729 protein-coding genes, 6 tRNA genes, 3 other RNA genes, 5 pseudogenes and 1 riboswitch are annotated in these 817,156 nt (G+C 57.5%); of the genes and pseudogenes, 341 read left to right on the top strand and 402 right to left on the bottom strand.

The features are described from left to right. Positions 1–877 (bottom strand): elongation factor Tu (gene tuf, locus QRN85_RS14060; RefSeq protein WP_284758892.1); only part of this gene is annotated, 877 nt, incomplete at its 3' end. Positions 878–1,232: 355 nt separating this feature from the next. Here tuf and QRN85_RS14065 point away from each other — a divergent pair. Further along, on the top strand, positions 1,233–1,862 hold the full coding sequence (locus QRN85_RS14065; RefSeq protein WP_062585500.1) for a TerC family protein: 630 nt from the start codon (positions 1,233–1,235) through the stop codon (positions 1,860–1,862). 359 nt (positions 1,863–2,221) lie between these two features. Here the strand turns inward: QRN85_RS14065 and QRN85_RS14070 are convergent, their stop codons facing one another. From QRN85_RS14070 to QRN85_RS14080, 3 genes are all read right to left on the bottom strand, one after another. Continuing rightward, entirely contained in the window at positions 2,222–2,653 is a 432-nt protein-coding gene (locus QRN85_RS14070; protein WP_082469613.1) for a PAS domain-containing protein, read from the bottom strand. A gap of 269 nt (positions 2,654–2,922) precedes the next feature. Continuing rightward, positions 2,923–2,996 (bottom strand) — tRNA-Gly (locus QRN85_RS14075). 24 nt (positions 2,997–3,020) lie between these two features. Next, positions 3,021–3,105: transfer RNA gene (locus tag QRN85_RS14080), tRNA-Tyr, on the bottom strand. A 290-nt stretch (positions 3,106–3,395) separates the two neighbouring features. On the opposite strand from QRN85_RS14080, the gene QRN85_RS14085 reads away from it, so the two are divergent. From QRN85_RS14085 to QRN85_RS14095, 3 genes are all read left to right on the top strand, one after another. After that, positions 3,396–4,277 carry a TrmH family RNA methyltransferase gene (locus QRN85_RS14085; RefSeq protein WP_113093870.1) on the top strand — a complete coding sequence of 294 codons (882 nt, stop codon included), beginning with the start codon at positions 3,396–3,398 and terminating at the stop codon, positions 4,275–4,277. Between the two features lie 35 nt (positions 4,278–4,312). Continuing rightward, complete coding sequence (locus QRN85_RS14090; RefSeq protein WP_062585495.1) at positions 4,313–4,699, top strand: acyl-CoA thioesterase; 387 nt, start codon at positions 4,313–4,315, stop codon at positions 4,697–4,699. A 176-nt stretch (positions 4,700–4,875) separates the two neighbouring features. After that, the gene (locus tag QRN85_RS14095) at positions 4,876–5,091 is read left to right on the top strand and encodes a hypothetical protein (RefSeq protein ID WP_284758898.1); all 216 of its coding nucleotides are present in this window, start codon (positions 4,876–4,878) and stop codon (positions 5,089–5,091) included. 219 nt (positions 5,092–5,310) lie between these two features. Here the strand turns inward: QRN85_RS14095 and QRN85_RS14100 are convergent, their stop codons facing one another. Both QRN85_RS14100 and gloA read right to left on the bottom strand, forming a co-directional pair. After that, a complete protein-coding gene (locus QRN85_RS14100; RefSeq protein ID WP_350225074.1) occupies positions 5,311–6,546 on the bottom strand; it encodes a D-Ala-D-Ala carboxypeptidase family metallohydrolase in 1,236 nt (411 codons plus the stop codon). Positions 6,547–6,686: 140 nt separating this feature from the next. After that, positions 6,687–7,127 (bottom strand): lactoylglutathione lyase, encoded by a 441-nt coding sequence (gloA, locus tag QRN85_RS14105; RefSeq protein ID WP_062585490.1) that lies wholly within the window; start codon positions 7,125–7,127, stop codon positions 6,687–6,689. Positions 7,128–7,315: 188 nt separating this feature from the next. Here gloA and QRN85_RS14110 point away from each other — a divergent pair, with 188 nt between their 5' ends. Then, positions 7,316–7,894 (top strand): cold-shock protein, encoded by a 579-nt coding sequence (locus QRN85_RS14110; RefSeq protein WP_062585488.1) that lies wholly within the window; start codon positions 7,316–7,318, stop codon positions 7,892–7,894. Continuing rightward, entirely contained in the window at positions 7,894–8,382 is a 489-nt protein-coding gene (locus QRN85_RS14115; RefSeq protein ID WP_284758901.1) for a DUF192 domain-containing protein, read from the top strand. The genes QRN85_RS14110 and QRN85_RS14115 overlap by 1 nt, the downstream gene beginning before the upstream one ends. A gap of 42 nt (positions 8,383–8,424) precedes the next feature. Here QRN85_RS14115 and QRN85_RS14120 read toward each other — a convergent pair whose 3' ends face one another. Next, on the bottom strand, positions 8,425–8,673 hold the full coding sequence (locus tag QRN85_RS14120) for a BON domain-containing protein (RefSeq protein ID WP_062585687.1): 249 nt from the start codon (positions 8,671–8,673) through the stop codon (positions 8,425–8,427). A gap of 189 nt (positions 8,674–8,862) precedes the next feature. Here QRN85_RS14120 and QRN85_RS14125 point away from each other — a divergent pair, with 189 nt between their 5' ends. Then, a complete protein-coding gene (locus QRN85_RS14125) occupies positions 8,863–9,132 on the top strand; it encodes a DUF982 domain-containing protein (protein ID WP_062585485.1) in 270 nt (89 codons plus the stop codon). 124 nt (positions 9,133–9,256) lie between these two features. On the opposite strand, the gene QRN85_RS14130 is transcribed toward QRN85_RS14125, so the two are convergent. The 6 genes from QRN85_RS14130 to QRN85_RS14155 form a co-directional block, all read right to left on the bottom strand. Continuing rightward, positions 9,257–10,366, bottom strand: coding sequence for an endonuclease/exonuclease/phosphatase family protein (locus QRN85_RS14130; RefSeq protein WP_284758905.1), 1,110 nt, complete (start codon positions 10,364–10,366; stop codon positions 9,257–9,259). A 65-nt stretch (positions 10,367–10,431) separates the two neighbouring features. Further along, positions 10,432–11,460 carry an ABC transporter ATP-binding protein gene (locus QRN85_RS14135; RefSeq protein WP_284758907.1) on the bottom strand — a complete coding sequence of 343 codons (1,029 nt, stop codon included), beginning with the start codon at positions 11,458–11,460 and terminating at the stop codon, positions 10,432–10,434. After that, positions 11,448–13,142: an ABC transporter permease gene (locus tag QRN85_RS14140; protein WP_284758909.1), complete on the bottom strand. Its 1,695-nt coding sequence runs from the start codon at positions 13,140–13,142 to the stop codon at positions 11,448–11,450. Before QRN85_RS14140 ends, QRN85_RS14135 begins: the two co-directional genes overlap by 13 nt. 9 nt (positions 13,143–13,151) lie before the next feature. Then, positions 13,152–14,135, bottom strand: coding sequence for an ABC transporter substrate-binding protein (locus QRN85_RS14145; protein ID WP_112962584.1), 984 nt, complete (start codon positions 14,133–14,135; stop codon positions 13,152–13,154). 102 nt (positions 14,136–14,237) lie between these two features. Further along, a complete protein-coding gene (locus QRN85_RS14150) occupies positions 14,238–15,071 on the bottom strand; it encodes a PhzF family phenazine biosynthesis protein (RefSeq protein ID WP_284758913.1) in 834 nt (277 codons plus the stop codon). A gap of 138 nt (positions 15,072–15,209) precedes the next feature. After that, on the bottom strand, positions 15,210–16,454 hold the full coding sequence (locus QRN85_RS14155; RefSeq protein WP_062585475.1) for an aminotransferase-like domain-containing protein: 1,245 nt from the start codon (positions 16,452–16,454) through the stop codon (positions 15,210–15,212). 237 nt (positions 16,455–16,691) lie between these two features. Between QRN85_RS14155 and QRN85_RS14160 the strand changes: the two genes are divergently transcribed. Next, positions 16,692–17,144, top strand: coding sequence for an RbsD/FucU family protein (locus tag QRN85_RS14160; RefSeq protein ID WP_062585473.1), 453 nt, complete (start codon positions 16,692–16,694; stop codon positions 17,142–17,144). A gap of 9 nt (positions 17,145–17,153) precedes the next feature. On the opposite strand, the gene QRN85_RS14165 is transcribed toward QRN85_RS14160, so the two are convergent. The 8 genes from QRN85_RS14165 to QRN85_RS14200 form a co-directional block, all read right to left on the bottom strand. Next, positions 17,154–17,801, bottom strand: coding sequence for a hypothetical protein (locus QRN85_RS14165; RefSeq protein ID WP_284758915.1), 648 nt, complete (start codon positions 17,799–17,801; stop codon positions 17,154–17,156). Positions 17,802–17,889: 88 nt separating this feature from the next. Then, positions 17,890–18,429 carry a hypothetical protein gene (locus QRN85_RS14170; RefSeq protein WP_113169202.1) on the bottom strand — a complete coding sequence of 180 codons (540 nt, stop codon included), beginning with the start codon at positions 18,427–18,429 and terminating at the stop codon, positions 17,890–17,892. A 206-nt stretch (positions 18,430–18,635) separates the two neighbouring features. Then, positions 18,636–19,193, bottom strand: coding sequence for a hypothetical protein (locus tag QRN85_RS14175; RefSeq protein WP_284758919.1), 558 nt, complete (start codon positions 19,191–19,193; stop codon positions 18,636–18,638). Positions 19,194–19,452: 259 nt separating this feature from the next. Then, positions 19,453–20,124 carry a hypothetical protein gene (locus QRN85_RS14180; protein ID WP_284758921.1) on the bottom strand — a complete coding sequence of 224 codons (672 nt, stop codon included), beginning with the start codon at positions 20,122–20,124 and terminating at the stop codon, positions 19,453–19,455. A 175-nt stretch (positions 20,125–20,299) separates the two neighbouring features. Next, on the bottom strand, positions 20,300–20,650 hold the full coding sequence (locus tag QRN85_RS14185; protein WP_062585464.1) for a helix-turn-helix domain-containing protein: 351 nt from the start codon (positions 20,648–20,650) through the stop codon (positions 20,300–20,302). Positions 20,651–20,950: 300 nt separating this feature from the next. Then, a complete protein-coding gene (gene ilvC / locus QRN85_RS14190; protein ID WP_112962590.1) occupies positions 20,951–21,970 on the bottom strand; it encodes a ketol-acid reductoisomerase in 1,020 nt (339 codons plus the stop codon). A 45-nt stretch (positions 21,971–22,015) separates the two neighbouring features. Continuing rightward, positions 22,016–22,672 (bottom strand): TetR/AcrR family transcriptional regulator, encoded by a 657-nt coding sequence (locus QRN85_RS14195; protein ID WP_062585686.1) that lies wholly within the window; start codon positions 22,670–22,672, stop codon positions 22,016–22,018. Positions 22,673–22,850: 178 nt separating this feature from the next. Beyond that, positions 22,851–23,258, bottom strand: a complete 408-nt coding sequence (locus tag QRN85_RS14200; protein WP_062585460.1) for a winged helix-turn-helix transcriptional regulator — start codon at positions 23,256–23,258, stop codon at positions 22,851–22,853. 112 nt (positions 23,259–23,370) lie between these two features. On the opposite strand from QRN85_RS14200, the gene QRN85_RS14205 reads away from it, so the two are divergent. Then, complete coding sequence (locus QRN85_RS14205; protein ID WP_284758929.1) at positions 23,371–24,258, top strand: SDR family oxidoreductase; 888 nt, start codon at positions 23,371–23,373, stop codon at positions 24,256–24,258. A gap of 123 nt (positions 24,259–24,381) precedes the next feature. Here QRN85_RS14205 and QRN85_RS14210 read toward each other — a convergent pair whose 3' ends face one another. After that, positions 24,382–25,647 (bottom strand): NAD(P)/FAD-dependent oxidoreductase, encoded by a 1,266-nt coding sequence (locus tag QRN85_RS14210; RefSeq protein WP_284758931.1) that lies wholly within the window; start codon positions 25,645–25,647, stop codon positions 24,382–24,384. A 75-nt stretch (positions 25,648–25,722) separates the two neighbouring features. Further along, a complete protein-coding gene (locus QRN85_RS14215) occupies positions 25,723–26,478 on the bottom strand; it encodes a pyridoxine 5'-phosphate synthase (protein ID WP_113093856.1) in 756 nt (251 codons plus the stop codon). Between the two features lie 309 nt (positions 26,479–26,787). On the opposite strand from QRN85_RS14215, the gene QRN85_RS14220 reads away from it, so the two are divergent. Then, positions 26,788–27,510 (top strand): MerR family transcriptional regulator, encoded by a 723-nt coding sequence (locus tag QRN85_RS14220; RefSeq protein WP_284758935.1) that lies wholly within the window; start codon positions 26,788–26,790, stop codon positions 27,508–27,510. A 53-nt stretch (positions 27,511–27,563) separates the two neighbouring features. Here the strand turns inward: QRN85_RS14220 and QRN85_RS14225 are convergent, their stop codons facing one another. Next, complete coding sequence (locus tag QRN85_RS14225; protein WP_284758937.1) at positions 27,564–28,691, bottom strand: ATP-dependent DNA helicase; 1,128 nt, start codon at positions 28,689–28,691, stop codon at positions 27,564–27,566. 350 nt (positions 28,692–29,041) lie between these two features. Here QRN85_RS14225 and QRN85_RS14230 point away from each other — a divergent pair, with 350 nt between their 5' ends. Next, positions 29,042–30,991, top strand: a complete 1,950-nt coding sequence (locus QRN85_RS14230; RefSeq protein WP_284758939.1) for a methyl-accepting chemotaxis protein — start codon at positions 29,042–29,044, stop codon at positions 30,989–30,991. Positions 30,992–31,078: 87 nt separating this feature from the next. Here QRN85_RS14230 and QRN85_RS14235 read toward each other — a convergent pair whose 3' ends face one another. After that, positions 31,079–31,672, bottom strand: a complete 594-nt coding sequence (locus tag QRN85_RS14235) for a LysE family translocator (protein ID WP_284758942.1) — start codon at positions 31,670–31,672, stop codon at positions 31,079–31,081. A 140-nt stretch (positions 31,673–31,812) separates the two neighbouring features. Here QRN85_RS14235 and QRN85_RS14240 point away from each other — a divergent pair, with 140 nt between their 5' ends. Further along, positions 31,813–32,658 (top strand): aldo/keto reductase, encoded by an 846-nt coding sequence (locus QRN85_RS14240; protein ID WP_284758945.1) that lies wholly within the window; start codon positions 31,813–31,815, stop codon positions 32,656–32,658. A 36-nt stretch (positions 32,659–32,694) separates the two neighbouring features. Here QRN85_RS14240 and QRN85_RS14245 read toward each other — a convergent pair whose 3' ends face one another. The 4 genes from QRN85_RS14245 to QRN85_RS14260 all read right to left on the bottom strand — a co-directional run bounded on the left by QRN85_RS14245 (position 32,695) and on the right by QRN85_RS14260 (position 35,851). Next, a complete protein-coding gene (locus tag QRN85_RS14245) occupies positions 32,695–32,943 on the bottom strand; it encodes a hypothetical protein (RefSeq protein WP_284758947.1) in 249 nt (82 codons plus the stop codon). Positions 32,944–33,011: 68 nt separating this feature from the next. Next, on the bottom strand, positions 33,012–33,320 hold the full coding sequence (locus QRN85_RS14250; RefSeq protein ID WP_112962598.1) for a hypothetical protein: 309 nt from the start codon (positions 33,318–33,320) through the stop codon (positions 33,012–33,014). Between the two features lie 143 nt (positions 33,321–33,463). Next, complete coding sequence (gene ilvN / locus QRN85_RS14255) at positions 33,464–34,036, bottom strand: acetolactate synthase small subunit (protein ID WP_062585431.1); 573 nt, start codon at positions 34,034–34,036, stop codon at positions 33,464–33,466. Between the two features lie 21 nt (positions 34,037–34,057). Then, positions 34,058–35,851, bottom strand: coding sequence for an acetolactate synthase 3 large subunit (locus QRN85_RS14260; RefSeq protein WP_284758952.1), 1,794 nt, complete (start codon positions 35,849–35,851; stop codon positions 34,058–34,060). Between the two features lie 395 nt (positions 35,852–36,246). On the opposite strand from QRN85_RS14260, the gene QRN85_RS14265 reads away from it, so the two are divergent. Continuing rightward, the gene (locus QRN85_RS14265; RefSeq protein ID WP_122068411.1) at positions 36,247–38,217 is read left to right on the top strand and encodes a helicase HerA domain-containing protein; all 1,971 of its coding nucleotides are present in this window, start codon (positions 36,247–36,249) and stop codon (positions 38,215–38,217) included. Between the two features lie 99 nt (positions 38,218–38,316). On the opposite strand, the gene miaA is transcribed toward QRN85_RS14265, so the two are convergent. Next, a complete protein-coding gene (miaA, locus tag QRN85_RS14270) occupies positions 38,317–39,213 on the bottom strand; it encodes a tRNA (adenosine(37)-N6)-dimethylallyltransferase MiaA (protein ID WP_284758956.1) in 897 nt (298 codons plus the stop codon). Between miaA and serB the strand changes: the two genes are divergently transcribed. Together serB and QRN85_RS14280 are read left to right on the top strand one after the other, a co-directional pair. Further along, the gene (gene serB, locus QRN85_RS14275; RefSeq protein ID WP_284758959.1) at positions 39,212–40,102 is read left to right on the top strand and encodes a phosphoserine phosphatase SerB; all 891 of its coding nucleotides are present in this window, start codon (positions 39,212–39,214) and stop codon (positions 40,100–40,102) included. The two genes, miaA and serB, sit on opposite strands and share 2 nt — an antisense overlap. Beyond that, positions 40,099–40,656: a GNAT family N-acetyltransferase gene (locus tag QRN85_RS14280; protein WP_113093847.1), complete on the top strand. Its 558-nt coding sequence runs from the start codon at positions 40,099–40,101 to the stop codon at positions 40,654–40,656. Before serB ends, QRN85_RS14280 begins: the two co-directional genes overlap by 4 nt. A 268-nt stretch (positions 40,657–40,924) precedes the next feature. Here QRN85_RS14280 and QRN85_RS14285 read toward each other — a convergent pair whose 3' ends face one another. The 3 genes from QRN85_RS14285 to ssrA form a co-directional block, all read right to left on the bottom strand. Continuing rightward, on the bottom strand, positions 40,925–41,122 hold the full coding sequence (locus tag QRN85_RS14285; RefSeq protein ID WP_113099459.1) for a DUF4169 family protein: 198 nt from the start codon (positions 41,120–41,122) through the stop codon (positions 40,925–40,927). A 34-nt stretch (positions 41,123–41,156) separates the two neighbouring features. After that, positions 41,157–41,663, bottom strand: a complete 507-nt coding sequence (locus QRN85_RS14290; protein WP_062585420.1) for an SspB family protein — start codon at positions 41,661–41,663, stop codon at positions 41,157–41,159. Positions 41,664–41,792: 129 nt separating this feature from the next. After that, positions 41,793–42,164, bottom strand: a transfer-messenger RNA (tmRNA) gene (ssrA, locus tag QRN85_RS14295). 116 nt (positions 42,165–42,280) lie between these two features. Here ssrA and QRN85_RS14300 point away from each other — a divergent pair. The 9 genes from QRN85_RS14300 to QRN85_RS14340 all read left to right on the top strand — a co-directional run bounded on the left by QRN85_RS14300 (position 42,281) and on the right by QRN85_RS14340 (position 49,464). After that, on the top strand, positions 42,281–42,589 hold the full coding sequence (locus tag QRN85_RS14300) for a DUF2853 family protein (RefSeq protein WP_284758963.1): 309 nt from the start codon (positions 42,281–42,283) through the stop codon (positions 42,587–42,589). An 88-nt stretch (positions 42,590–42,677) separates the two neighbouring features. Continuing rightward, entirely contained in the window at positions 42,678–43,472 is a 795-nt protein-coding gene (locus QRN85_RS14305; protein WP_113093844.1) for a thymidylate synthase, read from the top strand. Next, positions 43,469–43,984 (top strand): dihydrofolate reductase, encoded by a 516-nt coding sequence (locus tag QRN85_RS14310; RefSeq protein WP_284758965.1) that lies wholly within the window; start codon positions 43,469–43,471, stop codon positions 43,982–43,984. Before QRN85_RS14305 ends, QRN85_RS14310 begins: the two co-directional genes overlap by 4 nt. 157 nt (positions 43,985–44,141) lie before the next feature. Next, on the top strand, positions 44,142–45,272 hold the full coding sequence (hflK, locus tag QRN85_RS14315; protein ID WP_062585412.1) for an FtsH protease activity modulator HflK: 1,131 nt from the start codon (positions 44,142–44,144) through the stop codon (positions 45,270–45,272). A 1-nt stretch (position 45,273) separates the two neighbouring features. Then, positions 45,274–46,230 (top strand): protease modulator HflC, encoded by a 957-nt coding sequence (gene hflC / locus QRN85_RS14320; protein WP_284758968.1) that lies wholly within the window; start codon positions 45,274–45,276, stop codon positions 46,228–46,230. A gap of 133 nt (positions 46,231–46,363) precedes the next feature. Then, positions 46,364–46,693, top strand: a complete 330-nt coding sequence (locus tag QRN85_RS14325) for a DHCW motif cupin fold protein (protein ID WP_062585680.1) — start codon at positions 46,364–46,366, stop codon at positions 46,691–46,693. Between the two features lie 164 nt (positions 46,694–46,857). Then, complete coding sequence (locus tag QRN85_RS14330) at positions 46,858–48,414, top strand: Do family serine endopeptidase (RefSeq protein WP_284758971.1); 1,557 nt, start codon at positions 46,858–46,860, stop codon at positions 48,412–48,414. 236 nt (positions 48,415–48,650) lie between these two features. Then, positions 48,651–48,863: a ribbon-helix-helix domain-containing protein gene (locus QRN85_RS14335; RefSeq protein ID WP_062585405.1), complete on the top strand. Its 213-nt coding sequence runs from the start codon at positions 48,651–48,653 to the stop codon at positions 48,861–48,863. Positions 48,864–48,978: 115 nt separating this feature from the next. After that, positions 48,979–49,464 (top strand): dienelactone hydrolase family protein, encoded by a 486-nt coding sequence (locus QRN85_RS14340; RefSeq protein WP_284758973.1) that lies wholly within the window; start codon positions 48,979–48,981, stop codon positions 49,462–49,464. 205 nt (positions 49,465–49,669) lie between these two features. Here the strand turns inward: QRN85_RS14340 and QRN85_RS14345 are convergent, their stop codons facing one another. From QRN85_RS14345 to QRN85_RS14360, 4 genes are all read right to left on the bottom strand, one after another. Continuing rightward, positions 49,670–53,332: an AsmA family protein gene (locus tag QRN85_RS14345; protein ID WP_284758974.1), complete on the bottom strand. Its 3,663-nt coding sequence runs from the start codon at positions 53,330–53,332 to the stop codon at positions 49,670–49,672. 87 nt (positions 53,333–53,419) lie between these two features. Next, complete coding sequence (locus QRN85_RS14350; RefSeq protein WP_284758977.1) at positions 53,420–54,838, bottom strand: FAD-binding oxidoreductase; 1,419 nt, start codon at positions 54,836–54,838, stop codon at positions 53,420–53,422. Between the two features lie 120 nt (positions 54,839–54,958). After that, on the bottom strand, positions 54,959–58,111 hold the full coding sequence (locus tag QRN85_RS14355) for an efflux RND transporter permease subunit (protein WP_284758978.1): 3,153 nt from the start codon (positions 58,109–58,111) through the stop codon (positions 54,959–54,961). Next, positions 58,108–59,259: an efflux RND transporter periplasmic adaptor subunit gene (locus tag QRN85_RS14360; protein WP_113093835.1), complete on the bottom strand. Its 1,152-nt coding sequence runs from the start codon at positions 59,257–59,259 to the stop codon at positions 58,108–58,110. The genes QRN85_RS14355 and QRN85_RS14360 overlap by 4 nt, the downstream gene beginning before the upstream one ends. A 247-nt stretch (positions 59,260–59,506) precedes the next feature. Here QRN85_RS14360 and QRN85_RS14365 point away from each other — a divergent pair, with 247 nt between their 5' ends. The 3 genes from QRN85_RS14365 to QRN85_RS14375 all read left to right on the top strand — a co-directional run bounded on the left by QRN85_RS14365 (position 59,507) and on the right by QRN85_RS14375 (position 63,478). After that, positions 59,507–59,920 carry a carboxymuconolactone decarboxylase family protein gene (locus QRN85_RS14365; RefSeq protein ID WP_113169187.1) on the top strand — a complete coding sequence of 138 codons (414 nt, stop codon included), beginning with the start codon at positions 59,507–59,509 and terminating at the stop codon, positions 59,918–59,920. Between the two features lie 94 nt (positions 59,921–60,014). Then, positions 60,015–62,486, top strand: coding sequence for an ATP-dependent helicase (locus QRN85_RS14370; protein ID WP_113099457.1), 2,472 nt, complete (start codon positions 60,015–60,017; stop codon positions 62,484–62,486). A 116-nt stretch (positions 62,487–62,602) separates the two neighbouring features. Then, complete coding sequence (locus QRN85_RS14375) at positions 62,603–63,478, top strand: glycosyltransferase family 25 protein (RefSeq protein WP_284758979.1); 876 nt, start codon at positions 62,603–62,605, stop codon at positions 63,476–63,478. On the opposite strand, the gene QRN85_RS14380 is transcribed toward QRN85_RS14375, so the two are convergent. Beyond that, on the bottom strand, positions 63,453–63,578 hold the full coding sequence (locus QRN85_RS14380; protein WP_280136375.1) for a hypothetical protein: 126 nt from the start codon (positions 63,576–63,578) through the stop codon (positions 63,453–63,455). The two genes, QRN85_RS14375 and QRN85_RS14380, sit on opposite strands and share 26 nt — an antisense overlap. A 142-nt stretch (positions 63,579–63,720) precedes the next feature. Between QRN85_RS14380 and QRN85_RS14385 the strand changes: the two genes are divergently transcribed. Together QRN85_RS14385 and QRN85_RS14390 are read left to right on the top strand one after the other, a co-directional pair. Continuing rightward, the gene (locus QRN85_RS14385) at positions 63,721–64,206 is read left to right on the top strand and encodes a DMT family transporter (RefSeq protein WP_112962775.1); all 486 of its coding nucleotides are present in this window, start codon (positions 63,721–63,723) and stop codon (positions 64,204–64,206) included. After that, on the top strand, positions 64,203–64,625 hold the full coding sequence (locus QRN85_RS14390; RefSeq protein ID WP_062585389.1) for a DMT family transporter: 423 nt from the start codon (positions 64,203–64,205) through the stop codon (positions 64,623–64,625). Before QRN85_RS14385 ends, QRN85_RS14390 begins: the two co-directional genes overlap by 4 nt. 6 nt (positions 64,626–64,631) lie before the next feature. Here QRN85_RS14390 and QRN85_RS14395 read toward each other — a convergent pair whose 3' ends face one another. Further along, entirely contained in the window at positions 64,632–65,915 is a 1,284-nt protein-coding gene (locus QRN85_RS14395; protein ID WP_284758982.1) for a DUF2778 domain-containing protein, read from the bottom strand. A 438-nt stretch (positions 65,916–66,353) separates the two neighbouring features. Here QRN85_RS14395 and pncA point away from each other — a divergent pair, with 438 nt between their 5' ends. Continuing rightward, on the top strand, positions 66,354–66,980 hold the full coding sequence (gene pncA, locus QRN85_RS14400) for a bifunctional nicotinamidase/pyrazinamidase (protein WP_113220077.1): 627 nt from the start codon (positions 66,354–66,356) through the stop codon (positions 66,978–66,980). A 12-nt stretch (positions 66,981–66,992) separates the two neighbouring features. On the opposite strand, the gene QRN85_RS14405 is transcribed toward pncA, so the two are convergent. Further along, positions 66,993–67,244, bottom strand: a complete 252-nt coding sequence (locus tag QRN85_RS14405; RefSeq protein WP_062585383.1) for a DUF2164 domain-containing protein — start codon at positions 67,242–67,244, stop codon at positions 66,993–66,995. 129 nt (positions 67,245–67,373) lie between these two features. Here QRN85_RS14405 and QRN85_RS14410 point away from each other — a divergent pair, with 129 nt between their 5' ends. Together QRN85_RS14410 and QRN85_RS14415 are read left to right on the top strand one after the other, a co-directional pair. Then, positions 67,374–68,093 (top strand): AzlC family ABC transporter permease, encoded by a 720-nt coding sequence (locus tag QRN85_RS14410; protein WP_284758986.1) that lies wholly within the window; start codon positions 67,374–67,376, stop codon positions 68,091–68,093. After that, a complete protein-coding gene (locus QRN85_RS14415; RefSeq protein WP_113093827.1) occupies positions 68,093–68,407 on the top strand; it encodes an AzlD family protein in 315 nt (104 codons plus the stop codon). Before QRN85_RS14410 ends, QRN85_RS14415 begins: the two co-directional genes overlap by 1 nt. On the opposite strand, the gene QRN85_RS14420 is transcribed toward QRN85_RS14415, so the two are convergent. The 4 genes from QRN85_RS14420 to QRN85_RS14435 all read right to left on the bottom strand — a co-directional run bounded on the left by QRN85_RS14420 (position 68,397) and on the right by QRN85_RS14435 (position 72,156). Further along, complete coding sequence (locus tag QRN85_RS14420) at positions 68,397–70,232, bottom strand: aminopeptidase P family protein (RefSeq protein ID WP_284758988.1); 1,836 nt, start codon at positions 70,230–70,232, stop codon at positions 68,397–68,399. The genes QRN85_RS14415 and QRN85_RS14420 overlap by 11 nt on opposite strands. Positions 70,233–70,320: 88 nt before the next feature. Next, entirely contained in the window at positions 70,321–71,199 is an 879-nt protein-coding gene (locus QRN85_RS14425) for a 50S ribosomal protein L11 methyltransferase (protein WP_284758990.1), read from the bottom strand. Between the two features lie 94 nt (positions 71,200–71,293). After that, entirely contained in the window at positions 71,294–71,893 is a 600-nt protein-coding gene (locus QRN85_RS14430; RefSeq protein WP_284758992.1) for an SCO family protein, read from the bottom strand. A 128-nt stretch (positions 71,894–72,021) separates the two neighbouring features. After that, positions 72,022–72,156: a hypothetical protein gene (locus tag QRN85_RS14435; protein ID WP_284758994.1), complete on the bottom strand. Its 135-nt coding sequence runs from the start codon at positions 72,154–72,156 to the stop codon at positions 72,022–72,024. A 251-nt stretch (positions 72,157–72,407) separates the two neighbouring features. Here QRN85_RS14435 and QRN85_RS14440 point away from each other — a divergent pair, with 251 nt between their 5' ends. Next, positions 72,408–72,875, top strand: coding sequence for a chemotaxis protein CheW (locus QRN85_RS14440; protein WP_062585371.1), 468 nt, complete (start codon positions 72,408–72,410; stop codon positions 72,873–72,875). Between the two features lie 135 nt (positions 72,876–73,010). On the opposite strand, the gene QRN85_RS14445 is transcribed toward QRN85_RS14440, so the two are convergent. Beyond that, positions 73,011–73,496 carry a CreA family protein gene (locus QRN85_RS14445; protein ID WP_062585370.1) on the bottom strand — a complete coding sequence of 162 codons (486 nt, stop codon included), beginning with the start codon at positions 73,494–73,496 and terminating at the stop codon, positions 73,011–73,013. A 66-nt stretch (positions 73,497–73,562) separates the two neighbouring features. Then, a complete protein-coding gene (locus QRN85_RS14450) occupies positions 73,563–74,153 on the bottom strand; it encodes a 3'-5' exonuclease (RefSeq protein WP_062585674.1) in 591 nt (196 codons plus the stop codon). 136 nt (positions 74,154–74,289) lie between these two features. On the opposite strand from QRN85_RS14450, the gene QRN85_RS14455 reads away from it, so the two are divergent. Then, positions 74,290–75,207, top strand: a complete 918-nt coding sequence (locus QRN85_RS14455; protein WP_284758997.1) for a DMT family transporter — start codon at positions 74,290–74,292, stop codon at positions 75,205–75,207. A gap of 6 nt (positions 75,208–75,213) precedes the next feature. Here the strand turns inward: QRN85_RS14455 and ligA are convergent, their stop codons facing one another. After that, positions 75,214–77,385: an NAD-dependent DNA ligase LigA gene (ligA, locus tag QRN85_RS14460; RefSeq protein WP_284758999.1), complete on the bottom strand. Its 2,172-nt coding sequence runs from the start codon at positions 77,383–77,385 to the stop codon at positions 75,214–75,216. A gap of 112 nt (positions 77,386–77,497) precedes the next feature. On the opposite strand from ligA, the gene QRN85_RS14465 reads away from it, so the two are divergent. Continuing rightward, positions 77,498–78,112, top strand: coding sequence for a LysE family translocator (locus QRN85_RS14465; RefSeq protein ID WP_284759000.1), 615 nt, complete (start codon positions 77,498–77,500; stop codon positions 78,110–78,112). Positions 78,113–78,143: 31 nt separating this feature from the next. Here QRN85_RS14465 and recN read toward each other — a convergent pair whose 3' ends face one another. The 7 genes from recN to QRN85_RS14500 form a co-directional block, all read right to left on the bottom strand. Further along, positions 78,144–79,817 (bottom strand): DNA repair protein RecN, encoded by a 1,674-nt coding sequence (gene recN, locus QRN85_RS14470; RefSeq protein WP_112962626.1) that lies wholly within the window; start codon positions 79,815–79,817, stop codon positions 78,144–78,146. Positions 79,818–79,833: 16 nt separating this feature from the next. Next, positions 79,834–80,700, bottom strand: coding sequence for an outer membrane protein assembly factor BamD (locus QRN85_RS14475; RefSeq protein ID WP_082469609.1), 867 nt, complete (start codon positions 80,698–80,700; stop codon positions 79,834–79,836). Positions 80,701–80,948: 248 nt separating this feature from the next. Beyond that, on the bottom strand, positions 80,949–81,908 hold the full coding sequence (gene lpxC, locus QRN85_RS14480) for a UDP-3-O-acyl-N-acetylglucosamine deacetylase (RefSeq protein WP_284759005.1): 960 nt from the start codon (positions 81,906–81,908) through the stop codon (positions 80,949–80,951). Positions 81,909–82,194: 286 nt separating this feature from the next. Next, positions 82,195–83,949: a cell division protein FtsZ gene (gene ftsZ / locus QRN85_RS14485; RefSeq protein WP_062585354.1), complete on the bottom strand. Its 1,755-nt coding sequence runs from the start codon at positions 83,947–83,949 to the stop codon at positions 82,195–82,197. Positions 83,950–84,042: 93 nt separating this feature from the next. Continuing rightward, entirely contained in the window at positions 84,043–85,374 is a 1,332-nt protein-coding gene (gene ftsA, locus QRN85_RS14490; RefSeq protein WP_062585353.1) for a cell division protein FtsA, read from the bottom strand. Next, on the bottom strand, positions 85,371–86,300 hold the full coding sequence (locus tag QRN85_RS14495) for a cell division protein FtsQ/DivIB (RefSeq protein WP_502870784.1): 930 nt from the start codon (positions 86,298–86,300) through the stop codon (positions 85,371–85,373). Before QRN85_RS14495 ends, ftsA begins: the two co-directional genes overlap by 4 nt. Next, positions 86,288–87,214, bottom strand: coding sequence for a D-alanine--D-alanine ligase (locus tag QRN85_RS14500; RefSeq protein WP_284759006.1), 927 nt, complete (start codon positions 87,212–87,214; stop codon positions 86,288–86,290). The genes QRN85_RS14495 and QRN85_RS14500 overlap by 13 nt, the downstream gene beginning before the upstream one ends. A gap of 530 nt (positions 87,215–87,744) precedes the next feature. On the opposite strand from QRN85_RS14500, the gene QRN85_RS14505 reads away from it, so the two are divergent. Further along, positions 87,745–89,049: an MFS transporter gene (locus QRN85_RS14505; protein ID WP_062585670.1), complete on the top strand. Its 1,305-nt coding sequence runs from the start codon at positions 87,745–87,747 to the stop codon at positions 89,047–89,049. 94 nt (positions 89,050–89,143) lie between these two features. Here QRN85_RS14505 and murB read toward each other — a convergent pair whose 3' ends face one another. From murB to QRN85_RS14595, 18 genes are all read right to left on the bottom strand, one after another. Continuing rightward, positions 89,144–90,109 (bottom strand): UDP-N-acetylmuramate dehydrogenase, encoded by a 966-nt coding sequence (gene murB, locus QRN85_RS14510; RefSeq protein ID WP_062585347.1) that lies wholly within the window; start codon positions 90,107–90,109, stop codon positions 89,144–89,146. Further along, positions 90,106–91,521, bottom strand: a complete 1,416-nt coding sequence (gene murC / locus QRN85_RS14515; protein WP_284759008.1) for a UDP-N-acetylmuramate--L-alanine ligase — start codon at positions 91,519–91,521, stop codon at positions 90,106–90,108. The genes murB and murC overlap by 4 nt, the downstream gene beginning before the upstream one ends. After that, positions 91,518–92,657 (bottom strand): undecaprenyldiphospho-muramoylpentapeptide beta-N-acetylglucosaminyltransferase, encoded by a 1,140-nt coding sequence (gene murG / locus QRN85_RS14520; protein ID WP_284759010.1) that lies wholly within the window; start codon positions 92,655–92,657, stop codon positions 91,518–91,520. Before murG ends, murC begins: the two co-directional genes overlap by 4 nt. A 5-nt stretch (positions 92,658–92,662) precedes the next feature. Continuing rightward, on the bottom strand, positions 92,663–93,817 hold the full coding sequence (gene ftsW, locus QRN85_RS14525; protein ID WP_112962630.1) for a putative lipid II flippase FtsW: 1,155 nt from the start codon (positions 93,815–93,817) through the stop codon (positions 92,663–92,665). A gap of 4 nt (positions 93,818–93,821) precedes the next feature. Beyond that, positions 93,822–95,231, bottom strand: a complete 1,410-nt coding sequence (gene murD / locus QRN85_RS14530) for a UDP-N-acetylmuramoyl-L-alanine--D-glutamate ligase (protein ID WP_284759012.1) — start codon at positions 95,229–95,231, stop codon at positions 93,822–93,824. A gap of 3 nt (positions 95,232–95,234) precedes the next feature. Next, positions 95,235–96,335 carry a phospho-N-acetylmuramoyl-pentapeptide-transferase gene (gene mraY, locus QRN85_RS14535; protein WP_062585337.1) on the bottom strand — a complete coding sequence of 367 codons (1,101 nt, stop codon included), beginning with the start codon at positions 96,333–96,335 and terminating at the stop codon, positions 95,235–95,237. 121 nt (positions 96,336–96,456) lie between these two features. Beyond that, positions 96,457–97,890 carry a UDP-N-acetylmuramoylalanyl-D-glutamyl-2,6-diaminopimelate--D-alanyl-D-alanine ligase gene (locus tag QRN85_RS14540; protein WP_112962632.1) on the bottom strand — a complete coding sequence of 478 codons (1,434 nt, stop codon included), beginning with the start codon at positions 97,888–97,890 and terminating at the stop codon, positions 96,457–96,459. Beyond that, positions 97,887–99,347 carry a UDP-N-acetylmuramoyl-L-alanyl-D-glutamate--2,6-diaminopimelate ligase gene (locus QRN85_RS14545; protein WP_284759014.1) on the bottom strand — a complete coding sequence of 487 codons (1,461 nt, stop codon included), beginning with the start codon at positions 99,345–99,347 and terminating at the stop codon, positions 97,887–97,889. The genes QRN85_RS14540 and QRN85_RS14545 overlap by 4 nt, the downstream gene beginning before the upstream one ends. A 58-nt stretch (positions 99,348–99,405) precedes the next feature. After that, the gene (locus tag QRN85_RS14550) at positions 99,406–101,145 is read right to left on the bottom strand and encodes a peptidoglycan D,D-transpeptidase FtsI family protein (RefSeq protein WP_062585331.1); all 1,740 of its coding nucleotides are present in this window, start codon (positions 101,143–101,145) and stop codon (positions 99,406–99,408) included. Then, on the bottom strand, positions 101,145–101,699 hold the full coding sequence (gene ftsL / locus QRN85_RS14555) for a cell division protein FtsL (RefSeq protein WP_284759016.1): 555 nt from the start codon (positions 101,697–101,699) through the stop codon (positions 101,145–101,147). Before ftsL ends, QRN85_RS14550 begins: the two co-directional genes overlap by 1 nt. 1 nt (position 101,700) lies before the next feature. Next, positions 101,701–102,726, bottom strand: coding sequence for a 16S rRNA (cytosine(1402)-N(4))-methyltransferase RsmH (gene rsmH, locus QRN85_RS14560; protein WP_062585327.1), 1,026 nt, complete (start codon positions 102,724–102,726; stop codon positions 101,701–101,703). Positions 102,727–102,740: 14 nt separating this feature from the next. Beyond that, on the bottom strand, positions 102,741–103,181 hold the full coding sequence (gene mraZ / locus QRN85_RS14565) for a division/cell wall cluster transcriptional repressor MraZ (protein ID WP_062585324.1): 441 nt from the start codon (positions 103,179–103,181) through the stop codon (positions 102,741–102,743). Positions 103,182–103,576: 395 nt separating this feature from the next. Then, positions 103,577–103,978: RNase P RNA component class A (gene rnpB, locus QRN85_RS14570), an RNA gene on the bottom strand. Between the two features lie 56 nt (positions 103,979–104,034). After that, on the bottom strand, positions 104,035–105,231 hold the full coding sequence (locus QRN85_RS14575) for an NAD(P)/FAD-dependent oxidoreductase (protein WP_284759019.1): 1,197 nt from the start codon (positions 105,229–105,231) through the stop codon (positions 104,035–104,037). 96 nt (positions 105,232–105,327) lie between these two features. After that, complete coding sequence (locus QRN85_RS14580) at positions 105,328–106,515, bottom strand: FAD-dependent oxidoreductase (protein WP_284759021.1); 1,188 nt, start codon at positions 106,513–106,515, stop codon at positions 105,328–105,330. A gap of 159 nt (positions 106,516–106,674) precedes the next feature. After that, positions 106,675–107,211 (bottom strand): lytic transglycosylase domain-containing protein, encoded by a 537-nt coding sequence (locus tag QRN85_RS14585; RefSeq protein WP_062585317.1) that lies wholly within the window; start codon positions 107,209–107,211, stop codon positions 106,675–106,677. Between the two features lie 245 nt (positions 107,212–107,456). Beyond that, entirely contained in the window at positions 107,457–108,224 is a 768-nt protein-coding gene (locus QRN85_RS14590) for an N-acetylmuramoyl-L-alanine amidase (protein WP_062585316.1), read from the bottom strand. Beyond that, positions 108,221–108,961: a J domain-containing protein gene (locus tag QRN85_RS14595; RefSeq protein WP_062585668.1), complete on the bottom strand. Its 741-nt coding sequence runs from the start codon at positions 108,959–108,961 to the stop codon at positions 108,221–108,223. Before QRN85_RS14595 ends, QRN85_RS14590 begins: the two co-directional genes overlap by 4 nt. A 320-nt stretch (positions 108,962–109,281) precedes the next feature. Here QRN85_RS14595 and QRN85_RS14600 point away from each other — a divergent pair, with 320 nt between their 5' ends. From QRN85_RS14600 to QRN85_RS14630, 7 genes are all read left to right on the top strand, one after another. Next, positions 109,282–110,493 (top strand): pyrophosphate--fructose-6-phosphate 1-phosphotransferase, encoded by a 1,212-nt coding sequence (locus QRN85_RS14600; RefSeq protein WP_113093811.1) that lies wholly within the window; start codon positions 109,282–109,284, stop codon positions 110,491–110,493. A gap of 173 nt (positions 110,494–110,666) precedes the next feature. Next, entirely contained in the window at positions 110,667–111,302 is a 636-nt protein-coding gene (locus QRN85_RS14605; RefSeq protein ID WP_113099383.1) for a LysE family translocator, read from the top strand. A 228-nt stretch (positions 111,303–111,530) separates the two neighbouring features. Next, entirely contained in the window at positions 111,531–112,646 is a 1,116-nt protein-coding gene (locus QRN85_RS14610) for a lytic transglycosylase domain-containing protein (RefSeq protein WP_284759026.1), read from the top strand. Positions 112,647–112,844: 198 nt separating this feature from the next. Continuing rightward, complete coding sequence (locus QRN85_RS14615) at positions 112,845–114,095, top strand: BtaA family protein (RefSeq protein ID WP_284759027.1); 1,251 nt, start codon at positions 112,845–112,847, stop codon at positions 114,093–114,095. Continuing rightward, a complete protein-coding gene (locus tag QRN85_RS14620) occupies positions 114,092–114,769 on the top strand; it encodes a class I SAM-dependent methyltransferase (RefSeq protein WP_284759029.1) in 678 nt (225 codons plus the stop codon). The genes QRN85_RS14615 and QRN85_RS14620 overlap by 4 nt, the downstream gene beginning before the upstream one ends. Before the next feature lie 141 nt (positions 114,770–114,910). Beyond that, the gene (locus QRN85_RS14625; protein ID WP_062585309.1) at positions 114,911–115,702 is read left to right on the top strand and encodes a glycoside hydrolase family 25 protein; all 792 of its coding nucleotides are present in this window, start codon (positions 114,911–114,913) and stop codon (positions 115,700–115,702) included. 165 nt (positions 115,703–115,867) lie between these two features. Beyond that, on the top strand, positions 115,868–117,094 hold the full coding sequence (locus QRN85_RS14630) for a lytic murein transglycosylase (protein ID WP_284759032.1): 1,227 nt from the start codon (positions 115,868–115,870) through the stop codon (positions 117,092–117,094). A 431-nt stretch (positions 117,095–117,525) separates the two neighbouring features. Here the strand turns inward: QRN85_RS14630 and metF are convergent, their stop codons facing one another. The 4 genes from metF to ettA form a co-directional block, all read right to left on the bottom strand. After that, a complete protein-coding gene (gene metF, locus QRN85_RS14635; protein WP_113093807.1) occupies positions 117,526–118,422 on the bottom strand; it encodes a methylenetetrahydrofolate reductase [NAD(P)H] in 897 nt (298 codons plus the stop codon). Position 118,423: 1 nt separating this feature from the next. Beyond that, positions 118,424–119,437 carry an ArsR/SmtB family transcription factor gene (locus QRN85_RS14640; RefSeq protein ID WP_284759593.1) on the bottom strand — a complete coding sequence of 338 codons (1,014 nt, stop codon included), beginning with the start codon at positions 119,435–119,437 and terminating at the stop codon, positions 118,424–118,426. A 252-nt stretch (positions 119,438–119,689) separates the two neighbouring features. Further along, the gene (locus QRN85_RS14645; protein WP_284759035.1) at positions 119,690–121,951 is read right to left on the bottom strand and encodes a methyl-accepting chemotaxis protein; all 2,262 of its coding nucleotides are present in this window, start codon (positions 121,949–121,951) and stop codon (positions 119,690–119,692) included. 430 nt (positions 121,952–122,381) lie between these two features. Then, entirely contained in the window at positions 122,382–124,031 is a 1,650-nt protein-coding gene (gene ettA, locus QRN85_RS14650) for an energy-dependent translational throttle protein EttA (RefSeq protein ID WP_062585297.1), read from the bottom strand. 104 nt (positions 124,032–124,135) lie between these two features. On the opposite strand from ettA, the gene QRN85_RS14655 reads away from it, so the two are divergent. The 4 genes from QRN85_RS14655 to QRN85_RS14670 all read left to right on the top strand — a co-directional run bounded on the left by QRN85_RS14655 (position 124,136) and on the right by QRN85_RS14670 (position 128,838). Beyond that, positions 124,136–125,077: an alpha/beta fold hydrolase gene (locus tag QRN85_RS14655; RefSeq protein WP_284759038.1), complete on the top strand. Its 942-nt coding sequence runs from the start codon at positions 124,136–124,138 to the stop codon at positions 125,075–125,077. A 92-nt stretch (positions 125,078–125,169) separates the two neighbouring features. Beyond that, entirely contained in the window at positions 125,170–126,375 is a 1,206-nt protein-coding gene (gene caiB / locus QRN85_RS14660; protein ID WP_113169163.1) for a succinate--glutarate CoA-transferase, read from the top strand. Then, positions 126,372–128,024 (top strand): thiamine pyrophosphate-binding protein, encoded by a 1,653-nt coding sequence (locus QRN85_RS14665; RefSeq protein ID WP_284759041.1) that lies wholly within the window; start codon positions 126,372–126,374, stop codon positions 128,022–128,024. Before caiB ends, QRN85_RS14665 begins: the two co-directional genes overlap by 4 nt. Before the next feature lie 64 nt (positions 128,025–128,088). Then, positions 128,089–128,838, top strand: coding sequence for a HugZ family pyridoxamine 5'-phosphate oxidase (locus QRN85_RS14670; RefSeq protein WP_113093803.1), 750 nt, complete (start codon positions 128,089–128,091; stop codon positions 128,836–128,838). Between the two features lie 119 nt (positions 128,839–128,957). Here QRN85_RS14670 and QRN85_RS14675 read toward each other — a convergent pair whose 3' ends face one another. The 3 genes from QRN85_RS14675 to QRN85_RS14685 form a co-directional block, all read right to left on the bottom strand. Continuing rightward, positions 128,958–129,299, bottom strand: a complete 342-nt coding sequence (locus tag QRN85_RS14675; RefSeq protein ID WP_062450148.1) for a RidA family protein — start codon at positions 129,297–129,299, stop codon at positions 128,958–128,960. A 45-nt stretch (positions 129,300–129,344) separates the two neighbouring features. Then, positions 129,345–129,683 (bottom strand): protein tyrosine phosphatase family protein, encoded by a 339-nt coding sequence (locus QRN85_RS14680; protein WP_062585667.1) that lies wholly within the window; start codon positions 129,681–129,683, stop codon positions 129,345–129,347. A gap of 121 nt (positions 129,684–129,804) precedes the next feature. Beyond that, complete coding sequence (locus QRN85_RS14685; RefSeq protein ID WP_284759046.1) at positions 129,805–130,653, bottom strand: aldose 1-epimerase family protein; 849 nt, start codon at positions 130,651–130,653, stop codon at positions 129,805–129,807. 155 nt (positions 130,654–130,808) lie between these two features. Between QRN85_RS14685 and QRN85_RS14690 the strand changes: the two genes are divergently transcribed. Beyond that, complete coding sequence (locus QRN85_RS14690; RefSeq protein WP_284759048.1) at positions 130,809–132,230, top strand: L,D-transpeptidase family protein; 1,422 nt, start codon at positions 130,809–130,811, stop codon at positions 132,228–132,230. 121 nt (positions 132,231–132,351) lie between these two features. Continuing rightward, the gene (locus tag QRN85_RS14695; protein ID WP_284759050.1) at positions 132,352–132,984 is read left to right on the top strand and encodes a histidine phosphatase family protein; all 633 of its coding nucleotides are present in this window, start codon (positions 132,352–132,354) and stop codon (positions 132,982–132,984) included. Between the two features lie 103 nt (positions 132,985–133,087). On the opposite strand, the gene QRN85_RS14700 is transcribed toward QRN85_RS14695, so the two are convergent. The 8 genes from QRN85_RS14700 to QRN85_RS14735 form a co-directional block, all read right to left on the bottom strand. After that, complete coding sequence (locus QRN85_RS14700; protein WP_112962651.1) at positions 133,088–134,317, bottom strand: MFS transporter; 1,230 nt, start codon at positions 134,315–134,317, stop codon at positions 133,088–133,090. 45 nt (positions 134,318–134,362) lie between these two features. Further along, on the bottom strand, positions 134,363–134,983 hold the full coding sequence (locus tag QRN85_RS14705) for a TetR/AcrR family transcriptional regulator (RefSeq protein WP_284759054.1): 621 nt from the start codon (positions 134,981–134,983) through the stop codon (positions 134,363–134,365). A gap of 84 nt (positions 134,984–135,067) precedes the next feature. After that, a complete protein-coding gene (locus QRN85_RS14710) occupies positions 135,068–135,781 on the bottom strand; it encodes an AAA family ATPase (protein WP_284759055.1) in 714 nt (237 codons plus the stop codon). A gap of 196 nt (positions 135,782–135,977) precedes the next feature. After that, positions 135,978–137,123 (bottom strand): iron-containing alcohol dehydrogenase, encoded by a 1,146-nt coding sequence (locus QRN85_RS14715; RefSeq protein WP_284759057.1) that lies wholly within the window; start codon positions 137,121–137,123, stop codon positions 135,978–135,980. After that, on the bottom strand, positions 137,120–138,508 hold the full coding sequence (locus tag QRN85_RS14720) for an aldehyde dehydrogenase family protein (RefSeq protein WP_284759059.1): 1,389 nt from the start codon (positions 138,506–138,508) through the stop codon (positions 137,120–137,122). Before QRN85_RS14720 ends, QRN85_RS14715 begins: the two co-directional genes overlap by 4 nt. A 32-nt stretch (positions 138,509–138,540) precedes the next feature. Further along, positions 138,541–139,908 carry a glutamine synthetase family protein gene (locus tag QRN85_RS14725; protein ID WP_284759061.1) on the bottom strand — a complete coding sequence of 456 codons (1,368 nt, stop codon included), beginning with the start codon at positions 139,906–139,908 and terminating at the stop codon, positions 138,541–138,543. Positions 139,909–139,970: 62 nt separating this feature from the next. After that, positions 139,971–141,485 (bottom strand): amino acid permease, encoded by a 1,515-nt coding sequence (locus QRN85_RS14730; protein WP_122068491.1) that lies wholly within the window; start codon positions 141,483–141,485, stop codon positions 139,971–139,973. A gap of 191 nt (positions 141,486–141,676) precedes the next feature. Continuing rightward, positions 141,677–142,438: an N-formylglutamate amidohydrolase gene (locus tag QRN85_RS14735; protein WP_284759064.1), complete on the bottom strand. Its 762-nt coding sequence runs from the start codon at positions 142,436–142,438 to the stop codon at positions 141,677–141,679. 176 nt (positions 142,439–142,614) lie between these two features. On the opposite strand from QRN85_RS14735, the gene QRN85_RS14740 reads away from it, so the two are divergent. The 6 genes from QRN85_RS14740 (at position 142,615) to QRN85_RS14765 (ending at position 148,779) form a co-directional block, all read left to right on the top strand. Further along, positions 142,615–143,499 (top strand): MurR/RpiR family transcriptional regulator, encoded by an 885-nt coding sequence (locus QRN85_RS14740; RefSeq protein ID WP_062585269.1) that lies wholly within the window; start codon positions 142,615–142,617, stop codon positions 143,497–143,499. Positions 143,500–143,713: 214 nt separating this feature from the next. Next, the gene (locus tag QRN85_RS14745) at positions 143,714–144,820 is read left to right on the top strand and encodes an ABC transporter substrate-binding protein (protein WP_062585268.1); all 1,107 of its coding nucleotides are present in this window, start codon (positions 143,714–143,716) and stop codon (positions 144,818–144,820) included. A 93-nt stretch (positions 144,821–144,913) separates the two neighbouring features. After that, positions 144,914–145,804, top strand: a complete 891-nt coding sequence (locus QRN85_RS14750) for an ABC transporter permease (RefSeq protein ID WP_284759066.1) — start codon at positions 144,914–144,916, stop codon at positions 145,802–145,804. Beyond that, positions 145,801–146,583: an ABC transporter permease gene (locus tag QRN85_RS14755; RefSeq protein ID WP_062585266.1), complete on the top strand. Its 783-nt coding sequence runs from the start codon at positions 145,801–145,803 to the stop codon at positions 146,581–146,583. Before QRN85_RS14750 ends, QRN85_RS14755 begins: the two co-directional genes overlap by 4 nt. Before the next feature lie 11 nt (positions 146,584–146,594). Beyond that, complete coding sequence (locus QRN85_RS14760; RefSeq protein ID WP_062585264.1) at positions 146,595–147,653, top strand: ABC transporter ATP-binding protein; 1,059 nt, start codon at positions 146,595–146,597, stop codon at positions 147,651–147,653. 82 nt (positions 147,654–147,735) lie between these two features. Then, positions 147,736–148,779 (top strand): zinc-dependent alcohol dehydrogenase family protein, encoded by a 1,044-nt coding sequence (locus QRN85_RS14765; protein ID WP_284759068.1) that lies wholly within the window; start codon positions 147,736–147,738, stop codon positions 148,777–148,779. Positions 148,780–148,907: 128 nt separating this feature from the next. Here QRN85_RS14765 and metH read toward each other — a convergent pair whose 3' ends face one another. Beyond that, the gene (gene metH / locus QRN85_RS14770; RefSeq protein WP_284759069.1) at positions 148,908–152,681 is read right to left on the bottom strand and encodes a methionine synthase; all 3,774 of its coding nucleotides are present in this window, start codon (positions 152,679–152,681) and stop codon (positions 148,908–148,910) included. 193 nt (positions 152,682–152,874) lie between these two features. On the opposite strand from metH, the gene QRN85_RS14775 reads away from it, so the two are divergent. Then, on the top strand, positions 152,875–154,122 hold the full coding sequence (locus tag QRN85_RS14775) for an AGE family epimerase/isomerase (protein ID WP_284759070.1): 1,248 nt from the start codon (positions 152,875–152,877) through the stop codon (positions 154,120–154,122). A gap of 28 nt (positions 154,123–154,150) precedes the next feature. Here QRN85_RS14775 and QRN85_RS14780 read toward each other — a convergent pair whose 3' ends face one another. The 4 genes from QRN85_RS14780 to QRN85_RS14795 all read right to left on the bottom strand — a co-directional run bounded on the left by QRN85_RS14780 (position 154,151) and on the right by QRN85_RS14795 (position 156,945). Next, entirely contained in the window at positions 154,151–154,636 is a 486-nt protein-coding gene (locus QRN85_RS14780; protein WP_350225075.1) for a dual specificity protein phosphatase family protein, read from the bottom strand. A gap of 309 nt (positions 154,637–154,945) precedes the next feature. After that, positions 154,946–155,398, bottom strand: a complete 453-nt coding sequence (locus tag QRN85_RS14785) for a hypothetical protein (RefSeq protein WP_113093789.1) — start codon at positions 155,396–155,398, stop codon at positions 154,946–154,948. A 176-nt stretch (positions 155,399–155,574) separates the two neighbouring features. Then, entirely contained in the window at positions 155,575–156,657 is a 1,083-nt protein-coding gene (locus QRN85_RS14790) for a hypothetical protein (RefSeq protein ID WP_284759072.1), read from the bottom strand. Positions 156,658–156,869: 212 nt separating this feature from the next. Further along, a tRNA-Ile gene (locus QRN85_RS14795) sits at positions 156,870–156,945 on the bottom strand. A gap of 350 nt (positions 156,946–157,295) precedes the next feature. Between QRN85_RS14795 and QRN85_RS14800 the strand changes: the two genes are divergently transcribed. After that, complete coding sequence (locus QRN85_RS14800) at positions 157,296–157,970, top strand: SIMPL domain-containing protein (RefSeq protein WP_112962782.1); 675 nt, start codon at positions 157,296–157,298, stop codon at positions 157,968–157,970. 110 nt (positions 157,971–158,080) lie between these two features. Here the strand turns inward: QRN85_RS14800 and QRN85_RS14805 are convergent, their stop codons facing one another. After that, the gene (locus tag QRN85_RS14805) at positions 158,081–158,419 is read right to left on the bottom strand and encodes a hypothetical protein (RefSeq protein WP_062585656.1); all 339 of its coding nucleotides are present in this window, start codon (positions 158,417–158,419) and stop codon (positions 158,081–158,083) included. Positions 158,420–158,556: 137 nt separating this feature from the next. Then, positions 158,557–158,979, bottom strand: coding sequence for a secondary thiamine-phosphate synthase enzyme YjbQ (locus QRN85_RS14810; protein ID WP_284759075.1), 423 nt, complete (start codon positions 158,977–158,979; stop codon positions 158,557–158,559). Positions 158,980–159,243: 264 nt separating this feature from the next. On the opposite strand from QRN85_RS14810, the gene QRN85_RS14815 reads away from it, so the two are divergent. Next, positions 159,244–161,796: an HWE histidine kinase domain-containing protein gene (locus tag QRN85_RS14815; protein ID WP_284759077.1), complete on the top strand. Its 2,553-nt coding sequence runs from the start codon at positions 159,244–159,246 to the stop codon at positions 161,794–161,796. Between the two features lie 51 nt (positions 161,797–161,847). Here the strand turns inward: QRN85_RS14815 and QRN85_RS14820 are convergent, their stop codons facing one another. The 4 genes from QRN85_RS14820 to QRN85_RS14835 form a co-directional block, all read right to left on the bottom strand. Next, positions 161,848–162,822 carry a DUF930 domain-containing protein gene (locus tag QRN85_RS14820; protein ID WP_284759078.1) on the bottom strand — a complete coding sequence of 325 codons (975 nt, stop codon included), beginning with the start codon at positions 162,820–162,822 and terminating at the stop codon, positions 161,848–161,850. 121 nt (positions 162,823–162,943) lie between these two features. Then, a complete protein-coding gene (rpoD, locus tag QRN85_RS14825; RefSeq protein ID WP_062585246.1) occupies positions 162,944–164,998 on the bottom strand; it encodes an RNA polymerase sigma factor RpoD in 2,055 nt (684 codons plus the stop codon). A gap of 390 nt (positions 164,999–165,388) precedes the next feature. Next, positions 165,389–167,368, bottom strand: coding sequence for a DNA primase (gene dnaG, locus QRN85_RS14830; protein WP_112962669.1), 1,980 nt, complete (start codon positions 167,366–167,368; stop codon positions 165,389–165,391). A gap of 363 nt (positions 167,369–167,731) precedes the next feature. After that, the gene (locus QRN85_RS14835; RefSeq protein WP_062585242.1) at positions 167,732–168,184 is read right to left on the bottom strand and encodes a GatB/YqeY domain-containing protein; all 453 of its coding nucleotides are present in this window, start codon (positions 168,182–168,184) and stop codon (positions 167,732–167,734) included. 323 nt (positions 168,185–168,507) lie between these two features. On the opposite strand from QRN85_RS14835, the gene carA reads away from it, so the two are divergent. After that, a complete protein-coding gene (carA, locus tag QRN85_RS14840; RefSeq protein WP_284759082.1) occupies positions 168,508–169,713 on the top strand; it encodes a glutamine-hydrolyzing carbamoyl-phosphate synthase small subunit in 1,206 nt (401 codons plus the stop codon). A 39-nt stretch (positions 169,714–169,752) separates the two neighbouring features. On the opposite strand, the gene QRN85_RS14845 is transcribed toward carA, so the two are convergent. Continuing rightward, positions 169,753–171,150: an MATE family efflux transporter gene (locus QRN85_RS14845; protein ID WP_113169145.1), complete on the bottom strand. Its 1,398-nt coding sequence runs from the start codon at positions 171,148–171,150 to the stop codon at positions 169,753–169,755. Positions 171,151–171,472: 322 nt separating this feature from the next. Here QRN85_RS14845 and QRN85_RS14850 point away from each other — a divergent pair, with 322 nt between their 5' ends. After that, on the top strand, positions 171,473–173,563 hold the full coding sequence (locus tag QRN85_RS14850) for a methyl-accepting chemotaxis protein (protein WP_284759086.1): 2,091 nt from the start codon (positions 171,473–171,475) through the stop codon (positions 173,561–173,563). A gap of 126 nt (positions 173,564–173,689) precedes the next feature. Then, positions 173,690–174,172, top strand: coding sequence for a DUF2938 domain-containing protein (locus tag QRN85_RS14855; protein ID WP_284759087.1), 483 nt, complete (start codon positions 173,690–173,692; stop codon positions 174,170–174,172). On the opposite strand, the gene ypfJ is transcribed toward QRN85_RS14855, so the two are convergent. Together ypfJ and QRN85_RS14865 are read right to left on the bottom strand one after the other, a co-directional pair. Then, entirely contained in the window at positions 174,169–175,068 is a 900-nt protein-coding gene (gene ypfJ, locus QRN85_RS14860) for a KPN_02809 family neutral zinc metallopeptidase (protein ID WP_284759089.1), read from the bottom strand. The two genes, QRN85_RS14855 and ypfJ, sit on opposite strands and share 4 nt — an antisense overlap. A gap of 60 nt (positions 175,069–175,128) precedes the next feature. After that, positions 175,129–175,797, bottom strand: a complete 669-nt coding sequence (locus QRN85_RS14865) for a glutathione S-transferase family protein (protein ID WP_284759090.1) — start codon at positions 175,795–175,797, stop codon at positions 175,129–175,131. A 258-nt stretch (positions 175,798–176,055) separates the two neighbouring features. Between QRN85_RS14865 and carB the strand changes: the two genes are divergently transcribed. Continuing rightward, positions 176,056–179,544, top strand: a complete 3,489-nt coding sequence (gene carB, locus QRN85_RS14870) for a carbamoyl-phosphate synthase large subunit (protein ID WP_062585228.1) — start codon at positions 176,056–176,058, stop codon at positions 179,542–179,544. 79 nt (positions 179,545–179,623) lie between these two features. Here carB and QRN85_RS14875 read toward each other — a convergent pair whose 3' ends face one another. Beyond that, positions 179,624–180,496, bottom strand: a complete 873-nt coding sequence (locus tag QRN85_RS14875) for an aldo/keto reductase family oxidoreductase (RefSeq protein ID WP_284759092.1) — start codon at positions 180,494–180,496, stop codon at positions 179,624–179,626. Between the two features lie 90 nt (positions 180,497–180,586). Here QRN85_RS14875 and QRN85_RS14880 point away from each other — a divergent pair, with 90 nt between their 5' ends. After that, entirely contained in the window at positions 180,587–181,525 is a 939-nt protein-coding gene (locus QRN85_RS14880) for a LysR family transcriptional regulator (protein ID WP_284759094.1), read from the top strand. On the opposite strand, the gene QRN85_RS14885 is transcribed toward QRN85_RS14880, so the two are convergent. After that, on the bottom strand, positions 181,522–183,000 hold the full coding sequence (locus QRN85_RS14885) for a UdgX family uracil-DNA binding protein (protein WP_284759095.1): 1,479 nt from the start codon (positions 182,998–183,000) through the stop codon (positions 181,522–181,524). The two genes, QRN85_RS14880 and QRN85_RS14885, sit on opposite strands and share 4 nt — an antisense overlap. Next, positions 183,000–184,232 carry a putative DNA modification/repair radical SAM protein gene (locus QRN85_RS14890; protein ID WP_284759096.1) on the bottom strand — a complete coding sequence of 411 codons (1,233 nt, stop codon included), beginning with the start codon at positions 184,230–184,232 and terminating at the stop codon, positions 183,000–183,002. Before QRN85_RS14890 ends, QRN85_RS14885 begins: the two co-directional genes overlap by 1 nt. A gap of 218 nt (positions 184,233–184,450) precedes the next feature. Here QRN85_RS14890 and greA point away from each other — a divergent pair, with 218 nt between their 5' ends. Together greA and QRN85_RS14900 are read left to right on the top strand one after the other, a co-directional pair. Then, a complete protein-coding gene (gene greA / locus QRN85_RS14895; RefSeq protein ID WP_062585221.1) occupies positions 184,451–184,927 on the top strand; it encodes a transcription elongation factor GreA in 477 nt (158 codons plus the stop codon). 60 nt (positions 184,928–184,987) lie between these two features. After that, positions 184,988–186,019: a glycosyltransferase family 4 protein gene (locus tag QRN85_RS14900; RefSeq protein WP_284759097.1), complete on the top strand. Its 1,032-nt coding sequence runs from the start codon at positions 184,988–184,990 to the stop codon at positions 186,017–186,019. Here the strand turns inward: QRN85_RS14900 and QRN85_RS14905 are convergent. Both QRN85_RS14905 and QRN85_RS14910 read right to left on the bottom strand, forming a co-directional pair. Continuing rightward, positions 186,003–187,025, bottom strand: a complete 1,023-nt coding sequence (locus tag QRN85_RS14905) for a glycosyltransferase (protein ID WP_284759098.1) — start codon at positions 187,023–187,025, stop codon at positions 186,003–186,005. The genes QRN85_RS14900 and QRN85_RS14905 overlap by 17 nt on opposite strands. Positions 187,026–187,027: 2 nt before the next feature. Then, the gene (locus QRN85_RS14910; RefSeq protein WP_284759100.1) at positions 187,028–187,834 is read right to left on the bottom strand and encodes a glycosyltransferase family 2 protein; all 807 of its coding nucleotides are present in this window, start codon (positions 187,832–187,834) and stop codon (positions 187,028–187,030) included. A 1,924-nt stretch (positions 187,835–189,758) separates the two neighbouring features. Between QRN85_RS14910 and QRN85_RS14915 the strand changes: the two genes are divergently transcribed. Both QRN85_RS14915 and QRN85_RS14920 read left to right on the top strand, forming a co-directional pair. Continuing rightward, positions 189,759–190,718 (top strand): O-fucosyltransferase family protein, encoded by a 960-nt coding sequence (locus QRN85_RS14915; protein ID WP_284759101.1) that lies wholly within the window; start codon positions 189,759–189,761, stop codon positions 190,716–190,718. Between the two features lie 26 nt (positions 190,719–190,744). Then, complete coding sequence (locus QRN85_RS14920; RefSeq protein WP_284759102.1) at positions 190,745–191,533, top strand: FkbM family methyltransferase; 789 nt, start codon at positions 190,745–190,747, stop codon at positions 191,531–191,533. Between the two features lie 45 nt (positions 191,534–191,578). Here the strand turns inward: QRN85_RS14920 and QRN85_RS14925 are convergent, their stop codons facing one another. Beyond that, the gene (locus QRN85_RS14925; RefSeq protein ID WP_112962784.1) at positions 191,579–192,046 is read right to left on the bottom strand and encodes an Lrp/AsnC family transcriptional regulator; all 468 of its coding nucleotides are present in this window, start codon (positions 192,044–192,046) and stop codon (positions 191,579–191,581) included. A gap of 244 nt (positions 192,047–192,290) precedes the next feature. Between QRN85_RS14925 and trxB the strand changes: the two genes are divergently transcribed. From trxB to QRN85_RS14945, 4 genes are all read left to right on the top strand, one after another. Further along, entirely contained in the window at positions 192,291–193,265 is a 975-nt protein-coding gene (gene trxB, locus QRN85_RS14930; protein WP_062585208.1) for a thioredoxin-disulfide reductase, read from the top strand. 23 nt (positions 193,266–193,288) lie between these two features. Beyond that, on the top strand, positions 193,289–194,185 hold the full coding sequence (locus QRN85_RS14935; protein WP_062585207.1) for a LysR family transcriptional regulator VtlR: 897 nt from the start codon (positions 193,289–193,291) through the stop codon (positions 194,183–194,185). Positions 194,186–194,765: 580 nt separating this feature from the next. Beyond that, on the top strand, positions 194,766–195,056 hold the full coding sequence (locus QRN85_RS14940) for an ArsR/SmtB family transcription factor (RefSeq protein WP_112962685.1): 291 nt from the start codon (positions 194,766–194,768) through the stop codon (positions 195,054–195,056). Between the two features lie 47 nt (positions 195,057–195,103). Next, the gene (locus QRN85_RS14945; RefSeq protein WP_062585204.1) at positions 195,104–196,216 is read left to right on the top strand and encodes an alkene reductase; all 1,113 of its coding nucleotides are present in this window, start codon (positions 195,104–195,106) and stop codon (positions 196,214–196,216) included. Between the two features lie 59 nt (positions 196,217–196,275). On the opposite strand, the gene QRN85_RS14950 is transcribed toward QRN85_RS14945, so the two are convergent. Continuing rightward, the gene (locus QRN85_RS14950) at positions 196,276–197,238 is read right to left on the bottom strand and encodes an NAD-dependent epimerase/dehydratase family protein (protein ID WP_284759104.1); all 963 of its coding nucleotides are present in this window, start codon (positions 197,236–197,238) and stop codon (positions 196,276–196,278) included. A gap of 93 nt (positions 197,239–197,331) precedes the next feature. On the opposite strand from QRN85_RS14950, the gene QRN85_RS14955 reads away from it, so the two are divergent. Then, entirely contained in the window at positions 197,332–198,276 is a 945-nt protein-coding gene (locus tag QRN85_RS14955; RefSeq protein WP_284759107.1) for a LysR family transcriptional regulator, read from the top strand. A gap of 11 nt (positions 198,277–198,287) precedes the next feature. Here QRN85_RS14955 and QRN85_RS14960 read toward each other — a convergent pair whose 3' ends face one another. Continuing rightward, positions 198,288–198,548, bottom strand: a complete 261-nt coding sequence (locus tag QRN85_RS14960; protein ID WP_112962689.1) for a DUF2188 domain-containing protein — start codon at positions 198,546–198,548, stop codon at positions 198,288–198,290. Between the two features lie 187 nt (positions 198,549–198,735). Between QRN85_RS14960 and QRN85_RS14965 the strand changes: the two genes are divergently transcribed. Then, a complete protein-coding gene (locus QRN85_RS14965; RefSeq protein ID WP_284759109.1) occupies positions 198,736–199,851 on the top strand; it encodes a calcium:cation antiporter in 1,116 nt (371 codons plus the stop codon). A 102-nt stretch (positions 199,852–199,953) separates the two neighbouring features. Here QRN85_RS14965 and QRN85_RS14970 read toward each other — a convergent pair whose 3' ends face one another. After that, positions 199,954–201,156: a pyridoxal phosphate-dependent aminotransferase gene (locus QRN85_RS14970; RefSeq protein ID WP_062585197.1), complete on the bottom strand. Its 1,203-nt coding sequence runs from the start codon at positions 201,154–201,156 to the stop codon at positions 199,954–199,956. 206 nt (positions 201,157–201,362) lie between these two features. On the opposite strand from QRN85_RS14970, the gene QRN85_RS14975 reads away from it, so the two are divergent. The 4 genes from QRN85_RS14975 (at position 201,363) to QRN85_RS14990 (ending at position 204,493) form a co-directional block, all read left to right on the top strand. Continuing rightward, positions 201,363–202,280, top strand: a complete 918-nt coding sequence (locus QRN85_RS14975; protein WP_284759112.1) for an EAL domain-containing protein — start codon at positions 201,363–201,365, stop codon at positions 202,278–202,280. A gap of 238 nt (positions 202,281–202,518) precedes the next feature. Continuing rightward, complete coding sequence (locus QRN85_RS14980) at positions 202,519–202,809, top strand: hypothetical protein (RefSeq protein ID WP_284759114.1); 291 nt, start codon at positions 202,519–202,521, stop codon at positions 202,807–202,809. 124 nt (positions 202,810–202,933) lie between these two features. Beyond that, the gene (locus QRN85_RS14985; RefSeq protein ID WP_112962692.1) at positions 202,934–203,836 is read left to right on the top strand and encodes a DMT family transporter; all 903 of its coding nucleotides are present in this window, start codon (positions 202,934–202,936) and stop codon (positions 203,834–203,836) included. Between the two features lie 441 nt (positions 203,837–204,277). Then, positions 204,278–204,493: a cold-shock protein gene (locus tag QRN85_RS14990; RefSeq protein WP_042617292.1), complete on the top strand. Its 216-nt coding sequence runs from the start codon at positions 204,278–204,280 to the stop codon at positions 204,491–204,493. Positions 204,494–204,624: 131 nt separating this feature from the next. Here the strand turns inward: QRN85_RS14990 and QRN85_RS14995 are convergent, their stop codons facing one another. After that, the gene (locus QRN85_RS14995) at positions 204,625–205,269 is read right to left on the bottom strand and encodes an MBL fold metallo-hydrolase (protein ID WP_112962693.1); all 645 of its coding nucleotides are present in this window, start codon (positions 205,267–205,269) and stop codon (positions 204,625–204,627) included. 209 nt (positions 205,270–205,478) lie between these two features. Here QRN85_RS14995 and QRN85_RS15000 point away from each other — a divergent pair, with 209 nt between their 5' ends. The 4 genes from QRN85_RS15000 to QRN85_RS15015 all read left to right on the top strand — a co-directional run bounded on the left by QRN85_RS15000 (position 205,479) and on the right by QRN85_RS15015 (position 209,000). Continuing rightward, on the top strand, positions 205,479–206,078 hold the full coding sequence (locus tag QRN85_RS15000) for a DUF1236 domain-containing protein (RefSeq protein ID WP_062585188.1): 600 nt from the start codon (positions 205,479–205,481) through the stop codon (positions 206,076–206,078). Between the two features lie 262 nt (positions 206,079–206,340). Continuing rightward, the gene (locus QRN85_RS15005; protein WP_112962694.1) at positions 206,341–206,865 is read left to right on the top strand and encodes a MarR family winged helix-turn-helix transcriptional regulator; all 525 of its coding nucleotides are present in this window, start codon (positions 206,341–206,343) and stop codon (positions 206,863–206,865) included. A 2-nt stretch (positions 206,866–206,867) separates the two neighbouring features. Beyond that, positions 206,868–207,581 (top strand): response regulator, encoded by a 714-nt coding sequence (locus QRN85_RS15010; protein ID WP_062585184.1) that lies wholly within the window; start codon positions 206,868–206,870, stop codon positions 207,579–207,581. Between the two features lie 39 nt (positions 207,582–207,620). Beyond that, complete coding sequence (locus tag QRN85_RS15015; RefSeq protein WP_062585182.1) at positions 207,621–209,000, top strand: ATP-binding protein; 1,380 nt, start codon at positions 207,621–207,623, stop codon at positions 208,998–209,000. Positions 209,001–209,063: 63 nt separating this feature from the next. Here QRN85_RS15015 and QRN85_RS15020 read toward each other — a convergent pair whose 3' ends face one another. From QRN85_RS15020 to QRN85_RS15040, 5 genes are all read right to left on the bottom strand, one after another. Beyond that, positions 209,064–209,405: a tRNA-binding protein gene (locus tag QRN85_RS15020; protein ID WP_113092553.1), complete on the bottom strand. Its 342-nt coding sequence runs from the start codon at positions 209,403–209,405 to the stop codon at positions 209,064–209,066. An 89-nt stretch (positions 209,406–209,494) separates the two neighbouring features. Continuing rightward, positions 209,495–210,313 (bottom strand): pyrroline-5-carboxylate reductase, encoded by an 819-nt coding sequence (proC, locus tag QRN85_RS15025; RefSeq protein ID WP_062585178.1) that lies wholly within the window; start codon positions 210,311–210,313, stop codon positions 209,495–209,497. A 3-nt stretch (positions 210,314–210,316) separates the two neighbouring features. Further along, positions 210,317–210,817 (bottom strand): type III secretion system chaperone family protein, encoded by a 501-nt coding sequence (locus tag QRN85_RS15030; RefSeq protein WP_062585176.1) that lies wholly within the window; start codon positions 210,815–210,817, stop codon positions 210,317–210,319. A 452-nt stretch (positions 210,818–211,269) separates the two neighbouring features. Next, positions 211,270–211,533: an accessory factor UbiK family protein gene (locus QRN85_RS15035; protein WP_062585174.1), complete on the bottom strand. Its 264-nt coding sequence runs from the start codon at positions 211,531–211,533 to the stop codon at positions 211,270–211,272. Further along, complete coding sequence (locus QRN85_RS15040; protein WP_284759116.1) at positions 211,530–211,724, bottom strand: hypothetical protein; 195 nt, start codon at positions 211,722–211,724, stop codon at positions 211,530–211,532. The genes QRN85_RS15035 and QRN85_RS15040 overlap by 4 nt, the downstream gene beginning before the upstream one ends. A 128-nt stretch (positions 211,725–211,852) precedes the next feature. Here QRN85_RS15040 and lgt point away from each other — a divergent pair, with 128 nt between their 5' ends. The 6 genes from lgt (at position 211,853) to QRN85_RS15070 (ending at position 217,871) form a co-directional block, all read left to right on the top strand. Beyond that, complete coding sequence (lgt, locus tag QRN85_RS15045) at positions 211,853–212,674, top strand: prolipoprotein diacylglyceryl transferase (protein WP_062585644.1); 822 nt, start codon at positions 211,853–211,855, stop codon at positions 212,672–212,674. Positions 212,675–212,680: 6 nt separating this feature from the next. Beyond that, positions 212,681–213,781 (top strand): class I SAM-dependent methyltransferase, encoded by a 1,101-nt coding sequence (locus QRN85_RS15050; RefSeq protein ID WP_062585169.1) that lies wholly within the window; start codon positions 212,681–212,683, stop codon positions 213,779–213,781. 146 nt (positions 213,782–213,927) lie between these two features. After that, positions 213,928–214,722, top strand: coding sequence for a peptidoglycan editing factor PgeF (gene pgeF / locus QRN85_RS15055; protein ID WP_284759118.1), 795 nt, complete (start codon positions 213,928–213,930; stop codon positions 214,720–214,722). Position 214,723: 1 nt separating this feature from the next. Further along, positions 214,724–215,875, top strand: a complete 1,152-nt coding sequence (locus QRN85_RS15060; RefSeq protein ID WP_112962696.1) for a M24 family metallopeptidase — start codon at positions 214,724–214,726, stop codon at positions 215,873–215,875. Between the two features lie 99 nt (positions 215,876–215,974). Then, positions 215,975–216,697, top strand: coding sequence for a hypothetical protein (locus QRN85_RS15065; protein ID WP_284759119.1), 723 nt, complete (start codon positions 215,975–215,977; stop codon positions 216,695–216,697). A 241-nt stretch (positions 216,698–216,938) separates the two neighbouring features. After that, positions 216,939–217,871 carry a ribose-phosphate pyrophosphokinase gene (locus QRN85_RS15070; protein ID WP_062585639.1) on the top strand — a complete coding sequence of 311 codons (933 nt, stop codon included), beginning with the start codon at positions 216,939–216,941 and terminating at the stop codon, positions 217,869–217,871. A 196-nt stretch (positions 217,872–218,067) separates the two neighbouring features. On the opposite strand, the gene adh is transcribed toward QRN85_RS15070, so the two are convergent. The 3 genes from adh to QRN85_RS15085 all read right to left on the bottom strand — a co-directional run bounded on the left by adh (position 218,068) and on the right by QRN85_RS15085 (position 222,857). Continuing rightward, positions 218,068–219,585, bottom strand: a complete 1,518-nt coding sequence (adh, locus tag QRN85_RS15075; RefSeq protein WP_113218865.1) for an aldehyde dehydrogenase — start codon at positions 219,583–219,585, stop codon at positions 218,068–218,070. Between the two features lie 156 nt (positions 219,586–219,741). Then, positions 219,742–220,701 (bottom strand): helix-turn-helix domain-containing protein, encoded by a 960-nt coding sequence (locus QRN85_RS15080; protein ID WP_062585162.1) that lies wholly within the window; start codon positions 220,699–220,701, stop codon positions 219,742–219,744. 83 nt (positions 220,702–220,784) lie between these two features. Next, positions 220,785–222,857 (bottom strand): putative bifunctional diguanylate cyclase/phosphodiesterase, encoded by a 2,073-nt coding sequence (locus QRN85_RS15085; protein WP_284759594.1) that lies wholly within the window; start codon positions 222,855–222,857, stop codon positions 220,785–220,787. A gap of 320 nt (positions 222,858–223,177) precedes the next feature. Here QRN85_RS15085 and QRN85_RS15090 point away from each other — a divergent pair, with 320 nt between their 5' ends. From QRN85_RS15090 to QRN85_RS15125, 8 genes are all read left to right on the top strand, one after another. Beyond that, the gene (locus tag QRN85_RS15090; protein ID WP_062585159.1) at positions 223,178–223,795 is read left to right on the top strand and encodes a 50S ribosomal protein L25/general stress protein Ctc; all 618 of its coding nucleotides are present in this window, start codon (positions 223,178–223,180) and stop codon (positions 223,793–223,795) included. A 313-nt stretch (positions 223,796–224,108) separates the two neighbouring features. Next, positions 224,109–226,499: an EAL domain-containing protein gene (locus QRN85_RS15095; RefSeq protein ID WP_113099328.1), complete on the top strand. Its 2,391-nt coding sequence runs from the start codon at positions 224,109–224,111 to the stop codon at positions 226,497–226,499. 23 nt (positions 226,500–226,522) lie between these two features. Then, on the top strand, positions 226,523–227,239 hold the full coding sequence (locus QRN85_RS15100) for a substrate-binding periplasmic protein (protein ID WP_284759121.1): 717 nt from the start codon (positions 226,523–226,525) through the stop codon (positions 227,237–227,239). Between the two features lie 87 nt (positions 227,240–227,326). Continuing rightward, entirely contained in the window at positions 227,327–228,043 is a 717-nt protein-coding gene (pth, locus tag QRN85_RS15105) for an aminoacyl-tRNA hydrolase (protein ID WP_284759123.1), read from the top strand. Positions 228,044–228,162: 119 nt separating this feature from the next. Then, complete coding sequence (locus QRN85_RS15110; protein WP_113169124.1) at positions 228,163–228,789, top strand: exopolysaccharide biosynthesis protein; 627 nt, start codon at positions 228,163–228,165, stop codon at positions 228,787–228,789. Between the two features lie 145 nt (positions 228,790–228,934). Then, positions 228,935–230,038, top strand: a complete 1,104-nt coding sequence (ychF, locus tag QRN85_RS15115; RefSeq protein WP_062585150.1) for a redox-regulated ATPase YchF — start codon at positions 228,935–228,937, stop codon at positions 230,036–230,038. A gap of 153 nt (positions 230,039–230,191) precedes the next feature. Then, on the top strand, positions 230,192–230,650 hold the full coding sequence (locus tag QRN85_RS15120; protein WP_284759125.1) for a MaoC family dehydratase: 459 nt from the start codon (positions 230,192–230,194) through the stop codon (positions 230,648–230,650). Further along, a complete protein-coding gene (locus QRN85_RS15125) occupies positions 230,647–231,114 on the top strand; it encodes a MaoC family dehydratase (protein ID WP_284759126.1) in 468 nt (155 codons plus the stop codon). Before QRN85_RS15120 ends, QRN85_RS15125 begins: the two co-directional genes overlap by 4 nt. Positions 231,115–231,240: 126 nt before the next feature. Here the strand turns inward: QRN85_RS15125 and QRN85_RS15130 are convergent, their stop codons facing one another. The 4 genes from QRN85_RS15130 to petA all read right to left on the bottom strand — a co-directional run bounded on the left by QRN85_RS15130 (position 231,241) and on the right by petA (position 234,717). Further along, positions 231,241–231,783, bottom strand: coding sequence for an adenine phosphoribosyltransferase (locus tag QRN85_RS15130; protein ID WP_062585146.1), 543 nt, complete (start codon positions 231,781–231,783; stop codon positions 231,241–231,243). Between the two features lie 148 nt (positions 231,784–231,931). Continuing rightward, the gene (locus QRN85_RS15135) at positions 231,932–232,819 is read right to left on the bottom strand and encodes a cytochrome c1 (RefSeq protein WP_112962705.1); all 888 of its coding nucleotides are present in this window, start codon (positions 232,817–232,819) and stop codon (positions 231,932–231,934) included. Positions 232,820–232,841: 22 nt separating this feature from the next. Then, positions 232,842–234,125 (bottom strand): cytochrome b, encoded by a 1,284-nt coding sequence (locus QRN85_RS15140; protein ID WP_062585143.1) that lies wholly within the window; start codon positions 234,123–234,125, stop codon positions 232,842–232,844. 13 nt (positions 234,126–234,138) lie between these two features. Beyond that, positions 234,139–234,717 carry a ubiquinol-cytochrome c reductase iron-sulfur subunit gene (petA, locus tag QRN85_RS15145; RefSeq protein ID WP_062585142.1) on the bottom strand — a complete coding sequence of 193 codons (579 nt, stop codon included), beginning with the start codon at positions 234,715–234,717 and terminating at the stop codon, positions 234,139–234,141. Positions 234,718–235,024: 307 nt separating this feature from the next. Here petA and QRN85_RS15150 point away from each other — a divergent pair, with 307 nt between their 5' ends. Continuing rightward, on the top strand, positions 235,025–235,960 hold the full coding sequence (locus tag QRN85_RS15150; RefSeq protein WP_284759127.1) for an endonuclease/exonuclease/phosphatase family protein: 936 nt from the start codon (positions 235,025–235,027) through the stop codon (positions 235,958–235,960). On the opposite strand, the gene QRN85_RS15155 is transcribed toward QRN85_RS15150, so the two are convergent. Both QRN85_RS15155 and QRN85_RS15160 read right to left on the bottom strand, forming a co-directional pair. Next, positions 235,957–237,831: an ABC transporter ATP-binding protein gene (locus tag QRN85_RS15155; protein ID WP_284759595.1), complete on the bottom strand. Its 1,875-nt coding sequence runs from the start codon at positions 237,829–237,831 to the stop codon at positions 235,957–235,959. The genes QRN85_RS15150 and QRN85_RS15155 overlap by 4 nt on opposite strands. 240 nt (positions 237,832–238,071) lie before the next feature. Beyond that, positions 238,072–239,928: an ABC transporter ATP-binding protein gene (locus QRN85_RS15160; RefSeq protein WP_284759128.1), complete on the bottom strand. Its 1,857-nt coding sequence runs from the start codon at positions 239,926–239,928 to the stop codon at positions 238,072–238,074. Positions 239,929–240,341: 413 nt separating this feature from the next. Between QRN85_RS15160 and QRN85_RS15165 the strand changes: the two genes are divergently transcribed. Both QRN85_RS15165 and QRN85_RS15170 read left to right on the top strand, forming a co-directional pair. Then, positions 240,342–240,803, top strand: coding sequence for a tRNA (cytidine(34)-2'-O)-methyltransferase (locus QRN85_RS15165; protein ID WP_284759129.1), 462 nt, complete (start codon positions 240,342–240,344; stop codon positions 240,801–240,803). Positions 240,804–240,997: 194 nt separating this feature from the next. Beyond that, positions 240,998–242,650, top strand: coding sequence for a Na/Pi cotransporter family protein (locus tag QRN85_RS15170; protein WP_112962709.1), 1,653 nt, complete (start codon positions 240,998–241,000; stop codon positions 242,648–242,650). Positions 242,651–242,652: 2 nt separating this feature from the next. Here QRN85_RS15170 and QRN85_RS15175 read toward each other — a convergent pair whose 3' ends face one another. Beyond that, on the bottom strand, positions 242,653–242,928 hold the full coding sequence (locus tag QRN85_RS15175) for a hypothetical protein (protein WP_062585132.1): 276 nt from the start codon (positions 242,926–242,928) through the stop codon (positions 242,653–242,655). Between the two features lie 124 nt (positions 242,929–243,052). Here QRN85_RS15175 and hemF point away from each other — a divergent pair, with 124 nt between their 5' ends. The 3 genes from hemF (at position 243,053) to QRN85_RS15190 (ending at position 244,723) form a co-directional block, all read left to right on the top strand. Then, on the top strand, positions 243,053–243,964 hold the full coding sequence (gene hemF / locus QRN85_RS15180) for an oxygen-dependent coproporphyrinogen oxidase (protein ID WP_284759130.1): 912 nt from the start codon (positions 243,053–243,055) through the stop codon (positions 243,962–243,964). A gap of 208 nt (positions 243,965–244,172) precedes the next feature. After that, the gene (locus QRN85_RS15185; RefSeq protein WP_062585128.1) at positions 244,173–244,439 is read left to right on the top strand and encodes a hypothetical protein; all 267 of its coding nucleotides are present in this window, start codon (positions 244,173–244,175) and stop codon (positions 244,437–244,439) included. A gap of 95 nt (positions 244,440–244,534) precedes the next feature. Further along, complete coding sequence (locus QRN85_RS15190) at positions 244,535–244,723, top strand: DUF1059 domain-containing protein (RefSeq protein ID WP_062585127.1); 189 nt, start codon at positions 244,535–244,537, stop codon at positions 244,721–244,723. On the opposite strand, the gene QRN85_RS15195 is transcribed toward QRN85_RS15190, so the two are convergent. From QRN85_RS15195 to QRN85_RS15205, 3 genes are read right to left on the bottom strand one after another with little or no spacing between them, the layout of a single operon-like run. Next, positions 244,714–245,976 carry a CCA tRNA nucleotidyltransferase gene (locus QRN85_RS15195; RefSeq protein ID WP_284759133.1) on the bottom strand — a complete coding sequence of 421 codons (1,263 nt, stop codon included), beginning with the start codon at positions 245,974–245,976 and terminating at the stop codon, positions 244,714–244,716. The genes QRN85_RS15190 and QRN85_RS15195 overlap by 10 nt on opposite strands. Then, positions 245,973–246,611: an NUDIX hydrolase gene (locus QRN85_RS15200; RefSeq protein ID WP_284759135.1), complete on the bottom strand. Its 639-nt coding sequence runs from the start codon at positions 246,609–246,611 to the stop codon at positions 245,973–245,975. Before QRN85_RS15200 ends, QRN85_RS15195 begins: the two co-directional genes overlap by 4 nt. Beyond that, a complete protein-coding gene (locus QRN85_RS15205) occupies positions 246,608–247,231 on the bottom strand; it encodes a DUF1285 domain-containing protein (RefSeq protein WP_284759137.1) in 624 nt (207 codons plus the stop codon). The genes QRN85_RS15200 and QRN85_RS15205 overlap by 4 nt, the downstream gene beginning before the upstream one ends. Before the next feature lie 180 nt (positions 247,232–247,411). Here QRN85_RS15205 and QRN85_RS15210 point away from each other — a divergent pair, with 180 nt between their 5' ends. The 6 genes from QRN85_RS15210 to QRN85_RS15235 are packed head-to-tail and all read left to right on the top strand — an operon-like array spanning position 247,412 to position 255,557. Further along, positions 247,412–248,422: an AAA family ATPase gene (locus QRN85_RS15210; RefSeq protein WP_062585120.1), complete on the top strand. Its 1,011-nt coding sequence runs from the start codon at positions 247,412–247,414 to the stop codon at positions 248,420–248,422. A gap of 32 nt (positions 248,423–248,454) precedes the next feature. Further along, complete coding sequence (locus QRN85_RS15215) at positions 248,455–249,375, top strand: DUF58 domain-containing protein (RefSeq protein ID WP_112962789.1); 921 nt, start codon at positions 248,455–248,457, stop codon at positions 249,373–249,375. Further along, positions 249,372–252,182, top strand: a complete 2,811-nt coding sequence (locus tag QRN85_RS15220; protein WP_284759141.1) for a DUF4159 domain-containing protein — start codon at positions 249,372–249,374, stop codon at positions 252,180–252,182. Before QRN85_RS15215 ends, QRN85_RS15220 begins: the two co-directional genes overlap by 4 nt. A 1-nt stretch (position 252,183) precedes the next feature. Then, positions 252,184–254,265, top strand: coding sequence for a hypothetical protein (locus tag QRN85_RS15225; protein ID WP_284759142.1), 2,082 nt, complete (start codon positions 252,184–252,186; stop codon positions 254,263–254,265). Continuing rightward, positions 254,265–254,684 carry a GNAT family N-acetyltransferase gene (locus QRN85_RS15230; protein ID WP_284759144.1) on the top strand — a complete coding sequence of 140 codons (420 nt, stop codon included), beginning with the start codon at positions 254,265–254,267 and terminating at the stop codon, positions 254,682–254,684. Before QRN85_RS15225 ends, QRN85_RS15230 begins: the two co-directional genes overlap by 1 nt. Positions 254,685–254,696: 12 nt before the next feature. Further along, entirely contained in the window at positions 254,697–255,557 is an 861-nt protein-coding gene (locus QRN85_RS15235) for an MBL fold metallo-hydrolase (RefSeq protein WP_284759145.1), read from the top strand. Between the two features lie 53 nt (positions 255,558–255,610). Here QRN85_RS15235 and QRN85_RS15240 read toward each other — a convergent pair whose 3' ends face one another. Next, positions 255,611–256,171: a GNAT family N-acetyltransferase gene (locus QRN85_RS15240; protein WP_113092532.1), complete on the bottom strand. Its 561-nt coding sequence runs from the start codon at positions 256,169–256,171 to the stop codon at positions 255,611–255,613. Positions 256,172–256,463: 292 nt separating this feature from the next. Here QRN85_RS15240 and QRN85_RS15245 point away from each other — a divergent pair, with 292 nt between their 5' ends. Continuing rightward, positions 256,464–257,456 (top strand): glutathione S-transferase family protein, encoded by a 993-nt coding sequence (locus QRN85_RS15245; RefSeq protein ID WP_284759147.1) that lies wholly within the window; start codon positions 256,464–256,466, stop codon positions 257,454–257,456. 2 nt (positions 257,457–257,458) lie between these two features. Here QRN85_RS15245 and QRN85_RS15250 read toward each other — a convergent pair whose 3' ends face one another. After that, the gene (locus QRN85_RS15250; protein ID WP_284759596.1) at positions 257,459–257,857 is read right to left on the bottom strand and encodes an NUDIX domain-containing protein; all 399 of its coding nucleotides are present in this window, start codon (positions 257,855–257,857) and stop codon (positions 257,459–257,461) included. 226 nt (positions 257,858–258,083) lie between these two features. Between QRN85_RS15250 and QRN85_RS15255 the strand changes: the two genes are divergently transcribed. Beyond that, entirely contained in the window at positions 258,084–259,049 is a 966-nt protein-coding gene (locus QRN85_RS15255; RefSeq protein WP_062585105.1) for a metallophosphoesterase family protein, read from the top strand. 56 nt (positions 259,050–259,105) lie between these two features. Here the strand turns inward: QRN85_RS15255 and leuA are convergent, their stop codons facing one another. The 5 genes from leuA to QRN85_RS15280 all read right to left on the bottom strand — a co-directional run bounded on the left by leuA (position 259,106) and on the right by QRN85_RS15280 (position 265,790). Then, a complete protein-coding gene (gene leuA / locus QRN85_RS15260) occupies positions 259,106–260,821 on the bottom strand; it encodes a 2-isopropylmalate synthase (RefSeq protein WP_112962723.1) in 1,716 nt (571 codons plus the stop codon). Positions 260,822–261,143: 322 nt separating this feature from the next. Beyond that, positions 261,144–261,380 carry a type II toxin-antitoxin system BrnA family antitoxin gene (brnA, locus tag QRN85_RS15265; RefSeq protein WP_082469605.1) on the bottom strand — a complete coding sequence of 79 codons (237 nt, stop codon included), beginning with the start codon at positions 261,378–261,380 and terminating at the stop codon, positions 261,144–261,146. Further along, positions 261,361–261,630, bottom strand: coding sequence for a BrnT family toxin (locus QRN85_RS15270; protein WP_062585102.1), 270 nt, complete (start codon positions 261,628–261,630; stop codon positions 261,361–261,363). Before QRN85_RS15270 ends, brnA begins: the two co-directional genes overlap by 20 nt. 21 nt (positions 261,631–261,651) lie before the next feature. Further along, entirely contained in the window at positions 261,652–262,827 is a 1,176-nt protein-coding gene (locus QRN85_RS15275; RefSeq protein WP_112962724.1) for a benzoate/H(+) symporter BenE family transporter, read from the bottom strand. Positions 262,828–263,168: 341 nt separating this feature from the next. Continuing rightward, on the bottom strand, positions 263,169–265,790 hold the full coding sequence (locus QRN85_RS15280) for an autotransporter outer membrane beta-barrel domain-containing protein (protein ID WP_284759151.1): 2,622 nt from the start codon (positions 265,788–265,790) through the stop codon (positions 263,169–263,171). A gap of 432 nt (positions 265,791–266,222) precedes the next feature. Between QRN85_RS15280 and QRN85_RS15285 the strand changes: the two genes are divergently transcribed. Beyond that, a complete protein-coding gene (locus tag QRN85_RS15285; protein WP_284759153.1) occupies positions 266,223–266,897 on the top strand; it encodes a spermidine synthase in 675 nt (224 codons plus the stop codon). Between the two features lie 12 nt (positions 266,898–266,909). Here QRN85_RS15285 and QRN85_RS15290 read toward each other — a convergent pair whose 3' ends face one another. Then, on the bottom strand, positions 266,910–267,287 hold the full coding sequence (locus QRN85_RS15290; protein ID WP_284759597.1) for a winged helix-turn-helix transcriptional regulator: 378 nt from the start codon (positions 267,285–267,287) through the stop codon (positions 266,910–266,912). A 97-nt stretch (positions 267,288–267,384) separates the two neighbouring features. Between QRN85_RS15290 and QRN85_RS15295 the strand changes: the two genes are divergently transcribed. Then, positions 267,385–268,446, top strand: coding sequence for an SDR family oxidoreductase (locus QRN85_RS15295; RefSeq protein WP_284759155.1), 1,062 nt, complete (start codon positions 267,385–267,387; stop codon positions 268,444–268,446). An 84-nt stretch (positions 268,447–268,530) separates the two neighbouring features. Here the strand turns inward: QRN85_RS15295 and QRN85_RS15300 are convergent, their stop codons facing one another. Further along, complete coding sequence (locus QRN85_RS15300; protein ID WP_112962728.1) at positions 268,531–269,112, bottom strand: ATP-dependent Clp protease proteolytic subunit; 582 nt, start codon at positions 269,110–269,112, stop codon at positions 268,531–268,533. A gap of 216 nt (positions 269,113–269,328) precedes the next feature. On the opposite strand from QRN85_RS15300, the gene QRN85_RS15305 reads away from it, so the two are divergent. Beyond that, positions 269,329–269,919: a HupE/UreJ family protein gene (locus tag QRN85_RS15305; protein WP_284759157.1), complete on the top strand. Its 591-nt coding sequence runs from the start codon at positions 269,329–269,331 to the stop codon at positions 269,917–269,919. 107 nt (positions 269,920–270,026) lie between these two features. Beyond that, a complete protein-coding gene (locus QRN85_RS15310; protein WP_284759158.1) occupies positions 270,027–270,797 on the top strand; it encodes a DUF2076 domain-containing protein in 771 nt (256 codons plus the stop codon). A gap of 18 nt (positions 270,798–270,815) precedes the next feature. Here the strand turns inward: QRN85_RS15310 and queF are convergent, their stop codons facing one another. The 6 genes from queF to QRN85_RS15340 form a co-directional block, all read right to left on the bottom strand. Then, the gene (gene queF / locus QRN85_RS15315) at positions 270,816–271,280 is read right to left on the bottom strand and encodes a preQ(1) synthase (protein ID WP_062585083.1); all 465 of its coding nucleotides are present in this window, start codon (positions 271,278–271,280) and stop codon (positions 270,816–270,818) included. Positions 271,281–271,283: 3 nt separating this feature from the next. Further along, positions 271,284–272,201 (bottom strand): cation diffusion facilitator family transporter, encoded by a 918-nt coding sequence (locus tag QRN85_RS15320; RefSeq protein ID WP_284759159.1) that lies wholly within the window; start codon positions 272,199–272,201, stop codon positions 271,284–271,286. 171 nt (positions 272,202–272,372) lie between these two features. Beyond that, positions 272,373–272,861 carry a GNAT family N-acetyltransferase gene (locus tag QRN85_RS15325; protein WP_284759160.1) on the bottom strand — a complete coding sequence of 163 codons (489 nt, stop codon included), beginning with the start codon at positions 272,859–272,861 and terminating at the stop codon, positions 272,373–272,375. 37 nt (positions 272,862–272,898) lie between these two features. Continuing rightward, a complete protein-coding gene (locus QRN85_RS15330; RefSeq protein WP_284759161.1) occupies positions 272,899–273,531 on the bottom strand; it encodes a LysE family translocator in 633 nt (210 codons plus the stop codon). 92 nt (positions 273,532–273,623) lie between these two features. After that, entirely contained in the window at positions 273,624–274,307 is a 684-nt protein-coding gene (locus QRN85_RS15335; RefSeq protein WP_284759162.1) for a TIGR02117 family protein, read from the bottom strand. A gap of 67 nt (positions 274,308–274,374) precedes the next feature. Next, the gene (locus QRN85_RS15340) at positions 274,375–276,564 is read right to left on the bottom strand and encodes an anthranilate synthase (protein ID WP_284759163.1); all 2,190 of its coding nucleotides are present in this window, start codon (positions 276,562–276,564) and stop codon (positions 274,375–274,377) included. Between the two features lie 294 nt (positions 276,565–276,858). On the opposite strand from QRN85_RS15340, the gene QRN85_RS15345 reads away from it, so the two are divergent. Continuing rightward, positions 276,859–277,731 carry an extensin-like domain-containing protein gene (locus QRN85_RS15345; protein WP_284759164.1) on the top strand — a complete coding sequence of 291 codons (873 nt, stop codon included), beginning with the start codon at positions 276,859–276,861 and terminating at the stop codon, positions 277,729–277,731. 45 nt (positions 277,732–277,776) lie between these two features. Here QRN85_RS15345 and QRN85_RS15350 read toward each other — a convergent pair whose 3' ends face one another. Then, complete coding sequence (locus QRN85_RS15350) at positions 277,777–280,023, bottom strand: TonB-dependent hemoglobin/transferrin/lactoferrin family receptor (protein WP_284759165.1); 2,247 nt, start codon at positions 280,021–280,023, stop codon at positions 277,777–277,779. A 384-nt stretch (positions 280,024–280,407) separates the two neighbouring features. On the opposite strand from QRN85_RS15350, the gene QRN85_RS15355 reads away from it, so the two are divergent. Together QRN85_RS15355 and QRN85_RS15360 are read left to right on the top strand one after the other, a co-directional pair. After that, on the top strand, positions 280,408–280,929 hold the full coding sequence (locus tag QRN85_RS15355) for a TIGR00645 family protein (RefSeq protein WP_062585073.1): 522 nt from the start codon (positions 280,408–280,410) through the stop codon (positions 280,927–280,929). 197 nt (positions 280,930–281,126) lie between these two features. After that, complete coding sequence (locus tag QRN85_RS15360) at positions 281,127–281,843, top strand: helix-turn-helix transcriptional regulator (protein WP_113092527.1); 717 nt, start codon at positions 281,127–281,129, stop codon at positions 281,841–281,843. A gap of 31 nt (positions 281,844–281,874) precedes the next feature. Here QRN85_RS15360 and QRN85_RS15365 read toward each other — a convergent pair whose 3' ends face one another. The 4 genes from QRN85_RS15365 to QRN85_RS15380 form a co-directional block, all read right to left on the bottom strand. Then, positions 281,875–283,047, bottom strand: a complete 1,173-nt coding sequence (locus QRN85_RS15365) for a DUF2333 family protein (protein WP_112962735.1) — start codon at positions 283,045–283,047, stop codon at positions 281,875–281,877. 176 nt (positions 283,048–283,223) lie between these two features. Next, positions 283,224–284,267 carry a hypothetical protein gene (locus QRN85_RS15370; protein ID WP_284759168.1) on the bottom strand — a complete coding sequence of 348 codons (1,044 nt, stop codon included), beginning with the start codon at positions 284,265–284,267 and terminating at the stop codon, positions 283,224–283,226. Between the two features lie 94 nt (positions 284,268–284,361). After that, positions 284,362–284,814, bottom strand: a complete 453-nt coding sequence (locus tag QRN85_RS15375) for a pseudoazurin (protein WP_113099298.1) — start codon at positions 284,812–284,814, stop codon at positions 284,362–284,364. A 142-nt stretch (positions 284,815–284,956) separates the two neighbouring features. Beyond that, positions 284,957–285,538 (bottom strand): thymidine kinase, encoded by a 582-nt coding sequence (locus tag QRN85_RS15380; RefSeq protein WP_284759170.1) that lies wholly within the window; start codon positions 285,536–285,538, stop codon positions 284,957–284,959. Positions 285,539–285,766: 228 nt separating this feature from the next. On the opposite strand from QRN85_RS15380, the gene QRN85_RS15385 reads away from it, so the two are divergent. From QRN85_RS15385 to QRN85_RS15400, 4 genes are all read left to right on the top strand, one after another. Beyond that, positions 285,767–286,726: a choline ABC transporter substrate-binding protein gene (locus QRN85_RS15385; protein ID WP_502870785.1), complete on the top strand. Its 960-nt coding sequence runs from the start codon at positions 285,767–285,769 to the stop codon at positions 286,724–286,726. A gap of 89 nt (positions 286,727–286,815) precedes the next feature. Next, positions 286,816–287,667 (top strand): choline ABC transporter permease subunit, encoded by an 852-nt coding sequence (gene choW / locus QRN85_RS15390; protein WP_062585063.1) that lies wholly within the window; start codon positions 286,816–286,818, stop codon positions 287,665–287,667. Then, positions 287,664–288,710, top strand: a complete 1,047-nt coding sequence (gene choV, locus QRN85_RS15395; protein WP_112962737.1) for a choline ABC transporter ATP-binding protein — start codon at positions 287,664–287,666, stop codon at positions 288,708–288,710. Before choW ends, choV begins: the two co-directional genes overlap by 4 nt. Before the next feature lie 493 nt (positions 288,711–289,203). Then, positions 289,204–289,530: an ArsR/SmtB family transcription factor gene (locus QRN85_RS15400; RefSeq protein WP_062585059.1), complete on the top strand. Its 327-nt coding sequence runs from the start codon at positions 289,204–289,206 to the stop codon at positions 289,528–289,530. Between the two features lie 96 nt (positions 289,531–289,626). Here QRN85_RS15400 and QRN85_RS15405 read toward each other — a convergent pair whose 3' ends face one another. Continuing rightward, entirely contained in the window at positions 289,627–290,796 is a 1,170-nt protein-coding gene (locus QRN85_RS15405; protein ID WP_284759599.1) for a DUF3095 domain-containing protein, read from the bottom strand. Between the two features lie 284 nt (positions 290,797–291,080). Here QRN85_RS15405 and QRN85_RS15410 point away from each other — a divergent pair, with 284 nt between their 5' ends. The 3 genes from QRN85_RS15410 to QRN85_RS15420 all read left to right on the top strand — a co-directional run bounded on the left by QRN85_RS15410 (position 291,081) and on the right by QRN85_RS15420 (position 295,106). Then, positions 291,081–292,187 (top strand): branched-chain amino acid ABC transporter substrate-binding protein, encoded by a 1,107-nt coding sequence (locus QRN85_RS15410; RefSeq protein ID WP_062585058.1) that lies wholly within the window; start codon positions 291,081–291,083, stop codon positions 292,185–292,187. A 163-nt stretch (positions 292,188–292,350) separates the two neighbouring features. Next, positions 292,351–294,060 carry an adenine deaminase gene (gene ade, locus QRN85_RS15415; protein WP_284759171.1) on the top strand — a complete coding sequence of 570 codons (1,710 nt, stop codon included), beginning with the start codon at positions 292,351–292,353 and terminating at the stop codon, positions 294,058–294,060. Positions 294,061–294,155: 95 nt separating this feature from the next. Further along, positions 294,156–295,106, top strand: a complete 951-nt coding sequence (locus QRN85_RS15420) for a cyclic di-GMP phosphodiesterase (RefSeq protein WP_162723386.1) — start codon at positions 294,156–294,158, stop codon at positions 295,104–295,106. 11 nt (positions 295,107–295,117) lie between these two features. On the opposite strand, the gene bglA is transcribed toward QRN85_RS15420, so the two are convergent. Then, entirely contained in the window at positions 295,118–296,785 is a 1,668-nt protein-coding gene (gene bglA, locus QRN85_RS15425; RefSeq protein ID WP_113092521.1) for a beta-galactosidase BglA, read from the bottom strand. Positions 296,786–296,949: 164 nt separating this feature from the next. Here bglA and QRN85_RS15430 point away from each other — a divergent pair, with 164 nt between their 5' ends. After that, positions 296,950–297,867 carry a sugar kinase gene (locus QRN85_RS15430; protein ID WP_284759172.1) on the top strand — a complete coding sequence of 306 codons (918 nt, stop codon included), beginning with the start codon at positions 296,950–296,952 and terminating at the stop codon, positions 297,865–297,867. Positions 297,868–297,958: 91 nt separating this feature from the next. Then, positions 297,959–299,029 (top strand): bifunctional monoglucosyl/glucuronosyl diacylglycerol synthase, encoded by a 1,071-nt coding sequence (locus QRN85_RS15435; RefSeq protein ID WP_284759173.1) that lies wholly within the window; start codon positions 297,959–297,961, stop codon positions 299,027–299,029. 193 nt (positions 299,030–299,222) lie between these two features. Here QRN85_RS15435 and QRN85_RS15440 read toward each other — a convergent pair whose 3' ends face one another. The 5 genes from QRN85_RS15440 to QRN85_RS15460 all read right to left on the bottom strand — a co-directional run bounded on the left by QRN85_RS15440 (position 299,223) and on the right by QRN85_RS15460 (position 303,410). Beyond that, positions 299,223–299,831, bottom strand: a complete 609-nt coding sequence (locus QRN85_RS15440; protein ID WP_113099291.1) for a DUF2026 family protein — start codon at positions 299,829–299,831, stop codon at positions 299,223–299,225. A gap of 69 nt (positions 299,832–299,900) precedes the next feature. Then, a complete protein-coding gene (locus QRN85_RS15445) occupies positions 299,901–300,365 on the bottom strand; it encodes an NUDIX hydrolase (RefSeq protein ID WP_284759174.1) in 465 nt (154 codons plus the stop codon). A 23-nt stretch (positions 300,366–300,388) separates the two neighbouring features. Continuing rightward, the gene (gene der, locus QRN85_RS15450; RefSeq protein WP_062585046.1) at positions 300,389–301,828 is read right to left on the bottom strand and encodes a ribosome biogenesis GTPase Der; all 1,440 of its coding nucleotides are present in this window, start codon (positions 301,826–301,828) and stop codon (positions 300,389–300,391) included. A gap of 174 nt (positions 301,829–302,002) precedes the next feature. Next, positions 302,003–302,674 (bottom strand): tetratricopeptide repeat protein, encoded by a 672-nt coding sequence (locus QRN85_RS15455; protein ID WP_062585044.1) that lies wholly within the window; start codon positions 302,672–302,674, stop codon positions 302,003–302,005. A 151-nt stretch (positions 302,675–302,825) separates the two neighbouring features. Beyond that, positions 302,826–303,410, bottom strand: a complete 585-nt coding sequence (locus QRN85_RS15460) for an NnrU family protein (RefSeq protein ID WP_284759175.1) — start codon at positions 303,408–303,410, stop codon at positions 302,826–302,828. 136 nt (positions 303,411–303,546) lie between these two features. Between QRN85_RS15460 and QRN85_RS15465 the strand changes: the two genes are divergently transcribed. Then, entirely contained in the window at positions 303,547–304,530 is a 984-nt protein-coding gene (locus QRN85_RS15465; RefSeq protein WP_284759176.1) for a polysaccharide deacetylase family protein, read from the top strand. 54 nt (positions 304,531–304,584) lie between these two features. On the opposite strand, the gene bacA is transcribed toward QRN85_RS15465, so the two are convergent. From bacA to glpK, 7 genes are all read right to left on the bottom strand, one after another. After that, positions 304,585–305,862 (bottom strand): bacteroid development protein BacA, encoded by a 1,278-nt coding sequence (gene bacA / locus QRN85_RS15470; protein WP_113094269.1) that lies wholly within the window; start codon positions 305,860–305,862, stop codon positions 304,585–304,587. Positions 305,863–306,045: 183 nt separating this feature from the next. Then, positions 306,046–306,798, bottom strand: coding sequence for a type I methionyl aminopeptidase (gene map, locus QRN85_RS15475; protein ID WP_062585038.1), 753 nt, complete (start codon positions 306,796–306,798; stop codon positions 306,046–306,048). Between the two features lie 52 nt (positions 306,799–306,850). Then, positions 306,851–307,912, bottom strand: a complete 1,062-nt coding sequence (locus tag QRN85_RS15480; protein ID WP_284759177.1) for an LLM class flavin-dependent oxidoreductase — start codon at positions 307,910–307,912, stop codon at positions 306,851–306,853. Positions 307,913–308,044: 132 nt separating this feature from the next. After that, complete coding sequence (locus QRN85_RS15485; protein ID WP_062585034.1) at positions 308,045–308,512, bottom strand: SRPBCC family protein; 468 nt, start codon at positions 308,510–308,512, stop codon at positions 308,045–308,047. A gap of 124 nt (positions 308,513–308,636) precedes the next feature. Beyond that, positions 308,637–309,941: an O-antigen ligase family protein gene (locus QRN85_RS15490; RefSeq protein WP_284759178.1), complete on the bottom strand. Its 1,305-nt coding sequence runs from the start codon at positions 309,939–309,941 to the stop codon at positions 308,637–308,639. After that, positions 309,938–311,311: a GumC family protein gene (locus QRN85_RS15495; RefSeq protein ID WP_284759179.1), complete on the bottom strand. Its 1,374-nt coding sequence runs from the start codon at positions 311,309–311,311 to the stop codon at positions 309,938–309,940. The genes QRN85_RS15490 and QRN85_RS15495 overlap by 4 nt, the downstream gene beginning before the upstream one ends. A gap of 383 nt (positions 311,312–311,694) precedes the next feature. Continuing rightward, positions 311,695–313,188: a glycerol kinase GlpK gene (glpK, locus tag QRN85_RS15500; protein ID WP_284759180.1), complete on the bottom strand. Its 1,494-nt coding sequence runs from the start codon at positions 313,186–313,188 to the stop codon at positions 311,695–311,697. A 160-nt stretch (positions 313,189–313,348) separates the two neighbouring features. On the opposite strand from glpK, the gene QRN85_RS15505 reads away from it, so the two are divergent. From QRN85_RS15505 to QRN85_RS15540, 8 genes are all read left to right on the top strand, one after another. Further along, positions 313,349–314,125 carry a 3-hydroxybutyrate dehydrogenase gene (locus QRN85_RS15505; protein ID WP_284759181.1) on the top strand — a complete coding sequence of 259 codons (777 nt, stop codon included), beginning with the start codon at positions 313,349–313,351 and terminating at the stop codon, positions 314,123–314,125. Positions 314,126–314,149: 24 nt separating this feature from the next. Further along, positions 314,150–315,619 carry a xanthine dehydrogenase small subunit gene (gene xdhA / locus QRN85_RS15510; RefSeq protein ID WP_284759182.1) on the top strand — a complete coding sequence of 490 codons (1,470 nt, stop codon included), beginning with the start codon at positions 314,150–314,152 and terminating at the stop codon, positions 315,617–315,619. 3 nt (positions 315,620–315,622) lie between these two features. Then, a complete protein-coding gene (gene xdhB, locus QRN85_RS15515) occupies positions 315,623–317,962 on the top strand; it encodes a xanthine dehydrogenase molybdopterin binding subunit (RefSeq protein ID WP_284759183.1) in 2,340 nt (779 codons plus the stop codon). Positions 317,963–317,966: 4 nt separating this feature from the next. Continuing rightward, positions 317,967–318,830 carry a xanthine dehydrogenase accessory protein XdhC gene (gene xdhC, locus QRN85_RS15520; RefSeq protein ID WP_284759184.1) on the top strand — a complete coding sequence of 288 codons (864 nt, stop codon included), beginning with the start codon at positions 317,967–317,969 and terminating at the stop codon, positions 318,828–318,830. Positions 318,831–319,051: 221 nt separating this feature from the next. Then, the gene (gene gcvA, locus QRN85_RS15525) at positions 319,052–319,945 is read left to right on the top strand and encodes a transcriptional regulator GcvA (RefSeq protein WP_284759185.1); all 894 of its coding nucleotides are present in this window, start codon (positions 319,052–319,054) and stop codon (positions 319,943–319,945) included. A gap of 100 nt (positions 319,946–320,045) precedes the next feature. Further along, positions 320,046–321,293, top strand: coding sequence for a urate hydroxylase PuuD (gene puuD / locus QRN85_RS15530; protein ID WP_284759186.1), 1,248 nt, complete (start codon positions 320,046–320,048; stop codon positions 321,291–321,293). Then, entirely contained in the window at positions 321,290–322,597 is a 1,308-nt protein-coding gene (gene guaD, locus QRN85_RS15535) for a guanine deaminase (RefSeq protein WP_284759187.1), read from the top strand. The genes puuD and guaD overlap by 4 nt, the downstream gene beginning before the upstream one ends. Before the next feature lie 245 nt (positions 322,598–322,842). Then, positions 322,843–324,810, top strand: coding sequence for a methyl-accepting chemotaxis protein (locus QRN85_RS15540; RefSeq protein WP_284759189.1), 1,968 nt, complete (start codon positions 322,843–322,845; stop codon positions 324,808–324,810). A 59-nt stretch (positions 324,811–324,869) separates the two neighbouring features. Here QRN85_RS15540 and QRN85_RS15545 read toward each other — a convergent pair whose 3' ends face one another. Next, positions 324,870–325,622: a sulfite exporter TauE/SafE family protein gene (locus QRN85_RS15545; protein ID WP_284759190.1), complete on the bottom strand. Its 753-nt coding sequence runs from the start codon at positions 325,620–325,622 to the stop codon at positions 324,870–324,872. 210 nt (positions 325,623–325,832) lie between these two features. Here QRN85_RS15545 and QRN85_RS15550 point away from each other — a divergent pair, with 210 nt between their 5' ends. Together QRN85_RS15550 and QRN85_RS15555 are read left to right on the top strand one after the other, a co-directional pair. Continuing rightward, the gene (locus tag QRN85_RS15550; RefSeq protein ID WP_284759191.1) at positions 325,833–326,969 is read left to right on the top strand and encodes an alpha-hydroxy acid oxidase; all 1,137 of its coding nucleotides are present in this window, start codon (positions 325,833–325,835) and stop codon (positions 326,967–326,969) included. Between the two features lie 466 nt (positions 326,970–327,435). Further along, positions 327,436–328,707, top strand: coding sequence for a D-alanyl-D-alanine carboxypeptidase (locus QRN85_RS15555; RefSeq protein ID WP_284759192.1), 1,272 nt, complete (start codon positions 327,436–327,438; stop codon positions 328,705–328,707). On the opposite strand, the gene QRN85_RS15560 is transcribed toward QRN85_RS15555, so the two are convergent. The 7 genes from QRN85_RS15560 to QRN85_RS15590 form a co-directional block, all read right to left on the bottom strand. Further along, on the bottom strand, positions 328,704–329,444 hold the full coding sequence (locus tag QRN85_RS15560) for a metallophosphoesterase family protein (protein ID WP_284759193.1): 741 nt from the start codon (positions 329,442–329,444) through the stop codon (positions 328,704–328,706). The genes QRN85_RS15555 and QRN85_RS15560 overlap by 4 nt on opposite strands. Positions 329,445–329,448: 4 nt before the next feature. Beyond that, a complete protein-coding gene (uraH, locus tag QRN85_RS15565; RefSeq protein WP_113171211.1) occupies positions 329,449–329,805 on the bottom strand; it encodes a hydroxyisourate hydrolase in 357 nt (118 codons plus the stop codon). Continuing rightward, the gene (locus QRN85_RS15570; protein WP_284759195.1) at positions 329,802–330,302 is read right to left on the bottom strand and encodes an ureidoglycolate lyase; all 501 of its coding nucleotides are present in this window, start codon (positions 330,300–330,302) and stop codon (positions 329,802–329,804) included. Before QRN85_RS15570 ends, uraH begins: the two co-directional genes overlap by 4 nt. Before the next feature lie 34 nt (positions 330,303–330,336). After that, positions 330,337–330,828, bottom strand: a complete 492-nt coding sequence (uraD, locus tag QRN85_RS15575) for a 2-oxo-4-hydroxy-4-carboxy-5-ureidoimidazoline decarboxylase (protein WP_062585006.1) — start codon at positions 330,826–330,828, stop codon at positions 330,337–330,339. Further along, a complete protein-coding gene (gene puuE / locus QRN85_RS15580) occupies positions 330,828–331,751 on the bottom strand; it encodes an allantoinase PuuE (protein ID WP_284759198.1) in 924 nt (307 codons plus the stop codon). The genes uraD and puuE overlap by 1 nt, the downstream gene beginning before the upstream one ends. A gap of 63 nt (positions 331,752–331,814) precedes the next feature. Further along, positions 331,815–332,522, bottom strand: coding sequence for a DUF1045 domain-containing protein (locus QRN85_RS15585; RefSeq protein ID WP_112962762.1), 708 nt, complete (start codon positions 332,520–332,522; stop codon positions 331,815–331,817). A gap of 105 nt (positions 332,523–332,627) precedes the next feature. Then, positions 332,628–333,821, bottom strand: a complete 1,194-nt coding sequence (locus QRN85_RS15590; protein WP_284759199.1) for an NAD(P)/FAD-dependent oxidoreductase — start codon at positions 333,819–333,821, stop codon at positions 332,628–332,630. Between QRN85_RS15590 and mnmC2 the strand changes: the two genes are divergently transcribed. Further along, positions 333,820–334,545, top strand: coding sequence for a tRNA (5-methylaminomethyl-2-thiouridine)(34)-methyltransferase MnmC2 (mnmC2, locus tag QRN85_RS15595; RefSeq protein ID WP_284759202.1), 726 nt, complete (start codon positions 333,820–333,822; stop codon positions 334,543–334,545). The two genes, QRN85_RS15590 and mnmC2, sit on opposite strands and share 2 nt — an antisense overlap. 62 nt (positions 334,546–334,607) lie before the next feature. On the opposite strand, the gene QRN85_RS15600 is transcribed toward mnmC2, so the two are convergent. Continuing rightward, complete coding sequence (locus tag QRN85_RS15600) at positions 334,608–336,131, bottom strand: DEAD/DEAH box helicase (protein WP_062584997.1); 1,524 nt, start codon at positions 336,129–336,131, stop codon at positions 334,608–334,610. Between the two features lie 471 nt (positions 336,132–336,602). Here QRN85_RS15600 and QRN85_RS15605 point away from each other — a divergent pair, with 471 nt between their 5' ends. Then, positions 336,603–340,292, top strand: coding sequence for a response regulator (locus tag QRN85_RS15605; RefSeq protein ID WP_284759203.1), 3,690 nt, complete (start codon positions 336,603–336,605; stop codon positions 340,290–340,292). A 53-nt stretch (positions 340,293–340,345) separates the two neighbouring features. Here QRN85_RS15605 and QRN85_RS15610 read toward each other — a convergent pair whose 3' ends face one another. The 3 genes from QRN85_RS15610 to QRN85_RS15620 form a co-directional block, all read right to left on the bottom strand. Then, entirely contained in the window at positions 340,346–340,735 is a 390-nt protein-coding gene (locus tag QRN85_RS15610) for a DoxX family protein (protein ID WP_062584993.1), read from the bottom strand. A gap of 222 nt (positions 340,736–340,957) precedes the next feature. Beyond that, the gene (locus tag QRN85_RS15615; protein ID WP_062584992.1) at positions 340,958–341,755 is read right to left on the bottom strand and encodes a class II glutamine amidotransferase; all 798 of its coding nucleotides are present in this window, start codon (positions 341,753–341,755) and stop codon (positions 340,958–340,960) included. A gap of 66 nt (positions 341,756–341,821) precedes the next feature. Next, positions 341,822–342,442, bottom strand: coding sequence for a L,D-transpeptidase (locus QRN85_RS15620; RefSeq protein WP_112962768.1), 621 nt, complete (start codon positions 342,440–342,442; stop codon positions 341,822–341,824). Between the two features lie 374 nt (positions 342,443–342,816). Here QRN85_RS15620 and QRN85_RS15625 point away from each other — a divergent pair, with 374 nt between their 5' ends. From QRN85_RS15625 to QRN85_RS15645, 5 genes are all read left to right on the top strand, one after another. Further along, the gene (locus QRN85_RS15625; RefSeq protein ID WP_162726744.1) at positions 342,817–344,226 is read left to right on the top strand and encodes a circularly permuted type 2 ATP-grasp protein; all 1,410 of its coding nucleotides are present in this window, start codon (positions 342,817–342,819) and stop codon (positions 344,224–344,226) included. Between the two features lie 3 nt (positions 344,227–344,229). Then, positions 344,230–345,171 carry an alpha-E domain-containing protein gene (locus tag QRN85_RS15630; RefSeq protein WP_062584986.1) on the top strand — a complete coding sequence of 314 codons (942 nt, stop codon included), beginning with the start codon at positions 344,230–344,232 and terminating at the stop codon, positions 345,169–345,171. Between the two features lie 24 nt (positions 345,172–345,195). Further along, the gene (locus tag QRN85_RS15635; RefSeq protein WP_062584985.1) at positions 345,196–346,011 is read left to right on the top strand and encodes a transglutaminase family protein; all 816 of its coding nucleotides are present in this window, start codon (positions 345,196–345,198) and stop codon (positions 346,009–346,011) included. Positions 346,012–346,864: 853 nt separating this feature from the next. Continuing rightward, positions 346,865–350,704: a beta strand repeat-containing protein gene (locus QRN85_RS15640; protein WP_284759207.1), complete on the top strand. Its 3,840-nt coding sequence runs from the start codon at positions 346,865–346,867 to the stop codon at positions 350,702–350,704. Positions 350,705–350,904: 200 nt separating this feature from the next. Further along, the gene (locus QRN85_RS15645) at positions 350,905–351,321 is read left to right on the top strand and encodes a VOC family protein (RefSeq protein WP_284759208.1); all 417 of its coding nucleotides are present in this window, start codon (positions 350,905–350,907) and stop codon (positions 351,319–351,321) included. A gap of 53 nt (positions 351,322–351,374) precedes the next feature. On the opposite strand, the gene araD1 is transcribed toward QRN85_RS15645, so the two are convergent. The 4 genes from araD1 to chvE form a co-directional block, all read right to left on the bottom strand. Next, complete coding sequence (araD1, locus tag QRN85_RS15650) at positions 351,375–352,370, bottom strand: AraD1 family protein (protein ID WP_162723523.1); 996 nt, start codon at positions 352,368–352,370, stop codon at positions 351,375–351,377. Positions 352,371–352,466: 96 nt separating this feature from the next. After that, positions 352,467–353,663, bottom strand: a complete 1,197-nt coding sequence (mmsB, locus tag QRN85_RS15655) for a multiple monosaccharide ABC transporter permease (RefSeq protein ID WP_062584979.1) — start codon at positions 353,661–353,663, stop codon at positions 352,467–352,469. Next, positions 353,663–355,198 (bottom strand): sugar ABC transporter ATP-binding protein GguA, encoded by a 1,536-nt coding sequence (gene gguA, locus QRN85_RS15660; RefSeq protein WP_062584977.1) that lies wholly within the window; start codon positions 355,196–355,198, stop codon positions 353,663–353,665. The genes mmsB and gguA overlap by 1 nt, the downstream gene beginning before the upstream one ends. An 84-nt stretch (positions 355,199–355,282) precedes the next feature. Next, positions 355,283–356,347 carry a sugar ABC transporter substrate-binding protein ChvE gene (gene chvE, locus QRN85_RS15665; protein WP_062584976.1) on the bottom strand — a complete coding sequence of 355 codons (1,065 nt, stop codon included), beginning with the start codon at positions 356,345–356,347 and terminating at the stop codon, positions 355,283–355,285. A 270-nt stretch (positions 356,348–356,617) separates the two neighbouring features. Here chvE and QRN85_RS15670 point away from each other — a divergent pair, with 270 nt between their 5' ends. Next, positions 356,618–357,610, top strand: a complete 993-nt coding sequence (locus QRN85_RS15670) for a LysR family transcriptional regulator (RefSeq protein ID WP_062584974.1) — start codon at positions 356,618–356,620, stop codon at positions 357,608–357,610. Positions 357,611–357,670: 60 nt separating this feature from the next. Next, positions 357,671–358,120, top strand: a complete 450-nt coding sequence (locus QRN85_RS15675; RefSeq protein WP_113220115.1) for a hypothetical protein — start codon at positions 357,671–357,673, stop codon at positions 358,118–358,120. On the opposite strand, the gene QRN85_RS15680 is transcribed toward QRN85_RS15675, so the two are convergent. Beyond that, positions 358,112–358,354 carry a hypothetical protein gene (locus tag QRN85_RS15680; RefSeq protein WP_284759214.1) on the bottom strand — a complete coding sequence of 81 codons (243 nt, stop codon included), beginning with the start codon at positions 358,352–358,354 and terminating at the stop codon, positions 358,112–358,114. The genes QRN85_RS15675 and QRN85_RS15680 overlap by 9 nt on opposite strands. Positions 358,355–358,382: 28 nt before the next feature. Then, positions 358,383–359,603 carry an ROK family transcriptional regulator gene (locus tag QRN85_RS15685; protein WP_284759216.1) on the bottom strand — a complete coding sequence of 407 codons (1,221 nt, stop codon included), beginning with the start codon at positions 359,601–359,603 and terminating at the stop codon, positions 358,383–358,385. A gap of 229 nt (positions 359,604–359,832) precedes the next feature. Here QRN85_RS15685 and xylF point away from each other — a divergent pair, with 229 nt between their 5' ends. The 3 genes from xylF to QRN85_RS15700 all read left to right on the top strand — a co-directional run bounded on the left by xylF (position 359,833) and on the right by QRN85_RS15700 (position 363,127). Beyond that, a complete protein-coding gene (xylF, locus tag QRN85_RS15690) occupies positions 359,833–360,873 on the top strand; it encodes a D-xylose ABC transporter substrate-binding protein (protein ID WP_062584966.1) in 1,041 nt (346 codons plus the stop codon). Positions 360,874–361,010: 137 nt separating this feature from the next. Next, positions 361,011–362,324, top strand: coding sequence for a sugar ABC transporter permease (locus QRN85_RS15695; RefSeq protein ID WP_062584965.1), 1,314 nt, complete (start codon positions 361,011–361,013; stop codon positions 362,322–362,324). A 20-nt stretch (positions 362,325–362,344) separates the two neighbouring features. Then, a complete protein-coding gene (locus tag QRN85_RS15700) occupies positions 362,345–363,127 on the top strand; it encodes an ATP-binding cassette domain-containing protein (protein ID WP_062584962.1) in 783 nt (260 codons plus the stop codon). A gap of 85 nt (positions 363,128–363,212) precedes the next feature. Here the strand turns inward: QRN85_RS15700 and QRN85_RS15705 are convergent, their stop codons facing one another. Beyond that, complete coding sequence (locus tag QRN85_RS15705) at positions 363,213–363,755, bottom strand: MarR family winged helix-turn-helix transcriptional regulator (protein ID WP_284759220.1); 543 nt, start codon at positions 363,753–363,755, stop codon at positions 363,213–363,215. Positions 363,756–364,161: 406 nt separating this feature from the next. Between QRN85_RS15705 and QRN85_RS15710 the strand changes: the two genes are divergently transcribed. From QRN85_RS15710 to QRN85_RS15735, 6 genes are all read left to right on the top strand, one after another. Then, positions 364,162–364,238, top strand: a tRNA-Arg gene (locus QRN85_RS15710). Positions 364,239–364,442: 204 nt separating this feature from the next. Continuing rightward, a complete protein-coding gene (locus tag QRN85_RS15715) occupies positions 364,443–365,906 on the top strand; it encodes a tyrosine-type recombinase/integrase (RefSeq protein ID WP_284759221.1) in 1,464 nt (487 codons plus the stop codon). A 172-nt stretch (positions 365,907–366,078) separates the two neighbouring features. Then, positions 366,079–366,687, top strand: a complete 609-nt coding sequence (locus QRN85_RS15720; RefSeq protein WP_284759223.1) for a hypothetical protein — start codon at positions 366,079–366,081, stop codon at positions 366,685–366,687. Between the two features lie 251 nt (positions 366,688–366,938). Beyond that, complete coding sequence (locus QRN85_RS15725; protein ID WP_284759224.1) at positions 366,939–368,645, top strand: flagellin N-terminal helical domain-containing protein; 1,707 nt, start codon at positions 366,939–366,941, stop codon at positions 368,643–368,645. A 92-nt stretch (positions 368,646–368,737) separates the two neighbouring features. Beyond that, positions 368,738–369,184 (top strand): hypothetical protein, encoded by a 447-nt coding sequence (locus QRN85_RS15730; protein ID WP_284759226.1) that lies wholly within the window; start codon positions 368,738–368,740, stop codon positions 369,182–369,184. Positions 369,185–369,234: 50 nt separating this feature from the next. Continuing rightward, on the top strand, positions 369,235–370,272 hold the full coding sequence (locus QRN85_RS15735) for a DUF2958 domain-containing protein (RefSeq protein ID WP_284759228.1): 1,038 nt from the start codon (positions 369,235–369,237) through the stop codon (positions 370,270–370,272). 26 nt (positions 370,273–370,298) lie between these two features. Here QRN85_RS15735 and QRN85_RS15740 read toward each other — a convergent pair whose 3' ends face one another. Next, entirely contained in the window at positions 370,299–371,675 is a 1,377-nt protein-coding gene (locus QRN85_RS15740) for a hypothetical protein (protein WP_284759230.1), read from the bottom strand. Between the two features lie 96 nt (positions 371,676–371,771). Here QRN85_RS15740 and QRN85_RS24520 point away from each other — a divergent pair, with 96 nt between their 5' ends. After that, on the top strand, positions 371,772–372,047 hold the full coding sequence (locus tag QRN85_RS24520) for a DUF6626 family protein (RefSeq protein WP_350225077.1): 276 nt from the start codon (positions 371,772–371,774) through the stop codon (positions 372,045–372,047). A 70-nt stretch (positions 372,048–372,117) separates the two neighbouring features. After that, positions 372,118–373,143, top strand: coding sequence for an ABC transporter substrate-binding protein (locus QRN85_RS15745; protein ID WP_284759232.1), 1,026 nt, complete (start codon positions 372,118–372,120; stop codon positions 373,141–373,143). Positions 373,144–373,184: 41 nt separating this feature from the next. Here the strand turns inward: QRN85_RS15745 and QRN85_RS15750 are convergent, their stop codons facing one another. Next, positions 373,185–374,546 carry a hypothetical protein gene (locus QRN85_RS15750; protein WP_284759234.1) on the bottom strand — a complete coding sequence of 454 codons (1,362 nt, stop codon included), beginning with the start codon at positions 374,544–374,546 and terminating at the stop codon, positions 373,185–373,187. Positions 374,547–374,646: 100 nt separating this feature from the next. Here QRN85_RS15750 and QRN85_RS15755 point away from each other — a divergent pair, with 100 nt between their 5' ends. Beyond that, entirely contained in the window at positions 374,647–377,214 is a 2,568-nt protein-coding gene (locus QRN85_RS15755; protein ID WP_284759236.1) for a hypothetical protein, read from the top strand. A 24-nt stretch (positions 377,215–377,238) separates the two neighbouring features. Here the strand turns inward: QRN85_RS15755 and QRN85_RS15760 are convergent, their stop codons facing one another. The 3 genes from QRN85_RS15760 to QRN85_RS15770 form a co-directional block, all read right to left on the bottom strand. Next, the gene (locus QRN85_RS15760; protein ID WP_284759237.1) at positions 377,239–378,075 is read right to left on the bottom strand and encodes a hypothetical protein; all 837 of its coding nucleotides are present in this window, start codon (positions 378,073–378,075) and stop codon (positions 377,239–377,241) included. 8 nt (positions 378,076–378,083) lie between these two features. Beyond that, positions 378,084–378,653, bottom strand: coding sequence for a tyrosine-type recombinase/integrase (locus QRN85_RS15765; RefSeq protein WP_284759238.1), 570 nt, complete (start codon positions 378,651–378,653; stop codon positions 378,084–378,086). 167 nt (positions 378,654–378,820) lie between these two features. Beyond that, positions 378,821–379,651 carry an ABC transporter permease gene (locus tag QRN85_RS15770; protein WP_284759239.1) on the bottom strand — a complete coding sequence of 277 codons (831 nt, stop codon included), beginning with the start codon at positions 379,649–379,651 and terminating at the stop codon, positions 378,821–378,823. A 340-nt stretch (positions 379,652–379,991) separates the two neighbouring features. Between QRN85_RS15770 and QRN85_RS15775 the strand changes: the two genes are divergently transcribed. The 3 genes from QRN85_RS15775 (at position 379,992) to QRN85_RS15785 (ending at position 384,871) form a co-directional block, all read left to right on the top strand. Then, the gene (locus QRN85_RS15775) at positions 379,992–381,179 is read left to right on the top strand and encodes a hypothetical protein (protein ID WP_284759240.1); all 1,188 of its coding nucleotides are present in this window, start codon (positions 379,992–379,994) and stop codon (positions 381,177–381,179) included. A 5-nt stretch (positions 381,180–381,184) separates the two neighbouring features. Beyond that, positions 381,185–382,288, top strand: coding sequence for a hypothetical protein (locus QRN85_RS15780; protein ID WP_284759241.1), 1,104 nt, complete (start codon positions 381,185–381,187; stop codon positions 382,286–382,288). Between the two features lie 192 nt (positions 382,289–382,480). After that, entirely contained in the window at positions 382,481–384,871 is a 2,391-nt protein-coding gene (locus QRN85_RS15785; protein WP_284759243.1) for a DNA cytosine methyltransferase, read from the top strand. 5 nt (positions 384,872–384,876) lie between these two features. On the opposite strand, the gene QRN85_RS15790 is transcribed toward QRN85_RS15785, so the two are convergent. Both QRN85_RS15790 and QRN85_RS15795 read right to left on the bottom strand, forming a co-directional pair. After that, the gene (locus tag QRN85_RS15790; protein WP_284759245.1) at positions 384,877–386,055 is read right to left on the bottom strand and encodes an McrC family protein; all 1,179 of its coding nucleotides are present in this window, start codon (positions 386,053–386,055) and stop codon (positions 384,877–384,879) included. An 86-nt stretch (positions 386,056–386,141) separates the two neighbouring features. Next, positions 386,142–387,128, bottom strand: coding sequence for an AAA family ATPase (locus QRN85_RS15795; RefSeq protein ID WP_284759246.1), 987 nt, complete (start codon positions 387,126–387,128; stop codon positions 386,142–386,144). Positions 387,129–387,686: 558 nt separating this feature from the next. Between QRN85_RS15795 and QRN85_RS15800 the strand changes: the two genes are divergently transcribed. Further along, a complete protein-coding gene (locus QRN85_RS15800) occupies positions 387,687–388,178 on the top strand; it encodes a very short patch repair endonuclease (RefSeq protein ID WP_284759600.1) in 492 nt (163 codons plus the stop codon). A gap of 485 nt (positions 388,179–388,663) precedes the next feature. Here QRN85_RS15800 and QRN85_RS15805 read toward each other — a convergent pair whose 3' ends face one another. Beyond that, positions 388,664–388,972 (bottom strand): hypothetical protein, encoded by a 309-nt coding sequence (locus QRN85_RS15805; protein WP_284759247.1) that lies wholly within the window; start codon positions 388,970–388,972, stop codon positions 388,664–388,666. A gap of 2 nt (positions 388,973–388,974) precedes the next feature. Between QRN85_RS15805 and QRN85_RS15810 the strand changes: the two genes are divergently transcribed. Further along, a complete protein-coding gene (locus QRN85_RS15810; RefSeq protein WP_284759248.1) occupies positions 388,975–391,074 on the top strand; it encodes a methyl-accepting chemotaxis protein in 2,100 nt (699 codons plus the stop codon). Between the two features lie 95 nt (positions 391,075–391,169). Here the strand turns inward: QRN85_RS15810 and QRN85_RS15815 are convergent, their stop codons facing one another. Then, positions 391,170–391,880 (bottom strand): anti-sigma factor, encoded by a 711-nt coding sequence (locus tag QRN85_RS15815; protein ID WP_284759249.1) that lies wholly within the window; start codon positions 391,878–391,880, stop codon positions 391,170–391,172. Then, a complete protein-coding gene (locus tag QRN85_RS15820) occupies positions 391,877–392,428 on the bottom strand; it encodes a sigma-70 family RNA polymerase sigma factor (RefSeq protein ID WP_113094392.1) in 552 nt (183 codons plus the stop codon). The genes QRN85_RS15815 and QRN85_RS15820 overlap by 4 nt, the downstream gene beginning before the upstream one ends. A gap of 192 nt (positions 392,429–392,620) precedes the next feature. Between QRN85_RS15820 and QRN85_RS15825 the strand changes: the two genes are divergently transcribed. After that, the gene (locus QRN85_RS15825) at positions 392,621–393,406 is read left to right on the top strand and encodes a DUF4394 domain-containing protein (RefSeq protein ID WP_284759251.1); all 786 of its coding nucleotides are present in this window, start codon (positions 392,621–392,623) and stop codon (positions 393,404–393,406) included. A gap of 52 nt (positions 393,407–393,458) precedes the next feature. On the opposite strand, the gene QRN85_RS15830 is transcribed toward QRN85_RS15825, so the two are convergent. The 3 genes from QRN85_RS15830 to QRN85_RS15840 form a co-directional block, all read right to left on the bottom strand. Further along, a complete protein-coding gene (locus QRN85_RS15830) occupies positions 393,459–394,400 on the bottom strand; it encodes an alpha/beta fold hydrolase (protein ID WP_284759252.1) in 942 nt (313 codons plus the stop codon). 166 nt (positions 394,401–394,566) lie between these two features. Next, positions 394,567–394,983 carry a DUF2177 family protein gene (locus QRN85_RS15835; protein WP_113220090.1) on the bottom strand — a complete coding sequence of 139 codons (417 nt, stop codon included), beginning with the start codon at positions 394,981–394,983 and terminating at the stop codon, positions 394,567–394,569. Between the two features lie 21 nt (positions 394,984–395,004). After that, complete coding sequence (locus QRN85_RS15840) at positions 395,005–395,376, bottom strand: DUF2147 domain-containing protein (protein ID WP_112964269.1); 372 nt, start codon at positions 395,374–395,376, stop codon at positions 395,005–395,007. A 179-nt stretch (positions 395,377–395,555) separates the two neighbouring features. Between QRN85_RS15840 and QRN85_RS15845 the strand changes: the two genes are divergently transcribed. The 3 genes from QRN85_RS15845 to QRN85_RS15855 are packed head-to-tail and all read left to right on the top strand — an operon-like array spanning position 395,556 to position 397,934. Beyond that, complete coding sequence (locus tag QRN85_RS15845) at positions 395,556–396,344, top strand: DUF1295 domain-containing protein (RefSeq protein ID WP_284759255.1); 789 nt, start codon at positions 395,556–395,558, stop codon at positions 396,342–396,344. A gap of 1 nt (position 396,345) precedes the next feature. Continuing rightward, positions 396,346–397,377 carry an SAM-dependent methyltransferase gene (locus QRN85_RS15850; RefSeq protein WP_284759257.1) on the top strand — a complete coding sequence of 344 codons (1,032 nt, stop codon included), beginning with the start codon at positions 396,346–396,348 and terminating at the stop codon, positions 397,375–397,377. Between the two features lie 5 nt (positions 397,378–397,382). Beyond that, positions 397,383–397,934 (top strand): hypothetical protein, encoded by a 552-nt coding sequence (locus QRN85_RS15855; protein WP_062584919.1) that lies wholly within the window; start codon positions 397,383–397,385, stop codon positions 397,932–397,934. Here QRN85_RS15855 and QRN85_RS15860 read toward each other — a convergent pair. Continuing rightward, positions 397,907–398,116 carry a hypothetical protein gene (locus QRN85_RS15860; RefSeq protein WP_062584917.1) on the bottom strand — a complete coding sequence of 70 codons (210 nt, stop codon included), beginning with the start codon at positions 398,114–398,116 and terminating at the stop codon, positions 397,907–397,909. The two genes, QRN85_RS15855 and QRN85_RS15860, sit on opposite strands and share 28 nt — an antisense overlap. 205 nt (positions 398,117–398,321) lie before the next feature. On the opposite strand from QRN85_RS15860, the gene QRN85_RS15865 reads away from it, so the two are divergent. The 3 genes from QRN85_RS15865 to QRN85_RS15875 all read left to right on the top strand — a co-directional run bounded on the left by QRN85_RS15865 (position 398,322) and on the right by QRN85_RS15875 (position 400,602). Next, positions 398,322–399,737, top strand: coding sequence for a phosphomannomutase (locus QRN85_RS15865; protein ID WP_284759262.1), 1,416 nt, complete (start codon positions 398,322–398,324; stop codon positions 399,735–399,737). A gap of 98 nt (positions 399,738–399,835) precedes the next feature. Next, complete coding sequence (locus tag QRN85_RS15870) at positions 399,836–400,237, top strand: group II truncated hemoglobin (RefSeq protein WP_284759265.1); 402 nt, start codon at positions 399,836–399,838, stop codon at positions 400,235–400,237. Beyond that, entirely contained in the window at positions 400,234–400,602 is a 369-nt protein-coding gene (locus tag QRN85_RS15875; RefSeq protein WP_284759268.1) for a DUF423 domain-containing protein, read from the top strand. Before QRN85_RS15870 ends, QRN85_RS15875 begins: the two co-directional genes overlap by 4 nt. 5 nt (positions 400,603–400,607) lie before the next feature. Here QRN85_RS15875 and QRN85_RS15880 read toward each other — a convergent pair. Then, a pseudogene (locus QRN85_RS15880) lies at positions 400,608–400,919 on the bottom strand (DUF2325 domain-containing protein); the annotation flags it as partial. A gap of 198 nt (positions 400,920–401,117) precedes the next feature. Then, positions 401,118–401,774 (bottom strand): TetR family transcriptional regulator C-terminal domain-containing protein, encoded by a 657-nt coding sequence (locus QRN85_RS15885; RefSeq protein WP_062584910.1) that lies wholly within the window; start codon positions 401,772–401,774, stop codon positions 401,118–401,120. A gap of 525 nt (positions 401,775–402,299) precedes the next feature. Here QRN85_RS15885 and QRN85_RS15890 point away from each other — a divergent pair. From QRN85_RS15890 to QRN85_RS15900, 3 genes are all read left to right on the top strand, one after another. Next, positions 402,300–403,481: an efflux RND transporter periplasmic adaptor subunit gene (locus tag QRN85_RS15890; protein WP_284759271.1), complete on the top strand. Its 1,182-nt coding sequence runs from the start codon at positions 402,300–402,302 to the stop codon at positions 403,479–403,481. Between the two features lie 13 nt (positions 403,482–403,494). Continuing rightward, entirely contained in the window at positions 403,495–406,824 is a 3,330-nt protein-coding gene (locus QRN85_RS15895; RefSeq protein WP_284759272.1) for an efflux RND transporter permease subunit, read from the top strand. A 342-nt stretch (positions 406,825–407,166) separates the two neighbouring features. Then, positions 407,167–407,838: a Crp/Fnr family transcriptional regulator gene (locus QRN85_RS15900; RefSeq protein ID WP_062584904.1), complete on the top strand. Its 672-nt coding sequence runs from the start codon at positions 407,167–407,169 to the stop codon at positions 407,836–407,838. Positions 407,839–407,878: 40 nt separating this feature from the next. On the opposite strand, the gene ureG is transcribed toward QRN85_RS15900, so the two are convergent. The 18 genes from ureG to QRN85_RS15990 form a co-directional block, all read right to left on the bottom strand. Continuing rightward, entirely contained in the window at positions 407,879–408,490 is a 612-nt protein-coding gene (ureG, locus tag QRN85_RS15905; protein WP_062584902.1) for an urease accessory protein UreG, read from the bottom strand. Positions 408,491–408,573: 83 nt separating this feature from the next. Continuing rightward, on the bottom strand, positions 408,574–409,245 hold the full coding sequence (locus tag QRN85_RS15910) for an urease accessory protein UreF (protein WP_502870786.1): 672 nt from the start codon (positions 409,243–409,245) through the stop codon (positions 408,574–408,576). 3 nt (positions 409,246–409,248) lie between these two features. Then, a complete protein-coding gene (ureE, locus tag QRN85_RS15915; protein ID WP_284759275.1) occupies positions 409,249–409,728 on the bottom strand; it encodes an urease accessory protein UreE in 480 nt (159 codons plus the stop codon). Positions 409,729–409,835: 107 nt separating this feature from the next. Continuing rightward, the gene (locus QRN85_RS15920) at positions 409,836–410,627 is read right to left on the bottom strand and encodes a GGDEF domain-containing protein (RefSeq protein WP_162238059.1); all 792 of its coding nucleotides are present in this window, start codon (positions 410,625–410,627) and stop codon (positions 409,836–409,838) included. A 388-nt stretch (positions 410,628–411,015) separates the two neighbouring features. After that, entirely contained in the window at positions 411,016–411,552 is a 537-nt protein-coding gene (locus QRN85_RS15925) for a peroxiredoxin (protein ID WP_112964279.1), read from the bottom strand. A gap of 221 nt (positions 411,553–411,773) precedes the next feature. Continuing rightward, positions 411,774–413,483 (bottom strand): urease subunit alpha, encoded by a 1,710-nt coding sequence (ureC, locus tag QRN85_RS15930; protein WP_284759602.1) that lies wholly within the window; start codon positions 413,481–413,483, stop codon positions 411,774–411,776. Between the two features lie 46 nt (positions 413,484–413,529). Continuing rightward, the gene (locus QRN85_RS15935) at positions 413,530–413,967 is read right to left on the bottom strand and encodes a lysozyme inhibitor LprI family protein (RefSeq protein WP_284759278.1); all 438 of its coding nucleotides are present in this window, start codon (positions 413,965–413,967) and stop codon (positions 413,530–413,532) included. Continuing rightward, positions 413,967–414,272 (bottom strand): urease subunit beta, encoded by a 306-nt coding sequence (locus QRN85_RS15940; RefSeq protein ID WP_112964328.1) that lies wholly within the window; start codon positions 414,270–414,272, stop codon positions 413,967–413,969. The genes QRN85_RS15935 and QRN85_RS15940 overlap by 1 nt, the downstream gene beginning before the upstream one ends. A 16-nt stretch (positions 414,273–414,288) precedes the next feature. Further along, entirely contained in the window at positions 414,289–414,546 is a 258-nt protein-coding gene (locus tag QRN85_RS15945) for a DUF1272 domain-containing protein (protein ID WP_113094373.1), read from the bottom strand. A 9-nt stretch (positions 414,547–414,555) separates the two neighbouring features. After that, positions 414,556–414,858, bottom strand: a complete 303-nt coding sequence (locus QRN85_RS15950) for an urease subunit gamma (protein ID WP_062584880.1) — start codon at positions 414,856–414,858, stop codon at positions 414,556–414,558. A gap of 19 nt (positions 414,859–414,877) precedes the next feature. After that, on the bottom strand, positions 414,878–415,705 hold the full coding sequence (locus QRN85_RS15955) for an urease accessory protein UreD (protein ID WP_350225078.1): 828 nt from the start codon (positions 415,703–415,705) through the stop codon (positions 414,878–414,880). Beyond that, positions 415,636–416,859 carry a CE1 family esterase gene (locus QRN85_RS15960; protein WP_113170849.1) on the bottom strand — a complete coding sequence of 408 codons (1,224 nt, stop codon included), beginning with the start codon at positions 416,857–416,859 and terminating at the stop codon, positions 415,636–415,638. Before QRN85_RS15960 ends, QRN85_RS15955 begins: the two co-directional genes overlap by 70 nt. Before the next feature lie 242 nt (positions 416,860–417,101). Further along, a complete protein-coding gene (gene urtE, locus QRN85_RS15965; RefSeq protein WP_062584875.1) occupies positions 417,102–417,797 on the bottom strand; it encodes an urea ABC transporter ATP-binding subunit UrtE in 696 nt (231 codons plus the stop codon). Between the two features lie 39 nt (positions 417,798–417,836). After that, complete coding sequence (gene urtD / locus QRN85_RS15970) at positions 417,837–418,598, bottom strand: urea ABC transporter ATP-binding protein UrtD (protein WP_502870787.1); 762 nt, start codon at positions 418,596–418,598, stop codon at positions 417,837–417,839. 5 nt (positions 418,599–418,603) lie between these two features. Then, positions 418,604–419,782 (bottom strand): urea ABC transporter permease subunit UrtC, encoded by a 1,179-nt coding sequence (gene urtC / locus QRN85_RS15975; protein WP_062584872.1) that lies wholly within the window; start codon positions 419,780–419,782, stop codon positions 418,604–418,606. Next, positions 419,779–421,395 (bottom strand): urea ABC transporter permease subunit UrtB, encoded by a 1,617-nt coding sequence (urtB, locus tag QRN85_RS15980; protein ID WP_284759282.1) that lies wholly within the window; start codon positions 421,393–421,395, stop codon positions 419,779–419,781. The genes urtC and urtB overlap by 4 nt, the downstream gene beginning before the upstream one ends. Positions 421,396–421,658: 263 nt before the next feature. Next, a complete protein-coding gene (gene urtA / locus QRN85_RS15985) occupies positions 421,659–422,948 on the bottom strand; it encodes an urea ABC transporter substrate-binding protein (protein ID WP_284759284.1) in 1,290 nt (429 codons plus the stop codon). A gap of 186 nt (positions 422,949–423,134) precedes the next feature. After that, positions 423,135–423,335, bottom strand: a complete 201-nt coding sequence (locus QRN85_RS15990; RefSeq protein ID WP_082469596.1) for a DUF2735 domain-containing protein — start codon at positions 423,333–423,335, stop codon at positions 423,135–423,137. 486 nt (positions 423,336–423,821) lie between these two features. Between QRN85_RS15990 and QRN85_RS15995 the strand changes: the two genes are divergently transcribed. The 3 genes from QRN85_RS15995 to QRN85_RS16005 all read left to right on the top strand — a co-directional run bounded on the left by QRN85_RS15995 (position 423,822) and on the right by QRN85_RS16005 (position 429,250). Then, complete coding sequence (locus QRN85_RS15995) at positions 423,822–424,856, top strand: glutamine synthetase beta-grasp domain-containing protein (protein WP_062584866.1); 1,035 nt, start codon at positions 423,822–423,824, stop codon at positions 424,854–424,856. A gap of 72 nt (positions 424,857–424,928) precedes the next feature. Beyond that, positions 424,929–428,327 carry a hybrid sensor histidine kinase/response regulator gene (locus QRN85_RS16000; protein WP_284759287.1) on the top strand — a complete coding sequence of 1,133 codons (3,399 nt, stop codon included), beginning with the start codon at positions 424,929–424,931 and terminating at the stop codon, positions 428,325–428,327. Continuing rightward, a complete protein-coding gene (locus tag QRN85_RS16005; RefSeq protein ID WP_284759289.1) occupies positions 428,324–429,250 on the top strand; it encodes a response regulator transcription factor in 927 nt (308 codons plus the stop codon). Before QRN85_RS16000 ends, QRN85_RS16005 begins: the two co-directional genes overlap by 4 nt. A 51-nt stretch (positions 429,251–429,301) precedes the next feature. Here QRN85_RS16005 and QRN85_RS16010 read toward each other — a convergent pair whose 3' ends face one another. Further along, positions 429,302–429,532 carry a hypothetical protein gene (locus QRN85_RS16010; protein WP_062584861.1) on the bottom strand — a complete coding sequence of 77 codons (231 nt, stop codon included), beginning with the start codon at positions 429,530–429,532 and terminating at the stop codon, positions 429,302–429,304. 131 nt (positions 429,533–429,663) lie between these two features. Here QRN85_RS16010 and QRN85_RS16015 point away from each other — a divergent pair, with 131 nt between their 5' ends. Beyond that, a complete protein-coding gene (locus QRN85_RS16015) occupies positions 429,664–430,200 on the top strand; it encodes an AAA family ATPase (RefSeq protein ID WP_284759292.1) in 537 nt (178 codons plus the stop codon). A gap of 7 nt (positions 430,201–430,207) precedes the next feature. Here QRN85_RS16015 and QRN85_RS16020 read toward each other — a convergent pair whose 3' ends face one another. The 7 genes from QRN85_RS16020 to QRN85_RS16050 all read right to left on the bottom strand — a co-directional run bounded on the left by QRN85_RS16020 (position 430,208) and on the right by QRN85_RS16050 (position 436,701). Next, entirely contained in the window at positions 430,208–430,921 is a 714-nt protein-coding gene (locus QRN85_RS16020) for a polysaccharide deacetylase family protein (protein ID WP_284759294.1), read from the bottom strand. A gap of 132 nt (positions 430,922–431,053) precedes the next feature. Further along, positions 431,054–432,172, bottom strand: coding sequence for a branched-chain amino acid ABC transporter substrate-binding protein (locus tag QRN85_RS16025; RefSeq protein ID WP_062584856.1), 1,119 nt, complete (start codon positions 432,170–432,172; stop codon positions 431,054–431,056). A 115-nt stretch (positions 432,173–432,287) separates the two neighbouring features. After that, positions 432,288–432,641 (bottom strand): DUF6867 family protein, encoded by a 354-nt coding sequence (locus QRN85_RS16030; protein ID WP_062585592.1) that lies wholly within the window; start codon positions 432,639–432,641, stop codon positions 432,288–432,290. 161 nt (positions 432,642–432,802) lie between these two features. Continuing rightward, entirely contained in the window at positions 432,803–433,531 is a 729-nt protein-coding gene (locus QRN85_RS16035; RefSeq protein WP_062584854.1) for an ABC transporter ATP-binding protein, read from the bottom strand. Then, a complete protein-coding gene (locus tag QRN85_RS16040) occupies positions 433,531–434,397 on the bottom strand; it encodes an ABC transporter ATP-binding protein (RefSeq protein WP_113094379.1) in 867 nt (288 codons plus the stop codon). Before QRN85_RS16040 ends, QRN85_RS16035 begins: the two co-directional genes overlap by 1 nt. After that, a complete protein-coding gene (livM, locus tag QRN85_RS16045; RefSeq protein WP_502870793.1) occupies positions 434,397–435,749 on the bottom strand; it encodes a high-affinity branched-chain amino acid ABC transporter permease LivM in 1,353 nt (450 codons plus the stop codon). Before livM ends, QRN85_RS16040 begins: the two co-directional genes overlap by 1 nt. A 49-nt stretch (positions 435,750–435,798) precedes the next feature. Further along, the gene (locus tag QRN85_RS16050) at positions 435,799–436,701 is read right to left on the bottom strand and encodes a branched-chain amino acid ABC transporter permease (RefSeq protein ID WP_062584847.1); all 903 of its coding nucleotides are present in this window, start codon (positions 436,699–436,701) and stop codon (positions 435,799–435,801) included. Positions 436,702–437,045: 344 nt separating this feature from the next. Here QRN85_RS16050 and cysQ point away from each other — a divergent pair, with 344 nt between their 5' ends. The 3 genes from cysQ (at position 437,046) to sciP (ending at position 439,545) form a co-directional block, all read left to right on the top strand. Then, a complete protein-coding gene (cysQ, locus tag QRN85_RS16055; protein ID WP_113100463.1) occupies positions 437,046–437,825 on the top strand; it encodes a 3'(2'),5'-bisphosphate nucleotidase CysQ in 780 nt (259 codons plus the stop codon). 70 nt (positions 437,826–437,895) lie between these two features. Continuing rightward, the gene (locus tag QRN85_RS16060) at positions 437,896–438,936 is read left to right on the top strand and encodes a DUF2793 domain-containing protein (protein ID WP_284759301.1); all 1,041 of its coding nucleotides are present in this window, start codon (positions 437,896–437,898) and stop codon (positions 438,934–438,936) included. A 333-nt stretch (positions 438,937–439,269) separates the two neighbouring features. Next, a complete protein-coding gene (gene sciP, locus QRN85_RS16065; RefSeq protein WP_027675777.1) occupies positions 439,270–439,545 on the top strand; it encodes a CtrA inhibitor SciP in 276 nt (91 codons plus the stop codon). A gap of 382 nt (positions 439,546–439,927) precedes the next feature. Here sciP and QRN85_RS16070 read toward each other — a convergent pair whose 3' ends face one another. Further along, entirely contained in the window at positions 439,928–440,278 is a 351-nt protein-coding gene (locus QRN85_RS16070; RefSeq protein WP_062584838.1) for a flagellar export protein FliJ, read from the bottom strand. 444 nt (positions 440,279–440,722) lie between these two features. Here QRN85_RS16070 and ctrA point away from each other — a divergent pair, with 444 nt between their 5' ends. Next, positions 440,723–441,427 carry a response regulator transcription factor CtrA gene (gene ctrA, locus QRN85_RS16075; protein WP_027675781.1) on the top strand — a complete coding sequence of 235 codons (705 nt, stop codon included), beginning with the start codon at positions 440,723–440,725 and terminating at the stop codon, positions 441,425–441,427. 118 nt (positions 441,428–441,545) lie between these two features. Next, positions 441,546–442,055 carry a GNAT family N-acetyltransferase gene (locus tag QRN85_RS16080; protein ID WP_284759303.1) on the top strand — a complete coding sequence of 170 codons (510 nt, stop codon included), beginning with the start codon at positions 441,546–441,548 and terminating at the stop codon, positions 442,053–442,055. A 71-nt stretch (positions 442,056–442,126) separates the two neighbouring features. Here the strand turns inward: QRN85_RS16080 and chpT are convergent, their stop codons facing one another. After that, a complete protein-coding gene (chpT, locus tag QRN85_RS16085; RefSeq protein WP_062584834.1) occupies positions 442,127–442,777 on the bottom strand; it encodes a histidine phosphotransferase ChpT in 651 nt (216 codons plus the stop codon). A 148-nt stretch (positions 442,778–442,925) separates the two neighbouring features. Here chpT and QRN85_RS16090 point away from each other — a divergent pair, with 148 nt between their 5' ends. The 3 genes from QRN85_RS16090 to QRN85_RS16100 all read left to right on the top strand — a co-directional run bounded on the left by QRN85_RS16090 (position 442,926) and on the right by QRN85_RS16100 (position 445,224). Then, on the top strand, positions 442,926–443,522 hold the full coding sequence (locus QRN85_RS16090; protein ID WP_062584832.1) for a DUF1134 domain-containing protein: 597 nt from the start codon (positions 442,926–442,928) through the stop codon (positions 443,520–443,522). A 157-nt stretch (positions 443,523–443,679) separates the two neighbouring features. Beyond that, the gene (locus QRN85_RS16095; RefSeq protein ID WP_284759305.1) at positions 443,680–444,786 is read left to right on the top strand and encodes a coiled-coil domain-containing protein; all 1,107 of its coding nucleotides are present in this window, start codon (positions 443,680–443,682) and stop codon (positions 444,784–444,786) included. Positions 444,787–444,984: 198 nt separating this feature from the next. Further along, positions 444,985–445,224 carry a hypothetical protein gene (locus QRN85_RS16100; protein ID WP_112964295.1) on the top strand — a complete coding sequence of 80 codons (240 nt, stop codon included), beginning with the start codon at positions 444,985–444,987 and terminating at the stop codon, positions 445,222–445,224. Positions 445,225–445,266: 42 nt separating this feature from the next. Here QRN85_RS16100 and QRN85_RS16105 read toward each other — a convergent pair whose 3' ends face one another. Continuing rightward, entirely contained in the window at positions 445,267–446,154 is an 888-nt protein-coding gene (locus QRN85_RS16105) for a DMT family transporter (protein WP_284759603.1), read from the bottom strand. Between the two features lie 220 nt (positions 446,155–446,374). On the opposite strand from QRN85_RS16105, the gene QRN85_RS16110 reads away from it, so the two are divergent. Both QRN85_RS16110 and QRN85_RS16115 read left to right on the top strand, forming a co-directional pair. Beyond that, on the top strand, positions 446,375–447,673 hold the full coding sequence (locus tag QRN85_RS16110) for an adenylosuccinate synthase (RefSeq protein ID WP_284759307.1): 1,299 nt from the start codon (positions 446,375–446,377) through the stop codon (positions 447,671–447,673). A gap of 70 nt (positions 447,674–447,743) precedes the next feature. Next, positions 447,744–450,014 (top strand): hypothetical protein, encoded by a 2,271-nt coding sequence (locus QRN85_RS16115; RefSeq protein WP_284759308.1) that lies wholly within the window; start codon positions 447,744–447,746, stop codon positions 450,012–450,014. A gap of 70 nt (positions 450,015–450,084) precedes the next feature. On the opposite strand, the gene rpoH is transcribed toward QRN85_RS16115, so the two are convergent. Both rpoH and QRN85_RS16125 read right to left on the bottom strand, forming a co-directional pair. Continuing rightward, positions 450,085–450,987, bottom strand: coding sequence for an RNA polymerase sigma factor RpoH (rpoH, locus tag QRN85_RS16120; protein ID WP_062584821.1), 903 nt, complete (start codon positions 450,985–450,987; stop codon positions 450,085–450,087). A 314-nt stretch (positions 450,988–451,301) separates the two neighbouring features. Then, on the bottom strand, positions 451,302–452,324 hold the full coding sequence (locus QRN85_RS16125; protein WP_284759310.1) for an RluA family pseudouridine synthase: 1,023 nt from the start codon (positions 452,322–452,324) through the stop codon (positions 451,302–451,304). Positions 452,325–452,364: 40 nt separating this feature from the next. On the opposite strand from QRN85_RS16125, the gene QRN85_RS16130 reads away from it, so the two are divergent. The 3 genes from QRN85_RS16130 (at position 452,365) to QRN85_RS16140 (ending at position 454,303) form a co-directional block, all read left to right on the top strand. Further along, complete coding sequence (locus QRN85_RS16130; RefSeq protein WP_062584817.1) at positions 452,365–452,754, top strand: hypothetical protein; 390 nt, start codon at positions 452,365–452,367, stop codon at positions 452,752–452,754. Continuing rightward, positions 452,744–453,577 (top strand): TrmH family RNA methyltransferase, encoded by an 834-nt coding sequence (locus tag QRN85_RS16135; protein WP_284759312.1) that lies wholly within the window; start codon positions 452,744–452,746, stop codon positions 453,575–453,577. Before QRN85_RS16130 ends, QRN85_RS16135 begins: the two co-directional genes overlap by 11 nt. A gap of 141 nt (positions 453,578–453,718) precedes the next feature. Next, positions 453,719–454,303 (top strand): transglycosylase SLT domain-containing protein, encoded by a 585-nt coding sequence (locus QRN85_RS16140; protein ID WP_112964336.1) that lies wholly within the window; start codon positions 453,719–453,721, stop codon positions 454,301–454,303. Between the two features lie 126 nt (positions 454,304–454,429). On the opposite strand, the gene QRN85_RS16145 is transcribed toward QRN85_RS16140, so the two are convergent. The 5 genes from QRN85_RS16145 to QRN85_RS16165 all read right to left on the bottom strand — a co-directional run bounded on the left by QRN85_RS16145 (position 454,430) and on the right by QRN85_RS16165 (position 458,456). Further along, positions 454,430–455,041 (bottom strand): alpha/beta hydrolase, encoded by a 612-nt coding sequence (locus tag QRN85_RS16145; RefSeq protein WP_122068981.1) that lies wholly within the window; start codon positions 455,039–455,041, stop codon positions 454,430–454,432. 61 nt (positions 455,042–455,102) lie between these two features. Continuing rightward, positions 455,103–456,035 carry a VOC family protein gene (locus tag QRN85_RS16150; protein ID WP_284759315.1) on the bottom strand — a complete coding sequence of 311 codons (933 nt, stop codon included), beginning with the start codon at positions 456,033–456,035 and terminating at the stop codon, positions 455,103–455,105. Between the two features lie 162 nt (positions 456,036–456,197). Then, entirely contained in the window at positions 456,198–457,265 is a 1,068-nt protein-coding gene (locus QRN85_RS16155) for a DUF2218 domain-containing protein (protein ID WP_113100478.1), read from the bottom strand. An 87-nt stretch (positions 457,266–457,352) separates the two neighbouring features. After that, a complete protein-coding gene (gene ung, locus QRN85_RS16160; protein WP_062585585.1) occupies positions 457,353–458,045 on the bottom strand; it encodes a uracil-DNA glycosylase in 693 nt (230 codons plus the stop codon). Positions 458,046–458,060: 15 nt separating this feature from the next. Further along, positions 458,061–458,456: a VOC family protein gene (locus QRN85_RS16165; protein WP_062585583.1), complete on the bottom strand. Its 396-nt coding sequence runs from the start codon at positions 458,454–458,456 to the stop codon at positions 458,061–458,063. A gap of 191 nt (positions 458,457–458,647) precedes the next feature. Here QRN85_RS16165 and QRN85_RS16170 point away from each other — a divergent pair, with 191 nt between their 5' ends. Continuing rightward, positions 458,648–459,004 (top strand): YbaN family protein, encoded by a 357-nt coding sequence (locus QRN85_RS16170; protein WP_062585581.1) that lies wholly within the window; start codon positions 458,648–458,650, stop codon positions 459,002–459,004. Between the two features lie 18 nt (positions 459,005–459,022). Here the strand turns inward: QRN85_RS16170 and QRN85_RS16175 are convergent, their stop codons facing one another. Genes QRN85_RS16175 through QRN85_RS16185 form a run of 3 tightly spaced genes read right to left on the bottom strand, consistent with a single transcriptional unit; the run spans position 459,023 to position 461,777 of the window. After that, the gene (locus QRN85_RS16175) at positions 459,023–459,805 is read right to left on the bottom strand and encodes a heme ABC transporter ATP-binding protein (RefSeq protein WP_284759318.1); all 783 of its coding nucleotides are present in this window, start codon (positions 459,803–459,805) and stop codon (positions 459,023–459,025) included. Further along, positions 459,802–460,893 (bottom strand): FecCD family ABC transporter permease, encoded by a 1,092-nt coding sequence (locus QRN85_RS16180; protein ID WP_284759319.1) that lies wholly within the window; start codon positions 460,891–460,893, stop codon positions 459,802–459,804. Before QRN85_RS16180 ends, QRN85_RS16175 begins: the two co-directional genes overlap by 4 nt. After that, on the bottom strand, positions 460,890–461,777 hold the full coding sequence (locus QRN85_RS16185) for a heme/hemin ABC transporter substrate-binding protein (protein WP_284759321.1): 888 nt from the start codon (positions 461,775–461,777) through the stop codon (positions 460,890–460,892). Before QRN85_RS16185 ends, QRN85_RS16180 begins: the two co-directional genes overlap by 4 nt. Before the next feature lie 180 nt (positions 461,778–461,957). Between QRN85_RS16185 and hmuQ the strand changes: the two genes are divergently transcribed. The 4 genes from hmuQ (at position 461,958) to QRN85_RS16205 (ending at position 464,448) form a co-directional block, all read left to right on the top strand. Next, positions 461,958–462,305 (top strand): heme-degrading protein HmuQ, encoded by a 348-nt coding sequence (hmuQ, locus tag QRN85_RS16190; RefSeq protein WP_112964311.1) that lies wholly within the window; start codon positions 461,958–461,960, stop codon positions 462,303–462,305. An 8-nt stretch (positions 462,306–462,313) separates the two neighbouring features. Continuing rightward, positions 462,314–462,835, top strand: coding sequence for a heme utilization cystosolic carrier protein HutX (gene hutX / locus QRN85_RS16195; protein WP_122068935.1), 522 nt, complete (start codon positions 462,314–462,316; stop codon positions 462,833–462,835). Positions 462,836–463,049: 214 nt separating this feature from the next. Continuing rightward, positions 463,050–463,934: a formyltetrahydrofolate deformylase gene (gene purU / locus QRN85_RS16200; protein WP_113100490.1), complete on the top strand. Its 885-nt coding sequence runs from the start codon at positions 463,050–463,052 to the stop codon at positions 463,932–463,934. A 109-nt stretch (positions 463,935–464,043) separates the two neighbouring features. After that, complete coding sequence (locus tag QRN85_RS16205; RefSeq protein WP_284759323.1) at positions 464,044–464,448, top strand: hypothetical protein; 405 nt, start codon at positions 464,044–464,046, stop codon at positions 464,446–464,448. 41 nt (positions 464,449–464,489) lie between these two features. Here the strand turns inward: QRN85_RS16205 and QRN85_RS16210 are convergent, their stop codons facing one another. Both QRN85_RS16210 and QRN85_RS16215 read right to left on the bottom strand, forming a co-directional pair. Next, the gene (locus tag QRN85_RS16210) at positions 464,490–465,866 is read right to left on the bottom strand and encodes a sensor histidine kinase (protein ID WP_122069420.1); all 1,377 of its coding nucleotides are present in this window, start codon (positions 465,864–465,866) and stop codon (positions 464,490–464,492) included. Beyond that, positions 465,863–466,543 (bottom strand): response regulator, encoded by a 681-nt coding sequence (locus QRN85_RS16215; RefSeq protein WP_112962970.1) that lies wholly within the window; start codon positions 466,541–466,543, stop codon positions 465,863–465,865. The genes QRN85_RS16210 and QRN85_RS16215 overlap by 4 nt, the downstream gene beginning before the upstream one ends. A gap of 81 nt (positions 466,544–466,624) precedes the next feature. Here QRN85_RS16215 and QRN85_RS16220 point away from each other — a divergent pair, with 81 nt between their 5' ends. The 6 genes from QRN85_RS16220 (at position 466,625) to dps (ending at position 471,982) form a co-directional block, all read left to right on the top strand. Beyond that, on the top strand, positions 466,625–467,692 hold the full coding sequence (locus tag QRN85_RS16220) for an ABC transporter substrate-binding protein (protein WP_162729304.1): 1,068 nt from the start codon (positions 466,625–466,627) through the stop codon (positions 467,690–467,692). Between the two features lie 243 nt (positions 467,693–467,935). Then, positions 467,936–468,880, top strand: a complete 945-nt coding sequence (locus QRN85_RS16225; RefSeq protein ID WP_112962800.1) for a Bug family tripartite tricarboxylate transporter substrate binding protein — start codon at positions 467,936–467,938, stop codon at positions 468,878–468,880. After that, a complete protein-coding gene (locus QRN85_RS16230; protein WP_112962801.1) occupies positions 468,877–469,371 on the top strand; it encodes a tripartite tricarboxylate transporter TctB family protein in 495 nt (164 codons plus the stop codon). The genes QRN85_RS16225 and QRN85_RS16230 overlap by 4 nt, the downstream gene beginning before the upstream one ends. Before the next feature lie 93 nt (positions 469,372–469,464). Next, positions 469,465–470,982, top strand: a complete 1,518-nt coding sequence (locus QRN85_RS16235) for a tripartite tricarboxylate transporter permease (RefSeq protein WP_062584762.1) — start codon at positions 469,465–469,467, stop codon at positions 470,980–470,982. A gap of 135 nt (positions 470,983–471,117) precedes the next feature. Further along, positions 471,118–471,381 carry a hypothetical protein gene (locus QRN85_RS16240; protein WP_062584760.1) on the top strand — a complete coding sequence of 88 codons (264 nt, stop codon included), beginning with the start codon at positions 471,118–471,120 and terminating at the stop codon, positions 471,379–471,381. Positions 471,382–471,475: 94 nt separating this feature from the next. Next, on the top strand, positions 471,476–471,982 hold the full coding sequence (gene dps / locus QRN85_RS16245; protein WP_502870788.1) for a DNA starvation/stationary phase protection protein Dps: 507 nt from the start codon (positions 471,476–471,478) through the stop codon (positions 471,980–471,982). Between the two features lie 55 nt (positions 471,983–472,037). On the opposite strand, the gene QRN85_RS16250 is transcribed toward dps, so the two are convergent. Further along, positions 472,038–472,259 carry a hypothetical protein gene (locus tag QRN85_RS16250; protein WP_062585571.1) on the bottom strand — a complete coding sequence of 74 codons (222 nt, stop codon included), beginning with the start codon at positions 472,257–472,259 and terminating at the stop codon, positions 472,038–472,040. A 175-nt stretch (positions 472,260–472,434) separates the two neighbouring features. Between QRN85_RS16250 and QRN85_RS16255 the strand changes: the two genes are divergently transcribed. Continuing rightward, a complete protein-coding gene (locus QRN85_RS16255) occupies positions 472,435–472,638 on the top strand; it encodes a CsbD family protein (RefSeq protein ID WP_062584757.1) in 204 nt (67 codons plus the stop codon). Between the two features lie 69 nt (positions 472,639–472,707). Here QRN85_RS16255 and QRN85_RS16260 read toward each other — a convergent pair whose 3' ends face one another. Both QRN85_RS16260 and QRN85_RS16265 read right to left on the bottom strand, forming a co-directional pair. Beyond that, positions 472,708–473,079, bottom strand: a complete 372-nt coding sequence (locus QRN85_RS16260; RefSeq protein ID WP_113099089.1) for a response regulator — start codon at positions 473,077–473,079, stop codon at positions 472,708–472,710. A gap of 4 nt (positions 473,080–473,083) precedes the next feature. Beyond that, positions 473,084–474,547: a sensor histidine kinase gene (locus tag QRN85_RS16265; RefSeq protein ID WP_284759329.1), complete on the bottom strand. Its 1,464-nt coding sequence runs from the start codon at positions 474,545–474,547 to the stop codon at positions 473,084–473,086. A gap of 386 nt (positions 474,548–474,933) precedes the next feature. On the opposite strand from QRN85_RS16265, the gene QRN85_RS16270 reads away from it, so the two are divergent. The 3 genes from QRN85_RS16270 to ligD are packed head-to-tail and all read left to right on the top strand — an operon-like array spanning position 474,934 to position 478,519. Beyond that, positions 474,934–475,200: a hypothetical protein gene (locus QRN85_RS16270; RefSeq protein ID WP_284759331.1), complete on the top strand. Its 267-nt coding sequence runs from the start codon at positions 474,934–474,936 to the stop codon at positions 475,198–475,200. Further along, positions 475,197–476,036 carry a non-homologous end joining protein Ku gene (gene ku, locus QRN85_RS16275; protein WP_284759333.1) on the top strand — a complete coding sequence of 280 codons (840 nt, stop codon included), beginning with the start codon at positions 475,197–475,199 and terminating at the stop codon, positions 476,034–476,036. The genes QRN85_RS16270 and ku (QRN85_RS16275) overlap by 4 nt, the downstream gene beginning before the upstream one ends. Positions 476,037–476,038: 2 nt before the next feature. Then, a complete protein-coding gene (ligD, locus tag QRN85_RS16280; protein ID WP_284759335.1) occupies positions 476,039–478,519 on the top strand; it encodes a DNA ligase D in 2,481 nt (826 codons plus the stop codon). 13 nt (positions 478,520–478,532) lie between these two features. Here ligD and ku (QRN85_RS16285) read toward each other — a convergent pair whose 3' ends face one another. Further along, positions 478,533–479,327 (bottom strand): non-homologous end joining protein Ku, encoded by a 795-nt coding sequence (ku, locus tag QRN85_RS16285; protein ID WP_284759336.1) that lies wholly within the window; start codon positions 479,325–479,327, stop codon positions 478,533–478,535. A gap of 217 nt (positions 479,328–479,544) precedes the next feature. Between ku (QRN85_RS16285) and QRN85_RS16290 the strand changes: the two genes are divergently transcribed. The 8 genes and pseudogenes from QRN85_RS16290 (at position 479,545) to QRN85_RS16325 (ending at position 492,225) form a co-directional block, all read left to right on the top strand. Continuing rightward, the gene (locus QRN85_RS16290) at positions 479,545–480,621 is read left to right on the top strand and encodes a catalase family protein (protein WP_284759338.1); all 1,077 of its coding nucleotides are present in this window, start codon (positions 479,545–479,547) and stop codon (positions 480,619–480,621) included. Positions 480,622–480,813: 192 nt separating this feature from the next. Further along, a complete protein-coding gene (locus tag QRN85_RS16295; protein ID WP_062584742.1) occupies positions 480,814–481,164 on the top strand; it encodes a PepSY domain-containing protein in 351 nt (116 codons plus the stop codon). 60 nt (positions 481,165–481,224) lie between these two features. Next, a complete protein-coding gene (locus QRN85_RS16300; protein ID WP_062584740.1) occupies positions 481,225–481,833 on the top strand; it encodes a general stress protein in 609 nt (202 codons plus the stop codon). A 221-nt stretch (positions 481,834–482,054) separates the two neighbouring features. After that, positions 482,055–484,175: a catalase gene (gene katE, locus QRN85_RS16305; RefSeq protein WP_502870794.1), complete on the top strand. Its 2,121-nt coding sequence runs from the start codon at positions 482,055–482,057 to the stop codon at positions 484,173–484,175. Positions 484,176–484,244: 69 nt separating this feature from the next. Next, positions 484,245–485,411, top strand: a complete 1,167-nt coding sequence (locus tag QRN85_RS16310; protein WP_284759341.1) for a glycosyltransferase — start codon at positions 484,245–484,247, stop codon at positions 485,409–485,411. Positions 485,412–485,483: 72 nt separating this feature from the next. Further along, positions 485,484–486,668: pseudogene (locus tag QRN85_RS16315) on the top strand (glycosyltransferase family 1 protein); the annotation flags it as partial. 65 nt (positions 486,669–486,733) lie between these two features. Further along, positions 486,734–489,976: a glycosyltransferase gene (locus QRN85_RS16320; protein ID WP_284759343.1), complete on the top strand. Its 3,243-nt coding sequence runs from the start codon at positions 486,734–486,736 to the stop codon at positions 489,974–489,976. Beyond that, positions 489,973–492,225, top strand: a complete 2,253-nt coding sequence (locus QRN85_RS16325; RefSeq protein ID WP_284759344.1) for a glycosyltransferase family 4 protein — start codon at positions 489,973–489,975, stop codon at positions 492,223–492,225. The genes QRN85_RS16320 and QRN85_RS16325 overlap by 4 nt, the downstream gene beginning before the upstream one ends. A 14-nt stretch (positions 492,226–492,239) precedes the next feature. On the opposite strand, the gene QRN85_RS16330 is transcribed toward QRN85_RS16325, so the two are convergent. The 7 genes from QRN85_RS16330 to QRN85_RS16360 form a co-directional block, all read right to left on the bottom strand. Further along, the gene (locus tag QRN85_RS16330) at positions 492,240–493,262 is read right to left on the bottom strand and encodes an acyltransferase family protein (protein WP_284759351.1); all 1,023 of its coding nucleotides are present in this window, start codon (positions 493,260–493,262) and stop codon (positions 492,240–492,242) included. A 506-nt stretch (positions 493,263–493,768) separates the two neighbouring features. Then, positions 493,769–493,845: transfer RNA gene (locus tag QRN85_RS16335), tRNA-Met, on the bottom strand. Between the two features lie 135 nt (positions 493,846–493,980). Beyond that, positions 493,981–495,177: a tRNA 2-thiouridine(34) synthase MnmA gene (mnmA, locus tag QRN85_RS16340; protein ID WP_062584589.1), complete on the bottom strand. Its 1,197-nt coding sequence runs from the start codon at positions 495,175–495,177 to the stop codon at positions 493,981–493,983. A gap of 147 nt (positions 495,178–495,324) precedes the next feature. Continuing rightward, the gene (locus QRN85_RS16345; protein ID WP_284759355.1) at positions 495,325–496,512 is read right to left on the bottom strand and encodes an OpgC family protein; all 1,188 of its coding nucleotides are present in this window, start codon (positions 496,510–496,512) and stop codon (positions 495,325–495,327) included. Positions 496,513–496,882: 370 nt separating this feature from the next. Further along, the gene (locus QRN85_RS16350; protein ID WP_284759356.1) at positions 496,883–497,950 is read right to left on the bottom strand and encodes a Tim44 domain-containing protein; all 1,068 of its coding nucleotides are present in this window, start codon (positions 497,948–497,950) and stop codon (positions 496,883–496,885) included. A 203-nt stretch (positions 497,951–498,153) separates the two neighbouring features. Then, positions 498,154–499,749 (bottom strand): phosphoglycerate dehydrogenase, encoded by a 1,596-nt coding sequence (gene serA, locus QRN85_RS16355; protein WP_113170880.1) that lies wholly within the window; start codon positions 499,747–499,749, stop codon positions 498,154–498,156. A 75-nt stretch (positions 499,750–499,824) separates the two neighbouring features. Continuing rightward, a complete protein-coding gene (locus QRN85_RS16360) occupies positions 499,825–501,003 on the bottom strand; it encodes a phosphoserine transaminase (protein WP_284759357.1) in 1,179 nt (392 codons plus the stop codon). Between the two features lie 257 nt (positions 501,004–501,260). On the opposite strand from QRN85_RS16360, the gene QRN85_RS16365 reads away from it, so the two are divergent. Then, a complete protein-coding gene (locus QRN85_RS16365) occupies positions 501,261–501,842 on the top strand; it encodes a DoxX family protein (RefSeq protein ID WP_112962814.1) in 582 nt (193 codons plus the stop codon). Between the two features lie 63 nt (positions 501,843–501,905). Here QRN85_RS16365 and QRN85_RS16370 read toward each other — a convergent pair whose 3' ends face one another. Both QRN85_RS16370 and QRN85_RS24525 read right to left on the bottom strand, forming a co-directional pair. Further along, complete coding sequence (locus tag QRN85_RS16370; RefSeq protein WP_284759359.1) at positions 501,906–502,706, bottom strand: outer membrane protein; 801 nt, start codon at positions 502,704–502,706, stop codon at positions 501,906–501,908. Between the two features lie 496 nt (positions 502,707–503,202). Then, entirely contained in the window at positions 503,203–503,499 is a 297-nt protein-coding gene (locus tag QRN85_RS24525; RefSeq protein WP_350225079.1) for a hypothetical protein, read from the bottom strand. 82 nt (positions 503,500–503,581) lie between these two features. On the opposite strand from QRN85_RS24525, the gene QRN85_RS16375 reads away from it, so the two are divergent. Continuing rightward, on the top strand, positions 503,582–505,114 hold the full coding sequence (locus QRN85_RS16375; RefSeq protein WP_350225080.1) for a putative bifunctional diguanylate cyclase/phosphodiesterase: 1,533 nt from the start codon (positions 503,582–503,584) through the stop codon (positions 505,112–505,114). A gap of 122 nt (positions 505,115–505,236) precedes the next feature. Here the strand turns inward: QRN85_RS16375 and glmM are convergent, their stop codons facing one another. The 18 genes from glmM to ruvC all read right to left on the bottom strand — a co-directional run bounded on the left by glmM (position 505,237) and on the right by ruvC (position 521,871). Further along, the gene (glmM, locus tag QRN85_RS16380) at positions 505,237–506,589 is read right to left on the bottom strand and encodes a phosphoglucosamine mutase (RefSeq protein WP_062584576.1); all 1,353 of its coding nucleotides are present in this window, start codon (positions 506,587–506,589) and stop codon (positions 505,237–505,239) included. Between the two features lie 256 nt (positions 506,590–506,845). After that, positions 506,846–508,792: an ATP-dependent zinc metalloprotease FtsH gene (ftsH, locus tag QRN85_RS16385; RefSeq protein WP_062584574.1), complete on the bottom strand. Its 1,947-nt coding sequence runs from the start codon at positions 508,790–508,792 to the stop codon at positions 506,846–506,848. A gap of 154 nt (positions 508,793–508,946) precedes the next feature. Further along, positions 508,947–510,278: a tRNA lysidine(34) synthetase TilS gene (gene tilS / locus QRN85_RS16390; protein WP_284759362.1), complete on the bottom strand. Its 1,332-nt coding sequence runs from the start codon at positions 510,276–510,278 to the stop codon at positions 508,947–508,949. A 38-nt stretch (positions 510,279–510,316) separates the two neighbouring features. Next, a complete protein-coding gene (gene ybgF, locus QRN85_RS16395) occupies positions 510,317–511,333 on the bottom strand; it encodes a tol-pal system protein YbgF (protein ID WP_284759364.1) in 1,017 nt (338 codons plus the stop codon). A gap of 156 nt (positions 511,334–511,489) precedes the next feature. Then, a complete protein-coding gene (pal, locus tag QRN85_RS16400; RefSeq protein ID WP_062452053.1) occupies positions 511,490–512,023 on the bottom strand; it encodes a peptidoglycan-associated lipoprotein Pal in 534 nt (177 codons plus the stop codon). Positions 512,024–512,228: 205 nt separating this feature from the next. Continuing rightward, entirely contained in the window at positions 512,229–513,542 is a 1,314-nt protein-coding gene (tolB, locus tag QRN85_RS16405) for a Tol-Pal system beta propeller repeat protein TolB (protein WP_062584570.1), read from the bottom strand. Between the two features lie 81 nt (positions 513,543–513,623). Then, positions 513,624–514,808, bottom strand: a complete 1,185-nt coding sequence (gene tolA / locus QRN85_RS16410; protein ID WP_062584568.1) for a cell envelope integrity protein TolA — start codon at positions 514,806–514,808, stop codon at positions 513,624–513,626. A 7-nt stretch (positions 514,809–514,815) separates the two neighbouring features. Next, on the bottom strand, positions 514,816–515,274 hold the full coding sequence (gene tolR, locus QRN85_RS16415; protein WP_062584566.1) for a protein TolR: 459 nt from the start codon (positions 515,272–515,274) through the stop codon (positions 514,816–514,818). A 31-nt stretch (positions 515,275–515,305) separates the two neighbouring features. Further along, on the bottom strand, positions 515,306–516,025 hold the full coding sequence (gene tolQ, locus QRN85_RS16420) for a protein TolQ (protein WP_062584564.1): 720 nt from the start codon (positions 516,023–516,025) through the stop codon (positions 515,306–515,308). A 261-nt stretch (positions 516,026–516,286) separates the two neighbouring features. Then, positions 516,287–516,727 (bottom strand): tol-pal system-associated acyl-CoA thioesterase, encoded by a 441-nt coding sequence (gene ybgC, locus QRN85_RS16425; RefSeq protein WP_284759371.1) that lies wholly within the window; start codon positions 516,725–516,727, stop codon positions 516,287–516,289. Further along, a complete protein-coding gene (locus QRN85_RS16430; RefSeq protein ID WP_284759373.1) occupies positions 516,720–517,238 on the bottom strand; it encodes an NUDIX hydrolase in 519 nt (172 codons plus the stop codon). The genes ybgC and QRN85_RS16430 overlap by 8 nt, the downstream gene beginning before the upstream one ends. Further along, positions 517,235–517,747, bottom strand: coding sequence for an NUDIX hydrolase (locus QRN85_RS16435; RefSeq protein ID WP_284759374.1), 513 nt, complete (start codon positions 517,745–517,747; stop codon positions 517,235–517,237). The genes QRN85_RS16430 and QRN85_RS16435 overlap by 4 nt, the downstream gene beginning before the upstream one ends. Next, on the bottom strand, positions 517,740–518,321 hold the full coding sequence (locus QRN85_RS16440; protein ID WP_284759605.1) for a DinB family protein: 582 nt from the start codon (positions 518,319–518,321) through the stop codon (positions 517,740–517,742). The genes QRN85_RS16435 and QRN85_RS16440 overlap by 8 nt, the downstream gene beginning before the upstream one ends. A gap of 45 nt (positions 518,322–518,366) precedes the next feature. Next, positions 518,367–518,585 carry a hypervirulence associated TUDOR domain-containing protein gene (locus QRN85_RS16445; RefSeq protein WP_062584556.1) on the bottom strand — a complete coding sequence of 73 codons (219 nt, stop codon included), beginning with the start codon at positions 518,583–518,585 and terminating at the stop codon, positions 518,367–518,369. Between the two features lie 50 nt (positions 518,586–518,635). After that, on the bottom strand, positions 518,636–519,529 hold the full coding sequence (locus QRN85_RS16450) for a metallophosphoesterase (RefSeq protein ID WP_502870789.1): 894 nt from the start codon (positions 519,527–519,529) through the stop codon (positions 518,636–518,638). 1 nt (position 519,530) lies between these two features. After that, a complete protein-coding gene (gene ruvB, locus QRN85_RS16455) occupies positions 519,531–520,571 on the bottom strand; it encodes a Holliday junction branch migration DNA helicase RuvB (protein WP_062585556.1) in 1,041 nt (346 codons plus the stop codon). 145 nt (positions 520,572–520,716) lie between these two features. After that, complete coding sequence (ruvA, locus tag QRN85_RS16460; RefSeq protein ID WP_062584552.1) at positions 520,717–521,334, bottom strand: Holliday junction branch migration protein RuvA; 618 nt, start codon at positions 521,332–521,334, stop codon at positions 520,717–520,719. Between the two features lie 24 nt (positions 521,335–521,358). Next, a complete protein-coding gene (ruvC, locus tag QRN85_RS16465; RefSeq protein ID WP_062584550.1) occupies positions 521,359–521,871 on the bottom strand; it encodes a crossover junction endodeoxyribonuclease RuvC in 513 nt (170 codons plus the stop codon). Positions 521,872–522,082: 211 nt separating this feature from the next. Here ruvC and QRN85_RS16470 point away from each other — a divergent pair, with 211 nt between their 5' ends. Further along, on the top strand, positions 522,083–523,084 hold the full coding sequence (locus QRN85_RS16470) for an LLM class flavin-dependent oxidoreductase (protein ID WP_113093578.1): 1,002 nt from the start codon (positions 522,083–522,085) through the stop codon (positions 523,082–523,084). 1,204 nt (positions 523,085–524,288) lie between these two features. Here QRN85_RS16470 and QRN85_RS16475 read toward each other — a convergent pair. After that, positions 524,289–525,035, bottom strand: a complete 747-nt coding sequence (locus tag QRN85_RS16475) for a YebC/PmpR family DNA-binding transcriptional regulator (RefSeq protein WP_062585554.1) — start codon at positions 525,033–525,035, stop codon at positions 524,289–524,291. Positions 525,036–525,234: 199 nt separating this feature from the next. Between QRN85_RS16475 and QRN85_RS16480 the strand changes: the two genes are divergently transcribed. Continuing rightward, complete coding sequence (locus tag QRN85_RS16480; protein ID WP_062584543.1) at positions 525,235–525,738, top strand: pyridoxamine 5'-phosphate oxidase family protein; 504 nt, start codon at positions 525,235–525,237, stop codon at positions 525,736–525,738. A gap of 24 nt (positions 525,739–525,762) precedes the next feature. Here QRN85_RS16480 and QRN85_RS16485 read toward each other — a convergent pair whose 3' ends face one another. Beyond that, on the bottom strand, positions 525,763–526,614 hold the full coding sequence (locus tag QRN85_RS16485) for an MBL fold metallo-hydrolase (protein ID WP_284759375.1): 852 nt from the start codon (positions 526,612–526,614) through the stop codon (positions 525,763–525,765). Between the two features lie 588 nt (positions 526,615–527,202). Between QRN85_RS16485 and QRN85_RS16490 the strand changes: the two genes are divergently transcribed. Beyond that, complete coding sequence (locus QRN85_RS16490) at positions 527,203–527,490, top strand: hypothetical protein (RefSeq protein WP_284759376.1); 288 nt, start codon at positions 527,203–527,205, stop codon at positions 527,488–527,490. Between the two features lie 390 nt (positions 527,491–527,880). Here the strand turns inward: QRN85_RS16490 and QRN85_RS16495 are convergent, their stop codons facing one another. From QRN85_RS16495 to QRN85_RS16520, 6 genes are all read right to left on the bottom strand, one after another. Further along, on the bottom strand, positions 527,881–528,705 hold the full coding sequence (locus QRN85_RS16495) for a TIGR00282 family metallophosphoesterase (protein ID WP_062584538.1): 825 nt from the start codon (positions 528,703–528,705) through the stop codon (positions 527,881–527,883). Then, positions 528,702–529,295, bottom strand: a complete 594-nt coding sequence (locus tag QRN85_RS16500) for a 5-formyltetrahydrofolate cyclo-ligase (RefSeq protein ID WP_284759377.1) — start codon at positions 529,293–529,295, stop codon at positions 528,702–528,704. The genes QRN85_RS16495 and QRN85_RS16500 overlap by 4 nt, the downstream gene beginning before the upstream one ends. Next, a complete protein-coding gene (locus QRN85_RS16505) occupies positions 529,295–530,557 on the bottom strand; it encodes a hemolysin family protein (RefSeq protein WP_062584534.1) in 1,263 nt (420 codons plus the stop codon). Before QRN85_RS16505 ends, QRN85_RS16500 begins: the two co-directional genes overlap by 1 nt. Positions 530,558–530,850: 293 nt before the next feature. Further along, a non-coding RNA gene (gene ssrS / locus QRN85_RS16510) (6S RNA) lies at positions 530,851–531,009 on the bottom strand. A gap of 147 nt (positions 531,010–531,156) precedes the next feature. Then, a complete protein-coding gene (locus QRN85_RS16515; RefSeq protein WP_062584533.1) occupies positions 531,157–531,534 on the bottom strand; it encodes a cell division protein ZapA in 378 nt (125 codons plus the stop codon). Positions 531,535–531,546: 12 nt separating this feature from the next. Further along, complete coding sequence (locus QRN85_RS16520; RefSeq protein ID WP_062584532.1) at positions 531,547–531,819, bottom strand: DUF4164 domain-containing protein; 273 nt, start codon at positions 531,817–531,819, stop codon at positions 531,547–531,549. A 323-nt stretch (positions 531,820–532,142) separates the two neighbouring features. Between QRN85_RS16520 and tkt the strand changes: the two genes are divergently transcribed. Beyond that, on the top strand, positions 532,143–534,125 hold the full coding sequence (tkt, locus tag QRN85_RS16525; protein WP_284759378.1) for a transketolase: 1,983 nt from the start codon (positions 532,143–532,145) through the stop codon (positions 534,123–534,125). A 94-nt stretch (positions 534,126–534,219) separates the two neighbouring features. Beyond that, entirely contained in the window at positions 534,220–535,230 is a 1,011-nt protein-coding gene (gap, locus tag QRN85_RS16530; RefSeq protein WP_062584529.1) for a type I glyceraldehyde-3-phosphate dehydrogenase, read from the top strand. Positions 535,231–535,339: 109 nt separating this feature from the next. Here gap and QRN85_RS16535 read toward each other — a convergent pair whose 3' ends face one another. Both QRN85_RS16535 and QRN85_RS16540 read right to left on the bottom strand, forming a co-directional pair. Further along, positions 535,340–535,648, bottom strand: a complete 309-nt coding sequence (locus QRN85_RS16535) for a type II toxin-antitoxin system RelE/ParE family toxin (RefSeq protein ID WP_284759379.1) — start codon at positions 535,646–535,648, stop codon at positions 535,340–535,342. Then, positions 535,648–535,926, bottom strand: a complete 279-nt coding sequence (locus tag QRN85_RS16540) for a ribbon-helix-helix domain-containing protein (RefSeq protein WP_062584526.1) — start codon at positions 535,924–535,926, stop codon at positions 535,648–535,650. The genes QRN85_RS16535 and QRN85_RS16540 overlap by 1 nt, the downstream gene beginning before the upstream one ends. Before the next feature lie 513 nt (positions 535,927–536,439). Between QRN85_RS16540 and QRN85_RS16545 the strand changes: the two genes are divergently transcribed. The 4 genes from QRN85_RS16545 to QRN85_RS16560 all read left to right on the top strand — a co-directional run bounded on the left by QRN85_RS16545 (position 536,440) and on the right by QRN85_RS16560 (position 541,669). Next, positions 536,440–538,317 carry a potassium/proton antiporter gene (locus tag QRN85_RS16545; RefSeq protein WP_284759380.1) on the top strand — a complete coding sequence of 626 codons (1,878 nt, stop codon included), beginning with the start codon at positions 536,440–536,442 and terminating at the stop codon, positions 538,315–538,317. A 75-nt stretch (positions 538,318–538,392) separates the two neighbouring features. Beyond that, positions 538,393–539,595, top strand: coding sequence for a phosphoglycerate kinase (locus tag QRN85_RS16550; protein ID WP_284759381.1), 1,203 nt, complete (start codon positions 538,393–538,395; stop codon positions 539,593–539,595). A 331-nt stretch (positions 539,596–539,926) separates the two neighbouring features. Next, positions 539,927–540,952, top strand: coding sequence for a class I fructose-bisphosphate aldolase (locus QRN85_RS16555; protein ID WP_284759382.1), 1,026 nt, complete (start codon positions 539,927–539,929; stop codon positions 540,950–540,952). A gap of 237 nt (positions 540,953–541,189) precedes the next feature. Continuing rightward, positions 541,190–541,669 (top strand): helix-turn-helix domain-containing protein, encoded by a 480-nt coding sequence (locus tag QRN85_RS16560; RefSeq protein WP_112962978.1) that lies wholly within the window; start codon positions 541,190–541,192, stop codon positions 541,667–541,669. A 32-nt stretch (positions 541,670–541,701) separates the two neighbouring features. Here the strand turns inward: QRN85_RS16560 and QRN85_RS16565 are convergent, their stop codons facing one another. After that, positions 541,702–541,857 carry a hypothetical protein gene (locus QRN85_RS16565; protein WP_284759383.1) on the bottom strand — a complete coding sequence of 52 codons (156 nt, stop codon included), beginning with the start codon at positions 541,855–541,857 and terminating at the stop codon, positions 541,702–541,704. Between the two features lie 132 nt (positions 541,858–541,989). On the opposite strand from QRN85_RS16565, the gene QRN85_RS16570 reads away from it, so the two are divergent. From QRN85_RS16570 to rcdA, 3 genes are all read left to right on the top strand, one after another. After that, positions 541,990–543,267: an MFS transporter gene (locus QRN85_RS16570; RefSeq protein WP_062584520.1), complete on the top strand. Its 1,278-nt coding sequence runs from the start codon at positions 541,990–541,992 to the stop codon at positions 543,265–543,267. Next, on the top strand, positions 543,264–543,458 hold the full coding sequence (locus tag QRN85_RS16575) for a DUF1192 domain-containing protein (RefSeq protein ID WP_284759384.1): 195 nt from the start codon (positions 543,264–543,266) through the stop codon (positions 543,456–543,458). The genes QRN85_RS16570 and QRN85_RS16575 overlap by 4 nt, the downstream gene beginning before the upstream one ends. 356 nt (positions 543,459–543,814) lie before the next feature. Next, the gene (gene rcdA / locus QRN85_RS16580) at positions 543,815–544,330 is read left to right on the top strand and encodes a protease adaptor protein RcdA (RefSeq protein ID WP_284759385.1); all 516 of its coding nucleotides are present in this window, start codon (positions 543,815–543,817) and stop codon (positions 544,328–544,330) included. Between the two features lie 135 nt (positions 544,331–544,465). Here rcdA and rpmE read toward each other — a convergent pair whose 3' ends face one another. Continuing rightward, positions 544,466–544,687 carry a 50S ribosomal protein L31 gene (gene rpmE, locus QRN85_RS16585; protein ID WP_062584516.1) on the bottom strand — a complete coding sequence of 74 codons (222 nt, stop codon included), beginning with the start codon at positions 544,685–544,687 and terminating at the stop codon, positions 544,466–544,468. 254 nt (positions 544,688–544,941) lie between these two features. Between rpmE and QRN85_RS16590 the strand changes: the two genes are divergently transcribed. Beyond that, the gene (locus tag QRN85_RS16590; RefSeq protein ID WP_113169347.1) at positions 544,942–546,750 is read left to right on the top strand and encodes an ABC transporter transmembrane domain-containing protein; all 1,809 of its coding nucleotides are present in this window, start codon (positions 544,942–544,944) and stop codon (positions 546,748–546,750) included. Between the two features lie 27 nt (positions 546,751–546,777). Here QRN85_RS16590 and QRN85_RS16595 read toward each other — a convergent pair whose 3' ends face one another. From QRN85_RS16595 to QRN85_RS16620, 6 genes are all read right to left on the bottom strand, one after another. Then, entirely contained in the window at positions 546,778–548,424 is a 1,647-nt protein-coding gene (locus QRN85_RS16595) for an FAD-binding dehydrogenase (RefSeq protein WP_284759386.1), read from the bottom strand. A gap of 268 nt (positions 548,425–548,692) precedes the next feature. After that, entirely contained in the window at positions 548,693–549,724 is a 1,032-nt protein-coding gene (locus QRN85_RS16600) for a peptidoglycan -binding protein (RefSeq protein WP_112962830.1), read from the bottom strand. 2 nt (positions 549,725–549,726) lie between these two features. Beyond that, positions 549,727–550,746, bottom strand: a complete 1,020-nt coding sequence (locus QRN85_RS16605; RefSeq protein WP_113219869.1) for a flagellar motor protein MotA — start codon at positions 550,744–550,746, stop codon at positions 549,727–549,729. Positions 550,747–551,109: 363 nt separating this feature from the next. Beyond that, on the bottom strand, positions 551,110–551,910 hold the full coding sequence (locus QRN85_RS16610; protein WP_062584508.1) for an inositol monophosphatase family protein: 801 nt from the start codon (positions 551,908–551,910) through the stop codon (positions 551,110–551,112). A gap of 140 nt (positions 551,911–552,050) precedes the next feature. Then, a complete protein-coding gene (locus QRN85_RS16615; protein WP_284759387.1) occupies positions 552,051–553,244 on the bottom strand; it encodes a tetratricopeptide repeat protein in 1,194 nt (397 codons plus the stop codon). A gap of 8 nt (positions 553,245–553,252) precedes the next feature. Then, on the bottom strand, positions 553,253–553,906 hold the full coding sequence (locus QRN85_RS16620; RefSeq protein ID WP_062584504.1) for a thiamine phosphate synthase: 654 nt from the start codon (positions 553,904–553,906) through the stop codon (positions 553,253–553,255). Between the two features lie 106 nt (positions 553,907–554,012). On the opposite strand from QRN85_RS16620, the gene QRN85_RS16625 reads away from it, so the two are divergent. Beyond that, positions 554,013–554,771 carry a sulfite exporter TauE/SafE family protein gene (locus tag QRN85_RS16625; protein WP_284759388.1) on the top strand — a complete coding sequence of 253 codons (759 nt, stop codon included), beginning with the start codon at positions 554,013–554,015 and terminating at the stop codon, positions 554,769–554,771. 107 nt (positions 554,772–554,878) lie between these two features. Here the strand turns inward: QRN85_RS16625 and QRN85_RS16630 are convergent, their stop codons facing one another. After that, positions 554,879–555,055 carry a YdcH family protein gene (locus QRN85_RS16630; protein ID WP_082469588.1) on the bottom strand — a complete coding sequence of 59 codons (177 nt, stop codon included), beginning with the start codon at positions 555,053–555,055 and terminating at the stop codon, positions 554,879–554,881. 234 nt (positions 555,056–555,289) lie between these two features. On the opposite strand from QRN85_RS16630, the gene QRN85_RS16635 reads away from it, so the two are divergent. The 5 genes from QRN85_RS16635 (at position 555,290) to QRN85_RS16655 (ending at position 558,070) form a co-directional block, all read left to right on the top strand. Then, positions 555,290–555,493, top strand: coding sequence for a YdcH family protein (locus QRN85_RS16635; protein ID WP_062585544.1), 204 nt, complete (start codon positions 555,290–555,292; stop codon positions 555,491–555,493). Positions 555,494–555,506: 13 nt separating this feature from the next. After that, positions 555,507–556,007, top strand: coding sequence for a 5-(carboxyamino)imidazole ribonucleotide mutase (purE, locus tag QRN85_RS16640; RefSeq protein WP_082469587.1), 501 nt, complete (start codon positions 555,507–555,509; stop codon positions 556,005–556,007). After that, positions 556,004–557,095 carry a 5-(carboxyamino)imidazole ribonucleotide synthase gene (locus QRN85_RS16645; protein ID WP_284759389.1) on the top strand — a complete coding sequence of 364 codons (1,092 nt, stop codon included), beginning with the start codon at positions 556,004–556,006 and terminating at the stop codon, positions 557,093–557,095. Before purE ends, QRN85_RS16645 begins: the two co-directional genes overlap by 4 nt. Before the next feature lie 127 nt (positions 557,096–557,222). Continuing rightward, the gene (ykgO, locus tag QRN85_RS16650) at positions 557,223–557,348 is read left to right on the top strand and encodes a type B 50S ribosomal protein L36 (RefSeq protein ID WP_062584498.1); all 126 of its coding nucleotides are present in this window, start codon (positions 557,223–557,225) and stop codon (positions 557,346–557,348) included. 98 nt (positions 557,349–557,446) lie between these two features. Then, on the top strand, positions 557,447–558,070 hold the full coding sequence (locus QRN85_RS16655; protein ID WP_502870790.1) for a hypothetical protein: 624 nt from the start codon (positions 557,447–557,449) through the stop codon (positions 558,068–558,070). A gap of 64 nt (positions 558,071–558,134) precedes the next feature. Here QRN85_RS16655 and QRN85_RS16660 read toward each other — a convergent pair whose 3' ends face one another. Beyond that, entirely contained in the window at positions 558,135–559,130 is a 996-nt protein-coding gene (locus QRN85_RS16660) for a KpsF/GutQ family sugar-phosphate isomerase (protein ID WP_062584494.1), read from the bottom strand. Between the two features lie 271 nt (positions 559,131–559,401). Between QRN85_RS16660 and QRN85_RS16665 the strand changes: the two genes are divergently transcribed. After that, positions 559,402–560,916, top strand: a complete 1,515-nt coding sequence (locus tag QRN85_RS16665) for a surface lipoprotein assembly modifier (RefSeq protein WP_284759391.1) — start codon at positions 559,402–559,404, stop codon at positions 560,914–560,916. Positions 560,917–560,971: 55 nt separating this feature from the next. On the opposite strand, the gene galU is transcribed toward QRN85_RS16665, so the two are convergent. Further along, on the bottom strand, positions 560,972–561,859 hold the full coding sequence (galU, locus tag QRN85_RS16670; RefSeq protein ID WP_062584490.1) for a UTP--glucose-1-phosphate uridylyltransferase GalU: 888 nt from the start codon (positions 561,857–561,859) through the stop codon (positions 560,972–560,974). 197 nt (positions 561,860–562,056) lie between these two features. Here galU and QRN85_RS16675 point away from each other — a divergent pair, with 197 nt between their 5' ends. Both QRN85_RS16675 and QRN85_RS16680 read left to right on the top strand, forming a co-directional pair. Beyond that, on the top strand, positions 562,057–563,280 hold the full coding sequence (locus QRN85_RS16675; protein WP_062584488.1) for a lytic murein transglycosylase: 1,224 nt from the start codon (positions 562,057–562,059) through the stop codon (positions 563,278–563,280). A gap of 164 nt (positions 563,281–563,444) precedes the next feature. Continuing rightward, positions 563,445–564,686 carry an SGNH/GDSL hydrolase family protein gene (locus QRN85_RS16680; protein ID WP_284759607.1) on the top strand — a complete coding sequence of 414 codons (1,242 nt, stop codon included), beginning with the start codon at positions 563,445–563,447 and terminating at the stop codon, positions 564,684–564,686. 308 nt (positions 564,687–564,994) lie between these two features. Here the strand turns inward: QRN85_RS16680 and QRN85_RS16685 are convergent, their stop codons facing one another. From QRN85_RS16685 to gltB, 6 genes are all read right to left on the bottom strand, one after another. Continuing rightward, the gene (locus QRN85_RS16685) at positions 564,995–565,447 is read right to left on the bottom strand and encodes a GNAT family N-acetyltransferase (protein WP_284759392.1); all 453 of its coding nucleotides are present in this window, start codon (positions 565,445–565,447) and stop codon (positions 564,995–564,997) included. Positions 565,448–565,778: 331 nt separating this feature from the next. Next, complete coding sequence (locus tag QRN85_RS16690; protein ID WP_284759393.1) at positions 565,779–566,360, bottom strand: DUF1349 domain-containing protein; 582 nt, start codon at positions 566,358–566,360, stop codon at positions 565,779–565,781. Between the two features lie 345 nt (positions 566,361–566,705). Beyond that, positions 566,706–568,163 carry a glutamate synthase subunit beta gene (locus tag QRN85_RS16695; protein ID WP_113093562.1) on the bottom strand — a complete coding sequence of 486 codons (1,458 nt, stop codon included), beginning with the start codon at positions 568,161–568,163 and terminating at the stop codon, positions 566,706–566,708. Positions 568,164–568,184: 21 nt separating this feature from the next. Continuing rightward, positions 568,185–568,583: a type II toxin-antitoxin system VapC family toxin gene (locus QRN85_RS16700; protein ID WP_284759395.1), complete on the bottom strand. Its 399-nt coding sequence runs from the start codon at positions 568,581–568,583 to the stop codon at positions 568,185–568,187. Continuing rightward, complete coding sequence (locus QRN85_RS16705; RefSeq protein ID WP_103586646.1) at positions 568,580–568,846, bottom strand: antitoxin; 267 nt, start codon at positions 568,844–568,846, stop codon at positions 568,580–568,582. Before QRN85_RS16705 ends, QRN85_RS16700 begins: the two co-directional genes overlap by 4 nt. 57 nt (positions 568,847–568,903) lie before the next feature. Beyond that, positions 568,904–573,643: a glutamate synthase large subunit gene (gltB, locus tag QRN85_RS16710; protein ID WP_284759398.1), complete on the bottom strand. Its 4,740-nt coding sequence runs from the start codon at positions 573,641–573,643 to the stop codon at positions 568,904–568,906. 364 nt (positions 573,644–574,007) lie between these two features. Here gltB and QRN85_RS16715 point away from each other — a divergent pair, with 364 nt between their 5' ends. After that, positions 574,008–575,063: a threonine aldolase family protein gene (locus QRN85_RS16715; RefSeq protein ID WP_113169245.1), complete on the top strand. Its 1,056-nt coding sequence runs from the start codon at positions 574,008–574,010 to the stop codon at positions 575,061–575,063. A gap of 51 nt (positions 575,064–575,114) precedes the next feature. On the opposite strand, the gene QRN85_RS16720 is transcribed toward QRN85_RS16715, so the two are convergent. Next, complete coding sequence (locus tag QRN85_RS16720) at positions 575,115–575,975, bottom strand: LysR substrate-binding domain-containing protein (RefSeq protein ID WP_284759400.1); 861 nt, start codon at positions 575,973–575,975, stop codon at positions 575,115–575,117. 103 nt (positions 575,976–576,078) lie between these two features. On the opposite strand from QRN85_RS16720, the gene QRN85_RS16725 reads away from it, so the two are divergent. Continuing rightward, positions 576,079–577,143, top strand: a complete 1,065-nt coding sequence (locus QRN85_RS16725; RefSeq protein ID WP_284759608.1) for a bile acid:sodium symporter family protein — start codon at positions 576,079–576,081, stop codon at positions 577,141–577,143. 37 nt (positions 577,144–577,180) lie between these two features. Here QRN85_RS16725 and QRN85_RS16730 read toward each other — a convergent pair whose 3' ends face one another. After that, positions 577,181–577,663, bottom strand: a complete 483-nt coding sequence (locus QRN85_RS16730) for an Hsp20 family protein (protein WP_062584470.1) — start codon at positions 577,661–577,663, stop codon at positions 577,181–577,183. 383 nt (positions 577,664–578,046) lie between these two features. On the opposite strand from QRN85_RS16730, the gene QRN85_RS16735 reads away from it, so the two are divergent. Continuing rightward, on the top strand, positions 578,047–578,988 hold the full coding sequence (locus QRN85_RS16735; protein ID WP_284759403.1) for an alpha/beta fold hydrolase: 942 nt from the start codon (positions 578,047–578,049) through the stop codon (positions 578,986–578,988). 47 nt (positions 578,989–579,035) lie between these two features. Here QRN85_RS16735 and QRN85_RS16740 read toward each other — a convergent pair whose 3' ends face one another. The 3 genes from QRN85_RS16740 to QRN85_RS16750 all read right to left on the bottom strand — a co-directional run bounded on the left by QRN85_RS16740 (position 579,036) and on the right by QRN85_RS16750 (position 580,554). Further along, positions 579,036–579,293, bottom strand: a complete 258-nt coding sequence (locus QRN85_RS16740) for a DUF2312 domain-containing protein (RefSeq protein ID WP_112962842.1) — start codon at positions 579,291–579,293, stop codon at positions 579,036–579,038. Positions 579,294–579,447: 154 nt separating this feature from the next. Then, positions 579,448–579,753 carry a DUF1244 domain-containing protein gene (locus QRN85_RS16745; protein ID WP_284759404.1) on the bottom strand — a complete coding sequence of 102 codons (306 nt, stop codon included), beginning with the start codon at positions 579,751–579,753 and terminating at the stop codon, positions 579,448–579,450. A 12-nt stretch (positions 579,754–579,765) separates the two neighbouring features. Further along, positions 579,766–580,554 carry an N-formylglutamate amidohydrolase gene (locus QRN85_RS16750; RefSeq protein WP_284759406.1) on the bottom strand — a complete coding sequence of 263 codons (789 nt, stop codon included), beginning with the start codon at positions 580,552–580,554 and terminating at the stop codon, positions 579,766–579,768. Positions 580,555–580,748: 194 nt separating this feature from the next. Here QRN85_RS16750 and QRN85_RS16755 point away from each other — a divergent pair, with 194 nt between their 5' ends. Beyond that, on the top strand, positions 580,749–581,231 hold the full coding sequence (locus QRN85_RS16755) for a DUF1036 domain-containing protein (RefSeq protein WP_062584458.1): 483 nt from the start codon (positions 580,749–580,751) through the stop codon (positions 581,229–581,231). Beyond that, complete coding sequence (gene pyk, locus QRN85_RS16760; RefSeq protein WP_113219828.1) at positions 581,231–582,670, top strand: pyruvate kinase; 1,440 nt, start codon at positions 581,231–581,233, stop codon at positions 582,668–582,670. Before QRN85_RS16755 ends, pyk begins: the two co-directional genes overlap by 1 nt. Positions 582,671–582,775: 105 nt before the next feature. Here the strand turns inward: pyk and QRN85_RS16765 are convergent, their stop codons facing one another. From QRN85_RS16765 to QRN85_RS16775, 4 genes and pseudogenes are all read right to left on the bottom strand, one after another. Then, positions 582,776–584,980: an ice nucleation-like protein gene (locus tag QRN85_RS16765; RefSeq protein WP_284759407.1), complete on the bottom strand. Its 2,205-nt coding sequence runs from the start codon at positions 584,978–584,980 to the stop codon at positions 582,776–582,778. A gap of 465 nt (positions 584,981–585,445) precedes the next feature. Further along, positions 585,446–587,227: a peptidoglycan L,D-endopeptidase MepK gene (locus QRN85_RS16770; RefSeq protein ID WP_502870795.1), complete on the bottom strand. Its 1,782-nt coding sequence runs from the start codon at positions 587,225–587,227 to the stop codon at positions 585,446–585,448. 315 nt (positions 587,228–587,542) lie between these two features. Continuing rightward, a pseudogene (locus tag QRN85_RS24565) lies at positions 587,543–587,740 on the bottom strand (helix-turn-helix domain-containing protein); the annotation flags it as partial. A gap of 173 nt (positions 587,741–587,913) precedes the next feature. Beyond that, positions 587,914–589,102 (bottom strand): annotated as a pseudogene (locus QRN85_RS16775) (sigma-54-dependent transcriptional regulator); the annotation flags it as partial. Between the two features lie 167 nt (positions 589,103–589,269). Between QRN85_RS16775 and QRN85_RS16780 the strand changes: the two are divergent. Further along, complete coding sequence (locus QRN85_RS16780; RefSeq protein ID WP_284759412.1) at positions 589,270–591,129, top strand: M3 family oligoendopeptidase; 1,860 nt, start codon at positions 589,270–589,272, stop codon at positions 591,127–591,129. Positions 591,130–591,211: 82 nt separating this feature from the next. Further along, positions 591,212–591,847, top strand: coding sequence for an aminotransferase class IV family protein (locus tag QRN85_RS16785; RefSeq protein WP_062585539.1), 636 nt, complete (start codon positions 591,212–591,214; stop codon positions 591,845–591,847). A 46-nt stretch (positions 591,848–591,893) separates the two neighbouring features. Here the strand turns inward: QRN85_RS16785 and QRN85_RS16790 are convergent, their stop codons facing one another. Further along, the gene (locus tag QRN85_RS16790; RefSeq protein WP_113093616.1) at positions 591,894–592,802 is read right to left on the bottom strand and encodes a GGDEF domain-containing protein; all 909 of its coding nucleotides are present in this window, start codon (positions 592,800–592,802) and stop codon (positions 591,894–591,896) included. A gap of 246 nt (positions 592,803–593,048) precedes the next feature. Between QRN85_RS16790 and QRN85_RS16795 the strand changes: the two genes are divergently transcribed. The 7 genes from QRN85_RS16795 to QRN85_RS16825 all read left to right on the top strand — a co-directional run bounded on the left by QRN85_RS16795 (position 593,049) and on the right by QRN85_RS16825 (position 600,574). Then, complete coding sequence (locus QRN85_RS16795) at positions 593,049–594,497, top strand: homospermidine synthase (protein WP_113219825.1); 1,449 nt, start codon at positions 593,049–593,051, stop codon at positions 594,495–594,497. A gap of 177 nt (positions 594,498–594,674) precedes the next feature. Further along, positions 594,675–595,046, top strand: coding sequence for an outer membrane lipoprotein Omp10 (gene omp10 / locus QRN85_RS16800; RefSeq protein ID WP_062584444.1), 372 nt, complete (start codon positions 594,675–594,677; stop codon positions 595,044–595,046). A gap of 208 nt (positions 595,047–595,254) precedes the next feature. Further along, positions 595,255–597,210, top strand: a complete 1,956-nt coding sequence (locus tag QRN85_RS16805) for a 5'-nucleotidase C-terminal domain-containing protein (protein WP_284759415.1) — start codon at positions 595,255–595,257, stop codon at positions 597,208–597,210. A 185-nt stretch (positions 597,211–597,395) separates the two neighbouring features. Continuing rightward, positions 597,396–598,445, top strand: a complete 1,050-nt coding sequence (gene hemH, locus QRN85_RS16810) for a ferrochelatase (RefSeq protein WP_062585536.1) — start codon at positions 597,396–597,398, stop codon at positions 598,443–598,445. A 42-nt stretch (positions 598,446–598,487) separates the two neighbouring features. Beyond that, on the top strand, positions 598,488–599,552 hold the full coding sequence (locus QRN85_RS16815; RefSeq protein ID WP_284759416.1) for an SPFH domain-containing protein: 1,065 nt from the start codon (positions 598,488–598,490) through the stop codon (positions 599,550–599,552). Between the two features lies 1 nt (position 599,553). Beyond that, positions 599,554–600,018, top strand: coding sequence for an NfeD family protein (locus tag QRN85_RS16820; RefSeq protein WP_284759417.1), 465 nt, complete (start codon positions 599,554–599,556; stop codon positions 600,016–600,018). A 163-nt stretch (positions 600,019–600,181) separates the two neighbouring features. Beyond that, a complete protein-coding gene (locus QRN85_RS16825) occupies positions 600,182–600,574 on the top strand; it encodes an acyl-CoA thioesterase (protein WP_062585534.1) in 393 nt (130 codons plus the stop codon). A gap of 94 nt (positions 600,575–600,668) precedes the next feature. On the opposite strand, the gene QRN85_RS16830 is transcribed toward QRN85_RS16825, so the two are convergent. From QRN85_RS16830 to cpdR, 3 genes are all read right to left on the bottom strand, one after another. Beyond that, complete coding sequence (locus QRN85_RS16830; RefSeq protein WP_062584436.1) at positions 600,669–600,908, bottom strand: hypothetical protein; 240 nt, start codon at positions 600,906–600,908, stop codon at positions 600,669–600,671. 170 nt (positions 600,909–601,078) lie between these two features. Beyond that, positions 601,079–601,153 (bottom strand) — tRNA-Val (locus QRN85_RS16835). 81 nt (positions 601,154–601,234) lie between these two features. After that, a complete protein-coding gene (gene cpdR / locus QRN85_RS16840; protein ID WP_027675545.1) occupies positions 601,235–601,597 on the bottom strand; it encodes a cell cycle two-component system response regulator CpdR in 363 nt (120 codons plus the stop codon). A gap of 181 nt (positions 601,598–601,778) precedes the next feature. Here cpdR and QRN85_RS16845 point away from each other — a divergent pair, with 181 nt between their 5' ends. The 3 genes from QRN85_RS16845 to QRN85_RS16855 all read left to right on the top strand — a co-directional run bounded on the left by QRN85_RS16845 (position 601,779) and on the right by QRN85_RS16855 (position 604,217). After that, the gene (locus QRN85_RS16845) at positions 601,779–602,663 is read left to right on the top strand and encodes an N-formylglutamate amidohydrolase (RefSeq protein ID WP_112962851.1); all 885 of its coding nucleotides are present in this window, start codon (positions 601,779–601,781) and stop codon (positions 602,661–602,663) included. Between the two features lie 329 nt (positions 602,664–602,992). Beyond that, positions 602,993–603,769 (top strand): histidinol-phosphatase, encoded by a 777-nt coding sequence (hisN, locus tag QRN85_RS16850; protein WP_284759422.1) that lies wholly within the window; start codon positions 602,993–602,995, stop codon positions 603,767–603,769. 265 nt (positions 603,770–604,034) lie between these two features. Continuing rightward, positions 604,035–604,217, top strand: coding sequence for a hypothetical protein (locus QRN85_RS16855; protein ID WP_062584432.1), 183 nt, complete (start codon positions 604,035–604,037; stop codon positions 604,215–604,217). A gap of 3 nt (positions 604,218–604,220) precedes the next feature. Here the strand turns inward: QRN85_RS16855 and QRN85_RS16860 are convergent, their stop codons facing one another. Further along, positions 604,221–605,981, bottom strand: coding sequence for an ABC transporter ATP-binding protein/permease (locus QRN85_RS16860; protein WP_284759424.1), 1,761 nt, complete (start codon positions 605,979–605,981; stop codon positions 604,221–604,223). A gap of 256 nt (positions 605,982–606,237) precedes the next feature. On the opposite strand from QRN85_RS16860, the gene QRN85_RS16865 reads away from it, so the two are divergent. The 11 genes from QRN85_RS16865 (at position 606,238) to QRN85_RS16915 (ending at position 626,333) form a co-directional block, all read left to right on the top strand. Beyond that, positions 606,238–609,567, top strand: coding sequence for a transglutaminase family protein (locus tag QRN85_RS16865; RefSeq protein WP_284759426.1), 3,330 nt, complete (start codon positions 606,238–606,240; stop codon positions 609,565–609,567). Between the two features lies 1 nt (position 609,568). Continuing rightward, positions 609,569–611,977 carry a circularly permuted type 2 ATP-grasp protein gene (locus QRN85_RS16870; protein WP_502870791.1) on the top strand — a complete coding sequence of 803 codons (2,409 nt, stop codon included), beginning with the start codon at positions 609,569–609,571 and terminating at the stop codon, positions 611,975–611,977. Positions 611,978–611,980: 3 nt separating this feature from the next. Next, the gene (locus QRN85_RS16875) at positions 611,981–612,862 is read left to right on the top strand and encodes a transglutaminase family protein (protein ID WP_284759428.1); all 882 of its coding nucleotides are present in this window, start codon (positions 611,981–611,983) and stop codon (positions 612,860–612,862) included. A 169-nt stretch (positions 612,863–613,031) separates the two neighbouring features. Further along, positions 613,032–614,270 carry a vWA domain-containing protein gene (locus tag QRN85_RS16880; RefSeq protein ID WP_284759429.1) on the top strand — a complete coding sequence of 413 codons (1,239 nt, stop codon included), beginning with the start codon at positions 613,032–613,034 and terminating at the stop codon, positions 614,268–614,270. A 223-nt stretch (positions 614,271–614,493) separates the two neighbouring features. Then, positions 614,494–616,956 carry a glycogen/starch/alpha-glucan phosphorylase gene (locus QRN85_RS16885; protein WP_112962854.1) on the top strand — a complete coding sequence of 821 codons (2,463 nt, stop codon included), beginning with the start codon at positions 614,494–614,496 and terminating at the stop codon, positions 616,954–616,956. After that, entirely contained in the window at positions 616,956–619,163 is a 2,208-nt protein-coding gene (gene glgB / locus QRN85_RS16890) for a 1,4-alpha-glucan branching protein GlgB (RefSeq protein WP_113093546.1), read from the top strand. Before QRN85_RS16885 ends, glgB begins: the two co-directional genes overlap by 1 nt. A 62-nt stretch (positions 619,164–619,225) precedes the next feature. After that, complete coding sequence (gene glgC, locus QRN85_RS16895) at positions 619,226–620,488, top strand: glucose-1-phosphate adenylyltransferase (RefSeq protein WP_062584417.1); 1,263 nt, start codon at positions 619,226–619,228, stop codon at positions 620,486–620,488. A gap of 5 nt (positions 620,489–620,493) precedes the next feature. Beyond that, positions 620,494–621,933 (top strand): glycogen synthase GlgA, encoded by a 1,440-nt coding sequence (glgA, locus tag QRN85_RS16900; RefSeq protein WP_062584416.1) that lies wholly within the window; start codon positions 620,494–620,496, stop codon positions 621,931–621,933. Continuing rightward, the gene (locus QRN85_RS16905; protein WP_112962857.1) at positions 621,934–623,565 is read left to right on the top strand and encodes an alpha-D-glucose phosphate-specific phosphoglucomutase; all 1,632 of its coding nucleotides are present in this window, start codon (positions 621,934–621,936) and stop codon (positions 623,563–623,565) included. Positions 623,566–623,803: 238 nt separating this feature from the next. Beyond that, the gene (gene glgX / locus QRN85_RS16910; protein WP_284759431.1) at positions 623,804–625,753 is read left to right on the top strand and encodes a glycogen debranching protein GlgX; all 1,950 of its coding nucleotides are present in this window, start codon (positions 623,804–623,806) and stop codon (positions 625,751–625,753) included. 91 nt (positions 625,754–625,844) lie between these two features. Next, entirely contained in the window at positions 625,845–626,333 is a 489-nt protein-coding gene (locus QRN85_RS16915; protein ID WP_284759432.1) for a MaoC family dehydratase, read from the top strand. Positions 626,334–626,410: 77 nt separating this feature from the next. On the opposite strand, the gene QRN85_RS16920 is transcribed toward QRN85_RS16915, so the two are convergent. Continuing rightward, positions 626,411–626,701 carry a hypothetical protein gene (locus QRN85_RS16920; protein ID WP_062584412.1) on the bottom strand — a complete coding sequence of 97 codons (291 nt, stop codon included), beginning with the start codon at positions 626,699–626,701 and terminating at the stop codon, positions 626,411–626,413. A 300-nt stretch (positions 626,702–627,001) separates the two neighbouring features. Between QRN85_RS16920 and QRN85_RS16925 the strand changes: the two genes are divergently transcribed. Both QRN85_RS16925 and QRN85_RS16930 read left to right on the top strand, forming a co-directional pair. Beyond that, positions 627,002–628,372 carry an APC family permease gene (locus tag QRN85_RS16925; protein ID WP_062584411.1) on the top strand — a complete coding sequence of 457 codons (1,371 nt, stop codon included), beginning with the start codon at positions 627,002–627,004 and terminating at the stop codon, positions 628,370–628,372. 86 nt (positions 628,373–628,458) lie between these two features. Then, entirely contained in the window at positions 628,459–629,088 is a 630-nt protein-coding gene (locus QRN85_RS16930; RefSeq protein WP_113219818.1) for a LysE family translocator, read from the top strand. 57 nt (positions 629,089–629,145) lie between these two features. Here the strand turns inward: QRN85_RS16930 and QRN85_RS16935 are convergent, their stop codons facing one another. The 5 genes from QRN85_RS16935 to QRN85_RS16955 are packed head-to-tail and all read right to left on the bottom strand — an operon-like array spanning position 629,146 to position 634,622. Then, the gene (locus tag QRN85_RS16935) at positions 629,146–629,694 is read right to left on the bottom strand and encodes a sarcosine oxidase subunit gamma (protein ID WP_284759433.1); all 549 of its coding nucleotides are present in this window, start codon (positions 629,692–629,694) and stop codon (positions 629,146–629,148) included. Next, positions 629,687–632,644 carry a sarcosine oxidase subunit alpha gene (locus tag QRN85_RS16940; protein ID WP_284759434.1) on the bottom strand — a complete coding sequence of 986 codons (2,958 nt, stop codon included), beginning with the start codon at positions 632,642–632,644 and terminating at the stop codon, positions 629,687–629,689. The genes QRN85_RS16935 and QRN85_RS16940 overlap by 8 nt, the downstream gene beginning before the upstream one ends. Next, complete coding sequence (locus QRN85_RS16945) at positions 632,641–632,955, bottom strand: sarcosine oxidase subunit delta (protein WP_284759435.1); 315 nt, start codon at positions 632,953–632,955, stop codon at positions 632,641–632,643. Before QRN85_RS16945 ends, QRN85_RS16940 begins: the two co-directional genes overlap by 4 nt. 9 nt (positions 632,956–632,964) lie before the next feature. Continuing rightward, positions 632,965–633,369 (bottom strand): peptide deformylase, encoded by a 405-nt coding sequence (locus QRN85_RS16950; RefSeq protein ID WP_113169268.1) that lies wholly within the window; start codon positions 633,367–633,369, stop codon positions 632,965–632,967. After that, positions 633,369–634,622, bottom strand: coding sequence for a sarcosine oxidase subunit beta family protein (locus tag QRN85_RS16955; protein ID WP_112962865.1), 1,254 nt, complete (start codon positions 634,620–634,622; stop codon positions 633,369–633,371). Before QRN85_RS16955 ends, QRN85_RS16950 begins: the two co-directional genes overlap by 1 nt. A gap of 319 nt (positions 634,623–634,941) precedes the next feature. Between QRN85_RS16955 and rpsU the strand changes: the two genes are divergently transcribed. The 4 genes from rpsU to QRN85_RS16975 all read left to right on the top strand — a co-directional run bounded on the left by rpsU (position 634,942) and on the right by QRN85_RS16975 (position 638,061). Beyond that, positions 634,942–635,172 carry a 30S ribosomal protein S21 gene (rpsU, locus tag QRN85_RS16960; protein WP_045228355.1) on the top strand — a complete coding sequence of 77 codons (231 nt, stop codon included), beginning with the start codon at positions 634,942–634,944 and terminating at the stop codon, positions 635,170–635,172. Positions 635,173–635,350: 178 nt separating this feature from the next. Continuing rightward, entirely contained in the window at positions 635,351–636,175 is an 825-nt protein-coding gene (locus tag QRN85_RS16965; protein ID WP_284759436.1) for a tetratricopeptide repeat protein, read from the top strand. Positions 636,176–636,341: 166 nt separating this feature from the next. Beyond that, entirely contained in the window at positions 636,342–636,767 is a 426-nt protein-coding gene (locus tag QRN85_RS16970) for a plastocyanin/azurin family copper-binding protein (protein WP_284759437.1), read from the top strand. A 214-nt stretch (positions 636,768–636,981) separates the two neighbouring features. Then, positions 636,982–638,061, top strand: a complete 1,080-nt coding sequence (locus QRN85_RS16975; protein WP_284759438.1) for a D-alanyl-D-alanine carboxypeptidase family protein — start codon at positions 636,982–636,984, stop codon at positions 638,059–638,061. A 44-nt stretch (positions 638,062–638,105) separates the two neighbouring features. Here QRN85_RS16975 and QRN85_RS16980 read toward each other — a convergent pair whose 3' ends face one another. Together QRN85_RS16980 and QRN85_RS16985 are read right to left on the bottom strand one after the other, a co-directional pair. Further along, a complete protein-coding gene (locus QRN85_RS16980; RefSeq protein WP_284759439.1) occupies positions 638,106–639,959 on the bottom strand; it encodes an ABC transporter ATP-binding protein in 1,854 nt (617 codons plus the stop codon). 226 nt (positions 639,960–640,185) lie between these two features. Beyond that, entirely contained in the window at positions 640,186–640,410 is a 225-nt protein-coding gene (locus tag QRN85_RS16985; RefSeq protein WP_062584390.1) for an aa3-type cytochrome c oxidase subunit IV, read from the bottom strand. 424 nt (positions 640,411–640,834) lie between these two features. Here QRN85_RS16985 and QRN85_RS16990 point away from each other — a divergent pair, with 424 nt between their 5' ends. Both QRN85_RS16990 and QRN85_RS16995 read left to right on the top strand, forming a co-directional pair. After that, a complete protein-coding gene (locus QRN85_RS16990) occupies positions 640,835–641,374 on the top strand; it encodes a TRAP transporter small permease subunit (RefSeq protein WP_062584388.1) in 540 nt (179 codons plus the stop codon). A 29-nt stretch (positions 641,375–641,403) separates the two neighbouring features. Beyond that, positions 641,404–642,906 (top strand): TRAP transporter large permease, encoded by a 1,503-nt coding sequence (locus tag QRN85_RS16995; RefSeq protein WP_284759440.1) that lies wholly within the window; start codon positions 641,404–641,406, stop codon positions 642,904–642,906. A gap of 358 nt (positions 642,907–643,264) precedes the next feature. Here QRN85_RS16995 and QRN85_RS17000 read toward each other — a convergent pair whose 3' ends face one another. Continuing rightward, positions 643,265–644,371 carry a TRAP transporter substrate-binding protein gene (locus QRN85_RS17000; RefSeq protein ID WP_062584384.1) on the bottom strand — a complete coding sequence of 369 codons (1,107 nt, stop codon included), beginning with the start codon at positions 644,369–644,371 and terminating at the stop codon, positions 643,265–643,267. A 288-nt stretch (positions 644,372–644,659) separates the two neighbouring features. On the opposite strand from QRN85_RS17000, the gene QRN85_RS17005 reads away from it, so the two are divergent. Continuing rightward, positions 644,660–645,415, top strand: a complete 756-nt coding sequence (locus QRN85_RS17005) for a gamma-glutamyl-gamma-aminobutyrate hydrolase family protein (protein WP_284759441.1) — start codon at positions 644,660–644,662, stop codon at positions 645,413–645,415. 133 nt (positions 645,416–645,548) lie between these two features. On the opposite strand, the gene QRN85_RS17010 is transcribed toward QRN85_RS17005, so the two are convergent. The 3 genes from QRN85_RS17010 to QRN85_RS17020 all read right to left on the bottom strand — a co-directional run bounded on the left by QRN85_RS17010 (position 645,549) and on the right by QRN85_RS17020 (position 648,259). Then, the gene (locus QRN85_RS17010) at positions 645,549–646,511 is read right to left on the bottom strand and encodes a 2-hydroxyacid dehydrogenase (protein ID WP_284759442.1); all 963 of its coding nucleotides are present in this window, start codon (positions 646,509–646,511) and stop codon (positions 645,549–645,551) included. A 93-nt stretch (positions 646,512–646,604) separates the two neighbouring features. Continuing rightward, positions 646,605–647,627, bottom strand: a complete 1,023-nt coding sequence (locus QRN85_RS17015) for a LacI family DNA-binding transcriptional regulator (RefSeq protein ID WP_062584379.1) — start codon at positions 647,625–647,627, stop codon at positions 646,605–646,607. A 122-nt stretch (positions 647,628–647,749) separates the two neighbouring features. Then, a complete protein-coding gene (locus QRN85_RS17020) occupies positions 647,750–648,259 on the bottom strand; it encodes a MarR family winged helix-turn-helix transcriptional regulator (protein ID WP_062584378.1) in 510 nt (169 codons plus the stop codon). Between the two features lie 78 nt (positions 648,260–648,337). On the opposite strand from QRN85_RS17020, the gene QRN85_RS17025 reads away from it, so the two are divergent. The 3 genes from QRN85_RS17025 to QRN85_RS17035 all read left to right on the top strand — a co-directional run bounded on the left by QRN85_RS17025 (position 648,338) and on the right by QRN85_RS17035 (position 651,562). Further along, positions 648,338–649,162 carry a creatininase family protein gene (locus tag QRN85_RS17025; protein ID WP_284759445.1) on the top strand — a complete coding sequence of 275 codons (825 nt, stop codon included), beginning with the start codon at positions 648,338–648,340 and terminating at the stop codon, positions 649,160–649,162. A gap of 78 nt (positions 649,163–649,240) precedes the next feature. Next, on the top strand, positions 649,241–650,365 hold the full coding sequence (locus tag QRN85_RS17030) for a CobW family GTP-binding protein (RefSeq protein ID WP_284759446.1): 1,125 nt from the start codon (positions 649,241–649,243) through the stop codon (positions 650,363–650,365). Positions 650,366–650,569: 204 nt separating this feature from the next. Next, a complete protein-coding gene (locus QRN85_RS17035; RefSeq protein ID WP_284759447.1) occupies positions 650,570–651,562 on the top strand; it encodes a WD40 repeat domain-containing protein in 993 nt (330 codons plus the stop codon). 211 nt (positions 651,563–651,773) lie between these two features. On the opposite strand, the gene QRN85_RS17040 is transcribed toward QRN85_RS17035, so the two are convergent. Next, a complete protein-coding gene (locus QRN85_RS17040; protein WP_062584374.1) occupies positions 651,774–652,463 on the bottom strand; it encodes an OmpW/AlkL family protein in 690 nt (229 codons plus the stop codon). A gap of 438 nt (positions 652,464–652,901) precedes the next feature. Here QRN85_RS17040 and QRN85_RS17045 point away from each other — a divergent pair, with 438 nt between their 5' ends. Beyond that, on the top strand, positions 652,902–654,713 hold the full coding sequence (locus QRN85_RS17045) for a methyl-accepting chemotaxis protein (RefSeq protein WP_284759450.1): 1,812 nt from the start codon (positions 652,902–652,904) through the stop codon (positions 654,711–654,713). A gap of 108 nt (positions 654,714–654,821) precedes the next feature. Here QRN85_RS17045 and QRN85_RS17050 read toward each other — a convergent pair whose 3' ends face one another. Continuing rightward, positions 654,822–655,388, bottom strand: coding sequence for a GNAT family N-acetyltransferase (locus tag QRN85_RS17050; RefSeq protein WP_112962877.1), 567 nt, complete (start codon positions 655,386–655,388; stop codon positions 654,822–654,824). 197 nt (positions 655,389–655,585) lie between these two features. Then, positions 655,586–656,719, bottom strand: a complete 1,134-nt coding sequence (gene odc2, locus QRN85_RS17055) for an ornithine/lysine decarboxylase (RefSeq protein ID WP_062584372.1) — start codon at positions 656,717–656,719, stop codon at positions 655,586–655,588. Between the two features lie 540 nt (positions 656,720–657,259). On the opposite strand from odc2, the gene QRN85_RS17060 reads away from it, so the two are divergent. The 4 genes from QRN85_RS17060 to QRN85_RS17075 all read left to right on the top strand — a co-directional run bounded on the left by QRN85_RS17060 (position 657,260) and on the right by QRN85_RS17075 (position 660,631). Next, a complete protein-coding gene (locus QRN85_RS17060) occupies positions 657,260–658,153 on the top strand; it encodes a LysR family transcriptional regulator (RefSeq protein ID WP_062584367.1) in 894 nt (297 codons plus the stop codon). Positions 658,154–658,241: 88 nt separating this feature from the next. Next, positions 658,242–658,889 (top strand): DUF1007 family protein, encoded by a 648-nt coding sequence (locus tag QRN85_RS17065; RefSeq protein WP_062584365.1) that lies wholly within the window; start codon positions 658,242–658,244, stop codon positions 658,887–658,889. Then, complete coding sequence (locus tag QRN85_RS17070) at positions 658,883–660,016, top strand: nickel/cobalt transporter (RefSeq protein WP_284759454.1); 1,134 nt, start codon at positions 658,883–658,885, stop codon at positions 660,014–660,016. The genes QRN85_RS17065 and QRN85_RS17070 overlap by 7 nt, the downstream gene beginning before the upstream one ends. A gap of 96 nt (positions 660,017–660,112) precedes the next feature. Continuing rightward, positions 660,113–660,631 carry a hypothetical protein gene (locus QRN85_RS17075; protein ID WP_284759456.1) on the top strand — a complete coding sequence of 173 codons (519 nt, stop codon included), beginning with the start codon at positions 660,113–660,115 and terminating at the stop codon, positions 660,629–660,631. A gap of 5 nt (positions 660,632–660,636) precedes the next feature. On the opposite strand, the gene QRN85_RS17080 is transcribed toward QRN85_RS17075, so the two are convergent. Then, positions 660,637–660,849, bottom strand: a complete 213-nt coding sequence (locus QRN85_RS17080; RefSeq protein ID WP_112962879.1) for a hypothetical protein — start codon at positions 660,847–660,849, stop codon at positions 660,637–660,639. Beyond that, positions 660,846–661,529, bottom strand: a complete 684-nt coding sequence (locus tag QRN85_RS17085) for a GNAT family N-acetyltransferase (protein ID WP_284759458.1) — start codon at positions 661,527–661,529, stop codon at positions 660,846–660,848. Before QRN85_RS17085 ends, QRN85_RS17080 begins: the two co-directional genes overlap by 4 nt. Before the next feature lie 224 nt (positions 661,530–661,753). On the opposite strand from QRN85_RS17085, the gene QRN85_RS17090 reads away from it, so the two are divergent. From QRN85_RS17090 to QRN85_RS17125, 8 genes are all read left to right on the top strand, one after another. After that, on the top strand, positions 661,754–662,779 hold the full coding sequence (locus QRN85_RS17090; RefSeq protein ID WP_284759460.1) for a LacI family DNA-binding transcriptional regulator: 1,026 nt from the start codon (positions 661,754–661,756) through the stop codon (positions 662,777–662,779). 25 nt (positions 662,780–662,804) lie between these two features. Then, positions 662,805–664,259, top strand: coding sequence for a xylulokinase (xylB, locus tag QRN85_RS17095; protein ID WP_284759461.1), 1,455 nt, complete (start codon positions 662,805–662,807; stop codon positions 664,257–664,259). Positions 664,260–664,326: 67 nt separating this feature from the next. Then, entirely contained in the window at positions 664,327–665,637 is a 1,311-nt protein-coding gene (gene xylA / locus QRN85_RS17100) for a xylose isomerase (protein ID WP_284759462.1), read from the top strand. Between the two features lie 644 nt (positions 665,638–666,281). Further along, complete coding sequence (locus QRN85_RS17105) at positions 666,282–666,914, top strand: NAD(P)H-dependent oxidoreductase (protein WP_062585527.1); 633 nt, start codon at positions 666,282–666,284, stop codon at positions 666,912–666,914. A gap of 311 nt (positions 666,915–667,225) precedes the next feature. After that, the gene (locus QRN85_RS17110) at positions 667,226–668,266 is read left to right on the top strand and encodes a methionine ABC transporter ATP-binding protein (protein ID WP_062585525.1); all 1,041 of its coding nucleotides are present in this window, start codon (positions 667,226–667,228) and stop codon (positions 668,264–668,266) included. Further along, entirely contained in the window at positions 668,256–668,924 is a 669-nt protein-coding gene (locus tag QRN85_RS17115; protein ID WP_062584351.1) for a methionine ABC transporter permease, read from the top strand. The genes QRN85_RS17110 and QRN85_RS17115 overlap by 11 nt, the downstream gene beginning before the upstream one ends. A 36-nt stretch (positions 668,925–668,960) precedes the next feature. Continuing rightward, entirely contained in the window at positions 668,961–669,737 is a 777-nt protein-coding gene (locus tag QRN85_RS17120; protein ID WP_062584349.1) for a MetQ/NlpA family ABC transporter substrate-binding protein, read from the top strand. Positions 669,738–669,933: 196 nt separating this feature from the next. Beyond that, entirely contained in the window at positions 669,934–672,126 is a 2,193-nt protein-coding gene (locus tag QRN85_RS17125; RefSeq protein WP_284759464.1) for a bifunctional diguanylate cyclase/phosphodiesterase, read from the top strand. 139 nt (positions 672,127–672,265) lie between these two features. Here the strand turns inward: QRN85_RS17125 and trhO are convergent, their stop codons facing one another. The 3 genes from trhO to QRN85_RS17140 form a co-directional block, all read right to left on the bottom strand. Then, positions 672,266–673,222, bottom strand: coding sequence for an oxygen-dependent tRNA uridine(34) hydroxylase TrhO (gene trhO, locus QRN85_RS17130; protein ID WP_284759610.1), 957 nt, complete (start codon positions 673,220–673,222; stop codon positions 672,266–672,268). A gap of 101 nt (positions 673,223–673,323) precedes the next feature. Next, positions 673,324–674,232, bottom strand: a complete 909-nt coding sequence (locus QRN85_RS17135; RefSeq protein WP_284759466.1) for a CHAD domain-containing protein — start codon at positions 674,230–674,232, stop codon at positions 673,324–673,326. After that, positions 674,216–674,704 carry a CYTH domain-containing protein gene (locus QRN85_RS17140; RefSeq protein WP_112962889.1) on the bottom strand — a complete coding sequence of 163 codons (489 nt, stop codon included), beginning with the start codon at positions 674,702–674,704 and terminating at the stop codon, positions 674,216–674,218. Before QRN85_RS17140 ends, QRN85_RS17135 begins: the two co-directional genes overlap by 17 nt. A gap of 150 nt (positions 674,705–674,854) precedes the next feature. Here QRN85_RS17140 and QRN85_RS17145 point away from each other — a divergent pair, with 150 nt between their 5' ends. Further along, complete coding sequence (locus QRN85_RS17145) at positions 674,855–675,493, top strand: 2-dehydro-3-deoxy-phosphogluconate aldolase (RefSeq protein WP_112962890.1); 639 nt, start codon at positions 674,855–674,857, stop codon at positions 675,491–675,493. Between the two features lie 97 nt (positions 675,494–675,590). Beyond that, positions 675,591–676,292 carry a tellurite resistance TerB family protein gene (locus tag QRN85_RS17150; RefSeq protein WP_284759468.1) on the top strand — a complete coding sequence of 234 codons (702 nt, stop codon included), beginning with the start codon at positions 675,591–675,593 and terminating at the stop codon, positions 676,290–676,292. A 70-nt stretch (positions 676,293–676,362) separates the two neighbouring features. Here the strand turns inward: QRN85_RS17150 and QRN85_RS17155 are convergent, their stop codons facing one another. Beyond that, entirely contained in the window at positions 676,363–677,946 is a 1,584-nt protein-coding gene (locus QRN85_RS17155; RefSeq protein ID WP_062584336.1) for a DHA2 family efflux MFS transporter permease subunit, read from the bottom strand. A 71-nt stretch (positions 677,947–678,017) separates the two neighbouring features. Beyond that, positions 678,018–679,223 carry an HlyD family secretion protein gene (locus QRN85_RS17160; protein WP_284759471.1) on the bottom strand — a complete coding sequence of 402 codons (1,206 nt, stop codon included), beginning with the start codon at positions 679,221–679,223 and terminating at the stop codon, positions 678,018–678,020. Positions 679,224–679,373: 150 nt separating this feature from the next. Between QRN85_RS17160 and QRN85_RS17165 the strand changes: the two genes are divergently transcribed. The 5 genes from QRN85_RS17165 to lysS all read left to right on the top strand — a co-directional run bounded on the left by QRN85_RS17165 (position 679,374) and on the right by lysS (position 685,772). Next, positions 679,374–680,045 carry a TetR/AcrR family transcriptional regulator gene (locus QRN85_RS17165; protein ID WP_200939014.1) on the top strand — a complete coding sequence of 224 codons (672 nt, stop codon included), beginning with the start codon at positions 679,374–679,376 and terminating at the stop codon, positions 680,043–680,045. Between the two features lie 152 nt (positions 680,046–680,197). Further along, complete coding sequence (locus tag QRN85_RS17170) at positions 680,198–680,947, top strand: TerC family protein (RefSeq protein ID WP_062584332.1); 750 nt, start codon at positions 680,198–680,200, stop codon at positions 680,945–680,947. A 72-nt stretch (positions 680,948–681,019) separates the two neighbouring features. After that, complete coding sequence (locus tag QRN85_RS17175) at positions 681,020–682,459, top strand: hypothetical protein (RefSeq protein ID WP_284759474.1); 1,440 nt, start codon at positions 681,020–681,022, stop codon at positions 682,457–682,459. A 99-nt stretch (positions 682,460–682,558) separates the two neighbouring features. Next, complete coding sequence (gene gltX / locus QRN85_RS17180) at positions 682,559–684,016, top strand: glutamate--tRNA ligase (RefSeq protein ID WP_062584328.1); 1,458 nt, start codon at positions 682,559–682,561, stop codon at positions 684,014–684,016. Between the two features lie 256 nt (positions 684,017–684,272). Further along, a complete protein-coding gene (gene lysS, locus QRN85_RS17185; RefSeq protein ID WP_284759477.1) occupies positions 684,273–685,772 on the top strand; it encodes a lysine--tRNA ligase in 1,500 nt (499 codons plus the stop codon). 131 nt (positions 685,773–685,903) lie between these two features. Here lysS and QRN85_RS17190 read toward each other — a convergent pair whose 3' ends face one another. Next, a complete protein-coding gene (locus QRN85_RS17190; protein WP_284759479.1) occupies positions 685,904–686,899 on the bottom strand; it encodes a hypothetical protein in 996 nt (331 codons plus the stop codon). 321 nt (positions 686,900–687,220) lie between these two features. Between QRN85_RS17190 and QRN85_RS17195 the strand changes: the two genes are divergently transcribed. From QRN85_RS17195 to QRN85_RS17215, 5 genes are all read left to right on the top strand, one after another. Further along, a complete protein-coding gene (locus QRN85_RS17195) occupies positions 687,221–688,111 on the top strand; it encodes a metal ABC transporter substrate-binding protein (protein WP_113099170.1) in 891 nt (296 codons plus the stop codon). Then, a complete protein-coding gene (locus QRN85_RS17200) occupies positions 688,108–688,998 on the top strand; it encodes a manganese/iron ABC transporter ATP-binding protein (RefSeq protein WP_162729297.1) in 891 nt (296 codons plus the stop codon). The genes QRN85_RS17195 and QRN85_RS17200 overlap by 4 nt, the downstream gene beginning before the upstream one ends. Further along, a complete protein-coding gene (locus QRN85_RS17205; protein ID WP_112962897.1) occupies positions 688,991–689,851 on the top strand; it encodes a metal ABC transporter permease in 861 nt (286 codons plus the stop codon). Before QRN85_RS17200 ends, QRN85_RS17205 begins: the two co-directional genes overlap by 8 nt. Further along, the gene (locus tag QRN85_RS17210; RefSeq protein WP_284759482.1) at positions 689,848–690,699 is read left to right on the top strand and encodes a metal ABC transporter permease; all 852 of its coding nucleotides are present in this window, start codon (positions 689,848–689,850) and stop codon (positions 690,697–690,699) included. Before QRN85_RS17205 ends, QRN85_RS17210 begins: the two co-directional genes overlap by 4 nt. Before the next feature lie 131 nt (positions 690,700–690,830). Further along, positions 690,831–691,004 carry a DUF1328 domain-containing protein gene (locus QRN85_RS17215; protein ID WP_045228307.1) on the top strand — a complete coding sequence of 58 codons (174 nt, stop codon included), beginning with the start codon at positions 690,831–690,833 and terminating at the stop codon, positions 691,002–691,004. A gap of 78 nt (positions 691,005–691,082) precedes the next feature. Here QRN85_RS17215 and QRN85_RS17220 read toward each other — a convergent pair whose 3' ends face one another. Further along, on the bottom strand, positions 691,083–691,814 hold the full coding sequence (locus QRN85_RS17220; RefSeq protein WP_284759484.1) for an SDR family oxidoreductase: 732 nt from the start codon (positions 691,812–691,814) through the stop codon (positions 691,083–691,085). Positions 691,815–691,955: 141 nt separating this feature from the next. Here QRN85_RS17220 and QRN85_RS17225 point away from each other — a divergent pair, with 141 nt between their 5' ends. Beyond that, on the top strand, positions 691,956–692,723 hold the full coding sequence (locus QRN85_RS17225; protein WP_284759486.1) for an IclR family transcriptional regulator: 768 nt from the start codon (positions 691,956–691,958) through the stop codon (positions 692,721–692,723). A gap of 94 nt (positions 692,724–692,817) precedes the next feature. On the opposite strand, the gene tal is transcribed toward QRN85_RS17225, so the two are convergent. Continuing rightward, positions 692,818–693,783 (bottom strand): transaldolase, encoded by a 966-nt coding sequence (gene tal / locus QRN85_RS17230; RefSeq protein WP_062584313.1) that lies wholly within the window; start codon positions 693,781–693,783, stop codon positions 692,818–692,820. Positions 693,784–693,980: 197 nt separating this feature from the next. On the opposite strand from tal, the gene QRN85_RS17235 reads away from it, so the two are divergent. Beyond that, on the top strand, positions 693,981–694,967 hold the full coding sequence (locus tag QRN85_RS17235) for a sugar-binding transcriptional regulator (protein WP_284759487.1): 987 nt from the start codon (positions 693,981–693,983) through the stop codon (positions 694,965–694,967). A 51-nt stretch (positions 694,968–695,018) separates the two neighbouring features. On the opposite strand, the gene QRN85_RS17240 is transcribed toward QRN85_RS17235, so the two are convergent. Both QRN85_RS17240 and QRN85_RS17245 read right to left on the bottom strand, forming a co-directional pair. Further along, positions 695,019–695,891, bottom strand: coding sequence for a methylated-DNA--[protein]-cysteine S-methyltransferase (locus QRN85_RS17240; protein ID WP_113169297.1), 873 nt, complete (start codon positions 695,889–695,891; stop codon positions 695,019–695,021). A gap of 76 nt (positions 695,892–695,967) precedes the next feature. Next, positions 695,968–696,465 (bottom strand): DUF2244 domain-containing protein, encoded by a 498-nt coding sequence (locus tag QRN85_RS17245; protein WP_062584309.1) that lies wholly within the window; start codon positions 696,463–696,465, stop codon positions 695,968–695,970. Positions 696,466–696,529: 64 nt separating this feature from the next. On the opposite strand from QRN85_RS17245, the gene nth reads away from it, so the two are divergent. Next, complete coding sequence (gene nth, locus QRN85_RS17250) at positions 696,530–697,300, top strand: endonuclease III (RefSeq protein ID WP_113099176.1); 771 nt, start codon at positions 696,530–696,532, stop codon at positions 697,298–697,300. On the opposite strand, the gene QRN85_RS17255 is transcribed toward nth, so the two are convergent. Next, complete coding sequence (locus QRN85_RS17255) at positions 697,274–697,999, bottom strand: sulfate transporter family protein (protein ID WP_062584305.1); 726 nt, start codon at positions 697,997–697,999, stop codon at positions 697,274–697,276. The two genes, nth and QRN85_RS17255, sit on opposite strands and share 27 nt — an antisense overlap. A 325-nt stretch (positions 698,000–698,324) precedes the next feature. Between QRN85_RS17255 and QRN85_RS17260 the strand changes: the two genes are divergently transcribed. Continuing rightward, on the top strand, positions 698,325–699,134 hold the full coding sequence (locus tag QRN85_RS17260) for a MurR/RpiR family transcriptional regulator (protein ID WP_244475354.1): 810 nt from the start codon (positions 698,325–698,327) through the stop codon (positions 699,132–699,134). Positions 699,135–699,188: 54 nt separating this feature from the next. On the opposite strand, the gene QRN85_RS17265 is transcribed toward QRN85_RS17260, so the two are convergent. From QRN85_RS17265 to QRN85_RS17360, 20 genes are all read right to left on the bottom strand, one after another. Then, a complete protein-coding gene (locus QRN85_RS17265) occupies positions 699,189–700,763 on the bottom strand; it encodes an FGGY-family carbohydrate kinase (protein WP_284759490.1) in 1,575 nt (524 codons plus the stop codon). Positions 700,764–700,825: 62 nt separating this feature from the next. Beyond that, positions 700,826–701,509: an HAD family hydrolase gene (locus QRN85_RS17270; RefSeq protein ID WP_112962903.1), complete on the bottom strand. Its 684-nt coding sequence runs from the start codon at positions 701,507–701,509 to the stop codon at positions 700,826–700,828. Positions 701,510–701,525: 16 nt separating this feature from the next. Beyond that, complete coding sequence (locus tag QRN85_RS17275) at positions 701,526–703,007, bottom strand: mannitol dehydrogenase family protein (RefSeq protein WP_284759493.1); 1,482 nt, start codon at positions 703,005–703,007, stop codon at positions 701,526–701,528. Continuing rightward, complete coding sequence (locus tag QRN85_RS17280; RefSeq protein WP_112962905.1) at positions 703,004–704,002, bottom strand: ABC transporter ATP-binding protein; 999 nt, start codon at positions 704,000–704,002, stop codon at positions 703,004–703,006. Before QRN85_RS17280 ends, QRN85_RS17275 begins: the two co-directional genes overlap by 4 nt. An 11-nt stretch (positions 704,003–704,013) precedes the next feature. Further along, entirely contained in the window at positions 704,014–704,838 is an 825-nt protein-coding gene (locus QRN85_RS17285; protein ID WP_113093505.1) for a carbohydrate ABC transporter permease, read from the bottom strand. An 11-nt stretch (positions 704,839–704,849) separates the two neighbouring features. Further along, positions 704,850–705,722: a carbohydrate ABC transporter permease gene (locus QRN85_RS17290; protein WP_112962907.1), complete on the bottom strand. Its 873-nt coding sequence runs from the start codon at positions 705,720–705,722 to the stop codon at positions 704,850–704,852. A 154-nt stretch (positions 705,723–705,876) separates the two neighbouring features. Then, positions 705,877–707,190: an ABC transporter substrate-binding protein gene (locus QRN85_RS17295; RefSeq protein ID WP_112962908.1), complete on the bottom strand. Its 1,314-nt coding sequence runs from the start codon at positions 707,188–707,190 to the stop codon at positions 705,877–705,879. A gap of 143 nt (positions 707,191–707,333) precedes the next feature. Further along, positions 707,334–708,287: a sugar-binding transcriptional regulator gene (locus QRN85_RS17300; RefSeq protein ID WP_062584291.1), complete on the bottom strand. Its 954-nt coding sequence runs from the start codon at positions 708,285–708,287 to the stop codon at positions 707,334–707,336. A gap of 105 nt (positions 708,288–708,392) precedes the next feature. After that, a complete protein-coding gene (locus QRN85_RS17305; protein WP_082469586.1) occupies positions 708,393–709,082 on the bottom strand; it encodes an exopolysaccharide biosynthesis protein in 690 nt (229 codons plus the stop codon). Between the two features lie 86 nt (positions 709,083–709,168). After that, entirely contained in the window at positions 709,169–709,990 is an 822-nt protein-coding gene (locus QRN85_RS17310; protein WP_502870792.1) for an ABC transporter permease, read from the bottom strand. Then, positions 709,987–710,937, bottom strand: a complete 951-nt coding sequence (locus QRN85_RS17315) for an ABC transporter permease (RefSeq protein ID WP_284759504.1) — start codon at positions 710,935–710,937, stop codon at positions 709,987–709,989. The genes QRN85_RS17310 and QRN85_RS17315 overlap by 4 nt, the downstream gene beginning before the upstream one ends. A 72-nt stretch (positions 710,938–711,009) precedes the next feature. Next, on the bottom strand, positions 711,010–712,542 hold the full coding sequence (locus QRN85_RS17320) for an ABC transporter substrate-binding protein (protein WP_284759506.1): 1,533 nt from the start codon (positions 712,540–712,542) through the stop codon (positions 711,010–711,012). A 90-nt stretch (positions 712,543–712,632) separates the two neighbouring features. After that, positions 712,633–713,532 carry a LysR family transcriptional regulator gene (locus tag QRN85_RS17325; RefSeq protein ID WP_284759509.1) on the bottom strand — a complete coding sequence of 300 codons (900 nt, stop codon included), beginning with the start codon at positions 713,530–713,532 and terminating at the stop codon, positions 712,633–712,635. 163 nt (positions 713,533–713,695) lie between these two features. Beyond that, positions 713,696–714,445 carry an ABC transporter ATP-binding protein gene (locus tag QRN85_RS17330; RefSeq protein ID WP_113093606.1) on the bottom strand — a complete coding sequence of 250 codons (750 nt, stop codon included), beginning with the start codon at positions 714,443–714,445 and terminating at the stop codon, positions 713,696–713,698. Then, the gene (locus QRN85_RS17335) at positions 714,442–715,278 is read right to left on the bottom strand and encodes an ABC transporter ATP-binding protein (protein ID WP_284759512.1); all 837 of its coding nucleotides are present in this window, start codon (positions 715,276–715,278) and stop codon (positions 714,442–714,444) included. The genes QRN85_RS17330 and QRN85_RS17335 overlap by 4 nt, the downstream gene beginning before the upstream one ends. Beyond that, entirely contained in the window at positions 715,275–716,207 is a 933-nt protein-coding gene (locus QRN85_RS17340; RefSeq protein ID WP_112962915.1) for an ABC transporter permease, read from the bottom strand. Before QRN85_RS17340 ends, QRN85_RS17335 begins: the two co-directional genes overlap by 4 nt. Continuing rightward, positions 716,204–717,265 carry an ABC transporter permease gene (locus QRN85_RS17345; RefSeq protein ID WP_502870796.1) on the bottom strand — a complete coding sequence of 354 codons (1,062 nt, stop codon included), beginning with the start codon at positions 717,263–717,265 and terminating at the stop codon, positions 716,204–716,206. Before QRN85_RS17345 ends, QRN85_RS17340 begins: the two co-directional genes overlap by 4 nt. Positions 717,266–717,289: 24 nt before the next feature. Next, a complete protein-coding gene (locus tag QRN85_RS17350) occupies positions 717,290–718,930 on the bottom strand; it encodes an ABC transporter substrate-binding protein (protein ID WP_112962916.1) in 1,641 nt (546 codons plus the stop codon). Between the two features lie 37 nt (positions 718,931–718,967). Then, the gene (locus tag QRN85_RS17355; protein ID WP_113099192.1) at positions 718,968–720,023 is read right to left on the bottom strand and encodes a dipeptidase; all 1,056 of its coding nucleotides are present in this window, start codon (positions 720,021–720,023) and stop codon (positions 718,968–718,970) included. 217 nt (positions 720,024–720,240) lie between these two features. Continuing rightward, positions 720,241–720,912, bottom strand: a complete 672-nt coding sequence (locus QRN85_RS17360; RefSeq protein ID WP_284759516.1) for a phosphoribosyltransferase — start codon at positions 720,910–720,912, stop codon at positions 720,241–720,243. A 111-nt stretch (positions 720,913–721,023) separates the two neighbouring features. On the opposite strand from QRN85_RS17360, the gene QRN85_RS17365 reads away from it, so the two are divergent. Beyond that, complete coding sequence (locus QRN85_RS17365) at positions 721,024–722,196, top strand: M20 aminoacylase family protein (RefSeq protein WP_284759518.1); 1,173 nt, start codon at positions 721,024–721,026, stop codon at positions 722,194–722,196. Positions 722,197–722,343: 147 nt separating this feature from the next. Here the strand turns inward: QRN85_RS17365 and QRN85_RS17370 are convergent, their stop codons facing one another. The 8 genes from QRN85_RS17370 to QRN85_RS17405 all read right to left on the bottom strand — a co-directional run bounded on the left by QRN85_RS17370 (position 722,344) and on the right by QRN85_RS17405 (position 730,944). Next, complete coding sequence (locus QRN85_RS17370) at positions 722,344–724,137, bottom strand: adenine deaminase (RefSeq protein ID WP_284759520.1); 1,794 nt, start codon at positions 724,135–724,137, stop codon at positions 722,344–722,346. Continuing rightward, positions 724,134–725,060, bottom strand: coding sequence for a nucleoside hydrolase (locus QRN85_RS17375; RefSeq protein WP_284759522.1), 927 nt, complete (start codon positions 725,058–725,060; stop codon positions 724,134–724,136). Before QRN85_RS17375 ends, QRN85_RS17370 begins: the two co-directional genes overlap by 4 nt. 2 nt (positions 725,061–725,062) lie before the next feature. Beyond that, complete coding sequence (locus tag QRN85_RS17380; protein WP_284759523.1) at positions 725,063–726,088, bottom strand: ABC transporter ATP-binding protein; 1,026 nt, start codon at positions 726,086–726,088, stop codon at positions 725,063–725,065. Then, positions 726,081–726,860 carry an ABC transporter permease gene (locus tag QRN85_RS17385; RefSeq protein WP_062584259.1) on the bottom strand — a complete coding sequence of 260 codons (780 nt, stop codon included), beginning with the start codon at positions 726,858–726,860 and terminating at the stop codon, positions 726,081–726,083. The genes QRN85_RS17380 and QRN85_RS17385 overlap by 8 nt, the downstream gene beginning before the upstream one ends. Next, positions 726,857–727,684, bottom strand: a complete 828-nt coding sequence (locus QRN85_RS17390) for an ABC transporter permease (protein WP_113093493.1) — start codon at positions 727,682–727,684, stop codon at positions 726,857–726,859. Before QRN85_RS17390 ends, QRN85_RS17385 begins: the two co-directional genes overlap by 4 nt. Positions 727,685–727,823: 139 nt before the next feature. Beyond that, complete coding sequence (locus tag QRN85_RS17395) at positions 727,824–728,846, bottom strand: ABC transporter substrate-binding protein (RefSeq protein WP_113093492.1); 1,023 nt, start codon at positions 728,844–728,846, stop codon at positions 727,824–727,826. Further along, entirely contained in the window at positions 728,843–729,910 is a 1,068-nt protein-coding gene (locus QRN85_RS17400; protein WP_284759527.1) for a LacI family DNA-binding transcriptional regulator, read from the bottom strand. Before QRN85_RS17400 ends, QRN85_RS17395 begins: the two co-directional genes overlap by 4 nt. 119 nt (positions 729,911–730,029) lie before the next feature. Further along, positions 730,030–730,944 (bottom strand): LysR family transcriptional regulator, encoded by a 915-nt coding sequence (locus QRN85_RS17405; RefSeq protein WP_062584251.1) that lies wholly within the window; start codon positions 730,942–730,944, stop codon positions 730,030–730,032. Positions 730,945–731,040: 96 nt separating this feature from the next. Between QRN85_RS17405 and QRN85_RS17410 the strand changes: the two genes are divergently transcribed. Then, positions 731,041–732,228, top strand: a complete 1,188-nt coding sequence (locus tag QRN85_RS17410; RefSeq protein ID WP_122069263.1) for an acyl-CoA dehydrogenase — start codon at positions 731,041–731,043, stop codon at positions 732,226–732,228. Positions 732,229–732,511: 283 nt separating this feature from the next. Next, positions 732,512–733,948, top strand: a complete 1,437-nt coding sequence (locus QRN85_RS17415) for an NAD-dependent succinate-semialdehyde dehydrogenase (protein ID WP_062584247.1) — start codon at positions 732,512–732,514, stop codon at positions 733,946–733,948. Between the two features lie 162 nt (positions 733,949–734,110). Here the strand turns inward: QRN85_RS17415 and QRN85_RS17420 are convergent, their stop codons facing one another. The 5 genes from QRN85_RS17420 to QRN85_RS17440 all read right to left on the bottom strand — a co-directional run bounded on the left by QRN85_RS17420 (position 734,111) and on the right by QRN85_RS17440 (position 739,142). After that, a complete protein-coding gene (locus QRN85_RS17420; protein ID WP_284759528.1) occupies positions 734,111–735,142 on the bottom strand; it encodes a sulfate/molybdate ABC transporter ATP-binding protein in 1,032 nt (343 codons plus the stop codon). Next, positions 735,139–736,032, bottom strand: coding sequence for a sulfate ABC transporter permease subunit CysW (gene cysW / locus QRN85_RS17425; RefSeq protein WP_062584241.1), 894 nt, complete (start codon positions 736,030–736,032; stop codon positions 735,139–735,141). The genes QRN85_RS17420 and cysW overlap by 4 nt, the downstream gene beginning before the upstream one ends. Positions 736,033–736,036: 4 nt before the next feature. Beyond that, entirely contained in the window at positions 736,037–736,864 is an 828-nt protein-coding gene (cysT, locus tag QRN85_RS17430; protein WP_112962928.1) for a sulfate ABC transporter permease subunit CysT, read from the bottom strand. A gap of 69 nt (positions 736,865–736,933) precedes the next feature. Then, positions 736,934–737,920 carry a thiosulfate ABC transporter substrate-binding protein CysP gene (gene cysP / locus QRN85_RS17435; RefSeq protein ID WP_062584239.1) on the bottom strand — a complete coding sequence of 329 codons (987 nt, stop codon included), beginning with the start codon at positions 737,918–737,920 and terminating at the stop codon, positions 736,934–736,936. 148 nt (positions 737,921–738,068) lie between these two features. Then, positions 738,069–739,142 (bottom strand): enoyl-CoA hydratase/isomerase family protein, encoded by a 1,074-nt coding sequence (locus tag QRN85_RS17440; RefSeq protein ID WP_284759529.1) that lies wholly within the window; start codon positions 739,140–739,142, stop codon positions 738,069–738,071. Positions 739,143–739,427: 285 nt separating this feature from the next. On the opposite strand from QRN85_RS17440, the gene QRN85_RS17445 reads away from it, so the two are divergent. Next, positions 739,428–739,664, top strand: coding sequence for a DUF2934 domain-containing protein (locus QRN85_RS17445; protein WP_062584235.1), 237 nt, complete (start codon positions 739,428–739,430; stop codon positions 739,662–739,664). Positions 739,665–739,747: 83 nt separating this feature from the next. Here QRN85_RS17445 and QRN85_RS17450 read toward each other — a convergent pair whose 3' ends face one another. Together QRN85_RS17450 and nspC are read right to left on the bottom strand one after the other, a co-directional pair. After that, the gene (locus tag QRN85_RS17450; RefSeq protein WP_062584234.1) at positions 739,748–740,986 is read right to left on the bottom strand and encodes a saccharopine dehydrogenase family protein; all 1,239 of its coding nucleotides are present in this window, start codon (positions 740,984–740,986) and stop codon (positions 739,748–739,750) included. A gap of 47 nt (positions 740,987–741,033) precedes the next feature. Next, a complete protein-coding gene (gene nspC / locus QRN85_RS17455) occupies positions 741,034–742,131 on the bottom strand; it encodes a carboxynorspermidine decarboxylase (protein WP_284759533.1) in 1,098 nt (365 codons plus the stop codon). Positions 742,132–742,354: 223 nt separating this feature from the next. Between nspC and QRN85_RS17460 the strand changes: the two genes are divergently transcribed. The 3 genes from QRN85_RS17460 to galE all read left to right on the top strand — a co-directional run bounded on the left by QRN85_RS17460 (position 742,355) and on the right by galE (position 744,261). Next, positions 742,355–742,696 carry an ElaB/YgaM/YqjD family protein gene (locus tag QRN85_RS17460; protein WP_062584230.1) on the top strand — a complete coding sequence of 114 codons (342 nt, stop codon included), beginning with the start codon at positions 742,355–742,357 and terminating at the stop codon, positions 742,694–742,696. A 9-nt stretch (positions 742,697–742,705) separates the two neighbouring features. Beyond that, positions 742,706–743,137: a hypothetical protein gene (locus QRN85_RS17465; RefSeq protein ID WP_113099206.1), complete on the top strand. Its 432-nt coding sequence runs from the start codon at positions 742,706–742,708 to the stop codon at positions 743,135–743,137. Between the two features lie 140 nt (positions 743,138–743,277). Next, the gene (gene galE / locus QRN85_RS17470; protein ID WP_112962932.1) at positions 743,278–744,261 is read left to right on the top strand and encodes a UDP-glucose 4-epimerase GalE; all 984 of its coding nucleotides are present in this window, start codon (positions 743,278–743,280) and stop codon (positions 744,259–744,261) included. 118 nt (positions 744,262–744,379) lie between these two features. On the opposite strand, the gene QRN85_RS17475 is transcribed toward galE, so the two are convergent. Continuing rightward, positions 744,380–744,943 carry a PRC-barrel domain-containing protein gene (locus tag QRN85_RS17475; RefSeq protein ID WP_284759537.1) on the bottom strand — a complete coding sequence of 188 codons (564 nt, stop codon included), beginning with the start codon at positions 744,941–744,943 and terminating at the stop codon, positions 744,380–744,382. Positions 744,944–745,193: 250 nt separating this feature from the next. Here QRN85_RS17475 and QRN85_RS17480 point away from each other — a divergent pair, with 250 nt between their 5' ends. Continuing rightward, positions 745,194–746,903 carry a sensor histidine kinase gene (locus tag QRN85_RS17480; RefSeq protein ID WP_284759539.1) on the top strand — a complete coding sequence of 570 codons (1,710 nt, stop codon included), beginning with the start codon at positions 745,194–745,196 and terminating at the stop codon, positions 746,901–746,903. Between the two features lie 239 nt (positions 746,904–747,142). Here the strand turns inward: QRN85_RS17480 and QRN85_RS17485 are convergent, their stop codons facing one another. Both QRN85_RS17485 and QRN85_RS17490 read right to left on the bottom strand, forming a co-directional pair. After that, positions 747,143–748,138: a sensor histidine kinase gene (locus tag QRN85_RS17485; RefSeq protein ID WP_113093484.1), complete on the bottom strand. Its 996-nt coding sequence runs from the start codon at positions 748,136–748,138 to the stop codon at positions 747,143–747,145. A 111-nt stretch (positions 748,139–748,249) separates the two neighbouring features. Then, positions 748,250–749,044: a response regulator gene (locus QRN85_RS17490; protein ID WP_062584217.1), complete on the bottom strand. Its 795-nt coding sequence runs from the start codon at positions 749,042–749,044 to the stop codon at positions 748,250–748,252. A gap of 139 nt (positions 749,045–749,183) precedes the next feature. Between QRN85_RS17490 and QRN85_RS17495 the strand changes: the two genes are divergently transcribed. Continuing rightward, a complete protein-coding gene (locus QRN85_RS17495) occupies positions 749,184–749,384 on the top strand; it encodes a NepR family anti-sigma factor (protein ID WP_062584215.1) in 201 nt (66 codons plus the stop codon). Continuing rightward, positions 749,384–749,950, top strand: coding sequence for a sigma-70 family RNA polymerase sigma factor (locus QRN85_RS17500; RefSeq protein WP_062585510.1), 567 nt, complete (start codon positions 749,384–749,386; stop codon positions 749,948–749,950). Before QRN85_RS17495 ends, QRN85_RS17500 begins: the two co-directional genes overlap by 1 nt. Before the next feature lie 51 nt (positions 749,951–750,001). On the opposite strand, the gene QRN85_RS17505 is transcribed toward QRN85_RS17500, so the two are convergent. Further along, entirely contained in the window at positions 750,002–750,472 is a 471-nt protein-coding gene (locus QRN85_RS17505; RefSeq protein WP_284759542.1) for an Lrp/AsnC family transcriptional regulator, read from the bottom strand. A gap of 152 nt (positions 750,473–750,624) precedes the next feature. Between QRN85_RS17505 and putA the strand changes: the two genes are divergently transcribed. After that, positions 750,625–754,308, top strand: a complete 3,684-nt coding sequence (gene putA, locus QRN85_RS17510; protein WP_284759544.1) for a trifunctional transcriptional regulator/proline dehydrogenase/L-glutamate gamma-semialdehyde dehydrogenase — start codon at positions 750,625–750,627, stop codon at positions 754,306–754,308. Positions 754,309–754,374: 66 nt separating this feature from the next. Here the strand turns inward: putA and amaB are convergent, their stop codons facing one another. Continuing rightward, positions 754,375–755,910, bottom strand: coding sequence for an L-piperidine-6-carboxylate dehydrogenase (gene amaB / locus QRN85_RS17515; protein ID WP_284759546.1), 1,536 nt, complete (start codon positions 755,908–755,910; stop codon positions 754,375–754,377). A 133-nt stretch (positions 755,911–756,043) separates the two neighbouring features. On the opposite strand from amaB, the gene QRN85_RS17520 reads away from it, so the two are divergent. Further along, positions 756,044–756,955, top strand: a complete 912-nt coding sequence (locus QRN85_RS17520) for a LysR family transcriptional regulator (RefSeq protein WP_062584208.1) — start codon at positions 756,044–756,046, stop codon at positions 756,953–756,955. Positions 756,956–756,964: 9 nt separating this feature from the next. Here the strand turns inward: QRN85_RS17520 and QRN85_RS17525 are convergent, their stop codons facing one another. Both QRN85_RS17525 and QRN85_RS17530 read right to left on the bottom strand, forming a co-directional pair. Continuing rightward, the gene (locus QRN85_RS17525) at positions 756,965–757,852 is read right to left on the bottom strand and encodes a DMT family transporter (protein ID WP_113169320.1); all 888 of its coding nucleotides are present in this window, start codon (positions 757,850–757,852) and stop codon (positions 756,965–756,967) included. Positions 757,853–758,018: 166 nt separating this feature from the next. After that, entirely contained in the window at positions 758,019–759,233 is a 1,215-nt protein-coding gene (locus QRN85_RS17530; RefSeq protein ID WP_284759550.1) for an adenylate/guanylate cyclase domain-containing protein, read from the bottom strand. A gap of 233 nt (positions 759,234–759,466) precedes the next feature. On the opposite strand from QRN85_RS17530, the gene QRN85_RS17535 reads away from it, so the two are divergent. Further along, positions 759,467–760,774, top strand: coding sequence for a UDP-glucose dehydrogenase family protein (locus tag QRN85_RS17535; protein ID WP_284759552.1), 1,308 nt, complete (start codon positions 759,467–759,469; stop codon positions 760,772–760,774). Between the two features lie 12 nt (positions 760,775–760,786). Next, complete coding sequence (locus QRN85_RS17540; protein WP_113169321.1) at positions 760,787–761,803, top strand: NAD-dependent epimerase; 1,017 nt, start codon at positions 760,787–760,789, stop codon at positions 761,801–761,803. 28 nt (positions 761,804–761,831) lie between these two features. Here QRN85_RS17540 and QRN85_RS17545 read toward each other — a convergent pair whose 3' ends face one another. The 8 genes from QRN85_RS17545 to QRN85_RS17580 form a co-directional block, all read right to left on the bottom strand. Next, a complete protein-coding gene (locus tag QRN85_RS17545; RefSeq protein ID WP_062584197.1) occupies positions 761,832–762,143 on the bottom strand; it encodes a hypothetical protein in 312 nt (103 codons plus the stop codon). Positions 762,144–762,324: 181 nt separating this feature from the next. Next, a complete protein-coding gene (locus tag QRN85_RS17550) occupies positions 762,325–762,771 on the bottom strand; it encodes a pseudoazurin (protein ID WP_284759555.1) in 447 nt (148 codons plus the stop codon). Then, a complete protein-coding gene (locus QRN85_RS17555) occupies positions 762,764–763,561 on the bottom strand; it encodes an ABC transporter ATP-binding protein (RefSeq protein WP_284759558.1) in 798 nt (265 codons plus the stop codon). Before QRN85_RS17555 ends, QRN85_RS17550 begins: the two co-directional genes overlap by 8 nt. Next, the gene (locus QRN85_RS17560; RefSeq protein ID WP_162726782.1) at positions 763,558–764,577 is read right to left on the bottom strand and encodes a FecCD family ABC transporter permease; all 1,020 of its coding nucleotides are present in this window, start codon (positions 764,575–764,577) and stop codon (positions 763,558–763,560) included. The genes QRN85_RS17555 and QRN85_RS17560 overlap by 4 nt, the downstream gene beginning before the upstream one ends. A gap of 2 nt (positions 764,578–764,579) precedes the next feature. After that, positions 764,580–765,611: an ABC transporter substrate-binding protein gene (locus QRN85_RS17565; protein ID WP_113099262.1), complete on the bottom strand. Its 1,032-nt coding sequence runs from the start codon at positions 765,609–765,611 to the stop codon at positions 764,580–764,582. 188 nt (positions 765,612–765,799) lie between these two features. After that, positions 765,800–766,030, bottom strand: a riboswitch (cobalamin riboswitch). Between the two features lie 134 nt (positions 766,031–766,164). Further along, complete coding sequence (locus QRN85_RS17570; RefSeq protein WP_113099217.1) at positions 766,165–768,504, bottom strand: glucose/quinate/shikimate family membrane-bound PQQ-dependent dehydrogenase; 2,340 nt, start codon at positions 768,502–768,504, stop codon at positions 766,165–766,167. Positions 768,505–768,568: 64 nt separating this feature from the next. Further along, the gene (locus tag QRN85_RS17575; RefSeq protein ID WP_112962943.1) at positions 768,569–769,531 is read right to left on the bottom strand and encodes an asparaginase; all 963 of its coding nucleotides are present in this window, start codon (positions 769,529–769,531) and stop codon (positions 768,569–768,571) included. Next, complete coding sequence (locus QRN85_RS17580) at positions 769,528–771,003, bottom strand: amino acid permease (protein WP_062585507.1); 1,476 nt, start codon at positions 771,001–771,003, stop codon at positions 769,528–769,530. Before QRN85_RS17580 ends, QRN85_RS17575 begins: the two co-directional genes overlap by 4 nt. Positions 771,004–771,287: 284 nt before the next feature. On the opposite strand from QRN85_RS17580, the gene QRN85_RS17585 reads away from it, so the two are divergent. Next, positions 771,288–772,718, top strand: coding sequence for an aspartate ammonia-lyase (locus tag QRN85_RS17585; protein ID WP_284759566.1), 1,431 nt, complete (start codon positions 771,288–771,290; stop codon positions 772,716–772,718). On the opposite strand, the gene QRN85_RS17590 is transcribed toward QRN85_RS17585, so the two are convergent. Then, entirely contained in the window at positions 772,715–773,428 is a 714-nt protein-coding gene (locus QRN85_RS17590) for a FadR/GntR family transcriptional regulator (protein WP_062584180.1), read from the bottom strand. The genes QRN85_RS17585 and QRN85_RS17590 overlap by 4 nt on opposite strands. 150 nt (positions 773,429–773,578) lie before the next feature. Between QRN85_RS17590 and QRN85_RS17595 the strand changes: the two genes are divergently transcribed. The 16 genes from QRN85_RS17595 to QRN85_RS17670 all read left to right on the top strand — a co-directional run bounded on the left by QRN85_RS17595 (position 773,579) and on the right by QRN85_RS17670 (position 792,530). After that, positions 773,579–774,166, top strand: a complete 588-nt coding sequence (locus QRN85_RS17595) for an ANTAR domain-containing response regulator (RefSeq protein WP_062585506.1) — start codon at positions 773,579–773,581, stop codon at positions 774,164–774,166. Between the two features lie 33 nt (positions 774,167–774,199). Next, positions 774,200–775,480, top strand: coding sequence for a CmpA/NrtA family ABC transporter substrate-binding protein (locus QRN85_RS17600; protein ID WP_502870797.1), 1,281 nt, complete (start codon positions 774,200–774,202; stop codon positions 775,478–775,480). 366 nt (positions 775,481–775,846) lie between these two features. Next, positions 775,847–777,145 (top strand): CmpA/NrtA family ABC transporter substrate-binding protein, encoded by a 1,299-nt coding sequence (locus QRN85_RS17605; protein ID WP_284759570.1) that lies wholly within the window; start codon positions 775,847–775,849, stop codon positions 777,143–777,145. Positions 777,146–777,193: 48 nt separating this feature from the next. Beyond that, complete coding sequence (ntrB, locus tag QRN85_RS17610; RefSeq protein ID WP_502870798.1) at positions 777,194–778,060, top strand: nitrate ABC transporter permease; 867 nt, start codon at positions 777,194–777,196, stop codon at positions 778,058–778,060. Positions 778,061–778,073: 13 nt separating this feature from the next. Further along, positions 778,074–778,871, top strand: a complete 798-nt coding sequence (locus tag QRN85_RS17615) for an ABC transporter ATP-binding protein (protein ID WP_284759572.1) — start codon at positions 778,074–778,076, stop codon at positions 778,869–778,871. 5 nt (positions 778,872–778,876) lie between these two features. After that, positions 778,877–781,327: a nitrite reductase large subunit NirB gene (gene nirB / locus QRN85_RS17620; RefSeq protein WP_284759573.1), complete on the top strand. Its 2,451-nt coding sequence runs from the start codon at positions 778,877–778,879 to the stop codon at positions 781,325–781,327. A gap of 105 nt (positions 781,328–781,432) precedes the next feature. Next, positions 781,433–781,762 carry a nitrite reductase small subunit NirD gene (gene nirD / locus QRN85_RS17625; RefSeq protein WP_062584170.1) on the top strand — a complete coding sequence of 110 codons (330 nt, stop codon included), beginning with the start codon at positions 781,433–781,435 and terminating at the stop codon, positions 781,760–781,762. Positions 781,763–781,764: 2 nt separating this feature from the next. Continuing rightward, on the top strand, positions 781,765–784,422 hold the full coding sequence (locus QRN85_RS17630; protein ID WP_284759574.1) for a nitrate reductase: 2,658 nt from the start codon (positions 781,765–781,767) through the stop codon (positions 784,420–784,422). Positions 784,423–784,520: 98 nt separating this feature from the next. After that, entirely contained in the window at positions 784,521–786,332 is a 1,812-nt protein-coding gene (gene recQ, locus QRN85_RS17635) for a DNA helicase RecQ (protein ID WP_284759575.1), read from the top strand. 462 nt (positions 786,333–786,794) lie between these two features. Next, positions 786,795–787,586 carry an endo-1,3-1,4-beta-glycanase ExoK gene (gene exoK, locus QRN85_RS17640; protein ID WP_284759576.1) on the top strand — a complete coding sequence of 264 codons (792 nt, stop codon included), beginning with the start codon at positions 786,795–786,797 and terminating at the stop codon, positions 787,584–787,586. A 56-nt stretch (positions 787,587–787,642) separates the two neighbouring features. Further along, complete coding sequence (locus QRN85_RS17645; RefSeq protein ID WP_284759577.1) at positions 787,643–788,833, top strand: glycosyltransferase; 1,191 nt, start codon at positions 787,643–787,645, stop codon at positions 788,831–788,833. A gap of 2 nt (positions 788,834–788,835) precedes the next feature. Then, positions 788,836–789,852, top strand: coding sequence for a glycosyltransferase family 2 protein (locus tag QRN85_RS17650; RefSeq protein WP_284759578.1), 1,017 nt, complete (start codon positions 788,836–788,838; stop codon positions 789,850–789,852). Positions 789,853–789,866: 14 nt separating this feature from the next. Further along, a complete protein-coding gene (locus tag QRN85_RS17655) occupies positions 789,867–790,793 on the top strand; it encodes a glycosyltransferase family 2 protein (protein WP_284759612.1) in 927 nt (308 codons plus the stop codon). Beyond that, positions 790,793–791,767 carry a glycosyltransferase family 2 protein gene (locus QRN85_RS17660; RefSeq protein ID WP_284759579.1) on the top strand — a complete coding sequence of 325 codons (975 nt, stop codon included), beginning with the start codon at positions 790,793–790,795 and terminating at the stop codon, positions 791,765–791,767. Before QRN85_RS17655 ends, QRN85_RS17660 begins: the two co-directional genes overlap by 1 nt. Continuing rightward, positions 791,764–792,084 carry a hypothetical protein gene (locus QRN85_RS17665; RefSeq protein ID WP_284759580.1) on the top strand — a complete coding sequence of 107 codons (321 nt, stop codon included), beginning with the start codon at positions 791,764–791,766 and terminating at the stop codon, positions 792,082–792,084. The genes QRN85_RS17660 and QRN85_RS17665 overlap by 4 nt, the downstream gene beginning before the upstream one ends. A 98-nt stretch (positions 792,085–792,182) precedes the next feature. Beyond that, the gene (locus QRN85_RS17670) at positions 792,183–792,530 is read left to right on the top strand and encodes a hypothetical protein (protein ID WP_284759581.1); all 348 of its coding nucleotides are present in this window, start codon (positions 792,183–792,185) and stop codon (positions 792,528–792,530) included. Between the two features lie 200 nt (positions 792,531–792,730). On the opposite strand, the gene QRN85_RS17675 is transcribed toward QRN85_RS17670, so the two are convergent. The 4 genes from QRN85_RS17675 to QRN85_RS17690 form a co-directional block, all read right to left on the bottom strand. Then, positions 792,731–793,330: a transglutaminase-like cysteine peptidase gene (locus QRN85_RS17675; protein ID WP_244475353.1), complete on the bottom strand. Its 600-nt coding sequence runs from the start codon at positions 793,328–793,330 to the stop codon at positions 792,731–792,733. Positions 793,331–794,198: 868 nt separating this feature from the next. Then, on the bottom strand, positions 794,199–795,497 hold the full coding sequence (locus tag QRN85_RS17680) for an HlyD family type I secretion periplasmic adaptor subunit (RefSeq protein WP_284759582.1): 1,299 nt from the start codon (positions 795,495–795,497) through the stop codon (positions 794,199–794,201). Continuing rightward, a complete protein-coding gene (locus tag QRN85_RS17685; protein WP_112962958.1) occupies positions 795,494–797,260 on the bottom strand; it encodes a type I secretion system permease/ATPase in 1,767 nt (588 codons plus the stop codon). The genes QRN85_RS17680 and QRN85_RS17685 overlap by 4 nt, the downstream gene beginning before the upstream one ends. 270 nt (positions 797,261–797,530) lie before the next feature. Next, the gene (locus QRN85_RS17690) at positions 797,531–798,013 is read right to left on the bottom strand and encodes a calcium-binding protein (protein ID WP_062584146.1); all 483 of its coding nucleotides are present in this window, start codon (positions 798,011–798,013) and stop codon (positions 797,531–797,533) included. A gap of 1,537 nt (positions 798,014–799,550) precedes the next feature. Here QRN85_RS17690 and QRN85_RS17695 point away from each other — a divergent pair. Continuing rightward, positions 799,551–800,285, top strand: coding sequence for a metallophosphoesterase (locus QRN85_RS17695; RefSeq protein WP_284759583.1), 735 nt, complete (start codon positions 799,551–799,553; stop codon positions 800,283–800,285). Between the two features lie 353 nt (positions 800,286–800,638). On the opposite strand, the gene QRN85_RS17700 is transcribed toward QRN85_RS17695, so the two are convergent. The 6 genes from QRN85_RS17700 to QRN85_RS17725 all read right to left on the bottom strand — a co-directional run bounded on the left by QRN85_RS17700 (position 800,639) and on the right by QRN85_RS17725 (position 808,132). Further along, positions 800,639–801,385, bottom strand: coding sequence for a hypothetical protein (locus QRN85_RS17700; protein WP_284759584.1), 747 nt, complete (start codon positions 801,383–801,385; stop codon positions 800,639–800,641). 1 nt (position 801,386) lies between these two features. Next, a complete protein-coding gene (locus tag QRN85_RS17705; RefSeq protein WP_062585503.1) occupies positions 801,387–803,633 on the bottom strand; it encodes a GNVR domain-containing protein in 2,247 nt (748 codons plus the stop codon). A 100-nt stretch (positions 803,634–803,733) separates the two neighbouring features. Next, complete coding sequence (locus tag QRN85_RS17710) at positions 803,734–804,213, bottom strand: hypothetical protein (protein ID WP_062584137.1); 480 nt, start codon at positions 804,211–804,213, stop codon at positions 803,734–803,736. Between the two features lie 306 nt (positions 804,214–804,519). After that, positions 804,520–805,704 (bottom strand): polysaccharide biosynthesis/export family protein, encoded by a 1,185-nt coding sequence (locus QRN85_RS17715; protein WP_284759585.1) that lies wholly within the window; start codon positions 805,702–805,704, stop codon positions 804,520–804,522. Positions 805,705–805,949: 245 nt separating this feature from the next. Next, positions 805,950–807,398 (bottom strand): O-antigen ligase family protein, encoded by a 1,449-nt coding sequence (locus tag QRN85_RS17720; RefSeq protein ID WP_284759586.1) that lies wholly within the window; start codon positions 807,396–807,398, stop codon positions 805,950–805,952. A gap of 524 nt (positions 807,399–807,922) precedes the next feature. Then, on the bottom strand, positions 807,923–808,132 hold the full coding sequence (locus tag QRN85_RS17725) for a KTSC domain-containing protein (protein ID WP_062585502.1): 210 nt from the start codon (positions 808,130–808,132) through the stop codon (positions 807,923–807,925). Positions 808,133–809,279: 1,147 nt separating this feature from the next. On the opposite strand from QRN85_RS17725, the gene QRN85_RS17730 reads away from it, so the two are divergent. Continuing rightward, entirely contained in the window at positions 809,280–809,915 is a 636-nt protein-coding gene (locus tag QRN85_RS17730; protein WP_062584131.1) for a sugar transferase, read from the top strand. A 429-nt stretch (positions 809,916–810,344) separates the two neighbouring features. Here the strand turns inward: QRN85_RS17730 and QRN85_RS17735 are convergent, their stop codons facing one another. After that, on the bottom strand, positions 810,345–811,610 hold the full coding sequence (locus QRN85_RS17735) for a polysaccharide pyruvyl transferase family protein (RefSeq protein ID WP_284759587.1): 1,266 nt from the start codon (positions 811,608–811,610) through the stop codon (positions 810,345–810,347). Between the two features lie 104 nt (positions 811,611–811,714). Beyond that, positions 811,715–813,151: an oligosaccharide flippase family protein gene (locus QRN85_RS17740; RefSeq protein WP_284759588.1), complete on the bottom strand. Its 1,437-nt coding sequence runs from the start codon at positions 813,149–813,151 to the stop codon at positions 811,715–811,717. Between the two features lie 695 nt (positions 813,152–813,846). Between QRN85_RS17740 and QRN85_RS17745 the strand changes: the two genes are divergently transcribed. From QRN85_RS17745 to QRN85_RS17755, 3 genes and pseudogenes are all read left to right on the top strand, one after another. Further along, positions 813,847–815,076, top strand: a complete 1,230-nt coding sequence (locus tag QRN85_RS17745; RefSeq protein ID WP_284759589.1) for an O-antigen ligase family protein — start codon at positions 813,847–813,849, stop codon at positions 815,074–815,076. Positions 815,077–815,514: 438 nt separating this feature from the next. After that, positions 815,515–816,315, top strand: coding sequence for an acyltransferase family protein (locus tag QRN85_RS17750; protein WP_284759590.1), 801 nt, complete (start codon positions 815,515–815,517; stop codon positions 816,313–816,315). Between the two features lie 629 nt (positions 816,316–816,944). Then, a pseudogene (locus QRN85_RS17755) lies at positions 816,945–817,156 on the top strand (hypothetical protein); the annotation flags it as partial.

Raw genomic sequence — 817,156 nt, forward strand, 5'->3', positions numbered from 1 at the left:
GCTTGCAAAGGATCTGACCACGCTCAACGCCGTCACGGGTAACGCCGCGAACCAGCGCGCCGATGTTGTCGCCAGCCTGGCCCTGATCGAGCAGCTTGCGGAACATTTCAACGCCGGTAACAGTCGTCTTCGACGTTGCACGAATGCCGACGATTTCAACTTCTTCACCAACCTTGACGATACCGCGCTCAACGCGACCCGTCACAACCGTACCACGGCCAGAGATCGAGAACACGTCTTCGATTGGCATCAGGAACGGCTGGTCGATTGGACGCTCTGGCGTTGGGATGTAGGCGTCAACCTGAGCCATCAGCTCGCGGATCGCGTCTTCGCCGATCTTCTTGTCGGAGTCTTCGAGAGCTGCAAGAGCAGAACCCTTGACGATTGGAATATCGTCGCCTGGGAAGTCGTAGGACGACAGAAGTTCGCGAACTTCAAGCTCAACCAGCTCGAGCAGTTCTGCGTCGTCAACCTGGTCAACCTTGTTGAGGAACACAACGATGGCAGGAACGCCAACCTGACGAGCAAGCAGGATGTGCTCGCGGGTCTGTGGCATTGGGCCGTCAGCTGCAGAGCAAACCAGGATTGCGCCGTCCATCTGGGCAGCACCGGTGATCATGTTCTTCACGTAGTCGGCGTGGCCGGGGCAGTCGACGTGCGCGTAGTGACGGTTTGGCGTCTCATATTCAACGTGAGCCGTCGAAATCGTGATACCGCGGGCCTTTTCTTCCGGTGCAGCGTCGATTTGGTCATACGCCTTGAACTCGCCGAAGTACTTCGTGATCGCAGCAGTCAACGACGTCTTGCCGTGGTCAACGTGACCGATCGTGCCAATGTTGACGTGCGGCTTGTTGCGCTCAAACTTGCTCTTTGCCATGTGAATTGCTTCCTGTGAACGTGAAGTAGTTTTCCCGGCGAACCGGTTTGGTGTCGCCGTTTAAGGCTTTGCAAGCGAATGCGCAAGACTTAATTGTCGCCGCGCCCGTTGCGCAGCCAAAAGCGACAGGATAGCCACCATATGGTGCCGAGAATTCGGAGTGTCAACGCAGACACGGCTTTCAATATATGGGATAATCGGCCGCACGCTCTTTACGAGTACATGATTAATGGCATATTGCGGGTCCACTGCCGGCAGGAGACCGGCGAACGGCGCACCAATGCCCGTATGATAATGCTCGCCTTTAAGCCGCTCTCTCCCACGGCACCAATTCTTGTCCCTTTCAGGATCTGCCATGGAAATTTTTACCGCCGCCGGTTTTACGGCATTTCTTCAGGTCATAGCAATAGATCTCGTGCTCGCGGGTGATAACGCTATCGTTATCGGCCTTGCCGCTGCGGGCCTGCCCGCAGAACTGCGTCGCAAAGCCATCCTTGTCGGCATCATCGCTGCAACAGTTCTGCGTATCGCCTTTGCGGCCCTCACGGTGCAGCTCCTGGCCATTGTTGGCCTTCAGCTTTTCGGCGGCCTTCTTCTGGCATGGGTCTGCTGGAAGATGTGGACAGAATTGCGTGAGCAAAATGGCTCCATGGATGAGGTCGAAGACGAGAATGCCGATCTGACCAAGGGCCAGAAGACGTTCTTCCAGGCCGCCACCCAGATCGTCATTGCCGATGTTTCCATGTCGCTGGACAATGTTCTTGCCGTCGCTGGCGCCGCGCAGGACCATGTCACGGTGCTCATCATCGGCCTCGTCTTCTCGATTGCGCTGATGGGTCTTGCGGCCAACTTCGTTGCCAAGCTGCTGCATCGCTACCGCTGGATTTCCTATATCGGCCTGCTCGTTATCGTCTATGTTGCGGCAAACATGCTCTACCACGGCTTCCTCGAGGTCTGGCCATATATCCAGCCCTATTTCGGCTGATCTAAAGTCACTGCCAATACCACCAAGCCCCGGGGAAAACCTCGGGGCTTTTTTCATGCGCATAATTCACCGCATTGATTCTCTTCGACAAAAGGGAATCATGGCGCAAGCGGCAACTCAAAGAAATTGCCGGTTCGAAATGACGATTGCCGTAAGCCTCGCGCAAGCTAAAAGAGTCACTAATTTAGATATAAGAAATAACTACAGAGGCAATCTGAACAATGGCTTACGATTGGTCTGGTGGAAGAACTCGCCGTTCAAGGCGCGTAAAGCTTGGCGCGACCATCGGGGCATTGGCGCTCGCCGCCCTCATTGGGCAATTCTATTTCGGATTTTTCTTCTACGGATTGGGATAACGCTCAATCAACCGCGTGAGGCGCGTTGAGGTTCGATGGAACAGGCTCTCCGCCGTGCGGGCAGCTTTCAAAAACAACGCCTGAGAACAGCGTCGCAACACCATCGATATATCTGTAGCATTTGCCGACTTCAGTCACCTTGACGAAACTCTCGCCTCGCCGAACGCGGTAGACCATTTCGAAGGATTGCCCAGACAGAACGGAATCCTGAATGCCCTCGACCACGTAGGGCCTGTCGTCTTCGTGTATCCGCTCCATCATGCTTTCAGCGGGAAGCCCGCCGTTCAATTCATCAATGGAAAAGCCCATGATGCGACCGAATACCTCGTCCGCCCAAAACAGATTTTGCACTACGTCCCAGGCATAAAATCCGCCCAGATTCATGGCAACGTAGCGTTGAAGGCGCGCATTTTCAGGCATAGCCAATCCTGACATGATTTTTGCCGAGTAGAAGTTTGCAAGAGACTACATAAAGCAGAGAGATTTGAAAATATCTAGTTATTCTAATTGCTTAAATTAATCTGCGACCTTCTATCACAGGTTATGACAATATCAAAACACACCAAAATATCACTGCGATTATCCTGAGACGGCACAGGCACCGTCCCAAATTTATACAGCCGCCGACTGCATGCGCCGCCATGAATGCGGAAACATGCGATGGTAATCAGTTTGGAAGCGTGAGTGTTTTGGAAGTGAAATTTTGGAGCGGGTAGCGGGAATCGAACCCGCGTATTCAGCTTGGAAGGCTGCTGCTCTACCATTGAGCTATACCCGCGGCGCTGGTCTGATCCGTGCAGAATGGTGGAGGAAGTTGGATTTGAACCAACGTAGGCTGAGCCAACGGATTTACAGTCCGTCCCCTTTAACCACTCGGGCATTCCTCCAGTATTCTGCGAGGATCAAGCAACCAAGCTTAACCAGATGTCCGTCCCGGAGCGTTGCCGTTTCGTCGTCTGTGGCCGCGTATATGACTGCCCTCGCCGCTTCTGTCAACACGATGTATGACGAAAATATGTGAAAAATTCGAACAGAGTCATAGGCCTGTGGATTACGTCCATGCGCCGCAACATCTGTTCCCGGCCTTACACAGGACGAGATCAAAAAACTGCTCCTGTTCAGCTCAGCTTTGGACCGGGGTACTGGTGCTAAACCTACGCGGAAGATATAAGGCCCCATGAGCAAAGACGATCAGAACGAAAAATCCACCCGCGATACTCACTATGCAACGCTGCGCCGCGCTGTGCGCGATGCCAAGCGGGAGCGTGGTGAAATCCCGACCCCTGCCTTTCAGAAGCGCAAGCCGAGAGCGGCCGACGACTGGAAGCCGCCGCAACTCGCGCCGGATCAGGTGCACCTCTATGGTTTGCACACCGTACGCGCAGCGCTGGCCAACAAGGAGCGGCAGATCGTCAAGCTGTCCGTTACGATGAATGCGCTTTCACGCCTGGAAATCGGCACGGCCGAAGAACAGCCTTTCCCTGTCGAGATGGTTTCGCCGCAGGATATCGACAAGGTCCTGGGTCCGGATGCCATCCATCAGGGCGTCATGCTGGAAACAAAGCCGCTTCCGGTGCGCAAATTGTCTGCACTGAAAGACAGCCCTCTCATCCTGGTGCTGGATCAGGTGACAGATCCGCACAATGTCGGCGCCGTGATGCGGTCTGCGGTGGCGTTTAATGCGGGTGCCCTGATCACGACCATGCGCCACAGCCCGACCGAATCCGGCGTGCTGGCCAAGTCCGCCTCGGGCGCGCTGGAAATGATTCCCTATATCCAGATCACCAATCTGGCAGACGCGCTTGGTGAGTTGCACAAGCTGGGCTTTACGTCCATCGGGCTCGATTCCGAGGGACCTGCGCCGATTGAGCAGACCTTTTCGGGTGAGAAGATTGCGCTCGTTCTGGGGGCTGAAGGCAAGGGATTGCGGCAGAAGACCCGCGAGACCGTCACAGCATTGGCAAGGCTGGACATGCCGGGAGAGATAAAATCACTCAACGTCTCCAACGCGGCCGCCATTGCGCTTTACGCGACGCAGCAATTTCTTAAAAAGAAATAGTTTCTCGAATTTGTCATGCCTTTATGGGAGCCACAATGCCAGACCAGATCAAACCGACCGGTGAACTGACACTTCGCACGCTGGCCATGCCTGCGGATGCCAATCCCGCCGGAGATATCTTTGGTGGTTGGGTCATGTCACAGATGGACTTGGCAAGTGGGATTCGCGCCGCAGAACGTGCACGCTGTCGCGTGGTAACGGCTGCGGTCAAGGAAATGGCATTCGATCTGCCCGTGAAAATCGGCGACACGCTGTCCATCTACACCGATATTGCGCGTGTCGGTCGCACATCCATCACGCTTACGGTTGAAGCATGGGCACAGCGCTCGCGCTACGATGCGCTGGAAAAAGTAACCGCAGGCACGTTCATCATGGTAGCCATGGATGACGAGGGCAAGCCGAAGCCTATCGCCAAAGCCTGAACTTACCTTCGACATGTCTATCCTGGTCGCCTATCGGCGCGCCACTGCCCCACGCCGAATGGATCGCCCATCGCGATGAAATCTGCGTCGCAGGACGAGATCACGCTGAAAACACATTTTCGTGTGCTGATACCAGTGCCGATGTCGGCATTGTTGTCACTCTGGGAGGAGCGCACATGAACAACCGTACTGTCATCATCGTCATTGCAGCGATCGTCATTCTTTCGGCGGTGGCGTATTTTATGGGCGGCACAAGTCCGACCGGGACGACCTCTTCACCCGCCAGCCCGCCGCCAGCAACATCGACAGAGCCTGCAACGCCCGCACCTGCAACGCCAGCGCCGGCAACGCCGGCACCCAATGCGCCCGCGCAAAACCAGACGACTCCATAAACGTCTGATGCCTGCGGGCGTGTGTTTAGGCCCGGCTTGACGAGAAAAGGTGGGGTGCGATGAGACCCCTCCTCCACCCTTTCGAAACCCGCATTTTTGCGGCGGCTTCAGCCTCTGGCAGGGGAAAAGTCTATCGGGCGAACAAAGGTTGGAGAGCGCCTGCCATGGCGAGCCCAAGAGTGCTGGATGTCCACATGACCAGGCGTCGCACGAACGCGCTTAAAGACTGCTCGATGTCCGGCGGCATCGCCAGTTCCAGTCTCTCGGTTCGCCAATATCCATGTGGACAGATTCGGTGTGGCAATAGGTGCCCACGCCACCCCGATCAGGCAGCGAGCGTAGATAGCTGGCAAGCTCCCACTTCGATACACCGCTGACCTGAATATCTGCGGCATCGCATGTGTAGTGCTTGGAACCCTGCGTCGTTGCCTTGGGCGGTCTATAGCCTGAGGTGACCATCGCTCGGCGCCCGTAATGCGCTTCGACTTCCTTTATCCGCCTGATCATTTCCGGCTTGAAACAGCCGACATTCACGTTCTCCGTCTGAAGCAGCAATCCGTTTGGCGCGACCCGGCTGAGACCGGAGAGCGACGCCAGCTTCATCAGACCGGCTGGCTTGTCGCCATCGCTGTCATCGAACTCGTCGGTCATGCTTACCCGGCCATTGGAGCCGACGTGAGCGGCATTGCGGTTTGCCGTCAGCGGCAAGGCGGCCATCTGCGTCAGACCCGTGGAAGCGCCAGCCCCACGCTTCTTGACGGCACCGGCAACGAAAGCTGCAACAGGGACAGAGCCCCCTCCCCCCGGCTGCGGCTGGCCCTGCTTTACCGGTTGCGCCGCCAGTGCCTGACCGGCATCGGCAGGAGAGTTCGGCGACGAGTACATGGAATGCTGCTGCGATGTCTGCGCCTCAGGCGGCAAAACCGGCCTTGGCTGGCCCGCCGCAGGCGCGGAATAGACGCTGTTGAGTGCCGGAGAAATTTTGGCTGCAGGCGCATAGGCGTTAGCGCCCGCAGTAGCAGCCGGGTCCGCCGGAACGCCATCGGGTTTTATGGCCACCGCATTGGGTTGGGAATTGGCGTAAATGCTGAGTGAGCTGGCAGAAATGCCGGTGGGCTGGGTAACCAGACCTGATATTTGCGCTTCCTGACCATAGGCGGACGGCGGCTGTGGCTGGCCTGGCACAGCAGAAGCGTGGGGGGCAGCCTGTCTCGAAGACGCCGAAACCAAGGCCGGGTCGACATAGCCGCCATTCGGGTTTCTTGCCATCGCGGGCGCTTGATCGGTGCTTGCAACCTGCGCCGCCGAGGCATCGGCCGCCGGTGTGGCAGCGGGTTGGGCCTGCGAAAGTGTCTTGTCGGAACCTGCGGTCACGCAGCCTGATAGCGCCAGCATAAACACAGCGGCAAGACAGCGTGCTGACGCATGTGATGATGAACGGGTGACAAGTTTCAAGGCAAAGCCTCCGCAGGCGCTTTTCGACACGTTCGGCCCGTCCCCGGCGTCTATTGGACCGATGACAGATCTCGACAACGAGACCGGTCATCGGGCAACACGGGAGAGCGGAGAGATATCACCTCAAAAAAGGAATCACCTCACCAGGAGCCGGTATTCTCCATGGATATCCACGGTTCGGCTGGTGCAAGGCTTGCGCCTTTCTGCAATATCTCAATGGAAATGCCATCCGGAGAGCGGACGAAGGCCATGTGGCCGTCGCGTGGGGGCCGATTGATCGTCACGCCCGCCGCCTGCAATTTTGCGCAGATTTCGTAGATATCGTCGACCTCATAGGCCAGATGGCCGAAATTGCGTCCGCCAGCATAATCTTCGCTGTCCCAATTGTAGGTCAGTTCCAGAAGTGGGGCCTTGTGCTCCTGCGCGGTCGCGACATCCTCGGCTGCCGCAAGAAACACGAGGGTAAAGCGACCCTTCTCGTTTTCGATACGGCGAACTTCCTGAAGTCCGAACATGTTGACATAGAATTCCAGGGATTTTTCAAGGTCTTTTACACGGACCATCGTGTGCAGATAACGCATTTACTTCTCCTCATTGTATTATTCCTGCCGTTACGTCAGGCAAGTCAGCCTTGAGCAAGCCCAAAGACATAAAAGCAGGTGGATAAATCAGAAACTAGGGCTTGCGCGAAACCGTTACCAAGATGTTAATCTAATTCCAGGGAATCAGTTGACCGGTAATGGTAAGTGCGTAGAGGGGCTGGGCGGAAATGGCTGATAGGATGTCGTCTAAGAATGTAGCCGATTTTGAAGACCTTTCTAGCGAAGCGGTCGATCTCGTGGAGATCACCGGTGTCGTGAAATGGTTCGACGTTGCCAAGGGTTTCGGCTTTATCGTACCGGATAACGGTATGCAGGATGTCCTTCTACACGTTTCTTGCCTGCGCCGCGACGGTTATCAGACAATTCTTGAAGGAACCCGCATTGTTGCGCTGGTCCAGCGCCGCGATCGTGGATATCAGACCTTCCGCATTCTTTCGATGGACCAGTCCACTGCGGTTCACCCGTCACAACTGCCCCCCGTTCGCACCCATGTCCAGGTTACGCCATCCAGCGGCCTGGAGCGCGCCATCGTCAAGTGGTTCAACCGCACCAAGGGCTTCGGCTTTTTGACCCGCGGCGAAGGCACGGAAGACATCTTCATCCACATGGAAACGCTTCGCCGCTTCGGCCTTGCCGAATTGCGCCCGGGTCAGGTCGTTCTCGTTCGTTTCGGGGATGGCGACAAGGGATTGATGGCAGCGGAAATACACCCGGACAATCCAGCTCCGATCGGTATGTCGCATTGATGAGTGTCGCGTCCTCACTGGCCACGGCTTGCAAAACAGCCGCTTTTTGCGCAGTTCTTGTGGCATCATCTGCAGGAGCTGTTTCCGCGCAGGAAAAGTTCGCGTCTGAGCCTCTTACAATTGAGACAGCTGACGGAAAGTCGCACACATTCACTGCGGAACTGGCATTGACTGATGGCCAGAGACAGCAGGGACTGATGTTCCGCAAGTCAATGGCAGCCGACCAAGGGATGCTGTTCGATTTCAAGATGGACCGGGAAGTGACGATGTGGATGAGAAACACGCTCATCCCGCTGGATATGGTCTTCATATCGAAGGCCGGACGCGTCACGCATGTGCATCGCAATGCAGTGCCGCATTCTGAAGACATCATCAGCTCAAAAGGGGCTGTTCGTTACGTGCTGGAGCTAAACGGCGGCCAAACACGCGAGCTCGGTATAGAGAGCGGCGCGACCGTGCGCAGCAAGCAGATCGGCAACGCCGACTAACTGTAAAAGGCCGGGCGAGAAACGCCCGACCGCCTCACTTCATTAATAGCAAGGCTCGATGTGGCTGAGGATCCGGCAGTTCGAGATCGATGAGGCAAGATTGATCGCGATGTCGATTGCTTCGACAGAATCAGCGGTGCCCTCGAGATAGATCACGTCATTCTCTACGGTCGCCAGAATACTGGACTTTTCCAAACCGGATTCAAATGCGAGTGCAGAGGTGATTGCCTGGCACACACCGGCCATACGTTCACCGAAAAAGCTTTCCTGAATTCCAGATAGGTTGAACATGATCGGACCTCCTTCATCATGAGCGATTAACGCCCGAGTGGTGTTTTCGTTCATCTTCGGTTCATTTATTTGTTCATCTTCCATTCATCTTGAAAAAAAGAAACCCCTAATGTGTTCACTTTTTTTGTGAACGGGAACATCTGCGTGATTGGGCTGTTAGCGCGGTGGAGACTGGGAAGGAGGATCCCAATGCTTATCAACCGCACACAACCATGCCATCATGCCCAATGGATCAAGCCTGTAGCGATACATTTGCCGCTTTGTCCTGCGCTGGAAATCTACAGTCCGCTGATCGCTCTGGACATGCTGATGTACCGCTGGCCGGAAGACCACGGACCAGAATATGAAGCTGCAAGACGCAACTGCCTGAAAGCAATTGCAGGCCAATGCGACCTGGAAACCGCACGCGAATCATTCCTGATCGCAAGCAACCACGCCCATGTGCTCAACATGCACTAGGGTCTTAGGCTAGGCCGAGACTGAAAATCTGTAGTGGCACACGCGAAATATGCGAAGCCCCCGCCTATATCGGGGGCTTTTCCAATGTCGGGCGAGCGGACAAGGTGCATGAACCTGTATTGCTCTAGTGCAGATCGAGCGACATGACGACGGGGCAATGATCGGAAGCCTTGGGCCGGTCCCATCCCGTTCTTGGATAGCGGTCCACCTCCTGACCCGCAGGGAAAGGAGTGCGGAAGGGCTGACCAGCACGGATGATTTCGGGAACGCTTTTGGCGTTCATGTCCGCCAATCTCTTTGAAAGCCAGATATAGTCCAGCTGACACAGGTGCTGTTCCTGCGGCCCGCGCGAATGGTAGAGCGTCCACCGGTCCATCACGTCACGCCGCAAAACCGGATTTACGGCAAAATCGTCCTCGCTGAGAATATCAAGCGCGCTGGTTTCCTGGGTAACGGGCGTGAAGCTGTGACCAACGCGTCGATTGCCGGATATGACGACCCGCTCCTGGTAATCATTCATATCGCCGCAAATTGCGAAGGAAGCTGAAGGTGCGCCTTCGACCCCGAAACGGTTCTCGATGATGCGCCTTATCGCCTGCACCTCCGCCCTTCGCACCGGCATCGTGCCCATCCGGCCATCACCATTTTCCCTGCCATTGGTCATGGATTTAAGATGCGTCACGAAGAGCGTCAGCGGTTTTCCTCCGATGCGCAACTCAAACTCAAGACAATCGCGTTTGAAGATCTTGTCGTCGACGCGGTTGTTGAGCGCCAGTTCTGGCGTAAATAGCCCAAGATCACGGTAGGTGACCGCAGCATGGCTTGTAATGTCCACAAGCTCGATTCTCTCGCCGTCCTGCGTTTCCTCCCGCATGACGACAGCAACATCGATGCCTCTGCTGTCATTGCCCTCGATCAGGAACTTCTGGCGATAGCCATTCCCCATCATGCGGTAGAGATAGCCATATTCGAAGGCCTGCAGCGCCGCCATATTGTCCACCTCCTGAAGGCAGAGAATATCGGCGTCGGCATCGGCAATTGCGAGTGCCGTCAGCTGGCGCGTATCGTCCGTCAAGGCCAGCATCCTTGCGCTTTCCAGCGCCTGATAGGCCGCCTCGTCCCTGACATCATAGAGCTGCATGGCCCTGTCACGTCGCGTCTGGTTGCGAAAACCCGTATAATCGAAACGCGTCATGAGGTTTTCGATGTTGAAGGTGGCGAGCCGAAGCGACATGAATCATTCCCGGTTGGTCTGGTCTTCGAGACTATCCACTTCGCCGGTCAATTGCCAAGGATGCGTCACAGCCGCCAGGCGGCGCGAATTGCCACGGGATAAAACGAACCGATAGGCGCAGGCTCGCGGCAATAGGCGCGCAGGACTTGCCCGTCAGGCAGCGTCAGACGCAGGGAATATCGTTCACCCTCATAGAGAATGGTCGAAACGCGACACATGATGCCGTCGGCGTCATGGATCACATCCTGCGGGCGCACGAGGATGTCACCATGCGGTGAATCGGCCGCACCCCCTTCCATCATCGGGCGCAACAGGCTCCAGTCCAGCGCACGAGGCATCTCCTGAAAACAGGGCAAGGAGAGAATGGCGCCCTGCCCCACCAGCCCGCCGACAAGCCTTCCCTCCGGTCTGGCATAGAGTTCGGCAGGTGCAGCCATTTGCAGAAGCCTGCCTTCGGACATGACGGCAACATCCGTTGCCAAGGCCATGGCCTCGGCCTGATCATGGGTAACGTAGACCATGGTCGCGCCCGATGTCGCATGGAATTCGCGGAACGTTTCTTCCATCTCCTGGCGCAGATGCCGATCCAGATTGGCCAGAGGCTCGTCCAGCAGCACCACGTCCGGCTCCGTCACCAGACAGCGTGCAAGCGCCACACGCTGCCTTTGGCCGCCCGAAAGCTCTGAGGGACGCCGCTCCGCATAAGCCTCCAGCCGCACGGTCGCAAGCGCGTCAGCAACCTTGCGTCTGTAGGTCTCGCCGGAAATGCCACGGACCTTGAGGGGATATCCGGCATTGTCTGCCACAGTCATGTGTGGCCATAGCGCATAGGACTGGAAGACCATCGCCATGTTGCGACGTTCAGGCGGCACCATGCTGCCAGCATCAGCCAGCACGCGCTCTCCCAGCAGGATTGCGCCATCCGTGGGCTGCTCGAAACCGGCAATCATGCGCAGGACCGTGGTCTTACCGCAACCGGATGGTCCGAGCAGCGCCAGAAAACCGCCTTCGCGTATGGTCATGGACACATCGTTGACTGCAGGCTTTGCGCCGCCAAAGCTCTTGGACAGCCGGTTCAATATCAGTTTCGCCAAGGCACAACTCCCTTTGGCAGTTTTCGTCCAAGCACTTCCAAAAGCAGCATGAGGATGACGACCATTGCCACCACCAGCACCGAAAGCGCGGAAGCAAGATCAAAGCTGCCGCTATCGTCGAGATTATAAATGACAACGCCCAGCGTCTGCGTTCCCGCCGACCACAGCAGCGCTGATACCGTCAGTTCATTGCAGGCAATGAGAAAGACGAGGATGACGGACGCGCCTGCCGCAGGCCCGACAAGCGGCAGGATGATATCGAACATACGGCGCCAGAAACCGGCACCGGCCAGACGTGCCGCCTCTTCCAGTGCGGGATCGAACTGCGTGAAGGCAGAGACCATTGGCTTGAGGCTGACGGCGAAAAAGGAGGAGAAATAGGCCAACAAAATGATCCAGAGCGTCCCGTAAAGCGTGACACCCAGCAGCGGAATGGGAGCCGCAAAAAGCAGCACATAGGACACGGAAATGACGACGCCCGGCAAGGCATAGGGAATATCCACCAGCGCCGATAGCAGGAACATGAAACGACTTTTTCCCCGGACCAGAAAATAGGCCGTCAATATTGTCACCGCAAGGAGACATAGAGATGTTGCGGTGGCGAGAAACAGCGAATTGGCAAACGCCGTCCGCGTCACCGCCTGTCGAAACAGAATTTCCTCATAGGCGTGCAGAGTGGCGGTCTTGAGGCTCAGCGGCACGCCATAGGCCGGAGCAAGTGAGCTCACAACAAGCGCGGTCAGCGGTGCCACCAGCATGAAGAATATGGCAATCCACAGAGCAAGCTCCGCCACCAATCGCCAGGTTCCGAGCCTGAACGTCGCAGCCTTGCCCGAGAGACCAATGATACGATAGTCCCGGCCCTTCATCGCCCGCTCCTGTATGGCAAGACCAACGACGGAGATGATGGCAATCATGCCGGACAACATGGCGATATCGCCAAAGGTGCTGCTGCCGAAACTGGAAAAGCGGTTATAGATCAGCGTGGGCAGAGTGAAGATAGACGCGGGAATGCCCAATATGGCGGGAATGCCGAAATTGCCGACGCCGGACACGAAGGCGATGGCAGCACCCGCAATCAGGCCCGGCATGGCCAGCGGCAGAATGATGTGGTTCAACACCTGCCACGAGGACGCTCCAGAAAGCTTTGCGGCCTCTATCCCATCCTGAGGTAGCGCCAAAAGACCGGACCGCAGTGAAAGGAAAACCAGCGGCGCGTGCTGGACGCCAAACAAAAGGGCGATACCTGCAACGGAATAAAGCGGCTGCGGTGAACCCAGCGGCGGCGCAAGGCCGATGGCCTTCAACAGCGTACTTGAAGGGCCGGTCATGCCGATCCACGACAGGGCTGTCACCTGTGGCGGGATCATCATTGGCAGCATGAACAGGAAGCTGAGCACGGATTTGCCCCTGATGTCGCAAAGGGTCAGCGTCAGCGCAAAACCGCCACCGATCAGCAGCGAGATCACCATTCCGAAAAACGAGGTGGAAAGCGTGTTGAGCACCGCCTGCCAAAGCGCAGGATCATTCAGCAGAGACCAGATGTCACCTCTCAGTGACGACAAGATGCCCGTATAGGCAAGCCGCCCCAGCGGCAGCGCGCTGAGCAGAAAGACAACCGAAACCACAAAGGGAAACAGCCAGCGAGGCTGACTGTTTCCTGAATTCGAGAGCATGTGCATGAATGCAGATCAGCCCTTGGATTCAAAGATATCGGAGAAGGTCTTGATGTCCTTTTCCGAGTTCTTCAGCGCCTCGGCAGCGTTGATCGGCAGCACCTTGATCTTGTCGCGCGCAGGGAAACCTTCAGGCAGCGCAACATCGTTGCGGGCCGGAATGTAACCGAGCTTGACGAAACCTTCCTGTCCCTTGACGGAAAGCACGTAGTCCACGAACTTCTTGGCGGCATCGGCGTGCTTGGTGCTAGCCAGAATACCAACCGGCTCGGTCACCGCAGAAACACCTTCTTCCGGGAAGACGAACTCGACCGGAGCGCCCTTGGCCTTTTCGCGGATCGGCATGTAGTCCACCACCACGCCATAGGCCTTCTCGCCCGAAGCGACAGACTTCAAGACAGCACCATTGCCACCGGCGGCAATCGCGCCATTTTCCTTCAGTGCCTTGTAGTAGTCCCAGCCTAGGCTGCTGACGCCGGCCAGCGTCTGTGCGTGGATGAGAGCTGCACCGGATGTCAGCGGGCTTGGCATCGTCACCAGGCCCTTTGCTTCAGGCTTTGTCAGATCCTTCCAGCTCGTAGGCTTCATCGAGCCCTGAGTGTTATACATGATGCCTGTCGTGATGAGCTTGGTGGAGTAGTAAAAGCCATCGGCATCATAAAGAGCAGCGTCATAATTGGCTGCTTCCGGCGACTTGTAGGCCATCAGCTGCTTGTTCTGCTTCATCCGCTCCAGCGTTACCGTGTCTGCGATCAGCAGCACATCGGCAACAGGATTGCCCGCTTCGATCTCGGCCATCAGCTTTGCCATGATCTTCGGCGTTCCGTCCCGCACCCACTGAATGTCGATACCGGGATTGGCAGACTTGAAACCATCGACGGTTGCCTGCGCATCCTCGTTTGGCTGGCTGGTATAGAGAACCAGATCGGCAGCGTTGGCGCTGCCAGCCAGAATGCCAAGAGAAACAATGGCGGTGAAGGCTGAAAGAAGGGTTTTCATGTGTGCGGTCCCTGTTGTGAGGTGGCACCGCTAAAACACATGTCCATAACATGTATGTGACAGGCAGGTTTCCGACAGAGCCGGAAACACCTCAACCCGCCACTAGAGGGTGACAGTCCCCTCGATCAAAACAGTCACCGCACCGCCGATCCAGATATCATCGCCAATCTTGTCGACGCTCACGCGCCCTGCCCGCCCCAGAACGGTGCCCTGGCTGGCAATATAATTCTGCGGAGCAATTCCGGCACCGATCAGCCATTGCGCAATGCCAGCATTCAGGCTGCCCGTTACCGGGTCCTCGTAACCATCGGCAAAGGCTCTCAGCTCGAAATCGGAACCCACGTTGTCATTTGCATCGCAGGGACCGACGAGGCCAACCTTGAGCCCGCCAAGGCGCTGATAATTCGGCTTGATATTCAAGACATCCGACCGTGAGCGCAACAGCAGCGAAACCCAGCCGGGACCATTATCCGTCCAGCTCGCATTGACGATGGCGTCTGGAGAGAGCTCAAGCGCCACCGCAACTTCTGACAGCGTTTCAGCATCCACCGCACCGGATTTGCGCAAGGGCGGGGCCGCGAAAGCAAGCTTGCCATCCGATACCCTGATGCGAACGAGGCCGAACGCGCACTCCTGCACCACTTCGGCCTTGTCCGTACCCTGCTGACGGGACAGCCAGACGTGGCATGTGCCAAGCGTTGGATGACCGGCAAAAGGCAATTCTTCGTAAGGCGTAAAAATCCGCACGCGGTAATCCGCATCGGGCGTAGTCGGCTTCAACAGGAATGTCGTTTCGCTCAGATTGGTCCAGTTGGCAAAGGCTGCCATCTGCTCGTCCGTGAGATCATCCGCATCGCAAACAACGGCGAGAGGATTGCCCTTGAGCGGCTCTGCCGAGAAGACGTCGACTTGCTGAAATGCATGCGGGCTGGTCATGGGGGAACCCTTTCGCGGGATTAGAGGACAAAAGTGTTCGTCACCCCCGGGCTTGTCCCAAGGGTCTAACCACGTTTGATGTCGAGGGTGCGTCAGATCCTCGGGGCAAGCCCGAGGATGACGTATAAACGTAGCCGCTTAAACCAGCGGCATCGTCGCATTCGATGTCGTCTCAGCACCGGCAATCAGGCGACCGAGGCGCTTGATGCCCTCTTCGATCATCTGCTCATTGGCGCAGGAGAAGCTGATGCGCAGCGTGTTGGCACCGGAACCATCGGCAAAAAATGCCTTGCCCGGCACGAAGGCAACCCGTTCCGTCGACAGCGATTTTGCCAGAAGCTCCGCGCCATCCATGCCCTCCGGCAGGGTGACCCAGACGAACATGCCGCCCTCCGGCTTTGTCCAGCTCGCAAATTTCGGCATGTACTTGTCGAGAGCAGCCAGCATCGCATCACGCCGCGCGCTATAGGCGGCCTTGATCTTCGCAACCTGTTTGTCGAAACCGCGCGAAGCGACATGCTCAATAGCCATCTGGTTGATGGTCGAGGAATGCAGGTCTGCCGCCTGCTTCATCAGCACCAGCTTGCGAATGACCGGCATGGCCGCAACCACGAAACCGACGCGCAGCCCCGGAGCCAGCGTCTTGGAGAAGCTGCCGGAATAGATGGTCCGGGTCTTTTCGATAGAGCCACTGCGGGCAATATCCAGCGAAAGGATCGGTGCGACAGGTTCGCCATCGAAACGCAGGTTCTGATAGGCGGCATCTTCGAGAACAGCGATATCGAGCTCGTCGGCAAGTTCCAGCAACTTCTTGCGGCCAGCCAGATCGACCGTTTCGCCAGTCGGGTTGGAGAAGTCAGCCGAGAGATAGGCAAACTTTACAGCCCCGCCAGCCTTCGCTGCGGCATCACGATAGGTCTGCGGCGTGCGGTTACCGCCAGGGTTCAACTGGTCATAGGTCGGCTCATAGGCGTTGAAGGCCGAGAGAGCGCCGAGATAGGTCGGCCATGTCACCAGTGCCGTATCGTTGGGAGACAGGAACAGCTTGCCGAGATAATCCAGAGCCTGCTGAGAACCGGACGTGATGAAAACGTTGTCGACCGAGCATTCGATGCCGATCTTGGCCATATCCTTCACGATCCATTCCCGCAGCGGCTTGTAACCTTCGCTGACGGAATATTGCAGGGCGGAGTTGACCTGCGGGCCGGAGAAGATATCCGCGTAAGCCTGCTTGAATTCCTCATCGGGAAACAGCGCCGGATCGGGAATGCCGCCAGCGAAGGAAATGATATCCGGCTGCTCCAGCAGCTTCAGCAATTCACGGATTTCCGAAGCTTTCATACGCGAAGAGCGCGTGGCGAAAATTTGTTCCCAGTCAAGCATGGGCCGTTTCCTCTTTTGTTCGTTTCTTGCGCATATATGTACAGAAACCGCGATAGGTCAGCAATACTGACTTATCGGTTTTCGGTACTGTTTTGCATTTTCTGCGCAACCTCCCGGATGGTGCATAGGCAATACATCTTCGGCCTGGAGTCTACAATCGCCATCACGATGGATTGACGCCGATGCAAATTACAGGTCGATTGCAGCCAACTGATTTGATGCATGGAGGAGTAAAGAATGCTCAAGAATATCGATCCGGCACTCAATGCCGATGTGCTGCACGCGCTGCGCGCCATGGGTCACGCGGACAAGCTGGTCCTGACGGATACCAATTTTCCGTCAGACAGCATCGCCCAGCACACTGTTGTGGGCCAGGTTCTGCGCATGGAAAACATCTCGGCCGCCCGCGCCATGAAGGCAATCCTTTCCGTCTTCCCGCTGGATACACCCATCCAGCCCTCCGTCGGTCGCATGGAAGTCATGGGCGCGCCTGACCAGATCGAGCCGGTACAGGCAGAGGTGCAAGCGGAAATCGATGCCGCGGAAGGCCAGTCAGCCCCCATGTATGGCATTGAGCGCTTTGCCTTTTACGAAGAGGCAAAGGATGCCTACTGCATCATCACCACGGGTGAGACGCGGTTCTACGGCTGCTTCATCCTGACCAAGGGTGTGATTGCCCCCGGAAGCTGACAGCGCCCGTCAGTGGGTTATGGCCATGACGAGCCAGTCACGGTCGCCCAGATCGGCGAGCATGGCCTGTGCGTCTTGAAACGCGTTACGCTCCGCCAGCCTATGCCACGCCTCCTGCGCCAATTTGTGAGACTTGGCTGGCGGCGCCAATGCCAGCTTGTCGAGCCGTTCCCTTAATAGAGGGACCATACCGGGCGGTGTCCAGCCTCCGGTATGGGCAAAGCCTCCCGGCATCACGACGGCTGCGTCATTGGCATATCGTTGCAACATGGTTTCGATCCGCCAGCCATGAACGAGGGATCGCACCTCGTCTTCCGGCCAGCCGAGCGCCGGCAGTTGTCGCGCGAGCAAGTCATGGTTCGTATCATGGCTTTCACTCAGCGAGGAAACTCTGGTGAAATGCGGAGCAAGCATCACGACAGCTGCAAGACCCGGGCTGATAAAGGCAGGGTCCAGCCAAGATGGCGCTGCACCATCAGGCCCCAGATAAAATGCCGTTTGGATGTCTTGCAACGATGCAAGGCCACCATATCGCGCCTTCGCCGCTGCCGCAAAGGCCGCGCGATCTCTAGAGATCCATTGCCGCATGAGCTCTTGGACATCGGCTTCGAATTCGGGTGTCGCGGCACAGCGAAACGCGTGATGTAGCACTGCCATTTCTGAACTCCTCCAATCGCCACCAACCCGAAACAAGTCGGTGGCGACATCCGCTTGACTAGAACATTAGAGACTTCCGATGAAGAGTCTATTGTGCTGCGCAGGTGGCAAGCGTTCCTGCTATGACGCCGACATAGGAGCCGACAGTTGTTGCAAGGCTCTGGAAGCCAGACGCAGCAACCCGGCTTGCGGCCGCATTGGTGGTGGCGTCCGTGATCTGGCTTCTGGCGATGCTCCAGTGACCGGCAGGATCGTTGTCGAATGTAATGACCCAGGGGAAAGGCTTCGGCAAGTCACCCGGTTGCGCGTTGACGGGGATATCGGCATTGCCGACATTGGCCTCGGCACCTGGCTCTGGGGCATCCGCGTCAGGGAGATCCACCTTGACGAAGCATTGCGCATTGGGAAGCCCGGCCCGGGCTGCATCATCAGTTTCAAAATAGAAGAATGACAATGTGGGAGGATTACCACTGACACCAAAGTTGTCCTTGTTCCAAAGAACCACACCGGTTGCGGGGTTCGCCGTCACGCTGCGATAGACGGAATAGGCATAGGCTGGACTGACCGCACCGAATGCCAATGCGGCAACGCTCATGGACAAGATGCGGTTGCGAAGTTGTATTTTCATGGCTTTTCCTTTTCCATGGAGAGACAATCACTCCTCGCACCATGCGAAGAGCGTTGACCGGCGGCATGTGCCGACGGATCCGGGTGGTGCGGGCGGTTTCCCGCCAGCTATGAGGGGTGGAAGATCGTGGGACCGGTTTGGTTAGGTGGTCGTCGTAGCCTCAGCCAACCTGCAGGCTGCGCCTAAGAAACATATGGTGGTGCTGTTCATGACCCACCTTGTGTTGAAAAGGTCCCATCGGCATTATAGGTGACGGTGACACGCGTATAACCGGTGGTGAAATCACAGGTCGCGGCGTTGCTCGTGTCATAAGAAACGACCTCTCCATCGGCCATGTAACCTGTCTTGACGTAGAAGATCTGCTTGGGTGTACAGGTCATGCGCACATTGGGTGATGGCGCGACGTAGCTCGACAAAAGAACGGTACCATCGCCATTAATCGTCGCTAGGCCGCAGAAAAGCTGCGGATCCGGTGTAGGCGTATAGGAAGGCACGTTCACACCAAACGCGCCTGTGGTTATTCCGGTCTGATTGACCGGGCTCGACATGCCAAGCGGACTGATGCTCAAGGTCGTGCAGTCCAACGCAGTGGTCGATGCAGAGGCGAGCTCGATGGCGCGCACAACGTTGGTGCTGGCAGTCTGGACCATTGCGGAAGCTTCCAATGGGGAGACCGCAGGAGCGGTGCTGATGGCCCCCGCATAGATCTGGGCACCCATTTCAAAATTGATCGAAGCGCCTGTCTCTGCGTAATTTCCAATCATCTGGCAACCGAGACTGCTTGAATAGATCGACGACGCTGCCACAGTGGGAGTAAACGTGGCCTGCTGTTGAAAGACGTAAAAGTATTGAGTCGTAGCAGACAAGTTCTGAACGGTGATCATGTAGTAACTGCTGCTCATGGCGGACCAACTATTTCGTTTTGGATCCCGGCTGTCCGCCACCCGTAAGGATGGCGGACATTGTTCGGGCTTCTGGCACCGGCTGTCCGCCGCGCCTCTCAGCTACCCTGCAACATCAGGACTACTGAAGCTGGGTGCTCCAGGAGCCATCCGCGTTCAAGCTGACGTTGCAAACGGTGTAACCGCCAGTGAAATCTGCCAGCGCAGAATTCGTGCTGGAAGCTGTGAAGTTCATGACAGTACCCTGCGTGTACGTGCCCGTCTGAACGTAGTATTTGAGGATTGGCTGGCAATCCGTGTTGTTCATCGGGTTCGCCTGGACGAAGTTGGATAGAACGATGGTGCCATTGACGCTCACCGCAGAGCCAACATTGTAGTAGGGCGGCGCGGTAAAGCTTGGCGTGATGACACGAAATGCGCCTGCCTCAACACCCTCTTCGTATTGCGCCGCGCCAAGTCCCAGCGGCGAAATTGTCGCAGTGGTGCAATCGCTAGGCTGCGATGTGCTCCCGGAAGCGGGGGCAAGATCGATGGCACGCCAAGCAGAGGAGTATCCGGAAGAGTTGCCAACCACAGGCACCGAACTGGCTTCCTGGATACCTGCATAATACTGAAGGTTGACCTGGAATGTCAGCTCTCCGCCAGTATCATTGTAGTTGCCGAGTGACTGACTGTAGAGTGAGTTCGAGTAGACGTCGCCCCCGCCCGAATAGACGGCAGGCTCCTGGAAGAAGAAGAATTTCTGTGTCTGCGACTGCAGGTTTTTGACGTTGATGGTCAAAAGAGTAGACATGGATAGCAATCCTTGCGTGTTGAGAGTGAATTCAGGGAGCTGCCTGACCGGCCTTGTGACATTCCGTTTTGTGCCGGTTCAACTCAGCGTCCCTGAGCTCGAATATCTCTACACCCAACGCCTATATCAACCTTGAGTTGTTAATCTGTGCGTAAATCTTCCTGTGAAATTACGCTCAGCGTTGTCCATGCTCGAGAGAGATGGCCTCAAGCAATGCGAGAAGACGGGCCTGGAATACCTTCGATCGGTTGCGCAGCAGCAGGACACTTTGCAGCTCGGTGGCCGAAATGGACTTGTCGCTATGCCAGTTCATCGTACCCCTGCCCAGCAAGAGCCAGTCCAGTGACACATCAAGCAGCTCCGCAAGGGAGCAGACATTTTCCAGTGACGTGTGCCCGCCATTCTGCCAGCGGGAAACGGCTGCAACGGAGACATTGAGTTCCGCAGCAAGAGCGTGAATTTTGCGAACCTTATGGCTGGCGATGGCTTCGCGAATGCGTTTGCCGCGTGCTTGATCATGCGCCATCACATGACCTCTTGGATAAATTCCCAGTGACCGGATGAAATTCCGATCGACCCCGGATCTGCGCTGCGAAATATGCAGGCTTTGGCCTCAAGCCAGATTGTTGCTTCATGACCCACGTTACAACCCTTGGTATTTACTAAAAATTTACCAATCCATTAGTTGCGACGTCCGGCGATGAAAAGTTAGAAAAAAAGTTATTCACACCTTAGGTTGCATCTGGTTGTAGAGCATGTGCCGCCTGAATGCAGAAAGGCCGGAGCTTTCGCCCCGGCCTTTATTCATTCAGTCATAAACCGATGCTTAGTTGACGGACTTGTCGACCAGCTTGTTCTTGCCGATCCATGGCATCATGCCGCGAAGCTTTGCGCCGACTTCTTCGATCTGGTGAACGTCGTTCATGCGGCGGATGCCCTTGAAGCGGGCAGCACCGGAGCGGTATTCCTGCATCCAGTCGGAGGTGAACTTGCCGGTCTGAATGTCGTGCAGGACGCGCTTCATTTCAGCCTTTGTTTCAGCGGTGATGATGCGCGGGCCGGTGACGTATTCGCCCCATTCTGCGGTGTTGGAGATGGAGTAGTTCATGTTGGCGATGCCGCCTTCGTAGATCAGGTCCACGATCAGCTTTACTTCGTGCAGGCACTCGAAATAAGCCATTTCAGGCGCATAACCGCCTTCGACCAGCGTTTCGAAACCGGCGCGGATCAGCTCAACCAGACCGCCGCACAGAACGACCTGTTCGCCGAAGAGGTCGGTTTCGCACTCTTCCTTGAAGTTAGTCTCGATGATGCCGGAACGACCGCCGCCAACGCCGCAAGCGTAGGAAAGGGCAACTTCAAGCGCATTGCCGGAAGCGTTCTGGTGAACGGCAACGAGGCAAGGTACGCCGCCGCCCTTCTGGTATTCGCCACGAACCGTGTGGCCAGGGCCCTTCGGTGCAATCATGACGACGTCGAGCGAAGCCTTTGGCTCGATAAGGCCGAAGTGAACGTTGAGGCCGTGGGCGAATGCAATGGCAGCACCATCACGAATGTTATCGGCAATTTCTGCCTTGTAGATGTCGGCCTGAAGTTCGTCAGGCGTTGCCATCATCAAGAGATCGGCCCACTTTGCAGCTTCGGCAACGGTCATGACCTTGAAGCCGTCGGCTTCGGCCTTCTTGATGGTCGGCGAACCGGCTTTCAGCGCAATGACGACGCCAGTCGCACCGCTGTCCTTCAGGTTCAGCGCATGCGCGCGACCCTGGGAACCATAACCGACGATGGCGACATTCTTCGCCTTGATGAGATTGAGATCGGCATCACGATCGTAATAGACGCGCATTTCGGTAGTCCTTCCTTGGATATTGACGTTGTTGCGAACGGAAATTCAGGCGACCTTTCCACCGGTTTCCGAATGTATCTTTTCCGTGCCGTAGAGCGCCAGAAAGGCCGATACGGCCTTGCGCGCCCGGGCAGAAAAATCCTTGGCCTGCTGCGCTTCACCCAGAAGCATACGAACATGCAGGTCTGAAACGATCAGGCCGTAAAAGCTGCGATAGGCGTCTTCGAGATCATCGAAACGCAGATAGCCGGAGCGGCGTCCCGCCTCGATCAAGCCGCGGGCACGCTTGTCGATCTGGCGACGCCCACGCTCGAGCAGCAGGTTGCCGAGCTTGGAGCCATCCCGGCTGGCCTGACCGATCGCCAGGCGGTTCAACGCCAGCGACACATCGCCCGCGAGAACATCGAGCAGATCATGCGCGAAAACTTCCAGGTGGTCAGTCAGCTGTGGCGCGGAAACGCGGTCTCCCGCCTTTTCGAAGGTGCGAACCTTGCTCTGCTGAAAGGTGATCATCGCAGCGAGAAGCCCGTCGCGATCGCCAAACCATTTATAGAGGCTTTCCTTGGAACAGTTGGCGGCACGCGCCAGACCCGACGTTGTCAGGGCTTTTTCTCCGCCCTCGACCAGAAGACGCAACGCCTGTTCCAGAACAGCGTTCTGACGCGGCGAAAATTCCTGCGCTGTGATCGGATCGGTCCCCACCTTGTCCACTCCACCTGAGATACAATGTACCGTACGGTACGGTTCGAGTGTTGTTTAAGATGAGCCGTGAAATGGGTCAAGAGTTTTTTTGAAGGACACGCAACAATTGACGCAGCGCAACATGAGCATCTACGAAACTTCGCAGCATCAAGGCGATAAAGGCGCTACGACGAATGCATCAAGCCTCGGCCTCGAAACGATCGCGGGCCGTCTTGACAGCCTCATGATTGTCCAGCGCCCAACGGACGACTTCCGACAAGGGACGATAGAGCGACCGGCCCAGCGGCGTCATGCTATACTCGACGCTCGGGGGCTTGGTTGGATAGACCTCGCGATGAACATAGCCATCACGCTGCAGGTCCCGCAACGTCTGCGTCAGCATACGCTGGGAGATATCCGGTACCATTCGGCGAAGCTCGCCAAATCGATAGGGGCGCTCCGACAGCGCCTGCAACAGGAGGGTGGACCACTTCCCGCCGATCTGGCTGAGCAGATCTCGTACCGGGCAATTGTCGAAATTGAAATGAGAAACGTCCCCCAGCGTGGGGAGCGATGCAGGCTTCAATCGCGAAACAGTCGCATTCATGGTGGTTCCCTTTTGGTAACGTAGAGTCGAAAAACTGCCTTCTTTACACCTGCTCGTCAATTCCTATTCTACCCTTACTCTCTTTTTGAGACCATCAGGAAAAGGAATATCGATGAGCAAGATACTCGTGACAGGCGCTTCCGGCCATCTGGGCCAGGCGGTACTGCGGCATCTCCTGGAGACTTACAAGGTTCCAGCGGGAAATATCGTGGCCGCGACACGCGACACGAATAAACTTTCAGCTGTTGCCGACAAGGGCGTCGAGGTCCGCAAGGCTGACTTCGATGATGCTTCGACACTGGACGCCGCCTTTGCTGGAATAGATACCGCCCTCATCATTTCCACGGACGCACTTGCTGTCCCGGGCCAGCGTCTCAAACAGCACCAGGCTGCGGTCGCGGCAGCCGTCAAGGCGGGCGTCAAGCATATCGCCTACACGTCCATGCAAAATCCGGGCAAGTCGCTCGTTACCTTCGCGCCCGATCATCTGGGCACGGAAGAAGCCATCAAGACGAGCGGCATTCCCTACACGATCCTGCGGAATGCCTGGTACAACGACAACTACCTCCTCTCCATGCCGGCAAACCTCAAGCGTGGACAATGGTATACCGCGATGGGTGACGGACGGGTGCCGAATGTGTCGCGTGACGACTGCGCACGCGCAGTGGCAGCGGCCCTTGCCAATGCCAAGGGCGACAGCAAAATCTATAACATTACCGGCAGCAAGTCGTGCACTGCCGATGAAATTGCCACGATCATTTCCACCGCTGCGGGCAAGCCACTTTCGGTGATCAAGGTCTCGCCATCCGACCTGCAAAAAGGCATCGAGAGCGCAGGCCTGCCCTCCTTCGTTGCTGAAATGGTGGCGTCGGCCGATGCAAACATTGCAGCTGGCAATTTCGATGAAGTCACGAACGACTACGAAACACTGACTGGTGAGAAGCCGCAGACGACCGAAGCCTTCATGCAGGCACATAAAGCGGCGCTTCTATCGGCATAAATACGGTCAGCAGCGCTGAGAGAAGCACCGCACCATTCCGGTTGCCCTAAGGCGCCTCGAAGATCAGGATCATTCCCGGCAAATCGCCGGGAATGACATTACGAGGATGAGCCTGCCGGCCTGTCAGCCCTCGTCCTTCAACGTCTCTTTCTGAGTAATCAGCCGCGCACTATGCTGGCCGCTGAGATAGATCCACAGCCAGCTCCAGGCGACGGCAAGGCGTGAGCGCGTTCCAATCAGGAAGTAGATATGGGCAAGTCCCCAGATCCACCATGCCAGGACGCCGGTCAGCTTGATCTTGCCGAAATCCGCGACCGCCGCGCTCTGACCGATGGTCGCCAGATTGCCCTGGTGACGATAGCGGAACGCCGGTTGCTCGGCCTTGCCCGTAATCCTTGCCTTGATGACGCCAGCCACATAGGCACCCTGTTGCTTGGCAGCGGGCGCAACACCCGGCACCGGCTTGCCATTTTCCTGCATGACGGACGCGGTGTCTCCAATGACGAAGATGTTGGGATCCTCGGGGATATTCAGTTGCGGCCCGACCTCTGCCCGCCCTGCCCTGTCTGCGGAAATGCCGAGCCATTGCGCGGCTGGTGAGGCCTGAACGCCTGCAGCCCATACAATCGTTCTTGCGGGAAAATACGTGTCACCGACGGTGACACCATCCTCCGTGCAGGCCGTAACAGGCGTTCCCAGTAAGACCTCCACACCCAGCCGCTCCAGCGCACGTTTGGTATAAGCCGAGAGGTCATCGGTGAAGGCAGGAAGCACACGCGGCCCTGCCTCGACAAGAAGAACCCGGGTCTTGCGCGTATCGACATTGCGGAATTCAGGCGGGAGAACCTTGTTGGCAAGGTCAGAAATCATCCCCGCCATCTCGACGCCGGTGGGACCGGCACCGATGACCACGAAGGTCAGAAACGCCTGCTTCTCTTCCTCGGTCTGGGCCAGTTCCGCACGTTCGAAAGCCAGCAACAGGCGGCGGCGAATGGTTGTCGCATCTTCGAGCGTCTTCAGCCCCGGTGCGTGTTTCTCCCATGCGTCATTGCCGAAATAGGCGTGACGAGCACCCGTCGCGAGAACGAGCGTATCAAACCCAATGGTCTCGCCGGACTTGAGAATGACCTGTCGGTTGTCGCGATCCACACCGCCAACCTCCGACAACAGCGTCGTGACCTCGGGGCGGTCACGATACAGGCGACGGATTGGCCAGGCGATTTCCGATGTCGCCAACGCCGTGGTCGCGACCTGATACAAAAGCGGCTGAAAAAGATGGTGATTTCGCCGATCGATCAGCGTGATCCGGACCGGTGTATCTTTCAGTCCATGAACGACCTGCAGCCCGCCGAAGCCTCCCCCAACGACGACAACGTGATGCTCCTGCATGGGAATGTCCTTCTCAAATAAATAAGCCGCGCATTTGGTGCGCGGCTTCAATATAGAGGGAAAAATTGACGTTAGTTATGAAATTGCCTGACCGCAGGCGCGACAAAAACGCCGTACCGTCTCTTCCATTCCATATTCCAGGGCATCTGCAGTCAGCCCGTGGCCGATGGAAACCTCGGCCAAGTAAGGTATGCGGCTTACGAGCGCCGGAAGGTTGGCAACCGTCAAATCATGACCGGCATTGACCTCAAGTCCGAGCGAACGCGCATGGTCCGCCGTCACGCCCAGCTTCTCGATCCACTCTTGCGCCCGCTCGGCACTGTCGTAGCAACCGCCATAGGGACCGGTGTAAAGCTCGATGCGCGAAGCCCGCGTTTCCGCGGCATGGTCGATTGCATCCCGGTCACCGTCGCCATCAGCAAACAGCGAGACCCGCATTCCGCCAGAGGTCAGACGCGAAACGGTTTCCTTGAGAAAGACCGCGTGCGTGCGAAAATCCCAGCCATGATCCGAGGTTGCCTGCGATGGATCATCGGGGACGAGTGTTACCTGCTCCGGCTGCGCTTCCTCGCACAGCAAGAGAAAATCTTCGGTCGGATATCCCTCAATATTGAATTCGGCCTGCGGGAACTCATCATCGATAAGAGCTCTTAAAACCGGCAGATCCGAAAAGCGGATATGGCGCTGATCGGGCCTTGGGTGAACCGTGAGCCCGCTGGCTCCGGCTTTCAGCGCGATACGACCGAAATGCGCGACATCGGGCCACGGCAGGTCGCGGCGATTGCGAAGCATGGCGATGGCATTGAGGTTGACGGAGAGTTTCGTTGGCATGATCGGGACCGCTTGCGTTCGATTAGGAGAGCCTTGTTTCCCGCACTATGGAGCACACCGCAAGCTCAGCAGAAAAATTATTTCAAAAACTTTTGGAACCAAATCAGCGAATTCGCATTCAAGGGCGCATTGGGGAATGGGGTGACAATGGCAAACGAATATTTTTTCTCAGAAGTGCAACTCGACGTGCAGTCGAATCCGGGCATTGCGACCGAGGCCGGAATGGATGATTTCCTGAACGAAGAACCAGCCACGCGACGGTCCAATCATGGAAGAGCGCGCAATGAAGCCCGGTGGAGGGCTAACCCTATGCGCGACGCCGAGAATTCGAAGATGTCTCCAGCCAGAGACAAGCCCCTTACGGCGCGGGCGTCATTTCTTCCGGAAGTTTCCCTCCCATCCAATCTCCCCCCTGAACCCGTTGCTATCGCCGATATGGCCAACATGTTCGGGGTCACCCACCGCACCCTTCACTTCTACGAAGAAAAAGGCATCATTTCCTCCAGACGTGCCGGCCTCATGCGCATCTACTCGCATCAGGATGTGCGCCGCATGGCCGTGATCAATTTCTTCCGCGAAATCGGCATTCCGGTTGCGACCATTCAGGACATCATGCAGAAACTTGCAGATGCCACCTGTCAGGAAGATGCAGATACGATTTTTCAGGATCTGCTCAATGCCCGCAAGCTGGAACTTGCGGAAGAAGTGTCGACCGTTCGCCGCCAGATCCAGCAGATCAGCGACATTCTCACCGACGACAACGCACAGACCCTGGCTGAACGCCCTTTTGATGACGCCTCTGTTGAACTGACGGTTCAGGAACGCCGTTGCCTCGAGTTGATGGCGGAAGGTTACGCACCGGTCCGGCTGGCACGCACTCTGGAGGTGACGCCAGAGGAACTGCAGAAGCTGGAAGCCTGCGTCATGGACAAGGTCAGTGCCAGCAATCGCTTTCAGGCTGTTGCAAAGGCCTACATGATGGGCGTCATTTCGCAGGACAAGGCGCAGACAAGATCTGACCGGAACGCCTGACAAGAATATCCTATCACAATATCCGTGCAGCATACTGCGATAGGCGCTTGTTATCAGCGAACAATCGTAAGCGTTTCGGCGGCACGGGTGATGGCCGTATAGAGCCAGCGCTCCCGCGAATCGCGAAACGCGAAGCTCTCGTCAAACAGCACGACGTTGTTCCACTGTGAGCCCTGCGCCTTGTGAACGGTCAAAGCATAGCCGTAGTCAAACTCGTCATAGCGTTTGCGTGTCGTCCAGGGAATTTCCGTCTCGGTCTCTTCAAAGGCCGCCTTGAGCAGCTTGATCTTGGCCGCTCCGCGATCCATGTCGTCATCTTCCGGGCGGATCATCAGGTTGATGCCCGGCTTCACCGTTTCCCGGGACGAACTCATGACCTGCCAAAGGGAGCCATTCAGAAGTCCTTTGGCCGGATCGTTGCGAAGGCAGACGAGCTTGTCGCCGGATTGCGGGTAATCCGCGCTGAACCCCTTCAGCTCCCGAAGGCGCTGATTATAGCGACGACGCGTGCGGTTGGTGCCAACCAGCACCTGATCTGCGTCCAGCACCAGCCCCTGCGTTACTTCGCTCTTGGAAATCACCTGCGCAGCGCCGTAATTGCCACTCATGATCTCCTTTCCTTCGCGTACATCCATCGCCAGCTGGATAATGGGATTGTCCTTCGCCTGGCGATGAATTTCCGACAACAGAAAATCAGGCTCCTGCTCGGTAAAGAAACCACCGCCGGAAACCGGCGGCAACTGACCGGGGTCGCCGAGAACGAGAATGGGTGTGCTGAAGCTCATCAGGTCGCGCCCGAGAGCCTCATCCACCATGGAGCACTCGTCAATGATGATGAGAGCCGCTTTCGCCAGAGGGCTCTGGCGGTTGATGGAAAACATCGGCGCAATCGACGTTTTGCCGGTTTCCTCATCCTCCACCGCCTCTTCGCCTCTGGGGCGATAGATCAGCGAATGGATGGTCCGCGCATTGGTCGCACCGCGCGATCTCAAGACCTGCGCGGCCTTTCCTGTAAAGGCGGCAAACAGCACTTCGCCGTCAACATGTTCGGCGAAATATTTGGCAAGCGTCGTCTTGCCCGTTCCGGCATAGCCGAACAGCCGGAAGACCTGTGAGCGCCCTTCCTTCAGCCAGCGCGAAACAGCCTTAAGGGCTTCATCCTGTTGCGGTGAAAATTGCATGAGCTCTCTTCGCAGGATTCGAACGGAAAGCGCAACAGAAAACGAAAGAATAATGATGAGCCGGAATTGTGCGCGCTGACTGTCAATGGCGTAAAGCTCAGGAATGAGACAGAAACATCAAGGAAGTACATAATTATTATTTGTGATGATGACGATCTTAACCAACAATCAATCGATGATAAATAGTGTCCTACATGTATGGATTAGATATTAGGGACATCTTTCCTGCCATGAAACGGATCAGAACGACAAGATGGAGTTCCGCAAGAAACCCCGGAAGAACAAGTTGTTCAGAGCAACGCCATGCTCATCACTAATGTAAAACTTGTTAAACTAGGGGTCGGGGAAACATGTTCTCGTTCAAGAACCTTTCCACAAAATCAAAGGTCGTTTCAGGTACGTCTGCACCGGTCTTACTCGCAATTGCCATCGGCGTCATTGCACTAAACAGTATATGGTCCATGATCGAAAGCAACGGATGGGTCGAGCATACCCATAAGGTGCTTCAGAAAGCAGATTCCATTACCGCGGCTGCCGTCGATATGGAAACGGGCATGCGCGGCTTTATCATCACCGGTAAGCAGAACTTCCTGGAACCGTACCGACAGGGTGAACAGTCGATTTACAAGCTCATCGATGAACTGAAGAACACGGTCAGCGACAACTCCACGCAGGTCGGCCGCCTAGAGAAAATCCGTACCGCAATTGGCGACTGGCAGAAGAATTTCGCCGAGCCGCAGATCAAGGCGCGCGCCACATTCGCAGACACCGTATCCGTTGGCGAATTGAACCAGAAACTCGACGCCACACAAGGAAAGGCCTATTTCGATAGTCTCCGCAGTTCCATCAAGGACCTGCAGGCCGATGAACAGGCTCTCCTAACCAAACGTTCCGCGGCCAGCGAAGCAGCCACTTCGTCTTCCATCAACATGATCTGGGGTAGCCTTGTAGCAGCGGTCATCCTGGCGCTCGTCGTCGGTCTGATGATTGGTTCCGGTATTGCCAAGCCGCTTCTGGCGATGACATCGGCGATGAAGCGCCTCGCGAATGGGGAGACGCAGCTCGAAATCCCGGGCGTTGGTCGCAAGGACGAAATCGGCCAGATGGCCGAGACCGTTCAGGTCTTCAAGGAAAACGCCATCGCCAAGGTTCAGATGGAACGTGAAGCCGATGCCAACCGCTCCATGTCCGAGAAGGAACGCCAGGAGCGCGAAGCTCAAAAGGCCAAGGAAGCAGCAGACATCCAGTTCGCAGTCGATGCACTCGCACAGGGCCTTGGCCAGCTGGCAGACGGCAACGTCGCCCACCGCATCAACACGCCGTTCGTAGCCCATCTTGACCGCTTGAGAGCCGATTACAACAACTCCGTCGGCAAGCTTCACGAAGCACTCATTTCCGTTGGCCAGAATGCCCGTGGCATCGATGCCGGCGCAAACGAGATCCGCTCTGCTGCAGACGATCTTTCCAAGCGCACCGAGCAGCAGGCCGCATCCGTTGAAGAAACGGCAGCTGCTTTGGAAGAAATCACCACCACAGTGAAGGATTCCAGCCGTCGCGCCGAAGAAGTCGGACATTTGGTTTCCAAGGCCCGTCAGGGTGCGGAAAAGTCCGGCGACGTCGTGCGTCAGGCCGTGACTGCCATGAATGAAATCGAGCGCTCCTCGGGCGAGATTACCAACATCATCAGCGTCATCGATGAAATTGCCTTCCAGACCAACCTGCTTGCCCTGAACGCCGGTGTTGAAGCTGCACGTGCTGGTGAAGCCGGGAAAGGCTTTGCCGTTGTTGCCCAGGAAGTGCGCGAACTGGCGCAGCGTTCCGCCAAGGCCGCCAAGGAAATCAAGGCGTTGATCACCACTTCCGGCGAACATGTTCGCTCCGGCGTGGAGCTTGTCGGAGAAACCGGTCGTGCGCTCGAGGTCATCGTTTCCGAGGTGCAGGAAATCAACCGCCACATTCATGCGATCGTTGAATCGTCGCGCGAACAGTCGGTTGGACTTCAGGAAATCAACACCGCCGTCAACACCATGGATCAGGGCACGCAGCAGAACGCCGCCATGGTCGAGCAGTCGACAGCGGCAAGCCACAGCCTTGCCAAGGAGGCGGCATCTTTGAACCAGCTGCTCAACCAGTTCAACCTCGGCAATGGCAGTGGCACATCCGCGCGCCCCGTTCAGGTGGCGACAGCCGCTTCGGCTCCCGTCGCTTCACCGACGCGCCAGTTGATGCGCAAGGTGGCAGGCGCCTTTGGTGGCGGTTCCGCCGCCGCAGCAGCCGACAGCTCCTGGGAAGAGTTCTGATCCCAGGCATCGAGCCCGAAGCAAACGGAGCCCGGGGAGATCCCGGGCTTTTTTGTGCCTATTCCTCGCTTGCCAGCTGACGCGCGATCACTTCAACATCGGCCACAGGCTGATAACCAGAAGCACGGCCATGGTGATGTTGAACCATTTCAACCGCGCTGGCACAGATAACCGTTCCCGAAGCGCAGAGCCGAACCCTGCCCATGTCGACACACTTGGAAGATTGACCGCCGCAAAAGCCAGCCCGACCAGCATCACCGTGAAATAATATTGGCTGGCATCCGTATAGGTTGCCATGGCGGTCACGGCCATGACCCAGGCCTTCGGATTGACCCATTGAAATGCCGCAGCCCCGATAAATGTCATGGGCTGCGCGCCGATCCTGCCGTCGGCCAGGGATCGGGACATGCCTATCTTCCAGGCCATCCACAGAAGATAGGCGCCGCCGGCAAATTTGAGGAGCGTATAAAGTACCGGGATTGCATGTAAGAGAGCGCCGAGCCCCAGCCCTACACCGATCAATAGAGACAGGAAACCCGCGCCTATTCCGAGCATGTGAGGGACCGTACGCCGAAAACCAAAATTCACGCCCGATGCAAACAGCATCATATTGTTTGGCCCCGGCGTTATGGACGTCGTGAAAGCGAAAAGCAGAAGCGCTATAAAGGTGTCGATTGTCATGGCATTCCCCTTGAGGCGGAAATCTAGTCGCGCTCCCTTTCAAAGACCAGCCATGGGCGCGAATGGAACTGCCCACAAGTTTTGATGGATCATCCAGTCGTCTCGGTGGTTATCGGTGTGACTGCAAACAGGAGAAACCTATGTTTGATGATATCCCAACCGTCACCCTGCCATCCGGCAAATCCGTTCCGGCTTTGGGAATTGGAACGTGGAACATGGGTGATTCCAAAAATGAAATGCCAAAGGAGATCGCCGCCATCCGCAAGGCCATTGAACTCGGCATGACGGTGGTCGATACGGCTGAGATGTACGCCGATGGCCGCTCGGAGGAAGTCGTTGGCGAGGCGATCAAGACGTTGCGCGATGACGTGTTCCTTGTCAGCAAGGTCTATCCACACAATGCCAGCGCCCAAGGCACCATCGAGGCCTGCGAGCGCAGCCTCAAGCGGTTAGGAACAGACTGCCTGAACCTCTACCTGCTGCATTGGCGCGGCTCCTATCCGCTCAAAGAGACCGTGAGCGCCTTCGAAAAGCTGAGGGACGATGGCAAGATCAAAGACTGGGGTGTTTCCAACTTCGATACCGATGACATGGAAGAACTGTTTTCGGTAGAAAACGGCAGCAATTGCGCGGCCAATCAGGTGCTCTACAATCTGTCACGCCGCGGACCCGAATATGATCTTCTGCCCTGGTGCCAAAGCCATGGCGTTCCCCTCATGGCATATTCGCCCATAGAACAGGGCCGCATTCTCTCCAATCATGAACTCATCCGCATCGCCAAGGCCTATCAGGCAACGCCCGCACAGGTCGCTCTTGCCTTCCTTCTGGAACGCGATGGTGTGATGCCTATCCCGAAATCGTCGAATGCTGAGCGTGTGACGGAAAATCGCGGCGCGCCCGAGCTGGAGATAACCGACGAGGACTGGGCCGCACTGGATGCCGCCTTCCCGCCGCCGGTAAAAAAGACTGCGCTGGCAATGCTATAATGCCAGCGCGCCCGCTCCATCGATCTTACACCGGCGTCACCGCCGGTGATAAAACTGCTTCAGGATGAGGTAGGTCGGGTATGAAATTGCCATCAGGAAGATGCTCGCTTCATGGGTTGAGGCTGCGTCGGCCCACTTATCGAGACGTGAATGGCTGCCAAAAAGCCCCACGCCGAAAAGCGCGGCTCCGCAACCGGCCACAGCGATAGCGAGGGCAAAGACCCACCACGGCCAGACAATCGAATCATTATGGACGAGATAGAGCGAAAAAAGCGATCCCGCCATGAGCAGAACGCCGACTGTGAGGAGATAACTTCTGCAGTACAAAGCCCATGTTTCGCGTGATTTTCGGTTCACATTGGCTCCCCGTAAATAAATCTCCAGCCGATGCCAAAGGCAAGCGCTGCAACAGCGGAGGCAGAAAATAGGATGAGATGGGCAAGTCCGGGAACGGTGGAGAAATACTGTTTTGCTTCCGCACCATAAATACGGATCTTCAGCAACACCCTGTCATGCCCATCTTTGCGACCTTGCGAAAACAGATCACGCTCCCAAAGCGCTCCAAAATCTTCTCGACGCCCAAGGCGGACAAACATAATCAGGTGAAAGGATATTGCCAGCACGATAGCGGCGCCGGCTGACAGGATGAAGTACTCCTTCAATGCAAAATGTCCCTCATTGGCATCCGTTAGCTGTTGCACATCTACCCATAATCAGGCCGTGCCTCAACCCACCGGGCATGACGAGAAACAAAAATGCCCGCAGCAGATGCAGCGGGCATTGTCGTTTTTGATGGCTTTAGAGATTACATTCCCTGTGGACCGCGGTTCATTGCAGCGATGCCGGTGCGGCAAACTTCAAGGAGACCCAGCGGCTTGATGATGGACAGGAACTGGTCGATCTTGGACGACTTGCCGGTGATTTCAAAGATGAAATGCTCCAGCGTCGCATCCACCACCTTGGCATGGAAAGCATCGGCCAGACGGAGCGTTTCAGCGCGATCTTCTCCGCGTCCTGCCACCTTGATGAGCGCGACTTCGCGTTCGATCGGCCGGTCCTGCCCGTTCTGGCGGGCGCGTACGGTCAGGTCCACGACGCGGTGAACCGGAACGATGCGTTCCAGCTGCGCCTTGATTTGCTCGAGAACGCCAGGCGTTCCGCGGGTCACGATGGTGATGCGCGACAGGTGCGCCTCATGCTCCGTTTCAGAAACTGTCAGGCTTTCAATGTTGTAGCCGCGCCCGGAAAACAGGCCGATGACGCGGGCGAGAACGCCCGGCTCATTGGCAACGAGAACCGATAGCGTGTGGTTCTCGACGGTTTCCGTTTCCTTCTGAATGAAGTAGGCCGAACCGGTAGGCTGTAGATGTGCGTTCATATCCGTATTCCTTTCCAGTTCTCAGACGAGCTGACGGCCCTTGGCATCGATGGCGTTTGCAACGGCTTCGTCGGTGGCTTCATCCGGCAGAAGCATTTCATTATGCGCCTTGCCCGACGGGATCATCGGGAAGCAGTTGGCGAGATTGGCGACGCGGCAATCGAAGATGACCGGCTTGTCGACGGCAATCATCTCGGCAATCTTGCCATCCAGTTCCTTCGGGTCATCGCAATACATGCCGACCGCGCCGTAAGCTTCCGCCAGCTTGACGAAGTCAGGCATGGCTTCCGTATAGGAGTTGGACAGGCGGTTACCGTGCAGCAACTGCTGCCACTGGCGCACCATGCCCATATACTGGTTGTTGAGGATGAAGATCTTGACCGGCAGGCTATACTGGATCGCGCAGGACATTTCCTGAATGCACATCTGGATCGAGGCGTCACCGGCGATGTCGATGACCAGTGCTTCCGGATGCGCAACCTGAACGCCGATGGCAGCAGGCAGGCCATAACCCATGGTGCCGAGACCGCCCGATGTCATCCAGCGGTTTGGCTCCTCAAAGCCAAAGAACTGGGCAGCCCACATCTGATGCTGACCGACTTCCGTCGTGATGTAGGTTTCGCGACCCTTGGATGCTTCATACAGCCGCTGAATGGCGTATTGCGGCATGATGACGTCGTTGGAGTTCTTGTAGGCAAAGGACTTGCGCGCCCGCCAGCGGTCGATCTGCTGGTGCCACTCTTCCGTCTGCGCCTTTTCAGGACGCTTCGGCAGAGCCCGCCACAGGCGAACCATGTCTTCCAGAACACGACCGACATCGCCAACGATTGGAATATCGACGCGAACATTCTTGTTGATCGAAGACGGATCGATATCGATGTGGATCTTCTTGGAATTGGGAGCGAATGCGTTCAGACGACCGGTAATACGGTCATCAAACCGGGCGCCGATACAGACCATGACATCGCAATCATGCATGGCCATGTTGGCTTCGTAGGAACCGTGCATACCCAGCATACCCAGCCACTTGTCACCGGATGCGGGATAGCAGCCAAGGCCCATGAGGGTCGAGGTAATTGGGAAGCCTGTCAGTTCAACCAGTTCGCGCAGCAGGCGGGTAGCCTCCGGACCGGAGTTGATAACGCCACCGCCCGTATAAAGAACAGGGCGACGCGCCTTCGACATCAGTTCGATGGCAGCATGAACGGCGTTAAGATCACCCTGAACCTTCGGCTTGTAGCTCTTCTGCTGAATGGCAGCCGATGGCGGCGTGTAAGTGCCGGTCGCAAACTGGATATCCTTGGGAACATCGACAACAACGGGACCGGGACGTCCTGTCTGGGCGATGCGGAAAGCTTCGTGGATGATGCCAGCCAGCTCGTTGACATCCTTTACCAGCCAGTTGTGCTTGGTGCAGGGGCGCGTAATGCCAACGGTGTCGCACTCCTGGAAAGCATCGGAGCCAATGAGCGATGTGGGAACCTGACCGGAAATGCAGACCAGCGGAATGCTGTCCATCAACGCATCCTGCAGAGGCGTAACGGCATTGGTGGCACCAGGACCGGATGTAACCAGCATGACGCCGACCTTGCCGGTGGAACGGGCGTAACCCTCAGCGGCGTGGCCTGCACCCTGCTCGTGACGAACCAGAATGTGCTGGATGTCGTCCTGCTGGAAAATCTCGTCATAGATCGGCAGAACAGCACCGCCCGGATAGCCGAAAATATGCTCGACGCCGTTGTCCCTCAACGCACGCAGAACGATTTCCGCGCCCGTCATGGTGTTGCTGTTTTCCGTATTGTCCTTATCCGTCATTGCCTGTTCCATCCCGATTTGGCTTTGGATATCGCGGAGCCGTTTGGCTCAAGTGAAGACATAAAAAAAGGCCCCTTGAGGAGCCTCGTTCAGCGCATGGGTGCTTTCGCCGGATGGTTACACCATCCTGCCCATGCGCCGTCCCACCACGATAAGTACGTTAAGATTTTTCATGGGCCGGAGTGTTAGACAGAAAACCATGGTCCGTCAACGCATATTGCGGAAAAAATCGGCGAAGGTTTCCTTTTGTTGCGAAAAGAGACATCGGGAAGAAATATAAATGCGCGGTCGTTACACGAGTTGTTAAAGGCAATCGATTAGACTGCGGCCAACTAACGGGATCAACCCGTGCGCGGCCACCAACGGGCCGACAAGATGCATGACAGGGGCGAGACGTGTTCAACGACGACCTTCGCAAATCGGCAAAAGCAGGCGAACATGAACGCCGCACCGAAACCGCAGCCGGCAATAGGCAACTCGGCCATGTCATTTCCTGCACCGGCTCCCACGCGACGATTGCAGCCACCATCGAACCCGGCAAGACAGACCTTGCGGAACTATGGTCTGTCGGCAGGCTGATCTCCATCGATCTTGGAGAAACCCGTGTCGCCGCTCTTACCTATGCGATGAAGACCGGCCAGGCGGAGTGGTCGTCCAGCCGCAGCAACACGCTTCTGGTCGACGTTGAGCTTCTGGGTGAAATTCACCGCGACCCTGATGGTGCAGAACGGTTCTCGACCGGCATCTCCCGCTATCCTTATCTTGGCGCCGTCGCGCATCGCATTCGCGCCAGCGATCTCATGCGCATCTACGAGACCGGCGGAGGCGGCGCCTGTGTTGTCGGCAAGCTGACGCAGGATGACACCGTCGATGCAACCATCAGCATCCCGCAGATGCTTTCAAAGCACTTCGCCGTGCTCGGCTCCACCGGCGTCGGAAAATCGACAGCGGTCTCCCTGCTTCTGAACAAGGCGATTCAGCAGGATCCCAAGCTGCGCGTGCTCATTCTCGATCCGCACAATGAGTTTGCGGCCGCCTTCCCCATGACCTCCGTCGTCATCGACACAGACACGCTCGACCTTCCCTTCTGGCTGATGAAGCTTGAGGAATTCACCGAAGTTCTCTATCGCGGACGCCATGCGGTATCGGAAGAGCTCGACGTACTTCGTGACCTCATCCCTGAGGCAAAACGCGCCTTCCGTGGCTCCGAAAATTCCGTCATGCGCCGGGCTTCTGAGAAATCGTCGCTGACGTCGGATACGCCAGTTCCCTATCGCATCGCCGACCTGTTGGCATTGATAGACGAACGCATCGGGCGGCTGGAAGGGCGAGAAGAAAAGCCCGCCCTGCGGACGCTGAAGATGCGCATCATGGCTGCGATCAACGATCCGCGTTACCATTTCATGTTCTCCAACAGCACCATCAGCGACACGATCATGGAAACCGTCGCGCATATTTTCCGGGTGCCGGGAGAAGGCAAACCAATCTCCGTGTTCCAGCTTGCCGGGATTCCGTCAGAGGTGGTGAACTCCGTCGCTTCCGTTCTGTGCCGAATGGCCTTTGAGCTGGCCTTGTGGAGCCAGGGCGCCATTCATACGCTTGTCGTCTGCGAAGAGGCGCACCGCTATATCCCGGCAGATCCTGCACTTGGCTTTTTCCCGACACGACAGGCCATTGCCCGCATTGCCAAGGAAGGGCGCAAATATGGTGCCTCGCTTGGCATCATCACGCAGCGTCCGGGAGAGTTGGATCAGACGATCCTCTCCCAGTGCTCAACCGTGTTTGCCATGCGGCTTTCCAACGAGAACGACCAGAACATCATTCGCTCCGCCATTCCCAATTCATCCGTCTCCACCACCAGCTTTCTGTCATCCATCGGCAACGGTGAAGCCATTGCGTTTGGTGAGGCGATCAGCGTTCCCATGCGCATCCGCTTCAACCGCGTGCCTTCGCACATCCTGCCAAAGGCCAACGGCATCGCGCCATCTGTCGTCGAAGATACGCCTGATACTGTCGACCTTCGCTCCATCGTCAAGCGTATGCGCGCGGTCACCGGTCCCGATATCTCCGGCTTCCGCCAGAGTTACGACGCCAAGATTGCCCAGGATGCTGACGACGAGGAACTGGAAAACTGGAAACAGGAATTCAACGAGAGCGGCGGCATTGAGCCCTATCGCCCTGAAATGTTGCCGCGAAGCTCTGTCTTTTCCTCAACGGCGCAGATGCCCAGCCTTTCCGGCTCTACGCCTGCCCGCGACACTTTCCCGAGGGCGCCAACACGCGCCCCTGCTGGCGACGAGCAGAGATCTTCGCTTCGAGAAAGTTTGCTAAGGAAGCCACTGGGAAGCCTGTATCGCGACGAGTGAGGTGCGAGTGGCCTTGATCCCTCCATCGTAAAAGTCTGCCCGCACCGCACGAGCGATGCTGCCGTGCTCTGGCCAATGGCGGGAATGGCGGCAAGGACGCTAAGGCACCAGCCTTTGCCAGTCTTCCCCCATCTGATTGCGGAACCACGTCATTTGCCGCTTGGCATATTGGCGGGTCGCTGCTGCAGCTTTTTCGATGACATCCGCCTGGCTCATCCGTCCTGCCAGCATCTCTGCAATCTGCGTCACGCCGATGGCCTTCATCACGGTGGCGTCCCTCGGCAGATCAAGCGCCAGCAGCGCCTCGACCTCCTCGACCGCGCCGCTTTGCATCATACCCGCAAACCGTCTGTTGATGCGGTCGTGAAGCACGGCGCGCTCCGGCAGCACCACATATTTGCGCGCGCGTGCGGGGTCCACGATGACAGGCCCACTGACCGTCTGGAAATCTCTGATCGACTGCCCGGTTGCTTCCAGCACCTCCAGTGCCCTGACGATGCGCTGTCCATCCGCGAGCCTCAGGCTTGATGCCATCTGCGGGTCGCGCTGCGACAATTCGCTGTGAAGCACCTCTGCACCTTCTTCCAGCAGACGCGTTCGGTAACGCTCGCGAATATCTCCCGGCACCGCCGGCATGTTGGACAGGCCGCCGGTCAACGCCTTGAAGTAGAGCCCGGTGCCGCCGACGATGACGGGGTGACGTCCCTCGCCGCGCAGTGTTTCAAGAAGAGCTGTGATCTGCCGCAACCATTCGCCTGTGGAATAGGGTTGTGCAGGGTGCACATGACCGTAAAGCAGATGCGGCACCCCTTCCATTTCGGCGAGGCCAGGCCGCGCGGTCAAGACCTGCAGCGTATCGTAAACCTGCATACTATCGGCGTTGATGACGACACCATTTCTCTCCCCCGCCAGACGAAGCGCAAGCGCGGACTTGCCGCTTGCCGTCGGGCCGGTTATCAGGGTCGCATCGAATTCGTCATCAAGGTTTTTCATCATGGCTCTCGTTGCCACGCTTATCGCCAATCCGTCAAATCCTGTTCTGTCTACCACCCTTGCGGAGGCCGCAGCGGAAGCACTGAAGGCATCCGGGCCTTATTGGCTGGCAGATGGCATCGCCTGCGATGTGGTGCTGCGCGACGGGACGCAGGCGGCCGAGGCCGAGGGGATTTTGCGCCAAACCATTGGCGATCTGCCCATCGACATGGCCATTCAGGAGCAGGATGCACGTCGCAAGAAAATTCTGATTGCAGACATGGATTCTACCATGATCGGCCAGGAATGCATCGATGAACTGGCGGCAGAGGTGGGGCTGAAGGAAAAGGTCTCTGCCATCACGGCAAGAGCGATGAACGGTGAGATCGATTTTGAGCCTGCACTTCGTGAGCGTGTGGCGCTGTTGAAGGGTCTGCCGATTTCGGTGGTGGATGAGGTGATCGAAAAGCGCATTACGCTCACCCCCGGCGGCATGGAACTCATCGCCACCATGAAGGCGAAGGGGCATTATACCGCGCTCGTTTCCGGCGGCTTCACCGTCTTCACCAGCCGCATCGCTGCAATGTTGAACTTCGACGAAAACCGCGCCAACATTCTTGGTGAAAAGGACGGGCTGCTTGATGGCACCGTAGCTGAACCGATTCTCGGCAAGCAGGCCAAGGTCGATGCTCTCAACGACATTGCAAAACGGCTTGGCATCTCGCCACAAGACGCGATGGCTGTGGGCGATGGCGCAAACGACCTTGGCATGTTGCATCTGGCAGGCGCAGGCGTGGCGCTTCACGCCAAGCCCGCGGTCGCTGCAGAGGCAAAAATCCGCATCGATCACAGCGATCTGACCGCCCTTCTCTACCTTCAGGGTTACCGAAAGTCCGACTTCGTCAGCGCATGATTATCAGTGGAACGCAAAGGCTGATCCTGCGGGATTGGAAGGACAGCGACCGCGATCTGTTTCGAGAGGTCAATGCCGATCCTGACGTGATGGAATTCTTTCCCCATACGCGCAGCCATGCCGAATCGGATGCCACCATGGAGCGCGTCAACGACATGATCCATGCTTCCGGCTATGGATTTTATGCCATGGAGCTACGCGAGACGGGAGAACCCCTCGGATTCTGCGGGATAGCACCCGCCAATCTCGAAGGAATTTTTCCGGCTGGGACGATGGAAATCGGCTGGCGGCTGGCCACGCGCTATTGGGGCCAAGGATATGTCACGGAAGCGGCAAAAGCGCTGCTATCGATGGCGTTCGATGAAAAGAAGCTGCCCGAAATCGTGTCTTTCGCAGTCCAAGACAATCTTCGCTCCATTGCCGTAATGAAACGCATCGGCCTCATCCGCGACGCCGCCCGCGACTTCCAGCACCCGCGCGTGCCGGATACCCAAGCGCACCTCAAGCAGCATGTGACCTACGCGCTGACCATGGAGCGGTGGAAGGGGAATTGAGCGACAACGCCGTTGCCTCGGTTCGACCCTGATATTCACAGCATCGCCTCTGCGCAATGCGTTGTTTTCCAACAAAAAAACGAAGAGGGCGGAGGTTGCTTGAGGGTATGGGACGCTCGAGATGGCAACAGCATCACAACAACATATCGGCTCAATTCAGGCCAAACTACATAACGAACCACAAAGACCGGTGTGATCCGACACTCCGGTTGCGCCGGCGTTGTGTTTTTTTTAAGAGATAACTCGCCATCGGCCACGTCAACGGGCGCTAAGCGTCGTCTCCCTCGCCCTTCTCAAGTTTGCCCTGATCCAGCGAACGCTCGGCCTTTTCATTCAAGGCAGAGGTGAGGTTTTTCTCGGCCTTTGTGCGACCGAATGTCAGGCGGTTTTGCTCCGCCTGCTTTTCTTTTTCGGAACGCGCTTTCTGTTTGCGAAACTGGCGCAGATTTACGACATCGCCCGTCAAGACCATCTCCTGTTCGCGCCAGCCTGCAGAAACATCACTTGTTCTTGCGGAAGGCATCCAGTGAAACGACCGAACCGGCCTTCTTTTCTTCGTCCGGCTTTTCTTCGGAAGAAGCTGTCTTGTTTTCCGAAGGAACGGGGTAAGCGGTGATTTCCGCCTCTACGACTTCTTCCTCTTCGGCCATCGGCACATCGAATTCCAGTTCGAAATTGACCGACGGATCGTAGAAGCCGCGAATCGCATTGAACGGGATGACCAGCTTTTCCGGCGTGTCGGAGAAGGACAGACCGATCTCGAACTGTGTTTCAGTGACCTTCATGTCCCAGAACTGGTGCTGGATAACGATGGTCATCTGCTCGGCATACTTAGCCTTGAGATGCTGGGAAATGCGCACGCCCGGCGCGCCGGTGAGGAACGTGATGAAGAAGTGATGGTCACCCGGCAGCCTGCTGGTGGCCGCGACTTCGCTCAATACCTTGCGAATAACGCCGCGAAGGGCATCCTGTGCGAGAATGTCGTAACGGATATGATCCTGCCCCATGCGGTCCTGTCTTTCCTTATTCGAACGTCTTTTAACCAAGTATACGCAATGTCTTACAACGCAGCAACGGAAAAGCCCCGCTCTGCCCGAGTCATATCATCATATAAACAATTCCGGCGAAATAGAGAAGGTGGAGGTTTCTGTTGCCAGGTACCTCCGAACCCCGCCTTACGGGGCTAACCGTAAGGACTTAGAGCGGAATTCCCGCACCGCCATTAGGCAGCGAGAGCGTATTCCTTAGCGTTGTTGTCATTTGCAACTACACTTGTGACCCGATAACGGCGGTATCATGCCGAGCAAAAGTTCGATCTTTACACCCTTGTCGATCCTATTTCGCCCCCATCAAAAGCCGACGTCTTCCTTCGAAGCGTCGGTTTTTGGTGGAGGCGCCGGGTACCGCCCCCGGGTCCAATAGGCTTATTCCATCGACCGTTTATCGCCATAGCCGGATTTGCACCCGGCAAGGCTCATATAGGCGTTTCATACGCAGGAGAAAAGAGGCTGCGTGACATTTCGATGAAAGGTTGCGCGCAATTCTTGACGGCGCCGCACACTTGAAACATTCTCCTTTATAAGTGGAGGCTTATTTACACTGCTCAACAGATGGAGGAGAGGACATGATGGACTATCTTGCGGATGTGAAAATTTATGATGCGGGCGCTGACGAGGCGACCGTCAATAAAATCGTCAAGCACCTGGGCATTGCATTGCGCGACCGGGATTCGGCCATGGTTTCTACCTCCGATCCAAACGAGCTGGCGCGGGTAAAGACGAACTGGATTGGCAAGAAGCTGGGTGTGACGGGGCCGGACGCTGACAAGGCGATGGAAGAAACGATTGCCGCGATGAAAGGCGACCGCACCAAATCGCGCGTGACCTTCTATTATCTCGTTGCCAAACATCTCGAGAAACTCGAAACGCTCTGATTTCCTGTGGGCGAGGCTATTCCCGACACTGGTTCCGCCGCCGCAAAGGCCTATAATACGGCATTGGAAGAATCGGCGGCGGACTGAGATGAAACAATATCTGGACCTTCTTGAACATGTGATGAAAACGGGGACCGATCGCGGCGACCGCACCGGCACCGGCACACGTTCCGTGTTCGGATACCAGATGCGTTTCGACCTCTCGCAAGGCTTTCCGGTTCTCACCACCAAGAAATTGCACCTGCGCTCCATTATCCATGAGCTTCTGTGGTTCCTGAAGGGCGATACCAATATTGCCTATCTCAAGGAGAATGGCGTTTCTATCTGGGATGAGTGGGCCGATGAGAATGGCAATCTTGGCCCGGTCTACGGTGCACAGTGGCGCTCCTGGCCTGCCCCCGATGGCCGCCACATAGACCAGATCGCGCTTCTGCTCGAAAGCCTGAAGACCAACCCGAATTCGCGCCGCCACATCGTTTCGGCCTGGAACCCCGCGCTGGTGGATGACATGGCGCTGCCGCCCTGCCACTGCCTGTTCCAGTTCTATGTCTCCGACGGCAAATTGTCCTGCCAGCTTTACCAGCGTTCGGCGGATATTTTCCTCGGCGTACCCTTCAATATCGCTTCCTACGCGCTTTTGACACTCATGGTGGCGCAGGTCACAGGTCTGAAACCGGGCGATTTCGTTCATACGCTGGGCGATGCGCATATCTACGCCAACCATTTCGAGCAGGCCGAGTTGCAGATGCAGCGCAAGCCGAAAGCCCTGCCCACCATGCGCCTCAACCCCGATGTCAAAAGCCTGTTCGACTTCAAGTTTGAAGATTTCACGCTGGAAAATTACGAGGCCGACGCCTCCATCAAGGCACCGATTGCGGTATGATGCAGCCGCGCATCATCCTCATCGCCGCTGTGGCTGAAAATGGCGTCATCGGGCGCGATCTCGACATGCCCTGGAAACTTTCCACCGACCTGAAGCACTTCAAGGCGGCGACTATGGGCAAGCCTTTGATCATGGGCCGCAAGACGTTCCTATCGGTCGGGGAACGGCCCCTCCCCGGTCGGCCACACATTATCATCAGCCGTAACGCGGACTATCGGCCCGATGGCGTTAATGTCGTGTCATCGCTGGAAGACGCGCTTGATCTGGGTCGTCACCTGGCACAAACGCTTGGTGTCGATGAGGTTTTTGTTGCAGGTGGCGGCGAGATCTACCGTCAGGCCATGCCCTTTGCCGATCAACTTTCCGTCACCCATGTGGACGTTTCGCTGGAAGGCGACACTTTTTTTCCGCGGATCGACCCCGAGGTCTTCGAAAAAATCGCGGAAACCGCCGCTCCGGCAGGCGAAAAGGACGATTTTCCAGTCAGATTCGCGAGATATCGCCGACGTTAGTGAATTGTGCGAACTATTTACCGTGATTGGGTATTAAGTTACCGCCTCCGCGTTGAAACGGACCCTCCTCCTACTTATAACTTAGACCATATTCCCGCCTGACATGCGCAAGCCTGTTCAAGAGGGAGCGGGAGAGTTTTTAGCATAAGAGGTATGGATGCCCTGGAGCAATCAGAATGGCGGCGGCGGCCCGTGGGGTGGCGGCGGTAACGGCGGCGGCGGCGGTGGAAACAACCAAGGCGGGCCTTGGGGACAGGGACCGAACCGCCCACGCGGTGGCGGTGGTGGAGGCAATGGCGGACCTCCCGATCTGGAAGAGATCATCCGTCGCAGTCAGGACCGCTTCAAGAACATCTTGCCCGGTGGCTTCAACGGCGGCGTCATTGCCATCCTCGTTCTCGTCATCCTTGCCTTTGTCGGCATCCAGTCCATCTATACCGTCCAGCCGGATGAACGCGGCGTGGAACTTCGCTTTGGCAAGCCCAAGGACGAGATTTCGATGCCGGGGCTTCACTTCCATTTCTGGCCCATTGAGACGGTCGAGATCGTCAAGGTCACAGAGCAGCAGCAGAACATCGGCGCTCGCGCCACATCCACATCGGCAGCGACCGGCGTGATGCTGACGGGCGACCAGAATATCGTCAATGTTCAGTTCTCCGTTCTTTACACGGTCTCCGACCCCAAATCCTACCTCTTCAACGTAGATGCTCCTGCCGAAACCCTTCAGCAGGTTTCCGAAAGCGCCATGCGTGAGGTTGTCGGTCGCCGTCCTGCCCAGGACATTTTCCGCGATAACCGCCAGGCAATAGCGGCAGACGTGCGCGGCATTATCCAGGCCACCATGGATGGCTATGGCGCCGGGATTTCCATCAATGCGGTTGCGATCGAAGATGCGGCTCCGCCGCGCGAGGTCGCCGATGCGTTCGACGAAGTGCAGCGCGCTGAACAGGACGAAGACCGTTTCGTTCAGGAAGCCAACCAGTACGCCAACCAGAAACTCGGTGCCGCACGCGGTCAGGCTGCGCAGATCGTCGAAGAGGCGAGCGCTTACAAGAGCCGTGTGGTCAACGAAGCACAGGGTGAAGCACAGCGCTTCATCTCGATCTACGACCAGTATCGCACAGCACCGGAAGTCACGCGTGAGCGCATGTTCATCGAAACGATGGAACAGGTTCTCAAGGGCTCCAACAAGATCATCATCGATGAAAAGCAGGGAGTGGTACCGTATCTGCCTCTGAACGAAATCATGCGCGGCAACACCGGCGCAGCACAGCAGGGAGGCAACTGATATGGGTAATCGTCTAACCGCTATCCTCGTCGGCCTCGCCGTCATCCTGTTCTTCGTCTATTCCTCGTTCTTCGTGGTCAATGAGCGCCAGCAGGCAATTGTTGTGCGCTTCGGTCAGATCCAGGATGTGAAGACCGAGCCTGGCCTCTACTTCAAGCTGCCATTCGCCTTCATGGACGCCGACCGTGTCCAGTATGTCGAAAACCGCGCTCTGCGTTTTGACCATGACAACATCCGCGTTCAGGTATCTGGCGGCAAGTTCTACGAAGTCGATGCCTTCGTGGTCTACCGCATTACAGACGCCCGCCGCTTCCGCCAGACAGTGTCAGGTGATCAGTTGTCTGCCGAAATGCGTCTTCGCACCCGCCTCGACGCCTCTCTGCGCCGGGTCTACGGTCTGCGTGGCTTCGAATCGGCCCTGTCTGACGCACGCGCGTCCATGATGCAGGAAGTTCGTGACGATCTGCGTCCTGATGCGGAATCGCTTGGTGTGAGCATTGTCGACGTTCGCATCCGTAGAACGGATCTCACGCAGGAAGTCTCGCAGCAGACCTTCGAACGCATGAAGTCGGAACGTCTGGCAGAAGCCGAGCTCATCCGCGCTCGCGGTAATGAAGAAGGCCAGCGTCGCCGCGCCATTGCGGATCGCCAGGTCGTCGAGTTCGAATCCGACGCGCGTCGTCAGTCCGAAGTGCTGCGCGGTGAAGGCGATGCCGAGCGCAACCGCATCTTCGGTGAAGCCTTCCAGCGCGACCCAAGCTTCTTCGAGTTCTACCGCTCGATGGGTGCTTATGCCAGCGCGTTGAACGGCAATGGCACGACGCTGGTGCTTTCGCCAGATTCGACCTTCTTCCGGTATTTCAACAATATCGAAGGTACGCTGACGCAGCCGTCTGCACAGCCACCAGCACCAGCACCGGCAACCGCGCCTGCGGCACCGGCAGCACCTGCGAACTGATTTCGCAACCATAGAAAACAGAAAGGGGCCGGTGGAAACATCGGCCCCTTTTCCGTTTCGAAGCTTTTTCCGCTGGGCAAGGACAGGCCGGTCGCGCCATAAGGGATCGACTTGAGAAACACCGGAGATGGCGTTGAATATACAAGACATTGCCTTTGGCATTACGGACTGGTCGCAAATCGAGGAAACGGAACATGCGGGGGTAACGGGGAAGGCCATGTGGCGCACCCGCCACTTCGGCAACATCCGTGTGCGCATGGTGGAGTATACGCCCGGATATCTGGCCGATCACTGGTGCAGCAAGGGTCATATTCTTCTCTGCCTTGAAGGCGAATTGCACACCGAGTTGGAAGATGGCCGGACATTTCTCTTAAAAGCGGGCATGAGCTACCAGGTGGCAGACAATGCAGAACCGCACCGCTCCTCGACTGCCACGGGGGCAAAATTGTTTATTGTGGATTGAGGCGAAACTCTTGCGCGGCAACCACTTTCATATACGCCTTTGATTGCAGTGGATGAGCAATGGATTCGCGGCTATTCACGAAAAGGTATTTTTACACTTCATCATTCCGCCTTATGCTTGGCTATTAAGCTAGCTCCAGGTTTTGCAAGATGCGAGGACGCTGTATGCCCGTTACCACTCTGTCGCCACTCCGCAGCGGCATTGCCGCCGTGGCGGGATTTGCCTTGATAGCAGGCGCAATCACCGTTCCCGGCAGCGCAATGGCGCAAACGAACGGTCCGGCATCCGTGGCAGATCTGGCTGCGCCCCTGCTGGATGCGGTGGTGAACATCTCCACCTCGCAGAGCGTGAAATCCGAGGGCAAGGGCCCCACCCCGCCACGCATTCCCGAGGGCTCTCCTTTCCAGGAGTTCTTCAAGGACTACTTCGATAACCAGACACCGGAAAGCGGCGGCAAGGTCAGTTCGCTTGGTTCCGGTTTCGTCATTGATCCCGCAGGCTATGTGGTGACCAACAATCACGTCATCGAAGGCGCTGACGATATCGAAGTCATTTTTCCAAACGGCAACAAGCTCAAGGCCAAGCTGGTCGGCACGGATACGAAAACCGACCTTTCCGTATTGAAAGTCGAGCCCAAGACACCGCTTAAGGCCGTAAAATTCGGTGACTCTCGCGCCATGCGCATCGGGGACTGGGTCATGGCCATCGGCAACCCGTTCGGGCTAGGCGGCTCCTTGAGCGTCGGTGTCGTTTCGGCGCGGGGCCGCAATATCAATGCCGGTCCCTATGACAATTTCATCCAGACCGATGCCGCCATCAACAAGGGCAATTCCGGTGGCCCCCTGTTCAACATGAAGGGCGAAGTGATCGGCATCAATACCGCCATCATCTCGCCAAGCGGCGGCTCGATCGGTATCGGTTTTTCCGTTCCGACCGAACTTGCACAGAACATCGTTCAGCAGCTGATCGAATTCGGCGAGACCAGACGCGGCTGGCTCGGCGTGCGCGTGCAGCCCGTAACCGAAGATATCGCCGCAAGCCTCGGCATGGAAACGGCGCGCGGCGCGCTGATTTCCGGCGTCGTCAAAGGCGGCCCTGTCGAGAACGGACCGATCCAGCCCGGCGACGTCGTCTTGACTTTCGATGGCAAGAACATCCAGGAAATGCGTGATCTTCCTCGCGTCGTGGCCGAAAGCCCTGTCGGCAAGGAAGTCGACGTTGTGGTGTTGCGCGACGGCAAGGAGCAGACCCTGAAAGTCAAGCTCGGCCAGTTGCAGGATACGGCAGAAGATCAGCAGCCCGGTGCCACCAGTGACGAAGCGACGCCGGATGATGGCGATGGCGAAGGCAACGAAATGACCGTTCCCGATGACAAGGACGGCGATCAGACGCAGCAACAGGCGCCGGAGCAGCGCGAGGCACCCCAGACCGTGCTTGGCATGAACCTCGTTGCGTTGACGGACGAGCTGCGCAGTGAAAAGGGCATTGCCGAAAGCGTCGAAGGCGTTTTCGTTGCCAGTGTCGAGGCAGGCTCACCCGCCGAACAGAAGGGCGTGAAAGCTGGAGACGTTATCGTCGAGGTCGGCCAGGACTTCATGGAGGTTCCCGGCGATGTGATGGTGCGTGTAAACGGCCTGAAATCCGCAGGGCGCAAGAATGCCCACATGATGGTAGCCGACGCACAGGGCAATCTGCGCTTCGTTGCAGTGCCTCTCGAATAGAAACAAAACAGGCAAGGCGTTCAAACATCGCCTTGTCCCCCGGCGGGGCATATCCAGCGCGCCCCGCCACAGCTGTTCATGAAGAACAATCACAAGATGACGAGAGCGCGGAACTTCCGTTCCACAAAGGACGTTATTGCACGCCACCGGAATGAAACGATTTCAAAATCATAAGCTTACGCGCGGAATGTGAATCGGCTTGGCAGCGCGTTGAATCAGTTTGGAAAGCCACAAATTTGATCCGCAAGCACTCCACCACACTTCACGGTCACCGCACGAGCATCTCACTTGAGGACGCGTTCTGGGACGAACTTCGTACCATCGCGGAAAAACGAAAAATGAGTTTTGCCGCCCTTCTCGCCGAGATCGACGATAACCGCAGCGAAGACAGCAACCTCTCTTCCGCATTGCGCGTCTATGTCTTAAATTGGTTGAAAAGCCAATCCTAGAAGCGGACTTATAATGAAAACCTGGCCACTGGTTGCGCTGGCTCTCCTATTTCCTGCGCAGCAAAGGCTGATGCTCGCGAAGCATTAACGTCAACATGGGCGCAGACATATCCCTGTGGACGCCTTTGCCCGCAAGCAAGAAACAGGACGACCAGCAGTCATTATTCTCAGCGGCAGTAGGGGCTTTAAACCTCTGGCCTATGATGAAATTGCCGCCTCCCTTGTGGACGCTGGTCTCGACGTCTATCTTGCCCATCTCCTATCGCAGGACGATCTCAAGTCCATCCAGGCTGCAAAAGACAGCCGCGCCCGCATCGCCTATTATGAAAAGCGGCGGCGCGATTGGCTAGCAAGGCTCGCAGGCGTCGTTCACCACATTCGACATCAGGAACATCACGCAAAGACGGGCCTACTCGGGATTTCGCTGGGCGCTGAGACCGCTGCGATAGCGATATCGGAGGGACTGTCCGTGGACGCAGCGGTGCTGGTCGCTGGTGTGCCCTCAGCAACCATTCGTTCTCGAAGCAGACACCGCCCTTGCATCTCATGTGGGGCACCGCAGACAGCGTCTATCCTCTGCCGAAAGCACAGCGATTTGTGACGCTCGCAAAAGATGCGGGCGCGCTTGCCTCGATCAATCTTTACGAAGACGCAAGGCACGACTTCTTTTTAAAACCGCACAGCGTTGATGCTCGCAACGCCTACACTGACGCGGGCCGTTTTCTGATGGAGAAGCTTGGACACTGAGGGCCGACCGGGAAGCAAGGCTCTGCTTCCTAGACCGAGCCGCGAGACATCTTGCAGGTCTAGCGGATGTTTTCCTCTGTCGGTGGCACGGTCAGTGTTGGCGTCTGCGGTCTGGCTTGATTGTCCTGCTGGCGTTGCAGTCTGTCCTGCTCGGCTTTCTCCGCCTGAAGACGCTCCTGCGCCAGATTTCGGAGGCGTTCCTCCTCCTGCCTGCGCGCTTCCTCAGCAGCCTTCTGGCGCTCCAGCGCGGCCTGACGTTCAGCCGCCGCGAAGCGATAAAGCGCGACTTCGCGGCGCAGGCGCTGCTTTTCCACAATGCTGGCCTGAAGCGCTTCTACGCGGCGGCGTTCGCGCTCGAAGGCACGCAGGGAGAGATAGCCGGTCAGCCCCGAGACATCGGTGGTCAATGCGGGCTGCGCAAGTGAGCCGGTGTAATTCAGGGTAATGGTTGGCTCGGCACCGGCAAGCTCTTCGTTTCCGGCATTGTAGCGAAGCTCGATGCCGCCCGTCAGCGTCTGGTCAGCAATGTCCAGCAGGAGGTTGCCATCGAATGCCAGCTGAGGCGTTGCTGCGGCAACGTTCTGCATACGCAGACTGCCGTCATTGATGGTGAAGGGCATCGCCACCTCGCCCAGCGGAACCTCGCCCTTCCACAGCTGCGCATCGACCAAAGGCCGTATCTTGGCCGCATCGATAGTGCCCTGAAGCGCATTCGCAGCCTCAAGCCACGGCTGGAATGCGGCCTGGTTCAATCCACGCAGAACAAGCCCGCCCATGCGGATTTGGCCGGAGCCACCGGCGTTGGACAACAATTCGGCAACGCTCTTGCCGGTCGCCTCCGCGCTCAGATCAATGGCGAAGCGTCCGCTTGCAACCGGTGTTTCGCCGCTTTTCCACATCACGCTTTCCGGATTTGCGCCGGAAACGGCGATCTTCGTGCGGAATATGCCCGCGCCATCGCCTGTTGCCATGGACAAGCGGCCGGAGACCTTGCCACCCATCCAGTCGCCCGTCATGTCATCCAGCGACAGTGTTCCGTTGGCGTGATTGAATACGAAAGACAGACCGTTAACATCGCCAAAAGTGCCGGTCTGGAACGTCGCCGCCTTGATTGCGAGCGACGCATCGAGTTTCGGGAACGCTGGAAGAGACACAGGCTTTGCGCTGAGAGCACCGGATTCCGGGTCGATGACCGGACCATAAATCGTGTCACCCAGCCATGCGAGATCGACAGTATTCAAGGCAAGGTCGCCGGTCACCTTGTAGGGCGCTACCCTCAAAACAGAGAGATTGCCGGAAAAGCCATTGCCGCCAGCCTGGCCAGCAAGCGCCGACACCGTCGCCTTGTCCTTGTCGACCGAAAGCTTGCCGTTGACCTTTGTCGACATGCCACCGCCCAGCTGCGGCAGCCCGACGGCATTCATGATGAGATAGGGCTCGATATCGGCGCTCTCGAGCGCAACATCGGCGCTGCCCTGTCCAAAGCTTTCGGACGCCAGCGAAAAGCTGCCATTGGCGGAAAAATGCGTTCTTTCCGTTGAAAACCGGAAGTCCGTCGACACGGGCGATCCGAGCGTGCCGTTCAGCTTGACCGACAGAAGGCCCTCTCCATCGGCATCGAAGGGGAGAGGATCAAGCCCGGCCTGACCGAAAAGGATGGCAGTGGATTGGTTCTTCAGAACGGCTTCGAGAGTGAGCGCCGTGTCGTCCGAGTCGGAAAGCACATCCGGCATCTTGGCAACGGCAGACACGCGGCTGCCATTGATGGTGCCGGATACGGCCGCATTGGCCCCGCCGTTGTTCTTGTCGACAGAAAGGTCAACGGCAATATCGGAATTCGCGTACCAGGGCGCGCTGCGCACCAGCCGGTCGATGAGCGGGTGGTGCGGCAATTTCTGCTTCAACAGATCAAGAAGCGGCTGCATGTCGACAGCGTGGAGATTGAAGGTGCCCTTGCCTGCAAAATCCTGAACTGTACCCTTCAACTGGCCCTTTGCCCGCAGCTCGGCACCGGCAATGTCGCCCGCCGTCAGGCTATCGAGCGTAACCACGCCATTGGCCATGGAGAAGGCGGTATCGACACGATTGGCGGTTACACCAGCCATGTTGAAGCGGTCGGCCTTGAACTTGGCGGTGATGCGATGGTCGAGCACGCTGCTGCCAACCTGATCGCCCAGCACCAGTCCGCCAAGCGCCCGCAGCGCATCGAGATCGATTTCATCGCCGGACAGGTCGATGTCGATGCTGGCACCCTTTTCTTCCGCCTGCCGTGCAAGGCGGCCGCGAAGCGAGGCCGGGCCGATGGCAAGCTCAAGATTTTCGAAGCGCTGGCTTTTGGTCGTCAGCGAAACTGTCGAGGAAAAGCCTGCGGCATTCAGCTGCCGGATGGCCGGGTCAACCGTCCCCGACAACCAGTTGGCAAGGCCCGATGGCTGATTGGAGGCAACCAGAAGATCACCGTTGAAAGCCGGGCCGCCCGTCAGCGTCAATGCGCCCTTGGCCTCCAGCTGGGTACGACCGGGAAGCACGGCAACGGCGTTCTCAACCTGCCAACCGGCACCGTTGGGGCGCACATCGAGCCTGATATCGCGGATTGTCGTGTCGTCGGAAACAAGGGCCGGAAGGCGGATACTGGCTTTGCCCGGAACCTGCGGCACTGGAATACGGGCAATCAGGCTCGCAAAGGCTTCAATGCGCTGGCGAACCGGAACGGTGGGCACGCGCGATGTCTTGCCGGTCTGCACCGGCGCGGGCGCAAAGCGATTGAAATCAATCTGCTGGCCATCGGCGGTCAGCAGAAATTCAGGAGCCGTCCCGGTATCGAGGGTTGCCTCGCCGGTGATGATATAGGGGTTCTCGACGCCGCCAAGTTCCATGCGATAGCTGGGAACACGAACTCGCCCGTTCGTCAGCTCAAAACTGCCGCGCGTGCGTGGTGCGGAGAAATTGGATTGGGCCGTCTGCTGCTTCTGCTTTTCGTCCTGACGGAAATTGAAGGTGAAGGAGCCGCTATAGACGGGGCGTCCTTCGGTAGCGGCGATGGCCCCGTCGAGATCGATTTCGACAGGGTGTTCATCCGGCAGCATACGCAGGCGAAGTCCCATGCGCCCGACTGTGGGATCAGGTTCACCGCTGGAAAGCGAAAACGAGCCTGCATGACCATCAACCGCCGCCCTGCCCTCGGCCCGCCATGGGCCCGCCAGAGACTTGGCAGACATCTCTGCGTTCAGCCCGGTCACCACGCGATTGCGGCCAGACTGCTCGTCAATGAAATCGATCTGCCCGCCTGCGATGCTGACATTTTCAAGAACGACTGTTTTTGCAGGAATGACCGCACGGCTGCCACGCGTCCAGTCCAGCGTACCGTCCTTCAACAGACGAATGCGGGCCTTCGGCTCTTCGATACGCATGTCAAAGATCCGCGCCTCGCCGGAAAGAAACGGCGCCAGTTCCGCATCCATGGAAAAGCGGGCGACCTGAATTTGCGGCGAGCCATCGGCATCCATTCCCGCGCGCACATCATGCAACGTAACGGAAGGAAACGGCAGAAGCCTTGCTTCAACCCGGCCATGCACGACGACCTTCTTGCCAAGAATACGGCTGGCCTGATCCTCGAAATCGCGGCGAAAGTCGGTCCAGTCGATGAAATAGGGGATGAGAAGCGCCGCAAACAACGCCACGACCAGCAGTCCGCCCAGAAATACCAATATGCGTCCGAGCACGACCCGACGTCTCCCTTAACTAACGATGAAAACTAACTCTTTTTGCTGCCAGAGCAAGCACCATTTCCGCCTTTTTAGCCCGACTGGTCACACCGGATCAAAGCGAAAAAGCTTGCCTGGATTAAAGATGTTATCGGGATCGAGTGACCGCTTGATGGCAATCATCACATCCAGGGCATTGCCCGCCTCCTCTGCGAGAAAGCTCATCTTGCCCTGTCCAATGCCATGCTCACCCGTACAGGTTCCATCCATAGAAATGGCCCGCCTGTTCAACCTCGCCACAAAGGCTTCGGTATCGGCCACGCTGCGGGCGTCCTTGCCATCAAACAAGACAAGCACGTGGAAGTTCCCGTCACCCGCATGGCCGACGATGGGGGCCAGCATCCTGTTGTCGATAATGTCCTGCTGCGTTTCCGTCACGCACTCCGCAAAGCGCGAAATCGGCACGCAGACATCGGTCGAAAGCGCGTCGAGATGCGGTGCAAGCGCCTTGGATGCCCAATAGGCATCGTGGCGCGCCTTCCACAACTTTGCTCGTTCCTGGGCGTCGCCCGTCCAGCGGAACTCGCCGCCACCGCATTCCTCCACGATCTCGGCAAACTGCCGGGATTGCAGCGCCGTCGTTTCCTCAGTGCCGTGAAATTCCAGAAACAGCGTCGGCTTTTCCTCATAGGCAAGACCGGAATAGGCGTTGCAAGCCCTGATCTGAACCTCATCGAGCAATTCTATCCGCGCAACCGGAACGCCCATCTGCACGGTCATGATCACCGCGTCACATGCCTGCTTTATCGTATCGAAGGTGCACACGCCGCCTGTGATTTTCTCAGGTATACCCTGAAGCCGCAGCGTGACAGACGTGATGACGCCAAGCGTGCCTTCCGAGCCGACGAAAAGCCGCGTCAGATCATAGCCGGCGGAAGATTTGCGTGCCCGCCGTCCGGTCAGGATTTCCTCGCCCCTGGCCGTCACGACTGTCAGCGCCAGCACATTATCCTTCATGGTGCCGTAGCGTACCGCATTGGTGCCCGAAGCGCGGGTTGCCGCCATGCCGCCGATGGATGCATTGGCGCCGGGATCTATCGGGAAGAATAGGCCGGTATCGCGCAGATAGGTGTTCAGCTGCTCACGCGTCACACCCGGCTCAACCGTCACATCCAGATCTTCGGCATTGACGGAGAGGATGCGGTTCATCCGCGTAAAATCAATGGAAATGCCGCCGCTGGGCGCATTGACCTGCCCCTCGAGCGAGGAGCCGACACCGAAGGGAATAATGGGCACCTTGTGTTGCGCGCAGGCTTTGACAACGGTTTTGACGTCATCGGAGCTTTCGGCAAACACGACGCCATCGGGCAGCTGCGTGGTGAGATAGGTCGTGGTGTGCGCGTGCTGCTCACGAAAGGACTGTCCGGTCTGGAGCTTTTCGCCGAGCTGCAAGCGCAACAGGTCCAACACGGCCAGAATGCCCGCCTCGTTTCTTGGGCCCGCGATCACATCCTTCAACGCCATGTATTTCTCCCACGCAATGCAAAACCGGACTCACCTTTTACGGCAAGCCCGGTTGGTATGTGACAGCAGACTGTGTTTGTCCAGCATTCCTGCGGATGACTGCTTTTTCGCGCTGCAGCCTTATTCCGCTGCCAGCAGTGGCTTGTCTTCTTCGATCGCGCGGCGGCGAATGGCGGTTTCCAGCTCGCGATGCAACCGGACTTCGGCATCCGCTTGCGGCTTGGCAAAGCGGGCAATTAGCAGGTAGGAGACCGGCGTGATGTAGAGCGTGACCAGCGTTGCAAAGCCAAGGCCACCGACGATTACCCAGCCGAGCGCAATACGTGCTTCCGCACCCGCACCCTGCGCCATGACCAGCGGCACACCGCCCAGGATCGTGGCGATCATCGTCATCATGACAGGGCGAAGACGGATGGTGCAGGCCTTTTCGATGGCTTCGCGCACCGTGGCTCCCTGATCGCGCAGATGGTTGGCAAATTCCACGATGAGAATGCCGTTCTTGGCCATCACGCCCACCAGAAGCACAAGTCCGATCTGACTATACACGTTGAGGCTAGATCCGGTTGCCAGCAGTGCAATGACAGCGCAGGCGAGCCCCAGCGGCACGGTAGACATGATGATGACGGAACTCAGCACACTCTCGAACTGGGCCGCAAGCACGAGAAAGATGATGGCAATCGCAAAGCCGAAGGTCAGCAGCATCCCGCTTGAATTTTCCTGCAATGTCGCAGCTTCGCCCAGCGGCAGAAGACGCGCACCGGCTGGCATGATAGACGACGCAAGCTCGTCTACCTTGGCAACAGCATCGCCGAGCGAAACACCTTCCCTAAGGTTTGCCGTAAAGCCGACCGATGGCAATTGTTGTTCGCGGTTGAGCTGCGGTGCGACGGCGGTCTCTTTCAAAGTAGCGATGACGGACATCGGCACCATGCGTCCATCTTTCGCTTTCAGAAAGATATTCTCAAGATCGGTCGGATCGTTGATTGGCCGCGTCGAAGACAGGAGCCTGACGGGCACGGCGTCACCATCGACAAAGACATCCAAAACGGAGCGTCCTTCCAGCAGCGACTGCATGGCCTGGGAGAGGCCCGTAATGTCGATGCCAAGGTCGGATGCGCGTTCACGGTTGATGGAGACAGACAGTTGCGCCTGATTGGGCTCGTTGTCGAAGCGGGGCGTATCGAACATCCCGCTTTCCTCCATCGCAAGCAGCAGTTTTTGCGTGGACTCGGTCAGTGCCTCATAGTTGGAGCCGATCATCGCCATGCTGAGGCCATTGCCTGCCCCGCGGATGCGCAGGCTGTTGGGCTGCGATGCCGTGGCGCGAAGACCGGGCACCGTCTGCGCGGCGGCGTTGATATCCTGCGCAATCTGGTTCTGCGTGCGTTCGCGATCAGCCCAGGGTGCCAGGGTCAGCACCACGAAACCGGTATTGGAAGAACCGTTCATTCCAGTAATGGAATAAATATTCTGGATCTCTCCGCTGTCGCGCAGCGGCTGCAGGTTTTCCTCAATGCGCTGCAGCTGATCGCGCGTATATTCCAGACTGACGCCCTGAGGTGCGGTCACGCGCATCATGACGGAGGACCGATCTTCGCGCGGTGTCAGCTCGTTCTGAACCATGCCGAAAGCGATCCATGACATGCCCGCGAAGACCAGCGCGACCATGACCACGATCAACGGGTTATTGAGACAGGCGGAAAGGGTCGATTTGTAGGTGGATGCGAAAACATTGCCGAGCCAGGCAAGAGGCCCCGTCTGTTCCTTGGTAGCGTTCTTGAGCATACGCGATGCCAGCATCGGACAGAGCGTGAGCGCCACAATGGAAGACAGTCCCACGGCAAATGCGAGCACGAAGCCGAATTCGCGGAACAGGCCGCCCAGCTGGCCGGGAAGGAAAGAAAGAGGGATAAACACAGCAGCAAGCGTGGCCGTCGTTGCGATGACCGCGAAGAAAACCTCCTGCGTGCCCAGAACGGCGGCGGCGCGCGGGCCCATGCCCTCGGAGCGGCGGCGCACGATGTTTTCCAGAACCACGATGGCATCGTCCACCACCAGACCGGTGGCAAGAACGATGGCAAGCAGCGTGAGAATATTGACCGAGAAACCGACCATATAGATGGCCACGATAGTGCCGATGAGCGCAACCGGCATGGTGATGGCCGGAATGAGTGTGGCACGCCAATCGCGGAAGAAAAGATAGAGAACCACGACGACGATGAGCGCCGAAAGACCAAGCGCAAGCTCGACCTCATGCAACGCGCCCTCGATGAACACCGCATCATCGCTGGTAATAACGATGCGGGTGTTTTCGGGCAGGTTCGGCACCATCGCAGCAACGGCTGCCTTCACGCCCGTCGAAATGTTGAGTGTGTTGGATTGCGCCTGACGGATAACACCAAGACCCACGCCCTGCACGCCGTTGGAGCGCAGTGACGTGGTCTCGTCATTGGCACCGAGCATGACACTGGCAACATCGCGCAGACGCACACGGTCCTTAACGATGAGGTTTTCAAACTCGGCAGGCGTCGTCAGATTGGCGGTGGCACGCACTACGATGTCCTGCGTCGAGCTTTTGAGCGACCCTGCGGGAACATCGAGCGCGGCAGTCGACAGCGCATTGGAAACATCCGTTACCGTCAGGCCACGGCTTGCCAGAGCACCCTGATCGAGATCGATGCGGAACACCTTTTCCTGATCGCCGTAGAGTTCCACATCGGCAACGCCATCCACAGCAGCCAGACGGTCGATCACCTCATCGTCAACCAGCTTGGTCAGGTCTTCCATGCTGAGGCTGGACGAGGTGACAGCAAGACGCATGATGGGCTGGCTATCGGAGTCGGCCTTGATGATCTGCGGTTCATCCGCATCGTCGGGCATCTGGTTGGTGATACGGCCAATCGCGTCTCTCACATCGTTCGAGGCAACCGCGATGTCGACGCTGTCATTAAATTCCATCGTCACGCGGCTGGTGCCGAATTGCGATGCCGAGGATATGGACTTGACGCCGCTGACGCGCGCGACGGCACCCTCGATAGTCTGGGTTACTTCCTGGTCAATGGTTTGCGGCGATGCACCGTCATAGGTGGTGCGAACGGTGATGACGGGCCGGTCGACGTCAGGCAATTCACGCACATCAACGCCAACAAGGGCTGCCAGACCGGCAACGACCAGAAGCGTATTGATGACCGCGGCCAGAATGGGACGACGCACGAAAAGAGCGGTAAAGGCCAGCTTTGAATCGTTACCGGCAGGAGGTGTCTGTGCTGTCATCGGCTGGCAACCTCTGGCGTCTTCTGCTGGCCCGCCGTGCGAACGGCACCGCCTTCGCGCACGCGCTGCAGGCCTTCGATCACGACAGGCTCGCCTTGCGCAAGTTCGGCCTTGACGAGCACGGAGTCCGGATTGCGCTGAACCACCTGAACGCGCACCTTGTGGGATTTATCATCCTTGACGCGCCAGACATAGGAGCCCTCGGCATCCCACTGTACCGCCAGGGGATCGACAGAAGGGTAATTTTCGCCTGTGAAAGCCATGGTCACGGCAAAGGACATGCCCGCGCGCAACTCGTCATTGGCGTTGTCGAAGACAGCCCGGACGCGGACGGTTCGGCTCGCCTCGTCCACGCGGTTATCGACTGCCTCGACCTTGCCGCTGAATGTTTCGCCCGGACGCGAGATCGACGTCGCTTCGACTGGCATTCCAAGCTTGATGGCGGTGGTGAAACGCTCCGGCGCCCAGAAATTCACAAGGATCTTCGAGCGATCGTCAATGCTGACGATGCTGGTCTGCGTTGTCGCGTTATCGCCAATGTTGATTGCGACAATGCCGGCAATGCCATCAATGGGAGCCACGATATCACGGCGCTTGAGATTGAGTTCTGCCGTGCTGAGCGCAAGCTTTGCAGATTCCTCGGCAATCTGCGCGTCCAGAACGTCGAGACGCGCGACAGACCTCAGATTTCTGTAGGAGGTCGATTTCTCGACGGCACTTTTGAGCGCAACCTGCGCCTTTTCTCGCTCGATGACCTGTTCATCGTCATCCAGCCGCGCAAGCACATCGCCCTTCTTTACGGTTTGACCGGATGAGACGAGGATTTCCGAAATAAGGCCCGAGGCCTGCGGCGTGACCACCACGGACTGGATCGCCTCACCGTTGCCAATGGCGTTCATGCGGTCGTTGACGGTGCCGGATTTGACGTTTGCGAGGGAAACCAGCGTTGCGCTGTTGCCTCGGCCACCGCCCTGCCCGCCGCGCGGCGCCGCTGCGCCTGCTCCAGATGCGGCAACTGCTGGCTTTTCGGCGCTGATGAGACCGGCTTTTGCAAGCAGAGTTCTACCATCCTGTGAGTTATAAGCCCACAGACAGGCACCTGCGCCCACAATAGCAAGACTGACACCAACCTGCTTCCAAACCTGCATACACATCTCCGAATGAACAGCGCAACGGCTGCGTTAAAGTAAGATACAGCCGCTTTATGGATTGGCCGGCAGTATGTTAGCCGAGCTAGAAGAACGCAACGCACAAATCCGTTTCTTACATATTTGTAATTTGCGACGTTTTTCTAAAAACCGGCAAACATAATGTCACATCAGCCTCACGCGAGACTGTTGCCAGCATGATCCGCTTATGATCCAGTCTCGAGAGACAGGCCGAGGAGGAGCAATCATGAGCACCGTTGCAAAGCCGGACAATCCGGAAGCAGACCCACGCGTCAAGGGAGTTTTCGACGACATTCGTGCCACCAGAAAATCCGATTTCATCAACAATATGTGGCTCTATCTCGCCTTTGATCCCGACCTTCTGGAGAAGACGTGGGCAGAGGTCAAAAGCGTCATGGCGACACCATCCGCATTGGACCCGCTGGTCAAGGAGATGATCTATATTGCCGTGTCGGTGACCAATGTCTGCTCCTATTGCGCCCATTCACATACGGCTGCGGCAAAGGCCAAGGGCATGACGGGTGAACAACATGCCGACCTGATGCGGGTCATTGCGCTGGCCGGCAAGACCAACCAGCTCGCCACAGCGCTGCAACTTCCCGTCGATGCCGCTTTCAGTGCGGATGACAAGTCAGCATAGAAATGCCTTGGAATAGGCGTTTTGACGGTTAATACCGGAATAAAAGCAGAACACGGTTCTGGCCTTTCTGCCCCGAATCACTACATTGGGCCGCATGAGTAACAGTTTCGACGATATGCCGTTCTTCGATGAGGAACCTTCCGAGCCTCGCCGCCAGCCGGTTGCCCCTCCCGCTGAGGGCGGCCTGGGCATTGCCGCGCGTGCGATGGCGGCACGCGACCAGTCTCGTTCTGCGCCTGATTATTTGGCCGGGCTGAACCCCGAGCAGCGCGAAGCCGTCGAGACACTTGAAGGTCCCGTCCTTGTTCTGGCCGGTGCCGGAACCGGCAAGACGCGCGTACTGACCACCCGTATCGCTCATATTCTTGCAACCGGTCGCGTCTATCCCAGCCAGATCCTGGCTGTGACCTTCACCAATAAAGCCGCTCGCGAAATGAAGGAACGTATCGGCGTTCTCGTGGGCGGTGCGGTTGAAGGAATGCCATGGCTCGGCACGTTCCACTCCATCGGTGTCAAGCTGTTGCGCAGGCACGCCGAGTTGATGGGACTGAAGTCGGATTTCACCATTCTCGACATGGACGACGTGGTGCGACTGATAAAGCAGCTGATCCAGGCGGAAGGTCTGGATGACAAACGCTGGCCCGCCAAGCAGTTCGCCGGAATGATTGATGGCTGGAAGAACAAGGGGCTCACCCCATCCGAAATTCCAGAAGGCGACAGCCGTGCCTTTGCCAATGGCAAGGGGCGCGAGCTCTATGCCGCCTATCAGGCACGTCTGAAGACGCTGAATGCCTGCGACTTCGGCGACCTGTTGCTGCACCCGATCACCATTTTCCGCAAGCACCCGGATATTCTCAAGGAGTATCACCAGAAGTTCCGCTATATTCTGGTGGACGAGTATCAGGACACCAATACCTGCCAATATATGTGGCTGCGGCTTCTGGCACAGCGCCCCAAGGGCGAGCCGCAAAATGTCTGCTGCGTTGGCGATGACGACCAGTCGATCTATGGCTGGCGTGGAGCCGAGGTCGATAACATCCTGCGGTTCGACAAGGATTTCCCGGGCGCGAAAGTCATCAAGCTGGAGCGCAATTATCGCTCCACCGAGCATATTCTCGGCGCTGCTGGCCACCTGATCGCCCATAATGAAGGTCGTCTCGGCAAGACGCTGTTTACCGACCGTGTCGATCCGAATGACGAGAAGGTCGTCGTTCACGCAGCCTGGGATTCGGAAGAGGAAGCCCGCGCCGTCGGTGAAGAAATCGAGCAGTTGCAGCGGATCAAGCATCCGCTCAACAACATGGCCATTCTCGTGCGCGCGTCTTTCCAGATGCGTGAGTTCGAAGATCGCTTCGTCACACTTGGCCTGAACTACCGCGTCATTGGCGGACCGCGATTCTATGAGCGGCTCGAAATACGCGATGCCATGGCCTATTTTCGTCTTGTCTGCCAACCGGCGGACGATCTGGCCTTTGAGCGGATCGTCAATACGCCCAAGCGCGGCCTTGGTGACACGACGGTTCGCAACCTGCATGATTACGCACGTGCGCGCGACATTCCCATGCTCGCAGCCGCAGCCGACATCGTTGAAACGGACGAGTTGAAGCCTAAAGCACGCAAGGCACTGTTTGATGTGGTGCAGGATTTCCGGCGCTGGCAGAACTTGCTGGAGAACACCGAACATACGGTGCTGGCCGAGCAGATTCTTGACGAAAGCGGCTATACCGCCATGTGGCAGGCCGACAAATCCGCCGAAGCACCGGGCCGTCTGGAAAACCTCAAGGAACTCGTACGCTCCATGGAGTCCTTTGAAAGCATGCGCGGCTTTCTGGAACATGTCGCGCTGGTGATGGACGCCGAACAGAACGAAGAGCTGGATGCGGTTTCGATCATGACACTGCACTCGGCAAAAGGACTGGAGTTCGAAACCGTATTTCTTCCCGGCTGGGAGGAAGGCCTGTTTCCCCATCAACGCTCGCTTGATGAGGGCGGTCGCTCCGGGCTGGAAGAAGAACGCCGCCTTGCCTATGTCGGCATTACCCGCGCAAAACGCCGGTGCCACATCTGGTTCGTCTCCAACCGCCGTATCCACGGCCTGTGGCAATCCACCCTGCCCTCCCGCTTCCTCGATGAGTTGCCGCCTTCCCACGTCGAAGTGTCGGCTTCGGAAAGCAATTATGGTGGCTATGGCGGGCGCGGCGGTTATGGCCAATCCCGTTTCGACAAGGCCGACCCTTTCACCAACACCTATTCCACCCCGGGGTGGAAGCGCGCCCAGGCCAACAAATCAGACGCCACACGCGACAATTGGGGTACGCGATCGGGACATTCGGTCGAGCGGATTGGTTATGGAGAAAGCGGACCAAAGACCCGCACCATCGATGGTGAACTGGTTGCGAAGTCTGTTGCCGATACGCCTTCCAAATACAATATCGGCGACCGCGTCTTCCATATCAAATTCGGGAACGGCAATGTGGCAAGCGTTGAAGGCAACAAGCTGACCATCGACTTTGATCGTGCCGGTCAGAAAAAAGTCCTGGATGGATTTGTCGAGCCCGTCGGCTGAACAACCGTTTCTCCAGTGCAACACATTGCGGGAAATATTTTGCCGATACAACTTGATGTTTCCTAGTCCCGGTGACCTGTGCCATACACGTCGCGACACCGTCTCTGGGGATTTCTGTGCACTTATTGAAAGCATCAAACGCTCGTCTCGACGTATATCTGATCAATCTGGACCGGGCTGAAACGCGACGCGATGCGATGCTTTCGAAGCTGGCTGAGGCAGGCCTTTCAGCGCAGCGCATCGCTGCCATCGATGGCAAACTGCTGTCATTCCCCACGCCCGATTTCTGCGCATTGTCCTATGGCGCCCTGCACGGCCGCCGCACCTGTCCGCCGGAAGTCGGCTGTTATCTCAGCCATGTCAAATGCGCGAAGACCTTTCTGAATGGGGACGCCGATTTTGCCCTTATCCTGGAAGACGACGTCATATTCGCAGATGACTTCCTGCAAACAATCGATGACGCCATCTGTCATGCGCAGGACTGGGATATTCTGCGGCTGACGACCGTCAACCGGGGCCGAAAGTTTCCCTTCAAAACTATTTCACCAGACCGCCACCTGGCCATCGCGCTGACACGGGAAAAAGGCGCGGGCGCTTATATCATCAACAGAAAGGCCGCAGACTGGATCGTAAACGGATTGCTGCCCATGCGGCTTGCCTATGATATCGCCTATGATCTTGAGTTTTTCGCCGGCCTGAGGGCCGCGTTCGTTTATCCGATCTGCGCCACTCAGGACGCCTATCTGGAGCACGAAAGCCAGATACAGATCGATATCCGCAACTACCGCCTGCCACGCTGGCGTTACCTTACGGTGTTGCCCTACCGCGCATTTCTTGAAACATCGCGGTTCATCTATCGCAGCGCACTGCTCGGCTTTTACAAAGTGAAATACGGATTGCTATCGCCGGGCAGTGATCGCGGGGCTAAAGCGCAGGCGCAGGTCAGTGAAGACGAGCTATCGGACACTACACCTGGGTCTCGCCTGGTGTGAAGCCTATGAGGTAAATCGCGGCCACGATGATGGCGAGGACGAAAATGGAGATGACGAAAAGCGTCATGCGGTTCAGAGGTTTGCGGGTCGTTTTCTTCATGGCCCAATAACCGTCCAACCGGTTTTTGGTTCCGATAAAATGGCATGACCTTTGGCTCATGATTGCCTTTTTGTCGGAAATCAATTTCGTTCCAAAGCCATATGGGCTAGTGCTGCCTCGCTTCCTCAATTTTTGGCCACACATGAAAAACAATCCATCGACGAGCCTCAATCCGCTTCACCTTGCTGCGGCATTTGCAAGCGGTTGCCTTCTGACACTCATGGTGCATTTCAACGGTATGCTCGCGCATTTCGGTAGCGCCCTGTTTTCCTCCTGGACGGCACATGGCACAGGCACCGTCGCCGCACTCATCTATCTTGCACTTCTGTATAGAAAGCCAAAAAGTGCGGATGTGGCGCCCAAACCAAAGGCACCGTTCTGGGCCTATTGCGGCGGCGTCATCGGTGCAGCCATCGTGATGCTCACCTCCACCGCCGTCAACTCGCCACTTGCGCTCTCCGGTACGCTTGCTCTTGGCCTTGGCGGACAGGTCATATTCAGCCTCGCTGCAGATGCCTGGGGCCTGTTCGGCTTGCCGAAACGCCGGCCTGATGGCCGCGATATGACCGCCATCGCCCTTATTCTCACGGGCAGCGCGCTCATCATTCTGGTCGGGAGAACCGCATGACCCTGTGGATTGCAATGGCGTTCCTGGGCGGCGTCCTCGTTTCTCTCAGCCGGCAGGTCAACGGACGGCTCAGCCTGTCCAACTCGCCCTTGATCGCATCGCTGTGGAACCACCTTGTCGGCTTTGTCGTGCTGACGATCCTCGGACTTCTGGTTGGCGGTCTGCTGCCATCAGGCGCAGCGGATGCGCCTTGGTACGCCTATATTGGCGGACCGATAGGGGTGATTTTCATCGCTTCCGGCAGCTGGCTGATCCCGCGCATCGGTGCCGTCAATACGGCACTTCTGGTCATCAGCGGCCAGATGGTGTCCGGAGTGGTGCTCGACCTTTTCAGCGACCAGCCGCCGAAGCTCTGGGCAAGTGCTCTCGGCGTTCTGCTGATCCTCGGCGGAATGCTGCTGACGCAGCGCCGAAAATAGGCGGGATCAGGAGTCCGTACCGCGCCCGGACAACATGCCGAACAGGGTCTTGCCGCCACTCTTCGTGCCGCCAGCCGTCATGGCAGGCCGACCGGAAAGCTTGGGAACAACGACGATACGCTTGACTTCTCCGCGCTTGAAGGCGGCCAGGAAGCGTGGGTAATCCTTGAAGACCACGCAGCCGTTGGATTCGCCACGCCGGGCCAGCATGTAGGTATGCGCAAGCAGACCATCGCGGCCATGCGGCTTGATTCCGCTTTCAGGCGTCAGACGGATCGCCTCAACGCCATGGAAGAGCGATTCGCGCATGGTCAGCTTGTAGCTGGATGGCGGAGTAGCGCCGCGCATCTTGACGTGCACGAAATCCGGATTGTCGCGCATCTTGCCGATGCCCGAATGTGCTTCCAGCTTTTCACCGCTTGGCATGTGAACGACGCCTGCCGAAATATCGTAGATTGCGGTGCCGTTGCCCCGGTCAGGCCATGGAACCGCGTCCATCTTGGTTTCCCGCATGGGATTGTCGGGACGCGCAAATGCCACCATCGTATTGGTCGCAGGCGCTTGTGGCGCTGCAGGGCGGGCGGGGACCTGTGCCGGGATAGCGGCAAGCTGCTTTTCTGAAGATGAGGGATTGCCAGGGCGGGGTGTCGGCTCGACGTCCACCGCCCGTGCGATCTGTGGCCGGAAGCTTGGCAGCGGAACGGTTTCGGGCAGAAGATCTATTTCGTCGTCAGTGGTGGTCTGCGGTTTGCCGAGCGCCACTTCAAATGCCGGATGCTCGCGCGCCTGCGTTTCCAGCATTGCCAGCTCGGGATTGTCACCCGAACGTCCAAGAGCGGAATCGACAATGGCCGATGGGCGCAAAGCGGCCAAGGCCTCGATCGTCGCCTTCTCATGGGCGTTGATGGCAGCAGCTGCTCCGAATCGCTCGGTGAAAGCCTTGGCGCCAATGTGATGCTCGGCAGCAAGCCGCATGGCTTTCTGGCTACCGGCATGGCCGCCTTCGGAAAGGCGGGAGAATTTGCGGATATGGACATTGCGCCCGGTAGCGTCGACGGCCCCCTGCTCCAGCCTTGCCAGGTTGGAGACCAGCATCGTTTCGAACCGTCCGGTGCCGTGAGAGGCCTGCGCCATGCCATGCAGCGAAGCAAAGGCCGTCACCGCGCAGATGCTCGCCAGAACCCCGCCGCCAAGCATGGCGGAAAGGCCTGAGATGCCGAAGCTCTTTGGTTTTCTGGTAGGGGACGCGCCGATGCGCGCATCTCTATAGGCCACGACTGATGACGCCATGATACTCGTTACTCGAACCGTTTACGCAAAACCGGGCATGACCGGCTACCGTGTTGATGCAAAGAGCACCGCGCCTCGCTTGCGCTGGTCCTCTGGCTGACTGGTTCAAAGCATGACGAATTATGGTAACCAAAGTCTTTACAAGTCCCCTGAAAACGCAGTTCTTTCAAGCTTGCATGTTTCTCTGCAACAGCACCGGGCGCCACACGTAACGATGTTACACAGGAAATCCGGAATGAGCGCTGTTTGAGATTCGATTTGGATGCTGAATGATTCTCCCCATCGACACCGCTCCCCTAAATGCCGACTTTGCCGAAATTTGGCTACAAATGCGGCGGTGTTACGGCAGATGAGAAGCTGCAGCAACGATCTCGATCCTTTCCCCTTGATCCATCGTCGCTCGCTTGGCATCCTGTCACGATGACTGGAGGAAGCATCATGAAGGCATTGTTGTTGGTCGATATCCAGAACGGGTTCTGCCCGGGCGGAAACTTGCCAGTACCGGATGGCGACAAGATCGTCCCCATTGCCAACGCGCTGATAGATAATGGCGGATACGACCTCATCGTCGCCTCGCAGGATTGGCACCCTGCCGATCATGGCAGCTTTGCTTCACGGCATGCCGGGAAAAAGCCTTTCGAAATGGGCGAACTCTCCGGAAAACCGCAAGTCCTTTGGCCGGATCACTGCGTACAGGAAACCGCGGATGCCGATTTTCACCCCGACCTGAATGTGCAGGCTTTCGACTATGTGCAGCAAAAGGGTGAGAACGCAGCTGTCGACAGCTATTCCGCCTTCCGAGACAATGACCACCTCGCAACGACAGGTCTTGGCGAGTATCTCCAGCGCCAGGGGGTGACAGATTTGGATGTCTGCGGCTTGGCCACCGACTATTGCGTCAGCTTTTCCGTGCTGGATGCGATGGAGATGCTGCCCGGCGTCAAGGTTCGCTTCATCGAGGATGCAAGCCGTGGCATCGACCCGGAGGGTATCAGAAACGCCATCTCGCTTATGCGCGCAAAGGGCGCAGGCATCGTCAACAGTACCGACATATTGAGCGATTGATTCGCAGCCACGTTACCGGCGAGGAATTGAACGTTCCAGCAGATCGATATCGGCAGCGGCATATTCCATACGTTGCAGCACCGCCTCATGGGCGTCACGCAGACCCTTGTTGTAAAAGACCGGGCCTATCACCTCCGCCAGATGGTCAACCAGAATTTCGACCTGAAGCGCGCCGATCTCGACATCAAGCTCCTGGGTAAGATAATGGCGCAATGCCAGAACCATATCGGTCTTTTGCTGTTTTTCCAGCTTCAGATCCTTCATTCAATGCCCCCTGTTTCGCTGTGATCGTAATCCATGGTTCAACGGAATCAATCCGATCTATTCCAGCAATTCGTTTGTCATTGCGCAATTGTGGCGCTAGGAGCAGGAGAAATTCGGAGCCACTAACATATGTCAGTTTCCACATTCCGGTCAGGCGTCAAACGCGGGCTACCCGTCACTCTTTCCGTCATTCCGTTCGGCGCATTGTTTGGCGCGGTTGCGATCGATAACGGCCTGACAATTGCCGAAGCCGTCTTGATGAGCGGCACGCTCTATGCAGGCGCAAGCCAGCTTGTCGGCATCGAGCTGTTCAATCAGAACCTGCCTGCCTGGCTCGTTATCCTGTCCATCTTTGCGGTCAATTTCCGCCACGTGCTCTATTCCGCAGCCATGGTGCGCATCGTGCCGGATTGGTCGGTCGCCAAAAAGGCGGTCGGCTTCTTTTTCATGGTCGATCCGCAATTTGCCGAGGCCGTGCGGGAAAAGGAAATGCACGGAAAGGTCGGCTTTGCCTGGTACATGGGTTATGCGCTGATCGTTTATACCGGCTGGATGATTTCCACCGTCGCCGGGGCTTCACTTGGCAATCTCATCGGTGATCCCAAGGCGGCCGGATTTGATGTGCTATTGCCCGTCTATTTCATGGGAATGGTCATGGGCTTTCGAAAACGCGGAAAATTCTACCCCGTCATGCTTGCCAGTGCCATCGGGGCAATCGCCGCATTCCACTTCGTCGGCTCGCCCTGGCATGTCAGCATAGGCGCGATGACGGGCATCCTGCTTGCTGTCATTCTGCCACCTGCCCGGCCCGAAACCGAAGTGACGGAAGCATCCGGGGAGCACGCATGATGGACGCGCTTTTCGATCCCCAGACCCTCTTCATTATCATCGCCGGCGCTATCGCGACCTATCTTACCCGTGTTGGTGGCTACGTGCTTATGGTGCGCATGAAGACCATCCCGCCCCGTGTCGAGGCCGGGCTGAATGCCGTCCCCGTCGCGGTTCTGACCACGCTTGTTGCGCCCGCTTTCTTCGAGGGCGGCTATGAGGTCAAGCTGGCAATGGTGTTTGCGCTTGTCATTGGCCTGCGCTTTCCCGGCCTGATCATGCTCATATCAGGCTGGGCGCTTGTTGTGGCCATGCGCTATTTCTCTATCGCGTAAGGCTTTCCGTTGCAGCGGTCAGCCACCGCTGCACGTCGGCGTCAGAAATCAATGGCATCAGCTTCTCCCGCACGGTGGCGTGATAGGCATTGAGCCACTGCAACTCTTCATCCGTCAAAAGAGAAACGACGATCAAGCGCCGATCAATGGGGCACCATGTCAGGGTCTCAAACGACAGCATGGGCTGATCGCCGCCATCGATGACTTCTGCCTCACGGACATAGATCAGGTTTTCAATGCGGATGCCGAATTCGCCGGGGCGGTAGTAGCCGGGCTCGTTGGACAGGATCATGCCGGGCAGGATTTCCTGCTGGGAAACGCGTGAAATCCGCTGCGGCCCCTCATGCACGGAAAGGTAGGAACCAACGCCGTGACCCGTCCCGTGTCCGTAGTCGGCACCTGCTTTCCACAAGGCGATACGGGCAAGCGGGTCGAGGTCGCAGCCGCGTGTGCCCTTCGGGAAACGGGCCGCGCTGATGGCGATTACGCCCTTCAGCACGAGGGTGAAGAACCGCTTCTGTTTTTCCGGGACATTGCCGATGGCAACGGTGCGGGTGATATCAGTGGTTCCATTGACATATTGCGCGCCGGAATCGACCAGAAACATCTCGCCGTCACCAAGGGTGCGATCGCTGTCGGTCGTGACCCGGTAGTGAATGATGGCGGCATTGGGCCCTGCACCGGAAATCGTATCGAAGGAAATATCCTTGAGCGGGTTCTGCATCGCCTGCCCCACCCGCGCACGTGTCGCTTCCAGAGCCTTTACCGCGGCGATCTCGGTAACGCTGCCGGGTGCCTGAGCATCCAGCCATGCCAGGTACTCCACCATCGCGGCACCGTCCTGAACATGCGCGGCGGCAGAACCATCAAGCTCTGCCTTGTTCTTGCAGGCGCGCGGCAGCTTTACGGGATCGGCAGCTTCGATCACCTCACCGCCCGCTTCGACAATGGAAAGCGTCAATGCGACCGGTGTCACATCGACATCGGCAAGCACACGGCCTGCGGCGCTGGCAATGGCATGCAGCCGCGCCTCTATGTCCTCAGCCGGCAATTGGGTGGCGAGTTGCGAAAGATAAGCCTTCACCTCGTCGCCGGTCTTGCGTTCATCGAGAAACAGATCTGCCTTCCCATCGGCATAGATAATGGCGCGCGCCAGCGGATGCGGCGTATGCGGTACATCATTGCCACGAATATTGAATATCCATGCGATAGAAGATGGATCGGTAATCAGGACCGCATTGGCCTGTCGCGCGGCAACGATCTCCCCGATCGTCGCAATCTTGAGCTGGGCAGGCGTACCGGTAACATGATCCGGCTGGATGCTGACGGGCTCCATAGGCTCTTGAGGACGATCAAGCCAGAGGGGATCCAACGGATTGCTCTCAAGAAGAACGACCGAGCCGCTTTTCTCGGCAAGGGCCTTTTCCAGCCGCTTCAGCTCTGCACCTGTGTGCAGCCATGGATCGATACCCAGGCGGAACCCCTCAGGCGCATTGTCCGATAGCCATTTTGCCGGGGGAGCACCCACCAGATCACCACCGGTAAAGACCGACTGGTCCACCTGCGACGCCAACTGCGTGGTATAACGACCATCGACGAAGACAATCGCTTGCGTGCGGGTGACGAGCACAATCCCCGCAGAACCCGTAAAGCCGGTCAGCCATGACAGCCGCTCGGCACATTCGGGAACATATTCGCCCTGATACTCGTCAGCGCGGGGCACCAGAAAGCCGTCAATGCCAAGCGCATCGAATGTTGCGCGCAGGGCCTCAACGCGGGCCTTGCCAAATTGCGGAGTGGACTTGTTATCGAATGACTGGAACATGAACTGCTTTCCGAATGCTGATTTCGGTGCAGACCATAAGCATGCGAACAAAAACTGTGAAGCGATTTTCGGTCAGATCAACCGGTCGTCAGTCTTTGCGCAGATGGATTGTTACCCAGCCATTGCGCCAGATGGTTTTGACATGGCTGAGATGCATTCCGTTATAAGCGGACAGCACCTTCCACCGCTGCGAAGCAAGAATGCCCGACAGAATGACGGTTCCGCCCGGCGCCAGGTGGGTCACCAGTTGCGGCGCCATCTTTATCAATGGGCGGGCAAGGATATTCGCGATGATAAGATCGAATGGTCCGTGCTTGCGGAAGGAATCCGAATGGAAGCCGGGCGCGGTTTCCAGTGACATTCCCGATACGATGCCGTTGAGCTTGGCATTTTCCTTCGCGACCTTGATGGCAACAGGATCGATATCCGTTGCCAATACCGGCACCGGCCGCATCTTGGCCACAGCGATTGCGAGGACGCCACTGCCGGTACCGAGATCCAGCGCGTTGCGAATGGTGCGCGACCGCAGGACCTGCTCGATCATTTCGAGACAACCCGCCGTGGTGCCATGGTGCCCGGTGCCGAAAGCCTGACCCGCTTCGATTTCGATGGCGAGATCGTTGATGCGAACCTTGTCGCGGTCGTGGGAACCATGCACCAGAAAGCGCCCTGCCCGGACGGGCGTCAGCCCCTCAAGCGATTTTGCAATCCAGTCGACATCGGGGATGATTTCACGCTCAAGGCTCAAATGGGGATAGCTGACCTTCAACGCCTCTTCGAAGCGGCTGCGCACATCTTCTTCCTCGGAAGCAAGAAGGTAGATCGAGGCTTCCCAGATATCCTTCTTCTCATCCACCTCGGTCGTGGCAATGGCGACGTCTTCTTCTCCAAACACCTCCGAAAGAAGATCCAGCACTTCTCCAGCCTGCGCTTCGGTGGTGGTTACAAAAAGACGAATCTCGCTCACGGCTTACGCTTCCTTGCATCGGTTTCAGCCGTCAGCCTTTGCCACAAATCTCCATGCAGTCCAATGGACATGCCGCGAGATTGTGGAGCCAAGATCAGCTCTTGGTAAGATTTTGCAGCTTTTGCACCGCCACATCGGGATTTTCGCCATAGGCAATGGTTCCGGCGAACCGCCCCTTGGCATCCAGCAGAATGACGGAGGCCGTGTGATCCATGGTGTAATCGCCGTTGGGGTCCTTTTCATCCACCGGCACCTTCTTGGCGTAGATGCGGTAGCCCTTGAGCGTATCTGCAATCTTGTCGGGCGTACCGGTAATGCCGGTAATACGCTTCGATACGTTGGAGACATACTGATTGAGAATCTCGGGCGTATCGCGCTCGGGATCCACGGAAACGAAATAGGCCTGCATCTTTTCACCGGCAGGATCGATCTTCTCCATCCAGCCATTCAACTCGAACAGCGTTGTGGGGCAGACTTCCGGGCAGTGTGTGAAGCCAAAGAACAGGGCGGTCGGCTTGCCTTGAAATGCCTTTTCGGTGATCGGCTGACCGTTCTGTGCAACAAGCTGGAACGGAACGCCATAGACCTCTTCGACCATCTGATCACGGCTTTTGGTCAGTTCCATCGTCAACCAGCCCATGACGCCGAGAAGGACGAGGACAGCACCCCAAAGAGCGATTCGAATATTCTTCATGGCATTTTCCGATCAGCCTAGAGCCAGCATCTGAGTGCTTCTAGCCCAAGCCACGTCATTTCAGCAATTCAAGAAAAGGTTCACCCCGCGAACCGCGCTGATTTGTCTCAAAATGCAGATGAAGTAGCTCAGAGACACCAGGCGATGCCACTTTGCATGGCCGACAGAAATATGTCCGTGCCGTGCCGCATCCAGCCCTGAAACGTCAAAACAACGAGAAACAACGCCGTCGCGGTTGCCAGTGCGGCAGCAAGAAATTTCATCGGACCGTGGCTTAAGACTTTCATGCCGCAAATATACTGCAAAAGCCTGGCAGGTGAAACAACGAAATACCCGCACCTGCGGTAGTTTACAGTCCGGCGTTAGGAAAAGTTTAAATTGTTTTTGAGCATGATGCTCACCAGCGGTTCGCTTTGAGCGCACGACATGACGTCAACGGGCATATGTCCGGCTCCGCATCACCTTCCAAATCTAATTCGGCCAGCCAAGAGAGCCGTCAGGAAAAGTTGCGACCATGTCGAACGCCATCAAACAATCCGGCGCATATCTTGAAATCGTTTCCTTCCATCTCGGCGATCAGGAATTTTGTATTGATATCATGGTGATCCGCGAAATTCGCGGCTGGGCACCCGTAACACCGATGCCCCACACACCACCTTACGTCCTGGGCCTGATCAACTTGCGCGGTGCCGTTATTCCAGTCATCGATATGGCGTGCCGTCTCGGCATGAAGATGACGGAACCGTCCGAGCGTTCCGCAATCATCGTCACCGATATCGGCGGCAAGCTCGTCGGCCTGCTGGTTGAACAGGTTTCCGACATGATGACGATTCGCTCCGAAGACCTCCAGCCAGCACCGGAAATCATTCCGGAAGAGCAGCGCAATTTCTGCCGCGGCATCGTGGCGCTGGAAAAGAGCATGGTCTGCTTCCTCAACCTCGACACAGTCATCGCCGACGAGCTTTCGCGCGAAGCCGCTTGAGGCTAGTCCAATTCAATATGCATTACGAAAAACGGCGAGCTTCAGAGCTCGCCGTTTTGGTATTTGAAGCAGGGAATGATCACGCCAGGCACGGCGTGGCACGCGGCTTAACAAAGTGTCGTAACCACCTGAAAATTATGGCTTTCCGTTCTTCCACGTCACCGTCTGCCCATAGAGCGGAACCGTTGAAATCGCCATCTTGGCGGAACCATCCGTCAGTTCCCGCGTGTGGACCAGGTAGATCAGCGTATCATTGGCTTTGTCGTAGATGCGGTTGACGACCATTTTCTTCCAGACCAGAGACATGCCTTGGCGAAAGACTTCCTCGCCCTTCTTGCCAAGTTCGATATCGCCGATCTCGACCGGACCTGTCTGACTGCAGGAAATCGCGTTATTGGACGGATCCTCGAACCAGTTTCCGTTCTTGAGACGATCGATCACGCCTCTGTCGAAATAGGTTATGTGGCAGGTCACGCCCTTGACCTGAGGATCGGCAATCGCCTCTACGACGATGTCGTTGCCTGTCCAGTCTACGCCAACCTGGCCAACCACCTGCGCCTGTGCGGCAAACGGCAACAGACCAAGACCCGCAGCCAGCATGGAACGAAACGCTTTAGCCATTACCCTTATCCCCTTGATGAACTGACATAGAGATAGGTCTGTGCGGCCGCACAACAAGACTTGAGCCTAGCGTTTTCTCATGGTGCAAGGCGCATAGCCCGTGGCGTGGAGCCTGCCGGCCACCATTCCGATCTTTTCCGGAATGTGATGGATGTGGTCCACCGCAAGGGCCTTTGCCGCAGCAATCGATGCAGCCGCACAGACGACCGCATCTTCCGCCGCATTGTGGTGCACGAAGCGCAGTTGCAGATGATGCGCGATGATGTTGAGCTTGTGCGATGGCAGGGATGGCCAGACCTTCTGCGACATCTTCACGCTGCACAGATAGGAGAGCTGCGGGTAGCTCTGTCGGTACTTGTCGAAGCTTGCCCGCATCACGCTGAAATCGAAGGCCGCATTATGGGCGATCATCGTCGAGTCGCGCAGATCGTCGGCAAACTCGTCCATCACTTCGGGAAACTCAGGCGCATCTTCCACATCGTGCGGACGAATGCCATGAACCGCGATGTTAAAGGGGGAGAAGCGCATATCCCTGGGCCGAATCAGTCTTTCCTCGACCCGCACGATCTGTCCGTTCTCGATCCATGCAAGCCCGACGGAACAGGCGCTTCCGCGTTCTTCATTGGCGGTTTCGAAATCGATGGCGATGGTTTTCAAGTAGCGATTCCCGTTGGCTGCTTGCACGGCATAGAACAAACCCGAGAAAAAATGAACAGGCGAGCCGGATTCGGGTGGAACGGGGCCAGAGCAGCCGTTAGAGGCTTCTCATTCGCCGCAAATGGGAGAACCCGACATGGCCGTGCAACAGCAGATGAATGCAAGAGAATGGGCGATGCTCGTCGTCCTGTCCCTGCTGTGGGGTGGATCCTTCTTTTTCGTCGGAATTGCTGTCAAGGAACTACCGCCGCTGACCATTGTGATGCTGCGCGTATCCATCGCGGCACTCGCCCTTTTGACCGTCTGCAAGGTCATGGGCTACCGGCTGCCGAAAACGCCTGGTGTCATCCGCGCCTTCTTTGGCATGGGGCTTCTCAACAACATCATACCCTTCAGCCTCATCGTCTGGGGCCAAACCCATATTGCCAGCGGCGTCGCTTCCATTCTCAATGCCACCACGCCGCTCTTTACCGTCATTGTAGCCCACCTGCTGACGTCAGACGAAAAGATTTCGGTCAACAAATTCGCAGGCATCGTCCTGGGCTTTGCAGGCGTCGCAACCATGATCGGTCCTGCCGCCCTGACCGGCGAAAGCTCCAGCCTTTGGGGCCAACTCGCCATTCTGGGAGCAGCAGTTTCCTATTCTTTCGCTGGCATTTTCGGTCGCCGCTTCAAGGCCATGGGCGTTGCGCCGATCGTCACGGCCACGGGGCAGATCTCAGCCTCGTCCCTCGTTCTCATTCCCGTTGCGCTCATCATCGACAAGCCCTGGCTGCTGCCGATGCCTAGCGGTGCTGCCTGGGGCGCGCTGTTTGGAATAGCACTGCTTTCGACGGCACTGGCCTACCTGATCTTCTTCCGCATCCTCTCCTCCGCGGGTGCCACCAACCTCGCTCTCGTCACCTTCCTCATCCCGGTGAGCGCAATCCTGATGGGATCTCTGGTGCTTGGCGAACAGCTGGAGGCAAAGCATTTCATCGGAATGGCGATGATTGCTGCCGGATTGCTGGCGATGGACGGCCGGCTGTTTCGCAGAAAACAGGGAGCGCAATAACCGGTCTCACCCGCCGATCAGCGCCAGCCACTCATCCTCATCCATTGTCTGCACACCGAGTTCCCGCGCCTTGTCCAGCTTGGAGCCAGCGCCCGGCCCGGCAACCACGTAATCGGTTTTCTTGGAAACGGAACCGGCCACCTTGGCACCCAGACTTTCAGCGCGCGCCTTTGCCTCATCACGGGTGAACTTCTCCAGCGAGCCGGTGAAGACCACCGTCTTGCCCGCCACAGGGCTGCCATCTATCGTTGGCTTTTCAGCCTCTTTCGGCCTCAGTTCCTTCATCAGCCGGTCGATGACGTCGAGATTGCGCGGTTCCCTGTAGAATTCCACGATAGCGCGGGCCATGACCTCGCCAATGCCCTCGACGCTGTTGAGTTCGGCCCAGGCATCGCCGGCCGGATCGGCAGCAGCTTTCATGGCCTCTTCGAAGTGCTCATAGGTACCGTAGGTGCGCGCCAGAAGCTTGGCTGTCGTTTCCCCCACATGGCGAATACCGAGCGCGAAAATCAGCCGATGGAGATCGATCTCGCGCCGCGCATCGATGGCATCGAAGAGTTTTTTCACGCTGACCTTGCCGAAGCCATCGATATTCTCCAGCTTGGCAAGCGACTTTTCCTGCCTCGCCTTCAATGTGAAGATGTCAGGCGCAGTCTTGATGGACAAAGCCGGGTCTTCACTTTCGAAAAAGAAATCGATCTGCTTGGTACCAAGCCCCTCGATATCGAAGGCATTGCGCGAGACAAAGTGCTTGAGGTGCTCTTTTGCCTGTGCAGAACAGGCAAAACCACCGGTACAGCGGGTGACGGAGTCGAGCTTGCCGGTTTTTTCGTTGCGCTCGCGCACCGCGTGACTGCCGCAGACCGGGCATTGCTTGGGAAACTCATATCGCTTCGAACCGGCATCACGCTTTTCCAGCAGCACATCCAGCACCTGCGGAATGACATCGCCCGCCCGCTGCACGATGACGGTATCGCCAACACGAATGTCATGCTCTTCCGGGCGGATCCGCTCGCCATTGTTGCCGATACCCTCGATGTAATCGGCATTGTGCAGCGTGGCGTTGGTCACGACCACACCACCAACGGTAATCGGGGTCAGGCGTGCAACGGGCGTCAGCGCGCCGGTGCGGCCTACCTGTATTTCGATCTTTTCAACCGTCGTGAAAGCCTGCTCCGCCGGGAACTTGTGTGCTGTTGCCCAGCGCGGACTGCGCGAACGGAAGCCGAGCCGTTCCTGCAGGTCCAGCCGGTCGACCTTGTAGACGACACCATCGATATCGTAATCGAGGTCAGGCCGGGCGATGCCGATTTCCTGATAATGTTCAATCAGTTGCTGGCCGGACGTGAATCTCTTCATGAACGGGTTGACCGGAAATCCCCATTCCCGAAACTTTTCGACAATACCAAACTGAGTATCGGCAATGCGCGTGGGTTGCCCGCCATTGGACACTTCACCGAGGGCATAGGCAAAGAAGCGCAACTTGCGCCGCGCGGTCACATTCGCGTCCAGCTGCCGCAGGGAGCCGGAGGCGGTGTTGCGCGGGTTCACGTAAGTCTGTTTGCCCTCGGCTTCCATCTGCGCATTGAGCGCCAGAAAGTCGCTCTTTGCCATATAGACCTCGCCACGCACCTCCACCACATCAGGTACGCCCTTCGGCAGGGTATTGGGAATTTCCTTGATGGTGAGGATATTGGCCGTAACATTCTCGCCCGTGGTACCATCGCCGCGCGTGGCAGCCGTCGTCAACCGTCCCGCCTCATACCGGATAGACATGGAGAGGCCATCGATCTTGGGCTCCGCGGTAAAGGCAATCGAGTCGTCAGGCATGTTGCCGAGGAAGCGATAGACCGAAGCCACGAAATCCCGCACGTCCTCGTCCGAAAACGTATTGTCGAGCGAAAGCATGGGCCGCGCATGGACGATGGGCGCGAAAGTTGGCAGCGGCGTAAAGCCGACCTTCTTGGAAGGACTGTCTGCACGCACCAGATCGGGAAATGCAGCCTCGATGGCATCGTTGCGGCGCTTTAGCGCGTCATACTCTGCATCCGAAACCTCCGGTGCGTCCTTGCCATGGTAGAGCGCATCATGCCGCGCTAGCTCTGCCGCAAGAAAAGCAAGCTCGGCAGACGCCTCAAGCTCGGACAGTTTTTCCACCGGGATTTGATCTTGGGACATGGAGCAGGCCTCGTGCAGGAATCGAAATTGTTTTTACCGCAGCCTGCCCACTTTTCAACGGCAAGCTTTCGCGTAATCTGATTTCCGGGAGTGAGCAGCAAGGGGTACGAGCATGGACTTGACGACGCTTATTGCATTCGCCGCCGCCTTCTTCGTTTTTGCAGCCAGCCCTGGGCCTGACAATATGACCATTGTCGCGCGGACCATTACCCATGGTGCGGCGTCCGGCCTCGCCTATGGTGCCGGTACGGTTGCCGGCATCCTCATCTTTCTCGCGCTCGCCTCCTTCGGCTTCTCGGTTCTGGCAGCCGAGATGGGCACGGTGATGGCTGTGCTGCGCTATGCGGGAGCAGCCTACCTGATCTGGATGGGCATCAAATTGTGGACGGCAGAACCGGTCGTGCCGGAATTGTATGCCGTGAAAGCGCGGGGCAACCTGTTATCGATCTTCATGACGGGCATGGCGCTCAATCTGGGCAATCCCAAAATGCCACTCTTCTATGTTGCGCTTCTGCCCAATGTTGTCGGAGCATCGCTGACGGTCGATCATCTGGCTGTGCTGGCGGGCGTCATTCTGTGTGTTGAAGTCATCGTCATCGGCGGCCATGTCACGCTTGCCGTCAGGGCCCGCAGTTTGTTGCGCTCGGAAATTATCGTGCGCCGGGTCAATCGCACGGCAGGAGGCGTGATGATCGGTTCAGGCGTGGCGGTTGACATCAGCCGCTAGGGCGTATCCTTTTTTTAAAAACGGAAACGCTTTAATCCTGCGCTGCGAGCAGCTTGGCTGCCGCCGCCCTCGCCTCATCCGTCACCGAAGCACCGGCCAGCATACGGGCAATCTCTTCGGTGCGATGCTCAGGCTGCATGGTGGCGACGCGGGTGGCGATTCGCTCCGTGCCATCGCCGGACGGCCCCTTGGAAATCAGCAGATGGGTACCGGCACGCGCAGCCACCTGCGGCGCATGGGTAACGGAAAGAACCTGCACGGTTTTCGACAGACGCTTCAGGCGCTGGCCGATAGCATCCGCCACCGCGCCACCAACACCGGTATCGATTTCATCAAAGACCAGCGTGGGGGCTGAGCCTCGGTCGGCAAGGGCCACCTTGAGCGCCAGCAGGAAGCGCGAAAGCTCGCCACCGGAGGCAACTTTCATGATGGGGCCGGGACGCGTGCCCGGGTTGGTCTGGACGTGGAATTCGACCACATCAATACCATCGGCCGTGGCAGCGGAAGGGTCGCTGGTGACCTCTACCGTGAACCGGGCGCGCTCAAGCTTCAATGCCGGCAATTCCGCCATGACCGCATCGGAAAGAGCCGAGGCCGCATTCTGGCGCTTCTCCGACAGCGATTGAGAGGCGCGATCAAAATCGGACTTTACGACGCCAAGATGCTTTTCAAGCTGCGCCAGTTTTTCCTCACCCGCATCCAGATCCGCAAGATCCGCCACCATGCGCTCTGCAAGTGCGGGAAGCTCTGTGACAGGAACGGAATATTTGCGGGCAGCCGCACGCAGCGCAAAGAGCCGCTCTTCCACCCGCTCCAGTTCACGCGGATCGAACTCGGTGCGGCGAAGCGCACTTTCGACTTCCATCTGGGCATTGGAAAGGTTGTCCAGCGCGGCGTCCAGCAGTTGAACGGTTTCTTCCAGCAAGCCCGGAGCTTCATGGCTCTTGCGCTCAAGACGCCGCATCATCGAAGCAATCATCGGAACGGGCGAGGCATTGCCGTTTAGAAATTCACTCGCCTCCGCGATATCGCCAGCGATGCGTTCAGACTTCTGCATCACAGCCCGGCGCTCGGCAAGCTCATCCTCTTCGCCATCGCGTGGCGACAGCACCTCAAGCTCCTCGACGGAAGACCTGAGATAATCCGCTTCGCGGGCCGCAGCCTCCACCTTGGCGCGGTGCGTTTTCAGGCCGCGCTCCGCATCCTTCCAGATGCGGTAGAGTGACTGCACTGAGGCAACCTCATCCGTGAGACCCGCAAAGGCATCCAGAAGCGTCCGGTGCGCATTTGTGTCGACCAGCGCCCGGTCATCATGCTGGCCATGGATTTCGACCATGTGCTGCCCAAGCTGGCGCATGAGCTGTACGGAAACGGCCTGGTCATTGATGTAGGCTTTGGTCCGGCCATCGGCAGACTGGACACGGCGAAAGATCAGGTCGCCATCGTCATCAAGCCCGTTGTCGCGAAGCATCAGGCGGGCCGGATGGTCCATGCCCACTTCGAACGTCGCGGTAACCTGGCCCTTGTCTTCACCATGGCGAACAAGGCCACCATCACCACGCCCACCGAGGGCCAGCGAGAGACTGTCGAGAAGAATCGATTTGCCAGCGCCCGTCTCACCAGTCAGCACGGAAAGACCGGCCTCGAACCCAAGGTCGAGCCGTTCGATCAGAACGATATCGCGGATCGATAGCTGGACCAGCATGGCTTAAGCTCTGTCCTCAGGCTCCCACCAGTTTTTTACCGGCGCGGGAAATCCAGGATTCCTTGTTCTCGCGAGGCTCAAGCCCCTGCCCCTTGAGGAGCTTGTACGAGTCTTGATACCATTCGCTGTCAGGGTAGTTGTTGCCGAGAACCGCCGCTGCCGTCTGTGCTTCGTCTGCCAGACCCATCGCATAATAGGCTTCGGTCAGACGTGCCAGGGCTTCTTCGATCTGGTTGGTATTCTGGTACTGCTCCACAACGATGCGGAAGCGGGAAACAGCTGCCAGATATTCCTTGCGCTCAAGGTAATAACGGCCGACCTGCATTTCGCGACCAGCGAGCTGGTCACGCGCAAAGCGGATTTTTGCCTGCGCATCGGCGACATATTCCGAATCAGGGTAATCGGTGACCACCTTGTTCATCGCTTCGATCGTGCGCTGTGCGGCGCGCTGATCCTGCGTGACGTCGGCGATCTGCTTGGAATAGGCAAGACCGATCATATACTGGACATAGGCGGCGTCTTTTGCGCGCGGATACTGCTTGAGAAAGCGCGTACCGGACGAGATCGCCACATCATTCTTGTTCTGGCGGGTTGCGATGAACGTGTTCATCACGAGAGCCTTCTGGCCCCACTCCGTGAAGGGATACTGCTTGTCGATAGCGGAAAACTTGCGACCAGCCTCGGTCATGTTGCCAGCATTCATGTTGGCAAGACCCTGCTTGTAAAGAACGTCTGGCGGATCGGTCTCAACGCCAAGCTTGGTGATGTCGATATCGGGGTCAGACTGGCAGGATGTTACCAGCGTTCCGGCGCCAATCAGCATCAGCGATACGAGAGCTCCCCGCACCGTACCATTCATCGCACCAGACACTACACGCTTCATTCGTCAGTTCCCACTTCCTGCGTAAATACAGAACATCGGCTTTTCCAGTGGCGTTTCTAGCCATAAAAGCGTCTGCAGGGCAACGCAATGATGACGCAATAACGCATTTTTATGGCATGGCGACCTGAAGCTGATGATTATCTCTGCCCCGAGAGCGCGTTTTTGCCTCTGTTACTCGCTTAAACCTACTCATCGACATGCAAAAAAGCCGCCCGGAAGGACGGCTTTCAATTTCCAGATTATCTTGATTACGCGGACCAGGGCGCAAACTCAGGCTGCTGGACAGCTACGAATTCCCGAGCCCGGACAACGGGATGACGGGCGGCAGGTGCCTCGACAATTTCATAAGCTGTCGGATCGCTCAGCAACGCCTTCAATGCATTGGCATTGACCTTGTGACCACCGCGATAGGAACGGTAGCAACCGATGAACTGCGCGCCCGCAAGCGCCAGGTCGCCAACGGCATCCAACGTCTTGTGACGGACGAACTCGTCCTTCTCGTAACGCAGGCCTTCCATGTTGATGACAGTGTGATCATCGGAAATCACAACGGAATTCTCAAGCGCCGAGCCAAGAGCGTAACCGGCAGCCCACAGGCGTTCAACATCCCGCATGAAGCCGAAGGTGCGCGCGCGCGACAGCTCGTTTTTGAAGGTCTCGGCAGTAAGATCACCCTGCCAGATCTGGCGGCCAATCAGCGGCGTGTCGAAATCGATCTCGACCTCAAACCGTGTGCCGTCATAGGGGCGGAATTCAGCCCAGGAGGCGCCGGCTTCGATGCGCACCGCCTTGGTCACCCTGATGTAGCGACGCTTCACGCCAAGGTTCTTGATGCCAACCGATTCGATGGCTTCGATGAAAGGTGCAGAGCTGCCGTCCATGATCGGAACTTCGGGACCATCGACTTCAACAATGAGATTGTCGATACCCATTGCATAGATGCCGGCCATGACGTGCTCGACGGTGGCGATCGACTCAGGGAGCGACCGACCGATAACCGTGCAGAGATCCGTATTGCCGACATTGGCGGATACGGCCTTGAGCTCGACCGAGGTTCCATTTTCATACTGGCGGCTGAAAACGATGCCTGTACCCGCTTCCGCTGGCTGGAAGGTCATGGACACCGGATTGCCCGAATGAACGCCAATGCCCTTGAGCTGAACAGGATTGGCGATAGTTGTCTGGAAACCGAGCAGTCCGATGGTCATGCGAGTATAGCCTTTTCGTGCGGACCTGCCTGCTACACCGGCATGATCCGAATTTCAACCGAGGGAAATAAACACGAGCCGCGCCGTGTTCCGTCCTCGTCTCATGCTCATACATACGCACTGTTCGTGCCCATCTCAAATCACTGTTAATGTCGCTTTGTAACAGACACAACGCATTGAAAAAGCTTGTGGAAAAGCAGAGTGGGAGATGTCATGAAACTGAAATACCCGGGCGCTTTCGAGCCCGGGTACCACATCGTGCAAAGTCACGACTCTGTTTATGCCATCAGTTCGACTGGCGGCGAAGGAAGGCTGGAATTTCCAGCTGATCGTCTTCGTGCTGGCTGGCGGAAGATGGCGTCTGACGGCCATGATCATCCAGATTGCCGCGGCGTGGTGCATAGAGGCTTGCCTCTTGCGACAGCGGACGGCGCTGCTGTGGAGCCATGCTCGGCGCGTCCATCATGTCGGAAGGAACGGATTCCTCTTCTTCACGACGGCCAAGCGAGTTGGTGATCCGCTTGAGAAGACCCATCGGGCCACGCTCTTCCGGAACCGCAGAGGCCGGGTGGGCGCGGTGATCCATCTCAGCCTTCACGACTGGAGGAAAATCCTCGACCTTGGGCATACGGACCGGCTCAGGCGCACGGGCGACTGGAGCGGGCTCGTGGTAAACCGGCGCCGGGGCCTGCTGCATACGTGGAGCAGGTGCTGCGACCTGTTCCGGGGCATGATAGGCAGGCGCCGGGGCGGCGTGCACCGGTGCTGCGGGGCGAGCAGCAACCGGTGCTTCCGCTGGAGCAGAAGCGAACAGCTTGCTCTGGGGACGGAATTCGGCTTCTGCCTGGGCCTGACGAAGCTGCTGTTCAGCAGCGGCCAGTGCCAGCTCCCGTTCCATTTCGACTTCAGCCGAACGGATGGTCTGGGCGATAGGGTCTACGGTCTTTGGTGCCTGCGAGACTGCGGCAGGCTGAACTGCGGCCGGAGCAGAAGCAACGGCCGCGGAAGGACGGATAACTGGCTTTGCAGCGGCAGCAGCACGCATTTCCGCGATGTTCTGTTCCATCTGGCCAGGTACACGGTCGATGCCTGTGGCAACGACGGAGACGCGGATGAGGCCTTCGAGAGCTTCATCGAAGGTCGCGCCGAGGATGATGTTCGCATCCGGATCGACTTCTTCGCGAATACGTGTCGCAGCTTCGTCCACTTCGAACAGGGTCATGTCGCGACCACCAGTGATGGAGATCAGGAGGCCCTGCGCACCCTTCATCGATGTTTCGTCGAGCAGCGGGTTTGCAATCGCGGCTTCGGCAGCCTGCATTGCACGACCCTGGCCGGAAGCCTCGCCGGTACCCATCATTGCACGGCCCATTTCGCGCATGACCGAGCGAACGTCGGCGAAGTCGAGGTTGATAAGACCTTCCTTCACCATCAGATCGGTGATGCAGGCAACGCCCGAGTAGAGAACCTGGTCAGCCATTGCGAAGGCATCGGCAAAGGTCGTCTTGTCGTTGGCAATACGGAAGAGGTTCTGGTTTGGAATGACGATCAGCGTATCGACGGACTTCTGCAGCTCCTCGATGCCCTGTTCAGCCAGACGCATACGGCGACCGCCTTCAAAGTGGAAAGGCTTGGTCACGACGCCAACCGTCAGAATGCCCTTGTTGCGGGCAGCCTGTGCGACGACTGGAGCAGCACCGGTGCCGGTACCACCGCCCATGCCGGCGGTGACGAAGCACATATGCGTGCCGTTCAGGTGGTCGATGATTTCATCGATGCACTCTTCGGCAGCAGCGCGACCGACTTCAGGCTGGGAACCGGCGCCGAGACCTTCGGTAACGTTGACGCCGAGCTGGATGACCCGGTCTGCCTTCGTCATCGTCAGAGCCTGTGCATCCGTGTTGGCAACGACGAAGTCGACGCCCTGGAGGCCAGCCGTGATCATGTTGTTGACAGCGTTACCGCCGCCACCGCCAACGCCGAAAACGGTGATGCGTGGCTTCAGCTCGGTGATATCCGGCTTTTGCAGCTGTATCGTCATAATAACATTCCTTCTTTCTCTGGCCGCATCGCCCCGCAGGCCAATTCTTAATCAAACTTCACTCAGTCCTCTGTCGGTTACTCGAGACAGAGGTCAGAAACTTTCCTTCAGCCATTGCCCTACGCGGGCAATCCGGCCGCTACCCGTTCCGAACGGCGAGAACATTCCGCTCTGCGCCGCATGGATTTCGATGTCCGCGATCTGCGGATAAATCATCAGCCCGCAGGCTGTAGAAAAGGCCGGGCCCTTGGCCGCGACCGGCAGACCGGACACGCCCATCGGGCGGCCGATACGTACATTGCGGGCCAGAATGCGCCGCGCCGTTTCAGGCAGACCGGTCAGCTGGCTGGCGCCACCCGTCAGAACCACGCGCTTGCCGACAATCGGGCTAAATCCCGATTTCTGGATACGGTCGCGAATGAGTTCCAATGTTTCTTCGATTCGTGCCCGAACGATGCGGCTGACAAGCGCCCGCGAAACCTGCGAAGGCTGGTCGCGGTCGTCCTCTCCGATCGGCGGCACGGCGATCAGATCGCGATCATCCGCTCCGTTGGCAAGTGCAGACCCGTGCACCACCTTCAAACGCTCGGCATCTTCGATACGCGTGGACAGACCACGCGCCAGATCCGTGGTGACATGATGACCGCCAAGACCGATGGCGTCGGTATGGACAAGACGTCCTTCGGCAAAAACCGAAATCGTCGTCGTGCCGCCGCCCATGTCGATGGCAGCACAGCCCAGCTCGACCTCATCATCCACCAGAGCCGCAAGGCCGCTGGCATAAGGGGTCGCAACAATACCCTCGACAGACAAGTGAGCGCGGTTGATGCACAGTTCCAGGTTCTTCAGCGCGGTGCGCTCGGCTGTCACCACATGCATGTCCACGCCCAGCATATCGCCATACATGGAAAGCGGATCACGAATGCCGCGCTCGCCATCCAGCGAATAGCCTGTTGGCAGCGAGTGCAGAATGGCGCGATCCTGCCGCAGCGATTGCTGGCTTGCGGCGATCAGAACCTTGCGGAGATCGCCCGATTCGACTTCCTGCCCGCCCAGATCGATGCTGGCCGTATAGATGTCGCTGGCCAGACGCCCTGCAGAGACATTCACGATCAGGCTGTCAACGGTCAGGCCCGCCATGCGCTCGGCTGCATCAACAGCCAGACGAATGACGCCTTCCAGGGCATCCAGATCGGCAATGACGCCGGACTTCACGCCGCGCGAACGCTGGTGGCCAATGCCGATGACCTCGACCTTGTGCGTGCGGCCAGGCAGAACTTCGGTTTCCTCACGCGGAGTGAGACGACCGATCATGCAAACGACCTTTGTCGAACCGATATCGAGGACCGACACCACGTGACTGCGCTTCGAAGACAAAGGCTTCAGACGCGGAAGGCCGAAATGGGAAGAACCGAAAAAGCTCATGTGTTCTTCTCCGCAGCCTTGAGTGCCTTCGAACGTGCTTCGACCGCCTTCTGGCGGCGCTCTGCCGCACCTTCGGTCAGTTGAACCGTGGTGCGGTCCGGCAGGCGCAGATCAACCGCCGCGACATCACGCGAAAGAACCTTTTCTTCCATGTCCATGCGAGAAAGCAGTTGCAGCGCCTTCGGCACGTTTTCTTCCGGCAGCTTGACCACGATGCCGTTGTCCAGATGCAAATCCCAGCGGCGTCCGGCGATGCGGACATAGGCCCGCACGCGGTTGCGGATTTCAGGCCAGTCGGCCAGCTCATCGACGAAGCCTGCGGCACCCGTTTCGGCATCGCGACCGACAAACAGAGGCAATCCGGCATATTTGTTATCGCGCAGCGGAGCGATCACGCTGCCGCTCTTTTCAATGAGCGACAGTTCCGAACCGTGCTGCCAGATGCCGAAAGCCTGCCGCTCCTTCAAGCGAACCTCGATCGTCTTCGGGTAGATCTTGCGAACATCGACGTCCTCCACCCAGGGAAGCTCGGTCAGCTTCTTGCGGGCAGCATTGACATCAAGCGCGATCAGCGAGGTTGCGCCATCCAGCCCGAGCAGCTGGAAGACATCGATTTCAGATGTCTGGATGTTGCCGGAAACCTTGACGTCTTCAATGGCAAACCCGGCAGCCGAAGTTGTCGCCTGCGCAACGACATCCGTATGGCCGCCCAAAGACATGCCATAGAGACCAATCACGGAAAAGAAGCCAACGGTGGCAAGCGTTCCCGTGTGGGCGGGAATGTGAATACGCCCCGTCGCCAGCGAAACGATGAAGCGAAAGCCCTTGCGAAACGGGCGTGGCAGAACCATCCGCTCGTCAGCGGACCCCGAGGCGAATTGCTCGCGCTTTCTTGCTGCCGACTTTTTGCCTGCTATCGCGAACACGAAGCGTCCTCCACCATCCAGCGGACCAGCTCACCGAAGGAGCGTCCTGCATGAGCTGCCATTTCCGGCACAAGGGAGGTTGGCGTCATGCCTGGCTGAGTATTGACCTCCAGCCAGATAAGTTCGCCTTCTTCTGAGAAACGATCGTCGTAGCGGAAGTCGGAACGGCTCACGCCACGGCAGCCAATCACCTGATGCGCCATGACCGCCAATGATTGGATTTTTTGGTAAATTTTCGGTGAAATTCCCGCCGGAATGATGTGTTTTGAACCACCTTTGGCGTATTTCGCATCATAATCATAAAAGGCGTGACCCATCGGCAAAACCTCGGTCACGCCCAAGGCTTCGCCATTCATGACGCCGCAGGTAAACTCGCGTCCGGCAATGTAGCGCTCGGCCATGACCTCGTCGCCATAGCGCCATTCCGCAGATTCCAAAATCTGTGGCGGATGAGACTGGTCTTCCTTGACGATGACGACACCGAAGCTGGAGCCTTCGCGCACAGGCTTGACGACGTAAGGCGGATCAAGCGGATGCTTGTTGCCGATGTCGAAACGATTGAGGATTTTCTCTGGCGCAACAGGAATGCCTGCTGCCGCCGCAATCTTCTTCGCGAGCGACTTGTTCATCGCCAGCGAAGAGGCAAGAACGCCGGAATGGGTATAGGGTATTTCGAGATATTCGAGGATACCCTGGATGGTGCCATCTTCCCCATAGGGGCCGTGGAGGGCATTGAAAACGACATCGGGACGCAAGGCAGCCAGCGTGGCGGCGATATTGCGATCCACATCGACACGCGTAACCTTGTAGCCCTCACCTTCGAGAGCCGATGCGCAAGCCTCTCCCGATGAGAGGCTGACCGGCCGCTCCGAAGAAAACCCACCCATAAGAACAGCTACGTGTTTGCCGCTCATGAAAACCTCTGACACAAAAATCACATGAACGAGATCAGCAGAACATTCGTCAGCCCTGCGATTCTCTCGCCCGCTCCGTTACCATTCACTAAGCGCCATTAAGGTTAATGAAGTGTTTACTTTCGTTAACCAGTGGCGCCCATGATGCGATTTTTCTTAAAGAATCACATGAGGCCCGGATTCCTTCCTTGGAATCAGAGAGTTGCAGCCAATGCAAGATTCAGAATTGCAGGCAGGTGAAATAAAATTCTTGCGCGGGCGCAAAGCCACCCAGAAAAAAGCAAGGCTGATTCGTTAACGGACAACATTTTTCCCCAACCAATTTTGGGTCAGAAAACCTCTTTGAAAGGCTGCCGCTGTTTCCCGGAAAAACAGACCAGACCTCTGCCTTCCAATGCATTTCGCCGCCGGAACCCGTCATTTTTTACAAATTATTGCGCTTAAGGCGTTTCAAACGTCTGAAAATTGCGTTAACGCAGCACAATCTCTTCCCAGAGTGATAAGTGTTACTTAACAATGGAACCCATATGATGACCGACGCGATATCTCCCGTATCGCCGCCCGCTGACAATGCGAACGATGTAAAGACAAATTCGCCTGCACGAGTTCTTACTGCCAGCGTGGTCGGCACGACCATCGAGTTTTTCGATTTCTACGTTTATGCGACCGCAGCAGTGCTCGTGTTCCCGACGTTGTTCTTCCCCAACAACGATCCGATGACCGCGCTTCTCGCGTCATTCGCGACTTTTTCCATCGCCTTCTTCGCACGTCCACTCGGGGCCGTCGTATTCGGCCATTATGGCGACCGCATCGGGCGCAAGACGACGCTCGTTGCAGCACTGCTGACCATGGGCGTGTCCACCGTCATCATCGGCCTGCTGCCGACCTATGAGACTGTTGGCGTGATGGCACCTCTGCTGCTGGCACTTTGCCGCTTCGGTCAGGGCTTCGGCCTTGGGGGTGAATGGGGTGGCGCGGTTCTGCTGGCAACGGAAAATGCACCCCCGGGCAAGCGCAGCTGGTACGGCATGTTCCCGCAGCTGGGCGCGCCGCTTGGTCTCTTTCTCTCTTCCGGCGTCTTTTGGATCCTGCTGCACTTCATGTCTCAGGAAGCCCTTCTCAGCTGGGGATGGCGCATTCCCTTCGTCGCATCGATCATCCTGATCGCTGTCGGCCTCTGGGTGCGTCTTTCCATCACCGAAACACCGGCCTTCCAGAAAGCAATCGACAAGCAGGAACGCGTTGCGGTCCCGGTTGCTGAGCTTTTCCGCAATCACAAGCGCAGCCTCGCGCTTGGCACCTTCGTTGCTCTGGCCACCTTCGTGCTGTTCTACATCGGCACAGCCTATCTGCTTTCCTACAACGTCAAGGTCCTGAAGATTCCCTTCCTTGATGCGCTGGAAGTGCAGATCCTGGGCTCCATCCTCTTCGGCATCTTCATTCCGATCGCTGGAAAGCTGGCAGAACGCTTCGGCCGTCGTGAAGTCCTGATTGCAACGACCGTATTGATCGCTGCCTTCTCCTTCCTGCTGCCGAGCCTTATGACAAGCGGCGAAGGCTCCATCTTCATCTTCGCGGCCCTCTCCATGGCTCTCATGGGCATGACCTATGGCTTGATTGGAACGGCTCTGGCCGCCCCCTTCCCGACATCCGTGCGCTACACGGGCTCGTCCATCACCTTCAATATGGCTGGCATTTTCGGTGCGTCGCTTGCGCCCTACATCGCCACCTCGCTGCAGGTGAATTACGGCATGAGCTATGTCGGTTACTATCTCTGCGTCGCTGCGCTCATCACGCTGGCCTGCATCTTCATGTCCGGCAAAAACGAAGTCTGAGCCGGAATCAAACACAGAGAAAAGCCCGCGAAGTCATTGGCTTCGCGGGCTTTTTTATTCTTTCCAAAATGGACGATTTCGGGAAATCTGGTCGCTATGCTCCGAGAAACGGCTCTACCTCACGACCGGGCATGAACAATCCCAAACGCTTGATTTCCCATTCCAGGCGAATGCCGGAATGTTCGAAGACGCGCTTCCGAACCGCTTCGCCGAGATATTCGAGATCATAGCCGGTCGCGTGGCCGGTATTGATCATGAAGTTGCAGTGGAGCGATGACATCTGCGCGCCGCCAATGACCATGCCACGACCGCCAGCCTCGTCAATGAGGCTCCAGGCGGAATGTCCCTCGGGGTTCTTGAAGGTCGAACCGCCGGTCTGCTCGCGAATTGGCTGGACCGTTTCGCGATGATGACGAACCGCATCCATGTCGGCGCGGATTTTCGCACGGTCTTCGGGGTAGCCTTCAAACAGAGCGCCCGTGAAGATCAGATCCTTCGACGCGTCCGAATGGCGGTAGCTATAGCCCATATCAGCGTTGGAAAGGACATGGGCATTGCCCTGCCGGTCCACCGCATACACTTCCACCACGCGCTCGCGCGTTTCGCCGCCATTTGCGCCAGCATTCATGCGCAGAGCGCCACCGATGGATCCGGGTATGCCGTAATAGAAGTGAAAGCCGCCAATGCCGTTATCCATAGCCATGGCTGCAATATGCTTGTCCGGGCAGATCGCACCGGCCTTGATGCGGTTTTCACCCGCCAGTTCCACCTGGCCAAAACCCTTGGCAGAAAGACGCACGACCACGCCTGGAATACCGCCATCGCGCACCAGAAGGTTCGAGCCAACGCCGACAACCGTCAGCGGGACGTCTTCCGGCAGAATTTTAAGGAAGGCAACGAGATCGTCGGTATCATGGGGCTGGAACATCAGCTCCGCCAGGCCACCTGCTCTGAACCACGTCACGCGGTCCATGGGACTGTCCGGCGTCAAACGTCCTCTGAGTTCCTTTACTCCGTCGCCGAACCTCTCCAGCAACTTTACCCCATCCACCTGTCTCATGCAGACTTTCCTGAAATGCTATCCAATTCCGAGGGCAGCGCTGCCGCCCACTGCGTAATATTACCAGCGCCCAACAGAACCACGAAATCACCGGGATTTGCAATGGCTGCGACGGTTCTTGCCAGATCGTCGCGAGAGGCGAGATGGCGCGCGTCCCGATGTCCGGCAGCCTTTGTGGCTGAAACGAGCGTTTCGGAATTCACCCCATCAATTGCATCTTCGCCTGCGGCATAAACCGGAGCAAGAAGAATTGTGTCCGCATCGTTGAAACAATGCGCAAAATCTTCAAACAGGCTGGCAAGCCGCGAATAGCGATGCGGCTGATGCACGGCAATGATGCGCCCGCTGCAAGCCTCGCGGGCCGCCTTGAGCACGGCCTTGATCTCGACGGGGTGGTGTCCGTAATCGTCAAAGACCTGAACACCGTTGGACTCGCCCGTCAGGGTGAAGCGACGCTTCACGCCACCGAAGGAGCCCAGCCCCTTCTTGATGTCGTCCTCGGAGATACCCAGACGGTTTGCCACCGCAATCGCAGCCGTCGCGTTCGAAACGTTGTGACGGCCGGGCATCGGCAGGACCAGATCCTTGAAACTGTAGATCTTGCCTGTGCGGCGGCGGCGAATCTCCACATCGAAGATGGAGCGGACGCCATCGATTCGGACATTGGAAAAGCGCACATCGGCCTGCGGGTTTTCGCCGTAGGTAATGACCTTTCTGTCTTCGATCTTGCCAACCAACGTCTGCACTTCAGGGTGATCGAGGCACATGACGCCAAAACCATAGAAGGGCACGTTTTCCACGAACTGACGGAATGCGGCGCGGACGGCATCGAAATTGCCATAATGATCCAGATGTTCCGGATCGATATTGGTGATGACGGCAACGTCGGCAGGAAGCTTCAGGAAGGTGCCGTCCGATTCGTCGGCCTCGACAACCATCCACTCGCCCTCGCCCATGCGGGCATTGGTGCCATAGGCGTTGATGATGCCGCCGTTGATGACGGTCGGATCAAGATTGCCTGCCTCAAGCAACGCGGCAACCATGGAGGTGGTCGTCGTCTTGCCATGCGTGCCGCCGATGGCAATCGCGTTGCGGAAGCGCATCAGTTCAGCCAGCATTTCGGCACGACGAACGATCGGCAGATGCTTCTCGCGCGCTGCAATCAGCTCCGGGTTGTTCTTCTTGATGGCGGTCGAGACAACAACAACTTCGGCATCGCCAAGGTTCTCGCCCGTCTGACCGACGAACACCTCGATGCCCTTCTCCCGCAGACGCTGCACATTGGCGCTGTCTGCCTGGTCGGAGCCCTGCACGCGATGACCGAGATTGTGAAGCACCTCGGCAATACCGCTCATGCCGATCCCGCCTATACCGATGAAATGGACAAGACCTATGGCTTTCGGCATCTTCATGGATGCACTCCTTCTTTATTCTTCAATTTGAATTGCTGAACGGACTGCCCGGCGGCAATCGTCTCCACAAGATCGGCCAGCCGCTGCGCCGCGTCCGGCTTGCCGGTCGCCTTGGCTGCTGCCGCCGTCTGCGCCAGGCGGTCCGGATCGTTCATCGCATCGCTGAGCAGCGCCGACAGCTTTTGCGGTGACAGCTCGGATTGCTTGATGACGCTGGCGCCGCCAGCCGCCGAAAGTGCCGCAGCATTGGCGGCCTGATCGTGGTCGAGTGCGTGCGGATAGGGCACCAGCACCGAGGGACGTCCGATGACGGAAAGCTCCGAAACCGTGGATGCCCCCGAGCGGCTGATGACCAGATCAGCGTCTGCTATGCGCTGCGCCATATCACCGAAGAAGGGCGATATATCCGCCTTTACGCCGAGCTTTGCGTAGGACGCTGTAACGCTGTCCTTGTCTTCGGGTCTAGCCTGCTGCGTTACGGTGATGCGGGAACGCATCTCGTTCGGCATCAGGCAGATGGCCGCTGGCACGGCGCCTGAGAAAAACTGCGCGCCCTGGCTTCCTCCGAAGACGACCAGCTGAAACGGCTCGCCTGCGCTGGAAGGGGTATAGGAGACATCGGCAGCAGAAAGCACGGCTGGCCGCACCGGGTTGCCCGTCGCCACCGTCTTGTCGGCATATTGCCCCTTGCCTTCCGGCAAGAACCCGCCTGCGATTGCCTTGACTCTCTTCGCCAGCGCCTTGTTGGCACGGCCCATCACGGCATTCTGCTCATGAATGAGTGAAGGTATGCCAAGACCAGTGGACGCCAGAAGCGGCGGCACGGTTGGATAACCACCAAAACCCACGACGGCAACCGGCTTCAGCTTCGTCACCAGACGGCGCGCGGCACGAAGGCCGGTCCAGAGTTTCAGCAGCGCCTTGGCCACGGAAATCGGGTTCTTGGATCCGATGGTTGCGGACGGCACGACATGGATCTCATCCGCCGGGAACGTGCCCGCATAGCGTTCAGCGCGGCTGTCGGTAACGAGATGGACGGAATAGCCCCGCGCCTTCAACTCGTAAGCCAATGCCTCGGCCGGAAACACATGGCCGCCGGTTCCCCCGGCGGCTAGCAGAACGATGCCTTTGCTCATACTCTTTACTCCGCAGGAAGCCCTGCATTGACCCGGAAGAAACTGCGTTCCTGGGCCCGTTTTTCGGGGCGATGTCGTGTCAGGGCCAGAAGGAAGCCAGCTGTGACGCAGATCGCCATCATCGAGGAACCACCATAGGAAATCAGCGGCAGCGTCATGCCCTTGGCGGGCATGAGTTCAAGATTGACGCCGATATTGATCATCGACTGCATACCGATCTGCAACACCAGACCAGCCACCGCAAAGCGGACGAAATCGTCCTTTTCCTTGAAGGCATGGGCCAGGCCGCGCAACACGATGAAGGCAAAGATCATCACCAGCAACATGCAGAACAGGATGCCGAATTCCTCCGCAGCGACAGAAAAGATGAAGTCGGTGTGGCTATCGGGAATGATGCGCTTGACGATGCCCTCGCCCGGCCCCTGACCGAACCAGTTGCCACGGATGATGGCTTCGCGCGCCGTATCCACCTGAAACGTGTCGCCCTCACCCGTCCAGAACCGGTCGATACGTCCTGCCACGTGCGGCAACATCAGATAGGCGGTGATGATGCCGCCGACCCCGAGGCCACCCAGCATGATGATCCAGAACCAGGGAACGCCAGCCATAAAGAACATTCCGCCCCAGACAACGGATGTCAGGATGGTCTGACCGAAGTCCGGCTGGGCGATGAGAAGTGCGGCGACGATGCCGAAGGTGATGATGGCAAAGAGATTGCCTGGAATTTCCGGATGACGCGCCCGTTCCGCAAACAGCCACGCGCAGACGATGACGAATGCCGGTTTCATGAATTCGGAAGGCTGAATGGAAAAGCTGCCGATGGAAATCCAGCGACGGGCACCCTTGACCTCTATGCCGAAGAACAACGCAAAGATCATCATCAGCAGGGAGACCACGAGCATGATGACGGCAACGCGGCGCACCTGTCGGGGCGAGAGAAACGAAAGGCCGATCATGATCGCCAAAGATGGCACCATGAACATCGCCTGCCGCTCGACGAAAAAGAAGCTGTTGAGACCGATACGCTCAGCCACCGCTGGCGATGCCGCAAAGGACAGCATCAGGCCGATGCCCATGAGAGCGATGAACGCAGTCAGGAAGAAACGGTCGATGGTCCAGAACCATTCCGCGACCGGGCCTCGGTCAATACGGCTTACCATTTCATCACTCCACCTTTTCCGAGCCAACCAACATCGTCACGCCAGCCAGGGCTGAAACATGAGAAACGAACGAATCACCACGAATTTCGAAGTTCTTGTACTGGTCGAAGCTTGCGCAAGCCGGTGATAACATGACGACATTTCCATCTCGTCCGTCTTCCTGCGCATCGCGAGCGGCGTGCTCGACAGCCTTGTCGAGTGTGCCGGAGATTTCATAGGGCACCGCCTCGCCAAGCGTTGCCGCAAACTCAGCCGCCGCCTCGCCAATGAGATATGCCTTGGCAATATGGGAAAATAGCGGCGACAGGCTTGAAATGCCGCCCGCTTTCGGCAGGCCACCGGCGATCCAGTAAATGCGGTTATAGCTGGACAGCGCGGGAGCTGCCGCATCCGCATTGGTCGCCTTGCTGTCATTGACAAAGGTAACGTTACCTCGACGCCCAACCGGCTGCATGCGATGTTTCAGACCGGGGAAAGAGTTCAACCCAGCCTTGACCTCATCCACCGAAACGCCGACGGCAAGGCAGGCTGCAATCGCTGCCGCCGCATTCTGCGCATTGTGGCTTCCACGCAGCGTCTGAATGCCGTCCAGATCGACCAGCAGCGAGGATGTACCGCCGTCTGCCCTGAATATCTGGCTGCCTTCGGCATAGAGGCCATTTGCAACCACGTTGCGCTTGGAAATCCGCGAGACCGTGACACCGGCTCGCTCCAGACGATCGGCAATCAGGGTGCAGAAACTATCGTCCACGCCGACAACCGCCGTTCCGCTGCCCGCGACCAGACGTTCCTTGACATCGGCGTAATGCTGCATCGTGCCGTGACGATCCAGATGGTCAGGGGTGAGGTTGAGAAGGATGCCTGCTGTTGGATTGAGCGTCGGCGCGAGATCGATCTGATAGGACGAGCATTCGACCACATAGAAGCGTTCCGCCTTCGGCGGTTCGAGGCTGAGGACAGCAGTGCCGATATTGCCGCCAAGCTGTGTGTCGCGACCGCAGGCAGTCAGAATATGTGCAATCAACGCCGTGGTGGTGGATTTGCCATTGGTGCCCGTAATCGCGATGAAGGGGCATTCGGGTGCATGGGCCCTGCGCTCGCGAACAAACAGCTCGATATCGCCAATCACCTCCACGCCGGCAGCACGGGCCAGATCGACGGACCAATGCGGCTTGGGGTGGGTCAGCGGCACACCAGGCGCGAGAACGAAGGCCGAGAGCTTCGACCAGTCCACTGCGCGAAGATCCCCGGTCGGAATGCCTTCGGCCTGCGCCCTGGCAACACTGTCGGGATTGTCGTCAAATGCGGTCACATCAGCACCGCCCGCTACCAGCGCCCGCGCCGTGACAAGGCCCGATCCGCCGAGGCCGAACAGTGCAACCTTCTTTCCCGCAAATGAGGTGACAGGAATCATCGACTACCTCAACTTCAATGTGGCAAGGCCAAGCATCGCCAGCCCGACAGAAATGATCCAGAAACGAATGACCACCTGGCTCTCGGTCCATCCCTTTTTCTCGAAATGGTGATGGATGGGTGCCATGAGGAAGACGCGCCGTCCGGTGCGTTTGAACCAGAAGACCTGAATGATGACCGACAGCGTTTCCATGACGAACAGTCCGCCAACGATGATCATGACGATCTCATGCTTGACCGCAACCGCGATGGAGCCAATCAGACCGCCGAGCGCCAGCGAGCCGGTGTCGCCCATGAAAATGGCCGCAGGCGGGGCATTGAACCATAGAAAGCCGAGACCAGCACCGATGACGGCACCGACGATGACAGCCAGTTCGCCCGTTCCGGGTACGAAATTGATCTGGAGGTAATTCGCGAAGATCGCGTTGCCGACGAGATATGAAATGACACCGAATGTCGCGGCGGCGATCATGACCGGCACGATGGCAAGCCCGTCCAGTCCATCGGTCAGGTTGACCGCATTGCCCGCGCCGACAATGACGAAAGCGCCAAACAGGACAAAGAAATAGCCGAGATCAATGACGAATTCCTTGAAGAACGGGAAAGCGATTGAACTGCCAAGCGTGCCACCATGCGGCGCTGTTGCCAGCGCAACTTCCATCATGAAGAACACAGCGATGGCGGCAATCAGGAATTCGATGCCAAGGCGTGCCTTGCCGGAAAAGCCTTTATCGCTCTGTTTTGTGACTTTCAGATAGTCGTCATAGAAGCCGATGGCGCCGAAGCCGAGCGTCACCATCAGAACCGCAACGACATAAACATTGGAGAGATCACCCCACAGCAGAGAGCCGCCGAGGATGCCCGCAAGAATCATCAGCCCGCCCATGGTTGGCGTGCCAGCCTTCTTGAAATGGGTCTGCGGACCATCGGCGCGGATCGGCTGACCCTTGCCCTGGCGAATGCGCAGGGAGTTGATGATTGCCGGTCCGAAAAGAAATACGATGAGGGCAGAGGTGAACAATGCAGCACCTGCCCGGAACGTGATGTAGCGGAACAGATTGAAGATTTGAACTTTGTCCGACAGTTCAACGAGCCAGATCAGCATATTTGCCCTTTCAAAAGGCCGTTAAAGCGGCAGACGGACGGTGGGACGTCCTGTGCCGCTCCAAGTTTTCGTTTCACCACCAACGCACAGAACATGCTGTCTTAGCGTTTGGTTAAATGCTTTAGATTTGGCGTTCCGTCTCGGGGAATGCCGGATACTTGTCAAGAAGCGCCGCAACGATCTTGCCAAAACCCACACCAAGTGACGATTTTATCATCACCACATCGCCCGGCTGGACCCATTTCAGGACAAATTCGTTGAGTTCGGCAGTCGTGGGAAACCATGCAACATGGACGCTTTCGGGAAGCGCATCGCGAAGTGCCGCCATCGACTCACCGGCAAGCCATACATGCTCAATGCCCGCAGACAGGATTGGCCCGGAAAGATCCTCGTGCACTTCGGCGGCAAATTCACCCATCTCGAGCATATCGCCGAGCACGGCGACGCGACGGCCGCTTCCACGGACTTCTGCCGCAGCGAGCAGCGCAATCGCCGCACGCATGGAGGCCGGGTTTGCATTGTAGCTTTCATCGATAAGCAGGAAAGACCCGTCGCCAACCGAAAGGCGATGGCGCTGACCCCTGCCCTTGACCGCTTCCAGTGTGCCAAGCGCAGCAAATGCCCTGTCGAGATCGGCACCAGTCACGGCCACCGTGCCAAGGGCCGCCATGGCGTTTTCAGCGATGTGCCGCCCAGCCGCACCAATATGCAATTCGCTCGTTTCACCGTTGATGATCGCCCAGATGGTCGAACCATTGGGTGTGCTTTCGTAATCGGCCAGGCGGAACTCTGCCTTGGCGTGCTGACCGAATGTCAGAACATGCTCGATGCCTGCATTATAGGCCGCCTGTTCAAGCTGCTCGAACTGCGCATTGTCGCGGTTGAGGATGACAGCGCCGCCGGGCAGAACACCATCGAAAATTTCGGCCTTCGCCGCAGCAATCTCTTCCAGGCTTTTGAAGTTGCCGAGATGCGCAGCCGCGATTGTCGTGATGATGGCAAGATGCGGCTTTACCTGCTTTACCAGCGGACTGATCTCGCCGGAATGGTTCATGCCGATTTCGAAAATCCCGTATTCCGTATCGGCAGGCATACGCGCCAGGGTGAGCGGAACGCCCCAATGATTGTTGAAGGACGAAACGGCTGCATGGACCTTGCCTGACGGTGCCAGAACCTGACGCAGCATTTCCTTTGTCGTCGTCTTGCCGACAGAACCGGTGATGGCAATGATGCGGGCCGATGTGCGCTCACGCGCGGCCTGTCCAAGCTTGACCATGGCCGCAAGCACGTCTTCGACCACGATCATTGGCACCGTTAGCCGACCGAGCGCTGGCAGCTTCGCCTCCGACACGACAAGCAGGCCCGCCCCGTTGGCGACCGCAAAGCTCGCATAATCGTGGCCATCCACACGGTCGCCCTTGATGGCGAAAAACGCTTCGCCCGGCTGCACCGTGCGGCTGTCGATGGAAATGCCTGTGATGCCTTGAGGCAGATTGCCAACCGGACGGCCCGCCATGACGGCGACCATATCCGGTACTGTCCATAACCAGCTCAAATCTTCAATCCTTCCAGCGCAGTACGCACCTGTTCATGGTCTGAAAACGGCAGCGTAATATTGCCGACTATCTGACCTTCCTCATGCCCCTTGCCCGCAACGATCAGTGTATCTCCATTCCCCAGCATCGATACGGCGTGACTGATCGCCTCTGCCCGGTCTGCAATCTCCAACGCACCCGGTGCTGCCGCCATGATTTCGGAACGGATGGTCTGCGGCTCTTCGGAGCGCGGATTATCGTCCGTTACGATCACGACGTCTGAAAGCCGCGTTGCCACTTCGCCCATGATGGGGCGCTTACCCTTGTCGCGGTCTCCCCCGCAGCCAAACACCGTAATGATGCGGCCCGAGGTGAACGGACGAACGGAGTTCAAAACATTTTCCAAAGCGTCAGGCTTGTGGGCGTAGTCAACATAAGCCAATGCACCGTTCTTGGTCTGGCCGACAAGCTCCAGACGACCCGCAGCACCGATCAGCTTTTCCAGTGCCTTCATTGCCACCGAAGGCGAGACACCGGTAGACATCGCAAGCCCTGCCGCCACCAACGCATTGGCAACCTGGAAATCTCCGGCAAGCGGCATATCGACTTCATAGATCTGGCCCTCATGATGGACCTCGATCATCTGCTTGTGGCGAAAATGCTCGACGCGCTTCAGTGCGAGATATTCACCCTTGCGACCGACCGTGCGGACATCGTGGCCTGCATCTGTCGCCACCTTGATCGCGCGTTCCGACCACGGATCATCCGCGAAGATGACAACCGGCGAACCCTTTGGCAGGAGCGTATCGAACAGGCGCATTTTCGCTGCCATGTAGTCTTCGACCGTTGGATGGTAATCCATGTGGTCGCGGCCGAGATTGGTAAATCCGGCGGCGGCAAGCTTAACGCCATCAAGACGACGCTGGTCCAGCCCATGGCTGGATGCCTCCATCGCCGCATGGGTCACACCTTCTGCGGCAAGTTCTGCCAGAAGCGCGTGTAAGGAAACAGGGTCCGGGGTGGTCAGAGAGCCATAATCTTCGCGACCGGGCGCAATCACACCCGTCGTGCCGATCTGGGCTGCGGCATGGCCTGCAAAGGCCCATATCTGGCGAACGAATGAGGCGACCGAGGTCTTGCCCGCCGTACCCGTAACCGCGATCATGGTTTCAGGCTGTTTTCCGTAAAAGCGGGCGGCAGCAAGAGAGAGGAAGCGCCGCGGATCGGAAACGACCAACACGGGCACCTGGGCGTCGATTTCGAGACCTGAAACGATGGCAACCGCACCCTTGGCGACCGCGTCCTGCACAAAGGCGCTGCCATCCGCCTTGCTTCCGGCCACGGCAGCGAAGATCGATCCGGGCTGGACCTTGCGGCTGTCAGCGGTGATCCCGGTTACCTCGATAGCTCCGGCGTCTGCCTGAAGCATTTCATTCAGTTCCGGGAACTCGCTCCCGGATAGATCTCGCAAATTCATGAATGTGTCCGTCTTGTCCCCCCGGCGTGATTCGCCGGTCCGTCGTAAGCTGTACCAATCAATAAGACACCAGCAAGGCCGAACCGTCCTTACCGAATTTGGGTTTTACACCAAGAATTGCCGCTGAACGGGTGATGATATCGTGCACCATCGGTGCCGCAGAGGAACCGGCAAGTGCTGCGCCATTGCCCTTGTCCGTCTTCGGCTCATCGATGAAGGACAGAACGACATATTCCGGCTTGTCCATCGGGAAAGCGGAGAGGAAGGCGTTGAAGTTCTTGTCGTGAACGTAGCGACCGTTGACAACCTTGTCGGCCGTGCCGGTCTTGCCACCGACATTGAAGCCTTCAACGCGCGCGTTGCGACCGGAGCCGTTGACGCCATTCCACTCGAACAGGAAGCGCATGTCCTTGCTGGCGCCGGGCTGCAGCACCTGCTTGGCCACCTGATCGGCCTGGTCCTGCGAACGGGGCAGGAATGTCGGCTCAATAAGTTTGCCGCCATTGACGAGGGCAGCACCTGCAATGGCTGTTTGCAGCGGCGTCGTCGAAACGCCGTGACCGAAGGAAATGGTGACCGAGTTGATCTTCTTCCATTGACGCGGCTGCGTCGGCATAGCGACTTCAGGCAGTTCTGTCTGCATCTTCGTCAACAGGCCGAGACGCGTAAGGAATTCCTTGTGTCCCTCGATGCCAACCGTATCGGCAATCTTTGCAGTACCAATGTTGGAGGAATACTGGAAGATTTCCGGCACCGAGAGCACGCGTCCTTTGCCGTGGAAATCCTTGATGGTAAAGCCACCGATGCGGATGGGAAAACGCGCATCGAAAGTATCGCCGATGCGAACCTTTCCGGAATCCAAACCCATGGCAATGGTGAAGGACTTGAAGGTGGAGCCCATCTCGAACGTGCCGTTCGACATGCGGTTCAGCCAGCCTTCCTTGGCGCCTTCGGCGGGATTGTTGGGATCGTAATCCGGTGCGGACACCATGGCGAGAATTTCGCCGGTGTGGACGTTGATCACCACAGCGCCCGCGCCGAGAGCTTCGAACTTCTGGATTGCGTTCACGACGACTTCGCGAACGATGGCCTGTACCCGCAGGTCAATGGACAGCTTGACCGGTTCCAGCGGCTGATCGGATGTCATGCCAAGCGCGGTCAGGTCTGCGAGACCCTGGCTGTCGAGATACCGTTCCATGCCAGCCACACCGCGGTTGTCGATGTTAACGTGGCCAACGACGTGGGCAGCGGTCGGACCGCCGGGATAGAAGCGGCGCTTCTCAGGCCTGAAGCCGATGCCGGGAATGCCGAGCGCCAAAATCTGGCTCTGCTGCTTGGGCGTCAACTGACGGCGCAGCCACTGGAAGCGGGATTCGGATTTGAGCTTCTGGTAGGTTCCGCGCGTGTCGAGGTCGGGCAGAACAGTGCGCAGTTTCTCGATGGCTTCATCGACATCGACAATGCGATGCGGTTCGGCAAACAGTGAAACGGTGCGAATATCCGTTGCCAGCACTTCTCCGTTACGGTCCAGGAGATCGGGACGCGACGCCATCAGCCGGTCGGCAGGCGCGATGCTGGACACGGTTTCCGGCTGCGTCATGCCATACTGCACCAGACGTCCGCCGACGACACCGTAAAATGCAACGAAACCGACGATCAGCAGACCGACACGCGTCTTTGCCTGCGTGGCGCGGCGCTTGCGGGCACCTTCAAAGGCAGCATGATCGGCAAAACCGGTGGTGCTGGCGGAAAAATGAGCCCTGCTTTTCAGAACCATGACGCGGGAGAGAAAAGACATCAGTCCACCGATCCAGTTATCGTTTCATCCATGTCACCAGACTCGTCACCCGGCCGCGCACGCACAACAGGTGCGGGAACTGGCTGACGTGTGACACGCGCACGCGGCTGCGGCACGGGCACACCGCCCGTCGCTGCAATTTGCCCCGCAGGCGCTGATTTCGGCTTTACACCGCCCAATGTTGCGCCAGGCTTGGAGCCGCTCATCGCGGCGGCAATCACATCCTCGACGCTCATGCCCTGCGGCTCCGGAGGCTGCGGCAATTGCGAGCGCAGCATCGGCAGTTCCCTGGGCTGCGACAGCTGCGTGGGCTGTGTTGGCGCAAGCGCAAGGTCGCCCTGATAAGCATTGACCAGCCGGTGCAGACGGTTTGGCTGCGTCAGCAGCGCCCAGTCAGCACGAAGAAGATCGATCGTATCCTTCTCAAGCTTGATCTCGGCTTCGAGCTTGCGCACGGAATCGAGCTTCAGGTCGGCCTGATGCTTGATGGAATAGGTAACGACCGCTGCCGCCACCATCACGCCCATGAGAATGAAATCAAAGGTCCGTAGCATATCAGCCTCCCATCTTTTCAAGGCTGGCAAGATCGGGCAGTTCGAAAATGGAAAAATCCGCCGGGCGAGCCGGGGCTTGTGTACGAATACCGGCGCGCAGCTTGGCCGAACGGGCGCGCGGATTGACCTCCGCCTCCTCTTCACTTGCTGCAATCATCGGCTTGCCGAGGGCATCGAAAATGGCCGACTTAGCCGCAACCATCGGCATGTGGCGCGAGCCTGCGGCGCGGTCTGAGCGGTCGGCGAAATATTTCTTGACGATGCGGTCTTCCAACGAGTGGAACGTTACCACCACGAGGCGACCGCCGGGCTTCAAGGCCTGCTCGGCGGCAAACAGCGCCTGTGCCAGCTCTCCCAACTCATCATTGACGAAGACACGCAGCGCCTGGAACACCCGCGTTGCCGGATGGATCTTATCCTTGGCTTTGCGCGGGGTGACGATTTCAATAAGCCCGGCTAGGTCGCGCGTGGTGCGAAACGGCTCTTCCGCGCGCTTCTTTTCAATGGCGCGGGCAATGCGGCCCGGCTGCTTTTCTTCGCCGAGAAATCCAAAAATGCGGATGAGGTCCGACACCTTGGCGCGGTTGACGACATCTGCCGCAGAAACGCCAGAGGCCGACATGCGCATGTCCAAAGGCCCATTTTTCTGGAAGGAGAAGCCACGCTCGGCCTCGTCGATCTGCATGGAGGAAACGCCGATATCCAGTACCACTCCATCCAGCCCTTGCGCTGGCGCATGGGAGGCGAGATTTGAGAACTTCGACTGGATCAGTGAAAGGCGTCCGCCATTTGCGGCGACCATGCCCTGCCCGCCTGCAATTGCAGTGGGATCACGGTCCAAAGCTATGACATCGGCACCCTGGTCGAGAATAGCTTGCGTATACCCGCCTGCGCCGAATGTGCCATCGAGAATGAGTTTGCCTGGCGCTGGCTCGAGCGCGGTCAGGACCTCACGGAGTAGAACCGGAATGTGGCGAACCGGTCCGCCACCGGCATCAGAAGATCGTCCGCCAGAATTCGCCGCCATTCCGTTTCCCCGTCCTATCCGGGGCGAACAGCAGAAAAACCGCGCCCCGTTCTTGCTGCCGTCTGCGCCTCGTGAAACGCTTCCGGCTGCCACAACTGAAAATGATCCGCCCGACCGACAAAGGTGACTTCCGTGCTGATGGCCGTAAACTCCCGGATAAAATCCGTGACCATCAAGCGCCCTTCCCCGTCGAGCTTCATGAAAACGCCGCCACCGTGAACCAGCAGCGACATTGCGTTCGCTTCCGGCGAAAAAGCATCCATGGATGCGATCTGCCGCTCGTATCGCTCCAGCAAGTCCGGCCCGCCGACGCTGATCGCTGGAAATGCGAAATCCTGGAGACAGTAAAGCTCCTGAATGCCGCGCTCCATCAGGACCGAACGAAACAGGGACGGAACCGAAACGCGCCCCTTGGCGTCGATCCTGTTCGTCACGTTCGATAAAAAGCGACCCATTGCCAAACTCGCCAAAACTGCCTGGTGCCGAACAAAAACCGGCACCAACTGGCAACACCGTTACGCACGACATATCGCTGACCGGCAGGACATAATGCCCATCGGACCTTTTCAGGCCTCTCCGTTTCAGAGATTGCGGGTCAAAAACACGACCCTTTGTGGTGTGCATTTGGGATACCATGGGACACTTTGGGCGTCAATGGGAGAAGCCCGCACGATGCCGGCCTCGGATCGAATATTCATATCCCGTTAAGTTTAACGAATGGTTTACCGTGTTCATTCAAGCACTTGCGCCAAGGCAATTAAAAATCATCAATCAAATCTAATTAAATAAATAAAAACAAACGCTTACGCGAGACGAACGACCCGCATCTACGTTTGGAAAGAAAAAGGAATTTGCCAGTTGGCCTGTAAGCCGGGTTCTGTATGGCCCCGGTTTGACCCGGAACGTGGCAGCCATTCATCTGGGACGGCATTTGCACGCCGCCTCTCGCAACCCACCCGGATAACTCGCCCAAAAACCGGCTGTAGATACGCTTGCGCGCATCCCGCGTTATCCCTATTCGGTCTTGCTCCCGGTGGGGTTTACCTTGCCACCCCTGTTACCAGCGGCGCGGTGGGCTCTTACCCCACCCTTTCACCCTTACCACTATAAAAGTGGCGGTCTACTCTCTGCGGCACTTTCCCTAGGGTCGCCCCCGCCGGACGTTATCCGGCACCGTGTTTTTGTGGAGCCCGGACTTTCCTCACCCTACCGTCTTTCGACATTGGTAAAGCGCGGCTGCCCGGCCAACTGGCACGGGCTCCTTAGACGGGTTCAGCGGCGAATGCCAACGGAAAATCCGCAAACGTCTTATTCCGTGCAGAAAAGCGGCGCGAAATCGGTCTCGTAGCTATCCTCGACAAGCTGTCCGTGGATGAGAAGCTGCGCACCCAGCCTGCCGATCTCGTCGCAGCTTTTTGCAGCAGCACCACATCCGCCCGTCAGCACCGCAATGCCGGGCGAAGTCGTGTAACCAATCGCCGGAAATCCGCTGGGCGTATAGGACGTGACGCAGGCAGCCATGGAAATCCTGGTCCTGTCGATCGATGGGATCAGCGTCTGGATAATGTCGGCGAAATTGTCCCGCACCTGGGCATTTCCACCTGAGCGGAACCACGCGCGGATCTCCGGGTCGCTACCCAGCGCAACATCAACAGGCTCGCCGCCAATCTTCAGATAGAACTTGCCATCCGGATATCGCACCGGCGGCAGAAGATAAATATGCTTGCGGGGATCAGACGGCTCGTAGATCAGCGATGGCATACCTGCATAGTGGTCGAGGTCGCTCTCGGGAATTTCGAAAAAGGCAACGGTGCGAGCGAAGACCTGCATCTGCAGCGCCTCCGGCAAAAGCCCCTGTGCAATGGAAAAGCCGCCCGCGGCAACAAGCACTTTTTCTGCCGTGTAGCTGTGGCCGGACGCAGTCATGACGGTGGCAACGCCGCCCTCTTCCCGCACGCTCAAGACAATGTCGTCGATGCGCGTAACGCCCTGCCTCTCAGCTGCGACGAGCTGCGCGCGCACCAATTCCCGTGGATTGACGTATCCGGCGTTGCGCCCTTCGAAAACGCCCTCGCAGTCTGGCTCAAACGCGAAATAGGGAAAGCGGGCACCAAGCGCCGCATCATCCAGAATCTCCGTTTCGACGCCCAGCGCTTCGGCGGCAGCGCACACATTCTCGATGTAGGCCGATCCCGTGCCGCGTTTCTTGCCGACAATGAGGCAGCCAACCTCGTGATAGAATCTGACGTCGCTTTGGCGTTCGATTTCGGCGTAGCGTGCAATCGAACGGTTGGCCAGACGCGCCCAGTCAGCGTTGCCATCAATGGTGCGCGTGATGCGGGCAGCATCGTAATGGCTGCCGAAAACGCCGGTATGGCTGGGAATATCGACCGGCTCGCGCGGACCGATGACGGCAATGCTGTCACCCGTCCCAGCCAGATGGCGGGCAGCAGATGCCCCCATCATGCCTGCTCCTACAATGATATATTTGAACTGCGTTGCCATGACCGAACGACTTTTCTTTTTCCGTTACAACAATTTGTAGCCACTTGCTCAATCACCGCCAGAGGGCTGGCGATATTTTCACAGGCCAGCTCCCACTCAGATGAAAACCGGCGCCATTTGAGCGGCGAAATCAGCTTCCGTCAGTTGCCCGTCCAGCAACAGGACCGCACCCAATCGGCCGATTTCATCAGAAGATTTTGCTGAAACGAAGTTGCCCCCGGTCAGCACTGCGATGTTGGAAGACTGCGTGTAGCCCACATAGGGGTAACCGGTGCGGGTGATGGAAGCGACGCAGGAGCCTGAGGTAACCGGGCATCCCGAAAGCTCTGGCATGATGTCGATTGCGCGACGGACGAGGAAATCCACTTCGCTGCCGGTACCATCCGAGTGAAACCAGGAAACCGCTTCACCCAGCGTGTTCAACCGGCCCTTCTCGCTCTCACCGCCGATTTTCAGATAGACCTTCCCATCCGGATATCGGACCGGCGGCAGGATGTAGACGATATCATCGGCATTTTGCGCCAGCACGATGGTGGAAGGCATGGCCGAAAACGCTTGCTGCTTGCGCTCGTCCAGCTCAAAGAAGGCAATTGTCCTTCCCGTTGCGGCCATATCCACCTTTGCGGGCAGAAGATCTGCCATATTGGTAAAACCACCGGCCGCGACGATGACCTTTTCGCCCGTATAGCACCGGCCCTCATGTGTTTTGACTTCAACGCCCGCTGCCGTGTCATGAACCCGCGTCACCGTCTCGCGGATGAGTGCCGCGCCCTGGCTTTCGGCAAGCGAGACCTGCGCCCGCACAAGTGCGCGCGGATTGACGTAACCAGCATTGCGTGGCTCAAACCAGCCGTCATGATCATCCGGCAATGCAAACATCGGAAAACGGGGCTTCAGCGCGGCGTTGTCATAGAGCTCGATATCAAGCGCAAGGCGATCCTTCTCGCGCATGGCCCCCGCCACGTAATCACCGCCCAGCCCTTTACCGTTTCCGACAAACAGGCAACCCACCTCGTGATAGAAGCGGACCCCGCTTCTGGCTTCGATCTCGCCGTAACGCGCGATGGATCGTTTCGCCAGCTCTGCCCAGACGGGGTCCCCGTCAAAGCCGCGTGTGATTCGGGCCTCATCGTAGTGGCTGGAGAAAACACCGTGGTGAGCCTTCCGATCATGCGGCTCTGCCGGGCCGATCAAGGCAACACCATCGGTTTGCGCGGAGAGATGCCGTGCTGCGGCAGCCCCCATCATGCCCGCACCAACGACGATATATTTGAAGTCCGCCATGCAGCCAGCCCCTGATGTTCGTGCCTGCGGCGTACGGGAAAGCTACCCGCTGCCCCCAGGCTGTGAAGCCCTCTTTTTAACCTCACGCCAGCGCCCGTCCACTGGTTTCATTCAACCAGGTTGGGGCGGAAGGGAAAAAGCTGATTGCCTTGACGATCATCAGCTCTGCAATAGAGCCTGGACCTTGCCGCAATAGCGCTTGGAGACAGGGTTCATGCGCGTGGCACCATGGCCCGCATTATAGCGCAGAATCGTGCTGCAGATCTGCCCGCCGCCCAATTGGTGAGCGGTTGCCAGATATTGCATTCCCCAGCGGATATTTGTTTCAGGATCATAGAGCGCCTTGGTCGTGCCCTTGTAGCCCATCATGCGCGCTGTTGCAGGCTTGATCTGCATGAGACCGACTTCACCCGCGCTTCCCCGGGCCTTGGGGTTGAACCGGCTTTCAACCGAAATCACCGCATGAGCCAGATTGGTTGGAACGCCGTAACGCTTGGCATATTTCACGATAAGGTTGGAATAATCACTCTCGAGATTTGTTGGAAGCGACTTTTCGGGGATAGGATAGCCCGGCTTGCGAATGTAGGTTTCCAGGGTGACGGTCTTGGTTTTCACTTCATCCTTGGCAAAAACAAATCCACTCTGCGCGGCGAGCATGGCAAGACAAGCCGAAACAGCAACAATTACTCTTCTCATCAGTATTATGTGTCTCCGGACACGAAGACTTCGGGCACAATCTGCAACGCAGAGCCACTCGGATAGTCCATTGGAACGATCCGTCTCAAGTCCTCATCATTGATATTGGCGACTTCTGTCTCAAACTGAAACACGTCGCGGTTTGGTGAGGCTTATAAAGGGGCCCAATAAGGATTTACTGTGGCAAGGCAGAAAAAACGATCGCGAAACCTGTTTCAAGGGGAACGTTTTTCTGAAAAACGCGTTCAAGCGCTCCGAAATTTCGGCAGGCTCGAAATCAGACGGTGCAAAGTATCGATGGTAGAAACATCCGCGATACCATCTACCAGAGCGGGCCGGAAATGCCGCTGGAAGGCAGCCACCGCACCCTCCGTTTTCTCACAATAAATACCCGTTATTTCAATGCCGTAGCCATAGAGAGACAGCATCGACTGCAAGGCCTCTACCGGCTGCCCACTGTCTCCACGCTGAAAGAACCGTCCACCGCCGACCGGCGTGGGCGAAACCCAGTGCCCGACACCGTTGTGCGACAGGGTGTCCCAAGGGAACCGCTCGCCCGGATCGATCTTGCGAATGGGTGCGATATCGGAGTGGCCAAGCACGCGTTCGGGGGCAATCGACCACCGTGCGCCGCAATCGCGACACAATTCAATGACCGCCGAAATCTGTGGCTCCGGAAAAGGAGGAAGCCCAGCGGGATGCCCTGCATTGGCGATCTCGATGCCGATGGAACGGGAATTTATGTCTTCTGCGCCAGCCCATAGGCTTTTGCCGGCGTGCCAGGCACGGCGGCTTTCTGGCACGAGCTGGATCACACGTCCGTCTTCAAAAACGAAATAATGGCTGGAAACCTGACTTTGCGGGTTGCACAACCATTCCAGAGCAGCGTCTGCGCTGCCCATGCCGGTGTAATGAAGGATGATCGTGTCAGGCGCTGCAACGTCCACGCGTTCGCCATGGTTGGGCGAAGGCACAACGGAAGCGCCCGCATAATCCGCTGGAAAATCACTCATGCGACGCGGCGTTCTTTCTCAATTGCCGCATAGGCGGCGTTGAGTGCCGCCATACGCTCATTTGCGGCGGCGTGCAATTCCATGGGAACGCCGCGGGCAATAAGCTTGTCAGGATGATGCTCCGCCACGAGCAGGCGATACCGCTTGCGAATGTCGGAAAAGTCATCGGAAGGCGAAACACCGAGAACGCGGTAAGGGTCGCGACCATCAGTGTGAACATGGCGCGCCATGATCGTTTCGAAGTGATCTTCGGTGATTCTGAAAATTTCAGCGATTCGGCCTAGAAACGCCATTTCGCGCTCGTGGATCAGGCCATCCGCCTTGGCGATATGGAACAGACCGTCGATAACGCTTTCCAGCATCTCGCAGTTCTTTTCACCAGAACCGCACAAGCCAGCAAGACGTTCCGCATAGGCCTCGTAACCAGCCACATCCTGCCGCGCGAGGTTATAAAGCCGCGCAACGTTACGTGCTTCCTCTTCCGGGAAATCGAATATCTGGCGGAAGGCCTTCACCTCTGCATCATTGACCATGCCATCGGCCTTGGCCATCTTTGCGGAAAGCGCGATGATTGCGACGGAAAACGATACCTGACGGCGTGTTTCCGGGTCACCCTCGAACACCGTCCGCACTGCTTCTATGACGCGTCCAAGCACGTTGCCTGCTGCGTCGCCGATTGCGCCGAGCAGCCGTTCCCACAGCGATGAAAGTTGCAAACAGGCGAAATCGTACATCATGATCTCAAGCATACGGGCCCGCTGGCTGATTGCAATATACATAAAGGTCGCATGTCATTAACTTTTATTCATCTTCGAATGAGATTTGCACACATCGACAGCCGCTGCCGCCTGCCCTTTCAGAACGGTTTTCCACAGGCTCGCAATGCCGGGAAGATCGCATGAGCGATTGAAACGATTATATCGCCCAACTCGTTCAATCGCTTTGAAAATTGGCGCGAAATGCCCGAATTTCTTGAGAAATTCACTTTACATGCCACATTCTCTCACGCATCCATTTGCCACCACCACATCTGGAATGAACACGAAGGAGAGCCACGATGGCTAAACAGAAAGTCGCAATGTTGACCGCAGGCGGTCTCGCGCCCTGCCTCTCTTCCGCCGTGGGCGGATTGATCGAACGTTACAGCGACATTGCGCCTGACATCGACATCGTGGCTTATCGCTCGGGCTATCAGGGCGTGCTTTTGGGCGATAGCGTTGAAATCACCGCCGCCATGCGTGAGAAAGCGCCCCTTCTGCATCGTTATGGCGGATCTCCAATCGGCAACAGCCGCGTGAAATTGACCAACGCAGCCGATTGCGCCAAGCGCGGCCTGGTCAAGGAAGGCCAGAACCCGCTTCAGGTGGCAGCAGATCGTCTGGCAAAGGACGGCGTCACCATTCTTCACACTATCGGTGGGGATGACACCAATACGACAGCAGCGGATCTTGCCGCCTATTTGGGTGCAAATGGCTATGATCTGACGGTTGTCGGTCTTCCCAAGACCGTCGACAATGACGTCGTTCCGATCAAGCAGTCTCTGGGCGCCTGGACGGCAGCCGAGGTCGGTGCGAACTTCTTCGACAATGTCAGCAACGAGCAAAGCGCTGCGCCGAAGACATTCGTCATCCATGAGGTCATGGGCCGCCATTGCGGCTGGCTGACCGCCGCTACCGCCCGCGCTTACATCCAGAAGACCAAGGGCAATGAATATGTCGAGGGTCTGCTGATGGGTGAGCAGCTCAAGAGCATCGACGGGCTTTATTTGCCTGAAATGGCCTTCGACATCCAGGCAGAAGCCGAGCGCCTCAAGAAGATCATGGACAAGACCGGTTTCGTCACACTCTTCGTTTCCGAAGGCGCAGGCCTTGATTCCATCGTTGCCGAGCGGGAAGCTGCGGGCGACACGATCAAGCGCGACGCATTCGGCCACGTCAAGATCGACACGATCAATGTCGGCGGCTGGTTCCAGAAGCAATTTGCCGGCCTTATCGGTGCCGAGCGGACCATGGTGCAGAAGTCCGGTTATTATGCCCGCTCCGCACCTGCCAATGGCGAGGATCTGCGACTCATTCAGAGCATGGTTGATCTGGCCGTGGAAAGCGCACTGAATAAGGTATCCGGCGTTACCGGCCATGACGAGGATCAAGGCGGCAAGCTGCGCACCATCGAGTTCCCGCGCATCAAGGGCGGAAAGCATTTCGACCTCTCGGCCAAGTGGTTCGGCGAAGTCATGGATCATATCGGCCAGCCCTACAAGGCAGCGTAACCTTAAAACGGTTACGCATCTTTGTGCCGCAATATCGGGCTAAGCCTGCAGACTGTGGCGCAAACACACCGCTCTCGACGTTATGAACACAAGACCCAGAAATCCGTTTCGGTTTCTGGGTCGATGCTGTAAGTTCAAAGAAAATGAAGTCGGGAGGGCAAGGAGGAACGCATATGTCCGCACAAGTCTGGCTAGTGTTTTGCATAGCCTGTGCCGTACTTTTCGCGCTGCCCTCGCCTATCTCCTTCAAAGTTGCGAGCTATTCCTCCATCCGTGGCAAGAAAGCTCTGGTCGCTGCCGTCATGGGCGCGACATCAGGCATTGTCACAACGGTTACCGCCGCATCCATCATCGTGGCGGGCGCGGAGTTTCTTCCCTCTGCCGTTCTGTATATTGCCCAATGGGCAGGCACGGGATGGCTGATGCTTTTCAGTCTGTGGACGATTGCTACTCCTGCGGCCCGCGAGGCCAATGCCGACAACGACAATCTCCGCGGCAAGAATTTCGGCAGCACATTTTCCGATTGCTTCAGTGTCGCATCCCTTCGACTGCGCTATTTCGGCTTTTTCGTTGCCTTCCTCATACAGTTTGTGAACGGCTCGCGTGACGTCGTTGAAATGGTATCGCAGATGCAGGCTGTCGTGCTGCTGATCGCTTTTGCAAGCCTCACCGCTCAAGCTGTCTTCGCTCAGGTGACGCTGTCGTCCGTACGGCGCATGTCCATCAGCAAAAAGCAGCGCAATCCAAAGAGAACGCACTTCATTGCTGGCCGTGCGGTTACCGCCGGATACAGACGGATCGCCGCCTGAAAACCCACAGCTTCTGCTATCGCGGTGAATGTCAAATTTACCATCCTATCTCGTTGTTTCTAAAAGCATGAGACGAGCTAGGTCGGCTCCTAACGTCTGCCGACGTGCGGCAGCAACAAGTCGCCGCTTGCCGGAATCCTTACGATAGGTTAATGATCGCCGGATAGGGACTGCCTGCTTCGCTTGAAACGGGGGTAACGAGCGACAGGCGCACTCAAGGGCGGCAGCATGAAATTTCCTGGCAGTTCTCGCCGAACATCGGCTCTACTTGTGTCATCAACCATGGGCCTTGCAATGAGCTTGGCGGGGTGCACAAGCGTCGAAGTCGCATCAAAAGCCGATATTCAACAGCCGAAACTCGCTGCCACGACCCAGCCATCTCCCGACGTGGCCGCCACGCCAACACAGACCCCTGCAACAGCGAACTCCGGTGAAGCCACAGCCGCCCAAATCGCAGCAACGCAAGCTGGCACAGCCGCCGCCCCTGCTGGCGCAACCGTCTCACCGGCAGGCGCGACCGTGGCATCGACCGCTACAGCAGCACAGGTTGCTGGCCCGACCATGGCTTCGGCAGTTGCCGTGAAGGGTGGACGTGTAGCCCTTCCGCCCGCTTCCGAAATTGCGGCCGCAGCAGCTGCTGCCGCCATTGACGCACAGATACAGCCACAGGCGCCCGCTCAGCAGGTTGCGCTTGCAGCGCCAGCCGCCACAGCACCGGCAGTCGCCGCTGTGGCCCACCAGACAAACACCTCTGCGGCAGCACTTCCGCAGGTCGTTGCGTTAAAGGGCGGGTTCCCGCCAGCGCCTAGCGCACCGGGCACCCCTTCGGCAGCACCCATTCCGCTGACCGAAGAAATGATGAAGCAGCAAAGCGTAATCCCGGTTCCAAAACCGCAGGGCGCCATGCTTGCCTATGCATCGGCTCCGCAAAACGCAGCCCTTGCTGCGATCAGCACCCGCGAAGGCATCACCACCGATGGTTCGGTCATGGCTGGCCGTCAGAAGCTGAGCGGACTGATTACCAAATATGCGACGATGTATGATGTGCCGGAAGATCTGGTACACCGTGTCGTGCAGCGCGAAAGCCGCTACAATCCCGGCGCATTCAATGGCGGTCACTTCGGCCTGATGCAGATCAAACATGCAACCGCCCGCTCCATGGGCTTCGACGGCCCCGCATCCGGCCTTTTCGATGCCGAAACCAATCTGAAATATGCGGTGAAGTATCTGCGCGGCGCCTGGCTGGTGGCGGACAACAACCGTGACAATGCGGTTCGCCTTTATGCGCGTGGCTACTACTACGACGCAAAGCGCCGTGGAATGCTGCACGTCCTTCGCAAGTAAGCGGTACTCCAACTCGTTTCACCACCCCGGTTCTGGTTTAATTCTGGCGCGATCAGAGCCTTGATCGTGCTCAGACGTGTGCCTTCCTGGTCCCAGCCGGAGCCGTTATGACGGCAAGATGAAGCCACCGTTAACCCGTCATCAAACTGTTGCGTCATGCCGGTAAACGCCTCTCAACCGAACGAGAGGTGGAATCATATGACGGGTGTCGCGCCGAAAACCGGTTTCAGTAAAAACCTTAAACTCAAGAACGCGTTGCTTCAGCACAAGGCCCTGTCCACAAGCGGCATGTCCGAGCGTCTGTTCGGCGTTTTGTTTTCGGGTCTGGTCTATCCGCAAATCTGGGAAGATCCGGATGTCGACATGCAGGCGATGGAACTGCGGGACGGGCACAGCATCGTCACCATCGGCTCTGGTGGCTGCAATGTTCTGACCTACCTTTCCCGCAATCCGGCGCGGATTGACGTTGTGGACCTCAACCCGCACCACATCGCCCTCAACAAGCTGAAACTCGCCGCCTTCCGTCACCTGCCAAATCATCGCGATGTTGTCCGGCAGTTCGGTGTGGCCAATGTACGCTCCAACAGCGATGGCTATGACCGCTTCATCGCACCGCACCTCGATCCGCAGACGCGTGCCTACTGGTCAAAGCGCACGTTGACCGGACGTCGCCGCATCTCCGTGTTCAATCGCAATATTTACCGCACAGGGCTTCTGGGCCGCTTCATCGGCGCTGGCCATGTTCTGGCCCGCCTGCACGGCGTCAAGCTTCAGGAGATGGCCAAGACGCGTTCGCTGGACGAGCAGCGCCAGTTTTTCGACCAGAAGGTTGCGCCGCTGTTCGACAAGCCAATGATTCGCTGGCTTACGAAGCGCAAGAGCTCGCTTTTCGGTCTTGGCATCCCTCCCCGGCAATATGATGAACTCGCCAGCCTTTCGGATGGCAACACCATCGCGCCGGTGCTGCGCCAACGCCTTGAAAAACTCGCCTGCGACTTTCCGCTCAAGGATAATTACTTCGCATGGCAGGCTTTTGCGCGTCGCTACCCGCAGGCTCAGGAAGGCAATCTGCCCGACTACCTGCGCAATGATTACTACCAGGCCATTCGCGACAATGCCTCGCGGGTCCACGTGCATCACGCCACCTTCACGGAACTTCTGGCTGCCAAGCCCGCATCGAGCGTTGATCGCTATGTCCTGCTCGATGCGCAGGACTGGATGAGCGATACGCAGATCAATGAACTCTGGTCGCAGATCAGCCGTACAGCAGCTCCCGACGCACGCGTGATTTTCCGCACAGCCGCAGAAAAGAGCGTGATCGAAGGCCGTCTTTCGCCCGACATCCGCGCCCAGTGGTGCTATCTGGCGGAACGGTCGCAAGAGCTGAATGCCCGCGATCGCTCTGCGATCTATGGCGGCTTCCATATTTACCAGAGGGCACAGGCATGAAGAGCATTGGCGAGAATATCGGCCTGGGCGATACCGGCCACGCGAACCTGATGGACCGCATGTACCGCCACCAGCGGCATATCTACGACATCACGCGCAAATATTACCTGCTGGGACGTGACACGACCATCGACAGGCTCGATGTACCGACAGGCGGCAGCCTGCTGGAAGTGGGCTGCGGCACGGGACGCAATCTTCTGCGCGCCTCAAGGCTCTTTCCAACCGCCAAGCTCTACGGCCTCGACATTTCATCCGAGATGCTGACCACAGCAGCCGAAAACTTCGCAGGCCATCGCGAGCGGCCCGTTCTGCGCGTGTCCGACGCAACAACTTTTCGCCTTAGCGAATTTGGCCGCGCCGAAGGCTTCGACAGGGTCATGATTTCCTATGCCCTATCGATGATACCGGAGTGGGAAAAGGCAGTGGAACGCGCCATCCTCTCGCTGGCGCCGGGCGGCTCGTTGCACATCGTTGATTTCGGCCAACAGGAAGAGCTGCCTCGCTGGTTCCGCACCATGCTACAGGCATGGCTGGCGAAGTTTCACGTCACGCCGCGCGCCAACATGAAGTATGTGCTACAGGCCCTGGCTGGCAGCTATAATGCCTCACTGGAATTTCAGCCGATCGCCCGAGGCTATGCCTGGCGGGCGGTTCTGACCCTGCCGAAAGTCTAGAGCAGACGTTCAGCCGCTGCAGCAATGAATTTCCGTAGGCCTATTGCCATAACGGCTTGTTTACCCTGTTATGGTAAACAGGAGATTACGCCGCTTCGTCATGTCTGGAGCGGGGACGTCATTCATTTCACTGGGATCAACATGCAGCGGCTACTTCCGGCACTCTTTTCGACCGTTCTGTTGTTGAGCGGCTGCACATCCACCAGCTACGATTTTCTTGAAACCGCATCCGTCGCCAAGCCTCGCTTCAAGGACAACGACCCGCAGGATTTCGGCACGCGCTCTCCCCACAAGCACGACGTTCATGGCATCGACGTGTCCAAGTGGAATGGCGATATCGACTGGCCGACTGTTCGCAAATCCGGTGTGTCCTTTGCCTTCATCAAGGCAACGGAAGGAACGGATCGCGTCGATTCGCGCTTCGATGAATATTGGCGGCAGGCAGCGGCGGCGGGCGTGCCGCACGCGCCCTACCATTTCTACTATTTCTGCGCACCGGCAGATGCCCAGGCCGACTGGTTCATTCGTAATGTCCCGAAGGAATCGATGAAGTTGCCGCCGGTGCTGGATGTGGAATGGAACCCTGCCTCCCCCACCTGCAAGACACGCCCCGCGCCGGATGTCGTGCGTGCGGAAATCCAGCGTTTCCTCAGCCGCATCGAAACGCATTATGGCAAGCGACCGATCATCTACACCAGCGTCGATTTCCACCGTGACAATCTGGTCGGTCAGTTCAAGAGTTACAATTTCTGGGTTCGATCCGTCGCCGCTCACCCGGCGCAGATCTATAGCGATCGTCAGTGGGCGTTCTGGCAGTACACCGGCACCGGCGTCGTTCCCGGCATCGGCACGCCGACGGATATCAACGTTTTTGCTGGCACGGAAAAGAACTGGCGCAGCTGGGTTGCATCGGCCGGCTCGCCGAAAGGCTGAGGCTCGTTCAGGGCTTGATTTTTCCTTGAAATCCGGCAGATGTGCTGCGAAATAATCGCTCGCCTTTGGAAACAAACGGACTGGTTACGCTTTTCCCACGTCTGCCCACGCTTCCGCCACAAAGCTTGCGGAACGCAGGGTCATCCGTTCATTTGAGGAATTCTGATGCTCAGCTTCTCGACACGCAGCTTCGCACTCGCTGCCACCCTTTTCACTTTGTCTTGCGGATCCGCATTGGCCGTAACGCCCATGCCTTCACCGGATGAGCCGAAGCAGGTTGCCTGCGGTGGTGACCTTGCAAGCTTCCTCGAAGGCGTAAAAACTGAAGCTGTCGGCAAGGGTATCTCTGCCGACGCCGTGGACAAAGCGCTCTCCGGCGCGCAGATCGACCAGAAGGTTCTCTCCCGCGACCGCGCGCAGGGCGTCTTCCGCCAGACTTTCCTGGAATTTTCCCAGCGCACAGTCAGCCAGGGCCGCCTCGATCTGGGCCGCAAGAAGCTGCAGGAATATTCTGCCGCCTTCAAGCGCGCGGAAGACGAGTTTGGTGTACCCGCGGGCGTGATCGCTGCCTTCTGGGCGATGGAGACGGATTTCGGCGCCGTTCAGGGTGATTTCAACACCCGCAACGCGCTTGTGACGCTTGCACATGATTGCCGCCGCCCGGAACTGTTTCGTCCGCAGCTCATCGCGCTGACGGAAATGGTGCAGCACGGCGATCTCGATCCTGCAACCAACACCGGCGCCTGGGCTGGCGAAATCGGCCAGGTGCAGATGCTGCCGAAGGATATCATCGCTTTCGGCGTTGATGGTGATGGTGATGGCCACATCAACGTCAAGTCCAGCGCACCGGACGCTATCCTCACGGCAGCCAAGTTCATCCAGCATCTCGGCTTCAAAAAGGGCGAGCCCTGGATTCAGGAAGTCACCGTTCCTGAAAATCTGCCTTGGGAAAAGTCGGGCCTTGGCGGCACGATGACAGCTGGTGACTGGTTCAACCTTGGCGTTGCCCCACGTGACGGCAACAAGAACTTTGCCACCCTGCCCGCAGCCCTCATCATGCCGCAAGGCCGCAAGGGCCCAACCTTCATCACCTACCCCAACTTCAATATCTATCTGGAATGGAACCAGTCCTTCATCTACACGACGTCCGCTGCCTATTTCGCCACACGCTTCATGGGCGCTCCGGTCTACAACAAGGGCAACCCCGATCCGGGCCTCGATGATGCGGCGATGAAGGAGCTTCAGGCCAAGCTCGATGCCAAGACGCATGATGTCGGCAAGATCGACGGCATCCTCGGCTCAGGCACACGCATTGCCGTTCAGCGAGAACAGCAGCGCCTTGGCCTGCCAGCAGATGGCTGGCCAACACGAGAGCTGCTGGACGCCCTGTAAGACTCGCAATCACAGCTTTGCATCAAAATGACAGAACGGCCGTGGCATTAACCACGGCCGTTTACTTTTTTTTACGTTTTGCACCGAGCGTTTCAAAGTGTAATATAAGTTGTTTTTCAAAGCCTTGATGCCAAACCATCGGAAATCATTGCCCTTTTCGTTTGCAGCGCAATATAAAATTCGCTTTTCATGAGACACAAAACGGTCATAATGATTACTGTCAACGAATGGAGGCAGAGCATGGGACTTACAAATTCTCTTAATGCCTTGGCAGTGGGTGTGGCGTTTGCGTTCGTCGGAGTGATGCTTTTCATCTGACGCGCATTGGGTATCGCGGACATCCAAACGAGTTGATCTTCATAAGCCATTAAAAAAGCGCAGGTCTCGCAACCTGCGCTTTTTCCATTCTCATATGCCAGCGATCGTCAGCTTCAAGCAGCCGATTTGCGCGCCGGCCTGTAACCAACATTTTCCAGCACGGCGTTGACGAGCGCAGAGCGGTTCATCGTATACAGGTGAAATTCATTGACCCCACGTTTCTGCAGATCGGCAATCTGCTCTGCTGCGACATCTGCAGCAATCCTCGCACGCGCGACGGGATCTTCATCCGCGCCAGCGAAACGCTCATCCAGGAACGCCGGAATGCTTGTGCCGCAGCGCCCTGCAAAACGCTTCAACTGCGTAAGGTTCTGGATCGGCATGATGCCGGGCACCACGGGGATTGTAATCCCTGCCCTGGTGACGCGCTCCATGTAGCGTTCGAAAATATCGTTGTCGAAAAAGAACTGCGTCAAGGCGCGAGTGGCGCCATTGTCCGCCTTGCGCTTGAGCATATCAATATCGACGGCAAGGCTTTCGCTTTGCGGGTGTTTTTCGGGATAGGCGGATACGGAAATTTCGAAGTCCGCGATTTCGCGTAGTCCACGCACGAGGGCAGCAGCATTTTCATAGCCTTCGGGGTGTGGCTTGTAATCCGTGCCAATACCAGTCGAAGGATCGCCTCTTAGTGCCACGAAGTGCTTTACACCCGCCTCGCGCAACTCGCGCACCACATCGTGCACTTCCTGCTTGCTGGCATCAACGCAGGTCAGGTGCGATGCGGTCGGCAGTTGCGCCACGGAAATCATGCGCTCAACGGCCTGCAAGGTAGGCGCCTTGGTCGTTCCGCCTGCGCCATAGGTCACGGAAACGAAATCCGGATTCCAGCGCGAGAGTTCCTCGACGGTTTCCCAGAGCTGGACGTCCATGTCAGGATTCTTGGGCGGAAAGAACTCAAAGGAAAGCTTGAAGTTTCCTGTTGTGTGATGGCCTGCCTCTGTTGTCGTCATATTATGCCCTCCCAGCGGATAGAAGCGGTGCCTCGATCGGCTCCTCGCCGGCGATCAGCAGGCGTGGATCGCGTGCGACCCAAATTGTTACGTCAAGCGACTGGGCGGATGCGTTGCCGGAGTGCAGATCGACTGCCTGTTCCGGATTGAGTCCTGCCTTTTTCAGCCACTCTTCCATGGTTTGATGCGAAAAGCCCAATCGAACATGGGCGTGCTCCTCGCGCAGATATTCAAGCGAATGTGGCGCGAGATCGATCACCACAAGACGGCCATTGGGGCGCAACATGCGCGCAGCCTCGGCAAGAGCCATCTCCGGCTGGTCAAGGAAATGCAGAACCTGATGGACGACCACCAGATCGAAATCCTGCCCTTCCAGAGGCAGGTTCAGGATATCGCCATGGCGCACGGATGCGTGGGCAACGCCAGCCTTGTCCAGATTGGCACGCGCGACGGCAAGCATGTCACGGCTGGCATCGACGCCGATGGCACGGCGATAGATGCCGCTCAGCAACTGAAGAATTCGGCCCGTTCCCGTTCCAAGATCCAGCATCGAATCCACCGGCGTGGTGCCGATAAGCTTCAACAACGCACCTTCGACGGCATCATCGCTGACATGCAGACGGCGAAGTTCATCCCAGGCAGAGGCGTTGCGGCTGAAATAGTCCTGTGCGCGCTCAGCACGCACACGCTTGACGCCAGACAGGCGTTCATAGTCACGCAGTAAGACGGCATCTGTCGAAGACGCCACGGAGAGAAGCTGTTTTATGACCTCTGCGCCCTTGCCATCCTGCTTCAAACGGAAGTACGCCCATGCGCCTTCCTGATATCGATCGATCAGGTCTTCCTCGGCCAGAAGTTTCAAATGGCGGGAAATGCGAGGTTGAGACTGGCCGAGAATTTCGGTGAGATCTGTCACCGTCAGGTCACCCGCAGACAAAAGAGCAAGCAGACGGAACCTCGTCGGCTCACCCGCCGCTTTCAACAGCCCCACAAGATTATCGAGCCCTAGAGTCAACACCACACCTCAATCCAATCAACATATAAAGATATCTTTATACGATTGAGCTGGATATGCAAGATGGGCTACGGAGATGTTGAAAGAAAAACAACACCTGGATTTCTCAATATGAGCCAAAGTGCAGCAAGAAGGACCCTTGTCTACGGCAATTATGTGCGATGACGTACACTATCCGACGCGACGTGATGACCGCTGCGTCGGACAATCTGCTTGCCAAGGGCCAGAACCCGCCAAATGAGCGGATACGACCTAGAACTCCTGCCAATCCGCCGAGACGGCCACGGCCGCGTTGCCGCGCGCCACCGGAGCTGCACGCCTTGCTGGACCGGAAGACGAATGATGGGGTACCGGGCGGTTGGTTTCCGCTATGCTCCCCTTCGAGCTACCAAGCTGGAAATGCGACAGAACCGCGTTGAGTCCAGCGCTCTCCTGGGCAAGCGAAGCACCTGCGGCGTTCATTTCCTCCACCATGGCGGCATTCTGTTGTGTGGCCTGGTCCATGTGGTTCACCGCCGTATTCACCTCCGCGAGACCGGAAGACTGCTCCTGCGCAGCCGTGGCGATAGCGTCCATGTGCGAATTGACGATCTGCACCAGTTTCTCGATTTCCGTAAGCCCCTCGCCTGTTTCGTCCACCAGCTTCACGCCTTCGGAAACTGCTGCCTCCGAATTGCTGATCAGCGCCTTGATCTCCTTGGCCGCATTGGCTGAACGCTGCGCCAGCTCACGCACCTCCTGCGCAACAACCGCAAAGCCCTTGCCCGCTTCCCCCGCACGGGCCGCTTCAACGCCGGCGTTCAATGCAAGAAGGTTCGTCTGGAAAGCAATCTCATCAATGACGGAGATGATCTGTGTGATCTGTCGTGAAGCACCCTCGATACGCTCCATTGCGGCGACCGCATTGCGAACCACCACACCGGATTGGTCAGCCCGTGACCGCGCATCACGCACGATGTCGCGCGCTTCGGCGGTGCGCTTCGAAGTAGCGACGACGTTCGACGTGATCTCCTCCAAAGCAGCCGCGGTCTGTTCCAAAGAAGCCGCCTGCTGCTCTGTGCGCTTGGCCAAGTTGTCGGAGGCACTCGAAATCTCATGAGATCCGCTAGCCACCGTCGAAACGGAACGGTCCACACTCAGCAATGTTTCACGCAGCTGGCGCACGGAGGTGTTGAAGTCTGAGCGAAGCGCCTCGAACTGCGCCGTCATCGGCATTTCGATCTCGCACAGCATGTCACCTGCATCGAGCCGACGAAGATTAGCTGCGAAGGTACGGGTCGTCTCGTCAAGCCGCGCTTCGGCTTCCGCTTCCGCGCGCTTCTGCATTTCCACCCGCTCGGCTTCTGCACGAATGCGCGCCTCACCGCTCTCCGCCTCAAGCTGAGCGTTGCGCACGGCAGCCTGACGGAAGATCTCGACAGACTGCGCCATGTTGCCAATCTCGTCCCGGCGCTCCGTATAGGGAATGGCGCTCTCACGATCACCCTCCGCAAGGCTCGTCATTCGCAGCGAAATCGACCGGATCGCAGAGGAAAGAGTGCGCGCTACGGAAACAGAAACCACGATTGCGAAAGCGGCAAACAGGCCGAGCAAAATAAGCAGTAACGTCAATTGCCGCCAGGCAGCATCCAGCTTCTTTTGAGCCATCATTTTCAGATTTTCGGCCGTATCTCGCAACAATCCACCGACATAGTCGCGGCGTTTGACCATCGCCGCGCTCCACGCATCCAGGTCACCCGGCGCCACGGTCGTGGTCACGTTCGCATCCATCGCGCTAAAGCTCTTCTGAATATGGAGGCCCTCAGGCCCCTGCCAGAACGCATCATAGAGGCTGACAATCGATGGCGGGTTGAGCTCGCGTAGAATTTTGCTTTGCTGACGGGCGGGCGCCATGCTGTTGGCATAACGCATCACTTCATCATGTGTGAGCGTTCCCTTCTTCCAATATTGCTGACCAATACGATTGGCGACCAGGTGTCCATCATTGACCTGCAGGAATGCGTAATAACCCTGAATGCCACGCGCCAGCTCCAGATCGGCCACGAGGTTGGCCGCGCGTCCGGCGATGTCCAGTCCTGCCGCAGACATCGGTTGAAGATATTTCAGAGGCAGCATGGGATCACTTTCCCCGGCATCGACCTTCGCGCGGAATTCAGAAAGACGAGCAAAACGCTCATCCAGTGCCGCCTTGATTTGCGCGAGTGTGGCATCGTTATAACCGGCCTCAACTGTCGCCTGATAGGCATCAACGACGGTCCGATAGGCCTCGTTGGAGGCTTGTCGCATCGCTGGACGGCGCTCGGGCGGGGCCGCGCCCTCCAGCGGCATCGCCAGCTGCAACTCTCCGCCAGAACGCGCCAGCCGCTCCAGTGTCACGGCATTCGCGGTCAAAATGTAGCTGGAATATGCGTTCCAGCTCAGCATTGCTCCGAACAGAACAGCCGCAAGCAGTGGAACGATGACCAGCACGCTCAACAAGGCGCGAAAAGAAATACTGCTGAAAAATTTTGACATCGATCCCCCCGATGAATGTCGTCATGACGTTTGGACTGCACCAAACGCATGGAATTACAAGTAAAAATGAATTTTTTACAACAGAATCCAGATACTCTTGCCCACCCTACACCCTCTGAAAGAAAGGCTCGAAATCGAATTTAAATAACCATGAAATAGTAAACAAAGAGATTGCTTTATCTCAAAACTACACAAGCGCGGAAGATTTAGGACGCTTACTCTATCTCGCCAATCTCGTCCATGCGGCTAGAAGAGACTGTCGAATTGTCGATCTCGCCCCGCGCCCGCCGCCCATTGCTTCGATAGATTTACCGCATTACTCCAGAGTTCCGATTATTGATAATTATCAATCAGTATAATCCTGCGCAAAAGAAAAGCCGCCGCATCAATTTGATGCAGCGGCTTCTTGATTGCAGTTATTCCCGGCAGATTAGCGTGTCAGGCGCTTATATGCCTGGCTGCCCGGGTTGAGGGCATCGGCGCCGAGGCGGCGGATCTTGTCCTGTTCGTAATCTTCGAAGTTTCCTTCGAACCACTCCACATGGCCATCACCCTCAAAGGCAAGGATATGCGTGGCAAGACGGTCAAGGAACATGCGATCGTGGCTGATGATGATCGCGCAGCCAGCAAAGTTTTCGAGCGCCGTTTCCAGCGCGCCGAGCGTTTCGGTATCAAGGTCGTTGGTCGGTTCGTCGAGGAGCAGAACGTTGCCGCCCGCCTTCAGCATCTTTGCCAGATGCACGCGGTTACGCTGACCGCCTGAGAGGTTACCAACCTTCTGCTGCTGGTCGCCACCCTTGAAGTTGAAGGCACCGCAATAGGCGCGCGAGTTCATGTCGAACTTGCCGAGCTTGATGATTTCAGCGCCGCCGGAGATTTCTTCCCAAACGGTCTTGTTGCCATCCAGTGCATCGCGGCTCTGGTCGACGTAACCGAGGTGGACCGTATCGCCGACACGGATGGAGCCCGCATCCGGCTTTTCCTGACCGGTAATCATCTTGAACAGCGTGGACTTGCCCGCACCGTTCGGACCGATGATGCCGACAATACCGCCTGGTGGCAGCTTGATCGACAGATCGTTGATGAGGGTGCGACCTTCGAAGCCCTTTGTGATTCCTTCCAGCTCGATAACGACCTGACCCAGACGCTCGGAGACCGGAATGATGATCTGCGCATCGCCGGGACGGATGTTTTCAGCGGCATCCACTAGCTGTTCGTAGGCCTTGATACGGGCCTTCGATTTCGCCTGACGGGCCTTGGGGCTGGAGGCAATCCATTCCTGCTCGCGAGACAGGGACTTCTGGCGACCGGCTTCTTCGCGGGCTTCCTGCTGCATACGCTTGGCCTTGGCCGTCAGGTAAGCAGAATAGTTGCCTTCGTAAGGAATGCCACGGCCACGGTCGAGTTCGAGAATCCAGCCGGTCACGTTGTCCAGGAAGTATCTATCGTGGGTAATCATCATCACGGCGCCGGGGTAATCGCGCAGGTGCTTTTCAAGCCATGCGATGGTTTCGGCGTCAAGATGGTTGGTCGGTTCGTCGAGCAGCAAAAGATCGGGCTGCGACAGCAGAAGACGGCACAGCGCAATACGGCGGCGCTCACCACCCGACAAGACGGTTACGTCGGAATCCTTCGGCGGGCAGCGAAGTGCTTCCATCGCCATTTCGACCTGCTGCTCCAGATCCCACAGGTTCTGGCTGTCGATGATGTCCTGAAGCTTCGCGCCTTCGTCGGCGGTCTCGTCGGAGTAGTTCATCATCAATTCGTTATAGCGGTCGAGGACTGCCTGCTTGTCGGCAACGCCTTCCATGACGTTCTCGAAAGCGTTCTTGGCGGGATCAAGATGCGGCTCCTGCTCCAGATAGCCAACGGTGGCGCCTTCGGCCAGCCACGCCTCACCGGAGAACTCCTTGTCCTGACCGGCAATAATGCGCAGCACGGTGGACTTACCGGCACCGTTTGGACCGAGAATACCGATCTTGGCATCTGGGTAGAAGGACAGGCTTACGTTCTCGAGTATCTTCTTGGCGCCGTAAGACTTGTTCAGCCCCGACATGTGATAGATGAATTGGCGTGCCATTGTAGCGAATGCTCCACGTCAGTTTGGGAAAGTTGCCGCTATGTAGGGTAAATGAGGCTTTGGAGCAACCTCCAACCAAGAATAAGCAAGCACCGGAGACACCGATGGACGATATCATGTTTAGTGCGATCAACCGGCTCGAAAGCCCGACAGGCGCCTCTCTCGCCTATCGGCATGAAGCCGCGAAAGGAACGCAACGCGGCGTCCTTATGATCTGCCACGGTCTTGTCGAACATGCGGGTCGTTATCGTCGCTTTGCGCAGGTGATGGCGCAACAGGGTTTCGAGGTCTATGCGCATGACCATCGCGGCCATGGCCGCACCCGGGCAGATGATGCCCCTTTGGGGCGGTTTGCATGGAAGGATGGGGCCTCGAAGGTGATGGCAGATGTGATGGCCATGCGGCACATGGCGGCAGAGCGTCACCCGGGCCTGCCCATCATTCTCTTTGGTCACTCCATGGGCGGGCTTATCGCTCTCAACACAGCGGTTAGCCACCCCGACGCATTTGACGGTCTTTCAATCTGGAACTCCAATCTCAACACCGGCTTCATGGGGCGAGTGGCGCAAGTCATTTTGAGGATCGAAAAGATGCTGAAAGGTTCGGACGTACCGAGCGGCATTCTTCCCAAAGCCACCTTCCGCATCTGGAACAGCAAGATGCCGGAAAAACGCACCTCTGCCGATTGGCTAAGCCACGACAAGGCCGCCGTCGATGCCTATGTCGAGGATCCGCTGTGCCAGTTCGAAGCCAGCGTCTCGCTGTGGCAGGATGTGTTTGATATGTCCTATCGCGGGCCCAAACTTCTGGCCCGGCTCCCACGGCACCTGCCGCTCCTGCTCGTCAGCGGAGATGAAGACCCCGCAACAAACAATGGCCGCGAAATCCGCTGGCTAGCGCAACAGTTCCGCTCCGCAGGCTACACTGACGTCACAGACCGCATTTACCCCGGAATGCGCCACGAAACTCTGAACGAAATCGGCTGGGAAGTCCCGGCTGCGGACTTTGCAGAGTGGACGCGGAAGGTGACAGAGACGGAGAGCTGAACGAAGTTCCAAAACGGAATAAGGCCATGAGATTATTTCACATGCACGCAGAAGTTAGCCCCGCTATAGATTTCTGAAAATGTGAGAAAGACATGGCAGAGATTTCCAGCAAAAAACAGCCGCCGCTTGCAGGCATTCGTGTGATTGAGCTTGCCCGCGTATTGGCAGGTCCTTGGGCAGGCCAGATGCTGGCGGATATGGGGGCGGACGTCATCAAGGTGGAAAGCCCTGATGGCGGAGACGATACGCGCGCATGGGGGCCTCCCTTTGTGGAGAGCAAGGATGGCGACAACTTGTCCGCCGCCTATTACCACTCCACCAACCGTGGCAAACGCTCCATCACCGTCGATCTGAAAACGGACGAAGGCCGCGAAACCGTGCGTCGTCTGGTCAAGACCGCCGATGTTGTCATCGAGAACTTCAAGCGTGGCGGGCTGGAGAAATACGGGCTGGATTATCAGTCGCTCAGGGCGCTGAACCCCAAGCTCATCTATTGCTCGATTACCGGCTTTGGCCAAACCGGGCCTTATGCCGATTTCGCCGGTTATGATTACATCGTGCAGGGCATGTCGGGCTTCATGTCCATCACCGGTGAGCCGGATGGCCAGCCGATGAAGGCGGGCGTGGCGGTGGCCGATATCTTCACCGGCATCTATTCCGTAACAGCCATTCAGGCCGCCCTCATCCATGCCATGCGAACGGGTCAGGGCCAGCATGTGGATATGGCGCTTCTGGACGTGCAATCGGCAGTGCTGGCCAACCAGAACATGAATTACCTCATTTCGGGCAAGGCGCCGGTGCGGCTGGGCAATGCCCACCCCAATATTTCACCTTACGAGGTGGTGCCCACCGCCGATGGCTTCCTCATTCTGGCCGTTGGCAATGACGGGCAATTCCGCCGACTCTGCAAGATCCTCGGCATCGAAACGGTTGCCGATGACGAGAGATATTCGACCAATAAGGCCCGCGTCGCCCACAAGGTCGAGGTCCGGCAGCTCGTTTCCACCGAGACGCTGAAATGGCTGAAGCGCGATCTGTTGACCGCCTGTGAAAGCAATGCCGTGCCCGCCGGGCCGATCAATTCCATCGAGGAAATGTTTGCCGATCCGCAAGTTGAGGCGCGCGGCCTGCGGGTTGATCTTGAGGCCGCCGACGGTACCGTCATTCCCGGCGTGCGGACGCCGATCGTGCTGTCCGAAACGCCATTACATTATAACCGCCCGAGCCCTCGCCTTGGCGAGCATCAGCAGGAAGTGCTGGCCGAGTTGATCGAGATTGAAAGGAACCTGACGCCATGAAGAGAACCGGTGGACAACTGATTGTCGAAGCCCTGAAAGCCAATGGCGTTTCCCGCGTGGCCTGCGTCCCGGGCGAAAGCTATCTGGCCGTGCTGGATGCGCTTTACGAAAGCGGCATCGAAACCGTGGTCTGCCGCCAGGAAGGCGGCGCTGCCATGATGGCAGACACCTGGGGACGGCTGACGGGCGAACCCGGCATCTGCATGGTCACACGCGGCCCCGGCGCCACCAATGCCTCTGCCGGTCTGCACATCGCCATGCAGGATTCCATACCGATGATCCTGTTCATCGGTCAGGTCCAGCGCGATGCGCGTGAGCGCGAAGCCTTTCAGGAAGTTGAATATCGCCGCGCCTTTACCGAGTTTGCCAAATGGGTCGGTGAAATCGATGATGCCCGCCGCATTCCCGAATTCGTAACCCGCGCCTTCGCCGTCGCCACCTCAGGCCGCCCCGGCCCCGTGGTACTCAGCCTGCCCGAGGACATGCTGGTCGAGTTGGTCGATGCACCCTCGGCCAAACCATACACGCCCGTCGAAAACCACCCCGGCCCGCAGCAGATGGCGAACTTCGCCGAACTGCTGGCGGCGGCTCAGCGCCCCATGGTCATCCTCGGTGGCACGCGCTGGAGCGAAGAATCCGTCGCCCAGTTCAAGACCTTTGCGGAACGCTTCAAGCTGCCGGTCGGCTGCTCCTTCCGCCGCCAGATGCTGTTTGACCACCTGAGCCCGTCCTATGCGGGCGATGTCGGCATCGGCATCAATCCGGCGCTCTCAAAAGAAATCAAGCAGTCGGACCTCATCATTCTGCTCGGTGGCCGCCTTTCTGAAATGCCCTCATCCGGCTATACGCTGCTCGACATTCCCTACCCGTCGCAGACGCTGGTGCATGTCTTCCCGCAGGCTGAAGAGCTTGGCCGCGTCTACCGGCCAGACCTTGCCATTTGCGCCGCCCCCGGCGAATTCGTCGAAGCACTCTCGATGCTCGAAGCGCCTGAAAACCCCGCCTGGGCAGAGCGCACAGCCGCAATGCACGCGACCTATCGCACATGGTCCACCCCGCCAAAGACCGGCCCCGGCCCGGTGCAGATGGGACCGATCATGGACTGGATCGAAGCCAACGTGCCTGAGGATACGATCTTCACCAATGGCGCGGGCAATTACGCAACCTGGGTGCACCGCTTCCACCGCTTCCGCCGCTTCAACACGCAGTCGGCCCCCACATCCGGCTCCATGGGATATGGCCTGCCAGCCGCAGTCGCCGCCAAACATCTGTTCCCGGAACGCGAAGTGGTCTGCTTTGCGGGCGATGGCTGCTTCATGATGCATGGTCAGGAATTCATCACCGCTGTGCGTTACGGCCTGCCCATCATCACCGTTCTCGTCAATAACGGCACCTATGGCACCATCCGCATGCATCAGGAGCGGGAATATCCCGGTCGCGTCAGCGGCACGGATCTCGTCAATCCGGACTTCGTGGCCTTCGCCAAGGCCTATGGCGGCCACGGCGAGATTGTGGAGAAGACGGACGATTTCGGCCCGGCCTATGAGCGCGCCCGCGCCAGTGGCAAGCCTGCGATCATCGAGATCAAGCTCGACCCAGAAGCCATCACCCCTGCCCGCACGCTGACGCAAATTCGTGAAGGCAACTGATATCTGCCAATGGAAATTGCTCTGCCATGATGTAAACCGTTCTGGCTAGAAGACGGAGAGCATCATGGCAGCAATCACCCCACGCGGCGCAAAAATTGAACCTTCCGCCGGTGCGCCCTTCGAGGCTATCCGCGTGGCCCGCGATGTGCTGCACACCTGCCGCGTCGCTGGCCTTGCCACGCTCGATCCTGAGAGCGGCTATCCGTATAACACAGCCACAAACATCGCCATCGAGCCGGATGGAACACCCTTCTTCTTCACCGCGCGCTTGGCACTCCATGCCCGCAACATCGAGGCGGATCCGCGCATCTCGCTCGTTCTGGCCGCTTTCACCAAGGGAGACGCCCTGACGCTGCCGAGACTGACGCTTGTGGGAACAGCCGAATTGATGGGCGCTGAAGACGTGCCGCTTGCCAAGGCGCGCTATATCGCCCGCTATCCCAAGGCCAAGCTCTACCTCTCTTTGCCCGATACACAACTTTACCGCCTCAAGGTAGAAGGCGTGCAGATCAATGGCGGCCCCGCCCGCAACGCCAGCAACATTACGCCGGCTGATCTGCGCACCGATCTATCAGGCGCAGAAGAATTGATGGCAGCGGCAGAACGCGAAATCACCCGCCTCAACGCCATCAAGGGCGAAGCCTCCCGTCTCGCTGCCCTCACAGGCAAAAAATCCGGCGCTTGGAAAATCACGTCCATAGACCCCGACGGTATCAACCTGACCTCGGCCAGCGATCTTGCGCGGCTGTGGTTCGATGAGCGCGTGGTTGATATGAATCAGTTTGGCAAGGCGTTGAATCAGCTTTCGAGCTGAGGGCGCCAAGGGATTGAAAATGAAGAAAGGTTTGTGGGCGTGGCTCCCCCCAGCAACATCAACACAAAACAAAAAAGCCGGCCCAAAAGGACCGGCTTTCTCATCACGATAGAAACCACTCAGATAGCGGCTGTCACAATGAACTCGACCTTGTAATCCGGCGTAGCAAGTGCTGCTTCGCTGGTGGCGCGGGCTGGCGGGTTGGCAGGATCGATCCAGCCTTCCCATACGGCATTCATTTCGCCGAATGTGGACATGTCGGAGAGGTAGATGATGGTCTGGAGCACCTTGGACTTGTCTGATCCAGCCAGAGCCAGAAGGCGATCGACTTCAGCCAGCGCAGACTTGCTCTGTTCGGTTACCGATGTTCCTTCGCCAACCTGGCCAGCGAGGTAAACGGTGTTGCCGTGAACGACTGCGCCGCTCATGCGCTTGCCGGGTTCGATACGCTTGATGCTCATGCTAAACTCCTGTTCATGACGTAGAATTTGGTAGTACGCCCACCTTCAGCCGCGAAGGTGGTGGGTCTTTTCGTAAATGGCTGTGGAGCGCGCGCCGGAGCGGCAATAGCCTAGCATCGGTCGCTGCAATTCGTCCAGCGCATCCACCATGCCGGTGACGGCATCAGCATCCACGCCAAACCGGCCAACCGGCACATGCGCAACGGCGATGCCCAGTTCCTGCGCGCGTTCGGCAATGTCTGCAAACAGCGGCTGGCCGTCCTCTTCACCATCCGGACGGTGGCAAACAACGGATTTGAAGCCCATCGCCTTGATCTCATCGAGGTCGGCAACGCTGATCTGGCCGGTTACGGAATATTCGTCGTCGATACGCCTGATATCCATCTTATACCCTCCGTTCACGACACATATAGCCCTTGAAAGCTGTGCCGTGCTTAAATCCGAAACCGGTGTAAGGGGTTAAACCCGGTGCGTCAATGATACGGCTTTCCAATTTGCTGCCGTTTCAGACAAAGCGAAAGCGCAGCGCATAGGTCCGGCTTTCGCCCGGCTGGAGCATGTGGAATTCGCCCGATTTCTCAAGCTCGGCGCGGTCCACCCAGCGGTGCGAGACGGGCTCTATCCCCACCACGTTAGCCGGTGCCTGCTGGTTTCGCCACATCTGCAGAAAGGGCAGCGTATCGGTGCGGAATGCGACTTTCAGCGTCTTTCCGCCCACAGCAGCAATCGGGCCGAGGGACATTTCCGCCCATGCCTGCCCGCCTTCATTCTCCTGCACAGCCTGCACGCAGAAAACGCTTCCCGGCTCATCCCCGAAGCGCCAGCCAAAACCGCCCTCCTGGAACATCGCACCGGAAAGTCGGACACCGTCATCGAGCAACCATGCACCGACATTCATGTGGTACATGTGGAAGACGGGCTGCGCGTGGTCGCTGGTGTTGGTCACCCGGTCGTGCAGTTGCACTTCTCCCGTTGATCCGTCGATCCGCCATTCCCGCTCCAGAAGGGCCATGCCCCCATCTGCCAGCGTGACTGGAACCCTTGCGGTTGCGCGCGCATTATCATCAGAGCAAACCCAATCAATGATCTCTGCCGGATGTGATGAGAAAGAACCGTGAAGCGGATATTTCTTGCCCTCGGCATTGCCAGCAATCGGTTGGGGATGACGAATGTGGTCTGGGCCACATGTAAATAGAAACCCCTCCAGGGAATGATCGATGCGGGGATCACCATCGTCAGGTATGGCGCGACCGGGAGCAAGATCGACACCATCAACGACACATGCGCCGATGTCGAGGACGGATGTTTCGTCAAGGTGGATGACAGGCGAAAGCCCGGAATGGAAAGCGCGCATGATGACTCCTCACTGCCCTGTTGACGTAACGATCACGCAAAAGCTATCGCGACGTCAGGAAATTAAGATTGCGTTAACCCCGAATTCATCTTTTTCACAATAGGGTCAAGATTAACGTGTGTGTGTTGGGCAAGAACCCATGGGATCGCCGAATCGTGAAACTTTTTATTAACGCAGTGTTCTGCCTCGCAGTTGCGGCAACGCCCTTAATGGCTTCAACTCAAGCCAATGCACAGCAGGGGCAGGTTTACCGTGAACAGCCAATGCTCGTCTCTCCAGACGGGCGCGTTCTTGAATTCATGCCCGAAAGCGGTGACATCGTCATCAGCCGCGATCGGATGGGCCGCACTGTTTATTATGATCGTTATGGCAATCTGGTGGCAACAGAGATGCCGCGCGGGGCAACGCCACGGCGTCAGGCGCAGCAGCAGGATCCGTATCGCGATCCCTACTATAATCAGAACGAAACCTACTACCCGCCAGCACCCGGCGGCCAGTATCGCGAACCTCAGCGCGATTATGGCTACAGGGGCGATGGTAATGTGCAGGATTATCGCGAATTCAGAGGCGATGGCAGTGAACCGGACGTCTATACCGGCTCGGTCGCACGCCCGGGTGCCGTCGAAAGTGCGCCGCTGAACCAGCCGATGCCGGGCGAGAGCAGCGTTGCTGCCGTGCCGCAGCCAGACCATCTCATCGAACGCAATCAGCCCGTGACGGCGCCGGTCAACCGGTCGCGTCAGGAAATCGTCGCCTTGCAGGTCTTTCTGGATCGCGAGGGCATTTCACCGGGCGTGATCGACGGCAAGATGGGTGACAACGTCAACAAGGCGATTGCAGCCTGGCAAGAAATGACCGGCGAACGCCTGGACCCGAACAACACGGACGATATTCTCGAGCGCCTGCGCAACACCGGCGGCATGGCAATCGTTGACTATACCATCACCGCAGCGGATGCTGCCGGGCCTTACGTGGCGTCCATCCCGGATGATTATGCCGAAAAGGCACAATTGCCAGCCCTGGCATTCACCTCGACCTCGGAAGCTCTGGCTGAGCGGTTCCACATGGATGAAACATACCTGAAGGAGCTGAACCCCGGCGTCGATTTCACCGTGCCTGGCACGATCATCAAGGTTGTCAGCCCTGGCGAAGTCAAGACGGGACAGGTCGCCCGTATCGTTGCTCACAAGGGCATCAAGCAGGTCTTTGCCTATGACCAGGCTGGCCTTCTGATTGCCGCCTATCCCGCGACCATCGGCTCGTCCGACACGCCATCGCCTAGCGGCACGCATACGGTGGAGCGTATCGCGCTCAATCCCGGCTATACGTACAACCCCAAGATCAATTTCCAGCAGGGGCAAAACACGCAAATCCTGCAGATACCACCCGGACCGAACGGCCCTGTTGGCACTGTCTGGATTGCGCTGTCGAAGCCAACCTACGGCATTCATGGAACGCCGGAGCCCTCCAAGATCGGCAAGACCAACAGCCATGGATGCATCCGACTGACCAACTGGGATGCAACGGAACTGGCCAAGATGGTAAGGCCCGGTGTGGTCGTGGAATTTGCCGAATAAGCAGGTTTGAATTTGTAAAAGCCCGGTGGAAACGCCGGGCTTTTTCTATGTTGAATTCGGTCGCGTCGCTGTATGGAGCCTTTTTTAAGTCTAGAGCTTGTTTCGCGGGAAAGGAAACGGGATGGGAACCTTAAAAGAGCTTTTTGTCGTCACCCATACGGAATCGATCCACCACGTAGAGAACAAGGTGGGCGGCTGGTACGACACCGATCTCACCCTTCGCGGCAAGCGCGATGCGCAGGCCACAGCCGAGCGGCTGGCGGAGGTGCTGGGTGAGCGAGAGGTTGAGATCCACAGCTCCGACCTTCGCCGTGCATCACAAACGGCGCAGGCCATTGCGCAGCGCTTGAGTTTTGATGTCATCGAGACGCCAGCCTTGCGCGAAATCAGCTATGGTGCAGCAGGTGGACAGCCGCAGGAGTGGCTTGATGCCCGCTACGTACCCGCACCTGACGATGACCGTCTGGATCACCATTGCGGGATCGACGGTGCGGAGACACGTCGTGACGTTGCAACCCGCGTCTTCCCCTGCGTTGAAGCAATTGTGTCTCGCCCCTGCGCAACCCAGATCATTGTAACCCACGGCTTCACGCTGAGTATGGTCATTGCTGCATGGATGAAGATACCGATTGAAGCCTGTGGCTTTGTCAGCTTCCCCGCGAAATCGGGAAGCATTACGCATTTGCGTCAAGACGACTTTTTCCGGAGCCGGGCGGTGATTGGACTCGCCGACGCATCCCATCTGACCCGCTGATCGTCACCGAAACCCTGATATTTTCGATGGCGTGTAAAGAGCGTCCGGCGCTCAAACCAGGACTGGCGCTCGCGCGCCAGTCCGTGCTTTTGACGAAGACGTTTTACCCAAGACGGATGCTGGCTTTTCCGGCCCGCCTTTCCGTCAGGAAGAGGGCGAGACCTGCCGCAGGAAGGGCAAAACCGAGCCAGGACGCTGCGGCCCAATGACCGTGGGCATACGCCCAGCCACCCAGCGCCGAACCGGCGGCACCACCCATGAAGAATGTTGCCATGAAGATGCCGTTGAGGCGGCTTCGAAACTCCGCACCCAGCGTGAATATGGCGCGTTGACCCAAGACGAGATTGGTCGTCACCGCAAAGTCGAGCACGATGGCCGCGATAACCAGCAAAGCCAGCGACAGATGCGACCCCTCAGACGCGATATGCGTCAAGAGAAAGGAAACCGCTCCAGCCGTCAGCGCAGCGAAGGTTGCAGGACGTGTCCATCCGCGATCCGCCATCCGTCCGGCAATTGGCGCTGCGATGGCACCGGCAGCACCGGCGAGCGCAAAGAGCGCGATTTCGGTTTGCGAGAGATTGAAAGCCGGGCTGCTGAGATAAAGCGGCGTTACTGTCCAGAACAGGCTGAAGGCTGAAAACATGCTGGCCTGATACAGAGCCCGCCTTTGCAGCAACCGCGTGGTGGCGGCAAGCTTGCCCATGGAAAGCAGGAGGGCGGAATAGGCAAGCCGTGCGTCCGGTTCGCGGCGTGGCATCAATCGGTACAGCACTACCGCCAGCACAGCCATGACAGCGGCAGAGATTGCGAAGACACCGCGCCAGGTGACGAATTCCGAAAGCACACTCGACACCGGACGGGCCAGCATGATGCCGACCATCAAGCCACTCATGATGCTACCGACAACGCGTCCGCGCATGGCGGCTGGTGTCATATGCGCAGCCATCGGCACGATCATCTGCACCGCGACGGAGCTGATGCCGACCAGAAACACCGCGACAAGAAACAATCCGGCATGGGGTGCGAGCGCCGCACCGAGAAGGGCAAGGATCGCCATTGCTACCGTTGTGACGATCAGCCGCCTGTTTTCAACAAGATCGCCAAGAGGAACCACGAAAAGCAGTCCCAGGCCGTAGCCGATCTGCGTCAGGGTAACGATCAGGCCCGTCGTTTCCGGGGAGAAGCCAAGCTCCGCGCCGATCAGCCCCGCAAGTGGCTGGGCGTAATAGATGTTGGCAGCGATCAGTCCACAGGCTGACGCCAGCAAAAAAATCATTGCAGAAGGAAGGCTTTCTTCCCTCGCCGGCTCAGCGGCAAGCACCGTATCTGTCATATTCGTCTCCAAATTGGAAATACTCATTTCCAAAATACTTAAAAATCAGTCGAAAAGCTTCATCGCAATATCGACCACGGCACCCAGTTCCTCCCGCGTCGGGGCTGTCTTGCCAACGACGCGAATTCCGTAAAGCATACAAAGCGCGGTTTTGGCCAAGGTCACAGCATCCTTGTCAGTGCTGACGCTGCCATCCGCCTGCCCTTCCCTGATCACGCGGGCAAGAATGGTCGCGCGCGCTTCCATGGAGCCACGCACAACGCGGGCCACGTCTTCATCCAAAGATGCTAGATCGGCGACAGCGCCGACGATCAGGCAACCCTGCGAACCCGATTGCCCAGCGGATGCATCCGCATAAAAATCGAGTGCTGCCCGCAGCTTCTCGCTGCCGTTTGGCGCTGGCGCAAGCGCCGCCTCGAAACGGCGGGTCTGCACAAGCTTGTAGCGCTCAATTGCAGCGATATAGATGTCTTTCTTATCCTTGAAGGCCTTGTAGAGACTGCCCTGCGTCAGCCCCGTCGCCTGCGTCAGATCTCCCACGGAAGTCGCGTGGTAGCCGCGCTCGGCAAACACGCCGATTGCCCGGTCGATGGCCGCATCAACTTCGAATTCACGCGGGCGTCCGCGCTGGCGAGATTGCAGGGAGTGGGGATGGCTCTGTGTCATGCCTACGATATAGAAAACATTCGTTTCCAAATAAAGCGAAAAATACGCCCGGTTTTTGACCGGGCGTCATCTCTCGTTGGAAGATTACGCAGCGCGACGGTTGAACATTCTAAAGATGTTACCCGAGCGTACGACGCGTGCAGGCATCAGGCGCATCACCTCATCGGCGAAGCATCGAACATTTTCCATTGCCTTGTCGATATTGCTGACCTTGTGACAATCCTGCTGGGCAAGGGTGCCGCCAGCATTGAAGATGTCACGGAAAGCTGAACGCTCTGCAATGGGTGTGTTGAGAACTCGAACGTTCTTTTCAGCCAACAGGGCTTTTACGAGCAACATGGAGCGCGTGCTGACCATGGGATTGACGCGTGTCAGAACAACGGAATGATCGATAGCCGTTCCCATTTTCGCGTTCAGAAATTCGATATGTTCCAGCACCTCTGCGGCGCCGCGCGCATCCATGGCGGAGCCCTGCACCGGGATAATGACGTGGTCCGAAATTCCCAGCGCCATCGTTAGAAGCGGGTTTTTTGTACCGGGCAGGTCAATGATAAAACAGTCCGTGCCGGATCGGTTTTCCCGGATGTGGGTCTCCAGCGATGCCATGGTGACGTTCGAGATGATGGAAAGATTGCGGACGCGGCCGGACATGTCCGCCCAGCGCGAAATCCACAATTGTGGATCGGCATCCAGCACTGTTACGCGGTGACCGGTCCGGGCAAGCTCGGTCGCCAGCAGCAGAACTGCCGTCGTTTTTCCCGCACCGCCCTTGGTATTTGCAAAAGTAATGACTGGCATGTGGCCCCCCATATGCAGAGCCTGAATTCATCGCTCTTCAACGCACCGCGACTATCATGGTGCATCCTCATTGTTAACGAATATGGTTAACGAATTGAGAATATTCGGAGCAACTTATTGCCGGTTGTGGCCCCGCTTCCGCGCGGGACCAGGCTTTGTTGTGCGGGCAAAGCGCTCTTAGCTTCGCCCGAAAAACTCAGAAGCACTCCAGAAACAGCGCCTTGGTATTCTCGATCGTCATAGGCACCGGGTTGCCGCCGCAGCTTGGGTCCTTGATGGCTTCTGCCGCCAGCTCGTCCACGCGATCGGGCTTGATGCCGAGTGCAGTTAGGTTTTCAGGAACGCCCAGTTCGTGGCGCAGCTCCAGCACGTAATTGTAGACGCCATCAAAGCCGCCTTCAATGCCCAGATAGGCGGCGGCGCGGGCGATCTTTTCTTCAATCGCCGGACGGTTGAAACGCAGAACGGCGGGCATGACGACGGCGTTGGTCATGCCGTGATGGGTGTTATAGACCGCGCCGATCGGATGCGAGAGCGAATGAATGGCGCCGAGCCCCTTCTGGAAGGCAACCGCGCCCATGGCAGCGGCTGCCATCATGTTGGAGCGCGCTTCGATATCGGTCCCATCCCTGTGAGCGCGCGGCAGGAATTCCTTCACAAGCCGCATACCTTCGAGCGCAATGCCCTGGCTCATCGGGTGGAAGAAGGGCGAGGAATAGGCTTCCAGGCAATGGGCAAAGGCATCCATGCCGGTGCCGACGGTGATGGCTTTGGGCATTCCAACCGTCAGCTCCGGATCGCAGATCACCACGCCGGGCAGGAATTTCGGGTGGAAGATGATCTTCTTTACATGGGTCTTGGAATTGGTGATGACGCTGGCGCGTCCCACTTCCGAGCCTGTGCCTGCGGTGGTGGGCACGGCAACGATAGGCGCAATGCCATCCGAATTTGCGCGGGTCCACCAGTCGCCAATATCCTCAAAATCCCAGACAGGGCGCGTCTGGCCCGCCATGAAGGCAACGGCCTTGCCCAGATCCAGACCCGAACCGCCGCCGAAAGCGACGACGCCATCATGGCCGCCATCCTTGAAAGCTTTCACGCCCGCCTCGAGATTGATCTCGTTGGGGTTGGGATCGACATCGGAAAAGAGTGCGCGGCCGAGGCCTGCCTCTTCCAGAATATCCAGTGCGTGGCCGGTGATGGCCATGGTGGCCAAGCCCCGGTCTGTGACCAGCAACGGCTTTTTCATGCCCAGCGTCTTGCAGGCGTCGGCCAGTTCCTTGATGCGGCCGCGTCCCATCTTGATCGGGGTTGGATAGCTCCAGTTTGCGACGATATTCATTTCGTGACTTTCTTCAGATGGTAGGATTTTGGACGGGTCAGGTTCTGGAAGCCGATGACCGAAAGCGAGCCGCCGCGACCGGTTTCCTTGACGCCGGTCCAGCACAGAGCAGGGTCAAGATAATCCGCACGGTTCATGAACACGGTGCCGGTTTCAATCTCGCGGCCGATGCGCCCTGCCCTTTCCGCGTCCTGCGTCCACAGCGAAGCTGTGAGGCCGTATTTGCTGTCGTTCATCCGCGCGATGGCTTCGTCGTCACTCTTCACCTTCATGATGCCAACGGCAGGGCCGAAGGTTTCTTCCGTCATGAACTCCATGGAATGATCGACATCAACGAGGATCTGCGGCGCGACATAGGCGCTTTCGCCATCATCTGCGGCAAAGAGTTTTGGATCGACCAGCGCCTTCGCGCCCTTGGCAACGGCATCCGCCACCTGCTGGCGCACCACCTTGGCAAAACGCTTATTGGCCATTGGCCCCAGCGTCGTTTCCTGCTCAAGCGGATTGCCGAGCTTGTAGTTGGAAACCCAGGCGACGGACTTTTCAACGAAAGCGTCATACAGCGTTTCATTGACATAGATACGCTCGATGCCGCAGCAGCATTGCCCGGAATTGAACGTTGCGCCGTCCATCAGCGTATCGACCGCTGCATCCAGATCCGCATCTTCCATGACATAGCCCGGGTCCTTGCCGCCAAGCTCGAGACCGAGCCCGGTGAAAGTGCCCGCAGCGGCACGCTCGATGGCGCGACCTCCCTCGACGGAGCCGGTGAAGTTGACGAAGTTGAACAGGGCTTCGGAAATCAGCGCCGAGGTGGTCTGGTGATCGAGGAAGAGGTTGATGAACACATCTTCAGGCACGCCCGCTTCCACGAAGGCGCGTACCATGCGCTCACCCACCAGCAGCGTCTGTGCGGCGTGCTTGATGGCAACCGTGTTGCCAGCCATAAGCGCGGGCGCAATGGTGTTGATGGCCGTCATATAGGGGTAGTTCCAGGGCGCGATGACAAAGACGACGCCATGGGCTTCACGCTCGATGCGACGCTCGAAATTGCCGCTTTCCTCGATGACCAGAGGCGCCAGCGCATCGGCTGCAATAGAGGCGACATAGTTGGAGCGTTCGTTGAAGCCCTTGAACTCACCGCCATAGCGCACCGGACGGCCCATCATATGGGCCAGTTCCGGCACGACCTCTGCGGCCATCTCATTCAGCCGTGCTACGCCTTTCAACACCAGCTGAACGCGATCTTCCAAGGGGCGGCGCGCCCATGACTTTTGCGCGGCGCGCACTTTCGATACGGCAGCCCGTGCCGCGTCCAGCGACATCGCCTCGCGCTCGGCATAGACCGAACCGTCGATCGGCGAAATATTCTGGATCATGACCATGATGGTGGTTCTTTCTATATCTTTAAATTTTGTTATGCCCGTTCGAAACCGCGCGCGACTTCCCAATCGGTGATGCGGCGGTCATATTCTTCCTGCTCCCACTTTGCGGCGCGAACATAGTGATCGACCACATCCTCCCCGAACGCGCTGCGCAGCATCTTTGAACCATTGAGGTGCTCGGTCGCGTCGCGCAGCGTTTTTGGGATTTCCCTTATGTCCTTGCCGCCATAGGCGTCGCCTTCAAACTGCGCCTCAAGTTCCAACTTGTTTTCGATGCCGTCAATACCTGCCGCAATAAGGGCAGCCATGGCAAGATGCGGATTGATATCCGACCCGCCAATGCGACACTCGATGCGGATGCCCTTGCTGTCTGCACCGCAGAGGCGGTAGCCCGCCGTGCGGTTATCCAGGCTCCAGACGGCCTTGGTCGGCGCGAAGGTGCCAGCCATATAACGCTTGTAGGAGTTGATATAGGGCGCCAGGAAATAGGTCGTTTCGCTGGCATGGGCCAGAAGCCCCGCCACGTAATGCCGCATCATATCCGACATGCCGTATTCGCCGTTTTTATCAAGGAACATGGGCGTCTTGCCATCCACGCTCCATAGCGACTGGTGGATGTGGGAGGAGCTGCCCGCGGCCTCGTAATTCCACTTGGCAAGGAAGGTCACGGCCTTGCCATTGGACCAGGCGATTTCCTTGCAGGCATTCTTGATGATGGCGTGGCGGTCGGCCATGGTGAGCGCATCGGCGTAGCGGACATTGAGCTCGACCTGACCAGCGCAGGCTTCACCCTTGGAGTTTTCAATCGGAATACCAGCGGCTTGCAGGTTGTTTCTGATAGCGCGCATCACCTCTTCTTCCTTTGTTGTCTGGAAGATGTGGTAGTCTTCGCTGTAGGGGCTTGCGGGCTTCAGATCGCGGTAGCCGCCGGAGCGGGCATTCTCGAAACTCTGGTCGAAGAGGAAGAATTCCAGCTCTGTGGCCATGAAGGCCTTGAGGCCCATGGCCTCCAGCCTTGCCACCTGCTTCTTCAGAATGGCGCGAGGCGAATGGGCCACTTCGGCGTGGGTGTGGTGGTCATAGGCATCGCACAGCACGAGTGCGGTGCCTTCCAGCCACGGCACACGCCGCAGGGTGGAAAGGTCGGGCTTTAGCGTATAATCGCCATAGCCCTTGTCCCAACCGGCGGATTTGTAACCGGGAACGGTTTCCATCTCCATATCGGTTGCCAGCAGATAGTTGCAGCAATGGGTTTCCTCATATGCGCTTTCCACGAAGAACTCAGCCTGAAACCGTTTACCCATCAGACGACCCTGCATATCCACGACACATGCCAGAACCGTGTCTATGCGCCGCTCAGCGACATCCTTTTTCAATTCGTCGAATGTGTAGGTCGTCATGATGTTTTCGTTCCCTGTTGTTCAAATGGGGCGACCGTTGCCGGTCGCCCTTTGGAGTTGGTTCAAGCCTTCGATGCCGCCGCATTGAGTGCGGCCTGCTTGTGCTCCAGCGCAAATTCCTCTTCCGGCGAAAGAATGAGGCGGTGACGGCCGACCAGCGCGAAATAGGCAATCGCGACGGCAAACCACAGCGCCACCCAGATGACGCCCTTGGTGAAGTTCGGGTCCTGCACCTGATAGAGCAAAGTTATGACGGCAATGATGATGGTGAGCACCGCGCCGGGAATGCCGAGCGGCGAGCGGAAAGGCCGCTCGATATCCGGCAGGTTACGGCGCAGCATGATGAAGGAGATGGCCTGCATGATGTAAGAGAACATCGCGCCGAACACGGCCATGTTGAGCAACACGCTGCCGATGATGCTGCCGCCTTCCGTCGCACCCAGCGCAAACCAGATGATCATCATCACGGCAAGACCGATCAGCGCGCCTGTGAGCATAGCCACATGCGGCGTCTTGAACTTGGGGTGCGTGACAGACAGAACCGTCGGGAAATAGCCCGCCCGCGAGAGCGAGTAGATCTGGCGACCCTGTGCATAAAGGATGGTGTGGAAGCTGGCGATGAGGCCGGTAAGAGCAACAAAGCCAAGCAGAACCACGCCACCATCACCATAGACAGCCTTGAAACCATCCAGCAGCGGCTCCAGCGATGAGCCGAGATGGAACGCGCCGATGCCGGGCAGCGATGGGTTGAGCAGCACGATCATGAAGGCCGAAATCATCAGCGTGATAATGCCGAGAATGATGCCCTTGGGCATATCGCGCTTGGGATCAACCGATTCTTCAGCCGCCAGCGGAAGCTGCTCGATGGCGAGGAACAGCCAGACTGCAAAGGGCAGAGTGGCCAGAACGCCGGAAATGCCGAAGGGGAAGAAGGAGCCGTTGCCTTCGGGAAGTTCAACCGCCGCACCATCCGGGCCGACGCCGATGTTGAGCGCCCAGCGTGAGAAGTCCATGTTGGGGATGGCGCTGATCCAGAAGAAGACGAGAACAGCAAGCGATATCAAAGTGATAACCAGCGTTACCTTGAAGGATAGTTCAAGCCCGTAGACGTTCAGCGCAAGGAAGATGGCGTAGAACAGCACCCATAAGAGCGGCGAGTAGACGGGATCAAGCCCCAGAATGGAGTTCACATAGGCCGTGATGAAGGTGACGATGACGGCGGGGGTAAGAACATATTCGACGTTCTCGCACAGCCCGGTAATGAAGCCGCCCCATGGGCCCATGGCCGTGCGCGCAAAGGAATAGGCAGCACCCGTGTGCGGCAATGCCGGGCTCATTTCCGCGATGGAAAATGTGAGCCCGAGATACATGATGGCAATGATGATGCCCGCAACCAGCATGCCGCCCCAGCCGCCAGTGGCAAAGCCGAAGTTCCAGCCGGAAAAATGCCCTGAAATGACCGCACCGACGCCAAGCGCCCAGAGCGACCAGACGCCCGCGTAGCGCGAGAGCCCTCTTTTTTCGAAATAGGATGCATCAGCCTTCTTGTAGCTGACGCCTGATGATGAACTGTCCATGCCGTTCTCTCCTGATCAAGAAAAACAGGCTGTCAGCCGGGATGGCCGATTTTGCCCCAGTTTCGGCGTGACGGAAAACCCGACCACGCCATGCTCATCTGCTGTTCCCACGCTGCACCCGTGCCGATTATTCGGCATTCTTGACGGTGCAGCGCCATTCCTGTTCCGCGGAACAAACACCGCGAAACGAATTATTCGGCCTCAGCGGCAATCCCCGCCACCAGAAGCCCGTGTAGAAAATCGGCAGCGGCGCGCTGCCCATTTTCATCCTGTATGAGGTCGTTTCGGACCTCGATCATCACGTTCAACAGCCCGCTCGGCAGTGCATGCAGGCGCAGCGTGTGGGTGACACCATCCTCAGGGCCATAGGGCGCGTTGCGCTCGACCTTGAACGATGAGCCCCCTGCATGGGCCAGCATGGCATCGGCCAGCCGTGTATCCGCATCGTGCAGAATGCCGATTTCAACCGTGCGGGGCTTGCCGTGATAGACGGGCGTAAAGCTGTGTATCGTCACCAGAACCGTTTGATCCCGCGCTGCGACCAACTGGCTGATGCGATCATGAAACGGAATGTAGAGAGCCGAAGTGCGGGCATAACGGTCCGCATCGCTCAAATCCGCATTGCCGGGAATATCATAGATTTCGCTCACAACCGGCATGGCCGAAGGTGACTCCGGCGGGCGATTGCAATCATAGACCAAGCGAGAATATCGCTGATAAACCAGCGTTGCATCCAGGCTCTCAGACAGAAGTCGGGAAACGGCGAGCGCGCCGGGATCCCAAGCGATATGGCTTTGCAGCACATCGCTACCCAGACCCAATGTGCCGAAACGAGCGGGCAATGTTTGCGAAGCATGTTCACAAACAAGCAGCACACTGCCTTTTCCTGAGCTGTTTTCCACCGCAACAGGCTCCGCCTCGTTACCGGTGAAAAACTGCGAAAGCACCGTCATGGCCAATCCCCTATGCAATTGCTGCTCCCCAACAGCACGAAGAGAATTCTTCACATAGCCTAAAGTGTCAAACGGTATTTTGAAATTTTCTCTTCATTTTTTCGATTGACTCCGTCTGCACGCCGTATCTTAATCAGCGCTAACAGACCGGCGAAAAGACCGGAAAGGGGAAAAATTTGCACAGTTCGGCAGCGACCGTTTCGGACGTGATACAGGCTCATTATGAGAGCCTGACGCGTTCGGAAAAGCGCCTGGCGGAAAGCCTTCTTGGCAATTATCCGGTTTCAGGCCTCGGCAGCATCACCACCGTTGCAGAAAATGCAGGCGTTTCGACGCCGACCGTGGCACGCATGGTGCAAAAGCTTGGCTTTAAGGGCTACCCAGATTTTCAGGCGCGGCTGCATCAGGAACTCGAAGCCACCATTTCCAACCCCATTGCCAAGCATGATCGCTGGGCCAGCAACGCACCGGGCCTGCACATCCTTAACCGCTTTGCCGATGCCATCACCAACAATCTGCGCGACACGCTGAGCGACCTCGATACGGCCGACTTCGACAATGCCGCTGCCCTTCTGTCGGACCGCAAGCGAAGCATCTATTTCGTCGGTGGGCGCATAACCGGGGCGATTGCGGAATATTTTTTCACGCATATGCAGGTCATCCGTCCCAAGACGGCGCTGATGTCCTCCAATTCCAGTTCCTGGCCGCAATTCATGCTCAACATGAATGCGGGCGACGTGCTCGTGATGTTCGATATCCGCCGCTATGAACAGGACATGGTAACGCTGGCGCAGGTGGCGCATGACAACAATGTGCGCATCCTCCTGTTTACCGACCAGTGGACATCACCTGTTTCGCGCTTCGCCGAACATACGTTTCGCGTGCGCATCGAGGCACCATCGGCGTGGGACAGCTCTGTCGTGACGCTGTTTGTCGTAGAAGCTCTCATTGAGGCAGTTCAGAACAACGGCTGGGACGAGACCCGCCAGCGCATGAACTCTCTTGAAGACCTATTCGAACAGACGCGGCTTTTCAGAAAGCCGGGAAAGGGAGAAAACTAGAAATCCGTACCGCCTGGAAAGAACGGCAACGGCGCAAGCGGAATTTTTTATGTCGTTTATCGAATATCATGGCGACGAGAGGGCGCAATGATGGCAAGAAAACGGCAGGGACCATGACGATGGTGGGAAACCACCTGGAAAAATCCGTCACATAACATTCATGCAACCCACGTACAGCGTCGTCAGACGCATGAGACACCAGAGGAGAACTACCGTGATCTCGCACAGCCGCCGACTGCTATCGCTCACAACAGCCTTGGTCATCGCTTCGACAGCGATTGCCTCCGCAGCCCCAAGCGAAGAACTCATCGCTGCCGCCAAGAAGGAAGGCATGTTGACGACCATCGCCCTGCCCCACGACTGGTGCGGCTATGGCGACGTTATCGCCTCCTTCAAGGCCAAGTATCCTGAAATCAAGGTCAATGAGCTGAATCCGGACGCTGGCTCTGCTGACGAAATCGAAGCCATCAAGGCCAACAAGGACAATAAGGGCCCACAGGCACCTGACGTGATCGACGTTGGTCTGGCCTTCGGCCCACAGGCCAAGAAGGAAGGTCTTCTGCAGCCTTACAAGGTTTCCACCTGGGCCGAAATTCCTGACAATGTGAAGGATGCCGAAGGCTACTGGTATGGCGATTATTACGGCGTCATGTCCCTGTTCGTAAACAAGGATCTGGTCACCAACACACCAAAGGATTGGGCCGATCTTCTGAAGCCCGAATATGCCGGTCAGGTTGCTCTTGCTGGCGATCCACGCGCCTCCAACCAGGCAATTCTGGGTGTTCTCGCCGCCGGTCTCTCCACTGGCGCCAAGGACGGCAAGGCTGCTGGCGAAGCTGGCCTGAAGTATTTCGCTGACCTCAACAAGGCTGGAAACTTCGTTCCCGTCATCGGCAAGGCAGGTACGCTGGCACAGGGTGCAACCCCGATCGTCGTTGCTTGGGACTACAACGCGCTGTCATGGGCAAAGACGCTGAACGGCAACCCGCCGACAGAAGTCGTCGTGCCTTCGTCCGGCGTTCTGGCCGGCGTTTACGTGCAGGGCATCTCTGCCTACGCTCCGCATCCAAATGCTGCGAAGCTGTGGATGGAGCACCTCTATTCCGACGACGGTCAGCTTGGCTGGTTGAAGGGCTTCTGCCACCCGATCCGCTTCAACGCGATGGCAAAGGCAAACAAGATTCCGAAGGATCTCTTGGACGCCCTGCCACCAGCAGCAGCCTATGAAAAGGCTGTCTTCCCGACACTGGAAGACGTCGATGCCAACAAGGCTGCCGTCACCGGCGGTTGGGACAAGGTCGTCGGCGCAAACGTCAAGTAACACATAGAACCATCCGCCCCGTTTCTCTTAAAAGCGGGGCGGATGATCTATAAGACACAAGACCGCAATGATCGCGGCGTTTGGGAACATGATATGTCAGCAAACATTAGTGGCGCGCCATCGCGACCAGCAGCCGGGCGTCGCCTGAAGCTGGAGTGGCTGGGCGTTCTGCCATTTGCTATTTTTATTCTTCTCTTTTTGATCATGCCGACGATGAAAATCGTCATCGGCGCATTTCAGACGCCGGAAGGTGGCTTCACGCTGGAAAATATCGCGGGGCTTTTCACCGCCTCCATTCTCTCGGCCTACTGGATTTCCGTCAAGATCAGCGTCGCCTCTGCAGCCCTTGGCTGTCTGATCGGCTTTGGGGTGGCGACTGCCGTGGTGCTGGGCGGCCTGCCGGAGAGAATTCGCGCGCCGCTTTTGACCTTCTCCGGTGTTGCCTCACAATTTGCTGGCGTGCCGCTGGCCTTTGCCTTCATCGCCACACTTGGCCCTGTCGGTCTCGTCACCGTGTTTTTGAAAACGCAGGTCGGGCTTGATCTGCGCCTTCTGGGCTTCAACATCCTGTCCTTCTGGGGCCTGACCGTTACCTACCTCTTCTTTCAAATCCCCCTGATGATCCTCATCATCACGCCAGCTCTGGATGGCCTGAAGCGCGAATGGCGCGAAGCTGCCGAAATTCTGGGCGCCAGCGGCTTTCAGTATTGGCGCATGGTGGCCTTCCCCATTCTGCTGCCCTCCATTCTCGGCACATTCTCGCTGCTGTTTGCCAATGCCTTCGGTGCTGTTGCAACGGCGATAGCGCTGACGGGCTCGTCGCTCAACATCGTGCCCATTCTTCTGTTTGCGCAGATCCGTGGTGACGTGCTGGGCAACCCCCACCTTGGTTACGCGCTGGCCTTCGGCATGATCCTAGTGACCTGCATCGCCAATATGCTTTACATCTGGATGCGCACGCGCAGCGAAAGGTGGCTGAAATGAAGCGGATCTTCGCATGGGGCGCGCTGCTGTTCGGCCTGCTCTATTTCGCCCTGCCGCTTATCGGCATGACCAACTTTTCATTGAAGATGCGGCGCGGCGTCTATTCGTTCGACGCCTACGCCGTCGTTCTCAGCGATCCGCGTTTTCAGGAAACCTTCGGCTTTTCCGTCCTGATGGCGCTGGTCACAATCGTCTTCGGCGTCGTGCTTGTCGTGCCAACGGCCTATTGGGTGCGGCTGAAACTGCCCGGCCTACGCCCCGTCATCGAGTTCATCACGCTGCTGCCGCTCGTCATTCCCGCTATCGTCATCGTCTTCGGCTATATCAGGCTCTACAACACCTCCAGCTGGCTGCCGCTGACGGGGACGACATCAGGCACCAACCTGCTGTTGATGTTCGGTTATACAATCCTTGCCCTGCCCTATATGTATCGCGCGGTCGACACCGGGCTTCGCACCATCGACATCACGACGCTGACGGAAGCTGCGCAAAGCCTCGGCGCTGGATGGACAACCATTCTTGCCCGCATCATTCTGCCGAATGTACTGGTCGCCGTTCTCTCGGGCGCGTTTTTGACTTTTGCCATCGTCATCGGTGAATTTACCATGGCAGCGCTTCTGAACCGCCCGGCCTTCGGACCTTACATGCAGCTTCTGGGTGCCAACCGCGCCTATGAGCCCGCCGCGCTCGCCGTGATCTCCTTCGGCATCACATGGGGCTGCCTGGGCCTTATCCAACTCGTCTCGCGCTATCAAAAAGGCGCGCCTCCCAAGGCCTGAGGACTTATTTTATGAGCTTTTTGACACTCCAGAACATCAGAAAATCCTTCGGCTCGGTGCAGGTCGTCCATGATTTCAACATGGCGATCGAGCAGGGAGAATTCGTCTCCTTCCTCGGCCCATCGGGCTGCGGCAAGACCACCATCCTGCGCATGATTGCCGGTTTCGAAACGCCAAGCGATGGCTCCATCGTTATCAACGGCAAAAACCAGACGACACTCAAGCCCAACCAGCGCAATATCGGCATGGTGTTTCAGGCCTACGCGCTGTTTCCCAACATGAATGTGTATGAGAACGTCGCCTTCGGCCTCAAGATCGCGGGCAAGCCGAAAGCTGAAATCGATGCACGGGTGAAGGAGATGCTTGGCATCATTCACCTCGAACATCTTGCTGACCGCTACCCCTACCAGATGTCTGGCGGCCAGCAGCAGCGCGTGGCGCTGGCGCGTGCGCTGGCACCAAAGCCGCAGGTTCTGCTGCTGGACGAGCCGCTTTCGGCGCTGGACGCCAAGATCCGCGTGTCGCTTCGCGAGGAAATTCGCAGCATTCAGCGCAAGCTCGGCATCACCACCATTTTCGTGACCCACGATCAGGAAGAGGCGCTGACCATTTCCGACCGCATCGTGGTGATGAATGCCGGACGCGCCGACCAGATCGGGTCGCCTTTCGATATCTACAACAAGCCGGCAACGCGGTTCGTGGCGTCCTTCGTCGGCACGCTGAACCTCATCGATGCGACGGTGGTGGATGCTTCCACCAGCACCATTCGGATTGGCGACCAGCAGGTTTCGCTGAAGAAGCCTCTGAACAAGGCCGATGGCGAAAAGGTAACGGTGGCGCTGCGCCCCGAGGCGGGTTCGCTGGGCGAAGCCAGCATCGGCGATGTCGCGATTTCTGGCATCGTGACGTCCAGCCACTTCCTCGGCTCGGTCATCCGCACGCGAATGGATGTGGGCGGCGCGACGCTGTCCTTCGATATGTTCAATGATCCCGGCAAGACACCGCCAGCGATTGGCGAGCGCATCACCCTGAAATTTGCATCAGAAGATTTGATGATTGTAGCAGAGTGACGCACTGTTTCGTCCTCCGAAATCCGGCTAGATCGTTTCCAGCTAAAAGGACGCGATCTCACGCCGTCTCAGGAGAATAGTCATGCGCGCATTGTTTTACGAAACCTTCGGTGAGGCACCCCGCATAGCCAACCTGCCGGACCCGGAACCAACGCCGGGCGGCGTTGTTGTTGAGGTAAAGGCGACGGGTCTTTGCCGCAGCGACTGGCATGGCTGGATGGGCCATGACACCGATATTCAGCTGCCGCATGTGCCGGGCCATGAATTTGCGGGCGTGATTTCAGCCGTCGGCAAAAACGTCATGCGGTTCAAGGTGGGTGATCGCGTCACCGTTCCCTTCGTATCCGGCTGCGGCCATTGCCAGGAGTGCCGCTCCGGCAACCAGCAGGTCTGCGAAACGCAGTTCCAGCCCGGCTTCACCCATTGGGGTTCCTACGCGCAATATGTCGCCATCGAATACGCCGACCAGAACCTCGTGCATCTGCCAGAAGACATGGGCTTTGATACGGCAGCGAGCCTCGGTTGCCGCTTTGCCACGTCCTTCCGCGCTGTGGTGGATCAGGGCCGCTTGAAGGGCGGCGAATGGCTGGCAGTGCATGGCTGCGGCGGCGTCGGCCTTTCCGCCATAATGATCGGCGCGGGGCTCGGCGCGCAGGTCATCGCCATCGATATTGCGCAGGACAAGCTGGCGCTGGCGCGGCAACTGGGCGCAACCGCCACCATCAACAGCCGCGAAGTCGCCGATGTGAGCGAGGCCGTGCGCGAAATCACCGGCGGCGGCGCGCATGTCTCCGTCGATGCGCTCGGCCATCCCCAGACCTGCTGCAACTCCATCAGCAATCTGCGCCGTCGTGGACGCCACGTGCAGGTGGGGCTGATGCTGGCGGACCACTCCATGCCTCAGATTCCCATGGCGCGGGTCATCGCCCACGAACTGGAAATCTACGGCAGCCACGGCATGCAGGCATGGCGCTATGACGACATGCTGGCCATGATCCGCAGCGGCAAGCTGTCCCCCGAAAAGCTGATTGGCCGCCACATCACCCTCACAGACGCCGTCACCGCCCTGCCCGCGATGAACACGTTCACCGATAGCGGCATCAGCATTATCGACCGGTTTGAGTGAGGTCAGGCGAGAGGCCTCTGGCCAGCTGGAAACAAAAAAAGCGCGGAACGAGCCGCGCTTTTTCTTTTTTAAATTAATAACTAAAGGCCCATACTGGAATCAGACCGGTAACAACCTCGCGTGGAGTATCAGGCAGCCGTCTCGACCTCTTTTGCCGCCTCGGTCGGAACGTAATTGAGCACCGGTCCCAGCCAGCGTTCAATTTCCTCGACAGGCATTCCCTTGCGCGTCGCGTAGTCTTCAACCTGATCACGCTCGACCTTGGCAACGCCGAAATAGTAGCTTTCGGGGTGGCCGATATAGAGGCCGGAGACGGAGGAGCCGGGCCACATGGCATAGCTTTCCGTCAGCACAACGCCCGTCTGCTCCGTTGCATCCAGCAGGCGGAAAAGCGTTTCTTTTTCGGTGTGATCGGGCTGGGCCGGATAGCCCGGGGCGGGGCGAATGCCGGCATAGGCCTCGCCGATCAGGTCATCCGGGCCGAAGCTCTCGTCGGATGCATAGCCCCAGAATTCCTTACGCACCCGCTCATGCATACGCTCGGCAAAGGCTTCGGCGAAGCGGTCTGCCAGCGCCTTAACGAGAATGGAGGAGTAGTCGTCATTGGCGCGTTCGAAGCGTTCGGCGATTGCCACTTCCTCGATACCGGCCGTGACGACGAAGCCGCCGACATAGTCAGTGGTGCCGGCATCCTGAGGCATGACGAAATCCGACAGCGCGACATTCGGGCGGCCATCGCGCTTGGACAGCTGCTGGCGAAGCGTGAAGAAGGTTGCGAGTTCTTCCGCGCGGGTTTCATCGGTAAACAGGCGGATATCATCTCCGACAGCATTGGCGGGCCAGAAGCCGATGACGGCACGTGGGCGGAACCACTGTTCGTCAATGATTTTCTTCAGCATGGCCTGCGCATCGGCAAAGAGCTGACGCGCCGCCTCTCCCTGTTTCTCATCCTCCAGAATGGCAGGGTAACGGCCCTTCATTTCCCAGGTCTGGAAGAATGGTGTCCAGTCGATGTACTTGGCCAATTCCTCAAGGTCGTATGTCTCAAAGGTCTTGGTGCCAAGGAACTGCGGCTTGACCGGCTGATATCCTGACCAATCAACCTTCTGTGCATTGGCGCGTGCACGTACCAAAGGCAAACGCAGCTTTTCCCGCTCATTACGCGCATGGGCATCGGCCACCTTGGCATATTCTGCGCGGATGCCCTCAATATATGCTGGCTTCTGATCTTCCGAAAGAAGCGCAGACACAACGCCGACCGCACGCGATGCATCGGTGACGTAAATCGCCTGACCCTTCTCGTAACGCGGATGGATCTTGACCGCCGTGTGGACGCGGCTGGTCGTCGCGCCACCGATCAGCAGCGGAATATTGAAGCCCTGACGCTCCATCTCGGCGGCCATATGCACCATCTCATCCAGCGAGGGCGTGATGAGGCCGGACAGGCCGATCACATCGACCTTTTCGGCAATGGCCGTCTCCAGAATTTTTGTGGCGGGCACCATGACGCCGAGATCGATGATCTCGTAATTATTGCAGGCGAGAACAACGCCGACAATGTTCTTGCCGATATCGTGCACGTCGCCCTTGACGGTTGCCATCAGCACCTTGCCTGCGGCCTGACGCTGGTCGCCGCCGTTCAGGCGCTTTTCTTCTTCCATGTAGGGCAAAAGAACGGCAACCGCCTGTTTCATGACACGGGCGGATTTGACCACCTGCGGCAGGAACATCTTGCCGGAGCCGAAGAGATCGCCCACGACATTCATGCCCGCCATCAACGGTCCCTCGATGACGTGAAGAGGACGGGCCGCCTGAAGGCGCGCTTCCTCCGTGTCTGCATCGATATACTCGGTAATGCCGTTGACCAGCGCATGTTCGAGACGCTTTTCAACCGGCAATTCGCGCCAGGCCAGATCCTGCACCTTGGCTTCGCGGCCAGGACCGCCCCGGAACTTCTCGGCCACTTCGAGCAGCCGTTCGGTGCCATCGGCACGGCGGTTCAGCACCACGTCTTCGCAGGCTTCGCGCAGTTCCGGGTCGATGCTTTCATAAACCGCCAGCTGGCCCGCATTGACGATGCCCATATCCATGCCCGCCTGAATGGCGTGGTAAAGAAATACGGCGTGCATCGCTTCGCGCACCGGCTCATTGCCACGGAAGGAGAAGGACAGGTTGGAAACGCCGCCGGAAATATGCACCAACGGCATGGTTTCGCGGATGGTGCGCGTGGCGTTAATGAAATCCACGCCGTAATTATTGTGTTCTTCGATACCGGTGGCGACGGCAAAAACGTTGGGGTCGAAGATGATATCTTCGGGCAGAATGCCTGCTTTTTCTGTCAAAAGCTTATAGGCGCGGGTGCAGATTTCCACCTTGCGCTCATAGGTATCGGCCTGACCGACTTCATCAAACGCCATGACGACGACAGCCGCGCCATAATTGCGCACGAGGCTCGCCTGCTCCAGAAACTTCTCCTCGCCTTCCTTCAGCGAAATGGAGTTGACGATGGATTTGCCCTGAACGCATTTCAGGCCAGCCTCGATGATCTCCCACTTGGAACTATCGATCATCACAGGCACGCGGGCGATGTCCGGCTCGGCGGCGATGAGATTGAGGAACTCGACCATGGCCTTCTGGCTGTCGATCAGGCCCTCATCCATGTTGATGTCGATGATCTGCGCGCCGTTTTCCACCTGATCGCGGGCAACGGCCAGAGCAGCGGTGTAATCGCCAGCGGTAATCAGCTTGCGGAACTTGGCGGAGCCGGTGACATTGGTGCGCTCGCCCACGTTGACGAAGGGAATGTCCTTGGTCAGCGTGAAGGGCTCAAGGCCAGACAGCGACATGAAAGAGCGGTGCTCCGGCACCTTGCGCGGCGCGTGGCCGGCAACGGCATCGGCAATAGCGCGAATATGCTCCGGCGTGGAACCACAGCAGCCGCCAACGATGTTGACGAGACCTTCGCGGGCGAATTCCTCCACCTGCGCTGCCATCATATCAGGCGTCTCGTCGTACTGACCAAACTCGTTCGGCAGGCCCGCATTGGGGTAAGCACAGATGAATGTATCGGCAACCTCGGACAATTCCTGAAGGTGCGGTCGCATCGCGCTGGCACCCAGCGCACAGTTGAGGCCAATGGTGAAGGGGTTGGCGTGGCGCACGGAATTCCAGAAAGCAGTCGGCGTCTGTCCAGACAGCGTGCGGCCCGAAAGGTCGGTAATCGTGCCCGAAATCATCACAGGCAGATGAATGCCCTTGGCGGCAAAACGCTCTTCACAGGCGAAGATCGCTGCCTTGGCGTTCAGCGTATCGAAAATGGTTTCGATGAGAATGAGATCGGCACCGCCATCGATCAGGCCGTCGATCTGCTCACCATAGGCCACCCGCAGATCATCGAAGCTGACGGCGCGATAACCGGGATTGTTCACATCCGGCGAAATGGAGGCTGTGCGGTTGGTCGGCCCAATGGCGCCTGCCACGAAGCGCCGACGGCCATCCTCGCGCTCCGCGCGCTGGGCGGCACGACGAACGACCAAGGCACCTTCGCGGTTCATGTCATAGACAGCGCCTTCCATCTCGTAATCAGCCTGCGCAATACGCGTGGACGAGAAGGTGTTGGTTTCGAGAATATCGGCCCCTGCCATGGCATAGCGATAATGGATATCTTCAATGGCATCCGGCTGGGTCAGGATCAGCAAGTCATTGTTGCCCTGCTGATGACAGGCGCATCCAAGGAAGCGATCTCCCCGGAAATGGTCTTCGTTGAAACCAAGCCCCTGAATCTGCGTGCCCATGGCACCATCGAGAATGAGAATACGCTCCTGAGCGGCCGCACGAAGCGCCTTCAGAATTTCCGCGCCGTCTTGCTTGTCCCCTACAGGACCAAACAGATTATCCAACATCGGCACACTCCTCATTCTCTTTGCTGATTTGCAAATCCAAGTCACATAAAGATATCTTTATGTCAATATATGGCCGCGACGCCATGGCGTTATAACTTTCTACCCCAAGGGTACGAAATTTTCGTTATGGATGACACCGTTACGACCTAAAGATATAGAGAATTCATCGCAGTGCATTCATGAGGAGGTTGAAATGACCGAGGCGGACCACCCTAAAACCAGCTGGAGCACCCTGCCCTGGCATCGCCAGTGGCTGGCAAAGCAGGCGGAAGGTCTGTTTGACTTCTTCCAGTATCGCGCCATCAACCCCAAAGGCGGTTTTTTCGACCTCGACCGGCAAGGCGCGCCGCTGAAACCCGACAACCCCGTGCGCGGCATTCATATGTCAGCGCGCATGGTGCATTGCTTTTCCATCGGTCATCTGCTCGGCCGTCCTGGCTGCGGCGATATCATCGACCACGGAATGACCTATCTGTGGAACAACCACCGTGACAGCGAGCATGGCGGCTATTTCTGGCAGGTGGATGAAAATGGTCCGGTGGATGCCAGCAAGCAGGGATATGGCCACGCCTTTGTTCTGCTCGCCGCCTCCTCGGCGAAAAGCGTCGGCCATCCGCTGGCCGACAAGATGCTTGCCGATATTACCGAGATTATCGAGACGAAGTTCTGGGAAGAGAAATTCGGCGCCATCAATGAGGAATTCTATCGAGACTGGTCGCCTATCGAAAATTATCGCGGCCAGAATTCCAACATGCACCTGACCGAAGCGTTGATGGCCGCTTTTGAAGCCACTGGCGACAGAGAATACCTGCAGAAGGCAGAACGCATCGCTGATCTCATCATCAGACGGGCCGCAGCAGCGCTGGATTTCCGGGTGCCTGAACATTTCGATGAAAACTGGGTGCTGGACAAGGATTATCGCGGCAACGAAATGTTCCGCCCGTCTGGCTCAACGCCCGGCCACTGGCTGGAGTGGGCGCGCCTCATCCTGCAGCTCTGGGTTCTGGGAGATCGCAAGCACGAATGGATGCCGGCGGCCGCGAAATCGCTGTTCGTTCAGTCAATGTCGCTCGGCTGGGACAGGGAAAAAGGTGGGTTCTTCTACACTCTGGGCTGGGACAATGTGCCTGCCAAGCGCGAGAAACTCTGGTGGCCGATGTGCGAAGCGGCTGGTGCCGCCCACTTCCTCAACGAGCATCTTCCCGCTGACGAATTCTACGAAGACAGCTATCGGCGCGTCTGGAGCACCATTGCGAACAGCTTCCTCGACCATGAGAATGGCGGCTGGCATGAGGAGTTGACGGACGATCTGGTTCCCGCCAACACGATCTTCCCCGGCAAGGGCGACATCTACCACGCGCTTCAGGCCTGTCTCATTCCACTTTTCCCGGCAGATGGCAGCCTGACGAAAGTGATTGGCGACAAGGGCGGACGTTTCTAAAGACATCCGTCGGAGACGCTTGGCTTAATCAGAAGCCCAGCGTTTCCTCAAAATCGTCCCAGGACTGATACATTTCATAACGGCCAACGCCCCGGATCGGCACGTGGCCGTAAAATGGCGACAGCTGGAACTCCGCTGCATTCTCGCTTTTATTGGCCACAGCCCCAACATACATGGCGGACGCCAGCCCTGTGCGGTTGGCGCCATGTTCGCAATGAATCAGCACAGGCTTAGGCGCATCCTTCATGATGCGGACAAGCGCTTCCGCCTGATCCTGAGGCATCTTCTCGCTGGAACTCATCGGGAAATCGATCATCTGCACACCGCTCGATTGGGCGGCAGCGGCCTCTTCCCTGTACCAGCCCTCACGCTTTTCATCGCGCAGATTGATGATGGTCTTGATGCCAAATTGCTGCGCATATTTGGATATGTCTGCGCCGCTCGGCTGGCCGGATCGGTAAAGTTCCCCGGGCAGGACTTCATGGAAGTTGCCGGTCAACTGGTTGATACCCATGTGCGCGCCGACCGTGGCGGGGACCGCCAGGAAGCAAAGCAAGGCAATTTTCAGGACTTTGGACGCAGATAACAAAACGCAAACCTTCTGGAAAATTTCAAGAATTGCCGTTCAAATGGCACTACGATCCAACCGATGCAATGGCTCCAAGGTTGTAAGAGCGCTGCCGTAAATAAGGAAAATCCGTACGCTTTCCCCTTAAGCCGCTGCAAACCCGTTCCTATCAGCGCGTGTTCTGCATCAACCATGGCGCTTCAAAAAACCGTGAAGCCCCCCCTCAGAGACTACGCTTTTGGACCTTACGTCAGATTAATCAAATTCTGCGGAATTGATCGTTACGCGCCATTCCAGCGTTTTCGGGTCCACATTTTCGTTGTTGCGCAGCCGAAAAGGCCGACACGCCCCATAGCTTTCATGCGCTTCCAACCGCCGCTCGCTGACCTGATAAGGATCGAATGACACCGAGGCACGGAAGGCAGCTTCAAAACCCTCGAGCGTGTAGGTCAGCCGTCTAACTGCAACATCGTTGGTGTTCTGAAACGTGACCCGTAGCGGAGCGCCCGGCTCGGTGCAGGTGGCATCATAGGCTGCTGTGGCAACGATAGCCTCAAGTCTCTCGCCAGAGCGGAGCCAATCGAACAACACCCAGGCAGCCGTGGCAGACCAGATAACAGCGAAAGCAATCACAACCGGCTTCAAATGTCTGGGGTAAATGATCAGAAAGACAAGCAAAGCTACGGAGAGGACAACGCCGACAATCATATGTGGCGCAGCCTGATTATGTCGCCAAAAAGTCTTTTCAAGCTGATACCCTCCCACCAGTCGTACTCTACTCACAGATGCGGTTGGCCAGAGGTGATGTCAAGGCGTCACGTCAAGACCGGGCGGCCAGCGGCTGCCGACACCTCCCCACCTCAACTTTGCACACCTTCCTGTGATCAGGCGGGATTGTCGGTCCGCGCAGAGTGGGCTGCTGGCAAACAGGCATCGATAAGCGCGCAGCAGACCGCCACAGCGACCAGAATCGTCGTGCCATTCAGCGGCAACACCAGCAGCATCTTGTTTATCGCAAACTCGGTGCCGAGTATGGCGACAATCTGCGTCGCGGCAATCAGCAGCAGTAATGACGACGGCAGGGAAAGACCGCGTCTGTCAAACAGACGCTTGTAGCCAAGAACAAGGATCGGCACCAGAATTGCGGTCACACCTGTGAAATAGGCGCCCATATGCGAACTCTGCAGAACAGCGTTCGGAGCAAACAAGGCAAGCGAGACAAGAAGATAGCTCCCGACAATCGCGGCCAGAAGTGGCGGCCAAACGACAATTGCCAAAGGAAACAAGCGCTTTGCATCCGTGCGACCAGCTACCCAATGCCGGTAGTGGCGTAACACCGCCATGACGACAAACGCGCTCAGAGCAGCGACAGCAATCGTGAAAAGCAGGACCTCAAAAAACTGCGTACCGGATGCAGCACCCGTCCTTGCCATGTCAACGCTGGCCAAAATATTGGATGGAAGATCAAGGAAGGCGGGGAGAAGCCACAGAATCCACAATCCCGCGAGCAATCCCGGCAAAACCACCTGTCTCGACAGGAGCAGCACCACCGCCACTCCCCCGACCAAAGCTGCGACGACGCTGAAAAAGCCGTAAGAGCCTTGGTCGCCCAGGTACCCCATGGCATCCAGACCACGCGCGGCGCTGTAGGCTTGCCCTACCGCAATCAACATTGCCAGCACAGCCTCGCAGACGGCAAGAATGATGCTCCCATCCGTACGGGGAAAAAGCAGACGGATCACCTGCCCTAGTGCAAAAGCTGAAAGGATAGGCGTGACACCCAGCGCAAGAATGGAAAGCTGCGAGGGAAGCCCACCCTGCCCAACCCATGACGTCAACAATGCCACATCAAGCCCCGGCAACGGAATGTTCCGGCCGGCAACAGCCACCAGCGAAACCAGGGCGACCCCGATCAAAATCCCGACCGCACCGGACCGGACCTTGCTCCTACCAACCATCTCACTCATCGAGAAACTCCTAGATACACCTGCATCTAACCTCTACCGACCACGGTCAGGCGCCTGTGGAACCATACGCCCTAGCTCAACCAAGACGTGCAGTCACTTCGAACACGACGGGAAGCTCACACATCGAAGAAGGAAGGTTCGCGTCTGCGGGGAAATCTTTTGTCCGTCCAGAGCATGAATAGCTGGAAAAACCAAGTCGCTGACAAGATAAATGGTGGGCCCGGAGAGACTCGAACTCCCAACCAAGCGGTTATGAGCCGCCGGCTCTAACCATTGAGCTACAGGCCCTTCCAGAAGCGTGAACGCTGTTTGGAATGCGCGGTTGCAATGGTTCAACCCAGCGCGGAACTGGCTTTAACGCAATTTTTTGAAGGCGACAAGCCATCGATGCGTTGGAGCTGTGCACTATGCCGCATTAGCTACATAATCTGCTGCGACATATGCCTCGTTGACGCTAAATAAGAGGAAACTCAATGACTTCAAAATCAGGGCCAAATCACCGCAAATGTGAAATAATTGAAGGCCCCGCCGCGGGAGGCGGCGTCTCTTCGCTGTTTTCTCGTGGTTCGAAAAACGGTTCAGGCACCCGCTACCGTTCTCTGGCCTTGTGCGCTTTCGTGGCATTGACGGCTTTGCCGATGGCCGCTTCAGCACAGGAAAATGCCAGACGGGACCCGGTCATCAGTGTTTCCGGTGAGGGCGATGCGGCGGTTGCGCCCGATATGGCCGTTCTGACTTTCAGCGTCATGAAGCAGGCTGAGACGGCTGCGGCGGCTCTTGCTGAGAACAACAAGGCGATGACCGAAGTTCAGGCTGCGTTGAAATCGTCAGGCATCGCAGACCGGGATCTGCAGACATCCAACTTCTCCGTCCAGCCCATCTACAAGCAGTTCGAGCCCAAGGATGGCGTATACGTTCCGCCAGAAATTACCGGCTATCAGGTTACGAACGGCCTGACCGTGCGGGTTCGCGATCTTGCCAAGCTCGGCGATATCATGGACAGCTCGGTAAAGCTCGGCATCAACCAGGGCGGTGACATAGCCTTTACCAATGACGACCCGGCAGCGACGGTAACTGAGGCCCGCAAGGCAGCGGTGGCAGACGCCATCTCCAAGGCCAAGACATTGGCAGAAGCCGCCGGCGTCAAGCTTGGCCGCATTCTGGAGATCAACGAAAACATGCAACGCCCTATGCCGGTGCCACAGACCATGATGCGCGCCGCTGCCATGGAGAAAGCTGACAGCGTTCCCGTCGCAGCAGGCGAAAATAGCTACAAGATCAATGTGAATGTGACATTCGCGCTGGAGCAATAAAAGACTAAGCAGGCGCCCCGGCGGCGCCTGCGCCCGCAAATGCAAAAATCCCCTCGCCGCAAGTCCACGGCGAGGGGATTGATTTTTCTAAACGTCGGTCTGGTTTACCGTTAGCGGCGGATGACAGGGCAGCCGCGGACATTGGCGAAAACGACGCGGTCACGGCCGCGGCGGTCAAAACCGGCAACAACAACGCGGCGCGGGGAAACGTCCACGACACGCGCCCGGCGCAGGCCCATGCGGCTGGCTTTTTCTTCTGCAAGCCAGGGAGCACAACGGTCGCGATCACGACCGGGGCGACCCCAGCCCGGACCACCATGGCGATAGCCGTCCTGAACGTAGATGCCGTAGCGAACGTCAGGTCCGGCCGAAGCCGTTGAAGCTGTCGCAGAAATGCCGCCAAGGGCGATAAGGGCCGCAAGGCCAGCTTTTGCAAATGTGCCAATCATGATCATACTCCGTTTCTCGACATTCGCCGGAATGCCCGGTCGATTGGCCAGACGATAGGATGCGTCATGTGAACGTTTTCAGAACTGATTGTTCAGCCCGCGTTCATGATTGAAACGAAATATAAGCGCGCAATCATTCACAGAGAAAGATGCATGATGATCTGGCGATCATGGGAGTGGTTCCTATGTTCGAAGAGGTAAATGCCTTGCCAAGTGCCCAACGCCAGCGTGCCGCTGGAAACGGGAATGCCTATCGAAACCTGCGTCAAAGCCGACTTGATATGCGCTGGCATATCGTCCGGGCCTTCCATGGTGTGGATAACCCAGGCCATCGAAGGATCGTTCGAGGGAGGAACAAGCCTTGCAAAGAATGTCTTCAGATCTCGCTGGACATCCGGGTCGGCGTTTTCCTGCACCAGCAGGGAACAGGAGGTGTGCCGCACGAAAAGCGTCAACAAGCCCTCTTTCGTGGATGATGATTTGACAAAGGCTTTGGCTTCTTCGGTAAACTCGTAGAGGCCCTGCCCTCTCGTCGTTATTGTCAGCAATTTTTGTGGCACTAAATTTCACTTTCCTGGGAACCGAACTGCCTCAATACACGTTGGGTGAAATCACGCGATATTATGTGCGTTTTTCGTCTTTTACTGACGGACAAAGCGGCGCACAAAGGGAACAGCTTATAGAATGTACGAATATTTCGATGTACAGAACAACCTTGCAAGCAACTCTGTTCCGACTCTCTTTCGCCATAGAAAACTTTTAACAGAAATCACTTTATTAGACCGCTCGACCTCTATCTCAGTTTTCTATCGAAAGACCACTATATGACGTCGCAAGTCCAGCAGGTAGATCTCACCAACTGCGACCGAGAGCCTATCCACATCCCCGGCTTCATTCAACCGCATGGTTGTCTCATCGCCTGCGACAGCGCGATGCGCACAGTGCTGCGTCACTCGCTGAATTGCGGCGCTGTGCTGGGTGTCGCCGGGGACATTCTCGGCAAGCCCATCGAACAACTGCTTGGCAATGATGTCGTGCACGATCTTCGCAACGCGCTGACGGTGACGGCCAACAGCAGTCGTCCAGCCATGCTGCCCAAGGTGGAACTGGAGGGCGGCAAGACGTTCGACGTTGCCATTCACCGGTACAAGTCGGTCGCTATCATCGAGCTCGAACCGGCAAGCAACGAGGCACAGCCGCTTCATACCGCCCAGCTGATGATCGATCGTATCCGCGAAGCTGACAATGTCGATAGTCTGATCTCGCGCACCACGAGACTTGTAAAGGCAATCCTTGGCTATGATCGGGTGATGATTTATCGCTTCGAACAGGACGGGGCCGGAAAGGTTATCTCGGAGGCCAAGCAGCCTCACCTCGAGAGCTTCCTCGGCCAGTATTTTCCCGCAAGCGACATTCCGCAGCAGGCACGGACGCTCTATCTCAAGAACACATTGCGCATCATTTCGGATTCGAACGGCGCGCGCGTTCCCGTAGAACCCGTTCTGGATGTCTCGGGCGAACCGCTGGATCTGTCCTTTTCGCATCTGCGCAGCGTCTCGCCCATCCATTGCGAATATCTTCGCAACATGGGTGTCGCAGCCTCCATGTCCATTTCCATTATTAATGACGGGCAGTTATGGGGGCTGATTGCCTGCCACCATTATTCTCCGCGCATTTTGCCAATGCCGATGCGCATTGCGGCAGAGATGTTTGGAGAGTTTTTCTCTCTTCACCTGCAGGCGTTGAAGCAGAAGAAAAAACTGGCAACCGCCCAGGATGCCCATGCCTCTCTGGACAAGTTCCTGCGGCTCGCTGCCCATCACAACAACATTGAAGAATTGCTGGTGGAAAATCTGCCGGATTTCAGCAGGCTGCTTCCTTGCGATGGCGTCGGCGTATGGATGAATGAACGCTGGTACAGCGTCGGCGCAGTGCCGCCGGATGCGATGGCCCCACAGCTGGGGCGTCTGGTCAGCTCGATTTCCGAGGGACGCGTCTGGGCAACCCACGCCTTGTTCAATCATCTTCCAGAAGCAGAACATCTTTGCGGAGATATTGCTGGCCTTCTCACCGTGCCGCTTTCCCAGGTCAAGAACGATTATCTGATGTTCTTCCGCAGGGAGCTGGTGCAGACGCTCAACTGGGCGGGAAACCCGGACAAGTCATATGATACGGGTCCGCTTGGTGACCGTTTGACGCCGAGAAAAAGTTTCGCGCTGTGGAAGGAAACCGTTCACAAGCAGGCTCAGCCCTGGACCGAGGAAGACCGCCAGATTGCCGAAGCCGCACGTGTTGCGCTTGTCGAGGTTGCCTTCCGCCACAGTGAGCTGATGGCCGGTGAGCGCGCGCAGGCGGAAGTTCGTCAGCGTATGCTGAATGAAGAACTGAACCACCGCGTCAAGAATGTCCTCGCCATCATCAAATCGCTTGTCGGCAATCCCACCCAGGAAGGCCGAACGCTGGAGCAATATGTCTCCGCCTTGAAGGGTCGTATTCAGGCCCTGTCCTTCGCGCATGATCAGGTGGTGCGTGGCGAAGGCGGTGGCCTACTGCGGGATCTGCTCGACGCCGAACTTTCCCCTCACCGCTCGCCCGACAGCGAAATTGAAGCGCATGGACCGAATGTGCTTCTGGATTCGCGTGCATTCTCCGTCATGGCGCTTGTTCTCCACGAGCTGGCAACGAATGCCGCAAAATATGGTGCACTCGCGCAGGCTGGCGGAAAGCTTTCCATCAACTGGGAACTCAACGATGTCGGCGACTGCGTCATCTCATGGCGCGAATTGCTGAAGGGCACCATCACGCCACCAACGAGAACCGGATTCGGCTCTGCGCTCATCAGCCGAAGCGTTCCCTACGATCTCGGCGGGAAAAGCCGGGTCACATACCAGCCCAATGGTGTCGAGGCGGAGATCATCCTGCCTGCCCGCCATGTCAGCGCCGGTCCTTCGCCCGTCAGTCAGGAACTGATTTTGGCGGACCAGCCGGACTACAAACCTTTTGCCGCGGAGGAATCATTGCGCGTATTTCTTGTCGAAGATCAGATGCTGATCGCAATGGACGTTGAATATATGCTGGAAGCCCATGGCATAACCAGTATTGAGACCGCCACATCGTCAGCCATGGCCTTAGACAAGTTGAAGGGTCTGTCGCCGGATGTCGCCATCCTCGACATCAACCTCGGCACCGACACATCCATTCCGGTGGCCTATGAGCTTCTTCGTCGCGACATCCCGTTCATGTTCGCGACAGGCTATGCCGATGGCATCATGATCCCGCCCGAATTTGCACATGTGCCCGTCGTTCGCAAACCATACGATGAGGATTCCTTGCTGGGTTCAATCGGCAAGCTGGTCGGAAAGCCTGTTCCCGCATAGTGATTTCGAAGGTCTGGAACGGCCAGCGTCGCAAGCAGTGCGACGCAGCCTCTAATCGGCAACCAGCCCGATCTTTTTCACCTGCTCTGCGGTGAATTTCGAACCGATCGCATAACGGAAGTCGGTCACCAGATATTTGTCCATATCGACCTCGCAGCGATAATGGATAGGGTACCATTGCGTCCCGACATTGAACGCACCCTGCGCATCCAGAACATTGCCGACAATGGGATCGTTTTTGCCGATATGCGGCTCCAGCCCCTCAGCAGGTGATTGCCCCTTCCGCTCACTCTTGATTTGGGCAAGGGCTTCGACAATGCACAATTGTGCAACGCGCTGGCGCGGCGGCAACTGACCGAGTATCTGCCTGCGCATCGGCGTCGGCCCCTTCGCGTTCGCGATAATCTTCTTGGCGGGCTTGAGCTCGGGGTCGCCAGCGCCATCCGGCTTTGCCGAGACATCCTCTTTCTGCTGCGGCTCCACTGTCGGCCTGGGTGCGGGCACAGCCACATCTGCTGCCTCGACGGGCTTCTCCGGTTCCACAGCCGCTATCTCGCCCTCTTGCGCCGTCGGCTTGTTCTCAGAGGGCGTCGGCGGCTGTTCCGTTTCGGGCGCCTCGGCTGAGTCCTTGCTTTCCGGTTGAGATGTCTCTTCCTGCTTGGCCGGCTCCGGTTCCTCTCGCCCACCCGCCTCTTCCTGCACAGCCGGGTCATCACGCGCGTCAAGCTGTGTGCCGTCAGGGCGAATGGCGACGTTGGGCATCTGCGTTGGAGGCGGCGGCGGGGTGGGTTCTGCCGGTTTGGCTTGCTCAGGCGGCGGTTCTTCGGCCTTCTTTTCCTCGGGCTTGGGCGGCTCCTCCTTGGGAGGCTCTACAAGTTCGACATTGACAGCCTCGGGCTCAGCGGGCGCTTCGGCCCCTCCCGGCCATTGGAGATAGAAGGCAACGACGATCAGCGCGTGCAAGATCACGGAGAGCGGAATTGTCCAGCTCGGCTGCCGCCCTTTGCTTTGCTCACGCATATCCATTCAGATGCCGTTCGTGTTCTTTCCGTGAGCAAGAGATAAGTCTTTTGGAAACAAGCACCATCCCAAAAAAGAAAAACCCGGCCAGAAACTGACCGGGTTGATAGTCTGGCTAAGGCAAAACTCAGCTGTCGAGGAACGAGCGCAGCTTGCGCGAACGGCTCGGATGCTTGAGCTTGCGCAGGGCCTTGGCTTCGATCTGACGTATACGCTCACGGGTAACCGAGAACTGCTGGCCAACCTCTTCGAGCGTATGGTCGGTATTCATGCCAATGCCGAAGCGCATACGAAGAACGCGTTCTTCGCGCGGGGTCAGCGAAGCCAGAACACGTGTTGTCGTTTCTCGCAGATTGGCCTGAATGGCAGCATCGATTGGCAGAAGCGCGTTCTTGTCCTCGATGAAGTCACCCAGATGCGAATCCTCTTCGTCACCCACAGGGGTTTCGAGCGAGATTGGCTCCTTGGCGATCTTCAGAACCTTGCGAACCTTCTCCAGCGGCATGGCAAGCTTTTCAGCCAGCTCTTCCGGGGTCGGTTCGCGCCCGATTTCATGCAGCATCTGGCGCGATGTGCGAACGATCTTGTTGATCGTTTCGATCATATGCACCGGAATACGGATCGTGCGGGCCTGGTCGGCAATCGAACGGGTGATTGCCTGACGGATCCACCATGTTGCATAGGTGGAGAACTTGTAGCCGCGACGGTATTCGAACTTGTCGACCGCCTTCATCAGGCCAATATTGCCTTCCTGAATGAGATCGAGGAACTGCAGACCGCGGTTGGTGTACTTCTTGGCAATCGAGATAACCAGACGCAGGTTCGCTTCCACCATTTCCTTCTTGGCGATACGCGCTTCGCGCTCACCCTTCTGGACCATGGAAACAATGCGGCGGAATTCGGCAATCGAGATGCCGGTTTCCTGTGCAAGATTCTGGATTTCCTGACGGATATCACGGATCGTGTTGTTTTCTTCGCGCGCGAATTCCTTCCAGCCTTTTGCGGCCAGATTGGCAATCGACTTCATCCAGTTCGGATCAAGTTCTGCACCATGATACTGCTCGAGGAAGCTGTCACGCTTCACGCCGTAGGACTCAGCCAGACGCAGCAGACGACCTTCGTTCTGCATCAGACGCTTGGAAATGTCGTAGAGCTGCTCGACAAGGCTGTCGACGCGGTTCTGGTTCAGCGAAAGCGACTTAACAGCCGTGATCAACTGATCCTTCAGTTCCTTGTAGCGACGTTCCTGACCGGTAGAAAGCGTGCCGGTGCAAGCAAGGCGTGCTTCGACCTGCTGATCCTGAAGCTTGCGCAGCTTCTTGTAGGTATCGGCAATCGTATCCAGCGTTTCCATGACCTGCGGACGCAGTTCGGCTTCCATCGCAGCCAGAGACAGGTTGGACTCGTCGTCGTCCTCCTCTTCCTCTTCATGCGGAAGGCCTTCACCCCCGACATTGGTCACGTCATCGTCGCCACCGGGATTGCGCAGACGGCGAACCTTTTCCTTTTCCTCGGCGGCCTTACGGTCGGCCTCGATCTTTTCCGGGCTCTGGAACTGCGGAGCAGCCTTGGCTTCCGGACCGGAATAGGTCGTTTCGAGATCGATGATCTCGCGCAGAAGCGTCGTGCCTTCGTTGAGTTCGTCACGCCAGATGATCAGCGCCTGGAATGTCAACGGGCTCTCGCACAGGCCGGAGATCATCGTCTCGCGGCCAGCCTCGATGCGCTTCGCAATGGCGATTTCGCCTTCGCGAGACAGCAACTCGACAGAGCCCATTTCGCGCAGGTACATGCGCACCGGGTCGTCCGTGCGGTCGGTCGGTTCTTTCTTCTTGGCAGTCGCAAGGGCCGTGCCGCTGGAAGGCGCAAGTTCGCCGCCTTCGGACTCTTCAGCCTCGGAATCACCGTCTTCGGTCTCGGCGGTCGCCTCTTCGGCGTCCTCGTCCTCGATGACATTGATGCCCATTTCACTGAGCATCGCCATGATATCTTCGATACGGTCAGGGTCGACCTGATCCGACGGCAGAACCTCGTTCAGTTCATCCATGGTGACATAGCCGCGTTTTTTCGCGGCTTTGATCATCTTTTTGACCGCGTCATCCGAAAGATCGAGAAGCGGCCCATCCGTCGCGCCATCGCGTTCGTTTTCAGCTTCTTCGTTTTCTTTGACTTTGGTTGCCATTTATCTCGTCGCTTTCCCTGACGCTAACATCCGCTTCGCCGCAAGGCCGTTTACCCCTGAGGGCACCGGCCATGGCCGCGAATCATTGTCAAACACCTAACGGAATGATCTTTAATTGCCGATTAAACACGGCTGCCACAGGCGGAATATCAAGACATTGCATTCGGAAATGCTTATGTATGCAGTTTCGATCCGCCAAGGCCCATTCCACCTTACTTTTCCTGGAATGGTGATTCCCGCTATTTCCCTTCACGTCAAGCCTTTATGGCCTGCCCAAGGGCTAAAAACCTAAAAACGCCGTCATTACAGCGACATTTCGCGGACCTCACCAACTTATCCCCTATTTAGGTCTATCTGCACAAAAGACAAGCCTCAACAGCCGCAAAAGGCCTAGCCGTGGCTATAGGCCGGACCCTTGACCCTGCCGGACATGACACCGAAACCATCGATGATCGCCTCCTGGTTCTCCATCCGCCCGATTTCCAGCTGGACCTCGGAAAGCGCGCGCATCAACTGAACCATCCGGTCACCATCGCCAGCCTCGGTAGCCTCGGCGATCTCTCGCTCCAGATCGATCTTCTGCCATCGCAGCGCCTTGGTTCGCTTGTGCAAAGACAAAGCCTGCGTATAACCCTCACGCGCATCTTCAAGCGCCGCCTGCTCGGTTGCGGTCCACAGCCGCGCATTTCGCACCTGCTGGTTCATGGCCTTCACCAGCGGTTCGAAACCCTGGGCTTCAAGACGCGATGCAAGTCCTTCGCGCGAAAGTCCGGCAGCGCTTTCCGCGGCGTAAGTCAGAACCTGCGACCAGAGCTTCTGCAGATCGCGGTTCTCATAATCGATGGCGGCAATCTCGTCATATTCCTCCAGCAACAGTTGCGGATGATTGACGATTGTCAGCGCCAGAACGCTTTCGCGCAGTGCTGGCGTTGCCAGATACCCCTTGACGAGGCCGGACTGGCTGAGCCTGTCCGATATGCTGCCAGAGCCGGTCGTCGTGCCTCTGGGCGGCACGCGCTGCCCCCCGCGCCCGGCACCGGCATCACCGCGTCCATAATTCCTGTTAGGCGCGTTACCACGCTGGAATTGCGGCTGGAAGAATGCATTCAGCCTGTCGCGCATATCCTGCTGATAGAACCGACGCACACTTTCGTCGCCAATCACGGAGACGATCTGGCGAAGGCGGTTTTCCAGCTCCGCGCGCTTCTCGGGCGTATCGAAGGTCACCGACGCCGTTTCGCGGCTCCATATCATCGCGGCCAGAGGCTTGGCTTCGGAAAGCACGCGGTCGAACGGCGCCCTGCCCTCGTGGCGGACCAGATCGTCGGGGTCCTTGCCATCGGGCAGAAGCGCAAAGCTGACGGAGCGGCCCGGCTTGATGTGCGGCAGCGCAAGGTCGGCCGCCCGGCTTGCGGCGCGAATGCCCGCGCCGTCACCGTCGAAACACAGGATCGGCTGCGGCGACATCTTCCACAGAAGATCAAGCTGGCTTTCCGTCAGCGCGGTGCCGAGCGGCGCCACCGCATTTTCGACGCCAGCCTGATAAAGGGCGATGACGTCCATATAGCCTTCCACGGCGATGACGGTGCCGGACGATTGCGTGGCTCGACGCGCGCGCGCAAAATTGTAAAGCACATTGCCCTTATGAAAGAGCTCCGTCTCATTGGAATTGAGATATTTCGCCATGGCATCGGCGGCCATGGCGCGTCCACCAAAGGCAATCACCTTTTCCCGCGACGAAAGAATGGGGAACATGATGCGATCACGAAAACGGTCATAGGAGACCGGCACGTTTTCATGCACCACCAGCCCGCAGGCTTCCATCTGCTCCCTGGCAATTCCTTTTGACGCCAGATGTTCTTTCAGCGCGTTGCGACTGTCTGGCGCAAAGCCAAGGCGGAAGGTTTCGATCGTTCGTCCCGTCAGGCCGCGATCGCGCAGATAGGCCCGCGCTCTGGCGCCCGCCGCGGTCTGCAGCTGATCCTGGAAAAACAGGGTCGCCATTTCCATGACATCCTGCAAGGTCGCCCGCTCACGCTCGCGCCTTTCCGCCTGCACATCCGGCTGCGGCATGGCCACACCGGCCATATCGGCAATCTGCTGGACGGCTTCGGGAAAGCCCATGCCGTCGAGGTCAGTCAGGAAGCGGAAATGGTCGCCGGAAACGCCACAGCCGAAACAATGGTAACGGCCCTTGCGATCTTCGCAGTGGAAGCTTGGGCTTTTTTCGCCGTGAAATGGGCAGCAGGCCCAATAGTCTCCCTTGGATGCGTTGCTCTTCTTCCTGTCCCACGTCACACGTCTGCCGATAACATCGGAGATGTTAACCCGGTCACGTATCTCGTCGAGAAATGAGTTTGAAAAGCGCATCTTTACCTGGGATCACCGCCTGTTTCGGCCAGTCCTTTATATAAGCGCAGCCCGGCTTCTTTACCAAGCGCAGAAACCGACCGTACCCGATATTCACAGGCGCGACACCACCATTGCAAATCACATGCCCCAACTTCGGGCTAAATGAAGGCAGAGCCGAAAGCCGAAACATTATGTTTTTGTAATTTGAAGGCGGGCTTTCACCGACATATCGTTGCTGCGTCGGCATGAGGCCGAGTATGCGTGATGCCTGATATCGAGCGACATCCCCCATCACCGCCCGATACGCGCTTCAAGCGTGTGAGCGTCCCGTACATGAAAAGGCAGGGTATCCACATATGCCCTGCCTTTTCATATTTCATGCTACTTCAGCAGTTCCTTGATCAGGCCGGACGCCTTGCCGAAATCGATCTGGCCGGGATAGCGCTCTTTGAGCACGCCCATCACCTTACCCATATCACGAAGGCCGGAGGCCTCGGTCTCGGCAATCACGCCCTCAAGGATCGAGCGAACCTTCTCCTCGGGAATTTCTTCCGGCATGAAGCTCTTGATGATGGCGATTTCCTCGCGCTCATGCTCCGCCAGCTCGCCGCGACCAGCCTTGTCATAAATGGCTGCGGATTCCTCGCGCTGCTTGATCATCTTGGCCAGGATCTGCAAAATCTCTTCGTCCGAAACCGCATCCTTGCCGATGCCGCGATTGGCGATGTCGCGATCCTTGACGGCAGCCTGGATGAGGCGGATCGTTGAAATCTGCCGCGAGTCGCGGGCTTTCATGGCCTCTTTCAATGTATTGGCAAATGTATCGCGTATCATGGCTTTCTCCCTGGAAAAGCAGCAGGGACCGGCAAATTCCGGTCGTGCTTTTCCGTCACAAATTTGCCGGTGACATAAACGAGCAACGGCGGCTCGGCAAATCATTTACCTAAGGCTTTGATTTGCCTCATCTTAAATTCCGGTTAATTGTTGCGCCCGTGGTTGACCGGCAGCACCCCTTTCGTTATTTTCCGGCACCTGCACAGGATTTTTAACGAAGGTTACGACGCGAAGGCTTTCGCGCGCCCTTATCCGCGACAAAAGATGACCGCTTAGCACCTGCCTTCCTCCTGGCGGGCCCAAGTGGCAGAAACGGAAACGAGATGACCGAGACAGCACCCTGGACCACCCGCAAACCCACCGCCATGCTCGTTCTGGCAGATGGCACCGTGATCGAGGGAACCGGCATCGGCGCAACCGGCAAGGTTCAGGCGGAGGTCTGCTTCAACACCGCATTGACCGGTTATGAGGAAATTCTGACCGATCCTTCCTACCTCGGCCAGATCGTTACCTTTACCTTCCCGCATATCGGCAATGTCGGCACGAACGAAGAAGACATCGAAGACCTGACGCCCGCTGCACGACGCGGCGCGGTCGGCGTCATCTTCAAGGCTGACATTACCGATCCTTCCAACTTCCGCGCCGTCAAGCATCTGGATGCATGGCTGAAAACCCGCGGCGTCATCGGCCTTTGCGGCGTCGATACGCGCGCACTGACCGCCTGGATCCGTGAAAACGGCGCACCGAACGCCGTCATCGCGCATGACCCGAATGGCGTTTTCGATATCGAAGCGCTGAAAGCGGAAGCAAAGGCTTGGAGCGGTCTGGAAGGTCTCGACCTCGCCATCGAAGCCACGTCCGGCCAGTCGTCTGTCTGGAACGAAACGCCCTGGGAATGGAACAAGGGCTACGGCACGCTGGGTGATACGGCGGCGAAATACCACGTCGTCTGCATCGACTTTGGCGTCAAGCGCAACATTCTGCGTCTCTTCGCTGGCCTCGACTGCAAGGTGACCGTCGTTCCCGCCCAGACATCGGCGGAAGACATCATGGCCCTGAAGCCGGATGGCGTGTTCCTGTCCAACGGCCCCGGAGATCCGGCCGCAACGGGCAAATACGCCGTTCCAGTCATTCAGGACCTGATCAAGACCGAATTGCCGATGTTCGGCATTTGCCTTGGCCACCAGATCCTTGGCCTTGCCGTTGGCGCAAAAACGGAAAAGATGCATCAGGGCCACCATGGTGCAAACCATCCGGTAAAGGACTATACGACCGGCAAGGTGGAAATCGTCTCGATGAACCACGGCTTCGCGGTGGACACGAAGTCCCTGCCTGAAGGCGTTGAAGAGACTCACATTTCGCTGTTCGATGGCACCAATTGCGGCCTGCGCATTACCGGAAAGCCGGTCTTCTCCGTGCAGCACCATCCCGAAGCCTCGCCCGGCCCGCAGGACAGCCATTATCTGTTCCGCCGTTTCGTCAACCTTCTTCGCGAAAAGAAGGGTGAAAAGGCGCTTGCAGAGCGCTGATAAACGAACGGAAACAACCGATTTTTGCGGCCCGCCTTATCAGCGGGCCGTTTTCATTTCGCGCTTTACCATCAGGTAGAAACGGGTCGTCAACAAGAGGGCGGCGGTCGAAAGGCCCATGATAAAGCCGAACCACACCCCACGACCGCCAAAGCCCAGAGGAAAGGCTGTGATCCAGGCCAGCGCAAGGCCGATGGGCCAATAGGATATCAGCGCCAGTATCATCGGCACTCGCGCATCCTTCAGTCCACGCAGAAGACCGGCCGCCACCGCCTGCATTCCATCCACCAGCTGAAACACCCCGGCAATGATGACAAGCGTGCTGGCATAGGCGAGCACGTCTGTCGCGCCCGGCAGCGCAGGATCAAGAAACCAGCTGGCCAGATATTCCGGCTTGAGGGCGAAGAACAGCCCACCGCATGCAGCAATGACGCAGGCGACCGCGTAAACCGTGATCGCCGCGCGAACGAGGTTCGGATAGTCTCCCTGCCCATGCGCAATGCCGATCCGCACGGTTGCCGCCTGTGACAGGCCGAGCGGGATCATGAAGGCGATGGAGGCAAGCTGAAGCGCTATTCCATGCGCCGCCAGTTCGATTGTGCCGATCTGCCCCATCAGGATAGAGGCTGCGGAAAACAGCGTCACTTCCGCAAGAATGGTAACGCTGATGGGCAGGCCAAGCCTGATGACTTCCCACAGGGCATGAAAATCAGGCCGCCAGAAACGGACAAAGAGTTCATAGCGACGCGTTTCATCGCGCGTCTGAATGTAGACGACGATGAACAGGAGGCTGAAGGCGTTGACGATGACCGCAGCGTAAGCGGCACCGATCATGCCGAAGGCTGGGAAGCCGAAGTGCCCAAGAACAAGCGCATAGGCCAGAACACCATTTATCAGCAGCATGGCGATGGTCGCGTAGAGAATGATGCCGGCGCGCCCGATGGCGCTGACGAGGCCGCGCATCACATAGAACAGAAGTGCAGGCAGCAAACCGAACTGCGCTATCGCCAGATAGTCCCCGGTCTGCCGCGCTACCGCAGGGTTTTGCCCCAGTGCCAGCAAAATCTTTTCCGCGCTGAAGAACAGCGGCATGGTCAGCAACCAGTAGACGATTGCCACCCACATGCCCATGCGCAGCGAACGGCGTGCCGATGTCGCATCTCCCTGCCCATAGGCGTTGGCGACCATGGGGACGACGGCAACAGAGAAGCCGGAGCCGAAAATGAAGACGACAAAGTAGAACTGCCCGGCCAGCACCATGGCGGCCAGCTTTTCGGCACCCAGCTGCCCGACGATGACCATATCCGTGGTGTGAATTCCCAACTGCGCCAGCTGAGCACCGATCAGCGGAATTCCCAGGGCCAAAGTTGCGCGCAGATGTGCACTCCAGGAATCGGCAGTTACCTGGGGTTTCGTTTCCGCGACCGTAGAAGACATGGCATCACCTCAAAAAGAAAAGCCGCTGTCCTGCAAAGAAGGAGAGCGGCGCATTGCCTGAATAAGACAATCGCAACAGATGCGCAAGAATGCGGCAGACGCGCAAAATCTTGGCAGGGTTAAAGATTGATTAACTGAAACATTCACTTACCGGAAAAAAATATTGGCGAGCGACACGACTATTAAAGTTTCGTCATGCAACAATGATACGGTCCACAGAACAAGTTGCGACTTTCTGGCTGCATGAGGCACGCCAAACCAGCCCCCAGGCATGTCCCCCATCCAAATCCGGAAGAACCGGTCTCTTTTTGAGGTCCATACATTGTCCAGAAAATCGAATTTGATGACGCGAATTGTCGTGGCGGCGTCCTGCGTCGTCGTTGCGGCTTTTGCAGGATTTTCCATTTATATTGATGGGCTCCAGCGTGATGCGGCAAACCATTTCGTCGAAGACAAGATCAATGCGGCAGGCAAGCAGTCGGCACTCAGCGTTGCCAACTGGCTGAATGGCCGCGTCATGATGACCGAGATGGTGGCTGCGTCCATGGTAACGGCAACGACACAGGAAAAGCTGGAGCTTGCCCTGCACAATGAGGTTCTTGCACGCGAATTCAAATCCGCATATTTCGGCGATGAAACGGGTGCGTTCAACAACTTCCCATCGACCAAGATGCGCGAAGGTTACGACCCACGCCAGCGTCCGTGGTACCAGGCTGCCGTCAAGGCCAACTCCACCGTTCTGACCGAGCCTTACACGGATGCCACCACCGGCAAGCTCGTGGTCAGCGCCGCCCTGCCCGTCAAGCGCGATGGCAAGCTGGTTGGCGTTGCCGCCAGCGACTTCCTGCTGACAACATTGGTTTCCATGATCGGCTCCGTCGATGCGGGCGAAGGAGGCTATGCGTTTCTTGTCAACAAGGATGGCAAGATCCTGATCCATCCAGACGAAGCCATGATCAACAAGACGCTGACCGACCTCTTCCCGGTCGCAACCCCGAAAATTTCCCAGACCGTCTCGCAAACCCGCATTGGCGACGCTGACAAGATCACCAGCTTTATTCCAGTCCCCGGTCTTCCCGGTGTCGAATGGTCCGTGGGTCTCGTCATCGACAGCAACACCGCGTTTGCATCCATCACGCAGTTTCGCATCGCAGCCGTTGTCGCCACCATTCTGGCCGTCGCTGGCATGATCGCCTTCCTCGCCTTCCTCATGAACAACCTCGTCATCAAACCCGTGACGCGCATGACGCTCGCGATGGAGCAGCTTGCAGACGGCAATCTGGACGCGACCATTCCCGGCCAGGAACGCAAGGACCAGATCGGCTCAATGGCAGCTGCCGTTGCCGTGTTCCGCACCAACGCCGTGGAGCGTCGTCGTCTCGAAGGCGATGCCGAGGAGACAAGAACGCTTTCCGAGCAGGAGCGCAACGAGCGGGAAAAAACCGCCGCCAAGGATGCTGCAGACATCCAGTTCGCAGTCGATTCCCTGGCCGAAGGTCTCGCAAACCTTGCCAATGGCAACATGCATCACCGTATCAACACGCCCTTCATTCCGCGGGTAGACCGCTTGCGTGAAGACTTCAACACCTCGATTGCCAAGCTTAATGCCGCCCTTGTCACTGTTGGCAAGAATGCAAATGCCATTGATGCAGGCGCAAACGAAATTCGCCATTCTGCCGATGACCTTGCCAAACGCACGGAACGGCAGGCCGCATCCGTGGAAGAAACCGCAGCAGCCCTGGAAGAAGTCACCACCACCGTGAAGGACTCCGCCAAGCGCGCCGAAGAGGTCGGTCGTCTTGTCGCCCGCGCCCGCAGCAACGCAGAACAATCCGGCGCCGTCGTCAGTGATGCGGTCAAGGCCATGGAAGGCATCGAGCAATCCTCGTCCGGCATTTCCAAGATCATCGGCGTCATCGACGAGATTGCCTTCCAGACCAATCTCCTTGCCCTGAATGCGGGTGTTGAGGCGGCTCGCGCTGGCGAAGCAGGCAAGGGCTTTGCCGTCGTGGCTCAGGAAGTGCGCGAGCTTGCCCAGCGTTCCGCCAATGCAGCAAAGGAAATCAAGGCGTTGATCGGCGCTTCTACCAGTCAGGTGGAAATCGGCGTTTCGCTGGTTGGCAATGCCGGAAAGGCGCTCGAAACCATCGTGGCGGAAGTGCAGGAAATCAACACGCACATCAATGCCATCGTCCTTGCATCGCGGGAACAGTCGACCGGGCTCCAGGAAATCAACACCGCGATCAACAATATCGATCAAAGCACGCAGCAAAACGCCGCCATGGTGGAAGAGCAGACAGCGGCAAGTCACGGTCTTGCTTCCGAAGCGGCAGCGCTTAACGCACTGATCGCTCAGTTCAAGCTGGCGAAGGAACAGTTCGGCCAGAACGCCGACTACCGCAGCGCGGCCTGATAAGACCGACGTGGCTGCAACGGCGGCCACGTCCTCCCCACGCGTCGGTTTGCGTTCCCAGTGGGCTTGTTAAAGCGTGGAAAAACCGACACCTTGCCCGCCGACACAATCAAGCGGGAGGGCATGATGTCGGACATCATCTGGCGAGGCGTTGCAATGGGAATTGGCGGCACGGTCTTCATGGACCTCTGGGCCATCATCCTGCACCGGTTCTTCGGCCAGTCCGCTCCCAATTGGGCACCGGTTGGGCGATGGTTCTGGCACGTGCCTAAGGGCAAGGTGTTCCATGACAATATTGCCAGCGCCCCGCCCTACAAACACGAAAATGCGCTTGGCTGGATTTCCCATTACGCCGTTGGTATTCTTTACGGCATCCTTCTGGCACTGATCGTGCCAGCGGGCTGGTTCGGGGCGCCAACCTTCGCACTTCCCTGGCTGGTCGGCATTGTTACCGTCGCCGCAGGATGGTTCCTGTTGCAGCCGGGCCTCGGTATCGGCTGGGCGGCATCCAAAACCCCAAACCCCTGGAAGGTGCGCGCCCTCAACCTTGTGGCGCACACCATATTCGCCCTTGGCATGTATGCCACGGCTTTGCTGCTAAGCCATTAGATATCGGCGGAGAACGTATCGCAGTCTTCTACGCGGCCGCTATCGAAGCCCTTGCGGAACCATTCGGCGCGCTGTGCGGACGTACCGTGGTTGAAGCTATCAGGGACGACATATCCTTGGGACTTCTTCTGCAGAGTATCGTCGCCGATCTGATGAGCCGCGTTAATCGCCTCTTTTAGATCGCCTGTCTCCAGAATGCCCTTCTGCTGGGTGGATTTGCCCCAGATGCCGGCATAGCAATCCGCCTGTAGCTCGACCCGGACGGACATCTTGTTGGCATCCGTTTCGTCCATGGCCTGCCGCTGACGATTGAACTCAGGCAGTACACCCGTCAAATTCTGGATGTGATGACCCACTTCATGCGCGATGACATAGGCCTGAGCGAAATCGCCCGACGCACCAAAACGTCTGTCAAGTTCGCGGAAGAAGTCCGTATCGAGATAAACCTTACGATCTTGCGGGCAGTAGAACGGGCCGCTCGCAGAGGTCGCCGTGCCGCAGCCTGAACGAACCTGGCCCGCAAACAACACAAGAGTAGGCTTCTCATAGGTTTCGCCGGAGGAGCTGAAGATCTTGCCCCATGTATCCTCGGTTTCCGCCAGAACCGTACGCACAAAGGCGGTCGTTTCATCAGAGGATTGACCCTGCGGACGGGTGCCGGTTGTTTGCTGGCCGCTGGTGCCACCATCCATGGAAACGTCGCCGCCTGAGAGAAGCGTTAGCGGGTTGATGCCAAGCGCCCAGCTGATCAAAAGAATGACCACAAGGCCGCCGATGCCAATACCGCCTCCCCGCCCGCCGGTTGGAAGACGAAACCCGCCGCCTCCCATGCCGCCAGACGACATGCCGCGCCTGTCTTCAATATTGTCGGATTGGCGACGCCCTCTCCACTGCATATTTATCTCCCCTTGAGTGCCTTGCTGAACGCTTGAGGGGAGAAAGCGTTCCGGGAAGCCTCAGCTATTGGCGTAGATATAGGCGCCACCGCGTTTCAGCGCGCGCTGATAGGCGGGGCGGGCACGGATCGTTTCCAGATAGCGTCGGATTGCCGGGCGGTTTTCCATTCCGCCTGCGCGGCTCATAGCCGCCTCCACGGGAAAACTCATGGCGATATCCGCGCCTGTCAGCTCATGCCCGGCAAACAGACCGTCTTTCGCAAGCTCGCTTTCCCAATATGCGGTGTGATCGGCAAGCTGGGGATCGACCAGTTTGCTCCCCACGCCCTTGGAGATCATCGCCGCCATAGGCTTTAGGAAGAATGGCACCTGTGAGGGGATGCGGGAAAACAGCAGCTTGAGCAGGAGAAGCGGCATGGCTGAGCCTTCGGAATAATGCAGCCAGTAAACATAGCGCCTGTAGGCGTCCGTTCCCTGCTCCGGCCGGAAGGCACCCTTTCCATAGGTATCGAGCAGATACTCGATGATGGCGCCACTTTCTGCGTAGACCTTGCCGTCATCTTCTATCACCGGCGATTTGCCCAGCGGATGGACGGCTTTCAGGCTCTTCGGCGCGCGAAGATCGGGCCCGCGCTTGTAAGTCTTTATTTCATAGGGAATTTCAAGCTCTTCCAGCAGCCAGAGAATCCGGTGCGCGCGAGAATTTTCGAGATAGTGAACAGTAATCATTATGCCTTTGCCCCTGCCTTTGGAAACAAACGTAATTGCTTATAATGTCTATACGTTTTTAAAGGCGGAAAGGATCAGCGCGCAACACGCTATTATGATGAACGAACTTTCCTGTCAGAAAGAGAAGATTCGGGGTTCCGTTATCAAAAACATTTGCCTATAAGCCGCTTCTAGCCTGAAAAGATTGGAATTGCGCACGCCGGCCGGTGAGTTTCACCATGGCCGTTTTTTGCGCAACAACAAAAGCGGAAGAGAGCCATGCCGAAGCGCCAAGATATTAAGTCCATCCTTATCATCGGCGCTGGACCGATTGTCATCGGTCAGGCATGTGAATTCGACTATTCCGGCACGCAGGCCTGCAAGGCGCTGAAAGAGGAAGGGTACCGCGTCATCCTCGTCAACTCCAACCCTGCAACCATCATGACAGACCCCGGCCTGGCAGACGCGACCTACGTCGAACCGATCACGCCCGAGGTTGTCGCCAAGATCATCGCCAAGGAACGCCCGGACGCCCTGCTGCCGACCATGGGTGGCCAGACCGCGCTGAACACGGCCCTTTCGCTCAAGCGCATGGGCGTGCTGGATCGCTATAATGTCGAGATGATCGGCGCGAAGCCCGAAGCCATCGACATGGCAGAAGATCGCGCGCTGTTCCGCGAAGCCATGAAGCGCATCGGACTGGAAACGCCGAAGTCGATGCTGGCCAACGCCACCGACATCAAGGATGCCGACCGCAAGACCCACGAAGCCGCGCGTGCGGACCTGAAATCCAAACTCTCCGGAGCCGAACTCGACAAGGCACTGGATGATCTGGAAAACCAGTGGAACCTTGGCGAGACGGACCGCAAGCAGCGCTACATCAGCCACGCCATGGCCATCGCAGCGCAGGCCATCGACGTGGTTGGCCTGCCAGCCATCATTCGCCCGTCCTTCACCATGGGCGGCACAGGCGGCGGCATTGCCTATAACCGCTCGGAATTCTTCGAGATCATCGGCGGCGGTCTCGATGCATCCCCAACCACCGAAGTGCTGATCGAAGAATCGGTTCTTGGCTGGAAGGAGTATGAAATGGAAGTCGTCCGCGACAAGGCGGACAACTGCATCATCATCTGCTCCATCGAAAACATCGATCCGATGGGCGTTCACACGGGTGACTCGATCACTGTCGCCCCGGCCCTGACGCTGACGGACAAAGAATACCAGATGATGCGCAACGCATCGATCGCTGTCCTGCGCGAAATCGGCGTGGAAACCGGCGGTTCGAACGTGCAGTTCGCCGTCAACCCGAAGGACGGCCGTCTGGTTGTCATCGAAATGAACCCGCGTGTTTCACGCTCGTCTGCTCTTGCATCCAAGGCAACAGGCTTCCCTATTGCCAAGGTCGCCGCAAAGCTCGCTGTCGGCTATACGCTGGATGAGCTGGACAACGATATCACCGGCGGCGCCACACCGGCATCCTTCGAACCATCGATCGACTATGTCGTCACGAAGATCCCGCGCTTTGCCTTCGAAAAATTCCCAGGCGCTTCGCCGATCCTGACCACCGCCATGAAGTCTGTCGGTGAAGTCATGGCAATTGGGCGTACATTTGCCGAATCCCTGCAGAAGGCGCTGCGCGGTCTGGAAACCGGCCTGACGGGTCTCGATGAAATCGAAATCCCCGGCTACGAAGAGGGTGAAGGCTCCAAGAACGCCATCCGCGCCGCCATCGGCACACCGACGCCTGACCGTCTGCGCATGGTCGCACAGGCCCTGCGCATGGGCATGTCCGAAGCCGAAGTGCATGAAAACAGCAAGATCGATCCTTGGTTCATCGCCCAGTTCAAGGCCATCGTGGACATGGAAGAGCGCGTGCGTGAGCATGGCCTGCCGCAGGATGCCGAGAACCTCCGTTCGCTGAAAGCGATGGGCTTTTCGGATGCCCGTCTTGCCAGCCTGAGCAAGAAGCGTCCCAAGGAAGTTGCTGAGCTGCGCAACAGCCTGGAAGTCCGTCCCGTCTTCAAGCGCATCGACACCTGCGCTGCCGAATTCGCGTCGCCGACCGCCTACATGTACTCGACCTACGAGACACCATTCGCCGGTCAGCTGCGCTCTGAAGCCCAGATTTCGGATCGCAAGAAGGTCGTCATTCTCGGCGGTGGCCCGAACCGTATCGGTCAGGGCATCGAATTCGACTATTGCTGCTGCCACGCCGCCTTCGCGCTGAAGGATGCGGGCTTCGAAGCCATCATGATCAACTGCAACCCGGAAACCGTGTCCACCGACTACGACACCTCCGACCGCCTCTATTTCGAGCCGCTGACGGCTGAAGACGTGATCGAGATCATGCGTGCGGAGCAGGAAAACGGCGAGTTGGTCGGCGTCATCGTGCAATTCGGCGGCCAGACACCGCTCAAGCTGGCCGAAGCATTGGAAAAGAACGGTATCCCGATCCTCGGCACAGCGCCTGACATGATCGACCTTGCCGAAGACCGCGACCGCTTCCAGAAGCTTCTGATGAAGCTGGATCTGGCGCAGCCGAACAACGGTATCGCCTATTCGGTCGAGCAGGCCCGCCTCGTGGCCTCCGAAATCGGCTTCCCGCTGGTCGTTCGCCCATCCTACGTTCTGGGTGGCCGCGCCATGCAGATCATTCATTCCGAAGGCCAGTTGCAGACCTATCTGCTAGATACGGTTCCGGGCCTCGTTCCTGAAGATATCAAGCAGCGTTACCCCAATGACAAGACCGGCCAGATCAACACGCTGCTGGGCAAGAACCCGCTTCTGTTCGACAGCTACCTGACCAACGCCGTCGAAGTGGACGTCGATGCTCTCTGCGATGGCGAAAACGTCTTCGTTTCAGGCATCATGGAGCACATCGAAGAAGCTGGTATTCACTCTGGCGACAGCGCCTGCTCTTTGCCATCGCGTTCGCTTTCCAAGGAAACGCTGGACGAGCTTGAACGCCAGACGACGGCCATGGCCAAGGCGCTCAATGTTGGCGGCCTGATGAACGTTCAGTACGCCATCAAGGACGGCACCATCTACGTTCTGGAAGTCAACCCCCGCGCCTCGCGTACCGTGCCCTTCGTCGCCAAGACCATCGGCGCACCCATTGCCAAGATCGCGGCTCGCATCATGACCGGCGAGAAGCTGGATGCAGCAATCGCCGCCTATGGCGAAAAGCCGGATCCACGCAATCTCAAGCATATCGCCGTCAAGGAAGCGGTCTTCCCATTCGCCCGCTTCCCCGGCGTCGACATCCTGCTTGGACCGGAAATGCGCTCCACGGGCGAAGTCATCGGCCTCGACAGCGATTTCGCACTGGCCTTTGCAAAGTCTCAGCTTGGAGCGGGTGTCGATCTGCCGCGCTCGGGTGCTGTCTTCGTGTCCGTACGCGATGAAGACAAGCAACGCGTCCTGCCCGCCATCCGCCATCTGGTGGAAATCGGCTTCAAGGTTCTGGCAACCGGCGGCACGCAGCGCTTCCTTGCGGAACAGGGCATCGATGCCGAAAAGATCAACAAAGTACAGGAAGGCCGTCCGCATATCGAAGACGCCATCCGTAACCGTCAGGTCCAGCTGGTCATCAACACCACTGATAGCAACAAGGCGATCTCGGACTCGAAGTCGCTGCGTCGCGCAACACTGATGCAGAAGGTGCCATACTACACCACCATGTCTGGTGCTGAATCTGCCGCGCTTGCAATCAAGGCCCTGAAAGCAGGCAGCCTCGACGTAAAGCCTCTGCAGAACTACTTCGCATAAGCAGGGTCGACCTTCTGACTAAAATTAGAAAGGGCGCGTCCTCGGACGCGCCCTTTTTCCCATGTGGCGATAGGGCCGGTCAGCCGTTGGCTGCAACGCCTTCGAGTTCAGCCATGACCTCGTCAGAAAGGGCGATAGCGGCGGCACCAAGATTTTCGTGCAGATGGGCCACCGAGGACGTTCCTGGAATAAGCAGAATATTGGGTGCACGGCGCAACAGCCAGGCAAGCGCGACCTGCATTGGCGTCGCCCCAAGCCGCTGGGCGACATCCGACAGGGTGGAAGATTGCAACGGACTGAAGCCACCCAGCGGAAAGAATGGCACATAGGCAATGCCGTCGCGGGCGAGATCGTCAATCAGTTGATCGTCGTTTCGATGCGCCAGATTGTACATGTTCTGGACACAGACGATATCAGCAATGCGCCTCGCCTCGGCAATCTGGCTGGCGGTGACATTGCTAAGGCCGATATGACGGACCAAGCCTTGCCGCTGCAACTCCGCGATTGGCGTCAGCAAATGCTCGATCGAACCTTCCGCTGGACCATGCACATCAAACATGATCCGCAAATTGACGACATCGAGAACGTCGAGCCCGAGATTGCGCAGATTATCGTGCACGGCCTGTGTAAGTTCCTCCGGCGAAGTTGCCGGGTTCCATGATTTGTCGGCACCGCGCATGGCACCGATCTTGGTGACGATGGTCAGGTCATCGGCATAGGGGTGCAGGGCCTCACGAATGATTCTGTTGGTAATATGCGGCCCATAGAAGTCACTCGTATCGATGTGATTGACGCCCGCTTCCACCGCCGCTCGCAAAACCGCAACTGCCGCGTCGTGATCCCTGGGAGGTCCGAAAACCCCCAGCCCTGCCAATTGCATGGCTCCATATCCCAGACGCCCGACAGAGCGGCTACCGAGCTTGAATGTACCGGCTTTTTGCATGGTGTTCATGATCATCTCCTGTGATGCATTCACACTAGCGGCTTTGCCCTATGAGCATAACTGGGTACAATCGATACAGACTGTGCGAGAGAACGAACAATGAAAGCCAATCTGGATGATCTGAATATCTTCGTTGCCGTAGCCCGTGCAGGCGGGTTTCGTGAGGCCGCGCGCATACGCAATGGCAGCGCTTCCGGTTTGAGCGAAGCGGTTCGCAGGCTGGAGAGCGAGCTTGGCGTGCGTCTTCTCAACCGCACCACGCGCAGCGTTTCGCTGACTGAGGCGGGGCAAGGCCTGCTGCACCGCCTGTCACCCGCGTTGAGCGAGGTTGAAGCCGCACTTGATGTCGTGAACGGTTTCAGAGACAGGCCAGCAGGCACGCTGCGGATCAACGTTCCCGTTAGTGCGGCCCGTCTTGTCCTTCCTGATATCGTCCCCGGTTTTCTCGAGGCCTATCCGGATATCAGACTTGAGGTCATCACCGAAGAGAGCTTCGTTGACATCCTCGCCGCCGGCTGCGACGCGGGCATACGTTACGACGAGCGCCTCGAACAGGATATGATTGCCATTCCCATCGGTCCTCGCGTGCAACGCATCGCCTCGGCCGCCTCGCCCGGCTATCTGGAAAGACGTGGCCATCCGCAACATCCCCGCGACCTTCTGGATCACGCCTGCATCCGCGGCCGCTTCGCCAGCGGCTTTCTGCCGCCTTGGGAATTTGAGCGGGATGGTGAGCTTGTCGTGATCGAGCCGAATGGACCTCTGACCGTGAGGATTGGTGGAGCGGTTGATCTTGCTGTCGACGCAGCCATAGCTGGAACCGGCATCGTCTCCCTGTTCGAAGACTGGCTGCGCCCGCATTTTGCACAAGGCAGCCTAGTTCCGGTTCTCGAACCTTGGTGGCAAAGCTTTAGCGGACCGTTTCTGTATTATCCCGGCAGACGCCTCGTGCCTGCCCCTCTGCGGGCTTTCATAGATTTCGTAAAGGCCGCCAATGAACGCAGCGCTCGGCTAGCACCGTCAGTTCAGACAGATTAGGACATTGCCGACGCAGTGCCCGTCCCATCCATCAGCCTGCGCACCGCCTGCATGTCCGCCCGGAAACGTTCGAACTCTTCGGCTTTGCGTCGTTCCTCTGGAATGCGCAGCAGATATGATGGATGAACCGTCACGAATAGTGTTCTGCCGCCATCCATCGGCATCGGCTTTCCGCGCAGGTCTGAAACCTTCTCCTTCAAACCCGTCAGGGAAAACACAGCCGTTGCTCCCATCGCGACAATCAGCTTCGGCTGGACAAGCTCGATTTCCCGCGTCAACCACCAACGGCATCGCTCCACTTCTCCTGCATCCGGGCGTTGGTGGATACGCTTCTTGCCCCGTGCCTCATATTTGAAATGCTTGACCGCATTTGTCACATAAAGGTCTTTCCGCGCTATGCCGGTTTCACCCACTACCTGATCGAACACCTTACCCGCCGGGCCAACAAAGGGCCGCCCTGCCAGATCTTCGAAATCGCCCGGCTGCTCTCCCACGATCATCGTTGCCGCGCCCTCTGGGCCCTCTCCAAAGACGGTCTGCGTTGCTTTGCAGTGAAGCGGACACATGGTGCAGGCCTGCGCTTCATGCTTCAAACCCGCCAATGTATCCGCATCAGGCAAGGCAGGCACGGGCCTGCTTTCCGCTGCTGCCTGAATGCGATGATGGAACAATTGTGGCTCGGTCGCAGCCCTTGCCCCCATCTCCAGAACACGACGTTCTGCATTCAGCACAAGCTCTGGAATGAGGTCGGCCTCGGGCAGGTTCTTCCAGTATTTCTTCGGCATTTCTGCCGTCATGGCCTTAATCTTCAACCGCGCCGGATTGAAAATATTGGCATAATAGGTGCGCCAAAGCTCATCGGTCTCATCGGAAAGATCAGGCTGTTGGGCCGGAAGGCGGGACGTCTCAAGTGTTTCGCCATCCCAGCGGGCGGAGCCCTTTGGCGTGAGAATCATCCAGTCCATGTCGGTAAAGCGTCTTTGAAAAAAAGCTGCCTTCCGCTCGACAATGAAATGGTCCGGCTCGAACCAGGCGATGAACCGGCGGCGACCAACCTGCTCCGGCTGCAGACCCACCTCCTTGAAACGGACAAAGGCCGTCATCTTGTGGCTATCGCGCCGAACGGATTTTTCCAGTTTCCTCGCTTCGGTCACATCCGCATCCGCCTTGAACTGCAGCAGCGCCTTGTCCTGCTGCAGACGCCAAAGCAGGCGATAGAGCAGCGCAAACCGCGCCGGATCGCTGTGGCAGACAATTGTCTGTGCCAGTTCCATGAAAGCAGCAGGGACGCTTAGCTTCTTTGTTGTCGTTGAGACCGGCAACGGATCTTCTTCCGAAAAACCGAAGAGACCGGCATCCTCGCCGCGCAGGTGCCACTCCACATTCTGTGGCGCAATATCGGCAGAAAGAAAGGCTCTTGCCGCATCGCGCCACTCGTTAAAATCCCCCCGGCCCTCCAGCGATATCCTGTGCATTACAGAAGCGATAATTGTTCAGGCTGTGGCGCAAACATATCGCGCAGATCAGGTCGCTCCGTCAGCTTGCCCGGCGTCCAGCCACCAGCAACGACAAAGGCCTTCACCTTCTTCAACGAAACCCCGAAACGTCCGAGATCTTCCAGACGCAATTGCCGAAATCGGCGCGAGGCCAGAATGGATTTGACAGTTTTGGTGCCAAAGCCAGGCACCCTCAGCAGCATCTCCCGGTCTGCCGAGTTGATATCAACAGGAAAACTCTGCCGGTTGGCCAGCGCCCATGCCAGCTTTGGATCGATATCGAGATCGAGCATTCCGTCCTTTTGGGTGGAAGCAATCTCGTTGATATCAAAACCATAGAAGCGATAGAGCCAATCGGCCTGATAGAGACGATGCTCCCGCATCAAGGGTGGCTTGATAAGCGGCAGGTTTTTCGACGAATCCGGAATGGGGCTGAAAGCTGAGTAATAGACGCGCCGCAAGCCGTAACTGCCATAAAGACGCGCGCTGGTCTGCAGAATCGTTGTGTCATTGGCGCCGTCAGCACCCACGATCATTTGGGTGCTCTGACCGGCTGGCGCAAATTTCCTGACCCGCTTCGTTCTCAAGGTCGGCTCGCCGGCCTCTTCGATTTTCAACCTGATGTCGGCCATGGACTTGCGGATGTTTACCGGCTGTTTTTCCGGTGCAAAACGCCCGATCCCGCTATCTGTCGGAAGCTCGATGTTGATCGACAAGCGATCGGCGTAAAGCCCGGCTTCTTCGACCAGTTTCGCGGAGGCCTCGGGAATGGATTTGAGGTGAATATATCCGCGAAACCCATGGGTTACCCGCAGCTCTCTCGCCACCCGGACCAGTTCTTCCATTGTGTGATCTGACGAACGGATGATGCCCGAAGACAGAAAAAGCCCTTCGATATAGTTGCGCCTGTAGAATTCCAGCGTCAGCCAGACCACTTCCTCAACGGAGAATCGCGCGCGCTCCACATTGCTGGACGATCTATTGATGCAGTAGGCGCAGTCATAAATGCAGAAATTGGTCAGCAGTATCTTGAGAAGGGAAATACACCTGCCATCCGGCGCATAGGCGTGGCAAATGCCCGAACCTTCTGTCGAACCCAAACCGCCACTATTGGACGAATTGCGCTTCGTCGTGCCACTGGAGGCGCAGGACGCGTCGTATTTCGCCGCATCGGACAGTACTGCAAGCCGGTCTTTTATGGACTTTTTCATACATGTTCACTAAATGTTCTCAGCGATCATGTCAATATTTGTCTATCATCAAGTTCCGCATGACAGAAAATGCATGGTTTCAAATTTGCTGGCAATTGGCTTGCGACTTCTGATATAGTCTCGCGAATTGTGATTTTGACTGGTTCCGTAGTTTTGCTCCGGAACCTGTTTCTTTTTGTGTCTGCGGTTACCGCGGTAGAATGCGAAGGAAGAAAAAAATGGTAGAAAAAGTACCGATGACCCAGGGCGGATTCGTCAAGCTGCAGGAAGAACTTCGCTGGCGCCAGCAGGAAGAGCGCCCACGCATCATCGAGGCAATCGCGGAAGCTCGCGCCCATGGTGACCTCTCTGAAAATGCAGAATATCACGCCGCCAAGGAAGCGCAGAGCCACAATGAGGGCCGAATCTCCGAGCTCGAAGATTTGACGGCACGCGCAGAAGTCATCGATCTTTCCAAGATGTCTGGCACCACCGTCAAGTTCGGTGCGACGATCAAGCTTGTGGATGAAGATTCCAACGAGCAGAAAATCTACCAGATCGTGGGCGATCAGGAAGCAGACGTCAAACAGGGCCGCATTTCCATTTCGTCCCCTATTGCGCGTGCCCTGATCGGCAAGGAAGTTGGCGATAGCATCGAAGTGAACGCGCCTGGCGGTTCACGCGGCTACGAAATTCTTTCCATCAACTGGGGTTGAGCATCGACCCGCTCCCTGCGAGACAATCAGTTGCCTTACATTGATTTGAGAAACGTCCGTGTGCTCGCGCCAAATTTCAAGCGCAGGCTCTCAGGCGTGACATCGACGATCATTCAGCTCGTGCCGGTGCAAAACCGGCTCGGGCAACAGGTCGCTGTCATAGGGCCGGGTCTGCCCGAAAGCTTGCCACATGTTCGCTTCCGCGACCTGTGGCGGCTGTGGCAGGCGGGCCCGGATGGGCGGCCTCGTGTGTGGCACGCACGGCGGAATATAGAAATGCTCCCCGGCATTATCCTGCGCGATCTGCTGCGCATGAAGCTGAAGCTTGTCTTCACCTCGGCATCCCAGCGCAAGCATAGCGGCTGGACGAAATTTCTGATTTCAAAAATGGATGCCATCATTTCCACCAGCAACAAGACGGCGTCCTATATGGCTTTGCCGAGCGACGTCATCATGCATGGCATCGATACGGACCGCTTTTCGCCAGCCGCGGATAAGGCCGATGCCAAACGCGTGCTGGGGCTGGACCCCGACCAGAAATATGTGGGTTGTTTCGGACGGGTGCGTCGTCAAAAGGGCACGGACCTGTTTGTCGATGCAATGATTCCGCTTCTTCCACAAAATACCGGCTGGTCGGCCATTGTTGCGGGTCGCGCAACCGGCCCGCATGTGGAATTTGAAAATGGTCTCAAGGATAAGGTCCGGGCTGCCGGCCTTTCCGAGCGTATTCTTTTCGTGGGCGAGCACACCAATATCAACGAATGGTATCGTGCGCTCGATCTCTTCATCGCGCCGCAGCGATGGGAAGGTTTCGGGCTGACGCCGCTGGAAGCCATGGCATCGGCTGTGCCGGTGGTGGCAACGGATGTCGGCGCGTTCCCGGAGCTTTTGGTGGTGGGCCACACAGGCGACATTACGGAGCGCGACAATCTGGCGGCAATGATAGAAACTGCCGGACCATGGATCGCAAATGACGAGCAACGCAGCAACGCCCAGTCAGCCGCACGTGACCATGTCGCGGTAAACTTCACGATAGAGGGTGAAGCGGCCAGTCTTGGCCGCGTCTATGACAGGCTCACGGCTTGCGTTTGAACAGTTCCATATAGGCGCCGGCAACGGCTTCCTCGGAAAACTGGTCCATCAATGTCTTATATCCGCCCTCTGCGACATGCCGCGACAGCGCCTCATCGTCCAGCAGGCGCTGGATGGACGCCGCAAAACTGTCGGCCTCCCCTATCTCCGCAAGCAATCCGTTTTCCCCATCCTGCATGAACCACATGGGTCCTTCGGACTTTGAGGAAACAACCGGCTTGTTCTGCGCCCAGGCTTCCAGGATTACATTTCCCAGCGGCTCATGGCTGGACGGCATCACAAAAACATCGGCAGCCGAAACGTAAGGCCGGGTATCGTCTTTCCAGCCAATAAAGCGAACACGATCGCGCAAACCAAGCGCAACAACCTGGGCTTCAAGGCTCTCCCGCTCTTCGCCATCGCCCGCCAGCCACAGATGCACACCGGGCAGGCTCGCCACCGCATCAACAAGAGTATGAAACCCCTTCCGCTTCACAAACCGCCCCATGGACATGACCAGCGGCACATCCTGCGGCGTCCCCATCTCTGCTCTGGCAACAGGCGCGATGCGCTGCGTATTCGTGAAATTGGAAATGACCTCGACACCATGCGTCCAACCGAGCGCACGCACATGGTCGCCAATGCCGGGTGTGTTGCAGACAAGAATGTCGGTGTTCTTGAAGTAATCCAGCTTCGTAGGATAATCACCAAGCCGCGAAATCTTGATGCAGCCTTTGTAGGCGGGCATCAGTCTGCTTGGCCTCGTCGCCCATGACATAAGAGCGTCAGGTTTTTCTTGCTTCGCCATACTCATGACCTTGAGCGGAAGCAACAGCCTGTCTGGCGACAGATTTCTAAAATTACTCTCTATAATTTCACACACGCCGTCGATGTTCTTGCGCCAACTCCGTTTCGGACGGATCACTGCTGTCTGCTCCACCCCTTTGCGCGCCAGCGCATTTACGAGGTGAACGAAGAACCGTTCAGCTCCGCCATCCTTGCCCAGATGGTAATGCATGACTTTCATATTCATGTCCTTCTGCGGTCCATATCATCGACATTCGGTCGACGTTTCAGCGCGTGTCGCTGGTAAATCTTTGCTTGCGTAAGAAACGCATAGACGCCGCCGGTAGCGGCCTCAATGAAGCCCGGCACGCCGCAGCGCCATAGCCCGTTCCTGAAATACAAACGTAGGAAATACAGCCAAGGTGAAAACAAAAGCTTCGACAGATTGGCCTTCGTGCCTTCTGCAACTTTCTGATCGGCTTTCAAAGTCGAGTACTTGTTTTCCTTGAGTATCTGCTCGTCAATCACGAGTGGTCGGTAATGCAGCAGGCTTCCCGTATCAGACGCCTTGACCTCTCCATGGGGGATAATGCCCTCATGCACTTTCTGCGAAAGGTCGTAGGCCCCCTTGCCTTTGCGAATAAGCCTGAGGTTTTTCCGCTCATGGACATTTTCAGGCGTATAGCCGTGGCCGATCAGGTAAGGCCTCCGTGCGATTTTCCAGCCGACGATACGTTCCGAGACCGTCAGTAATTCTGGCAAAACAGATTGTAAAGCAGGATCGAGACGTTCATCGGCGTCAATATTCAGACACCAGGGCCGTGTGCATTGCTCCAACGCGAACTGCTTCTGACCGGCGTAGCCTCGCCACGGCTCATACATGAATCGGATTGGCCATCCCTTGTCGATGTAGGACTGTACGAGCGCCCCGGTTCCATCTGTGGATCCGGAATCGACGATGATAATCTCCGTGCACCCTTCAAGACTTTCGATGCACTTACCGAGGTATGCCTCCTCATTAAGGCAGATGATAAAAGCGGAGTAAGACAAGGCCTGGTGTGACTTTCATAATAAGTTCGCGAGTTACCACGATTTTAGATGCTTTTTTTGCAGGCGACGGTCAATGATTGAGTTGGACGGACATTGGAGCCGCGTCTATCGCCCGCTTAATTAGTTAGCTTTGCTGATACTCGACCCTAAAACCGTAAGGTTCAGTTCTTCCCCTCACACGGCACTGGCACCAATGAGGCAGCACGTAGAGATGTAAGCACCGTCCAAACGCGGGAACATTCGCACCTATCCAGACATTCTCCTCTATTGCCACGCAGGCCTCGCTCATCTTCTGCCCCCAACCGGTTTATTGACGTCATTAAAAATATGATTGGAGGGAATAATACCCCCCTGCATAAATACGAACATCACTTTCAATCGTAAGCCCTCCCTGCCCATACCGAAGGAATGAGGATTAAGACTGAAGTCACTGCCGATTGTTATATAACCACCGTAGAGTATCGGAACGTGCCGTACCTAATCCTAATTTTGGTGCCCACCACAACTCGTCTGCCGTCGCTTACGTTCAATACCCCCGGCTCAATTCTACATTTCACGCCTATTCTAATTTTTCCACATGATCGAGCCCACAGCCAAGAACTACCAACGCATTAATAGGTCGCCTCTAGTGTACCTCTACATTAATCAAGCGAGCAAAAGCCCCCACTGCGTTAGCGTAAAGCTACCTGTAACGCGATCACAGGGCCCACTGGGGTTGGCCTAGTGAAAACATTAAAGTTCTAGAATAGAGGACCAGCGCTTCAACAGGTTCTTTATCCGTGCTTCCATCATCCACTAGGGTCAGAGGTACTCGCATGGATATCTATCGGCGGGTTCATAGGTCGACCGGTCAAAAATCCGCAACACATTATCTAAGCGACTTGATAATCAGGCTGACAACTCCGGAACGATATACTCTTTACGCGATAAATTGCCTCGTTGAAACGGCATAACGTCGTTGGTACTAGTTACAGTGGATCTGATTACTATTTTGAGAACGGCTTGGAATGTCCGTTTACAATCTGTTCATGGAAATAAAAAACTAGAAGTTAAAGAACTGTTAAGTGCGATGACGCTAGAACTAAAGTCATTCTGGTTGGACACCCAAATGTACTGAATAAGACGAATGGTATTGGTGAGCGAGATATCTTGATCTTAGAGGACAAGTGCGAATCAATGGCGCGACTTACGAGCGGCGACAGACGCATGCCTTTTTGCTTGTTGAAACGTTCAGCTCCTTCTAGTTACCACATCTAGACAATTGAGGCAGAATGGTGGTAACGGATGATTAGGAAATCCGTCATTTTCCTTTGGCCTTGCGTGCCGATGGGTGGATCCGAAACCTCCTTAAAAAGAATCGCATCGATTACAAAAAAGGGAATGATCCATCTCCAGAAGCATCCCCCCTTGTCTGACCAGGGTATAATCTTCGCTCGCTGCAGATTAGCGGCGCACTCGATTAGTTCAATTTTGAAAATCACCGATAATTGTACAAGGACGCCGAAGCAACGCCGAACGTTTTCTAAATTTGATGCGAAATATTCATTTCTACGAACGCAAAAAGAGTTTCATGAAATTAGCTAGTTCGGGTTTAGACTTATCCTAGAGCCAGACGCTGGGATAACCCGTTCCAGCGTAGTAGCTGGCACTCAGCGATGCAAAGTCGATACCCGTCCAATCGTTGCCGGAAAGTTTGCCAAAAACAAAGCTTTGAAACTGTTTGACTACTCAAATGCCAGAAGCATCTTAACGCTGGAATGATTGACACGAATGGATTTTCTACAGGAAATTATCACCTCCCACTCGACCAAGAGTCTGGATTACTCTATGCGCAAAATTAGGTCAGATCAGAAGTAATTACACGAATAAAACTTCTAGTATTTAGCTCGCGCCTCAGAATCGTCAAAATTTATAAGATGAATATATGGATATAGACATGCACCCATGCTTGCGCATTGAGCCCCGCGGCGGAACAGCAAATCAGTTGTTACAGTTCTTTTTTGCTGCCAACATCCAGCGACTTTGCGAAAATCTTGAAGTCACTGGCTGTAACGTCCCCGAGTGGGGTCTCGTTTCAAAAAAAACGGACTATTTACCTAAGCGGGAGCTTGTCCTCAGCGGAAACTACTTATTTTGTGACGATATAGTAAAAATAATAAGTAGCAAATTATGCAGAAACATAGCCTTAAAAGGACAAGCATTTCGTTTATCCAATTATGCACGGCCCGAGTATTATCGACCGATGATAAAAAGCAGCATCGGAGAGGTTGCTGGATACGGTGAAGGACATGTCGTCTTCCACATTCGTGGCGGCGATATCTTGCAGCCCGCACACAGAGACTACTATCCTATACCATTCTCTTATATTGATGCAGTATTGAAAAAAGCAGACGCATCACCTGTGTTTTTGGGACAGATGGGAGAAAGTTACTACTCAGAAAAGCTGCGAGAACGTTATCCCCACGCCATTTTTTCTCCGCCTAAAACAGCGGTTGAAGATTTTGAAACTTTGCGGCATTCCCATCAAATTGCTGTTTCAATCAGTTCATTCTCTTGGACTGCGGCTTGGTTATCGCACGCAAAAACTATACATCTACCTGTGGCGGGCTTTTTACATCCTCTTCAAAGACCTGATATCGATCTTCTTCCGGTTGAAGACGCTCGCTATAAATTCTACCAGTTCGAGCCGTTTAAATGGAATGCGACTCAAGCCGATATAGAGACCCTTTGGCAAGAACGAGACCACATGGTGTGGGACACAAAAGCTTTGCTAGACTTGAAAGAAATAGCTAAGGAAAAAATAAAAATAAAATCCGAGTTTGCTCGTGCCAGGTTGCATGCCCGGGCATATCTGCGCGCAACAGCTGACAAATTTTTCCTCTAGCAGAATATCATTTTTGAGAGCGACACATGCGAGACATTACCGATACTTTCCAGCCTAATATTTATTGCGCATTAATCAACGCCAGAAATTGGGCTCGCGGAAAGAAACATCGAATTAGCCCGTCGGGTGAACAAAATATTTATCGTGTGACAGATGGCCAAAACGAGCTTTTTATTTGTCGCCGAAAAAGACACAATCGGTCAAAAAATGGTGTTCTTGCGGGTGTAGAAGCCCTAGCAAAACAATATAGTTTGGAGCACATTCCGTTATCGCCCGGTGATTGGTTCATTGATTGCGGAGCCAATATCGGGGAGTTGGGTGTCTGGGCTAAAAACCGCGATCTGCACTATATCGCCTTCGAACCTGAACCGCTTGAGGCACGTTGTGTTAATCTGAATGCATTTGGCGGTGAAAACCGTGTCAATCGTTTGGCACTTTGGTCGGAAGACACACTCCTGGATTTCTTCAGCAAGCCCGGTACTGCGGATAGTTCCGCAATAGAAATTAACGACTTCGATGCAGTTCGCAAAGTTCAGGCGAAACGCCTCGATGCTATCTTAACCGACTTACCAGCAAATAATAAGGTCGTATTAAAGATCGAGGCCGAGGGCGCTGAGCCGGAAGTTCTAGCTGGATCGGAGAATATGCTTTCTAAAATCGCCTACATAGCAATCGATTGCGGATTTGAGCGTGGAAAAGAAAGCGCTCACACATTCACAGAAACCAACAACTTTTTGGTCGACAGAGGTTTCAGGGTCGAAATTGCAAAATTCCCGCGAATGACCATGGTGTACAAAAACGTTCAAAATGTTTAGGCCACGGTGCGTGGCGCGTAGTTCTGCACGGCATGGCTGGGGGCCTTAAACCCCCACCAGTCCCACCCGCTTGACCTGCCGTATCGTCAGCATGGTGCGCACCGTTTCCACGTGTTCGTCCGCCGTCAGCACTTCGATGACGAAATCCTGGAATTGGGTGAGGTTTTCGGCAACGCAGTGGAGTAGGAAATCACTGTCACCGGAGACCATCCAGGCCTGGCGCACGAGGGGCCAGCGGTCGGTGGCGGCGGCGAAGGCTTTTAGGTTGGTTTCGGACTGACGTTTGAGGCCCACCATGCAGAAGGCGACGAGGTCGAAGCCGAGTTTCGGGGCATTGAGCATGGCGTGATAGCCTTCGATGATCCCGGCGTCTTCCAGCTTGCGCACCCGGCGCAGGCAGGGAGGCGCGGAAATTCCGACGCGATCGGCAAGATCGACATTGGTCATTCGGCCATCGCGCTGCAGTTCGCGCAGTATTTTGAGATCGATGGCATCGAGTTCGACGCTGGCCACTATATGCATTCCTTGCTCAAGCTTGAATGCCTCCTTCTACTCTACACCGCGGGATTCGCAATAATAGTCCACGGACGCGACACAAAATTGCGTGTACATCCCCTCTGCCCTGTTGGTAACGCAAGGCTGCCCTTGAATATCGGCATTGGACACTCTTAAATACCGACTATCGAAGGGGTGTATTCCCATTGCGCCGATATGGTGGCCGCAACACCAGACACCCTTGTTTTGAAAGGAACGCTCCATGTCCGCCCGCCATTCCAAGGTTCTCATCATCGGCTCCGGCCCTGCAGGCTATACCGCTGCGATCTACGCGGCACGCGCCATGCTGGAACCCGTTCTCATCGCCGGCATGGAACAGGGTGGCCAGCTGATGATCACGACTGACGTGGAAAACTATCCCGGCTATGCCGACCCTATCCAGGGTCCATGGCTGATGGACCAGATGATGAAGCAGGCGGTCCATGTGGGCGCGGAACTCGTGAACGACCTTGTTACAGAGGTCGAAACCACCCGCCGCCCCTTCACCGTCAAGACCGATTCCGGAGCCGTCTGGACTGCGGATACGCTGATCATTGCCACCGGCGCCAAAGCCAAGTGGCTCGGCATTGAAAGCGAACAGCATTTCCAGGGCTTCGGCGTTTCAGCCTGCGCAACCTGTGACGGCTTCTTCTACCGCAACCGCGATGTCATCGTGGTCGGCGGCGGCAACTCTGCGGTCGAGGAAGCGCTGTATCTTTCCAACATTGCCAAGTCGGTGACGGTGGTGCACCGCCGCGAAAGCTTCCGCTCGGAAAAGATCCTGCAGGAGCGCATTTTCGCCAAGGAGAATGTCAACATCCTCTGGAACAGCGAAATTGCCGAAATTACCGGCACGCCCGCAAAGCCGCCCATGCCACCGTCCGTCACAGGCGCGAAAATCCGCAACACCAAGACAGGCGAAATCACTGAAATGCCGATCCACGGCGTCTTCGTGGCCATCGGTCATGCCCCGGCCGTTGAGCTGTTCAAGGATAAGCTGAAGCTCAAGCCGAACGGCTACCTGTGGACGGCACCCGATTCCACCGCCACGGATGTCGACGGCATCTTTGCAGCGGGCGACGTGACCGACGACACCTACCGCCAGGCTATTACCGCTGCGGGCATGGGCTGCATGGCCGCGCTCGAGGCGGAACGTTTTCTCGCAGCGCAAGCGCCGCTTGCCGTTGCTGCTGAATAAGAAAGGCTGAACACCGCATGCCTATGCCATTGGACTGGGACAAACTGCGCATTTTTCATGCGGCCGCCGAAGCAGGATCTTTCACCCACGCAGCTGACAAGCTGCATCTGTCCCAGTCGGCCATCAGCCGTCAGGTCAGCGCGCTGGAGCAGGATGTGGGCGTCAAGCTCTTCCACCGCCACGCGCGCGGCCTGATCCTGACGGAACAGGGCGAATTGCTGTACAGAACAGCCCATGATGTTCTGCTGAAGCTCGAAACCGTCAAGATGCAGCTGACGGAAACGACGGAGAAGCCAAGCGGCAAGCTGCGTGTGACGACAACGGTTGGCCTTGGCCAGGGTTGGCTGACCGACAAGGTGCAGGAATTTCTCCAGCTCTATCCGGAAATGTCGATCCAGCTGATCCTCGACAACGAGGAACTGGATGTGAACATGCGCCACGCCGATTGCGCCATTCGCCTGCGCCAGCCACAGCAGTCTGACCTTATCCAGCGCAAGCTTTTCACCGTGCATATGCATGTCTATGCCGCACCTTCCTATATCAACCGATATGGAGAGCCGCAGTCGATCGAGGATCTAGATACCCACAAGATCATTTCCTTCGGTGAACCGGCACCGAATTATCTTCTGGATGTGAACTGGCTCGAAAATGCCGGCCGCTCATCAGACAATACCCGCCTTGCCCACCTGCAGATTAACAGCCAGACCTCCATCAAGCGTGCCTGCCTGCTCGGCATCGGCATCGCCTGCCTGCCGGATTACATCGTTGGCCGAGACCCCGGCCTCATCCAGCTTTCGCTGCCAGCGGATATCCCTTCATTCGATACCTATTTCTGCTATCCGGATGAGCTGAAGAATGCGGCAAAGCTGAAGGTCTTCCGTGACTTCATCGTGGCGAAAGCGCGAAACTGGAATTTCTGACCGGCGCGCATGCTCCTGTATTTTTATTGATATTAATCAAAAACTTAACGCCATCACGGCGATGCGATTCTAACGAGATCGATCGTAGATTTGCGAAATAAATATGACACCAAACAACAGCGATGCGTCAGGCGCAGGGCTGGCCTGCACAAAAAAGAGTTGAACGCTGCCCAAATAAGCACCATATCGCACACAGCTGATGCACACGGCGGCTTTTCCTCCCAGTTCCGCCGCGTCAGCTGTTCCCCTCTGGAGGTTATTTGACCTTCACACTTATAAGGGCCCTGGAGCGATCCGGTGGCCCTCTTTTTTTGCCCGTAATATTTTTCCTCGCTACCCCAGGTTAATTTGACTGCGTGCCCTTGTTCTTTTGCATGGCCATTTCCATATTCAGTTCAGTTGTCGCTGGTGCACGGATTGCATCTGACAGCTGTTCCCCTCTGGAGGTTTTTACCTTCAAAACTGTCAGGCCGCGGAGAAATCCAGCGGCCTTTTTTTTCCACCTCAAAATATTGCACAGCCCCTTGATATCGGTTTTTCCCGATATAAATATCGGTATGGACAGATATACGGAAACGATATGAACCACGAAGATGCACTCAAGGCCATTGCACATCCCGTCCGGCTGAAGTTTCTGGAATGGCTCAAGGAGCCAGAACAGCACTTCAACCAGGCCCACCCCTTTACCATGGGGGTCTGCGCCCATCAGTTCGAGATAAGCGGTCTTTCGCAATCGACAGTCTCATCCCACCTCTCAGCCCTCCAGGCTGCGGGACTGGTTCGTTCGCGAAAGGTCGGGCAGTGGAACTTCTATGAGCGCGACGAGGAAAATATCGCGAGATTTCTGACCTATCTGAACCAGAAGCTTTAAGCGCGCATTTCAGCGCTCTCTAACAACCGGAAGAGAAAGCCTATCCCATGACAAAATTGTTTGAGCCTGCACAGGCGGGCGACATTTCACTGGCAAACCGCGTCGTAATGGCCCCCCTCACCCGTAATCGGTCACCGGGTGCTATTCCAAACAACCTGAACGCAGCCTATTACGAGCAGCGTGCGACCGCCGGGCTTATCGTGTCGGAAGGCACACCGGTTTCCCAGCAGGGTCAGGGTTACGCAGACGTACCCGGCCTCTACAAGCAGGAAGCAATCGACGGCTGGAAGGCCGTGACTGAGGGCGTGCACAAGGCAGGTGGCAAGATCGTCGCCCAGATCTGGCACGTTGGCCGCATCTCCCACACATCACTTCAGCCACACGGCGGCCAGCCGGTTGCGCCCTCTCCTATCAAGGCGAACTCCAAGACCTACATCATCAACGACGACGGCACGGGCGGCTTTGCCGAGACATCCGAGCCCCGGGAACTTGGGTTGAGCGAAATCCCGGTCGTTCTCGAAGACTACCGCACCGGCGCCCGCGCCGCTATCGATGCAGGTTTCGATGGTGTGGAAATTCATGCCGCCAATGGTTACCTCATCGACCAGTTCCTCAAATCCGGCACCAACCAGCGCACGGATGAGTATGGTGGCTCGATAGAGAACCGGGCACGCTTCCTGCTGGACGTTGTCGACACGGTCACCAAGGAAATTGGTGCTGGCCGTACTGGCATTCGTCTTTCCCCGGTCACACCAGCCAACGATATTTTCGAGAGCGATCCACAGCCATTGTTCGAATATGTCGTTCGCGAACTTGGCACCCGCGGCCTGGCCTTCATTCACGTTATTGAAGGTGCAACGGGCGGTCCCCGTGACTTCAAACAGGGCGACAAGCCATTCGACTACGCAGCACTCAAGGCTGCCTATACCAATGCCGGTGGCAAAGGCCTGTGGATTGCCAATAATGGTTACGACCGCGAAAAAGCGATCGAAGCAACAGAAAGCGGCAAGGCGGATGCCATCGCTTTCGGGAAGGCCTTCATTTCTAACCCGGATCTGGTACGCCGCCTCAAGGACAATGCGCCGCTGAACGAGCCTAACCAGGCTACCTTCTACGGTGGTGGCGCTGAAGGCTACACAGACTACCCTGCCCTTGCCTAACATAGACACGCCGCGCACTCGAAAGGGTGCGCGGCGCTTTCTTCAGAGCACCAGGTTTTCTAGAGGCACTTCATATCCACAAGTGTTGACCGCACCGCATCATCAATAGGTGTGCGCGGCTCCGCCCCTAGAAAAGCGACCAGTTTCTCATTGCTCATCCTCACCGGCGTGGTCCAGAGATAACGCATCTCCAACACTTCCCGAAACAACTGCACAAACGGCGAAGCGAGCCTGAAAAGCCACCACGGCATGCGTTTGACAGGAATATCCCGCCCTGCGACGCGCTGGATTGCCCGCGCCATCTCTTGCCCATCCCGGTCCCAGAATCCGTCCATGTGATAGACGGCAAATGTCTCCAGTTCTGCTTTCCGGTCCAGCAATTGTCCGATTGTTTCCGCCATATCCGGCAGATAGGTCCACTGATGACCAACACCCGCGACACCGGGATTGGAGACGCTGGTGACCGCCCTGCCAGGCTTGACCAACTGGTGGAACCAGTTGTTTTGCGCGCCGGGACCGAAAAAATCCCCCGCTCTGACGATGAGCACCGGTACGCCACGCTCAGACGCCCGGCGGAGACGAGCCTCCATCTCGACACGGATGGCGCCCTTGGAGGTTACAGGCCGCTGTGGGCTCTGCTCCGTGAGATCGGGAAAGCTGTCCGGTCCGAAATTATAGACAGTGCCGGGCAAGAGAATACGTGCACTTGTCGCCTCCGCAGCGCGGATCGTGTTGTCCAGCATGGGCAGCACCAGCGTTTCCCAGTTTATGTAACCGGGTGGATTGACCGCATGGACGATCAGCGCCGCGCCCTCAGCGGCTTTCATCACATCGCCTTCATTCAAGGCATCGCCCTCGATCCACTCTATTGATGGATGGGTCGATACAGGCGGGGTGCCCCGAACCAACGCACGAACACGCCAGCCTCGCTGCAAAACTGTGGTTACGACATGGCTGCCTATCCCACCTCTGGCGCCTAGAACGAGGGCGAGAGGCGATGTCTTTTCTGAAACGTTCAACACGGTGAAACTCCATAATCCGGTGTGGTTGGACTATGGACCTCGCCCATGCTATACAAAATTAGAGAAAAACGTTGAGCATCCATTCAAAAATATATGGCACCACATCGCAATATCAGTTGGGACTATTATCGCACTTTCTTGAGTGTGCTGCGCGATGGCTCCCTATCGGCTGCAGCGCGAGAGCTTGCGCTGACCCAGCCAACGGTTGGGCGGCATATCGCAGCTCTAGAAGAAGCCGTTGGCTTTGAACTTTTCATCCGGTCACCGCAGGGTCTGTTGCCAACGGATGCCGCGATTGCACTCAGACCCTATGCCGAGAACCTTGCAGCCACCACCTCCGCCCTGCTGCGTGCTGCCTCTGGAGAGGTCGGCAAGATCGAAGGCACCGTGCGCATCAGCGCATCGGATGTGATGGGCGTCGAAATTCTTCCTCCTATCATTGCCAGACTTCAGGAGACTTTCCCTCGACTGGAGATCGAATTGTCTCTTAGCAACGCACTGGAAGACCTGCTGCGCCGGGATGTCGACATCGCAATCCGCATGACGGAGCCGGTCCAGAATGCGGTGGTCATGCGCTATGTCGGCAATTTTCGGATCGGCTTTCACGCCAACCCTGCCTATCTTCAAAAAACGGGCACGCCCACCACCAACGAGGATCTGGCGCAACATCGCCTTATTGGCTTTGACACCCGGACACCCTTTGTCCGCGCGGCACTTGAGCGGGTAAAGCGCGATACGCCCTCCATGCCGGACTTCGATCAGATCATTTTCAACATGCGCACGGACAGCAATCTTGCGCAGCTTGCACTGATACGGTCCGGGGGCGGTGTCGGTATGTGCCAGATCGGCCTTGCTAAAGACGATTCCAACCTCGTACGCGTGTTGCCCGACCTGGACATGTCTCTCCACACATGGGTGGCCATGCATGAAAACCTGCGTTCATCGCCGCGATGCCGGGCGACATTCGATGCTTTGGTGCACGGATTGAAGGGCTTTCTGAAAGCGGCAGACCCGGCGGCACCCGCCCTCAAGCGCTGAACGCAATCACGCTAGGGCCTCAGGGACTGTGCATGGTCCACAACTTCAGCCTCCGGCCTGTCGCCGCCCTGGCTGTGTTCTATGTGCCAACGGCCGCCTTCATCCTGATAGTAGATTTCCTCATCATCGCCTCCAACCTGCTGCTCAGCTGCCGCAATGCGGGCTGCCTGCACGGCGTCGGAATGGGTGGGAAACGCTTCGGAATAGGCTCCGTTCATACGGTAAGCCCAGCCGCCATCGTGCTCGACAATCTCATAAACCACTTTGGTCATGCACACTTCCTCCTGATAGATTGAAGGAGCGTGGCAACCTTTGCCGCAAAAGCGCATTCAAGGACCAGATCGCGGCTTTGTTGCCATGTCCTTGATCGTTACTATCCTACCAAAAAGCGCATTGTGCAAATTCCGCAATGTCGCAGCCTTCGTGGATCACCGCGCTGAGCATTATGAAAGGCCGACCATGTCAATTGCGACAACCCTGAAACAGGAACGGATGTTGCTGGCGGCAGTCCCCTGTGCCGCCCTTGCTTATTTTGCCGAACACGCCGTCATGGAGCAGAGCAAGGCCGTATCCTTCATCGTTGCCGCGGCTTTGATCGGCGTCATCATTCTCGTTTCCATGCGCGTGGCCCATCATGCCGAAATTCTGGCCGCCAAGGTTGGCGATCCCTATGGAACGATGATCCTGACACTTTCCGCGGTGGCCGTGGAAGTGCTGATCCTTGCCATCATCATGCAGGAATCCAGCTCGCCCACACTCGTGCGTGACACGATCTATTCGGCAGTCATGATCGACATTAACGGCATATTGGGTCTTGCGGCGCTGCTGGGCGGCCTGAAGCATGGCGAGCAGCCCTATAATGACGATTCCGGCAAGACCTATGGCGTGATGATCCTGACCGCCATGGGCATATCCATGATCGTGCCCGAATTCATTCCCGGTGAAAGCTGGCATATCTATTCCGCCTTCACAATCTGCGCCATGATCGTCCTCTACGCGCTTTTCCTGAAAATGCAGGTCGGCCCACACAGCTATTTCTTCAGCTACAGCTATCCCCGCAGTGAGCGGAAGAAGGCCACGACTTCAGGGACGCCGGCAGCAGAACCGGATGAAGAGGATGGGCCTGCGACCAAATCGATCACAGTCATTCTGCTCGGCGTTGTCATCATCGGTGTTCTCGCGGAATTCATGTCGGCCTTTCTGGGCCACGGCCTTGAGGGAAGTGGCGCACCGGTTGCACTCATGGCCGTCGTCGTCGCGACGATCTCAGCTGCACCGGAAATCATGACGGCGATGCGATCCGCCCTGCGCAACCGGATGCAGTCGGTGGTCAACATCGCCATGGGCGCATCGCTATCGACAGTCATCCTGACGGTCCCGGTCATGGAAGCCATCGCGCTTTACACCGGACAGCCTTTCATCATGGCCATGACGCCAGTTCAAACCGTCATGGTCTTCATCACCCTCATTGCGGCCGCCATCAATCTCAATGACGGGGAAACAAACGCCATTGAAGGGATGACCCATTTTATCCTCTTTGCAACATTCATCATGCTTCTTTTTCTGGGACTTTAAGAGCAAAATCAGAACCTTAAGAGATAGCATTGAATCTATGCGCGAAACGAAAAGGCCCGGCATCGCTGCCGGGCCTTTTCATTGAGTTCAGGATGAAGACGATTACTTGCAGGCGTTGCAGAAACGCTGGATGCGCTTGCAGGCTTCTTCCAGGTTTTTTTCCGATGTCGCGTAGGAAATGCGGAAGTTCGGGCCAAGGCCGAATGCAGAGCCCTGAACGACGGCGACGCCTTCCGTTTCCAGAAGCTCGGTGACGAAATCCACGTCCGTTTCGATGACCTTGCCGGATGGTGCGGTCTTGCCGATCAAGCCAGCGCAGGATGGGTAGACATAGAATGCACCTTCAGGAGACGGGCAATTGATACCCTTTGCCTGGTTGAGCATCGAAACCACGAGATCGCGACGACCTTCGAAGATCTTCTTGTTGGTCGGAATGAAGTCCTGGGTTCCGTTCAATGCTTCGACGGCGGCCCACTGCGCAATTGAGGTTGCACCGGAGGTCTGCTGACCCTGGATCATGTCCATGGCCTTGATGAGCTCCAGCGGGCCCGCAGCGTAACCGATACGCCAGCCGGTCATTGCATAAGCCTTGGAAACGCCGTTCATGGTCAGCGTGCGGTCATAGAGCGATGGCTCGACTTCAACCGGCGTGACGAATTTGAAATCGCCATAGGTCAGGTGCTCATACATGTCGTCGGTCAAGACCCAGACATGCGGATGCTTGACGAGAACGTCGGTCAGCGCCTTCAGCTCGTCGTGGCTGTATGCAGCACCCGACGGGTTGGATGGCGAGTTGAAGATGAACCACTTGGTACGAGGCGTGATGGCCTTTTCCAGCGCTTCTGGCTTCAGCTTGAAGTTATCTTCCAGCGATGTGGTTACGAAAACGGGGGTACCGCCGCAAATCGAAACCATTTCCGGGTAGCTGACCCAGTAAGGTGCCGGAATAACAACTTCATCGCCGGGGTTAAGCGTCGCCATGAAGGCGTTGAAAAGAATCTGCTTTCCACCGGTTCCGACGATTGTCTGCTCCGGCTTGTAGTCCAGACCGTTTTCCCGCTTGAACTTTTCGGCAATTGCCTTGCGCAGTTCAGGAATACCCGAAACCGGCGTGTATTTCGTTTTACCCGCGTTGATCGCGGCAATGGCAGCTTCCTTGATATTGTCGGGCGTATCGAAATCCGGCTCACCTGCACCAAGGCCAATCACATCGCGACCCTGAGCCTGCAGTTCACGGGCTTTCTGGGAAACGGCGATAGTGGCGGAAGGCTTAACGCGGGAGAGAATGTCGGCAAGGAAGGCCATTTTTATCGGTCCTATTGAAGTTGACATCGGCAGAGTTTGCGACAGCCGCCCTCTGCGGCAAGTGGTATGTCGAAAGAACAAGCGCGTTTCAAGGCCAAATGCCATGAAAACGTTACGTTGTCGGCATTTTAAGAGGCGCTTAACCGGCCCGTAACGCTTGCTGTGCTAGGCTAAGACGGCTGAAATGATTTTCCCGGTGGATCGCCGTGGCACCGAAAAGCATTTTTTCAAATCTCTCACGCGAGGCCGATGGCTCCTGGTCAACGACCTATGCCCCCTTTACGCTCAGATCCGCGCTACAGCCCATATTTCGCAGGCTGTCCGATGGCCGGTTCGATATAGATTCCTTCGAGGGTCTGGTGCGCCCCTACCAGGCATCGCAACTGGTGCCGCCAGCCCAGCTGTTCGCGCAGATCCATCCCGATGACATCGAGGCGATCGACAGTATCCTGCGCACGATCCACATTCTCAATACCGGCGCATTGGCGAGATCGCGGGCGCGCATTTTTGTCAATTTCCATCCGGGCCTGTTTCGAACTCCCGCCAAGATGCAGCAGGAAGTGGAGCGGATGCGGCTTTCGGCCCATGAGGCTGGAATGGCCCCTGACCGGATTGTCTGCGAAGTTGCGGAAAACAAGGGTGCCGATACGCGGCTGGTGGCCGATTTCGCCGACCATATGCGCGCCATGGGTTTTCGTGTCGCAATTGCTGATTTCGGTGCCGGAGATTCCGATATCGAACGGGTCAAGCTGATCAAGCCCGATTACGTCAAATTCGAAGCGGCCTGGGCCCGCAACTTCATGCGCAATTCCGCTGGTGCGGCCCTCCTGCGCCTCATCGTCCGGCAATTTGTCGCCGAAGGTATCGAACCGATCTTCGAAGCACTCGAGGAGGAACGCGAGCTAGACCTGTGCGTAGACCTGGGTGTGGCGCTGATGCAGGGCTATGCACTGGCAAGGCCTGAACTGGCTCCCACCACCTTCAATGAAAGGTTTCCCGAGCTTCTCGGAGCAGCGCGCGTGACCGGGTTTAAACAGTCCCTTAAGCCCTCTTCGAGGCTTCCTGCTGGGAACGAGACGCGCGGCCCCAAACCGGTAAAAACCTTCGGCAAACGAGGAATTTGAGAGGCGTTTATCTCTTGTTAACCGCCGCCTTGTTATCGCCACAATAAATACGCCGGACTGTCCGAATTCGGTCCACAAGCCGTCCACTTCAAAGCCAATTTTAAACCATGTCGCGAATTTCCGTGCCGTGCGTCGCATTGTCGGCATTTAGGCGGGAGCGGGCGCAGAACGTGGGCAAGGAACCAGAACAATGTTTCTCAATGATCGGAATTCGGCAGACCGGCTGAGAACCCAAAGAATGCTTTTTTCGCTCTGGATGGCTCTGGCCGCGTTGATGGTCGTCATCACCATGGCCGCAGGGCTTGCCACCTCGGCTCACGCGCTCGAGGCATCGCCGGACCAGGCAAATGAAATGGTCGACAACATCCATACATCGGCGATTGCCTCGGCTCCCATATCCAGGGCGTCGGACCGCATCCTGGTAACCGCACTCGTCGTTACTGGCTTCATCACAATGGCTATTGGCGGCATCGTGCTGACCGTCAACGGCATCAGGGAAACCTCGCCCACGCGCAGCCGTCGGGATTGACCGGTCAGCTTGCCGCAATCATTCTTTGCTGTTAGAGCAGCGTCAAATTTGGCAAGGGTCAAATTTGCCAGAACGACGCCTGGATCACGTGCCAGCGTGTCATGGCCTTTGCATCCGGTGAGACATGACGCGCATTCAGGCCAATCTCGTTTTATTGCTCGCCGCCGCAATCTGGGGCGGCGGCTTCGTCGCGCAGTCCACGGCCATGGATACGATCGGTCCATTCTGGTTTGTGGGTCTGCGTTTTGCCATCGCCGCCATCGCGGTTCTGCCTTTTGCGGCCATGGAAAGCCGAAAAATGGGCTCGGCGCCATCGAGGGGTGAATTCAAGGCTTTCGCCCTTGTGGGCGTGGCTCTCTTTCTGGGCGCGATAACGCAACAGATCGGCTTGCTGACGACATCTGTCACGAACTCCAGCTTTCTCACCGCGCTCTATGTCATCTTCGTCCCCGTCATCGCCGTCATCATATATCGCCGCAATCCGCACTGGGTGGTTTGGCCCGGCGCACTGATGATGTTGACTGGCATATTCCTGCTTTCAGGCGGCGCCATCGCCAGCCTGACGACGGGAGACATGCTCAGCATCACCTGCGCCGTCTTCTGGGCTCTCCAGATCACTCTTGCCGGTCGCTTCGTCATGCAGAGCAACAGGCCGCTTGCGCTTTCCTGCACGCAGTTTTCCATATGCGCCGCGTTGAGCATGGTCTTCGGCGCAATGGTCGAACCACTGAGCTTCACCGCAATCTCGTCTTCCATAGGTGAGATACTCTATGTGGGTCTGGTTTCCTCAGGCCTGGCCTTCGTGCTGCAGGTCATCGGGCAGCGATATACGACGGCACCACAGGCAGCCATCTTCCTATCGTCGGAGGCGCTATTTGGAGCCTTCTTTGCTGCGATCTTTCTTCAGGAAACCATCCAGACTGCCGGCTACATTGGTTGCGCGATAATTTTTGCCGCGATTTTGCTGGTAGAGCTGGTTCCCGAACTGTCGAGAAAGCGAAATAACGCATTAAGTGCCAAAACCTGAGCACTCTCGTAATTTTCCACACTCAATAAAATTTTCCCCTTTCACGCGAAATTTACCACTGAATCCCATCGCCAGCGATGTTTTCATTTCAGAACTTCTAAAACGTGAGAAAAATTCTGCCATTGCAGTGGTCTGTCGCCCATATGGTGTAAGGGGCGCATCCAATTTGTCTAAAAAGTTTCGCTTGCCAATTCTAAATAAACACAGCAATCTACTGCGGTTCGGGCAAGTTGCGAGCATGGGAAGGCCTAAAAAATGAATGCTCCGGAGATAAAAAACTCTGGGCGGCGGGGACAAAATAACGTTGATCAGAACGTCAAAAGCTTTCCACGCGAAGGTCCACATTCTCAACTATCAAAAACTGCCTGCCGTACGCCTTAACCGGCAAAACTGTAATGCTGCCTGGAGCTGAACACGGGCAGAGCGAAAAGGACCTGATGCATGGCCGAGACTGGCACTGTTAAATTCTTCAATACCGACAAGGGCTTCGGCTTCATCAAGCCAGACAATGGTGGCGCCGATATTTTTGTCCACATCTCCGCTGTACAGGCTTCCGGCCTGTCCGCACTCTCAGAAAATCAGAAAGTAAGCTTCGACACTGAACCGGATCGTCGCGGCAAGGGGCCGAAGGCAGTCAATCTGCAGATTGATGGCTGAACCCTCACGACTTTCTCTTCTGGTTGAAGCCCGGCAGGAATGCCGGGTTTTTTTGTGCTCCAGGCAAGGCTTGCATTCGCGTCTCGCCAGTTCTCGCATCGTGTGGCCACCTGCCGCGGCCAGAAGAATGACTAGAGACCCTGGAGGTAGGGGTTGGTGCGGCGTTCCTCGCCTATGCGTCCACCGGGACCATGGCCGCAGATGAAGCCGACATCATCGCCAAGAGGCAGTACCTTGTCCCTGATGGATGCGAGCAATTGCTCGTGGTTGCCGCCGGGAAGATCGGTGCGTCCAATAGAGCCGCTGAACAGGACATCGCCCACATGCGCAAAGGCCTGCTCTCTGTTATAATAGATCACATGGCCCGGCGCGTGGCCCGGGCAGTGAAGAACTTCGAAACGATGATCCCCGAAGGACAGCGTATCGCCATCCTTCAGCCAGCGGTCTGGCAATACATTCTGAAGGCCGGGTATGCCGTAGGTTTGCGCCTGAACTTCAATACGCTCCAGAAGCGGCCTGTCATCCTCATGCGGCCCGATAATGGGAAGAGATAGCTTCTCTTTCAGCTCCTTGGCACCACCGGCATGGTCCAGATGCCCGTGGGTCAGCCATATCTCTTTTAAGGTAACACCGTTTTCCTGGATGGTCTGGATGATGACATCCACATCTCCACCCGGATCGACAATGACACCTTCCTTGGTGTCCTGATCGAAGAGAATGGTGCAGTTCTGCTGAAAAGGCGTCACTGGGATAATGCCTGCCTGTAACTTTCCCATTGTATCTCCCTTTTAAAAACAGCGTCCTCTATAGACCGCCATTTTTCGCCAGACAACAAAACCGCAGGGATTATTGCGCCGACAAAGACTATACCGTTGCGCCAAAATTCCCTTCGATGAAACAGACACCTGTATTTTAGCAATCGCGCAAACTGGAACAGACCGTTAACTCGCGCGTTCTTGCCCCAGTCTTCAAAGGAGTGAGGCAGATGAACAAGAAGCTGAAACTTATGATCGCCGGCGGCGCGCTGACGCTGCTCGCTGGATACGCCAACGCGGCGATGGTTGCCACCACGGCTTCCGACATTTCTGTACGTTCGGGCCCAGGCGAAGATTATCCTGAGGTCGGTCTCGCCACCCGTGGCAGCGACGCCGTACTGGACGGTTGCCTGGACGGCAGCGCATGGTGCCGTATCGAAGTAAACGGTGTGCGCGGCTGGGCAAATGCCGATTATCTCAACGTCATGTACGAAGGCGCGCCCGTTGTTCTGCGTGAGCGTCGTTCTGAGATCAACGTTCCCGTCGTGACATACGAAAAGACTTCCAACGTCCAGTCGGAACCAAATCCGGGCGACCCGAACCTCGGTCGCGTTGGTGAAGTCGATCCGCCAGAAAATGTCATGACCTATATCGAGCGTCATCCGGGTCAGGTTGTGCGCATCGACGGTGATGTCGCCATCGGCAGCACGTTGCCAGCAACGGCAGAACTCGTTCAGATCCCAGACTATGAATATAGCTACGTCATGGTCAACGATCGCCGAGTTCTCGTGGAGCCAACCACTCGCCGGGTCGTTTACGTCTACGAGTAAGCTTGACGAACAAGCTTGAGTTTACTGTAAAAAGAGCGCGGTTTTCCTGCGCTCTTTTTTTTGCGTATCCCGGCCCCGTCCGCATAATGTCGTTGATGTTCCTCCCTCGTCATATTATCGAACGCAACAGAAAATGATTGCAATCGACCTCCTGTTGTCGCGTATTTTCAGATAGTCTGCAGCCGCATCGCCGGGACTGCAGAGCAGCCGAGAAGTCGGCGTGGTCGTGCGATGCAGGTGGTAAGAGCGAGAAGGAACCAAGGTGCCTGCCCAGTCGATGAAGAAAGCCGTCAGACGCGCCCCACCTCTTCCCCATGTCGATGATGGAAAGATCGACTTCGATACGATTGAGGCGTTCTTCTTTGCCTATCGCGACTTTGTTTCGGACCCCGACGTAATCCTTTCGAAGCTGGACTATGGCAGAGCGCACCACCGCGTCGTCTATTTCGTCTGCCGTCAACCGGGCATGACGGTTGCCGACCTGCTGGATACCCTGCAGATTACCAAGCAAAGTCTTGCGCGGGTGCTCAAGCAGCTCATCGATGACGGCTACATAAGACAGATGGCGGGCCCTGAGGACAGGCGACAGCGCAGGCTTTACCCCACCTTGACGGGCCGTGAACTGGCGCTAGCGCTCAGCGATCCACAATCGCGAAGAATCGACCGTGCCTTGGAGGGGATGCCACCGGATGCACGTGCCTGCGTTCGAGAGTTTCTTGCGCGAATGCGTGACCCGGAAACGGACCGCCCGACCATGGAAACAGCCTCTACGGAGGACAAGGAGTAGACATGCCGAGCGGTACACCGAAACAGCCACTTGCAGATGATGATGCCCCTCACCTGCTGATCGTCGATGACGATGCGCGCATCCGGGCGCTGCTTCAACGCTTTCTTGGCGACAAGGGCTACCGGATTACCGCTGCGGCGGATGCCGCGGAAGCCCGCCGCAAGATGCAGGGCATTCGCTTCGATCTTCTCATTCTCGACGTGATGATGCCCGGGGAAAACGGTCTGTCGCTGACCCGGTCGCTCAATGAAAACAAGACCGTACCCGTTATTCTTCTGACGGCGCGTTCGGAAGCGGATGCACGCATCGCCGGGTTGGAAGCCGGTGCCGATGATTATCTTCCAAAGCCTTTCGACCCGCGCGAGCTTGTGCTGCGGATCAACAACATCCTGAGACGCAACGCATCGCCGGATACGCCCAAGATAGAGCAGATCATTTTCGGGCCGTATAATTTCTCCGTACCGCGCAAGGAATTGCGGCGCGGCGCGGAAGTCATCCGGCTGACAGACCGCGAACAGGAGATCATGCTTCTCTTCGCGCTTCGCGCAGGCGACACGATCCCTCGCCATGAACTGGTCGATGCCGACGCTGATGTCGGCGAACGCACGATTGACGTCCAGATCAACCGGCTGCGGCGCAAGATCGAAGACGACCCGGCAAATCCGGTCTACTTGCAGACCGTGCGCGGCATCGGGTACCGTCTGAGCGTGGACTGACGCTGTCTGCGTCCCTTACGCCAACTGGAAGAGACGACAATGGCCAGCCTCGATTTCATCAGTGCCGCGAGAAACAGCGGGATCGCCCGCGCCTGGCGGTTCTTCGTTCGCTGGCTTCGCCACTGGCTGCCAACCGGGCTGTATACCCGGTCGCTGTTGATTATCATCCTGCCCATGGTTTTGCTGCAGGTGGTGGTTGCCGCCGTTTTCATGGAGCGCCACTGGCAAATGGTAACGGAGCGGCTGTCGGCCGCCGTCACCCGCGATATCGCCGCCATCATCGAACTTCTGGAGAGCGATCCGGAGGAAGACGACTACCAGCGTGTTATCCGCATCGCGCGCGACAGGCTGGATCTCAGTGTCTATATCGAGCCGAAGACACCTCTTCCCGAGCCTCGCGCCCAGCCGTTCTTCTCGATCCTCGATACGATTCTCGCCGATCAGATACAGCAACAGATCGGCAGGCCCTTCTGGATCGATACATTTGGCAATGGCTCGCTGGTCGAGATCCGCATTCAGCTTGCCGACAAGACATTGCGTGTCTTTACCCGTCGCAGCCAGGCCTATGCCTCCAACACGCATATCTTTCTGGTCTGGATGGGCGGCGCCTCTCTGGTGCTTCTTGGAATATCCATTCTGTTTCTTCGTGGTCAGATCAGGCCAATTCTGGCGCTCGCGAAAGCCGCCGAGAGCTTTGGACGCGGCCAGAAAATCACCGCCTATTCGCCGCGTGGGGCGGACGAGGTTCGTCGCGCGGGGCTTGCCTTCATTCTTATGCGAGAGCGCATCGAGAGGCAGATGGAACAGCGCACAGCCATGCTGAACGGCGTGAGCCACGATCTTCGCACCATTCTCACCCGGTTCAAGCTGCAGCTTGCGCTTGCCGGGGACAATCCGGATCTTGAAGGTCTGGACAAGGATGTGGACGACATGCAGTCCATGCTGGAGGCATATCTTGCATTTGCCCGCGACGATGCCGAAGAGAGCATTGGTACGCTGGAACTGGCACCCCTGTTTGACCGCTTTGCCAGCGATTTCCAGATGTGTGGCAAGACCTTCAGCTACGAGCTGAACGGAATAGAGGGCCTACCCGTTCGCCCCAACGCCTTTTCCCGATTGATCGGCAATCTGGTGGCCAATGCCCATCGCTATGCCACAACGCTGAACATCCAGGCACACCGTGCGCCAAGATCGATCACGTTGACCTTCGATGACGATGGCCCGGGAATACCCGAGGAGTCCCGCGAGGACGTGTTCAAGCCGTTTTATCGGCTGGATGAAGCGCGCAATCTTAACGCATCGGGCACCGGCCTCGGGCTTTCCATCGTCAGGGACATAGCCCGAAGCCACGGCGGTGATGTAACGCTGGGAGACAGCGCTCTGGGCGGGCTTCGCGTTATCGTGAAAATACCGGCCTAAAGCCTTTCCGTCTGGTGAGGCAAATGCCCCTGCCATGGACGACGCCGTGGACGGAGTTCGATGTCAGCACATTTTCGCGCCGTTTGGCACTGCCTGTTCCACGCTGGCGAGAACAATGTCGCCCTTCTCATCCGCAAAACCGAGCGTCAGAACTTCCGAGCGGAAGGGACCGATCTGGCGTGGCGGAAAGTTCACGACGCCCAGAACCTGTCGGCCGACCAGTGAGTCCAGCGTATAGTGAACTGTGATCTGTGCAGATGATTTCCTGATGCCGATCTCGGCACCGAAATCGATCTTGAGCTTGAAAGCGGGCTTACGCGCTTCGGGAAAAGGCTCGGCCTCGATGATGGTGCCAACGCGAATATCGACCTTTTCAAAGTCCGCATAGGTGATTTCTTCGCTCATCGTCCAATCTCCCAGAGACATGGAGGGACCGATGCCCCTAAGGGGACCCGGTCCTCGAGCGTCTCCCTGTTAAAAGGAAACGCTCCAGCTTACACGGCCAGTTCTTCGGCCCGTTTCTTCGCAGCGGCAATGGCTTTGTCGAAAAGTGGTTGCATCCCGTTATCTGCCATCAGCACCGAAAGCGCTGCAGCTGTTGTGCCGCCCGGCGATGTAACGTTCTTTCGTAGCCGTGAGGCGTCCTCGGGGGACTGGTGAAGCAGTTCACCAGCCCCCGCGACGGTTTCCCGTGCGAGACGCATGGCGAGGTCCGCCTGCAGGCCAGCTTTGCGACCTGCCTCCGCCATGCACTCGACGAGATAAAAAACGTAAGCAGGCCCGCTGCCCGAGAGAGCCGTAACCGCGTCAATATCGGCTTCGGTCGGCACCCACTCGACGGGGCCGCTGACCTTCAGCAAGGTTTCCACAAGCGAACGCTGTTGCTCGGACACCGCCTCATTGGCATAGGCGCCGGTCACACCACGGCCAATCATGGCGGGCGTGTTCGGCATGGCGCGGATGGCCGCGGATTTGCCAAGCGAGGCCTCTATGCCTGCGAGCGTCTTGCCTGCTGCGATCGAGACGACAATCGTCTGCGGCCCGACAAGTGTTTTCAGGGCGGGCAGGATCGTATCCATCAACTGCGGCTTAATGGCCAGAAACAGAATACCCGCAACAGTATCGCGCGGCGCTTCTGTCAGATGCGTTGCACCGGATTCGGTAATCCGCCTCATCATGATATCGGACGGACCCGGATCGACGACGAGGATGGAAGAGCCGGTGATGCCCTTCTCAAGCCAGCCCGACAGCAAAGCACCGCCCATATTGCCAGCGCCGATCAGAACAAGTGGACCCGATGCAAGAGTGACCATCGATCAGGCCTCTCCAACCGTCTCGAACAGTGCCGCTTCCATGGCAGCCTTCGCTTCCATGCCGGACCAGACGACAAACTGGAATGCCTGGAAATACTGCTCGCAGGCTTCAAGCGCGCTTGAAAGAAGCACTTCCACCTGCTGATTGGTGGGCTCCGCCCCGCCTGCCAGAAGCAGCGACTGCCGGAAGATGATGACATCCTCCTGACGCCAGAGATCGAAGTGGCCCATCAGCGTCTGGCCGTTGACATGCGACAGAAGGCGGATGACTTCGTTGACCCGGTGATCGGGCACCTTGATGTCGAAGGCGCAGGCGAGATGAAGCGCCTCGAACTGTTCCATCCAGGAAAACGAAACATGGTAATCCGCCCAACGGCCTTCGACCGTCATGGCAATCTCATCCTCGCCGGAGCGTTCGAACGACCAGTCGTTTGACGCAGCCACAAACTCGATCATATCGACCGGGTTGGAGTAACGTTCGACTTCAAATTCCATTAAGCTCATACGGCACCTTCTCAGCCGGAAATGAATGTTCTGTCTCGCACGCAAAGGCACAAAAACGCACACACAAATGCCGGTTACAACACATTGGGATGATGTCCGACGCTGCCAGAATAACGCAGTTAACCTGTCTGGAGCTTACCGAGTTCATTACGAATCATCATTTAAAATCAGTGTATAACGAGCGAGTCCCAGCGCCACCCCCACCTTCCCGTTTTTGCAATCAGAACGGTGGATATCTCCTCGTACGAAACCTCAGTTGGGAGTCATAACCGACTCTGCCAATTGCATTTTTCGAGTGTTTCCACAGACGTTAAAAAAAACTGAATGAATTTGCTTGCTTGCACAGGCCGAATCCCCACTGTGGCCGAAACCTGTAGCAAAACGGAACAGGCATAAAAAAACCGGGCCCTTTGGAAGGCCCGGCGTCGGAATCAACGAACAGATTGGAAGCGTCAGGAGGCGGTTGCGGAGAGCTTTGCTTCCAGCGCGTCCAGCCGCGCACGCAGCGCGTCGTTTTCGTCGCGAGCCTGTATGGCCATTTCGCGCACGGCTTCGAATTCTTCACGCTTGACGAGATCCAGACTGTTCAGCCAGCGTTCTGCCTGCGCATGAAAAGCCTGCTCGACTTCCTTGCGCATACCCTGGGCTGCCCCTGCTGCATCGGTCATAAGCTTCGCGAATTCATCGAAAATACGGTTTGTTCCAGTCGTACTCATGGTGCGATGTCCTCGTAAAGATCCAGGTCAGAATAGGGAAAAGCCGGTCGCCTTTCCGCTCCATACTCTTCAGGTAGGCACTCGCCCGCGACGTTGCAAGCGAAATAAGAAACCGTTCCTTTTGCTGCCCGATTGACAGCGTCACGATCGCGCCGAAGAATCGCCTTGACCGCACCCTTTTCAATCGCCATTTTCCCGCTCCGGGAAAAGAATGATTGAGATATCTGGTTCTTAAGGTCAGCCCTCTGGCGTTCCTTGCCCTCAACGCAATGACAATGGAATAAGCGATTTGTTTGGACCCCTCGCCCAGTTATCCATCATGCCGTTCCCGAACATCGATCCGGTGGCATTCAGTCTGGGCCCGCTGGCCATTCACTGGTATGGTATTGCCTATGTCTTCGGCATCATGCTGGGCTGGTACTACGCCCGCAAACTCAGCCTTTCCGACACGCTCTGGCGGCATGACAAATCGCCCGTCACCCCCGCGCACCTGGATGACTTTATTGTCTGGGCAGCCGTCGGCATCGTTCTGGGCGGACGCATCGGCTACATTTTATTTTATGACATGCCGGCCGTCATGGCCAATCCGGTGCGGGCATTGCAGGTCTGGAACGGCGGCATGTCGTTTCACGGCGGCCTGATGGGAACGACGCTGGCGATGTACCTCTTCGCCAGACGCAATGGCATACCCGTCTGGAGCATGTTCGACATCATTGCCGCAGTCGCCCCGCTCGGGCTTTTCTTCGGTCGAATTGCCAATTTCATCAATGGAGAATTGTGGGGACGCCTGACGGATGTTCCCTGGGCAGTCGTGTTTCCAACCGGCGGTCCGTTTGCGCGACATCCGAGCCAGCTTTATGAGGCCGGTCTGGAGGGACTGGTCTTGCTGATCGTTCTGGCCATTCTTATCTACGGTTTCAAGGCGCTGAAAAGCCCGGGTACCGTGACGGGTGTTTTCGTCTGCGGCTACGCGCTTTCCAGAATTTTCGTAGAATTCTTCCGCGAACCCGATGCGCAGATCGGCTATCTCGCTGGAAACTGGCTGACCATGGGCATGGTTCTGTCGACGCCCATGTTCCTTTTAGGTCTATGGGCTGTCGTGCGCGCCCAACGCGCAGCGACGCCAGAGAGAACCGGATAAACCACGATGCCGACACCGCTCGCACGCCGCATTAAGTCGCTCATCCGCCTCAACGGCCCGATGAATGTTACCGACTTCTTTTCGCTCTGCCTGGCTGATCCCGAGCACGGCTACTACAAGACGCGCCAGCCCTTCGGCCGGACTGGTGACTTCGTAACGGCGCCGGAAGTGAGCCAGTTGTTTGGCGAAATGCTGGGCGTGTATATCGTCCACGCCTGGCAGCGCCATGGCACGCTCGCAAATGCCCGCCTCGTGGAAATCGGCCCGGGGCGCGGGACGATGATGACGGACATTTTGCGCGTGGTTCAGCGCATTGCGCCGCCACTCTACGAAACGATGAGTGTCCATCTTGTGGAAACTAGCCCGCGGCTGGCCGAAGCGCAGCAAAAGAAGCTGGCAAGCCATGGCGACAAGATTTCGTGGCACGAAAGCTTTGAGGAGGTTCCGCCGGGCTTTCTGCTGATCGTCGCCAACGAGCTGTTCGACGCCATCCCCATTCGGCAGTTCGTCAAGACGCCACAGGGCTTTCGTGAACGGGTGGTCGCACTCGGCGCAGATGATGAGCTGATTTTCACGTCGGGGCTCGCCAGCATCGACCCTGAACTGCTGCCGCCATTCCCGGAACGTCAGCCCATCGGCACCATTTTTGAATATTCCCCGGCTCGTGAAGCGGTCATGGCAGCCATTGCCAAGAAACTGAAAAGTCAGGGTGGTACGGCCCTCATCATCGATTACGGGCACGTGGTTTCCGGCTTCGGTGATACATTGCAGGCGCTTCGAATGCATGAATTCGATCCGGTTCTTGCGCATCCCGGCGAAGCGGACCTCACCAGCCATGTCGACTTCGAAAGCCTTGTCAAGACAGCGGAAAGCAACGGCGTGCACGTCAATGGCTGCCTGCCCCAGGGCGACTTCCTCTATGGCCTTGGGCTGCGGGAGCGGGCGCAAGCGCTGGCTGCGAAAGCAACCCCCGATCAGACGCTGGAAATCGCGGAAGCCGTCAATCGGCTGGCTGGTGAAGGCGTGGGCAAGATGGGTGAGCTTTTCAAGGTGCTTGCCGTGTCCAGTACGCCGGTCCACCTCTTGCCTTTCCGCCCGCTGGATTGACAGCAGCATGGCCCTTGGGCCAACATCGCCGCAATTCGAAGCAGTCAAAAACTGCCGCAAGCATCCCATGTGATGTGCTTAAACGGAAACACTCGCTCGCAAATATGCGTTTCAAATCAGCGACATCGCCAAGGAATGACACCGCAATGCAGGACGAAACGCTGCCGCTTCCCATTCTCAGCCCCATGCTGGCCGTTGCTGGCGGAAAACAGATACGCCATGGCTTCTTCGGCCGTCACGGCGGGGTTTCCGAAGGCATTTATCGGGGACTGAATGTCGGCCTGGGCTCCGACGACGATCGCGACGCCGTTACCGAAAACAGACGACGCGTGACAAACTGGTTCGATCTGCCGGTGGAAAGACTGGCAACGGTCCATCAGGTCCATTCCCCGGATGTTGTCGTGGTGGATGGCTCATATAACGGTGAGCGACCTCAGGCTGATGCCATGGTCACCGCCACTCCGGGTCTGATCCTTGGTGTCTTGAGCGCCGATTGCGGGCCCATCCTTTTTGCCGATGCCCAACAGGGTGTGATCGGTGCGGCTCATGCGGGCTGGAAAGGTGCGGTATCCGGCGTCCTGGAAAACACCATCGAAGCCATGATTGCTCTTGGAGCACGGCGTGAACGCATCGTCGCAAGTCTCGGACCGTCCATCTCCCAGGAGAATTACGAGGTCGGACCAGAGCGCGTCGATAGCCTCAAGGAAATGAACCCGGACTACGCGGCCTACTTTTCCTCATCGCCCAAGGATGGCCATGCCTTTTTCGATCTGAAGAAGCTGACCGTCGACAGGCTTGCGAATGCCGGAGTGCAGGTGGAGGACCTAGGTCTGTGCACCTACCCCGATGAGGACCGTTTCTTTTCCTTCCGCCGTACCACGCATCGCTCCGAACCGGACTATGGACGGCAGATTTCAGCAATAGCAATTCTGGAGACCTGATATGGCCCTGCATTTCGACGCCGCCGAGTTCGAGGCACGCCATGCCCGCCTGATGGAAAAGATGGCAGAAGAAAAGCTGGATGCCGTTTTGCTGTTTGCGCAGGAAAGCATGTATTGGCTGACCGGCTACGACACGTTCGGCTACTGCTTTTTCCAGACCCTGATCGTCAAGGCCGATGGCAGCATGACGCTTCTCACCCGCTCGGCGGATTTGCGCCAGGCGCGCCAGACGTCCAACATCGAAAACATCGTCATATGGGTGGACCGCCTGAATGCCGACCCAACGCTGGACCTCAAGAACCTGCTCAGCGAGATGGATCTGCTGGGTTGCCGCATCGGTATCGAGTTCGACACCCACGGCATGACCGGGCGCATTGCTCGCCTGCTGGACAACCAGCTTGCCAGCTTCGGCCAGATTATCGATGCTTCAGCCATCGTCAGCAACCTTCGTCTGATCAAGAGCCCCGCGGAAGTGGCCTATGCACGGAGGGCGGGCGAACTGGCAGACGATGCGCTGGATGCAGCGCTGAAGATCGTGGCTGCGGGTGCTGACGAGGCAGAGATACTGGCCGCCATGCAGGGTGCCGTTTTCGCGGGCGGCGGAGACTATCCTGCCAATGAGTTCATTATCGGCTCCGGTCCCGATGCGCTGCTCTGCCGCTACAAGGCCGGACGCCGCAAGCTTGATGCAAAGGACCAGTTGACGCTGGAGTGGGCAGGCGTGAGCGCGCATTACCATGCGGCCATGATGCGCACCATCGTGATCGGAGAGCCGGAATTCCGTCACAAGGAGCTTTATAACGCCTGTGCCGAGAACATTCGCGCCATCGAGGAGGTTCTGCGTCCCGGTTACACCTTCGGAGATGTCTTCGACGTCCACGCACGTATCATGGATGAGCGCGGCCTCACACGCCACCGCCTCAATGCCTGCGGCTATTCGCTGGGCGCGCGCTTTTCGCCTTCCTGGATGGAGCACCAGATGTTCTATGCCGGCAACACCCAGGAAATCCTGCCCAACATGACGCTGTTCGTCCACATGATCATCATGGACAGCGACTCCGGCGTTGCCATGACGCTTGGCCAGACTTACCTCACGACCGAGGGAGCGCCGGAATCGCTCTCCCGTCATAGCCTGGATTTGCTCACGGCCTAATCTCGATTTGACTCCCGTCGGCTACGAACCGTACATTGCTGCGAAAGACGTTCGGCGGGAGACGACATTGAAGGGACATCCACCATGCGGCGGCTAGGGATGATGATCGCAATCCCCTGCCTGAGCGCTGTTCTGGCAGGCTGTAACACCACAGATACGCTCACCCCGTTGGTCGATGTCGGCCATGGGAACACGCAATCAACGCCGGTCAATCAGGGCGACCTCGACCAGATGGCGGCGGCCGCAGACCGGTCTCCAGGCGTGGTCTCCGCCCAGATACCTGCCTACGCACCGCAAAATACGCGGCAAGCGCAGGCGCTGGCCATGTCGAGTGGCGCTCAATACGGCCAACCCACCGCCCAGCAACAGCCTGTCCCTCCTCAACAAGCCCCGGCGCCAGCCCAGCCCCAGGCGCAAGCGCCTACGCAGGTGGCCTCTCTGCCGTCTGGATCTGCCGCAGGCTCCATCCGCTTTCTTCCCATCATTGGTGCCCCTGTAGAGGCCGTTACGCCCCTGTCTCGCCAACTGGGTGCCGAAGCGCGCGCCAAGGGCCTGACGATCAAGCCGTCGACGGATGCCTCCGCTGAAAACATTCTCAAGGGATATCTTTCCGCCTTTGATGATGGCGGCAATGTCACCATCGTCTATGTATGGGATGTTCTGGACCCTAATGGCGCCAGACTGCACCGGTTGCAGGGACAGCAGACTGTGCCCCGGCGGGGCACTGATCCATGGGGCGCGGTGACCGATACAACCATGCAGAAAATCGCTGCCCAAACGCTCAATGACTATCAGGCGTGGAAGCAGGCAAAGCACGGATAGCAACTCAGGATGGTATGAAACTTTTTTAGGCATTGCGGAGTCACAAAGTTTTCACGAAAATCATGGGTAAGACCCTCTGAGCTCTTGCATTCACGGGCAACACCGCTATTAAGGCGCCCATGGCAAAACGGCGTGTCCGACACCCTTCGGGTCGGGTATTCCTCCCCGTTTAACGACGCATGGACCTCAGGGAACATTCTCTGTCGGGTTTTAAGCGATGGCATGGAAACAGGCGGCAGCAATGAAGGTTTTCGCAGGCAATTCGAACCGGCATCTGGCCGAAGCGATCTGCAAGTATCTGAATGTCCCTCTTGGAAATGCCACTGTAAAGCGGTTTGCCGATCAGGAAATATTCGTAGAAATTTCTGAAAACGTGCGCGGTGAGGACGTTTTCGTCGTTCAGTCCACGTCTTTCCCTGCCAATGACCATTTGATGGAACTGCTGATCATGATCGACGCGATGCGTCGTTCCTCGGCAAAGCGCATCACCGCCGTTCTTCCCTATTTCGGCTACGCCCGCCAGGACCGCAAGGCCGGTCCACGGACGCCCATTTCAGCGAAACTCGTTGCCAATCTCATTACCGAAGCCGGTGCTGACCGTGTCCTGACGCTGGACCTCCACGCAGGCCAAATCCAGGGCTTCTTCGATATTCCCACCGACAACCTCTTCGCCGCACCCATTCTGGCACGCGACGTCAAGGAACATTACGACACCAAGAACGTCGTTGTCGTTTCGCCTGACGTCGGTGGCGTGGTGCGCGCCCGTTCGCTGGCCAAACGTCTGGACTGTCTGCTCGCCATCGTCGACAAGCGCCGCGACCGTCCGGGCGAGTCCGAGGTCATGAACGTCATTGGCGACGTTACCGGCAAGGACTGCCTGCTGATCGACGACATCGTGGATTCCGGTGGTACGCTGTGCAACGCCGCAGAGGCGCTTCTCAAGAACGGCGCGACCAGCGTGACGGCTTACATCACCCACGGCGTTCTCTCCGGCGGTGCCGTGGCGCGTGTGGCCTCTTCCAAGCTGCGCGAGCTGGTTATCACCGACAGCATTCAGCCGACGACAGCTGTCCAGTCAGCGCATAATATCCGCGTCATCACCACAGCCACCCTGCTCGGCGAAGCCATCAATCGTACATCGATGGAACAGTCGGTTTCCGGTCTGTTTGACTAAGACTGCGGCCGGAATATCCAGCTCCCAGATATTGGAATAGATATTCCATTTCTTGTCTTGAATGAAATAAAAAAGCCGGCGCATTCCGCTCCGGCTTTTTCTGTCTTTCGGGAACCGGCTCCCGGAAGCTCGCGAGAACTTCCGGGAGAATGCCGGCGGCAGCGGCCACCGGCTCCGGGGAGGACCCTGTCGCTTCCTAGAAGAAGCCGAGCTTGTTGGGGCTGTAGGAGACCAGCAGGTTTTTCGTCTGCTGATAATGATCCAGCATCATCTTGTGGGTTTCGCGACCAATACCGGACTGCTTGTAGCCGCCGAAGGCAGCGCCTGCGGGATAGGCGTGGTAGCAATTGGTCCAGACGCGCCCGGCCTCAATGCCGCGCCCTGCCCGGTAAGCCGTATTGGTGTCACGGCTCCAGACGCCCGCGCCAAGGCCATACACCGTGTCATTGGCAATCTCGATGGCCTCGTCCAGGGTCTTGAAGGTAGTCACGGATACGACAGGGCCGAAGATTTCCTCCTGGAACACGCGCATCTTGTTATTGCCTTCGAAGACCGTCGGCTGGATGTAGAAGCCATCCTTCAGGTTGCCCGACAGCGACTTCTTGTCACCACCGGTCAGGACCTTTGCACCTTCCTTTTTGCCGATCTCAAGATAGCTCATGATCTTGTCGAACTGCTCCTGGGATGCCTGCGCACCGATCATGGTTGCGGCATTCAGCGGATCGTCCTGGCTGATCGCTTCCACGCGCCTGATCGCCTTTTCCATGAAGCGATCGTAGATGGACTCGTGAACCAGCGCGCGCGATGGGCACGTGCACACTTCGCCCTGATTGAGGGCGAACATCGCAAAGCCCTCAAGCGCCTTGTCGAGGAAAGCGTCGTCTTCGTTCATCACATCCGCAAAGAAAATGTTGGGAGACTTGCCACCCAGTTCCAGCGTAATGTTGGTGACGTTGTCTGCGGCGTAGCGCATGATTTCCTTGCCGACCGAGGTCGAGCCGGTAAAGGCAATCTTGGCGATGCGGTTGCTTTGTGCCAGCGGCTTGCCCGCTTCCGTACCAAGGCCGTTGACGATGTTGAGGACGCCGGGTGGAAGCAGGTCTTCGATCAGCTCCATCACCAGCAGGATCGAAGCAGGCGTCTGCTCGGCAGGCTTCAGCACCACGCAGTTGCCAGCCGCAAGCGCGGGCGCAAGCTTCCAGGCCGCCATGAGAATGGGGAAGTTCCACGGAATGATCTGGCCGACGACGCCGAGCGGCTCGTGGAAATGGTAGGCGACGGTATCATTATCGATCTGGCCGATGGACCCTTCCTGCGCGCGCACGCAGCCTGCGAAATAACGGAAGTGATCGATCGTCAGCGGAATATCGGCATTGGTGGTTTCACGCAGCGGCTTGCCATTATCCCAGGTTTCAGCCCGGGCGATAAGGTCGAGATTGTCCTCGATGCGCTGAGCGATCTTGAGAAGAATATTGGAGCGTTCCGTTACGCTGGTGCGACCCCAGGCCGCGCGGGCCTTGTGCGCAGCATCCAGTGCCGCTTCGATATCGCTGGCATCGGAGCGCGGGACTTCGCAAATCTTGTGACCCGTGACCGGAGACAGGTTGTCCATATAGCGACCCGACTTTGGCTCCACCCACTCGCCGCCGATGTAATTGCCATATTTCAGCTTGAACGGCGCTTCGCCGGCCTTTTGCTGGACCTGAATGTTCATGAGTTCATCCTCCCTGATGAAATGCGGTCCTTATCTGACCGCGTGACAGGAAGGTGCTCGCAGAATGCGGCCATTCATAGAGGTGGCGGGCGATTCCGCATTGCACAGTGTTTCACTTCTGCGACAGCGGAAGCGATCAACACACCATCATGAGGTTCAGTGAACGCCGAATTTCTTCATCTTGCGGTGGAGCGTTGCCCGGCTGATGCCAAGCAGGGATGCAGCCTGCGTTATATTGCCATTGGCACGTGACAGCACACGACGGAGTGCTGCTCGCTCTGCCTCTGCAAGCTCCGCACCCCGGTCATGGCGATCTTCCTTCAACGCATCGGACGCGGGAATACCGGCCGCCAGGCGGGCATCGTCCAGCCGCAGCGCAAGCCGCGCCGCCCGCGTCGCCCCCAGAATGATATCGTCGGGATCAACGGCCAGAAGCGACAGGGATGTGGAGCCGCCTGATGGCAGCATGAGAATGCGCGCACCGGGAAAGGCACGCCGGAAAAGATTGCCTTCTATGCGCTGGGCCGCATCGCGCACCGCCTGGGTCAGCATGGAAAAGGTGAATTCGTTGACATCGTCGCGGCAGGTGGAAATGTCCAAGGCACCGGTCACCTGCCCAACGTGATCGCGAATGGGCGCCGTGGTGCAGCACAGACTGATATTGGAGGAGAAGAAGTGCTGGTCGCGGTAGATCGTAACGGACCGTTCATCGGCGAGCGCCGTGCCGATGCCGTTGGTGCCGACGCTTGCTTCGCTCCAGACGGCTCCCGACCACAGGCCAAGCTGGCGGAAATCCCGATCATCGCTGACAGCGCCGCGTCGCTCCAGCGCCACACCATCTGCGTCCGTCAGAAGCAGGCAGCATCCGGCCTTTCCGACTGCGGTAAAGATCCGGTCCAGTTCGTCCTCGCTCTCCGCGATCAGACCGGCAGACACTTCCCGGGCGCGCTGAAATTCCGTATCCGTCAGAAAGACTGGCTTGCTGCTCTGTTCGGGCGCCAGTTTGTATTTCGTCATGCAGCGACGCCAAGAGGCGATTATGGGCGAACTGGCGGCAGCCGATGGCTGGCTCGCACTCTGGTAGACATGATCCGCATGCGCTGTGCCGATAGACATGGACTCCTCCCGAGTTTGACGGGATGGTGCGCCGGAAACAAAGGTCTTTCAACAAAAAAACGCTTTACGTGCTCTTCGCCCACTCAGCTTGCGAGCGAGATAACGTCCTGCGCCGAAATGGTGATGGGCTCTCTTGGAAGATTGACCACCGACTCGATACTCTCCGCAGGCCCCGGCCGCCCGAAATAGTAGCCCTGCACATGCTGGCAACCTTCGCGACGAAGGAATTCGACATGGGCCAGCGTCTCAACACCCTCCGCCAGAACGGGAATATCCAGGCTGTTTGCCAGAATGAGCGTTGAGCGCACGATAGCCTGCGATTGTATGTTCGATCCCAGCCCCTCGATGAAGGCGCGGTCGATCTTGATCTTGTCGAAGGGGAAGCTCTGCAATGTCGACAGGGAGGAATAGCCCGTGCCGTAATCATCCATGGCGATGCGAACGCCGAGTGTTTTCAGCCTGCGGATCGTCAGCAGCGCATGGCGGTGATCGTCGATAATGCCGCTTTCGGTTATTTCCAGCTCGAGACGACCTGGCTCCAGCCCGCTCTCAAGAAGAATACGCTGCACTTTCTGCACGAAATCCGAGTCCGAAAGCTGCAAGGGCGCCACGTTGACGGCGATGCTCAAGGGATTTTTCCATCGAACGGCCTGGGAGCAGGCTTCGCGCAACACCCACTCGCCCATTTCGATGATGAAGCCCGTCTGTTCGGCGATGGGAATGAATTCGGCAGGCGAAATCATGCCACGCTCCGGATGGTTCCAGCGCAGCAAAGCCTCGAAGCCAACGATTGTGCCGGTGGCCGTGTCATTCTGCTGTTGAAAATAAAGCTCGAATGCGCCCGCAGCCAGACCCGCTCTCATGCTGACCGCAAGCGCATTTCGGGTGCGCGATGCTTCGTCCATGGACTTGTCATAAAAGCAGATCGTTCCGGTCACATCGCTTTTTGCGCGATACATGGCGACGTCAGCCTGGGATATCAGCGTATCGATATTTCTTGCACCCGCATTGCCAACCGCAATACCGATGCTGGCACCGACCGAAAGCACTGTACCGTTCCACGCCACCGGCTTGACAATTTCCGCCAGCAGCCGATTTGCAAATTCGATCCCGTCTGCGCGCGAGTAGAAGCGATGCAACACGGCAACGAATTCATCTCCCCCGACGCGGGCGACGAATTCACCGGGCCGCAGAACCGAACTCATGCGGTCAGCCAGTGAGCGAAGTACGGCGTCCCCTGCCCCATGGCCGTGGACGTCATTGATTTCCTTGAAGCGGTTGAGATCGAAAGACAGCAGGGCAATGCGCGCGGTAGGATCGGCGCTGCGCTTCATCAGCAATTGCAGATGCTCATGAAAGGCTGCTCTGTTGGGAATACCCGTAAGGGCATCGTGAAGGGACAGATGGCGGTATCGTGCGACAGCCTGCAAGCTGGCCTCTGAGTCGATGACATAGGTCGAAAAGCCGAAAGCCAGAAGCACGAAGGTAATGATGATTGCGCTGCCGCCCATGAGACCCGGCGACACCAGAGCCGGTGCGATGGTCAATACCGGATCAAACGACAAGGAAAACGCCGCCATGGCGGTAAAATGCGTGGAGGCAATGGCAAGGACCAGAAACGTCATGCCGCTATACTTGCAGAACCAGTTGACCGGACGAACGACGCGATTTGTCGCCAGAACGCCGAAAATCGCGCCAAGCACCATGGACGCAACCACATAATATGGGTCCCAGATCAACGTCCCCTGTACCGTATAGGCCGCCATGCCGGTGTAATGCATACACGCAATGCCCAGGCCGACAACCAGCCCGCCGCCTTCGGCAAGTGCGGATTGTCCGCCATAGGTCGAAATGGCAAAACCCGCCGTCGTGGCAAGAATGGCGATGATAAAGGACAATCCGGTAAAGCCGGGCAGGAAGCCGACACTACCGGGTGCCTGATATCCCAGCATGGCGACAAAATGGGTCGTCCATATCGTGGTTCCGCCGATCATGCCAGCAAGAAAAAGCCAGTTGGCGCGTTGTATAGATTCGGATTGTCTGGCGCGTGCAAAGAGACGCATGGTCAGAAAGCTGCCCATGACACATATGGTGACTGCCGCCAATGTGTAGCGGATGTCGTGTTCGACGGCCAGGCAGGTGAGAATTTGGTACATTGACATCACGCATCTGTTGAAGTGTCACAGATACTAGTCATCATCTGTATTCATCGCGTTTATTGATATAGATAAGCAAAAATTAAATTATACCCCTCTAAATAGAGGTATTTTGTCCAGACTTAAATCCACGGGTGAAACAGGGCGTTGCGTGACAACGCGGTGACAAGCCTTGCCTTTGTGCCCTCTTTATATTATAGCGCCCGCATCCGTGTAGACACCCTTGGAGGCAACACGGGCGAGATGGCTTTCAAAACGCCTCTCCAGTTCCATCCGGCCTGCCGGAGTGAACTCTCCAGACAACCTAAAAGGATTATGCCATGAGCAAAGAATCGTATGAGCTCAAGGCCGAGGCGCGCGAACGAGTTGGTAAGGGGTCCTCTCGTGAACTTCGTCGCAACGGTTTGATTCCTGCTGTCATCTATGGTGACAAGCAAACCCCGATTTCCATCGCGATCTCGACCAACGAGGTCACGAAGCGCGTTCAGGCTGGCGGTTTCATGACCACCATCGCCACGATCGACGTCGACGGCCAGAAGTACAAGGTTCTGCCGAAGGACTACCAGCGCGATCCAGTTCGCGACTTCATGATGCACGTAGACTTCCTGCGCGTATCCGGCAATTCGCAGGTTACCGTCGAAATCCCGGTTCACTTCATCAATGAAGAAAAGTCCGAGATCAAGAAGGGTGGCGTTCTCAACATCGTTCGTCACACTGTCGAAGCCCACGTTCCGGCAAACGACATTCCTGAGGCGATCACGGTTGACCTCGACGGTCTGAAGATCGGCGACAGCGTTCACATCTCGCAGGTCAAGCTGCCGAAGAACGTCGCACCTGTTATCACCGACCGCGATTTCACAATTGCAACCATCGTGCCGCCAGTCGTCGCGATTGTTGATGAAGCAGAAGCTCCGACAGAAGAAGCTTCCGAAGAATAAGTCGCGTTTCGACGCTGCTTTTATGCCTTCTAATGCCTCGCATCCTCAGGACGCGGGGCATTTTTTATGGCCGGATGATATCCATAGATCTTTCAACAATCGCCATCAGAATTATTTAGTGCTGATTAATCATGCCCGGAAACGATAATTCAAAACTTTAAGTTTAGACGTCATACGATTGGTACGTTCGGGACCATTGTCTGAGACTTATCTAATCTGGGACGCGTCACCATTTTCAAACAAGACTTTTAATCGCGTGCTTCTGTTGTACGCGCGGCAAGGGTTGAAGGGCAAAGGGACGGTAGTACGGCATATGACTCACTCCGTAGAAAGTCGCTTCATAGCGATTGTTTCCGGCGCGCTTTTGGCGTTGGTCACTCCGCTCTTCACTATCCTGCTGATGCTTTCCCACCACGAAACCGTCGAAAATCAGAATGACCGTCTGGAAATCCTGCTGGTTGCCAATGCGCAGGCCCTGGGGCGTCCGCTGTGGGATCTCGACGATGAAAGCATCAACCAGATTACCGGAACGCTGGTCACCGATCCTGCCGTCTACATGGTCAAGGTCCGCGACATATTCGGCCAGCTCGATATAACCCAGACAGCCGGCTCCCGTACGCCCTCGGATATCTCGTCTATCAGCCGCGACATCACCTACAAGAATCTTGATGGTGAAACAAAAGTCGGCACCATCACCGTTTTTTACCAGAATGTCGGCCTGTTTGCCTCTCTCGGCACTATCGAGCTTGCGGCCATATCGATCTTCGTCCTCGCCATCTTCACGATTTTTGCAGCGGCCATCATCGGCAACCGTCTGATGGTGATGAAGCCGCTCTTGAGGCTGACGGCAGCCATCGAGGCAACACGGCGTCTCGGCTCCCGCCACCATGTGGACTGGCGATCCGAGGACGAAATGGGCCGCTTGGCGCAAAGCTTCAATGAAATGCAGATTCAGTTGGAGCGGGAAGAGCAGGAAATCAAAAAGGCGCATCAGCGCACGACGGAAATCTATAACCGCACGCCAGCAATGCTGTTCTCGCTGGATCCGACCGATCGCATCGCTGCAGTGAGCGATTATTGGGTAGAGGCGACAGGCTACCAGCGGGCAGACGTTTTGGGCCACAATTTCGCGAGCCTGATCTTCCCGGAAGATCGGGCCCGTTTCGTATTGCGCAAGCACAACGAACACACAACCCATGGCATGGCAGGAAGCTCCGAACTGACCATACGGTTCCAATGCGGCGATGGCCGCATCATGGATGTCCTGATTGCTGAAAAAGCGCTGGATGCGGGCGATGGCCACCACCGCTCCGAATGTCTGAGCGTCATGACCGACGTAACGGAGCTTCGACGCTCGGAATTGCGCAACCGGATGCAGGCCATTTCGGATCACCTCACCGGGCTATTCAACCGTCAGGGCTTCGAAGCCATTCTGGACGAGAAGATTATCGAAGCCGATGAAAACCATACTGAACTCGCCTGCCTTTTCATCGACCTAGACCGCTTCAAGATCATCAATGACAATCTGGGTCACGCGGCCGGCGACGCCGTCCTCAAGGGTTTCGTTGATCGTTTAAAGCTTCTTCTGACGCCCATGGATAGCGCATCTCGCCTTGGTGGAGATGAATTCGCGGTTCTGTTGGCGGGTCCCATGACCCAGCAGCGCGCCGAACGCATCTGCGCCGAAATCTGCGCAATCTTCGATACGCCATTCGATGCCAACGGCCACAGCGTTCGCCTCAGCGCAAGTATCGGTCTGGCGCTTTATCCGAGCCATGCAAAAACCGCCGCCGAGCTTCTGCAAAACTCGGACATGGCCATGTATAGCAAAAAGCGCGCAGGCAAGAACGGTGCGCAAATCTTCGATCCGGCCTTCATGAACGAGGCTCGCGAGCGCGCGGAAATCGAACAGGATATCGAGCAGGCCTTGAAGGAGAACTGGCTGGAGGCCTATTTCCAACCCATCCAGAAGCTGAAAAGCGGTGAAACTGTCGGCTTCGAAGCGCTGATGCGCGTCAGACATCCCCGTAAGGGCCTTCTGTCTCCCGCAGCCATCATCGCCGTCGCTGAAGAAAACGGTTCGATCAGCCGCATCGGCAGCAAAATCCTTGAACACTCCATCCGCAATCTCGCCAAGCTGTCGGAGTTGCCAGGTCTGGAGAACGTCTATGTGGCCGTGAATTTCTCCGCGCTGCAGTTCGAGCCGGGCTTGCCGACCAGAATTGCCGGGCTTCTCTATCGCCATGACATCGTACCGAGCAGGCTGGTCATCGAAATCACAGAGGCCGTGTTGATGCATGACGACCCGCAAATCCGGGCTGTGCTGGATGCCATACGTCAGTTGGGCTGCCGCATTGCACTGGACGATTTCGGAACGGGCTATTCCTCGCTGAGCTATCTCAATCGTTTCCCGGTCGATATCGTCAAGATCGACCAGTCGTTTACACGTTCCATTCGTGATAAGGTGCCAGAGATCAGCCAGAGAAGCCGAATGCTTGTGGAGGGCATCAGCGCCATTTCCCACAAGATGAACTGCGTGGTTATTGCCGAAGGTATCGAGTCCGTCGAGCAGCAGGAGATGCTCAAGGATATTGGAGTGGATTGCGGACAGGGCTATCTCTTCGCGCGCCCACAACCTATCGACGCCTATATTGCGGAATTTGAACAGGCAAATAACCAGGCCATTGCAAAAGTAGGAACATGACTTCATCGGGGGGATGGAAGTGAATGTGGCGCATCATTTTATTTTCGATTGCTTTTTTTATAACCTCATCGGCTTCGTCCGAGCAGCTTTTCATCACGACGGAGGAATATCCACCCTACAATACACGCGGGACTGACGGGCAGCCCCGCGGGGTCTACATGGACCAGCTCAAGATTATATTCGCCAGAGCAAAGGTAGACTACGATGCGACGGTCACGCCGTGGGCACGCGCCATCGCACTTGCAGAAAGCAAGCCGATGCACTGCGTTGTGGCCGCGGCGCGTACACCGGAGCGTGAGGCGCAGTTCAAGTGGGTGTCTCCGGTTCACACCGACAGGAATGTGCTCGTCGGCCTGAGAGAACGGAATCTCAAGATCAAAAACCTCGACGAGGCCAAGGACTATCTGATCGGCACCCAGCGCAACGACTATACCCAGTCGGTTCTGAAGTCGCTGGGATTCACCCATATCGACCTCAGCGCCGATTTCGACAAGACGCTGTCGAAACTGGCCGCCGGACGCATAGACCTGATGCCCATGTCTGAAAGTGCGCTTCGGAAACTGCCGGGCGCGAGCTTCCAGGAGGTTGTGGTTCTCACAAACCAGAGCCTGGGAATGGCGTGTAATCGCTCCGTTCCAGATGAGTTGATCAGCAGAATGCAGGTCACTCTCGATGCCTTGATCGCAGACGGAACCCAGCGCAAGATTTACGAGAAATACGGTCTCGTCATTCGCCAATGATTCCCGGCAGGCGATAAAGACGTTGACTTCAGCTCGTTTTTTCGGTGGTGAAAGGCAATCGTCAATCGAAACTGAGCGGACACGTCAATGATCATCATTGCAGGCCTCGGAAATCCCGGCACGCAATATGCAGCCAACCGGCACAATATCGGCTTCATGGCAGTGGATGCCTTGCAGCGTCTACCCTCCTTTTCGCCATGGTCAAGAAAGTTCAAAGCCGAAATTTCCGAGGGCGAAATCGCGGGCGAAAAGATATTGTTGATGAAGCCGCTGACCTTCATGAACCTCTCCGGCGAAGCCGTTGGCGAAGCAATGCGTTTCTTCAAGGTCAAAATCGGCGACATCATTGCCATTCATGACGAACTTGATCTTGCGCCCGGCCGCGCCCGCATCAAGATCGGCGGCGGCCATGGTGGGCATAACGGCCTGAAGTCGCTGGATGCCCATTGCGGCAAGGAATACAGGCGCTTGCGGCTTGGCATCGGTCATCCTGGCGACAAGGAGCGTGTTCACGGACATGTTCTCGGTGACTTCGCCAAGTCTGACAAGACATGGCTGGAGCCGCTACTCGATGCCATCGCTGACAATGCTGACATGCTCGTCAAAGGCGAAGACTCGCAGTTGATGAACAAGCTGGCGCTGGCTGTCGGCGTAAAGACCGAAGAAAAGCCTGCAGCCAAACCATCAAAGCCCGCCGCGCAATCCCACATCCATCAGGCCCGTAATTCTGCCCAGCCGAAGAAGCTTCCGGAGACCGGCCCCATGGCGGAAATGCTGAAAAGAATGTTTGCCAAGAAGGATTGAGAGTGGCACCGACCACTTCGCTGCCGCTTGAAACTTCGTCACGCCTCCCCATTTCAGCCTGATGAAGACATCTGACCGCCATTGCGGGCGCCGCTGCGCCGCCCAGAAATATCCAGACCATGGATGATCCTGCGAACCAACAGACAATGGCGGCCGCACTTGGCCGGCTTCCCGAAGACCTGCCCGAGAAGGTCACGCTGGAAGGGCTGCTCCAGAGCCTCGGCGACAAGGCCATTGCATTTGTCCTGGTCGTCTTCGCCATACCCGCGATCATACCGACACCCGGCATTCCCGCTGGCATGATCTTTGGAACGGCCTTGGCCATCCTGTCCCTGCAGATCATGTTTGGCGCGAAAAAACTGGTGCTTCCCGGGTTTCTTGGCCGCCTGTCGATCTCACGCTCCATCATAGAGCTGACCGCATCGAAGGCAGCACCACGGCTTGCGAAGCTGGAAAAGATGCTGCGACCACGCGGCCATGTGCTGTCGAAACACCTTGGCCCGGCGGTTATCGGCATCGTCATTTTTCTGATGGCGGTGCTTATTGCCCTGCCCATTCCCTTTGGAAACGTGCTGCCCGGCCTTTCGGTGCTAGCGATTGCGCTTGGCCTGGCGCAGAAGGACGATGTCGCCGTCTTGACCGGCTTTGCCCTCGCGCTGCTGTCCATGGTGACAAGCGTGGCGATTATCTACGGCGGATGGGCCCTGATTTCGAACTGGTTCGGCCTCGGTCAGGCTGCGATCTAGGGCACTTCGTTGCTCAATGAAAACGCTCCAGGCCTGCAATTTGCGCGAATCCTCAAGCTTTCCGGCAACAAGGCTTGACCTTCCCCTGCCCATTCCGCAAAAGGCTGGCTAACGGAATTCTTGAGAACAGAGACAGGTTCAAGCCATGGGCTTCAAATGCGGTATCGTCGGTCTGCCGAATGTCGGCAAGTCCACACTTTTCAACGCGCTGACGAAAACGGCGGCTGCGCAGGCGGCAAACTATCCCTTCTGTACGATTGAGCCAAATACCGGCGAAGTTGCCGTACCGGATCCGCGCATGAAGGTTCTGGCCGATATCGCCGGTTCCAAGGAACTCATCCCTACCCGCATTTCCTTCGTTGATATTGCCGGTCTGGTTCGCGGTGCGTCCAAGGGTGAAGGCCTTGGAAACAAGTTCCTCGCCAACATCCGCGAAGTCGACGCGGTCGTTCACGTTCTGCGCTGCTTTGAAGACGACGACATCACCCATGTCGAAGGCCGCATCAACCCGGTTGGCGATGCCGATACGATTGAGACCGAGCTGATGCTCGCCGACCTCGAAAGCCTCGAGCGCCGCGTTGAGCAGACGCGCAAGCGCGCATCTTCCAAGGATAAGGATTCGCTTGCCCAACTGCCCGTCATGGAAGCGGTCATCAAGCTGCTGAATGAAGGCAAGCCCGCCCGCCTTCTCTTGAAGACGCTTGCTGCCGACGAAATCGAAGTGCTCAAGGGGCTTAACCTCCTGACGTCGCACCCCGTGCTCTATGTCTGCAACGTATCTGAAGCTGATGCCGTCGATGGCAATGAACACACCAGGGCCGTTGCCGAAATGGCAAAGGCGCAGGGCGCGGAATGCGTCATCATTTCCGCAGCAATCGAATCCGAAGTCGCTCAGCTTCCTGAAGAAGAGTCCAAGGAATTCCTCTCGGCTCTCGGTCTTGAAGAGGCTGGCCTCGATCGGCTGATCCGTGCAGGTTACCACTTGCTCGACCTCATCACCTATTTCACCGTTGGCCCGAAGGAAACGCGCGCATGGACCATCGTGCGCGGCACCAAGGCGCCGGGTGCAGCCGGGGTCATCCACACCGATTTCGAGCGCGGCTTTATTCGCGCCTTTACAATCGCTTACGACGACTACGTCACCTATAAGGGTGAAGTCGGAGCAAAGGAAGCCGGCAAGGGCCGCGATGAAGGCAAGGAATATGTCGTCAACGACGGCGATGTCATCCACTTCCGCTTCAACACCTGAGGCACACGCCCTCCGCAAAAAGCCCGCGCATCGTCGCGGGCTTCTTGCGTTGACGGCCACGTTTTGCATAAACCCCGGCAATATTACCTTTACGTAAAAGGCCGATTTACGATAGGCTTTAGCCCAATCGTGCTGCGGAAGAGGAGTCTGTCAGTGAAATACGGATTTGAGGATTTTACGCCGGGCCGGAGCTTCCCGCTCGGACCAAAACTGGTCACTGCGGAGGAAATCATAGAGTTTGCGGAAGAGTTCGATCCGCAGCCCATGCATCTCTCGGAAGAAGCCGGGAAAGCCAGCATTTTAGGGGGGCTTGCGGCCTCAGGCTGGCACACATGCGGAATGCTGATGCGTATGACCGTCGACAGCTATATCAGCCACTCGCCCTCACAGGCTGGCCTCGGCGTCGATCTGGTGGAATGGAAGAAGCCCGTTCTGGCGGGTGACACGTTGAGCGGCACAACAACCGTGATCGAACAGAGGGTCAGCAAGACGCGGCCCGGCATGGGCGTCGTAAAGTTGCGCCACGAGCTGCAAAACCAGCGCGGAGAGGTTGTGTGCATAGTAGAGTTGAATGCCATGCTGGCCACCTCCGCAGAAACGGCAAGCGCATGAAATTCATTGACCTCTACCCGCCCGATGTCCCCCTGGAGCTTGGTACGATCCATTTCTCTGCCGCTTCAATCATTCGCTATGCAGAGAAATTTGATCCGCAGCCCTTCCATCTGGATGCGGAAGCCGCCAAGAACTCCGTCTTCGAAGGTCTCTGCGCCTCGGGATGGCAGACCAGCGCCTCCTGGATGAAATGCTTCCTGAACTTCTGGTCAAAGGAAGCACGGCGACTGGTGGCGCAAGGGATAGAACCGCCCAAGCTCGGCCCCTCCCCTGGTTTTCGCAATCTCAAATGGCTTCGCCCGGTCTATGCCGGAGATGACGTGACCTATTTCACGACAATGAAGGCGTCGCGCGCCCTGGCATCGCGACCCGGCACTTACATGAACACCACTCTCAACGAGGGCGTTAATCAGCATGGTGACGTCGTGGTGACGTTTGAGAGCAACGTTCTGGAATTCGATTAGACGCGATCGCCCTTCACAGGATCTGTACCCTTGCAATAAAAAAGCCCCATGACGGGGGTTTTCTTACGCCTGCATTCTGGTGCAGCGTGATCGGCGTAGAGTATTTCCTTGTTAAATGGAAACGCTCTAGTGGCCCGAGAACTCCACAAGTGTCCGCACTTCCACCCCCAGATCCTCCAGCTTCTTTCGGCCACCCAGATCGGGCAGATCGATAACGAAGCAGGCGGACACGATTTCCGCACCCATCTGGCGCAGAAGCTTGACCGCACCTTCTGCGGTTCCACCCGTTGCGATGAGATCATCGACAAGAATGACCTTTTCGCCGGGCTGAACGGCATCCACATGCATTTCCATCTCATCGACGCCATATTCGAGACTGTAGGCCACGCGCACCGTCGTGTGGGGCAATTTGCCCTTTTTGCGGATCGGGACGAAACCGGCTGAAAGCTGATGTGCAACGGCTCCGCCAAGGATGAAACCGCGCGCTTCCATTCCTGCAATCTTGTCGATTTTCGTGCCCGCATAGGGCTGCACCAACTCATCTACCGCCCGGCGGAAGGCACGCGGGTTGCCCAGCAACGTCGTAATGTCGCGAAAGATGATCCCTGGCTTGGGATAGTCATGAATGGAACGAATGGCAGCAGCAAGCTCCGAGGCGATGACGGTCATGAAATTTCCGATGGTATCAGGATTAAAAGTGAGGCGACTTTAACAACTCAGCCCGAGCAGACCAATAGGAAAACAGGCGCGCCGGGCATGAAAAAAGCCCCCACGCGTTAACGTGAGGGCCAGTGTCTCGATATCCTGATGTCGGAGATCAGTGCTCTTTGCGGGAGTACACCGACTTTTTCGTCAGATAGATCAGCGCCGTAAAGATCAGCAGAAACACGATGACCATGAAGCCAGTGCGCTTGCGCTCTTCCAGATGCGGCTCAGCAGCCCACATCAGGAAAGCAGAAACGTCCTGAGAATACTGGTCCAGGGTCTGCGGGGTGCCATCATCATAGGTCACCTGATCGGCGCTGATGGGCGGAGCCATCTTGAGCGCGATTGCGCTGGCGAAATAAGGGTTGAAGTGCGTGCCTTCAGCGACTTCGATACCTTCCGGCGGCTCCTGATATCCCGTCAGCAGCGCGTGGATGTAATCCGGGCCGCCTTCCTGATATCCGCCGAGAATGGGGATCATGTCGAAGATGAACTGCGGGAAACCGCGTTCCACGCCACGGGCCTTCGCCAGAAGCGACATATCGGGAGGAGCAGCGCCGCCGTTCGAAGCTGCCGCTGCTTCCTTGTTCGGATAGGGCGACGGGAAATGGTCGGATGGCACAGCCTTGCGCGAGAACATCTCGCCATCGGCATTTGGGCCGTCCTGCACTTCATATTCGGCAGCAAAAGCCTTCACCTGCTCCTCGGAGTAACCCAGATCTTCCAGCGTGCGGAAGGAAACGAGGCTCATCGAGTGGCAGGCAGAACAGACTTCCTTGTAGATCTTCAATCCACGCTGAAGCTGGCCCTTGTCATATTTGCCAAATGGACCGGCGAAGGACCATTTTTCTTCATGCGGCTTGAGGACGGGAAAGTGTCCGCCTGCAATGGCATGTTCGGTCTGGGCCTTCAGGTCATGTCCTTCTTCCGCGGCGAAAGCCGCGGATCCGAAGCCGCTCATGGCAGCGATAAGCGCGATGCTCGTTACAAGCTTTTTCATTGTAATCGTCCTTCTCTCACGCTCATATCTTGACGGCGGCCGCAGGCGCGGCGGCTGTCTTGCCGTTCTTTTCAAGAACAGCTTCGGTGATGGAATTCGGAATACGTCGCGGCGTCTCGAACAGGCCAAGCAGCGGCATGATGACGAGGAAGAAGCCGAAGTAGTAAACCGTTCCGATCTGCGAAAGCGTGACGTAGGTGCCTTCTGCCGGGCGGGAACCGAGCCAGCCGAGCATGATGGAGTTTACGACGAAGACCCAGAAGAACATCTTGTACCAGGGGCGATAGACAGCCGAGCGAACCTTCGATGTGTCGAGCCATGGCAGGAAGAACAGCACCACGATTGCACCGAACATGACCAGAACGCCGCCGAGCTTGGAATCGATCGGGCCAACGTTGAAGGTAATCGCGCGAAGCATGGCGTAGAAAGGCAGGAAGTACCACTCAGGCACGATATGTGCCGGTGTCTTCAGCGCGTCCGCCATGATGTAGTTGTCGGGGTGGCCAAGGAAGTTCGGCATGTAGAACACGAACCACGCATAGGCCAGAAGGAAGATGGAAAGGCCGAGCGCATCTTTCAGCGTTGCATAGGGCGTGAACGGAACGGTGTCCGTCTTGCTCTTGATTTCAACGCCTGTCGGGTTGGTCTGGCCGGTCACATGCAGTGCCCAGATGTGCAGGATAACGACACCGGCAATCATGAAGGGCAGAAGATAGTGCAGCGCGAAGAAGCGGTTGAGCGTAGGCTGATCAACCGCAAAGCCGCCGAGCAGGAACTGCTGGATCCACTCGCCGACGCCAGGAAACGCGGTGAAGAAGCCGGTAATAACGGTTGCACCCCAGAAGGACATCTGGCCCCAAGGCAGAACGTAACCCATGAAGCCGGTCGCCATCATCAGCAGGAAGATGACGCAGCCGAGAATCCAGAGGATTTCACGCGGTGCCTTGTAGGAGCCGTAATACAGTCCGCGCGCGATGTGCAGATAGACGGCAATGAAGAAGAAGGACGCGCCGTTGGCGTGCATGTAGCGCAACAGCCAGCCATGGTTCACGTCACGCATGATCTTTTCGACCGAATTGAACGCAACCGTCGTCTCGGCTGCATAATGCATGGCCAGCACGACGCCGGTCAGAATCTGCACGATCAGCATGACGGCAAGCATCGCACCAAAGGTGTATGCGTAGTTGAGGTTGCGCGGAACCGGATAGGCTATGAAGCTGTCATAGACCATGCGCGGCAGTGGCAAGCGGGAATCGACCCATCTTTCGATACCGGTCGAGGGCTGGTAACTGGAATGACCACTCATTTCATATGTCCCCTTATCCGATCTTGATCACGGTATCGGATGTAAATGCGAAGGTCGGAATATGCAGGTTCTCCGGCGCCGGACCTTTGCGAATGCGGCCCGCCGTATCGTAGTGCGAGCCATGGCAGGGACAGAACCACCCGCCGAAATCGCCGGCTTGACCCAGCGGAACACAGCCAAGATGCGTGCAGGAACCGACCATGACGATCCAGTTTTCTTTGCCCGCGCCTGCGGAACGATCGACATCCGTCGCCTGTGCGGTGGCATCGAGATTGGCGTTGCGCGCAACGGGATCCTTGAGCTCAGCCAGCTGGACGGCATTTGCTTCTTCGATCTCTTTTGGAGTTCTGTTGCGAATGAAGATCGGCTTGCCGCGCCACTTCACGGTCAGAGACATGCCCGGCTCCACGCTTGCGACGTTGACTTCGATGGAAGCCAGAGCCAGCGTCGATGCATCGGGACGCATCTGGTCAATGAAAGGCCAGGCAACTGCGGCAGCGCCAACTGCGCCAGCCATACCTGTTACAAGATAAAGAAAATCGCGACGGGTGGGTTCACCCGAAGCGTCATGGTCATTTACGTGCTCGCTCACCGCTACACCATCCTCTGCGCTGATTTTGTTGAAAGTCGCATGAGTCCTCCAGCTATGTTTTGATCCAGGACAAACTCGATCCCCCTTGTCCCGGATACCGCGCGACGAGAAATCGCGCCTATTCTGCTTGATCGCAAAATATGCCGGACCTTGGCAAGAGGAAAGCTCACAAAGCTGCCGTAATTCTGCCTTGTCAGGTCATTTTTCTCCGTCTTTTCCCGTCCTGCTGGCCATCATGCAACATTGTGCCGGAAAATCGCGCGTGTTAAGCAGAATCAGGGAGAGCCCTTCAACGAGGTTTTTAATTTTGAAAGCTAGGCTCACCTGTGTCGTTGCGTTTGCGCTCACACTTTCGTTGGCTGTCATAAGTCTTCGATATGTCTTCGATTTCTGGATTTTGGCCTTCGTCACCAGTTTCCAGCTGCATATCGCGATTATGGTCGCCCTCACCTCGCTATTGGGCCTGGCTGTGCTACGGTCCCGCATCTTCGTTTTGCTGTTGATCTGGGCGATCGTGCTGGGTGCCCACACCCTCTACATGCACCGGGAATTCGTCACCGAAGCCTATGCTCCGAAGGAAGCGACACCATTCCGGCTGCTTTCCTTCAATGTGCTGATGGAAAACGGCGCCAATGCCGAATCAATCGCGGATGCGATCCTCGCACAGAGGGCAGACGCTGTTTACGTCATGGAGGCTGCGGCGCTGAGAAGCGTGCTGCCACGCCTGCAGCAGACCTACCCGTATCGCCTGGGATGCGGCGAAAAAACGCAGTCCTGCGATCTCTTGATCCTGTCGAAGCTGCCGCTCATGGATGCGGGTATCGGCAGCCTCAGCTATGTCAGCCGCGACCGTTTCGCAATGGCCACCATCGAAACGGCGGGCATCAAGCTGACCCTCGTGGCCGCCCATCTGGCAAAACCTTATTTCGATGAATATCACCGCAATGAGCTGAGCCGCATCCAATCGGCCATCGCCTCGGTCAGCGGCCCTGTCATCCTCGGCGGTGATTTCAACTCGGCCAGCATTGCCCCCGATATGCGGGAATTCCTGCTCGCGACCGATCTGAAAAAGGCGCAATGGGAGCCGGCCACCTGGCCCATACCTGCGGGAAAATTCGGCATCGCGATCGATCACATATTTGCCCGCGCACCAGCGACGCTCATCAAGACCGAGCGGTTGCCAGACAATCTGGGGTCCAATCACTTCGGACTGGTTGCCGATTTTGCGATTGCGAAGCCTTAAACCGGCTGAACCGTTTCGTCCGATAAGAGGAAGCCGCCAGACTGGCGTGCCCACAATTCGGAATAGAGCCCGCCGCTGGCGACGAGCTGGCTGTGGGTGCCCTGCTCCACAATACGCCCGGCATCCATCACCACCAGCCGGTCCAGTGCCGCAATCGTCGATAGGCGGTGAGCGATTGCCAGAACCGTCTTGCCCCGCATCAACTCGTCCAGATTGCTCTGTATGGCTGCTTCCACTTCCGAATCCAGTGCCGATGTCGCCTCGTCCAGCACAAGAATTGGGGCGTCCTTCAGCATCACGCGGGCAATGGCAATGCGCTGGCGCTGTCCACCAGAAAGCTTCACGCCGCGCTCGCCCACATGGGCGTCCAGCCCCTTGCGCCCGCGCTGATCTTCCAGCTTCTCGATAAACTCATCCGCCCGCGCCCGGCGTATGGCTTCCAGCAATTGCTCCTCGGTCGCGTCCAGACGTCCGAACATGATGTTGTCGCGGATGGAGCGGTGCAGCAGCGATGTGTCCTGCGTAACCATTCCGATATGGGACCGCAGCGTTTCCTGCGTTACCGTCGCAATATCCTGTCCGTCGATGAGAATGCGGCCCTTTTCGACATCATAAAAACGCAGCAGAAGATTGACGAGCGTCGATTTCCCGGCTCCGGACCGACCGACAATGCCAACCTTTTCTCCCGCCGCAATATCAAGGCTGAGATCATCGATCACGCCTTTGCCACGGCCATAATGGAAACTGACGTGATCATAGCGAATGGCTGGACGTGCCACGGACAATGCTTTGGCGCTTTCGGCGTCCACCAATCCCAGCGGCTGAGAAATCAGTTCGGCGGCGTTCTGCACCGTCCCAAAATTGCGCATGATGCCGTTGAACTGCGTCATCAGACGACCGAGCAGGAAGTTGAGGCGCAGCACGAGCGCAAGCGTGAAGGCAACCGCCCCGGAACTGATCTTTCCAGACAGCCAGAGATCAATGCAGAGCGCGGCCATGGATGTGATCATGATGCCTGACAGCAGCGCCATGGATGCGCGGACCCCGGTGATGAAGCGGGTAAACATCATCGTCGTGTTCTGGAAGATGTCGAAACCCTGCCGCATGTAGCGGTCATTGGCATCGTCGCGACCGAAGAGCCTCAGGGTCTGGATATTGCTGTAGGCATCCACCATGCGGCCAGACAGCATGGATGCCGCTTCTGCAGTCTCGCGGGAGTGCTTGCGGATGCGCGGCACGAAATAGCGCGCCAGCATCGAGAATATGCCGACCCAGACCAGAACGACAACTGCCAGACGCCAGTCCAGCCCGCCGATCAGAAACAGCATCGATACCGAATAAATGCCGACGAACCAGACGCTTTCCATCAGCGAGGTCACAAGATCGCCCGCCGCCTGCCCGCCGGACCAGACCTTGGTGACGATGCGGCCCGAGAAATCATTCTGGAAAAATGTCAGCGACTGACGCGCGACATGCATATAGGACTGCCAGCGCACGAGATTGTAGAAACCGGGCGTGATGATCTGCTGATCAACCAGCGCCGTCAGCATGGTCACGACGAAGCGGACGACGGCAATCAGGAACAACATGCCGATCAACTCGTAACCGTGCCCGGCGATCAGCCCCGCCCAGCCATCGCCCGGCTTTACGCTCGACAGAATGTCAACCAGCCTGCCGACGAACCAGAACAGTGCGGCCTCGATGGCGGCCGTCATGCCGCCAAGAACGAGCATGGCGAAAAACGGCGCCTTGGCCTGCCTCAGATAAAACCAGATGAATGCGAAGGTATCTTGCGGCGGACGAAGATCGTCCTTGCGGGCGAAGGGCTTGATCCAGTTCTCGAAAACGCGAAAAATACGGGTGATAAGCATCATTCCGATATAGGCGGTTTCATCGGACGGGCAAAGCGGCGGCTGGATTATATTTTAGTAATGAGATTGGTGGAGGGAATGCTTTGTCCGCTACGGTTTCAGCCACTCCCTAACCCCGGCCTTGAGCCGGGGTCCGGCAGCGACGCGTCTGCGATGCAAAAGAGCATTTTTTCGATCAAGGACCTAGTCAAACTGGACCCCGGCTCAAGGCCGGGGTGAGGGAGTGGGGGAAGCAGAAACCTACTCCCCTGCCACCTTCATGTCCGGCTCTTCTTCGGAGATGAACCCGCCGGACTGACGCAGCCACAGATCGGCATAGATGCCTCCCTGCTCCACCAGTTCCGTATGCGTGCCAGCCTCGACGATCTTGCCCTTATCGAGGATGATGAGGCGATCCATCTCGGTCAGCGTCGACAGGCGGTGGGCAATCGCGATCACCGTCTTGCCTTCCATCAGCGCAAACAGGTTTTCCTGAATGGCCGCTTCGACTTCCGAGTCGAGCGCCGAGGTTGCCTCATCGAGAATGAGGATCGGCGCATCCTTGAGGAACACGCGGGCGATCGCGATACGCTGGCGCTGGCCACCGGAAAGCTTGACCCCACGTTCTCCGACCTGCGCGTCCAGCCCCTGATGCCCATGCATATCCACCAGCGTTTCGATAAAGTCCCAGGCATTGGCGCGCTTTGCTGCGGCAATGATCTCTTCGTCCGTCGCTCCCGGATGACCATAGGCGATGTTTTCGCGGATCGTGCGGTGGAGCAGCGACGTATCCTGCGTCACGACGCCGATCAGCGAGCGCAAACTATCCTGCGAGACATTGGAAATATCCTGCCCATCGATCAGGATGCGGCCCGACTCCAGATCGTAGAAGCGCAGCAGCAGGTTCATCAGCGTGGTCTTGCCAGCGCCGGAGCGGCCGACGAGACCGACCTTTTCGCCCGGCTTGATGTTGAGAGACAGGTTCTCAAGGACGCCCTTGTTCTTGCCATAGTGGAAGCGGACGTCTTCAAAGATGATTTCACCCTTGTGGGCAGACAGCGCCGGCGCATTGGCGGCATCCACGATATCGTGCGGCTTGGACATCATGTTCATGCCGTCATAGACGGTGCCGATGTTCTCAAACAGCGATGTCACTTCCCACATGATCCACTGCGACATGCCGTTGACGCGCATGGACAGGCCGATGGCAACGGCAACCGAGCCGACGGATACCGACCCCATCATCCAGAAATAGAGACCCAGCGACGTGGTGGAAAACATGACGAGCGCATTGTTGATATCGATGGCGATGTTGAATGCGGAGATGCGGCGCATCTGCCGATGGACCGTCTTGAGGAAAATGTTCATGCCTTCACGCGCATAGACCTCTTCACGGCCCGCATGGGAAAACAGTTTGATCGTGGCAATGTTGGTGTAGCTGTCCACGATGCGGCCCGTCATCAGCGACCTCGCATCCGCCTGCTCACTGGCAAGGCGGCCAAGCTTCGGCACGAAATAGGTCAGGATCGCAATATAGGCGGAGAGCCAAACCACCAGCGGAATGACCAGACGCCAGTCAGCCGCCGCAACCAGAAACAGCATCGAACCGACGAAGCTGATGGCGTAGACGAAGACGTCGATGATCTTCAGCGCCACTTCGCGGATGGCAAGCGCTGTCTGCATGACCTTGGTGGAAACGCGACCGGCAAACTCGTTTGCGAAGAACGTCATGGAGTGACGCAGCAGGAACCGGTGCATGTGCCAGCGGGCAATCATGCCAAAGTTTCCAGCCAGCGTCTGGTGCATCGTCATCGTATGGATCGACCCCATCAAGGGCAGCGCGACCAGTACGATTGCGGCCATGAGGATGAGACGCCAGCCCTCATCCTGCAGGAATGTCTCCCGGTTGGCAGAAGAAAGCCAGTCCACGATGTTGCCCAGGAACTGATAGAGCATCACTTCTGCAATCGCGATGCCCATGGACATCAGGCCGAGCAGCAACAGCCACGGCGCAGCAGGCTTGACGTAATGCCACATGAAGGGCAGCAGCCTGCCGGGTGGAACAACAGGCGCTGACGCGGGAAATGGATCGAGACGTTTTTCAAACCAGCCGAACATGGCCAAGCTCCGGACAAAAATAACCCGAATTAACGGCCGCAGGGCGAAATAAGCGCCAAGGCCAGAACGGGAAGAACATTGAACATGGCCGCAACAGCCACATGACGAAGGTAAAAACAGGAAAGTGCGGACGAACCGCTGGAAACACCTATGCCTGTAGCGGCACGACAAGGGCCGGGAGGCGATATCGAACGAGCATATTCATCTGAACCTCCTTGGCTGGTGTTGAAGATGCAACCTTGTAGCTCAAAAAATATGCATTGGCCAGCATGAAACTCCCGCCGCTAATATGTCCGCGTCACCCCTACCATCTAACTGTGTCGGCGCGACGAAACGGTCGGCGATAGACTTTCTTGTTCAGACGTAGCGGGCCGTGGTAAGTCCCGGCGATTGCGCGACACGGAAGAGATGCCATGCCAGAGATCAGGATCGCCCTTTATCAACCCGATATCCCCGGAAACACCGGTACGATCCTGCGGCTGGCCGCGTGCCTGGGCATTGGCGTCGATATCATCGAGCCTGCCGGTTTCGACATTTCGGACCGCAACCTGAAGCGTGCCGGAATGGATTACCTGACCACCGCATCACTGACCCGGCACGTCAATTGGGAGCGGTTCGAGGCGTGGCGCATCTCCACCGGCCGCCGGCTGCTTCTGGCCTCCACCAAGGCAGCACTGCCCTATGTCGATGTGGCTTTTCGAGCCGACGACATACTGCTGTTCGGCCGCGAAAGTGCTGGCGTGCCAGATCACGTCCATGAGAAAGCCGATGAGCGGCTGATCATTCCCATGATGGAAGGCCAGCGGTCGATCAATGTCGCGGTCTCCGCTGCAATGATTGCCGGAGAAGCGTTGCGGCAGACGGCATGGCGCTAGCGCCATCGCCATTATGCTCCAAAATGTCGTAATCAGCCCTGTACGACACGGCATTTCAGGCCTATATTATTTAGCCAACTAACATTCCCGCCCCCGAATACTTTCCACGCAGCGTGTCGTCCGAAAGCAGACCGGTTTCGGGCAAGCCAGGACGCACACAGTCATCTCACTGACGGAAGGAGGGCGACCGGACAATGCAATCCACCATCACCATCGTCAATCTGCTCGGCGCTGTCGCGCTTCTTCTTTTCGGACTTGCTCAGGTGAAGGATGGCGTGACACGCGCTTTCGGCGTCAAGCTCAGAGCCGTGCTGGCGACTGGCACGCAAAGCGGTCCACGGTCGCTCCTGTCAGGTTTCCTTGCAACCATCGCGCTGCAAAGCTCGACCGCAACAGCGCTCACGGTTGCCTCCTTTGCCGAACGTGATCTGATCCGCCCGCGCATGGCGCAGGTCGTTCTGCTGGGTGCCAATATCGGCACCGCCGTTACGGCATGGATTTTCGCAACCGGGGTTGCCTGGCTGTCGCCCATGCTCATCCTCACCGGCCTGATTGTGCGCAAAGGCACGTCCAGTGCCCGGCAGGGCAGCGGCACAGCCCTTGTGGGCGTTGGCCTGATGCTTTTGTCGCTTCATCTGTTGAGCAGTGCAACAGAGCCGATGCGCGATTCACCAGCGCTTGGCGCCTTCATCGGTATGCTGGATGATGCCTGGCCGGTCGCGCTCATCCTGTCTGCAGCACTTGCTTTCGTGTCATCCTCCAGCCTTGCCGTCGTGGTCCTCATCCTGTCGCTGGCCTCCGCCGGTGTCCTCTCCACAGGTCTGATCATCGTCCTCATCCTCGGCGCCAACCTTGGCGGAGCGATCCCGCCCGTCGTTGCCACGCTGTCGGCACCGGCATCGGCGCGCCGCATCACCATCGGCAATTTGGTGGTCCGCACCGTCGGCTGCGCCATTGCGCTGCCGCTTGCGGGATATGGCGCGCTGTTGCTGCAAAGCCTGCCGCTATCGCAGGCTATGTTGCCGGTCGATGCGCATCTCATCTTCAATCTGGCGCTTGCCACTCTTGCGTGGCCGCTGTCCGGTCTCATCTCCGACTTGATGGGCAAGCTGGTGCCCGATGACCCGCAGGCCGATGAAGGCCCGCGTTTTCTCGATGCCGATGCGCTCGACACCCCCGTCGTCGCTCTTGCCAACGCCACCCGCGAAGTCCTTGTCGTCGGCGACACCATCGAGCGGATGCTGATCCGGGCGGAAAATGCCTTCAAGCATAATGATCTTGGCCCTCTTGCAGAGATCATCGCGCTGGAAAAGAAGGTCGATGCGCGCCAGCAGGACGTGAAGATCTATCTGTCGCAGCTGGGCCGCAAGGGGCTGGACGAGCAAGATGGTCGCCGGTCGATCACGATTATCGACTACGCCATCAATCTGGAACATATCGGCGATATCATCGAAAAGGGCCTTGCCGAGCAAATCCGCAAGAAGATCCTCAACGGCTTCAAGTTCTCGGATCAGGGCTATGAAGAACTCAAGACGCTGTTCGACATGACGATCGAAAATCTGCGAGCGGCCCAGAGCATATTCGTAACCGGTGATTTCGATCTGGCCCGTCGTCTGATGGAAATCAAGATCGATATCAGACGGCTGGAAAAGCAGTCCTCCGGGCGACACCTGGAACGGCTGCGCGATGGCCTGATGCAGAGCCTGCAGACAAGCTCGCTGCATCTGGACATGCTGCGCGATCTCAAGCGCATCAATGCCCATATCGTATCCGTTGCCCACCCGATTCTCGATCAGGGCGGCGTTCTCGGCGAAAGCCGTCTGAGGGCCGCAGACAGCAGGGCTTAAGATCAGTCGGCGGAAGGCAGACGGCGCATGGTGAATTCTATGCGGTCGCCTTCAAGGGTCCGCCAGCTTTCCACTTCGGTCCAGTAAGCGGCCTTCGGATATTCATCGAACCATTCCTTGGCCTTGGCGCGTGCTTCGCCACGGCTCATGCAAAAGGTCTGGCGAACGAACATGCCGCTTTTTTCGTTCTTGCGGCCACCGGCGGCCTGATCCTGCCGGTGGGCATCGATCCTGCGCTTGAGGCCGGCCAGGGGTGGCGGTCCGGTAAATTTCGTCATGACATTCACCTCTCTGATCAAAAGATAGTGTGCCAGCGGACAGTTGGCGAGTCGAATTTGTGTCTGTCCCGTGCGACTGTTAAACCGGGCAGGACTTAGCGATTCGACCTGAAGGAATACGAATATGGAACGGCCAGTTTTGCCGAAAGGCTTGCCCGACGACATCGAGGACAAGAAGGCACTGGCGAGAACATGGTTCGAGAGCCTGCGCGATACCATCGTGACCTCCTTTGAAGCCATTGAGGACGCGCTGGAAGGCCCCCTGTCCGACCAGCCGCCCGGCCGCTTCGTGCAGAAGGACTGGCACCGCGACAATGGCGAAGGCGGCGGCGGCAAGATGTCGATGATGGAAGGCCGCGTCTTTGAAAAGGTCGGCGTCCACACATCCACCGTTCATGGCGAGTTCTCGCAGGAGTTCCGCAATCAGATACCCGGCGCGGAAGAAGATCCGCGTTTCTGGGCTTCCGGCATTTCGCTGATTGCTCATCCCATCAATCCCAACGTGCCTGCCGTTCACATGAACACCCGCATGGTTGTCACCTCCAGCCACTGGTTTGGCGGCGGAGCCGACCTTACCCCCGTGCTGGACCGTCGCCGCACGCAGGAAGATACGGATGCGCAGATTTTCCACCGCGTCTTCGAAATCACCTGCAACAGGCACGCGATGGCGGACTATCCGCGCTACAAGCAGTGGTGCGATGAGTATTTCCATCTCAAGCACCGCAACGAGCCACGCGGCATCGGCGGCATATTCTTCGACTGGCTGCATCCCGACGAGGAAAGAGGAGACTGGAACGCCAATTTTGCCTTCGTGCAGGATGTTGGCCGGGCCTTCAACCTCGTCTATCCCAAGATCGTCCTGGGCAACTTCAACAAGCCGTGGACGGAAGAAGACCGGGACGAACAGCTCGTTCGTCGCGGTCGCTACGTGGAATTCAACCTGCTCTATGACCGCGGAACCATCTTTGGTCTCAAGACGGGCGGCAACGTGGAATCCATTCTGTCATCCCTCCCGCCCGTCGTGCGCTGGCCATAATCGGGGAACTGAAACCTTCTCGGGCGCCACGCGCCTGAGTCGCGTAAACAATTTCAGGCACCTACAGGTTTTATTCAGCAGGGCTGAGAAATCACGAAAAGTTTGACTTTTGTTAGGTTTTTTCGCGCATATTTCCGAAGATTAGCTCTTATGAAAACGTCGATGTGGTGGTAGTCTCCCAGCGTTGATGACTGGAGGAGCTATCATCATGATTACTTCAAACAGCATGTCTCTGTCCTCGGTCCCCGGTGACGGCGAAAAGATTATTCCGACCCAAGAATTGATTGACCGCCTTGCCGCCGAAATGCGCGCCACAGGGGACCGCGAATTGCCTCACTCCTTTTATGTAGAACAGGTCAAACGCAAGCTCGCCAATGATGCGGCGGCAAATGATGACCGCCTGGAACCGCGCAGCATACCCGCTGCGGCCACATCCTCCGTATTCCATTGCTGGGCTATGCCTGAAAGGGTCTGACGGGAACCGAACAAGTCGGACACCCGTTTGCTGATGGAAGGGCGGATATGCCTTCACAAGGCTGCCGCCCTTTTCACCAACAATGGGAGGTATCAATGCGACTCTTTGAATGTGGAACTCTCGTCCCCGGTTGCGAATGGCATACACGGGCGAGTGAAGATGCCGAAGTCGTGCGACGCGCGGTCGAGCATCTTCGCCAGGCCCACGGCGAAACCATCATCCGGGAAAACATGGTCGAGAACATCAAACACCGCATTCGCGACGAGGCGAATGTTCAGGCCTGATCCTTGATTTCCGATTGAAGCCGGGCGGTCAATGCTGCCCGGTCGAGTGAGAAGTTCATTTCAACCCATTTTTCTTCCAATGCGGCCAATATCTCCCCGACCTTCGGACCCGGAGGAAGGCCAGCGGCCAGCACGTCTGCACCGGACAGCGGAAACTGGGGACGGGCAAATTTTTCCGCCCGCGCGAGCAAAGCCGACAGTCTAGCAATCTTCTGCATTGCCTCGGCGCCCGCAGAAACATCTGCACGTGCGGACGCAAGCGCAAGCCTTGCTCTCATCGCTATACCCTCAACGCCCTGCCGGTAGAGCAGACGGTCGAAGGCTGCGTCGGTGATAGATGCATCTATCGCCGGGGCCGATGCCCATGATTTCAACCGCTTGGCTTCAGCGTTGGACAAGCGCAGACGGACCGCCATGGCCGCGACCCTGTCAACGTCAACGGGGACAATCGACGCAAGACGCAGAAGCGGGTCTGGTTGCCAGCCCAACGCCTGCTCCGCTGCCACAAGCCCATGAATGGCATCAATGCCCCATTTTTCGGTTTCCGGCAGAACCTGTGCCAAAACGCCGGACTGGCGCATCCACAACAGCGCCCGCGAAGGATCTTCCGCCGCCAGCAACTTCCTGGTTTCGCTCCAGACCCGTTCGGCCGAGAGCGTCGGCACCTTGTCTTTTGCACGCGCACAGGCGCGCAGGCCGTCGGCGTCAGGCCGGCCAGCGCCGTAATGGGCAAAGAATCGGAAGAACCGCAGGATGCGAAGATGATCCTCGGAGATCCGTCGATCCGCATCTCCTATGAAGCGGACGATGCGCTTTTCGATATCAGGCAGACCGTCGATCAGGTCGATGACGTCGCCCGAGGCATCTGCATAGAGCGCGTTTATGGTGAGGTCGCGCCGCTCCGCATCTTCCTTCCAGTCCGTGCCGAAAGCCACCTGCGCATGTCGCCCGTCTGTCTCCACATCGCGGCGAAGCGTCGTTACCTCGAAACCCTCGCCATCCAGAACCAGCGTGACCGTGCCATGCTCGATACCCGTTGGAACCGCCTTGATCCCGGCGGCTCCGGCACGCTCCACGACATCCTGAGGCGGCAAGGTCGTTGCTATGTCTATGTCACCTACGGGCATGTCCATGAGGGCGTTGCGCACCGCGCCGCCGACAATGCGCGCTTCGCCGCCATCTGCATTCAGAAGCGCCAAAATCCGCTGAAGGCCCGGCTTGGAGAACCACTCTTGCCCCGCGATGCTGCTCATGAATAGAACCTCTCGTAAATGCTGCGCGTAATGCCCGCCGTAATGCCCCAAATATATCGCTCGCCATAGGGCATTTCGTAGAAAAACCGCTCCCTCCCCTGAAAGATGCGGCTGGCGCGTCTGTGATTTTCCGGGTTCATCAGAAATCCGAGCGGCACTTCGAACACATCGGCAACCTCTGTAGGATTGAGGGTAAGCTCAAAACCGGGTTTGACGACCGCAAGCACGGGCTTGATACGGAATCCGGTGCCGGAGACATAGTCGGGCAGACGACCGACTGCCTCGATATATGAACGGGATAGGCCGATTTCCTCTTCCGTCTCACGAAGTGCCGCCTCCTCAGGCGAGGCATCCTCCGCGTCGATGCCGCCGCCGGGAAAGGAAATCTGTCCAGAATGCTTACGTAGGGTGGCTGTGCGCAGGGTAAAGATAACCCGGGCATGGTGGCCGTAGTCGACAACCGGCACCAGCACGGCGGCATCCTTGAGCCTGATACCGTCGCCCGCAAGACGCACACCGGGGTTCAGAACATGATCGCCATTGTCATCCACGTCCCGCTCGGCAACACCCTGCCCTTCTTCCAGCACGCGTCGCCTGAAGTCCTCGGCAGAAAAATCCATTGCGCTCACTGTCATCGGGAAAGTGCGTCCAGTTCATCGGCAGGCATGACAGGATATACCGCGCCACAGGAGCGGACGGCAAACATATCCTTTCCATCGATTTCCACGACGTCACCCAGTTCGACCAGATCATACATCACCGCGCGCGAAACCAGCGCTTCCAGCCGACCCCGCACGAGAACATATGGTTTTAACTCATTGTTTTCGCCAGAGATTTCAAACCGCAGCGGATGATCCGCGCCGACCTCGACGACATCTCCGACGTTGGTCCGGAAGGTGAGAACCGGCATGGCGTCCCTTGTCGCCACATTCATTTCAACCGCTATGAAAGGCGCGTCGGCCACGCGGATGCCGACTTTTTCCACAGGTGTGACCAGATAGGTCTTGCCGTCCTCATCCTTGCGCAGCACCGTTGAGAACAGCCGCACAAGCGGCGCGCGACCGATGGGCGTGCCCATGTAGAACCACGTTCCATCTGCACGGATTTCCATGTCCAGATCACCGCAAAATGGCGGGTTCCATCGCTCGACGGGGGCAGCACCACGGGGCTTGTCACCGGTCTGCTCGGCTGCACGGGAAATCATCGCCGCAAGCCCTGCCGCATCCGTCGCTGAATTTATCGTCTCAACCGCCATATTCGAGCCCTGCTTTGTCCATTATTGAAGTCCCAGACACGGGTAACGAGATAGTCATTCAAAGGATGCTTGTCAGCCGGCAGGATGACAATAAGCTATAGGCAGCGCGAGATGTGTCCTGTATGCGATGATGACCGGTAACAAGATGATGGCTTCGTCTTAAAGTTTGAGGAGAGCGATATGGGCATGATGAACACCAGCGAAACCCTCGACGAAAAGGCAATCATCGCCGCTGCCGAAAAGGCGCTGTCCGACATTGCCGCCATAAGGGCGGAAGTGTCCAAGGTGATCTTCGGTCAGGAGAAGGTGGTCCAGAACACGCTTCTCGCCATTCTCTCCGGCGGCCATGCCTTGCTGGTTGGTGTTCCCGGTCTCGCCAAGACCAAGCTCGTCACCACCCTTGGCACGGTTCTCGGTCTCGATGCCAATCGCATCCAGTTCACGCCGGACCTCATGCCATCGGATATTCTCGGCTCCGAAGTGATGGATCAGGATGAAAGCGGCCGCCGCTCCTTCCGCTTCATCAAGGGACCGATCTTCGGACAGCTGCTGATGGCGGATGAAATCAACCGCGCCAGCCCACGCACGCAGTCTGCACTGCTGCAGGCCATGCAGGAATACCACATCACCGTGGCGGGCCAGCGTTTCGACCTTCCCAAGCCCTTCCATGTTCTGGCCACCCAGAACCCGCTGGAGCAGGAAGGCACCTATCCGCTGCCGGAAGCCCAGCTTGACCGCTTCCTGCTTCAGGTGGATGTCGACTATCCCGATCTTGCCGCTGAACGTCAGATCCTGCTGGATACGACCGGCACCGCATCGGGTGAAGCCCGCCGCATGATCGAGGCCGACCGCCTCATCGAAATCCAGACGCTCATCCGTCAGATGCCGGTCAGCGACAAGGTGGTGGACGCCATTCTTGCGCTCGTGCGCTCTGCCCGACCGGGCCATGGCAACAAACTGACCGACAAGAACGTTGCATGGGGGCCGGGACCGCGTGCAGGCCAGTCCCTGATGCTGACAGCTCGCGCCCGTGCGCTTTACGAAGGCCGTCTGGCACCATCGCTGGACGACATCCATGCACTGGCAGAACCGGTTCTCGAGCACCGCATGGCGTTGACATTTGCGGCGCGCGCGGAAGGCATGTCGGTTCGCGACGTTATTGCGGGCCTCGTGGAGCAGGCCAGAAACTGACCGGTTCAAGGGTCGGATCTTAAGGAGTGCATGTGGCATCCATCGGCCAGATCGTAGAGCAAACGCCCGGCAATGACGTGCTTGCCCGTGCGCGCCAGCGCGCCGCCCTGGTGCCTGATTGCATGGTTGAGGCCAAGCGCATTGCCAACACCGTTACTGCGGGCTGGCATGGCCGCCGCAAACGCGGTATCGGCGAAAATTTCTGGCAGTTCCGCCCCTATGCCGAGGGAGAAAGCCTGTCACGCATCGACTGGCGCCGGTCCGCCCGTGACGATCATACCTATGTTCGCGATCGGGAATGGGAAGCTGCCCACACCATCTGGCTATGGGCGGATCTCTCGCCCTCGATGATGTTCAAATCCACACTCGGTTCCGTTTCAAAGGAAAGCCGGGCGCTGGTGTTGCTGCTGGCGCTGGCGGAAATTCTTGCCCGCTCCGGAGAACGCATCGGTTGCCCTGGCATCATGGAACCCGTATCTGCCCGCAACGCTGCCGAGCGTCTGGCGACTGCGATCATGCACGCGCCGGCCACGACGGGCCTCCCCGATACGTCGATGATCCGCGGCTCCAGCGATATCGTGCTGATCGGGGATTTTCTCGATGATGCAACGAGCGTGATGGAGCGTCTTTCGCCGCTCGCGCGCCGTGGGCTCGGCGGTCACGTGGTCGAGATCGCGGATCCCGCAGAGGAAATCTTCCCCTATAGCGGCAGAACCGAATTCTCCGACCCGGAAACCGGGGAAAAGCTGACGGCAGGCCGCGCGGAAACCATTCGCGATGATTATACCCGCGCCTATCTGGCAAGGCGGGATGCGCTGTCATCCTCGCTTCGCCGCCTCGGCTGGAACTTTGTCTTCCACCGCACCGATCATCTTGCATCCGAAGCCCTGGTCGCCATGCACATGTATCTGTCGGGCGCACCGGGCGGCGGGAAGAATGGAGGCCGGACATGAGCGCCCTGCCCTTCGTCTTTACCAGCCCCTACATTCTTTTCGGCCTTCTGGCGCTGCCCGCCATCTGGTGGCTGCTTCGCCTGACGCCGCCGCGCCCAAGGGCGGAAGTGTTTCCACCGCTGCGGATTCTCGCAACCGTTCTCAAACGCGAGGAAACACCGTCGCAGAGCCCATGGTGGCTGACACTGCTGCGGATGCTGTTGGCCGCCGCCGTCATTTTCGCGCTGGCCGATCCGGTCATCAATCCACGCAACAATACGCTTGCGGGCAGCGGCCCTCTGGTGCTGATCGTCGATAATGGATGGGCGTCCGCCCCGGACTGGGATCGCCGGGTCCAGACTGCGCAGGCCCTTATTGGCGACGCTGAACGGGCAGAGCGACCCGTTTCCATCGCCTTTACCGCAGATCGTGACCATGATGCCGAAGCTGGCACGACGGCAGCGGCGCTGGAAAAGCTGGCCGCAGCCAAACCTCAACCCCTGGTGCCGGACCGCAGGCGCGCTGCCGAAGCGGTCATCGAGGCCATGAATGGGACGACACCGGGAACTCTCGCTTTCATTACCGATGGCGTCGCCACACCGGATGACCGGGCCGCGCTCAGCAACCTCGCCACCATGCAGGCCGCAGAATTCCGGTTGGTCGAGGGTGATGGCCGCGCAGTTACCGCCATTACCGGTGCTGAAAACGGTGCCGAGACCATGACGGTCAAGCTGTCCCGACTGGATACGACCGGTCCGGCCAATCTCACCATCAACGCGCAGGACACTCAGGGCCGCATTCTCGCCAGCGACACCGCAAGCTTTGCACCGGGTGCAGCAGAAACAACCGCCGTATTGGGCGCACCCTTCGAACTGCGCAACGATTTTGCCCGCCTGTCGATCGACCGCCTGTCCACCGCAGGCTCCGTCCACATGCTGGATGATGGTTTCCGCCGCCGTCGCGTTGCGCTTCTGGCTGGCGAAACTGCCAATGATTTTCAGCCGCTGTTGCAGCCTCTCTTCTATATCAGCCGCGCGCTCCAGCCCTATGTCGATCTGGTGCCGCAAAGACAGGCCGATCTCGCAACCGCAATCCCCGAATTGTTGCAGACCAATCCCTCCGTCATCGTCATGGCCGATATCGGTCGTCTTCCGCAGGAAACCTACGCACCGCTTGAACGCTGGCTATCGCGTGGCGGCACGCTGATCCGTTTTGCAGGTCCGCGGCTCGCCGCAGCCCCCGCCGACGATCCTCTGGTGCCAGTGACATTGCGACAGGGTGAGCGCGCGCTTGGCGGCGCCCTGTCATGGGCAGAACCGCAACCGCTGGCAGACTTCCCCAATTTCGGCCCCTTTGCCGGTATGCCGAAGGCGGAGGGTATCCACATCAAACGTCAGGTTCTGGCCGAACCGACGCCTGATCTTGCCGAGCGTACATGGGCAAGCCTTGCCGATGGTACGCCACTGGTGACAACCCGCAACATCGATGCAGGCCGCATCGTGCTGTTCCATGTCAGCGCCGAGGCCAGCTGGTCGGATCTGCCGATCTCGGGCCACTTCGTGGAAATGCTGCGCCGTATCGTCCAGCTCTCGCAGGTCGGAGGCTCGTCCGCCTCCGCCAATGCGCCCGCTGCCGCCTTGCCGCCCTACCGTCTGCTAACTGCAACGGGCTCCCTGTCACCTGAAATCGGCACCGCCCGCCCGCTGGACGTCAAACCCGGCCAATCACCAAGGGCAAGCTTCGACAATCCGCCCGGCCTTTACGGCACCGAATCCGGTTTCGTCGCGCTGAACCTTTTGCCGCCGGATGCCACGCTTCGTCCGATCGACACCTCCATGGCGGGAACGGCAACGACGCGCGAAGGTCTTGTTGGCGAGGCCGCCAAATCCATGCGCCCTGCCCTCTTCATCGCGGCACTCCTGATGCTGTTTGCCGATACGCTCATCGTCCTCTTCATGAACGGCGTCTTTTCGCGCCTTCCGCGCGCACGCTCTGCCGCTGCCGGAATGCTGCTTGTGCTGACCGCGGGCCTTGCGGCTTTTGGGCCCGATGTTGCCCGCGCCGACGACCCCAAGCCGGGCGATGAAGCGATTTTTGAACGGCTGGACACCACCCATCTGGCCTATGTACGCACCGGCGAGGATGATGTGGACCGCATTTCCGAACAGGGTCTGCGAGGGCTTTCCGAATTTCTGACATGGCGAACCACGCTTGAGCCGGGCCAGCCGGTGGGGCTCGACATTTCCAGCGACGAGCTCTCCTTCTATCCCATCATCTACTGGCCGATATCGGCGACCGCGCCGATGCCATCGACCGCTGCCATATCACGCATCGATGCCTATATGCGTGCTGGCGGAACGGTGCTGTTCGACACGCGCGACCAATTCTCGTCACTGGACACCGGCAACACCAGCGCCAACGGTCAGCGTCTGCAGGAAATCCTCGCCAATGTCGATATTCCGCCATTGGAGCCTGTGCCGAAGGACCATGTCATCACCCGTTCCTTCTATCTGCTGAACAATTTCCCCGGTCGCTACAATGGCAGCCCGCTCTGGGTCGAATCCCGGCAGGATGCTGCCAAGACGACATCGGGCATTTCCTCGTCAGGCGATGGCGTTTCTCCGATTCTCATTACCGGCAATGATCTTGCCGGTGCATGGGCCGTGGATGCTAATGGCGCCCCTGTTCTCCCCACGGTTCCACCGGACGAGGTACAGCGCGAACATGCCTTCCGCACCGGCGTCAACATCATGATGTATATGCTCACCGGCAACTACAAGGCCGATCAGGTCCACGTGCCCGATATCCTCCAGCGGTTGGGGCAATGATATGACGCTGACATTCGCCCCCTTCCTGCCGTGGATCGTCATTGGCATTCTCGCCGCCGCAGCCTTTTTGCTTGCGGTCATTGGTCTGTGGCGCGGCGTGCGCGGTGCGTGGCTGCGCGGCCTTGCGCTTGCGGCACTTCTGCTCGCCATCTCCAATCCGCTTCTGACCAATGAGGAACGCGATCCGCTGTCGACCATCGTCCCTGTTATTGTTGACCGCTCACAAAGCCAGGACGTGCAGCAGCGGCCTGAACAGACGGATCAGGCGCTCGCGACACTCAAGGAGCGCCTCGCCCGTTTCCCACGCATCGAGCCCCGCATCGTCGAGGTCGAGAATGATCCCAACAGCGACTCACCCGCAACCAGCCTGTTCTCTTCGCTTGCTGCAGCCGTCTCAGACGTATCGCCCTCGCGCGTCGGCGGTGCGATTTTCCTGAGCGACGGCCAGATCCACGATATTCCGAATGTAACACCCAACATCGAGCAGACGCTCGGATTCAAGGCCCCCATTCATGGCCTCATCACCGGACGACCGCAGGAATTCGACCGCCGCATCGAAGTGGTCCGCGCACCGCGCTTCGGCATCGTCAACGAAGAGCAGGAACTGACGCTGCGCGTTTTCGATGATGGACGTTCACAGGGTGGACAGGCGCGCGTCACGATCAAGATGAATGGCGAGGAAATCGCCACGCTGGATGCCACACCCGGGCAGCCGCTGCCCTTTGCTTTCAAGGTTCCCAGAGGCGGCAACAATGTCATGGAATTTTCTGTGGCCGAACTTCCCGGTGAAGTCACCACCAGCAACAACCGTGCCGTCCACGTTATTGAGGGCATCAGACAGAACCTGCGCGTGCTTCTGGTCTCCGGCGAGCCCCACGCCGGTGAGCGAGCCTGGCGCAACCTGTTGAAGTCAGACACGTCAGTCGATCTCGTGCATTTCACCATTCTGCGTCCGCCGGAAAAGCAGGATGGCACGCCGATCAACGAGCTGTCGCTGATCGCCTTCCCGACGCGTGAACTGTTTGTCGAGAAGATCGAGGATTTCGACCTCATCATCTTCGACCGCTACCAGCATCGCGGTGTTCTGCCGATCCTCTATTACGACTACATTGCGCAATATGTCGAAAAGGGTGGCGCACTGCTGATTGCCGCAGGTCCGGAACATGCGGGCCAGGACTCCATCGCCATGACGCCGCTTGCCTCCGTGCTGCCGGCCCAGCCAACCGGTGAAATGCATCAATCCGCCTTTTATCCGCGCCTCTCGGACGCGGGCAAGAAGCACCCGGTCACGCGTGGTCTGGAAGGCTCAGGCCAGGAGCCGCCACAGTGGGGACGCTGGTTCCGCACCGTCGGCGTCGATCAGCCACAGGGGCAGACCGTGATGCTGGGGGACGGACAGGACCCCCTCCTCGTTCTCAACCGGCAGGGTGAAGGCCGCGTTGCCATGTTGCTGTCCGATCAGGGCTGGCTCTGGGCACGCGGTTATGAAGGAGGCGGTCCGCATGTCGCCCTTTATCGCCGGATTGCGCACTGGCTGATGAAGGAACCGGAGCTTGAGGAAGAGGCGCTGACGGCCCGCGCCAATGGCCGCACGCTGGAAATCACCCGCCAGACCATTGGCGACAACCCCGGCAATGCGACCGTGAAATTCCCGACGGGCAGGACGGAAACCATGGCGTTTACGCAGGCAGAACCCGGTCTTTACAAGATCGAGCGCCGCATGGATGAAACCGGCCTTTACGAAATCACCAATGGCGACTTCACCACCCTTGTTCACGTCGGCGCTGTCGATGCACCGGAATTCAAGGCAATGATCTCCACCACCGAGCCCTTAAAGCCACTGGCCGATGCGACCAGGGGCAGCATCCACCGCGTCGTCAACGAAGATGGTCGTGTTGTTCTGCCCGATATCCTGCCCGTGCGTGGCGATGTACGGGTCGCCGATAATGACCGAATGCTCATTCGCCTGACGGATGAAACCGTGCTGAAGGGCGTCAATACCCTACCGTTGTTTGCCGGTTTTGCAGGCCTCGCCGCCTTGTTGATGGCGTTTTCCGCGCTGTGGTGGAGAGAAGGTCGTTGATGCAGCCTACCATTTCGATCAGTCAGACCGCCGACAAGGACAGCGAAGCGGCGATATTTGCAGCGCTTAAGTCCTACAATATCGACCGCTTCGGCCCTAGCGAATGGCAGGAACTCGTCATCTCCTTGCGAGATGATAATGGCAACGTCATCGGCGGCCTCTGTGGACATACCGCCCGAGGTTGGCTTTACACGCAACTGCTTTTCGTCCCGGAAACGTTGCGAGGCCAGGGCCTTGGCCCAAAACTGCTCGCCATGGCCGAAGACGAGGCGATCAAACGGGGCTGCGTCGGCGCTTTTATCGATACGATGAACCCGGACGCGGTCCCTGTCTATCAGAAGTGCGGCTATGAAATTTTTGGCCGGATCGAGAATTTTGGCGAAAGTTCGCTTACCTATCTGAAGAAATCATTTGTCTGATTGCGGAAAATCATGCCTGACCTCAGCCCTAGTGCTCCCTTCACAATCTCGCTGGGCAAAGCCCGTATCACAGCCCTCTGCGATGGTGTGCTGACTGTCCCTGTCGCAAACCTGTATCGCCGGAACTCAAGCCAACCCACCCCGGAGCATTTTCCGACCGCGCCGGGAGAGCTTTCGGTCAACGCCTTTCTCGTCGAGACCGGCACTCGCAAAATCATGATCGATACCGGCTCCGGCGCACTCTTCGGACCCGATCATGGCAAGCTGCAGGCCACGTTAATTAACCTCGGCATCTCACCTGACGCGATCAGCGATATCATCCTCACTCATATTCATGCAGATCATTCCGGTGGATTGATCGCAGACGGCAAGCCGGTTTTCAAAAACGCAACGCTTCACATCGGGAAGACGGAAGCGGCTTTCTGGTTGTCGGAAGGTGCTGACAAGGCTGCCGGTGTTACAGAAAGGGTCAAAGGCCAAATCGGTCGCGCTCATGCGGCAATCGATCCCTACGAAGCTGAAAAACGCGTCGTACTCTTCGAAGACGATGGAGAGATCATGCCCGGATTCAGCTCCAGCCTGCGGGCCGGGCACACCCCCGGTCATCTTTCCATCCGTTTTTCCGACGACGAGAACACGATCGTTTTCGTTGGCGATATCGTCCACGGTGACAGCGTCCAGTTCGCTGATCCCGCCGTCACGATAGACTTCGACTACGACCAACCAAACGCCGCGGTTGCACGAGCTGCGGCCTTCGCCGAGGCAGCGGACGAAGGCTATCTCATCGCCGCAGCCCACCTGCCCTTCCCCGGTATCGGACACATTAGACGCGATGGGGAAGCCTATCGCTTCGAGGCCAGTCGCGCGCAATAGAAAGCCGCCATAACGGCGGCTTTGCTGTTTCAATCAACGTCATTACAAAGCCGTCAGCCGACAGCGAGGCGAAGCTCTCTCACATCATCCTCAGCGGCCGCTACGGTCGCCTCGCACTTGCGCCAGCCGATCTTGCCCTTTAGCCGTTCATGCGTATCAGCTGCCAGCGGTACGACAAGCACCCGGTTCATATCGACCGGGCCGGGAAAGTCGAGCGCGCCATAGGCAACCCTCTCGAAGCCCAGGGGCATGTAATAGGGTGGATCGCCGATGAGGATGACGCCTTCCGAGCCCTTGCGTTTGGCAGCAGCAATCGCGATGCGAACCAGTTCGCGGCCGATGCCGAGGTTCTTGTGGGAGGGGCGGACAGCGAGTGGTCCAAGCATGTGGCCTTTCACGCCACCGGCCAGCACCGGCGTCATGCGCACGGAAGCAATGGTTTCACCATCGTCGGCGCAGATGTAGGAAATCGACCGGTCGTGAGGTCCCTGCTCGCGAATGCGGGCGGCGGCGCGCGTGTGGCGGCCTGGACCGAAAGCTTCTGCGTTGATGAGTTCGATAATGGCGTCATGCGACGCGTCTTCGGTGAGGTAGACCAGTTCGTGCTTGGACATGAAGGGACCGGAACGTTTCAATACGGATACGACAATGTGACGGCTGCGCCGGTTAAGGCGTTCGAAGCGTCAGCGTCGTCGGAGCATCCGTGTTGCGGTCATAAAGCAGAATTCCCTCAGAATTGTGATAAACGCGGATATCAGGAAAATTCCAGCACGTCCAGAACTAATCCGGCGCACACCCATTCATTGATATGAGTGAATACGAACGCACTGTTTACAGCCGCCAGGGTTTTCCAACCCCGAATCGGTGGCTTACAGTGAGCCAAAACGAGATGTAGGAGAAAGCGCGATGGGTATGCTGGTTGAAGGCGTCTGGAAAGACGTCTGGTACGACACCAAGGAAACCAAGGGTCACTTCAAACGCAGCGCCTCGCAGTTTCGCAACTGGATCACTGCGGATGGCGAAGCTGGCCCTTCCGGCAAGGGCGGCTTCAAGGCCGAAAAGGATCGTTATCATCTCTACGTCTCGCTGGCCTGCCCCTGGGCACACCGAACCCTGATTTTCCGCAAGCTCAAAAAGCTGGAAGACTACATTTCCGTATCCGTCGTTGATGCGCTGATGCTGGAAAATGGATGGGAGTTCAAAGCTGAAGACGCCCGCACGCCGGGCGCGACTGAGGATCATCTCTTTGGCGCCTCAGCCCTGTGGCAGGTCTACACCAAGGCCGACCCATCCTATTCCGGCCGCGTGACAGTACCCGTGCTGTGGGACAAGCAGCAGAACACAATCGTGTCCAATGAATCCGCGGAGATTATCCGTATGTTCGACAGTGCCTTCGATGCGCTGACGGGATCGACCGATGATTTCTACCCAAGAGAGTTTCGAGACGAGATCGATGAGGTCAACGCACTCGTCTACGACACCGTCAACAATGGGGTCTACAAGGCAGGCTTTGCCACCACGCAGGAAGCCTATGAAGAGAACGCCGTAAAGGTCTTTGAAACACTGGACCTTCTGGAAAAACGGCTTGAGGACAAGCGCTTTCTGCTTGGCTCTCGCCAGACGGAGGCAGACTGGCGGCTGTTCACAACTCTGGTCCGCTTCGATCCGGTCTATGTCGGCCACTTCAAATGCAACATCCGCCGCATTGCGGACTATCCAAACCTGACGGGGTATCTGCGCGATCTCTACCAGACCGCAGGTGTGCCTGAAACGGTCGATATGCGTCACATCAAGGATCACTACTACCGCAGCCACAAGACGATCAATCCAACGAGAATCGTTCCTGTCGGACCAGAGCTGGAGCTGGAGAAAGCGCATGACAGAGCCCGGCTGGGCTGAAGCTACCAGTAATCGGCCGGCGGCGTTTCGCCCGCAATTTCCAGCAGGCGACGCCGGGTCGCGCCCGTCGTTCCCTCAGGCAGCGCGTCGAGGGCAAAAAATCCGCTTTCGCTGATTTCTCGATCAGCTGCCTTCGGCGCTGTTTGCCTTACATGCAGCTTGTAGAGCAGGACGTGGTCCTTGTTGCTGGTACGATTGTTGAAATAGACGTGGACGAGCAGCGGTGGAGAAACCGCGACCAGATTGCCCTCCTCCCGTATTTCCTTGTGCAGCGCCTGCAGACAGGTCTCATGCCTCTCCACACCGCCTCCCGGCATATGCCAGCCAGCAATATAGGTATGGCGCACAAGAAAGATCCGGCCTTCGCCATCAAAACACGCTGCGCGCACGCCCAGCGTCATTCCCCGGCGCAGGAAAAAGAAGCTATGCAGCGCACGTTTTGCGAGATTCTGCAACAGAATGCGGAACCCATTTGCCTGACCACGGTTGTCGCTCAATAGAGATCCTCTCACCCGGCGCATGGCAGTGCCATCACGGATTTTCACATTTCTTGGTCTGGCGACTATCCCATTGAAAAAATGGGGTTTCGCGTTGGACGCCTAGTTTCCGATACGGTATGGCTTACCCATGTTCAAACTCGCTCACATTTCTGACGTCCATCTCGGCCCGCTGCCAAAGCTGACCTTTCGCGAACTGGCCTCCAAGCGCATTACCGGCTTTGTGAACTGGCGCCTCAACCGCCGCAAGCATCTTTTCACCGATACGCTGGAAAGACTGGTGGATGACATGGAAGGCAAGGAGCCGGACCATGTGGCTATCACAGGCGATCTTGTCAATCTCGCCACCGGCATTGAAATCCGCGCTGCAGCGGACTGGCTGGAGGAAGTGGGCGACCCCCTGAAAATATCCGTCGTGCCCGGCAACCATGACGCCTATGTGCCCGGCGCGCATGATAAGGCCATGGCCGCCTGGTACCCCTATGTGCGGGGCGATGGCGACGCGGAAGAATGGGACGAAGACCGCAAGATTTTTCCTTACATGCGCATACGCGGGCCGGTCGCCATGATCGGCTGCTCGACCTCCATTGCAACACCACCTTTTTCCGCCACCGGCTATTTTGGTCGCAGGCAGGCGCGCGCGACGGCGGAACTGCTGCGCAAGGCCGGCGAACAGGGTCTGTTTCGCGTCGTCATGATCCATCACCCACCCGTTCGCGGTGCTGCCGCCACGCATAAACGCATGATCGGCATTCGACGCTTTGCCGCAGCGATCGGCACCGGCGGCGCAGAACTCGTCCTGCACGGCCATACGCACCTCAACACGGTCTATTGGCTGAACACGCATCGCGGGCGCGACCATACCCCGGTCGTAGGCATAGCATCCGCCTCACAGGGGCCGGGCGGAGAAAAGCCCCGCGCCGGATACAATCTTTTCCATATCGATGGCGGTCCCGGCACATGGAACGTGACCTGTGAACGCTATGGCCTCAACGAGAAATCGACCGGCATAGAGCTGGAAGACGTGCGTGTTTTCTACACCAACGGACGTCCACTGGGCTTCACAAACCCCGCTGAACAGGGCGAGGAAGACTGAGGCGGGAGCACCTGCCCCCGCCCGCCTCAATAGAATGCTTTGCTTCCTGGCCCGCGTTACGCCTTGGCCGCCCGCTCTTCCAGAACACGGTTGGCAGCAGACACGATTGCCTCAAGCGAAGCGGCAACGATGTTTGTGTTGACGCCCGCGCCAAACAGCTTTCCACCGGGGTGCTCCATCTCCACATAGGCGATGGCAGAGGCGTTGGAACCGTGCTGCAGCGAGTGTTCCGAGTAGTCGTTGACCGACAGGTCCACGCCGAGGTAGGTGGACAGGGCATTGATGAAGCCATCAATCGGGCCAGTGCCCTTGCCCTCGATACGCTTTACCTCGCCATTATCGGTGATCTCGGCAGCCACGACACGCACGCCCTTGAAATCGCCAGCCGGATAGGTGTGGTGATCGACAAACTTGATGCGGGCATTAGGCTGTGTCACGTAGCGTTCAATGAAGCGGTCGTAGATGCGCTTGGCTGGCAGCTCGACACCCTCTTCGTCGGTAATGCGCTGAATGTCTTCGCGGAACTCCACCTGCAGATTGCGCGGCAGGTTGATGCCGTAATCCTGCTGCAGAATATAGGCGATGCCGCCCTTGCCGGACTGCGAATTGATGCGGATGATCGCCTCGTAGGAGCGCCCGACATCCTTTGGATCGATTGGCAGATAGGGCACTTCCCATACGGGATGATTGGCAACCTTGATGGCCTTCATGCCCTTGTTGATCGCATCCTGATGCGAGCCGGAGAAAGCTGTGTAAACCAGTTCACCGACATAGGGGTGGCGCTCGGGAATCGTCATCTCGTTGGAATATTCATAGACCGCCTTGATCCGTTCAATATCGCGGCAGTCCAGTTCCGGGTCGACACCTTGGGTGTACATGTTCAGCGCCAGCGTGACGACGTCGACATTGCCCGTGCGTTCGCCATTGCCAAACAATGTGCCTTCCACGCGGTCGGCACCTGCCATCAGGCCCAGTTCGGTGGCTGCAATGCCCGTGCCACGGTCATTGTGCGGATGCAGGGAAATGATGACATTCTCGCGGTTATCGATGTTGCGGCACATCCACTCGATCTGGTCGGCGTAGATATTGGGCGTCGCCATCTCGACGGTGGAAGGCAGGTTCAAGATCAGCTTGTTGTCAGCCGTCGGCTTCACCACCTCGACAACCGCGTTGCAGATTTCCAGCGCCACTTCCAGCTCCGTACCGGTAAAGCTTTCCGGCGAATATTCGAAGCGGTACCCGCCACCGGCCTTGGCCGCCATGTCGGTAATCATCTTGGCGGCATCGACGGCAATCTGCTTGATACCGTGGACATCCTTGCCGAACACCACGCGGCGCTGCAATTCGGAGGTGGAATTGTAGAAATGGATGATCGGGTTCTTGGCGCCTTCCAGTGATTCGAACGTGCGCGTAATCAGCTCCGGGCGGCACTGTACCAGCACCTGCAAGGACACGTCCTCGGGCACACCACCCTCTTCCACACACCAGCGGGCAAAGTCGAAATCGGTCTGCGATGCGGAAGGAAAGCCGATCTCGATTTCCTTGAAACCCATTTCCAGCAGCAGCTTGAACATCCGGGCCTTGCGGTCATGCCCCATGGGATTGACCAGCGACTGGTTGCCATCGCGCAAGTCCACCGAACACCAGATTGGCGCCTTGTCGATGGTCTTTGACGGCCAGGTGCGGTCCTTGATATCGATGACAGGGTATGGGCGATACTTGACGTTCGCGTCCGGCATTCCCTTGGTCGTGTTGGAAATCTTGGAATCCATTGTGCTGCTCCTTCAACGCATCGGGGCTGAAAAGCCTTCACGAATGCGCGCCCAAACGGGCCTTAAATCCAGTGTAATATGAAATTTCGAGTTGAGGAGCATTGGCACCAGCGGGCTTTCGGCCGCCGGGCGCTCCTCACTGGACCCGGCAACCGCGTGTAAGGTCGAGGCTAAGAAGCGAGAGTGCACCGCACGGGCTGGCCTTCGCAGAAATCTGCGCGCTCATGCCGGAAGTGATTACGGTGCGAATGGTCATGTCGATTTGTATAAACAGCGGTTTTTGATCTGGCAAGTAACCATCTAGTCTTTGTTGCGGCTATTTTCACGAAGAGACGTGCTTTGCTTTTTCAGCAATCCACTCCTCCAGAAGAGACTGGCGGGTCACACCCAGGCGCAAGGCTTCCGCATCCACCTTCCGCAATATCCACTTCGGCAGATCGATATCGGCATGTTCAAGCTCAAGGCCCGGTCGCGTAGCCTTTGACCAGTCGAAATGATCGCTGACATCTTCACCATCGTCGAACCTGCGATCCAGTTCTTCAGCGCTGATAGTCTTCATAATACTGTCTCTCCCTGTCTCTGGAGCGCCTCACAGAAATGATCCGAACGCGATCATCTCTGTAAGTATAAATCGCACTCCAGCAACGTCCGTGAAGCTGAGCGACCATAATATACCGCTCCTCTCCCTCTGTTGCGAGTGGTGCGGTGATTCTTTTATGATCGCGCCATAAGGCCTGCGCTTCTATAAAGTCTATGCCGTGCTTGTCTTTATTGCTGGCACTTTTGGACGGGTCGAACTCAAATGTCATAGAATATGCCCGGAGCAATCCTCAGCGCTTCACCACGCGCTGCAAAGCCATCATCAGACCGCCGCCCAGCAGACCCCAGAATGCGCCGGAAATGCCACCGAATGACAGGCCGGAAGCGGTTATCAGGAAGGTTATGGCGGCGGCTTCGCGGGTCTCGGGCTCTTTGAAAGCGGCGACCGCTGAACCGGAAAAAGCGCCAACGAGTGCGAGACCAGCAACTGCCTGGATGAGAATGGGCGGAGCCAGCGCCACGAAGGCGGTGACCACACCGGCAAGCAGACCGAAGATCACATAACCCACGCCACTGACAATGACAGCCCAGTAACGACGCCTCGGGTCCGGATGGGCATCCTCACCTGCGCACATGGCGGCAGTGATGGCGGCGAGATTGACGGCGTGTCCGCCGAAAGGTGCCGATAGCAGCGAAAAAAGGCCCGTGGTAGCGAAAAGCTGTCCCGGCTGCGGATCATAATTGTTGACCTTCAACACGGCGATGCCAGGTATATTCTGCGAGGCCATGGTGACGATGAACAGCGGCAACGCAATGGAGACCAACCCTTGCAGGTTGAACACCGGCAAAACGAACTCCACCGGAGGGGCCAGCGATTGCGCCACGCTGTCGAGTGCACCTGCGGGGATATCGACCCCGAAAATCATGACAAGCACAAAGGCGCCAAGCGCGGCCGGAACCGCAAACAGGCGCTTGAAGGCGCCGACGACGATCCATGCCAGGATAATGGGCAAGCCCAGCAGAGGGTTGAAGCCGATCGCTTTTATCGGCGCAAAGCACAGGCCGATGATGACGCCTGACAACATGGCATTGGCAAGCGGAGTGGGTATGGATGCAACGGCGCGGCCCAGCGGCTTGAACAGGCCCGCAATAATAATCAACACCGCGCAGACGATGAACGCACCCACGGCGGCGGGAAACCCGCCTTCTATTACGCCTGTCGTGGCCAGAAGGGCACCGCCCGGCGTCGACCACGCGATACTGATCGGAAGCCGTGTTGTGGCGGACAGGGCGATGGCGCAAAGGCCGACGGCCACCGAAAGCGCCATCAGACCGGATGCCGCCTCGTAATCGGTGGCGCCGACGCCTTTCAGGCCCTGAAGCACCACGGCAAAGGAGCTGGCAAAGCCGACGAAAGCCGTCAGCAGGCCCATGAAAAGGCTTTGGAGAGAGAAGTCTTTATGCATGGCGACGGTCCAGAGCAGGCAGGATATTGCTCTGGAACATTATTTTGACCGCATGTGCAAGCCAAGGTAGTCGTGCTGATGCCGTAAATGGACGAAACTTGAGCAGATAATCGCTGTTTTCACTATAGTCTGCGATAAGGCAGACACATTTTCCAGCCTGCGCTTTGCCAATCTGCATGACAGAACGGTGCGTTTTCTCAAACGCCCGACGTTGCAAGACCAGAGATCTGTTGCACAATTCCTTGAGTCGATTCCGATTTGAGGATTTGTGCAGGACTGTGAGCATTTCGGGTTTGCCGCCATAGGAACCATGGCGGCAAATGTTTTCTTGACCTGAGTTGTTAGAACTGCACCCGGAACTTTGCATTCGCGCCGTGCTCATAAGCATTCTTTCCGATCTGGCCATTATAGCCAAGGCTGAAGGTTGAGGCCGGTGTCAGGTTAAGGTCCAGTCCTGCTTCGAGCAAGGCGGCATCTTTGTCGATCGGCGTGCCGGACACCGTGAAGCTGTCACCTGTGGCAAAGCGGGCAGTCGAGATTGGGTCGACATCGCCGAAAGCATGAACCCATCCGGCCGTGCCGCGCAAGGCTGCGGCGGTTCCGAGCAGCTTTATATCCTTCGATGTACGCAGTCCAATTGTGGTGAAGGTTGTGTTCATCTGCTGCTCATCCACGGTCAACGCTGCAGAGCCGCCTGTTTCGCTGAAACCATCAGTCTTCACGCGCGAATAAGAGAGCGACGCGAAGGGTTCAAAATTCGCAGGGGCGGTTTTGATCGTATAGCCGACTTCCGCAAAACTGCTCAGGCTGCCGGCATCATAGTCCCCCTTCAAGGTCTGATTCAACAAGGAGACCTGGCGGGTATTATCAACGTCGCTCCAGGCATAGTTGAGACCGGATCGGACCGTAACCGCCCCCCAATCGCCAGTGCCGTAGACACCAACATGGTAGTTGTCACTGTTGCCATCGCTCGTCGAGGTATCAAAAGAGGAGTGGCTATAGCCGCCCATGACACCAACGCGCCATGCATTGGAAACAAGGCCGTCGAAACCGAACAACACACCGCCGTTGCCGGTGTCGGTATCTGGCCCGCCGCCGGTGCCTTTCACCTTACCCCAGGAACCAAAGCCCATCGACCATGCGGAAAACCGCTGGGAATCAAAGGTTTTTTCCTTCTTCTCATAGGATGAGAAAGGGTTGTTCTTTTTGGAGGTCTTTTCTTCTTCGGCATAGCCCAAGGGCGCGATGGACGGCGCTGCCACGCTTTGGGTAATGCTGCGCATGCGCGTGTTGACGGTGTTGTTGACTGTCTGGACCGTTTGTACAAAGGATGCCTGAGCGGTGGCATAGCTGTCGCCGGAGAGCTGCTGATAGGCCGTGCGCGCCTCATCGTCGCTCAATAATAGCATGGAGTTGTGAAGATCGAGCGATGTGCCTGATTGCGAGAGGCTGTCGAGCGAACGGGCGACTGCCGACTGGTTTGGGGTTTGGGCGACAGGCGTAAAGAGGCCCGTACCGCTTGAACCCGTATCCTGCACCGCAATTGTCAAATAAGCGTTGTTTTCATCATAGCTTGCGGTTGTTGTCAGGAAGGCAGACCTGCTGACAACCCCTGTGAATGCACCGCTTAATGTGCCTTCTGCGGCAATGACAGTGTAGGTCTTGCCACTGAGGTAGCTGGTTGATGCATCAAGCGCAGTAACCGCGATTGTGCCGCCATTGATAGTGGCATTGCCGGTGACCCTTGTCTGATCGCCATAAAGAATACTTCTCGTGCTTATGCCTTCTGTACCGCTCAGATCGACAGCATAGGTCGAGCCGCTTTCGAATGTCAGATCACCATTGACGGTCAGGCTGCCAGGACTGTTTCCGCCCGGTGAAAGCGTGCCACCACTGAGAATATTTGTGGTGCCAACGTCACCATAACCACTAAGCGTGCCCGTATTGGAGACATACAGCCTTCCTCCCAGCGCACCTGTGACGTCGAGCGTGCCGCCCGTGACATTGGTGGTGCCGTCGAATTGCGAGCTATCGCCGGACAGGGTGGTGAAGCCGGCAATCTGGTTGATTGCGCCGGTGTTGTCCGCATTGGATGACATCGCTGTCGAGAAATCATAATCCGAATCGGTGTGATTGAACACCAAAGTGCCGCTACCTTGGCCGAACGCCAAATTTGCAGCGTTCAGTGTGCCTGCGGCCACAGCCGTCTGACCAGACGCGGCACCAATGTTCAGTGTGCCCGTCGAGGAAGCAGAATATGCAATATTTACAGTACCGCCATAACCTCCACCAGTCTGCTCGGCACCTACATTCACAGCACCGCCATCTGCGATGGTTAAAGTGCCCGTTCCAATATAGCTTGGATCTATGCTGGTGTTAAAGCCGCCGAGGTAAAAGAAGCTGCCATTGGTCCAGGTCGATCCACTGCCGGTGACCTTCACGAGTCCTTCCCGACCATCGTAAACACCGATAAAGCTGGTGTAGGCTGTTACCGTTGCGCCATTCTCTATATTAAGCGTTCCTTGACCCTTGTAACCAACGGCTAAGTTCGGCGTGGCAAAACTTGATCCACTGCCAGTGACGGTAACGGTTCCTTCACTGTCGCTCTCATTGCCAATAGTCGTATAATCAGTGCTGACAGACCCGCCGTCGCTGATTGTCAGTATGCCGGTTCCGCGATGACCGATAGAGGTTGAGCTAGTGTTTTCCCAAATCGTACCGCTGCCGGTTACGGTGACGGTGCCGGTAACACCTTCTTGCTTTCCGACATAGGCGCCCGTGCCGGTCACGGTCGCACCGCTGTTAATTGTCAGGGCGGCATTGCCGCTCTCACCGACGATAACATTGGTACCATAGTTTATCGAGTCAGATATGGTCTCGCTTCCGTTATTGAAGACGATGTCTCCGCTGTCGACTGCAAAAGCAAGGTCGACATTGCCGCAGAGAGCGACAGTGGATGCCAAAAGCGCCTGCCGAAAATGTTTTAAATTATGCTTTGCGTTCATAATTACCCCAAATGCACTCAATCCGATTTAAAAGAACCGGAATCAGGTCGTATTTATCGACACAGATACGCAATCTATAATTGAATTTTATGAACTTAAAGCTGGAAAAGCGATTTGCGGATGACTTTTTTTGGGGTATCCGCAATTTTGACGAAACAATTTCTCTGTCCGGCAACTTTTGTTCGCATAGATTGCTTGCGTTAAAAATTCAATGATAAAGGCGACCATTTTTACGGGGCGTTTTTTCTATGGGCAGAAACCGCAAAAGAGTTTTCCGCCTTGATTCATTAGTATCCGATGCCATGCCGCGTGTGCCGCCTGAGGGTTGGTGCCTGTTGTTCTCTCGGCCCCGCCCGTGTAAACCCCGGCCAGCAAACAACGAGATACGCCATGCTCCCTTGGATAGAACTGGACCGTGCAGCCATTCCCGGCAATGGCACCGAACTGCGCCTGAAGCAGCGCGGTCAGGAATTTTCCATCATGCTTGGCTCGAACGAGCTGATGAACAGCCGGCTGAGCGGTTCCGAGGAAGCATTGGCGACACTATCCTGCGAGCGCATTGCGGGCCGCAGTAAACAGCACATCCTTATCGGCGGTCTTGGAATGGGGTTTACCCTGCGCGCTGCACTGGGTGCACTGCCGCCGGATGCCGACGTCACCGTGGCAGAGCTTGTACCGGCTGTCGTAGACTGGGCGCGCGGACCGATGGCCGATCTGCACAAGGGCACGCTCGATGATGCCCGCGTCGATATTCATGTCGGCGATGTCGGTGCGCTCATCCGCTCCAAAAAGGCGGCTTATGACGCAATCCTGCTGGATGTCGATAATGGCCCGGATGGCCTCTCGCGCCCCTCCAATGACAGCCTCTATGATCGCGAAGGGTTGGAAGCGGCCAGAAGCGCGCTGCGCCCGAAGGGCGTGCTTGCGGTCTGGTCTTCAGGTCCGGATGCTGCCTTTACCCGACGCCTTCGCCAGGCCGGCTTCAAGACCGATGAGGTCAGCGTTCGCGCCAATGGCAAACGCGGCGGTGCGCGTCACACACTCTGGCTTGCTGCCAAGGCTTGACGACAGAAAGTGTCAGCGCCTTGAAGTAGAGCGCTCTCCCAGAGCGTCCAAGGCGTCGGCATTATCCCTGCCCCATGCGTAAAGCATCTCCACCGGTTCGACGAAGCGGTTACCGAGCGGTGTTAGCCTGTATTCGACAGCAGGCGGGCGTGTGGCGTGCACGTGGCGCGTGACAAGGCCGGACCTTTCCATCTCTTTCAATGTCTGTGTCAGCATCTTCTTGGAAATGCCCGGCAGGCTGCGCTCCAGCACACCGGTGCGCGCGGCACCCTCATGCAGCTTGTGCAACGTGTGCAGGATCATGCTCGTCCATTTGGTCGAGAAGAGTTCCAGAACACGTCTCGGCGCACAATCCTCACGCCATTCTGCTTCGTGGCTACCCGGCTTCATAGTGGTCACCCTTTGGTTTCCATGTCCCCAAACAGTGCCGTCTACACGATGACGCGCCGGATGACTAATTAAAGCGTTTACGAAATGGAGTTTGAACATGGTTAAAACGGCATTGGTCGTCGGCGCAAGTGGGATCGTGGGAAGTGCCACGGCAAATCTTTTGTTGGAACAGGGTTGGCAGGTCTATGGTCTGGCCAGACGCCCGACCCAGCAAGAGGGAATCATTCCCGTCTCGGCAAATCTGCAGGATGCAGTCGAAACCGCAAAGGCACTCGCAGATGTCCGGCCAGAGGCTGTCTTTATCTCGACCTGGGCGAGGCAGGAAAGCGAAGCGGAAAACATCCGCGTCAATTCCGCCATGGTGCGCAATCTGCTGGATGGTCTGAGCCTCGGCAAATCCACCCGCCATGTGGCGCTGGTCACAGGCCTCAAGCATTATCTCGGACCCTTCGAAGCCTATGGCAAGGGCACGCTTCCGCAAACGCCGTTTCGCGAAGAACAGGGCCGTCTCGATGTCGAGAATTTTTACTATGCGCAGGAAGACGAGGTCTTTACCGCATCCAAACGCGATGGCTTCAGCTGGAGCGTCCACCGCCCCCATACCGTGATTGGCCAGGCAGTCGGCAATGCCATGAACATGGGCACGACGCTGGCGGTCTATGCCACGATCTGCCGGGAAACCGGACGCCCCTTCCGCTTCCCCGGATCAACCGCCCAATGGAACGGCCTGACCGACATGACGGATGCGAACCTTCTGGCCAAGCATCTGCTCTGGGCGGCGCAAACGCCTGAGGCAAAGAACGAAGATTTCAACGTCGTGAATGGCGATATTTTCCGCTGGAGCTGGATGTGGGGCCGCATCGCGGATTGGTTCGGCCTTGAAGCGGCACCCTTCGACGGCACCGTCACTCCTCTGGCAGAACAAATGGAACACGACGCCGAAATCTGGAATAAAATTTCCATTCGCGAAAATCTTGCCGAGCCGGATCTTAACCGCCTCGCATCGCCCTGGCATACCGACGCCGATCTGGGACGCCCCATTGAAGTCGTGACCGACATGGGCAAAAGCCGCCGCCTTGGCTTCAAGGAGTATCAGCCAACCGACGACGCATTCTTTGCGCTCTTCGAAACGCTTCGGAAGAACCGTCTGATTCCCTGAGCGCGCTATTGGCCGATTACAGACAATGAAAAACCCGCATCGGCATAGCCGGTGCGGGTTTTTTTTAATCAGATAAGGCGAGTCTTAGATTTCGGCCTGCGAGGTCACGATGCGCGAAGCAAGGCCGTAGGTCACAGCTTCTTCAGCGCCCAGCCAGTAATCGCGGTCGATGTCCTTGGCGATCTTTTCTTCCGTCTGGCCGGTGGCCACGGAGAAAATCTTGATCAGGCGCTTGTTCATCTTGATGATTTCACGTGCCTGTATCTCGATGTCGGACGCCATGCCGCGTGTGCCGCCGGATGGTTGGTGCAGCAGGAAGCGGGTGTTCGGCAAGCAGATACGACGCTCTTTCGGTACCGACACATAGATCAGCGCACCAGCGGAAGCGACCCAGCCCGTACCGATGATCCAGACCTTCGGCTTGATGAACTTGATCATGTCGTGGATGCTGTCGCCGGACTCGACGTGGCCGCCGGGGGAATTGACGTAGACGCGGATGTCTTCATCGCTGGCTGCGGCAAGCGCCACAAGCTGCGTGCATACTTTCTGCGCCAATTCCTGCGTGATGCCGCCATAGATGAAGATCGAACGCGACTTGAAAAGATTCGCTTCCGTTTCCTTGCCGATCGGCAGTTCCTTGCTCTTGTCGTCTTCTTCTTCGTTCATGGGGCGATCTCCAACGTAATTCATTACCTACCGGACATAGTGTGATTTGTTTCGTAAAACAATGATTGAAAAAGACAAGGCGCGGAACTGCTTAATAAACAGACCTCCGGCAAATGACGCATGGACACGGACTTCATGCCTACGATATCGTTAATTTGCGGGGCAGACAGGCGACCCAAGCGCCCTTGCTCCGCATCCAGTAATCGAGAGGGAACAATGATCAAAAGACTTTCACTCGTTGCGGCAACGCTGGCTGCGTCCACGCTTCCCGCCTTTGCTCACCTCAACCCGGAAGAGCACGGCTCCTTCATGGCGGGCTTCTCGCACCCGCTGTTTGGCGCTGACCACATTCTCGTCATGGTGGCGGTGGGTATCTGGGCGGCGCAGATCGCGGCAACGAGACATGATCGCCGCGCACTGTTCATGGTTCCTGCGGCTTTCGTCGGCGCAATGGCCATCGGTTTCCTGCTGGCACTCAGCGGCATCGAGCTTCCATTCGTAGAGCCTGCCATTCTTGCATCTGTGATCGCCCTTGGACTGCTGGTCGCCATGGCAACACGGGTTCCGGTGAACGCGGCTGCGGCCATTGTCGGCGTTTTTGCCCTGTTTCACGGCCATGCCCATGGCGGAGAACTGGGCAGCGCGGGCGCGCTGCAATTCGGCATTGGCTTCGTCATTGCAACGGCGCTTCTTCATGTCGCAGGCATGGCGCTGGGGCTGGGCATTGCAAAGCTTGGGCCGACCGCTGCACGCCTGACTGGAGCGGCGACCGCGCTTGCCGGCCTGTCACTGGTTCTCGGCGGCTAAGCAGGCGCTTAACCTTACAAAAATGTTAGAAAATTCCGACTTTCAAAAGCCGGAATTGAACCCTACTTCCTTGCTGTGCGTTTCTCGACACGCCAAGGAGGCAACCGATGTCACCAGAAGAAACCCAACTGCTCACATCCCTGTTCGACAGGGTTAGATCCGCATCCTCGACACCGCGCGATGCGGACGCCGAAAGGCTCATCAGCCAGGCCGTAAAGGATGAGCCAGCCGCCCCCTATTATCTTGCTCAGGCCGTAATCGTGCAGGAGAAGGGACTGGAAGCAGCGGCGGCGCATATTCGCCAGCTGGAAGAACGAATCCATCAGCTTGAAAGCAGCAACACTGCACCGCAGCAGGCACAGCAGGGCGGCTTCCTGAGTTCGATCTTCGGCGGCAACCAGCAACAGGCACCGGCACCAGCGCCAAGCCCCAGCTCTGCACCGGCCCCCGCTCCAAGCTATCGCAACGACATATCCGGTCAGACAGCGGGGCCATGGGGCCGCACTGCGGATGCGCCGCAGCAGGCCAATGGCCCGTGGAGCCAGCAGCCCTCCGGCTTCGGCCGATTTGGGGGCGGCGGTGGTGGCGGCGGTTTTCTGCAGGGCGCGCTGGGAACGGCAGCCGGTGTCGCAGGCGGCATGTTGCTGGCCAATTCGCTCAGCGGCATCTTCTCCAACCACGTTGCCTCTTCCGGCTGGGGTGGCGCGGGCGCAGCCAATGCACCCGTCGAGGAAACCGTCATCAACAACTACTATAATGACGACGACAAGCCACAGCAGGACGCCTCGGACAATAATGACGACGTGCAGCAGGCGGATTATGACGACAGCAATGACGACATGGATTTCGATTCAGGCGATGGCGATTCCTTCGCCTGAATCTCTCTCAGAGCGGGATCAGCCGCGACCGCGATAGGTCGCGACACCCTGCTCGGGAAGCCAGACGCCTTCCGGCGGCGCACCCGTCTGCCAGAACACATCGATGGGGATGCCGCCGCGCGGGTACCAATAGGCACCGATGCGCAGCCACTTGGGCTGCAGCAGCTCCACCAGACGCTTGGCGATGTAGACGGAGCAATCCTCGTGAAACGCACCATGGTTGCGGAAGGCGTGCAGGAACAGCTTCAGCGACTTCGATTCCACCAGGAATTCACCCGGGATATAATCGATGACGATATGGGCAAAGTCCGGCTGGCCCGTCATCGGGCACAGTGACGTAAATTCCGGTGCGGTAAAGCGTACGACATAGTCCGTGCCGGCATTGCCGTTCGGCACTTTTTCCAGAACGGCCTTTTCCGGACTTTCGGGTGCTGCAACCTGCGCACCCAGTTGAGACAGGCCGGAAACATCCGTGACTGACATAATTCAAACTCCTGCTTCTTGAAACTCGACCCGGACGCCATGCGCCTGTTCACTTTCGGGTTCGACGTGAATGGCGAGGACGGCACCGGGCACGGCCTCTCTTATGGCATCTTCCAGCCGGTCGCAAATCTCGTGTGCGGCACCAACCGACATGGCCGAGGGTACGACGACATGAAAATCGATAAAGGCCACCGACCCGGCCCTGCGGGTTTTGAGATCGTGGACGCCCAAAAGACCGGCGGAGTTCTCCGCAATCGCGGTCTTGATGATCTCGTCTTCCTCCGGCTCTACCGCACGGTCCATCAAGCCGCCAAGCGAGTGCGTGATGACCTTGTAACCCTGGAAAAGAATGTTGATGGCAACGATGATAGCGAGGATCGGATCGAGGATCGCGTAACCGGTCATGATTGCCAGCACGAGACCCACCAGAACGCCGCCTGAGGTGACGACGTCCGACATGATGTGATGGCCATCAGCCAGAAGTGCCGGAGAGGATTGCTTGCGCCCGACCCTGATCAGCACCGTCGCCCAGACAAAATTGAGGATACCCGCAAAGGCGTTGATGGCGAGGCCGAGCACCGGTGCATCCGGCAGGCTGGGTGCCATGAGACCACCCCAGGCCTCCTTCACGATCAGAAGCGCGGCCACCACGATCAAAACACCTTCCACCACCGCAGACAGATATTCTGCCTTGTGATGCCCGAACTGGTGATCGTCATCGGCTGGCTTTTGCGCGTAACGGATGACGAAATAGGCAATGAAGGCCGCCACCACATTGACGGTTGATTCCAGACCATCGGACAGCAGTGCGACGGAGCCGGTAAACCACCAGGCCAGAAGCTTGAGGCAAAGCACTGCAATGGCAAATGGAATTCCCCAGAAAGCAAGCTTTCTGACGAGTGCGTGACCCTGTTCGTTCATAACTGACCCCATGCAGATGCGAATGAATTGCAGAATTGGACCCCAAAACGCATGAACCGCGCGCACGGAAGCTCCGTGCGCGCGGTTCATATTTTCGGCTTCTATGATTTAAAGCGGCAGAAAGGTCAAGAGGGCCATTGTTGCGCTTGTGTCTGCCCCGCTGCGTCTCGCCTACCGCATTTCCATGATGACGATGTCTATCGGCTCTCCTCCCACGCCATGGGAGAAGTATCCACGACTGACCGGCTTGAAGCCAAAGCTCTCGTAAAACCCTTGTGCATTGAGGGTCGACTCGACCCTGACCGGCCCCTGATGACCCATTCTCGCGACCTCGATGCCACGCTGCAGCAAGGCCCTGCCCAAGCCTCGCCCGGCGGCCTCAGGCACCAGAAACAGACGCGTGACTTCGCCACGGTCCGCATCGACGAAGCCCAGCAGCACGCCATCCTGCTCCGCAACGAATGTCCTGTTTTTCGCGATGACGTCTTCGTAATAGGCGGCGGTTCGATTTCCCATCCAGTTCGCAAGCTCGTCACCGCTATAATGCGCTTTGCCCAATGCCTTTATGGACTGCGCGGTAATATCGTAAAGCTGCTGCCCCTCACCCGGACGGGCGGGCCGCAGTTTGATCCCGTGCTGCAACTCATCTTCGCTCGTCATCAAAGACACTCTGTTTCGGCCAGACGCTCGACGATCATCACACCCTGCTCAACAGCAGCTTGATGCCCGCAAAGCCGAAGAACAGCGCAAGCGTTGTCTCGATGGAGCGTTTGGACTTCTGATAGATGCGGATGGCGGGTGCCGTGGAAAACACCAGCGCATAGCCGCAGAAAATGGTGAGACCGAGCATGGCGCAACCGCCGATGATGGCGGCAAGGGTTGCGGTGCCAGCGCCCGGCTTGAGGCCGAGAGACATGATGGCAAGCCAGCCAAGCACGGCCTTGGGATTGGTCAGATGAAGCAGCAGGCCGCGACGATAGAGCTTGAGATAATCCGCTTTGCTGGTCGCCATTTCCCCGGGTTGGGCCGAAGACGCCTTGGCAAAGGCAGAGCGCGCGGATTTATAGGCCAGATAAAGAAGGTAGAGACCACCGGCAATCTTGATGACGAAAAGCGCGTTGGCAAATGTCGCAAGCACGGCGGATAAGCCGGTCGCCGCCACAGTTGCCCAGCAGAGCGAGCCAGTCATGACGCCCAGCGCAAGCACGATTGCGGGCACCCTGCCCTGGCTCATGGCGATACCCATGATGGTCATGTTGCTGGGACCGGGGCTTGCCACGGCAATGATATAAGCCACGTAAACCAGTAAAAGCTGATTGAAATCGATCATCTGCGCCTTGTCCTCAAATATTATCTTTAAAACCAATCGGCCTCATGAAGCGGCCCGATTGCTTTTGTTCATTGCGACAAGGTGCAAGTCAATCAGGGCGTCACCGTATCATTGTGCAGCCTGAGGGATGTCGTCAAAAGCGGCGGCAGCGGCGTCCACCAGCCGGTGCGCAGGCCGGCGTGCCGCAGTGCGGAGGCCGTCCATGTGTTGCAGCCAAGCAGGGCGTTGAAATAGCCGACAGCTTCAAAAAATGCGTCATCCCGGCCATAGGATTGCCCCAGCAGCGGCACCGGCTTCCCTTGCGGTCTCGCGAAACTGCCGAGGATGAAGCCAAGCAGCTTTTCATAATCCGCGTCTGACAGATCAAGCGCCATGACGCCAGCATCGGCCAGCGGTATCTCCCCGGCAAGGGCGACATGCATGACCGATTGATCGAGCGTAACACCCTTGAACAGCGGCAGCGGTTTCAGATCCGCCCATGTTGGCGTCTCGGTGTAAAAGGCGCGTCCGCCCCAGCCGAAAATGAGATAGCGAACGCCGGGGTAATCGATCTCCAGATTACCTTCCCGCAGAAAGCCGAAGCGCGCCAGAAGCTCTGATGTAACGGGCAGAGCGATATCGGTATGGATGGGGTTGCTGAGAATGAGGACGCGGCGGGGCGCCGGATCAGTTGAGGGCGATTCATTGCCAAAGATCGGCCGTGGCACGAGGGTACCGCCAGCGATGCCAAGGATCAGCAGCGCCAGCAGAATGCATAGATGTTTGATGAACTTCACTCTGCATCACCTGCGCGGCTTCAGGAAACGGCGGCGTTCCATGACGCCGCCGGTATTCTGTATTTGCTCAGGCAGCCTTGACCTTGGCCTTGCGCACCAGATGGGTCACCACATTCTCAATCATCCGCATACCGGCATCGCCGCCCAGCGTCATGATCGATTCCGGGTGGAACTGCACAGCGGCCACGGGCTCCTTGCTGTGCTCGATACCCATGATGGTGCCATCTTCGCTTTCCGCCGTGATCATGAATTCGCGCGGTAGCGTGGCCGGGTCGGCGAAGATGGAGTGGTAACGGCCAACCGTTACCTCCTTGCCGAGGCCCGAAAAGACGAGGCCGGGTTCCAGCACGCGGATGCGCGACGGCTTGCCGTGCATGGGGACAGCAAGCTGGCGAAGCTCACCGCCATAGGCTTCCGCCAGCGCCTGAAGACCGAGGCAGACGCCGAAGATCGGCAGGTCGCGAGCGCGGGCAGCTTTGATGGTCGCCTTGCAATCGAAATCGCTGGGGTTGCCGGGGCCGGGAGACAGAACGACCAGATCCGGTTGGAAGCGCTCGAACACTTCGGCCGCCACTGGCGAGCGAACGGTGGACACGGTGGCACCCGTCTGCCGGAAGTAGTTCGCCAGCGTGTGCACGAAGCTGTCTTCGTGGTCCACCAGCAGGATTTTGACGCCCGTTCCCACCTTCGCGGCGTCGCGCTTGGTGCCGGCGGAGTTCTGGCCCTTTGCATCACGAATGGCAGAAATCATGGCGGATGCCTTCAGTTCGGTTTCGGCTTCTTCTTCCTGAGGATTGGAATCATTGAGCAAAGTTGCCCCTGCCCGCACCTCGGCAATGCCATCCTTGATGCGGATGGTGCGCAGCGTCAGGCCCGTGTTCATATCGCCATTGAAACCAACCATGCCGATGGCCCCGCCATACCAGGCGCGTGGGCTCTTTTCATGGGCTTCGATGAAGCGCATGGCCCAGAGTTTCGGCGCGCCGGTAACGGTCACGGCCCATGCGTGGGACAGGAAGCCATCGAAAGCGTCCATATCATCGCGTAGACGGCCCTCAATATGGTCTACCGTATGGATGAGGCGTGAATACATCTCGATCTGGCGGCGGCCGATAACCTTGACCGAGCCGGGTTCGCAGACGCGGCTCTTGTCGTTACGGTCCACATCCGAGCACATGGTCAGTTCGGACTCGTCCTTCTTGGAATTGAGCAGCTTGAGGATCTGCTCGCTATCGGCAATTGGGTCATCGCCGCGCTTGATGGTACCCGAGATCGGGCAGGTCTCGATGCGGCGTCCGGACACGCGCACGAACATTTCCGGCGACGCGCCCACCAGATATTCCTGATGGCCCAGATTGATGAAGAAGGAATAGGGCGACGGATTGATGGCCTTCAGGCGGCGGGAAATCGCCGAGGGGTTGCTCTCGCAACGCTCCATGAACTTCTGGCCGGGCACGACTTCGAAGAGATCGCCACGGCGGAAGCTCTCCTTGGCCTTCGTCACCAGCTGCGAATATTCGCCGGGGTGATGGTCGCCGCGCGGCGGAATGGTATCTGTCGTCCGGAAGGGATCTGGCGCGATCTCTTCCGCCTTGCCGTGGGTGGTGACGCCGTCCTTTTCGAAGTCATAACGGTCGATCCACGCCTTTGCGGAATAATGGTCCACCACCAGAATCTCGTCCGGCAGATAGAGAACCATGTCACGCTGGTCTTCAGGGCGCTGAAGCGAAAACTTGATGGCATCGAACTGGAAGGCCAGATCGTAGCCGAAGGCGCCGAATAGGCCGATGGCGGCATCCGCACTCGAATAGAAGAGATCGACAATGGCGCGAAGCGCTGTGAAGACAGTCGGGATCTTGGAACGTTCTTCCTCGGTAAAGACGCGGTCCGGTTCATTGACCACGAGATCCAGCCTGCGGGCGGTCGATTCCCCCAATGTCAGATCTGGCGTTGCCTTCAGCTTCTCCGCAATGAAGGAGAGCAGCACTTCGCCGCGCCCGTTATAGGCTTCGATCCACATGTTGCGGCCAAAAGAGGAAATGCCAAGCGGAGGATCGATGATGGCCGTGTCCCAGCGGGTGTAACGACCGGGATATTCGTAATTGGATGAAAAGACGGCACCGCGGCGCTCGTCCAACCGTTCGACGTAGCTGTCGATTGCCCCGGCATAATCGGCGGTGCGACGCTGGCGGGAGACTTTAACGCCCCCCTTCGTCTCGTAGGTTTCCGCGCCATCATCCTGAATGATCGTTACCATTTCTAAGCACTTCCCGTTTTTTCTGCCTGATAACATTCTGCCCGATGAGAGGCGGCCTAATAACAAAAAAGCCGCCTGAGAATTCGGGCGGCTTGGACTTAGTCAAAGGACATAGGTGCTCAAGGCCGCGTAAAGCTGCCCCACCACCAGATAGCAATGTTCTTCGACATGATGTTCATGGCGCAAATTGTTAGCGCCAACGGTGTCTCATGGCAAGCGGATTTGCGCAAAGGCATGAACCGAAAGACAGCTCAGACGTTCAGGCTCTGCCGCAACAGGGGAGCGACCGCTCACATGCTTCATCGTCTCATCATCCTCGCAGCCAGCACGCTGCTGATCGCAGCCGCGCCGCCGCCACAGGATGTGCCCGTTCCGCAGCCGAAGCCAGGGCAGGAAAATTCCTCACCGACCCAGGCACCAGCCGATAATAAGAAAGAGGCCGAGCAACCGTCTCCCCCCGCTGAAAATGCCGTTCCGAAACCGGCGGAAAAGCCCGAGGAAAAACCGGAACCGGCACCTGAAGGTGACGAGGCAAAGCCTGAGCAGCCAAAGACGGACGAAGAGAAAAAGCCGCAAGAGCCTGCGCGCGAGCCCGTGAAGCCCGAAGATCCGGAGGAGTTGAAGGCCTGCCTTTCGCAGCTGCGTGAATTGGGCGCTGAATTCAAGGAGCTTCCGGCCATTCCCAGAGAAGAAGACGGCTGCGGCATCGCATCGCCGCTTGAGCTCTCCACCGTCATTCCCGGCATCAAGCTTGAGCCTGAGGGAACGATGCGGTGTGAAGCCGCTCTGGCACTGGCGCGTTGGGCAAAGGATGTGGTGGTGCCGACGGCGGCTATCGCGCTGCCAGACAAAAAGGTATCCGCCTTCGGCAACGCCTCGACTTATGTCTGCCGCAACCGCAACAGCGCCGAAACCGGAAAGATTTCCGAGCACGCCAAAGGCAGCGCCGTCGATATCGCCACCCTTGCATTCGACAAGGGCGAACCACTGGTCATGAAACCGCGTGGGGAAGACGGGACAATGGAAGGCGCGTTCCAACGCACCATCACCACCGCCGCCTGCCTGTTTTTCAAGACAGTTCTCTCGCCCGGCAGCGACGCCACCCACCAGGACCACCTGCATCTCGATGTACTCGAACGCAAGGGCGGCTATCTATACTGCCGGTAAAAGACTGGCGGCGTAGCACCGCCAGTCCTTTGCTTGATGTGTCGATCAGAATTTCTGGGTCAGAGAAATCTTGAACGAGCGGCCCGGCTCCGAATAGAAATCGACCGGCTGGTTGGTCGATGACACCGAGCCCGGGTTGATATCCCTGACGCCGACAGCATTCCAATACTTCCGGTCAAACAGATTATAGACACCCGCCTGAATACGCAGGCCCTTTGTCTGCTCAGGCTCCCACCAACCGGTCAGGTTGAAGACACCGTAGCCGGGTGCATCGAATGTGTTGGACTTGCCATCGTCCCGCATGTTCGAGGAGAATATCCCCGTAAGCTCCGAGCCCCATGTTTCCTGCGCGTAGCCAAGTCCGACAATGGATTTAAAAGGCGCAACCGTGCGGATGAGCTCGTCATTGTCGGTATCCTTGCCATAGGCATAGGCAAGCGATGCATGCGCGAAAAAGCCATTCGCCAGATCCTTTCGCACCTTGGCTTCTACGCCGGAAATTTCCACATGTTCCAGGTTCCGATAGGAAAACAACTGGCCATTGCCCCTGCCACCGAAGCCCGGGAAAAGCGTCGTGAATGTCGTCTCCTGCTCGATGAAGTTTCTGTACTTGTTGTGGTACAGCGTCACGCTTCCTGAAAGATCGCCGCTATCAAACTTGGCACCGATTTCAAAGCCGTTGCTGGTCTCGGGTTTCAAAGAAGAGTTGCCGATGACAGCGTATCCTGAACTGATATTTGAGAAGTTCAAATAGAGTTCGTTCACGGTCGGCGCACGATAGGCCATCGCCCATTGGGCAAAGAGCTGAACCTGAGGCGTCAGATCATAGGTCGCCAGCAGCTTTGGAGAGAAGCGCGATCCGCTGTTGCCGGTTGGCAGGCCGAAGGTGTTGTAACCGCTATTGGTCGAGACCGAGCCATCCGGATCATAATCATAGGCATCAAACCGCAAACCGGGTGTCAGCTTGAATTTGCTCGCCCCGAAGCCAAGTTCATCTTCGAGATAAAGGCCCAGGCTTTTGCCGTCCACATCAGGCATATCAGACTGCGAGGCAGCAGACGATCCGCCTGTGTTGAGGTAAACAGCGTTGCTGAAATCGGAAATCCAGGCATTTCCGCCGAACCGGATTGTGTGGCTGACGCTGCCGACCTCGAAGCCGGATTCGAGACCTCCAACAAGTCCGAAGCGGTTGTCTCTCAGGTTGTCTTCGCGGATATAAAGCGAATTGTTGGTCAGACGGTCGCCCGAGCCGGATACCTTGTCCAGCCGCGTCCAGTAAAGCGAAAGATCGGCTGCGTCGATCAGGCTGTCGGTAGACGGCGCCTCATATTGATAGTCCAGCGAAACGCGATCGCGCTCGGTGTCCTCATGGCCGTCATAATCATCGATCCGGTAGGTGGACGTTGAAACGTTGGAGCCTTGAAGCGTTTTCAAGTCTGTTCTGGTTCGCAGCGAAAAGCGTTCCGCCGTCAGACCGATGCGGTGACCGCCTTCCAGATCCTGCCGGATCTTGAACATCAGGTTACTCTCGTAAGTATCGGCCGGATTGGGTGTCGTGCGACGTGTGCCGTAAATATCTGCGCTGCCGCGGTTATCTGCCTCATTCCCGCGCTTGTAGGAGCCCTGGAACAAAACCGAGGTATTCTCTATTTTTTTGGCGACCGCCAGCGAACCACCATAGCTCTTGTCCTCTGTATCGTAGGTGGTCTTGGCAACACCGCCCCAGTCCCTGTCAGCTCCGATGAGATCGTCAGCTTCCAGAGTGCGAAGCACCAGCGCGCCGCCCAATGCACCGGAACCGGCGCGGCTGGAATCGGCGCCACGCACCACATCGATGGATGAGAGCGAGGAGAAATCGAAACTTGAGTTCGTGTTGCTCAAGGTCGTTGTCGCCTGCCCCTGACGGGCAAAGTTTTCGAAAAACGGAACAGGGATGCCATCGATCAGCGTGGTGACCCGCGCCCCGCCCAGACCACGAATGAATAGACCACCAGGCTTGCCTGGCTTGGAATTGACGAAATCGACACCGGCTTCTGTCGTCTTTCCCAAATCCTTGAGGCTGTCGACGTCTTTTTTGCGGATCTCTTCAGCACCGGTCGAGCTGGCGAGAGGCGTATTGCCAGCGGCATCGCTCGCCTTGATGCGCTTTCCCTTGATGACAATCCTTTCCAGGACAGTCGCGCTCTCATTCGCTGCCTGATCCGTAGCCTGCTGTGCACCGGCAGAATGAACGGAAAGAAGTGTCATCGCCGTGCAGACAAGCAAAGCTGATTTGGATCGCCCAATGGTCATCATTCACCCCTAAATTCGAGCGCACGAAAGCGCACGGCAACGCGAGGCGCTGACGCGGAGTGGCTCGATACATACCCATAATTTTTACGGCTTTGGCCGTATCGGAGAGTTAAAAAACATGACTTTGTATGTCAACAAATAAAACATGATTCAAACGATCATGTTTACGCGGGACAACAATGTTGCGAAAATGTGACAGGGAGAGACTATGCCCTTGCGACGTCGGTTCGGGCAAAACAAGAACGCGAACATGACGCTGATCAATAAGAACGCGGGATGGGATCAACCTTGGAATGAGTGGGCGGGCCCCTTGAAGCAGCAATGGCGGCCAACTAGATCATGGCCCCAGACGAAGTCGCAACCAGTCGAAGACGAGAGACGCAGATGAAATCCCTTGAACTGCTTGTTGAAAGAATCATTCTCTCCAGCCGTTGGCTGCTGGTGGCATTCTATCTGGGGCTGGTCGCCGCACTGGCTGTCTATGCGCTGTCCTTCGCCTTCAAATTTCTCAAAATCGCCCAGAATGTCTTCGTTTACACGGACGCCGAGATGATCCTTGCCATGCTGGCCTTGATCGATGCGGCGCTGGTGGCAAGCCTGATCGTGATGGTGATGATTTCCGGATATGAGAATTTTGTCAGCCGTTTCGACGAAGGCGAAGACAAGGTTTCCTTCCTGGGCAAGCTTGATGCGGGCAGCCTGAAAATCAAGGTTGCCTCATCAATCGTCGCCATATCATCCATTCATCTGCTGCAAATATTCCTGAATGCAAACCAGTACAGCGACAGCAAGCTGATGTGGTTTACGATCATACATTTGGCTTTTGTCATTTCTGCGGTCATGCTGGGCTTTCTTGAGAAACTGATGTCCAAACCCAAGGCCGCGCAGGACAGTGCCAACATCTAATCCTTTTCACATCTTTTGTGACAGTAAATAGCTGTCGACAAAGGACGTTGGTTACTTCCATATCGATGCATTTGATTTAAAACAGTTCATACGGAGGTGATGAAGCGCGAACCAAACTTGAAATTAAAACTGGATTTTCAAGATAATTCGTATATTTGTTACCGTTAACATATCGCGGCATTATCAACGAAACGATCATGATCACACTCGAACGGCAATCGCTACTGAGTAAGGAATTGTCGGCAGCGGAAAGCCGTCCTCGGTGGCTGCAGGTGCTGCAAGCGGTTGCCAAGGAATTCGGTTTCTCACATGTCGGGCTCATGCGTTTTCCCAAAGCGGATGACGAGCTGCTTTCCGCAGTCCTGGTGGAAACAACCATTCCTTTGCGTTTCATCCGTGAATTTGATCAGAAGCGTCTCCTGCGGTACTGCCCTATTCTGCCGAAAGTCGAGATATCCCTGATGCCGCAAGGCTGGTCTCTGGATGATATCGAGGGCTCGGACACCAAGGTGAAGTCCTTAGGGACGCTGCTTTCACAATACGGCATCAAAAACGGGCTTATCATTCCCACAAATTCGCTCAGCGGCGAACGCTACCTCATTCGTTTTGAAGGTGACTGTGCGCCGCTCTGCCAGATTGCTCTCAATGAAATCGGCATGATCGCACTCCATGCCTTTGACGTGTATGAGCGTATGCGGCGTACGGAGATGACTGCGCCGCGCAAGCTGACCAAACGCGAACTGGAAGTTATCCGCTGGACATCGCAGGGCAAGACATCCGTTGAAATCGGACACATCCTCTCGCTGTCGGATCACACCATCAACGCCTATCTGAACAATGCCATCCGCAAACTCGACTGCGTCAATCGCACGCAACTCGTTGCCAAGGCGATCCGCCTCAAACTGATCAGCTGACGCTTCGATACGAAGCGCCAGCCATTGGCGATCAGCGATCCAGCACGGAGCGCAGTTCCACAAGGTTCGAACGAACTCTCAACACGTAAAAGCCCATGGTCGCCAGATGCGATGGCATGATCCATCCGCCCTCGTCACCGTTTGAGATGATGAGCGGCTGGATGCGCAATGCGGCGCGCGTCTGCAACAGCGTATCGTTCCAGAGGCTTGTCAGGTTCCGCTCACGGATAACCTGAGAGAAGTCCGCTCCCGCTGCGGCCAGAATGCCGTAATAGCCATAGAGCTGACCATAGGCGAACCAGAACCGGTCGTCGGCGCGCGTATCGAACCAGCCGCCATTGTAATTCTCCGAACGCTCACGCAGGATCGCGGATGTTCCGCCGATGTCGTTGGCGATGCGGTCGATGAACTGGATGAGGTTGTCGGCACGTCCGTCAAACACCGAATTGCACTGCGCCAGGCTGGTATTGAACATCCGCAGGCTTTCCGCAGCGGAGCGATAGTAGCTCGGGCTCGGTGTTTTCGGGCCGAATGGATCAAGACCGAAATACCAGGAATATTCATCGAACTGAAGGTTACCGCGCGCCTTCTGCAAATTGGCGTCAATGCCGGATGTGCCACGGACGCGACCAAGCGAATCCACCAGCTCAACCGATGTCCGGCGAACGGCCTGATTGACCCCGCGCTGGAACGACGCCTTGTTGTCGAGGAACGGCGTGTTATCCCAATCGATGCCGAACAAGCCAGCGCGATACAGCAGCATGGAAGAAATCCAGGCATTCTGATCGACGTTGAAATCGATCAGCCCTGCAGCAACATCGACGATGGCCGAACTCTGGCAGCTTCTCGCCGCAGGTGCTGCAGGTACTGCAGGGGCAGCCTCAGTTGTGGTTGCAGCAGGCGTGGGCGCTGCTGCTGCAGGCAATTCCTGTCCGGCGCCCAGCGTGCGTTCGGAGAGTTTGTAACTGGCAACATAATCCGGGTTGAAGTTCGACCAGACCTGCGTCTGCCAGAAGAAATAGCCGTAAAGACCGACCAGCAGAACCACCGCTGCAGCAATCGGGATCTTTATCAATCCGTTGCGGTTCGTGTACCAGCCATGCGCCGCTCTCAAAGGCCAGAACAGCCATGCAATCGCCATGGAGGCACCTCTTCCAAACGCGGAGAACATGCGCCTGAAAAACGCGATAACCGGATCGAGCATCGTTCAACTCCCCTGAGCGCATACGCCCAAACCGGGCACAATGCGTAATCTACCACGACGAACATCTCCAGCGTGACAGATACGCGACGCCAGGATGCGACAATCGTTCCGCTCTCAAAGGCGGACCGGCTGTCACCTCACATATGGTGATCAGATGCGCGATACAACGGAGGACCTCATGTTTTTCCCGCTCCGGTTTCGATGATCTTCGCTTCTGATCGCTCGAAATGGCGCGCCAGAGCATCTTCCAGCTTGATTTTGCGCCGGTCCACGTCCTGCATGGTAACGGCGCCTTTTGCGTGAAGTGTCAGCAAATGGTGGAAAGGACCCGGCCTTGGCGGGTGCTCCATGTTATCACCTGCCTGCGAGAAGAGCCGCAGATCTTCCAGCAGCGGCTGTAACGAGCCGTAGGCGACATCATGAAGCATGATGCAGCGTTCGGCTTCGATGGAGACAGCATTGAGCAAGAGGGAATAGATCGACACGCCATCATTCAGTGCGTCAATCATATCGCCAAACAGGATCGCCTGGCGGTCGAGAACATCGCGCTCATCGTTCAAGGCCTTGCGCTCCGCCAGAACGGCGTCCCGGCGCCCGGCCGCATCATTTCTGTCCGCTGACCACCTGTCGGATTGCGTGTCGTCTGTCGATGTGGAGATCCTGCGCTCAAGCGTTGCCACAGTTGCTGCAAGCTCCCGGTCACGCTGGCGTGCGTCGTCAATCGAAAGAACGACCCTGCGGCGCGCCTCCATGCTCGCCTCAAGGCGCGCCTCACACTGCGTCACGAAGGGCGCTGACGTTTCCTTGCACTCCTCCAAAACCCGATAAACGACAGCGGCCTGGGCAAGGATGACCTGCACACTCTCGGCGACAGCAAGCCGTCTTTGGCGCGAAGCCCTGAAGGAGTTGTGGGGCTTTCGCGTGAAAAACCCTAGAAATCGTTCTTTGCGCGTAACGTCGTCGGCCCTGTCAAAGGCCAGGTAGGCCGCATCGATGCGCGCGGACAATCCCTGGATGACCCGCCGGCTGTCTGCCGCAAAGGTGTTTTTGGCATCCAGCATCTCCCCGAGAAGCGCCGCATCTGCTTCCAACGCTGCATCCGACGAGGATGGTTGCGCTGTGGCAACGGATTGGGCCAACCGGGCGCACAGCTCTTCGACAATCCGGCCAGCGGCTTTGGTCTTCTCAAACTGGGCGTCAAAAGATGGCGTTCGTGCCATGAAGGGTCGTCTCCCGAATCGCTGCTGTGCAAAAAGGCCGCTCATATAAATATGCGCAGCCTTTTCTCAATCCGGGAGTGGAAACCGGTTACTTTCAGAGATTAAGCTTGGCGATCTCTTCGTCCAGCTTTTCGCGTGCCTTTTTCGGCAGCTTGCCGGCTTTTACGGCCTCGATGTTGGCCGGCGCATCACCAACGACGACGAGGGCCACCATGCCCATGCCGACATGCGGCGTGCATTTGAAGACATAGGCGCCTTCCTTCTCAATCGTCACTTTAAGAGCTTCGTTCATCTTGCCCTTATATTCCTCGACACCATCGGGAATGAGGCCTTTTACGGCTGCGGCGTCGTGACCCTTGTCGACCGGCGTGAAGGTGATGACATCTCCAATATTGGCCTTGACCGCAGCTGGCTCAAAAACCATTGCCTGACCGTCCGACCCCTTGTTGAGCATCTTGATCTCGATATCGGCCGCCTGAGCCGGGAAGACGAAAAACCCGGCGACGGCGGCGCTGGTCAGAAGGCGAAGGACGTTTGTATTCAGCATGGGATCATACTCCTGAACGAAACCGCGATGGCGGTCTTTCCGTTGCAGGTCCTACTCCGGCAGCCGGTGGCCTTCTTTGACCAAAATCAAACCAGCGGACAGTCGTCGTTGGAATGGAAGGCGCAGTGCCATTTCCTGAGCATCACGCGCCTTCGATTGCCTCCACCCAGTGCCGCCGGCAGAAGGACACATATTTCTCGTTACCGCCAACATCGATCTGCGCGCCTTCCTTGACGATCTTTCCCTGTGAATCGAAACGCGCGACCATGGTGGCCTTGCGTCCGCAGTGGCAAATCGTGCGGATTTCACGCAATTCATCGGCAATCGCCAGCAATTCTCTAGAGGCCGGAAACAGCTTTCCCTGAAAATCGGTGCGTAGGCCGTACGCCATGACGGGAATTCCAAGCCTGTCTGCGATGCGCGCCAATTGCCAGACGTGGTGCTCGGAAAGAAAGTTGGCCTCATCGATAAAGACGCAGGCCACCGGCTCCTGCGCGTGCAGACGCCCAACTTCCTGGAAGATATCGGTGGCGTCATCGAATACCAGCGCATCCGAGGAAAGACCAATGCGCGATGCGACCTTGCCGATACCGGCGCGATTATCGAATGCAGCCGTAAAGATGAGGGTGCGCATCCCCCGCTCCTGGTAATTATAGGAGGCTTGCAAAAGCATGGTGGACTTGCCGGCGTTCATTGCCGCATAGTTGAAATAGAGCTTGGCCATCATGCCCTCCGGATCCTGCGTTCAGCGCCTTTTGCAGGCTAGTCCACGCCAAGAGCAAGAGAGTGGCGGCGAAAAACACAGGTTTCGACAAAGAGCGCAGCCATTGAGTGCATTCTATTTTAATGCAACGTGTCGCAAACTGCGCTTGAATGCACGCAAATGCACATGAGTTGATTGTCGGCTCAAGATATTGATAATGGCGGGGAACTTAAAAACAGGGAGTAAGCAATGCTTGCAAAAAATCACCGCTGTCTGGCGCTCGCCGCAGCCGTTTCTGCAATGGCACTCTTCACCACGACGGCCTCTGCGGCAGAACCCGCCAGTTGTGGCACAGTCCGCTTCTCGGATGTCGGCTGGACAGACATCACCGCAACCACTGCGACCGCCTCTGTTATTCTAAAAAGCCTCGGCTATGAAACAGACGTCAAGATTCTTTCCGTCCCGGTGACCTATACCTCCCTGAAGAACAAGGACATCGACGTCTTCCTCGGCAACTGGATGCCGACGATGGAAGGCGACATCAAGGCCTATCGCGATGACAAATCCGTCGAAACGGTTCGCGAAAACCTGACCGGCGCGAAGTATACGCTGGCCACGAACAGCAAGGGTGCCGAACTCGGCATCAAGGATTTCAAGGATATCGCTGCCCACAGCGATGATCTGGGCGGCAAGATCTACGGCATTGAGCCCGGCAATGACGGCAATCGCCTCATTCTGGGAATGGTAGAGAAGGACACGTTCGGGCTCAAGGACTTCCAGGTGGTGGAATCGTCCGAGCAGGGAATGCTTTCCCAGGTGGCGCGCGCCGAGAAATCCGGAGACCCTATCGTCTTCCTCGGCTGGGAACCCCACCCGATGAACTCCAATTTCAAGCTGACCTATCTGACCGGCGGTGACGACGTCTTCGGCCCGAACCTTGGTGGCGCAACGATCCATACCAATGTGCGCGCAGGCTATCTGCAGGAATGCCCAAATGTGGCAACCTTCCTCAAGAACCTGCAGTTCACCCTTCCTATGGAAAACGAAATCATGGGCAAGATTCTCAACGACGGGATGGAGGGTGAAGCCGCCGCAACGGAGTGGCTGAAAGCCAATCCAGCCGCCATCGAGCCATGGCTCGCAGGCGTAAAAACGAAAGACGGCAGTCAGGATGCTCTGGCCGCCGCAAAGAAGAGCATTGGGCTATAAGCATTTCATAGAATGCATTGAACACGTCTTCCGACTGATGGCGGTCGGAAGACGACCATGACTCCGTTCACGAAAGGTTTGCTCTTACCGTGGAATGGCTCAGCGCTTCTGAAAATCGTCTCCCGATCGGTCGATACGCCAAGGATGCGGTCGACTGGTTGACCGGAAATCTTTCCTTCTTTTTCGACTGGTTATCCTTCATCTTCGAAAGCGTCATCGACGCTCTGCTCTACCTGCTACAGGCACCGCATCCGCTCATCATCGTTGCCATACTCACGGCACTCTCGGCATGGATGCGGCGCTCCATCGGAATGCCTCTGTTTACGGCGCTCGGACTGCTGCTCATCATAAATCTGGGATATTGGAAGGCAACGACCGAAACCCTCGCACTTGTCATCGCCGCCAGCGTTGTGTGTATGCTTGTCGGCGTCCCACTCGGCATCTTCGCGGCACGTCGAAAATGGGTCTATGCCGTCATGCGCCCCGCGCTCGACCTCATGCAGACCATTCCCACTTTTGTCTATCTTATTCCAGCGCTTGTGCTTTTCGGACTTGGAATGGTCCCCGGCCTGATCGCAACGGTCATTTTTGCTCTCCCCGCCCCCATCCGTCTGACGCGCCTTGGCATCATTTCCACACCGCCGGCCCTGGTCGAAGCAGCCGTGGCATTCGGCGCCACACCGGGCCAGGTGTTGCGGAAGGTGGAGCTGCCGTTCGCCACGCCACAGATCATGGCGGGGCTGACACAGACCATCATGCTTTCCCTGTCGATGGTGGTCATTTCCGCGCTCGTTGGCGCAAACGGGCTTGGCGTACCGGTGGTGCGGGCTCTCAACACCGTCAACATCGCCATGGGCTTTGAAGCAGGGCTTTGCATCGTCATCGTCGCGATCATTCTCGACCGCCTGTTCCGCCTGCCTGGATCGGAGGAAGAAGCATGAGCGACGCGATCATATTCGAAAATGTCGATATCATCTTTGGTGACAATCCGTCCAAGGCTCTCCAGCTTCTCGATGCGGGAAGGACACGGGCCGAAATCAACGCACAGACCGGACTCGTTCTGGGTGTTGCCAACGCATCGCTGACCGTCAAGGAGGGCGAGATTCTCGTTCTCATGGGTTTGTCCGGTTCGGGGAAATCAACCCTTCTGCGTGCCGTCAATCGTCTTGCTCCCGTCGCTCGCGGAAAGGTCAGCGTAAAGACGCCATCCGGCTATATCGATCCCTATGCGACCTCAACGAAAGCATTGCGGGACTTACGGACCCATACGGTTTCCATGGTCTTCCAGCAATTCGGCTTGCTGCCATGGCGCAATGTTGCAGACAATGTGGGTTTCGGCCTGGAACTTTCCGGTATGCGAGAGACTGACCGGAAGAAGCGCGTTGCCGAACAACTGGAGCTCGTCAATCTCTCCGATTGGGCAGACCGGAAGGTCGGAGAACTATCGGGCGGAATGCAGCAACGAGTCGGCCTGGCCCGCGCATTTGCGACGGGCGCGCCGATCCTGTTGATGGACGAACCCTTTTCCGCTCTCGATCCGTTGATCAGGAGCCGGTTACAGGACGAATTGCTGGAATTCCAGAGTCGATTGAAGAAGACGATTCTCTTCGTGAGCCACGATCTGGACGAGGCGTTCCGCATCGGCAACCGTATTGCCATGATGGATGGGGGCCACATCATCCAGTGCGGGACACCACAGGAAATCGTCAAGGATCCGTCCAACCAATATGTTGCGGACTTTGTGCAGAACATGAACCCGATTTCCATGTTGACCGCCGCAGACGTGATGCAGGCAGGCGTCACCGCCAACAATGCGGGGCTCCCCGTCTCGGGAACGGCCAAGCCAAGCTCGCCTCTGGTCGATATTCTCGACACGATGGCGAAGCAGCCAGGGGCCATTGGGATCGTCGACAACGGGGTGGTCGTGGGAACTGTCAGCGCCGATGACATCGTTCGAGGGCTGACGCTGCACCGCAAGAAATGAGAAATCCTGCGACGTCGTCCGCGGCGTCGCAGCTTCCAGATCGACCGAACGAGTCGAACACAACCCGCCGCAAGCAACTTCTCACATCCTGCGATTGCCAAACAGACCTCACACTGAGTTGAGATCTGTCAGACCGGATGCGCCAGCGCGGAGTGCTGCAGTGCGAAATCTAGGTAGCTGAATAAAAAATTAATAATTATGACCCGCAAAAAGCTGTAGCGGGGAATTGAAATTATTTGCCAATTTTGACGTAAAATTAGCAAATTCGACCAAGCGAGCCGGATACTGGCCATATTAGCAGAACATTCGACTATTTTTTTGAAAGGAAGCGCAGATGCAACCGAATTTTATTCGTTGCTAATAAAGGCTGGCCTGTACCTTATATTTAGGTATATACAACGGTCTTACCGAATTGATACACTTAGGCCATATAAACTTTCGTTTTTGCCATTGAGACGGTCCGGGGCGGGCTTCACTCAGGAGAAGTGAGAATATGAAAACAGAATCTCTTTCAGAACAATCTACTGCGGCAGCGGGCCTTCTTTCCGCGATGGCAAACCCGAAAAGGCTGATGATATTGTGCAGCCTCGTTGAGGGCGAAGTGCCAGTCGGCGTGCTCGCCACCCAGGTAGGCCTGAGCCAGTCGGCGCTTTCCCAGCACCTTTCCAAGCTGCGCGCTCAGCGTCTCGTCAAGACCCGTCGCGACGCCCAGACCATCTACTATTCCAGCACTTCCGAATCCGTCAAAAAGATCCTTGCGACGCTGGAAAACATCTATTGCGAGCCTGCAGCGTCTGACGCCGAGAAGACCGCAGCTTGAAGATCTAAGCCACACCGGTATCTGGCTGCTTCATTAAAGCGCCCAGTGCCGGTCCGGTTTGGAGAACTTCTCAAAAGCGTATCTACGCTTGGTTTGTCAGGGTGCAGAAGCCATCTGCATCTTGAGTTTGGTGGCAGCTCGGGCGTAGCCACCCTCTCCCCCATCGACGAAATGCATATGATCTTTCGACAAGGGAGACGGCACGATACAGGTCATCAACGCCGTATCCTGTTCATGCAGCCCGTAGAAGCAGATTCCTTCCCTTGCAGCACCTTCAAGCCGTGACTTGATCTTCTTCAGCCTCTCGCCATCGACATCGACGGTCATTTTCAGACCATCATCGAATTTACGGAAATCCGTATTGCTGGCAACGGCGCGTTTGTATTGAATGGGATCAAACCGGCCGACCGGCTTTTTCAACGCGTAAAGGACGGCGATCAGCACCGTCTGAAACATGACCCAAGCACCGTTTCGCAACTGCGATATACGGTCGCGGTAAGCTGAAAGAGCACTCGCTTCCAGGAACAGGCCCTCGCGAATGAAGCCGAGCGCTGGCCCCTCCACCGGTATCGGATGTCCGCCTCTTCCATCTTCATTCGCCAGAGCCACGATCTCGGCAACGATTTCCCGGAATGCCAGCTCATCGCGTTTGGGCCCAGGCAGTGCAATTATCGACACGACGTGTCCTTGAGTCGCCTTTATCGGATTCCAGCGACAGGAAAGGCCGGTCAAATCCGGACGCTCACCCTTGCCCGCTTGCTGGATCAGAAAAGCTCCCTGCTTCATCTGCTCGTCAGCCCAATGGTTGCCGCCGCCGGAGAACATGGCGTAGGAAACATCCGGGCTGGCCTTGAGCCGCGCCACGCGCACATCTAGACCATTGTCACGAATGGCCGAAACGGGCACGATGGCAGCGCGCAGTGTCAGGCCGATATCGTCCGCTACCCAGCTCTGCACTTTCGACAGCGCCTCACGCGCAGCCTCGATCTGTTGCGATGGAATGGCGATTGCGGCGCCGTCCCCTCCGAAGACGAAGGGTAAATCGTGACGTCCCAGCGCGTTTAGAACGCCGGAAATGACGCCAGCCCCGGCCATGTTGACCGCCTTGTAACGGCCAGCATCGATAGCGCCGGTCGAATCGATGACATCAGCCAGCGCCAATGCCCAGCCATCCGGCAAGGCACGATAAAGCGTGGGGTCGGCCACATCCTCGAAATGCAGGAAGACCGGCAGGTTTTTCAAAAATTCGTCGTCAGGCGATATCATCATGACATTATCCTACTCCGTGCGACGAAAAGCCAGATATATCGCTGGATCGAGGGGCGGCCAGGCCGGTGCATTTCCCTCACAGAGGATTTACGCTGACAAGGCGGATTTGGATCAAACACGACTTGCGAAATCGCGTCCGGCGAGTATGACGGGAAAAGGATGTCGGAAGTCAAACATGAAACGACAACGTGTTGCCTGGAGGTACGGCTGATCTGCGCTGTCCAAAGCGCCCGTCCTCCCGCGATTCATCCGGGACACGCCCAAACCAAGGAGAGACCAGAATGAAACTCAAGATTCTATCGGGCCTGACGCTCGCCGCTTCGGTTGCCTTCGCACCATTGGCCCATGCAGAGATCGTCATCGGTCTTATTGCACCATTGACGGGTCCGGTTGCAGCATACGGCGATCAGGTGAAGAACGGCGCGCAGACCGCAGTCGACGTCATCAACAAGAATGGCGGCATTCTGGGCGAACAGGTCGTGCTGAAGCTGGCCGATGATGGTGGCGAACCCAAGCAGGGTGTATCGGCCGCCAACCAGCTGGTTGCAGAAGGCATTCGCTTCGTCGTCGGTCCGGTCACGTCGGGTGTCGCCATTCCCGCTTCGGACGTCTTTGCCGAGAACGGCATCCTGATGGTAACGCCGACAGCGACCGCTCCTGACCTGACAAACCGCGACCTGTGGAACGTGCTGCGCACCTGCGGTCGCGACGACCAGCAGGCCGAAGTCGCCGGCAAGCTGGTTCTGGCACAGTTGAAGGACCGCCGCATCGCCATCATCCACGACAAGGGCGCATATGGCAAAGGCCTGGCGGACTCCTTCAAGAAGACCCTCAATGACGGTGGCGTGACGGAAGTCTTTTATGATGCCCTGACACCGGGCGAGAAGGATCTGAGCGCGCTCACGACGCGCCTCAAGTCCGAGAATGTCGACGTCGTCTACTTCGGCGGCTACCACCCGGAAGCCGGTCTTCTGGTTCGCCAGTTGAATGATTCCGGCGCGAAGGCAACGGTTATCGGCGGTGACGGCCTCTCCAACTCCGAATTCTGGAGCATTGGCGGCAATGCAGCAGCTGGTACCATCTTCACCAACGCAGCCGACGCCACCAAGAGCGCCGATTCCAAGGCGGCAGCAGATGCGCTGAAGGCAGCCAATATTCCTGCTGAAGCCTTCACGCTCAATGCCTACGCCGCTGTAGAAGTACTGAAGGCCGGTATCGAAAAGGCTGGAAGTGCAGAGGATTCTGAAGCCGTTGCAAAGGCTCTGAAATCCGGCGAAGGCGTTCCAACAGCCATCGGCAAGCTGACCTATGGCGAAACCGGCGACCTCAGCTCGCAGGCGTTCTCGCTGTACAAGTGGGAAAACGGCAAGATCGTTTCCGCAGAATAAGACGCGGTGCTATTGAGAGACGTAACCGGGTGCGACCTTCGCGCCCGGTTATTTTTTTGGGGCTTCAATCAATCATGCCCCGTCATTGCAGATTGCGGAACTGGACAAGCCATGGGCAGGTCTGGCTTACTCTGCAGCACAAGAAACCCGGATGAGGTACAGAATGGCATCGGCACTCGCGCGCAAGATCGATCAGGGAACAGCTCGGGAAAAAGCCGATATCGTTTTGAAAGGTGGCCGCTTCTTCGATCTGGTGACCGGCGAACTGGTTGCGTCAGATATCGCGATCTGCGGTGATACGATCATCGGCACCTGCGAGAATTACGAGGGCGTCGACGTCATCGACATCACCGGCAAGATCGTCGTGCCCGGCTTTATCGATACGCATCTTCATATCGAATCGTCTCTGGTCACACCGCATGAATTTGACCGATGCGTGCTTCCCTATGGCGTGACCACGGTCATCTGCGACCCGCATGAAATCGCCAATGTTTTAGGCGAAGAGGGCATTCAGTTCTTCCTGGATTCGTCGCTGGAAACGATCATGGACATCCGCGTGCAGCTCTCCTCCTGCGTGCCCGCCACCCATCTGGAAACATCCGGCGCGGATTTGCCGATTGAAAAGCTTCTGCCGTTTCGGCAGCATCCAAGCGTCATCGGCCTTGCCGAGTTCATGAATTTTCCCGGTGTCATCCACAGGGACCCGGTCTGCATGGCCAAGCTCGAGGCGTTCCAGGGCCAGCACATAGACGGCCATGCCCCGCTTTTGTCGGGCACCGCCTTGAACGGCTACCTGTCAGCGGGGATCCGCACCGAGCATGAATGCACGACGGCAACCGAAGCCCTGGAGAAAATCCGCAAGGGAATGCATATTCTGGTCCGCGAGGGCTCGGTTTCCAAGGACCTCCACGCGCTGATGCCGCTGATTACGGAGCGGCTTTCCCCCTATCTGGCTCTGTGCACGGACGATCGCAACCCGCTCGACATCGCCGAACAGGGCCACCTCGATTACATGATCCGCACTGCCATCGCGAATGGTGTCGAGCCGCTTGCCATCTATCGCGCCGCCTCGATTTCTGCTGCCCGGGCTTTCGGCCTGCGGGACCGTGGCCTTGTCGCTCCTGGCTGGCGCGCGGATCTCGTCGTTATCGATACGCTGCAGAACTGCAAGGCAAGCATGGTCTTTTCAGCCGGTCGCCGGGTTACGGATGAGCTTTTTGCCAGCCGCAAGCCCGTGCAGCCCGTCGGTCTCGACAGCGTAAAAGCGCGGCCGGTGCAGGCGTCGCATTTCGGCGTCGCAGCAACGGAGGGCGAAACGCCCGTCATCGGCGTCATGCCGGGCAAGATCATCACGGAACATCGCCGCTATACCCTGCCTACCGATGGAAACCAGACGAGCATCGATCTGGAGAACGACATCATCAAGGTCGCGGTCATCGAACGCCACGGCAAGAATGGCAATCACGCAAACGGTTTCGTGCAGGGGTTCGGTCTCAAGAAGGGGGCTATTGCCTCCACCGTCGGCCATGACAGCCACAATATCTGCGTCGTCGGCGTCAGCGAGGATGACATGGCCCAGGCCGCAAACCGCCTGGGTGAAATCAAGGGCGGCTTTGTGGTGGTTGAAGATGGCGAGATCACCGGCGAGATTGCCCTGCCCGTTGCAGGCCTCATGAGCCTTGAACCTTACGAGACGGTGCGTGACACGCTCCACAGCTTGCGAAAGGCGGCCTACGCGCTCGGGACCACTCTGGAAGAACCTTTCCTGCAGGTGGCATTCCTGCCCCTGCCCGTCATTCCCCATTTGAAGATATCGGACATGGGGATGGTGGATGTTGATCAGTTTGCACTGATAGACACTGTTTCCAAGTAACGAAGGATAAATAATATAAAGCTTTGCTCATGTTAAATTAAGACAGTTCTGCTAATACTAAACTGTCTGATGGAGTATTTCTACCGGAGCTCTTTGTGGCTGTAACAAGAATTGATAAATCACAACTCAAGATCGGAATGTTCGTCGAGGCTATAGAAGGCGCCTGGCAGGACAGTCCGACACTTGGAAGGCGTTTTACAATTCGCTCCGGGCACGAAATAGACATGATCCGCAACAGTAATGTCAGCGCAGTCTTCATCAATACGGCCTTGGGCCGCAGTATAACCTCCGCGGACCACCCTTCCAGAGCCGGAAATATTGGAACCGCGAGCAAACACGAAAAGCTGCAGACTTCCCGAAAAATACAGGCCCAGGCAGCCGAAGCCCGATCCCTGATCGAGGACGTCTTCGAGGGGCGCATCCTGAAGGCTGAAGCCTTTACGCCGCTGGTTGAGGATGTGGCGCGCACGATGGAAGAAAACCCGTCGCTCTATATCGGCATGTCGCGTATGCGATCGCGCGATAATGCAACGTTCGTACATTCCCTTGCCGTTGCGGCCCTGCTGCTCCATTTCGGGCGATCCATGCACATGGATGACGAAAGTGTCGAGCAACTGTGCATGGCGGGCATTCTCCATGACATCGGCAAACTGACCATTTCCAAGGAGGTCCTTCAGAAACAAGGACCCTTGAGCGCCGCTGAGCGCGATTTGATGGAGCAGCATCCACAGCGCGGCTACGATCTCTTGTCCACCCACGCCAAGATGCCGCAGCTCGTCCTCGACATCTGTCGCTCCCATCATGAAAGGCCCGATGGTAAAGGTTACCCGGACAAGCTGAAGGGCGCGGAAATCGGTACGGAAGTGCGCATGAGCACCATCTGCGACGTCTTCGACGCCCTTACCTCGGCGCGCCCCTACAAGAAGGGCTGGTCATCGCAGCAGGCGTTGAGCTGGATGATGTCCCGCGAAGACCAGTTCGACAAGGCGCTGCTGTGGCAGTTCATTCTCAGTCTCGACCCTGAGATGACGAAGGGCATCCTGTAGCGCGACCCGCGCTACGCAACAGTCCCGCAAAAGACATCGAGCCCATCCAGCTTCACCACTGCACCATCAAAAAGCGGCTCAAAGCCCGGCATTTCCAGTGCTTCGCGGACTTTCAAGTCTGCCGGGATTAGAAATTCTGCTGGCTCGCGCGTCAGGTTGAAAACAAACAGCAGCGTTTCGGTGCCCTTGTGGCGGGTAAAGGCCAGCACATCCTGTTGCGTGTCCAGAAACACCATATCGCCGTCACGCAGCGCGGCATGGCGCTTGCGGAAGGCCAGCACGGCTTTGTAGTGGTTCAAAACCGAGTCTGGTTTGCGCTCCTGCCCATCTGCGGCCAGCATGGCGTGTGCATAAGGCACCGGCAGCCATGGCTTCTCGGCGGTCGTAAAGCCGGCATTGCGGCCTCCGGTTTCCCACACCATCGGCGTTCTGCATCCGTCACGACCCTTGAAGGCTGGCCAGAAGCGAATGCCGTAGGGGTCACGCAGGTCTTCAAAGGCCAGTTCCGCCTCGGTCAGCGCCAGCTCTTCACCCTGATAAAGGCAGATGGAGCCACGCAACGTGGCTAGCACGCAAAATGCCAGCTTGGCGACACGGTTCTGCTCCTGATTGCTTTCGGCAAAGCGGCTGAGATGGCGCACCACATCATGATTCGAGAATGCCCAGCAGACCCAGCCATCGGTCACGGCCTTCTGGAAACCGGCGACAGCACCGCGAATGTGGCTCGCGGAAAAATCCGGCGATAGAAGGTCGAAGGTGTAGCACATGTTGAGCTTGTCACCGTCTGCCGTATAGGCCGCCACGGTTTTCAGAGACCGGGCTCCATCGCCGACCTCGCCCACCGTCATGCGTCCCTCATATTCGTCCAGCAAGGCGCGAAACCGCCGAAGAAAATCGATGTTCTCAACCTGCGTCTTGTCGTGGATGTGGCTCTGCATCCCGTAAGGGTTCACGTCAGGCGCATCGAGACCGGCATCGTCGCTGTCTGGTTCGTGCGGCGGGTTATCGCGCAGCAGCTTGTCATGGAAATAGTAGTTCACAGTATCAAGGCGGAAGCCATCCACACCGCGATCGAGCCAGAAGCGCACCGTTTCCAGAAGAGCATCCTGGACTTCCCTATTGTGAAAATTCAGGTCCGGCTGAGAGGCCAGGAAATTGTGCATGTAATATTGCTTGCGCACGCCATCCCATTCCCAGGCGGGGCCGCCGAAAACGGAAAGCCAGTTATTGGGCGCGGTGCCGTCCGGCTTTGGATCTGCCCAGACATACCAGTCTGCCTTCGAATTCGTGCGGCTGACACGGCTGTCCATGAACCACGGGTGCTGGTCGGATGTGTGGGAGATGACCTGATCGATGATGATCTTCAGCCCCAGACGATGCGCTTCGGCCACCAGAGTATCGAAATCTTCCAGGGTTCCGAACATCGGATCGACATTGCAATAATCCGAAACGTCATAGCCCATGTCTGCCATGGGCGATGTGAAGAAAGGGGAAAGCCAGATGCCATCCACACCCAGCGAAGAAATATAGGGCAGACGTTTGGTGATGCCGGGAAGGTCACCATATCCATCGCCCGTCGTATCCTGAAAGGAACGAGGATAGACTTGATAAATGACCGCTCCCCTCCACCAATCCTTATGATCTGCAACGGCTGGGGTGGAGGCATTCGGGTCCGGCATGGGCAATCTCCGTTCAATTTGTGCAGAGCATATAAAGCCCACGTCAATTCGTAAACGCCAAAGACGTTCCATGACACACCACGACGGACACAGGGTATCGTGCCCTTGCCACCACGCGGCAAGCATCGTAATGGCGGAACGTCGATTTTCGGGAGGCAAATGCAATGGGTGGACGGCTTCTTTCTGTTGGCGAATGCATGGTGGAACTGTCGCAGGCGGGCGATGGGCTGCTGCGCAAGGGCTTTGCCGGAGATACTCTGAACACCGCGTGGTATGCACGCGCCTGTCTCCCGTCCGAATGGAAAGTCGAATTCTTCACCGCTTTGGGCGATGATCCGCTTTCTGCTGAAATGCTGTCATTCATCGAGAAGGCGGGCATCGAAACAGGCAGTGTCGCGCGCATCACCGGCGGCACGCCCGGGCTTTATCTCATCAACCTGAAGGATGGAGAGCGCACCTTCAGCTATTGGCGCAACGCGTCCGCTGCCCGCAAGCTCGCCATCGATGCCGACCACCTGCGGGCCACCGTCGAGGAAGCGGATCTCATCTATTTTTCGGGCATAACGCTGGCGATTCTCGAAAACCCGCTGGCCGTCGATACGTTTCTGTCAGAGCTGCGCCGCGCCAGAGCTTCGGGAAAACAGGTCGTCTTCGATCCCAATATCCGGCCGCGCCTGTGGGCGGACAGGCGCACGATGCTGGACACCATTACCGCCGGTGCGCGGGCCGCAACGCTCGTCATGCCGAGCTTTGACGATGAGACGGTGAATTTTGGCGATGCCGATATCGATGCAACGATTGCTCGTTACTGTGCGCTTGGCGTCTCCCAACTGGTCGTCAAAGATGGGGCCAAGGGCGCAACACTTGATTTCGATGGCGAGCGCAGCCACGCCCCCGCCACGCAGGCCATCTCCGTCGTGGATACCACGAGTGCGGGCGACAGCTTCAACGGCGCCTTCCTTTCCAGACTGGTGACAGGCAGGACACCGCAGGAGGCTGCCATCTTCGCGGCAAAGGTTGCGGCAACCGTTATCGGCCACCACGGGGCGCTAATTGAGCCCGCCTTGCTGCCGCACGACTGAACTCTGCAGTGACATGAAGCTGTAACACACCTGTCGCATACACGCGGTGACCCGGCACAACGGGACTCGCGAGCGCGGAGGTCCGCACAGCATGACCAGAATAACCATCGTCACAGATGCATGGCATCCACAGGTCAATGGCGTTGTTCGTTCCATCGAGAACACCAACACCGAACTGGAGCGGATGGGCGTGGAGGTCTGCATGGTGACCCCGCAGAATTTTCACTCCGTTCCCTGCCCCACCTATCCGGAAATTCGCCTGTCCGTGGCGGGCTATCGGCGGGTATCCCGCGCTATCGAAAAAAGCCAGCCATCCTACGTCCATATCGCCACCGAAGGGCCGCTGGGCTTCATGGCGCGGCGCTGGTGCATCAAGCACAATATGCGCTTTTCGACCAGCTATCACACGCGCTTCCCGGAATATGTCGCTGCCCGTTTTCCCATTCCCGAAAGCTGGCTCTATGCCTTTGTCCGCTGGTTCCATAATGGCGGCAGCGCCTGCATGGTGGCGACGCCCAGCCTCGAAACGGAACTCGATGCACGCGGCGTCAAGAACCTGCGGCGCTGGAGCCGCGGGATCGATGCCGACATGTTCTATCCGCGCAAGAAGGTCGCCCAGCCATTCGACCTGCCGCGCCCCATCTTCATGACGGTTGGCCGCGTCTCGGTTGAAAAGAACCTGCCCGAGTTTCTGGACCTCGACCTGCCGGGATCGAAGGTCGTCGTGGGTGACGGCCCTGCCCGCGCTGAACTTGAGGACAAATATCCGGACGTGCTCTTTACCGGCGTAAAGACCGGCGAAGATTTGGCGCAGGCTTATTCTCAGGCCGATGTCTTCGTGTTTCCATCCAAGACGGACACATTCGGCAACACCATTCTTGAGGCCTTGGCAAGCGGCGTCCCCGTCGCCGCTTTTCCCGTGACGGGTCCGCTGGATATTCTTGGCGCACACCCGGATGCAGGCCAGTTGAACGTGGATTTGCAGACCGCCTGCCTCGCCGCACTGGATTGTTCTTCGCAGGCCGCGCTTGCGCTGTCCCGGACCTATTCCTGGGAAAAGGCGTCGCGCCAGTTTCTGGACAACGTGACCTCGGCCGCAAGTTCCGGCATACAGGAAGCCCGCGACCGCGCTAGAGCTGGCGCTACAGCATTTCCCTGCTAATTGGAGCGCCGCACAAATATCGACAGATCGGGCGATTTTTTCAGCGGCGCATGTGGACGAAAGCCCACAAGGCTGTCACAAGACGCCTCGGGATGCGACTGCCGCTATCTATAGAGCGGGGTCGGGCTGCTGATTGACGTCAGGCGGCTGCCGCGAGATTACGCTGGCCGTCCTTTTTCCAAAAACGTCGTCGTTACCACGTGCCAGTCAGCGCATTTCCCGAAAGGGGAATGGTTCTGCTCTTGCCCGACGAATCGGAAACGGAAAGCTCGCTCTGCATCGACTTTGGCGATTTGCGAAACCAGCCTGCGGCAATCGATGCCAGATCACCGATCATGGCGTGTTTGCGCCAGTCTGCGAAGCGACGCGCGGTTGCTTCCGGCTCCGACTTGTAGAAGAAATCGCCGGATTGCTTCAGCTCGTTGAGCGACGGTGCCATGGATGCGAGCGGACGCTGGAACATCTTCGACGGGACGGCAAGCTCACGCGCGGCCTGTGAGAACGCAGGGGCCATGAAGTCAATGGCCCACCCATCAGCCTCCACCCAGCAATGAAAATTCTCGCCAGCACCGGTAACATGGCCGTCATCGCGGTGATCCGCGAAAAGAATGAGCTTTCCATCGAGATTATAGGCCGCAAGCCCACCCTTAGGCTTGGCCTTGACCTTGTAATGATGCTCCAGAATGAATGCGCCGAATGTGCTGAAATACATGCTGGCCGTTGCGGGATCGGCATTCTCGTTGATCAGCAGGCTGTTGATGACGCGGTAGATACGATGATAATCGGTCTGCTTGATCAGCATGATAAGTCCTTGAGAAATATGATCGATGCCTCCAAACAGCGCTGTGCCTGTGGCGTCGAGCCCTGCGGGCTAGGGTGTTTGAATGCGCAGATATTCCGATGGACTGCGTTGAACGAACTCGGCTTCGACGTGCCGGAGCACGTTCCGTTGACCCGCGAAAGGCACCATTGTCAACGCCTCGCTGAAAGACACCCAACGAAATTCACTGTGCTCTTCATTGATCGTAACATCAGCGACGGCATCGACAATTCCCACGAAAACCGGGAGCATACTGATTGCATCGCGATCTGCCTCGTAGAACTGTTCGCAGATGTCGCCTGAATACAGATGCTGACATACCAGCCCCGTCTCTTCCCGCACCTCTCGCAACGCCGTCTGCCACGCTGTTTCGCCGTCTTCGATACCGCCGGCAATCTGGCACCACTCACCAACCAACGTATGGTTCCGGCGTAGCAGCAACACCTGATAACCGACCGGATTTTCACGGATCACGACAACCGATACCGCGAAACTACGGATTGGAATGTCGGCCATGAATTTAACTCCGTCGATGAAGCTTACCGCTTCTTCTTCGCCTTATGTTCGAACGGATTGTCCGAGCCACGGTAATGCACGCGGATCGGCACGCCCGGCATGTCGAAATCCTTGCGCAGATTGTTGACGAGGTAGCGCGTGTAGGATTCCGGAATGGCTTCGGGCCGCGTGCATGAAATCATGAAGGCAGGCGGGCGGGCCTTGACCTGCGTCATGTATTTCAGGCGCAGACGACGACCGGACACAGCCGGTGGCGGATGCTGAGTGACCTGCATATCCAGCCATTTGTTGAGCTTGGCGGTGGAAATGCGGCGGTTCCAGATCTTGTCGGTATCGATGATGTTCTGCATCAACCGGTCAAGGCCGTAACCCGACTGGCCCGAGATTGGAACGGCACGAATGCCACGAGCCTGCGGCAGAAGACGCTCGGTCTTTTCGCGCAGATCGGCGAGAAATGCCTGCGGATCTTCGACGAGATCCCACTTGTTGAACGCCAGGACGGCTGCACGTCCCTCGCGAATGACGAGATCGACGAGCTGGAGATCCTGCTTCTCAAAAGGGATCGTCGAATCAAACACGATAACCACGGTTTCCGCAAAACGGATGGAGCGCAGGGAATCGGCAACGGAGAGCTTTTCCAGCTTTTCCGTTACGCGCGCCTTGCGGCGCATGCCTGCGGTGTCGAACATCTTGATGGTGCGGCCGCGCCAGTCCCATTCCACGGAAATACTGTCGCGTGTAATGCCCGCTTCCGGCCCGGTCAGCAGCCGGTCTTCGCCGAGGAAGCGGTTGATGAGCGTGGACTTGCCGGCGTTTGGGCGACCGATGATCGCCACGCGCAGCGGCTTGGTCTCGTCGTAAACGGGCTCTTCTTCGTCCTCGTCTTCTTCCCCATCGAGTTCGCCGTAACGAAGGACGATATCCGTTTCCGCCTCTTCGAAATCATCCTCTGGCGGAAAGGCAACATCTTCCCCGATGGCCGCCACGATAGCATCGCGAAGGTCGATCATGCCCTGCCCATGTTCCGCAGAGATCGGGCATGGCTCACCGAGACCCAGCGTATAGGCATCGTAAAAGCCGCCATCGGAGCCGCGGGCTTCCGATTTGTTGGCAACGAGCACGACAGGCTTACCGCGACGGCGCAGCATTTCGCCAAGCGTCTGGTCGGCAGGTGTCAGGCCGAATTTGGCATCAACGACAAACAGGGTAAGATCAGCCTCTTCGATGGCCTCTTCCGTCTGCGCCCACATGCGGCCTTGCAGCGTTTCCGGACCGGATTGCTCCAGACCCGCCGTATCGATGATGGTGAAGCGCAAATCCACCAGCTTGGCGTCGCCCGGGCGGCGGTCGCGGGTCACGCCCGGCGTATCGTCAACAAGCGCCAGCTTCTTGCCAACCAGACGATTGAACAAGGTGGACTTGCCGACATTGGGACGCCCTACGATGGCGACGGTGAAACTCATGGGAAAACCCTAACCTGAACTATGGCCTGGATGCACAGTCTATTCAAAAATTACTGCCGGTCTGGCGAAATGGTGGTTTCAAGAACCGGAGCGGAGCGTAATCAAACTACGTGAGCACCGGAAGCGCCGAAAATGCCATTTGCAGCCGGCCAGCGGCGATTATCGGATAGAGTGTTACGCTGCCTTGCCGGAAGCGGCAATATTATCGAGCATGATCTGCGCACGGCTGGTGACATTGCGCGGTGCCTGCACGTCAGCGGTGATCTGCTCGAACCACTGCTTTGCCTTGACGAAATCACCCGCCTTGTAGGCGGAAAGGCCGAGCGCCTCGCGCGCCGAATTGCGCATGGCCTGACCTTCGCCGGTCAGCACTTCCGCCTGTGCCGAGACCTGCTCATAGGTTCCATTGTCCACCAGCAACCATGCGGCCCGCACCTTTGCGGTGTCGCGGAATACCTGTGGTGCGCTGTTGTCATTGCCGATGGCGGTAAAGGCCGCAATTGCGCCGGCCGCATCGCCCTTCTGCGCCAGAAGCGTGGCGGAGCGGAACTTGGCAAGAACCGGGTAGGAGCCGTGGCCTGCCGTTTCGAGATCGGAGAATGCCTTCAGCGCCTCGTCATTCTTGCCTTCGGATGCAAGCTTGAGAGCGCTTGCGAACTGATCGCCCGAGGAAGACGCACGGCTGTTGTTCCAATATTCATAGACACCGGCACCGGCGGCGCTCAGAACGACAAGGATCGCGGCGCCGACGACGACAACGCCATAGCGTCCCCAGAAATTGCTCAGTTTCTCCGAGCGGATTTGCTCGTTCACTTCGCGGATGAAGCTTTCATTCTCGTTCGCCATCGAATTCTCCGTTACCCGCACCGAATGTATCTACCCAATCGGTCTGCGGACATGCCAAAGCCCTTTGCCGGGGCTGACAAAAAGCCAACCACGATCATTGGACGGCCTTCTAGCCTATTTTCCCTTATATGTAAGGGGAAAACTCACTTTCTTACATCGCGAGAGGCTGAACCCCAATCAACCATTCGTGCAGCTTCCAGATCATCGCTGCCCAGAGAACGACGCCCAGAACGAGCGCGACGATATCGTAACGCGCCGACACAAATGGACGGGTCACCGTCTCGCCTGCCCGTGCCCGACGTTTCAGGATGATGCGCATGACGACGCCCCATGCCAGAAAAGAGGCAAAAAGGATGACCGACGATGTCTCGCCATTGGCAAGAAGGTGGGACAATGCCCAGATCTTGACGGCCAGGATGAGCGGATGTTTTGTCTTGGCGACGATGTGACCAGCCGGCAAAAGGCTGGCGGCAAGACAGATCATCGCAAACAGCATGAGTGTCAGCGCAATGTGGCTCATCCAGATGGGAGGGTTGTACAGCATCCCCGTGACCTGGCGCGCCTGATCGAAGGAATAGGCGACAGCCACGATGGCCACGATGCTGACGAGAGAATAGACACCCTTCCACGGCCCCTCACCCATGCGTGCAATCATGTCTGAGCGAAATCCCGGCGCGATCAACCGAAGGGAATGCGTAGCGAAGAAAAACAGAAGACAGATCAAAAGCAGCAGCATGGATGGCCCCTAAAGCGGATGCGGAAACGCGTTGCTATTGAATTATGGCCAAAAGCCCAAAATTGCCAGACAAATCAAAGCTTCGCCTTATTGCCGCTTCAAAAGGCACCTGCCTTTCAAAATTACGTGGTTGCTGATGTTTCGTTCTATTGCCGTTTTGAGTTTATCACTTTCTGTTGCCGCGCCGGCATTCGCGCAAACAGCGGAGAAACCAAAACAACTCGTCATGGTGTCCTTTGATGGTGCGGGAGACAATTCCCTGTGGGAGCGCAGCCGTGCCACTGCGAAAGAGGTCGGCGCACATTTCACCTACTTCCTTGCCTGCACGCTCGTTATGGACCGCAAGACCAGCGCCAAGAGCTATCAAGGCCCTGGCCAGAAAACGGGCCGGTCCAATGTCGGCTTTGGACAGTCAATCGAAGAGGTCGAAACGCGCCTGCGCAACATCTGGGCAGCATCCCAGGAAGGCCATGAAATTGCCAACCACACCTGCGGCCACTTTGATGGCGGCAACTGGACGGAAGAACAGTGGGACGCCGAATTCACCACGTTCACCAGCACGCTGGAAAATGCCTGGCAGATGATCGGCAAAAAGGATGATGAGCCACAGGGCTGGCGAGATCTTGTCAAAGGTATCAACGGTTTTCGTGCACCCTATCTTTCCCAAGGCGATGCACTGACTGCCGCCCAGAAGAAACATGGCTTTGTCTATGATGCGACAAGCATCACCAAAGGTCCGGCATGGCCGATCAAGAAAAACGGCATCGAGCATTTCGGTCTGCCGCTCATTCCCGAGGGGCCGGATAAACGACCCATCATCGCCATGGATTATAATCTCTTCGTGCGCCACTCCATGGCCATCGAAAACCGGGAAAAATCAGCCGAATTCGAAGAACGCGCCTATCAGGCCTTCCGCACCGCCTTCGACAAGCAATATGACGGCGAGCGAATACCGCTCCAGCTTGGCTTCCACTTCGTGAAAATGAACGGCGGCGCCTATTGGAACGCCTTCGAGCGGTTGCTGCGCGAGGTCTGCAAGAGGCAAGATGTTGCCTGCGTCAGCTACGCTCAGGCCATGCCGATGATAGAAGCGCGACGAGCGCAGAAGTCTGAGGGCTGATTTTCTTACCGCAGAAACTGAAAAGGGTGGCACAAGGCCACCCTTTTTGCTGTCTCAGGTCGGCTTGTTCGCCGCCAACTCACCATCTTCAGCTTCACGCTTGAGATAGCGCTGATCGATCTCCGGCAGCGGCTTGTCGTCAATTGCGGCTTCAAAGGCCTTGAGGCGCTTGTAGATCGATAGAAGCTCAACGATCGTCGTCCAGGAATTGATGAGGTACTGGAAAGATCCACGAACCTGATCGAACACATTTCCAATCTGCGTGAAGACGCCTAGCGTCACCTTGCCCGCAGCGATGGAGGGAATGAGCACAACGAGGCTGTAAAGGTTATCGGCCTGAAGGTAGAAGATACGCGCGACGTTGAAATACATGTAGTGGAAATAGAGACGGAAATAGTTCTTCCGGACATTTGAGAAGAGTTCTGCCACGGTTGCCGGGCGAGCGCGGTCTTCATGGTCCTCGCCATAGACGAGTTCCTTTCTGTAGGCCGCTTCGACACGCTGGTTGCGAAACTCCAGCCCGGGAAGCTTTATTCCGACGAGAGCAAGAAAGCCGGTACCAAAAAGCGACCACAGAATTGCGGCCCATACCAGGGCATGTGGAATTTCACCGATGATTGGAAGTTCGGTGATGGTCTCCGAGAAGGTGAACAGGACGGGAAGGAACGCGATCAGCGTCATGATGGCCCGCACCAAACCAACGCCCAGACCTTCGACCGTGCTGGAAAAGCGCATCGTGTCTTCCTGAACACGCTGCGAGGCGCCTTCGATGTGACGCAGACGATCCCAGTTTGCCATGTAAAATTCGTTCATGGCTGTGCGCCAACGGAAGATGTAGTGACTGACGAAGAACAGGTTCAGCACGCCGACCGTGATAGCAAAGAAAAGAATGCCGGTGACACCGACAAGCCCCATATAGAGCTGCTCGGCCGTGACGGGAGCGGTTTTTGCAAGAGCCTGCTGGACGAGGTCATAATAGGGGCCGTACCACGCATTCATTGCCACGCTGACCTGAACCGAGAAATAGGTCGCGAAAATGATCAATGCTGAACCCAGAATAGACCAGTTCTGCCATCTGTGTGGGCTAAAGACGAACCAGAAAGCCGCAAACAGACCGACGGCAGCTATGTAATAAACATAAAACCAGAGAAATGGTGGCGACCAGAAAACGGAGACCCCGATAATGGGCGGCTGCCCCTCTGGCAGGTCGGGCAGCCCAATTGCATTGCCCCACCCTCTTGCGCCAGCGTACCACAACCCGATCATAAGAAGCGACCAGACCACGGCGGACGTGAAAAACAGTTTGGGTTTTGGGAAGAAGGAATGAAACACGTTTCGAACTCTCGCGAGTTGGGGTCAGCCATTATTGGCGAAGCAGTTTTGCCGGAAACTAGGACAGAAATTGGTCAGCAGCAATGCGACAATCGCTAACTTACGAAGATGTAAGATAAATCTGCCTTCCGGCGCCGTGGATTACAAAACCATTACTTACGTAACGCCTGCAATGCGATGAGATTACTCGGCAAGCGTGAGGATGAGAGGACCGTTCTTGGTCGCGACCACCGTATGTTCGAACTGCACGGTTGGCGCGCTCGGGTCGCTGAACAGCGTCCAGGGATCGTCATCGCCGTCTTCGGCCCAATAGGCGCCCATGGACAGGAAGGGTTCGACCGTAAACACCATGCCTTCGGTCATGATGCGGGTTTCGTCCTTGTCCGGCCATGTCGCAAGCTCGGTCGGCTCCTCATGCAGGGAGCGGCCAATGCCGTGGCTGGCAAGGTTGGTGATAAGCGTATAGCGATTTTTCTTGGCAAATGCGCCGATGGCGTTGCCGATATCGGCCAGCGGCCGTCCGGATTTGATCTGCTGAAGCCCGGTCCACATGGCGCGCTTGCCATCCCGGCACAGCCGTTCAATCTCTTTCTTGACAGGAGGAACGGCGAAGGACGAGCCGGTATCGCCGAAGAACCCGTTTTTGACGGCGGAAACATCGATGTTGACGAGATCACCCGCCTTGATGATGCGCGGTCCGGGAATGCCGTGGGCGACCTCTTCATTGACGCTGATGCAGGTCGCGCCCGGAAACTGATAGCAGAATTCGGGTGCCGATTGCGCACCGTGATCCTCAAGCACTTTCCGACCAATGGTGTCGAGTTCCAAGGTGGTGATGCCGGGCTCCAGCGCGTCACCCATGGTCTGCATCGCCAATGCGCAGATGCGACCGATCTCCTTGAGATGCTCGAGCTCTTCTTCAGTAGAAATAACCATTATCGTTCCATGCTTGCGACACGCTGACAGGCTGAGGCCCCGCCTTTTTCAATCAGGCGGAGGCTTTCGCCCTATCGGCACTGCCAGTCAATTCTTTTCTGACGATGGGCGCGACTTTGGTGCCGTACAGCTCGATGCCGCGCATGATCTGGTCGTGCGGCATAAGGCCAATGGCCATCTGAAGCAGGAAACGGTCATTTTTGAAAACGCCGTGCGCGGCGATGATCTTTTCTGCCACCGCCTCCGGCTCTCCGACGAAGAGATTTCCGGCAGCGCTGCGCGCCGCGTCGAATTGCGCGCGATTGGTCGGCCCCCAGCCACGTTCGCGGCCAATCCGGTTCATGACCTCCGCCTGCGGGCCATAAAACTGATCCGCCGCCATCTCGGTCGTATCGGCAATGAAGCCATGAACGTTGATGCTGGTCTTCTGTTTCGCCGCATCCTGTCCCGCCCTGCGCGCAGCTTCCCGATAGAGATCGAACAGCGGTGCGAAGCGGCGGTATTCTCCCCCGATGATGGCCAGCGCGACCGGCAAGCCCATGGCACCCGCGCGCGCGACAGACTGCGGTGTTCCGCCAACGGCGATCCACACCGGCAGACGCTCCTGCAAGGGGCGCGGATAGACGCCACGACCGTTGATCGGCGGATGCTTGCTGCCGGACCATGTGACGATTTCGTCTTCACGCAGCGCCAGAAGAAGATCCAACTTCTCACTGAAAAGCTCGTCGTAATCCTCGAGATTGTAGCCGAAGAGCGGATAGGACTCGATGAAGGAGCCGCGCCCGGCCATGATTTCCGCACGACCGTTGGAAAGCAGATCAACGGTGGCAAACTGCTGGAACACGCGGATGGGATCATCCGAACTCAGAACCGAAACCGCACTCGTCAACCTTATGTCCCGCGTTTTTACGGCAGCTGCGGCAAGCACGGTGGAGGGCGAAGACACGGCGTAGTCGGAGCGGTGATGCTCACCAAGGCCGAAGACATCGAGCCCGACCTGATCGGCAAGCTCGATCTCCTCCAGCAGGTTCTTGAGGCGGCGGGCACCTTCAGGGCCTCTTCCGTTCGCTGCGTTCGGATCGACGTCCGCAAATGTGTAAAGACCAAGTTCCATGCCAAGCCCTCGAGAGTATTCACCGAGAGATAAGGCTGGAACGGCACGGACGCAAACGCAAAATCCGGCGCGGCGACACAAGCAGCGGCGCTGAGCCAGCGGGCGGCGGGTTTCTCCACGACGACAGGCAGATCAGATACGTTGCAGCAGGGCTTCCATCTGTTCGGCGGCCGCACTCCATCCCTCTTCAAAGCCCATATCCTCGTGTGTCTGCTTGTCCTCTGCTGTCCAGTGCAGGGCGCGTGCGACATAACGTGTGGCGCCGTTTCCGGCATCCTCAAACGTCACATAACCCGTCATGAAGGGTCGGTCTCCGGGCACCCAGCCCTCCCGGAAGGCATCGGTAAAAACCAGACGCTGGTTCTGGACGACATCCAGAAACACGCCGAGATTCTCATAAATCTCTCCGGTTGGCGCGTGCATGACGGTGTTGAAGGCTCCGCCCGGGCGCAGATCGATCACGGCCTGCGAGGTCTGGTAAGGTCGAGGCGCCCACCACTGGATCAGCAATTCAGGGTCCGCCCAGACACGAAAGACCTTTTCCGGCGGAGCATTGACGATGCGGCTTAACGACAATTCATGCTCTGCAATCTTTGGCATTGTTTGTCCCTCGTCCCCAGGAAGAGGCCAACCATATAGTATTTCAGCATCTTCGGTAAGACCTTGCCTGCAAGGGCTTTGCGAGGCGATCCCCCCTGCCCGTCAGGGCTGCCCTGGCCCGGTTTTAAGACGTCGCCAGAACTGCACTTTGGCGCCGCTCGAAGCGTGAGAGGCCACAGACAAGGCCAAGATAGGCCCAGTAATACATCAAGGTGATGGTGGGCGAGGAAATCCAGAAGAGGAAAACCGCATAGGAGCCAGCCCGCAGCAGCGGATGCGGAGACTGCAGGATGATGCGGAAAATCATCACCAGAAACGCGGCAAGAAACAGGAGACCGACAAGGCCCAGCTCCGATAGCGTCTCGGCGTAGACATTGTTCGGAATGGCCTTTTCCTTGTCGACCGCATAATCATTGCGGGTGAAATCCCAACGCAGACGTCCGGGTACATTGAACCCGTATTGGGAAATGCCGACGCCGATGGACAGGTTGTCCTGAAACATGCCGAAAGCTTCGATCGCCGTGTTGGTACGGTCGCTGATCGACGATGTGTCGCTGTCGTCGGAAATCTTGTCGAAGACAAAGGTTTCAAGCAGGGGGGAACCGAGGATCAGGGCGGGCACGATAACGAGCAGCACCTTTATCTTCGACGCTGCATATTTCCCCTTGAGCATCCAGTAGAGCCCTGCGGCAGTCAGGCCCAAAAGTGCCGTGGTCGAAAAGGTCAGGAGAGCCGCGAGCAGCAGCAGCAAGGCCCGCAGCCGGTAGCGCATGTGACATGCCAGCAGAAACGAGAGGATGAAGAACGGACCGGCATAGTTTCCTTCCAGAAACGTCGCAGCCCGGTAAAGGCGCATTCCCGCAAAATCGATCATCTGCGGATTGTCCGGCATACCCGGCAGGCTTGGCAGCGCCATGCCCGCAAGCGACATCAGGAACAGCGTGAAGTGAACGGCGGCGGCGGCGAGAGCGCCCGCAATCCAGATATTTACCGCGAGCTTCGGCTTGAAGTAGGCGGCATAGGCAACGAGGTTCAGCCCCAGCACGCAAAACAGCAGATATGCCGCCTTTGTCAGCCCGTCGATTTCGGGCGACCAGCGGGCCAGGTGGGAGAAGTTTCCAACATTGTCGAAAATTCTCAAGTTCATGAGAAGTGCGACGATGCAGTAGGCAGTCAGCAGAATGCCGAAGATGAGGATGGGCACATCGAAGACGTGAATGCGCATCATCGCAATCGCCGTCAGCCCCCACAGAAGGATCGCGATCTCGAAAATCTTCAGCGGGAATACGAAGTTCACCGTAAACAGCTGCATGAATGGCAAGGTCAGGATCAGCAGGAAGGCAGCCCATGGCACGGAACCGTCGAAACCCGTCGATGTCGCGACCTGTCTTGGCGCGCGGTAAGGCATGGAGTGCACAAGGTCGCTCATGCCGCCAACCCTCTTTTTGCTGAAACGCCGAGCAGATCTGCCCGCAGCAAAATACCGGCCATGACGAGCAGCAGGCCCGTCAGCGCGCCAATGAAGGCCATCATGTTTCGGGGCGGCCCAGCCCGACGCAAGGGAAAGGACGCGGGATCGATGACGCGCGATTGCTCCTGCACGGCACCGGCCTGCTGCGACAATTGCTGCGTGCGCAACAGAAATTCCTCGTAGACCGATCGCTGCGATGCGAGATTTCTCTCAAGTTCGCGAAGAGTGACCATCGTGGCGTCGTTTTCGTTCAACTGGCCTTTCGTCTGGTCGAGCCGCGCGGTGAATAACCTGTTCTGTTCTTCAAGCGTCTTGACATTGCGGGCGGCGGCATCGGCGTGGTTGCGCAATTCGCCATCCAGAACCCTTGTTATCGCCCTGCTCCGTTCCTGCGCAGCCTGATAGGATGGATGGCGCGCTCCCACCGAAGCAGCCAGAACATTCAGCTCTTCCCTGCTCTGGTCATATCGCGCGCGGAGTTGGACGATCGCCCGGCTGAGATCGATGTCAGGCACCGAGGGGCGGTAGGCCGGATCCGCCCGCATCTTGCTCAACTCCGCCGAAATGGCCTTCTGCTGGGCAATTCTGGCCGCCAGATCGGAAACCTGATTGTTCAGCTCGGTCACCTGCCCGGCAATATCGGATTGACCGTTGATCAGCGCGATATTGTGTTTGGCGCGATAGTCCGTCACAGCACGGTCCGCCGCCTCCACCGCCGCCTTCAGGTTTTGCAACTGTTGGGACAGGCTGGAACCGGTCCGCCGCAATGCCTCGGCGCTGCTGTCCTGACGTGTTTGGAAGTAGATGTCGGGGATCTGTCTTGCAATCCGTATCGCACGCTCAGGCTTGGTATCTGTGATTTTCACCTCGATGACGAAGCTGTCGCCGATACGCTTGAGCTTGACGGCATCCCGCAATTTCTCGAGCGCGAGCACCTTCCTGCGCGCCTCGTCGGGATAGTGTGGCGACGCTGCACCAAAGTCCGGGTCGTCAGCGAGGTTCTCGTTCTCTACAACCTTCTCCAGCACCAAATCGGACGTGATGACGCTCTGTTGGCTCAACACCTCAAGGTCCGCAGAACGCTGCTGCTCGGGCCTTTGAAGATCGGACTCGAAAATGCGCGTCCCCTCGGGATCAAGAAGGATTTGCGTGTAGATGAAGTAATAGTTCGGCACCGCAAAGGATGCCGCATAGGGAACAAGCGCGCCAAGAAGGGTGACAAGGCAGACCAGCAGTTTCCGGCGCCAGAGCGCTACCGCCACATCGGCAAGTCTCACCAGACCGCTGACGGGGTGAGTGCGAAAACCGGGACTGCGATCGGCTGTCACTGACATCTCAGGCGGCGAGCGCAAGAAACGGCGGCTGGCACCGCGGATTTGGCCACAAGGCTGCAAAGTGAGAAAATCGATCCGTCACCAGCGCAGAAACACCCTTCAACATCGCCTGGTTACCAGCCTCTTGTTCGCGTTGCGCCGACATTGCGCAGCCGCAGCAGGCTCGGACCGCGCCGGGCGAACCTCAATCGGAATGAAACGGCACTTGCGCCGATTTAATTCAATTGCCGAATTTACAGCCCAACTCATTAAGAATTGGTGTTGGCGGCAAGGCAGGTGCGCACCTCAGACCCGCCTTCCCGGGGTCTTGCGACTTGGTGATCTGGCCGCCGGCATTTCCGTTCCAGAAGGCCAGACAATGCCGAGCGGCCCAGGGATCACGCGTTGCTCAATGTCCGCTGGACGGCCTTTTTCCAGCCCTTGATCTTCCGTTCGCGCGTTTCATCGTCCATCTGCGGTTCAAACCGGCGATCCCGTGACCAGGCGTCGGAGAACGCCTTCATATCCGGCCAGACACCGGCCTTGCTGCCCGCCAGCCAGGCTGCGCCCAGCGCCGTCGTTTCCAGTATCACTGGCCGATCGACAGGCGCATCGATAAGGTCTGACAGGCGCTGCATGGTCCAGTCGGATGCCACCATGCCGCCATCGACGCGCAGCACGGTATCGCCATTGGCGTTTTTCCAATCCTTGTGCATGGCATCCAGCAGGTCGCCGGTCTGGTAGCAGACGGCTTCCAGCGCCGCACGCGCAAATTCCGCGGGACCCGTGCCGCGTGTGAGGCCGAACATTGCGCCTCTCGCCTCCGCATCCCACCAGGGTGCGCCAAGACCGACAAAGGCAGGCACGAGGTAGACATCCTGAGCCGGATCGGCCTTTTCGGCCAGAGCACCGGTTTCCGATGCCGAACCGATGACCTTCAAACCATCGCGCAGCCACTGCACCGCAGCGCCAGCCACGAAGATGGAGCCCTCAAGCGCGTAGATCGTCTTGCCGTCCAGCCGATAGGCGATGGTCGTCAAAAGCCGGTTCTTGGAACGCACCATGTCTTCGCCGGTATTGAGAAGGGCAAAGCAGCCAGTGCCATAGGTGGATTTCAGCATGCCCGGTTCAAAACATGCCTGCCCGATCACGGCTGCGTGCTGGTCTCCCGCAACGCCGAGAATCGGGATTGGGGCACCGAAGAGTTCCTCGTCGGCAACACCGAACTCTGCTGCGCAATCCAGAACCTGAGGAAGGACGGATGAGGGAACATCGAGAATTTCGAGCAGCTGCTTGTCCCAGACGTTCTTTTCAATGTTGAACATCAGCGTTCGCGACGCATTGGTGGCGTCTGTCACGAAGGACTTGCCGCCGGTCAGGCGCCAGATCAGAAAGGTATCGACGGTGCCGAAACACAGCTCGCCCTTCTCCGCACGCTTGCGCGCGCCCTTGACCTTTGACAGCAGCCAGGAAAGCTTGGTGCCGGAAAAATAGGGGTCTAGCAGCAGGCCGGTCTTCTTGGCGAAAACCTTTTCATGGCCGTCCTTCTTCAGCTTTTCGCAAAGCTTGGCGGTGCGCCGATCCTGCCAGACAATGGCGTTGTGCAGCGGCTTGCCGGTCTCCCGCTCCCATAAAAGCGTCGTCTCGCGCTGATTGGTGATGCCGATGGCGGCAATGTCGGAAGCCTTCAAACCAGCCTTTTCCAGCGCCTGCCTGATTGACCAGACAACGCTTTCCCAGATTTCCTCCGGATCATGCTCCACCCAGCCGGAGTCCGGGAAAATCTGGCGAAATTCCTTCTGGGCCGTACCCGCAACCTGCATCGACCCATCGAAGATGATGGCCCGTGTCGATGTCGTACCCTGATCGATGGCGAGAATATAACCGCCCATGCATGCCTCCCGCAAATCAATGTCGCGCAACACAATATGCGCGGCCTGCAATGTCAAGCCACGCCGTTGTCATCAGCCCCGTGAAATCCGATTGCCACCTCCCCCGGTTTAAGCATAACCTGATGTAAATCGTTGCAACGTTATATAAAAAGGGGAACGCATGCATCGGACAGTCATCGTAACAGGCTCGACCAGCGGCATCGGCCTGGCAATAGCGCAGGCTTTCGCCAATGACGGCTGCAACGTGATGCTGAATGGTTTCGGCGACGAACACCAGATTGAAGACACGCGTCTTCTGATGGAAGCGGAAAGCGGCACTCGCATTCTTTACCACCCCGCCGACATGACCAGACCGGACGAGATTGCCGATCTGGTCAAGGTAACCCATGAAAAGCTCGGATCGGTGGACATTCTCGTCAACAATGCGGGCGTACAGCATGTCGCGCCGGTCGATGAATTTCCGCCGGAAAAATGGAATCAGATCATCGCCATCAATCTTACCAGTTCCTTTCACACCATGCGCGCGGTCATCCCTTTGATGAAAGCCGCCGGGAAGGGACGCATCATCAATATTGCCTCGGCCCACGGGCTTGTCGCCTCACCCTACAAATCTGCCTATGTCGCGGCAAAACATGGTATCATCGGGCTGACGAAATCCGCCGCACTGGAACTTGCGCAGAGCGGTATAACCGTGAATGCCATCTGCCCCGGCTATGTGCTGACCTCGCTCGTGGAAAAGCAGATTCCCGACACCGCCAGAACACGCGGTATCAGCGAGGAAGAGGTCAAGAACGATGTTCTGTTACGGCTGCAGGCGACGAAGGAATTCGTGAAGGTCGATGATGTCGCGGCAACGGCCATTTTTCTGGCCAGTGATGCGGCCAGTCAGATCACCGGAACACACATCTCGATAGACGGCGGCTGGACGGCCCAATAACAATAACGCATACGAAGGCACGGCATGAAAGACGCAATCAGCTTCATCCTCAACAATGAGAGTGTATCGCTCAACGACTTTGGTCCAACCGACACGCTGCTCGATTATCTGAGGCTGCGAAAAAGACTGACCGGCACCAAGGAAGGCTGCGCCGAAGGCGACTGTGGCGCCTGCACGGTGCTGATCGGGCGGCTGGTGGACGGATCCTTGCGCTATGAGACCGTCAATGCCTGCATTCGTTTCGTGGGCTCCCTGCACGGCACCCATATCGTGACCATCGAGCATCTGGCGGGCAAGGATGGCGTGCTGCACCCCGTTCAGCAGGCCATGGTGGATTTTCACGGATCGCAATGCGGTTTCTGCACACCGGGTTTCGTCATGTCGCTCTATGGCCTGTGGCTGACCAGCGACAAGCCGTCACGGGCCGATATCGAAAAGGCCTTGCAGGGCAATCTCTGTCGCTGCACCGGTTATGAGCCGATCATCCGCGCCGCAGAAAGCGTTACGGCCGCAAAGCCAAGCACGCTGTTCGACCCCATAGAGCGCGACCGCGCCAGCATCATGTCGCGTCTGTGGGCCATTCCGCTAAATGAGACCATTGTCGTCAGCAGCAACGGCTGTCGCACCATCATTCCCGGTAATCTCACGGAATTTACCGCCGCCTATGGTGCAGAACCAAAGGCAACCATCGTGGCCGGCTCCACAGATGTGGGCCTGTGGGTAACGAAACAGATGCGGGCGTTAAACCCTGTCATCTTCATCAATCACCTGAGCGAGCTGCAATCCATTGCGGTGGAAGAAAACGGCATTTCCATAGGCGCCGGCGTGACTTACGCCCAGGCGTTCACCGTTCTTGCAAAGCATGTACCCGCTTTCGGTCGCCTGATTGATCGTATCGGTGGCCAGCAGGTGCGCAATATGGGGACAATTGGCGGCAACATCGCCAATGGCTCCCCCATCGGCGATACGCCCCCTGCCCTGATCTCGCTTGGCGCCACCTTGACCCTGCGCTCGACATCAGGCACCCGCTCCATGCCGCTCGAGACATTCTTTGTCGATTACGGCAAGCAGGACCGCTTCGCGGGCGAATTCGTGGAGAAGATCTTCGTGCCGTTCCCGGCGCAGGACAGCCACTTTGCGGTCTACAAGATTTCCAAACGGCGGGATGAGGATATCTCGGCACTCTGCGCCGCCTATCATCTGCAACTGGGGCCAACCGGCACCGTTGACGACATCCGCATCGCCTTTGGCGGCATGGCCGCAACGCCGAAACGGGCCAACCGTCTGGAACAGGCCTTGATGGGCAAGGCGTGGAACACTGACACCATCGAAGCAGCCCGCGATGCCATCGATGAGGATTTCCAGCCGCTGACGGACTGGCGTGCCACAGCCGAATATCGGCTGCTGACCGCAAAGAACCTGCTGACCCGCTTCTTTCTCGAGACATCCGGGCAAGGCCAGGAGTTGCAACGCTTCGCGCTGGCGGAGGTGTGAGCCATGGACACAACAACATTCAAATCCGAAAAAACAGCCGTTGATGGCAAGATGCATGGCTCGTTGCGACATGATTCAGCGCATAAGCATGTAACCGGAAGTGCCGAATATATTGACGATATTCCCGAACCTGCGGGCATGATCCACGGTGCCATCGGCATGGCGGACCGTGCCCATGCAGAAATCGTGGCCATGGATCTCTCCGACGTCGAGGCCACACCGGGGGTTGTGTGGGTCATGACGGGCAAGGACGTGCCCGGCGAAAACGATGTGTCATCCGGCGGTCGTCACGACGAACCATTGCTGGCGGAAACGCTGGTGGAATTTCACGGCCAACCGATCTTTGCCGTCTTCGCCGAAAACCGTGACATTGCCCGCAAGGCAGCACGCAAGGCCAAGATTACCTACAAGGATCTGCCCCACTGGACCGACATAGACACGGCCATGGAGAACGGCGAGCCGCTGGTTACACCGGGCATGGTCCTGCAGCGTGGCGATGCGGCACTGGAGATGGATGTCGCGCCGCGCCGCCTGACCGGCTCCATGCGGATCGGTGGTCAGGAGCACTTCTATCTGGAAGGCCACATTGCCATGGCCGTGCCGGGCGAAGATGACGAGGTCACTGTGTGGAGTTCCACGCAGCACCCGAGCGAAATCCAGCACATCGTCAGCCATATCATGCAGGTGCCCTCCAATGCCGTGACCGTGCAGGTCAGGCGAATGGGTGGCGGTTTCGGCGGCAAGGAAACGCAGGGCAACCAGTTTGCAGCGCTTTGCGCCATCGCCGCCAAGAAGCTCAATCGGGCCGTCAAGATGCGACCCGACCGAGACGAGGACATGACCGCTACAGGCAAGCGCCACGATTTCCGCGTGGATTACGAGGTGGGCTTCGATGAGGAAGGCCGCATTCACGCAGTCGACGCCACCTATGCCGCCCGCTGCGGTTATTCCTCCGACCTTTCCGGCCCGGTGACGGACCGCGCTCTGTTCCATGCGGATTCCAGCTATTTCTACCCGCATGTAAAGCTTCAGTCGAAGCCCTTGAAAACGCACACCGTTTCCAACACGGCCTTTCGTGGCTTCGGCGGGCCGCAGGGAATGCTCGGGGCAGAGCGTTTAATCGAGGAAATAGCCTATGCCGTGGGCAAGGACCCGCTCGAAATCCGCAAGCTGAACTTCTACGGCCAGAAGGACTCGGGCCGTACCACCACCCCCTACCATCAGGAGGTGGAGGACAACATCATCGCCCGTATCGTGGAGGAGCTGGAGACGTCCAGCGACTATCAGGCGAGACGCCAGGCAATCATCGAATTCAACAGGACAAGCCCCGTCATCCGCAAGGGCATTGCGTTGACGCCGGTGAAATTCGGCATTTCCTTCACCATGACGGCCTTTAACCAGGCGGGGGCGCTGGTGCATGTCTATAATGATGGCTCCATTCACCTGAACCATGGCGGCACGGAGATGGGCCAGGGCCTTTACACCAAGGTGGCGCAGGTCATTGCCGACGCGTTTCAGGTGGATATCGGCCGCGTCAAGATTACCGCCACAACCACAGGCAAGGTGCCGAACACATCCGCAACAGCCGCCTCTTCCGGCACGGACCTGAACGGCATGGCAGCCTATGATGCGGCACGCCAGATCAAGGAGCGGCTGGTCAAATTCGCCATGGAAAAATGGAATGTCGGCGAAGGTGACGTCACATTCCTGCCGAACCGCATTCGCGTGGGAACGGAGGAAATCGCCTTTGACGATTTCATCAAGCAGGCCTATTTCGCGCGCGTCCAGCTTTCCGCCGCAGGCTTTTACAAGACGCCGAAAATCCACTGGGACCGCAACGCTGGCAAAGGCACGCCCTTCTATTATTTCGCCTATGGCGCCTCCGTGTCGGAGGTTTCCATCGATACGCTGACCGGCGAATATATGATGGAGCGCACCGATATTCTCCACGATGTCGGCAAATCGCTGAACCCGGCAATCGACATTGGACAGGTGGAAGGCGGCTTCATTCAGGGCATGGGCTGGCTGACGACCGAGGAATTGTGGTGGGATGCGAAGGGGCGGCTGCGCACGCACGCGCCCTCCACCTACAAGATACCACTGGCCTCCGACCGTCCGAAGATCTTCGATGTGAGGCTGGCGGAATGGGCCGAAAATGCAGAACCGACCATCGGGCGGTCCAAGGCCGTGGGCGAACCGCCCTTCATGCTGGCAATCTCGGTGCTGGAGGCGCTCTCCATGGCCGTGGCCAGCGTTGCGGATTACAAGGTCTGCCCGAGGCTGGACGCACCTGCGACGCCTGAGAGGGTGTTGATGGCGGTGGAGCGGCTGAAGCGGGTGTGAAAGCATGACGATTGCCGACACCACGCTCAGCGCCTTTCTACAGGGGAATGATTCCGTCATCCTCATAGAAATCGCGTCCGTAAAGGGTTCCGCGCCACGACAGGCCGGAACTTTTATGCTCGTTTCGCGGGATCATATCTGGCAGACGATCGGCGGCGGGCAGTTTGAATATATGGCAATCGACCATGCGCGCGCCATGCTGGCAGGCACGACAGCGATTGACAGCCTGGATATCGCTCTGGGTCCGGAAATCGGGCAGTGCTGCGGTGGCAGAACGCTGATCAGATTTTCCAAAGTCACGCCAGCCATCGCTGACGACTTGAAAAATCGCTGGCAAAGTGAGGAGGACGCCTACCCCGCTGTGTTCCTCTTTGGCGCAGGCCATGTCGGAAGGGCTCTGGCGCGAGCCATGGCGCTTCTGCCCCTCGCCGTGACCGTCGTTGAAACGCGACGGGATGAACTGGCTGGACTTCCGGAAAGCGTCACATCGCATCTGGCTGCTATGCCGGAAGCCCTGGTCAAAACCATTCCGTCGGGTGGATCGGTGGTGATCGTCACACATGATCACGCACTGGACTTCCTGATTGCGCGCGAGGCTTTGGCGCGACAAGACCTGGCCTATGTCGGGATGATCGGCTCACAAACCAAACGCGCAACCTTCGCGCACTGGCTGAGCCGCGAGGGTGCGCCGCCCTCGACGATCGAGCGCCTCATCCTGCCAATTGGCGGCAGCATCGTGAAGGACAAACGCCCGCAGGTCATAGCATCCTTGGTGGCAAGCGAAGTGCTTCACGCAATTCATCGCTTTGGCGAGGCTGCTCCCGCCCCCTTTGGCCACGACCATCCAGCAAGCCAAGATCGCGCTTGACCTGAAGCGTCGCCTCACTGGGCAGCAACACGGTGGGCCGGTCTGGTCCCGGCAGTGGCATTTGGATTGTCCGCAGGCGCGCAAACAGGGCTGACCAGACGCTGAAAGCGACTGTACGCATTTGATTTCTCCTGAGCTTTTTTGATGCTATGAGAGAGAAATGCACCTGATTTCCGGGAAAAACCAATGAAACTTTCGACGCTATGGATAAAGAGAGATTCATGAAGATGTCACGCAACGTTCCCCTGAACGCCCTTCGCGTGCTGGAAAGTGCAGCCCGTCACCTGAGCTTTACCAAGGCTGGCGAAGAGCTGGGCATGACGCAGACGGCGGTCAGCTACCAGATCAAACTGCTTGAGGACTTCATCGGTGCGGCCCTGTTCGTGCGCAAGCCGCGGCAGGTCACGTTGACATCGGTGGGTGAGCGACTGTCGCAACAGGCCAATACGGCCTTTTCGATCCTGGAGACCGCCATCGCGGAGGCAAGGACAGGAACGGGAGATGTCCTCATCGTTTCCCCCACCCCCACATTCGCGCAGCAATGGCTTGCGCGCAGGCTCGGCGTGTTTCAGGCGCGGCACCCAAAGATCGCGGTGCATCTGGCGCTCTCCAACGACATCGTCGATTTCGCCCGCGACAATGTCGATGTCGGCATACGCTGGGGCAAGGGCGACTGGCCGGGCCTGATCGGCCACCGCATCATGCGGCTGGATTTTGCGCCGGTCGTCAGCCCGCTGCTGCTGGAAAAACATGGTCCGCTGAAGACACCCGCCGACCTCCTGAAACTGACGATCATCAGCCCGAATGATGTCTGGTGGAAACACTGGTTTAGGGAAGCCGGGGTGGACGCCTCGGAGCTCGACACGCGCACCGGCAGCAGTTTCGGTTTTCAAAATCTCGAGGCACAGGCGGCCATGGCCGGTCATGGCGTGGCGATCGTCAATCCGGCCCATTTCGCCGAGGACATCGCCGCCGGTCGCATGGTTCAGCCCTTCGATCTCGTCTGCAATGATGGCCGCGACTATTGGCTGGTCTACCAGGAAAGCCGTCGAAACATTCCAAAGATCAAGGCGTTTCGCGACTGGATGCTGGAGGAGTTCCCGCCGGAGCCGTGATCCACAGTCCTTATGTGACAATCCTGCGTACAAAGCGCTGTTGCCTCTTTTCTAACGCCCAAAATTCTCGCACAGTGCGGTGCAACGTCAGGGGAACATAATGTACGAATATGCCATTGCGTGGGAATGGATGGCCCTTGCCGTCCGCTGGCTGCACGTGATAACAGCGATTGCCTGGATCGGCTCCTCCTTCTACTTCATCGCGCTCGATCTCGGTTTGGTCAAACGCGCACATCTGCCGGCCGGTGCCTATGGCGAAGAGTGGCAGGTCCACGGCGGTGGCTTCTACCACATCCAGAAATATCTGGTGGCGCCCGCGCAGATGCCGGAACATCTGACATGGTTCAAATGGGAGAGCTATGCCACTTGGCTTTCCGGCTTTGCGATGCTCTGTATCGTCTATTATGGCGGCGCGGATCTGTTCCTCATCGATCATTCCGTGCTGGAACTGACGCAGTTTCAGGCCATCTGTCTGTCGCTGGCATCGCTCGCTGTTGGCTGGGTGTTTTATGACCTTCTGTGCAAATCACCCATCGGCAACAACACCTGGGGCCTGATGGCGGTTCTTTACATCGCGCTTGTGGCGATGGCCTGGGGTTACACGCAGGTGTTTACGGGACGCGCTGCGTTCCTGCATCTGGGCGCGTTTACCGCTACCATCATGTCGGCGAATGTCTTCATGATCATCATTCCCAACCAGAAGATCGTTGTCGCGGACCTCATCGCCGGGCGCACGCCAGATTCGAAATACGGACGCATCGCCAAGCAGCGTTCCCTGCACAACAACTACCTGACGCTGCCCGTCATCTTCTTCATGTTGTCGAACCATTATCCGCTGGCCTTTGCCACCCAGTTCAACTGGATCATCGCCGCACTTGTCTTCCTGATGGGCGTGACGATCCGCCACTGGTTCAACACCACCCATGCCCGCAAAGGCAAACCCACCTGGACATGGCTGGTCACGGCGCTGATCTTTCTTGTGATCATGTGGCTCTCTACCGTTCCGAAAATACTGACCGGCGAGCAGGAAGAAAAAGCCGCGACGCTCTCGCCGATACAGCAGCGTTTCGCAAGCGACGTGCATTTTGCATCTGCGCGCGACGTGGTGCAGGGCCGATGCTCCATGTGCCACGCCGCAGAACCAGTCTGGGAAGGCGTTCCCTTCACACCGAAGGGGGTGAAACTGGAAACGGATGCACAGATTGCAGCCCATGCGCGGGAAATCTATTTACAGGCAGGCCGTAGCCATGCCATGCCCCCCGGCAACATCACGGCGATTACGCCGCAAGAACGCAAGGTGCTGACTGCCTGGTACGAGAGCGCCCTGTCCCAAGGAAAAACGGAATGACCATGCTCCTGCTGCGCGGACGCCTGCTAAGCTTCAACCGCGCACCGCACTCCATCTCTGATACGGCCAGCTATCTCTATGTGGAAGACGGGGGCCTGCTGATCGAAGACGGCAGGATCAGCGCTATCGGCGACTATGCGGACATCCGCGCCAAGGCGCCAGACGATGTCGAGGAAAAAGACTACCGCCCGCATCTCATCGTGCCAGGGCTGATCGACATGCATCTGCATTTCCCGCAAATGCAGGTCATCGGTTCCTATGCCGCAAATCTCCTTGAATGGCTCGATACTTACACTTTCCCAGAGGAATGCCGGTTTGTCGAAAGCGCCCATGCCGAGCGTATCGCCACGCATTTTTACGATGAACTCATCCGCCATGGCACCACGACGGCCGTAGCCTATTGCTCCGTTCACAAGACATCTGCCGATGCATTCTTTGCCGAGGCCATGAAACGCAACATGCTGATGGTTGGCGGCAAGGTGATGATGGACCGCAACGCCCCGCAGGGTCTGCTGGATACGCCGCAACTGGGCTATGACGAGACCCGGCAGGTGATCGCCGACTGGCACGGCAAGGGCCGCAACCACGTCGCCATCACGCCGCGCTTTGCCATCACCTCCACGCCGCAACAGATGGAAGCGACACAGGCGCTGGCGCAGGAGTTTCCGGACCTGTTCATCCAGACGCATCTTTCCGAAAATATGGACGAGATCAAATACACCTGCGAGCTCTACCCGGATGCGATCGACTATACGGATATCTATGTGCGCTATGGCCTGATGGGCAAGAAGACGCTTTTTGGCCACGCCATCCACCTTTCGGACCGTGAAGCGGATGTCCTGTCCGAAACAGGCGCCGTGGCCGTCCACTGCCCCACCTCCAACCTGTTCCTCGGCTCCGGTCTTTTCCCGATGAAAAAGCTGCAGCGCCGCGAAAAGCCGGTCCGCATCGCTGTCGCCACAGATATTGGCGGTGGCTCAAGCTATTCCATGCTGCGCACCATGGATGAGGCCTACAAAATCCAGCAGTTGCTGGGTGAGCGTCTGAACCCGCTGGAAAGCTGGTACATGATGACCCGCGGCAATGCCGAGGCGCTGTCCATGGTTGATCGCATCGGCACGCTGGAGCCAGGAACGGATGCGGATATCGCAGTTCTCAACGCCGCCTCCACTCCCGCCATGGCGCTGAAAATGGAAGTTGTCACCAGCCTGACAGAAGAACTGTTTCTGATGCTGACAATGGGCGACGACAGAACAGTAGAAGAAACTTATATTGCCGGGAAACCTCTAAAAAGCATAATTTAATATTCGAATTTATCGATATTCTCGTAGCTAAAACATGCAGATAATTTTAAGTATATTTAAATAGTACCTAAATAGTTTCCGCTCGACAGCTTTAGTCTTGAGCGCCATGACGGCATGCTCGCACTGTCATGCAAATAAATCCCCCGTACCGAGCTTTTTTGCTTCGAAGTGATTGAATCCGCCGCCCTCCCCGGCCACCCCTTCGGACGCCTCGTGTTTCGGCTAGAACCTCAAAGCGAGGACGAATGTCGTTTTTAGAAAATGCGAGCATACGCACGAAAATACTGACCTTGATTATACCCCTATGTATCGTCGGGTTGGCAGCCACTGCCTTCGTTTCCAGCAGGTACAAACAAGGGGATACTGATTACTCGGATTTCCTCGCCAAGGAAATAAAGGCGAGCATCGAAATCGCAAGAGCAAACCGCAATCTGGCGGCGACCGCCTATGGCGCCTATCAGATGATGGTCTATTCAATCAACGATCCTGCAATCGCGAAAGCATTGGATTATTACAAGGATAGCAGAACAAAGCTCTTTGAGCGCCTTGAGAAAGTTAAGGCGTTGCTGCCTGAAGAAGCTAAAAATATCGATCCCTTGATGACAAGGGCAAAAGAAATCGTAGCCCTGACGGATCGCAGTGTCGAACTGGCGCAAGCGGAAAAGGATGATGAGGCGAAAGCCCTGCTCGCAAAAGTCGACGCGCTAGTCATTCCGCTGGCGTCGGACAATGCCGCGTTTCTCGACAGGATCATAAAAGGTGTCGACGCAAAAAGCGACGAACTGACCGCACAGACCGATTCGACGATCTTCAACTCGTTGCTGGTCATCGGCCTTACATTCGCGCTCGGCATCATCGCTGCGCTCATCGTTGCAGCCAAGGGGATCACGACGCCGATTTCGGCGCTGCGGGAGCGCATGATTTCGCTTGCCCAGGGCAACGCGACGGCACCGGTGGAAGGACAGCATCGCCGCGACGAAGTGGGTCAGATGGCAAAGGCTGTCTCCGTCTTCCGCGATAACCAACTGGAACGCGCACGTCTGGAAAGTGAAGCGGCCGCAACGCGTAACCTGTCCGAGAAGGAGCGCAACGAGCGCGAAGCCCAAAAGGCGAAGGATGCGGCGGATACGCAGTTTGCCGTGGATCGGCTGGCTGAAGGCCTTGGTCGCCTTGCCGATGGCGACGTCACCTGCCGCATCAACACTCCCTTTGTCAGCCATCTCGATACGTTGCGCAACAACTTCAACGATTCCGTCGGCAACCTCAACAGCGCGCTGCGCGCGGTTGACCAGAATGCCCGTGGCATCGATGCCGGCGCAAACGAGATCCGCTCTGCTGCAGACGATCTTTCCAAGCGCACAGAACAGCAGGCCGCATCCGTCGAGGAAACCGCAGCTGCTCTGGAAGAAATCACTACCACGGTGAAGGATTCCAGCCGTCGCGCCGAAGAAGTCGGACATTTGGTTTCCAAGGCCCGTCAGGGTGCGGAAAAGTCCGGCGACGTCGTGCGTCAGGCCGTGACTGCCATGAATGAAATCGAGCGCTCCTCGGGCGAGATCACCAACATCATCAGCGTCATCGATGAAATTGCCTTCCAGACCAACCTGCTCGCCTTGAACGCCGGTGTTGAAGCTGCACGTGCCGGTGAAGCTGGCAAGGGCTTTGCCGTCGTTGCCCAGGAAGTGCGCGAACTGGCGCAGCGTTCGGCCAAGGCCGCTAAGGAAATCAAGGCATTGATCACCACTTCCGGCGAACATGTTCGCTCCGGCGTGGAGCTTGTCGGTGAAACTGGTCGTGCGCTTGAAGTCATTGTTTCCGAAGTGCAGGAAATCAACCGTCATATCCACGCGATCGTTGAATCGTCGCGCGAACAGTCGGTCGGCCTTCAGGAAATCAACACCGCCGTTAACACCATGGATCAGGGCACGCAGCAGAACGCCGCCATGGTCGAGCAGTCGACAGCGGCCAGCCACAGCCTTGCCAAGGAAGCGGCATCGTTGAACCAGTTGCTGTCACGCTTCAAGCTGGGTGACGCCGCGGTAGCGGGCCGCACAATGCCATCAGCGCCAGCGGCAGCGGCACCTGTCAGATCGGCGTCAGCCGCTTCAAAGCCAGCACCGTCTCCGGCCCGCGCACTGAGCCAGAAGATTGCTGGCGCCTTCGGGGGCAGCTCGGCGGCGGCGGTTGCGCAGAACACCTGGGAAGAATTCTGATCCATCCCGACCAGAAATCGACTTTGCGGGCGCCTCTGGCGCCCGCAGCTTTATGGGCATCAGTTCCAGAATGGTCTTGCGATCAGCTCCGTGCCTAAAGCCAGCAGGCACATTAGGAACCATCGTCTGAATCTCGCCGGGCTGACGAACTGGCGGACCCATTGGCCAAGCCACATACCAAGGAGTGCTGGCACTATGGCGAGTGTCGAAAGCCCCAGATCGTGGATCTGCAGGGCGGCCTGGGACGCCAGACCGAGCGCGAGGGCCACGGTTGAAACCGTAAATGAAAGACCGAGAGCCTGCACCAGCATATCGCGATCAAACCCCATGGACTGGATATAGGGAACGGCTGGCATCACGAAGACGCCGGTGGCACCGGTGAGAAGCCCGGTCACGAGACCGATCAGCGGCGATAGAAACCTCATCAAGTGCAGGGGCACGACAAGTGGCCGCGCCATCAGGCTATAGGCGGCATAGATGAAAAGTGCCGCGCCGAGCGCCGACGTCGTCCAACCAGCCGCCCCACCCGTCAGCAGTTGAATGCCGATTTGTGTTCCGACAACGATAGCGGCCATCATCGGCCAGAGTCGGAGCAGAATTCCGCGAAAATCCGGACCGGCGCAAAGTTGCCAGATATTTGTCACGAAGGACGGCAGAAGCAAAAGGCCCGCCGCTGCAACGGGCGGCATGAAAAGGCCGAGCAGACCCATGGCCACGGTCGGCAGCCCCATGCCGGTCACGCCCTTGACGACACCCGCCAGAACGAAAGTCACGGTAATTGCCGCCAGAAAACCAATATCGATATTCGTCATAAAATCCGTCCCGTCGCTGTCTTCCACCCTGTTTTACGTCGGCAGATTTTCCAATGTTACGGCGACGGGCGAAACATTCGCGACGCAATCGCTGCTAACGGCAACGCGCCTCAAAAACCCTCTCCAGACATCTCATCTCGATCAATTTCAGTACCATTCGCCCGCAACTTCGTGCTATGCGATTATCATTCAGATGTGAAAGTTCAATTCATGGCCAAAACGCTTACCATCGCTGATCTCAAATTGCGTGCCCAGCGCCGCGTGCCCAAAATGTTCTTCGATTACGCCGATAGCGGTGCCTGGACCGAGAGCACATATCGCGCCAATGAAGACGATTTTTCCAAGATAAAATTGCGCCAGCGGGTGCTGGTAGACATGACCGACAGGTCGCTTGCCACCGAGATGATCGGTGAGAAAGTCTCGATGCCAGTCGCGTTGTCGCCGACCGGGCTCACCGGTATGCAGCACGCCGATGGTGAGATGCTGGCCGCGAAGGCCGCAGAAGAATTTGGCGTGCCTTTTACCCTGTCGACCATGAGCATCTGCTCTATCGAGGACGTCGCTTCCGTGACCTCCCGGCCCTTCTGGTTCCAGCTTTATGTGATGAAGGACCGCGATTTCGTCAACAATCTGATCGACCGCGCCAAGGCTACCGGATGCTCCGCTCTGGTACTGACGCTTGATCTCCAGATTCTCGGGCAGCGCCACAAGGATTTGCGAAACGGGCTGTCTGCACCGCCGAAATTTACGCCCAAACATATCTGGCAGATGGCGACGAGGCCGCAATGGTGCCTGGATATGTTGCGGACGAAGCGCCGCAGCTTCGGCAACATTGTCGGCCACGCCAAGAACGTGTCGGACCTCTCGTCGCTCTCATCCTGGACCGCAGAACAGTTCGACCCGCGCCTTTCCTGGAAAGATGTAGAGTGGATCAAGGAACGCTGGGGCGGCAAACTCATCCTGAAAGGTATTCTCGATGAGGAAGACGCAATCGCTGCGGCCAACACCGGTGCGGATGCAATCATCGTATCCAACCACGGCGGTCGTCAGCTGGATGGCGCGCTTTCATCCATCGCGATCCTGCCGAAGATCGTCGATGCCGTCGGCGACAAGATCGAAGTCCATATGGATGGCGGCATTCGCTCCGGACAAGACGTCCTCAAAGCCATCGCCCTCGGCGCCAAAGGCACCTACATCGGACGCCCCTTCCTCTATGGCCTCGGCGCAGATGGAAAGAATGGCGTCACGACGGCGCTGGAGATCATCCGCAAGGAAATGGACATCACCATGGCTCTGTGCGGCAAGCGTCTTCTGACCGATGTGGATCGCAGCATCCTGGTTCAGTGACGGTCACTTACCCTTTTTGGCGCCGCGCGAGAGCGATCCAGCCCTCACAATCCTGTGAGATCGGCGCATGGAAACTGGCCTCGCGTTTTGCCGTCAGGGCAGTGATGTGGGCCCCTCACCGGTGTCGTCATGACGATAGCCAAGTGCAGGCCGCCCTCTCTTTTTCAGGCAGGAAATCGCTGAACGCAGATGGCCGAAACCCCTTGTGAACAGGGAGGTTTCGGCTGAAAGCCGGCCATGTTCCGGCGCGAGAGAGGGCGCGGATCTTCGCCCTTATTGCATCAGTCCGTTTATCAGGAGCCGCACGGGGCGTCCGTTTCTTTTCAAGAAATTTACCCGCCACCAATGGGGGTCGATTTTCATACTTAATTAAGGATGAAAGCGGTCTTTAAAGTTTGAGTGGTTTTGTTGCCTGAAAGTTTCAGTAGTTTTGGCAACGGCGAATGGACGGACAAGGGGTGAATTCATGTTGAGAACGATCAGACGAGGTATGACCGGAGCGCATTTTCTGGCTGCGGCATTCTTCTGCGCGATCCTCTCGTTCGACGCCGCCGAGGCGCAGGCGGGCTACGCACATTTCGTAATGGACGCAAACACCGGCAAGGTCCTTGCTGCCGAAAATGCAGACACGAAGAACTACCCCGCATCGCTGACGAAAATGATGACGCTCTATCTGACGTTCGAGGCTTTGCATGACGGACGCCTGACATGGAACCAGCGCGTGACGATGTCCAGACGCGCGGCAGCGGTGATCCCCTCCAAGCTATGGGTGAAAGCCGGCACGACTTTTACGGTTCGCGAAGCGGTTTACGGCATGATCGTCAAGTCGGCCAATGACATGGCGGAAGGCATGGGCGACCATCTTGGCGGCTCCCAGGCGAAATTTGCTCAGATGATGACGCGCAAGGCCCGCCACCTGGGCATGACCAGCACGGTCTTTAGAAATGCATCTGGCCTGCCAAACAAGGCGCAGGTTACAACGGCGCGTGACATGGCCAAACTCGGTCTTGCGCTTCAGCGCGACTTTCCCGAGGAATACAAACTCTTTGCCACTCGGTCCTTCAAGTTTCGTGGCAAGACGATCAACGGTCACAACAGGCTGTTGAGCCGCTATCAGGGAGTCGATGGCATCAAGACAGGTTACACCAACGCATCCGGCTTCAATCTTGTCAGCGCCGTCAATCACAATGGCCGCAGCGTCGTCAGTGTCGTGCTGGGTGGCAGGACATCCCGCAGCCGCGATAACCAGATGGTATCCCTCCTCGACCGGACTTTGCCCAAGGCATCCCGAGGAAATGAGAGCCGACAGTTGATTGCAAGTGCTAGCACGAGCCGTACCTTCGAAGTGAAGCCCGCAAGCGTACCCCTGCCCATGTTTGCACAGCGGAAAGATCCGGTGGCCATGCAGATCGCCTCCGCCTCCCCCGCACCCGTCATTCCTGACATGATCAAGACATCAGCGGTTCGCGCAACCAACTCTGAACGCAGCACCTGGGAAGTGCAGATTGCCGCAGCCGATAGTCAGGCCGCCGCTCTCTCGCTGCTTCGCAATGCCCGCCCGACGATTTCTTCCGATTACTCCGGCATCGCGCCCTACACGGAAGCGGTGAAAAGCGGATCCGCCACGCTTTACCGCGCCCGCTTTACGGGCTTCGACAGCCAGGCGGCTGCCCTTTCCGCCTGCAAGGATCTGAAGGCGAATTCCTATTCCTGCGTGGTCATGTCAAGCGAAGGCTAACCCAGCCAGCCGCTGGCGATGGCCTTGCCCAGGCGCGGCATTCCGTTGGCGCGCGCCAGCTCTCCCATGGCGGCACTGTCATAGCGAACCTGCCGGAACGAGACCTGCCAGCCATACGGCGTGTCTTCCAGAACGGCATAGCTTGCCAGCGGATGGCCGGCTTCAACCTGATGGTAGAAGGGTTCATCATCCTTCCAGCCCGGACAGCCGACACTGCCGGGGTTGACGATGAGACGGCCGTCGGACAGTTGCACGGTGCGGGCGATGTGCGTATGGCCACACAGCATTAGCGGCTGATTGATATCGGCAGCAAATGCCTCGATTTCCGGCAAGGGACGCAAATGGAGAAACCCGTCCGGATGAAGGGTCTCCAGCCAGTAATCCAGATCGTCTCTCGGCGAGCCATGGCAACAATAGGCGACATCCTTGAAAACGAGATCGAAGGGCAGCGCCTGTAGCCAGCTGAAATGATCGGACGACAGCTGCATATGCGCAGGCCGCTCCCAGTCTCCCATCATCTCAAAAGGCCGGTCGATCAGGGCGCGGTCGTGATTGCCGCGCACGGTGGCGATATCTCGCGAAACAAGTATGTCGGCGGTGCGACCCGCTTCCAGCGGACCGCTGAAGCAATCGCCCAGATTGACGATATCTGCTATGCCGAGTGTCTCTATATCTTTCAGAACGGCTTCAAGTGCCGCATGATTTCCGTGAATGTCGGCGATGGCGGCAAAAATCATGCGCTCAGCTTCCGCGATAGGTGGAGTAGCTATAGGGCGAGAGAAGCAGCGGAACGTGATAATGCCCCTGCTCGTCGGCTATCCCGAAACGGATGGGGATAATATCGAGAAAGGCGGGCTCCGGCAGAACGAGGCCCTTGGTTCTCAAGTAATCTCCGGCGTGGAACACGAGCTCATACTGACCCGCCTTGAAGTCCTCACCAATCAGCAACGGCCCGCCATCGACGCGGCCATCGCTGTTGGTTTCGACCGATTTCAGCTTTTCGCGATGATCCCCGTCAAGGCGGTAAAGATCGATCTTCAACCCCTGCGCGGGTGTACCGTGTGCGGCATCGAGAACATGGGTGGTAAGGCCGGTCATGGATTGGGCTCCGCGATGAGATAAGGCTGCACGAAAAAGAACTCCTCGAGATTGTTGCCCGGTCCGTCACGATCCACCACCAGAAAATCGCTCATGGACCCAATCGCCATCAGCGGGTGGTGCCAGACATTGCGACGGTAGTTCACGCCTTGATCGGCTCGCGCCAGAAAGACAAGGGGCTTGCCCGGCGCGCCATCCCGGTCTTCCGCCACCACCACAAGAAACGGGTTGCCGGACAGCGGCGTAAAACTCTGGCTCCCGAGCGGATGCCGCTCCATCATGTCCACGGCATAGGGGAAAGACCGCGGCTTGCCTCGGAACTTGTTGAGAACGATGCGGGCTTCCTCCCCCGTCGCCTCTGCTGTTGCGAGCGCGTGAAACCGCTCCGTATTGCCGCCATTGATCATTCGCAAGCTGGTCGGATCGTCTTCCAGAACATCACCGAATGGCGCAAATGCATCCTTGGTCAAAGGCAGTATTTCAAGAAATTCAGTCAAGGCTCATTCACTTTCGGCATTGCCATCGCAGGCATTACGGCAACATCGCGGATAGTCGCAGCCAGGCAATCTTTTCCACCTGCTCGGTTGCTGTTGCAAATTCATCATCTACACCGTGGTCGATGCGGGTTTCGAAAGCGCGCAGGATATCGTCCTTCGTCAAACCTTTGACGGCAATGATGAAGGGAAACCCGTTCTTCTCGACATAGGTGGCATTCAAATCGGTAAACCGCGCGTGCTCTTGCGGCGACAGACGGTCGAGACCTGCGCCCGCCTGTTCACTGCGGCTCTCCTGCGTCAGTTTCCCGGCGATGGCGAGCTTACCGGCAAGATCGGGATGGGCGCGCAAAACGCCCAGCCTTTCTTCATGCGAGGCAGCCCGGAACTGTTTGCACAGAGCCGCATGAACACTTTCCGCCGTCAGCGGTTCGTGCAGTTCGCCCGCATCATAGGCGCGCTCTGCGATGAAGGAGGAATGTTCGAACACACCGCCGAACCGGTTCACGAATTCTGTCCGGTCGAGCATCAGAACGTCTCCGGCCTATGGTGTTCGTGCCAGTGCCGGGCAATGTCCACGCGCTGCGGTAGCCAGACCTTCTCATGGCCAAGGACATATTCTATGAACCGCCGGAGCGCTGCCGCGCGCCCGGGGCGCCCCACCAGACGGCAATGGAGACCGACGCTCAACATCTTGGCCGATCCCTCGCGCCCCTCTTCATACAAAACATCGAAGGCGTCTTTGAGATAGGTGAAGAACTGGTCGCCCGAATTGAAGCCCTGCGGCGTGGCGAAACGCATGTCGTTCGTTTCCAGCGTATAGGGTATGATCAGGAACGGCTCATCCTTCACGCCCTTTACCCAATAGGGCAAATCATCCGCATAGGAATCGGACGAGTAGAGGAAGCCGCCTTCCTCCATGACGAGCCGGAGCGTGTTGTCCGAGGGCTTGCCCTGATACATGCCGTAGGGCCGCTCACCCGTCAGTTCGGTATGCAGGCGCACCGCTTCCAGCACATGTCGGCGCTCATCTTCCTCGGAAAAATCCTTGTATTCCAACCAGCGATAGCCGTGGCTGGCGATTTCCCAGCCCGCCTCCTTCATCGCAGCAACCGCTTCTGGATTGCGCGCCATGGCAGACGTGACGCCATAAACCGTCGTCGTCACGCCAAGGCTGGTAAACATGCGCCACAGCCGCCAGAAGCCCGCACGCGATCCATATTCATAGATCGATTCCATGTTCAGGTTGCGTTGTCCCGGCCATGGCTGCGCCCCGACAATCTCAGACAAAAGCGATTCCGACGCCTTGTCACTATCGAGAATGCAGCTTTCGCCGCCCTCTTCGTAATTGATGACGAATTGCACCGCTATTCGCGCTCCGCCCGGCCATTTCGGATCAGGAGTGTTGCGACCGTAGCCTATGAGGTTGCGGGGATAGTCAGCGGAAATCATCAAATCACCTTCACGAGAATTTCGTGAACGGTAGCATCGCAAACCGGAATGTCGAGTGCCTTTCTAGGCAATCCGTCTGGCAGAAACACGTCCCATGGGATGCAGGGAGTGCACGCGGAACGGAGCACCCGGCTCGTCTTCCACAAAGAGCGCGAGATTGGCAAACTCGACCTGCCGTTCCAGCAAGGGTTCGAACACACCGCGGATGGCCCGCTCCACCCTTGCGCAATCGCCGGGCATGACACCGCCCGTCAGCAGCATCTGGAACCGGAACTCATCCATGACGTAGGGATGCCCCCAGCGATGAAGATTGGTCAACTGCGTTGCGGATAACCGGTCTGGATCGGCGCGGTCTATATCGGCGTCAGACAGGGGCGCGCGGTAGTGATCGAACTCCTGCACCACGCTTGCGGCCAGGAAATTCAGCGTTTCCGATGGCCATGACGGAACGAGGCCGTAGACATTGCCCAGCTTGGCAATCTCCAGCGGCGGCAGAGAAAAAGGCTGGTGGGTGCCCGCAAAATGCATCAGGCCGCGCAACAACGAAGCTTCACTCACATCCTCCATCAGCCTGAAGGGTGCCTTGATCGCTCCGTGAAATCCATATCGGCGCGGCAGCGCGGTATGGTAGGAAATCTCCTGCATTCCGAGGCTGGTAACGGCAGGCGGCTCTACGCTAAGCCCGGAATAGACATCACGGCCAAGCCAGGCCGCCGCCACATGCGTCAGCGGATCGTTGGGCGAAGGCGTAAAATGAATGGCATACCGCATATGTCGTCACCTCGCCGTTTTCAACGGATATCAACAGCACCACTGCATAAGCCAAGCTGTTAGGTGATTTGCGTGACAGATTAACGACGCGTAAAAGATGTGGTGTCAAATCTTTCGGTTGAAGACGCCAATGTGCTCTTCGAGCGAGAAACTGTCCGGCACCCGCATCGGCCTGCCGCACATGGCGTCGATTGCCGCATCGGCAAGACGGTGGGCAAGACCGAAACTCACCTTGAACCCTCCCGTCAGCGCAATCAGGCGAGCGTGCCGGGGATGGACGCCGACCATGGGATCGCGACCGATTGCCTTGGGGCGCAGTCCCGCCCAACGCTCAACCACCGCAGCACCCGACAAGGCCGGAACGATTTCCCGGGCCTTTTCGATCAGCATCTCCAGCCCCTCATCGGTCGAGAAAGGGTTTTCGAATTCCTCCTCGCTGGTGCTGCCAATGGCAACACGACCGTCTTCATGCGGCACCACATAAAGGCCGTTGAGAAAGACCACCGGCATTGCCGGATCGGCCTTCGCGTCCAGCAAGGCCGCCTGCCCTTTGACGGGCTGGCCGAGTGCGCCGCTTTCAGGAAGGCCAAGCGCAGTCTGAAGAAGAGGAAAGGAGCTATTGCCTGCCGAGACCATGCAATGACTGAAACTGACGCGCTCTCCCCCGGTCAGAGTGGCCATACCCTCAGGATCAATAGCCGCAACGGCGCAGTTCTCGACCAGACGCACGTGTTTGCAGCGTTCGACATAGGTTTTCAGAACAGCAACGAAAGCGCGGGGAGATACCTTTGCCGCAAATGTATCATGGACAAAACCCGCCTCCCCTGCGGTCTCGGCCACCCAGCCGCTGACAGGAGCATTTTCCAGCAGATGCCAGTAGAACTGTCGTTCATCAGCGTGCCAGTTGGAAAGCGCGTCCTGCTGGTGCCGCTCTGCGATGGTTCGCAAATGTGGCTTTGGCAAAGGGATGATGCGGCCACACCGTCTGTAACCCGCGCTAAGGCCTGTATCGGCCTCCACCGCGGCAATATCCGCTTCGAGGCTCAGAAGTGCATCAAACTGAAACTGCTTCTTGTCCGACCAGCGGTCCGGCATATGCGGCATCAACGCACCCAGCAGCCCGCCGCTGGCACCGCTGCCGATGTGGCCAGCATCCACAAGCAAGGTGTCGATACCCAGCCGATCCGCCTTGACGGCCGCCCACAGCCCCATGATACCGCCGCCGACGATCAACAAAGACACGCTGGATGGCAAAGGTGATTGACCTGTTTGATCGGGCAGACTATCGGCTTTGACCATGACACACCCCGATAATCGTGGGCCGGAACGAGCCGGTTCGAACATGCTGGATTGGCGAGAGGGCGATATGCCCTATTCGCTGGCCTTTGGCGACCATTTTTATTGCCAGACCGATGGCAGGCAGGAATGCAGCCACGTTTCGCTGTCCGGCAACGGCTTGCCGGAACGCTGGAAAACGGCACAGGGCACGTTCCGCATTGGCGAGCTTGGCTTTGGAACGGCGTTGAACCTGTGCGAAACCTGGCGACAGTGGAAGCTGTCACGGCCCGCCGGTGCGCAGCTGCATTTCGTATCCTTCGAACTTTACCCGATGACGGCACGCGAATTGAACCGCGCACTGTCTCACTGGCCGCAACTTGATGCCGAGCGGCAGGCCTTCGTTGCGCAATGGCCTTCAGATCCGGAAGGTTGGATCGACATCAAGCTTGATGAGCAGACGCGTCTGACCGTCTTTTGCGGAGATGCCATGCAGGGCATCATCGAGACCACGGATACATTCGACGCCTGGTATCTCGACGGATTTGCACCATCCAAGAACCCGGACATGTGGTCGCTGGACATCATGTCGGCGGTGTTTGAGAAGACCGCCCCCGGTGGCACCTTCGCAACCTTTGCAGCGGCTGGATTCGTCCGGCGCAATCTGGGCAGTGCCGGCTTCACCGTTGAACGCAGACCGGGCTTTGCGGGAAAACGCGAGATGCTCTGCGGCACGAAACCCGCATAATCCTCCCAAACAAAAACGCCCGGATTTTCATCCGGGCGCTCATATTCAAAAGATCAGCCTTATCAGCCGCGCTTGCGACCGCGACCGGCATTGCCAGCGGGACGCCCCTGACCGGCGGGCGCAAAGGAGCCAGCCTTGCGGGCAGGACGGCCCTGACCACCACGGTGGTTGCGATTGCCAGCAGGCTTGCCTGCAACGGCATCAGCCTTGGGACGCTTGAAGTCGGACGTCACTTCCAGATCGTTGTCGTGCTCGACAGGTGCGAACTCACCGGCACGCTGGCCGCGGAAATCACCATTGCGTCGGCCGCCATCACGTGGTGCGCCTTCGCGGTGCGTGCGCGCTGGACGATCGCCATGGGCACGTTCGCCGCCCTGGCGACGTGGACCGCTCGGAGCGCCGCGATTGGCACCACGATTGTTGTTGTTGCCGCGAGACGGGCTGGCAAGTCCTTCCGGACGTTCGCCTGACAGGACCGGAATCTCGATCTTCATCAGCTTTTCGATGTCATGCAGCAGACGGGTTTCGTCCGGTGCGCAGAACGCAATGGCGATACCGTCACGGCCCGCACGGGCGGTACGACCGATACGGTGGACGTAAGCGTCGGCGACTTCCGGCAGGTCATAGTTGAAGACGTGGGTCACGGCTGGAATATCGATGCCGCGGGCAGCAACATCGGTTGCGACCAGAACCTTGACTTCTCCGTCCTTGAAACCCTTGAGCGCGCGCTCACGCTGGCCCTGGCTCTTGTTGCCATGGATCGACGCGACCTTGAAGCCGATATGCTCCAGATGCTTGGACAGCTTTTCAGCGCCATGCTTGGTGCGCAGGAACACAATGGCGCGACCATCCGGGTTCTCGTTCAGCGACTTCTTGAGAAGCTCTGTCTTGTCGTTCTTGCCCGCAACGAAGTGAACATACTGCTCAACCTTGTCGGCGGCCTTGCCCGGAGGCGTGACCTGGACCGTGACGGGGTTGGTCAGATAGCTTCCGGCGAGATCAGCAATGGCCTTCGGCATGGTGGCCGAAAACAGCAATGTCTGACGACCGGCAGGAACCATCTTGGAAATCTTGCGCAGGTCATGAATGAAGCCGAGATCCAGCATCTGGTCGGCTTCGTCCAGCACCAGATAGGTCACCTTGGACAGCGAAATCGCATTGCGGGAAATAAGATCAAGCAGACGGCCAGGTGTGGCAACCAGAATATCGGTGCCCTTTTCCAGCTGCAGCTGCTGCTTGTTGATCGAAGCGCCGCCAACAACCTGATTGATCTTCAGATGGGTCTTGCGAACGAAGCCGCGAAGGCTTTCGCCAATCTGGTTCACCAGCTCGCGAGTAGGAGCGAGAATGAGCGTGCGCGTGGTTCTGTTGGCAGGACGATCAGGCTGCTTGAGCAGCATTTCGATGATCGGCAGGCCGAATGCGGCAGTCTTGCCGGTTCCGGTCTGTGCCAGACCAATGATGTCGCGACCCTCCAGAAGCAGCGGGATCGCTTTTTCCTGAATGGGAGTCGGTGTGGTGTAACCAAGCTGGGTGACGCCGGCCACGATTTTTTCGGATAGGCCGAGTTCGTTAAAACTGGTCAATAGTATGCCTTTCGGGGCGCCAAAACGCTTGCATCCGGATCAGCCCTGCTGTCCGGTTGTCTTGGCGTCAAGAACCCCGCGTGAATTGGGAACTTGTGGGTTGGAATGACTTTCTGCGCTAAAGGGCGGCGTGTTTGCCGTCTCCTGTATGAATGCGCTTTTCCTTCATGCGTCTTAATTAATTCGTTGACGCTGCAGCTCACGCGGCCGCCGAAAGTGAAAGCTTGAGGGGGATTTGGTCTTTTTATCCGCGAAAGTCAAGCAATTGTTTTCAAGATGGAGATGGGAAGTCCCCAACGGCGCGCCGGTCACGCAGCAGAAATCTCTCTAAAACATAAAGAACTGATGGAAATCTATAGTTAACATTTGACCAATAATGCTGTCGGACGCATAGCCAAATCAATCAAGGTACAATAGCTTACAGCCACAGGTTCAGTTCGCGGTTGGCACTGATTCTGTCAGGTGTCATGGATGGTTACGGAGAATGTCTTGATTGGAGGGGGGTTGCTTGAAAGAGCATGCGAAGGCGTCAAGGCGCTGCCACTTCCCGCCTGCATCAAGGACAGTCAGCTTCGCTATGTCTGCGTCAACGCCGCCTACGCATGTTTCAACGGCCGCTCCGTCAGTGACTTTGTCGACAAGACCACGCAGGACCTCTTCGGCGAAACCAGGGACGTTGACCGGAATGAGAAGGAGCGGCGCTGCCTCGTCTTTTCAACGGAAGAGGTGACGTCCTGCAGCGGACAGCAAGCCGAAGACGTCCACTCCATGAAGTGCGAAAGATTTGAGACGGAAGACGGAAATCTGTTCCTCTTCGAAGTCTTCGAGACGGTGCCCTCTGTGAAATCCGAGTTTTCGGCTGCCCAGATCGAGCTTCTCACCGGCGGAAATGTTCTCGACCTTCTCGATGTGGCCATCGCGGTTTACGACGTCGAAGATCGCCTGCTTTACGCCAATACGCGCTTGCAGAGCCTCTATGCCCAACTCGACCTCGATTGGCGTGGAACGCTCACATTGCGCTCCGTCGTGACCTCCTTTTACGAGCACTATGTGGGTACCGGGGCTGCCGATAGCGCAGCTGAGGCTGAAAAGAACGCCTGGGTCGATGCCAAGGTGGACGAGACCCGGCAGGCCTATTCCGAATTCACCCAGAGGGTGAGCGACGGAAGATGGATACGGTTCATCAACAGGCGCCTTGAGAACGGATTGCTGATCGCGCTTCGCATCGACATCAGCAACGTCAAGACTCAGGAAAATCTGATCGAACAGCACAAGCGGGAAACCTGGCTTTTCCGCGAGGCGCTGGAGCGGCTGCCTGTTGCCGCCTTCCTTCTGGATAGCGAGCGCCGGCTGACCTACGCAAATGCGGCATATGAAGCGCTGTGGGGAGAGCCGCGCGAAAATTATTACGGGCTGACGGAAAGCGAATTGTTCGTTCACGAGGGTGAGCGTTTCAGGCTGGCAAATACCCGCGTACTGGAGACAGGCGAGGAATTTCAGAAGACGGAACAGATTGTCCGAAACGATAACACCCCTGTTCCAACGCTGATCAGGGTAGGACGAATTCAAACACCGGACAATGAGCGATATCTTGTCGGATCCATGACCGATACCACGCCCCTGGAGGAGGGGCGTCGGGAGCTTCTGGCGGCCAGAAACGAGGCGGAACGCCTTCATGCCGAAGTCGAATCCATTTTGCAGACGCTGCCGGTGGGTGTGATGCTGCTGGGACCCGACCTGACGATCGAATATGCAAACAGCTGTTTTTACGATCTTTGGGAGGTTGAGGAAGAGGTCGATCTCATCGGCCAGCCCTATCGCCGCTATCTCCAGCTTGGCTACGAATCCGGCAAGTACGAGTTCGGAGACATGACGTTCGAGGATGCCTATCGCGATCGCATCGAACGGTTGAGCAAGATCGATGGCAATACCTCGCGCGAAGTCGCCAGCAAGGCCGGTCGCTACACCATCCTGTCGGAACGACGGGTGGCGGGAAACAAGATCCTCATCACTTTTGCAGATTGCACAGCCATCCGCGCTCGCGACAAGGAAATCAGTGCCGCAAGGCAAGAGTTGCAGCGCGTCGGCGAATATATGCAGGATGCGACCCGGGTCATGGCCCAGGGACTGGCGCTGGTTCAGGATGGCAAGATCATCCTGTCCAATGATGCCCTTTCCACCATGTTCGACGTTCCGCCTGACATGCTCGCTCCCGGAAAGAGCTGGCTCCCACTCTTCGCTCATTGCGCGGACCGTGGCGATTTCGGCAATCATGAGGACGCCGCTGCCCAGCGAACGAAATGGCTTCAAAACATTTCCGCCTCAAAACCATTCTCGTCCCTTGTCCATGTCGGTGGCAAACGCTGGCTCAATCTTGAATCGACCATGGGTGCCGGCAATTACTGGCTGGTCATCGCGACAGATGTCACCGACCTGAAGCAGCGAGAGGCCGAGCTTGAGGGTCTTCTCGCGCGAGCCGAGGCTGCGGATCGTGCGAAATCGGAATTTCTCGCCAATATGAGCCATGAGATCAGGACGCCGATGAATGGCGTTCTCGGCATGGCGGAATTGCTGGCCAAGTCCGCACTCGACACGCGCCAGAGAACCTTTACCGATGTCATCGTCAAATCCGGCAATGCCCTTTTGACCATCATCAACGATATCCTGGATTTCTCAAAGATCGATGCTGGCCAGATGGTGTTGCGCTCTGCACCTTTCGATGCGGCGGAAGCCGTTGAGGACGTCGCTTCGCTTTTGTCCTCGCAGGCCCTGGAAAAGAACATAGAGCTTATCGTGCGCGTCGATCCCAAGCTGAAGACAGCGGTCAGCGGCGATGCGGGACGCTTCCGCCAGATTGTCACGAATCTGATTGGCAACGCCATCAAGTTTACCGAAATCGGTCACGTCCTCATTGATCTCTCGAGTGAAACGATCAGTGAAAGCGAGCTGGTTCTCACGCTTAGGGTCGAAGACACCGGGATTGGCATCGCGCCCCATCAACTCGACCGTATTTTCGAGAAATTCAGCCAGGCGGATACGTCTTCAACCCGCAGACATGAGGGCACGGGGCTTGGACTGGCCATTACCCTCGGCCTAACGGGACTGTTCGGCGGCAAGCTGGACGTGGAAAGCAAGGTGGGACAGGGCTCCATCTTCACCGTGGCCCTGCCATTACGCGCCGCCAGCAACCGTCCGGACCAGGCCGTGACGCCGATCGATACGAAGAAGGTCAGTGTCCTCGTCATTGATGACAATGTCGTCAACCGGCAAATCCTGACCGAGCAGCTCGATGGCTGGGGCGTCGACAGCTATGCCGCCGAAAGCGGACCAAGCGGTCTGGCAATCCTCGAAGAGGCAGCCGCTATCGGTTTCGAAATCGATGCCGTCATTCTGGATTACCACATGCCCGATATGGACGGCATGGAAGTGGCGAGACGTCTGCGTGACAATCCGCGCCTCAAAGATCTGGCCATCATATTCCTTACGTCGATGGATGCGGTCAGCTACAGCGCCTCGCGAGGCCCGGATTTCGATGCCCATCTGATGAAACCGGTGCGGGCGCGGCTGTTGCGAAAGACATTGGCCGATGTCGTTCGGACCGCGCGCGCAAAACGTGCTCTCCAGAGGCAAGCCGAGCCGGCCAGAGAGGCTCAGCCACAGCCGAACCCGCAACCAAACGCTCCGGCAGCAACCGTCAAACATATGACGGCGGGTTTTGCCCGGCCGGAAAAGGATTACGTCGGAAGCAGACGGCTGGACGTGTTGATCGCCGAAGACAACGATGTCAACCAGATCGTCTTCACGCAGATACTCCAGCAGACGGGGCTTACCTTCCGCATTGTCGACAATGGCAAACAGGCGGTTCAGGCCTGGCGCAGCGACAATCCGTCGATCATCCTCATGGATGTTTCCATGCCTGTCATGAATGGCCACCAGGCGACCCAGGCGATCCGCGCTGAAGAGGACGCATCTTCTGATGTCACGCGCGTACCCATCATCGGCGTGACCGCCCATGCGCAGGACAGCGATCGCGATCTGTGCCTTGCAGTCGGCATGGATGATTATCTTTCCAAGCCGATCAGCCCGGAATTGCTGCAAGCAAAGATAGACAAGTGGCTGACGCCGAACACGACCAGATCCGTTGAGGTCAAGTCAAACTGAAAACGCCGCATGGGTATTCCCACGCGGCGTTTCTTGGTCACAGATAAAGTCTATCAGCGGCGCTTGGCGTCCAGAGAGAACGCACCCGGTCCCGCAGCCACGAGATACAGGAAGACGAAGCAGAAGAGGATTGCTGCGTCACCGCCATTCAGCACCGGGAAGAAGCTTTTTGGCGCATGAGCCATGAAATAGGCAAAGGCCATAAGACCGGACAGGACAAAAGCGACCGGGCGGGTGAACAGACCGATGAGAACGAGAATACCGCCCACCGTTTCAAGGATAGCAGCGACCAGCAGCATCGGCGGCAGTGAGCCTTCCATCTGCGATGCGGGGAAGCCGAACAGCTTCTGAGTTCCGTGCTCGATGAACAGCAGGGCGGTGATGATTCTCAGCGCTGCAAGCAGTTGTGGCTGAAATCGCGAAAGTTTTTCAAAAAATTGCATATGTCCTGTCCCTTAAAGGAGTCTGATGGATAATGACCGAGCCTCACCCCACCTCGATCTTTGGGGATCGGATACACATTTCAAAACCAAAGACAACACGGCGCCCAAGCACAGCTGCGTGATCGAGCCAACCAGCTGCGCCCGCGAAGCCTCACCAGCTGATATCAGAGGTCCAGCACAAGCAAGGTGAACCTTGTCACCGGCAAAGGGCAGCGGCTACCTTCAGGCCTGCATCAGCACTGCCGGCTGGGCAACCGGATTGAACTCATCGAATGAGATATCGGCGCCGGTAATGGTGGCAACCGTGTTAGCGGGGATGATATCCCACCGTTCGACACCGGTTCCAAAGGGTTCCGATGCCACCGCGATGCCTTCGCCCATATTGCGCCAGTAAAGCGTCGGTGGACGTTCATCGCTCGACCAGCGGAAGGCGTGCAGTTTTTCACCATCCGCATGAATGGCGCTGAAGCGCACGGGCTCGTTGAGACCGGCGCGCGACACGACATCGAGACACATCTGCAATGTTCTTTTCAATGCCCCTATCGGATCACGATCCAAGCCGAAACCCGCAGCGATCAAGAAGATCGCCTCGCTATCGCCGTTGCCCGCGCGTGAACAATAGACTTCGTCGGGGATATACGCCTCGATGGCCCGCTTGACCTTTTCATATCCGCCGATCTGGCCGTTATGCATGAAGAGGTGACGGCCGAAGCCGAAGGGATGGCAATTGGACATGGAGACCCCGCCTGTCGTGGCGGAGCGCACGTGCGCCAGAAACATCGGTGAGCGGAGTTGATGGCACAAGGAAGTCAGGTTGCGATCAGACCATGCGGGCAGAATGCCCCGGTAGATGCCAGGCTCTCCCCTCTCCCCATACCAGCCGATGCCGCACCCGTCACCATTGACAACCGTCTTCGCCTCACGCGCCGCAAGCGATTGGGTGATCAGAGAACTCTCCGGCTCGATCAGAAGACTGTCGAGCCAGACAGGCGAGCCGGTATAGGCAAGAAATCGACACATGGGGCACCATGGCAAGGGGTTTGTGATCCGGCTGTAGACCGCCGGATCCTGGCATTTATAAGGTCATTATGCCTGCAGAACCACAACGCGGGAGCCGACTGGGACACGCTGGTAGAGGTCGATAATATCGTGGTTCAACATGCGGATGCAACCGCTGGACATTGCGTGTCCGATCGATTGCGGCTGGTTGGTACCGTGCAGACGGAACATCGTGTCGTTGCCGTCGCGGTATAGGTAGAGCGCGCGCGCACCGAGTGGATTGTTCGGGCCACCCGGCATACCGCCAGCATATTTCAGGTTCCGCTCGGGCTCGCGGCGAATCATGTTCGGCGTCGGCGTCCAGCTTGGCCACTCGGCCTTGCGACCGATATAGGCATTGCCCTTGAGGGCAAGTCCCTGGCGACCGACACCGACGCCATAGCGCATGGCCTGACCGTTACCCATGACGAAATAGAGCCGCCGGGCCGGCGTATCGACAACAACCGTGCCTGCCGGATGCGTCGTGACATAGGCGACTTCCTGGCGACGGAGCTCTGGCTTGATCTGGTCAAGCTGCATTGCCTTCAACGGGAATTTCTCGTCCGGCACGGCAGCATAATTCTGTCTTTGTTGAGTAAAGTTGGTGCTGGCGCAGCCTGCGAGAAAAAGCGGCAATCCAAACAGGACCCCACGGCGAGAAATAGACATGTAACCCCCGGCTCGATCAATCTTTCGATTAACAATTCCTATAATTCTATGGTTAACAAACCTCTAATTGAGCGCGGCATGCTGTTAACAAACATTGATGAAGCCAGGGATGCTAGCTCTCCGCTCACGCTTTCATTTGATGAAATTTTAAGCACCAGACGCCGCACAACCTATGAGAATATTTGGCGAAAGAGGTAGAAGCCCTTACGCGTGCTTCCTTTTTGCTGAATTTATCAGCGAGCAAAGCTGAAACCGCTTATTTTTTGAATATTTAGCGAGCACGAAAGGAGCAAAAATTCTCTCTGGGCATTGTGTATGCTTCTTGCATTGCGAGCGTCCTTGTATTCAAATGGGCAAAAATGGGGAACCTAAAGTTGGCATTTGACGAAATGATAGATGCGGACTCCACGCCGCGAAGCCCATATGAAAAGTATAATGACTGGTACAGCCGGCAGGACAGATCGCACCTGATCCAGAAGTCCAGGGACGCCGAAAACATCTTCCGCAAGACGGGCATCACCTTTGCCGTCTACGGACATGCGGACAGCGCGGAAAAGCTCATCCCTTTCGATATAATCCCTCGAATCATCTCTGGCCGCGAGTGGCGCAAGCTTGCCCAGGGTATCGAGCAGCGGGTGCTGGCGCTGAACGCCTTTCTGGATGACATCTATCACAAGCAGGAAATCATCCGGGCAGGCCGCATTCCCCGCGAGCTGATCGAGCGCAACGAAGCCTTTCTGCCGGAGATGATCGGCTTTAAGCCGCCGGGCGGCGTGTACACCCACATCGTCGGCACGGATATCGTGCGTACCGGTGAAGACCAGTTCTACGTTCTTGAAGACAACGCGCGCACGCCTTCCGGTGTCAGCTATATGCTGGAAAACCGCGAAACCATGATGCAGATGTTCCCGGAACTGTTCCACGAGAACAAGGTCCAGCGCGTCGAAGATTATCCGTACCTTCTGCGCCAGTCGCTGGCATCACTTGCGCCTCCGGGCTGCAAAGGCAAGCCGCGCGTTGCGGTCCTTACCCCCGGCATCTACAATTCTGCCTATTACGAACATTCGTTTCTGGCCGACATGATGGGTGTCGAGCTGGTGGAGGGTTCGGACCTTCGCGTCATGGATGGCAAGGTCAAGATGCGGACGACACGCGGTTACGAAGCCATCGACGTGCTTTACAGACGTGTGGACGACGATTTCCTCGACCCCCTCACCTTCCGACCTGATTCGGCCCTCGGTGTACCCGGAATCATGGATGTCTACCGTGCCGGCAACATCACCATTGCCAACGCACCCGGCACAGGCATTTCCGACGACAAGGCAATCTATTCTTACATGCCTGAGATCGTTGAGTTCTACACAGGCCGCAAGCCGCTTCTGGAAAATGTGCCCACATGGCGCTGTTCGGAGCCGGACAGCCTCAAATATGTTCTCGACAATCTGGCCGATCTCGTCGTGAAGGAAGTGCACGGATCGGGCGGCTACGGAATGCTTGTCGGCCCCACCGCATCGAAAAAGGAGCGCGCGCTGTTTGCCGACAAGTTGCGTGCACGCCCTTCCAACTACATTGCACAGCCGACACTGTCGCTTTCGACAGTGCCGATCATGGTGAAGAATGGCATAGCTCCGCGCCACGTGGATCTTCGTCCGTACGTTCTGGTCTCCGACAAGGTAAAGATCATTCCCGGCGGGCTGACGCGTGTCGCACTCAAGCAGGGATCCCTTGTGGTGAATTCCAGCCAGGGCGGCGGCACCAAGGACACCTGGGTACTGGAGGACTAAGCCATGCTGGGAAGAACGGCAAACGGACTCTACTGGATGTTCCGGTATATCGAGCGTGCGGAAAACATCGCGCGGCTGGTGGATGCTGGTATGCGTGTCTCGCTGACGCGCAGCGGCGGCGGCGACGAGGACTGGGATGGCGTGCTGCAGAGCGCAGGCGCCCGCGAGGAATTCCTCCAGCACCATGAGAAGGTGACGTCGGTCGATGCGATCGACTACATGCTGCGCGACAAGGCAAACCCGTCCAGCGTCATGTCCTGCATCGAATTCGCCAGGAACAATGCCCGAATGGTGCGGACCGCCTTGACCCGCGAAACGTGGGAAGCGACCAACGAATTCTGGATCGAGCTCAAAAACCTTCTCGGCCGCAAGGTAAAGGCGGCGGAATTACCGCAGGTCATCGATGTCATCAAGCACAGGGCCGGACTTGTGCGCGGTGCATTCCACGGTTCGATGCTTCGCAATGATCTCTATAATTTCTCCCGCATCGGCACCTTCATCGAGCGTGCGGACAACACGGCGCGAATACTGGACGTCAAATATTATGTCCTTCTGCCCGCGGCAGCCCAGGTGGGCTCATCGCTGGATAATGCCCAGTGGGAATCCATTCTCCGTTCCGTCTCGGCGCACCGTTCCTACGGATGGGTGTATGATGCAGAGTATAGGCCGGCCAATATTGCCGATTTTCTTATTCTGAACGGCAGAATGCCGCGATCTCTTGCCTATTGCTATGAAAAGATCGTCAGTAACCTCAGCTATCTTGCCGAAGAATACCAGGAACGACACAAGGCGCATGATACCGCCGAAGCCATTCAGGCGACTTTGCAGAAAACGACAATCAATCGTGTGATGGATCAGGGTCTCCACGAATTTCTGGAGCACTTCGTCAACAGAAACGCCCAATTGGGCCAGGAAATCACGGATGGCTATCGCTTCTATCAATAAGCGACCGTGAGATGGGGATATGGAATGCGCCTGAAGATCAATCACACGACTGAGTATCTCTACGATGAGCCGGTGCCCTACTCCCTGCAACGCTTGCGGCTGACACCCGCAACCGGGCCAACCCAAACCGTGACAGAATGGGAAGTAACGGTGGATGGCGCCACGCTGGAGGTGCGCTACGACGATCACTTCGGCAACCGGGTGGAACTCGTGGAGACCGAAGGCCCCCGCAGCGCGGTGAAGGTCGTTGCCCGTGGTGAAGTGGAAACAATCGACAAGGCTGGCGTCTTCGGAGCACATGTTGGCAACGCCCCGCTATGGCTATTCATGCGCGAGACACCTCTGACCAAGCCCGGCAAACTGATCCGCGAGCTTGCTCGACAGGCAACAGGTGAAACGCCGCTGGAGCGGTTGCATGAGCTGATGGCGCTTGTCCACCTTGAAGTCGAATATGAGACGGGTTCAACGGGAACGGAAACCACTGCGGAACAGGCGCTGGAAGCCAAAAAAGGTGTCTGCCAGGACCACACCCATATCTTCATCTCAGCTTCCCGCCATATGGGCCTGCCCGCCCGATACGTCTCAGGCTATCTCATGATGGAAGACGTGGAACGGCAGATCGCAACCCATGCCTGGGCAGAAGCCCATGTTCCGGGCCTCGGCTGGGTGGGTTTCGATGCCGCCAACAAGCTTTGCCCCGACGAACGCTACGTGCGTATTGCCTCCGGACTGAGCTACCGCGATTGCGCACCTGTCTCGGGAATGCGTGTAGGCCTTTCAGGCGAAAGCCTGTCGGTGTCGGTGACGGTCCAGCAGTCCCAAAGCCAGAGCCAAGGCTAACCCTATATTCCTTCTTCGATTCTTGATCACGGTCCGGTGAGGCCGCGATCACGCTTGCGTCGCGCGGCGGTGTATGGCGCTGCTTTTCTAGTACGGACTATATTTGATTGGGGTCAATTATTGGCTGATCTCGACTTTGTTATCTACTTAAAATTCGTATTTTATCTTATTATCAATAGCAAACATAACATACATATCTGCGAGAAACCCACCAAATTAGAAATTCTGGACGCATTTCTGCTTGCCAAATCCAGAAAGCTCATTGATAAAACCAAAAAAAGTCACATCCTGCGGCTGAAATTTCTTTTTCTATTTTGCCCTTAAATAGAACCTCCGAACCATATTGATACACACTGATTTCACTCATGTTTTTCGCTATATCGAGACAGATACTTACAGATATTAAGAAATTCGATTTGGTTTAGACTCGACGTAGTCTTCAAGAGATCATCGATCTGCAGTCGTCGTTAACCAATTTTTCACACATTATGGACGATAGTGATAACGGTCATGTGAGGTAGCCGTGAACCGTAACTATTGTTGCGCTCATCGTTTGCCGAAAGTTTTCCTGCGGGGAAGCTCTAATGTCCGATGGCGTAGGGATCAGAACAGGGAATGTTCTGTACGCATGATGCCCTTCCGATGCGCCGGCTCACACGAGCCATGTTCTGCTTAATACTGCTATTGTCCTGAACGGACACTCATCGCTCGGCGTTTCGCCGAACGAGGGAGACACTGTGTCTAATTACGCAAAAGCGCATCCGGGGTAACGGATGCGGCCCAGTGGGTGCGCTGCGTAAAGTCGGCATGTGTGTGTGGCGCTTTGGCCAGTTATCAACGGGGGCACGTGTCCATGACGTCTATTATTTCTTCGTTTTCCATCAAGCAGATTGCAAATCTGTCGACTGCAACTGTAGCGGTTCTCAAGACAGACGATGTCGCCGCTCTGACCACTGCTCAGATCGCCGCGCTTTCGTCGACGCAGATCGGTGCATTCTCCACAGATGCAATTTCCGCCTTTAGCAGCTCAAAGATCAGCGCCATCACGGCGAAGGCGATCGTTGGCCTGTCTGTACCGCAGCTGTCCGCAATCGGCACAGACCAGGTATCCGGCCTTTCGACGACTCAGATCGTCGCCATGTACAGCAGCCAGATCGACGGCTTCACTTCAGACAACATCGCTGCGCTGACAGCCACGCAGATCGCTGCCATGAGCGCCACACAGGTCGGCACGCTCGACGCAAGCGAACTCAACAGCTTCACAACCGATGAAATCGCTGTCTTGAGCGCCAAGGCTCTTGCGGGTCTGACGACAGCAGCCATGGGCGGCCTCAACACCGATAAAATTGCTGCTCTGACCACGACACAGGTTGCTGCCCTCAGCACTGCTCAGATTGCATCGGTCACCTCGGAACAGCTCGGAGCACTCACGACGAACCAGATCGTATCGCTCACGACCAAGCAGATCGCTACCATCACGACCGATGCCGTCGCTGGCCTCCAGACCGGCCAGGTTACCGTCCTCACCTCCAAGCAGATCGCGTCGATCACGACCACTCAGCTCGCTGCATTCAACTCTGACAATATTGCTGCTCTGACCAACACACAGGTTGGTGCTTTGAGCTCTGCTCAAATGGCAACCCTCGACGCCGCAGAGCTGAACAGCTTCACGACGTCGGAAATTGCTGCATTGAATGCGACGGCTCTGTCGACTGTTTCGACAGCCATTTTCTCCGCTCTCGACACTGGCCATGTCGCTGTACTGACATCCGGACAGCTCTCCAAGCTCACAACCGGACAAATCAATGCCTTCACCTCCGACCAGATTGGCGTCCTGACCACCACGCAGCTTACGGGCTTGTCAGCCGCACAGGTAAAATCCATTGCGACCTCGTCTCTCTCCGGCTTGCAGACCGGCCAGGTAGCCGCACTCGGCACCACGCAGCTGGCAGCGTTGACCACGGAGCAGTTGGCGACATTCAGCAGCGATAACATCGAAGCATTGACGCTCTCCCAGGTTGGTGCCCTCACCTCCGCCCAGGTTTCGACACTGGATGCGACCGAGCTGAACAGCTTCACCACTACTGAAATTGCAGCTATTAACATCAAGGCTCTCCCTGGCATCTCGGGAGCTGTCCTGGCCGGCCTTAACTCTACGAACACTGCCGCACTGACAACTGCACAGGTCTCGAGCCTGAGCACTGCCCAGATCGGTTCGCTCGTTTCCGAGCAGGTTGCCGCCCTCACCACCGATCAGGTTGCTGCCCTTACAGTCAAGCAGATCAGCTCTGTCACGACCGATGCCCTCGCTGGCCTCCAGACTGGACAGGTTGCCATTCTCAGCACGAAGCAGCTCGTGGCCATCACAACCACACAGTTTGCAGCTCTGAGCTCCGACAACATCGTAGCACTCACCACCACCCAGGCTGGCTCTCTCACCTCCGCTCAGATCGCAACTCTTGATGCTACAGAACTGAACAGCTTCTCTACCGTCGAGCTCGCTGCTCTCAGCACAGCCTCCCTGCAGGGCATCACGACAGCCGCTTTGTCTGGCCTCACCAGCGACAACGTGGTTGCTCTGACAACGACGCAGGTTTCGAAGCTGGGTAATGCTCAGATCGCCGCCTTTACATCGGAACAGGTCGGCTCTCTTCTGACAGGCCAGATCAATGCTTTGTCTGCAGCGCAAGTCAAGGTGATTGCAACTGCCTCTCTGGCGGGCTTGCAGACAGCTCAGGTCGCAGCTCTTGGCTCCACCCAGTTGACTGCATTCACCACCGACCAGATGGCTGCGCTCAGCAGCGACAACATCGCAGCACTGGGCGACGCACAGGTTGCCCTCCTCAGCTCAGCTCAGGTAGCAACCCTGGATGCAGCAGAACTTAACAGCTTCACCACAAGTGAAATCGCATCCCTGGCGACAAAGGCTCTTTCCGGCCTGACCACCACTGCTCTGAATGCGCTGAATACAGACAAGCTTGCGGCTCTCACGCCAAACCAGGTCGCAACGCTGAGCACGGCGCAGATCCGATCCATCACTTCGGAGCAATTGTCTGCGCTTTTGACGGGCCAGGTTGTCGCACTGACCTCTCTCCAGGTCGGCGCCTTGACAACTGATATGCTTGCTGGTCTGCAATCTTCGCAGGTTGCTGTCCTCACCAACAACCAGCTGAAGGCCCTCAGCACAGAACAGCTCCAGGCCTTCACCACTGACAACATTGTAGCACTGACTGTTTCGCAAGTTGGCTCTTTGAGCTCCATGCAGGTAGGAACGCTCAACGCTGCCGAGCTCAACAGCTTCACCACGGACGAAATCGCTGCTCTCAGCACGACATCGCTCTCTGGTATCAGCCCAACTGACCTTGCTGGCCTTGACACTGACAAGGTGGCTGCACTGACGACGGCGCAGGTCTCGAAGCTTACCACAGGCCAGGTCGCGTCTTTGACTTCTGATCAGCTGAATGGCCTTTTGACAGGCCAGATCAACAGCTTGACGGCAGTGCAGGTCAAAAAGCTGACAACTGCTGCACTGGCTGGCTTGCAGTCAACGCAGGTTCCATCCATCGGTACCGCACAGCTTGCTGCGCTCACCACGGATCAGCTGGCGGCGTTCACATCTGACAATATTGCAGCACTGACGACGACACAGGTTGCAGTCCTGAGCTCGTCCCAGATGGGAACAATCGATGCAACGGAACTGGGTAGCTTCACCACTGACGAAATTGTACTCCTGACGCCAAAGTCCCTTACCGGCTTGACGACAGCTGCACTTTCCGGCCTGAGCACCGATAATCTTGCCGCCTTCACGACAACGCAGATTGCTGGCCTGAGCGCTGTGCAGATCGGATCCATCACATCTGACCAGATGGCCGTTCTGAAGACTGACCAGGTGGTAGCGTTGACGACAGCCCAGCTGAGCGCCCTGTCAACCGACACACTTGCAGGTCTTAAGACTGACCAGGTTGCCGTGTTGACAACAAAACAGGTGTCCACACTCTCCGCAACACAGCTCGGTTCGTTCAGCTCTGACAACATCGTAGCCCTCAACGCTACGCAAGTTGGCGCTCTGACCTCAACGCAGGTTGCAACGCTCGACGCTACTGAGCTCAACAGCTTCACTGCTGCTGAACTTGGTGGCTTGAACACAGCAGCTCTCTCTGGCATCACGACCACAGCCATGGCTGCGCTCTCGACAGACAGCGTTGCTGCGCTCACAACAGCACAGGTCTCCAAGCTTAACACTGCTCAGATCGCGTCCTTGACGTCGGAACAGGCTGGTGCTCTGCTCACGGACCAACTGGCTGCGATGACATCCACTCAGGTGAGGTCGTTGACGACAGGTGCTGTGGCTGGCTTGCTCACCGCTCAGGTGTCCGTAATGGGTACCGCACAGGTGGCATCGCTCACCACCGAACAGATGGCTGCCTTCACATCTGACAATATTGCAGCGCTTACCACGACACAGGTAGCTGCACTGACGTCGGGTCAAATGGCAACGCTCGATGCAACTGAGCTTAACAGCTTCACGACAGACGAAATCGCCGTGTTGTCTGCTAAGGCACTCGATGGTCTCCAGACCTCCGCAATCGCCGGTCTGACAGATGCAACGATCAACGCCTTCAGCCAAGCTCAAGTTCAGTCGCTGACCCAGGAACAGGCTGAGGCTCTGGCACAGGCATATGCAGCCGTCTGATAACGGCTGACATAGATCACTGAAACAGGAAATGGCGCGGCTTAGGTCGCGCCATTTTTCTTTTGCTGAGGTTGTTTGACTTCCTCACCCTAGAATTAGAGTACCCACAGGTCGGGAAAGGCCTGGGGACGGCTAGCACAATTGAGCCTTCCTGTGCTGATGTCTCACTCAGACCGATCTATTTTCGAAAGGAGGCTTCCATGCAATCACCCTCGGCAATCCTGGAAACAGTGATCTACGCCGCCGATATCGACGCAGCAGAGCGTTTTTATCGGGATGTTTTCGGGCTTGAAGTCGTCCGGAAGCTGCCAGAACAGTTTGTGTTCTTCAGATGTGGGCAGCAGATGCTGTTGATCTTCAACGCTGACAATTCCATCAAGAATGACATCAATAACCCCCTTCCCCGTCACGGGACGACAGGAAGTGGCCACTTCTGCTTTGCTGCAAAAGACGAGGCTGAGGTGCTGGCTTGGAGGGATCACTTCACCTCCAGGGGCATTGCAATCGAACATTACCACCGCTGGCCCAATAACAGCGTGTCCGTCTATATCCGCGACCCCGCTGGCAATTCTGTCGAAGTCGGTGAGACGCAAATCTGGACTGACGACGCACCATAAAAAAAGCTCCGGACCGGAAGGTCCGAAGCTCACGATTGCTAACAATGTAGCACTCAGAGCTGGTGGATAACCACCGGCTCTTCCATTTCCACTCTCAGCGCATTGCGCAGCGGCAGGCCAAAGCCACCGGCTTCGATCTCGAATACGTCACCCGCCTCCGGCTTGATACCGTCCGCGAAGGACAGTGTCGCCGTGCCGAACATATGAACATGCACTTCGCCTGGCGTGCGGAACAAGCCGTATTTGAAGTGGTGATATTCGAGATTGGCGAAGGTGTGGGACATATTGTCTTCGCCGGAAAGGAAAGGCTTTTCAAAGATGACCTTTCCATCGCGCAGGATACGGGACGTGCCACGAATATCCGCTGGAGGCGCACCGATGCGGATTTCCGGACCGAAGCTTGCCGGGCGCAGTTTCGAATGGGCCAGGTAGAGGTAGTTCATCCGTTCTGTGACGTGATCGGAGAACTCGTTGGAGACCGCAAATCCGACACGGAATGCCTCGCCCTTGTCGGAGATGACGTAAATCCCCGCCATTTCCGGCTCTTCGCCGCCATCCAGCGCGAAAGACGGCGAGACGAGAGCAGCACCAGGAGCAGTCGCGACGTGGCCATTGCCCTTGTAGAACCACTCGGGCTGCACGCCCTTTTCGCCAGCCTTTGGCTTGCCGTTCTCAAGACCCATGTTGAACATCTTCATGGAGTCCGTCAGGCTCTCCTGCGATGTTTCGCTGGCCTTCTTGTGCATGCTGTCACGTGTCGCAGCTGACCCGAGGTGGGTCAGGCCTGTACCTGTCAGGTGCAGATGGGACGGATCGGGATGGGTAATCGGCGGCAGAACGCGGCCGTCGTCATAAGCAGCTTCGAGATCGACATTGTCGCCAAACCCGTGCGCCGCGATGACATCTGCCAGCGACTTGCCGCTATTGGCCGCTTCCATTGCCAGCGCGTAAACCGATCCGGCATTGTTGATGGCGCGCGCCTGGCCGCCTTCTTCGCGAGCGGCAACGATGATGCTTCCGCTTGCATCCTTGATTTGAGAAATCAGCACGGTAGTTCCTTTCAAGACGTTCTGACGCCTACATCTCATGAAAGTGGCCGGAAACCGGCCACTCTTTTCGTTCGCATCGATGGGGTGATCTGACGATCAACCCTTGTTCTTGTTGTAGACGTCGAAGAATACGGCAGCCAGCAATACGAGGCCCTTGACCATCTGCTGGAAGTCGATGCCAAGACCGACAATCGACATGCCGTTGTTCATGACGCCCATAATGAAGGCACCAATCACTGCGCCGGTGATCTTGCCAACGCCGCCAGACGCCGAGGCACCGCCGATAAAGCAGGCAGCAATCACGTCGAGTTCGAAGCCAACACCTGCCTTTGGCGTTGCCGAGTTCAAACGTGTCGCGATGATCATTCCGGCAAGACCGGCAAGCACACCCATGTTGACGAAGGTAAAGAAGCTCAAGCGTTCGGTATTGATACCAGAAAGCTTCGTTGCCTTTTCATTGCCACCCATGGCGTAGATCCGGCGGCCGATGGTGGTGCGGCGTGTTACGAAGCTGTAGAGCGCAATCAGCACGAGCATCACGATCAGCACGTTTGGCAGGCCGCGGTAGGTGGAGAGCTGATAGCCCAGGAACAGGATCGCTGCGGAAATCAGCAGGTGCTGCGCAACGAAGAAGCCGAACGGTTCAACGTCGATACCGTGGCTCTGGTTTACCTGACGACGGCGAAGAGCGAAGACGAACAACACGGCTGTGATGACCACAGTCAGGACCATGGACGTGGTGTTGAAGCCCTCGATTCCGCCGATATCGGGCAGGAAGCCCGTGCTGACGACCTGGAAGTCGACAGGGAACGGGCCGATGTTCTTTCCGCCCAGCACGAACAGCGTCAGGCCGCGGAACACGAGCATTCCGGCAAGCGTCACGATGAAGGATGGAATGCGGTGATAGGCAATCCAGTAGCCCTGTGCCGCGCCGATCACGCCGCCGACGCCGAGGCATATAAGCGCCGCCAGAAGCGGATTCATGCCCCATTGGACCGTCAGGATAGCGGCAATCGCGCCGACAAAGGCGACGATGGAGCCAACGGACAGGTCGATATGTCCCGCGACAATCACCAGCAACATGCCGAGCGACATGATGACGATGAAGGAGTTCTGCAGAATGAGGTTTGTCAGGTTAACCGGGCGAAACAGAATGCCGCCGGTATAAAACTGGAAGAAAACCATGATGGCCACGAGGGCAATCAGCATACCGTATTCGCGGATGTTGGACCGGATATACGAGCCGACTGATACGACGTTGCTTTCTTCGGTGGATGTGTTGGCCGAACTCATCAGTTCTTCTCCCCTGAGCGCATGATAGCGCGCATGATACTTTCCTGGCTCGCCTCTCCCTTCGGCAATTCGGCGACAATCCGTCCTTCGTTCATGACGTAGATGCGGTCGCAGTTGCCGAGCAGTTCGGGCATTTCCGATGAAATCATCAGAACGCCTTTTCCGTCGGCGGCGAGCTGGTTGATAATGGTGTAGATTTCGTATTTGGCACCGACATCGATGCCGCGTGTCGGTTCGTCCAGAATGAGAACGTCAGGATTCGAGAACAGCCACTTCGACAGAACGACCTTCTGCTGGTTGCCGCCCGAAAGATTGACCGTTTCCTGGAAAATCCCGGAGGATCTAATGCGCAATCGCTTGCGGAAGTCGCTGGCGATCGACATTTCCTTGATCTCGTCAATCACCGTTGCCGACGACACGCCCGCCAGATTTGCCAGCGTGGTGTTGTGTACGATGTTGTCGTTGAGCACGAGGCCGAGATGCTTGCGGTCTTCGGTAACATAGGCCAGGCCCGCATCGATTGCCTTGCGAACCGTGCTGACATCGACCGGCTTGCCATGAAGAAGGACTTCGCCAGAAATCTTGTGGCCGTAAGATTTGCCGAAAACGCTCATTGCGAATTCGGTTCGGCCTGCGCCCATCAAACCGGCAATACCAACAACCTCGCCCTTGCGCACGTTGATGTTGATATCGTGCAGCACCTGACGTTCGCGGTGTTGCTGGTGGTAAGCGTTCCAGTTCTTGACTTCGAGAATGGTTTCGCCAATCGGCACATCGCGCGGCGGATAACGATCTTCCAGATCGCGGCCCACCATGTTGCGGATGATGACGTCTTCGCTGATCTCTTCCTTGTGACAGTCGAGCGTCTTGACGGTCATGCCATCGCGCAGAACCGTGATCTGGTCCGCAACCTTGCGCACTTCGTTGAGCTTATGCGTAATGATGATGGATGTCAGTCCCTGCTTGCGGAACTCGATCAGCAGGTTCAGAAGCGCCTCGGAGTCGCTTTCATTCAAGGACGCGGTGGGCTCATCGAGAATGAGCAACTTCACGCTCTTGGACAGCGCCTTGGCGATTTCAACGAGCTGCTGCTTGCCGACACCGATATCGGTGATCAGGGTTTCAGGAGATTCCTTCAGGCCGACCTTCTTCAGCAACTCGCGCGTACGATTGAACGTCTGCTGCCAGCTGATGACCCCATTGGTGGCCATCTCGTTTCCGAGAAAAATGTTTTCGGCAATTGAAAGAAGCGGCACGAGCGCCAGCTCCTGGTGAATGATAATGATGCCGATTTCTTCACTGTCATTGATCGCGCGGAAATTACGCAGCTGACCTTCGTAGTGAATTTCGCCTTCATATGTGCCGGCGGGGTAAACGCCTGAAAGGACCTTCATGAGGGTCGACTTTCCGGCACCGTTTTCGCCGACGAGTGCGTGTATTTCACCTTGGCGAACCTTGAGGTTCACGTTTTCCAGAGCTTTCACGCCCGGAAACGTCTTGGTGATATTCCGCATTTCGAGGATGGTATTGTCCATATCGCAATCCAGCGCCGTACAATCCGGCGTTCTTATGTGAAGAAGCGGGGATGAACCATGTCCATCCCCGCCACGATCATGAAATTACTTCAGCTGATCTTCTTTGTAGTAACCGCTTTCAACCAGAACAGACTTTACGTTGTCCTTGGTAACGGCAACTGGCTTGAGCAGGTAGGAAGGAACAACCTTGACGCCATTTTCATAGGTCTTGGTGTCGTTTACCTCAGGCTCTTTGCCCTGCATCACAGCGTTGACCATGCCAACAGTAACCTTGGCAAGTTCGCGTGTGTCCTTGAAGATTGTCGAATACTGCTCACCGGCAAGAATGGACTTGACGGAAGGAACTTCAGCATCCTGACCGGAAACCACTGGAAGCGGCATGTCGCCGGAACCGTAGCCAACGCCCTTCAGCGAAGAAATGATGCCGATGGAGATACCGTCGTAAGGCGACAGAACTGCATCAACCTTTGCATCGGTGTAGTAGGCAGACAGGAGGTTATCCATACGAGCCTGGGCCGTTGCCGGATCCCAACGCAGCGTACCGACCTTGTCCATGCCCATCTGGCCGGACTTTACAACCAGCTTGCCGCTGTCGATGTAAGGCTTCAGAACGGACATTGCGCCATCGTAGAAGAAGAAGGCGTTGTTGTCGTCTGGCGAGCCGCCGAACAATTCGATGTTGAATGGACCCTTGCCGTCCTTCAGGCCAAGCTTGTCGGCAATGGACGTTGCCTGCAACACGCCAACCTGGAAGTTGTCGAAGGTTGCGTAGTAGCTGACGTCGCCGCTGTTGCGGATAAGGCGGTCATAAGCGATGACCTTGATACCCTGCGAACCGGCCTGCTTGAGCACGTCAGAAAGCGTTGTGCCGTCGATCGATGCGATCACCAGGACCTTAACGCCCTTGGTAACCATGTTTTCAATCTGGGAAAGCTGATTCGGAATATCGTCGTCTGCGTACTGCAGATCGGTGGCGTAGCCAGCTTCCTGAAGCTGCTTGACGATGTTGTTGCCGTCATCGATCCAGCGAGCAGAAGACTTCGTTGGCATTGCAATACCAACTGTGCCCTTGTCCTGCGCCCAGACCGGCGACGCAAATGCTGCAGCGCCGATGGCACAGGCCGCAACCAACGAAATGATGGATTTCATGAACTCTCTCCCTTGGAACCCTTTAACCAGGCGATGTGTCTATACAGCGCGCCCTCAAATCCACGCCCGAGTGTTAGAAGTTTAGCTTACTCGAACGGAATGCATAGTTACAATCCGAACTTTCGCCACTCCTCCTCGGCACAGGCGCAAACTGTTCTGAATCCATATAACTGTCAAATAGAATATATTGCTTTTCCTATATCATTTTTGATATATTAAATCGATATAATTGCACAACGTCGTTTGCAACGGGTCTGGACCGCATTTGCGATGGAACGAAATGGAACGAACACGTTCGAATTCCTGTCGCTGACGGAGGACAACCCTCTGTTGCGCGCCGGCTTGAAAATGGCGCATCTGCGCATGTTGGTCACGATTGAAGAGCACGGACAGGTCAGTGCGGCCGCGGCTGTCCTCAACATGACGCAACCGGCCGCATCCCGCATGTTATCGGAAATGGAAGCCATCGTTAAGAGCCCGCTGTGCCAGAGAGCCTCGCGCGGCGTCGTGCTGACGCAGTTCGGCGAGGCTCTTGCCAAACGTGCCAGAAAGATCCTCCTCGAACTGCGGGAAGCCAGCCGCGAACTTGCACAGATGAAGTCCGGCAGCGGCGGCTCTGTTTTCATCGGCTCGGTCACCGCACCTGCCATCAGCCTCGTGGTGCCGGCGCTGCGCAAGGCGATGGACACCTATCCCGGCATCGAGGTCAATGTGCAGGTGGAAACCAGCAATGTGCTGGCGCGCGAATTGCTGGCGGCCCGCCATGATTTCATCATTGGCCGCATTCCCGAGGACATAGACCCTGCCCTCTTCAACGCGCATGAGATCGGCATAGAGCGAGCCTGCCTGCTGGTGCGCAAAGACCACCCGCTTCTCAACACCGCGCCAGCCCGGCTTGAAGACCTCTCACAATATGACTGGGTGTTTCAGCCACCCGGCGCCCTGTTGCGCCGCACGATGGAAGATGTCTTCCTGTCCCAGGGCGTTCCCCTGCCACGCAACGTCATCAATACACCGTCTATCGTGCTGACCCTTGCAATTGTAACCCAGACCAATGCGATTGCGCCCCTGGCCTATGAAATGGCGGAGTTCGTCTCTGGGCAGCATTCACCCATGGGCGACATACGCATTCTGCCCACAGAATTCGATCTGAACGTCAAACCCTATAGCCTGGTCGTGACGAAGGACCGCGTTCTGCCACCCAGCGCACAACTTCTGTATGATCTTGTGCTGGCCGAGAGCGACACATTGAGCTGGAATTGACGCCGCAAGCCCCGGACCACCTTCATGTGGTCGTGTCGCTGCTTCGAGAGGGAATATCTGATGCTGTTTGGCCAGTCTGTATTTCAGTCTGTGGTGGCGCGGCTGGAGCGGGAAGCCGAGGAAGAGCCGCCCGCTGAGGAACCGCGCGCCGATTATGCGACCAACGGGTTCAGCGCCAGTCTGGTCTTCGAAACCGCAACGCAGGATCCGTCTTCGGCGAATCGCCCGCTGGATAGCTATCTGGACTTTCTGGAGGCGCCGCAGCCTGCTCCCGCCCCACCACCGGAACAAATGCCGGCACACCTTGCGCGTACCTCGCTGGCCGACGTGTCTGAAGAACTGGCGATCGATCAGAACGACACCATCGAATCGCTTGGAGAAAAGCGCCGCAGCTTTGCCCGTCTCAATCATCCGGATATGGTCAGCGTCCCGTTTCGCGATAACGCGACCAAACGCATGACGGCAGCCAATCTGCTGATTGATCAGGCAATCCGCCTGCTTTCAATCTGACTTTTCGGTGTCGGTTTGCGGCAAGGTCGCCGTGTCTTCGACCTTCTCTGCCTGTGGCTTGAAGGTGATCAGCAGGACATAGGCGGAATAGACGGCAACGCCGCCCACCACCGTGGCCCAGAATATCTCGTGATTGACGAACTCGATGATCGCCCAGCCGGCACAAAAGCCGACAATCAAAAGCCGGACCCAAAGCGGCCTGTAAATCGGGTGGCTCGTATCGATGTTGAGCATGTTTTCTCCCGCACCGTGCCGGTGCCGCTTATGAAATCTGTGGCACGGCCATGCCAGACATCACGATATCTCCATCCAGACGCGACAATGCAAGTCCCATATGGCCGTCAAAGACCAAAGTCTGCTCATCTGGCTCAATTGTGATCTGTGGCAAACCGCCCATGCGCACGACACTCGTCTGCTCCATGCCCTCTCTCATGCTGGCGCTGATGAGATCGAGAAAACGCGTTCCCGGGCCTGTCACGATGATCGGCATAGGGCCGTAAAGGCTGAACAGCCGCGAAAGACCGGAGCCCAGCGCCAGACCCGCCTGCCGAAAAGCGAGTACGGCCATGCGGTTTCCCGCCCGCGCCGAGGCCGCAATCTTTTCGACTTCTGGAAGCGGCACGAATTTGGCCGGTATCGTGTTGGTGGGAACCTCGAAGGCCGCACGCAGGATGCCATAAAAGCCGCAATAGGCTTCGACGCAGCCCCTCGCCCCACACCGGCAGAGCGCGCCCCCGGGCACATGCAGCATGTGACCAAAATTGGGAGCGGTGACCTCTGCCTTCCCCTCGCCAATCCCACGCGCCACGCCAAGGCCGATGCTGTGACCAAGGGACAGCGCCGCAAGCGAGGCTGATTCGCCTGCGCTTTCGCGCCTTTGCCGCCACAGGGCGTCGGCTACGAGAAGCGTTTCGTTGTAAAGATATATCTGGGCGCGGAAGTGGGGCGCCAGCACCGTTCGAAAATCCACATGCCCGCTTCCCAGAACGGGAGACCACACCAGCGTTGCCGTGGCGGGATCGACCAGGCCCTTGCTGCTGATGGAGACATGAAGGATGTCACCCGGCGCAATCTTCGAGCGACCAGCCAGCCGCACCAGCCCATTGAGAATTTCCCGTGCGAAGACATCGCTTGAGGTCGAAGACCTGCCCTCCCCGAACCGGTCCATCAGCCTGCCGGTAAAATCGACAAGCGAATATTGAACGGCATCCGAGGAGATGACGACGACAGCCACATAGCCAAAACCGCTATTGGGCTGAAACAGCACGCGCGGGCGACCGCGACCGGATGCCGCCTGCTGTTCACTGCGATGAATGAGCTGCGACCGTTCCAGCTCTGCGGTTATGGCAGAGACCGTGCCGGATGAGAGGCCCGTCAGTTCGGCAAGGTCGGTGTGGGAAAGATTGCCATGCCTTCGCAATGCGCTGAGCATTCGCAAACTGTTTTGCTGTCGGACCAGCTCGGTACTCGCTATGGCCGACATTCCGCCCCGTTTCCCCTGTCTGTTTCGGATGCCATTAAACCCTGTCCGCACTCATCGCAATCTGCCTTCTGCACCCCTTCGCACGTCCAGTTGACAGCCTTCGGATTCTCTGACATTTAATTTCTCGACTGTCGAGAAAAAAGCTTTGGGCTTTGCTAGGCAGGATTTCTGGCGTTCGCGCAAAGGCATGGAGGTGCCCCGCGTTTCGCCACCACCCGGGAGGACAATCATGAATTCTTTTGCCAAATTGCTGGCGGGTACAGCCGTACTCGTTTCCCTGCACACGGCAGCGATTGCTGCTGATCTCGTTGTCGGTGTTTCCTGGTCGAACTTTCAGGAAGAACGCTGGAAGACCGACGAAGCCGCCATCAAGGATGCGCTGAAAGCGGCCGGTGCGAAGTATATTTCCGCTGATGCCCAGACCTCAGCCGCAAAACAGCTGACCGATATTGAAAGCCTGATCGCGCAGGGCGCCAACGCCCTCATCGTTCTGGCGCAAGACAGCAGCGCCATCGGCCCTGCCATCGAAAAGGCTGCCGCCGAAGGTATCCCGGTCGTGGGTTATGACCGCCTGATCGAGAACCCAAGCACCTATTACATCACCTTCGACAACAAGGAAGTCGGCCGCCTGCAGGCGAAAGAAGTCTTCAAGATCAAGCCAGAGGGCAATTACGTCTTCATCAAGGGCGGTTCGACCGACCCGAATGCAGATTTCGTGTTCTCCGGCCAGATGGAAGTACTCAAAGACGCCATCGCCTCCGGCAAGGTCAAGAATGTCGGCGAAGCCTATACGGATGGCTGGAAGCCGGAAATTGCCCAGAAGAACATGGAGCAGTTCCTGACCGCCAACAACAACAAGGTCGATGCCGTGGTCTCATCCAATGATGGCATGGCGGGCGGCGTGGTCGCGGCTTTGGAAGCCCAGGGTCTTGCCGGTTCCGTTCCCGTCTCCGGTCAGGATGGCGACAAGGCCGCGCTGAACCGCGTAGCACTCGGCACTCAGACGGTATCTGTCTGGAAGGACAGCCGCATGCTGGGCAAGAAGGCCGGTGAAGTGGCGGTTGCTCTGGCCAAGGGCACCAAGATGGAATCGCTGGAAGGCACCATCAAGTTCAAGGGCGGCACCCAGGGCGTGGAAATGAGCTCTTATTTCCTCCAGCCGCAGGCCATCACCAAGGACAATCTCAACGTTGTCCTGGATGCCAAGTGGATCAGCAAGAGCGAACTTTGCCAAGGCGTAAAGGGCGGAACCGTCGCCGCTTGCAAATAGGCCAGCATCGGGCTGTGCGAAACGCGTGAAGGCAGGGGGCCTTGCGTTTCGCGGTCTCGTCAGGCTTCGCCGCAGGGGCAACCCTGCGGCGCACCGGTATGAGGCGGGCATGACATATATCAGGGAGAACAACAGATATGGCGGACCAAACCGTTGGCGCATCGCAAGCGCGCGCACCGGCGCAACAAGGCAACCCGTTGCGACGATTCTTGAACGCGACGGAAATCGATACCCGCCTTCTTGGCATGGTCGTGGCATTGTTTGTTATCTGGGTCGGATTTGACATCCTGTCCGGGGGCCTGTTCCTGACATCGCGCAACCTCTGGAACCTGTCCGTTCAGGCAGCATCCGTCTCCGTCATGGCGACGGGCATGGTTCTGGTCATCGTCACGCGCAATATCGATCTGTCCGTCGGCTCCATCCTCGGCTTCGTCGGCATGATCATGGCGGTCACGCAAACGCGCTTTCTGCCCGGCTGGCTCGGCTATGACCATCCGATGTCGTGGATGGTGGCCTTGAGCATCGGCCTCATACTGGGCTCAGCCATCGGCGCGTTTCAGGGTGTCATCATCGCATTTATGAATGTGCCATCCTTCATCGTCACGCTTGGCGGCCTTCTGGTGTGGCGCGGTGCCGCATGGATGGTCACGAGCGGCGCTACGGTTGCGCCGATGGATACCCGTTTCCGGCTGATGGGCGGTGGCGCAGATGGCTCCATCGGCGCAACGGCAAGCTGGATCGTCGGCATTGTGGCCTGCGTTCTCATTATTCTATCGATCATCAATTCACGCAGGCAGCGCAAGCGCTTCGGCTTTCCGCTGAAGCCAATCTGGGCCGAGTATTTCGTCGGCCTGGTTGGCTGTGGCATCGTGCTCGGCTCCGTCAAGGTTCTCAACAGCTATTACATGCCGGTCAATCTGGCGCGCAAATATGCCGAAGCCAACAACATTGCCTGGCCTGACGCCGGACTTGAGATTTCGCTGGGTGTTGCAATCCCGGTGCTGATTGCGCTTGGCATCGCTATCGTCATGAACTTCATCACCAACCGCACCCGTTTTGGCCGCTATGTCTTTGCCATCGGTGGCAACCCGGAAGCCGCGGTCCTCGCCGGCATCAAGACCCGCTGGGTCACGGTCAGGATATTCGCGCTGATGGGGGCGCTGTGCGCCATTGCCGCCGCAATTTCTACCGCGCGCCTGAACGCGGCAACCAATGCGCAGGGCACGCTAGATGAGCTTTACACCATCGCTGCAGCGGTCATTGGCGGAACGTCGCTTGCGGGCGGAGCCGGAACGATTGCCGGGGCCATCCTCGGTGCCGTTGTCATGCAATCCTTAAACTCCGGCATGGTGCTGCTAGGCATGGATACGCCCCTGCAAAGCATTGTCATCGGAATGGTGCTCGTTCTGGCCGTCTGGCTGGATACGGTTTACCGCGCCAGAGCCAAGTAAGAATAAGAGGAGTTTCCGATATGACGGACCAAACCACTCCGCTTGTGGAAATGCGCAATGTTTCCATCTCCTTCGGTGGCATTCATGCGGTTGAAAGCGCATCGATCGATCTTCATCGCGGTGAAGTCGTGGCATTGCTGGGCCACAATGGCGCTGGCAAATCGACCCTCATCAAGATCCTGTCGGGCGCCTATCGCCGAGACAATGGCGACATTCTCATCAACGGGGAAGAAGCCGATATTCGCAATCCGCGCGATGCGAAAAAATACGGTATCGAAACCATCTATCAGACGCTCGCCGTCGCCGACAATGTCGATGCCGCAGCCAATCTCTATCTTGGCCGTGAACTGCGCACACCATGGGGCACTCTGGACGATGTCGCCATGGAGGCCTCGACCCGCGAGGTGATGGGGCGTCTGAACCCCAATTTCAAGCGTTTCAAGGAGCCGGTAAAGGCGCTTTCGGGCGGACAGCGGCAATCCGTGGCCATTGCCCGTGCCATTCTCTTCGATGCACGCATTCTCATCATGGACGAGCCGACAGCCGCACTTGGGCCGCAGGAAACCGCACAGGTGGGCGATCTGGTCAAAGAGCTAAAAAAACAGGGAATCGGTATCTTCCTCATCAGCCACGACATCCACGATGTCTTCGATCTCGCCGACCGTGTGTTCGTAATGAAAAACGGTAAAGTCGTGGGACACGCCAGAACGCAGGATGTGACCAAGGATGAAGTCCTGGGCATGATCATTCTTGGAAAAGTGCCCGCAGGTGCCACACCGGGACCCGGCGCCATGAAATCCTGAAAAATCGTGAAGGATCAAAGGCGCCCCCGCACCTTTGATCCGGAATTGAACATTGCCCGATGCTTGGTCGGGCAATGCGTTTTGATCAGTCCTGGATGCGGCGAAGAAGCCCGATCAGCTGGTCACGCGCATTCTCACCACCAAGCCGGTTGATGAGCTTTGCTTCGTGATCTCTCCAGATTTTGGTGATCTCCTCGACAACGATCCGGCCTTCGTCGGTCATTTCCATATAATGGACACGCCGGTCGGAATCTGAACGACGCCGATGAACAAGGCCCTTCTCCTCAAGACCATCGATAATGGCGACGAAGTTGGCGCGCTGGATACCAAGCGCCTCCGCCACATCACTCTGCTTGAGGCCCGTATTGTTGGCCACCACAATCAAGACGGAAAAGTCGGCCGGTCGAAGCCCGAATGCCAGCAAACTTTCGTTGAAATTACTTACAACTGAAAGCTGTGCCCTTCGCAGGCGATAGCCGACAGACTCCGACAGGATCGCGTAATTGACCCCAGATTTGGAGGCCACGGGAACACCGTCAACCTCCACATAAACCACATCACTACTGCCTTGTTCACATGCCCAACTCAAAGCCATCTTTGCCCCCTCTGATTCGTCAGCATGAATCACAGTTAATTATCTTAATACGTTTATTAGAACAATATTTAACATTATATAAAGCAAAGCTGTAAAGTTTTGTAGTGATGAGTATTCGTCAAGATTATAAACCACAAGAAAATTAGCATAGGTTGCACCTGATTGGCCCTTGGAACAGGTCCAGGGGAAACGCAACTACACCTCTTCTCAGAAAAAACGACAGATCGCGCCCGCACGCCGCCCACGCTCAAAATAGACTAGGCGCGACCTCAAATTCACTAATGAATACAATCTCAAAGAGAAGAATAATAGACAATCGTCAAAAATAACGATCGTTTTTTTGACGGCAAACCCAATTCCCCAATTTTACAGATTGATGCAAACCACAAGCTAGGCTAAGAACCAGCAAGACCAGTCGCGATTCATCGCACTTACGGATGCACCCGTAGCTCAGCTGGATAGAGTGTTGGATTCCGATTCCAAAGGTCGCAGGTTCGAATCCTGCCGGGTGCGCCACTGAAATTATTGATTTCATTGATTTTTTAGCCTTCTCTTGTCCTGCTCGACGAAGGCAATAAGCTAGCTCAGTCCTAGCTCAGTAACGCATAACGTTTCGAATTCATCAATGTTTTCAATGTAGCGTTCCGACGCTTGGGCTCGGAACCAGCGCAGTTTAAGCGCAGCGCCCCGACCGAAGTAACTCCGTTGGAGCCCATATTCATGTTGCAGCGTCACCACGAACCTACAAACGCCCCTTTCACCCTCTTCCAGCGCGAAGGCACCCGAAACTGGTCAATGCGCTATTCGCTGGGCGGCAAGCAGATCAAAAAGTCGCTCGGCATTGCCGACCACAGCCTCGCGATGCAGCGGGCACACGAGATTTATCACGAACAGAAGTACCGGCATAAGCAGGGCCTGTCGCTGACGCAGCACGCCTTTAATGACGTGGCGGAAGAATTCATCGAGAAAGTATGCGCTGAAGCAGAGCGTGGCGAGCGCAGCCACTATCACCCAACATTCTGGCCACCGATAATCCGGCGTTTTCCAGTTGGCTATTTCGGCGATAAGGCTATCGACCTTATCACTGCGGCAGACGTTGCTCGCTATCTCGAATGGCGAAAGACCTATTGGACGAAAGGCCCGGGTTCACAGATCGAAAAGATCAGGTGCGAACGTGAGGATGGTCGCGTCTTCACGCGCCCTGCTCCGCGTAAGATTGCAGCCTTGACCACAATGAAAGGCGAAATGGTCATCATTCGCGAACTTTTCCGACAGGCTGACCTGTGGGGCTATTGTAAACCGTTGGAACTTCCGACTGTTGAAACGCGCAAAAGACCTGACAATAGAAGGCCTGGCTTCAAGCCGGAAGAATACGAAAAGCTGATCGCCAAAAGCATCGAACGAATCAACGAGCATCACACGTCCCTCAAGGTCATCAAGGCGAAAGACGGGCGTGTTTGGACGCAGAAAGCAGTAACAGAGAACATTCGTGCTGATCGTGTTCGGCTCCATGCCTATATCGAGCTTATGGCGAACTCGGGCCTACGTCCGACAGAAGCAAAGAACCTGACATGGGGCGACATTTCACTTTATCGAGAAACGAGGAAGCTGCCGCTTCACAAGCAAGATGCGCGTCTCGCCGTGCGGGGCAAAGGCAAGCATGGAAACACTGTTCCGCTCTATGGCGCGGTGTCGGCATTAGAAATGCTTTGGAATTTGTTTGAGCATGACCTCGGACGCGAGCCGCTGGACGCTGATCCAGTCTTCGCCGATGAAACGGGCAAACCCATCCTCTCGTTCAAGAAGGGCCTCAACGCACTCTTGATCGCAGCTGGACTGGAAAAGGATAATCGGGGAGTACGCCGTACTTCGTACTCGTTCAGGCATTTTTACATCTCGCAGATGCTCGCTAACAATGTCTCGGTCCATCACGTCGCTCGAAACACCCGGACATCTTTGGCGATGATCGACAAGCACTATGCCCAAGTGAACACCGAGCAGATCAAGGACTTCCTGCGCCCAGGCCAAGAGGACTTCTCAAAAGAGCCAGTTCTGCTGGATGATGATACATTCGATGAGATCAAACTTCTTGAAAAACGGATCGAAGAGCTGAAACGTGGTGGAAAAGGCAATTCGACCGAGCAAAAGATTGCACAGCGATATGCTCAGAAGCTTTCTGGTTAGCGAAAAGTTCACTGAGCGAACTTTTATGGCCCCTACTCTGCTACTAAAATCAGTTGCATCTGTCTCAGGATGAACGCTACAGGCATAATTTCATGCTTAACTCAAAGGCGATGTGCATGCGGAACGCTACGGCACATCCGCTCCTTCAGCTTTCAATTGATACGGAATCTCGGTGCGTCACGTATTTTCGGAACCAAAGAAACTGCTCGATTTGCTCAAAAAGGAGAGACCTGAGTCTGGTTTCAAGCCCGCAGTGACGGAATTATTCGGTCAAAGTCCCAAATACGGCAAGAAAATAAAGATCGCCGGTCAAGAACTCTCTTACGTGGATCATGACAGAAAATCCGCGAGCTTTTTACCCGTCGAGTGGCTCATTCAGCTGAGTGAGTTACGAACTGTATGGAGGGGATGTGAAAATTGGCGAGCTGGCTTCCCTCTCATCGCATTTGTCGAGATTTCGAAGCAAAATCCTGACAGTTCTGCAGAACTCAGGTTCAACGCCGAAGTCGGACCAGTAGCCGACATTACCCTTCGAAAAAAAATAATAAACACTATCGAGAATGTCGCGTCAGAACGAAATCTAGTAAGAATTCGCTTCCATCCAGGAGCTTCGGACAAGGGTAGGCTGTACTCCCGTTTTCTGCACAGTAATTCCGTCCTTGTCAGTAATCTCTACGATGCAAATGAGACCAAAAAGCAAATCGTCGATATTATTCAGGAATTCAACGGTGAGCTTAACGCGATTTCAGAAGCTATTCCAAAGTTTATAAGCGGCTACTAACTTTCTAAGCGGTTAGTGGTTGAAAGCGCGTCGCGTTAACGTTTTGTTAACCGAAAACAACGCAAAAGGATTCATAGAAGTCTCCGATTTGTGGGACAGCCGAGGGTGGTATTCCCCATCTTCATGGCGCGGTCCAGCCATTATGGCTGGCACCCACTTGGGTTAACCGTAACGATGTTCAGATCATTGCCCGCCTAGCAACAGTTCGATCATTCGGACTGATGGCCAGCCTTTGCTTTCGGACGGTTAACATGACCAGCATTTTGACAAACACCAGCGCCATGAGCGCACTTCAAACGCTTCGCTCCATAGGGTCGAATTTAACGGAAACGCAAGCGCAGGTCAGTTCTGGCTTACGAATTAAGTCGGCCTCTGATAACGTAGCCTACTGGTCAATCAGTACGACTATGCGTTCTGATAACAAGGCTCTAGCCGCCGCGAGTGACGCACTTGGCATTGGAGCCGCGAAGCTTGATACAGCCTATGCAGGGACAGAAGCCGTTGTCGATATTCTAACGGAGTTCAAAGCGAACCTCGTCACCGCGAAAGAGCCTAGCGCAGACAAACGTCAAATTCAGGGTGCACTTACGCAGCTGAATGCACAGGCAGAAAGCATCGTAACATCGTCCAGCTTCAGCGGAGTGAACTGGCTGCAAACTTCGGCAAGCGACCACATCAACGATGTCAACATTCTCTCAGATTATGTCGTGGAAGGCTTCATCAGAGATGCAAATGGTGGAACGAAGATCACGCAGATGGAAGCCGATCTCAGGAAAACCAGCATGCTCAATACTGGAGGCGGCGGCATTTTGCAGAAAGACGTCCTAGACTACTACATGCCTGTAGGAGGCATGTACACAAACAGCTTTTTCCATGAAGGCCACGAGGATCACCTCTTCAACGGCCCAATCACATTCGGTAACAGCGACAACGTTACCTTCAAACTGACGATTGACCAAAGCGCCGAAAGTGCCGGGGAAACATTCAACATCAACATTGACAAATCCGTTATAGATACCGCGTTGGGAACGACCAATGGCCTTATCAGAAATGTAGCGGATTTACGCCTCGTCATGCAAAAAGCATTCGATGATGCCGGAGCAGGCGTCTACGCCGACGTGTATGGTCATACGGCTACCCCGATAAACGATCCCAGCCGCTATGAAATCCGCTCGCTGGAGACCAGCCCTCATGTTGGATCAAGTATTTTCATTAGCGATGTCGTCCCGTTATTCTCATCACCGGTGAATGAAGGAACACTTGGCCTTCTCACAACGCCGCGTGTCAATCACGACAACATGATCACGAGTTCAACGATGAGCTTCGTGCAGCCGTTCAAAGTGATGCTTGATGCTACGATATCTTTCGATCTCAGCATCAACAATAATCCAATCACCACTTATACTATCAACCGGGCTGCTGTAGACGCTGCGCTCGGGACGACTGACGGAATGATCAACAGTGCCGCAGATCTGAAAACGGTGGTAGATCACATCACATCGGGAGCAGGTATGTCAGTCACTGTATCTGGCGGTCAATTGACGTATCAGGCGGATCAAACCGCTTATCCAGGCTATGGAAATAAGGCTGTAGATTTTTACATCAGTCCATTTCGGCCAAATCCACCCTTCACGTTACGCTTCGACCTAGCGGAAATTGATATCACAGCTGGCACTTTCACAGTGGAAGAATATCTTGAAGGTGTAGAACACATGCTCAAGGAAGCGATCCACAGCGCCTCAACTCTTGGCTCACTCAGTCAACGTATCGATTTGCAGGATGATTTCGCAAACAAACTCATGGACAGCATCAAGAGTGGCGTTAGCCGACTAGTCGACACTGATATGGAAGAAGCATCGGCTAAACTTGCCGCACAACAAACTCAACAGCAGCTTGCTATTCAATCCTTGCAGATCGCCAACACGAACGCGGATAAGATTTTGCAGCTTTACCAATAAGTCCAGTTCAATCTAGCCAACTCTTCGCTCGCCCTTCTGGCAGTCGGCTGTATTCCGGAAACACGTTCAAAGGTTTCAGAAAGGATCACAGCATGTCTCATTTGAAAGCACTCAAGCTCACCTCCGCCGTTCCGGTTCGCGCAACTGTCGATCCTGTACAGCGGGCGCGGGAAAAAATGATCGCAACGCTCGCGGAGCAGAAGCAGATGGCAGAGGCAAAGATCGCCGATCAGGTCTTTGCACCTACACATTTGGTTCGCCGCAAGAATTCCGAGGGTCAGCGCGTTGAGGTGGAAACGCTCAAGCGTGTTCGTCAGGGCTGGTTCACCGATGGCAACGGGAAGGTGTTCTTCGCGATCCGCTATGCTGGCAAGCCAATCGAGTTCGCGAAGGACAGGAACGCCGTCGAGGCAGGTGAGCTTTCGGCACTGCCGAAGATCATTGATACGCTGATCGAGGCAGTGCGCGGCGGCGAGCTTGACGCGCAACTGACCGCTGCTGCTGCCGAACGCGGGAAGCTTTTGCGTAAATCCGTGTAAACAGCGAATACTGCGTTTAAGCATCCAAAGGCATGGGATCATATGATCCCATGCCTTTTGCTTCTCTGGGGCGCAGCGCAGTCAAAGAGCGCCAACGGCACGCATCCTCTCCGGCATGCTGCGCTTTATTGTTTCGACGCACGGCAGCGTTCCTTGATATGTCTATGCTTCTGCACGATGCAAGACAGCGTAAGCTCCAGCATCGAACAAGCACCTGCTGCACCAGATGCCCACCTCTGGCACTCTCCACTCGCCCTTTCTCGTCGTCGGCTTTTTGTTTCCGCCGAAACGTAGTTGGGACAGGAATGCAGACACAGCGCGAAAGCGATTATCTTGGTGAGAACGATAACGTCAGAAAACCGACGCAGACACAAATCGACATGGCCCTATTGTTCGCCACCGATTTGCACATCGGATCCAAATGGCTCTACAAGGTTAAGCGCAAGGGTACGGCTCTCAATCTCCGTTATGACATTGACGGCGTTCTTCACCAGAGAAACTATCTATCGGGGCTCTCATGGCGAGCTATCATGCTGTTTGCCTTAAGCGAGGGCAAAACCGTCACCGTGCATGAGATGGATCAGCCGGGACGATATCGGCGATTGTTTCCGAAAACCCTTCTCTGCCGTCTTCAGTGGCACGCAAGGCCGAGCGCGAATTTCTGGCCTGTTTCGAGACTTTACGATCCCAACAGCAATGCTGTCATGCTGCTGACACGGAGCCGCCTATGCGGCCACGCCGTTGACGCGTTGCACAATCTCACAGGTGGAGTGCCGGTGTTTCAGCCACTCTGGATTTCCGATATCATGGCTCTTCGCCCGATGCTCGGCATCGAGCTTGTGCGGGACGAAACATTTGCAGCGGCAATGCCGATTAGCGCGTATCTCAAAGCCGCCGCCATTACGGGACGAATAACAGATGAAGAGGAATTAGCGGGACTTGACCTGACCGGCGCACATTATCCGCTTTCCATGCCGCCATCAATGCTAGCTGTCACCCGTATGTTCGACCAGCAATGTCGCGAAAACCCTGAACTTCAGCAGCTTCGCGGAAAGAGCATCTGTGAGGATTACGCTTTCGAAGTTTGACATCAAAAAGTTCTGTCAGCAAACACTCATCTCCTTGTCGTAGCGTCCAATGGAACGTCGCTGACTGGCTTCTTGGCCCAAATGCTTCGCATATGTTCAGAAAGGCTGATGACGTTCCCCGCATATCCTGGCCTTTCACTGACAACGCTCACCGCTGGACGGTCATCACGTTTCGATGAGCCATCAGACCCACAATTAGTCCAGTTAGTATCCTGTATAGTATTATTATACATAGACATTCTGTTGCCAGACCAATCACGACTGACAGGTGAGCAATGCGATGAGACAACGCCATTGATTTCAATGATGTGGTTTTGATCTACGCTTAAGCTCTCCACCTGAGAACATGTCAGGTTAGTTTCGGCACTTGAAAATTCACGGCCTTGAATGTCAGTGGGCAATGAACAACCGTCAATAACCTGATCAGCAGAAGAGGGGTTTAATTCGGCAATCTTTTGCGCCGGTTTGCCGGATTGAACTTTGGCTCTGCCGATTACAACGCGAAGCGATTGAAACCCTGCGCGTTGCACACACAGCCAGTCGACATATTCGCGGACATCCTCAGCTGGCCACCAATTCCGTGTGGCAGGTTTTCCTTCAACTGACACCTCATGATCTATGAAGTCTTGCGCATCCGGTCGTTTGTAGTCGCTCTCAATGCGGAATTTCAGGCAGTAACGAACGATATTCTGCAGATTTGTTTCAACGGCGCGATTTGGGCGAAACGGCTCAATGTCGACCTGATATTTCGCCGTGTGTGTTTCCTTTCGCAGAGCAGTGGCGATTTCCTCGGTTGTCAGATTACCCTTGCGAACTATCGCATGGAGGTGTGGGCGCCAAATGGTCTTGTTTGGGGCTTCCATCAGCGGAAAGCCGAGGGATTCCAGCGCCAGCCGCGTATTACGGCCACAAGTTTCAAAATCACCGAAACTCATGCGGTCGATTTCCCACCAGCCCAGCAATTGAAAATCGTCCCATCGGGCATCTTTCACCCGCTGGCGAGAAATGAATGTGCGCAGTCGACGCTTTTCCGTTTCCAAGAGATTGGTCATACCGGAGAAGTCGAGCTGTGGCGGCAGGAGGATCGTTGCGAATGCGAGGTCGGCATTGGCAGCTCCGAGGAACGTTTTCTTTATAGCTTGAGCTGTCTGCACACCCCGCTCCCTTAGATGGCAACGCGGGCAAAGGGGGACAACGCAGTAATCGACATTGCCCCAGTCGTCCACTTCGCCACAGGTTTCCATCCAGCCTCGGGCCAAATGATTTTTTGGAAGTACCACCTTTACATATTGGCGCTGAGCTTCGTTAGCTTTCGTCAAGTATTTGATCTGGGCGCGTTCACGATGGGTGAAGACACCACTCGTCATCATGTCCGCGCGAAGCTGCTGTATCTTGGTCTTCATTGAAATCTCCTGATTAAATCACCTGCTATTTATAAAGCACCAGTGTAGCGCCACTGGTCTTTGAAAATAAATAATTAAAACAGGGATTTGCTACCGATGAAGATCAAAGACATCTATGAATTTATGGCTACCGCTGGCTTAGCCAGCTCACAAATGGAATTCTCGAGCGTGTGGTTGGGCCGTAGCCCCCGATACTACTCACATCTCATCGCCGTTGATCGCGAACCCGGACTGGCAACGCTGTGCGGTGTGTCGTGGAGATTGAAGGGAATGCGTCTAGACGCTCAGCCGGAACTGCTAGAATTCCAGCAAAAACTTTCAATGGAGATAGACCGAAGAGCGGTGACAGATATTCGGAAACATCAATCTTAACATTTGGCCAATAAACGGTTCATACAATCGAAGCGTTTAACGTTGCTTCCCTCCGCATCAGGAATTTCAAATGAAAAGCCCGTTTATCTCCAGCAAGGCGTCCGGATTCGCCCCGCTGATAGCTTCTGCGATTGCTTTTTGCATCTCCTCACCTGCATATTCTCTCGATAAGGTCCGCTTTGGCACCGATTGGTTGGCAGAAGCCGATCATGGCGGATTCTATCAGGCTGTCGCCGATGGCACATACGCCAAGTATGGCATTGACGTAGAGATTCAGCAGGGAGGGCCGGGAACGCAAAATCGAACCCTTCTGATGGTTGGAAAACTCGATTTCTACCTCGGCACACAGCAGGAGCAACTTGCGGGTGTCGAACAAGGCATTCCGCTTGTGGACGTTGCCGCCTTCTATCAGAAAAACGCTCAAGTTCTCATAGCTCACCCTGATAACGGTATCGACGAATTCGGAGACCTCGCCAAGCTAAAGACGATTTTCATGACCCAAGGCGGGTTAGGCGGATATTTCGAGTGGATGAAGGCTAATTTCACCGGATTCCGTGACGAGCAATATCGACCTTATAACTACAGCGTCGCGCCGTTTCTCGCGGATAAGAACTCAGGGCAACAAGGCCTGATTACCGCAGAGCCGTATGAAATAAAGACGCAGACGGGTATCGAACCAAAAATATTCCTTCTCGCTGACAGCGGCTACAAGCCTTACGCTACCACGATTACGGTGCAGCAAAAGCTGATCGATAGTAACCCAGACCTTGTCCAACGCTTCGTCAATGCGTCTATTGAGGGCTGGTACAACTACCTTTACGGCGACAACACCTCCGCCAACGCTCTCATCAAAAAGACCAACCCTGAAATGACTGATGGCCAGATTGCTTACGCACTCGACAAGATTAAGACTTACGGTATCGTTGACAGTGGTGATGCTCTAGACAAAGGTATCGGGTGTTTGACAGCAACCCGTTACAAGTGGCTTGCCGACGAGATGGTGAATTCCAAGCTTCTGAATTCGGATACCGATTATACAAAAGCCTTTGATGAACGCTTTACGTGCAAAGGTGTTGGGCTTGATTTGAAGAAGTAGTGAACTGCTTGGATGGAGCTGCTAATTCGGCTCCTTCCAACTCAGTTTCTCATGTCAGCAAAGACATCCAACATCGAAGTCGATTCCTTTAGCAACGCTCTAGCAGCGGCAGGGCCTGTCGAATCATGTTTTTCGAAAATTAGTTCGATAGCAACCTTCGCAGCTCGGACGTAGACGGGCATATCATCATGCCACGGATTTTCATCGAAACTGCGATTGAGAGCTTCGAACGCCTTTTTGAACACCTCGACGTTGTGGTTCATCAAAATCCAAACGCCATCCGTTGTGATGCGCCAGCGGTTATCCTTCAGCTCACAAATCTCGGCGACGGTCACTCTTGAGCCGATAGCTGTTGCAACGGGGAGCGGGGTGAAACGCCGTTCGGGTGTTCCTGTACGCGCAATCACAACGTCTTTGACGAAATCACGAGCAATGTCATTGAGTGTGCGGATATCGTCGAAGTTCGCATGCTCCGCAACGGAAAACGTCGAGAACGCACAACCATATTTGTCGAAGCGGAACGACGTATACATGTTAAAATTCGCCGCCGAAACGAATGGGCTTGATGTGTCGAAGGAAATGCCAATCTCGGGATTATACCGGCGCAGACAGCGAAGGATCGTTGTGAACAGGTACGCAGGTTCAAGCGTGGAGATGCCAAGGAAGTGTATCCATTTCGCGTTATGCAACAGCCCATCGTCAACCATATCGAGCAGGCGAGCGATGGTCAGAGAGAACGCGCTCTGATGCGCACCGGCAAAGGCCCAGCCCTCCAGCGAGTAGCCTTTTACGGCCTCATACCACACCTTGCTTTCGCGTTCGGTGCGGCCTTGGATGACATTGAGAAGATTGGTCTTTGTTGGAATGCGGTGGCTAACGAAATAATCAAGGTTGAGCAGCGATTGCGTTAGGCAAGCATTATAGTCCAACGACAAGCTGTTGGCCGCGCTCAACGCCGTGATTTTCCCTCCTGCATTTAGCCTTGCAGTGTGCTGCGCAACGTTTCCTGGCGAGATGCCGCCGGTCGGAAAATCCAGCGACATGGAAAAATCTGAATGGCTTTCCATCCAACGCAGCATGCGCCCACACGTGGCATCGCCGGTGAACTTGATCGTGCCTTCCTGTATCTGGAAACCTCCACTATCACCGATCACCGTTGTACGATCGCGATCCCGGTGGCTCACAAGGTTGGTCTGCTTGGCGGCGCCGTCCGTTTTGGCCGCCTGCCCTGCGCTATAAAGCGCGTAGGGGTAGTGAAACAGGCCGCTCGCCGGATCGAGAAAGTTCATGTCCTTTTCCGAGAACGCGAAAGTCCGCTTGAAATGCAACGAGTGACCGAGCTTGGCATAGTTCGCACTGATCGCTGGCAGATAGACGGCATGGTTCGATTTCGCGGAAAGCATTGAATAACCTTAAAATCCCTGAACTGCCAACTGGCTGCACTTTCTTAATATCTGCACGGTTTCATTGCCGCACACTTTATAGAATCATTGCGAGCATCCAATGGGCAAAGCCGTTAAGAAAGAGCAAATCGTTTCTCCGCTCCATCAATATAAGAGCCGGTTTCAGACAATCATCGATGCTGCCAGCGTTTTCGAAGACCACGAGAGCCAAAGCCAGAAGCTCTTATATGTGGCTCTGGAACGGCTTTTTGCTTTTGGCGAGGACATTCGCCAAGACGCACAGTCGTTCGAAAGTTTTCTAGAGGACCGCGGCAAGCCGCTGAACAAGGTTACGCGAGAAAACCCATACAACGCGCTTGTCGAGCTGACTTTCTCGAAAAACACCAGCAAGAGTTGGCGCAGCGAAATCAGTAACGTTTTGAGGTATGCGGCAGAAACGAAAGTCACTGAGCCACTGCCGACATGGCTAGAGGAAGGTAAGGGCATTTCTGGGCGATACGGGGAAGCCGTCGATTACTTCGGACGTAAAGCAACTCAAAAAAACCAAAGGCTCCGGTCGTCCCAGCTCGATATGATATCCGCAGAGTTGACCAAGGCGCGCATTGTTGCCGCTCCGCTTCCTGGAGTGATGCTTGCCGATGGTTTTCACCGTTCCTTGCTGTTTTCCGAAGGTGGTCAGACTTTTCTTGTCCACGTCCGTGATAACGACGATCCGAAGACCGTAGACAAATATCTTTTGGAAGCCGTTGGGAGCAGAACGCCGGAGGATCATCCCCTTGCCGCTCGCCCCCTCTATCCGCTGTACCGCGCAATCGATCTGATCGCTGGCACGTGCAAATCGTCAAATTCAAGCCAACATCAAGTGATCGCTATATGGAACGAAATGGCGGACGGGGTGCCAGTCACAAAACTGCGCTTTCTGTCGGATGCCTACAGCTTCACGAATGCCACTGTGACGCTGGCACACTCTCTCGCCGAGCTAGACGGTAAGGGGCAATATGCCTTTGAACTTCAAGACGCGGAGACTTTCCGGCAACGCTTCGAACACGATTACCAGTGGCGCATTTTGGTAGACGATAAAGGGGTCTCCGTTGTCGATAACGCGAAGTCGCAATCTCGGCTGACGCTTCGACCGATTGCGGGTTACCTTGGTAAGAAACTGCGACAGGGCGCTAAGCTCGGATTGAGAACACGTCATTTTCAGGCGACGTGTATCGGCATGAAGGCTTCTGCCAGCAATCTTGAAATGGCGACCGCCTTGTTCAAAAGGGACAATGGCGCGCAGCTTACACCCGATCCGACACCGAAACGCATTCAGTGGCTGTCGGACGGGGCAATGCCGGAAGTCGGTTTTACCAGCGCAAAAGGCTATTCTGGGCTCAGTTATCCTTTTCTCGAGTTCACCGCGCCCACCGCTACAATTGATCCCCAGATGGAACTTTCATTGGCCGACATTGCGGCATTCTGGAATACAGCTTCTGCCTATGGCGAGGATCTGGCCGGTTATATCGCTGAAAGCGACGTAGCAGATGCAGCATTTTGCATCGATCACCCCTTTAAGGATGGCGACCGGTTCGAGTATGTTTCTCCGATGGTTCTCGGCGTTTCGATGGCCCGCACGCAGGTTTGCGAGGATTTTATCGCCGCGCCTGCACCGCCTCCTCCTCCAGCGCCCCCATCGGGTTCGAAACCGTCAACCTCGCCTGGAACGCGCTCGCGGAACCATGCGCGGATAGAAAAGAATAGGCGGAAAAGAACAACATTCCCGGCTGCACCATGCTCCAGCGGACGGGCTTTCGGTGCCTTTATCACCAGCTATCTGCCTGATGACGCCGCCCATAGAGAAGATCGGAAGTTCGATTTCGAATGGCAATTGGAGTGGTGGCGTCGCATGACGGACATTCCGGTTCATGTCGCTGCGTCCAACTGGACTGACGAGGAAATTGCAACCAGCAAAGAACTTGGTCTGCTTTCGGAGCATGGCGGCGGCATCATACGCCAGCCCGGTCAATCGATTGCCCGCAATCGCAATCTTTGCCTGTCACGGCTTTATAAGAGTGATTTCGATTGGGGCATTGTCATGGACGACGACGCCGTGCTGATGCAGGGAGAAAACCATAACAGCAGTTATCGTCTGTTCGCTGAAATGGCAGCGAACGGAAAATCTGCTTATGACGGGGTTGACCTGTTCCAACCAATCTTTGGTAGACAAACAAGCTTTAACAAGAAATACAGCGCCATAGACGCACCCTATGCGGCCAATCATGTGTTCAAGAAAAGTACGAACCTCAAGGGAACGATGATCGTTGTTCGCAATTTCGCGCAGGAGGGGCGAGATCCGTTGTTTCTTCCCGAAGAGTTCGAGTTTGTTGGTGAAGATACCTATCTGACCTTACAAGCCATTTCTAAAGGTTATGCGCCAATGACCTGCTGGAATATCATTCTCGATGAACTCGGCGGCGAAAGCCATTTCGCGATGACGGATACCAAAAGAATTGAGCAAATGCGTGAAGGACACCGCAAGCTTGTTGAGATCTTCGGCCAGGATGGCTTACGCATGAACAGTGATAGTTCGCACAAGCTGGATAAGAGCGATTTCACCGGCAAGTTTTGGGGTGATAAATTGCAGACGGTCATAGTGGCAAAACGCGCAGAAAAAGTTCGCTGAGCAAACTTTTCATTGCCGGTAAGCTCAGTTAGCATTTGCTGCGTTGGACACACGGCAGCTTCGAAACTTCCAAATCGCGCTGTCTGAGACGAATTTCACAGTCTTTCCTACATCTATGATCGTATTGGCGAAGCTGTTCGGCTGATAGGCCGGATATGCCGCCACCTTCATTGGCTCGTCCCGGTCATTGACGCAATTGAACTGAATGTTCTTCAACGGAAGCTGATCGCGGTTGGTAACGTAAAAATCAGTCATGCCGTCGTTGACGTTGCGTTTAACGCGCAGCTCAATCTTGTATGGCAATGGCGTGACGAACGTTGCGTCTTTCGGCCAGCATTCCATGAGGTTCGGATCGCTCCGGTAGCGTTTGAAATCGGTGGGTGTCGCCACAAGCGTCGTCTTGCCGTATCCAGTATCAAGCTGCGCCAACCGGCCAAACCCGCCGTTGAGCAGCTTGGCGACCGGCTCTCCGTTATCGTGAAAGATGCGACACGCTACGTTGGCAGAGATCATTGGGTCTTTGCCAACATTCGTGATGCGGACAGCGCCGGTCGCGCTGCCGTTATTGCGCAATATCTCTATCTTGATCGGCACGATTTCAGTGAGCTTGTACGTGGGCAGATCAAGCGCCCAAAAACGGAAGGTCGCTCCGAGAATATAGGAAAGCCCAATGAGCCCGACGACAATCAGCCACGAATATGCGCCAAGTCCCGCCCACACGGTCACGCGGATCGCAATGACGCCGCTGACAACTAACGCGAGGAGGATCACGACATAGAATGAGCCGAACATGTGAGAGAACGAGCCGCCGCCTGCCCAGGTGGAAAGAACGACCAGAGCGAAAATAATCAGATGAGGCATGCTTCACCTCACAGCAAATCGACGGCGGCTTTCATCATGTCATCCCGCACATCTATATAGCGTTGAGTGGTGGTGAGGTTCCGATGACCGGCAAGCGTCATGATGACCTTCGGACTGACCCCGGAATGTGCAAGGCGGGTTATGAACCAGCGGCGACCGCTATGCGAGGTCGCCCCCTCAAGGCCGGCCAGCTTGTAAATCTGTCCCATCAACTGGCAGAGCGTGTTTGCAGAAAATGGCGTACGTTTCTGTGTAAGGAGCAACGGCGCGTCAGCATCTCCGTCTTCGGGCCGATCCATGCCGAAACGCTCGATCTCGCGGCGCAGCCGTTCATTCAAAAAGACGGTCCGAGCATGGCAGCCTTTTGTGATTTCAGCCCGAAGCCGCAATTGCTCCCGAACCTTACGTTCGCCGTCGAAGACATCGCGCATGGTTAGCGCCGCGATCTCACCTACACGCAAGCCTGCGAGATGGGAGAGCATCAAAGTCAGCCTATTGCGACCGGCATGTTTCATCTGCGCGACCACAGCCAGCACCCGTTTGAATTCGGCTTCCGTTAAAACCCGAGCTTGCTTCACCTAACCTCACAAAAAGCCACGTTTCCATGCGATTCGTTATGTTGCCGATGACAAGGAAGGGCGAGTAGAGATTGCCCGGAGGAAATTGCTCTACAGGTGCAGCAGGTTAGTGTTCAAAAGAGCCTGAACCTAAGAAAATGTGTATTTTGTTAGGTCCCCTTCTTTTGTTATCCTACCGCGTTTGACGCTTTGCTGGCATACCAATGGCGCAGCACAAAGCGATCAAAAACCGATATGAAAAAAAAGATCGACGCGCCGAGTAGAGCAAGGAGCATAACCGCGGCAAAAAGCCGTGGTGTGTTAAGGTTGCTCTGGGCCTCGAGCAAGCGGAAAGCGAGACCAGCATTTGTTCCAGCCGTACCAACCGTGAATTCAGCGACCACTGCTCCCACAAGCGCCAGCCCACCGCCAACCTTCAGTCCGGCGAAAAAGGTTGGAAGCGCAGAGGGCACCTGCAGGAGCACCAGCATAGTCCACCTTGAGGCAGTGTAAACACGGACGGTGTCTGCCAAATCACGATTAGTGCTCTTAAAGCCTTGCAGCGTGTTGACCACTATCGGGAAAAACGCCACCAAAAACACGCACTGTAGCTGAGCAATCTGCGGATTGGGCGCGTAGATAAGGATGAGCGGAGCCACCGCGACTATCGGCGTCACCTGCATAAACACCATGAACGGTGCAATGAGCATTTCGATCAAACGCGATTGTGCGATGACTACAGCGATACACGCTCCCCCTACGACAGCTAGGAACAAACCGAACAGGGTCGTTTGGGCGGTGACCCATAGCGCAGGTCCCAATACTGACCAGTCATTTACGATTGTTTCGACCACGGATTTTGGACTGGGCAGTATGTACGGGGGGATTTGCGCTAATAGCACAAATCCTGACCATAGACCCACCACCACGGCGATTCCAGCGATGGCAGCGACAAAGCGGCGTAAGTAGTTAGATACGGACCAAACTGTAGAACCAAATACGAGACGATTGATTGTCACTATAATACCCGAATATCGCACCATCCCGAACCCATACTGCGTGAAGGTATCGTAAACCTTGCGATTCAGAGACACAAAACGTCATGAAATGTGTGTTTCATGACGTTCCCTTGCGGCGGCACGCACCCTTAAGTTGGCCGCGTCCCCAGCGCATGTGTAAGCTGTCTCTGTTAGTCTATTGACACCCCTAACTGCCCCGGGCACGACGAGAAAGGGTAGCGCCAACAGATTACGCCTACCTAAGCCGACTTGCAGCAGCCGACATTGCAGGATATTCGTGCGTAGTGTGAACCCGCAACCGACGGTTCAGAGTGCCTGCGGCACATTCAGCGGAGCAACGATGACAGTATCAGTTATAGGTTTAGCGCGCGATCTACGCACAAATACGCCGGTCATATATGCGCAAATGGCAACCGCCGACTATCTCAATATTGTTGGACATGATTTTGAAAATTTCTCCATCCAGAGACGGCGCGAGACGCACAAAGCCTACGAGAGGCTAAAAGTCGACATCCGAAGCGGAGCCCTGCTACCCTCAATCACTCTTGCCGTAAAGCCAGAGTATGTCGATCACGTCTTACCGCTTTACCAACAGGCTATTGGTTCCAACGATGTTCAATCGCTATCAGCGGCACTTAGTGAGCCCAGTCGGGTGGATATCCTCGATGGTTTACAGCGCACTTATATCCTGAGTGATCTCCGTGCCGAAGGACACGTATTCGTTGACGGACAGACAATTCTAGTCGAATTTTGGCTGGAGGGTGATCTCCAAAAGCTCATCTACCGCATAATTGTCCTGAACGCGGGACAGAAGCCAATGTCTATCCGACACCAGATTGAATTGCTCTTCATGTCATTGAAGACCTCTATCGAGGCAAGGATAGACCAGCTGAGCATCTACACTGAAAGAGAAAATTCAAGGCGGCGCAGGCCTATGAAGTTCCCGTTGGCGGTGGTTGTGTCAGGTTACCAGGCCTTCATCACGGGATCCGCAGAGCTAAAAAAGGACAACATAATAGCATCCCAGATGCTCGAGGCGAACGCACTGGACGCTACAGAAGAAGAGATTGGAGAACAATTCAACGATTTCGTAAAGTATCTTTCGATCTACACAGAAATGGATCGTGAGGTGTTTCGCGTATACAGCGGCGGCAACAGCGAAAGCGACGGGCCGAACCTCAGCGAAATGACTGACGCCACCAAAGTGATGGTTTCATCTCATTGGCTAGCAGCGGAGAATGTTTTTGTCGCTTTTTTCGCGGCCATCGTGCAGTACGGAAACATTCCAGATAAGCGCCACCGCATTGACGAAGCGTTGAACTCGTTGGTCGCGAGCCTACGCGCCGCTGAATTCGGTGCAGATCCGCTTCATCTTGAAACCTTTGACAAAGTCCGGGCGGGAAGCAATCCCCGGAAAGTCAACGTTGGCATTGCAACGCGTAAACTGCTTACAAACGGCTTCAAGGAGTTTTTTAGAGATGCAGGCGAGACCACCCTCGATCGCTGTTGGCAGCTGGCAGCAGAGTAAGAACCTTGACCCCGGAAGAAATATCAACGCTGGCTGCAGCAGGTGATTTGCCTCAGATAGAGGGAGTTGATCCCTCTACAGCTCAATATCTCGACGGCTGTCTGTGCGTCAGTGACTTGGTGGCAATTGCCATCGAGGATGTATCTCCGATGTGGAACCGCGCAGAGGATTGCGAGCTAAAGACGAGCGACGGACTATCTTTTGGAACACTTTGCTTCACCAAAGACCTCGGACGAGTTGATCGCGACGAGCTAACGCAATGGCGCTATGTTGCATACTTAGCGGATAGCGAAGTCACGGACGTGGCGGAGGCTAACTATGCCTTCAAAAGAGACTACATTGTTATCGACGCATCATTTCTCGTCTCTTACCTTTCAGAATACAGGGATGGTGCGCCGATCTGGGGAGGCTTTTCCCACAAGAGCTACAATCCTTCATACTGGTCCCGTAGCGGTCCTGAAATCATCGCGAAGAAAAACATTAGCCCGCCGACTGAAGTTCATGCCGTGAATTTTGCTCGACTGACCGCGGCTGGCAACAACTTTGAACGTTACCTACGAATGTACCATTGCGTCGAACTGCTATTCGACTATGTGATTTTTAAGAAAATAAAGCGGCTCAATGACGATCTCTTCGGCTACGCCGAGGTCATGAAAGAAAACAGCAGAGTAGAGCTCGACAGGCTCAAGATTTTAATCAGAGAATATTGCAAAGATGTCGACAAGCTCGCGGAGGCGCTGCACGGTGCCGCCGCATTTGAGGTTACCTGCAGAGACATATTTCAAAATTTTTCAAAAGACGGCAACCCATTAGGGGATGAGACGCGGTGGTCAAAAGTTTGGCCTCTCATTCTCGGTCAAAACCTCTCACTGACAAATATGCGAACGGGGAAAATCACAAAAGACGCCGATGCTGATCGCAAACTTGTCATCGATTTGGCGGCTTATTGGATCTATCGGGTCCGATGCTCAATTGCGCACAACAGAGTAGGTGAATTTATCATCACTGACGATCACGATGAATTTGTCGGAAAATTTGCGTGTTCACTTTTGGGAACGGTCCTTGAGCAGCTCCTGGCAGACCAAGACTTCCGTTCATTAAACGCTTAGGCCCATTGAAACTCACACCATAACGCGCATTGTCGTGGCCTCTTCAAGCCGGCTAGAGGTACAGTACTACTAGCGTCTTTGCCTCATGGATTATGCGTGCTATCCGATATTTGGCCAAAGGTGGATATGTGAAGCTGCGATTCTCAGGGCTTGAAGCATCTGCCTCGATTTCCAACTAGCCTCTTGGGCAGCATGAAAAACGATAAGACAGATAACAAAAACGTTGATGGCTCGCTCATGGGCCGAGTTACAAATCAGCTGACCACGCGTGGGCTGAGTTTGCAGGTGGCCGCGAGAGAGATAGGCGTCGGCGTGGCAACCTTAAAGGGTCATCTGTCGGGCGAGCACGTGCGCAGTGACTCGGCACGAAAGTATGAGAATTGGCTAGCAGGCAAAGTGGAAGGCCGGAAAATCTTTGTGTTGCCGGTCCAACTATCAGAAGACCATGACGAATCGGCAGATGATTTTCATCTGGCGCCGCCGGAAGCTAGGCACTTGGTGGTTGACATTTTCTCGGGTTGCGGCGGCCTTAGTTTAGGCTTTGATGTACTTGGGGAAGGAAAATACTTTCGGACGATACTGGCGATAGACAACCAGGCGGCGCCTATATCAGTATTGAACCGCAACGCAAAAATCGTCAGTGGACTCGATTCAGAAATCGGTCGGCAAGTGGACTTGACTGAGTTTGCCAACGAAGCCGAGTTTTTAGCGTTTTATGTGCAGCATGCTGCAACCACGTTGGCCGATCAAAGCCTCTTGAGAGGATTGAATAAGCTCAGCAACGGTGCTTTCCCTGACTTTCTGAAGGCTGTTGCGGCGGTTGATCTCCGCTTTCGTGCGGAACTCGATCAAGCACGCGCATCCAGCGAGTGGCGAAAAGCTTTAAGCGGCCTCGACAAGCAATCACTCAATCAGACTTCAGTCATTGGTTTCCATGAAAAGCTAAAGCTTCCCAAACCCTCGCTAAAGGCCGGCATGGTCGTACCGGTGTTGTGGGCTTCTAGTGAGGACGCGGTTGAAGAAGGATCCGTTTGCAAACCAGCCAAAGAATTTCTTCAACAGGCCATGTGGGAATGGGAACAGGAAGAATTTGCTCTTGCTGAGAAACAAAAAGCGTCCGGGAAGGGACAATTGTCCGCTTCGGCGAGAAGAGTCAGTGTTTTCGTATCATTTCTTCGCAGCGATGCTATGCTTGCCGTCAAGGCGGCTTGGATAAATTGGCGCGCTGCGCGCCTCACCCTTCGCAGCAAAATTTTTGATAATCCCGAATTCGCACGTGACTTGCGCAACCTTTACACGGCAAACTGCAAAGTATCGGTACTGGTTGGAGGCCCACCTTGCCAGGGCTTCAGTCGCATAGGCCGCGGAAAAATCAGAAGCTTGCGTGACGCCCGCGTTCAAGTTCATGGCAATGCAGAAGCAGGTGATTCAAGAAACCTTCTCTTCCTGCAATATGTCATGGTGCTTGGCGCGCTCCGCCCTGAAGTCTTTCTTTTCGAGAACGTTCAACACTTCCAATCGACGGTGAAAGCCGATGGCGTAGAGTTTGAGGCAACTGAGGTACTAGCTGAAGCGATAGCAAACATATCGGGCGGTGAGGTCTCTTATGAGGTCTCCTCGCGGGTCATAGATGCGTCACGGCACGGAATTCCTCAGACTCGTCAGCGATTTTTTATGGCCGGGGTGCAAGGTCGTAGTGCCCCTGAAGCAGCGCAGGACTGTTTGACACTTCGACGTCTACCTGAGGCGACACTCAACATGGCGTTGACGGGCCTTTCCGAGCCAGTGATGGTAGGCGGAGATGTCACAGGAAACCAAGCAATTAAAACTTTAACGCCGGTATCGGGACTGGCAACTCACCATCCCTTCCTAAGTTGGGTCCGGCAACGAATGCCGCGCACCCATGAAGAACCCAGGTATATTGATGGTCATGCGGCGCGCGCCGCGCGGGCTGACGATGCAGCTTTCTTCGCTCTCATGGGGCCCGGCAAGCGGTGGATGGATTATCGAGCTGACGATGCCGCGACAATCACAGAACTACAAAGCGTATTGGATCTGCTACTAGGCCTTCCCACCGCCTCACTTGACGCTATAGGCATAAGCGAAAGACCGGGCAGGCCCATAAACCGAAATGAGCTCGCTGAGCTTCGTCAAAAAATCAACGGAAGTCTTCCTCTGCGGCTGTTGCTGGAGCAGGTGGGGACTAAACTTGGCGCGCCTCACCATCTATTAGCAGAGGGATATCTTTCTAAGCGAGATGGCAACCACGGTGATTGGGTCGCTCGAATGGACGCCAGTCGCCCCGCGAAAACGATGGTGAGCCACATGGCAAAAGATACCTACGCATATGTGCACCCGGCATCAGCGCGAACCATCTCTGTAAGAGAGGCGGCGCGCGTACAAACATTCCCCGATTGGTTTTCGCTAGCTGACGCCGCACTGACAGATGCGTTTAAAATGATCGGAAACGCGGTTCCACCAATGTTAAGTCATGCACTGGCTACAAGAGTGGCAAAAATTCTGCAGGACAGGGTCAAAAACGCAACTCCGCTAAAGCAAAGTTTGAAGGAAGCCTCTGGATAACATTCCTACTCTGCTTCTCGAAAAACACGTTCACAAAGAGCGCGCCGGAACGTCGCGGCGTTGTCACCAATAATCAACGATCCTAGTCGAACGCCGAAAACATTGAGGGGACAATCAAGCCCGGACACTGCAAACTGCGCGCACCTAATGGTTTGTTCGTCATCTTCTGAAAGTGGCGAGATTACAAAGCCGGCCTTGGCCTGCAATCCCGCCATGTAGGCGACTAGCTGGTAGACATCAGGCTCACGCAAATTGAACCGCTCGGCAAATATTAGCTTCCACTTGGCATCCCCAACAATCTTCGGGGATGAGCAGCCGACCTCACTGAGGCAAAAATCTGGCCGCATTCGAAATGCTTGGTCACCAGAAACTATTGAGCGAAGCAGATGTTTGGTCCCAGGCCGTAGGCTTAGGCCATAGCTTGCAAATCCTTCGGCGAAAATCCGTCTCAGCGCGGCCTCGAATAGATCATGCAAAGTGAACAGCACAGCCACAGAGTCCAGGCTCCCGCCGCGAGCCGGATCTGGCCTGCCTTGCGCAAGAAATGTCTTTGCCAATTCGATAAGCGGCGACCAATGGCTTTCCATCGGCGTCAAGTTAAGCCGCTGTACGTCAGAGAAACTGGGGACGTCATCGATATCGGGTAGATGTCCTGCAATTTGCCGCCCGACAAAGCGCGTGCGCGAGCTGCGTGTACGCCGAACTATCTCTTCCACGAGCCATTTCAGCGTCGAATTTATCATATTCCTTTCTGATAACGGCGCGTGCCGCACTGTCAGCTCAAAGGCTTTTCCTGGTCTCTGTCGTACCAGATCGCGCAGCTCAACTCGCCCCCTAACTGCAGTGGATGCCTCTACTCTTTCCCGGTATCGTCGAGGCATTCCTCTACTCATGTTTGCTTCGATGGAACGTATTGCCCAAGCAAAGACAACCTCGAGCAAGCTGCCGTTTGTTTCCGCAATAGCGGCCTTCTCCACTTTCAAGAATTCGGAGGCACCCGCAAACATCAGCAAATTGCCGAGGAACTCTACCCTATCGGCCGTTGACGCCGCCGCCTTGGTTTTAGGAAGAATTTCGACAACCACTTGACCAATGTCTATTACGCCGACGACACCAAGGGCGAATAACCTCCGATCACGCACTTCGAAAACTCGGTGGCCCGACCGCAAGCCTGCACTCTGCAATCGCTCTCGTATAGTCGAAGTATCGAGGAAAGATGGGAGGATAACCGGCCCATATTCGTAGGTTGACACAATCGGTGGAACAACTTTCAAGGGCCCGGGTCCGTCGCGCTTGGAGTCGCAGCGAATAGTGCCGCGAATCTAGAAGGGAGCCAGCTCGGGCTTCGAGGATCCCACCATGATGACGGTGTTGTTATCGCCTTGATGTCGAACCGGCCCAAGCTATCAAGAGCCTGGTGTAAATCGTCAAGCGTGTCTTGCTCGAACAGTTCAGAACCTACGACAAAGCGAACCAGTTCCTGATCACCTCGGAAAAGGTCCACGAGGAACGGCACCGTCTTGTTCCGCAACACATGAGCGATCGCCGATAATTGCCCTACTTGATTGTTCGCGTAGCCTTCCCTCTCACGAAGCTCTTCAAGCTTTTGGCGCATGAAATCTGCGTGACCTAGAAGATTTTCATTACCGTTCAATGCCATCAGTTTGCGATTCATCGTCACAAACATCGCTCTAACATTACAGCCCCCGTATTCGGTGGGCGTCAGATCAGCGTCTGGCATAATGAGCACAAATTCAAATCTGCGCCTCAGCGCCAAATCGATGGTGGAAAGGGATTTATCGGCAGTATTCATTGTGCCGACAATCGACAATGTAGATGGGACGGAAAGCGGTTTACCGGAGTATGTAAGAGTTACTCTTCTCTCTTCTGCTGCGCCTTGTCGCTTATCAAACTCCAAAAGCGTTATCAGTTCACCGAATACTCGGCTCAAATCAGCTCTGTTAATCTCATCGATGACCAGAACGACTTTAGTGGGCTGGATTACGTCTCCGCCGCTTTGCAATGCCTCGTAGACAGCGGCATGCCGACTTGAATTTGGGAAGAAGGTGGTCGGAACTCCGGTTATCCTAGACACCTCCTGCCGACGTGCATTCTGAGTGCCCGGCAACCGAAGGTCCGAGACTGGTAAGTTGTTGTCAGCAAATCGCTTGAGCGTCCAGAAATCAACAAAAGCCTGTGCTGGTTCATCGTCTTCACCAGCGACCGCATCACCTCTACGATTTGCGACGGTGGCCAAGACGAGACCGCCCGCCTCAACATGCGTAACTCTGTATTGGCCACGATGGCCGAGAAGTTGACCTACGCTGAACCGGTTCGCGCTAACTGCTGCACTCGCAGTCCGGCAAGCAGTCAAGAAAGGCCCGGGGACAATTGAATATACGACATTACCTGTGGGGGTTTCCTCGGGGCGAAAGCCCTCGACGAAATCCTCGTAGGAATAGCTCGGGTGGAACGTCACCCAGACTATCCGACCCTCGGCCACAAGCTGCTCGTGGACGGTCTGGACATCCGCCGGCAAAGTGCCAGGACGTAGTATTTCTACGGCTTGGCGCGCCGCGTTCCACGTCTTGCCCGTACCCGGTGGCCCCGCATAAACTTTCATTGTAGCCATGTGCACTCCGAATCGATTCAGAACACAATCATGGCGTTCAATGGATGCGGAGTCACTAGAGTGCATGATACAACGAATACGATAATGCTCGATTACAGGACATTGTTACATCTTTTGTCGAGTTAGCATACCAGCGAGATTGCCGTTGAGAACGTTGAGAAATTCGCTTTGACAAAATCCTACATGCCTTACCGCACAGCAAGTCGGCCTGATCCGCTCAACTCGGATCAGCGGCAGTTCAATATGTCGCGGATTCGCGGACGGAATACTGGCCCAGAAGTGACCTTGCGAAAGGCGCTCCATGCTCGGGGACTACGTTATCGATTGCATGTGAGTAGTTTGCCGGGAAAGCCAGATCTCGTGTTCTCAGGTCCCAATGCGGTCATCTTTGTCAACGGGTGTTTCTGGCACGGCCACGACTGTCCAAAGGGCGTCATGCCTAAGACAAACTCCTCGTTTTGGAACGACAAAATTCAGAGAACTAAAGTTAGAGATAGTACAGCTGAAGCCGCACTCGTCGACACTGGATGGAGGGTCCTTAAAGTTTGGGAATGCGCCATTCGTGGACGAGCCTCTCTAGACATATCCGAGGTCGCCGACGAGGTGGCGACATGGGTGCGCGAGGGTCGTTCCTGTGACGAGATCCAGGGAGCTTGGGAAGAAGTCCAAAGATAGCGCATGGGCAGTAGGGGTACTAAGTTAATTTCGCGTGACGGCGAGTGCGCAGGCGTAGCGCAGTCATAGCACATTGACTCGTTCAAGATAATAAAAACAATCCTTTATAACCATATTCTTCCAATTCCGATGACGCTCCTCGACAGTGTCAAAAATCGAACTGAGCTAGTCTTATGCGGTCAAAAATCTAGCGCAGTCCTAGCGCACCGTAAACTCATATCTATAAAAATGAAACAGTTAGAACTAATGTCTTCCAATTCCGATTCCAAAGGTCACAGGTTCGAATCCTGTCGGGTGCGCCATTTCCCCCACATATCAAGTGTCCTTGGTACTCAGGCCATCCTAGCTCGATATACGGCCCTCGAGCGTCAGCTAAAAAACAGGCATGCGATGCTGCCGAAGGATGTTTTTCTTTGGTGAGGCAAGAAAGTTCCCGTGGCGACGACGCCGGAGCGACGATGCCAAGTCTCATTTCCTTCCAGAATTTAGCGCGCAAGAAAATAAATGGTCACTAATTCAGCAAGTGCGATGATTTTGTATGCAAAATAACTAAACATCAATAATTGTTGTTTATCAAAACTGTTATCCTTCATCCCCATTTGGCCGAATGCAGAAATTTTTGCTCCCGCCAGAAATAGAGGTCTAAGTGAGCATTTTTGGTAATCTAAAGATAAGCACTCGCGTTGTCCTTGTTGCCGCAATCCCTGCGATTGCGCTTGTTGGTGCTGCTGTTCAAGATAGTATACTGCGTCTGGGAAATGCTTCTGCCGCCAAGTCTGTTTCGGAGATAGCATCCATGGCGCCCGTTATTGGCGCCACTATTCATGAAATTCAGAAGGAGCGAGGCGCATCTGCAGGGTTTGTAGGTGCAAAAGGCATCGGCGAATTTGGTCCGCTTCTGGAAAAGCAGAGACTTGCCGCAGACGCAGCCATCGCAAAGTTCAAGGCTCTTAATCTCACCTCCAGCGACAATGTCGGAGGGCCTGCCCTCAGGGAACTTGCGCTTGTTGCGGAGGGGAAACTCGACCGGCTCAAGACCATGCGCGACGATGTGACGGCGCTCAAAGCGACTGTACCAGAGCTTGCTGCCTATTTCGCGGATACGATTGGCAGCATCATCAAATTGATCGAGTCCATGAGTTCGCTGACGACCGACAGCAATATCTCAAACCGGATTGTCGCCTATTCCGCTTTGCTGCAGGGCAAGGAACGTGCGGGCCAGGAGCGTACGGCTGGCACGGCGGCCTTTGCTTCTGGCAGGTTTCAGGCCGAGAGCTATCAGCAATTCATCAAATTTGGCGCCATGCAGAACGTCTATTTCGCAGACTTCAACAGCTATGCGGGCGCAGACGGACGCGCCGCTTTGCAGGCTGCTCTGACAAGCGACGCCGGAAAACTGGTTGAACGCCAGCGTGAGGTTGCACTTAAGAGTCCGTTTGGCGGAGATATTGCCAGCGTTTCGGCAGAGGACTGGTACAAGGCTTCCACCAATCGCATCAACGCCCTCAAGACGGTAGAAGATCAGACCGGGCTTGAGCTCGAGGAATATGCGTCCGCCTCAGCAGCGACACAGCAGAAAGAATTGCTGGTTTCCATTCTCACCTCGCTTGGTGTGCTGTTTGTCGTTGCAATTCTGGCGACGATCGTTACCCGCTCCATCACGCGCCCGGTAACGCGCATCGTCCAGACGATGCGCGAACTTGCGAACGGCAACGCCGACGCACAGCTGGATGCGGTACCCGATCGCAGTGAAATTGGCGACATGGTCAAGTGTGTTGCCGTCTTCCGGGAAAATGCCCGGGACCGCATCCGCCTTGAAGCCGAAGCTGAGGCAAACCGCTCGATGTCCGAGCGTGAGCGTCTGGCACAGCAGAAGCGACAGGCGGAAGAAGCCTCAGAGGTGCAGTTCGCAGTCGATACGCTTGCGCTGGGCCTTGGAGCAATGGCGAACGGCAAGTTGAACTATCGCATCGACGAGGCATTCGCAGCACGTCTCGATAAGATCCGCGTCGATTTCAATGGCGCTATCGAGCGGCTGGAAGGGGCCATTGTCGATGTCAGCGGCAATGCGCAAGCCATCTCCGCCGGATCCAAGCAGATCCGGGCTGCGGCAGACGACCTTGCCAAACGCACCGAGCAACAGGCGGCATCCGTTGAGGAAACAGCCGCCGCGCTTGAGCAGATCACCACGACGGTTGCCGACACCAGCCGCCGTGCCGAGGAAGCCGGACACCTGGTGACCGCGACACGCAAGAACGCGGAGCATTCCGGCATGGTGGTAAGCAACGCCATCAACGCGATGAATGCCATCGAGGCATCGTCGAACGAAATATCGACCATTATTGGCGTGATTGATGAAATCGCGTTCCAGACCAACCTGCTTGCACTGAACGCCGGTGTTGAAGCAGCGCGGGCGGGTGATGCCGGCAAGGGCTTTGCGGTGGTAGCGCAAGAGGTTCGCGAGCTTGCCCAAAGGTCGGCGAGCGCAGCAAAGGATATCAAGACACTCATCGCAAAGTCTGGCGAACACGTCAAAAACGGTGTGGGCCTTGTTGGGGAAACGGGCACAGCCCTTGGACAAATCGTCGAGCAGGTCAAGGAAATCAGCGTCAATGTCCTGTCCATCGTAGAGGCGTCGCGCGAGCAGTCCACGGGTATCAAGGAAATCAACCAGGCGGTTGCCCAGATGGATCAGGGAACCCAACAGAATGCAGCCATGGTCGAGGAGTCCACCGCCGCAAGCCATTCGCTTGCCCAGGAAGCGGAAGCTTTGTTCATGCTTGTCGGAAAATTCGAAACGGATGCCGAAATCCATGGTCGCGCAGACGGTAAGAAATCCCATGCACGTCAGCTCATGAACCGGGTTTCATCGTCCTTCTCGAACCGGGCAGCCTGAGTATCCGCAGCATTCGTAACCTAAACTGAACTTGCCCCGGGGTTTCGATCCCGGGGCTTTCTGCTTTCAGGCGACCTTGTTTGCTAAAAGCCGTCTCACAATGGAATCCGGCCAACTCCCTTGACCAGTATTGGTCCTGTCGGTCTGCCGGTTGGAGATCCGCCCGCCTGTTCGAGGGTAATCTCATAAAGCTGATCGTTTTTCGGGGCCGGTAGTGCTGGCGTTGCCAATCTGGCGGAGCGTCTGTCGTCGAGGAGGCCAAGCGAAATCGGGCCCATGTCCCGGTTGGGCAAGGTCCAGACCTGCAAGGTCTTGCCTTCAGGCACCGCAAAATCCGCGAGCAATCTGATCGTGGCCTCCCGGTCGCTAAAGTCTTCGACAACAGCCTGAGGCTGACCGGCATCGTTGAGCAAGATCGCGACGACGACGGGATCGACCTGCCTCGTCAGCGACCATCCAAGACCAACGGCAAACAACAGCGAAGCCGCCAATGACGCGGCAGCCGTGCGTTTCCAGAAGGACAGATGGTTATCGTTTGACGCTGGCCGGGGGTCTCGCGTGCCCTGCGCCTGCGACGGAGTGCTCTCCAGCTCCGCATCGATACGGGTCCAGAGGCTTGCGCTGGGCGCTGTTTCCTCGATCGAGATATCGAGGGGCAGGAACCGCTCGCGGCTGGCCGCAATGGCTGATCGAAGGGCGGGATTCTCATCGAGTTGCTGCTCGACACGCAACATCTCGTCGTCGTCGAGAAGGCCTAGAACATATTCGTCGGCGATGCGGGCGATATCTTGCGTCATCAGCGTCATGCCATGCACTCCCGCAACGATGAAAGTCCGCGCCTTATCCAGGACTTAGTCGTGCCAAGTGGGATTTTAAGCCGTCCGGCGATTTCGCCATGGGTATAGCCACCGACATAGGCCATGAGAATGCCTTTGCGTCTGGTTTCATCCAGCGTCGACAGGCAGTCGCGCAGCTTGCTGTCCTGATCAAGCCTGTGCCAGGACGCCATGATGTGCTCCACATGCTGCGCTTCCTGCAATGCCTCCAGATGGTCACCCGTCAGAAGATCCTCACGCTTGCCATCCCGCAGCATGTTGAGCGCCCGGTTGCGAACGATGGCGTAGATCCAGCCGCGTGCCGATCCACGGTCCGGTGCATATTGATGGGCATTCTTCCAAATGCGGATGAACGCTTCCTGCACCACCTCTTCAGCAAGATCGCGCCGGCGCACAATGCGTTGCGCCACTGCAATGAGCCGCCCCGCCTCCTTGTCGAAAATCAGCCGCAAGCCGTTTCGATCACCTTTCGCACAGGCGCGAAGCGCCGCGCCAAAATCATCCGCTTGTGTCTGCACGACGTCCAAAGGCGTCTCTCCCGCTGCTTATGTTCATAACGTCATACACTGGAAATCATGCGATGGATGCAAATCAAAAAAAATTTGGCAGGCTGCATCCAAACGCCCCACCCCGTGTGTCTACCTCTTGAGAGCGTTGAACAGCCATCGCTGGCCGCCTCTTGGAAAACGAGATCAACACGGGAGAAAGATATGACCATCATTCGCACAGCATCGATTGCTTCTGCCCTGCTTGCCGCAACCGCAACCTATGCCGCAGCAGCACCGGTTTTGGGACTGACCGGCGACAAGACACTCGTCATGTTCGATACCGAAAAGCCAGCCGTGACCAAGAGCATGGATGTGACCGGCGTTGACAAGCTGGTCGGCATTGATTTTCGCCCCGGCAACAAGACAGTTGTCGGCGTGACACCTGACAACACCATTGTTTCCATCAATCTGGAGACCGGCGCGGCAACGGAAGTTGCCAAAATGGACAAGCCGCTGACCATGACGCAGGCGCCCGTCATCGTTGATTTCAACCCCATGGCAGACCGCCTGCGCTACATGACAGGCACTACCAATCACCGCGTTCACCCAGACACGGGCGCTGTAACGGTCGATGGTACGCTGGCCTATGAAGACGGCGACATGCACAAGGGCGAAACGCCGAACGTCGTTGCCGCGGCCTACACCAACTCCTTCGGCAAGCCTGAAAAGACCGCGATGTACAACATCGACGCGACCACCAGCGCATTGGTGCAGCAGACCAAGCCAAACGACGGCACGTTGAAGTCCATTGGCAAGCTTGGCATCGAAGGCAAGCCAGCCACCTATGCCTTCGATATCCAGACCACGGCCGATGGCAAGAACACGGCATGGCTGGCCGCTGGCAAGATGCTCTACACGGTCAATCTTGAAACGGGCAAGGCGACCAGCGCAGGCGAAATCACCGGGACTGAAAACCCGATCCGTTCGATCGCCGTGCTGTCGATGTAAGATGTCTTGAAGCGAATACAGGCCGGTTGCCGATCAACCGGCCTGTTCTTCATCACTTGCCGTCATTGGCAATCTTGGCTTCCAGCGTTTTTGCAATGGCTTTCAAGTTGCGCTTTTTCCCCGCGATCTTTTCCATTGCCGCGATCGCCAGATCGCTCGCTACGTAATCGGACTTGTGTCCCAGATTATGGACCACGATCAACTCGGCACCCCGTATGTCGCGCGCCAAATGACGGGAATGAATTTCGGTCGAAACAACCTTGTCGGCATCTCCGGCAATGATCACGGTCGGTGCCTTGATGTGGCGAAACTCGCCTGAGGCGGTCTTTGCCCAGGCATTCAGACCACCCACTTCCTGCGCGTTGTGGCGGAAAGCGACGGGGCGTAGCGCCTGATAAGCCTTGGTTTTTGCGATGTAATCGGCAGGGCGGGGATTTGGCGCAAAGACGGATTTCACTGCCCCGTCGATTGCAATGGCCCCTGCCGCTGGCGCAATGATGGCGCTGAAAAGCAGACCGGCGACCGGCACGCGGGCTGCGTCATAATACCATGAAACGCCGCCGGGCCATGGATAGAGCGCAGGCGAAAGGAAGACCAGTCCCTCGACCATATCGGGATGGCGCACGGCAAAGGCTGCTGTGATCGCGCCACCAAAGGAATGGCCGACAATGATTGCCTTGCGAATGCCGCGCTTTTTCATGAGCGTTGCGATGGCGTCTGCCTGTGCGTCCGGCAGCACATTCGCTTTGGGCCCTATGTCAGATCGGCCATGTCCTGGACGATCCACAAAAAGCAGTGTCGCCTTGCCTTCCAGCTTTTCGCGAAACGCATACATGGGGTCATAGAGGCTGGTGCTTGCACCATGGATGAAGACGACAGGCGGAAGTGCCGCGCCCTTGGCTGCAGGCAACAATACGCTGTTAAGCGAATAGCCGCCCACATCTACCCTCGCCTCCCCTGAAGCCCTGTAGGATTCATCTTTCTGCGAGGCCATGGCACTCCCTGCCAATAGGATTCCGAAACAAACGCTGAAAACGGCAATGATATAGGATGCCATGACAATCCTGGATTTCTGCAACGAAAGGCCCTTGCCACGCAAGGGCCGGAACGGGAACATCAGATACTGTGGTATAAGATCGGGACGGCGAGGTTTGAGGGCATCAACGCGCAAGACGCCCGCCAAATTTCTCGGTGATCCAGTGGCCGGCACATGCGGAAACCGCCGACAGGAGTGAGCCCCAGATCAGATCCGCAACCGTCAACGTTGTCGACCAGCTTGCAAGCGTTGCCTGATTTGTCAGATCATAGGTCGCATAGGCAACAAAGCCCATGAAGGCGCCGTAGAGAAAGGATGTGCCGTACTTGGCCGTCACCAGGCCCGGGCGGACGGCAAAGAAGGTCAGCCCGGCTGCAAAGATGAGGTAGAACAGGACTGCGGGTACTGGCCTGAAGTCTTTTGCGAGCATGTCGCCCAGTGCCGGTCGGTAGAGAACGTCTGCCATGACGCTCAGCCATACGAAATCTATGGCGACAAACACGATAAGTGTCGAGATGTAGGCGACAGCACGTTTTTTCATGTCAGGTCCAGTCTATTTGGTTCAGTTGATACGCGACCAGTTGACGCCCTTGCACAATATTCCTGCCAGAACGCAGCCCTTCGTCGTCATGGTGTCCCCGTTGACGGAAACGGACAGTTTGTAGGTCAGATCCCGCTGTGGATCGAACGCCGTGCCGGAATATTGCCCGTCAGAGGTCGGCTTTATGCTCATGACCAGACGGTCACCGGTCTTTTCCTTCGGGGTACCCGGCTTGATCCAGGTATTGGTGGCGCAGATGTCCGAGCCGCATGGGGCAATCTGAACCTTTGCGTTGCCATCGCCACGCGCCCACTGGCCGTTGATGTCGGCTGCGGATGCGGCACCGCCAGATAATACTGCAATGCATAAAGCGTATTTCAATGCTGTATTCATGGTCATCTCCTCCGGTGGAAGTTCTTGCTCACGGGCATTGAAGACTAGAACGACCCAAAGGTTTCAACGGATCACAAATAATCGTCCCTTCAGTTTTTTTTCGCAGGCAGGAAACCGTTTCATGGCCCGCGCCGTACTCCATCACATGTTGCAATGTCTCGAGGGTGGAAATGCTTGCGATGAATTATGGGTTACTTGCGCTGGTGGCAGTCGGCCTCAGTCTTGCAATGACGTTTGCCTGGGCCGTCCAGAGAAAAACCGGTGCGAGCGGCTGGATCGACACCATCTGGTCCTTCGCCATCGGAATTGGCGGCCTTGTCGCTATTTTCTTCGCTGAAGGAGCTTTCGAGCGGCGGGTTGCCGCGTTCCTGATCGTCGCCATATGGGCAATCCGGCTGGGCAGCCATATCGGTTCGCGCACCAAAGGCGGTGGGGAAGATCCCCGTTACGCCAAGCTGGTAGAGGACTGGGGCAGCAAGGCAAGTGTGCGCCTGTTCGTGTTCCTCCAGATTCAGGCCTTGTGCGGCTTCGTACTGGTCCTGGCGGTTTATGTTGCAACTTCCAACACGGCAGAATTTCCCACAGCGCTCGATATTGTCGGCATTCTTGTTGCCCTGATTGCACTGGGCGGAGAAGCCCTCTCTGACCGCCAGCTTGCAGCCTTTCGCAAGAAGCCGGAGGCGAAGACGGAAGTGTGCGAGGAAGGCCTTTGGCGATATTCGCGCCACCCAAATTACTTCTTCGAATGGCTTTTCTGGTGCGCCTGGCCGCTGCTTGCGCTGACCGGCCCCTCTGCATGGAGCTGGGCCTCCCTCTTGGCACCCGCGCTGATGTACTGGCTGTTGGTTCACGCGTCAGGCATTCCCCCCCTTGAAGAACACATGATGCGGTCACGCGGCGAAAAATTCCGCTCGCTCCAGCGGCGTGTGAATGCGTTTTTCCCCGGACCTAGAAAAGAGGAGGCATAAGATGAACATGCTGGCTTTTGCGATCAATGCCGCCGAAAAGGCGCCGCTTTCCGACGCCCTGACCCTGACCGGCATAAATTTCCTGTGCAACCGGACGAAGCGCAGGCTGGAGAAAGTGCCCTTCGATGAGGAGTTGAACTTCGCCCGCGATATGGCGACGTTCCCCGTGGCAACGCATACCGATGAGGCCAACCGACAGCACTATGAAGTGCCTGCGGAGTTCTTTGCGCTGGTGCTGGGTCCGCAACGAAAATACTCATCCTGCTTCTACCCCAGCGCAACCACCACACTTGCCGATGCCGAGACAGCCGCTCTGGCGGAAACGGTAAAACATGCCGATGTGCAGGATGGGATGGATATTCTGGAACTCGGTTGCGGCTGGGGTTCGCTGTCGCTCTACCTCGCGCGTCAATTCCCCAATGCGCGTATCACCTCTGTCTCGAACTCCTCATCACAGCGCGCCTATATTCTTGCGCAGGCCGCGCGCAACGACATCACCAACCTGACCGTCGTTACCGCCGACATGAATGATTTTGCGCCTGACGGCACCTATGACCGCATCGTTTCCGTTGAAATGTTCGAGCACATGTCCAACTGGCGAGCACTGTTTGAGCGAACACGCGGCTGGCTGAAGCAGGATGGCAAATTGTTCATCCACGTTTTCAATCACAAGGACCGCTCCTACCGCTTCGACCAGAACAACCCCGCCGACTGGATTGCCCATCACTTCTTCACCGGCGGCATCATGCCTGCGCTGGACCTGCCGCACCGCTTCGAGGACATCTACAATGTTGAGGCGGAATGGCGCTGGTCGGGCGACCACTACCGGCGCACCGCCATGGACTGGCTCGCCAATTTCGACAGGGAAGAGGCGCGTATCACTCCCATTCTCCAGCAGGTCTATGGCAAGGATGCCAATCTGTGGAGACGACGCTGGCGTCTGTTCTTCCTCGCAACCGCAGGCCTTTTCGGTCATGACAAGGGTACGGTTTGGGGCGTTGGCCACTATCTGCTCGCTCCGGTCAAAGCGTAAGCGCGATGGAAACGAAAGCGGCAGCACACGACCCTCTGACAGCAGCGACCCTGACGATCGCCTGGGTCATCATCGCCAACAAGCCATTTTATCCATTGACGATATGGTGGTTTGTCGGGAGCGGGGTGGCGGCAGCGTCGATCAGCATCATCTCGATGCTGTTCTTCCTGGCCATCCCCCTGATCGCGAAAAGGTCATCACTTGCCGCAAGGATTTCCCTGCCTGTGATCGGCACGATCGACACGGTGTTCGAAACCAAGCTTTTCGGCACCGCCTCCGGCACCGAGCTTTTCTTCTGCGCCTGCATCATGCTGGTGGCTGTTTCGTTTCGCGCGCATGAAAGACTGTGGCAGATCGGCATGACCGGCTTCGTCTTCGTCGGCTTCCTGTTCACCCGCTATCTCCTGGGCGACGCCTTGCATCTATGGAATGCGGAAGACCTTACAAAGCTGCTGAACATCAACGCATTTGCCGTGGCGTGCCTTACGGCCTTCATCGCCTTGCGCTATGCAGGCCTCAATCGGCAGGATCATTCTTCGGGAACAAGGCCGTCATAAACCTCGAGCAAGGCCGCAGAGATCGCAGCGCCGAGGCTGTTTGCTGCGCTTCTGATCTCTTCCTCGTTTCCCTCGCGGGAAGCGATGGCAAGGTCTGAGCCTTCTGCGGCGATGATTGCCTTGGCGCGTTCGATTGCCCACAGGCCAAAGTCGCCGCGATTGTCGATCGATACCGTTTCCATTCCAGAACCTTTCCCTGACGCCGACCCTCTCGACGCCGGGCCGGTATAGGGTGAGTGGTCGCTTCCTGTCAAAACTTGATCCTTTCCGAGCTGTCGGCTACCACCGGGTAAGGCCGCGGGCGGGATCAATGCTGCGCTTTTGGCGTTATATTAAAAAATTTCGACAAAAAAGCCCACGCAAGACCAGAATAAGGAAGCAATCGATATGAGCCTGAAGTTTGGAACAAGCGGCCTTCGCGGCCTTTCGGAAGATCTCAAAGGCAGGGCGTCCGCAGTTTACGCAACAGCCTTCGCAAAACATCTTCTGGCTTCCGGACAGGCAAAAGCTGGTGATCCTGTTTTGATCGGGCAAGATTTCAGGGATTCGAGCCCCTCCATCGCACGCACTTGCATTGGCGCACTGCACGCCGCCGGTCTGAAGCCGGTTGATTGCGGCGCGCTGCCGACACCTGCCCTGGCGCTCTACAGCATGTCCCTGAATGCCGGTGCCCTGATGATTACGGGCTCGCATATTCCGGCGGATCGCAACGGGATCAAGTTTTACAGGCCGGATGGCGAAATCGACAAGCAGGATGAAATTGCAATTGGCGAGTTGGCCAAGGGCCTCGAAGGCGCCGATATGCCCGACCAGCCGGGCGATGCGGAAAGCGGAGCAGAACAGGCAAACGCGCTGTTTTTCGAGCGCACTTCGGCTCTCTTACCAGCAGGTTCGCTTTCCGGTTTGAAAATTGGCGTCTATCAGCACAGCACGGTCGCCCGGGATGCGTTTGTTGATGTCTTGAAACATTACGGTGCTGAGGTCGTCCCACTCGGCAGGTCCGAGACCTTCATCCCTGTCGATACTGAAGCCGTTTCCGCCGATACGTTGGAGAAACTCAAGTCATGGTCCGCAGAGCATAAGCTGGATGCGATTATCTCAGCCGATGGCGATGGAGACAGGCCATTGCTGGCGGATGAGCACGGCGCTCCACTTCGCGGCGACCTCCTGGGTCTCATCACTGCCAATTTTCTCAAAGCCGATGTTGTCGTCACACCCGTCACCTCCAATTCAGGCATTGAAGGCAATGGCGATTTCGAGGTTTTGCGCACCAAGGTTGGGTCGCCCTTTGTCATCGCCGGGATGCAGGAGGCTCTATCAAAGGGCAAGGAAAGGGTCATCGGCTTTGAAGCCAATGGCGGTTTCCTGACGGCCTCGGCCTTCACGCTTAATGGCAAGACGGTGTCCCCGCTGCCGACACGTGACTGCTTCCTGCCGCTTCTGGCGGTGCTGAAGCTTGCAGCCGACCAGCAAAAGCCGTTGTCGCAGATTGCGGCCGCTTACAGGCTCCCTGCCGCCGCCGCAGATCGTCTGCAGGATTTTGCCCAGGAGAAGAGCGCTGCCCTGATGGAGCATCTTCGCGCGTCCAGCACCAACCTTGAAACGTTCCTTCGTCCCGTCGGGGATGTGAAGGAAACCAGCGATATAGACGGGCTCCGTGTGACGCTGACCAACGGCAACACCATCCACTTCCGCCCATCCGGCAACGCGCCGGAGATGCGTTGCTATGTCGAAGCGGCCAATCAGGACGACGCCGACGCCCTGTTGCGACAGGGTCTGGATATGATCCGCAACTTCGGCTGATGTGATGCCGGGTGCGGCAAAGCAATTTGCCGCACCCTTCGTTTGCTGTTGCGCTTTTTTCGCTGAGGCGGCAAAGCTGGGGCAAACGGAGACTGGACGTGTCGGGCGAAACCATTACACTTTATGAGGCAATTGGCGGCGAGCAGACGGTTCGTGCATTGTCGAGGCGGTTTTACGAGTTGATGGACACGTTGCCCGAAGCATCGCACTGCCGGGCCATCCACCCACCAGATCTTTCAAACAGCGAGAGCAAGTTTACCGATTACCTGCTGGGCTACCTCGGCGGCCCGCCGGTCTATGTCGAAAAATACGGACACCCCATGCTGCGCAGACGGCATTTCGTGGCCCCCATCGGTACCGTGGAGCGGGAAGAATGGCTGCTCTGCTTTCGGCGCGCCATGGATGAGACCATCGAGAACCCCAAACTGCGCGACATCATCTGGACGCCGATAGAACGTCTGGCGCTGCATATGCAAAATCAGGAAGAGACCACATCATGAGCAGACAATGGCTGCGTTCGACGAGCCTGTTTCTTGCCGGCCTGCTTGGCGCCGCAGGTGTTGCGCTTGCTGCGGCGGCAACGCACACGGGTGCAACGCAATTGCTTGGCAACGCATCGGCAATGTGCCTGGCCCACGCACCGGTCCTTCTCGGTCTTCACATCGGCTGGGAGCGGATCAGGACCGCAACACCCGCTTCCATTCTTCTGGGCCTCGGCACCGCACTTTTTGCAGCCGACCTTGTCTCACGCCATTTCACCGGTGTGGGCCTGTTTCCAATGGCCGCGCCAATAGGCGGTTTTGGCATGATTGCCGGATGGATCGTTCTGGCGCTTGCCGCCTTTTTCAAGCCGGCCCGCGCCTGAACACCTCAATTGGCGCCGTTGCGCTCATTCATGGTCTGAAGGGCACGTTCCAGACTGGACTTGCTGCCATTGCGCAGTGGAATGAAGGTCTTGCCGAACTTCTTGCATCCGGACTTTACCCGTAAACACGCATCATGGCTGATACAGTCGATGGGGCAGAACACGCAGTCGACCGACGGAAGCAGCGTGTCGATCCGCGAAACAGCCTCGCGCAATCCGCCATCGTGATGGATAAGCTCCGCATCGAAGCTGCTGGCAATCTGTCGAAGATGCGCAACCTGACAGTCACGCCCACCGACATAGAGAAAGCTTCTTGGGCCGGAAGGTGCCGGTGCAGAAGGGGTTTGCTCTTCCTGCTGCGGGCGATTGTCCCGCTTGCCGTTACGATCCGCCTTCTTCTTCTCTTTCCGTGCCATGCCTCACCTTACCATTGAATTCTGCCACCTGTGCAATCAGGTCGGGCACACGATAGTAAAGATGAGTTTTCGAGTAAAGTATAAAGTTGAACGTAATCGTCATGTTTTTTTGGATTGCGGGGAAAATATCCCCAGTCCGCCCATGAAGAGCTGTTCCAGAAAGCGGGCGGCATCCTCAAAACGGCCCTCTCCGGCATTGTCGCCCAGCACAGCCCGCACCTGAACATCGAAATCGGCATAGTGCTGAGTCGTCGCCCATATCGAGAAAATCAGGTGATAGGGATCGCAAGGCGCCATCCGGCCAGATTTCGCCCAACTGCGGATCACGCCCGCCTTTTCATCCACAAGTTCCTTCAATGGCCCCTTCAACTCATCCTCGACATGCGGTGCGCCCTGCAGGATTTCATTGGCGAACAGACGGCTTTCGCGCGGATAATCCCGGGCCATTTCAAGCTTGCGCCGGATATAGGAGCGGATTTCGCTCTCCGGGTCACCATCAGCGTCAAAGGCCCGCAACGGGTCTAGCCAGGTGTACAGCACACGCTCGATCAATGCCCTGTGCATCGCTTCCTTGGTTCGGAAGTAATAGAGAACGTTGGGCTTCGACATTCCCACAACCTCGGCGATCTGATCGATGGTCGTGCCACGAAAGCCGTGAGCCGAAAAGACATCCAGCGCCGCTTCCAGGATCGCCTCTTCCTTCTCTTCCTGTATGCGCGTCCGCTTCTGGGTCTTCGCCGCTCTGGGTATGGGCATGGAAAATCTCTGTATGTTTAAATTCTGCTGGGACGATCTGGACCAAGAATAATTGATAATGAACGCCGTATCGCCAGATACCGCTTTGCACATCAAATATCCCCATTTCTTTTAGGCTCCAAAGCCTTCGTCCGCAATGTTGACCAGTCGGTCAAATAAGGCGCGATCTGTGAGGTCGCAAAGACGGTCGCTTGAGGCTGCGCAAACAGCCGCAGTCACGGAAGCGACTGCCATGTAAACCCTTGCGGATGCACTTATATGGAAGTTAAGCAATATTCAAAAATGTATATGCGCTGCATGAGCTAGACGGATTGAATTACCCCTTGCGACGAATTACATTCCTGCTTGAGAGAGTTGATCTGGCCTCTTCATCGAAAGCGCTGCACGTCTGACCGCCAGGCGGAAGAAAGCAAGCCTTCGAGGAAGATCACGCGTGTCACTCCAGTTTGCATCCATTGTCGCCTGGCCTTCTGCAGCACCAATGTGCACGATGGACGTGCGATCCGACCTTGAACGGACAGATACATGCTTGCCAGAATTACCGCCGCCCGCTTTTCGATGCTGATGGTCTCGGCTCTCTTCATGCCCGAAATTGCGAGCGCGCAAGGCGGCGCAGATCGCAGCAATCTGCCTTCCATCGTGGTCAGCGAGGCAACGAAACGGGATCTCGTCGATCGCGTCATCGCAACCGGCACCCTCAAGCCCGTCGATGAAATCTATGTCCAGCCGCTTGTCGATGGCCTGTCGGTGGACAAATTGAATGTGGATATCGGCGACAGGGTCGAGGCGGGTGCCTCACTTGCAGAACTGTCGAAGGACAGCCTCATCCTGCAAAAAAGCCAGCTCGAGGCCAACCGCGCCAAGGCGCAGGCGGGCGTTGCCCAGAGCAAGGCTCAGGTCATAGAGGCGCAGGCAAACTATGATGATGCCGTGCGCCAGCGCGACAGGGCACAGCGGCTCGGTCAGTCCGGTTCAGGCTCCGTCTCTCAGGTGGAACAGACTGCGGCGGCCGCAGATGTGGCGCGCGCGCGTCTCGACGCAGCCAGACAGGCGGTGACGGTGGGTGAAGCCGATATCAAGGTCGTGGATGCCCAGATCGACGATATCGATCTCAAGCTGTCACGCACCAGCGTCAAGACGCCCGTTGCCGGTGTTGTATCCGCCAAGAACGCGCGTGTCGGTGCCATTGCCAGCGGTGCAGGAAATCCCCTGTTCACCGTCATCAAGGACAACGCAATCGAGCTCGTTGCCGACCTTTCCGAAACCGATATCCAGAAAGTCGAAGCCGGGCAGAAGGCGGTGATTTCGGTTGCCGGCGGCAACAGGAAGATCGAAGGGAAGGTGCGCCTTGTTTCGCCAACGGTGGATGCCACCAGCCGCCTCGGCTCCGTCCATATTCTTCTGCCAACGGATAGTCCGGCCCGCGCAGGCATGTATGGCAGTGCGGAAATCGTTATCGCCTCCACCAACGCCTTGGCCCTGCCGCTCTCGGCTGTCACCTCCGGGCGAGAAGGTTCCACCGCACGGCGTGTGGAAAATGGCGTGGTAAAGCAGGTGGCCGTCGAAATCGGCATTCAGGACAGCGGCTTTGTCGAAATCAGGACCGGTCTGGCTGCTGGCGATATGGTCGTTGAAAAAGCAGGCGCCTTTGTGCGCGATGGTGACAAGATCAACCCGGTGCCGGCTGATGCCGCAGCCTCGAACTGACTGAGGAAGAACGATGAATTTCTCGGCCTGGTCCATACGCAACCCGATTGCGCCATTGCTGTGCTTTGCCCTGCTGTTGTTTCTGGGCATCAAGGCATTTTACGATTTGCCGATCACCCGTTTTCCCAATATCGACGTGCCGGTGGTGGCGATCACCGTTACCCAGAGCGGCGCCTCTCCTTCCGAACTTGAAGCGCAGGTCACCAAGGAAATCGAGGACGCGGTCGCCTCGATCAGCGGTATCGACGAAATACAGTCCACCGTCACGGACGGCCAGTCGCTGACGACAGTCCTGTTCCGCATCGAAAAGCCCACCGAAGAAGCCGTTCAGGACACCAAGGACGCCATCGACAAGATCCGCAGCGAACTGCCTTCGGATATCGAAGAGCCTGTCGTCAGCAAGATCGATGTGGAGGGACAGGCGATCCAGACCTTTGCCGTTTCCTCCCCCAGCATGACGCTCGAAGAACTCTCATGGTTCGTGGATGACACCATCAAGCGTGCGCTTCAGGGTCAGTCGGGCGTTGGCAAGATAGATCGCTATGGCGGAGCGGACCGCGAAGTGCGCGTGTCGCTCAATCCCGCCAAGCTGGATGCCTATGGCATCACGGCAGCCGAAGTGAACCAGCAATTGCGCGGCACCAATGTGGATCTCGGATCGGGCCGCGGCCAGGTTGCGGGCAATGAACAGACCATTCGGACGCTGGGCGATACGCGTGATGTCACTCAGCTTTCCAATACGACGATTGCTTTGTCCGGCGGCCGCTTCGTCAAGCTGTCGGAACTTGGCACCGTCACCGATACCTATGAGGAGCCGAAATCCTTCTCGCGGTTCAACGGCAATCCCGGCGTCACCTTTGCCGTCTTCCGCTCAAAGGGTGCAAGCGAGGTTTCCGTTGCGGAAACAGTCGCGCAGAACCTGGACAAGGTTCGCGCCGAGCATCCCAATGTCTCGATCGAAATGGTCGATGATGCCGTCTATTTCACCTATGGAAACTATGAGGCTGCGCTTCATACGCTTGTTGAAGGCTCCATTCTTGCGGTCATCGTCGTCCTGCTTTTCCTGCGCAACTGGCGAGCAACCCTGATTGCCGCCATCGCCTTGCCCCTGTCGGCCATTCCGACATTCTGGGTCATGGATGTGCTGGGCTTCTCGCTCAATCTCGTCAGCTTTCTGGCTCTCACGCTCGCAACGGGTATTCTGGTGGATGATGCCATTGTGGAGGTCGAGAATATCTCGCGCCACATCAAGATGGGCAAATCTCCCTACCGGGCATCGCTTGAGGCCGCCGACGAAATCGGCCTTGCTGTCATCGCAACCAGCTTTACCATCATCGCTGTCTTTGTGCCGGTTTCCTTCATGCCCGGCATTCCCGGCCAGTACTTCATCCAGTTCGGATTGACCGTCGCCTTCTCGGTGTTCTTCTCGCTGATGGTGGCGCGCCTCATCACGCCATTGATGGCGGCCTACCTGATGCGCTCGGATGATGCTGTCGATGACCATCAGGACAATGATGGCTGGCTGATGAAATCCTATACGCGCATGGTAACCGCAACCACCAGCAAATGGTGGGCGCGTTATCTTACCCTGCTCGGCGCCATCGGCTTTCTGGTCGGGTCCATCATTCTCTTGAGCGGTGTTCCCGGCAGCTTCCTGCCGCCCGACGATGCCTCGCGCGTTGTTCTGTCGGTAGAGCTTCCGCCGAATGCCACGCTGGAAGAAACAGACGCGACGACATCGAAAATCCATCAGGCCATCCGCGATATCAACGGCGTCGAAAGTGTCTTCATTCTCGGTGGCGCATCGCCAAAGGGTGATCTGGAGCTGCGCCGGGCAACCGTCCGCGTCATTCTCCAGCATATCGATCACTCATTGCTGAAAACGCTCGTCAATGATGGGCTGGGCTCGATACCGCTCATCGGCCCCCATCTGCCCAAGGTCGAGGACACCGGCAGAACAAGGCCGCAATGGGATGTCGAGCGCGACATCTTCGCAAACGTCAACAAGATCCCGGATGTACGCATCATCAAGCTCAACGACCGTGCCGAGCGCGAACTGAGCTTCAACTTCCTGTCCAGCAATGAAGAAGACCTGCAAAAGGCCGTCGGCATTCTGGAATCGCGTCTGCGTGCGTCTCCCATCCTTGCCAATGTCAGCTCCGAGGGCGCGCTTCCCCGGCCTGAACTGCAAATTCGTCCGCGCAAGGACGAGATCGCCCGCCTCGGCATCACGCCACAGCAGATTTCGCAGACTGTACGCGTGGCAACCATCGGCGATATCGATGCGCTTCTGACGAAAATCTCCCTGGATGATCGCCAGATACCGATCCGCGTTCAGGCATCCCTCGACGTGCGGCGTGATCTTGCGGCCATTCGTGCGCTGAAGATCAAGACAGCGTCAGGCGCGACCGTCCCGCTCTATAGCGTTGCCGACATCGACTATTCCGAAGGTCCAAGCTCCATCAAGCGCAACGACCGCAATCGCGTGGTATCCATTGGCTCCGATGTGCCCTTTGGCACGGCGCTGGATACCTCTTCCGCCGAGTTCAGACGCATCGTGGCGGAAACACAATTGCCGCCAAGCGTTCGCCTCGCCGAAAGCGGCGATGCCAAGGTGCAAGGAGAGATGCAGCGCGGCTTTACCAATGCCATGTTGCTCGGTCTGCTTCTGGTGCTGGTCGTTCTCATTCTGCTGTTCAAGGATGTGATCCAGCCCTTCACCATTCTCTTCTCCCTGCCGCTGGCCATTGGTGGCGTGGCGGTTGCGCTCATCATCACGCAAAATGCGCTGTCCATGCCCGTTCTCATCGGCATCCTGATGCTGATGGGTATCGTTACGAAGAACGCAATTCTGCTGGTCGATTTCGCCATAGAGATGCGTCGTCACGGGCTGGAGCGGGTTCATGCCATGGTGGAAGCCGGGCGCAAGCGTGCCCGACCGATCATCATGACATCGATCGCCATGTCTGCCGGCATGTTGCCATCGGCGCTGGGCGTGGGCGAAGGCGGATCATTCCGCGCGCCCATGGCAATCGCGGTCATTGGCGGCATCATCGTATCGACAGTGCTCTCGCTGATCGTCGTGCCTGCCTTCTTCCTCATCATGGATGATCTGTCGCAACTCCTCGCCCATATCTTCGGTCGCTTCATCGGCAAGAAGGAGGTAGAGTCCCCGGTTCTCTCGAAGGAAGAACTCTCGGATCTGGCGCGGGACAACAAGGCCGCACTTTCAGAGATGGATGAGCGTCTGGCCAAGGTCGAGCAGAAAAATGGTGGTGGCGGGACTAAGGACGGAAGCGGCACCGGCAACGTCCTTCGGCTTCCGCCGCTGGCTGCCGAATAGGGCCTGAAAGACTGCTGATCAGAAACGCCGGGGCTCGCCCGGCGTTTTGCTTTTGTGGATAGGCTTCGGCACGCGGCGAACGGCGCTACGACGTATTTACAGAAAGATGTGGCGCTTGCCGTTTCACAACTCATCCATGTTACCTTAGCCGACGAGCATTTCTTTCAGCCGATTGATCGAAATCAAGTCCGTCTAGGCAGAAGGTGCTATTCTCTGCGTCATGGGAAAAACGTCTTCGGACAAAAGACACGCCGTCCAGGCCATGCGTTTTGGAAGAACGCAAAGCTTGAGGCTCGTCTGGCGTCTGAAAGTTTCGGGAGCGCGACGGACGTGAACAAGGCAATGACACTCAGAAACAGGGAAAGAAGCACACTCGTTCAGGCACCCTTCATCGGCGCTGGCGATGAAGCGGTCACCGCAAAATTCATGGAGGCGGCGACCATCGTCACTGTCCCCGCCCGGCAGATACTCTTTCGCCAGGGCGAAACCGCACAATATCTGTTCTGCGTTCTCAACGGCTATGTCAGACTGTACCGCCTCAGCCGCGATGGTCGTGAGGCGGACGTCCGCATTTGCGGCCCTGGCGAGGCATTCAACGAGTGTCTGATTTTCGGCGCAGACAAATATCAGCACAATGCACAGGCGGCGGACAGCTGTACCCTCGCCCGGTTCGATCTGGAGCGGGTCAGGTCCATGATCGAGGAAGAGCCCAAAATCGTGAAGGCTGTCCTGCACTCCATGTCCAACAGTCTGAGAACGACAATGGACTGCCTGGCAAATGATCGGCTACAGACCGCGCCGCAACGCGTGGCCAATTACCTGATTGCCCAGGGCCCCGCTGACGCCAACTCCTACTCGCTCCGGCTGCCTTTCCAGAAAAGCGTTCTCGCCGGCAAGTTGGGACTGGCACCAGAAGCCCTGTCGCGTGCCTTTTCCAGCCTGCGGGATGCTGGCGTGATCGTGAGGGGCCGGATCATTCAGGTCAACGATGTCAGCGCGCTCAGGCACTTTTGATTGACGGTGGGTGGAGTCGTTTGAAGCTCCACCTGTCGCCTTACAGCCCACCCTGCTGCTTCAGGAAGCTGACGATACCATCGACGCCATCGCCGCGCTTCATATCCGTGAAGACGAATGGCATTTGCTGTCGCATCCGCGTTGCGTCTGCTTCCATCACATCGAGATCGGCGCCCACATAGGGGGCGAGATCCCGTTTGTTGATGACAAGAAGATCAGACCGCGTGATACCGGGGCCGCCCTTGCGTGGAATCTCTTCACCCTGGCAGACGGAGATGACATAGATCGTCAGGTCTGCGAGGTCCGGTGAAAACGTGGCCGCGAGGTTATCGCCGCCAGACTCGATGAAGACGACATCGAGATCCGGAAATCTTTCGTTCAGTCCGGCAATGGCCTGAAGATTGATGGTCGCATCTTCTCGGATTGCAGTATGCGGGCAGCCACCCGTTTCCACGCCGACAATACGGTCCGAAGGCAGCGCCTGCATTCGCACAAGTGCCTCGGCGTCTTCCTTGGTGTAAATGTCATTGGTGACGACAGCGACCGAATAATCCGCGCGCATCGCCTTGCACAATTTCTCCGTCAAAGCGGTCTTGCCGGAGCCGACCGGCCCACCAATTCCAACGCGCAACGGTCCATTTCCCGATTTCATTCCATTTTCCTTCCAAATGATATTTTTATACCATTTTGCCGTTATAACGGTTTTTTGGTAACAGACGCGCGGGTTTCCAATGCCTAGGATCGGAAAAGCCTGGTTTCCTGTATTTCATGCCGCATCGATGCCGTATCCGCAAGAATGGTTGCGGAGCCGAGGTCATCGAGTGTCGAGATCACCGCTCGCGCCGCGACATCCGACAGGGTTATCTCAAGCTGCGCAAGCATTGCGACCCCGTCCCTCTGCCCTGCGACGCCAAGGCGAATGCCAGCAGAAATCAATTGCGAGGCAGCCGAATGCATATAGGCAAGCAATATCTCGTCACGCCCCACGCCATGTGCTGCAGCAATCGCCCCCACCGCCACCGGATAGGGCGTGGCTTTACCGAATCGCTCCAAGATAGAATGCGGCCAGGCGCTGGCGGCATCGACAAAGGCGTCGCCCATCAGCACCGATTCACGGTATCGCTCAGCAGAGCCCGCCAATGCCCGGGCAAGCGCCGTCAATTCCGCAAGTTCCTCCTGATCCCCGTGGCACTGCCATGCGCAGGACAATAGAACGGCGTCGTTCCAAAGCGTTCCACGCTGCAACAGCATGGAAATCCATGCCATGAGATCAGTTGCTGAAGAGATACGGCGATCACTCACCGCCGTTTCCAGCCCTCCGGAATAGGAAAAAGCACCCACCGGAAAAGCGGGAGACATCCAGGCAAGCAACCGGAGCAAGGGATCGATGCTGCGGGGGAGCGTCACCGATCAACCGTGTCCATGGCCGTGGTGATCATGTCCATGCCCGTGACCGCCATGGGCGTGGTAGGCACCGCGTGCCGGCTGAAAAGGCTCCTCCACCTCTTTGACGGTAGCGCCCAACCCCTCCAGCATGGAGCGGATGACGTGGTCGCGCAGGATAAGGATGCGCCCCTCCTCTATCTGCGCCGACAGATGCCGGTTGCCCAGATGCCATGCCAGTTCGATGAAATGGAGCGTGGAGTTAGCCTTGATTTCGAACAGCTTCTCGGAGGCGGCGCGCACCTCAACGAGATCGCCATTTTCCACGACGAGAAGATCGCCATGAGCAAACAATACCGCCTCTTTCAGGTCAAGCATAACCATTTCATCATTCTGAAGATGCAGCAGCTTGCGGCGCAGATGCCGTTGATCATGGGCGAGAGTGACATAACCGGAGGGCTCGTCCGCTGGCGTACCGGCGGGAAGATAGGATTGAACGCGCAACATGATATTTCCAGACAATTGTGACTTTGCAAAACCTGACGGATCGCTCCCCGGATTGCAAGCCACCCTCATGAAATTGCAGTCAATTCCTCTTGTGCCGGCCCATGACCTCAGGAAGCCGCCAGCAACGCCGATTGCAGCTTTTCGACCGATTGCGCAGCAGACATATCCATTTCATGGCGAATGCAATTTCTGCCTGAAGACTTGGCGAAATACAGGGCCTTGTCGGCGGCTGCAAACGTATCGTGCTTGGACCGCGATGGCTCTATATCCGCAACGCCGACAGAGACGGTCGTCTGCACTTGCGTGCCTTCGAAGTTGATGGTCATGCAAGACACGCGAATTCGCGCCAGCTCGATGAGGGTCAGACGGTCCTTGCGGGCGCCACCGCGCACGATAACAGCAAACTCTTCCCCACCCAGCCGGGCGACACAATGAAACTCACCGAAAACATCGGCTATGGCCGCAGCTGCCTTCTTGATGACGATATCGCCTGCCGCATGGCCGTAATTGTCGTTGATGCTCTTGAAGCGGTCCAGATCAAAAATGGCGAGGGAAGCGTCTGTTTCGACATCGTCAAAGGACTGGTTGAAGGCGCGGCGGTTTGCCAGACCCGAAAGCGTATCCGTCCGGCTCAGACGCTCGAATTCGGCGTGCGATTCGTGCAGCTTTCGAATGGCGTTGCCGATGACTGAACAGAGAATACCGGTGACAATGCTTCCGATGACCCAGGCCATGAACACGCTGTGGATGAGAGCCTGAAGAAGAGGCAAAGGCAGAAGCCCATAATAGGCGGCGACCGCATTCGCAACGCAACTGACGATCAGGGTAAGGATGATCGATATGAAGATCATCTTCGTTGCGAAGGTGCGGAGACTCTGCCCTTCGCCCGGGTCAGTCAAACTCATTTCCAGCGAAATAAATTTTCTTAAACGTTCCGTCATCACATCGAACCCTTGCGTGAGATAAATCGATAAAGATGAGAGATTGGCCGAAGGTAAACGAAACAGCTAAAAAGCGAGATATTACGAGTATATTTGTGCATAAGGACAACCAATAAAATTTTGTTGATTAAAACCTTACGTAGGAAAGGCGGAATTCGCAGCCCCTGCGGCGCAAGGGACAGAGTAAACGAAATTATCCGCTTATATAATCATGGGTTACAATCGCTGCGGCTTACTCGCACAGCGTCCGGAGCGGCGGAAACCGGGCAGAAATATTAACGAAACCCTTTAAAAAAGAGGGGAGGAAGCACAAAAAAAGCCCGGACCATGCCGGGCTTTTGAAGGATCAGGCTGCAATCTTTGCCTTGAGATTCGCCAGAATGTTCTGTGGTGAAGACACCTCGTAGGGGTCGCTTTCGCAATTGTCGGAATAGCCTTCTTCCTCGAACCACTGCTCAACGACACCATCATTGATGATGGCAGCATAGCGCCAGGAGCGCATACCGAAGCCAAGATTATCCTTGGCCACCAGCATTCCCATCTTGCGGGTGAATTCACCCGAGCCATCGGGAATGACCTTGACGTTCTCCAGCGACTGCCCCTTGGCCCAGGCATTCATCACAAAGGCATCATTGACGGAGAGGCAATAAATCTCGTCAATGCCCATAGCGCGGAACTCAGGCGACAGTCTTTCGAAATCCGGCAACTGATAGGTCGAGCATGTCGGCGTGAAGGCCCCGGGAAGCGAAAACAGAATGACCTTCTTGCCCTTGAAATAGTCGTCGGAGGTCATGTCCTGCCAGCGATAGGGATTGGGGCCGCCAACGGCTTCGTCGCGGACGCGCGTGCGGAAGGTAACGGCAGGCACTTTTTTACCGAGCATGGGTTTCTCCTGTACAAATGCGGCGTGAAGGGCTTGGGAACAGGTCACGCCTGAAACTGGGCTTGCGATACCGCAATTTCGTTTGCAGTGCAGCAAAAACATATGCCTGCAGGGCAGTCATGCACAGGCGGCAACGCTCCGAAGCCCGGAGAATTGCGCGATTCTTCACATTCTCCGGACCTAGCGGATTTCTGCACCATCCCTGACCTTGAGGGAATGACCTAGAACAGGAAATATCTCTGCGCCATGGGCAGCACTGTTGCCGGTTCGCAGGTCAAAAGCTCCCCATCGGCCCGCACCTCGTAGGTCTCAGGGTCGACATCGATGTGTGGCGTCAGGGAGTTGTGGATCATCGATGCCTTGGAGATGCCACCGCGCACATTGCGCACCGCCACCAGCTTCTTTGCAACGCCAAGCCGTTGCGCCAACCCGCCATCCAGCGATGCCTGCGACACGAAGGTGACAGAGGAGTTGGTGCGCAGCTTGCCGTAAGCGGCAAACATAGGGCGGTAGTGCATCGGCTGCGGCGTCGGGATCGAAGCGTTCGGATCACCCATCGGCGCGGCGGCGATGGAGCCGCCCAACAACACCATCTCCGGCTTCACGCCGAAAAAGGCGGGGTTCCAGAGCACCAGATCGGCGCGCTTGCCCACTTCGATGGAGCCGATTTCATGCGAAACGCCATGAGCAATAGCCGGGTTGATGGTGTATTTGGCGATGTAGCGGCGAACGCGGAAATTGTCGTTCTCGCCCTTTTCTTCCTTCAGACGACCGCGCTGGCGCTTCATCTTGTCTGCCGTCTGCCAGGTGCGGATCGCCACCTCACCCACACGGCCCATAGCCTGGCTGTCGGAGGAGATGATCGAGAACGCGCCGATATCATGCAGGATATCTTCTGCAGCAATCGTTTCCTTGCGGATGCGGCTTTCCGCAAAGGCGATGTCTTCCGGGATGGACGGCGACAGGTGATGGCAGACCATCAGCATGTCCAGATGTTCCGCCAGCGTATTGATGGTGTAGGGCCGCGTTGGATTGGTGGACGAGGGAATGACGTTGGGGTTTCCGCAAATCTTGATGATATCAGGCGCGTGGCCACCGCCCGCCCCTTCCGTATGGAACGCGTGGATGGTGCGACCATTGATGGCCGCAACCGTATCTTCCACGAAGCCGCTTTCATTCAGCGTATCGGTGTGGATCATCACCTGTACGTCAAATGCATCGGCAACAGACAGGCAGTTGTCGATGGCGGCCGGTGTCGTGCCCCAGTCCTCATGAAGCTTCAAGGAGGATGCGCCCGCAAGGATCATTTCTTCCAGAGGCGCCGGCAACGATGCATTGCCCTTGCCTGCCAGGGCAAGATTCATCGGGAAAGCATCGAAGCTCTCAATCATTCTTTCAATGTGCCAGGCGCCCGTGCAGGTGGTGGCCAGCGTGCCATGGGCAGGACCGGAGCCGCCGCCAAGCATTGTGGTCACGCCGCTCATCAAGGCTTCTTCGATCTGCTGCGGGCAGATGAAATGGATATGGGCATCCATCCCGCCCGCCGTCAGGATCTTGCCTTCACCGGCAATCGCCTCCGTCGAGGGGCCGACGATAATGGTCACGCCCGGCTGCGTATCCGGGTTTCCAGCCTTGCCGATGGCGTGAATGCGTCCATCCTTCAAACCGACATCGGCTTTGTAGATACCGCTATGATCGACAATGACGACGTTGGTGATGACGGTATCGACAGCACCTTCAGCCCGCGTCGCCTGGCTTTGCCCCATGCCATCGCGAATGACCTTGCCGCCACCGAACTTGACCTCCTCGCCATAGGTCGTGAAATCCTTCTCGATCTCGATGAAGAGCTCGGTATCGGCAAGCCGCACCTTGTCGCCCACGGTGGGGCCGAACATGCTGGCGTAGGACGCACGGGAAATCTTGTAAGGCATCGGCATCAGGCTCCCTGGAGGGCGGAGAAAAGAATGGGCGGTCGCGTCAGAAACCGTCCGAAAGCGTGCGAAGTTCTTCGGCGCGTTTTGTGCTCATATCGGCAAGGCAGGAGGAGACGAGCATCGGCTCCATCGAGCCGCCCCGCGCCTGAAAGCCCGCAACATCACAATTCGCATCGCGGAACGCGACCCATGCGCGTTGTGCCGCCACAAGTGCGTCGACGGCACCCTTGCTCGCGGCATCGGCGGACTTGTCCCACTCGCTCATCTTCTTGCGAAGCTGCTGGTAGGCAACATTCAGCTCCTTGTCGGCCTTTTCATAATCGAGGGCAGCACATGCGTTCATGTCCCTCTGCGTCGAAGGTTCGGCACAATTGGGCTCTTCCTGAGCGACAGCGTCACCGCCGGCGAGCGAAAAGGAAGTGGCCGCACAGAAGACGAACAGACCGGAAAAAACATGACGCAGATGCTTGGCCGTCATCATCACAACTTACCCATTACGAGCTTGCGAAAGCCGTAGACTTCCCGCTTGCCTGAAAGCGGCACCAAAGTCACTTCGCGCTTCTGGCCGGGTTCGAAGCGAACCGCAGTTCCTGCCGGAATATCAAGCCGCATTCCGTGCGCTTTGGCGCGCTCGAAGACGAGGCCCGCATTGGTTTCGGCAAAGTGGTAATGGCTGCCAACCTGAACAGGCCTGTCGCCGCTATTGGCAACTTCAATGGTGATCGTTGGCTGACCGGCATTGAGCTCGATCTCACCTTCTGCGGGTATGACTTCACCTGGGATCATGGTCTTTTCCTTATCGTCACGCCGCTTTGATGGATGCGCAGCCATCGGCTTTCAGAACCCGCTTCGTGGAAGCCGGATTGTTGACCAGTTTGGCCGCCGGGCGAATGGGGCGTCGCACCAGTTCTCCGCCGCAGTTCGGGCACTTTCCATTGAGGAGAGTGGTCGTGCAGTCGCTGCAAAACGTGCATTCGAAAGAACACATCATCGCATCGAGGCTATCGGGCGCAAGGTCCCTGTCGCAGCATTCGCAATTGGGGCGAAGTTCAAGTGCCATGGCGCGCTCTTAGCGGATGGGTTCGTGAACGGTCACCAGCTTCGTTCCATCAGGGAACGTCGCCTCGACCTGCACGTCGTGGATCATCTCGGCAATGCCTTCCATGACCTGATCACGGCTGATGACGTGGGCTCCCGCCTCCATCAGTTCGGACACAGCGCGACCGTCGCGTGCGCCCTCAACCACGAAATCGGTAATGAGAGCAATGGCTTCGGGATAGTTCAGCTTGACGCCACGCTCCAGACGCCGACGCGCCACCATGGCTGCCATGGAAATCAGAAGCTTGTCTTTTTCTCTGGGGGTGAGGTTCATTGTGGTCCCGTTTCAATCATCAGAGATTCCAGACTTTCGGCACTGGCGCGCCATTTCGCAAGAGCGAAATGATGGGAAACAGCATTTTTCTCATGGTGAATCCGTCCGGCGCAGACAGCCTTATGACAAGCTTCCCCTGCCACGCGCTGGCACCGCCGGAAAACCCGGCAATAGCCCGGATTTTAGGCAAAAGTGCCTCCGCCAAGGGGCCGATATAAAGAAGCGTTGCGAAGGCGACCTGACCGGACAGGACGGGTTCCGACCTGGTCAATTCACCGATGTTTCCTTCCAGCCGCAGTTCTTCGGCGTGAACCAGCTTGCCGCCATGGCGAATGCGCCAGCGATCGCGAAACAGCCCCTCATGCATCGCCTCGCCCATGGCCTGACGGCCGAGCAGAACCGCTTCCACTGCGATGAATTCGGCGGATGCATCAATATCCGCTTCAAGTGAGCGGGTAAGCGACGCGCGATCAAAAAGGATGGTTTCCTGCGGCAACCAGTGAAGCTTGGCACCGGGGCCCGCAGACACGCGCGCTGTGACGGCGGCTGTACCGGCTGCTGCCTTGTAAATCTTCTCGCAGGCCTGGGTGGTCACCACGAGGGATGTTCCCTCGCCTGCATCGGCCTGCCATTCCAGCTCATCGCCGCCGGTCAAGCCGCCTGACGAGTTGATGAGAATGGCTTCCATCTCATTGGAAAACGTATCGGGAAGCCTGATCTTGGCGCAGCCTTCCTGAAACAATTGCTCCAGACGGCTGCGGCCAAGCACTGCTTTGGTTACAATGCGTCCGCTGCCTCGGGCGCGCTGCGGGCGGGGTTGTGGGATGCTTTGCTGGTCTGGCGGCACGTCGTCTCCGAAGCTTTGGCGGATGCGGAAGCGGGAACCGCCTTCACGGAGCAATCCGTCTTCGCAGTTGCGTCGACAACCATCTGCCCTTCCGTATTCTGGAAGAACTCCCACATTCTTTCCGCCGCATCAAGCCGCTGGACGGTATCGGTCGCAGGCATCTTGCGCTCGACGGCCTGCTGGACCTTGCCTGCTGCATCGCTGGATGGCTTACGAATGATCGCCGCGGCAGAGGCGACGACCTCAGCTTTCATGGCGGCGCGCGGCCAGGCATGGTCCCAGGCATCGATAACGTAGGAATGGATGCGGGCACCACTCTTGCAGACATCATAGGAATTGAAGGTGAAGGTATCCGTGGACTTGCTCTTGACCGCGCCCTTGCAGCCATCGATCTCGGCCCAGCGCTTCAAGGCGGTCTCACCGCCATACTGCCAATAGGGCTTGCCGCCGCCCTGATAGGGGTTGGCGGGATCTTTCAACCCGGCAAAGGCGACGATGGAAAGTGGCTTTGCAGGTGTGCAGCTTTTTGCATCCGGCGCCCATTTTCCGGCGTCTTCCATGGGAAGGCCGGCGCGCAACGATGCCACAAAACCGGCAGCCGCAAAGTCATTCGTGCCGTTGCACAGATATTGTGACAGCATACGCCCGCCGCCGGAATAACCGGAGCCATAAAAGCGGGCCTCGTCCACACACAATGTGGATTTGACCATGCTGACGGCGTCACGGATAAAGGCAGGCTCGTCCAGACCACCCTCACGCTTGGTCACGCCAGGAACATTCCACGCATTCGTGCCGGGCAACTCGCCCTTGAGGCTGCCTTGCAGCGCAACGACGACGACGCCCTCGCGCTCGCCCACCTTGTCCCAGCCGCTGCGGTCCAACTGGCCATTCGGATTGCTGTTGCTGCCGTGGAAATCAAAAACGACAGGCATTTTCTTCTGCCCGTCATAGGAAGACGGAACAAAATACACGCCGCTGCGTTGATTGCCTTCAGAGACCAGCGAAAACGCGTGTCTCCCCGGTTCGATTGTCTGTCCGCAGGTTGACGCCAGCGCGGCGGCACTCGTGGCCGTAAGAATGGCAAAGCCCGCAACCAAAGTGCGAGCGGGACGGACAAACCGGGCAAGCCGGCCAGCAACAGTCGTAAAATTCATCGGCACGCCTTTATTGGCACAGTTCCCCGACAGTATGCCGGAAAATTCGTGGAATGTAAGGGATCGACGGGAGCGACATGCAGATGGCCTCGCCATTGTGTCTTGCATGTTGCAGTTTCGTGCCAATAACACAGGCTTTTAATCAATGAAACGCTAAAATTGCGCATAAAAGCCATGCAGAGCTGCATGGCTTTCACAATTTTGCGAAGCTTTTCTCCATTCGTGAACAGGATACTCGCCTCTCAGACCGTCAGATGACGGCGGGCTTCGGGCATATCCAGCGTTTCCGCCACGCCCTCGTGAACGATCTCGCCACGGTCCATGATGTAGACGTAATCGGCAAGCTCGCGGCAGAAATCCAGATATTGCTCCACCAGAAGGATCGCCATGCCGGTGGAGTCCCGCAAATATTTGATCGCCCTTCCGATGTCCTTGATGATCGATGGCTGGATGCCTTCCGTCGGCTCGTCCAGGACGAGGATCTGGGGGCGCGTCACCAGCGCGCGGCCAATCGCCAGCTGCTGCTGCTGCCCGCCCGAAAGGTCTCCGCCGCGGCGCGACAGCATGGATTGCAGCACCGGGAACAGGCTGAATATATCGTCTGGAATGAACCTGTCCTTGCGTGGCAGCGGCGCGTAGCCTGCCTGCAGGTTTTCCTGCACGGTCAAGAGCGGAAAGATCTCACGGCCCTGCGGCACATAACCCACGCCGCGCTTGGCGCGCTGGTAGGGCGCAAGTCCGTTGAGGGGTTCGCCACCAAAGGTAATCGTGCCGCTGCTCAGCGGATGCTGGCCGGTGACGGCGCGCAAGAGCGAGCTTTTTCCCACGCCATTGCGACCGAGGACGCAGGTAATCTTGCCCATCTGCGCATTGAGGGAAATCCCGCGCAGCGCCTGCGCTGCCCCATAGTGAAGATTGATGTTCTCGACGCTCAGCATGATGCAATCCTGTTTGATGACGTTCGCCGTGCAGCGAACCTAGCGCCCCAGATAATTTTCGATGACCTTTGGATCGCTGGACACGAAATCGATCGACCCTTCGGCAAGCACGGACCCTTCCGCCAGACACGTCACCTTCACGCCGAGGTCGCGGATGAAGCCCATGTCATGCTCCACGACCACCACGGAGCGGGTCTTGGCGATTTCCTTCAGCAGCACCGCAGTTTCTGCCGTTTCTGCATCCGTCATTCCCGCCACGGGCTCATCGACCAGCAGGAGCTTTGGCTCCTGCGCCAGCAGCATCCCGATCTCAAGCCACTGTTTCTGCCCGTGGGACAGATTGGCGGCAAGATCATTGCGGCGGTGGCCGAGACGAACCGTGGCCAAGATCTCCTCAATGCGGGTCTTGTCGTCTTCCGTCAGGCGATAGAACAGCGTTGCGAAGACGCCGCGCTTGCGGTTGAGCGCCAGTTCCAGATTGTCCCAGACCGTGTGGCTCTCAAACACCGTCGGCTTCTGGAACTTGCGGCCGATGCCCAATTGCGCGATATCGGCCTCGTCCTTTTTTGTCAGGTCGATACTGTCTTCGAACAGCACCGTGCCGCTGTTGGGCCGGGTCTTGCCGGTGATGATATCCATCATCGTGGTCTTGCCCGCACCATTGGGGCCAATGATGGCGCGAAGCTCACCCGGCTCGACCACGAAGGACAGGGAATTCAAAGCCTTGAAGCCATCGAAGGACACGGAAACGCCGTCCAGATAGAGCAGGCTTTTGGCTCTTTTTTCGGAGATCATGTTCATCGTCGCTACTCCGCAGCCTGTTGCGCCGCCTTGACGGCATCGTCATTTTCGGTCCGACGCACCTTGTCCTTGGCCTCTTCCACCCGCTTTTCCCGGCGGCCTGCAAGATAATGTTGGACGGTGCCGACAATGCCCTTGGGGAAGAACAACGTCACGGCAATGAAAAGGCCACCCAGCGCAAAGAGCCAGAATTCCGGGAATGCGCCGGTGAAGTAGCTCTTGCCACCATTGACCAGCACCGCGCCAAGGATCGGCCCGATCAGGGTTCCGCGTCCGCCGACAGCGGTCCACACCACGACTTCGATTGAGTTGGCGGGAGAGAACTCGCCGGGATTGATGATGCCCACCTGCGGCACGAACAAGGCACCTGCGATACCGGCCATCATGGCCGAGACGACGAAGGTAAAAAGCTTGATGTTCTCGACCCGGAAGCCAAGGAAGCGCACGCGGCTTTCCGCATCGCGCACGCCCACCAGCACCTTGCCAAACTTGGAGTTGACGATGCCGGAGGCTATCAGCAGGCAGAGCGCCAGCATGATGGCCGTCATGGCAAACAGAACGGCGCGCGTGCCATCCGCCTGTACGGAAAAGCCGAGAATATCCTTGAAATCCGTCAGCCCGTTATTGCCGCCAAAGCCCATATCATTGCGGAAGAAGGCAAGGAGCAGCGCATAGGTCATGGCCTGCGTGATGATGGAGAGATAGACGCCGTTGACGCGGGAGCGAAAGGCAAACCAGCCAAAGACGAAGGCAAGCAGGCCGGGCACGACAAGAACCATCAGCATGGCAAACCAGAACATGTCGAAGCCATGCCAGAACCACGGCAGTTCCTTCCAGTTCAGAAACACCATGAAGTCGGGAAGGATCGGATGGCCATAGGTGCCCCGCGTGCCGATCTGCCGCATCAGATACATGCCCATGGCATAGCCACCGAGCGCAAAAAAGGCTGCATGGCCAAGCGAGAGAATGCCGCAATAACCCCAGACGAGATCGAGCGCCAGCGCCAGAATGGCATAGGCCAGATATTTGCCGAGCATCGACATGATGTAGGTGGGGATGCGGAATGGGCTGTCTGCGGGAAGCAGCAGGTTGGAGGCAGGCACGAGGACCGCGACGGCTAGGATGATGCCGATGGCGATGAGGATCCGGCGGTCGAGCGCCCGAAGGAGGAAGCCGGTAATCATGCTTCAATCGCCCTTCCCTTGAGTGCGAAGAGACCGCGTGGCCGCTTCTGGATGAACAGGATGATGAGAACGAGAACCAGGATCTTGCCGAGCACGGCGCCGACGGTCGGCTCCAGGAACTTGTTGAGCACGCCGAGCGTCAGCGCGCCGACAAAGGTTCCCCAGAGATTGCCGACCCCGCCGAACACCACGACCATGAAACTGTCGATGATGTAGGACTGGCCGAGATTGGGAGAGACATTGTCGATCTGCGAGAGCGCCACACCCGCCAGCCCGGCAACGCCGGAACCGAGCGCGAAGGTGAAAGCATCAACCCAAGGGGTGCGAATACCCATGGAAGACGCCATCCGCCTGTTCTGCGTCACCGCCCGCATTTGCAGACCGAAGGCCGACCGCTTGAGAAGGAGTAGCAGAGCGAAGAAAACGGAGAGCGAGAAACAGACAATCCAGACGCGATTCCAGGTGAAGTTGAGGTAGCCGACGCTGAACGAGCCGGACATCCAGCTCGGATTGCCAACTTCGCGGTTGGTTGGCCCGAAGATGGAACGCACGCCCTGCTGCAGGATGAGAGAAATGCCCCATGTCGCGAGCAGCGTTTCGAGCGGACGTCCATAGAGAAAGCGGATAACACCGCGCTCCATGACCAGACCGACCGCACCGGTGACCAGAAAGGCGACGGGCAGCGCAATCGCCAGCGACCAGTCGAACAGGCCGGGGTAGTTGGCGCGGATCACCTCCTGCACCATGAAGGTGGAATAGGCACCGATCATCACCATCTCACCATGGGCCATGTTGATGATGCCCATGACGCCAAAGGTAATGGCAAGGCCGATGGCGGCCAGCAGAAGCACGGAGCCGAGAGACAGGCCATACCAGATGTTCTGCGCGGCGTCCCAAAGAGCCAGCGTGCTTTCAATATAGGCAATGGCAGCATCGATATCGGGTTTCAGGCTGGCGTCGGTTACATTACCGGCCGCCATGAGAATGCTGACACCACCACGCCCACCCAGGCTTTTGATGGTCTCTATAGCGGCGCGCTTTTCATCGACGGATCGATCTGAAGCCAGCACGGAGACGGCCCGCGCTTCTTCCATACGCGTGCGCACCTGGCTGTCGGTTTCCTTGGCGATTGCCGCTTCCAGCAATTGCAGGTTTTCGGCGCTCGGTGCTTTCAACACGGCATCGGCGGCAGCCAGGCGAACAGATTTGTCAGGGCTGAGCAATGTCAAGCCACCCAGAGCGGCGCGAATAACACGGCGCAGATTGTTGTTGACGCGGATCTTGGTGACCGCGGCCTTCGGTGCCTCACCCGCGCTCTCGCCGGTCAGGGGATCGACAAGCGTGAAATTGGCGCCGGCTGCCTTTGTCATGAAAACGCGATTGTCGGATTTGCGGACATAGAGATCGCCTTCCGCAAAGGCTTCAAGCGCGGGAACCACACGTGGATCACCGGACGCTGCAATCTGGCCCGTCAACGTCTCGGCCTGCTTGAAGTCAGCCGTGCCAAGCGCATCAATCAGCACTTTAGGATCGCTTTGCTGGGCGAAGGATGGAGCAGCGATGCCGAGCGCCAGCCACAGACACATGGCTCGAAGAAGAAATCGGATCGTCATGTCAGTTCCCCAATATACGAGACGGCGATGCATCAGTGCCTATGGTGACGCGGGAGTGGACAGCCCCTCTGCCCTCTCTATCGTCATCCTCGGGCTGGACCCGGAGATCTGCTGCCGCTGCGGCGTGTTCCATCATCTCCGAGAGAACGCGGTTGCCGTTGATAGATCCTCGGGTCGAGCCCGAGGATGACGGAGAGTGTGGAGGTCATGTCAGTCAGGATGGTAGACCCCTCCCCGTTACGGAGAGGGATCGAGGCGCGACATTACATGCCCTTGCCACCGCATTTGCCCGAAGCGACGTTGAAGTTGCCGCACTCCATGGGCTTGCGCCAATCGGAGATCAGGTCCTTGGAGTCAGGCAGGTAATCCGACCATTCGTCGCCGACGACCTGCGCGGTCTGCTGCACGATTTCGAACTGACCGTCAGACTGGATTTCGCCAATCAGAACCGGCTTGGTGATGTGGTGGTTCGGCATGACGGTGGAATAGCCGCCCGAGAGGTTTGGCACGGAAACGCCGATGATCGTATCCAGAACCTTGTCGGTCTCTGTCGTGCCAGCAGCTTCCACCGCCTTGACCCAGGCGTTGAAGCCAATATAGGCGGCTTCCATTGGGTCGTTCGTCACGCGCTTGTCGTTCTTGGTGAAGGCGTGCCATTCCTTGATGAATTCGGCATTCACAGGGCTGTCGACGGACTGGAAGTAGTTCCAGGCGGCCAGGTGGCCGACCAGCGGACCGGTATCGAGGCCGGCAAGCTCTTCTTCACCCACGGAGAAGGCGACGACTGGAATGTCTTCAGCCTTGACGCCCTGGTTCGCCAGTTCCTTGTAGAAGGGCACGTTGGCGTCACCATTGATGGTGGAAACTACAGCTGTCTTCTTGCCGGCAGAGCCGAATTTCTTGATGTCGGAGACGATCGTCTGCCAGTCGGAATGGCCGAATGGCGTGTAGTTGATCATGATGTCCCCTTCCTTGACGCCCTTCGACATCAGGTAGGCTTTCAGGATCTTGTTGGTTGTCTGTGGGTAGACATAGTCCGTGCCCGCCAGAACCCAGCGCTCGACGCCTTCGGTGCTGGCCAGATAATCGACAGCGGGAATAGCCTGCTGGTTGGGGGCTGCACCGGTATAGAAGATGTTGCGCGAGGATTCTTCGCCTTCATACTGCACGGGATAGAAGAGGATGGAGTTCAGCTCTTCAAAGACAGGCAGAACGGATTTGCGCGAGGACGACGTCCAGCAACCGAAGACGGCTGCGACCTTATCTTGGCTGATCAGCTGGCGAGCCTTTTCCGCAAAGAGCGGCCAGTCGGAAGCCGGATCGACAACAACGGCTTCGAGCTTCTTGCCGAGAACGCCGCCCTTCTTGTTCTGCTCCTCGATCAGCATCAACATGGCGTCTTTTAGAGTTGTCTCGGAAATCGCCATAGTGCCGGACAAGGAATGCAGAACGCCGACCTTGATCGTATCGTCAGCGGCAAACGCGCCATGGAATGCTGTGGTAGACAAGATGGCGCCGAGCAAAGCGCCAGAAAGCATGTTCTTGAAAGTCATCGGAAGGACCCCTCTCCTGTTCAGCCTCTATGGGCTCAGCGGTTATTTTACCGCTGCTGGAGGGGACTATCGGTCTCGCATCCGCAAAACCGTATACGTCAATTGACGTAGGTAGGGTGGCGAAACAGGAACGCCAGCTTATTCACTGTAGATTTGGGCGGACTGCTACCGCCCGCGATGCCGTACTTAGTTGTGTGGCTTGTCCGGATCGCAGGTGTCGAGAATGGCTTGCTGATGATACCAGCTGTCGAAATCGACATGCGTCTTCGGCGTGGAGATCGACTGGCCCGTCGTTACGGTCACATTGCGCATGCCTTTGAAGCCTGCACGACCACCGACAGGGAACTGATAGATTGTGGCACTCTCCAAATGCGGTTCACTTCTCATGACATTCACTCTCTCGTTGAATAGCCAGCATTTTTGCCTCAACCCAAATATACGCCCAAACACGCCGAAAAACACCCCTCCTGATTAAAAAAATATCAGAACGCCTATTTTTTAGGCGTCATATAATCTTCATGGTGCAAAGAACAGTCTTTATGCAGATATCGAGCGAAACTTCGAAATTTTCGCAAGAAAAATACGTTTCCGAAAAGAAACGGCATCATTTTTGACCAAAAATTGTCTCTGCCCTGCCAAAAGCATCGGAAATGCTTAGGTTTTTCAAAAATGCGCCTTGCGATATTTCCGATATTTCTGACCTCAAACAACCCATTCGCTTGAAAAAAAGACGGCGCCCGGTCGTTGCCACGTCAAACTGGCACGGGGAATGCTTCTATAGGGACAGCACTTGAAAGCGAGGGCAGTTCACAGGGCTGTTTGTTCGCAAAGGGAATATCAAGGCTTCGCATCTTAACCTATGAGAGGTTCGTAATGACTAAGTTCAAACTCGAGTACATCTGGCTGGATGGTTACAAGCCGGTAGCAAACCTGCGCGGCAAGACCCAGATCAAGGAATTCGATGAATTCCCAACGCTCGAGCAGCTGCCACTCTGGGGCTTTGACGGCTCCTCCACGCAGCAGGCCGAAGGCCACAGCTCCGATTGCGTTCTCAAGCCCGTCGCGATCTATCCTGACCCGGCCCGCACAAATGGCGCGCTCGTCATGTGTGAAGTCATGATGCCGGATGGCGTGACACCGCACCCATCGAACAGCCGCGCGACCATTCTCGACGACGAAGGCGCATGGTTCGGCTTTGAGCAGGAATACTTCTTCTACGAAGATGGTCGTCCGCTCGGCTTCCCTGAGCAGGGCTACCCAGCTCCACAGGGCCCATATTACACAGGCGTCGGCTACAAGAATGTCGGCTCCATCGCTCGCGAAATCGTTGAAGAGCACCTCGACCTCTGCCTCGAAGCAGGCATCAACCATGAAGGCATCAATGCCGAAGTGGCCAAGGGTCAGTGGGAATTCCAGGTGTTCGGCAAGGGCTCCAAGAGCGCTGCCGACCAGATCTGGATCGCGCGTTACCTGCTTCTCCGCCTTTGCGAAAAGTACGGCATTGACGTTGAATTCCATTGCAAGCCACTCGGCGATACCGACTGGAACGGCTCTGGCATGCACTGCAACTTCTCCACCAAGTTCATGCGCGAAGTTGGCGGCAAGGAGTATTTCGAAGCGCTCATGGCTGCTTTCGAAAAGAACTGGAAAGAGCACATCGACGTTTACGGCCCAGACAACCATCTGCGCCTGACCGGCAAGCACGAAACCGCGCCTTGGAACAAGTTCTCCTACGGCATTGCTGACCGTGGCGCATCGATCCGCGTTCCACATTCCTTCGTCAACAATGGCTACAAGGGCTACCTTGAAGACCGTCGTCCGAACAGCCAGGGCTGCCCATACCAAATCGCTTCCGTTGTTCTGAAGACGATCTCGGAAGTGCCGCTCTCGCAGTCGGCTGCTGCCTGATAATACCGATGGCGTCGCTCGATCCGGGCGACGCCATTTTTCTATCCCGCGACGAGGCTATGGAAACCACGCATGGCCGCACGGCAACGCATCATCCCCGTCAGGCGCGAATATAATCGCTGGGTCGCCAACCAGACGCTTGAAGACTATGCGCTGCGCTTCACAGCCAAGAGCGCCCGACAGTTCTCATCCAGCCGCATTTCCCACACCGCCATCGGCGCCATCTCTTTTCTTGCGCTGGAAGCCATCGGCGGCGCCATCACCCTCTCCTACGGCACGACCAACGCGTTTCTCGCCATTCTCGTCGCCTCCGCCGTCATGCTGGCTGTCGGCGTGCCGATCAGCCGCTATGCCATCCGCTACGGCGTCGATATCGACCTTCTGACGCGAGGTGCAAGCTTCGGCTATATCGGCTCCACCATCACATCCCTGATCTACGCCGCCTTCACCTTCATGCTGTTTGCCATTGAGGCATCCATCATGTCCGGCGCGCTGGAACTGGCGCTCGGCATACCCCTATGGATCGGCTACATCATTTCCGCCGTCATGGTCATTCCGCTCGTCACCCATGGTGTGCGCCTCATCAGCCGGTTCCAGATCATCACCCAGCCCTTCTGGATCGTGCTCAACATCCTGCCCTTCATCTTCATCGCTTTTCTGGATTGGGAAAAGTTCGATCTCTGGCGCGCCTTTGCCGGCATTCATCACGCGTCCGGTCCTGCGGGGACGATGGCTGATTTCAATCTGGTCGAATTTGGCGCGGCTTCTGCCGTCATACTGGCGCTGATGTCGCAGATCGGCGAGCAGGTGGATTTCCTTCGCTTTCTGCCAGCCGAGGGAAAGCTGAAGCTGCGGCATCGCTTTGCCGTCTTTCTCGCCGGTGCGGGCTGGGTCCTGGTTGGCGTACCCAAGCTTCTGGCGGGGTCGTTCCTTGTCGTGCTGACCTTCAGCTCAGGCGTGCCGGTAGATCGCGCAGCCGATCCCTCGCAGATGTATCTGACGGCATTTGGCTACATGATACCCAATGAAAATGCCGCCTTGCTGCTGATGGTCGCCTTTGTTGTCATCTCGCAGCTGAAGATCAACGTGATGAATGCCTATGCCGGGTCGCTGGCATGGTCGAATTTCTTCTCCCGGCTCACCCACAGCCACCCGGGCCGTGTCGTCTGGCTGGTGTTCAACGTGCTGATCGCGCTGCTGCTGATGGAACTCGGCATCTACCGGCTGCTGGAAGAAACGCTGGGCATCTTCTCCATCATCGCCATGGCGTGGCTCTGCACCATCTCGGCTGATCTTTTCATCAACAAGCCGCTCGGCCTTGCACCACCCGGCATCGAATTCAAACGCGCCCACCTCTACGATATCAACCCGGTTGGCGTTGGCACCATGACGCTGGCCGCAACAATCGCGCTTGCGGCACATTTCGGCATGTTCGGCGCCATCGCCGCCTCGCTCGCACCCTATCTGACCTTGCTCGTTGCCTTCACCGTCTCTCCGTTGATCGCCTGGGGCACCAGGGGCAAATTCTATCTGGCCCGCAAGCCACGGCAAAAATGGGCACAGGAAAGCAGCATCACCTGCTCCATCTGCGAGCATCCTTTCGAGCCTGAGGACATGGCCTGGTGCCCCGCCTATGCCGCGCCCATCTGTTCGCTCTGCTGCTCACTGGACAGCCGTTGCCACGATATGTGCAAGCCAAAGGCAAAGCTGAACTACCAAGTGGCAACCGTTGCCCGCTCCTTTCTGCCGGATGATCTTGTGGCCCGGCTGGCGACACGGCTTGGCCGTTACGCCATGTCGGCGGCACTCGCCATCATCGTGCTTGGGGCAACGCTGGCGCTGATCGCCCATCAGGTCGGGGCCGCCTCCCCCGCCACGGTGGATGTGGTCAATCGCACCATCCTTGCGGTCTTCTTCGTCTTCGCCGTGATAGCGGGTATCGTCTGCTGGTTTCTGGTTCTCGCCCATGACAGCCGGGTGGTGGCAGAAGAGGAATCTTCACGCCAGAACACGCTGCTGCTCAAGGAAATTGCAGCCCACAAGAAGACCGATGCTGCACTTCAAAACGCCAAGGACACGGCGGAAGCTGCCAACCGGGCGAAGAGCCGCTATGTCGTCGGTCTCAGCCATGAATTGCGAACGCCGCTCAATGCCGTCCTCGGCTACGCCCAGATTCTGGAGCGTGACGACACCATCCCGCAGCCCCGCCAATCGGCAATCAAGGTCATCCGACGCTCCGCCGATCACCTCTCCGGGCTCATCGACGGGCTGCTGGACATATCCAAGATCGAGGCAGGCCGTCTGCAGGTCTATTCCAACGAAATCAACATTCAGGATTTTCTCGACCAGATCCTCGATCTCTTCCGTCCGCAGGCGCAGGCAAAGGGGCTGGAGCTGAAGCACACCCGCACGCGAGCGCTTCCACAATATGTCCGCACCGATGAAAAGCGCCTGCGGCAAATTCTCGTCAATCTTCTGTCAAACGCCATCAAGTTTACCGATGCAGGCGAAGTAGGCTTCGATGTGGCCTATCGCAGCCAGGTCGCGACCTTCACCATTTCCGATACCGGACGCGGCATTGCCGAAAAGGATCTGAGCCGGATCTACGAACCGTTTCAGCGCGGCGAGGCTGAAAGCCTACGCCCCATGCCAGGGCTAGGCCTTGGGCTAACCATCACCCAGCTACTGACCAACACACTGGGCGGTGAAATCTCCGTTGTGAGTGAAAAGGACAAGGGCTCGACATTCAAGATACGGCTGATGCTGTCTGCTGTGGACCGTCCCAGCACCGCACCGGCACCGCAAAAGACCATCGTGTCCTATTCCGGCCCGCGCAGGACCATCGTCGTTGTCGATGACAATGAGGACCATCGTGAACTGATGCGGGAGGTACTGAGCCCGCTCGATTTCGTCGTGCTGACCGCGCAGGGCGGACCGGATTGCCTGGCTCTGATCGAGGGCGTCAAGCCGGACCTTTTCCTCATCGACATTTCCATGCCCGGCATGAGTGGCTGGCAACTTGTCACAAAACTGCGCGAGGCGGGCCAGACCGCGCCGCTGATCATGCTTTCTGCCAATATCGGCGATGGCTCCATTGCCGGTGCGGGCGAGGACAACCACAACGACACAATTGCAAAGCCTGTCGATATCCGCCAGCTGTGCGACAAGCTGGCGGTCCATCTTGGCCTGACATGGGTCTATGATACCGATGTCGTCGTGCCCGCCAAAAACCCGACGGCAGAAATGACCTCACCGGGGCCATCCCACGTCAAGGATTTGCGCCAACTGGGCGAAATCGGTTATATAAGAGGCATCGAGGCAAAACTGGCCGATCTCGCCAACACCCCGAAAAACCTTGCCTTTACGGAAAAGCTGAGCACCTATGTCCAGGTATTCGACATGGCGGGCTATGCAGATTTTCTCAGCCAGTTCGATAGCCCGGACACCATCAAAAAGGACAGTCAGCCATGAGCGTACCGTCTGCCGCGCTGGCGAAAGATATCGTGCTTCTGGTGGATGACAGCCCGGATGCGCTGGGCTTTCTGACCGAGGCGCTGGAGCAGTCCGGCTTTTCCGTCCTGATCGCAACGTCGGGCCAGTCTGCCCTCAACATTGCCGAACGCATCACCCCCGACATCATCCTGCTGGATGCCGTCATGCCCGCCATGGATGGATTTGAAACCTGCATCCGGCTGAAATCCAATGCGGCGATCACGCAGGTCCCTGTCATTTTCATGACGGGGCTGACGGAAACCGAGCATGTGGTCAGGGCACTCGGCTCCGGTGGCGTCGACTACTTGACCAAGCCGATCAATATCGACGAATTGCGCGCCCGTATTCGCGTTCACCTCTCCAATGCCCGGTCAGCCCAAAGCGCACGGGTCGCATTGGACGCAGCAGGCCGACATTTGCTGGCGGTGCGCGCCAATGGCGCCATTCACTGGTCCACGCCGCAGGCAACGCGGCTGGTCAATGCCGCAACCGGCCGCGATGACGGGCTTGATATGGTCTCTGTCCACATTTCAAAATGGCTGTCAGACCGCGGCAATGATGCACTTCGCGATGCACCGCTGACGATTCAGCCGGCGGACGGGGCGATGTTGCAACTGACGTTTCTCGGCGCGATGGGGCCAGACGAGCATCTGTTTCGTCTGACAGCAGCCAGCGACAAGTCAGCCGACGCGCTGCTGCGGCAACATTTTGCCCTCACCGTGCGCGAATCCGAAGTGCTGCTGTGGATTGCAAAAGGAAAGGCCAACCGGGATATCGCCGATATTCTCGGGCTTTCCGCAAGAACGGTCAACAAGCATCTGGAGCAGATATACGTCAAGCTCGGCGTGGAAAACCGTGCCTCTGCAGCCGTGAAGGCAGCGCATATCCTGCACGACACATAAAAAAACGGGCGCAAAAGCAGCGCCCGCCTTTTTCATTACGAAATGCCGGTTTTAGCGGCAGATACGCGTTTCCTTCACGACCACGCGACCGTGATGATGCGTGCGCACCTTCTTGACAAAGCAATCGCGGGCAACGCGGTGGTGGCGCGGGCGGTACTCTTCGCGCATAGGCGTACGTACCTTCTGCGTCGTGGTGACCGTTACGGTTTCAGCGTAGGATGGCGCAGAAAAGGTGAAGAAGGAAGAAACGGCGATCAGGGAAGAGATGAGGATGGTTTTCATGGATGAGACCTTTTGTTTGGGTTGCTGACAAACGCGTGATCTCGCCAAGGGTTCCAACTCCAAATATTAATCCTGCGTAATATTGCCACGCTCAAAAAGCACTTGGCGTACAATAGTATAGGAGACTGGATATGAGACACAGGGCAGACAATCTGGTCATCCTTTCCGGCTGCTCGGGTGGTGGTAAATCCACCCTTCTGGCAGAGCTTTCCAGGCGCGGTCATGCGACCGTCGAGGAGCCCGGTCGTCGCATCGTGAGGCAGGAAACGTCAGGTCAGGGTACGGCCCTTCCCTGGATCAATATGGAAGCATTTGCCCGTCGCGCCGTCGCCATGTCCCTCGAAGATCGCGAAAATGCGCCTGCGACAGGCTGGGTGTTTTTTGATCGGGGCTTAGTGGACGCAGCCTCTGCCCTACACGCTGTGGCCGCAGACAGGCTGCTTCATGGGTTGAGGAACAGCCACCGCTACAACAGCCGCGTCTTCCTGACACCGCCATGGCCTGAGATCTATGTCTCCGATGGCGAGCGTCAGCATGATTTCAGCGCCGCCGTTGCGGAGTACGAACGGTTGCTCCGCGATTACCATACTCTTTCCTATGATCCCGTGGTGCTTCCGAAAGTCAGTGTCAGCGAGCGTGCGGATCTGGTTCTGGAAATGCTGGGCTGAGCCAGGATCAACGTGCCTGAAGCAATTGCGATACGGTCACCAATTCCAAGCCTTTCTGGCGCAATCCGTCTATGATCAGCGGCAGAGCCTGACGCGATACGTCGCGGCTGCGATACATCACATGCAACAGAATGATCGAGCCGCTCTTCGCGTGATCAATGACGTGTTTGGCAAGGGCGTCGGGGTTGCCGGCGAGGTCGGGATAGGATTCCGGCTCCACATCCCACATGATTGTCTTTCTGCCATGCTGCGAAAGATACCAGGGCAGGCTCACAAGTTTCTTGCCGAAGGGCGGGCGAAACAGGATCTCGCCCTCATAGCCTGCAGCACGGATGGCCGCATCGGTACGCTCCACCTCGTCCTTGACGCTGGCGGGGCCCATGAAGGCCATGTTCGCATGGCTATAGGAATGGTTGCCGATCTCATGGCCCGCATTGACGATCATCCTCGTCTGCGCCAGATTTTCACCCGCCTCTTTGCCAGTCAGAAAAAAGGTCGCCTTGGCATCTCTCTCCCGAAGGACTGCCAGAACATCATTGGTAAAACGTGCCGATGGTCCATCATCAAGCGTCAGAGCGACAAGTGGCTTGGCGGTCTCAACCCTCGCGACCATCTCGCCGAACAACTGGGATGTTCGGGATTTGCTGTAGAGATGAAGGCCGAACAAGCCGACGGACAGGAGAACGACAACAATGAGGCCAGCGGCATAACGCCAGAACATGAATGCCACCTTTGATTGCATGATCGATGGCCATTTGTTGCGGGCTTTGTTGGCAGTATTGTGGCACCTGCTCAGGGGTCAAGAAAAAGCCCGGCATCTCTGCCGGGCTCCTCATCGTCCATTTCGTGGGGATTACATGCCCTGCTGGAAGTAGCTGTACTTGCCGTCCGGGCCCTTCTTCCACTCGTACATGACGTAGCCTGGAAGCTTCGGGTCGCCCTTTTCGTCGAAGGAGAGTTCGCCGAGAACGGTGGAGAACTTGCCCTTCTTCATGGCGGCAGCAACGGCTTCAGGATCGAGCGAGCCTGCGTCCTTTGCAGCAGCAGCGATGGTCTGTACGGCAGCGTAGGAGTAAAGCGTGTAAGCTTCAGGGTTGAAGCCAGCAGCCTTGAACTTGGCAACCAGATCCTTGTTGGCAGGGTTGATGGTTGGATCAGGACCGAAGGTGTTCAGCGTGCCTTCAACCGCGTCGCCAGCGATGGAGGCAAGTTCGTTCGAAACGATGCCGTCACCGGAAACGAGCTTGGCCTTCAGACCCTGGTCGGCAGCCTGGCGGATGATGAGGCCAGCTTCGGTGTGGAGACCACCCCAATAGATGACCGATACGCCAGCTTCCTTCATCTTCGCGATGAGGGCCGAGAAGTCCTTGTCGCCGACGTTTACGCCTTCGTAGATGGCTTCCTTGACGCCTGCAGCGTTTGCAGCCTTCTTGGTTTCATCGGCAAGACCCTGTCCGTAAGGTGTCTTGTCATGAATGATGGCAACCTTGGCATCCTTGAAGTTGTCGGCAAGATACTTGCCGGCAATGCCGCCCTGCTGGTCATCACGGCCGCAGGTGCGGAATGTGTTCCACAGGCCGCGTTCGGTGAAGACCGGGTTGGTCGCCGCTGGCGTGATTTCGAGAATGCCGTTTTCAGCGTAGACTTCGGAGGCAGGAATGGAAACGCCGGAGTTGAAGTGACCGACGACAAACTTGACGCCGTCAGCAACGAACTTGTTGGCAACCGAGATGCCCTGCTTCGGGTCGGATACGTCGTCGCCGAGTACGATCTTGATCTGTTCACCGTTGATGCCGCCGGCAGCGTTGATGTCTGCCGCAGCCTGCTCAGCACCCTTCTGGAGCTGTGCGCCGAAAGCCGCATTCGGGCCGGTCAGCGGGCCGCCAACGCCGACAAGAATGTCAGCCCAGGCAGAACCACTGAAGGCGACCATTGCGGTCAGCGCAACTGCGGAAAGAAGAGACTTCTTCATTATATTACTCCCAGTTCCATGGTTGGGTTGATTATCCCTGCCTGCTCAGCACCCACCTTAACTGCTCAGGCTGTTCCACTCATGCGGGCATTCTGAATTCAGAAAAACGCCGCTGTCAATCTTTCTTCTTATAAGAAAATGATGAAGTTCGGTCGTAGAGCCAATAGTAGTTATTGACCATCTGGCTGGTGCGTCTCATGCGGAAACCAACCGTTGCAAAAGCCAGCAGAACGACGACGTCCATCAGGTAGTAAAAGCCGTCCAGCATGGGCCCTGCAAAGAGCGCATGGTGCAGAAAGCGCATCACAACACCCAGGAGAAGCGTGTAGATAACAACACGCGGATATTCGTCCCAGCTGTCGGCAACCGACTTTCCGGTCCGCCAGGCCGTCCAGAAACCGAGAAGAACAACCAGTCCGCGCAGCACATAGCGAACACCGCTGTCACTTTCGAAAAAAAGTCCCTGCATCTTTTTCCCCATCAGCGCCCTTGGCAATTTGCCGCAGACCTGCCTTTGTTTCTCGCCCGCCGTTTCCCGGCCAGCATTATTGTTATGTCTTTCGCCCGTGCCGATGCCAGACACACCGGGGGCCGTATCGATCCGCGCCCGCGAGGCGGACGCGGATAGTCTCAGTGGCGACCGCCTTCGAGATAGGCTGCCCGCACTTCCGGATTGGCCAGAAGCTCCTTGCCTGAACCGCTCATCGTGACCTTGCCGTTGACCATTACATAGGCACGGTCGGAAAGCTTCAAGGCTGCGAAGGCGTTCTGCTCCACGAGGAACACGGTTAGACCTTCCTCCTTGTTGAGGGTCTTGATCGCCTCGAAAATGCCCTTGACGATCAGCGGCGCGAGACCAAGCGAAGGCTCATCCAGCAACAGCAGCTTCGGCCGCGACATCAGCGCACGGCCGATGGACAACATCTGCTGCTCGCCACCCGAAAGCGTGCCGCCGCGCTGGCTCTGCCGCTCTTTCAGACGAGGGAACATCGTGAAGATCTTTTCGACGTCCTCTTTGAAGTGCTTGAGATTGTCCAGATTGGCGCCCATCTGGAGATTTTCCAGAACGGTCATGCGCGGGAAGATGCGACGTCCCTCAGGAGATTGCGCGATGCGGCGTCGCGCGATCAGGTGTGTCGGAATTTTCGTAATGTCTTCGCCATCGAAAATCACCGAGCCGGTGCGCGCCTGCGGGCTGCCGCAGATCGTCATCATCAGGGTTGACTTGCCTGCACCATTGGCGCCGATAAGGCTGACGATTTCGCCGCGGTTGACGACGACATCGACACCGGCCAGCGCACGAATGTTGCCATAATAGGTTTCGACATTCTGGACTTTGAGAAGGGGTTCACCGGACATCAGACGGTCCCCCCGCCGAGTTCTTCTGCAATCACTTCTTCCACTTCATCATCTTCGACACCGAGATAGGCGGCGATGACCTTGGGGTCGTTCTTCACGTGATCAGGCGTTCCATCGGAAATCTTCTGGCCATATTCCAGCACCACGACGTGATCCGAAATCTCCATGACGACGGACATGTCGTGTTCGATGAGAAGCAATGACGTGCCTTCGGCCCGGATGCCGCGCAAAAGATTGTTGAGCGCGAGCGATTCCTTCGGGTTGAGACCCGCAGCAGGCTCGTCCAGGCACAGCAATTCCGGCTCGGTGCACATGGCTCGGGCAATTTCCAGACGACGCTGCGCGCCGTAGGGAAGATCGCCAGCCGGATCGTCTGCACGATCGGTCAGCTCTGCCTTGTCCAGCCAGTATTTGGCCTTTTCGATCGCCGCACCGGCAGCCTTGCTGTAGGTCGGCAATCCCAGAAGCCCCAGGATCGTGTAACCCGATGCCTTCATCAGCGTGTTGTGCTGGGCAACCAGAAGATTTTCCAGAACAGTCAGGCCGGAAAACAGCCGGATGTTCTGGAAGGTGCGGGCAACCTTGGCTTTCTTGGTGATCTCGAAATCGGGCAGACGCTCCAGGAGATGCTCCTCGCCCGTCTTGCGCCGCATCGTGATCATGCCCATCGTTGGCTTGTAGAAGCCGGTGATGCAGTTGAACACGGTCGTCTTGCCGGCTCCGTTCGGTCCGATCAGCGCGGTGATTTCGCCGCGACGAGCCTCGAAGGAGAAGTCGTTGATGGCCATCAGGCCGCCGAACTTCATGGAGAGATGCTCGACCTTGAGAATGGTGTCTTTTGTCATTGCAGTGTTTCCGGAAGCCATCAGCCGTGACCTTCCTTGGTGAAGCTGCCGGAGACCGACTTGCGTTCTTTCAGGAAGGCCGTTGGTTCACGCGAACCGACGAAACCGCGGGGTTTGAACAGCATGACGATGACCATCGCCAGACCGAACAGCAGCATGCGGTAAAGTTCCGGCGTGAAGTCATTGCCGAAGACGTGCTTGAGGAATTCCATCTCGCGCAGCAGCTCGGTGCCGCCAACCATGACGACGGCGGCGATGGCGATACCCGTCAGAGATCCCATGCCGCCGAGAACGACGATAGCGAGAATGACGGCCGATTCCAGGAAGACGAAGCTCTCAGGTGAGACGAAGCCCTGACGTGCGGCAAAGAAGGAGCCCGCAAAGCCACCGAACATGGCACCGGTCGCAAAGGCGGTCAGCTTGGTCTTGACGGTGTCGATGCCAAGCGAACGGCAGGCGATTTCATCTTCGCGCAATGCTTCCCAGGCACGGCCAATCGGCATGCGGCGCAGCTTTATCGTCACATAGGCGGTCAACATGCACAGCAGCAGAATGACATAGAAGAGGAAGATCTTGTAATAGGCGGACGACATCGACAGGCCGAAAGCCTTGGCGAAATTGTTGGGCGCGCCGACATCGAAAGACCAGATGCCGAAGACGGATGCCTTGGCGATGCCGGAGATACCGAAGGTTCCCTTTGTCACCTCGGTCCAGTTGAGCAGGACGAGGCGGATGATCTCACCGAAGGCAAGCGTGACGATAGCAAGGTAGTCACCGCGCAGACGCAGAACCGGGAAACCAAGGATGATGCCCCAGAAAGCCGCCAATATGCCGGCCATTGGTAACAGCACCCAGAAAGACAGGCCAAAGTAACTGGACAGCAGTGCATAGGAATAGGCACCGACGGCGTAGAAGGCGACATAGCCGAGGTCCAGCAGACCGGCGAGGCCAACGACGATGTTCAGACCCCAGGCCAGCATCACATAAATCAGGATCTGGATCCCGAAGTTGTCGACCAGCTTGAGAGAGCCCTGATAACCGAAGAGACCGACCGCAATTGCGGGATAGATCAGCAGGAAAACGAGGGCGATCTTCAGGAAGTGCTTATGAAAAAAGCCCTTCTCTTCGGAAATCTCCAGCACGCCCGACTTCGCTTTCGCCAGCTTGCGGCGATTGAGATGCGGACGGATGAAGCCGACGACCAAGAACCGGCCAATGGCTGCGATTCCAACGAAGATCGCCAGAAGGCCCCAGCGGGTACCCCAGATCAACTGGTTGTTGATGTCCTGATAGGTCACGACACCGACGTAGAGAATGAACATTCCCAGCGAGACGACGCCCGCAAAGAGACCCTCTTTTACAGCTTGCGCCATGAGGTTCGAATCGGATGATCCATTTTCGGAAGCAATGTTCGCCATGATATCAAACCTTCTCGACTTCCGGACGGCCCAGAATACCGGTCGGCTTGAAAATCAACACGAATGCCAGGATTCCGAAGGCTGCGACATCCTTGTACGCGATGGAGAAATAGGCTGACCACAGGCTCTCGATGAGGCCGATGAGAAGGCCGCCCAGCACGGCGCCAGGAAGCGAACCGATGCCGCCCAGAACCGCTGCCGTAAACGCCTTGACGCCTGGAATGAAGCCATCGTTGAAGGAGGCGACGCCGTAATACATGAGGTACATGGTACCCGCCACGGCAGCCAGTGCAGCGCCCATGACGAAGGTGATGGAAATCGTGCGATCCACATCCACACCCAAAAGGGCGGCCATCTTGCGGTCCTGCTCGGTCGCACGCTGGGCGCGGCCAAGCGGCGTCTTGTTGACGATGTACCAGAAGGCAAACAGAAGCACTGAGGTGATGACGACAATCAGCAACTGCTTGAGCGAGATGGTGATGGCGCCGAAATGGTAGACATCAGTAACAAGTGCCGGGATCGGCTTGTTGCGTGGGCCCTGCGTTACCTGAATGAAATTGGACAGGGCAATCGACATACCGATGGCGGTAATCAATGGCGCGAGCCGGAACGAACCGCGCAACGGCCGATATGCCACGCGCTCGATGGCCCAGTTCCACAGGCCGGTCATCAGCATTGCAACCACCATCATCACCAGAAGAAGGATGACGACGGGAATGCCTGCAAAGAACGATGTAAGAATAAGGAAGACGATCAATGCGGCAAAGCCGCCAAGCATGAATATATCGCCATGGGCGAAGTTTATCATGCCGATAATGCCGTAAACCATCGTATAGCCAATAGCGATAAGGCCATAGATCGATCCAAGAGTCAGCCCGTTTATGAGCTGCTGGATAAAGTACTCCATATCTTTCCCCCGGACCCACTCTCAACGGAACAGGTCTCGTTTTATGTTGATGCCGGGGGCTGCATTTTCTGTCCCCCTTGGTTAAAACCCATATCGCGTTCGAAAGAAATGTGAAGTCAAAAATCTGTAAAACAGCTTATTATTTAGGATTTCCCCATCGAATGCCGAAGCAAGGCACATAACGACCATATTTTTGGCAGATCCTGCTTTAAAAAGCAGCTTGCAGAGCGCGTTGCAGCACTATGCTGAGATATATTTCGTCCATCAGATTGCTCGCGTTGTCATGCGGCGCTCAAGAGCGTATGTCGTGTCGCTGAGAAAGCACGACCGGCAAAGGGACCTCCATGCTCGACATTTTGACTGCGGCGACCTTGAAGGCAGGCCGGGAAATCATGGCGGTTCACTCGGCAGGGCCTCATGTCACCTACAAGAACGATTGTTCGCCGGTCACCGAGGCAGACCAGAGAGCCGAAACCATCATCCTCGAAGCCCTGGCAAGCCACTTTCCCACAATTCCGGTCATTGCCGAAGAGGCTGCAGCAAACGGCATCGTGCCCGACGCCGGTGACGAATTCTTTCTGGTCGATCCTCTTGATGGCACAAAGGAATTCATTTCCGGCAAGCAGGATTTCACCGTCAACATCGCTCTTGTGCGTGACGGCGTCCCGGTCATGGGCGTGGTCTATGCTCCGGCACTGAAGGTGCTCTGGACAGGTGATGGTGATATCGCCTGCAAGGTTCACATTTCCGATGACTTCGTGCAGACGGATGCCCGCAAGGTCAGGTGTCGCGCAAAGCCGACGATCCCCATTGCCGTCATCAGCCGTTCCCACTGTACGCCCAAAACAGAGGCCTTTGTGGCCGAGCATGGCCTGATCGACAGCATTTCGATCGGCTCATCGCTGAAATTCTGCATGGTCGCCGAGGGGGCAGCAGATGTTTATCCCCGCTTCAGCCGTACGATGATGTGGGACACCGCCGCCGGCGACGCCGTTCTGCGCGCTGCCGGAGGCGTCACACTGGATATGGCGGGCATGCCACTACGCTATGAACTTCACGACCACGCAGGCGATGGTGACCGCCTGGCAAACCCCGATTTTATCGCGTGGGGCGCTGCGCCTTAAAAAAATTTCTGCATTTCATTCACACCCTCTGATCTGGCCTCACAATCTTCCACGCAACGGAGATTGAACCATGAGTGAACAGACATCGAGACTTGGACTCCCCTATATTCTCCCCTCACAGGCGCAGAAGCACGTCACCCACAATGAGGCACTGCAGAAGCTCGACGCAGTCACCCAGCTTGTGATCCAAGGCGAGTTGGCCACGCCGCCGCAGGCGCTGGCGGATGGCGATTGCTTTCTGATCGCCGCCGACCCGACGGACATCTGGGCACAAAGGGCTGGCCAGCTGGCTTTCTGGCAGGATCTGACATGGAGCTACTTCACGCCAGCAGAAGGTTGGCGCGCCTGGTTTGCGGAAAGCTCCCGGATGAAGGTTCTCTATAACGGCCAGTGGCAAGACGCCCCCCTGCCCGCCACCGCCTCCTTTCGGCAGTTGGGCATCGATGCCACGCCCGATAGCGCCAACCGATTGATCGTGTCCTCGCCCGCCAGCCTGTTTACCGCCGCCTCCACCGGCGGCGGACACCAGATAAAGGTCAATAAATCCAGCCCCGGCGATACCGCATCGCTGCTGTTTCAATCCGGTTGGAGCGGACGTGCAGAAATGGGGCTTTCCGGAAACGACAGCTTTGCCATCAAGTCATCGCCGGATGGTTCTAACTGGAAGACTGCCCTTACCGTTTCCGACAAGGGCCATGTCCTGACGCCCGAGCGCCCTGTCGTGCGGGCCGGACGTGCGAGCGGAAACGTGTCTCATGCAAGCGGCTCCCTATCCGGCTTCACGGATCTGACCCTGCAGCAAGGCGGCTTCGTGCTCGCAGATATCGTTACAGGCACGCTGAAGGAGCTGAAGGTTCCTGCAACCGGCCTATATCTGGTCACGCTTTCGCTTTCCGTGGTCTCGTCCTCGGGCCACACGGTCAGCATAAGGGTCAATGGCACGACCAGTGCACTCGCAATCAACGGGACCACATCAGCGGCAAACAGCATGCAGTCGGTGAGCTTCATGGCAGCATTTAACGAAAATGACCGCATCTCACTTGCACATAGCGGCACCTGCCAGCTTGCCTGTGGCGCTGGAAAAACCGAAATTTCGCTCGTGATGCTGTAAATTCCTCTGACGGCCTGTCATCGCGCCTTGTGGTGACAGGCCGGTCGCAACGCAAAACAAAGCCGAGCTCTGGTCCTGATGAGGCGATAGATGCTGGCCGCTAACTATCCGTGAATATTACACAATCCGAATAAACTGCACTTTTGCTTCTTAGGACATGAAAAAATAACAAAATGAAATTTTCTTTTGGCCGCAGGAATCCAGCAAAACTCGAACAAATCAAGCGAAACCATTCTAATTCTTAATAAATTGTCACGGGATGCTTAGGTAATTTTTAAAGGTACGGTCTTAAAGTGCGTCTGCATATGGTCTTGAGTTTGTGTAGAGTGTCCAATGACCGAAATGATACGCCCACGAGTTAAATATGTCATCGGCCCCGATGGCAGCCCTTTGACGATTGCCGACTTGCCCCCTGCGGATACCCGCCGTTGGGTCATTCGTCGAAAGGCAGAGGTTGTCGCTGCGGTTCGAGGAGGACTATTAAGCCTCGAGGAAGCCTGCGAACGTTATACGCTGACAGTAGAGGAATTCCTTTCCTGGCAGTCCTCCATCAGCGACCACGGTCTTGCAGGCCTGCGTACGACACGCATCCAGCAATACCGTCACTAATTTCTTCTTCCCTTTGTAGGGAAGTCGTGACCGGCGAGGACGCGTCACCCATTTTCCGCTCAGGCGGGAATGCGTGGCGCGCTTTTGTTTGCACGGATGGCGCCCAGGCCGAGATGCTGCCGTTAGAACTCTTAACCCTGTCAGGCTGGAAATAGACGCGCGGTCGTCCCCGCCTTTGCTGTTGGCATATCTCCCAGCGACCTGCACACATAAAAAAGCCGCCCGTAGACCGGACGGCTTTTTGCATATTGGCAGAGAGAAACGAGCGCGCCGGAAAGATCAAAGATCACGATGGCGACAAGACATGCCGTCGCGTCATTGAAAGCAGCCTCCTGATCCACTGGCCACCGTCAATGAGGACGATTCGTTTCTTCCGCCGGTATCAGGCGCGTGCGCGAATCGCTACGTCACGATTTTCCAGCGCTGCGGCTTTTTCGTATTCGGCCTGCACTTCTTCAAGAACAGCTTCGGCTGCTTCTTCCTGCATCTTCAGTTCACGAATGGAAACCTGCAGATTGTCGGCACGCTGCCGGGCTGCTTTCGCAAAGGTTGGATAGGCGAAATGCGTAGGATCGGTAATTCCCGATTTGCTCTCCTCCAGAGAAATCTGATGGACCAACTCCTTGGCCATTCGTTCGAATTCGGACATCATCGACTGCAATTGCTGCAATTGACGACGTTTTTCGTTGACCTGAAATTCCTTCAGGCGAATTAGGCTGTCACGCGACTTCATACGCAATACTCCGTGGATAGCGAGACCCCGGTCATAACTCGAACCGACCCTTCACTCCGGCTGTACCGGAATGATTCTGAAAAGTTACCCGACGTTAATAAAAAATTGGCGTCGTTAACCTTTCGTTTACGGGCATCGTTAATGATAAGGCAGATCATTTAAAGGTCGGTAAATGCCAAGCCCAAAAAAAGAGCGGGCACGACAATGTAAGAGTCGATTGAGTCACTTAGCGGGATTCGTTCACGTTGGGATTCAAGTTTGGTGATGCGGATTCGCGTTGAATAACAGCAAGCTGGAGCCACTATTTAATAAATTCTACACACCTTGCCAAAGGCAATTAGAATTTGTTAACCATTTGGTGGCAGCCTGCAAATCAGGCAACGACTGGATCCGTATCGCGCAAAAGGCAATCATTACCTTCCGCGGGCGGCAAAGGGGATAATTATGCGGGTTCTACTCATCGAAGACGACAGCGCTACAGCTCAGAGCATCGAGCTGATGTTGAAGTCCGAAAGTTTCAACGTCTATACGACCGACCTCGGAGAGGAAGGCGTGGACCTTGGAAAGCTCTACGATTACGACATCATTCTGCTTGACCTCAATCTGCCCGATATGTCGGGCTACGAGGTACTGAGAACGCTTCGTCTTTCCAAGGTGAAGACACCGATTCTCATTCTCTCCGGCATGGCAGGCATTGAAGACAAGGTTCGCGGCCTCGGTTTCGGCGCGGATGACTATATGACCAAGCCTTTCCACAAGGATGAGCTTGTTGCACGTATTCACGCCATCGTCCGCCGCTCCAAGGGCCATGCGCAGTCGGTTATCGCAACCGGCGAGTTGATTGTGAACCTGGATGCAAAGACGGTCGAAGTCGGCGGTCAGCGCGTTCACCTCACAGGCAAGGAATACCAGATGCTGGAGCTGCTTTCGCTCCGCAAGGGCACCACGCTGACGAAGGAAATGTTCCTGAACCACCTTTACGGCGGCATGGACGAGCCCGAATTGAAGATCATCGACGTCTTCATCTGCAAACTGCGCAAGAAGCTGGCAAATGCCGCAGGTGGCGCAAACTACATCGAAACGGTCTGGGGCCGTGGCTACGTTCTGCGCGAGCCGGATGGCGCGACCGAGTATCTCGAAACAGCCTGACATTCTCCCAAGCATACCCGCTAACGAAAAAACCGCCCTCCTCCGGCGGTTTTTTTGCTTTCTGATCACCGTTTCATAGGCTTAGCCTTCAACATCAGCATATCGCCAAGGTGTAGACATGACTTTCCGAGACGCGAACCTGTCAGATGCGGCCAGCCTTGCGGCCATATCCATGGAGGTCTGGGTCGGCACCTACCTCAGGAGGGGCGTCAGCAACGTCTTCGCCGATTATGCGCTGCGCGAATTCACGGCTGCCCGGTTTCAGAGCGCTCTCGAAAGCGACAGGGACCATATTATCGTGTCGCAAAACACCGATGGCATCGACGGTTTTATTCGGCTTTCGCTCGATAGCGAAGCGCCCATCGACGCATGTAGCGGGCTGGAAATCAAAACGCTCTACGTCCAGCCAAGGCACCACGGACGGGGTATCGGCAAAGGTCTTCTCAAAGCCGGTTTCGACAGATGCGCGCAACTGGGTATCCAGTCGGCGTGGTTGACGGTAAATGCCGAAAACACCGCCGCGCGTGATTTTTATCTGTCTCTCGATTTCAGGATCATCGGGCAAACGCATTTCCGCATCGGCGATCAGGCCTACCCGAACGACGTGATGCAGCGAAAACTCACCTGAGCCACTGACCTGAGCCCATGCAAAAAGGGCCGCTTATGGCAGCCCTTTCGCGCATTTGATATCCTTGCGAATCAGGCAGGCTCGACTGTCGTTGCCGTGAATACGACGCGGTCTTCATGGACCTTGTATTCGATTGTCATGCCCGCTTCCTGCGCCATCAGCAGCGTGTAATAGGGCTGAACGGAATGGGCATCGATGGCTTCTTCCTCGGTGCCTTCGGAAAGCTGCGCAAATTTGGCCGGCACACGCATCATGCGGCCTTTGACGGTGATTTCGAATCGCGCATCCGTTTCAGGATTTTCCAGAACGACATCGACGTTGCCGCCGCGTGGAATGGCGGCGTATGCCACCAGAAACAGATTAAGCAGCAACTTGACCCGGTTTTTCGGCACGATTGCGCGCGGGCCGGTCCAGCTGACTTCCGCCTTCTTTTCTGCAGCAGCAAAATCCTTGGCGGCCTTTTCCGCTTCGCCTGTGTCGATGGAAGCACCGGCAGAACCGGAGGCACCGAAAGCAAGGCGGGCAAACTTCAACCGTACCGATGCGTTGAGCGCAGATGTTCTGATCAGATCGAGTGCGTCCTCATCGGAGCCACCTTCATCCAGAAGCTCCAGTCCGTTGTTGATCGCTCCGACTGGCGAAATCACATCATGGCATACGCGACTGCACAGCAGGGCGGCCAGATCGGGACCGGACAGCGTCAGATTTGGTTTGCTCGTCATAAAATTCTCTCCTGCGCAAGGCTGCGCGGACCGTGTGGAAGTTATTAAGCCATAATGACACCATATTTGGTAAACCGATTGTTAATATCATGGTTTCAAAATACCAAATGTCTTAACAGGGCAAAACGAACAGAACAGACGGACGGAATTGACGATGCGACTTAACGAACTCCGCACCATTGCACGCCTCGGACTGGTAAAGATCTTCGTGGTACTCGCGAGCCTTTGCGTGTCTGCGGCCAATGCCTCGGCCCAGAGCAGCGATCAATATTCCTTTCAGGAAATTATCGACGCTGGCCATGGTTTCTTCGGTGAAACCACCGGAGGTCTGGCAAAGGTGGTGGAACGTGCTTTCCAGCAATATGGTTTGCCCAACGGTTATATCCTCGGCCAGGAAGGTTCGGGCGCTTTCGTGGCAGGCCTGACCTATGGCGAGGGCCAGCTCTACACCAAGAACGCTGGTCAGCACCCCGTCTTCTGGCAGGGTCCGTCGCTGGGTCTGGACTATGGCGGACAGGGCACCCGCGCCATGATGCTGGTCTATAATCTCCCGGCCGTGAACGCGCTCTATCGGCGCTACGGCGGCGTCAGCGGCTCTGCCTTCATCGTGGCGGGCGTTGGCATGACCGTGTTGAAGAACAGCGACATCACGATCGCCCCGATCAGAACCGGAATCGGCGCACGGCTCGGCATCAATGTCGGCTATCTCAAGCTGACCCCGCAGCCAACCTGGAATCCCTTCTGATTCGCAATCACGTGAAATCCGCATAAAATAGCGCCTGGGCAATCTAATGCCTGGCGCAAGATTGGCATGACATGATGTCTGCCAGCAAAAAAGGCCCGCAATTGTCTGGACGTCGGTGCAGTTTCGAGTTGCGTTATCTTGAGTGGAGACAGCCTGCGTGATCGAGTATGCCATTCTTTTCGGCCTGGGTTTTCTCTCCGCCATCCTGCTGGTCTCGCTCATGGCTCCCGCCATTCATCGGCGGATCGTCGTCTATACCGAAAAGCGAATCCGCGCGACGATGCCAATCAGCCCGCAGGAAGTGCGGGCGCAGAAAGATATGGCCCGCGCACTCTATGCCGCCGAAAACGCCCGCACACGCCAGGAACTTGAAGCAGAGCGCGAGAAGGCCCTCTCGCTCAAATTCCGCAACGACTCTGCGGTCAACGATGCTGGCAGGCTTCTGACCGAGACCCGTGAACTCAAACAGCAGCTCGAAGAGATGACGCTGGAGGCAAGCGAGCTCAGGGCCAAGGCCCGTCGGCACGAGGACGCCGCTGCCCGTTTGAAGGCAACGCTGAACGACGCGGAAGAAACCGCCATCGCCCGCACACAGGAAATTTCTGATCTTGCCAGACGCCTGAGCAGCATTTCGCGTGAACTGGACGACCTGAAAATCTCGCTCTCGGCACGCGACATCGAGGTGGAGCAGGCCAAGCACAAGACCGCGACATGGCGCAAGGAACGCGAAGCGTTGACCCGCGAGCTGGAAGAGGCCCACGCCAGGAACCGCGAATCGGCCAACCTCCTCAATCGTGAAAGCCGCAAGATTGCCCGTCTTGAGGAGCAACTTGCCCAAGAAGCGGCCCGTAATGCCGATAATGACATGTTGCTGGAACGTCGCACCAGTGAAGTAGCGCGCCTCAAAGAGCGGCTTGCAGGCAATTCTGCGGGTCCCACCACGACACCTGCGGCCGTGACGACCCCAATCATACAATTGGGCACCGCTTCCCAGAGCGCGGAGCATATGACCCGCGAAATCGAAGATATTCGCAACCAGGGAACGGCGCTGACGGAGCGGCTGCTCAACAGCAGGGGCAGCGGCAATGACGAGGCGATCCGCAACGAGATCGCACAGATTGCCGCGCGCATGATTTCCCTGACCGCCGCCCAGGAAGGCGCAAACTCTCCCATCCCCGATCTTCTGGCCAAAGCCTCGGGTGAAGGTGCTCGAAAAAACCTGGCAAGCCGCGCAACAGAGGCCATGTCACAGCGCCGCAACTAGGATTTTCCGTCAATTTTCCCAAAATGACGCAGTTTATCGCCTAAAATAAGCGATGAATAAAATTGTAGCTTTCAACTTAAAGGCCCTGAAAAGCCTGTCCCCTAATGTCGTGATCACTGGAGCCGATAGCACCGGTACACACGAAACGCGAAAGAGACCGGCGGGCAAGCTGGCCGACGCAAGAAACGGGGTAAGACGATGCTCAAGAAACTTTTTGCTGCCACGCTTTGCGGCGCTGTGATCGCTTCCTATGCACCCTATGCCGATGCTGCCGGCCCCGGCGGGTTTGCCCGCGGATTTCAAGCGATCGAACGCAAAGCTGTTTCGACGGTAGTCCCCCTGACGAGCGCCGACCGGATTGACGTTACCCGCGACCAGGTGGCCTCTGCGCTCAACGCCTATTTCGACGATTTCGTGCAGTCCCACACAGCAGACTGACAGCCTCCTCCAAGATTCATGACAAACTTGCCGCCGTTTCCTTCAGGGAACCGGCGGTTTTTTCCGTTCCGCCACGGCGATCCCGCCCAGCGTCAAAAGAAGCGCGATAACCTGATAGGGATGCAAGGTTTCACCGAGGATGAGCACCGACAGAAATGTGCCAAACACGGGAATGAGGTTGATGAAGAGCCCGGCCCGGTTGGGACCAATACGCTCAACGCCCAGAATGAAGAATATCTGCGCGATGAGAGAGGCAAATAGCGCCGTATAAGCGGCAATTACCCAACCCTTGAGATCAGGCCACACCGCCGTTTCCTGCGCAACCTCCCACCACATGAGCGGCACGGAAGACAACATCGCAGCCATCGCAGGGATGGCCATCAGGCTGCGCCAGTTGATCGGCGGCTTCCAGCGCAGCATGACGGTGTAGATCGCATAGGAGAGAACGGCGAGCAGCATGATGGCATCGCCGACATTCATCTCCAGTTTCAACAGGGACAGCAGGTCTCCATGCGAAGCCAGAAGACCGACACCGGCCATGGTCAGGAAAAAGCCGACGATCTGCCCGGCCAGGATACGCGTTCTAAACAGGATGAAATTAAAGGCGAATATCACCATGGGGATGCCGGCCTGGATGACCGCGACATTGATGGCGGACGTATATTTCAGGGCCGTATATAGCGCGGCGTTAAAGCACGTATAACCGACGGCGCCCAAGGCAAAGAAATAGGGCAACCGGTTTCGCACCAGCGGCCAGTCGCGTATCAGTTGTGGTACGGAGATCGCCGTTATGACCGCGACCGCGAGCGTCCAGCGCAGAAATGTCAACACCATGGGGCTGACATGGCCGACAGCCATCTTCCCGGCGACGGCGTTTCCACCCCAGCACAGCGTGGCGATAACGAGGACAAGATAGGCTTTTGACGACACGGACAATTCGACTTTCAAATGAAGAACTGCCGATGTTCTGCACCGCCGATTCGTCTTCCGCAAGCGCAGTTAAGGCCAACTGAACGGAGCGGGACAGGAATTCTTCCGTAAAAAGCAAGGTTTTGCACGACAAACAGGGTCGCTTTCCGCAAAACAACGCAGTATACATTCGCGGGTTTGAGTTAGGGGCGTCTTGGCGCCAGGAGCAGGAAAGCAAGAAATGACGAATGTCGTGGTGGTCGGCTCGCAATGGGGCGATGAAGGCAAGGGTAAGATCGTTGACTGGCTATCGGAGCGCGCAGACGTTGTGGTGCGCTATCAGGGTGGCCACAATGCAGGTCATACACTTGTCATTGACGGCGTCAGCTACAAGCTGTCGCTTCTGCCCTCCGGTGTCGTGCGCCCCGGCAAGCTTGCCGTCATCGGCAACGGCGTTGTTGTCGATCCCCATGCGCTGATCGCCGAAATCGGCCGTCTGGAAGCGCAGGGCGTGGAGGTTACTCCTGAAAACCTTCGCATCGCCGACAATGCGACGCTCATCCTGTCGCTGCACCGCGAACTGGACGGAATGCGTGAAGACGCAGCCTCCAACAGCGGCACCAAGATCGGCACGACGCGTCGCGGCATCGGCCCTGCCTATGAAGACAAGGTCGGTCGTCGCGCCATCCGCGTCATGGATCTGGAAGACCGGGAAGCGCTGTCGGCCAAGGTCGATCGCATTCTGACCCATCACAACGCGCTACGTCGCGGTTTCGGCGCAGCGGAAGTCAGCCATGAGACGATCATGGAAGAATTGACATCCGTTGCCGAGCGTATCCTGCCTTTCAGCGAAACAGTCTGGCTGCTGCTCGACAAGAAGCGTCGCGCTGGCGAACGCATCCTGTTTGAAGGCGCGCAGGGTTCGCTGCTCGACATCGACCATGGCACCTATCCCTATGTCACCTCTTCCAACACGGTGGCTGGACAGGCTGCGGCTGGCTCCGGCATGGGCCCAGGCTCGCTGGGTTACATCCTCGGCATCACCAAGGCTTACACGACCCGCGTTGGCGAAGGCCCCTTCCCGACCGAGCTGCATGATGAGATCGGACAGTTCCTCGGCGAAAAGGGTCACGAATTCGGCACGGTGACAGGACGCAAGCGTCGCTGCGGCTGGTTCGATGCCGCACTTGTCCGCCAATCGGTTGCGACCAACGGCATCACCGGCATTGCGCTGACGAAACTCGACGTTCTCGATGGCCTCGAGGAACTGAAAATCTGCGTCGGCTACAAGCTGGACGGTCAGGAAATCGAGCATCTTCCGGCTAGCCAGGGTGCGCAAGCGCGGGTAGAGCCAATCTACATCACGCTCGAGGGCTGGAAAGAATCCACCGTCGGCGCCCGCAAATGGGCGGATTTGCCTGCTCAGGCTATCAAATACGTCCGTCAGGTCGAGGAATTGATCGGTGCACCCGTCGCACTGCTCTCCACAAGCCCTGAGCGGGACGACACAATACTTGTGACTGATCCATTTGAGGATTAAAGTCCTCGGCGATCGAGATTCATAAACCATATCGGGCCAGTACGTCGCTGGCCTCGACGAGAAAGTGCTTATGGCGGATTTTGTAGCAGTCATTCGCAAGGCCGTGGATGGCTTGGCGAACAATACTCCCGAAAACCGGGCAAAGGTGTACGACAAGGCGCGTAGCGCAGTCGTGCGCCAGCTCGAGAACATGAAGCCGCGCCCGCCAGAGGAGTTGTTGAAGCGCCAGATCCTCAAGCTCGACACGGCGATTGCCGAGGTGGAGGGCGAATATTCCGAGGCACTCCCCGCGGCCGATGAGGACGAGGATGACGCTTATGTGGAAGCGGCGGCACCTGTCGCAGCACCCGCTTCACCAGACGTCTCCTCTCCATACTACGAGGATGAGGTTGCTGCCGAGCAGCGCCATGAGGAAGAAGAAAATCCTCGCTATTACCAGGAGCCAGAGGCACCGGTAGCGGAGAACCATCAGCAGGACTATGCGGCCTACCAGCAGCCCGCTGAAGAAACGCAAACACCCCATGCCGAGGCGTATCGCGCCGAAGACGCCTATGTGGATGACGAGCCGGCTCACCGGGAGCCGCAGCAGGAAGAGACCTCTTCCTATTTCACCCATGAGCAGGAAGAACCACACTACCCCCACGAGCCGGAAGAAACCGTTGCTGCGCCTCATGCGGATACGGTCGATGAGGAAGATCACGCCCATGCAAACTGGGCTGGGCAGGATACCGCCCAGTCAGCGGACTGGACTCACCAGCCGGAAGAGCCTGCCTACAGGAGCGTAGACGAGGAGCCGCAGCAGCCCGAAGCGCGAACGGATGAGAGCGACGTCTTCCACGACAATCCTGCGCAGCCATACGCAGCAAGCTACGCCGAGCCATCGCCATATTATCAGGATGTAAATCCTGAGCCGGAACCTGCCGAGCAGCGCAATGACGCGGTGCATTTTGGTGAGGCACCGACATTCTCCGACGACGATTACCGCCACGCCGACGCCGAGCCGAAAAAACAGTCGGCAGCGATCGTGGAGGATTACTCTACCTACTTCCAGGATACGGCGCTCGATCTGCCGCCAAAGACCAGCCCGACCTTGCCGCGTGCCGATGACGATCCATTTGCCCCGCAAGCGGGCAAGAAGGATGATGCGGAACGCACGCCATGGGACGATCTTGAAGAGCTGATCGGATATGACGGCAAGTCCGGCAATGGTTCCGGCAGTGCCGACCGGAGTGATTTCGAATCGGGTCTTGCCGCAGACGGCATTCCGGCCTCCGCATACCGGACGAAGAAGAAGCCTCGCCGCAACTTCGCAGCGATCGCGCTTTCTCTCTGCGGCGTAGCCATTCTGGCCGGCGGCGCTTATGCGCTTTGGATCAACCGAGATGCGCTGAACGATATGGTAGGTGGCCTCGTGCAGTCGGCACAGACCGGCTCGACGTCTACGCAGCCGACGGAAACCGCATCCAACCAGCCTACGACGCCTGCAACGACAACCACGCCTGCACAATCCGGCAATGGCAGCCAGACGCCTGCCACCCCGACACCTGCGGCGGTCGATGATGGCTCCGTTACCGGCACGAAGTTCACCCAGCGGCTTATGGCCGATGGCAGTGAAAAGGATGAGGGTGCTGGTCCCGGCGTAAACGGACAACCCGTTACCGCCGAAGGACAGTCCGTCTATCAGCAGACCGAAGCGGCCCCTCCTGCGACGGGACAGACCCCTCCTGCAGCAACGTCGACGGCGGCCACCGGCGCACCGGCCCAACAGCCAGCTGCCGCTGCTTCCGGCCATCGCATGTTTCTTTACGAGGAAGTTCTTGGTCAGACGGTGCCGACCGCTATCGAGGGAACGGTATCCTGGTCGCTGCAGAACGAGCAGGACGCCAATGACAAGCCGTCGCCGACCGTACAGGGCCAGATCACGATTCCAGGACGTGGCCTTAGCGCACTCATCACCTTCAAGCGCAACACGGACCCGTCGCTTCCAGCCAGCCATCTCGTGGAAATCGTGTTTTCCGTCGGAACCGGCTTTGAGGGCGGCGCGATCGACAGTGTTCAGCGCATAGCCATGAAGAGCACCGAGCAGGATCGCGGTAACGCCCTGATTGCCGTGCCAGCAAAGATCACTGACGATTTTCATATGATCGCGCTGAATGATTTCCCGGATGCGCTCAAGACAAATCTGGAACTGATGCGTACGCGTGACTGGATCGACATTCCGGTTTCATATCGCAATGGCCGCCGGGCATTGCTGACCCTGCAAAAAGGTGCCGACGGCAAGGCGGCATTTGACAGCGCACTGCGCGAGTGGAGTGCAGCGGTCCCCGCAACCGGCCAGTAAGAGCAGATTATCAATAAAGAAAAAGGCCCCAAACGGGGCCTTTTTTAATGACGTGAAGCGTGGAGGCGTCTTACGCGTCTACAACTCGTAAGGCTTTCGCAGCCTCGAGTGCTTCCTTCTGCACCGCTTCCTGAACCTTCTCGAAAGCACGAACCTCGATCTGGCGCACGCGCTCGCGGCTGATGTCGAATTCGGTCGACAGATCTTCCAGCGTAACGGGATCTTCCGACAGGCGACGCGCCTCGAAGATGCGGCGCTCACGGTCGTTGAGAACGCCCATAGCCTTTGCCAGCATCCGGCGGCGTGTTTCCAGTTCGTCCTGCTCGATCAGCACGGCTTCCTGGCTCTCGTGGTCATCCACGAGCCAATCCTGCCACTGACCGGCTTCACCTTCTGCCGCGCGGATCGGAGCATTCAGTGAAGCATCGCCGTGAAGGCGACGGTTCATGGAAATGACTTCCTCTTCGGACACCTGGAGCTTGGTCGCGATTTCGGTGACGTGCTCTGGCTTGAGGTCGCCCTCGTCTATGGCCTGGATCTTGCCCTTGAGGCGGCGCAGGTTAAAGAACAACCGTTTCTGGTTGGCGGTGGTGCCCATTTTCACCAGCGACCAAGAGCGCAGGATATATTCCTGGATGGATGCCTTGATCCACCACATCGCATAGGTCGCAAGACGGAAGCCACGTTCGGGGTCGAATTTCTTGACCGCCTGCATCAGGCCGACATTGCCCTCTGACACGACTTCGCCGATGGGCAAGCCGTAGCCGCGGTAGCCCATGGCGATTTTTGCAACGAGACGAAGATGGCTGGTGACGAGCCGATGGGCGGCATCGCGGTCGCCATGCTCGGCGTAGCGTTTGCCAAGCATGTATTCTTCCTGCGGCTCCAGCATCGGAAACTTGCGAATTTCATCGAGATAACGATTGAGACCGGCTTCACCGGCAGTAATGGATGGCAAACTATTGCGGGCCATAAAGCACCCCCTTATCTTTGTTTTAGGTCGGTTCCCCTTTCAGGCAAACCAACGTTGCGGGTCGGTTTTTTTCGACCCCGCACGAACCCACGTAACAAATATGTATTGCGCACACTTGTTTCAAGCGCACGACTTGCAGTCGCGTCTGGAACCGATGGCTATGTGCTCTACCAACAGCTCAGCGATTAATTCGTTCCGAAAAATTCACACATTCTCCCGCCGCTCAAAGGAGCGTGAAGCCGCGTGATATCACGGTTGAAAAGATTGCTTTGGGGCCGTTGAGCGCGAATCTCGCCTCTCAACCGGCTTCGGCTTCAGGCCCGAAGGGCTGACGCCAAAGCCTCCATATCATCTGGCATATCCGTTTCGAACTCCATGACCTCACCTGTCCGCGGATGTTCGAATGCCAGCAGATAGGCGTGGAGAGCCTGGCGTGGGAAAAGATTGACCAAGTCTCTGGCGTGATCGGGAAGCAGATTGGCCTTGGTGCGGAAAGCCGCGCCATATTCGGGATCGCCGATCAGGGGATGACCGATATGGGCCATATGCACGCGGATCTGGTGGGTGCGCCCGGTTTCGAGCCTGCATTCCACCAGCGAAGCAAGACAAGTCGCATCCGGCTTTTCGTGATATCGCTCGATAACGTCGTAATGGGTGATCGCCTCCCGGGCGTCATTGGAATCCTCGTGCTTCACGGCGCGCTTGGTGCGGTCTGCACCGCGCCCCAGCGGCGCGTCGATGGTGCCGCGCAGTGTCTTCGGACGACCCCAGACAATTGCCTTATAGGCCCGCTCCAGAGGTCCGGTGCGTCCGTGGTCGGCAAATTGCGCGGCCAGATGCCGATGCGCGTTGTCGTTTTTCGCAACGACCATGACGCCGCTGGTTTCCTTGTCCAGCCGGTGCACGATACCGGGGCGTTTAACGCCGCCGATGCCCGACAGGCTGTCGCCGCAATGGTGGATCAGCGCGTTGACGAGGGTTCCGGTCCAGTTGCCGGCGCCGGGATGCACAACAAGACCCGCCGGTTTGATGAGGACGATCAGATCCTCATCCTCATATTCCACCTCAAGTGGAATATCCTCGCCCTTGGGCTCGGGGTCTTCCGGCTCCGGCATGGAAATCTCGATGCGGTCACCGGGGTGAACCTTCTTTTTCGGCTCGGTGGTAACTTTCCCGTTTAAGAGGACGACACCCTGCTCGATCAGCGCCTTGATGCGGCTGCGGGACAGATCGCCCCCAACCTCACCGGCCAGCCACGCATCCAGACGCCCTTCGGCGTCGTCACCCGCAATCAGCTCTTTCCTTGCGTCTCCGCCTTGTTTAAAGGGGTCGTTCATTCTTATTTTCCGATCAATCCAGCAATGCCCAAGGATCCCGATGACGCAGATCGAGCAAGACGAACAGGAAGACAAGCCGTTAGATCCGGCCATGGAAAAAGTTCGCCGCAAGATGATCCGTTTGCAGATCGTGTCGGGGTCCGTAATGTTTATCAGCCTTATGGCTGTCTTCGGAGCCGTTGTCTACAAGGCGATGGGCCCGTCACGGACGGCGCCAGCGGCAAGCTCCAGCGGCGGCGCAGTCGTGCCCGCAGATGCGCCGGTGGCCGCCACCGCCAGCCTGCCACAGGGCTTTACCATCGAAAACGTGTCCTTTGCCGGTGGCGACATGCTGTTTTACGGACGGCTGGCAAATGGAACGCGCAAGGCGCTGGTCTTCAACGTGCAGGCAGGCCGTTTCGTGGCCGACATCACCATCGATGCGCGTTGATCGTGTCCCTGTCATCATAAGCGAGGCCGACGATCCACGCATCGCCGCCTTTCGTGATGTCAAGGAACGAGACCTGACTGGCCGGCAGGGCCGCTTCATCGTCGAAGGAACGGTCGTCCTTCGCATGTTGGCGGCGGCGCACGTCAAGGGCGATGCGTTTGAAGCGGAAAGCATTCTCATCCTTGAAAACCGGCTGGCCGGGGTCGAGGATATTCTGGCGCAGTTTCCCGCCGAGGTACCCGTCTATGTCGCCAAGGCATCCGTGCTGGATGCCATTGTCGGCTTTCACCTCCACCGGGGGATTCTGGCACTCGGGAAACGCAAGACATCGTCAGGCATGGTGGACACCATCCGCCAGCTGCCAGCCTCTTCGCTGGTGCTCGCAGGCTGCGGCATTTCCAATCACGATAATCTGGGCGCCATGTTCCGCAATGCCGCAGCATTTTATGCGGATGCCGTGTTCCTCGATGCCACCTGCTGCGATCCGCTCTATCGTAAATCCCTGCGCGTATCGGTGGGCTCTGTCCTGTCGGTGCCCTATCATCGCGGCGGCGGCGCGATAGAGATGCTGGAAACATTGGCCGCCGAGGGCTTCGATATCTGGAGCCTCTCGCCCGCAGGCACCACGGAAATCCGCCAGATCCCGGCGTCACACAGGATGGCGCTTGTCATCGGCACGGAGGGGGATGGCCTGCCGCAGGCTGTGTTGTCGCGCTTCCATACCGCCCGCATTTCCCAATCTCCGCAACTGGACAGCCTGAATGCCGGGACAGCCGCCGGATTGGCGCTCTACCAGATGGCCGCCGCCATGGAACGGCTTTGAAGCAATTCCAGCAAAAGGGTGCCACGGCGGTGGAATGAATATTCTAACGAGAGGTTAATGCGCGGCATTTGCATTAACCTTGTCTCAAAACCGACCGTTAAGATTTACACTTTAGTAATGCGCGGAACGAGAGGTTTCGCGATGCGTGGCGTATTTGTCGTCGTTCTTCTTTTGACTGCCCTGGCAGGGTGCGCGACGGCTCCGTCGCAGATCACCAATGCCTGTGCGATCTTCGAACAGCGGAACGGCATATTCAACAACTGGAAAAAAGATGCACAGGCCGCAGAACGCGAGTTCGGGGTGCCGGTGCCGGTCATGATGGCAACCATCTACACCGAGTCCAGCTTCCAGCCCTATGCGCGCCCACCCCGCAACAAAATCTTCGGCTTCATTCCGTGGGGACGCAAGTCATCGGCCTATGGCTATGCGCAGGCTCTCGATGGCACCTGGGCGGTCTATCAGAGCGAAACCGGGCGGTGGAGCGCCAGCCGCACCGATTTCACCGACGCAATCCACTTCGTCGGCTGGTATCATGCCAAGAGCAACCGCCAGAATGGCATTGCGCTGAATGATCCCTATAACCTCTACCTCGCCTATTATTCCGGCCATGCTGGATATTCCAAGGGCGTCTGGCGCAACAACATCGCCATCCAGAAGGCAGCCCGCCGCTCTGCCAACATGGCCATCCGCTATGAGAAGCAGCTGCAGGATTGCGGCTACCGGTAAGCGTGGCCAAGACTAGGTCGCGCGTCGACTTACCGCCATGCTCGGGCCTGACCCGAGCATCTGCTACCGATCCAGTTTTTACGACATGAGAAAATCCTCGGCTCAAGGCCGAGGATCGCGACCGGCTTATAGGTGAGGCGCCAGAAAGGCCTTGGCAGCTTCGATCTCGTTGTTGCGGATTTCATGGCCGCCAGAATGCCATTCCATCTCCACAGTGCCGCCCTGAGCCTTCAGATAATTCGCCAGCCCATTGGTCAGTGGTACCGGACAAATCGGATCACGTTCACCTGCCGTTATCAACACGCGTCGGGCGTCAGGCGCTGGTGCGGGCTTAGGCTCGAACGGGATCAGCGGATGCATCAGCACGGCGGTATCGACCAGATCTGGAAACTCGATCAGGACATTCGCCAGAATATTGGCTCCATTGGAAAAACCCAGACCGATAACCGCACCGGCTTCATGCGCATCGCGATGGGCAGCAATGAAGGTCGCCATTTTCTGGGTGGCGCGATCAAGGTCGGCCATATCGTAAACGCCCTCCGCCGTTCTGCGGAAGAAACGCGCCGCACCGTGCTCCGCAACATCGCCAAGCGGCGAGACCACGGTTGCGTCGGGCAATAGCTGTGCGCCAAATTCGAAAAACTGGTTTTCGTCGCCGCCAGTGCCGTGGAAGACGAAAAAGACGGGTTTGCCCGCAGAACCGGCGCGCAGCTTGTGGTGATAAAGATTTCTTTTCATGCCTGTCTCCTCAACAACCGCCGGCATTCGCGCCGGCCGGTCGTCTGTCATTGCCCTGAATTCAGTCTTCGAGCGGTTCCAGATGCTGTTCCAGCGTCGCACGCAGATGGGCGTGCTGTGTTGGCAACTTCAACGCTTCGCCCAGATGCGCGGTATCCTCGTCCCGGTCGAAGCCGGGTTCGTTGGTGGCAATCTCAAACAGCACACCGCCGGGCGTGCGGAAATAGATCGCCCAGAAGTAATCGCGGTCGATGACCGGCGTGACCTGATAACCCGTATCCATCAGCGCCTTGCGAACTTCCAGCTGCGTCTGTCGGTTATCGACGGCAAAGGCCAGGTGGTGGACAGAGCCCGCGCCAAGGCGCGCACCGGAAATATTGGGCATGGTTTCAATATCGATGACATCGGCACCATTGCCGCCCGGCATTCCAAGCCGCAGGACGCCATCGCGCCGGTCAACTTCCTCATAGCCCATGAACTTCAACAGTTCAGCTGTTGCGCCTTCGTCCTGCAGCCGAAGCGACGCACCCTGGAAACCACGAATTGCCTGATCTTCCCCAACACCATTGGCCGTCCACTGGGCACGCGCATCGTCCTTTACCTCAACCATGGCAAAACCATCGCCATCGGGTCCGGCAAAGTGAAGGCGCTTGGTGCCAAAGGCCTCATCGGTTTTCAGACCATCGACATTGGCCTTGGCCAACCGGTCCTGCCAATAGCCAAGCGAGCCTTCCGGCACGGAGAACAATGTCGTTCCGACCTCGCCGGTGCCTGGGCGACCACGCGCAATATGCGGAAACGGGAAGTAGGTCATGACGGAGCCTGGCGTGCCAACCTCATCGCCGTAATAAAGGTGATAGACATCAGGCGCGTCGAAATTGACGGTTTTCTTCACACGGCGCAGACCGAGCGTGTCGGTAAAGAACTGGTTGTTGCCGCGTGCACTTGCCGCCATGGATGTGACGTGGTGAAGGCCCTTGATCTGGTTCAGCATCTGAAAACCCCTAAAGCTTGTCTGGGATCGCGGGAAGCGATGCCCTTCGTTCATGGGGTGAAGATGGTGCAGATTAGGTCGTTCGGATAGACGGGACGCTCAGAACGCATCGTTCTCAATTTGGAAACAATGAAGGCGATTGTTCAGAAAGAACAAGCCGCCTCAGTGATCGTCATTGGCCCCTCTGACCCAATAGCCAGCAGCGACGAAAGCCTTCTTTGCCAACCCGGCCTCATCGGCCAGGACCTTCTTGATGGCGCGAGCCTCGTCCTTTTCGCAGCCAACGAACACATGCAGCCCATCCTGCTTTTCCCAGGAATGCTGACGCAGGGCCTGTTGCAGCAGGCCTGCGGTTCCGGCTGGCTGCCCTCTGCGGTAGAGCCAGTTCCAGCTTAAGTCGGCGTTGGAGCGCACATCCTGCTGTTCACCTTCATTGTCTACCTCGGCATAGACCGTGACAGTCTTGCCCGCTGGCATTTCCGCAACCATGCGCAACATCACAGGCAGAGCCGTTTCATCGCCTGCAAAAACATAGTGATCCGCCTCTGGCCTCTCACCGCCGGGCCCGACGATGCCGACGATATCGCCGACCGCAGCGGTCGCGCCGAAATGCGCGCCGGGCATGTTGTCGCCCTCATGCATGACAAAGTCGATATCGACCTCGGCACGTTCCTTGTTGATGGCGCGAATGGTATAGACTCGACGCGCCTGCTCGTCCTCGCCTTTGGCCCAGACGATCGCCCCCGTCTTGGAAAGATGCGGCCAGACGGGCGTGCGGGTCTGATCAGGCAAGATCAAAAGGCGCACATGCAAGCCACCCGCCGCCAACCGCTCAATGCCGTTGTCGACAGCAAAGACGACACGGCGCATTCTCGGTGTCAGATTATAGGAGCGCACCACGCGGCCAACAAAAAGATTTGGCAGCTCGCGAAGATCGGAACCGTGCCCTTCCCAGCGAAAATCCAGTGACGTATCGCCGGTGAATTCGACGATGTGTTCCGCAACCATGGCCTTGACGGACAGCAACACGTTCTCGGATACGCAGTTGATGCGCGCCGCAAAGCGCCCCTCTTCGGCGCTCAGCGTGCCGTTGCCATAATCGGCCTCGAAATGCACCGCCTGCCCTTCCCGCGTCATCGTCATATGCTCGTTGAAATGCTCATGAAAAGCATCGACGATTGCCACCGGATCGGGAAGTACAACAGAGGTCTGAGCAGACAGAAGCGTCACCGGCCTAAATCCTTCAATTTACAGTCCGGTTATCTTTTAGATCAGGATTTTTGAAAGTGCAAAGCCGTTTTTGCACAATTTCTCAGGTCAGGCCTCGTCCGGAAGCTGCCAGTCAATGGGCTCTTTTCCGTGCTCCCTCAGAAAGGCATTGGCCTTGGAAAAATGACCGTTTCCGAAAAATCCGTTATGGGCCGATAGCGGCGACGGGTGGGGCGATTTCAGGACCAGATGTTTGTCCTGATCAACAAAGGCGGCCTTCTTCTGTGCATAGGAACCCCAGAGCAAAAAGACGACGTGGTCACACCGGTCATTGACGGTTCGAATGACGCTATCGGTAAATTTCTCCCAGCCCTGGCCCTGATGCGAAGCCGCGCGGGCTTCCTCGACTGTCAGAACGCTGTTGAGCAACAGCACGCCCTGCCTCGCCCAGCTTTCGAGAAAGCCGTGCCTGACGGGGCGAATACCTAGATCGCTCTGCAATTCCTTGTAGATGTTGACGAGCGATGGCGGAATGCGCACACCCGGCTGCACGGAAAAACACAGGCCATGCGCCTGGCCCGCGCCGTGGTAGGGGTCCTGCCCGAGAATGACGACCTTGACGTCATCCAGCGGCGTCAGGTCCAGGGCGCGGAAATACTCGCTGCCTTTCGGAAAAATCTGCTTGCCCGCATTTTTCTCGGCCAGCAGGAAATCCTTCAGCTTCTGCATGTAGGGGCTGGCGAAATCCGCCGAAAGCGCCTGTTTCCAGCTGTCTTCCAGTTTGACGCCTGCCTCTGCCATGAAGATCATCCCGATTTATTTGAAGCGGTTGCTGCGCTCAAGAACTTCGATCTTGTACCCATCCGGGTCGCAGATGAAGAAGTATTTCGCAAAGGGCGCGCCCTTGTATTCGGCGTTGACGATCTTGCCGACGGAAAGACCGAGTGCAACCAGACGCGCATGTTCGGCATCGACATCGTCAACGCTGACCGCGATATGGCCATAGCCATCGCCCAGCGCATAGGGCACTTCGCGGCCCTTGTTGATTGTCAGCTCCAGCTCGAAGTCACCTTCAGCATTGCTGAGATAAACCAGCGTGAATGTCTCGAACTCGAAACGCTCCGCGATTTGCAGACCGAAAGCCTGACTGTAAAAACCCACCGAACGCTTCTCGTCCAGCACCCGGACCATAGAGTGAATAAGCTTGGCCATGGTGTTTCCTTCTTCTTGCATCGTGGTGGCCCGCTTATGCTGCAGGCATCGGGGCAGGCAGATAACGGCTGACAACGAGAGTTTCAACCCTTGAAGCCCCTCGAAGACGCATAGCAGGCAATCACGCCAGCACCCTGCACCATGGGATGATACCCACTATCATGACATTGAAACTCATGATACCGGCAGTCATGCGCATCTTGTATCTCTGTCTTGGCTGGCTCATGGTTGCCACCGGCGTCGTCGGTGCATTTCTGCCCGTTCTGCCAACGACACCCTTTCTTCTGATCGCGCTCTGGTGCTTTTCCAAATCTTCGCCGAAGCTCGAAGCATGGCTTCTGAACCATCCCAGATTTGGGCCATCGCTGCGCAACTGGCGGGAAAAAGGGGCCATTCCGCGCAGGGCAAAAATTGCCGCAGTGTCTTTGATGACAGTGAGTTACGGCATTTTCTGGTTTACTACCGAGCCTACACCGCTCAGAGCGGGCATCGTCGCCGCCGTGATGCTCGGGGCGGCGGCATTTGTCGTGACACGACCCGATCCGTGAGCCCGATGCGCAAACCCGTCAGCGATGGCGTGACTGCGGCAGGATATAGGGAATGTGGGCAGCAGGTAGCCTGCCCACCGTTCCACCGATGCCATAGACCCGGGCAATCGTCTCGTCATTGATGGTTTCCTGCGCAGGGCCACAGGCAGTGATCCGCCCGCGATGCATGACGATAAGTTGATCGGAAAATTCAGCGGCAAGATTGAGATCATGCAGCACGGCCAGCACGGTGCCGCCGCTCAAGGCGAAATCACGTGCTGTTTCCAGAACGGAAATCTGGTGGCCGAGGTCGAGGCTGGAGGTCGGTTCGTCGAGCAAAAGGGCGCGGGGCTGCCCATCCTCCACGGCTTGCGGCACCTGCGCAAGGGCGCGGGCGAACTGCACGCGCTGCTGCTCCCCGCCGGAGAGCATGTTGTAGGAACGCCCCTCAAATCCGGCAAGGCCGACCTTTGCCAAAGCCTGACGCGCCTGCACTTCCGGTTGGGTCGAGCCTTGGGCAACTGCACCCATGCGAACGATTTCCAGCGCTGTGAACGGAAACGACAGCACCGTGCTTTGCGGCAAAACGGCGCGAACGCGCGCCAGCTCTGCGGGCCTGAACAGTCCCACGTCGATATTGCCATAGGCAACGCTGCCCGCATCCGCCCGCATCTCTCCCGACAGAACCTTCATCAGCGTTGATTTGCCGGCCCCATTTGGGCCGATGATGACGGTAAAGCTGCCGGGCTGAAGAGAGATTGTCACGTCATCCAGCAATCTGCGGCCGGAGCGGCTGACGGTAACACCCTGCGTGGTAATCATGCAGCGTTCCTCAATCCAAGACCATTGTCACGGCCAAGCAGCAGAAACAGAAAGACCGGTGCGCCAATAAGAGCTGTGACGACACCTATCGGAAGTTCGGCGGGTGCGGCTACGGTGCGGGCAAAACTGTCCGCCAGCAAAAGCAATCCTGCCCCGCCGATGGCCGATGCTGGTAACAGAAAGCGATGGGACGAGCCGATGACCAGCCGCAGAAGATGCGGCACGACAATGCCGACAAAACCGATGGAGCCTGCCGCAGCCACACTCGCTCCACAGGCCGCAGCAACGGCGAGAATGACGATGCGCTTCAGCCTCTGGACGGGAATGCCCATGTGAAACGCGGCAGCATCACCAAGGATCAGGGCATCCAGACCCTTCGACACGAAGGGAATGCTGGCGAGAATGGCAAGGCAAAAGGGAAGCGTCGTCCACACCTTCATCGGCGTTGCGCCACCCAGCGAGCCCAGGCTCCAGAAGGTGATGTCGCGCAGGGCGCGATCGTCGGCAAGGAAGATCATCAGTCCCATCAGGGCCGCGCTCAGCGCAGCCACCGCAATGCCTGCGAGAATGAGAAGTCCGGTTGATGTTGTGCCGTTGCGGGTGGCGATCGCGTAAAGCAGCAGCGTGTTGCCAAGACCACCGAGAAACGCCATGAGCGGCAGGAAATGCATCCCGAAAAACAGCGAAAGCGGGGCGAGCACGCTGCCGCCGAGCGCAAGTGCGGCTACGGCAAACAGGGCCGCACCGGATGTCACACCGACAAGACCCGGATCTGCCAGCGGATTGCGAAACAGCCCTTGCATCATCGCGCCAGAGACAGCGAGGCTGGCGCCGATCATGATGCCAAGGCCCGTCCGCGGCAGGCGAACTGCCTCGAGAATAACGCGGTCGCGCGCTTCCATGGCCTGTGCACCGCCGGAGAAATACAGCCACAGTTCCGACAGGCCAACGCCGGTCGGACCGCTCGCCAGAGAAACGACGCAGGACACGAGCAGGAACATGCAAAGGGCGACAATGGTGATGACGCCCCTGCGCGAACGATCGCCGCGTACAGGACCTGCGACCTCTGTCATCATTGCGACTGTCACGGCTTGACGACCTCTGGGTAGAGTTGCGACGCCAGTTCCCGGCCCGCTGCGGGCGTGCGTGGGCCAAAGCCGATGAGATAAAGCCCATCCATGCTGATCAGCGCGCGCGATGACGCAGCCGGGGTAGACTGGAATGCAGGAAGGGCAAATATCTCATCTGCAGTCGCCGCATGGTCGCCGCGCTGCATGGTCAGCACGACATCGGGAGCAGCCGAAATGACGGCTTCATCGCTGAGTGGCTTGTAACCGGTCACATCAGCGGCAGCGTTTACTCCACCGGCAAGCTCAATGATGGCCCCGGCTTCGGTATCCTTGCCAGCCGCCATGATACGGCCGCCCGCCGTTGAAAGAACGAAAAGCACACGCTTCTTGGTGCTAACGGCGGCAACGTCGCTTTTCAATGCGGCAAGCCCCGCCTCGACGTCATCCGCAAGTGCCTTGGCCTTTTCGGAAAGCCCAACGGCTGCGCCAATATCCTCAATTTTGCGGGAAATCGCGTCGGCCCGAGGCGGCGTATCGATGATGACCATCGGCACCTCACTGGCCTTGAAGATGCCGATCACATCAGCCGGACCTGCTCCGTCTTCAGAAAGGATGAGGTCTGGCTTTTGCGAGAGAATGCCCTCGGACGACAGCGCCCGCATGTAGCCAACATCAGGCTTTGCCAGCACTTCGACTGGATAGCTGCTGGTGGAATCCCGTGCGATGACACGGTCTCCGGCACCCAGCGCATAGAGAACCTCAGTCACCGTTCCGCCGATGGCCACGATCCTGCTGGCTTCGGGATTACCCTTTTCAGACGCCTGAGAGAAGCTTGGCACAGCCGTCAACGCGAGTGGGAGGGCAACGGCGGCGAAAGCGAAAGATCGAAGTGAAAGCGACATGACGTGATCCTGAACAATGCGGCACACGACGGTCTGTGCGCCATATAAGTGGAGTTATTTACACATCTTTAAAAACAGCACAATCCGATAAGTTGACTATTTTCGTTATCTTTTATATCTCGGCTCCCAAGGGTAGCATTCCGGCATTCTGGAGCTGCCAGTCTGAAAGGGAGACAATCCATGTTTATTGCCATGAACCGATTCCGCGTTGTGCCCGGCTTTGAAGAGGCATTCGAAACCATCTGGCGTGATCGCAAGCGGCACCTGGCGGAAATGCCCGGCTATCTCGAGTTTCACATGCTCAAGGGTCCGAAGGCGGAAGATCACACGCTTTATGCCTCGCATACCGTCTGGGCGACCAAGGAAGACTTCACGGCATGGACGAAGTCCGAGCAGTTCCGCGCTGCCCACGCCAATGCCGGCAACAACAAAGGCAAGGTCGAGTATCTCTCCGGCCCGCATTTCGAAGGCTTCGACGTCATCATCCATGAAGACAAGGACGGTCAGGATCGTCCGGTTGCGGCGTGAGCCAGACCATGGGCGCGATAGCGGAAAAAACCGATGAGCGGCGAGAGCGTGCCAAGGCTGCACTTGCCGAAAAGCCCGATGGCGTGGTCGAAGCCATTGCCTCCAAGGCGGAGGTGACGCCAGCCGAGATTCTGGCACTGCTGCCGCAGGGTGCAGCCATCTCGGCTCCCGCCGGGACATTCAACGATATCTGGACCGAGCTAAGGTCCTGGGGCGAAGTTCTGATGATCGTTCAGACGCCGGATATCGTCTTTGAAGTCCCCGGCCACCTGCCGGAAGGCACGGAAGGGCATGGCTGGTTCAACATTCACGGCGATAGCCCCATTGGCGGGCATATCAAGAAAGACAATTGCGCCTCGATCACCTTCATCGATCGCGACTTTCATGGACGCCGGTCGCTTTCCGTCTGGTTCATGAATGCAGGCGGCAGCGCCATGTTCAAGATTTTCGTTCGCCGTGACGGAAACAAGGAATTGCTGGCCGATCAGGTCGTGAAATTCGAGACCTTGCGCAACCGCTTCGTCAACTGAGTGCCTCAACGCCGCCGCGAACCCGTCGGCGGCGTTTCTCTCCCTACCGATCGCTCCTGCTTTGAACAGCCGATGTCGCTTCCGGCATGTCCCGGCAGTCTGGCCATGCCCTATGAATTCAATGCATTGGAACCGGATGTGAATTGGCGGGCAAGAGACTTTGCGCTTTGCTTCGCCTGCGCTATAGGCTTGGCGAGACATGATGAGGACACCCATGACGACCTATGTACTGACCGTAGCCTGCAAATCCAAACGCGGCATTGTCGCAGCCATATCGGGCTATCTGGCGGGCAAGGGTTGCAACATCGTCGACAGCTCCCAGTTCGATGATCTCGAAACCGGCAAGTTCTTCATGCGCGTCTCCTTCATTTCCGAGGAAGGCAAGGACATGGCCGACATCGAAGCGGGCTTTGCACCCATTGCTTCCGAATTCGGCATGGCGGCCAATATCTACAGCGATGGCGAACGGACCAAGACCCTGCTCATGGTGTCACGCTTCGGGCATTGCCTCAACGACCTGCTCTATCGCTGGAAGATCGGCGCGCTGCCGATCGATATCGTCGGCGTGGTTTCAAACCATTTCGACTACCAGAAGGTCGTCGTCAATCACGACATTCCCTTCCACCACATCAAGGTGACGAAGGACAACAAGCCGAAGGCGGAAGCGCAGCTTCTGGATCTGATAGACAGCAGCGGCACCGAACTGGTTGTGCTTGCCCGCTACATGCAGGTGCTGTCGGATGAAATGTGCCGCAGGATGTCCGGGCGCATCATCAATATCCACCACTCCTTCCTGCCAAGCTTCAAGGGTGCCAACCCTTACAAGCAGGCCTATGAGCGCGGCGTGAAGCTGATTGGTGCGACCGCCCATTATGTCACCGCCGACCTCGACGAAGGCCCGATCATCGAACAGGACACCGTGCGCGTGACCCATGCCCAGTCTCCCGAGGACTATGTTTCGCTGGGCCGCGATGTGGAAAGTCAGGTGCTGGCGCGCGCAATTCATGCGCATATCCACCACCGGACCTTCATCAACGGCAACCGTACCGTGGTCTTTCCACCCAGCCCCGGCTCCTACGCATCGGAGCGAATGGGCTAAACCCCATTCTCTGCCGGGCAGGATTGTCGAACTTTATTTCCAGCGCGCAGCAACCGAGTAGCTTTCGTGCCCGTTTCTCTGGTGTTGTTAAACATCAGAGGCTTTCCTCATGAAAAAGATAATCATTGCCGGCGCCGCGCTTTTCCTCGCGGCGGGATCGACATTTGCCCAGCAACCACCACCGCCACCAGCACCCGCCCCGGGCGAGGCTGGTCAACAGACCGATGCACCACCACCGCCCCCTCCGCCGCCAGGCGCTGGTCCTCGCACTGACGCACCGCCGCCTCCGCCACCCCCGCCGGGACACGGAATGCGAGATGCAGGCCCCGGCGATGGCGGCCCACGCGATCGCATGATGATGCCTCCTCCTCCGCCACCGCCGCCTCCATCGAAGGGCGCTCACTTCCGCCTCGAAGACGGTGAGACAAAGATCGAGATCAAATGTGCAGACGACGAGCCAATGAAGGCTTGCGCCGACATCATGATGCAGTTGATCGACAAGATTAACGAGTAATATGCGTCAAAGCTGCCCGAAGCGTCGCCTGCGGCGGCGCTTCAGCTAAAGCGCACGATGGCCTTCAGACCCCTGCCGGAAGCGCCCTCCTCCAGCGCCAGCCGTCCGTTGAACAGGGTGGCAATCTCTTCGACGATGGCAAGGCCTAGCCCCGCGCCGGGCGCCGTGTTGCCATCCCCCCGGGCAAAGCGTTGCCGCACCACGTCCCTTTTTTCCTCTGAAATTCCCGGGCCATTGTCTTCCACCAGAAGAAACGCCAGTCCATTCTCGCGACCGACCCGGACTGTTACCTCCGCACCGCGCCCGGCATAGGCAATGGCGTTGCTGATGAGATTGCCGAGGAGTTCGCCCAACAGAAGCGGCTCGGCACCAATGCTGACGGCCTCCATCTGCTCAAAGCCAAGATCGATCCCGGCATCTGCTGCGACTGGCACATATTCGGCTGTGACCGATTGGGCGAGAGATGCAAGATCGACATCCACAAGACTTTGCTTTTCGCCAGAGCCTGCGGCATCGATATTGGCCATGCGCAGAAGCTGGGCCAGTATGTGTTCGGCATGAGCAACCGAGGCATCGCCCTTCTTCGCCGCCGCCTGCGCCTCTTCCAGAGTGGAGGCTCTTGCCGAGAGGGCAAGCTGTGTGCGGATGATGGCAAGCGGCGTTCTTAACTGGTGGCTGGCATTGCCGGTAAAATGCCGCAAGGCATCCAGCGCCGATTGCAGCCGCACCATGAAGGAATTGACGGTTTCAACCAGATTCTCGACTTCGACAGGCACGGACTGGCGAATGGGATGCAGATCATTCGGGCTACGCTCGCCGATGGCCTCGCTCAGGCGGTAAAGCGGCCGGAGGGAAATGGTCACCGCAATCCACACGATGATGGCAGCGCCGACAATCATGAAGAGCAGGCGTAGTGCAGAGCGAATGATGATGGCTTGCGCAAGGCGGCTGCGTGCAATCGTGGTCTCGGCTACGGTGACGGAAAACGGCACGGAATTGACGCCCGTGGAGGCAAACCGCGCAATTGCGGCAACCCGGATCGGCTCCCCCCGAAATTCCGCATCCATGAAGGTCGGCGCATCGCTGCGCGCCTTTTCCACCGAAGGCAAATTTTGATAGCCCGTCAAAAACTGGCCGTTGGGGCCATCGACACGGTAGAAGACCCTGTCCTGCGCCGCCGATGTCAGCATCTCCAGCGCCACATAGGGAATATCGACCTCCAGCGAGCCGTCTTCGGATACGACGACACGCTCCGCAATGGCAAGCGCCGACCCTGAGAGCACGCGGTCCGAAACGATATTGGCGGTATTGGTTGCCTCGCGATAGGTATCGGCCAGAGCAATGCAGCCGATGATCGCGGTGGAAATGAGAAGCCAGCCGAGCAGACGCCGCCTCAGCGAATAGGCGGCCTGCCTCATTCAGCCATCTCCGGCAGCTTTTCCAGATAATAGCCGATCCCGCGTGCGGTCTTGACCGTCAGCCCATGCGGCCCCAGCCGCTTGCGCAGGCGGCTGACATATTGCTCGATGGCGTTGCCCGAAAGCTCATCGTCAAAGCCCGTGAGCGACTGGACGATGGCCTCCTTGGCCACCACCTTGCCGGCACGCATGAACAGCACTTCCAGCAGCGCGACTTCTCTTGCCGGAATATCGAGCGGATGACCATCGGCTGAAAATGTGCGCGATGTCAGGTCGAACGACACCTTGCCGAAACTGACCAGTGACGACCGCAATCCGGCATTGCGGCGCAGAAGCACCCGCACCCGCGCCTCGAACTCGGTGATGTCGAAGGGCTTGATCATGTAGTCGTCTGCGCCCAGATCAAGACCCTTGACCCGTTCTTCAGGCGAACCGCGTGCCGTCAGGATCAACACGGCCGCCTTATCCTGGCGCGCGCGCATGGAGCGCAGCACGTCAATGCCATCCATTTCGGGCAGGTTGAGATCTAGAATGACGAGATCGAAATTTTCCGCAGCGATGGCCGCATAGGCTGATGCCCCATCGGACACCACATCCACAGCATAGCCGCTCCCGCGCAAGAGCGCTGAAAGCCCTTCCGACAAGATCTGGTTGTCCTCGACCAGAAGAATCCGCACGCTGTCGCCCTCCATTCGGCGCAAATTTATCGAAGCCTTTCCGTCTTGTGAATGGCAAGGGGCTGCGGCATGATCTTTTCCATGCGTATTCTTGTGTCACTCTGTCTGTTTTTCGCCGCCGCGACGTCGTCTGGCGCGCAGCCCATGATATTTCCCGCCCTTTCAGGCAAGGCGGATGCACAAACACTGGTGGTCTATTCATCGCTGGACGAGCCTCTTGCCACACCGATGATCGAGGGCTTCCAGAAGGCTAACCCGGATGTGGCTGTCTCCTACGAAGACATGCTGACAGGCGAGATCTATGACCGGATCGTGCGCGAGACCGACTCCGGCCAGAAGACGGCTGACTTTGCTTTTTCCTCGGCCATGGATCTTCAGGTAAAGCTCAGCAATGACGGCTATGCGCAGCGATCCGATCTGCCGATGAGCGATCGCTGGCCCGCATGGGCCAACTGGCGCAATACAGCCTATGCGCTGACATTCGAGCCCGCGGTCTTCGTCTACCACAAACCGAGTTTCATGACGGAGCAGCCGCCAGCCAGCCGCGCCGAATTCGTGGACTATCTGCAGCGCCACGCAAAGGAGGTCCACGGTCGGATCGCGACCTATGACATCGAACGCTCAGGCGTCGGCTTTCTGTTCATGTCGCGAGACCAGGAGCAGTTCGGCGATATCTGGAATGTCATCAAAAGCATGGGAACGGCAGGCGTGAAGGTCTATTCCACCAGCTCCGCCATTCTGGAGCGCATTTCCGACGGACGTTTTCTGCTTGGCTACAATATTCTGGGGTCCTATGCCGCAGACTGGGCGTCGCGCCACCCCGATGTCGGCATCGTCCTGCCCAAGGATTATACCGTCGTCATGTCGCGCATCGGCCTTGTGCCACAGGCCGCGCGCAATGCGCAGCTGGGCCGTCGATATCTGGAGTTCTTTATGTCCAAGGAGGGACAGACCATCATGGCGCGGCAGTTGCAGATCCCGGCGGTCAGCCCGGATGTTGCCGGTGAAAATACCGCCAACATGATGCAGGCCATCCATGGCGCGCAGTTGCGGCCGGTTCCCGTCAGCCCCGGATTGATGGTGTATCTCGACCAGGTCAAGCGCGCCCGCATTATTGAACGCTGGAACGAGGCTTTACGAGCCCAGTAGACGAAAATCGAAAATTAATAGACAGTAAATACACTTGCCCGGCGCAGAGCGTCAGTTAGATGACAGCTTTCTATGGTGCTGTGCAGGTCTTCGTTCATCCGTGGAGGCGGACTGAAGAAGCGGGAGGAAGTCTCATCGGACCGTTCGTTGCAAGTTGTTCATGCTTGACCTTGCTGCCATCCATGTGCCGCCCTTCCGCGATGACAACAACATGCCGAAACGGCACATCAAGGAGGGTTCACTTTGAAGCATTTCCTCATCGCTTCTTTTCTCGCTGGCGCTATCGCACTTCCGGCAGCCGCCGCTGACTACACCATCATTGCTCCTGCAAACCCCGGCGGCGGCTGGGACCAGACGGCCCGTTCGCTGCAGAGCGTGCTGCAGGAAGAAGGCATTTCCAAGAGCGTTCAGGTTCAGAACGTTCCAGGCGCAGGCGGCACGATCGGCCTTGCACAGTTTGCAAGCCAGCAGAAGGGCAATCCCAACGCCTTGATCGTCGGCGGCTACGTCATGGTCGGCGCGATCCTGACCAACAAGGCACCCGTTACGCTGAAGGAAGTCACGCCGATCGCGCGTCTGACCGGCGAATATGAAGTCATCGTGGTTCCTGCATCGTCTGACATCCAGAACATCGGTCAGTTGATCGAGAAGCTCAAGAAAGACCCGGGCAGCGTCTCCTGGGGCGGCGGCTCGGCTGGCGGCACGGACCACATCACAGCCGGCCTGATTGCCAAGGCTGCGGGCGTCGATCCGACCAAGATCAACTACATCGCCTACTCCGGCGGCGGTGAGGCTCTGGCCTCCATCCTCGGCGCACAGGTAACCGCAGGCATTTCCAGCTATGGCGAATTCGAAAGCCAGGTGAAGGCCGGTACCGTTCGTCTTCTCGCCATTTCCAGCGAAGCGAAGATCCCAGGCATCGAAGCACCAACGCTGAAGGAAAGCGGCCTCGACGTCGTCATCCAGAACTGGCGCATGGTTGCAGCTCCTCCAGGCCTGACGCCTGAGCAGGAAAAGGCTGTCAGCGCCGACATCGAAAAGCTGGCCAAGTCGGCCAAGTGGCAGGAAACACTCAAGACCAAGGGCTGGATGGACACCTATCTCGCCGGCGACGCCTTCAAGGCACAGCTTGAGAAGGACACTGCTTCGACCGAAACGATCCTCAAAGACATCGGACTGGTAAAATGAGTCAGGGTTCATCCCCTTCCCAACCGACAAAGCGCCGCCCTGATTGGGCGGCGTTCGCGATCGCCGTTTTTCTCGTGGCCATCGCGCTCGTCATCTTCTGGGATTCTGCGCGGCTTGCCAGCGTCACCGGTTATTCTCCGGTCGGCCCGGCAACGGTTCCCTACGCCATTGCCATCTGTCTTATCGGCCTGGCAATCTGGACCGCCATCGAGGCCTGGCGCAACGAGTTTCCGAGCCGTGACAGACAGGAACTGGGACCTGTCTTCTGGGTTGTCGCGGGTCTAGCGGCACAGATGCTTCTGCTGAAAATTGCCGGATTTTCCATTGCAACCGGATTGCTCTTTGCCTTCACGGCCCGCGCCTTCGGCAAACGCAAGCTCTGGTATTCCATTCCAATCGGTATTGCATTCAGTTTCGTCATCTGGGTCATCTTCTCGCAGCTTCTGCAACTTTCGTTGCCTGCCGGACCTCTGGAACGGCTGTTCTTCTAACGGCCGATCCATTCGATAAACAACAAGACCTGAGACTTCGCGATGGCGTTTTGCGCGCCGCGAGGGTCTCGCCCGACAGGGGGACGACTGTCCATGAGCACTTTTGAATTTCTGCTGCAAGGCATTCTGATTGCCGCGCAACCGATGAACCTCCTTTATGCGCTGATCGGCGTTACGCTCGGCACGGCTGTTGGCGTTCTGCCCGGCATCGGACCGGCCTTGACCGTTGCGCTTCTTCTGCCCGTCACCTATCGCCTCGATCCCGCCGGATCGCTCATCATGTTTGCCGGCATCTATTACGGCGGCATGTATGGCGGCTCGACAACCTCCATTCTTCTGAATACCCCCGGTGAGAGCGCATCCATCGTCACCGCTCTTGAAGGCAACAAGATGGCCCGCGCAGGGCGTGGAGGTCCGGCGCTTGCAACGGCTGCCATCGGCTCTTTCGTAGCTGGCCTCATTGCCACGATTGCGCTGGCCTTCGTTGCGCCTTACATCGTAAAGCTGGCTCTGGTCTTTGGTCCCCGCGAATATTTCGCCCTGATGGTGCTTGCCTTCGTTACGGTATCCTCGGCATTCGGCGATTCCGCATTGCGCGGTCTGACGTCGCTGTTCATCGGCTTCACGCTGGCCATTGTCGGCATCGACCAGCTCACCGGCCAGACTCGCATGAGCTTTGGCGTTCCAGACCTGCTTGACGGTATCGAAGTGACCACGCTGGCCGTGGCCATGTTCGCCATCGGTGAAACGCTGTTCATCGTGGCGCAGGGCCAGGGCGGACCGGACAAGGTCGAGGCCGTCAAGGGCTCCGTCTGGATGACCGCCCAGGACTGGGCGCGCTCCTGGAAGGCATGGCTGCGCGGTACGCTGATTGGCTTCCCGATTGGTGCAATGCCCGCAGGTGGCGCCGAAATCGGAACGTTCCTATCCTACGCCACGGAAAAGAAGCTTTCCAAACACCCGGAAGAGTTCGGCCATGGCGCCATCGAGGGCGTTGCCGGTCCTGAAGCGGCCAACAATGCTTCTGCGGCTGGTACGCTCGTGCCGCTGCTGACACTCGGCCTGCCGACGACGGCGACGGCTGCCATCATGCTGGCAGGCTTCCAGCAATTCGGCCTCCAGCCCGGACCGCTTCTGTTTGCAACCAACCCTCAGCTCGTCTGGGGCCTCATTGCCAGCCTCTTCATCGCCAACGTCATGCTGCTGGTCCTCAACCTGCCGCTGATCGGCCTGTGGGTGAAGCTGCTGACCATTCCGAAGCCATGGCTTTATGCTGGCATTCTTTTGTTCGCAACGCTCGGCACGATTGGCGCCAACCCTTCCGTGTTCGAACTCGGAATGCTGCTCGCCTTCGGTATTCTCGGCTACGTCATGCGCATTTTCGGATATCCGATTGCGCCTGCCGTCGTTGGCCTCATCCTCGGACCTCTGGCAGAGCAGCAGCTGCGCCGTGCGCTCGCCATCGGCCAGGGCGACCCATCGGTGCTGTTCACATCGCCGATTGCGGTGGGTCTCTTCATCGTTGCGGCTGCGGCCTTCCTCATCCCGCTGATCATGCGCATTCGTGGTCGCGGCCAGGTTCTGGCCCAGCTTGCTGCAAACGAAGACTGACCCCGTCTCCGTCTGTTCAACGATCCGAAATGAAAAAGCCCCGCATTCGAAAGGATGCGGGGTTTCTTTATGGCCGGAACGGAAAGGGCGAGAGCCCGTTAAGAACAGGCAACGAGCCAATATTGGGATAATACCATGCGTCTGACACCCCTGCTTTTCGTTCTCGCCCTCACATCCTGCACCACGGGAGGGGCAGCTGTCGATCCGATACCCGGCAGCATCACCTATGGTGGCCAACCGCGAACGAAACTGGAGAAATCTCCCGTCGGCAGCATCCTCCACCATGATTTCATGATGACGGATGGCAGACGCGCCTATGAGACCTATCGCATAGAGCCGGACCGATCTCTCACTCTGCTCAACCGCGTCATCATGAGCGATGTGCCGCCGGATAATTAAGTTTCGGCAAATCGTCGTTCAGCCGTCGCGAGATGGAACGACTGGCCACCCAACTCGTTGCTTTCCCACTTGTTTCAAAACGAAACTTTGATCGATGTTTCTGGAGAGAAAAATGAGAACACATAAGACAAGAAACGATTTACCATCCAACGCGAAGGCGACCGTTATCGGCCTGCTCAACGAAGCACTCGCATCCGTAATCGATCTTTCGCTGGTCACCAAGCAATCGCACTGGAACCTCAAGGGACCGCAATTCATCGCCATCCACGAACTGCTCGACAAGTTTCGCACGCAGCTGGACAATCACAGCGATACGATTGCCGAGAGAGCCGTACAGCTCGGCGGGACGGCACTGGGAACCACCCAGACGGTGTCTTCCACCTCAAAGCTGAAGGCCTATCCCACCGACATCTACAAGATTCAGGATCATCTGGCGGAGCTCATCGAGCGGTACGGTGACGTCGCCAACCTCGTGCGCAAGTCTATCGAAGAGGCCGATGATGCCGGTGACGCAAATACCGCCGACATTTTCACGGCTGCCTCGCGCGACCTCGACAAGGCACTCTGGTTCCTCGAAGCACATGTTCAGGAAAAAGCCTGACACAACAAAGCGCCCGGGAGACCGGGCGCTTTTTACCGTTCAAAAGTCAAGACGATCAGTGGCGCCGTAACACGGCCTTGCCAATATCCCGCAGCATATCGTGATCCAGAATGCCACGCTGGGCACTTCTGATCAGCACGGCTGCGCATTCGTTTGCAACCGGACTGCTACGGTCCTCAAGGCACTCGAAACATACGCCATCGAATATCGTCTGAAGGTCTGTGACCTGCTGGGGCGACAATTGCGCACCCACTCTTTGAAAAGCCGCATACGACAAGGCTAATCCTCCCAAGACTGCCAAATATCGACACTCATTTTCATGAACAATTAATTTCTACACCGGAACGAATCAGATGTCGAATCTGATCTTAACGAATTTTCAATGATTATTTTCTTGGGAACCGCAGGCCGCGCCCGACCGTTACTTCTTTGTCACAACAAGGAGAAATCCCATGGATTGGAATCGCGTAGAAGGCAACTGGAAGCAGGTCAAAGGCAAGATCAAGGAACAGTGGGGCAAACTCACGGATGATGATCTAGACCAGATCGCTGGCAAGCGAGATCAGCTTGAAGGCAAGATCCAGGAGCGCTACGGCGTCGAGAAGGACCATGTCCGCAAGGATGTAGATACATGGTACGACCGCCAAACCTGGTAATCGCCCAAACAGCAAAATGCCCGCCATGTGCGGGCATTTTCGCATTTAAAAGCTTGATGAATGCGCGGTTTACGCGACCGCGAGATCGTGGCCACAAAGTGCAGCTTCGATATGATTGGCGCAGATCGGCTTGGTCAGGAAAATGGCACCGGGTGGCAGCACACCATCAGCGGGGTTATACCTTCCAGAAATCACCACGATCCGTATGTTCGGCCAGCGGCGGTACGCTACATTGGCAAGTCCCAGACCGTTAATCGACCCCGGCATGTCGATATCTGTCAGTATTGCCTCGAAATCACTGTCGGCCTCCAACATTTTCACGGCCATGTCAGCCGTCGAGGCTTCCTCTGCGCAAAAACCGAAATCGGAGACCATGTCAACGAGATCGAGCCTGATCAGCCCATCATCCTCGACAATCAATAAGCGTGGCGTTTGCTGCATGGAATTAGTGCTCCTGCTGGAAGCTTGAGAGGTCGGCAGCGATGATGCATCGCACACCGCCCTGTTCGTAGAGAAGATCGACTTTGCTGTCGGCGGCACCGGCAAGTCCGGCCTTGATCAGCCGCGAGCCTGAGCCCACCCGCTCTGGCGAGATAACGGCGGGCCCGTTGCTTTCGCTCCAGACAAGCTCAAACCTGTCCTTTGCTTCACCCGTGACACGCCAGACGATATCGACCCTGCCATATGGCGTGGAAAGCGCCCCGTACTTGACCGCATTCGTGGCCAGTTCATGGAGGATGAGAGAAAGCGATAGCGACGGGCGTGAACCAACGCGCAGATTTGGACCGGCTACTGAAAAGCGTGTCGCTGTCGGGTCGTCGTGGATTTCAAGCATCTGATTGACGAGCTTGTGTACCTGGGATGTACCCAGACCGCCCTGTATGACAGTATCATGTGCGGCGCTGAGAACGCCGATGCGGGCAGCCAGTGTTTTTCTGGCGGACAAAACATCTTCGGCTGAGCGAAGCGTCTGGGATGCAATAGCCTGAACCATGGCCAACTGGTTCTTCAGCCGATGGCCGAGTTCGTGAGAAATAAGCTCCCGGTGCTTCTGTTCAGCCAGGCGTTCCGTTACGTCCTGCGCCTGCACCAGAATTCCGGTTATCTCGCCGTCATGCCCGCGCAGAGCCTGGTAGACTAGATCGATCATGCGCCGCTGGCGTTCACCATCGGGGCCTCGGTTGAGGTCAACAGGGACAGCCCGGGAAGAAAACGTCTGCCCGGTGCGGTAGACGCCGTCGAGAAGGTCGATGAAGCCCTGCCCGACAACTTCGGAAACGGCCTCTGCAACAGACTTTCCGATGATCTCGCGTCCAAGGCCGATCATCGAGTAATATTCCTCATTGGCGAATTCGAAGATGTGGTTCGGGCCGCTCAACGTGGCAATGCCGGAGGGTGACATTTCGAAAATCTGCAGAAGCTTTTCCTGCTGGCTCTTCTGCTCCCGGCGCATCATGATTTCGCTGGTGATTTCAGAACAAGCGCAAAACATTCCCAGAACGGTACCGTCAGCATCGCGAACCGGCGTGTAGGAAAAGGCAAAGTGCGCTTCCTCGGGGTAGCCTTTCCGGTGCATCACGAATTCGATATCGTCCATGGATGTACCCTGCCCGGCATAGGCGGCAGAGATAATCGGCTCCACATCATCCCAGATATCGTACCAGAGATCTCTAAACGGATGCCCGAAGCCCTGGGGATGCCGATTGCCGCACATGGCGGAATATCCGTCATTATAAAGGGTGATCTGTTGAGGGCCCCAGACGATCAGCATTGGCTGCAGTGAACCGAGCATGACATTGACGAGCGTTTGGAGTTCGACGGGCCAGCAATCAGGCGTGCCAATCGGGCATTGATCCCAAGCAAAACCCCGGAACAAATCCCCGCATTCGCCGCCGCCGATAAAATTCAAAACTTGCCCCGTCTCTTCTCGCCCTCACGCCCCAATGCCCAGAAAGGCAATTGGTTCCATGAAAAATCGCAGGATTTCGTCAGCAACGGCGATGCAGCAAGAATATCGTGTGAAAGCAAATGTTTGTTTACAATAATACTGCGACCATTCCACTCACTATAGTTGCAGATTCACGCGAACGCATCCCATAGACTGCGATCATCCCATCGCCCCGCGACGAATGGCAAAAACCCTTGCCGATTACATTTGCCGCTATCCTCAAACATCCTTCGAGTGCCGTGTGGAACGACGTGGCAAAGCACGCGTTAGGACACAAATATCGCCAGCCTCACAAAGGCATGATTTTGCCTTAAGCGGACTTGGCGGGAGGAATGGAAGGACCTCGCATGTCTCGTACATTGAAAAAATCCGCCCATCAGGCCTACGACGTCAGGGATCGGCTGATCCTTGCGCTTTACGCACAGTTGCGGGCTGAGCGGGAAACCCGCGAGGCGATGGAATGGGTGCTGCGCAATGGTGGCTTGTCTTCTGAGGTTCTCGAAGCAATGGCATCGGATCCCATACCGGTCATCACCGCTGAAGATATGAAGATGGTGGAGAATACACTCGAACATATGCGACCTGAACCCGGGCAGAAAGGCGCGCACTCATGACGCGGCGGGCAAGCTGGAAAGGCCACATTAAATTCGGCGACCTCACCTGCGAGGTCGGTCTTTATTCTGCCCTCACCTCCTCGGAGAAAATATCCTTCAACATCGTCAATCGAAAAACCGGGCACCGGGTCGAACGCCAATATGTCGATAGCGATACGGGCGATCAGGTGGAGAAGGATGATCAGGTCAGGGGTTTTCAGCTCGATAACGGCGACTATGTCGTCGTCGAAGGCGATGAAATCGCCAAACTCATGCCGGAGAGCGACAAGGTCATCCGCATCGACAATTTCATCGCCTGCGACGAGATCGACAAGCTCTATTTCGACCGGCCATATTTTCTGGCGGCGACCGATGGCGACGGCGAAGACGCCCTGAGCCTGCTCGCACAGGCGATGGAGAAGCAGGGCGTCGCCGCCATTGCCGAAGCGGTTCTGTTCCGCCGGAACCGCGTCCTCATCATCAGACCGCACAAAAAATCACTGATCGCGACGACACTGAATTTCGATTACGAGGTCCGCTCGCAGGCGACCACCTTCAAGTCGATCCCCGAGCAGGAATTCGATGACGAGATGCTGGAACTGGCGGGCCACATCATCAAGAAGCGCGCTGGCACCTTCGATCCTTCCGCCTATCCTGACAGATATAATGACGCCCTGGCGGAACTGGTGCAGGCCAAGATCGAAGGTCGCGCAATCAAGAAACACGTCGAAGAAAAGCGCGACAATGTGGTCGATCTCAAGGAAGCACTGCGGCGCAGCGCCGAGGGTGAAAAGGCTGCAGGCAAATCCACCCGCAAGAAGCCTGCCGCCAAGACCGCAACAAAGAAGGCGAGCTGAAAATGGGTCTGCAAACCTATAATTCCAAGCGCCGCTTTGACCAGACACCCGAACCGGAAGGCACCAAGGCCGAGACCGAAGGTTCGTCCTTTGTCATACAGAAGCATGACGCGCGGCGTCTGCACTATGACCTGCGGCTGGAACTCGACGGTGTCTACAAAAGCTGGGCTGTGACCCGTGGCCCCAGCCTCAACCCGGATGACAAGCGGCTCGCCGTGCACGTCGAAGACCACCCGCTCAGTTACGGTGAGTTCGAAGGCGTTATCCCAAAGGGCCAGTATGGCGGTGGCACTGTCATTTTGTGGGACCGTGGCACATGGCACCCCGTGGGAGATGCGAGAAAAGGCTACAAGAAAGGTCATCTCGAATTCGAACTCGAGGGCGAAAAACTGAGGGGGCGCTGGCATCTGGTCAAGATGCATGGAAAACCGGAGGAAAAGCGCGAAAACTGGCTTTTGATGAAGGTCGAGGATGAGGAAGCGCGCACCGGGAAGGGCACGGATATCCTTGTCGAAAAGCCGGATTCCGTCAAAACCGGACGCAGCGTCAAGGATGTCGCGGCAGACCCTGACGATACCTGGAACTCCAAACCGGTCAGTAAGAAGGCCAAGACGGCCTCACCGCAAAAGCAGGCGCATGATTTTCCAAAGGGTGCTCGAAAGGCAGGTGTTCCGGCATTCGTGCCGCCAGCCCTCGCCACGTTGAAGCCTAAGCCTCCTGCAGGAGACCGTTGGCTGCACGAGATCAAGTTCGATGGCTATCGGATCCAGGTCCATATCGACAAGGGCAAGGTCACGCTGTTTACCCGCAGCGGGCTGGACTGGACCGAGAAATTCGGCAAGGAGGTCGCCAGTGCCTTTGCCAAGCTGCCGGTCGAGAACGCCGTCCTTGACGGAGAGATCGTCGTGGAACGCGACAATGGTGCCTCGGACTTCTCCGCCCTCCAGCAGGATCTCAGCGACGGCAGGACTGACCGTTTCCATTTCTATGCCTTTGATATGATTCACCTTGATGGCCACAGCCTGCAAGCGGCAGAGCTGATGGACCGGAAGGCGCTTCTGGAAAAGCTGCTACCCTCCAACGACCCTGTACTGCGTTACAGTGAGCATTTCGAGGAAAGCGGCAGCATGATCCTGGATCACGCCTGCCGCCTAAGTCTCGAAGGTGTCATTTCCAAGCAGAAAAACAGCAAATATGCCTCCGGTCGAAAGGGCCAGTGGGTGAAATCCAAATGCTCCAGCCGGCAGGAATTCGTCATCGGCGGCTATACCCTGTCTTCGACGTCGGATCAGGCAATCGGGTCGCTTGCACTTGGCGTGCACGACAAGGAGGGGCTGCGCCATGTCGGGCGGGTTGGAACCGGATTTACCGCTGCCGTCGCCGAAAATCTGTTCAAGACCTTGAAGCCACTAACGCAGAAGGACAGTCCTTTTGCCGACAAGCTCACGGCTCTGGCGAAAAAAGATCTCGTCTTCGTCAAGCCGGAGGCCGTCGCTGAGGTGGAGTTTCGCACCTGGTCGGCGGATGGCAATCTGCGCCACGCCTCTTTTCGCGGAATGAGGGAAGACAAGAGCGCCAGCGAAATCACACGCGAGGATACGAAAAAGTCGGATCAGGCCGTGCCGAAGACGACAATCAAGTTCACCCACCCCGAACGGCTCTACTGGCCCAAGGATGGCGTAACGAAGGAAGGCCTTGCCGATTATTATGCGCAGGTGTGGCACCTCATGGCGCCCTATATCGTCGACCGTCCACTGGCGCTGGTTCGCTGCCCGGACGGGATAGACGGGCCGCATTTCTTTCAAAAGCACCCATGGCGCGGAACGAACAAGGCTATCGGCCAGATTGCAGACCCGAAAGACAAGAAGGGCGAACCTCTGATCCGCATCACGGATTTCGATGGACTTATGGCGCTGGTACAATCGGCAGCGCTTGAAATTCACCCATGGGGCGCAACCACGCGCAGCTGGGAAAAGCCTGACATGATCGTCATGGATATCGACCCCGGCGAAGATGTGGAATGGGGCGAGGTCATGGAGGCAGCGCTGGAGCTGAAACGCCGCTTCGAAGACGTCGGTCTGTCCGCGTTCCTCAAGACGTCGGGCGGAAAGGGCCTTCACGTCGTCAGCCCTCTCAAGCCGCAGGCGGGATGGACGGCGGTCAAGGCGTTCGCAAAACGCATGGCGGTTGATATGGGCAAGGCAGAGCCGGACAAATATCTGGCGGTGTCCACGAAAGCCAAGCGCAAGGGCCGCATCTTCATCGATTATCTTCGCAATGGCCGAGGCAACACGGCGGTTGCCCCCTACTCCACCCGCGCCCGTCCGGGCGCCGCCATTTCCATGCCGTTAGAGTGGTCCGAGCTTACCGATGAAATTGGCCCTGACTATTTCACGGTCGACACGATCGGCCCGCGCCTCTCTGCCATGAAACGCGACCCGTGGGACGGCTTCTTCTCCTCGGCAGAACCTCTGCCGAAATAGCCGCGGCGCAATGTCAGCCGCGCTTTTCCGAAGCGAGGCTTTTCTTGAGCGCATCCATGATGTTGATGACATTGCCACCGCTCTTGCGCGCAGCGGGCTCTTTACCCTTGGCAGCTTTTGTTTTTCCCTTTTCCTTGGATTTGAGCAGGGATTTTATCTTCTTCTGGACCGTATCCTGCGCCACCGAAGGCTTCCATTCGGTTGTGTTCTTTTCGATCCGCTTTTGCATGAGAGACATAAGCTCGGCGTCCATCTTCTTTTTCGGCTCAAGCGTATCGATGCTCTCTCGGACCTCATCGGAATAGCGAAGGGTCCACAAGATGATCCCCTTCCCGGCTGGTTCCAGCAGAACCGCGTGCTCGCGCCGGTAAATGACAAGGCGCGCGATCCCTGCGACATTGTTCGCCTTCATGGAATCGCGGATAACGCCAAAGGCTTCTGCTCCGATCTTGTCTTCAGGCTTCAGGAAATGCGGCCGGTCATACCAGATCCAGTCAATCGATCCTGCCGGAACGAATGTCTGGATGTCGATGGTGCGCGTGCTCTCAAGGCCAACTGCATCAATCTCCTCATCTTCAAGCAGGACATAGCTGCCGTCTTCCTTGGCGAACCCCTTGACTTGGTTCTTGTCGGCCACCTTCCGGTGCGTCGTGCTGTCGGCGTAAATGCTTTCCACCCGGTTGCCGGTGTTACGGTTGAGGATATGAAACCGGACCTTTCCGCTCTCCGTTGTCGCAGGTGTCAGAGAAACAGCCGCCGTGACAAGTGAAAGGCGCAGGTGCCCTTTCCAGAAAACATGACGTGGCATGATACAGACTCCCGCGTTGATGGATCAGGCATGAAACGGTCTAACCGCGACATCGTTGCCGCTGCGGCCAAAAACTTCACTTCCGCGCAGTTCCAGCGTTTCCGGCGCACATCATGGCTGCGGAACCATTCCCGAGATGTCGCTGTTACACAGGCGACGATCTGGCTTGCTGGAACACGTCACTGCTCAACCTTCCATCCACACGGAGACCTGTTTCATGACGCTGCCACAGCCCGTCCGCTATTCCGCAGACCTTGAGGAAATCAAACCGGACGAACAGGAGGTTATTGCCGACCTCAACGATACTTTCGATACCATCCTCAACAGAACCGCCGAGGATTACGGACACGCCGTCCGTTCCGTCCACGCAAAATCCCATGGCATTCTGGACGGAACGCTGGAGGTTGAAAACGATCTGCCTTCCGAGCTTCAACAGGGCCTTTTCGCGACACCCGCAAGCTACAAGATCTACATGCGTCTATCCACCAATGCGGGTGATATCCTGCCAGATGCGATATCCCTGCCGCGCGGCCTTGCCATGAAGGTGGTAGGCGTTGAAGGTCCTCGCATCGAGGGTGCGGAAGGATCGACGCAGGATTTCGTCATGGTCAACGGCCCCGTGTTCCAGACGCCCGATGCCAAGAAGTTTCACGGCAATCTCAAGATGCTTGCCAAGACGACGGATCGCATGGAAGGCACCAAGAAAGTCGTCTCCAGCGTCCTGCAGACTGTCAACACCGCGCTGGAGGCCGTCGGCATCGAAAGTTCCAAAGTCCAGTCCTTGGGCGGCGCACCCAACTCAGATCCGCTTGGCGAGACCTATTTCAGCGTCACGCCTTTCCTTTACGGAGACTACGTCGCAAAGTTCCGCTTGAAGCCCGTGTCGCAAGGGCTGGTGAAACTGACGGGACGCGAAATCGATACCAGCGTCAGCGACGATGCCATTCGCGAAACCGTCCAGGCGGAAATGCGCGACACGGCAGGCGAATGGTTGCTGCAGGTCCAGCTCTGTCGCGACCTGGAAAAACAGCCGATCGAAGACCCGACCGTGGAATGGAAGGAAGACGAAGCGCCCTTTACTACAGTCGCCCGCATCAAGGCGGGGCCGCAGGACAGCTGGTCGGACGCAAACGTGCAAAAGGTCGACGAGGAAATGCGGTTCAGCGTCTGGACGGGGCTTGCGGCGCACCGCCCGCTCGGCAACATCAACCGCGCGCGCAAGGATACTTACGAGCACTCTTCGCAATTTCGCGCAGCCTTCAATCGCTGCCCCATGCACGAGCCGACCACCTGAACGAACTCCCAAGATTGATGAAAAGGCGCGGCGTAATTGCCGCGCCTTTTTCGTGCCTGCCGTCTTTTCCAGACGAAAGGAGACTGGAACAGGCCGCATCCATTTAATTTAACTAATATGGAACGAATGACCTCAATGACGGTTAGCTACACACGGAGCTGTGAAGAACGGTCCGCATGAGAGGAAATCACCATGAAGAAGTTTATTCTTGCGGCAGCGCTGCTTAGCGCAACCGCACTGTCCGCTGCTGCCCAGACCTCAGCCCCTGCAACGACAACGCCGAGCACATCTGCTCCTGCCACGAGCACCGATGGCAATACGCCCGCTGTCGCATCGCCTGAGACGACAAATCCAACAGCACCGGTCGAAGGCGCAAACAGCTTTACGGAAGATCAGGCCAAGACCCGTATTCAGGAAGCTGGCTATACCGATGTCAAGGACCTCAAGAAGGACGACAAGGGCATCTGGATGGCAGCTGGAATGAAGGACGGCAAGTCCGTCATGATCTCCATGGACTACCAGGGCAACGTCGTCGCCAAATAATGGCCGACCGCTGACCTCGGGCAACCGCCCGGAAATGTCCCCATTTTTAAGGAACACATGATGAAAACAATTACTGGACTATTCGACGATCATGCAGATGCGCGCTCGGCTGTAACGGCCTTGGAATCTGCCGGTATTCCTTCCAAGGATATCAGCATTGTCTCCAACAATGCCCATAACCATCACGATCATGATGACGACTCAAAGGCTGCTGAAGGCGCCGGCACCGGTGCTGGCATTGGCGCAGTCGTCGGTGGCGCTGGCGGTTTGCTGACCGGTCTTGGCCTTATGGCGATCCCAGGCGTTGGCCCGGTTGTCGCAGCCGGCTGGCTTGCAGCGACAGCTGCAGGTGCGGTTGCTGGCGCAGTTGCCGGTGGCGCTGCTGGCGGCATCGTTGGTGCACTGACCGACTCCGGCGTGTCTGAAGAAGATGCGCATGTTTATGCCGAAGGCGTACGTCGTGGCGGCACCATCGTCACCGCCAAGGTCGATGACGGAATGATTGCCGAAGCCGAAGCCATTCTGCAGCGTTCGAACTGGGTTGATCCGGCTGCACGCCGCACCGCCTACAACGAGCAGGGCTGGGAAAAATTCGACGATACGCTTGATCCATACAATGCCGAGCAGATTGAAAAAGAACGCACACGCTACAACCGTCCGGGCCTGTAAGGCGCGATCGTCTGTAGCAAAGTCAGGACAATCGCAGTGGCAAAGCAACAAACTCCATTGGTCGCATCAATGGACGCTGTCAGAGGCACAACGTGATCTGTCGTGACCATATCTAGGGCCGTCCGAAAGGGCGGCTTTTCTACATCCGGCTCAGGCTGACGACGCTCAGCCGCCACTACGAGGAACGCACCATGGCCAAAAAACCGGCTACTCCCGCATCGATGCCTGAAATGGATGTCGTGACGATACACGACCAGAAAATGCACCGTGGACAAGGTGGAGAGCTTCACCAGATCGCAGAAGACGACGCTCCCGTCATGACGACCGCGCAGGGCGGCCCCGTTCTTGATGACCAGAACTCGCTGCGGATTGGCGCACGCGGTCCTCTTGTCATGGACGACTTCCATTTCCGCGAAAAAATGTTCCACTTCGACCATGAGCGCATTCCCGAACGCGTTGTTCACGCCAGAGGCTACGGCGTTCATGGATATTTCGAAACCTACGAGTCCCTTTCGCAATATACCAAGGCAGACCTGTTTCAGCGCAGGGGCGAAAAAACCCCTGTTTTCGTACGCTTCTCCACCGTGGCCGGAAACAAGGGATCGGCTGACCTGGCACGAGACGTTCGCGGCTTTGCCGTGAAGCTCTATACGCAGGAAGGCAACTGGGATCTCGTCGGCAATAACATCCCTGTATTCTTCATTCAGGACGCCATCAAATTCCCGGACCTCATCCATGCTGCAAAGCAGGAACCGGACCGTGCATTCCCGCAGGCACAGACAGCCCACGACAATTTCTGGGACTTTATCAGCCTGACGCCTGAGAGCATGAACATGGTCATGTGGATCATGTCGGACCGGACAATCCCCCGCTCGCTCCGCTTCATGGAAGGCTTCGGCGTTCACACCTTCCGTTTCGTCAATGCCGACGAAAAGTCCACATTCGTGAAGTTTCACTGGAAGCCGAAACTCGGTCTGCAATCCGTAGCCTGGAACGAGGCCGTAAAGATCAACGGCGCCGATCCCGATTTCCACCGCCGCGATCTCTGGAACTCCATTCAGGCGGGCAACTTCCCGGAATGGGAACTGCAGGTTCAGCTGTTCGACCAGGAATTTGCCGACAGCTTCGATTTCGACGTGCTGGATCCGACCAAGATCATTCCCGAAGAAATCCTGCCACCCAAGGCCATTGGCCGCATGGTGCTGGACCGGATGCCCGACAACTTCTTTGCCGAAACCGAGCAGGTCGCGTTCATGACGCAGAACGTGCCGCCGGGCATCGATTTCAGCAACGATCCGCTGCTTCAGGGGCGTAACTTCTCCTATCTGGATACGCAGTTGAAGCGTCTGGGCGGTCCCAACTTTACCCACCTTCCCATCAATGCGCCAAAGTGTCCTTTCGCGCACTTCCAGCAGGATGGCCACATGGCCATGCGCAACCCTGTTGGGCGCACCAATTACCAGCCGAACTCCCATGGTGAGGGACCAAGAGAGTCGCAGTCGCGCGGCTATCGTCATTTCCCTGCAGAAGAAAGCGGCCAGAAGGCACGTCTGCGTCCGGAAAGCTTTGCCGATCACTACAGCCAGGCACGGCAATTCTATATCAGCCAGACGGGCGCAGAGCAGCGTCACATCGCCTCTGCTCTAACCTTCGAACTCAGCAAGGTTGAGATACCAGCGATCCGCGAACGCATGGTCTCCCATCTTCTCAACATTGACGAAACGCTGGCCAATACGGTTGCGCAGAAGCTCGGCTTCCAATCCATGCCGGAAGCCGCAGATGCTGCCATGCCCACGCGCCAGGATCTTGCCCCTTCCCCGGCACTCAGCATCGTGGAAAACGGTCCCAAGCGTTTCGAAGGTCGCAAACTCGGTATTCTCGTGACCGATGGCGTTGACGTCGCCACCCTCAAGGCGCTTATCGATGCCGTCACCGCAGAGAAGGCGGTGGTTGAGCTGATCGCTCCGAAGGTCGGCGGTGTGAAGGCATCCGACGGGACGATGATCAAGGCCCATCACATGGTGGATGGTGGCCCGTCGGTCCTGTTCGATGCGGTGGCCCTGCTGACATCTTCCGAAGGGGTCGAAGACCTCGTGGACGAAGCAACGGCGAGGGATTTCGTGGCCGATGCCTTCCAGCACTGCAAGTTCATCGGCTACGTTGATTCGGCAATGCCCCTGCTTGAAAAGGCAGGCATCGCCGGTGCGATGGACGAAGGCGTCGTTGCGTTGGCGAAGAAGGCAGACACCAAAGACTTCGTGTCGAAGCTTGGCGACCTGCGCGTCTGGGGACGCGAACCCTCGGTAAAGCTTGGAAAGGCATCCCCTCCCGCCAAGTCCTGATACCTTTCGGCAAGGGCGCGTCATTGTTTGACGCGCCCTTTTTTTAACGTTCACAGGGTGGCGCACAGCGTGTCAGCATCAGGTCAATCCAAGCTCCGACGCATCGTCGTCATCAGTGATTTTCAAGGCGGAAGTCACTTTGCCGGGTATGTCCCGTCCGTTGAAGAGTTCGAGCGACAATGGCAAAACGGTGAGCGTGGCGCTCCCCCCGCCGCAAGCCCCACCCGGCCGGATTTCGACGTAGAAGGCGGCTATCTGGAGCGCCTGCCACTTGCCTGCGTCAAGGCAAATCTGGTCGATGCAGTGGAAATCTGGAGCCATTGGCGCAGTGAAGATGTGCCGCCTGCCAATCTGGCGGAGGCGCCGCTCGTCATCCGCCGTTCCTTTCAGATGAATGGTCCCGAAGCCCCCTTCAGCTCCAATGACATGCTGGCCCACATCCGCACATATGGAGCACCGGATATTCTCTGCGTCTGGGGTCTCGGCGTCTCGCGGGACATTCTGGAAGCTTGCTCGCAAAGCTATAAAATATATAATTCCATCGACGCCCCCGCCTTGCGAATACCCTCCGACGTCAGCCAGCATTTCGATCTCGTTCTGACCGGCGCGCAATGGCAATCCGACGTGGTCAATGACCGGCATCCGGGCATGAAGACCGCCATATTACCGATCGGGCCGGAATTTGCCTCCGACACCATGTTCCGACCCATGGGCGGGCCAAAACCCTATGACATCATCTATGTCGCAGCCGCCCAGACCTACAAGAGACATGACATTCTGTTCGATGCGATGGCGAGACTGCCGCGTTCAATCCGCGCCCTGTGCGTCATCGGCTATGGAGAATTGAGTGAGGAGTTGCGCAGCCGCGCGCGGGAACTGGAAATCGACGTGGATTTCATCGGCCCGCCCGGTGTCGATTTTCCCGAAGTCAACCGCCTGATGAATCTGGCAAAAATAGGCGTTGTCTGCGGTGTCGATGACGGTGCGCCAGCCATTTTGACGGAATACATGCTGGCTGGTCTGCCCGTTCTTGCCAATGCCGAACTCAGCTGCGGCCTGCAATATATCACGCCGCAGACCGGGCTCACGGCCCGTGCCGAAGTCTTTCATGAGGGGCTATCGGCAATGCTTGAGCGGCTTGAAACATTCACACCCCGGCAGGCTGTCATGGATCAGTGGACATGGCCGCATTCCGTTGAAAAGCTTCGAAAAATTCTTTTGCATCAAGAATATTAGAAAGTTTTAATTTTGCGGGAACATTGGGCATCGCGGCTTGTTTGAGTCCGTCCCTCAAACGCGGATGCGCCAATGAACCTTTCCAGTTCGATTCCCACACGATCTCACGCACTATCCGAGCGGCAGACGCCACTCATATGTTTTTCACACCTGAGGTGGGATTTCGTTCTCCAGCGGCCGCAGCACCTGATGGCGCGCTTTTCCAGGGAAAGGCCGGTGTTCTTCTTTGAGGAATACATTCCCACGGATCACCATCTGGCCTATCTCGAAATCCACCCCTTCGAGGGTACGAAGGTCAAGTCCGTGCGTCCCCGCGTTCCCCACTGGTGGAATGCCGCAGACCGCGAGCGCGCGCTTTCGAACCTGCTGGACGATCTTCTGGCCATGTATGGCGCAACCCGACCCATTCTGTGGTTCTACACGCCGACGATGTACAGCTTTGCGAGCCACATTGATGCGTCTGCCATCATTTACGACTGCATGGATGAGTTGGCCAACTTCAAGTTTGCGCCGCTTGAAATGAAGGAAATGGAAGCAAAGCTTCTCGCTGAGGCGGATGTTGTCTTTACCGGGGGCTTCAGCCTCTACGAAGCCAAACGCCACCAGCACGACAATATTCATCCCTTCCCGTCGGGCGTCGATGTGGATCACTTCCACTCCGCCCGCAAAGGCCGGACCGAACCCGCAGATCAGATGGCCATTCCCGGCCCCAAGCTTGGCTATTACGGTGTCATCGATGAGCGCCTGGATCTGGAGCTGATCGCGGACCTTGCCCGCGCGAGACCAAAATTGTCCTTTGTCTTCATCGGTCCTGTCGTCAAGATCGCGCCGGAAGATCTGCCGCGCGCTGAAAATATATATTATCTTGGTCAGAAGGACTACCACGAGCTGCCAGCCTATGTCTCTGGATGGCAGGCGGCCCTGATGCCTTTTGCGCTGAACAGCTCGACCCAGTTCATCAGCCCGACCAAAACCCCTGAATATCTGGCCGCGGGCCGCCCCGTCGTCAGCACGCCGATCAAGGACGTCATCCGTCATTATGGCGATCTCGATGGGGTCTTCGTGGCATCCGATCCGGAAAGCTTTGCCGCTGCCTGCGATGAGGCGCTTGGCCTTTGCGAGAAGGACCGCGCATGGCTGAAGCCGGTCGATGCAAGGCTTGAGGGATCATCCTGGGACCGGACGTTCTCTTCGATGAAGGGCCTGATGGAAGACGTGATGTTACGCAATCTCTACCCCGCAATTCCCGCCAAGCAACCCCTTTCAAGACCAGCAAAGGTGAGCGCTCTTGCCCATGGTAACGCCGTGGCTGCAACCGACCTATGAGCAGAGCGGGTCGACGGATTGTTCTCGCGACAGAAAGTCTCGATCCCTCAGGCATGGGTGAGCACATGCTTGCCCTCGCCAGGGCGCTTCAGCCCGACTGGGATATCGTGATTGTCGCACCCGAAACACATACGGGCGAGCTTACATCAAGGGCCGCCCGTTTTGGCATCGCAATCAAGACAATCGATGAGATGGACAGCTTCACGTCCTGGCTGACTAAAGCCGGTGTCGACATTCTTCACGTCCACGCCGGTATCGGCTGGGAAGGACATAATCTGTCGCGGGCCGGTGCCACTGCGGGTGTCCCTGTTATCAGAACCGAGCATCTTCCCTATCTTCTGACCGATCCCGACCAGAAGGAACAGTATGAGCGCGAATGTGCGCTTCTTGCTCATCGCATCGTCGTGTCTGAAGCTTCCCGTGCCAGTTTCGAGCATCAGGGCGTAGCCTCGGGCGAGATAAGCGTGGTGCGCAATGGCACTTTTGCGCTCGACCCGGATGCCGTTTCCGATGCGGACGCGATCGAAGGGCTTGAGGGCAAAAGGGTTCTTCTGACCGTCGCCCGCTTCTCCCGGCAGAAGGATCACGCCACTCTCATCAGGGCCCTGCCCGGCGTGCTGGCTGCCCATCCATCCACAGTCCTTCTGCTTGTCGGGCGTGGAGAGGAGATGCAGGCGGTCCGTTCGCTTGTGCAGGAACTGTCATTGACCGACCATGTCGTCTTCGCCGGGCACAGAACGGATGTCGCACACCTGATGGCGCGCGCCGATATCTTTGTTTTGCCCTCGCGCTTCGAAGGCCTTCCGCTCGCGTTGCTGGAAGCCATGTCCATCGGCACACCCGTCGTCGCCACCAATATCGGCGGTAACGTGGAAGCGCTGGGGCATGACCACCCGTTTCTGGCTGAAAGCGGCAATGCCGATGCCCTCGCTTCCATGCTGATCGAGGCTCTCGACAACGACGCTCACGCAAGCGCCGTCGGAGAGGCGGGACGCCAGAGATTCCAGACCCAGTTTTCAGCTGATCGCATGGCGCACGAAACCGCCAGCATCTACACGCACGTGCTTTCGCAGGCACCGCGACATTTACAAGGACATGCTTCCATGGACAAGACACGTATCGGCTTCATCGGGGTCGGCGGTATAGCCAACCGCCATCTGGACATACTCGCAGGCTTTGAAGACGTCGCCGTGGTCGCTTTCGCCGATCCGGATTTTTCCCGCGCGGAACAGGCCGCCGCACGCTTTGGCGCGCGCGCCTTTGAGAGCCACCGTGCGATGCTGGACGCAGAAACGCTTGATGCCGTCTACGTCTGCATTCCACCCTTCGCCCATGGTGAAGCGGAGCGTGATCTGATCGCTCGCGGCATCCCGTTCTTCGTTGAAAAGCCGATCACCCTCGATCTTGGGCTTGCGGAAGAACTCAGTGCCGCAATCGAGGCTGCCAATCTGATTACCGGCGTCGGCTATCACTGGCGCTATCTCGATACGGTCGAAGAAGCGCGCAACCTGCTTCAGGACAATCCGGCGCAACTGCTTTCCGGTTACTGGCTGGACCAGACCCCGCCCCCGCAATGGTGGTGGAAGGAAGACATGTCCGGCGGGCAGATGGTCGAGCAGGCAACCCATATCATCGATCTTGCCCGTTATCTGGTCGGTGAAGTCACCCAGGTCTACGGCAGCGCGGGTTTCAAGGACCGCCCCGAATTTCCGGGCCTGGATGTCCCGGTCGTGACCACCGCCAGCCTCACCTTTCAGTCGGGCGTCATCGGCAACATCTCCTCATCCTGCCTGCTCGGCTGGAGCCATCGAATTGGCCTCAATATCTTTGCAGACCGGCTCGCGATCGAACTGACCGATCATGACATCATGGTGGATGTGGGCGCAGGACGTCCCGTTCGTCATGCCGATGGTGACCCCGTCTGGCGCGAGGACCGTGATTTCGTCGATGCCGTCAGAGGTGGCGAAAACCATATTCGCTGCAGTTACGAGGACGCGCTTGCCACCCACCGCGTGGCTCTTGCCGTCGTTGCTTCCGCCAGGGATGGAAAGCCGGTCACGGTGGAACAGCCGCTGCTCGACAGAAATCCGCCTGCACCGCTACAGTTTCAGCCCCGTCCCGAAGTGCACCACGGTCTGCCGCCGGGGCATCGGATGGTCCGCTCGCTGGGCATAGAAGCACCCGGAAAATCCTACTTCTTCGAATATGAAGAAGGTCCCCCCGGCGATGATCAGGTCCGGCTGGATACACTTTACACCGGCCTGTCAGCGGGCACGGAACTCACCTTCATGAAAAATACGAACCCCTATTTCCATTCCCGCTTTGATGCGGGGCGCGGGGTCTTTATCGAGAACGAGGCGGATCTGCATTATCCCGTCCCATTCCTCGGCTATATGGAAGTGGCGCGTGTGACAGAGAGCCGTTCGCGGGACTTTCAGCCCGGCGCGGTTCTGGCGACAACCTATGCCCACAAGAGCGGACACACCGCCAATCCCTTCCATGACGTGCTGGTTCCCATGCCTGACGACCTGGACCCGATGCTGGGTGTCTTCGTCGCCCAGATGGGGCCGATTGCGGCCAATGGCATTCTTCACGCGGATGCGGATGTGCTGGGCAGCAATGTCACGTCTTTCGGCGCAGGCATTGCCGGGCGCTACGTCATGGTCATCGGTGCGGGCACCGTCGGTCTCATGACCGCCCTGTTTGCGCAAAACGCCGGTGCTCAAGCCGTCATCATCGCGGATCCCTCGGAGTTTCGGCGTGCCAAGGCCGAAGCCATGGGCCTGATGGCCATGACGGAAGATGCGGCCTGGCAACATGCAAAGTCGCGCTGGCACAATGGCGGCACGGACCGCGGCGCGGACTTCGTCTTCCAGACCAGAGCCCATTCGGACAGCCTGCATGTGGCGCTGAAGGCCCTTCGCCCGCAGGGCACGGTCATCGACCTCGCCTTTTATCAGGGCGGCGCCGACCGGCTGCGGCTGGGTGAGGAATTCCACCATAATGGGCTCAATATTCGCTGCGCGCAGATCAATCGCGTCCCCAGAGGGCTTGCCGGTCAATGGGACAGGCGGCGTCTGGCACATGAGACGGTCGGGCTTCTGAAACGCCGGGGTGCCGACATCCGCGAACACATGATCACTCATGTCGTACCCTTCGAAGAAGGCCCGGCATTTCTGGAGGACCTTGTCGTCCACCGCCCGGAATTCCTTCAGATCGTCTTCAAGGTCCACGCATGATACCCCAACAACCGCCCGTCCGTATTCTCTTCGTCTTTGCATGGCTTGTCGTTGGCGGCGAGGAAACCGAAGTTCGGCTTCTCGCTCGCAATCTTGATCGCAGCCGTTACCGGCTGGATGTGGTGGCCTGTTTCCACAAACCCAACATGCCGCACCAAACCCATGAGCAGCTGACGGAGCTTGGCGTGGATGTGGATACCACGCCCTATTCCCTCTCTTTCGAGGATACGGTCGCTTATCTCGCCAACAAGGTGTCGGCCTACGATATCGTGGTCTCGTGCCAGAACGTTGCCGATATCTACCCGGCGCTGGAGCGTCTGCACCTTCGCCCGCCATTGATCGAACATGGCGGTCTGGTCTCTGAAGCGCTGGCCGGGCCGAAGCACTTCACCAGCCGCTATGTCGGCGTCTGCCGCTCGATTTGCGACGCAGCGAAGTCGATCATGCCCGAACGCAGCGACGATGTCATCGAAATCCCTTCCATGGTCGACCTCGGCGAATTCAATCGCACGACCCGGGCGCAGCTGCGCGCATCCTTCGGGGTCGGTCCGCAAAGCCCGCTCATTGGCTGGGTTGGCAGGCTCGACCCCAAAAAGAACGTCGAGGACTTCATCGAGGCAGCGGCACTGGTCCATGCCGAAAATGCAGACGCTCGCTTCGTCGTCATCGGCGGGCCGGATGCCTTCATGCCCGACTATGCCGAAAGATTGCAGGCGCTTACCAGAGCCAGAAAACTGGACAGCGCCCTCACCTTCCTCGGAGATCGCAAGGACATCCCTGCCCTCCTGCCGGCGCTCGATATCTTCGTCTGGCTTTCCAGAGGCGAAGGGATGCCGCATGTCATTGCCGAAGCCGGAGCAGCCAGCCTCCCTGTCATCGCGACGCCTGATAATGGCGCAAAGCAGCAGATCGAAGACGCCGTATCAGGCATTTTCGTGCCCTATAACGATCCGGCATCGGTCGCACGCGCGATGGAAAAGCTCATCGCATCACCCAGCCTGCGGCAGAACCTTGGCGGCGCTCTCCGTCACAAGGTGGAAACCGCCTACAGCGCCGCCGCAGTCGTTCCGCAATGGGAAGCGCTGTTTGAGGCTGTGTTGCGCGAGCGCCCGGCGCGCGGCCCCACCGGGCTGTTCCAGTCCTTTCTCCAAGGCGGGTTTGAATGCTCCACCCACAGGCTTCGCCCTCGTGAGGGACAGGACAAGGGCAAGCGACTTGATGTGATTGCTGCCACGGATCACGATATTCACACGGCGGCGGATTACCGGCAACTTGCCTCCCACGCCATAAGGACGGTCCGCGATGGCCTGCGCTGGCACCTGATCGAGCTTTCGCCCGGGCAATATGACTGGTCCAGCTTCACCCCAATGTTGAAAGCGGCAAACGATACAGGAACCCAGGTCATCTGGGATCTGCTGCATTATGGCTGGCCTGATGATATCGATATCTGGTCGCCGGAATTTGTCGAACGCTTCGCGCGCTTCGCGGCGGCGGTTGCACAGGTCGTGAAAGACACGAGCGACGGCGTCCCCTTCTATTCGCCCGTCAACGAAATCTCGTTCTTCTCATGGGGCGGCGGCGATGCGGCCTATCTCAATCCCTTTGCCCACGGTCGCGGCTTTGAACTCAAGGTGCAGCTGGCAAGAGCGGCCATTGCAGCCATGGACGCGGTGCTTGCCGTCGATCCACGAGCGCGGTTCGTCCATTGCGACCCCATCATCAATGTCATCACCGATCCGTCGCGGCCGTGGGAACGGCCCACCGCAGAAGGCCACCGCCAGTCGCAATTTCAAGGCTGGGATTTGCTGTCAGGACGCATGTGGCCGCAGATCGGCGGGGCCGCCAAATATCTCGATATCATCGGTGTCAACTACTACTTCAACAACCAATGGATCCATGGCGGCCCGCCCATCGACATGGACCACCCGCTCTACAAGCCCTTCAGAACGATCCTCGTCGAAACCTACGCCCGCTATGGCAAACCTATCTTCATCGCCGAAACCGGCATAGAAGGCGACCGCCGCGCAAGCTGGATGACCTACATCCACACGGAGGTCGAGGCGGCCATGAAACAGGGCGTGCCCGTCGAAGGCATCTGCCTCTACCCCATCGTCAACCACCCCGGCTGGGACGATGACCGCGCCTGTGAGAATGGCTTGCTCTCGGCAGGCCTGGTGAATGAGGGACGCGAGGTATATGCGCCGCTTGCAGAGGTCTTGCGTGGAGTTTCCAGTGTGGATGAGAGGTAATTGGACCGCGCCAATTACACCACCACTGGTTTCCTCGCCGCGCCAGACCACGGTAGCCGGAATAGAAAGAATGAAAGGCCGATACGGTCAAAAAATCTTTTTATAACTACGGGAAGAACGACAGCAGCCAGGAAAAGAACCACTGCCAGAGAGAGCCTGCTGGCAGCGTGGTCCGGCCAGTTATATTGGGTAGCCATATGCGCGACCCAGCTGATAATCATTAAATGCATCACGTAAATCGGCAATGTGTTATGCCCGAAGAAGCGCGCGACAGAGCCGAGCAGACTGTTTTCCAATCTGACCGCAATCCCGATCAGTGCCAACACTCCAGCAACAGCTGCCGCAAGTTCTGCGGGCCCATCGATCCACCAGTAGTATGATCGCCAAGCCAGCACCGTCAAAACCGCAAACACCGGTGTGCCCAATGCGATCAGCCTTAAAGGCATATCGCTGAGACGCAAAATCAGGTGCTGGAAGTGGCACGCAACGTAAAAGAACACAAAATATTGCAGGATGTTGGCGAAGGAAAACAGCATCGGAACGATGCCTGAGAAACCGATCACAGAAGCCAGTATCCCGATCGGGATGACAACGCGTTTAGGAACAGACTCGACGCATTTCGTCAAACTGTAGAAGATTGCGAGAGCCCTTAAAAACCACGCGCCGGTCTCTGGAGCGACAAGCGAAGAAATCAGCCATGTCCAGTCGTTGCCTTCCAAAGCCGCGAGGCGATTGGGGACAACGTTTCCGAAGAAGCTGAAGCGTAAGACAGACCAAAGGACGAAAAGATACGCGTAAAAACCGATGCGCTTCTCAAAAAGATAAAGCCAGGGTCTGTTGACGGATGAACGCGCCACAAAACCCGCTGCCAGGAAGAATGCCGGCATTCGTATCGGCGTCAGCAAGGCGTTGATCTTCATCAGCCATGTGATTGAATAGCCATAAGCATCCATGATCAGGCCGACATGATATATTGAAACCATCAATATAGATGCGCCTTTTACTGCGTCCAGCCAATCAATTCTTGGTTTATTCAAAAAAATTATCTCTTACGCAATACAACAAAATAATCTAGATGACGTCCCGTAGGCTAAGATAAACGTCACAGTCAAGCATACGCCGCGCTTTAAGGTAAACACTTAGGCCTAGATACTAGATATACATGCGTGAGAACTGCGGACTTTCTTCTATAAGTTGCAGTGATTACCACTGCGGATGTGGTGATAATCTCTCACGTAGATTTCAGGTGAACGAAGTTTAAAACGCACCAAAGACAGCTTTGAGTAATCCGTTTCTTCAATCGTCAGGTTCGTTTCTGGAGCAACAAGCAGAATTGCCAAGCCAAGCCGACATGTTCTCGCCGCCGAAATGAGGCTATCAACCAGCCGCTCGTGAGTAACAGCACCGTTTAAAGGAAAAGGCCAAGGCAAGAGGTCTCACAAGTGGCTGCCTACCTGCTCGGAGCACGGTTTCGCGGGAGACACACATCTACGTGCTTCACCGAAACGGAACTCACATTCTCTTCAGGTCAAACAAGGAAATTTGGTAGCGGGAGAGGGACTTGAACCCCCGACACGCGGATTATGATTCCGCTGCTCTAACCACCTGAGCTACCCCGCCACAGGGAAACGTGACAGCGATGTGACCGCCCGTTCCATCAGGATGAGCGGCTTATAAGGTGCCGCTCCCCAAAGTGTCAAGCGCAAGATGCGCAAAAACGTTGCTTTCTGTCAGCTAACGAAAAGCTCAATGCTTTCAGGCCGCAACCGGCTTTTCCAGCAGCGCCTTCAACGAGGCTTCCGCATCGCTTGAGCGTTCCGACCGCTCGATAAAGCCGCCGCCGTAGACGCGTGCGTCAGCGCCGGGAGCGGAATAGAGCACGCAGGCCTGTCCTGGCGCCACACCGGCCTCACCAATGGCGAGATCGACATAGACGCCCTTCTCATCGGCGTGGAGTGTGGCCTCGCCCGGAGGGCGCGTGGAGCGGACCTTGGCAAAGCAGCTAAAGCCGTTGCGCGCGTCGTCCGCAAGATTACCATCACCCAGCCAGTTCACATCGCGAAGATAGACGCGGTGCGTTTCCAGCGCCTCGCGCGGGCCGACGATGACACGGCGGCCACGGGCATCCAGATGCACCACATAAAGCGGCTCGCCCGTTGCAACGCCAATGCCCCTGCGCTGGCCGATCGTGTAGTGCACGATTCCATCATGACGCCCCAGCACACGCCCGTCGAGGTGAACGATATCGCCCACCAGCGCCGCGTTTGGCTTCAGCTTGTTGATGATATCGGTATATTTGCCCTGCGGCACGAAACAGATATCCTGGCTGTCAGCCTTCTTGGCAACGACCAAGCCCATCTCTTCCGCCAGTTGGCGTGTCTCGGCCTTGGAAAGCCCACCAAGCGGAAAGCGCAGATAATCGATCTGCTCCTGGGTCGTCGCAAACAGAAACCAGCTCTGGTCGCGGTCACTATCGATCGGGCGATAGAGAGCGCGCCGGTTGGGATGCCCGGGAACAGGGTTCAGCCGTGAACGGATATAGTGGCCGGTCGCCAGCGCATCCGCCCCCAGCTCCTGTGCCGTGGCCAGAAGATCGGCAAACTTGACGGTCTGGTTGCAGGCCACGCAGGGAACGGGCGTTTCGCCCATCGCGTAGGCTTCCGCAAAGGGGTTGATGACCGTCTCGCGAAACCGCGCCTCGTAATCTAGCACATAATGGGGAATACCGAGCGTTTCGCAGACCCGGCGGGCGTCATCGATATCCTGCCCCGCACAGCAGGAACCGGCGCGATGCACGGCTGCACCGTGGTCGTAGAGCTGAAGCGTGATGCCGAGGACGTCATAGCCCTCCTGCTTGAGGATTCCCGCCACCACGGAGGAGTCCACGCCGCCGGACATGGCGACGACAATCCGGGTGTCTTCCGGCCTCTTATCAAAGTCGAGCGTGTTCAAAGCTTTTCCAATCGTCAGTCATACCGGGGGTCAAGGCCCCGCCGCCTGTCGTATTTTCGAAGTGTGCATATAGAAAGAAATGCTCTCACACGCAAGACGGGGCGGCAAGGCCACCCCGTCTCCGGCGATATGCAGATTGTGTAAGCGTCAGGCCCCAGCGGTCTTCTGGCGATCGCCAATCCACTTTTCCCTTTCGCGCCACAGCGCAGGCAGGGAGAGAAGTGCAACGCCAGCAAGGGCAATCAGCGTCTTCTCCAGCTGGTTCAGCTCGGCTGTACGGCCATCCAGATAGTAGATGCTGTAGACGATTGCGACGTGCCAGACATAGACCTGCAGCGAATGACGGCCGAGAAGCTGCAGGAACTTCAGAGACAGAACCCAGATTACGCCTGCCGCCGCCTTCTGCACCAGCGGATTGTGATGCTTGGGGCCAGCAATGATCAGCCATGTCAGACCAACGCCAACAGCCAGAAAGTTGATGAGATAGACCGGACCGAAATCCGCCCTGATCTCCATGGTCGAAAACTTGCCCAGCATGAATTCGGGCATCAGGTTCCAGGCTGTGGCAATGCGCAGAGGCACGAAGAACAGGCAGACCAAGAGTGCCGCCTTGGCAATCCAGCTGCGCTCCGGCGAAAAGATCTTCGTCCATGCAATCTTGTTCTGTGCCGTCATGGCACCCATCACAAGCGCGGAATAGAACACCAGCTGCCAGCCAAACAGGTTGAAGCTGACACGGATACCCTGTTCGTCTGCACCCTTGACCAGTTCATTAACTGGGGCGGTAAACAGTTGCTGCAAACCAAGCTGACCTGCCATCCACACCAGAAGCGAACCGGCCATGACATAGGCCCACTTGCCGTCCAGGCACAGTTTGACCAGGATTGGCGCAAACACCATGTAGACGATGTATTGCGGCAGAATGTCCATGAAAGTCGGCTGGAACAGGAAGGTCGCGATAGCAGCAAGGCGCAGCGGGTCATCGAAGGACGTCATGCCCAGCCAGTTGTACCAGATATAGGGCGCGTGCGGGATGACCATGCGGAAGAACAGCACCGCGATGACCAGGCCCATGGCATACTTGTAAAGCTCAAGCGCGCGGCTCCAGATCATGTCGCGGCCCGCTTCATAGCCATATTTCAGCATCTTGCGTGCATAGACCATGCCGATCAAAAGGCCGGACAGGAAGACGAAGCCCTGCGCATCCTCAACAAACGCAAACTGTCTGTGGTTGATTTCCATCAGCCACAGACCGCCCGCGAATACGAGGTGATTGATAAGCATGAAGACGAGAAAATACCCGCGCATTCCATCGATCAGGTCGAAGCGTTTCATCTTGCTTGCTCTCCATACTCGCAGGCACCCTTGAGCAAAGACTGCCTGATCCGAATGACAGGATGGGTATTTTACGACCATCCAAACTTGGATCGTGAACGCGGTTTTGACGGTACGGTTCCGGTGGAAGCATCGTTTTACCACCCGCGTCGATTTCACATTGGTGTGTGCGGCACAGGGTTAGCGGCGGGTGACTGAACGCCGGATGAATGAAAAAAGGCGATTGCGTGAATGAAATGAGGCAAGCAGGAACAATGGCTTAACCCGCAACGGGCTTGAAGACCCTGTGTTTGCGGCCCATGCAAACGAAAATGGCCGGCGGGATTTTCATCCACACCGGCCACATTTCCATCCACTATTTTTCAGGCGTTCAGGCAGCCGCTTGAATAGCCGCAACCTGCCATTCGGAGCCACCCTGGCGAACGAATGTCCACAACTCGGTTGATTCTTCCGGCTCGTTTTCGTTGCCTTCAACGATCTTCCCGGTGCCGCGGTCGCGCATCACATCGATTGCGGAATAGCGCATGGCGACCGTGGCATAGTCCTTGCCTTCCTCATGCCAGGCTTCTGCAACATCGCCCTGCAGAAGCTTGACATCGCGAACATCGTTCTTCACGCCGCTGGTGGCATGGTCGCTCAGTTCTTCCGCAAGATAGGACATGGCTTCCGGTGTCGTCAGCTTGCGAAGTGTGCCGTAATCCTCTGCGGCATAGGCAGCCTGCACCTTTTCAAGCGCGGACTGGAAGGTCTCGAGATCGGCCTGCGTTACGCCAATCTCATCGCCCTCAGACATCCCATTTTCGTGCGGTACCGGCTTGGGCGCAACGGGCGCGGCTGCGGCAGCACCGGCTGCGGCTCCAAAACCGCCCGCCTTCGAACCCATCTGCGGGATCTTGAAGCCACCGGTCATGTTGGACCCACCCTGCGGCGCAGAATGATCGTTACGGGCTGCATTAGCATCACCATAGGCGGGCTGACCCTGACGACGCGAGGCGAAGAATCGCATCGCCAGCATCACGAGACCGCCAATCAGCAGAATCTGCATCAGCATTCCAAAGAAGCCAGCCATGCCACCGAAGCCACCGCCCATCAGCATACCAAACAGGCCACCCATCAACAGACCGCCCATAAGACCGCCCATCATTCCACCGAACATGCCACGGCTCTGCTGTGGCGCCTGTGCGGCGGCAGGGCGCGCTGGCTGCGCTGCACCAGGTGTCGCCTGGTTTGTGTTGGGCGTCATGCTGCGGTTTATGGGTGCGGCCTGGCCAGGCGTCGTGCTGGTGGCAGGCGGCGCCGAAAAGGTTCTCGTCCCACGGCTACCGAAACCGCCGCTGGCGCGCCGGGCTTCAGCCATGTCAACGGCAATGAAGGAAACGGCAATTCCAAGTGCGGCGACCGCAAACAAACCCCTAAAGCGCCTGATGGCAGCAAACATCGTGATCTCCTGTTGCGCCGCCCTCCCATTGAGCGGCTCTTGAATATCGATATAGCAACTATGGATCATCATTTTTAGGGACATGGCATAAAATTTTTCGTGATATGCAACCATAGATAAATGATTGGCTGCTAAAGCAAAAACCCGGCACAGGGTTTCTCCTGTGCCGGGTGGAAATATCATCCACGCGTGGTTGCGCGGGATCAGTCGATGTTGAACGACAACGACTTGACCTGACGAATGGCCGGATTGGCACGCAGCTTGTCCAGAACGTCCTCAGAGACGGGGCCGTCGACATAGAGCAGCGCAATAGCGTCGCCGCTTTCCTTTTCGCGACCGAGCTGGAAGTTGGCGATGTTAACGCCCGCTTCACCCAGTGTCGTGCCCATGAAGCCGATCATGCCGGGAACGTCGGTGTTGGTGATGTAGATCATGTGCTGACCGACATCGGCATCCATATTGATGTTCTTGATCTGAATGAAACGGGCCTTGCCGTCCGAAAACACGGTACCTGCAACAGAGCGGATCTGGTTTTCAGTCTTCACCGTCAGCTTGATGAAGCCGTCGTAAACGCCGGTCTTGTCCCGTTTCACTTCGGAAAGGATGATGCCCTTTTCCTTGATCATGATGGGGGCCGAAACCATGTTCACATCGGAAACCTGCGGGCGGATGAGACCGGCCAGCAGCGCCGATGTCAAAGCCTTGGTATTCATGCTGGCGGTTGCGCCATCATAAAGGATTTCGATTTCCTTGGTCGCGCTTTCCTGCACCTGACCGACGAAGGAACCCAGAACATCTGCCAGCTTGATGAAGGGCTTCAGGCGAGGCGCTTCGTCAGCCGTGATCGACGGCATGTTGATGGCGTTGGAAACGGCACCCTTGACGAGGTAATCCGACATCTGCTCGGCAACCTGAAGAGCAACATTTTCCTGCGCTTCCGTGGTGGATGCGCCCAGATGCGGCGTGCAGACGACGTTTGGAAGGCCAAACAGCGGGCTTTCGGTCGCAGGCTCCACTTCGAACACGTCGAACGCAGCACCGGCAACGTGGCCGGACTTGATCGCTTCGGCAAGAGCTGCCTCATCCACCAGGCCGCCACGGGCGCAGTTGATGATGCGGACGCCAGGCTTTGTCTTGGCAAGGTTTTCAGCGCCGAGAATGCCACGGGTCTTGTCCGTCATCGGCACGTGCAGGGTAATGAAATCTGCCTGTGCCAAGAGATCGTCAAGTTCAACCTTGGTCACCCCCATTTCCTGCGCGCGCTCTGGCGACAGGAAGGGATCATAGGCCAGGACATTCATCTTGAGGCCAAGGGCGCGTGAGCAGACGATGCCGCCGATATTGCCAGCACCGATGACGCCAAGCGTCTTGCCGGTGATTTCAACACCCATGAACTTGGACTTTTCCCACTTGCCTGCCTGTGTGGAGGCGTCCGCAGCCGGAAGCTGGCGGGCAACGGCAAACATCAGCGCAATGGCGTGTTCCGCAGTCGTGATGGAGTTGCCGAAGGGCGTATTCATGACGATGATGCCGCGACGCGACGCAGCCGGGATATCGACATTGTCGACACCGATACCGGCGCGTCCGATAACCTTGAGGTTGGTGGCGGCTTCGATCAGCTTTTCCGTCGCCTTGGTGGCGGAACGGATGGCCAGACCATCATAATTACCGATGATTTCGGCCAGCTTGTCCTTGTCCTTGCCAAGCTTTGGCTGGAAATCAACTTCTACGCCGCGATCGCGGAAAATCTGGACGGCGGTTTCCGACAGTTCGTCAGATACGAGTACGCGAGGTGCCATTGTGTGGGCTCCTTGAAAAGGGTTCAGTGTTGAAAGCGAAAATGCGCGGCCCTGCCGTGGCAGGGCCGGAATGGATCAGGCAGCAGCCTTGAAGGTCGCAGCCTTCTGCGTTTCGAATGCCCACTTGAGCCAAGGCATGACGGCTTTCATATCAGCCGTCTCGATCGTCGCACCGGCCCAGATGCGAAGACCGGATGGCGCATCGCGGTAAGCACCGATATCGAGTGCCACGTTTTCCTTTTCGAGAAGGGCAACCATGCCCTTGGCGAAATCGGCCTGCGCGGCGGCATCAAGTGCGGCAACATCCTTGCACACGATCTTGAGGCAGACGGAGGTGTTGGAGCGCGTCTCGTCAACGACGGCCAGATTGGCAATCCAGTTGTTTTCAGCGATGAAGTCAAAGATGACCTTGGCATTGGCATCGGCACGCGCCATCAGGGCGTTCAGGCCACCGAGGTTCTTTGCCCACAGCAGCGCATCGATATAGTCTTCGACGCAGAGCATGGATGGCGTGTTGATGGTTTCGCCGGTGAAGATACCTTCAATCAGCTTGCCGCCCGAGGTCATGCGGAAAATCTTTGGCAGCGGCCACGCAGGTACGTAGCTCGTCAGACGCTCGACAGCGCGTGGCGACAGGATGATGACACCGTGACCGCCCTCGCCGCCCAGAACCTTCTGCCAGGAGAAGGTCACGACGTCGAGCTTGGAGAAGTCCATGTCCTGCGCAAATGCGGCAGATGTCGCATCGCAAATGGTTAGGCCCTTGCGATCTGCGGGAATGAAATCGGCGTTTGGAACGCGGACACCCGATGTGGTGCCGTTCCAGGTAAAGACCACGTCACGATCGAAATCGATGGTGGAAAGGTCTGGGAGAAGGCCGTAATCGGCTTCAATCTTGCGAACGTCCTTCAGCTTGAGCTGCTTGACGACGTCGGTTACCCAACCGGCACCGAAGCTTTCCCAGGCAACCATATCGACGCCACGCTCACCAAGCAGCGACCACAGCGCCATTTCGACGGCGCCTGTGTCGGATGCGGGAACGATGCCGATGCGATAATCAGCGGGAACGTTAAGAACTTCGCGGGTGAGATCGATGGCCTGCTTCAGCTTGGCTTTGCCAACCTTGGCGCGATGCGAGCGACCGAGCGGTGCATCGGCGAGAGCTTCGAGCGACCAACCGGGACGCTTCGAGCAGGGACCAGAAGAGAAATGCGTATTGCCCGGACGGGTGTCCGGCTTCACTATATCTGTCATTTGACTACCCTTTCAGATAGGCGCCTCTCGTTAGGGAGAGGTGTCCTGCCCTCGTTGCTATTCTTCTCGCCTGTCGCAGTCAAGCGGAATGTGTCGCACGCAAAAACAATTTTGGTCGGATTGCGTCATCTCACCCCTGGGGTCAGGTGGCCTGGCGGCGCCCCCAAAAAGGCTTTTCTCATCCTCTTGATGCAGGTCAAACCAAACATGCGTGGCGCGGTGCAGGTTGATGATCATCAACCGCAAGAGATGTTATTATGAGTAACGACGCACCATTTTCGAACGACCGTAATGTTTTGATCCTTCCTTTTCTGTCGGGCTTCTATGAGAAATTCGCTCAACCCCTCGCCTGGACGGCCTTTCGCGTCGCCATCGGCGGCATGCTGGCCTTTGAGGGCTATCCGAAGATCATGGCTCCCTTCGCGCAGATCGGTTTCCTTGAAAAGATCGGGTTCCACCCCGGCTGGCTGTGGTCTCCGACGCTGGCGGCCATGCAGTTCTTCGGCGGAATATTCATCGCCTTGGGATTGTTCACCCGGCCTGTAGCGCTCGCCAATGCTTTCATGCTGGCCATTACGCTGTGGTTCCACTTCATCGATCCCTATGGCCACGCGTTTCTGACCGAGGCGGGCATTCAGGCGCTGAAAACGGCGGATCAGACCATGTTTACACCGGCAGGTGTGCGCCGCCTCGCAGATGGGGGCACGGCATTTCTGGAGCTGGTCCAGTCTAAGGCTGAGATCACATCGCTGTTCTGGACAGGTGGAGCAGCACTTTTTGCGGCCTTTGGCGGTGGGTATTGCTCACTGGACAGATGGCTATTCAAGAAGCACTTCTAAAATACAAAACACGCCCCCGCATCATCGATGCGGGGGCGTGTCCAGTCGGTTGCCCGGCAATTCTTACTTGTAAACGGCAGGCTGCAGCGGAATGTCCGCTGGAGGAATATATTGCGCAGTGTCGCAGCCATTGAAGACATAACGGCCACCGACGCGCACTTCATGCGAAGTCACGCCCTTGTCACGACCGCCCGAGGTCTGGCCTGAGTCGCTGGTGCCGAACATGGAGCCGCTGCCAATCTGGCGGAAGCGGTAGCCAACATCGGCCTTCAGGTTGCAGGTCACGTCGATGGAGGCACCGGCCATCAGGCCGTAAGCAAAGCGCCAGTTGTCTTCACCTTCGATTTCGCAGTTGCCGCAGGTCGTCAGCTTGCTCCACTTGACGTGAGCACCACCGATACCCGCACCGATATACGGAGTGATCCGGCCATAGGTCCCCAGATCGACATAGGCATTGGCCATCACGGCGAAAGCGCGCATGGAAGAGTTCGCACCGTTGAGCTGCGGTGCAACGCCACTGAACTTGGATTTCGCCATATATTCCAGCGTCAGATCCGTGCGCAGATAGTTGTTGATCTGATAGCCGACACCACCGCCGAAGAGAACGCTGTCCTTCAGGTTCGTGGTGGTGAAGCTCAGCTCCTCGATCGAGGGACCAGCGGCCGCGCGGTCGAAGCTTACGCCACGCGATTTGTTGAATGAGTATCCGACATCGCCGCGCAGGTACCAACCGCTTGCTTCCTGCACCTGAACCTCAGGTGCCTGGTCCGGAAAAGCTGGTGATTCAGCCTGATATACATCGGCTGCGAATGCGGTTTGACTTGCCATCAAAGCGGCAACGACACCGATCAGGCTCTTTTTCATGATTGCGGCTCCATAAGCGGTATGTGCGCGATTAGCGGCAGATACTCGTGATCTTCTTCATTTACGAAGCCTGAAGGAAAATGGTTAAACAGCGATTAAAATCGGAAATACTTGGCGCAATTTACTAACAAAATTGGTTAACACTGTTAAACGGATAATATTCGCGCAATCGGTGATATTGCAGTAAACGCCCGATATGCGGGTAGATATCAGCGACCGCTCTTCCCGTTTCAAGAATATATCCGACTATAATAATATTTTGTTAGCTAATATTATTGTCCTTATTTCAACGGACCTCTTGTAACGTCAGTATAGGTGACGATTGCACCACTTACAGATGGCATATCGATCAGCCATGAGGCGCTGGTCTTAAGGGAAATCCAGTCCCGCCCGACCTCTTGGCGCAGATGCCGGAGATTGGCGAAAAACTTGACAAGGGTTTGTCTTCCTTGGGCCTAGAGCTGAAGAAAATTATCGAATTCACCCGAATTCCAGTTCACAATCCGGAACTGCTGAAGGCAAAATATCGCGCATTCTGCAGACAGATGCCCGTGATGTACTTCATCTTGATGTCGAGTACCTGGGCTTTGGCTGCCACACACATGTCGGTCGCGCCCGCGTGGCTTACTTTGATCGTCCCCAGCCTGTTTACCGTCATCAGCGCCGTGCGTGTCGTGTTCTGGTGGAAATCGCGAGACCGCACACCCACGGCAGAAGAGACATTCTCGGCGCTGCAGCGAACGCAACGTCTCGCCGTGGTGATTTCCGTGGCGTTCACGGCCTGGTCATTCATGCTCTACCCTTATGGGGATGCATATCAACAATCCCACATCGCCTTTTACATGGCGATCACAGTCATCTCGTGCATCTTTTGCATGATGCATGTCCGAGTGGCAGCCTTTGCCGTGGCCATCATTGTCAACGGCGCCTTCGTCGTCTTCTTCATGGCCTCTGGCCATGCGACATTCATTGCGATTGCCATCAACATCCTGCTTGTCAGCTTCGGCATGTTGGCGGTGCTGATGGTCAATTATGGCAATTTCGAACGCATGATCGTTGCCCAGCAACAGACGGAAGCACTCAGCAACGAAAATCTTCGCCTCGCCAATATCGACAGCCTGACGGGCCTGCCGAATCGCCGCGCATTTTTCAAACACCTGTCAGAGGCATTTGAAGCAGCGACATTGGAGGGCACCCGCCTGGCGGTCGGGGTCATCGATCTCGATGGCTTCAAACCCGTCAATGATCTCTACGGCCACTCCTCCGGCGACCGTCTGTTGATGGAGGTCGCCAATCGCCTCACGCTCTATTTCGCGTCCAAGGAAATGTTTCTGGCAAGGCTTGGAGGAGACGAGTTTGCTTTCGTCATTTCCAATGTCGCGCCACAGCGGGATGTCGTCGCTGAAGGTAACCGCATGTGTGCCTATATGCATTCTCCCTTCATCCTGCCGGATGCCACCATCATCATCTCAGGCTCCATCGGCATCGCCGTTTATCCTGATCTGGCCTCGTCACAGGAAGAGCTCTTCGACCGGGCAGATTATGCGCTCTACCATGGCAAGCGCCAGAAGCGCGGAAACAGCACGCTTTTTACGGTTCATCATGTCGAGGAAATTCATCGGGATGCGCGCATCGAGCAGACGTTGAAACAGGCGGATTTTCCAAGCGAAATGTCCGTCGTCTTTCAGCCGATCGTGGACGGCTTCCAGAACCGCACGGTAGGCTTCGAAGCGCTTGCGCGCTGGAACAGCCCGACGCTCGGCCCCGTGTCGCCCGCCCAGTTCATTCCCATCGCAGAACGTGCCGGGATCATTGGCGGCCTGACAAGAACGCTTCTCAAGAAGGCCCTGCACGCCGCAAGCACCTGGCCGGACCAGATGAGGCTTTCATTCAATCTGTCCGCACAGGATCTGAACAGTCCGGAAGCTGTCATGGCGGTCATCGCCATCATCGAGAACAGCCCATTCGACGCTGAGCGGCTCGATCTCGAAATTACAGAAACGGCGTTTATTCATGATACGCGGCAAGCGAAACAATCGGTGGAGATGCTTCGAAAAATCGGCTGCGGCATTTCGCTCGATGATTTCGGAACAGGCTATTCCAGCTTGACGGCCTTGCACTCGCTACCGTTGACAAAGATCAAGATCGACCAGAGTTTCGTCAATCAGATCCAGGATAATCCTGCCAGCGAAAAGATTGTCCGCTCAGTCCTCACCCTTGGCCGCGAAATGGGTCTCGATGCCATTGTCGAAGGCGTTGAAACAAAGCAGGAGCTTTCGCTCATCACGCAGCTCGGCGGCAACTTCTTCCAGGGCTATCTTTTCTCGCCCCCCATGGGTGAGACGGCCATTTTACGGTTCCTTCAGGATGAAGAGCAGGCCTTGGGCTCGAGGCTTTCAAACGGCTGAGCCTGTTACATGACAATAAAAAAAGGCGGGTGCCGCTAAGTGCCCCGCCTCTTCCTATGCTGTTTAGCCCCTGAACGATGAATTGCACAGCAGGACCCCTAAAAGGGTCTGCCGGGTTCGGTTCAGGCTGCGGTCCGGGCGTTGGAAATCACGCCAACGAGATCATTGACGATGCGCTCCACTTGGGCGCTGTCGTCGCCCTCCGCCATCACGCGGATCAGCGGCTCCGTGCCCGAGGGGCGGATGACCAGGCGGCCATTATTGGCCAAGGCGCTTTCCGCATCGGCAATCGCCTGTTTCACGACAGGATTTTCCAGCGGCTTGCCGCCGGAAATGCGGACATTCTTCAAGAGCTGCGGCACGGGCTCGAACTTGCGGCAGACTTCGCTCACCGTGCGACCGGACCGCTTGACGCGCGCCAGAACCTGAAGCGCTGCCACCAGACCGTCGCCCGTCGTGCCGTAGTCCGAAAGGACGATATGACCGGATTGCTCGCCGCCAACGTTGAAATCATTGTTGCGCATATGCTCGACAACATAGCGGTCGCCGACCTTGGTGCGGGCAAGCGTCAGACCCTTGTCACCGAGAAAACGCTCCAGTCCGAGATTGGACATGACAGTCGCAACGATACCGCCGCCGCGCAGCAGATTGTCGTCTGCCCAGCTGGCAGCAATCGTCGCCATAAGCTGATCGCCATCGACGATCTGGCCGCGTTCGTCCACAATGATCACGCGGTCAGCGTCGCCGTCCAGCGCAATGCCGATATCGGCCCGCACTTCATGCACCTTTTTCTGCAGCGCATCGGGATGAGTGGAGCCGCACTCGAAATTGATGTTGGTGCCGTTTGGCTCGTTGCCAATGGTCACAACCTCAGCGCCAAGTTCCCACAGTGCCGCAGGCGCTACTTTATAGGCCGCGCCATTGGCGCAATCGATGGCAATCCGCAGGCCGCTCAGCGTTACATCACGCGGCAATGTGCGCTTTACGAACTCGATATAGCGGTAGATATCGCCATCGACGCGCTTGGCCCGTCCGATTTCATGCGGCTTGGCCAGCTGCGAATAGATGTCCTTGTCGAGAAGATCCTCGATTTCAAGCTCCAGCTCATCCGACAGCTTGTATCCATCGGGTCCGAAAAGCTTGATGCCATTATCGGCAAAGGGATTGTGCGAGGCAGAAATCATCACGCCGATATCGGCACGCAGTGAGCGCGTCAGCATCGCAACAGCGGGCGTCGGAATGGGGCCTAGCAGGAAGACGTCGAGCCCCGCTGCGGTAAAACCGGCAACCAGCGCATTTTCCAGCATGTAGCCTGAAAGACGCGTATCCTTGCCGATAACGACGCGGTGGCGATGGTGGCCACGACGGAAAATTGTGCCAACGGCAATGCCGACGCGCATCGCCAGGTCAGGCGTCATCGGAAAGACGTTGGATTGCCCGCGAATGCCATCTGTTCCGAAATAGCGACGTGTCATGTGAACTCCAGAAATTAAACGCGCGTGGTAAGTCCTTACCCGGACGGGCCACGGCTCTCCAGACGGTAAATGCCATAAAACACATGAAACGGCACGTAAATTACCGCGAATAGGCAATATATCTTGTTACTATCGCCCACTATCCCTGAGGAATGAAGCAGGCAGTTGGCTTGCAAGGGCGCGCTTTGCACGCAACCACACATGCAAAAAGGCCGCCCGGGAAGTGGACGGCCTCTTGTCAGATTTTGTCGTGGGGTCAGTGAGGCTGCGGCTCCATGCCACCTTCTGCTTCACCGTCACCCTTGGCTTCGTTAGGGCCATCTTTCTTGGTGCCAGCCTTTGGCACAGCAGAACCACGGCTGTTTGGCGAATCGTCGCCGAGATCGCGGGCAGGCTTTTCACCACGGATCAACGCCTTGATCTCTTCGCCGGTCAGCGTCTCATATTCCAGCAGACCTTCGGCAATGGCGACAAAGCCATCGTGATTTTCGGTCAGAATACGCCGCGCTTCCGTGTAGGCTTCATCGATCAGACGACGAACTTCGGTATCGATCGTCTGTGCGGTGGCTTCGGACACATTCTTAGACTGCGAAACGGAGTGGCCAAGGAAGACTTCCTGCTGGTTTTCACCATAGGAAACCTGACCGAGAGCATCCGAGAAGCCCCACTGCGTTACCATTGCGCGGGCAAGCTTGGTGGCCTGCTCAATGTCGGAAGACGCGCCAGAGGTGATGTTTTCCTTACCGAACGTCAGTTCTTCGGCAACGCGACCACCCATCATGATGATGAGGCGCGAAACCATCCACTTGTAGCTCATGGAGTAGCGGTCGCCTTCCGGCAGCTGCATCACCATGCCAAGCGCACGGCCGCGCGGAATGATCGTTGCCTTGTGAAGCGGATCGGCGACCGCAACCTTGAGCGCGGTAATGGCATGTCCGGCTTCGTGATAGGCCGTCAGCTTCTTTTCGGCTTCGGTCATGGCCGAGGAGCGACGCTCCGCACCCATCATGATCTTGTCCTTGGCGTCTTCGAATTCTGCCATGGTCACGACGCGCTTGTTGCGACGCGCAGCCATCAGGGCGGCTTCGTTGACGAGGTTCATGAGATCAGCACCGGAGAAACCGGGCGTACCACGTGCCAGAACCTTCAGGTCGACATTCGGTGCCAGAGGCACGTTGCGGGCGTGAACCTTGAGGATGCGCTCACGACCGACAATATCGGGGTTCGGAACGACAACCTGACGGTCAAAACGGCCTGGACGCAGAAGTGCGGGGTCAAGAACGTCAGGGCGGTTGGTGGCAGCAATGAGAATGATGCCCTCATTGGCTTCAAAGCCGTCCATCTCGACCAGCAACTGGTTCAAGGTCTGCTCACGCTCATCGTTACCGCCGCCAAGACCAGCACCACGATGGCGGCCAACGGCGTCGATTTCGTCGATGAAGATGATGCAGGGTGCGTTTTTCTTGGCCTGTTCGAACATGTCGCGAACGCGGCTTGCGCCAACGCCGACGAACATTTCAACGAAGTCGGAACCGGAAATGGTGAAGAAGGGAACGTTGGCTTCACCGGCAACGGAACGCGCCAGCAATGTCTTACCAGTGCCTGGAGGACCAACGAGAAGAACACCGCGTGGGATCTTGCCGCCCAGGCGCTGAAACTTCTGCGGATCACGCAGGAATTCCACGATTTCTTCCAGATCCTGCTTGGCTTCGTCCACGCCAGCCACATCGTCAAATGTCACGCGGCCATGCGCTTCGGTCAGAAGCTTTGCCTTGGATTTGCCAAAGCCCATTGCTCCCCGCGAACCGCCCTGCATCTGGCGCATGAAGAACAGCCAGACACCGAGGATCAGGAACATCGGCAGCAGCGTGCCAAGGTAGCTCAGGAAACCGGAGGAGCCATCGCTTTCGGGACGTGCAACGATGCTGACATTCTTGGTCTGCAGACGCTCCATCAGCGCGTCGTCAATGACGGGCGAGTAGGTCTGGAAGGCAGTGCCGTTTTCCGTATAGGTGCCAAGAACCCGGTTGCCGGTAACGGTTACGTCACGGACACGACCGGCATCAACATCGCGAATGAATTGCGAATAGGGAATCTCACGCGATGCCGATTGGGATGGCGACGTCTGGAACATGCTGAACAAGGCGATCAGCAACAGAGCGATCACTGCCCACAAGGCGAAATTTCTAAAATTTGGGTTCATCGAACTCCCCGAACTCCAACGGACAAATTGGTGTCCGCCATTATGTTGCCCCTAACATAAGGAGGACAGCAGCCGTTGCCAAGGCAGCGACCGATATCAGATGCGTTTTGCGGTAAAAACTCTGAGAAAAATCGATTTGAGAAAGCCAGCAGCCCTAAACCGCAGGCTGTGGATAGGCTTCGCGGCCCAAAAGGCGGGCGATGGCATTGGCGAGTGGCAGATCAAACCGTGGCAGAAAGAGATCGTAAGGGGCAAGAACAGGCCGGATGGTGACGTGGTCACCCGCCGCGACCGGCTCATCAAGACCTGCCAGCGAGATTGCGGCAAGGGATTGCGCCGCCCGTTTTGCCACGCCCTGCGGGATATCGGCTGCAAATGTCGGCACCAACGCGGCCACCGCGTGGGTGCTCATCGGCCCGATGACAAGCTCACGCTCCGACAGATTTACGATCTCGAACCGCTCATCCCATACCGCCTTTTCCCCATCGGCAATTGTGATCGATGGAATGTTGCGGTTCTCCCGCATCAGATAGAGCCCTTGCCTGCGGCGATCAAACACCACCCGGCTGGCCGTCGCCCTGCCCGGCTGGCCTGACGCAACAAGCGCCATGATCCTGTCCATGCTGTCCGACGCCATCGCAAAACGTCGTCCGCCCAGCACACAGGCCATGGCGGACAGGGCTGCGCGCAGAACAGTCGGGTCCTGCAATAGACCCTCCGGGCTGATCCTGATCAGGCAAGCGAGATAGCACCGGACATGGGTATCGATAAAATCAGCAGCAGCAGCAGAGAGCGCTGCACGCTCGCCCGACCGGTCAGTCAACGACAGGCCTTCGCCGGACTTCGTGGAGGCCGGTTCCAGGGCGTTGCGCGCCCTCACCCGCTCATATCGAGCGTCGATATTGCTGGGATCATCGAACCAGCTCCATCCTTCATCCTGTAGGAAATCGCGGATCGCCTGTCGTGACGTGTTGAGAAAAGGCCGCATGAACCAGTGATTACAGCGATAGAGAACGCCGTCCGCCATGCCCGCAAGGCCCAGATTGTCGGGCCTGAGGCTGCGCGCACCCCGCATGGCAATGGTCTCCTGCTGGTCGCCAAGCGTATGACCGACCACGATCATGTCGGCCTTCACCGTCTCTGCGACCTGCGAGATCAAGGCGTAGCGCGCAAGCCGCGCTGCTGCGGAAACACCCGTTGCGGGCTTTGCCTCATTCCACCGGCGTATATGGTGGGGAATGTCCAGTTTGCGGCACATGGCCGCAACGCCAATCGCTTCCTGCGCAGATTCGGCGCGCAGCGCATGATCGATGGTAACCGCCGCAAGCGCGATATCAGCCCTGCCCAGCTCTTCAACAGCCCGGTGCAGGGCCAGCAGCAGGCCGGTGGAATCGCTGCCGCCGGAGATTGCGACGAGGATCCGGGCGGGCTTCGAAATTCTTGTGATAAATTGCCGCGCAGCCTCAAGGGGCGCAAGCGGCGTCATCGGGAACGACCTGATGTCATAGCCGTCCAGCCCGTCTGTCAGCAGCTCAGGCGCTTCTGTTCACTCGTCACCTTGCCGAGAACGGTCTTGGAGGCGCTTGGATATCTCTTCGGCACTTCACGCAATGTGGCGCAAGCGGTTTCCTTGTTGTCGAGTGCGGCAAGCGACATGCCGAGCTTCAACAGCATTTCAGGCGCCTTGGGCGATTTGCTGTAGCTCTGGTGAGCGTTGAGGAATGTCTTTGCGGCATCGGTGAACTTGCCCTGGCTATACTGCGCTTCGCCCAGCCAGAAATTCGCGTCTGCAGCCTTCGAGCCCTTGGGGTATCCCTGGATATATTGCTCGAAACCCTTTTCTGCAGCCTTGTAATCGCCTGAGAGCACATGGCCATAGGCGGCCTGGTAGATGTCGTTCTCGCTGGTCAGTGCCGCCGTATTGACGGGGTCCGGGCTGGAGGTCCGGCCGGTTTCCACGCCGGGCAGGCTTCCTGCAGAATTGTTGACGTTCGGGTTGAGCGAACCGCCCACGGGCAGGCCGCGGGAATCGAGCTCGATGGAGCCAAGCGTCGTTTCGCCGGGAGCAGCATTGCTGCGCGGTGCGGTCGCCATCTGGCCTGCACCCGCAGCGCCACCGCCCATTGAAGCGCCGCCCTGGGACGGCGTTTCAATGATGGTTGCGACGTCATCTTCGGCGCCCGTTGCCGAAGGAATGTCGGCCTCGGCCTTTTTCTTCGGTGCAGCCGGTGCGGCAGCCTTTCCGCCTTCAAGCTCCTGGAAACGGAACTCGTTGTCTTCCTGGGCCTTGCGAATGGTTTCCTGCATCTGCAGCAGCTGGAAACTCATTTCCTCGATACGTCCGTTCAACTGACGGATCTGTTCTTCGAGTTGCTGCACGCGATAGGTATCGTTCGCCTGAACGTTGACAACAGGTGGGTGATTTCCGCTGCTTGTACTAGAGCCCCCCGCCCAGCCGAACAACGGTCCTGAAACGGCAGTGCCGCTCAGGCCGGTGCAGGCTGCAAGCCCCAGCATTCCCGCCACGACAAGTTTCTTCATGTTGCGTCCTGTCTGGTTGATTTGCGCCCCAACGACGCAAAACCGGATTTTTTCCATCTGGCGTCAAAAAGCAACTTAAGTTCGGCCAAACTATGGAAAAAAGTAAAGGCGGCCCGGAGGCCGCCTTACAATTCTCATCACGTCGCTGCGAGGCGATTACATGCCTGCGCCACCCAGAACGGTGACTGCACGGCGGTTCTGCGACCAGCAGGAAATGTCGTCGCAAACGGCAACCGGACGTTCCTTGCCGTAGGAAATCGTCTTCATGCGGTTTGCAGGAACGCCCTGCGAGGCGAGAAATTCCTTGGTGGCGGCTGCACGACGTGCGCCCAGAGCAAGGTTGTACTCGCGTGTGCCGCGCTCGTCGGCGTGACCTTCAACAGTGATGGCGTAGTTTGGATAACGAGCCAGCCACTGTGCCTGACGCTGCAGGGTCTGCTGTGCGTCTGCGCGGATCGATGTGCTGTCGGTGTCGAAGAAGATACGGTCGCCGACATTGACGGTGAAGTCCTGTGCGGAACCCGGTGTAGCAGAACCTGCGCCGCCAAGGCCCAGTTCGCCAGCACTGTTCGGCATGTTCTTCTTGTTGGCGCAACCAGCCAGCGCAAGCGCCAGCGTCAAAGCGATCATAGCCGGGTTACGGGCGAGTTTCTGCATGGGGCCGAGTGCCGAGGTGTGTGTACGGCTCATCGCCGGTCTCTCCTTAGAATTTCAGTAACGTTGCCAGACAATAACCGATTGCAGTTAATTGCCCCCAAACAATTATGGTTAACAGAAAGGAAATGTCCCGCCTTTTTGCTCCCTCACTACATATTCAGCAAGAAAACAGGCCAAGTCCCGATGTGACATGCTTAGAAATATGGCGACGCTCTTAGGCGCCGCCATAATGGTTTTGTCAATCCAGCAGCGGCGACCAGGCCGGGTCGGATGCAAATGTCGGTGTCTTGATCAGCTGTTCATTATAGCCGGTCAGATCGATGGAGTAGAGCTGCGGGCCGCCGGAACCTGCATTCTGGCGGAAGAACATCAGCACGCGGCCATTTGGCGCCCATGTCGGTCCTTCATTGTGGAAGCCCGTCGTCAGAATGCGCTCGCCCGAACCGTCCGGCTTCATCACGCCGATCGAGAACTTGCCGCCAGACTGCTTGGTAAAGGCGATCAGATCGCCGCGCGGAGACCAGACCGGCGTGGAATAGGAACCATCGCCGAAGGAAATACGCGTCTGCCCGGAGCCATCGGCATTCATGACGTAGATCTGCTGACGTCCGCCGCGGTCGCTTTCGAAGGCGATGCGCTGGCCATCCGGCGCATAGGATGGAGCCGTATCGATCGCGCCGGTATTGGTCAGGCGCGTCGTGGTGCGCGAACGCAGATCCATGGTGTAGATGTTGGCGTTGCCTTCCTGCTGCAAGCTCATGATGACCTTTTGACCATCGGGCGAGAAGCGTGGCGAGAACGTCATGCCGGGGAAATTGCCGACAACTTCGCGCTGTCCGGTTTCCAGCTGCAACAGGTAAACGCGCGGCTGCTGACCTTCGAACGACATGTAGGTCACTTCCTGACGGCTGGGCGAAAAGCGCGGCGTCAGAACGAGGTCGTTGGTGTTGGTCAGGTTGCGAACGTTGAAGCCGTCCTGATCCATGATGGACAGGGCGCGCTTGCGGGCGGTCTTCGGTCCGCTTTCGGACACGAAGACGACGCGGGTGTCGAAATAGCCCTTTTCACCGGTTACGCGCTCATAGATCGCATCGGCTATGATATGGGCGACACGGCGCCAGTTTTCAGGCTGGGTAAAGAACTGCTGTCCGCTCATCTGCTGACCGGCAAATGTATCCCACAGACGGAACTCGGCGCGAAGACGGCCATCGGCCTCCTTCGTCACACGCCCCGTCACCAGCGCCTGCGCATTGATGACCTTCCAGTCCTCGAAACGTGGCTGCTGATCGGGATTGCTGATCTTTTCGATAAAGGCGCTCTTGTTGACCGGCGCAAACAGCCCGGACCTCTGGAGATCGGCCGCGATGACCTGCGAAACCTGCGCACCGATGCCGTCATTCGACATGAAATCGGTAATCGCGATGGGCAGCGGCTGAACGTTACCCTTGTTGATGTTGATCTGGACTTCAGCACTGGCCGGTGTGACTGCCACGAACGAAAACAGAATGCCGGAGGCAACCATTGCCGCACGCAGGAGAGAGAACTTGATCATTGAGACAAGCCTTTCAGCTTCATACAAAAATTGGACATCGAATTGGGTAGGGGTGTTGTCATCGGTCCCAAAACTGTCGGTTCAAAGCGCAAATTCAGATGGGTCGAAGTTCAGAACCAGTGTGTTCCATCCTTTTTCGCCATCGTATTTTTCAGCGGGCAGATTTTTCAGCGGAGCGGACCTGAAGATCGCGCGGCGCGCGCTGCCTTCAACGGCGCGGCGCGTTCCTTCCGGTCCACCTGTTGCCGTAACCTCGGGCTGTCCGACAATGTTGCCGGACTGATCCAGCTGCACGCGAACGACCACCCGAACCTCGGCAACACCGGTGAGGCCCGAAGCCATGGCCCAGTTCTGCTGGATCTGACCTCTGACACTGTCGATTTCACTGGCACTCAAACCCGTGCCGATTGTCTTCTTGCCGCCCAGCGACGCCGTTTCCGTGGAACGCTTAGCGCCACCACCGGACGGTGCCTGCTTGTTCAGCAGAGCCGAGATTTCATCGGCATTGAACTCGCTTGCCTGGGATGCGGCAGATTTTGCCGTTTCCTGCTTGCGATCAGCCGGTTTCTTGTCGGAAGGCTTGTCGGTCGACTTCGCCTGTTCCGGTTTCTTTTCCGCTGGCTTTTCAGCGGGCTTCTGTTCGGCAGGCTTTTGCTCTGCCTGCTTTGGCGGCTCCGGCTTCGGCTCAGGTGGCTGCGGGCGTGAATTCGGGCGCGGCACATTTGGCGGCACGGGAATTTCGGCCGGCTCCTGGTTTTGCGGTGGCGGCTCCTGCGCCTGTTGCTGGGCAGGCGGCTCGGCAGGCTTGGGCGGCGTCACGATTTCCGGCTTGGGAACAGGCAGCGAAGCCGTTTCCTGCGGCTTGGGCGCAGACGTCTCTTCCTTGACGATGTCTTTCACATCGTTGGGCTTGGTATCGACGACAGGGGCCGGCTTCTCCTGCTTGGGCGGGGCGGCAGCGCTGTCATTGTTGTTGGGCTTTTCCGTCGGCGTCGGCGGTGCGTCCAGATCGGCCATGTTGTTACCCATGTTCTGGGCGTTTGGCACGATATCGGGGCGTGTGGTTGGTACGGGCGCGGACTTCTCAGCCTTGGGCGCATTCTTGTCGCCCTGCTGGATCTGCGTCATTTCTTCCACCGACACGAGGTCGACAGGCATCGACTCAGCCTCAGTCACCTCCAGCGGCGGCGGCGACCCAAGAGACACGAGGGCAAAGGCCAGCAGCGAGGCGTGCACGATTGCAGATGTGGTGACGCTGCCCTTCATGCCTAGATCAATTGTCCTGTTTCTGTTGGGTCACAAGGCCAATATTCTTGAAGCCTGCGGCCTGAATACGCGCCATGACGTCAGCCACGATGCCGTAGGCGGCAACCGAGTCTGCGCGCACGAAGATGCGTTCATTGTAGCCCGTGGTCGAAATCGCCTGCAGCTTGTCGGCCACTTCCGTAGCCTCGATAGGCGTTTCCTGCAGATGGATCACGCCATTCGCATTGACGGAAATGGTGATCGGCTGCGTATCGGAATTGAGGGCGTTGGCGGAGGTCTGCGGAAGATCGACGGGCACGCCGACCGTCATCATTGGCGCTGCCACCATGAAGATGATGAGCAGCACCAGCATGACGTCGACCAGCGGCGTCACGTTGATTTCGCTGATTGCACCGCCCTTGCGGCGTCCACGGCCCCGGCGTCCACCGGAACCACCGCCGCCGCCACCACCTGCTGACATTCCCATAATGTTTACTCCACTCGGTCAGACTGCGCTTTTACTGCGCGGCCTGACGGGTTTGCAGCTTCTCGTCGATCTGGCGCGACAGGATCGCGGAGAACTCATCCGCAAAGCCTTCCATGCGCGAAGAGAGCTTGCCCGCATCGGCTGTGAACTTGTTATAGGCGATAACCGCCGGAATAGCCGCAACCAGACCGATGGCCGTTGCCAGAAGCGCTTCAGCGATACCCGGTGCAACGACGGCAAGGTTGGTAGACTTCGAACCGGCGATGGCCTGGAACGAGGTCATGATACCAACGACCGTACCGAAAAGACCGATGAACGGACCGGCGGAACCGATTGTCGCCAGAGAGCCCAGGCGTGCCTCGTACCCTTCGCTTTCACGCGCCATGGTCACGTCCATCGCCCGGTCGATACGCATCTGCAGACCGATGGGAGAACGGGCGCCACGCTCGAAGGACTTCTTCCATTCGCGCATTGCCGCAACGAAGATGGCCGCAAGACCGGTGTTCTGACGCTCGGCCAGAGTGCGGTACAGCTCTTCCAGCGACTGACCCGACCAGAAAACCTGTTCGAACTGGTCGAAATTCCGCCGGGCCTTACCGAAAGCGACGTATTTGTCGATGACGATAGCCCATGTCCAGACCGACGCTGCAAGAAGTCCGATCATGACCAGCTTGACGATGAGGCCAGCCTGCATGAACAGAGCCCAGAGACTTACGTCGTGCGTTGCCGCTGCCAAACCTGCCTGTTCCATAAATATTCAATCCCCGAATCCAAACGCCCGGTGCATGACCGGGCGATTTAAACGCGCATCAACGCTTGGGATCCTGCAGCGACCGCCGAAAACCCCTTGAGCCATGCCCCGATATTGCCATTACGCCTTACTTGCCGGTAAATTTGGTAAAAGGAAGGCGTGCGGCTTACAAATACCGGATGGTTAAGTAAGACTACATTATGGTTAAGAGAGTGTTACGAAATGGACACTTTAAGAAGCCACTCGGCAATTCGCCTTTTCTTACTTTAGAAATTTTTCGGCGATGGTATCGGGCAGGCGTCGCGGTCTTGCCTTGGCATTGATGACGGCAATAATCACTTTTGCGGCAACAAGAAGCGTTTCCCCCCGCCGGATTTCCTGATTGAGGACCATCTTCGCGCCCCCCGCCTTCTCCGTCAGCGTTGATATCGTCAACACATCGTCCATGCGCGCAGGCGACTTGAAGTCGATCTCCATGCGGTGAACGACAAACACCAGCCCTTCCTCGTCGGCTGTCAGCAGGGCGCTTTGCTCGCAGCCGAGGCAGCGCAGATAATCCGTGCGGCCGCGCTCAAGAAAATGGAGATAACGGGCGTGATAGACGAGGCCGGAAAAATCCGTGTCCTCATAATAGACGCGCTGCGTCAAACGATGCCCGTGTTCGATCAATTCGCCGGACAGCGATACGGTCAGTTCAGCCATGACGCGGCACTCCTTCACGCACGATGAGATGCTCATGGCGCTGCGGTAGCGTCTCGATCCGCTGGGCGATGAAGGCAGGTCTCAGGTCGTTTTCGCTCAGCACCGCGCCATCCGCCCTCATCCATCTAAATTCGAGATCGACACCATCAACGGTGCGGTGAACGATCTCAGTCTCGTGAAACGGAAAATCCTCTTCGAGATGGATGAGATAATAGAACGCAAGCTCATGGGCGTTGTAGTCGCCATTGGAGAAGAAGTTCTCCGCCGTCCACAACAGACGCTCGATGCGCGCATCGACATCAAGCTCTTCCCTGATCTCTCTCAGGATCGTATCTTCCGAGCTTTCCCCGATCTCGGCGCGCCCGCCGGGCAGCGCCCAATAACTGTCTGTCAGGCTCCGGTGCACCAGCAGATGGTCGTTCCGCATCACCAGAGCCGCCACGCGGAAGCTGAAAAGCTGCGGCTTGTGATCCAGCCGGATCATGTGCCGTGAAGGCAGTATGTCATTCATTTGTCGTCCAGATTGCCATCATCCCAGACGATATGCTGGGTCGAAGCAGGAAGGTTTTCGATCTCACCGGCGATGAAATACGGTGGAATGTCGAGCTCCGTCAAGGCTTGCGTGGTCGCCCTTGCCCAGCGGAACTCCAGCGGGTGCTTGCCATCCTGCATCCGGTGAACGATGTCTTCCTCATGGAACGGAAATGTCTCGGGAAGCTCCATCAGGTAATAGAAGCCAAGCTCGTGCCAGTCTTTGCCTTCGTAATGAAAGAAGTTCTCGACCACCCACAGCAACCGCCCGACCTTAGCCTCGGCACCGAGCTCCTCGACCATTTCGCGGGCCAGCGTTTCGCGGGATTGCTCGCCCATTTCGGCGCGGCCACCGGGAAAACTCCAGAATTTCTCATGCGTTGCCCGGTGCACCAGCACATGACCATTCCGAAAGGCGATGCCTGCCACGCGCATCTGGAAAATGCGCTTGGGTTTGAATTTTATGCGGATGCGGGTGTCTTCAGTCATGGGATTTATCTTTCGGAAACATGAGGTCACGTTCCGACCAGCCTAGCGCGTCCAGCTCGACTTTGCGAACGCCAGCATCGTCCCCGACAATAAATTCGTCCAGTTGCGGTGGCTTGACCGAACTTCCAGACAGCATGGCGTGCACCTGCCCCCTGTGATGGGTCTGGTGCTGAAAGAGGTGGCTGAGAATATCGTCGCAACGGTCTTGCTGTATGCGTCCATCGCGATGCACCTTTACGGTGGCGGAAAGATTTTCAGGTTGAACGCCATCCACGAATTCTATCAGCGCTTCGTCAAGCTTTGCCTGGGCCTGTTGCAAGGCAGGCATGTCAGCGAAAGGCTTCTCCACCGCAAAGGCGGCATAGCCCAGTGTTCCACCTTTCACGGCGTCGAGATAGAACAGATCGACGGTGTAGATATGGTTCAGAGTGGCGCGGATGGTCGGGAAGAAGCCGCTGCGGGGCGCTACGAACTCCGCCTGCGACAGTTGAAGACAGGCGGAGTGCAGTCTCAGATTGGCCAGACGGTTGTTGCGCGCCAGCTTTCTGAACACGCGGCACGGATCGTAGCCCATCTCTTCACCCCTTTCGCGAATGCGCGCAGGGTCCATGTTCCTTGCTCAGTCGGCCTTTTCAAGCTCGGAATGACTTTTCAGAACGCGTCCGCCGTCTTCCTGCTCGATCAGATAGGCCGGTTCGCTCTCACTTGCCTTGCGCTTGATGGTGGAACCATCGATCTTGCGCTCGACATCCTCGGTAAAGCTCTCGGCCACCTTGCCCTCACCCTTGCCGGAGCCCCATTTCCACTGAACCTTTGCACCCTTGCGAAATTTCGTCATTCCATTCTCCTCGTGAAAAAACGGGGAATGAGCGGCGGCGCGGATGGTTCCTAGGCGCTGCCCAGTTCGATGACGACGACTTCGGGTGGCGACATAAAGCGAATCGGCGCAATGGAGCAACCAAGGCCGCCGGAAACGACGAGGTGGCGGTCATCTTCCACCACATGACCGTAGACGAAACGTTCCCCAAAGCGCGACGGAACGGCCGGGCGCCAACCGAACAGATTGACCTGCCCGCCATGCGTATGGCCCGAAAGTGTCAGGGAAACGCGTGATGGCACGGATACGAAAATATCCGGCTCGTGCGCGAGCAGGATGACCGGAGCATCGTCGGTAACCTGTGCCAGCGTTCCCGGGAGGTCATCGAGCCCGCTCGTGCGGCGTCCCGTCAGATAGGCCCACTGGTCTTCCAGACCCGCGATCCAGAATGGCTGGGCGTCGGTGCCGCAGCGCACGGCCCGGTTCGAGTGAACCTCGATGCCCACCGAGCGCAGGGCCTTGTGCGCCACGGTTTCCTTGAGCCGCAATCGCTGCGCCTCCGGGTCCTGCCACCAGTCATGATTGCCGCAGACAGCGTGAACGCCGTAGGGCGCCTTGAGGACTGACAGAGCCTTGGCCCATTCCGCGGGTGGAACGACGCCCGTCACCAGCTTCATGCCGGACATGTAGTCGCCCATCAGCAGGATCGCATCGCCGCCCAGCGTATTGGCATAGTTGCAGATCCGCGCGATCCGCTCGGCGGGCATCCAGGGTTCGCAGGCATGAAAATCCGCCAGCACAACCAGACGCAGGCTCTGCCCCTTTGGCCAGCCCGGCGGATTGATGCGGTAGCGCGTGGTGGACAGTCTCGCCAGCGGCTCGATACCTCCGGCATAGGCACCCAGAGAGACCAGCCCCGCCGCCATGGTCGCGGCTGTCTTGAGCAGTGCGCGCCGGGTGATCACGTCAGTCGTCCTCAAGCGTCAGGCGAAACTGCGCAGCATCGATATCTTTCGGCGGCTGCATTCCAAGATGCTTCCACGCCGTTGCGGTCAGGATGCGTCCGCGCGGTGTGCGCTGGATAAAGCCCTGCTGGATCATGTATGGCTCGATGATATCCTCGATGGCGTCGCGTGGTTCCGAAAGACCCGCCGCGATGGTTTCGATACCCACTGGCCCACCGCCGAAATTGACGGCAATCATCATCAGATAGCGCATGTCGAGCTGGTCGAGCCCCATATTGTCCACCAGCAGGCGCGTCAGCGCCTCATCCGCGATCTGGCGCGTCACCGATTCTGCCCTCGCCACTTCGGCAAAGTCGCGCACCCGGCGCAACAGCCGTCCGGCAATGCGCGGCGTACCACGCGAACGGCGGGCGATTTCGCGCGCACCCTCCTCCGTCATCGGCAAGCCCATGATGCGCGCACCGCGCCGCACGATCAGCTCAAGCTCATCGACGGTGTAGAAAGACAGGCGCACCGGAATGCCGAAGCGGTCCCGCAACGGGTTGGTCAAAAGCCCAAGCCGCGTGGTGGCGGCAACCAGCGTGAATTTTGACAGATCGATCTTCACCGAGCGCGCCGCAGGGCCTTCGCCGATGATGAGGTCCAGCTGGAAATCTTCCATTGCCGGATAGAGAATTTCCTCGACGGCGGGGCTCAGCCGGTGGATTTCGTCGATGAACAGAACATCGCGCTCTTCCAGATTGGTCAAAAGCGCGGCCAGATCTCCCGCCTTGGCGATGACCGGCCCTGACGTGGACTTGAAATTCACGCCCAATTCCTTGGCCATGATCTGCGCCAGCGTCGTCTTGCCGAGACCGGGCGGGCCGACGAACAGCACATGGTCCAGCGCCTCGCCACGGTTCTTTGCCGCTTCGATGAAAATCTTCAGATTGGCGCGCGCCTCAGCCTGGCCGGTAAAATCATCCAGCGTCTGTGGCCGCAACGTCGTGTCGATATCCTCGCCGCGCTTTTCTGAAGAAATCAACCGTGCCGCGTCGCTCATGTCAGACATTCCATCATATGGCATTCCATTGTGTCAGCCGTTGCAGACATCTTGCTGATCACCTTGACGTCACGGTCTTCCGAAACACTATGGCGAAAAAGCGCTCTCACCTTTTAAAATCCGGTCGAAAATAGCATTGGCGTCATCACCGTGAAAGCTCCTTCAGGCCCAGCCGGATGAGCTTGGCGCTATCACCGCCCTCGCCGCCATTCTTCAGCGCCGCAGCAACGGCATTGGCCGCCTGGTCGCGCGAGTAGCCAAGATTGGTCAGCGCCGAAACGGCATCGGCGACGGGGGCTGATGCAACGCCCTCGCCCAGTTCCTGCTTGAGACCGATGGAGGCGGAGGCTTCACCGGCAAAGGCGGGCGCCTTGTTGCGCAGTTCGGTGACGATACGCACCGCCACCTTTGGCCCCACGCCCGGCGCGCGCGATACGACGACCTTGTCCTGAAGCGCGATCGCATTGGCAAGCTCTGACGGAGACAGGGTCGACAGCACCGCCAGCGCCACCTTGGAGCCCACGCCCTGCACGCTTTGCAGCAGGTTGAACCATTCCCGTTCCAGCGCGCTCATGAAGCCGAAAAGCTTCAGCTGGTCCTCGCGCACATAGGTTTCGATAAAGAGAACCACCGCCTCGCCGACCGATCCCAGCCGCGAAAGCGTGCGGGCCGAGCAATGCGCCACGTAACACACGCCATGCACATCGACGAGAACATAGTCATCGCCGATTTCATCGATGGTGCCCTTGAGTTTTCCGATCATCGTAACGTCCGTAAAAAGAGAAAATCAGCCCGCCGCCAGCACGCGCCGCATACGCTCGCCTGCCCGGTTGTGGGCGTGGCAGATGGCAATGGCAAGAGCGTCCGCCGCATCATTGCCCTTGAATTCGGCCTTCGGCATCAAAATCTTCAGCATCATGTGGATTTGCTGCTTCTCGCCGTGTCCCACACCGATCACCGCCTTCTTGACGGCATTGGGCGCATATTCGGCAACCGGCAGCCCGGCACGCGCGGGAACCAGCATGGCAATGCCGCGCGCCTGGCCGAGTTTCAGCGTCGCCACGGCGTCCTTATTGACGAAGGTCTGCTCGACAGCGGCCTCATGCGGCTGGTGTGAATGCACGATCTCCGAGAGCCCGTCATGCAGCTGGCAAAGCCGCGATGCCAGATCCATGTCGCCGTCCGACGTGACAGTGCCGGAGGCCACGAAACGCAGGCTGTTGCCCATGGTTTCAATGATGCCCCAGCCCATTCGCCTCAGCCCTGGATCAATCCCGATAATTCGAATCGCATTCTGCATGGTTTACCCTATCCTTGAGCAGCGAAACCTGCCAGCGATAAGTGAACAAAACGACAACATTGCAGATTTATCCCGCTCCGCGCCTGTCCGCCGCCAAGGGCGGGTCGCTACAGTTTTTCTGATCCTTGCATCAATTCGACGCGACTGGACTGGCAAACGTCGCTGCAGAACTTACATCGGGGAAAAGCTGAAATTCCAATAGGAGCGTCCGATGATCCCTTTTTCCATACTCGATCTGTCGCCCATTGGTGAAGGCGAGAGCGTCAGCACTGCTCTTGAGAATTCACGCCTTATGGCGGTGAAGGCAGAAGAACAGGGCTTTGAACGGATTTGGCTGGCAGAGCATCACGGTATGCCCGGCATTGCCAGTGCCGCAACCGCACTCGTCATTGCCCATGTCGGCGCTGCAACCAAACACATCCGCGTTGGCTCAGGCGGCATCATGCTGCCCAACCATTCGCCGCTCGTCATTGCCGAACAGTTCGGCACGCTGGCAGCCCTTTTGCCGGGCCGTGTTGACCTTGGCCTTGGCCGCGCACCGGGAACAGATATGCGCACCGCGCGCGCTCTGCGCCGCAGCCTGGATTCAGGCGCAGAGAACTTCCCGCATGACATCGTGGAATTGCAGCGTTATCTCGGCGCGCCGGAGCCGGATCAGGCCATCCTGTCGGTCCCGGGAATGGATAGCAATGTGCCGATCTGGCTGCTGGGCTCCAGCGTCTACAGCGCGCATCTGGCCGCGGCACTTGGCCTGCCCTACTCCTTCGCCTCGCATTTTGCACCGGATATGCTGATGGATGCCATCGCCATTTACCGCGAACGCTTCCAGCCATCGGCTACCCTGCAAAAGCCCTATGTCATGGTCGGTGTCATGGGCGTCGGCGCTGATACGGACGAGGAGGCCAATTACCTCTTCACCTCCGCCCAGCAGCAATTCGTGAACCTGCGCAAAAATGTCCGCACCCAGTTCCCCCTGCCGGTAAAAAGCATGGATGGTCTCTGGAGCGACATGGAGCGCATGACGGTAGATCACACGCTCAGATACGCCGTCGTGGGTTCGCACGCCACAGTCGAGCGCAAACTGGCGGATTTCCTGTCGGAAACCGGAGCAGATGAACTGATCATTTCCATGCCCGTCCACAGCATCGAAAAACGTCTGCGCTCCGTAGAAGTCTTTGCCGATGTCCGTGGCGGGCTTAAGCTCGCGGCTTGATCTGATCTTGATAGAAAACCCGGCGCATCCGCTGCCGGGGCCGCCGCCTCCCGAGCGCCCTCCTCCGTCATTCAGCCCGCTCCGTCATTCCGGCCTTGAGCCGGAATCCAGCAGCACTGCGTCTGCAGTGCGCAAGACTCTTTCGTGATCAAGGACTTGATCACACTGGATCCCGGATCAAGTCCGGGATGACGGTTAGTGTCGGTGGGCCAAACCATCTTTGAGCAAAGCCGTTGAGCTATCGTTAAAACGACAAGAGCCCCGGCGCTGCCGGGGCCACGGGCTCCCCAACGCCCCCTCCGTCATTCCGGCCTTGAGCCGGAATCCAGCAGCGCTGCGTCTGCAGTGCGCAAGACTCTCTCGTGATCAAGGACTTGATCACGCTGGATCCCGGATCAAGTCCGGGATGACGGTTATTGCCGGTGGGCCAAACCACCTTTGAGCAAGGCGCCGTTGAGGTATCGTTGGAAAACAAAAAGCCAAGACGCATCCACTGCCGGGGCCACGGCCTCCCGAACGCCCCCTCCGTCATTCCGGCCTTGAGCCGGAATCCAGCAGCACCGCGTCTGAGGTGCGCAAGACTCTCTCGTGATCAAGGACTTGATCACACTAAATCCCGGATCAAGTCCGGGATGACGGTTAGTGTTGGCGGGCCAAACCACCATTGAGCAAGGCCGTTGAGGTATCGTTGAAAACCAAAAGCCACGGCGCATCCGCTGCCGGGGCCACGGCCTCCCCAACGCCCCCGCCGTCATTCCGGCCTTGAGCCGGAATCCAGCAGCGCCGCGTCTGCGGTGCGCAAGACTCTCTCGTGATCAAGGACTTGATCACACTGGATCCCGGATCAAGTCCGGGATGACGGTTATTGTCGGTGGGCCAAACCATCTTTGAGCGAGGCCGTTGAGCTATCGTTAAAACGACAAGGAGCCCCGGCGCTGCCGGGGCCACGGCCTACCGAACGCCCGCTCCGTCATTCCGGCCTTGAGCCGGAATCCAGCAGCGCCGCGTCTGCGGTGCGCATGACTCTTTCGTGATCAAGGACTTGATCACACTGGATCCCGGATCAAGTCCGGGATGACGGTCTAAAACATTGGGCAGAACTGCAGGTCGAGCACGGAGTCGCGTCCTGCCCGACCAAGCCCCTCCCGTCATCACCCCGAAGCCCGCATTGAGGCTCGGGGTGACGATACCACTCATATGGTTATCAAGCCGAAAGCTTGGCCATGATCTCTTCGGAGACTTCGAAGTTCGAATAGACGTTCTGTACGTCGTCATCGTCTTCCAGGTTGCCGATGAGCTTCATCAGCGATTGCGCCTTTTCTTCATCGACAGGCACCGTGTTTTGCGGCTTCCAGATCGACTTGACGCTGTCGGCTTCACCAAGAACCGCTTCAAGCGCCTTGGAAACCTCGTTCATTTCTTCGAAACCGCAGATGACGGTGTGGCCTTCTTCGCTGCTTTCCACGTCGTCGGCACCGGCTTCGATTGCCGCTTCCATCACCTTGTCGGCGTCGCCAACGGAAGCCTTGTAGGTGATTTCACCCACGCGGTCGAAGGAGAAGGAAACCGATCCGGTTTCGCCCAGTGCGCCGCCGGCCTTGGTGAAGATGGAGCGAACATTGGAGGCCGTGCGGTTGCGGTTGTCGGTCAGCGCTTCAACGATGACTGCCGTGCCGCCGGGGCCGTAGCCTTCATAGCGCACGTAATCATAGTTTTCCGCGTCCGCTCCCGACGCCTTCTTGATGGCGCGGTCGATATTGTCCTTCGGCATGGACTGCGCCTTGGCGTTCTGGATTGCCAGACGCAAGGCAGCGTTCATGGCCGGGTCCGGCAGACCGGATTTGGCGGCAACGGTGATTTCACGTGCGAGCTTGGAAAACATCTTCGAACGGATCGAATCCTGTTTTCCCTTGCGATGCATGATGTTCTTGAACTGTGAATGGCCAGCCATGGCACCCCTGATCATATCTCTTGTTCGGAATTGGGGCCTTATATGTGCGATAGCCCGGCTGTTCAAGCCCGCAAGACACACTCTTCTCTCAACTGATCAAGGAACTGAAATCTGTCGTCTTCGTTTGGGTACGAGTGCGAAAGCGGGCATCCATGCCCGGTTATCGTGGAAGAAGACGACAACCGAAGGAGAGACATTCATGGTCAGTCTGAGTGAAGCACGCGACGCCCCCGCACGTCAGCTTTGGGACGAAATCAATTCCGTACACGCTGGTATGCTTGGCCTCGAAGGCTTGCACGCTCATATGCAGCCGATGGCGCCTCACGCCGATCCCAAGACGAACACCATCTGGTTTTTCTCGAAGAAGGATTCCCATCTGGTCCAGACGCTGAAGTCGGGCTCGCGCGCCCATTTCTGTGTCATCGGCAAGGATCACGATTACCACGCCTGCCTGTCGGGCAAGCTCGAAGTGCGCGATGACAAGACCAAGATCGACGAATACTGGAACTCGGTTACCGCTGCATGGTACGAGCACGGCAAGAGCGATCCGCAGCTGACGATGCTGGCTCTGCATGTGGATGACGCGGAAATCTGGGCCTCCACCGACAACACGTTGAAGTTTGGCTGGGAAATTGCCAAGGCCAATATGTCGGACGAGAAGATGCCCGATGTCGGTGTGCGCCAGCACCTGTCTTTCGCCTGATCCTATCCCCTCCCCTGAAAGCCCTTACATGCGTTGCGGCACCAGTATCTGTGGCTGGCGGGGGAGGTTTCTCATCGACACCCGGATGACCGGGTCAGACGCATAGCCAATTTTGAATTGCGGCCGGAAGGCCACCAGAAACTGCTCAAGCGCATGCGGCTGGTGCATTGGCAGGATCAGCGCAGAACGCAGGCGTTTGACGATCCTGCTCATGCTGTCCGTTCCCATCGTCAATCCCCCATCCACCGGCACCATCAGCACATCGAGCCTGCCAATTTCGGCGTATTGGCTTTCCGTCAGCTCGTAATGCAGATGGCCGAGATGCCCGATGCACAGCCCGGCAACCTCGAAGATGAAGATGGAATTGCCATCCTTCTGCAACAGCCCGCCCCCTCCCCAGCGGTTGCGAATATCGGATGTGACGTTGCGGATATAGACGTCGCCCACCTGTATCTTGTGGTCAGCCTTTTCGCCGGGAACATCGCTCCAGCCATGCAGCACATGCTTTATCGCCGGGTCGGGATGCGCAGTATAATGGGTGGAATGGGCGTTGTTCATCGTTACCACGTCGGGCGTCACGGCCGGGCGATAAATGCCATTATAGTCGGTTGCGATGGTAACGCCTTCGGGCGACGTGATCAGAAAGGTCGAATGCCCGATATATTGTATCTGCACCTCTTCCTTCGAATTTGCCTGCGCCGGTTGAACGGCCGAAGGATCAAAGCGGGCAAAGGTCACACCAGGCACGGCCTGCGCAACAGCCTGACACTGGCTGATCGGCGGGCGGTTGGCGGAAGGACGGGGCGGCGCTTGCTGGGCAGATGCGGCTGCGGCCAGCGAAAGCATCGATAATGCGAGCATGAACATGCGAAGCATCAGCACCACTCCCGGGAACGAGACGAGTGCGCGCAGGATGCGTCAAGGGTCGGCCCTCGTCCAGTTGCAAGCGGAGCATGGCGCTCACAATATCGTCATTGCCGCTCAGGCTTAACCTTCATGCCACAGGCGTCTATCCCTTGCGCCACAGGCATCAATGTCATTCTCTGAGCAGCTCGTCGGTCGCTCGGGCGCTGGCTGTAGCAGAAGCGCCACATGCTAAAAATAGCAATTTCCTCTCGCCCCCACTTGCCCTATGGTTGCATTGAGACCGGACGTAACGGGCTGGTCTTGGGGCTCGTAACCCCTCTTAAGACGGCCGGTGTCGGCCGTGATGACACCCCTCAGCCATATTCATGTGGCTGGGGCGGTCCATTGTGACTATAAGCTCTCCTGCCACCTCTATGGCTGGGGAGGCCCTGACGTATGTCCAAGGCTAACGCCTAAAGGTCAGGGTGGTCGTTCTTAAGCGGCTTACGAACTCCCCGGCCACCAGGGGCCCGTTTCCTCCGGTGGTCACTTCCGTTTCGACAGGAACCTCGGCCTGCGGCGCTTTTCCGCGCATGGCCGTTGCAATGGGGAAATGCGATGGAGAATTACAGTATCTGGGCCGATCTTCTGCACACCTTCCGGATGATGTCGGATGAGGTAAAGATTTCGCTGATCTACATGCCCTGCGTCTTCGCCCTCGGCTTCGCCGGGCTTTACATGCACCACCTGCGCCGGGCCAACAAAGCAGATTCACCCGATTCGAAGCCCTACATGATCCTGCCACCCGACAAGCTCTTGCGGCGTGAGCCCGAGGATGCGCGAGCCAGAGCCCTACGCAAACTGGACGCCTACATCGCCGCCGCAGACCGCCCTCGCAAGGAATAAGCACGGACGGCGTTTGCAACAGAGCAGAGCGGATTGGAGCGGACTGAATTGAATTAGATCGGACCCGCACCGCAGACACGCACCGCACCCCCACCCACCGCGACACACCACCGTCACCCCTTCTGGAGGCCGCAAAAGGACCGCCCTCGGCAACCCCCACCCGCCATCACTCCCCGCCGTCACCCCGGACTTGATCCGGGGTCCAGTGATCCGACGTCCGTCGGATCAAGAGACTCTCTTCAGCCACAACACGACGTCCCCTCGGTCAAGAAACTCACCTCAGCCCAAAGACTTGGGCTGGCTGGATTCCGGCTCAAGGCCGGAATGACGGAAAGTGGGTGAGATTCTCAGCGTCCAAAAAGATAGCTGGTTTCACTCAGAGAGTGTCAATCACGCCCAGAATGAGGGAATGGTCTCGGCCAGTCTTGGGCCGATCCGCAGCGGTGCGATCTTTTCCGCAAGGCCGGTGCTGTCGGAGATTTCGACGCCGACGCCGCAGATGGTTGCCGGGCCGCTTGCGGCCTCGAAACGGCCCTTGGGCATCTTCGAGATGAAGCGGTTGATCGGCTCTTCCTTCTCCATGCCGAGCGAAGAATCGTAATCGCCGCACATGCCGGCATCCGACATATAGGCGGTGCCACCATTCAGGATCTGCGCATCTGCTGTCGGCACATGGGTATGGGTGCCAACGACAAGACTTGCACGCCCGTCGACGAAATGGCCGAAGCACTGTTTCTCGCTGGTTGCCTCGGCGTGGAAATCGAAGACGATCGCATCCGCCTGTTCACCCAGCGGGCAGGCCCCCAGAATGCTCTCGGCAGAGCTGAAGGGGTCATCCAGTTCCGGGTGCATGAAGACGCGGCCCATGATGTTGGCAACCAGAATGCGCGCGCCGTTGCGGGCATAAAACAGGCCGGAGCCCTTGCCGGGCGTGCCCTTGGGGTAATTGGCCGGGCGCAGAAACTGGTCATGGCGCTCGCAGAAGGAAACCGCTTCCTTCTGGTCCCAGACGTGGTTGCCGGTTGTCACCACATCGGCCCCGGCATTGATCGTTTCGAGGTAGATATCCTCGGTAATGCCGAAACCGCCCGCGGCGTTCTCGCCATTGACGATGACGAAGTCCAGCTTGAGATCGGAGATCAGCCCCGGAAGACGCTCCCACACCGTCGTGCGACCCGTCTTGCCAACCATATCCCCGAGAAACAGTAATCTCATTCCGCCGTCCGTCCATTGAAATATCGCATACCGCTCTCGGTCAGAACGGCATCCAGCGCCACGTCATGCTCTTGCGCGGGCACTGATGGCACTTCCTGGCAGTCGAATGCAATGCCGATCAGCAGCGGATTCAGTCCTTTTGCATGGAGTCTGGCAATTGCGCGGTCGTAATGCCCGGCCCCGTAGCCGATCCGCTGCCCCGTGCCATCGAATGCAGATAGCGGCACCAGCAGAATGTCGGGCTCCAGCACCGCTGCATCCTCGTCCGGGCCCGAGGTACCAAAGCCCGTCTTGACGAGCTGCGTGTCCCTTGCAAATTCCCTGAAGACGATGGTCTCACGGTCGAGAATGACCGGCAGGCACAGGCGCATACCGCCATCCCGCAGCATGTCCATCAAGGGCCGAAGGTCCGCCTCGGAGCGGATCGGGAGAAAGCCCGACACCGTCTTGCCGGAAAAGCGTTTCAGCGCGTGGGTACCGTTTTGCGCAATGGCGAGACTTTTTTCCCGGCGTTCCTCAACGGAAAGAGTGTCCCGCAAGGCGAGACGCTCGGCACGTATCCGGGCTTTGTCGAGACCGCCCGGCTGCATCAAGCCGCCCGGCTAACCAGCACCTTGTCAATCCGGTGCCCGTCGAGGTCGATGACTTCAAATCGCCAGCCATTGCGGGTGACGTGTTCGCCCAACTCCGGCAGGCGGCGGAATTCGTCCAGCACCAGACCGGCCACGGTTTCGAATTCGGCGTCGTCGGAAATCTGGAAGCCCATGCGGTCGGCAAATTCGTCGGCAGGCATCCAGCCAGCAACGAGGAAGCTGCCATCCTCACGTTCCACCATGGCAGGCTCTTCGCCGTCATCTTCCTGAAACGCGCCGGTAATGGCTTCCAGCACGTCGCCGGAGCTGATGATGCCTTCGAAATGGCCGTATTCGTCGTAGACGAGAACCATGTGAACGGTGGAGCGGCGCAGCGACTGGATCACATCGACGGCGCTCGTCAGGTCGGAGACGACAGGAACCTCGCGCAGAAGCTCGCGAACATCCAGCTCCTTGCCCGATGCAAGCGCATCGAAGGCATCCTTGGCGAACAGCACGCCGAGAATTTCATCGGAAGCGCCATTGCGAACCGGCAGGCGCGACCGTTGCGTGCCACGCAGCTGCTCGCGGATTTCTTCTGCCGTGTCTTCGATGTCGACCACTTCCACATCGCGACGCGGCGTCATCAGGCCGCGGGCATTGCGGTCGGCAAGGCGCATGACGCTGGTGATCATGGCGGATTCTTCCGTCTCGATCACACCGGCGCTATGGGCCTCCGCCAGAACCGTGCGGATTTCATCGTCGGTTACGGAGGCGTTGGATTCGCCGCTATGGCCGAGAATGGCCAGAACCAGCTTGCCCGAACGGTCGAGCAGCCACACCAGCGGCGCACCGATCTTCGACAGCATGACCATGGCAGGAGAAACCCGCACGGCAACCTTTTCCGGGTCGCGCAGGGCAATCTGCTTGGGAACGAGCTCACCGACGATCAGCGAGAGATAGGTGATGGCAACGACGACCGCACCCACGCCGATGGCGTCGGCTGCACGGTCCGGCACGCCCTGCTCCAAAAGCCATGCGGTGAAGCGGGCACCCAGCGTGGCACCGGAAAATGCACCCGAGAGAACGCCGACAAGCGTAATGCCGATCTGCACGGTGGAGAGGAAGCGTCCTGGATTTTCTCCAAGCGTCAGCGCCATGGCAGCGCCTTTGCTGCCTTGCGCGGCAAGCACCTTGAGCCTCGCCGGTCTGGAGGAGACGACGGCAAGCTCGGACATGGCAAGCACACCGTTAAGTACGGTGAGCAGAACCACGATCATAATTTCAGTAAACAAGTTTAGCTCTTTTTGGGCTGTTGAACGGCATGTCGCGGCTGCAACCACTGTCGCTATAGTTGAGAGCGGGAGCGGACATACCAACACGGATAATAGGGAAATGTTCCACCAATGCAATGACCGGCAGTTTAAAAAATAAAGCCATACAGCGCTTTGCGCCCTAAAGAGCCCAGGCGCGCAGCAGTGGTTGACCTATTTGGGTGCGGTAATCGGGTATGCCGCCGACCCGTCAGGTCAGGCAGGACGCCCTCGTGCCGGACGCGAGCCAGATGTTGAAAGTGCGATCCACGGCGACCGATGGAGATTTACGATCCTGGGTGCCTACAAACGTAGGTGGGCGCCATATGTCCAAGCCCACGGGCCTGGCCAGGGACAGCTCCCTTTGGATCGAGTATGGCCCCAGGGATTGTGGTTCCTGTCGAGAAGCGCAGAACGCAACTCGTATATAGGTCGGTTCGATGAAATGCGGAAGGGGGGATGGACGCAGAATTATCGCCCCACCCGTCAAAACGCCGGATGAATGGCTGCAAACATCGGCACGTCGCCGCTCAAGATGCCCTGCAAGGCTGAAAAATGCCGGAATATCAGTTCGTTGCGGGCTTCGGCCTTGCCACCAGCTTTTCCGTGATGCCGTTCAGACGAGCCGAAAGATCGGAAATCGCATCTACCAGCAGTTCCTCTGTCTTCGCCTTGTTTTCCGCCATGCCATCACGGTTCTGCTTGAGGCTGGCGACCTGCTCCTCCAGCATTTCGATCTTGCGGTGGAGTTCGGACATCTCGTCGGTGATCATGATGCCCGCCATCACGGTCAGCCGCAGATCACCAATTTCGCCGAACTGGCTTTTGAGGTGGCCGACATATTGATCGAACCGTCCGGCGAGATCAGTCAGGTGGGCTTCCTGCCCCGCCTCGCAGGCCATGCGATAGGCCTTGCCATCGATCATCACTGTCACTTGCGCCATGAATTTAAGTCCTTATCGATCCAGCACTGCGCGGATGGTTTCCATCGCGGTCACAAGGCGTCGGGAAACCTCGCGGTTGACTTCCTCGAGGCGGTTGGCACGAAATTGCGACTGGTCAAGCTCCTGCGCCAGCCGCGCACGGTCCACATGCACGCGCTTCACTTCGCTTTCCACTTCGCCATTCTCGCGCTGGCGTTCAATGCGCATGTCGATCGCGTTCTCGAGACTGTTGATGGCGGAGCTCAGCTCCGACAACGCGACTTGTATGGTCTTTTCCGCCGTCATCGTTTCTTCCAAACCGCAGAGCAAAGCCGAATCGTTATTGCTTTGTGTCAATCAGGGCGCCTGCACGATATTACCCGTTTAACAGCCACGTCAATCAAACCAATACATTCAAGCACTTTGCGCTGTGGATGAATGCACCACCGGAACAGCGCGAAGCTGGCAGCCGTCAAAATCTTGCCGGAATACGAATCGATTTTTGTTGCCGATCGAACCGCAAAGGCGCCCGGATTTATTGACTCACCCGTCCTACCTGCTATGGATCAACCCGCTTTTTGGATAGTCATAATGGCTATCTCCTATCACCCGGAACAGACGGAAAAGCCATGATTTCTCGCGATAAACACGACCGGATGGCCAATGCGATCCGATTTCTTGCCATGGATGCAGTGGAGAAGGCCAATTCCGGCCACCCAGGCCTGCCTATGGGTGCAGCGGATGTGGCCACGGTTCTCTTTACACGTTACCTGAAATTCGATCCCAAGGCCTGGCAGTGGCCAGACCGCGACCGCTTCGTGCTGTCTGCCGGTCACGGCTCCATGCTTCTTTATTCGCTCCTCTACCTCACCGGTTACGAGGACATGACGATCGATGAGATCAAGCGTTTCCGTCAGCTGGGTTCCAAGACCGCCGGCCACCCGGAATATGGTCACGCCACAGGCATCGAAACCACCACGGGCCCGCTTGGCCAGGGCATTGCCAATGCCGTTGGCATGGCCATTGCCGAGCGCAAGCTGGAAGAGGAGTTCGGCTCCGACCTGCAGAACCACTTCACTTACGTCCTGTGCGGCGATGGCTGCCTCATGGAAGGCATCAGCCACGAGGCGATTGCGCTTGCCGGCCACCTGAAGCTCAACAAGCTGGTTCTCTTCTGGGACAACAACAACATCACCATCGATGGCGAAGTCGGCCTGTCCGATAGCACAGACCAGATTGGCCGCTTCAAGGCCGTCAACTGGAACACCATCGAAATCGACGGTCATGACCCGGAAGCGATTGCAAACGCCATCGAAGCCGCGCAGAAGTCCGACCGCCCGACCTTCATCGCCTGCAAGACCACAATCGGTTTCGGCGCGCCAAACAAGGCCGGTACGCACAAGGTCCACGGCTCTCCGCTCGGCACAGAAGAAATCGCTGCCACCCGCAAGGCGCTCAACTGGGAAGCGGACGCGTTCGTCGTGCCGGAAGATGTGCTCGACGCATGGCGTCTTGCCGGTCTTCGCTCCACCAAGAGCCGTCAGGAATGGGAAGCGCGCCTCGAAGCTGCCGATGCCGACAAGAAGGCCGAATTCAAGCGCCGTTTCTCCGGCGACCTGACCGGCAATTTCGACAGCGCCATCGACGCCTTCAAGAAGAAGATCGCCGCCGACAACCCAACGGTTGCCACGCGCAAGGCTTCCGAAGATGCTCTCGAAGTGATCAACGGTGTTCTCAACGAAACCGTTGGCGGCTCGGCGGACCTGACGCCATCCAACAACACCAAGACCAGCCAGATGAAGTCGATCACACCGACCGATTTCTCGGGCCGTTACCTCCATTACGGTATTCGCGAACACGGCATGGCAGCCGCCATGAACGGTATCGCGCTGCATGGCGGTCTCATTCCCTATGCTGGCGGCTTCATGATCTTCTCGGATTATTGCCGTCCGTCCATCCGCCTTGCCGCACTCATGGGCATCCGCGTCGTTCACGTGCTGACGCATGACTCCATCGGCGTCGGCGAAGATGGCCCGACCCACCAGCCGGTCGAACAGGTCGCTGCACTTCGCGCCATTCCGAACCTTCTGGTCTTCCGCCCTGCGGATGAAACCGAAACGGCAGAAGCCTGGCAGATTGCCCTGCATGAGAAGCATCGTCCGTCGGCATTGGCTCTGACCCGTCAGAACCTGATCCCGGCGCGCAAGGACTATGAGGAAAAGAACCTCGTTTCCTACGGTGCCTATGAACTGGTTTCGGCAAGCGACGCCAAGGTTTCGATCTTTGCTTCCGGCTCGGAAGTCGAAATCGCCCTGAAGGCTGCCGCCGACCTCAAGGTCAAGGGCATTTCCACGCGCGTCGTGTCCGTTCCCTGCTTCGAACTCTTCAAGGAGCAGCCGGAAACCTATCGCAAGGCCATCATCGGCAACTCGCCGGTCAAGATCGGTGTCGAAGCGGCCATCCGTCAGGGTTGGGATTACTTCATCGGCCATGACGGCGCCTTTGTCGGAATGCAGTCCTTCGGCGCATCCGCACCGGCCAAGGACCTCTACAAGCACTTCGGCATTACGGCGGAAGCCGTGGTTGCCGCAGCAGAAGCGAAGCTCGGCTGACGTTCTTTTCAATCCGGTGCGGCGGCAGGGATTTCGCCGCACCGGGTCGTCACCATTCCAATCACGTTCGAAAATATTGACAGGGAGTATGTAAATGACTGTGAAAGTTGCCATCAACGGCTTTGGCCGTATCGGCCGTAACGTCCTTCGCGCTATTGTTGAATCCGGCCGCACCGATATTGAAGTCGTTGCCATCAACGACCTCGGCCCGGTTGAAACCAATGCTCACCTGCTGCGCTACGACAGCATCCACGGCAAGTTCCCGGCTGACGTCAAGGTAGACGGCGACACCATCACCGTTGCTGGCGGCAAGCCGATCAAGGTCACTGCCGTTCGTGATCCTGCCCAGCTTCCACACAAGGAACTCGGCGTCGATATCGCTCTGGAATGCACGGGCATCTTCACCGCCCGCGACAAGGCTGCCGCGCATCTGACCGCCGGCGCAAAGCGCGTCATCATCTCGGCCCCCGGCGAAGGCGCGGATCTGACGGTTGTCTTCGGCGTCAACCATGACCAGCTGACCAGCGAACACCTCGTCATCTCCAACGCATCCTGCACCACCAACTGCCTGGTGCCGGTCGTCAAGGTTCTCGATGACGTCGTCGGCATCGACCACGGCTTCATGACCACGATCCACTCCTACACAGGCGACCAGCCGACGCTGGACACCATGCACAAGGACCTGTACCGCGCCCGCGCCGCAGCCCTGTCCATGATCCCTACCTCGACCGGTGCGGCAAAGGCCGTTGGCCTCGTGCTGCCACACCTCAAGGGCAAGCTCGACGGCACCTCGATCCGCGTTCCAACGCCAAACGTCTCGGTCGTCGATTTCAAGTTCGTGGCCAAGAGAAACACTTCGGTCGAAGAAATCAACGAAGCCATCAAGTCTGCCTCCAACGGCAAGCTGAAGGGCATCCTCGGTTACACCGACGAGCCGCTGGTATCGCGCGACTTCAACCACGACAGCCACTCCTCCATCTTCGCGACAGACCAGACAAAGGTCATGGAAGGCAACTTCGTGCGTATCCTCACCTGGTACGACAATGAATGGGGCTTCTCCAACCGCATGTCCGATACGGCTGTGGCCCTCGCCAAGACCATCTGATTTTTTCGCCACAAGCGAACAGGCAAAACCCGGCTGGAGCAATCCTGCCGGGTTTTGTGTTTTGGGGTGTTGTTATATTTCAAGGCATCGATACCCTTGGAATGGTCCATCAACCGTTATCGGTCAGGCCCAACTGCCGTCCATTCTGGGCAATCCGCAGAATGGTGACGCAGTCACCTTCCACAACGAAGGCAACACTGATCTTTCGCTCAAAACCCACGACACGTAGACCTTGGCGAACATCATCGCGCAAGCTACCGCGCTCTGGAAACGTTTCGAACGATGTCAGGTAGGATGTGATGCGATCCAGATATTGCCTCGCCACCGTCTGGGACCGGGATGTGGCGCTAACATATCGATAGATTTCAACGAGGTCATTTTCTGCGTCTGGAGATAGTCTGACGTCGTAACGCTTCATCACGCTTCGTTATCAACCTCATCGAAACGACGGCCAAGCCGCTCCAACACTTTGCCGAGTTCTGCAGCTCTTCCGGGATTGATCTTGTGCGCGTCGTAAGCGGCAGCGACGTCTTCCTTCAACCAGCGCTCCACCGCAGCATCGCGGGCGGCTAGTGTGCGCAATCCATCCCTTATGACTTCGCTTTCCGTTGCGTATTCCCCAGAGGCTACTTTGGCTTTCACCATTTCTGCCATTTCGAAAGGCAGTGTCACACTCAGTGATTTCGTCGTTCGCATGGCGCACCTTTTAATGAGTGCGGATACCATACCATGCGACACGATTAAATCCTACATGCCGAATCCGTGAAAAGTTCGCCTGGAAGGCAGTCAAAACTCAGGTGATGGAAGTGTTAGAGTTGACGGCTAAACGACCAAATATCTTGCCCATCATGCCGCATACGCTGCGATCAAGCCGTTGATAGGAAGGGACTCGCTGCGCCGCAGCACGGCGAAGTGGAATTTAGGCTTAAGTCCGAAATGTCGACAGAAAAACATGGGCCTTGAAAAGAGCTTTGTCTGTCGTCCCCCTCCTTTTCGTCTTCTCCGCCTTGCTCTTGTCCACTTTCATTCGGAACAATCACCATCAAGGATTCGGTCTCATCTCAGTAGAACCGTGCCCTGCCGTATCATTCGATACACCTCGCCTTGCCCTGTCCGCTGCGCGAAACCCTGCGCCGTGGCCGTCCAAAACGTGGCGCATTGACTGCTGACGCGCGGGAGCATCTCTTGCGGTGACCGTCATGAAAGGGCATGTGCGTGGAATCATTCTATATATTGCTGCTGGTCGCCACCGTCCTCGTTCTCGTTGCCGCATTTTCCAGTCTCATCGCCTATCGTTTCGGCGCTCCGCTGCTGCTTCTTTTCCTCATGATCGGCCTTGCTGCTGGCACTGATGGGCTGGGCATTCATTTCAGCAATAATCCGCTCGCCTATATGCTGGGCTCGCTGGTGCTGGCCGTCATCCTGTTTGATTCCGGCTTTGGCACCTCCATTCAGTCCTTCAGGCTGTCAGCCGGGCCCTCCCTTTCGCTGGCAACCGTCGGCGTGGTGCTGACATCGGTTTTCTTTGCCGGTGCTGCCGCCCTCTTGCTCGGGCTCTCCTGGCTGGAAGGCCTGTTGCTCGGCTCCATCGTTGCCTCCACGGATGCAGCCGCCGTCTTCTTCCTGCTGCGCATCGGCGGCATCCACATTCGCGATCAGGTCCGCTCGACGCTGGAGGTCGAATCCGGCACCAACGATCCGATGGCCATCTTCCTCACCATTGCACTTGTCGAGGTCGTATCCAAAGGCCAGGGGCTGGCGGGGATAGACGTGAGTTTCCTGCTGCTCTTCATCCAGGAAATGGGCCTTGGCGTCATCTTCGGCCTTCTCGGCGGCATCATGATTGTCAGTGTCGTCAACCGCTTTCAGGTGAATCGCGGGCTGGTGCCCATCCTCGTGCTGGCACTCGCCCTGCTGGTCTTCTCCTTCACCGGCGCGCTGCATGGAAGCGGCTTCCTCGCGGTTTATGTCGCGGGCATTGTCGCTGGCAATCGCAAGATTTTCGCCAAGGGTGCCATTCGCCGCTTCCATGAGGGCATGACTTGGCTGGCGCAGATCATCATGTTCCTGATGCTCGGCCTGCTCGCCACGCCGTCGCAATTTCCTGCCATCATCGTGCCTGCGGTTCTGCTCGGACTGTTCCTGATCTTTGTTGCCAGACCGCTCGCCGTCTGGCTCAGCCTCATGCCCTTCAACTATACCCAGCAGGAAACCACCTTCGTCGCGTGGGTCGGCCTGCGTGGCGCGGTTTCCATCCTGCTTGCCATCCTGCCCGCACTTGGCGGGCTGGATGGTGCGGAAATCTATTTCAACGCCGCCTTCATCATCGTTCTCGTCTCTCTTCTCCTGCAGGGCTGGACCATCAAGCCCGTCGCCACGCGCCTGGGCCTCATCGTGCCGCCGCGCATGGGCGATGTAGACAAACTGGAGGTGGACCTGCCGGGCACCGCCAACCACGAGCTCATCTCCTACCGCGTCGCCAAGGGCAGCGCCGTGCTTCAGGGTGAGCGCATCCCGCGCTGGGCCATGCCCTCGCTCGTCGTGCGCGATGGCAAATCCATCCGCTATCAATATGCCGGGCGCCTGCGCGAAAACGATCTCGTCTATCTCTTTGTCATGCCGAGCTATGCGCGCCTGCTGGACCGGCTGTTTGCCAGCGCCAAACCCGTCACCAAGGATGACGAGGATATTTTCGGCACATTCGCCATCTCCCCGCACGGACCGGCAAAGGAACTCGATGCCTCCTACGGCCCCGGTCTGCTCACGCAGCAGGAAATGACCTTGACCGTCTCGGAACTCATCCAGAGCCGTCTGGGCGGCAAGGCGGAATATGCCGATCGCGTCCGGCTTGGCTCGCTCATTCTCATCGTGCGGGACCTCGATGAGAACCACGCCATATCAAGTGTCGGCATCTCGCTGGAGCCGGTCGAGCCTGCCATGGCCCTGCCGGTCTTCATCAGCCTCAAAGACATCGTCGCCCGCACGCGGCAATATCTGGCGCAGCGACGGCGCGACAAGGCAGCCGCCGCCGGTAACACGATACCAGCACCAAAGGACACGACTTCGCGTGGAGAAAATGATCGCTGAGCGACTTGCACCGTCGGTCAGGCATAGTATGGTCGCCCGCGAAGCCATTCCGTTCAACGATATCAGGATCGATATATGCCCGCCTTCAAGACCCTCGATCACCTCACCGACATCTCCGGAAAGCGCGTCCTCGTCCGCGTTGATCTCAACGTGCCGGTTGCTGACGGCAAGGTTACAGACAAGACCCGCATCGAGCGCGTAGCGCCCACCATTCTCGAATTGTCGAAGAAGGGCGCGAAAGTCATTCTGCTGGCCCATTTTGGCCGCCCGAAGGGTGAGCCCGTCGCGGATATGTCGCTGTCGCAGATCGTTTCAGCGACAGAAGAGGTTCTCGGCCTCACCGTTCATTTTGCCGCCGACTCCATCGGCCCGGTTGCAGCCGATGCCATCGCCAAGATGGCAGACGGCGATGTGCTTCTTCTGGAAAACACCCGCTTCCATAAGGGCGAAGAAAAGAACGACACCGCCTTCGTCGCAGAACTCGCAAAGAACGGCGATATCTATGTCAACGATGCCTTCTCCGCCGCTCACCGCGCTCACGCATCGACAGAAGGCCTTGCCCGCCACCTGCCCGCCTATGCCGGTCGCACCATGCAGGCCGAGCTTGAGGCGCTGGAAAAGGGCCTCGGCGCACCAGCTCGCCCGGTCGTTGCCATCGTCGGCGGCGCCAAGGTTTCCAGCAAGATCGATCTGTTGATGAACCTTGTGAAGAAGGTCGATGCTCTCGTCATCGGCGGCGGCATGGCCAACACCTTCCTCGCCGCACGCGGCACCCATGTCGGCAAGTCGCTCTGCGAGCATGATCTGGCCGAAACAGCCAAGCAGATCATGATCGAGGCCGCGACCGCAGGCTGCGCCATCGTCCTGCCGGAAGACGGCGTTGTCGCCCGCGAGTTCAAGGCGAATGCGGACAACGAAGTCGTCGACATCAACGCCATCCCTGACGATGCGATGGTGCTCGATGTCGGTCCGAAATCCGTCGAGGCCATCAAGGGCTGGATTTCGCGCGCCGAAACGCTGGTCTGGAACGGCCCGCTCGGCGCCTTTGAAATCGCACCCTTCGACAAGGCAACCGTTGCCGCTGCCCAGCACGCCGCCGAATGCACCAAGTCCGGCAAGCTGGTTTCGGTCGCCGGTGGTGGCGATACGGTCGCAGCGCTCAACCATGCTGGCGTCACGCAGGACTTCACCTACATCTCCACCGCAGGCGGCGCCTTCCTGGAATGGATGGAAGGCAAGGTCCTGCCCGGCGTGGCAATCCTCAACGAACAGAAGTAATGCGGAAATTTATCTGAGGCGGCTCGCCCGCCTCAGATGCCCTATCCTCGACGTCATCCTTAAGCCCCTGCCAAGAATATCCTCCCCCTTCGAAGACGCGACGTTTCAGATGCGCGGGACAAGCTCGAGCATGACGAATATGCTCGCCGGCTCTTCCACGCTGCATGTTACGCTTGGCGTTCCACCAGCTCACCAATTTAAAGCTTTTAAAGATTTTCTAAAGTTTCAAACGATTGAAATGATTTCAATCGTTTCAATGAGTTAGCGTGCCATTTTCCTGCCTTGGATCTTCTGGTAACCCAAAATCCATCATGCCCAAGGGAGATTTGAAATGAGCGAGCGTCTTGAAGATATTGCGGTGAAAATGGTCGCCAATGGGAAGGGTCTGCTTGCCGCAGACGAATCCACCGGCACCATCAAGAAGCGTTTTGACAGCATCAATCTGGAATCCACGGAAACCACCCGTCGCGATTACCGGGAAATGCTCTTCCGCACGGAAGAGGCTATGACGAAGTGCATTTCGGGCGTCATTCTTTATGAGGAGACCCTGTTCCAGAAGGCTGCAGATGGCACGCCTTTTGTTGATATCATCCGCGCTGCAGACAGCATTCCCGGCATCAAGGTGGATATGGGCGCAAAGCCGCAGGCTTTCTTCCCGGGCGAAACCGTTACCGAAGGCCTCGATGGTCTCGCAGATCGCCTCAAGACCTATTATGATGCCGGTGCGCGCTTTGCCAAGTGGCGCGGCGTCATCAACATCGGCGGTGGCTTGCCCACATGGGGTTCCATAAAGGCGGATTCCCAGGCACTCGCCCGTTATGCAGCGCTCTGCCAGCAAGCTGGCATCGTCCCCATCGTAGAGCCGGAAGTGCTCATGGACGGCGAACCCGGCACCCACAGCATCGATCGCTGTGCGGAAGTAACCGAATGGGTCCTGCGCACCGTCTTTACCGATCTCTATGATGCCCGCGTCAAGCTCGAGGGCATGATCCTGAAGCCGAACATGATCATCGACGGCAAGAACGCCCGCAAGGCGTCGGTGGCTGAAGTGGCCGAGAAGACCGTCAAGGTTCTGAAGTCCACCGTCCCCTCCGCCGTTCCCGGCATCGCCTTCCTGTCCGGCGGCCAGTCCTCGGAAGAAGCCACCGCCCACCTGTCGGCTATGAACAGCGGCTATGACCTGCCCTGGGCGCTCACCTATTCCTACGGCCGCGCCCTGCAGGATGCAGCGCTCAAGGCATGGGGCGGCAAACAGGAAAACGTCGCCGCCGGCCAACGCGCCTTCCGCCACCGCGCCGAAATGAACACGCTCGCCGCGCTTGGCAACTGGCAGCAGGAACTCGAAAAGGCGGCGTAAGGCAGAAGCCCTTTCTCGCATGACATTGTAAACGCCCGCAGCTCCGTTGCGGGCGTTTTCTTTTTTCGCCACCCTCCCCTTTTCGATCCCCGGCGGTAAAGGCAAGATGCAATCTCTGCGACAAAGCCCTCAATCCGTACGACACGGACATGCCACCGCCACGACAGTCGGCTTGCTGACGTGGTGGTGGGCGGCGAAGAGATGCAGAGTTTCGAGATCGAATTCGGAGACAGGACAATGTTGATTCAGAAACTGAGATTGCAACGCGGCTGGTCGCAGGAACAACTGGCCACTGTCAGCGGCCTGAGCACGCGCACAATCCAGAGGATCGAAGGCGGGCAGCAGCCCAGTCTCGAGACCATGAACACTTTGGCCGCCATCTTCGAGATCGATGTATCGCAACTCTCGGGACAGGATCGAAAAGACATGCCGCTCACACCCAACAGCACCTCGGAGGCCGAAGAGGCCGTTGCTTTCGCTCGCGTGCGCCAGATCAAGGCGTTTTACTTGCACGTCGTCAAATATAGCGCGGTGATGACGTTTCTTCTAGTCATCAATCTTACCACCAGCCCCAGCTATTTATGGGTGGTTTGGCCCGCTCTCGGCTGGGGGATTGGCCTTGTCGGGCACGGCCTGACGACCTTCGAGCTTGTGCCGTTTCTCAATGGTGACTGGGAAAAGCGACGCGTCGAGCATTATTTGAAGAGGAAGCTCTAGGCACAGCCCTGCGCCATTGCCCGCCTACACCCTCAAGGCCGCAGCAGCAGCACCAGCGTCCAGATGACGAATGCCGCGATGGCGATCTTCCAGAAATCGCCGCGCTTGCGCAGTCCGGGCAGGCCGAGCGGGCGGATAAGCTGGACGCCCATGGCCAGAAGAAGAAATAGCCCGATTGCCTTCGTCATCCCGAAACCTTTTGGCTTTATTGAAACAGCGTCACAGGCTGGACATTTTTAATGTTCACCAAGGACGGGCAACCTATTCGCGCGTCGCCGACCAGATCTACATCCTGAATCGCTTAGCATGAGAGTGGCTTCATGAGCAGAAACCTTCTACCCGTATTCGCTCTTTTATCCAGCACCTTGTTTCTGTTTCTTGGCAATGGCCTGCAGGGCCTTCTGCTGCCCGTGCGCGGGTCGGCTGAAGGCTATTCCAATGAAGTCCTTGGTTTTCTTGGCACGTCCTGGGCGGCTGGCTTCGTCATAGGCTGTTTTGTAGCACCGGCCATCGTGCGTCGCGCAGGCCATATCCGGGCGTTCGGAAGTTTCGTCGCGCTCATTTGCCTGACGGTGCTGCTTACGGGACTTCTCATCGATGATGTGGCCTGGGTCTCGCTGCGGGCGCTTACCGGCTTCTGCACGGCTGGCACGTCGATGATCATCGAAAGCTGGTTGAACGAGCGCGCCACCAATGAAAGCCGGGGCGCGATCTTCTCGCTCTATATCGCCATCACGCTGTTCGGCGTCGTGGCCGGGCAGCTCGTCGTGCCCTTTGGCAATGTCAGCACCACCTCGCTCTTCATGGTCTGCGCCATCATCTACTGCGTCGCCATCATGCCTGCCATGCTGTCGAGGGCCGAAAGTCCCCAACCTCTGAAAAAGGTCAAGCTGGACCTGCCTGCCCTCTACCGAACCTCGCCGGTGTCATTCGTCGGCATATTGCTGATCGGCATTGCCAACGGCGCCTATGGCACGCTGGGTGCTGTCTTCGGTGCCCGCGCCGGGCTCGAGCCCACCACCATTGCCATCATGGTCAGCGTCACGATCTTTGTCGGTGCGCTAGCGCAGTTTCCGGCGGGCAAGCTGTCCGATCGCATCGACCGGCGCTTCGTGCTAGCCGGTCTTTCCGGCCTGGCGGCCGTGGCCGGGCTGGCGGTTACGCTTATCCAGCCAAGCCATGTCTACTTCCTGATCGGCATGATCGCCGTTTATGGCGCAGCGGCCAACGCGCTCTACCCCATCGCCGTCGCCCATGCCAATGACTTCGCCTCCTCGGAAGACTTCGTCAAAGTATCCGGCGGCCTGCTGCTGCTCTATGGTATCGGCACCATCATCGGGCCAACGCTGGGCGGTCCGATCATGACCGCCTTTGGTCCCTACGCACTTTTCATGGTCACAGCGGTTTCCCATCTGCTGATCAGCGCCTATGCTATCTTCCGCTCCAGGCAGCGCGCCGCACTGTCTACGGCGGAGAAGGACAATTTCTCCACCGCTGCTGCGGCACCGCTGGCCACACCCGAGAGCGTGTCGCTTGATCCCCGTGCACCCCACTACCCGGAGGATGAGGCGGAACTTGAAAAAGGAGCTGGCATATGAGTGTTTTCGATGACGAACATCTGAAGAGACAGGCAACGACTCATGTGATCGGTGGCGATCTCAGCCTTCTTTCGGTTGACGAGCTGACCGCGCGCGTTGCAATTCTTCAGGCAGAGATCAAACGGATCGAAGATGAACGGGAAAAGAAGTCCGCCGGACGAAAGGCAGCCGAAACCCTGTTTCGCTCGTAACTGCTGTCGAAACTGTTCATTAACGTTACGGCGCGGGACAGCGTTTCGTTTACCATTAACGCAAAATTAAGCTTTTTGAGCGATAACTATACATGTCCAGTTCTTCTGGACCTCAGGCAGTTTCTCCTATCGGCGAATTGGTCTGATTTTTCTCCCTGTTTTACCTTGAGAGCCGCTTCTGCGGCTCTTTTTTTATCCCGTAACAATATCGCCAAAGCTGTGGGTATTAACCTTTCTTTAATAATCAGCTTGCGCATTTGCGTTATTGATATCATCCTGAAAATACAAAGAGGCCGGAACTATTAAGCCTCTACTCCGTTGCCAGTTGTATGGTGCGTAAGCAGGATTTGGAAAAAATGTCAGAACAGGTTTTGAATACAATCAGTTTTGCTGGCCGGGCTGCAGCATCCAACCAGTTCAAGACTCTCTATTCTGAGGGTATGACTTTGGTTGAGGAAACTGCGACTTATCTCGACGGTTCCGGACGCGCTGCCTCCAAGGTATTGCCGCGCATGGCGTCGGTTCTGTACGCAGCTGAATCCATGCGGCTCACCACCCGCCTGATGCAGATGGCATCCTGGCTTCTTCTGCAGCGCGCCGTCAACAATGGCGAGATGAGCCGTGATCAGGTTCTGAGCGAGAAGAACAAGGTGCGTCTCGATAACTTCAACGTAGATCGTAACGCGCCGGGCTGGAACGATCTGCCGGAGTCCTTCCGCGATCTGGTTGAGCGCTCTCTTCGCCTCCAGAACCGCGTCGCCCTTCTCGACCGCGAAATCTATCGCCCGGCGGAAGCTTCGAAGGTTCCAGACAACGAAAACAGCGTTCAGGCCCAGCTTAACCTGCTGCGCACGGCATTCGCCGGAAACTAAGTTTTCGAAAATGAGAATAAAATTAAGCAGGCTTCGGCCTGCTTTTTTATTTCCTGAAATATCGCGCATAACTTCAGGCAACAAAAAACCCCGGATCGCTCCGGGGCTTTTTTAATCCTGAGAGGATCAACAGGCTTAGAGGCCGAGGCCGCCGAAGCGCTTGTTGAACTTGGAAACGCGGCCACCGCGGTCCATCAGCTGCTGGTTGCCGCCGGTCCATGCCGGATGCGACTTTGGATCGATTTCGAGGTTCATGACCTGACCCTCGGAGCCCCATGTGGAGCGTGTTTCGTATTCTGTGCCATCGGTCATGACCACTTTGATCACGTGATAGTCTGGATGAATTTCAGCCTTCATGACAATCTTCCTGCTTTAGTGACATGCGGACCATTTGCCGCAATTGCGTCAACTGAGCCAATTCAATATGAAGCTCCAGACCATTTGGCCATGGCTTCCCAATTCGATGCGGAGCCTATACATGAAGGTCGCCGAGATAACAAGTGCCTGCCGATGTATGGAACCCTACTTGGTCACACATCTGATAAGACACCTTTGATATTGCCAGAAACTCGGGAAAATCGACGCGAAACTGGCAGATGCGGGAGTATGAAGTGGAAGATATGCAGGAACAGAAAACGGCCCGGCGCAAGTCTCCACGACCGCTTGCCAGCCTCTTCCCTTATCTGAAACGATATCGCGGCCTCGTTGCCGCAGCACTTTTTGCCCTTGTGCTCTCATCGGCAACCACGCTCGCGCTGCCACTCGCTGTTCGCCGGATCATCGACCATGGCTTCGAAGGTGCCGATGGCGCCATGATCAACAGCTACTTCGCCATGCTTCTGGCCATAGCGGTCGTTCTCGCGCTGGCCAGCGCCATGCGCTATTATTACGTCATGACGATCGGCGAACGGGTTGTCGCCGACCTTCGCCATGATGTTTTCGCGCATCTGACGTCCTTGTCGCAGGCTTTTTTCGACGTCAACCACTCCGGGGAACTCACATCGAGGCTAACCGCAGACACGGTTCAGATACGCTCTGCCTTCGGCTCGTCCGCCTCCGTCGCGCTGCGCAACATCCTGCTCTGTCTCGGCGGCGTGGCGATGATGGTCTACACCAGCCCCAGCCTCTCAGGCCTTGCGCTGCTGGCCATTCCCCTCATCGTCTTCCCGCTGATCGCCTTTGGTCGCTCCGTGCGCTCCCGCTCCAGAACAACGCAGGATACGCTTGCGGCATCCGCCGCCTTTGCTGCTGAAACCATTGCTGCCAGCCGGACCATCCAGTCCTTCAACGCCGAAATGCTGGCAAATGCCCGCTACAATGAATCGGTGGAAAAGGCCTATCAGGGGGCACGCTCCGCCATCAGTGCCCGCGCCGTGCTGACCGCCGTCGCCATCAGCTTCGTCTTCGGCAGCGTGGTCGCCGTCTTGTGGTACGGCGCCCATGGCGTCCTCGTCGGCACGATTTCGGCTGGCACGCTCAGCCAGTTCGTTCTCTATTCCGTTATCGCTGCAAGTTCCCTCGGGCAATTGTCCGAAGTCTGGGGAGAGCTTTCGCAGGCGGGCGGCGCGGCCGAACGACTTTCCGAACTGCTGAATGAGAAATCACCGGTCGAAAATCCGGCGAACCCGCTCGCCCTGCCCGTGCCCGCCCGGGGTGAAGCCAGCTTTGAAAACGTCGCTTTCCACTACCCCCAGGGGAACAACAGACCGATCATCTCCGACCTGTCCTTCAAGGTATCCCCAGGCGAGACGGTCGCGATTGTCGGTCCCTCCGGCGCGGGAAAGAGTACGGTCTTTTCGCTTCTCATGCGCTTTTACGATCCGCAGGCAGGCCGCATCACGATAGACGGCATAGACATCCGCTCCGTGACCCTTGAAGACCTGCGCTCCCGCCTCGCCATCGTACCGCAGGACGTGGCGGTCTTTGCATCCTCCATTCACGACAACATCGCCTTCGGCAAGCCGGGCGCCAGCCGTGAGGAAGTTAGGGCAGCAGCCATCGCGGCGCAGGCCGACGGGTTCATCGCCAAACTCCAGGATGGGTACGATACGGTTGTCGGCGAGCGTGGGGTAACGCTTTCCGGTGGCCAGCGCCAGCGCATTGCCATCGCCCGTGCCATTCTTCGCGATGCGCCGATCCTGCTGCTCGACGAGGCCACCTCCGCACTTGATGCCGAGAGTGAAACTTTGGTGCAAAAGGCGCTCGATCAGCTCATCGCCAAGCGGACCACCATCGTCATTGCCCATCGCCTTGCAACTGTCCTGAAGGCAGATCGCATTCTGGTCATGGATGAGGGCCGCATTATCGAAGAAGGCACGCATCAGAGCCTGTCTCGTCAAGGCGGTCTCTACGCAAAGCTTGCCCGCCTTCAGTTCGAAACCGGCAATGACGAGGTCGTGACGCTGGTCAAGACAAGCTAGAGCGTTTCCCTGTTGAATGAAAAGGCTCTAGGCATCCAGACTCCGGCCCGCAACGCGGCCGGAGAAGAGGCAGCCACCAAGGAAGGTGCCTTCCAGCGCGTTATATCCATGCATACCGCCTCCGCCAAAGCCTGACACTTCGCCCGCGGCATAAAGCCCGGGCACCGGCTGACCAGAGCCGTCAAGCACGCGGCCAGAGAGGTCCGTGTGCAGCCCGCCCAGCGTCTTGCGGGTAAGGATATGCAATCGCACTGCAATCAACGGGCCAGCGGCGGGGTCCAGCAGCCGGTGCGGCTTGGCGGTCCGCATCAGCTTGTCGCCGAGATAGTTTCGCGCACCCCTGATGGCGGTGATCTGCGCATCCTTGCTGAACCCGTTGACCAGCTCCCTGTCACGCGCTTCGATCTGCGTGCGAATATGGCCGATGTCCAGCCTCCCCTCGCCGCTGATATCGTTCATGGCTTTTACCAGCTCCTCCAACGAGTCGCGCACGGCAAAATCCTCGCCGCGATCCATGAAGGCCTGCACCGGACCCGGAGGCTCCTTGCCCAGGCGTTTCAGCAGAAGCCGAATATTCTTGTCGGTGATATCAGGATTTTGCTCGGAACCGGACAGTGCGAATTCCTTCTTGATGATTGCCTTTGTGAGGATGAACCAGCTGTAATCGCTTTTTCTCTCACGCAGCATCTTCAGCGTACCGAGCGTATCGAAGCCCGGCATGGCGGGAGCCTCCAGCCGGTTGCCATACGCGTCACACCAGAAGGATGAAGGGCCGGGAAGAATACGAATGCCGTGATTGGGCCAGATCGGATCGTGGTTTTTCACGCCTTCGGTATAGTGCCACATGCGGTCGCGGTTGATGACGGCACCACCCGCCGCTTCGGTGATACCGATCATCCGCCCGTCGACATGGGCCGGCACACCACAGACCATATCGGCAGGCGGCTCACCCAGACGTTCGACTGGCCAGTTTCGACGCACAAGCTCATGATTGCCGCCAATTCCACCTGACGTAACCACTACGGCGGACGCCTCGAACCGGAAATGCGAGACGGCAACCCGGCTGCTTTTCCCGCCCCGCTGCACCGGATCAGCGGCCAGAACGGTGCCGGAGACCCCGCTCACAACGCCATTTATAGCCTCCAGAGCATCGACCTGATGGCGAAATCTGAAGATGATCCTGCCCGCATCCGCATGGGCCTTCGCCGTTTGGACAAAGGGAGCAAGAACGCCGGGCCCTGTTCCCCAGGTAACATGAAAACGGGGAACGGAGTTGCCGTGACCATCGGCCTTCGCGCCGCCACGCTCGGCCCATCCGACAACGGGGAACCAGCGCATACCCAGGCCGTGCAGCCACGACCGCTTTTCACCGGCTGCGAAATCAAGGTAGGCCTCCGCCCAACGACGCGGCCATTGGTCTTCTGAGCGATCAAAGGCAGCTGAACCCGCCCAATCCTGACGGGCGAGATCCAGGCTGTCGCGAATACGCATGAAACGCTGTTCAGGACTATCGACAAAAAACAGCCCACCGAGGGACCAGAAAGCCTGCCCCCCGAGATTCTGCTCCCCCTCCTGATCGAGCAGGCAGACCTTGCGGCCTCGATCCGCAGCCTCCGTCGCGGCCACCAACCCGGCCAGTCCAGCCCCGACAACGATAACGTCAAATTTCTCCATCGACCCCTCCCGGCGGATTCGCCTTACTTTTACGCGAACGTCAATGGATTGCAACGACCGGCCAAAGCCAGTTTTGCATGATGATGGGGAAGCTATCCTGCCATGCTCGCAAGCGCACGAATTCATGCTGCCCGGGATCACAAACGATACCGCGACACCGCCAAGCTCCGTCTCAGCAGGAAAATCAATGAAAGCGAAGGTGCAGCGTCTGGCGCATCCTCACCGAGAACCCAGACACCGCGCTGCTGCGGCAGCGGAAGTTCCGCTGCTATCGTTCGGTCAGCTTCAACTCGATGCGACGGTTCTGCGACCGGGCTTCCGGTGTATCGCCAGCGGCCAACGGTTGAAATTCGCCAAAGCCCGCAGCGACCAGCCGATTGGCCGGAACCCCCCTGGAGATGAGATACTTCACCACGGAGGTTGCGCGTGCCGAAGATAGCTCCCAGTTGTCACGGAACCTGCCGGAGCCGGACAGCTGAACGTTGTCCGTATGACCATCCACGCGCAGAACCCAGTTGATTTCTGCCGGGATTTCCTTGGCAAGATCGATGATCGCAGCGGCAAGCTTGCCCATCTCTGCCTGTCCTTCCGGGTTCAGATCATTGCCACCGGATGGGAACAGCACTTCCGATTGAAAAACGAAGCGGTCGCCCACAATACGGATATTCTCTCGGTCGGAAAGGATTTCGCGAAGCCGCCCGAAGAAATCGGAGCGGTAGCGGTTCAGTTCCTGTACCCGCTGCGCCAGCGCGACGTTGAGACGGCGACCGAGATCGGCAATTTTGACCTGAGACGATTCATCCTTTGCTTCAGAGGCCTGAAGAGCGGCTTCGACCGAGGCGATCTGCGCCCGAAGGGCTGCAATCTGCTGATTGAGCAGGTCGATTTGCGACGACGCGCGCGCACCGGCCTGACGGGCATCTTCCAGCTCGCTGGACAACTGCCCGACGCGGGCATTGGCAGCGGAGCTGTTGCCAGCGCCGGAATCCAGCAGCGATTGCAGGCGCGACCGCTCATTTTCCGACGCAGCCAGAGTGGATTGCAGATTGGCAAGCGTATCTTCGATATCCTGCTTGCTGCCTTTTTCCAGCGCGAGCAGCTCGGTCAATTCGGCAATCTGGTTGTTCAGCCGGGTGAGCACCTCATCCTTGCCCGAAATTTCCCGCGACAGCACGAATTGCGCCAGCACGAAAACGGTCAGCAGGAACATGATGGCCATGAGCAGCGTCGACAGGGCATCGACGAAGCCGGGCCAGTAATCGACACCGCGATCGCGACGGCGGTTGCGCGCAAGCGCCATGATCACTCGCTCCCGTTATCGTGTCGAACAGGGCGACCGGCGCTTTTCTGCTCGGCGTCTATTCGGGCGGACAGACGGTCGAGCGTGCGCCGAAGCGACCGAGACTCCTCCTGCTGCGCCTCGATCCAGTCGCGTAGCATCTGCTGCTCTCCGCGCATGTTCTTGACCAGGCCCTGAATACCTTCCGCAAGACTGGTCATTGCGGCCAGCGACCGTTCCGTTCCAACGGCACCGTAGCCGCTGCCCTTTGCTTCACCAGCCAGATCCGTACCCGGATCTGTTACGGAGGAAAGCCAGTTTTCAAGCTCGGTATAAAACCGGTTCTGGGCGCGCCCGGCCTGCAGGTCAAGAAAGCCAAGGATAAGCGAGCCGGAGAGACCAAGCAGCGACGAGGAAAACGCCGTTCCCATGCCGGACAAAGGCGCAGTAAGCCCTGATTTCAGCGAGGAGAGGATATCGGTGCTTTCCCCCGCCGTCGGGTCCAGCCCCTGAATAACATCACTGATGGCGCCGATGGTGCCGATGAGGCCCCAGAACGTGCCGAGAAGGCCGAGAAACACCAGAAGGCCGATGAGATAGCGCGACGTATCCCGTGATTCGTCCAGTCTCGTCGCAATCGAATCCAGCAATGATCGCTGCGTAACCGTCGACAGGCGCATCTCGCCACGCTTGCCGATGACGGAGCGCATGGGGGCCAGCAGTTTCGGCGCGCGACCGGCCTTTTCCACGGTGCCAGCGGCCTGATAGTTGTTGAACCAACGAACTTCCGGGCGAAGCGAGAGGATCTGCGTAAAAACGAGAATGATGCCAATGACCAGAACGCCGAGAATAAAGCCGTTCAGACCCGGATTGGTCATGAAAGCAGTCTGGGCCTGACGAAAGAGAATGGCAGCCAGAAATGCGACGATGATCAGAAAGATCACCATCGTCCATAAAAAGGGCGTGGGGCTCGACAGCTTGTGAAGATATTGTTTCGTCACCGGTTTCTCGACGCCGACATCGAGCCGTTCCGTATCCGCCATAATTCTCATTCCCTCTGGCATTGCCGCAACATCCGCACGACCATCTAAGGTCGCAGCAGGCGTGATCACGGTTCTGACCGGAAGCTAGTGGAAAATTAAGACGAATTGAAGTGAAAAGCCGGTAACACGCCAAGGCTTTTTCCATGACGGCGTGATTGCCTGGCCGTAAAGATCGCGAACCGCCATTTGGAGAGGTGGCGCCGGCCGCCAGATCCCGTTTACCCGGCGACAGCTTCCTTGTCTCATCCCACAGTTGAGGGGGGCTCCACTGCGTTCAAGTTCCTGATTGCAATGGAGTCTTTTGCCCTTGCGACATCGCCGCCGGATATCGCATGAAGCCCGGCCTGACGGCGCGAGCCTGTATTACCGGCCCGGAACAGGCCGGTTGACCACTTCGTTCAAAGCCTTGTGGATATATTCATTGCCGGCAACCACGCTGCCTGTGCCGAAGATGTCCTGACCACCCTTCATGTCGCTGACGAAGCCACCGGCCTCGCGAATGAGGACGAGCCCTGCCGCCATATCCCATGGGGCAAGATCGGCTTCCCAGAAACCGTCCAGTCGACCGGCAGCAACATAGGCGAGATCCAGCGACGCGGCGCCGAAGCGGCGCACGCCTGCCACTTCGCCCATGACATGGCGAAGCTCAACCAGGAATTTGCCGTGATTGCCACGACCCAGATGCGGAACACCGCAGCTGACGACGCAATCGGTGATCTGCCTGCGCGCGGCAACGCGAATGCGGCGATCGTTGAGGAACGCGCCGCTGCCACGCTCTGCAGTGAAAAGCTCGTCCGTGGCCGGGTTGAAAATGACACCGGCGACGACTTCGCCATTGCGCTCCAGAGCGATGGAAACCGCAAATTGCGGAATACCGTGCAGGAAGTTGGTGGTGCCATCGAGGGGGTCGACGATCCAGCGATGCGCGCCGTCCGAGCCCTTTTCCTCGCCGCCTTCTTCACCCAGGAAGTCATAGGTCGGACGAGCCTTCATCAACTCGTCGCGAACGATTTTTTCCGCCTTGAGATCGGCCTGCGAGACGAAATCGCCCGGTCCCTTGACCGAAACCTGCAGGTTCTGCACTTCACCGAAATCGCGAGACAGGGATTTTCCTGCCTTGAGAGCGGCCTGAACCATGACATTGAGAAGGGCTGAACGGGCCATGAAAATGTTCCTGAAAGGTGGCTGAGCCTGCGAGCCGGAATACTGGCAGGCACGCGGATATGGTTTCTGATGGAAAGTTTGCGGTTCAAGACCACAAAACGCGCTGCAATTCAAGGCAAAAAGCCTGGATATGGCCGTTGTCAGGCCGGACGGAACCGGTTGGCAGCCTCTATTGCCTTCTTCTGCTGGTCCTCTTCTATGCCCAGATAGAAGTCTTCCAGCGCAGGATCCTTGAGCCCGGCACGGCGCGACAGCACATACCACTTGGCCGCCTCCACCGGATCGGGACGGGTGCCGAGCGCCTGGATATAGAGATGCGCGACCTTGTTCTGCGCAATCACATTGCCGCGCTGAGCGGCCCCGAGCAGCCAGCGAAACCCTTCTTCAAGGTTGCGTTCGCCACCCGTACCGTTGACCAGCCAGACGCCGAGATCCACCTGCGCGGTATCAAAACCGGCCTTTGCGGACCGCGTCAGCCATTCCCGGGCGCGCGCCTTCTTCTGCTGCGGAATGTCTTTCACGTTGAAGTAGATCTGCGAGACCGCATATTGCGCGTCTGCCACGCCCTTTTCGGCCGATTTCTCGTAAAATGGCAGCGCCGCCAGAAGTCCAGCCGGGCCAGGCGTCTGCGATACGAGGATCTGCGCCCAGTTGAACTCGGCTTCCGCATTGCCCGCTTCTGCGGCGCGGCGCATGTAGTCATCCGCAAGGGTCTTGTCGCGCTTGACGACCTTGCCTTCCATCAACAGCAGCGCATATTTGAACATCGCCACAGCGTCACCGCCCTTGGATGCCTGCTCGTACCAGAAGGCCGCCGTCTTCTCGTCGCGGGCAATGCCGAACCCGCGCGACATCATTTCCGCCACGAGGGTTTGTGCGGCAGCGTCGCCGGTCTGCGCACGCGCCAGAGCCTTGTCGAGCGCCTGCACATATTCGCCGCGCTGATAATGCCCGAAGGCCTCGTCAACCTTGCCAGAAAATTTCTTCTCCGGCGGCAAGGGTGGCAATTCGGCGCCCATTCGCTGATAGACTGTCACGCCCTGCGATGGCTGCAAATCCTTTTGCTCGTCGCTTCCCACACGGCCCTTGCGAATGGGCTCTGCGCCCGCCTCGGACGGGCGCGAGAGAACCTCCGGCCCTTCCGGCGCTGCCGGTCCGAAATCCGTGTCTTCTTCCGAAGGCGTGGCATCCGCAGGCGGCTGCTCGCCTACGCCGGGCAGCAAGGCTGGCTGCTGCGGCTGCGGGTTTTGCGCCAGCACCAGATGAGGCGCCAGGCACAAGGCCAGGACGAGAGCGAAAAACGACAACGAAGAAGGACGAGAGCGAGCGATCATCGCCTGTATCAACCGCCAAACCGTGGCGCTTTTTCGTCAAGCAGGGCATTCGCTTCCGCAACGGCCTGCGCCGGGCCTGACGCGTGCGCGAAGACGGCGTCCCTGAGGGCAACGAATTCGACGCCGGTTTCGGCAACCGCCGCGACGGAGGCCACATCGAGCCCGCCCATCACGATAGCCGGAATCTCGATCATCGATGCCCACCATTCGCCAAGCGCAAGGTTCTTCGGATGCGCTTCCGGCTTGATATCGCCATCAAGCTTGCCGAAGAACATGTAGTCGGGCGTGCACTCTCCCTGCTCGAGCGCCTTGTGGCGATCATCCGCCGTGCCGCCGCCGACGATCAGCTTCGGCGTGAATTTCTCAACAGCTTCGGCAAGGGCTTCTGCGCCGCCGACAATATGAAGACCATCCGCCTTGACGCGCCCGGCCACCCGGCTGTCTCCTGCCAGAAGCGCAGCAGCGCCTGCTTCCTGGATGATGGGCACCAGAACCTCTGCGCGCTTCTGATAGGCGCCGTCATCGAGATCATATTGCGGAACGATCACGGAGGCGACATCGCCGCCGCGCAACGCATCCTCCAGGGCCTTTGCCTGATCGGCTGCATCAACACCAGCAGGAACGACCAGAACGAGGCGGCAACGATCTTCAGGTCCACTCATCGATTTATCCATTTTCCGCAGACAGGACGCCCGGCGCGCAATCTGCACTCGTTTTCATGTTCTAATTCCGATAGACCGGACAGGCGAAAGGATCAACCGTCCATCCATGCTGCCCGATTTCCATTTTTTTCTCGTTGCCATTCCCGCAGTCATCCTCGTCGGCCTTTCCAAGGGCGGGCTCGGCGGCGCTTTGGCGCTGATGGGCGTGCCGTTGATGGCCCTTGCCGTTTCGCCGGTGCAGGCCGCAGCCATTTTCCTTCCCATCCTTATCGTCATGGATCTTGTGGCATTATGGGCATGGCGACATCATAACCATCAGGAAACTCTGCTTATCCTTCTTCCCGGTGCGCTGATCGGGGTTGCGGTGGGCTGGGCGACATCCGCCATCATTTCCGCCGATACGATGCGTCTGGTTCTGGCTGTCGTCACGATCATCTTCGTCGCCCAGTATTTTTACGAGCGTTTCGTCGGACGGAAGATCGAGGTGGTTGCAAAGCCGCAAAATCGGGTCAAGGCGACGATCTGGGGCACATTTTCCGGCTATTGCAGTTTCGTGGCCCATGCGGGCGGCCCGCCCTTCCAGATCTATGTGATGCCGCTGAAGCTCGATCCGAAGAGCTATACCGGCCTCAGCGTCCGGTTTTTCGCCATCGTCAATGCCATCAAGCTCGTTTCCTATTTTGCACTCGAGGCACTGGATACGGCCAATCTCATGGCGGCCTTCACGCTTTTGCCAGTCGCCATCGTCTCAACGATGGTCGGCGCGCGGGTCGTCAAATACCTCAAGCCCGCGATCTTTTACCCGCTGATGTATTCGATGGTGTTTCTGGCGGCGCTGAAACTTCTATGGGACGCCCTGACCTGAGATTTTTGCAACCTTTACCCGCACGAATCAAAAGGCCCTGATCGCGACAGCAATCAGGGCCGAATTCTTAAAGCCGCTTCAATCGTGAAGCTGGCGACACCGGTTGTTTAATGCCTAGTGGAGGCCTGCAGCCTCTGCATCTCGTCCTTCAGGCGCAGTTTTTTGCGTTTCAAATCCACAATCTGCTGATCATCTGAGGAGGGGGAAGCGAGAACGGTTTCGAGCTCCTCCTCAAGAGCACCGTGTTTCTTTTCCAGCGATGCAATATGAGCCTGAATGGTCATGCGGCACGTCCTTCCTTGTTGAACCTACCTCCAGCGCTCCATCGCTGGAGTTTCAGGTTTACGAAGGTAATGTGACATGGAAACTTTGAATTGTCGAAGGAGGAATCAAGGCAATAGTTGGGCAAAATGGTCGCACGGGAAACTTCCCGTTATCGCCATTTGGTGGTACAGGCACGAAGACCGACAACAAAATGGCCGGATGGCGGTCCGGTTGTATCATATGGGGACAAAGACATGCCTGATCAGGACCATGCGGATGTTCGGCTCGCGCTCGCAAGACTGCGGCAGGAGCACGAAGATTACGATGCGGCGATCAACGCGATGATCCAGACCAACTGCGAAGCATTGCGAATTCAGCGAATGAAGAAGAAGAAGCTGATCATCAAGGACAAGATGACCCAGATCGAAGACCAGATCATCCCCGATATCATTGCTTGAGACGGAGAGACCGTTGAGTAGAGAGACGCCGCCTGTCGCCATCATCATGGGAAGCCAGTCAGACTGGGAAACCATGAAAAACGCCGCCGATACGCTCGATGCGCTGGACGTGGAATATGAAGCACGCATCATTTCCGCCCACCGTACGCCAGAACGCATGTTCAGCTTTGCCAGCGGCGCGCGCGATGAAGGTTTCAAGGTCATTATCGCCGGTGCTGGCGGTGCGGCCCACCTTCCCGGCATGACGGCGGCGCTGACGCCGCTCCCGGTCTTTGGCGTGCCCGTTCAATCCAAGACGATGTCCGGACAGGACAGCCTCTACTCCATCGTCCAGATGCCAGCCGGCATTCCCGTCGGCACGCTGGCAATTGGACGCGCAGGCGCGATCAACGCGGCACTTCTCGCCGCAGCGGTGCTGGCCCTGTCCGATGAGGATCTGGCTGACCGGCTTGACGAGTACCGCGCCCGCCAGACGGCGGCCATTGCCGAATACCCCCTGGATACGCCACAATGAAATCTGGAACGATCGGCATTATCGGCGGCGGCCAGCTTGGCCGTATGCTGGCCATGGCGGCTGCCCGCCTCAACTTTCGCACCATCGTGCTGGAACCGCAGGCCGATTGTCCGGCAGCCCAGGTCTGCAATCGCCAGATCGTTGCCGCCTATGACGATGAAAAGGCGCTGGCGGAGCTGGCAGGCATCTGTGACGTCGTGACCTACGAGTTCGAGAACGTGCCTGTCGTCGCCGCGCAGACACTGGCCGCGTCCGTTCCGGTCTACCCACCGGCACAGGCACTCAACGCATCTCAGGACCGGTTGACGGAAAAGCGCTTCCTCAACGATTGCGGCATCCCCACAGCCGATTTCCGCGCCGTGGACGATCAAGCCGGGCTCGAAGCCGCACTTGCCGATTTCGGTGGCAAGGGCGTGCTGAAGACCCGCCGCATGGGATATGACGGCAAGGGCCAACGGGTTTTCAAGGGTGGCGAAGACCTGACCGGTGCATTCGACGCGCTGGGTGGCGTGCCGCTCATTCTCGAAAGCTTCGTACCCTTCGAGCGTGAAGTCTCCATCATCGCCGCCCGCTTTCAGGATGGAACCGTCACCTGCTACGATCCGGCGGAAAACGTCCATCTGGGCGGTATATTGCACACCTCGACCGTTCCCGCGCAGCTGGACGACACAGCAAAGGCCGTTGCTGTCGAATCGGCTGAAAAACTGCTTGCCGCGCTCGATTATGTCGGCGTTGTCGGCATCGAATTCTTCGTGCTGCCGGATGGATCTCTGGTGGCCAACGAGATGGCGCCGCGCGTGCACAATACCGGCCACTGGACGGAAGCCGCCTGCGTGGTTTCGCAATTTGAACAGCATATTCGCGCCGTGGCGGGATTGCCTGCTGGCGCGACGCACCGCCATTCCGACTGCGTGATGACCAATCTCATCGGCGACGACATGAATGACGTGCCGGAATGGCTCTCGAAAAATGATTGCCTTGTCCATCTTTACGGCAAGACCGAAGCACGTGCGGGCCGGAAAATGGGCCATGTCACACAGCTGGTGAACCCCGGAAAACCAAGTCTTTCCCGGCAAAAGACTCCTTGACGTGTTGACAGGCAAAGACTGACAAGGTATTTGCCTGCCAACCGAAAAAGGCGCGCCCTCGTAGCGCGCTTTTGATTGTTTAGATATGCGTGGCAAAACACGTCGCGCCAAACTGCGGACCAGAAAAATGAAGATCAAGAACTCGCTCAAAGCGCTTAAGGCACGTCACCGCGACAACCGTCTGGTTCGCCGCAAGGGCCGCGTCTACATCATCAACAAGCTGAACCCACGCTTCAAGGCTCGTCAGGGCTGATCGTGGATTGCGCTGCGGTTCGTCCCGGGACGGATCACATTGTTGATAGCATCCAGAATTTGATTTCATAATTGGCGCAGGCGGATTATTCTATCTGTATGCGCCAATTTTGTTTTCATGCTCTCGCTGCTGTCATGCTTGGCTTTACCGCCCTCCCCTCCGCAGGTCAAAACCTGCCAGCCGCCGAACAGGCACCAGGGAGCGCAGCGGACACTGCGCCTTTGCAGTCCGAAGCCACGCAAAATCAATCTATCGGCACTCTCTTTGAAAACCTGAAAAAAGAACGCGACGCCCAGAAGGCGCGTGTGATCGCCAACGAGATTATTGGCGAGTGGAATGATTCTGGCAGCGCGACGATCAATCTGCTTGTGAAGTGGTCCGAGGAAGCCGCCGACGAGAAACGTAAGGCCGCAGCTTACGATTTTCTCGATCAGGCAATTTTCCTCGATCCCGACTATGCTCAGGCATGGTATCGCCGCGCGCTGGTTCACTATTCGGATGGCGATGTCCGCAAGGCCATGTCTGATCTAAACCAGACACTGGAGCGGGAGCCACGCTATTTCCCTGCCCTTGCAAGCCTTGCCAATATTCTGGAAAGCAATGAGCGCGATGCGCTTGCCCTGAAGGTGTGGGAGCGATATCTGGCGCTCTACCCCGCCGACAAGGAAGCCCAGAAAGAAGCGAGCGATCTTTCCGAAAAGCTGGCGGGAACGCGCAGCTGAGGTTGCGCAGGCACCGCAGCTGAAAGCCTTTTCTGGCAGGGCAGCGCTGAGCGCCAAAACTTATTCAGGCGACGCCGATTCTCAAGAGATCGTGGAAATGTACAAGCCCGATTGGGCGATTGTCTTCATCGACGACGATGAGCGCGCCGATATGATGTTTTTCCAGGGTCGCAAGCGCTGCGGTGGCCAGAACATTCCGGGTCACTGTTTTCGGCGTTCTGGTCATGATGTCATCGACGGACAGTTCAGACAGGTTGCGCGAGAGATTGCGGGCCATATCGCCTTCGGTAACGATGCCGCAGAGGCGGCCATCATCGTCCAGCACCGCCACGCAACCGAAATGCTTGCGAGAGAGAACGCCGACGGCATCCGGCATCGACGTGCCTTTCTGAACCAGCGGCAGCCTGTCTCCGGTGTGCATGATGTCCCCCACCAGCGCGAGGCTGGCACCCAGCTTTCCGCCCGGATGGAAGACACGGAAGTCCCCCGCCGTGAAGCTGCGCGCTTCCAGAAGGGCAATTGCCAGCGCATCGCCAAGCGCAAGCTGCATCATGGTCGACGTGGTCGGCGCAAGCCCATGCGGGCAGGCTTCCTGCTCATCGGGAACAAGCAGAACGATGTCGGAAGACCGCGCCAGCGAGCCCTGCTCTGAACAGGTAAGGGCGATCAGCGGTATGGAGAAACGGCGGGTATAATTGATGATGCTGCGAAGCTCGACACTCTCTCCGCCCTTGGAAATGGCAAGAACGACATCATTGCCGCTGATCATGCCGAGATCGCCATGATTGGCCTCCGCCGCATGGACGAAGAAGGCAGGCGTCCCCGTGGAGGCAAATGTTGCCGCCAGCTTTGCGCCGATATGGCCGCTTTTCCCGACACCGGTAATGATGAGACGTCCGCCAGAACTGCCGATGGCATCGATGGCCTTGCAGAAACTATCGCCCAACGGGCCAGCCAGCGCAGCCTCCAACGCAGCAAGACCCTGCTTTTCAATGGAAACCGTCCTTAGTGCGGACTCGATGGCGTGGTTTTCAACCAATGTCACAGCTCTCGTAATCATGGCCGGACAGATACTCTTTTCAAGAAATCCTGTCTATTGGACAACCGATGCCATAATGCGCTTTTCCGCCGCTCCACTGCATACAGGTTACCGCCAGCTGGCTTTGAGTACCGATTTTCACAAAATGTTAACCATAAAATAACCCGGCGAAGGCACCATGACGGTTCAAAGAAGCAGCGTCAGATGCCAATATTCGCTTATTTCAAGAGACATAAGCGATCTGCGTGTTTGTCCCTGGCAGTCATTAAACCGGATTCGGATACGAACAAGCATGGTCATTCACAGCCCCGCAGAACGTCTTTCGACGTGGCGGAAGGCAGCCGCCCTGCTGCTGGCCTGCACAGTGCTGTGTCCAACGGACAGTTTCGCACAGTCCACTGGCCCGCAGGCAACAACGGGTGGAGCCCGGCCCCTGACCAGCGCCGATCCTTTCCCGGATCGGAACGACCTTTCCGTCATCGACCCGGATAGTGTCAGCCGTAAGCCGGTTACGCCCACCAGCCCTGCCGCGACAGATGCGGTAGCGACCGGCAGCCTGCGCAGCACGACCACTCTCAATGAGGATATTTCCTCGCCTGCCGATGAAGCGACGGCTGCTTACGAGGATCCGCAAAATCCCTATGAGCCGACCGTCGATGGTGGCGAGAATGTTGTCGTCAATGACCCGACCCTGACGCCGGGCATTCGCATCGGCACATTGACGCTTCGCCCCTCCATCAGCCAGACCCTCAACCATGAAGCCAAGAAATTCCCGGGTGGGTCGAGCGACCGCAATTTTCTCACAACGGGAATTCGCGGCACGCTGACGAGCGATTGGTCCCGCCACGCTTTAACAGTGACCGGTGAAGGCGCCTATCAGCGCAATCTGGGCGGCAGCAGTGCGGGTGAGGAACCGAGCGCCAATATTGCAGCCGATCTGCGCCTTGATCTCGGTGATGGCACACAGGCCAATCTGACCGCAGGCTACGCCTTCAGCCGTGAAGATACCAGCGATCCGAACGCAGTTTCGGGAGCCTCGGTCCAGGGCGGCGAACATATCTTTACCGGCGGCGCTTCGATTGAGCGTAATGTCGGAATATTGAAGGCGCTTGCGGCGCTGGAACTGTCGCGGACCGTCTATACGGATGCGAAAGGCATCAACGGCCAGTCCATCAGCCTTGCCGACCGCGACCGTTATGGGGCGGGCCTGCGCGGGCGTATCGGATATGAACTGTCCCCTGCCCTCATACCTTTTCTTGAGGCCACGGCTGCCTTGACCAATTACGATCAGACCCGTGACAACAGCGGCTACGAGCGCTCCTCCCAGACCTACGGCATCAAGGCCGGCACGCAGCTCGATCTCGGCGAAAAGCTGAAGGGTGAAGCCGCCATAGGTTATCTGCGCCGGGGATATGATGACAGCAGGCTGTCCGCCATCGACGCCTTGTCTCTCGACGGCACGCTTGTCTGGTCGCCGCAGCGCGGTACGGATGTCAATCTTGGCCTGCGCACCACCATCGAGGATTTTGCGGGCGGCGCGAGGGGTGGCTGGGTTTCGCGCGAATTGACGATGGGTCTGACACAGCAGTTGCGCAGCGATCTCGTTGCCCGGCTGACAGCGGGGCTTGAGCGCCGGTCCTATCTGACATCCGCCATCGAGGATCAGACCAAATATTCTGCGGGCGCAGGTTTGACCTGGGGCATCAACCGTTATCTCGATCTGACCACGGATATTAGCTACGAGACGACACCGGCGACAGACGACAGCACCTGGCGGATCGGTGCTGGCCTGACATTGAAGCGTTGAAACGAAAATCCCGGCGCAAGGCCGGGATTTCCAGTTCAGTCATTGCTGCCGAAGGTTACTTCAAGCGGTTGACCAGCGCTTTGAGAGGCTCTTCGATGGACGGACGGATATCCGCACGTTCCAGCGCGAATGCGAGGTTGGCAAGAATGAAACCATCCTTGGCGCCACAATCGAAGGTCTCGCCGTTGAAGCGATAACCGGCAAATTCCTGGCTCTTGGCCAGCGCCAACATGCCATCGGTCAGCTGGATTTCGTTGCCAGCGCCGCGTTCCTGATTTTCGAGAATGCCGAAAATCTCAGGCTGCAGGATGTAGCGACCATTGATGTAATAGTTGGATGGCGCTGTTCCCTTGGCAGGCTTTTCGACCATTTCAGTGATCTTGAAGCCTTCGCCGACCGTTTCACCAACGCCGACGATGCCATATTTATGGGCCTGGTCGGGTTCGCATTCCTGAACGGCGATCACGTTGCCGCCGGTCTGGTCGTAAAGATCGACCATGCCCTTGAGGCAGCTTTTCTGCGAATGCATGATCATGTCGGGCAAGAGAACCGCAAAGGGCTCGTCGCCGACGATATCGCGGGCGCACCATACCGCATGGCCGAGACCGAGGGGCACCTGCTGGCGGGTAAAGCTTGCGGTACCGGCCTTCGGCAGAAGGCCTGCAAGCAAGGTGAGCTCGGCATTCTTGTTGCGCTCGCGCAACATCTGCTCCAGTTCGAACTGAATGTCGAAGTAATCTTCGATCACGGCCTTCCCGCGACCCGTCACGAACACGAAATGCTCGATACCGGCCTCGGCGGCTTCATCCACCACATACTGGATGACCGGCTTGTCGACCACGGTCAGCATTTCCTTCGGAACCGCCTTTGTTGCAGGCAGGAAACGCGTTCCAAGACCCGCGACCGGGAAAACAGCTTTCCGAATTTTCTTCTTTTCTACCACACATTCCTCCTGAGAGACTCAACTGGATCAAAAACCACGCACGACTTTGTTATCCTAAAAGTGGCAAACTTTTGTAAAGAGTGCTGTTACCTTTGGTTAATGGTAAAGAATTTGTTGACCTTGAGTTGGTATTACATCGTGAAGCCCGATGCGTATCTCGCAATCGAAATGAAATTCGATAAAACGGAAGACTGCCGATGAAAAAGCTGATCCTTTCCCACGTCCGTAAATTTGGCTGCATGGCCTTTGCAGCAGCAACAATTGCGCTGGCGCCAGCCTCCGCCCATGCTGACGCAGGTTTCAGACAATGGATCAACCAGTTCTATGCGACCGCCGCAAAAGAGGGCATCAGCAAATCGACCTATCAAAAGGCATTTGCCGGCGTGACCGAGCCAGATCCGGACGCCCTTCGCAAGGCGACGTTCCAGCCTGAGTTCACCACAAAGATCTGGGACTATGTCGATAGCCGCGTGAACCCCTATACCGTTCGCATCGGCCAGGAAATGAAGATGAAACATGCCACCACGCTCAACTGGATCGAGCGGAACTTCAAGGTGGACAAACACATCATTCTGGCCATCTGGTCCATGGAATCCAACTACGGGGCCGTGCTGGAAAAGCCGGAGCGTTTGCACAACATTCCGCAGGCGCTGGCGACCCTTGCCTATTCCGATCCCAAGCGTGGGAAATTTGCCAGGACACAGTTGATCGCCGCATTGAAAATCCTGCAGGCAGGTGACGTCACGCCACGGCAGTTGACCGGCTCCTGGGCAGGTGCCATGGGCCACACGCAGTTCATTCCCACGAGCTACCTTCTTTATGCGGTAGACGCGGACGGCAATGGCAAGCGCGACATCTGGCACTCTATCCCCGATGCTCTGGCAACGGCTGCAAATCTTCTGGCCAAGAATGGTTGGGAGCCGGGCCGGACCTGGGGTTATGAAACCGCCGTTCCCAATGGCGGCGCCCGCTATGAGGGCCAGACCAAATCCATGGCTGAATGGCAGAAACTCGGCTTTGCGCGTCCAAACGGCAAGGGCTTCCCGCGCGGTTCCGACCGCGCCATGCTGAAGATGCAGGGCGGCGCGAACGGCCCCGGCTTCCTGATGACGAAGAACTTCTTCACCATCAAGAAATACAATGCCTCGGACAGCTACGCGCTCGCAGTCGGCCTTCTGGCAGACGAAATTGCCGGTTATGGCGGAATGCAGCAATCCTGGCCGCGCCCGGAAAATACGCTCGACATCAAGGAAAAATTCGAGCTGCAGACCCGCATGAAGGAACTCGGCTATTATGATGGCGAGGTCGACGGCAATTTCGGCTCTGGATCAAAGGCTGCCATCAGCGCCATCCAGCGGCGAATGGGCATGGAAAATGATGGCGAACCGTCTCGCAAGCTGCTGCGCGCATTGCGCAATTGACAGGACCCGCGGGCGGGAACAAAGTTAGAAAATAATAATAAACCGTCCGGGAGGTTCACGCCGTGGTGAACAGAATGATTGGCGACAGATCTGGCAAGGAGGCTCGCACCTCCTTGCGCAAAGACAAGCCGCAATCATGCGGCATGGCCCCTGTATCGACGGGGATGTCGCCATGTTTTTCACGCACGCTCGCCACCCTTGCAAGGCGTGGTGGCGTGCTCCTTCTTTCAGTTGCCATTTGCCTTCCCGCCATGACGTCTCATGCCGAAGCGCAGGAGCCGCGGGAACGACGGAACCTGCTGGAAATGCTGTTTGGCGGACCAAATCTGCGCAATGATCGCCTCTACGCGCCGCAGCGCCGTGAACAGAGAATGCGCAGACCACCACCGCAATCGCCATCACGCGAAAACAGGGCCGTGGTGCGCCCTTCGGCACCCCGCAAGACACCTTCCGTCGTGCAGATGAGAACCACGCCACCCGCGCCTGTCGAAAAGCTGGAGAATGCGCGGCGGGTTCTGGTCATCGGTGATTTTCTCGCAGGCGGCATGGGTGAGGCTCTGGTCTCCACATTCGAGACATCGCCCGCCATCGCGGTGGACGTGCGCTCGAACGGATCGTCAGGCCTTGTGCGTACCGATTATTACGACTGGTTTTCCACCCTGCCGCAGTTTCTCAAGGAAACATCGCCCGCGACGATCGTCATCATGATGGGATCGAACGACCGTCAGCAGATGGTGATTGGCGATACCAAGGAGAAATACGGCACGGAAGCCTGGCTCCGGGAATATGAGAAGCGCATCGACGCGCTGATTGCCATAGCCAAACGCAGCCAGGTGCCGGTTTTGTGGGTTGGCCTGCCAGCCTTCCAGTCCCCGTCCCTCACAGCCGATTTTGTTGCATTCAACCGCCTATACCGCAGCCATATAGAAAAGGCAGGCGGCGAATTCGTCGATGTATGGGACGGATTTGTAGACGAGGGCGGCAAATTCGTGACGACAGGCTACGACGTCAACGGCCAGCAGGCGCGTCTGCGCGAGGCCGACGGCATCGGCATGACGCAGGCAGGCAAGCAGAAGCTCGCCTTCTATGTCGAGAAATTCGTACGCCGCCATCTCGATGGCGCAAGCCCTGACCTGACGACACTCGATGGCAGCAACCTGCCAGCCCTCACCTCTCTGCCGGCCCTTGGCATCGACGCCCAACAGGTCCGCACCCAGCCGATCAGCCTGACCGACCCGGATCTGGATGGCGGCGACGTACTGCTAGGAGATAAGCCCGCGCCTCGCCTTTCTGTCACCGAATCCCCCCGTGAGAAGCTGACAAAACGAGGCCTTATGGATGACGCCCCGCTTGGCCGCGTGGACGATTACAGAATGCCAGCACTTGGCGAAACGGCAGCGAAGTAGACCGACGTCATCGTGAACGGCAACGCCATTCCCCTACGTGTACCCCCCAACCCAGCGCTGCTGATCCGTTGAGATCTGACCGCAAAGCTCACCGCCATCGTGACTGGCCATAGTCGACGCCCTGATGGATGAGCGTCTGCCGCGGAATTGTCCGGGGCGAAAAAACGGCTGAAGCTTACGGCTGGCCCGAAGCTGTCATTGCAGGAAATAGGTCTGAGATGGAGTGGCTAGCAGACTGCGGGCCTTGGATTTTGCATTGGCCAAACCGGCAGCCGGGCGGCGGCCTTTGCCGCCACCCGACGAAAGACTTAACCCATCAAACGCAAACGTGCATTTTCAAAAGCGTAGCCTTCATCATCGCGGGGACGGCGCGACAGCTCCTGAAAACCCAGGCCCATGTAGAAAGCCATGGCCTGCCGGTTGTCGGTGTAAACCTCTAGCTCCAACCTCCCTTTAAGGCTCAGGGCGTGAGCGATAAGCTGACGTCCGATACCGAGACCCTGCCGGTCGGGAGAAATGAAAATCCCCCCGACGAACGTATCGAGCAGGCTGATGAACCCGCAGGGTTGATGGTCTATGCACGCGACCCACGTCTCGGCATTGGGCAAATACCGATCTTCAATCAGCACTCGTTGCTTATGCAAGCGCTGTTCACCGATAAAAGGATGGGCCAACAAAGAGGCATCGAGCCAGATGCGCGACAGCTTTTTCAAATCGCTGTCCGGCGTATAGGGCCGGATGACAACGTCATGACTTTTCATGATAACTCCGAAGAATAAATATGCGAAGTGGTCCGGCAACCAGGTGCTGGTGCCGGGTGAAGCCGCTTTCTGCGGTCGGAATCACAAGCCTCTGCGCATCAATCTCCTGCCGTTTTTCGGCTTTTAGGACGCATCCGGCACATGGTCAATGACGCCATTTATGTCGGGAGCTGACCTGGATATTCCCGTCTGAAACGCCAAAGCCGGCTCCGCGCCATCATAACGGCTGTACCACCCCCGTTTGCCGTTTCTGAAAGCGATCATCGATCATGAAAGACTTTGTTCGCTTTTGCGGCAGAAAGCTGCGACTTCTAGATAATGCGTTCCGGCATTAAGTCAGGTCGTGGAGGTCTTTGCCCAGAGCCCGACCCAATTGCCACTCGCTAAATCTAACCTCCAGGCCTGCACGTTCGGGAGTGCAGCACATTGGGCCAACGAGATAATGATCCGCTTCCGGGAATGGGCAGAGGCGGACAAGTGGCCAAGTCTTCCCATCGTTCGAAGCCTGTATTCTCAAAACGCCGCTCTGGACGGTCACCCTTATCCAGAAATCTGATGGGTTGCCGTCATATCGCCCGGTTGCCCAGTCGGAGTTTCCATTCGTCAGCACACTGCCGAGCAAGCCATATCCATCCGAGAATTCAATCCCGGTCTTGACCCACCGTCTTTCGTCGAGCCGGACCATGAGGCCAGCCTGATCGTAAAGATGCTCGAAATGCGCCTGGACACGAACCTGGGCGGTGAAATCACGATCAGCCCGGAACGCGTAGAAATGGCCGCTGTCGCGCACAAAGCCATAATGTGTCTCACGCCAAAAATCCGTGTTGGCGTCAGTCTTTACGGAAAGCTCGACATCAGAAGCCTTTGCTTGCGTGGGCTCATTAAGCCACTTTCCATCTCTCAGACTCTGCAAGGGCGTCTCCTATGACAATTGGCAGACCTGCTTAGCCGCTTCTCGCGAGTAGCAGTGTTCCTAGAGAAACCAATTGCTGCCAACAGGCAAGGTCTGACAAGCGTCTTCCACCTGCAGGCTTCCTTGCGGACATTCTGGTCGCTCACGAAAATCAGAAGAACCGACAGACAGCTCGCGGCTCCGTCAAGGACAATGCATCGATTGTAGCTTGCTCGGCCAGTTCGGAATGACCCTTCAAGGCGGGTCAGCACATCGCGTCCCATCACTGCGTCGAAAACGGCTCAGCAACAAAAAAGCCTCCGATGGGTAGAACCTCGGAGGCTTCTTATTTTCAATCGCTGGGCCTTAACGCGGCAGAAGCGTCTCGCCCATGAGCGCTTCATCAATCGCGCGGGCGGCTTGGCGGCCTTCGCGGATGGCCCAGACGACGAGGGACTGGCCGCGGCGAACGTCGCCGGCTACCCAGAGCTTGTCGACCGAGGTCTTGTAGTCGCGATCATTGGCGACGACGTTGGTGGAGCCGCGGCGGTCTGTGTTGAGCGTCAGCTTGCCGTCCAGTTCCTTCAGAACGCTGTCTGTGAACGGGCCGGAGAAGCCGATGGCGATGAAGGCGAGATCGGCCTTGATGATGAACTCCGTGCCGGCAATCGGCTTGCGGCGCTCATCCACCTGGCAGCACTTCACACCGGTCAGCACACCGTCTTCGTCACCAACGAATTCCAGCGTTGCGACCTGGAATTCACGCACGGCGCCTTCGGCCTGCGACGAGGAGGTGCGCATCTTGGTTGCCCAGTAGGGCCAGACGGCGAGCTTGTCTTCCTTCTCAGGTGGCATCGGGCGAATGTCGAGCTGGGTGACCTTCACCGCGCCCTGACGGAATGCCGTGCCGACGCAGTCAGACGCCGTATCGCCACCGCCAACGACGACGACATGCTTGCCACCCGCCAGGATCGGATCGGACGGCCAGCCGACGCTGTCGATGTTTTCACGGCCGACGCGGCGGTTCTGCTGCACGAGGTACGGCATGGCATCATGAACGCCATGGAAATCCGTGCCGCCGATACCAGCCGGACGCGGTGTTTCCGAGCCGCCGCAATACAGCACGGCATCATGCTCAGCCGTCAGCGTTTCAACGGTGACATCCACGCCGACATTGACGCCGTAATGGAAGGTCACGCCCTCGCCCTTGATCTGCTCGACGCGGCGATCGATGAAGTTCTTCTCCATCTTGAAATCGGGAATACCATAGCGCAGCAGACCGCCAGCCTTGGATTCACGCTCATAAACATGGACTTCATGGCCAGCACGGCCAAGCTGCTGGGCAGCAGCCAGACCCGATGGGCCGGAACCGATGATCGCGACCTTTTTGCCGGTGTGGACGGTGGCAGGCTTCGGCACGATGAAGCCAAGCTCGTAGGCCTTGTCGGCAATGGCCTGCTCGACCGTCTTGATCGCAACCGGAGCATCTTCCAGGTTCAGCGTGCAGGCTTCCTCGCACGGTGCGGGACAGACACGGCCGGTGAATTCCGGGAAGTTGTTGGTAGAATGGAGGTTGCGGATCGCCTCTTCCCAGTTGTTGTTATAGACCAGATCGTTCCAGTCGGGGATCTGGTTATGAACCGGGCAGCCGGTCGGGCCGTGGCAATAGGGAATGCCACAGTCCATGCAACGCGCAGCCTGCTTCTGCACTTCCGGGTCCGACATGGGAATGGTGAATTCCCGGAAATGGCGAATACGATCCGACGCCGGCTGATACTTGCCAACCTGACGATCTATTTCCAGAAAACCTGTAACCTTGCCCATGCTTCAGTTCCTTCTGCGGCGCTATCGCAGCCAATTTTCAACTTTCAATCCCGGAACCCGGGAAAACTCTTTCTCATTATCCGTCACGACCACCGCATCGAGCGCGAGCGCGTGGGCGGCAATCAGCATGTCCATCTGGCCGATCAACTGACCCTGCTTCTGCAAGGTGCTGCGTATCTCGGCGTAGTGCATATCCGCAGGCGATGCCCAAGGTGCTATCTCGAAGTCTGCCAGAACCTGCTCAACCAGCATTTCCAGCCGCCGTGAACCGCGGTTGCGACATCCAAATCGAAGTTCTGCCGCCACAATGATGCTCGTCCCCAAGTCCCCAATCGCAAGTTCCGCCGTGCGTTGGCCCACCTTCTCTTCAGGAGATCGGATCAGGTTGGAGATGATGTTCGTGTCGTACAAATACCTCATTCTGGAAAATCGATGTCCACAGGCTCCGGTGGGTAGTCCTCAATTTCAGGCATCTGGTCCTCTTCAGAAAGCGGCTCAAGTGTGCGCAGCCACGCCACCAAACCCGCAGGAGAGCGAGGCGTCCTCACCGGATGAACAAGCAGATCACCATTTTCATTCATGCTGATTTCCACCTGATCCGCTTCGAACTCGAATTCCTTGGGAATTCGAATGGCTCGGCTTCTCCCATTGTTGAAGACCTGCGCAATCTTGACGACATTCATGACCGCCTCCATCCTGTGATATGACAAAGCATATCACAGGATTTGTCGAACCCCAACTCACTCCGCCGCCACGCCCATGCGCATCCGTTCCATTTCCTCAAGCGCACGGCGGTACTCGACCGGCATGACCTTGCGGAATTTCGGACGGAACTCGCTCCAGCGGTCAAGAATGTCCTTGGCGCGGTTGGAGTTGGTGTAGTGGAAGTGGTTGGAGATCATCTGGTAGAGGCGCTCCTCGTCGTGGCGCGTCATGTCACCGGAAACGTCTACACGTCCCTTGTGCATGAGATCGCCACCGTGATGGTGCAGCTTTTCCAGCATGTCGTCTTCTTCCGGCACCGGCTCCAGCTCAACCATGGCCATGTTGCAGCGCTTGGCGAAGTCGCCCTTCTCATCGAGAACATAGGCGACGCCGCCAGACATGCCGGCTGCGAAGTTGCGTCCGGTTTCACCCAGAACAACAACGATACCACCCGTCATGTATTCGCAGCCATGGTCACCCACACCTTCGACAACAGCAAGGGCGCCGGAGTTGCGCACTGCAAAGCGTTCACCCGCGACACCACGGAAATAGCACTCGCCGGTGATGGCACCATAGAGCACCGTGTTGCCAACGATGATCGAATTTTCGGCGACGATGCGGGCATTTTCCGGAGGACGCACGATGATGCGGCCACCCGAGAGACCCTTGCCGACATAGTCATTGCCATCGCCCACCAGATCGAAGGTGATGCCGCGTGCAAGGAACGCGCCGAAGGACTGGCCAGCCGTGCCGCGCAGCAGCACGTGGATGGTGTCGTCCTTCAGGCCCTTATGGCCCCAACGCTTGGCAAGCGCGCCCGAAAGCATGGCACCGGCGGAACGGTCGACGTTCTTGATCGGCACTTCGAAAACCACGGGTTCGCGGTTTTCAAGCGATGGCATGGACTTCTCGATCAGCTTGCGGTCGAGAATGTCGTCGATCGGGTGCTTCTGGCGCTCGGTCCAGTAGGTCGCTTCCTTCGGCGCATCGACCTTGTGGAAGATGCGGCTGAAATCGAGACCCTTGGCCTTCCAGTGGGCCAGCATCTCATCCTTCTCCAGCAGTTCGGAAGCGCCGATGATCTCATCCAGCTTGGACACGCCAAGCGAAGCGAGGATTTCGCGCACTTCTTCGGCCACGAAGAAGAAGTAGTTGATGACATGTTCCGGCGTGCCCTTGAAGCGCTTGCGCAGAACCGGGTCCTGCGTGGCAACACCCACTGGGCAGGTGTTGAGGTGGCACTTGCGCATCATGATGCAGCCAGCCGCAATCAACGGAGCCGTCGCAAAGCCGAACTCGTCGGCGCCCAAGAGAGCACCGATGATGACGTCGCGGCCCGTCTTCAAGCCGCCATCCACCTGCAGCGCGATGCGCGAACGAAGGCCGTTCATGACAAGCGTCTGCTGTGTTTCGGCAAGACCGATTTCCCATGGGGAACCGGCATGCTTGAGCGAGGTGAGCGGAGACGCACCCGTGCCGCCGTCAAAACCTGACACGGTGATATGGTCTGCGCGCGCCTTGGCAACACCGGCGGCAACCGTGCCGACGCCCACTTCAGACACGAGCTTGACGGAAACATCCGCTTCCGGATTGACGTTCTTCAGGTCGTAGATCAGCTGCGCCAGATCTTCGATGGAATAGATATCGTGGTGCGGAGGTGGCGAAATGAGGCCAACGCCCGGTGTGGAGTGGCGGGTCTTGGCAACCGTTGCATCCACCTTGTGACCAGGCAGCTGACCGCCTTCACCGGGCTTTGCACCCTGCGCGACCTTGATCTGCAGCATATCGGCATTGACGAGATATTCCGTCGTCACACCGAAGCGGCCAGAGGCAATCTGCTTGATGGCAGAGCGTTCCGGGTTGGCCTGGCCGTTCATCAACGGCAGGTAACGGTCGGACTCTTCGCCGCCTTCACCCGTGTTGGACTTGCCGCCAATACGGTTCATGGCAATGGCCAGCGTGGTGTGCGCTTCACGGCTGATGGAGCCGAAGGACATGGCGCCGGTGGAGAAACGCTTGACGATGTCAACCGCAGGCTCGACCTCATCGACGGAGATCGGCTTGCGGCCGAGTGCCTCGGCGGACTTCACCTTGAACAGGCCGCGAATGGTGTTCATGCGCAGATTGGTGTCGTTGACCATTTCCGCGAATTCGCGATACCGCTCCTGGCTGTTGCCGCGCACGGCGTGCTGCAGGGTGGCAACGGCATCCGGGCTCCATGCGTGGCTTTCGCCGCGCATGCGGTAGGCATATTCACCACCAATATCCAGCGTGCTGGCGAGGATCGGGTCTTTTCCGAATGCGTCGGTGTGGCGCGATACGGTTTCCTCGGCAATTTCGGTCAGGCCAACGCCTTCGATCTGCGTGGCGGTGCCGAAGAAATACTGCTCGACGAATTCCGACGACAGGCCGATGGCATCGAAAATCTGCGCGCCGCAATAGGACTGGTAAGTGGAAATGCCCATCTTGGACATGACCTTGAGAATGCCCTTACCCACCGCCTTGATGTAGCGATAAACGACTTCCTCCTCGGACACTTCCTTTGGAAATGCATTGTGCTTGTGCATGTCCAGAAGCGTATCGAAGGCGAGATAGGGATTGATGGCTTCGGCACCATAACCTGCCAGAAGGCAGAAATGGTGGACTTCGCGCGGCTCGCCGGTTTCGACCACGAGGCCGACCGAGGTGCGCAGACCCTTGCGGATCAGGTGATGGTGGACGGCAGCCGTTGCCAGAAGCGCTGGAATGGCGATGCGGTCCGGTCCGATCTGACGGTCCGACAGCACGATGATGTTGTAGCCGCCGCGAACAGCGGATTCCGCACGCTCGCACAGGCGGTCGAGCATTTCAGGCATGCCTTCGGCACCGCGCTCCACATCATAGGTGAAGTCGAGCGTCTTCGTGTCGAAACGGTCTTCCGTATGGCCGATGGAGCGGATCTTCTCCAGATCGCCATTGGTCAGGATCGGCTGGCGCACTTCCAGACGCTTGGCGCGGGCTGCACCCTCGTGGTCCAGAATATTCGGACGCGGGCCGATGAAGGAGACAAGGCTCATCACCAGCTCTTCGCGGATCGGGTCGATCGGCGGGTTGGTAACCTGCGCGAAGTTCTGCTTGAAATAGGTGTAAAGCAGCTTCGACTTGGACGACATGGCCGAAATCGGCGTATCCGTGCCCATCGAACCGATGGCTTCCTGACCGGTGGTCGCCATCGGAGACATCAGAAGCTTGGTGTCTTCGCTGGTGTAACCAAAGGCCTGCTGACGGTCGAGCAGCGACACGTCGCGACGCAGCGCGCGCGGCTCGACGGGCTTCAGATCTTCGAGGATCAGCTGGGTGCGATCCAGCCATGTACGGTAAGGATGCTTGGCGGCAAGCTCGTGCTTGACGTCCTCGTCGGAGACGATCGAGCCCTTTTCCATGTCGATGAGCAGCATCTTGCCGGGCTGCAAACGCCACTTCTTGATGATGCGCTCTTCCGGCACCGGCAATGTGCCAGCCTCGGACGCCATGATGATGCGGTCGTCGTCGGTAACCAGATAGCGGGCCGGACGCAGGCCGTTACGGTCAAGCGTTGCACCGATCTGCTTGCCATCGGTAAAGGCAACGGCAGCCGGGCCATCCCATGGCTCCATGAGCGCGGCGTGATATTCGTAGAATGCCTTGCGCTCCGGCGACATCGACTGGTTGCCAGCCCAGGCCTCGGGGATGAGCATCATGACAGCATGGGCCATGGAGTAGCCGCCGCGCACGAGGAATTCGAGCGCGTTGTCGAAGCATGCAGTATCCGACTGTCCTTCGTAGGAAATCGGCCAGAGCTTGGAAATGTCTTCGCCGAACAGCGGCGAGGCAACAGAGGCCTGACGCGCCGCCATCCAGTTGACGTTGCCGCGCAGCGTGTTGATTTCGCCGTTATGGGCAACCATGCGGTATGGGTGCGCCAGCTTCCAGGATGGGAAGGTGTTGGTCGAGAAACGCTGGTGAACCAGTGCCACGGCGCTTTCAAAACGCGGGTCGGCCAGGTCCTTATAATAGGCACCAACCTGATAGGCCAGGAACATGCCCTTGTAGACGATGGTCGAGGAGGACAGCGAAACCGGATAGAATTCCTGGGATTCCTTGCCGCCACCTTCATTATAGATGCGGTTGGAAATGACCTTGCGGATCAGGAACAGCTGGCGCTCGAAATCGGCGTTGGTTGCGGCATCACGGCCAGCGCCGATGAAGACCTGCACGTGGTGCGGCTCTGTGGCAGCGATATCCGGCGCCTTCGACAGCGAGGAATTATCAACAGGCACATCACGGAAACCGAGGAACTGCTGACCCTCTTCCGCGATGACATCGATGATGACCTTCTTGAAATGCTCGATCCGCTCGGCAACGCGCGGCATGAACATGTGTCCGACGGCATATTCGCCAGCCTTGGGCAGGGTGACGCCCTGAAGCGCCATTTCCTCGCGGAAGAAACGGTCGGGGATCTGCACCAGAATGCCAGCACCATCGCCCATCAGCGGATCGGCACCGACAGCACCGCGGTGCGTCAGGTTTTCCAGAATGAACAGGCCGTCCTTGACGATCTGGTGAGACTTCTGACCCTTCATATGCGCGACGAAGCCGACGCCGCAGGCATCATGCTCGTTGCGCGGATCATAAAGACCCTGCTTTTCCGGCAGGCCGCCGATTGTCGCGCGCACGTCAGCCTTGGCCTCGACGCTGGTCGGACAGTCATTGGTAGCGGCAGCGGTGGCGTGTTCGCCTTCCAGCTTGATCGTCATGTTTCATCCCTCCTGCAACAGGTTGCATGGCTTCACGCAGAGAGGCGGATGCTCTGCCTTGCCCCGATTTCTGGATAAAGGCTTCGCATCCGCTTGTCAATTTAGGACAGCATTGCTGTCTCAATTCCGATTGGATTTTGACAGAAACCTCGACACTCCGCAAGTCCACCCTAACAAATTATAAACCCGGCAAATGACGGTTAATGTCTCACGTGCCGATTTACGCGCAATTTTCTTCCATGAGAGCAGCGAAAATATTGCTTTCATTGCCAGATTTGCGTTCCCGAAAATAAGCCCATAAATAGACGATCATCTGGCAAGGCCAGCCCGGCATAGATTGTCAACTCATCGAAAGTGCAGACCCATGTTTTTTGCTTCCGACAATTGGGCAGGTGCCCACCCGGCCATCAATGAGCGCTTGATGAAGGAATCCACCCGTTTTGCTGCCGCCTATGGCACGAGCGAACTGGACCGGGCGATCGAGAAGCGCTTCAACGAGATTTTTGAGCGCGACGTCGCGGTTTTCTTCGTCGGCACCGGCACCGCTGCCAATTCGCTGGCATTGGCAAGCGTGGCACGACCCGGCGGCATCGCCTTCTGTCATTCTGAAGCGCATGTGATCGAGGATGAGTGCGGCGCACCGGTCTATTTTTCCAACGCGTCCCGCCTGATGCCGGTCGCTGGCCCCAACGGCAAGATGCTGCCGAAGAACCTCGAAGCCGCCATTGGCCGCTTTCCTCCGGGCTCCATCCATCAGGGCCAGCCCATGCTGGTGACGCTGACGCAGGCGACAGAACAAGGCACGGTTTACGAACTCGATGAGATCGATGCCATATCGAAAATCGCGAAGAATGCGGGCGTTCCCCTGCACATGGACGGCGCGCGCTTTGGCAATGCCTTGATGGCGCTTGGCACAACGCCTGCCGAAATGACATGGAAGCGCGGCGTCGATATTCTCTCCTTCGGCGCCACCAAGAACGGTTGCTGGTGCGCGGAAGCCATCGTCTATATGGATCCAAAAATGGCAGAAGACCTGCCCTTCATCCGCAAGCGGTCTGCCCAGCTTTTCTCCAAGACCCGCTTCATGGCAGCCCAGTTCGATGCCTATTTCAAGGACAATCTGTGGCTGGAACTTGCAGCACACGCCAATGCCATGGCGACGCGTCTGCGCGATGGCCTCTCTGCTTCCAACAGTGCACGTCTGGCCTGGCCGACACAATCCAACGAGCTCTTCGTTGTGCTGGACAAGGCAAAGGCAAAGGCCGCAAAGGATGCCGGTGCAAGCTTCTATGACTGGCCCGTTCCCCACGACATGAATGAGAAAGTGGGCGAGAACGAACAGCTCATCCGCCTCGTCACAAGCTTTGCCACGCTTGAAACGGATGTCGATGAATTCCTGCGGATCTGCGGGGCGCCATAATCCTGTCTTTCCGTCATACCGGACTTGATCCGGCATGACGGATGGAAAAGCTCACACAACACTGCCCGGCACCATGCCTTTCGCCATGACCAGCCGGGACAGTGCCTCGACCAGTTCTGCATCCGCACCCTTTCGCGGCTGGAGCACGAATTCAACATCCTCGAGCACAGGCAAAGCGCCCCGGGGCAGCTCACGCAGACCCGACGGCGCCATGCTGCGGGGTTGAACCAGAACGCCCATGCCTGCCCGCGCGGCGGCAGTCAGGCCGCTGAGGCTTGCACAGGTGCAGACGATCCGCCACGCTACACCGGCTCGGTCCAGCGCTTCTTGCGCCGCCTTACGGGTAATGCTGGGTGGTGGAAAGGCGATCAGCGGCACTGCCTGCTCACGCGAGATGATCGCGTCAGGGTCCTTCGCCAACCAGACCAGCGGTTCGCGATACAGGAAATGGCCCAGCTGATCGCCCAGACGCCTCTTGGCCAGCACCACGTCCAGTTCACCATTGTCCTGCATCTCGTAAAGCGCACCGCTGAGCGCCACCGTCAGTTCCAAATCCACCAGCGGATAAAGCCGGGTAAATTCCTCCAGAATGACGGTGAGACGGCTGGCGACGAAATCCTCTGAAACGCCCAGCCGCAGACGTCCGCGCAGCTTGCTCTCGCCGAACAGCGCCGCAACCTTGTTGTTGATATCGAGCATGGAACGCGCATAGCCCAGCAGCGCTTCACCCTCGGGCGTCAGTCGCACGCGGTGCGTATCGCGTGCGATCAACCGCTGCCCAAGCGACGTTTCCAGACGCTGGATGTGCTGGCTGAGCGTAGACTGGCCAATGCCGAGGCGGGTTGCGGCTGCGGTAAAGCTCATGGTCTGCTCCAGCGTTACGAAGCTGGCAAGATGTTGCAAGTTCAGCATGGTTATCCTGAAAGGTGATAACTGTTAGTTTTTGCATCTGATTTCATGATGAGCGATAGTGCCGAAATATTCAATGAGATCCCATGAAAGAAAGCATGTCTCCATGAGCCGCTTCCTGCCCGACCGTTTCACCATGATGCTTGTCGCCACCGTCATCATCGCCTCGCTGCTGCCGGTAAGCGGCGAGTTGGCGGATTGTTTCGGCATCGCGACCAAATGCGCCATCGCCCTGCTGTTTTTCCTGCACGGGGCAAGACTATCGCGCGACGTGGTCATTGCGGGCGTTCTGCACTGGCGGCTGCATCTGGTCATCCTGCTTGTGACCTTCGGCCTGTTCCCGCTGCTCGGTGTTGCCCTGGGCTATATTCCGCAGGAAATTCTGCCGGCGCCGCTCTATATGGGCGTTCTCTTTCTTTGCGTTCTGCCATCCACGGTGCAGTCTTCCATTGCCTTTACGTCGATGGCAGGCGGCAATGTTCCCGCCGCCGTCTGTGCGGCATCGGCGTCGAACATCCTTGGCATGTTTCTCACCCCGGTGCTGGTCGGCTTCCTGTTAACCGTCGGCGGCCATGGCGGTGGATTTTCTCTCGATGCCTTCCTGCAGATTTTCCTGCAGCTTCTCCTGCCCTTCATTCTGGGCCAGCTGTTGCAGCCATGGATCGGAGACTGGATCCGCGCACGCAAAAGCCTTCTGGCACCCGTCGATCGTGGCTCCATCCTGATGGTGGTCTACCTAGCCTTCAGCGAGGCGGTGGTCGAAGGCATCTGGAACCAGTTTACCCTTCGCGATATCGGCGTGGTCATTGGCATCGATATCCTGCTGCTCGCCACCGTCCTAGTCATCACCATGTTCGGAAGTCGGCTGGTTGGTTTCAAGAAGGAGGACGAGATCACCATCACCTTCTGCGGCTCCAAGAAGAGCCTGGCCAGCGGCGTGCCCATGGCGGGCGCCATCTTCGCGGGGCAGAGCATCGGGGCAATGGTTCTGCCGCTGATGCTGTTTCACCAGATACAGCTGATGGCCTGCGCCGTGATTGCGCAGCGCTATGCGCGCAAGACGCAGGCAGATGAAAAGGCAAAGGCCGTAACGAAAGCCAAGCCCGAGGAAACGGCAACACCTGCAGAAGCCGTCGTCCTGCCCGAACAAACAAAAACGGCCCTGCAGTGAGGGCCGCTTCGTTGGTTTTTCAAGACGGGGTTACGCCTTAGTTGACCTGAGCAGGCGTGACCTGAGCCTCGATCTGCTTTGGCGCATCGGCAATGTCAGAAACAATCGCGATGCGGCGCGGCTTCATGGCTTCGGGAATGTTGCGCAGAAGATCGATGTGCAACAGGCCGTTCTTGAGCGATGCATTCTGCACCTCTACGTGATCGGCAAGCTGGAAGCGGCGCTCAAAGGCGCGCTTGGCGATGCCGCGATAGAGGAATTCGCCTTCGCTCTCCTTGTTTTCATCAGCCTTTTCCGCCTTCACGGTCAGCACATTGGCGCGCGATTCGATGCTGAGTTCACTTTCATCGAAACCGGCAACGGCCATGGTGATGCGGTAAGCGTTTTCACCCGTGCGTTCGATATTATAGGGCGGATAGGCCTGGGCCTGCTCAGGCTGACCAATGCCATCGAGCATGGAAAAAAGGCGGTCGAAACCGACCGTGGAGCGGTAGAGTGGGGAAAAATCAACGTGACGCATGGTGTCCTCCTGTGAGCGACTGTTTGCGGTTAGGGCCCTCGCCCCTGATGGCGACGAGTGACCGGAAACGGCCCCGTTCTGGCGACCGTGATCATGAGATGGGAAGGCATTTGCACAAGTTCAAGAGTTTTGGTGGCCGGGAATTTCGCTGAACGAAATGTGAATGACAGGTTCTGAAATCATTCAGTTTCGCAGCGATAGACATGACCTCATCGGAGGCAATCTCCGGCGGCAGAAGTGTAACGTCCCTTCTTCTTCTGTCATATTCGCCGGAACCGCGACTGCTAAGACCGACGGTTCCGGCAATTTTTCCTTTGACGTCCCCGGACGCGCCACTTATCCCGTTATGGAAAACATCTTCAGTGCCCAGCCGGAAATCCTTCATGACCGAAGCCATATTGCACGCGACCAAGGGCAACCCCGTGCCCGAAAACCATATCGCAGGCTATTTCACCGGTCACAAAAACAAGAAGCTGCGCTACGCCATCTTCCGCTCCGGGCAATCGATTGCCCGAGGCACCATCGTGCTTGTGCATGGCAGGAACGAGTGCATCGAGAAATATTTCGAGACCATCAATGACCTGACCGCCAGAGGCTTCTGGGTCGCGACCTTCGATACGCGCGGCCAGGGAGGCTCAGAAAGATTGCTGAAAAAGGCGCATGCGGGTTATGTGCGGCGCTTTTCAGACTACCAGAAGGATATTTCGCTGTTTCTCGAACAGGTTGTCCTGCCCGATACGCGCCTGCCCTTCTTCATGCTGGCACATTCCACCGGCGGACTGGCCGCGCTGGCAATGGCCCCTTCCCTGTCCAACAGGATCGACCGCATGGTGCTGAGCGCACCGTTCATTACCCTCTCCGGGCAATCCATGCCGGGCTGGTTCATAAGAACCGTTGCCACGGCGCTGACCCTTACGGGCCTTGGAGGCGTGCAACTGGGCAAGGACCAGCGCGAACGCTCCTTCGATGACAACCCTCTGACATCAGATCCGGACCGATTCGCCCGCAACGTCGCCATCGGAACGCAACACCCGGAGCTGTTTATCGGTGCGCCAACGGCCCGCTGGCTTTTTGAAGTGCTGAAAACGATGCCGCGCGTGACAAGACAGGATCACCTGACCAATGTCACAGTGCCAACGCTTCTTCTGGCACCAATGCGCGACAGGCTGACGCCCTACGCCGCACAGGAGGAGTTGTCTCGCAATTTCCGCGCCGCACAACTCATCCCCATCACCGGCGCCCGCCACGAAGTTCTGCTGGAGCGCGACGTCTACCGCGATCAGGCACTGGCAGCGATAGACGCCTTCTTCGCGCCCGGGGAGTAGCGAACGGCAGGGGTGTCTGCACACCCGCGCCGCATCACCTGTCTCTCTTATTCCATACCCAGAGCAGCCATATAGGTCTGCAGGATCGTCTCTTCCTCGATGCGCTCATTGGCGTCCTTCTTGCGAAGACGAATGATCGTGCGAATGGCCTTCGTGTCGTAACCGCGGCCCTTGGCTTCGCCCATGACGTCCTTGATATCGCCGGAAATCGCAGCTTTTTCTTCTTCCAGTCGCTCAATACGCTCGATGAACTGACGAAGTTCGGCGGCGGCTACGGTTTCTGTTGTGGCTGTATCGTCCATTATCTTTCCTTCAGACGTCGGGCACTCTCATGCGGAGGCACTTGATAGAAACTCGTTGGGGGCGCCAGGCAAAAGCCTGGCAACGGCCCGATTTTTTTCAGGATGGTGAACTGCCCGTCCACGGCTCCGGCGTCAAGCCGTTTCCTTGCACGAGGGCCTATTCGTGGGGCTTGTTCTTGTCGAATGAGGCTTTCTGGATATCCGTTGCCTCGGCTTGGTGCAGCGTCTTCCACTCTTCATAGGGCATTCCATAGACCATCTCGCGGGCGGCGTCCTTGGAGATGTCATGTCCGGCCTCTCTTGCCGCATCCGCATACCAGTTGGAAAGGCAGTTGCGGCAAAAACCGGCAAGGTTCATCAGGTCGATGTTCTGGACATCGCTGCGCTCTCGCAAATGCTTGAGAAGCCTGCGAAATGCCGCCGCCTCGAGTTCTGTGTTGCTGATATCGTCAAGGTCGCTCATGCTGCTCTCCGCTCAGTAGGGTCCAGTCCGCGAAGCGAACGTCTGATACTCATGCAGGGTGGGATCATCGTTCATTGCGGCAAAAATGGGAGCGAGGCGCTCTGCCCAGGCGGCAATCCCCGCTTCGTCGGCAATCAAATCCTGCCGCACCTCCAAAAGAGCGTGCGCGATACCCTTGACCATGCAGTGACGATACATGGTGTCACCCTTCAGCGCCCCGTCATAGGGCTCGTTGTCACCCACCATTATATCGCCCGCTGCGTTCAACTTCGCAATCAGAGGGGTTACGGCACGGTGGTCCGTATCCCACAGCACCGCAGCGTGCCATGGCCGGGCAAACGCTTTCCAGAAAGGTGTGTAAGAGTGAAGGGAAAAGACAAGTGGCGCCTTGCCCGTCTGCCTGCCAACCCTTCCCAGCACGCCATCCACCGCGTTGTGATAGGGACGGTGAAAGCTATTGAGGCGCAGATCCCACTCTTCCTGCGTGATGTCTCGATTTCCGGGAATGATCGCCCCGTCCGAAATCTTCATGATGAGTGTCGGGTCATCCTCGCCGCGATTGGGATCGATCAGCAGGCGCGAAAAGCGGCTCATGACCGCAGGTACGCTGAGCCTTGACGCCAGGTTTCGTATCAGCCCCTCCACCCCGATATCGAAGGCGATATGTCTCTTGAATGCAGTCTGCGGCAAACCAAGATCGCCATAGCCTGCCGGCAGGAGGTTGGTGGCGTGATCGGCAAGCAGAACCATGCCTTTGTCATAATCACCTTCTATGATTTCGTAGGGCTGAAAGTCTGACATCTTCGATTTTCTTGGAGACTGAAAGGGAGAGACGCTTGATGGCATGGCTGACCGCTACGCGCAAGTTGACAGGGCCATACGAGCGCCGCCAGCACCCCGGGAAAGCTCCTACACAGTATAATCGATTGAACTTGCGTTGACTTTCTTGGGCGTCCGCGCCAAGAAGTGTTTTCATTTATAACCATGGAATCCGGATGGAAGCCGTGACACAGACAATCTCCGCTCTCCTTGAAAAATATCGGCGTGCAGTCCGTTTCTTCTGCGCAGCCGCCCTCTTCGGAACACCGCTTCTTCTTGCAGAACCGGCACTGGCGGATTTCCGTGTCTGCAACAGCACGCAAAATCTCGTCGGCGTGGCCATTGGCTATCGGGCCCAGGAAGGCTGGGTCAGCGAGGGCTGGTGGCAGGTTCCGGCCTCCACATGCGCCACCTTGATCGAAGGTGAGCTGCAATCACGCTATTATTATCTCTACGCCGAAGACGCTGCCCGCGGCGGCAGATGGACTGGCGACGTCAACATGTGCGTCGCGGAAAACGAGTTCAAGATCAACGGCGTAGACGATTGTTATGCCCGTAGTTTCCAGAGAATGGGTTTCAAGGAATACGATACGGGTCGACAGGGAAGCTGGATGGTCCAGCTTTCGGACACGCCAGGCACACAGGAAAGTCAGAACTGATGAAGCGTAATCGCAAAGTCAAAATCCTTGCAACTCTCGGCCCAGCATCTTCCGATGAGGCAATGATCGAGAAGCTGCATCTGGCCGGCGCCGATCTGTTCCGCATCAATATGAGCCACGCCAGCCACGATCTGATGCGCACGCTGATTGAGCGTATCCGCTCCGTGGAACGCCGTGTCGGCCGCCCGATCGGTATTCTGGCCGACCTGCAGGGACCCAAGCTGCGCGTTGGCAAATTTGCCGATACCAAGGTCGATCTCGTCGCCGGTCAGACCTTCACACTCGACAGCAACGAAGCGCTTGGCGACAACAACCGCGTCTTCCTGCCCCATCCCGAAATTCTCGAAGCGGTAAAGCCGGGCGACCGCCTGCTGATCGATGACGGCAAGCTGCACCTGCGCGCTGAACAATGCGACGGCAAGAGCATTGTGACAACCGTCGTTTCGGGCACCAAGATCTCTGACCGCAAGGGCATCAGCCTTCCCGATACGCTTCTGGGCGTCGGCGTGCTGACCGACAAAGACCGCGTCGACCTCGACGCCGTTCTCGCCACCGATGACGTCGACTGGGTGGCTCTGTCCTTCGTGCAGCGGCCGGAAGACCTTGTGGAAGTTCGCAAGATCGCCGGTGGCCGCGTTGGCCTCATGTCCAAGATCGAAAAGCCGCAGGCTATCGAACGCATCGAGGAAATCATCGAGCTTTCGGACGCGCTGATGGTTGCCCGTGGTGACCTCGGCGTTGAAATGCCGCTCGAAGCCGTCCCCGGCATTCAAAAGCAGTTGACCCGCGCGTGTCGCCGTGCCGGCAAGCCGGTTGTGGTTGCCACCCAGATGCTGGAATCGATGATTTCTGCGGCGGTTCCGACCCGTGCAGAAGTGTCCGACGTGGCTACCGCCGTTTTCGAAGGCGCCGATGCCATCATGCTGTCTGCCGAGTCCGCCTCCGGCGATTATCCGGTCGAAGCCGTCTCCACCATGGCCTCTATCGCCAGCACCGTGGAACAGGACCCGCATTACTCCAGCATCATCTACGCGCAGCGCGCCCAGCCGGAAGCAACCGGTGCCGACGCGATCTCGCTGGCTGCCCGCCAGATTGCCGAAACGCTCGGCCTGTCTGCCATCGTTACCTACACCTCCTCCGGCACGACCGGCCTGCGCGCCGCACGTGAGCGCCCGCAGGTTCCGATCATCGCACTCTCGCCCATCATCCAGACGGCACGCCGCCTGTCGGTCGTATGGGGCCTGCACTGCGTCGTGACCGGTGATGCCAGCGACCTGGACGACATGGTCAATCGCGCCTGCCGGATCGTTGTCGATGAAGGTTTCGGCAAGCCCGGCGACCGCATCATCATCTCGGCCGGTGTGCCGCTGGGAACGCCCGGCGCAACGAACATGGTCCGCATCGCCTATATCGGCTCCGACGGCCAGAGCGGCGTCTGAGGCCTCGGATGCGTCAGACAATATCTGGCGAGAACAGACAAAAAGGGGCGCAGCAACCGCTGCGCCCCTTTTTTGATTCTGGCGTTTTGAAGTTACGCTTGAAAATCAGTTGGACTGATAAGCAGCAATAACGATCGCGACCTGAGCATTGCTCATGGCTTGAAGTTGCGCTGATGAAAACGCAGCGATATTTTCGCTCGACAGACCACTCAGAGCCGCCGTTGCAATACCAGAAACAACCTTGCGGTTGATCGCGGCAATCTCTGACGTCGTGAAGCTGCTGAGTTCGCTTGAATCAAGAGTAGCGATCTGGCTGGATCTCAGCCCGGCGATCTGGACGTCGGTCAGCGCTTCGATGCTTTCAGCGCTCAGAGCTTGAAACTGATTCGCTGAGAGCGCCGACAATTGCCTCGATGTCATGGCGCTGACCTTTGTCGAGTCCAGGCCTGCAAGTGCGTCAGTGGAAAGGCCGGAAATCTGGGTGGCGGCCAGCGCCGAGAACTGCTGCGGCGTCAAAGAAGCAAATTGGCTCGACGTCAAAGCCGACATCTGCTTGGCAGTCAGGGACGAAATCTGCGACGTCGTCATGGACGAGAACAGATCGTCAGCCATTCCTGCAATCGCAGACGTGGACAGGCCTGAAATAGCCGACCGAGAAATGGCCGCGATCTCTTCGGCACTGAAGCTGTTGATTTCCGCAGAGGACAGCGTCGCCATCTTTTTCGCGTCAAGCGCAGCGATCTGGCCCGTCGTCAGTGCCGCGATACCATCGGCGCTTAGTGCGTCGAACTGTAGGGTAGACAAGGCCTTGATCTTCTTGGAAGAAAAGGCCGCAAGATCGTCTCCATCGAGGCTTGCCAAGGCCGCCGTAGACAGGCCGGAAACCTGCGACTGCGATAGCCCTGCGAATTGTGCCGGGGTCAGGGCAGCCAGCTGATCTGACGTGAGCGCCCTGATCTGTACACCTGACAGAGCGGACATTTGGCCCGAGGTCAGCGATGCGATACGGTCGGGTGTCACGCCAGCCAGAGCGACAGTGTTGAGCGCGGCGATTGCGGATTTCCCCAGGACAGCAAATTCCTCTGGCGTAAACAGGTTCAGCTCATCTGCCGAAAGTGTTGCAGCTTGTCGCGCGTTCAACCCTGCAACCTGCGTCGTCGTCAGGCTTTCGATGCCGCTTGTCGTCAATGCCTGGAATTGCACGCTGGAGAGTGCTCCAACCTGTTTCATCGTCAGCGATGCGATCTGGTCGGGTTCGAGATTGGCGATGACAGTGGTGGACAGACCAGCGATCTGTTTTGAAGACATGGCGGCAAACTGGCCAGGCTCCAGCGCCTTCAACTGATCCGAATTGAGAACCCCAAGCTGCGCAGATGACAGAGCGGCGACCTGCGATGCAGACAAAGCGGAGATCTTGTTCGTTGCGAGACCCGCAAGTGCTGTTGTCGTCAGACCCGCAAGTGCTGCCTTCGTCAGCGAACCGATTTCTTCATTTGTGAATGTATTCAACTCGGCCGCACTCAACGTCGCAGCCTGCGCCGATTTCATCCCTGAAATCTGGGTTGTCGTGAGACTTTCCAGACTTGCGGACGACAATGCCTCGAATTGTGTCGTTGAAAACGCCCCGACTTGTCTGCTGGTCATGGAGGCCAGCTGACTGCTGCCAAGGGTCGCGATGACATCGGTCTTCAAGCCCGCAATGTGCTTTGTCGTGAGTGCGGAGAACTGCTCCGGCGACAATGCCGCAAGCTGGGACGAACTTAAGGCCTGCATCTGACCTGTGGTCAGCCGTGAAATTTGCGATGTCGTCAGTGCAGTGATTTTATTGGTCGCCAATCCGGCCAAAGCATCGGTCGTTAGGCTTCCCATTGCGGTGCGACCGATCGAGCCGATTTCCTCCGCCGTAAAGCTGTTGAGCTCCGCCGCCGAAAGAGTAGCGACTTGAGCGCCGGACATGGCCGAGACCTGACTACTGTTCAGTGCTTCAATCGCAGTAGCAGAAAAGCCCTCAAGCTGGCTGGCATAGAGGGCCTTGACCTGGGAAGTGGTAAAACCCGAAACCTGTGTGGTCCCAAGAGCCGACAATTGCGACAGCGTCAACCCTTTGACGGAGTTGGCGGCAAAAGCACTAACGACAGTATTGCTCAGAGTGGACAGCACGCCTGTATTGAGGGCGGCAATCTGCGAGGAGGTGAACGCACGGACCTGCGTCGATTTCAACTCCTCAAGGTCGCCCTTGGTCAACGACGCAATGGTAGACGTCTCAAGCCGGGAAATCTGCCTGGTCGGAAGAGAAGCAATCGAAGTCATAAGCGTGCGACACCATCAGGACAAAGAGATGTTCCATAAAGGCGGGAATTGACATTGCCTGACGTGATGAAAGCGGCAAGCAAAGCTTAAGTCAATTCTAGACACCCAAGCAACGGCGTGAAGCGATTGCGGATATGCAAACATCATTTTACAGGGGACATGGCTCGCGAGAACCGGCGCAATGCAAAGAGCTTCATGCGTACGGTACCAGAACTGCTACCGCCTTTGCGCCATCATTTATTTATGCATCTAACTAAAGTCTTGTACACAAAACTTTCGGACTCAGCCGAATGTATAAACTTGTCTGCAAAGTAACAGTCTCCGGAATGCCCGTCAAGGTCACTTTGCCTCGCTCATTCAATCTACGGATTCAGCTTTTTGATCAGTAAATCCAATGAAAATCGCGCCCAGCCGTTTGCAGACTGGACGCGATGAAAACGCTTCGAACGCAATGGGAGGTCGCGCTTAGGGCATCTTGACCGGCGTGCTGAACCGACTTGAGTCAATTGCAGCAGCGCCTGGACGGAAGCTTGCGGTTGCCGCAGAGGCAGACATGTCGTGGCTGAGCATACGATTATTGACGAGACGAGGAGCCTTTACGGCACGGCCGGAAGCACCCTTGTCCTGGCTGAGAGCCCAGTCGGATATGGCTTCCTGCGTCAGGCGACCGCCGCTGACCATCGCCTTTTCAGCCACGGCAGCATCCTGCTTGCTTGGACGACCACCCTTTGTGGGCAGACCGACGCTGAGCGCATTCTTGGCTTTTGGCTTCACATCGAACGCGTCACCATAGCTGTCTTCATCGCGGCTGGACACAGCAGGCTCGGCCTTTGCCATTTCGACAGGTTTTGCCGCAGGCACTGATGCAACGGTGCGACCAGCGGAGGCCGGGAACTGCGCAGCGCTTGGCATCGCTGTTGCCGTCAAGGCGGATCGGGCGTCCTGTCCGCTCTGCTCAAGAGCGGCGACGACGACAGGCGAAAGCGTTGCACCCTCTGCTTCGTCTTCCTGACCCTCCACATCGGCATTGGCAGATGCGAGCAGCGCTTCTGCGACAGCCGGGCGGTTGGCCGGCACTGGAACATGCGCGGCCAGGGCATCGCCAGGCATATCTTCGGACGCAAGGGCCGCCGTCATCGTGGTACCTTCAGCATCACCCTTCATCCGACGAGGCCCAAGCAGCGTCGGAACGGGGATGGAATATTGGGCGAGATCAGCAAATTGCTGTTCGGCAGGTGCCGCAGTCGGTGTTGGCGTGGTGGCAGCCTGAAGCGCATCCTGCGCTGCATTACGTGCTGGCGAGTAAAGCGCTGTGGCTAGGCCGTTCTGGCCGTCCTGCTCCCGAAACGCCGGGCGGGCTGTTGGCAGCGGTGCAGCTACAGCCGGCACCGGCTGGGCGGAAGCGACCGCAACCGCGGCAGGTGCCTCGTCGGTTTCCTCGGCAACCGGAGCCGCAGCAGGTGCGGACGACCGGGTTGCGGGTTCCGGCGTTGCAATGCCTTCGGCATCTTCATCCTCATCACCACCACCAAACAGCGTCGCAAGCAATGTCTTGCGCTTGCCGCCGGAAGAGGACGATGCAGGGCCAGCGCCTGCGGTGCTGGCAACCTGGATGGACGATGAGCTGACACGCTTCTTGTAGTCTGCCAGCGCCTGATCATAGCCGGGAAGCGGCTTGCCGTCGGCTGGAAGGTGAATGGTATTGCCATTCGGGAAAATCCGCACGAGCTCCTGGCGGCTCATGCGCGGCCAGGCGCGGACGTTGCCGACATCAAGATGCACGAAAGGCGAACCGGAGGTCGGGTAGAAACCAACGCCGCCGATCTGCATCTGCATGGCAATTTCGCGCAGGCGGGAGAGCTTCACGCCGGGAATGTAGAAATCCATCGCCTTGCCCAGCGTATGCTGGCTGCTCTTTGCGACACCCTTGGTGCGCGAGCGCAGCATACCGTTGGTTTCCGGCGAGCGGAAAGCGGACACGACGTTGATATATTCGTTGGCACCGGAGCGACGGTAGACTTCCCAGACGAGATCGAAAAGGCGCGGATCCATCTTGGTGGGCTGGTTGCGACGCCAGTCGCGCAGGAAACGGTTCAGCTCCTGCAGACCCTTCTGGTCATACTTGCCGTTTCGCTTGAATGTGATGACGGCTTTTTCTTTGGTGTGGATATAATAGAGCTTCAGACTGCGTGTTTCGGCGGCGGCTTCCGTCGCCGAAATTCCGAGAGCGGGCATCGCGGCCATCATCAGGCACGCGCAGGTGACAACGCGTGCCGACAGCTTCGTGCATATATCTTTGATCAAGCCGCGCGCTATCTTGCCCGAGAGCGCGATATTCCGATGCAGATAAAGCAATTTGATCCCCGCCTGGCAGACAATTCGTCACATTGTCCCACATGAACCTCAATTACGGTCACACGATGGCAATTTTGCCACACATGGACATTCATCCTCTATATAGTGAACGCTTCACTAACAAGTGGTTTATAGACCGTAAGTGAATATCCTTGCCCAGGAGTTAACAAATTCCACATCTGCTAATTTACGCCAAGCGAAACGGCATCAAGCCGCTTCGCGCAGGGGATCGTCTGGATCAATGCCATAATCCTTCAACTTGCGGTAAAGTGTAGAGCGCCCAATTCCCAGTTTTCGGGCCACCTGACTCATCTGCCCCCGGTAGAAGCGCAGGGCAAAACGGATCAGTTCTTCTTCGATATCCGCGATCTTGCGCACATCTCCGCTCTCATCCGTGCTGGCGATGAGGCTGCCGCCGCCTGCCGTTGACGTTGTCGAGCGGTTTTCATCGCTTGCCATAGCCTCCATCACCGACATGATTTCAGCTGCGCTGCTTCTGGTTTCCACCGGCTGGGCAACCAGAAGAGAGCGTTCTGGCGGTCTGTGCTGCGCGTCGTAATCGCCGACGGCACCGGCGAATTCGGGAACCTGCAAGGCGATTTGCGGAAAATCTGCTTCGTTCAACTCGTCGCCCTGGGCAAGAACGACCGCGCGGAACACGGCGTTCTCCAGCTGGCGAATGTTGCCTGGCCAGTCATAGGCGGTCAGCAGGGCAAGCGCGCCCGCATTGACGCCCAGCGCGTGCGGCAGCTTCTGCTCGATCGAGAAGCGTTCCGCAAAAACGCGCGCGAGATAGGGAATGTCTTCCTTTCGGCGGCGCAGGGCCGGAATGGTGATGGGGAACACGTTGAGGCGATAATAGAGGTCTTCCCGGAAGCGGCCTTCCTTGACCTCTTCGATCAGGTTCTTGTTTGTCGCGGAGATAAGGCGGACATTCACCTTCTGCACCTTGGCAGATCCGACGGTTTCGATTTCGCCCTGCTGGACGGCGCGCAGCAGCTTGACCTGAACATCGAGCGGGAGGTCGCCGATTTCGTCAAGGAACAGCGTTCCGCCATCGGCTTCCATGAACTTGCCGATGTGCTTTTCCGTAGCACCCGTGAATGCCCCCTTTTCGTGTCCGAAAAGAATGCTTTCCACGAGATTATGCGGAATGGCCCCACAGTTGACGGTGATGAAAGGTTTGCCTGCCCGGTCGCTGCCAGACTGGATGGCGCGCGCAATCATCTCCTTGCCAACGCCGGATTCCCCTTCCAGCACGACCGGGATATTGGATTGAGCCGCGCGCTGCGCCAGTTCGATGACGCGCAGCATGGCGGGACTTGCCGAAACGATATCGGTAAAATTGACGGCGTGATTGCGGGAACGCTTGCCGGTGCGGGCCTTGGCCTCGCGCTGGTCCAGTTTCAACGCATTGGAAATGGCAGCGCCGATCCGCTCTGGCGACACGGGCTTGACCACGAAATCAAAGGCGCCCGCCCGCATGGCCTGCACCACGGTATCGATACCGCCCTGCCCCGTCTGCACGATGACAGGAACATCCGTCCCAAGTTCCCCGACAGCCTTCAGGAAGGACAGGCCGTCCATCTCAGGCATCATGAGATCAAGAACAATGACGCTGATGTCACCGCTATGTTGCTTCAACAGCTCCAGCCCCACCCTGCCGTTTTCGGCGAGAATTGGCTGATGGCCAAAACGCTCCACCGCTTGTCTAAGCAGGCGGCGCTGCACGGGATCGTCATCGATAACGAGTACTTGCGCGGTCATTTCAGGCTCCGGTTTCCGGTTTATGGATCTGCTTCATGCAGACCTTTGAGCCGAATGTGGCACGGAAGGCTTGAACATCCTGTTTTGAGATTTGCTTGCATTTTAAGCATTGCCACGGGAAACGAAGCCCCCATATGCTTGGACACGAGATGAAGAGGAAACCCGGAATGACTTTCAAGACATCGACGACACTGCCCGCCTTTTCCGCTGATGGCGCGGCAAACGCCGCCACGGCAAGCGCGGCATTGGGCAATCTTCCGACCTGGAAACTTTCCGATCTCTACCCCTCGGCAGACTCCCCGGAATACAAGGCAGCACTGGAAAAGGCGCAGGAAGGGGCGAAGGCCTTCGAAGCAAAATGGAAGGGCAAGCTTCAGGCGGCGGCCGAACTCACCGGCGAAAAGGGCCTTGGCGCGGCGCTGAAGGAATATGAGGCGCTGGATGATCTTCTCGGACGCATCGGCTCCTTTGCCGGCCTCACCTATTTTTCAGACACATCCAACCCGGCCAATGGCAAGATCTACGGCGATGCCCAGTCGAAGCTGACGGATCTGTCGGCCCACCTGCTGTTCTTCGCATTGGAATTGAACCGCATCGATGATGCAGTCATCGATGCCGCTATCGCCAACGATGCCTTGACCGCTCACTACAAGCCCTGGCTGGTCGATCTGCGCAAGGACAAGCCGCACCAGCTGGATGACAGTCTCGAACAGCTGTTTCTGGAAAAATCCATGACCAGTGCGGCGGCCTTCAACCGGCTTTTCGATGAAACCATGTCGGATCTGCGCTTTGAAGTGGATGGCAAAAGCCTAGCACTGGAAGAAACGCTCAACCTGCTGCAGGAGCCGGAAGCCGAGACCCGCAAGAAAGCAGCACAGGCCTTGAGCGCGACCTTCAAGGACAATCTGCGCGTCTTTACGCTGATTACCAACACGCTTGCCAAGGACAAGGAAATCTCCGACCGCTGGCGTAAATTCGAAGACATCGCCGACAGCCGCCATCTGGCCAATCGTGTCGAGCGCGAGGTGGTGGATGCACTGGCGCTGGCGGTTACGCAGGCCTATCCGCGTCTGTCTCACCGCTATTACCAGATGAAAGCCAAGTGGCTGGGCATGGAGCAGATGGAATATTGGGACCGCAATGCGCCCCTGCCCGATACATCCAATGCCATTATTCCATGGGAAGATGCCAAGGATACGGTTCTCTCCGCCTATGGCGATTTCGCACCTGAAATGGCCGACATCGCCCGCCGTTTCTTCGATGAGCAATGGATCGACGCTCCGGCCCGCCCCGGCAAGGCGCCGGGTGCCTTCGCGCACCCGACCGTGCCATCGGCCCACCCTTATGTCCTCGTCAATTATCTCGGCAAACCGCGCGACGTCATGACCCTTGCCCATGAGCTCGGCCACGGCGTGCATCAGGTTCTGGCGGGTGGACAGGGTGCGTTGATGTGCGCGACGCCTTTGACGCTTGCCGAGACCGCATCGGTCTTCGGGGAAATGCTGACCTTCCGCAAGCTGCTCGACAACACCAGCGACCGTCGCGAGCGCAAGGCGCTTCTGGCCCGCAAGGTGGAGGACATGATCAACACGGTGGTTCGTCAGATCGCCTTTTATCAATTCGAGCGCAAGGTGCACACGGCCCGTAAAGATGGTGAACTGACGGCGGAACAGATTGGTGAGCTGTGGCTGTCTGTCCAGCAGGAGAGCCTTGGCCCGGCAATCCGTATCTCGGAAGGCTATGAAAGCTGGTGGACCTATGTTCCCCACTTCATCCATTCGCCCTTCTATGTCTATGCCTATGCCTTTGGCGATTGCCTGGTGAACTCGCTTTATGCGGTCTACCAGAATGCCGATGAGGGCTTTCAGGACAAATATTTCGAGCTGTTGAAGGCGGGCGGCACGAAACATCACTCCGAATTGCTGAAGCCTTTCGGTCTCGATGCGACGGATCCATCCTTCTGGAACAAGGGTCTTTCGATGATCGAAGGACTGATCGACGAGCTGGAAGCACTCGATAAGGAATAAAAAACGGCGAGGCTCAAATTTCGGACAAGCTTCGACGTTTCTTATGCTTTACCTTACGTGAATCGCATGATGGATGCCGAGCATGAAACGCAAGCCTGCTGACCTGACATTGAGGGAAACATTGCGCTGGGAACCCGAAACCGGTTTCCAGAGGCTTGAGCAGCACCTGCGCAGGCTTCTGCGTTCGGCGGATGCGTTGGGTTTCCGCGCTCCCGCCGATACGGTCAAGGCGTTAAATGCGGCGGTCGGCGGCACCGAGCCTATGATCGTGCGCGTCGTGATGACCTACAAGGGCGAGCTGGATATTAAGGCCGAACCCTTCGTTCCTCTTGCGGCCAACGCCGTCTGGCGGGTCAGGATCGCTGAAAAGACACGGCTCGATTCCAGCGACACCTTCTACAGGCACAAATCCTCACGCCGCGAACCTTACGACGCGGCGAGAGCCGAATTTTCCGCCGGTGAGGCCGACGAAGTTCTCCTTCTGAACGAACGTGGCGAAATCTGCGAGGGCTCCACGACCAGCGTTTTCGTAGAGGGTGCGGAAGGCCAGTTGCTCACACCGCCGCTTGATAGCGGCATCCTGCCGGGTGTGCTGCGGGCAGATCTCATTCGCGAACGCAAGGCGCGTGGACAGGCACTCAGGCCCGCGGACCTTGCAGGCAAAAAGCTGTTTGTCGGAAATTCCCTGCATGGGCTGGTGGCGGCAGAGCTGGTCTAAGCCACGCCAAGACCACCATCGAAACAGGCGTCAGCGAGCGAGCGCCTTATTCTTCGACGGACTCGACCCGGGCGCGACCCTTCTGCTTGGCAGAATAGAGCGCACGGTCGACGCGCTGGTAAAGATCGGCTCTGCTTTCCCCTGATGTGTAGAGCGTAAGCCCGGCAGAGCAGCTGTAGGAAAAATCCGCAGCCCCGGGAAACGGGCAGGATGTGCTCACCTTTTCGAGGATACGCTGAGCCATGGCGGCGCAATCCGAAAGGGCCGTGCGGGGCATGATCAACATGAATTCTTCACCGCCGACGCGCCCGAACGTATCGGATCGGCGAATCGTTTCATGCGCGATCTTTACGAAATCCCGCAGCACGGTGTCGCCTCCCTGATGGCCGAAGCGATCATTGATGGCCTTGAAGAAATCGATATCCATGACGCAAAGACCAAAGGGCGGCTCCAAGCCGCTCTGGACATTGGCGATGTGTGCATCGAGTTTGGCGAAGACGAAACGACGATTGGCGGTTCCGGTCAGCTCGTCCGTCTGCGCCGCGCGCATGGCGATGTCGCGATCCTGACGCAGACTACGCTGATTTTGTCGCAACTTGGTAATGTCGGTTCCCACGCACAGCATCCAGCCGTCGTCCTGCACGGTCTCCGTCATCCAGATCCAGCGTCCGTCATGCATGTCCAGCTCCAAACCGCGAAACGGCACCTTGCCGCGACGCGACTGCGCGGACAAAAGCCAGGCATCGAAGTCACTGGTGGTGATGATCAGGCCCTTGCGGTCTTGATAATTGGCGCGCAGCACCTCGATCCAGGTGGGAAATGCGTCCTGGGGAATATTGAACGCTTCTCGAAAAGCGCGATTGGCATGGCGAAGCCTGTCCTGCGTATCATAGAGAGCGATGAAAATAGGCGTCATGTCCTGGAGCGCAATGACGCGCTCTATGAGGCTGTCCAGGCTGGGGGTTTCCTGACGCACGATGGGTTGCCCTTTTCCGATAAACGAACGGCACGGTTGAATATTGCATTATAGGCGTCGAAAGCAAGTATGCGTAGTCTCAAGCTGTACCGATGATTTTATGACCCTTTGCACCCGGTTCGATTTACCTTTCCGGCAGTCTTCATACGCCCGTCATCCGGCTACCCTTTATTGTTGAGACCTAATCATCTAGCTTAGGCCTTGTCTTCAAAGAGGAAATTGAGAATGACGGAAGTTGAATACCCGATCTACGGCGAAATTACCGGTCCCATCATCATGATCGGTTTCGGCTCCATCGGGCGCGGGACGCTTCCGTTGATTGAACGCCATTTCAAGTTCGACCTGTCGCGGCTTGTTGTCATCGACCCCAGAACCGATATTGCCGACTATCTGGAAAGCCGGGGAATACGCCATGTTCAGGCGCATCTGACCAAGGACAATTACAAGGACGTCCTCAAGCCGCTCGTCAAGAATGTCGAGGGACAGGGCTTTTGCGTCAACCTGTCTGTCGATGCGTCATCGGTGGATCTGATGAAGCTGTGCCGCAAATACGGAATGCTCTACATCGATACTGTGGTTGAGCCATGGCCCGGCTTCTACTTCGACACGGATGCGGATAATGCCGCACGCACGAATTATGCATTGCGCGAAACCATGCTGAAGGAGAAAGCGCGACGCCCCGGCGGTACGACCGCCGTTTCCACCTGCGGCGCCAATCCCGGCATGGTCTCCTGGTTCGTGAAACAGGCACTCGTCAATCTTGCACGCGACACGCATCTCGAATTCGACGAACCCGCCGCCAGCGATCGCGAAGGCTGGGCGAAACTCATGCAGACGCTGGGCGTCAAGGGTGTGCATATTGCCGAGCGCGATACGCAGCGCGCAAAGGAGCCGAAGCCCTTCAACACCTTCTGGAACACCTGGTCTGTCGAAGGCTTTATCGCTGAAGGTCTGCAGCCGGCAGAACTGGGCTGGGGCACTCATGAGAAATGGATGCCAAAGAACGCCCGCAAGCAGAAAAAGGGCAGCAAGGCCGCCATCTTTCTCGACCAGCCGGGCGCCAGCACGCGCGTTCGCACATGGTGCCCGACGCTTGGGCCCCAATATGGGCTGCTGGTTACCCACAATGAAGCGATTTCGATTTCAGACTATTTCACCGTGCGCGACAAGCGCGGGCATGTCGATTTTCGCCCCACCTGCCACTATGCCTATCACCCCTGCAATGACGCTGTCTTGTCTCTCTACGAGATGTTCGGCAATGGCGGCGTTGCGCAACCCACACAGCATGTGCTGACCGAAGACGAGTTGACCGACGGCGCCGATGAGCTGGGCGTCTTTCTCTATGGCCATGAGAAGAATGCCTACTGGTACGGCTCGCGCCTGACGCTGGAAGAAGCCCGCAAGCTGGCGCCCAACCAGAATGCGACTGGGCTACAGGTTAGCTCCGCCGTTCTTGCGGGCATGGTCTGGGCGCTGGAAAATCCGCAAGCTGGCATCGTCGAGGCAGACGAGCTCGACTACCAGCGCTGCCTCAACATCCAGCGCCGCTACCTCGGACCCGTCGAAGGACATTACACCGACTGGACACCGCTTCAGGGAAGACCCGGCCTCTTTCCTGAAGATATCGACGCGGGCGATCCATGGCAGTTCCGCAACATTCTGGTGCGCGGATAAGGGCGGACAACGGTGCAGACCGGCGGCAGACACCATATGGTGCCGGTTTGCAACGCCGTCAGTTTTGTGGGAACCGCCGGGAACCCGTGCATAGGTGGTGTCGTTCGCTTGCAATAAGGCCGACTTCATTCCATGGTCAGTTTACAAGATCGACAAGAATCGCTGGAGACGAAAGAGATGAATTTCAAGACAGGCGCCGCTCTGGTTCTGGCCGCAATCGCTGCCTCTTCATGCGCCCCTGCCGCGCGCTCCCCGCGCCCCATGGCAACTGCCGCCCCGCAGGGCCCGGCCGTTGATGGACGCTGGGTGGACAAAAACGGTATTGTCTCGACATTCCAGGCGGGCGCATTCTCCACCCGCTCGACAGACAGCAACACGCTGCTGGCTTCCGGCACCTATGTGACGATTTCACCGACACTGTATGAAATCAACATGACGTCGCTGGTGCGCAATACCCAGTCGCGCGTCAATTGCGCGCTCATCTCGCCTTCGCAGCTGAATTGCACCACCGACACAAACAGCCAGTTCACTCTGACACGCCAGGGCTGATTGCAGCCGCTGACCAACTGAGCCCATTTGAATCAACGCGCGCGTGTAGCGCGCGTTTTTATTTGCGCAACCCTGTCATATTTCTACTTGCGGCAGATGCCACGAGATGAAAACATCGCCTTTGAAAGACTGACATAGTTTACCGCTATGCATGTCTGAGGGACGAGCCGTAATGCTTTTGCTCGCTAAAAACAGGAGAGACAGCACGATGAACAGGATTTTGAGATTCAGCCTGATGACCGCATCGGTCGTTGCGCTTTCGGCAGGGGCAGCGCTGGCTGATTACCAACTCAACATTCTCCACATCAACGATCTGCATTCGCGGATCGAGGCGATCAACAAGTCGGATTCGACCTGCTCTGCTGCGGAAGCTGGCAAGAACGAGTGCTTCGGCGGCATCGCCCGCGTCAAGAGCGCCATCGACGCCCGCCGCACAGAGCTTGGCACCAACGCCAATATCCTCGTGCTGGATGCTGGCGACCAGTTTCAGGGCTCCCTGTTCTACACCCAGTACAAGAGCGCGCCCATTGCCGAATTCATGAACGGCATCGGCTTCGATGCCATGGCCATCGGCAACCACGAATTCGATGACGGCCCGGCAGAGCTTCTGAAATTCATCAACGCTTTGAAGTTCCCGATCATCTCCGGCAACACGAAAATTGCCGATGGTTCCGAGCTGAAGGACAAGTTCAAGGGCTATGTCATCAAGGACATGGGCGGCCAGAAGGTCGCCGTTGTCTCGGTTCTGGCAACCGACACGAACGAGACATCGTCTCCCGGCGACAAGGTAACGTTTGAAGACGAGGTCGAATATCTAAAGGGCGCCGTCAAGGAAATCCAGGATCAGGGCGTCAACAAGATCGTTCTTCTGTCCCATGTCGGCTACGTCAAGGATCAGGAAATCGCCCGCTCGGTGGATGGCATCGACGTGATCGTCGGCGGTCACAGCCACACATTGCTGTCCAGCACCGACCCGAAAGCGGCTGGCCCCTACCCGACGCTGGTCAAGAACCCGGCGGGCGTTGAAGTGCCTGTCGTCACGGCCTACGCCTATTCGAAGTTCCTCGGCGACCTCACCGTTACCTTCGATGACAATGGCGTGGTCAAGTCCACCGCTGGCGCACCAAAGCTGCTCGACGCATCGGTCACGCCGGATGAAGGCTTCACCAAGCGCGTGGCAGAACTTGCCGCCCCGCTGGAAGAAATGAAGAAGAAAGAGATCGGCGTTGCCGAAGCGGCAATCGACGGTTCGCGCGAAGTCTGCCGCGCCAAGGAATGCACCATGGGCAACCTGGTGTCGGATGCGCTGCTGGAGCGCGTCAAGGATCAGGGCATTACCATCGCTATTCAGAACGGTGGCGGCTTGCGCGCATCCATCGATGCGGGCCCGGTTACCATGGGCGAAGTGCTGACGGTTCTGCCATTCCAGAACTCCGTTGCCACATTCCAGATCAAGGGCGTCGATCTTCTGGCGGCTCTTGAAAATGGCGCAGGCCAGATCGAGGAAGGTGCCGGTCGCTTCGTGCAGACCGCTGGCCTGAAATATTCCTTCGATCGCTCCAAGCCACCTGGCAGCCGCATCGTTTCCGTCGAGGTCAAGGAAGGCGACGCCTTCGTCAAGCTCGACCCGGAAAAGACCTATGGCGTGGTGACCAACAACTACACCCGCACCGGCGGCGATGGCTTCAAGACCTTCGCAACCAAGGCCATCAACCCCTATGATTTCGGACCAAGCCTTGAAGATGCGGTCGCCGCCTATATCGGCGCCCACAGCCCCTACAAGCCTTACACCGATGGCCGCGTGATGGATGTTACGCCTGCTGACTATGTGGCTCCACCAAAAGAAGCCAAGCCCGCAGCTGCCGCCCCTGCCCCGACGGCTCCCGCAACGACAGCCCAGGCCCCGGCGGCAACCGCGCCTGCACCTGCCACTGCAACAGCGCCAGCCGCCACAACCCCGGCACCGGCGGCAACCACAGCCGCGCCTGCACCCACGGCTCCTGCTTCTGGGAAATATGTCGTGGCCCGTGGGGATTCTCTCTGGAAAATTGCCGCAGAGAAATACGGCAATGGCACCGAATGGAAGAAGATTGCCGAAGCAAATGCGCTGAAGCGTCCGAACCACATCGAGATTGGTGATGAGCTGACCGTTCCTGCCAACTGACCATAGCGCATCGAAATCAGGCCGGTCCGCCATGCGGGCCGGCCTTTGTTTTTCAGTCGCGTTGAAATGTCACGTTCTAAACTCAAGAATTCAATTCAGATTGTGGGATCGATGCTCTACAAGATGATCCAACACGATGGTCTTGGCGTATGGCTGACCAGACAATGCAGGTTCAGGACGATTTCATGATCGCAGACAATTCCACACTTCAGACGGCGCATTTCCCCGCAGATCACCCGAAGGTCGCCTTCGGCAAGGTCGGCGTTCTCCTCGTCAACCTCGGCACGCCCGATGGCACGGATTACAAATCCATGCGCCGCTATCTGGCAGAGTTCCTCAGCGACAAGCGCGTCATCGAGTGGTCGCGCCTGTTCTGGTACCCTATTCTCTACGGCATCGTGCTGAACAAGCGGCCGCAGAAGGTTGGCAAGGCCTATGAGGAAATCTGGAACCACGAGCTGAACGAAAGCTATCTGCGCACCTACACCCGCAATCAGGGTGAGGCATTGGCGAAGATGCTGACCGACCTGCCCAATGTCGTCGTCGATTGGGGAATGCGCTACGGCAAGCCGAGCATTGCAGAACGCATGGACGCGCTGAAGGCGCAAGGCTGTGAAAAAATCCTGCTCTTTCCGCTCTATCCGCAATTTGCGGCGGCAACGACGGCTACCGTCAACGACAAGGCCTTCGAATATCTGATGAAGCAGCGCTGGCAGCCAGCGCTTCGCACCGTCCCGCCCTATCACGACGACGAAACCTATATCGATGCTCTCGCCAACTCCGTCAAAGCCCATCTGGCAACGCTGGATTGGGAGCCGGAAAAGATCATCGCCTCCTTCCACGGCATTCCGCAATCCTACTTCAAGAAGGGCGATCCCTACCATTGCCAGTGCATGAAGACGGGTCGCCTGCTGCGTGAAAAGCTGGGTCTGGACAAGGACCGCTTCATGATCACCTTCCAGTCCCGTTTCGGACCGGAAGAGTGGTTGCAGCCCTATACCGACAAGACGGTGGAGCGGCTTGCCAAGGAAGGCGTCAAGCGCATTGCCGTGATGAATCCGGGCTTCGTCTCCGACTGTCTGGAAACGCTGGAAGAAATCGCGGGCGAAGCTGGCGAGATCTTCCACCACAATGGCGGCGAGAAGTTTTCCCACATTCCATGCCTGAATGACAGTTCTGAGGGTATGCGGGTTCTCGAGAAAGTTGTACGCAGGGAGCTGCAGGGCTGGGTGTAACCCCAGCCGATACAAGACATGACAGCATAGAGGGAGATGACGATGTTTGATCTGGGTGGTTTCGATATTGTCGTGATCGTCGTTGTGGGGCTCGTCATTCTCACGCTGTTTGCGGGCATCAAGACGGTGCCGCAGGGTTATCGCTACACGGTGGAGCGCTTCGGGCGCTACACCCGCACCATGGAACCCGGCCTCAACATCCTCACGCCCTATATCGAGCGCGTCGGTGCCAAGCTGAACGTGATGGAGCAGGTGCTTGATATTCCCACCCAGGAAGTCATCACCAAGGACAATGCCAGCGTTTCAGCAGATGCCGTCGCCTTCTATCAGGTCCTGAACGCCGCCCAGGCGGCATACCAGATCACCGACCTGCAATCTGCCATCCAGAACCTCACCATGACCAATATCCGCTCGGTCATGGGCTCGATGGATCTCGATGAACTCCTGTCCAACCGCGATGCCATCAATGACCGGCTGTTGCGCGTGGTGGATGAGGCCGTGGGCCCGTGGGGCATCAAGGTCACCCGCATCGAAATCAAGGATATCGCCCCACCAAAAGACCTCGTGGACTCCATGGCCCGGCAGATGAAGGCCGAGCGTGAGAAGCGCGCGCAGGTGCTGGAAGCCGAAGGCTCGCGCGCCGCTCAGATTCTGCGGGCCGAAGGCGCCAAGCAATCCGCCATTCTCGAGGCCGAGGGCCAGCGCGAAGCAGCCTTCCGCGATGCCGAAGCGCGTGAGCGTCTGGCCGAAGCCGAAGCCAATGCCACCCGCATGGTCTCCGAAGCCATCGCCGCTGGCGATATCCACGCCATCAACTACTTCATCGCCCAGAAATACACCGAAGCGATGACCGCCATCGGCACCGCGAAAAACTCCAAGATCGTCCTGATGCCGATGGAAGCCTCGTCGTTGATCGGCTCTCTCGGCGGCATTGGCGCCATCGCCAAGGAAGTTTTCGGTCGCGACAGCGATGCACAGTCCACGTCCGATACAACCGCCTCGGCAAAACAGCGCAGCTCTGTACCGCCTACCTCCAGCCGCCCATCGGCCCAGACCATCAACGTGAGCATCCCCAACAACCCGTTCGGCCCATCCACGGAGCGCTGACATGATTGCCAGCCTCGTCACCGATCTCGGCCCGTGGAGCTGGTGGATACTGGCTACCGTCCTGCTGGCCGCCGAACTTGTCGCCCCCGGCGTCTTCCTCATCTGGATTGGTGCGGCAGCCCTCGTCATCGGCGCGGTATCGCTTGCGCTCTGGGATACGGCTCTGTGGAGCTGGCATGTGCAACTGCTGTTGTTCGCCGTCCTCTCCGTCGCCTTCGCACTGCTTGGCCGCCGTTATTATGGCCGCAACCACGCCAAGACCGATGAGCCGTTCCTCAACCAGCGTGAAGCCAGCCTCATAGGCCGCACCGCCACCCTCCACGAGCCCATCAGCGAGGGGCGAGGCCGCATCAAGCTGGACGATACCTGGTGGCCCGTGCAGGGCGAAGACGCACCGGCAGGCACCCGTGTGCGCATCGCCTCCGCCCATGGGCGGACGCTGACCGTCGAGCCGATCCTGAACTGATCTGGCGTTCATCCTCTGGCGGGTGAGCCTGCCCAGCCATGTTGCTGCAACAACATGCGGCAGGTGCATCTCTTGTCTTCCGGAAAATCAATGCTTCCCGGGCTGCCCATGCTGTAGGCATTGTTTATTGCCAGACCACAGCCAAGGGTTTTCAACAATGGAATTGGAACTACAGCCGCCCGCAGATATGGAAATGACCCTGCGCACGCTTGCAATGCCCGCCGACGCCAACCCGGCAGGCGACATTTTCGGCGGATGGGTCATGTCGCAGATGGACCTTGCAGCCTTCGTCCGCGCCAATGACGTTGCAGGCGGGCGCACCGTCACGGTTGCCGTCCACGAAATCGTTTTCAAGAAACCGGTCAAGATCGGCGACACGCTCTGCGTCTACACCCGCATCGAAAAAGTCGGACGCACCTCCATCACCCTCAAAATCGAAGCCTGGACCCGCCGCCACTCGCAGCAATCCCGCGAAAAGGTCACCGAAGCGGTGTTCATCATGGTCGCGGTCGATGATGAGGGGAACCCGAGAGCGGTGCAGCGGGACATCGCGTAGACGGTTCGAGAAAGACAGGCACATCTAAACCGCCTGTACGGCTGCGTGTCGGTACCATCTGCTATGCAAATCCGGACCTCTATCGAACCACATCTCACCCAATATCGGGAATTTCGCCGTGCTGGTAGATAATCACCGGAGGGCCGTATTCGCCGAGATCCGGGTCGGCATCGCGCGCCCAGGCCAGGACACCATCATACTGGCTTGCCAGTGATTTCCCCTCACGCACGGCGCGCTCTTCCGTCGGCATCTGCCTTGGCTCGAATGCCTCGACCATATTTCCCTCGTCATCGGCCTTGTAGGCGGCGAGAACGATCAGTTTGACTTTGGCCATGGCTCTGTTCCTTGTGCGGATAGCAGCCACCTATAGCACAGGTAAAATTGGGAATTGCGATTGTATCGGAGAGGGCGGCCGGAACCGTGATGGAAAGGCTCATCTCCTGCGCCTAACTGCCTGAAACCAAAAAAGGCTTCCGGTTTCCCGAAAGCCTTTTTGAAACTGGATGGTGGGCGTGACAGGGATTGAACCTGTGACCCCTACGATGTCAACGTAGTGCTCTCCCGCTGAGCTACACGCCCTCCGTTGCGGCGCATAAATCACGAAACCGGATGAAGCGTCAACTGCTTTTTTGCGGTTTTGTGAAAGCTTTTTTACAAGCCTTATGCCACAAGGAGTTTGTTCACTTCGTCGACGAGATCGCGAAGGTGGAAAGGCTTGGAAAGGACCTTTGCGTCCTTAGGCGCCTTCGAATCAGCGTTGAGTGCGACGGCGGCAAAACCGGTGATGAACATGACCTTGAGGTCCGGGTCGAGTTCGGTTGCCCGACGCGCGAGTTCGATGCCGTCCATTTCAGGCATGACAATATCGGTCAGCAGCAGCGAGAAAGGCTCTTCGCGAAGCCGGTCATAGGCGCTTGCGCCATTATCGAAGGAGGAAACCTTGTATCCGGCTTTCTCAAGCGCCTTCACAAGGAAGCGCCGCATGTCATTGTCATCTTCAGCGAGAAGAATTTTCTGTACCATTTAAGTGACCGTAACTTCTGTTTTATTGGAATACCTTATCCCGATCATACCGCATTTTCAGTAAATATCATGTGAACGGTAGAATCATGACTCCGGCGACTGGGATGCAGTATGGACTTGCTCTGCCTTAACTGGCAACATGATGCTTCTGGCAGAATTATGACATGGTAAACGGGGCGGGATGGACTGGGTCACGGGCGAGTACGAACTCTTCGAAGTGCACGAACCAGCCGTTCACAGCATTCCGTTCGTATATAATTCACCGCACAGCGGTCGATGCTACCCCGTATCGTTCCTCGAATCATCGAGATTGAACGCTTACGAAATCCGCCGCTCCGAAGATCATTATGTCGATGAACTGTTTTCCGGCGCAACCGATATCGGCGCGCCACTGCTGAAAGCCAACTTTCCGCGCGCCTATCTGGATGTGAACCGCGAGCCCTATGAGCTCGATCCGCGCATGTTCGATGGTGCCCTGCCCTCTTACGCCAATATCGGCTCCATGCGCGTTGCGGGCGGTCTCGGCACCGTGCCGCGCATCGTTGCAGAGAATATGGATATCTACGCCCACCGTCTTCCGGTGGACGAGGGTTTGAACCGCATTGAGCGGATCTACAAACCCTACCATGCCTGCCTGCGAAAGCTCATTTCACGCACCCACGCCAATTTCGGCATGGCGGTTCTGGTCGATTGCCACTCCATGCCGGGCAATATCCGCCTTGCCGGATCCAATGTCCGTCCCGACATCATCATTGGCGACAGATACGGCACCAGCGCATCGGCAGAAATTTCCCGCGCGGCCCTGCATCTCCTGGAAGAACTGGGCTTTACCGCGGTCTGCAACAAGCCTTACGCCGGAGGCTTCATCACCGAGCATTACGGCAGGCCCATCCGCTCGCTTCATGCGGTGCAGATCGAGATCAGCAGGGCGCTCTATGTGGACGAAAAGACGCTGCTGAAGACACCGGAATTCTACGCGGTGCAGTCCGCTCTGGACACCTTCATGCGCCAGTTCTCGATGTTCGTTTCCGAATACGCCCTCGACATGGCCTTTGCCGCCGAGTGACCTCCCCCGCTATCTCTGAAGTATGGTCCGCAGCATTTGCGGACAAAAAAAACCGCGCCTTGGCGCGGTCAAGTCTAGGGAGGAAACACCCAAGGAGGGTATTTACAGTCAAAGACTGTGATCAAAACCTATGTCGATTATGCCCAATTGTCAATCATATTTATTATTGCCTATAATTTAACCGATAATTTGCTCATTTGCCTTTCCCGTGTGCGCAATCGGCGGCGAATGCCCAACTCTTGTGTTTCCAGCGTCGCAGATAGCGTGTGGACGAGACCGGCTGAACCGCGCTATGTCCGTTGCTGGATTTTCTGATTGCCGAGGTTTCCATGCTGCCTGATCGCGATTTCTTCTTTCGTCTTGCTGACGCCGCCAAGGCGGAAACCCTTCCCCGGTTTCGCAGCGGCCTTGCCGTCGCCAACAAGGAGGAAGGCGGCTACGATCCCGTGACGGAGGGAGACCAGGCGGCCGAAACGGCTATCCGTTCATTGATTACCGAACACTTTCCCCATCACGGCATTCTGGGCGAAGAACATGGTAGCGTGGGCACGGATCGTGAGCATGTCTGGGTCATCGACCCCATCGATGGCACCCGCGCATTCATCTCCGGTGTGCCGGTCTGGGGCACATTGATCGGCTTCCAGTCTTCGGGCCGCTCTGTCATGGGTGTGATGGACCAGCCCTTTACCGGCGAGCGCTATTTTGCGGATGGCGAAAACGCCTGGTATTTCGGCCCAGGCGGCGACAGGCAGATCAGGACACGCCAGTGCGAGAGCCTGTCTGATGCCGTCCTGTTCACCACCTCGCCGCATATCTTCACCGCTGAGGAAGCGGAACGTTACGGCGCAGTTGAGCAGAAAGTGCGCCTGTTCCGTTATGGTGTCGATTGCTACGCCTACGCCCTTCTGGCAGCGGGCCACGCGGATCTGGTCATCGAGTCCGGCCTGAAGCCCTATGATGTCGGCGCGCTCATTCCCATCATCGAGCAGGCCGGTGGCATCATCACCAATTGGGACGGCGGAAGACCGGAGGCGGCGGGCCGCATCATTGCCGCCGGAAACAGGTCCATTCATGAACAGGCACTGGCCACCCTGTCCGAACTGTAGGCACAGCGCGGCTGCCCTTGAAACTCGCAGCGGACAATCGCTATAATTGCATCCAAAACACTGAAAGTACACCGGGGGAGATACGCTCCTCCGGCCTCGTTCCCATTGCCGGGAAGACATTGCTGCCGAAATCCGCACCTCGTTCCCTCCAGTGCTTTGGTGGCGTTAACGAATTGCACCAAGAGGTAAGCTTTGGTTAACCATATTGCGGCACTCTGGCGTTGAATTCTTTCATCTTCATATCCTGAAATGAGCGAGGACCGCCATGGCATATGACTGGAGTGGGAATACCGTCAAACAGAAGCGTGATGACTGGGTCGTCATCATCGCGATTGCGGCGATGGCCTTGTTTGCCGCCACAATGCCGCTTGTGCTTGTAAAGACCGCACCTTCGACCAAGCTGATTGAAACGACATCGATTGCCGCACCTGCAGCGGTCAAGATGTGACGTTTACACCTTGACCAGATCCAGATGCAGGACGCGCGGCGACAGCGTCTGGAGAATGATGTCTGAACGGCCGATATAGACGATTGCGGTATCGGTCATGCCCGCCAGAACGGCGGCCAGCCTCTCGGCTGTCTCGGTCTCCAGTCCTTCGAGAAGATCGTCGATGAAAAGCCAGCGCGGCTTGAGCAGGATTGCGTTTGCGACCCGGACACAGGCCTGCTCCTCGGAATCAAATTTCTTGTCCCAGCGGATATTGTCATCCATGCGCGGAATGATGTGTCCCAGGCCGCATTTCTCCATCGCTGCCAGAAAATCCTCTTCCTTGAATTTCTGCGGGCTGCGCGGATAGCAGAGGATTTCACGCAAGGGCGCCGCGGGAAGATAGCCATGCTGGGCAACGAACAAGGTTTCCTCGCGTGGCGGCACGGTGATGGTACCCCTTCCCCACGGCCACAGACCTGCAATCGCGGCAAAGAACAGCCTGCGGTTTACGCCCTGGTCGCCATTGACGATGACCCGGTCGCCGAGATTGATCTCGACCGGTGCCTCGCGCAGCTGGAAAACACGTGAAAGATCCTGGCCGCCGGCATCGGGGCAGATTTCCACCGACGTCAACCTGACCGGCCCGGATGGCGACTTCTCGACATCGATGACATTGCCATGCCGCTCGATGCTGTCCATCTGGATCAGCGCGTTGCGGAAGGTCGAGACGCGCTGCAATGTTGCCTTCCAGCTGGCAATGGGTCCGAAATTGTCGATATACCAGCGCAGCGCGACATTGACCTGGTTGAAGGCGCCGACAGCCATCATCAGGCCGCCGAAACTGAGGCTTCCGGAGAAATAGACCGGTGCGGCGATGAGGATTGGTGCAACGATGGCAAGCCAGCCATAGCCGGATGAAACCCACGTCAGATGGGTCAACGCCATGGCAAGGCCGCGAATAACGCGCAGCACCGCATTGATGTCTTCACCGATGCGGTGACGCTCGTTCTTTTCACCCCGCGCAAGCGTGATGGCCGTCAGGTTTTCACTAGCCCGCATCAGCGAGAAACGCAGTTCCGCTTCCTTGGAATAGCGCTCCGCATTCAGCGGCACCAGCCGGTAGCCAACGATGTTGCTGAGGAAGGATGCGGAACCCGCATAGATCAGCGCGGCCCAGACCATGTAGCCGGGTATGGCGACCATGCTGCCATTGATCTCGATGGCAAAGCCCGCAGACAGGCCCCACAGCACGCCGATGAAGCTGACAAGCAGGATCGTCGCATTGACGAGACCGATGGCAAGGGCCGTGCTGCTTTCGGCAAGATTGCGCACATCGTCATGCAGGCGCTGGTCTGGATTGACGGCAATGGCGCCGAAGCCCGAAAGCCTTGCGGCCCTTCCCGGCTTGAACCATTCGTCTACCATGTCCTTCGCCAGACCTTCGCGCATGTTCAGCGCCGTCATCTGGTTCAGCCACGTCTGGAAGACGTTGAGCAGCAGGAGCGAGCCGGCAATGATCGCGAAAACTTCGAGCTGGTGCAGGAACGCATCCAGATCGCGCCTTTCCAGCGCATTATAGAAAGGTGCATTCCACTGGTTCAGTTTGACCTGCCCATAGGCCGTTACCAGAATGATGGTCAGCAGGGCAATCATGAGCAGGATGAGCCTGTTGCGGACGGGAGATGTCCAGAAGGCGCTGCCCATCATTCCCAGTTGCGATCTGAACGTCAGATCGAAAGACGGGTAATTGCTCGCCTCTGTCGACAGATTACCTTGCGCCATCAGTACCTTGCCATTTCCTGCTATTGCCTAGTCCGGACCGTTGAGCAGACGATGTTGATTTGCACCCGCCAAGACAGCAATAGCATTCCATTGAAGCTTGTCTACCGGCGACACGAAACCCGCAAATTAGCAGCCGCTCGAATGATAGGGAGCATTGAAATGTTCCTTGCTTTCTTTGCGTGCATTGCACAAAGTCCCAGCAATCAAAGCGGAGCGAAACGATCCGCGCAAACCGGAATACCGGGCAAGGGAACGCATGTCGATCAAAGCAAGCATCTACCACCTGACCCATTACAAGTATGACAGGCCAATCCGGCTCGGACCGCAAATCATACGCCTGAAGCCTGCGCCTCATTCCCGCACCCATGTCATCAGCCATTCGCTGAAGGTGACGCCTGCAAATCATTTCGTGAACCTTCAGCAGGATCCCTACGGCAATTTTCTGGCGCGCTACGTCTTTCCCGACCCCGTCACGGAGTTGAGGATAGAGGTCGATCTCGTCGCCGACATGACGGTCTACAATCCCTTCGACTTCTTCGTGGAGGAAAGCGCCACCTACTGGCCTTTCGAATATCCCGAGACATTGAAGGCCGATCTTTCGATTTACCAGACGCCGGAGCCATCCGGCCCGCTGCTGACGGACTATCTGAAAACCATCGACTGGACATCCGGCCAGCCAACGGTCGACATGGTCGTTGGCCTCAACGCCCGCCTGCAGCGCGATATCGGCTATGTCATCCGCATGGAAACCGGTGTCCAGACACCCGAGGAAACGCTTGGCACCGCCAAGGGCTCCTGCCGCGACACAAGCTGGTTGCTGGTGCAGATCCTGCGCCATCTCGGCTTTGCGGCGCGTTTCGTCTCAGGCTATCTCATTCAGCTGACGCCTGATCTCAAGGCGCTGGATGGCCCATCGGGAACGGAAGTGGATTTCACCGATCTCCACGCCTGGGCAGAAGTCTATCTGCCCGGCGCCGGCTGGGTCGGGCTCGATCCAACCTCCGGGCTTCTGACGGGCGAAAGCCACGTACCCCTTGCCGCAACGCCGCATTACAGCAATGCCGCGCCCATTTCCGGCGGTTACTATGGCGAGGCCAACACCGAATTTGCCTTCGACATGAAGGTTTCCCGCGTGGCCGAGCATCCGCGCATCACCAAGCCGTTTTCGGACGAAAGCTGGGATCGCCTGAATGCGCTGGGCGAACAGGTGGACAAGGTTCTGGCTGAGCAGGATGTGCGCCTGACGATGGGCGGCGAGCCGACATTCGTTTCCATCGATGATTTCGAATCCGGCGAATGGAATACCGATGCCGTCGGCCCCACCAAGCGCGAAAAGGCCGATGTGCTGATCCGCAAGCTGCGGGAACGTTTCGCGCCCAACGGCTTCCTGCATTACGGACAGGGCAAGTGGTATCCCGGCGAAAGCCTGCCGCGCTGGACGTTTTCGCTCTATTGGCGAAAAGACGGGCAGCCGGTCTGGCACAATCCGGATCTGGTGGCGCGCGAAGGTGTCGATACCGGCGTCACCGCCGAAGACGCCGAAAAGCTGCTGACCAACATCGCATCCAACATCGGCATTGCGCCGGAACTGGTGCTGCCGGCTTATGAAGATCCGGCTGAGTGGCTGATCAAGGAAGGCAATCTGCCCGAGAATGTCGATCCCTCGAACTCCAAGCTGAAAGACCCGGAAGAGCGCAACCGCATCGCCCGCGTCTTCGAGCGTGGCCTGACCACGCCCACGGGCTATATTCTGCCGGTACAGGCATGGAATGCCAAGGCGACCTCGTCCAGACGCTGGATGAGTGAGAAGTGGAAGACCCGGCGTGGCCGCATCTTCCTCGTCCCCGGCGACAGCCCGGTTGGCTACCGCATTCCGCTCGGCACCCTGCCCTATGTTCCGCCGTCAAAATTTCCCTATATCCACCCCGCCGATCCCTCGGTGCCGCGTGGACCATTGCCCGATGCCACGCCGCCGTCCGCACGCGCCCTGCCGGAAGCCTCGTTTCAGGCGTCCGACAGCGCATCACAGGAGCGCATCGAGCAGTCGATCAGCGATATCCACGGCGAAGTGCGTACCGCCATGTCAGTGGAGGCGCGTGATGGGCGCCTTTGCGTCTTCATGCCGCCTGTGGAGCGTATCGAGGATTATCTCGATCTCGTCGGCGCCGCAGAAGCCGCCGCCACGGATCTTAACCTTCCCGTCCATATCGAGGGCTATACGCCCCCACATGACGAGCGGATGAATGTCATCCGCGTCGCGCCCGATCCCGGCGTTATCGAGGTCAACATTCATCCGGCTGCCAGCTGGAAGGACTGTGTCGATATCACCACCGCCGTCTATGAGGATGCGCGCCAGACCCGGTTGGGTGCGGACAAGTTCATGATCGATGGTCGCCACACCGGCACCGGCGGCGGCAATCACGTGGTCGTCGGCGGCGCCAATCCAGCAGACAGCCCCTTCCTGCGCAGGCCGGACCTGCTCAAGAGCCTGGTTCTACACTGGCAGCGCCACCCGTCACTGTCCTACCTCTTCTCAGGCCTCTTCATCGGTCCGACAAGCCAGGCACCGCGCATCGATGAAGCCCGTCATGACAGCATGTACGAGCTGGAAATCGCCATGGCCCAGGTGCCGATGCCCGGACAGGGCACACCGCCTTTGCCGTGGCTGGTGGACCGCCTGTTCCGCAACCTGCTGACGGACGTGACCGGCAATACGCACCGGTCCGAAATCTGCATCGACAAGCTGTTTTCGCCCGATGGCCCGACGGGCCGCCTTGGCCTTGTCGAGTTCCGTGGCTTTGAAATGCCGCCGAATGCGCGCATGTCGCTCGCCCAGCAATTGCTGGTCCGCGCTATCATCGCCCGCTTCTGGAAGAACCCCGTTGGCGGCAAATTCGTGCGCTGGGGCACCGCGCTGGCCGACCGGTTCATGCTGCCGCATTACATCTGGGCAGACTTCCTCGATGTTCTCGCGGACCTCAAGGACAACGGCTTTGATGTGAAACCGGAATGGTTTGCCGCACAGCTGGAATTCCGCTTCCCCTTCTTCGGAGAGGTCGAATATGAAGGCTCCAAGCTGGAGCTTCGCCAGGCACTGGAGCCGTGGCATGTCATGGGCGAACAGGGTGCCATCGGCGGCACCGTGCGTTATGTGGATTCCTCGGTTGAGCGTTTGCAGGTGCGGCTGGAAACGTCCAATCCGTCCCGCTACACGGTGGCCTGCAACGGGCGGGCCGTGCCGATGAAGCAGACGGATGATTCAGGCGTCTCGGTGGCCGGTGTCCGCTTCAAGGCATGGCAGCCCGCGCAGGGGCTACATCCGGCATTGCCGGTCAACACTCCGTTGACCTTCGACATTTATGATACATGGTCGAGCCGATCGATCGGCGGATGCATCTATCATGTTGCTCATCCCGGCGGTCGCACCTATGAGACTTTCCCCGTCAATGGCAACGAAGCGGAAGCAAGGCGGCTTGCGCGTTTCGAACCCTGGGGGCATACGGCCGGTCACTATGCTTTGTGGCCGGAGGCTGCGTCCCCGGAATTCCCGCTGACGCTAGATTTGAGACGCCCGCAGGGAGTGTGACTTGGCAAAGGCACCGGCAATGGAACGGACAGGCGAAGAAACCGGCATGGCTTCCATGCTGGGCTATCGTGCCATGCCCGGCATTGCCGATGAGATGCTGGATATCCATGGCCGCATCCGGCCCGTCTGGCAGCCTTTCGTCAATGCGCTTGGCCGCATGGAAGACCGGGAACTGCACGAGCGTTTTTCGCGCACCGACCGCTACCTGCGCGATGCCGGCGTTTTCTACCGCGATTACAGCGCGCATGGAAATACCGAGAGAAACTGGCCGATATCCCATATTCCCGTCCTGATCGACGAGAAGGAATGGGAGGCGGTCTCGAAAGGCCTCGTCCAGCGCGCCAATCTGCTGGAACGCATCGTCGCGGATTTCTACGGTGAAAACCAGCTCGTCCAGCAGGGCTTCGTGCCCCCGTCGCTTCTGGCATCCAACCCGGAATATCTGCGCCCTCTGGTGGGCGTGAAGCCCGCAGACGGCCACTACCTGCATTTCTGCTCCTTCGAGATCGGTCGCGGTCCCGACGGCAACTGGTGGGTGCTGGCGGATCGCACCCAGGCACCGTCAGGCGCGGGCTTTGCGCTGGAAAACCGGGTGGCCACCACCCGCGCCTTTTCCGATATCTATGCCGAGGCGCATGTGCATCGGCTGGCTTCCTTCTTCGGAAGCTTCCGCGATACGTTGCAGGCGCGCAGGCAGAACCCGGATGACCGGATTGCCGTGCTGACGCCCGGCCCTGCCAGCGAAACCTATTTCGAGCACGCCTATATTGCCCGCTATCTCGGCTTCATGCTGCTGGAAGGCGAAGACCTGACCGTCGTCAACAACCGCGTCATGGTGCGCACCGTGGCGGGGCTGAAACCCATCGGCGTCCTGTGGCGGCGGCTGGATGCGTCCTATACCGATCCGCTTGAGCTGGACCAGAACTCCCATATCGGCACGCCCGGCATGGTGCAGGCCCTGCGCTCCGGCTCGCTCAGCATCGTCAATGCGCTTGGTTCCGGCATTCTGGAAACCCGCGCACTTCTGGCATTCCTGCCTGCCATCTGCCGCCAGCTTCTGGGCGAGGATCTGGCCATGCCCTCCATCGCGACCTGGTGGTGCGGACAGCCGACGGAGCGCGAGCACGTGGCGCGCAACATCGAGCGCATGGTCATCGGCCCCGCCTATTCCCGCCTGCCCTTCTTCGATGACAATGGTCAGTCTGTCCTTGGCTCGACGCTGCTTGAAACCGCAAAGGATTCGATTGGCGACTGGCTGGCAAGCGACGGCCACAAGCTGGTCGGGCAGGAAGTCGTCACGCTGTCCACCACCCCCGCCTATGTCGATGGCAAGCTGGTACCGCGCCCCATGAGCCTTCGCGTCTTTGCGGCCCGCACGCAGGATGGCTGGCAGGTCATGCCCGGCGGCTTTGCCCGTATCGGCCGCAGCAACGACACGGCCGCCATTGCCATGCAGACGGGCGGCAGCGCCGCCGATGTCTGGATCGTATCGGACAAGCCCGTGGAGCGGACGAGCCTTCTGCCTGCGGAGGAGAACTTCACCCGTAACATGCCGGGCAGCCTGCCCAGCCGCGCAGCCGACAATCTGTTCTGGCTCGGTCGCTATATCGAGCGCGCCGAAGGGGCGCTCCGCATTCTGCGCGCATGGCATTCGCGCTATGCCGAATCGGCCGACCCGAAACAGCCGCTTCTCGCCCACGTCACCGAATATCTCGAAACACTCGATGTCGACGTCAAGGAAGCCGTACCCTCAAGCCTGATTGCCAATCTCAACAGCGCGATCTATTCCGCCAGCAATATCAGAGACCGGTTCTCGCCGGATGGCTGGCTGGCGCTGAATGATCTGGCAAAGACCGCCCGCCGCTTCCAGAGCAAGGTCGCAGCCGGTGACGACGCAACCCATGCCATGACGGTGCTGTTGCGCAAGCTGGCAGGCTTTGCCGGTCTGGTCCATGAAAACATGTATCGCTTTACCGGATGGCGCTTCCTGTCCATCGGTCGCTACCTGGAACGTGGCCTGCATCTCACACGGCTTTTAGGCCATATGAGCGGGCCTGACGCGCCGGATGGGTCCTATGACATGCTGCTGGAAATCGGCGACAGCGTCATGACTCACCGCCGCCGCTACAACGTCAACACGGCAGCACTGACGGTGATGGACCTGCTGGGCCTTGATCCGCTCAACCCCCGCTCCATCCTGTTCCAGCTCAATGAAATCCGCACGGAGGTAGAGCAATTGCCCAATGCCTTCGTCAACGGCCAGATGTCGAGCTTCTATCGCGAGGTCATGCGTGTCCATTCCGGCCTCGCCGTGATGACGCCGGAAAACCTGTCGCCTGCCGTCTTCCGGCAGCTGGAGCAGGATCTGGAGCATCTCTCGGACCTTCTTGCCCAGACATATCTCGGATAGACCATGCTCTACGACCTATCGCTGCACATGGGTTATCTTTACGATACGCTGGCATCCGGTGCCCGCCACGTCATCCGCGTCATGCCATTGTCCGTTCCCGGCAGGCAGCGGCTGATTGCGGGCAGCCTGACCGTCACGCCCTCACCGGATGAGCGGGTGGTCTTCGATGATTTCTTTCGTCAAAGCGCCACGTCCGTGCTGCTGCGCGCACCCCACGACAAGCTGGACATTCGCATGCAGGCGCGTGTTTCGGTCGAAACACCATCGCTGACCGCCGACTTTTCCCCTGAGCTTGGCCGACTGGCCGCGGAACTGGCCAGCGTCTGGTCCCTTGACCCGCAATCGCCGCATCATCTTGCGGGCGCAAGCCCCCGTATCGGCGATAACGCCGCGATTGCCGCCTATGCGCGGGAAACCGTCAAGGCTGGAATGACCATCCGTGAAATCGCGATGGCCATGTGCCGACGCATCCATACCGACTTCACCTATGACAGCGAGGCAACCACTGTTGACACCACGCCTGCGGAAGCCTTCAAGCTGAAACGCGGCGTATGCCAGGATTTCTCGCATATCATGATTTGTGCCCTGCGCAGCCTGGGCATTCCAGCCGGATATGTCAGCGGCTTCCTGCGTACCATTCCCCCCGCCGGAAAAGAACGCCTTGAAGGTGCAGACGCCATGCACGCCTGGGTGCGCGTCTGGTGCGGCGAGGCGGAAGGCTACATCGAACTCGATCCGACCAATGACATTGTCGCGGGCTGCGACCACATCGTCGTCGGTTACGGACGCGACTATTCCGATGTCGCGCCCGTCATCGGTGTCCTCAAAAGCTACGGAAACCAGCAGACGACCCAGGCGGTCGATGTTATCCCGGTCAGGGCGTGATGCCCCAAAACCAGACAGGCACGTGCCAGGACGATGCAACCTTTCATAAAAGTCGCAACCATTTGTTTCAATTTTAGAATTCACTAAATATTTGCCTTCCGAGTTAGCGAATCCTACATCCGCTCGGCGCTACACCCTTGGCCAGCTATGAACTCCAAAGAGTGTGGACATGATGTTCGAACGGTTTGACACCATGAGATGCCTGCGCAGGCTGCTTGCCGACAGGCAAGGCAATTTCGCTATGATTACCGCTCTGGCTCTTCCCATGTTGATGGGAGCGGCGGGAGTCGGCCTTGAATTTACCCGCGCAATGCAGGTGAAATCCGACCTGCAAAACGCAGCCGACGCCGCTACCTTGAGCGCGGCGACCCAGTTTCGTGAATCCGAAGGCAAGAAGAGCGACGAAGAGCTGAAGGCGCAGGTGGCGCAAATCATGATGGGGCAAAGCGTCACCAAGGAATTGTCTGAGGCGGAAGCAAAGATCCTCGAAAACAGCATCAACAGTGTCACAAGCCGAAACGAGACAACCAAAGGAACAAATTTCAAGATTTCGACGACCGTCAATTATCGGCTGCCGCTCAATCCGCTTCTTGGGCTTGTCGGGGCCACCTCGCTGACGCTCAGCGCCACCAGCACAGCGGAAAGCAGCTTCAACAACGGCGCGCCGCTATCGCTTTATCTTGTGCTGGATCATTCAGGCTCGATGGCGTTCAAGACAGACAGCATCGACAGCCGCAAAAGCACTTGCTCCAACTATGACGAGGCAAGTTGGCCAAAGCCGATGAGGAGCAACCGTCCATGCTACATCGACAAGATGACCTCGCTGAAGACGGCTGTCAGCTTCCTGCTCGATACGCTCAACAAGTCGGACCCCACCGCCAAGTCGAATGGCAATCCGGCTTCGCAACTGGTGAGAACGAGTGCTGTCGCCTATAATGACAAGGCTTCACCGACGCAGGGCCTGGACTGGGGCACGAAGCGGGCCAGCGGCTATGTGAATGCGCTTTCGGCAACGGGTGGAACGGACGCCACCGGTGCGTTGAATGCCGCCTTCAATGCCTTGAAATCCACCAACGCAAGCGAGATTGAAGCCCACAAGCAGGCCGGAAACAAGTCGTTCCAGCGGATCATCGTATTGATGACGGATGGCGAAATGACCGGCAACAGCGCAAGCTGGTCCTATCCCGTCGACAACGCCGTGCGCACCACCTGCGCCCAGGCCAAGGCGGACGACATAAAGATCTTCACGGTCGCCTTCATGGCACCGGACCGTGGCAAATCGCTTCTGCAGGCCTGCGCCACCAGCGCCGAAAACTACTACGCGCCTGAGAACATGGAAGAGATTGTCGAGGCTTTCGGGGATATTGCGCGCAAAGCTTCCGGAAACGTCAGCCGCCTGACGAATTGATATCTGCAATATTGCGCATCGGACGCCGCAAGAGCCCTGCCACTCTTGCGGCTTTTCTTCGTCTGAACCTCGTGTTTGACGCGATTCAAACGGTATAATCATACCAGACCTCCTTAAATCGGTTGTTGCCAGAGGCTGTGAACGATGCATAAATCGCAACTGATGCTCTATGACGGATCGACAGAATCAGGCCCACTCCTCCCATCAAGGTACTGACCGACCAATGATCAACAAACTTGTTACCAACGACCTTCCCCGCCCCGCGCCCCGCAGTTCGGAACCGGACGTTCTTGCCAGCGAAATCATAGAACGACTGACCTACCGCATAGGCAAGGACGTCAAGGTCGCCAAGCCGCATGACTGGCTGACGGCCACCATTCTGGTCATCCGTGACCGTGTCATCGACAAGTGGATGGAATCCACCCGCAAGGCCTATCAGAATGATTCCAAGCGCGTTTACTACCTGTCGCTGGAATTCCTGATCGGCCGCCTGATGCGCGACGCCATTTCCAATCTCGGCCTCATGGCAGAGATCAAGGATGCGCTGACCTCGCTCGGTGTGGAATTCGACGTGATCGCCGGACTGGAGCCGGATGCAGCACTGGGCAATGGCGGCCTTGGCCGTCTGGCGGCCTGCTTCATGGAGTCCATGGCAACCGTCGATATTCCCGCCTATGGCTACGGCATCCGCTATGTGCATGGCCTCTTCCGCCAGCAGATGGCCGATGGCTGGCAGGTGGAACTGCCGGAAACATGGCTTGCGCACGGCAATCCGTGGGAGTTCGAGCGTCGCGAGAGCTCCTATGAAATCGGCTTCGGCGGCAGCGTCGAGATCGTCGGCGGATATGAGGAGCCACAGCGCTTCGTCTGGAAACCGGCAGAGCGCATGATTGCCACCGCCTATGATACGCCGGTTGTCGGCTGGCGCGGAACCCGCGTCAACACGCTGCGTCTCTGGTCGGCCCAGCCCATCGACCCCATCCTTCTCGACGCCTTCAATGCCGGTGACCACATCGGCGCGCTGCGGGAAAGCAACAAGGCCGAGGCGCTGACACGCGTCCTCTATCCCGCCGACGCGAACCCAGCCGGTCAGGAGCTTCGCCTGCGGCAGGAATATTTCTTCTCGTCTGCCTCGCTTCAGGACATTCTGCGCCGTCACCTGCAGCAATATCCTGACTTCACCAATCTGGCGGAAAAAGTCTCCATCCAGCTCAACGATACCCATCCGGCAATTTCGATTGCGGAAATGATGCGCCTTCTGTGCGACATGCATGGGCTGGATTTCGAAGAGGCCTGGGCCATCACCCGCGGAACCTTCTCCTACACAAACCACACGCTTTTGCCGGAAGCGCTGGAAAGCTGGCCGGTGCCGTTGCTGGAACGACTTTTGCCGCGCCACATGCAGATCATTTATGCGATCAACGCCAACACGCTTCTTTTCGCCCGCAAGGAAAAGAAGATGGTCGATCAGCAGATCCGCTCGATCTCGCTCATCGAGGAAGCTGGGGAGCGTCGTGTCCGCATGGGCAACCTCGCCTTTATCGGCTCCCACTCCATCAACGGCGTGTCGGCGCTGCACACCGAACTGATGAAGGAGACGGTGTTTTCCGATCTCCACACGCTCTTTCCAGACCGCATCAACAACAAGACCAACGGCATTACGCCGCGCCGCTGGCTGATGCAGTGCAATCCAGGCCTTACCGACCTCATCCGCCAGTCCATCGGCGACGAATTTCTTGACGATGCGGAAAAGCTGATCGCTCTCGACCGTTTTGCCGACGACCAGGGCTTCCGGGACAAATTCGCGGAAATCAAGCGCCAGAACAAGGTTCGCCTGGCCAATACGGTGGCCCAGCGCATGGGCATCCGTGTCGATCCCTCCGCCATGTTCGACATACAGATCAAGCGGATACACGAATACAAGCGTCAACTGCTCAACCTGATCGAGGCCGTCGCGCTTTATGATCAAATTCGTTCCCGCCCGGAACTGGATTGGGTGCCGCGCGTTAAGTTCTTCGCTGGCAAGGCAGCACCGAGTTATCACAACGCAAAGCTCATCATAAAGCTCGCAAACGATATCGCGCGTGTCATCAATAACGATCCGGCGGTGCGCGGGCTTCTGAAAGTGGTATTCATTCCGAATTATAACGTGTCCCTTGCCGAGATCATGGTTCCGGCGGCTGACCTGTCGGAGCAGATTTCGACGGCTGGCATGGAAGCATCCGGGACAGGCAACATGAAGTTTGGTCTGAATGGCGCGCTAACCATCGGCACGCTCGATGGTGCCAATGTCGAGATGCTCGAGCATGTCGGCAAGGAAAACATCGTGATTTTCGGCAAGACCGCAGATGAGGTCGCCCAAGCCCGCAGCGAAGGCCACAATCCCCGTGCCATCATCGAAAACTCTGCCGAACTGTCACAGGCAGTGTCCTCCATCGCATCCGGCGTCTTTTCGCCAGATGACCGATCCCGTTTTTCGGCACTGATGGACGGTATCTACAGCAATGACTGGTTCATGGTCGCAGCAGATTTCGACGCCTACGCGCAAGCCCAGCGTGACGTCGACGCCATGTGGAGCGACCCGAAGAGCTGGTACCAAAAAACAGTACACAATACGGCACGCATGGGCTGGTTCTCGTCCGACCGGACGATCCGGCAATATGCCACCGACATCTGGAGAGCTTGATGAAGAAACCGCTCAATTCTGCCGAAGAGAAAAAGACTGTTGCCATAAGCAAGGCTGAAATCGAGGCAATCAAGAGCGGTTTGCATTCCAACCCCTTTGCTGTGCTCGGCGTCCACCAGACGCCGGGCGGCTTTGTCGCGCGGTGCTTCATTCCCGGTGCCGAAGAGGTGACCGCCATGACGCTGGACGGCACTGTTGCCGGCGAACTGGTGCGCACCGACGAGGCAGGCTTCTTCGAAGGCCCCGTGGAGCTGTCAAAGCGCCAGCCGATCCGTTATCGCGCCCTGCGCGAGGATGCTGAATGGGCTGTGACCGATCCCTATAGCTTTGGTCCCGTGCTTGGGCCAATGGATGACTATTATGTTCGGGAAGGATCGCATCTGCGCCTTTTCGACAAGATGGGCGCCCATCCGCTGAAGCACGAAGGTGTCGAAGGTTTTCATTTCGCTGTATGGGCACCCAATGCACGGCGCGTCTCGGTCGTTGGCGATTTCAACAACTGGGATGGCCGCCGCCATGTCATGCGGTTCCGTAAGGACACCGGCATCTGGGAAATCTTTGCGCCGGATGTCTATTCCGGCTGCAGCTACAAATTCGAGATCATCGGCCCGCATGGCGAATTGTTGCCGCTAAAGGCCGACCCCTATGCACGTCGGGCAGAGCTTCGCCCGAAGAATGCATCGGTCACGACGCCGGAACTGGTCCAGGAATGGAGCGACGAAGCGCACCGCAAGCATTGGGCCAGCATCGATCAGCGCCGCCAGCCGATCACGATCTACGAAGTCCATGCATCCTCCTGGCAGTATGGCGAAGATGGCTCGTTTCTGACATGGGACGAACTGGCCGCACGGCTCATCCCCTACTGCACGGATATGGGCTTTACGCATATCGAGTTCATGCCGATATCGGAGCATCCCTACGATCCCTCCTGGGGCTACCAGACAACCGGTCTCTATGCACCGACCGCCCGCTTTGGCGAACCGGAAGGTTTTGCGCGCTTCGTCAATGGCGCACACAAGGTGGGCATCGGCGTCATCCTTGACTGGGTACCGGCGCATTTTCCCGTCGATGAGCACGGTCTGAAGTGGTTCGATGGCACTGCGCTCTACGAACATGCCGACCCGCGTCAGGGCTTCCATCCGGACTGGAACACTGCGATCTATAATTTCGGTCGCGTCGAGGTCATGTCCTATCTCGTCAACAACGCGCTCTACTGGGCCGAGAAATTCCATCTCGATGGCCTGCGCGTCGATGCCGTCGCCTCGATGCTCTATCTGGATTATTCGCGCAAGGAAGGCGAATGGGTCCCCAATGAATATGGCGGTCGGGAAAACCTCGAATCCGTGCGCTTCCTGCAGCAGATGAACACGCTGATCTATGGCGCCCATCCCGGCGTCATGACCATTGCCGAGGAATCGACCTCCTGGCCAAAGGTGTCGCAGCCGGTGCATGAGGGCGGGCTTGGCTTCGGCTTCAAGTGGAACATGGGCTTCATGCACGATACGCTGAGCTATTTCCAGCGCGAACCTGTGCACCGCAAATACCACCATCAGGAACTCAGCTTCGGCCTGCTTTACGCCTTCAGCGAAAACTTCGTTCTGCCCATTTCCCATGACGAGGTGGTGCACGGCAAAGGCTCGATGATTGCCAAGATGCCGGGCGACGATTGGCAGAAATTTGCCAATCTGCGCGCCTATTATGCCCTGATGTGGGGTTATCCCGGCAAGAAACTGCTGTTCATGGGCCAGGAATTTGCCCAGTGGAGCGAGTGGAACGAAAAGACATCGCTGGACTGGAACCTGCTGCAATATCATATGCATGAGGGAATGCGCCGCCTCGTGCGCGATCTCAACTTCATGTATCGCTCCAAGGGTGCGCTCCATGCCCGCGATTGTGAGCCGGAAGGCTTCCAGTGGCTCTCGGCGGATGATCACGAGAACTCCGTCTTTGCGTGGCTTCGTCTTGCACCGGGCGAAAAGCCGGTTGCCGTCATCTGTAATCTGACGCCGGTCTATCGGGAGAATTTCTACGTGCCACTGCCGACAGCCGGTCGCTGGCGCGAAGTGTTGAACACGGATGCCGAGATCTACGGCGGCAGCGGCAAGGGCAATGGCGGCCGCGTGCAGGCGGTGGATGCAGGCGGCACGATTGGAGCCACGCTGACACTGCCGCCGTTGGCCGTGATCATGCTGGAGCCGGAGAATTAAGCAATGTCCGCCGGACTAAGCTTCGAATTAAGGGACCTAAGACTTTTTATGGGAGGACTGCAATGAGTGAGAAAAGAATTCAGCCACTGGCGCGCGATGCGATGGCCTACGTGCTTGCCGGCGGCCGTGGCAGCCGCCTCAAGGAACTGACGGATCGTCGTGCAAAGCCAGCGGTCTATTTCGGCGGCAAGGCACGCATCATCGACTTTGCGCTGTCGAACGCCCTGAATTCCGGTATTCGCCGCATTGGTGTCGCCACGCAATACAAGGCCCATTCGCTCATTCGCCACCTTCAGCGCGGCTGGGACTTCTTCCGCCCGGAACGTAACGAGAGCTTCGACATTCTGCCCGCCTCCCAGCGCGTGTCGGAAACGCAGTGGTACGAAGGCACGGCTGACGCCGTCTATCAGAACATCGATATCATCGAGTCGCATGGCCCTGAATACATGGTCATTCTGGCGGGCGATCACATCTACAAGATGGACTACGAATACATGCTCCAGCAGCATGTGGACAGCGGTGCGGATGTGACCATCGGCTGCCTGGAAGTTCCACGCATGGAAGCCACCGGCTTCGGCGTCATGCATGTGAACGAGAAGGACGAGATCATCAACTTCATCGAGAAGCCCGCTGACCCGCCAGGCATTCCCGGAAACGAGAATTACGCGCTGGCCTCGATGGGCATCTACGTCTTCCACACGAAGTTCCTGATGGACTGCCTGCGCCGCGATGCCAGCGATCCCAATTCCAGCCGCGACTTCGGCAAGGACATCATTCCGCATATCGTCCAGCACGGCAAAGCCGTCGCCCACCGCTTTGCAGCGTCCTGCGTGCGTTCGGACTTCGAGCACGAGCCCTATTGGCGCGATGTCGGAACCATCGATGCCTACTGGCAGGCCAATATCGACCTCACCGATATCGTCCCGGATCTCGATATCTACGACAAGTCGTGGCCCATCTGGACCTATGCGGAAATCCTGCCGCCTGCGAAGTTCGTCCATGACGATGACAAGCGTCGTGGCTCCGCGACCTCCTCGGTCGTCGCCGGTGACTGCATCATCTCGGGGTCGTCGCTCAACCGAAGCCTGCTGTTCACAGGGGTCCGGGCAAATTCATACTCGCGCCTTGAGAATGCCGTAGTGCTGCCGAGTGTAAAGATCGGGCGTCACGCCCAGCTCAGCAATGTGGTGATCGACCATGGTGTCGTGATCCCTGAGGGACTTGTCGTCGGAGAGGACCCGGAACTCGATGCAAAACGTTTCCGTCGCACGGACAAGGGCATTTGCCTGATAACCCAATCGATGATCGACAAGCTGGATCTATAGACCTCATGAATGTTCTTTCGGTTGCGTCCGAAATCTATCCACTCATCAAGACCGGGGGGCTCGCCGATGTTGCCGGCGCGCTGCCCATCACGCTCAAGACATTCGGCGTTACCACCCGCACGCTCATACCCGGTTATCCGGCCGTCAAATCCGTCGTTACGGATGCGGTCAAGATCGCGGAAATGAACCTTCTGGGTGAGCACGCCGATATTCTCGAGGCTCACCACGAGGGTCTGGATCTCCTGATCCTCGACGCGCCGAATTACTACGATCGTCCGGCCGGACCTTACCTCGATTCGACCGGCAAGGATTTCGACGACAACTGGAAGCGCTTTGCCGCGCTTTCGCTGGCGGCGGCGGAAATCGCCATCGGCAAGTTGCCGGGGTGGAAACCGGACCTGCTGCACGCCCATGACTGGCAGGCGGCCATGGCGCCGGTCTACATGCGCTATGCCGAAACACCCGAGATTCCAAGCATCCTGACCATCCACAACATTGCGTTCCAGGGGCAGTTTGGCGCCAATATTTTCAGCCAGCTCGGCCTTCCCGCCCATGCCTTCAGCACGGAAAGCATCGAATATTATAATGACGTCAGCTTCCTCAAGGGCGGCATCCAGACGTCGACGGCGATTACCACCGTCAGCCCCTCCTACGCCGAGGAAATCCTGACCCCGGAATTCGGCATGGGGCTGGATGGTGTCATCCGCAGTCGTGCCCATGTCATGCATGGCATCGTCAACGGCATCGATGCCGATGTCTGGAACCCGGCGACCGATCATCTGGTCAACCACAATTATTCGCAGGCCAATCTCAAGCTGCGTACGCTGAACAAGGCGGCTGTCGCCAGCCATTTCCGCATCGATCAGGACAACGGTCCCCTTTTCTGTGTCATCTCCCGCCTCACCTGGCAGAAAGGCATCGACCTCGTCAGCGAAGTCGTGGACGACATCGTGGCCATGGGTGGGCGCCTTGTGGTGCTCGGCGCGGGCGAAATCTCGCTTGAAGGCGCCTTGCTTGCCGCTGCCTCGCGCCATCCGGGCCGCGTCGGTGTAGCAATCGGCTACAACGAGCCGCTATCGCACCTCATGCAGGCGGGCTGCGATGCCATCATTATCCCCTCGCGCTTCGAGCCCTGCGGACTGACGCAGCTCTATGCGCTTCGTTACGGCTGCATTCCCGTCGTTGCCCGCAATGGCGGCCTCAACGATACCGTCATCGACGCCAACCATGCCGCAATGGCGGCAAAGGTGGCGACCGGTGTGCAGTTCTCATCCATCACCGCCGAGGGTCTGCGACACGCCATTCGCCGCACGGTTCGCTTTTACGCCGAGCCGAAACTGTGGACGCAGATGCAAAAGCAAGGCATGAAATCTGATGTTTCCTGGGAAAAGAGTGCCGGCCTTTACGCCGAGCTTTACGCCCAACTTATTTCGAAAGGCCAATAAATGACGATCAACACCGTCCAGACCACACCCTTCCAGGATCAGAAGCCGGGCACCTCGGGTCTTCGCAAGAAGGTGCCGGTTTTCGCTCAGGAAAATTACGCGGAAAACTTCATCCAGTCGATCTTCGACAGCCTGGAAGGCTTTGAGGGTCAGACTCTGGTGATCGGCGGCGACGGTCGCTATTACAACCGTGAAGTCATCCAGAAGGCCATCAAGATGGCCGCTGCCGCTGGCTTCGGCAAGGTCATGGTCGGTCAGGGCGGCATTCTGTCGACGCCTGCTGCTTCCAACATCATCCGGAAATACAAGGCATTCGGCGGTATCGTCCTGTCTGCAAGCCACAATCCGGGCGGCCCGAACGAAGATTTCGGCATCAAGTACAATATCGGCAATGGCGGTCCTGCACCGGAGAAGATCACCGATGCGATCTTTGCCCGCACCAAGACAATCGACAGCTACCGCATTTCGGATGCTGCCGATGTCGATCTGGATGCCATCGGCACTGCAAAGGTCGATGATATGGTGGTCGAGATTGTCGATCCCGTCGCCGATTATGCGACATTGATGGAAGAACTGTTCGATTTCCCCGCGATTCGCGCGCTGATCGCAGGCGGCTTCAAGGTCGTGGTCGACTCGATGAGCGCGGTCACCGGCCCTTATGCGGTCGAGATCATCGAAAAGCGCCTGGGCGCGCCTGCGGGCTCTGTGCGCAACTCGGTTCCCCTGCCTGATTTTGGCGGCCACCACCCGGACCCAAACCTTGTCCATGCCAAGGAAATGTATGACGATGTGATGAGCGCCGATGGCCCTGATTTCGGCGCGGCTTCCGACGGTGACGGCGACCGCAACATGGTCGTTGGAAAGGGCATGTTCGTCACGCCATCCGACAGCCTGGCCATCATTGCCGCCAATGCCACTCTGGCGCCGGGCTATGCATCCGGCATTGCGGGCATTGCCCGCTCCATGCCAACCAGTGCCGCCGCAGACCGCGTGGCCGAAAAGCTCGGCATCGGCATGTTTGAGACGCCGACCGGCTGGAAATTCTTCGGCAACCTGCTGGATGCCGGCAAGGTAACCATCTGCGGTGAAGAAAGCTTCGGCACCGGCTCCAACCACGTGCGCGAAAAGGATGGCCTCTGGGCCGTGCTGTTCTGGCTGAACATTGTGGCAAGCCGCAAGGAAAGCGTAAAGGATATCGTCACCAGGCATTGGGCCGAATATGGCCGCAATTACTATTCGCGCCACGACTACGAAGAGGTCGATAGCGATGCTGCCAACACGCTGGTGTCCATCCTGCGAGAAAAGCTGGCAACCCTGCCCGGCACCACCTACGGCGCGCTGAAAGTGAAGGCGGCAGACGACTTCGCCTATAACGACCCGGTCGACCAGTCCGTCAGCAAGAACCAGGGCATCCGCATCCTCTTCGAAGGCGGCTCTCGCATCGTCCTGCGCCTGTCCGGCACAGGCACGGCGGGCGCGACCCTGCGCCTTTACGTGGAACGCTACGAGAAGGACCCTTCGCGTCACAACATCGAAACACAGGAGGCACTGGCCGATCTGATTTCGGCAGCCGACGCGATTGCTGGCATCAAGAAGCACACGGGGCGCGATGCGCCAACCGTGATTACGTGATGCATTGAATTAAGGTCAGCGCAGTGGGTGGGCCTCCGTCCGCCTCTGCCCTGCCCTATGCTGTACCTCTCCTCCACAGGAAGAAGATCGGCAAGACGCCGCGACTGAGTTCATATTAAAGGGTGAAGCGGGGCAAAAGCTATCCACGATTTGAATCTCCCTTGCTCGCGGGGGTAGATGCCCGGCAGGGCACAGGGATAAGCCCCACCCAAAAACCATAAAGACGAACGGACACATCATGCCCCCCACCGTTTCCCCATCAGGCGCCGTTCCCACGGCAAACGGCACGGCATTTTCTGTCTATTCCCGCCACGCCTCGCAGATCGACCTCTGCCTTTTCGATGCCACCGGCAACATTGAGACTGCCCGCCTGCCCATGCAGCGCGATGAAAACGACATCCACGTCGTCACAACGGAGGCCCCCATCGGCACCCGCTACGGCTTTCGCGCTCATGGCGTCTACGCACCTGATCACGGCCTGTGGTTCGATCCGTCGAAACTCCTGCTCGACCCCTATGCCACGCAGATCGACCGACCTTTCACGCAGGAACCTGCCCTTTTTGCCTTCGGAGCGGAAACGGCGCATATCGTGCCGAAAGCCATCGTCTCGCAGTACCAGCCGGTCAAACGCCTTCCTCCGCTTTTTTCGTCAACCGGCCTGATCTATGAAGTCGCCGTAAGGCCTTTCACCATCCTGCACCCGGATGTTCCAGACAGCATCAAGGGAACGGTCGCAGCCCTCGCTCACCCCGCGATCATTGCGCATCTCAAAACCATTGGTGTCGATGCGATCGAGCTGATGCCCATCACCGCCTGGATCGATGAGCGCCATCTGCCCCCGCTCGGCCTTACCAATGGCTGGGGTTATAACCCCGTTGGCTTCATGGCGCTTGATCCGCGCCTGTGCCCCGGCGGTGTGGAAGAATTGCGCGATACGGTTGCCACACTGCGCGAAGCAGGCATCGGCATCATTCTCGATCTCGTGTTCAATCACACAGGCGAAAGCGACCGCTTCGGCACGACGCTCTCCCTGCGCGGGCTGGACAATCTCAGCTATTACCGCCACCTGCCGGATGACCCCGGAACGCTGGTCAATGATACCGGCACCGGTAATACCGTGGCCTGCGACCATCCGCAGGTTCGCCAACTGGTTATCGATACGTTGCGACACTTCGTGGCCCATGCGGGCGTAGATGGTTTCCGCTTCGATCTCGCCCCCATTCTCGCCCGCACGGCAGCGGGCTTTGACGCCGCCAGCGAAACCCTTGCCGCCATCCATGCCGACCCGTTGCTGCATGACCGCATCATGATCGCCGAACCCTGGGATATCGGCCCCGGCGGCTACCAACTCGGCAACTTCCCGGAAAACTTCCTCGAATGGAACGACCGTGCACGGGATGATCTGCGTCGCTACTGGCGCGGCGATGCCAGCACGACCGGCACACTGGCCGATGCACTGGCCGGTTCCTCCGCCATCTTTTCGCGCCACAACCGGACCGCCACCCGCAGCGTCAACTTTCTTGCCGCGCATGATGGCTTTACGCTGCATGATCTCGTCTCCCATGAGACCAAGCACAATGAAGCGAATGGCGAAGACAATCGCGACGGGCACAATGAGAACTATTCCTGGAACAACGGCCAGGAAGGCGAAACCGACGATGCCGCTATCCTTGCTGCGCGCATCGATGATGTGAAGGCGCTGCTTTCCACCCTGTTCGTGACGCGTGGCACCATCATGCTGACGGCGGGAGATGAGGGTGGCCGCAGCCAGCGGGGCAACAACAATGCCTATTGCCAGGACAATGACATTACGTTCGTGGATTGGGCGGGCCTTTCGGCTGACCTGATCGACCACACCGCATTTCTGTGTGCGCTGCGAAAGCGGTTCGACGTCTTCCAGGAAACCGCGTTCTTCTCTCCCCACACGAAGGATGTCGAGTGGCTGTCGCCGACGGGTCTGCCCATGACGCTGGAGGACTGGCAAAGACCGGAGGGAACGCCGCTTGCCATGGTGCTGAAAACCAATGACCGGGAAACCGGCGAGGACGTGCGTCTTGCCATTCTCTTTAACCGCACGCGCGAGGTCGTGCCCTTCCAGCTTCCAGGCGCGTGGCAGCCGCTGGGTACGGATTTCGGCAACCCCGCCTTCCTGCCCGCACGGTCAGTGGTTTTTTACCTTCAGACATGAATATTGCACTGCAAAAAGGCAATTGTTCTTTCATCAGAGGGATGTAAGCTTCACCCGCTGATACCAGCCTTCAACCACGTCGCGAGGAACCATGTCCAAGGAAATCTCTCTGGCCGAGGTCAAAGGTCTTGTCGGTACCGAAGTCGGAACATCGGACTGGATTACGGTCGATCAGGCCATGATCGATGCCTTTGCCAAGGCAACCCTGGATGACCAGTTCATCCACACAGATCCTGAGCGGGCGAAAGCCGAAAGCCCCTTTGGCGGCACCATCGCCCACGGCTTCCTCACGGTGTCGCTGCTGTCTGCGATGAATTACAGTGCCCTGCCCAAAATCCGCGAACAAACCATGGGCATCAATTACGGCTTCGAAAAGCTGCACTTCGTCACGCCGGTCAAAAGCGGTGCCCGCATTCGCGGTCATTTCACCCTGGCCGAGGCCCGCTTTCGCGGTGCAGCTATGCTGATGAACACCTATGACGTGACGGTGGAAATCGAAAACGAGAAAAAACCAGCGCTGACAGCCCGCTGGACCACCATCAGCCAGTTCAACCCGGAAGACCGACCGGAGGGTGATTGAACCGTAAGCCTGATATCAGGCAGGCGCGTAAGGTGATGTGGCTCCGCTGTCTCATGAAACGAACGGAGCCGTTTCTATCAGGCAGATTTCTGCTTCTTTCGCAGGGAAACGAACACCAACAGGCCGGCAATCAAGCCATAGAGCGCCCATTTCATCGGAAGAACATCTGCCGTTTCGCTGCGAATGGGCAGGACGGTAACGGTGCCAGGGCGCGACTCGACGCCAGGCTTGCCCTGCGCCTTCGCCTCGGCAATCTCCTGGGGCGAGACGACCCATTCTGCGCCTCTCGTCTTGTCATAGGCCATGAACCCGCCACCGACGACAACAGCAACGACGGCTGCAGCCAGGATGTTTTTCGTGTTCGACATGGTGATACTCCTGCTTATTCTGCGTCTGCAAATTGCAGACATCATTCTTTCATCGAGCGAGAGGGCTTCACTTTGCCCTTGCTCCTGATGCTGTGGCGCTTGCGGTGCATGATCTATCACTGCATGCGTCACAACAGGCGCTTGGCCCGCGCCAGCAATAAGCAGGTTAAGCCAGGAAAACCAGTCCACATTTAAATGATTGTTAATACAGCAAACTTGCGAGTACCGCCGCATGCCACTGTCGCGGGAACCTCTGCTTTTGCTCTGCGTTCAATACCACACGCTTGAGGGGGAACGTCCATGGCAACACCGGTAACGCAGCCGATTGATTCAGCAGAGCCGAAAACTGAACTTAAACGCGTAATCGGGCCGGGGCTTCTGCTCCTGTTCATCGTCGGTGATATTCTCGGGACCGGAATTTACGCGCTAACGGGTCAGGTGGCCGCAAAAGTCGGCGGTGTTGTCTGGCTTCCCTTCCTCATTGCTTTCGGCGTGGCGCTGCTCACCGCCTGCTCCTATCTGGAACTCGTCACCAAATACCCGAAGGCCGCAGGTGCTGCACTTTACACCCATAAGGCGTTCGGCGTGCACTTCATCACGTTTCTGGTCGCTTTCACCGTCATGTCGTCAGGCGTCACTTCTGCCGCCACGGCATCACGCGCTTTTGCCGCCAATTTCACGACAGTCACCGGCTTTGATTTTGGCGCCTTCGGCGTCACCGGGGTCGCCATCGCCTTCATCGCCGCCATCGGGCTCATCAATTTTCGCGGGGTGGGCGAAAGCGTGAAGATGAATGTGGTGCTCACCGTCGTTGAACTGACCGGTCTGCTCATCATCATCGGCATCGGTTTCTGGGCCATCGGCAACGGTCAGGGCGATGTCTCACGCGTCTGGACCTTCGAGCCTGCTGGCGATACCGGCGTCATGTGGTCAGTCGTTGCCGCCACCACGCTTGCCTTCTTCGCCATGGTCGGGTTCGAGGATTCGGTCAATATGGCCGAGGAGTGCAAGCAACCGGCCCGCATCTTCCCGAAGGTGCTGCTGGGCGGCCTCGCCATCACCGGCGTCATCTACATTCTCGTCGCCATCTCGGCCATCACGCTGGTTCCCGCAGCCGAGCTTGGCGAAGGCGAAACGCCCCTTCTGAAGGTGGTAGCCGCCGGTGCGCCCAACTTCCCCATCGGCATTTTCGGCATCATTACCATGTTTGCCGTCGCCAATTCCGCACTCATCAACATGATGATGGCCAGCCGTCTGATCTACGGCATGAGCCGCGAGAACGTGCTGCCGCCAGCACTCGGCAAGGTCCACAAGGCCCGCCAGACCCCCTATATCGCCATCGTCTTCACATCCATCATCGCCATTGGCCTCATCGCCTTTGCGGGCGGCGTGCCAGCACTGGGTGGCACCACGGCGCTGCTGCTGCTCGGTGTCTTCACCATCGTCAACATCGCGGTGCTGGTGCTGCGCAAGGACAAGGTGGCGCACAAGCATTTCCGCACCCCGACCATCGTCCCCATCATCGGCGCGGCCAGCTGCTTCTTCCTCGTGGGACCATGGACAGGCCGCGACCCGGTTCAGTACTCGATTGCCGGTGTGCTGCTCTTCATCGGAGTGCTGCTATGGCTTGCCACGATCAGCTTCATGAAGATGCAGCGTAAAGCAGTTTAAAGAACGCAAATACGCCGTGGGCATGGTTGCATTCCATACCCACGGTGATAAATCGGAATTCCGGCTCCCATTTCAAAGGAAATTCCATGCCGGACTTCTCCACCCTCATGCTGTTCTCTGCCGCCGCAGTCGTGCTGACGGCAACGCCTGGTCCTGATATGCTGCTGATTGCATCACGCAGTGTCAGCCAAGGCCGCTCAGCCGGTTTTCTCACCTATGCGGGAATAGCCGCGGGCACATATTGCCACGCAATCGCTGCAGCCCTTGGTCTGTCCCAGCTGTTTGTGACTGTGCCCCTTGCCTATGAGATCGTACGCTGGGCGGGATGCGCCTACCTGCTCTATCTCGCATATAAGACAATTCGTTCGAAAAGTTCAGCCTTTGCCCCATCGGCGGGTCTTAAAAAACTGTCGGGAAAACGCATTTTCAGCGAGGGTCTGGCGACCAACATCCTCAACCCGAAAATGGCACTGTTCGTGCTGGCTCTCTTCCCGCAATTCATCGATCCGAATGGCTCCATACTGATCCAGACCGTGGCCCTCGCCAGCATCCTGAATGGCGTAGGGTTTCTGGTGAATGGTGCGGTCATTCTGCTGGGCACCAGCATCCGTCACCGGCTCTCCGCAGTCAGCCGTTTTCCGAAGCTGCCGCAATATTTGCTGGCGAGCGTATTTACCGGCTTGGCATGCCGTCTGGCATTGGGAAGCAGACCTTGAGAAAATATGTCAGGCGGAGCGTAACCTCTGCCTGACGCTTGTCGGCAACAAAACGCCTCAGGCGTCCCGCGCGCCCTCTTCCAGCAAGCCGAACACATAGTCCGCAAAAGACCGCCAGCACTCCACCCGGAACGTATCTTCCGTAACCCGCAAAAGCACCACTTCTGCCTTGCCGAACAGCGTGCGCGAGCAAGCTCCCACGGGGAAGGCTTCCAGCGAGAGATCCTGCGGGCATCCCGCGTTCAGCGTCGCTTCCGCGCCTTCGCCCGAGACTGTCATGGCCACGTTGCGGTGAGAAACGTCGGTGGCGGAATGGGCGGCGGTAACGCTTGCGCAGGCTTCCATCAGGTTGCTTTCGCCCTGGTCTATAACCAGCCACTCATCCGGCCCGAGCCAGAGTGCGGCGCGGAGGCCTGACGTGGTGGACGTTTTGGGCGTCTGCGGCAGGCTGATATCCAGCGTCTGCGAAAGCTCTGCAACCGCATCGGCCCTGGCGCGCAGCGAAAGCCTGTAGGCGGGCGCCGCAACCTTGATCGAAACATTTGCGGAACCGGCGCGAGCGCCTTCAAGAACCAGTGTGCGGTTTGCCACTATGAGATCAGCCATTGATGCGGCCCCCTTCCTTGTCGAAGAACACCATGTCCGTCACCTCAACGGCAATCGTCTTGTCGGCGAGCGGAATATACAGCGTTTCGCCCATCCGCGCCCGGCCACCGGCCACCAGCCCGAAGGCGATGGAGCGGCCAAGATTTTCAGACCAATAGGATGACGTCACATGGCCCAGCATCGTCATCGGTTTTGGCTGGTTTGGATCGGCCACGATCTGCCCACCCTCTTCCGGCACCTCATGCGGATTTTTTGGCAGCAGGCCAACAAGCTGCTTGCGCCCTTCACGCGTTAGATCAGGGCGCTGCAAGCCGCGGATACCGACAAAATCCGTCTTTTTCTTGGAAACCGCCCAGCCAAGCCCCGCATCGTCAGGCGTCACGGTCCCATCCGTATCCTGCCCCACGATGATATAGCCCTTCTCGGCACGCAGAATATGCATGGCCTCGGTACCATAAAGGCAACCGCCGACAGCTTCAGCCCGCTGCGCAATCTCTTTCCACACAGCCGGGCCGAAATCGGCGGGAACGTTGATTTCGAAACCAAGTTCGCCCGTAAAGGAAACGCGGAACAGCCGCGTCGGCACGCCGCATATCGTGCCCTCGGCAATGGCCATATGCGGGAATGCTTCCGGCGAAAGATCGATGCCCTCGACCAGCGGCGCAATCACTTCCCGCGCCTTTGGCCCCTGCACGGCAATAACGGCCCATTGCTCGGTGGCCGATGTCAGCCACACATTCAGCTCCGGGAATTCCGTCTGGAGATAGTCTTCCATATGGTGCAGCACGCGCGGCGCACCGCCGGTTGTCGTCGTCACATGGAAACGGTCTTCGGCCAGACGCCCGACAACGCCGTCATCATAGACGAAGCCATCTTCGCGGGTCATGATGCCATAGCGGCAGCGGCCGGGTTTCAGCGTGTCCCAGGCATTGGTGTAGAGCAGGTTGAGGAACTTGGCCGCATCCGGCCCGACAACCTCGATCTTGCCCAATGTTGACGCATCGAACACGCCAACCGTTTCGCGCACCGTCTTGCATTCGCGGTTCACGGCCTGGTGCATGTCTTCGCCAGCACGTGGGTAGAACCACGCACGCTTCCAGTTGCCCACATCTTCGAAAGCGGCCCCCGCTGCCTCTTCCAGCGCATGCATCGGCGTCTTGCGGGCGGGGTCGAACAGCTTGCCTCTGGAATGACCAACCAGCGTGCCGAACGTCACAGGCGTATAGGGCGCGCGGAAGGTCGTCAGACCCACCGTCGGCAGCGGGCGGCCCAAGGCCTCGGACGCGATTGCCAGACCATGCATGTTGGACATCTTGCCCTGATCGGACGCCATGCCATTGGTGGTGAAGCGCTTGATGTGCTCGATGGAATGCATGCCTTCGCGCACGGCAAGGCGGATATCCTTGGCGCAGACATCGTGCTGGAAATCGATGAAGGCTTTGACATTATCGCCTTCGCCCGCGCCTTCGGCAGCACCGATCATGCCGCCGGTCCAAGCATGCGCGTTGCTGGCGGAAAACTCCACCGCTCCACCGCCAGCACTCGCCGCCTCGGCAATGAGAGCGCCGAGGTCATCCGTGCCGTTGCAGGCACCGATCGAAACGCACTCCTGCACATGCACGTCTGGCAGAAAACGCTGATTTTCCGCGTCATATTTGAGCTTGCCGCGAGATTGCGAGAAGAGATGCACCGATGGCGTCCAGCCTGCGGAAACGATGAGCGCATCCACCTTGATCTTGCGCTTGGATGACCCGCCATTGCGACCAACCGTAATGGAGGAAACCCGCAGACGCCCCGTCGTATCATAAACGCTATGACCCGCCAGCACCTCGATGCCGAGTGTGCGCGCCTCATCCAGAAGCTTTGCATCCGGGCTGGCGCGGCAATCCACGATGGCGGCAATGGCGACGCCCGCCCGCTTCAGGTCAAACGCCGTCTCATAAGCCGAGTCATGCGCGGTATAGACACCGACATTGTGGCCAACGGCGACGCCATAATGGTTGAGATATGTGCGCGCAGCCGATGCCAGCATGATACCCGGCCGGTCATTATTGGCAAACACCATGTGCCGCTCGATCGCACCCGTCGCCAGCACAACCTTTTTGGCCCGCACCTGCCACAGGCGTTCGCGCGGTTCATGTCCCGGTGTGGCCAGATGGTCGGTCACGCGCTCGGCAAGGCCGATGAAATTGTGGTTGTAATAGCCGAATACCGTCGTGCGCTGCAAAACCTGCACATTCGGCATGGCTTTCAGCTCGGCCAAAGTCCTCTGCGCCCAATCATATCCGTTGAGGCCATCAATGGTCGCGCCGTTATCGAACCGCAATGCACCGCCAATATCGGCATTCTCATCAACCAGCATGACCTTTGCGCCGGTCTTTGCGGCGGAAAGCGCTGCCGTCAAACCAGCCACGCCACCGCCCGCCACCAGCACGTCGCAATGGGCAAAGCGGCTGGAATAATGGTCGTTGTCACCTTCCTTCGGCGCGCTGCCAAGGCCCGCCGCCCGGCGGATGATCGGTTCATAGAGCTTGTCCCAGGCAGCCCTCGGCCACATGAAGGTCTTGTAGTAGAAGCCCGCCACAAACATGGGCGAGAAGACATCATTGATTGCCCCCACGTCGAAGGAGAGCGATGGAAAGCGGTTCTGCGACGAGACGATGGCGCCATCGAACACTTCCTGCACCGTGGCGCGCACATTGGGTTGCTTGCGGCTGCTGTCTCGGGAAACATCGATCAGCGCATTCGGCTCTTCCGGCCCGGCGGACAAGAACCCGCGTGGACGGTGATATTTGAACGAGCGGCCAATCAGATGCACGCCATCGGCCAGAAGTGCGGAGGCAACCGTGTCACCCTGATAAGCCGTGTGGATCTTGCCGTCGAAGGTAAACCGCGCGGTGCGCGCAGGCGTCAGGCGGCCAGCGCCCTTGATACGGTAACCGCCGCTCATCGTGCCGCTCCTTCACTCGCCGCCATGATCGTCGCCTCATCGGGCTTCGGCTCACCCGCCTTGTAGGTCAGATGGATCTTGTCGGTTACGGAGTGGCGCGCCGCATTGAAGAAGCGGCCGCAGCCCTGAATATGCCGCCAGCGCTCAAACACCATGCCCTTGTCATTGTCGCGCATGAAGAAAAATTCGGAAAATTCCTCGTCGGAAATGGCCGAGATGTTTTGAGGCCGCGCAATATGCGCCTCGCCCGCCCAGCGGAACTCCAGCTCGGAACGCTCATCTTCACAATAGGGACAACGGATCAACAGCATGGTCTTGCCTCAAAGAGAGCTTTCCGGAACGATGGTTCCGGCGGGTTGGTCACACAGGCGCTTTCCCATGGTGATATAGGGATAAAGCCTGTTCATCAGTTCATCGACGGTCTTGAAGTCGCGGAAAACCTTGGTCTTGCCGAGATTGACGACGGCCATCATCATCGGGTTGATGTTGAGAACAACAGGCTCTTCCTGCCCGCCATCCTCCTTTTCCGCCACGAAATAGACCGCCTTGTCGCCAATCACGGGCGCGCAGAGCAAAATTCCCTCATTCGCCGCAAAGGGCCAGCCGGTTTCACCCTGCGCCTTGCGGATCGTCTGCATACGGAAATCTCCCACCTCGGGCACAAGCTTGCTGACCTGCAGAGGCGCAGTTGCCACAACAGCCGCAAGAAGTGCGCCCGGCATCATCAATGCGCCACCGCCGCAGCCGCTGCCTCATCGATCAGCCGTCCGGTGCGGAAACGATCCAGCGTCAGCCCCGCTGCCAACGGGTGCGGCTCGCCACGTGCGATCAGATGCGCAAAGAGATGTGCAGACCCCGGCGTCGCCTTGAACCCGCCCGTGCCCCAACCGCAATTAAGGAAGAGGTTCGGCACCGGCGTCAGGCTCTGAATCGCGGAACGGTCGGGCGTGTTGTCGGTAATGCCGCCCCATTGCCGCATCATCTTCACCCGCCGGAAAATCGGGAACAGCTCGCAGATCGCATCCAGCGTGTGGGTGATGATCTGCAAACCGCCGGTCTGGGAATAGGAATTATACTGGTCCGTACCCGCACCAATCACCAGCTCGCCCTTGTCGGATTGCGAAATATAGGCATGCACCGTGTTGGACATGACCACGCAAGGGAAAATCGGCTTGAGCGGCTCCGAAACCAGCGCCTGCAACGGGTTGGACGCCAACGGCACCCGCACATCGGCCATCTTCATGACGACGGAGGAATGGCCCGCCGCCGAAACGCCGATCTTCTTGGCACCGATAAAGCCCCTGTTCGTCTCAACACCCGTCACCGCACCGTCAGGCCCGCGCCGGATGGCCGTGACTTCGCAGTTCTGGATCACATGTACGCCACGGTCGGATGCCGCACGCGCATAACCCCAATTGACAGCATCATGCCGCGCCGTGCCGCCACGGCGCTGAAGCGCTGCACCGTTGATGGCATAACGGGCATTGGCGGAAATATCGAGCGGCGGACAGTAGGCCTTCGCCTGTTCCGGCGTCAGCCATTCATTGTCGATGCCATAGAGCCTGTTGGCATTGATATGGCGCTTGAAGCTCTGCTGGTCATGCACATTGTGCGACAGCATCATCACGCCACGCGCCGAATACATCACATTGTAGTTGAGATCCTGGCTCAAGCCTTCCCACAGCTTCAGGGAATGCTCGTAAATATCCATGCTCTCTTCATAGAGATAATTGGAGCGGATGATGGTGGTGTTGCGCCCGCTGTTGCCGCCGCCAATCCAGCCCTTTTCCAGAACCGCAATATTGGTAATGCCGTGTTCCTTGGCCAGATAATAGGCCGCACCCAGCCCGTGCCCGCCACCGCCAATGATGATGACATCATAGGACGCCCGTGGTTCGGGAGAGGCCCATTGCGCATCCCAGCCCTTGTGCCCGCGCAAAGCCTCACGAGCGACGGCGAAGACCGAATATTTGCGCATTGGCAATCCACTCCTTAAATACCGGTCGGGAAACCCGGCTCCATAGTCTTCCGGCAGAACCTTACACATGGCAAATGAAATAGAGCGGGAATGTTCATTTTGCGACGTGCCGACATAAAGTATCGACATGGCCGCTCGGAAAGCTTCAAAGCTCGCTTTTTAGGGGGTCTTGCACAGTTAACGTCTGGACTTCGCAAAAATGATCTGATATTGCACGTCACCAATCGCGCGGCCACACGGCCAACCGAACGATTTTTTGTTTGCTTGCGAATGCCATTATTCACACGGCAAAATAACCAACCAAAGGAACGGGATTCACGTGCAGGTACTAGTCCGCGACAACAACGTTGATCAGGCGCTTCGCGCTCTCAAGAAGAAGATGCAGCGCGAAGGCATTTTCCGCGAAATGAAGATGCGTGATTACTACGAAAAGCCATCTCAGAAGCGCGCACGCGAAAAGGCTGAAGCCGTTCGCCGCGTTCGCAAGCTGGCACGCAAGCGCATGCAGCGCGAAGGTCTGATTGCTGGCCCGCGCGCTCCGGCACGCTGATAGGCCGTCTTTTCGACGTTTTTGAATGCTTTTGGGGCGGGGGCGAATTTTTCGCCGCCGCTCTTTGAGTTTATGACCGTGGAACCGGCTCGTTAAAGGGAACCCATATCGCATGAACGCTGTTGATACCCGTGATTCCAGAAATCCGTTTTCAAGCGGTGTATCCCAGAGAGATAAGATGCGGTTTCGTTCCTCCTTGATCCTGTGCGGCGTCATTGCCGCGCTGTCCGGTTGCGCTACAAGCTCCCAGACCAATGACGTTTTCCAGCTGGATCGTGCCCAGGGCTCGGCGGAAAACATCACCTCTCTGACCTCGGTCATCAACGCCAATCCACAGGATCCCGAAGGCTACAACGTTCGCGGCTCCGCCTATGGACGCGCCGGTGACAGCAAGCGCGCCATCGCAGATTTCGAGCGGGCGCTGCAGCTCAATCCACGCTTTTATCAGGCCTACGCCAACCGCGCGCTCGTCTACCGCAACATGGGCCAGCAGCAGCAGGCGCTTCAGGACTACAACAGCGCGCTGCAGATCAACCCCAGCTACGACGTGGCTTTGATCGGCCGAGGCAATCTTTATCGCCAGACCGGCCGCGTCAACGAAGCCTTCAACGACTTCTCCGCCGCCATCAATCTCGACACCACCGACGGACGCGCATGGCACAATCGCGGCCTGATCTATCAGCTGCGCAACCAGCACGCACAGGCCATCGAGGACTTCTCCAAGGCCATCTCGCTGTCGCCGAACTCGCCAGAGCCCTATAATGGTCGCGGCATCTCCTACGTCGCGCTGAACGACGATGAAAATGCCTTTGCAGACTTCAACCATGCGATTGCGCTGAACGGCGATCTGGCAGAATCCTGGGCGAACCAGGCGCTGGTCTATGAGCGCCGTGGCGAAAGAGACAAGGCCGCGAAATCCTACGGCCACGCCGCCCGTCTCGACCCGAAATACAAGCCTGCCGTTGATGGCGTTGCCCGCACCCGTGGCGCCAGCGCTTCCTGAGGCACGTTTCCCTCACCACATCGAAGCCGGGCATGTCCCGGCTTTTTTCATGTCCGCTGTCGATGGAAACCGCAGCCTGACATCGGTCATTCACCGGCCTCTCCCGTTCAGCTTCGTGTCAGAATAGAGCCATAACCCTGCCTGCATCCACAGGGAGAGAACCGACATGAAGTATATGCGATACATGTTTGCCGCCGCCGTCATTCTGCAGATGGCAACGCCGAGCTTTGCCGCCACCATCGTCAAGGTCGTCGAAGGCGGCGAAGCCGGTGGGCCGATGACGTTGACACTGGACAAGGCCACCATCAAGGCCGGCGAAACGACATTCATGGTGCACAATGACGCCATGTCTGAAGAGCATGAAATGGTGCTGGTGAAGCTGAAATCGCCGGATCAGAAAATTGAGGTCGTCGCGGGCAAGGACCGGATCGATGAGAAGAAGCTCAAAAGCTTGGGCGAAGTCTCCGATCTCAAACCCGGCGCAGAAGGTGAGCTGAAGGCCAGGCTGACACCGGGCTCATACGTCCTGCTGTGCAATATCAAGGGCCATTATCAGGCCGGTATGCACGCCCAGCTGACGGTAACCAAATAAGCCTTCGGGCGGCATCACGCTGTTTTGAACAAGTCGCTGCCTGATGCCGCCCGCCTCCCGCCCCGCAATTCACCCTGTCACGCATGGCTGCAGCGGAGGCAAAAGGGGCCTGCCGACGAGAAACGCGTCTGCCTCAACCCACCTATGAATCAGTAGACGCTTGTACTCCCACACGCTCCCATGTCATGAGGAGGGCCTTCGTGGAGAGTGGCACATGACCAAGACAGTATCGGCCCGGCGGCTATTGGCCCATTTTGCTTGCGCGGCATCGCTTTTCGTCAGCGGCACCGCCACCGCGACGCCTGTGCTGGTCATCGATACCGCAACCCATCAGGTCCTGCATCAGGAAGACGCGGGCGCGCCGTGGTATCCTGCCTCCACAACCAAGCTGATGACAGCGCTGGTGGTGTTTGAAGCGCTGCGTTCAGGCGAGGTTACGCTCTCGACCCCCGTGGTCATGACGCCCAACGCCACAAAACAGGCCTTTCTGGAATCCGGCCTCACGCTGGGGCGGACCATGACGCTTGAGGACGCCCTCTTTGCCACGCTGACGGCGTCCGCTAATGATGTTGCCGTTGCCCTGGCGGAAACGATTGCCCCCAATGAAGCCACCTTCGTCCAGCGCATGAATGCGACAGCCGCGCGTCTGGGAATGACGGGAACGCATTTTTCCAGCCCGAACGGACTTTTCAACAAGACCAATTACACCACGGCCCGCGACATGGCTGTCCTCGGAATGGCGATTGATCGGGCCTTTCCGGAATATGCCCGTTTCTTCCAGGGCTCCGCCGTCACCATCGACGGCAAGGAGATCAAATCCAACAATACGCTGCTCACCCGCTTCACCGGCACGGTGGGCATGAAGACAGGCTTTCTGTGCGCGTCTGGCCGCAATTATGTCGGGCTTGCCACGCGCAACGGCAAGCGGTTGATGGTGGTGATCATGGGTGCAACGACAGAGCGCGAGCGCGACGAGCGTGCAGCCCAGTATCTGCAAGAGGCCTTCGAAGGTCGCCTCTCACCGTCCGCGCCGGTGGAAACAATCGCCAACCGCACCGATCTCGCACCACAGGACATGCGCGTCCGTCTCTGCACCGACAAGAGCGTTGCCTATGAGGCCGAGCGGGAAGCACTCTATCCCATGGGCCTGCCCGGCCACGAATCCTTCCTGAAAGACCAGATACCGGGCCAGATTCACACCATCGCCACATGGCAGACCGAGATAGCGCCGGTCGTGCCGCTACCGGCACAGCGCCCTGCGCAAGCACCGGCAGCGCCAAGCCCGGCAGGCTGACCCCGCCTGCTCCCCTTGGCCCATGCCGCTCCATTTGGCGACCATCACGCGCTCGTATCAGCGATGTAGCCGCCCGTTTGCCTGTTCCACAGTTGCGCATAAAGCCCATTCTGCTCCAGAAGTGCAGACGGCGTGCCCTCCTCCACAATCTGCCCCCTGTCGAGAACGATGATCCGGTCCATTCGGGAAATGGTCGACAGCCGGTGCGCAATGGCGATAACCGTCTTGCCCGCCATCAGCACATCCAGCTTCTCCTGGATGGCGGCTTCGGATTCGCTGTCGAGCGCCGACGTCGCTTCATCAAGAACCAGAATGGGCGCGTCCTTGAGAAGAACCCGGGCAATTGCCACCCGCTGACGCTGGCCACCGGAAAGCTTGACGCCCCTGTCGCCAACAAAGGCCTCATAGCTGCTGCGGCCCTCACTATCGGTCAGCTCGGCAATGAAGCCGTCGGCCTGCGCTGCCTGTGCCGCACCGCGTATCTCGTCCATGTCGGCACCTGGCTTGCCGTAGCGGATGTTGTCGCCCACCGAGCGGTGCAGCAACGAAACATCCTGTGAAATCACGCCGATATTTTCCCGCAGACTGCCCTGCGTGACCATGCGAATATCCTGCCCGTCGATCCGGACTGCGCCCTGCTTCAACTCGTAAAATCGCAGCAACAGGTTGACCAGCGTCGTCTTTCCCGCACCGGAAAGGCCCACTAGCCCGACCTTTTCTCCGGCTTTGACCCGCAGGTTCAGATCCGCGATCACAGCTTTCTCCCGCTGATATTCGAAGTGGATCTGGTCGAACTCTATCTCGCCTGCACGCACCACAAGCGGTCTGGCGCGGTCCACATCGACAATTTCGGGTGGCGTCGTCATAACAGGCATGGCATCCCTGATGGTGCCGGCAGCCTGAAACAATTGCTGCCCCATATCCAGAAATGCGCGGGCATTGGTGGATAGACGCTGCGTCAGATAGAGCGCGCCTGCAAACTGGCCGGTGCTCACGAAACCGTCGATCATGCCCCAGAAGCCGATCGACAGCATGGCAATCCACAGCGCAACATTGAGAAGCAGTATTTCCATGCTGGTCGTCAGGTAAACCCGCCGCTCGCGGTGTTGCGCCTGAATGGCATCGGCAAAAACCCTGCGCAGGGAGCCTGCCTCGCTGTCTTCAGCGGCAAACTGCTTGACCATCTGCATGTTGGAATAAAGATCGGTCATGGAGCCCACCAGAAAACTGCGCTTCTTGGCAGAACGACGGGCATATTCCGAAAAATTCGGCACGGCCTTTACGGCAATCCAGACGCTGAGAATAATCCAGACAAGCACCGGCAGTGCCAGCGGCCATGCCACGCTGGTCAACAGCACGAGCGAGCCGACGAACTGGACCGCGAAATAGGGAACCGAGAAAAATGCGACGGAGACCTGCTGCTGGACAGCCGTCGCCACCTGACCGAGCCGGGATGCGACCTGGCCCGCAAACAATTCATGAAAGAAGCGCAGGTCCTGGCGCTCGACAGCCTTGTGCCCCTGCCATTGAATGGAGGCCGGCATACAAACCGTCACCACCTGCGATGAAAGCGTGTTTGCCATGAAGGAGAAAAACGGCTGCAGGGGAAAGAGCAGGATGGCCATGGTGGCCAGCAAGGGCCACTCCTGTTCCAGAAAGGCTTTAGCGCCCCGTGCCGTCACGCCATCGACAATGGTAGAGAAGCTCCAGACCAGAAACAGATTGGTCATCTCGATCAGGACCGCAAAAACCGAAATCGCGATCAGCACGGACCGGAACAGCCGAACAAAATGCATCAGGAGCTGAAAAGGGCCCTTCGATGGCAGCGGCTTGTAGGGAATATCAAGCGGACGGATCAGACGCTCGAACCGACCATACATAAAATCTGCAAAAGCCATGGCATTCACACACCGATCCAAATGACTGGATGAACGAGGAGAATCGCCAGGATTTAACCATGGATTGCTCCATGGTTCAAAAAATTATCGCTGATTGCAGAAAAACAGTGCGGCGATGGAAGCTGTGTCACCGGTCATAGCAGCCGGAGAGCTCATTGTACCCACGCGCGAAATCCGACGGAAGCGTGCGCTCCCATCGGACATGCTGACCTGTTCGATAAATCAGTTAGCGCAGAAGCACGAAGCCAGCGACCGACAGGATGACGAAAACAAGCAGGCCACCGAAAAAGCCGCCGGTCGTGAAGAAACCGACCAGCATGGCAAGCAGAAGCACACAAACGAGCATGGTGCCGAATTTGGCAGCGTTCAGAAAACCGCTATAGGTCTTCTCGTGCTCGGAATAATTCATCGGCGCACCGACTTCGATCGGACCCGTGTGATGTTCGCTCATGCAAATTCCCCTTCATAGATCCGCTGGCTGTCCGCAACTCCGCTCGCTGATCACGGCTCCCTTGCGAACGAATTCCTTTGCGGAACGCTCCGGCAAAAGACCTAACATGGAATCATTTAAAAACGCAACGCAGAGAACAGCGGGCTTCTGCGCTGTCGTCAAAAATGGTTTGAAGCGGCAAAAGAGACCGCGGAAAGCCCAAAATCATGCAGCGGCGCAACATTGGGTCTGACAATGCTTCGCAAACCTTGTGATTAACGAGCCGCAAGCGCCGGGACAGTTGCATTTGGCAGGTTCTCCCCATACACGAATCAGTGTGGAGGGAATTTCCGGTTTCAATCGACGAGTGTCAGCATGGGTAAATGCGGGCAGGCCGGGCTATTCCTCCCACCAAACCCGCAAAGGGATCGAGGAGGGGAAAACAATGAAAGCTCTGCTACATCTGAGCGCTCTTATCGACGGGATCAGCGAAGTCCTTGGCAAATTCGCAGGCTATCTCGTGCTGATATGCTGCCTTGTCAGCGCTGGCAACGCCATCGTGCGTTACGTCTTCAACTACAGTTCAAACGGCTGGCTTGAAATCCAGTGGTACATGTTCGCGTTCATCGTTCTGATCGGCGCATCCTATACGTTGCGGATGAACGAACATGTGCGCGTCGACATCATCTACGGCGCGATCTCGCCCCGTGCACGGCTGTGGGTCGATATTATCGGCCTCGTCTTCTTCCTGCTTCCGGCCTGCGCCTATCTGGCATGGCTGAGCTGGCCGGAATTTGCGCTGTCCTTTGCGCAGAACGAAACCTCTTCCAATGCGGGCGGCCTCATTCGCTGGCCGGTGAAATTCATCATTTTCGCCGGTTTCGCACTGCTCGTCCTGCAGGGAATATCCGAACTGGTGAAGCGCATAGGCGCTTTGGGCGGGCTCTATCAGCTCGACACCAAATACGAAAAACCGCTCCAGTAAATCAGGCGCTGATCGCTAAGGATATTCCCATGTTTGAATACGGTATTCTGCCGCCGCTGATGTTCCTGGGCATGATCATCTTCATGCTCTACGGTTTCCCGGTGGCCTTCTCTCTCGCATCTGTCGGCCTGCTGTTCGGTGTCATCGGCATCTTTACGGAGCATTTCTCGCCCGCCTTCCTGCAGGCGCTGCCCCTGCGCATTTTCGGCATCGTGTCCAACGATCTGCTGCTGGCCATCCCCTTCTTCACCTTCATGGGTGCCATTCTGGAACGGTGCGGCCTTGCCGAGGATCTGCTGGAGGGTACGGGCAAGCTGTTCGGCGCCATTCCCGGTGGTCTGGCTTACGCCGTCATCCTCGTCGGCGCCATTCTGGGTGCCATCACCGGCACGGTTGCCGCATCCGTCATCACCATGGGCGTCATCTCTCTGCCCATCATGCTGAAATACGGATATAATCCGCGTCTTGCCACCGGCGTCATCGCCGCATCCGGCACCATCACGCAGGTCATTCCGCCATCGCTGGTGCTAATCGTTCTCGCAGACCAGCTCGGCCGGTCGGTGGGCGACATGTATCTCGGCGCCATCGGCCCGTCGATCCTGCAGATCCTCATCTTCATGATCTTCATCTTCGTCATGTCGCTTGTGCGCCCGAAAGACCTGCCTGCACTGCCGCCGGAAGCGCGCGGCGAGCTGAACCGGGCACTGGTCTTTCGCGTGCTGGCGGGCATGGTGCCATCCATCGTGCTCATCTTCCTTGTGCTCGGCACAATCTTCATGGGCCTCGCCACACCCACGGAAGCGGGCGCACTGGGCGTGGTCGGTGCGATGGCGCTGGCCGCCGCACATCGTCGCCTGACATGGGATCTGGTCAAGCAGGGCATGCATTCCACCATGCACATTACCTCCATGGTCGTGTTCATTCTGGTGGGCGCTACCTGCTTCAGCCTCGTCTTTCAGGGCATGGACGGGTCGCTCTGGATCGAGCATATGCTGTCGGGAATTCCAGGCGGTCCGATCGGCTTCCTGATCTTCGTCAACATCTTCATCTTCTTCCTGGCGTTCTTCCTCGATTTCTTCGAAATCGCCTTCATCGTCGTGCCCATGCTGGCACCGATTGCCCATTCGCTGGGAATCGATCTTATCTGGTTCGGCGTGCTGATCTGCATCAACATGCAGACGAGCTTCATGCACCCGCCCTTCGGCTTCGCCCTGTTCTACCTGCGCTCCATTGCGCCTCGCAGCGTGAAGACCTCGGACATCTACATGGGCGCCATACCATGGCTGGGAATGCAGCTCATTCTCGTCGCTGTCGTGATCTTCTGGCCTGAATCGGTCACCTACTGGCTCGACAAGGCCCCGGAGGTCGATCTCAACACCATCAAGATCGAGGTCCCCGCCTTCGGCAATCCGGGTGGCAACACCTTGCCCAATTTCGGCCTGCCCCCCATGGATGGCGCACCCGCACAGCCGGGCGGAAACGGCCTGCCCGGAATGCCAAACCTCAACGAGCCGCCGAAAATCGGTCAGTAAGGCGCGACACTGTTACGTGCTGAATAACCCGTTATATCGGTGAAGTGGAAGGCAGAGCTGCAACTCTGCCCTCCGTTTACGACGTGCTCAGAAATGTCAGCCGGACAGCTATCAACCAGCCTGTCCGGCTTTTTCTAAACATGAGCGTAATGCTCAGCGGCTTTCGCATCGCATCACCTCCACAGTTCAACAGCAAGGCCGCTGCCTTCAGCATTTCCTTGTTACATGGAACCGGCAGAACGCTTCCATGTAACAAGAAAGCGCTTGAGGTCGGCGGGGCCCGTCTCCGCCGATACAGCGCAAAATAAAACCCGGACCTTTCGATCCGGGTTTGCATTCCACTTATTGCTCAGACTGCCTACAGCTTGCCGTTACGCTGCTGGATCATCATGAAGGTGTCGAAGGTATATTCGGCGAGCTGCATCCAGAGATAACCCTCGCGCTTAAAGGCCACCTGATCGTCATAGACCTTCTTGAAATCGGGGTTGACGGCTGAAATCTCGGCATAGACTTCCAGTGCTGCCTTGTAGCAGGCGTCCAGAATATCCTGGCTGAAAGGCCGCAGCGTCGCGCCTTCCGAAACGATCTGCTTGATCGCCGTCGGGTTCTTGGTGTCGTATTTCGCCATCATGTTGGTATTGGCGAAGGCGCAGGCATCCTGCAGAACGGCCTGATAGTGCTTGGGCAGGTTGTTCCACTTGTCCAGATTGACGAAGGAGTGGATGACCGGGCCACCTTCCCAGAAGGCCGGGTAATAGTAGAATTTCGCCACCTTCTGGAAGCCAAGCTTGTGGTCGTCATAGGGACCAACCCATTCCGCCGCATCGATGGTGCCTTTTTCCAGCGCCGGGTAGATATCGCCACCGGCGATCTGCTGGGGAACGACTCCCAGCTTTTCCACCACCTTGCCGGCCAGACCGGCAATGCGCATCTTCACGCCCTTGAAGTCTTCGACGGTGTTGATTTCCTTGCGGAACCAGCCACCCATCTGCACGCCGGTATTGCCCGAAATCATGCCGTAGAGATTATGCTTGGCATAGAATTCGTTGAGCAGCTTGTTGCCATTGCCCTCATAGAACCACGCATTGGTCAGGCGGGCGTTGAGGCCGAAGGGAATGGCCGTGCCGATGGCAAAGGTCGGGTCCTTGCCGACATAATAGTAGGAGCAGGTGTGGCACATTTCGACCGTGCCCGAAGACACGGCGTCGGCGGCCTGCAGGCCTGGAACGATTTCGCCCGCCGCAAAGACCTGGATGTTGAAGTTTCCATCCGTGGCTGCGTTGACGTGGTTGGCGACATCCTGCGCGCCACCAAAGATCGTATCCAGAGATTTCGGAAACGACGAGGTCAGCCGCCAGGTGATCTTGGTATTCTGTTGCGCGATGGCCGGAGCAGCCAGGACTGTTGCAGCAGCCGCGCCCGCACCTGAAACAGCGCCTTTTTTGATGAACGAACGACGATCCATGAATATCCTCCCAGATACGAATCTTGCCGGTAGCCGAATTCCCCTCCGCTATCAGGCATGGCAAGAAGAAAGCACGGGGCTACCAGACTGACAAGCGTCATCGGAAGAATAAATTGATTGTCAAAGCACAGTGGCGGCTGCTTCCATCTCGGACATTATAGTCAACTGGAATATTGGTAGGCAGACTTATACTTTAGGCGAAGAAACCCAAGGAGATGCCGGTGCCAGACGCTTGACGAGCGGCCCTTTCCGGTCGCACAAGAGGCTGTACAGCAAGCCGGAGCCGCCATGTCCAAACCCATTATCGCCATTCCCGCCGATATCAGAAGCCTTGATGGCGCAGAATGGCACGCAGCCCAGACACAATATCTTGCCGCAGCCCTCAAGGTGGCAGATGTCATGAGTTTCATCGTGCCTGCCTTTGAGGAGGGCAACGATATCGATGCCATTCTTGACCGGGTCGACGGGCTGCTGGTCTCCGGTTCCGCCACCAATGTTCACCCCTCGCTTTATGGTGTCGAAGCAAAGGAAAGCGACGGTCCGTTCGATCCCGCGCGCGACGCCACCAGCCTGCCGCTCATCCGCCGTGCCATCGACAGGGGCGTTCCGATGCTGGCCATATGCCGCGGCATTCAGGAGTTGAACGTTGCGCTCGGCGGCACGCTCGCCAGCGAAATCCAGGAGCAGCCCGGCATCTGGGACCACCGCAAGCCTGACGATATCGACCGCGACAAGGCATTTGCCATCCGCCAGCCCGTCTATATCCGCGAAGGCTCATGTATTGCGCAGCATCTGGGCATGACGGGCGAAGTGCAGATCAATTCCCTGCATCGCCAGGCCATCGCAAAGACAGCGCCCCGGCTTCAGGTCGAGGCGACGGCAGAGGACGGCACCATCGAAGCCGTTTCCGTCATCGATGCGAAGGGCTTTGCCGTGGGCGTGCAGTGGCACCCGGAATATTGGGCGGAGACGGACGCACCATCGCGCGCGCTGTTTAAGGCATTCGGAACGGCTGTTCGGGACTATAAGGCCAGCAGGGCTTGATGCACTCATGGCAGCGCCAGCTGCGCTGCCGTCATCCCGCTTCTCCGCCGCTATTCTTCTGCGGAGCCGCCCAAGACCAAAGCCTGTCAGCCCCGCATCCTCTGCGGGGCCAACGAACCGGGCAACCCGGACCTCAGCCCTTGACGGGCGTTTCCGGCACCGGTGTCACCACCTTGCGCTCGCTCAGCCAGCCCAGCACGTTGTCGGCCACCAGATCGGCCATGGCATTGCGCGTCGGGACCGAGGCAGAGGCGACATGCGGCAACAGGGTAACGTTCGGCAAGGACAGGAAGCCTGCCGGCACCTTGGGCTCGGCGTAAAACACATCCAGACCCGCTGCACCGATCGTGCCGTCCTGCAAGGCCTTCAGAAGCGCTTCCTCATCCACGCTCGATCCGCGTCCGACATTGATGAACACGCCGTTCGGGCCCAGTGCGGAGAGAATATCGGCATTGATGGCTTTGTGGGTTTCCGGCGTACCGGGCACGATGCAGATCAGGATATCGACGGCCTGCGCCATTTCCTTCAAGGAACCGTAATAGGTGTAGGACAGTTCGGGGCGCTTGCTGCGGGTATGATAGCCGATTTCAACCTTGAACGGCTCCAGCCGCTTGGCAATTTCCTGACCAATGCGCCCCATGCCGAACAGTCCGACCTTGCGGTTGCGCAACGAAAACGGTGACAGCATGAAGGGACCTTCGGCTTCCCACTTGCCCGCACGAAGATGCGATTCGGCCTGATAGAGACGCCGCACCGTGCCGATCAGCAATGCAATCGTCGTGTCAGCAACCTCGTCATTGAGAACATCGGGCGTATTGGTTACGACAATGCCGCGCGACGCCGCATGTTTGGCATCGACGCCATCATAGCCGACGCCGAAATTGGCGATGACTTCCAGCTTCGGCAGGGCATCGATCCAGCTTGCGTTGAAGCTGCCGGAAACGGCAACGGCGGTGATGCGCTGCGCGTCTTCCTCGGAAAGCGACGGCTCTGGCCCGGCAGGAGCGGTTATGACGTCTACCTTGCCCTCGAAACGTTCGAGAACGCGAGCGTGAATTTTTCCCGGGACGAGAACGGCGGCTTTGCTATCTGACATGCTTGGGTATCCTCCTGCTATGCATGAGGCCAAGCTAGCCGATCGATTCCAAAAGCGGAACCCATCTTTGCATGATGGGCTCAGCGCTTTTGCCTAGCTTCGCGGAATGCAGGGGCTGGTGGATTGCCGAATGCGCATTTCCGGCTTGATAAGGTGGATACCGTCGGGCTCATGGCTTCCGGCCAGCCTGTCCAGCAGTGCCCGCGCAGCAAGTCGTCCCACTTCCGCCTGCCCGTTCGACACCGTCGTCAGGGCTGGTGTGGCAATGGCTGCCTCTTCCAGATCGTCGTAGCCCGTCACGGAAATATCCTTGCCCGGTACGAAGCCCGCCCGCGAAATGCCGTTCATCAAGCCAATCGCGACAAGATCGTTCCAGCACACGGCAGCCGTCGGCTTCTGCGGCAGCGACAGGAAGTTCACCGCAGCCTCGAAACCACCCTGCTTGGAGCGCGCGCCGGGAATACGCAGGTTCGGATCCACCTCGATGCCTGCCTTGCGCAGCGCGTTGACATAGCCCTGATAGCGGTCGCGCCCGGTCGATGTCTGGTCCGTTCCCCCCACCATGGCAATGGTGCGATGGCCAAGGCTGATGAGGTGATTGGTGGCAAGCGAAATGCCGTAGCTATCGTCGCCGCGAAAGGTCGGCATATCGACCCCATCCATGGAACGGGCAACGAGGATGGCGGGCATACCGTTTTCCTCGGCAAGCGTCATATCCTCCAGCGGCGTGCCGATGGCGGGAGACATGATGATGCCATCGCTGCCAAGCTGCAGCAGCGTTTCGATGAAGGTGCGCTGCTTTTCGACGGAGTCGTAATGGTTGGACAGAATGAAGGTCTGACGGCTGCGGTCCAGCTCGCTTTCGATGGCTTTCAGAATTTCACCGTAGAACGGGTTCATGACATCATGAAACACCACGCCGATAATGCCCGAGCGGGAGGTGCGAAGACTGGCAGCGCGGCGATTGTAGATATAGCCCAGCGCCCTCGCCTGCTCCTTGATCTTCTCGCGCGTGTCGGCAGCCACCAGCGGGCTGTCACGCAGCGCCAGCGATATGGTCGCGGTGGACAAGCCAAGGCTTTCTGCGATGGTTGAAAGTTTGATCTTTTGCGCCACGGTCCCCTCCTACGGTCACGCAAGCCGCCTCGGCGGCGTTTAAATTGTGACTAAACAATTTAAACAAAAGACGCAACCATTTTAAGGATTTCAACCGCTTTCAAGATTATCCATGCGAAATTTTAATCGATTAATTCAAGTGCCTGCAAGTTGGCATCGATTGCGCGCAGCACTTTGACCACCGTCTTGATCTCTTTCGCCGACAGGCCATCGACGGCGCGGGCGTTGCAATCGGCGAGCGACGTCGTGATTTGCTCCACACTTTTCAGCCCGGCTTCTGTCAGCTTGACCATGGTCAGACGCCCGTCACCGTCACCCGCACCCCGCTCCACGAAGCCCTGCGCCTCCATGCGGCCGATGGTGCGCGTCATGGTGGGTGCCTTGACGCCAAGCTTCTGCGCGATCTGGCCGGGCGTCATGCTGCCTTCCTGCGCCAGCGCCAGAATAACCCCGTCCTGACCGGCATAGAGACCGGTTGCCGCAAGGTTGTGGCTGAGTGCCGTGCGCATGGACCGTGCCGCCTGGGTAATGGACTGCGCCAACTCGTCGGGGCTGAAGGTCAGATCCTTTTTCTTACCGGATTTCGCTTTTTTCGCGGATTTAGTCTTTTTGGCCAGCTTATCCTTGCTCATCAGCAAATGCCTTTTCTGAAATCCCGGACAACGATATGGTCTTGGTATTACTTAACGAATGCAGGCGCGGATCGCCAGATGCCAGACACATATACGCATTTTCACGACAACAACGTAACATCGCCGTCGGCGCAGCCAAATGGCGCGATTGCGGTGCTGCCGCTCGGCGCGCATGAACAGCACGGGCCGCATCTGCCGTTTGAGACGGACACGCTGATTGCGCAAGGCATTGTTGCCCGTTTGAAGCCGGCCCTGCCGACGACATTGCCGGTTACGTTCCTTCCGGTAGAGCCGGTCGGCTATTCCGTGGAGCATATGGACGTGGCGGGCACAAAAACGCTTTCTTTCGATGAAGCGGTCCATCGCTGGCTTGGCATTGCCGAGCAGCAACACAGAAGCGGCATCCGCAAATTCGTGATGCTGAACGCCCATGGCGGCAATTCACCGCTCATGACCATTGTCGCAACCGAGGCCCGCATTCGCTTCGACATGCTGGCTGTTGCCACCAGCTGGACACGCTTTGGCATACCGCAGGAGGTGGTTGCCCCAGAAGACAAGGCCATCGACATCCATGGCGGCGATATCGAAACCTCCGTTATGCTGGCTCTCTGCCCGCAGCACGTCGATATGGAAAAAGCGGGGAATTTCCCCTCGAAGCAGTCGGATTTCATGCGGCAATACAGGCACCTGCGCGCCTATGGCCCACACGCCTTCGGATGGCGCATGTCCGACCTCAACAAACAGGGCGTGGCAGGCAACGCAGCCGCGGCGAGCGCGCAAAAGGGTGAGAAAATCATCGCCCACGCCATTGCGGGGCTCGTGGAGCTTCTAGCAGATGTCGATGCCTTCGACATGAATTTGCTTGAAAGCAGCGTTCAGAAAACTTCGGCAGATTCTCTTTGAACTCGTTCCGCCACACGCCTATATGAACGACAACGCTTTCAAAGCCGTATCGCGGCCCATCATTTCCCAGAGGTTCTCATGACCGAAGCAGCAGCAGCCACCATCAAGCCAATTCCCGTCACCGTGTTGACCGGCTATCTGGGCGCGGGCAAGACCACGCTCCTCAACCGCATCCTGTCTGAAAACCACGGCAAGAAATACGCCGTCATCGTCAATGAATTCGGCGAAATCGGCATCGATAATGATCTCATCGTCGAATCCGACGAGGAAATCTACGAAATGAACAATGGCTGCGTCTGCTGCACCGTGCGCGGAGACCTGATCCGCGTCGTGGAAGGCCTGATGCGCCGCCCTGGCCGTTTCGACGGCATCATCGTGGAAACCACCGGCCTTGCCGATCCGGTTCCCGTTGCCCAGACCTTCTTCATGGATGACGATGTCCGCGCCAAGACCGAGCTTGACGCGGTCGTTGCGCTTGTCGATGCCAAGCATCTGCCGCTGCGCCTGAAAGACAGCCGCGAGGCCGAAGACCAGATCGCCTTTGCCGATGTCGTCATCATCAACAAGACCGACCTTGTGACAGAGCAGGAACTGGCTGTCATCGAAGACATCGTGCGCGCCATCAACCCATCCGCCCGCGTCTATAAGGCAACCCGCTCCGGCGTCGATCTTGCCCGCGTTCTGGATCAGGGTGCGTTCAACCTCGAACGTGCCTTGGAAAACGATCCACATTTTCTCGAACACGGCCATGACGATCATGTCTGCGGCCCCGACTGCGATCACGACCATGGGCATGATCACCACCATCACGATCATGACCACGACCATCATCACCACGATCATGATCACAGCCATGACCATGGGCATCACCATCACCACGGCGAAGTCTCTGCGATCCATGACATCACGGTTCAGTCGGTTTCGCTGCGCGGTGGCGAGATGAACCCCGAGCGGTTCTTCCCATGGATCCAGAAGGTCACGCAGACCGATGGCCCGAACATCCTGCGGCTGAAAGGCATCATCGCATTCAAGGGCGATGCGGAACGCTACGTCGTGCAGGGCGTTCACATGATTATCGAGGGCGATCATCAGCGCCCATGGAAGGAAGGCGAAAAGCACGAATCCCGCCTCGTCTTCATCGGTCGCAACCTCGACCGTGAGAAGCTGGAAAACAGTTTCAACGCCTGCCTTGCAGCGGCTTGATACGTTTCTTTCCGCCATACCGGACGTGATCCGGCATCTTTTGCGATCAGGTCCCTGGTCGCAAAAGACAGTTGAAGCCGCGCAGCTGCGCGGCGGGTGCCCCCGGCTTAAGGCCGGGGTGACGGAAGACCGAGTGTCTTGCCCAGACGCTTACAGCAACCAAAGGCGAACGCGCCTGCCTTACGACAGAAAGACCTTTTACCGATGCCCACCGTTGCCCCTCTTGACCTCGAAGGCCACGTCGTTGCGACGCATTTTCTGGGCGATATTCCCATGTTTGCCACCGCTGCCGGAACCATTCACCGGCTGGACGGCGGCGAGAAGGTCACGGAAATCCACGAGGGCTTGCTCACCTGTATTCGCGATCCCCACAGCACCACGCTCATCACCGGCGGCGAAGATGGCAAGGTCCTGCGTGTAAGCCATGACGGCACGGCGCAGGAGCTCGCCCATGTTCCCCGTAAATGGATCAGCGTTGTCGCGGGCGGTCCGCAGAACGCCATTGCATATGGCGTTGGCAAATCCAGCTTCGTGCGCCTTGCCGATGGCACGGTAAAGGAATTCAAGGAAGAACGCACCGTCGAGGCCATTGCCTTTGCGCCAAAAGGTCTGCGCATTGCCGCTGCCCGCTACAATGGCGTCACCCTGCATTGGGTGGCAAGTGCGGGCGATCCGATCGATCTGGACTGGAAAGGTGCCCATACCGGCGTGACCTTCTCTTCGGACGGAAAATTCCTGGTTACCACCATGCAGGAAAACGCGCTGCACGGCTGGAAGATGGAGGCCACCAAGGGTGGCATGGACACGCGCCATATGCGCATGACCGGCTATCCCGCCAAGGTGAAATCCATTTCCTGGTCCAACAAGGGCAAATGGCTGGCATCTTCAGGCGCGCCTGCCGCCATCGTCTGGCCCTTCGTCGGCAAGGATGGCCCCATGGGCAAGGCACCGCTGGAGCTTGGCACCCGCGCCAACATCATGGTCACCAACGTTGCCTTTCATCCCATAGAGGATGTTCTTGCCATCGGCTTCATCGATGGAATGATCCTTGGCGTGCGCGTGGCAGACCAGAAGGAGGCATTGCTGCGCCGTCCGGGCAAGGGTGCCATCACCTCCATGTCGTGGAGCGCAAGCGGCAATCTGCTGGCCTTCGCATCCGAAGCGGGCGATTGCGGTATTGTGGATATCTCGTCCTGAGAATGTCGAAAGGCGGAACGCCATAGCGGTCCGGCACCGTCGGCGCGCCAGCTTGACCAGCTACCAATTGGCCTGTTTCTAAACACATTGCCCGAGCGCGCCGCCGCCCGGGCAATGACTTCTGAGCCTTGTAAAAGTCCGAAGCTGCTGCCCCCCGCGTGGCAACAGCTTGTCGGGTCTCCCAGCGCGATGGCCCAGATGCCGTGACGGCTTAGAAGCGGTAGGTCACACCGGCGCCGACCAGCCATGGATCGATCTTGGCCTTGCCGCTGATATCACCCAGAGCGTCGTGCGTGGCGCTCCACTTGGTTTCGAGGAAGATCTTCTTCACGTCGAAGTTCACACCCCAATTCTTGGTCAGCATGTAGTCGAAGCCGACCTGCACCGCTGCGCCGAAATCATTCTTCACGTCGAGGTTATGGAAACCGGCCTTTTCAGACTGATTGTAGAACATCGAGTAGTTGACGCCAGCACCGACATAGGGCTTGAACGCGCCGAAATTGGTGAAGTGGTACTGCAGCGTCAGTGTTGGCGGCAGCAGCCATGCCTTGCCGACATCGATCTCGCCCAGCGATCCGTTGGTGTTGATCTTCGCGAAGGTGGTGCCGAGAATAAGTTCTGCGGCAATGTTGTCGGTGAAGAAATAGCTGACGTCGAGTTCCGGAATGACGGTGTCCGAATAGTCGAGACCTGCGCCTGGAACGCCGTTGATTGTTCCGCTGTCATGGGTGATGACGCCAAGGCCGCGCACGCGCAGCATCCATGGGCTTGACGCGGCAATCGCTTCTTCGGCGGTTGGCTCAGGCGCAGCAGGCGCCATGTCGGCGGCGTGGGAAAGCACTGGAAGCGACAGGCAGACTGTCGATGCTAACAGGACGGCTTTCAGGAATGTGGCAGGCATGTCTCTCTCCTTGATCTGTCGAAAGATGTGCTCCACCCAGATCCGGCTGGCATTCTTCAGCCTCGCGGACTTCCATGGCAGACACGGAGCACATCTGTTTCGTCAGTAATCACAAGCTGGAGAGCAGGTATTTGCCTTAGATCAACTCCTGAGCAATTAAAAACAATATCCAGAATTATTGGAATCTAATACATTAGCATATTAGATAATATGAATGATTTTAGCATAAAATTAACATTAATGGAAAATCAATATATTGAAGTAATAGTGAAGAATTATACCTGCCCTCAGATCATGGCCGCAGTTTTGACACGCTGATGCAAGAACGACGTACTGCCTTCCAGGTTACGTAGCTGCAACAAATACGTGATTGATCGCGCCCATCGACCCAGGCAGTCCCGATCATCGCTCTCCGCTACGACCTTCGGACTTCTGTTCATGAAACTTTCGATTTCAGCAATATTTACGGCAATTGGCGTCGCACTCGCGGGTGGCATCATTCTTACGCTTCTGACCAGCGCCTACGCACTCGACAGGCTGAAGGTCAATGGAGCCATCTACAAAGAAATTGTCGACGGAAAGGATCTCGTCGCAGATATTCTGCCGCCGCCGCTCTATCTGATCGAGGCCTACGCGCTGATCAACGAAGGTGCGCTTCACCCTGACGTACTTTCCAGGAATATCGAGCGTGTTCGCCTTCTGAAAACCCAGTATGACGACAGACGCCAGTACTGGAAGACGAGCACTCTTCCCGACAGCTTGAAAAAGAAGATCGAGAACGATGTGCTTGCCAAGGGAGATGCGTTCTGGGCGATACTTGACTCCGCTACGCTGCCTGCCCTCGCGTCGCTGGACAGGGCGAAGATAACCGGCGAACTCGACAAGCTGAGCCTGACGTTCCACGACCACGAGACTGCCGTCAACCAGCTTGTAGAAATGGCGACACTGTATGGCAAGGAAAAGGAACTTTACGCGGCCGAACAGACAAGTCTTCTCGAACATACCACCTATATGCTTGGTGGCCTGCTTGTCGCGCTCAGCATCTGCTCGACCATCTTTCTGCGCCGCCGCGCCATTGCGCCCATCCGGCACATAACCGGCAGCATGACCAGCATGGCCGGGGGCAACCTCCAGGACGCACCGCCGCATCTAGGCCGCCACGACGAAATCGGCGCAATGGCGCGTGCGCTGGCGATTTTCAGGGATGCCGGACTGGCCAAACTTCAGCTGGAGAGCGAAGCGGAGCAATCCCGACATTCCGCCAATGCAGATCGCGAGAGACGTGAGAGGGAGCGTCTTGCGGAAGCGGAGGCGCTGCGCTTCGCCATTGAGGAGCTGGGATATGGCCTGGAGAATCTCTCCAGGGGCGATCTGAGCACCACGCTTGAGCGCGCCTTCGATCAGAAATTCGAAACCCTGCGGCTAAATTTCAATGCTTCCGTCCGCTCCCTTCAGGGAACAATGGGGCAAATCCTCAAGGAAGCCGACAGCCTGCGCGATCAGGGCCACGAAATGCACAGTTCCGCCGATGATCTGTCGCGTCGCACCGAGAGGCAGGCCGCGGCGCTTGAGGAGACGGCCGCCGCTCTGGAACAGGTCTCATCCACCGTCAAGACATCTGAGGCACGGGTAAACGAGACCCGCGATCTCATCAAGGAAGCTAGCCGTTCGGCAGCCCAGTCCTCAGGCGTGGTTGACGAAGCGGTTTCTGCAATGCACCGCATTGAGACTGCCGCTGGAGAAATCAGGTCGATCATCGGTGTCATCGATGAAATCGCCTTCCAGACGAACCTGCTGGCGCTGAATGCCGGTGTGGAAGCGGCCCGTGCGGGGGAAGCGGGCAAGGGATTTGCCGTGGTTGCCCAGGAGGTCCGCGAACTTGCCCAGCGCTCTGCAAAGGCATCGCGTGAAATCCGGGATCTGATCGGCAAGTCGAATGAAGAGGTGGAAAGCGGTGTGCAGCTTGTCCAGTCGGCTGGCACCGTGCTCAACAAGATCGGCGATTTCGTTTCGCGAATCGATGTCAACATAGACAGCATCACCACCGCGGCGCGCGAACAGTCGGTCGGGCTTCAGGAAATCAGCGCCAGCGTCAATTCGCTCGACCAGATGACCCAGCAGAACGCGGCCATGGTTGAGGAAACCAACGCCGTCAGCCAATCGATAGCCAATGCCACCGCAAGCCTTTCCAACATGATCGGGCGTTTCAGGGTGGAACCAACGCAAAGCGCATCTCGCCGCGCTGCCTGAGCGGCGATCTCGACCTGGCCAAACGCAAAAAGGCGGGCCGATGGGCCCGCCTCGATACCAACAAGAGCGTCGGATTTTCTGGCGGTTGCTCACCACCGCACGATGCACTCAGGAAAACTTGCGTCCGGTGGCGACCAGCATTCCCGCCGCACCTTCCAGCCAGCCTTTTTTCAGCTCCAGCGCCAGAAAGCGGCCCCGCTCGAACGGTCCTGGCATGACCAGATGCTGCGTTAGGTCGGCCTGAAAGCCGAAACGCTCATAATAGGGCGCATCGCCCACCAGAAGAACGGCACCGTGGCCGCGCTGCGCTGCCTCAGTGATCGCCGCGCGCATCAGCGCCGAGCCAATGCCCTTGCCTTCATGGGCGCAATCGACCGCCAGCGGTCCAAGCAGCAGAGCTTCGACGCCGCGCCCTTCGCGCGTCACACCGGCCTGAACATTCCACAGGCGTACCGTGCCGATGACATGGCCGTCCTCGTCGCGCGCAACCAGCGCCAAGCCTTCGGCTGGCACCCGTCCGGCACGCAGCTTTTCAGAGGATTTGCGGCGACGGCCCGGACCCATGACGCGGTCCAGCAAAGTCTCGCGGGCAACAACGTCGGCCGGTGTTTCCACGTCGATATGAAATGTCTGCGGCGTAAAGAATGCACGTACAGAGTTGAGAACAGCGGCCATCACGGCCTCCCGTCACCAAGCCGCCCACGGATAGCGGCACCTGAATGATAGTGTGAACCGTTCCGGCCTGCTGCAACGCCTTTTCCTCGGCTGGGCAGAGGCTGTGGCAAGCAGGGTTGCGCCTTGGCGCTTCTGCAAAAGCCGGAACGGGAGGATCCGTCGCAACGCCGCCTGCCCCCAGACAAGCGGCGATTTTTTCAGATCACATAGGACTTCAGCGGCTCGAAACCGTTGAAAGCGACCGCCGAATAGGTCGTCGTATAGGCGCCCGTGCCTTCGATCAGAACTTCATCGCCAATGGTCAGGGAGACCGGAAGCGGATACATGTTCTTCTCATAGAGCACATCGGCGCTGTCGCAGGTCGGACCGGCCAGAACGCAAGCTTCCATCTCGTCGCCGTCACGCTCGGTGCGGATCGGGTAACGAATGGCTTCGTCCATGGTTTCGGCCAGACCGCCGAACTTGCCGATGTCGAGAAACACCCAGCGGTGATTGTCGTTGTCGGACTTGCGCGAGACAAGAACGACTTCCGCCTTGATGACGCCGGCATTGCCGACCATGCCGCGACCCGGCTCGATGATGGTCTTCGGAATCTGGTTGCCGAAGTGCTTGCGAAGCGCTGTGTCGATGGCATGGCCATATTCTTCGGCAGCAGGCACGTCGCGCAGGTACTTCGTCGGGAAACCACCGCCCATATTGACCATCTGCAGGTGGATGCCCTGCTTGGCAAGCGAAGCGAAGACCCGCTTTGCGTCACCAAGTGCTGCATCCCATGCATCGAGATTCATCATCTGCGAACCGACATGGAAGGAAACGCCATAGGATTCCAGACCCAGCTGATGGGCATAGACGAGAACATCGACAGCCATCTGCGGCACGCAGCCGAACTTGCGCGACAGCGGCCATTCGGCGCCTTCACCATCGGTCAGAACGCGGCAGAATACACGAGCGCCAGGAGCTGCACGGGCAACCTTTTCCACTTCCTCATGGCTGTCAACGGCGAAGAGATCGATGCCGAGCGCATGGGCGCGCGCAACATCGCGTTCCTTCTTGATCGTGTTGCCGTAGGAAATACGATCAGAGGTTGCGCCTGCATCAAGCGCCATCTGGATTTCGGCCACGGAGGCGCAGTCGAAGTTGGAACCCATCGAAGCCAGAAGCTTGAGGATTTCAGGAGCAGGATTTGCCTTTACGGCATAATAGATCGCACTGTTTGGCAAAGCGTGCCGGAACGCGTCGAAGTTATCGCGCACGACGTCGAGGTCAACCACAAGGCAGGGACCTTCTGGACGGCGGGTCTTGATGAAGTCGAGGATGCGTGCAGTCGTCATCGTTATATTCCCTCGAATGTTCCGACCCCGGAAAAATTCCGGAGGACAAAGGGCGCTCAAGATATGCGGCACGATTCAGCCGGTGGAGGCGCAGAATCATTCGCATACGCTCAAGGCGCAAATATGAACAACGCCCTGCCAGAGCATTATTCGGCTTTGTCTGCCATGGGATTGGAGGGAAAGTTCCCAACCGCACTTACGGCAATGATGGTGTGCCTCTTCAGTACCCCGGCTGATGGAAAGCCGGCAGAGAACCAGAAAGGCCCGCACCGTCGTTGCTTCGTATGTCCTCGCATTTTCCGGTTGGCCGGAATAGCGACTGGAGGGGTTAATTCCAGGTACCTTACCGATTTCCTCACCACATCGAGGGTCGGCGGACACACATGGGCACGTGCGACTTTGGGCAACCGGGAGATAAGAATATTCGCAGTCATAATCAAGGGAATTTTTCACCATTTTGCGGATTTTTTCGGCACACCATTTTATTCTTGAACGCTGGGGCATGAGCGTTCAATTATGCGGAACAAACTGGAGACTTCGATGGACACTCTCACCCGTATCAGAGCCTTTATCGATGTTGTCGAAGCGGAGGGATTTTCCGCAGCCGCCCGCAAGACAGGTCGTTCCAAGGCGCTTCTGTCCAAATATGTGCGCGAGTTGGAAGACGATCTGGGTGCGCTTCTCCTCAACCGCACGACACGGCAATTTTCCATGACGGAAGCGGGCCATACCTATTACCGCACCGCCTCCGACATCCTCAAGGAAATCGACAATCTTGCGGACCTCGTGCGCGAGAACAATGCCGATTTAAAAGGCAAGCTGCGGCTGTCCGTACCGCGGACTTTCATCGATGCGGATGTTGGCCAGAGCCTGATCGATTTTGCCAAGGAGAACCCCGAGCTTTCGCTGGAAATCGTTGCCGAAGACAGGTTCGTGGACCTGATCGAGGAAAACTTTGATATGGCGATCCGCATCACCAAGCTCGAGGATTCCGGCATGATTGCAAGGAAGCTTGCCGATTTCCGCGTCCATGCCGTCGCCACGCCCGCTTTTGTCGAACAATATGGGCCGCTCAACTCGCCGCAGGATCTGGCGAAAGTGCCTTGCATTGTCGATACCAATTCCCGCTTTCACAATCACATCCGTTATTTCGAACCCGGCGGCGGCACCAACTCGGTGGCCATTACCGGGCCGATCGAAGTCAACAGCCCGCAGGCAACGCTGCGCGCCGCCCGTTCAGGCCTCGGCGTCGCCATCGTCCCGGACTTCATTGCAAAACCCCATATCCACTCCGGCGAACTCGTAACGCTGTTCGATGACTACATCTCGCGAGATCGTGGCATCTATGCCGTCTATCCGCATCGGCGCTATCTTCCCGCCAAGGTCCGCAGCTTCGTGGACTACCTTTCCAACTGGTTCAAAAAGCAGGGTTGACCCGCAGCCAGAAAAGAGGGGCCGAAATTCGGTCCCATTTGACGCTACTATCCGCCAACAGATTCGATAATCGAGACAGTCAGCATCCATGAAAACCGCGATTTTACCTTTGGCTGTATGCCTGTCCGCCTGCCTTGCGCCCATCGCCGCCATGGCGCATCCGCATATTTTTGCCGAAGCCCGCATGGAAATCATCGAAGGTGCCGATGGCAATGTGCAGGAAGTGCGCAACATCTGGCGCTTCGACGAGATGTTTTCCGCAAGCGTGGTGCTGGACTATGACAAGAATAGCGATGCCAAGCTCGACAAGGAGGAGCTCGCGGAGATCGGCGCGACCGTGCACGAATCGCTGGCGGAATTTTCCTATTACACATTCATCACGCAGAACGGAAAACAGGTGGATTTCGGCAAGCCGGATGCCATCCACGTGGACTACAAGGACAATCAGGTTCTGATGTTCTTCTCCGTCAAGCCGAAAGCCCCGCTTTTGGCAAAGGGTACGCTGACCTTCGGCGCATGGGACCCGACGCTCTATACGGCCATCGATTTCGCCAAGGACAGTGACATCGTCATCAAGGGCACGCATCTTGCCGCCTGCAAGCACAAGGTTGTGCGCCCCGATCCGGATGAGATCATCGCCCAGAACCAGAGCAACCTGACCGACGCCTTCTTCAACGATCCGACCGGCACCGACATGACCAAACTGTTTGCCACCCGCATGGAGCTGACATGCTGAAAACGCCTGGCCGCGCTTTCATCACGCTGGGAATAGTCCTCACCGCCGCAACATTTGCCCATGCCCAGTCGCCGCTGGGAATAGGATCGGCGGAACCTTCGATTTCCGTCGGCGGTCCCCTTGCGCCGCTGTTCCAGTGGATCAACGTCCACCAGCAGACATTCTACCGCGCGCTGACCGGCGCCTTGCGGGCGATGCGTCAGGACCCCTGGGCGCTGTCGTCACTGATCGCGCTGTCCTTTGCCTATGGCGTCTTTCATGCCGCAGGCCCCGGCCACGGCAAGGCGGTCATCTCTTCCTATATGATTGCCAATGAAACCCAGCTGAGACGCGGCATCGTCATCTCCTTCGTTTCCGCCCTGCTGCAGGGCGCGGTTGCCATCGCCCTCGTCGGTGCGGCCTATCTCGTGCTGCGCGGCACCTCCATCACCATGACCAGGGCCACGCAGGCCATGGAAATCGCAAGTTTTGCCATGGTGGCGCTGTTTGGCGCATGGCTGCTGTTTCGCAAGATCCGCAGCCTGATGGCTACCGCCCGTCCCTCCCCCGCACTGGCCTTCGAAGCAGCCGTTCCCTCCGGTCCCGCAACGCCAGCGAAAGACCAGTTCACATCAGAAACGCTCAAGACAGGCCCGCTTAAAACCGGCCCGCTCAAAACCGGCCCGCTTAAAACCGGAATGGGAAGCGGTCTGCGCTTTCAGGGCCAGCCCGTCTTTGCCGATCATGCCCTAAGCGGAACCGGCGATATCTGCGACGCCTGCGGCAAGGCCCATGCGCCGGACCCATCGCTGTTGCAGTCGCGTGATTTCAGCTTGCCGGAAGCATGGTCGGCCATCGTCGCAGTCGGCCTTCGCCCCTGCTCCGGCGCCATCATCGTCATGAGCTTTTCCATGCTGAACGGCCTGCTGATGGGCGGCGTCATGTCGGTGCTGGCCATGTCCATCGGCACCGCCATCACCGTGTCGCTGCTTGCCATCATCGCAGTCAAGGCAAAGGATGTCGCCATCCGCCTCGCCGGTTCCGGCAGCCGCAAAGCCGCAGGCATCACCCACGCCATCGAAATCGCAGGCGCCGTCTTCGTGCTGTTGATGGGACTTGGCTTGCTGGGGGCCGCGCTACAGGCGTGAAGCTACGATTTCACGCTGCCATTTTACCTGTCGAGCGTTAGGTTGCGCTCTGCCGATGAAGCGAAAGTAGGATTGCCTTTGCTCAGCAGTCGATTGATGAAAGACATCGTGGTCACATCAAGCGCAATCGCCTGCGCCGCCGTGGGCTTTGTCTTGGGATTTGCTTTAATCAATCAAGCCGATTTATCTCTCGCGGCATATGGCCATCTTTGGTTTCTTGTAACCGCGTGCCTCAGTGCGGCTTTTGTCGTGGGGTTGATGAGTGAATTTCTGGTCGGCAAATTTCGCACGCCATCGACACCGCCGCAAACTGGAACGGGAATCCAGAATTTCCGTAGGTCTATAGAGCAGCGTTTCAGAGGTGACAGGACAGATGACGAATATCAGCGTGCCGAAAACGGCGTTGTGGTGCTTGTTGCCATCGCTTCGATCATCGGTCTGCTTTTTCTGATCGGCATCTGGGCAATCGTGGCAGTGGTGATCATTCTTGGCATGATCAATGCCGCAGATTTATACCTAGCACTCAGATCAACAGACGGCAGCCCCAGCGGAAAGATTGGCCGAGCTCTCTTTTCTGGTGTCTTTTACGGCATGTTTTTTGGAGACATGCTGTAGCTACCCTAGCGGTTGCGCCGCTGATACCGCGCCCTCAGCCAGAAAATCAGGAAGAAGCCAAGCACGGCGATGGCGTCGAAGATTGCGGCCACCCATACGGAATAGTGGTTGGCCAGCCACAGCGTCACGGTCGGCAGGATGAAGAACAGCAGGCCGAAGCCGAGGACGATGGCGAGCGCCGCAAGGGCCGTTGATCGGGTGGTGCCGGAGCCGCTCATGCCATGATCCTTGCGCGGATATCTTCCAGCTTTTCCTTCTGCACGCCATCGGCGTCGAAATTGTCGGGCGACAGCCATGTCTCGAAGGATTGCCTGATCGGCGGCCATTCGCGGTCGATCATCGAGAACCAGGCGGTATCGCGGTTTGCGCCTTTGGAGACCATGTGCTGACGAAACAGGCCTTCGAACATGAAGCCGTAGCGTTTCGCTGTTGCCTTGGATGCCTCGTTCTCATTGTGGCATTTCCATTCGTAGCGGCGATATTCGAGATCGTCGAAAACATGGCGCGCCATCAGATAATGAGCCTCTGTCGAAAGCGGTGAGCGCTTCATCTTCACGCCATGGGCGACGGAACCGACTTCCACCACGCCGTTCTTCGGGTCCGGGCGCATATAGCTCGCCATGCCGACAACCTCGTCTGTGGCCTTCTCGATGAAGACGAGCGTGACCCAACCAAATGCGGTCTGCGCACCCTCGACCCAGTCTCCGAATGCCTGTGAATTGAGAAAACCGTCCTGCGGGAAGTATTTCAGGAGATCGTTGATGCCAAGCCCACCGAGCGCATCCCAGAGCCTTTCCAGATGCATTGCGCGGTCGAACGGCACCGCCTTGACGAAGCGCCCCTCCAGCGTCACCGGCTGCGGTGCGGGACATCCCGTGAATGTAGACAGATCGCGCATTCTCTTCCCCATGACATGAACGTCCAGATTTAACCGACCCCCTTTCCAAAAACAACAGCGCAGGAGGCAATGGCTGCCGCAGGGCAAAAACGTCAGGCGAAACCGGCAGGTAACCTGTCCACCTCCCCGGCGTTCCCACGGTGAGGCATGATATTGAGGTACGTACATCATTTTCTGATTTACGTACCTCAATATTTGCTCTATGCACGCTAGCGGGAGAAAACATGAAGCCGACAGTTCACGATATTGCGTCGAAAGCGGGCGTCAGCCTTGCCACCGTTGACCGGGTCATCAACCTGCGTCCGGGCGTGCACGCCGTAACGCGCGCCAAGGTCGAGGCGGCTATCGTGGAGCTTGGCTATGTGCGGGATATGGCCGCCGCCAATCTGGCCAAGGGCCGCAGTTACGCGCTGGTCTTCATCCTGCCCAACAATGACAATTCCTTCATGGCGGGCCTGCGGGCCGAAGTCAGGGCCGCGGCTTCGCGATCCTACATCGACAGAACCTCCATTCGCATCATCGAGGTGCCGCCTTTCGATGCTGCGGCATTGAGCCAGGCGCTGGATGTGGCGCGGCTGGAGAAGCCGTCAGGCGTCGCCTTCGTCGCCATCGACGCCGAGGATGTGGTGGAGGCAGCAGACCGGCTGGCCGATAGCGGCATTGCCGCCGTTACCCTTGTTTCCGACCTCACCGGCTCCCGCCGCGATCATTTTGCCGGCATCGACAATGTCGCTGCCGGGCGCACCGCCGCAAGCCTGATGGGACGCTTCCTGCCGGAAAAAGGCGGCGATGTCGCGGTTCTCGCCGGCTCCATGCTGGTCAAGGACCACCGCGAGCGCCTCGCCGGTTTTCGCTCCGTCATCGAAGACGAGTTCCCCGATCTCAACCTGCTTCCGGTTCTCGAAGGCCGCGACGATCCGGAAACGGTGCAACGACTGGTTTCCGAATGCCTAAACGCCAATCCTGATCTTCTGGGCCTTTACAGTCTGGGCGCGGGCAATCGCGGGCTCATCAAGGCGCTGAAATCGTCACGCCAGCAAACCCGTCCCTGCGTCATCGCCCATGAGCTGACCGAAAACACCTCCAGCGCGCTGGCGGAAGGCGTGCTGGATGCGGTGCTGAACCAGGATGCGGGCCATGAGGTGCGCAGCGCTATCAGGGTGCTGAAAGCGCGCGCCGATGGGCTTGCGGTCATCGACGCGCAGGAACGCATTCGTATCGACATATTCTTGCGGGATAATCTCCCCTGACACTGACTTAAGCACTGGAGGAAACATGTATCTCGGTCTCGATTTGGGAACATCAGGCGTCAAGGCGCTGCTGATCGATGGCGATCAAAACGTCATCGGTTCGGCCAATGGCGCGCTCGACGTGTCCCGCCTGCACCATGGCTGGTCGGAACAGGACCCGGCCCATTGGATCAAGGCAACGGAAACCGCCATCTCCGGCTTGAAAGCCAAGTTTCCGAAGGAGCTTTCGGCGGTGAAGGGCATCGGCCTCTCCGGCCACATGCATGGCGCAACACTGGTGGATGCGGCTGGCGATGTGCTTCGCCCCTGCATCCTGTGGAACGACACCCGCTCTTATGCGGAAGCTGCAAAGCTCGACGCCGATCCGCGGTTCCGCAAGATCACCGGCAATATCGTGTTTCCCGGCTTTACCGCACCGAAACTCGTCTGGGTCGCCAATAACGAGCCGGAGATCTTTGCCAAGGTTGCCAAGGTACTTCTGCCGAAAGACTATCTGCGGCTGTGGCTGACGGGCGAATATATCTCCGAAATGTCCGACTCCGCTGGCACCTCATGGCTCGATACCGGCGCGCGCAAATGGTCATCCGAGCTGCTGGACGCCACCGGCCTGACGGAAGACCATATGCCATCGCTGGTCGAAGGCACGGATGAAGCCGGAACGCTACGCTCCGAACTTGCCTCTGCCTGGGGTATTTCAGGCAAGGTCGTTGTCGCCGGTGGCGCGGGTGATAATGCCGCTTCCGCCTGCGGCATGGGCACGGTCTCGGAAGGCCACGCCTTCGTTTCGCTCGGCACATCGGGCGTTCTGTTTGCCGCCAATGCCTCCTATCTGCCAAAGCCTGAGAGTGCCGTTCACGCCTTCTGCCACGCGCTGCCCGATACATGGCACCAGATGGGCGTCATTCTGTCTGCGACAGATGCGCTGAACTGGTATTCCGGCATTACAGGCAAATCCGCAGCCGATCTTTCCATCGAGCTCGGCGATGATTTGAAGGCTCCGACAGGCGTCACCTTCGCGCCTTACCTCTCCGGTGAACGCACACCGCACAATGACGCCGCCATTCGCGGCTCCTTCATAGGCCTTTCCCATGAAAGCGACCGCAAGGCGCTGACCCAGGCTGTCATGGAAGGCGTGACCTTCGCCATCAGGGACAATCTGGAAGCGCTCAAATCCGCAGGCACCTCCATTTCCCGCGTCACCGCCATCGGCGGCGGTTCGCGCTCCCGCTACTGGCTGGCCTCCATCGCAACCTCGCTCGGCGTCTCCGTGGATATTCCGGCGGAAGGCGATTTCGGCGCAGCCTTCGGTGCGGCCCGCCTTGGGCTGATCGCAGCGACGGGCGCGGACCCGGTTGCCGTCTGCACCCAGCCGGAAACGGAAGAAACCATAGAGCCGGTCGCGGCGCTCGCTGAGCCCTATGAGGATGCCTACGGGCGTTACCGGGCGCTTTACCCGGCCATCAGGCCGCTTTCGCATTGAGCTTTCCGGGGGGTGAGCGACACCCACCGGCACCAAACACACGACCAATCCAAGGGAGAAACCAACCATGACCACCGGCTTTTTCGGCGACATCCAGAAAATCAAATATGAAGGTCCAGACAGCACCAATCCGCTGGCCTTCCGTCATTACAACCCCGATGAAATCGTCGGCGGCAAGCGCATGGAAGATCATCTGCGCTTTGCTGTTGCCTATTGGCACACCTTCACATGGCCGGGTGGTGATCCCTTCGGTGGCCAGACATTCGAGCGTCCATGGTTCGAAGACACGATGCAGGCCGCCAAGCTGAAGGCTGATGTTGCCTTTGAATTCTTCTCGCTGCTCGGTTCGCCCTTCTATTGCTTCCACGATGCCGATGTGCGTCCTGAAGGCAAGACCTTTGCCGAGAACACGAAGAACCTCAACGAGATCGTCGATTACTTCGGCCAGAAGCAGGCCGATACCGGCGTCAAGCTTCTGTGGGGCACCGCCAACCTTTTCTCCAACCGCCGCTTCATGTCGGGTGCCGCGACCAATCCGGATCCTGACGTCTTTGCCTATTCGGCTGCGACGGTGAAGACCTGCATGGACGCCACGAAGAAACTCGGCGGCGCGAACTATGTTCTGTGGGGCGGTCGTGAAGGCTATGAAACCCTGCTCAACACCGATGTGAAGCGCGAGCTGGATCAGCTTGGCCGCTTCCTCAATCTGGTGGTGGAATACAAGTACAAGATCGGTTTTGAAGGCACGATCCTCATCGAGCCAAAGCCGCAGGAACCCACCAAGCACCAGTATGATTACGACGTCGCCACCGTCTATGCCTTCCTTCAAAAGCATGGTCTGGACAAGGAAGTGAAGGTCAATATCGAGCAGGGCCACGCAATCCTCGCCGGTCACTCCTTCGAGCATGAGCTGGCCATGGCCAATGCCTTCGGCATTTTCGGCTCCATCGACATGAACCGCAACGATTACCAGTCCGGCTGGGATACCGACCAGTTCCCCAACAACGTGCCGGAAATGGCGCTGGCCTATTACCACGTCTTGGCAGGTGGCGGCTTCAAGAATGGCGGCACCAACTTCGACAGCAAGCTGCGTCGTCAGTCGCTCGACCCAGCCGATCTGCTGATCGGCCATATCGGCGGCATGGATTGCTGCGCCCGAGGCCTGAAGGCCGCTGCCAAGATGATCGAGGACAAGGCCCTGTCGCAGCCGCTCGCAGACCGCTACGCCAAGTGGGATGCGCCGGAAGCCCAGAAGCTGCTGCGCGGCGAGATGAAGCTGGACGAGATCGCCGCCATGGTCGAGCGCGACAACATCAACCCTGAGCCGAAGTCCGGTCGTCAGGAATATCTCGAAAACGTCGTCAACCGCTACGTCTAAGGGTGTAGCCTGCCTTGACGGCCCTGAAATGCTGTCACCCCGGCCTTGAGCCGGGGTCCAGCGCGATCAAGTCCTTGATAGCAAAAAGATCTTTCGCACTGCAGAAGCAGTGCTGCCGGATGCCGGGTCGAGCCCGTCATGACGGAAAAATCTGGAGGTCCCAGACAAAAAAGGCCTCCAATTCCAGCCCCCCAAAAAAATTTCTGCATTTCATTCACACGCTTCCCGCCCACCGCATAATGCGGCTGCTTTGAGAGCAACGGGATGCAACGCGCGGCGTCCCGGTGTTTTCAAAGCCGGTATCGACAAGCGGTTGCTCAACAAGAGAGCCGTTTCCGTGAACCCACCTCTTGCCGCTGGCCAGGCAAGGGACCGGGCGTTCCGATAGGTATCGTGACAGTGCTGTTGTACCGGGTCCGGCAAATGCAAGACCTTGACCATACCTGCCAATGCAACATGCATTTGCCGGGCATTCCATCTTTCCCCTCCGGTCCGCTTTTGCAAAGTGGGCCGGAGAGGATTTTGCGCGGTTAGTTTTCTGTGCCGTCTTGTGTGCGCTGCAACATAACCTATCTGTGTGGGGTTTTATGGCGACTGGGCACGCCATCAAAGAGCCGGAGTCCAGCGCCCCCAAGGAGATTTCTATGCTGATTGAAAAATTGAACTGGCGTTATGCCACCAAGAAGATGGACCCTTCCAAATCCGTTTCGCAGGACAAGATCGACCGCATCATCGAAGCAGCACGCCTTGCCCCGACATCGAGCGGCCTGCAGCCTTTTGAAATCATTGTCGTTACCAACCCGGAAACCCGCGCCAAGATTCAGGAAATCGCCTGGAACCAGGCACAGGTCACCGAAGGCTCGCACCTTCTGGTGTTTGCCGCGTGGGACAACTACACCGCAGACCGCATCAACCACATGTTCGACCTGACCAATGACGAACGCGGGTTCAAGAACGAAGGTTTCGAAGCCTATCGCCAGAAGCTGCTCGGCTCCTATCCGCAGCGTGATCCGGAGGTCAATTTCGAACACGCCGCCCGTCAGGCCTATATCGCCTTTGGCATGGCCGTTGCTCAGGCTGCCTTTGAAGGTGTCGATTCCACGCCGATGGAAGGCTTCGACCCGGCCAAGCTCGATGAAATCCTCGGCCTTCGCGAAAAGGGCCTGCGGTCCGTTACCATCCTGCCGCTCGGCTATCGTCAGGCAGACGGCGACTGGCTGGCCAACCTCAAGAAGGTCCGCCGTCCACTCGACGAATTCGTCACAACGGTTTCGTAAGGATTTCATTCGAAAGAGGTCGATTTTTCCGGCTCTTTTCGATAATTGCAATATATTACCTGTCAAACGGTATCGCAGACAGGCATGTTTGCGATACACAGATGGCCGATCCCCGGCTTTCTCAAGGAAAGTTCAACGTAATGCTCCGGAACGTCTTCCGTTGTCGAATGTGCCAAATGGCTGCATGAGCAAACGCGGCTCGACTTGCCGCCGGGTTTTCGACCGAACAGACACAGTCCGAAGAGCAATAGATGATACCTCAAAATTCAGCGGCGAGCCCCCTGCCCGCAGGTCAACCGGCCAACGATCCCATGGTCGCGTTTCAGGCGGTGACCAAGACCTTTGGCGATCCAAAAAGCCAGACCTCCTTTACCGCACTCGGTGGTGTCGATTACATCGTGCCGCGCGGTTCGATCTCCGGCATCATAGGTCGCTCGGGCGCGGGCAAGTCCACCCTCATCCGCCTCGTCAACGGGCTTGAACTCCCCAGCACCGGCAAGGTTATCGTCGATGGCGTGGATGTAGGCGCGCTGGAACAGTCCGGGCTTCGCGATCTGCGGCGTTCCGTCGGCATGATCTTCCAGCATTTCAACCTTCTGTCCTCCCGCACCGCCTTTGACAATGTGGCCCTGCCCCTGGAAATCGCCGGTCTGTCGAAAGCCGAGATCAGACAGAAGGTCGCGCCGTTGCTCGATCTGGTGGGCCTCGGTGACAAGGCCAGTCGCTACCCTGCCGAACTCTCGGGTGGGCAAAAGCAGCGCGTCGGCATCGCCCGTGCCTTGGCAACCGAGCCGAAGCTTTTGCTTTCCGACGAAGCGACCTCGGCGCTGGACCCGGAAACGACGCAGTCCATTCTGGAACTGTTGAAGACGATCAATGCCGAGCTTGGCCTGACTGTTCTCCTCATCACCCACGAGATGGAAGTCGTAAAGACAATTGCCTCACAGGTTGCCGTCATCGACAAGGGCCTGATCGTCGAGCAGGGAACGACCTTCGATATCTTCACCAACCCGCGCCACGAAACGACCCGCAGCCTTCTGTCATCGGCCGTTGGCGTGAAGCTGCCACATTGGGTGACCTCGGGCCTGAAAGCGGAAGCGACAGACGGCGACCGCGTGCTTGTGCGCCTCGTCTTCTTTGGAGACACGGCGTTTCAACCGCTCACCGCCCGGCTGGTGGCTGAAATAGGTCCGGATGTGAATATTCTGGCGGGGACCATCGAAGAAATTTCCGGCCAGCCCTTTGGTTCGCTGGTCGTATCCTATCCGGCCACACCAGAAATTACGGCCCGCGCTAACAGGTTCTATGCCGAAACCGGCCTGACAACGGAGGTCCTCGGTTATGTCGCCTGATATGCTGTTTGCTGTTCTCTGGAAGGGTCTGGTGCAGACGCTGCACATGGTTGCCGTCTCCGGTCTCGTCGGTTCGCTGCTTGGCCTGCCCATCGGCATCTTCCTTGCCACCAGCGGCAAGGGCGAGCTTTTTGAAGCGCCTATGGTGAACCGGATCATCGGGCTGATCGTCAATGCCGCCCGCTCCACGCCCTTCATCATTCTCGTCGTGGCCATCATTCCCTTTACCCGGCTGATTGCAGGAACCTCGATTGGCACCTCGGCTGCCATCGTGCCACTCACAGTCGCCACCGTGCCCTTCGTGGCGCGTCTGGTGGAAGCGGCCATTCGCGAAGTCGACAAGGGGCTGATCGAGGCGGCGCGCGCCATGGGTGCGACACCGTTGCAGATCGTGACCAAGGTGCTTCTGGCCGAAGCCAAGCCTGGCATCACCCTTGCGCTCACGCTGACGCTGGTCAGCCTCATCGGCTACTCGGCCATGGTCGGTGCTGTCGGCGGCGGCGGGCTGGGGGATCTCGGAATTCGCTACGGCTACCAGCGCTTCATGCCTGACGTCATGCTGGTCGTCGTCGTCGTTCTCATCGTGCTTGTCCAGATCGTCCAGAGCGCCGGTGACGCGCTGGCGCGCAGCTTCGACAAGCGCAACCGCAAAAACTGATTTCCTTTCTTAAAATAACAAACGCAGGAGACACTCATGAAGAAACTCATCATCGCCGCTTCGCTTGCCGCCCTTTTCGCAGGCAGCGCACTGGCTGAAACCATCAAGATCGGTGTGACACCGGCTGAACATGCGCAGATCATGGAGCAGGTCAAGAAGGTTGCAGCCACCAAGGGTCTTGACCTCGAAATCCTCGAATTCTCCGACTATGTCGTGCCAAACCAGGCGCTGGCAGATGGCGAGCTTCAGGCCAACTCCTTCCAGCATCAGCCATACCTCGACAACCAGATCGCTGACCGCAAGTTCGATCTTGTCAGCGTCGGCACCACCATCACCACGCCCATGGGCGTCTATTCCAAGAAGGTGAAGAGCCTTGACGAGTTGAAGGACGGCGCGACCGTCGGCATTCCGAACGACCCCACCAATGGTGGCCGTGCCATTCTGGTTCTGGCATCCAAGGGTCTCGTCAAGGTCAATCCCGATGCTGGCCTGAAGGTCACGCCAGCCGATGTTACCGAGAATCCGAAGAACATCCAGTTCGTTGAACTCGATGCCGCCCAGCTTCCCCGTTCGCTCGATGATACCGATATTTCCGTCATCAACACCAACTACGCGACCGCTGCCGGTCTGAACCCGAAGAAGGACTCCATCGCGATTGAAAGCGAGAAGTCTCCCTATGCCAACGTCATCGCCATCAACGCGAAGGACAAGGATGCGCCATGGGTGAAGACGCTTGTCGAATCCTATCACAGCCCGGAAGTGAAGACCTTCATTCTCGAAAAGTACAACGGCACCGTCATCCCTTCCTGGTAAGTTGTCCCGCGAGTATTTTTTACAACCTCTCCCATGTAAATGGGGGAGGTTTTTTACTTTCTGTTAGTCTTGAAACACAAAGCGTTACGGCAATCCCGAAGCGGCACAAGATAGGTTCAAAGCCACCGCTTATATTAAGGGCTTGTGAAGAATTCCCGCGGAAGATGAGATATTTCGTGGGAAAAGATGCCGATTGATGCCGCACAGGAATATCAGAAAGCCGTCGATCGGTCGAAGAGTGGCTGTTGCCGGAGTTCTCTTTGCTTTCGCGATTGTTGTTGTCATTGTTACTGCCCTTGTGCTCTCGGCTCTTGGCGAGGTCAGTCATAATGTCAACGCGCTGGATGACCAGCGGTCGCTCGAAACGACCACAGGCGCGCTGAAGACATTCCAGAACCAGCTTGCCGCCACGCTCAACGACTACGCAGCCTGGGACGATGCAGCCGATCATGCCTATTCACCGGACGGGTCGGAGTGGCTGATCAACAACTACGGCGACATGACCGTCAACAGCGAACTCTTCGACACCGCAGTCCTGATCGATAGCGAGCGGCACATTCTGCTCGCCTACCACAACGGCTCGCCGGTCAACTGGACCTTGACGGATTATTTCGGCGACGGACTTGCAGACATGATTGCCAGGGTCGAGGGCATGTCTGTGGGCGCGGTGCCGGAAGCCAGCGGTTTCGTCAAGACCAGGGATGGCATTGCCGCGACCGGAGTTGCGCTGGTGCGCAACAAGAACGGCCTTCTTTCGTCTGCCGATGGCGAACGCCGCTATCTCATCTTTGCAAGGCACCTGACCCCTGAAAAGGTGGACGGCCTTGCCCAAACCTATGTGCTCAACGGTCTTTCGCTGTTGCCCGCCGATAGCCCTGCGGCCTTCTTCGTCAACATCGTCAACCCGCGCGGCACGGTGCTGGGAATGCTGACATGGCACTCCCAGATGCCGGGCGATGTCAGCCTTCGCGACGTCAAGCCGCGCATCCTTACCGCCGTTGGGCTGATCGGGCTGTTTCTTCTGGCCCTGCTCATCATCGGCACGGCCGCCCTTCGCAAACTCAAGGCGGACGAGGCACTGGCACGCCACGAACTGTTGCAGGACCGGCTGACCGGTCTTCACAACCGGCCAGGCCTGTTTTTAGGGTTGAATGAAAGACTGGAGCAGTCGCAGGGCGACGACTCCTATGTCAACCTGATCTATCTTGATCTGGATGGCTTCAAGGAGGTCAACGATTCCTTCGGCCATGGCGCAGGCGACCTGCTGATCAAGGGCGTTGCAGCGGCGCTGAAGGTTATGGTGCCCAAAAATGCGCTGCTGGCGCGGCTGGGCGGCGACGAATTCGCTATTGCTCTCAAAGGCAACGATGCCCGCATCGCCGGTCGAAAGCTCTGCGAGGACCTTCTGGCACTGTTTTCCGAACCCTTCATGATCGGCGAGCGTGTTGCCGCCATCGGATGCAGCATCGGCACCGCTGTCTCGAAAGCTGGAGATATCGACGGCGAGGAGCTGTTGCGGCGGGCCGACATGGCCATGTACGAGGCCAAGGAGAATGGCCGTGGCCGCTTCATGGCCTATGAGCCCTATATGGACACGCGCCGCGAAGAGAAGAACCAGCTCGAAGCCGATCTCAAATATGCCATCGAGCATGACGAGATCAGCGTCGTTTTCCAGCCTGTCGTCAACACGCTGACCAGACGGATTTCCGGTGTCGAGGCGCTTGCCCGCTGGAACCGCGCGGGCTACGGACCGGTTTCGCCTGATGTCTTCATTGCAGCCGCGGAAAGCAGTGGCCTGATCGATCAGCTTGGTCTGGCCGTCCTGCAAAAGGCCTGCCACGCCGCAACCGAATGGCCGCATGTCAAGCTTGCCGTCAACGTATCGCCGGTGCAGTTCAGAAACCCGTTTTTCGCAGCGCAGGTCCTCTCCATCCTCGAAGAACACGACATTCCGCCCGCAAGAGTGATGCTGGAGATGACCGAAGGCTACTTCATCCACCATCCCGAGCGGGCCGGCACGGCCATTGAAAAGCTCAAGCAGATCGGCGTCAGCATTGCGCTGGATGACTTCGGTTCCGGCTTTGCCAGCATCGGCTATCTGCGGCGCTTCGGCTTCAACCGCATGAAGATCGACAAGTCACTGGTGGTGGCGCTGGATGAAGGCGGTCGCTCGCTGGAAATGCTGACAGCCACAGTCGCGCTTGCACGCTCACTCGGCATTCCCGTGACCGCAGAAGGTATTGAAACCGAGGACCAGGCCGCCATTCTCCAGCTCTGCGGCTGCGATGAACTTCAGGGCTATCTCTTCGCCAAGCCGATGCCAGCCGATCAGGTCACCACAATGCTTGCGCAGCAGGAAACGCCAGTCCGGCAATTGAAGGTTTCTTGAGCCGAGAGGCTGGTGCAAGCGAGACCTTGCTGTGTCAGCGTCAGACTTGAGCAACTGCCACGTCTTGCAGCTTTGCACGTGACGCCCGCGGGACGCGCCCGAAGGTAACGGTCAAGCGGGCTTGCAAGCCGGGCGAGCCTTAACGGCCGATATGCTTCTCGCCACGCTTCTTTGCGAGGTCGATCTGCTTCTGCCGATTGCGGAAACGCTGGCGGTCTTCTTCGGTGCGGCTGTCATAGCAGCTGGGGCAGGACACGCCTTCCTCGAACTGCGGTGACTGGCGCACTTCTGCCGTGATCGGGTTGCGGCAGGCGTGGCACAGCTTGTGGTCACCTTCGGCAAGGCCATGGACGACGGAAACGCGCTCATCGAACACGAAGCAGGCACCTTCCCACAGGCTGTCTTCCTCAGGAACCTCTTCCAGATACTTCAGAATACCGCCCTTGAGGTGGTAAACCTCATCGAAGCCCTGTTCCTTCATGAAGGCCGTGGCCTTTTCGCAGCGAATGCCGCCGGTGCAATACATGGCGATCTTCGGCTTGTTGTGCAGGCCCGGATTGTTCTTTACCCAGTCCGGAAATTCGCGAAACGTCTTGGTCTGCGGATCAACCGCGCCCTTGAACACGCCAATGGCGGTTTCATAGTCATTGCGGGTGTCGATCAGGATCGTATCCGGGTCGGAAATCAGATCGTTCCAGTCTTTGGGATCGACATAGGTGCCGACGATCTGGTTCGGATCGATATCCGGCACGCCCATCGTGACGATTTCCTGCTTCAGCTTCACCTTCATGCGCACGAAGGGCATCTTGGAAGCACGGCTTTCCTTGTGCTCAAGGGCCGCAAATTCCGGCTGGGCGCGCAGATAGGCCAGCACATTGGCAATGCCCTCATCCGTTCCCGCGATGGTGCCGTTGATGCCTTCGGCTGCCAGAAGCAGCGTGCCCTTGACGCCGTTTTGTTGACACAGGGTAAACAAGGGTTCACGCACACTCTCGTATCGCGCAAAGCGAGCGAAGTGGTAAAGCGCTGCCACGAGAAAATCGCCAGCGGCCCCCGGTGCGGCATCCGGGGTGGACAGGGTCAAGGTGTCGGTCATGGCGGCTGAAATACAGCCAGATGCGCTTTTGCGCAATCTTATTTCGTGCCCGAAACCCGCCGAAGCAAAGTTTTGAATTTCGTCAAAATATGCCCGATGCCCTATCGCGCAGCGTCGTCCCACAGATGTGCGACAATCCGGCTCTCGGTCTTGGCCGCGTCGGAAAACACGCGATCCGCCAGATCAAGGCACTCCTGCCGCAGGGCTTGCTGCCGGTGGATGATGGCCTCCAGAACCAGCGCCAGCGTATCTGCATCGTCAAAGCGTTCCGGCTCCTGATCGACAAGGGCGGTGAGAACGGACAGGTCGTGCTCATGTCCGAGCAGATCGACGAGGCGCTTGGCATCCGCCTTCTTGGCGCGCATGGCGGAAGGCCAGATGCGCCGCAGCAGGGCAAGATGCATCCAGTAGACCTGCCCGCTCTTGCGAAGATCGTGAAAATCCTCGTCATGGGCCTCGCCGTGACAGCGGCTCAAGGCATCGAGCGCCGTCTGCCGCTGCTTGCGCCACGTTTTCTTTACACGCCTCGTGGCGGCCTTCCTGCCATCCGGCAGGGATAGCTGCATGAGGGCTTGCCTGGCCTTATCGCATTCGACAAGCGCCAGAGCGATATTGTCAGAAAGCCCGCCATCATCACCCGTCACCTCGTCGCGCCGCTTTTCAAGCGTGACGAGGGCTGAGGACAGGGCCTTGCTTTCCGCCTCCGAACGGCTGAAGCCTTGAAGATACTGGATCGTCTCGACAAGGGCTGCGGCCTCACGCGCCTGCGAGAGCGACCGCGCAACATCTCGAAACCGCAGATTTTCGGTGGTGCGAAAGGCCGGATCGTCGCTTTTCACAAAACGATAGAGGGCACGAAGGCGCTTGAATTTCTTGCGCGCGCCATGCACCGCCGCATGGGGGCCATCGGGCTGTTGCGACAGCGCCGCCATGGCGTCGTCGATCAATTCGATCCCAATGCGCTGCAATTCGTCGGGAAAGGGCTTTCGGGGATCAAATCTGAATGGCATGGCAAAGCTCTGAACTGAGATCGTCTGTCGCAAGATGCTGGTTGGAATATCGCCGGTCGCCCGTCACCTCCGCGCCGAGCCACTTTGGCAAGGCGGGCTGATCACTCTCCGACTTCAGCTCCACCTCGGCCACCGTCAGCCCCCGGTAAATGCCATCGAACACATCGATTTCCCACAAAAACCCCTCATGTTCGACGGTATAACGGATCTTTTCAATGATGATGCCGGGCGCGGTGGCGATCAGTTCCTCGGCATCGGCAACGGGGATATCATATTCATATTCGTCCCGCACAAGGACGCCGACCCCGACCTTGATGGTCAGCGTTGCCGCATCCTCGCCCTTGATGCGGACCCGCACCGACCGGTCATCCAGCGATACGATATAGCCTTGGCGAAAGCGCGTCCGTGACGCGATGGCCTCGCGCCAGCTGTCATCCGCGACCAGAAACTTGCGTTCAATTTCTTTTGCCATTCAATAACCTGCCCGTTTTGGTGTGAGCCTAGCGCAAGCTGTTGTCATGAAAAAGTAATCAAACTGAAATATTTCATTTTGCCTCGACACCTGCGGCTTTGCGCGGTAATTGAGACGCAATTCAATCGTTTCAAAAGAGGAGACATCATCATGGCCCAGGATTCCGAAAAGCTGCTTTCCATCCTGAAACTGCAGCCGGTGGTGCCTGTCCTCATCGTTGAAGACGCAGCCTCTGCCGTGCCGTTGGCACGCGCACTGGTCGAAGGTGGATTGAAGGCCATCGAAATCACCATGCGCACGCCGGCCGCACTGGATGCCATCCGCGCCGTGGCCGATGAGGTGGAAGGCGCCCATGTGGGTGCAGGCACCATTCTCAACGCCAAGGATTTCGAAGCCGCCGTGAAAGCAGGCTCCACCTTCATCGTCAGCCCCGGCGTCAACAAGAGCGTTCTGGAAGCCGCAAAGGGTTCCAAGGTTCCGCTTCTTCCCGGTGCGGCGACCGCCAGCGAAGTCATGCATCTGCGTGACAAGGGCTACAGGGTGCTGAAATTCTTCCCCGCCGAACAGGCAGGCGGCGCGCCCTACCTCAAGGCGCTGTCCTCGCCAATCGCCGATGTCATGTTCTGCCCGACCGGCAGCGTTTCGCTGAAAAACGCCAAGGATTACCTATCCCTGCCAAACGTCGTTTGCGTCGGCGGCTCCTGGGTTGCACCAAAGGAACTGATCGCAGCCGGTGACTGGGCTGGCATTACCAAACTGGCCGCCGAAGCCGCCGCGCTGCGCGGATAAGCCCTGCCTTCACGACTGCGTGAACGGCACGGCCATTTGTATTCGCATTCCGACTTCCTATCTCCTGTTTCACGATTGATTGACACAGGAGATTTGAATGTTCGACGCAAAGAAGCTTCTTGACCAGTTTTTGGGTTCGCAGGTGCCGGGCCTGTCCGGAAGCGTGCGGGACCGGGCCGGACAGGCCACCGAGATTGCGAAGAACAATCCGATGAAGGCGGGCGCGATAGCTGCCGCCATTTTCGGTACCAAGACCGGGCGCAAGCTGGCGGGCAACGCCGCAGCTGTCGGCGGCATCGCCGCAATCGCCGGTCTGGGCTACCTCGCCTACAAGAATTACCAGTCCGGCAAGACGCCGCAGGCCGTGCAACAACCCCAGCCGACGCAGGAACTGCTGCCGCCGCCCAAGGACTCTCCATTCCACCCTGAATCCCCTGCGCTTTCGAACAATTTCGCGATGACGCTGGTGCAGGCGATGATCGCCGCCGCCAAGGCAGACGGCCACATCGATGCGGCGGAACGCGCCCGCATCATGGAAAAGCTGCAGGTCTCCGAACTAGACCGCGAGGCGGAAGCCTTCATCGAAAAGGAACTGGCCGATCCACTCGACATCGATGCGCTGGTGGCTGCAGCCAAGACGGAGGAACAGAAGGTGGAGCTCTACACGGCTTCCCGCCTGACCATCGAGCCCGACAGCCGGGCGGAGCGCGGTTATCTCGACCTGCTCGCCGGTCGCCTTGGTCTGCCGGACCAGTTGGTAGAGCATATCGAAGTCACGGTTTCTGCCGCGAAGGTCTGACCCATCCCCCACAAACGACAGAGGGCCGCCATTTCCGGCGACCCTCAGCGCTGCGGTGGATCTGAAAAAATCAGTGTCCGGCATCCGGCGGCGGTGCCGCCTTCGGCTTGTTGATCAGAAGCGTGAGGATGATCAGGCCGCTGAAAAGGATGGTCAGCGCCAGGAACACATCCGCAAAGGCCTGCAGCCACGCCTGTTGCGACACGACGCCGACCAGTTTCTTGACCGCGACCGAAGCGCCATCCAGCCCGTAGGAATCATAATTCGCACCGACACTGTTCAGCCATTCCATGGCTGCCGGGTTGCCGTAGTTCACGTGTTCGGCAATCTTGAAATAATGCTCATCCGTGCGCTGGCTGAGCATGGTGTTGATGAGCGCAAGGCCGACCGCGCCGCCAAGGTTGCGGGTAAGATTGAACAGGCCGGACGCATTCTTCATACGGGCTGGCGGCAATGTGCCGAGCGCAATGTTGTTGATCGGCACCATGCACATCATCAGGCCAAAGCCGCGCAGGATCTGCGGGATCAGCAATTCATAGAAATCCCAGTCCGCCGTCACATAGGTCATGATCCATGTACCCGCCGCAAAGCTGACGAAGCCGATGACCATCATGGCGCGCAGGTCGATCTTGGTGGAGACCTTGCCCGCAATCGGTGCCGTGACGAACATGGCCAGACCGGACACGAACATGGTCTCCCCGATCATCAGGGCATCATAGCCGCGCACGCGACCCAGATAGAGCGGATACATATAGGTCAGGCCGTAAAGCCCGATGCCCATGACGAAGGAGAACAGCGATCCGATCGAGAAATTCCGGTCGGCAAACGCTTTGAGGTCCACCACCGGAAAGTCCACCTTGAAGGCGCGCCAGAAGAACACGAAGCCGCCCATGACCATGGCAAGCGTTCCGATGACGATGTGGCTGTCATTGAACCAGTCGTTGTTGTTGCCCTCTTCCAGCACATATTCCATCGAGCCCAGGAACACGCCCATGGACAACAGGCCCCACCAGTCGAACCTCTTCAGGAGCGACCGTTCCGGCTTGTCGAAATCGATGAAATTCCAGGTGACGATGGTGACGATGATGCCGGGAATGATGTTGACGAGAAACAGCCAGTGCCACGAAAACGCATTCGACAGATAGCCACCGACAGTCGGTCCGATGGTGGGGGCAAGCGTGGCCACAAGGCCGATGATGGGCGACACCACAGCCCGCTTGGACGGCGGAAAGATGGTGAAGGCGGCGGCAAAGACGGATGGGATCATGCCGCCGCCTATGAAGCCCTGTATGGCGCGGTAGACGATCATCTGGTCGATGTTCGTTGCCGTTGCACACAGGGCACTGGAAAGGGTAAAACCGGCAGCACAGGTGGCAAACAGCACCCGTGTCGACAATATGCGCGCCAGTGTTCCCGACAGCGGGATCATGATGACTTCCGCAATCAGGTAGGATGTCTGCACCCAGGCGATTTCATCGGACCCGGCGCCAAGCCCGGCCTGAATTTCCGCCAGCGACGCCGAGACGATCTGAATGTCGAGGATCGACATGAACATGCCGAAGACCATCGCGAAGAACGCGATGAGGCGGCGGCGATCCATCGGAGGATCAATCGCAGCAGCGTTTCCGCCCGCCATATTGGCTGTTACCGCCATATTCCTGGTCCTTAGGGCAATTCCAGCGCGGGCATCAGACGGCCCTGCGCGGGAAACGGCATGAAATCAAACTACTTCGACGAATTCTGCGCCTGCGCCGTGCGCGTCGCATCCGGCGCAGTGCGCGTATCGACATCGACGACGACGCTCAGACCCGCGCGCAGCCGGTGCTTGGCCAGATCTTCCTTCGAAAAGACAATCCGCACGGGAACGCGCTGGATGACCTTGGTGAAGTTGCCCGTGGCATTTTCAGGCGGCAGCATCGAAAAGACCGAGCCGGACGCTGGCGAAATGGACTGCACGGTGCCTTCTATGTCGTGATCGCCAAAGGCATCCACATGCACGCGCACCTTGGAGCCCGGCTCGATCTGCGCCAGCTGCGTTTCCTTGAAATTGGCATCGATATAGAGATCATCCATCGGCACCAGCGAAGCGAGGCGCTTGCCGACCGAGACGAGATCGCCGGTCTGGACCGACAGATTGCCGATGACGCCGTCATAGGGTGCGCGCAGAACGGTAAAGGACAGGTCGCGGGCGGCCTTGTCACGGGCAAGCTCCAGCGTCTTGACCGAACCTTCGGCTTCCTTGCGCTGCGCCTTCAACAGATCGATATTGGCCTGGGCCGAAACGACGCTGGCTTCACCGGCAACAAGGTTTGCCTTGGCCTGTTCCATGGCGATCTGCGCATTGTCGGTGGAGGCGACGGTGCCGACATCCTTGGACTGGAGTTCGCTGGCGCGCTTGAGATTGATGTCTGCTCCGCGCAAGGCCGCATCCAGCGAGCCCTTTTGTGCCACGGCCTGCTGAAGCGAGGCCTGCGCACCGGCAATCTGGGCATCGATGCGCGCAAGCGAGAGCTGCTGAGTCTGAAGCTGGGCCTGCGCCTGCTCAAGCGCATTGCGATAATCGCCATCGTCGAGCGTCAGCAGGACATCGCCTGACTTGACTTCCTGGTTGGCGACAACCTCGACCTTGGCGACATAGCCGGAGACCTTCGGCGCGATGACGGCGATATCGCCTTCGACATAGGCATCATCGGTGGAAACCAGAAAGCGCCCGTCTGTCCACCAGTTATATCCATACCAGCCCGCAGCACCCAGAAGCGCCAGGGCAACAATGGGCAGGACGAAAGACTTGCGCTTTTTCTTCTCCGGCTCTGCGGCCTTGGCAGCCTGAGGTGCCTCCTGCGCCGAAGCGGGCTTTGCATCCAGCGTGCGGGCCTCGGCCTCATCGGACGCATCGACTGCGCGGACTGCACCACTTTTCTGAGCGGACATGGGAACACCATTCAATGTGAAAAAGAAACAACGTCGAACTGAACCGTTCGGTTCGATTGACTTAATCTGTTTTGTGACACATATCAAGTCGCATCGAACCGTTTGGTTCGATATATTGAACAGAATCTAAAACAGCGGACGGATCTGAAAGTGACCGACGACAAGCCAACGGACGACATCTGCGCCGCAAATCCTGCGGGCCGATTTGCTGCGGGCGAAGATCCGGCAAAGCGGGAACAGATCATCGACGGTGCCTGGCGGGTGTTCAAGCGAAAGGGCTTCGATGCCGCCAGCATGAACGACATTACCCGCGAAGCCGGCGTTTCCAAGGGAACGATCTACGTTTACTTTGAGAACAAGGACGAGCTTTTTGCCGCCCTGATCGACCGTCACCGCGCGCAGTTTGCCCATTCCATGCGTGACATTCTGGCTGGAACCGAGGAGGTTCGAGACGGCCTGCGGCAGTTTGGCGAGGCATTCATTCACAAGGTGACGTGCACGGACATGATACCTGCCATGCGCTCAGCGCTTGGCGTCATCGACCGTATGCCCAAACTCTCGCAGCGTTTTTTCGTGGCCGCACCGAACAACGTGCGGGTTGTTCTGCGGGACTTTCTCCAGCATCACATCGACCAGGGAACGTTGCAGACCGATGACGTGGACCTTGCCGCCCGCCAGTTCATAGAACTCGCCACGGGCACGTTTTTCAAGATGCGCCTGTTTGGCGAATTGACCGGCGATACGCCACCGGAAGAGGCCGGAAGGGTTCTCTCCAGCGCAATCGAGGTTTTTATGGCGGCTTACGGAACCAAGAAGGCCTGACACCATTCAGCAACCGGGTTTCTCGCATTGCGCGAAATAGCTTGAAAATGTGGCATTAGGGTAATGTCACACGCTTGTTTCTCGCGTAATCGAATATAAACTGCGGCATTTCGAATTGTCGAAGCACAAAAGCTGAAAAGGAACACTGGCTCGTGGATTCCATAATCCCTCTCTTATCCGACCCCGCTGCGTGGGTGGCCCTCGTCACCCTTATCGTCATGGAGGTTGTGCTTGGCATCGACAACCTGATTTTCATTTCCATTCTCACCAATAAATTGCCCGAGCATCAGCGGGAAAAGGCACGGCGCATCGGTATCGGCCTTGCGCTGATCATGCGCCTTGGCCTTCTGGGCACGGTGGCATGGATCGTACAGCTGACCGAGCCTGTTTTCGAACTCTTCGGTCACGGCTTCTCCTGGAAGGACATGATCCTCATCGGCGGTGGCCTGTTCCTGGTCTGGAAAGCGACCAAGGAAATTCACCACAATGTGGACCCGGAAGACCACAAGGAAGACATGGTCGGCACGGCTGTTGCCAGCTTCTCGTCGGCCATTGCGCAGATACTTCTGCTCGACCTGGTCTTCTCGCTCGACAGCATCATCACCGCAGTGGGGATGACACCGCATGTGCCGATCATGGTCGTCGCTGTCGTCTTCGCCGTCACCGTGATGCTTCTAGCCGCCAACCCGCTTGCCAACTTCATCGAAAAGAACCCCACCGTCGTCATGCTGGCGCTGGCCTTCCTGCTGATGATCGGTACGACGCTGATTGCCGAAGGCATGGGCTTCCATGTTCCCAAGGGCTACGTCTACGCCGCCATGGCCTTCTCAGCACTTGTGGAAGTGCTCAACATGGTATCGCGCAATGCACGTCGCAAGAAAAAGCAGGGCACCCTGCACTAGCTGCGACAGCACCTTTCACAATAGGCAAAGGCTCGCTTCACGGCGGGCCTTTTTCAAAGATGGCGGGAAACGATGAAATATGTGCCGCATGTGGTCTTCGCTAGCCTGCTGGTCCTGTTTCTCGGCGCGGCCTTCTGGGGAAAACTTCACGTGCCCCAGCCGGTGGCCGACACGCGCACCGAAGCGGCCATGCCGGACAAATGGACCTTCATTGGCGAGAACGGCAGAGAAGCCGATATTTCGATGCCCATTCTGCAGCGGTTTCACTATCCCGGCGATGTCGCTTTTTGCGCGAGGGCCGGCGAGCTGTTGAAGGACAGCGTAGAGAATGACGTTGCGTTAGGATTTTGTGAAAAGCCAGAAACCCTCTCACCCCTTGAAAGAACGGCAAAACTGGCAGAGGCTGCATCGCAGCTGCCGCTGCTGTTGATGACGGATGACGACCCGGAAAAGCAGTCCGGGCAGGAGAACGCCGTGGCATTGGGGGTTGCTGCCCTGCGTGAAGCCATCGAAACCGCACCACGCAACGCGCCGCAGGCAGCCCTTTCCGTTCTCGACCAGTACTGGATTGCAAGCCTCATCAAGCAGCCGGAGCGCTATTATAATCCGGCCTTCCTCTTCAAGGATGCCTTCACGACCGAGATTGTCGAGGCGCGAATGGCCTTGTGCCGGTTGGTCAACGATCTAAACTGCATGATAAATGCCGCTCGAAATGCCGGTGGAGCGGTGGAAACCATCGGGCGCTGGTCATCGGATATCGGCAAGCTGCTGCTGAGCATAGAACTGGCGCAGATAGCGCATGACAGGGATACGACCGGGGAACCTTATTCTGAAATCTACTACGCGCAGGATCTGGCCGGCAGCTACGGCTATGCGTCTGAAATTGTTAAGGGCGATGAAAAGCTGACCTATCTGCGTCGCGGCGTTGCTGCGCTGGAAGAGGCTGAAAGACGCTACAAGGACAAGGTGGACGCGCAGGTGCAGCAATCGCTGACGGGAAGCCTTGGGACCATCTATGGCCGCGTTGCCTTCATTTCCCGCGACAGGGCGGATGTGGAAAAAGCGCTTCGCTTCGACCAGATGTCGGCAGACGAACAGAAGCAGCTCGATGGCGAGGTCAGTTGGGAAACGCTTTCCAATCTTGGCGATTCCCACATGTTGCGTGGCGAGGTGTTCGGCGCGGAAGACGATCTTCGCGAAGGCCTCGACATTCAGCAGCAGGCCTTGGCGAAGGCCGCATCGGACAATTCACAAGCTGGCAAGAATTATGTGAACATGAAACTGGCGGTGAGCTTCATCCGCTATGGCGAGGCAGAGGCGACGCAACTGACCAAGCAACAGCGCATCGAGATGCTCACAAAAGGCAAGGAGCTCGCCGACAGGATGCTTTCCGTCTTTTTGGAAACAGGTACGAAGACGTATCAGGACGTCGTTACCAATGCAGTGCGCAGGGCAGAGGCCAAACTCGCTTTGCTGGAATGGGAACCCGCGCCGCCGCCACAAAAACCCTAAAAACCTTGACGCTCGCCCAAGAATATGTGCTAAGGCCAATTCATTCCGAGATTGAAGCAATCGCCCCTTTTGGCGCGTATTTTCATTGAGCAGGCCCTTATGACCACTTCCGGCGTCCGCGTCCGCATTGCACCTTCCCCCACCGGCGAGCCGCATGTCGGCACAGCCTATATCGCGCTTTTCAACTACCTCTTCGCCCAGAAGCATGGTGGTGAATTCATTCTGCGCATCGAAGACACCGATGCGACGCGCTCTACGCGCGAATATGAGGAAAAAGTGCTGGAGGCGCTGAAATGGACCGGCCTGAAATGGTCCGAAGGCCCTGATGTCGGCGGCCCCTATGGTCCCTACCGCCAGTCCGAGCGCAAGGACATGTACCAGCCTTACGCCGAGGAACTGCTGGAAAAGGGCCATGCCTTCCGTTGCTTCTGTTCGGCAGAGCGGCTGGCCGAGATGCGCGAGGCGCAGCGCGCCGCTGGCAAGCCACCGAAATATGACGGGCTTTGCCTGCATCTGAAGGCCGAGGAAGTGACCGCCCGCGTTGCCGCCGGTGAAGCTTCTGTCGTGCGCATGAAGATCCCCGCAGAAGGCTCCTGCGACTTCAACGATGGCGTCTACGGCGATGTTTCGATCCCCTGGGACAGCGTCGACATGCAGGTTCTGATGAAGGCCGATGGCATGCCGACCTATCACATGGCCAATGTCATCGACGACCATCTGATGAAGATCACCCATGTGGCGCGTGGCGAAGAATGGCTTGCCTCCGTGCCAAAGCACATTCTTCTCTATCGCTATTTCGGCTGGCAGGAACCGGTATTCATGCATCTGTCGCTGATGCGCAATGCCGACAAATCCAAGCTGTCGAAACGCAAGAACCCCACATCCATCTCGTACTACTCCGCACTCGGCTATCTGCCGGAAGCGCTGATGAACTTCCTCGGCCTGTTCTTCATCCAGATCGGTGAAGGCGAAGAGCTTTTGACCATGGAAGAACTGGCAGGAAAGTTCGATCCCGAAGCCTTGTCCAAGGCCGGTGCTATCTTCGACATTCAGAAGCTGGACTGGCTGAATGGCCGCTGGCTGCGTGAAAAGCTGACCCAGGACGAATTCATTGCCCGCACGCTGGAATGGGCGATGGAAAATGCGCGTCTGACCGAGGGCTTGAAGCTTTCCCAGAGCCGCATTTCCAAGCTCGGCGATCTGCCGAACCTGGCAGGCTTCCTGCTGTCGAGCGATGTCGGCCTCACGCCCGCATCCTTCGCTGGCCTGAAGAGCAAGCCAGAAGAGATCCACGAAATCCTGACCACGGTTGCCGCTGACCTGGAAAAGATGCCGGACTGGACGCTGGAATCCATCGAACAGGAACTGCGTGATGTGGCCGAACGCACCGGCAAGAAGCTGCGCGTAGTGACACCGCCGCTCTTCGTTGCCATGTCCGGCTCGTCTCGTTCGTTGCCGCTGTTCGACACAATGGCGCTTCTGGGCCGCTCGGTGGTGCGTCAGCGGTTGAAGGTGGCGATTGCGGTCGCGGCGTCCATGGTTGGCGCTGGAACGTAAAGCGGGGGACGCGGCTTGGTCCTGCCACCCGTCCCCACGCTCGTCATCCGCCGCACCCCGTCATCCTCGGGCTTGTCCCGAGGATCTGCCTTGGGTGCCAGGTATTGGACGTCGAACGTGCTGCTCCGTTTGTAGATCCTCGGGACAACCCCGAGGATGACGACGGAGAGGTCTGAGGATGACGGAGGCGGGTGTTGCGACGAAAAATAATAGTGCCACACCAGCACACAGAACAACTTGCCAAAAGGCGATAGAGATGACCGACAAGACAACCGAAACGACCGCCCTCTCCTCCGATGTGACCGAAGTGCGCCGCCAGAAGCTGGCGATGCTGCGTGAGAAGATCGGCGATGTTTACCCTGCCCATTTTCACCGCACGCTGACCAATGCCGAGCTGGCCGAGAAATATGCGGATATCGAGCCTGACGTGGAAACCGGCGATACGGTGACGGTTGCGGGTCGCGTTTACTCCTCGCGCAACTCCGGCATGTTCATGGATATTCATGATGCCTCGGGCAAGGTGCAGATCTTCTCCCACAAGGATACGACGCCGGAAGAGGCGCGTGACCTGCTGCCGATGATCGATATCGGCGACATCATCGGCGTGACCGGCAAGGTGCGCCGCACCAAGCGCGGTGAGCTGACGATCAATGCCGAAGAAATCACCATGCTGACCAAGTCTCTCCTGCCGATGCCAGAGAAGTGGAGCGGGATTTCTGACATCGAAATCCGCTATCGCAAGCGCCATCTGGATATTCTCTCCAACGAGGAATCCAAGCTGCGCTTCCAGCAGCGTTCCAAGATCATTTCCGGCATTCGCCGCTTCATGGAAAACGAGGCTTTCCTCGAAGTGGAAACGCCGATGTTGCAGACCGTCTATGGCGGCGCGACGGCTGACCCGTTCAAGACATTCCACAACACGCTGAAGCAGGACATGTATCTGCGCATCGCGCCGGAACTGTTTTTGAAGCGTACGCTGGTATCTGGCCTGTCCGACAAGGTCTTCGAAATCAACCGCAATTTCCGCAATGAAGGTGTTTCCACCCGGCACAATCCGGAATTCACCATGCTGGAATGCTACTGGGCCTATGCCGACTACGAAGACATTATGGGTCTGGTCGAGCGCATGTTCGAGACGCTGGCCATTGCCATCCATGGCACGACGGAACTGGACTTCCAGGGCAAGACCATTTCCTTCAAGGGTCCGTTCAAGCGCGTGCCGATGCCTGACGCCGTGAAGGAAGCGACGGGCATCGACTTCCTGGCCATCAAGACCGACGAAGAGGCTCGCGCTGCCGCAAAGGCTGCCGGTTTCGAAGTCGAGAAAGACTGGACATGGGGCGAATGCCTTGCCTTCATCTTTGAAGAAAAGGTCGAGGGCACGCTGATCCAGCCGAGCCACGTCACGCATTTCCCCAAGGACATTTCGCCCTTTGCCAAGGAAGTTCCGGGCGAACCGCGTCTGGTCGAGCGTTTCGAAAGCTATTGCAACGCCTGGGAAGTGGGCAACGCGTTTTCCGAGTTGAACGACCCGGAAGAACAGCGCCGCCGCATGGTGGAGCAGCTGGAACAGGCCCATGCCCGTGGCGAAAAGGACAAGCAGCTGGACGACGAATTCCTCGACGCCATCGACCAGGGAATGCCGCCAGCCGGTGGCCTCGGCATCGGCGTCGACCGTCTGGTGATGCTGCTGACCAACGCGCCGTCCATCCGCGACGTCATCCTCTTCCCGGCCCGTCGCCAGAAGGCCGATTGATCAGACCACGATCATCTTGATTTTAAAGCCGGAGGCCCCAAAGCCTTCGGCTTTTTTGTTTCCGGCAAACGGGTGGGTGGCTGCGGCGAGGACGGGTGTGAGGGATAGCGTTTAACGCCGACGGACGGCGATCAATGTTCTGGCGCAGGCGCGGCTGGCGCGTGTTGCGCCGCTGCATCGCCTTCTGCCGCATCCGCTCCATGAGCAGCGGCTGGCTCTTCGGCAGGTGGTTGATGTTGTTCCGCGGCGACCGCCGTGGTGGAGCCTTTTCCGAAGATCAACGACTTGATGTAAGCGAAGCTGAACATGCTGACATTGTCCTGCTCCGGGGTAGAGGTTACGAGGCCGGGATCGTCAGGCGCTGCATGATCGCCATGGGCGGCAGGGGTTTCGCCATGAGCGGATTCAGGCGCGGCCTCTCCATGGTCGCCCGCAGGCGCCTTTTCGCCATGACCGCCGCCGTCTCCATGGCCATCGCTCTTGGTTTCGCCATGGCCGTCGCCCGCCTTTCCGTGTCCGTCCGCCGCAGCGCCATGACCATCGGATGGCGTTTCGACCACCGGTTCGACACAGTCTGAGAAATCATTGAGGCTGGCGGAAAGATGTTCGGTATCTTCCAGCGGAAGATCGATCCTCAAACCGTAGAAAAGCCCTTCGCCATTCGGATCGCCATCGTAATAATAGGCGGAATAGGACTTGGCATCCGCGTCTTCCGGCAGCTTCTTCACGTCAGCGATATAGACGACCTGTGCTGCAATTGCGCGTCCGCGCATGTCTGCGCGCATGGTCGGTCCGTTCTTGTCGAGCACAGAGACCTGAACGAGATCCGGCTTCTGCTTGTCGTAAACGGCCTTGGCAACGCGCAGCGCAGTCCTGACACGCTCCGTGCCATCTCCGCCTTCGGTGCGAATGAATTTGCGCACCCAGACTGCGCCGTTTTTCCGGATATTGACGGTCTGCACCATCTGACATTCAAGGCCATTGATCGACGCTTCGGCAGGGCCAAACAGGCGTTCCTTGCCCACAAAAACGGCGGCAACGCCGGACGCTCCGCCAAGAAGGAGGATCCCGCCACTTATCAATACGAACTTTCGAGAAAACCGTATTCTCTTGAACACTGCTTTCACGTCGAACGTCCCGACATTCACTACCCCGTTCAATGCCCATCATCTGCGGATCGCCAAAGCAGCGAACTGCGAAACGATATAGCGCGGGGCAGCAATGCTGCTTCCGTGCAGGCATCAATTCTGACGTGTTCTCATTGAAGAAGATTTAACTCACATACAAATCTGGCCCTTCGGTTGGACCATTTTTGGATTCCGAGAAAAAAAGACTTGGACAAGCGATCGACGCGATTATTGCGAATGATTTGCAATATCATTGACAATGCCCGACAAAATTCCCAAATTGATATTGCGAATTAATCGCATTAGGAGTTTTATAGGCCTATGACATCAATGGCGCTTCGGCTTTTCCTCTGTATTGCAACGGTTTTTCTGCCATTTGCGGCTGCGGCAAGCGACAAGCCAAAGGTCGTCACCACCTTTACCATCATCGCCGACATGGCCCGCAACGTTGCAGGTGATGCCGCAGATGTGGAAAGCATCACCAAGCCCGGCGCTGAAATTCACAATTACCAGCCAACGCCGCGCGACATCCTCAAGGCCCGCAATGCCAATCTCGTTCTGTGGAACGGACTCAACCTTGAATTGTGGTTCCAGAAGTTTCTGGCAAACCTTGCGGACGTTCCCAACGTGACCGTCAGCGATGGCGTTCAGCCAATATCGATCAGCGGCGGGGCCTATCAGGGCAAGCCCAACCCCCATGCCTGGATGTCACCCGACAATGCCTTGATCTACGTCGAGAACATCAGAAAGGGCCTGACCCAGATCGATCCTGACCATGCGGCGCTCTACGCTGCCAATGCCAAGGCCTATTCCGACAAGATCAGAAGCGAAATCCAGCCCATGCGCGATGCCATTGCGGCGCTGCCCGAGGCAAAGCGGTGGCTGGTGACGAGCGAAGGCGCCTTTTCCTACCTCGCCCGCGATTTCGGGCTGAAGGAACTGTTTCTCTGGCCGGTCAATGCCGACAGCCAGGGCACTCCGCAGCAGGTGCGCGGTGTCATCGACGCCATGCGCGCAAACAACATTCATGTGATTTTCAGTGAGAGCACGGTTTCCCCGGACCCGGCAAAGCAAGTGGCGAAGGAAACGGGTGCGGCCTATGGCGGCATCCTCTACGTGGATTCGCTGAGCGAGGCGGATGGGCCTGTCCCGACCTATCTCGACCTTTTGCGCGTAACCACGCAGACCGTTGTGAAAGGCCTTTCCAAATGATGATGGGAAAACGCAAGGGAAGCGAAACGGGACTGACGGTTGCGGATGTGACCGTTACCTATCGCAATGGCCACACGGCGCTCCGCAACGCCAGCTTCTCCATCCCTCGCGGCACCATCACAGCACTTGTGGGCGTCAATGGCGCGGGAAAATCCACGATCTTCAAGGCGATCATGGGCTTCGTACCGCTTGCGGCTGGCACCGTTTCCATATTTGACATGCCAGCCCGCGACGCCCTTCGCAAGAACCTCGTTGCCTATGTTCCGCAGGCGGAGGAAGTGGACTGGAGCTTCCCCGTCCTGGTGGAAGACGTGGTTATGATGGGCCGCTACGGCCACATGAATTTTCTGCGCATTCCCTCCAGACGCGACCACCAGATGGTGGATGAGGCGCTGGCACGCGTCAACATGGTGGAGTACCGCAAGCGCCAGATCGGCGAACTCTCCGGTGGCCAGAAGAAACGGGTGTTTCTGGCGCGGGCACTGGCGCAGGAAGGCCAGGTCATTCTTCTCGATGAGCCCTTCACCGGCGTCGATGTCAACACCGAAGAGCAGATCGTCGCGCTATTGAAGGCATTGCGTGACGAAGGCCGCGTGATGCTGGTTTCAACCCATAATCTCGGCAGCGTGCCGGATTTCTGCGACCGCACGGTCTTCGTAAAGGGAACGGTGATTGCTGCCGGCAAGACCGAAAAGACCTTTACCGAAGACAATCTGCAAAAGGCATTCGGTGGAAGCCTGCGCCACTTCATTCTTGGCGGGGCCGATCTGCACGACGATGCCGACCCGCGGCGGGTAAAGGTCATTACCGATGACGAGCGGCCCTTCGTGATTTACGACAAGAGCGCGAAGGCCAAAAAGACGCTGAAAGACAAGGGCCATGATTGATACCCTGCTTGAGCCCTTCACCTATTCCTACATGCTGAACGCCATATGGGTGAGCGCGCTTGTGGGGGGCGTCTGCGGCTTCCTGTCTGCCTATCTCATGCTGAAAGGCTGGTCTCTGATCGGCGATGCCCTGTCCCATGCCATCGTGCCCGGCGTTGCCGGTGCCTATATGCTGGGCCTGCCCTTCTCACTGGGAGCCTTCATTTCCGGCGGACTGGCGGCGGGATCCATGCTGTTTCTCAACCAGAAGACACGGCTGAAGGAAGATGCGATCATCGGGCTGATCTTCACTTCCTTTTTCGGCCTTGGCCTGTTCATGGTGTCGCTGTCGCCCACCTCCATCAACATCCAGACCATCGTCCTTGGAAACATTCTGGCGATTACGCCTGAGGATACGCTGCAACTGGCGCTGATCGGCGGCATCAGCCTGGCTGTGCTGTCGCTGAAATGGCGGGACTTCATGGTGGTGTTCTTCGATGAAAACCACGCCCGCACGGTGGGGCTGAACCCGGACCTGCTGAAAATCATCTTCTTCACGCTTCTGGCGGCGTCCACCGTCGCTGCGTTGCAGACGGTTGGCGCGTTTCTGGTGGTTGCGATGGTCGTTACCCCAGGCGCGACCGCCTATCTCCTGACGGACCGTTTCGAGCGGCTGATCGGCATGAGCTTCGGCATCGGCGCGGCCACGAGTTTCACCGGCGCCTATCTCAGCTATTTCCTGGATGGCGCGACCGGCGGCATCATCGTCGTGCTGCAGACCCTGATCTTCCTCACCGCCTTCATCTTTGCGCCCAAGCACGGCTACCTCGCTTCACGCGCCAAGGCGAAAGCGGCGCTGGAGACCGCGCCATGAGCGAAAACATGCAATTGGCAATTCTGCCGTTCCAGCTGCCCTTCATGCAATATGCTTTCATCATCACGCTGATGATTGCCGTTCCCATGGCCATGCTGTCCTGTCTGCTGGTGCTGAAGGGCTGGTCGTTGATGGGAGACGCGGTTTCCCATGCCGTGCTGCCGGGTGTTGTCATCGCCTATATCATCGGCATTCCCTTCTCCATCGGCGCATTTGTGGCGGGAATGATCTGTGCGCTGGCAACCGGCTTTCTGAAGGAAAACAGCCGCATAAAGGAAGACACGGTTCTCGGCATTGTTTTTTCCGGCATGTTCGGGCTGGGGCTGGTGCTTTACGTCAAGGTGCAGAGCGACGTGCATCTGGACCACATCCTGTTTGGCGACATGCTGGGCGTCGCTCTGGGCGACATCGTGGAAACCGGCCTGATTGCGCTCGCCGCCACCGCTTTTCTGGTGGTGCTGCGCAAGGACCTGCTGGTCAATGCCTTCGATGCGCAGCACGCAAAAGCCATCGGCCTGCCGGTGCGCCTTCTGCATTATGGCCTCTTGGCCGTGCTCTCCCTGACGGTGGTGGGCGCGCTGCAGGCCATCGGCATCATTTTATCAGTAGCGATGCTGGTGGCACCCGGTGCCATCGCCTTTCTGCTGACCCGTCGTTTTTCCAGCATGATGCTGGTCGCCATTGGCGTTGCCGTCATCGCATCCATCACGGGCATATGGGCAAGTTTCCTGATCGACAGCGCGCCTGCGCCGACCATCGTTCTGATCATGACCCTGTTCTTCATCCTCGCCTTCATCCGCACCACGCTGCAAGCCAGGGCCACCGACAAGGCCCAAGGCACGGCTTGAAAGACGATTGTGCGCGATTGAAAAGATTATTTCACAAAGTTCGGAACTAGCTGGCACCGTTTCGCGTCAATAGGTGCAGGTCGATTGCGTGGGCGCTCGACCGCATCAATTGATCAGAAAGAGGACCGGCCATGTTGAAGTGGGCTCTTATATTCTTCGTTATCTCACTGATTGCCGGTGTATTCGGCTTTACGGGCATTTCGGCGGCGACTGCCGGCATCGCACGGATTCTGTTCTTCATCGCCGTGGTCGTGTTCCTGATCTTCCTCGTGCTTGCACTGATGGCCGGCCAGGCTATCCTCTAATCAACAGACGTAACAAAGACGGCGGTCCGCAAGGCCCGCCGTTTTTCGTTGTCTTGTCTGGATGCTCGAAAGGCGGCGCTATGCCGTCCAGCCACCGTCGATGACGTGGATCTGGCCGGTGGTGAAGCCCGCTTCGTCTGACGCGAGATAGGTGACGAGGGCCGCGACTTCCTCCGGCTTGGCGATGCGGCCCATGGGCTGACGGGCGATGAAATCCGCCAGCGCCTGCTCATAATTTCCCGTTGCCCGCAAACGTTCATGCAGGGACGGACTATCGACGGTCCCGGGGCAGATGGCATTGCAGCGAATGCCCTTGGTCACGAAATCCGCCGCGATAGACTTGGTCAATCCAATGACGGCTGCCTTTGACGCGGTGTAGGCAAAGCGGTTAGGAACGCCTTTGACGCTGGATGCGACCGAGGACATGTTGACGATGGCGCCTTTGCCCTTTTCCAGCATGGCAGGCAAAAACGCGCGGCAGGTGCGGTACATGGCTTTCGCATTCAGGTCGAAAGAGAAATCCCAGTCCTTTTCCTCACAGTCCAGAATGGTGCCCGCATGGACGAAGCCGGCGCAATTGAAGAGAACATCCGCCCGCCCGATTTCGGCGGCGAGCGCTGAAACAGCCGCACCATCGAGAACATTGAGAACGCGCGTTTCAGCACCGCTCAGCGTCTCCAGTGCCGCTTCGTTGATGTCCGTGGCGATAACCCTTGCGCCAAGCCCGATGAAGCGCTCCGCCGTCGCGCGGCCAATCCCCTGCCCTGCCGCCGTAATGACGACCGTCTGGCCGCTGAAATCCTGGCTCATGCTATGCTCCTCCCGCGCTGGCGCGCATATAAATCGAATGTAGATCGACAATTCATATGTAAACAGTGTATTTATATAACGTCAAGTCAACTTGGCCAGCCCCGTCGGGGCGCGGCTGACAGCCAGCGGTAAAGAGACGCAATGAGTGAAGAAGACAGCGAGAAGTACCGCGCACCGGCGCTCGACAAGGGCCTCGACATTCTTGAGCTCTTGGCCAGCACCGATGGCGGGTTGACGCAGGTGGAGATTGCCAAGGCCATCGGCAAAAGCCCGAACGAGTTTTACCGAATGCTGGACCGGCTGGTGCGTCGCGGCTATGTCCAGCGGCAGGACGGAGACCGCTTCTTCCTGACGCTCAAACTCTTCGGCCTTGCCCATTTTCACGCGCCGCTGCGCCGGCTGGTTTCCTTTGCCGCCCCCGTCATGCGGGATTTCGCCAACAAGGCCGGGCAGGCCTGCCATCTGGCGGTCTATGACCGCGGTTCGGTTGTGGTGATCGCCCAGCAGGACTCATCCACCTACTGGGCGCTTTCCATTCGCGTTGGCGCGCAGATGAGCCTGTTCAACACCGGTTCGGGACACGTTCTTCTGGCATTTCAAAACGACGCCCAGCGCGACAGAATGATGGCAGAGCAGCTGCGCGGTGGCAACGAGGACGGCGTGCCCGAAGGGCTAATCGAGCGGCTGGATGAGGTGCGGGACAATGGCTATGAGAGCATGAACAGCCTTCAGACCGCTGGTGTGCGCAACATCTCTGCACCTGTTCTGACAGTGGACGGAACGGCGCTTGCCGCCATCACGTGCCCTTACATCACGCCCATGAACAGCGAGGCTCCAAGTGCTGAGGACTGCGTCGTTCTAATCCGCCAAGCCGCAGCCAAGATTTCGGAAATTGCAGCCGGACAATGAAAAACGCGACCGGCAGGGGACCGATCGCGCTTTTCAAGACTGGAGATATTATACTTCAATAACGGGCAAATCCCGCAAAGGTTCCAGGATTATTTCAGGCCGCTGCCGCGCTGAGTTCCTTGCGGACAATGCCGCGCAGGGATTCGAGATCCTTGGCGAACTGGCGGATGCCTTCGGAAAGCTTTTCCGTGGCCATCGCGTCTTCGTTCAGGTGCCAGCGGAACGCCTTTTCATCCAGCGACTGCAAAGGCTCGGCCTTGGCATCGTCAGCAGACAGCTTGCGCTCCAGCGTGCCGGTGTCCTTGTCGAGTTCTTCCAGAAGAGCCGGGCTGATGGTCAGGCGGTCGCAACCGGCCAGCGCTTCGATCTCGCCAGCATTGCGGAAGGATGCGCCCATCACCACAGTCTGAATGCCGTTGGCCTTGTAGTAGTTGTAGATCTTGCGCACGGAAACGACGCCCGGATCGGTCTCTGCGGTGTAGTTTTCACCGGTCGACTTCTTGTACCAGTCAAGAATACGGCCAACGAAGGGCGAGATGAGGAAGGCCTTGGCTTCGGCACATGCGATTGCCTGCGCCTGCGAGAAGAGCAGTGTCAGATTGCAATCGATGCCTTCTGCCTGCAACGCTTCGGCGGCCTTGATGCCTTCCCAAGTCGATGCAAGCTTGATGAGGATGCGATCGCGCTCGATGCCGCGCTCCTTGTAACCGGCGATGATCTGATGCGCCTTTTCAATCGAAGCCTTGGTATCAAAAGAGAGGTCGGCATCGACTTCCGTCGACACGCGGCCGGGCACGAGATCGACAAGGGCCGCGCCAACCGAAATGGCGAGACGGTCTGCTACCGCGCCGACGACGGCATCGGACTGGCCACCCTGCTTCTTGCCCCATGTCACCGCTTCCTTGACGGCATCGGCAAACATCGGCGTGCCGAGCGCTTTTAGAACGATGGAAGGATTGGTGGTGCAATCAACTGGCTTCAGGCGGGCAACCGCCTCGATGTCACCCGTATCGGCAACAACAGTCGTGATTTTGCGAAGTTGGTCAAGTTTGGACGTCATGCCGTGTGATCCTCGTGATCTCTTGAAAACTGCTTGCGCCGGCTTCCGTTCCATTTGCTTGCTCAGGGCGAAACCGGTTGCTTTTGATGGCGGAGTATCGCGCGCTGCAAAATGTAAAGTCAAGACATTTGCGCAATCCAATTGACATAAGTTTCACAGCGGCCATACTCGCAGCACAACAGATGATGGCGAAAACAGTGGCAAAACTGCGAAGAGACACCCATACGTCCTATTCCGAGGCTGCATCACTGCGCCTGAGAGCGGCCTGGCTCTATTATAACCAGGGCATGACGCAGAAGGATGTCGCGGAGAAACTCGGGATCAGCCGTTCCACCGTCATCCGCCTTCTGGACGAGGCGATGAAGCGGTCCGAGGTGCAGATCTGGATCAACGAAGGCATTGAGGATCTGGTCGAGCTGGCGATAAAGCTCGAAGGCGCCTATGGGCTGGACGAGGCCATCATCATTCCCTCGGCCTCCGCCAATGCACAAGACATTGCCAAGGCCGTTGGCCTCGCGCTTGGGCAATTCCTGTCCGAAGCCGTGCCAGACAATGCCACAATCGGTGTCGGCTGGGGCCGCACCATGACGGCCTCGCTCTCCAGCTTTCGCCCGCCGCGCCGGGAAAACTGCAAGGTCGTCTCCCTGCTGGGCGGGATCGTTGCGGTCCACCAGACCAACCCGCTCGATTATACATGGCGGCTGGCAAGCGCGCTTGGGGCGGAATGCTACATGTTTCTGGCACCGCTTCTGGTGGATTCAGAAGAGACGCGCCGCGCGCTCATCGAAAAATGCGGCCTCAACACCCTGTTCGAGCTGGCTGAGAACCTCGACCTTGCAATCGTCAGCTGCGGCGATATCGGCCCCCACTCCACATCCCTTTCGGAAGGCTTCATTTCAAGGGAAACCCATGCGGAACTGGTGAGCGCAGGCTGCGTCTGCGACACCATGTTCAACTTCATCGATGCCGAAGGGCGCTCCGTCGACCATCCCATTAACGGGCGCGCCATGGCCATCGGTCTCGATACGCTGAAAAAGGCAAAACACATCGTGCTGGCCTCCGGCGGGGCCCACCGTGCGATTGCCATACGCGCCACCATCAAGCGGATCGGCTGCAACACGTTGATTACCGATGAGGCGGCAGCGCGGGCGTTGCTGGATCTGGCCTCAGGCACAACACAATAGTAAAACGGAACTTCTGCGCCCGGAGAGCGAAACCTCGCGCCAGTGCCACGTTCATATCTTGCCCGTTTCCCAGCCCAGCATGGCACGCTTGCGGGTCAGGCCCCAGTGATAGCCCGTCAATGCGCCGCTTTTGCCGACGGCACGGTGGCAGGGAACGACGAAGGAGATGGGGTTGGCGCCGATGGCAGCGCCCACGGCGCGCGACGCGGTTGGCTGGCCGATATCCTTGGCCACATGGGAATAGGTCACGGCCCTGCCGAGCGGTATCTTGAGCAGGCTCTGCCACACCCGCACCTGAAAATCGGTGCCGAGCAGGACGACGCGCAGCGGCTGTTCGCTTTTCCACTGGCCGGAGTCGAAAATGCGCGAGGCATAGGGCGCCGTCGCCGCACTGTCCTCCACATAGCAGGCATTGGGCCAGCGACGGGCCATATCTTCAAAACAGGCCGTCTCGCCACCCTCATCGCTAAAGGCGCAACCCGCGAGCCCCCGATCCGTGATCATGATCAGTGCCAGCCCGAAGGGCGATGGGTGGAAACCGTAGCGGATGCGCAGACCCGAGCCCTTGGCCTTCCACTCCCCCGGCGACATCGCCTCATGGGTGACGAAAAGATCATGCAACCGGCCCGGCCCCGACATGCCGACCTCAATGGAGGTTTCGAGCAGCGGCAGGCTTTCTTCCCGCAGCAACCGCTTGGCATGATCAAGCGTAACCGCCTGCAGGAAAGCCTTGGGCGACAGGCCGGCCCAGCGGGTGAATGTCTTCTGCAATTGTGTGGGAGACTGGGAGAGCCGGGCGGCGATTGCGTCAAGCGAAGGCTGATCGCGATAGTCCGTCGTCATGATCTCGATCACCCGGCGCACGGTCTCGTAATCCGATCCAACAGGGGTGATGTCTTCCTTCAGCATGATATTGGCGTTCATGGCGTATCTCCTTGGCTGCGGAGAAAACCACGCGGGCCTGTCCATCGCCACCCGTTTCTTGCCCGGGCGACCAGATTCAACGCCGGACCGTGGCCAGAGCACCGCGAAAGGCTTTTGCAAAGCTTTCCCTGTCATCCGGGTTGAGAAAGGAGCCGACATCCGTCATACGCCCCTCGCCCGAGACATGCATGGACAAAATGCCGATCTCCTCATGCCGGTTGACGCGAAAGCGGGCCCAGAACGGATTGAACCGATGCTCGACCATGCGGCCTGCCGGAGAAAACTTGCGAATGGAAAGGCTGGTGCGTGACACAAACACCTCCTCCCGCGCCTTTGCCGCCCGGTAATTGGCGCGAAAGGCGATATAGAGCAGCAGGAAGTCCGCTCCCAGAAACAGGCCGATGGGCCAGGCACCGGTGACGGTGAAGAAGATTCCGTAAAACAGGCAGACGGCGCCCGAAAGCGCCAGAAGAACGCGAAAGCCCTTGCGTCCGAGGGAGCGATGAGGAACAAGTTCCGCTGCAAAAACCGGCTGCTCGTTTATGCTGTCCACCTTGCCGTCCTCGATGGGCATCGGAGCGAACGGCGTGAGACTGGGCTCGGTCGTTCCGTGCGAAACAAAAAGCTGACATCAGACTATGACAAATATCAAGACACGATCCAGCGCCCAAACGTTGAAAAAGTCAAATTCAATGTCTGCCCGCAAGCCTGTGCGGACACGCACGATCTATTCGAAGGACGAGCTTAAGGAAATGTTCCGGCGCTTTTCCGTTCAGCGACCGGAACCCAAGGGCGAACTGGAGCACTCCAATCCGTTTACGCTGGTCGTTGCCGTCGCCCTATCGGCGCAGGCAACGGATGTGGGCGTCAACAGGGCAACACGCGGCCTGTTTGCCGTGGCCGATACGCCGCAGAAAATGCTTGATCTGGGCGAGGAAAAGCTCATCGAACACATCAAGACCATCGGCCTTTACCGCAACAAGGCCAAGAATGTGATGGCGCTGTCGCAGATGCTGATCGACAGCTTTGGCGGCGAAGTACCACGCTCGCGCGAAGAGCTGATAATGCTGCCCGGTGTTGGCCGCAAGACCGCCAATGTGGTGATGTCCATGGCCTTCGGCATTCCGACGCTTGCTGTCGACACGCACGTCTTTCGTATCGCCAACAGGCTTCGCCTTGCACCGGGCAAGACCCCCGATGAGGTGGAGGACCGGCTGGTGAAGATCATTCCAGACGAGTATCTTTTCCACGCGCATCACTGGCTGATCCTGCATGGCCGGTACTGTTGCAAGGCGCGCAAGCCGGAATGCGAGCGTTGCGTGATTGCCGATCTGTGCAAATCGCCGGAAAAGACCTGCGACATCCCGGCGCCACTGGTGGAACTACCGGCTCAGCTGATTGGAGAATGACGGGTCGCGCGCGGAAACCGACTTGTGTAGATGCACCATCAGCGATGCCGCAAACAGCGGTGTGAGCAGGTTGAGGAACGGCACGGCGAGGAAGGCGGCAATCACAAGCCCGGCCATGAAGACGGTTGTGCCGTGCTTGGAGCGGAAGGCACGCGCATCGGCGGGCGTGCGAAACCGCATCGCGGCAAATTCAAAAAATTCGCGACCCAGCAGATAGCCGTTGACCAGAAAAAACGCGATGAGATTGACGCCGGGAACGAGGAGCAGCAGCAGGGCCACGCAGTTGCCGACAATGACGACGCCAAAGAACTTCAGCGATGACGGAATGGCCTCGCGCAGGGGCATGGCGGTGCCGGGCCTGTCGTTGGGATAGTCGTTCTTCTCGATGACCTCCGCCACATCATCCAGAAACAGGCTGGCAATGATGGCGGTGACCGGCGAAATCAGAAGGGCAAGCGCCAGCGCAAGGCCTATTCCCGCCAGAATGGCGAACACGAAGCTCATCCATCCCGCCCATTCCGGCATCCCCGGAAACAGCGAATCAAACCACGGCAATGCCAGCCATATGAAGACGGCGCGGATAGAGAACCACAGGCCGATCAGCACCAGAATCGTCAGCCCCAACGACTTCCACAGAACCGACCGTGATTCGGCGGCAAAAAGGTTGCCGAAAGCACGTCGAGCGGCGTCAAAAATCATCAAATTGCCTCCATTGTAAGGGATTTCGAAAATCCCTGGAGAGGACTTCCACCGCACGAAAAATAGGCACTTGCACCCCCTTAAACAATAATCGCGACCCATCCGCGAAAGAAAAATGGCGTCCTGTTATTTTGCGCTTGAAGAAAAGTGACCGCTAAACTATAAAAACAAACAGGCAAAAAGTCGTATGTTCTCGAAGCGGGGGTTTACGAGATGACGCTTCGCCTGAAGGACAAACTAGCCGAAACGATTGGCTGCGAGATATCTCGTTTTACAACCATCGTCCGCTAAAGAGAAAAATAACGAGGCGTCGTTGGAAAAGTTGTTGATTGATCTTACCCGTTCGCTGAAGACCGGCACACCGTCGGAACGACGGATTGCGAAGTATCTGATCGAACATTTGGCCGAATTGCCATTTGAAACAGCCGCGACTCTCGCGGAAAAGCTGAACTTGAGCCCGATGACAGTCGGCCGTTTTCTCCGGTCTCTCGGATACCGGCAATTGAGCGACATTCGCGAACATCTGCGCGATGAGTCTCATCGTACAGAGCCGGCACCGGCGACAGCCCAGGAAGCACCGCAGACACCGCTTTCTTCCTTGATGCTTCAGCAGATTCAGGCTGTGCAGGCCGTCTACGATCTGGCGGGGCAGTCGGTTTGGAAAACAGCGCTGAGCAACATCACGGAGAGCAGAGAGGTCTTTGTCGCCTCCTCCGCGGAAGGGTTCGGTATCTGCCGTTACTTCTACACCAAGCTTCTCGAAAGCCGGGAACATGTGCACTATCTGCATCACGATGGCTCGAGCTACATCGCCCTGATGGACGAGCCTGCGGAAGGCACGCTGCTGGTGCTGATGGATTGCGGCGGCAATCTCGCAGCCCTGCAGAAGCTGGGGAAGATGGCGATGAAGGCGGGTTACAAGACCGTCCTGATCACCACCCGCTTTTACGAATGGGGCCCGGACAGTGCCGATATCTGCCTGACCATTCCGCTTGGCCAGAATGGCGGGCACAGCATGTTGCAGCTGGTGGCAATTACCGAATTCATGCTGCATTCGCTTTCGCAAAAGGGTGAGAGCAACCGCCGCGACCGCAACCGCCGCATTGGCGATATCCAGCGCACACTGAACGCCTGATCATAACAGGTTTACAACCTCCATGGAGCGGCTGCTGCCGCTCCAGACGCCAGATCAGATCTTTTCCAGTTCTTCCCTGTGCCGGTACATGGCAAGAAAGCGACGATAGTCGCGATCATAGCGTTGCCTGTCTGCCCCGCTGGACTGCTTTTCCTCCCCGCCCGGATACATGGCCGCACCGGCGGCTGCCAGCCCTTCATGAACACCGCCAGCGCTTGCAGCAGTCATGGCTGTGCCGAGAAGCACCGCATCGACGGTCGCCGGCACGATGATGCGCTTGCCGGTTACGTCGGCATAAAGCTCCATCAGCAATGGATTATGCACATGGCCGCCGGTCACATGCAGCGTGTCCACCCCGTAACCGAAACCTTGCATGGCATCGAGCACATGGCGCGCGCCGAGCGCAATGGACACGGCAGTGCGCCAGTAAAGCCGGCAGAGACTGTCGAATGACGTATCGAGCGTCAGCCCGCTGACGACACCGCGCGCGTGGGGATCTGCAAGCGGGGAACGGTTGCCATGGAAATCGGGCAGGACATGCAGGTGATCGGCAAAGCCCTCCCCTTCGCAACGGCGAAGATGCTGGACCCGCTCCACGATCCTTTGATGAAGGGCGGAGGTTGGATCGCCACCTGCGGCATGCATCCGCACCACATGATCCAGAAGCGCACCGGTTGCCGATTGCCCGCCTTCCACCAGCCAGTGGCCGGGAAGAACGGCCTGCCAATAGGGACCCCACAGGCTGTGGCCGGGCATCAGCTTGGGCGTGAGCGTGACAAGGCAACTGGAGGTTCCGGCAATCAGCGCGACATTGCTGCCGACATCCGATTGCAGGCTGCCGCCAAGCGCACCGAGCGCACCGGCATAGGCATCGATCATGCCTGCTGCCACCTCGCAGCCTGTATCGAGCCCAAGCTCTTCTGCTGCCTGCGGGGAAAGCCTGCCGACGCTTTTACCCGGCGCCACCGTCGATGCGGGCAGGCCGCCACGTGCAAGCAAGTCTTCGACACCGGCCAGTTCCAGATAATCCTGGCTCCAGCCCGGCGTCTCATGCGCCAGAAAATTCCACTTGGCGGTGAGCGTGCAGTTGGACCGCTTCGCACTGCCGCTGGCCTTCCATGTCAGGAAATCGGCCAGATCGAAGAAATAACCCGCCTTCGCCCAGCTTTCAGGCAGGTTCTTCTTCAGCCACATCAACTTCGGCATCTGCATTTCCGGCGAGATCGAGCCACCGGCGAAATCCAGCACCGGATGGCGCGATACGGTCAGAAAATCGGCCTGTGCTATGGCGCGGTGATCGAGCCAGACAATCGTATCGAACCGCTCCTGGCCGGTGGTGGACACGCTGACCTGCTGGCCCTGAGGTCCGCGCACGACCAGCGAACAGGTTGCATCGAACCCGATTGCGGCGACCGACGCAGCGCCAATAGCGGCATCCGCAACGGCACGGCGGACGACGACACAGACGGCGTTCCAGATATCGGCGGAATCATGCTCTGCATGGTTCTCTTTTGGCCGCTGCATGACAATGGGATGGGTTGCACGCGCAATGAGACCGCCGGATGCATCGAAAACGCCAGCCCGCGCGCTGCCCGTGCCGACATCGACAGCAACAAGATATTCACGCATGAAGCTAAATTCCCATCCCTCGGTCGCAGCCACTCAGCAAGGGTGCACAGACCCCGCAGCCACTAATTTCGCGCAGTTTGATCGGCCACAAGGTGGACCAAATCCGGCATGGCGTCAAACACCAGATCCGGCTCAAGGCTGGCGATATGATCACGAAATGCCGGGAACCGCGCGTGAGAGCCACCGGTAAAGGCAAAGACCCGCATTCCCGCGGCCTTCGCCGCAGCGATGCCCGCAGGACTGTCTTCGATCACGATGCAGTCGCCAGGGTCGGCCTGCATCTGCCGTGCGGCATGGAGGAAGAGATCGGGCGCGGGCTTGCCATGCGTAACCATCGTGGCGCTGAAGATATGCGGCTCGAACTTCTCCAGAAGTCCCGTCAGCCCCAGCGAATAACGGATACGCTCCGGCTGGCTGGAGGATGCAACGCAGCGGGCGGCTGGCAGTTGGTCGAGCGTATCTGCGATGCCGGTGATCGCTTTCAGCTCTTGCCGGAAGCGTTCGAAAAGGACGCTGCGCATATGCTCGAGAAAATCGATATCGGTTTCGATGCCGTATTCTTCCCACAGCGTCGCCGTCATGCTGGCGACGCTGCGACCGAGGAAGCGCTGATAGGCTTCTTCCTCGGTGATTTCGACGCCCTGATGGGCCACCATGTCGATGAGAACAGCAATCGAAACCGGCTCGCTATCCACGAGAACGCCGTCGCAATCAAAGATCAGCAGAGGCGCGTTCCCGGTTTGCATGGCCCATCTCTTTTCGTCAGCTGACGAGTTTGTTTTGCAGGTAAAGTTCAAGCGTCTCAGCGGTACCCTTCTCCCACAATGTCTTCAAGGCATGGGCGAAGCGTTTCTGGAACAGGTCCGATTTGGCGACGTCACCGAAGATATCGTCGAGCGCCAGAAACGCCATCGGATCATCCTTGGCCTTGATGGCGGCGGCCTGCAGACGCTCGGCACTGGCGTCATTGAAGACGATCTGCGCGCCACTATCGGATGTGCCTGCGAAATACCGGCACCATAGCGCCGACACCAGCGAGAGACCGACGATATCATCACCCTTTTCAAGCCGATCTGACGTAGACGGCAGGATGAATTTCGGCTGGCGATTGGAGCCATCCTGCGCCAGACGTGGGATCGTATCGCCGATCTTCGGGTTGAGGAAACGCCGCTCGATCAGGTCGAAATATTCGTTGAGGTCGGTATTGGGTACCGGCGGAATGATCGGGATGATCTCTTCCTTCTCCAGCTTGGCAAGGAAGGCGCGGATGAGCGGATGCTCCATCGCCTCATGCACGAAGTGGATATCGAGAAGAGCTGCCGGATAGGCAATCGCCGCATGACCGCCATTGAGGATACGGATCTTCATATGCTCGTAGGGCGCAACTTCGGGCACGAACTGCACGCCGACCTTTTCCAGCGCCGGACGACCAGCCGGGAAATTGTCTTCCATGACCCATTGCTTGAACTCTTCGCAGAAGACCGGCCAGTTATCATCAATGCCGAAATCATCGCGGGCGATATCGCGTTCGCGCTGACCGGTGGCCGGCGTGATGCGGTCCACCATGGAATTGGGGAAAGCGACGTTTTCACTGATCCATGTGGCAAAGGCCGGATCAGACAGCGCCGCCACGCCGACCACGGCGTTCTTGGTGACCTTGCCGTTATGCGGAATATTATCGCAGGACATGACGGTGAAGGGCTGGATGCCCTTGTCCTTGCGGGCTTTGAGGCCAGCGACGATGAGGCCGAACACTGTCTTTGGCGCAGTAGGGTTTCGGCCATCTTCGGCTATTGCCGGATGCTGCGGATTGAATTTGCCAGAGGCGTCGATGAAATAGCCGCCTTCGGTAATCGTCATCGAGACGATGCGGATGTTCGGATCAGCAAGGGTTGCAACGATGGCGTTTGTATCGCCAATCGGAAGGATATCGACCATCGGGCCGGTCACGCGTGCGCCGGTGCGGTTGTTATCCTGTTCCACCACGGTGGTAAGGAAATCCTGGGCCGCAAGCTTTTCGCGCATCACAGCATCGGACGGCAGAACGCCAGCACCGATGATGGCGAAGTCATGATCGGCACCAGTGTTGAACAGGTCATCCAGATAGATGGCCTGATGGGCGCGGTGGAAATTGCCGACGCCGAAATGCACGATGCCAGCGGACAGATCGCTGCGGGAATAGGCCGGGACGGCAGCCGTCGCCTTTGCCTGTTCAAGCGTTGCGAGCGAGAGTTTGCATGTCATATGGCCAGGCCCTTGCTATCGAATGTGTGGATCTTGGTCTCGTCAGGCGTGAGGAAAACCGTATCGCCATGCTGGCAGGCAAATTCGCCGCCCGCACGCGCGGTGATCATGCCGATGCCATCGACCTTGATGTGGAGGAAGGTATCGGAGCCCAGGTGTTCGGCAACCGTTACGGTACCCTTCCACAAGCCGCTTTCCTTGGACAGCAGCAGATGTTCCGGGCGAACGCCGATGGTATCGGCACCCTTGGCCGCAGCATACTCACCTTTGACGAAGTTCATGCGCGGCGAGCCGATGAAGCCCGCAACGAAGAGATTGCGCGGCGACTTGTAAAGCTCCATGGGCGAGCCGACCTGCTCGATATTGCCGCGATTGAGCACGACGATCTTGTCGGCCATGGTCATGGCTTCGACCTGATCGTGCGTCACGTATATCATCGTCGTCTTCAGCGTATTGTGCAGCTCGGAGATTTCCAGCCGCATGGTGCCGCGAAGCGACGCATCGAGGTTGGACAGCGGTTCATCGAAGAGAAACGCCGAGGGCTCGCGCACAATGGCACGACCGATGGCGACGCGCTGGCGCTGGCCGCCTGACAGTTGCGATGGGCGACGGTCGAGGTAGTCGGTGAGGTTCAGCACGCTTGCGGCATCATTGACCTTCTTGTCGATGACGGCCTTGTCGAGCTTGGCCATTTTAAGCGGAAAGCCGATATTGTTGCGCACGCTCATATGCGGATAAAGCGCATAGGACTGGAACACCATGGCAAGGCCGCGTTCTGCCGGTGCCTTCTCGCTCACATCCTTGCCATCGATGATGATCTGGCCGCCGGTGACATCTTCGAGACCTGCAATGAGGCGCAGCAGCGTGGACTTGCCGCAGCCGGACGGGCCGACGAAGACCACGAACTCGCCGTCTTCAATATCGAGATCGATGGACGGAATGACCTTGGCTTCACCAAAGACCTTGGAAACTTTTTTAAGGGAAATGCTGCCCATTTTCTTATTCCTTATTTCACCGCGCCAAAGGTCAGGCCGCGAACGAGTTGTTTCTGGGAGAACCAGCCAAGCACGAGGATCGGCGCAATCGCCATCATCGAGGCCGCAGACAGCTTGGCCCAGAACAGACCCTGTGGGCTGGAGAAGGAGGCGATGAAGGCTGTCAGCGGTGCGGCGTTGGTGGTGGTGAGACGAATGGTCCAGAAGGATTCGTTCCACGCCAGAATGATGTTGAGAAGAAGCGTCGAGGCAATGCCGGGGATCGCCATCGGCGTCAGCACATAGACGATCTCGTTCCACAGCGACGCGCCATCCATGCGGGCAGCTTCCAGAATCTCACCGGGAATTTCCCTGAAGTAGGTGTAGAGCATCCACACCACGATCGGCAGGTTGATGAAGGTGAGCATGATGGTGAGACCAATGCGCGTATCGAGCAGACCAGCATTACGGAACATCAGATAGATCGGCACCAGCACGGCGACAGCAGGCATCATCTTGGTGGAGAGCATCCACATCAGAATATCCTTGGTGCGCTTTGTCGGCGAAAAGGCCATGGCCCAGGCAGCAGGGATCGCGATGAGAAGTGCCACAATGGTGGAGCCGACCGACAGCACGACCGAGTTCATGAAGGGCTTGAAGTAATCACGCTGCGTGTTGACCGTGATGTAGTTTTCAAACGTGCCCGATGGCCACAGGCTAAAGCCCGCAATGGCTTCCGGCTCCGTCTTCAGGGACGTGAGAAACGCATAGAGGATCGGGAAAAACAGCAGAAGTGCTATAGCCCAGGCAACAATGGTGAAGCCGATTTTGGAGCGCGTCGAGACATTACGAGCCATGATCCGTACTCCTATCGATCGAGGTTTTTGCCGACGGCGCGCATCAGGAAGATGGCGACGATATTGGCAAGGATGACGGCGATGATACCGCCTGCGGACGCTCCACCCACATCATAGCCAAGCAGCGCCGTGCGGTAGATGAGGAAGGCGAGATTGGTCGAGGCGTAGCCCGGGCCACCATTCGTGGTGACGAGGATTTCCGCGTAGACGCCGAGCAGGAAGATCGTCTGGATGAGAATGACGACGGTGATGGCGCGTGCCAGGTGCGGCAGCGTGAGATAGATGAAGCGGCTGAAGAAGCTTGCGCCATCCATTTCGGCGGCTTCCTTCTGCTCGCCATCCAGCGACTGAAGGGCTGTCAGCAGGATCAGCGTTGCGAAGGGCAGCCACTGCCAGGCGACGATGATGACGATGGACAGAAGCGGAAACTGCGAGAACCAGTCCACCGGTTGAAGCCCGAAGAACCGTGACAGGTCCGCCAGCACCCCATAACCGGGATGCATGATCATGTTCTTCCAGACGAGAGCCGCAACCGGTGGCATGACGAAGAAGGGCGAGATGACGAGAATGCGCACGATGCCCTGCCCGAAAATCGGCTGGTCCAGCAACAGCGCAAGACCGATGCCGCCGATGATCGTAATCAACAACACGCCGCCGACGATGACGAGCGTGTTCCAGATGGACTGGAAAAAGGCCGGGTCGGTGTAGAAATACTGGTAATTGAACAGGCCGGCAAAGCTGACATTGGCCGGGTTCAGCAGATTGTAATTCTGGAAAGAGAACCACAGCGTCATGGACAGTGGCACGATCATCCACACAAGAAGCAGGATGACCGACGGCGCCATCATGATCCGCGCCAGATTTTTTGTATTTTGCGTTGCCATGCGGCTCCCTCCCAATTCCGAACCGCGCCTTCAGTTGCGCGGAAACGCTTGGCATTTTTCTTGTTCTGAATGGGTAGCAATATCTTGGTGAAAAACGATTGTCTGGCAAAAGCGCCGCCCGGCCTTGGAGACCGGACGGCGATCTTCGGGAGGATTACTTGATGTATCCCGAGCGCGTCATTTCACGGGTTGCCGTGGACTGGGCGCTTGCAAGAGCATCGTCAACGCTGGACTGACCGGCAACAACCGCCGAGAACAGCTGACCGACCGTGGTGCCGAGCGACTGGAACTCAGGGATCGCCACGAACTGACCGCCTGTGTAAGGCACGGGCTTGACCGTTGGCTTGGTGATATCGGCAGCATTCATGGCAGCAAGCGTCGGTGCTGCAAAGCCTGCGGCCTTTTCATAGTCGGCGTTCTTGTAGAGCGAGGTGCGCGTGCCCGGAGGAACGTTGGCCCAGCCTTCCTTGGAAGCGACGAGCTGCGTGTATTCCTTGCTGGTTGCCCAGGCAATGAACTTCTCGGCGGCTTCAGCCTTCTGCGAGCTCTTTGGGATGGCAAGGTTCCAGGACCAGAGCCAGTTGCCATGGTTCTTCATTTCGCCCTGCGTCGGGAACAGCGCGTAGCCAACCTTGTCAGCAACCTTGCTGTCCTTCGGGTTCGATACGAAGGATGCCGCAACCGTGGCATCAATCCACATGCCGCATTTGCCCTGCTGGAACAGCGTCAGGTTTTCGTTGAAGCCGTTGGAGGATGCGCCGGATGGACCGGCATCCTTCATCAGGTCAACGTAGAACTGAAGCGCGTTTTTCCATTCAGGCTGATCGAATTGTGGCTTCCAGTTCTCATCGAACCAGCGACCGCCAAAGGAGTTGGTCAGCGCCGTGATGAAGGCCATGTTCTCGCCCCAACCGGCCTTGCCACGAAGGCACATGCCATTGATGTCGGCATTGCGGTCGGTGATCTTGCGGGCAGCATCGCCGATGAATTCCCAGGTCGGGTTTTCCGGCATCTTCAGACCGGCTTTTTCAAACAGGTCCTTGCGATACATGATCATGGCGGATTCACCGTAGAACGGTGCGGCATAAAGCTTGGAATCAACCGTCAGGCCGCCACGGATGGATGGCAGCATGTCATCGACATCGTAGTTATCGCCGAGCTTTTCGAGTGGCAGAAGCCAGCCCTGCTTGGCCCAGATCGGAACTTCGTAGTTGCCGATGGTCATGATGTCGTACTGGCCGCCGCTGGTGGCGATATCTGTCGTAACGCGTTCACGCAGGACGTTTTCTTCCAGCGTAACCCATTCAACCTGGATATCGGGGTTCTTGGCGGTAAATTCGGATGTCAGCCCCTGCATACGGATCATGTCGCCATTGTTCACGGTCGCGATCGTCAGCGTTTCTGCGGAAGCGAGGCCCGAAAAGGCGAGAGCCGAGCAGGCGCCCAGCAGAATTGTCTTCAAAGTCATGATCTTCCTCCCAGAAGAAGTTAGTGAGCATTCGCTTTGCTCTAGGGCAATTACTCACTTACGGCTGGGAAAAGTCAAGCGTTAACCTGCGCTGCGATGCACAAGGAATAGCTAACATACTGAAAAAATGATGATATTTCTGCTCAATCTCTGAGCAAATACTCAGCCGAGGCCTCGTCCGTAATCACGCCATTGAGCAGCCCGCCACGCAATGCGGCAAGAATGGCGGGTGATTTCCGCTCTCCCTGCGCAATGCCAATGACCGTGCTGGTCTCGCGCGGTGGCAGGGGAACGGAGGCAACGCGGTCGTTGATGGGATTGTCGAGAATCCGGCCATCCCGATCAAACGACCAGCCGCAGATTTCGCCCGCTGCACCCTTGGCAATAAGGTCCTGCATCTCCTGAACCTCAAGGAAACCGTCAACGCAAAGAGGGGCATCCTCTCCCAATTGACCAACGCCAACGAAGGTGACGTCGGCAGCAGCGCCAAGCGCCAGCGTGGAGCGCACCAGAGCCTGCTCATGCAGCAGTTCCCGCTCGTCGGCAGAGGAACACAGGACCGGCAGGGGCATGGGAAAATGCCGCGCCTTGATCGCATCTGCCATGGAGAAGATGACGTTGTAATAGGCCGCAGACCCATCCGGCCCGATATTGCCGGTCAGCGACACGATGCGATGCTGCGGGCATTCCATCGGCGGCAACTGATCCACCGCCGCCTTCAGCGTCCGGCCCGTGCCGATGGCCAGCACGATGGGATCGGGCTTGCGCAGCCAGCGTTCGATTTCCGCCGCCCCCGCTTCGGCAATACCGACGGTGGAAGACACGCCCGCCGGATCGCTCGGCACCACCTCGACATATTTCAGCGAAAAGCGGTCCCGCAGGGCTTCGGCTTTTTCGAGGCAGGCCGCAATGGGATGATCGAGCCGCACCTTGATCAGCCGCTCGGCAACGGCCAGCGACACCAGGCGCTGTGCGGACTGGCGGGAAATGCCCATGGCAGAGGCGATCTCATCCTGCGTGCGACCGGCGACGTAATAGAGCCACCCGGCTCTTGCCGCGTCGTCCAGTCGCCCACCAGTTTCGGATCGTCTGGCCATATGCCCGTCCTCACATTATCGCCCTCAGTGCCTCCACTGTTCTAGAGCGTTTCCCTGATAAATGGAAACGCTCTAGGCCGGATGTCAAACGATGCCAAGGCACGCTCAGGCCCAGAATGGCGCCAGGATAAAATAAACCACGGCTTTGGAAATGCCATAGATGACACCGCTGACAATGGCGACGGAGACCACCGACAGGAGGCCGCCAAGCAGGGCGAAAAGCCCGTCACGCTCCAGAATTGCAAAGGCAAAACAACAGATTGCAACGGCGGGGAGAATGTTGCCAAGCGGAATGGGCAAGGCAAGGATGACCGCGAGCAACAGACAGATCAGCCCTATCACCCGCTCGCTCGCAGGTGAAAGAAGCCCTTCCATTCGCGGTTTGAGCAATTTTTGCACCCACAGCAGAATAGGCACGATCTTTTCCACCACGCGGGCGAAATCCTCTCTGGCAAGCGATCTGTCGGAGATGAAGCGGGGCAGCCAGGGCGTCTTTCCGGCGAAAAGCTGGGCAGAAAGCAGGACCAGCGGCGCACCGGTTATGGCGGATGTGCCCGGCGGGGTGGGCACGATGTTGGGAAGCGCAAAGACCAGCATCAGGGCGCCGAATGCCCTGTCTCCCATGGCGCACAGCAGATCGCCTACGGAAATGCGCTCCCGGCTCTCATCTCCGGCAAGTGCGCGCAGAATCTCGACAAGACCCACAGGCGCGCTGGAAGCCTCCGTTGCGTGCGGATCGGCGTCATCATTATCAACCGGACCGGGCAGAGCGGGATTATCGGAAAGGCGCAGCATAGATTGTGGATCTCCAGAATTGGCCATGCTGTAACAGAAGAATGGCGGCAGCATTACGACAACCGTCGCGTTGCAACCTTGTTCCGCTATCGTCGCCGTCTCGGGTCAAGCAAATCCTGAAGCCCGTCGCCCAAGAGATTGAAACCCAGAACCGCAAGCGCGATGGCTAGGCCGGGAAGGATGGCAAGCCAGGGCGCTGTCGACAGAAATGTCTGCGAATCCCACAACATACGGCCCCATGTTGGCGCTGGCGGCGGCATTCCAAGGCCGAGAAAACTCAAGCCCGCCTCCGTGAGGATGGCAAGTCCGAGCTGGATGCTGATCTGCACGACCACAAGATTGATAAGGTTTGGCAGAATATGCGTTATCGTAATGCCAGCATTGCTTCTGCCCAGACTTTCTGCAGCCAGCACGAAGTCCCGCGCCCATAATTGCAGGGCGGCACCGCAGGTCAGGCGGGCAAAGACCGGCACCATGAAGGTGGCAATCGCGATGATGGCGGTCAGCGGTCCCGACCCGATGAAAGCCCCCAGCATCATGGCCGAAAGGATGGGCGGCAATGCGAAAACCACATCGCAAAGACGCATCAGAAACACTTCGACGATGCCGCGCCTTGCGGCGGCGAAGACCCCGACCAGCGTGCCAAGCGCTGCGCCGATTGCCACCGCCGCAAAGGCCGTGGAAAGCGAATTCCAGGCACCGACCATCAACATCGACAGGATATCGCGGCCAAACTGATCGGTGCCCAGCAGACCATGCACCATGGGCGGCTTGAGCCGGTGCAGGATCTGCATCTTCGCTGGCGCTTCCGGTGTCCAGACGAGTGACAGCACTGCGGTCAGCAGCAACGTGCCGGTGATGACGGCACCCGCCAGAAACCCCATATGACGCTTCGCAAAGGGCATCATGCGGCACCCGAGCGCAAGCGTGGATCGATCAGCAGATAGATCATGTCCACCAGAAAATTCATCACGATCACCAGCGCGCAGAACATAAGCACGACCGCTTGCATGACGATGATATCGCGCTGCGTCAGCGCCTGATAGGCCAGCCGCCCGAGCCCGGGCAGATTGAAGACGTTCTCGACCAGAACCGTTCCGGCAATCAGGAAGGTGAATTGCAGCCCCACCATGGTGACAACGGGAATGAGCGCATTGGGCAGCACATGTTTCCAGATGGTCGCGGTTTCACCGATACCCTTCGCCCTGACGGCACGGACGAAATCCTCGTTGAGGACCTCCAGCACGGCGGAACGGCAGACACGCGTCAGGACGCTGGCCTGCGAAAAGGCAAGCGCCAAGGCCGGCAGCACCAAGGCCTTCAGCGAAACAGCCGCCCCCGCACCCCAGCCCGGAAAGCCACCGGCTGGCATCCAGCCAAGATGTGACGAAAACAGCAGGATCAGAAGCAGCCCGACCCAGAAGCCGGGAACGGAAATACCGGCATGGGTAAACAACCCGCAGGCAAGATCGATCACCCCTCCCCGGTACCGCGCCGCCGTAACACCCAAAGGCAGGGCGATAACGACGGACAGCCCCACCGCCATGAGGGCAAGCGGCAAGGTGACGAAAAGCCTCTCCAGAATGAGCCCCGCCACCGGCACGCCATATGTGTAGGACTGCCCAAGATCGCCACGCGCGAGGGCCGCAAGCCATTGCAGATAGCGCAGGATAAGGGGCTGATCGAGGCCCATCTGTTTTTGCAGTGCCGCGAGCGTATCGGGACTGGCCGAGGTGCCGAGCATGATGGCGGCTGGATCGCCCGGCAGCAGACCCATCACGAAATAGATGAGGAAGGATACGGCCAAAAGGGTGATCATCAACGCAACAATGCGTCTGGAGACGAGGGCTATCAAGTCGAGGCCCCGTCTTCATGGCGGTGGGTGGGGCTCACCCGCCTCTGACATCCAGATGACGCGGACATAAGATCATTCTTCCCAATGCACATCCGTCAGCACGTTGGAGGGGATGGGCTCGTTTTGCCACAGGCCCTTGATCCTCTTGTCCCACACGCCGAGCTTCGGCATGACGAACAGAAATAGCGCCGGGACATCTTCGGCCAGAATTTTCTGGGCATCCTGATAGAGCTGCTCCCGCTGCTCCAGATCGGTGGTCAGCTCGATATTCTTGATAATCTCGTTGAAAGTCGGGTTCTTGTAGTTGAAGTAATAGGGATCGCGCGAGAAAATATCGATATCCATCGGCTCGGCATGTGCAACGATGGTCATTTCATAATTGCCGCCCTTCATCACATCCGACACCCACTTGCCCGGAAACTCGGTGGTTTCGATCTTCATCGTCACACCGATTTCAGCGAACATGGCCTGGAGAATCTGGGCGCTGCGCTGAGCATAGGCCATTTGCGGGGCCTTGATGGTGAAGGTCAGACCGTTGGCATAACCGGCTTCGGCCAGAAGCGCTTTTGCCTTTTCCGCATTGTAGGGCAAAACGCCCGTCATGTCGGTATAGCCGGGGTCGTTGGGCGTATAATGGCTGCCGATGGGCGTTCCGAATCCGGACCACGCCCCCTCTACGACGGTAGCACGATCCACGGCCATCATCAGCGCCTGGCGCACGCGCTTGTCGTTGAAGGGCTTGGTGGCATTGTTCATGCCAGCCACAACCTTCAATTCCGTATTGCCGATGAAGGTGCCAAGCCGCTCGTGGCCGTCGAAGGAGCCCATCAATTCCGGTGCGCCGAATTCAGGAAAGGCATCGACATCACCGGACTGCAAAGCTGCGGCCTGCGCCTGCGCATCGGGGACGAAGCGGAAGGTCGCCTTGTCGAGCGCAACCGTCACATCCTTGTTCCAGTAATCCATGTTGCGTGCCAGCTCGACTTTTTCGCCCTTGGCCCAGTTGACGAATTTGAACGGGCCGGTGCCGACAGGCGTCGTCTTGTTGGTGTCGGCGGACTTTGTGCCGACCATGACCGAGGCAGGCCAGCCCAGCCAATAAAGCAGGCTGCCGGAGGGCTGCTTGAGCTTCAGAACAAGCGTCGTCGCGTCAGGCGTTTCGATGCTGTCGATGGCGGCAAAAAAGCGTTTCTGCGGATTGATGGAAGCCTCACCCCGCGCGCGGTCCAGCGATGCCTTGGCAACGGAGGAGTCGAACACCTCGCCATCGTGGAATTTCACGCCGTCATGCAGCTTGAACGTATAGGTCCTGCCGTCCTCGGAGATTTCCCAGCCTGACGCCAGCTGCGGCTGGATCTTGCCCTCTTCGTCAATGGTGACGAGACCTTCGAAAATATTCTGCCACGTGACCTGTCCAATGAAAACATTGGCGCCGGCTGTCGGATCAAGCCCTGCCGGTTCTGTACCCATGCCGATGGTGATGGAGTTTTTCGGTGCCGCAAGGGCTGCGGTGGCAGGCAGCACGGCGGAAAGAACAGTCGTCACGGCAAGGCCAATGGCCAGACGGCGGGTGAGGTTTAAGGACTGCAGAAAAGTGCTGCGCATCTCTATTGTCTCCGATCGAGTGGCGCAAACATTTTGTGTTCAGCGCGTTGCAAAAATCGCTACACGATATCTGGGGGCAAAATCAACCGCCTATTTTGGCAGATTGCCCATAAAGGTCTCGATGAAGCTGGCAAGCGTGGCTGCGGCGAAGGACAGGTCGCGGTCCGGGGCAACACACAGCTCCATATTCGCGCGAACGCCCCTTGTGGCAGCAAGCGGGATTGCGACCATCTGGCCGGACTTGATTTCGCGCGCAACGGAAAGGGCGGGCAGGACGGTGACGGCGGCGCGGTCCAGCACGAGTTCTTTCAGAAGTTCCAGCGAGCTTGCGGTAAAGACCGGGTCAAGCGGAATGCCTGCCTGCTCGAACAGGGCATCGAATTCCTGTCTGGTCGCAAACGTCTTTTCCGGCAGGGCAAGCGGGAAATCGGCGAGTTCGTTCAGCGAAATCGATGGCTTGGCCGCCAGCGGATGATCCGTGGGAAGGATGACATCATAGACGAGTTCGCGTTTTGCAAGGATTTTGACCTCTGACGTTTTCGGCGCAAACAGGGTGATGGCGATATCCGCCTGCGCCGACACCAGCGCATCGATGGCCTGCCGTGCCGAGGTGATATGCACCTCGAACCGCAGCTTTGGATAGGTCTGGGCAAACTGCGCGAGCGCCGGTGCCAGCAGGCTGGCAACGGTTGCGCCATTGGCATAGATCGTGGCCCGCCCGCGCTCCAGCCCCTTGAGATCATCGATCAGCTGATGGACGTGACCCAGCTCGCGCAGCGTCTTGCCTGCCCGTTCCGCCAGAAGCTCTCCCGCCGCCGTCAGGGTCACGCCGCGGCTCGACCGCTCCACCAGCGGCGTGCCGAAATATTCCTCCAGATTTTCGATCTGACGGCTGATGGCGGTGGGCGCAACATTGAGGTTTTCCGCCGCCGCCCGCATCGAACTGGTGCGGACAAGCTCGTCGAAATACATCAATGCGCGAAGATTCATGGTGGCCGTTCCGTTTTCTATTGAGCCGTCATACCGGGCTAAACCCGGTATCCAGTGCGATCAAGTCCTTGATCGCAGAAGACTCTATTCGCCTTGCGGACGCAAGACGGCTGGACCCCGGATAAGTCCGGTGACGGAAGGGCGGCTACCACAGCCCCTACTATCAATCGCGCACAAAACCCTCACTCGCCACCAGCAACTGCCGTGTGTAATCCGCTGCGAAAGTCCGGCTTTCCAGCGCGCCCACCTCCAGCGTTTCCACCACCTTGCCGCTTTTCATGACGGCCAGGCGGTCGCACATGTGGCTGATGACGCCAAGATCGTGGCTGACCATGAGGAAGGTGAGGTTTCGGTCATGCCGGGCCTGTTCCAAGAGGTTGAGGATTTCCGCCTGAATGGAGGCGTCGAGCGCCGAGGTCGGTTCGTCCAGCAGCAGGATTTTTGGCTCCAGAATGAGTGCACGGGCAATGGCAATGCGCTGGCGCTGGCCGCCAGACAGCTGGTGCGAATAGCGAAAGCGGAAGCCGGTTCCCAGACCCACTTCATCCAGTGCCCGGGTGATGCGGCTTTCCTTGTTGTCCATACCGTGGATGGTCAGAGGCTCCAGAAGCAGCGCATCCACCGTCTGGCGCGGGTGCAGCGAGCCATAGGGGTCCTGGAACACCATCTGCACATCGCGGTAGAAGCTCTTTTCGCGGAACTTGCTCTTGTAGGTCCGCCCCTCGACCATGAGGCTGCCCTCATCGAAATGGTTGAGACCGGCAATGGCCCGCAACAGTGTGGATTTGCCCGAGCCGGACTCCCCGACCAGACCGAAGGATTCGCCTTGGGCCACACCGATGCTGACACCATCGAGCGCGATGTGGCCATCGAAATCCACGACCATGTCTTTGACGGAAAGAACTGTGGTCATGCGCGCCACTCCGGCTTGCGATCAAGAACCGGCAGCGGATGCCTGTTCTCGCCGATCTTCGGCAGGCAATTAAGCAGCCCGCGCGTATAGGGATGCTGGGCATTGTCCAGATTGGAGGCCTGAAGCTCCTCCACCACACGCCCCGCATACATGACGAGGACGCGGTCGCAGAAGGATGAGACAAGCCGCAGATCATGCGAGATGAAGATGAGGCCCATGCCACGATCCCGCACCAGTCTGTCGAGGATATCGAGGACTTCCAGCTGCACGGTCACATCGAGCGCCGATGTCGGCTCGTCGGCAATCAAGAGTTCCGGGCCGCAGACCAGCATCATGGCAATCATCACGCGCTGGCCCATGCCGCCTGAGACTTCATGCGGATAGAGACCGAAGACGCGCTCCGGCTCGCGGATCTGCACGGCCTCCAGCATATCCAGCGCCCGCTGTTTGGCAGCCGAAGTGCTGATGCGCTCATGGGTTTTCAGGGTCTCGACAATCTGGCGACCGATGGTCATGACCGGGTTAAGCGAATATTTCGGGTCCTGCAGGATCATGCCGATGCGCTTGCCGCGAATGCTGCGGCGTTGTTTGGCCGATGCTGTCAGGAGATCGATATCGCCGAAACGCAACGCATCCGCCTCTATCCTTGCGGCCGATGGCGTCAGCCCCATGATGGCGCGTCCGGTCTGGGATTTGCCGGAGCCGGATTCGCCGACGATGCCGAGACGCTCCTTGCCGAGCGTAAAGGAAACGCCGCGCACCGCTTCCACCAGCCCGGTGCGGGTGGGAAAGGAGACGCGCAGGTTTTCGACGGTCAGAAGCGGCGCGCTCATTGGCCAGCCTCCTTCGGGTCGAGAGCATCCCGCAGCCCATCGCCCAGCAAGTTGAAGCCGAGGCTGACGATGAGGATGGCGATGCCGGGCATGGCCGCAACCCACCACTGGTCGAGAATGAAGCGGCGACCGGATGCGATCATCGCGCCCCATTCCGGCAGCGGCGGCTGTGCGCCGAGGCCGAGGAAGCCAAGACCGGCGGCGGTGAGAATGATGCCCGCCATATCCAGCGTGACGCGCACGATGAGCGAGGACATGCAGAGCGGCATGACGTGTTTGAGCACGATGCGCCACGGCGACGCACCCATCAATTGCACCGCGGCGATAAAATCGGAATTGCGGAAGGTCATGGTTTCAGCGCGTGCGATACGGGCATAGGGCGGCCATGAGGTGATGGCGATGGCGAGCACCGCGTTCTCGATGCCGGGCCCGAGAGCCGCAACCAGCGCCAGTGCCAGAACGAGTTTCGGGAAGGCCAGAAAGATATCGGTGATGCGCATCAAGACCGCATCCACCCAGCCACCGGCATAACCGGCAACGGTGCCGACGATGAGGCCGACGGGGGCTGCGATGATGGCAACCAGCAGCACCACGAACAGCGTCAGGCGAGAACCATGGATGAGGCGCGAGAGAATATCGCGACCCTGATCATCCGTGCCGAGCAGATAGCCGTCGCTGCCGGGGGCCAGCAGGCGGGCATTGCGCAGATCACCCTGCACGGCGGAATGCGGGGCAAGCACATCGGCAAAGATGGCGACGAGAACCAGCGCGAGGATAATGCCGAGACCGGCCAGCGCCAGCCGGTTTTCCGAAAAGCGCCGCCAGATGACATAGGCGCGACCAAGCCTTGCCTGACCACGCGATGCCGGACGGTCTGAGAGCAGCCATTCGCGGCTATAGGGTTTCAAAGGTGTCGAAGCTGTCGTCATCGGCTGCGCGTCCTTGGATCGAGCGTCCGGTAGAGCAGATCGGACAGGAGATTGATGCTGATGAACACAGCGCCAATCACGATGGTACCGCCGAGAACAGCATTCATATCCGCATTCTGCAGGGAGTTGGTGATGTAAAGGCCAAGCCCCGGCCAGGAGAAGATGGTTTCCGTCAGCACCGAGCCTTCCAGCAGACCGGCATAGGAGAGCACGATGACGGTGAGCAGCGGCACGGCGGCATTGCGAAGCGCGTGGAACCAGATGATGCGGGTTTCCGACAGACCCTTGGCCCGCGCCGCCACGATATATTCCTGCGCGAGTTCGTTGAGCATGAAGGAGCGCGTCATGCGGCTGATATAGGCCAGCGAAAAATAGCCGAGCAGACCGGCAGGCAGAATGATGTGGCGAAAAAGATCCCACAGCACATCCCACTGCCCCTGCCAGAAGGCATCCAGCAAATAAAAGCCGGTTACGGGCGTGAAGGTGAACTCGTAGACGATATCCATTCGACCGGGATAGGCGACCCAGTTCAGCTTGGCATAAAACACCAGAAGCGCCAGCAGGCCGAGCCAGAAAATCGGCACGGAATAACCGACAAGGCCGATGATGCGCACGATCTGGTCGATGATGCTGCCACGCTTGACGGCGGCGAGAACACCGAGCGGAATGCCGAAGACGGCACCGATCAGCGTGCCGATGGTGGCAAGCTCGATGGTGGCGGGAAAGACGCGGATGATATCGGCCATCACAGGGTTGGTGGTCAGCACCGATGTGCCGAAATCGCCTGACAGAGCCTGCTTGATATAGAAGAAAAATTGCTGCCAGAGCGGCAGGTTGAGGCCGAGTTCCTCGCGCACACGCTCCACCACATGGGCAGGCGCACGATCGCCCACGATCGCCAGAGCGGGATCGATGGGAATGACGCGACCAATGAAGAATGTGACCGCCAGCAACCCTAAAAAGGTGGTGATGACGGTAACGAGAAAGCCGAGAACGGCCGTCAAGCGCCTGTTGGCGCGGCTCTTGCCGCGCCTTGCCCTTGGTACTGTGTCGATGATGGTCACTGGATCAATCCTGCCGGATCATTCCTTGGAGACCGGGAAGACATAGTTGGTATCGAAGCTTGGTCCGAGCTTCAAACCTTTGACCTTATTGGAGAAACCGGCAATTTCCGTTTTCTGCTCAAGCACCACGAAAGGCCCGCTTTCCAGAACCTTCTTCTGCAGATCCTGATACATGGCGGCGCGCTTGTCGTTGTCTTTTTCCAGCAGTGCAGCCTGTGTCTGCTTCGTCAGTTCAGGAACGTCCCAGGCATTGCGCCAGGCCAGCGTCTTGGTCTTGCCCGCATCGGAATTGTCGTAGTTGATGGTGAAGGTTTCAGCATTCGAGTTCGGATCGAAATAGTCCGAACCCCAGTCACCGATATAGATGTCATGCTGGCGTGCGCGGTACTTCGTCAGCGTCTGCTTGCCATCGCCGGGAATGATTTCCAGCTTGATGCCCGCCTGCGCCAAGGTCTGCTGGATGTTTTCGGCAATGCCCGTGACCGGCTGGGTGTTGCGCACATCCATGGAAACGGTAAAGCCGTCTTTCAGGCCAGCCTTTGCCAGCAATTCCTTGGCCTTGGCGACATCCAGCTTGAATGGGTTCTCGTCCAGTGCGCCAAGCTGACCCTTCGGCAGGAAGGTCTGGTGGATTTCACCAATGCCCTTGATGATGGTTGCGCCAATGCCTTCGTAATCGATGAGATATTTGAAGGCTTCAACAACTTCAGGCTTCTTCAGATATTCGTTCTTCTGGTTGAGGCCGAGATAATAGACGGTGCCTTTCGGCGCAGAAATGACGGTGAAGCCTTCCTTCTTGGAAACAGCATCCATATCGCCGGGCTCAAGGTTGCGGGCAACGTCGATATCGCCGTTTTCAAGCGCCAGACGCTGGCCGGAGCTTTCCTTCATGTGGCGATAAATGACGCGCTTGAGCTTTGGCTTTTCGCCGTAATAATTCGGGTTCACTTCCAGAATGACGGCCTCATTGGCCTTCCAGCCAAGGATCTTGTAAGGGCCTGAACCGGCATAACCGGTCTTGAGGAACTCGTTGCCGAAGTCGCTTTCATATTTGTAATCGGCGCTTGGCGTAACGGGCTTGGCCTTTTCCATGACCAGCTTCTTGTCCACCACGGAGGCAACGGTTGCCGTCAGAACGTTGAGAACGAAGCTTGGTGCATAGGGCTTGTCGACCGTCAGCACGAATGTGTTGGCATCCGTTGCCTTGGCCTTTTCGGTGACGTTATCGCCGTTCAGGCCAAATTGCGTCAGGAGAAATGCTGGCGACTTGTCCAGCTTGACCGCGCGCTCCATGGAGAAGGCGACGTCTTCTGCCGTTACCGGGTTGCCGGACGCGAATTTGAGGCCCTGCTTCAGCTTGAAGGTATAGGTCAGGCCATCATCCGATGTCGTCCAGCTCTCGGCCAGATCGCCCACGACCTTGGACGTATCGGTGATATCGATGGAAACGAGCTTGCTATAGGTGTTGCCGGTGACCTCAGCAGTCGTGATCTCGAAGGCTTCGCCCGGATCGAGCGAGATGATGTCATCGATGGCGAAACCTTCGACCAGCGTATCGGCGGGGGTTGCGGCAAAGGCCTGTGGCGCGGCCAGAGTGAGCATCGAGAGAGCCACGCTTGTGGCGAGGATGCGGGCGGCTTTGTTAAGCGATTTGTTCATCGTCTTCCCCTGTTGTCTTTTCTTTGGTTCCCTTGTCTCAGGCGGGCTCGTGCCATGCCTGAGCCAAAACGCGCAGCCAGTTTTCCCGGCAAATTTTAGCAAGTTCTGTATCAGCGTATCCTGCGGATTTCAGAGCCGCAACAAGATTGTTGTTGCCGCCAGCATCGCGAATTTCCGCCGGAACCGTTGCTCCGTCGAAGTCGGAACCGAGCGCCACGCAATCGATGCCCATGCGCTCGACCATGTAATCGATGTGCTGAACCATCAGAGAAAGCGGCGTATTGGCATCATCGCGCGCATCCGGGCGCAGCATTGTCACGGCATAGTTGAGGCCGACAAGGCCGTTGCTGTCCTTGATGGCGTCCAGTTGCCTGTCGGTGAGATTTCGCGCGACAGGTGTCAGGGCGTGTACATTGGAATGGCTGGATACGAGCGGTTGATCCGTGGTCTTTGCCACGTCCCAGAAGCCCTTTTCGGTGATATGGGCGAGATCGATGAGAATGCCGAGCTGGTTGCAGCGTTTGACCAGTTCAAATCCCGCATCCGTCAGACCCGGCGCGGTATCCGGCGACATGGGATAGGCGAAGGGCACGCCATGGCCAAAAATATTGTGGCGGCTCCAGACCGGCCCCAAGGAGCGCAAGCCTGCCGCGTAAAACACATCCAGCGCGTCGAGATCCGCGGCGATCGGTTCGCAACCCTCAATGTGCAGAACGGCAGCAAAGATGCCATCCGCCATCGCTTTGCGAATATCTGCCGTGGAGCGACAGAGTTTCCAGCCGCCCGACCGCTCCAACCGAAGGGCAATCGCTGCCTTTTCCAGCGCGATATCGAGCGACGGCTGGCGCTCCAGCGGCGCGGCAAGCGGGGTGACGTAATGGCCGGATGCATCCGGTTCCTGAAGGATCAGGTCTCCGGAAGGAATATAGATGGCGCAGATACCACCGGCCAACCCGCCTGCCCTGGCGCGCGGCGCATCGATATGGCCTTCCCACGTTCCCTGCATGAATTCCGCAACGGGATCGCTCCCCTTTTTGCTGTTGCGCCACAGGCGAAGGAGAACATCATTGTGACCATCAAAAACCAGTTGCATGCAATATATTCCAAGGGGGCAGGTAGAGAATTGTGGATAGAAAACAGAGGCTTGCGCAAAGACAAGGAGTTTCCGGCGCCAGGATTGCGATATTTGGCCTATCACGAGCCTCTTGCGCCGCGAACGATCCTAGGCCCAACATTTGGCCTTCCGCAAGTCAGAAATTATGCAGGACTAAAAAATAACCACATGTCGCCAATCGGCGATTGTCAGCGGCTCATGCCAGCCAACCGTCACCTGCATGTTTGAGAAGTGGCGTTGCAAAAACGCCTCTTATTCGGTCCGGCCATTTGGCGGAAACGGCGGAGAGGCTTTCACGCCATCTGTCCGATTGCAACATGGCGGCGCCGATCACCACGGGCTCGATACCGGATGCGGAGAGCAGGGAAAGACCGGCGATGATGGAGGCTCCGCTTGAAATCACATCATCCACAAGGGCAACCCGCTTGCCCTGAAGCAGCGGCAACATGCGCGGATCGATATAGAGCCGCTTTGGCTGTTGCGTGGTGATGGACGACATCGGCACGGAGAGGTCGTCCAAGTACCAGAACTTTCGCGACGTCCCCAGCGGCACATACCGGCTGTGACCCAGATGCCGCGCCACCTCGCTGGCAAGCGTAAGCCCAAGCGTGGGAAGGCCGACGACAACGTCGACATTGCAGCTCTCAAGCTTTCGCGCCAACTCCTTCGCCAGCGCTTCCACAACCGCAAAGGATGCCTGATTGATGATGAGCGATGCCAATGCGTGCTGACCATCCGCGAAGGGCCGGATCGGCAGTTGCAGTTGACGGCCATCCTCGAAAACAGCCGGATAGAAAGTGGAATGCGGACCGTCGACATCGAAGCTGTCAGGCGCGTGGATTTCCTGCCAGAATTCGTGCGGTGTCATGACCATTCCTTCCCCGGACAATAAAATTGAGTTCGTCAGGAGGTTCCTATTAATTTTGAGGGGTTTGTGCATTAGAAAAAAGCTGTCTCGCATCGCAAGGATGATTTGCCCATGTCACCGCTCTCCCGGTTTGGAAACGACCTGCCCTTTCTGACCGCTTTGCGGCGCGATCTGCACGCCCATCCGGAACTGGGTTTCGAGGAGGAACGCACGAGCGCGATTGTGGCAAGACATCTGGAGGAAGCGGGCCTGACCGTCCATCGCGGCCTCGGCAAAACCGGCGTCGTCGCAACGCTGCAGGTTGGCAACGGCCAGAGGCGCATTGGTCTTCGCGCCGACATGGACGCCCTTGCCATGCCGGAAAAACCGGACCGGCCCTACAAATCTACCGTTCCCGGCAAGATGCATGCCTGCGGACATGATGGCCACACGACCATGCTGCTGGGTGCTGCCCGCCATCTTGCGACAAGCCGCAACTTTTCCGGCACGGTGCATTTCATGTTCCAGCCTGCCGAAGAGGGGCGCGGCGGCGCGAGAAAGATGGTGGAGGACGGGCTGTTTGACCGTTTCCCCTGCGATGCGGTCTATGGCCTGCACAATATGCCGGGCCTTGATGTGGACGAGATGGCCGTGGTCGAGGGTCCGCAACTGGCCTCTTCCGACAGCTGGCGGGTGACCTTCAAAGGTATCGGTACCCATGGCGCAAAGCCACATCTGGGGCGTGACCCGATCACGGCGGCGGGCAGTTTTCTGGCCGCCTTGCAAAGCATTGTCGGGCGCGTGGTCGACCCGCTGCAACCCGCTGTCGTCAGCGCCTGCTCCGTACAGGCCGGTGATCCACAGGCGCTCAATGTCATTCCCGATCTGGTCGAAATCGGCGGAACGGCCCGTGCCTATTCCGCCCATGTTCGCGACCAGCTGGAAGAAGAGATCGGACGGCTGGCGCATGGCACCGCCGCCATGTTCGGCATCGAAGTCCATTACGATTTCATTCGCCGCATTCCGCCCGTCATCAATGATGCAGACGCAACACGACGCGCATTGACGGCAGCGCGAACCGTGTTTGGCGAGAAGGCCAGAACCGCATTTCCACCCTCGACGGCAGGGGACGACTTCTCATTCTTTGCCGCAGAAGCACCCGGCTGCTACGTGTGGCTGGGCAATGGCCCGGCAATCGACGGGGCGCTGCACCACAACACGTCCTACGATTTCAACGACGATGCGATTGCCGCAGGCGTCGCCTTCTGGACAACGCTGGTGGAACAGGAACTGGCGGGGGAGTAGGACGCGAACTTCCCCTCATATTCCGTCACCCCGCGCTTGCTGCGGGGTCCAGCCGACACGGGTCTGCGCGGCGAGAAAGGTTCTCTCAGACCAGAGACTTGGCCTGACTGGGGCCAGCATCGAAGTAGGAGTTACGGTTGTGCACGCCTAGTCCAACACCTCAAGCACCGGCGTTTCCATCACCCTGCCCGTCAGCACATCTGCGATGCCCATATCGGTCTGATGCGGGCCGATGTTGCAGGCGAGCGTTGCGCCGAAGCAGGCCTTGAACACGAGATAGGGCGGCTGCCATTCCACGATCTGCCCGACCGCCTCGCGAACAGCCTCAAAGCCGGATGCGACATCTTCCAAGGCTGCACCCGATACGAGACCTGACAGTGGCAGCGGCAACAACGCCGTGACCTTGCCGCCCGACGCCGCAGCCATGCCGCCGCCCGCCTTGATGACGGCATTGGCCGCTATAGCCATATCCGCGGCATTGCCGCCGAACACGGTCAGGTTATGGCTGTCATGCGCAACCGTCGTTGCAAAAGCCCCGTTCCATTTGCCCCAGCCCGTCAGGAATCCCGTTCTGGTGACAGGGTCAGCCTTGCCGTGCCGATGGGTTACGGAAATCATGGTTGCGTCCTGCGGCGGCACGACGAAACCGTCTTCCACCGCCGCCTCCGCCTGTGCCCAGCGGGTAAAGCGCGGCTGGTCGATCGTTGCAAGCCGGACCCGTTTTCCCTCTGCCGGGACCTTGAAATCCGAAGGAGTGCGCGGCGTAAGCTTCATGGAGTTCTTGAGAGGTGCCGCATCCATCTGCTCCATCTCGACCAGCAGCTTGCCATCCTTTGCGACCGGTGTGCCGCTGGCCAGTACATGCCGGGCGGAAAATTGCGCCAGATCCTCAAAGACGGCAATGTCTGCGCGCCTGCCCGCAGCAATCAGGCCCAGATCGCCGCGAAGCAGCCGCATCGCCGCATTCAGCGTGGCGGCGCGAAGCGCCCATTCGGGTTTGAGGCCATAGCGCACCAGACGACGCACGACATCATCGAGACCGCCACTTTTCAGGAGATCATCGGGAAAGACATCGTCGGTACAGAGTGTCAGCGTTTGCGGCAGATGGCCGAGCGTGTTCAAGGCTTCCACGAATTCCGGCAGCAGATGATCGTGCGAACCCCGCAACTCGATTGTCAGCCCTGCCCGCAACTTCGCCATGAGATCGGCAGCCGAGGTCAGCTCATGATCCGAGGTGATGCCCGCCGCCATGAAGGCGTTGAGATCGGCACCTTCCAGCCCGCGCGCATGGCCGCAAATCAGCTTGTCGGCAAACAGTCCTTCCTGCAGGATAGCGCTCATGCGTGGATCACGCTCTATGACGCCGCGCATATTCATGACCTCGGCAACACCGGCCACCTCGGGCCAGAACAACATTTCGGCCATGGCAGAGGCATCGAAATCGGCACCGGCCATTTCCAGACCCGGGGCGGACGGTACCGAAGAGGGTGCAAGGATTAGCGCCCGCAAGGGAAGGCCCTTCGACGTGCGCGCAGCCCAGCAGACACCATCAATACCGTGGACGTTGCCAAATTCGTGCGGGTCCCAGACAACCGTCGTCACGCCGCGCGGAACGACCGCTGCGGCGTAGGCTGCCGGGCTGACCATGGAGCTTTCGACATGCATGTGGGTGTCGATCAGGCCGGGCGACACGAAGGCGCCGGAGGCATCGAGCACGAGCCCGGCGTCCTTGCGGCTGCCGGTTTCATGCACGCTGGCAATCAGCGGCCCGACGATGCCGATATCGACCGCACGAAGCTCGCCCGTGACCATGTCGACAAGCGTGCCGCCTGCAATCAGGATATCGAAGGGCTGGTCGCCGCGCGCGGCAGCCACGGTGCGGGCGCGCAACGTATCCTCGTTCATTCCGTCGCGATCAACGATAATGCTCTGTTCTTTCATCGGCTGGCCTCCTGACGCAGGGCGTCGAGAATGATGGATTTTGCGGCTGCGGCATCGACCGTTTCGGCATAGCGCGCGTTGAAACGGGCCGCATGGGCCTGACGTGTTTCGACAACCGTGCGTCCCCGCGTCAGGGTGCCGTGAAGCTCGACCTCGATATGCGCGTCTTTCCAGACGATGCTGTCTGGTGCGACAAGAGCAACGGCGGCGCAGGGATCGTAAAGCGCCATGGCATCCCTGCCCCTGACCGTGGCTATCCGGATAAAGCCTTCCAGCATGTCTGCAAGCAGTTCGGCATTCCTGCCGCCAGCGGCGCGGACAGGCGCGACATCGTCCGGTCGGGCCGTCACCTTGCGGCAAAGATCAAGATCGACCATGCGCAAGGGCAAACCATGGGCGAGGACGATGGCGAGCGCCTCCGGATCGGCGAAAGCATTGAATTCGGCGGATGCGGTATGGTTTCCGGCTGTTACACCGCCACCCATCCAGACAAGCTCGGTTATGCGTGCGGCAAGATCGGGCCGTGCAAGGCACAATGCAGCAATATTGGTAAGCGGCCCAAGCGCCAGAACACGCTGGTCCCCCGTCGCATCTCCCAACCAGTCGCACAGTGCGTCAAAGGCATCGCTTGGATGCAGATCGCCGGCATCGGGCAGAGTGGTGCCGCTGGTGGGAATTCCGGTTTCACCAAGAATAGTCTGTGCTGTCTCCAGCTTGCCCAGAACCGGGTGCTGCCGCCCGATATGGATAGGGAAGCTCCAGCCGAAAGCCGCAGCCGCACCCGCGGCGTTGCGGCAAACCTGGGCGAGCGGCGCATTGCCGAAAACCAGCGACAGGCCATCGATCGGCACGGCAGACGCACTGACCACCAGAATGGCGGCAATGTCGTCAAAGCCCATATCGGTATCGATCCAGATACCCATGATCAGCTGAACACCTTGAGGCTGGCTGCTTTTTCGACAGGCAGATCGAAAGCAAGCCGCGTACCCAGATCATGCAGCGGCAGGGCCGCATCCGTTTCAGCCTTGATGGGCCCAAGCACTGTGTCCAGCAGATATTCCCGGGTGTTGCCGGCAAATGATGCGCCGCGCACGGTTCCCTCGAAAGGTCCTGAACCGAGGGTTACCATGCGCGGCCTCCATGCCAGTCCCGCCGTACTCGGAACATGGCCAGAAAGGGCAATACGTCCATTGTCCGTCTTAAGCTCCGAACCTTCCAGACGGAAGATGTTCTCAAAGCCAACGAAATCAGCCACGAAGGACGAAACGGGCGCGTTGTAAATTTCTTCCGGCGTGCCGATCTGCTCGATGGCGCCGCTCTTCATCACCACGATGCGGTCAGCCAGCGCCAGCGCCTCGACCTGATCATGGGTAACGAAAATCATCGTCACGCCGGTGGCCTTCTGCACGCGCTGAAGCTCGGTGCGCATTTCCAGTCGCAGCCGTGCATCGAGATTCGACAGTGGCTCATCCAGAAGCAGCACCTTGGGGTCCATGACCATGGAGCGGGCCAGCGCCACGCGCTGTTGCTGGCCGCCGGAGAGTTCCGCCGGTTTACGGGAGGCGAAGGAGGACAGGCCGACGGATTTCAGGCCGGAGGCGACTTTGTCATCCAGGGCCGAACCCTTCATGCCCTTGAGCTTCAAACCGAAGGCGACATTCTCATAGACGGTGAGATGCGGAAACAGCGCGTAGGACTGGAAGACAAGCCCGACCGCCCGCTTGTTTGCGGAGACCCGGGTGATATCTGCACCGTCGAGGTCGATGCGGCCACCCGCCACCGGCATCAGCCCGGCAATGGCGCGCATGGTGGTTGTCTTGCCGCAGCCGGAGGGGCCAAGCAGCGCCAGAAGTTCACCCTTGCGGATATCGAGATTGAGGTCCTTGACGGCTATCGAATTGCCATAGGCCAGCGACAGGTTCTGCAGCGAGAGGTATTTTGCATCAGACATAACGGGAGAACCCCAGAAAACGTTCGGCCATGAAGACAATGCCGATGGACAGGAAGGCGAGCAGCGAAGAAAGCGCCGCAACGGATGGGTCGAACACGATTTCCATGTAACCCAGCATATCGATGGGCAGGGTGCGCACGCCGGGACCAGACAGGAACAGCGAGACCGGCACCTGATTGAAGCTGGTAACGAAGCCCAGAATGAAGGCTGAGAGAATGCCACCCCGGATATTTGGCAGCACCACCCGGAAAAACGCCCCTATGCGCGACGAGCCGAGCAGCACGGCTGCTTCCTCGATATCCGAGCGCAGATTGGTGAGACTGGCCGACACCACCCGCACCGCATAGGGCAGGATCAGCGCGGTGTGGGCCAGAAACAGCGCAAGCGTTATGCCGATGCCGAAGGGCACGACGAAATAACGCAGCAACGCCAGACCAACGATGATGCCGGGAACGATGATGGGAGCAGAAACGATGGTGCGGATGGTTTCCGAAAAGGGCAGCTTGTAGCGCGACATGGCATAAGCTGCGGGAATGCCGAGAATGAGAGCGGCGAATGTGCCGCCAATGGCCAGAAACATCGACATGGCAAAGCTTTCGCGAAAGCTCTCGACCGTAAAGACCTTGGCGATCCATTTCAGCGAAAAGCCCTGCGGCGGAAAGGCCAGCGTATCGCCCGCCGAAAAGGAGGCGGCGACGATGATGAGAAAGGGGCCGATCAGAAAGCCGATGACCAGCGCCAGCGTCAGCGGAATGAAGAGGTTGCGGGTCATTTCTTGTTCCTTGCCGTGGCAATGCGCTTGAGCAGGATATTGGCCGCAAAGCTCATGACGATGAGGATGAAGGCGATGACGCTGGCCGCGACGAAATTGTTGGAGACCGTGACCTGCTGGTAGAGCAGCGTTTCCAGCATCAGCACCTTGGAGCCGCCCAGAATGGCGGGCGTGATATAGGCCGTGAGCGAGCCGGTAAAGACCAGCGTGCCACCAACGACAAGGCCTTCCTTGGTCAAGGGCAGAATGACCTTCCAGAACACCTGCAGCCAGTTCGCACCCAGCACCCGCGACGCCGCGATGACGTCTTTCGGCATGTTTTCCAGCGCGCTGATGAGCGAGATGATCATGAGCGGCAGGAAGAGTTGCAAAAGCCCGATGAAGACTGCCGTTTCGGAAAACAGGATGCGGATTGGCGCATCGGTCAGTCCAACCGCCTTCAAGGCTTCGTTGACAATGCCGGTGCGGCCCAGAATGACGATCCACGCATAGGTGCGGGCAACCGGCGAGATCATCAACGGCAGGATGACCAGATTGATCATATGGCCCTTGGAACTGGCCGGCAGGTTGACGATGGCAAAGGCCGCGGCATAGCCGATGACGGCCGACACAACGGTGACCAGCGCACCCAGCTTCAGGGTGCGTAGAAACACGGCCCGGTTCAGCGGATCGAGAAAGAAATCCGTGTAGGCGCGAAACGTCCAGCCATCGGCCGTGCGGAACCCTTCCGACAGCAGAATGAAAACGGGCACCAGAAACACCGCCGCCGCAAAGATCGCGGCGGGCAAGGCAAGCGCCAAGGCTTCAGCCCGGTTTTGAAACATTCACTTTATCCTTTGACCGGCACGTCGGCCGTTCCAAACCATCAACTTCGTCATGCTCGGGGCCCGAATTAAATTCGGGCCCCGAGCATGGCGTTGAGGAAAGGCGCGACGTCGCGTTCGGTCGCAGCCCCGTGTTTATTTACTGACCAACCTTCGCATTCCACTCCGACAACCACTTGTCGCGGTTATCCAGCGTCGCAGCGGATGGAATCAGTTGCAGGCTTTTCGCCGTTTCATCGCCATAGGTGATGTTGTTGGCGATCTCGTCGGAGACTTTCACCTCCTTGTTGGTCGGGCTATCGACCAGCTTTTCGGCCAGCGCCTTCTGCACATCGGTGGAGAGCCAGAAATCCATAAACTGAAGCGCCAGATCTTCGTTTTTGCCGTTCTTGGGAACGATCAAAACATTCATGCCGCCCGTCTGGCCTTCTTTCGGCGTTGCCCATGCCAGCGGCAGGTCAAGCTTTGTAAAAGGCGCCCAGGAGAAACGTCCGATCGGGGCGGCCCAGATTTCTTCCTGCTGCATGAGTTGCACCAGCTGCGAGGACTTGACGTAGAAGGTGACGATCTCGTCCTTCTTTTCACCGACAGCCTCGATGGCGCCGGAGAGGTCAGGCGTATCCTTGCCGAGCGCCTTGCCCAGCATATAAAGCGCTGGCGGGCCCTGATTGGTGGTGACGTTCGGGAAGGCGACGTGATCGACCACGCCGTCCTTCAGAAGATCGGCCCAGCTGTCGATCTTCATCTTGTCAGTGCGATAGACGATGGAGGTGGCGTAGAAGTTGACGCCGACGCTCATGCCGTCGCCATTCGGGTCCTTGGCGATATCGTAGAGCTTTTCGATATTCGGCACCTTGCTCGCATCGATCTTCTGGACCAGATCCTTGCGGGCGGCGGACAGTGCGTCGGCCATGGAAACGATGGCGAGGTCGATGACCGGGCTTGCCTTGTTGGCTTCCATCTTGGCGAGACGCTCGACGCTGTTGCCGGTTTCCACCACCAGCTTGCAGCCGCATTTGGCTTCAAACGGCGTGTAGACCAGTTCCTTGAATTCGTCCTGCGCAAAGGCATAGACGGAAATGGTGAGCGTCTTGTCCTGCGCCTGCGCGGCACCCATGGACAGCATCAGCGCCGTGCCGGATGCCAGAATGATCTTCTTCATGATGTGAGTTCTCCTGCTGTCGAGGTTTTCTTTGACGTCTGCGTCTTCTTATTTGGCCCGGAAGAATGGCGTATGACCAGTTCCATCGCAACTTTTGATATATCGGCCACAACACCACCCGTGGCCGTGCGGTCCGCCGGGTTTTCCGCATCGATGCTGCGGACCAGTGCCGTAATCGCGAGATCGGCAATCCGCAGCATGTCCATGCGGATGGTCGTTAGCGCGGGGGTAACGACGGGTGCCCAGATGAGGTCGTCGAAACCGGTGACACTGACCTGTTCCGGCACGGTGATGCCACCCTGCTGCAGCTCGGTGAGAACGCGAAGCGCGTGAAGATCGGAGACTGCAGCGAAAGCCGTAAATCCCTGCAAGACCTTGGCCGCAACACCCAGAGGGCAGCCCGCGCCATTCTGCTTTTCCAAGGAGGCAATCCACAGCGTCTCTGTTTCGGCCACGCCGGAAAGACCAGAGCGGATGCCGCCGACGCGGTCGTTCTGCACATTGGAGTCAGGATTATTGCCGATGATCACCACCTTGCGGTGGCAAAGCTGCGCCAGATGACGACCGATCTGGACGCCGCCGTCCCAATGATCGGCCGCGACCGTGTTGCCGGGGGTAGAGGGAGAATCGATCACCGCAACCGGGCAACCGACATTGCCTATGCGCGTGCCGCGACGCGGCACCACCACCATGCCCTCGACGCCGCGCTCGATCAGCCGGTTGATGGCATCCGTCTGCTTGGCGACATCACCGTGGCTGTCCGCAATCAGCACGCCGTAGCCGGCTTTGTCGGCGGCCTTTTCGATGGCCTGCGCGATCTGCGGGAAAAGCGGATTGGCGATGTCAGGCAGCACAAGGCCGAGAACACCGCTTTTGCCGGTGCGCAGCGCACGACCGGCAACGCTTGGGACATAACCCAACTCGCCAGCCTTGAGGCGGATTTTTTCGGACAGCTCGTTGGAGACCCGGCCCTTGCCGGAAAGCGCATTCGACACCGTCGCTGCCGACACACCCAGTGCCGAAGCGATTGCCGTCAGATTTGCTCCTGCACGACCCGAAGTCATGGCGCGCCACTCTCGTGATTAAACGTTTAATCAGACTTAACGGCAAAAGCCATTCTTGTCGAGTCGGCAGCGGGCGGGTCGTCGGGAGAAAACCCTAAGTAGCGGCAGGAACAAGGAAATTATCGCTCGTTGTCGGCGCGAAAGCCCTCGACTTCTGCCAGTAACCACTGTCTGAACAGGACCACAGGCGCGTGGTTGATGCGCGAAAGCGGCGCCACCGCGTAATATGAGCTGGGGCTTTTGACCTGATGATCGAAGGCGGCAACCAGTTGCCCGGCCTTCAGTTCGATATCGATGAGAAAGAGAGGCATGAGCGCAACGCCAAGCCCGGCAATGCAGCCCTGGGCGACGCTGGAAAACTGCTCGAACCGCATCGCAGGCGCATTCTGGACGGCGAGCCCGAGGCTCTGGAACCAGTGATCCCACGCGCCAGGGCGCGAGGCCATATGCAGCAATGGCAGGGTGGAAATATCCTGCGCCCTTGAAATGGGGTGCTGCGCCAGAAAGGACGGGCTGCAGACGGGTGCCACCATCTCGTCCATCAGGAACGTGCTTTCAGCCGCGGGCCAATCCGGCTGGCCGATATGGATCGCCATATCCAGCCCTTCCTTCTCGAAATCGAACTGGCCGATGCGGGTTGCGAAATTGAGCGTGATTTCCGGATGGGCCGCCACGAATTTGGGAATGCGCGGCAACAGCCAGCGCGTGCCGAAGGTGGGCAGCATGGCAAGGTTGAGCGTGTTGCCATGCGTTTTGGTCATAATCTGCAGGGAGGCGGAGCGGATATCACCAAGCGCGGTGCCGACGGCCTTGGCATAGGTCTGCCCTTCTGCTGTCAGCGCCACGCCACGCGCGCCGCGCTCGAACAGCCGCACCCCAAGCTGCTCCTCCAGCGACATAACCTGCCGGCTGATAGCGCCTTGCGTTAGTGAAAGCTCATCTGCGGCCAGCGAAAAGCTGCCCAGCCGCGCCACGGAATCGAATGCGGCGAGAGCGCTGGTGGACGGCAGGAGTTTGCGGCTGAGCGAGGTCATGGCGCATTCCTATCTGTAATAGCAAAATGAGTAAACATGGCTTGCCGCTTCACACACAAATGCCAATACTTGCCCCAGCAATTGTGGAGATTTACTGTGAGCGAACGCGCATCATTCAATTGGCAGGATCCGTTTCTGCTGGAAGACCAGCTGACCGAAGACGAGCGGATGATCCGCGATACGGCGGCAGCCTTTGCCCAATCCGAGCTTCTGCCACGCATCAATGAAGCCTATCTCGGCGAAACGACCGAACCTGAGCTTTTCCGTCTGATGGGCCAGACCGGCCTTCTGGGAGTGACGCTGCCTGAAAAATACGGCGCAGCCGAAGCCAGCTACGTGGCCTACGGCCTTGTGGCCCGCGAAGTCGAGCGTATCGATAGCGGCTATCGCTCGATGATGAGCGTGCAGTCGTCGCTCGTCATCTACCCGATCTTTGCCTATGGCTCGGAAGAGCAGAAGGACAAGTATCTGCCCGGCCTCGTCTCCGGCGAACTGATCGGCTGCTTCGGCCTGACGGAGCCTGACGCCGGTTCCGACCCGAACGGCATGAAGACCCGCGCTGAGAAGATCGAAGGCGGATATCGCCTGCGCGGCTCCAAGATGTGGATTTCCAACTCGCCGATTGCCGACGTCTTCGTCGTCTGGGCAAAATCGGAAGCCCATGACAATCAGATCCGCGGATTCATTCTTGAAAAGGGCATGAAGGGCCTGTCCGCCCCCAAGATCGGCGGCAAGCTGTCGCTGCGCGCCTCCATCACAGGCGAAATCGTCATGGACGGCGTGGAAGTGGGCGAAGACGCCCTGCTGCCTAACGTTTCGGGCCTCAAGGGTCCGTTCGGTTGCCTCAACCGCGCCCGCTATGGCATCTCCTGGGGTGTTCTGGGCGCTGCCGAAGATTGCTGGTTCCGCGCCCACCAATATGGCATGGACCGCAAGCAATTCGGCAAGCCGCTGGCCGGCATGCAGCTTTACCAGAAGAAGCTGGCGGATATGCAGACGGAAATCACGCTCGGCCTTCAGGCATCGCTGCGCGTCGGTCGCCTGTTTGATGAGCACAAGATGGCGCCGGAAATGATCTCCATCGTCAAGCGCAACAATTGCGGCAAGGCGCTGGATATTGCCCGTCAGGCTCGCGACATGCATGGCGGCAACGGCATCCAGATCGAATACCATGTCATGCGCCACGCGCAGAACCTGGAAACGGTCAACACCTACGAAGGCACCCATGACGTTCATGCGCTGATCCTGGGCCGCGCCCAGACCGGCCTTCAGGCTTTCTTCTAAGATCGCTGATTTGAGCAACCGGCGGCACCCTGCCGCCGGTTTTGCTGCGACGCGAAATAAATAATACTTTTTAATCCGGCTGGCGGTTGAAACCGCCGCTATACGAATTAATATAGAGACGTCATCATCGTCTCTGGCAATTCATTTGCCATATCCGGTTTCGCTGCCTTCGATAGTCCCACCACGGAAGACATGTCATGCAGCGCCGGTAAATTCCGAGACCGCATATTAAACGAAGGCTCCGGCATCCCTGCCGGTCGGTCAAGTCACGAAGGTATTTCGAATGCACAGCTATCCCGACATCAAGCTCCTCATCAACGGCGAATGGCGCGATGCCCTTTCGGGCAAGACCATCGCCGTTTCCGATCCAGCCACCGACGAAATCATCGGTGCAATCGCCCATGCGGAGAAGGCAGACCTGGATCTGGCGCTGGATGCTGCCGACAAGGGCTTCAAGATCTGGCGCGATACGTCGCCCTATGACCGTTCCAAGATCATGCGCAAGGCCGCCGATCTGCTGCGTGAACGCAAGGACAAGATCGCCTGGCTGATGACCCGCGAACAGGGCAAGCCGCTGGCACAATCTGCCATGGAAGTCATGGGCGCTGCCGACACCATCGACTGGTTTGCCGAAGAAGCGCGCCGCACCTACGGCCAAGTCATCCCTGCCCGCGCAACCGGCGTTTCGCAGCTTGCCATCAAGCTGCCGGTCGGCCCTGTTGCCGCCTTCACGCCCTGGAACTTCCCGATCAACCAGATCGTGCGCAAGCTTTCCGCAGCGCTTGCAACCGGCTGCTCCATCATCGTCAAGGCACCTGAGGAAACACCGGCCTCTCCGGCTGAGCTGATCCGCGCTTTCGTGGATGCTGGCGTGCCTGCTGGTGTCGTCAACCTCGTTTACGGCGTTCCAGCCGAAATCTCCGAATATCTGATCCCGCATCCGGTGATCCGCAAGATTTCCTTCACCGGCTCGACGCCGGTCGGCAAGCATCTGGCGGCATTGGCTGGCAAGCACATGAAGCGCGCCACGATGGAGCTGGGCGGCCATGCACCTGTGATGATTTTCGACGACGCCGATATCGAAAAGGCCATCGAAGTCACGTCCATGTCCAAATTCCGCAATGCTGGCCAGGTCTGCGTCGCGCCAACCCGCTTCCTCGTGCAGGAAGGTGTTGCCGATCGTTTCCTTGAAGGCTTCGTTGAAGCGGCAAAGGCGATCAAGGTCGGAAACGGCCTCGAAGAGGGCGTCGGCATGGGCCCGCTTGCCAATGAACGCCGCATCCCCGCCATGGAAGCTCTCATTCAGGACGCCGTGTCCAACGGTGCCGAACTGAAGACCGGCGGCAAGCGTATCGGCAACAAGGGCAACTTCTTCGAGCCGACCGTTCTGGCGAATGTGCCTGTGTCTGCCAAGATCATGAACGACGAGCCATTTGGCCCGGTCGCCATCGTCAACCGCTTCAAGACCTATGACGACGCCATCACCGAAGCCAACCGCCTGCCCTTCGGCCTTGCATCCTACGCCTTCACCGGCTCGGTCAAGACCGCACACGCGCTTGGCCGTCAGGTTGAGGCTGGCATGCTGACCATCAACCACAACGGCCTTGCCCTGCCGGAAGTACCGTTCGGCGGCGTCAAGGATTCGGGCTACGGCACCGAAGGCGGTTCGGAGGCTGTTCAGGCCTATCTCGAAACCCGCTTCGTCAGCCAGATGAACTGATAGAAAATAAGACAAGGCCCGGTGGAAACACCGGGCTTTTTGCATGAACGACCTTCAACCCCGGGCCTGTCCCGATCATGACGATCCACGACACCAGACGCGGACAAATCCCGGGCCAAGCCCTGACATGACGTGCGTGAGGTTCGTTTAAAGTACTTTCGCTTACGTCCGGTCAGCCGGAAAAATCTTCGCCCTTCGGATGACGATATGGCCGTGGTCGCCCGCCTCGACGGCGGTTTCCGGGGGAACGTCGAATTCCAGCTGGTCGCCTTCCATCGTGGACGCAATCACGCGGCGGTCGCCTGCGCGGTCCAGCACCCGGGTGACCTGCGCCGGGATACCATCATGCAAATCTTCCCATTCCAGATCATTGGGGCGGGCATAAATATCGACGGGGCCATCGTCACGGCTATAGGCAAACGGCACTTCTGCCTTGCCGACGAAAATTTTGCCCCCACGCGCGATGCCTGAAATTCGATTGGCATCTCCCAGAAAGCGCATGACGAAGGACGAGTTTGGCTGGCGGCAGACCTCCTTCGGCGTACCCTGCTGCACGATTTCACCCTGATTGAGGATGACGACGCGGTCGGCGAGATCGAGTGCCTCTTCCTGGTCATGCGTCACGAAGATAGTGGTAATGCCAAGCTCGTTGTGGATCTCGCGAAGCCAGCGGCGCAGGTCGCGGCGCACATTGGCGTCAAGCGCGCCGAAGGGCTCGTCCAGCAAAAGGACCTTGGGATCGACCGAAAGCGCACGGGCCAAAGCCACGCGCTGGCGCTGGCCGCCGGAAATCTGCGCCGGGAACCGATCTCCCAAACCGTCCAGCTTGACCAGCCGCAGCAATTCATCCACCCGCGCATCAATGGCGGTCTTGTCGCGCTTGACCTTGGAGACCTTCATGCCGAAGGCGATATTCTCATGGAGCGTCATATGCGGGAAAAGCGCGTAATGCTGGAAGACGAAGCCCACACCGCGATCACGCACCGGGATGTTGGTGGCGTCTTCATCACCGAAATAGATCTGGCCGCCATCGGCATATTCCAGCCCCGCCACCATGCGCAGGATCGTCGTCTTGCCGGAGCCGGAAGGACCAAGCAGGGCCAGCAATTCGCCGCTTTCGATATCGAGCGACACATCGCGCACCGCGCGGAACGTGTCGAAGGTTTTCACCACGTTTTCGAGGCGGATTTTCATGCATGTATCTCCGTAACGGTGTCGGTCTTGTCGGCCGCGCGTCTGGCGCCACGGCCCGCACCGCGCTTTTCGAGCGCCACCTTGGCGATGATCGTGACGACGGCGAGAGCCGCGAGTATGGAGGCCGAGGCGAAAGCGCCAGCGGCCTGATAATCATGATAAAGAAGTTCGATATGCAGCGGCAGCGTGTTGGTCTGGCCGCGAATATTGCCCGAGACGACCGATACCGCGCCGAATTCCCCCATCACACGGGCGTTGCACAGCACAACGCCGTAAAGCAGCGCCCATTTGATATTGGGCAGCGTCACCGACATGAAGGTTCTCCAGCCGGATGCACCGAGCGATGTGGCCGCTTCTTCCAGATCGCGCCCCTGCGCCTGCATCAGGGGTATCAGTTCACGGGCAACAAAGGGCGCGGTGACGAACATGGATGCGATGACGATGCCCGGCAGGGCAAACAGCACCTTGATGTCATAAGCGGCAAAGAAGGGTCCGAGCAGCCCCTGCAGGCCATAGACGAAGAGATAGGCCACACCAGCAACGATTGGGGATATGGAAAACGGGATTTCGATGAGCACCAGCAGGAAGCGCCTTCCCCGAAAATCGAATTTGGTGATGGCCCATGCGGCGGCAATGCCAAAGGCCGTGTTGACGGGAACGGCAATCAGCGCGGTGACGACCGTCAGCATGATCGCGTGACGCGTATCCGGGTGGCCGATGGTCGCCGAGTAGGTTTTCCACCCCTGGGAAAAGGCTTCCACGCCAATGACCACCAGAGGCGCCACGATGAGCAATGCGCCGACCACAAGCACGAAGGCGATGAGCGAACGCCGCACCCATGCTGCGTCCCCCACGCGCGGTGGCTTGCGACGGGATGAATGAACGTCCATCCACTCAGCTCCTTACCGTATAGCGCAATGCGCGGGATTGAAGGTAGTTGGTGACAGCCAGCATGATGAATGCCGTAATCAGAAGCACGGAGGCAATCGCGGCGGCGGCCTGATAATCATATTCTTCCAGCCGGATGAAGACGAGAAGCGAGGTGATTTCCGTCGAGAATGGCTGGTTGCCAGCGATGAAGATGATCGCCCCGAACTCGCCGAGACTTCTGGCAAAGGAGAGCGACAGGCCCGCGAGAATGGCGGGAGTCAGCAAAGGCAGCATGACCTTCCGGAAGATCTGCAGATCCGATCCGCCAAGCGATTGCGCGGCTTCCTCAAGGGCGGGATCCATATCTTCCAGCACCGGCTGAACCGTGCGGACGATGAAGGGCAGGCTGGTAAAGGCCATGGCGATGATGATGCCGAGCGGCGTATAGGCGACCTTGATACCGGCATGGGCAAGCACGGAGCCGAACCAGCCATTACCGGCAAACAGGGCGGTCAGCGCAATGCCTGCAACGGCGGTGGGCAAGGCAAAGGGAAGATCAACGATCGCATCGACAATGCGCCAGCCGGGGAAGCGATAGCGCGTCAGCACCCATGCCAGCGCAAGGCCGAACACGACATTGAACAACGTTGCCGCAAGCGCGCACAGCACGGTAACCCGGTAGCTTGCGACCGCACGGGGAGACGATACGATTGCCCAGTACTCAGCCGGGCCCAGACTTGCTGCCTTGAAGACCAGCGCCGCCAGCGGAAGAACGACGATGATGCCCACATAAAGCAGGGTAACGCCAAGGGATAACCGAAGCCCCGGCAGAACATTGCGTTTCAAACCCATCCCCCATCACGGAAAAATCGATCCGGCGGACAAGCCACCGGATCGATATCAAAATCAGCCATTCAGCGATTAGCGGCTGCCGTAGAGCGTATCAAGCACCGCACCCGACGCGAAATGATCTTTCTGGATCTTGTCCCAGCCGCCGAAGACATCGTCGACATTGACCAGACGAATTTCAGGGAACTGGTCCTTGAACTCGGCGGCCACCTTCGGGTCATGGACGCGGTGGCCGAACTGCGCAGCAACGCGCTGTCCCTCTTCCGTGTAAAGGAAATCGAGGTAGGTCTTTGCCAGCGCGCGCGAACCGCGCTTGTCGACGACCTTGTCTACGATCGCAACCGGAAATTCCGCCAGAAGGCTGACCGAAGGCACGACGCTTTCGAATTTGTCCGTCCCATACTGCTTGGCAATACCGCGCGTTTCGGCCTCAAACGTAATAAGCACGTCGCCGACTTCACGCTCCACGAAGGTTGTTGTCGCAGCGCGTCCCCCGGTATCGAAAACCGGCGTGTTGGCGAAGACCTTCTTGATGAAGTCCTGCACCTTGGCGTCATCGCCGCCAAACTTCTCTTTCGCGAAAGCGGTTGCCGCCAGATAGGTGTAGCGGGCGTTGCCGGATGTCTTGGGATTAGGGAAAACGATCTTTACGTCGTCACGCACCAGATCGTCCCAGTCCTTGATGTTCTTGGGATTGCCTGCGCGCACCAGAAAGGACGGAAAGGAATAGAAAGGCGAGGCGTTGTTGGCAAAGCCCTTCTGCCAGTCCGCCGACACGAAACCCTGCTTGACGAGGAAATCGATGTCGGTGACCTGATTGAAGGTGACGACATCGGCCTCAAGACCCTCCACAATGGCGCGGGCCTGCTTGGAGGTACCGGCATGTGACTGGTCGATGGTTACGCCGGGATGCGTCTTGACGAAGGCTTCGTTCTCCGCAGCGAAGACTTCGCGCGCAACGTCATAGGAGGCATTGAGAAGCGTCTTCGGCTCCTGCGCAAATGCAGACGTGGACAGAAGCGCCGCCAAGGCGGCACCGACTAGCATGATCCGTTTCATGAAAAACCCCAAAGCACCAGATATGGGGCACACAATAGGCAACAGGTCTCTTCGCAGCGAGGAATCCTGCTCCGCGAGCCGCCGCGAAGTTAGATTTTTTTACCCCGTTGCCGCACGCTGTGAAACGGATGTTGCGCGGCTTGCGGCATCAAAGCCGGTGATCAGGAAAAAGTGGCGTGAGCGAGGAAACGAAGTACCGGTCCAGTGCCTCACTGCTTACCGCCTGCAGAGTGTCGGGACGCCATTTCGGGTCACGGTCCTTGTCGATCAATGCGGCACGCACACCCTCGTAGAAATCATGGTTGCGAAGAACCTCGCAGCCAGCCACAAATTCACGCTCGAGACACTCCACCAGGCCGGAGCTTTGCCCTCCCATACGCAACAGGCGAAGCGTCAGCTTGAGACTTGTCGGAGACCGGGATTGAAGCGTGGCCAGCGTTTCGCGCGCGAAATCATTGTCCAGGGCCGACAGTGCCATGATGATCGCCTCGACGCTCTCGCCAGCAAAGGCAGCATCGATCATGTCGCGGTTCCCAGCAAGCTGACCTGTCCCTTCAGGCGGGGTTGCGAAGCTCTCTATGACCGCACCGATGTCTGCCGAGAAAGACACTCGCCCAAGCGCGTCCATCAGCTCCAAAAGGCGGGCAGAGGGGATGTGGTAGTCGCCAAGACCGAGATAGATGGCATCGGCCGCGCCAACTTCGCGGCCCGTCAGGCCAAGCCAGGTGCCCGCCTCTCCCGGCGCCTTGGGCAAAAGCCATGTTGCACCGACATCGGGAAAATAGCCGATGGCCGTTTCAGGCATGGCAAGCCGGGTCCGCTCGGTCACGATGCGATACCGGCCATGTGCGGAAACCCCGACGCCACCGCCCATCACGATACCGTCCATGAAGGCGATGAAGGGTTTGGGGTAATGCGAGATGGCATAGTTGAGCGGAAATTCCTCACGCCAGAAGCGTGTGCGGTCCGCCTCGCTTGCTGTCCTCGCCGCGTAGATCTGGCGGACATCGCCTCCTGCGCAAAGCCCGCGCTCACCCTCCCCGCACAGGATGACGCTGGTTATCTCAGGGTTTCGAGCAAATGCGCCAAGGCCTGCCTTGATATCACGGACCATCGCTTCATTGAGACTGTTGATGGCCTTTGCCCGATTGAGACGAATCACCCCGGCACTGCCGAGGCTTTCGATGATGATTTCGCCCTGATCCGAGCTCTGCTGCATCATGCTCCTCCTCAAAAACAATGCGCTGCGGCATCAGTTTGAAGCTCGCGGGAACTTCACGCAACATTTATTGTTTTGTTCTCGACAGTCTCGGCGCAAACACGGTTGAAAACATTCAGAAAAACAACTTTGCCAGGTTGTCGCAGTGCAGCAATTTCACTTGACGTCCCTGCCTGGCATGGCATGTAATGAGTTGGTGAAATACCGGCGCGCTATCTTAGTCAAGCGTTGCAGCCGGCTGCATACAGACAGCCATCCCCTGGCTGATGGTTCTAATGGGAGATAGATATGCCGGTTTCAGAAAATGATTGGATCAGTAAACGCGCTTACACCCTGTGGGAGAATGAGGGACGTCCGCATGGACGCGACTCCGACCATTGGGCGCAGGCAAAGCAGGAATATTCACTGCTGCAAAATTCCAAGGCCACCAAGCCCGCACACCGCAAGAAGGCAGATGTCGATTTGGCTCTGGCGGCAGAAGCGGCAAAGCCGAAGACGAAGGCGCGACGCGCTTCCGCTAAGTAAGTTCCTCCCAAGCAGTTTACGGGCCCGATGATACAAAAAGCCCCGGCAGATGAACTGACCGGGGCTTTTTTGTGCTCATTGGATCAGAATGACAGGGCGCGATCGCCGTTCTCATCCTTGATGCGGCTCGGCAGGCCGATCCGGTTGAGAATGTTGAGGAATGGCTGTGGTGGAAGCTCTTCCACATTCGCCATCTGCTTGACATCCCACTCGCCCGTCGCGATCAGCATGGCTGCAGCAACCGGTGGCACGCCGGCCGTGTAGGAAATGCCCTGGCTGCCCACCTCTTCATAGGCTTCCTTGTGGTCAGCCACGTTGTAGATGAAGACTTCCCGCTCCTTACCATCCTTGGTGCCCTTGACGATATCGCCAATGCAGGTCTTGCCGACATAATCAGGCGCAAGCGAGGACGGATCGGGCAGCACGGCCTTTACGACCTTGAGCGGCACGACTTCCAGACCTTCCGCCGTCTTGACCGGCTTTTCCGAGAGTAGGCCGAGGTTCTTCAGCACCGTGAAGACGTTGATGTAATGGTCGCCGAAGCCCATCCAGAACCGCACGTCTGCGCCATCCATGTTCTTGGACAGCGAATGCACTTCGTCATGGCCCGTCATATAGGCCTTCTGCTTGCCGACGACGGGCAGATCGAATTCCTGGCCGACTTCGAACATCTGGTTCGTCTGCCACTGGTTGTTCTGCCAGGAATAGACGACGCCGGTAAATTCACGGAAATTGATTTCCGGATCGAAGTTGGTGGAGAACCAGCGACCATGGCTGCCGGCGTTGATATCGACGATATCGACTGACGTGACCTTGTCGAAATACTCATCCTTGGCAAGACGCGCATAGGCGTTGACGACGCCGGGATCGAAGCCGACACCCAGAATGGCGGTGACGCCCTTTTCCTTGCATTCGGCAGCACGCTGCCATTCGTAATTTCCATACCATGGCGGATTTTCGCAGATCTTGGTCGGATCCTCGTGGATCGCCGTATCCATATAGGCAACACCTGTGTCCATGCAGGCACGAAGAACGGACATGTTGACGAAGGCCGAGCCGACATTGATGACGATCTGAACGCCGGTCTTAGCAATCAAGGCTTTCGTCGCCTCGATATCCATCGCGTCAAGCGCATGGGCCTCAAGCTTTACGTCTGTCTTGAGGCTCTTCTTTTCGCGTACGGATTCGACAATCTTGCGGCACTTTTCAAGCGTGCGTGACGCAATATGAATGTCTCCCAATACATCGCTGTTCTGGGCGCACTTATGCGCCACGACCTGTGCTACGCCACCGGCGCCGATGATGAGAACGTTCTTCTTCATTTCAGGTGATGCCTCCTTTTCCCCGCAGGGGTGAGTTTGTGGATAGATCAAGACAGACTTTGCTGGAAATCGGCAAAGTCGAATACACGGACTGTACGAACCGTGCCATCGAGTTCCTTGATGGCGATTGTCGGCATTTTGACGCCATTGAACCAGTTCTTCTTGACCATGGTGTAACCGGCCGCATCCTGGAAGGACACGCGGTCACCAACCTTCAGTTCATGGTCAAAACGGAATTCGCCGAACACATCGCCCGCAAGGCAGGACTTGCCACATACCATATAGGCATGGTCGCCTTCATTGGGCGAAACCTTGGCGCTTTCGCGGTAGATCAAGAGATCAAGCATGTGCGCTTCGATGGAACTGTCGACGATGGCAAGGTTCTTGCCGTTAAACAGCGTGTCGAGCACCGTTACCTCAAGCGTCGTGCTCTTGGTGATCGAGGCTTCGCCGGGCTCAAGATAGACCTGTACGCCATATTTCTCCGAAAACGCCTTGAGGCGATCGCAGAAACGGTCGATCGGATAATTGTCGCCGGTGAAGTGAATGCCACCACCAAGGCTGACCCATTCCGCCCGCGACAGAAGCGTGCCGAATTTTTCCTCGATCTGCGACAACATGCGGTCGAACAGTTCGAAATCACCGTTTTCGCAATTGTTGTGGATCATGAAGCCGGAAATGCGGTCCATGACCTTTTCGACCTTCGCCACATCCCATTCGCCCAGACGGCTGAAGGGCCGGGCCGGATCGGCCAGATCGAAGGTGGAGGAGCTGACCTGCGGGTTGAGCCGCAGACCGCGCGTGATCCCGGATGCCTTGTCGGCAAAACGCTCCAGCTGGCTGATGGAATTGAAGATGATCTTGTCGGCGTTGGAGATGACCTCATCGATCTCGTAATCGGCATAGGCAACGCTATAGGCGTGCGTCTCGCCGCCGAATTTCTCGCGGCCCAACCGAACTTCGTAAAGCGAAGATGAGGTTGTGCCATCCATATATTGCGACATGAAATCGAACACGGACCACGTTGCAAAGCACTTCAGCGCCAGCAGGGCCTTGGCACCGGATTTTTCGCGCACATAGGCAATCTTCTCCATGTTGCGGAGAAGCCTGGTCTTGTCGATGAGGTAATACGGTGTCTGAAGCATTGGCGGATCACATGTTGATGGAAGTCAAAGACGGTTCTGAATGACCGGCCTTATATGATGCTTGTGACAGGAAAACAAACCCGCAGAGAAGATTCTGTGCGACCGTTCTTTTTTCTGTCGGCAGAGGGAAGCTGGGGAACCAAACCTTGCCCGGCACGTTGTGAAACTACGCGTGGGCCGTTTACACGGCATTTTGTGTCATCACTTCAGAAAAGGAAATATCATGGCGACGGTTCGCAACGTGGACGATAAAGTACGTGAAACCCTCGAAGGCGGCGATGTGGCTGATGTTTCCGCACAGCTTTCGCAACTGCGTGAAGACCTTGCAAACCTCGCCGGCAGCGTAAAAGCGCTGGGCGTTGGCGTTTCTTCCGAGGTCAAGGCGCGCGCATCGCGCGTTGCAGATGACGCGATGGCTGCTGGCGAAGAGACCGTTGACAATGTTCGCCACGAAATTCAGTCGATTAACGACAATCTGGTCTATCAGGTGCAGAAAAACCCTCTTCAATCTCTTGGTATTGCGGTTGCCGCAGGTTTCCTTATCGCCCTCGTCACACGGCGTTAAGGCTTCACCATGATTGAAGCGCTGCTGCTCTATCTTGGCGATACCCAGCGAGAAGGCCAACTCGTTACCAGACGCATCAAGACCAAGCTGCTGCTGTGGACGCTGGCCGGGGTGTTCTTCGCAATCGCTTTCATTGCGCTCTGCGTCGGCGGCGCCATTTACCTGGCCAAGGAACTCGGTGCGGGGCCAGCGGCTTTCGTCATTGGCGGCGTTGCCTTTTTCCTTGGGGTCGTCATGCTCGTCAGTCTGGCGATCATGCGCAGGCCAAGGGTCTATGCGACGCGACCTGTCGTCAGCCCCTTTGCACCGCTTGCGGCCGCACCTCTTGCGGTTCAGGCCGTTGCGGCGGGTGCCCTCAGAAACCGTCCCTATGTGACCTTGCTGACGGCGCTTGCGCTGGGCTACATCGCTTCTCGCACCACAGTACTGAAGAAAAAATAATCGGCACATGCCGACGATTACAAAGGCCGCCCCTTCGCAGGGCGGCCTTTGTGCGTTGCGTGCGATAAATTTCCACTGCCCTTCTGCCGACAAAATGATAGGCAGTTTCCCAGACGTCTGTTCAACGGAGAAAATGCTGGATGCGGAAGAAAGTTCTTGTTGTCGGCGGAGCCGGTTATATCGGTTCACATACATGCCTGCTGCTTGCCGAACGGGGCTATGAACCTGTCGTTTTCGACAACCTGTCCAATGGACACGAGGAATTCGTCCGCTGGGGACCGTTCGAGCACGGAGATATTCGCGATCGCGCCCGGCTTGATGAGGTCTTTTCCAAACACCAGCCGGAAGCCGTTCTGCATTTCGCAGCGCTGATCGAGGTGGGTGAATCGGTAAAGAACCCGGTGGCGTTTTACGACAACAACGTCCTCGGTGCCCTGACCCTCCTGTCTGCAACGATGGATGCGGGCGTCAAGGCATTCGTCTTTTCGTCGACTTGCGCCACCTATGGCTTGCCAGAGCGCGTTCCACTCGACGAAACCCATCCCCAGGCGCCCATCAATCCCTATGGTCGCACAAAGTGGGTCGTGGAGCAGGCGCTCAAGGATTTCAGCACCTACAAGGGTCTAAAATCCGTGATGTTGCGCTATTTCAACGCGGCGGGTGCGGATTTTGAAGGCCGTATCGGCGAGTGGCACAAGCCTGAAACCCATGCCATCCCGCTCGCCATCGAGGCGGCGCTCGGCCGTCGCCAAGGCTTCAAGGTTTTCGGTACGGACTACGATACGCGCGACGGAACATGCGTGCGCGACTATATTCACATCCTGGATCTCGCCGACGCGCATGTTCGCGCTGTCGACTATCTTCTGGCTGGAGGCGAGACGGTTGAGCTTAATCTTGGCACCGGAACGGGCACGACCGTGAAGGAATTGCTGGACACGATATCTGAGGTCTCCGGCAGACCTTTCCCGGTCGAATATACGGAACGCCGCGAGGGCGATTCCACCACGCTGGTTGCCAATAACGACAAGGCGCGTGAGGTGTTGGGCTGGGAGCCACAATATACGCTGACCGACATCATTCGTTCGGCGTGGCGCTGGCATTCTTCCCGCAACGAAACAATGTGACCGGGACCAGCGCAGTTTTAGGCTGCGACAACTAAAGTTCCTGCAAAAGAAAACACCGGCCCCGATGGACCGGTGTTCCGCTACGATATGTGTCGTAGCTCCTCTCTCCCAGGAAAGGTTAGTTCTTGGGCGCAGTGGTCGCTGCACCATTCGTTGCCGGGGCAGCAGGAGCGGCAGCACCCTCGCCAGCGCTCTTGTCCTTCATCGTGACGAATTCCGGCGCGGCCTTGAGGGTTTCAGCTGTTTCCGTCGTCGTCAGACGGATCGTGCCGTTTTCCGTGTCACGGGTGACCGTAATCTTGTCCATCGGCACTGCCACATCCTTGGCACCGAGGCCCAGGAAACCACCGACGCCGACCACGGCTGCGACAATGCCGCCATTTTCTTCCATGATCAGGTTGGTGACGCTGCCGATGCTTTCGTCAGCCGAGGTGTAAACGGCATTGCCGATATAGTCATTCGCGCTGATCTGGTTTGCAGCCTGCTCGGTGAGGTAGCTGCCAGAGGCCGCGGATGTTGTGCCGGTCATGGCTGGCGCTGCAGGTTCAGCTGTCGTTGCTGGTGCAGCCGTGCTTGGCGCTGCCGGTGCTGGCTGGGTAGACGTCTGGGCCATAGCAAGGGGTGCGAATGTCGTGGAACCCAAGAGAGCGGCGGTAACGATCGTGGTGAGTGTCTTTTTCATTTCGTGCCTTCCTATTGTATCTTTTCGAAAACCTGCTCGTGACGGTTTTTCCGTTTCTGTGTGAGCCTGTTGGTTTGCAAACGACGACAGGTCAAAAATGGTTCCGCCACCTTTTTAGGCAATCAGGACGAAATCAACGACAAGAAATGATGCTTCTTAAGGCAATGAATTGCATTGCGCAGCCGCCACGCTTAAGCCATTCTGCATATGCCAGACACGATTTGCGCACCCGGTGAATTCCAGCGAAAACATGCAGAACCGAATCATTTCAAGACTGAGACAACGGCTTGCTGGATTCTTCCCGACCGCGCCCATAAGCGTTTATCTCGTTGTAATGACAACGGTAATTACCCTGCCTCTTGTCATCTTCGTTGGTTATCTGATGCTGAGGCTGGAAGCCAACGAGCGCGACGACCTCCAGCGCGAAGCCGTTGAGGACGCCAGAGCAATCAGCCGGAACGTCGAGCGGCGGCTGCAGGAAATGTCGACCTCCCTCAATCTGCTCTCGCAGTTTCCAGAGCTGGAAAACGGCGACCTCTCGGCTTTTCACAAGCGAGTGAGCGAGAGCCTGGAAAAACAGGGTCTCTATGTCATCATCGCAAATCTCGATGGGAAGCAGCGCCTGAACAGCCGCGTTGCCTTCGATCAACCTCTCGGTCCAGTGCCCCAACACCTCAAGCTTGCGGAAGTGATTGCGGGTGGAAGGACCGCTGTCTCCAACATCTTCTTCGGGAATACCAGCAAGCAATGGGTATTCAACGTCATGCGGCCCCTGCCCAAGGCGCTCTCGGCGGCGGGCGATGCCTTGATCATGACTCAGAATGCCGAAGACCTGATGGGGCTGACATCGACCGACGGTCTGCCGCCGGGATGGTCCGTGGCGATCCTCGATGGAGGCAATCATATCGTCGCCTCCAGTGCGCCGGAGGCCAATGCTGCCGGAGCGCCCTTTGCCAACAGCGATGCGACCAGCCGGATGACATCTTTCAGCGGCAGCTTTGAAGATGACAATGGCATCATCTACGCCCACTCCCAGCTTCCGGGCTGGTCATGGAAGGCGGTGATCTGGGGACCGGCTGACAACAGCCAGTCTGCCCTGATGAGCACCTGGCGCAAGATGATGATCGGCAGTTTCCTCCTCATCATGATTGCCATCGCCGGTGCCTATCTCGTCGGACGACAAATGCGCGGCTCCATCAGAGCGCTGGTGGCGATGGCCCAACGGATCGGCAAAGGCGAGATCGTTGCGCCGGTCGATACCAAGATCAAGGAGGCCAATCAGGTTGCCGTCGCGCTTTCCAACGCCTCCTTCGACCGCAGTCAGGCGGAAGACCACACGCATCTCATTTTGCACGAGCTCGTCCATCGCTCGAAAAACATGCTGACCCTTGTGCAGGCCATGATGCGTCAGCTCGCGCGGGAAAACACCACTATCCCGGAATTTCAGAAAGCCGTTGATCACCGTCTTCGCGGCCTTGGAATGTCGATCACCGCGCTTTCCGAGGTTCAATGGCAGGGCCTGCCCATGCGTCGCTTGATCGAAACCCATATCAATGTGTTCGGGCCCGCCGCAGATCAGGTGCGGTTAAGCGGCGAAGACTTCATGCTCTCGCCCGAGGCAGCGCAGAACCTGGGACTGGTGCTGCATGAGCTGACGACGAATTCCATCAAATACGGCGCCCTTTCCCGGAAAACCGCACATGTAGAGCTTAGCTGGACGCGGCATCAGGACGGCGCCCATGACATGCTGACGGTCGACTGGAACGAGGTTGGCGGCCCCGCAGCCGTGGCCCCGACCCGGAGCGGCTTTGGGTCAACCATTATCAAACGTCACGCCGAAAGCTCATTTTCCGCAAATATTACAATGGATTACGCCGAGGACGGCTTCAGATGGACGCTAACCGCTCCACTGCGCCATTTCATCACCCGGAAAAATTCTGCGACCGTCGAAAATAATTAATCCTGGCGGGAACGGAAAAAGAGGTTTCGCGTTATTCCTGCAAGCCAAGCCACTCCCCGTCCCCGCCTGAGGCTTGGCGATGCAGGTTTTGCCCCTGAAAACCTGCCACAGATAGCACGGCTCTACGGAGCCGTGCTTTTGCGTTTCTGGGGCTGGTTTTCAAGAAGATGAACGCTCCCGCCATGTGAGTTCCTCACATGCACCAAACCTGAAAGCCAGGTTTCGGTGCATGTCGAAGATCAGGTCGGTAGAGGCGCTGGAAATCTCAGGAAATAGTCGATGTTATCGCCGCTCACGGAATAGGTCGCCTCGCCCCCTAGGGCTGCAGGAACGACCTTTTCAAGCACCACGCTGCCAAAGTGGCTGCGTTTGTCTCCATCAGCGGAAACCGGTTGCGAAACGTCTATGGCAAGCGGCTCTGTCCAACGCACTTCGAAGAAATCGACATCCTTGCGACAATCGAGCGTGATGGGAAGGTGGCGTGAGAGGTTGCCGCCGTGGCTGACGGTGTTGACCACGAGCTCGTGGAACGCCAGCCCCACATAGAGAGCGCCATTGGGGTTGAGCAGCAGGTTTTCTCCCACCATTTTGATCAGGTTGGGATATTCCGGCAGGTACAGATCGGACTGCTGGCGAAGCAGGTCGAATATCTCAGCACCACGCCAGTCGGAATCCGTGATCAAATCCTGCGACTGCGCCAAGGCGTGAAGCCTGCCGCGGAACTTACGCAAGAAATCTTCCTTGGTGAAGCTGAAACGGGCTGTCTGGGCGGAAAGACTTTGGATGATAGCGAGGAGGTTCTTGGAGCGGTGACTGACTTCCCGCAGAAGCGAGCGAAGCAATTGCTCGCGCCGTCGCTCAACCGTGATTTCACGGATCGTCGTCTTGAGAACACGCTGTCCTGACATATTGACCGTCGAGTAGACATGGAACTGGAACACGCGATCCTTGCCGGCACTGACCTCCAGCATTCCACGGCTGCCCGCCGATGTCAGGTCCTTCTTCAACTCTGCCAGGCGGAGAGCAAGATCCTTACCGAACATCGTCAGATCGGTAGGGTCTTCGCCGGTCTCAGTCGGCAGGCTCCACACGTCGGGAAGGTTGGCGATAAAGATATACTCTCTATCGCGGTCCTGAAGCATGACCGTCTCATCAGAGTCCAGCAGGGCAAGCACGAGAGAATCGTGCAGATCGCCCTCGTCCCGCTCCGCATTATGCCACGCCAGCCGATGCAATATGGTCTCCTAACGGGGAAGCGGCGAAGAGTGTCGCGATGCCTGTGAAACATTCCGACGTCAACGCCGGGCCTGAACCCGAGTTCCAAATCTTTTCCGAATCAGTGAAGTTTAAGCGGCGACACGTGAACTTTCATTGAAGAAAAGAGCCTGGCTGATGAGTGCCTTGACCATATCCGGGTTGAACGGCTTGGTAACAAGGAAGGTCGGCTCAGGGCGCTCGCCCGTCAGAAGGCGTTCCGGGAAGGCCGTGATGAAGATGACCGGCAGCGTCGTCATCTGCAGAATTTCCTTCATTGCTTCGAGACCCGAGCTTCCGTCTGCAAGCTGGATATCGGCAAGGATCATCTTTGGCTGCGTGCGATGGAAGAGTTCGAGCGCTTCCTTGTGGGTGCGCGCAATGCCCGTCACGTTGTGGCCGAGGTCGGTCACCATCTGCTCGATATCCATGGCGATCAGAGGCTCGTCCTCGATGATCATGATATCGGTAGCAACCTGACGTGCAATCTCGGACGCGGCTTCATCGATCAACTGGCTGACTTCGCTTTCCGGCACGCGCAGCACTTCGGCCACTTCTGCAAGAGAAAATTCCTCGACCGTCGTCAGCAGGAACGCCTGGCGCGGGACGGCGGGCACGGCGGAAAGGTTCGCGGAAGCGCGCTTTTCCCAGCCTGTGAGGTTCTCGTCATTCTTAATGTTGATGGTGACGGAACTAAAGATGGAGACAAACAATTGGTAAAGCGAAACACGATCGCTGCTTGTCTGCGGAAAAATGCTGACATCGGCAATCAATGCTTCAAGGCTGGCAGCCACATATGCGTCGCCGGTGGACTGAGAACCGCAAACAGCACGGGCAAACCTGCGGAGGTAGGGCAGATGCGGTGCGATGCGTGTAGAAACTGACATGGAATTCTCCCCTGTTCATGCGGTTTGCAGCGCAAACCTGAACGAAAAAACGCGGCGTTGCGAAAATAGTTCCCTTTTCCTGGAACTATTTTTATTGCCATGCATTATAGACGACGTCACCAGAGGAATACCGGAAATCATGAGCATGTTTCAATCGGACCAGGATCCATCTGACAAGGGAACGTCGCCGACCGTCCCCGATTCGGGTCGCGCTGTTATCTCGCGAAAATTACGTGAATTATATGACGCAGTGCAGGATGAAGGCATTCCGGACAAATTTCTCGATCTTCTCGAAAAGCTCGACGAAGCTGAAAACAACGCAAAAGCTTCGAGGGGATGATGGCCACAGATCCGAGCAAGAACGAATACAATTTCAAGCGCGAAATGCTGGCCGCTCTGCCAAATCTCCGCGCATTTGCCATCTCTCTCATCAGATCCCGCGACCGTGCTGACGACCTCGTACAAGATACGATCATGAAGGCCTGGGCAAAACAGGAAAGCTATCAGCCTGGCACAAACATGCGTGCATGGCTTGTGACAATCCTGCGCAACGAGTTTTATAGCCAGATCAGAAAATCCGGCCGCGAAGTTCAGGATACCGACGGCGCATACACATCGCGCCTGTCCGTGCCTCCGGAACAGCATGGCTCTGTCGATCTTGCAGACTTCAAGACTGCGCTTGCCAAGCTTCCTGAAGACCAACGCGAAGCTATTCTGCTGATCGGTGCATCCGGCTTTGCCTATGAGGAAGCTGCGGAAATCTGCGGTTGCCCCGTCGGCACAATCAAAAGTCGTGTCAGCCGTGCCCGCCTTCGCCTGCAGGAACTGCTTGGCATCGAGGACGAGAACGAGTTTGGCCCGGACGCACAGATGACCGCAGTCACGGCTGCTGCTGCCGTGCGCTAACCTTCGGCAGTCAGAATATGAAACGGCGTAGCCCAAGGCTGCGCCGTTTTTTTACATCCCGACATCCTTGACCGATTGCATGACGACAAAGGTCGACGTGTTGGCCACGCTTGGCAGGCTGGAGATTTTCTCCCCCAGAACGCGGCGGTATTTGCGTATATCGGTCGTGCGCACCTTCAAGAGATAATCGAACGCGCCTGCGATCATGTGGCACTCTTCCACTTCCTTGATCTTGCGAACAGCAGCGTTGAAATCCTCCAACGCCTTTTCCCGCGTGTCCGATAGTTTCACTTCGGTAAAGGCAATGTGCTCCAGCCCGAGCTTTGCAGGGTTCAGCATCGCACGAAAGCCAAGGATGTAACCCTCATCGACCAGCCGCTTCAGCCGTGTCTGGCAGGGTGTCTTGGAAAGGCCGACCCGTCTGGAAAGCTCGAGAATGGACATGCGGCCATCGTCGCTCATCGCTTCCAGTATCTTCATATCGAAGTGATCGAGATTGCCTGTTTCTAGCGTTTTTGGCATCCATATTGCCTTTTCTGATGCGAATTATAAGTTATTTCGTCCTGATATATCGCTAAAATAGGACCATAGCAATTTTCGCAGCAATGATATTCTGAGTGCTGAAACGGAGCGACGGAAATGTGCGCTCGCGGCAGAACTTCAGGGACAGGGCCATGTCGGAAAACGCAGCGATCATCACGACACATGAGACAAATGACACCGGCGGGCTCTTCGAGCATTTCGCACCGCCAGCGCAACCGCAAAGCGCGCTCCGTCAAGCCATAACCGCCGCCTATCGCCGGGCCGAGCCCGAATGCATAGTGCCGCTGCTTGAAGCTGCAGACGTCTCGCCAGAGCAGGTCGCCACCATCCGCACGACGGCGCGCAAGCTGGTGCAGGCGCTTCGCTCCAAGGCAAAGGGCACTGGCGTCGAAGGGCTGGTGCAGGAATATTCGCTGTCCAGCCAGGAGGGCGTGGCGCTGATGTGCCTTGCCGAAGCGCTGCTGCGTATTCCCGATGCCGCTACCCGGGATGCGCTGATCCGCGACAAGATCGCCACCGGAGACTGGCGCTCGCATCTGGGTGGTGGCCGGTCGCTCTTCGTCAACGCCGCTACCTGGGGGCTGGTGATTACCGGCAAGCTGACATCGACGGTCAATGACAAGGGGCTATCGGCGGCTCTGACCAAGCTCATCTCGCGGGCCGGAGAGCCGGTCATCCGCCGCGGCGTCGATATGGCCATGCGGATGATGGGCGAGCAGTTCGTGACCGGACAGACGATTGGCGAAGCCATCAACCGTTCCAAGCCGCTGGAGGCGCAGGGCTTCCAATATTCCTATGACATGCTGGGCGAGGCCGCGACCACGGCAAAGGATGCGCAGCGCTACTACCGCGATTACGAGAACGCCATCCACGCCATCGGCAAGGCTTCCGCTGGTCGCGGCGTCTACGGCGGCCCGGGCATTTCCATCAAGCTGTCCGCCCTCCATCCGCGCTATAGCCGTTCGCAGGTCGAACGCGTCATGGCCGAGCTTTTGCCCAAGGTCAAATCGCTGATGTTGCTGGCAAAACGCTACGACATCGGCCTCAACATCGACGCGGAAGAGGCAGACCGGCTGGAACTGTCGCTCGACCTTCTGGAAACGCTTTCGCTGGACCCGGAGCTGGACAACTGGCACGGCCTTGGCTTTGTGGTCCAGGCCTATAGCCGCCGCTGCCCCTTCGTGCTGGACTACATAGTTGATCTCGCCAGACGCTCCAACCGTCGCATCATGGTTCGGCTGGTCAAGGGTGCCTATTGGGACGCGGAAATCAAGCGCGCGCAGCTGGATGGTCTCCAAGACTTCCCCGTTTTTACACGCAAGGTGCACACGGATGTGTCCTATATCGCCTGCGCCCGCAAGCTTCTGGCCGCCCGCGATGTGATCTTCCCGCAATTCGCCACCCACAATGCGCAGTCGTTGGCAACGATCTATCACCTTGCTGGGCCAGACTTCAAAATCGGCGACTACGAATTCCAGTGCCTGCATGGCATGGGAGAGCCGCTCTATGGCGAGGTCGTCGGCAAGCAGAACCTTGACCGGCCGTGCCGCTTCTACGCGCCGGTTGGAACCCACGAAACGCTGCTTGCCTATTTGGTCCGTCGCCTGCTGGAAAACGGTGCGAACTCTTCCTTCGTCAACCGCATAGCCGACCCCAACGTAGCCGTCGATTCCTTGCTGGAAGACCCTGTCGCAGTTGTCAGATCCATGGCGACGCCGGGTGCGCAGCATGACAAGATCGTCAAACCCGCCCGTCTCTATGGCACGCGGGAGAATTCGTCCGGGCTTGATCTTTCCAACGAAGAGACACTTGCTTTGCTGGGTGATGCCCTTCGTGCCAGTGCACAGATCGAGTGGAAGGCTGCATCGCGAAACGCTTCCGGCCCAACAAGGCCCATATTGAACCCCGGCGACCTCAACGATGTCGTGGGCTATGTGACCGAACCCACGCCCGGCGATGTTGATGCGGCACTTGAAGCCGCCGCTGCTTCCACATGGCCGCACACCAGCGCGCAAGAGCGTGCAGCCTGCCTTGAAAAGGCAGCCGACATGATGCAGGCAAAGCTTCCCGTCCTGCTTGGCCTGATCATGCGCGAAGCCGGAAAATCCGCCCCCAACGCCATTTCCGAAGTCCGCGAGGCCATCGACTTCCTGCGCTATTATGCTGCCGAGGCGCGCAAAACGTTCAGCGCGGAGCAACAAGCCCTTGGGCCGGTGGTCTGCATCAGCCCATGGAATTTTCCGCTCGCCATCTTCATCGGACAGGTAGCGGCAGCACTGGTGGCCGGAAATCCGGTTCTTGCAAAGCCTGCTGAGGAAACACCGCTGATTGCCGCAGAGGGTATTCGCCTGCTGCACGCCGCAGGCATTCCCACAGATGCGGTGCAACTGCTGCCGGGTGACGGCAAGACCGGTGCGCAGCTTGTCGGCGCTTCGCAAACGGCAGGCGTCATGTTTACCGGCTCCACCGAGGTTGCCCGGTTGATCCAGAAGCAGTTGGCCGCGCGCGTTTCACGAAACGGACAGCCCATTCCATTGATCGCGGAAACGGGTGGACAGAACGCCATGATCGTCGATTCCTCTGCTCTGGCCGAACAGGTGGTGGCAGACGTGATTGCATCGGCCTTCGACAGCGCAGGGCAGCGATGCTCGGCACTGCGCGTTCTCTGCCTTCAGGACGATGTGGCTGACAGAACGCTGACGATGCTGAAAGGCGCGCTACACGAATTGCGCATCGGCAGGACGGACCGGCTTTCGGTCGATGTCGGGCCTGTGATCACGCAGGAAGCCAAGGACAATATCGAAAAGCACATTGAGGCGATGCGCGCGCTTGGCAATTCAATCGAGCAGATCACGCTTGCCGGTGAGACCGACAAGGGCACATTCGTTCCCCCCACCATCATCGAATTGCGGGCGCTCTCCGACCTCAAGCGCGAAGTCTTCGGGCCTGTGCTGCATGTCATCCGCTTCAAGCGCGATAAGCTCGACCGCCTCATCGACGATATCAACGCAACGGGCTATGGCCTGACCTTCGGCCTGCACACCCGCCTCGACACCACGATCGCGCATGTGCTGTCGCGAGTGAAGGCTGGCAATCTCTACGTCAATCGCAACATCATCGGTGCGGTCGTGGGTGTGCAGCCTTTCGGCGGGCGTGGACTTTCCGGCACCGGGCCGAAAGCCGGTGGACCGCTCTATCTGGGACGGTTGACGGTTACGCCGCCCCTCACCGGCTTCGACGGCGCGCAGGATAATGCCGCTCTTGCGGAACTGATCCGCTGGCTTGAGGAGAAGGGTGAGACACAAGCCGCGCAGGCCGCCCGCCATCAGGGACAGATTTCCGGGCTTGGCTTCGAAACCGAGCTTGCCGGACCAGTGGGCGAACGCAATCTCTATGCCCTGCATCCGCGTGGCCATGTTCTTCTGGCCCCGCTGACGGCAAACGGGCTGTTTTGCCAGCTGGCGGCGGCACTTGCGACAGGTAACAGGGTCACAATCGACAGGGCATCCGGTCTGGAGGCAGAGCTGAAGGGCTTGCCAGCCAACGTGGCGACGCTTGTTACGTGGTCGGATGACTGGGCGGGCTCCGGCCCATTCGCAGGCGCCTTGGTTGAGGGCGATGCGGACCGGGTGCGGCAGGTCAATGCCCGCATCGCCGAGCTGCCAGGCCCTCTGGTTCTCGTTCAGACCGCAACGACTGCGATGCTGGAGACAGGCCAGCAGTCCTACAATCTCAACTGGTTGCTTGAGGAAGTCTCCGTCAGCGTCAACACGACGGCAGCGGGCGGCAATGCCAGCCTGATGTCGATAGGCTAAAAAAAACCGCTGGCGAGAACCCAATCTCGCCAGCGGCTGTTTCGAAGCGTATTCGATGTCGCCAGATTACTCGATATCGAATGTCACGCCCTGCGCCAGCGGCAGCGCCTTGGAATAGTTCACGGTGTTGGTGGCGCGGCGCATATAGGCTTTCCACGAGTCAGAACCGGATTCGCGACCGCCGCCCGTTTCCTTCTCACCGCCAAAGGCCCCGCCGATTTCCGCACCCGATGTGCCGATATTGACGTTGGCGATACCGCAATCGGAACCGTCAGCCGCCAGGAAACGCTCGGCTTCCTGCAGATCGCGGGTGAAAATGGAGGAGGACAGGCCAGCGGCAACAGCGTTGTGATCGGCGACGGCCTGGTCGAAATCGCTGTATTTCATCACATAGAGAATGGGCGCGAAGGTTTCTTCCAGCACAGGTCCGACCTGTTTCGGCATTTCGACCAATGCTGGCTTGACGTAATAGGCCGTGTCCTTGCCCGCGTCGGCAACACGTTCGCCACCAGCGATGACACCACCATGAGCCTTGGCTTCTTCCAGTGCCTTCTGCATGCCGTCGAAAGCACCCTTGTCGATCAGCGGGCCGACAAGTGCGGAGGTTTCCAGCGGGTTGCCAACGGAGACAGATGAATAGGCCTTCTTCAGGCGCGGAACGAGCTGGTCATAGACGCTGTCATGCACGAAAAGACGGCGAAGCGTCGTGCAGCGCTGACCGGCGGTGCCCATCGCGCCGAAGGCGATGGCGCGCAACGCCATGTCGAGATCGGCGGAAGGGCAGACGATACCGGCATTGTTGCCGCCAAGTTCCAGAATGGCGCGGGCGAAACGCTTGGCAAGGCGCGGACCCACGTCACGGCCCATGCGGGTGGAACCGGTGGCCGAAACCAGCGGCACCTTGGGATGATCGACGAGCGCTTCGCCAACGGTGCGATCACCGATGATAAGCTGGCTCAAACCATCAGGCGCATCACCGAAGCGGGCGACGGCACGCTCGAAAATGCCCTGAACGGCAAGCGCCGTCAGCGGTGTCTTTTCCGATGGTTTCCAGACGACCGAGTTGCCGCAGACCAGCGCAAGTGCTGCATTCCAAGACCAGACAGCAACGGGGAAGTTGAAGGCGGAGATGACGCCGACGACACCAAGGGGATGCCAGGTTTCCATCATGCGGTGGCCGGGACGTTCCGTGGCGATGGTCAGGCCGTAAAGCTGGCGGGACAGGCCGACCGCGAAATCGCAGATGTCGATCATTTCCTGCACTTCACCCAGACCTTCGGACGGGATCTTGCCCGCTTCAAGCGAGACGAGACGACCAAGGTCATCTTTCGCGGCACGCAGTTCTTCACCCAGAAGGCGCACCAGCTCGCCGCGCTTTGGCGCTGGCACCAGACGCCATGTCTTGAAAGCAGTGTCGGCCTTTTCGATGATGGCAGCGACATCGCCAGCCGATACCGTTTTCAGCCGTGCGATCTCTTCGCCGCTGACAGGGCTGAAAGACGCCATGTCGCCACCCTGATAGAGTTCAGGGGAAACGCCCATCTTTGCCAGAAGCGCTGCGGCTTCCTTGACGACATCGACCTTCGTTGCTGATTGGCTCATGACAATGGCTCCTTGGTTGCGCTGACAGGACATTGACGCGACGCAATACCCGTTTCATTCTCTTTCCTGATGATATACGGCTTCAAGCGCCGTTTTCAAATGAGTAAAGCGGTTGGGTTGATGCGAGACTGGAATGGACACACGCAGACGGCTGGTTCCCGACATTGTCACCCTGCAGGCATTTGAGTGTGCCGCACGGCACGGCAACTTTACGCGCGCTGCGGAAGAACTGAACCTGACGCAGAGCGCCGTCAGCCGCCAGATCAGCGATCTCGAGGCCCAGACGGGGATGCTGCTGTTCGAGCGCATTCGCCGCCGCGTGGTTCTCTCCGATGCAGGACGCAAATTCCTGCCCGGCGTTCAGAAGCTGCTGCAGCAATCGGAACAGTTGATGGTGCGCGCGGTAACGTCAGGCGCGTCAAGCGCGTCGCTGACAATAGCGACACTGCCAACCTTCGGCAGCCGCTGGCTTACGCCGCGCTTGCACAAGTTCCTCGCCGCGCAGCCGGAAACGGTGCTGACCGTGGGATCGCGGTCCCAGCCCTTCGATTTCGACGAGGAAGGCTTCGACATCGCCATTCACTATGGTCAGCCTGTCTGGGCGCATGGGACCTGCACTTTCCTCTGTGATGAGGTGATTGTGCCGGTTGCGAGCCCAGCGCTCTTGGCATCGCGCCCTGTCGAAAATCATGAAAAGCTGATCGAAGGTCCGTTGCTGCACGTGACAACACGCCCTAAGCTGTGGACGGAGTGGTTCGAAATGAACGGCATTGCGTCGGATCAGGCTTATCGCGGCAGCCGTTTCGACCAGTTTTCAATGCTCATCGAAGCTGCCGTCAGCAGCCTTGGATTTGCGCTGCTTCCGAAGTACCTCATCGAAGCCGAGCTGAAATCCGGTCTCCTGCAGGTGGTTTTCGATGTGCCGCTGCAGACGGAAAACAGCTATTACATCGCCCTGCCCGAAGGCCGACAGGACAATGTTCTGGCGCGCGCCTTCCAGAACTGGCTGCTGGAAGAGGTCGGCAGGCCCGTTCAGGCGGGCTGAGGCGAGCGTTTACAGGCGGTTGCGGAAAAAAGGGTTCCAGCGGACGACCCCAAGGCGAATTCTCTCGCGCATCATCGTCAAAAGGCCCGCCGAGGCGATGACCACAAGTCCGCAGATCGCCAGCGTATCCGGGTACTCTGCGAAGAAGAACGCACCAATCGCCACCGCCCACAGAATCTGGGAATAATGCGATGGCGCAATCTGGCTTGCGGGTGCAATCTTCGTTGCCGTCAGCAAGGTCATCTGGCCAACCGCGGTGCACAGGCCGATGATGATGAAGGCGGCAATCTGGTGAAGCGTCGGCACCTGAAACTCCGGTATCATCAAGACACCGTTGAATGTCAGGCCGTAGATGATCAGCACACCCATGATCGACGTGCGTTTTTCCCGCCCGGCAAGCGAGCGCAACAGGACGATGGTAAGCCCGGCCAGAAAGGCCACGCACAGAGCCGCGATGTGGCCAAGCTCCAGCGTCTTGAAGCCGGGGCGCACCACCAGGAGCACACCGACAATTCCGGCCATGACGGCAGACCAGCGCCAAAGGCCGATATCCTCCTTCAGCACCAGCGCCGAGAGAATGGTAACGAAGAGCGGCGAGAGAAAGATAAGCGCATAGGCTTCGGCCAACGGCACGCTCGTGAAGGCATAGATACCGAGAATTCCTGCAAAAAGGCCCGATATTGCCCGCCCGTGCACCGCAAAGGGTCGGCTCATGCGCCAGAAATGGCGCCATCTTTCCTCTTTCGGTTTCAGGAAGAAGATCAGCGATGCTGAAGACAGGATACTGAAAAAGCCGATTTCGAAGACGCTGACCTGAGAGCCGAGCGACTTGATGGTGGCATCTCCCCAGGAAAAGCTGGCATAGGCAAGCAATCCCAGTAGAAAACCTCTTTGCATGGCGACCGATCCCGACCGGAGAAAAGGTAACCGCCCGACAGCGAAACGATGCCAAGTTGACGGTGATGTGACGATAGCCCCCTCACCTCGCTACGCCTGACATCGTTGATTCACAAGGCACGAAAGCGGAAAAATCGTTCCCTCGAGTCGCAAGCCAGTCGTTGCGTCAGGAAATTTCAGGATCGATGGTGAAAAGCTCGTGCGCCCGGGCAAAACCGCGCAAGGCATAGCGCCCGATTGAAACCATGAGGCCCCGCATCTCTTCGGGACAGGAGGCGGTAAATTCGCGCGACATGACGGTATCCCGGTCGACCGAGCTGCACAGGCCGCTGATGCGGCTGACCATGTTGACCGCCGGTCCCACGACCGTGAAATCGAGGCGATTTCGGCTGCCGATATTGCCGTAGAAAACTTCACCCACATGCAGGCCGAGATAAACATCCGTCGTCGGCAGACCTTCCATTTTGCGGCGATGGTTGAGCACGGTCAGGTTGGTTCGCATGGTGATCTCGGCCGCCAGCGCCGATGCACAGTCGGATTGCTGGTCACCGTCACGAAAGATCGCCAGAACGCCATCGCCGATCAGTTTCAAGACACTGCCGCCATGCGCGTGAATGGCATCGATGACCAGACCGGCATAGTCGTTGAGGAAGGGGATGATCTGGTCAGGCTCCGCCCTGTCGGAAATGCCGGTAAAATCCCGCAGGTCCGAAAACCAGAGAACGGCCTCTATCTTTTCCACCTCGCCTCTGGTGATCGTGCCGCTCATGACCTTTCGGCCAGCATCCCGGCCCAGATAGACATCGCTGATGGTTTCTATGATCCTCATGCAGCAGGCCGCCTTGAAGGCCAGCGCGAGTGTCGGCAGCAATATACGCAGTGCTGCCAGCTCATCATCATGAAAGCCTTCCGGATGCCGCGTCAGCCACTGAGAATAGAACGCATTCATTTCGCCGATGCTGCCGCGATCCGTAAAGCGGTGGATCGCCGCCAGATAATCGGTGTGTCCCGCGCTCTTCAGCTCGGAAAGCTTCGGAAATTTGAGTTCGTCGTCCAGATGAAACCGGTGTCTGGCTTCATGGGCATTTTCCTTGATGAGATGGAAAAACACCGAACTTTCCCAGTCCTCGCGCGCCTTTCCATCATCGGTAAAGTCATAGACGGTCGATGGGTCGAAAACATCGTGGCTGTCCCAGCGGAAAGCGTGCCCTTCGAAATCGGGATGCAGCGTATCCATCAGGATAAGCGCCGAGGAAATGCTGATGCCGGCGGCGTTGCATCGCTCGCAAAAGCCGGAAAGCAGCGCTTCTTCCGCCACCCCTTCGTATCCCTGCTGCGAAAGCCAGAGTGAAATGTCCGAAAGGCGGGATTGATCGACCATGAGTGCCTTTGTCCTTAACGGGAAACCTGATGAGATACGGTTGATCAACGCTTCGCAAGAGCGACGGTGCCGCTATTTTGGCGTGACAGGCAAGAAATTCTGGAAATCGACCCTTGCAGTATGGCGCTACGCTTGGCCACGGCGGTGAAGACGGTTAAACAGCTACTCAAAATTCTGTTTGACGCACAAGCACGGCTGGACGATTTCCAGCCCTGATCCCGAAAGGTTTTTCGATGCGTATAGTAATGATTGGCTCCGGTTATGTCGGGCTTGTTTCCGGTGCCTGCTTTGCCGATTTCGGCCACGACGTCATCTGCGTCGACAAGATGCCGGAAAAGATCGAGGCATTGAAGAATGGGCAGATCCCGATTTTCGAACCGGGCCTGGATGTCATCGTTGCCAATAATGCCAAGGCTGGCCGCCTGAGCTTTACGACTGATCTGAAAAGCGCCGTTGCCGATGCCGATGTGGTCTTCATTGCTGTCGGGACGCCGTCGCGCCGTGGCGATGGCCATGCTGATCTGGGCTATGTCTATGCCGCAGCCCGCGAAATTGCCGCAGCGGTTACCGGATTTACGGTCATCGTAACCAAGTCCACCGTGCCTGTCGGCACCGGTGACGAGGTGGAGCGCATCATCCGCGAGGAAAATCCGCAAGCCGATATCGCCGTCGTATCCAACCCGGAATTCCTGCGTGAAGGCGCTGCGATCGATGACTTCAAGCGTCCGGATCGCATCGTCGTCGGTCTTTCGGACGAGCGTGCCCGCCCGGTCATGACCGAAGTCTATCGTCCGCTTTACCTCAACCAGTCGCCGCTCTTGTTTACGACGCGCCGCACATCGGAACTCATCAAATACGCCGCCAATGCGTTTCTCGCCATGAAGATAACCTTCATCAACGAAATGGCCGATCTGTGCGAAAAGGTCGGCGGCGACATTCAGGATGTCTCGCGCGGCATCGGGCTTGATGGCCGTATCGGCGCAAAGTTCCTGCACGCAGGTCCCGGCTATGGCGGCTCCTGCTTCCCGAAGGACACGCTGGCGCTGGCCAAGACGGCGCAGGATTACGACAGCCCCGTGCGTCTCATCGAAACGACCATTGCCATCAATGACAACCGCAAGCGCGCCATGGGCCGCAAGGTGATTGCCGCCGTGGGTGGCGATATCAGAGGCAAGAAGATTGCTGTGCTGGGCCTGACGTTCAAGCCGAATACGGATGACATGCGCGACAGCCCGGCCATTGCCGTTGTTCAGACATTGCAGGATGCCGGAGCGAAAGTAACCGGTTACGATCCTGAAGGCATGGCAAACGCACGTCCCCTGATGGATGGCATGCACTATGCCGCAGGCCCTTACGAGGCGGCGCAGGGTGCCGATGCCGTGGTTATCGTTACCGAGTGGAACCAGTTCCGTGCGCTCGATCTCGACCGCCTCAAATCGATCATGGCAGCGCCCGTTTTCGTGGATCTGCGCAACATCTACCGCCCGGAAGAGGTCACCGCCCACGGCTTCACCTATGCCGGCATTGGCCGTTCATCATAACAAGGCGATAACATGCGATATCTGATTACCGGAACGGCTGGCTTCATCGGCTTTCATCTGGCAAAGCGTTTGCTGGACGACGGCCATTTCGTCGTCGGCTTCGATGGAATGACGCAATATTACGATGTTGCCCTGAAGGAAAAACGCCACGCCATTCTTGCGCGCTCCAACGGCTTCAAGGCCCAGATCGGAATGCTGGAAGATGCCGATGCGCTGAACCGCGCCGCAGATCTCGCCGAGCCTGAGGTCATCATCCACCTCGCCGCCCAGGCCGGTGTCCGCTACAGCATCGAATGCCCGAAGGACTACGTGAACTCGAACCTCGTCGGTTCATGGAATATTCTGGAATTGGCCAAGACGCTCCAGCCAAAGCATCTGCTGCTGGCATCGACCTCTTCCATCTACGGCTCCAATGAAAAAGTGCCTTTCGCCGAGAGCGACCGGGCCGATGAGCCGATGACGATCTATGCCGCTACCAAGAAATCCATGGAGCTGATGGCGCATAGCTACGCCCATCTGCACAAGGTGCCGACCACTGCCTTCCGCTTCTTCACCGTCTACGGCCCATGGGGCCGCCCGGATATGGCGCTGTTCAAATTCGTAGATGCGATCCTGAAGGGTCAGCCCATCGATATCTACGGCGAAGGCAGGATGAGCCGTGACTTCACCTATATCGACGATCTCGTTGAAGGCATCATCCGGCTGAGCCACATTGCGCCATCGGAAGACAACCGTGTCACGCAAGAGGGCGTGACCGACACGCTGTCGAAACATGCGCCCTTCCGCGTCGTCAATATTGGCGGCGGCCAGCCGGTGGAACTGATGCGCTTTGTCGAAACGGTCGAGGACGTCCTTGGCCAGAAGGCCATTCGCAACATGCTGCCCATGCAGCAGGGCGATGTGCCGCGCACCTTTGCCTCGCCCGATCTGCTGCGGGCGTTGACCGGCTATGCGCCCGACATCACCATAGAAAAAGGCGTCGCATCCTTCGTGGAATGGTATCGCAACTGGCAGTCCGGCAAGGCCTGATCGTCAGGCCTGCCGGACCTCACAGCAATTAGCTGTTTGCCTCTTCGTTCTCACCGGCCTGCAACAGGCGGGTGAGTTCGGCGCAATTCGGGTCGCTTGCGTCAAGCAGTTGCGTCGGAGACGTCCAGCCAAAGGTGTAGCCTGCCGCCGTGGCGATCGCCCAGGCCGGGTCTTCACCGGCGCGTTGCAAGAGCTTTGGGCCCTGCGCGGAAATGCACTGCTGCGATTGCTGGATGGATTGGGCGGATGCATTGGCACCCTGAATCCGGTCCTGCACCTCGGCCTGAATGGGGTTGAGAATGAAAAGCGTGACGAACCACGCGGCAATATCGGAAAACATGCGCTAACCTCTGCACACTCGGCGAAGACATCGGAAAAGGTCCGACATCGTGAAAGCGCCGAGACTTTCACCAGAGGGGCCCGGACCAGCGGGTTGAGTGAGATGTGGGAGGCCGTCTCTCCAATTCAAGGGATAAACGGCCCCAAATATTCAACTCATCGCGCGAGGTGCCGGGCGCAGTTCAGGGTTTTGCCTCTGCCGCGGCAAGCAGAGCATCGAAGCGCGGCTTTGCCCGGGCAGGATGCTCCACCGCCTTGTAGCTATCAGGAAGCTGCGCATCTCCGACCTTGATCAGCATGACCATGCCCATGCCGTAATGCGGCGAGCATTTGATGCCATAAAAGCCGGGGTGATCGAGGGCTATCTCGAATGCCTCGTTGATCTTGCTCTTGAAGCCGGTCGCGCCCTGCGGCACCATGCCATCGATGGTCGCGACATTGTGGCTCTTGTGGGTGGGAATGAACCGCACCGTGTCACCCGGCTTCAACGCCACGAAATCCGGTTCAAAGACCATCGATCCTTTTTCGCCCTGATTGAGCATCTTCACCTCGAATGTTTCGGCAAGCGCCGCAGACATGGCAAGGCAGGAGAAAAGTGCGGCAGCGGAAAATGTCTTGAGACTATTCATCTGATGTCCTTGAAATAAAATCTTTATCGCGAGGAGGCTGATAGCGGATGTGGCAGATGTCCCCCTCCCCCCGCTCGACAAGCACCTCCACGCCGAAGACGTCGCCAATCAGACCGGCGGTAAAAATGCTGGAGGGCGGGCCGAGCGCAACGAGTTCTCCGCCTTTCATCACCGCAACACGATCGCAGAACATGGCCGCATGATTGAGGTCATGCAGGGCTGCGGCAACGGTCAGCCGCTGTTTGCGCACCAGATGCAAAAGGGCAATCTGGTGACCGATATCGAGATGGTTGGTCGGCTCGTCCAGAAGCAGGATATTGGGCTTTTGCGCAAGCGCCCGGGCGATGTGAAGCCGTTGCCGCTCCCCGCCTGACAGGGTGTGCCACATGCGTTTGGCCAGATGTCCGGCATCCACGTCGCGCAATGCCTGATCCACAATGGCATCATCCTGCGCCGACCAGGGGGTCAGTGCGCCGATATGCGGTGTACGGCCAAGCTCCACGGCCTGACGGGCATCTATCCGCTCCTGCGTTTCGGCCTGTTGCTCGACGAAGGCGATGGAGCGGGCAACATCTCTGCGGCTGAGGCTCTGGATCGCCTTGCCGTCCAATACGACCTCACCCTGTCGAGGTTTTCTGATCCCGCAAAGAAGCGACATCAGGCTGGTCTTACCCGAGCCGTTCGGTCCGACAATGCCGAGGAACTCGCCGGGCCTGATATCGAGACTGACATTTCTGACAATGTCCACGCCACCCGCCGACCAATGGAGATTTTGTGCTGAAAGGATCATGGCGTGCTCCGGCGCTGGCACAGGATGAGTGCGAATGCAGGGGCTCCGAACAGGGCGGTGATGACACCGATGGGCAGCACCTGACCGGGTATCATGGTTCGCGACACAATATCGGCACCGATCATGAAGATTGCGCCGATAAGCGCGGCAAAGGGCAATAGGCGACCGTGTCGGACGCCGACAATCATGCGGGCGGCATGTGGGATGACCAGCCCGATAAAGCCGATGGAGCCGACGATGCTGACCATGATCGCCGTCATCAGCGCCGATATGCCCGCCAGAACAATATAGACGCGACGAACGGGAATGCCGAGGGAGGCTGCCGATTGCGAGCCGAAGGTGAAGGCATCCAGCGCACGTGAATGCCAGAGGCAAATGGCAAGGCCGAGCACGGTCGCCGGCAGCGCCAGCCAGACATCCGGCCAGCGAACGCCTGAGAGATTGCCGAGCAGCCAGAACATGATGCCGCGCGCCTGCTCGGCATTGGCGGCCTTGGTCACGATGAAGGATGTGAGCGCGTTGAAAAGCTGCGACCCCGCCACACCGGCCAGAATGATCGCGCTGTTGCCGCGCCCGGCACGCAGCGCCAGAAGGCTGACGAGGGTAAAGGCCAGCAGGGCGCCCAGAAACGCGCCGAGCGGCATGGTTAGAAGACCGGCACCGAAACCCATGATGGCAACGCCGACCGCGCCCATTGATGCACCCGCCGATATGCCGAGAATATAGGGATCGGCCAGCGGATTGCGCAAAAGCGCCTGCAGGACGACACCTGATACCGCCAGTGCCGCACCACAACAGGCCGCGACCACCGCCCGACTGAGGCGATAGTTCCAGATGATGCCCTCATCGATGGCATCAAGCGGATAATCCGCATGAAAGACGCGATTGGCGACCGTTCTGGCGACGACATCCATGGAAATGGATGTCTCGCCAATGGCTGCGCCAAGCCAGAGCGCAAGGCCCAGGAACCCGGCCGCCAGCAGGACGGCACGGGTGATGGTGAAGCAAGCGCGCATGATTACTTGGCAAGGCCAAGTTGAACGACCGCATTGGCCAGAACTTCTATGCCGTCGATGGTGCGGATTGTCGGGTTCATCGCCTGCGCGTCCATGACAACGACATGGCCTTGGCTGACCGCAGGCATAAGGCTCGTAACCGGATCTTGCTTCAGGAACTTCTCCTTGACGACAACATCGTCGGCCGGAAAGCGTCTGCGGTCCATCTTGCCGACAACCACCAGCGACGGCTGAGACTTGGCGATGGTTTCCCAGCCCACGGTTGGCCACTCTTCTTCGCTGTCGATGACGTTTTTGATGCCGAGCGCCGACATGATGTAGCCCGGTGCGCCATTTTTGCCTGCGACATAGGGATCGATATCCAGCTCTGCGCTGGAGAACCAGAAGACGGCAGAGAGCTTGCCATCAATGGAGGCAATCTTTTTGCGTGCGGTTTCCTCGCGGGCCTTCAGATCGGCCACCAGCTTTTCGCCCCGGTCCTGAACATCGAAAATCTGTGCGAGATCGGTGATTTCCTGATAGATCAGATCCATGGTGAAGACGGAATGACGCACGCCGTCACCGCCGCCGGTATTGTCCTTGCCCACGCAATCGGCTGGCGATGTATAGACGGGGATCTTGAGTTCCTCGAACTGCTCGGGCTTTGCCACCACGCCTTCCGGGCCGACATGCCACTGGAACTGCGCTGTCACCAGATCCGGCTTCTTGGCCAGAACGCTTTCGAAACTCGGATCATTGTCCGCCAGACGGTCGATCTTCGCATTGGCCTCTTCATAGCCCTTGATGACAGGCCCGATCCAGACTGCTGTTCCGACGACCTTGTCGGCAAGGCCGAGCATATAGAGAATTTCCGTGGTGCTCTGGCCGACGGAAACCGTGCGCTCCGGTGCATGGGTAAAGGTAACGTCCCTGCCGCAATTCTTCAGCGTCAAGGGATAGGTGGTCGCAGCAGCGAGGGCGCCGCTTGCAGAGATGCCAAAAGCGGCGGCAGCAAAAATTGCAGAGCTTACGGCTCTTTTAAAATTGAATGTCATTTTCGATAGTCCCCGATCGTCAGCGTCTGCGCATCCAGGCAGACATGATTCAACACGTTTGAACGTCAATCCGTACCGACGCACGTCAGGACGATCCGAAACCGGGACATGGCAAAAGGAATAGAGCGCCGGCAGGCGCAAGATGCAATCACGATGATCTCCTGTTCCGGGCATCCCCGCCCGTGAATTGGATTGAACACATGACGGCAGGTCTCCTGGCTCACGGATTGACGTCTTGACCCGACCTTCCCGCGATGTTGCTTCGCAGTGGCATGGCGCCAGAAAAACCAGCGCCAAAAGGGTTAGACAATCCGCTCACAGTTGCGGGGGCAGCTACGGCATCAGGCCCGAAAGCCCTCACCGTATTCCCTATTATTCCTTGCGATTGCTCGCTCGAAACCGTCGCGACCAGATAGCCGTATTCCAAACCCGCCGTCAAGCGGAGCTTTTTGTTATGTTATTACATTTCAATTGAGAAGCCTAATTCTTCTTCGACAATGAAAAAAGCCGGGAATCTCTTCCCGGCTTTCGATCATGGAGGGTTTTTGCCGTTTCAGGGCAACGTGTAAGCGATGACATAGTCACCCGGCTTGGTTCCGACAGATCCATGCCCACCGGCAACCATGACGACATATTGCTTGCCGTCATCCGTAGCATAGGTCATGGGCGTTGCCTGTCCGCCTGCAGGAAGCCGCCCCTCCCAGAGCTGCTTGCCGGATGTCAGATCATAGGCGCGCAGATAGTTGTCGACGGCGGCACCGAGGAAAGCCACGCCACCCTTGGTAATCATCGGTCCACCGATGCCGGGCACGCCGACCTTGAAGGGCAGCGGAAGGGGCGTCATGTCATAGACGGTGCCGTTCTTGTGCTTGTAGGCAACGTTGCCCGTGCGGAGATCCGCGCCTGCCACATAGCCCCATGGTGGAGCCTGGCAAGGTATTCCAAGCGGTCCGAGGAACGGGCCCATCAGCACGCCGTAGGGGGCGCCATCATTGCGGTTCAGGCCCTGTTCGCTCCCCTTTTCATCCTGGCCGCGCGGGGGAATCTCGCTGCGAGGCACGAGCTGCGATGTGAAGGCAAGGTAGGTCGGCATTCCGAACATGACCTGACGTTCCGGATCGACCGCCACGCTGCCCCAGTTGAACGTCCCGAAATTACCCGGGTAAACCAGCGTTCCATTCAGCGACGGAGGCGTATAGCGGCCCTCATAGTTTAGCTGGTGGAACTTGATGCGGCAGGCCAGCTGGTCGAACATGGAGACGCCCCACATGTTGCTTTCCTGCAGCGGATCCGGCTTGAACGACAGAGCCGATGTCGGCTGGGTCGGCGCGCTGAAATCCTCGGGGATGGCACCGCCAGGCGCTTTTTCCTCGGTCACGGCGAGAATCGGCTCGCCAGTGCGCCGGTCCAGCACGTAGATGTCGCCCTGCTTGGTGGGTCCCACCAGCGCAGGAACCGTCTGGCCGTCCTTCTTCGTGATATCAAGCAACACTGGCTGTGCCGGGACGTCCATGTCCCAGAGATCGTGGTGCACCGTCTGGCGCACCCAGCGATCCTGCCCGGTGTTTACATCGAGCGCGACGATGGACGACGAATATTTCTCGACATTGGCGCTGCGGCCCATACCAAGCTGGTCGGGAACCTGATTGCCAAGCGGGATGTAGACGAGCCCCAGCGCTTCATCGACGCTGAAGACTGACCAGCTGTTGGGCGAGTTCGTCGTATAGGTCTGGCCCGGCTGAAGCGGTTGGGTCTGGGTAGGGTTGCCCGAATCCCAGTTCCAGATCAATGCGCCGCTATTGACGTCAAACGCCCTGATGACACCGGATTGCTCCTTTGTCGAATAGTTGTCGTTGACGGCACCACCAATGATGATCTTGTTGCCCGCAATGGCGGGTGGGGATGTGGAGTAGTAATATCCGGCCGGATTGTGCTCCATGCCGCTTTCCAGATGCAGCGTTCCCTGGTCGGCAAAGCCTGTGCAGACCTGGCCGTTCTCGGCATCCAGAGCAATGAGACGCGCGTCCGATGTCGGCAGGTAGACGCGGGTGGCGCAGGGCGAACCGGCCCGTGCCGTAGGCTCGGCGTAGTAGGTCACACCGCGGCATGTCTGATGCTGGCGATCCGGGTTCAGACCGGCATTGGGATCGTATTTCCACTTTTCCTTGCCGGTGGCCGCGTCAATCGCGATGGCCCAGTTGTGAGGTGTGCACAGGTAGAGCGAGTTGCCGACTTTTAAGGGAGTCACCTGATAGGTGGTCTCGCCCACATCATCGGGCAGTTTCACATCGCCCGTCTGATAGCGCCATGCTTCCTTGAGCTCGCCGACATTGTTTGCCGTGATCTGCGTAAGCGGCGAATAACGCTGGCCGTAATTGGTGCGTCCATACTGATGCCATTCATTATCAGGCACCGCATTGCCATAGGAAGGCGCAGCCGTCACGATCTCCTGCGGAAGGTTGCCTTCCATGTCATGCGGGTCCTGCGTCATCGCAAAGGCGGCAGCGCCGACCGACACGAGAACAGCGGTCAGAAGAGGCACCGCATTGGCGCCATAGGACGTGCCAGTCGGGCTGGTAAAGCCGAGCGGCTTTCTGATCCAGGGCATCAACAGCCACATGCCGACGACAATGATGAAACCGCCACGCGGTCCCAGCTGCCACCAGTCAAAACCGACTTCCCACAAGGCCCAGAGAAGAGTTGCGACAACGAAGGCCGCATAGAAATGCAATGCCACCTTGTTTCTTTGAAACAATAAGACGGCCGTCACGACAAATGCGACGCCCGCCAACGCGTAATAAAAACTTCCGCCCAGCATGATTAGCTGAGAACCAAAGCCGAAAATTGCAAGTCCAATAAGAGTCAGGACGACTGCAGTCGATGTTACTGCCATAAAAGGCCCCCGGTGGTCTCCCAGCCGGTGAAACGACATCAGGCCACAAAGGTTCCTGAAAAAATCATGGTTTCGCCACTTTTTGGAAATCGTTGAACGCAGCCACCATTTCGTCCCGGCTTTTCGAAGACGCGATCATTGCGGCAAGAAGGATTCTGGCCTGCCCTGCCCGCAGGGTGCGACAGTGGATGGCGCCCGCCTCTCCCAGATCGTGACCGCCGCCGCCGCCGCCATAACCGGCCACCAGCCCGCCAACCGGGACCCGGCTGGAAACGACGACCGGAACCCCTTGGCTGGCGCAGCGACTGACCGCATCCACCACCAGTGCGTTGGCATTGCCGGAACCCAGAGCCGAAAGGACGATGCCTTTGGCGCCCGCAGCCAGGCTCGCATCGATATGGATCGCATCGCAGCCGGGATAGATGGCAACGATATCGACCCTGTTATGACTGACGCTGGCCGAAAAGCCGGGGCTTTTCAGGCAGCCGGGTTGCCCGGAAAGATCGAAGGCATCCCGCTCGTCGGCAGAACGTTTGTAAAGCCCCCATACGGGCAGCAGCCTGCCTCCAAAACACAGAAGGACACCCTTTTGCGTATTGGATGGATCAACCGCCGCTGCGATGGCCGCCGACAGATTGCCGGGTCCATCGGCCTGAGGATGATCGGCGGTAAATTGCGCGCCGGTAAAAATGACCGGCTTGCTCAGGCCGTGCTGCAGATGCACGAGCAGAGCGCTCTCTTCCATTGCATCGGTACCATGGAGAATGACGACGCCTGATACTGCCGGGTCGGCAAGTTCCCGCCCCACGGCATCGCTGATGTCCTGCATGTCCTTGATGGTCAGGCTGGACGAATCCTTCGCCATCAGCTCGACCGGCTTGACCGCAACATCGGCATCGGAAAGGCCGGAAATAAGATTTTCGCCTGAAAGACTAGGCTTTGCGGCACCGCTCTCATCGCGTTTGCTGGCAATGGTGCCGCCGGTGGCTATGACAGCCACCAGCAATTTCGATTCAACAATGCTCACTTCTGTCCCCGCGCGGCTGCGCTTCCTAACGTGTCTGCCTTCGCCAGCTCATGTATGCGATTGCGCAACAGATACCACCCTGCAACAAGAGCGGGCACGATGACGATGAGCGAACCCACGGTCCATGTGCCTGCCGGATAATCAAGCGCCATCAGTACCAACACAGCGAAGAGAAAGACAAGCGTAAGAAGCCCGGTATAGGGCGCGCCAATCATTCTGAAATCCGGACGTTTCATTTCCCCCCGCCGGGCCAGGTGCCACAGCTTGAGTTGGCATAACACGATGGCACCCCACGCGCAAATGATGCCGAGCGCGGCCACATTGAGGGCAATTTCGAAGGCGGCGGAAGGCACGATGGCGTTGAGAATGACGCCGATGACGGTCACGACAGCCGTCACCGCAATGCCGCCATAGGGCACGCCCGCCTTGTTCATCTTGGCGAGAGCCGCAGGCGCCGAGCCGGAAACCGCCATCGAATGCAGGATGCGTCCGGTGGAATAAAGCCCGGCATTGAGCGAAGACAAAACGGCGGTCAGAACGACCAGATTCATGATGATATCTGCGCCTTCGATGCCGATAGAGCCGAAGAAGGTGACGAAGGGGCTCTCGCCAGCCTTATATGCCGTGTAGGGCAGGAGAAGGGTCAAAAGCAGGACGGAGCCGACATAAAAGACCAGCAGGCGGAAAACCACGGTGCGGATTGCGCCGGGAATGACCTTGCGCGGATCTTCGGTTTCACCCGCCGTCGTGCCGATCAGCTCGATGGAGGCATAGGCAAACAGGACGCCCTGCACGATGATGAAAGCGGGAAGTATGCCATTGGGGAAGAACCCGCCATTATCAGTAATAAGGCTGAAACCGGTGACATGGCCTTCGATGGGCGTGCCGAAGATGACGAAATAAACGCCAACGACCAGAAATATCGCAAGCGCCACCACCTTGATCAGGCTGAACCAGAATTCCAGCTCGCCGAATACTTTGACCGACAGCATGTTCATGCCCAGCACGATGATCAGCGCGCCAAGGGCAAAGACCCACTGGTCGATTCCCTGCATCCACGGCACATATTGCTTGAAGAAATTCATGTAGATGGCGACCGCCGTCACATCGGCAACCGATGTCATGGCCCAGTTCAGCCAGTACATCCAGCCGACAGCAAAGGCCATTTTCTCGCCGTAGAATTCACGGGCGTAGGAAACGAAGGAGCCCGAGGTCGGGCGGTGCATGATCAATTCGCCAAGCGCGCGCAGAACGAGAAACGCAAACAATCCGCACAGGGCATAAACGAAAATGAGCGAAGGGCCTGCGACGGCAAGACGACCGCCCGCCCCCAGAAACAGACCCGTCCCAATTGCCCCGCCAATGGCGATCATCTGGATCTGACGCGGCTTCAGTGCCTTGTGGTATCCTTGATCTTCCTGGATTTCCACGTCACGTTCGTGGCTGGCCTTGTCCAACTTGTTCACTGACATCGCCCCTCCCTCAGAGCTTTTGTCATCGACGGGTGCCGTTTGTCTCGGACAGCTGTTCCGATCCGACCAACCCGACGATCATCGGTTTCAAATTTAAATATCAGACGTCGCTGCAATAAGCTTTTCTGTAATGCTGTAAGACAGCTGATGTCCAGATACTGACGTCGTCATCTTCGGTCAACACTTAGCTCCCACCCGTTGACGACCTGTGATAGTAGGCGTACAAAATCAAAATCTGTCAAGCAGCTTTACAGATTTATATATTTGTCGTTGAGGAGGACACAGTGGTCACGACGCGCAGGGAATACGATCTTCTGGGGGAAAAAGAGATACCGGCCGATGCCTATTGGGGTGTCCACACGGCACGCGCCGCCGAGAATTTTCAGATAACCGGCATTCCCATCGGCCATTATGGCTACCTCATTCGTGGGCTGGCCTATGTGAAGGAAGCCGCTGCGAGGGCAAACAACGAACTGGGGCTGCTGGACAGCGAAAAGCTGGGTGCGATAGCCCAGGCCTGCCGCGAAATTCGCGAGGGCGCTCTGCACGACCAGTTCATCATCGACGTCATTCAGGGCGGTGCCGGCACCTCGACGAACATGAACGCCAATGAGGTCATTGCCAACAGGGCGCTGGAAATCCTCGGCCACGACAAGGGCGAGTACGTGCATCTGCACCCGAATGATCACGTCAATCTCAGCCAGTCCACCAATGATGCCTATCCAACGGCGATCAATGTCGCGATGATCGAGGCGATCGACGGGCTGGCGGCCTCCATGCTGATCCTGCAGGAAGCCTTCGAGCGCAAGGCGCGCCAGTTCGACGGCATTCTAAAGGTTGGCCGTACCCAGTTGCAGGACGCAGTGCCAATGACCCTTGGCCAGGAATTCCGCACCTTTGCCGTGATGCTGGGAGAGGATCGCCTGCGCCTGATCGAGTCCGCCGCCTTGCTGCATGAGATCAACCTCGGCGCAACCGCCATCGGCACCCGGCTGAATGCACCGGCAGGCTATGCGGAGGTTGCGTGCAAACATCTCGTCGCATTGACCGGTCGCCCGCTTGTCACCGCAGCAGACCTCATCGAAGCCACGCAGGACCCCGGCGCGTTCGTACATCTCTCCGGCGTGTTGAAGCGTGTGGCGGTCAAATTGTCGAAGACCTGCAACGATCTGAGGCTGCTGTCTTCAGGACCGCGCGCAGGCATTGGCGAAATCAACCTTCCGCCCGTTCAGGCCGGTTCCAGCATCATGCCGGGCAAGGTCAACCCGGTCATTCCAGAGGTGGTCAACCAGGTCGCGTTTTCTGTCATCGGCAATGACATCACGATTACCATGGCGGCTGAGGGCGGACAGCTTCAGCTCAACGCCTTCGAACCGGTCATTGTGCGCTCGCTCTGCGACAGCATTGCGCAGCTGAGCGCAGCCTGCGTGACGCTGGCAGAACGTTGCGTGGACGGCATTACGGCAAATGTCGAGATCATGGCGCGCAGGCTTGACGAATCCCTGGGTCTGGCAACCGCACTCAACCCCTTGATCGGCTATTACGCGGCAACGGAAGTGGCGAGGGAAGCCCTCCTGTCCGGTCGCACTGTCGCGCAGGTGGTTCTGGAAAAGGGTTACTTGAGCGCCGAGCAGTTGAGCGCGGCACTAAAGCCAGAACTGCTGGCGAATGCCCCGGCGCTGCAACGCCTCGCTGAAGCGGAAGGCACCCATTAGCCGAGCTCTGTTTCCTCACCGATGATGGCGGTGACGACCTGCTTGACCTGCCCCAGATGCGCCTCCATGGCGCTTCTGGCGGTCTCGCTCGACCCTGCGGCAATCGCCTCGGCAATGAGGCGATGCTCGACATTCGAGGCGATACGGCGATGGGCCATGATATTCAGCAATTCGGATTGCTGGCTGAGCGAACCGCGTGCGTCGAGGACAACCTTGGCAAAGAGCGCATTTCCGGATGCTTCGGCGATGGTGCTGTGAAACTCCGAGTCGAGCTTGACCCATTTATGGGGGTCTTCCTGCTCGTCCATGGCATCGCAGAGACCAAGTATCTTTTCGAGCTGATCGCTCGATCGTCTTACCGCCGCCCATCCGGCTGCGGGCACTTCAATGAAGGGACGCGCCTCGATCAGATCGCGGGCGGAATATCCGCCATAGCTCAATTCCCGGCTTGGCCTGTCGGTCAGCACGAACGTGCCACTGCCCGTGCGCGTCTGCGTCATGCCCAGCGTCTGCAAAGACCGCAAGGCTTCCCGCACGATGGGCCTGCTGACGCCGTAGCGTCCAGCCAGATCCGTTTCTGCAGGCAGGCGTGTACCCACGGCCAACCGTCCAGAGACGATTGCCGACCGCAAATCTTCAAACACCGATTCAGCAGCACTTTTGCGGCTTATCGGGTTTGGCTCAGATAACCATTCCGCCCCTGCACTCATACGGTCAACATTTTCTAAACATGGTTGCTTGTCAAGCCGCGCTCAGGTGCCAGAAATGTATTGGTACAAAAGATTTTAGCGCTGATGCCCGATTTTTGTGCAAGATTAAAAAGATTGCAAAAATGCAAGGGTTACGGCATCTATGCAGCCATGACGCTCCGCGACCTGACAATTCTGGTAATTGATGAAAACGCCATCCGCGCCTCGATTATCGAGGAAGGATTGCGCGAGGCGGGGCATGACCGGGTTACGGTTATTCACGAGGTTCATGGCGTTGCGAGAATCATAGACACGCTCTGTCCTGATGTGATCGTGATTGACATAGAAAATCCAAATCGGGACATGATGGAACATTTATTCCAATTGACCCGCACCGTCGGCAGACCCATCGCCATGTTCGTTGACCGCTCCGATACCGCCTCCATCGAAGCGGCAGTGGAGGCAGGAGTTTCCGCCTATATCGTTGACGGCCTGAAGAAAGAGCGCGTCAAACCCATTCTCGACATGGCGGTCAGCCGCTTCAACGCCTTCAGCCGCCTGCAGCGGGAGCTTGCCGAAGCCAGATCGGCGCTTGAAGAACGCAAGGTCGTCGAGCGGGCCAAAGGCATTCTGATGAAAATGCGTGGCCTTTCGGAGGAGGAGGCTTTTGCCCTGATGCGCCAGACGGCCATGAACGAGAAGAAGAAGCTTTCCGACATCGCGCAAAGTGTCGTGACGGCCGCCAGCTTGCTGATGTGAGCGCGAAGATCCAATGGAGCATGTGAGATGACGATCACGGCCAGCGAGACAACGAAAAGCGGCAAGGGCGAGACCGGGCCTGCCTTGATCGGCAACGACCGCCAGCGCACCCTGCGGGCGGGTTTCATTCCGCTGGTCGATGCTTCAGTGCTGATTGCGGCCGCCGAATTCGGCTTTGCTGCCCGCGAAGGCCTGCATCTTGATCTGGTCAAGGATGTTTCATGGGCCAATGTGCGTGACCGACTGGCATTCCGCCAGTTCGATATCGCCCACATGCTCTCTCCCATGCCCGTGGCCTCCATGCTGGACCTCGGCTCCAACCCGTCACCCACCATCACGCCCTTTTCGCTGGGTCGCGGCGGCAATGCCATTACCCTTTCCACCCGACTTTTCGCACGTATGCGCGACATTGCTGGCATTTCCGAAACGGCAAGCGCCCTCGACAATGCCAAGGCACTGAAAACTCTGCTCGATGACATGCGTGCGCGTGGAGAGCCAGCGCCGACCTTCGGCGTGACCTATCCCTTCTCGTCGCACAATTACGAATTCCGTTACTGGCTGGCAGCGGGTGGCATTCACCCCGACCGGGACGTCAAACTCGTCGTTGTGCCACCGCCCCTGACCTCGGATGCGCTGGCGGCTGGCGCCATCGATGGTTTTTGCGTCGGCGCACCGTGGAACATGATGGCGAGCGAGCGCGGGATTGGCCGGATTGTCGCCGCCAAGCAGGACATATGGCCATCTGCGCCTGAAAAGGTCATTGGCATGAGGCCGGACTGGGCAAGCTCCCAGCCCGAGGCCGTTTCACGCCTGCTGGTGGCGCTCGATGCGGCAGCCCGGTGGTGCGACCGCGCCGACAATCACGCTGCTCTGGCCGAAACATTGGCGGATGCGAAATATATCGCGGCCCCGGTCGATATCATAAGGCAGGTCCTTGCCGGTCGCTTCAATGTCGACGCGCAGGGCAACCAGCGCGTGATTGAGCGATATTTTACCTTCCACGACAATTTCGCCAATTTCCCGCGCAAAAGCCAGGCGCTGTGGATTTACAGCCAGATGATCCGCTGGGGCCAGGCACGCTTTTCCCGAGAGGGCGCGCAGGCTGCCGCATCGGCCTATCAGTGCGACATTTACCGAAACGCACTGGGGGCCGACAGCGTCCCGCCGCAAACGGAAGGGCGCATCGAAGGCGCAAGCGAAGGCGACCGCTTCATGGATGGCCACACCTTCGATCCCGCCGCAATCGAGGCCTATGTCAAGGCATTCGCTGTCGGTGCGGACAGTGCGCAACCCTTCACATCCGAAGAAAACTGACAGTGACGCGCTGCACAAATGCTGCGCATCATAGGGGCGCAGCCGCCGAAACTGCGCAAAATATAAGCCGGACCATATCAGGCATCGAGCGACCGTAGTGGGTGCTCTTCAACAATCGCATTAGATCCATCAACGACTTATCCGAATATTTCAAAACTGGCATGGCGATTGCTTATTAGTCTTCATCCGGTCAACGGCGATCGGACTAAAAGCGCGTAACCGCTGCTTACCAACGACACAGACGTCGCAAGGTTTTTGCTGCCCGGAGGCTAACCCTCCAGGCAAATGCAATCTCCGAGCGGCGTTTTTTTATTTCTGACTTTGCCAACGCACGCCGGAACGGCGGCCAAAATGGGGAACATGCGAATGAAACCGACATTCACAGGCAATATAAGCCGCCGCGGCATATTGAAGACGACAGCAACTGCTGCCCTGATCACCGCCATCCGCTCGGCCTTCCCATCCGGCGCATTCGCCGCAGCGGCAGCGCCTGAAGTGACCGGCGCAAAACTCGGCTATATCGCCCTGACCGATGCCGCCCCTCTCGTCGTTGCCGCCGAAAAAGGCCTCTTCGCCAAATATGGAATGCCCGATGTCGAAGTGGCCAAGCAGGCGTCCTGGGGTGCCACTCGCGACAACCTCGTTCTCGGTGGCGCATCAAACGGCATTGATGGCGCGCATATTCTCACCCCCATGCCCTACCTCATGCACACCGGCAAGGTGACGCAGAACAATGTGCCCGTGCCGATGGCCATTCTCGCCCGCCTCAATCTCGACAGCCAGGGCATCTCGGTTGCCAAGGACTATGCCGATACGGGCGTAGAGCTGGATTCATCCAAATTGAAGGCCGCCTTTGAGAAGAAGAAGGCCGAGGGCAAGGAAATCAAGGCGGCCATGACGTTCCCGGGTGGCACGCATGATCTGTGGATACGCTACTGGCTGGCCGCAGGCGGCATCGACCCCGACAAGGACGTCTCCACCATCGTCGTTCCGCCACCGCAGATGGTTGCCAATATGAAGGTTGGCAACATGGATGTGTTCTGTGTGGGCGAACCCTGGAACGAGCAGCTGGTCAATCAGGGCATCGGCTTTACCGCTTGCACCACGGGCGAACTCTGGAAGGGCCATCCTGAAAAGGCGCTGGGTATGCGCGCTGACTGGGTGGAGAAGAACCCGAACGCCGCAAAGGCTATCCTCATGGCCGTGATGGAAGCCCAGCAATGGTGCGACAGCATGGACAACAAGCAAGAGATGTCGGCCATTCTGGGCAAGCGCCAATGGTTCAACGTTCCGCCAAAGGATGTGCTGGGCCGCCTGAAGGGCGATATCAATTACGGCAACGGCCGCGTCGCGCAAGGCACCGATCTGCAGATGAAGTTCTGGAAGGACGGCGCGTCCTACCCGTTCCAGAGCCATGACAGCTGGTTCCTGGCCGAGAATATCCGCTGGGGCAAATTCGCACCCGATACGGACATCAAGGCGCTGGTATCGCAGGTCAATCGCGAAGACCTGTGGCGCGAGGCTGCAAAAGAGCTGGGCGTTGCCGCAGCCGACATTCCGGCATCCAAGTCGCGCGGCAGGGAGACCTTCTTCGACGGCAAAGTCTTCGATCCGGAAAACCCATCCGCCTATCTCGACAGCCTTTCGATCAAGGCCGCCTCGTAATCACGACAGGATAGAACCATGACCGCAACTGCCCGCAAGACAGACAGCATGGCAACGGCCACCCCGATCCCGAAAGGCGGCACCGTGATTGCGATTGCCCGCCGCCCCGGGAGGGGTTTCAACCCTCGAAAGATTGCCGGGGCCATTGCCCGCAACGTACTTCCTCCGCTCGTCGTGCTGGTGCTGCTGCTCGGCATCTGGCAGGCGCTGTGTTCCGCCCCTGGCGCAACCCTGCCGCCGCCAAGCCAGGTGTTTCAGGAAAGCTATGACCTGATCGTCTACCCCTTCTTCGTCTATGGCTCGCAGGATATCGGCCTTGGCTGGCGGGTTCTGATTTCGCTGGAACGCGTCGCCTATGGTTTCGGCCTTGCCGCCATTGCCGGTGTTATATTGGGTGCTGTCGTCGGCCAGTCCATCTGGGCCATGCGCGGGCTCGACCCCATCTTTCAGGTGCTGCGCACCGTTCCGCCGCTGGCCTGGCTGCCGCTGTCTCTGGCTGCGTTTCAGGACAGCAATCCATCCGCCATCTTCGTCATCTTCATCACCTCCATCTGGCCCGTCATCATCAACACCGCCGTTGGCGTACGCAACATTCCGCAGGATTATCGCAACGTGGCGCAGGTGCTGCGGCTGAACCAGCTGGAATTCTTTTACAAGATCATGCTGCCATCCGCCGCTCCCTACATCTTCACCGGCCTTCGCATCGGTGTCGGCCTGTCGTGGCTCGCCATCGTTGCCGCTGAAATGCTGACCGGCGGCGTCGGCATCGGCTTCTTCATCTGGGACGCCTGGAACTCCTCGCGCCTGCCCGACATCATCGTCGCACTCGCTTACATCGGCGTCGTCGGCTTTGTCCTCGATAAGCTCGTCGCTGCCCTCGGCAATGTCGTCACCCGCGGCGCTGCGGCCAACTGAGGAGGAGAACAACATGAACGCCTATCTCAAGCTTGATCACATCGACAAACATTTCGACAAGGGTGGTGTCCGCGCCGAGGTGTTGAAGGGCATCAACCTGACCATCGACAAGGGTGAATTCGTCTCCGTCATCGGTCACTCCGGCTGTGGCAAGTCCACCATGCTGAACCTGATTGCCGGTCTGACGAAAGTATCCTCCGGCGTCGTGCTTCTGGAAAACCGCGAGGTGAACGAACCCGGCCCGGAACGCGCCGTGGTGTTTCAGAACCACAGCCTGCTGCCGTGGCTGAGCGTTTACGAGAACGTCAATCTCGGCGTCGAGAAGGTCTTTCGCTACAGCAAGACCAAGGCGGAGCGCCATGACTGGGTGATGCGCAATCTCGATCTCGTGCAGATGGCCCATGCCAAGGACAAGAAGCCGTCTGAAATCTCCGGCGGCATGAAGCAGCGCGTCGGCATTGCCCGGGCGCTGGCCATGGAGCCGAAAATTCTGCTGCTGGATGAGCCTTTCGGCGCTCTAGATGCGCTGACCCGCGCCCATTTGCAGGATGCCGTCATGGAAATCCATGCCCGTCTTGGCAACACCATGGTCATGATTACCCATGATGTCGATGAGGCCGTGCTGCTGTCGGACCGCATCGTGATGATGACCAACGGGCCTGCCGCCCATATCGGCGAAATCCTCGATGTGCCGCTGCCAAGGCCGCGCCACCGCATCGAGCTTGCATCCGACCGTACCTACCTCAAATGCCGCGAGGCCGTGCTGAAGTTCCTCTACGAACGTCACCGCTTCGTCGAAGCTGCGGAGTAAACACAATGGCAGAAAAACTTGTCATCATCGGAAACGGCATGGCTCCCGGGCGCATGTTGGAAGAACTCTTCGAGAAAGCACCTGGCCGTTTTCAGGTCACGATTTTCAATGCCGAGCCACGCGTCAATTACGACCGCATCATGCTGTCGCCGGTGCTTTCGGGCGAGAAGACCTATGAGGATATCATCATCCACGGCGACGGCTGGTACATCCAGCACGGCATTACGCTCTACAAAGGCCACCGCATCGTCAATATCGACCGTGCCGCCAAGACCGTGACCTCGGATCAGGGCGTGACCGAAAGCTACGACAAGCTGGTGATCGCCACTGGCTCCGTTCCCTTCATCATTCCCGTGCCCGGCACGGATCTGCCCGGCGTCATTACCTATCGCGATCTCGATGATGTCGACGCCATGCTGCTGGCCGCCCAATCCCGCGCCAAGGCCGTCGTCATCGGTGGCGGCCTGCTTGGACTGGAAGCCGCCGCCGGTCTTGCCATGCGCGGCATGGACGTGACCGTGCTGCATGTGATGCCGACGCTGATGGAGCGCCAGCTCGACCCGGCAGCGGGCTATCTCTTGCAGAAGGCGATGGAAGATCGTGGTATCAAGGTCATCACCAAGGCCAATACCAAGCAGATCGTCGGGACCGACAAGGTCGAGGGCATCGAGCTCGACAACGGCACCATCATTCCGGCAACGCTGGTGGTGATGGCGGTTGGCATCAGGCCCAATGCCGGTCTGGCTAAAGAAGCCGGTCTGGCGGTCAATCGCGGCATTGTCGTGGATGCGGGTATGCAGACATCTGATGGAGATATTCTCTCCGTTGGTGAATGCGCCGAAGTCGACGGCATGGTCTATGGCCTTGTCGCCCCGCTCTATGAGATGGCGCGGGTGGCAGCCGCTCATCTGGCAGGCGATACCACACCCGCCTTCGTCCATGCGGACACCCCGACCAAACTTAAAGTCACCGGCATCAACCTCTTCTCCATTGGCGATTTCGCAGATGGCGACGACCGTGAGGAGATCGTGCTGCGTGATGCCACCGCAGGCATCTACAAGCGCGTCATCCTCAAGGACAACCGCATTATCGGTACCGTGCTTTACGGCGAAACATCGGATGGCGCCTGGTTCAACGACCTGAAGAAAAAGGGCGTCGATATCTCGGCCATGCGCGATACTCTTATTTTCGGCCAGTCCTATCAGGGAGGGTCCCCACTGGACCCTATGGCGGCCGTTGCAGCCTTGCCGGATGATGCGGAAATCTGTGGCTGTAACGGCGTTTGCAAGGGCAAGATCACCTCGACCATCACGGGCAAGGGCCTGACATCGCTGGATGACGTGCGCGCTCACACCAAGGCGTCCGCGTCCTGCGGCTCCTGCACCGGCCTTGTCGAGCAATTGATGACGCTGACACTGGGCGACAGCTACAATCCCGCCGACGTTCAGCCCATGTGCAACTGCACCGATCTCGGCCATGACGATGTGCGTCGTCTGATCAAGGCCAAGGGGCTGAAGACCATTCCGGCCGTGATGCAGGAACTGGAGTGGAAGACCTCCTGCGGCTGCGCCAAATGCCGCCCGGCGCTCAACTATTACCTCGTCTGCGACTGGCCGGATGAATATGCCGATGATTACCAGTCGCGCTATATTAACGAGCGTGTGCACGCCAATATCCAGAAAGACGGCACCTATTCCGTCGTGCCGCGCATGTGGGGCGGCGTGACCAATGCCAATGAGCTTCGCGCCATTGCCGATGTGGTCGACAAGTTCGAGATACCTATGGTCAAGATGACCGGCGGCCAGCGTATCGACCTTCTCGGCATCGAAAAGGAAGACCTGCCGGCCGTCTGGGCCGATCTCGGCAAGGCCGGCTTCATCTCCGGTCAGGCCTATGCCAAGGGCCTGCGCACCGTCAAAACCTGCGTGGGCTCCGACTGGTGCCGCTTCGGCACGCAGGACTCGACCGGCTTCGGCGTTCGCCTTGAGAAATTCATGTGGGGTTCCTGGACACCGGCCAAGCTGAAGCTTGCCGTCTCCGGCTGTCCGCGAAACTGCGCGGAAGCCACCTGCAAGGATATCGGCGTCATCTGCGTCGATAGTGGTTACGAAATCCACTTTGCCGGTGCCGCCGGTCTCGACATCAAGGGCACCGAGGTTCTGGGCCTCGTCAAAACCGAGGATGAGGCGCTCGAACATATCGTGGCGCTGACGCAGATGTACCGCGAACAGGCGCGCTATCTGGAACGCATCTACAAATGGGCCAAGCGCATCGGTTACGACGAGGTTCGCCGCCAGATCATTGATGATGCCGACAAGCGCAGGGCCTATTTCGAGCGTTTCGTTTTCAGCCAGAAATTCGCGCAGGTCGATCCCTGGTCGGAGCGGGTGTCGGGCGAGCACAAGCACGAGTTCAAACCGATGGCGACCATCGGCTTCAATCAAGCTGCGGAGTGACCGACCACCGCGAGGCAGGACGGCCATTTGGGCAGTCGGTGGGGCGAAAGGAGGAGTTTCGCCCCACCTCCAAGATTTCATCGACAAGAGCAGGATGGAAAGCACATGAACTGGGTCGATATTGGCGACATCTCCGACATTCCCCTGCGCGGCGCACGCTGCGTGAAGACGCCCTCCGGCAAGATCGCTGTGTTCCGTACGGCGGAAAACGACGTCTATGCCATTGAAGATCACTGCCCGCACAAGGGCGGCCCTTTGAGCCAGGGCATTGTCCATGGCACTTCCGTCACGTGCCCCCTGCACAATTGGGTCATTTCGCTGGAAACCGGCAAGGCGCTGGGTGCCGATGAAGGCGCGGTGCGCACCATTCCCGTTCGCAATGTGGACGGCAAGCTGTCGATTGCTATCGAAAGCCTGATGATCGCGGCGGAGTGAGCATGGCACAAGAGGTCAAGACCACCTGTCCCTATTGCGGCGTCGGCTGCGGCGTGATCGCGAAGATCCAAGACGATGGCGCTGTTACCGTCAAGGGCGATCCTGATCATCCCGCCAATTTGGGACGGCTCTGTTCCAAGGGCTCGGCACTGGCCGAAACCATCGATCTCGACGGGCGCCTGATCTATCCGCAGGTGGATGGCGAGCGGGTGACATGGGACATTGCGCTTGATCTTGTGTCCTCAAAATTTTCTGAAGCCATTGCCGAACATGGACCCGATGCTGTCGCCTTCTATGTTTCCGGGCAATTGCTGACGGAAGATTATTACGTCGCCAACAAGCTGATGAAGGGCTTCATCGGCTCGGCCAATATCGATACGAACTCGCGGCTGTGCATGTCGTCTTCCGTCGCAGGCCACCGCCGCGCTTTCGGTTCGGATACTGTGCCGGGGCTTTATGAGGATATCTTCGAAGCCGATCTCGTCATCCTCACCGGTTCCAATCTGGCATGGTGCCATCCGGTTATCTACCAGCGGCTCGCCGCCGCCAAGGCGGAGCGCCCGGATATGCGCATCGTCGTTATCGACCCGCGCCGCACCATGACCTGCGATACCGCCGACATGCATCTGGCCATTCGGCCTGATGGTGATGTGGCGCTGTTTACCGGTCTTCTGGCCCATCTCGCCAACGGCCCTGCCATCGACAAAACCTATGTCGAGAGCTTCACCAACAGCTTTGATGCCACCATGCAATCGGCCTGCGAATACAGCCTTCCCGAGATAGCGGACGCAACGGGGCTGACCATTGCAGAGCTGATCCAGTTCTACGAACTCTTCGAGCGCACGGAAAAGTCCGTCACCTGTTATAGCCAGGGTGTCAACCAGTCGATGAGCGGCACGGACAAGGTCAACGCCATCATCAATTGCCATCTGGCGACGGGCCGCATCGGCAGACCGGGCATGGGACCGTTTTCACTGACGGGTCAGCCCAACGCCATGGGTGGCCGCGAGGTTGGCGGTCTTGCCAATATGCTGGCAGCGCACATGGACATTGAAAAGGCCGATGACCGCGACCGCGTTCAGCGTTTCTGGCAATCCCCCACAATTGCCAGCAAACCCGGCCTCAAAGCCGTCGATCTGTTTCAGGCCGTGGCCGAGGGCCGCATCAAGGCGCTGTGGATCATGGCAACGAACCCCGTCGTTTCCATGCCTGACGCCGGTGCCGTTGAAGCCGCGCTGAAGGCCTGCCCCTTCGTCGTCGTATCAGACATGTACGCCACGACAGATACGGCAAAATACGCCCATGTGCTTCTGCCCTCGCTCGGATGGGGCGAAAAGGACGGCACGGTGACGAACTCGGAACGGCGCATTTCCCGCCAGCGCGGTTACCTGCCCGCACCGGGAGAAGCGAAGGCCGACTGGTGGCAGCTGGCGCAGGTCGGTCAGCGCATGGGGTTTACACCGGCTTTCGATTATGCCGGTCCAGCCGATATTTTTGCCGAACACGCCAGGCTTTCCGCCTTCGAAAACAACGGCTCGCGGGATTTCGATATCGGCGCGTACTCCGCCCTGACAAGGAGAGACTACGACACCCTGCCACCATTCAACTGGCCACAGCCTGCCTCCGGGCATCGCGAAACGGCACGTTTCTTCGCAGATGGGAAATTCTATCATGCCGATGGCAGGGCACGCTTCGTCAGCACCACCCTGCCGCAGACATCCCGCGTAAATGCCAGCTACCCGCTGACCCTCAACACGGGCCGCATCCGCGACCAGTGGCACACCATGACACGGACGGGAAAAAGCGCGCGACTTTCCTCCCACCTCGCAGAGCCCTTTGCCGAGCTGCATCCACGTGATGCCACCGATCTGCACATCGAGAGCGCTGATCTGGTGCAAATTGAAAGCCCGCTCGGCAAGATCATCGTGCGCGCGCTGGTCACCGAGCGTCAGGCGCGCGGCAATATCTTCGTGCCGATGCATTGGAACGACCAGTTTGCCGCCAATGCTCGTGTCGACCGGCTGGTGCCACCCGTGACAGACCCGTTTTCCGGCCAGCCAGCGTCGAAAAACATTGCCGTCGTGGCCCGGCCTTTTCAGGCGAAAGCCTATGGCTTTGCCGTGACGCAGACCAGACCGCAAAACCTCGATTGCCCCTATTGGGCGCTGGCGAAGGCTGACGGAGGGTATCGTCTGGAAATGGCCTTTGACGAGGTGGCCGAAGACTGGATCGGCTGGGCGCGGGCCGTGTTCGGTATCGATTCCAGCATTGAACCGATTGGTTACGCCGATAACAGCGCCGCACAGACCCGCCTCGCCTTCTTCGATGGAGAAACCTTGCTGGCGGCATTGTACATCGCCAACAAGCCCGTCGCCGTCGCCCGCAACTGGGCGATTTCCCAGCTTTCAACCCGCCACGAAGACGTTCGCACACGCTTTACCCTGGTCGCCGGTCGCCCCGGCGCGGGTACGCCAGACCCCGGCGCCACCGTCTGCTCCTGCTTTAATGTCGGCATCAACCAGATCACCGCAGCCATCCGCGATGGTTGCCACAGCGTCGAAGCCATCGGCACGAGTTTGAGTGCGGGCACCAATTGCGGCTCCTGCCGCGCAGAAATTCGCGGCATCATCGATGGTTGCCTGAAGGTCGCAGCCGAATAAATCCGCCATCGCACTAGGGAATGAATGGAATGAAAGGGTTGCGATTATCCTGAATATGGACTGAGGTGCCGGGCAACCGAATCTCAAAGAAGATGCAATTGAATACCGATCCATTCCACATTCTGAAGACCATCTACGGCTATGACACGTTCCGCGGACAGCAGGCCGATATCGTCGAGCATGTCATCGCTGGCAATAATGCCTTCGTGTTGATGCCGACGGGCGGCGGAAAATCGCTCTGCTACCAGATCCCCGCGCTTTCCCGCCCTGGCATGGGGCTCGTCGTATCGCCGCTGATTGCGCTGATGGTCGATCAGGTCGCCGCCCTTCGTCAGGCAGGCGTGAGGGCAGAAGCTCTCAATTCCAATCTGCAGCCGGATGAGCGGCGCGCCTTGTGGGCCGATATTCGATCCGGCAAGGTCAGCATTCTCTATGCCGCCCCGGAGACACTGCTGAAGCCGGATGTTCTCGACGCGCTTCAGGACGTATCCCTTTCCCTCATCGCCATCGATGAAGCCCACTGCCTGTCGCAATGGGGGCATGATTTCCGGCCGCCCTACCGCCAGCTTGACATGCTGATCGACCGTTTTCCCGGCACCCCGCGCATGGCGCTGACGGCAACGGCGGATGAGCCGACGCGGGCGGAAATCCTTGAGCATATGAAGATCGAGACCCGCGATGCCTTCATCGCCGGTTTCGACCGCCCCAATATTCGCTATGCCATCATGGAAAAGGACAATCCGCGTGCGCAGGTCAAGCGGTTCCTGCGCGACCACAAGGATGAGAGCGGCATCATTTATTGCCTGTCCAAGCGAAAGACCGAAGAGACTGCCGAATGGCTGCGCTCCGAAGGCTATGACGCCCTGTCCTATCACGCCGGGATGGAACGCGAGCAAAGGGAGGCGAACCAGACGCGGTTTCAACATGGCGAAGCCATCATCATGGTCGCAACAATCGCTTTCGGCATGGGTATCGACAAGCCCGATGTGCGTTTCGTCGTCCATATCGATCTGCCGAGCAGCATCGAAGCCTATTATCAGGAAACGGGCCGTGCGGGCCGCGACGGCCTGCCGTCTGATGTTCTCATGCTCTATGGCTCCGAAGACATTGCCCTGCGCAATCGCTTCATCGAAAACTCCGAAGCGCCAGACCAGCGCAAGCATATGGAGCGGCAAAAGCTCGATGCATTGCTGGGGCTTGCCGAGACAGCCGGATGCCGCAGGCAGGCGCTGCTGTCCTATTTCGGTGACAGCTGCGAGCCTTGCGGCAATTGCGACACCTGTGCAGAGCCGCCGAAACTGTTCGACGGTACGGTTGCGGCCCAGAAAATAATGTCCTGCATCTACCGAACGGGCGAACGCTTCGGGCAGGCCTATATCATCAGTGTCCTGCTGGGTGCGGAAGACGAGCGCATTACCCGTTTCGGGCATGACCAGATCAGCACCTATGGCATCGGCAAGGAGCATGACAACCGCACATGGCGCGCCATCCTGCGCCAACTCATTGCATCGCGGCTGATAGAAGTCGATCTCGAAGGCCATGGCGGGCTGGCCCTGTCTGACGCCGGGCGTCAGTTTCTGCGTGACAAGTCCGTTCTTATGCTGCGGAAACCTCAAGCGCCCCAAAAGTCCAGCCGCGACCGCAACACCCGCAATCAGCCCGCCGCAAACCTGCCGGACGCAGACGCCGCTTTGTTCCAGGCTCTGAGAGAACGGCGAATGCAGATTGCCAAAACCCAGAATCTGCCGCCCTATGTCATCTTTCATGACAAGACGCTCATCGAACTGGCCATCGCCAAGCCAACCTCACGGTCGGAGATGGCACGGGTGCCCGGCGTTGGCGATGCCAAGCTCGATCGATACGGACCAGCCTTTCTGGAGGTTATTGCCGAGAGTTTTGCCGGGATTTAGATATACGACAGGAAAGCGTACTTTACGCCTAGGAGACTTGGCTCTGTATTTTAGGGAAATATAAAAAAGCCCTGTGATTGGCTAGAGTTCGGCATTTTTACTATAAGTGTTAATCGCAACGATCAGATTGCGTGAATTTTGTCATGAATGAGATTGCAATCGGATTGTATAATTGCAAATAAAGCTGGGTTAAATCTTCAAGACCGAGTTTCTGGACCACAAGAACAGCGATTTTACCGTATTCTGAGCCGTATGGTTGATGATACTCAACAGAGAGACCGGCAGACGCCGTTTGCATCACTACAGAATGGCCGATGCGGTTTCTGGCTTGCCCTTTCTGGTGCCGTGCTGAGGGGAAACCGCGCTGGAAGGCATAAAAGCGTTTCCAAAATCCAGATCTGCGCTGGCCATTCCGATCCAGACCGCACCGCAAACCACAGCGGCAACAGCAAAGGTGAAACAATGACTGTATTCCTCACCCCCGTTTGGTCGCGCATGATGTCATCCGCACTTCTTGTTTTGGGCCTCGGTGTCTCAACCGCACTGGCTGAGGAAAGCACTGGCAAATCCTTTGTGGAGAATTTCGACGTTATGGATCCCTCGTTCTGGTACGTTTCCAACGGCTGGAACAATGGCGCGCATCAGAATTGCACATGGTCGAAGAAGCTGGTGCGGTTTGACAACGGCCAGCTTGAGCTTGGCTTTCGGGATGGCAGGGCTGGAGACCGCAACTATTCCTGCGGCGAGATCCAGACGAAAGGCCGCTATCGCTACGGCACCTATGAAGCCCGCATAAAGGCGGCAACAGGCTCCGGTCTCAACTCGGCTTTCTTCACCTATATCGGTCCCGTCCACAAGAAACCGCATGATGAAATAGACATGGAAATTCTGGGAAAAGACATGTCCCAGGTCCAGTTAAACCAGTATATTTCCGCAAAAGGTGGCAATGAAAAGCTGGCGGATGTGGCTGGCGATGCGGACAAGGCATTCAACGACTATGCCTTTATCTGGGAGCCAAAACGCCTGCGTTATTTCGTCAATGGCAAGATGGTGCATGAGGTCACAGACCCGGCGAAAATTCCCCAGGAGCCACAGAAAATCTTCTTCAGCCTTTGGGGAACAGACACGCTGAAAGGCTGGATGGGACAATTTGCCTATAGGGGACCGACCGCAATGCGTGTCGATCGTGTTGCGTTCACGGCACCGGGCGACGCCTGCCAGTTTCCCGAATCCATTGCCTGTCAGCGGAACTAGGGAAACGCCACCCAACAAGGCTTTGCTTGCCCCTTTTTTTTGCTCAGGACAGATTCATGACCCACGTTCTTTATCTCGCGCACGACCTTGCCGATCCGGCCATCCGACGGCGGGTCCTTACATTGCAGACGGGTGGAGCAAAGGTCACGCTTGCGGGCTTTACGCGAGGCGAAAACAAGCTGGCCAGTGTCGATGGCGTTGCGCCCATCGTGCTCGGAACGACGGCCGATGGACAGTTTGCCCAGCGCCTCATCTCAATCGTGAAATCCAGCCTGTCTCTTTCCGCCCGATTGCGTCAGGTTCAAAAGCCGGATGTCATCATCGCCCGCAACCTTGAAATGCTGGCACTGGCACGGCGGGCCTCGGCCATTTACGGGCGGGATGTGCCCGTGGTTTACGAGTGCCTGGATATTCACCGTCTGCTCCTCAACGAAGGCATTGCAGGCAAGCTTGTCAACGCCGCCCAGCGCTACTTCGCAACAAACGCGAAGCTGCTGATGACCAGTTCTCCAGCCTTCGTGAGCCATTATTTTGCACCGCGGTCCGGTCTGCAATTGCCCGTGCTGCTGCAGGAAAACAAGGTGCTTGTGCTTGATGAAGACGCGGCAGCGTTGCCTGCACCGCGCCCGCCAAAAGCAGGTGAGCCTTGGAAAATCGGCTGGTTCGGCGCGCTGCGCTGCCGCAAATCACTGGAAATTCTTGGCGATTTCGCCAGGCGAATGGACGGCAAGGTTGAGGTGATCCTGCGCGGGCGCCCTGCCTATTCGGAATTCGATGATTTCGACGCCTTCGTAGCCAATGCGCCCCATCTCAGCTTCCATGGCGCATATGCCAACCCGGAAGATCTGGCATCGATCTACAACGAGGTTCAGTTTACCTGGGCCATCGACTTTTTCGAGGAAGGGCAGAACTCCAGCTGGCTGTTGCCAAACCGGCTCTATGAAGGATGCCTCTACGGCGCGCTTCCCATCGCTGTTGCCAAAACCGAGACCGCTCGTTTCCTTGAAACGAGACATATTGGCCATGTCTTGCAATCTGCCGATACCACAACGCTGGAGACATTTTTCACAAGCTTGAACGAACAGGCCTATCTGGACGCCTTCGCAAAGCTTGCATTGATCGACCGCAGGCAATGGGTTACCGACAGTCAGGATTGCCGTGACCTGGTTCGCAGACTAGCATCCCTCGCGCAGCCCCAGAATGGCCAGGCTGCAGAGGCAGCTCCTTCAAGCTTGACGAGGGTATAAGCATGACGTCACACACTCTCGCAGATGTAAAAACACTGATCGTCATTCCGTGCCTCAACGAAGCAAGGACGATTGAAGGCCTGCTGACCAAATTTTCCCGCACGCTGAACCATGCGGATGACCGCATCATCGTTGCCGATGGCGGCAGTACGGATGGTACGCCCGACATCGTGACCCGTTTTTCCATGCGCGACCCCCGCATCGTGCTGCTCGCCAATCCCAAACGCATCCAGAGCGCAGGCATAAACCTTGCCATCGAGATGTTCGGCGCGGGCTATGATTATCTCATCCGCATAGATGCGCATGGCGATTACCCTGACGATTATTGCCAGCGGCTTCTGGAAGAAACGATGCAGACCGGTGCGGACTCGGTGGTCGTGGCAATGGAAACGGTGGGGCACGGCGCCTTCCAGAAAGCGGCAGCGGTGGCGCAAAATTCCAAACTCGGCAATGGCGGCTCGAAACATCGTGAAGGTGGCAAAGGCCATTGGACCGACCACGGCCACCATGCCTTGATGCGCATTTCCGCATTTACGAGTGTTGGCGGCTATGACGAAACCTTCAGCCACAATGAAGATGCGGAACTGGACTATCGCTTACGCAAAGCGGGCTTTCGCATATGGATGACGGACCGCACGCGCATGACCTATTATCCGCGCTCCAATGCTCGTGCCCTGTTCAAGCAATATCTGGCCTACGGGCGTGGGCGCGCGAAAAACCTGCTCAAGCACCGGTCTTTGCCGAAGATCCGGCAGATGATCCCGCTTTCCGTCATGCCCGTTGCCCTCCTGGCATTGCTCGGCGTCTTCCATTGGGTCGCAGTCGTCCCGCTGTGCCTGTGGATTGTCACATGCCTCGGTTATGGTGTGTGGATGGCTCTTGCGCAAAAAAATCCTGATGGCCCACTCGCATCTCTTGCCGCAATGGTCATGCATTTCGCGTGGTCGGCAGGGTTCTGGCTCGAGCTCTTCGGCTCGCTTCGCACATCGACACCTATGGCGACAAAGGCAACGACATGACCAGCACCTCGCCCATGCCCCTGTCGGAAACGATCAAGGTCGATATCGGTGTCTGCACCTACCGCCGTCCGATGGTAGTCTCGACGCTGAGATCCCTTTTCGATATGGAAATTCCTGAAGGTGTCATCGTGCGCATCATCGTCGCCGATAACGACGCGGGGCCGAGTGCGCAAGCATCCATAGACGGCTTGCGCACCACCTCACCTTTTGAAATCCTCTATGTCCATTGCCCGAAGTCGAATATTTCGATCGCGCGCAATGCTTGTCTGTCCAATTGCCAGGCGGACTATCTGGCCTTTATCGATGACGATGAGACGGCCCCGCGCGAATGGCTGTCGCAACTGCTAAATACCGCCCGTGAAAGTGGTGCGGAAGCCGTATTGGGGCCGGTGACGGCCATCTACGGAGCCGACGCCCCGGAATGGATGCGCAAGGGTGATTTCCACTCCACCTTCCCGGTATGGGTCGGTGGCGAGATCATCACGGGTTATACCTGTAACACCCTTCTGCGTATGAATGCGCCATCTGTCGAAGGCCGACGCTTCGCGCTTGCTTTGGGCCAGAGCGGTGGCGAAGACACCCACTTCTTCTCACACATGCACGCTGCCGGAGGCAGGATTGCCTTTGCGGAAAAAGCGATGCTTTCAGAGCCGGTTCCGGCAACGCGCGCCAGTTTCATGTGGCTTGCCAAGCGCCGCTTCCGGTCCGGCCAGACCCACGGTCGGCTGCTGGCAGAAAAAAAGCCCGGGGTGAAGCGCATTGCGCAGGTCGCAACCGCCGCTGCCAAGGTAATGGCCTGCACCGGTTTTGCCCTGCTGACATGCTTTGATGCCGTGCGCCGAAATCGCCAATTGTTGCGCGCTTCGTTGCATATGGGCTCAGTCAGCGGCGCTATTGGAATTCGTGAAATCCGGCAGTACGGCGCGGCGGAGGCTCTGTGATGGAAACAGCAAGCCAGCCGGATGTCACATTCGTCATAGCAGCCTACAACTCTGCCGAGACGATCGCTTCGGCCATCGAAAGCGCTTTGTCGCAAGAGGCGGTGGCGCTGGAAGTTATCGTTATCGATGACAAGTCTTCCGACACAACCCGCGACGTCGTGGCCAGCATCGGCCAGCGTGACCCGCGGGTTCGCCTGATTGCGCTGGAGAAAAACCTGGGACCAAGTGGCGCCCGCAATGTCGGGCTTGATGCTGCAACTGGCCGGTGGATTGCGGTGCTCGATTCCGACGACGTCATCAAACCTGCACGCACGGCACAGATCATCAGCCGCGCCGAGAAGGCTCATGCCGATATCGCAGTCGATAATCTCGATGTTGTCTATACCGATGGCCGTCCCGGCGAAACGATGTTTGAGGAAGCGTTTCTGGAAAGACGCGGGGTCTTGACGCTGGATGACTTCATCGCGTCGAATATCCTGTTCCGCTCGACCTTCAACTTCGGCTACATGAAGCCGATGTTCCGGCGGGATTTTCTCAACATCCACAAGCTTCGCTTCCATCCGACCCTCCGGATTGGAGAAGACTATCTGCTTCTCGCCTCTGCGCTCGCGGTTGGTGGGCTTTGCGTCATCGAAACCTCATCGGGCTATGTCTACAATATTCGCGAGGGCTCGATCTCCCGCGTGCTTGAGCTCCACCATGTGGATGCGATGATAGCTGCAGATGCCGAGTTTCTGGCCAGCTATACACTCCCGGCCGCAGCGAAAAACGCGCAGTCCCGACGCAGCCGCAGTCTTGTCGAGGCCAGACATTTTCTGATGCTGGTGTCGAGCATCAAGAACCGCTCGATAGGCGGTGTCATCAAGGTCGCCATGACTGACCCGCGTGCCCTTCGCCATCTCAGTATGCCCATCCGCGCACGCTTCAAACGTCTGCGAGATTCATTTTCCTACCAGAGCAAAGGCCAACAATGACCACACATGCAAAAGCCGCTTGTATATTTGTAATGGCATCGGTCATTTTTCCCGGATTGGTCGCCGCTGCCTCTGACAACAAGCTTCGGATGGCAACAGAAAACGAAATCCGGCAACATCTTAGCCAAGCCGACAGTTTGAAAGAGCGAACGGACGGCTACCAGTACCGGGAAGGCGATTCGACAGGCTACAAGATCACGGACGGCAAGATTTGTGCGCGAAAAGGGAACGCAGTCGATTGCGCAGATGTGTATTTCGACGGGACGCGCCTGGAAATGATCGATCGAAAAGGCAATCGGGATTTCATCGGCAACTAATGCGGCATTGCATTCCGGCCAAAACCTGAGGCCAGCGGCCAAGACCATGTAAACCCTTAAAGCGGTGATTGATGTTACGTCCATTTCAAAGAGGCTTTATGCATTACGCTTTGGGTCTCGGACTTCTGTTATTCTTTGCATCCCAGTCTGCGGCAGACCAGGTTACCGTCGTCAACAAGGCTAATGGGGCGATCTACCGCCTATACGCATGGCCGACGGATCTTGTCGCCCGGTCGTTCAATATCTTGAACACACCTTTGCAACGCAGTTCCGAAACCGTCGTCAACGTCGATAACAGCTATCAGGATTGCCAATTCACGTTCCAATATGACCTCAATAACCCGGCAGATAAGCGCAAAAAGAATTACCGTCGCCGGTCGCTACAAAGTAAAGAGGTCGATATTTGCAAGAACGATGGCAAAGTCTATCTGGGGTATGATTTCTGAGCCGACATCGCCACCTTCTAAATCGACTTGTACGATTTAACCGGTGATAGTCCGGACTGGTTGCTTGAAGACCGCCTGATGCTGGGATGCCCCGGCTGGCGCAGCCACGAATTGATTTCTTGTAATTCTATCTCAAATCATGGCTATCCGCTGAATGCGGAAGAACCGGGCTTCAAAAATTGAAGCCCGGTTCGCCTGTTTCAAATGCCAAACCAGAGACGGGGATTGTCTCCCGACTGAATTTTTTCCCAGCTGAGATCTGTCTTGTCCCAAGCGCGGATCGTAGAAAATCTGTTGTCGAGAACCAGATCGCCTTCCGATGTCTTGACGACCAGCACAGCATGACCCTCGCCTGAGCGGGTTCTCGCCACGGCGATCCGCAGGCTGCGTGCCGGCCAGCCCTGCGCAACAAGCTGGCGTCGCTTGATCAGCGCAAAATCCTCGCAGTCGCCTGAGGTGACATCTGCCGACCAGACATCGCCTTGGGCCGGAGAGTCGTTGACCGGCTTTATCGAGCGGTTAACGGATGCATTGACAGCCTGTAGTTTGCGGCGGTTTTCGGCAGTCATTTCAACGATCGATGCGCCCCTGTCTGCTTCGCAATCACTCTGGTTGCTGCGGCAAAAGCGGATGAATGCGAATGGAGCAAGCGTGGCACGTGACGCCTTGATGAAAGAGCTTGCCGGGGGCAACTGGAGCGATCGGCCCATGCCTGCCGGGGAAGCGGCGTAGGCTGCCTGAGCACCCAGGCTCAAGGTCAAGGCGACGCATGCGACTTTTACAACTCGGTCTACCATCATGATATGCTGCCCTCGCATATTTCGTGTTTTGATGGTTCGTGTTTAGCACTCAGCTTTTAAGGGCAATTTAGCCGAATTGTTCGCATTTTACGGACTTCCGTTTTTGGGACGCAAGACCTCTAAAGGGCAGTTCCCTGCCCCAATTCACTGGGCTGTCGCATGCCCCCTTCGAGGGGAAAAATGCGGATTTTGATCCGGAAAATACGCACGGTCCAAACAACCGGCGCGGGGCAGCCGCAAAACGGCGACAGAAGCCGACAGGGGAAGCCTATACTTAACCCCTACGGTGCCAAAAAGCGTTTTCGTTACCAGTGAGACATGCGCTCAAGAAAAATCGCACTAACATCGCTGTGCCCTACCGCCCGAAGTACGAGGCGAAAAGGCAGCGAAAACCGATTTCACAAAAGCGAGGGATGATTACTCTGTGACGACAGCAGCGCTGGAGAACGCACTGCTCGATCCGCCAGAAGACCCGGGTCTGAATCCACCGCGAGGGTCAAGATTCAATGGCGCGTGGCATGACCGGACAACCCGCTGCCCGGAATCATCCGTTATGAGCAAGTTGGAGCATTCCTCCGCACTAAAACTTGCGTAAGAGCTGCTATATCTCGGTGCTGGTGGAGGAGTAGGAGCACCATAGTCGGCAGCGGCAGCAAATTGCGTCGTCGATCCCAGTACGGAAAGAAAAAAAGCAATTCCCATAGTTTTGCGACGAGCGGCCATGAACAATCTCTCTAACGTCCAGAAAATATCTGCTGAGTACTGACCTAGCAAATTTGCAGCGCCAATACTAGCTCACTCAACTGCTCTAAATTGCAAAGCTGTACTGATTTCGCTTGTCTGCATACCATGCCAATGAGCAGTCACGTTACTCTTCTCGGAATGTTTGGTTGATCTGATCCATCAGTGGCTTTGACAGGTAGGATATGACCGAACGCTCAGCAATCTTGATAAAGACTTCAGCTGGCATACCCGGATACAGGGTCATGCCCTGCAGCTTTTTGACATCCTTTTCCTCCGGCAAAATCCGGATGGGGTAATAGGTAACGCCGCTGCGCTGTTCCGTCACGGCATCCGGTGAGATTGTGGCTACTGTTCCGGCAACCTCCGGCGTCGTTCTCTGGTCGAATGCCGTGAACCGGAGATTGACGGCCTGTCCGGGGTAAATCTGATCTATATTGCGGGTGGCGATCTTCGCCTCAATCGTCAATGCGCGAGCATCTGGCGCCAGCAGCATCAATGCATCGCCTGGGTTGACGATACCGCCGACTGTGTGAACCGTCACCTGATAAATGCGACCATCCATCGGCGCACGCAGTTCCAAACGGTCGAGCTGATCTTTCAATGCCACCTGACGCTCTTCCGATTGCGCGATGTCGGACTCCACCTGTGTCAGCTCTTTGGCGCTTTCTGTCCGACGATCTTCATCGAGCTGAAGGATCTGAAGATCGATCTCGCTGATCTTCCCTTCCGCCTGCGCGCGAGCAGCCAGACGCTCTCCTCGGCTCCCCTCCAGTTCTACACGTTGACGCTTGAGAGAATTTACTCTCTGCATGGTCACGAGTTGCTGGCTGTAGAGAGAGTTCGTGGCTTTATATTCCTCTTCGATAATCGTTAAGCCGTTATCAATGGACTTGATTTGCTCGCCTATTCCGAAGATTTCCTCGGCAAGCTGCTTCTTACGCTCCGACAGCTGCTTCTTCATGCCGACAAGTGCGGAATATCGGTTTGCAAACAGCTGGAGTTCGCCCTCAATCAAGCTGGGATTTCTGTCGAAATTGACTGCTTCAGCAGTCACATCGGCGGATGTGAAACTCGTCTTGCCAGCAAGTTCGGCTTTCAACCTTGCTCTACGCGCATAAAGCTGCGCCAAAGTGCTGTCCACTATGCCAAGGCTGGATTCAACCGCCGTACCATCCAGGCGCAGCAGGAGGTCCCCCGTCTTGACATGCTCGCCTTCCTTGACGGCGATCTCAGAGACGATACCGCCCGTAAGATGTTGTATTTTCTTGGCATTATCGTCGATGACGACGGTTCCCTCGGCAATGACGGCGTTTGACAAAGTTGCCGTCGCCGCCCATCCTCCCAGTCCGCCAACCAAAATGATGCCGAGCGTGGCAACGGCCAGGACATGGCGCTGGAGCGATTTTTGAGAGGGCATCATCATTCTCTATTCATCCCCGAGGATTCACCGACAACCTTGAGGGTGACGGGCCTCGACTCTGCCGCAACAATGCTATCCTTGCGCAGGAATTTGGGTAGAACTTCCTCCTTGAGGCCAAAGGCGACAGCTCTGCCTTCTTTCATCATGAGGACGTGATCGACAGCAACCAGCGCACTTGGGCGGTGAGCGATCACGATAACGATCCCGCCACGCGCACGAACATCACCGATTGCAACGCTGAGCGCCTCTTCACCTTCGGTATCGAGGTTGGAATTGGGTTCGTCCAGAATGACAAGGAAGGGGTTGCCATACAGCGCCCGTGCCAAGGCAACGCGTTGACGTTGCCCCGCCGAAAGCAGGCAGCCATTCACACCGATATCCGTGTCGTAACCCTGCGGCAGATTAAGAATGAGATCATGAACACGGGCCGCGCGCGCGGCGGCAACGACGGCCTCCGGCGTCCAGTCTCGGCGATAGCGGGCGATATTCTGCGCAACGGTACCGGAGAAAAGTTCGATATTTTGCGGAAGGTAACCGATATGGTCTCCGCGTACGCCCTCGTCCCACTGGTCCAGCGCCGCGCCGTCCAGCCTTACGGAGCCGCGATAAATCGGCCAAATCCCGGTCAAAGCCCGCGAGAGCGATGACTTTCCCGAACCGCTCGGACCGATGACACCAACCGCGCTTCCCGCACGCAGGGTAAAACTGACATCGGAAACAATCAGTTGCTGGGCATTTGCAGGGCCTGTGGCCAGTTTTTGAACGGACAGGACATTTCTTGGAGCAGGCAGAGCAAGAGGCTCGGCCACTTCGGGGATCGCCTTGAACACATCCTTGATGCGCTTCCACGACTGTTGAGCAACGACAAAACCTCGCCAGCTGCCGATGACCTGTTCAACCGGCGAAAGCGCCCGGGACGTCAGAATGGAAGAGGCGATGATGATACCGCCCGATGCCTGATTCTCGATGACAAGCACGGCACCTGCTGCCAGGACGCCTGATTGCAGGGCGATGCGAAAAACCTTGGACGCAATGGCGTAAGCGTTGCCCACATCCGCAGTCTTCGTCTGCAAGGCCCGATACCGTTTGTTATAGTCTTCCCAATCCCGGCCCAGATCATTGCTCATGCCCATGGCCTCGACCACCTCGGCATTTCGCAACGCAGCACCCATCAGCACATTCCGCTGGTTCCACAGATCGTGGAGCTTGCGATCAGAGGCCTGTGTGGTGAAGTTGGTAAGAACGGTAATGAAAATCAGAACCAGAGCGCCGACAATGGCAATGATGCCGACGACCGGATGGAAGAGAAAACAGATTGCGATATAGACCGGCATCCAGGGCAGGTCGAAAAAGGCGGAAGGGCCAGTCCCCGACAAGAAGGTCCGGACCTGGTCGAAATCCCTCATGACCGCAAGACCATCATTGGCCCCACTTGTCTTGATGGGCGTTTTCATCATGACCTTGAAAACACGCTGGCCCAGGACCTCATCGAACACGCCGGCCACCCGGGTCAACATGCGGTTGCGGATCAGCTCGAACCCGCCCTGGAAAATGTAAAGCGCACCCGCGAGAATTCCGAGCGCAATCAGCGATGGTATGCTGTGGCTGGGTATGACGCGGTCATACACCTGCAGCATGAAAAATGAGCTTGTTAGATAGAGCACGTTGATAAGGGCGCTCGCCAAACCGATCGCTATCAAACCCGCTCTGCTTCTACGAAATGCTTCGCGTGCCAAATCGCCTTCAGCCTGAAACTTGAACGCCATACTAACGCTTCCTTCTATTCAGGCGGCTTGTACCTATCATCGACGATTGAGAAAAGATTATTACTGGAGATAACCCGATCATCGTCAATAAAATAGGTTAACCGTGAATATCTTCGCAATTTATACTAAGATATCTCGATGCTCTACATTATGGATTGATGTAGTTCACTATCGACGGGGGCGCGCGCAGCGCTAACTGCAACGCTGCGCGCGTAAATGAGCACGTTATAGCGAACGCCTCGCTCACCGAGAGTTCGCTACATCCGCTCCTTAGACGCTTTCGACAGGAACCGAGCCGTAGAATGCGTAGTCGCCAGCAGTCAGAGGCTTACCATTAACCGACTCGATCGAGATGATGTTGTGGTTGCCGGTTGCGGTGTCGATCAGCTCGTACTTGTAGATGACGTGACCGTCAGTGCCAGCCGTGTGCGACAGGAGGTTGAGGCTCGAACCCTCGCCCATGCCACGGAATGTCAAACGGTCGCCGCTCGCTTCGCCAGCGCCGCCGAAGTCGAAGATCTTGTCGGTGCTGCCATCAACGTCGGTTGCAAGCCAGAGGAACGTGTCCTTGCCAGCGCCGCCGTACATGTAGTCATTGCCCTTGCCACCCTGAAGGATGTCGTCGCCCTTGCCACCGTTGATGTTGTCGGAGCCGGCACCGCCGTCCAGATGTGCTGGGCCATCCAATGCTACAAGCTTGTCGCTCGACGCGCCCGAGCCAAGGTAACCGCCTTTAGTGTAAATCGTAGTCATCAGTCTCTCCATTGTAGTTTTTTGTGAAATCGGCAAATCACCGTTAATGTTCGGTTAAAATATTGTCAATTACCTGCAACGCACAGTTATGCTGTTTCGCTAAAAAGCAGAATTAACGATTAATTTAAACTATTGATTATCCGACATGTATCACTGACGAATTTGTTCTCGCGAGAGGTGACTTTAAATGGTTTTCGATTTCGAGGGGATTGACGAGAAACATGGTTAAAATAAAAAAATGCTAATATACACTGTCAGACAGCTAAAATTCTGACAACTATTCTTGGCTTTATATAACCTTTGGTTGCTGTAAATCCGGCGATCCATATTTTACTGGTGGAATTAGATCTTCAAAAGAAAGCAACCCTACCAATAGGAATGAAATTTTCACATTCGCGCCGGTTGTAGATTTTCCAGTATATTTCTCGAAATATTCAAAAATTTTGCTAAATTAGTTCAAGCAAAAGAATGACCGATGCAGTTCTTGAATGGATAAAATCGTCCTTACCTCAGGCGGCAGCAAGCTTGGAAGATAAGCCTCAATAAAAATTTCAATCTATGCGTTTCAGAAAATTGTTTTTTGAATGAAGTCGAATATAAGTTCGATATACGACTTCGGATCTTTCAGATTTTTTTCTTGATTTATTACGAGATAAAATATTATCAGGATAGATCAGGGTAGAATTGTTTCTCATGCAGAGCTATGGGGGCGTCGGTGAAAGAGATTGAGCTGGCCGGATGGATATCGTTGCCTATTGGACGCGATATTGTACATGTCGACTATATCAACTGGCAGAACAGATGCTGGTTGGTACCCGCATGGATTAGTATTGCTGACGAAAATCTCAAAATGCCTGCGAGACTGATCGCTCCACGTTTTGTTGCTGGGCACACGCCGCCTCCAGGCCCCGAGGTCTTGAATATCTTCACGAGGCTCCGCCTCCCTGAAATCGTACTCGATCCAAACAACAAGCTTCCGGAGCTTGTCCACGTGATTGATATAGTAGAGCGCCCTTCCCTCTACATGCGATCTATGCAGGCCCTTGTCGCGTAACCTCGGAATTACCTTGGCAATGCCGGATCTGGCTGTCGCCAACCGAACGCACGGCCTTACACCAGCATCGTGGGATGTGTGGATGACCCGTCTGCTCGACAGATGAAGCTGCGGGTAACCTGAGACCGGCTAAGGCGTTATATGCCCGGCGAACATGAAGTATGCGCGCGACATGTCTGATAGGGCATCACTGACTGTTCCAAGGGTCTCTCGTTGAAGAAAGACCGACGTCGCAAGCCTGCGTGCGCAAAAGCGATGAGCGGCTCCACGATCCAATGGGCGGCATTTGATGAAGATGCGTCTGAAATTCCTGCCCGCTGCAACCAAGCTGGATTGATACGCGCTTGCCGTTTCAAAACTCGATAGCTGGCAAAATCGTCTCCCTTAGCCAATGGTATTTTTACCCATCGCTATGTATTGGTCATAGTCATGCGTAAAGTTATGAATTGGCTTTCAAAATACCGATCTGAACCCAAAAGCACTGTGAAACGACGCCGGATCGATCTGGGCGACGTTGCAAGAAGCTATCCGATCTATGCGATTGGCGATGTGCATGGACGGCTGGATCTCTTGAAGCAGGCCGAAACGAACATTGCACAAGACATTGCATCGACGGGCAAGGACGGTCTCGTTGTGCTTCTGGGTGATTTCATCGATCGTGGACCAATGTCGGCACAGATCATTAATCATCTCATGACCAAGAGCGAGCACCAACTCAAACGCTTGCCGCTTGTTGGCAATCACGAAGATGTCTTTCTCCGATATCTCGAAAATCCTGAGAAGCACAAGAAATGGCTGGAACTCGGCGGCGAACAGACGCTCGCCTCCTACGGGCTTGATGTGCACAGCGCGGCCTTTCGGCAAACACGTCTTAAGGGGAGGCTGAAAGAATTATTGGCCGAGGCGGTTCCGGAGGATCACAAGCGCTTCCTGGATAGCCTGCCGATCTGCTTGAAGATTGCAGACAAGCTATGGGTCCATGCGGGCATTCGTCCCGGCATAGCGCTTGAGCAGCAATCGGATGACGATATGATCTGGATCCGGGAGCCATTCCTGTCGAAGGGTCCGGAATTGAAGGACCTAATTGTGATCCACGGGCACACAGTCCGGGAGCAACCCGACCCGGGGCCCCAGCGTATCGGCATTGATACCGGCGCCTTTTACACGGGAAAGCTCACAATCCTTCGTGTCGAAGGAAGCCAAAGTCGATTTCTTTGATACGTTCTTCGCCAATGTTCAGTTGGTGGCCAAGGCGCCTTGCGCGTCTTCCGCCTGGCGCTTGAAAATCCGATCCAATGACGTTTTTTTGCTTGTACCTGCAGCAGCCAATTCCGGTGGTGGCGGAGCCAGCGAATGACCCGCGGCACCTAAGGCTTTTTAAAATCGACCACTCGTAAAGCCGCGACACGACAGGGCGTAACTCGACTGTCTCCGTGCCGTGCGCCTGTCCACTCCGAGCTAAGAGCGCCGTGCCGAATTTGGGGCTGCGAGGCCTTGTGCAAGCCCCCATGGATCGAACATTTCATAAAGCGAATGCGCCGGACATCCTGCCAGTCGCAATCGGCCAGGCCTTATTTCGAAATCGACGATTTGAAGGGGGAAAGGCTGATTTTTTTGTCGTCCACGCGCGCAGCATCGCCAGTCGATTGACCTGAAATCGAACAGGAAGGTGAAATGGCGGCTATCATCTTTGCTAATTGCGGCTTGGGCGCCGGAATTTTGACGCGCAGAAATGCCGCTGATGGAGAGCACAAAATCTCGACATCCTTGCGGACTTCCATCGAGATCTTTTCCAACGTCATATTGGTCAAACGGTTATAGAGGAAATAGCGCGCCGTTATCGCATTCTCCTCGGCTGGAGAATATCTTTGAGAAAGACCGACCAACCGATGGATTTCATCGCTTTGTTCAGCTGAGGCTTGGCGAACCATGGCGTAGCGCACCCACAAATTACCGTCTGTCGGCAGGCAACTCAATGTGTGGCGCAGGAACTGCTCCGTCTGGCCCAGAGCCTCGAACCATTTCTCATATTCCGAGTTTGGATTCCGTGCATCCAGCCCAGCCAGCAACACCGTCAGGAACGGCTTCACGAATGCAGACTGGCACTCTTGCTCGATACCGCGATCATAGGTTTCGCTGACCAAACGATCGAGCGCGCTCAGTTCCAGCGGCCGGCCTTTCTCGATTTGCCGCGCCCAATACTGAAGGTCGGCGAAACGTGCGTAATGCACGACCTGATCGACGGCGTAGAGGCACAAGCATAACGCCATGATGCCCAAAATGGTGACCGAATATGGATTCCGCCGAAATCCTGCCAATCTACGCAGCGTCCTGATAGTATTTCGTATAATGAGACTGGTAATACTCGCTGGATCCGAAGGATCTGTAGAGCTTCAACTTACGCTGGTCCACTTTGTTGAGTATGACACCAAGGCATTTGTTTCGTATTTCAACTTCATCCCTCAGAAGCTGGCGCACCAGATGCCTTGCGGTTTTTCCCCATTCTACGACGAACAGGAAGCCATCGACGCGAGAAGCCATCGCGCGCGCATCCACGACAGGCCCGAGCGGTGGCAAATCTAGGATGATATAATCTGTGTTGTGGCTCAGATGTGTCAGGATGTTGCGCATGGCAGGAGAGGCCAGCAATTCTGAGGAGTGCGGCACGCGATGCTTGATGACTGTTGGCAAGAACGCCAATCCCGTTTTGGGATCTTGAAGTAAAAGCTTCCGAGGGTCGATGTTTTCGAGAACAGCCTCAAGCAAACCCGCCTCTGCATGAGATCCAATGGCACGCGTGGCGCCAGGATTACGCAAATCGCAGTCGATCAGAATCGTCCGGTTTCCCTGATCGGCGAGCAACTGGGCAAAGTTTATGGATGTCATCGACTTGCCCTCGCCCGGAAGGGAGGAGACGACGCCTATGATCTTGCACTCTTTCCCGACCATACCGAAATCCGCCGAGAGCTTTGCGCTGCGCAAAGTTTCGGCGAAAGAAGACAGTGGATTGTCGACAACGTAATTCGAGACAGAATTTGTCTTGAACAATTCACCAGCCGGCAACTTGCTGCCGGAAAACGCTGGCAATCGCTGGCCGGAAATCATCGGTGTCATCCCGAGGAATTCAAGCTTGAGCGTGTCTCGTATCTGATCGCCGGTTCGGAAGAAGCGGTCCCTGATTTCCCTGAACGCCCCTAGACCGGTGCCCACCGCACCGCCCATGACAATGAACAGCGCAAGTATCAGTGTCTTCTTGGGATGGCTTGGCGACTTCGGCGGTGACGCACGCGTAATCACGCGCGCCTCTGTCACGGGGAATGACTGCTGTTGGACAGCTTCCTGATAGCGCTGAAGGAAAGTCTGGTAGAGATTTTTGTAAGTCTCGGCTTCGCGCTCGAGCTCTCGCAACTGCACCTTGGTCTCGTTTGCCGACGCACTGATACCGGTTGCCTGGGATACGTTGTCGGACAGGCTTTTCTCACGCGCTTTTGCGACGTCGAGATCGCTTTTGTAGCTCTCGGCGATACGATTCAGTTCCTCGAACATCAATCGCTGATATTCAGACATCTCACTGCGCATGCGAACCGCTTGCACGTGATCCGGTCCGAGCCGCGCGGAAATCTGCGCTTCCCGCTTGGATGCATCCAGATATTTTTGCCGCAACTCGTTCGAAATCGTGCTTCCGAGCACATCGGTGACAATGGCATCTGTCTGGCCGGACGCGATAATCTGCTGAATTCGCTGGAAGCGTGCTTCGGCCTTTGACGTCTCCGACTGTGCCACGATCAGCGCGCTGTTAAGTTCGGAGAGCTGTTGATCCGATACGAGAACAGATCCTGCGGATACAAGATTGTTTGTTGTGCGGAACCGCTGAACGGCAAGGTCGGAATCAAGTGCCTTCTGCCGCAACTCTGCGATACGGTTTTGCAGCCAGTCACTGGCGCGCCGCGTCGCCTCGTATTTCGAATTCAGCTTGTCTACGAGATAAATATCGCCGACGGTATTGGCAATTCTACTCGAGAGTTCTGGCGATGGAGACGTGTACTGGACGTTGAGAACATAGGTTCTTCCAACCCGGCTCACGTCGAGATTTTCTGCCAGCTTTCGCTCTGCGGCAAAGTGCTTTGCGGCCGCGTCATCCGCGACGGCCGAAGCGGACACGAACCATTGCGATACATTGAGCAGAGAACGCAATGTTCCTATCAACTGCACCATGGCGGAACGATCATCCGCCATGAACACGGCATCATTGGTCAAATCAAGCTTGTCTACGACCGCACTTGCGATCGTGTCTGACTTGAAGATCTCGACCTGGCTGAGGATGGACGATTCATCTTCCATCAGACTGCCGCCAGCGGACCCGATGCTCGACAACTGGTCGGCAAGCTGACCATTGCCTCTATCGATGAGAACGCTGACATTGGCCGTGAAGAGCGGAACGGCTGTCAGAATATTGACAATACCCAGAACCGCAGCAACCGCTACGCTTATCGCGACGATCTTCCACTGACGCCTGGCAATTGCAATGACGCTTTCAACGTCCAGAAAACTTCCCTGCTGATGCATATCAGCATTCGCTTCACGCGAAAAAGCGTGGATTTCTTTATCGTAGAGCGGCAAGCGAGCCTCATTTCAGTTGTGTCTTGACCCCCAGCCACAAGGGTTTCTACTGAGTCGTTATACTGATCGAGATAAATGTGGATGAGCCTGCGCTCGACGTCGCGAAATAAGGGCTGCTTGCACCAGCGCTGAATGCAGAATCTCCTGAAGCCGTGCCGGACGATCCATCGGCGGCGGTTCCCGTTGCGTTTACGCCGCCACCTGCATTCCCATTGCTGCCGATGGCTGACGCACCCGCAGCGCCCGCGCCGCCGGCACCAGCGCCCGCAGCACCCAACGCAGCCGTTTCAGTTTCCGGCATCGCGCCCGCAAAAGCAGTTTGAAGGGCAGCATTATCGGTTTCGGCAACTTCTTGCTGAATGCGCGCAGCGAAGTCAGGCTTCAGCGAAACGCAAGCTGCCGCTGCACGCGCAAGGCCAGCACCCAATGCTGCGACCTGCGATGGATTGGCCTGACCTGCCAACTTGATCAAGGGAGACAAAGCGGCTTCGTTCGTGCCGGTGAGAGCACGGACGCGGTTGGACATAGGTATTCCACCCGTCTGGAATTCGCTCAACAGACTCTCTGGCGAGGAAAGAAACGCCTGAACAATACTGTCCGAAAGACTTGCCGGGGCGACAAGGCAACTGGCCGGCGAAGAGCTTTGTGCACTGGCATTATTCGCCAAAGCCAACGACAACAGCGCGCCACACAGTAAGCTGTAATTTAAGCCCTTTGGCATGAAGTCACTCCCAAGTCCGTTTATACTTTATTAAGACTGTTTGATTGCACAAAAAAATTTCCGCAGCAATAAGATTCAAGAAACTTACTTAATGCTGCGGACGCTTGGCTATTAATTTGTCAGTGATTCCACAGAGTCCCGGATCGATACGGCATCCGAAGGAACGCCGGCGGCGGTAGACGATACCGAGTTCACAATGTTCAAGAACTTGAGAAGCTCGACGGAATCTGCATTCGTGATGTAGATGATGTCCTTGTCCTGCATCGGGAACTTCTGGATCGCAAAGAGCGTGGACGGATCACGCATATTGGCCCTGAAGACAACGGGAACTGTTTCAGACTTGAAGCGCGAGACATTCACGCCCATCTTGGCCAGCGTGTCCTTGGGGACAACCCTATACAGGAAGACTTGAGCCGGATCCGCGCGGGAGTCCAACACACCACCAGCCTTTGCCAATGCCTCGCCGAAACTCAGCTTGGACTCTTCGAAGTCGAACCGGCCATTCAGACCCGACGCACCGAATGCGGAGTAGGTACGACGCTCGCGATCAACAAGGATCGTATCACCCGGTGCGACATAGATATTTTCAGAAGGCGTCGCGACCAGATGATCGTATTGCACGGTTGCAGAACGTCCTCCGCGCTGAAGAGTGACCCGCGTCTCGATGCCGGGCGCACTCAAGCCGCCCGCTTCGGAGATGACGTCAAGTATTCTTTCACCGGCTTCGGTCAGCTCGATCTTCGCGGGCTGACGCACATCTCCCAGCACCGCAGCCTGGGCCGAGCGGCTGCTGATTTTGGTGATGACGACCTGAGGCTCAATAGCACGGCTTGCAAGCCGGTCTTCAATTTCCTGCTGAACCGCCTCGACCGACCGTCCAACTGCGCGGATACGCCCTGCATAAGGCACACTCACATTACCGCTGTGATCAATCGTCTGTTGCGGCAGGGAAACGAAGTTCCCGGGGCGGCTGCCAGCATCAGACGGAATGAACAAACCGCCCGACTGCGACTCGAAAATGGCAACCTGGACCACATCGCCAGCGCCCAATGGCAGCGATGGCGCGCCACCACGTCCACCGCCAAAACCCTGAGCCAAAGAGGTCTGCGTGTCGTCTGCGACGTAGCTCAGGACACTCTTACTGATGTCCACCAGCGCATAATCGATGCCCACGGCAGTGGGCTTGTCCGCAGAGGTAACTTTTACAGCCGCGCCAGCTTCCACATTGCGGGCCGCCGGACCCGCACTTGGAAGCGAAGTGCAACTGGAAAGCGAAGTGGCCGCAGCAAGCAGCAAAATGTGAGTCTTACTCCGCCTCAATTTCATCCCCATGAAACATTATATCGTCTCGCAATAACACCAATTGCAGAATTAAATCCAGAGCCGGATTGACTGAAATTATGCTTTGCTCAGCTTTGAATTAAGTTGTTGCTATTTAAACACATGGTGGTAACGCCCAATTAATCAGTTCAATATTAGTTAATTCAAATAAATAAACATAAATATGCTCAAATTCGAAAATATTTAACCATGACTCATCGTTAAGCAGTGATCGAATGACGGGTGGACTGTTCCTTAAGTGTTCGTTTCTTGCCGGGCGGGCGAAGAGACAAGGTTACAATTGGCGCAAGCATTGCCGCAAAATAGATTGCGAGTCCTGATATTTGCAGGGAAAAGTCAATCGCGGAGTGCGCAGCAATCAAAACAAGAGAGGCAATGCCGAGCTCTCCCGCATAACGGGCGCTTCGGCGGCGCCTGATCCCAATGATAAAGACCGCACTCAACCAGAGACTGAAGAGCAGCGCCAGCAGAGGGAAAACAATGCCAAGCGTCAACAGCCCTTCCAGATAGACATTGTGAGCTCTGTCCCAGACCCCGGCAATGCCGCAAGTCGCATCTCGATAGGCCGGGAACACAGTCGGGAAGCTTGACAGACCTGCCCCAAGCGGAAGGTTGTCCCAGACGGCAGTGACTATGCCCGGCAGGACACAAAAACGACCGTCTTCGAAGGTACTCTGAATTTGTGAGCGCAACAGAACGCGCTGCCCAAGCGAAAAGAAGATGATGACAATCGCCAGAAGGATAGATGCGCCGATCAGTATCCTGATCCAGCGGCGTTCCTTGGCTGGGGCAAGCCCGCTCTTTTCCTGTTTTTGAAACCTGCTGAATGCCTTTAGAAGCAAAAGGCAACAAGCAGCAATGAGAGCCGCAACGACCCCTCCGCGAGATTTGGTCAGCATCAATGCTGTTAGTGTCGAGAAGAGCAGCACCACATGGAATGCCGCAAACCACAATTGCGTTTGCATTGCTGGCGAGAGTCTGGCGCCGGCCAAAATTGCCGAGGACACCCGCCGAAAACCTATCTTGCCAAAAGACGCCTCGACGATGGAGGCGTTAAGCAAAAGCGCGAGGCCGAAGAAAGTGGCCGCAGTATTTCTGTTTACGAATATGCCAGTAAGGCTGCTGAGATAGGCCCTCTTCGCGTCGAAGAGCAACTGATCTGGCGCGATGGTGAACTGGACGATCGAGAAGATCGATATCAAACCGGAAAGCCCCGACAAGAGCCTCAACGCTCCACTCGCACGCTCGTCTGTGGAGAACAACAAGAGGCCGACCATGAAGATACCAAACGGCACTGCAATTCGCATGGCTGCCGCCCGATCGTCCGCTGGCGACACCGAGATGGTCGAAGCAGCACCGGGAAGAAAAGCTTGAATTTCTTTCCAGGCGCCCTCTGAAAACGGCGCATCGAGAGGAATGACAGTTTGAGCGCCAATCCAGGCGAGGAGCAAAACCATCAGCGAAGCCGCCGCCCATAGCGTCGAACCGGTATGGGTGGGAATGCCTCCCGTTGAGAGAAGAACCATGAACAGGAAGAAGGTAGGCAAGGCTAAAAGCGTAACCGTCAGCAGTTCAACAGAGCCATAATTTAAAAGGGCTACCGAAAGCGAGACCCAATAAACAGATAAAGCAACGTAGTGGGATCGCATTCTTCAACCTGCACTGCTTCTCTTCAATGTTGCCTTTAATTAAAGAACGGCAATATCATAAGCACGGACTATCGTTTTACTTTCGATAACTTCCAGAAATCCGCTCAGGATTCTGATAAAATAGATCGCCTTGAAATTTCGCTATCCCCCACAAATGGAGAATGTGGAGAAGGCACAATTTCTATTGAGATGAATAGCTTTTAATACGTGATATCAGCTAGGTTCAGACCCAATATAATGGCGACGATGCGATATATGCGGAAATTATATTGATTGTCCAGATGATATAATTTTATGCGAATTCTAGATATTGTTAATTTAGTTACTTCCAAAGTCCGGCAGGCAAGTTGCTGGTCGCGGGATCCAGCGAGACTGGAAAGCGCCCATGGCCTGCGATGATACGCGGCGGCCTTCGACACTAACAATCGGATGCAGTCTTGTAATTGATGCGGTGAAACCATTGCCTGCCGCCAGGCCAGCGGAATTCCAATAACCGGCAGGTTTGAACGCGGTCTTTGCTGCTACTAGGCAGCGATACGTTTATACTGATTGCGGATGCGGTCGATATAATGCTGGCCCGGGGATTTGGCGACGCACATTGCCGTAACTTCGTGTTCCGGCACGCCGATGAACAGCCGCTCCTCACCATTTTTAAAGCAGATATGCAACTGTCCGTCTTCCTGGCTGAAGTAGACGTTTTGTATAATGCGAGAATTGACTGGTACGCTCTTCATCATCCACTCCTGTTTTCGGAATGTCTTACTCGAAAACGTCAAATGACCTCTGAAAATGTGTGGTGAGCCAAACCTTAAGATATTAGCACTCTTTTGAGCTTTCCCGCTCAGATGAAAGAGAACGGCACATCGAGCAGGCTCTGGAGCCCTGCACGCCGCAGGCGCAGATTCTTGCGCAACGACTGATCATCGATCTTATCCAGTACAACTCAAGATAAGTATAAATCAAATACACTCGCGACCAAGCCCGCCGGTAACCTTACCTGCTAAGTATAGAACATGATATACACACACGCTTTACATTCTTCTTGTAAAAATGCTGCAGCGCAAAGAGGGCTGGTCCTCTTTCGGGATCATTCAAAAATCGGCATTTCGATCCCGCCGCCGTCACCGAAGCGCGGCGGGCGCGGCTACTGCCCTGCTCAACTACCTATGCGCCACCAACCGATCTCAGTGCGTTTTGGCCGCTGTCAAGAAACTCGCGGCGCGTTTTCAGCGCTAGTACATTCGGGTGATGCGGTTCGGGACGACGGAAATCGACAAGACGGCCAAGGACACCATTAGCGACAATTTCCTGACGCGCCATTTCCTCAAAGCTCGAGTATAGCGATTGATTACTCGCCTACGGCCAAGACGAACCTTCGCCTCATGAGGTCCTTTGAGGCGCTATCCCAGCATTGAGGCGAATCATTCTGCCATCTGGCGAAATAGCGTTTTGAGACGTGATTGCTCGGCACGGATTAGATATTCAGATAAAAAATTTACGGTTTTATTATTTTATTATTCTCTAATGTAAATTTTGCGATCCAATCTAATTCGAATTCGCTAAGCCAATAGGAGCACTGAAATTCCCCCATACAAAGTATGAATAGGCTTATTTATTCAGAAATTAGAATGATTTTATACTGAAATCGTCAGAACTATATATTTAGAATATGCTTATATGCATTAACTACATTCGCCACAAAGTATTGACTTAGTAATTCGTTATTGGTTTATAAATTGTTAACGAAGCACTTATGAACCACAAGGCTGGTTCGTAAGTCACGAACAGGTTTAGAGCCTGGAATTAATTCATTTTGCGTAATTGATTGATCAGCCGCCTCAGGAATGCGGCTCATCATCGTAAAACGATGGAGCTTTCTTTATGAAGTATGCGACAGTTCTTCCGACCGGCGGACTGGCAAAGCGTAGCTTGGACGTTACGTTTGCAATGTGTGCACTCGTGTTGTTTGGCCCCATATTTCTTATGATTATGGCTCTGGTGAAGTTCACCGACAAAGGACCTGCATTTTACAAGCATGAGCGTGTCGGCCACAATGGCCAGAAGTTCAAGTGCCTGAAGTTCCGCACCATGGCTGTCAATGGAGACGAACTTCTCCGCCGCTATCTGGCGGAAAATCCGGATGCCCGCGCCGAGTGGGAAGCAACCCGCAAGCTTAAGAACGATCCACGCGTGACCGCTGTTGGACGAGTTCTGCGCAAACTCAGCCTGGATGAGCTGCCTCAGCTGATCAACATCATTCGCGGCGAAATGAGCGTCGTCGGGCCCCGTCCGGTCGTGGCCGAAGAACTACAGGCATATGATAGCTTCGCCGTGTACTACCTCCGCACTCGCCCAGGTCTTACGGGCTTGTGGCAGATCAGCGGCCGTAACGATGTTTCCTATGAAAGCCGCATCGCATTCGACACCCAGTATGTTCAGACCTGGTCGCTGATTCAGGACGTCGCAATCATCCTGAAGACAATCCCGGCCGTGTGCTCGGCGCGCGGTAGCTACTAAATCATTCGAAGCCAGATCCTGATGGCGCACATTCAAAAGAAGACATAGAATTATGTGCACCGGAGATGTAGATCTCCGGTGCACAATCTTTTTCGAAGATAAAATCGACCGCCTGATTGCGTTAGACGCACGCTCCATCCCCTGGAACGCATGGAATTGATATTGCGGCGCAGAAACTTTCTTGCACTGCATCAGTCTTCACGGGGTAAAGTTCATCCTCATTAGCCCCCCCCACCACTTTTGCAGATGCCCAGTGTTTTGAGGGTAAGGCTGCCCGGCGAAGTTCCGGCAGCACTTCGATCAGCAACCGGCAGTCAGAGCAACTGGCGTATCAACCCAGCGATAGTGGGTTGATACGCCCTCAAGATACGCACTCGGCATCTAACCCTGATGCCACGCATCAATATCACCGAGGTTGATGGAAAAAATTTAGCTGCATGCTTTTTGCAGCGCCTGCTTCAACCGCGCGACAGCAGTCTCGACATGTTCGTTGATGTTTTTGCGTATTTGTGCGGCAACAGCGGGGTTGGACAGGACTGTCTTTGCCTGGTCCAGCGCTGCCTTGAAGCCTGAGACGCTGTAAAGCTGCTCCGCAAAAATGTAGAAGCTGCGCGCCCCGTACATTTCGAAGAGTATTTCTTTCTTTTTATCAGACAGCGAATTGTCCGCAGTAGCCGCGCCCTGACCGATACATATGGCCGGTATGCCCAGGCGCCAGGCATTGACGCAAACATGATACGTGTCCGTAATCACGAATTTGCAGCCGGAGAGCTCTGAAAGTATCTTGCCTGGATCAACGTGATAATTCGGTACCTCGTAGCCAAACAGACGGGCGATGGCGCGGAATTTTTTGCGTGTGAAGAACCAGGGTATCCACCGTGTCGGTTCACCGAGACGCTTTCCCAGCAGGCGAGCGTAAAGCAGCATCAGGAACTTTGAATTCGTCCGGCCGAAGTAGACGCCGATACCCTGTCGCTGTGCGGCCATTTCAAAACCGGAAAACTGCTCGAGGTCGGTGTCTTTCAGCAGAAGTGCACAGTCACAGGCCAGCGAAGGGTCCAGGCCCCGCAGAGGCGAAACCTTCGCCGCGGACAATGCATCTCTGAAAAACACGCCGGCAGCATTCTTGAACAAGCGTTCGGAATGCGATCGATACGTCTCGTCGACATCGTCCTCCGCTCGATTTGTAATGATCGTGCTTCCAAAGATGACGGCGCGGCTCAACCTCTCCTGATCGAGCTGGGACAGGAAAATGTATTTGTAATAATCGCTCTGGAATCCGCTCTGGCTCTCGCTCGTCGCATCCTTGTTCCATGCTCCACGATCCTTCTCCAGATAGGAGAGGGAGTGCAGGAAATCACCCCAGAACAAAAACACGTCCGAGGAGAGGTATTCGCCGTAATGATCGACTATATCAAGATACTTGAATGGTATTTCTTCAGGCGGGTACGAATATTCGTTCAATTTTCCATATGTGTAAAACTGAACAATATTGGGAGCGACCATTTGAGAGATGGTCATATGAGCCGCCAGATCGACGGTCAACATGCCCGTATTACGTTCAGGAGGAAGCGCACAAATAACAGCAATTTTCTTCATTTTTTGTACATCTTTCCTGTTATGATATACAACATCCAAAAGCAATGAGCGCCATCTAATCAAATGCCGTATAGGTTCTAGCCGGATCAGCGTCAAGTCACTCTTCTTAATATACTAGGAACCCCGGCCCGGCTTTTATAAGCAATAATTTATTCAATTATGACAGTTCTTTATCACCGGGTTTGATAGCGGTTGGGCGGTCAGACGCTCTCCGTCGGGGCGTTTAGAACAGACAGACCTCTGCGCAATGTCCGATGACCTGCGGCGACCGAAAGCCCCACACCCGCGAGGGCAAGGACCGCAGCAAACGGTATCCATTGGAACCATTGATCGCGCATTCCGGTAGAACCCAACCAGTACACGCCCGCGACAGCCACAGAGATGACGGAGGGCAAAGCCATCGATGCCGCAAACCGCGTTCGTGAAAGGCTTAGAAGATAGACGATCCCACTGATGTTACGAGGCACGGTCAAAGCCACCGCAACAGCATATGCGCCGGCTACATAGATCGTGCCGCCTGTGGCAAACACAGCAAGAAGCAGGCACCAGCAGATCGCAAATTCTATCGCAAATCTCATCTGACTGCGAACTTCACCCAATACGATGCGTATTGTCACGGCCAATGTGCCGATCAGCTGGTAACCCGCAACGGGCGCGATCAACGCAAACAGGTACCCTGACTCCGTCCATTTGCTGCCCAACAGCAAGCCAAACACTTCCTGGTGGGCCGCGGAGGCTATGAACAGGATTGGCAGCACGCCAGCTGCGACCAGATAGGATATTGCAGAATAGACCTCTCCCAGTTTCTGCCTGTTTTCTCTGAAACGCAGAAGATGTGTGTAAATGACGTAGTTGAGCGGCGCGGTCAGGATGCGACCGGGTAAGCGGGCAAACAGAAATGCCATCGCAAAAATGCCTGCGCCTGCGGCGCCGAGAGCGTGGCCTATGATGACCATTTCCAGAGACTGGGAGAGATTGGTCGCCAGATTGCTGAACAGCATGCTTTTGCCAAAGACAATGTGCTCTCTAAGGCTATGCAATGAGAAGACAAATCGCGGTTTGAACCGGGACGCAGCGAATGTGAAACTGGCGCGGATGGAATATTGCACCAGTTGCTGCAGCACCAGCGACCAGACACCGGCACCATTTAACACGCCAACAAGTGCGGTCGTCAGACCCGCCGCCATTGCCAAGACTTCAATGATTGCAATTGTGGAAAATTTCCCGCTCTTTTGCAGCTTGACTCCCGGTACGGCGCTAATCGCCTGCAGGAAAGCAATCGGTGCCAGTCCACGCGTTATCGGGCCAAGGTCCGGCTCGGCGAATAGCAAGGCGAGCGTGGAAGAGCCGAAGAGGGCGATGAGGGCCAGGACGAGACCGATGACCATGGTAAGCCAGAATGCGCTGGACCAGACCTGAGTATTGCCATCATCTTCCTTGATCAGCGATTGGCCGACGCCTGCATCTGCAAAAATAACCAGAAGAAGAATGATAGGAACCGCAAGTGTGACCGTTCCGTATTCATGAGGGCTGAGATACCGTGCCAATATTGGCATGATGAAAAACTGGGCCGCAATCCGGAGGATCGAGATGGAGGACATGGACATTGTGCCATAGGCAATTTTTTTTAAAGACACGCGACGCCCTACCATTTGAGCTTAATAATGATCTATTGAAGTCCTGGTACAGGATGAAGCAGTGCAAGCCTTGTTAACCTCGGCTCGGTTTCGCTCCACCTCAGCAATCCATGAAAGGTCAGTCTACCTGCATCTCATTACAGTCAGTTTGTCCTGCCGCCATTCCAGGACACTGCACTAGGCCAATTCCGTAATATTTTCAAATTCCATTAGGCTCATATAACGCATTGTCTCATGTCGCGTGTATTGCGAAATGGCTTTATCGCGCACGCGAATGCCAAATGGCAGAGCTTCACGCGCAAAAACGCGAGATTGCCTCAAATTCCGATCAAAGACTGTGCAGCAAATGCCCCATCCCCGTTACTCTGATGCCTGAAGCCGAGTGCTCCTGCGCCTTAGCCAAAACTCGTTTCATCTAGAGTTCGCAGGACGTCTATGTGGCGGCTGGGGCTCTGTTTCTTTAAAAATGCAGTCTTTCCTTCCAGGTTGCTGCATATGAGATGGATAAGACTGCGAGAAGTGGATATTGCTTGGAGCGTAAGTCGCCAGAAAGATCTGCATCATCCGGCGTGTCTGCAAATGGTTTTGTCATGTCCCGTTCCGAAAATATCAGGTAATCCGTCGTGCAAATACCATCACAGGACACACATCCGACTTCCCGGTTAGACAGCGCTGCCCAGTTTGCGTTTCCATTCGTGACATTTCTGGGTCTTACCCTCAGCCCCGGTTTCGGCACCATCGCGGCGGTCTACTTTATACTGCCCTCCATCGTCCTGATCGGTTTGAAGGCGAGAAGTTACCAGATACATGGCCGCATCGAGTGGCCAGGGCTCGTCCTCTTATTCATTATGCCGTCGGTATTTCTCGCCTCCACATTCTGGTCGAACCATCCGCTGCTGACCTTCAAACTATCGGCAGAAGCGCTGGTTTCCTGCTGCGTGGTGTATATCCTGACGAGCACGATACGGCTGAAAACACTCATTACCGCATTTTTCTTTGCTCAGTTGATTTCGGTAGGCGCCAGCATTCTTTCCGGCAAGACTGCCATTATTTACGAAACCCAGCAGGCCGCTTATGTCGGCTTCTATGGCAGCAAGAATTATCTGGCCTACGCTGGACTTGTTCTCTTCATTTTATCCGTCGCCAAGGCGGGGATCAGTCAGACTGTACTCAGCCGCGCGCTGGCCTATATCGGCGTGGGCCTGGCGCTAATTACACTCGTTCTCACCATCTCTGCAGGGGCAGCGATTTCCTTCTTTGTCATCGTGCTAGCCTACTGCGCGCTCATGGTGGTCAGGCTTGTCCATGTCAGTGCCCGAGGGCAGTTTTTGCTCGCACTGTTCCTGATCGCGTTGAGTGTGGCATGCCTGGCTGGACTGGTGTTCGGTGACGAAAACGGTTTGACGGGCGCCTTGCTCTCGGCGGTCGGCAAGGACGCTACCTTGACCGGAAGAACAGATCTCTGGAACTATGCTTCAAGATTGATTGAACAAAACCCGCTTTTTGGTATTGGGTATCAGGCATTCTGGGTTCAAAATGACCCGGAACCCGAAGCGCTGTGGTATGCATTCCATATTCCGACCCGTATGGGCTTTCATTTTCACAACCAGTTCTATTCAACGGCTGTCGAACTCGGTTACTTTGGAGTGGCGATAACTTTTTTCTATGTGTCGGCCCTCGTCGTCACCACTCTTCGCAATGTCATGCTGCACCAGAACGCTCTGACGACATTCCTCTTCCAAATTATCGTTCTCACCATGTCGCGCATCTACACGGAAGTCGATCTATTGGCGCCTTTTTCGATCGGCTGGATTCTGACGTTATTCGCTTCCGCCTATTCATTTAAGTTGGACGCAAAAGCCGCTCCCGTGCAAAAATCATCAACGCCAATTCGATATCCCGCGGCCTACCGCGCTCAAAATTAAAGTCGGAGCCTATCAAAGGCGGACCTGTAACACCCGCCTACCAAGCGAAGCATGTGGTGCTTGTGCCCGCGAAGGCTGGCAAATGAGCTTTATATCCGTCTCGGTCTTGCGGGTGTCAAAATGTCAACGATCTCAGAAGTTACAAATTATACTTGCTGACAAACGGGAACTGCTGGATTTGAAGCTGAGAAATGCAGTTTTGCTTTATACTTCAGCGTCTGCGACTTTAAATTCTTACATCTATGCGAGGAACGCAAAAGTCTTTCGGGCCGCGCTAGCTCGCGCAAAATCATCTTTATTCGATTCAGGCCCTTCGCGGTATAGCAGCGGTCCTCGTCACAGCGTTCCATTTCTTCCCGAATGAGTTTATTGTCGGTGCGGCAGGAGTGGATATTTTCTTCGTTATTTCGGGCCTTATCAGGGGCACGATCGGCGTCAATGAACGGTCACTCATGTATTTGTGCAACGCATCAGCCGGATTGCACCGCTGCACTGGCTGTTCACCTTCGTCATGTGTCTGGGCGCGATTGCTGGCGTCTATTCTCAATTTTCGTTCAATGCAGAAACACTCACCAAATCGCTCTTTTTTTCATTCCCTACTGGGACCAAACAGGACACGTATGGCCGCTGATGGTGGTGGGCTGGACCCTCAACCTCGAAATGTTTTTCTACATCGTCTTCGCCGCAGCCGTATTCCTGGGTCGACCCATCCTTTTCACATCACTGGCATTAGCCTCGATGGTCATCCTGGGTTACACCTTCGACCTGAAGAACGCCGCTTTGAACCTCTGGTCGTCCAATCTTCTTTTGGAGTTCATCGCAGGTCTTCTGCTTTCCAGATTTGTTTTGCCCGGAAAAATCAGCCTCATTGCCGTCATCTTGGGTGTAACCGGGCTTGCAGCAAGCAATGTTTTCTCGCTGTTCGACCCAGAATACCGAATTCTGGTCTGGGGAATTCCAGCATTTCTTATCGTCGCCGGCTGCTTGAGCCTGGAAAAGCGGGGATATTGGCCCTCAGCGCAACTAAAGCCAATCCAGTTGATCGGCGACGCTTCCTACTCACTCTATCTTTCCCATGTTTTCTGGACTGCCGCCGTTCACAAGTTTTTCGGCAATGCCTTTCTCCCGTCAGCCATTGGGCTCATCGTCGCCGTAGTCTGCGCTATTGCAATCTTCAGACTGGTCGAAAAGCCACTTCTCAAATCAATGAAACCGCTCGTAAGTCGTCTTCCAGCCTAATCTTGCCTCCAGCCTTAGCCGGTCTTTCGCTCGGTCCGGCGAAGCGGGTGTTTTGGAAAGCCTATTGGAGGTCAGAATTGGAGGCCGATACAGGGTCAACATTCAACGCCTACCAACCGTTTGCGCATCGCCTTGCGCCACGGCTTGTTCCGGTATGCGGGGCGGCTAGCGTCAACCGTAGATCAAACGGGCCGCGGTCTTCGGGCAAATTTTCCGTGTCAGGGGCGTTGAGACGAACAAGGCTCGCCGCCGCGCCCAGGTCACCCATCTTCCCCCCACCCGGTACGCGCGTTTGCATCCTCGACCAACCGGATGCAACGCGGCTAAGGCGTGAGCAACTGGCCTCAGAGCTTGCCGCTACCGAGGCGTGGACGGAGGATTTTCGGGAGAGGATCGCCAGGCGGACGCAGCGGTTTAATTCTGCGAGTGTCGATGTCGTCATCCGCAAGCTACTGGTCCTACCCCGTAACAACGTGGACGGCGACGCCAATCAGCGCCTGATGCCGATCTTGCGCGATCTGGTCCAGCCGATGGTGATGGGGCAAGGCACCCGCCCCGCCATCAGCCGGCGAGCCTGCGGGCGCAAGGCGGCATTGTCACCATGACGGCAGCCCAAGGAGGTTCTCGATTTGATGGAGCGACAGTTCCTTGCCGCAGCAGGCAACGATTTGATGGAGCGAATTGCGTCTGGCGAGATCGACACGGATGCCAAACGCAAAAAGCTCCTCGACCAGTATGGTGAGGAGCTTAAACGTAAATATCTTGCATGGGAGGGTATTACAGATATTTGGTTGCGGGGGCAGGATTTGAACCTGCGGCCTTCAGGTTATGAGCCTGACGA

The organism is Agrobacterium sp. fls2-241-TYG-188a, assembly GCF_030209845.1.

What these genes read in the sequence shown, in the direction of transcription:
- QRN85_RS14065 (WP_062585500.1), top strand. Translation starts at nt 1,233, where the DNA reads ATGGAAATTTTTACCGCCGCCGGTTTTACGGCATTTCTTCAGGTCATA.
- QRN85_RS14070 (WP_082469613.1), bottom strand. Translation starts at nt 2,653, where the DNA reads ATGTCAGGATTGGCTATGCCTGAAAATGCGCGCCTTCAACGCTACGTT.
- QRN85_RS14085 (WP_113093870.1), top strand. Translation starts at nt 3,396, where the DNA reads ATGAGCAAAGACGATCAGAACGAAAAATCCACCCGCGATACTCACTAT.
- QRN85_RS14090 (WP_062585495.1), top strand. Translation starts at nt 4,313, where the DNA reads ATGCCAGACCAGATCAAACCGACCGGTGAACTGACACTTCGCACGCTG.
- QRN85_RS14095 (WP_284758898.1), top strand. Translation starts at nt 4,876, where the DNA reads ATGAACAACCGTACTGTCATCATCGTCATTGCAGCGATCGTCATTCTT.
- gloA (WP_062585490.1), bottom strand. Translation starts at nt 7,127, where the DNA reads ATGCGTTATCTGCACACGATGGTCCGTGTAAAAGACCTTGAAAAATCC.
- QRN85_RS14110 (WP_062585488.1), top strand. Translation starts at nt 7,316, where the DNA reads ATGGCTGATAGGATGTCGTCTAAGAATGTAGCCGATTTTGAAGACCTT.
- QRN85_RS14115 (WP_284758901.1), top strand. Translation starts at nt 7,894, where the DNA reads ATGAGTGTCGCGTCCTCACTGGCCACGGCTTGCAAAACAGCCGCTTTT.
- QRN85_RS14120 (WP_062585687.1), bottom strand. Translation starts at nt 8,673, where the DNA reads ATGTTCAACCTATCTGGAATTCAGGAAAGCTTTTTCGGTGAACGTATG.
- QRN85_RS14125 (WP_062585485.1), top strand. Translation starts at nt 8,863, where the DNA reads ATGCTTATCAACCGCACACAACCATGCCATCATGCCCAATGGATCAAG.
- QRN85_RS14130 (WP_284758905.1), bottom strand. Translation starts at nt 10,366, where the DNA reads ATGTCGCTTCGGCTCGCCACCTTCAACATCGAAAACCTCATGACGCGT.
- QRN85_RS14140 (WP_284758909.1), bottom strand. Translation starts at nt 13,142, where the DNA reads ATGCACATGCTCTCGAATTCAGGAAACAGTCAGCCTCGCTGGCTGTTT.
- QRN85_RS14145 (WP_112962584.1), bottom strand. Translation starts at nt 14,135, where the DNA reads ATGAAAACCCTTCTTTCAGCCTTCACCGCCATTGTTTCTCTTGGCATT.
- QRN85_RS14150 (WP_284758913.1), bottom strand. Translation starts at nt 15,071, where the DNA reads ATGACCAGCCCGCATGCATTTCAGCAAGTCGACGTCTTCTCGGCAGAG.
- QRN85_RS14155 (WP_062585475.1), bottom strand. Translation starts at nt 16,454, where the DNA reads ATGCTTGACTGGGAACAAATTTTCGCCACGCGCTCTTCGCGTATGAAA.
- QRN85_RS14160 (WP_062585473.1), top strand. Translation starts at nt 16,692, where the DNA reads ATGCTCAAGAATATCGATCCGGCACTCAATGCCGATGTGCTGCACGCG.
- QRN85_RS14165 (WP_284758915.1), bottom strand. Translation starts at nt 17,801, where the DNA reads ATGGCAGTGCTACATCACGCGTTTCGCTGTGCCGCGACACCCGAATTC.
- QRN85_RS14170 (WP_113169202.1), bottom strand. Translation starts at nt 18,429, where the DNA reads ATGAAAATACAACTTCGCAACCGCATCTTGTCCATGAGCGTTGCCGCA.
- QRN85_RS14175 (WP_284758919.1), bottom strand. Translation starts at nt 19,193, where the DNA reads ATGATTGGAAATTACGCAGAGACAGGCGCTTCGATCAATTTTGAAATG.
- QRN85_RS14180 (WP_284758921.1), bottom strand. Translation starts at nt 20,124, where the DNA reads ATGTCTACTCTTTTGACCATCAACGTCAAAAACCTGCAGTCGCAGACA.
- QRN85_RS14185 (WP_062585464.1), bottom strand. Translation starts at nt 20,650, where the DNA reads ATGGCGCATGATCAAGCACGCGGCAAACGCATTCGCGAAGCCATCGCC.
- ilvC (WP_112962590.1), bottom strand. Translation starts at nt 21,970, where the DNA reads ATGCGCGTCTATTACGATCGTGATGCCGATCTCAATCTCATCAAGGCG.
- QRN85_RS14200 (WP_062585460.1), bottom strand. Translation starts at nt 23,258, where the DNA reads ATGAATGCGACTGTTTCGCGATTGAAGCCTGCATCGCTCCCCACGCTG.
- QRN85_RS14205 (WP_284758929.1), top strand. Translation starts at nt 23,371, where the DNA reads ATGAGCAAGATACTCGTGACAGGCGCTTCCGGCCATCTGGGCCAGGCG.
- QRN85_RS14210 (WP_284758931.1), bottom strand. Translation starts at nt 25,647, where the DNA reads ATGCAGGAGCATCACGTTGTCGTCGTTGGGGGAGGCTTCGGCGGGCTG.
- QRN85_RS14215 (WP_113093856.1), bottom strand. Translation starts at nt 26,478, where the DNA reads ATGCCAACGAAACTCTCCGTCAACCTCAATGCCATCGCCATGCTTCGC.
- QRN85_RS14220 (WP_284758935.1), top strand. Translation starts at nt 26,788, where the DNA reads ATGCGCGACGCCGAGAATTCGAAGATGTCTCCAGCCAGAGACAAGCCC.
- QRN85_RS14225 (WP_284758937.1), bottom strand. Translation starts at nt 28,691, where the DNA reads ATGCAATTTTCACCGCAACAGGATGAAGCCCTTAAGGCTGTTTCGCGC.
- QRN85_RS14230 (WP_284758939.1), top strand. Translation starts at nt 29,042, where the DNA reads ATGTTCTCGTTCAAGAACCTTTCCACAAAATCAAAGGTCGTTTCAGGT.
- QRN85_RS14235 (WP_284758942.1), bottom strand. Translation starts at nt 31,672, where the DNA reads ATGACAATCGACACCTTTATAGCGCTTCTGCTTTTCGCTTTCACGACG.
- QRN85_RS14240 (WP_284758945.1), top strand. Translation starts at nt 31,813, where the DNA reads ATGTTTGATGATATCCCAACCGTCACCCTGCCATCCGGCAAATCCGTT.
- QRN85_RS14245 (WP_284758947.1), bottom strand. Translation starts at nt 32,943, where the DNA reads ATGGCGGGATCGCTTTTTTCGCTCTATCTCGTCCATAATGATTCGATT.
- ilvN (WP_062585431.1), bottom strand. Translation starts at nt 34,036, where the DNA reads ATGAACGCACATCTACAGCCTACCGGTTCGGCCTACTTCATTCAGAAG.
- QRN85_RS14260 (WP_284758952.1), bottom strand. Translation starts at nt 35,851, where the DNA reads ATGACGGATAAGGACAATACGGAAAACAGCAACACCATGACGGGCGCG.
- serB (WP_284758959.1), top strand. Translation starts at nt 39,212, where the DNA reads ATGGCTCTCGTTGCCACGCTTATCGCCAATCCGTCAAATCCTGTTCTG.
- miaA (WP_284758956.1), bottom strand. Translation starts at nt 39,213, where the DNA reads ATGATGAAAAACCTTGATGACGAATTCGATGCGACCCTGATAACCGGC.
- QRN85_RS14280 (WP_113093847.1), top strand. Translation starts at nt 40,099, where the DNA reads ATGATTATCAGTGGAACGCAAAGGCTGATCCTGCGGGATTGGAAGGAC.
- QRN85_RS14290 (WP_062585420.1), bottom strand. Translation starts at nt 41,663, where the DNA reads ATGGGGCAGGATCATATCCGTTACGACATTCTCGCACAGGATGCCCTT.
- QRN85_RS14300 (WP_284758963.1), top strand. Translation starts at nt 42,281, where the DNA reads ATGATGGACTATCTTGCGGATGTGAAAATTTATGATGCGGGCGCTGAC.
- QRN85_RS14305 (WP_113093844.1), top strand. Translation starts at nt 42,678, where the DNA reads ATGAAACAATATCTGGACCTTCTTGAACATGTGATGAAAACGGGGACC.
- QRN85_RS14310 (WP_284758965.1), top strand. Translation starts at nt 43,469, where the DNA reads ATGATGCAGCCGCGCATCATCCTCATCGCCGCTGTGGCTGAAAATGGC.
- hflK (WP_062585412.1), top strand. Translation starts at nt 44,142, where the DNA reads ATGCCCTGGAGCAATCAGAATGGCGGCGGCGGCCCGTGGGGTGGCGGC.
- hflC (WP_284758968.1), top strand. Translation starts at nt 45,274, where the DNA reads ATGGGTAATCGTCTAACCGCTATCCTCGTCGGCCTCGCCGTCATCCTG.
- QRN85_RS14330 (WP_284758971.1), top strand. Translation starts at nt 46,858, where the DNA reads ATGCCCGTTACCACTCTGTCGCCACTCCGCAGCGGCATTGCCGCCGTG.
- QRN85_RS14350 (WP_284758977.1), bottom strand. Translation starts at nt 54,838, where the DNA reads ATGGCGTTGAAGGATGTGATCGCGGGCCCAAGAAACGAGGCGGGCATT.
- QRN85_RS14355 (WP_284758978.1), bottom strand. Translation starts at nt 58,111, where the DNA reads ATGACAGCACAGACACCTCCTGCCGGTAACGATTCAAAGCTGGCCTTT.
- QRN85_RS14360 (WP_113093835.1), bottom strand. Translation starts at nt 59,259, where the DNA reads ATGCAGGTTTGGAAGCAGGTTGGTGTCAGTCTTGCTATTGTGGGCGCA.
- QRN85_RS14365 (WP_113169187.1), top strand. Translation starts at nt 59,507, where the DNA reads ATGAGCACCGTTGCAAAGCCGGACAATCCGGAAGCAGACCCACGCGTC.
- QRN85_RS14370 (WP_113099457.1), top strand. Translation starts at nt 60,015, where the DNA reads ATGAGTAACAGTTTCGACGATATGCCGTTCTTCGATGAGGAACCTTCC.
- QRN85_RS14380 (WP_280136375.1), bottom strand. Translation starts at nt 63,578, where the DNA reads ATGAAGAAAACGACCCGCAAACCTCTGAACCGCATGACGCTTTTCGTC.
- QRN85_RS14385 (WP_112962775.1), top strand. Translation starts at nt 63,721, where the DNA reads ATGAAAAACAATCCATCGACGAGCCTCAATCCGCTTCACCTTGCTGCG.
- QRN85_RS14390 (WP_062585389.1), top strand. Translation starts at nt 64,203, where the DNA reads ATGACCCTGTGGATTGCAATGGCGTTCCTGGGCGGCGTCCTCGTTTCT.
- QRN85_RS14395 (WP_284758982.1), bottom strand. Translation starts at nt 65,915, where the DNA reads ATGGCGTCATCAGTCGTGGCCTATAGAGATGCGCGCATCGGCGCGTCC.
- pncA (WP_113220077.1), top strand. Translation starts at nt 66,354, where the DNA reads ATGAAGGCATTGTTGTTGGTCGATATCCAGAACGGGTTCTGCCCGGGC.
- QRN85_RS14405 (WP_062585383.1), bottom strand. Translation starts at nt 67,244, where the DNA reads ATGAAGGATCTGAAGCTGGAAAAACAGCAAAAGACCGATATGGTTCTG.
- QRN85_RS14410 (WP_284758986.1), top strand. Translation starts at nt 67,374, where the DNA reads ATGTCAGTTTCCACATTCCGGTCAGGCGTCAAACGCGGGCTACCCGTC.
- QRN85_RS14415 (WP_113093827.1), top strand. Translation starts at nt 68,093, where the DNA reads ATGGACGCGCTTTTCGATCCCCAGACCCTCTTCATTATCATCGCCGGC.
- QRN85_RS14420 (WP_284758988.1), bottom strand. Translation starts at nt 70,232, where the DNA reads ATGTTCCAGTCATTCGATAACAAGTCCACTCCGCAATTTGGCAAGGCC.
- QRN85_RS14430 (WP_284758992.1), bottom strand. Translation starts at nt 71,893, where the DNA reads ATGAAGAATATTCGAATCGCTCTTTGGGGTGCTGTCCTCGTCCTTCTC.
- QRN85_RS14435 (WP_284758994.1), bottom strand. Translation starts at nt 72,156, where the DNA reads ATGAAATTTCTTGCTGCCGCACTGGCAACCGCGACGGCGTTGTTTCTC.
- QRN85_RS14440 (WP_062585371.1), top strand. Translation starts at nt 72,408, where the DNA reads ATGTCGAACGCCATCAAACAATCCGGCGCATATCTTGAAATCGTTTCC.
- QRN85_RS14445 (WP_062585370.1), bottom strand. Translation starts at nt 73,496, where the DNA reads ATGGCTAAAGCGTTTCGTTCCATGCTGGCTGCGGGTCTTGGTCTGTTG.
- QRN85_RS14455 (WP_284758997.1), top strand. Translation starts at nt 74,290, where the DNA reads ATGGCCGTGCAACAGCAGATGAATGCAAGAGAATGGGCGATGCTCGTC.
- ligA (WP_284758999.1), bottom strand. Translation starts at nt 77,385, where the DNA reads ATGTCCCAAGATCAAATCCCGGTGGAAAAACTGTCCGAGCTTGAGGCG.
- QRN85_RS14465 (WP_284759000.1), top strand. Translation starts at nt 77,498, where the DNA reads ATGGACTTGACGACGCTTATTGCATTCGCCGCCGCCTTCTTCGTTTTT.
- recN (WP_112962626.1), bottom strand. Translation starts at nt 79,817, where the DNA reads ATGCTGGTCCAGCTATCGATCCGCGATATCGTTCTGATCGAACGGCTC.
- QRN85_RS14475 (WP_082469609.1), bottom strand. Translation starts at nt 80,700, where the DNA reads ATGAAGCGTGTAGTGTCTGGTGCGATGAATGGTACGGTGCGGGGAGCT.
- lpxC (WP_284759005.1), bottom strand. Translation starts at nt 81,908, where the DNA reads ATGACCATCGGACTGCTCGGTTTCCAGACAACTATCGCCAATCCTGTT.
- ftsZ (WP_062585354.1), bottom strand. Translation starts at nt 83,949, where the DNA reads ATGACGATACAGCTGCAAAAGCCGGATATCACCGAGCTGAAGCCACGC.
- ftsA (WP_062585353.1), bottom strand. Translation starts at nt 85,374, where the DNA reads ATGAGCTTTTTCGGTTCTTCCCATTTCGGCCTTCCGCGTCTGAAGCCT.
- QRN85_RS14500 (WP_284759006.1), bottom strand. Translation starts at nt 87,214, where the DNA reads ATGAGCGGCAAACACGTAGCTGTTCTTATGGGTGGGTTTTCTTCGGAG.
- QRN85_RS14505 (WP_062585670.1), top strand. Translation starts at nt 87,745, where the DNA reads ATGACCGACGCGATATCTCCCGTATCGCCGCCCGCTGACAATGCGAAC.
- murB (WP_062585347.1), bottom strand. Translation starts at nt 90,109, where the DNA reads ATGAGACAGGTGGATGGGGTAAAGTTGCTGGAGAGGTTCGGCGACGGA.
- murC (WP_284759008.1), bottom strand. Translation starts at nt 91,521, where the DNA reads ATGAAGATGCCGAAAGCCATAGGTCTTGTCCATTTCATCGGTATAGGC.
- murG (WP_284759010.1), bottom strand. Translation starts at nt 92,657, where the DNA reads ATGAGCAAAGGCATCGTTCTGCTAGCCGCCGGGGGAACCGGCGGCCAT.
- ftsW (WP_112962630.1), bottom strand. Translation starts at nt 93,817, where the DNA reads ATGGTAAGCCGTATTGACCGAGGCCCGGTCGCGGAATGGTTCTGGACC.
- murD (WP_284759012.1), bottom strand. Translation starts at nt 95,231, where the DNA reads ATGATTCCTGTCACCTCATTTGCGGGAAAGAAGGTTGCACTGTTCGGC.
- mraY (WP_062585337.1), bottom strand. Translation starts at nt 96,335, where the DNA reads ATGCTGATCTGGCTCGTTGAACTGTCGGACAAAGTTCAAATCTTCAAT.
- QRN85_RS14545 (WP_284759014.1), bottom strand. Translation starts at nt 99,347, where the DNA reads ATGAATTTGCGAGATCTATCCGGGAGCGAGTTCCCGGAACTGAATGAA.
- QRN85_RS14550 (WP_062585331.1), bottom strand. Translation starts at nt 101,145, where the DNA reads ATGTCTTTTCTCTCCCGCGTCATGGTTCTGAAAAGCAGGGCTCATTTT.
- ftsL (WP_284759016.1), bottom strand. Translation starts at nt 101,699, where the DNA reads ATGCTACGGACCTTTGATTTCATTCTCATGGGCGTGATGGTGGCGGCA.
- rsmH (WP_062585327.1), bottom strand. Translation starts at nt 102,726, where the DNA reads ATGGCGGCGAATTCTGGCGGACGATCTTCTGATGCCGGTGGCGGACCG.
- mraZ (WP_062585324.1), bottom strand. Translation starts at nt 103,181, where the DNA reads ATGGGTCGCTTTTTATCGAACGTGACGAACAGGATCGACGCCAAGGGG.
- QRN85_RS14575 (WP_284759019.1), bottom strand. Translation starts at nt 105,231, where the DNA reads ATGGCAACGCAGTTCAAATATATCATTGTAGGAGCAGGCATGATGGGG.
- QRN85_RS14580 (WP_284759021.1), bottom strand. Translation starts at nt 106,515, where the DNA reads ATGGCGGACTTCAAATATATCGTCGTTGGTGCGGGCATGATGGGGGCT.
- QRN85_RS14585 (WP_062585317.1), bottom strand. Translation starts at nt 107,211, where the DNA reads ATGAGAAGAGTAATTGTTGCTGTTTCGGCTTGTCTTGCCATGCTCGCC.
- QRN85_RS14590 (WP_062585316.1), bottom strand. Translation starts at nt 108,224, where the DNA reads ATGAGTGATTTTCCAGCGGATTATGCGGGCGCTTCCGTTGTGCCTTCG.
- QRN85_RS14595 (WP_062585668.1), bottom strand. Translation starts at nt 108,961, where the DNA reads ATGATGTACGATTTCGCCTGTTTGCAACTTTCATCGCTGTGGGAACGG.
- QRN85_RS14600 (WP_113093811.1), top strand. Translation starts at nt 109,282, where the DNA reads ATGGCTAAACAGAAAGTCGCAATGTTGACCGCAGGCGGTCTCGCGCCC.
- QRN85_RS14605 (WP_113099383.1), top strand. Translation starts at nt 110,667, where the DNA reads ATGTCCGCACAAGTCTGGCTAGTGTTTTGCATAGCCTGTGCCGTACTT.
- QRN85_RS14610 (WP_284759026.1), top strand. Translation starts at nt 111,531, where the DNA reads ATGAAATTTCCTGGCAGTTCTCGCCGAACATCGGCTCTACTTGTGTCA.
- QRN85_RS14615 (WP_284759027.1), top strand. Translation starts at nt 112,845, where the DNA reads ATGACGGGTGTCGCGCCGAAAACCGGTTTCAGTAAAAACCTTAAACTC.
- QRN85_RS14620 (WP_284759029.1), top strand. Translation starts at nt 114,092, where the DNA reads ATGAAGAGCATTGGCGAGAATATCGGCCTGGGCGATACCGGCCACGCG.
- QRN85_RS14625 (WP_062585309.1), top strand. Translation starts at nt 114,911, where the DNA reads ATGCAGCGGCTACTTCCGGCACTCTTTTCGACCGTTCTGTTGTTGAGC.
- QRN85_RS14630 (WP_284759032.1), top strand. Translation starts at nt 115,868, where the DNA reads ATGCTCAGCTTCTCGACACGCAGCTTCGCACTCGCTGCCACCCTTTTC.
- metF (WP_113093807.1), bottom strand. Translation starts at nt 118,422, where the DNA reads ATGACGACAACAGAGGCAGGCCATCACACAACAGGAAACTTCAAGCTT.
- QRN85_RS14645 (WP_284759035.1), bottom strand. Translation starts at nt 121,951, where the DNA reads ATGTCAAAATTTTTCAGCAGTATTTCTTTTCGCGCCTTGTTGAGCGTG.
- ettA (WP_062585297.1), bottom strand. Translation starts at nt 124,031, where the DNA reads ATGGCACGCCAATTCATCTATCACATGTCGGGGCTGAACAAGTCTTAC.
- QRN85_RS14655 (WP_284759038.1), top strand. Translation starts at nt 124,136, where the DNA reads ATGGACGATATCATGTTTAGTGCGATCAACCGGCTCGAAAGCCCGACA.
- caiB (WP_113169163.1), top strand. Translation starts at nt 125,170, where the DNA reads ATGGCAGAGATTTCCAGCAAAAAACAGCCGCCGCTTGCAGGCATTCGT.
- QRN85_RS14665 (WP_284759041.1), top strand. Translation starts at nt 126,372, where the DNA reads ATGAAGAGAACCGGTGGACAACTGATTGTCGAAGCCCTGAAAGCCAAT.
- QRN85_RS14670 (WP_113093803.1), top strand. Translation starts at nt 128,089, where the DNA reads ATGGCAGCAATCACCCCACGCGGCGCAAAAATTGAACCTTCCGCCGGT.
- QRN85_RS14675 (WP_062450148.1), bottom strand. Translation starts at nt 129,299, where the DNA reads ATGAGCATCAAGCGTATCGAACCCGGCAAGCGCATGAGCGGCGCAGTC.
- QRN85_RS14680 (WP_062585667.1), bottom strand. Translation starts at nt 129,683, where the DNA reads ATGGATATCAGGCGTATCGACGACGAATATTCCGTAACCGGCCAGATC.
- QRN85_RS14685 (WP_284759046.1), bottom strand. Translation starts at nt 130,653, where the DNA reads ATGCGCGCTTTCCATTCCGGGCTTTCGCCTGTCATCCACCTTGACGAA.
- QRN85_RS14695 (WP_284759050.1), top strand. Translation starts at nt 132,352, where the DNA reads ATGGGAACCTTAAAAGAGCTTTTTGTCGTCACCCATACGGAATCGATC.
- QRN85_RS14700 (WP_112962651.1), bottom strand. Translation starts at nt 134,317, where the DNA reads ATGACAGATACGGTGCTTGCCGCTGAGCCGGCGAGGGAAGAAAGCCTT.
- QRN85_RS14705 (WP_284759054.1), bottom strand. Translation starts at nt 134,983, where the DNA reads ATGACACAGAGCCATCCCCACTCCCTGCAATCTCGCCAGCGCGGACGC.
- QRN85_RS14710 (WP_284759055.1), bottom strand. Translation starts at nt 135,781, where the DNA reads ATGCCAGTCATTACTTTTGCAAATACCAAGGGCGGTGCGGGAAAAACG.
- QRN85_RS14715 (WP_284759057.1), bottom strand. Translation starts at nt 137,123, where the DNA reads ATGAATATCGTCGCAAACTGGAGCTATCCAACCCCGATCAAGATGGGA.
- QRN85_RS14720 (WP_284759059.1), bottom strand. Translation starts at nt 138,508, where the DNA reads ATGGTCATGATCCAGAATATTTCGCCGATCGACGGTTCGGTCTATGCC.
- QRN85_RS14725 (WP_284759061.1), bottom strand. Translation starts at nt 139,908, where the DNA reads ATGACGACCTACACATTCGACGAATTGAAAAAGGATGTCGCTGAGCGG.
- QRN85_RS14730 (WP_122068491.1), bottom strand. Translation starts at nt 141,485, where the DNA reads ATGGACAGTTCATCATCAGGCGTCAGCTACAAGAAGGCTGATGCATCC.
- QRN85_RS14735 (WP_284759064.1), bottom strand. Translation starts at nt 142,438, where the DNA reads ATGACGGTGCTTTCGCAGTTTTTCACCGGTAACGAGGCGGAGCCTGTT.
- QRN85_RS14750 (WP_284759066.1), top strand. Translation starts at nt 144,914, where the DNA reads ATGTCAGCAAACATTAGTGGCGCGCCATCGCGACCAGCAGCCGGGCGT.
- QRN85_RS14755 (WP_062585266.1), top strand. Translation starts at nt 145,801, where the DNA reads ATGAAGCGGATCTTCGCATGGGGCGCGCTGCTGTTCGGCCTGCTCTAT.
- QRN85_RS14760 (WP_062585264.1), top strand. Translation starts at nt 146,595, where the DNA reads ATGAGCTTTTTGACACTCCAGAACATCAGAAAATCCTTCGGCTCGGTG.
- QRN85_RS14765 (WP_284759068.1), top strand. Translation starts at nt 147,736, where the DNA reads ATGCGCGCATTGTTTTACGAAACCTTCGGTGAGGCACCCCGCATAGCC.
- metH (WP_284759069.1), bottom strand. Translation starts at nt 152,681, where the DNA reads ATGTTGGATAATCTGTTTGGTCCTGTAGGGGACAAGCAAGACGGCGCG.
- QRN85_RS14775 (WP_284759070.1), top strand. Translation starts at nt 152,875, where the DNA reads ATGACCGAGGCGGACCACCCTAAAACCAGCTGGAGCACCCTGCCCTGG.
- QRN85_RS14780 (WP_350225075.1), bottom strand. Translation starts at nt 154,636, where the DNA reads ATGGGTATCAACCAGTTGACCGGCAACTTCCATGAAGTCCTGCCCGGG.
- QRN85_RS14785 (WP_113093789.1), bottom strand. Translation starts at nt 155,398, where the DNA reads ATGATTGTCGGCGTTGTCCTCTCCGTAGCTTTGCTTGTCTTTCTGATC.
- QRN85_RS14790 (WP_284759072.1), bottom strand. Translation starts at nt 156,657, where the DNA reads ATGAGTGAGATGGTTGGTAGGAGCAAGGTCCGGTCCGGTGCGGTCGGG.
- QRN85_RS14800 (WP_112962782.1), top strand. Translation starts at nt 157,296, where the DNA reads ATGGCCGCTTCAGCACAGGAAAATGCCAGACGGGACCCGGTCATCAGT.
- QRN85_RS14805 (WP_062585656.1), bottom strand. Translation starts at nt 158,419, where the DNA reads ATGATTGGCACATTTGCAAAAGCTGGCCTTGCGGCCCTTATCGCCCTT.
- QRN85_RS14815 (WP_284759077.1), top strand. Translation starts at nt 159,244, where the DNA reads ATGACGTCGCAAGTCCAGCAGGTAGATCTCACCAACTGCGACCGAGAG.
- QRN85_RS14820 (WP_284759078.1), bottom strand. Translation starts at nt 162,822, where the DNA reads ATGGATATGCGTGAGCAAAGCAAAGGGCGGCAGCCGAGCTGGACAATT.
- rpoD (WP_062585246.1), bottom strand. Translation starts at nt 164,998, where the DNA reads ATGGCAACCAAAGTCAAAGAAAACGAAGAAGCTGAAAACGAACGCGAT.
- dnaG (WP_112962669.1), bottom strand. Translation starts at nt 167,368, where the DNA reads ATGCGCTTTTCAAACTCATTTCTCGACGAGATACGTGACCGGGTTAAC.
- QRN85_RS14835 (WP_062585242.1), bottom strand. Translation starts at nt 168,184, where the DNA reads ATGATACGCGATACATTTGCCAATACATTGAAAGAGGCCATGAAAGCC.
- carA (WP_284759082.1), top strand. Translation starts at nt 168,508, where the DNA reads ATGACCGAGACAGCACCCTGGACCACCCGCAAACCCACCGCCATGCTC.
- QRN85_RS14845 (WP_113169145.1), bottom strand. Translation starts at nt 171,150, where the DNA reads ATGTCTTCTACGGTCGCGGAAACGAAACCCCAGGTAACTGCCGATTCC.
- QRN85_RS14855 (WP_284759087.1), top strand. Translation starts at nt 173,690, where the DNA reads ATGTCGGACATCATCTGGCGAGGCGTTGCAATGGGAATTGGCGGCACG.
- ypfJ (WP_284759089.1), bottom strand. Translation starts at nt 175,068, where the DNA reads ATGCAGTGGAGAGGGCGTCGCCAATCCGACAATATTGAAGACAGGCGC.
- QRN85_RS14865 (WP_284759090.1), bottom strand. Translation starts at nt 175,797, where the DNA reads ATGATTACTGTTCACTATCTCGAAAATTCTCGCGCGCACCGGATTCTC.
- carB (WP_062585228.1), top strand. Translation starts at nt 176,056, where the DNA reads ATGCCGAAGCGCCAAGATATTAAGTCCATCCTTATCATCGGCGCTGGA.
- QRN85_RS14875 (WP_284759092.1), bottom strand. Translation starts at nt 180,496, where the DNA reads ATGAACACCATGCAAAAAGCCGGTACATTCAAGCTCGGTAGCCGCTCT.
- QRN85_RS14880 (WP_284759094.1), top strand. Translation starts at nt 180,587, where the DNA reads ATGAAAGCCAATCTGGATGATCTGAATATCTTCGTTGCCGTAGCCCGT.
- QRN85_RS14885 (WP_284759095.1), bottom strand. Translation starts at nt 183,000, where the DNA reads ATGCACAGGATATCGCTGGAGGGCCGGGGGGATTTTAACGAGTGGCGC.
- QRN85_RS14890 (WP_284759096.1), bottom strand. Translation starts at nt 184,232, where the DNA reads ATGAAAAAGTCCATAAAAGACCGGCTTGCAGTACTGTCCGATGCGGCG.
- greA (WP_062585221.1), top strand. Translation starts at nt 184,451, where the DNA reads ATGGTAGAAAAAGTACCGATGACCCAGGGCGGATTCGTCAAGCTGCAG.
- QRN85_RS14905 (WP_284759098.1), bottom strand. Translation starts at nt 187,025, where the DNA reads ATGAAAGTCATGCATTACCATCTGGGCAAGGATGGCGGAGCTGAACGG.
- QRN85_RS14915 (WP_284759101.1), top strand. Translation starts at nt 189,759, where the DNA reads ATGGATATAGACATGCACCCATGCTTGCGCATTGAGCCCCGCGGCGGA.
- QRN85_RS14920 (WP_284759102.1), top strand. Translation starts at nt 190,745, where the DNA reads ATGCGAGACATTACCGATACTTTCCAGCCTAATATTTATTGCGCATTA.
- trxB (WP_062585208.1), top strand. Translation starts at nt 192,291, where the DNA reads ATGTCCGCCCGCCATTCCAAGGTTCTCATCATCGGCTCCGGCCCTGCA.
- QRN85_RS14935 (WP_062585207.1), top strand. Translation starts at nt 193,289, where the DNA reads ATGCCATTGGACTGGGACAAACTGCGCATTTTTCATGCGGCCGCCGAA.
- QRN85_RS14940 (WP_112962685.1), top strand. Translation starts at nt 194,766, where the DNA reads ATGAACCACGAAGATGCACTCAAGGCCATTGCACATCCCGTCCGGCTG.
- QRN85_RS14945 (WP_062585204.1), top strand. Translation starts at nt 195,104, where the DNA reads ATGACAAAATTGTTTGAGCCTGCACAGGCGGGCGACATTTCACTGGCA.
- QRN85_RS14955 (WP_284759107.1), top strand. Translation starts at nt 197,332, where the DNA reads ATGGCACCACATCGCAATATCAGTTGGGACTATTATCGCACTTTCTTG.
- QRN85_RS14960 (WP_112962689.1), bottom strand. Translation starts at nt 198,548, where the DNA reads ATGACCAAAGTGGTTTATGAGATTGTCGAGCACGATGGCGGCTGGGCT.
- QRN85_RS14965 (WP_284759109.1), top strand. Translation starts at nt 198,736, where the DNA reads ATGTCAATTGCGACAACCCTGAAACAGGAACGGATGTTGCTGGCGGCA.
- QRN85_RS14970 (WP_062585197.1), bottom strand. Translation starts at nt 201,156, where the DNA reads ATGGCCTTCCTTGCCGACATTCTCTCCCGCGTTAAGCCTTCCGCCACT.
- QRN85_RS14980 (WP_284759114.1), top strand. Translation starts at nt 202,519, where the DNA reads ATGCTTTTTTCGCTCTGGATGGCTCTGGCCGCGTTGATGGTCGTCATC.
- QRN85_RS14985 (WP_112962692.1), top strand. Translation starts at nt 202,934, where the DNA reads ATGACGCGCATTCAGGCCAATCTCGTTTTATTGCTCGCCGCCGCAATC.
- QRN85_RS14990 (WP_042617292.1), top strand. Translation starts at nt 204,278, where the DNA reads ATGGCCGAGACTGGCACTGTTAAATTCTTCAATACCGACAAGGGCTTC.
- QRN85_RS14995 (WP_112962693.1), bottom strand. Translation starts at nt 205,269, where the DNA reads ATGGGAAAGTTACAGGCAGGCATTATCCCAGTGACGCCTTTTCAGCAG.
- QRN85_RS15000 (WP_062585188.1), top strand. Translation starts at nt 205,479, where the DNA reads ATGAACAAGAAGCTGAAACTTATGATCGCCGGCGGCGCGCTGACGCTG.
- QRN85_RS15010 (WP_062585184.1), top strand. Translation starts at nt 206,868, where the DNA reads ATGCCGAGCGGTACACCGAAACAGCCACTTGCAGATGATGATGCCCCT.
- QRN85_RS15015 (WP_062585182.1), top strand. Translation starts at nt 207,621, where the DNA reads ATGGCCAGCCTCGATTTCATCAGTGCCGCGAGAAACAGCGGGATCGCC.
- QRN85_RS15020 (WP_113092553.1), bottom strand. Translation starts at nt 209,405, where the DNA reads ATGAGCGAAGAAATCACCTATGCGGACTTTGAAAAGGTCGATATTCGC.
- proC (WP_062585178.1), bottom strand. Translation starts at nt 210,313, where the DNA reads ATGGTCACTCTTGCATCGGGTCCACTTGTTCTGATCGGCGCTGGCAAT.
- QRN85_RS15030 (WP_062585176.1), bottom strand. Translation starts at nt 210,817, where the DNA reads ATGAGCTTAATGGAATTTGAAGTCGAACGTTACTCCAACCCGGTCGAT.
- QRN85_RS15035 (WP_062585174.1), bottom strand. Translation starts at nt 211,533, where the DNA reads ATGAGTACGACTGGAACAAACCGTATTTTCGATGAATTCGCGAAGCTT.
- QRN85_RS15040 (WP_284759116.1), bottom strand. Translation starts at nt 211,724, where the DNA reads ATGGCGATTGAAAAGGGTGCGGTCAAGGCGATTCTTCGGCGCGATCGT.
- lgt (WP_062585644.1), top strand. Translation starts at nt 211,853, where the DNA reads ATGCCGTTCCCGAACATCGATCCGGTGGCATTCAGTCTGGGCCCGCTG.
- QRN85_RS15050 (WP_062585169.1), top strand. Translation starts at nt 212,681, where the DNA reads ATGCCGACACCGCTCGCACGCCGCATTAAGTCGCTCATCCGCCTCAAC.
- pgeF (WP_284759118.1), top strand. Translation starts at nt 213,928, where the DNA reads ATGCAGGACGAAACGCTGCCGCTTCCCATTCTCAGCCCCATGCTGGCC.
- QRN85_RS15060 (WP_112962696.1), top strand. Translation starts at nt 214,724, where the DNA reads ATGGCCCTGCATTTCGACGCCGCCGAGTTCGAGGCACGCCATGCCCGC.
- QRN85_RS15065 (WP_284759119.1), top strand. Translation starts at nt 215,975, where the DNA reads ATGATGATCGCAATCCCCTGCCTGAGCGCTGTTCTGGCAGGCTGTAAC.
- QRN85_RS15070 (WP_062585639.1), top strand. Translation starts at nt 216,939, where the DNA reads ATGAAGGTTTTCGCAGGCAATTCGAACCGGCATCTGGCCGAAGCGATC.
- adh (WP_113218865.1), bottom strand. Translation starts at nt 219,585, where the DNA reads ATGAACATTCAGGTCCAGCAAAAGGCCGGCGAAGCGCCGTTCAAGCTG.
- QRN85_RS15080 (WP_062585162.1), bottom strand. Translation starts at nt 220,701, where the DNA reads ATGTCTATCGGCACAGCGCATGCGGATCATGTCTACCAGAGTGCGAGC.
- QRN85_RS15085 (WP_284759594.1), bottom strand. Translation starts at nt 222,857, where the DNA reads ATGTACCAAATTCTCACCTGCCTGGCCGTCGAACACGACATCCGCTAC.
- QRN85_RS15090 (WP_062585159.1), top strand. Translation starts at nt 223,178, where the DNA reads ATGAGCAAAGAATCGTATGAGCTCAAGGCCGAGGCGCGCGAACGAGTT.
- QRN85_RS15095 (WP_113099328.1), top strand. Translation starts at nt 224,109, where the DNA reads ATGACTCACTCCGTAGAAAGTCGCTTCATAGCGATTGTTTCCGGCGCG.
- QRN85_RS15100 (WP_284759121.1), top strand. Translation starts at nt 226,523, where the DNA reads ATGTGGCGCATCATTTTATTTTCGATTGCTTTTTTTATAACCTCATCG.
- pth (WP_284759123.1), top strand. Translation starts at nt 227,327, where the DNA reads ATGATCATCATTGCAGGCCTCGGAAATCCCGGCACGCAATATGCAGCC.
- QRN85_RS15110 (WP_113169124.1), top strand. Translation starts at nt 228,163, where the DNA reads ATGGATGATCCTGCGAACCAACAGACAATGGCGGCCGCACTTGGCCGG.
- ychF (WP_062585150.1), top strand. Translation starts at nt 228,935, where the DNA reads ATGGGCTTCAAATGCGGTATCGTCGGTCTGCCGAATGTCGGCAAGTCC.
- QRN85_RS15125 (WP_284759126.1), top strand. Translation starts at nt 230,647, where the DNA reads ATGAAATTCATTGACCTCTACCCGCCCGATGTCCCCCTGGAGCTTGGT.
- QRN85_RS15130 (WP_062585146.1), bottom strand. Translation starts at nt 231,783, where the DNA reads ATGACCGTCATCGCCTCGGAGCTTGCTGCTGCCATTCGTTCCATTCAT.
- QRN85_RS15135 (WP_112962705.1), bottom strand. Translation starts at nt 232,819, where the DNA reads ATGAAAAAGCTTGTAACGAGCATCGCGCTTATCGCTGCCATGAGCGGC.
- QRN85_RS15140 (WP_062585143.1), bottom strand. Translation starts at nt 234,125, where the DNA reads ATGAGTGGTCATTCCAGTTACCAGCCCTCGACCGGTATCGAAAGATGG.
- QRN85_RS15155 (WP_284759595.1), bottom strand. Translation starts at nt 237,831, where the DNA reads ATGCTTATCACCCGTATTTTTCGCGTTTTCGAGAACTGGATCAAGCCC.
- QRN85_RS15160 (WP_284759128.1), bottom strand. Translation starts at nt 239,928, where the DNA reads ATGTTCGGCTGGTTTGAAAAACGTCTCGATCCATTTCCCGCGTCAGCG.
- QRN85_RS15165 (WP_284759129.1), top strand. Translation starts at nt 240,342, where the DNA reads ATGCCAGAGATCAGGATCGCCCTTTATCAACCCGATATCCCCGGAAAC.
- QRN85_RS15170 (WP_112962709.1), top strand. Translation starts at nt 240,998, where the DNA reads ATGCAATCCACCATCACCATCGTCAATCTGCTCGGCGCTGTCGCGCTT.
- QRN85_RS15175 (WP_062585132.1), bottom strand. Translation starts at nt 242,928, where the DNA reads ATGACGAAATTTACCGGACCGCCACCCCTGGCCGGCCTCAAGCGCAGG.
- hemF (WP_284759130.1), top strand. Translation starts at nt 243,053, where the DNA reads ATGGAACGGCCAGTTTTGCCGAAAGGCTTGCCCGACGACATCGAGGAC.
- QRN85_RS15185 (WP_062585128.1), top strand. Translation starts at nt 244,173, where the DNA reads ATGATTACTTCAAACAGCATGTCTCTGTCCTCGGTCCCCGGTGACGGC.
- QRN85_RS15190 (WP_062585127.1), top strand. Translation starts at nt 244,535, where the DNA reads ATGCGACTCTTTGAATGTGGAACTCTCGTCCCCGGTTGCGAATGGCAT.
- QRN85_RS15195 (WP_284759133.1), bottom strand. Translation starts at nt 245,976, where the DNA reads ATGAGCAGCATCGCGGGGCAAGAGTGGTTCTCCAAGCCGGGCCTTCAG.
- QRN85_RS15200 (WP_284759135.1), bottom strand. Translation starts at nt 246,611, where the DNA reads ATGACAGTGAGCGCAATGGATTTTTCTGCCGAGGACTTCAGGCGACGC.
- QRN85_RS15205 (WP_284759137.1), bottom strand. Translation starts at nt 247,231, where the DNA reads ATGGCGGTTGAGACGATAAATTCAGCGACGGATGCGGCAGGGCTTGCG.
- QRN85_RS15210 (WP_062585120.1), top strand. Translation starts at nt 247,412, where the DNA reads ATGGGCATGATGAACACCAGCGAAACCCTCGACGAAAAGGCAATCATC.
- QRN85_RS15220 (WP_284759141.1), top strand. Translation starts at nt 249,372, where the DNA reads ATGAGCGCCCTGCCCTTCGTCTTTACCAGCCCCTACATTCTTTTCGGC.
- QRN85_RS15225 (WP_284759142.1), top strand. Translation starts at nt 252,184, where the DNA reads ATGACGCTGACATTCGCCCCCTTCCTGCCGTGGATCGTCATTGGCATT.
- QRN85_RS15230 (WP_284759144.1), top strand. Translation starts at nt 254,265, where the DNA reads ATGCAGCCTACCATTTCGATCAGTCAGACCGCCGACAAGGACAGCGAA.
- QRN85_RS15235 (WP_284759145.1), top strand. Translation starts at nt 254,697, where the DNA reads ATGCCTGACCTCAGCCCTAGTGCTCCCTTCACAATCTCGCTGGGCAAA.
- QRN85_RS15240 (WP_113092532.1), bottom strand. Translation starts at nt 256,171, where the DNA reads ATGTCCAAGCACGAACTGGTCTACCTCACCGAAGACGCGTCGCATGAC.
- QRN85_RS15245 (WP_284759147.1), top strand. Translation starts at nt 256,464, where the DNA reads ATGGGTATGCTGGTTGAAGGCGTCTGGAAAGACGTCTGGTACGACACC.
- QRN85_RS15250 (WP_284759596.1), bottom strand. Translation starts at nt 257,857, where the DNA reads ATGACGCTGGGCGTGCGCGCAGCGTGTTTTGATGGCGAAGGCCGGATC.
- QRN85_RS15255 (WP_062585105.1), top strand. Translation starts at nt 258,084, where the DNA reads ATGTTCAAACTCGCTCACATTTCTGACGTCCATCTCGGCCCGCTGCCA.
- leuA (WP_112962723.1), bottom strand. Translation starts at nt 260,821, where the DNA reads ATGGATTCCAAGATTTCCAACACGACCAAGGGAATGCCGGACGCGAAC.
- brnA (WP_082469605.1), bottom strand. Translation starts at nt 261,380, where the DNA reads ATGAAGACTATCAGCGCTGAAGAACTGGATCGCAGGTTCGACGATGGT.
- QRN85_RS15270 (WP_062585102.1), bottom strand. Translation starts at nt 261,630, where the DNA reads ATGACATTTGAGTTCGACCCGTCCAAAAGTGCCAGCAATAAAGACAAG.
- QRN85_RS15275 (WP_112962724.1), bottom strand. Translation starts at nt 262,827, where the DNA reads ATGCATAAAGACTTCTCTCTCCAAAGCCTTTTCATGGGCCTGCTGACG.
- QRN85_RS15285 (WP_284759153.1), top strand. Translation starts at nt 266,223, where the DNA reads ATGCTCCCTTGGATAGAACTGGACCGTGCAGCCATTCCCGGCAATGGC.
- QRN85_RS15290 (WP_284759597.1), bottom strand. Translation starts at nt 267,287, where the DNA reads ATGAAGCCGGGTAGCCACGAAGCAGAATGGCGTGAGGATTGTGCGCCG.
- QRN85_RS15295 (WP_284759155.1), top strand. Translation starts at nt 267,385, where the DNA reads ATGGTTAAAACGGCATTGGTCGTCGGCGCAAGTGGGATCGTGGGAAGT.
- QRN85_RS15300 (WP_112962728.1), bottom strand. Translation starts at nt 269,112, where the DNA reads ATGAACGAAGAAGAAGACGACAAGAGCAAGGAACTGCCGATCGGCAAG.
- QRN85_RS15305 (WP_284759157.1), top strand. Translation starts at nt 269,329, where the DNA reads ATGATCAAAAGACTTTCACTCGTTGCGGCAACGCTGGCTGCGTCCACG.
- QRN85_RS15310 (WP_284759158.1), top strand. Translation starts at nt 270,027, where the DNA reads ATGTCACCAGAAGAAACCCAACTGCTCACATCCCTGTTCGACAGGGTT.
- queF (WP_062585083.1), bottom strand. Translation starts at nt 271,280, where the DNA reads ATGTCAGTCACGGATGTTTCCGGCCTGTCTCAACTGGGTGCGCAGGTT.
- QRN85_RS15320 (WP_284759159.1), bottom strand. Translation starts at nt 272,201, where the DNA reads ATGAACGAACAGGGTCACGCACTCGTCAGAAAGCTTGCTTTCTGGGGA.
- QRN85_RS15325 (WP_284759160.1), bottom strand. Translation starts at nt 272,861, where the DNA reads ATGACGAGCGAAGATGAGTTGCAGCACGGGATCAAACTGCGGCCCGCC.
- QRN85_RS15330 (WP_284759161.1), bottom strand. Translation starts at nt 273,531, where the DNA reads ATGATCGATTTCAATCAGCTTTTACTGGTTTACGTGGCTTATATCATT.
- QRN85_RS15340 (WP_284759163.1), bottom strand. Translation starts at nt 276,564, where the DNA reads ATGGTAACGATCATTCAGGATGATGGCGCGGAAACCTACGAGACGAAG.
- QRN85_RS15345 (WP_284759164.1), top strand. Translation starts at nt 276,859, where the DNA reads ATGCTTCATCGTCTCATCATCCTCGCAGCCAGCACGCTGCTGATCGCA.
- QRN85_RS15350 (WP_284759165.1), bottom strand. Translation starts at nt 280,023, where the DNA reads ATGACCATTGGGCGATCCAAATCAGCTTTGCTTGTCTGCACGGCGATG.
- QRN85_RS15355 (WP_062585073.1), top strand. Translation starts at nt 280,408, where the DNA reads ATGAAATCCCTTGAACTGCTTGTTGAAAGAATCATTCTCTCCAGCCGT.
- QRN85_RS15360 (WP_113092527.1), top strand. Translation starts at nt 281,127, where the DNA reads ATGATCACACTCGAACGGCAATCGCTACTGAGTAAGGAATTGTCGGCA.
- QRN85_RS15365 (WP_112962735.1), bottom strand. Translation starts at nt 283,047, where the DNA reads ATGCTCGATCCGGTTATCGCGTTTTTCAGGCGCATGTTCTCCGCGTTT.
- QRN85_RS15370 (WP_284759168.1), bottom strand. Translation starts at nt 284,267, where the DNA reads ATGGCACGAACGCCATCTTTTGACGCCCAGTTTGAGAAGACCAAAGCC.
- QRN85_RS15375 (WP_113099298.1), bottom strand. Translation starts at nt 284,814, where the DNA reads ATGCTGAATACAAACGTCCTTCGCCTTCTGACCAGCGCCGCCGTCGCC.
- QRN85_RS15380 (WP_284759170.1), bottom strand. Translation starts at nt 285,538, where the DNA reads ATGGCCAAGCTCTATTTCAACTATGCGGCAATGAACGCCGGCAAGTCC.
- QRN85_RS15385 (WP_502870785.1), top strand. Translation starts at nt 285,767, where the DNA reads ATGCTTGCAAAAAATCACCGCTGTCTGGCGCTCGCCGCAGCCGTTTCT.
- choV (WP_112962737.1), top strand. Translation starts at nt 287,664, where the DNA reads ATGAGCGACGCGATCATATTCGAAAATGTCGATATCATCTTTGGTGAC.
- QRN85_RS15400 (WP_062585059.1), top strand. Translation starts at nt 289,204, where the DNA reads ATGAAAACAGAATCTCTTTCAGAACAATCTACTGCGGCAGCGGGCCTT.
- QRN85_RS15405 (WP_284759599.1), bottom strand. Translation starts at nt 290,796, where the DNA reads ATGATATCGCCTGACGACGAATTTTTGAAAAACCTGCCGGTCTTCCTG.
- QRN85_RS15410 (WP_062585058.1), top strand. Translation starts at nt 291,081, where the DNA reads ATGAAACTCAAGATTCTATCGGGCCTGACGCTCGCCGCTTCGGTTGCC.
- ade (WP_284759171.1), top strand. Translation starts at nt 292,351, where the DNA reads ATGGCATCGGCACTCGCGCGCAAGATCGATCAGGGAACAGCTCGGGAA.
- bglA (WP_113092521.1), bottom strand. Translation starts at nt 296,785, where the DNA reads ATGCCGGACCCGAATGCCTCCACCCCAGCCGTTGCAGATCATAAGGAT.
- QRN85_RS15430 (WP_284759172.1), top strand. Translation starts at nt 296,950, where the DNA reads ATGGGTGGACGGCTTCTTTCTGTTGGCGAATGCATGGTGGAACTGTCG.
- QRN85_RS15435 (WP_284759173.1), top strand. Translation starts at nt 297,959, where the DNA reads ATGACCAGAATAACCATCGTCACAGATGCATGGCATCCACAGGTCAAT.
- QRN85_RS15440 (WP_113099291.1), bottom strand. Translation starts at nt 299,831, where the DNA reads ATGCTGATCAAGCAGACCGATTATCATCGTATCTACCGCGTCATCAAC.
- QRN85_RS15445 (WP_284759174.1), bottom strand. Translation starts at nt 300,365, where the DNA reads ATGGCCGACATTCCAATCCGTAGTTTCGCGGTATCGGTTGTCGTGATC.
- der (WP_062585046.1), bottom strand. Translation starts at nt 301,828, where the DNA reads ATGAGTTTCACCGTCGCCATCGTAGGGCGTCCCAATGTCGGCAAGTCC.
- QRN85_RS15455 (WP_062585044.1), bottom strand. Translation starts at nt 302,674, where the DNA reads ATGGCGAACGAGAATGAAAGCTTCATCCGCGAAGTGAACGAGCAAATC.
- QRN85_RS15460 (WP_284759175.1), bottom strand. Translation starts at nt 303,410, where the DNA reads ATGCTGCTGCTTTTGATCTGTCTTCTGTTTTTCTTCGCTACGCATTCC.
- QRN85_RS15465 (WP_284759176.1), top strand. Translation starts at nt 303,547, where the DNA reads ATGTTTCGTTCTATTGCCGTTTTGAGTTTATCACTTTCTGTTGCCGCG.
- map (WP_062585038.1), bottom strand. Translation starts at nt 306,798, where the DNA reads ATGGTTATTTCTACTGAAGAAGAGCTCGAGCATCTCAAGGAGATCGGT.
- QRN85_RS15480 (WP_284759177.1), bottom strand. Translation starts at nt 307,912, where the DNA reads ATGGAACTTGGTCTTTACACATTTGCGGACGTCGATCCGAACGCAGCG.
- QRN85_RS15485 (WP_062585034.1), bottom strand. Translation starts at nt 308,512, where the DNA reads ATGCCAAAGATTGCAGAGCATGAATTGTCGTTAAGCCGCATCGTCAAT.
- QRN85_RS15490 (WP_284759178.1), bottom strand. Translation starts at nt 309,941, where the DNA reads ATGAGCGACCTTGTGCACTCCATGCCTTACCGCGCGCCAAGACAGGTC.
- glpK (WP_284759180.1), bottom strand. Translation starts at nt 313,188, where the DNA reads ATGGGCGGTTATATTCTCGCCATCGATCAGGGTACGACATCGACACGG.
- QRN85_RS15505 (WP_284759181.1), top strand. Translation starts at nt 313,349, where the DNA reads ATGCATCGGACAGTCATCGTAACAGGCTCGACCAGCGGCATCGGCCTG.
- xdhA (WP_284759182.1), top strand. Translation starts at nt 314,150, where the DNA reads ATGAAAGACGCAATCAGCTTCATCCTCAACAATGAGAGTGTATCGCTC.
- xdhB (WP_284759183.1), top strand. Translation starts at nt 315,623, where the DNA reads ATGGACACAACAACATTCAAATCCGAAAAAACAGCCGTTGATGGCAAG.
- xdhC (WP_284759184.1), top strand. Translation starts at nt 317,967, where the DNA reads ATGACGATTGCCGACACCACGCTCAGCGCCTTTCTACAGGGGAATGAT.
- gcvA (WP_284759185.1), top strand. Translation starts at nt 319,052, where the DNA reads ATGAAGATGTCACGCAACGTTCCCCTGAACGCCCTTCGCGTGCTGGAA.
- puuD (WP_284759186.1), top strand. Translation starts at nt 320,046, where the DNA reads ATGTACGAATATGCCATTGCGTGGGAATGGATGGCCCTTGCCGTCCGC.
- guaD (WP_284759187.1), top strand. Translation starts at nt 321,290, where the DNA reads ATGACCATGCTCCTGCTGCGCGGACGCCTGCTAAGCTTCAACCGCGCA.
- QRN85_RS15540 (WP_284759189.1), top strand. Translation starts at nt 322,843, where the DNA reads ATGTCGTTTTTAGAAAATGCGAGCATACGCACGAAAATACTGACCTTG.
- QRN85_RS15545 (WP_284759190.1), bottom strand. Translation starts at nt 325,622, where the DNA reads ATGACGAATATCGATATTGGTTTTCTGGCGGCAATTACCGTGACTTTC.
- QRN85_RS15550 (WP_284759191.1), top strand. Translation starts at nt 325,833, where the DNA reads ATGGCCAAAACGCTTACCATCGCTGATCTCAAATTGCGTGCCCAGCGC.
- QRN85_RS15555 (WP_284759192.1), top strand. Translation starts at nt 327,436, where the DNA reads ATGTTGAGAACGATCAGACGAGGTATGACCGGAGCGCATTTTCTGGCT.
- QRN85_RS15560 (WP_284759193.1), bottom strand. Translation starts at nt 329,444, where the DNA reads ATGATTTTTGCCGCCATCGCCGACATTCACGGAAATCATGCGGCACTT.
- uraH (WP_113171211.1), bottom strand. Translation starts at nt 329,805, where the DNA reads ATGACCGGCCTTACCACCCATGTTCTCGATGCCGCACACGGTACACCC.
- uraD (WP_062585006.1), bottom strand. Translation starts at nt 330,828, where the DNA reads ATGCTCGACCGGACAGAATTCGTGAACCGGTTCGGCGGTGTGTTCGAA.
- puuE (WP_284759198.1), bottom strand. Translation starts at nt 331,751, where the DNA reads ATGATTTCCGCTGACTATCCCCGCAACCTCATAGGCTACGGTCGCAAC.
- QRN85_RS15585 (WP_112962762.1), bottom strand. Translation starts at nt 332,522, where the DNA reads ATGCGGTATGCCATTCATTTTACGCCTTCGCCCAACGATCCGCTGACG.
- mnmC2 (WP_284759202.1), top strand. Translation starts at nt 333,820, where the DNA reads ATGACACACCCCGATAATCGTGGGCCGGAACGAGCCGGTTCGAACATG.
- QRN85_RS15590 (WP_284759199.1), bottom strand. Translation starts at nt 333,821, where the DNA reads ATGGTCAAAGCCGATAGTCTGCCCGATCAAACAGGTCAATCACCTTTG.
- QRN85_RS15605 (WP_284759203.1), top strand. Translation starts at nt 336,603, where the DNA reads ATGGTTACGGAGAATGTCTTGATTGGAGGGGGGTTGCTTGAAAGAGCA.
- QRN85_RS15610 (WP_062584993.1), bottom strand. Translation starts at nt 340,735, where the DNA reads ATGCAATTTTTTGAAAAACTTTCGCGATTTCAGCCACAACTGCTTGCA.
- QRN85_RS15615 (WP_062584992.1), bottom strand. Translation starts at nt 341,755, where the DNA reads ATGTGTCGATTTCTTGCCTATACCGGCTCGCCTGTCTGGCTCGACAGT.
- QRN85_RS15620 (WP_112962768.1), bottom strand. Translation starts at nt 342,442, where the DNA reads ATGTCTATTTCTCGCCGTGGGGTCCTGTTTGGATTGCCGCTTTTTCTC.
- QRN85_RS15630 (WP_062584986.1), top strand. Translation starts at nt 344,230, where the DNA reads ATGCTGGGAAGAACGGCAAACGGACTCTACTGGATGTTCCGGTATATC.
- QRN85_RS15635 (WP_062584985.1), top strand. Translation starts at nt 345,196, where the DNA reads ATGCGCCTGAAGATCAATCACACGACTGAGTATCTCTACGATGAGCCG.
- QRN85_RS15640 (WP_284759207.1), top strand. Translation starts at nt 346,865, where the DNA reads ATGACGTCTATTATTTCTTCGTTTTCCATCAAGCAGATTGCAAATCTG.
- QRN85_RS15645 (WP_284759208.1), top strand. Translation starts at nt 350,905, where the DNA reads ATGCAATCACCCTCGGCAATCCTGGAAACAGTGATCTACGCCGCCGAT.
- mmsB (WP_062584979.1), bottom strand. Translation starts at nt 353,663, where the DNA reads ATGAGTTCGGCCAACACATCCACCGAAGAAAGCAACGTCGTATCAGTC.
- gguA (WP_062584977.1), bottom strand. Translation starts at nt 355,198, where the DNA reads ATGGACAATACCATCCTCGAAATGCGGAATATCACCAAGACGTTTCCG.
- chvE (WP_062584976.1), bottom strand. Translation starts at nt 356,347, where the DNA reads ATGAAATCCATCATTTCGTTGGTTGCGGCCTGTGCCATCGGCGCTGCA.
- QRN85_RS15670 (WP_062584974.1), top strand. Translation starts at nt 356,618, where the DNA reads ATGGAACGAAATGGAACGAACACGTTCGAATTCCTGTCGCTGACGGAG.
- QRN85_RS15675 (WP_113220115.1), top strand. Translation starts at nt 357,671, where the DNA reads ATGCTGTTTGGCCAGTCTGTATTTCAGTCTGTGGTGGCGCGGCTGGAG.
- QRN85_RS15680 (WP_284759214.1), bottom strand. Translation starts at nt 358,354, where the DNA reads ATGCTCAACATCGATACGAGCCACCCGATTTACAGGCCGCTTTGGGTC.
- QRN85_RS15685 (WP_284759216.1), bottom strand. Translation starts at nt 359,603, where the DNA reads ATGTCGGCCATAGCGAGTACCGAGCTGGTCCGACAGCAAAACAGTTTG.
- xylF (WP_062584966.1), top strand. Translation starts at nt 359,833, where the DNA reads ATGAATTCTTTTGCCAAATTGCTGGCGGGTACAGCCGTACTCGTTTCC.
- QRN85_RS15695 (WP_062584965.1), top strand. Translation starts at nt 361,011, where the DNA reads ATGGCGGACCAAACCGTTGGCGCATCGCAAGCGCGCGCACCGGCGCAA.
- QRN85_RS15700 (WP_062584962.1), top strand. Translation starts at nt 362,345, where the DNA reads ATGACGGACCAAACCACTCCGCTTGTGGAAATGCGCAATGTTTCCATC.
- QRN85_RS15715 (WP_284759221.1), top strand. Translation starts at nt 364,443, where the DNA reads ATGTTGCAGCGTCACCACGAACCTACAAACGCCCCTTTCACCCTCTTC.
- QRN85_RS15725 (WP_284759224.1), top strand. Translation starts at nt 366,939, where the DNA reads ATGACCAGCATTTTGACAAACACCAGCGCCATGAGCGCACTTCAAACG.
- QRN85_RS15730 (WP_284759226.1), top strand. Translation starts at nt 368,738, where the DNA reads ATGTCTCATTTGAAAGCACTCAAGCTCACCTCCGCCGTTCCGGTTCGC.
- QRN85_RS15735 (WP_284759228.1), top strand. Translation starts at nt 369,235, where the DNA reads ATGCCTTTTGCTTCTCTGGGGCGCAGCGCAGTCAAAGAGCGCCAACGG.
- QRN85_RS15740 (WP_284759230.1), bottom strand. Translation starts at nt 371,675, where the DNA reads ATGAAGACCAAGATACAGCAGCTTCGCGCGGACATGATGACGAGTGGT.
- QRN85_RS24520 (WP_350225077.1), top strand. Translation starts at nt 371,772, where the DNA reads ATGAAGATCAAAGACATCTATGAATTTATGGCTACCGCTGGCTTAGCC.
- QRN85_RS15745 (WP_284759232.1), top strand. Translation starts at nt 372,118, where the DNA reads ATGAAAAGCCCGTTTATCTCCAGCAAGGCGTCCGGATTCGCCCCGCTG.
- QRN85_RS15750 (WP_284759234.1), bottom strand. Translation starts at nt 374,546, where the DNA reads ATGCTTTCCGCGAAATCGAACCATGCCGTCTATCTGCCAGCGATCAGT.
- QRN85_RS15755 (WP_284759236.1), top strand. Translation starts at nt 374,647, where the DNA reads ATGGGCAAAGCCGTTAAGAAAGAGCAAATCGTTTCTCCGCTCCATCAA.
- QRN85_RS15760 (WP_284759237.1), bottom strand. Translation starts at nt 378,075, where the DNA reads ATGCCTCATCTGATTATTTTCGCTCTGGTCGTTCTTTCCACCTGGGCA.
- QRN85_RS15775 (WP_284759240.1), top strand. Translation starts at nt 379,992, where the DNA reads ATGACAGTATCAGTTATAGGTTTAGCGCGCGATCTACGCACAAATACG.
- QRN85_RS15785 (WP_284759243.1), top strand. Translation starts at nt 382,481, where the DNA reads ATGAAAAACGATAAGACAGATAACAAAAACGTTGATGGCTCGCTCATG.
- QRN85_RS15800 (WP_284759600.1), top strand. Translation starts at nt 387,687, where the DNA reads ATGCCTTACCGCACAGCAAGTCGGCCTGATCCGCTCAACTCGGATCAG.
- QRN85_RS15805 (WP_284759247.1), bottom strand. Translation starts at nt 388,972, where the DNA reads ATGCTATCTCCGAAACAGACTTGGCGGCAGAAGCATTTCCCAGACGCA.
- QRN85_RS15810 (WP_284759248.1), top strand. Translation starts at nt 388,975, where the DNA reads ATGGCGCCCGTTATTGGCGCCACTATTCATGAAATTCAGAAGGAGCGA.
- QRN85_RS15815 (WP_284759249.1), bottom strand. Translation starts at nt 391,880, where the DNA reads ATGACGCTGATGACGCAAGATATCGCCCGCATCGCCGACGAATATGTT.
- QRN85_RS15825 (WP_284759251.1), top strand. Translation starts at nt 392,621, where the DNA reads ATGACCATCATTCGCACAGCATCGATTGCTTCTGCCCTGCTTGCCGCA.
- QRN85_RS15830 (WP_284759252.1), bottom strand. Translation starts at nt 394,400, where the DNA reads ATGGCCTCGCAGAAAGATGAATCCTACAGGGCTTCAGGGGAGGCGAGG.
- QRN85_RS15835 (WP_113220090.1), bottom strand. Translation starts at nt 394,983, where the DNA reads ATGAAAAAACGTGCTGTCGCCTACATCTCGACACTTATCGTGTTTGTC.
- QRN85_RS15840 (WP_112964269.1), bottom strand. Translation starts at nt 395,376, where the DNA reads ATGAATACAGCATTGAAATACGCTTTATGCATTGCAGTATTATCTGGC.
- QRN85_RS15845 (WP_284759255.1), top strand. Translation starts at nt 395,556, where the DNA reads ATGAATTATGGGTTACTTGCGCTGGTGGCAGTCGGCCTCAGTCTTGCA.
- QRN85_RS15850 (WP_284759257.1), top strand. Translation starts at nt 396,346, where the DNA reads ATGAACATGCTGGCTTTTGCGATCAATGCCGCCGAAAAGGCGCCGCTT.
- QRN85_RS15855 (WP_062584919.1), top strand. Translation starts at nt 397,383, where the DNA reads ATGGAAACGAAAGCGGCAGCACACGACCCTCTGACAGCAGCGACCCTG.
- QRN85_RS15860 (WP_062584917.1), bottom strand. Translation starts at nt 398,116, where the DNA reads ATGGAAACGGTATCGATCGACAATCGCGGCGACTTTGGCCTGTGGGCA.
- QRN85_RS15865 (WP_284759262.1), top strand. Translation starts at nt 398,322, where the DNA reads ATGAGCCTGAAGTTTGGAACAAGCGGCCTTCGCGGCCTTTCGGAAGAT.
- QRN85_RS15875 (WP_284759268.1), top strand. Translation starts at nt 400,234, where the DNA reads ATGAGCAGACAATGGCTGCGTTCGACGAGCCTGTTTCTTGCCGGCCTG.
- QRN85_RS15885 (WP_062584910.1), bottom strand. Translation starts at nt 401,774, where the DNA reads ATGCCCATACCCAGAGCGGCGAAGACCCAGAAGCGGACGCGCATACAG.
- QRN85_RS15890 (WP_284759271.1), top strand. Translation starts at nt 402,300, where the DNA reads ATGCTTGCCAGAATTACCGCCGCCCGCTTTTCGATGCTGATGGTCTCG.
- QRN85_RS15895 (WP_284759272.1), top strand. Translation starts at nt 403,495, where the DNA reads ATGAATTTCTCGGCCTGGTCCATACGCAACCCGATTGCGCCATTGCTG.
- QRN85_RS15900 (WP_062584904.1), top strand. Translation starts at nt 407,167, where the DNA reads ATGACACTCAGAAACAGGGAAAGAAGCACACTCGTTCAGGCACCCTTC.
- ureG (WP_062584902.1), bottom strand. Translation starts at nt 408,490, where the DNA reads ATGAAATCGGGAAATGGACCGTTGCGCGTTGGAATTGGTGGGCCGGTC.
- ureE (WP_284759275.1), bottom strand. Translation starts at nt 409,728, where the DNA reads ATGTTGCGCGTTCAATCCTATCTTCCCGCCGGTACGCCAGCGGACGAG.
- QRN85_RS15925 (WP_112964279.1), bottom strand. Translation starts at nt 411,552, where the DNA reads ATGCTCGGTAAAAAAGTGCCTGCCGTTACCTTCCGCACGCGCGTCCGC.
- ureC (WP_284759602.1), bottom strand. Translation starts at nt 413,483, where the DNA reads ATGCCTTACAAGATTTCCCGTGCGTCCTACGCCAGCATGTTCGGCCCC.
- QRN85_RS15935 (WP_284759278.1), bottom strand. Translation starts at nt 413,967, where the DNA reads ATGATGACGGCCAAGCATCTGCGTCATGTTTTTTCCGGTCTGTTCGTC.
- QRN85_RS15940 (WP_112964328.1), bottom strand. Translation starts at nt 414,272, where the DNA reads ATGATCCCAGGTGAAGTCATACCCGCAGAAGGTGAGATCGAGCTCAAT.
- QRN85_RS15945 (WP_113094373.1), bottom strand. Translation starts at nt 414,546, where the DNA reads ATGGCACTTGAACTTCGCCCCAATTGCGAATGCTGCGACAGGGACCTT.
- QRN85_RS15950 (WP_062584880.1), bottom strand. Translation starts at nt 414,858, where the DNA reads ATGAACCTCACCCCCAGAGAAAAAGACAAGCTTCTGATTTCCATGGCA.
- QRN85_RS15960 (WP_113170849.1), bottom strand. Translation starts at nt 416,859, where the DNA reads ATGAATTTTACGACTGTTGCTGGCCGGCTTGCCCGGTTTGTCCGTCCC.
- urtE (WP_062584875.1), bottom strand. Translation starts at nt 417,797, where the DNA reads ATGCTGAGCGTCGAGAACATCAATCTTCACTATGGGGCAGCGCAGGCG.
- urtD (WP_502870787.1), bottom strand. Translation starts at nt 418,598, where the DNA reads ATGAACATGATCTCCGAAAAAAGAGCCAAAAGCCTGCTCTATCTGGAC.
- urtC (WP_062584872.1), bottom strand. Translation starts at nt 419,782, where the DNA reads ATGATTACCGGCTTCCTCCTTCGGGCGCTCGACCGCCGGATCCTCATC.
- urtB (WP_284759282.1), bottom strand. Translation starts at nt 421,395, where the DNA reads ATGACGATCCGATTTCTTCTTCGAGCCATGTGTCTGTGGCTGGCGCTC.
- urtA (WP_284759284.1), bottom strand. Translation starts at nt 422,948, where the DNA reads ATGACTTTCAAGAACATGCTTTCTGGCGCTTTGCTCGGCGCCATCTTG.
- QRN85_RS15990 (WP_082469596.1), bottom strand. Translation starts at nt 423,335, where the DNA reads ATGAGAAGTGAACCGCATTTGGAGAGTGCCACAATCTATCAGTTCCCT.
- QRN85_RS15995 (WP_062584866.1), top strand. Translation starts at nt 423,822, where the DNA reads ATGACTAAGTTCAAACTCGAGTACATCTGGCTGGATGGTTACAAGCCG.
- QRN85_RS16000 (WP_284759287.1), top strand. Translation starts at nt 424,929, where the DNA reads ATGGCCGCACGGCAACGCATCATCCCCGTCAGGCGCGAATATAATCGC.
- QRN85_RS16005 (WP_284759289.1), top strand. Translation starts at nt 428,324, where the DNA reads ATGAGCGTACCGTCTGCCGCGCTGGCGAAAGATATCGTGCTTCTGGTG.
- QRN85_RS16010 (WP_062584861.1), bottom strand. Translation starts at nt 429,532, where the DNA reads ATGAAAACCATCCTCATCTCTTCCCTGATCGCCGTTTCTTCCTTCTTC.
- QRN85_RS16015 (WP_284759292.1), top strand. Translation starts at nt 429,664, where the DNA reads ATGAGACACAGGGCAGACAATCTGGTCATCCTTTCCGGCTGCTCGGGT.
- QRN85_RS16020 (WP_284759294.1), bottom strand. Translation starts at nt 430,921, where the DNA reads ATGTTCTGGCGTTATGCCGCTGGCCTCATTGTTGTCGTTCTCCTGTCC.
- QRN85_RS16025 (WP_062584856.1), bottom strand. Translation starts at nt 432,172, where the DNA reads ATGAAGAAGTCTCTTCTTTCCGCAGTTGCGCTGACCGCAATGGTCGCC.
- QRN85_RS16030 (WP_062585592.1), bottom strand. Translation starts at nt 432,641, where the DNA reads ATGCAGGGACTTTTTTTCGAAAGTGACAGCGGTGTTCGCTATGTGCTG.
- QRN85_RS16035 (WP_062584854.1), bottom strand. Translation starts at nt 433,531, where the DNA reads ATGTCCGGTGAACCCCTTCTCAAAGTCCAGAATGTCGAAACCTATTAT.
- QRN85_RS16040 (WP_113094379.1), bottom strand. Translation starts at nt 434,397, where the DNA reads ATGGCTTCCGGAAACACTGCAATGACAAAAGACACCATTCTCAAGGTC.
- livM (WP_502870793.1), bottom strand. Translation starts at nt 435,749, where the DNA reads ATGGCGCAAGCTGTAAAAGAGGGTCTCTTTGCGGGCGTCGTCTCGCTG.
- QRN85_RS16050 (WP_062584847.1), bottom strand. Translation starts at nt 436,701, where the DNA reads ATGGAGTACTTTATCCAGCAGCTCATAAACGGGCTGACTCTTGGATCG.
- cysQ (WP_113100463.1), top strand. Translation starts at nt 437,046, where the DNA reads ATGCTCGACATTTTGACTGCGGCGACCTTGAAGGCAGGCCGGGAAATC.
- QRN85_RS16060 (WP_284759301.1), top strand. Translation starts at nt 437,896, where the DNA reads ATGAGTGAACAGACATCGAGACTTGGACTCCCCTATATTCTCCCCTCA.
- sciP (WP_027675777.1), top strand. Translation starts at nt 439,270, where the DNA reads ATGACCGAAATGATACGCCCACGAGTTAAATATGTCATCGGCCCCGAT.
- QRN85_RS16070 (WP_062584838.1), bottom strand. Translation starts at nt 440,278, where the DNA reads ATGAAGTCGCGTGACAGCCTAATTCGCCTGAAGGAATTTCAGGTCAAC.
- ctrA (WP_027675781.1), top strand. Translation starts at nt 440,723, where the DNA reads ATGCGGGTTCTACTCATCGAAGACGACAGCGCTACAGCTCAGAGCATC.
- QRN85_RS16080 (WP_284759303.1), top strand. Translation starts at nt 441,546, where the DNA reads ATGACTTTCCGAGACGCGAACCTGTCAGATGCGGCCAGCCTTGCGGCC.
- chpT (WP_062584834.1), bottom strand. Translation starts at nt 442,777, where the DNA reads ATGACGAGCAAACCAAATCTGACGCTGTCCGGTCCCGATCTGGCCGCC.
- QRN85_RS16100 (WP_112964295.1), top strand. Translation starts at nt 444,985, where the DNA reads ATGCTCAAGAAACTTTTTGCTGCCACGCTTTGCGGCGCTGTGATCGCT.
- QRN85_RS16110 (WP_284759307.1), top strand. Translation starts at nt 446,375, where the DNA reads ATGACGAATGTCGTGGTGGTCGGCTCGCAATGGGGCGATGAAGGCAAG.
- QRN85_RS16115 (WP_284759308.1), top strand. Translation starts at nt 447,744, where the DNA reads ATGGCGGATTTTGTAGCAGTCATTCGCAAGGCCGTGGATGGCTTGGCG.
- rpoH (WP_062584821.1), bottom strand. Translation starts at nt 450,987, where the DNA reads ATGGCCCGCAATAGTTTGCCATCCATTACTGCCGGTGAAGCCGGTCTC.
- QRN85_RS16125 (WP_284759310.1), bottom strand. Translation starts at nt 452,324, where the DNA reads ATGAACGACCCCTTTAAACAAGGCGGAGACGCAAGGAAAGAGCTGATT.
- QRN85_RS16130 (WP_062584817.1), top strand. Translation starts at nt 452,365, where the DNA reads ATGACGCAGATCGAGCAAGACGAACAGGAAGACAAGCCGTTAGATCCG.
- QRN85_RS16135 (WP_284759312.1), top strand. Translation starts at nt 452,744, where the DNA reads ATGCGCGTTGATCGTGTCCCTGTCATCATAAGCGAGGCCGACGATCCA.
- QRN85_RS16140 (WP_112964336.1), top strand. Translation starts at nt 453,719, where the DNA reads ATGCGTGGCGTATTTGTCGTCGTTCTTCTTTTGACTGCCCTGGCAGGG.
- QRN85_RS16145 (WP_122068981.1), bottom strand. Translation starts at nt 455,041, where the DNA reads ATGAAAAGAAATCTTTATCACCACAAGCTGCGCGCCGGTTCTGCGGGC.
- QRN85_RS16150 (WP_284759315.1), bottom strand. Translation starts at nt 456,035, where the DNA reads ATGCTGAACCAGATCAAGGGCCTTCACCACGTCACATCCATGGCGGCA.
- ung (WP_062585585.1), bottom strand. Translation starts at nt 458,045, where the DNA reads ATGGCAGAGGCAGGCGTCAAACTGGAAGACAGCTGGAAACAGGCGCTT.
- QRN85_RS16165 (WP_062585583.1), bottom strand. Translation starts at nt 458,456, where the DNA reads ATGGCCAAGCTTATTCACTCTATGGTCCGGGTGCTGGACGAGAAGCGT.
- QRN85_RS16170 (WP_062585581.1), top strand. Translation starts at nt 458,648, where the DNA reads ATGCGCATCTTGTATCTCTGTCTTGGCTGGCTCATGGTTGCCACCGGC.
- QRN85_RS16175 (WP_284759318.1), bottom strand. Translation starts at nt 459,805, where the DNA reads ATGATTACCACGCAGGGTGTTACCGTCAGCCGCTCCGGCCGCAGATTG.
- QRN85_RS16185 (WP_284759321.1), bottom strand. Translation starts at nt 461,777, where the DNA reads ATGTCGCTTTCACTTCGATCTTTCGCTTTCGCCGCCGTTGCCCTCCCA.
- hmuQ (WP_112964311.1), top strand. Translation starts at nt 461,958, where the DNA reads ATGTTTATTGCCATGAACCGATTCCGCGTTGTGCCCGGCTTTGAAGAG.
- hutX (WP_122068935.1), top strand. Translation starts at nt 462,314, where the DNA reads ATGGGCGCGATAGCGGAAAAAACCGATGAGCGGCGAGAGCGTGCCAAG.
- purU (WP_113100490.1), top strand. Translation starts at nt 463,050, where the DNA reads ATGACGACCTATGTACTGACCGTAGCCTGCAAATCCAAACGCGGCATT.
- QRN85_RS16205 (WP_284759323.1), top strand. Translation starts at nt 464,044, where the DNA reads ATGAAAAAGATAATCATTGCCGGCGCCGCGCTTTTCCTCGCGGCGGGA.
- QRN85_RS16210 (WP_122069420.1), bottom strand. Translation starts at nt 465,866, where the DNA reads ATGAGGCAGGCCGCCTATTCGCTGAGGCGGCGTCTGCTCGGCTGGCTT.
- QRN85_RS16220 (WP_162729304.1), top strand. Translation starts at nt 466,625, where the DNA reads ATGCGTATTCTTGTGTCACTCTGTCTGTTTTTCGCCGCCGCGACGTCG.
- QRN85_RS16230 (WP_112962801.1), top strand. Translation starts at nt 468,877, where the DNA reads ATGAGTCAGGGTTCATCCCCTTCCCAACCGACAAAGCGCCGCCCTGAT.
- QRN85_RS16235 (WP_062584762.1), top strand. Translation starts at nt 469,465, where the DNA reads ATGAGCACTTTTGAATTTCTGCTGCAAGGCATTCTGATTGCCGCGCAA.
- QRN85_RS16240 (WP_062584760.1), top strand. Translation starts at nt 471,118, where the DNA reads ATGCGTCTGACACCCCTGCTTTTCGTTCTCGCCCTCACATCCTGCACC.
- dps (WP_502870788.1), top strand. Translation starts at nt 471,476, where the DNA reads ATGTTTCTGGAGAGAAAAATGAGAACACATAAGACAAGAAACGATTTA.
- QRN85_RS16255 (WP_062584757.1), top strand. Translation starts at nt 472,435, where the DNA reads ATGGATTGGAATCGCGTAGAAGGCAACTGGAAGCAGGTCAAAGGCAAG.
- QRN85_RS16260 (WP_113099089.1), bottom strand. Translation starts at nt 473,079, where the DNA reads ATGCAGCAAACGCCACGCTTATTGATTGTCGAGGATGATGGGCTGATC.
- QRN85_RS16270 (WP_284759331.1), top strand. Translation starts at nt 474,934, where the DNA reads ATGTCTCGTACATTGAAAAAATCCGCCCATCAGGCCTACGACGTCAGG.
- ku (WP_284759333.1), top strand. Translation starts at nt 475,197, where the DNA reads ATGACGCGGCGGGCAAGCTGGAAAGGCCACATTAAATTCGGCGACCTC.
- ligD (WP_284759335.1), top strand. Translation starts at nt 476,039, where the DNA reads ATGGGTCTGCAAACCTATAATTCCAAGCGCCGCTTTGACCAGACACCC.
- ku (WP_284759336.1), bottom strand. Translation starts at nt 479,327, where the DNA reads ATGCCACGTCATGTTTTCTGGAAAGGGCACCTGCGCCTTTCACTTGTC.
- QRN85_RS16290 (WP_284759338.1), top strand. Translation starts at nt 479,545, where the DNA reads ATGACGCTGCCACAGCCCGTCCGCTATTCCGCAGACCTTGAGGAAATC.
- QRN85_RS16295 (WP_062584742.1), top strand. Translation starts at nt 480,814, where the DNA reads ATGAAGAAGTTTATTCTTGCGGCAGCGCTGCTTAGCGCAACCGCACTG.
- QRN85_RS16300 (WP_062584740.1), top strand. Translation starts at nt 481,225, where the DNA reads ATGAAAACAATTACTGGACTATTCGACGATCATGCAGATGCGCGCTCG.
- katE (WP_502870794.1), top strand. Translation starts at nt 482,055, where the DNA reads ATGCCTGAAATGGATGTCGTGACGATACACGACCAGAAAATGCACCGT.
- QRN85_RS16320 (WP_284759343.1), top strand. Translation starts at nt 486,734, where the DNA reads ATGAGCAGAGCGGGTCGACGGATTGTTCTCGCGACAGAAAGTCTCGAT.
- QRN85_RS16325 (WP_284759344.1), top strand. Translation starts at nt 489,973, where the DNA reads ATGATACCCCAACAACCGCCCGTCCGTATTCTCTTCGTCTTTGCATGG.
- QRN85_RS16345 (WP_284759355.1), bottom strand. Translation starts at nt 496,512, where the DNA reads ATGAAACGCTTCGACCTGATCGATGGAATGCGCGGGTATTTTCTCGTC.
- QRN85_RS16350 (WP_284759356.1), bottom strand. Translation starts at nt 497,950, where the DNA reads ATGTTTGCTGCCATCAGGCGCTTTAGGGGTTTGTTTGCGGTCGCCGCA.
- serA (WP_113170880.1), bottom strand. Translation starts at nt 499,749, where the DNA reads ATGGCACCTCGCGTACTCGTATCTGACGAACTGTCGGAAACCGCCGTC.
- QRN85_RS16360 (WP_284759357.1), bottom strand. Translation starts at nt 501,003, where the DNA reads ATGACAGATATAGTGAAGCCGGACACCCGTCCGGGCAATACGCATTTC.
- QRN85_RS16365 (WP_112962814.1), top strand. Translation starts at nt 501,261, where the DNA reads ATGAGTAACGACGCACCATTTTCGAACGACCGTAATGTTTTGATCCTT.
- QRN85_RS16370 (WP_284759359.1), bottom strand. Translation starts at nt 502,706, where the DNA reads ATGAAAAAGAGCCTGATCGGTGTCGTTGCCGCTTTGATGGCAAGTCAA.
- QRN85_RS24525 (WP_350225079.1), bottom strand. Translation starts at nt 503,499, where the DNA reads ATGAATGACCAGGCCGTGAACGCCACGGAAATCACCACGGCGAGACGT.
- QRN85_RS16375 (WP_350225080.1), top strand. Translation starts at nt 503,582, where the DNA reads ATGATGCATGTCCGAGTGGCAGCCTTTGCCGTGGCCATCATTGTCAAC.
- glmM (WP_062584576.1), bottom strand. Translation starts at nt 506,589, where the DNA reads ATGACACGTCGCTATTTCGGAACAGATGGCATTCGCGGGCAATCCAAC.
- ftsH (WP_062584574.1), bottom strand. Translation starts at nt 508,792, where the DNA reads ATGAACCCAAATTTTAGAAATTTCGCCTTGTGGGCAGTGATCGCTCTG.
- tilS (WP_284759362.1), bottom strand. Translation starts at nt 510,278, where the DNA reads ATGACGCCGCTTGCGCCCCTTGAGGCTGCGCGGCAATTTATCACAAGA.
- ybgF (WP_284759364.1), bottom strand. Translation starts at nt 511,333, where the DNA reads ATGAAGAAACTTGTCGTGGCGGGAATGCTGGGGCTTGCAGCCTGCACC.
- pal (WP_062452053.1), bottom strand. Translation starts at nt 512,023, where the DNA reads ATGAGCCGTACACACACCTCGGCACTCGGCCCCATGCAGAAACTCGCC.
- tolB (WP_062584570.1), bottom strand. Translation starts at nt 513,542, where the DNA reads ATGATCAAGTTCTCTCTCCTGCGTGCGGCAATGGTTGCCTCCGGCATT.
- tolA (WP_062584568.1), bottom strand. Translation starts at nt 514,808, where the DNA reads ATGAAGGGCAGCGTCACCACATCTGCAATCGTGCACGCCTCGCTGCTG.
- tolR (WP_062584566.1), bottom strand. Translation starts at nt 515,274, where the DNA reads ATGGGAATGTCAGCAGGTGGTGGCGGCGGCGGTGGTTCCGGTGGACGC.
- tolQ (WP_062584564.1), bottom strand. Translation starts at nt 516,025, where the DNA reads ATGGAACAGGCAGGTTTGGCAGCGGCAACGCACGACGTAAGTCTCTGG.
- ybgC (WP_284759371.1), bottom strand. Translation starts at nt 516,727, where the DNA reads ATGGCTGAACTGACCGTATCGCTGTCCGGCGAATTGATCGAACACGGG.
- QRN85_RS16430 (WP_284759373.1), bottom strand. Translation starts at nt 517,238, where the DNA reads ATGAATGACATACTGCCTTCACGGCACATGATCCGGCTGGATCACAAG.
- QRN85_RS16435 (WP_284759374.1), bottom strand. Translation starts at nt 517,747, where the DNA reads ATGACTGAAGACACCCGCATCCGCATAAAATTCAAACCCAAGCGCATT.
- QRN85_RS16440 (WP_284759605.1), bottom strand. Translation starts at nt 518,321, where the DNA reads ATGGGCTACGATCCGTGCCGCGTGTTCAGAAAGCTGGCGCGCAACAAC.
- QRN85_RS16445 (WP_062584556.1), bottom strand. Translation starts at nt 518,585, where the DNA reads ATGACGAAATTTCGCAAGGGTGCAAAGGTTCAGTGGAAATGGGGCTCC.
- ruvB (WP_062585556.1), bottom strand. Translation starts at nt 520,571, where the DNA reads ATGAGCGACGCGGCACGGTTGATTTCTTCAGAAAAGCGCGGCGAGGAT.
- ruvA (WP_062584552.1), bottom strand. Translation starts at nt 521,334, where the DNA reads ATGATCGGAAAACTCAAGGGCACCATCGATGAAATCGGCGATGACTAT.
- ruvC (WP_062584550.1), bottom strand. Translation starts at nt 521,871, where the DNA reads ATGCAGAATGCGATTCGAATTATCGGGATTGATCCAGGGCTGAGGCGA.
- QRN85_RS16470 (WP_113093578.1), top strand. Translation starts at nt 522,083, where the DNA reads ATGATCCCTTTTTCCATACTCGATCTGTCGCCCATTGGTGAAGGCGAG.
- QRN85_RS16475 (WP_062585554.1), bottom strand. Translation starts at nt 525,035, where the DNA reads ATGGCTGGCCATTCACAGTTCAAGAACATCATGCATCGCAAGGGAAAA.
- QRN85_RS16480 (WP_062584543.1), top strand. Translation starts at nt 525,235, where the DNA reads ATGGTCAGTCTGAGTGAAGCACGCGACGCCCCCGCACGTCAGCTTTGG.
- QRN85_RS16485 (WP_284759375.1), bottom strand. Translation starts at nt 526,614, where the DNA reads ATGCTTCGCATGTTCATGCTCGCATTATCGATGCTTTCGCTGGCCGCA.
- QRN85_RS16490 (WP_284759376.1), top strand. Translation starts at nt 527,203, where the DNA reads ATGGAGAATTACAGTATCTGGGCCGATCTTCTGCACACCTTCCGGATG.
- QRN85_RS16495 (WP_062584538.1), bottom strand. Translation starts at nt 528,705, where the DNA reads ATGAGATTACTGTTTCTCGGGGATATGGTTGGCAAGACGGGTCGCACG.
- QRN85_RS16500 (WP_284759377.1), bottom strand. Translation starts at nt 529,295, where the DNA reads ATGCAGCCGGGCGGTCTCGACAAAGCCCGGATACGTGCCGAGCGTCTC.
- QRN85_RS16505 (WP_062584534.1), bottom strand. Translation starts at nt 530,557, where the DNA reads ATGATCGTGGTTCTGCTCACCGTACTTAACGGTGTGCTTGCCATGTCC.
- QRN85_RS16515 (WP_062584533.1), bottom strand. Translation starts at nt 531,534, where the DNA reads ATGGCGCAAGTGACAGTGATGATCGATGGCAAGGCCTATCGCATGGCC.
- QRN85_RS16520 (WP_062584532.1), bottom strand. Translation starts at nt 531,819, where the DNA reads ATGACGGCGGAAAAGACCATACAAGTCGCGTTGTCGGAGCTGAGCTCC.
- tkt (WP_284759378.1), top strand. Translation starts at nt 532,143, where the DNA reads ATGATTTCTCGCGATAAACACGACCGGATGGCCAATGCGATCCGATTT.
- gap (WP_062584529.1), top strand. Translation starts at nt 534,220, where the DNA reads ATGACTGTGAAAGTTGCCATCAACGGCTTTGGCCGTATCGGCCGTAAC.
- QRN85_RS16535 (WP_284759379.1), bottom strand. Translation starts at nt 535,648, where the DNA reads ATGAAGCGTTACGACGTCAGACTATCTCCAGACGCAGAAAATGACCTC.
- QRN85_RS16540 (WP_062584526.1), bottom strand. Translation starts at nt 535,926, where the DNA reads ATGCGAACGACGAAATCACTGAGTGTGACACTGCCTTTCGAAATGGCA.
- QRN85_RS16545 (WP_284759380.1), top strand. Translation starts at nt 536,440, where the DNA reads ATGTGCGTGGAATCATTCTATATATTGCTGCTGGTCGCCACCGTCCTC.
- QRN85_RS16550 (WP_284759381.1), top strand. Translation starts at nt 538,393, where the DNA reads ATGCCCGCCTTCAAGACCCTCGATCACCTCACCGACATCTCCGGAAAG.
- QRN85_RS16555 (WP_284759382.1), top strand. Translation starts at nt 539,927, where the DNA reads ATGAGCGAGCGTCTTGAAGATATTGCGGTGAAAATGGTCGCCAATGGG.
- QRN85_RS16560 (WP_112962978.1), top strand. Translation starts at nt 541,190, where the DNA reads ATGTTGATTCAGAAACTGAGATTGCAACGCGGCTGGTCGCAGGAACAA.
- QRN85_RS16565 (WP_284759383.1), bottom strand. Translation starts at nt 541,857, where the DNA reads ATGACGAAGGCAATCGGGCTATTTCTTCTTCTGGCCATGGGCGTCCAG.
- QRN85_RS16570 (WP_062584520.1), top strand. Translation starts at nt 541,990, where the DNA reads ATGAGCAGAAACCTTCTACCCGTATTCGCTCTTTTATCCAGCACCTTG.
- QRN85_RS16575 (WP_284759384.1), top strand. Translation starts at nt 543,264, where the DNA reads ATGAGTGTTTTCGATGACGAACATCTGAAGAGACAGGCAACGACTCAT.
- rcdA (WP_284759385.1), top strand. Translation starts at nt 543,815, where the DNA reads ATGTCAGAACAGGTTTTGAATACAATCAGTTTTGCTGGCCGGGCTGCA.
- rpmE (WP_062584516.1), bottom strand. Translation starts at nt 544,687, where the DNA reads ATGAAGGCTGAAATTCATCCAGACTATCACGTGATCAAAGTGGTCATG.
- QRN85_RS16595 (WP_284759386.1), bottom strand. Translation starts at nt 548,424, where the DNA reads ATGGAGAAATTTGACGTTATCGTTGTCGGGGCTGGACTGGCCGGGTTG.
- QRN85_RS16600 (WP_112962830.1), bottom strand. Translation starts at nt 549,724, where the DNA reads ATGGCGCTTGCGCGCAACCGCCGTCGCGATCGCGGTGTCGATTACTGG.
- QRN85_RS16605 (WP_113219869.1), bottom strand. Translation starts at nt 550,746, where the DNA reads ATGGCGGATACGGAACGGCTCGATGTCGGCGTCGAGAAACCGGTGACG.
- QRN85_RS16610 (WP_062584508.1), bottom strand. Translation starts at nt 551,910, where the DNA reads ATGGCCCGTTCAGCCCTTCTCAATGTCATGGTTCAGGCCGCTCTCAAG.
- QRN85_RS16615 (WP_284759387.1), bottom strand. Translation starts at nt 553,244, where the DNA reads ATGATCGCTCGCTCTCGTCCTTCTTCGTTGTCGTTTTTCGCTCTCGTC.
- QRN85_RS16620 (WP_062584504.1), bottom strand. Translation starts at nt 553,906, where the DNA reads ATGAGTGGACCTGAAGATCGTTGCCGCCTCGTTCTGGTCGTTCCTGCT.
- QRN85_RS16625 (WP_284759388.1), top strand. Translation starts at nt 554,013, where the DNA reads ATGCTGCCCGATTTCCATTTTTTTCTCGTTGCCATTCCCGCAGTCATC.
- QRN85_RS16630 (WP_082469588.1), bottom strand. Translation starts at nt 555,055, where the DNA reads ATGACCATTCAGGCTCATATTGCATCGCTGGAAAAGAAACACGGTGCT.
- QRN85_RS16635 (WP_062585544.1), top strand. Translation starts at nt 555,290, where the DNA reads ATGCCTGATCAGGACCATGCGGATGTTCGGCTCGCGCTCGCAAGACTG.
- QRN85_RS16645 (WP_284759389.1), top strand. Translation starts at nt 556,004, where the DNA reads ATGAAATCTGGAACGATCGGCATTATCGGCGGCGGCCAGCTTGGCCGT.
- ykgO (WP_062584498.1), top strand. Translation starts at nt 557,223, where the DNA reads ATGAAGATCAAGAACTCGCTCAAAGCGCTTAAGGCACGTCACCGCGAC.
- QRN85_RS16655 (WP_502870790.1), top strand. Translation starts at nt 557,447, where the DNA reads ATGCGCCAATTTTGTTTTCATGCTCTCGCTGCTGTCATGCTTGGCTTT.
- QRN85_RS16660 (WP_062584494.1), bottom strand. Translation starts at nt 559,130, where the DNA reads ATGATTACGAGAGCTGTGACATTGGTTGAAAACCACGCCATCGAGTCC.
- QRN85_RS16665 (WP_284759391.1), top strand. Translation starts at nt 559,402, where the DNA reads ATGGTCATTCACAGCCCCGCAGAACGTCTTTCGACGTGGCGGAAGGCA.
- QRN85_RS16675 (WP_062584488.1), top strand. Translation starts at nt 562,057, where the DNA reads ATGAAAAAGCTGATCCTTTCCCACGTCCGTAAATTTGGCTGCATGGCC.
- QRN85_RS16680 (WP_284759607.1), top strand. Translation starts at nt 563,445, where the DNA reads ATGTCGCCATGTTTTTCACGCACGCTCGCCACCCTTGCAAGGCGTGGT.
- QRN85_RS16685 (WP_284759392.1), bottom strand. Translation starts at nt 565,447, where the DNA reads ATGAAAAGTCATGACGTTGTCATCCGGCCCTATACGCCGGACAGCGAT.
- QRN85_RS16695 (WP_113093562.1), bottom strand. Translation starts at nt 568,163, where the DNA reads ATGGGCAAGGTTACAGGTTTTCTGGAAATAGATCGTCAGGTTGGCAAG.
- QRN85_RS16700 (WP_284759395.1), bottom strand. Translation starts at nt 568,583, where the DNA reads ATGAGGTATTTGTACGACACGAACATCATCTCCAACCTGATCCGATCT.
- QRN85_RS16705 (WP_103586646.1), bottom strand. Translation starts at nt 568,846, where the DNA reads ATGAATGTCGTCAAGATTGCGCAGGTCTTCAACAATGGGAGAAGCCGA.
- gltB (WP_284759398.1), bottom strand. Translation starts at nt 573,643, where the DNA reads ATGACGATCAAGCTGGAAGGCGAACACGCCACCGCTGCCGCTACCAAT.
- QRN85_RS16715 (WP_113169245.1), top strand. Translation starts at nt 574,008, where the DNA reads ATGTTTTTTGCTTCCGACAATTGGGCAGGTGCCCACCCGGCCATCAAT.
- QRN85_RS16720 (WP_284759400.1), bottom strand. Translation starts at nt 575,975, where the DNA reads ATGCTGAACTTGCAACATCTTGCCAGCTTCGTAACGCTGGAGCAGACC.
- QRN85_RS16725 (WP_284759608.1), top strand. Translation starts at nt 576,079, where the DNA reads ATGAGCCGCTTCCTGCCCGACCGTTTCACCATGATGCTTGTCGCCACC.
- QRN85_RS16730 (WP_062584470.1), bottom strand. Translation starts at nt 577,663, where the DNA reads ATGCGTCACGTTGATTTTTCCCCACTCTACCGCTCCACGGTCGGTTTC.
- QRN85_RS16735 (WP_284759403.1), top strand. Translation starts at nt 578,047, where the DNA reads ATGACCGAAGCCATATTGCACGCGACCAAGGGCAACCCCGTGCCCGAA.
- QRN85_RS16745 (WP_284759404.1), bottom strand. Translation starts at nt 579,753, where the DNA reads ATGAGCGACCTTGACGATATCAGCAACACAGAACTCGAGGCGGCGGCA.
- QRN85_RS16750 (WP_284759406.1), bottom strand. Translation starts at nt 580,554, where the DNA reads ATGTCAGACTTTCAGCCCTACGAAATCATAGAAGGTGATTATGACAAA.
- QRN85_RS16755 (WP_062584458.1), top strand. Translation starts at nt 580,749, where the DNA reads ATGGAAGCCGTGACACAGACAATCTCCGCTCTCCTTGAAAAATATCGG.
- pyk (WP_113219828.1), top strand. Translation starts at nt 581,231, where the DNA reads ATGAAGCGTAATCGCAAAGTCAAAATCCTTGCAACTCTCGGCCCAGCA.
- QRN85_RS16765 (WP_284759407.1), bottom strand. Translation starts at nt 584,980, where the DNA reads ATGACTTCGATTGCTTCTCTTCCGACCAGGCAGATTTCCCGGCTTGAG.
- QRN85_RS16770 (WP_502870795.1), bottom strand. Translation starts at nt 587,227, where the DNA reads ATGATGGCCGCGATGCCCGCTCTCGGAATTTCGGCGACGGAAGCCGCC.
- QRN85_RS16780 (WP_284759412.1), top strand. Translation starts at nt 589,270, where the DNA reads ATGACTTTCAAGACATCGACGACACTGCCCGCCTTTTCCGCTGATGGC.
- QRN85_RS16785 (WP_062585539.1), top strand. Translation starts at nt 591,212, where the DNA reads ATGAAACGCAAGCCTGCTGACCTGACATTGAGGGAAACATTGCGCTGG.
- QRN85_RS16795 (WP_113219825.1), top strand. Translation starts at nt 593,049, where the DNA reads ATGACGGAAGTTGAATACCCGATCTACGGCGAAATTACCGGTCCCATC.
- omp10 (WP_062584444.1), top strand. Translation starts at nt 594,675, where the DNA reads ATGAATTTCAAGACAGGCGCCGCTCTGGTTCTGGCCGCAATCGCTGCC.
- QRN85_RS16805 (WP_284759415.1), top strand. Translation starts at nt 595,255, where the DNA reads ATGAACAGGATTTTGAGATTCAGCCTGATGACCGCATCGGTCGTTGCG.
- hemH (WP_062585536.1), top strand. Translation starts at nt 597,396, where the DNA reads ATGATCGCAGACAATTCCACACTTCAGACGGCGCATTTCCCCGCAGAT.
- QRN85_RS16815 (WP_284759416.1), top strand. Translation starts at nt 598,488, where the DNA reads ATGTTTGATCTGGGTGGTTTCGATATTGTCGTGATCGTCGTTGTGGGG.
- QRN85_RS16820 (WP_284759417.1), top strand. Translation starts at nt 599,554, where the DNA reads ATGATTGCCAGCCTCGTCACCGATCTCGGCCCGTGGAGCTGGTGGATA.
- QRN85_RS16830 (WP_062584436.1), bottom strand. Translation starts at nt 600,908, where the DNA reads ATGGCCAAAGTCAAACTGATCGTTCTCGCCGCCTACAAGGCCGATGAC.
- cpdR (WP_027675545.1), bottom strand. Translation starts at nt 601,597, where the DNA reads ATGGTACAGAAAATTCTTCTCGCTGAAGATGACAATGACATGCGGCGC.
- QRN85_RS16845 (WP_112962851.1), top strand. Translation starts at nt 601,779, where the DNA reads ATGGACTGGGTCACGGGCGAGTACGAACTCTTCGAAGTGCACGAACCA.
- hisN (WP_284759422.1), top strand. Translation starts at nt 602,993, where the DNA reads ATGCTGCCTGATCGCGATTTCTTCTTTCGTCTTGCTGACGCCGCCAAG.
- QRN85_RS16855 (WP_062584432.1), top strand. Translation starts at nt 604,035, where the DNA reads ATGGCATATGACTGGAGTGGGAATACCGTCAAACAGAAGCGTGATGAC.
- QRN85_RS16860 (WP_284759424.1), bottom strand. Translation starts at nt 605,981, where the DNA reads ATGGCGCAAGGTAATCTGTCGACAGAGGCGAGCAATTACCCGTCTTTC.
- QRN85_RS16865 (WP_284759426.1), top strand. Translation starts at nt 606,238, where the DNA reads ATGTCGATCAAAGCAAGCATCTACCACCTGACCCATTACAAGTATGAC.
- QRN85_RS16875 (WP_284759428.1), top strand. Translation starts at nt 611,981, where the DNA reads ATGCTCTACGACCTATCGCTGCACATGGGTTATCTTTACGATACGCTG.
- QRN85_RS16880 (WP_284759429.1), top strand. Translation starts at nt 613,032, where the DNA reads ATGATGTTCGAACGGTTTGACACCATGAGATGCCTGCGCAGGCTGCTT.
- QRN85_RS16885 (WP_112962854.1), top strand. Translation starts at nt 614,494, where the DNA reads ATGATCAACAAACTTGTTACCAACGACCTTCCCCGCCCCGCGCCCCGC.
- glgB (WP_113093546.1), top strand. Translation starts at nt 616,956, where the DNA reads ATGAAGAAACCGCTCAATTCTGCCGAAGAGAAAAAGACTGTTGCCATA.
- glgC (WP_062584417.1), top strand. Translation starts at nt 619,226, where the DNA reads ATGAGTGAGAAAAGAATTCAGCCACTGGCGCGCGATGCGATGGCCTAC.
- glgA (WP_062584416.1), top strand. Translation starts at nt 620,494, where the DNA reads ATGAATGTTCTTTCGGTTGCGTCCGAAATCTATCCACTCATCAAGACC.
- QRN85_RS16905 (WP_112962857.1), top strand. Translation starts at nt 621,934, where the DNA reads ATGACGATCAACACCGTCCAGACCACACCCTTCCAGGATCAGAAGCCG.
- glgX (WP_284759431.1), top strand. Translation starts at nt 623,804, where the DNA reads ATGCCCCCCACCGTTTCCCCATCAGGCGCCGTTCCCACGGCAAACGGC.
- QRN85_RS16915 (WP_284759432.1), top strand. Translation starts at nt 625,845, where the DNA reads ATGTCCAAGGAAATCTCTCTGGCCGAGGTCAAAGGTCTTGTCGGTACC.
- QRN85_RS16920 (WP_062584412.1), bottom strand. Translation starts at nt 626,701, where the DNA reads ATGTCGAACACGAAAAACATCCTGGCTGCAGCCGTCGTTGCTGTTGTC.
- QRN85_RS16925 (WP_062584411.1), top strand. Translation starts at nt 627,002, where the DNA reads ATGGCAACACCGGTAACGCAGCCGATTGATTCAGCAGAGCCGAAAACT.
- QRN85_RS16930 (WP_113219818.1), top strand. Translation starts at nt 628,459, where the DNA reads ATGCCGGACTTCTCCACCCTCATGCTGTTCTCTGCCGCCGCAGTCGTG.
- QRN85_RS16935 (WP_284759433.1), bottom strand. Translation starts at nt 629,694, where the DNA reads ATGGCTGATCTCATAGTGGCAAACCGCACACTGGTTCTTGAAGGCGCT.
- QRN85_RS16940 (WP_284759434.1), bottom strand. Translation starts at nt 632,644, where the DNA reads ATGAGCGGCGGTTACCGTATCAAGGGCGCTGGCCGCCTGACGCCTGCG.
- QRN85_RS16945 (WP_284759435.1), bottom strand. Translation starts at nt 632,955, where the DNA reads ATGCTGTTGATCCGTTGTCCCTATTGTGAAGATGAGCGTTCCGAGCTG.
- QRN85_RS16950 (WP_113169268.1), bottom strand. Translation starts at nt 633,369, where the DNA reads ATGATGCCGGGCGCACTTCTTGCGGCTGTTGTGGCAACTGCGCCTCTG.
- QRN85_RS16955 (WP_112962865.1), bottom strand. Translation starts at nt 634,622, where the DNA reads ATGCGCAAATATTCGGTCTTCGCCGTCGCTCGTGAGGCTTTGCGCGGG.
- QRN85_RS16965 (WP_284759436.1), top strand. Translation starts at nt 635,351, where the DNA reads ATGCGGTTTCGTTCCTCCTTGATCCTGTGCGGCGTCATTGCCGCGCTG.
- QRN85_RS16970 (WP_284759437.1), top strand. Translation starts at nt 636,342, where the DNA reads ATGAAGTATATGCGATACATGTTTGCCGCCGCCGTCATTCTGCAGATG.
- QRN85_RS16975 (WP_284759438.1), top strand. Translation starts at nt 636,982, where the DNA reads ATGACCAAGACAGTATCGGCCCGGCGGCTATTGGCCCATTTTGCTTGC.
- QRN85_RS16980 (WP_284759439.1), bottom strand. Translation starts at nt 639,959, where the DNA reads ATGGCTTTTGCAGATTTTATGTATGGTCGGTTCGAGCGTCTGATCCGT.
- QRN85_RS16985 (WP_062584390.1), bottom strand. Translation starts at nt 640,410, where the DNA reads ATGAGCGAACATCACACGGGTCCGATCGAAGTCGGTGCGCCGATGAAT.
- QRN85_RS16990 (WP_062584388.1), top strand. Translation starts at nt 640,835, where the DNA reads ATGAAAGCTCTGCTACATCTGAGCGCTCTTATCGACGGGATCAGCGAA.
- QRN85_RS16995 (WP_284759440.1), top strand. Translation starts at nt 641,404, where the DNA reads ATGTTTGAATACGGTATTCTGCCGCCGCTGATGTTCCTGGGCATGATC.
- QRN85_RS17000 (WP_062584384.1), bottom strand. Translation starts at nt 644,371, where the DNA reads ATGGATCGTCGTTCGTTCATCAAAAAAGGCGCTGTTTCAGGTGCGGGC.
- QRN85_RS17005 (WP_284759441.1), top strand. Translation starts at nt 644,660, where the DNA reads ATGTCCAAACCCATTATCGCCATTCCCGCCGATATCAGAAGCCTTGAT.
- QRN85_RS17010 (WP_284759442.1), bottom strand. Translation starts at nt 646,511, where the DNA reads ATGTCAGATAGCAAAGCCGCCGTTCTCGTCCCGGGAAAAATTCACGCT.
- QRN85_RS17020 (WP_062584378.1), bottom strand. Translation starts at nt 648,259, where the DNA reads ATGAGCAAGGATAAGCTGGCCAAAAAGACTAAATCCGCGAAAAAAGCG.
- QRN85_RS17025 (WP_284759445.1), top strand. Translation starts at nt 648,338, where the DNA reads ATGCCAGACACATATACGCATTTTCACGACAACAACGTAACATCGCCG.
- QRN85_RS17030 (WP_284759446.1), top strand. Translation starts at nt 649,241, where the DNA reads ATGACCGAAGCAGCAGCAGCCACCATCAAGCCAATTCCCGTCACCGTG.
- QRN85_RS17035 (WP_284759447.1), top strand. Translation starts at nt 650,570, where the DNA reads ATGCCCACCGTTGCCCCTCTTGACCTCGAAGGCCACGTCGTTGCGACG.
- QRN85_RS17040 (WP_062584374.1), bottom strand. Translation starts at nt 652,463, where the DNA reads ATGCCTGCCACATTCCTGAAAGCCGTCCTGTTAGCATCGACAGTCTGC.
- QRN85_RS17045 (WP_284759450.1), top strand. Translation starts at nt 652,902, where the DNA reads ATGAAACTTTCGATTTCAGCAATATTTACGGCAATTGGCGTCGCACTC.
- QRN85_RS17050 (WP_112962877.1), bottom strand. Translation starts at nt 655,388, where the DNA reads ATGGCCGCTGTTCTCAACTCTGTACGTGCATTCTTTACGCCGCAGACA.
- odc2 (WP_062584372.1), bottom strand. Translation starts at nt 656,719, where the DNA reads ATGACGACTGCACGCATCCTCGACTTCATCAAGACCCGCCGTCCAGAA.
- QRN85_RS17060 (WP_062584367.1), top strand. Translation starts at nt 657,260, where the DNA reads ATGGACACTCTCACCCGTATCAGAGCCTTTATCGATGTTGTCGAAGCG.
- QRN85_RS17065 (WP_062584365.1), top strand. Translation starts at nt 658,242, where the DNA reads ATGAAAACCGCGATTTTACCTTTGGCTGTATGCCTGTCCGCCTGCCTT.
- QRN85_RS17070 (WP_284759454.1), top strand. Translation starts at nt 658,883, where the DNA reads ATGCTGAAAACGCCTGGCCGCGCTTTCATCACGCTGGGAATAGTCCTC.
- QRN85_RS17075 (WP_284759456.1), top strand. Translation starts at nt 660,113, where the DNA reads ATGAAAGACATCGTGGTCACATCAAGCGCAATCGCCTGCGCCGCCGTG.
- QRN85_RS17080 (WP_112962879.1), bottom strand. Translation starts at nt 660,849, where the DNA reads ATGAGCGGCTCCGGCACCACCCGATCAACGGCCCTTGCGGCGCTCGCC.
- QRN85_RS17085 (WP_284759458.1), bottom strand. Translation starts at nt 661,529, where the DNA reads ATGCGCGATCTGTCTACATTCACGGGATGTCCCGCACCGCAGCCGGTG.
- QRN85_RS17090 (WP_284759460.1), top strand. Translation starts at nt 661,754, where the DNA reads ATGAAGCCGACAGTTCACGATATTGCGTCGAAAGCGGGCGTCAGCCTT.
- xylB (WP_284759461.1), top strand. Translation starts at nt 662,805, where the DNA reads ATGTATCTCGGTCTCGATTTGGGAACATCAGGCGTCAAGGCGCTGCTG.
- xylA (WP_284759462.1), top strand. Translation starts at nt 664,327, where the DNA reads ATGACCACCGGCTTTTTCGGCGACATCCAGAAAATCAAATATGAAGGT.
- QRN85_RS17105 (WP_062585527.1), top strand. Translation starts at nt 666,282, where the DNA reads ATGCTGATTGAAAAATTGAACTGGCGTTATGCCACCAAGAAGATGGAC.
- QRN85_RS17110 (WP_062585525.1), top strand. Translation starts at nt 667,226, where the DNA reads ATGGTCGCGTTTCAGGCGGTGACCAAGACCTTTGGCGATCCAAAAAGC.
- QRN85_RS17115 (WP_062584351.1), top strand. Translation starts at nt 668,256, where the DNA reads ATGTCGCCTGATATGCTGTTTGCTGTTCTCTGGAAGGGTCTGGTGCAG.
- QRN85_RS17120 (WP_062584349.1), top strand. Translation starts at nt 668,961, where the DNA reads ATGAAGAAACTCATCATCGCCGCTTCGCTTGCCGCCCTTTTCGCAGGC.
- QRN85_RS17125 (WP_284759464.1), top strand. Translation starts at nt 669,934, where the DNA reads ATGCCGCACAGGAATATCAGAAAGCCGTCGATCGGTCGAAGAGTGGCT.
- trhO (WP_284759610.1), bottom strand. Translation starts at nt 673,222, where the DNA reads ATGACCGACACCTTGACCCTGTCCACCCCGGATGCCGCACCGGGGGCC.
- QRN85_RS17135 (WP_284759466.1), bottom strand. Translation starts at nt 674,232, where the DNA reads ATGCCATTCAGATTTGATCCCCGAAAGCCCTTTCCCGACGAATTGCAG.
- QRN85_RS17140 (WP_112962889.1), bottom strand. Translation starts at nt 674,704, where the DNA reads ATGGCAAAAGAAATTGAACGCAAGTTTCTGGTCGCGGATGACAGCTGG.
- QRN85_RS17145 (WP_112962890.1), top strand. Translation starts at nt 674,855, where the DNA reads ATGGCCCAGGATTCCGAAAAGCTGCTTTCCATCCTGAAACTGCAGCCG.
- QRN85_RS17150 (WP_284759468.1), top strand. Translation starts at nt 675,591, where the DNA reads ATGTTCGACGCAAAGAAGCTTCTTGACCAGTTTTTGGGTTCGCAGGTG.
- QRN85_RS17155 (WP_062584336.1), bottom strand. Translation starts at nt 677,946, where the DNA reads ATGGCGGTAACAGCCAATATGGCGGGCGGAAACGCTGCTGCGATTGAT.
- QRN85_RS17160 (WP_284759471.1), bottom strand. Translation starts at nt 679,223, where the DNA reads ATGTCCGCTCAGAAAAGTGGTGCAGTCCGCGCAGTCGATGCGTCCGAT.
- QRN85_RS17175 (WP_284759474.1), top strand. Translation starts at nt 681,020, where the DNA reads ATGAAATATGTGCCGCATGTGGTCTTCGCTAGCCTGCTGGTCCTGTTT.
- gltX (WP_062584328.1), top strand. Translation starts at nt 682,559, where the DNA reads ATGACCACTTCCGGCGTCCGCGTCCGCATTGCACCTTCCCCCACCGGC.
- lysS (WP_284759477.1), top strand. Translation starts at nt 684,273, where the DNA reads ATGACCGACAAGACAACCGAAACGACCGCCCTCTCCTCCGATGTGACC.
- QRN85_RS17195 (WP_113099170.1), top strand. Translation starts at nt 687,221, where the DNA reads ATGACATCAATGGCGCTTCGGCTTTTCCTCTGTATTGCAACGGTTTTT.
- QRN85_RS17200 (WP_162729297.1), top strand. Translation starts at nt 688,108, where the DNA reads ATGATGATGGGAAAACGCAAGGGAAGCGAAACGGGACTGACGGTTGCG.
- QRN85_RS17205 (WP_112962897.1), top strand. Translation starts at nt 688,991, where the DNA reads ATGATTGATACCCTGCTTGAGCCCTTCACCTATTCCTACATGCTGAAC.
- QRN85_RS17210 (WP_284759482.1), top strand. Translation starts at nt 689,848, where the DNA reads ATGAGCGAAAACATGCAATTGGCAATTCTGCCGTTCCAGCTGCCCTTC.
- QRN85_RS17215 (WP_045228307.1), top strand. Translation starts at nt 690,831, where the DNA reads ATGTTGAAGTGGGCTCTTATATTCTTCGTTATCTCACTGATTGCCGGT.
- QRN85_RS17220 (WP_284759484.1), bottom strand. Translation starts at nt 691,814, where the DNA reads ATGAGCCAGGATTTCAGCGGCCAGACGGTCGTCATTACGGCGGCAGGG.
- QRN85_RS17225 (WP_284759486.1), top strand. Translation starts at nt 691,956, where the DNA reads ATGAGTGAAGAAGACAGCGAGAAGTACCGCGCACCGGCGCTCGACAAG.
- tal (WP_062584313.1), bottom strand. Translation starts at nt 693,783, where the DNA reads ATGACGTCCAAACTTGACCAACTTCGCAAAATCACGACTGTTGTTGCC.
- QRN85_RS17240 (WP_113169297.1), bottom strand. Translation starts at nt 695,891, where the DNA reads ATGAACGCCAATATCATGCTGAAGGAAGACATCACCCCTGTTGGATCG.
- QRN85_RS17245 (WP_062584309.1), bottom strand. Translation starts at nt 696,465, where the DNA reads ATGCCCATCGAGGACGGCAAGGTGGACAGCATAAACGAGCAGCCGGTT.
- nth (WP_113099176.1), top strand. Translation starts at nt 696,530, where the DNA reads ATGACAAATATCAAGACACGATCCAGCGCCCAAACGTTGAAAAAGTCA.
- QRN85_RS17255 (WP_062584305.1), bottom strand. Translation starts at nt 697,999, where the DNA reads ATGATTTTTGACGCCGCTCGACGTGCTTTCGGCAACCTTTTTGCCGCC.
- QRN85_RS17265 (WP_284759490.1), bottom strand. Translation starts at nt 700,763, where the DNA reads ATGCGTGAATATCTTGTTGCTGTCGATGTCGGCACGGGCAGCGCGCGG.
- QRN85_RS17270 (WP_112962903.1), bottom strand. Translation starts at nt 701,509, where the DNA reads ATGCAAACCGGGAACGCGCCTCTGCTGATCTTTGATTGCGACGGCGTT.
- QRN85_RS17275 (WP_284759493.1), bottom strand. Translation starts at nt 703,007, where the DNA reads ATGACATGCAAACTCTCGCTCGCAACGCTTGAACAGGCAAAGGCGACG.
- QRN85_RS17280 (WP_112962905.1), bottom strand. Translation starts at nt 704,002, where the DNA reads ATGGGCAGCATTTCCCTTAAAAAAGTTTCCAAGGTCTTTGGTGAAGCC.
- QRN85_RS17285 (WP_113093505.1), bottom strand. Translation starts at nt 704,838, where the DNA reads ATGGCTCGTAATGTCTCGACGCGCTCCAAAATCGGCTTCACCATTGTT.
- QRN85_RS17290 (WP_112962907.1), bottom strand. Translation starts at nt 705,722, where the DNA reads ATGGCAACGCAAAATACAAAAAATCTGGCGCGGATCATGATGGCGCCG.
- QRN85_RS17295 (WP_112962908.1), bottom strand. Translation starts at nt 707,190, where the DNA reads ATGACTTTGAAGACAATTCTGCTGGGCGCCTGCTCGGCTCTCGCCTTT.
- QRN85_RS17300 (WP_062584291.1), bottom strand. Translation starts at nt 708,287, where the DNA reads ATGGCCAGACGATCCGAAACTGGTGGGCGACTGGACGACGCGGCAAGA.
- QRN85_RS17305 (WP_082469586.1), bottom strand. Translation starts at nt 709,082, where the DNA reads ATGCTGCGCCTTTCCGATAATCCCGCTCTGCCCGGTCCGGTTGATAAT.
- QRN85_RS17310 (WP_502870792.1), bottom strand. Translation starts at nt 709,990, where the DNA reads ATGATGCCCTTTGCGAAGCGTCATATGGGGTTTCTGGCGGGTGCCGTC.
- QRN85_RS17320 (WP_284759506.1), bottom strand. Translation starts at nt 712,542, where the DNA reads ATGCGCAGCACTTTTCTGCAGTCCTTAAACCTCACCCGCCGTCTGGCC.
- QRN85_RS17325 (WP_284759509.1), bottom strand. Translation starts at nt 713,532, where the DNA reads ATGAATCTTCGCGCATTGATGTATTTCGACGAGCTTGTCCGCACCAGT.
- QRN85_RS17330 (WP_113093606.1), bottom strand. Translation starts at nt 714,445, where the DNA reads ATGACCACAGTTCTTTCCGTCAAAGACATGGTCGTGGATTTCGATGGC.
- QRN85_RS17335 (WP_284759512.1), bottom strand. Translation starts at nt 715,278, where the DNA reads ATGAGCGCGCCGCTTCTGACCGTCGAAAACCTGCGCGTCTCCTTTCCC.
- QRN85_RS17340 (WP_112962915.1), bottom strand. Translation starts at nt 716,207, where the DNA reads ATGACGACAGCTTCGACACCTTTGAAACCCTATAGCCGCGAATGGCTG.
- QRN85_RS17350 (WP_112962916.1), bottom strand. Translation starts at nt 718,930, where the DNA reads ATGAACAAATCGCTTAACAAAGCCGCCCGCATCCTCGCCACAAGCGTG.
- QRN85_RS17355 (WP_113099192.1), bottom strand. Translation starts at nt 720,023, where the DNA reads ATGCAACTGGTTTTTGATGGTCACAATGATGTTCTCCTTCGCCTGTGG.
- QRN85_RS17360 (WP_284759516.1), bottom strand. Translation starts at nt 720,912, where the DNA reads ATGACACCGCACGAATTCTGGCAGGAAATCCACGCGCCTGACAGCTTC.
- QRN85_RS17365 (WP_284759518.1), top strand. Translation starts at nt 721,024, where the DNA reads ATGTCACCGCTCTCCCGGTTTGGAAACGACCTGCCCTTTCTGACCGCT.
- QRN85_RS17370 (WP_284759520.1), bottom strand. Translation starts at nt 724,137, where the DNA reads ATGAAAGAACAGAGCATTATCGTTGATCGCGACGGAATGAACGAGGAT.
- QRN85_RS17375 (WP_284759522.1), bottom strand. Translation starts at nt 725,060, where the DNA reads ATGGGTATCTGGATCGATACCGATATGGGCTTTGACGACATTGCCGCC.
- QRN85_RS17380 (WP_284759523.1), bottom strand. Translation starts at nt 726,088, where the DNA reads ATGTCTGATGCAAAATACCTCTCGCTGCAGAACCTGTCGCTGGCCTAT.
- QRN85_RS17385 (WP_062584259.1), bottom strand. Translation starts at nt 726,860, where the DNA reads ATGACCCGCAACCTCTTCATTCCGCTGACGCTGGCGCTGGTCATCGGC.
- QRN85_RS17390 (WP_113093493.1), bottom strand. Translation starts at nt 727,684, where the DNA reads ATGTTTCAAAACCGGGCTGAAGCCTTGGCGCTTGCCTTGCCCGCCGCG.
- QRN85_RS17395 (WP_113093492.1), bottom strand. Translation starts at nt 728,846, where the DNA reads ATGAAGAAGATCATTCTGGCATCCGGCACGGCGCTGATGCTGTCCATG.
- QRN85_RS17400 (WP_284759527.1), bottom strand. Translation starts at nt 729,910, where the DNA reads ATGACTTCGGGTCGTGCAGGAGCAAATCTGACGGCAATCGCTTCGGCA.
- QRN85_RS17405 (WP_062584251.1), bottom strand. Translation starts at nt 730,944, where the DNA reads ATGACCTCGCTCAGCCGCAAACTCCTGCCGTCCACCAGCGCTCTCGCC.
- QRN85_RS17415 (WP_062584247.1), top strand. Translation starts at nt 732,512, where the DNA reads ATGCACAGCTATCCCGACATCAAGCTCCTCATCAACGGCGAATGGCGC.
- QRN85_RS17420 (WP_284759528.1), bottom strand. Translation starts at nt 735,142, where the DNA reads ATGAAAATCCGCCTCGAAAACGTGGTGAAAACCTTCGACACGTTCCGC.
- cysW (WP_062584241.1), bottom strand. Translation starts at nt 736,032, where the DNA reads ATGGACGTTCATTCATCCCGTCGCAAGCCACCGCGCGTGGGGGACGCA.
- cysT (WP_112962928.1), bottom strand. Translation starts at nt 736,864, where the DNA reads ATGGGTTTGAAACGCAATGTTCTGCCGGGGCTTCGGTTATCCCTTGGC.
- cysP (WP_062584239.1), bottom strand. Translation starts at nt 737,920, where the DNA reads ATGAAACGGATCATGCTAGTCGGTGCCGCCTTGGCGGCGCTTCTGTCC.
- QRN85_RS17440 (WP_284759529.1), bottom strand. Translation starts at nt 739,142, where the DNA reads ATGATGCAGCAGAGCTCGGATCAGGGCGAAATCATCATCGAAAGCCTC.
- QRN85_RS17445 (WP_062584235.1), top strand. Translation starts at nt 739,428, where the DNA reads ATGCCGGTTTCAGAAAATGATTGGATCAGTAAACGCGCTTACACCCTG.
- QRN85_RS17450 (WP_062584234.1), bottom strand. Translation starts at nt 740,986, where the DNA reads ATGAAGAAGAACGTTCTCATCATCGGCGCCGGTGGCGTAGCACAGGTC.
- nspC (WP_284759533.1), bottom strand. Translation starts at nt 742,131, where the DNA reads ATGCTTCAGACACCGTATTACCTCATCGACAAGACCAGGCTTCTCCGC.
- QRN85_RS17460 (WP_062584230.1), top strand. Translation starts at nt 742,355, where the DNA reads ATGGCGACGGTTCGCAACGTGGACGATAAAGTACGTGAAACCCTCGAA.
- QRN85_RS17465 (WP_113099206.1), top strand. Translation starts at nt 742,706, where the DNA reads ATGATTGAAGCGCTGCTGCTCTATCTTGGCGATACCCAGCGAGAAGGC.
- galE (WP_112962932.1), top strand. Translation starts at nt 743,278, where the DNA reads ATGCGGAAGAAAGTTCTTGTTGTCGGCGGAGCCGGTTATATCGGTTCA.
- QRN85_RS17475 (WP_284759537.1), bottom strand. Translation starts at nt 744,943, where the DNA reads ATGAAAAAGACACTCACCACGATCGTTACCGCCGCTCTCTTGGGTTCC.
- QRN85_RS17480 (WP_284759539.1), top strand. Translation starts at nt 745,194, where the DNA reads ATGCAGAACCGAATCATTTCAAGACTGAGACAACGGCTTGCTGGATTC.
- QRN85_RS17490 (WP_062584217.1), bottom strand. Translation starts at nt 749,044, where the DNA reads ATGTCAGTTTCTACACGCATCGCACCGCATCTGCCCTACCTCCGCAGG.
- QRN85_RS17495 (WP_062584215.1), top strand. Translation starts at nt 749,184, where the DNA reads ATGAGCATGTTTCAATCGGACCAGGATCCATCTGACAAGGGAACGTCG.
- QRN85_RS17500 (WP_062585510.1), top strand. Translation starts at nt 749,384, where the DNA reads ATGGCCACAGATCCGAGCAAGAACGAATACAATTTCAAGCGCGAAATG.
- QRN85_RS17505 (WP_284759542.1), bottom strand. Translation starts at nt 750,472, where the DNA reads ATGCCAAAAACGCTAGAAACAGGCAATCTCGATCACTTCGATATGAAG.
- putA (WP_284759544.1), top strand. Translation starts at nt 750,625, where the DNA reads ATGTCGGAAAACGCAGCGATCATCACGACACATGAGACAAATGACACC.
- amaB (WP_284759546.1), bottom strand. Translation starts at nt 755,910, where the DNA reads ATGAGCCAATCAGCAACGAAGGTCGATGTCGTCAAGGAAGCCGCAGCG.
- QRN85_RS17520 (WP_062584208.1), top strand. Translation starts at nt 756,044, where the DNA reads ATGGACACACGCAGACGGCTGGTTCCCGACATTGTCACCCTGCAGGCA.
- QRN85_RS17525 (WP_113169320.1), bottom strand. Translation starts at nt 757,852, where the DNA reads ATGCAAAGAGGTTTTCTACTGGGATTGCTTGCCTATGCCAGCTTTTCC.
- QRN85_RS17530 (WP_284759550.1), bottom strand. Translation starts at nt 759,233, where the DNA reads ATGGTCGATCAATCCCGCCTTTCGGACATTTCACTCTGGCTTTCGCAG.
- QRN85_RS17535 (WP_284759552.1), top strand. Translation starts at nt 759,467, where the DNA reads ATGCGTATAGTAATGATTGGCTCCGGTTATGTCGGGCTTGTTTCCGGT.
- QRN85_RS17540 (WP_113169321.1), top strand. Translation starts at nt 760,787, where the DNA reads ATGCGATATCTGATTACCGGAACGGCTGGCTTCATCGGCTTTCATCTG.
- QRN85_RS17545 (WP_062584197.1), bottom strand. Translation starts at nt 762,143, where the DNA reads ATGTTTTCCGATATTGCCGCGTGGTTCGTCACGCTTTTCATTCTCAAC.
- QRN85_RS17550 (WP_284759555.1), bottom strand. Translation starts at nt 762,771, where the DNA reads ATGAATAGTCTCAAGACATTTTCCGCTGCCGCACTTTTCTCCTGCCTT.
- QRN85_RS17555 (WP_284759558.1), bottom strand. Translation starts at nt 763,561, where the DNA reads ATGATCCTTTCAGCACAAAATCTCCATTGGTCGGCGGGTGGCGTGGAC.
- QRN85_RS17560 (WP_162726782.1), bottom strand. Translation starts at nt 764,577, where the DNA reads ATGCGCGCTTGCTTCACCATCACCCGTGCCGTCCTGCTGGCGGCCGGG.
- QRN85_RS17565 (WP_113099262.1), bottom strand. Translation starts at nt 765,611, where the DNA reads ATGACATTCAATTTTAAAAGAGCCGTAAGCTCTGCAATTTTTGCTGCC.
- QRN85_RS17570 (WP_113099217.1), bottom strand. Translation starts at nt 768,504, where the DNA reads ATGGCAGTAACATCGACTGCAGTCGTCCTGACTCTTATTGGACTTGCA.
- QRN85_RS17580 (WP_062585507.1), bottom strand. Translation starts at nt 771,003, where the DNA reads ATGTCAGTGAACAAGTTGGACAAGGCCAGCCACGAACGTGACGTGGAA.
- QRN85_RS17590 (WP_062584180.1), bottom strand. Translation starts at nt 773,428, where the DNA reads ATGAGTGCAGGGGCGGAATGGTTATCTGAGCCAAACCCGATAAGCCGC.
- QRN85_RS17595 (WP_062585506.1), top strand. Translation starts at nt 773,579, where the DNA reads ATGACGCTCCGCGACCTGACAATTCTGGTAATTGATGAAAACGCCATC.
- QRN85_RS17605 (WP_284759570.1), top strand. Translation starts at nt 775,847, where the DNA reads ATGAAACCGACATTCACAGGCAATATAAGCCGCCGCGGCATATTGAAG.
- ntrB (WP_502870798.1), top strand. Translation starts at nt 777,194, where the DNA reads ATGGCAACGGCCACCCCGATCCCGAAAGGCGGCACCGTGATTGCGATT.
- QRN85_RS17615 (WP_284759572.1), top strand. Translation starts at nt 778,074, where the DNA reads ATGAACGCCTATCTCAAGCTTGATCACATCGACAAACATTTCGACAAG.
- nirB (WP_284759573.1), top strand. Translation starts at nt 778,877, where the DNA reads ATGGCAGAAAAACTTGTCATCATCGGAAACGGCATGGCTCCCGGGCGC.
- nirD (WP_062584170.1), top strand. Translation starts at nt 781,433, where the DNA reads ATGAACTGGGTCGATATTGGCGACATCTCCGACATTCCCCTGCGCGGC.
- QRN85_RS17630 (WP_284759574.1), top strand. Translation starts at nt 781,765, where the DNA reads ATGGCACAAGAGGTCAAGACCACCTGTCCCTATTGCGGCGTCGGCTGC.
- exoK (WP_284759576.1), top strand. Translation starts at nt 786,795, where the DNA reads ATGACTGTATTCCTCACCCCCGTTTGGTCGCGCATGATGTCATCCGCA.
- QRN85_RS17645 (WP_284759577.1), top strand. Translation starts at nt 787,643, where the DNA reads ATGACCCACGTTCTTTATCTCGCGCACGACCTTGCCGATCCGGCCATC.
- QRN85_RS17650 (WP_284759578.1), top strand. Translation starts at nt 788,836, where the DNA reads ATGACGTCACACACTCTCGCAGATGTAAAAACACTGATCGTCATTCCG.
- QRN85_RS17655 (WP_284759612.1), top strand. Translation starts at nt 789,867, where the DNA reads ATGCCCCTGTCGGAAACGATCAAGGTCGATATCGGTGTCTGCACCTAC.
- QRN85_RS17660 (WP_284759579.1), top strand. Translation starts at nt 790,793, where the DNA reads ATGGAAACAGCAAGCCAGCCGGATGTCACATTCGTCATAGCAGCCTAC.
- QRN85_RS17665 (WP_284759580.1), top strand. Translation starts at nt 791,764, where the DNA reads ATGACCACACATGCAAAAGCCGCTTGTATATTTGTAATGGCATCGGTC.
- QRN85_RS17670 (WP_284759581.1), top strand. Translation starts at nt 792,183, where the DNA reads ATGCATTACGCTTTGGGTCTCGGACTTCTGTTATTCTTTGCATCCCAG.
- QRN85_RS17675 (WP_244475353.1), bottom strand. Translation starts at nt 793,330, where the DNA reads ATGATGGTAGACCGAGTTGTAAAAGTCGCATGCGTCGCCTTGACCTTG.
- QRN85_RS17680 (WP_284759582.1), bottom strand. Translation starts at nt 795,497, where the DNA reads ATGATGATGCCCTCTCAAAAATCGCTCCAGCGCCATGTCCTGGCCGTT.
- QRN85_RS17685 (WP_112962958.1), bottom strand. Translation starts at nt 797,260, where the DNA reads ATGGCGTTCAAGTTTCAGGCTGAAGGCGATTTGGCACGCGAAGCATTT.
- QRN85_RS17690 (WP_062584146.1), bottom strand. Translation starts at nt 798,013, where the DNA reads ATGACTACGATTTACACTAAAGGCGGTTACCTTGGCTCGGGCGCGTCG.
- QRN85_RS17705 (WP_062585503.1), bottom strand. Translation starts at nt 803,633, where the DNA reads ATGCATCAGCAGGGAAGTTTTCTGGACGTTGAAAGCGTCATTGCAATT.
- QRN85_RS17710 (WP_062584137.1), bottom strand. Translation starts at nt 804,213, where the DNA reads ATGTCCAACCGCGTCCGTGCTCTCACCGGCACGAACGAAGCCGCTTTG.
- QRN85_RS17720 (WP_284759586.1), bottom strand. Translation starts at nt 807,398, where the DNA reads ATGCGATCCCACTACGTTGCTTTATCTGTTTATTGGGTCTCGCTTTCG.
- QRN85_RS17725 (WP_062585502.1), bottom strand. Translation starts at nt 808,132, where the DNA reads ATGAAGAGCGTACCAGTCAATTCTCGCATTATACAAAACGTCTACTTC.
- QRN85_RS17730 (WP_062584131.1), top strand. Translation starts at nt 809,280, where the DNA reads ATGAAGTATGCGACAGTTCTTCCGACCGGCGGACTGGCAAAGCGTAGC.
- QRN85_RS17750 (WP_284759590.1), top strand. Translation starts at nt 815,515, where the DNA reads ATGAACGGTCACTCATGTATTTGTGCAACGCATCAGCCGGATTGCACC.